At 46.5% G+C, this 922,746-nt stretch carries 808 protein-coding genes, 1 tRNA gene, 4 pseudogenes, 1 riboswitch and 2 other annotated features (1 of these 816 cut by a window edge); of the genes and pseudogenes, 670 read left to right on the plus strand and 143 right to left on the minus strand.

The window, feature by feature from the left end; genetic code table 11:
• Nucleotides 1–84: 84 nt before the first annotated feature.
• The 33 genes from RQP52_RS00265 to RQP52_RS00425 all read left to right on the plus strand — a co-directional run bounded on the left by RQP52_RS00265 (nucleotide 85) and on the right by RQP52_RS00425 (nucleotide 40,718).
• A complete protein-coding gene (locus RQP52_RS00265) occupies nucleotides 85–1,059 on the plus strand; it encodes an SDR family NAD(P)-dependent oxidoreductase (RefSeq protein ID WP_315948687.1) in 975 nt (324 codons plus the stop codon).
• A 170-nt stretch (nucleotides 1,060–1,229) separates the two neighbouring features.
• Nucleotides 1,230–1,808 (plus strand): dienelactone hydrolase family protein, encoded by a 579-nt coding sequence (locus tag RQP52_RS00270; RefSeq protein WP_315948688.1) that lies wholly within the window; start codon nucleotides 1,230–1,232, stop codon nucleotides 1,806–1,808.
• Between the two features lie 400 nt (nucleotides 1,809–2,208).
• Nucleotides 2,209–2,538: an antibiotic biosynthesis monooxygenase family protein gene (locus RQP52_RS00275; RefSeq protein WP_315948690.1), complete on the plus strand. Its 330-nt coding sequence runs from the start codon at nucleotides 2,209–2,211 to the stop codon at nucleotides 2,536–2,538.
• 63 nt (nucleotides 2,539–2,601) lie between these two features.
• Nucleotides 2,602–3,165, plus strand: coding sequence for a TetR/AcrR family transcriptional regulator (locus RQP52_RS00280; RefSeq protein WP_315948691.1), 564 nt, complete (start codon nucleotides 2,602–2,604; stop codon nucleotides 3,163–3,165).
• A gap of 310 nt (nucleotides 3,166–3,475) precedes the next feature.
• Nucleotides 3,476–4,357 carry an oxidoreductase gene (locus tag RQP52_RS00285; RefSeq protein ID WP_315948692.1) on the plus strand — a complete coding sequence of 294 codons (882 nt, stop codon included), beginning with the start codon at nucleotides 3,476–3,478 and terminating at the stop codon, nucleotides 4,355–4,357.
• A gap of 51 nt (nucleotides 4,358–4,408) precedes the next feature.
• Complete coding sequence (locus RQP52_RS00290) at nucleotides 4,409–5,575, plus strand: MFS transporter (protein ID WP_315948693.1); 1,167 nt, start codon at nucleotides 4,409–4,411, stop codon at nucleotides 5,573–5,575.
• A 36-nt stretch (nucleotides 5,576–5,611) separates the two neighbouring features.
• Complete coding sequence (locus tag RQP52_RS00295; RefSeq protein ID WP_315948695.1) at nucleotides 5,612–7,042, plus strand: aldehyde dehydrogenase family protein; 1,431 nt, start codon at nucleotides 5,612–5,614, stop codon at nucleotides 7,040–7,042.
• A gap of 319 nt (nucleotides 7,043–7,361) precedes the next feature.
• On the plus strand, nucleotides 7,362–9,200 hold the full coding sequence (locus RQP52_RS00300) for a cache domain-containing sensor histidine kinase (protein WP_315948697.1): 1,839 nt from the start codon (nucleotides 7,362–7,364) through the stop codon (nucleotides 9,198–9,200).
• The gene (locus tag RQP52_RS00305) at nucleotides 9,193–10,800 is read left to right on the plus strand and encodes a response regulator (RefSeq protein WP_315948699.1); all 1,608 of its coding nucleotides are present in this window, start codon (nucleotides 9,193–9,195) and stop codon (nucleotides 10,798–10,800) included. Before RQP52_RS00300 ends, RQP52_RS00305 begins: the two co-directional genes overlap by 8 nt.
• A gap of 103 nt (nucleotides 10,801–10,903) precedes the next feature.
• A complete protein-coding gene (locus RQP52_RS00310; RefSeq protein WP_315948701.1) occupies nucleotides 10,904–12,223 on the plus strand; it encodes an ABC transporter substrate-binding protein in 1,320 nt (439 codons plus the stop codon).
• A 180-nt stretch (nucleotides 12,224–12,403) separates the two neighbouring features.
• Complete coding sequence (locus RQP52_RS00315) at nucleotides 12,404–13,306, plus strand: carbohydrate ABC transporter permease (protein WP_315948702.1); 903 nt, start codon at nucleotides 12,404–12,406, stop codon at nucleotides 13,304–13,306.
• A gap of 14 nt (nucleotides 13,307–13,320) precedes the next feature.
• On the plus strand, nucleotides 13,321–14,160 hold the full coding sequence (locus tag RQP52_RS00320) for a carbohydrate ABC transporter permease (RefSeq protein ID WP_315948703.1): 840 nt from the start codon (nucleotides 13,321–13,323) through the stop codon (nucleotides 14,158–14,160).
• Between the two features lie 449 nt (nucleotides 14,161–14,609).
• Nucleotides 14,610–16,271, plus strand: coding sequence for a sensor histidine kinase (locus tag RQP52_RS00325; RefSeq protein ID WP_315948705.1), 1,662 nt, complete (start codon nucleotides 14,610–14,612; stop codon nucleotides 16,269–16,271).
• Between the two features lie 47 nt (nucleotides 16,272–16,318).
• Entirely contained in the window at nucleotides 16,319–16,939 is a 621-nt protein-coding gene (locus tag RQP52_RS00330; RefSeq protein WP_315948707.1) for a response regulator transcription factor, read from the plus strand.
• Between the two features lie 386 nt (nucleotides 16,940–17,325).
• On the plus strand, nucleotides 17,326–18,069 hold the full coding sequence (locus RQP52_RS00335) for a YveK family protein (RefSeq protein ID WP_315948709.1): 744 nt from the start codon (nucleotides 17,326–17,328) through the stop codon (nucleotides 18,067–18,069).
• Complete coding sequence (locus tag RQP52_RS00340; protein ID WP_315948711.1) at nucleotides 18,053–18,694, plus strand: CpsD/CapB family tyrosine-protein kinase; 642 nt, start codon at nucleotides 18,053–18,055, stop codon at nucleotides 18,692–18,694. The genes RQP52_RS00335 and RQP52_RS00340 overlap by 17 nt, the downstream gene beginning before the upstream one ends.
• Before the next feature lie 31 nt (nucleotides 18,695–18,725).
• A complete protein-coding gene (gene galU, locus RQP52_RS00345) occupies nucleotides 18,726–19,664 on the plus strand; it encodes a UTP--glucose-1-phosphate uridylyltransferase GalU (protein ID WP_315948713.1) in 939 nt (312 codons plus the stop codon).
• Nucleotides 19,633–20,316, plus strand: a complete 684-nt coding sequence (locus tag RQP52_RS00350; RefSeq protein ID WP_315948715.1) for a sugar transferase — start codon at nucleotides 19,633–19,635, stop codon at nucleotides 20,314–20,316. The genes galU and RQP52_RS00350 overlap by 32 nt, the downstream gene beginning before the upstream one ends.
• Before the next feature lie 24 nt (nucleotides 20,317–20,340).
• The gene (locus RQP52_RS00355) at nucleotides 20,341–21,276 is read left to right on the plus strand and encodes a glycosyltransferase (RefSeq protein WP_315948716.1); all 936 of its coding nucleotides are present in this window, start codon (nucleotides 20,341–20,343) and stop codon (nucleotides 21,274–21,276) included.
• An 8-nt stretch (nucleotides 21,277–21,284) separates the two neighbouring features.
• Nucleotides 21,285–22,625 carry an O-antigen ligase family protein gene (locus RQP52_RS00360; RefSeq protein ID WP_315948717.1) on the plus strand — a complete coding sequence of 447 codons (1,341 nt, stop codon included), beginning with the start codon at nucleotides 21,285–21,287 and terminating at the stop codon, nucleotides 22,623–22,625.
• Nucleotides 22,625–23,410 carry a WecB/TagA/CpsF family glycosyltransferase gene (locus RQP52_RS00365; RefSeq protein ID WP_315948719.1) on the plus strand — a complete coding sequence of 262 codons (786 nt, stop codon included), beginning with the start codon at nucleotides 22,625–22,627 and terminating at the stop codon, nucleotides 23,408–23,410. Before RQP52_RS00360 ends, RQP52_RS00365 begins: the two co-directional genes overlap by 1 nt.
• Before the next feature lie 31 nt (nucleotides 23,411–23,441).
• Entirely contained in the window at nucleotides 23,442–24,914 is a 1,473-nt protein-coding gene (locus RQP52_RS00370) for an O-antigen ligase family protein (protein ID WP_315948721.1), read from the plus strand.
• Entirely contained in the window at nucleotides 24,856–26,223 is a 1,368-nt protein-coding gene (locus tag RQP52_RS00375; RefSeq protein WP_315948723.1) for a lipopolysaccharide biosynthesis protein, read from the plus strand. Before RQP52_RS00370 ends, RQP52_RS00375 begins: the two co-directional genes overlap by 59 nt.
• A 27-nt stretch (nucleotides 26,224–26,250) precedes the next feature.
• Nucleotides 26,251–27,087 carry a glycosyltransferase family 2 protein gene (locus RQP52_RS00380; RefSeq protein WP_315948724.1) on the plus strand — a complete coding sequence of 279 codons (837 nt, stop codon included), beginning with the start codon at nucleotides 26,251–26,253 and terminating at the stop codon, nucleotides 27,085–27,087.
• Nucleotides 27,071–28,336 carry a glycosyltransferase family 4 protein gene (locus tag RQP52_RS00385; RefSeq protein ID WP_315948725.1) on the plus strand — a complete coding sequence of 422 codons (1,266 nt, stop codon included), beginning with the start codon at nucleotides 27,071–27,073 and terminating at the stop codon, nucleotides 28,334–28,336. Before RQP52_RS00380 ends, RQP52_RS00385 begins: the two co-directional genes overlap by 17 nt.
• Nucleotides 28,305–29,450 (plus strand): glycosyltransferase family 4 protein, encoded by a 1,146-nt coding sequence (locus tag RQP52_RS00390; RefSeq protein WP_315948727.1) that lies wholly within the window; start codon nucleotides 28,305–28,307, stop codon nucleotides 29,448–29,450. The genes RQP52_RS00385 and RQP52_RS00390 overlap by 32 nt, the downstream gene beginning before the upstream one ends.
• Before the next feature lie 30 nt (nucleotides 29,451–29,480).
• A complete protein-coding gene (locus RQP52_RS00395) occupies nucleotides 29,481–30,581 on the plus strand; it encodes a glycosyltransferase (protein ID WP_315948729.1) in 1,101 nt (366 codons plus the stop codon).
• A 4-nt stretch (nucleotides 30,582–30,585) separates the two neighbouring features.
• Nucleotides 30,586–31,917, plus strand: a complete 1,332-nt coding sequence (locus RQP52_RS00400; protein WP_315948731.1) for a UDP-glucose dehydrogenase family protein — start codon at nucleotides 30,586–30,588, stop codon at nucleotides 31,915–31,917.
• A gap of 42 nt (nucleotides 31,918–31,959) precedes the next feature.
• Nucleotides 31,960–33,330: a sugar phosphate nucleotidyltransferase gene (locus RQP52_RS00405; RefSeq protein ID WP_315948733.1), complete on the plus strand. Its 1,371-nt coding sequence runs from the start codon at nucleotides 31,960–31,962 to the stop codon at nucleotides 33,328–33,330.
• Between the two features lie 120 nt (nucleotides 33,331–33,450).
• Nucleotides 33,451–34,962 (plus strand): glycosyl hydrolase, encoded by a 1,512-nt coding sequence (locus tag RQP52_RS00410; protein ID WP_315948734.1) that lies wholly within the window; start codon nucleotides 33,451–33,453, stop codon nucleotides 34,960–34,962.
• A gap of 20 nt (nucleotides 34,963–34,982) precedes the next feature.
• Nucleotides 34,983–37,592: a discoidin domain-containing protein gene (locus tag RQP52_RS00415; RefSeq protein WP_315948735.1), complete on the plus strand. Its 2,610-nt coding sequence runs from the start codon at nucleotides 34,983–34,985 to the stop codon at nucleotides 37,590–37,592.
• A 341-nt stretch (nucleotides 37,593–37,933) separates the two neighbouring features.
• Nucleotides 37,934–39,673, plus strand: a complete 1,740-nt coding sequence (locus RQP52_RS00420) for a methyl-accepting chemotaxis protein (RefSeq protein WP_315948737.1) — start codon at nucleotides 37,934–37,936, stop codon at nucleotides 39,671–39,673.
• Nucleotides 39,674–40,142: 469 nt separating this feature from the next.
• Nucleotides 40,143–40,718, plus strand: coding sequence for a TetR/AcrR family transcriptional regulator (locus RQP52_RS00425; RefSeq protein ID WP_315948739.1), 576 nt, complete (start codon nucleotides 40,143–40,145; stop codon nucleotides 40,716–40,718).
• A gap of 47 nt (nucleotides 40,719–40,765) precedes the next feature.
• On the opposite strand, the gene RQP52_RS00430 is transcribed toward RQP52_RS00425, so the two are convergent.
• From RQP52_RS00430 to RQP52_RS00440, 3 genes are read right to left on the minus strand one after another with little or no spacing between them, the layout of a single operon-like run.
• On the minus strand, nucleotides 40,766–42,835 hold the full coding sequence (locus RQP52_RS00430; RefSeq protein ID WP_315948741.1) for a glycoside hydrolase family 65: 2,070 nt from the start codon (nucleotides 42,833–42,835) through the stop codon (nucleotides 40,766–40,768).
• 35 nt (nucleotides 42,836–42,870) lie between these two features.
• Nucleotides 42,871–45,561 carry an alpha-L-rhamnosidase gene (locus RQP52_RS00435; RefSeq protein ID WP_315948742.1) on the minus strand — a complete coding sequence of 897 codons (2,691 nt, stop codon included), beginning with the start codon at nucleotides 45,559–45,561 and terminating at the stop codon, nucleotides 42,871–42,873.
• Between the two features lie 18 nt (nucleotides 45,562–45,579).
• Nucleotides 45,580–46,596: a glycoside hydrolase family protein gene (locus RQP52_RS00440; RefSeq protein WP_315948744.1), complete on the minus strand. Its 1,017-nt coding sequence runs from the start codon at nucleotides 46,594–46,596 to the stop codon at nucleotides 45,580–45,582.
• 247 nt (nucleotides 46,597–46,843) lie between these two features.
• Here RQP52_RS00440 and RQP52_RS00445 point away from each other — a divergent pair, with 247 nt between their 5' ends.
• The 55 genes from RQP52_RS00445 (at nucleotide 46,844) to RQP52_RS00715 (ending at nucleotide 132,209) form a co-directional block, all read left to right on the plus strand.
• The gene (locus RQP52_RS00445) at nucleotides 46,844–47,992 is read left to right on the plus strand and encodes an iron-containing alcohol dehydrogenase (protein WP_315950335.1); all 1,149 of its coding nucleotides are present in this window, start codon (nucleotides 46,844–46,846) and stop codon (nucleotides 47,990–47,992) included.
• A gap of 26 nt (nucleotides 47,993–48,018) precedes the next feature.
• Nucleotides 48,019–48,915, plus strand: coding sequence for a 4-hydroxy-tetrahydrodipicolinate synthase (gene dapA, locus RQP52_RS00450; RefSeq protein WP_315948745.1), 897 nt, complete (start codon nucleotides 48,019–48,021; stop codon nucleotides 48,913–48,915).
• 4 nt (nucleotides 48,916–48,919) lie between these two features.
• Nucleotides 48,920–49,837: a dihydrodipicolinate synthase family protein gene (locus RQP52_RS00455; RefSeq protein WP_315948747.1), complete on the plus strand. Its 918-nt coding sequence runs from the start codon at nucleotides 48,920–48,922 to the stop codon at nucleotides 49,835–49,837.
• A gap of 25 nt (nucleotides 49,838–49,862) precedes the next feature.
• Nucleotides 49,863–50,489 (plus strand): SGNH/GDSL hydrolase family protein, encoded by a 627-nt coding sequence (locus RQP52_RS00460; protein ID WP_315948748.1) that lies wholly within the window; start codon nucleotides 49,863–49,865, stop codon nucleotides 50,487–50,489.
• A 415-nt stretch (nucleotides 50,490–50,904) separates the two neighbouring features.
• On the plus strand, nucleotides 50,905–52,218 hold the full coding sequence (locus RQP52_RS00465) for an alpha-L-fucosidase (RefSeq protein ID WP_315948749.1): 1,314 nt from the start codon (nucleotides 50,905–50,907) through the stop codon (nucleotides 52,216–52,218).
• A gap of 6 nt (nucleotides 52,219–52,224) precedes the next feature.
• Nucleotides 52,225–54,948: a beta-N-acetylhexosaminidase family protein gene (locus RQP52_RS00470; RefSeq protein ID WP_315948750.1), complete on the plus strand. Its 2,724-nt coding sequence runs from the start codon at nucleotides 52,225–52,227 to the stop codon at nucleotides 54,946–54,948.
• Between the two features lie 22 nt (nucleotides 54,949–54,970).
• Nucleotides 54,971–57,349: a glycoside hydrolase family 95 protein gene (locus RQP52_RS00475; RefSeq protein WP_315948752.1), complete on the plus strand. Its 2,379-nt coding sequence runs from the start codon at nucleotides 54,971–54,973 to the stop codon at nucleotides 57,347–57,349.
• On the plus strand, nucleotides 57,346–58,371 hold the full coding sequence (locus tag RQP52_RS00480; protein WP_315948753.1) for a sialidase family protein: 1,026 nt from the start codon (nucleotides 57,346–57,348) through the stop codon (nucleotides 58,369–58,371). The genes RQP52_RS00475 and RQP52_RS00480 overlap by 4 nt, the downstream gene beginning before the upstream one ends.
• 80 nt (nucleotides 58,372–58,451) lie before the next feature.
• Complete coding sequence (locus RQP52_RS00485; protein ID WP_315948755.1) at nucleotides 58,452–60,608, plus strand: MGH1-like glycoside hydrolase domain-containing protein; 2,157 nt, start codon at nucleotides 58,452–58,454, stop codon at nucleotides 60,606–60,608.
• Nucleotides 60,605–61,672 (plus strand): sialidase family protein, encoded by a 1,068-nt coding sequence (locus RQP52_RS00490; RefSeq protein WP_315948757.1) that lies wholly within the window; start codon nucleotides 60,605–60,607, stop codon nucleotides 61,670–61,672. Before RQP52_RS00485 ends, RQP52_RS00490 begins: the two co-directional genes overlap by 4 nt.
• 114 nt (nucleotides 61,673–61,786) lie before the next feature.
• Nucleotides 61,787–62,677 (plus strand): AraC family transcriptional regulator, encoded by an 891-nt coding sequence (locus RQP52_RS00495; protein WP_315948759.1) that lies wholly within the window; start codon nucleotides 61,787–61,789, stop codon nucleotides 62,675–62,677.
• 198 nt (nucleotides 62,678–62,875) lie between these two features.
• Nucleotides 62,876–63,997 (plus strand): ABC transporter ATP-binding protein, encoded by a 1,122-nt coding sequence (locus RQP52_RS00500; protein WP_315948761.1) that lies wholly within the window; start codon nucleotides 62,876–62,878, stop codon nucleotides 63,995–63,997.
• Between the two features lie 18 nt (nucleotides 63,998–64,015).
• On the plus strand, nucleotides 64,016–66,991 hold the full coding sequence (locus RQP52_RS00505; RefSeq protein WP_315948763.1) for an extracellular solute-binding protein: 2,976 nt from the start codon (nucleotides 64,016–64,018) through the stop codon (nucleotides 66,989–66,991).
• A complete protein-coding gene (locus tag RQP52_RS00510; protein WP_127449149.1) occupies nucleotides 66,978–67,958 on the plus strand; it encodes a carbohydrate ABC transporter permease in 981 nt (326 codons plus the stop codon). Before RQP52_RS00505 ends, RQP52_RS00510 begins: the two co-directional genes overlap by 14 nt.
• Nucleotides 67,959–68,858, plus strand: coding sequence for a carbohydrate ABC transporter permease (locus tag RQP52_RS00515; RefSeq protein ID WP_315948767.1), 900 nt, complete (start codon nucleotides 67,959–67,961; stop codon nucleotides 68,856–68,858).
• 40 nt (nucleotides 68,859–68,898) lie between these two features.
• Nucleotides 68,899–70,335 (plus strand): DUF5060 domain-containing protein, encoded by a 1,437-nt coding sequence (locus RQP52_RS00520; RefSeq protein ID WP_315948769.1) that lies wholly within the window; start codon nucleotides 68,899–68,901, stop codon nucleotides 70,333–70,335.
• An 8-nt stretch (nucleotides 70,336–70,343) separates the two neighbouring features.
• Entirely contained in the window at nucleotides 70,344–71,804 is a 1,461-nt protein-coding gene (locus RQP52_RS00525; RefSeq protein WP_315948771.1) for a DUF5060 domain-containing protein, read from the plus strand.
• A 12-nt stretch (nucleotides 71,805–71,816) separates the two neighbouring features.
• The gene (locus RQP52_RS00530) at nucleotides 71,817–74,183 is read left to right on the plus strand and encodes a glycoside hydrolase family 95 protein (RefSeq protein WP_315948772.1); all 2,367 of its coding nucleotides are present in this window, start codon (nucleotides 71,817–71,819) and stop codon (nucleotides 74,181–74,183) included.
• Nucleotides 74,184–74,725: 542 nt separating this feature from the next.
• Entirely contained in the window at nucleotides 74,726–75,820 is a 1,095-nt protein-coding gene (locus RQP52_RS00535; RefSeq protein WP_315948774.1) for a Gfo/Idh/MocA family protein, read from the plus strand.
• Nucleotides 75,817–76,692 carry a sugar phosphate isomerase/epimerase family protein gene (locus RQP52_RS00540; protein ID WP_315948776.1) on the plus strand — a complete coding sequence of 292 codons (876 nt, stop codon included), beginning with the start codon at nucleotides 75,817–75,819 and terminating at the stop codon, nucleotides 76,690–76,692. The genes RQP52_RS00535 and RQP52_RS00540 overlap by 4 nt, the downstream gene beginning before the upstream one ends.
• On the plus strand, nucleotides 76,682–78,334 hold the full coding sequence (locus RQP52_RS00545) for a hypothetical protein (protein ID WP_315948777.1): 1,653 nt from the start codon (nucleotides 76,682–76,684) through the stop codon (nucleotides 78,332–78,334). The genes RQP52_RS00540 and RQP52_RS00545 overlap by 11 nt, the downstream gene beginning before the upstream one ends.
• 23 nt (nucleotides 78,335–78,357) lie before the next feature.
• Complete coding sequence (locus RQP52_RS00550) at nucleotides 78,358–81,438, plus strand: glycosyl hydrolase 2 galactose-binding domain-containing protein (RefSeq protein ID WP_315948778.1); 3,081 nt, start codon at nucleotides 78,358–78,360, stop codon at nucleotides 81,436–81,438.
• Nucleotides 81,390–83,468 carry a hypothetical protein gene (locus RQP52_RS00555; RefSeq protein WP_315948779.1) on the plus strand — a complete coding sequence of 693 codons (2,079 nt, stop codon included), beginning with the start codon at nucleotides 81,390–81,392 and terminating at the stop codon, nucleotides 83,466–83,468. Before RQP52_RS00550 ends, RQP52_RS00555 begins: the two co-directional genes overlap by 49 nt.
• 25 nt (nucleotides 83,469–83,493) lie before the next feature.
• Entirely contained in the window at nucleotides 83,494–86,655 is a 3,162-nt protein-coding gene (locus tag RQP52_RS00560) for a glycoside hydrolase family 2 TIM barrel-domain containing protein (RefSeq protein ID WP_315948780.1), read from the plus strand.
• Complete coding sequence (locus RQP52_RS00565) at nucleotides 86,652–88,733, plus strand: beta-galactosidase (protein ID WP_315948781.1); 2,082 nt, start codon at nucleotides 86,652–86,654, stop codon at nucleotides 88,731–88,733. Before RQP52_RS00560 ends, RQP52_RS00565 begins: the two co-directional genes overlap by 4 nt.
• Nucleotides 88,714–91,845, plus strand: a complete 3,132-nt coding sequence (locus RQP52_RS00570; protein WP_315948783.1) for a glycosyl hydrolase — start codon at nucleotides 88,714–88,716, stop codon at nucleotides 91,843–91,845. Before RQP52_RS00565 ends, RQP52_RS00570 begins: the two co-directional genes overlap by 20 nt.
• Nucleotides 91,832–93,946: a YIP1 family protein gene (locus RQP52_RS00575; protein ID WP_315948785.1), complete on the plus strand. Its 2,115-nt coding sequence runs from the start codon at nucleotides 91,832–91,834 to the stop codon at nucleotides 93,944–93,946. Before RQP52_RS00570 ends, RQP52_RS00575 begins: the two co-directional genes overlap by 14 nt.
• Nucleotides 93,943–96,216 carry a DUF5696 domain-containing protein gene (locus RQP52_RS00580; protein WP_315948786.1) on the plus strand — a complete coding sequence of 758 codons (2,274 nt, stop codon included), beginning with the start codon at nucleotides 93,943–93,945 and terminating at the stop codon, nucleotides 96,214–96,216. The genes RQP52_RS00575 and RQP52_RS00580 overlap by 4 nt, the downstream gene beginning before the upstream one ends.
• Nucleotides 96,213–97,073 (plus strand): carbohydrate ABC transporter permease, encoded by an 861-nt coding sequence (locus tag RQP52_RS00585; RefSeq protein WP_315948787.1) that lies wholly within the window; start codon nucleotides 96,213–96,215, stop codon nucleotides 97,071–97,073. The genes RQP52_RS00580 and RQP52_RS00585 overlap by 4 nt, the downstream gene beginning before the upstream one ends.
• A gap of 66 nt (nucleotides 97,074–97,139) precedes the next feature.
• Entirely contained in the window at nucleotides 97,140–98,057 is a 918-nt protein-coding gene (locus RQP52_RS00590; RefSeq protein WP_379171146.1) for a carbohydrate ABC transporter permease, read from the plus strand.
• A 41-nt stretch (nucleotides 98,058–98,098) separates the two neighbouring features.
• Complete coding sequence (locus tag RQP52_RS00595; protein ID WP_315948789.1) at nucleotides 98,099–98,803, plus strand: hypothetical protein; 705 nt, start codon at nucleotides 98,099–98,101, stop codon at nucleotides 98,801–98,803.
• 28 nt (nucleotides 98,804–98,831) lie between these two features.
• Complete coding sequence (locus tag RQP52_RS00600) at nucleotides 98,832–99,572, plus strand: hypothetical protein (protein ID WP_315948791.1); 741 nt, start codon at nucleotides 98,832–98,834, stop codon at nucleotides 99,570–99,572.
• Nucleotides 99,573–99,601: 29 nt separating this feature from the next.
• Nucleotides 99,602–100,288: a hypothetical protein gene (locus RQP52_RS00605; protein ID WP_315948793.1), complete on the plus strand. Its 687-nt coding sequence runs from the start codon at nucleotides 99,602–99,604 to the stop codon at nucleotides 100,286–100,288.
• 123 nt (nucleotides 100,289–100,411) lie between these two features.
• Nucleotides 100,412–101,725: an ABC transporter substrate-binding protein gene (locus tag RQP52_RS00610; protein WP_315948795.1), complete on the plus strand. Its 1,314-nt coding sequence runs from the start codon at nucleotides 100,412–100,414 to the stop codon at nucleotides 101,723–101,725.
• Nucleotides 101,726–101,798: 73 nt separating this feature from the next.
• Nucleotides 101,799–102,809, plus strand: a complete 1,011-nt coding sequence (locus RQP52_RS00615; RefSeq protein WP_315948796.1) for a hypothetical protein — start codon at nucleotides 101,799–101,801, stop codon at nucleotides 102,807–102,809.
• A 37-nt stretch (nucleotides 102,810–102,846) separates the two neighbouring features.
• Complete coding sequence (locus tag RQP52_RS00620; RefSeq protein ID WP_315948798.1) at nucleotides 102,847–104,211, plus strand: ABC transporter substrate-binding protein; 1,365 nt, start codon at nucleotides 102,847–102,849, stop codon at nucleotides 104,209–104,211.
• A 96-nt stretch (nucleotides 104,212–104,307) separates the two neighbouring features.
• A complete protein-coding gene (locus tag RQP52_RS00625) occupies nucleotides 104,308–105,657 on the plus strand; it encodes an S-layer homology domain-containing protein (protein ID WP_315948800.1) in 1,350 nt (449 codons plus the stop codon).
• Between the two features lie 87 nt (nucleotides 105,658–105,744).
• Nucleotides 105,745–106,449: an ABC transporter ATP-binding protein gene (locus RQP52_RS00630; protein WP_315948802.1), complete on the plus strand. Its 705-nt coding sequence runs from the start codon at nucleotides 105,745–105,747 to the stop codon at nucleotides 106,447–106,449.
• Nucleotides 106,439–107,467, plus strand: coding sequence for an efflux RND transporter periplasmic adaptor subunit (locus tag RQP52_RS00635; protein ID WP_315948804.1), 1,029 nt, complete (start codon nucleotides 106,439–106,441; stop codon nucleotides 107,465–107,467). The genes RQP52_RS00630 and RQP52_RS00635 overlap by 11 nt, the downstream gene beginning before the upstream one ends.
• Nucleotides 107,468–107,479: 12 nt before the next feature.
• Nucleotides 107,480–110,395 carry an ABC transporter permease gene (locus RQP52_RS00640; protein ID WP_315948806.1) on the plus strand — a complete coding sequence of 972 codons (2,916 nt, stop codon included), beginning with the start codon at nucleotides 107,480–107,482 and terminating at the stop codon, nucleotides 110,393–110,395.
• Nucleotide 110,396: 1 nt separating this feature from the next.
• Nucleotides 110,397–111,281 carry an ABC transporter ATP-binding protein gene (locus RQP52_RS00645; RefSeq protein ID WP_315948808.1) on the plus strand — a complete coding sequence of 295 codons (885 nt, stop codon included), beginning with the start codon at nucleotides 110,397–110,399 and terminating at the stop codon, nucleotides 111,279–111,281.
• Nucleotides 111,282–111,298: 17 nt separating this feature from the next.
• Nucleotides 111,299–113,032: a glycoside hydrolase family protein gene (locus RQP52_RS00650; RefSeq protein ID WP_315948810.1), complete on the plus strand. Its 1,734-nt coding sequence runs from the start codon at nucleotides 111,299–111,301 to the stop codon at nucleotides 113,030–113,032.
• A 13-nt stretch (nucleotides 113,033–113,045) separates the two neighbouring features.
• Entirely contained in the window at nucleotides 113,046–114,029 is a 984-nt protein-coding gene (locus RQP52_RS00655) for an aldose 1-epimerase (RefSeq protein WP_315948811.1), read from the plus strand.
• 13 nt (nucleotides 114,030–114,042) lie between these two features.
• On the plus strand, nucleotides 114,043–115,143 hold the full coding sequence (locus RQP52_RS00660) for a Gfo/Idh/MocA family protein (protein WP_315948812.1): 1,101 nt from the start codon (nucleotides 114,043–114,045) through the stop codon (nucleotides 115,141–115,143).
• A 27-nt stretch (nucleotides 115,144–115,170) separates the two neighbouring features.
• Nucleotides 115,171–116,073 (plus strand): sugar phosphate isomerase/epimerase family protein, encoded by a 903-nt coding sequence (locus RQP52_RS00665; protein ID WP_315948813.1) that lies wholly within the window; start codon nucleotides 115,171–115,173, stop codon nucleotides 116,071–116,073.
• 28 nt (nucleotides 116,074–116,101) lie between these two features.
• Entirely contained in the window at nucleotides 116,102–117,196 is a 1,095-nt protein-coding gene (locus RQP52_RS00670) for a fatty acid desaturase family protein (protein ID WP_315948814.1), read from the plus strand.
• Nucleotides 117,193–117,510, plus strand: coding sequence for a MocE family 2Fe-2S type ferredoxin (locus RQP52_RS00675; protein WP_127449195.1), 318 nt, complete (start codon nucleotides 117,193–117,195; stop codon nucleotides 117,508–117,510). The genes RQP52_RS00670 and RQP52_RS00675 overlap by 4 nt, the downstream gene beginning before the upstream one ends.
• A 491-nt stretch (nucleotides 117,511–118,001) precedes the next feature.
• Nucleotides 118,002–121,280 (plus strand): S-layer homology domain-containing protein, encoded by a 3,279-nt coding sequence (locus tag RQP52_RS00680; RefSeq protein WP_315948816.1) that lies wholly within the window; start codon nucleotides 118,002–118,004, stop codon nucleotides 121,278–121,280.
• 147 nt (nucleotides 121,281–121,427) lie between these two features.
• A complete protein-coding gene (locus tag RQP52_RS00685; RefSeq protein WP_315948817.1) occupies nucleotides 121,428–122,753 on the plus strand; it encodes a Gfo/Idh/MocA family protein in 1,326 nt (441 codons plus the stop codon).
• Nucleotides 122,746–124,737, plus strand: coding sequence for an alpha/beta hydrolase family protein (locus RQP52_RS00690; protein WP_315948818.1), 1,992 nt, complete (start codon nucleotides 122,746–122,748; stop codon nucleotides 124,735–124,737). Before RQP52_RS00685 ends, RQP52_RS00690 begins: the two co-directional genes overlap by 8 nt.
• Nucleotides 124,738–124,750: 13 nt before the next feature.
• Nucleotides 124,751–125,425 (plus strand): aspartate/glutamate racemase family protein, encoded by a 675-nt coding sequence (locus RQP52_RS00695; protein ID WP_315948819.1) that lies wholly within the window; start codon nucleotides 124,751–124,753, stop codon nucleotides 125,423–125,425.
• A complete protein-coding gene (locus RQP52_RS00700) occupies nucleotides 125,419–126,678 on the plus strand; it encodes a ribulose-bisphosphate carboxylase large subunit family protein (protein ID WP_315948821.1) in 1,260 nt (419 codons plus the stop codon). Before RQP52_RS00695 ends, RQP52_RS00700 begins: the two co-directional genes overlap by 7 nt.
• A 37-nt stretch (nucleotides 126,679–126,715) precedes the next feature.
• Nucleotides 126,716–128,074 (plus strand): four-carbon acid sugar kinase family protein, encoded by a 1,359-nt coding sequence (locus RQP52_RS00705; RefSeq protein ID WP_315948822.1) that lies wholly within the window; start codon nucleotides 126,716–126,718, stop codon nucleotides 128,072–128,074.
• A gap of 32 nt (nucleotides 128,075–128,106) precedes the next feature.
• A complete protein-coding gene (locus RQP52_RS00710) occupies nucleotides 128,107–130,029 on the plus strand; it encodes an ABC transporter ATP-binding protein (protein ID WP_315948823.1) in 1,923 nt (640 codons plus the stop codon).
• 47 nt (nucleotides 130,030–130,076) lie between these two features.
• On the plus strand, nucleotides 130,077–132,209 hold the full coding sequence (locus RQP52_RS00715; RefSeq protein WP_315948825.1) for a hypothetical protein: 2,133 nt from the start codon (nucleotides 130,077–130,079) through the stop codon (nucleotides 132,207–132,209).
• Between the two features lie 416 nt (nucleotides 132,210–132,625).
• Here RQP52_RS00715 and RQP52_RS00720 read toward each other — a convergent pair whose 3' ends face one another.
• Genes RQP52_RS00720 through RQP52_RS00730 form a run of 3 tightly spaced genes read right to left on the minus strand, consistent with a single transcriptional unit; the run spans nucleotide 132,626 to nucleotide 138,185 of the window.
• Nucleotides 132,626–135,250 (minus strand): Ig-like domain-containing protein, encoded by a 2,625-nt coding sequence (locus tag RQP52_RS00720; protein WP_315948827.1) that lies wholly within the window; start codon nucleotides 135,248–135,250, stop codon nucleotides 132,626–132,628.
• 16 nt (nucleotides 135,251–135,266) lie between these two features.
• Nucleotides 135,267–137,204, minus strand: a complete 1,938-nt coding sequence (locus RQP52_RS00725; RefSeq protein ID WP_315948828.1) for a fibronectin type III domain-containing protein — start codon at nucleotides 137,202–137,204, stop codon at nucleotides 135,267–135,269.
• A 21-nt stretch (nucleotides 137,205–137,225) separates the two neighbouring features.
• Nucleotides 137,226–138,185, minus strand: a complete 960-nt coding sequence (locus tag RQP52_RS00730; protein ID WP_315948829.1) for an OmpL47-type beta-barrel domain-containing protein — start codon at nucleotides 138,183–138,185, stop codon at nucleotides 137,226–137,228.
• 353 nt (nucleotides 138,186–138,538) lie between these two features.
• Between RQP52_RS00730 and RQP52_RS00735 the strand changes: the two genes are divergently transcribed.
• Together RQP52_RS00735 and RQP52_RS00740 are read left to right on the plus strand one after the other, a co-directional pair.
• Nucleotides 138,539–141,238, plus strand: a complete 2,700-nt coding sequence (locus RQP52_RS00735) for a glycoside hydrolase family 78 protein (protein ID WP_315948831.1) — start codon at nucleotides 138,539–138,541, stop codon at nucleotides 141,236–141,238.
• A gap of 39 nt (nucleotides 141,239–141,277) precedes the next feature.
• The gene (locus RQP52_RS00740) at nucleotides 141,278–142,564 is read left to right on the plus strand and encodes a Gfo/Idh/MocA family protein (protein WP_315948832.1); all 1,287 of its coding nucleotides are present in this window, start codon (nucleotides 141,278–141,280) and stop codon (nucleotides 142,562–142,564) included.
• 262 nt (nucleotides 142,565–142,826) lie between these two features.
• Here the strand turns inward: RQP52_RS00740 and RQP52_RS00745 are convergent, their stop codons facing one another.
• Entirely contained in the window at nucleotides 142,827–143,696 is an 870-nt protein-coding gene (locus tag RQP52_RS00745) for a helix-turn-helix transcriptional regulator (RefSeq protein ID WP_315948833.1), read from the minus strand.
• A 109-nt stretch (nucleotides 143,697–143,805) separates the two neighbouring features.
• Between RQP52_RS00745 and RQP52_RS00750 the strand changes: the two genes are divergently transcribed.
• The 10 genes from RQP52_RS00750 to RQP52_RS00795 all read left to right on the plus strand — a co-directional run bounded on the left by RQP52_RS00750 (nucleotide 143,806) and on the right by RQP52_RS00795 (nucleotide 155,903).
• Entirely contained in the window at nucleotides 143,806–144,918 is a 1,113-nt protein-coding gene (locus RQP52_RS00750) for a glycoside hydrolase family 172 protein (RefSeq protein WP_315948834.1), read from the plus strand.
• Nucleotides 144,919–145,370: 452 nt separating this feature from the next.
• Nucleotides 145,371–146,963 (plus strand): ATP-binding protein, encoded by a 1,593-nt coding sequence (locus tag RQP52_RS00755; protein WP_315948835.1) that lies wholly within the window; start codon nucleotides 145,371–145,373, stop codon nucleotides 146,961–146,963.
• A gap of 192 nt (nucleotides 146,964–147,155) precedes the next feature.
• Nucleotides 147,156–149,462 carry a helix-turn-helix domain-containing protein gene (locus RQP52_RS00760; RefSeq protein ID WP_315948837.1) on the plus strand — a complete coding sequence of 769 codons (2,307 nt, stop codon included), beginning with the start codon at nucleotides 147,156–147,158 and terminating at the stop codon, nucleotides 149,460–149,462.
• A gap of 178 nt (nucleotides 149,463–149,640) precedes the next feature.
• Nucleotides 149,641–150,612: an ABC transporter permease gene (locus RQP52_RS00765; RefSeq protein ID WP_379171069.1), complete on the plus strand. Its 972-nt coding sequence runs from the start codon at nucleotides 149,641–149,643 to the stop codon at nucleotides 150,610–150,612.
• Between the two features lie 18 nt (nucleotides 150,613–150,630).
• Entirely contained in the window at nucleotides 150,631–151,527 is an 897-nt protein-coding gene (locus tag RQP52_RS00770; protein WP_315948839.1) for a carbohydrate ABC transporter permease, read from the plus strand.
• Nucleotides 151,528–151,644: 117 nt separating this feature from the next.
• Entirely contained in the window at nucleotides 151,645–153,321 is a 1,677-nt protein-coding gene (locus RQP52_RS00775; RefSeq protein WP_326060830.1) for an extracellular solute-binding protein, read from the plus strand.
• A 96-nt stretch (nucleotides 153,322–153,417) separates the two neighbouring features.
• Nucleotides 153,418–154,308: a GDSL-type esterase/lipase family protein gene (locus tag RQP52_RS00780; RefSeq protein WP_315948841.1), complete on the plus strand. Its 891-nt coding sequence runs from the start codon at nucleotides 153,418–153,420 to the stop codon at nucleotides 154,306–154,308.
• Nucleotides 154,309–154,416: 108 nt separating this feature from the next.
• Nucleotides 154,417–154,830 (plus strand): DoxX family protein, encoded by a 414-nt coding sequence (locus RQP52_RS00785; protein ID WP_181646421.1) that lies wholly within the window; start codon nucleotides 154,417–154,419, stop codon nucleotides 154,828–154,830.
• Nucleotides 154,831–154,857: 27 nt separating this feature from the next.
• Nucleotides 154,858–155,556 (plus strand): pirin family protein, encoded by a 699-nt coding sequence (locus RQP52_RS00790; RefSeq protein WP_315948844.1) that lies wholly within the window; start codon nucleotides 154,858–154,860, stop codon nucleotides 155,554–155,556.
• Nucleotides 155,557–155,576: 20 nt separating this feature from the next.
• Complete coding sequence (locus RQP52_RS00795; protein WP_315948846.1) at nucleotides 155,577–155,903, plus strand: hypothetical protein; 327 nt, start codon at nucleotides 155,577–155,579, stop codon at nucleotides 155,901–155,903.
• A gap of 341 nt (nucleotides 155,904–156,244) precedes the next feature.
• Here the strand turns inward: RQP52_RS00795 and RQP52_RS00800 are convergent, their stop codons facing one another.
• On the minus strand, nucleotides 156,245–157,159 hold the full coding sequence (locus RQP52_RS00800; protein WP_315948847.1) for an AraC family transcriptional regulator: 915 nt from the start codon (nucleotides 157,157–157,159) through the stop codon (nucleotides 156,245–156,247).
• A 121-nt stretch (nucleotides 157,160–157,280) separates the two neighbouring features.
• Here RQP52_RS00800 and RQP52_RS00805 point away from each other — a divergent pair, with 121 nt between their 5' ends.
• The 11 genes from RQP52_RS00805 (at nucleotide 157,281) to RQP52_RS00855 (ending at nucleotide 169,836) form a co-directional block, all read left to right on the plus strand.
• On the plus strand, nucleotides 157,281–159,794 hold the full coding sequence (locus RQP52_RS00805) for a glycoside hydrolase family 2 protein (RefSeq protein ID WP_315948848.1): 2,514 nt from the start codon (nucleotides 157,281–157,283) through the stop codon (nucleotides 159,792–159,794).
• A gap of 24 nt (nucleotides 159,795–159,818) precedes the next feature.
• The gene (locus tag RQP52_RS00810) at nucleotides 159,819–160,970 is read left to right on the plus strand and encodes a glycoside hydrolase family 88 protein (RefSeq protein WP_315948850.1); all 1,152 of its coding nucleotides are present in this window, start codon (nucleotides 159,819–159,821) and stop codon (nucleotides 160,968–160,970) included.
• Nucleotides 160,971–161,391: 421 nt separating this feature from the next.
• A complete protein-coding gene (locus tag RQP52_RS00815; RefSeq protein ID WP_315948852.1) occupies nucleotides 161,392–162,558 on the plus strand; it encodes a YbfB/YjiJ family MFS transporter in 1,167 nt (388 codons plus the stop codon).
• 197 nt (nucleotides 162,559–162,755) lie between these two features.
• Nucleotides 162,756–163,499, plus strand: coding sequence for an SDR family NAD(P)-dependent oxidoreductase (locus RQP52_RS00820; protein ID WP_315948854.1), 744 nt, complete (start codon nucleotides 162,756–162,758; stop codon nucleotides 163,497–163,499).
• A 58-nt stretch (nucleotides 163,500–163,557) separates the two neighbouring features.
• Nucleotides 163,558–163,875, plus strand: a complete 318-nt coding sequence (locus tag RQP52_RS00825) for an NIPSNAP family protein (protein ID WP_315948855.1) — start codon at nucleotides 163,558–163,560, stop codon at nucleotides 163,873–163,875.
• A gap of 339 nt (nucleotides 163,876–164,214) precedes the next feature.
• A complete protein-coding gene (locus RQP52_RS00830) occupies nucleotides 164,215–164,505 on the plus strand; it encodes a hypothetical protein (RefSeq protein WP_161407345.1) in 291 nt (96 codons plus the stop codon).
• A gap of 49 nt (nucleotides 164,506–164,554) precedes the next feature.
• Nucleotides 164,555–166,291, plus strand: a complete 1,737-nt coding sequence (locus RQP52_RS00835; RefSeq protein ID WP_315948857.1) for an AAA family ATPase — start codon at nucleotides 164,555–164,557, stop codon at nucleotides 166,289–166,291.
• A gap of 350 nt (nucleotides 166,292–166,641) precedes the next feature.
• Entirely contained in the window at nucleotides 166,642–167,601 is a 960-nt protein-coding gene (locus RQP52_RS00840; RefSeq protein WP_315948858.1) for an acetylxylan esterase, read from the plus strand.
• Between the two features lie 27 nt (nucleotides 167,602–167,628).
• Nucleotides 167,629–168,489, plus strand: coding sequence for a sugar phosphate isomerase/epimerase family protein (locus RQP52_RS00845; RefSeq protein WP_315948860.1), 861 nt, complete (start codon nucleotides 167,629–167,631; stop codon nucleotides 168,487–168,489).
• A complete protein-coding gene (locus RQP52_RS00850; protein ID WP_315948861.1) occupies nucleotides 168,470–168,934 on the plus strand; it encodes an SRPBCC family protein in 465 nt (154 codons plus the stop codon). The genes RQP52_RS00845 and RQP52_RS00850 overlap by 20 nt, the downstream gene beginning before the upstream one ends.
• Nucleotides 168,935–169,134: 200 nt before the next feature.
• The gene (locus RQP52_RS00855; protein ID WP_315948863.1) at nucleotides 169,135–169,836 is read left to right on the plus strand and encodes a hypothetical protein; all 702 of its coding nucleotides are present in this window, start codon (nucleotides 169,135–169,137) and stop codon (nucleotides 169,834–169,836) included.
• Nucleotides 169,837–170,007: 171 nt separating this feature from the next.
• On the opposite strand, the gene RQP52_RS00860 is transcribed toward RQP52_RS00855, so the two are convergent.
• Nucleotides 170,008–170,946: an AraC family transcriptional regulator gene (locus RQP52_RS00860; RefSeq protein ID WP_315948865.1), complete on the minus strand. Its 939-nt coding sequence runs from the start codon at nucleotides 170,944–170,946 to the stop codon at nucleotides 170,008–170,010.
• 145 nt (nucleotides 170,947–171,091) lie between these two features.
• Between RQP52_RS00860 and RQP52_RS00865 the strand changes: the two genes are divergently transcribed.
• The 26 genes from RQP52_RS00865 (at nucleotide 171,092) to RQP52_RS00990 (ending at nucleotide 219,563) form a co-directional block, all read left to right on the plus strand.
• Entirely contained in the window at nucleotides 171,092–172,267 is a 1,176-nt protein-coding gene (locus tag RQP52_RS00865; protein ID WP_315948866.1) for a glycosyltransferase WbsX family protein, read from the plus strand.
• A gap of 52 nt (nucleotides 172,268–172,319) precedes the next feature.
• Nucleotides 172,320–173,531, plus strand: coding sequence for an MFS transporter (locus RQP52_RS00870; protein WP_315950340.1), 1,212 nt, complete (start codon nucleotides 172,320–172,322; stop codon nucleotides 173,529–173,531).
• Nucleotides 173,532–173,861: 330 nt separating this feature from the next.
• Nucleotides 173,862–175,484 carry a response regulator gene (locus tag RQP52_RS00875; RefSeq protein WP_315948867.1) on the plus strand — a complete coding sequence of 541 codons (1,623 nt, stop codon included), beginning with the start codon at nucleotides 173,862–173,864 and terminating at the stop codon, nucleotides 175,482–175,484.
• A complete protein-coding gene (locus RQP52_RS00880) occupies nucleotides 175,481–177,277 on the plus strand; it encodes a cache domain-containing sensor histidine kinase (RefSeq protein WP_315948869.1) in 1,797 nt (598 codons plus the stop codon). Before RQP52_RS00875 ends, RQP52_RS00880 begins: the two co-directional genes overlap by 4 nt.
• Complete coding sequence (locus tag RQP52_RS00885; protein WP_315948871.1) at nucleotides 177,267–178,256, plus strand: substrate-binding domain-containing protein; 990 nt, start codon at nucleotides 177,267–177,269, stop codon at nucleotides 178,254–178,256. The genes RQP52_RS00880 and RQP52_RS00885 overlap by 11 nt, the downstream gene beginning before the upstream one ends.
• 28 nt (nucleotides 178,257–178,284) lie before the next feature.
• Complete coding sequence (locus RQP52_RS00890; RefSeq protein WP_315948873.1) at nucleotides 178,285–179,559, plus strand: ABC transporter substrate-binding protein; 1,275 nt, start codon at nucleotides 178,285–178,287, stop codon at nucleotides 179,557–179,559.
• A gap of 221 nt (nucleotides 179,560–179,780) precedes the next feature.
• Nucleotides 179,781–181,172, plus strand: a complete 1,392-nt coding sequence (locus tag RQP52_RS00895; RefSeq protein ID WP_315948876.1) for an ABC transporter substrate-binding protein — start codon at nucleotides 179,781–179,783, stop codon at nucleotides 181,170–181,172.
• Between the two features lie 82 nt (nucleotides 181,173–181,254).
• Nucleotides 181,255–182,208, plus strand: a complete 954-nt coding sequence (locus tag RQP52_RS00900) for a carbohydrate ABC transporter permease (protein WP_379171093.1) — start codon at nucleotides 181,255–181,257, stop codon at nucleotides 182,206–182,208.
• Between the two features lie 13 nt (nucleotides 182,209–182,221).
• Nucleotides 182,222–183,070, plus strand: coding sequence for a carbohydrate ABC transporter permease (locus RQP52_RS00905; protein ID WP_315948878.1), 849 nt, complete (start codon nucleotides 182,222–182,224; stop codon nucleotides 183,068–183,070).
• Nucleotides 183,071–183,136: 66 nt separating this feature from the next.
• Nucleotides 183,137–188,302: a discoidin domain-containing protein gene (locus RQP52_RS00910; RefSeq protein WP_315948880.1), complete on the plus strand. Its 5,166-nt coding sequence runs from the start codon at nucleotides 183,137–183,139 to the stop codon at nucleotides 188,300–188,302.
• A gap of 380 nt (nucleotides 188,303–188,682) precedes the next feature.
• Nucleotides 188,683–192,198 (plus strand): Ig-like domain-containing protein, encoded by a 3,516-nt coding sequence (locus tag RQP52_RS00915; protein ID WP_315948882.1) that lies wholly within the window; start codon nucleotides 188,683–188,685, stop codon nucleotides 192,196–192,198.
• 281 nt (nucleotides 192,199–192,479) lie between these two features.
• Entirely contained in the window at nucleotides 192,480–197,513 is a 5,034-nt protein-coding gene (locus RQP52_RS00920) for an Ig-like domain-containing protein (protein ID WP_315948883.1), read from the plus strand.
• A gap of 98 nt (nucleotides 197,514–197,611) precedes the next feature.
• Nucleotides 197,612–201,427 carry a polysaccharide lyase family 8 super-sandwich domain-containing protein gene (locus RQP52_RS00925; RefSeq protein ID WP_315948885.1) on the plus strand — a complete coding sequence of 1,272 codons (3,816 nt, stop codon included), beginning with the start codon at nucleotides 197,612–197,614 and terminating at the stop codon, nucleotides 201,425–201,427.
• 20 nt (nucleotides 201,428–201,447) lie between these two features.
• A complete protein-coding gene (locus tag RQP52_RS00930) occupies nucleotides 201,448–202,470 on the plus strand; it encodes an S-layer homology domain-containing protein (protein ID WP_315948886.1) in 1,023 nt (340 codons plus the stop codon).
• A gap of 192 nt (nucleotides 202,471–202,662) precedes the next feature.
• Nucleotides 202,663–203,607 carry a carbohydrate ABC transporter permease gene (locus RQP52_RS00935; RefSeq protein WP_379171149.1) on the plus strand — a complete coding sequence of 315 codons (945 nt, stop codon included), beginning with the start codon at nucleotides 202,663–202,665 and terminating at the stop codon, nucleotides 203,605–203,607.
• A 19-nt stretch (nucleotides 203,608–203,626) separates the two neighbouring features.
• The gene (locus RQP52_RS00940; RefSeq protein WP_315948887.1) at nucleotides 203,627–204,466 is read left to right on the plus strand and encodes a carbohydrate ABC transporter permease; all 840 of its coding nucleotides are present in this window, start codon (nucleotides 203,627–203,629) and stop codon (nucleotides 204,464–204,466) included.
• A gap of 123 nt (nucleotides 204,467–204,589) precedes the next feature.
• Nucleotides 204,590–205,963 (plus strand): ABC transporter substrate-binding protein, encoded by a 1,374-nt coding sequence (locus RQP52_RS00945; RefSeq protein ID WP_315948888.1) that lies wholly within the window; start codon nucleotides 204,590–204,592, stop codon nucleotides 205,961–205,963.
• A 145-nt stretch (nucleotides 205,964–206,108) separates the two neighbouring features.
• The gene (locus tag RQP52_RS00950) at nucleotides 206,109–207,860 is read left to right on the plus strand and encodes a sensor histidine kinase (protein ID WP_315948890.1); all 1,752 of its coding nucleotides are present in this window, start codon (nucleotides 206,109–206,111) and stop codon (nucleotides 207,858–207,860) included.
• Nucleotides 207,854–209,419, plus strand: coding sequence for a response regulator transcription factor (locus RQP52_RS00955; RefSeq protein WP_315948892.1), 1,566 nt, complete (start codon nucleotides 207,854–207,856; stop codon nucleotides 209,417–209,419). The genes RQP52_RS00950 and RQP52_RS00955 overlap by 7 nt, the downstream gene beginning before the upstream one ends.
• A 226-nt stretch (nucleotides 209,420–209,645) precedes the next feature.
• Nucleotides 209,646–211,868, plus strand: a complete 2,223-nt coding sequence (locus RQP52_RS00960) for a helix-turn-helix domain-containing protein (protein ID WP_315948893.1) — start codon at nucleotides 209,646–209,648, stop codon at nucleotides 211,866–211,868.
• Between the two features lie 216 nt (nucleotides 211,869–212,084).
• Entirely contained in the window at nucleotides 212,085–212,984 is a 900-nt protein-coding gene (locus RQP52_RS00965; protein ID WP_315948894.1) for an ABC transporter permease, read from the plus strand.
• A 37-nt stretch (nucleotides 212,985–213,021) separates the two neighbouring features.
• Nucleotides 213,022–213,921 carry a carbohydrate ABC transporter permease gene (locus RQP52_RS00970; protein WP_315948895.1) on the plus strand — a complete coding sequence of 300 codons (900 nt, stop codon included), beginning with the start codon at nucleotides 213,022–213,024 and terminating at the stop codon, nucleotides 213,919–213,921.
• Between the two features lie 36 nt (nucleotides 213,922–213,957).
• Nucleotides 213,958–215,652: an ABC transporter substrate-binding protein gene (locus RQP52_RS00975; RefSeq protein WP_315948896.1), complete on the plus strand. Its 1,695-nt coding sequence runs from the start codon at nucleotides 213,958–213,960 to the stop codon at nucleotides 215,650–215,652.
• A gap of 28 nt (nucleotides 215,653–215,680) precedes the next feature.
• Complete coding sequence (locus RQP52_RS00980; protein ID WP_315948897.1) at nucleotides 215,681–217,399, plus strand: DUF4091 domain-containing protein; 1,719 nt, start codon at nucleotides 215,681–215,683, stop codon at nucleotides 217,397–217,399.
• Between the two features lie 15 nt (nucleotides 217,400–217,414).
• On the plus strand, nucleotides 217,415–218,686 hold the full coding sequence (locus RQP52_RS00985; protein ID WP_315948899.1) for an alpha-L-fucosidase: 1,272 nt from the start codon (nucleotides 217,415–217,417) through the stop codon (nucleotides 218,684–218,686).
• Between the two features lie 4 nt (nucleotides 218,687–218,690).
• Nucleotides 218,691–219,563 carry a sugar phosphate isomerase/epimerase family protein gene (locus RQP52_RS00990; protein ID WP_315948901.1) on the plus strand — a complete coding sequence of 291 codons (873 nt, stop codon included), beginning with the start codon at nucleotides 218,691–218,693 and terminating at the stop codon, nucleotides 219,561–219,563.
• 65 nt (nucleotides 219,564–219,628) lie between these two features.
• Here RQP52_RS00990 and RQP52_RS00995 read toward each other — a convergent pair whose 3' ends face one another.
• Together RQP52_RS00995 and RQP52_RS01000 are read right to left on the minus strand one after the other, a co-directional pair.
• A complete protein-coding gene (locus RQP52_RS00995; protein WP_315948903.1) occupies nucleotides 219,629–219,778 on the minus strand; it encodes a hypothetical protein in 150 nt (49 codons plus the stop codon).
• Between the two features lie 470 nt (nucleotides 219,779–220,248).
• A complete protein-coding gene (locus tag RQP52_RS01000; protein ID WP_315948904.1) occupies nucleotides 220,249–221,103 on the minus strand; it encodes a helix-turn-helix domain-containing protein in 855 nt (284 codons plus the stop codon).
• A 135-nt stretch (nucleotides 221,104–221,238) separates the two neighbouring features.
• Here RQP52_RS01000 and RQP52_RS01005 point away from each other — a divergent pair, with 135 nt between their 5' ends.
• Both RQP52_RS01005 and RQP52_RS01010 read left to right on the plus strand, forming a co-directional pair.
• Nucleotides 221,239–222,918: a DUF4091 domain-containing protein gene (locus RQP52_RS01005; RefSeq protein WP_315948905.1), complete on the plus strand. Its 1,680-nt coding sequence runs from the start codon at nucleotides 221,239–221,241 to the stop codon at nucleotides 222,916–222,918.
• Nucleotides 222,919–223,195: 277 nt separating this feature from the next.
• Nucleotides 223,196–224,212, plus strand: coding sequence for an S-layer homology domain-containing protein (locus tag RQP52_RS01010; RefSeq protein ID WP_315948906.1), 1,017 nt, complete (start codon nucleotides 223,196–223,198; stop codon nucleotides 224,210–224,212).
• Between the two features lie 47 nt (nucleotides 224,213–224,259).
• Here RQP52_RS01010 and RQP52_RS01015 read toward each other — a convergent pair whose 3' ends face one another.
• Nucleotides 224,260–225,063 (minus strand): AraC family transcriptional regulator, encoded by an 804-nt coding sequence (locus RQP52_RS01015; RefSeq protein ID WP_315948907.1) that lies wholly within the window; start codon nucleotides 225,061–225,063, stop codon nucleotides 224,260–224,262.
• A 175-nt stretch (nucleotides 225,064–225,238) separates the two neighbouring features.
• Here RQP52_RS01015 and RQP52_RS01020 point away from each other — a divergent pair, with 175 nt between their 5' ends.
• Nucleotides 225,239–226,063, plus strand: a complete 825-nt coding sequence (locus RQP52_RS01020; RefSeq protein WP_315948908.1) for a phytanoyl-CoA dioxygenase family protein — start codon at nucleotides 225,239–225,241, stop codon at nucleotides 226,061–226,063.
• Between the two features lie 71 nt (nucleotides 226,064–226,134).
• Here RQP52_RS01020 and RQP52_RS01025 read toward each other — a convergent pair whose 3' ends face one another.
• Entirely contained in the window at nucleotides 226,135–226,950 is an 816-nt protein-coding gene (locus tag RQP52_RS01025) for a GNAT family N-acetyltransferase (RefSeq protein ID WP_315948909.1), read from the minus strand.
• Nucleotides 226,951–227,110: 160 nt separating this feature from the next.
• On the opposite strand from RQP52_RS01025, the gene RQP52_RS01030 reads away from it, so the two are divergent.
• Both RQP52_RS01030 and RQP52_RS01035 read left to right on the plus strand, forming a co-directional pair.
• Nucleotides 227,111–227,332 carry a hypothetical protein gene (locus RQP52_RS01030; RefSeq protein WP_315948910.1) on the plus strand — a complete coding sequence of 74 codons (222 nt, stop codon included), beginning with the start codon at nucleotides 227,111–227,113 and terminating at the stop codon, nucleotides 227,330–227,332.
• A gap of 82 nt (nucleotides 227,333–227,414) precedes the next feature.
• Nucleotides 227,415–228,554, plus strand: coding sequence for a copper amine oxidase N-terminal domain-containing protein (locus RQP52_RS01035; protein ID WP_315948912.1), 1,140 nt, complete (start codon nucleotides 227,415–227,417; stop codon nucleotides 228,552–228,554).
• 73 nt (nucleotides 228,555–228,627) lie between these two features.
• Here the strand turns inward: RQP52_RS01035 and RQP52_RS01040 are convergent, their stop codons facing one another.
• On the minus strand, nucleotides 228,628–229,083 hold the full coding sequence (locus RQP52_RS01040) for a DinB family protein (protein ID WP_315948913.1): 456 nt from the start codon (nucleotides 229,081–229,083) through the stop codon (nucleotides 228,628–228,630).
• A gap of 45 nt (nucleotides 229,084–229,128) precedes the next feature.
• On the minus strand, nucleotides 229,129–230,010 hold the full coding sequence (locus tag RQP52_RS01045; RefSeq protein WP_315948914.1) for an AraC family transcriptional regulator: 882 nt from the start codon (nucleotides 230,008–230,010) through the stop codon (nucleotides 229,129–229,131).
• Between the two features lie 128 nt (nucleotides 230,011–230,138).
• On the opposite strand from RQP52_RS01045, the gene RQP52_RS01050 reads away from it, so the two are divergent.
• The 25 genes from RQP52_RS01050 (at nucleotide 230,139) to ppdK (ending at nucleotide 281,004) form a co-directional block, all read left to right on the plus strand.
• A complete protein-coding gene (locus tag RQP52_RS01050) occupies nucleotides 230,139–231,116 on the plus strand; it encodes a Gfo/Idh/MocA family protein (protein WP_315948916.1) in 978 nt (325 codons plus the stop codon).
• Nucleotides 231,117–231,148: 32 nt separating this feature from the next.
• Nucleotides 231,149–232,135: a Gfo/Idh/MocA family protein gene (locus tag RQP52_RS01055; protein ID WP_315948917.1), complete on the plus strand. Its 987-nt coding sequence runs from the start codon at nucleotides 231,149–231,151 to the stop codon at nucleotides 232,133–232,135.
• 240 nt (nucleotides 232,136–232,375) lie between these two features.
• Nucleotides 232,376–233,305, plus strand: a complete 930-nt coding sequence (locus RQP52_RS01060) for a metallophosphoesterase family protein (RefSeq protein WP_315948918.1) — start codon at nucleotides 232,376–232,378, stop codon at nucleotides 233,303–233,305.
• A gap of 340 nt (nucleotides 233,306–233,645) precedes the next feature.
• On the plus strand, nucleotides 233,646–234,611 hold the full coding sequence (locus RQP52_RS01065; RefSeq protein ID WP_315948920.1) for an ABC transporter permease: 966 nt from the start codon (nucleotides 233,646–233,648) through the stop codon (nucleotides 234,609–234,611).
• A gap of 14 nt (nucleotides 234,612–234,625) precedes the next feature.
• Entirely contained in the window at nucleotides 234,626–235,501 is an 876-nt protein-coding gene (locus tag RQP52_RS01070) for a carbohydrate ABC transporter permease (protein ID WP_315948922.1), read from the plus strand.
• Nucleotides 235,502–235,574: 73 nt separating this feature from the next.
• Entirely contained in the window at nucleotides 235,575–237,146 is a 1,572-nt protein-coding gene (locus RQP52_RS01075; RefSeq protein ID WP_315948924.1) for an ABC transporter substrate-binding protein, read from the plus strand.
• Between the two features lie 132 nt (nucleotides 237,147–237,278).
• Nucleotides 237,279–239,660: a helix-turn-helix domain-containing protein gene (locus RQP52_RS01080; RefSeq protein WP_315948926.1), complete on the plus strand. Its 2,382-nt coding sequence runs from the start codon at nucleotides 237,279–237,281 to the stop codon at nucleotides 239,658–239,660.
• Nucleotides 239,661–239,875: 215 nt separating this feature from the next.
• Nucleotides 239,876–243,073 (plus strand): glycosyl hydrolase family 95 catalytic domain-containing protein, encoded by a 3,198-nt coding sequence (locus RQP52_RS01085; protein WP_315948927.1) that lies wholly within the window; start codon nucleotides 239,876–239,878, stop codon nucleotides 243,071–243,073.
• A 181-nt stretch (nucleotides 243,074–243,254) separates the two neighbouring features.
• The gene (locus RQP52_RS01090) at nucleotides 243,255–244,073 is read left to right on the plus strand and encodes an MBL fold metallo-hydrolase (RefSeq protein WP_315948929.1); all 819 of its coding nucleotides are present in this window, start codon (nucleotides 243,255–243,257) and stop codon (nucleotides 244,071–244,073) included.
• Between the two features lie 14 nt (nucleotides 244,074–244,087).
• The gene (locus tag RQP52_RS01095) at nucleotides 244,088–245,359 is read left to right on the plus strand and encodes an MFS transporter (protein WP_315948930.1); all 1,272 of its coding nucleotides are present in this window, start codon (nucleotides 244,088–244,090) and stop codon (nucleotides 245,357–245,359) included.
• A gap of 28 nt (nucleotides 245,360–245,387) precedes the next feature.
• Nucleotides 245,388–248,159: a beta-galactosidase GalA gene (gene galA, locus RQP52_RS01100; protein WP_315948933.1), complete on the plus strand. Its 2,772-nt coding sequence runs from the start codon at nucleotides 245,388–245,390 to the stop codon at nucleotides 248,157–248,159.
• Between the two features lie 442 nt (nucleotides 248,160–248,601).
• Entirely contained in the window at nucleotides 248,602–250,839 is a 2,238-nt protein-coding gene (locus RQP52_RS01105) for an alpha-L-fucosidase (RefSeq protein ID WP_315948934.1), read from the plus strand.
• A 15-nt stretch (nucleotides 250,840–250,854) separates the two neighbouring features.
• Nucleotides 250,855–254,061 (plus strand): glycosyl hydrolase family 95 catalytic domain-containing protein, encoded by a 3,207-nt coding sequence (locus tag RQP52_RS01110; RefSeq protein ID WP_315948935.1) that lies wholly within the window; start codon nucleotides 250,855–250,857, stop codon nucleotides 254,059–254,061.
• A gap of 127 nt (nucleotides 254,062–254,188) precedes the next feature.
• On the plus strand, nucleotides 254,189–257,392 hold the full coding sequence (locus RQP52_RS01115) for a glycosyl hydrolase family 95 catalytic domain-containing protein (protein WP_315948937.1): 3,204 nt from the start codon (nucleotides 254,189–254,191) through the stop codon (nucleotides 257,390–257,392).
• Between the two features lie 242 nt (nucleotides 257,393–257,634).
• Nucleotides 257,635–258,654 (plus strand): S-layer homology domain-containing protein, encoded by a 1,020-nt coding sequence (locus tag RQP52_RS01120; RefSeq protein WP_315948938.1) that lies wholly within the window; start codon nucleotides 257,635–257,637, stop codon nucleotides 258,652–258,654.
• A gap of 149 nt (nucleotides 258,655–258,803) precedes the next feature.
• Nucleotides 258,804–260,582 (plus strand): sensor histidine kinase, encoded by a 1,779-nt coding sequence (locus RQP52_RS01125; RefSeq protein ID WP_315948939.1) that lies wholly within the window; start codon nucleotides 258,804–258,806, stop codon nucleotides 260,580–260,582.
• Nucleotides 260,583–260,695: 113 nt separating this feature from the next.
• Nucleotides 260,696–262,015, plus strand: a complete 1,320-nt coding sequence (locus RQP52_RS01130; RefSeq protein WP_164819389.1) for an ABC transporter substrate-binding protein — start codon at nucleotides 260,696–260,698, stop codon at nucleotides 262,013–262,015.
• Nucleotides 262,016–262,082: 67 nt separating this feature from the next.
• Nucleotides 262,083–262,964: a carbohydrate ABC transporter permease gene (locus RQP52_RS01135; RefSeq protein ID WP_315948942.1), complete on the plus strand. Its 882-nt coding sequence runs from the start codon at nucleotides 262,083–262,085 to the stop codon at nucleotides 262,962–262,964.
• Nucleotide 262,965: 1 nt separating this feature from the next.
• A complete protein-coding gene (locus RQP52_RS01140) occupies nucleotides 262,966–263,862 on the plus strand; it encodes a carbohydrate ABC transporter permease (RefSeq protein WP_315948943.1) in 897 nt (298 codons plus the stop codon).
• Nucleotides 263,863–263,910: 48 nt separating this feature from the next.
• Nucleotides 263,911–265,599 (plus strand): response regulator transcription factor, encoded by a 1,689-nt coding sequence (locus tag RQP52_RS01145; RefSeq protein WP_315950344.1) that lies wholly within the window; start codon nucleotides 263,911–263,913, stop codon nucleotides 265,597–265,599.
• Between the two features lie 844 nt (nucleotides 265,600–266,443).
• Nucleotides 266,444–271,213, plus strand: a complete 4,770-nt coding sequence (locus RQP52_RS01150) for a DUF4073 domain-containing protein (protein WP_315948944.1) — start codon at nucleotides 266,444–266,446, stop codon at nucleotides 271,211–271,213.
• Between the two features lie 217 nt (nucleotides 271,214–271,430).
• A complete protein-coding gene (locus tag RQP52_RS01155; RefSeq protein WP_315948945.1) occupies nucleotides 271,431–275,879 on the plus strand; it encodes an endo-alpha-N-acetylgalactosaminidase family protein in 4,449 nt (1,482 codons plus the stop codon).
• A gap of 1,224 nt (nucleotides 275,880–277,103) precedes the next feature.
• Nucleotides 277,104–278,159 carry a type I glyceraldehyde-3-phosphate dehydrogenase gene (gap, locus tag RQP52_RS01160; protein WP_315948946.1) on the plus strand — a complete coding sequence of 352 codons (1,056 nt, stop codon included), beginning with the start codon at nucleotides 277,104–277,106 and terminating at the stop codon, nucleotides 278,157–278,159.
• Nucleotides 278,138–278,323 carry a GapA-binding peptide SR1P gene (locus RQP52_RS01165; RefSeq protein ID WP_315948948.1) on the plus strand — a complete coding sequence of 62 codons (186 nt, stop codon included), beginning with the start codon at nucleotides 278,138–278,140 and terminating at the stop codon, nucleotides 278,321–278,323. Before gap ends, RQP52_RS01165 begins: the two co-directional genes overlap by 22 nt.
• Nucleotides 278,320–281,004, plus strand: a complete 2,685-nt coding sequence (gene ppdK, locus RQP52_RS01170; RefSeq protein WP_315948950.1) for a pyruvate, phosphate dikinase — start codon at nucleotides 278,320–278,322, stop codon at nucleotides 281,002–281,004. Before RQP52_RS01165 ends, ppdK begins: the two co-directional genes overlap by 4 nt.
• Nucleotides 281,005–281,067: 63 nt before the next feature.
• Here ppdK and RQP52_RS01175 read toward each other — a convergent pair whose 3' ends face one another.
• Complete coding sequence (locus RQP52_RS01175) at nucleotides 281,068–281,547, minus strand: hypothetical protein (protein WP_315948952.1); 480 nt, start codon at nucleotides 281,545–281,547, stop codon at nucleotides 281,068–281,070.
• 201 nt (nucleotides 281,548–281,748) lie between these two features.
• Between RQP52_RS01175 and rfbG the strand changes: the two genes are divergently transcribed.
• The 5 genes from rfbG to RQP52_RS01200 are packed head-to-tail and all read left to right on the plus strand — an operon-like array spanning nucleotide 281,749 to nucleotide 286,244.
• The gene (gene rfbG / locus RQP52_RS01180) at nucleotides 281,749–282,864 is read left to right on the plus strand and encodes a CDP-glucose 4,6-dehydratase (protein ID WP_315948954.1); all 1,116 of its coding nucleotides are present in this window, start codon (nucleotides 281,749–281,751) and stop codon (nucleotides 282,862–282,864) included.
• Nucleotides 282,854–283,399 carry a dTDP-4-dehydrorhamnose 3,5-epimerase gene (gene rfbC, locus RQP52_RS01185; RefSeq protein WP_315948956.1) on the plus strand — a complete coding sequence of 182 codons (546 nt, stop codon included), beginning with the start codon at nucleotides 282,854–282,856 and terminating at the stop codon, nucleotides 283,397–283,399. The genes rfbG and rfbC overlap by 11 nt, the downstream gene beginning before the upstream one ends.
• Nucleotide 283,400: 1 nt before the next feature.
• Nucleotides 283,401–284,411 carry a glycosyltransferase family 2 protein gene (locus tag RQP52_RS01190; protein ID WP_315948958.1) on the plus strand — a complete coding sequence of 337 codons (1,011 nt, stop codon included), beginning with the start codon at nucleotides 283,401–283,403 and terminating at the stop codon, nucleotides 284,409–284,411.
• A 7-nt stretch (nucleotides 284,412–284,418) separates the two neighbouring features.
• A complete protein-coding gene (locus tag RQP52_RS01195) occupies nucleotides 284,419–285,123 on the plus strand; it encodes a GNAT family N-acetyltransferase (protein WP_315948959.1) in 705 nt (234 codons plus the stop codon).
• Complete coding sequence (locus RQP52_RS01200) at nucleotides 285,114–286,244, plus strand: DegT/DnrJ/EryC1/StrS family aminotransferase (RefSeq protein ID WP_315948960.1); 1,131 nt, start codon at nucleotides 285,114–285,116, stop codon at nucleotides 286,242–286,244. The genes RQP52_RS01195 and RQP52_RS01200 overlap by 10 nt, the downstream gene beginning before the upstream one ends.
• Before the next feature lie 203 nt (nucleotides 286,245–286,447).
• Here RQP52_RS01200 and RQP52_RS01205 read toward each other — a convergent pair whose 3' ends face one another.
• On the minus strand, nucleotides 286,448–287,437 hold the full coding sequence (locus tag RQP52_RS01205; protein WP_315948961.1) for a glycosyltransferase family 2 protein: 990 nt from the start codon (nucleotides 287,435–287,437) through the stop codon (nucleotides 286,448–286,450).
• Nucleotides 287,438–287,481: 44 nt separating this feature from the next.
• Nucleotides 287,482–288,252, minus strand: a complete 771-nt coding sequence (rfbF, locus tag RQP52_RS01210; RefSeq protein ID WP_315948962.1) for a glucose-1-phosphate cytidylyltransferase — start codon at nucleotides 288,250–288,252, stop codon at nucleotides 287,482–287,484.
• 230 nt (nucleotides 288,253–288,482) lie between these two features.
• On the opposite strand from rfbF, the gene RQP52_RS01215 reads away from it, so the two are divergent.
• From RQP52_RS01215 to RQP52_RS01235, 5 genes are all read left to right on the plus strand, one after another.
• On the plus strand, nucleotides 288,483–288,701 hold the full coding sequence (locus tag RQP52_RS01215) for a hypothetical protein (protein WP_127449381.1): 219 nt from the start codon (nucleotides 288,483–288,485) through the stop codon (nucleotides 288,699–288,701).
• 223 nt (nucleotides 288,702–288,924) lie between these two features.
• Complete coding sequence (locus RQP52_RS01220; RefSeq protein ID WP_315950345.1) at nucleotides 288,925–289,581, plus strand: GntR family transcriptional regulator; 657 nt, start codon at nucleotides 288,925–288,927, stop codon at nucleotides 289,579–289,581.
• A 25-nt stretch (nucleotides 289,582–289,606) separates the two neighbouring features.
• A complete protein-coding gene (uxuA, locus tag RQP52_RS01225) occupies nucleotides 289,607–290,689 on the plus strand; it encodes a mannonate dehydratase (protein ID WP_315948963.1) in 1,083 nt (360 codons plus the stop codon).
• A 2-nt stretch (nucleotides 290,690–290,691) separates the two neighbouring features.
• Nucleotides 290,692–291,546 (plus strand): SDR family oxidoreductase, encoded by an 855-nt coding sequence (locus RQP52_RS01230; RefSeq protein WP_315948964.1) that lies wholly within the window; start codon nucleotides 290,692–290,694, stop codon nucleotides 291,544–291,546.
• 353 nt (nucleotides 291,547–291,899) lie between these two features.
• Nucleotides 291,900–292,805 carry an S-layer homology domain-containing protein gene (locus RQP52_RS01235; RefSeq protein WP_315948965.1) on the plus strand — a complete coding sequence of 302 codons (906 nt, stop codon included), beginning with the start codon at nucleotides 291,900–291,902 and terminating at the stop codon, nucleotides 292,803–292,805.
• 44 nt (nucleotides 292,806–292,849) lie between these two features.
• On the opposite strand, the gene RQP52_RS01240 is transcribed toward RQP52_RS01235, so the two are convergent.
• Complete coding sequence (locus RQP52_RS01240) at nucleotides 292,850–293,689, minus strand: AraC family transcriptional regulator (protein WP_315948966.1); 840 nt, start codon at nucleotides 293,687–293,689, stop codon at nucleotides 292,850–292,852.
• Nucleotides 293,690–293,806: 117 nt separating this feature from the next.
• On the opposite strand from RQP52_RS01240, the gene RQP52_RS01245 reads away from it, so the two are divergent.
• Nucleotides 293,807–294,586, plus strand: coding sequence for a phytanoyl-CoA dioxygenase family protein (locus tag RQP52_RS01245; protein ID WP_315948967.1), 780 nt, complete (start codon nucleotides 293,807–293,809; stop codon nucleotides 294,584–294,586).
• Between the two features lie 85 nt (nucleotides 294,587–294,671).
• Here the strand turns inward: RQP52_RS01245 and RQP52_RS01250 are convergent, their stop codons facing one another.
• Nucleotides 294,672–294,830 carry an asparagine synthase gene (locus tag RQP52_RS01250; protein WP_127449393.1) on the minus strand — a complete coding sequence of 53 codons (159 nt, stop codon included), beginning with the start codon at nucleotides 294,828–294,830 and terminating at the stop codon, nucleotides 294,672–294,674.
• Nucleotides 294,831–295,039: 209 nt separating this feature from the next.
• On the opposite strand from RQP52_RS01250, the gene RQP52_RS01255 reads away from it, so the two are divergent.
• A complete protein-coding gene (locus RQP52_RS01255) occupies nucleotides 295,040–296,533 on the plus strand; it encodes an alpha-N-arabinofuranosidase (RefSeq protein WP_315948969.1) in 1,494 nt (497 codons plus the stop codon).
• A gap of 6 nt (nucleotides 296,534–296,539) precedes the next feature.
• Complete coding sequence (locus RQP52_RS01260) at nucleotides 296,540–296,818, plus strand: DUF6171 family protein (protein ID WP_315948971.1); 279 nt, start codon at nucleotides 296,540–296,542, stop codon at nucleotides 296,816–296,818.
• A gap of 84 nt (nucleotides 296,819–296,902) precedes the next feature.
• Here the strand turns inward: RQP52_RS01260 and RQP52_RS01265 are convergent, their stop codons facing one another.
• The gene (locus tag RQP52_RS01265; RefSeq protein WP_315948973.1) at nucleotides 296,903–297,061 is read right to left on the minus strand and encodes a hypothetical protein; all 159 of its coding nucleotides are present in this window, start codon (nucleotides 297,059–297,061) and stop codon (nucleotides 296,903–296,905) included.
• Nucleotides 297,062–297,085: 24 nt separating this feature from the next.
• A complete protein-coding gene (locus RQP52_RS01270) occupies nucleotides 297,086–297,409 on the minus strand; it encodes a winged helix-turn-helix transcriptional regulator (RefSeq protein ID WP_127449399.1) in 324 nt (107 codons plus the stop codon).
• A gap of 173 nt (nucleotides 297,410–297,582) precedes the next feature.
• Here RQP52_RS01270 and RQP52_RS01275 point away from each other — a divergent pair, with 173 nt between their 5' ends.
• Together RQP52_RS01275 and RQP52_RS01280 are read left to right on the plus strand one after the other, a co-directional pair.
• Nucleotides 297,583–298,803: an MFS transporter gene (locus tag RQP52_RS01275; RefSeq protein ID WP_315948976.1), complete on the plus strand. Its 1,221-nt coding sequence runs from the start codon at nucleotides 297,583–297,585 to the stop codon at nucleotides 298,801–298,803.
• Between the two features lie 67 nt (nucleotides 298,804–298,870).
• On the plus strand, nucleotides 298,871–299,224 hold the full coding sequence (locus RQP52_RS01280) for a group I truncated hemoglobin (protein WP_326061799.1): 354 nt from the start codon (nucleotides 298,871–298,873) through the stop codon (nucleotides 299,222–299,224).
• Between the two features lie 75 nt (nucleotides 299,225–299,299).
• Here RQP52_RS01280 and RQP52_RS01285 read toward each other — a convergent pair whose 3' ends face one another.
• Nucleotides 299,300–301,663 carry an immune inhibitor A domain-containing protein gene (locus RQP52_RS01285; protein WP_315950347.1) on the minus strand — a complete coding sequence of 788 codons (2,364 nt, stop codon included), beginning with the start codon at nucleotides 301,661–301,663 and terminating at the stop codon, nucleotides 299,300–299,302.
• Between the two features lie 234 nt (nucleotides 301,664–301,897).
• Between RQP52_RS01285 and RQP52_RS01290 the strand changes: the two genes are divergently transcribed.
• The 4 genes from RQP52_RS01290 (at nucleotide 301,898) to RQP52_RS01305 (ending at nucleotide 307,069) form a co-directional block, all read left to right on the plus strand.
• Nucleotides 301,898–303,448, plus strand: coding sequence for an FAD-dependent oxidoreductase (locus tag RQP52_RS01290; protein WP_315948981.1), 1,551 nt, complete (start codon nucleotides 301,898–301,900; stop codon nucleotides 303,446–303,448).
• 68 nt (nucleotides 303,449–303,516) lie between these two features.
• Nucleotides 303,517–304,611 carry a low temperature requirement protein A gene (locus RQP52_RS01295; protein ID WP_315948982.1) on the plus strand — a complete coding sequence of 365 codons (1,095 nt, stop codon included), beginning with the start codon at nucleotides 303,517–303,519 and terminating at the stop codon, nucleotides 304,609–304,611.
• A 39-nt stretch (nucleotides 304,612–304,650) separates the two neighbouring features.
• On the plus strand, nucleotides 304,651–305,568 hold the full coding sequence (locus RQP52_RS01300) for a nucleoside hydrolase (RefSeq protein ID WP_315948984.1): 918 nt from the start codon (nucleotides 304,651–304,653) through the stop codon (nucleotides 305,566–305,568).
• 121 nt (nucleotides 305,569–305,689) lie between these two features.
• Nucleotides 305,690–307,069: a sedoheptulokinase gene (locus RQP52_RS01305; RefSeq protein ID WP_315948986.1), complete on the plus strand. Its 1,380-nt coding sequence runs from the start codon at nucleotides 305,690–305,692 to the stop codon at nucleotides 307,067–307,069.
• Nucleotides 307,070–307,105: 36 nt separating this feature from the next.
• On the opposite strand, the gene RQP52_RS01310 is transcribed toward RQP52_RS01305, so the two are convergent.
• The 3 genes from RQP52_RS01310 to RQP52_RS01320 are packed head-to-tail and all read right to left on the minus strand — an operon-like array spanning nucleotide 307,106 to nucleotide 310,857.
• Complete coding sequence (locus RQP52_RS01310) at nucleotides 307,106–308,203, minus strand: GerAB/ArcD/ProY family transporter (RefSeq protein WP_315948987.1); 1,098 nt, start codon at nucleotides 308,201–308,203, stop codon at nucleotides 307,106–307,108.
• A gap of 35 nt (nucleotides 308,204–308,238) precedes the next feature.
• Entirely contained in the window at nucleotides 308,239–309,333 is a 1,095-nt protein-coding gene (locus tag RQP52_RS01315; RefSeq protein WP_315948989.1) for a Ger(x)C family spore germination protein, read from the minus strand.
• A gap of 27 nt (nucleotides 309,334–309,360) precedes the next feature.
• Nucleotides 309,361–310,857, minus strand: a complete 1,497-nt coding sequence (locus tag RQP52_RS01320; RefSeq protein WP_379174226.1) for a spore germination protein — start codon at nucleotides 310,855–310,857, stop codon at nucleotides 309,361–309,363.
• A gap of 181 nt (nucleotides 310,858–311,038) precedes the next feature.
• On the opposite strand from RQP52_RS01320, the gene RQP52_RS01325 reads away from it, so the two are divergent.
• The 3 genes from RQP52_RS01325 to RQP52_RS01335 all read left to right on the plus strand — a co-directional run bounded on the left by RQP52_RS01325 (nucleotide 311,039) and on the right by RQP52_RS01335 (nucleotide 313,402).
• Entirely contained in the window at nucleotides 311,039–311,770 is a 732-nt protein-coding gene (locus tag RQP52_RS01325; RefSeq protein WP_315948992.1) for a phytanoyl-CoA dioxygenase family protein, read from the plus strand.
• A 30-nt stretch (nucleotides 311,771–311,800) separates the two neighbouring features.
• Entirely contained in the window at nucleotides 311,801–312,655 is an 855-nt protein-coding gene (locus RQP52_RS01330; RefSeq protein ID WP_315948993.1) for an AraC family transcriptional regulator, read from the plus strand.
• A 114-nt stretch (nucleotides 312,656–312,769) separates the two neighbouring features.
• The gene (locus RQP52_RS01335) at nucleotides 312,770–313,402 is read left to right on the plus strand and encodes an SGNH/GDSL hydrolase family protein (protein WP_315948995.1); all 633 of its coding nucleotides are present in this window, start codon (nucleotides 312,770–312,772) and stop codon (nucleotides 313,400–313,402) included.
• A gap of 8 nt (nucleotides 313,403–313,410) precedes the next feature.
• On the opposite strand, the gene RQP52_RS01340 is transcribed toward RQP52_RS01335, so the two are convergent.
• Both RQP52_RS01340 and RQP52_RS01345 read right to left on the minus strand, forming a co-directional pair.
• Nucleotides 313,411–314,286 (minus strand): AraC family transcriptional regulator, encoded by an 876-nt coding sequence (locus tag RQP52_RS01340; RefSeq protein ID WP_315948997.1) that lies wholly within the window; start codon nucleotides 314,284–314,286, stop codon nucleotides 313,411–313,413.
• 42 nt (nucleotides 314,287–314,328) lie between these two features.
• Entirely contained in the window at nucleotides 314,329–315,093 is a 765-nt protein-coding gene (locus RQP52_RS01345; protein ID WP_315948999.1) for a phytanoyl-CoA dioxygenase family protein, read from the minus strand.
• A 239-nt stretch (nucleotides 315,094–315,332) separates the two neighbouring features.
• On the opposite strand from RQP52_RS01345, the gene RQP52_RS01350 reads away from it, so the two are divergent.
• The 5 genes from RQP52_RS01350 to RQP52_RS01370 all read left to right on the plus strand — a co-directional run bounded on the left by RQP52_RS01350 (nucleotide 315,333) and on the right by RQP52_RS01370 (nucleotide 321,602).
• Nucleotides 315,333–316,964: a putative bifunctional diguanylate cyclase/phosphodiesterase gene (locus tag RQP52_RS01350; protein ID WP_315949001.1), complete on the plus strand. Its 1,632-nt coding sequence runs from the start codon at nucleotides 315,333–315,335 to the stop codon at nucleotides 316,962–316,964.
• A 91-nt stretch (nucleotides 316,965–317,055) separates the two neighbouring features.
• Nucleotides 317,056–317,256, plus strand: coding sequence for a hypothetical protein (locus RQP52_RS01355; protein ID WP_315949002.1), 201 nt, complete (start codon nucleotides 317,056–317,058; stop codon nucleotides 317,254–317,256).
• 436 nt (nucleotides 317,257–317,692) lie between these two features.
• Complete coding sequence (locus RQP52_RS01360; RefSeq protein WP_315949004.1) at nucleotides 317,693–319,984, plus strand: chondroitinase-B domain-containing protein; 2,292 nt, start codon at nucleotides 317,693–317,695, stop codon at nucleotides 319,982–319,984.
• Between the two features lie 118 nt (nucleotides 319,985–320,102).
• Nucleotides 320,103–320,525, plus strand: coding sequence for a VOC family protein (locus tag RQP52_RS01365; protein ID WP_315949006.1), 423 nt, complete (start codon nucleotides 320,103–320,105; stop codon nucleotides 320,523–320,525).
• Nucleotides 320,526–320,633: 108 nt separating this feature from the next.
• Complete coding sequence (locus tag RQP52_RS01370) at nucleotides 320,634–321,602, plus strand: quinone oxidoreductase family protein (protein ID WP_315949008.1); 969 nt, start codon at nucleotides 320,634–320,636, stop codon at nucleotides 321,600–321,602.
• A gap of 81 nt (nucleotides 321,603–321,683) precedes the next feature.
• Here the strand turns inward: RQP52_RS01370 and RQP52_RS01375 are convergent, their stop codons facing one another.
• A complete protein-coding gene (locus tag RQP52_RS01375; RefSeq protein ID WP_315949010.1) occupies nucleotides 321,684–322,454 on the minus strand; it encodes a DeoR/GlpR family DNA-binding transcription regulator in 771 nt (256 codons plus the stop codon).
• A 204-nt stretch (nucleotides 322,455–322,658) separates the two neighbouring features.
• Here RQP52_RS01375 and RQP52_RS01380 point away from each other — a divergent pair, with 204 nt between their 5' ends.
• From RQP52_RS01380 to RQP52_RS01400, 5 genes are all read left to right on the plus strand, one after another.
• Nucleotides 322,659–323,873, plus strand: coding sequence for an MFS transporter (locus tag RQP52_RS01380; protein WP_315949012.1), 1,215 nt, complete (start codon nucleotides 322,659–322,661; stop codon nucleotides 323,871–323,873).
• A 156-nt stretch (nucleotides 323,874–324,029) separates the two neighbouring features.
• A complete protein-coding gene (locus RQP52_RS01385; protein ID WP_315949014.1) occupies nucleotides 324,030–325,091 on the plus strand; it encodes a Gfo/Idh/MocA family protein in 1,062 nt (353 codons plus the stop codon).
• Between the two features lie 30 nt (nucleotides 325,092–325,121).
• Nucleotides 325,122–325,982 (plus strand): sugar phosphate isomerase/epimerase family protein, encoded by an 861-nt coding sequence (locus RQP52_RS01390; RefSeq protein WP_315949016.1) that lies wholly within the window; start codon nucleotides 325,122–325,124, stop codon nucleotides 325,980–325,982.
• 28 nt (nucleotides 325,983–326,010) lie between these two features.
• A complete protein-coding gene (locus RQP52_RS01395; RefSeq protein ID WP_315950348.1) occupies nucleotides 326,011–326,892 on the plus strand; it encodes a sugar phosphate isomerase/epimerase family protein in 882 nt (293 codons plus the stop codon).
• 174 nt (nucleotides 326,893–327,066) lie between these two features.
• On the plus strand, nucleotides 327,067–328,110 hold the full coding sequence (locus tag RQP52_RS01400; protein ID WP_315949018.1) for a glycoside hydrolase family 88/105 protein: 1,044 nt from the start codon (nucleotides 327,067–327,069) through the stop codon (nucleotides 328,108–328,110).
• Nucleotides 328,111–328,221: 111 nt separating this feature from the next.
• Here RQP52_RS01400 and RQP52_RS01405 read toward each other — a convergent pair whose 3' ends face one another.
• From RQP52_RS01405 to RQP52_RS01415, 3 genes are all read right to left on the minus strand, one after another.
• On the minus strand, nucleotides 328,222–329,124 hold the full coding sequence (locus RQP52_RS01405) for an AraC family transcriptional regulator (protein WP_315949020.1): 903 nt from the start codon (nucleotides 329,122–329,124) through the stop codon (nucleotides 328,222–328,224).
• A gap of 384 nt (nucleotides 329,125–329,508) precedes the next feature.
• Nucleotides 329,509–329,943, minus strand: coding sequence for a DoxX family protein (locus RQP52_RS01410; protein ID WP_315949022.1), 435 nt, complete (start codon nucleotides 329,941–329,943; stop codon nucleotides 329,509–329,511).
• Between the two features lie 14 nt (nucleotides 329,944–329,957).
• Nucleotides 329,958–330,548 carry a TetR/AcrR family transcriptional regulator gene (locus RQP52_RS01415; protein WP_326061938.1) on the minus strand — a complete coding sequence of 197 codons (591 nt, stop codon included), beginning with the start codon at nucleotides 330,546–330,548 and terminating at the stop codon, nucleotides 329,958–329,960.
• Nucleotides 330,549–330,743: 195 nt separating this feature from the next.
• Between RQP52_RS01415 and RQP52_RS01420 the strand changes: the two genes are divergently transcribed.
• Both RQP52_RS01420 and RQP52_RS01425 read left to right on the plus strand, forming a co-directional pair.
• Nucleotides 330,744–330,932: a hypothetical protein gene (locus RQP52_RS01420; protein ID WP_315949026.1), complete on the plus strand. Its 189-nt coding sequence runs from the start codon at nucleotides 330,744–330,746 to the stop codon at nucleotides 330,930–330,932.
• Between the two features lie 61 nt (nucleotides 330,933–330,993).
• Nucleotides 330,994–331,197, plus strand: a complete 204-nt coding sequence (locus RQP52_RS01425) for a hypothetical protein (protein WP_315949028.1) — start codon at nucleotides 330,994–330,996, stop codon at nucleotides 331,195–331,197.
• A 66-nt stretch (nucleotides 331,198–331,263) separates the two neighbouring features.
• Here the strand turns inward: RQP52_RS01425 and RQP52_RS01430 are convergent, their stop codons facing one another.
• The gene (locus RQP52_RS01430) at nucleotides 331,264–331,851 is read right to left on the minus strand and encodes a 50S ribosomal protein L25 (protein ID WP_315949030.1); all 588 of its coding nucleotides are present in this window, start codon (nucleotides 331,849–331,851) and stop codon (nucleotides 331,264–331,266) included.
• Nucleotides 331,852–332,018: 167 nt separating this feature from the next.
• Here RQP52_RS01430 and RQP52_RS01435 point away from each other — a divergent pair, with 167 nt between their 5' ends.
• Nucleotides 332,019–332,309, plus strand: a complete 291-nt coding sequence (locus tag RQP52_RS01435) for a hypothetical protein (protein ID WP_315949032.1) — start codon at nucleotides 332,019–332,021, stop codon at nucleotides 332,307–332,309.
• Nucleotides 332,310–332,357: 48 nt separating this feature from the next.
• Here RQP52_RS01435 and RQP52_RS01440 read toward each other — a convergent pair whose 3' ends face one another.
• A complete protein-coding gene (locus RQP52_RS01440) occupies nucleotides 332,358–333,212 on the minus strand; it encodes an AraC family transcriptional regulator (protein ID WP_315949033.1) in 855 nt (284 codons plus the stop codon).
• A gap of 134 nt (nucleotides 333,213–333,346) precedes the next feature.
• Here RQP52_RS01440 and RQP52_RS01445 point away from each other — a divergent pair, with 134 nt between their 5' ends.
• Nucleotides 333,347–336,490 carry a glycoside hydrolase family 2 TIM barrel-domain containing protein gene (locus RQP52_RS01445; protein WP_315949035.1) on the plus strand — a complete coding sequence of 1,048 codons (3,144 nt, stop codon included), beginning with the start codon at nucleotides 333,347–333,349 and terminating at the stop codon, nucleotides 336,488–336,490.
• 118 nt (nucleotides 336,491–336,608) lie between these two features.
• Here the strand turns inward: RQP52_RS01445 and RQP52_RS01450 are convergent, their stop codons facing one another.
• Genes RQP52_RS01450 through RQP52_RS01460 form a run of 3 tightly spaced genes read right to left on the minus strand, consistent with a single transcriptional unit; the run spans nucleotide 336,609 to nucleotide 339,224 of the window.
• Nucleotides 336,609–338,135: an MDR family MFS transporter gene (locus RQP52_RS01450; RefSeq protein WP_315949036.1), complete on the minus strand. Its 1,527-nt coding sequence runs from the start codon at nucleotides 338,133–338,135 to the stop codon at nucleotides 336,609–336,611.
• Nucleotides 338,136–338,160: 25 nt separating this feature from the next.
• Nucleotides 338,161–338,877 (minus strand): pentapeptide repeat-containing protein, encoded by a 717-nt coding sequence (locus RQP52_RS01455; protein ID WP_315949038.1) that lies wholly within the window; start codon nucleotides 338,875–338,877, stop codon nucleotides 338,161–338,163.
• Nucleotides 338,878–338,894: 17 nt separating this feature from the next.
• The gene (locus RQP52_RS01460) at nucleotides 338,895–339,224 is read right to left on the minus strand and encodes a PadR family transcriptional regulator (RefSeq protein ID WP_315950349.1); all 330 of its coding nucleotides are present in this window, start codon (nucleotides 339,222–339,224) and stop codon (nucleotides 338,895–338,897) included.
• A 189-nt stretch (nucleotides 339,225–339,413) separates the two neighbouring features.
• On the opposite strand from RQP52_RS01460, the gene RQP52_RS01465 reads away from it, so the two are divergent.
• Together RQP52_RS01465 and RQP52_RS01470 are read left to right on the plus strand one after the other, a co-directional pair.
• Nucleotides 339,414–340,292 (plus strand): NAD(P)-dependent oxidoreductase, encoded by an 879-nt coding sequence (locus RQP52_RS01465; protein ID WP_315950351.1) that lies wholly within the window; start codon nucleotides 339,414–339,416, stop codon nucleotides 340,290–340,292.
• Between the two features lie 29 nt (nucleotides 340,293–340,321).
• Entirely contained in the window at nucleotides 340,322–341,458 is a 1,137-nt protein-coding gene (locus RQP52_RS01470; protein ID WP_315949040.1) for a glycerate kinase, read from the plus strand.
• A 94-nt stretch (nucleotides 341,459–341,552) separates the two neighbouring features.
• Here the strand turns inward: RQP52_RS01470 and RQP52_RS01475 are convergent, their stop codons facing one another.
• Together RQP52_RS01475 and RQP52_RS01480 are read right to left on the minus strand one after the other, a co-directional pair.
• Complete coding sequence (locus tag RQP52_RS01475; protein WP_315949041.1) at nucleotides 341,553–342,023, minus strand: phage tail protein; 471 nt, start codon at nucleotides 342,021–342,023, stop codon at nucleotides 341,553–341,555.
• Between the two features lie 55 nt (nucleotides 342,024–342,078).
• Nucleotides 342,079–342,501, minus strand: a complete 423-nt coding sequence (locus tag RQP52_RS01480) for a DoxX family protein (protein WP_315949043.1) — start codon at nucleotides 342,499–342,501, stop codon at nucleotides 342,079–342,081.
• Nucleotides 342,502–343,345: 844 nt separating this feature from the next.
• Here RQP52_RS01480 and RQP52_RS01485 point away from each other — a divergent pair.
• The 4 genes and pseudogenes from RQP52_RS01485 to RQP52_RS01500 form a co-directional block, all read left to right on the plus strand.
• Nucleotides 343,346–345,628: pseudogene (locus RQP52_RS01485) on the plus strand (rhamnogalacturonan lyase); the annotation flags it as partial.
• A gap of 938 nt (nucleotides 345,629–346,566) precedes the next feature.
• Nucleotides 346,567–347,613, plus strand: coding sequence for an S-layer homology domain-containing protein (locus RQP52_RS01490; protein ID WP_315949045.1), 1,047 nt, complete (start codon nucleotides 346,567–346,569; stop codon nucleotides 347,611–347,613).
• A gap of 12 nt (nucleotides 347,614–347,625) precedes the next feature.
• On the plus strand, nucleotides 347,626–351,336 hold the full coding sequence (locus RQP52_RS01495) for a rhamnogalacturonan lyase family protein (protein ID WP_315949046.1): 3,711 nt from the start codon (nucleotides 347,626–347,628) through the stop codon (nucleotides 351,334–351,336).
• A gap of 370 nt (nucleotides 351,337–351,706) precedes the next feature.
• Nucleotides 351,707–352,198, plus strand: coding sequence for a hypothetical protein (locus RQP52_RS01500; RefSeq protein WP_315949047.1), 492 nt, complete (start codon nucleotides 351,707–351,709; stop codon nucleotides 352,196–352,198).
• Between the two features lie 11 nt (nucleotides 352,199–352,209).
• On the opposite strand, the gene RQP52_RS01505 is transcribed toward RQP52_RS01500, so the two are convergent.
• The 5 genes from RQP52_RS01505 to RQP52_RS01525 form a co-directional block, all read right to left on the minus strand.
• Complete coding sequence (locus tag RQP52_RS01505; RefSeq protein WP_157319815.1) at nucleotides 352,210–352,425, minus strand: hypothetical protein; 216 nt, start codon at nucleotides 352,423–352,425, stop codon at nucleotides 352,210–352,212.
• A 13-nt stretch (nucleotides 352,426–352,438) separates the two neighbouring features.
• Entirely contained in the window at nucleotides 352,439–353,650 is a 1,212-nt protein-coding gene (locus RQP52_RS01510) for a threonine synthase (protein ID WP_315949048.1), read from the minus strand.
• 122 nt (nucleotides 353,651–353,772) lie between these two features.
• Entirely contained in the window at nucleotides 353,773–354,891 is a 1,119-nt protein-coding gene (locus tag RQP52_RS01515; RefSeq protein ID WP_315949050.1) for a Ger(x)C family spore germination protein, read from the minus strand.
• Nucleotides 354,884–355,972, minus strand: a complete 1,089-nt coding sequence (locus RQP52_RS01520) for a GerAB/ArcD/ProY family transporter (RefSeq protein WP_315949052.1) — start codon at nucleotides 355,970–355,972, stop codon at nucleotides 354,884–354,886. The genes RQP52_RS01515 and RQP52_RS01520 overlap by 8 nt, the downstream gene beginning before the upstream one ends.
• 11 nt (nucleotides 355,973–355,983) lie before the next feature.
• Nucleotides 355,984–357,387 (minus strand): spore germination protein, encoded by a 1,404-nt coding sequence (locus tag RQP52_RS01525; RefSeq protein ID WP_315949054.1) that lies wholly within the window; start codon nucleotides 357,385–357,387, stop codon nucleotides 355,984–355,986.
• A gap of 168 nt (nucleotides 357,388–357,555) precedes the next feature.
• On the opposite strand from RQP52_RS01525, the gene RQP52_RS01530 reads away from it, so the two are divergent.
• The gene (locus RQP52_RS01530) at nucleotides 357,556–358,464 is read left to right on the plus strand and encodes a DMT family transporter (protein WP_315949056.1); all 909 of its coding nucleotides are present in this window, start codon (nucleotides 357,556–357,558) and stop codon (nucleotides 358,462–358,464) included.
• 76 nt (nucleotides 358,465–358,540) lie between these two features.
• Here the strand turns inward: RQP52_RS01530 and RQP52_RS01535 are convergent, their stop codons facing one another.
• Nucleotides 358,541–358,909 carry a hypothetical protein gene (locus RQP52_RS01535; protein ID WP_315949058.1) on the minus strand — a complete coding sequence of 123 codons (369 nt, stop codon included), beginning with the start codon at nucleotides 358,907–358,909 and terminating at the stop codon, nucleotides 358,541–358,543.
• A gap of 241 nt (nucleotides 358,910–359,150) precedes the next feature.
• On the opposite strand from RQP52_RS01535, the gene RQP52_RS01540 reads away from it, so the two are divergent.
• The 16 genes from RQP52_RS01540 (at nucleotide 359,151) to ald (RQP52_RS01615) (ending at nucleotide 376,966) form a co-directional block, all read left to right on the plus strand.
• Nucleotides 359,151–359,795 carry a chromate transporter gene (locus RQP52_RS01540; RefSeq protein ID WP_315949060.1) on the plus strand — a complete coding sequence of 215 codons (645 nt, stop codon included), beginning with the start codon at nucleotides 359,151–359,153 and terminating at the stop codon, nucleotides 359,793–359,795.
• 16 nt (nucleotides 359,796–359,811) lie between these two features.
• Entirely contained in the window at nucleotides 359,812–360,354 is a 543-nt protein-coding gene (locus RQP52_RS01545; RefSeq protein WP_315949061.1) for a chromate transporter, read from the plus strand.
• A gap of 234 nt (nucleotides 360,355–360,588) precedes the next feature.
• Nucleotides 360,589–361,203: a helix-turn-helix transcriptional regulator gene (locus tag RQP52_RS01550; RefSeq protein ID WP_315949062.1), complete on the plus strand. Its 615-nt coding sequence runs from the start codon at nucleotides 360,589–360,591 to the stop codon at nucleotides 361,201–361,203.
• A gap of 27 nt (nucleotides 361,204–361,230) precedes the next feature.
• On the plus strand, nucleotides 361,231–362,022 hold the full coding sequence (locus RQP52_RS01555; RefSeq protein ID WP_315950353.1) for a pyruvate, water dikinase regulatory protein: 792 nt from the start codon (nucleotides 361,231–361,233) through the stop codon (nucleotides 362,020–362,022).
• A gap of 41 nt (nucleotides 362,023–362,063) precedes the next feature.
• Nucleotides 362,064–363,026 (plus strand): class II fructose-bisphosphatase, encoded by a 963-nt coding sequence (gene glpX / locus RQP52_RS01560; RefSeq protein ID WP_315949063.1) that lies wholly within the window; start codon nucleotides 362,064–362,066, stop codon nucleotides 363,024–363,026.
• Between the two features lie 134 nt (nucleotides 363,027–363,160).
• Nucleotides 363,161–363,844 (plus strand): hypothetical protein, encoded by a 684-nt coding sequence (locus RQP52_RS01565; RefSeq protein WP_315949064.1) that lies wholly within the window; start codon nucleotides 363,161–363,163, stop codon nucleotides 363,842–363,844.
• A gap of 584 nt (nucleotides 363,845–364,428) precedes the next feature.
• Nucleotides 364,429–365,511, plus strand: a complete 1,083-nt coding sequence (locus RQP52_RS01570) for a Gfo/Idh/MocA family protein (RefSeq protein WP_315949065.1) — start codon at nucleotides 364,429–364,431, stop codon at nucleotides 365,509–365,511.
• 37 nt (nucleotides 365,512–365,548) lie between these two features.
• Entirely contained in the window at nucleotides 365,549–366,634 is a 1,086-nt protein-coding gene (locus tag RQP52_RS01575) for a Gfo/Idh/MocA family protein (RefSeq protein WP_315949066.1), read from the plus strand.
• A gap of 114 nt (nucleotides 366,635–366,748) precedes the next feature.
• Nucleotides 366,749–367,531 carry an SDR family NAD(P)-dependent oxidoreductase gene (locus tag RQP52_RS01580; RefSeq protein ID WP_315949067.1) on the plus strand — a complete coding sequence of 261 codons (783 nt, stop codon included), beginning with the start codon at nucleotides 366,749–366,751 and terminating at the stop codon, nucleotides 367,529–367,531.
• A gap of 36 nt (nucleotides 367,532–367,567) precedes the next feature.
• Nucleotides 367,568–368,473, plus strand: coding sequence for an LLM class flavin-dependent oxidoreductase (locus tag RQP52_RS01585; protein ID WP_315949068.1), 906 nt, complete (start codon nucleotides 367,568–367,570; stop codon nucleotides 368,471–368,473).
• 662 nt (nucleotides 368,474–369,135) lie between these two features.
• Nucleotides 369,136–370,482 carry an ABC transporter substrate-binding protein gene (locus tag RQP52_RS01590; RefSeq protein WP_315949069.1) on the plus strand — a complete coding sequence of 449 codons (1,347 nt, stop codon included), beginning with the start codon at nucleotides 369,136–369,138 and terminating at the stop codon, nucleotides 370,480–370,482.
• Nucleotides 370,483–370,616: 134 nt separating this feature from the next.
• Nucleotides 370,617–371,636 carry a LacI family DNA-binding transcriptional regulator gene (locus RQP52_RS01595; protein WP_315949070.1) on the plus strand — a complete coding sequence of 340 codons (1,020 nt, stop codon included), beginning with the start codon at nucleotides 370,617–370,619 and terminating at the stop codon, nucleotides 371,634–371,636.
• 17 nt (nucleotides 371,637–371,653) lie between these two features.
• Nucleotides 371,654–372,775 carry a glycoside hydrolase family 88 protein gene (locus RQP52_RS01600; RefSeq protein WP_315949071.1) on the plus strand — a complete coding sequence of 374 codons (1,122 nt, stop codon included), beginning with the start codon at nucleotides 371,654–371,656 and terminating at the stop codon, nucleotides 372,773–372,775.
• Nucleotides 372,768–373,919 (plus strand): DUF2264 domain-containing protein, encoded by a 1,152-nt coding sequence (locus RQP52_RS01605; RefSeq protein ID WP_315949072.1) that lies wholly within the window; start codon nucleotides 372,768–372,770, stop codon nucleotides 373,917–373,919. The genes RQP52_RS01600 and RQP52_RS01605 overlap by 8 nt, the downstream gene beginning before the upstream one ends.
• Nucleotides 373,920–374,059: 140 nt before the next feature.
• Nucleotides 374,060–375,727, plus strand: a complete 1,668-nt coding sequence (locus RQP52_RS01610) for a PucR family transcriptional regulator (protein WP_315949073.1) — start codon at nucleotides 374,060–374,062, stop codon at nucleotides 375,725–375,727.
• Between the two features lie 123 nt (nucleotides 375,728–375,850).
• The gene (gene ald, locus RQP52_RS01615) at nucleotides 375,851–376,966 is read left to right on the plus strand and encodes an alanine dehydrogenase (RefSeq protein WP_315949074.1); all 1,116 of its coding nucleotides are present in this window, start codon (nucleotides 375,851–375,853) and stop codon (nucleotides 376,964–376,966) included.
• Between the two features lie 45 nt (nucleotides 376,967–377,011).
• Here ald (RQP52_RS01615) and RQP52_RS01620 read toward each other — a convergent pair whose 3' ends face one another.
• From RQP52_RS01620 to RQP52_RS01630, 3 genes are read right to left on the minus strand one after another with little or no spacing between them, the layout of a single operon-like run.
• Entirely contained in the window at nucleotides 377,012–377,869 is an 858-nt protein-coding gene (locus RQP52_RS01620) for a MetQ/NlpA family ABC transporter substrate-binding protein (RefSeq protein WP_315949075.1), read from the minus strand.
• Between the two features lie 30 nt (nucleotides 377,870–377,899).
• Entirely contained in the window at nucleotides 377,900–378,562 is a 663-nt protein-coding gene (locus RQP52_RS01625; RefSeq protein WP_315949076.1) for a methionine ABC transporter permease, read from the minus strand.
• The gene (locus RQP52_RS01630; protein ID WP_379175159.1) at nucleotides 378,559–379,587 is read right to left on the minus strand and encodes a methionine ABC transporter ATP-binding protein; all 1,029 of its coding nucleotides are present in this window, start codon (nucleotides 379,585–379,587) and stop codon (nucleotides 378,559–378,561) included. Before RQP52_RS01630 ends, RQP52_RS01625 begins: the two co-directional genes overlap by 4 nt.
• 243 nt (nucleotides 379,588–379,830) lie before the next feature.
• Between RQP52_RS01630 and RQP52_RS01635 the strand changes: the two genes are divergently transcribed.
• Entirely contained in the window at nucleotides 379,831–381,492 is a 1,662-nt protein-coding gene (locus RQP52_RS01635; protein WP_315949078.1) for a hypothetical protein, read from the plus strand.
• 18 nt (nucleotides 381,493–381,510) lie between these two features.
• Nucleotides 381,511–382,470, plus strand: a complete 960-nt coding sequence (locus RQP52_RS01640) for an acetylxylan esterase (protein ID WP_315949079.1) — start codon at nucleotides 381,511–381,513, stop codon at nucleotides 382,468–382,470.
• 53 nt (nucleotides 382,471–382,523) lie between these two features.
• On the opposite strand, the gene RQP52_RS01645 is transcribed toward RQP52_RS01640, so the two are convergent.
• The gene (locus tag RQP52_RS01645) at nucleotides 382,524–382,727 is read right to left on the minus strand and encodes a YrzA family protein (protein ID WP_127449519.1); all 204 of its coding nucleotides are present in this window, start codon (nucleotides 382,725–382,727) and stop codon (nucleotides 382,524–382,526) included.
• Nucleotides 382,728–382,909: 182 nt separating this feature from the next.
• Here RQP52_RS01645 and RQP52_RS01650 point away from each other — a divergent pair, with 182 nt between their 5' ends.
• The 9 genes from RQP52_RS01650 (at nucleotide 382,910) to RQP52_RS01690 (ending at nucleotide 396,653) form a co-directional block, all read left to right on the plus strand.
• A complete protein-coding gene (locus RQP52_RS01650; protein ID WP_315949080.1) occupies nucleotides 382,910–384,661 on the plus strand; it encodes an ABC transporter ATP-binding protein in 1,752 nt (583 codons plus the stop codon).
• Complete coding sequence (locus RQP52_RS01655) at nucleotides 384,648–386,450, plus strand: ABC transporter ATP-binding protein (RefSeq protein ID WP_315949081.1); 1,803 nt, start codon at nucleotides 384,648–384,650, stop codon at nucleotides 386,448–386,450. The genes RQP52_RS01650 and RQP52_RS01655 overlap by 14 nt, the downstream gene beginning before the upstream one ends.
• A 311-nt stretch (nucleotides 386,451–386,761) precedes the next feature.
• Nucleotides 386,762–388,432 carry a pyridoxal phosphate-dependent decarboxylase family protein gene (locus RQP52_RS01660; protein WP_315949082.1) on the plus strand — a complete coding sequence of 557 codons (1,671 nt, stop codon included), beginning with the start codon at nucleotides 386,762–386,764 and terminating at the stop codon, nucleotides 388,430–388,432.
• A gap of 5 nt (nucleotides 388,433–388,437) precedes the next feature.
• Entirely contained in the window at nucleotides 388,438–390,207 is a 1,770-nt protein-coding gene (locus tag RQP52_RS01665) for a methyl-accepting chemotaxis protein (protein WP_315949083.1), read from the plus strand.
• A gap of 170 nt (nucleotides 390,208–390,377) precedes the next feature.
• Nucleotides 390,378–392,612: a GDYXXLXY domain-containing protein gene (locus tag RQP52_RS01670; RefSeq protein WP_315949084.1), complete on the plus strand. Its 2,235-nt coding sequence runs from the start codon at nucleotides 390,378–390,380 to the stop codon at nucleotides 392,610–392,612.
• A gap of 68 nt (nucleotides 392,613–392,680) precedes the next feature.
• Nucleotides 392,681–393,553: an EamA family transporter gene (locus RQP52_RS01675; protein ID WP_315949085.1), complete on the plus strand. Its 873-nt coding sequence runs from the start codon at nucleotides 392,681–392,683 to the stop codon at nucleotides 393,551–393,553.
• Between the two features lie 48 nt (nucleotides 393,554–393,601).
• Nucleotides 393,602–393,822 (plus strand) — a binding site (T-box leader).
• 54 nt (nucleotides 393,823–393,876) lie between these two features.
• The gene (locus tag RQP52_RS01680) at nucleotides 393,877–395,763 is read left to right on the plus strand and encodes an arginine--tRNA ligase (RefSeq protein ID WP_315949086.1); all 1,887 of its coding nucleotides are present in this window, start codon (nucleotides 393,877–393,879) and stop codon (nucleotides 395,761–395,763) included.
• Nucleotides 395,764–395,780: 17 nt separating this feature from the next.
• The gene (locus RQP52_RS01685) at nucleotides 395,781–395,930 is read left to right on the plus strand and encodes a hypothetical protein (protein ID WP_315949087.1); all 150 of its coding nucleotides are present in this window, start codon (nucleotides 395,781–395,783) and stop codon (nucleotides 395,928–395,930) included.
• A gap of 90 nt (nucleotides 395,931–396,020) precedes the next feature.
• Entirely contained in the window at nucleotides 396,021–396,653 is a 633-nt protein-coding gene (locus RQP52_RS01690; protein WP_127449537.1) for a hypothetical protein, read from the plus strand.
• Nucleotides 396,654–396,710: 57 nt separating this feature from the next.
• On the opposite strand, the gene RQP52_RS01695 is transcribed toward RQP52_RS01690, so the two are convergent.
• The 3 genes from RQP52_RS01695 to panD (RQP52_RS01705) form a co-directional block, all read right to left on the minus strand.
• On the minus strand, nucleotides 396,711–397,922 hold the full coding sequence (locus RQP52_RS01695; protein ID WP_315949088.1) for a threonine synthase: 1,212 nt from the start codon (nucleotides 397,920–397,922) through the stop codon (nucleotides 396,711–396,713).
• Nucleotides 397,923–398,052: 130 nt separating this feature from the next.
• Nucleotides 398,053–398,787 (minus strand): YheC/YheD family protein, encoded by a 735-nt coding sequence (locus tag RQP52_RS01700; protein WP_315949089.1) that lies wholly within the window; start codon nucleotides 398,785–398,787, stop codon nucleotides 398,053–398,055.
• Nucleotides 398,780–399,181 (minus strand): aspartate 1-decarboxylase, encoded by a 402-nt coding sequence (gene panD, locus RQP52_RS01705; protein WP_315949090.1) that lies wholly within the window; start codon nucleotides 399,179–399,181, stop codon nucleotides 398,780–398,782. Before panD (RQP52_RS01705) ends, RQP52_RS01700 begins: the two co-directional genes overlap by 8 nt.
• 192 nt (nucleotides 399,182–399,373) lie before the next feature.
• Between panD (RQP52_RS01705) and RQP52_RS01710 the strand changes: the two genes are divergently transcribed.
• Both RQP52_RS01710 and RQP52_RS01715 read left to right on the plus strand, forming a co-directional pair.
• Nucleotides 399,374–400,069, plus strand: a complete 696-nt coding sequence (locus RQP52_RS01710) for an ABC transporter ATP-binding protein (protein ID WP_315949091.1) — start codon at nucleotides 399,374–399,376, stop codon at nucleotides 400,067–400,069.
• A gap of 2 nt (nucleotides 400,070–400,071) precedes the next feature.
• Complete coding sequence (locus RQP52_RS01715) at nucleotides 400,072–400,815, plus strand: ABC transporter permease (RefSeq protein WP_315949092.1); 744 nt, start codon at nucleotides 400,072–400,074, stop codon at nucleotides 400,813–400,815.
• Between the two features lie 69 nt (nucleotides 400,816–400,884).
• Here the strand turns inward: RQP52_RS01715 and RQP52_RS01720 are convergent, their stop codons facing one another.
• The gene (locus RQP52_RS01720) at nucleotides 400,885–401,649 is read right to left on the minus strand and encodes a sulfite exporter TauE/SafE family protein (protein ID WP_315949093.1); all 765 of its coding nucleotides are present in this window, start codon (nucleotides 401,647–401,649) and stop codon (nucleotides 400,885–400,887) included.
• Nucleotides 401,650–401,853: 204 nt separating this feature from the next.
• On the opposite strand from RQP52_RS01720, the gene RQP52_RS01725 reads away from it, so the two are divergent.
• Nucleotides 401,854–403,188, plus strand: coding sequence for an MFS transporter (locus tag RQP52_RS01725; RefSeq protein WP_315949094.1), 1,335 nt, complete (start codon nucleotides 401,854–401,856; stop codon nucleotides 403,186–403,188).
• A gap of 70 nt (nucleotides 403,189–403,258) precedes the next feature.
• On the opposite strand, the gene RQP52_RS01730 is transcribed toward RQP52_RS01725, so the two are convergent.
• Nucleotides 403,259–404,377: an MHYT domain-containing protein gene (locus tag RQP52_RS01730; protein ID WP_315949095.1), complete on the minus strand. Its 1,119-nt coding sequence runs from the start codon at nucleotides 404,375–404,377 to the stop codon at nucleotides 403,259–403,261.
• Nucleotides 404,378–404,528: 151 nt separating this feature from the next.
• On the opposite strand from RQP52_RS01730, the gene RQP52_RS01735 reads away from it, so the two are divergent.
• The 8 genes from RQP52_RS01735 to RQP52_RS01770 all read left to right on the plus strand — a co-directional run bounded on the left by RQP52_RS01735 (nucleotide 404,529) and on the right by RQP52_RS01770 (nucleotide 412,739).
• Nucleotides 404,529–405,179: an HAD family hydrolase gene (locus RQP52_RS01735; protein WP_315949096.1), complete on the plus strand. Its 651-nt coding sequence runs from the start codon at nucleotides 404,529–404,531 to the stop codon at nucleotides 405,177–405,179.
• Between the two features lie 40 nt (nucleotides 405,180–405,219).
• Complete coding sequence (locus RQP52_RS01740) at nucleotides 405,220–405,645, plus strand: GNAT family N-acetyltransferase (protein ID WP_315949097.1); 426 nt, start codon at nucleotides 405,220–405,222, stop codon at nucleotides 405,643–405,645.
• Between the two features lie 551 nt (nucleotides 405,646–406,196).
• Complete coding sequence (locus tag RQP52_RS01745) at nucleotides 406,197–407,030, plus strand: electron transfer flavoprotein subunit beta/FixA family protein (RefSeq protein WP_315949098.1); 834 nt, start codon at nucleotides 406,197–406,199, stop codon at nucleotides 407,028–407,030.
• Between the two features lie 68 nt (nucleotides 407,031–407,098).
• Entirely contained in the window at nucleotides 407,099–408,211 is a 1,113-nt protein-coding gene (locus RQP52_RS01750; RefSeq protein ID WP_315949100.1) for an electron transfer flavoprotein subunit alpha/FixB family protein, read from the plus strand.
• Nucleotides 408,208–409,518, plus strand: coding sequence for an FAD-dependent oxidoreductase (locus RQP52_RS01755; protein ID WP_181646549.1), 1,311 nt, complete (start codon nucleotides 408,208–408,210; stop codon nucleotides 409,516–409,518). Before RQP52_RS01750 ends, RQP52_RS01755 begins: the two co-directional genes overlap by 4 nt.
• Nucleotides 409,515–409,802, plus strand: coding sequence for a ferredoxin family protein (locus RQP52_RS01760; protein WP_315949102.1), 288 nt, complete (start codon nucleotides 409,515–409,517; stop codon nucleotides 409,800–409,802). Before RQP52_RS01755 ends, RQP52_RS01760 begins: the two co-directional genes overlap by 4 nt.
• A 161-nt stretch (nucleotides 409,803–409,963) precedes the next feature.
• Entirely contained in the window at nucleotides 409,964–412,159 is a 2,196-nt protein-coding gene (locus tag RQP52_RS01765; protein WP_315949103.1) for an alpha-galactosidase, read from the plus strand.
• 67 nt (nucleotides 412,160–412,226) lie between these two features.
• A complete protein-coding gene (locus RQP52_RS01770; RefSeq protein ID WP_315949104.1) occupies nucleotides 412,227–412,739 on the plus strand; it encodes a DinB family protein in 513 nt (170 codons plus the stop codon).
• A 44-nt stretch (nucleotides 412,740–412,783) separates the two neighbouring features.
• Here RQP52_RS01770 and RQP52_RS01775 read toward each other — a convergent pair whose 3' ends face one another.
• A complete protein-coding gene (locus RQP52_RS01775; RefSeq protein WP_127449564.1) occupies nucleotides 412,784–413,011 on the minus strand; it encodes a 3-dehydroquinate dehydratase in 228 nt (75 codons plus the stop codon).
• A 251-nt stretch (nucleotides 413,012–413,262) separates the two neighbouring features.
• Nucleotides 413,263–414,063 carry an AraC family transcriptional regulator gene (locus tag RQP52_RS01780; protein WP_315949105.1) on the minus strand — a complete coding sequence of 267 codons (801 nt, stop codon included), beginning with the start codon at nucleotides 414,061–414,063 and terminating at the stop codon, nucleotides 413,263–413,265.
• 134 nt (nucleotides 414,064–414,197) lie between these two features.
• Between RQP52_RS01780 and RQP52_RS01785 the strand changes: the two genes are divergently transcribed.
• Nucleotides 414,198–414,971, plus strand: coding sequence for a sugar phosphate isomerase/epimerase family protein (locus RQP52_RS01785; protein ID WP_315949106.1), 774 nt, complete (start codon nucleotides 414,198–414,200; stop codon nucleotides 414,969–414,971).
• Nucleotides 414,972–415,009: 38 nt separating this feature from the next.
• Entirely contained in the window at nucleotides 415,010–416,029 is a 1,020-nt protein-coding gene (locus tag RQP52_RS01790) for a Gfo/Idh/MocA family protein (protein WP_315949107.1), read from the plus strand.
• A gap of 69 nt (nucleotides 416,030–416,098) precedes the next feature.
• Here RQP52_RS01790 and RQP52_RS01795 read toward each other — a convergent pair whose 3' ends face one another.
• Complete coding sequence (locus RQP52_RS01795) at nucleotides 416,099–418,213, minus strand: LTA synthase family protein (protein ID WP_315949108.1); 2,115 nt, start codon at nucleotides 418,211–418,213, stop codon at nucleotides 416,099–416,101.
• A 258-nt stretch (nucleotides 418,214–418,471) separates the two neighbouring features.
• Here RQP52_RS01795 and RQP52_RS01800 point away from each other — a divergent pair, with 258 nt between their 5' ends.
• Complete coding sequence (locus tag RQP52_RS01800) at nucleotides 418,472–419,317, plus strand: YitT family protein (protein WP_315950355.1); 846 nt, start codon at nucleotides 418,472–418,474, stop codon at nucleotides 419,315–419,317.
• On the opposite strand, the gene RQP52_RS01805 is transcribed toward RQP52_RS01800, so the two are convergent.
• Together RQP52_RS01805 and RQP52_RS01810 are read right to left on the minus strand one after the other, a co-directional pair.
• Complete coding sequence (locus RQP52_RS01805; RefSeq protein WP_315949109.1) at nucleotides 419,314–420,015, minus strand: response regulator transcription factor; 702 nt, start codon at nucleotides 420,013–420,015, stop codon at nucleotides 419,314–419,316. The genes RQP52_RS01800 and RQP52_RS01805 overlap by 4 nt on opposite strands.
• An 11-nt stretch (nucleotides 420,016–420,026) precedes the next feature.
• Nucleotides 420,027–421,385, minus strand: coding sequence for a sensor histidine kinase (locus RQP52_RS01810; protein WP_315949110.1), 1,359 nt, complete (start codon nucleotides 421,383–421,385; stop codon nucleotides 420,027–420,029).
• 178 nt (nucleotides 421,386–421,563) lie between these two features.
• On the opposite strand from RQP52_RS01810, the gene RQP52_RS01815 reads away from it, so the two are divergent.
• Entirely contained in the window at nucleotides 421,564–422,436 is an 873-nt protein-coding gene (locus tag RQP52_RS01815; protein WP_315949111.1) for a CPBP family intramembrane glutamic endopeptidase, read from the plus strand.
• A 24-nt stretch (nucleotides 422,437–422,460) separates the two neighbouring features.
• Nucleotides 422,461–423,441 carry an aldose 1-epimerase gene (locus RQP52_RS01820; protein WP_315949112.1) on the plus strand — a complete coding sequence of 327 codons (981 nt, stop codon included), beginning with the start codon at nucleotides 422,461–422,463 and terminating at the stop codon, nucleotides 423,439–423,441.
• 52 nt (nucleotides 423,442–423,493) lie between these two features.
• Here RQP52_RS01820 and RQP52_RS01825 read toward each other — a convergent pair whose 3' ends face one another.
• A complete protein-coding gene (locus RQP52_RS01825) occupies nucleotides 423,494–423,877 on the minus strand; it encodes a YmaF family protein (RefSeq protein ID WP_315949113.1) in 384 nt (127 codons plus the stop codon).
• Between the two features lie 55 nt (nucleotides 423,878–423,932).
• Complete coding sequence (locus RQP52_RS01830) at nucleotides 423,933–426,032, minus strand: LTA synthase family protein (RefSeq protein WP_315949114.1); 2,100 nt, start codon at nucleotides 426,030–426,032, stop codon at nucleotides 423,933–423,935.
• Between the two features lie 165 nt (nucleotides 426,033–426,197).
• Between RQP52_RS01830 and RQP52_RS01835 the strand changes: the two are divergent.
• Both RQP52_RS01835 and RQP52_RS01840 read left to right on the plus strand, forming a co-directional pair.
• Nucleotides 426,198–426,476 (plus strand): annotated as a pseudogene (locus RQP52_RS01835) (MFS transporter); the annotation flags it as partial.
• Nucleotides 426,477–426,498: 22 nt separating this feature from the next.
• Complete coding sequence (locus tag RQP52_RS01840) at nucleotides 426,499–427,608, plus strand: MFS transporter (protein WP_315949115.1); 1,110 nt, start codon at nucleotides 426,499–426,501, stop codon at nucleotides 427,606–427,608.
• Between the two features lie 66 nt (nucleotides 427,609–427,674).
• Here RQP52_RS01840 and RQP52_RS01845 read toward each other — a convergent pair whose 3' ends face one another.
• Together RQP52_RS01845 and RQP52_RS01850 are read right to left on the minus strand one after the other, a co-directional pair.
• Entirely contained in the window at nucleotides 427,675–428,334 is a 660-nt protein-coding gene (locus RQP52_RS01845) for a DsbA family oxidoreductase (RefSeq protein WP_315949116.1), read from the minus strand.
• A 65-nt stretch (nucleotides 428,335–428,399) separates the two neighbouring features.
• Nucleotides 428,400–429,221: an AraC family transcriptional regulator gene (locus tag RQP52_RS01850; protein ID WP_315949117.1), complete on the minus strand. Its 822-nt coding sequence runs from the start codon at nucleotides 429,219–429,221 to the stop codon at nucleotides 428,400–428,402.
• Nucleotides 429,222–429,347: 126 nt separating this feature from the next.
• Here RQP52_RS01850 and RQP52_RS01855 point away from each other — a divergent pair, with 126 nt between their 5' ends.
• A complete protein-coding gene (locus RQP52_RS01855) occupies nucleotides 429,348–431,375 on the plus strand; it encodes a beta-galactosidase (RefSeq protein WP_315949119.1) in 2,028 nt (675 codons plus the stop codon).
• Between the two features lie 96 nt (nucleotides 431,376–431,471).
• Nucleotides 431,472–432,278, plus strand: a complete 807-nt coding sequence (locus tag RQP52_RS01860; protein WP_315949120.1) for a pyruvate, water dikinase regulatory protein — start codon at nucleotides 431,472–431,474, stop codon at nucleotides 432,276–432,278.
• Between the two features lie 515 nt (nucleotides 432,279–432,793).
• On the opposite strand, the gene RQP52_RS01865 is transcribed toward RQP52_RS01860, so the two are convergent.
• Nucleotides 432,794–433,024 carry a hypothetical protein gene (locus RQP52_RS01865; RefSeq protein WP_315949121.1) on the minus strand — a complete coding sequence of 77 codons (231 nt, stop codon included), beginning with the start codon at nucleotides 433,022–433,024 and terminating at the stop codon, nucleotides 432,794–432,796.
• A 533-nt stretch (nucleotides 433,025–433,557) separates the two neighbouring features.
• Here RQP52_RS01865 and RQP52_RS01870 point away from each other — a divergent pair.
• The 8 genes from RQP52_RS01870 (at nucleotide 433,558) to RQP52_RS01905 (ending at nucleotide 440,903) form a co-directional block, all read left to right on the plus strand.
• A complete protein-coding gene (locus RQP52_RS01870) occupies nucleotides 433,558–434,274 on the plus strand; it encodes a transposase (protein ID WP_315949122.1) in 717 nt (238 codons plus the stop codon).
• Between the two features lie 92 nt (nucleotides 434,275–434,366).
• Nucleotides 434,367–434,615, plus strand: coding sequence for a membrane protein insertion efficiency factor YidD (yidD, locus tag RQP52_RS01875; RefSeq protein WP_315949123.1), 249 nt, complete (start codon nucleotides 434,367–434,369; stop codon nucleotides 434,613–434,615).
• A 372-nt stretch (nucleotides 434,616–434,987) separates the two neighbouring features.
• Nucleotides 434,988–436,985, plus strand: a complete 1,998-nt coding sequence (gene metG, locus RQP52_RS01880; RefSeq protein ID WP_315949124.1) for a methionine--tRNA ligase — start codon at nucleotides 434,988–434,990, stop codon at nucleotides 436,983–436,985.
• Between the two features lie 110 nt (nucleotides 436,986–437,095).
• Entirely contained in the window at nucleotides 437,096–437,497 is a 402-nt protein-coding gene (locus tag RQP52_RS01885; protein WP_315949125.1) for a hypothetical protein, read from the plus strand.
• 143 nt (nucleotides 437,498–437,640) lie between these two features.
• Complete coding sequence (locus RQP52_RS01890) at nucleotides 437,641–438,561, plus strand: metal ABC transporter substrate-binding protein (protein WP_315949126.1); 921 nt, start codon at nucleotides 437,641–437,643, stop codon at nucleotides 438,559–438,561.
• Between the two features lie 34 nt (nucleotides 438,562–438,595).
• On the plus strand, nucleotides 438,596–439,375 hold the full coding sequence (locus RQP52_RS01895) for a metal ABC transporter ATP-binding protein (protein ID WP_315949127.1): 780 nt from the start codon (nucleotides 438,596–438,598) through the stop codon (nucleotides 439,373–439,375).
• A gap of 12 nt (nucleotides 439,376–439,387) precedes the next feature.
• Nucleotides 439,388–440,188 (plus strand): metal ABC transporter permease, encoded by an 801-nt coding sequence (locus RQP52_RS01900; protein WP_315949128.1) that lies wholly within the window; start codon nucleotides 439,388–439,390, stop codon nucleotides 440,186–440,188.
• Nucleotide 440,189: 1 nt separating this feature from the next.
• Nucleotides 440,190–440,903 (plus strand): cytochrome c biogenesis CcdA family protein, encoded by a 714-nt coding sequence (locus RQP52_RS01905; RefSeq protein ID WP_127449603.1) that lies wholly within the window; start codon nucleotides 440,190–440,192, stop codon nucleotides 440,901–440,903.
• 18 nt (nucleotides 440,904–440,921) lie between these two features.
• Here the strand turns inward: RQP52_RS01905 and splB are convergent, their stop codons facing one another.
• On the minus strand, nucleotides 440,922–441,983 hold the full coding sequence (splB, locus tag RQP52_RS01910; protein ID WP_315949129.1) for a spore photoproduct lyase: 1,062 nt from the start codon (nucleotides 441,981–441,983) through the stop codon (nucleotides 440,922–440,924).
• 163 nt (nucleotides 441,984–442,146) lie between these two features.
• On the opposite strand from splB, the gene mntR reads away from it, so the two are divergent.
• Both mntR and RQP52_RS01920 read left to right on the plus strand, forming a co-directional pair.
• Nucleotides 442,147–442,572, plus strand: coding sequence for a transcriptional regulator MntR (gene mntR, locus RQP52_RS01915; RefSeq protein WP_127449606.1), 426 nt, complete (start codon nucleotides 442,147–442,149; stop codon nucleotides 442,570–442,572).
• Nucleotides 442,573–442,683: 111 nt separating this feature from the next.
• On the plus strand, nucleotides 442,684–443,652 hold the full coding sequence (locus RQP52_RS01920; RefSeq protein WP_315949130.1) for a patatin-like phospholipase family protein: 969 nt from the start codon (nucleotides 442,684–442,686) through the stop codon (nucleotides 443,650–443,652).
• Nucleotides 443,653–443,662: 10 nt separating this feature from the next.
• Here RQP52_RS01920 and RQP52_RS01925 read toward each other — a convergent pair whose 3' ends face one another.
• Nucleotides 443,663–443,923: a hypothetical protein gene (locus RQP52_RS01925; RefSeq protein ID WP_315949131.1), complete on the minus strand. Its 261-nt coding sequence runs from the start codon at nucleotides 443,921–443,923 to the stop codon at nucleotides 443,663–443,665.
• Nucleotides 443,920–444,864 (minus strand): DUF1385 domain-containing protein, encoded by a 945-nt coding sequence (locus RQP52_RS01930; protein ID WP_157319916.1) that lies wholly within the window; start codon nucleotides 444,862–444,864, stop codon nucleotides 443,920–443,922. The genes RQP52_RS01925 and RQP52_RS01930 overlap by 4 nt, the downstream gene beginning before the upstream one ends.
• Before the next feature lie 152 nt (nucleotides 444,865–445,016).
• Between RQP52_RS01930 and RQP52_RS01935 the strand changes: the two genes are divergently transcribed.
• The 5 genes from RQP52_RS01935 (at nucleotide 445,017) to RQP52_RS01955 (ending at nucleotide 449,083) form a co-directional block, all read left to right on the plus strand.
• A complete protein-coding gene (locus RQP52_RS01935; RefSeq protein WP_315949132.1) occupies nucleotides 445,017–445,505 on the plus strand; it encodes a YqhR family membrane protein in 489 nt (162 codons plus the stop codon).
• A 77-nt stretch (nucleotides 445,506–445,582) separates the two neighbouring features.
• The gene (gene aroQ / locus RQP52_RS01940) at nucleotides 445,583–446,017 is read left to right on the plus strand and encodes a type II 3-dehydroquinate dehydratase (protein WP_315949133.1); all 435 of its coding nucleotides are present in this window, start codon (nucleotides 445,583–445,585) and stop codon (nucleotides 446,015–446,017) included.
• Nucleotides 446,018–446,037: 20 nt separating this feature from the next.
• On the plus strand, nucleotides 446,038–447,111 hold the full coding sequence (locus RQP52_RS01945) for a M24 family metallopeptidase (RefSeq protein ID WP_315950356.1): 1,074 nt from the start codon (nucleotides 446,038–446,040) through the stop codon (nucleotides 447,109–447,111).
• A gap of 15 nt (nucleotides 447,112–447,126) precedes the next feature.
• Nucleotides 447,127–447,684 (plus strand): elongation factor P, encoded by a 558-nt coding sequence (efp, locus tag RQP52_RS01950; protein WP_181646554.1) that lies wholly within the window; start codon nucleotides 447,127–447,129, stop codon nucleotides 447,682–447,684.
• A gap of 142 nt (nucleotides 447,685–447,826) precedes the next feature.
• Entirely contained in the window at nucleotides 447,827–449,083 is a 1,257-nt protein-coding gene (locus tag RQP52_RS01955) for an aspartate kinase (protein WP_315949134.1), read from the plus strand.
• A 9-nt stretch (nucleotides 449,084–449,092) separates the two neighbouring features.
• Here the strand turns inward: RQP52_RS01955 and RQP52_RS01960 are convergent, their stop codons facing one another.
• The 3 genes from RQP52_RS01960 to RQP52_RS01970 are packed head-to-tail and all read right to left on the minus strand — an operon-like array spanning nucleotide 449,093 to nucleotide 451,158.
• Nucleotides 449,093–449,557, minus strand: a complete 465-nt coding sequence (locus tag RQP52_RS01960; RefSeq protein WP_127449623.1) for a DUF441 domain-containing protein — start codon at nucleotides 449,555–449,557, stop codon at nucleotides 449,093–449,095.
• Nucleotides 449,558–449,613: 56 nt separating this feature from the next.
• Complete coding sequence (locus tag RQP52_RS01965; protein WP_315949135.1) at nucleotides 449,614–450,351, minus strand: 2-phosphosulfolactate phosphatase; 738 nt, start codon at nucleotides 450,349–450,351, stop codon at nucleotides 449,614–449,616.
• A gap of 3 nt (nucleotides 450,352–450,354) precedes the next feature.
• The gene (locus RQP52_RS01970) at nucleotides 450,355–451,158 is read right to left on the minus strand and encodes a phosphosulfolactate synthase (protein ID WP_315949136.1); all 804 of its coding nucleotides are present in this window, start codon (nucleotides 451,156–451,158) and stop codon (nucleotides 450,355–450,357) included.
• A 356-nt stretch (nucleotides 451,159–451,514) separates the two neighbouring features.
• Between RQP52_RS01970 and RQP52_RS01975 the strand changes: the two genes are divergently transcribed.
• The 27 genes from RQP52_RS01975 (at nucleotide 451,515) to RQP52_RS02105 (ending at nucleotide 473,553) form a co-directional block, all read left to right on the plus strand.
• A complete protein-coding gene (locus tag RQP52_RS01975; protein WP_145655469.1) occupies nucleotides 451,515–451,778 on the plus strand; it encodes a YqhV family protein in 264 nt (87 codons plus the stop codon).
• A 72-nt stretch (nucleotides 451,779–451,850) separates the two neighbouring features.
• Nucleotides 451,851–452,834 (plus strand): stage III sporulation protein AA, encoded by a 984-nt coding sequence (gene spoIIIAA, locus RQP52_RS01980; protein WP_315949137.1) that lies wholly within the window; start codon nucleotides 451,851–451,853, stop codon nucleotides 452,832–452,834.
• 6 nt (nucleotides 452,835–452,840) lie between these two features.
• Nucleotides 452,841–453,359, plus strand: a complete 519-nt coding sequence (gene spoIIIAB, locus RQP52_RS01985; RefSeq protein WP_315949138.1) for a stage III sporulation protein SpoIIIAB — start codon at nucleotides 452,841–452,843, stop codon at nucleotides 453,357–453,359.
• A gap of 60 nt (nucleotides 453,360–453,419) precedes the next feature.
• Nucleotides 453,420–453,623, plus strand: a complete 204-nt coding sequence (gene spoIIIAC, locus RQP52_RS01990; RefSeq protein WP_029197158.1) for a stage III sporulation protein AC — start codon at nucleotides 453,420–453,422, stop codon at nucleotides 453,621–453,623.
• 10 nt (nucleotides 453,624–453,633) lie between these two features.
• A complete protein-coding gene (gene spoIIIAD, locus RQP52_RS01995; RefSeq protein WP_315949139.1) occupies nucleotides 453,634–454,023 on the plus strand; it encodes a stage III sporulation protein AD in 390 nt (129 codons plus the stop codon).
• A gap of 24 nt (nucleotides 454,024–454,047) precedes the next feature.
• A complete protein-coding gene (gene spoIIIAE, locus RQP52_RS02000) occupies nucleotides 454,048–455,247 on the plus strand; it encodes a stage III sporulation protein AE (protein WP_379174467.1) in 1,200 nt (399 codons plus the stop codon).
• A 13-nt stretch (nucleotides 455,248–455,260) separates the two neighbouring features.
• On the plus strand, nucleotides 455,261–455,983 hold the full coding sequence (gene spoIIIAF, locus RQP52_RS02005; protein WP_315949140.1) for a stage III sporulation protein AF: 723 nt from the start codon (nucleotides 455,261–455,263) through the stop codon (nucleotides 455,981–455,983).
• 4 nt (nucleotides 455,984–455,987) lie between these two features.
• Nucleotides 455,988–456,626 carry a stage III sporulation protein AG gene (gene spoIIIAG / locus RQP52_RS02010; protein ID WP_127449639.1) on the plus strand — a complete coding sequence of 213 codons (639 nt, stop codon included), beginning with the start codon at nucleotides 455,988–455,990 and terminating at the stop codon, nucleotides 456,624–456,626.
• Nucleotides 456,627–456,670: 44 nt separating this feature from the next.
• On the plus strand, nucleotides 456,671–457,450 hold the full coding sequence (locus RQP52_RS02015; RefSeq protein ID WP_315949141.1) for a SpoIIIAH-like family protein: 780 nt from the start codon (nucleotides 456,671–456,673) through the stop codon (nucleotides 457,448–457,450).
• 156 nt (nucleotides 457,451–457,606) lie between these two features.
• Complete coding sequence (accB, locus tag RQP52_RS02020) at nucleotides 457,607–458,104, plus strand: acetyl-CoA carboxylase biotin carboxyl carrier protein (RefSeq protein WP_127449643.1); 498 nt, start codon at nucleotides 457,607–457,609, stop codon at nucleotides 458,102–458,104.
• A gap of 41 nt (nucleotides 458,105–458,145) precedes the next feature.
• Nucleotides 458,146–459,504, plus strand: coding sequence for an acetyl-CoA carboxylase biotin carboxylase subunit (accC, locus tag RQP52_RS02025; protein ID WP_157319926.1), 1,359 nt, complete (start codon nucleotides 458,146–458,148; stop codon nucleotides 459,502–459,504).
• An 83-nt stretch (nucleotides 459,505–459,587) separates the two neighbouring features.
• A complete protein-coding gene (locus RQP52_RS02030) occupies nucleotides 459,588–460,001 on the plus strand; it encodes an Asp23/Gls24 family envelope stress response protein (RefSeq protein ID WP_315949142.1) in 414 nt (137 codons plus the stop codon).
• Nucleotides 460,002–460,089: 88 nt separating this feature from the next.
• On the plus strand, nucleotides 460,090–460,650 hold the full coding sequence (gene amaP, locus RQP52_RS02035; RefSeq protein WP_127449649.1) for an alkaline shock response membrane anchor protein AmaP: 561 nt from the start codon (nucleotides 460,090–460,092) through the stop codon (nucleotides 460,648–460,650).
• 14 nt (nucleotides 460,651–460,664) lie between these two features.
• On the plus strand, nucleotides 460,665–460,892 hold the full coding sequence (locus tag RQP52_RS02040; RefSeq protein WP_127449651.1) for a DUF2273 domain-containing protein: 228 nt from the start codon (nucleotides 460,665–460,667) through the stop codon (nucleotides 460,890–460,892).
• Between the two features lie 163 nt (nucleotides 460,893–461,055).
• Nucleotides 461,056–461,514 carry a transcription antitermination factor NusB gene (gene nusB / locus RQP52_RS02045; RefSeq protein ID WP_315949143.1) on the plus strand — a complete coding sequence of 153 codons (459 nt, stop codon included), beginning with the start codon at nucleotides 461,056–461,058 and terminating at the stop codon, nucleotides 461,512–461,514.
• 50 nt (nucleotides 461,515–461,564) lie between these two features.
• Complete coding sequence (folD, locus tag RQP52_RS02050; protein WP_315949144.1) at nucleotides 461,565–462,431, plus strand: bifunctional methylenetetrahydrofolate dehydrogenase/methenyltetrahydrofolate cyclohydrolase FolD; 867 nt, start codon at nucleotides 461,565–461,567, stop codon at nucleotides 462,429–462,431.
• An 8-nt stretch (nucleotides 462,432–462,439) separates the two neighbouring features.
• Complete coding sequence (gene xseA / locus RQP52_RS02055) at nucleotides 462,440–463,810, plus strand: exodeoxyribonuclease VII large subunit (protein ID WP_315949145.1); 1,371 nt, start codon at nucleotides 462,440–462,442, stop codon at nucleotides 463,808–463,810.
• Complete coding sequence (gene xseB / locus RQP52_RS02060) at nucleotides 463,797–464,051, plus strand: exodeoxyribonuclease VII small subunit (RefSeq protein WP_315949146.1); 255 nt, start codon at nucleotides 463,797–463,799, stop codon at nucleotides 464,049–464,051. The genes xseA and xseB overlap by 14 nt, the downstream gene beginning before the upstream one ends.
• Nucleotides 464,052–464,061: 10 nt before the next feature.
• A complete protein-coding gene (locus RQP52_RS02065) occupies nucleotides 464,062–464,958 on the plus strand; it encodes a polyprenyl synthetase family protein (protein WP_315950358.1) in 897 nt (298 codons plus the stop codon).
• Nucleotides 464,959–465,075: 117 nt separating this feature from the next.
• A complete protein-coding gene (gene dxs / locus RQP52_RS02070) occupies nucleotides 465,076–466,962 on the plus strand; it encodes a 1-deoxy-D-xylulose-5-phosphate synthase (RefSeq protein ID WP_315949147.1) in 1,887 nt (628 codons plus the stop codon).
• Nucleotides 466,963–467,000: 38 nt separating this feature from the next.
• Entirely contained in the window at nucleotides 467,001–467,834 is an 834-nt protein-coding gene (locus RQP52_RS02075; protein ID WP_315949148.1) for a TlyA family RNA methyltransferase, read from the plus strand.
• Nucleotides 467,835–468,078: 244 nt separating this feature from the next.
• Nucleotides 468,079–468,531 carry a hypothetical protein gene (locus RQP52_RS02080; protein ID WP_315949149.1) on the plus strand — a complete coding sequence of 151 codons (453 nt, stop codon included), beginning with the start codon at nucleotides 468,079–468,081 and terminating at the stop codon, nucleotides 468,529–468,531.
• A 2-nt stretch (nucleotides 468,532–468,533) separates the two neighbouring features.
• Nucleotides 468,534–468,983 carry a transcriptional regulator AhrC/ArgR gene (gene ahrC, locus RQP52_RS02085; RefSeq protein WP_315949150.1) on the plus strand — a complete coding sequence of 150 codons (450 nt, stop codon included), beginning with the start codon at nucleotides 468,534–468,536 and terminating at the stop codon, nucleotides 468,981–468,983.
• 15 nt (nucleotides 468,984–468,998) lie between these two features.
• Nucleotides 468,999–470,729: a DNA repair protein RecN gene (gene recN / locus RQP52_RS02090; RefSeq protein WP_315949151.1), complete on the plus strand. Its 1,731-nt coding sequence runs from the start codon at nucleotides 468,999–469,001 to the stop codon at nucleotides 470,727–470,729.
• Nucleotides 470,730–470,847: 118 nt separating this feature from the next.
• Nucleotides 470,848–472,188, plus strand: coding sequence for a SpoIVB peptidase (spoIVB, locus tag RQP52_RS02095; RefSeq protein ID WP_315950359.1), 1,341 nt, complete (start codon nucleotides 470,848–470,850; stop codon nucleotides 472,186–472,188).
• Between the two features lie 232 nt (nucleotides 472,189–472,420).
• Nucleotides 472,421–473,224, plus strand: a complete 804-nt coding sequence (gene spo0A, locus RQP52_RS02100; RefSeq protein ID WP_157319935.1) for a sporulation transcription factor Spo0A — start codon at nucleotides 472,421–472,423, stop codon at nucleotides 473,222–473,224.
• 101 nt (nucleotides 473,225–473,325) lie between these two features.
• Nucleotides 473,326–473,553: a helix-turn-helix domain-containing protein gene (locus RQP52_RS02105; RefSeq protein ID WP_315949152.1), complete on the plus strand. Its 228-nt coding sequence runs from the start codon at nucleotides 473,326–473,328 to the stop codon at nucleotides 473,551–473,553.
• A gap of 71 nt (nucleotides 473,554–473,624) precedes the next feature.
• Here RQP52_RS02105 and RQP52_RS02110 read toward each other — a convergent pair whose 3' ends face one another.
• Complete coding sequence (locus RQP52_RS02110) at nucleotides 473,625–473,717, minus strand: YjcZ family sporulation protein (protein ID WP_145655433.1); 93 nt, start codon at nucleotides 473,715–473,717, stop codon at nucleotides 473,625–473,627.
• 202 nt (nucleotides 473,718–473,919) lie between these two features.
• Here RQP52_RS02110 and RQP52_RS02115 point away from each other — a divergent pair, with 202 nt between their 5' ends.
• The 4 genes from RQP52_RS02115 (at nucleotide 473,920) to RQP52_RS02130 (ending at nucleotide 477,279) form a co-directional block, all read left to right on the plus strand.
• Nucleotides 473,920–475,014 (plus strand): MBL fold metallo-hydrolase, encoded by a 1,095-nt coding sequence (locus tag RQP52_RS02115; RefSeq protein WP_315949153.1) that lies wholly within the window; start codon nucleotides 473,920–473,922, stop codon nucleotides 475,012–475,014.
• A gap of 90 nt (nucleotides 475,015–475,104) precedes the next feature.
• Nucleotides 475,105–475,530, plus strand: coding sequence for a hypothetical protein (locus RQP52_RS02120; protein WP_315949154.1), 426 nt, complete (start codon nucleotides 475,105–475,107; stop codon nucleotides 475,528–475,530).
• A gap of 116 nt (nucleotides 475,531–475,646) precedes the next feature.
• Entirely contained in the window at nucleotides 475,647–475,877 is a 231-nt protein-coding gene (locus RQP52_RS02125) for a hypothetical protein (RefSeq protein WP_315949155.1), read from the plus strand.
• Nucleotides 475,870–477,279 (plus strand): cobyrinate a,c-diamide synthase, encoded by a 1,410-nt coding sequence (locus tag RQP52_RS02130; protein WP_315949156.1) that lies wholly within the window; start codon nucleotides 475,870–475,872, stop codon nucleotides 477,277–477,279. The genes RQP52_RS02125 and RQP52_RS02130 overlap by 8 nt, the downstream gene beginning before the upstream one ends.
• A 40-nt stretch (nucleotides 477,280–477,319) precedes the next feature.
• Here the strand turns inward: RQP52_RS02130 and RQP52_RS02135 are convergent, their stop codons facing one another.
• Nucleotides 477,320–477,586: a hypothetical protein gene (locus RQP52_RS02135; protein ID WP_315949157.1), complete on the minus strand. Its 267-nt coding sequence runs from the start codon at nucleotides 477,584–477,586 to the stop codon at nucleotides 477,320–477,322.
• Nucleotides 477,587–477,688: 102 nt separating this feature from the next.
• On the opposite strand from RQP52_RS02135, the gene RQP52_RS02140 reads away from it, so the two are divergent.
• On the plus strand, nucleotides 477,689–477,928 hold the full coding sequence (locus RQP52_RS02140; protein WP_315949158.1) for a hypothetical protein: 240 nt from the start codon (nucleotides 477,689–477,691) through the stop codon (nucleotides 477,926–477,928).
• Here the strand turns inward: RQP52_RS02140 and RQP52_RS02145 are convergent.
• Complete coding sequence (locus RQP52_RS02145) at nucleotides 477,895–478,128, minus strand: hypothetical protein (protein ID WP_315949159.1); 234 nt, start codon at nucleotides 478,126–478,128, stop codon at nucleotides 477,895–477,897. The two genes, RQP52_RS02140 and RQP52_RS02145, sit on opposite strands and share 34 nt — an antisense overlap.
• 116 nt (nucleotides 478,129–478,244) lie before the next feature.
• Here RQP52_RS02145 and RQP52_RS02150 point away from each other — a divergent pair, with 116 nt between their 5' ends.
• Nucleotides 478,245–478,433, plus strand: a complete 189-nt coding sequence (locus RQP52_RS02150; RefSeq protein ID WP_315949160.1) for a hypothetical protein — start codon at nucleotides 478,245–478,247, stop codon at nucleotides 478,431–478,433.
• Nucleotides 478,434–478,505: 72 nt separating this feature from the next.
• On the opposite strand, the gene RQP52_RS02155 is transcribed toward RQP52_RS02150, so the two are convergent.
• Complete coding sequence (locus RQP52_RS02155) at nucleotides 478,506–478,691, minus strand: hypothetical protein (protein WP_127449693.1); 186 nt, start codon at nucleotides 478,689–478,691, stop codon at nucleotides 478,506–478,508.
• 121 nt (nucleotides 478,692–478,812) lie between these two features.
• Here RQP52_RS02155 and steA point away from each other — a divergent pair, with 121 nt between their 5' ends.
• Genes steA through RQP52_RS02170 form a run of 3 tightly spaced genes read left to right on the plus strand, consistent with a single transcriptional unit; the run spans nucleotide 478,813 to nucleotide 481,561 of the window.
• Entirely contained in the window at nucleotides 478,813–479,973 is a 1,161-nt protein-coding gene (steA, locus tag RQP52_RS02160; protein WP_315949161.1) for a putative cytokinetic ring protein SteA, read from the plus strand.
• Nucleotides 479,970–480,701, plus strand: a complete 732-nt coding sequence (locus RQP52_RS02165) for a glycosyltransferase family 2 protein (RefSeq protein WP_315949162.1) — start codon at nucleotides 479,970–479,972, stop codon at nucleotides 480,699–480,701. The genes steA and RQP52_RS02165 overlap by 4 nt, the downstream gene beginning before the upstream one ends.
• Nucleotides 480,671–481,561, plus strand: a complete 891-nt coding sequence (locus RQP52_RS02170; protein ID WP_315949163.1) for a hypothetical protein — start codon at nucleotides 480,671–480,673, stop codon at nucleotides 481,559–481,561. The genes RQP52_RS02165 and RQP52_RS02170 overlap by 31 nt, the downstream gene beginning before the upstream one ends.
• A 17-nt stretch (nucleotides 481,562–481,578) precedes the next feature.
• On the opposite strand, the gene RQP52_RS02175 is transcribed toward RQP52_RS02170, so the two are convergent.
• Nucleotides 481,579–481,836, minus strand: a complete 258-nt coding sequence (locus tag RQP52_RS02175) for a DUF2627 domain-containing protein (protein WP_315949164.1) — start codon at nucleotides 481,834–481,836, stop codon at nucleotides 481,579–481,581.
• Between the two features lie 168 nt (nucleotides 481,837–482,004).
• Between RQP52_RS02175 and lpdA the strand changes: the two genes are divergently transcribed.
• From lpdA to RQP52_RS02195, 4 genes are all read left to right on the plus strand, one after another.
• Nucleotides 482,005–483,429 carry a dihydrolipoyl dehydrogenase gene (gene lpdA / locus RQP52_RS02180; protein WP_315949165.1) on the plus strand — a complete coding sequence of 475 codons (1,425 nt, stop codon included), beginning with the start codon at nucleotides 482,005–482,007 and terminating at the stop codon, nucleotides 483,427–483,429.
• A gap of 105 nt (nucleotides 483,430–483,534) precedes the next feature.
• Nucleotides 483,535–484,545, plus strand: a complete 1,011-nt coding sequence (locus tag RQP52_RS02185; protein WP_127458221.1) for a thiamine pyrophosphate-dependent dehydrogenase E1 component subunit alpha — start codon at nucleotides 483,535–483,537, stop codon at nucleotides 484,543–484,545.
• A 3-nt stretch (nucleotides 484,546–484,548) separates the two neighbouring features.
• A complete protein-coding gene (locus RQP52_RS02190; protein ID WP_315949166.1) occupies nucleotides 484,549–485,529 on the plus strand; it encodes an alpha-ketoacid dehydrogenase subunit beta in 981 nt (326 codons plus the stop codon).
• Between the two features lie 67 nt (nucleotides 485,530–485,596).
• Nucleotides 485,597–486,958, plus strand: coding sequence for a dihydrolipoamide acetyltransferase family protein (locus tag RQP52_RS02195; RefSeq protein ID WP_315949167.1), 1,362 nt, complete (start codon nucleotides 485,597–485,599; stop codon nucleotides 486,956–486,958).
• A 1-nt stretch (nucleotide 486,959) separates the two neighbouring features.
• Here RQP52_RS02195 and prli42 read toward each other — a convergent pair whose 3' ends face one another.
• Complete coding sequence (prli42, locus tag RQP52_RS02200; RefSeq protein ID WP_307719957.1) at nucleotides 486,960–487,064, minus strand: stressosome-associated protein Prli42; 105 nt, start codon at nucleotides 487,062–487,064, stop codon at nucleotides 486,960–486,962.
• A 73-nt stretch (nucleotides 487,065–487,137) separates the two neighbouring features.
• Here prli42 and RQP52_RS02205 point away from each other — a divergent pair, with 73 nt between their 5' ends.
• Complete coding sequence (locus tag RQP52_RS02205) at nucleotides 487,138–488,268, plus strand: M20/M25/M40 family metallo-hydrolase (protein ID WP_127458224.1); 1,131 nt, start codon at nucleotides 487,138–487,140, stop codon at nucleotides 488,266–488,268.
• A gap of 127 nt (nucleotides 488,269–488,395) precedes the next feature.
• On the plus strand, nucleotides 488,396–489,520 hold the full coding sequence (locus RQP52_RS02210; RefSeq protein WP_315949168.1) for a DUF3866 family protein: 1,125 nt from the start codon (nucleotides 488,396–488,398) through the stop codon (nucleotides 489,518–489,520).
• Nucleotides 489,521–489,554: 34 nt separating this feature from the next.
• Here the strand turns inward: RQP52_RS02210 and mciZ are convergent.
• Nucleotides 489,555–489,620 (minus strand): annotated as a pseudogene (gene mciZ, locus RQP52_RS02215) (Z-ring formation inhibitor MciZ); the annotation flags it as partial.
• A 96-nt stretch (nucleotides 489,621–489,716) separates the two neighbouring features.
• Here mciZ and RQP52_RS02220 point away from each other — a divergent pair.
• From RQP52_RS02220 to RQP52_RS02300, 17 genes are all read left to right on the plus strand, one after another.
• Complete coding sequence (locus RQP52_RS02220; protein ID WP_315949170.1) at nucleotides 489,717–490,271, plus strand: NUDIX hydrolase; 555 nt, start codon at nucleotides 489,717–489,719, stop codon at nucleotides 490,269–490,271.
• A 1-nt stretch (nucleotide 490,272) separates the two neighbouring features.
• Nucleotides 490,273–491,451 carry an endonuclease Q family protein gene (locus RQP52_RS02225; protein WP_315949172.1) on the plus strand — a complete coding sequence of 393 codons (1,179 nt, stop codon included), beginning with the start codon at nucleotides 490,273–490,275 and terminating at the stop codon, nucleotides 491,449–491,451.
• A gap of 63 nt (nucleotides 491,452–491,514) precedes the next feature.
• Nucleotides 491,515–492,156: a stage II sporulation protein M gene (spoIIM, locus tag RQP52_RS02230; RefSeq protein ID WP_309492296.1), complete on the plus strand. Its 642-nt coding sequence runs from the start codon at nucleotides 491,515–491,517 to the stop codon at nucleotides 492,154–492,156.
• A gap of 105 nt (nucleotides 492,157–492,261) precedes the next feature.
• Nucleotides 492,262–492,747, plus strand: a complete 486-nt coding sequence (gene fur / locus RQP52_RS02235; protein WP_315949174.1) for a ferric iron uptake transcriptional regulator — start codon at nucleotides 492,262–492,264, stop codon at nucleotides 492,745–492,747.
• Between the two features lie 166 nt (nucleotides 492,748–492,913).
• Nucleotides 492,914–494,044: an alanine dehydrogenase gene (gene ald / locus RQP52_RS02240; RefSeq protein ID WP_315949175.1), complete on the plus strand. Its 1,131-nt coding sequence runs from the start codon at nucleotides 492,914–492,916 to the stop codon at nucleotides 494,042–494,044.
• 59 nt (nucleotides 494,045–494,103) lie between these two features.
• Complete coding sequence (locus RQP52_RS02245) at nucleotides 494,104–494,343, plus strand: DUF4227 family protein (RefSeq protein WP_315949176.1); 240 nt, start codon at nucleotides 494,104–494,106, stop codon at nucleotides 494,341–494,343.
• 76 nt (nucleotides 494,344–494,419) lie between these two features.
• The gene (gene xerD, locus RQP52_RS02250; RefSeq protein ID WP_315950361.1) at nucleotides 494,420–495,316 is read left to right on the plus strand and encodes a site-specific tyrosine recombinase XerD; all 897 of its coding nucleotides are present in this window, start codon (nucleotides 494,420–494,422) and stop codon (nucleotides 495,314–495,316) included.
• Between the two features lie 109 nt (nucleotides 495,317–495,425).
• Complete coding sequence (deoB, locus tag RQP52_RS02255; protein ID WP_315949177.1) at nucleotides 495,426–496,598, plus strand: phosphopentomutase; 1,173 nt, start codon at nucleotides 495,426–495,428, stop codon at nucleotides 496,596–496,598.
• A gap of 39 nt (nucleotides 496,599–496,637) precedes the next feature.
• A complete protein-coding gene (locus tag RQP52_RS02260) occupies nucleotides 496,638–497,465 on the plus strand; it encodes a purine-nucleoside phosphorylase (RefSeq protein ID WP_315949179.1) in 828 nt (275 codons plus the stop codon).
• Between the two features lie 38 nt (nucleotides 497,466–497,503).
• Nucleotides 497,504–498,358, plus strand: coding sequence for a purine-nucleoside phosphorylase (locus tag RQP52_RS02265; RefSeq protein WP_315949180.1), 855 nt, complete (start codon nucleotides 497,504–497,506; stop codon nucleotides 498,356–498,358).
• Between the two features lie 278 nt (nucleotides 498,359–498,636).
• Nucleotides 498,637–499,020, plus strand: a complete 384-nt coding sequence (locus RQP52_RS02270) for a hypothetical protein (protein ID WP_315949181.1) — start codon at nucleotides 498,637–498,639, stop codon at nucleotides 499,018–499,020.
• 71 nt (nucleotides 499,021–499,091) lie between these two features.
• The gene (locus tag RQP52_RS02275; RefSeq protein WP_315949182.1) at nucleotides 499,092–500,393 is read left to right on the plus strand and encodes a pyrimidine-nucleoside phosphorylase; all 1,302 of its coding nucleotides are present in this window, start codon (nucleotides 499,092–499,094) and stop codon (nucleotides 500,391–500,393) included.
• 184 nt (nucleotides 500,394–500,577) lie between these two features.
• Nucleotides 500,578–501,756, plus strand: a complete 1,179-nt coding sequence (locus RQP52_RS02280; protein WP_145655375.1) for a D-alanyl-D-alanine carboxypeptidase family protein — start codon at nucleotides 500,578–500,580, stop codon at nucleotides 501,754–501,756.
• Nucleotides 501,757–501,923: 167 nt separating this feature from the next.
• Nucleotides 501,924–502,277 carry an anti-sigma F factor antagonist gene (gene spoIIAA / locus RQP52_RS02285; protein ID WP_127458238.1) on the plus strand — a complete coding sequence of 118 codons (354 nt, stop codon included), beginning with the start codon at nucleotides 501,924–501,926 and terminating at the stop codon, nucleotides 502,275–502,277.
• Complete coding sequence (gene spoIIAB / locus RQP52_RS02290; protein WP_127458239.1) at nucleotides 502,274–502,720, plus strand: anti-sigma F factor; 447 nt, start codon at nucleotides 502,274–502,276, stop codon at nucleotides 502,718–502,720. Before spoIIAA ends, spoIIAB begins: the two co-directional genes overlap by 4 nt.
• An 11-nt stretch (nucleotides 502,721–502,731) precedes the next feature.
• The gene (gene sigF / locus RQP52_RS02295; protein ID WP_029192952.1) at nucleotides 502,732–503,487 is read left to right on the plus strand and encodes an RNA polymerase sporulation sigma factor SigF; all 756 of its coding nucleotides are present in this window, start codon (nucleotides 502,732–502,734) and stop codon (nucleotides 503,485–503,487) included.
• A gap of 167 nt (nucleotides 503,488–503,654) precedes the next feature.
• Nucleotides 503,655–505,085, plus strand: coding sequence for a SulP family inorganic anion transporter (locus RQP52_RS02300; RefSeq protein WP_315949185.1), 1,431 nt, complete (start codon nucleotides 503,655–503,657; stop codon nucleotides 505,083–505,085).
• Nucleotides 505,086–505,182: 97 nt separating this feature from the next.
• Here the strand turns inward: RQP52_RS02300 and RQP52_RS02305 are convergent, their stop codons facing one another.
• Nucleotides 505,183–505,392, minus strand: a complete 210-nt coding sequence (locus RQP52_RS02305; RefSeq protein ID WP_315949186.1) for a DUF378 domain-containing protein — start codon at nucleotides 505,390–505,392, stop codon at nucleotides 505,183–505,185.
• 177 nt (nucleotides 505,393–505,569) lie between these two features.
• On the opposite strand from RQP52_RS02305, the gene RQP52_RS02310 reads away from it, so the two are divergent.
• From RQP52_RS02310 to RQP52_RS02420, 23 genes are all read left to right on the plus strand, one after another.
• Nucleotides 505,570–506,205 carry a stage V sporulation protein AA gene (locus RQP52_RS02310; RefSeq protein WP_315949188.1) on the plus strand — a complete coding sequence of 212 codons (636 nt, stop codon included), beginning with the start codon at nucleotides 505,570–505,572 and terminating at the stop codon, nucleotides 506,203–506,205.
• On the plus strand, nucleotides 506,202–506,621 hold the full coding sequence (locus tag RQP52_RS02315) for a stage V sporulation protein AB (protein WP_315949189.1): 420 nt from the start codon (nucleotides 506,202–506,204) through the stop codon (nucleotides 506,619–506,621). Before RQP52_RS02310 ends, RQP52_RS02315 begins: the two co-directional genes overlap by 4 nt.
• 22 nt (nucleotides 506,622–506,643) lie before the next feature.
• The gene (locus tag RQP52_RS02320) at nucleotides 506,644–508,263 is read left to right on the plus strand and encodes a spore germination protein (protein WP_315949191.1); all 1,620 of its coding nucleotides are present in this window, start codon (nucleotides 506,644–506,646) and stop codon (nucleotides 508,261–508,263) included.
• Between the two features lie 165 nt (nucleotides 508,264–508,428).
• Nucleotides 508,429–509,760 carry a diaminopimelate decarboxylase gene (gene lysA, locus RQP52_RS02325; protein ID WP_315949192.1) on the plus strand — a complete coding sequence of 444 codons (1,332 nt, stop codon included), beginning with the start codon at nucleotides 508,429–508,431 and terminating at the stop codon, nucleotides 509,758–509,760.
• Nucleotides 509,761–509,940: 180 nt separating this feature from the next.
• Nucleotides 509,941–510,372 carry a peptidylprolyl isomerase gene (locus tag RQP52_RS02330; RefSeq protein ID WP_167053691.1) on the plus strand — a complete coding sequence of 144 codons (432 nt, stop codon included), beginning with the start codon at nucleotides 509,941–509,943 and terminating at the stop codon, nucleotides 510,370–510,372.
• 470 nt (nucleotides 510,373–510,842) lie between these two features.
• Nucleotides 510,843–511,024, plus strand: a riboswitch (FMN riboswitch).
• Nucleotides 511,025–511,258: 234 nt separating this feature from the next.
• Nucleotides 511,259–512,368, plus strand: a complete 1,110-nt coding sequence (gene ribD / locus RQP52_RS02335; RefSeq protein ID WP_315949195.1) for a bifunctional diaminohydroxyphosphoribosylaminopyrimidine deaminase/5-amino-6-(5-phosphoribosylamino)uracil reductase RibD — start codon at nucleotides 511,259–511,261, stop codon at nucleotides 512,366–512,368.
• Between the two features lie 16 nt (nucleotides 512,369–512,384).
• On the plus strand, nucleotides 512,385–513,056 hold the full coding sequence (gene ribE, locus RQP52_RS02340; protein WP_315949196.1) for a riboflavin synthase: 672 nt from the start codon (nucleotides 512,385–512,387) through the stop codon (nucleotides 513,054–513,056).
• A gap of 43 nt (nucleotides 513,057–513,099) precedes the next feature.
• Nucleotides 513,100–514,326, plus strand: coding sequence for a bifunctional 3,4-dihydroxy-2-butanone-4-phosphate synthase/GTP cyclohydrolase II (locus RQP52_RS02345; protein ID WP_315949198.1), 1,227 nt, complete (start codon nucleotides 513,100–513,102; stop codon nucleotides 514,324–514,326).
• A gap of 49 nt (nucleotides 514,327–514,375) precedes the next feature.
• Entirely contained in the window at nucleotides 514,376–514,846 is a 471-nt protein-coding gene (gene ribH / locus RQP52_RS02350) for a 6,7-dimethyl-8-ribityllumazine synthase (RefSeq protein WP_315949200.1), read from the plus strand.
• Nucleotides 514,846–515,484 (plus strand): site-2 protease family protein, encoded by a 639-nt coding sequence (locus RQP52_RS02355; RefSeq protein ID WP_315949201.1) that lies wholly within the window; start codon nucleotides 514,846–514,848, stop codon nucleotides 515,482–515,484. Before ribH ends, RQP52_RS02355 begins: the two co-directional genes overlap by 1 nt.
• A gap of 15 nt (nucleotides 515,485–515,499) precedes the next feature.
• A complete protein-coding gene (locus RQP52_RS02360) occupies nucleotides 515,500–516,291 on the plus strand; it encodes a segregation and condensation protein A (RefSeq protein ID WP_315949202.1) in 792 nt (263 codons plus the stop codon).
• Nucleotides 516,275–516,877, plus strand: coding sequence for an SMC-Scp complex subunit ScpB (scpB, locus tag RQP52_RS02365; RefSeq protein ID WP_315950364.1), 603 nt, complete (start codon nucleotides 516,275–516,277; stop codon nucleotides 516,875–516,877). The genes RQP52_RS02360 and scpB overlap by 17 nt, the downstream gene beginning before the upstream one ends.
• A 100-nt stretch (nucleotides 516,878–516,977) precedes the next feature.
• A complete protein-coding gene (locus tag RQP52_RS02370) occupies nucleotides 516,978–517,679 on the plus strand; it encodes a DUF2953 domain-containing protein (protein WP_315949204.1) in 702 nt (233 codons plus the stop codon).
• Nucleotides 517,680–517,795: 116 nt separating this feature from the next.
• Nucleotides 517,796–518,290, plus strand: coding sequence for a GerW family sporulation protein (gene ytfJ / locus RQP52_RS02375; protein WP_315949206.1), 495 nt, complete (start codon nucleotides 517,796–517,798; stop codon nucleotides 518,288–518,290).
• Between the two features lie 155 nt (nucleotides 518,291–518,445).
• On the plus strand, nucleotides 518,446–519,639 hold the full coding sequence (locus tag RQP52_RS02380; RefSeq protein ID WP_315949207.1) for a D-alanyl-D-alanine carboxypeptidase family protein: 1,194 nt from the start codon (nucleotides 518,446–518,448) through the stop codon (nucleotides 519,637–519,639).
• A 24-nt stretch (nucleotides 519,640–519,663) separates the two neighbouring features.
• Nucleotides 519,664–520,263: a nucleoside recognition domain-containing protein gene (locus RQP52_RS02385; protein ID WP_127451185.1), complete on the plus strand. Its 600-nt coding sequence runs from the start codon at nucleotides 519,664–519,666 to the stop codon at nucleotides 520,261–520,263.
• A 6-nt stretch (nucleotides 520,264–520,269) separates the two neighbouring features.
• Nucleotides 520,270–520,803, plus strand: a complete 534-nt coding sequence (locus RQP52_RS02390) for a spore maturation protein (RefSeq protein ID WP_127451186.1) — start codon at nucleotides 520,270–520,272, stop codon at nucleotides 520,801–520,803.
• A gap of 61 nt (nucleotides 520,804–520,864) precedes the next feature.
• The gene (locus RQP52_RS02395) at nucleotides 520,865–521,611 is read left to right on the plus strand and encodes a pseudouridine synthase (RefSeq protein WP_127451187.1); all 747 of its coding nucleotides are present in this window, start codon (nucleotides 520,865–520,867) and stop codon (nucleotides 521,609–521,611) included.
• A gap of 86 nt (nucleotides 521,612–521,697) precedes the next feature.
• On the plus strand, nucleotides 521,698–522,240 hold the full coding sequence (locus RQP52_RS02400) for a redoxin domain-containing protein (RefSeq protein WP_315949211.1): 543 nt from the start codon (nucleotides 521,698–521,700) through the stop codon (nucleotides 522,238–522,240).
• An 18-nt stretch (nucleotides 522,241–522,258) separates the two neighbouring features.
• A complete protein-coding gene (gene resB, locus RQP52_RS02405; protein ID WP_315949213.1) occupies nucleotides 522,259–523,920 on the plus strand; it encodes a cytochrome c biogenesis protein ResB in 1,662 nt (553 codons plus the stop codon).
• Nucleotides 523,917–525,176 (plus strand): cytochrome c biogenesis protein CcsA, encoded by a 1,260-nt coding sequence (ccsA, locus tag RQP52_RS02410; protein ID WP_315949215.1) that lies wholly within the window; start codon nucleotides 523,917–523,919, stop codon nucleotides 525,174–525,176. The genes resB and ccsA overlap by 4 nt, the downstream gene beginning before the upstream one ends.
• Before the next feature lie 39 nt (nucleotides 525,177–525,215).
• Nucleotides 525,216–525,929, plus strand: a complete 714-nt coding sequence (locus RQP52_RS02415) for a response regulator transcription factor (RefSeq protein WP_127451191.1) — start codon at nucleotides 525,216–525,218, stop codon at nucleotides 525,927–525,929.
• Between the two features lies 1 nt (nucleotide 525,930).
• On the plus strand, nucleotides 525,931–527,826 hold the full coding sequence (locus RQP52_RS02420; RefSeq protein ID WP_315949218.1) for a sensor histidine kinase: 1,896 nt from the start codon (nucleotides 525,931–525,933) through the stop codon (nucleotides 527,824–527,826).
• A 125-nt stretch (nucleotides 527,827–527,951) separates the two neighbouring features.
• Here the strand turns inward: RQP52_RS02420 and serA are convergent, their stop codons facing one another.
• The gene (gene serA, locus RQP52_RS02425) at nucleotides 527,952–529,532 is read right to left on the minus strand and encodes a phosphoglycerate dehydrogenase (protein ID WP_315949219.1); all 1,581 of its coding nucleotides are present in this window, start codon (nucleotides 529,530–529,532) and stop codon (nucleotides 527,952–527,954) included.
• Between the two features lie 73 nt (nucleotides 529,533–529,605).
• Nucleotides 529,606–529,838: a binding site (T-box leader), on the minus strand.
• Between the two features lie 239 nt (nucleotides 529,839–530,077).
• On the opposite strand from serA, the gene RQP52_RS02430 reads away from it, so the two are divergent.
• Nucleotides 530,078–530,401: a rhodanese-like domain-containing protein gene (locus RQP52_RS02430; protein ID WP_315949220.1), complete on the plus strand. Its 324-nt coding sequence runs from the start codon at nucleotides 530,078–530,080 to the stop codon at nucleotides 530,399–530,401.
• Between the two features lie 77 nt (nucleotides 530,402–530,478).
• Here the strand turns inward: RQP52_RS02430 and RQP52_RS02435 are convergent, their stop codons facing one another.
• Nucleotides 530,479–531,399, minus strand: a complete 921-nt coding sequence (locus RQP52_RS02435; RefSeq protein ID WP_315949221.1) for a hypothetical protein — start codon at nucleotides 531,397–531,399, stop codon at nucleotides 530,479–530,481.
• 90 nt (nucleotides 531,400–531,489) lie between these two features.
• Between RQP52_RS02435 and RQP52_RS02440 the strand changes: the two genes are divergently transcribed.
• The 3 genes from RQP52_RS02440 (at nucleotide 531,490) to RQP52_RS02450 (ending at nucleotide 534,066) form a co-directional block, all read left to right on the plus strand.
• Nucleotides 531,490–532,101: a CPBP family intramembrane glutamic endopeptidase gene (locus tag RQP52_RS02440; RefSeq protein WP_315949223.1), complete on the plus strand. Its 612-nt coding sequence runs from the start codon at nucleotides 531,490–531,492 to the stop codon at nucleotides 532,099–532,101.
• Nucleotides 532,098–532,301, plus strand: coding sequence for a hypothetical protein (locus tag RQP52_RS02445; protein ID WP_315949225.1), 204 nt, complete (start codon nucleotides 532,098–532,100; stop codon nucleotides 532,299–532,301). The genes RQP52_RS02440 and RQP52_RS02445 overlap by 4 nt, the downstream gene beginning before the upstream one ends.
• A 106-nt stretch (nucleotides 532,302–532,407) precedes the next feature.
• Nucleotides 532,408–534,066: a stalk domain-containing protein gene (locus RQP52_RS02450; protein WP_315949227.1), complete on the plus strand. Its 1,659-nt coding sequence runs from the start codon at nucleotides 532,408–532,410 to the stop codon at nucleotides 534,064–534,066.
• Nucleotides 534,067–534,126: 60 nt separating this feature from the next.
• On the opposite strand, the gene RQP52_RS02455 is transcribed toward RQP52_RS02450, so the two are convergent.
• A complete protein-coding gene (locus RQP52_RS02455; protein WP_315949229.1) occupies nucleotides 534,127–534,984 on the minus strand; it encodes a polysaccharide deacetylase family protein in 858 nt (285 codons plus the stop codon).
• 165 nt (nucleotides 534,985–535,149) lie between these two features.
• On the opposite strand from RQP52_RS02455, the gene RQP52_RS02460 reads away from it, so the two are divergent.
• The 63 genes from RQP52_RS02460 to RQP52_RS02770 all read left to right on the plus strand — a co-directional run bounded on the left by RQP52_RS02460 (nucleotide 535,150) and on the right by RQP52_RS02770 (nucleotide 587,210).
• On the plus strand, nucleotides 535,150–535,494 hold the full coding sequence (locus RQP52_RS02460; RefSeq protein WP_315949231.1) for a hypothetical protein: 345 nt from the start codon (nucleotides 535,150–535,152) through the stop codon (nucleotides 535,492–535,494).
• Nucleotides 535,495–535,740: 246 nt separating this feature from the next.
• Nucleotides 535,741–536,346 (plus strand): genetic competence negative regulator, encoded by a 606-nt coding sequence (locus RQP52_RS02465; protein WP_127451207.1) that lies wholly within the window; start codon nucleotides 535,741–535,743, stop codon nucleotides 536,344–536,346.
• A 133-nt stretch (nucleotides 536,347–536,479) separates the two neighbouring features.
• Nucleotides 536,480–537,982 (plus strand): DnaB-like helicase C-terminal domain-containing protein, encoded by a 1,503-nt coding sequence (locus RQP52_RS02470; RefSeq protein ID WP_315949233.1) that lies wholly within the window; start codon nucleotides 536,480–536,482, stop codon nucleotides 537,980–537,982.
• Nucleotides 537,983–538,077: 95 nt separating this feature from the next.
• The gene (gene prsW / locus RQP52_RS02475) at nucleotides 538,078–538,773 is read left to right on the plus strand and encodes a glutamic-type intramembrane protease PrsW (protein ID WP_315949236.1); all 696 of its coding nucleotides are present in this window, start codon (nucleotides 538,078–538,080) and stop codon (nucleotides 538,771–538,773) included.
• A gap of 71 nt (nucleotides 538,774–538,844) precedes the next feature.
• On the plus strand, nucleotides 538,845–539,000 hold the full coding sequence (locus tag RQP52_RS02480; RefSeq protein ID WP_164819461.1) for a hypothetical protein: 156 nt from the start codon (nucleotides 538,845–538,847) through the stop codon (nucleotides 538,998–539,000).
• Between the two features lie 109 nt (nucleotides 539,001–539,109).
• Nucleotides 539,110–540,483, plus strand: coding sequence for a germination protein YpeB (gene ypeB, locus RQP52_RS02485; RefSeq protein ID WP_315949237.1), 1,374 nt, complete (start codon nucleotides 539,110–539,112; stop codon nucleotides 540,481–540,483).
• 117 nt (nucleotides 540,484–540,600) lie between these two features.
• Nucleotides 540,601–541,254: a flagellar brake protein gene (locus RQP52_RS02490; RefSeq protein ID WP_315949239.1), complete on the plus strand. Its 654-nt coding sequence runs from the start codon at nucleotides 540,601–540,603 to the stop codon at nucleotides 541,252–541,254.
• 87 nt (nucleotides 541,255–541,341) lie between these two features.
• Complete coding sequence (locus RQP52_RS02495; protein WP_315949241.1) at nucleotides 541,342–541,614, plus strand: hypothetical protein; 273 nt, start codon at nucleotides 541,342–541,344, stop codon at nucleotides 541,612–541,614.
• 139 nt (nucleotides 541,615–541,753) lie between these two features.
• Nucleotides 541,754–542,437 (plus strand): (d)CMP kinase, encoded by a 684-nt coding sequence (cmk, locus tag RQP52_RS02500; RefSeq protein ID WP_315949243.1) that lies wholly within the window; start codon nucleotides 541,754–541,756, stop codon nucleotides 542,435–542,437.
• 1 nt (nucleotide 542,438) lies between these two features.
• Entirely contained in the window at nucleotides 542,439–543,020 is a 582-nt protein-coding gene (locus RQP52_RS02505; RefSeq protein ID WP_315949244.1) for a lysophospholipid acyltransferase family protein, read from the plus strand.
• A 148-nt stretch (nucleotides 543,021–543,168) separates the two neighbouring features.
• Nucleotides 543,169–544,479 (plus strand): 30S ribosomal protein S1, encoded by a 1,311-nt coding sequence (gene rpsA, locus RQP52_RS02510; protein ID WP_127451220.1) that lies wholly within the window; start codon nucleotides 543,169–543,171, stop codon nucleotides 544,477–544,479.
• A gap of 31 nt (nucleotides 544,480–544,510) precedes the next feature.
• A complete protein-coding gene (gene fni, locus RQP52_RS02515) occupies nucleotides 544,511–545,569 on the plus strand; it encodes a type 2 isopentenyl-diphosphate Delta-isomerase (protein ID WP_315949246.1) in 1,059 nt (352 codons plus the stop codon).
• A gap of 128 nt (nucleotides 545,570–545,697) precedes the next feature.
• Nucleotides 545,698–546,324, plus strand: a complete 627-nt coding sequence (locus RQP52_RS02520) for a YphA family membrane protein (protein ID WP_315949247.1) — start codon at nucleotides 545,698–545,700, stop codon at nucleotides 546,322–546,324.
• Nucleotides 546,324–547,229 carry a YIEGIA family protein gene (locus RQP52_RS02525; RefSeq protein WP_315949248.1) on the plus strand — a complete coding sequence of 302 codons (906 nt, stop codon included), beginning with the start codon at nucleotides 546,324–546,326 and terminating at the stop codon, nucleotides 547,227–547,229. The genes RQP52_RS02520 and RQP52_RS02525 overlap by 1 nt, the downstream gene beginning before the upstream one ends.
• A gap of 6 nt (nucleotides 547,230–547,235) precedes the next feature.
• On the plus strand, nucleotides 547,236–547,415 hold the full coding sequence (locus RQP52_RS02530) for a capping complex subunit for YIEGIA (RefSeq protein ID WP_127451228.1): 180 nt from the start codon (nucleotides 547,236–547,238) through the stop codon (nucleotides 547,413–547,415).
• 131 nt (nucleotides 547,416–547,546) lie between these two features.
• Nucleotides 547,547–548,872: a ribosome biogenesis GTPase Der gene (gene der / locus RQP52_RS02535; RefSeq protein ID WP_315949249.1), complete on the plus strand. Its 1,326-nt coding sequence runs from the start codon at nucleotides 547,547–547,549 to the stop codon at nucleotides 548,870–548,872.
• A gap of 14 nt (nucleotides 548,873–548,886) precedes the next feature.
• On the plus strand, nucleotides 548,887–549,495 hold the full coding sequence (gene plsY, locus RQP52_RS02540; RefSeq protein WP_315949250.1) for a glycerol-3-phosphate 1-O-acyltransferase PlsY: 609 nt from the start codon (nucleotides 548,887–548,889) through the stop codon (nucleotides 549,493–549,495).
• A gap of 54 nt (nucleotides 549,496–549,549) precedes the next feature.
• Nucleotides 549,550–550,593 carry an NAD(P)H-dependent glycerol-3-phosphate dehydrogenase gene (locus RQP52_RS02545; RefSeq protein ID WP_315949251.1) on the plus strand — a complete coding sequence of 348 codons (1,044 nt, stop codon included), beginning with the start codon at nucleotides 549,550–549,552 and terminating at the stop codon, nucleotides 550,591–550,593.
• 93 nt (nucleotides 550,594–550,686) lie between these two features.
• Nucleotides 550,687–550,953, plus strand: a complete 267-nt coding sequence (locus tag RQP52_RS02550) for a stage VI sporulation protein F (RefSeq protein ID WP_127451790.1) — start codon at nucleotides 550,687–550,689, stop codon at nucleotides 550,951–550,953.
• 102 nt (nucleotides 550,954–551,055) lie between these two features.
• The gene (locus RQP52_RS02555; RefSeq protein WP_127451234.1) at nucleotides 551,056–551,235 is read left to right on the plus strand and encodes a DUF2768 family protein; all 180 of its coding nucleotides are present in this window, start codon (nucleotides 551,056–551,058) and stop codon (nucleotides 551,233–551,235) included.
• An 18-nt stretch (nucleotides 551,236–551,253) separates the two neighbouring features.
• Nucleotides 551,254–551,547, plus strand: coding sequence for a 2Fe-2S iron-sulfur cluster-binding protein (locus RQP52_RS02560; protein WP_315949252.1), 294 nt, complete (start codon nucleotides 551,254–551,256; stop codon nucleotides 551,545–551,547).
• 18 nt (nucleotides 551,548–551,565) lie between these two features.
• Nucleotides 551,566–552,159, plus strand: a complete 594-nt coding sequence (locus RQP52_RS02565) for a nucleotidyltransferase domain-containing protein (protein WP_315949253.1) — start codon at nucleotides 551,566–551,568, stop codon at nucleotides 552,157–552,159.
• A gap of 35 nt (nucleotides 552,160–552,194) precedes the next feature.
• Complete coding sequence (locus RQP52_RS02570; protein WP_315949254.1) at nucleotides 552,195–552,548, plus strand: 2Fe-2S iron-sulfur cluster-binding protein; 354 nt, start codon at nucleotides 552,195–552,197, stop codon at nucleotides 552,546–552,548.
• Nucleotides 552,549–552,573: 25 nt separating this feature from the next.
• Nucleotides 552,574–553,323, plus strand: a complete 750-nt coding sequence (locus RQP52_RS02575) for a DUF3939 domain-containing protein (protein ID WP_315949255.1) — start codon at nucleotides 552,574–552,576, stop codon at nucleotides 553,321–553,323.
• A gap of 264 nt (nucleotides 553,324–553,587) precedes the next feature.
• The gene (spoIVA, locus tag RQP52_RS02580) at nucleotides 553,588–555,066 is read left to right on the plus strand and encodes a stage IV sporulation protein A (protein WP_090821662.1); all 1,479 of its coding nucleotides are present in this window, start codon (nucleotides 553,588–553,590) and stop codon (nucleotides 555,064–555,066) included.
• A gap of 247 nt (nucleotides 555,067–555,313) precedes the next feature.
• Nucleotides 555,314–555,586, plus strand: a complete 273-nt coding sequence (locus RQP52_RS02585) for an HU family DNA-binding protein (protein WP_145655310.1) — start codon at nucleotides 555,314–555,316, stop codon at nucleotides 555,584–555,586.
• A 154-nt stretch (nucleotides 555,587–555,740) separates the two neighbouring features.
• Nucleotides 555,741–555,814, plus strand: a tRNA-Pro gene (locus RQP52_RS02590).
• A gap of 104 nt (nucleotides 555,815–555,918) precedes the next feature.
• On the plus strand, nucleotides 555,919–556,836 hold the full coding sequence (locus RQP52_RS02595) for a phosphatase PAP2 family protein (RefSeq protein ID WP_315950367.1): 918 nt from the start codon (nucleotides 555,919–555,921) through the stop codon (nucleotides 556,834–556,836).
• Nucleotides 556,837–556,914: 78 nt separating this feature from the next.
• Nucleotides 556,915–557,163, plus strand: a complete 249-nt coding sequence (gene mtrB, locus RQP52_RS02600) for a trp RNA-binding attenuation protein MtrB (RefSeq protein ID WP_315949256.1) — start codon at nucleotides 556,915–556,917, stop codon at nucleotides 557,161–557,163.
• A 126-nt stretch (nucleotides 557,164–557,289) separates the two neighbouring features.
• Entirely contained in the window at nucleotides 557,290–557,823 is a 534-nt protein-coding gene (locus RQP52_RS02605; protein WP_315949257.1) for a hypothetical protein, read from the plus strand.
• A 97-nt stretch (nucleotides 557,824–557,920) separates the two neighbouring features.
• Nucleotides 557,921–558,787 (plus strand): heptaprenyl diphosphate synthase component 1, encoded by an 867-nt coding sequence (locus tag RQP52_RS02610; RefSeq protein ID WP_315949258.1) that lies wholly within the window; start codon nucleotides 557,921–557,923, stop codon nucleotides 558,785–558,787.
• Nucleotides 558,788–558,806: 19 nt separating this feature from the next.
• Nucleotides 558,807–559,556, plus strand: coding sequence for a demethylmenaquinone methyltransferase (locus RQP52_RS02615; RefSeq protein WP_315950369.1), 750 nt, complete (start codon nucleotides 558,807–558,809; stop codon nucleotides 559,554–559,556).
• 7 nt (nucleotides 559,557–559,563) lie between these two features.
• A complete protein-coding gene (locus tag RQP52_RS02620; protein ID WP_315949259.1) occupies nucleotides 559,564–560,439 on the plus strand; it encodes a UbiA-like polyprenyltransferase in 876 nt (291 codons plus the stop codon).
• Entirely contained in the window at nucleotides 560,436–561,038 is a 603-nt protein-coding gene (locus RQP52_RS02625; RefSeq protein WP_315949260.1) for a UbiX family flavin prenyltransferase, read from the plus strand. Before RQP52_RS02620 ends, RQP52_RS02625 begins: the two co-directional genes overlap by 4 nt.
• On the plus strand, nucleotides 561,031–561,894 hold the full coding sequence (locus RQP52_RS02630) for a menaquinone biosynthetic enzyme MqnA/MqnD family protein (protein WP_315949261.1): 864 nt from the start codon (nucleotides 561,031–561,033) through the stop codon (nucleotides 561,892–561,894). The genes RQP52_RS02625 and RQP52_RS02630 overlap by 8 nt, the downstream gene beginning before the upstream one ends.
• Complete coding sequence (locus tag RQP52_RS02635; protein ID WP_127451378.1) at nucleotides 561,891–562,868, plus strand: polyprenyl synthetase family protein; 978 nt, start codon at nucleotides 561,891–561,893, stop codon at nucleotides 562,866–562,868. Before RQP52_RS02630 ends, RQP52_RS02635 begins: the two co-directional genes overlap by 4 nt.
• A 173-nt stretch (nucleotides 562,869–563,041) precedes the next feature.
• The gene (gene ndk / locus RQP52_RS02640; RefSeq protein ID WP_315949263.1) at nucleotides 563,042–563,485 is read left to right on the plus strand and encodes a nucleoside-diphosphate kinase; all 444 of its coding nucleotides are present in this window, start codon (nucleotides 563,042–563,044) and stop codon (nucleotides 563,483–563,485) included.
• Between the two features lie 128 nt (nucleotides 563,486–563,613).
• Nucleotides 563,614–564,399, plus strand: coding sequence for a CheR family methyltransferase (locus RQP52_RS02645; RefSeq protein WP_315949264.1), 786 nt, complete (start codon nucleotides 563,614–563,616; stop codon nucleotides 564,397–564,399).
• 95 nt (nucleotides 564,400–564,494) lie between these two features.
• Complete coding sequence (locus RQP52_RS02650; RefSeq protein ID WP_167053794.1) at nucleotides 564,495–564,659, plus strand: hypothetical protein; 165 nt, start codon at nucleotides 564,495–564,497, stop codon at nucleotides 564,657–564,659.
• 239 nt (nucleotides 564,660–564,898) lie between these two features.
• A complete protein-coding gene (gene aroC / locus RQP52_RS02655; protein ID WP_315949267.1) occupies nucleotides 564,899–566,062 on the plus strand; it encodes a chorismate synthase in 1,164 nt (387 codons plus the stop codon).
• A 1-nt stretch (nucleotide 566,063) separates the two neighbouring features.
• A complete protein-coding gene (gene aroB / locus RQP52_RS02660) occupies nucleotides 566,064–567,173 on the plus strand; it encodes a 3-dehydroquinate synthase (RefSeq protein ID WP_315949268.1) in 1,110 nt (369 codons plus the stop codon).
• Nucleotides 567,163–567,549 carry a chorismate mutase gene (aroH, locus tag RQP52_RS02665; RefSeq protein WP_157319999.1) on the plus strand — a complete coding sequence of 129 codons (387 nt, stop codon included), beginning with the start codon at nucleotides 567,163–567,165 and terminating at the stop codon, nucleotides 567,547–567,549. The genes aroB and aroH overlap by 11 nt, the downstream gene beginning before the upstream one ends.
• Before the next feature lie 289 nt (nucleotides 567,550–567,838).
• Entirely contained in the window at nucleotides 567,839–569,386 is a 1,548-nt protein-coding gene (gene trpE, locus RQP52_RS02670; protein WP_315949269.1) for an anthranilate synthase component I, read from the plus strand.
• A gap of 27 nt (nucleotides 569,387–569,413) precedes the next feature.
• Complete coding sequence (gene trpD, locus RQP52_RS02675) at nucleotides 569,414–570,454, plus strand: anthranilate phosphoribosyltransferase (protein ID WP_315949271.1); 1,041 nt, start codon at nucleotides 569,414–569,416, stop codon at nucleotides 570,452–570,454.
• Nucleotides 570,444–571,250: an indole-3-glycerol phosphate synthase TrpC gene (gene trpC / locus RQP52_RS02680; RefSeq protein WP_315949273.1), complete on the plus strand. Its 807-nt coding sequence runs from the start codon at nucleotides 570,444–570,446 to the stop codon at nucleotides 571,248–571,250. Before trpD ends, trpC begins: the two co-directional genes overlap by 11 nt.
• 15 nt (nucleotides 571,251–571,265) lie before the next feature.
• Nucleotides 571,266–571,964 (plus strand): phosphoribosylanthranilate isomerase, encoded by a 699-nt coding sequence (locus tag RQP52_RS02685; protein ID WP_315949274.1) that lies wholly within the window; start codon nucleotides 571,266–571,268, stop codon nucleotides 571,962–571,964.
• Nucleotides 571,961–573,157 (plus strand): tryptophan synthase subunit beta, encoded by a 1,197-nt coding sequence (trpB, locus tag RQP52_RS02690; RefSeq protein ID WP_315949276.1) that lies wholly within the window; start codon nucleotides 571,961–571,963, stop codon nucleotides 573,155–573,157. The genes RQP52_RS02685 and trpB overlap by 4 nt, the downstream gene beginning before the upstream one ends.
• A gap of 3 nt (nucleotides 573,158–573,160) precedes the next feature.
• Nucleotides 573,161–573,970 (plus strand): tryptophan synthase subunit alpha, encoded by an 810-nt coding sequence (trpA, locus tag RQP52_RS02695; protein ID WP_315949277.1) that lies wholly within the window; start codon nucleotides 573,161–573,163, stop codon nucleotides 573,968–573,970.
• Between the two features lie 224 nt (nucleotides 573,971–574,194).
• A complete protein-coding gene (hisC, locus tag RQP52_RS02700; RefSeq protein WP_315949279.1) occupies nucleotides 574,195–575,295 on the plus strand; it encodes a histidinol-phosphate transaminase in 1,101 nt (366 codons plus the stop codon).
• A 23-nt stretch (nucleotides 575,296–575,318) separates the two neighbouring features.
• The gene (locus RQP52_RS02705) at nucleotides 575,319–576,407 is read left to right on the plus strand and encodes a prephenate dehydrogenase (RefSeq protein WP_315949281.1); all 1,089 of its coding nucleotides are present in this window, start codon (nucleotides 575,319–575,321) and stop codon (nucleotides 576,405–576,407) included.
• A gap of 171 nt (nucleotides 576,408–576,578) precedes the next feature.
• Nucleotides 576,579–577,436, plus strand: coding sequence for a polysaccharide deacetylase family protein (locus RQP52_RS02710; protein ID WP_315949282.1), 858 nt, complete (start codon nucleotides 576,579–576,581; stop codon nucleotides 577,434–577,436).
• Between the two features lie 436 nt (nucleotides 577,437–577,872).
• Nucleotides 577,873–578,454 carry an RNA polymerase sigma factor gene (locus RQP52_RS02715; RefSeq protein ID WP_189014316.1) on the plus strand — a complete coding sequence of 194 codons (582 nt, stop codon included), beginning with the start codon at nucleotides 577,873–577,875 and terminating at the stop codon, nucleotides 578,452–578,454.
• Between the two features lie 7 nt (nucleotides 578,455–578,461).
• Complete coding sequence (locus RQP52_RS02720) at nucleotides 578,462–579,091, plus strand: anti-sigma factor family protein (RefSeq protein WP_315949283.1); 630 nt, start codon at nucleotides 578,462–578,464, stop codon at nucleotides 579,089–579,091.
• A gap of 35 nt (nucleotides 579,092–579,126) precedes the next feature.
• Complete coding sequence (locus tag RQP52_RS02725) at nucleotides 579,127–579,723, plus strand: histidine phosphatase family protein (protein ID WP_315949285.1); 597 nt, start codon at nucleotides 579,127–579,129, stop codon at nucleotides 579,721–579,723.
• Between the two features lie 139 nt (nucleotides 579,724–579,862).
• The gene (locus RQP52_RS02730; protein WP_315950371.1) at nucleotides 579,863–581,017 is read left to right on the plus strand and encodes a hypothetical protein; all 1,155 of its coding nucleotides are present in this window, start codon (nucleotides 579,863–579,865) and stop codon (nucleotides 581,015–581,017) included.
• A 174-nt stretch (nucleotides 581,018–581,191) separates the two neighbouring features.
• Complete coding sequence (locus RQP52_RS02735; protein ID WP_127451411.1) at nucleotides 581,192–581,380, plus strand: IDEAL domain-containing protein; 189 nt, start codon at nucleotides 581,192–581,194, stop codon at nucleotides 581,378–581,380.
• A gap of 149 nt (nucleotides 581,381–581,529) precedes the next feature.
• On the plus strand, nucleotides 581,530–582,597 hold the full coding sequence (locus RQP52_RS02740) for an LCP family protein (protein ID WP_315949287.1): 1,068 nt from the start codon (nucleotides 581,530–581,532) through the stop codon (nucleotides 582,595–582,597).
• A gap of 72 nt (nucleotides 582,598–582,669) precedes the next feature.
• Nucleotides 582,670–583,101, plus strand: a complete 432-nt coding sequence (locus RQP52_RS02745) for a DUF2487 family protein (RefSeq protein ID WP_315949288.1) — start codon at nucleotides 582,670–582,672, stop codon at nucleotides 583,099–583,101.
• 281 nt (nucleotides 583,102–583,382) lie between these two features.
• Nucleotides 583,383–583,928: a QcrA and Rieske domain-containing protein gene (locus RQP52_RS02750; protein ID WP_127451417.1), complete on the plus strand. Its 546-nt coding sequence runs from the start codon at nucleotides 583,383–583,385 to the stop codon at nucleotides 583,926–583,928.
• Nucleotides 583,929–583,945: 17 nt separating this feature from the next.
• Nucleotides 583,946–584,617, plus strand: a complete 672-nt coding sequence (qcrB, locus tag RQP52_RS02755) for a menaquinol-cytochrome c reductase cytochrome b subunit (protein WP_127451419.1) — start codon at nucleotides 583,946–583,948, stop codon at nucleotides 584,615–584,617.
• A gap of 20 nt (nucleotides 584,618–584,637) precedes the next feature.
• The gene (locus RQP52_RS02760; RefSeq protein ID WP_181646563.1) at nucleotides 584,638–585,528 is read left to right on the plus strand and encodes a menaquinol-cytochrome c reductase cytochrome b/c subunit; all 891 of its coding nucleotides are present in this window, start codon (nucleotides 584,638–584,640) and stop codon (nucleotides 585,526–585,528) included.
• Between the two features lie 62 nt (nucleotides 585,529–585,590).
• Nucleotides 585,591–586,253, plus strand: coding sequence for a DUF1405 domain-containing protein (locus RQP52_RS02765; RefSeq protein WP_315949292.1), 663 nt, complete (start codon nucleotides 585,591–585,593; stop codon nucleotides 586,251–586,253).
• Between the two features lie 66 nt (nucleotides 586,254–586,319).
• The gene (locus tag RQP52_RS02770; protein ID WP_315949294.1) at nucleotides 586,320–587,210 is read left to right on the plus strand and encodes a sporulation protein YpjB; all 891 of its coding nucleotides are present in this window, start codon (nucleotides 586,320–586,322) and stop codon (nucleotides 587,208–587,210) included.
• Nucleotides 587,211–587,252: 42 nt separating this feature from the next.
• Here RQP52_RS02770 and RQP52_RS02775 read toward each other — a convergent pair whose 3' ends face one another.
• On the minus strand, nucleotides 587,253–588,125 hold the full coding sequence (locus tag RQP52_RS02775; protein WP_315949295.1) for a YitT family protein: 873 nt from the start codon (nucleotides 588,123–588,125) through the stop codon (nucleotides 587,253–587,255).
• A 114-nt stretch (nucleotides 588,126–588,239) separates the two neighbouring features.
• Here RQP52_RS02775 and RQP52_RS02780 point away from each other — a divergent pair, with 114 nt between their 5' ends.
• The 14 genes from RQP52_RS02780 (at nucleotide 588,240) to RQP52_RS02845 (ending at nucleotide 601,301) form a co-directional block, all read left to right on the plus strand.
• A complete protein-coding gene (locus RQP52_RS02780; RefSeq protein ID WP_127451427.1) occupies nucleotides 588,240–588,578 on the plus strand; it encodes a nucleotide pyrophosphohydrolase in 339 nt (112 codons plus the stop codon).
• 62 nt (nucleotides 588,579–588,640) lie between these two features.
• Nucleotides 588,641–589,150 carry a tetratricopeptide repeat protein gene (locus RQP52_RS02785; RefSeq protein WP_315949297.1) on the plus strand — a complete coding sequence of 170 codons (510 nt, stop codon included), beginning with the start codon at nucleotides 588,641–588,643 and terminating at the stop codon, nucleotides 589,148–589,150.
• Between the two features lie 26 nt (nucleotides 589,151–589,176).
• On the plus strand, nucleotides 589,177–589,980 hold the full coding sequence (gene dapB / locus RQP52_RS02790) for a 4-hydroxy-tetrahydrodipicolinate reductase (RefSeq protein WP_315949299.1): 804 nt from the start codon (nucleotides 589,177–589,179) through the stop codon (nucleotides 589,978–589,980).
• A 27-nt stretch (nucleotides 589,981–590,007) separates the two neighbouring features.
• Entirely contained in the window at nucleotides 590,008–590,427 is a 420-nt protein-coding gene (locus RQP52_RS02795; protein WP_167053845.1) for a methylglyoxal synthase, read from the plus strand.
• Nucleotide 590,428: 1 nt separating this feature from the next.
• Entirely contained in the window at nucleotides 590,429–591,121 is a 693-nt protein-coding gene (gene bshB1 / locus RQP52_RS02800; RefSeq protein ID WP_315949301.1) for a bacillithiol biosynthesis deacetylase BshB1, read from the plus strand.
• Between the two features lie 19 nt (nucleotides 591,122–591,140).
• On the plus strand, nucleotides 591,141–592,328 hold the full coding sequence (gene bshA, locus RQP52_RS02805; protein ID WP_315949302.1) for an N-acetyl-alpha-D-glucosaminyl L-malate synthase BshA: 1,188 nt from the start codon (nucleotides 591,141–591,143) through the stop codon (nucleotides 592,326–592,328).
• A 26-nt stretch (nucleotides 592,329–592,354) separates the two neighbouring features.
• On the plus strand, nucleotides 592,355–593,641 hold the full coding sequence (locus RQP52_RS02810; RefSeq protein ID WP_407075620.1) for a CCA tRNA nucleotidyltransferase: 1,287 nt from the start codon (nucleotides 592,355–592,357) through the stop codon (nucleotides 593,639–593,641).
• Nucleotides 593,642–593,699: 58 nt separating this feature from the next.
• Nucleotides 593,700–594,668 carry a biotin--[acetyl-CoA-carboxylase] ligase gene (locus tag RQP52_RS02815; RefSeq protein ID WP_315949306.1) on the plus strand — a complete coding sequence of 323 codons (969 nt, stop codon included), beginning with the start codon at nucleotides 593,700–593,702 and terminating at the stop codon, nucleotides 594,666–594,668.
• Nucleotides 594,669–594,925: 257 nt separating this feature from the next.
• A complete protein-coding gene (gene panB, locus RQP52_RS02820; RefSeq protein WP_315949308.1) occupies nucleotides 594,926–595,780 on the plus strand; it encodes a 3-methyl-2-oxobutanoate hydroxymethyltransferase in 855 nt (284 codons plus the stop codon).
• A gap of 27 nt (nucleotides 595,781–595,807) precedes the next feature.
• Nucleotides 595,808–596,671, plus strand: coding sequence for a pantoate--beta-alanine ligase (gene panC / locus RQP52_RS02825; RefSeq protein ID WP_315950373.1), 864 nt, complete (start codon nucleotides 595,808–595,810; stop codon nucleotides 596,669–596,671).
• A gap of 5 nt (nucleotides 596,672–596,676) precedes the next feature.
• Nucleotides 596,677–597,060, plus strand: coding sequence for an aspartate 1-decarboxylase (gene panD, locus RQP52_RS02830; protein WP_315949310.1), 384 nt, complete (start codon nucleotides 596,677–596,679; stop codon nucleotides 597,058–597,060).
• A 79-nt stretch (nucleotides 597,061–597,139) separates the two neighbouring features.
• On the plus strand, nucleotides 597,140–597,733 hold the full coding sequence (locus RQP52_RS02835) for a tetratricopeptide repeat protein (RefSeq protein ID WP_127451445.1): 594 nt from the start codon (nucleotides 597,140–597,142) through the stop codon (nucleotides 597,731–597,733).
• Between the two features lie 89 nt (nucleotides 597,734–597,822).
• Entirely contained in the window at nucleotides 597,823–600,678 is a 2,856-nt protein-coding gene (dinG, locus tag RQP52_RS02840) for an ATP-dependent DNA helicase DinG (protein WP_315949313.1), read from the plus strand.
• A gap of 2 nt (nucleotides 600,679–600,680) precedes the next feature.
• A complete protein-coding gene (locus RQP52_RS02845; RefSeq protein ID WP_315949314.1) occupies nucleotides 600,681–601,301 on the plus strand; it encodes a redox-sensing transcriptional repressor Rex in 621 nt (206 codons plus the stop codon).
• A 40-nt stretch (nucleotides 601,302–601,341) separates the two neighbouring features.
• Here the strand turns inward: RQP52_RS02845 and RQP52_RS02850 are convergent, their stop codons facing one another.
• Both RQP52_RS02850 and RQP52_RS02855 read right to left on the minus strand, forming a co-directional pair.
• Nucleotides 601,342–602,343: an inorganic phosphate transporter gene (locus tag RQP52_RS02850; protein WP_315949316.1), complete on the minus strand. Its 1,002-nt coding sequence runs from the start codon at nucleotides 602,341–602,343 to the stop codon at nucleotides 601,342–601,344.
• A gap of 62 nt (nucleotides 602,344–602,405) precedes the next feature.
• Nucleotides 602,406–603,032 (minus strand): DUF47 domain-containing protein, encoded by a 627-nt coding sequence (locus RQP52_RS02855; RefSeq protein WP_315949317.1) that lies wholly within the window; start codon nucleotides 603,030–603,032, stop codon nucleotides 602,406–602,408.
• 244 nt (nucleotides 603,033–603,276) lie between these two features.
• On the opposite strand from RQP52_RS02855, the gene RQP52_RS02860 reads away from it, so the two are divergent.
• The 8 genes from RQP52_RS02860 to RQP52_RS02895 all read left to right on the plus strand — a co-directional run bounded on the left by RQP52_RS02860 (nucleotide 603,277) and on the right by RQP52_RS02895 (nucleotide 611,661).
• Nucleotides 603,277–604,572, plus strand: coding sequence for an amidohydrolase (locus RQP52_RS02860; RefSeq protein WP_315949318.1), 1,296 nt, complete (start codon nucleotides 603,277–603,279; stop codon nucleotides 604,570–604,572).
• A gap of 39 nt (nucleotides 604,573–604,611) precedes the next feature.
• The gene (locus tag RQP52_RS02865) at nucleotides 604,612–605,106 is read left to right on the plus strand and encodes a cell wall elongation regulator TseB-like domain-containing protein (protein WP_315949319.1); all 495 of its coding nucleotides are present in this window, start codon (nucleotides 604,612–604,614) and stop codon (nucleotides 605,104–605,106) included.
• 114 nt (nucleotides 605,107–605,220) lie between these two features.
• Nucleotides 605,221–605,751, plus strand: a complete 531-nt coding sequence (locus RQP52_RS02870; RefSeq protein WP_315949320.1) for a hypothetical protein — start codon at nucleotides 605,221–605,223, stop codon at nucleotides 605,749–605,751.
• A complete protein-coding gene (locus RQP52_RS02875; protein WP_315949321.1) occupies nucleotides 605,744–607,252 on the plus strand; it encodes an AAA family ATPase in 1,509 nt (502 codons plus the stop codon). The genes RQP52_RS02870 and RQP52_RS02875 overlap by 8 nt, the downstream gene beginning before the upstream one ends.
• A 222-nt stretch (nucleotides 607,253–607,474) precedes the next feature.
• On the plus strand, nucleotides 607,475–608,347 hold the full coding sequence (locus RQP52_RS02880) for a 3-hydroxyacyl-CoA dehydrogenase family protein (RefSeq protein WP_315949322.1): 873 nt from the start codon (nucleotides 607,475–607,477) through the stop codon (nucleotides 608,345–608,347).
• Complete coding sequence (locus RQP52_RS02885) at nucleotides 608,344–609,552, plus strand: acetate kinase (protein WP_315949323.1); 1,209 nt, start codon at nucleotides 608,344–608,346, stop codon at nucleotides 609,550–609,552. The genes RQP52_RS02880 and RQP52_RS02885 overlap by 4 nt, the downstream gene beginning before the upstream one ends.
• Before the next feature lie 99 nt (nucleotides 609,553–609,651).
• Complete coding sequence (asnS, locus tag RQP52_RS02890; protein WP_127451466.1) at nucleotides 609,652–610,947, plus strand: asparagine--tRNA ligase; 1,296 nt, start codon at nucleotides 609,652–609,654, stop codon at nucleotides 610,945–610,947.
• A gap of 33 nt (nucleotides 610,948–610,980) precedes the next feature.
• Complete coding sequence (locus RQP52_RS02895) at nucleotides 610,981–611,661, plus strand: DnaD domain protein (protein WP_315949325.1); 681 nt, start codon at nucleotides 610,981–610,983, stop codon at nucleotides 611,659–611,661.
• A gap of 66 nt (nucleotides 611,662–611,727) precedes the next feature.
• Here RQP52_RS02895 and mtnB read toward each other — a convergent pair whose 3' ends face one another.
• From mtnB to RQP52_RS02935, 8 genes are all read right to left on the minus strand, one after another.
• Entirely contained in the window at nucleotides 611,728–612,363 is a 636-nt protein-coding gene (mtnB, locus tag RQP52_RS02900; protein WP_315949327.1) for a methylthioribulose 1-phosphate dehydratase, read from the minus strand.
• Complete coding sequence (locus RQP52_RS02905; protein WP_315949329.1) at nucleotides 612,360–613,022, minus strand: 2-hydroxy-3-keto-5-methylthiopentenyl-1-phosphate phosphatase; 663 nt, start codon at nucleotides 613,020–613,022, stop codon at nucleotides 612,360–612,362. The genes mtnB and RQP52_RS02905 overlap by 4 nt, the downstream gene beginning before the upstream one ends.
• Nucleotides 613,019–614,287, minus strand: a complete 1,269-nt coding sequence (locus RQP52_RS02910; protein WP_315949330.1) for a 2,3-diketo-5-methylthiopentyl-1-phosphate enolase — start codon at nucleotides 614,285–614,287, stop codon at nucleotides 613,019–613,021. The genes RQP52_RS02905 and RQP52_RS02910 overlap by 4 nt, the downstream gene beginning before the upstream one ends.
• A gap of 42 nt (nucleotides 614,288–614,329) precedes the next feature.
• Entirely contained in the window at nucleotides 614,330–615,199 is an 870-nt protein-coding gene (proC, locus tag RQP52_RS02915) for a pyrroline-5-carboxylate reductase (protein ID WP_315949331.1), read from the minus strand.
• A 27-nt stretch (nucleotides 615,200–615,226) separates the two neighbouring features.
• On the minus strand, nucleotides 615,227–616,474 hold the full coding sequence (locus tag RQP52_RS02920; RefSeq protein ID WP_315949332.1) for a glutamate-5-semialdehyde dehydrogenase: 1,248 nt from the start codon (nucleotides 616,472–616,474) through the stop codon (nucleotides 615,227–615,229).
• Entirely contained in the window at nucleotides 616,467–618,200 is a 1,734-nt protein-coding gene (locus RQP52_RS02925; RefSeq protein ID WP_315949333.1) for a proline--tRNA ligase, read from the minus strand. The genes RQP52_RS02920 and RQP52_RS02925 overlap by 8 nt, the downstream gene beginning before the upstream one ends.
• A gap of 30 nt (nucleotides 618,201–618,230) precedes the next feature.
• Complete coding sequence (proB, locus tag RQP52_RS02930) at nucleotides 618,231–619,331, minus strand: glutamate 5-kinase (RefSeq protein WP_315949335.1); 1,101 nt, start codon at nucleotides 619,329–619,331, stop codon at nucleotides 618,231–618,233.
• A gap of 381 nt (nucleotides 619,332–619,712) precedes the next feature.
• A complete protein-coding gene (locus tag RQP52_RS02935; protein ID WP_315949337.1) occupies nucleotides 619,713–620,915 on the minus strand; it encodes a pyridoxal phosphate-dependent aminotransferase in 1,203 nt (400 codons plus the stop codon).
• Nucleotides 620,916–621,070: 155 nt separating this feature from the next.
• Here RQP52_RS02935 and RQP52_RS02940 point away from each other — a divergent pair, with 155 nt between their 5' ends.
• From RQP52_RS02940 to RQP52_RS02950, 3 genes are all read left to right on the plus strand, one after another.
• Nucleotides 621,071–621,601, plus strand: coding sequence for a DUF1572 family protein (locus tag RQP52_RS02940; RefSeq protein WP_315949339.1), 531 nt, complete (start codon nucleotides 621,071–621,073; stop codon nucleotides 621,599–621,601).
• A gap of 85 nt (nucleotides 621,602–621,686) precedes the next feature.
• Nucleotides 621,687–622,487 carry a carbon-nitrogen family hydrolase gene (locus RQP52_RS02945; RefSeq protein WP_315949341.1) on the plus strand — a complete coding sequence of 267 codons (801 nt, stop codon included), beginning with the start codon at nucleotides 621,687–621,689 and terminating at the stop codon, nucleotides 622,485–622,487.
• 364 nt (nucleotides 622,488–622,851) lie between these two features.
• The gene (locus RQP52_RS02950; protein WP_157320039.1) at nucleotides 622,852–624,234 is read left to right on the plus strand and encodes a glycine--tRNA ligase; all 1,383 of its coding nucleotides are present in this window, start codon (nucleotides 622,852–622,854) and stop codon (nucleotides 624,232–624,234) included.
• Between the two features lie 341 nt (nucleotides 624,235–624,575).
• Here the strand turns inward: RQP52_RS02950 and RQP52_RS02955 are convergent, their stop codons facing one another.
• From RQP52_RS02955 to RQP52_RS02980, 6 genes are all read right to left on the minus strand, one after another.
• Nucleotides 624,576–625,067: a cysteine dioxygenase gene (locus RQP52_RS02955; RefSeq protein ID WP_315949343.1), complete on the minus strand. Its 492-nt coding sequence runs from the start codon at nucleotides 625,065–625,067 to the stop codon at nucleotides 624,576–624,578.
• A gap of 150 nt (nucleotides 625,068–625,217) precedes the next feature.
• Nucleotides 625,218–626,093: an SDR family NAD(P)-dependent oxidoreductase gene (locus RQP52_RS02960; protein WP_315949345.1), complete on the minus strand. Its 876-nt coding sequence runs from the start codon at nucleotides 626,091–626,093 to the stop codon at nucleotides 625,218–625,220.
• A gap of 76 nt (nucleotides 626,094–626,169) precedes the next feature.
• Nucleotides 626,170–627,177 carry a helix-turn-helix transcriptional regulator gene (locus RQP52_RS02965; protein ID WP_315949346.1) on the minus strand — a complete coding sequence of 336 codons (1,008 nt, stop codon included), beginning with the start codon at nucleotides 627,175–627,177 and terminating at the stop codon, nucleotides 626,170–626,172.
• 31 nt (nucleotides 627,178–627,208) lie between these two features.
• A complete protein-coding gene (locus RQP52_RS02970; protein ID WP_315949348.1) occupies nucleotides 627,209–628,102 on the minus strand; it encodes a LysR family transcriptional regulator in 894 nt (297 codons plus the stop codon).
• Nucleotides 628,103–628,254: 152 nt separating this feature from the next.
• Nucleotides 628,255–630,318 carry a Fe(3+)-hydroxamate ABC transporter permease FhuB gene (gene fhuB, locus RQP52_RS02975; protein ID WP_315949350.1) on the minus strand — a complete coding sequence of 688 codons (2,064 nt, stop codon included), beginning with the start codon at nucleotides 630,316–630,318 and terminating at the stop codon, nucleotides 628,255–628,257.
• Nucleotides 630,315–631,325: an ABC transporter substrate-binding protein gene (locus RQP52_RS02980; protein ID WP_315949352.1), complete on the minus strand. Its 1,011-nt coding sequence runs from the start codon at nucleotides 631,323–631,325 to the stop codon at nucleotides 630,315–630,317. Before RQP52_RS02980 ends, fhuB begins: the two co-directional genes overlap by 4 nt.
• Before the next feature lie 237 nt (nucleotides 631,326–631,562).
• Here RQP52_RS02980 and leuC point away from each other — a divergent pair, with 237 nt between their 5' ends.
• The 15 genes from leuC (at nucleotide 631,563) to gyrA (ending at nucleotide 655,473) form a co-directional block, all read left to right on the plus strand.
• Complete coding sequence (gene leuC / locus RQP52_RS02985; RefSeq protein ID WP_315949353.1) at nucleotides 631,563–632,984, plus strand: 3-isopropylmalate dehydratase large subunit; 1,422 nt, start codon at nucleotides 631,563–631,565, stop codon at nucleotides 632,982–632,984.
• Nucleotides 632,985–633,011: 27 nt separating this feature from the next.
• Nucleotides 633,012–633,617 carry a 3-isopropylmalate dehydratase small subunit gene (gene leuD / locus RQP52_RS02990; protein WP_315949355.1) on the plus strand — a complete coding sequence of 202 codons (606 nt, stop codon included), beginning with the start codon at nucleotides 633,012–633,014 and terminating at the stop codon, nucleotides 633,615–633,617.
• Nucleotides 633,618–633,886: 269 nt separating this feature from the next.
• A complete protein-coding gene (locus RQP52_RS02995; protein WP_315949356.1) occupies nucleotides 633,887–635,344 on the plus strand; it encodes an N-acetylmuramoyl-L-alanine amidase family protein in 1,458 nt (485 codons plus the stop codon).
• A gap of 69 nt (nucleotides 635,345–635,413) precedes the next feature.
• Nucleotides 635,414–636,004, plus strand: coding sequence for a GerMN domain-containing protein (locus RQP52_RS03000; RefSeq protein ID WP_315949357.1), 591 nt, complete (start codon nucleotides 635,414–635,416; stop codon nucleotides 636,002–636,004).
• Nucleotides 636,005–636,032: 28 nt separating this feature from the next.
• Nucleotides 636,033–638,747: an S-layer homology domain-containing protein gene (locus tag RQP52_RS03005; RefSeq protein ID WP_315949359.1), complete on the plus strand. Its 2,715-nt coding sequence runs from the start codon at nucleotides 636,033–636,035 to the stop codon at nucleotides 638,745–638,747.
• 195 nt (nucleotides 638,748–638,942) lie between these two features.
• Nucleotides 638,943–639,614 carry an endonuclease III gene (nth, locus tag RQP52_RS03010; RefSeq protein WP_315949361.1) on the plus strand — a complete coding sequence of 224 codons (672 nt, stop codon included), beginning with the start codon at nucleotides 638,943–638,945 and terminating at the stop codon, nucleotides 639,612–639,614.
• 25 nt (nucleotides 639,615–639,639) lie between these two features.
• The gene (locus RQP52_RS03015; RefSeq protein ID WP_315949363.1) at nucleotides 639,640–639,915 is read left to right on the plus strand and encodes an NAD/NADP transhydrogenase alpha subunit; all 276 of its coding nucleotides are present in this window, start codon (nucleotides 639,640–639,642) and stop codon (nucleotides 639,913–639,915) included.
• A 92-nt stretch (nucleotides 639,916–640,007) separates the two neighbouring features.
• Nucleotides 640,008–643,697 carry a dynamin family protein gene (locus RQP52_RS03020; protein WP_315949365.1) on the plus strand — a complete coding sequence of 1,230 codons (3,690 nt, stop codon included), beginning with the start codon at nucleotides 640,008–640,010 and terminating at the stop codon, nucleotides 643,695–643,697.
• A gap of 270 nt (nucleotides 643,698–643,967) precedes the next feature.
• Nucleotides 643,968–645,803, plus strand: coding sequence for an ABC transporter ATP-binding protein (locus RQP52_RS03025; RefSeq protein WP_315949366.1), 1,836 nt, complete (start codon nucleotides 643,968–643,970; stop codon nucleotides 645,801–645,803).
• Nucleotides 645,800–647,647, plus strand: a complete 1,848-nt coding sequence (locus RQP52_RS03030; RefSeq protein ID WP_315949368.1) for an ABC transporter ATP-binding protein — start codon at nucleotides 645,800–645,802, stop codon at nucleotides 647,645–647,647. Before RQP52_RS03025 ends, RQP52_RS03030 begins: the two co-directional genes overlap by 4 nt.
• 525 nt (nucleotides 647,648–648,172) lie before the next feature.
• Nucleotides 648,173–648,988, plus strand: a complete 816-nt coding sequence (locus tag RQP52_RS03035) for a GDSL-type esterase/lipase family protein (RefSeq protein WP_315949369.1) — start codon at nucleotides 648,173–648,175, stop codon at nucleotides 648,986–648,988.
• Complete coding sequence (locus RQP52_RS03040; RefSeq protein WP_379172767.1) at nucleotides 648,988–649,968, plus strand: ABC transporter ATP-binding protein; 981 nt, start codon at nucleotides 648,988–648,990, stop codon at nucleotides 649,966–649,968. Before RQP52_RS03035 ends, RQP52_RS03040 begins: the two co-directional genes overlap by 1 nt.
• 15 nt (nucleotides 649,969–649,983) lie before the next feature.
• Nucleotides 649,984–650,976 carry an ABC transporter permease gene (locus tag RQP52_RS03045; protein ID WP_157324828.1) on the plus strand — a complete coding sequence of 331 codons (993 nt, stop codon included), beginning with the start codon at nucleotides 649,984–649,986 and terminating at the stop codon, nucleotides 650,974–650,976.
• A gap of 63 nt (nucleotides 650,977–651,039) precedes the next feature.
• On the plus strand, nucleotides 651,040–653,007 hold the full coding sequence (gene parE / locus RQP52_RS03050) for a DNA topoisomerase IV subunit B (protein WP_315949374.1): 1,968 nt from the start codon (nucleotides 651,040–651,042) through the stop codon (nucleotides 653,005–653,007).
• A 24-nt stretch (nucleotides 653,008–653,031) separates the two neighbouring features.
• Nucleotides 653,032–655,473 carry a DNA gyrase subunit A gene (gene gyrA / locus RQP52_RS03055; RefSeq protein WP_315949375.1) on the plus strand — a complete coding sequence of 814 codons (2,442 nt, stop codon included), beginning with the start codon at nucleotides 653,032–653,034 and terminating at the stop codon, nucleotides 655,471–655,473.
• Here the strand turns inward: gyrA and RQP52_RS03060 are convergent.
• On the minus strand, nucleotides 655,464–655,631 hold the full coding sequence (locus RQP52_RS03060) for a hypothetical protein (RefSeq protein WP_157324573.1): 168 nt from the start codon (nucleotides 655,629–655,631) through the stop codon (nucleotides 655,464–655,466). The two genes, gyrA and RQP52_RS03060, sit on opposite strands and share 10 nt — an antisense overlap.
• 255 nt (nucleotides 655,632–655,886) lie before the next feature.
• Between RQP52_RS03060 and RQP52_RS03065 the strand changes: the two genes are divergently transcribed.
• On the plus strand, nucleotides 655,887–656,291 hold the full coding sequence (locus RQP52_RS03065) for a MarR family winged helix-turn-helix transcriptional regulator (protein ID WP_127451825.1): 405 nt from the start codon (nucleotides 655,887–655,889) through the stop codon (nucleotides 656,289–656,291).
• Between the two features lie 32 nt (nucleotides 656,292–656,323).
• Here RQP52_RS03065 and RQP52_RS03070 read toward each other — a convergent pair whose 3' ends face one another.
• From RQP52_RS03070 to RQP52_RS03080, 3 genes are read right to left on the minus strand one after another with little or no spacing between them, the layout of a single operon-like run.
• The gene (locus RQP52_RS03070; protein ID WP_315949376.1) at nucleotides 656,324–657,037 is read right to left on the minus strand and encodes an RluA family pseudouridine synthase; all 714 of its coding nucleotides are present in this window, start codon (nucleotides 657,035–657,037) and stop codon (nucleotides 656,324–656,326) included.
• Nucleotide 657,038: 1 nt separating this feature from the next.
• A complete protein-coding gene (locus RQP52_RS03075; protein ID WP_315949378.1) occupies nucleotides 657,039–657,905 on the minus strand; it encodes a class I SAM-dependent methyltransferase in 867 nt (288 codons plus the stop codon).
• Nucleotides 657,906–657,959: 54 nt separating this feature from the next.
• Nucleotides 657,960–659,081: a peptidylprolyl isomerase gene (locus RQP52_RS03080; RefSeq protein ID WP_315949380.1), complete on the minus strand. Its 1,122-nt coding sequence runs from the start codon at nucleotides 659,079–659,081 to the stop codon at nucleotides 657,960–657,962.
• Between the two features lie 180 nt (nucleotides 659,082–659,261).
• On the opposite strand from RQP52_RS03080, the gene glgB reads away from it, so the two are divergent.
• From glgB to cls, 6 genes are all read left to right on the plus strand, one after another.
• Nucleotides 659,262–661,220: a 1,4-alpha-glucan branching protein GlgB gene (gene glgB / locus RQP52_RS03085; protein ID WP_315949382.1), complete on the plus strand. Its 1,959-nt coding sequence runs from the start codon at nucleotides 659,262–659,264 to the stop codon at nucleotides 661,218–661,220.
• The gene (locus RQP52_RS03090; RefSeq protein ID WP_315949383.1) at nucleotides 661,210–662,358 is read left to right on the plus strand and encodes a glucose-1-phosphate adenylyltransferase; all 1,149 of its coding nucleotides are present in this window, start codon (nucleotides 661,210–661,212) and stop codon (nucleotides 662,356–662,358) included. Before glgB ends, RQP52_RS03090 begins: the two co-directional genes overlap by 11 nt.
• Before the next feature lie 6 nt (nucleotides 662,359–662,364).
• On the plus strand, nucleotides 662,365–663,474 hold the full coding sequence (gene glgD, locus RQP52_RS03095) for a glucose-1-phosphate adenylyltransferase subunit GlgD (protein WP_315949384.1): 1,110 nt from the start codon (nucleotides 662,365–662,367) through the stop codon (nucleotides 663,472–663,474).
• A 90-nt stretch (nucleotides 663,475–663,564) separates the two neighbouring features.
• Entirely contained in the window at nucleotides 663,565–664,995 is a 1,431-nt protein-coding gene (glgA, locus tag RQP52_RS03100) for a glycogen synthase GlgA (protein ID WP_315949385.1), read from the plus strand.
• Nucleotides 664,996–665,121: 126 nt separating this feature from the next.
• Complete coding sequence (locus RQP52_RS03105; RefSeq protein ID WP_315949386.1) at nucleotides 665,122–665,316, plus strand: hypothetical protein; 195 nt, start codon at nucleotides 665,122–665,124, stop codon at nucleotides 665,314–665,316.
• A gap of 111 nt (nucleotides 665,317–665,427) precedes the next feature.
• Nucleotides 665,428–666,882, plus strand: coding sequence for a cardiolipin synthase (gene cls / locus RQP52_RS03110; protein ID WP_315949387.1), 1,455 nt, complete (start codon nucleotides 665,428–665,430; stop codon nucleotides 666,880–666,882).
• A gap of 58 nt (nucleotides 666,883–666,940) precedes the next feature.
• On the opposite strand, the gene RQP52_RS03115 is transcribed toward cls, so the two are convergent.
• A complete protein-coding gene (locus RQP52_RS03115) occupies nucleotides 666,941–667,369 on the minus strand; it encodes a VOC family protein (protein ID WP_315949388.1) in 429 nt (142 codons plus the stop codon).
• 98 nt (nucleotides 667,370–667,467) lie between these two features.
• Nucleotides 667,468–668,688 carry an AraC family transcriptional regulator gene (locus RQP52_RS03120; protein WP_315949389.1) on the minus strand — a complete coding sequence of 407 codons (1,221 nt, stop codon included), beginning with the start codon at nucleotides 668,686–668,688 and terminating at the stop codon, nucleotides 667,468–667,470.
• Between the two features lie 134 nt (nucleotides 668,689–668,822).
• Here RQP52_RS03120 and uidA point away from each other — a divergent pair, with 134 nt between their 5' ends.
• From uidA to speD, 17 genes are all read left to right on the plus strand, one after another.
• The gene (uidA, locus tag RQP52_RS03125; RefSeq protein WP_315949390.1) at nucleotides 668,823–670,619 is read left to right on the plus strand and encodes a beta-glucuronidase; all 1,797 of its coding nucleotides are present in this window, start codon (nucleotides 668,823–668,825) and stop codon (nucleotides 670,617–670,619) included.
• Between the two features lie 41 nt (nucleotides 670,620–670,660).
• Complete coding sequence (locus RQP52_RS03130) at nucleotides 670,661–672,073, plus strand: MFS transporter (RefSeq protein WP_315949391.1); 1,413 nt, start codon at nucleotides 670,661–670,663, stop codon at nucleotides 672,071–672,073.
• Nucleotides 672,074–672,598: 525 nt separating this feature from the next.
• Complete coding sequence (locus RQP52_RS03135) at nucleotides 672,599–673,081, plus strand: DUF6530 family protein (RefSeq protein WP_315949392.1); 483 nt, start codon at nucleotides 672,599–672,601, stop codon at nucleotides 673,079–673,081.
• Nucleotide 673,082: 1 nt separating this feature from the next.
• A complete protein-coding gene (locus tag RQP52_RS03140) occupies nucleotides 673,083–674,282 on the plus strand; it encodes an MFS transporter (protein WP_315949393.1) in 1,200 nt (399 codons plus the stop codon).
• Nucleotides 674,283–674,460: 178 nt separating this feature from the next.
• The gene (locus RQP52_RS03145; RefSeq protein WP_379172785.1) at nucleotides 674,461–675,327 is read left to right on the plus strand and encodes an AraC family transcriptional regulator; all 867 of its coding nucleotides are present in this window, start codon (nucleotides 674,461–674,463) and stop codon (nucleotides 675,325–675,327) included.
• Nucleotides 675,328–675,486: 159 nt separating this feature from the next.
• A complete protein-coding gene (locus RQP52_RS03150; protein ID WP_315949396.1) occupies nucleotides 675,487–677,289 on the plus strand; it encodes a sensor histidine kinase in 1,803 nt (600 codons plus the stop codon).
• 9 nt (nucleotides 677,290–677,298) lie between these two features.
• Entirely contained in the window at nucleotides 677,299–678,627 is a 1,329-nt protein-coding gene (locus tag RQP52_RS03155) for an ABC transporter substrate-binding protein (RefSeq protein ID WP_315950375.1), read from the plus strand.
• A 16-nt stretch (nucleotides 678,628–678,643) separates the two neighbouring features.
• The gene (locus tag RQP52_RS03160) at nucleotides 678,644–679,417 is read left to right on the plus strand and encodes a response regulator transcription factor (RefSeq protein WP_315949397.1); all 774 of its coding nucleotides are present in this window, start codon (nucleotides 678,644–678,646) and stop codon (nucleotides 679,415–679,417) included.
• Between the two features lie 133 nt (nucleotides 679,418–679,550).
• On the plus strand, nucleotides 679,551–680,909 hold the full coding sequence (locus RQP52_RS03165; RefSeq protein ID WP_315949398.1) for an ABC transporter substrate-binding protein: 1,359 nt from the start codon (nucleotides 679,551–679,553) through the stop codon (nucleotides 680,907–680,909).
• A gap of 69 nt (nucleotides 680,910–680,978) precedes the next feature.
• Nucleotides 680,979–681,905, plus strand: a complete 927-nt coding sequence (locus RQP52_RS03170; RefSeq protein ID WP_315949400.1) for a carbohydrate ABC transporter permease — start codon at nucleotides 680,979–680,981, stop codon at nucleotides 681,903–681,905.
• A 1-nt stretch (nucleotide 681,906) separates the two neighbouring features.
• Complete coding sequence (locus RQP52_RS03175) at nucleotides 681,907–682,728, plus strand: carbohydrate ABC transporter permease (RefSeq protein ID WP_315949401.1); 822 nt, start codon at nucleotides 681,907–681,909, stop codon at nucleotides 682,726–682,728.
• 27 nt (nucleotides 682,729–682,755) lie between these two features.
• Nucleotides 682,756–683,784 carry an S-layer homology domain-containing protein gene (locus RQP52_RS03180; RefSeq protein ID WP_315949403.1) on the plus strand — a complete coding sequence of 343 codons (1,029 nt, stop codon included), beginning with the start codon at nucleotides 682,756–682,758 and terminating at the stop codon, nucleotides 683,782–683,784.
• A 46-nt stretch (nucleotides 683,785–683,830) separates the two neighbouring features.
• Nucleotides 683,831–685,408 (plus strand): cohesin domain-containing protein, encoded by a 1,578-nt coding sequence (locus tag RQP52_RS03185; RefSeq protein ID WP_315949404.1) that lies wholly within the window; start codon nucleotides 683,831–683,833, stop codon nucleotides 685,406–685,408.
• Between the two features lie 237 nt (nucleotides 685,409–685,645).
• Entirely contained in the window at nucleotides 685,646–691,552 is a 5,907-nt protein-coding gene (locus RQP52_RS03190) for a GH92 family glycosyl hydrolase (RefSeq protein WP_315949405.1), read from the plus strand.
• 77 nt (nucleotides 691,553–691,629) lie between these two features.
• Nucleotides 691,630–694,797: a GH92 family glycosyl hydrolase gene (locus RQP52_RS03195; RefSeq protein WP_315949406.1), complete on the plus strand. Its 3,168-nt coding sequence runs from the start codon at nucleotides 691,630–691,632 to the stop codon at nucleotides 694,795–694,797.
• On the plus strand, nucleotides 694,794–698,432 hold the full coding sequence (locus RQP52_RS03200) for an immunoglobulin-like domain-containing protein (RefSeq protein WP_315949408.1): 3,639 nt from the start codon (nucleotides 694,794–694,796) through the stop codon (nucleotides 698,430–698,432). The genes RQP52_RS03195 and RQP52_RS03200 overlap by 4 nt, the downstream gene beginning before the upstream one ends.
• Nucleotides 698,433–698,556: 124 nt before the next feature.
• Nucleotides 698,557–699,369: an adenosylmethionine decarboxylase gene (gene speD / locus RQP52_RS03205; RefSeq protein WP_127451576.1), complete on the plus strand. Its 813-nt coding sequence runs from the start codon at nucleotides 698,557–698,559 to the stop codon at nucleotides 699,367–699,369.
• A gap of 58 nt (nucleotides 699,370–699,427) precedes the next feature.
• On the opposite strand, the gene RQP52_RS03210 is transcribed toward speD, so the two are convergent.
• Entirely contained in the window at nucleotides 699,428–700,615 is a 1,188-nt protein-coding gene (locus RQP52_RS03210) for an MFS transporter (RefSeq protein ID WP_315949410.1), read from the minus strand.
• 233 nt (nucleotides 700,616–700,848) lie between these two features.
• Here RQP52_RS03210 and RQP52_RS03215 point away from each other — a divergent pair, with 233 nt between their 5' ends.
• The 9 genes from RQP52_RS03215 to RQP52_RS03255 all read left to right on the plus strand — a co-directional run bounded on the left by RQP52_RS03215 (nucleotide 700,849) and on the right by RQP52_RS03255 (nucleotide 712,145).
• Entirely contained in the window at nucleotides 700,849–702,507 is a 1,659-nt protein-coding gene (locus tag RQP52_RS03215; protein ID WP_315950377.1) for an AraC family transcriptional regulator, read from the plus strand.
• A gap of 144 nt (nucleotides 702,508–702,651) precedes the next feature.
• Nucleotides 702,652–703,557, plus strand: a complete 906-nt coding sequence (locus RQP52_RS03220; RefSeq protein ID WP_315949411.1) for an iron-hydroxamate ABC transporter substrate-binding protein — start codon at nucleotides 702,652–702,654, stop codon at nucleotides 703,555–703,557.
• A gap of 185 nt (nucleotides 703,558–703,742) precedes the next feature.
• On the plus strand, nucleotides 703,743–704,630 hold the full coding sequence (locus RQP52_RS03225) for a LysR family transcriptional regulator (protein WP_315949413.1): 888 nt from the start codon (nucleotides 703,743–703,745) through the stop codon (nucleotides 704,628–704,630).
• Nucleotides 704,631–704,967: 337 nt separating this feature from the next.
• Nucleotides 704,968–706,182 carry a M20 family metallopeptidase gene (locus tag RQP52_RS03230; RefSeq protein WP_315949415.1) on the plus strand — a complete coding sequence of 405 codons (1,215 nt, stop codon included), beginning with the start codon at nucleotides 704,968–704,970 and terminating at the stop codon, nucleotides 706,180–706,182.
• On the plus strand, nucleotides 706,175–707,587 hold the full coding sequence (locus RQP52_RS03235) for a YfcC family protein (RefSeq protein WP_315949418.1): 1,413 nt from the start codon (nucleotides 706,175–706,177) through the stop codon (nucleotides 707,585–707,587). The genes RQP52_RS03230 and RQP52_RS03235 overlap by 8 nt, the downstream gene beginning before the upstream one ends.
• A gap of 468 nt (nucleotides 707,588–708,055) precedes the next feature.
• Nucleotides 708,056–708,520, plus strand: coding sequence for a CBO0543 family protein (locus tag RQP52_RS03240; protein WP_315949419.1), 465 nt, complete (start codon nucleotides 708,056–708,058; stop codon nucleotides 708,518–708,520).
• A gap of 304 nt (nucleotides 708,521–708,824) precedes the next feature.
• Complete coding sequence (locus tag RQP52_RS03245; RefSeq protein WP_315949421.1) at nucleotides 708,825–709,181, plus strand: hypothetical protein; 357 nt, start codon at nucleotides 708,825–708,827, stop codon at nucleotides 709,179–709,181.
• A 133-nt stretch (nucleotides 709,182–709,314) separates the two neighbouring features.
• Nucleotides 709,315–709,521: a DUF5071 domain-containing protein gene (locus tag RQP52_RS03250; RefSeq protein ID WP_315949423.1), complete on the plus strand. Its 207-nt coding sequence runs from the start codon at nucleotides 709,315–709,317 to the stop codon at nucleotides 709,519–709,521.
• A 548-nt stretch (nucleotides 709,522–710,069) separates the two neighbouring features.
• The gene (locus RQP52_RS03255) at nucleotides 710,070–712,145 is read left to right on the plus strand and encodes a thioredoxin domain-containing protein (protein ID WP_315949425.1); all 2,076 of its coding nucleotides are present in this window, start codon (nucleotides 710,070–710,072) and stop codon (nucleotides 712,143–712,145) included.
• Between the two features lie 97 nt (nucleotides 712,146–712,242).
• Here the strand turns inward: RQP52_RS03255 and RQP52_RS03260 are convergent, their stop codons facing one another.
• Nucleotides 712,243–712,401: a DUF1540 domain-containing protein gene (locus RQP52_RS03260; RefSeq protein ID WP_157324647.1), complete on the minus strand. Its 159-nt coding sequence runs from the start codon at nucleotides 712,399–712,401 to the stop codon at nucleotides 712,243–712,245.
• Between the two features lie 161 nt (nucleotides 712,402–712,562).
• On the opposite strand from RQP52_RS03260, the gene RQP52_RS36400 reads away from it, so the two are divergent.
• Nucleotides 712,563–712,778: a double zinc ribbon domain-containing protein gene (locus RQP52_RS36400; RefSeq protein WP_379174481.1), complete on the plus strand. Its 216-nt coding sequence runs from the start codon at nucleotides 712,563–712,565 to the stop codon at nucleotides 712,776–712,778.
• A 346-nt stretch (nucleotides 712,779–713,124) separates the two neighbouring features.
• Here the strand turns inward: RQP52_RS36400 and RQP52_RS03265 are convergent, their stop codons facing one another.
• A complete protein-coding gene (locus tag RQP52_RS03265; protein ID WP_315949426.1) occupies nucleotides 713,125–715,047 on the minus strand; it encodes a glycosyl hydrolase family 18 protein in 1,923 nt (640 codons plus the stop codon).
• Nucleotides 715,048–715,228: 181 nt separating this feature from the next.
• Between RQP52_RS03265 and RQP52_RS03270 the strand changes: the two genes are divergently transcribed.
• The 9 genes from RQP52_RS03270 (at nucleotide 715,229) to RQP52_RS03310 (ending at nucleotide 726,109) form a co-directional block, all read left to right on the plus strand.
• The gene (locus tag RQP52_RS03270) at nucleotides 715,229–715,762 is read left to right on the plus strand and encodes a DUF309 domain-containing protein (protein ID WP_315949428.1); all 534 of its coding nucleotides are present in this window, start codon (nucleotides 715,229–715,231) and stop codon (nucleotides 715,760–715,762) included.
• The gene (locus tag RQP52_RS03275) at nucleotides 715,759–716,490 is read left to right on the plus strand and encodes a response regulator transcription factor (protein WP_315949429.1); all 732 of its coding nucleotides are present in this window, start codon (nucleotides 715,759–715,761) and stop codon (nucleotides 716,488–716,490) included. Before RQP52_RS03270 ends, RQP52_RS03275 begins: the two co-directional genes overlap by 4 nt.
• Nucleotides 716,483–717,937 (plus strand): sensor histidine kinase, encoded by a 1,455-nt coding sequence (locus RQP52_RS03280; RefSeq protein WP_315949431.1) that lies wholly within the window; start codon nucleotides 716,483–716,485, stop codon nucleotides 717,935–717,937. Before RQP52_RS03275 ends, RQP52_RS03280 begins: the two co-directional genes overlap by 8 nt.
• Nucleotides 717,938–718,038: 101 nt before the next feature.
• Nucleotides 718,039–718,644, plus strand: coding sequence for a hypothetical protein (locus tag RQP52_RS03285; protein ID WP_315949432.1), 606 nt, complete (start codon nucleotides 718,039–718,041; stop codon nucleotides 718,642–718,644).
• A gap of 15 nt (nucleotides 718,645–718,659) precedes the next feature.
• Nucleotides 718,660–720,366 carry an efflux RND transporter periplasmic adaptor subunit gene (locus tag RQP52_RS03290; RefSeq protein WP_315949433.1) on the plus strand — a complete coding sequence of 569 codons (1,707 nt, stop codon included), beginning with the start codon at nucleotides 718,660–718,662 and terminating at the stop codon, nucleotides 720,364–720,366.
• A 26-nt stretch (nucleotides 720,367–720,392) separates the two neighbouring features.
• The gene (locus RQP52_RS03295; protein WP_127451607.1) at nucleotides 720,393–721,112 is read left to right on the plus strand and encodes an ABC transporter ATP-binding protein; all 720 of its coding nucleotides are present in this window, start codon (nucleotides 720,393–720,395) and stop codon (nucleotides 721,110–721,112) included.
• Nucleotides 721,109–722,287, plus strand: a complete 1,179-nt coding sequence (locus tag RQP52_RS03300) for an ABC transporter permease (RefSeq protein WP_315949435.1) — start codon at nucleotides 721,109–721,111, stop codon at nucleotides 722,285–722,287. The genes RQP52_RS03295 and RQP52_RS03300 overlap by 4 nt, the downstream gene beginning before the upstream one ends.
• Before the next feature lie 23 nt (nucleotides 722,288–722,310).
• On the plus strand, nucleotides 722,311–724,485 hold the full coding sequence (locus tag RQP52_RS03305) for a hypothetical protein (RefSeq protein ID WP_315949436.1): 2,175 nt from the start codon (nucleotides 722,311–722,313) through the stop codon (nucleotides 724,483–724,485).
• A gap of 1,045 nt (nucleotides 724,486–725,530) precedes the next feature.
• The gene (locus RQP52_RS03310) at nucleotides 725,531–726,109 is read left to right on the plus strand and encodes a nitroreductase family protein (RefSeq protein ID WP_315949438.1); all 579 of its coding nucleotides are present in this window, start codon (nucleotides 725,531–725,533) and stop codon (nucleotides 726,107–726,109) included.
• Nucleotides 726,110–726,153: 44 nt separating this feature from the next.
• Here the strand turns inward: RQP52_RS03310 and RQP52_RS03315 are convergent, their stop codons facing one another.
• Together RQP52_RS03315 and RQP52_RS03320 are read right to left on the minus strand one after the other, a co-directional pair.
• Nucleotides 726,154–726,723 carry a beta-class carbonic anhydrase gene (locus tag RQP52_RS03315; RefSeq protein WP_315949440.1) on the minus strand — a complete coding sequence of 190 codons (570 nt, stop codon included), beginning with the start codon at nucleotides 726,721–726,723 and terminating at the stop codon, nucleotides 726,154–726,156.
• A 50-nt stretch (nucleotides 726,724–726,773) separates the two neighbouring features.
• Entirely contained in the window at nucleotides 726,774–727,097 is a 324-nt protein-coding gene (locus tag RQP52_RS03320; protein WP_315949442.1) for an iron-sulfur cluster biosynthesis family protein, read from the minus strand.
• Nucleotides 727,098–727,251: 154 nt separating this feature from the next.
• On the opposite strand from RQP52_RS03320, the gene RQP52_RS03325 reads away from it, so the two are divergent.
• The 17 genes from RQP52_RS03325 (at nucleotide 727,252) to RQP52_RS03405 (ending at nucleotide 748,194) form a co-directional block, all read left to right on the plus strand.
• Nucleotides 727,252–728,772, plus strand: a complete 1,521-nt coding sequence (locus RQP52_RS03325; RefSeq protein ID WP_315949445.1) for a carboxypeptidase M32 — start codon at nucleotides 727,252–727,254, stop codon at nucleotides 728,770–728,772.
• 150 nt (nucleotides 728,773–728,922) lie between these two features.
• Nucleotides 728,923–729,936 (plus strand): ABC transporter substrate-binding protein, encoded by a 1,014-nt coding sequence (locus RQP52_RS03330; protein ID WP_315949447.1) that lies wholly within the window; start codon nucleotides 728,923–728,925, stop codon nucleotides 729,934–729,936.
• A gap of 44 nt (nucleotides 729,937–729,980) precedes the next feature.
• Entirely contained in the window at nucleotides 729,981–730,751 is a 771-nt protein-coding gene (locus RQP52_RS03335; RefSeq protein WP_315949449.1) for an ABC transporter ATP-binding protein, read from the plus strand.
• Nucleotides 730,748–731,590 carry an ABC transporter permease gene (locus tag RQP52_RS03340; RefSeq protein WP_315949450.1) on the plus strand — a complete coding sequence of 281 codons (843 nt, stop codon included), beginning with the start codon at nucleotides 730,748–730,750 and terminating at the stop codon, nucleotides 731,588–731,590. The genes RQP52_RS03335 and RQP52_RS03340 overlap by 4 nt, the downstream gene beginning before the upstream one ends.
• Nucleotides 731,591–731,659: 69 nt before the next feature.
• Entirely contained in the window at nucleotides 731,660–732,619 is a 960-nt protein-coding gene (locus RQP52_RS03345; protein ID WP_315949452.1) for an aromatic acid exporter family protein, read from the plus strand.
• Nucleotides 732,620–732,733: 114 nt separating this feature from the next.
• Nucleotides 732,734–733,300, plus strand: coding sequence for an outer spore coat protein CotE (gene cotE, locus RQP52_RS03350; RefSeq protein ID WP_315949453.1), 567 nt, complete (start codon nucleotides 732,734–732,736; stop codon nucleotides 733,298–733,300).
• Nucleotides 733,301–733,408: 108 nt separating this feature from the next.
• Nucleotides 733,409–734,878: a putative amidoligase domain-containing protein gene (locus RQP52_RS03355; RefSeq protein ID WP_315949454.1), complete on the plus strand. Its 1,470-nt coding sequence runs from the start codon at nucleotides 733,409–733,411 to the stop codon at nucleotides 734,876–734,878.
• Nucleotides 734,879–735,083: 205 nt separating this feature from the next.
• The gene (gene mutS, locus RQP52_RS03360; protein ID WP_315949456.1) at nucleotides 735,084–737,714 is read left to right on the plus strand and encodes a DNA mismatch repair protein MutS; all 2,631 of its coding nucleotides are present in this window, start codon (nucleotides 735,084–735,086) and stop codon (nucleotides 737,712–737,714) included.
• A 49-nt stretch (nucleotides 737,715–737,763) separates the two neighbouring features.
• Complete coding sequence (locus RQP52_RS03365; RefSeq protein ID WP_315949457.1) at nucleotides 737,764–739,203, plus strand: S41 family peptidase; 1,440 nt, start codon at nucleotides 737,764–737,766, stop codon at nucleotides 739,201–739,203.
• Nucleotides 739,204–739,209: 6 nt separating this feature from the next.
• Nucleotides 739,210–741,231 (plus strand): DNA mismatch repair endonuclease MutL, encoded by a 2,022-nt coding sequence (gene mutL, locus RQP52_RS03370; protein ID WP_315949459.1) that lies wholly within the window; start codon nucleotides 739,210–739,212, stop codon nucleotides 741,229–741,231.
• A gap of 4 nt (nucleotides 741,232–741,235) precedes the next feature.
• Entirely contained in the window at nucleotides 741,236–742,012 is a 777-nt protein-coding gene (locus tag RQP52_RS03375; protein WP_315949461.1) for a class I SAM-dependent methyltransferase, read from the plus strand.
• Nucleotides 742,006–742,974 (plus strand): tRNA (adenosine(37)-N6)-dimethylallyltransferase MiaA, encoded by a 969-nt coding sequence (miaA, locus tag RQP52_RS03380; protein ID WP_315949463.1) that lies wholly within the window; start codon nucleotides 742,006–742,008, stop codon nucleotides 742,972–742,974. Before RQP52_RS03375 ends, miaA begins: the two co-directional genes overlap by 7 nt.
• 66 nt (nucleotides 742,975–743,040) lie before the next feature.
• Complete coding sequence (gene hfq, locus RQP52_RS03385; protein WP_127451633.1) at nucleotides 743,041–743,280, plus strand: RNA chaperone Hfq; 240 nt, start codon at nucleotides 743,041–743,043, stop codon at nucleotides 743,278–743,280.
• Between the two features lie 137 nt (nucleotides 743,281–743,417).
• Nucleotides 743,418–746,015, plus strand: coding sequence for a PBP1A family penicillin-binding protein (locus RQP52_RS03390; protein WP_315949465.1), 2,598 nt, complete (start codon nucleotides 743,418–743,420; stop codon nucleotides 746,013–746,015).
• Between the two features lie 41 nt (nucleotides 746,016–746,056).
• Nucleotides 746,057–746,767: a peptidylprolyl isomerase gene (locus RQP52_RS03395; RefSeq protein ID WP_315949466.1), complete on the plus strand. Its 711-nt coding sequence runs from the start codon at nucleotides 746,057–746,059 to the stop codon at nucleotides 746,765–746,767.
• Between the two features lie 55 nt (nucleotides 746,768–746,822).
• Nucleotides 746,823–747,515 (plus strand): alpha/beta hydrolase, encoded by a 693-nt coding sequence (locus RQP52_RS03400; RefSeq protein ID WP_315949468.1) that lies wholly within the window; start codon nucleotides 746,823–746,825, stop codon nucleotides 747,513–747,515.
• Nucleotides 747,516–747,696: 181 nt separating this feature from the next.
• Complete coding sequence (locus tag RQP52_RS03405; RefSeq protein ID WP_315949469.1) at nucleotides 747,697–748,194, plus strand: YdcF family protein; 498 nt, start codon at nucleotides 747,697–747,699, stop codon at nucleotides 748,192–748,194.
• Nucleotides 748,195–748,279: 85 nt separating this feature from the next.
• On the opposite strand, the gene RQP52_RS03410 is transcribed toward RQP52_RS03405, so the two are convergent.
• Nucleotides 748,280–749,149, minus strand: coding sequence for an SDR family oxidoreductase (locus RQP52_RS03410; RefSeq protein ID WP_315949471.1), 870 nt, complete (start codon nucleotides 749,147–749,149; stop codon nucleotides 748,280–748,282).
• 38 nt (nucleotides 749,150–749,187) lie between these two features.
• Nucleotides 749,188–749,988 carry a GNAT family N-acetyltransferase gene (locus tag RQP52_RS03415; RefSeq protein WP_315949472.1) on the minus strand — a complete coding sequence of 267 codons (801 nt, stop codon included), beginning with the start codon at nucleotides 749,986–749,988 and terminating at the stop codon, nucleotides 749,188–749,190.
• A gap of 109 nt (nucleotides 749,989–750,097) precedes the next feature.
• On the opposite strand from RQP52_RS03415, the gene RQP52_RS03420 reads away from it, so the two are divergent.
• The 9 genes from RQP52_RS03420 (at nucleotide 750,098) to glnA (ending at nucleotide 758,393) form a co-directional block, all read left to right on the plus strand.
• Nucleotides 750,098–750,625 (plus strand): GNAT family N-acetyltransferase, encoded by a 528-nt coding sequence (locus RQP52_RS03420; protein ID WP_315949473.1) that lies wholly within the window; start codon nucleotides 750,098–750,100, stop codon nucleotides 750,623–750,625.
• Between the two features lie 16 nt (nucleotides 750,626–750,641).
• Nucleotides 750,642–751,643: a lipoate--protein ligase gene (locus RQP52_RS03425; protein ID WP_315949474.1), complete on the plus strand. Its 1,002-nt coding sequence runs from the start codon at nucleotides 750,642–750,644 to the stop codon at nucleotides 751,641–751,643.
• A gap of 37 nt (nucleotides 751,644–751,680) precedes the next feature.
• Entirely contained in the window at nucleotides 751,681–752,307 is a 627-nt protein-coding gene (locus RQP52_RS03430; RefSeq protein WP_315949475.1) for a histidine phosphatase family protein, read from the plus strand.
• 25 nt (nucleotides 752,308–752,332) lie between these two features.
• Nucleotides 752,333–752,635: an antibiotic biosynthesis monooxygenase family protein gene (locus RQP52_RS03435; protein WP_315949476.1), complete on the plus strand. Its 303-nt coding sequence runs from the start codon at nucleotides 752,333–752,335 to the stop codon at nucleotides 752,633–752,635.
• A gap of 136 nt (nucleotides 752,636–752,771) precedes the next feature.
• Nucleotides 752,772–753,740 carry an AAA family ATPase gene (locus tag RQP52_RS03440; RefSeq protein WP_315949477.1) on the plus strand — a complete coding sequence of 323 codons (969 nt, stop codon included), beginning with the start codon at nucleotides 752,772–752,774 and terminating at the stop codon, nucleotides 753,738–753,740.
• 185 nt (nucleotides 753,741–753,925) lie between these two features.
• Complete coding sequence (gene hflX, locus RQP52_RS03445; RefSeq protein WP_315949479.1) at nucleotides 753,926–755,254, plus strand: GTPase HflX; 1,329 nt, start codon at nucleotides 753,926–753,928, stop codon at nucleotides 755,252–755,254.
• A 2-nt stretch (nucleotides 755,255–755,256) separates the two neighbouring features.
• Entirely contained in the window at nucleotides 755,257–756,507 is a 1,251-nt protein-coding gene (locus RQP52_RS03450; protein ID WP_315949481.1) for a methionine gamma-lyase family protein, read from the plus strand.
• Nucleotides 756,508–756,603: 96 nt separating this feature from the next.
• Entirely contained in the window at nucleotides 756,604–757,014 is a 411-nt protein-coding gene (locus RQP52_RS03455) for a MerR family transcriptional regulator (protein ID WP_127451665.1), read from the plus strand.
• A gap of 38 nt (nucleotides 757,015–757,052) precedes the next feature.
• Nucleotides 757,053–758,393, plus strand: a complete 1,341-nt coding sequence (gene glnA / locus RQP52_RS03460; protein WP_315949483.1) for a type I glutamate--ammonia ligase — start codon at nucleotides 757,053–757,055, stop codon at nucleotides 758,391–758,393.
• Between the two features lie 111 nt (nucleotides 758,394–758,504).
• On the opposite strand, the gene RQP52_RS03465 is transcribed toward glnA, so the two are convergent.
• From RQP52_RS03465 to RQP52_RS03480, 4 genes are all read right to left on the minus strand, one after another.
• Nucleotides 758,505–759,638 (minus strand): site-specific integrase, encoded by a 1,134-nt coding sequence (locus RQP52_RS03465; RefSeq protein WP_315949484.1) that lies wholly within the window; start codon nucleotides 759,636–759,638, stop codon nucleotides 758,505–758,507.
• A 153-nt stretch (nucleotides 759,639–759,791) separates the two neighbouring features.
• Entirely contained in the window at nucleotides 759,792–760,358 is a 567-nt protein-coding gene (locus tag RQP52_RS03470) for a suppressor of fused domain protein (protein ID WP_315949485.1), read from the minus strand.
• A gap of 161 nt (nucleotides 760,359–760,519) precedes the next feature.
• Nucleotides 760,520–760,975 (minus strand): ImmA/IrrE family metallo-endopeptidase, encoded by a 456-nt coding sequence (locus RQP52_RS03475; protein ID WP_315949486.1) that lies wholly within the window; start codon nucleotides 760,973–760,975, stop codon nucleotides 760,520–760,522.
• 11 nt (nucleotides 760,976–760,986) lie between these two features.
• Nucleotides 760,987–761,421 carry a helix-turn-helix domain-containing protein gene (locus RQP52_RS03480; protein ID WP_315949487.1) on the minus strand — a complete coding sequence of 145 codons (435 nt, stop codon included), beginning with the start codon at nucleotides 761,419–761,421 and terminating at the stop codon, nucleotides 760,987–760,989.
• 104 nt (nucleotides 761,422–761,525) lie between these two features.
• Here RQP52_RS03480 and RQP52_RS03485 point away from each other — a divergent pair, with 104 nt between their 5' ends.
• The 17 genes from RQP52_RS03485 to RQP52_RS03565 all read left to right on the plus strand — a co-directional run bounded on the left by RQP52_RS03485 (nucleotide 761,526) and on the right by RQP52_RS03565 (nucleotide 774,470).
• Nucleotides 761,526–761,774, plus strand: coding sequence for a helix-turn-helix transcriptional regulator (locus tag RQP52_RS03485; RefSeq protein ID WP_315949488.1), 249 nt, complete (start codon nucleotides 761,526–761,528; stop codon nucleotides 761,772–761,774).
• 123 nt (nucleotides 761,775–761,897) lie between these two features.
• On the plus strand, nucleotides 761,898–762,167 hold the full coding sequence (locus tag RQP52_RS03490; RefSeq protein ID WP_315949489.1) for a group-specific protein: 270 nt from the start codon (nucleotides 761,898–761,900) through the stop codon (nucleotides 762,165–762,167).
• Nucleotides 762,168–762,298: 131 nt separating this feature from the next.
• On the plus strand, nucleotides 762,299–762,496 hold the full coding sequence (locus RQP52_RS03495; RefSeq protein WP_315949490.1) for a helix-turn-helix transcriptional regulator: 198 nt from the start codon (nucleotides 762,299–762,301) through the stop codon (nucleotides 762,494–762,496).
• Between the two features lie 72 nt (nucleotides 762,497–762,568).
• Nucleotides 762,569–763,009 carry a hypothetical protein gene (locus RQP52_RS03500; protein ID WP_315949491.1) on the plus strand — a complete coding sequence of 147 codons (441 nt, stop codon included), beginning with the start codon at nucleotides 762,569–762,571 and terminating at the stop codon, nucleotides 763,007–763,009.
• A complete protein-coding gene (locus RQP52_RS03505) occupies nucleotides 762,987–764,183 on the plus strand; it encodes a DUF2800 domain-containing protein (protein ID WP_315949492.1) in 1,197 nt (398 codons plus the stop codon). Before RQP52_RS03500 ends, RQP52_RS03505 begins: the two co-directional genes overlap by 23 nt.
• Before the next feature lie 24 nt (nucleotides 764,184–764,207).
• Complete coding sequence (locus RQP52_RS03510; RefSeq protein ID WP_315949494.1) at nucleotides 764,208–764,765, plus strand: DUF2815 family protein; 558 nt, start codon at nucleotides 764,208–764,210, stop codon at nucleotides 764,763–764,765.
• Between the two features lie 55 nt (nucleotides 764,766–764,820).
• A complete protein-coding gene (locus RQP52_RS03515) occupies nucleotides 764,821–765,204 on the plus strand; it encodes a nucleoside triphosphate pyrophosphohydrolase family protein (RefSeq protein WP_315949495.1) in 384 nt (127 codons plus the stop codon).
• Nucleotides 765,201–765,530, plus strand: a complete 330-nt coding sequence (locus RQP52_RS03520; RefSeq protein WP_315949496.1) for a hypothetical protein — start codon at nucleotides 765,201–765,203, stop codon at nucleotides 765,528–765,530. Before RQP52_RS03515 ends, RQP52_RS03520 begins: the two co-directional genes overlap by 4 nt.
• Nucleotides 765,527–767,473, plus strand: a complete 1,947-nt coding sequence (locus tag RQP52_RS03525; RefSeq protein ID WP_315949498.1) for a DNA polymerase — start codon at nucleotides 765,527–765,529, stop codon at nucleotides 767,471–767,473. The genes RQP52_RS03520 and RQP52_RS03525 overlap by 4 nt, the downstream gene beginning before the upstream one ends.
• A gap of 194 nt (nucleotides 767,474–767,667) precedes the next feature.
• On the plus strand, nucleotides 767,668–768,762 hold the full coding sequence (dcm, locus tag RQP52_RS03530) for a DNA (cytosine-5-)-methyltransferase (protein WP_315949500.1): 1,095 nt from the start codon (nucleotides 767,668–767,670) through the stop codon (nucleotides 768,760–768,762).
• On the plus strand, nucleotides 768,755–768,964 hold the full coding sequence (locus tag RQP52_RS03535; RefSeq protein ID WP_315949502.1) for a hypothetical protein: 210 nt from the start codon (nucleotides 768,755–768,757) through the stop codon (nucleotides 768,962–768,964). The genes dcm and RQP52_RS03535 overlap by 8 nt, the downstream gene beginning before the upstream one ends.
• Nucleotides 768,946–769,509 (plus strand): hypothetical protein, encoded by a 564-nt coding sequence (locus RQP52_RS03540; protein ID WP_315949504.1) that lies wholly within the window; start codon nucleotides 768,946–768,948, stop codon nucleotides 769,507–769,509. The genes RQP52_RS03535 and RQP52_RS03540 overlap by 19 nt, the downstream gene beginning before the upstream one ends.
• An 18-nt stretch (nucleotides 769,510–769,527) precedes the next feature.
• Entirely contained in the window at nucleotides 769,528–771,870 is a 2,343-nt protein-coding gene (locus RQP52_RS03545; protein ID WP_315949506.1) for a virulence-associated E family protein, read from the plus strand.
• Between the two features lie 272 nt (nucleotides 771,871–772,142).
• Complete coding sequence (locus tag RQP52_RS03550; protein ID WP_315949509.1) at nucleotides 772,143–772,421, plus strand: VRR-NUC domain-containing protein; 279 nt, start codon at nucleotides 772,143–772,145, stop codon at nucleotides 772,419–772,421.
• Nucleotides 772,405–773,775: a DEAD/DEAH box helicase gene (locus tag RQP52_RS03555; RefSeq protein WP_315949511.1), complete on the plus strand. Its 1,371-nt coding sequence runs from the start codon at nucleotides 772,405–772,407 to the stop codon at nucleotides 773,773–773,775. The genes RQP52_RS03550 and RQP52_RS03555 overlap by 17 nt, the downstream gene beginning before the upstream one ends.
• A 6-nt stretch (nucleotides 773,776–773,781) precedes the next feature.
• The gene (locus RQP52_RS03560; protein ID WP_315949513.1) at nucleotides 773,782–774,117 is read left to right on the plus strand and encodes a hypothetical protein; all 336 of its coding nucleotides are present in this window, start codon (nucleotides 773,782–773,784) and stop codon (nucleotides 774,115–774,117) included.
• On the plus strand, nucleotides 774,114–774,470 hold the full coding sequence (locus tag RQP52_RS03565; RefSeq protein WP_315949515.1) for a transcriptional regulator: 357 nt from the start codon (nucleotides 774,114–774,116) through the stop codon (nucleotides 774,468–774,470). The genes RQP52_RS03560 and RQP52_RS03565 overlap by 4 nt, the downstream gene beginning before the upstream one ends.
• A 158-nt stretch (nucleotides 774,471–774,628) precedes the next feature.
• Here the strand turns inward: RQP52_RS03565 and RQP52_RS03570 are convergent, their stop codons facing one another.
• Entirely contained in the window at nucleotides 774,629–775,462 is an 834-nt protein-coding gene (locus tag RQP52_RS03570; protein ID WP_315949517.1) for a hypothetical protein, read from the minus strand.
• A gap of 130 nt (nucleotides 775,463–775,592) precedes the next feature.
• Nucleotides 775,593–775,715 carry a hypothetical protein gene (locus RQP52_RS03575; RefSeq protein ID WP_315949518.1) on the minus strand — a complete coding sequence of 41 codons (123 nt, stop codon included), beginning with the start codon at nucleotides 775,713–775,715 and terminating at the stop codon, nucleotides 775,593–775,595.
• Between the two features lie 473 nt (nucleotides 775,716–776,188).
• Between RQP52_RS03575 and RQP52_RS36405 the strand changes: the two genes are divergently transcribed.
• The 24 genes from RQP52_RS36405 (at nucleotide 776,189) to RQP52_RS03685 (ending at nucleotide 795,622) form a co-directional block, all read left to right on the plus strand.
• Complete coding sequence (locus tag RQP52_RS36405) at nucleotides 776,189–776,560, plus strand: HNH endonuclease (protein ID WP_379174038.1); 372 nt, start codon at nucleotides 776,189–776,191, stop codon at nucleotides 776,558–776,560.
• A 320-nt stretch (nucleotides 776,561–776,880) separates the two neighbouring features.
• Complete coding sequence (locus tag RQP52_RS03580; protein ID WP_315949520.1) at nucleotides 776,881–777,387, plus strand: phage terminase small subunit P27 family; 507 nt, start codon at nucleotides 776,881–776,883, stop codon at nucleotides 777,385–777,387.
• A 25-nt stretch (nucleotides 777,388–777,412) separates the two neighbouring features.
• Nucleotides 777,413–779,101, plus strand: coding sequence for a terminase large subunit (locus RQP52_RS03585; RefSeq protein WP_315949522.1), 1,689 nt, complete (start codon nucleotides 777,413–777,415; stop codon nucleotides 779,099–779,101).
• A gap of 20 nt (nucleotides 779,102–779,121) precedes the next feature.
• The gene (locus tag RQP52_RS03590; RefSeq protein ID WP_315949523.1) at nucleotides 779,122–780,393 is read left to right on the plus strand and encodes a phage portal protein; all 1,272 of its coding nucleotides are present in this window, start codon (nucleotides 779,122–779,124) and stop codon (nucleotides 780,391–780,393) included.
• On the plus strand, nucleotides 780,362–781,057 hold the full coding sequence (locus RQP52_RS03595; protein WP_379174044.1) for a head maturation protease, ClpP-related: 696 nt from the start codon (nucleotides 780,362–780,364) through the stop codon (nucleotides 781,055–781,057). Before RQP52_RS03590 ends, RQP52_RS03595 begins: the two co-directional genes overlap by 32 nt.
• Nucleotides 781,058–781,087: 30 nt before the next feature.
• The gene (locus RQP52_RS03600; RefSeq protein WP_315949525.1) at nucleotides 781,088–782,254 is read left to right on the plus strand and encodes a phage major capsid protein; all 1,167 of its coding nucleotides are present in this window, start codon (nucleotides 781,088–781,090) and stop codon (nucleotides 782,252–782,254) included.
• Entirely contained in the window at nucleotides 782,254–782,538 is a 285-nt protein-coding gene (locus RQP52_RS36410) for a head-tail connector protein (protein ID WP_379174046.1), read from the plus strand. Before RQP52_RS03600 ends, RQP52_RS36410 begins: the two co-directional genes overlap by 1 nt.
• 1 nt (nucleotide 782,539) lies before the next feature.
• A complete protein-coding gene (locus RQP52_RS03605; RefSeq protein ID WP_315949527.1) occupies nucleotides 782,540–782,869 on the plus strand; it encodes a phage head closure protein in 330 nt (109 codons plus the stop codon).
• Nucleotides 782,866–783,285, plus strand: a complete 420-nt coding sequence (locus RQP52_RS03610; RefSeq protein WP_315949529.1) for an HK97 gp10 family phage protein — start codon at nucleotides 782,866–782,868, stop codon at nucleotides 783,283–783,285. The genes RQP52_RS03605 and RQP52_RS03610 overlap by 4 nt, the downstream gene beginning before the upstream one ends.
• Nucleotides 783,285–783,743 (plus strand): phage tail terminator family protein, encoded by a 459-nt coding sequence (locus RQP52_RS03615; protein WP_315949532.1) that lies wholly within the window; start codon nucleotides 783,285–783,287, stop codon nucleotides 783,741–783,743. The genes RQP52_RS03610 and RQP52_RS03615 overlap by 1 nt, the downstream gene beginning before the upstream one ends.
• Before the next feature lie 4 nt (nucleotides 783,744–783,747).
• Complete coding sequence (locus tag RQP52_RS03620) at nucleotides 783,748–784,821, plus strand: phage tail sheath C-terminal domain-containing protein (protein ID WP_315949533.1); 1,074 nt, start codon at nucleotides 783,748–783,750, stop codon at nucleotides 784,819–784,821.
• A gap of 13 nt (nucleotides 784,822–784,834) precedes the next feature.
• Nucleotides 784,835–785,263, plus strand: a complete 429-nt coding sequence (locus tag RQP52_RS03625; protein WP_315949534.1) for a phage tail tube protein — start codon at nucleotides 784,835–784,837, stop codon at nucleotides 785,261–785,263.
• A gap of 45 nt (nucleotides 785,264–785,308) precedes the next feature.
• Nucleotides 785,309–785,689: a hypothetical protein gene (locus tag RQP52_RS03630; protein ID WP_315949535.1), complete on the plus strand. Its 381-nt coding sequence runs from the start codon at nucleotides 785,309–785,311 to the stop codon at nucleotides 785,687–785,689.
• A 188-nt stretch (nucleotides 785,690–785,877) separates the two neighbouring features.
• A complete protein-coding gene (locus RQP52_RS03635) occupies nucleotides 785,878–787,647 on the plus strand; it encodes a hypothetical protein (RefSeq protein ID WP_315949537.1) in 1,770 nt (589 codons plus the stop codon).
• An 11-nt stretch (nucleotides 787,648–787,658) separates the two neighbouring features.
• Complete coding sequence (locus RQP52_RS03640) at nucleotides 787,659–788,078, plus strand: hypothetical protein (protein WP_315949539.1); 420 nt, start codon at nucleotides 787,659–787,661, stop codon at nucleotides 788,076–788,078.
• The gene (locus tag RQP52_RS03645) at nucleotides 788,075–789,064 is read left to right on the plus strand and encodes an XkdQ/YqbQ family protein (protein WP_315949540.1); all 990 of its coding nucleotides are present in this window, start codon (nucleotides 788,075–788,077) and stop codon (nucleotides 789,062–789,064) included. The genes RQP52_RS03640 and RQP52_RS03645 overlap by 4 nt, the downstream gene beginning before the upstream one ends.
• Nucleotides 789,064–789,339, plus strand: coding sequence for a hypothetical protein (locus RQP52_RS03650; protein WP_315949541.1), 276 nt, complete (start codon nucleotides 789,064–789,066; stop codon nucleotides 789,337–789,339). The genes RQP52_RS03645 and RQP52_RS03650 overlap by 1 nt, the downstream gene beginning before the upstream one ends.
• Nucleotides 789,326–789,751, plus strand: coding sequence for a DUF2634 domain-containing protein (locus RQP52_RS03655; RefSeq protein ID WP_315949542.1), 426 nt, complete (start codon nucleotides 789,326–789,328; stop codon nucleotides 789,749–789,751). The genes RQP52_RS03650 and RQP52_RS03655 overlap by 14 nt, the downstream gene beginning before the upstream one ends.
• Nucleotides 789,744–790,787: a baseplate J/gp47 family protein gene (locus RQP52_RS03660; RefSeq protein WP_315949544.1), complete on the plus strand. Its 1,044-nt coding sequence runs from the start codon at nucleotides 789,744–789,746 to the stop codon at nucleotides 790,785–790,787. Before RQP52_RS03655 ends, RQP52_RS03660 begins: the two co-directional genes overlap by 8 nt.
• Entirely contained in the window at nucleotides 790,780–791,316 is a 537-nt protein-coding gene (locus RQP52_RS03665; protein ID WP_315949545.1) for a putative phage tail protein, read from the plus strand. Before RQP52_RS03660 ends, RQP52_RS03665 begins: the two co-directional genes overlap by 8 nt.
• Before the next feature lie 3 nt (nucleotides 791,317–791,319).
• Nucleotides 791,320–791,496, plus strand: coding sequence for a hypothetical protein (locus tag RQP52_RS03670; RefSeq protein WP_315949546.1), 177 nt, complete (start codon nucleotides 791,320–791,322; stop codon nucleotides 791,494–791,496).
• A gap of 11 nt (nucleotides 791,497–791,507) precedes the next feature.
• The gene (locus tag RQP52_RS03675) at nucleotides 791,508–794,225 is read left to right on the plus strand and encodes a hypothetical protein (protein ID WP_315949547.1); all 2,718 of its coding nucleotides are present in this window, start codon (nucleotides 791,508–791,510) and stop codon (nucleotides 794,223–794,225) included.
• A 15-nt stretch (nucleotides 794,226–794,240) separates the two neighbouring features.
• Nucleotides 794,241–794,636, plus strand: a complete 396-nt coding sequence (locus RQP52_RS03680; RefSeq protein WP_315949548.1) for a phage holin family protein — start codon at nucleotides 794,241–794,243, stop codon at nucleotides 794,634–794,636.
• 236 nt (nucleotides 794,637–794,872) lie between these two features.
• Nucleotides 794,873–795,622, plus strand: a complete 750-nt coding sequence (locus tag RQP52_RS03685; protein ID WP_315949549.1) for a DUF1906 domain-containing protein — start codon at nucleotides 794,873–794,875, stop codon at nucleotides 795,620–795,622.
• A gap of 35 nt (nucleotides 795,623–795,657) precedes the next feature.
• On the opposite strand, the gene RQP52_RS03690 is transcribed toward RQP52_RS03685, so the two are convergent.
• Nucleotides 795,658–795,828, minus strand: coding sequence for a hypothetical protein (locus RQP52_RS03690; RefSeq protein ID WP_315949551.1), 171 nt, complete (start codon nucleotides 795,826–795,828; stop codon nucleotides 795,658–795,660).
• A 495-nt stretch (nucleotides 795,829–796,323) separates the two neighbouring features.
• On the opposite strand from RQP52_RS03690, the gene RQP52_RS03695 reads away from it, so the two are divergent.
• The gene (locus RQP52_RS03695) at nucleotides 796,324–796,524 is read left to right on the plus strand and encodes a helix-turn-helix domain-containing protein (RefSeq protein WP_315949553.1); all 201 of its coding nucleotides are present in this window, start codon (nucleotides 796,324–796,326) and stop codon (nucleotides 796,522–796,524) included.
• A gap of 83 nt (nucleotides 796,525–796,607) precedes the next feature.
• Here the strand turns inward: RQP52_RS03695 and RQP52_RS03700 are convergent, their stop codons facing one another.
• The 3 genes from RQP52_RS03700 to RQP52_RS03710 all read right to left on the minus strand — a co-directional run bounded on the left by RQP52_RS03700 (nucleotide 796,608) and on the right by RQP52_RS03710 (nucleotide 798,367).
• Nucleotides 796,608–796,979 carry a hypothetical protein gene (locus RQP52_RS03700; RefSeq protein ID WP_315949554.1) on the minus strand — a complete coding sequence of 124 codons (372 nt, stop codon included), beginning with the start codon at nucleotides 796,977–796,979 and terminating at the stop codon, nucleotides 796,608–796,610.
• 189 nt (nucleotides 796,980–797,168) lie between these two features.
• Nucleotides 797,169–797,459, minus strand: a complete 291-nt coding sequence (locus RQP52_RS03705) for an STAS-like domain-containing protein (RefSeq protein WP_315949555.1) — start codon at nucleotides 797,457–797,459, stop codon at nucleotides 797,169–797,171.
• Entirely contained in the window at nucleotides 797,453–798,367 is a 915-nt protein-coding gene (locus RQP52_RS03710; protein WP_315949556.1) for a hypothetical protein, read from the minus strand. Before RQP52_RS03710 ends, RQP52_RS03705 begins: the two co-directional genes overlap by 7 nt.
• A gap of 281 nt (nucleotides 798,368–798,648) precedes the next feature.
• Here RQP52_RS03710 and RQP52_RS03715 point away from each other — a divergent pair, with 281 nt between their 5' ends.
• The 3 genes from RQP52_RS03715 (at nucleotide 798,649) to RQP52_RS03725 (ending at nucleotide 801,182) form a co-directional block, all read left to right on the plus strand.
• The gene (locus RQP52_RS03715; protein WP_315949557.1) at nucleotides 798,649–799,467 is read left to right on the plus strand and encodes an ATP-dependent DNA ligase; all 819 of its coding nucleotides are present in this window, start codon (nucleotides 798,649–798,651) and stop codon (nucleotides 799,465–799,467) included.
• A gap of 11 nt (nucleotides 799,468–799,478) precedes the next feature.
• Nucleotides 799,479–799,625 (plus strand): hypothetical protein, encoded by a 147-nt coding sequence (locus RQP52_RS03720; RefSeq protein ID WP_315949558.1) that lies wholly within the window; start codon nucleotides 799,479–799,481, stop codon nucleotides 799,623–799,625.
• A 318-nt stretch (nucleotides 799,626–799,943) separates the two neighbouring features.
• Nucleotides 799,944–801,182, plus strand: a complete 1,239-nt coding sequence (locus RQP52_RS03725) for an aminopeptidase (protein ID WP_315949559.1) — start codon at nucleotides 799,944–799,946, stop codon at nucleotides 801,180–801,182.
• A 212-nt stretch (nucleotides 801,183–801,394) separates the two neighbouring features.
• Here RQP52_RS03725 and lexA read toward each other — a convergent pair whose 3' ends face one another.
• The gene (lexA, locus tag RQP52_RS03730; RefSeq protein WP_127451671.1) at nucleotides 801,395–802,012 is read right to left on the minus strand and encodes a transcriptional repressor LexA; all 618 of its coding nucleotides are present in this window, start codon (nucleotides 802,010–802,012) and stop codon (nucleotides 801,395–801,397) included.
• Nucleotides 802,013–802,159: 147 nt separating this feature from the next.
• Between lexA and RQP52_RS03735 the strand changes: the two genes are divergently transcribed.
• The 3 genes from RQP52_RS03735 to RQP52_RS03745 all read left to right on the plus strand — a co-directional run bounded on the left by RQP52_RS03735 (nucleotide 802,160) and on the right by RQP52_RS03745 (nucleotide 803,713).
• Nucleotides 802,160–802,552 (plus strand): LysM peptidoglycan-binding domain-containing protein, encoded by a 393-nt coding sequence (locus RQP52_RS03735; protein ID WP_315949560.1) that lies wholly within the window; start codon nucleotides 802,160–802,162, stop codon nucleotides 802,550–802,552.
• Between the two features lie 140 nt (nucleotides 802,553–802,692).
• Nucleotides 802,693–802,875, plus strand: a complete 183-nt coding sequence (locus RQP52_RS03740) for a DUF896 domain-containing protein (protein WP_145655075.1) — start codon at nucleotides 802,693–802,695, stop codon at nucleotides 802,873–802,875.
• A 43-nt stretch (nucleotides 802,876–802,918) separates the two neighbouring features.
• Nucleotides 802,919–803,713, plus strand: a complete 795-nt coding sequence (locus tag RQP52_RS03745; RefSeq protein ID WP_315950379.1) for an HAD family hydrolase — start codon at nucleotides 802,919–802,921, stop codon at nucleotides 803,711–803,713.
• 73 nt (nucleotides 803,714–803,786) lie between these two features.
• On the opposite strand, the gene RQP52_RS03750 is transcribed toward RQP52_RS03745, so the two are convergent.
• Nucleotides 803,787–804,326, minus strand: a complete 540-nt coding sequence (locus tag RQP52_RS03750) for a 1,2-dihydroxy-3-keto-5-methylthiopentene dioxygenase (RefSeq protein ID WP_315949561.1) — start codon at nucleotides 804,324–804,326, stop codon at nucleotides 803,787–803,789.
• A 217-nt stretch (nucleotides 804,327–804,543) separates the two neighbouring features.
• On the opposite strand from RQP52_RS03750, the gene metH reads away from it, so the two are divergent.
• The 10 genes from metH to RQP52_RS03800 all read left to right on the plus strand — a co-directional run bounded on the left by metH (nucleotide 804,544) and on the right by RQP52_RS03800 (nucleotide 816,456).
• On the plus strand, nucleotides 804,544–807,981 hold the full coding sequence (gene metH / locus RQP52_RS03755; RefSeq protein ID WP_315949562.1) for a methionine synthase: 3,438 nt from the start codon (nucleotides 804,544–804,546) through the stop codon (nucleotides 807,979–807,981).
• Nucleotides 807,982–808,090: 109 nt separating this feature from the next.
• Nucleotides 808,091–809,020, plus strand: a complete 930-nt coding sequence (gene rnz / locus RQP52_RS03760) for a ribonuclease Z (protein ID WP_315949563.1) — start codon at nucleotides 808,091–808,093, stop codon at nucleotides 809,018–809,020.
• 264 nt (nucleotides 809,021–809,284) lie between these two features.
• Nucleotides 809,285–809,656: a CidA/LrgA family protein gene (locus RQP52_RS03765; protein ID WP_315949564.1), complete on the plus strand. Its 372-nt coding sequence runs from the start codon at nucleotides 809,285–809,287 to the stop codon at nucleotides 809,654–809,656.
• A complete protein-coding gene (locus RQP52_RS03770) occupies nucleotides 809,646–810,335 on the plus strand; it encodes an LrgB family protein (RefSeq protein WP_315949565.1) in 690 nt (229 codons plus the stop codon). Before RQP52_RS03765 ends, RQP52_RS03770 begins: the two co-directional genes overlap by 11 nt.
• A 130-nt stretch (nucleotides 810,336–810,465) precedes the next feature.
• Nucleotides 810,466–811,266, plus strand: a complete 801-nt coding sequence (locus RQP52_RS03775) for a GNAT family N-acetyltransferase (RefSeq protein ID WP_315949566.1) — start codon at nucleotides 810,466–810,468, stop codon at nucleotides 811,264–811,266.
• 16 nt (nucleotides 811,267–811,282) lie between these two features.
• A complete protein-coding gene (locus RQP52_RS03780) occupies nucleotides 811,283–812,227 on the plus strand; it encodes a lysophospholipid acyltransferase family protein (RefSeq protein ID WP_315949567.1) in 945 nt (314 codons plus the stop codon).
• 31 nt (nucleotides 812,228–812,258) lie between these two features.
• Entirely contained in the window at nucleotides 812,259–813,254 is a 996-nt protein-coding gene (locus RQP52_RS03785; protein WP_315949568.1) for a metal-dependent hydrolase, read from the plus strand.
• 211 nt (nucleotides 813,255–813,465) lie between these two features.
• Nucleotides 813,466–814,035: a type IV pilus modification PilV family protein gene (locus tag RQP52_RS03790; RefSeq protein WP_315949570.1), complete on the plus strand. Its 570-nt coding sequence runs from the start codon at nucleotides 813,466–813,468 to the stop codon at nucleotides 814,033–814,035.
• On the plus strand, nucleotides 814,019–814,564 hold the full coding sequence (locus tag RQP52_RS03795) for a PulJ/GspJ family protein (protein WP_315949573.1): 546 nt from the start codon (nucleotides 814,019–814,021) through the stop codon (nucleotides 814,562–814,564). Before RQP52_RS03790 ends, RQP52_RS03795 begins: the two co-directional genes overlap by 17 nt.
• Nucleotides 814,565–814,575: 11 nt before the next feature.
• Nucleotides 814,576–816,456 carry a hypothetical protein gene (locus tag RQP52_RS03800; RefSeq protein WP_315949575.1) on the plus strand — a complete coding sequence of 627 codons (1,881 nt, stop codon included), beginning with the start codon at nucleotides 814,576–814,578 and terminating at the stop codon, nucleotides 816,454–816,456.
• 53 nt (nucleotides 816,457–816,509) lie between these two features.
• Here the strand turns inward: RQP52_RS03800 and RQP52_RS03805 are convergent, their stop codons facing one another.
• A complete protein-coding gene (locus tag RQP52_RS03805; protein WP_315949577.1) occupies nucleotides 816,510–822,086 on the minus strand; it encodes a DUF5057 domain-containing protein in 5,577 nt (1,858 codons plus the stop codon).
• A gap of 364 nt (nucleotides 822,087–822,450) precedes the next feature.
• On the opposite strand from RQP52_RS03805, the gene RQP52_RS03810 reads away from it, so the two are divergent.
• The 7 genes from RQP52_RS03810 (at nucleotide 822,451) to pilO (ending at nucleotide 829,924) form a co-directional block, all read left to right on the plus strand.
• Nucleotides 822,451–824,115, plus strand: a complete 1,665-nt coding sequence (locus RQP52_RS03810; RefSeq protein WP_315949579.1) for a GspE/PulE family protein — start codon at nucleotides 822,451–822,453, stop codon at nucleotides 824,113–824,115.
• A gap of 20 nt (nucleotides 824,116–824,135) precedes the next feature.
• On the plus strand, nucleotides 824,136–825,188 hold the full coding sequence (locus RQP52_RS03815; RefSeq protein ID WP_315949580.1) for a type IV pilus twitching motility protein PilT: 1,053 nt from the start codon (nucleotides 824,136–824,138) through the stop codon (nucleotides 825,186–825,188).
• The gene (locus RQP52_RS03820; protein ID WP_315949581.1) at nucleotides 825,188–826,396 is read left to right on the plus strand and encodes a type II secretion system F family protein; all 1,209 of its coding nucleotides are present in this window, start codon (nucleotides 825,188–825,190) and stop codon (nucleotides 826,394–826,396) included. Before RQP52_RS03815 ends, RQP52_RS03820 begins: the two co-directional genes overlap by 1 nt.
• A 22-nt stretch (nucleotides 826,397–826,418) precedes the next feature.
• The gene (locus tag RQP52_RS03825) at nucleotides 826,419–826,877 is read left to right on the plus strand and encodes a type II secretion system protein (protein WP_315949582.1); all 459 of its coding nucleotides are present in this window, start codon (nucleotides 826,419–826,421) and stop codon (nucleotides 826,875–826,877) included.
• A gap of 76 nt (nucleotides 826,878–826,953) precedes the next feature.
• Nucleotides 826,954–827,712: a prepilin peptidase gene (locus tag RQP52_RS03830; protein WP_315949583.1), complete on the plus strand. Its 759-nt coding sequence runs from the start codon at nucleotides 826,954–826,956 to the stop codon at nucleotides 827,710–827,712.
• Nucleotides 827,713–827,727: 15 nt separating this feature from the next.
• Complete coding sequence (gene pilM, locus RQP52_RS03835) at nucleotides 827,728–829,335, plus strand: pilus assembly protein PilM (protein WP_315949584.1); 1,608 nt, start codon at nucleotides 827,728–827,730, stop codon at nucleotides 829,333–829,335.
• Nucleotides 829,319–829,924: a type 4a pilus biogenesis protein PilO gene (pilO, locus tag RQP52_RS03840; RefSeq protein ID WP_315949585.1), complete on the plus strand. Its 606-nt coding sequence runs from the start codon at nucleotides 829,319–829,321 to the stop codon at nucleotides 829,922–829,924. The genes pilM and pilO overlap by 17 nt, the downstream gene beginning before the upstream one ends.
• 86 nt (nucleotides 829,925–830,010) lie before the next feature.
• On the opposite strand, the gene RQP52_RS03845 is transcribed toward pilO, so the two are convergent.
• Nucleotides 830,011–830,613, minus strand: a complete 603-nt coding sequence (locus RQP52_RS03845) for a nitroreductase family protein (protein WP_315949586.1) — start codon at nucleotides 830,611–830,613, stop codon at nucleotides 830,011–830,013.
• Nucleotides 830,614–830,768: 155 nt separating this feature from the next.
• Between RQP52_RS03845 and RQP52_RS03850 the strand changes: the two genes are divergently transcribed.
• The 25 genes from RQP52_RS03850 (at nucleotide 830,769) to RQP52_RS03970 (ending at nucleotide 858,428) form a co-directional block, all read left to right on the plus strand.
• The gene (locus tag RQP52_RS03850; protein WP_315949587.1) at nucleotides 830,769–830,984 is read left to right on the plus strand and encodes a hypothetical protein; all 216 of its coding nucleotides are present in this window, start codon (nucleotides 830,769–830,771) and stop codon (nucleotides 830,982–830,984) included.
• A 59-nt stretch (nucleotides 830,985–831,043) separates the two neighbouring features.
• The gene (locus RQP52_RS03855; protein ID WP_315949588.1) at nucleotides 831,044–833,332 is read left to right on the plus strand and encodes a DEAD/DEAH box helicase; all 2,289 of its coding nucleotides are present in this window, start codon (nucleotides 831,044–831,046) and stop codon (nucleotides 833,330–833,332) included.
• Nucleotides 833,329–834,735: a ribonuclease H-like domain-containing protein gene (locus RQP52_RS03860; protein WP_315949589.1), complete on the plus strand. Its 1,407-nt coding sequence runs from the start codon at nucleotides 833,329–833,331 to the stop codon at nucleotides 834,733–834,735. Before RQP52_RS03855 ends, RQP52_RS03860 begins: the two co-directional genes overlap by 4 nt.
• A gap of 72 nt (nucleotides 834,736–834,807) precedes the next feature.
• Nucleotides 834,808–835,617: an Fpg/Nei family DNA glycosylase gene (locus tag RQP52_RS03865; protein ID WP_315949590.1), complete on the plus strand. Its 810-nt coding sequence runs from the start codon at nucleotides 834,808–834,810 to the stop codon at nucleotides 835,615–835,617.
• A gap of 15 nt (nucleotides 835,618–835,632) precedes the next feature.
• Complete coding sequence (locus RQP52_RS03870) at nucleotides 835,633–836,469, plus strand: deoxyribonuclease IV (RefSeq protein WP_315949591.1); 837 nt, start codon at nucleotides 835,633–835,635, stop codon at nucleotides 836,467–836,469.
• A 36-nt stretch (nucleotides 836,470–836,505) separates the two neighbouring features.
• Nucleotides 836,506–836,859, plus strand: a complete 354-nt coding sequence (locus tag RQP52_RS03875; RefSeq protein WP_315949592.1) for a cyclic-phosphate processing receiver domain-containing protein — start codon at nucleotides 836,506–836,508, stop codon at nucleotides 836,857–836,859.
• A gap of 22 nt (nucleotides 836,860–836,881) precedes the next feature.
• The gene (locus RQP52_RS03880) at nucleotides 836,882–837,649 is read left to right on the plus strand and encodes an ABC transporter ATP-binding protein (protein WP_315949593.1); all 768 of its coding nucleotides are present in this window, start codon (nucleotides 836,882–836,884) and stop codon (nucleotides 837,647–837,649) included.
• Between the two features lie 29 nt (nucleotides 837,650–837,678).
• The gene (locus RQP52_RS03885) at nucleotides 837,679–838,716 is read left to right on the plus strand and encodes an SAM-dependent methyltransferase (RefSeq protein WP_315949594.1); all 1,038 of its coding nucleotides are present in this window, start codon (nucleotides 837,679–837,681) and stop codon (nucleotides 838,714–838,716) included.
• 136 nt (nucleotides 838,717–838,852) lie between these two features.
• Nucleotides 838,853–840,451 carry a serine/threonine-protein kinase gene (locus RQP52_RS03890; RefSeq protein ID WP_315949595.1) on the plus strand — a complete coding sequence of 533 codons (1,599 nt, stop codon included), beginning with the start codon at nucleotides 838,853–838,855 and terminating at the stop codon, nucleotides 840,449–840,451.
• Nucleotides 840,452–840,538: 87 nt separating this feature from the next.
• Nucleotides 840,539–841,051 (plus strand): acyl-CoA thioesterase, encoded by a 513-nt coding sequence (locus RQP52_RS03895; RefSeq protein ID WP_315949596.1) that lies wholly within the window; start codon nucleotides 840,539–840,541, stop codon nucleotides 841,049–841,051.
• Between the two features lie 259 nt (nucleotides 841,052–841,310).
• Entirely contained in the window at nucleotides 841,311–842,429 is a 1,119-nt protein-coding gene (locus RQP52_RS03900) for a nucleotide-binding protein (RefSeq protein WP_315949597.1), read from the plus strand.
• Between the two features lie 17 nt (nucleotides 842,430–842,446).
• Complete coding sequence (locus RQP52_RS03905) at nucleotides 842,447–843,688, plus strand: CpaF family protein (protein WP_315950380.1); 1,242 nt, start codon at nucleotides 842,447–842,449, stop codon at nucleotides 843,686–843,688.
• Nucleotides 843,685–844,575, plus strand: coding sequence for a type II secretion system F family protein (locus RQP52_RS03910; protein ID WP_315949598.1), 891 nt, complete (start codon nucleotides 843,685–843,687; stop codon nucleotides 844,573–844,575). The genes RQP52_RS03905 and RQP52_RS03910 overlap by 4 nt, the downstream gene beginning before the upstream one ends.
• Before the next feature lie 31 nt (nucleotides 844,576–844,606).
• Complete coding sequence (locus RQP52_RS03915) at nucleotides 844,607–845,443, plus strand: type II secretion system F family protein (protein ID WP_315949599.1); 837 nt, start codon at nucleotides 844,607–844,609, stop codon at nucleotides 845,441–845,443.
• Nucleotides 845,444–845,458: 15 nt separating this feature from the next.
• Nucleotides 845,459–845,686 (plus strand): Flp1 family type IVb pilin, encoded by a 228-nt coding sequence (locus RQP52_RS03920; protein WP_315949600.1) that lies wholly within the window; start codon nucleotides 845,459–845,461, stop codon nucleotides 845,684–845,686.
• Nucleotides 845,652–846,689 (plus strand): TadE/TadG family type IV pilus assembly protein, encoded by a 1,038-nt coding sequence (locus RQP52_RS03925; protein ID WP_315949601.1) that lies wholly within the window; start codon nucleotides 845,652–845,654, stop codon nucleotides 846,687–846,689. The genes RQP52_RS03920 and RQP52_RS03925 overlap by 35 nt, the downstream gene beginning before the upstream one ends.
• Before the next feature lie 14 nt (nucleotides 846,690–846,703).
• Nucleotides 846,704–848,992 (plus strand): TadE/TadG family type IV pilus assembly protein, encoded by a 2,289-nt coding sequence (locus RQP52_RS03930; RefSeq protein ID WP_315949602.1) that lies wholly within the window; start codon nucleotides 846,704–846,706, stop codon nucleotides 848,990–848,992.
• Nucleotides 848,993–849,009: 17 nt separating this feature from the next.
• Nucleotides 849,010–849,675, plus strand: a complete 666-nt coding sequence (locus RQP52_RS03935) for a TadE/TadG family type IV pilus assembly protein (protein ID WP_315949603.1) — start codon at nucleotides 849,010–849,012, stop codon at nucleotides 849,673–849,675.
• Nucleotides 849,676–849,719: 44 nt separating this feature from the next.
• Nucleotides 849,720–850,208 carry an A24 family peptidase gene (locus RQP52_RS03940; RefSeq protein WP_315949604.1) on the plus strand — a complete coding sequence of 163 codons (489 nt, stop codon included), beginning with the start codon at nucleotides 849,720–849,722 and terminating at the stop codon, nucleotides 850,206–850,208.
• Between the two features lie 14 nt (nucleotides 850,209–850,222).
• Entirely contained in the window at nucleotides 850,223–851,656 is a 1,434-nt protein-coding gene (locus tag RQP52_RS03945; protein ID WP_315949605.1) for a DUF6382 domain-containing protein, read from the plus strand.
• A gap of 95 nt (nucleotides 851,657–851,751) precedes the next feature.
• Nucleotides 851,752–853,314 carry an ABC-F family ATP-binding cassette domain-containing protein gene (locus tag RQP52_RS03950; RefSeq protein WP_315949606.1) on the plus strand — a complete coding sequence of 521 codons (1,563 nt, stop codon included), beginning with the start codon at nucleotides 851,752–851,754 and terminating at the stop codon, nucleotides 853,312–853,314.
• A 13-nt stretch (nucleotides 853,315–853,327) separates the two neighbouring features.
• Nucleotides 853,328–853,618: a Dabb family protein gene (locus tag RQP52_RS03955; RefSeq protein ID WP_127451752.1), complete on the plus strand. Its 291-nt coding sequence runs from the start codon at nucleotides 853,328–853,330 to the stop codon at nucleotides 853,616–853,618.
• A 154-nt stretch (nucleotides 853,619–853,772) separates the two neighbouring features.
• A complete protein-coding gene (locus RQP52_RS03960; protein ID WP_315949607.1) occupies nucleotides 853,773–854,822 on the plus strand; it encodes a M42 family metallopeptidase in 1,050 nt (349 codons plus the stop codon).
• Entirely contained in the window at nucleotides 854,819–856,777 is a 1,959-nt protein-coding gene (locus RQP52_RS03965) for an ABC-F family ATP-binding cassette domain-containing protein (RefSeq protein WP_315949608.1), read from the plus strand. The genes RQP52_RS03960 and RQP52_RS03965 overlap by 4 nt, the downstream gene beginning before the upstream one ends.
• 37 nt (nucleotides 856,778–856,814) lie before the next feature.
• Complete coding sequence (locus RQP52_RS03970; RefSeq protein WP_127451758.1) at nucleotides 856,815–858,428, plus strand: ABC-F family ATP-binding cassette domain-containing protein; 1,614 nt, start codon at nucleotides 856,815–856,817, stop codon at nucleotides 858,426–858,428.
• Nucleotides 858,429–858,485: 57 nt separating this feature from the next.
• Here RQP52_RS03970 and RQP52_RS03975 read toward each other — a convergent pair whose 3' ends face one another.
• Complete coding sequence (locus RQP52_RS03975) at nucleotides 858,486–858,674, minus strand: hypothetical protein (RefSeq protein WP_379174432.1); 189 nt, start codon at nucleotides 858,672–858,674, stop codon at nucleotides 858,486–858,488.
• A gap of 97 nt (nucleotides 858,675–858,771) precedes the next feature.
• Between RQP52_RS03975 and RQP52_RS03980 the strand changes: the two genes are divergently transcribed.
• Genes RQP52_RS03980 through kapB form a run of 3 tightly spaced genes read left to right on the plus strand, consistent with a single transcriptional unit; the run spans nucleotide 858,772 to nucleotide 860,017 of the window.
• Nucleotides 858,772–859,290 (plus strand): hypothetical protein, encoded by a 519-nt coding sequence (locus RQP52_RS03980; protein ID WP_315949610.1) that lies wholly within the window; start codon nucleotides 858,772–858,774, stop codon nucleotides 859,288–859,290.
• A 1-nt stretch (nucleotide 859,291) separates the two neighbouring features.
• Nucleotides 859,292–859,609, plus strand: coding sequence for a thioredoxin family protein (locus tag RQP52_RS03985; protein ID WP_315949611.1), 318 nt, complete (start codon nucleotides 859,292–859,294; stop codon nucleotides 859,607–859,609).
• Nucleotides 859,610–859,627: 18 nt separating this feature from the next.
• Nucleotides 859,628–860,017, plus strand: coding sequence for a sporulation phosphorelay system protein KapB (gene kapB, locus RQP52_RS03990; RefSeq protein ID WP_315949612.1), 390 nt, complete (start codon nucleotides 859,628–859,630; stop codon nucleotides 860,015–860,017).
• Here kapB and RQP52_RS03995 read toward each other — a convergent pair.
• A complete protein-coding gene (locus RQP52_RS03995) occupies nucleotides 860,014–860,235 on the minus strand; it encodes a hypothetical protein (RefSeq protein WP_127451768.1) in 222 nt (73 codons plus the stop codon). The genes kapB and RQP52_RS03995 overlap by 4 nt on opposite strands.
• Nucleotides 860,236–860,525: 290 nt before the next feature.
• Here RQP52_RS03995 and RQP52_RS04000 point away from each other — a divergent pair, with 290 nt between their 5' ends.
• The 12 genes from RQP52_RS04000 to RQP52_RS04055 all read left to right on the plus strand — a co-directional run bounded on the left by RQP52_RS04000 (nucleotide 860,526) and on the right by RQP52_RS04055 (nucleotide 870,231).
• On the plus strand, nucleotides 860,526–861,602 hold the full coding sequence (locus RQP52_RS04000) for a Gfo/Idh/MocA family protein (RefSeq protein WP_315949613.1): 1,077 nt from the start codon (nucleotides 860,526–860,528) through the stop codon (nucleotides 861,600–861,602).
• Nucleotides 861,603–861,618: 16 nt separating this feature from the next.
• The gene (locus RQP52_RS04005) at nucleotides 861,619–862,254 is read left to right on the plus strand and encodes a trimeric intracellular cation channel family protein (RefSeq protein ID WP_127451772.1); all 636 of its coding nucleotides are present in this window, start codon (nucleotides 861,619–861,621) and stop codon (nucleotides 862,252–862,254) included.
• A 61-nt stretch (nucleotides 862,255–862,315) separates the two neighbouring features.
• Nucleotides 862,316–862,801 carry a hypothetical protein gene (locus RQP52_RS04010; RefSeq protein ID WP_315949614.1) on the plus strand — a complete coding sequence of 162 codons (486 nt, stop codon included), beginning with the start codon at nucleotides 862,316–862,318 and terminating at the stop codon, nucleotides 862,799–862,801.
• 124 nt (nucleotides 862,802–862,925) lie between these two features.
• A complete protein-coding gene (locus RQP52_RS04015; protein WP_315949615.1) occupies nucleotides 862,926–863,081 on the plus strand; it encodes a hypothetical protein in 156 nt (51 codons plus the stop codon).
• Nucleotides 863,082–863,103: 22 nt separating this feature from the next.
• The gene (locus RQP52_RS04020) at nucleotides 863,104–863,811 is read left to right on the plus strand and encodes a hypothetical protein (protein WP_315949616.1); all 708 of its coding nucleotides are present in this window, start codon (nucleotides 863,104–863,106) and stop codon (nucleotides 863,809–863,811) included.
• Between the two features lie 139 nt (nucleotides 863,812–863,950).
• Nucleotides 863,951–864,184, plus strand: coding sequence for a hypothetical protein (locus tag RQP52_RS04025; protein WP_315949617.1), 234 nt, complete (start codon nucleotides 863,951–863,953; stop codon nucleotides 864,182–864,184).
• 73 nt (nucleotides 864,185–864,257) lie between these two features.
• Nucleotides 864,258–865,139 (plus strand): MoxR family ATPase, encoded by an 882-nt coding sequence (locus tag RQP52_RS04030; RefSeq protein ID WP_315949618.1) that lies wholly within the window; start codon nucleotides 864,258–864,260, stop codon nucleotides 865,137–865,139.
• A 24-nt stretch (nucleotides 865,140–865,163) separates the two neighbouring features.
• The gene (locus RQP52_RS04035; RefSeq protein ID WP_315949619.1) at nucleotides 865,164–867,059 is read left to right on the plus strand and encodes a nitric oxide reductase activation protein NorD; all 1,896 of its coding nucleotides are present in this window, start codon (nucleotides 865,164–865,166) and stop codon (nucleotides 867,057–867,059) included.
• 151 nt (nucleotides 867,060–867,210) lie between these two features.
• The gene (purT, locus tag RQP52_RS04040; protein WP_315949620.1) at nucleotides 867,211–868,389 is read left to right on the plus strand and encodes a formate-dependent phosphoribosylglycinamide formyltransferase; all 1,179 of its coding nucleotides are present in this window, start codon (nucleotides 867,211–867,213) and stop codon (nucleotides 868,387–868,389) included.
• Between the two features lie 36 nt (nucleotides 868,390–868,425).
• On the plus strand, nucleotides 868,426–868,908 hold the full coding sequence (locus tag RQP52_RS04045; RefSeq protein ID WP_157324791.1) for an acyl-CoA thioesterase: 483 nt from the start codon (nucleotides 868,426–868,428) through the stop codon (nucleotides 868,906–868,908).
• A 172-nt stretch (nucleotides 868,909–869,080) separates the two neighbouring features.
• A complete protein-coding gene (locus RQP52_RS04050) occupies nucleotides 869,081–869,359 on the plus strand; it encodes a hypothetical protein (protein ID WP_315949621.1) in 279 nt (92 codons plus the stop codon).
• Between the two features lie 77 nt (nucleotides 869,360–869,436).
• Nucleotides 869,437–870,231 carry a TIGR00266 family protein gene (locus RQP52_RS04055; protein ID WP_315949622.1) on the plus strand — a complete coding sequence of 265 codons (795 nt, stop codon included), beginning with the start codon at nucleotides 869,437–869,439 and terminating at the stop codon, nucleotides 870,229–870,231.
• Between the two features lie 71 nt (nucleotides 870,232–870,302).
• Here the strand turns inward: RQP52_RS04055 and RQP52_RS04060 are convergent, their stop codons facing one another.
• Genes RQP52_RS04060 through cysT form a run of 4 tightly spaced genes read right to left on the minus strand, consistent with a single transcriptional unit; the run spans nucleotide 870,303 to nucleotide 874,152 of the window.
• Nucleotides 870,303–871,409, minus strand: a complete 1,107-nt coding sequence (locus RQP52_RS04060; protein WP_315949623.1) for a sulfate ABC transporter substrate-binding protein — start codon at nucleotides 871,407–871,409, stop codon at nucleotides 870,303–870,305.
• Nucleotides 871,410–871,443: 34 nt separating this feature from the next.
• Nucleotides 871,444–872,529, minus strand: a complete 1,086-nt coding sequence (locus RQP52_RS04065) for an ABC transporter ATP-binding protein (protein ID WP_315949624.1) — start codon at nucleotides 872,527–872,529, stop codon at nucleotides 871,444–871,446.
• Nucleotides 872,530–872,542: 13 nt separating this feature from the next.
• Nucleotides 872,543–873,349, minus strand: coding sequence for a sulfate ABC transporter permease subunit (locus tag RQP52_RS04070; protein WP_315949625.1), 807 nt, complete (start codon nucleotides 873,347–873,349; stop codon nucleotides 872,543–872,545).
• Entirely contained in the window at nucleotides 873,346–874,152 is an 807-nt protein-coding gene (gene cysT / locus RQP52_RS04075) for a sulfate ABC transporter permease subunit CysT (protein WP_315949626.1), read from the minus strand. Before cysT ends, RQP52_RS04070 begins: the two co-directional genes overlap by 4 nt.
• A gap of 417 nt (nucleotides 874,153–874,569) precedes the next feature.
• On the opposite strand from cysT, the gene RQP52_RS04080 reads away from it, so the two are divergent.
• The 11 genes and pseudogenes from RQP52_RS04080 (at nucleotide 874,570) to RQP52_RS04130 (ending at nucleotide 883,706) form a co-directional block, all read left to right on the plus strand.
• On the plus strand, nucleotides 874,570–875,361 hold the full coding sequence (locus tag RQP52_RS04080; protein ID WP_315949627.1) for an ABC transporter permease subunit: 792 nt from the start codon (nucleotides 874,570–874,572) through the stop codon (nucleotides 875,359–875,361).
• A 114-nt stretch (nucleotides 875,362–875,475) separates the two neighbouring features.
• A pseudogene (locus RQP52_RS04085) lies at nucleotides 875,476–876,144 on the plus strand (ATP-binding cassette domain-containing protein); the annotation flags it as partial.
• A 38-nt stretch (nucleotides 876,145–876,182) separates the two neighbouring features.
• Entirely contained in the window at nucleotides 876,183–877,793 is a 1,611-nt protein-coding gene (locus RQP52_RS04090; RefSeq protein WP_315949629.1) for an FAD-binding protein, read from the plus strand.
• Nucleotides 877,793–878,131: a 4Fe-4S binding protein gene (locus tag RQP52_RS04095; protein ID WP_315949630.1), complete on the plus strand. Its 339-nt coding sequence runs from the start codon at nucleotides 877,793–877,795 to the stop codon at nucleotides 878,129–878,131. The genes RQP52_RS04090 and RQP52_RS04095 overlap by 1 nt, the downstream gene beginning before the upstream one ends.
• Before the next feature lie 45 nt (nucleotides 878,132–878,176).
• A complete protein-coding gene (locus RQP52_RS04100; RefSeq protein WP_315949631.1) occupies nucleotides 878,177–879,196 on the plus strand; it encodes an ABC transporter substrate-binding protein in 1,020 nt (339 codons plus the stop codon).
• An 11-nt stretch (nucleotides 879,197–879,207) separates the two neighbouring features.
• On the plus strand, nucleotides 879,208–879,627 hold the full coding sequence (locus tag RQP52_RS04105) for a DUF4395 domain-containing protein (protein WP_315949632.1): 420 nt from the start codon (nucleotides 879,208–879,210) through the stop codon (nucleotides 879,625–879,627).
• 184 nt (nucleotides 879,628–879,811) lie between these two features.
• Nucleotides 879,812–880,642, plus strand: a complete 831-nt coding sequence (locus RQP52_RS04110; RefSeq protein ID WP_157324812.1) for an alpha/beta hydrolase family protein — start codon at nucleotides 879,812–879,814, stop codon at nucleotides 880,640–880,642.
• A 22-nt stretch (nucleotides 880,643–880,664) separates the two neighbouring features.
• Nucleotides 880,665–880,874 carry a YezD family protein gene (locus RQP52_RS04115; RefSeq protein WP_315949633.1) on the plus strand — a complete coding sequence of 70 codons (210 nt, stop codon included), beginning with the start codon at nucleotides 880,665–880,667 and terminating at the stop codon, nucleotides 880,872–880,874.
• 119 nt (nucleotides 880,875–880,993) lie between these two features.
• Nucleotides 880,994–881,950, plus strand: a complete 957-nt coding sequence (locus RQP52_RS04120) for an alpha/beta hydrolase (protein ID WP_315949634.1) — start codon at nucleotides 880,994–880,996, stop codon at nucleotides 881,948–881,950.
• A 63-nt stretch (nucleotides 881,951–882,013) separates the two neighbouring features.
• Nucleotides 882,014–882,313 carry an ArsR/SmtB family transcription factor gene (locus RQP52_RS04125; RefSeq protein ID WP_315950381.1) on the plus strand — a complete coding sequence of 100 codons (300 nt, stop codon included), beginning with the start codon at nucleotides 882,014–882,016 and terminating at the stop codon, nucleotides 882,311–882,313.
• A gap of 226 nt (nucleotides 882,314–882,539) precedes the next feature.
• Complete coding sequence (locus RQP52_RS04130; RefSeq protein ID WP_315949635.1) at nucleotides 882,540–883,706, plus strand: iron-containing alcohol dehydrogenase; 1,167 nt, start codon at nucleotides 882,540–882,542, stop codon at nucleotides 883,704–883,706.
• 90 nt (nucleotides 883,707–883,796) lie between these two features.
• Here RQP52_RS04130 and RQP52_RS04135 read toward each other — a convergent pair whose 3' ends face one another.
• Nucleotides 883,797–884,765, minus strand: a complete 969-nt coding sequence (locus RQP52_RS04135) for an SDR family NAD(P)-dependent oxidoreductase (RefSeq protein WP_315949636.1) — start codon at nucleotides 884,763–884,765, stop codon at nucleotides 883,797–883,799.
• Nucleotides 884,766–885,017: 252 nt separating this feature from the next.
• On the opposite strand from RQP52_RS04135, the gene RQP52_RS04140 reads away from it, so the two are divergent.
• Complete coding sequence (locus RQP52_RS04140) at nucleotides 885,018–885,680, plus strand: TetR/AcrR family transcriptional regulator (protein ID WP_315949638.1); 663 nt, start codon at nucleotides 885,018–885,020, stop codon at nucleotides 885,678–885,680.
• A gap of 53 nt (nucleotides 885,681–885,733) precedes the next feature.
• Here the strand turns inward: RQP52_RS04140 and RQP52_RS04145 are convergent, their stop codons facing one another.
• Nucleotides 885,734–886,456, minus strand: a complete 723-nt coding sequence (locus RQP52_RS04145; protein ID WP_315949639.1) for an HAD-IA family hydrolase — start codon at nucleotides 886,454–886,456, stop codon at nucleotides 885,734–885,736.
• A 206-nt stretch (nucleotides 886,457–886,662) separates the two neighbouring features.
• Between RQP52_RS04145 and RQP52_RS04150 the strand changes: the two genes are divergently transcribed.
• Nucleotides 886,663–887,715 carry an alpha/beta fold hydrolase gene (locus RQP52_RS04150; protein ID WP_315949640.1) on the plus strand — a complete coding sequence of 351 codons (1,053 nt, stop codon included), beginning with the start codon at nucleotides 886,663–886,665 and terminating at the stop codon, nucleotides 887,713–887,715.
• Between the two features lie 104 nt (nucleotides 887,716–887,819).
• On the opposite strand, the gene RQP52_RS04155 is transcribed toward RQP52_RS04150, so the two are convergent.
• From RQP52_RS04155 to RQP52_RS04170, 4 genes are all read right to left on the minus strand, one after another.
• The gene (locus RQP52_RS04155; protein WP_315950382.1) at nucleotides 887,820–888,236 is read right to left on the minus strand and encodes an ester cyclase; all 417 of its coding nucleotides are present in this window, start codon (nucleotides 888,234–888,236) and stop codon (nucleotides 887,820–887,822) included.
• A 268-nt stretch (nucleotides 888,237–888,504) separates the two neighbouring features.
• Complete coding sequence (locus RQP52_RS04160; protein ID WP_315949641.1) at nucleotides 888,505–889,488, minus strand: electron transfer flavoprotein subunit alpha/FixB family protein; 984 nt, start codon at nucleotides 889,486–889,488, stop codon at nucleotides 888,505–888,507.
• A gap of 19 nt (nucleotides 889,489–889,507) precedes the next feature.
• Nucleotides 889,508–890,272: an electron transfer flavoprotein subunit beta/FixA family protein gene (locus RQP52_RS04165; protein ID WP_315949643.1), complete on the minus strand. Its 765-nt coding sequence runs from the start codon at nucleotides 890,270–890,272 to the stop codon at nucleotides 889,508–889,510.
• A 39-nt stretch (nucleotides 890,273–890,311) separates the two neighbouring features.
• Complete coding sequence (locus RQP52_RS04170; RefSeq protein ID WP_315949645.1) at nucleotides 890,312–890,899, minus strand: TetR/AcrR family transcriptional regulator; 588 nt, start codon at nucleotides 890,897–890,899, stop codon at nucleotides 890,312–890,314.
• A gap of 245 nt (nucleotides 890,900–891,144) precedes the next feature.
• Here RQP52_RS04170 and RQP52_RS04175 point away from each other — a divergent pair, with 245 nt between their 5' ends.
• The 7 genes from RQP52_RS04175 to RQP52_RS04205 all read left to right on the plus strand — a co-directional run bounded on the left by RQP52_RS04175 (nucleotide 891,145) and on the right by RQP52_RS04205 (nucleotide 902,710).
• Nucleotides 891,145–893,178 carry a (Fe-S)-binding protein gene (locus RQP52_RS04175; protein WP_315949646.1) on the plus strand — a complete coding sequence of 678 codons (2,034 nt, stop codon included), beginning with the start codon at nucleotides 891,145–891,147 and terminating at the stop codon, nucleotides 893,176–893,178.
• A gap of 37 nt (nucleotides 893,179–893,215) precedes the next feature.
• Nucleotides 893,216–895,609 (plus strand): 3-hydroxyacyl-CoA dehydrogenase/enoyl-CoA hydratase family protein, encoded by a 2,394-nt coding sequence (locus RQP52_RS04180; RefSeq protein WP_315949648.1) that lies wholly within the window; start codon nucleotides 893,216–893,218, stop codon nucleotides 895,607–895,609.
• 105 nt (nucleotides 895,610–895,714) lie between these two features.
• Nucleotides 895,715–896,896 carry an acetyl-CoA C-acyltransferase gene (locus tag RQP52_RS04185; protein ID WP_315949649.1) on the plus strand — a complete coding sequence of 394 codons (1,182 nt, stop codon included), beginning with the start codon at nucleotides 895,715–895,717 and terminating at the stop codon, nucleotides 896,894–896,896.
• Between the two features lie 82 nt (nucleotides 896,897–896,978).
• Nucleotides 896,979–898,751: an acyl-CoA dehydrogenase family protein gene (locus tag RQP52_RS04190; protein WP_315949650.1), complete on the plus strand. Its 1,773-nt coding sequence runs from the start codon at nucleotides 896,979–896,981 to the stop codon at nucleotides 898,749–898,751.
• 35 nt (nucleotides 898,752–898,786) lie between these two features.
• Nucleotides 898,787–900,457 carry a long-chain-fatty-acid--CoA ligase gene (locus tag RQP52_RS04195; RefSeq protein ID WP_315949652.1) on the plus strand — a complete coding sequence of 557 codons (1,671 nt, stop codon included), beginning with the start codon at nucleotides 898,787–898,789 and terminating at the stop codon, nucleotides 900,455–900,457.
• Between the two features lie 30 nt (nucleotides 900,458–900,487).
• Entirely contained in the window at nucleotides 900,488–900,904 is a 417-nt protein-coding gene (locus RQP52_RS04200) for a PaaI family thioesterase (protein ID WP_315949654.1), read from the plus strand.
• Nucleotides 900,905–901,111: 207 nt separating this feature from the next.
• Nucleotides 901,112–902,710, plus strand: a complete 1,599-nt coding sequence (locus RQP52_RS04205) for a PucR family transcriptional regulator (protein WP_315949655.1) — start codon at nucleotides 901,112–901,114, stop codon at nucleotides 902,708–902,710.
• Between the two features lie 30 nt (nucleotides 902,711–902,740).
• Here the strand turns inward: RQP52_RS04205 and RQP52_RS04210 are convergent, their stop codons facing one another.
• The gene (locus RQP52_RS04210) at nucleotides 902,741–903,610 is read right to left on the minus strand and encodes a metallophosphoesterase (RefSeq protein WP_315949657.1); all 870 of its coding nucleotides are present in this window, start codon (nucleotides 903,608–903,610) and stop codon (nucleotides 902,741–902,743) included.
• Between the two features lie 157 nt (nucleotides 903,611–903,767).
• Between RQP52_RS04210 and ytxJ the strand changes: the two genes are divergently transcribed.
• From ytxJ to RQP52_RS04225, 3 genes are all read left to right on the plus strand, one after another.
• Nucleotides 903,768–904,109 (plus strand): bacillithiol system redox-active protein YtxJ, encoded by a 342-nt coding sequence (ytxJ, locus tag RQP52_RS04215; RefSeq protein ID WP_127456505.1) that lies wholly within the window; start codon nucleotides 903,768–903,770, stop codon nucleotides 904,107–904,109.
• A gap of 193 nt (nucleotides 904,110–904,302) precedes the next feature.
• On the plus strand, nucleotides 904,303–905,184 hold the full coding sequence (locus RQP52_RS04220; RefSeq protein WP_315949661.1) for a DMT family transporter: 882 nt from the start codon (nucleotides 904,303–904,305) through the stop codon (nucleotides 905,182–905,184).
• Between the two features lie 74 nt (nucleotides 905,185–905,258).
• Nucleotides 905,259–906,584 carry an MFS transporter gene (locus RQP52_RS04225; RefSeq protein WP_315949663.1) on the plus strand — a complete coding sequence of 442 codons (1,326 nt, stop codon included), beginning with the start codon at nucleotides 905,259–905,261 and terminating at the stop codon, nucleotides 906,582–906,584.
• 99 nt (nucleotides 906,585–906,683) lie between these two features.
• On the opposite strand, the gene RQP52_RS04230 is transcribed toward RQP52_RS04225, so the two are convergent.
• Entirely contained in the window at nucleotides 906,684–907,856 is a 1,173-nt protein-coding gene (locus RQP52_RS04230) for a M20 family metallopeptidase (RefSeq protein ID WP_315949664.1), read from the minus strand.
• 156 nt (nucleotides 907,857–908,012) lie between these two features.
• On the opposite strand from RQP52_RS04230, the gene RQP52_RS04235 reads away from it, so the two are divergent.
• Nucleotides 908,013–908,297 carry a hypothetical protein gene (locus RQP52_RS04235; protein WP_315949665.1) on the plus strand — a complete coding sequence of 95 codons (285 nt, stop codon included), beginning with the start codon at nucleotides 908,013–908,015 and terminating at the stop codon, nucleotides 908,295–908,297.
• Between the two features lie 93 nt (nucleotides 908,298–908,390).
• Nucleotides 908,391–909,044, plus strand: coding sequence for a GDSL-type esterase/lipase family protein (locus RQP52_RS04240; protein ID WP_315949666.1), 654 nt, complete (start codon nucleotides 908,391–908,393; stop codon nucleotides 909,042–909,044).
• Here RQP52_RS04240 and trhA read toward each other — a convergent pair whose 3' ends face one another.
• Nucleotides 909,045–909,677 carry a PAQR family membrane homeostasis protein TrhA gene (trhA, locus tag RQP52_RS04245; RefSeq protein ID WP_315949667.1) on the minus strand — a complete coding sequence of 211 codons (633 nt, stop codon included), beginning with the start codon at nucleotides 909,675–909,677 and terminating at the stop codon, nucleotides 909,045–909,047.
• Between the two features lie 64 nt (nucleotides 909,678–909,741).
• Here trhA and RQP52_RS04250 point away from each other — a divergent pair, with 64 nt between their 5' ends.
• The 3 genes from RQP52_RS04250 to RQP52_RS04260 all read left to right on the plus strand — a co-directional run bounded on the left by RQP52_RS04250 (nucleotide 909,742) and on the right by RQP52_RS04260 (nucleotide 912,358).
• A complete protein-coding gene (locus RQP52_RS04250) occupies nucleotides 909,742–910,512 on the plus strand; it encodes an SDR family NAD(P)-dependent oxidoreductase (RefSeq protein WP_315949668.1) in 771 nt (256 codons plus the stop codon).
• 133 nt (nucleotides 910,513–910,645) lie between these two features.
• Nucleotides 910,646–911,494, plus strand: coding sequence for a DegV family protein (locus tag RQP52_RS04255; protein WP_315949669.1), 849 nt, complete (start codon nucleotides 910,646–910,648; stop codon nucleotides 911,492–911,494).
• 18 nt (nucleotides 911,495–911,512) lie between these two features.
• Nucleotides 911,513–912,358: a DegV family protein gene (locus RQP52_RS04260; RefSeq protein ID WP_315949670.1), complete on the plus strand. Its 846-nt coding sequence runs from the start codon at nucleotides 911,513–911,515 to the stop codon at nucleotides 912,356–912,358.
• Between the two features lie 57 nt (nucleotides 912,359–912,415).
• Here the strand turns inward: RQP52_RS04260 and RQP52_RS04265 are convergent, their stop codons facing one another.
• Nucleotides 912,416–914,575: a HelD family protein gene (locus tag RQP52_RS04265; protein ID WP_315949671.1), complete on the minus strand. Its 2,160-nt coding sequence runs from the start codon at nucleotides 914,573–914,575 to the stop codon at nucleotides 912,416–912,418.
• 179 nt (nucleotides 914,576–914,754) lie between these two features.
• Here RQP52_RS04265 and RQP52_RS04270 point away from each other — a divergent pair, with 179 nt between their 5' ends.
• From RQP52_RS04270 to RQP52_RS04290, 5 genes are all read left to right on the plus strand, one after another.
• Nucleotides 914,755–915,234, plus strand: coding sequence for a glutathione peroxidase (locus tag RQP52_RS04270; RefSeq protein ID WP_315949672.1), 480 nt, complete (start codon nucleotides 914,755–914,757; stop codon nucleotides 915,232–915,234).
• A gap of 262 nt (nucleotides 915,235–915,496) precedes the next feature.
• Complete coding sequence (locus RQP52_RS04275) at nucleotides 915,497–915,853, plus strand: hypothetical protein (RefSeq protein ID WP_315949673.1); 357 nt, start codon at nucleotides 915,497–915,499, stop codon at nucleotides 915,851–915,853.
• A gap of 24 nt (nucleotides 915,854–915,877) precedes the next feature.
• On the plus strand, nucleotides 915,878–916,555 hold the full coding sequence (locus RQP52_RS04280) for a PIG-L deacetylase family protein (RefSeq protein ID WP_315949674.1): 678 nt from the start codon (nucleotides 915,878–915,880) through the stop codon (nucleotides 916,553–916,555).
• A gap of 94 nt (nucleotides 916,556–916,649) precedes the next feature.
• On the plus strand, nucleotides 916,650–917,186 hold the full coding sequence (locus tag RQP52_RS04285) for an MOSC domain-containing protein (RefSeq protein WP_315949675.1): 537 nt from the start codon (nucleotides 916,650–916,652) through the stop codon (nucleotides 917,184–917,186).
• A 110-nt stretch (nucleotides 917,187–917,296) separates the two neighbouring features.
• Nucleotides 917,297–917,506: a hypothetical protein gene (locus RQP52_RS04290; protein WP_315949676.1), complete on the plus strand. Its 210-nt coding sequence runs from the start codon at nucleotides 917,297–917,299 to the stop codon at nucleotides 917,504–917,506.
• A gap of 745 nt (nucleotides 917,507–918,251) precedes the next feature.
• On the opposite strand, the gene RQP52_RS04295 is transcribed toward RQP52_RS04290, so the two are convergent.
• On the minus strand, nucleotides 918,252–919,961 hold the full coding sequence (locus RQP52_RS04295) for a vWA domain-containing protein (RefSeq protein ID WP_315949677.1): 1,710 nt from the start codon (nucleotides 919,959–919,961) through the stop codon (nucleotides 918,252–918,254).
• Between the two features lie 11 nt (nucleotides 919,962–919,972).
• Nucleotides 919,973–921,274 (minus strand): AAA family ATPase, encoded by a 1,302-nt coding sequence (locus tag RQP52_RS04300; RefSeq protein ID WP_379174428.1) that lies wholly within the window; start codon nucleotides 921,272–921,274, stop codon nucleotides 919,973–919,975.
• Nucleotides 921,275–921,461: 187 nt separating this feature from the next.
• Here RQP52_RS04300 and RQP52_RS04305 point away from each other — a divergent pair, with 187 nt between their 5' ends.
• Nucleotides 921,462–921,959: a metallophosphoesterase family protein gene (locus RQP52_RS04305; protein WP_315949679.1), complete on the plus strand. Its 498-nt coding sequence runs from the start codon at nucleotides 921,462–921,464 to the stop codon at nucleotides 921,957–921,959.
• A 165-nt stretch (nucleotides 921,960–922,124) separates the two neighbouring features.
• Nucleotides 922,125–922,746: the 5' portion of a YheC/YheD family protein gene (locus RQP52_RS04310; protein ID WP_315949680.1), read on the plus strand. The gene runs 428 nt beyond the window's last position; only the first 622 of its 1,050 coding nucleotides appear in the window; it begins with the start codon at nucleotides 922,125–922,127; its stop codon lies beyond the right edge, outside the window.

Consider the following 922,746-nt stretch of genomic DNA (forward strand, 5'->3'; position numbering starts at 1 on the left):
ATTGACTAATCAATAACTGAATGATAAGATGATCTCAAGTTAGTGATTGATCAATCACAAATAATGAAAAATGGAGCTGATGAAATGAAAAAAGCGATTGTAATAGGAGCAACAGGAGGCACGGGAGCGGCAATCACAGAGGAACTTGTCAAAAGAGGTGTAGAAACCATTGCATTTGGACGTTCTCGCCAGAAATTAGAGCAGTTCGCCAGAAAGCTTGGAAATCCGAAGCATTTGACTCTTTCTGTAGGAGACGCGATGCGACCTGGGGACATAGTAGCCCAGGCGAATGGGGCTGAAGTCATGTTCCATTGCGCGAATGTACCTTATCACGAGATGGTGAATAAGCTGATTCCTTTAGGCGAATCGGTGATGGAGGCCGCGGAACGGCTAGCTATCAAAGTTGTAGTGATTGACGGCATTTATCCGTATGGCAGAAAACAGATGGAGCTGGTTACAGAGGAGCATCCCAAGCAGCCTCATACGAAAAAAGGAAACGTTCGACTGGACTACGAACGGATGCTTTTCTGCCAACGATGGACCAAGGCTCAAGTCATGATTGTTCGCTTGCCAGATTACTATGGGCCAACGGCTAATGAAGCCTCCTATTTAGGCTCAACCTTGGAAGCCATCGCAGCTGGCAAACTGGCTTTTTTCATCGGCAACATGCAAGTCCCTCGCGAATTCGTCTATTTACCGGATGCAGCTGCAATGATTGCCGAATTGGCAGGTAAAGATTTCGCTTACGGGCAGAATTGGCATATTCCAGGTGCCGGTCTTATCTCAGGACGAGAGATCGTGCGAATTGCACAGTCGGCAAGCGGATTTGTTAAACCGATCATCCCACTAAAAAAATTAGGTCTATCGTTGATTGGCATGAGCGTCCCAGTGATGAAAGAAGTCGTCGAGATGCTTTATTTAACCGAGGAGCCCCTTGTGTTAAGCGGAGAAAAATACAAACGGTTTATCGGGCCGATCGTAGCAACACCGTTCAAGGAAGGGATAACTTCGACAATTATGGCTTTGCAGGAAAGAAGGGTATCCTCTGATCAAAAGTAATTGATTAATCGATAAAAATGTGGATTCCACATTCTACTCCTTCTTCTATGCACTATTGATTAATTTGAGACAATAAAGGATGGATTATACAAGTGGAGGGTCAGCGAAAGGAATTCCAATAGATTGAATAGAAGTATAATTTTAGAATCTGACGTAGGAGGAGAAGAAAAATGGCAGAAATTCTAATATTTCATCATGCTCTGGGTCTGACCCCGGGGATTCACAGTTTTGCCGACGAGCTTAGAAAAGAGGGACACACTGTACATGTTCCTGATCTCTATGAAGGTCATGTGTTTACGACCATCCAGGATGGCATGGCCTATGTCAAGGAGATCGGATTCGATGAGATGCTGGAGCGCGGTGTTCGTGTGGCGCATGAGCTTCCAAGAGACATCGTTTATGCAGGGTTTTCGCTGGGCGTATTGCCTGCACAGAAGCTTGCCCAGACTCGGGAGGGCGCTATTGGCACGCTGCTTTTTTACTCCTGTGTGCCAACGGCAATGTTCGGATCACCCTGGCCAGCGGAGCTGCCGGTTCAGATTCACGGCATGGAGGCTGATCCGTATTTTGTTGACGAAGGTGATTTGGAAGCGGCTCGTGAGCTCTTGGCTTCGGCCAATCAGGCCGAACTGTTTTTGTACCCGGGCGATCAACACATGTTCGCTGATAGCAGTTTATCTTCTTATGACGCTGATGCGACGGCTTTGCTTTTGCAACGCGTGATCGGATTCCTCCGTCCGATCAGGTAATGGTTTGGGTTGAGCACTCCACCCCATGAGATTTGCTGAGTGGTTCCTCTCTGAAGGGGAACTACAAGGCGCTATTTCATTGCGACAGGCTCTTTTTCGCGCGGAGGGGAACTGTGGGCCGCTCTTTTTCCGTTTTTCTAAAAGAAAACAGGATTAGCGGTCAAATAAGGCCCTGTAGTTCCGCATGACTGCGGAAACCGGCAGAATTTGCAAGAATAGCGGCCTGTAGTTCCTCAAATATGTAGTATTGATCAACTTAATGCTCGCTAGTATGTGGTTACCCCAGGGACTATTTCATCGAAATAGTCCCTTTTTGATTTTTCCAATCAGATTCTTACATGTATATGATGATGGCATGAAGCACAAGATACGCGAGAATAGATCATGAAGGAGTTCATATATGACACTGATATCAACGAATAATAACGTTCTTACTTTTATTAATGTGTTCACGGTGGAACCGGAAAATCAGGAACGTCTCATCGATTTACTTACTAGTGCAACAGATGTTTCCGTTCGATACGCGCCAGGATTTATTTCTTGCAGTTTGCACCGCGGGACAGAGGGAACGAAAGTAACGATGTATGCGCAGTGGCGAAGTGCGGAAGATTACCAAGCGATGCGAAACGACCCTAAACCTCTTCCGTATCTTCAGGAAGCAATGACGATAGCCAAGTTTGAACCGGGCAGCTATGAAGTTGTCAAAACTTTCGAACCCGCCACGCAATAAAGCAATGCCTACTTGACATCTACCTGGGGATCGTACTAATGTTAGTCCCAAGAGGTGGAATTCATGAGTAAGAAACAGGACATAATGACCGCCACACTCGACTTAATTGACGAAGAGGGACTTCAGTCGGTTACCTTCTCCAAAATATTTAAGCGAGCAAATGTAGGGTCTGGCACGATGTATAATTATTTTGCGAATAAAGAAGAACTGGTTAATGCGGTGTATAAAGAAGCACGAATGCTAATGGGGGATTACTTGATGCAGGATTATAATCCTGAAGCAAGCCTGTATGAGCGATTTAGGTGTCTTCAGTTAAATAGACTGCAGTTCGGCATTCATTATCCAAAGGAATTCATGTTTATCGACAGCTTCTCCTATTCACCGTATATCTCACCTGAGTTACGCGCGATGGACGATGCTCATAACTCCCGTGATGTGATTATCTCTTTGATTATTGAAGGCCAGAAGCAGGGGGTTTTGAAAGAAATGGACTCCCATTTGTGTCATCAGCTCATGCACGGGATGATAGCATCAATTCTAAAAGGATACTACGTAAAGAAATATCCGATGAACGAGCTCCAAATTCAACAAATTATGGAAGCTTCATGGAAAGCAATTCTCGTCTGAAAAACAGTCTTAGGAACTAGTTAGGTTCCGCGGGCTGTTTTTTTGTATAGTTGTTAGAAAAATAATTCCAAAGTTCGTGTAATGAGCATTTGTTGAATGATAGATATGGAATTATAATTCCATTTTATTGATTGGTTTGTCCGTTGCGACATTAAGAGTATTGAGTTTTTTATTGAATATATGTATTAATTCTAGGCTGGAGTTATATATCCCTTTATCTGCTTGGAATAAAAATTCCGAAAACTATTGACCTAAGGTTGCCGTAGGAGTATATTATTTATGGAACAAATATTCCAGGAGGCAACATAATATGTCTAAAGTTTGGTTGATTACAGGGAGTTCACGCGGGTTTGGTCGCAGTCTTGCAGAAGCGGTATTAGCAAAAGGTGATCAACTTGTCGCTACAGCTCGCAATACAGAGCAGATTGCCGATCTTGCAGCACGTTATGGCAGCCAGGTTCGGATCGTGCAGTTAGATGTAAATCGATTCGAGCAGGCTGAAGCTGCTATCCAGACCGCTTTCGAAACGTTCGGACGATTGGATGTCCTTGTTAATAATGCAGGCTACGGTAATGTCTCTTCTATAGAAGAAACGTCGATGGAAGATTTCCGTGCGCAGGTGGAAACGAATCTCTGGGGTGTTATTAACGTTACCAAAGTTGCACTGCCCCTGTTAAGAAAACAAGGCCATGGTCATATTGTCCAATTTTCTTCGATCGGCGGCAGAACAGGTGCACCAGGTCTTGCACCTTACCAGACAGCAAAATGGGCGGTGGAAGGTTTCTCCGAGGTGCTGTCCAAAGAGGTAGCGCCACTAGGATTAAAAGTCACGTTAATCGAACCGGGCGGTTTCCGTACCGATTGGGCAGGCTCTTCCATGCAGCATATCGAGCCTAGAGAAGAATACCGAGCCACAGTCGGCGGCTTGCTGAAACATCTTCGCGATACAACCGGTAAGGAGAACGGCGATCCGGATAAAGCCGCGCAAGCGATCATTAAGATCGTTAATGAGGAGAATCCGCCGCTTCGCTTATTGCTCGGAAGCGATGCCGTAGCCATCGCAAACGCGGTGGACCAAGGCAAGCTAGCGGAAACGAAACGCTGGCAGGCACTTAGCCAGTCGACGGATTATGTATCTAAAGAGCTGGATCCGGAAGTGTCGCGTATGTATGACGAGTTCGAAGAAAAATAAGCTTGCAACATACGCTGATTTGCCTTACAAAGTCAGAAAGAGGTTGCCTCTATGAAACTAAGTGTAAGAATTTCTTTATTATCGATGGCTGTTACAACGACCTTCGGAACGATGATGGCTGCGCCAGCGGTTAAACCGCTAGCTGTGGCTTTCCCCGGTACCAACGCGCTATTGGTACAGTGGGTCGTCACCATTTCTTCTCTATTTATTTTGCCAACCTTATTTATGGCAGGGAATTTAGGCAGACGATTTTCTCGGAAAAAAATTTTAATAGCAGGTTTGCTCATGTATATCATTGGCGGCGTTGGCCCGGCCTTCATGAATTCATTTGAAATGATCTTAGCCTTTCGGGCACTGCTGGGTCTCAGCATCGGCCTCATTTCACCAACGTTTAACGCTTTGATTGCGGAGAATTTCCAGGGCAAAGAACGATCTCGCATGAATGGCATACAGACTTCAATTAATGGCATTGGCGGAGCTATTTTTCTATCTTTTGGAGGAATTATCGCATCATTTGGATGGCGAGATGTGTTTTTAACCTATTTGTACGCCGTTGTTTTATTTCTCTTGGTTATCGCATTTTTACCTAAGTTTCCGCCGATCCAATCGGAAGTGGTAGCGAAAGGGACGGCTAAGCTTCCGAAGTTTTTCTTCGCGGTTGCGGCTGCGGCAGGGCTTCATTCGATGATGTTCACTTTGATCCCGACGAACCTTTCTCTCTATTTGTCCAATAACGGCATTGGTACCGTAGCTTCAGTAGGCTACTTGACTGCTTTCGCACTAGTTGGTGTTTTCGTGGGAGGACTTGCGGTGACCCGATTAAGCAGCATGTTAAAAAAACGGCTCGTCCCACTGGATTTAGCTGTGATGGCCGGAGGTTTCTTGCTCATCGGTTCTGCCCATACGGTGTGGACCGTTGCGGTTGCGGTATTTATGATCGGTTTGGCTGAGGGCATGTTGTTCCCTCTATCATTCATCAAAACAGCGGAAATTGTGCCTAAACTTAGCTTAACATCGGCCATTTCACTGATGCTTGCTTGTGTTTATGCCTGCCAATTTCTCAGCCCTTTATTCGTAAAAGGAATAGAACAGCTGCTTCATACGGATTCGACACGTGGTGTCTTTATGGCGATAGCTGCAGCTTTGGCTGTAAGTGCCGTAATCTACATGCCAATTGCTCGAATGAGGAAAAACGGAGCTGTGCAATCCATTTCTTAAGATGACAACATAACTATAATAAAGCAGGTGTCTGGTATGAGAAACATAGAAAAAATTTATATAGATGGAAAGTTTGTAACTCCAAGGAGTATAGATCATTTGGATCTTATTAATCCTTCTACAAGAGAAGTTTTTGGCCGTGTAACGCTCGGTAATGAAGAGGATGCTAAACTCGCCATAGCGGCGGCGAAAGCAGCATTCGCTACCTTTTCAAAAACGTCTGTGGAGGAAAGGTCCGTGATGTTACAGCGTTTGAACGATGCAATCTTAGACCGAATCGATGAGTTGGCCGAAGCGAATATCCTTGAATACGGTGCCCCTCGAATGGCATCAACCGGGAGGGTTAGATTGGCTGCGGCTAACTTGATGGATAGCAAAGAGGCGCTTGAACAGTTCGATTTTGTCCACATGATCGGCAAAGCTAAAGTTGTTTCCGAACCCGTAGGCGTTATCGGTATTATTACACCTTGGAATGCAAGTTATTCGCAGATTACGGCCAAACTAGGTGCAGCGATAGCAGCAGGATGTACAGTTGTGATTAAGCCTAGCGAATTAAGCGCCCTGCAAACGCAATTGTTAACGGAATGCTTCCATGCAGCGGACATTCCGCCAGGGGTGATCAACGTCGTGAATGGTCTTGGGACTACAGTAGGAGCCGAACTTACGCGTAATCCGGACGTAGCCATGATTAATTTTACGGGTTCAACACGGGTCGGAAAAGAAATTCGCAGAGCTACCGTAGACTCTATGAAGCGTGTAACTTTAGAGCTTGGGGGTAAATCTCCGAATATCGTACTGGACGATGCGGATTTCGCCAAAGCGATCCCTGCTGCGGTTAGATCATGTTATATGAATAATGGGCAAGCCTGCGTAGCCGGTACAAGATTGTTCGTTCCCGCGCACAGGCTGGAAGAGGTTAAGAAACTTGCAAGAGAAACCGTAGAGTCGATGAAAGTTGGACTTCCAACTGAAGCAGATACGATTCTTGGGCCACTTGTTACTGAGAAACAATACAATCAAGTTCAGCGTTACATTTTATCGGGCATTCAAGAGGGTGCTGAGTTGGTGATTGGTGGCGAAGGCCATCCACAGGGGTTAGAAGAGGGGAACTTTGTCAGACCGACGGTTTTTGCTAACGTAACGGAAGAGATGACGATCGCGAAGGAAGAAATTTTTGGACCTGTGCTTTCGATTTTAACCTTCAAAAACGAGGAAGAAGCCGTTGCGATGGCCAATAATACGGACTACGGTTTAGGGGCTTATATCAGCACGGCGAACTTGGAGAAAGCGAACGAATTGGCGTCACGTATCCAAGCGGGTGTGGTGCTCATCAACGGGGCAGGTTTTGAAATGAAAGCTCCTTTCGGCGGGTTTAAGCATTCCGGAATCGGCCGTGAATACGGCATTTACGGTCTGGAAGATTGCTTGGAAACCAAAACGATTACCGGTTTCGATCTTCCGATGTAATAGATTGAATGCATATAGGGATCAAGTTCTTGTCTGATGGCAAGAGCTTGGGTGAGGAGTGAATAGTTTGTTGATCCCTAGTTGACATGAACTGGTTAGTCAATTAACTGAGACAGGCGGCAGGTTTGCTGCTGGAATAGTAATAAGCCTCCTTAACCGGGAGGCTTTTTTGTTATAATGGCAAGATAATAGGTTTTTCGACATTTTTCTTGATAGTTACAAAGAATACGACATAAAATGCCAATAATCGTACATTCCTTTGGCCGAAAAAAGTATGATATGTTTTTCTTGATGCACTATTTTCATAGGAGGTACTAGAATGAAAGGATTTACGTTTCTTTTCCGATCCATTCGGGGAAAGATACTAGTCTCTTTTTTTATCTTCATTATAATTCCGGCTACAACTATTTTATATAGCTTTTATCAATCATCCGGCTCTGTGGTAAAAAAAGAAATACAACGCAGTAATCAAGAAGCTTTGCATCAAGTAGCCATCAATATGAATGATTTAGCAGAGCGCATGCTAAAAGCATCGAATCTTATTATGAATGATCCTGATTTCAATCAGTTTCTCGATGCAGGGACAGAATGGAACACGAACTATCAGGACCTGAGACGTTATAATATTGTACAGCAAAGACTTAGTAACGTCCGGGATATTCTGCTCGACAGCGGTGCGGTGATTGCGGTGATCGACAACCGTGGGTTTATCCATACAACCTTGTCTGAACCTAACGACCTAGGCAAACAGGCACAATTGCTCAAACAGGTGGAAAATGAGGATTGGCTGAAGGAAACGAAAGCCCAAAATGGTTGGCCGGTATGGAAGTATCCTTACGAGGGTGCCATTCAAAAGTTGGCTGGTGCCAATGAATCTTACTTTACCCTTAGCAGAGCGATTCAAGGAAACCCGAACGTGGTGGCAAATGTTCTATTTATCGGCATTCCTTCATCCGTCTTTCTAAATGTAAAAAAGCAGCCTTGGCACACAGAACATAGCAGCTTCATGCTGCTGAATGAAAAAAATCAGCGAGTTGGAGGGGAATCGCCGCTAACGCTTGAAGAGACGGACGTACTGATCAAGCGGCTGCTATTAAATGAACAGGTTGGATCGGCGAAAAGTGAGATTTCAATCCGGGATTACGCGATCAGTATGGAACAATTCCCGCGGCTTGGTTGGAAGCTTGTACAGTTTACTCCGCAAACACAGTTATGGAATCAGCTTGGGGGAATCCGCAATCAGTCCATGCTTTGGTTATTTGGTTGGTTTGTATTGTTTACAGTGGTGTTTATTTATTTCATGATTCGGTTAACAAAACCACTGAAACAACTAGTCTCGTCCATGAACCGGCTGGGAAGCGGTGACTTCCACTCCTATGTGACGATAGAGGGAAAAGACGAGTTTACAATACTCGGTAATCATTTCAATCGTATGATTGATCGCTTGCAACAGTTGATTATGAACTTATCTGAAGAGCAAAAGCGCAAGGAGGAGGCAAAACTTCAAACGCTTCAAGCGCAAATCAACCCGCATTTTTTGTTTAATACACTCAATTCAATCAAATGGATGGCGATGTTATCCGGTGCAAAACATGTGAGTCAAATGATTACGAAATTAGGTAAGCTGTTGCAGTATACGATGAAGGTTGGCGAGGAGTTTGTCACGTTGGAAGATGAGATTACGCATCTGGCGTCGTATCTTGATTTGCAGAAGATTCGATTTAACGATAACATACGTGTTCAATTCCATATTCCTAATGAACTTAACCAATTTTCGGTCTTAAAGTTTATTTTACAGCCGATTGTAGAAAACTCGATTATTCACGGGCAGAAGATGCCGTTACTTATAGAAATCTGTGCGTCAATTGAGGATGATGCCCTATTGATTAAAGTTACAGATAACGGCAATGGAATTTCGGAAGAACGACTTGAGAAACTCAGGACAGAGCTTAGCCAAGATCATGCGAGATATCGTGGGATTGGTATTTACAATGTGAACGAACGGATCAAAATGCATTTTAGCAGTGCGTATGGGATTGTGATGAACAGCTTACTTGGAGAAGGAACGGTGGTAACGGTTAAGTTACCACTGCAGTCTGTTCCAGCAGCTATTTCGGTGCAGGGGCATGCAGATAAGGAGACGAACAGAGATGATTAGAGTACTCATCGTAGATGATGAATTTCTGGTACGAGTAGGACTGAAAACGATTATTCCATGGGAACAGAACGGCTTTGAGCTTGTGGGTGAAGCAGCCAATGGCGTGGAGGCTCTACATATTCTGAAACAGCAGGAATGCCATATCGTGTTAACAGATATCCGGATGCCAAATTGTGACGGACTGCAGCTGCTAGAAGAGATGAAAAGTGTTGCACCCCAAGCGAAATGCATGATTTTATCCAATCATAACGATTTTGCGTATGTGCAGAAGGCGCTTCGTTTAGGCGCGGTCGATTATATTCTGAAGCTGACGATAGAGCCTGAAGAGCTGCTAGAGAAACTGAATCAACTTAAGGAATCGATTGAACTTGAAACAGTTAAAACCATGGAAGACTCACAACTCAAATATAAGATGACCAAATATGGAAAAGAAGCTAGGGAAAAGCGCATCAGGGAACTGCTTGTGAAGCAAAACAGCACCCGCAGTGACGTGGAAGAAGTGATGCGTGAGTTTAACCTTCGGCCTTACCGAACGCCGATTTATGTTGTGAACTTTCAATTGGACCATTACAACGAAGTAGTGGAACAGAACAAATTCCAAAGCGAAAGACTGCTGCATTTTACGGTAGCCAATATATTGACTGAAATTTTCAAGAAGTATGGCGAAGGTGAACTGATCGAAATCGAGAACGGCAAGTACTCTATCATCGTTGATCATTTACAGGACTCCATGCTGCATGAGGTTCAAGAAGCTGTAGCAGCTTTTCTGGAAGTTACAATCAGCATAGGGGTGTCCGCGCCTGTGCAAGAAATCTTGGATGTCCACCAAGGTTTTATTCAGGCTAGCGAGGCGCTCTCTTATCGGTTCTATGAAGGAGAAGGCGCTTTTATCTATTTTGAACATATTCAGGCGGTTGAGCCTGGCTCCCTTCAGGAGCCTTGGTCTGATGAAGATTGGGAGCGGCTCGTAGAGAAGAGGGATGCAGCTGGTTTGCAGCAGAAACTCGATGAGGGCTACGAGGCTATTCGAAAAGGGCCAAAGAGTAATCCAGAGCATATGAGGGAAGCATGGGTTCATCTCGTGCATTTATTAGAAGCATTTGCCCGGAAATTGGGGGGAGACCTCTATTCCGTTCCACTTCATGGAGCGATGTACCCGTATCACGCGGTGCGAAGCTTGGAGAGAATGCGAGATATATACCTCTGGTTTCATGGCTGGCTTCCTGTGTATCTGGACCAAATCAGGCTGTTTTCCAATCAGCAGTACCGCCCCGAAATTCAAGCTGTGATCAACACGATTAAAGAGCAGTTTGACCAACCGTTAAAGGTTTCGGAGCTTGCGAAAAAAGCAGGTTTTACGGAAAACTATTTAAGCGTACTTTTCAAAAAGGAAACCAGCGAAACCATTATGGACTATCTGATCCGAATCCGTATGTCTCGGGCTCGGGAGCTGCTTAAAGACCAAGCCTATAAGATTTATGAGATCTCTGAAATGGTCGGTTACGGGGACTCGACTTATTTCAGCAAGCTGTTTAAGAAAATGGAGGGTGTTTACCCACTTGAGTATCGAAAACTCTATTTGGGCAAATCGGCTTCGTAGAAAAGTCGGGTTTTTAGCAGGAAATCACCATGTTCTCACAATTCGGTATTTGTTACGCTGAAGCTGTTCAAGTGATCTTGTACAACTTTAGGAGGGGATAGACATGAATAAATGGTATAAAGGGTCAATTGCTGTCATGCTAACAGCATCTATGTTATTGACAGGTTGTGCGGCAAAGAACGATACCGCTGTTGTAAAAACAGACAAAAAAGCGGTAAAGCTCGTCGTTTGGGGAGCAGTTCCTGAGGAAACCGGTCCAAAGACCGTTGTTGAGAAGTGGAACAAAGAACATCCTGACATTCAAGTGGAATACGTTCGTTATATTAACGATGATTCAGGTAATACCAAGTTGGACACGGCGTTGATGACGCAAAGCGATGCGCCTGATATTTTCTTTAGCTATGGTGAGAATAACTTGTACCGCCGTGAAAATGCGGGGATGACGGTACCTCTTGACGATATGATTAAGAAGGAAAACTTCGACGTGGACGGCGTGATTGGGAACAATAATGTTCTGAAGTACAAAGATCAGTATCATTACTTACCAGCCTATAAGAATGTGGATTTTGTAGTATTAAATAAGAAGGCACTTGACGAAGCCGGCGAAAAAGTACCGACAGATTGGACCTGGGACGATTATTTGACGCTTGCCGGGAAGTTGAACAAAGGCGATCGAAAAGGTAGTTTCATTACACCGGGGGCTGATCTGTTGATCGGGAAATTCACGCTTGTTTCCTCCCAGCCGAAAGATTCTTTCTATAAACAGGACGGTTTGTCTAATTTCAATCATCCGGCTATGAAAAAAGGCCTAGAAATTCAAAAAGCTCTTTACGACAAAGGATATATGGTTGGTTGGGGCGAAGGACTTGCAAACAAACTGGATCCGGCGAACGAGCTTTTGACTGGCAAAGCCTCTATGGTTTATGGTGGCGCATGGATGATGCGGAGTTTGAAAGATAAAACAAAATGGCCAAGGGACTTCTCCGTTGCTTTTGCTCCAGCTCCTCAATATGAAAAAGGAACGAACGTAAACAACGGCGGTATGAACGATTTCATGTCGATTAACAAGAACAGTGCTAATAAGGATGCTGCTTTTAAATTTATTTCTTGGTACTTGACTGAGGGCAACATGGATATGGTTCCAGGCGGGCGTATTCCGACGAATAAAAAAGCGGATATGACGCAGGTCACACAAATGATTGTTGGAGACAATAAAGACATCATCGATCAAGACTCCCTAGCTAACGTATTGAAAGCGAACTACACCTTTGCCGTTCGTGAGAAAGCGGTCGCATTCCCACAAATCACCTCCATAACGAAAGAAGAAGCAGAAAAGTATTTTATGAACCAACAATCCATTGATAAGACGCTCGAAACGATGCAAAAACGGGCTGACCAAGCCATACAAGCCGATAAGAAGTAAGGCCATTCTAATAGAAGACCTGCAAACTCTTTATTCAAGAGCTTGCAGGTTTTTTTTTGTTCCATCCGGTTTTATTATAGATATCGCAGAATAAGACGGAAAACGCCAAGTTTCGACCATTCAGCTGGATTCCCCTTTTCACTACAATGAAAACAATAAAAGAAAGGAGTGGGTCAAGCCGTGAAAAAAGGATATCAGAAACATCAATATAGAGATAATTTGGCTGGATATTTATTTATTTTGCCTAACTTTATAGGGGTACTTGTGTTTATTCTTGTCCCGCTGATCATCAGTTTAATGATGGTGTTTATGGATTGGGACTATTTGCAAGGAATGGCAGGCATTCAGTGGGTTTGGGTAGACAATTTCATTCAACTTGTTCATGATGAACTTTTCTGGCAGTCACTAGAGAATAACGTTATTTTCACCGGTATAACGGTGCCGGCAGCGATGCTGTTGGGCTTAATCATAGCGGTCATTCTAAATCAATTTGTGTATCTTAAAAATTTCCTTCGCGTACTCTTTTTCTTGCCGTATGTGAGCAGTATCGTAGCGATTTCGATTGTATGGAGTGTACTGTATAACCCGACGCAAGGGCCTATTAACCAATTTCTAAAATCGTTAGGCATTCAGCAGCTTCCGGGCTGGCTTGCAAGTCAGCATTGGGCACTGCCTGCAATCATGATTATGGTGATTTGGACGTACACGGGGTATACGATGGTCTTGTACATGGCTGGGATTCAGGGCATATCCAAAGACTTGTACGAGGCAGCAGATATTGATGGCGCGACAAAGTTTAGGCAGTTTTTCAATATTACGATGCCCATGTTGAAGCCCACGAGCTTTCTTATTGCCGTGACACTGGTTATTTCTACATTCCAGGTGTTTGCTGCCGTTTCCGTTATGACAAAAGGCGGGCCGTTGAACTCTACCATGGTGCTGTCTTATTACATTTATGTTCAAGCCTTTCAATACTATAAGGTTGGTTATGCAGCGGCGATGTCTTGGATACTGTTTATCATTATTTTCATCATTACGATGATCCAATGGAAAGGTCAGAAAAAATGGCAGGATCAATTCTAAAAGGAGGAGAAATCATGGGGGCTTTATCCGTACGTAAAATCATGACGAAGACGGTATTAACGATCATTTTCACAGGGCTCGGAATTGTGATGATTGCGCCGTTCTTATGGATGCTTTCAGCATCGTTCAAGCTGCAGTCCGAGATTTTTAAAGTGCCGATTGAATGGATTCCGCACGTGATTCATTTTGATAGCTATCTAGAAGTTTGGGCAGGGAAACATCCTTTCTACGAATACTATTGGAATTCAATTAAAATCACTTGTTTGACCGTGCTGGGTACGCTGGTGACAAGTTCCATGGCTGGTTTCGCGTTCGCAAAGCTGAACTTTAAAGGGAAAGAAGCGCTGTTTCTTATCTACTTGTCAACAATGATTATTCCTACACAGATTCTGCTGGTGCCAAGGTTTATTCTGTTTGATAAATTGCATTTGGTAAATACCCATGCGGCAATCATTCTGCCGGGTCTGTTTTCGGTACTGGGGACTTTCATTATGAGACAGTTCTTCAGCACGCTGCCGAACGAATTGCTGGAAGCTTCGAAAGTCGATGGTGCCAGTATTTTTCGGACGTATTTGCAGATTTGTCTTCCTTTAACGAAGCCCGCTTTAGTATCACTTCTTATTCTTAGTTTCACGTGGCACTGGAACGAATACGAGGGACCGCTTATTTTCCTGCGGACTAATTCCCTCTACACGCTGCCGCTTGCTCTGACTAATTTTGTGGATGAGAACACGACGAACTATACAGCAATTATGGCGGCTTCGGTTTCCTCGCTGCTTCCGCTCATTATACTTGTCGCTTTCTTTCAACGGTGGTTTGTTGAGGGAATTGCTAGCTCGGGAGTAAAAGGATAGGCACATTCACGTCGAAAGGCAAGAATTTCGCAACATATTATTACAAAATGGGGCACTTTTGAATGAAGAACACGGCGTTTCTTAGGCATGTTATCGACAATAAGCACTAAAGCAGAGAGTTAAGCGCTAACACGGCTTAACTCTTTTGTCTTTTTTGAAATTTTCACAGGAATTTTATGGTGCAAAAGGATGAATTTTTATTTGGTCATTCCAATCCGGTTGACATTTTTTTCCGACAAATGGTTAGGTCTAAATGATCAAACGTATAGATCGTAACTCCTGAAATTGGATATTCTATCATTGATAAAGACAGAAAACTACAAAAATAGCGAATTATATAGTCATGTAGTGCTCTTTTGACTGTAAGAATTTAACTGTTATGATTATGGTAAACATGGGTATTGTTGAAGGAGCCAAATACAAATATCGGTTAAAGGATGATTACGCAGATGAGAAAGATGTTCTCAGGTGAGAGTAGGGTCTTTTACTTGTACCGGTTTATTTCGCTGGCTGGGACCTCACTAGTGTATGCGATTGAGGATCGTGGTCCCCCGCTAGGTGTCAAAATAGGCATCATCCTCGTGTTGTTCATCTTTGCTACGTGGATTACAGACATGTACACCCAAAGCGGCAAAGCCTCTCGCACAATTAAAATAACCGTAGGCTTGGAAATGACGGGAATGATGGTCCTCCATCTTCTAAGCGGCGGTATGGACAGTCCGTTTCTGTGGTGTGTTTTCAACCCCGCTTGGATGGCTGCCAGTTATCTTTCCTCTGCCTATTGCTGGTTCATGATGCTAAGTTACTTTTTGTTTATTACGGCTTTTTCCTATTTTTTTACGAACGGGCAAATGGAGACACTTGGCAGTATGCTGCTAAGTGAAAATCGGTTTTACCTGATGTTGTTGTTTATGACGCTCACCATTCAATTATTGGCCGGTGTTAAAAATCGTCTTGAGATTGCGAACGCTCGAACCAATGAAACGATGGAGCATATGAAGTCACTCTATCAAATTGTGGAGGCAGCAACTCATAGTGACTCTGAGAACTTGAAAATTATTTTTGCTGAGTTTGCTTTAAAGTTGACCAAGCTGAAGATGTCTTTTTTCTGGGATGTCAATGGGCATGCCAAACCTGATCAACTGATTACACAAGGTGTCTTGCCAATTGGTATTGAAACATCCCTTTCCGAAGCTTTTGACATGCAAGAAGCCGAGCTTAGAAGGCTCGAATCCAGCAGGCTGATGAGTCTGGCGGAATATGGTGACTTTCTTGTGATGCCAATCAGATCGTCGACCCGGTTCTGGGGAGTCATGGGCGTTAAGATTGAGCCTGCCAGCTACGAGGAAGGCAGGCAGATGTATATTCAACAGCTTGGTTTTCTATCCGAGCTTTGCTCAGTCATTCTGGAAAGGCACCAACTGGAACGAATCGAAAATCAGTTGATGATTATCGAGGAACAGAATCGGATTGCCGATGAGATGCATGATAGTGTTTCGCAGTACATTTTCGGAATTGTTTATGCCGTGCATTCGCTGAGCCGCAAGTGGAAAGAGATTTCGAGAGATCAGATCAAAGAGCAGCTGCAACTCATTCAAGAGTCTTCCGTAGCCGCTTCGCAAGAACTTCGTTCGACGATTTATAGTCTCAGTTCCAGAAAAAATGGCGGTGATTTTTGGATTACGACCGTCAAATCACATCTGGACAGCGTGTCCAAGCTGCATGCAGTGAAAGTGAATTTGCATGTAACCGGCGATGATCATCGTCTGCATGTGAATTATCAAAAGGCTTTGTTTCGTATTATTTCAGAATCCACGGGTAATGCCATTCGCCATGGGCGCAGCACACTCATCAAGGTTGAGCTCCGTATTAAGCCGGATGAGGTGAGTCTTTCCGTTTTGGATAACGGAATTGGCTTCAGTGTAAAAGAACGATTGTCAGATCCTAAAGCAGTTGGTCTAGGCGTTAATAACATGGAACTGCTCGTCCAGTCACTCGGTGGAACCATTAGTATTCAGAGCACACAAGGAAAAGGTACTCATATTCAACTGACCATCCCATTTCAACCACAGGACAACAAGGAGCTCAATGAACTTGAGATGATGGGCTAAACAAGGTCAAGTAGGCTATTCCCATTCAAACGAAAGCAGGTGGAACTTTGAAAGTTGTTATCGTAGATGATCATCCGTTGGTGCGTAGAGGATTGTCAGCTGTGCTAAAGCTTGAAGCAAACATCGAAATTTCTGGTGAATCGGAGACGGTGGAGCAAGCATTGGAGCTAATCAAGGAAACAAAACCGGATTTGGCTATTGTGGATCTAAAGTTAGGGAATCGCTCTGGTCTTGAAGTGGTGGAGAATATTAAGGATACACCTTGCCGAAGCATCATTTTGACTTCATCGACGTTGGAGCAGGATGTAAGAAAAGCAGAGGCTGTGGGTGCGGATGGTTATGTACTCAAAGAAGCGCTTCCAGAAGAGCTGCTTTTGGCTATTAAATTGATTTTCAAAGGGAAAAAGTATTTTGATCCAGGTCTCATGGAAATGTTGTTTAAGAAAGAGGAAGAAGACAGCTTCAGCAAGTTAACGCCGAAAGAGCGGGAAGTGTTGATTGGTCTAGGAGAAGGTTTATCCAATCAAGGTATGGCTAAGAAACTAATGGTGACGGAGTTTACCGTTAAGAAACATGTGAGCCAAATTCTAAATAAGCTGTGTGTCAACGATCGTACGCAAGCAGCATTGTTAGCGCAGTCCAAAGGATTAGTCAGCGGTTTTCAGTGAGTCTTCGCAGCCATATGGTTCGAAAGTATACCATCGCTTTATTACATATAGGTAAGGGTGGATACACGAAATAGACCCAAAAATTATAATTTCGAGTAATATCATAATTTTGGGAATTCATTTAGTATTTGACTATAACCAATTAAATGACAAAAAGCGGCATTCTTCATTCCATTTGGTAGAGTGCTTCAGCTAGCTTGCATGCTAGTTATCACCGTCGAATAGTGATTGTAGAATGCTCTGTATAAAAGGAGTGATTGAATGTCGTTTCGATAGGTGGGGATGAGAAGAATAAAACGCTTTCATTACAAACATCTTAACTGAAAGTTTTATTAAAAGCAAGACTGTATTTCTTGATTTATCAACTATTTTTTCGGGAGGGAACCATGGAGAAATCGATCTTGGATTACTTTGTACTCATTCGCAAAAAGCTGTGGATGATTGCGTTGTTCGTTCTTCTCTCGTGCCTGACAACCTTCTATGTCAGCAAAACATTTGTTGAGCCTGTTTACAAGGCGAATACACAAGTTTTGGTAAGCAGTACGTTTAAGAGTGAAGAGAAAATAGATCTGAATGATGTATCGATGAACATGAATTTAGTTGAGAGCTACAAGGAAATCATTAAATCGGATCAGATCATTCAGAAGCTTCTGACCGATCACCCGGAATTCGGTATGACGCAGAAAGAGCTGTTGAAGAACTTGAAGGTAAGCTCAACGGATAAAACGCAAATTATTAAAATCGAGATGGAAGATCCTAGTTATGAGAAAGCCGTCGCGATGACGAAAACACTTGCGGATACATTCATGAGCGAAGTACCGTCCTTGATGAATATGAACAATGTCAAAATACTTTCCAGTTCAGATCCAGCTGTGAAACCTTTGCCGGCGAACGCTAGTATTGTCATTAACCTGGCGTTGAGTTTTGTTTTATCGGCAATGGCAGCTATTGGTGTGTTTTTCTTTTTTGAAAATATCAATGATACGATTCGCTCTGAAAAAGAGGCTGAGTTCATTGTGGGCCTACCCGTTCTTGCTTCCATCGGAACGATAAAGAAAGGCAAAGCAACAAAAGCTTCCAAAGCGATAAGCAGAGAGGTAGGGGAACAGACGTATGTTACAGCTAAGTAATGTGCTTGTGACGGAATTAGATCCGATTTCACCGGTTTCCGAATCCTATCGCTCTTTACGAACGGCGGTGCGCTTTAAGAAGATTGCACCCGCTGATCAAGGGTTGGGAATGGTGCTGATGATGGCCTCGCCCAAGTCGCAAGAAGGCAAGACGACGACGCTTGCTAATCTTGCCGTAACGTATGCGCAGGAAGGCAAGTCTGTTGTGATCATTGATGGCAACTTGCGCCAGCCAGCGCTGCATAAACTGTTTGGTATGAATAATACAAAAGGCTTGCTCCAATTTTTCCAAAAAGGGCTTGCTATCGACGATGTCATCACACCGACAGGAATCATGGGACTTGATCTGATCGCTGCCGGCGGTCAACCGATTAATCCGTCGGAGTTGGTAGGTTCCTCCCAGATGTTGAATCTGATGAACCAATTGAAGCAGCGATATGAAGTGATCCTTATCGATTCACCGTCAACGCTTGATTATACAGATGCAAGTTTGCTCTCGGAGTACAGTGATGGCGTACTGCTGGTCACAAGGAACGGTAAAACTAAGCGGGAATGGGCAAAACAAGCAAGAACACAGCTCGAACAATCAGGAGCCCGCATGCTAGGTATGGTTTTCAACCAATAATTGAATATGTACGCTTAGGAGGATGAGAAGGATGAAGACGGTCAAGAAAGCAATTATTCCGGCTGCGGGGTTAGGAACGAGATTTCTACCCGCCACGAAGGCGATGCCCAAAGAGATGCTCCCAATCATCAACAAACCAACTATTCAATACATCGTGGAAGAAGCCATCGAATCCGGAATCGAAGATATTATTATCGTCACCGGTAAAGGAAAGAGAGCCATCGAAGATCATTTCGATAATGCTTTCGAGCTTGAGAACAAGCTGATGGAAACGGGGAAGCTGGAGCTCTTGAAAGAAGTTCAGCGTTCATCCAAGGTAGAAATTCATTATATTCGTCAAAAAGAACCCAAGGGACTGGGGCATGCGGTCTGGTGTGCAAGAAGGTTCATCGGAAATGAACCCTTCGCTGTACTGCTGGGCGATGATATTGTCACAGGGAAGGTACCCTGCTTAAAACAACTCATTCAACAATATGAATTATCAGAAAATTCCGTCATTGGCGTTCAAAAAGTACCGCCAGAACTAACGAATCGTTACGGTATCATTGATCCTGGCGAGCAAGATAATCGCCTCTATCAAGTGAAAGACTTTATTGAAAAACCTAAATTAGGCACAGCACCTTCCAATCTTGCCATTATGGGGAGATATGTGTTCTCTCCTAAAATCTTTGAATTTTTGGAGCTTCAGGAAAAAGGCGCCGGCGGAGAAATTCAGCTGACAGACGCGATTCAGAAGCTTAATAAAATAGAACGTGTTCTTGCTTATCATTTTGACGGTATCCGTTATGATGTGGGTGAACGACTTGGTTATATTCTTACCACAATGGCTTTCGCACTAGAGAGCAAAGATCTTCGGTTAGATGTGCTTGATGCGATGGCTTCACTGCTTGTTAAGGAGAAATATGCACCTATCTTAGAACACTTGGGAGGTGACGATTATGAGCTTGCGAGAACTGCAGGAGGAATATGAGTACTATTATCCGGCTGCTACGAGATTGCAGGAAAGAAAGAGCGTAACTTCCTATTCCTTTATGAAGCGTACGCTAGATATTGTTCTTTCTTTAGCAGGTCTTATTTTCTTGATGCCTTTGTTTATCGTAGTTGCAGTTTGGATCAAGCTGGAAGATCCAGACGGGTCCGTTTTCTTCAAGCAAAATAGGGTTGGCAAAGATGAAACTTTGTTTCCGATGTATAAATTCCGTTCTATGGTGGCTAACGCCGAAGCATTAAAGCAGCAGTTAATGAGCCAAAATGAAGTCGAAGGCGCGATGTTCAAAATGAAAAATGATCCTCGCGTGACTCGCGTCGGCCGAGTGCTTCGCAAAACGAGCATTGATGAGCTGCCGCAATTGTGGAACGTACTCATCGGTGATATGAGCTTGGTTGGTCCTAGACCGGCTTTGCCAAGTGAAGTGAAAGAGTACACCACCTATGACAAGAAACGCTTGGCTGTCACACCTGGCTGTACGGGTTTATGGCAAGTAAGCGGCAGAAGCAATCTAAGCTTTGAGCAAATGGTCGAGCTTGATTTGACTTATATTCGTAATCGCAGCATTTTCTATGATTTGAAAATTATTATGAAAACCGTATCGGTCCTTCTTGGTTCCAAAGACGCGTTTTAAAAAAAGTAGAAAAGGAGTACCGCAATGGTGCATGATCAGCCAAAACCAAGGGTATCAATTGTCATCTGTACCTATAATCGCGCGGATTTGCTTCAGATCACACTGGACGCACTGCCTGCATTAACTGCAATAGATATGGCTGAGATTCTTATTGTGGATAACAATTCCACGGATCACACGCGAGAGATCTCCGAGTCATTTGCCCTTCGACAAGCGGGGGGGCTGCGTGTTCGCTATCTATTTGAACAAACGCAAGGACTGTCGGCTGCGCGAAATAGAGGCATACAAGAAGCAAAGGGCGAGTTTATCGCGTATCTCGATGATGATGCGGTTCCTTGTTTGGAATGGATTCGCACGATTGTGGACACCTTTGATCATCGGCATGATGTGTATGCCATAGGTGGCATGATTCGTCCGAAGTTCGAAAGCGAGAGACCGGCATGGCTGATCAAATCGCTTGAACTTCCTTATACGATTGTAGATCGGGGAGAAGACGTTCATGAATATCCGATAAATAAGCATCCCTTCGGAGCGAATATGGCTGTTCGCAAAACGTTTCATGATACTTATTTGTTTCCAACCGACCTTGGAAGAAAGGGAACGCTCTTGCTGTCCGGTGAGGAGTCTTGGCTCTTCGAACAAATGAAACAGGAAAGAAAGACGATCCTTTATCATCCTTCCATGGTCGTGGATCACTTCATCCCCGACAATCGCTTAACGAAAGACTGGATCAAGCAGCGTTATTATTATCAAGGGATTACGAACGGTTCGATGCACAAAGGATTTATGAGTAAAATAGCGCTTCTCGTTAATGTTGCTTGCAGGGTACTCTACATTGCTGTTAATGCCTTGTTTGCACATACAGAAGGTGAAAAATTACTCATTGCTTGCCGGATGCAAAGTATAAAAGGCACATTGCTCACGATGCGTAGTCGTGTGAAAATGCGCTTGACAGGGTGAGGATACGGATGACGCAGGTTTTTCCAATACAGCTCAAAAAACCGATGTACTATGCTGCGTTCTATGTCCTGCTTGCAGTGATTATGGGGGTAGCGGCTGTTTATCAGCCTATAATCAGTATGTTGGCGTTGGCCGTAATTTTCATGTGCATCTATGCCATTTACCAACCGGAAAAAATGAGTTACATGGTCCTGCTTTCAACCGCCATATCGATCAACTACATTGTTGAGGCGAATTTCCCAGGGCTGGAGATCCTTTCCCTTTACAAGCTAGGGATTCTCATTCTATTAGTTCCCAGCATGCTGCAAAATGGACTTCGAATGAAGTTCATATACCCCATAGTAGCAATTGCTGGCATGTTGTTCATTACACTCTTTTTCTCAGAATGGCATCCGAGATTGACGCTTTCTATTACCTTGAAAGCCTTCATCGGACTCGCGCTTCCCTTCTTTTTTCTCATGATCAAATGGAAAAAGGAAACAGCGGAAAAGCATATCCGGATCATCTGTTTGCTCCCAGTGGTAAGCGTAGTGACTGGGGCAGTCCTTCAGTTGGTTCATTTGTATTCATTTCTCAATGTAGAGTTCACGGGAGCCATCCGAATACAAGGGGCGAATATCGCACCTCATTTGGCGATGTTAGCTTTTCTTGGGATCACCGTTGCTTTAATTGAAACCAAACGTAATCCGCAGAATGCGAAATTCTTGTATTGTACATTGGCTGCCAACTTTGCGATTCTGATCGCTACGGGAACCAGAGGACCAATACTCGCCATGCTGGCTATGGCGGGGTACTATTTCTTCGATATGGTGAAGCAGTATATCAAAGGAAAGCTCATCTTATTAATCCCGTTGGTCTGTTCCATAGCCTTAATTGGCGGAGCCGTGTATCTGCAGTGGGACAATATGACGAAGCGCTCCTTTGAACGCCAGACGGGCACGGGCATCGATTTATCCGGAAGGACGGAGGCGTGGAACTACTTTCTAAAGGGAGTGAAAGACTCTCCGATGACAGGAAGAGGCCTTGGCGCAGTTACTGTCGCGAACGACGGCAGTTTGTACGTCGGTTTTGTGGTTCCGCATAACGAATATATCCGCTTCTATTATGATTCCGGTTATATAGGCTGCATCCTGCTGTTTCTATCGCTGCTTGTGTTATTTCGAATGATTTATCGCGTCATTCCACAGCGAATTAAAATTTATTATGCAGCATTCATTCTGGCATTCTTTCTGTATTCCTTGTCGGATAATACATTATCCACGATTCAATTCATCATTCCTTTTTGCTGGTATTTGAATGGTTTGTATATTCTCTCGACGACAAATTCGAAAAAAGAAGAGTTGATCTGATGAGTAGAGTGACTATGTTCGATGTTCATTTTGATAACTATGACTTTCTGGACTTGCTTGCTTATATGGATGAGGTCATTCGCCAGAATAATCATTCTTACATTTTAACCTGCAATGTCGATCATCTAATTAAGCTCAGAAAAGATGCTGAGTTTCAAAAGGTATATTCAGATGCGGGTGCGATTGTGGCGGATGGCATGCCAATTATTTGGGCATCGAAGATGCTTCGTAAACCGCTCAAGCAAAAGGTGTCCGGATCTGATTTGTTCGCAAAATTAGGGGAAGCTTTCGCGGAACGCCAATATAAGCTTTTCTTCTTAGGGTCAGCGGCCGGAATTCCAGAACAAGCAGTTAAGAATCTGAAGCTCGTATTTCCAAATTTGAACATCGTGGGCTGCTACTCACCTTCTTATGGATTCGAGAAGAAAAAGGATGAGAATGAGCGTATTGTTCAAATGCTGATTGATGCGCAGCCAGATATCGTGTTTGTCGGCGTTGGCGCACCGAAACAAGAAAAATGGATATATCAAAACTATCTCCAATATAAAGTGCCGATTTCAATTGGTGTAGGCGCAACCTTCGATTTCCTTTCGGGCACCGTCAAGCGAGCCCCGAACATTATGCAGAGAACAGGGTTTGAATGGTTTTGGCGGCTTGTGCAAGAACCTCGGCGGCTGTGGAAGCGTTACTTGGTACACGATGCGATGTTTGCAGTTCTGCTATGGCGCGAGGTTGTTAAGCAGTTCAAGCTGAAACGGGAGGGGACGGGAGTCAATAGTGGATGATTTCAGCAAAATGAGTAAACCCCCTTTGATCATGACACAGACGGGTCGCATGACGTTGTTATTCGCTGCAATGGCTTTGGCCGTCTCTGTCGTCATTGGTTATTCAAGTGCAACTCTGGATCCTGATTTGAGTATGCAAATTGCAATCTTGTCAATGCTGCTATTTCCTGCTTTTGTATTGGCCTTATTCGATTCACGGCGATTAATTCCTTATATCCTGCTGGTCTGGGTTATTTGCCCGGAGATTCGGCGAATACAGGATTGGATGGAAGGAACGTACCATTCGGTTTCGCTGTTAAGTATTGCACCTTTGTTAACAAGTGCTGTGCTTATTATTCCTATTTTGGCTAAGTTTCACCAGATGGAATCTCGCATCTACAAGTTGCTAATTTATATGGCCATCGTGTTGCTGTATGGCTGTCTGATTGGCGTAACAAAGAATGGGAGCGGGACCTTTTACGATTTAGCGAATTATGTGATTCCGTTGTTGTTAATCCCTTATGCGGCTTTAAGTGAATTCGACAATAAGGCGCTAGACCGATTAGTTGTCGCTTTCTCTAACACGGCGATCCTGGTAGCTGTCTATGGCATTATTCAATATATCATCGTGCCTCCCTGGGATGCATTTTGGATGAATCATGTGGAAATGACGTCGATTGGCCACCCTTTTCCATTGGAAATCCGAGTCTTCTCTACGCTGAATTCGCCAGGACCTGCGGGGATGTATATGGGAACTGCACTTGCCCCTATGATTTTGGAAAAAAGATGGCGGGGACCGTTAGGCTGGATCGGGATTATCCTTGTAACGGTTGGACTGCTGGTCACGTTAGTTCGTTCTGCCTGGGTAATGCTTTTCATCGATATCGCGATCTATACAGCTGTATCGGCCGGCAGACAAAAGTGGAAGTTGATCGCTCAATTAACAGCCGTTATTGCAGCGATGTATGTCATCATCCCTAAGCTGCCTGGAGCACAAGGTCTGATTGCTCGCTTAGATACGATGACAGCTATTCAGGATGATCACTCTTACAATGAGAGACTTGATTTCTTCCATACCGTTTTCCCGATGATGTTCTCGAAACCGCAAGGATTAGGGCTAGGGAGTATCGGTGTCGGCACCAAGCTCAGCAATGGCGGAGCATTAGGGGAATATGGCATTTTCGATAATGGATTTGTTGCCATTTTTCTAACCTTTGGTATTCTTGGTGGCTTATTGTTCCTATGGGCTTTGTGGCTTGTCACCCGTTATCTATTATCTCAGAAACACCAACCGGGCGGGATAACGGCTTATGGTAAGTTAGGACTCTCGGCTCTGCAAGGAAGTATCGTTTGTCTTGTTTTTGAAAATGGGTATACAGGGTTGAAAGGTTTTCTATTATGGATGGTCGTAGGCATTGGAATTATGGCGCATCGAACGATCGTTCAAGAGAGGAGGCAAATTTCGGATGCAGCAGCCGGTCAACTTGAAATTAGTCCGCATAAAGCCTCTGTTCGGCTTCATTAAAGCTTTCTTTTCGAGCAAAAGTCATTTGTCATCTTCGGTTAAAACGATGTTTTTCAGTGTGCTTATCTTAGTCATTAATATGCTAACCGGTATTTTGACAGCGCGATTTCTTGGGCCATCCGGCCGAGGAGAGCAGGCCGCTATGGTGTTATGGTCACAATTCTTAGCCTTTAGCTTCTCATTTGGTATGCCTTCCGCCATTATTTACAACGTGAAAAAGAACATGAAGGATTCCGCCAAGCTTTATTCGACCGCTGTTCTCATGGGTTTGACAGCAGGCATGCTTGCGATGTGCTTAGGGATACTGGTTTTACCTTATTGGCTCCGTACGTATTCCGACAGTGTGGTCCTATTCTCGCAATGGTCCATGGTTATCGTACCTCTCATCGTATTGTCCCAGATTAATAATGCGATGATGCAGGTAAGAGGCGAGTACAAACTATTTAATCGTCTGCGATTTCTTATTCCGCTGAGTACGCTCATCGGCCTTGCTCTGCTAATCTTGACTAAAACCATGACTCCTTACACGTCAGCTGTAGCTTATCTCGCTCCGGCGGTTCCCTTTTACATATGGACCACTGTTCGTTTGCTAAGACAGTATCAATGGGTGATCAAGGATGTATTCCGTTCCTTTCAGACATTAATCAGATATGGGATTGGATCCTACGGCAACGATTTAATGGGCAATGTTTCCTACTACATCGACCAAATTGTGATTATCGGACTGCTGAATCCGACCGAACTTGGACTCTATGCGGTAGCGGTAAGCCTTTCTCGGGTCGTTAATATTTTCTCAACCTCAATTATCGTGGTGCTGTTCCCGAAAGCATCCGGGCTGCCGAAGGATAAAGTGGTGGATATGACGTTCCGTGTATACCGGATCAGCACATGCGTAGCCTTGTTATGCTCTCTGATTATCATGCTGGTTGCTCCTTTCGTCATGCCGCTCTTGTATGGTCCTGATTTTAGAGAAGCTATCAGTGTATTTCGAATGCTGCTTCTTGAAGTGTCCATTTCTGGTGGAACTATGGTTTTAGCACAAGCGTTCATGGCCTTAGGCAAGCCCAAGATCGTTACGATCTTGCAAGGAATCGGGCTGCTGGTTGTCATCCCATTGCTGACGGTGCTTATTCCGAAGTTTGGACTCGCCGGTGCGGGAATGGCCATTTTGTCATCGGGTATCCTGCGATTTATCTTTATTTTAATCAATGTCAAATTCACCTTGAAAACGAAACTTCCAAGATTACTGTTGAATAAAGAGGATATCCGTTGGTTGCTTTCAGCAATAACAGCATATAAGGCCAAATAATTGGACATTGGGGGAGGGGCGAACGAAATGAGTCGCTATCGTGATGCTGTGGGAGTAAATCGAATTTCTGTTGTCATCATTGCGCAAGACGATGAATCGAGAATAGCGAATGCGATCGCCTCCTGCAAGCCTTTTGCAGACGAAATTGTTGTAGTCGATGGCGGGAGCAAGGACGGGACCGTTCGGGTGTCCGAGCAATTAGGCTGCAAAGTCTATGTGAACGCATGGCCAGGTTATGCGAAACAGCGTATCTATGGCAGTGATCGTGCCACCTATGACTGGATTTTCGTAATCGACACGGATGAGGTAGTCAATGAGCAATTATCTGACTCCATTCAGATGCTGAAAGGCGAGTTAACCGATCCAAGCAAAGCCTACTCCGTTCTGCGGATTGGAGACTTTCTAGGACGCTGGATGGGGAAAGGCGAGAAGCTGGTACGATTGTATAACCGTACACAAATTCAGTATAAGGAAAGTCTAGTGCATGAAACACCGAATGTGGAGAATGAGAATGTCCTATTTGTACCAGGTGTCTTATGGCATTATGGGTTCCGCAGCATACATGACCATATTCAACGGTTTAATAAATATACCGATCTGGAGGCGGAAGGCGCAGTGGCGATGGGAAAAAGATTTAGTCTGCTGCGTATGCTCGTTCGACCGCCCTTGCGTTTTGTTCAGAAATATATCGTTCATGGCTTGTATAAAAAGGGAATCCCGGGACTTGCTGTGGCACTTTTCTGGGGGATCTACGAGTTCCTGGTCTGCATGAAACAGTATGAGCTTGGATTGGCTCATAAACGTGTGAAGCAGTCCCATGAGGGGCCGATCAAGGAGGGGAAAGCTTATGCAACGATACAATGATTTACGGATCTTGTGCACCGGAATGGGTTGGCCCTCGGCTCAGCCGGGTGGGTTAAATACCTATTTCAAGCATATTTGCGAAAGCTTGGATACACAGCATGAGCTTGAAGCCTTGGTTTGCAGTGCGAATAAGCCGGAAGTAAAAAGTGGTCTTCGTGTTACCAATGTGGCCGGCACGAATTTGAAATTGAGCAAACGGCGTGATGCTTTTCGCATGCAAGCCGCAGAAATCATGAACGGGCAGCCTGTTGACATCGTGTATTCCCACTTTGCTCCTTATAGTTTGGGCGTGGCGATGGAGGCGAAAGCCCGAAATATTCCGGTTGTGATGACATTTCACGGTCCATGGAGTGAGGAAATCAGGCTTGAGGGCAAGGGTTTGAAGCATAGATTCAAAACCATGATCGCGAAAAGCTGGGAAATGAAAGCTTACCAATTGGCGGATGCTTTCATCGTGTTAAGTGAAACTTTTCGCGATATTCTTCACCACCAATACGGCGTTCCACTTGCCAAGATACACATCATTCCTGGCGGGGCGGACGTGGGCCGGTTTAAGCCGGCAGCGAATCGTTCCGCAATCAGAACGAAGCTGGGGCTGCCGGAAGGGAAAACCGTCGTGTTGACTTTGCGAAGGCTGGTCAATCGAATGGGGCTGCTTCAACTGCTGGAAGCTTGGAAAGAAGTTGTGCGTTCGAAGCCGGATGCCGTGCTGTTTATAGGCGGCAAAGGTCCGCTGAAAACGGAGCTGGAGAGCCGAATTGTCGAGTATGGGCTCCAGTCCAGCGTTAGATTGCTGGGGTACATCCCTGACAGTGAGCTTGCGGACTATTATCAGGCAGCCGATTTGTTCGTTGTTCCTTCACAAGCGTTAGAGGGCTTCGGCCTAATCACTGTAGAAGCAATGGCAGCCGGGGTTCCGGTCATGGCAACTCCGATTGGCGGGAACCGTGAAATTCTTGAGAAATACCGGCCGGATATGCTGTTTGCTGGAACCAGCAGCAGTGATATTGCCTCAGGACTAAATCGCATATTGAAGCATCCTGAGTTGTGGCCTACAGGTGAGCAGTGCAGGAATCACGTGTTAGAGCATTATACGTGGAAGAGAGTTTCCGAGCAGGTGAACGAAGTATTTCATTCCGTGATTGATCTTGATGATCGCCATGCTTACGTCAGGAATCAATCGGCGGCGGCCAGGAAGAGAGGAGGACGTGAACAAGATGAGAGTAGCTTATCTGGATCATACCGCTAGATGGAGCGGGGGCGAAGTCGCACTTTACAATCTCATTACGAATTTTGGCAAGGAGATTGATCCGCTAGTCATTGTGGCTGAAGAGGGAGCGCTGGTTGATCGGTTACGAGCTAAAGGGATTGATGTTCGCGTTTTACCTTTAAGTGATAAGGTGCGCAATCGCAACCGAAATGCCGTGAATTTTCAAGCGGTATCGGCTGCATTAGAACTTTGGAGTTATGGGAAAAGGGTAGCTAAACTACTGAAAGCTGAGAAAGTTGCCTGTGTACATACGAATTCTTTGAAATCAGCTTTTTATGGAGCTGTAGCTGCTAAATGGGCGGGAATTCCACTCATCTGGCATATTCGGGATCATATTGGCGTTCCGTATTTGAAGCCGGTTGTTGCCCAAGCGATTCGCCTGATGTCCCGATTGCTGCCTAATGGCGTTATTGCAAATTCCAATTCTACGTTGAGTGCTTTGAATTTGCCGAAGTCCAAGAAAACATTAGTGGTGTATTCAGCCTTCGCCAATTCCAAAGCCAAAAGGCCATCTTTGATCGAAAAAACATGGCGAAAGCCCTACGTAGTCTTACTGGTTGGCCGGTTGGCGGAATGGAAGGGCCAGCATATTTTGCTCGAAGCGGCGAAATCTTTTCTGCCGGATGAGCAGGTTCATTTCTGGTTAGCCGGGGATGCCCTGTTCGGCGAAGATGCCTATAAGAAACAACTGCTCCAGCAAATTGCCGACAATCAACTGAACAATGTCACCTTACTAGGACATGTTGAAGATATTCAAGGGTTGATGCAGAAAGCAGATCTATTGGTTCATACTTCCATCACACCTGAGCCTTTTGGTCAGGTCATTGTCGAGGGCATGGCAGCCGGTTTGCCGGTCATTGCTTCTAACGAAGGCGGCCCGACGGAAACGGTTGTGCATGGTGAAACGGGACTTCTCATTACACCAGGAAAACCAGCCGTGCTGGCTGATGCCATTCGCTATCTGCTCGAGCATCCTGAGGAGAGACGCCGAATGAGCGAGAATGGCATCAAGCGTGTGGAGCAACACTTTGTTATCGAACGAACCGTTACCCAAATCACTCATTACTATGCAGGTTTCATCGCTAACTCTTGATGACCGCTTAGTGTGTAAAGGATGGATCAAATGAAAATAGCAATTGCGCATGATTATTTGGTTCAAATGGGCGGAGCCGAAAGAGTTGTTGAAGTCTTTCACCAAATGTACCCGAGTGCTCCCATTTATACGACCATGTTTAGCAACAATCGTCTGCTCGATGAACTGAGGGATGCGGATATACGAGCCTCTTGGATGCAGAAAATGCCTGGAGGAAAAAGTCATTTTAAAGAAATGCTGCCTCTTTATCCGTTTGCAATTAAGGATTTTGACTTTCGAGAATTTGATATTGTGCTCAGTTCAAGCAGCGCATTCATGAAGAGTATTCAGGTACCGAAGAACACGTTCCATCTTTGTTACTGCCATACCCCCATGCGTTTCGCCTGGGATTATGACACTTATATGGAGCGACAAACCAAATCGAGTGTGATGAAACGTCTCTTGAAAATTTATATCGACCAGCTTAAGCAATGGGATCAAAAAACGTCTGCCAATGTAAATCAGTTTATTGCGAATTCCTCGGTTGTGAAAAGTCGCATCCGCAATTACTATCATCGCGATTCCGATGTGATTTTTCCACCGATTAATACAACTCGCTTTCATAGCTCGACGAACATTGAGGATTACTATTTGATCGTATCAAGGCTTGTGTCTTATAAACGCATTGATCTGGCTGTAGAAGCATTTAATCGGAATGGCCTGCCTTTGCATATCGTAGGCGAAGGCCCCGACCTGATGAGACTGAAGGCGATGGCCAAAGGAAATATTCGTTTTCTGGGGAGGTTGGATGACGGTTCAGTAACCAAAATGATGGCGGAGTGTCGCGCCTTAATCTTTCCCGGCGAGGAGGATTTCGGCATTACACCGCTGGAGGCCAATGCGGCGGGAAGACCCGTTGTCGCCTATCAGGCTGGTGGCGCGCTAGATACAATAGTGCCTCATGTGAATGGTGTGTTTTTCAAACGGCAAGAGGTAGAGGATCTGCTGCTTGCTATTCAGGAAGTGGAGAATCATGCCTGGGATGTGAGCCGAATTATCCAACATGCCCAGAAATTTGATGAAAAAACATTTATGGAGAAATTGAAAACCTACATGGCTAAAGCTTATCAACAGTTCAGAGAGGGGAATTAATCGTATGGATATTGCAGTAATAGGAACAGGCTATGTGGGATTAGTTTCCGGGGTGTGCTTCGCTGAGGTGGGAAATAATGTGATCTGTGTGGATCAGGATAAACAGAAAATTGACAAGCTGCAGAATTTCATTTCTCCCATCTATGAGCCTGGCATTGAAGAACTCATGGAGAAGAATATACATGCTGGCCGATTAGCTTTTACAACGGATTTGGCTCACGCCATCAGCCAATCTGAACTCATTATCATTGCCGTGGGCACACCGTCCTTGCCGAATGGCGAAGCTAATCTGTCCTACATTGAGCAAGCGTCCATGGAAATTGGTAAGGCCATGAATGGCTATAAAATCATTGCAACGAAAAGCACTGTTCCCGTAGGTACGAATGAGCACATTCAGATGATTATTGCGATGAATACGCAGCACGCCTTTGACGTCGTATCCATTCCTGAGTTTCTGCGCGAAGGTTCGGCTATCGATGATACCCTTCATCCGGATCGAATTGTCCTTGGGTTAGATAATCCAAGTTTGGCTGAGCCGCTTACCGATCTCCACCGTGCCTTCACGGATCAAATCTTCGTCACAAGCATCCGGAGTGCCGAGATGATCAAGTATGCTTCGAATGCGTTTCTTGCGACTAAAATTTCATTTATTAATGAAATCTCCAATATTTGCGAGAAGGTCGGCGCCGATGTCACGGAAGTGGCCAAAGGGATGGGGAAAGATAAGCGCATTGGTTCATCCTTCCTGAATGCCGGTATCGGCTATGGAGGTTCTTGCTTCCCGAAAGACACGGACGCTTTGATTCAAATTGCCGGCAATGTCGATTATGAGTTTCAATTGCTCAAGTCCGTAGTGGAAGTGAATAAATCCCAGCGCTACAAGGTGATTTCCAAGCTGGAGGCCTCCCTTGGACTGCTCAGCGGCAAAGTGGTGGGCATTTGGGGGTTATCCTTCAAGCCAAATACGGACGATATTCGTTATGCGCCGTCGATTGAAATTGTTGAAACGCTGATTCGAGCAGGAGCAACCCTGAAGTTGTATGATCCTATTGCGATGGATAAATTCAGGGAGCGTATTGATCATCCTTCGATTCAGTGGTGCGAGAATGCCATGGAAGCGGCAGTGGGCGCTGATGCGATTTGCTTGCTAACGGATTGGGAGGAATTTAAAACCATCTCCTTGTCCAAACTTATTTTTATCATGGATCAGCCGATTCTCATTGATGGCCGCAATGTGTACAGCCAAGAACAAATTCAGGGAACCGGGCTCAAATATTATTCCGTTGGGCGACCTGATTTGATTGGTGTATCCAGACCGAAAGCACTGGCTAGATAAGTTGCTTGTATCCCAAATAAAATCAAATGGAGCGTGGTTTTCATGAAATTGGTACTTCTTTCAGGCGGTTCCGGTAAGCGACTTTGGCCATTGTCCAATGATTCCAGATCCAAGCAGTTCTTAAAGGTACTTGAGGATGAGAAGGGCAAAGATGAATCCATGGTGCAACGTGTATGGAGGCAACTACAGAACACGGGCCTTGGCGAAGATGCGTACTTGGCGACGAATCGCTCGCAGGTTGAGATGATTATTAGCCAACTTGGCGGAGAAGCTCCGCTTATTATCGAGCCTGAGCGCAGAGATACATTCCCTGCCATCGCGTTAGCTGCTGCTTATATGTATGATGTGGAAAGTTTGCCTTTAAACACAGTGATTACGGTGTTGCCGGTAGACCCGTATGTCGATGAGGCGTTTTTTCAGAAAATTAAACAATTAGAGGATGTTCTGCACGAAACAAATGCGAATTTAGCGCTAATGGGCGTTGTTCCGACCGTTCCGTCCGAGAAATATGGCTATATTGTTCCTTCTGAGGAACGCATGGAAGGGACAGAAGCAGTAGCGGTCCAATATTTCTTCGAGAAGCCTAACCGGGAACAAGCGGCTGTTTTAATTGATCAAAAAGCGCTTTGGAATTGTGGCGTCTTTGCTTTTCGACTCGGCTACCTCATTGAGGTCATGATGGATAAAGGGATTCCGATTCAATACGAGGAAATGCTCAGAAATTATCATAAATTAACGAAAATCAGCTTCGACTACGAAGTTGTTGAGAAGGAAGCAAGTTGTGTCGTTGTCCCTTACGATGGCTTCTGGAAAGATTTGGGTACATGGAACACGTTGACGGAAGAAATGGGACGTTCTCAAATCGGAACAGGTATCGTAACAACGGATTGCGAGAATACCCATTTGATTAACGAGCTCGACATCCCTGTGACTGTCATCGGTATCCATGACGCCGTCATTGCCGTAAGCCCGGATGGCATTCTGGTGACGAACAAGTCGGAGAGCCCTCGCATTAAAGAAGTCATGAATACAATCGAGCATCGCCCGATGTACGAAGAACGCAGATGGGGACGATATCGTGTTATTGATTATGTCAAATATGCCGAAGATAATGAGGTGCTCACGAAACGTATTCTCGTTCATGCCGGTAAAAATATCAGCTATCAGCTGCATTACAAACGTTCTGAAGTATGGACTATCGTGAGCGGCGTAGCGGATATTATCATTAATGATAAACTCTATCAGGTGAAACCGGGTGATGTTGTGCGAATTCCGGAGGGGACCAGACACAGTATTCGGGCAATTACGGATGTTGAATTTATCGAGGTACAAAGCGGATCCGACTTAGTCGAAGAGGATATCGTTCGGATTTGTATGGACTGGAAGGACATTTCCCTTCACCAATTTATTTAAGTTTTGTTTTGAAACAAAGAACCGCCTTCTATTCGATTTCCGGAATGGAAGGCGATTCCTTGTTTGAAGGCATAGCTAAAAATTACAAATATAACCATTTCATGGTGAAAAGGATGCGTTATGACAACGAAGATGATTCAAATTTTAGGAAAGGCAGGTGTACGTAAGAAAGTGGTTTCCTTATTGTTCTTACTCTCCTTAGTAGCTCCGAATTTCTTGTTTCATCCGCAAGCTGCGGCGTCCGCGACTTCTGTTCCAGTCAACCCGCAAGCAACGATAGAAGCGAAGGCGGTGCTGCAGAAGTTGTATGTCGTTTCGGGTGTTAGCACGATTAGCGGGCAGCATGATTATCTTGAAAGTCCGGATGAATGGACGAATCAATTGAAAGGTTGGACAGGTAAATTTCCTGGACTTCATGGTTATGAATTTGGTGCCGTTTTGGCTCAAAATGAAAACCAATTGGCGCAACAAAGGCAAAAGGTAGTCAATAGCGCAATCGCTTGGAATAAGGCTGGCGGTCTGGTTACCATCTCTTATCATCAAAGCATTCCTGGCACGTGCCTCTGCTGGTCGAATGTACAGCGGAATATGAGCCAAGCGGAATTTGATAAATACGTCACCCCAGGCACTCCCCAGTATGCAAAATTGATTGATGATCTGGATAAAACGGCAGTTTACTTGGAGAAATTGAAAGAAGCGGGCGTTCCTGTCTTGTGGCGCCCCTATCATGAAATGAACGGGGACTGGTTCTGGTGGGGCAAGAAGAACAACTTCTCCGCCCTATGGACGATTATGTACGACCGCTTCGTGCATGTGCACAAGCTGAATAATTTGCTTTGGGTATGGAGCCCCAATGCGCCGAATGGGAATGCTGAACCCTTCAAGGCGACCTATCCAGGGGCAAGTAAGGTAGATGTTCTCGCGGTAGATATCTATGATAATGATTACAATCCGGATTATTATAAAAGTATCACGCAATTGGCTGGCGATAAGCCTGTAGCGATCGGGGAGAATGGTGAGTTGCCAAGTGCCGCTGTATTGAAAGACCAACCCCGATGGGCTTATTTCATGACATGGGGCAAGATGCTGACCGAAAATAATAAAAAAGAAGAGATTAAATCGTTCTACTCGCATTCGAAAATATTGAGCAGAGAATCTTTTCTGCCAATCAAACAGCCGCAGATACAGCCAATTTCGCCCCCGGATAAGAAAAATGGGCTGCGAGCGGAATATTTCGATAATAAGGATCTGACCGGGCTACTAGAAACGAAAGTGGATGACAAGATTGATTTTAATTGGTCGACTTCAGCTCCTTTACCTTCCATGCAAGCAGATACATTTTCGGTGAGATGGACAGGAAAACTCTTGCCCGCCTATTCGGAAACGTATCAGATATCCACCTTAAGCGATGACGGCATTCGTGTTTGGGTGAACGGCAAGTTGGTTATTGATAGTTGGTTCAATCAAAGTTGGGTGGAACGAACAGGATCTATCGCCCTTACGGCTGGCGTACCTGTTGATTTGAAAGTGGAGTATTATGATAACCAGAATGGTGCCGCTGCTAAACTCATGTGGAAGAGTCCTTCCCAACCCAAAGAAATTATTCCAGCAAATGCCCTATTACTACCTTAGAGGTTTGAGAGGTATCTAACATGATGAGATATGTGATTGTGCCATCGGCCTTGTTGATCTTACTGATCCTGATCTCGGCTTCGAATAATGACGGTGCATCAGCAAAAACAGAATTGGTAAAGGTGATGACAGAATCCAACCAGATTGGCAATCCGATCTGGACGTTAGGCAAACCCGACGATGCTTATTCGGAATTTGGAAAAGAAAGCACAGCTCAGATCAGTTACACTGTATCTCCCGGCGAAAATCAAACGGAGACTTGGAGCTCGGTGCCGCAAGGTCTCAATAAATCGTTGAATCCTACCTTGTCAATCAACTATTCCTTAGCTGAAATCCCCGAATATGGGGTTCATTTCCGAGTGAAAATTCTAGATGCGCATAAGTCTGTCCCCCAGATGGCGGTGTTTTCCAATAACCTGCTTTCGGGCATCATTCAAATCGCCGGTGTCGGAGGGACGACTAGCGCTTATGAGTATAAAAAATTATATGAGCTTTATATTCCTAAGGAGCAGCTGCAGCTCGGAAATAACGTATTAAAGCTGTCGGCCGAAGGATGTTTGTCTTGCAAAGCGGATGAGAATAAATTTCTATGGTGGAAATGGGACTATCTCTCGCTTGATGCATTAGCTGCCCCTGCCCAAGAGCCCATTCATGGACGATATGTGGAATCGGGCACCAAAGTCAGCAATTTGTCCTTTTACTATGACCAAGGAGCGGTTCGACATCTTCCCTATGTCTTAAAATGGTTGGGAATTGCCTATAGCGGCAATGTGATGCGAGTGGATTGCGCGACCGATGTCAAAGAGGGATGTTCAGCCATTAAGCCTTATTATGAAACACTTCGTGATTACAACACGCAAGCGGTAGCTCTTCATTTGCATACAGGAAATATTAAACTGAATGATGATGGCACGCTGCCGGCCGATGCAGAAAATAAGTTGTCGGACTATGTGAAGCAGTATGGTTCCCTGTTTCAATATTATGAGATTGACAACGAACCAGGCTTATTTAATCGATCCAAAAGTGTGAATCTGGCCATAGCCAAATGGCTCAAAACCAATCTGCCCGAAATTGCTCCACATGTGAAAACGGTCGCTCCGGGTTGGGCCTATGCGCCGCAGTACAGTATGAGGACATGCCGGAATCAAAACACATCCGGCGTGCTGCGCTGCGGAGATCCTGACGGATGGGAAGGTGATCCGACCCAGCGAATGGAGCTTGAAGAGATGACGGATTTAACCAATGGGCATGCGTATGGGACCTCTTATGTGAATAATAAAGATGGAAGCTTTCTGGAGAACATGCGGACCTTCGGAGGGGCTGAGGATGGTTTGCAGAAGCTCATGCTGAATACGGAGTACGGCACTTCGGATAGCCATAAAGATCCCATTGAATATGGCGCGGCGGAACCCCATGCGGCTGTCTTCGATCGCATCATGAGAGCTCATATCGGGTATGCCGATATGTTCATGCAGCATGCGGCCTTTTATCCGGAATATGCGCTGTTCGAACCGGGCATTGATTTGAATACGCAGAACCCCGCTCAGATGCAGATTCATAAGAATTCGTCGGAAAAGGATACGCGAGTCGGGGTGATGCGGCGCTTGAATCTGGCGTATGCGACGCATGGCAAGCCGCTGGTTTATGAAGTTAGCAATAAACAGGAGCTATCGGATAAGCTGGTTTATTTCCGGGGCGTGGATACCTCGACATTGCCCGCACTTCCTGGGTCAGGAGGGAAATCGGATAAGATTCTACTCAATTTTGTGAATTTTGAATCGAGTCCGCAAACGATACAGGTCAAGGTCACAATGCCGGAGGCTGCGATATACGAAGGCGAGAGGTTCGGAGCGGGTGATACGTATGAGTCGGCACGATCCTATTTAAGCGGCTTGCAAGCCGCTCCCGAACTGGCATTTAAGGAAACGTTAGGCCCAGGTGAGGCCGTGCAGTATATCTTATCGCGAGCAGATGGGGTGAAGCCAATTGCACCAACGTGGATTCAAGCTAAACCGGCACAGCATCATGCGATTGAGCTCAGTTGGAAAGAGTCTGAAGTAGCGCAAAGTTATGATATCTTGCGCAAATCTGGTGCGAGTGAGGACAATTTCGCGGTGATTGCTGAACAAGTGCAAGGTACCGAGTTTATCGATACAAGTACAATAATAGGGAACCAATACGAGTATCAGATTAGACTCTCAGGTACCAACGAAGTTTCACAACCGGCGGCAGCAATCGCAACAGATAGTGTGGCACTGGATCGAAAGGACTGGGAGGTTACCAGCAGTTCCGGAAAACCTCAAGGGGCGATTGACGGTAATATCTACAGCCGATGGGATACGGGGGTCGCTCAAGCTCCCGGACAATTCTATCAAGTGGATATGAAAACAGCGACCACGATCAACCGGATAAGGCTTCGGAGCGAAGGTTCCCCGAATGATTATCCAAGGAAATATGAGGTATATGTTTCTACCGATGGGTATACGTGGTCTCAGCCGATTGCAACCGGTAGCGGTTCAAGCATACTAGACATCAATTTTAGTCCTACGTATGCACGATTCGTCAAGATCATCCAGACAATGAAGGCCGGGAATTTCTGGTCCATTCATGATCTGCAGATTTATGGTTAGAAATCGAGGGATACGCCTACCCTTTACGGGTTGAAGCTACGATGAGAAACAAAATTAAGATGAGCAACCAGATGACTTGAACCATATTATCCTCGCCTTTTGTTATAATAAATCAAGTTTAACAAGAATTCTTGTAATTTTCTGTCTTAAAACAAACAAAAATGTTGGATTTATGCTAAATATTACAATAGTAATCATTAAAAAGTCCTATGTACATGTCGTTTTTTGATGAAAGTCCTCACTTTGTGGGGACTTTTTTTTATCTACATTTAACAATCCTTCTGTAACATTTAGATATTCGAAATTTGAACAAAGGTTAATATCTAAAGGAGAGAAGATTCTTGAATATTCGACTGCCTCAAATTACAGTGGGTAAGAAAATGTATGTCAGTTTTATTGTGCTATTATTGCTTACTTCTGTTGCAGGATGGATGAGTCTAACGAATATGAAGTCGATTCAGAACAAAAGTGATGAAATCAGTCAGATATGGATGCCTGGCGTCGAAGCTGTCAATACGATCAGTTATTTAACGGAAAATGTACACGGACTAGAAATGCAGCTCTTTATCTTAATGGATCCAGCTCAGCTGCAAAGCACACAGACACAAGCCAGTGCAGGGATTAGCAATGTAGACGAGCAGATTAAACAATTCGGAGAAGGGCTGACGGATGAGCAGGAGAAGCGGAATTTCGAAGCCTTTCAAAACCAATGGAATATTTACAAAGGTTATCATGAGAAGTTCTTGGAACTTAGTAAAAAAGCCAATTTGAGTAAAGGCTCCGGCAACATGGAGAAAGAAGTTGGAACTCTCATTTCAGATTCGAATAAAGTTTTTGTGAACATGCAGAAATATCTGAAGGTTCTTGTAAAAATCAAACATGAAGGCGCGGTAGCTGCCTCAGAGAGCAGTTCGGTTATTTATCGTTCTGGGCAAATGAACCTGATTTACATTTTTGCTTCTGCCGTCTTTATCGGTATGATTCTGGCTTTCTTCATTACACGTAATATCTCCAAGCCTGTGCGTCTTGTTTCGCAAGCTCTTCAGACTGTGTCCTTGGGAAGCTTATCAGAACAAGATGTGAAAGTAAGAAATAAAGATGAAATCGGTGAACTGGTTAGTTCGTTAAACCGGATGAAGACGAATGTCCGGGACATTTTGCTGCAAATTCGCAATGCCTCTTCTTCGGTTGCTGACTCGTCCAAAGAACTGCTCGATCACGCGGAGCAAACGTCGCATGCTTCCAATCAAGTGGCGGAGGTCATGCAATTGGTAGCTTCCGGAGCAGAAGTTCAAGTTCAGAATTACGAGGATACGAATACAGCTATGACGGAGATAATCATTGGCATTGGGCGAATCGCTGAAGCTTCGTCCGAGGTATCAGATATCTCAATGGAAGCATTCCGAGAAGCAAAGCAAGGCGAGCAAGACCTCCAAGCGCTCATTAAGAGCATGAATGGGATGAGTGATACGGTCAGCAGGGCGAACACCGTTATTATTAATTTGGGGAACCATTCTCAAGAAATTAATAATATGATTGGCATGATGGGCAATATAGCGAAGCAAACCAACCTGCTCGCTTTGAATGCGGCGATTGAAGCGGTTCGTGCAGGAGAAGCAGGCAAAGGATTTACGGTTGTAGCAGGGGAAGTGCGTAAGCTATCGGAGCAGTCCGCGCAATTTGCCAATCAAATTACGGAATTGATCGGACAGGTGTTAGACAATACCGGAGTTGCCGTTAAAACGATGCATGATTGCCAGCAGGAAGTGGATATGGGCAAAGAGATGGTACATGCGGCGGAGACTTCCTTTCATCGTATTTTCTTAGCTTCCGAGAAAGTGGCTGTTCGCATACAAGAGGTTGCGGCATTCGCTCAAGAACTGGCCGCCACTTCGGAAGAAGTGTCCGCTTCAGTCGCAGAAACGAGCGCTCACGCGAGAAATTCATCTGCCTACGCTCAGCAGGTGGCTGAAACCTCTGAACAGCAGATGGCGTCGCTGAATGATATCACCAGGTCTGCCGGTATGCTGAACGGCATTGCCGAACAATTACATACTGTCGTTGGGAAGTTTGAGTTGTAGTGCCTTCTTAGCACTACAGTGGGTTTTCTTTAGGGTTATGGGGTAAGCGTAGCTTACCCCTACTTATTGCTTCTCGCCCATACCGCACCGAATGCTCACTGCACACCAAGTAACTAATCCAAGTCCAATCACCGCAACGGCTCCTCGCTCTTATGTCTATGCTGCACTTTATGCAACATAAATGGCATTACACACTACTAAACCGCTCTTCAGTGCACAAAGTGCAATGAATTCAAGCTAAATCGCGCGAAAACCGCTTTATTCTGCTTTTTCCGTTGCACTTTATACAACTGAGACAGCGGTAACATCCTACCTGAGGCCTTAATGTTGCGCAAAGTGCAACATAGAGAAGGTGTTTGCCATTGTTTGGAGCTGTCATTTGGTTCATTTGCTTATCCTTAATTGTTCGGATGCAAGCAAAAGTCTGCAAAATCATGCTATACTAGACTCTGTAAAAAGGAGGTCGACTATGGCTAGAAACAAAGAGTTTGAAGTGAATGCCGTGCTGCGAAAAGCGATGCATATCTTTTGGGAGCAGGGCTATGAGAAAACTTCCATGCAAGATTTGGTCACGCATATGGGGATTCATCGAAGGAGTATCTATGATACTTTCGGAGACAAACATCGTTTATATATGAAGGCAGTAGAGAAATACGGGGAATTGCTGGAAAGCTCCGTTCATCAAAAAGTGGAGGCTCCTACCCCGATGAAACAAGCTATTCGGCGAATGTTTGAACACGCCATTATGGCCGCAGACGATCGCCCCAAAGGGTGTTTGATGGTAAATACGGCTGTCGAATTGGCTGTTTGTGATGAAGAAGCAGCGGAGAAAGTGAATCAAAGTTTTGTTAAAACCGAGGACAAACTATACGATCTCATACTGCGCGGCAAGGAAACGGGAGAAATTGGAAATCACCAGGATGCACGGAGGACTGCGGAGTTTTTAAACAGTGCTTTTATTGGATTATGCGTGTTGGCCAAAACGACGAATGATAAAGAAAAACTGGAAGGTATCATTGATACATCGCTAGCTATATTGGATTGAAAGAAAGAAGAAGGAGCCACGCGGCAAGCGGGCTCCTTCTTCGCTGATTATAACATTTTGGCCAAACCCTCGAATTTCACTTCCCAAGAACCATCTTGTGGAAATCCGGGTGCATGGGTGTTAGGCCCATTCTCCCAACCCGCAGCCATCATGGCGACAGCGCTTAACAGGCCCCCGTTGCCAGGAAGGTATACCGTTAACGGTTTCCGCTGGTAGTTGTGGCCATTCGGAAGGAAGGTGTTGGTGACTTTGTCGATCAACAGGGTATCGACGGCCAATTGTCCTTCGCCGAGTCTTGCCGATGTCATAGCGACCATGGGATAGTCCCATCCCCATGTCGCATCCCAGTCCCAGACCTTGATGACTTCGTGCAGGGTCCTAAGCATCGTTTCACGATCCACCATATTGCCGGGGAGGATACCGAGCGGAGCCAACATCGTAGGGTGATCTTTGGTGCTGCTGCCGCCTGTAAATGTATCGGGAGCTGTCTCCGCAGCGACATATAGACCTTCCACCACGGGAAGCTTGGACAAGTGGTTCAGGACATGCTCCCACTTCTCCATCCTCGGGAGTCCGAGTCTCTCCCGCCATGCTAGAGCTGTTGATAATCCGAAAGCCCAGTAAGACAATTCGAAAGTCGGATTCATTGTCGTTGCATGATCATAAATTTCCTGCGCTGGAGCAACTGGCGGACCAAGCACATAGCGCAGCTGTTCATAATCCCATTCTGCGAAAGAGGCCATGAAGGCCGCACTTTCGAAGACCAGATCTGCATATTTCTCCAACGTCTCTCTTGTGCCCCTGATTTGATAGATGAGTTCAGCGTAATAAATAGGATGCGGCTGCTGCCAGATGAGGAACGGTTCAATGTAGCAAGGGCCGTTAATGCCATCCGGAGCTACACATTTCGGCCATCTAGCCCCTTCATATCCTTGGGAAGCAGCGAGTTTTCGGGCTTGGTCGAGGATGCTGATGTACCATTCCAGACTGTTCGTCAAGCTGTCCACCCGATTCCAGAGTGCAAAGTGAACGGAATGCCACCAGTGCATTTCCAGATGAAATTTACCGGCCCAGCTGTTATGGGTAAGTCCTGATTCCGCCGGCGGCAGGGTACCGGATGATTGAATAGCGGTCAAATACTGGGACAGCACAATTCTACGCTCAAGCTCGAGCGCGCGTGAATCTTTGCTGCCTACCAGCTCGATGGCTCCGCCAGAGGACCAAAAGTTGCGCCAATGCTGCTCAGAATCAGCTCGCACAGCTTCAAAGGCTGGCAAATCAGACTCATCGGATTCAGCAGTAAAACGGAACCGGAATTGGAATTCATCGTGATCGGATGCTGGCGTTAGAAGAAACAAGTGTTGGTCTTGCTCGTCTTGAGCGAAGTTTCCGTTTGACCATGCGGCAGCAAACGCATACGCGTCCTGATCCAACTTCCGGTCAATATGGACGGAATGGCTGCTGCCGGTCGCGATTTCGGTTGCGTGCTGACCGCTTTTTCCCCAATCAACACCAGCGAACTTCCATGTGCCGTAAGGGAAACGAAAGGTAATCTGAAGCTGCCTTTGGCGGATTAGATCCGATTTCACGCGAACGGCGATTAGATCCTGCGTGGGGTGACAGCAGGTAGTCACGCTGGTTATCGCTTCGCCAATCGTGAATTGGCTTTCAATGACTCCCCCCCATAGATGAAGGACTTGTTCAATTTCATTCAGATCTTCTGCGGTGGCCTCTTCGCCTGATGGCAGCGTAAACCGGAAGCCGACTTGCCCAAGATGCAATTTGTGCGGATTAAACTTCAGCCATTTATACTCATCGGTAATTTGACCGGGCGCCATATACGGAAACCCGATATCTCTCCCGCCAAAGGTAGGAAAAGAGGTTCGAGGGAACTTATCCACATGGTACTGCTCTGGATTTGGATGCGTATGCCATGCCCAGTTGGAGAAATTGCCAAGCGGCACACCACCGTCTGCGTATAGGCTCGGGAATGTTTGTAAGCCGGTTGCGTCAACCGTGAAGGCATAGTTCCCATTGCCGACAGAGAGGGAAGAGAATTTATCAAAGCTGGTCATAAGCGGATTATGGCGCCCAACTAAAGCTTTTCGATCGATCATTTTGGCATCACCCCATCGGAAAAAAAGTTTCATTTTTAAATATCACATTCAAATAGATAGCTGCCAGAGCCTAAGTGTATAACGGCATCCCCGTCTTCCCCGACTTCAAGCCTGACTTCCTGTATAGCGGCTGCATCCTTTAGCGGAATTCCGCCTTCGAGGAGAGTTTCCATGGAGACAGAAGGAAGGTAGACGTCCGCCAAACAATTTGTCGGAATGGTGATCTCAAGCTGGAGCCGACGGTCATCAGAATTATGCCGCCATGCGACTCGCAGCTTTCCGGATGGCAGACGATAATCTGCCGCTACTTCGTTCAGATCATCCAGAATAGGCGGCCTTATTGACAGCTTGTAGCTTTCGAAATCGGGGCAATACCGATAATGGATGCCTGCCAAACCGCTGTAGAGCCATTCTTCCAAATGTCCGAGCATAAAATGGTTCTGCGACTTGCCGACGGTGGGTCCGTCCCAAGCTTCTGTCAACGATGTCGCACCGTTTTCGATTTGATAGCCGTAACTTGGGTGATCCGTATTTTGGCTCATTTTATAGATGATGTCGCTGCGGCCGTTCTGAGAAAGAGCAAGCAGCACATAGCGATGGCCTATATCGCCTGCCGTCGTATGATACCCGCGTAAGGTAATATCATGAATGAGCCCGGCTAGAACAGTTTCTTTATACGGCTCGTGGACTAGCCCTAGTACAAGCGGCATCGCCTGGGAGCTTTGACTGCCAGTGGCATATTGCTGCGTTTTGTCATCGAAAAAAGCTTGATTAAACGCCGAGTTGATGTCATCGCGCAGCTGTTCATAATGGGAAGCGTCATCGCTGAAGCCCAAGATCTTGGCAATTTGTGCAAACACATCAACGATATGGTAAAACATAGCGGTTTCGGTATGCGCAACAGGTGTATTTTGAACAAAACCCGGCGGATTGTCGCCGACATCGTACCAGTCTCCAAGTCCGGTGTGGATAATCAGTTGATCCGAGCTCTCTTTTAAATAATCGATATAAGCTTTCATGCCTTCATAATGTTCGGCCAAAATACCGTGATTGCCGTAAAATTGCAGCAAATTCCAGCCTGTGAGGATATAGGTGGCGCCCCATGAGACAGAATCCCGGAAGCAGCGCCATTGGTCGGAAAAAACAACATATTCCGGCGCCGTTGTCGGGACCATCCCGCTCGGTAGCTGGGCGTCCCGGATGTCCTCCATCGTCTTGATGAACAAAGGCTCGACATCGTAATTCCATGCTACGGAGGGGCCCATCAAATGAATTTGCTCGAGCCAACCGAGCTTTTCCCGATGCGGGCAGTCGGTAAAAATGCTTTTCATGTTGCTGCGTATCGCTTGGTTAATGATCTCATGCGTGCGGTTTAGCAGCGTGTTCGAGCTGACGAAGTTTCCGCATATGTTCACATCCGGATAAATCATTTGGCCTTCCAGCCGAATAAGCACAGGAACGTCGGAATCGAATGAAGTTGCATCCGCATCCACAGGAACGATACCTTCCAGTTGTACATAACGAAAGCCGGTATAGCTGAAACGCGGCGACCAGGTTTCTCCCTCAGCATCCCCGCTCATCGTATAAATGAACTTGGTGGGAGAACCGGTCCATTTCTGATTGATTGTTCCGTTATCCTTCAGCAATTCAGCAGGGGACATCGTAATTTTGGCGCCTTGAGGGCCTTGAACCCGGAGGTTCATCCAACCGGAGAAGTTTTTGCCGAAATCAGCCACATACACACCGGGAAGCGGTTGCGTGATCTGTACGGGCAGGGAAGTTTCCATCACTTTCAATGGAGAAGTCGCTTGTGACTTAAGCTTTCCTGCAGGACCCTGCACTTCGACCGCCGGTTGCCAAGCATGCCTGCCAGTAAAACTTGGCAGATCCCAACCCGCTTGGAGATGGTTAGCATCATAATCTTCGCCTCCGTATATACACGAGAAGAGAATAGGTCCCGGCGCGGAATCCCAATGTCGATCGCTAAGAATCTGAGTTTGGGTACCATCCGTATGGGTGATTTCCAACTGAACGAGACACCTTGGAGTACCGAAGGAATGCTTGAATTTGCTGTAACGACCGCCTGTCACATGAAAGAAGCCGTTCCCCAGCATCACACCCATCGCATTGCCGCCTTCATGAAGCTGCTCAGTCACATCGTAGACGCAGTAGAGACAAGTTTTGTCATAGTTTGTCCAGCCCGGCTCCAGAACGTTGTCGCCGACTTTCTTTCCGTTAAGGCGCAGCTCAAACTGACCTAATCCGCAAATATAGGCGCGAGCTTGTGTCACAGGTTTGTTAAGATGGAATTCACGTCGCAGGAGGGGAAGAGCGGGTCGTTCAAGGGGCTCCTCTGCAAATCGAGCGATCCAAGTCGCAGACCAATCCGCGGCATGGAGTAGCCCCATTTCCCACCAGGAAATAGGGCTTTCCGTCATTTGGCCATTCGTATCCCAAACCTGAACCTTCCAATAATAGCGTTGCCTGGACTGAAGCGGCGGCCCTTCGTACAAAATATGAACGTTTTTCTTGCTAAAACGCTGCCCGCTGTCCCATATCATTTCGCTTCGCCTAAATTCTTCACAGTCAAAAACAATGATTCGATAGGCTGTTTGCATTTGCAAACGGACCTGCGAATCAGCAAAACTCCAGCCGAAGGCCGGCTGGAGAACATCAATCCCGAGTGGGCGACGCTTGCTTTCTACGAATAATTCAACCACTTGCATCCATGCTCGCCCCCTTGGTCATCGTGATTGGGTACCTATCGGCTGTGAGGTTGCGAAGGTGATCGTCCGGAACTCTTTACCGTAGTTTTTGGTTGGATCTCCTTCTTGATATCGTCTGCATGAGCAATAGAAATGGTAGAGTATGCCTTCATGTGTAACGACAGAGGGCTTATGGGCGAAAATAGCGTCAATGCTGCCTTCTTCCCCAACTCGAATGATGGGTTCAGGATGTTTCTCCCAAGTTAATAGGTCACGGGAAAGAGCAATACCTTCCTGCGCCTGTTTGTAATTATAGCCAAAGTAATACATAATCCACTGGTCTCGGTCCGGATCATGCAGCACGCAAGGATCACTGACAAATCCTGAATCCCATCCATCCGGGGTAACCTGCAGAACGGGATTTTGTTCGTATCGGTGCCACTCCTTCAAATTGGTGGAGAAAGCAACGCCTGTTTGTTCGATCCATCGACCTTTATTTGTATTTTTGGCATTGTAATACAAATAGAACGTACCTTTATGTTCGATCAGGCACTCTTTGTAGAGCCCGCCCTTTTCCCAGTCTGCTCCTTCTTCCGGGGTTAAGATGGGATCCGGGCAACGATGCCACTCAAGCAGCTGTTCATCTTCGGTCCAGGCGATGCCAATTTTGGCCGAGCCTTCTTCATAACCTGCATTTGGATATGCGTGATAGACCAGCCAATATTTGTTGTTCCATTTTTTCAATACAGGAGGAGCATCGAGGCGATTTTCTTTCAATATCCATGTGCCGGCAACATTAATAGAATCCCAGGCCGAGTCTTCGTTTCTTTTTAGAATGACACTCAGATGCTCCCAGTTAATAAGATCATGGCTTGTCGCCAAAGCCGTCTGGTAACCGATTCCGTCAAACCCCACATACATCATGTAGAATTTGCCGCCATGTTGAAAGACGAACGGACAATCGACGGCTCGCTCGTCGAAATGGCCAGGTAACCCCGAACCAACAAGCACGGGACTTCCCAATTTATATGGTGTGAGATAAGGCTGTATAGGCAACGTGACACACTCCTTATGATAAAAATCCGAAAATCTAAAAATCCAATTACCGATTCCTTATTCAGATTACAATTAAGCGCTTACTTATTGTGTGGGGTATTGTACCTGATATATAGGTCAAAGCGATCTTCAGCGCTTGGCAGCATTGACATCATGAATAGCCGAGCGTAGGATGAGGGGGAAATTTAGGCCATACAGCTTGAGAGGAGGGGCTTGAGTGAAGGACAATCACGGTTTCAATCCGTTTATGTTCGAGACAGCCCGCAGTATTGTTGCCGGACAACATACGATTGCCGAACTGGTTCCAAGGATAAAACGGCACGGAGATTTCAAACACGTGGTGATCGTAACGCAACCTTCGATAAAGGCGATGGGGGTCATTGATCGGATTGAGAGCGAACTGTCGCAAGCGGGAATAAGCAGCAGATGCCTAAGCGATGTGAAACCGGAACCAACGGTCGATAACATTCAACAAGTGTACAGCCGCATCGCCTCCGAACCTGTCGATTTGTTCATTGGCATTGGCGGCGGAAGCGTGCTGGATGCAACGAAATTGTTTTCCGTCCTGATGACAGATCCCGTGGACGTAATGAGTTTGGTGGGCATTGACCGCGTATCGAAACCAGGCATACCTACGGTGTTGATTCCAACGACTTCAGGAACCGGTTCAGAAGTGACGCCGAACGCGATTGTTACGATTCCTGAGCAGGAATTAAAAGTCGGGATTATCAGCAGGCATTTGCTTCCGATGCTGGTCATTATCGATCCGGCGCTAACCGTCAGCCTGCCACCGAACATCACGGCTGCAACCGGTATGGATGCGTTTACTCATGCGTTGGAATCCTATATCTCCACAAAAGCGAATCCCATAAGCGATATGTTTGCCCTTGAATCGATGCGTTTAATTTCTGGCAGTTTGTTGCAAGCCTACCATCACGGATCCGATCTTCAAGCTAGAGAAAATGTGCTCCTAGGATCGATGTACGGCGGGATGGCGCTCAGTTCGGCTGGAACAGCAGCCGTTCATGCACTGGCTTATCCGCTTGGAGGGAAATTCAACATTACGCACGGTGTCGCAAATTCGATGCTGCTGCCTCATGTCATGACGTTCAATATGGATGCTATTCAGACAAGGCTCGGTCATGTTGCTTGCGCAATGGGGCTGCAGATTGGAACAGAGGGCGGGAAGGCGGTCTCGGAGGCCGTTATTCGGCAAATATTCGAATGGACCTCCGAGATGCACATCCCGCAAAATTTGCGTGCGTTCGGCGTAACCGATGAGGATGTCGGCGAGCTGGCCGTTGCCGCATCGAAGGTGACAAGGCTGCTGCATAACAATCCGAAACCGATGAACATAGATGATATTCAGGCTGTTTACCGCCAATTGCTTCCGTGACGACTGGACAAAAAAGGAGAAATGTGATGAATCATTTATTGCAACCGTCAGGCATCATTCCCGCTATGGTGACACCTTTTGATGCTGATCAGCAGATCGACGAAGCTGCATTGCGGCAATTAACCCGCAGACTAATTGACGCGAATGTGCACGGTTTGTTTTGTCTCGGCACGAATGGGGAGTTCTTCTCTCTGTCCTTCGACGAAAAACTGCGGGTCGCCGAAATCGTCCTTGAGGAAACACAAGGGAGATTACCGGTGTATGTGGGGGCTGGATGCACAAGTACGAAGGAATCTATTGAACTAGCAGTACGTCTGGAGAGCATGGGGGCCGATGCTCTGTCCGTGATTACACCGTATTTTCTGACCTATACCCAGCAGGAACTGCTGACTCATTTTCGCATGATTGCGGAAGCGACAGAGCTTCCCGTGCTCCTGTATAACATTCCGGCCAGGACGGGGAACTCTCTTCAACCCCAAACCGTGAAGGAACTAAGCAAAGTGCCTAACATTGTCGGGATCAAGGACAGCAGCGGCAGTTTTGATACCATTTTGCAATATATTGAGGTTGCTGGACAGAACTTTTCCGTTTTGGCAGGCACGGATTCACTCATTCTGCCAACCTTAATGGCTGGAGGACATGGGGCAATAGCAGCGACAGCCAATGTGTTTCCAGAAGTTGTGAAGAGTATTTACGATTTGTGGGAGCATGGGGAGCTGGAACAAGCAGAATTACAGCAGCGCAAGCTGCGAGCTTTGCGCAACGCGTTTTCGATGGGGACGCTACCTTCCGTTCTGAAAGAAGCGATGAGCATGATCGGATTGCCTGCGGGACAACCGCGTCTGCCTGTACAACCGTTGAACGCATCAGCGAAAGAGGAGCTCGGGCGGGTGATGGACACTTATTTGGTGGAAAGGAACTGAGACAATGGCAATTAACATACCTAAAGGTGTTTGGCCCACGATGGTAACACCTTTCACAGATACAGGCAAAGTGAACTATGCCGCATTGGAGCAGCTGATTGAATGGTACATTGACCAAGGCGTGCATGGCCTTTTTGCGGTGTGCCAATCCAGCGAGATGTTTTATTTGACTCTGGAGGAGAGAGTGAGCCTTGCTCAATTCGTCACGAGCCAAGCTGCCGGTAGGGTTTCGGTCATCGCATCGGGGCATATCTCCGAGCAGTTCGAGGGGCAGGTTGAGGAATTGCAGAGGATCGCGGAGACCGGAGTTCAGGCCGTTGTGCTAGTCAGCAACCGTCTGGCTGCTGCGGATGAATCTGACGAGATCTGGTTTGAGCGAGTTCTACAGCTGATTGATCGAGTCCCGCATGTGCCGATGGGCATTTATGAATGTCCGTATCCGTACAAAAGACTGTTAAGCCCGCAGCTGCTCAAACAATGTGCAGATACGGGGCGATTCGCGTTTCTTAAGGACACCAGCTGCGATGTGCAGCAAATTGCCGCAAAACTTGAAGCGGTGAAAGGCAGCTCACTTCAACTTTTTAATGCCAATTCCGCAACGCTGCTTGCTTCCCTACGATTGGGTGCCTCTGGCTTCAGTGGCGTTATGGCAAATTTTCATCCTGATCTTTATGTGCGATTAACCGAACAGTGGGACTCGGAGCCGGCCATCGCGGAGATGCTGCAGTCGTTCGTTGGAGCCGCATCGCTGATTGAGCTGCAGATGTATCCTGTTAATGCCAAGTATCATCTGAGCAAAAGGGGACTTCCGGTTTCCTTGCATTGCCGTTCTAAGGATGCAGGCGCTTTTCGAGAAAATCATAAGCTTGAAGTGGAGCAGCTGGATGCCGTGTATCGGATGCTAAAGAGGCAGCTTATTTAACTGATTTTAATAAGGAGGTAAGGTTGTGCCGTTTAAAAAGAAAGATCGCATTGTGTTTATCGGGGATAGCATTACGGATAAAGGGCGTAAAAAAGATCCACTGAAGCTGGGGTCGGGTTATGTACGAATGATTCATGATTACCTGACAGCAGTTTATCCGCAGCTTAGTCTGAAAATTATTAATGAAGGTGTTTCCGGCAATCGCGTCATCGATTTGGAGAAAAGGTGGACGCTCGATGTGATCGATCATCAACCTCAGTGGGTATCCATTTCCATCGGGATTAATGATGTGTGGCGCCAATTGGACTCGCCGATGGGCGAACAGGTATATCCGGACAAATTCGAAGACGTCTACCGCAACTTGCTGGATCAAACGAAGCAAATCCCGGATTGCCGATTGATCCTCATGCAGCCTACGGTCATCAAGGAGTACCCGGATGCCACGGGCAACCGGTTGCTGAAGCCGTATGTGGACATCGTGAATCGGCTGGCTGAGCAGTATGATGCACTCCTGGTTCCGACGCATCTTGCTTTTATTGATTTTCTTAAGCTGGAAACGGGCCAGGATTTGACAACGGACGGTGTGCATATGAACTCGCTCGGGGATACGCTGATGGCAACGACGTGGTTGAAGGCTGTTGAGGGTCGTTGAAGGGAGCTGAGCCCTAAGGAGAGGGAACTGGAGTCCTCTATTTGGTCAAAACCGAGGTTTTTTCAATCTTAGGGGAACTACAAGGTCTTATTTGCCTTTCATAGACCACTTTTTGTGTGAAATCACCAAAATAGCGAACTGTAGTTCCCCTCGCCTCCTGAAACAGCACTTTTTCAAGGAAATAGCGGTCTGTAGTTCCTTAATAGCCATGCAAAAGAGTACTTGCTCGCTTCGCGTCACCTATATATGTGATGAATTCAGCCTATAATGGACCGCTTGCTTTCTTGTAAACTGATCATGAGCTCAAATTCCTGCAGCTGGGAAGTATCGCTGATCAGGCGTTCACCGTGGATGGTGGCAGGTCGGTTTCGGAGACTTTCCAATCTTATTACGGAAGTACAAGGGGGTAAATGCAATGACATACGAAATAGAACCAACAACCGGTGACAGTGGATGGTTCACACACGATAGGTTCGGATTGTTTATTCATTGGGGGCTATATTCGCTAGCTGCCAGGCATGAATGGCTGCAATCCAGAGAGAGATTAAGCGGAGAGAAATACCGCAATAAATATTTCAATAAGTTTGATCCGGATTTGTACGATCCAGACTTGTGGGCGCAGCTTTCTTACGATGCCGGCATGAAATACGCCGTGGTTACAACCAAACATCACGAAGGGTTCTGCTTATGGGACAGCAAGCTGACTGATTATAAAGCGCCCAACACCCCGGCGGGCCGAGATTTGATCAGACCTATGACGGAGGCTTTCCGTGAGCGTGGCATGAAGGTAGGCTTTTACCATTCCCTGATCGATTGGCATCACCCGCATTACACGATCGACACGAAGCACCCATTACGGTTGGATGAAGAGGCTATCGCTGAAAGTGCGAAAAAGGATTTTGCACAATATCGTGACTATTTATTTGGACAAACGAAGGAATTGTTAACCGAATATGGCGATGTGGATCTGATGTTTTACGATTTTTCCTTCCCGGAGGAGAACGGATTACCAGGCAAAGGCAAGGAAGATTGGAACAGCAGAGAGCTGATCAAACTTATTCGCGAGCTGCAGCCGAACATTTTATTGAACGATCGCCTGCAAATCGGTGGGGATATTACGACACCTGAGCAGTATTTGCCGACCAAATGGGTGCAGATCGACGGTAAACGTGTTGTTTGGGAGACGCCGCATACGTTCAGTGGTTCCTGGGGCTATCATCGGGATGAGGAGTCATGGAAAAGCGTCGATATGTTGGTCAAAATGCTGATTGATGTGGTCAGCAAAGGAGGCAATTTGCTCCTGAATGTAGGACCGACCGGTCGAGGTGAGTTTGATGAGCGTTCTATCGATCGTTTAAAAGGTATCGGCAACTGGATGAGACGTCACAGCCGTTCAATTTATGGCTGCACACAGGCGCCGGAAACCATAGCGTGTCCGCAGGATTGCCGACTGACCTACAACCCTGAGATCAATCGCTTATATGTACATGTGTATAGTTGGCCGTTTAAAAGCATTCACTTGCATGGCTTAGCCGGGCAAGTCGAGTACGCTCAGCTGCTGAACGATGCATCCGAGATCCGTTTCAAGCAAGGCATTGTCCACAGCGGAATCGACAACGGAGCGTATAAAGAGGGCAGAGATGAGAAGACGCTGGTCTTGTCACTTCCGGTGAAAAAGCCTGATGTAGCGGTGCCGGTCATTGAATTGTTTTTGAAAGGAGGGGCCTAAACGACAATGGAAACGACTACGAAAGCCGTTACGCTTGGTTATGAACGTAACGCTGCCCCGCGTGTGGAATACGGTATTCAACGACTAAGAGAAGCGCTTCAAAATTGCGGTTATACCGTGCTTGAAGCAGAAGCGCCATGGACGTTGGAAAACTACCGATCCGTGCAGGGGATGAAAATTTACATCGGGAATCGCCAAGAATCGGAATTTGTGCAGCAGCTGGAAGCGCGAGACGTTTTGTTATATCACACGGAAGCTCCGGAGGGAGAAGGTTTTTATCTGGCATCTTGCCCAGGGGGCATAACGGTTATTTCCGGGGGAAGCGATTCAGGCGTTCTGTATGGCTGCTTGGAACTGGCAAGCCGAATCGGTGAGGCTCAAAAGCTGCCAAGTGACATCGCGTATGGGGATAAACCGCGTTTCTCATTGCGGGGACCGGCAATCGGATTGCAAAAAACGACCGTAGAACCCCCGCGTCAGACGTATGAGTACCCGATAACGACAGATCGGTTTCCTTGGTTTTACGACCGGTCGTTATGGCAGGATTTCCTCCATATGATGGTTGAGCAGCGATGCAACGTCGTTTACTTGTGGTCCGGACATCCGTTTTCTTCGCTTGTGCAGCTGGAAGACTATCCTGAAGCACTGGAAGTGACGGAAGAAGAGTTGGCTTATAATCGGGAGACGTTCCGCTGGATTACCGAAGAAGCGGACCGCCGAGGCATATGGGTCGTCTTAAAGTTCTACAATATCCATATTCCGCTGCCTTTTGCGCAGAAACATGACTTGAAGCTTCATCAACCGAAGCCGCTGCCTATAACGAGTGATTACTACAAGAAATCGATCGCTGCATTCGTTCAATCTTTTCCCAATGCCGGGCTAATGGTATGCCTAGGCGAAGCGCTGCAGGGTCAAATTTATGGCGTGGAATGGTTTAACGAGACGATTCTTGCAGGTTTGCTGGAAGGCCTGAAACATTCGAACGTGAAGGAAAAACCTCCGATCATTCTGCGTTCCCATGCCATTGAACCGCAAAAAGTCATTGAGGCTGCGCTGCCGTTGTATCCGAATTTGTACACGGAAGCCAAATACAACGGGGAATCGTTGACTACGTATACACCCCGGGGCAGATGGCAAGAAACGCACAACCGGCTAGGTTCCTTGCAGACGATTCACATTGTCAATGTTCATATCCTGGCGAATTTGGAGCCTTTTCGATACGGAGCTCCGTCGTTTATTCAAAAATGCATGCAGGCGGCCAAGTATCGCTTGAAAGCAAACGGGCTGCATCTGTATCCGCTATTTTTCTGGGATTGGCCGTATGCGCCGGATAAGGCAGAGAAGCGACTGCGTCAGTTGGAGCGCGATTGGATCTGGTTTGCGGCTTGGTTCCGGTATGCATGGAATCCCGATCGTGATCCCCAGGCGGAGCGGAACTACTGGATAGCTACGCTTGGGAAACGTTTCGGCAGCCTGGAGGCAGGTAAAGCGATTTTGGATGCTTATGAAGCCTCAGGAGAATGCGCGCCGAAATTGCTGCGCAGATTCGGCATTACAGAAGGCAATCGCCAAACGATGAGCCTTGGGATGACGATGAGTCAGCTCACCAATCCAGAGAGGCATATGCCTTGGCCGGATCTGTGGGAATCCCAGTCGCCGCAAGGAGAACGGTTAGACGAATTTGTCGTTAAAGAACTGAGTGGTGAATCTCACATTGGTGAGACTCCGACGGATATCATTACCGATGCGCAGAGACATGCGGAGGAAGCGCTGCTGGCGATCCAGCAAGCTAGCCATTTCGTCACTCGCAACAGGGAAGAATATGAAAGACTGGCGAGTGATATGGCTGCAATCCGTCATATGGTGCAGGCCTATGTGCATAAGGTCAAGGCTGCGATCCTGATTTTAACCTATAAGCATTCGGTCAAAGGAGAGTATTTTAACCAGGTCGAATTGCTGGAAGCGGCAGCGGTAGAATTGGCACAAGGTTTGGACAGCTACCGCGAACTGACAACGCTTACAGAGAAAACCTATTTGTTTGCTAACTCCATGCAGACTCCGCAGCGTAAGGTGCCGATTCGAGGAGGACTTGATTACAGGCATTGGAGCGCATGTTTACCTCTATATGAAGCGGAACTGGAGGCTTTCCGTCTCCATGTGCAGGAGTTGAAGTCGGGCGTGCTGCCCGAAGCGCTAAAAAATCTAAAAGCGCCAATTGTTCGCTACGCAGAAGCACCGTTCAACTTATTGTCTGAACATGCGGAATTGTATCGCGTAGAAAAAGGGGTAGAGGTTTTCACAGACGGGGATATTCACGTTGTTGGGTGTGCGGAGGAGCTGAATGGGCTTACGGGTGTTCGTTTTAGTCAAAGGCAGGTAGGCCTTCAGGGCCTAGCGATTGATATTGAACTTCATCAACCTTCGAAAGTGCTGGTAGGTTATTTTAACTCAAAAGATGATCAGTGGCTGCAAGTCCCAAGCTTGGAAGAAAACACACACGCCGATGATAGAGGCGGCTATGCGCCGATCTTGCGCAAAGGGCTGCGCTTATATGCATATCCTTCAGTCAATATCCACGCTTTCCAATATGAAGCAGGGCGGCATACGCTTGACTTCGGTAAAGGCGCTTTTCTGATCTTGGGTGTAATTCCTATCGATCAGGATATACGTCCACGTGATGTTGAACATAAAAACGACGGGATCGATACGTTGGATTGGTTGTACGAATAGACGAACAGGTGGGGGAGATCAAGTGTCAGACAAAAGTACGGCATTATGGTACGCGCAGCCAGCGAAATCTTGGTTCCAAGCACTCCCCGTAGGGAACGGCCGTTTCGGCGGCATGATGTATGGCGGTACGGATCGGGAACGCATACAGATGAACGAGGACACGTTATGGTCCGGGGAACCCAAAGAGACCGTGAACAGGGAAGCGGCCGAATATTTGGACGTCGTGCGTGAAATGATCTTTGCAGGCAAGTATGCCGAGGCAGAGGCATTGATCGAACGGCACATGGAAGGGCCGGAGATCGAATCCTACGTGCCGCTTGGCGATTTGGATCTGATTATGGAAGAGGCCGGCGAAGTTTCGAATTACCGAAGGGAATTGAATTTGGCGGAAGGCATCGCCCGTGTGCAGTATTCGCAGAATAACGCTGTTCATTCCAGAGAGTTGTTCGTCTCTGCGGTTGACCAGGTCATGGCCATTCGCTTACATAGTGAGCGCAACATCAGCGTTAGCGCCGTATTGAGCAGTCCTTTGCAATATGAGGTCAAAAAAGTGACATGGAATCAATTGATTCTTACCGGACGCAGCCCGGTGCGAATTCTACCTAATACGGTGAAGTCCTCGGACCCTGTGCACTATGAGGAAGGAAAAGGGATCGGTTTTAACATTCGATTGACCGTAATAATAGACAAGGGCAGGTTGGAAGTTAGTGGTGGACGGATACGTGTAAGTGGTACCGGGACGGTTACTTTCCTGCTGACCGCTGAAACCAGCTTCCAAGGCTATGATAAGGACCCTGCGCTATCAGACAAACCGTCGTTACAGCTAGGGGAAGCGAGATTGGCAAAAGCGGCATCGCTCGGGTACGAGCAGTTGAAGGAGCGGCATATCAATGATCATGCCGCACGCTTTTGCAAAGTTTCGCTTGACCTAGGAGGTCAGGAAAGAAATAACCTGCCGACGGATGTCCGCATAGAAGCTATCAAAAACGGTGTGGAAGATCCCGGACTTGCCGCTTTATTTTTTCAATATGGCAGATACCTGCTGTTGTCCAGCTCGAGAATCGGTACACAGCCGGCTAATCTGCAAGGCATCTGGAATGACAGCATTCGCCCGCCATGGTGCAGCAGTTGGACGACGAACATCAACGTAGAAATGAATTATTGGCCTGCGGAAGTGGGGAATCTTGCGGAATGCCACTTGCCATTGTTCGACTTGATTGAGGACCTGCAGCATACAGGCCGGAAAGCAGCTGATGTCCACTACCGCTGCGAGGGCTGGACGGCCCATCACAATATTGATCTATGGCGAACAGCGACTCCCGTTGGAGGATCGCCAAGCTGGGCATTTTGGCCGTTGGCCGGAGCCTGGTTATGTCAGCATATCTGGGAACATTACGCTTACAGTCAGGATGAAATGTTTCTCAAGCGGGCTTATCCGGTGATGAAAGAAGCGGCACGATTTGGTTTGGATTGGTTAGTTGAGGCGAAAGATGGCAGCCTGGTTACATGCCCGTCGACGTCCCCGGAAAACTTTTTTATTGCACCCGATGGCCAAAAAAGCAGTGTGACGCAAGGCGTGACGATGGATATCGCGCTCCTCAGAAATTTATTTGACCATTGTTTGGAAGCGAGCGGCATTTTATCGGATAAGGATCATGCGTTTATAGGCCGATTGGAGCATGCGTTATTGCGGATGCCTCCCTATCGGATAGGCAAATATGGCCAGCTCCAAGAATGGAACGAGGATTTTGAAGAGTTTGAGCCGGGGCATCGTCATGTCGCCCATTTGGTCTCGCTGCATCCTCTGGATCAGATTACTTTACATCAGGAACCCGAGCTTGCCGCTGCCTGCAAAGTCACTCTTGAGAGACGCTTGAATCATGGCGGAGCTCATACGGGGTGGAGCTGCGCATGGATGATCAATCTATGGGCGCGGCTTGGAGAGTCGGAGCATGCGCAGCGCTTTGTGAATGAACTGCTCGCCGGGCTGCATCCGAACATGATGAATGCACACCGGCATCCGAAGGTGAAACAAGATATTTTCCAAATTGACGGAAATTTGGGGGGCGTTTCGGGAATTGCCGAAATGCTGCTGCAGAGCCATGGTAATAACGTCCAATTTCTTCCTTCTCTACCACAGAAATGGATGAAAGGTTGTGTGAAAGGGTTACGAGCACGCGGAGGGTTTGAAGTCGATATCACATGGGAGAACGGCAAGCTGCTGCGAGCAAGAATTCTCTCAACAGCCGGGAAGTCCTTCCTGCTGCGCACGGCGGAACCGGTATGCGTCATGCAAAACGGGTATGAAATCCGGATCGAGGACATTGAACCGAATGTCATCGTGTTTGGAACCAAAAAGGGACAGAGCTACGAAATTGTCCCAAGGAGTGATAGGAGATGAGTGAGATTCATCAAGTGAAGGAGTTTATTTTTGAAGACGACAGACCTTTTCTAAGCTGTCACGCCTCTACGCTTGAACGGCTGCCGGGTGGGGATATCCTCGTTGCGTGGTTCGGCGGCACCAAAGAGAAAGCCGGCGACGTCGCGATATGGACATCACGTCGAGTGAACGGCCGCTGGACACCACCCGTCAAAGTCGCTGACGAAGAGGACGTTCCGCATTGGAATCCCGTCCTGTTTCGCAGGGCGGACGGCGTCCTGTTCCTGTATTACAAAATCGGCACCTCCATTGCCGAATGGGTAACGATGGTTATGCGCTCGTCGGATGACGGAACCACTTGGTCGACACCTGTCCCTTTAGTTGAAGGGGACAAAGGGGGCCGAGGGCCGGTTAAGAATAAGCCCATTGTGCTGCATGACGGCACGCTTGTCGCACCGGCGTCGATCGAACCGGCTTGGGATACGTTCGTTGATCTGTCCTATGACGGCGGTGAGACATGGATCCGCAGCGAAACGGTGCCTTTCGACCGCACCGCCATACTGGGAAAAGGGATCATTCAGCCTACGATATGGGAGTCTGAACCAGGAAAGGTGCACATGCTTACGCGCAGCACGGAAGGAGCAATCTATCGCAGTGATTCGGTAGACGGAGGGAAAACTTGGTGCCAAGCCTATGCAACGCAGCTTCCGAACAATAATAGCGGCATTGATTTGGTCAAGTTGGACAATGGCCATCTGGCGCTTGTTTATAATCCGACTCGCCCGGAACCCGGGAAGATCAAGGGGCCACGAACACCGCTTGTTCTGCGCTTCTCTAAGGATAACGGTCTTACTTGGGAGAATGAGCTCTTGTTGGATGAAGGAGATAAACAATACTCGTATCCGGCCATCATTGCTAACGGACTAGAACTGTTTATCACATATACATGGAAAAGGGAACGGATAGCCTTCCAAAAAATTATTTTGGATATGAGCAGGAATGACCTATATTCTGGGAATAATTACACTACTATTCTACTATGAGTTTGTTATATATTTAATAAGGTTAAAATTGGAAGAATTTTAACTTTGATAGGGGAGGATTCATTCTGACTGCTTATCAAGTGAACGAACAACTGCATGCAGGAAGGAAAACGCTTCGCACGCACCCCGGCGCTCTGCTGCTGGGTTCGACAGGAGCGAGGCTGTGGGCCGATTATTTGGAACCTGTGCCCGGCTTTTGCGGTAGATTCGATTTTATACATAAAGTTAACATTCCCATGCTGTATAGCGTAGAGAATAGTTTGATCAGCAGTTTTGAGCCATGCCGAACAGAGTGGTATCCCAGCTATTTGCTCATGGCGTTTGAGGATCACCGTCTGTCTTTGGTAGAAAAAAAGTTTATTTCATGGAATGACTGCGCCGTTTCTTGCCAGACCTGGACGAACCACAGCAGCGAAGAGCTCGTGCTGAAATTATCCACGTACGGTGATGCGTTCCAGATGCGCAGTGGCCATGTTTTGCAAGGCGAATATCAGATTCCGCATTATAGTTTCGATGTAGCTGGGGCTATAGCTGTAAGCGATCCGGCGCTGTATGAAGAAGTACGCTTGCAGCCTGGACAGTCAGGTACGTACATCATCGCAGCATCGTTTGGCATATCGGGGCAAGATGACACCCCTTTGCTCCAAGCTCGGGCGACGGCTTATACGGATGGTGGATGGACAGCCGATCAAATCATTGAAAAGCAAAACGAGGAATATCAGGAGTGGTTTGACAATGCCCCTGTGTTTACAAGCAGTGATCCGTTGCTTAACAAAACTTGGATCTATCGCTGGTTCCTGCTTCGGCATAATTTGTCTGATCCCCAATACGGCAATTTAGCTTACCCCTTGTTCTATGAGGGAAGATCCCATAAGAAAAGCAAAGAACCTTTCAGTAAAGGCGGCTGGGAATTCAGTAAACTCATTAACTTGTCCGTACCGCTTCATCTAATGGATGCCAGATGGCATCATGAAGGACGATATAGCGAAGGTCCGCTGCGCAATATGGCGGAGTCACCGGGGGAAGGCGGGCAATTCAGCTGTCTTACTGTCGATACCGTCATGCATGCATTCGCTAACTTTACTTGTTGGGCTGCCTACCAGCTATATTTGATACACCGCAATCGGGATATGGTCGTCGAGATGCTGCCTGCTTTTAAAAGCCAAATCTCAGAAGCCATTCGCGTTAACGGGAGCGGGAACGATCATTTAATGATTGAATATAAGCATACGCGAACGGGAAAAGAATATCAGCCGAGTTATTGGTATTTTCATAATTACCCTAAGAATCCGAAGGATAAAGAAACATATACGCACCTGAAAAGAGTGGATCGCACCGTCTATCACTATTTGAACACGCTTGCAGTAGCGAATATGTGCGAAATCGCCGGCGATTCGGAAGCAACGATGTACCACCAGATGGCAGACGGGATTAAGCAAGATATCCTTGAAAAGATGTGGGACGAAGAGACGGCGTTTTTCTACGATCTCCATTATCAAACGGACCAAAAAGCGTTCGTGAAAAATATAGTCGGCTTCTATCCGGCTTGGGCGCAAATCATTGATGATTCCTATAAGGGAATGATCGGGCATCTAATGAACGAACGCGAATTTAATTCGAAGTGCCCGTTTCCTTCTGTCTCGATGGATTGCCCGGCTTACTCCAAAGATGGCGGATGGATGGGTCATTTTGTAAAAGGGCGGAACGGATGCGTGTGGGATGGTCCTACCTGGCCATATACGAATTCAATCGCACTCGACGCACTCGCGAAAGAGAGCAAGCGCAGCGGATATCAATACGATTCCTTCTTCGGCCACTCACTGCGAGAGTATGCGTTTCTGCATTTTATGAAAAGAGATCTTAATCAACCCGGTCTTGTTGAGCATTACAACAGCGCCACAGGTGAACCGTTAAGTGACGAGCAGGAATATAATCATTCGTTTTTTATTGATCTGATGATCACGCATGTAGCAGGTTTCACGGTAGAAGCGGATCGAATCATTTTGGATCCACTCGATATCGGTTTAGACTTCTTTGCTCTGGATCGTGTGAAAGTGGCTGGAACGGAGTATCGCATTACATACAAGAAACCGAACGTGCTTTCAACTGTTTCTGATCTTGAGGAAGGCTATCGATTATATGTGGATGGCAAGCTAGTATTCTCCAACCAAACATTGGGTCGAATTGAGATTCCTTTAGAGGAGTTAGAGACTAAGAAGGGGGCAATCCTATCATGAGTAGATTTAACGGTGCTGTTCTGGAAGGTGGAACAGATTCAACGATTCAAGAAGCTTACCTGCCGGTTTTCCACGAAAATGATAATCATGCGGCAAATTTGCTGGAACTGGACAACGGAGATTTATTGTGCGTTTGGTTTTCCGGCAGCGGGGAAGGGAACCCGGATACGAACATCGTCATGTCGCGATTAGCGGCAGGTTCTAAGATTTGGTCGACTCCGGTTAAACTCTCTGATGACCTTGAGCGGTCTGAGCAAAATCCGGTTCTGTTTCAAGCACCGAACGGGAACCTCTGGTTATTCCATACATCGAATGAGCCTCACAATCAGAAAACATCAAGGATCGTTTACAGAATCTCAGAGGACCGTGGGGAAACATGGCGTGCTGCAGAGATTCTCTCGGATGGATTGGGGATTTTCTTAAGGCACCCTCCACTTGCTCTGAAGAACGGGGACTGGCTGTTACCGGCTTATTATTGCCGGCTTGAGGGTCATTATAGTGTAGTTTTAATAAGCTCTGATGAGGGCGCGACATGGACGGAATATGAGGTGCCCGGCAGCATTCATCGAGTGCAAATGAACGTTGTAGAGCTAGATGAAGGCAAGCTTTATGCCATGTTTCGCAGTCGCCAAGCCGATCGGATTTATACAAGCGTTTCACAGGACTACGGAAGAAGCTGGTCTGTTCCAGTGAAAAGCGAACTGCCGAATAATAATTCCTCCACGCAGCTCGTTAAGCTGTCTAATGGTCAATTGGCAGTAATCTTCAACAATTCAACGATGGAACGAGATCAGTTCCGTTGGGTTCAGCGCAAAGGGGAGTTTCGTAAGAAACCGCTCCGGACACCGCTTACGCTTGCTGTTTCGGAGGACGAAGGCCGCACTTGGCCATATGTCAGAAACGTGCAGATGGCCGATCTGGAATATAAAGATTCGGAAGTCGGGTATTCCTACCCTTCCATTATTCATACTCGCGATAATCACATTCACCTTGCTTTCTCTTATCTGCGTAAAGGAATTAAACATATCCGTATGACGTTAGATTGGGTCAAAGAGGGACAATAACCACGTTGTCAAGACGGAGCTGGGAGCACCTTTCGCGTGTTCCCGCTTGCCTTGCTGCAGATTCACATACATGAATACGTAGATCACAAATACTTGTAAGAGAAGGTGACAACTATGAATGGAAGAATCGATCATTTAAGCGGGGATTTATTTTTTGAAAATGATCTGGATATTTTTCTAAATCGTGAATTGGAATCGTTTACAACATTGCAGCATACGCATGATTTCGTAGAAATAAGTTTTGTTGGCGAAGGCTGTGGTTACCACTATATTGACGAAGAAGTGATTTATGTGAAACAGGGAGATCTATTCGTCATTCCGATTGGCACGTCCCACGTATTTCGTCCTTCTTCTCCAAAGCAGGATAAAATGCTAGTTATTTATAATTGCATCTTCCGCGTTGAACTTCTTGATAAATGGAAAAATCTGCTGCAGCAAGATTCCGTAACTTTCGACGCCATCAATAACCCAAGTCAATGTTCGGTACGTTGGTTGCATTTTCAGGATAAACACGACACCTTCTCTTTGATCGTCCAAAACATGTATAGGGAATATTTGAAAAAGAGTGCCGGCTTTGAAACGGTTTTGACAGCGCTTTTAATCCAAATGTTGGTATTGCTTCAACGTTTTGAAATGATCAATGAAACCGAAACCGCTTCCTTCCGGATGTTCGATGAAGTTGTGCATTTCATCAAGTCCCGCTATACGCACAATTTGACGGTTCAGGATGTGGCGGATTATTTCTTCCTGAGTGCAAGCCATTTTCAGCGATTATTTAAAAAATCGACAGGCCTGTCGTTTACCCAATATTTGCAAAATGTTCGTATACAAAAATGTTGTGAACTATTGAAATCGACCGATATCCCGATCTATCAGATTGCCAATCAAGTTGGCTATCAGGATATGAAGTTTTTCCATGCGCTTTTCCGTAAAAAAACAGGGGTAACACCAAGACAATATCGTCAAAACTTTCAAGAACTCGACGAATCCGATATTTCTTGTTAATTTATGGAGCTGGCCATTGATATGGAGCAGCTTTTTTTGTTTTATTTTACACAAAAGAAGAGAACTGAAAGCAGGATTCCCCCTATAACTAAGTAATCATCACCTATAATGCGTTCAAATGCGGGGTGTATAATAAAAAACAAGCGTATTGAAACCGTTATCAACAAGATGTTGATATGACCTATAGGAGGTACTGTAATGGGGCGAATTCTATTAAATCACGTGGAAAAACGTTTTGGTAAAGAGAGAGCTTATGCGGTCAGAGATTTTAATTTGGAAATTCAGGATGGCGAATTTATCGTCATGGTCGGGCCTTCCGGCTGCGGGAAATCTACGACGCTTCGGATGATCGCTGGCCTGGAGGACATCACTTCAGGGGAGCTTTACATTGGGGATAAGCTGGTCAATCATTTGCCGCCAAAAGACAGGGATATCGCGATGGTTTTCCAAAACTATGCGTTGTACCCGAACATGAGCGTATATGAAAACATTGCGTTCGGATTACGCTTGCGGAAAATGGCCAAAAACGAAATCGATCAAGCCGTCAAAAGTACGTCAAGGGTATTGGAAATCGAGCCGTTCCTGGATCGGAAGCCAAGACAATTGTCCGGTGGACAGCGCCAAAGGGTAGCATTAGGAAGAGCAATTGTCCGTAATCCGCAAGTGTTCTTAATGGATGAGCCGCTATCGAATTTGGATGCGAAGTTGAGGGTTCAGATGCGTACGGAGATTATCGGGCTCCAGAAGCAGCTTGGCGTAACCATGGTGTATGTCACGCATGACCAGGTGGAAGCTATGACCATGGGGCATCGCATCGTGGTGATGAAAGACGGCGTGATCCAACAAGTGGATACCCCTAAGCTGATCTATAACAATCCGCGAAATATGTTCGTTGCCGGATTCATCGGGACGCCTCCAATTAATTTTATCGAAGGAAAAATTTTGGAAGGCAGCGAGGGTTCGCTCGAGTTTCACACCAACCGCTATTATCTGCGGATTCCAAAGCTTCAAGCCGATATGCTGAGAAAGCACAAGAAGGTCGACAGAAACGTCATCATGGGTATCCGCTGTGAGAATATCCATCTGGATTCAGCCATTCGGGAGGCCAATCCCCATGCGCAAATTACCGGCATTCAGAAATTGAATGAATTAATGGGTGCGGACATGTATTTGTATATGGACATCGGCATGCCCAAGCTGCTCATTGCAAGGGCACAGGCCGACCATAACTTTGAAGACGATGAGAAGCTGGTTTTAACCATAGATATGCAGAAAGCACTGTTCTTTGATAAAGAAACCACTGAAAATTTGTGGTACTAGCGCGGTGCAGCGGGAGGGATGGAGTTGAAAGCGTTATTTAGAACACGGGCCGTGATGTCCTTCATGTTAGCCCTTGTATGTGTGCTGGGTCCTACACTAACAGCACTAGCTGACAACAATGGCACATTGCCTAAAGCAAGGTCCACGTCTGGAGGCGCGGAGGCTGCAGCGAATACAGCGAAAAATTTGATACCTACGTATACAGAAGTGCTTGAAGGCTGGAAAAAGAACGGCGCCAAAGAAGATCATACCGGCAGCATGACGTTATCGGCAGCAAGTTTGTCTGGAAAGTCGGCGAATGCGAACGTTGCGGTTGAGTCGTATGACGGCAAGAATAACGTCCTGGTTTGGAAAGCCAAGGGCGACGAATGGGTCGAATATGATCTCGACGTTGCACAGGGCGGACTGTATACCATTGAGATGTCGTATCATCCGTTTGTGGATTCGAGAGATCGGAAACCGATTGCACTCAGCTTAAGTGTTGACGGCGTTTCGCCCTATCTTGAATCCAAATCGCTTGAGCTGTATCGCCACTGGAAGGATAAAATGCCGATCGTCAAGGATGACAATGGCGACGAAATTCGTCCGGCAGCAAACGATATCTCAAGTTGGCAAACCTGGGAATTGCGCGATATGTCCGGGGCCTATTTAGACCCTCTCCTTTGGAATTTGACCCCTGGGAAGCATAAGATCCGCTTGGCGGGTAGCGATCCAATGGCACTGGAGTCTATTTCTTTCAAAGCGCCTGTCCCTGTTGCGGACTATGCAGGTGTAAGAAAAGAGCAGCCCAAGAATGCCGCTCCTGTAGAAGCTGACCCCATTGTGATTGAAGCCGAGCAGGTTGGTTGGAAAAATGATTCTTCCATTACGCTCGCTTTTGATAATGATATTGCCAATAGCCCTTATGTTCGGGGCAAAATTAGCTACAACACGCTGGATGGAAGCCACTGGTCGTCGAAAAATCAAGAAATCAGCTGGAGCTTTGATGCTCCTGCCGCCGGTTTCTACAAAATAGCGCTGCGTCAGCAGCAGTCTTTAGTTTCCAACCGGTCATCGTTCCGGACGATTATGATTAACGGGAAAGTTCCGTTTTCCGAGTTAAAAGCTTATCGATTCCCTTATGCAACCGGATGGAAAGGGAGGGAGTTAGCCAACGACGAGGGCGAGCCGTACCAGTTTTATTTGGAAAAAGGAAGCAATACCATTTCGATGCGTGTCACGCAGGCACCTCTAGTTCCAGCTGCTGTCGAAATGGATAAAGCGATTGCCACCTTGGTTAAGCTTTCCACGGATCTGCGCACATTGACCGGCGGGGTAGATGACAAAAATCGGACCTGGGATCTTAAAAAGGATTTACCTGGATTTGTTGAGCAGCTGCAGGAACTAAATGATAATCTTGCGGCAACCCGAGAACAATTAATAACGATCAATGGCCGCTCCGACGCTTTGTCCCAAGGGTTAGTGACGGTAAGCAAAGATATTGAAACGTTATTAAAGTATCCAGATGAAATTCCTTATGATGCAGGCCGGATGAATACCATGCAAGGCAAGCTGGCTGACTTGGTCAAACAGCTTAGCTCCCAACCGCTGCAAATTGACCGCATTTTCATCGTTCCGGTAGAAAAACCTTTCCCAAAAATGGAATCGACGTTTGTAGAAAAGATCGAAGGTTCGATTATCAATTTCTTCAATACGTTCAGAAGTAAAGAGGTTTCGGAAAAAACGGATGATCAAGTGCTCAATGTGTGGATGAACCGTGGACGGGATTACGTTAATCTACTGCAAAGCATGACGAATGAAATGTTTACACCACAAACAGGCATCAAAGTGAAAATCAACCTGCTTAAGGACGACAAGCTGCTTCTATTGATGAATGCGGCCGGTATGGCGCCTGATGTCGGTATCGGTTTGCCGCACGATACGCCGTTTGATTATGCCATCCGTAATGGGGTTTACAATTTAAAACAATTTCCAGATTTCGATGACGTGTATAAGCAATTCGCTCCAGGGGCGTGGATGCCGTACTTCTATGATGGAGGCTATTATGCCGTTCCGGAAACGCAGACGTTCTCCATGATGTTTTACCGGAAAGATATCTTGCATAATCTAGGGCTTAGCGTTCCGGATACCTGGGATGACATGTACCGCATGCTGCCGGTGCTGCAACAAAACGGCATGAATTTTACGCCGGTTGAACATAGCATATTTATGCAAATGCACGGCCTTGAGTACATCAAGCAGGACGGTTCCAGAACAGGCTTTAATACGGATAAAGGGTTCGAAGCGTTCAAAGAGTGGACGGATTTGCAAAACAAATACGGGATCGATCAACGAAGCGATAATTTCGTCCAGCATTTCCGTGATGGTTCCTATCCGATCGGTATTGCAGATCTGAATGGTTATCTTCAATTGACCGTTGCGGCACCTGAACTGAATGGCGTATGGGGTGTAGCACCGATTCCAGGCGTCAAGCAAGCGGATGGAACGGTTGTTAGATGGACAGGAGGCAATGGCGGCGATCAATTTGCTTCGGCCATCTTCAAACACACGAAGAAACCGCAGGAAAGCTGGGAATTCCTGAAATGGTGGATGTCGGAAGAGGTGCAGGAGAAATACGGCCTCGACTTGGAAACGCTCAATGGGGTTACGTTCCGCTGGTACACATCCAATGTAGATTCCTTTGTTAAACTGCCTTGGAAGGAAGAAGATTTGCAAGCAATTTTGGAACAGTGGAAATGGTTCCGTGAAGTGGCGAAAGTGCCGGGTAGTTACTATATGGAGCGTGAGCTTACGAACGCTTGGACCCGAACCGTTATCAACGGGGAAAATTATCGGACTTCACTCGAAACCGCAATAAAAGAAGTCGACAGGGAAATTCAGAGGAAGATGCAGGAGTTTCACTTTGTTGATGCCAATGGCCAATTAGTACGATCTTTGAATTTACCCGTGATTACAAAGCCATGGGAAGGAGTGGATAAGTATGTTAAAAAGTGAAGTGCAGGCGCGAGTGCTTCCAAGAACGATTCAACCGGTCAAAATACGAAAAAGTAAGCTGATATCAGCGCTGCAAACGCTATGGGAATATCGGGTTTCGTATTTATTCATCGCCCCGTTCCTGATCTGTTTTATCATTTTTATTTTACTGCCGGTTTTGTCGGCCTTAGCGCTTAGCTTTACTTATTTTAATGCCATTGAAGCACCACGGTTTATTGGTTGGGACAATTTCCGTTATATGCTTTCCCAAGATCTCATTTTGATTAAATATGCGCTTCCCAACACGCTGTCCTTTGCTTTAATTGTAGGCTCAGGCGGCTATGTATGTGCCTTCATGCTTGCTTGGCTGATTTCGATTCTACCCGGGGTGTACCGGAAATGGTTCACACTGGCGATGTATACACCGTCTTTGGCGAGTCTGGTTGCGATGAGTATTATTTGGACGCCTATGCTCTCCAGCGACAGAATTGGTTACTTGAACAGCTTTTTATTAAAAATGAGCTTGATTAGTGAACCTGTTCAGTGGGTAACAAGTAAAGAGCACTTAATGACGTCCATGGTTGTCGTCTCTCTTTGGAAAAGTATGGGCATCGGGTTCCTCGGCATGTTAGCGGGTATTCTTAACGTGAATCCCGAATTGTACGAGGCGGGCAGATTGGATGGCATTCGCAGCCGTTTGGAAGAAGTCTGGTACATTACGATTCCTTCCACCAAACCACAAATGCTGTTCGGCGCCGTTATGGCCATCGTCGGAGCGATTCAGCTGTCGTCCATCGGAACGGCGTTGTCCGGCATGAATCCGACGCCGGAATATGCGGGCCATATGATCACAACGCATATTGACGATTATGGACTAAAACGGTTTGAACTCGGCTATGCGACGGCTTTGACCGTGTGTTTGCTAACCATCGTTTATTTCGCCCAAAAGCTGAGCTGGAAGCTGTTCGGAACGAAGGGAGAAGAATAAATGAAAATTGCTGGGACAATGCGTCAATTGCACGCGTGGCGCAGGAGAGTGGGGATTCGGCGGTTGAGCCCCTTCGAAATATTTGCGGCCGTGCTTCTCGTCGCGCTGAGCATCTTCATGCTGCTGCCGATTGTATACATCATTAACCATGCCTTTAAGCCGTATCAAGAGCTGTTTATCTATCCGCCGAACATCTTTGTAAGGGAACCGTCGCTGCAGAATTTTGCTGAGCTGCTTGCCACGACCAAAGGGACGGCGGTTCCGGTCTCCCGCTATTTATTCAATAGCATTATCGTCACTGGAATGGCCGTATTTCTGATCACGATGACAAGCGCAATGTGCGCTTACGCCATTTCCAAACATAAGTTTCCAGGGCATAAGCTGGTGTTTGCAACGATTTTGCTGACGCTGGTGTTCGTACCGGAAACGGTCGAAATCCCTAAATATTTGATCATCAGCAAGCTGCATATTTTCGATACGTACTGGGGGCACGTTTTACCGCTCGTCGCCGTGCCAACCGGCGTGTTCCTTATGAAGCAATTTATTGACCAGCTGCCGGATGAACTGCTGGATTCTGCACGGCTGGACGGAGCTAAGGAACTTAGGCTTTTTATCAGTATTGTCATTCCCATGCTCATGCCCGCAGTTGCGACAATTGCGATTATCGCTTTTGACTCCGCATGGAAAGATGCCAGCACATCGACCTTCTATATGCAGGACGAGACGATGAAAACCTTCCCGTTTTATGTGGAAACATTAACGAGCGGTATGGCGAACAGCGTGGCCCGGCAGGGTGCTGCAGCCGCAGCTGCACTCCTCTTGTTTTTGCCGAATTTGATTATGTTTCTCGTCTTTCAAAGTAAGGTCATCGCTACAATGGCTCATTCCGGAATAAAATAACGACGGTTCATATAGCCGAAAAGGAGGGGATCACGAGCCTATGGCAATTGAGATGAACATGCGGGAAGTGGAGCAATGGTCACAATTCGAGCTGACGTTGAAAGGGCCGGCTGAAGGAAATCCGTTTCTGGATGTCAAACTCTCCGCACAATTTCAATACAAAAACTTTGTTGTTGAACCAGACGGTTTTTATGATGGTGACGGCACGTACCGGGTTCGTTTCATGCCCGACAAGCCTGGCATTTGGCGGTATGTGACCCGCAGTAGTGTGGAAAAACTTGACGGACAAAGCGGCGAGTTCGTGTGTACGCCGCCATCTGCCGGGAATCATGGCATTGTGCGGGTAAAAGATCAGTATTTATTCGCCTATGAGGATGGAACACCTTATCTGCCGTTCGGCACGACTTGCTATCATTGGACGCACCATGGCAGCAAGGAGTTGGAAGAGCTCACCTTGCAGACGTTGAAGAACTCGCCATTTAACAAAGTCAGAATGTGCCTATTGCCAACACGGGATATGCAGCCGCCGCTAAGGGTAGCTTTTGCCGGCACCTGCCCTGAGGATTTGGACAAAAAACAATTTAATCCGGCATTTTTCGCCCATTTGGAAGAACGTATCCGCGATCTCATGCAGCTTGGCATAGAAGCTGATCTCGTCTTATTCCATCCCTATGATAAAGGATATTGGGGCGTCGACAATATGGACCCGGATACGGATGCCTTTTATCTGCGTTATGTGATCGCCCGCCTCGCCTCGTTTCGTAATGTGTGGTGGTCGCTCTGCAACGAATATGATTTTAATAAATACAAAACGATTGCCGATTGGGATCGACTGCTTCAATTGACTCAGCGTTACGATCCGTACCAGCATTTGCGGTCCATTCATAACGGCACGAAGATGTACAAATCTTCAAGTTTATATGATTTTAGTAAGCCATGGATTACACATCAAAGCATTCAGCATTGGGATGCCGAACTGACGACGTCTTGGCGTGAAGCCGTTGCCAAACCGATTGTCATTGATGAAATCTCCTATGAAGGCAATAGTTCCCGACGTTGGGGCAATATTTCCGGCGAGGAGCTGACACACCGCTTCTGGGAGGGCTTGTCCAGAGGGGGATTTGTCGGGCATGGAGAGTCCTTCATTAACCGCGAAACGAGAGCCTGGATTTCTTCCGGAGGCAAGTTGTATGGGGAAAGTACAGAGCGAATTGCTTTTTTGAGGAAAGTGATGGAAGAAGGTCCGGCGGACTGGATGAAAGCAGCGGAAGAAGGCACGTACAAACTGCTATACTTCGGGCATCATCAGCATGCGTATAAAGTCTTGGAACTTAGACAGGAAGAATCCTACCGAATAGAACTTATCGATACTTGGCATATGACGATTACATCTTTGTCAGGCACATTTAGCGGGACCTGCAGGGTTGACCTGCCTGGAAAACCTTTTATGGCGCTTCGTATTCAAAAGGTTGGATAAAGCAGCTGATGTGGAAGGAGGAGATAAAGCTGATCTACACAAGGAATGTAGAGCGATGGGGCATTTTTGAGCTTACGCTGGAAGGTCCCTCTCTGGGGAATCCGTTCACGGACATTCAGCTTAGCGCCCGGTTTCGGAAGGGACGGAATGAAGCTTATGCCGAAGGCTTCTATGACGGTAACGGCAAGTACCGGATCCGGTTTATGCCGGAGGAAGAAGGTCAATGGCTCTTTGAGACCTCAAGTTCATTTGCGGGAATGGACCGGTTGCAGGGTGAATTTGCTTGTACCTCAGCTGCGAATACGAATAACCACGGTCCTGTGAGGGTGAAGGACTCTGTGTATTTCGAATATGCGGACGGTACACGATATACGCCAATCGGAACAACGAGTTACGTGTGGCATCTGCAAGACAAGGAAGTACAGGAGCAAACTTTGCGAACGTTAAGGGAGGCGCCTTTTAATAAAATTCGGATGTTGGTTTTCCCGAAGTCGTACCTGTTTAATGATCGGGAACCGGCTATCTACCCATTCGAAGGTTCTCCCGAATCCGGTTTTGATTATTCACGGATCGTTCCGGACTATTTCACACATTTGGAGAAGCGGGTAAAAGAGTTAGCGGAATTAGGCGTTCAGGCAGAGCTCATCTTGTTTCATCCCTACGATGAAGGACGCTGGGGATTTGACCGAATGCCGCAAGAAGCGGATGACCGCTATGTGCGATACATCGTATCGCGATTCGCAGCTTTTAGCCATGTTTGGTGGTCATTAGCGAATGAATACGATTTAATGACGCACAAGAAATTGGATGACTGGAGCCGATTATTTCGGATTGTCCAGGAATGCGATTATGGCGGCCATCTGCGGTCTATTCATAATTGCCAAACATTGTATGATTTTGGCACGCCGTGGACGACACATGCGAGTATCCAACATGCCGATGTGAAAGTGATTTCGGAATGTACCAAACAATACGGCAAGCCTGTCATGATTGACGAGTGCGGTTATGAAGGCAATTTGGATACAAGGTGGGGCAGCTTAACGCCGGAAGAATTGCTTTGCCGGGTCTGGGAAGGTACCTGCCGAGGCGGGCATGTGACGCATGGGGAAACGTATTGGAACACCGAATCCATAATATGGTGGTCACATGGTGGAGAACTGCAAGGAAAAAGCATGCGGAGGATCGAATTCTTAAAAGGAATTATGGAAGAAGCACCTGCTCAATTAGCTTATACGAGCGATAGCTATGATGCAGCGACATTGTCGGTTCGAGGCGAATATTACTTGCAATATTTTGGGCCACATCGCTTTGCATACCGTGAATTTTCATTGCCAGAAGGAACTTACCAAGTGGATTTAATTGATACATGGAATATGGTTATTACCCCGATAGAGGGTAAACATGAAGGGCGTTTTCGAATCGATTTGCCAGGAAAACTCTATTACGCGTTGCGCATACAAAAAGTTTAGGGAGTGTTGCTGATGAAACAAATGCGAAATTCAGCCAATGGTACAAAGTTGTGGTACGAAAAACCGGCAAGATCTTGGAACGATGCGCTTCCGATCGGCAATGGGCGTCTCGGCGCTATGATATTCGGCAAAGTAAATAATGAGAGATTGCAGCTGAATGAGGACTCCGTTTGGTATGGAGGGCCTGTTAACGGTGATAATCCGGAGGGTCAGAAGCATTTTCCGATGGTTCGCCAGTTGTTGATGAAAGGGAAACAGATCGAGGCCGAAGAGCTTGCGCAAATGGGCATGATGTCGATTCCTAAATCCCTGCATCCTTATCAGCCGCTTGGAGATTTTCAAATTTACCATGACGGCGAAAAGAAGATGATTTCCAATTACTATCGGGAATTAGATATTGAACAAGGTATCGCACAAGTGGGCTACTGCCTGAACGATATTCAGCATTCCAGGGAAATGTTCAGCAGCGCGGTTGACCAAGTGATCGTCATTCGCATCAAATGCGACCGGCCGGCCAAGTTAAATCTGCGCATGCATTTGAGCCGAAGACCTTTTGATGAAGGCACGCAGAAGATTGCCAACGATACATTGGTGATGAGCGGTGAAAATGGCCGAGGAGGCGTCACGTATTGCGCCGCTGTGAAAGCGGTTCCTGACGGCGGTTCGGTGAAAGTGATTGGCGATTTCCTCATTGTTCAGGCAGAAGCCGTAACGATTTATCTCACGGCGCAAACTTCCTTCCGCCACGCGGACCCGATTGCGATATGCACGCGCCAATTAGAGCATGCGGCGGGCAAGGGATACGATAAAGTCAAGCGTGACCACCTGGCGGATCATACCAGCAGAATACAACGTGTGAAGCTGGAGTTAGGTCGTCCGGAAGAGAGCAAAGAAGCGGATCTGCTGCCGACCGATGCTCGGTTGCAGAGGTTCAAAGAAGGTGGAAGCGACCCAGGACTAGCGCAATTATATTTCCAATATGGTCGATACTTATTGATGGCCTCTTCTCGTCCCGGGTCCAATCCTGCCAATTTGCAAGGGATATGGAACGAAAGCTTTACACCGCCATGGGAGAGCAAATACACCATTAATATCAACACGGAGATGAATTATTGGCACGCGGAAGTGTGCAATTTGCCCGAATGCCATGAGCCGTTGTTTGATTTGATTGATCGCATGCGGATTAATGGCAGGAAAACAGCGCAGGAAGTGTACGGCTGCAGAGGGTTTGTCGCGCATCATAATACCGATATGTGGGGAGCTACCCAAATTGAAGGCAACTTTATGCCGGGATCGATCTGGCCGATGGGCGCTGCTTGGTTAACTTTACATCTCTGGGAGCATTTCCGGTATGGGCAGGATGAACGTTTCCTTCGCGACCGGGCCTATCCGATTATGAAGGAAGCAGCGGAGTTTTTCTTGGATTATTTGTTTGAAGATGAAAATGGATACTTAATCACCGGACCGTCCACTTCGCCGGAAAATAAGTTTATTGGCGCTGATGGCAGCGTTGGTTGTTTGACCATAGGTCCATCCATGGATACGCAAATCATCTATTCCTTGTTCCGTGCTTGCATCGATGCTTCTGAGCGTTTGAAAACAGATGAAGGAACAAGGCAAGAATGGGAGCGTAAGCTTCGCAAATTGCCGCCACCGCAAATCGGGAAGCATGGGCAGCTGCAGGAATGGGTGAAGGATTGGGATGAGGTGCATCCGGGACATCGTCATATTTCCCACTTATTCGCTTTGCACCCTGGTGAAATGATTCATGTTCGCCATACGCCGGAGTGGGCAGATGCCGCCAAACGAACATTGGATCGCAGACTGGAAGCCGGAAGCGGCCATACGGGCTGGAGCCGGGCGTGGATCATTAATTTCTTTGCCCGTTTGGAAGACGGCGAGAAGTCGTACGAGCATCTTCGTATGCTGCTGTCGCATTCGACTCTGCCGAATTTGTTCGACAATCATCCGCCGTTTCAGATTGATGGCAATTTCGGCGGAACCGCAGGTATTGCCGAGATGCTGCTGCAATCGCATCGTGGGGAGATCAACCTGCTTCCAGCCCTGCCAAGTGCTTGGGAACGAGGATCCGTAAGCGGGTTGAGAGCTCGCGGCGGCTTCGAAATCGACATGGCCTGGGAAGATGGGGCGATGACGCGCTGCGTTATTCAAGCCAAGTATAGCCAAGCTTGCACCGTTGTTTACAAGGGCGGCCAGCTTCCGCTTATCGTAGAATCCGATGGAGGAGCTGCGGTAGAAGCGGTATTGGAAGAGCAGTCGGGTATGCTTACTTTCCAAGCTGAGACGGGCAAAAAGTATGTGCTATCACTTGGAAAACAAGCGGCCAGTGAGAGCTTGAAAGAGGCTACTAATATTTAAGGTGTTTTTGGAAGGTCACCCGTTGGGTGGCCTTTTTGTTGTTGTGGGAGGTGCCCAACCTTCTGCGATCCCGTCGCGCAACGCAACATACAGCCAACTTCCGCTAGGCATGATTGAAAGGGAACAATGGTCCCCTATTCCGAGGAAAACGAGCTATTTCCACGCTGAGGGGAACTACAGGCTCTTATTTTGCCGATTTTGCACGAATTCTGAGTGAAAGCGGCAAATAGCGGCCCGTAGTTCCTCCCGCAGGTGGAATAGGTGCTTTTTCAGGGGAATAGCGGCTTGCAGTTCCCTTAAACTATTTCCAGCCAGACGGATCAAACACCGTCTGCGCAAAGTTAGCTACTTACCAGCCTTCCACCATCCCATCGCACAACTCCACAAACAGCCAACTTCCACCGAAGCCCCGCCACTCGCCACATTTCGATGCTTTTTACGCTGAAAAGCCAACGTGGTTGAATCCTCCCTACAAAAAAGCATGAACACCCTATAAATGTTTTTCCATCCTCGTGTAATGTAAGAAATAAAGAGGTGTAACTATGGAGTTCATTAGACCAGACGATTATTTGCCTAATAAGAAGCGTCTCACCCATGTAAATGATTACGGAATCGGCCTCATCGGATGCGGCAGCATAGCGAATACAGCCCATTTACCGGCATACCGCAAGTACGGTTTGCCCATAGCCGCATGCTGCGACGTAAACGAGGAAGCGGCACGCGCCACTGCGGAAAAGTTTGATATTCCATTTTGGACGACGGATGTGAATGAGCTACTCGAGAGGGACGATGTAGGTGTAATCGACCTGGCCATCCATCCTGAACCGCGACTGGAAGTGCTGAGGTTAATCGGCAAGGCGCCAAGGCCTGTATTGTGCCAAAAGCCTTTAGCCCTGGATCTGGCACAAGCTGAACGCCTGAACGAAGAGGCAACCAAGATGGGGATTATTCTGGGAGTTAACCAGCAAGCTCGTTTTGCGCCAGCGCATAAAGCGTTGAAAACGGTGCTGGAGCAGGACCTGATCGGAGAAGTATACAGCATTCACCACAACATGCGCTCGTTCCAGGATCAGGCCGGCTGGTGGTGGACGACAATGAAAAATTTCAACATTGTCGACCATGGTGTGCATTATGTGGACCTCTGCCGGTACTTCAATCCTCATCCGGAGGAATGGTCAAGGGTACACTGCACGACAGCCCAGTTAACGAAGCAAAACGCCATCGACCCGCTGATCTATTCGGCGAATATCGAATTTGGTCCCAAAGGCGGCAGGAACCCGCTTATGGCGACACTGCATTTTAACAATATTGCCAAAGCAAGCCGCTCACACAGCAATACGTGGTGGATCGACGGGACAGAAGGAAGCTTGTGGTGCACGCAAGATACCCTATATATGGCACTGAACAAACACAAAAATGTCGTTCACGAAATCAAGCTCAAAGGAACATGGTTCCCGGATGCTTTCGCCGGTTCGATGATCGCGTTCATGACGGCATTGGAAGAAGGCAATCTCCCTCCGGTCACTGCAGAGGATAATATCCAAACGGTAGCGTTGACAACCGCGATGGTAAACTCCAGCCAGGAAGCCTGTGTAGTGGAGAGAGAGGATTTGTTGAAAGGAAGCGTTGTGAGATGAATCAACTCGGATTTATGAGCTATGTGTATATGGGCTGGAGCGCGGAAGCTATGGCTGAAGATGCACGGAATCAGGGCATGACCTATGTGCAAATTGATCCCAAACAAGCGATGCAGGTGATGGAAGACCAGCCATTCTCACTCACCCGCGCTGAGAAAATCCGCACCATTTTTGAAAGTAAGGGCATCTCGGTCATCGGCTTATCCGGTTATACGAATTTAATGAACCCTAATCTGCAAAAAAGGGAAGCGAAACTGGAGCAGCTGGAAAAGATGATCGACCTATGTTCAGTTTATGGGACTAGGTATATAGCGACAGAGACGGGAAGTCTTCATCCGACTAACGCTTGGCGCGATTACGAAGGTAACCGTACCCCTGAAGTGTGGGAGCAGCTGCTGCAAATCATAGATCGCTTGCGAAATCGAGCGGTGAAACAAGGTGCCGTTTTGCTAGCCGAAGGTTTTGTAAACAACGTGCTTGCCACTACGGAACAAGCCAAGGATATGATCGAGCGGCTGGGAACGGAAGGATTGGCGTTCATTATGGATCCTTTTAACTACCTGAAGCAAGAGGATTTGAACAGACAACCCGAGGCGATGGCGAAAATGTTTGACCATATCGGCGAGTTTTGTCCTATCGCGCATGCCAAAGATACACTTTACGCTGCCGAAGGATTCACAACACCTCGAGTCGGGGCGGGGCAAGCGGATTGGAACGTCTACGCGGAGCTTCTTGCTCGCCGGATGCCGGAAGTTCCCTTGATTCTGGAACATGCGAAGCCGGAAGAAGTGGCTGATTGCCTGACCATTATCCGCCAATCATTTGCGAATGTTGAGGCGAGCTGGGGAGTGACGAACACCGGTGACGCATAAACCGAAATTAGGTATTCAGGGGCCGGTCGTAGCGTGGCAGGACCCATGGGCGGGAGAGGCTTCCGATCTCATCATGCGGACGGGTACAGGGAGCGTTTGCCCTTCACAGGATCCGAGACCGGAACCAGGTGCTTTTGTAAGCTGCTTGCGTGAATTGGGAACGGATTTCTACGTGCATCATGTGCTGCCAGGCACGGAACATTGGGATGTGGTTGCGGATGTTACCGCAGCGGGGATGGATATCTGCCTTGGAAACGAATATGGCAACATTAACGGACCTTGGGTGGAAGGAACGAATCGGTATGATATTCCCGATCAGGCGATTGTCGAAGCCTCCACCTCGGGACGATGTTTGGGACTGCTGTATGATGAGCCGGAGCATTTACAAATAAACGTCCAACAGTACCGCAAGGATGGATGGTTTCCGCATTGGGGCAGCACGGAAGGCTTGAGCTTGGCAGAAGCTCGGAGCAAAGTCGAACAATCCGTGAGATCCCGAACGGAACATGTGAGCCGCATTGTGGAGCAAGCGGGTTTAGCGAGTACGTCAGTACCTTTGATTGCGGAGCATGTGTTTCCTACCATGTTTCATACATTTGCCAGAGCGGGGATGGATCTTTGCCCGAAAATCATGAAGGAATCGTTCCAGTCGCTTCAGCTGTCCACAGCTTTGGGGGCAGCGAAGCAATATGGGCGGGCATTGTGGATTTGTGCGGATCTGTGGGGACCTGATACAGGCCGATGGTTTACACGGTTCCCTGGATTTCCGGGACATTCTCCGCAGGAGTTTGAGTCGGCTTTGAAAATGGGATATTTCATGGGGCCCACCCATTTATTCGTAGAAAATATCGACGTATTGCTTAGACATAAGCCTGAGGGCTTCAGGAAGACGGAATTCGGCGAGGTTTGGTTGGAATTCGTTCGGAAATTTATTCCCGAACACCCCCTGACTTGGCATCACTCCCAAGCTGAGGCCGATATCGCAGTCATTCATTCGGATGATAGTAACTATGGTCAAAATGAACGGCTTTTCGGCAATCGCACAAGTCAGAAGCCAGATATCACACAAAGCCAAAGCGTGTTTCACATCTGGCATCTCCTTAGCCGAGGAACCATACCCGCCCATGGCAGCTGCCTGCATATTCCAGGGTACGACTTCCCGAGGCATCAGTTAAAGCAGGACGTTCCACTTGATCAATTCCCTCTGGAGCAAGGATATGCTGGAGGAACAGGCAGACGGGTGCATCCTTTATTTTATCCGATGTCCAATGTTCTGGCGTTTGATGAGTACGTTACTGCCGACCAATTAGGTCAACCCAAGTTGATTATCGTTGGTGGCACTACACTGAACACAAACACGTTTTCAATGCTTACGAAAAAGGCGGAAGACGGCGCCGTAGTCGTCATCGCAGATTGGCTCCTCCCTCCGGATTGCCCGGAACACCGAAAGAAAAGCGGGAGAGCGGGCTTCGGAGGCTGGATTGTCACAAACGATTTTATGGCAAGTGAAGTGAAAGAGGCTGTGGAGCCTTTTATAGGAGAAAACAAGATTTGGACACAACGATTTGGATCGACAGAAGTACGCATGTATCCGCAAGATGAAGAAGGCTTTACGTTAGATTATGAAATCGTGAGGGTATGACGAGAAGTAAGGTGGAGATGTGATTGGAGCCAACCAAACGTTTGGATCAGTTCGCGGAAATTGCGTTTCGTGAACATCCCGGAAATAAAGATGAACTGCGGGACATTCCGCCTATAACTGTTGATAAAAAATATTTCGCACCGGGCACGGATAAAGCGAAGCGCGTGCCAGAGCTTACATTCGAAGCTCAAATGGAAAGATTTCATGAAGAGTTGGATCAGCTTCGCGAGAAGTACAGACCCTATATGAGAAATGTAGTACCGGCTCCTTCGATGACAAGGGATCGGCAAGTATGCAGTCAATTCCAATTTCGCTATCAAACGCCTGAAGATGTGAGTTTTACTCGCGTACTGGATGGTGCAGGGGATTGGGAAGCGGTGACGATCCCTGATTTCCGCGGACCCAGCGGGGAAGAAGGCAAATGGACGGGATTTTATCGCAGCGAGTTCGCCTATCCCGGCATTCCAGTAGGAAAACGAGTATATCTCGTGTTCAAAGGTGTTGATTATAAAACGACGGTATACCTCAATCACAAATGCATTGGCAGTCATGAGGGGTTTTTCGCACCGTTCGAATTTGATGTGACCGACTTTTTGCAAGAAAACAATACGCTCGTCGTTGAGGTTCAGACGGACATTCCCATGATGGGTGTCGGGGGAACGAAGCTGGATGGCGATAAAATATACGCAGCGACGGGGCCAGGATGGGACGATCCGTACAACGGTTGGAGCCACTGTCCACCGGGAGCGGGGATTTACAATAAAGTGTATCTGGAACAGCGGTCAGAACTGTTTATCCAGGATGTCTTCGTAAGACCGGATATTGACACCGGCTCTGTGGAAGTCTGGATTGATGCGGTGAATACCACAACGCGCGTCATGGAGAATTTTGAGTTGGAACTGGCAATTATGCCTCAGAATTTTGAGGGTGAAGGAATAGAACCAATCTCATTTACAGTGGCCTATGCGGGGCCAGGCATTAATTATTTCCGTTATAAAGTAGAGTTTCCAGCATTTAAAATGTGGGAACCGGAATCACCGTTGCTATATGCGGTGCGTATTGAAGTGAAAAATGACAGGGATTGCGTAGATAGCCGGGATCGCACTTTCGGTATGCGGAAATTTCATATGGATGAACAGCAGGTTCCGAAAGGTACGCTTTATTTGAACAATCAACCGATCGTACTAAGAGGCGCCAATGAAATGGGGCATCTGCAGCAGTGTGTGATGAACAACGATTTTGACCAATTAATGGATGATATTTTGATTGCCAAATTGGCGAATTTGAATTTTTACCGAATTACACAACGTCCTGTACAGGAAGAAATCTATGACTATTTCGATATGCTCGGCATGATGCATCAATGCGATTTGCCCACATTCGGCTTTATTCGTCGAAATCAATTCGTTGAAGGCGTGAAGCAAGCTGCGGAAATGGAAAGGCTGATTCGCAGCCATCCGTCCTCCATTATGGTATCGCTGATCAACGAACCTTCTCGGACTGAGAAAAGACGCAAGGGTCACCGATATTTGCACAGAAATGAGCTGGAAGCTTTTTTCGTAGCCTCCAGGCAAGCCATATTTGTTGAGAATCCGGATCGTGTTGTTAAAAACGTGGAGGGGGACTACAACCCGCCTACCCGAGAAGGGCTGCCCGATTTTCATTGCTATAATTTGTGGTATACGAACAACGTCATTCCAGTAGGGAAAATGTACAAAGGGTACCTTCCAACGATTCGAGAAGGCTGGAAAGCGGGATGCGGCGAGTATGGGACCGAAGGGCTGGATCATGCGGAGCTTATGCTAAGCCGTTACCCCAAGGAATGGCTCCCGACATTGGAGCAAGATCGTTGGCTGCCGAATAGCATCCATGGTGCACAAACCTACAATCTTCACGGAGATTGGTATGCGGAACAAACCAATATGCACGATTGGATTCAGGCCAGTCAGAAGCATCAAAGTTTAGCGACGAAGCTGATGACGGATGCATGGCGCAGAAGAGCGGATCGGGTTGTGTCCACCGCCATCCATCTGCTGATTGACGCTTGGCCGGCAGGTTGGATGAAAGCTCTTGTAGGTGTCGATCGAAAACCAAAACCAGCGTATTTCACTTATAAGGACTGCTTGGAGCCTGTTCGCGTTAATTTGCGAAGCGACCGCTGGAAGGTGTATGAAAGCGAGACATTGGAAATAGAAGCATGGCTTTTGAACGATACAGCGAAGGAATACGGGAAGTGCCGGATTGTTGCAACACTGCGTGATGATTCAAGAGACTACGCACATTACGAAATAGCTAGTTTACTACCGATAGCTTCATCGCAGTATGCAGGTTCGATTCGATTCTCCGTGCCTTCCGTCCAAGAAAGACAGCAATTATACGTGGATGCGGAATTGATAGATGAAGACGGCCATGTATTAAACACAGAACGGTTTACTTTTGAGGCATTTGCAAAGATGAGAAGCCAGACCCCTCAGAAGGTCGCTTATCTCGACGCAGCGTCCGAATTGCTCGGTTCGCTGCTGAATGTTAGCGGAGAGCGTTATTCCGAAGAGGTGCATGACGATTGTACGCTTGTTGTCTCATCTCCGGAATCATTCAACAGCCAACGGACCGCCATCCTTGCGAAAGTTCGTAAAGGCGCAACAGCCGTATGTATTCTAAAGCACGCTGATAACGGTACATGGGACTTAGATGATACACAAATTCAAACGGTGAAATTACGAGAAGTGTATACGCTTTCCATGCAAGTGGATGGTCTCAAAATGGCTAACGTAAAACCAGACGATTACTCTTATTTTTACAATTTGACGACAGACCGGCTGGATGGCATGACCAATAGCCATTTGATCGGCGAGGGTATCGAACCTATTGTTTTTGCTTACCAGGCGCATTCGGAGACACCGGGTAAGCGGAAGCTGCCTGTCGTAGGATTGAAACGTTTAGGCAAAGGGCTTCTGTTCTTCGTTTGCCTGCCATTAGCGGGCAGAGTCGGCTTTAATCCAACACTAGACCGCCTGCTGGTGACTTTGATGAGTGAGAAAGGAGTGAGCCCCGAGTGTTGTACACCATTGTTAGCCACAATCAGAAGCGACGAGCCGAGATAGCAGTCATGCAAGAAGGTTTACAGCTCATGCTTAGATTAGAGGGCGAGCCCTCTCCTTTTTTCACAGGGCGATTGAATGACATGCTAAGTTATTCCACAGGAAGACCGTGGCGAATGGATACACCTGGGCTGAGGGAAGTGCAAGTCAGTGACGAAATTGGCCTGGTTCGGATCAGTGGTTTCTTAGAAGCCTTGTACGTCACGTTGAGTCTGACGTTTGACGAGCAGGACCTCCTGCGGATGCAAGTGAGTTGGGAGAATCGGAGCGATTACTTCGTTCGTGAAGCAGCTGTGGGTATCCTGTTTGCGCTTCCGAAACGAAGCCAAGAAAAAGTGACGATTCCCCACATGATTTACAATAACAATCCTTCTTCTGATCCGAATCGGATCGTGCCACGGCTTGGCATGGAGCCAGGCCGTGGCTTCATATGCGAAGAGCACAGACTGCCCATTCCCTGCGTGAATGTGGAATGGGAGGAAGAGGAGACGCGATTTCTCTCCTTGTTTTCTATCCCGGACTTTGTGGAGACGGAAGACGGAGTTGTTCATTACGGCTCGCTGGGAGCCATCCAAGAGGAGAGTCGCATCACGGCCGTTGCGCTAAGCGGCGTTCTGATGTTTAACGGGGAGAAAGACACTTATTTTATCGCTAAAAATACTACGCAATCTTATTCCGATGGATATATGGATTTCGAGCAAGGCCGCACATCAATCAAAATGTATGCGCTGGATTGGGGTGTTGCAGACCGCCCAGGCCATGCCTTTCGTGAAATTGTTCGAAAAAGCGAAAAGCTTTTCGCACCGGTGGGGAAGAACCCGCTGTCTCTGGATGAGATGATCCGGCTTAAGACCAATGCGATGGATGATCGGTATCGAAGCGGGGAGCGGGATGCCGCAGGCTATATCAAGTTTACCGATTCGAATCAGAACGGGACCGCCCCCAAGCATCCGCTGCATTACATGTACGGTTGGACGGGGCAGTGTTTGAAGCTGGCCTGGTGCGATGCCAAATTAGGCATTGAGAACGGGCAGGAAGAACGAGTTCTGAACTGCAGGCGAGTTGTTGATTTTTATGTGTCGCAGAGCCGTACTGACGTCCCGGGTGTGAGACATAGTTTGTACCGGCTTAATGAAGGAGTTTGGGATGACTTTTACTGGAACAAGCAGCCCGTCGTCTCAAGCCGGGCTTACGGTGAAACGATCGCTGATCTGGCGGAAATTACCTTGCTCTTTCGGGAAAACGGTCTGGAAGTCCCGTTAAGCTGGATCGAGGCGCTGCGCGAGTCCGCAGATTTCTTGTTGGGCGGCGCGCTATTAACGGGCATCTACCCTTCCGCATGGCGAATGGACGGCACGCCGGCAGATGACCTGATAACAGCTGCGGGCATCCCCTGCTTGATCGCTCTCGTGAAAACCTATTGGATCACTCAGGAGAGCAACTATTTGGAATTCGCAGAGAGAATGATGCAGCGTTATTACGAACTGCATGTCGAGACGTTCGAACGGCCATTTGCCCGTTCCACGCTGGATGCAAAGTGTGAGGACAAAGAAGCGGGGATGTACTTTTTCCTAGCTGCATACGAACTGTTTCTTTTGACCAGGGATAAACGGTATCAGGAATGGGCCGAAATCGCTGCGGATTGGCTTTTAACTTTTGTATATGTGTGGAACCCAGCGTACAACCAAGGCTCAGCATTCCGGAACACGGATTTTAGCGCTGTGGGATGGCCTGGTGTCAGTGTGCAAAACCACCATTTGGATGTATTTTTTCCAACGTATGAGTTCTGGAAATTTGGACGCTTAACCGGTAAAGAGCAATATGAACGGTGGGGACGAGTGTCGCTGGAGGCAATGGGACAGGGCATTTGTACGAAACCGGGCGAATGGGGATTTACCGTTGCCGGGGAGCAAGGAGAAGGCTTTTTCCAAACGTATTGGAATCACCGGGGACACAGCAATAAATGGAACCCTTCATGGGTTATCGCGCTAGTTTTACATAACGCTTTGCGTTTCAGGGATACACAGGGTTGACGGTGAAAGATAGGAGGGCATTTCGATGAGAGAGAAAGAAATTCCGGATTGGGAGAATCTGGAGGTGCTTGGGCGCAGCGTGGAGCCTTCCAATACCGGTTACATGCCATATGCAGATGTAGAAACGGCGCTGATCGGAGAGCGGGCACTTTCGCCATATTTTCAATCGCTTAATGGAAGTTGGAAATTCAGGTATGTGTCAAGTCCGTCGGAGGCGCCAGCGAATTTCTTCGAACCTTCTTACATGTCCGATGACTGGTCTGCTATGCCTGTTCCTGGCAATTGGCAGATGCAGGGCGTTGGACGTCCGCATTATTCCAGCAGCTATTATCCGTTCCCCATTGATCCGCCGCATATCCCTAACGATAATCCAACTGGCTGCTACCGCAGAAGCTTTTACGTATCGGATACATGGAGGGAGCGGCAAGTATTTCTCGTGTTTGAAGGCGTTGATTCCGCCTTTCATGTCTGGGTGAATGGGAAATTGGCAGGGTATGGGCAGGGCAGCCATATGCATAGTGAATTTCGCATTACTTCTTTGCTGAATGAGGGAGAGAACACCATTGCCGTGCAGGTCTATCAATGGAGCGACGGCAGCTATCTGGAAGATCAGGACAAATGGCGGTTAAGCGGGATTTTCAGAGACGTGTATTTGAAAGCAACGCCTGATGTGCATATGCAGGATGTTTCTGTAAAAACCAGCTTCAATGAAAATCAGATCGATGCAGAACTTAACCTCCGGATAGCAGTAAAATGCTTTTCAAATCATGCGGTACCGCTGCACAACCATACGGTAAACGTTACGTTGATGGACGAAAAGCGTCAAACGGTATATACCGGAAAAACCGACGCCTTCTCGCTAACGGATGAAAAAGTGCTCAACATGCAGCTTCCCATCCTGGCTCCTCACAAGTGGTCGGCGGAGGATCCGTACTTATACGCGTTAGTTTTGGAGCTTGCGGATGAGACAGGAACCTCGCTAGAATCTGTAAGCGTTTCCGTTGGTTTTCGCGATATTGCGATCCGGAGCGGGCGGCTTCTGATCAACGGCACTCCCGTTACCCTTAAAGGAGTAAACCGCAATGAGTTCCACTCCGATCTCGGTTATGCGATACCGCTGGAAGCGATGGTGGAGGATATCCGCCTGATGAAGCAGCATAACATGAACGCCGTGCGGACATCGCATTATCCGAATGACACGCGCTGGCTGGATCTATGTGACCGATATGGGCTGTATGTCATCGATGAAGCAGACCTCGAAACGCATGGTTGTCATTTTATTGGCAACGAGAGCCATCTTGCTCAAGATGAGCGATGGAAAGAAGCGTTTGTCGACCGTGCCCGCCGCATGGTGGAGAGGGATAAAAATCATCCGTCCATCATCATCTGGTCCCTTGGGAATGAATCGGGTTACGGAGCGAACCATGACGCCATGGCAGATTGGGTGCGGGCAGCAGATCCAACTCGCCCAATTCATTACGAACGGGCTAAAGATGCTGAGGTCGTAGACATTGTAAGCTGCATGTATCCCTCACTGGATGCACTGATTGAAGAAGGAGAGAAAACGGAAGATCCAAGACCTTTTCTTATGTGCGAATTTGCACATGCCATGGGAAATGCGTCCGGCAACTTGAAAGAATACTGGGAAGCGATCTATCAGTATCCCCGATTGCTTGGCGGGATGATTTGGGAATGGGCGGACCTGGCTGTCAGGCAGCAGACGGAGGATGGCACGGAGTGGTACGCGTACGGCGGTGATTTCGGCGATCATCCCAACAGCGGTCACTTTTGCATTGACGGCTTGGTGTTCCCGGATCGAACGATCAAGTCTTCTCTGATTGAATTTAAAAAAGTGATTGAGCCAGTAAAGGTTCGTGCAGTCAACATGCAATCAGGCATCGTAAGTATTGAGAATCGCTACGACTTCTTATCGCTCGATCATCTGAAGGGCTCGTGGCAGCTGCTGCATGACGGGGATATTGTGGAGCAGGGAGAACTGCCGAGCATCGATGTGCCGCCTAGCGGAGAATCGGAGATGACCGTTCCTCTCAGCAAGGCATATGAGCAGTGGCAAGGCGAGTGTTGGCTCCGCATTCGGTTTACGATGCGGGAGGAAACACGATGGGCGCAGCAAGGACATGAAGTGGCTTGGGCGGATATACCGCTATCCACTGCAGCTAGTGGCGCACCGCTGATCAACGTGAAGCCGATGCACAGTTTGCGAATGGAAGAGCAGACTACGCGCCTGCTTGTAAGCGGTAACGATTTTTGTCTGGCTTGGGATAAAAACAGCGGCACATTGAACGAATTCCAATATAACGGAATTTCGCTCTTGCAGTCCGGCCCGAAGGTCAACGTTTGGCGAGCACCCATTGATAATGACGGCCGTCAAGCCAAAGAGTGGAGAAAAAACGGTTACGATGCCTTGCAACAGCGCGTAAACGAATTTTCTGTGGAGTCGTATGGGGATCATGCGGCGCAAATTACGGTGAAGGCGGCACTTGGCGCAGCGGGATTAGGCATATGTTTTGAGACTTGTATGGTGTATACGGTTTACGGATCAGGGGACGTCTTCCTCAAAGTCCATGTGAATCCGCGAGATGGCCTCCCCCCACTACCGCGCTTGGGCTTGCAGATGGTCATGCCCGGCACCTTCGATCGCTTAGCGTGGTTCGGGCTGGGCCCGCACGAATGTTATATCGACCGTAAGGAAAGCGGTCGGCTGGGCGTTTACGCAGGAACAGTGCAGGAGCAATACGTTCCTTACATCAAACCGCAGGAGCATGGTAATAAAGCGGAAGCGCGGTGGGCAACCGTAACAAACACACTAGGAACGGGCTTGTTTATAGGCGGTTTGCCGATGTTCGATGTGAGCGCGAGTCATTATGCTACGGCGAATGTAACGCGAGCGAAACATACGACCGATTTGGTTCGCTTACAGGAAACGATCGTGAATATGGATTATCAACAAGCTCCGATCGGTAATCATAGCTGCGGGGAAGCTCCCCCGTTGGATCGTTATTTGCTCCATCCGAAGGAAACGACTTTCGAACTGCGGCTGAAGCCGTTTTCGGCAAGAGATGTTTCGCCGATGCAGCTGAGTAAACGGAGGCCGGCGCCATTCCACCTAGAAGGTACCGACAACGAAACCATGATTCCATTAACACTTCAGGGGGCGATTCGATGATTAGCCGGACATTTCCCAAGATTATGTATGGCGGCGACTACAACCCGGAGCAGTTCCCGAAGGACATATGGGATGAGGATATGAGGTTGTTCGGGCTTGCGGGCATTGATATTGCCACCGTCAATGTGTTCTCGTGGTCACTTAACCAGCCGGATGAGGAGACGTACGAGTTTGGATGGTTAGACGAGGTCATGAACAAGCTGCATGAGAATGGGATGTATGCCTGTTTGGGAACGGGGACGGCCGCGCATCCGGCTTGGATGGCGAGGAAGTACCCGGATATTTTGACCGTAACGACCGATGGGAAGAAAAGAAAGTTTGGCCGAAGACATAACTCCTGCCCGAATAGTCCGACGTTCCGCCATTATGCCGAGGTTTTGGTCCGTAAGCTGGCGGAGCGATACAAGGGCCATCCGGCTCTGCTTTTATGGCATGTGAACAATGAAATAGGAATCCGCTGCTACTGTGATAACTGTGAGCACGCATTTCGAGGATGGTTGAAAAATCGGTACGGAACGCTCGAACGGCTGAATGAGGCCTGGTATACGCGATTCTGGGGACATACCTTCTATGATTGGGAAGACATCGTTCTTCCAAGCGCATTAAGCGAGGGACTTTCTGGAGGAAACTCCGATCAAACGGCGTTTCAAGGCATGACGCTGGATTATTATCGATTTAATTCGGACAGCTGGTTGGCCTGTTATCAGTTGGAATATAACGCGATTAAATCGTTCATCCCGGATGCGGTCGTCACGACCAACTTCCAGGGGAACGGGACTTATAAGCCGCTTGATTATTTCAAATGGGCGCCTTATCTGGACATTATCGCTCTTGATATATATCCGGAAAATCAAACACCCGAAAGTTACATGGCGCTTCGTTATGACCTCATGCGGGGCTTGAAAGACGGCGCTCCCTTCATGCTGATGGAGCAGACGCCGAGCGTGCTTAACTGGAAAACGGTCAATCCGACGAAAAGGCCCGGCGTTATGCGGCTTCGCAGTTATCAAGCCGTGGCACGCGGCGCCGATTCGGTGATGTTCTTCCAGCTGCGACGCTCGCTAGGGGCTTATGAGAAATTTCACGGAGCTGTTATCGATCATGCCGGCCATGAGCATACACGTGTGTTCAGGGAATGTACAGAGCTTGGCCAGGAGCTTAAGCAGTTAGGCAATCAATTGCTCGATGCACGGGTGAAAAGCAGAGTAGGCATTCTGTTCGACTGGGATAATTGGTGGGCTGTTGAATTAGGAGGCGGCCCTTCCGCTCATTTGAAATATGTCGACCACATCCAGAAATATTACGATGCGTTTTACGACAATCATATTCAAGTCGATTTCATTCATGTGGAAACTGATCTTACACCCTATGAAATTGTGGTTGCCCCTGTTTTATATATGCTGAAACCTGGTTATGCGGAGAAGCTGGAGCGCTACGTCAAGAACGGAGGAACCTTCCTCACTACGTTCTTCAGTGGTGTTGCGAATGAAAGCGATCTTGTCACACCGGGCGGTTATCCTGGCGAGTTGCGGGAGCTGTTGGGCATTTGGGTGGAAGAGCTGGACGCGCTGCACCCGGATCAAAAAAACAAGCTTGTGATGCAGATGAACGTAGGAGAGCTTCACGGCACCTACGAGTGCGGCTTGTTGTGTGAAGTGGTTCATTCGGAGGGAGCGGAGACGGTTGCGAGCTTTGGCAGCGACTATTATGCAGGTTCCCCGGCATTGACGCGTAACCGCTTTGGCCAAGGAGAAGCTTGGTATGCGGCAACGGATCCTAGCCGTACTTTTTTAAAGGAATGGATCCGCTATTTATGCGAAAGTAAAGGGATCTCTTCTCCAATTGAAGCACCTGCATCAAAAGACGTGGAAATCATTCAGCGCCATAAAGATGAGCTCGTCTTTAATTTTGTATTAAATCATAGTGAACATACGCAGAAGATAAATGTGGGGACGCACGAGCAAATAGAACTGCTCAGCGGCACGAGCGTTAGCGGAGATGTTGAACTTCTTCCAAAAAGCGTCGCGATATTCCAACAGAAGAAGGAGGCGGAGACTTGTGGAAGAGCCCCAGCTTAAGCGATTGCGGAATCAATTTGAGAATCCTTCGAATATCTACAGGTCGCTTCCTTTCTGGGCTTGGAATGACGACTTGGAAGAGGAAGAGCTGAACCGGCAAGTGAAGCAAATGAAGGAGCAAGGGATGGGCGGCTTTTTCATTCACTCCAGAGATGGATTGGAAACGGTCTACATGGGTCAAGAGTGGATGGACTTGGTTCGTTCCACCGTGGAAACAGCGAAGGCGGAGAATATGCAGGCATGGCTGTATGACGAAGACCGATGGCCTTCAGGTTTTGCCGGGGGACTTGTGCAAGCGAGAGGCGGTGACGCATTCCGCGCCAAAGGCCTTACGCTAGAGGTCATCCCGGCAGACTCTCTACAATCGGTAATTGACGACACCGACACCGTAGCATTGTTCAGAGCAGTGATTAACGAGAGAGATTTGATTCGCTGTGAAAGACTTCAAGCAGGTGCAAGCAGAGAGTTAAGAAGTGATGAAGTGCTGCTTCTATTCCGGGTCGAAATATCCGAACGGAGTGCCTGGTTCAACAATGAAGCGCCTCCGGATCAATTAAATCCCGAGTCGGTTGAAGCGTTCATCGACCTGACCTACGAGGCTTACAAAAAAGTTGTTGGCGAACATTTCGGCCAAACCGTTCGCGGCGTTTTTACAGACGAGCCGAGCCTCCATGACCGTCATTGCAAATTCACAGAGGGGCGGGGCTGGATTCCTTGGAGCTGGTCTTTTCCCGCCTTTTTCCAAGAGAAACGTGGATACGATCTACTGGATCTTGTTCCTTATTTATATTTCAATGGCGAACGCTCCACGGAGGCGCGTCACGATTACTGGCGGACGATTACTGAACGATTCAGTGAATCCTATGCGAAGCAAATCGGCGAGTGGTGCGAGAACAACGGGCTTGTTTTTACCGGACATTTTCTCTGGGAAAATAATTTGGGCACAGCCACTCGCGTTTGCGGGGCGATTATGCCTAATTACCGCTATCAGCATGTGCCGGGCATCGATATGTTGACGGAGCAAACGAACGAATATATTACCGTTAAGCAATGTACCAGTGTGGCTAATCAGTATGGGAGAAAATTCGTTCTGACTGAAACTTATGGCTGTACGGGCTGGGGTTTCACCTTTGAAGGGCAGCGATGGATCGGGGATTTCCAATTCGTTCTTGGGGTCAATCTAAGGTCTCAGCACTTGGCGCTTTACTCGATCAAAGGCTGCCGGAAGCGGGATTATCCGCCTGTATTCAATTACAACACCAGCTGGTGGAAATACAATTCGATTGTGGAAAATTATTTTGCCAGACTGTCCGCGGTTTTGACAGAAGGACGCCCGGTTCGTGACGTGCTTGTGCTTCATCCGGCTTCCACCGCATGGAGTATGGTTGGCACGGGTCCTTACGGATTTCCAGCCCGAGGCAAGGACCGTGACGTATCCGAGACGAACCGGTATGGTCACGAATTTAACGCTTTTCTCGGCAAGCTGCTAAGAGCGCACTACGATTTTGATTTGGGCGATGAAACCATCATGGCGGAAACAGGGGCCATTCACGGCAAGAAGCTTGCTGTTCATACAGCCGAGTATCAAGTCGTCGTCATTCCGGAAATTCGGACGATGCTAAACAGCACGTTCCAGCTGCTCCTGCAATTCCTTGACGCTGGCGGCAAAGCTGTCGCTGTCGGAGCTCGCCCGGAAATGCTCGAAGGCAGAGTGAGCAATCGTCTATCCGACCTCTATGATCACCCGAACATGGTCATCGTTGGGGACGCGGCTGAGGCAGCCCAAACACTGGAAAACATACTGACACGCCAAGTTAGCATCAAGAGCGAAGAAGATGAGGAATCCGCTGACTGCCTGTATATGCTCAGAGATATGGGAGATCGTTATGCGCTGTTCGTTGTCAATAATGACCGCGAGCGCGAACATCGCGTTCGGATCGGAGTTGCCTTGGAAGGGCAAGGCTACTTGGAAGAGTGGAAGGCATTGACAGGCGAAGTAAGTGCAGTCGACACCTGTCTTCGTCAGGGCTATATCATCTTTGACGAGGTATTCGGTCCGGCAGATTCCAAATTATATATTTGGCATAAGAGCGGCCGCATGGCTGAAGCAGAAGGAAGCCGCGCGAACGCGGATCAAACCGACACTCAGTTGTTAGGTACGGTCTGCAAGTTCACGCGGTCAATGCCGAATGTGTTAACCCTGGATATGTGCTCATACTGTATCGATCATGGCCGCTGGTCGGAAGAGATGGAGGTATGGCAAGCACAGAAAGCCATCCGGTCGCTTCTGGACATGAGACAGATTTACGGCAATGGCATTGAACAAAGGTACAAATGGATTCACGAGCCCCATCCGGAAGATGGCAAGCCGGTCGCTTTCAAATTCACCTTTCATATAACCGATGTTCCGAAGGAAGCTGTGTATCTGGTTGTGGAGTCTGCGGAACAGTTCCAGATCAGCCTTAACGGTGAATCCATCGCCAATAAGTCTGACGGTTGGTTTCTGGACCGGTCGTTTGATCGAGTGCTTTTATCCGGTTTGAGAGCTGGAGAGAACGAGTTGACCTTGTCGTGCAACTATGTAAATCGCATGGAAGTGGAAGATATTTATTTGATCGGACCGTTTGGCGTCGATGCTTCAAGGAGCTTGGTGGCCGAACCCGAAACCTTGGCCTTTGGCGATTGGTGCAAGCAAGGTTATCCTCACTACTGCGGCAGCATGATTTATCATTTTGACATTCAGGTGGAAAACAAAACGGAAAGCCGGATGGTACTGGAACTTGGCGATTATGCCGCGGTCACCATCGAAGTAAGGGTCAACGGGCAAACGGCAGGACATGTACCTTGGCGCAGTGCGAACCGTCTTGATTTGACGAAGTTGCTTCACGAGGGTGTGAACCGCTTGGAAGTGGAAGTCATGGGAAGCCCGCGCAACATGCTGGGACCGTTCCATCAGGCGTCGGGTGATACGCTGACAACCAGTTGGGCGTCTTTCCGCAAAGAAGGCCAGCATTTTACTCGGGACTATCAGTTAAGCCCTTACGGCTTGTTTGGGCAAATGACATTATACACAGAGAGATGGGAACGGAGGTTTGAGCATGAAAATCCATAAGTGGGGGCTATTTCTATCGTTCTTCCTCTTATGCGCCGCATTATTGCCTGCGACTGCAGTCGCCTCGGTGAAATACTCCACGTATACCAAAGACAGCCGGGGAAATTTAATATGGCTTCAGCCGGCGTACTTCCCGCTGGGGGTAATCGGGCAGAATCTGATGGCGCCAGATCCAGGCAACAACACGGTTCAGATGAGTTCGCCGATGAAAAATCCGAAAGACATCTTCATCGATGCGAAAGGTGAAGTTTATATCGCGGATACGGGCAATAACCGCATTGTACATATGACAGAATCCGGGCAGCTGTTGCGTTACATTACACTGCCGGAGAGCCCTTTTAACAAACCTGAAGGTGTTTTCGTAACCAATGACGGCAGCATCTATGTCGCGGATACAGGCAACAAACGAGTGCTTAAGTTGGACGCAAGCGGCAAAGTTATGCAAGAGTATAAACGGCCAGAGTCCCGGTATATTCCCGATACGTTTGTTTTTGATCCGGCGAAGGTCATGGTCGATGAACGTGAGTTTATGTATATTGCTGTACACGGCAGCTATGAAGGGCTTGTGATGCTTGATCCGAAAGGCAAGTTTCAAGGTTTCTTCGGTGCCAACGGCACGGCGATTTCCCCGTTAGACGCTTTGAAAAGAATGCTGTACACCAAAAAAATGTACGCCAATGAAGTTGCTAAGAGGCCGGAGCCAATCAACAGCGTAGCGACGGACAAAAACGGCTATATTTTTACAGTGACTGGCGGAACAGCAACAACGAATCAATTGAAAAAGCTGAATGTAAAAGGCGATAACTTGCTGCGCAGCTCCTCGAAACCGTTCGGAGAAACAGCCCCATGGGACGTGCCGGCGGAGGGGGTCATGACAGGTCCTCAACTAACGGATGTCGCTGTGGATCAGAGCGGCAATATGATTGTTGTCGATCAGCAGAACAAATATATCAGCCATTACGATGCATCCGGTAATTTGTTGTACTTCTGGGGCGGCGCATCCGCGATCGGTTCCTCGCAGGTCGGACTGTTGAAAAGTCCTGTGGCGCTTGACGTTAATGAAAGAAACGAGTTGTTTGTTCTTGACGATCAGGAAAATATCGTGCAAGTGTTCCGGTTGTCCGAGTTTGGGCAAAAGGTAGACCAAGCCAATCAGCTTACCCTGGCTGGCCGATATGAGGATAGCGAGCAGCCGTGGCGTGAAGTGCTGCGTTTAAACGGGCAATTCGCCCCAGCTTATCTAGGTCTTGCAAAGTCAGCTTTTAAAAAAGAACAGTACGAAACGGCTAAAGATTTGTTCAAAGAAGCGGGAAATCAACAAGGGTACTCAGATTCCTTCTGGCAAATCAGGATGCTGTGGCTGCAAGGTAACTTTTCTTGGATAGCGAGCGTCATGCTGCTTGGTGTAATCTTATACACCGTTACCGATAAACTCACTGCAAAGCGTGAATTTCGAAGCAGATGGCGCAATCGACCGAAAAGTGAGAACCGTTTCCTCTCGAATTTAAGGCTTGCGCTGCATGTTTTAAAGCATCCGATTGACGGCTTTTCCGCCATCCACTATGAGAACAAAGGCAGCTACTTGAGTGCCAGTATCGTTCTGCTTGGTGTTTACTTGTCCTTGATTATCAGCCAGTTCGCGACTAGCTTTGCATTTAATCCGAAGACCTTTGTGGATATTTACTCGACGTTCACACAATTTTTCATCGTTTGGATCGCTTGGATTGTCGCCAACTACCTGGTCAGCTCGATTTATCGGGGAGAGGGGCGCTTCAAGCACATCTTTATCGGCAGCGCCTATGCGCTTTTGCCTTACATAGCTATTGGCATCCCACTTGCCTTAATATCCAATGTCATGACGATGTCCGAGGCGTCGATCTATCATTTCATCGGCAATGCGATGACAGTATGGATCGGGCTGCTCATATTCTGGAAAATTCAGAACGTCCATAATTACACGTTTGGTGAAACGATCATGAATGTTTTCCTTACGTTATGTACGATGCTTGTCATCGGTGTGCTTATTTTCATTATCATGGGACTTACCAGTGATCTTGGATCGTTACTTTATCAGATGTATCAGGAGGTGACCTTGAGATGATCCGGATGATCAAAACCAATAAAACAGCCATCATCGTTACCATCCTGATCTTGGCGGCCGTCGTCACCTTCCTGACCCGTGCCAAATTTGAGTTCAAAGATTCGGGACAACGCAGTTCGCAAGCGGTGCAGCAAAATACGACGGTAGAAGCAGCGAGTGTTCCTGCCAAATTGCCGCTCGATACCGATTTCAAGCAAGTTGCGGAATCCGAGACGTTGAGATTGAAAATGGACGAAAAGACGGGACATTTTATTGTTGAGGACAAACGTAACGGCAATCTGTACCGCTCTTACCCCGATCCGAAATATTGGTCGAAAGAGAAGATTTCGGAGACCTGGAAAAAACATTTGGCTTCACCGCTGATGGTCCAATATGTGGATTTTTCCAAAAACATTTTGCAGGCTAAAGAAACGAATCTGGCGGCGGAAGGCGGGCGCATCAAGGATATTCAAACAATTCCAGGTGGATTCAAGCTTGCTTACGAATTTCCGGTTACAGGCTTCACAATCCCAGTCCAAGTAACGGTTGCTCAGGATTACGTTGAGACGAAAATCTTGCAGGAAGGCGTTAAGGAGACCAAAATGGGTCTCGTCTGGGTCAGGCCCTATCCTTTCTTAGGAGCGGAATACACAGACGGACAGGACGGTTACTTGTTTATTCCGGATGGTGCAGGAGCGCTCGTGCGATTCAAGGATAATCAATTAAATGTCAACAAATTGTATGACGAATTAACATATGGCCAAGATATTGCATTCCCGGGAATTAACAACAATCGGAATAAGGTCATGATGCCGGTCTTCGGTATGAAATCAGGATCGAAAGGCTTCCTGGCCGTCGTGCACGAAGGCGATGAGTATGCGGACGTGGTCGCTGCTCCGGCAGGTGTCCTAAGCAATTACAACTGGATTGGGGCGCAGATGAATTATCGTTCCAGCTTCTTGCAGTTTACAACAAGAAATACGAACGTCCCTGATTCGTGGGGATATGTCGACTATGATCGGGATCATATTTTTGGGAGCGATCGTTCCGTTCGTTATTATATGTTGGACGAGAAGAAGACAGATTACGTTGGCATGGCAGAGACCTACCGCCAGTATTTAATAAAGGAGAAAGCAGTTAAGCCGGTTACGGTTAAAGACCCGAATATCCCGTTATATACCAATATCATCGGAGCCGATCGGGAAAAAGGGGTCGTTAGTGACCGCTACCTTAATTTGACCACGACGAGCGAAGGCATTCAAATTATGAATTCCTTGCATGACAAGGGAATAAACAATATGTCTCTCACTTTCACGGGCTGGCAAAAGGGCGGCTACAGTTCCTTTGGCCAAACGTTCCCGGTGGATTCCCGCCTTGGCGGAGATTCCGGCATGAAGGCGTTCATCGATCATGCGCATGGACTTGGTTATCCCGTGTACTTGGAAGCACAGTATTCCTTGAATAATACAAAGGGGGGCGGGTTCGACGAGAAGTTTAACGCCATGGTTAACTTAGCCGGCCGGACGCTGATGCAGAGCCCCTTGTTCAATCGGGAGAAGACGCCGGTTGTTAGCGATAAATACATCGAACAGATGGTGGATAACGATTTGCCGAAATATAAGGCTATGGGTGTCGACGGACTTGCCGTCGGATTGCTGGGCCAGAGGTTGTACAACGATTACAACACGGGGTACGGCTCCTCAAGAGACCAGGCCCGCAAAATTCAAGAGCGGATTTTACAAAAAATTAAGGATACGCTTGGCGGTGTACAGGGGGAGAAATCCAATATTTACGCACTGCCGCATATCAATTACATCCGAGACATGGTATATGACAATTCCTACGACTTATTTTCGGATGAATCGGTGCCCTTTGCTCAAATTGCTACACACGGATTAGTTTCTTATTCATCCGAATATGTGAACAACCGCCAGGAAGATGTGAACGATTTCTTAAGGGATATCGAATACGGAGCGGCGCCATCCTTTGTATTTACGAAGGCTGAAACGAAGAAATACGTGAATTCTTACGGCTTGCGCTTCTATAACACGTATTACCCGGATTGGGAGAATTTCGCATCCGAGCAGTATAAACGCTACAACGAAGCGCTCGGAGATGTGCAGGATCAGTTTATTACCGGGCATCAGAAGCTTGCTGAAGGTGTGAAAGAAACGACGTATGCCAACGGAAAAAGAATTATCGTGAACTATAACTTGACAGAATACCGGAGCGGAGATTTGGTCGTACCGGCACATAACTTTGTGATTGTTCGAGGAGGGGGAGGCAAATGAATCGGAGAGCGAGACTAAGGTCATCCCTGATCGAATATTTGGAAGGAACACTGTTCATAGCACCGTGGTTCATTGGTTTTATCTTCTTTATGGCGTTCCCGATCGGTTATTCCTTATTTATGAGTTTTCAGGATGTAACCATAACGGCAACCAAGACGACGACCCGTTACATTGGCTGGACGCATTATAAGTACATTCTGTTTGAGAACGGAAGCCTGTTGTACAATCAACTGCTGCCGTTCCTGCGCCAAGCGCTTTTTATGATTCCAATTATCGTCATTTTCGCGCTGTTAATCGCAATTATTTTGAATCAAAAGTTTCCCGGCCGCACATTTTTTCGGGCCATCTTCTTCCTTCCCGTCATTTTGGCGACAGGCGAAGTCGTGAAGGAATTTCTGACGCAGGGTGAAGGCGATCTCGGATTTATGTCCAAATTTAACATTTCAGGCCTTATCCAGGCTAACTTATCGGCCACTTGGTCAGATCCGCTGATTTCCATTCTGAACTCGTTCGTACTCATTCTGTGGTACTCCGGTGTTCAAATTATGATCTTCCTGGGCGGCAGGCAGACGATTTCGAATTCCGCTTATGAAGCAGCACGAATTGATGGCGCAGGACCTTGGGAAACGTTCTGGAAAATTACGCTGCCTGCCATGACGCCGTTCATTTTCCTCAATTTAATTTATACCGTTGTCGATCTATTTACGTTTCCGACCAATCCGATTTTGTCGAAGGTAAGGGAAAGCGAGTATGGACAATACAGCGCTTTGTTCTGGATCTACTTCATGATCATCGCCTTTTTCTTAGCGATCCTATTTATTATTTTCGCCAGGGTGACAAAATCACATCGTGCTTAACAAGTTTACGACAGGAGGGATGACGCTATGTTTCGTATCAAATTGAAAGAAGCGCAGACGGTTGGCATGCTGCAGCTGCTCAGCAAAATCCGTTATGCGGTTATCGGGCGGGAAGCGGATAAAGGTCTGCTTTTCAAATTGTTCATCTACTTGATCTTGCTGGATACGGCTTACATTTATTTGAAGCCAATCCTGCACATGATAGCGACTATGGTTAAAAATGCAGACGATTTGCTGGATCCCGCTGTCAACTGGTTCCCGAGGACAATCTACCTCGGGAACCTCCAGGAGGCTTGGTCGTGGATGAAATATCCGAAGGCACTGGGCATCAGCCTAGGCCTCTCGCTCTCCGTGGCTATCTTGCAAACCCTATCGTGCGCCGTTACCGGTTACGCGTTTGCAAGGTTGAAAATCCCGTTTAAACGAGTGCTGTTCTTTTTCCTAATGCTAACTTTTATTGTGCCTATGCAAGTTACGATCCTGCCCAACATCATTTATGCCAGACAGTTAGGTCTCCTGAATACGATTTATCCGATTATCGTTCCGGCCTTTTTCGGGCTGGGGTTAAAAGGAGCGCTGTTCGTCATTATTTACCGCCAATTTTTCTCCACACAGCCGAAGGAATTGGAAGAAGCAGCCCGGATTGACGGGGCCGGCGTGTTTAAAATTTTTTACAAGGTGATGATGCCGTTAGCCAAACCGGCAATTCTCGTCGTTTTTCTATTTTCCTTCATCTGGACGTGGAACGACTTCTACTTGCCGAGCATGTACTTGTCCGATATTGAAACGGCGCCTTTATCGCTCGGAATAGAGAAGATTGCATCAGCACTGCGTCAACAAGCCGAGGCTTACGGACCGTCCGTGAATGACGAGGCGATACGGATGTCGACAACGTTCTTAATGATTATCCCGCCACTACTACTGTATACGTTCACGCAGCGATGGTTTGTAGAAGGCGTAGAACGAACAGGCTTAGTGGAATAGAAACTTGGCAAGAGACAGTTGAAACGGAGGGTAAAAAAGAGATGAAACGTCTTCTCGCATTATGTTTGGTTGGCGTCCTGATTGCCATGCTCGCGGCATGTTCGAAATCAACACCAACGACGGCAAGCAAATCAGCCGGGCCGGTTAAAATGCTCTATATCAAACGAGGGGAAGGGACGAATGATCCCTATGTGGTGAAGCATTTTGAGAAGGCAGGCTATACCGTCATCGATATGGCGGATAACGTGTTTAAACCGGAGAATCTAAACGGTTATGGCGTTGTTTATGTTAGCCCGACTGTCAATGCTTCCAGAATTAATGACCAGCTTAAAGGCTCGAAGGTGCCTATCGTTTTTGCGAAGCCGCAAGTGGCCAGTATTTCCGCATTAACAGGGCTGCTGGATTACAATGAGCTCAGCGCGGCGAAAACCGTTCAAATTAAAGACAGCAAACATCCATTGGCAGCTGGATTTAAAGATCAAGTAACGGTTTATAAAAATGACGGTAAAATCGGTTACGCCATCCCAGGCAAAGAGGCTGTTACGATTGTAACAGCTCCCGGTGATGATAAGAAAGCGGTTGTTTTTGGCTATGAGAAGGGCGCCAAAAATATTAATAATGAGCCGGTCTCTTCCCGGCAAGTATTTTTTTATTTGAGTGCAGGGGAAGAAATGAATCAGACCGATGACGGCTATAAACTATTGGATGCGGCTGTGCAGTGGGCAGCTCAAAATGGACAAAAATAAACATTCCTGACAGGGAGGAAATTCGTTTATGAAAAAGGTAAATGCAGCCCTTATGGCTTGTATGGTCTTTGCACTCTCCGCTTGCAGTTCGGTCACTAGTCATCCTGTATCGGTATCCAACCAACCGGCATCCAGCGCGGCAGCCAAGTCGCAGAGCAATGGAAAAAGTGTGCTTTTCATCGGCCAAGAAGGCGGCGGGGACGGGATAGTGATCAAGCGCTTTAAGGAAAAACACGGGATGAATGTCACGGTGGTTTCCGACAAAGAAGTGACGACAGAGAAAGCCAATGGTTTCAATTTAATTTTTGTTAGCGAGTCGGTCAATTCAGGGAAAATCAAGGACAAATTCGTGGCCATTCCAGTCCCTGTCATCTATGACGAGCCGCAAATTTCCGGTGATACAGGCATGACTGATGTGGACATGAACGGCAAACTCGAAGGGAACAATGCGGCGAAGACGATTCAAATCCGCAATGGCCAACATGCGCTCGCAGCCGGCCTGCAAAACAATGTCGATGTTTACAAAGATAATGGAAAGATGAGTTGGGCAACGCCGGGCAAAGGTGCGATTGTTGTAGCTACCGTGCCAAACGATGATATGAAGGCGACTATCTTTGCTTACGATAAGGGCATGACGAATGTGAAAGGGCAAACGGTTGCTGCACGTGAGGTTTTCTTTTACATGATGACAGGTGAAGAAATCAATCAAACGGATGACGGTTGGAAGCTGTTTGATGCCGCTGTCCGCTGGGCGCAAGAGACCAAATAACATGAGTTCTTGAAGGAGGTAGGGAGTTAATGAAACGGTTGTTTTCCTACTTAATGGTTGTCATCCTTATTTTTGCAAGCGCTGCCTGTTCCATGCCTACAGAAAAGGACGCTGGAAACGGAAAGAAAGTCCTTTTTGTCGGCACGGATAGCGCAAATGACCGAATTGTGATGAAGCATTTCAAGGAGCTTGGCTATGAGGTAACGCTGATGTCAGATAAAGAGCTTACTCCCGAACAGCCGGCCAACTATGGCTTGGTCTTTGTCAGTTCATTCGCAGGTTCTCATCGCGTTGCGGATAAATTACTCGGATCAACTGCGCCTGTCATCTATGCCAATGGCAAAATATTGGGTGAAGTGGGATTAGCCAGCAAAGATGATTCGGATTACGGCGAATATACCGGCTTGTCGATCTCGATTAAAGAGAGTAAGCATGAGCTTGCGGCTGGATTACCGGGCAGTGTGGATATTTATAAAGAGGAAGCGAAGATCAGCTTTGTTGTGCCACAGGGGGGCGTCATTATTGCCTCAGCGCCGGATAACGATAAACGTGCCGTGATTTGTGCTTTTGACAAAGGTATGAAAAATATGAGCGGCCAGGTTTTACCGGCTAAGCGCTTGTTTTTCAATTTGACAGGCGGAGAAGAAATCAACAGGACGGATCATGGATGGAAGCTATTTGATGCAGCCGTTCATTGGTCAGTGGGGAAAGGTTGAATCGGAATGATGCAACAAACAACCTATAATGTTGGAGAACCCCCCTAATGTAAACGTAAACATTTCGTAATAAAGTGAAAGTATACAAAATTTGAAATCACGATTGGGAGGTTCATAGAGAAAATGAAAAAATTTCTCAAAGCATCTTTAGCGATCACCTCGGCATTTGTTATCCTGACAGGCTGTACGTCCGAGCCAGCTCAAAGCGATAAACAGCAGCCCGTTGCCTCAGAAAACAAATCACCGGATAACGAAATATTCATTTATACCGTTTATCCAGCCTTTTATGCCAAAGAAGATATCTGGGAGAAACAAGTGGGGCAATACCTCAAGAAGAAATTTCCAGATCTTACATTCAAACACGTGCAGTGGGATAATCCAGGTCGGCAATATAAGGATCTGATAGCAGCTGGCACCATTCCTGATATTGTGATTGATAATGCCCGAATGAACTTGCAGCGTTATATTTTGAAAAACGATTTGCAGTATGACATGACGGACCTGATCAAAAAGTATAATTTCGACACGAGTACATTAAATCCAGCCGCAATGGCACAAATGAAGAACGTAACGCCGGAAGGGAAAATTTATGGTTTACCTTTCCAAATGAGTGATTTCGTTCTGTTCTATAACAAAGATATTTTTGATAAATTCGGTGTGGATTACCCGAAAGACGGTATGACCTATGATGAAGTTTATGAATTAGCTAAAAAGCTGACTCGTGTCGAAGGCGAAAATACGTACAAGGGTTACCAACAGCATCCTGGTTTGTATATGACTTATAATCAGCTTTCCCTTTCCCCTCTCAGCTTGACGGAAGACAAGGCGGAAATGAATACACCGGGCTGGAAGAAGGAAGTTGACAATCTAAGACGTTTCTACGAGATTCCGGCCAATCAGTTTACATCCGTCGATGATTTCCCGAAAGGGAAAATGGCGATGAGTGTTCACGTGACGGAGAAGATCGTTCAGTGGTATGAGCAAAACAAAAACTTGAACTTTGATATCGCAGCTATGCCATCCTTTGCAGATGCACCGGGCGTCAAAGCTCAGCCAAATCTATACTCGGCGTATATTACCAAACAGTCGACTAAGAAAGATCAAGCTTTCCAAGTCATTCAGTATCTGCTGTCTGAAGAGATGCAAGTCAATTTTGCAAAAGAAGGCATCATCGGACCGCTGCAAACGCAGAAAGTACAAGAAGCTTTCGGTAAAAACTTGCCGCAAATGCAAGGGAAACATACGCAAGCCATCTTCTACGGCAAAAATGCCATGCCGCCAGCAGCTCGCGCTTCAGGTTTAACTTACATTGATGTGCCGGTACACGGCGTGTTCCAGCCACTGATCTTCGGAGAATCCAAGGACTCCGTAACCGCACTGCGCATGATTGAAGAATCTTCAACAAAAGCAATTCAGACCGAGAAAGCCGCCCAATAATGCAGCATAGGGCTCCTTCATCCAATCATTGGGGGCGCCTTCATTCCAAATTGAAAAAGGGGTGACCCATTCCATGAAACGTTTTCTATTGCTGCTCGTTGCAGTGTTTATGACAATCACGATGAGCGCCTGTTCCTCCTCAGAGAAAGCAGCTAATCCGGGCGTATCGGTATCTCCCACGTCAACAGTAACAGCGACTGCAACGGCAACACCATCGACGGCTCCAACTCCTACAGCGAAGGCCTCAGAGACTCCCGCAGCTTCGTCAACACCTGCAGCTTCAGCAACGCCTGCTGCAACCGTGGAAGCAACGAAAGCAGCGAGCCCTACGGCTGATGCAACGAAGGCACCGGCTGCGGCTTCCACAGCGAAGGCAAGCGAAGCACCTGCCCAGGCAACGGCTGCACCAGCGCCAGCTGCGAGTCAACCAGAGGCAGCTCAGAAAGCGGAAGTATCTCCGCAAGGGAAGAAAGTGCTTCTTGTCGGCAGAGATTCCGAGCCGCTTCCCGCTGAAGACGTTGCGATTGCAGGCCGTTTGAAAGGGATGGGATTTAGCGTAACCCATCTTGCAGATCGTGAGCTTACCGCTGATGCGACGAAAGGGTTCGATTTAATCTACATCAGCCAAACGACGAATTCAAAATTTTTGAAAACAGGTGTGATGAAAGAAGTTGCCATTCCAACGGTGTATGTGAAAAGCCACGGGATGTTCTATCTGGGACTCTCCTCCCAAGAGGAAGGCACGACGGTCAAGAAGTTGAAATCAATTGATATCGTCGATAGCAAATCTAAGATTGCCGGCGGATTATCAGGAACAGTAGAAGTTTACACGGAAACCGGTGATAATTTCGGCGTCAGTTATGGGCTTCCAGGCAAGGAAGCGAAAGTGATCGCAACGGTTCCGGGCGACAAAACGAAGGCTGCTCTTTATTACTATGATAAAGGCGCCAAAGGCGATAACGGTTATGAAGTGAAAGCGCGATTATCCTACTACTATTGGAGTAACGGCATGCAGGATACTTCTACGGATGCGGGCTGGAAGCTTTGGGATAACATTGTTTTGTGGACGTTGCAGAACGGATAACGAAATCTTGCGGTTCATGAAGGAGGGAATTGTCGTAATGAAACGAGTACAAATAAGTCTGGCTCTCGCGCTTACCCTTGCGCTGGCTGCCGGATGCACGAACGAGGCAGCTCCAAGTGCCAAACCGGGTGGAACGGATGAGAAAACCTCACCGCAAGCCCAGTCGTCACCGGACAACGAATTGTTCATTTATACCGTATGGCCGGCTTATTATGTCAAAGAGGAAATTTTTCAGAAACAAATTGGGGACTTTATCAAAAAGAAATTTCCGAATGTCACGATCAAACACGTAGCTTGGGACAATCCGGGCAGACAGTACAAGGACTTGATCGCAGCCGGGACGATTCCTGATATCATCATGGACGACACTCGGATGAACGTACAAAGATATTTGATTGATAATGACCTTCAATACGATATTAGCGATCTGATCAAAAAGTATAACTTCGATACGAGTAAATTGAATCCGGCCTATATGGCGCAAATCAAAAATTTAACTCCGGATGGAAAAATATACGGGCTTCCGTTCTATAACAACGATTTTGCTTTATTTTACAACAAAGATATTTTCGATAAATTCGGCGTTGATTATCCGAAAGACGGTATGACGTACGATGAGATCTACGAGTTGGCGAAAAAGCTGACGCGCGTTGAAGGTGACGTTACGTACAAAGGTTTCTCACAAAACCCGGGCCATTATTTAAATTATAATCAATTGTCCCTGTCTCCGTTAAGCAAAACCGAGGATAAAGGAGATATGAGCGATCCGAATTGGAAGAAGCTAGTAGACAACATGAGAAGGTTCTACGATATTCCAGCCAACCAGTTTGATACCGTCGAAACGTTCGCCTCCAAGCCAAGTATCGCCATGGCGGTGGCAACGGTGAGCGATCATTTAGTCAAGTTCTATGAGGAAAACAAAAACTTGAATTTCGACATTGCTTCTGTTCCGTCCTTAAGTGACGCTCCTAACACGAAATATCAGCCGAATGTGTACTCGATGTACATTACGAAGCAATCGAAGAAAAAAGATCTGGCCTTCCAGGTCATGGATGCACTGCTTTCGGAAGAACATCAGATTGAGCTTGCCAAAGAAGGCGTCATCGGTCCGCTTCAGACGGATGCGGTCAAAGCAGCCTTCGGGAAAAACTTGCCGCAAATGCAAGGTAAGCACGTTGAATCCATTTTTAGCAGTCAAAATGCGATGCCTCCTGCTGCACGTAATCCTGGTTTAGTTTGGTATGACGTACCTGTTCAAGGCGTATTCCAACCGCTTATTTTTAAGGAGTCCAAAGATTCCGTAACAGCGCTTAGAATGGTTCAGGAGCAAGCTACGAAAGCGATTGAGACCGCAAAGGCAGCTAAAACTGAAATTAATAAGGCTGCGAGCACGACCAAGTAACCGTTTACCAACCATGCTAACATACATGACAAATCAAATTTAGAAAGGTGAGTTCACGTGAAAAAATTTGTATTCTCGCTACTATCCATCCTTCTCATGTCACTAACTATCCTTCCGTTTGCTTTCGCAGAAGACACGAGTACACCCGCAGCAGTGAAAAGCGTCGACGATTTCAAAGATTTGAAGAATTTACCGCAAGCAGATAAGGAAAAGTTCGATTCACTGATTCAAGACGGCGTTTTTAATGGGTTGACGGAAGATACGTTTGGACTGGACGCTCGGATGAATCGGGCACAGTTTGCGAAAGTGGCTGCGATTATTTTTAACCTCGAAGTGGACAATACGCTAACGGTTTCTTCTTTTACTGACGTCAGAAGTGACGATCCGGCCAATTCCTACGCGCTTCCTTATATTGAAGCATTGAAGAAGGCAGGACTCACCAATGGTTACGATGCAGAAGGCAAAACGTACAAACCAGCTGGTGATGTGTCCCGCCAAGAGCTGGCAGCTTTCCTGATTCGCGGATTAGGTCTGGATGACGATGCGGCTGCAGCTACGCCAGTTGATGATTCAACGGTAGATGATTGGGCCAAAGGTTATGTTTCACTTGCGCTTGAGAAGAACTTGCTAACGAACCAATCAGCGGGTAAATTTAGCGGAAAAACGTCCGCTACACGTAAAATGCTGGCTCTTGCAAGCTTTGCAGCCAAACAAATTCTTTCCGGAAGTGAACCGGAACCAGCAGAAGAACCAGAGGTCAAGCCAGAGACTGGTAAAGATCCTGCAGCGCCAGCTGGCGAAATTTCCGCACAAGGCAAAAAACTGCTTTTCATCACACGTCAAAGCTCTCAAATGACACAACTGAAAGATAACCCGGATGATGAGAAAATTATTGGCCGTTTGAAAAATCTTGGTTTCAGAGTGACATGGGTCAACTGTGATAAGTTTACGGCAGATAAAGCGGAAGGATATGATTTGGTTTTCGTCAGCAACACGCTTAACTCCAAATATCTTCGTTCCGGCATTATGAAAGATATTGCGATCCCTACAGTTTACTTAAAAAATCACGGCATGTACTATCTCGGTCTTTCCTCTCAAGAGGAGAACACCAACGAATATAATATCAAATCTACGACAATTGCAGAGCCGAAAGACAAGGCTGCGGCGGGTCTTTCCGGTGAAGTGGACCTTCTATTAACGACAGATCCAAAAACAGCTATGGCTTACGGCCTTCCAGGCAAGGAAGCTACGGTTATTGCGACAGTTCCAGGAAAGCCGAAAGAATCAACCATTTTCTACTACAACAAAGGAACGCACTCTGATAGCGGCTATGAGGTACAAGCGCGTCTTTCCTTCTTCTCCTTTGCCGGTAATTATGATAACGCTACTGAAGATAGTTGGAAGCTTTTGGATGCACTTGTTTTGTGGACACTGCAAAACGGCTAATAGCTTTGAATCAACATGTCGAACTCCAGTTTTCGAACTGGAGTTCTTTCTCTAGCCAAATCCGCACATATAGGAGCGTGAGTGGTCATGAATGTCCATCAACAAGCAAGCTCTGCACCTCTGGTTCAAGCAGAAGGTGTCACTCGCATATTTGGACGCGGCTCAGCAGCTGTTCATGCCTTGAGGGGAGCGAGCTTAAGTATTCCCTCCAAGCAGCTCATTGCACTCAGAGGTCGTTCGGGCTCTGGCAAAACCACATTAATCAATATTTTGGGTGCGTTGGATAGACCGACAGAAGGACGAGTGTTCTTTGGCGGCAATGAAATCAGCGGCTATTCCGAAAGCAAACGTAACGCCCTCCGGCGAAAGGATATGGGGCTTATTTTTCAATCTTTTGGCCTCGTTCCGTTAATGACAGCGTATGAGAATGTAGAGTTTGGCTTGCGTATTGCCGGCGTGAAGTCGGTGAATTTTAAGGATTACACGGAAAGTGCACTAGAGTATGTGGGGCTTAAGGCAAGGATGAAACATAGGCCGTTTGAAATGTCTGGGGGAGAGCAGCAGCGGGTAGCGATTGCAAGAGCGATTGCCCATAAACCGACGTTAATTCTTGCAGACGAACCGACGGCTGAATTAGACAGCAAGATGGGTGCGCAAGTGATGCGGGTATTCAAAGATTTGGTGCAGCATGAGGGCATGACCATCATCCTCACGACGCATGATCCCGCCATTATGAGTTATGCCGATCATGTTTACGCATTGGAGGATGGACAAATTGTCGATGCGACTTAAACGAGCAGTTATGCCGGTTATCAGCCTATGCTGCATGGCATGGGTGCTGGCGGGGTGCGCGCTCTTGCCCGTTGAGGAAGGCGAGTTGAAACCACCGCTTGTCGAGCCCGCTAAGGAAATCTTAAACCTGTACACGGTCAAACGCAGCAATATTACCCAACAAATAACGGGTGTCGCTACATTTGCCTCCGATAAAATGGACTATTTATTTTATTCGGAGTCCGGCGGGCGTTTGAAACAAATCAACGTGAAGCTGGGGGATCAGGTGAAAGCCGGGGATGTACTGGCTACAACAGAAACGTCCGATTTGGATATGAGAGTGAAGCTCCAGCAAATCGCCATTGAGAAACTAAAAATTTCACTTCAGCAAGCGATGGCGGAAAAAGATGCCGATGATCCCGATATTCGGATGAAGCTGCTGGATATGGAGAGCGCCCAGCTGCAATTGGAATCGCTCCAGAATCAACTTCAGAATACAAGGCTGACTTCTACCATTGACGGGATTGTGACGTTTATCGATACTCTTCAGCCAGGGGACCAAGTTGTTGCTTACAAACAAGTCATCACGCTTTCGGATCAGAAACAGATGAAGCTTGTTTATACAGCTTCAAGTAGCAATGATTTGGGTGGAGTCGAAGTTGGCATGGATGTAACGGTGAAAATCAAAGATAAAACTTATCCGGGGAAGGTCGTTCAAACGCCTCTCTCCGCGCCGCCGAACAGTAATAAAGCGATTCAGGACAAAAATGCGAAAGCCGTCTACATCCAAGTGACAGGTTTGCCACCGGATGTCGTGATTGGCAATCAGGCCGATATCACGATTGTGACCCAGAAGCGCGATCAGGTGCTTGTGATCCCAAGAGCTGGACTTCGCAACTACATGGGCCGTGATTTTGTCCAGGTGCTGGACGGCGAAAGCCGCAAAGAAATTGATGTGGAGAAGGGCATCGTTGCGGCGACAGAAGTGGAAATACGCAAAGGGTTAAGCGAAGGGCAGCAGATTATCCTGAACAACTAGGAGGCTAAGACATTGGCGTTATTTATCATGATCTTGCGCAAAATGATCAATAATAAATGGCTTGAGCTTAGCTTGTTGTTCGGGCTTGTGCTGTCTGTCGCATTGGCGAGCAGCATGCCGATTTATACGAGTGCCATTTTGCAACGACTGCTTATTCAAGAAATGCAGCAGCTGCAGCTGGGCAGCAATCAATATCCGGGCATTTATTGGCTGTCGGCCTCTTTTTCCGCGCAAGAAAAACAACCGAAGCATGTCACGATAGCAGAAACAGAGCAGTTTCTTAAGGGAAAAGAAGGACGATTCGGCATCCCGGTGCAGTCCTTCGTTCGTGAGAGAGCAACGAAGCGCTACAATTTAACACCGGCTGAGCCGGATAAAATCGACATTAATGTTCAAAGATCAGCGGATATATCCGCGATCGATGGCATGGAAAATCACATCAGACTCGTAGATGGGCGGCTTCCGGCGAAAGAGCCGGTTAACGGCGTGTATGAAGCCCTTGTTGCTCCGGAGGCTTTAACCGAGCTCGGGATGGTGCTGAACACCGTTTTCATGATCAAAGATGCGGGTTTGCAGGAGCCGATCTCCATTAAACCTGTCGGCGTGTTCGACCGCAAGGACTACACCGATATTTTTTGGTACAACAATACGAGCAGTTATAAGAACAGCTTTCTCATCGATTTTCAATTGTTCGAGAAAGCATTTACGGTGGAAGGCAAGTTAAATGTTCAATCCAGCTATTGGTATTTCGCGCTTGATTACAAGTTGTTGACATTAGCGTCCGCTGACGGATTTCTTTATAACGATGAAGCGATCAATACCTATATGGATGCTCATTATGAAAACCATAATAAAAACGTGCCGGCTCTCCAAACACTCACTAACTATTATATAAAAGAAGCAAATTTACGGAAAATGTTATGGTCGCTTAACGTGCCTGTTATGCTGATGCTCGCTTTTTACTTATATATGGTCGCTAACCTTATCACGGAAAGGCAAAAAACAGAGATCGCCGTGCTGCGCAGCCGGGGAGCCAGCCGCTGGCAAATTGTGCTTAGTTACGCCGTTGAAGGCGTGGTGCTTGGGGCGATTGCTTATGCAGTCGGGCCGTATATTGGCGAATCGATTACAAGTTTATTAGGTGCTTCTAGTGGGTTTCTTGAATTTGTCCAACGCGCAAAGCTGGAAACCGAGCTGAATCAGGATGCTTTTCTCTATGCGTTGATCGCAATTTCGGCATCGCTTGTCATGACGCTCATTCCCGTTATTCTTGCAACAAGAGTCACCATTGTCGGCCACAAGCAGCAATCAGCGAGACTGCAGAAACAGTCTTTTTGGCATAAATTTTTCCTCGATATTGCGATTATCGGTATTTCGTTGTACGGATTGCAGAATTACAAAACGAGGGTCAAAGATATCCTTTCACTCGGTTTGAAATCAGGAGATTTAAGAGTAGATCCCCTGTTGTTTCTCATTCCCGCGATGTTTATTTTCGGCCTGGGCTTGCTCGTGCTTCGTTTATATCCTTTGTTCATGAAGCTTTTGTACAGAATTGGTAAACGCTGGTGGCCGCCAACCTTATACACGACTTTAATCCAGGTGAGCCGTTCGATTATTCAGTATCAATTTATTATGGTGTTTCTCATTATTACGATTGCTACAGGACTGTTCAGCGCAAGCGCCACACGTACGATCAATCAGAATACGACGGATAAAATCCGGTATTCCGCCGGTTCCGATATCGTCATGCAGATTCATTGGGAAAACGATGCGCCACCGGCCATCTTGTTTGGTGCAGAGGAATCGAGCGATGAAAGTACGTCAGAGGTGGCTTTATCGGACGATGCTCCCGTAACCCCGCCGCCTAAGGTGCAATACAGCGAGCCATCTTTTTTACCGTTTACGCAGCTCCCAGGCGTGGAACATGCAGCTAAGGTGTTTGTCAAAAAGGATGCATCCTTTACCAAAGGTAAAACGAACGCAAAAGTTGAGCTAATGGGCATAGACACCAAAGCCTTCGGCGAGACGGCGTGGTTGAGAGATCATTTGCTGGATCATCATATGAACGAATATTTAAATTTAATTGCCAAAAATCCTTCCGCTGTTCTGATATCAAAGTCGGTGGCAGAAGAATACGGCGTTAAAGTGGGAGATACACTTTCGCTCGGTTGGGGGAACCTCGAGCCTGCCTCCGTGACCGTCTTCGGAATTATTGATTATTGGCCGTCCTGGAATCCTAATCCTGGAGCGGGCGATACGATTTCGGTGACCACGAAGCAAGGGACTACCACGAAGGTCAAGAAACCGATGCTAATCGTCTGTCACCTCACGTACATTCAGAACAACATCGGGATTGAGCCTTATGAAGTTTGGATGAAGCTGAAACCGGATGCAAGCAGTCAAGCCGTGTATCAGGCTGTGGTCAAACATGGGTACGATATCGAATCGTTGACGGACGCAAAGCAAGCACAGATCATAGCTGTCAAAAATCCTTTTCAACTCGCGATTAATGGGGTTATGACGTTAGGGTTTATCATTTCGGTTGTCGTTTGCTTTTTCGGGTTCCTGCTCTATTGGGTGCTGTCGTTATCCGCACGGACTCTGCAGTTCGGGATTTTCAGGGCGATGGGCGTTTCCGTTTTCCAACTGATTGGCATGCTAATCGGTGAACAAGTGATGGTATCGGGCGCAGCGATTCTTATTGGGATGATGACGGGTAACATTGCTAGTCACTTGTTTGTTCCCTTATTCGAGTTATCGTTCGATCCCAGCACGCAAGTACCTCCGTTTCAAGTTACGTTCGATCCGCGCGACCATGAGCGGCTGTATGGGATCGTCACCGTCATGATCACAATTGGACTTGTGGTGCTCGGACATATCGTCTCGCGAATCCGGATACATCAAGCCGTGAAGCTTGGGGAGGATTAAGATGATCCATTGCGATAATCTGGTTAAAATCTACAAAATTGCCGACTTGGAAGTCGTGGCGCTGCAAGGGTTGGATCTGCATGTGGAAGCCGGCGAGCTGATGGCCATTATCGGCAATAGCGGAAGCGGCAAATCGACGCTGCTGAATATGCTTGGCGGACTTGATCGTCCTTCGGCCGGGCGTTTGATCGTAGACGGCAAGGACCTGCTCAGCATACGCGAGAAGGACCTCGTCAAATATAAACGCGAGTCTGTCGGCTTTGTCTGGCAGAACAATGCGCGCAACTTAATCCCTTATTTGACGGCCCAGGAAAATGTGGAGTTGCCCATTCTGCTGCAGGGCAAACGGAAACGGGAGCGCGCGCTTGAGTTGCTGGAAGCGGTCGGGCTTAGTCACAGAAGGAATAACAAATTGAACCAGTTATCCGGTGGAGAGCAGCAGCGCGTGGCAATTGCGATTGCCCTTGCGAACCATCCGAAGCTGCTGCTTGCGGATGAACCTACGGGCTCGGTCGATACACGCATGGCCAATCAAATCCTTGATTTGTTCCGGCAGCTGTCCCGGGAACTGGGGCTCACCATCGTGATTGTGACACATGATCCGATGCTCGCTAAGAAGGTGGATCGTGTGGTTGCGATCCGGGACGGAAGAACGTCGTCAGAAATTTTACGGCGCAAGTCCTATGAGCAAGAACTGCAGGATTTAGAAGAAGGTATTGAAGAGCAAGAAGAGGAGTCTCACGACGAATACGCGGTGCTCGACCAAGCCGGTAGGCTGCAAATTCCAGCGAGCTACTTGGAAACAATTGGTATGAAAGAAATGAATAAAATGAAGGTTACGGTGGAGGACGGCAGGATCGTGCTCATACCTCCAATCAAAGTATAACGAAGGAGCAATTGTCGATGATTAGTCAGGAAACGAAACAAATACCGGATACCCTTCTGCTGGAGGAGCGGGCTGGACACGTGCTTAGCGCCATTATCGGGATGGCAGATGAGGATTTTGGATATATTCCTTTTTTTGCAGCGAATTTGATGGAGAAGCCGGCGTTTTTGACCCATGGGGACTGGGATTACGGCTCCAGCCATGGCCGCTTGGTGGATGCTCTTATTTTGGCCAGACATATGACAGGAGACGAGCGGGGGCGCGACATTGAGGAGCGTTACAGAGCTAACTTCCTCAGTTTTTTCAAAGAGGACGGACTCAGTTACCGGCAAATCAATCCGAAGGCACCTTGGGAAACCAACGCAAACTTGATTGACCAACGGGCTGTCATTCTCGCATTAACATCCTGGTTTATGTCAACAGGCGACCGCAAAATCAAGCATGTGGCTGATAAACATGTAGCTGCGCTCAAACGAATCGCTATTAAGGAAAAAGACGTGTGGTACTACCCGGCTTCCGAGTACACCGTCAATGGCTGGCCGTCCACCAACGCAGTTCAGCTTCGGCTAGCCCCAGATCCGGCAGCCTTCTGCGGACGCTTGGTCATGCCATTGCTCAAATATTATGAGTTGACAGGAAATATGGATGCTTTCGAGCTGTGTCAGTTTTTCTCGGCGCTTATTGTTCATCGCAGCGGCGTCTTCAATCCGGATGGCAGCTTTAACGATTCGCTTGCTTACCGCAGCGGCCACTTTCATACCCGCATCGGTACGCTTGATGCGCTTGCGCGTTTTGCTTTGCATACCCAGGACGCTTCAATCATCCATTTCGTCAAGAAGAGTTATGACTGGGCGTTAACTCGCTGCACAACGTTTGGTTGGACGCCTGGCGATATGCATGAACAGGCTTTTGAGCATGAAACTTGCTCGCTCGTCGACTTAATTTCTACAGGAATTACGCTGGCCAGAGTGGGATATGTCGAGTACTGGGGCATCGTAGAGCGCTTCCTGCGCAACCACTTAACCGAGTCGCAGTTGCTGAATCTGGATTGGGTTGTGGGGGCTGACAATAAAGCCAATGATGATGTTGGGATGAAGTCTTTCTTCAACGTGGCGGAACGTACGCGTGGGGCATTCGCTGGTTACTCCGCTCCCAATGATTTCTGCTGTAATGTCAGCGGAGGTAGAGGGCATACCAACGATTTGCAAACCTGCTGCATCGGCTCGGGGACGCGCGGTTTATTCATGGGATGGAGCAATACGATTACGGAGCATAACGGGACGATTAGCGTGAACTTTCTGTTGAACCGGGGCTCACGTTGGCTTGATGTCTCCAGTCATCTGCCTCACGAGGGCAAGGTGGAACTGGAGATTCATCGCAGTGTGCCAAGATTGTTGGTTCGCATCCCTGAATGGGCAGGCTACGCAAAGGTGGAAGTATATCGTGAACTCGGTGATAGCGTACGGACACAAACAGGAAGCGAACCGAGCATGTGGGTGAATCAACGCTTCCTCGCACTTGGCCCGGTACAGGCAGGAGAGAAGATAACGCTAACCTTCCCGCTTAGTGAGCGCCAAACCATAGAAAAGGCGGTAGGACAGGAGTTTATTACGCGTTGGCGCGGGGATGATGTCATTCACCTGAGCCCGGAAGGGACACATCACCCCTTTTATAACAACCGGAAAATATATGAGAAAGCACCTCTTCGCTCAGGGCAGTATCGCCGATTACAGGAAGAATTTTATTGGTAAAAGGAGGGGGCAAATGAGCAAGTATTGGGCTGGTCCCCTACTCCAAGAGGGATTCTCGATCATTCGGTTAACCGACGATGAAAGCAATTCTTTCGCAGAACTCGCTCCAGAAATTGGTAATAACCTCTATCGTTTCACGTGCGACAGGTATGAGGTTCTCATGTCGCCTGTGAGCTTAACCTCTCTCTGGCATGAATCGAATGAGGTGTTTAAATACGGTACACCCCTGTTATCTCCGCCGAACAGGGTTCGAAACGGTCGTTTTTTATTCAAAGGTCGTGAATATAAGCTGCCTCTGAACGAGCCTCCTGATCATCATTTGCATGGTGAACTATGTTCCAAGGCATGGAAGGTGGTAGGCTACGGCGCTTCCGAGGAGGAAGGGGCTTGGGTCACCAGCCAATTTCGGTACGCCGATCATCCTGAGATTATGGCCTATTTTCCCCATATGCTTGTCTTTACAATGACGTATCGGCTAAAGGGTGGCCGACTCTATCTGGAAGGGGGGATTGAAAATAAAGGCGTGGAAGAAGCCCCGTTCGCTTTTGGGCTGCACCCTTACTTTGCGGTACCGTTCGGAGACGGAGAAGAGATTTCGCTTCGTGTACCTGCGGCTGCGGAATGGCCTGTTACGAATCAGGCATTCGTCATAGGCACGCCGGAGGAATCTGTATTCAGCCGAGAGCTTCGGCAAGGTGTTTCGATCGAGAACTACCCGCTGCTTGGCTGTTCCCTGATAGCCATGGGGCAGGAGGGTGATCGAACATGCCGGATTGAAATGAAAAATCGAAACTATACGATTGCTTACCAGTTCGATGAAACCTTTCCTTATGTGGTCTTATTTCGACCGGATTGGGCATCGGCCTATTCTTTGGAGCCTTACACTTATGTTACGGATGCCTTTAATCTCCCTTACAACCACGAACTGACAGGAGCCCGGGGCATACGGGCAGGTGAACAAGTCCGATTCACGACAGGGATGTGGATTGAAAAATAAGGAGGCGTCGCGTTTGGTTAACTTAGACTTGAATATAAAGCCGGAATGGCCGGCACGCAAAGATTTCCGTATCGGCTGCATCGGTTCCGGGTTCATTATGCGAGACTGCCATCTTGTGGCTTACCGCGATGCCGGTTTCAATCCGGTGGCGATCGCATCGCGAACCTACGATAACGCCAAAGCCGTTGCACAATTGCGGAACATCAAGACCGTGCACAGGACGTGGGAGGAGCTCGTTCAGGATGAAGATATCGAGATTCTGGATATTGCTTTTCCTCCTGACCGGCAGCTTGAGGTTGTTCGTCTCGCAGTGAAGATGAAGCATATCAAGGGCATTTTGTGCCAAAAACCGTTGGCGATGAACTCTAAGGAAGCTAAGGAAATCGTGGACCTGTGCGAGAATGCGGGGATCAAAATCGCCGTCAATTCCAACATGCGGTACGACCAATCGATGCGTGCCCTTAAGACCATTCTTGACCGGGGATATCTGGGAGAGCCTGTGCTCGCGTCAATAGACATGCGCGCGATTCCGCATTGGCAGGATTTTCTGCATAAGTATGAGCACCTTGAGATTCTGAATATGGGGATTCATCATATTGATGTGTTCAGGTATTTGTTCGGCGATCCAGTGAAAGTTACAGCTGTTACGCGCAGCGATCCTCGAACCAAATTTCCCCATATAGACGGGATATCACAATATACGTTCCAGTATGCGAACGAGTTAATGGCAACCAGTCTCGATGACGTCTGGGCATGGCCTGGAGAAGGGACTGAAAAGGACATTTCTATTAAGTGGCGGGTTGAGGGACTGAACGGCATGGCGCAGGGCACGATCGGGTGGCCCGTTTATCCGGAGAGATCACCGAGCACATTGGCATTTACAACAAGGCAAGCGCCGAATCAGTGGTTCCGGCCGACGTGGGAAGAAGTCTGGTTTCCGGATGCCTTCCAAGGTACGATGGCCCAGCTGCTGCGGGCTGTAGAGACAGACAGCGAGCCGGAAATCGGCGGACGAGACAACTTGAAGTCCATGGCGGCGGTTGACGCTTGTTACAAGTCAATTGCTGAAGGCAGGACAGTTTTATTTTCTGAAGTAACAACTTCATTTCAATAAAATAGATTTTCGAGGAGGAAATTTCTAATGATCTCAGTCGGTATTTTTAACGGGTACTATCCGTATTCCTTAGAGGAATCCATTTCCCGCATGAAAAGGGACGGATTTTCCTGTGTTCAACTGGATTTGTCCTTCAAAGACATGGACCTTGCCTACGAATCGCTTACCAAGGAAAAATGCCACCGGATTCGCGATGCCTTCCGTGATGCCAATTTGCCGATCGTCTGCATTTCCGGTTATACGAACATCATTCACCCTGACCCGAAGAAACGCGAACAAAACTTGTTCGGCCTGCAGACTTTGCTGAAATTTGCCCGCGATTTGGGGACGCCGTACGTCATCAGTGAAACGGGGACTTACAACACGGAAAGCGATTGGGTGTGGGACCCGAAAAATGGCTCGGAAGAAGCTTACGAAGAGACGTGCCGTCAAATCGAATCGTTAGCTAAATTTGCTTATGACCATGGTTCGGTATTCCTTGTGGAAAATTACGTCAATAACGTAATCGGGTCCGTTGACGCGCTAACTCGTTTATTTTCCGATGTGAATCATCCAGGTCTTGGCCTGCTGATGGACCCGACGAACTATTTCACGGACAGCAACATTGGCCACGTCGACGAGACGCTGAACCGCATTTTCCACACGCTCGGGGATAAAATAAAAATTGCCCATGCCAAGGACTGCAAGCCTGCGGAAGACTTGTCGGAGAAACATGCGGAAATCGACGCCGTCGAATCGCACACCTTCCGAGGGGCAGGCGCCGTTGAGCTTCCAGCTCCCGGACTGGGGATTCTGAATTATGACTTATATTTGCAAAAGCTGTCTAAGCTCCACCCGAATATTCCCATTATTATCGAGCATCTGGATGAGCAGGATATCCCGCGCGCGAAAAAGTTCCTTGACGACAAGCTGAAAGCAATCGGCGGTTAATAGGTAAGGGGAGAGGGAGTGACTTGACATGTCTGTAAAAAAGAAAAAAAGGGACTACAGCATAACTGGAGCTGAGAATAAACGGGCAATCGAGCTCGGGCTGGCGGAGGCGGAATGGTATACATGCCCGATCCCTCGTCAGCGGATGAAAGAATTAATGAAACGGAAGGATGGCCCGGCCATACGGGACACGATCATTTGGATTGGCGGACTTTTCATTTTGGGATATCTCGCCTATTTGTCGTGGGGAACCTGGTGGGCTATTCCCGCCTTTCTCGCTTATGGCATTCTCTATGCGACACCTGGCGATTCCAGATGGCACGAGTGCGGCCATGGAACGGCATTCAAGACTCCTTGGATGAACGAGGTCGTCTATCAATTTGCTTCCTTTCTTGTGTTGAGGTCCGCCACGCCCTGGCGGTGGAGCCATGCCCGCCATCATACGGACACGATCATCGTTGGACGTGATCCGGAAATTATTACCGAACGGCCGCCGATTTGGAAAATCCTCATTATGCAAGTTTTTCATCTGTATGGCGGGCCTATCGAGATCAAACGTTTTTTTCTGCATACGTTCGGTAAGCTGGATGAGCAGGAGAATGTATATATTCCCTCCTCCCAGCACCGGAAAACATTCCGTGAGGCGCGGATTTATATGCTTATTATTATTGCTGTTTTGGCAGCATGCCTGTTCACTGGCAGCCTGTTGCCGGCAATGTTTGTGTTTCTGCCTTCGTTTTACGGCGGAATCGTAGTGCTGCTGTTTGGTGTCACGCAGCATCTAGGTCTCTATGAAGATGTGCTCGACCATCGGTTAAACACCCGGACGGTATATATGAATCCGATTTTCCGTTTTCTCTATTGGAACATGAACTATCATACGGAGCACCATATGTTTCCGATGGTCCCTTACCATGCGCTGCCAAAGCTGCATGAAGAAATGAAATCCGATTGTCCGGCAGCTAGGCCAAGTCTATGGGCAGCTCTGAAAGAGGTTGTTGGGGCTCTAAGAAAGCAGAAGCAAGATCCTGCTTACGTTGTGGTGAAACCGCTGCCTAAAACGGCGCGCCCTTATATGTACGGGCCTGCTCATGTTTTAAAAGAAAGGAGCGAATTAGGATGAGTCTCGGAGAATGGATTGAAGCCTGCCCTGCAGACGAAGTGGAGATTGAAGATGTTATCCGTTTCGATCATCAGGATCGGACGTTTGCAATTTATCGCACGGAGAAGGGCGACTACTATGCATCGGATGGTTTTTGCACCCATGGCAAATTTCATTTGTCCAATGGTTTAGTCATGGGCAATCAAATTGAGTGCCCTAAGCATAATGGCCGTTTTGACATCCCCACGGGTGTCGCGAAACGTGTGCCTGCGTGTGTGGATTTGCAGACGTATCCTGTGAAAATAGAAGCGGGAAAAGTATTTATTCAAATTTGAGCATGAACTTCAAGCTCGACCGCTTGATGAACCCTGACGAAGGAAACTTTGTCAGGTTTTTTTGCGAGCACTGGCAGACGGTTGGGTGACTGCTGTGCGGCTAGCTAGCCTCTTGAAGCACTAGCCGTCCGCTAACGGACTCAGGCGCCTATATTTGCTTAGTTTACCTCTTTGCACACTTGTCGCCAGCTAACGGGCCCAGATACCTCTATCTGCTGCTTTTGGGCTGGTTTAAATACCTAACGGACTCACGAGCCGCTATCGGCCATGAAATGGTGCGAAAATCGACGATCATCAGCAGGATGAATAAAATAACCTATAAAAATGCATAAAAGACCCCATAATCCGTTCGCGTTTTTGTAATAAAGTTAGTCCATGCAAGAAAATGAGCGAATGAGAGCGGGGCTGATTACTTTGAGGCATTAGTTTTGTTTTACACATAATGTAAGCGTTTTATAATGGGGTATCATCTTTATAGGGAGGTGCACGAAATGAGGAAAGAACTTGCTCTGATACTATCATTTATGCTGCTATGTTACTGTTTTGCCCCTTTAGTCAGTGCAGAAGAAGCTGCTGCACCAAAAACGTCAACCACAACGACGGCGGCACCAGCACCAAAATCAACAACAAAACCAGCGGCAACGAAACCAGCAGCTCCTTCTTCAAGCGTAACTGCCGACACTTATTTAGCTGACCAGCTCAGTGATTTGAAAAGTCTTTCGAAGGATGACAAGAAAAAAATCAGCGCTCTTTTAAAAATGGACGCGATTGAGAAGTCATCTGCCGATACTTTTGGTGTGGATGATACCATCAATCGAGCTCAGTTAGCAAAAACAGCAACACTCGTTTTGGGATTGACCATGGACAACATGTCTAAGGGATCAAGTTTCACAGACGTCCAAACGAATGATGCATCTCGGATCTATATTGAAGCACTAAAGAATGCCAATCTGACCTACGATGTGGTTGATAACAAATTCAATCCGACAGCGGTCGTGACCCGCCAAGAGCTCGCCATGCTGCTGATCAAAGGACTGGGCTTGGATGATAAGGCGAAAGCGGCAGCTCCTAGTAAAGACGAGACGGTGGACGCGAATTATAAAAGCTATGTCACCTATGCACTGCAGCAAAAGCTTATGACCAATCAGACAGGTGGCAAATTCGGCGGCAACGTTAACGTGACTCGAAAAACACTGGCACTTGCTTCTTATGCAGCGCTGCAGCTTCATCTGACAACGGCTAAGCCTGCTAAAGCTTCGATTGCGGAAGTGAAAATAATCGGAAAAAATAAGCTAACTGTAAGGCTGAATCGTGAAGTTGACAGCAATAAGGCTGTTCTGAATGTGACGAAAATGGGTTATTTAGATTCGGACAATAAGCCCGTTAAATTTGAACCCACCACCTCATGGTCCGATGACAGTACGATAGCAACGCTTGAAATGAGTGATGATTTAGAATTTGCACAATATCAAGTTATCTTAAGTGGTGTGGATGTTGCTAACGGAACGATGACTTTCATGCCGGAGAATGAACGCGCTGCAAAGATTGAAATCGTTACAACTACTGAGAAGCTTCCTTGGTCAAAAGCACTTATTGAATATAAGGCTACTAACCAATATGGCGAACCAATGAAGTTGTCAGGAAGTAATGTGAATGTCTATGTAAACTCCCAAAAACGTATCACATCGACCATCTTGGCCGACAGCAATGCTATTATCCTTGATTTAAGTGAATTGAGGCCAGGGGATATATTTGCAGTTTATTTATTGGAGAAGAGCGGTTACCTCAATATTAATAAAACGTTTACAGTTGGCGATATGCCGCAAGTTCAGAAGGTTGATTTGGGTGACGAAAAAAACAATTTAAAACTTCCTGCCGGGCAACTGAGTTTTCAAGCTGGGGGAAGAGCGTATCTTACCTTTAAAGCTTACGATCAGTACGGCACTAGAATAGTAGACCCAAAAATTTTGAAAATGGGCTTATTTAAGACCTTTACCGGTGCTATTGGAGACGTTTTTAGAATGGATAACCCTAACGATTTCGTTGATTTTGATAATGATGGTTATCCAGAATTGCAATTGGCAGCTAAATCGGATTTAGACAGCAGCAAAGAAGTGACATTGAATTTATTGTTTAAAGACGAACAGGTATCTCAGAAAATCACCGTTTACACGCCGAAATCTGCTTATACAGTCGTCATTGGACCGATTGTCACACCATTGACGGAAGGTGATTTAGATAAATCAATTAGTCTTAAGATCCTTGATTCGGCGAATCAGGAGCTGACTTCAACTGAGATTGCCGCTTTAGAAACAACTGGGAAAATTTCAGTATATGCTACTGGTGGCCTCAAATTGGAAGCCAGTCCAGCTACACGTACGGATCCTAAAACAAACCAAACTAGAAACGTAAATATTGATCTTAACGGTAGTATTCACGTTAAACAAGTTTTGTCCGCCGGACCGGCAACAATTCATGTTCAAATAAATGGGTTAAATCAAACAGTGACCCTTCCTCTTATGATTGACTCGGCTCGCAAACCAAACACGATTAAAGTTGATGAGGGCAACTCCTCTAGGAACTTTTTGCTGTTAAATGGTGTATCACCTTCGACGAAGGCTATCTTCAAAATTTACGATCAGTTTGGTGAAGAATATAAAACAACTCGGGATGATTTCAAGGTTGAGATGAAGCTGGAAAAACTCAGCGGAGAAACAGGGGCAGTCAAAGAGATAACAGGACCAACAAAGCTCTCCGATGCTACACCTACTGCTTTGCTTGATATTGGGAAAGTATTCAATCAGCAATTTGCTTTCGCGCCAGACGCTGTAAAAAAGGGAAGTTACAGGTTGACAGCTACGTTATTTCAAACTGAATTAAATGGAACAAGCCAGTTGGCTGTTGGTTCAGACTCGGTTACAGTAGATGTCACTGACCCTGTGAGTGCTAATTTAACCTATGGTCTCGATATGGGATCCGGTGGAGATCTTTTGGCGATCGGAAGAATATTAAAAGATAGCGGTAAACTTGAAAGTGTTACTGACGCGACATATTTGTTTAACAATTATTTGCCGTTAAGTAAACCTATTAGTGTTTTAGTTAAGGATAGCGGTGGGGTTGTAACAGGGCTAAAGGTTCCAATTAGGGCCTTTACATCGGATAATCCAAGGGCAATCGCGTATAGCCCAACGAAGAGTGCGATTATGGGTCTTGACACCGGGAAAATTAACTTTACATTTTACATCGATACTCCTCGCGGAGTTCAAACATTGGCTGCATCATTAGGCTCAAATATCGATTCTATGGTACCAACAAAATTAGCTGTCTCGGGTTCTTCAAGAACGATTACCCAAGTTACTTATGGCGACGACGGCAAGGGTTTTCCGCTTGAAGGTAGTATGACTATGCCATTAAATGATCTTTTACTTTGGGATGGTAACTTGATGGGGCAAATCCAAGTTAGTACTAACGGTTATGGAACATTTACAAATGTATGTAAAGGTAATAAAGCAGGAGATTGTGCGACAGCTCCTACTAAGCAAGATCAGTTCAGTTCATTTAATGATCTTCTTGGTTTGCAAATGTTCGTGGGAGATATTATTTACACGGAAACAGATACGAAGTATCAAGATGTAGTTACGATTAATCCTGATTTTAAGTTGTCTTACACTAGAAAAGGTAAAGATCTGATGAAAAACAACATCCAACAATTTACCATGTATCTTGTAGGAGGAACGCAAATGGTTAAATATACAATTATCATGAAATAAAAATTATAAGCACAGTCCCTGTCGGATAACCGGCAGGGACGTTTTTTTCCCCAGACAGGATTGACCTATAATGACAGTCGTTTTCACTAATGGTTTGCCATTCGCAACTTTGTATACTTAACAGTAGAAGCAAGGAGGGATAACATCATGGCGAAGAAAAAATACGTGATTTGCGGCGTGAGTACGAGGGCAAACGGCATGTTTATTCGTCCAATGCTGGAGACGTTCCATCAGCATTGCGAGATTGTCGGCTTGCTGGATGCGGACCCAAGCCGCTTTGCGAATTGCTTTAAGAAATTTCCGGTGCTGGCAGGGACACCGGTATATGCTCCGGCTCAATTCGAGCAGATGATTCAAGAAACGAATCCTGACGCTGTCATCGTTGCAGGAGTGGATTACACCCATGCGGATTATATCGTAGGGGGCTTGCAGCACCATCTGGATGTCATCTCGGAGAAACCGATGGTGACGACCGGCGCTGATTGCAAGCGGGTTTTGGATGCTCAGCATAACAGTAAGGGAAAACTTCACGTCACTTTTAATTATCGGTATTCTCCGATTCATACAAGAATTAAGGAACTGATTCTGGAAGGCAGAATCGGCCGGGTGACTTCGGTTGATTTGAATTGGTACATTGATACGTATCATGGTGCAAGTTATTTTAAAAGATGGAACCGCAAACGCAGCAACTCCGGCGGGTTGTCGGTGCATAAGAGCACACACCATTTTGATCTTGTGAACTGGTGGATCGGCCAGAAACCATTGGAAGCGTTCGCATATGGAGCGCTGAACTATTTTGGACCTGACGGGGAATTCAACCCCGTGAAGGAAGACGGCAGACACTGCGGGACGTGCAGAGTCAAACCCTCCTGTGCGTATTTCATGCGTTGGTCATCACGGAGCAAAGAGGTTGTACCGCCGGACGACCATGTGAATGCGGTTGATATTAAGCCTGACAACTTTACAGGTTACCGTCCTGACGGGTGCATTTTCGATGGTGAAATTGATATTGAGGATACGTACGCAGCTGTTGTTAAGTACGATAAAGGCGCTATGTTAAGCTATTCCGTCAATTTCTCGGTTCCGTACGAGGGCTATCGTTTGGCTATTAATGGGACAAAAGGCAGAATTGAAACAAAGGAAATCATGTCCGGGCGGGCTGCTTTCCATGTGCCTGAGCAAACGATCGACTACTTCCCGCTGTTCGGAGGCAAAGAAACGATACACGTTGTACCGAAAGCCGGCGGGCATGGCGGTGGTGATCCGCTTATTTTGGAGGATTTATTCCTGGGACCTGATCCGCAGCGTCATTATGACATTATGGCAGGTGCAGAAGCAGGGGCGCTTGCAGTGCTTACAGGCGAAGCCGTTTGGAAATCTGCGGCTGCCAATCAACCTATACGTTTATCCGATCTGTTGGTCGAGTCAGAGCTGGCAGAAGTGTCAAGAGGAGGAGGTTCTCATCGTGTTTGAAAAGTTTGAAAATGTTCAAATCGCCCATTTTGATGTGAAAAGCCAGCTGCCAAGGTGGATTTACGAATCCGCTATGCGTGCAGCGGAGAGGGGCGAGCTTGCGCGTGGATCGATCGCAAATAAAGCCGATCTCATGCAGCGCCAGAAGGAAATCCGTGAAGGCATCCTCACTTGTATCGGTGGGCTGCCTGCTTCGGACACACCGCTAAACCCTCAAATAACAGGAAGAGTCTCAGGGAATGGCTTTCATGTAGAGAAAGTGATTTTTGAAGCCAGACCGCTCGTTTATGCTACGGCAAATCTATATCTACCAGATGGGGTAACCGAGCCACGTGGCGCTGTCCTTTTGCTGTGCGGTCATCGCGAGCAAGCCAAACACTGCGATGAATATCAGACGGTATGTCACTATTTGGTGCATGCGGGTCTGATCGTATTGTCCCTTGATCCGGTAGGTCAAGGGGAGCGCTTCGGCTTCTATAATCCTGAAACAGGGCAAGCGCCAATGACGAGCGTAACGGAGCATGAAAATGTAGGCCGGCAATGCATGCCGGTAGGAGACAGCTTAGCGCGTTATATGCTTCACGATGCCATCCGGGCTATTGACTATTTGTGCACAAGAAAAGAAGTGGACCCGCAAAGGATCGGAGTAACGGGGCACTCGGGCGGCGGTACTCAAACATCGCTGCTAATGATGGCCGACGAGCGCATCGCTGCTGCAGCCCCAGGCGGATTCATCATGAACAGGCCGTATTTTCTCCTGACCGGCAAAGCGCAAGATGCCGAACAGAAATGGCCTGGCTTCTCAGCGCTTGGCTTTGATCACGAAGACATCGTGCTGGCGATGGCGCCTCGCCCTGTGCGTGTTCTCGCTACAACATATGATTCCGTCCCGATTGAAGCTCCACGTCATAACGTAGCGGTTAACAGAAGATTCTGGGACATGTATGACAAAGGGGGGCTGCTGGATATTTTTGAAGATGAAAATGCGCATCGCTTTTCGATCCCGCTGGCCCGTGCGGCAGCAGAGTTCTTTTCTGAACAACTGTTGGGCCGTAAGGTTACTCCGCAGGATGATGTTATTCAATTGCTGCCTGCTGATCAGCTTCATTGCACGCAGAGCGGGCAAGTGATCGGTGAATATCCGAGTGCCCGCAATACACACGACGAAAACAACGAACGATTGGCACAGCTGGAGAAAGCGCGCAATGAGCTGTCGGAAGATCTGCGCAAAAAGAAAGCGTTGAAGTGGCTGCGAAATGCCGTTTACTTCAATCGCAAGCCATGTGATCTGAATCCGCGTCTTTCCGGAGGCGGTGAGGTGGAGAATCTGTGGGCGCTCAGGACGGTATGGTGGAGCCAACGAGGCTTGCTGAATAATGCTTTGCAATTTTTCCCGGCTGAAGCGGCGGGCCGCAAGCTGCCGGTTACCATTGCTGTCTGGGACGGCGGGACCAAACAACTGAATGCGCATGCCAAATGGATTGAGGAGACCTGCGCTTCCGGACGTATTGCCATGGTGCTCAATCCAGTGGGCATCGGCTCGCTTTTGCCGCACGTAAACTCGCCAGAGGAGAGACCTTACAAACGTTTCGGCATGATGGACCGCTACACAGATGAGTTAATGTGGCTTGGCGATAGTATGGCAGCCGTACGAACATACGATGTATTGAGAGCCATTGAACTGGCAGGAACGTTGAAAAATATCGATGCTGATGATATCGAACTTTACGGCTGCGGGAAGTATGCCATCTACGCGGAGTTAGCAGCTTTGCTCGACTCACGCGTCCAACGTGTATGTCTGGAAGACCGAATGAGCAGTCTTGCGGAGTGGATTAGGGAACCATTTTATGATGAGAATGATTCTTTAAGTTTCATACTTCCAGGAATGCTCCACTATTTCGATATCCCGGATGCAGACAATTGGCTCGAGCAAGAAGGCAGATTGGGAACAGCCATTAAGTATAGGAAGAACACCGCAAGCTAAAGGAGGAGAAGACATGGCTACAGTTGTTGCTGTTTACACGGGTCAAGGGCTATCGAAACGTATTGGGCCGCTGTTTCGGGAGGAATTGCCGGGCTGCCGCCTCGTCAACATTATCGACGACAGTATGATTGCCGATGTGATTCAGGCGGGTGGAGTCACTACTGCGGTAGTTCGCCGCTTGGTTCAGTATTATCGACACGCCGAAGATATCGGCGCTGATCTCATCCTCAATACCTGCTCATCGGTAGGTGAAGCAGCGGACCGGGTACGATCATTGTTCAATATTCCGATCGTTAAAATCGATGATGACATGGCACGTCAGGTTACCAAAAACTTTAATCAAATTGGTGTGCTGGCTACATTGCCTACTACACTCGACCCGACCAGGCAATTGTTGCAAAGAGAAGCAGATCTTCAAAACCGCAATGTCAGTGTCGTTGACGCCTTGGCGGTAGGCGCTTATCAAGCATTAATTTCCGGCCAGCCTGAGGAACATGATCGTTTGATCTATGAAGCGGCCAAATCAGTAGCCAAAAAGGCGGATGTACTCGTGCTGGCTCAGGGATCCATGGCGAGAATGGAAAAAGCGTTAAGTGACGAAACCGGACTGCCTGTGTATGCTAGCCCACGTCTAGGCATTATGGCTGTACGCGCCGAATTGGAAAGACAGGGGAAATATCCATGTTGAAGAACGACCAAGTTATTGCCACTTATTGGCTCGAAACCGCATTTTCCTTAGAGAAGGCTTGTGAAATTATCGTCAGCGAGCAGTCTACGGGGACGTTTCTCCCGCTGCCGAATGAAACGGACAGTTTGAAGCAAAAGCATCGCGCGCAGATTTTATCCATCCAAGAGTTGGAAAGCTCGCCTTTTCCATCACTACCGGGCGCTAAAGTGCCTTCGGGCAGCAAAGGCGAATTCCGACGCGGCATTGTGAAGATTGCATTCCCTTATGCGAACATTGGACCTTCAATTCCGAACTTGCTTGCGACTGTTGCAGGAAATCTGTATGAGTTGGAAGAGCTGTCGGGGCTTCGGCTGCTTGATCTGGAATTGCCATTGTCGTTCCAAGATCGGTATGAAGGCCCGCAGTTCGGTATTTCCGGTACGAGGGAAATCACCGGTGTGCATGGACGGCCGATCATCGGAACGATCATTAAGCCCAACATCGGATTGGCGACGGAACAGCTGCGGTTGATCGTGCGTGAATTAGCCTTGTCCGGCATTGATTTTATTAAGGACGACGAGGTGCATGGGAACCCGCCGTATGCCCCGATTGCCGAGCGCATCAAGGTTGTTATGGAAGAAATAGAACGTGCTGCGGACCGCACAGGTAAAAAGACGATGTACGCTTTTAATATTACCGATGATATCGATCCTATGATGCGTCATCTTGAAAACGTCGTGAAAGCCGGAGGAAACTGCGTGATGGTCAGCATCAATAGCATTGGATTTGCCGGGCTTGTGCATCTGAGAAAAAATGCCCCCGTATGCATACACGGACACCGAAACCAATGGGGGATGATGTCACGTTACCCGTATCTGGGCATGTCTTTTGCAGCTTACCAAAAATTGTGCCGTCTGGCTGGCGTAGATCATCTTCATGTGAATGGGCTCAACAACAAATTCTATGAAGACAATGCATCCGTCGTAGATAGCGTGCGTGCTTGTATGACGTCGATGTTTGATCCATCGGACACTGTGCTTCCCGTGCTGTCATCCAAGCAATGGGCGGGGGCGGCGCCGGAAACGTACCGTACGCTGGGCACCGTCGATCTGATGAATATTGCAGGCGGCGGTATTCATGGGCATCCGGACGGGCCTGGAGCAGGATTTCGCAGTCTCGTGCAAGGGTGGGAGGCGGCCTTAGAGGGGATTCCTCTGCATTTGCATGCCGATAAACATCCTGAATTGAAGCAGGCTTTAGCAGCATTCAGTTAATGTCAGCCTCGATGGGGTGGAAGGGAGAGGATAACGAATGCGAATCTGTTATTACGGCGATGACTTCACAGGTTCCACGGATGTGTTAGAGGCGCTCACGATCGGCGGTTTGCGAATGATTTTATTTATGGATATGCCAGACGTATCCACTTGGCATGAGAAATTCAGCCAGTATGACGGGTTTGGCGTGGCGGGCGTAAGCCGGACGATGAGTCCGGAAGAGATGGAGAATACGCTTCACCCCGCACTTACTGCCCTAAAGGCATTTCAAGCGCCAATCGTGCATTACAAAATTTGTTCCACCTTCGACTCCTCCCCCTTAACGGGCAGCATAGGAAAGGTTATTGACATCGGACGGCGTGTATTTCCAAAACAACGGTTCACGCCTCTTCTCGCAGGCTCGCCCGCGTTAAAGCGGTATACGGTGTTTGGAAACCATTTTGCCGGGAAAGAAAAGGAAATGCTGCGTTTGGATCGGCATCCCAACATGATGCAGCACCCCGTTACGCCGATGAAGGAAGCGGACCTTCGGGTGCATTTGGCTAAGCAGACGTCTTGCACGATCGGTCTGATGAGTGTTTTGGATTTGGAGCATCATGGAACGATGCTGAGAGAGTGTTTAAATGAGAAGCTCGATCAAGCACCCGAAGTTTTGCTGTTCGATGTGTTAACGGACGATCATCTTACCAAAATCGGTGAATTATTTACGGAAGAGAGCGAGAATGAACCGGTATTCGTCATTGGTTCTTCAGGGGTGGAATACGCGCTAGTCTCCCATTGGCAGCAGCGAGGAACGCTGCCCGCAGTGTCTGAGCGGAGGACAGCAGAGCCTGCGGATCGGCTCCTTGTCGTATCAGGCAGTTGTTCTCCAGCGACTTGTGCGCAAATCGAATGGGCAATGGCGCACGGCTATGCGGGTATTCGCGTGCCAGCGCCTCTTTTTTTCGAAGAGGATTCGGAAGCGAAATCAGCTCAGGCCATGCTGCTTAGCGAAGCGGAGCGCTTGCTCCGGGCTGGCAAGAACGTTATTTTGTATACTGCGCTGGGTCCGAATGACGCGTCTATCCTGGAGACTCAACATCTGATGCGAAGGAGCGGGCACAACCAGGCGGTAAGCGGTGAGCGAATCGGCGGACAATTAGGTGAAATGGCGAGAGCGCTGATACAGTCTACAGGAGTCCGAAGAGTTGTTTTGGCTGGAGGGGACACATCAGGTTTTGCCGTAAAACGAATGAATCTGTATGCGCTAGAAATGATAGCTCCTGTTGTTCCGGGAGGGCCGCTTTGTCGGGCACTTTCGCAAGATAAATGGATGGACGGTTTAGAAATCGTTTTGAAAGGCGGTCAAGTTGGGCCACCGGATTTCTTCGATCGGGTGCTTCACGGGTCATCTTGACTGCCGATCCACGGAAAGAAAGAAGGTTTCATATGCAGAAGGACACAAAATCCCATCTCATACGACGTTATTTTAAGTTTCTAAAACCGTACCGTTACATGATTATTACCATTGTTGGGCTCGGTATTCTGCAATTTGTCGTCCCCATGACGGTGCCTTGGATGACCAAAGTTCTGATTGACGAAGTACTTCCGCGTAAAGAAAGCTCATGGACATTGGCGAAGGTGATTGGAGTACTGGGAGGCGTTTACGTTTTCGGAACAGCGGTCAATTATGTGCGTCAATGGGTGATGGCCAAAATGGGAAATTCTATGGTCATCGATATCCGCTTTCAGCTATATGAGCATATGCAAAAGCTTTCTCAGCGGTTTTACGACAGCCGTCAGGTCGGAAGTATCGTCTCCAGAATACTGAACGATGTGAACGGCGCCCAGAATCTGGTCGGCTCAGGCGTCATTAATCTGGCGATTGACTTCTTTCTGGTGCTGTTCGCTGGATTTATGCTGTTTCATATGGATTGGAAACTTGCGTTGTTGTCTCTATGGCTGCTTCCCGTCTATTATTTAACGTTTACGAACATTAATGTGCATATTCGCTACGCATGGCGCTCTGTACATCGGCAGATGGAACGAATGTCAGGCGTGCTTGTCGAGCGTATTGCCGGGATGAAGGTTGTGCAGGCCTTTAGCCGGGAACGCATGGAGTTGAACCGATTCAAGAAGCAAGCTTCGGCTCACTTTGGCTACGCAATGACGGCGCAATTTTTATCCAATACGCTTGGCCGCATTAGTCAAACTTTTCAAGATTTCGGCGGGCTGATCATTTGGTTCGTTGGGGGGACGATGGTCATTCGAGGCAACATGTCGGTAGGGGAATTAATCGCCTTCCAGGCTTATTTATCCCAAATGTATGGCCCAATTCAGCGTTTTTCTGATGTGAATGTGACGATTCAGAATTCACTTGCCAACGTGGAACGAATTTTTGAAGTGTTCGATATTGAACCTGAAATTCAGAACAATGACAATCCCCTGCCGCTGAAAACGTGTAAAGGCGACATCCAGTTTGATCAAGTCGGTTTCGATTATGTGATTGAAAGGCCGGAAAAGCAGCAAGTGGAAGTCGATCAGAAGGATAAAGATCTGGTCGAACGCCAAAGACCTGCCAAACGGTTTTATTGGATTCCGCCGAAAATGAGACCGGATCCGCCCCTGATGGTTTTGGAGACGAGGGCAGCGCTTAAAGGAATAAGCTTTAAAGCTTGCAGCGGGGATGTGATTGCGCTTGTCGGCCCAAGTGGCGCAGGCAAGTCTACCATTATTAATTTGCTGCTTCGCTTTTATGACCCGGATGAAGGATCCGTTTTGCTGGACGGGGTTGATTTACGAAATTATGATCTGCATGACCTGCGCAGCCACATGGCGCTTGTGCTTCAGGACAATATTCTGTTTTCCGGAACCGTTTATGAAAATATTGCTTATGGCAATCCGAAAGCTGCTAAAGAGCAAATTATCGCTGCTGCACAAGCTGCGAATGCGCATGAATTCATCGAAGAGTGGGAGCTCGGATATGAAACCATGATCGGAGAACGCGGCGTCAGGCTGTCAGGCGGACAAAAACAACGTATCGCAATTGCGCGAGCGCTGCTCAAGAGTCCTCGCATCTTAATTTTGGATGAGGCCACGTCGGCATTGGATGCAGAATCTGAACATCTGGTCACAGAAGCGCTGGAGCGATTAATGCAGGGACGTACGACGTTTGTCATCGCTCACCGGCTGGCAACAGTCGTCAGAGCCGATCAAATTCTTGTAATTGATCGGGGACGGATCGTTGAAAGAGGGAAACATCAGGTACTGCTAGCGCAACACGGGTTATATCGTGAATTATATGAAAAGCAGTTAAAGGCGATGCGGCCGGATGAGCTGATCGGCTTGGATGCATTGAAACACGAAGCGTAGAAAGGAAACTGCCGATGACTAGAATTTGTAAACGTTTCCCCATCTTCATGGCTTTTGCGATAGTCGTTTTCATTAGCCTGATGTTCCTGCCGGTATCCGCATTCGCAGACGGTGACGATTCAGACGAGGCCAGTGCTGCATTCGAGCGAATCCCGCTTGGCGGTAATGCTTATGCTGAGATCAAGCAGTTGAAACTTCTCTCCGATCACAACGGGAATATCGTTACGTTCAATCTGCATATTTCAAACAAAAGCTCAGAGAGCCTATCTCTAACTGATTATTGGATACGCTTGCTAGATAAGGACGGTGACCTATTCATCGCCAAAATCATGCCACAAGACAAAGAAAAAACGAAAATTGCAGCAGGATCTTCGCAAGAGTTTTCCTACTATGCCCTGGTTAATGAGGCAACCTCTTTGCATGATTTGAAATTTCGATTCGGGAAATGGGATTTCTCCCGTAGTCCATTCGAGCGACAGCTTGGCGAAATTTCAGTGCCTGATGATTTTACACAAGTGGCACCTGCAGGAGGTTCTCAAGAGATTAAGATGTCAGGAACGATCATGGAAGCTGCACTTTCCGATTTTAACCTTGGAAAAAATGAAAAAAACAGCTTGCCTAACGTAACACTGAAACTGAAAAATTTGGGAAAATACAGTGTGACCGTACCCGACTATCAGTTTAGCGTACGCACGTTGGAGGGATATACGTATCCGTTACTAGCAAAAGGATTAACCGACCTCCTCATCAACTCGCAGGAAACGAAGGAGATTACGCTTACGGGGAGTGTCCCGGCAAACGTTTCAACTGAAGGCTGGCAGATCGTTGTAACACAATACGTGTCCGATTTGAAGTTGAATGTGCCAATCGCTGACTTGGAGCTGCCGAAAAAATCGGAGCAAGAAGTGAGAAGTTCAGGCGAGGAAGTTGCGTTTACGGACGAAAATGGGTTGTACACGACAAGGATGAACGGCATGTATCGGCTGCCTTGGGAAGACACGGACATTTTGACTGCGGATTTCACGTTGATGAATAAAGGTTCGGATTCGCTGCCAATTCCACAGTTGTCCGGTTACTTCTTGTTGGATGGCAAAGTGAAGGCAGAGGCGAAAGTCATCATCCCGGCAAAAGTGCTCGGCCTTCCGAAAGACAGCTCTGTCGGCATGCAGATGGCGGCTAAAGTGCCATATACGTATGCATTTTCAAACATAGAGCTCGTGCTGCAGGAAAAAACGTCCGATGGGAAAATCATCGACGTGTTGGATTTTGAGTCGCAGGCTGACCTCTTGCATGTCCCGATCCTTGATGCGGCTTCTTCTTTTGAATTGACCGATGCGGGCTATCAATCCAAATTTTCCATTGAAAACGTTGTGAGCTATCAAGCGCAATCCACGGAACAATATACCGTGCGGGTGCTGATTGAGAATCAGGAGAAAAGATTTACGAACTTGGCGAAGCTGGTTGCCAGCTTTCGAGCAGCAAACGGAACCGTTTACCCGGCCAATGTGCTGGATGTTGAAGAGAAAGTGGGTCCCGGAGGGAAAGCACTGCTCATCGTTTCAAGCATGCTTCCGAAGGGCGTTGATAAGAGTGGGATGAATCTACTGCTCGGGGAGGCCGTTAAAGACGGCAAACTGCTAACGGAAGAACCTGCAACTGATGACGACGATGATGATAGCGAAGACTCAGGCGATGCTGACATGTATGTGAAACCATTTGACTTCTGGCTCCCGCAAGAGAAGACGGAAGTAGGGACACCACTGAAGGGGGTATCCCTTGCGCCGTATACGCTCTCCATCGATCATTTCAGCACGGCACTGAATAATAATGAACTATCCTTGAAGTTCAACTATGAGATTGTCAAAGATATGAGTACGAGCGTAAATACGGAAGGACGTAAAATCGTCTTTCAGATTAACGACACGAACGGCTTGAGGGCGATTGAATGGTCGGCGGATTTAAGCAGTTTTGAGCCCCGCGCCAATGAAACGCCAGAGACGCCGCAATCCAAGCTGAAAGTTGGTAAGCATAAGGACTTCAAAATCAGTTTGGCCAACGGAGATTTGCTCTACAAATTGTCCTTCCTTAAAACGTACGATTTTAACATTTACGAAGAGTTTCAAGGCCATCGACGGTTGTTGGGGACCATGAAAAATGATTGGTTCGTCACTTCGGAGTGATACTCTGTTCAATGATCAAAGCCTGACGGAGCAAACTCCGTCGGGCTTTAGTTTTAGCTACTTTACCATGAGACCACCCTAGCCTCCATAGCACCTCCGCAGCACAATTTAACGCCGATTCCTCCAGCTATTAATTGCAAACGACCTGTTTTTTTACCAAATAACTGGAAATAATACAGCTAATCTCACTGATTATCCCAAAATCCTCCTGATACCGACAATTTAACTGGAGCTACTACCGCTAATTCACTCCCTGCCCTCGAACTTCGCAAAATAACGGTAGTTTTCGCATCTATTTCAGTCAATTAGCTAAATGATAGCAGTCGCTTTGGAATTGACGGCATATAAAAAGCTCCTAACGTTAAGAACGACGTGTCATCCATCATTCTCAACATCAGGAGCCTACAAGATCTTTATTACTGCGTCAAAGCCAGCTCAGCAACATTAGAAATCACTTGCTTGTTGGCAAGCTGATCCCATACAAAAGCCTTCAGCTTATAACCGGCGGCATCTTCGGGCAGCTGGAAGTTTGCCGTTAGCGTTCTTATCCCTTGACCTTCGACCAAGTCGCTTGTATAAGAATAGTTAACGATACTGCCGTCAGCATCATAGAGCGCGATGACGAGTACGCCATTTTTATCAAGCTCCGAACGATTGCTAAATTGCACACTGACCGAAGGATCACCGTCATTCTCGTTCAGCTGCAAATTCCCGGTGGTGAAGACATCTCCTGTGATGTTATCTGTACGCAGCTTCGTATTCTTAAACAGGGACGAATTGTAGTAATTAAAATTGTTCGTACTTTTCGTCGCATCGACGGCCATCCCGATGTAAGCATGGTCCGGCAGATCTAGCGTGACAGAACCGACCACCTCCCAGTTAGCTCCACCGTCAATGGAAATCAAACCTTTGACTTCATTCCCATATCTGGAAATTTTCAAGAGTGCAGGCAATTCTACATTTGGCTTCGCAGTGGTTACAACCAAATCCCCTCGGGCTGATCTGCTCATAAAATGGATCCGTGTCCCGTAATATTCTTCCTTCATCACCGTGATCATGGCAAAAGGAGAATCTGCCGTCAGATCCTGACGGATCATAAGCCCTGATTTTACGCCATTATCGTACTCAGAAGGATTCTGGAAGTTAATCGTAGAGCTTAACTCCATGTCGCCTGAAATGTCACGGTATGTGTATTGAAACGCATCTTTCGATTGGATGCCATCGCTCGTTGCGCCAATTTTGCCGGTACCTTTTACGATGAAAGAACTGCTCTCATCCCCTGATACACTTGAAGTTCCTGGTATTGTTACGCTGCCAATATCTGCGGATGTCCAGGCGCCAATTCCACTTGATCCGTTGACATGAATAACCACCATGCTTGAAAGGGTTTGAGTGCCTGAATTGTCAGTTGCCTTGGCATACAAATAATGAGTTCCTTCCGGAGCGTTTGTCCATGTATACGAATAAGGCGCGGATGTAACCGTTCCTAACGGGACTAATTTCATCGCTTGCGTATCGTAGAAGGAGAATTCAACCTTGGCTACGGTGCCATCACTGTCAGAGGCTGTAGCATCAATGACAATATCTTGATTCGCTTGCAGCATCGCATTCATAGAAGGACTGGTGATCGCTACAGTTGGATTGTTGGATCCATTGCCAAGCAGCGAGTTTAAATATTTCTCCAAATAGGTAAAACCATCACCGCTATCCGCTTTACCATCAGCTGTGTTATTAGCATCTAGACCATTTGCTTCTTCCCAAAGGTTGGGGATGCCATCGTGATCGCTGTCATAATCGGCTGACAAAGCCGTCTCCGTTAATGCCGGAAACCCTCCGTCCCCATCCGGGGTATTGGCGAATTTCCCCAAGCCGTTTCTTACATCGTTCACGATACGCGCATCGAGAGAATCTCTTTTTGGTAAAATGGCTCCTGCGTGTTCTAGGACTTTGTCGTAAGTGTCCGTTGCCGAGTCCGTTGTCACAGAAGTATCGACAGTGGTGCCATCGGTATTTTTATAAGTAATAGGTACCGGGCTTTGCAGGCGATTGACAGTTACTAAGCCATACTCGGGTTGAACGCCGCCGGCCCAGTTATTTGAACTGATCTCCGGATAGCCGTCTATATAGTTGCCCTCAATATAGTAGTTTCCCGGCTGCTCGGACCAAGGATTGAACACCCGGTTTTTCACATCATCAAAGGTAGCAGGACCCGCTTTATAGTAGTTGTTTACGACGTTGACGCCAGTCGCATTTTCACCGCCATATCCGCTGTTGGCACCCCAGTTATAAAAGACGTTGTTCCTCAAGTCGAACAGCAGAGGTGCGTCTTTTTCAAGTCTAAAATCACGGTCTAATCGAGGATTTCGACTATTGTTGTTGGCAATTAAATTATGGTGAAACGTCATATTGGTGCCGCCCCATATACCGCCGTACCCATGGGCGCCTTTGTCATGAATGGACATGTTCAGAGAATCGCTGATGATCGACCATTGCACGGTGATGCTGCTCTTATCTTTGGATGAAAGGACCTCGTCCGTGCTCCAGCTAAAAGAACAATGATCAATCATCATTTTCGGAGCGTTGGGTGAAAAGGTGTCGTCCAGCTCGGCAAAACCTCCGCGGAAGCGAAGATAACGGATGATGATATTGGATCCGCCCAAAGATACCGAATAATTGCCGATGGCGATGCCGTCTCCAGGCGCGGTCTGCCCGGCAATCGTCAAATTGTAGACATTGGTTTTAATTTTCTCCTTCAAATGAATGGTGCCGGAAACCCGAAAAACAATGACTGTCGATTTGGCATTGCTGTTCGCAACTTTGGCAAGCCCATAGCGCAGCGTTCCGGGAATCGGGGTCTCTGAAGACGTGTAATCATCAAGACTGGTGACCTCGTAAACGTCCCCTCCGCGTCCCCCTGTTATATACATAGCGGCGCCTTCTGCTCCAGGAAAGGCCGGAATAGGTTCTGCCGCCGCCGCAAGCGAAGGGACTAGACTTGCTACAATAAACAGGAATGATAACATAGCAATTATCTTTTTCATTGTTGCCTCCTCGTGCCTACGGAATCGATATACTGTTCGACAATGGTTTCATGGTTATAAAGCTGTCCCAGATAAAAGCTTTGGCGTGATAGCCGGATAGGGTCTGTGGAACCTTGAATCCGGTGTTTAACGTCCGTTTTTGCCCGGCGTGTGCCGTTACAGATGCGGACGTATAAGTAACCAAACGCTGATTGGCGTCGTACAATGCACAGATTACAACAAAGGATCGTTCCTCGGCGGTGTTATTCGTGACCTCGACTTTGGCCGTTGCGTTCATTCCCGGCGTTAATGCGGATAGCTTGTTGCCGTTCCAATCTATGAACTCAAAAGAGTTCAACTGGATAGAACGTCCTCTCACGAGGATAAAATAGCCGTTGCTATCGGATTGCGCGATTTTGTTCAGAGTAACCTGCGAATTGGTCGCAAAGCTTTTCTTGTACAAATCGAATACCTTGGCGCCTCCGTCAAGCTCGATGGTATCCGCTGTTTTGGTCCAGGTTGACAACCAAGCCAAGTTGGCTTCCATCGTTTCGCGGCTTACAGCGACAAAAACATCCGCATCATTCGTTACAGTAAAAGTGGTGAGCACATCGCTTGCTGTATAAGAACCCGATGCATTCGACGTGCGAATCCAATCGATTCCTGTGTAATTGGAAGAGAGTTTGGTTATGGTGCTCTGTGAATCGCCATAAGGCGTACTGCCTACGGCGAGATCGCTTTGCACGGACCATCCAGACATGTTTTTGGTATCGTTGACGTACACGTTTTGGATAATACTAGTAGTAGCGGAATCCAATGCTTTTCTCGGATTAGGCGTAACAGCAACGGCTTGCGACAAGGAGAGAGGACTCTCTACTTCCGTGTCGGTGCCTTTGGACAGCAGCCTTGTGTTTTGGGTAATTTTCACATAATACGTTTTCCCGTTCTCAAGCAGCGGGCTGGTGGAGGATGTCCCAAGCTTTGTGATAGAGACGTAATCGCTCGGCACAAACTTTTTATTATATTTGTCCATGACCTTCACATACTCCGAATCAGCAGCGTCAGGTTTGGTCGCCACGTAGACATTATTCGATCTGGCGCTTGCCGATGGTGCCCATTCTACGTAGATTTCTTTATCCCTTGGATAGGCCGTAAGTCCAACGGGAGCTTCTGGCGTGGCGGCAGGCGGTTTCGCAGAGACCTTGATTCGGGATACGTAGAAAGAGTTAATCGGATTAGGTGATTCGCCAGCTGTAAGCAATTCAATCATGGCGATGTTTTGCTTTATTTTCTCACTCGTCGTGGTACCGGCGCTCCGAACCTCGACCGTAGGTTGCTTGGAGAAACACAGGTTACCATCCACATATACCATGACTTGATCATTGACGATATCGACAACAACCTTGATGTTATACCAACGATTCGGCTCATACGGATACATGTTGTCCGGACCCGTTTTGGCATCGAAGACGAACTTTGCCTGTGAAGGATCTGCTGTGATTCTGGCGATATAGTCGCCGTTGCTGCTTAATAGATTCAGAACTTTCGCTTTTTCGCGCTGCGGCCCGGGCTGCATGAAGGTAACCTCAGCTACGACCACACCTTCCTGCTTATCAAACGTTTTGACGATTCTCGTCGTGTTGCGATAGACAACCTTGCTGACGGAATTATGGTCATCGTAAACATAGAGGCTGTTGCCTGCTTTACCGGGAGCTTTGGCTACATAAGCGTCACCTTTAAGGCCGCCTGCGTTCCCTTCCTCAAGCATAGGCTTGTATACAACATAGCCTTGATCTTCTGCTTTTGTGCCAAGTGAGTTGTTTTCAAAGTTATCGTCAACGAGCACTTGCCATCCATCGCTAACGGGTGTTTCTGCCGCCATCGCTTTTGTATCAAAAGTGGTTCCGTAAACCCCGCTGACTAACAGAAATGCAAGTGTGAGGCGGAGTATCATCGGCCTAAACTTCTTATTCAAAATAACACCTCCGAAAGATCATTACTTCGTTTTGCCGGATTGGTCATGAGGCACGGTTACCGTTGTAGTAGCCGCCTGGCGATTTCCGGCTTTATCGGTCGCCGTGTAGGTGATGGTATATACGCGTTCGGAATGCTCTTTTGATTTCTCTGCACGAAGCGCAAAAGTCTTATCCAAAGTGCCAAACTGCGCGTCTTGAATGTCATCCGGCTGGATGGAATCATTACAAGTAATAGAAGTAAGGACAATGTTATCGATTTGTGAAATGGCGTCAAAAGCATACACATCGGCAGTCACAGTGACCATTTTCTTATTTGGCGGCCAGATGGTGTCCTGATCCAAGGTTACTTTGATGGAAGGCGCTTCTTTATCCAGTCGTAGAGTTAGGGATTGGACGGCTTCTTCATTTCCAGCCTGATCAATACTTCTGTACTCAAACAGATAGCTACCGCTAATTTCAGGTAGTGTAACCGCTTGTACATATTGGCTCCAAGCACCTCCATTCAATCGGTAGGTGGTTTGGGTGACCGAAACGTTGTCTGTTGCGGAAAGTGTGACAGTCGGCGCGGAAACATACCAGCCATTGCTGCCGTCAACTGGGCTAGCTTCGGCGGTTGTTACTGGCGCTGTTGTATCAAGCGAATTTACGGTAAAGGTCGTTTGGGAAACAGCGATATCGGCTTCACCTGCGACGGAAACGGCATAGGTACCGGTAATGCTTTTATTCACCGTAAAATGAAACAGGTAGTCACCGTTTGTGCTGCTTTTGCCCTGATCCAAGTAGGCAAGACGATTGTGCGGATCACGGACTTGTACAGTAATCAGATGCTCTCCCGTCAAGCCCGAGTTGCCGGAAACCGTTACAATACCTGTAGCAGAATCAAACGATGCTGTTACTTCCGCGGGAGATGCCGATGCGATCTGCAGCGATAGACTGAAGAACATCAGGAGTGACAGCAGGAATAAGGTCCATTTTCTCAAGTTACTTCCTCCTCTTGTTTGTTATGGAGCGGAATATGCCTAAGTCATTCATCCCCTTTCGGATTTTTCGTCAAAAAATTGAAATCGTTTTCAATGAAGCAAATGAAAAAAGATAGCGTGAAAACAGCTATGCTAGTTAACTTTAATACATATTCCATCTGGCACATTAGGGGAATGAGTTCATTTTTATAGGTTATTTCTTTCATTTAGGTGTATGCAATGAATCAAGTGAAGGCATTACGCCGCAAGGTTAATGTTTTTGCCCTATAAACTGTTCTCGAACCCCCCATATCGGAGCTGGTTTCTCCTTTTATAATACAAACAAGTACGATCTTAACTTAAGGGGGATAACGGTGAGCCTATCCATTGTTGAATGTTTAACGGAATATGCGAATAACCCGCTTGGACTTGATGTCAGGCGGCCACGTTTGTTTTGGAGGCTGGAGTCGAACGAACGCTCTGCTGCTCAAGCGTATTATCAAGTGATGGTTTCCTCATCACAAGAGCGGTTGGATCAAGGTGTGGCTGATAAGTGGGACAGCGGTAAAGTGGCGTCCGATCAATCAATTCACATTGCATATGCGGGAGATACGTTGATCTCTGAGCAAACTTATTATTGGAAAGTCCGAGTGTGGGATACGCATGGAGAAGCATCTGCCTGGAGTCAAACGGCTTATTGGTCCATGGGACTGCTGTCACGCGCAGATTGGAAGGCCAAGTGGATCGGCCGCAAAGCAGAAAAAGGCGTTGATATGCAGCCTCCTCCATACTTGCGGAAAAGCTTCCAGCTTGCCAAGCAGGTGAAAAGAGCGTTTGTTTATGCGACTGCGCTTGGCTTATATGATCTTCGGCTTAACGGAAGCAGGATTGGAGCTCTCTTTGCGCCTGGCTGGACAGACTATGAGACACGCGTGCAAGTGCAAGCCTATGAGATTACAGACCAATTAACCGTAGGCGAAAATGTTTTTGGAGCCATTTTAGGTGACGGCTGGTACGCGGGTACGGTCGGTTTTCTCGGGAAAAATGTGTATGGGGAAAGGCCGTTTTTGCTTCTTCAGGCACGAATTGAGTACCTCGACGGCACGAGTGAGCTTATCATTTCTGACTCGTCTTGGCAGGCAGCTAAGGGAGCGATTCTTTATTCGGATCTAATCAAAGGTGAAGCCTACGATGCTCGGCTGGAGCCGACCGGATGGGATCAAGCCGGTTATCAAGCAGCTTCTTGGGAGATTCCGGATGTTCGAACGGGCTACAATGGATTGCTTGTGGCAACGATTGAACCGCCGGTTCGCATCATGCAAGTACGTAAGCCCGTCTCTTTCCGCCGCACGGAAGAAGGGACTTTCATTTATGATATGGGACAAAATATGGTGGGTTGGACAGAGTTCAAAGTTAGTGGGGCAGCAGGCCACCAAGTCACCGTCAGCCATGCCGAGATGCTGAATCCAGACGGCAGCCTATATTTGGACAACTTACGAGTAGCCGTTCAGCAGGACCATTATGTGTTAAAAGGGACCGGGGAAGAAAGGTATGAACCGCATTTTACATTTCACGGATTCCGTTACGTTGAACTGATTGGTTACCCTGGTGAACCCGATTTGGATACAATCCTGGGAAAAGTCGTACACTCCGATATGGCCGAGACGGGACGACTGGAGACCAATGATGAGATGGTGAACCGGCTGTATAGCAATATTACATGGGGACAAAGGGGTAATTTCCTCTCTGTGCCGACGGATTGCCCGCAGCGCGACGAGAGGTTGGGCTGGACCGGTGATGCGCAAATTTTTGCCCGCACGGCCGCTTACAATATGAATGTATCTCGCTTCTTTTCAAAATATATGCAGGATATGATCGACAGTCAGCTGCCGTCGGGGGCTTTCACAGATGTGGCGCCTGACGCCGGCTGGATTCGCCACAAAATGTGGAATGCGAATCTGAATTGGTTCGCACCCGATAATGCGGGATGGGGCGATGCCGGGGTTATCATTCCATGGACCTTGTATCTGATGTACGGGGATATTCGCATATTGGAAAATAACTACCAAGCGATGGTTGATTGGGTCGGCTACCTTCGGGACAACACTGAAGATCTCGTGCGTCCGGATTATGCCAACTATGGCGATTGGTTGTCCATTGATGCGGATACGCCAAAAGAAGTGCTAGCCACGGCTTATTTTGCTTACAGCACCCAGTTGTTGGCTAAGATCGCCGGCGTTCTGGGACGCGAGCAAGATCAGACGCAATATGAGAGCTTGTTTGCCTCGATTGCCCAAGCATTCCGGGATTCGTTTGTGGGCAGTGACGGCCGAATTCACGGAGAGACGCAGGCGGTGTATGTCCTTGCGCTGCAATTCAACTTGCTGACCGAAGAATTGAATAAGATGGCTATAGAGCATCTGACAGATGATATTTCCGCTCGTGGAGACCGTTTATCAACGGGCTTTCTCGGAGTCGGCTACTTACTGCCTGCTTTAACGGATCATCGAAAGTTAGACGTTGCTTACACGCTGCTTACTCAGGAGGAGTTCCCTTCCTGGATGTATTCCATCAAACATGGGGCAACGACCATCTGGGAACGGTGGGATGGCTGGACGGAACACAAAGGGTTCCAAACGCCGTCAATGAACTCCTTTAATCACTATTCCCTTGGCTCAGTAGGGGAGTGGATGTTCCGATATATGGCCGGCATCGAGGCTGATCCTGCTGCACCAGGGTTTAAACATGCGATCATACGGCCAAGGCCAGGTGGAAAATTGGACCGGGTTAAAGCAAGCTACGATTCCTTGTACGGAACCATCGAGGTGGCTTGGCATTTATCCGCGTCGTCAAAAGTATTCCGGATCGAAGTGTCGATTCCCGTTAATACGACGGCTACGATTTATGTACCTGGACGGGTTAGTGCCATCGATGGCGTCGAAAGGACATCAGGAACTTGGGAGATCGAAGGCTGCCAGCCGCTTGGCAGTACGGAAGAGGTAAGTTGGTTCAAGCTTGGAGCGGGTCGATACACGTTTGAGAGTGATTTGCTTGCCATTAAGGCATCTGTGTAGTGTTGGTTTCATTATTCATATATAAAGGGTGAAAGAGGCATGACGACGAGGAAAAAGTACGTATTGGTTGGAGCCGGCGGGCGAGCGCGGTTCTTTTATTCCGCCATGGCGGAGAGCTTCCGGGAAACGACGGAGCTGCTGGCCTTATGCGACATCAACCAGACCCGCATGAATTATGCGAAGCAGCAATTGCAGATGAAGTTTGACTACCCAGAGGTGCGCACCTACAAACCGGAAGCGTTCGACCGGATGATCGAAATCGAGAAGCCGGATGTAGTTATCGTCACGAGTGTTGATCGTACACACCATACGTATATCATTCGTGCGCTGGAATTAGGCTGCGATGTAATAACAGAGAAGCCTATGACAATTGACGAGGAGAAGTGCCGTCAAATTCTTGAAACAGTGGAGAAGACAGGACGCAACGTGCGGGTTACGTTCAATTACCGTTATGCGCCTCATCATACGAAAGTGCGAGAGTTGATTGAAGAAGGCGTCATTGGACAGGTCAACTCCGTCCATTTCGAGTGGCTGTTGAATACCAAACACGGAGCTGATTATTTCCGTAGATGGCATCGTGACAAGAAAAACAGCGGTGGACTGCTCGTGCACAAATCGACGCATCACTTCGATCTCGTCAGCTTCTGGATCGGGTCAGAGCCGGATACGGTGTTTGCTCTTGGCGATCTGCTCTTCTATGGACGTGAAAACGCTGAGAAACGCGGTGTAACTCAATTCTACGATAGAGCAACGGGTAATCCGCTTGCCGAGGATGATCCTTTTGCACTCCATTTGGATCGCAATGGACGATTGAAGGCGTTGTATTTAGACGCTGAGCATGAGGATGGCTACCTTCGCGATCAGAACGTATTCGGAGATGGCATCAGCATTGAAGATACGATGGGCGTTATGGTTCGCTATCAAAACAAAGCGATTTTGACCTATTCGTTAAATGCCTATTCCCCTTGGGAAGGTTACCGGATAGCTTTTAATGGAACGAAAGGTCGACTGGAGATGACGATTATGGAGCAATCCTATGTCAATTCTGGTGGAGATAAGGCGCTCGAAGGAGCGATAAAAAATAAGGAGATCCGCGTCTTTCCGATGTTTGAACGTCCGTATGAGGTGAACGTAGAAACCGGTGTTGGCGGCCATGGCGGAGGAGATCCTGTGCTGCTGAACGACATTTTTGGTGAGCCGGCTGAGGATCGCTTTAAGCGGGCTGCGAATCATATGGACGGAGCCCGGTCCATTTTGGTCGGCATTGCCGCGAATCGCGCAATCCGGACAGGCCAACCCGTCAAAGTTGCAGATTTGCTAAGGTAAAGGATTGCTATAAAAGATTGCCCGCCTCTGGGAATCTCGGGGGAGGGCAGTGGCGGAGGGAACTACAGAACGCTATTTCATGGGAAACGATCCATTGGGCAACGAATGGGAACTACGATCCGTTATTTTCTCATTGTGAGTAGAAAATGGCTCGGAAACCATGAAATAAGCCCCTGTAGTTCCCCTCGACCATCAAAACCCGTCAGTTTCGCGGAATAGTAGCCTACAGTTCCTCTAAATTACCGAGCCGAGTGGTGCCCTCTTATCGGTTGACCCGAAAGTGCGAGGGGCTTTTGCCCATAACGGTTTTAAACGCCCGGCTGAACGTATGAATGTTCGCAAACCCCAGCTGCTCAGCAATTTGACTCAAGGGTGTGTTGGAAAATTGAATGCTGTTTTTGGCTCTTTCCATGCGAATGTTTTGGTGATACTGGATGGGAGTCATTTGAAACATTGTTTTGAAAAGATGAATAAGATGAAATTTACTGATATGAAACTTCTCGGATAACTCCTCGAGTGTCACGTTTCGATTGACATTGCGGTCAATATAGGTGCGGATTTCGGATAAGAATTCAACCTGACCCTCTTTCGTTGTTTTGCCGCCATAATACTGTTCGCGCAGCAGGATTGCAAGCAGATCAAGCATAGCGCTTTTGACCCGGAACTCGTAATAGGGTGGTTTGGTTTCATGCTCACGGATGAGATCGAACAGCACCCGTTCCAAATGAGTGGAATCCCGTGGACGAAAATGGTTCGGGATAAAATAAGGAGATGTGGAGAGCAGGTCCTCACGAAACCATTCTTTTTCTTTCTCACTCATCTGATCGATGGACTTAAACGAGACGGTAACCTCCGGGCTATTCGGCAAAACGTTAAGATCGAAATGGACATGAGGCTGGCGAATGGTTTGTGTCCCTTTTGACTTTATAGCATGTCGCTCTCCAGGTTTAAAAAAGAAAACATCCCCTGGACGGCCTTCGTAAATGTGCTCTGCCACTCTCACTTCCAATTGACCTTCCATCAGAAACAGCAGCTCATAATCCCAAATCATGCGTTTTTCTATCGTCCATGGTGTCTCGATCACACTATCCATTGCAACACGAATGTAGGGCGAAATCTGACTCAATTCCATAACGGCACCTCAGCAATATATGGTAAGGAAATCGGCAATCTATGCTAAATAAATGGGGATAAAACACTTTATAATGGAGGTATGTACAACAATATATGATACAGAGGTGATGGGCATGCTGCAACTGCATGGTTTGGGAAATGGCTTATCTACGGCTCCTCTCGTGACAAACGGGCGGACACGTTCCATTACGGCGGAAAATTTGGCGGGGGAGAAAGGGCAAGGAGGTAAAGCCGCCAGCAACCTGGGAACGGCCAGAAAAGGGCGTCCTTGCATCGATTTAAAACAAGGCGAAACGGTTACGCTTGCTCATATACAGGGAGCTGGCGTGCTTCAGCACTTTTGGATCACGGTTACCGATAAAACAGGTGCCAAAGGACATCAAGCACAGTACGTGCTTCGTGACCTCGTGCTCAGAATGTACTGGGATGACGAAGAGACGCCATCCGTTGAAGTGCCGCTTGGCGACTTCTTTTGCAATGGTTTCGCCAGACGCAGTAACGTCAATTCACTTCCGATTTCCGTTAACCCGACCGGTGGGATGAACTGCTATTTCGCGATGCCGTTCCGCACCTCTGCGAAAATTACGATTGAAAACCAGCACGCCTATGACATTGGCGGATTTTTCTATACATTTAATTATACGCTTGTTGACGAACTGCCTGATAATGCGGCTTATTTCCATGCTCAATGGCGCCGAGAGCGCTTCACCGAGATGGGGAAGGATTACACTATACTAGACAATGTCAAAGGGGCCGGTCAATATGTGGGTACCTACTTGGCATGGGCAGCGCTGGAAAGAAACTGGTGGGGAGAAGGCGAGATGAAGTTTTATATGGATGGCGATGACGAGTGGCCGACCATCTGCGGGACAGGGACTGAAGATTATGTGGGGGGCGCTTGGTGTTTCTCCAATTTGAAAACCAACGAACCGGAGTCCTATTCAACGCCTTATTTAGGATATACGTACTACAAAGAAACGACCGAGATTGATCCATGGTCCGGTCATCAGGTGCCTATGCATGGGATGTACCGTTGGCATCTGCCGGATCCAATCCGCTTTGAAAGTGATTTGAAAGTAATGATTCAGCAAATTGGCCATGATCATTCGCGCTTATTTGAGAGGTCCGATGATGTTTCTTCCGTCGCTTACTGGTATCAGATGGAGCCTCATGCAGATTTTCCGGCGCTGCTGCCGGTACAGCAAAGATGGCCTAGATAATTGCAGCAGGCACTTTTTTAATCCGCGGTGCTTGATCGTTACGTTTTACGTATATAAACGCTATAAGGTTGTCTCTGAAGGTCTTTATGGCCAAGGGGAGAACCTTTTTTTGTTTTTGAGCTTTCAGCGGGAGGGAACTACAGGACTCTATTTCACGGAATAGGCCCATTTTTCATGGACATGGGAACTACAGGGCACTATTTCGCAAGTTTCACCTGAAAATCTCACCTTGGAGGGCAAATAAGAGCCTGTAGTTCCGCTCACACACAAAACTGCTCGTTTTTCTCCAAATAGGGGCTTCCAGTTCCTCTAGGTGAACCCAGATCCAATATAGTACATTGGTTTTATATTTATTAAGCAGAGAACTATGGTATAATTTACTAAAACAGGATTGAAATCAAGATCTGGGTCAATGTCGTACCGAATGATGAGCAAAAAATGAGGAGAATCATATGGAACTATGGATCGAAGAATCCCGCCAAAGGTGCTTGCAGCAAGGTTTGGACCCTACCAAAATACCATTACCCGGTTTTCAATTGACGGCCAAACAGCTTCAGGAAGAGAAGCATAAGTATCGAAAGATTCTAGTGGTAACTAATTATTTTGCAGAAAAATTATTAGCCTTCTTGTCAGGGACACCTCATCTCATAGTCGTAACGAATGATACAGGTTATATCCTGGATAATTATGGCGATGAGACCATGAAGTCGACAATCAATCGGTTCGGCATTCAAGAAGGCATCAAGTGTGATGAAGAATTTATGGGGACGAATGTGGTAGCGCTTGCGCTCCTTGAACAAAAACCGATTCAGATTGTTGGGAAAGAGCATTATCATATGATGTTGGAGGATAGCGCCTGTTATTGCGTTCCCTTCCACTTTTCCAATTTCCACAACTTATCAGGGGCCATCTCGATCATGACGTCCGTAGAGCATCACCATCCTACGTATCTAGCTCTGCTAGCGAATATGGTAGATTCTATCGAACGGGAACTGTCGCTCCGCCTCGTTAATCATAATCAGAACCTGATTCAGCAGCTTGTGGTGAATAATATGCGCAATGGGATCATTATGACGGATGAACGAGGGATCATCACGGAATTTAATGCGTATGCGGAGAAAATTACGGGAAGGAACCGGAAGAGTGTAACAGGCACACCGGTATTTCCTTTTGAACATTTTGGCAGCTATTTCTATCAAGCTCTGAAGTATCGCAAGCAAAGTGAGAATATTGAGCTTACTTTCCGCTATTCCTTGGATCAAGAGAGTGTGTGTCTCTTTGATGTGCTGCCCATCCTGAACGAACATGGCGAACTGCTGGGTGCCTTCGCTCAGTTTCGCGATATCACAGATCGTGTGATCCTGGAGCGGCAGTGGATTAATTCGGAGAAGTTCTCGGCCATCGGCAAGCTGGCGGCAGGTTTAGCGCATGAGATCAGGAATCCTCTTACGGCCATCATTGGTTTTTTTCAGCTGAGTAAGCAGTCCAACGACCCTACTAAACTATGGAGTTACGTTCATTTAATCGAAACAGAGCTTCAAAGCATGAAGCAGCTTGTATCCGATTTCGTCGTTATGGCCAAGCCTAGCACACCGGAACGAAGAGCCGTGAACATGCAGGAATTTCTGAAAGACATTGTACGATTTATGGATAGTCAGGCTATTCTAAAAAACACATCCATCACGGCGATAACCGATAACGCCTTAACGGTTGCTATGATTGACCCCTCTCAAATCAAACAAGTCCTCATTAACCTTCTCCAAAATGCCATTGAATCCATTGGGAAAAATGGGACCATTCAGCTGTGCGCAGAATTGGCGGATGACAATCAAAGCTTCAAAATCAGCATTGATGATAATGGCATTGGCATGACCAAAGAAGAATTGGATCAAATTCTGAATCCCTTTTTTACAACGAAAGAGAATGGATTAGGACTCGGCTTATCGATTTGTTACCGAATTATTGAAAATCATAAAGGAACCATAACCGCAACCTCTCGAAAAGGCTACGGGACGCGATTTGAGGTTACGTTACCCTTAGAATGACGGCTCGATAACCGAGATAAGCGCATGCTCACTTCAGTTGAAGTGAGTTTTTTGTTTCCGCGATACGACCATATGTGTGCTTGAAAAGGGAAATATGTATGGTCATCAGCCTAATTGTACCCTAGGCGATGATGCCCTAATTTTATATAATGAGTTGGGGAGTAAGCGCTCTCATAGAAAGGGGAGTTACCTGTGCCCAAGTTCTCAGGCGTGTTTCGGAAGTTTCTTTTTTCCTACATCCTTATTTTAATTATTCCTAGTATTGCGGGGTATATGTCATATCGCACCTCAATCGCTGTCACGCAGTCCATTTCCATTGAAAACAATGTGACACAACTGCAGAAGAGTCAGGAAATTTTGGAGCGCAGAATGGCGGAGGTGGAAAGTTTCACCAGGCAGCTGGCTTTGAATCAAGATTTAAGTGTGCTATTAAATGAAAGCGTTATGGATCAGAAAACGAATGTGTTTGGGATTTGGAAAATCTCAAGGGATATTAAGGCTTATAGCCAAACCAACGACTTTTTGAAGCACTTTTTTATTTATTTCACCAACTTTAATGTGCTTGTAACGCCTGGCAACGCCTATTTTCGACCGGAACATTATTATGAGGCTTCGCATTACAACAATCTTTCATTCGATGATTGGAAAAAGAAGATTTTAGATAAAACGCATAGCAGTGAAATCATGCCGCTGAGTCCTTTCGTTACTGGAGGGACACAAACATCCGTAATCACCTATATGCAATCGCTTCCATTAGACAGCTTTAGTGATTCATCACCGGCAACCGTGGTTACGATTATAGATGAAAAAACGATCAACAGTGTGTTATCGGGCTTGCGGAATGAATCGGGCAGCTGGATGTACATCAGTGATGCGCAAGGTCACACGATTAGTCTGCAGGGAATTACCCAGCCGGAAATTGAGCAGCTCTCCGTGGATCCAAAGTTCGATAAAGCGTCCGTCAGCCAATTTTATAAAGATGATCTCGTGATCAAAATTCGCTCCAAAACAACAGGCTGGGTTTACAGTACGGGGATTCCAAGACACGTTTTGATGGAGAATGCGAATAAGATCAAATACATTACCTGGTCGGTGACAGGTGCTGCGCTGCTGATTGGTCTTCTTGTAGGCTACTTGCTTTCGTACCGCAATACGCTTCCAATTACTCGGTTGCTTCAGGTCATGAAAGAGCATTTTGGCAAGGAAGCGGCGCTGGCACGTAATGAATATGATTTTATACAGGGTAACATTTCCAATATTTTGATGAATAGCAAACACTTAGAATCTGAGCTCAAACGACAGCTTCCGTTAATTCGGGATGCTTTCTATAAGCGGCTGATTGCAGGAGAGTTTCAAACCAGGGAAGAAATCATGTCTGCGGCTGCTCAAGCGGGCACTGGTGTTAGCTTTAATTCCGGCTACACGGGTATTTTGCAAATTAACGGGTATTCTGATATGGAAAGCGTTGAAATTCTAAACGAGCTGAGCGCCGCCAGATTGATTCTGAAGCAAATTGTGATCGAAGATGAAAGTCGCGTCCTGGTTCATATGACCGATTTGGGTTCGGATCGAATGGTTCTCCTCTTTACCTCCGGGAATCCAGAAGCTGGGGAGGAAGTCAATAAAGATGATGTTGAGCAGCTCGTGAACCGGCTAGTCAATCTTGCTTTTGGTGAGTATCGCATTACGATAACGGCTGGGTTAAGCGATCCTTTTACCTCCGTAATGGAGGTTAGCCGATCCTACGAGCAAGCAAGGCAGGCATTAGAAAACGCTATTTATATGAACAAAAAAGGAATCGTATGGTTAGGCGATACACGAATTGAGAGCAATACGTATTATTATCCGATCGACTTGGAACTGCGATTAATTAGTACAATTAGAGCAGGCGATGAAGAGGAAGCGAAACGAATCGTCAGATCGATGATTGCGCACAACACGGAAAATCGCGAGCTTTCTATGGAGATGAAGCATCAGTTCATCGGAGAATTGAAGGGAACGCTGCTCAAACTGCTCGACCAGAAGGCGATTATGGAATCCTCATCGTTCGAGAAAATCAAAAATCGGATCATTGCTATTGGGATCAGCGAGTCCATTGAAATTATTTCCCAAGAAATAAATGGGATTGTTGCGGACATGTGCGGCCTGATTATGAGTAAAAAGAACGATGCGCACTATCGAACAGTGAAACAAATAAATGAATTTATCGCAGCCAGGTACGCAGATCCCGATCTTAACTTATACCGGATTGCAGAACATGTCGAACGGCCGGAGAAATACATCTCCCAGCTGTATAAAGAGGTGACGGGGACGAATTTATCCGACCATCTGGAGAAAGTAAGAATGGATCATGCGGCGAGTCTTCTTAAAAGAAACCAGTACAACGTCGACGAAATTGCTTCGCACGTCGGCTATAACAGTTCGCATTCTTTCCGCAGGGCATTTAAACGTGTAATGGGCGTTTCGCCAAGCTCGTTCCGACAATCTGTCGAGGAATAAAACCCTAGAGTTTTCTCTAACCACAAAAGAGGCCATTCTTCCGTCATTTACATGACTGATGGGAGAATGCCTCTTTTTTGACTGCACAGGTGGCGCGGGTTAAATGGACGTTTAATTAGCAAATGTTCGGCCTGATTCGGGTTTTATGTTCGGAATTTGACGCAAATGTACCTATACGATGGCCTCGGCAACCACCTATAATCAGCCATATGGAAAGCGCTATCACATTTTATCGGATTGTAGGAGGGAGTATGTGAAAAAGAGTCTTATCAAACATTGGCAGCTATATCTGATCGTGATTCCACCATCTTTATTTTTTATTATTTTCAAATATTATCCCATGCTGAATGCCGTCCTTGCCTTCAAGGATTACAACGTGACCAAAGGGATTTGGGGAAGCCCTTGGGTAGGCTTTAAGCATTTTGAGTTGTTCTTCGAGAATCCGATCTTCTGGACCCTGATTAAAAACACGCTGCTTATCAGCGGATATTTGCTTCTCGCCGGCTTCCCGATTCCTGTTTTATTGGCTCTCGCGCTGAATGAAATACGCAATGGCAAGTTTAAGCGGTTCGTACAATTAGTTTCGTTTGCCCCTTATTTTATTTCCACCGTTGTCATGGTTTCCATCATCATGCTGTTCCTGGCACCTCGACTGGGTTTCGTGAATGTCGCGATGAACTATTTCGGGATGGATTCGATTAATTTTCTCGGGCAACCGGGGATGTTTCGTTCGATCTACGTTTGGTCAGATATTTGGCAGACCGCCGGTTATTCCGCCGTTATATTTCTGGCTGCGCTGGCCGGTGTCGATCCTTCGCTGTATGAAGCAGCCAAAGTGGACGGAGCGTCGAGGTTTCAGAAGATCCGCCATATTGATCTCCCGGGTATTCTGCCGACGATTACGATCATTTTTATTTTGAATGTTGGCAGTGTCATGTCATTAGGATTCGAAAAAATATATTTGCTGCAAAACCCGCTGAACAAAATAAATTCAGAAATAATAGCAACTTATGTGTATCAGATTGGCCTATTAAACGCGAACTACAGTTTTGCGACGGCGGTCGGTTTATTTAATTCCTGTATCAACTTAATTCTGCTCGTTGTCGTCAATCGGGTTGCGAAACGACTCTCGAATACGAGTATTTGGTGAGAATGGAGGAACCATGCAATGAACACCGTGAAAACAACGATCCGAGAATCAGCGGGCGATAAAATATTTGTCATTAGCCTCTATGTGATCCTGAGTCTTCTGTTAGTGATCGTTTTGTATCCGCTGATTTATATTTTGAGCTCCTCGTTCAGCTCACCGGCGGCTGTAACGTCGGGGCGTGTGTGGTTATGGCCAGTGGAGTTTTCTCTGAAGGGATACGCTCAGCTCATGGATAATCCGAAAATCATGACCGGCTATGCGAACTCTTTATTTTATACGGCGGCAGGGACCTTGATCTCGGTAGCGCTTACGATCATGATGGCTTATCCGCTATCACGAAAAACATTTAAGGGTCGCAACGTCCTCATGATGTTAGTCACCTTTACGTTGTTATTTACCGGCGGGCTAATTCCTACTTATTTGGTCGTGAAACAGATGGGCCTCATTGACACCAGATGGGCTTTATTAATTCCCAATGCCATCTGGGTCTGGCAAGTTATCATCGCCCGAACCTTCTTTCAAACCTCAATACCCGATGAACTTATTGACTCCAGTGAGCTTGATGGCTGCAGTGACCTCAGATTTATGTGGAGCGTTGTGATCCCGTTGTCTAAGCCGATTATCGCTGTTTTATTCCTCATGTACGCGGTGGGCCAGTGGAATGCTTATTTCGATGCGCTAATTTATCTCAAAACCGCCCAACTGTTCCCGCTGCAGCTTATTTTGCGGAGCATTATTATTTTGAATAACAGTTCGAATGCCACGGATGCCCTGAAACTGGTTGAAAGACAGCAGCTAGCAGAACTCCTGAAATACTCGCTGATTGTTGTTGCGACGATTCCTGTGCTAATCATCTACCCGTTTGTACAGCGCTATTTTGTACAAGGAATGTTAGTGGGATCTGTGAAAGGGTAACGGAAAAAGGGATATGGCAGGGAACTGAAGAAATGAAAGGGGTGATCGACAAGAACTTGCAGGCTATAGATCAACCTATAAGTCAGCTTTTCAATTCAGCAAAGGGAGCGGATTTCATTGAAAAGAAGATCGGTCAGCGTTTTGATTTTTATCATAATGTGCAGTTTGATCCTTGCTGCATGCACAAGTACACAAGAGGCATCGCCATCGTCAAAACCTACTACAGATACAGCCTCGCCGGGCGCTGGGCAAACAGGCAAACCTGTACAAATCAGCGTTTTTGCGCAGCAGGCGAACGATATTGATTTGAATACGAACCTGTTCACGAAGCATTTGGAAAGTAAATTTAATGCGAAGTTCAAGTTCGATGTGATTCCTTATGACGGCGCCAAAGAAAAGCGCCAAATCTCGTTAGCGAGCGGCGATTATCCGGAAGCTTATATGTTAACGGCTTATATCGATCAGTTCTCGCAAGCGGATCTTTTGAAATTCGGCAAACAAGGTGTCTTGCTGCCGCTTAATGATTTGATTAACCAATACGCGCCTAACATCAAAGCGGCCATGGAGAAGGATGCAACGTTCAAAAGCTTCATTACAGCACCAGATGGAAAAATCTATGGTCTTGGCTCCTACACGCAATGCTTTCACTGCTCTTACCCGAACAAAATGTGGATCAATACAAGCTGGCTGAAAAAGCTGAACCTGGAGATGCCGAAAACGACGGAAGATTTCAGGAAAGTGCTTCAAGCTTTCAAAAAAAATGATCCGAATGGCAACGGCAAGGCGGATGAGGTGCCACTTAGCGGTTCAACCGAGGACTTCGGTGTACGTGTGATCCCGTTCCTGATGAACGGTTTCATCTATGATGATGACCGGAATTATTTGAATCTGGTTAACGGGAAAGCGGATACAGTAGCGAATAAACCGGAATGGAAAGAAGGCCTTACGTATATAAAATCCTTATATGACGAAGGTTTGATCGATCCTGGTGCGTTTACTCAAAATGCGGAAGCTTTTAAGAAAATTGGTGAGAACGGTTCAGGTCAGATTCTTGGCGCAGGCGCGGGCATGCATCCAGCCATCTTCGTTAATATTGATAAAGGCAATAAGAACTCTGCCGATTATAACCCTGTTCCGCCTCTTACAGGACCCCATGGTTCATTGTCCACACATGATGGAGGCGGCTTGATTCCTGGGGCGAAATTCGTCATCACCAATAAAGCGAGCCAAGAAGCGCAAGTTACTTTAATTAAAATGGTCGATTACATGTTCACGATGGAAGGTCAAACGAATGCGGCATCCGGTATGGAAGGCATTGACTGGAGAAAGCCGAAGGAAGGCGAAGTGGCGCTGGGCAAAGGGGTTACACCACAAATCGCGACGATTCCAGCGATTGATGGACAGCCGCCTCGCAACGCAGGATGGAGCGGCATGGGCCATTTCTACCAGCCAAAGGAATATCGCGATAGCATCGTACAAGGCACGGATGTTTATGATTCCGCCAATTATGAACGCAGATTGTATGACGCTACACTGCTGTACCAAGGGCATGAACCGAAAGAGCTTTTCCCGATGTGGGCGATTTGGATTGATCCGGCGCTGACCGATGAGGCAAGCATTCTTCAAACCAACATCAAGAACTATATCGAGCAAAGCGCGCTCCAGTTTATTACGGGGAACAAAGATTTGAACAAAGATTGGGACGCGTATGTGAAAGGTCTCGACAATCTCAAGCTCGGCAGATATCTTGAAATTCTTCAAAAAGCGTACGATTCGGCAGCGATTAAAAAATAAGGCGTAAAGTGGGGCTGTCGAGATAGGTCAGGAATGACCTGTTGGATAGCCTCCTTTTTTTTGAGTTACGACAACAACAGCTCGGAGGTATGTTAGATGACGGAAGAAAAGAGATTGCTTTTCCTGGGTGACAGCATAACTGCTGAGGGAACGTTTATTGCCTTTTTGGAGGCCATCTTGTTTCAGAACTTCCCTGGGCAAGGCTTCACATTAATCAACCTAGGTGTGTCTAGTGAAACAGCATCAGGTTTAACGGAGGAGGATCATCCCTTTCCGCGGCCTTGTGTCCATGAACGGATCGAACGTGCGCTGCTAATAAGTAAGCCCGATTGGGTCGTGTTGGGTTATGGCATGAATGACGGGATCTATTCCCCTTTCTCCGAAGAAAGATTTCTAGCTTATCAAAATGGGCTGCTTGAAGCAATCCGGATCGTGCGTTCAAGCGGTGCCAAGGCGATCGTTATGACGCCTCCACCGTTTGATTCATCTGCAATTAGACAAGAAACACTTCTGGCTGAAGGTCTTCATGTACAAGCATACAGCTACTTGACTCCCTATGAACATTACAACAATGTCCTTAGAACGTATGCGCGCTGGCTGCTTTGGCAGGAAGGGATAGCCGATGAAGTGGTGAATATTTATGATCCGCTGCTGCTAGCAAGGGAAAAAGCGGTAATAAAAGATCCCGACTACCGCTCAGGTGACGGGATTCATCCCCTCGCTGATGGCCATTGGGTAATCGCGGAAACGCTTCTCCGACATCTATTTCAAGTGAGTTGTATAGCAACTCCACTGTTCGTCGATCAACCGGAGTGCTCGCCTTTGTTTCAGCTAGTATGGCAGCGCCAAAAAGTGTTAAGTGCAGCTTGGAGGGAACATATCGGACATTCCAATCCGAACAAAGCATTGGCTTTACCTCTGGAGGAGGCCTTGCGAGAAGGCAATAAGCTGGCGGAGCAAATTAAAAACCACCTTTCTATGTATTAGAGGCTGGTTTTATTTAGTTGCTTGACAAAAGTAAGCGTATAACGATATTATACGAACATAAAGTTCAATACTTTAAAAAAGTTAGCTTTGAAAGGGGAAGTTCTTTACGTGAAGAATTATCAGCAATTGGGGGCATTACTATTAAGAGTGCTGCTCGGAATTATCTTTTTATCCCATGGCGTTGCCAAATTCCAAGGAGGAATCGGCAATATTGCAGGTTGGTTCGAAAGCATTGGTATTCCCGGATCCTTGGCCTATGTCGTGGCAACAATCGAATTGGTAGGCGGGATTGCCCTGATTTTAGGACTAGGTACACGTATTGTGTCCGCAATATTGGCAATTATCCTGCTGATTGCGACGTTCAAAGTGAAGCTGGCTGTCGGTTTTCTTGGAAATGGGCAAATGGCAGGATATGAGCTTGATCTTGCTTTAATCGGTATGGCTGTTTATTTGCTAATCAACGGAAGCCAACGGCTTGCCATAGATTCGCTCTTTAATAAAGGTCAATCATCAGCGCTATAAGCAATTAACTTTAAAACGGAGGATCCTATGATTCAGATTTATGCGGCAGAGAACCGTTATCAAGTCAATTTAGGATGGCTTCAAAGCCGATTAAGTTTCTCTTTCGGAGAGTATTATGACCCGAATAATACCGACTTTGGCGTTATGCGTGTATGTAATGATGATGCTGTAGCACCGGGTCGAGGATTTGGCGCGCATCCTCACAGTGACATGGAAATTGTTACGATTGTGCTTGAGGGAGCTGTTCAACACTCGGATAATCTCGGAAACTCGGAGATTACTTCAGCAGGAGAAGTGCAGCGGATGAGCGCTGGCACGGGGATCGTGCATGCTGAGTTTAATGCATCCAAAACCGAGTCGACCCGGTTTCTCCAGCTTTGGTTTGAGCCGCGTGAGCTTGGGCTGTTTCCAACATACGAAACCCGCCGCTACGACGCTGAGCAATTGCGAAATGCTCTCCTGCCCGTTGTGACACCGGAGGGATCCGAAAAAGCGGCGATGATCAATCAAGACTTGACGCTGTACTTGAGTCGGCTTGATCAAGGGAGGACGCTGCCTTTTGAGCAAGCGGAAGGGCGTCGAGTGTTTATGTTTGTCATCGAAGGGCGAGTTACGGTCAGCGGAAAACAGCTCAAAACAGGAGACACAGCTCGCATCGAGTCCGAGTCCAACCTGATTGTTGAGGCAGAGGAAGATGCATTTTTCATGCTGATTGACCTTCCATAACGGAGCTGAGGAGGGATGTAATGAAAGAAGTACTCATTGTTAAACATGCTGTCGGGGGCCGTACTTTTATCCATTCGGAAACAGATTCTCTTCGATATGATGTCCTTCCGGATGGTGAAGGCTGGCGGATTACGATATCTACGCCGAAGAGCGCGGCTATTGAGGAATTGCTGAAGTGGAAGCATGAGCTTAATGTTTTTCTTTTTCAGGAGTTTGACGATCAACCGACACGGAAGATTTGGTTTTACGTCAAAGAGGGACCTGTCGGATATGAAGACCATCTTGAGCAGCTGACGATCAAGGCTCGGTCCCGTATCGATTATGTGCCGGATGAGTTTGATATGTAAATGTGAAAGTGAAAACCATATATATAGAAGAAAGCTGTCGCAAAGGTAGAATTTTCTGCTTTTGTGACAGCTTTTTTTATTGACTAATCAAGAGAATCACAATAAGCACTTGAAAATGTTGATTGCATTGGACAAAATCCAGCGGAACCCCCAACGGGGCATCTAAATGGTTAATTGCATTGGACGAAATCCAATGTTGACTGCTATATCCGGTGCTTTAGCGCCGCAATTAACTTATCCCACTGGAATTCATCCAATAGGATAGGTAATAAAGCCTTCAAAACAATGGGTTCATTGGATTTCATCCACTGGAACCATTCCGATAGTGCATAAAGAGCCGGCTACTCTTGAGTTAATGAAGCGAGATCCTCGTAGCGATGCATGCCTTTAAACGTGTAAGGCGTGTAGCCGACATGTTTTTTGAACAGTTGGCAAAAGTATGAAAAATTGCCGAGCCCGACCGCTTCCCCAATGTCTTGAACAGACATGTCGGTTGTTTTGAGCAGCCAGCAGGCCTGGCGAATGCGTCTGGCGGTCAAGTATTCGGTAATCGTACTGCCGATCGATTGCCGGAAGGTTGCCGACACGTGGTTCGGAGTAAGATGAACGGCTTGTGCTAGGTCTTCCAGCTTGAACGGCTTGCTATAATTCTCTTCGATCCAAGAGAGCATGCGTTCAGCCGTTGTTGAGCTTTTGCGCGGATGCACCTGCGTCAGGTCTGTTTGAGAGGTGATTGTCGTCTCAAACCCTGTGCGCACTTGGTGGATAAAGGCCGTTAGGAAAAGCAGCTGTTCTTCCAGCAGCCTTTCTGTGCCTTGATCAATGGCAGCCTCAATTCTAGGGGCATAAAGGCGAAATAATTGTTCGAGTTCCGTAAGATTCGAACACTGGAAGGATTGTGGAGATAACGGATCTTTCCACAATTTGCGTAAAAATTCCTGCAGTGACGGAAAGGCGGCAAGTGCTGCCTCTAAGACAGCAGGCTCGAGAACGAACAGCGAGCGAACGTAACTCTCCTGCGGTAGGTTATACATACGAAGACGGTGCAGCTGAAACGGTCGAAAGCAAAAGATGGCCCCCGGCGTCATTTCAACGATTTGTTGCTCAATTATGGCGATGCCTCTGCCTTCATGGACGATAAGAAGTTCCATCCCCTGGTGAGCGTGAAAGATTTCCTCAAACTCATGCGTTCTATTTTTGAAAAACGATAGTTGCACGGGATGAACATTTAGATTCATGTAGTTCATTAGCTTCATAACGAAAACTCCTCATCGTAATCTAACAACATTTTATCATAAGAGGGCTACACATTATTCGCTTTTTTTTTGGTACGATGAGGGTAGGTAATGGAGCAGCTAGAGGAGGAACGACTCGTTCATGAAAAAGCGCAGGTTAAACGAAAATTGGGAGCATTATCGCGGATCCTTAGGCGGTGCTTGGGAGGTTTGGCGGTCAGATAAGCTGCAAAATCACTATAACGTGCCGTGGGAAACGGTCACGCTTCCCCACACTTACAATGGGTATGACGTAATGGACCCAGATAGCAAGTATTATCAAGGACAAGGCTGGTACCGAAGCCGGTTGGAGGTTGACAACCCGTATCCGAAAGGGAGGACCCTGCTGCATTTTGAAGGTGCTGGTCAGCGAACGGATGTTTATGTGTACACAGAGAAAGTAGATTCGCACCTGGGCGGTTATGATGAATTTACCGTTGACATTACGGAGGCTGTGGAGCGGGCTAAGGGGATAGAGCGTTACGCAGGGCAAGTTCCAGTGGCCATTGCGTGCGATAACAGCAGGGAGTTAGAGACGATTCCTTCTGATGCAAGCGATTTCAATCTGTATGGCGGGGTGTACCGCTATTTGAACCTTGTGTATGTGCCGCAAATCTCCTTGTCCAGCGTGCATGTCCAGACTGATTTGGATGCGATTGTTGGTGGAAAAGCGGACAACGGGAAAGTCAAAGTGCGGGCGAAGCTTTATAATCCGGATGCAATTAGCGGTAATGTTACTTTGACGATTAAGGTAATGCAGCAGGATGGCTTGGTTATCGGGCAGTCCGAAGTGACTTTACCGGCATGGCAGGGGGAGAAAGAACTCGCTGCTTTCGAAGTGCCTGGGCCGCGGCTATGGTCGGTGACTGAGCCGAACTTGTATCACTGTTCGGTGATGCTGGTTTGTGAAGATGGCGAAACTGTGTTAACGGAGAAATTTGGTTTCCGCAGTTTTGAGTTTGTAAAGCGGGGACCATTTAAGCTCAATGGCGAGCGGCTTCTGCTGCGCGGAACGCATCGCCACGAGGATCATGCTGGTGTAGGCGCGGCGATGAGCGAGGTCTTGATTCGTGAAGAAATGCAGTTGATCAAGGACATGGGCGCTAATTTTATTCGCCTTGGCCACTATCAACAGTCACGAATCGTGCTTGACTTATGCGATGAGTTTGGGCTCCTCGTTTGGGAAGAAATTCCTTGGTGCCGCGGAGGCCTTGGCGGACCGGAATACCGCAAGCAGTGTACCGATATGCTCACAGCAATGATTGAACAGCATTACAACCACCCATCGATTATCCTATGGGGTCTTGGGAACGAGAATGATTGGGAATGCGATTTCGATTACTTCGATCAGCAGGAAATCCGCACCTTCATGAAGGAATTGCATGACCTCTCGCATGAGCTGGACCCAAGCCGATTAACGTCGATTCGCCGCTGTGAGTTTTGCAAGGATATCGTTGACGTTTATTCGCCTTCGATATGGGCCGGTTGGTACCGTGGAGTCTATACGGACTATGAGTCAAGCAGTAAAACGGCTTTCGAGAATGTCGACTCCTTCTTCCATATGGAATGGGGCGCAGATAATTTGCCGACCCGGCATGTCGAGGAAACCTACACGGGCTTTACTTTTATGAAGCAATCCGAAGGTGCAACGGACGAGCGGGACGGGGATTACTTGCTGACCGGCGGCGAGCCGCGCGTATCTCGTGACGGCGACTGGTCAGAGACCTATTTCTGTGAAATGATCGATTGGTACTTGAAATCGCAAGAGAATATGAGCTGGTTGACGGGGGCGGCGCAGTGGTCGTTTAAGGATTTCTCTACGCCGGTGCGGCCGGATTCGCCAATTCCTTATTTGAATATGAAAGGGATTGTTGAGCGGGATCTGACGCCGAAAGAAGCTTATTATGTTTTCCAATCCTATTGGTCTGAGAAACCGATGGTGCGCCTATATGGTCATTCCATGCCGGTGCGCTGGGGAGCCGATGGCGAGCGGAAGATGATCAAGGTGTATTCCAATGCGGAGGAAGTGGAACTGTTCCTCAATGGCGAAAGCCTTGGCGTGAAGCGCCGCGACTCACAAGATTTCCCATCCGCAGGTTTGCGTTGGGAGACGGAACTGCGTGTTGGCGAGAACCATTTGCGCGCAGAAGCGGTTCGTGGCGGTGTTACAGTGAGCGACGAGTTGAGTTTCCGATATCAAACGGAGTCATGGGGCGAGCCGGCGCAGCTGGAGTTGACGACAACAACGCTGGAAGACGGCAGGGTATATGCAGAAGTGCTCGCCTATGATGCGGCAGGCGTATTTTGCCCGGATGCAGTGTCCTTTGTCCGGTTTGGATTAGCCGGTGACGGCAAGCTGCTGGACAATCTAGGTACGATTCGCGGTTCGAGACTTACACAATTAGCGTCAGGCCGTGCGGGGATTTATATAGATCCGTATGGCGGTTTGCCGGCTGGGATTACGGTGACGGATTTTGTAAGTGCAGGTGGTCCGGCCTCGTCACTGATATCTAAGTTGGATGGCAGCCGTGATGGGCAGCGCTCGTATACATCTGTTATCAGTGCCGCTTGTGAGGGAATGCCTACCGTTACTCAGGTAGTTGTAGTGAAGGGTTGAAACCATTAATAGGAGGTTATAACGATGAGTGTGAACCAAACAGCAACATGGAATGCTGCTCAAAAGTTTGAAGAAATTATGCCCCAAGTCTGGGAAGCGCTGCAGGTAAAAGTGGATCGTATGATCGAGCAGCTTGGTGACAAATCACCCCATGTCGCGAAGGAAGACGGACTGTACGATGACATGCGGATCGATTGGTGGACATCCGGCTTCTGGCCGGGAATTCTTTGGATTCTTTATGATGTGACAGGAAAAGAACATTATAAGGAAGCTGCATGGCGCTGGGATGAAAAGCTGGAGCAAGCTAGCATTCGGACCAACAATTTTCATCACGATGTGGGCTTTCAATATTTGCCTACAGCGGTTATTAAGCATAAACTGACTGGCGACAGCGATGGTTTGCGCCGCGGCCTGCAGGCCGCTAATTTCTTGGCAGGCCGTTTTAACCTGGCTGGCAGCTTCCTTCGGGCATGGAATCAGGAGAAAATCGGCTGGTCCATCGTCGACTCCACCATGAACCTGTCCATCCTGTTCTGGGCAGCGGAAGCGACGGGCGACCCGCGTTTTGAGCAAATCGGCAGAGCCCATGCGGATACGGTCGTTGACAAGTTTATCCGCGAAGACGGTTCGGTGAATCATATCCTGAGCTTCGATCCGAAGACGGGAGAGCTAATTGAATCCTTAGGCGGCCAAGGTGCAGGACCGCAGTCAGCATGGAGCCGTGGAGCCTCATGGGCGCTGAATGGGCTCGCGAACGTCTACCGTTATACGGGAGAGGTGCGTTACTTGCGTGCAGCACAACGTGTAGCGAATTATTTTCTGGCGTGCCTGCCGGAGGATCATGTGGCGCATTGGGATTTCCGCGCGGCTGAATCGCTGGATGCTGAGCCTAGGGATACATCGGCTGCTACTTGCGCCGCATCGGGGTTGATTGAGCTGGCCGAATTTTTGCCGGCTGTTGAAGGCAATGTATACCGCCGCGCAGCGGAGCGCATCCTGCTGTCGCTTACACAGAATTACGGGACATGGGATCAGCCGGAGCATCAAGCTATTTTGCTAGAAGGCACAGGTAACAAACCGGCCGGGCAAAACATTAATGTATCACTTATCTACGGTGACTACTATTACGTGGAGTCGATCGCCAAACTGCTGGGCTGGAAGCAGCGGATTTTCTAGGAGGATGCCATAGCCTCCACTGGCATAAGCAACCGTCAGGGATGTTCCCTGACGGTTTTTTAACTTATATGTTGGGGTAAGCGAAGCATACTCCTCGTTCTAACGGCTCCTTCCTGCGCAATGAAGGGCGCTATTTCATCGAAATATTCTTTTTTTCGCGTGGAAGGGAACTGTGGGCCGCTAATTGTGCGTTTTCTTAAAGAAAACGGGATCATGCGGTCAAATAAGGGCTTGTAGTTCCGCTTGAACGCGGAAACGAGCTGAGTATGCTAGAATAACGGCCTGTGGTTCCTCAAAAAGCTAAGCTTTTCTGGATATCTGAATTCAAGATAGTTCTCATCATCATTCTGTATTATGCAGATGAGCAAAAATCAAAGTATCATGGTTACGCGGTCCAAAAATAATAAAGGAGGAACGCGTAATGAAAAGAAACACGGTTACTGTTCTTATAGGAGGCATCGCGGCAATGATGGTAGCGATGGGAATCGGAAGATTCGCGTTTACTCCCATCCTGCCGATGATGATGGAAAACCATCTGTTCTCACCAGCCGGAGCGGGTTATCTGGCTTCAAGCAATTATTTGGGGTATTTAATCGGAGCGTTTCTTCTGACCCTGGTTCAAGTGAATAACCGGTCAAGGCTGCTGCTTGTTGGGTTGATCGGAAGCATTGTGACGACTTGGGGAATGGGGGAATTCCACAGTCTTGAGATATGGCTTTTGCTCCGGTTTTTATCGGGTCTTGCCAGCGCTGTTGTGTTCGTCATCGCATCCAGCATGGTTATGGATCGCTTATCGCAGCTCCAAGCCGGCATTTTTTACGGTGGCGTGGGAGCGGGCATTCTGTTGACCGGATTTTCAGTTCCGATGCTTGCAAAGACCGGCGATTGGATCGAAGTATGGAAGGGACTGGGTTTGATCAGTTTGCTCCTAGGTTTGGCAGCTTGGTATTTGCTGCGGGACAAGCATTCCGGAGCGAAGACGGTTCCATCGCCTCGTAACGAGCAATCTTCGGGGGGTCGTCGGATATTGATATGGTTGACGATTGCCTATGGATTGGAAGGTTTAGGCTATATCGTTACGGGGACTTACCTTGTAGCGTATGCTAAGACGGTTTCCAATCTCCCGAATATCGCATCGCTCAGCTGGATCCTAGTTGGTATCGCTGGAGCGCCTTCGTGTATCTTGTGGTCGAAGCTGGCTTCTCAATGGGGAAAAAAGTGGACTTTGACTTTCTCGATGATCTTACAATCCGTTGGCATTGCAATTCCGGTGCTTATTCATTCATCAACGGCCGTGTTTGTCGGCGCCTTCCTGTTCGGTGCAACTTTTATGGGGATCACGATGTTGACCGTTTCTTTTGCCAAGGATTTGTATCCGCAGAATAACCGGAAAATAATTGGGCTGCTTACCACTTTCTTCGGCTTGGGGCAAATCATCGGACCACTCATTGCCGGTCATCTGATATCGGGAAATGGAAGCTACTTGTCAGCCTTGATTGGAGCTGCTCTTATCGTCCTCTTGGGCGCGGTGAGCCTACCGCTGGGTATTGGCAGCACTGATCGGAAACAGCTCAAACTGAGTAGGTAACGTGAAAATTAACGCCGAAATGTGCCGGGCATGGGCACGTCGTTTTTCGGTTAGCTATATGAATTAGAGATGCCCGGTATCATTATTCTGTATTATTCAGGATAACTATTCTCATGTATGATGAGGGAGTAGATCGGGCACTTATATTTTTTAAATAAAACCTACCTTTTAATAGGTAAACAAAGGAGCGTATAAACATGAATTTTCAAAACAAAACAGTCGTCATTACAGGTGGAAGCAGCGGTATTGGAAAAGCAGCCGCAATGGAATTCGTTAAACGAGGGGCGAACGTAGTCATCAATGGACGCCGCGAACAAGAGCTGGCAGAAACGGCAAGAGAGATTGATCCAACGGGTGCAAAGATCGGATATGTGGCGGGTGACATTTCAGATCCGCAAACTGCTGAACGTTTAATCAACGAAACACTGTCTCGCTTCGGACGTATCGACACGCTTGTGAATAACGCGGGTATCTTTATTGCGAAGCCATTCACAGAAATTACTGAAGCCGAATTTGGATCTGTTCTATCGACCAATGTAGATGGGTTCTTCCATGTTACTCAACGAGCGCTGTCCGTGATGCTGAAAGCAGGTTCCGGCCACATCGTCAACATTACGGCAAGCGGTGCTGCCGAGCAACCGATCAAAGCCGTGCCATCTGTGCTTGCTGCACTTTCCAAAGGAGGCTTGAACGCTGCTACGAAATCGCTGGCGATTGAATATGCGGACAAGGGGATTCGCGTGAATGCTGTCGCTCCAGGAGTTACGAAGACGCCAATGCATTCGGTTGAGACCCATGATTATTTAGCTCAGCTGCACCCAGTTGGCCGAATGGGCGAAGCTCAGGATATTGTTGACGCCATTATCTACCTGGAATCAGCACAATTCGTGACAGGTGAGATTCTGCATGTCGATGGCGGACAAAATGCTGGACAGTGGTAAGCTGTAAATAATTTTCTGGATCAAGACAAATACTGAATAATATAGGAGGATGGGGTTTATGCTATATGAACTGCGGATTTATGATGTGACTCCCGGGAAAATGGATGCAATATTGAATCGGTTTCGGGATGGTACGATTAGCATTTTTGCTAAACATGAGATGAAGGTAACGAATTTTTGGGTAGACGCGGACGAATCCAAAGAGCGGTTGTATTACGTGCTTGAGCATCCAGACATGGCTTCCCGTGAACGGAATTTCCAAGCTTTTTTCGAGGATCCAGAATGGCTGGAGCTAAAAGAAAAAAGCGAAGTAGACGGACCTCTGCATGAGAAAATAGAAGTCGTCTACATGAAAAAAGCACCTTTTTTCAAGTAAAAGAAATCTGTGGAAACATATGAAATCGTAGGTCAACCAGGATGTCTGGTTGGCCTTTTTTCGTTCGTCCATCACTCATCCAATGTTGGAAATAAGACAAAGAAATGGTAACATTTGTGACCTTAATTACTGTTATTTTCTATACTGAAATTCCAAATTTTTCATCCGTATACTCTGAACTGGAGCCCTCTTAACATTATGCTTGATTTTAAACCGCACTCGGTCTTAATATGAAATAAATAGAATATATTGGTTTTAATCTAGTGTCGAAACTGAATCTCATATCATTTTCACCTGTCAGTATTCCTAGCATACGATGTAGGAAGGTGGTGGTGAAAAGTGATATTAACAGTTGCGGGCTGGATGATTTACACATTATGGGCCATATTTGGATTAATGATTATCCATTTTCTAATTTCCTTCTTCAAAATGTTCTGGGAAGGAGCTTTCGATGTTACATTTGTACTAGGTTATTTAAAAGATGTCCTCTATTATGTTTTACCTTTGAATGTGCTCGTAAATTTAGTTTCAATCGATCCCACAGGTTGGATTCTTGTGATCTTTTATTTCATCTGTGGGGTCGCTGTCATTCTCAAATATTTATTGGATATCAAAAGAATTTTCCAATAAATAACTAGCGGGCCTTCTTTAAGTTGGTCCCAGGAAAGGAAGTGATGCCATGAGGAGATATCAGTGGATTAGGTGGCGAAAATTCATCCTCTGGCTAGCAGCCCTCGTTATTATCGGTGTGTTGTTATGGGTAGGAGGGCCGACCTATTGGAATGCCGCGTTAACCATCGCCAGCTTGTTATTCCAGTTGTTATTCGCAGTACTATTCATGATCATCCAGTTCGTAGCACTCTTCTGGTTTCTTGCCAGGGGACGCACCTACTGGATATTGCCTGGCGAGACCGGCGCAACCTGGGACGATTATCGGGGGAACCCCGAAATTGTTGAGAATGCGAAGCGGATTGTGACCCTGCTCAAAGGGGTCAAGGAGTTCAAGGAGATGGGTGGGGAGGCAATCCGTGGATTGTTGTTATGCGGGCCTCCCGGCACCGGGAAATCTTACTTGGCTCAAGTAATTGCCAATGAAGCGCAAGTGCCTTTCGCTTACGCTTCAGCTCCAAGCTTTCAGAACATGTTCTTCGGCGTAGGTAACCTGAAAGTAATGGGGATCTTCCGGAAGGCGCGGAAGCTAGCGAGAGTGTACGGCGCCTGCATTATCTTCATTGACGAGATCGATGCGATCGGCATGAGTCGTCAAGGGGGCGCTGGCGCAGGTATGATGGGAATGATGGGCATGGGCGGAGGCTCCGGCCTGCTCAATGAGCTTCTCTTGCAGATGGACCCGCCGAATATCGACAGCTCCAAAATCGCCAAGATGCTCCGTTCGCTGGGGCTGCGCCGCAAAAAGGCGGAGAGGCCAGCGGTACTGACAGTCGCGGCAACGAACTTGCCTGACGTCCTGGACTCTGCTTTGCTGCGGCCAGGTCGATTCGACCGGCAGCTGTGGGTCGATGTTCCCGACTATGACGGACGGGTAGACATCTTCCAGTACTACTTGAAAAAAGTGAAAACGGACGCTTCGCTTACTGCGGAAGCAGCGGGGCTCGACTCCATCGGATACAGCCCGGCGCAGATCAAGCATATCGTGAACGAAGCCGTTGTCATCGCGCATCAACGTGGCGCCCAAGTGGCTAGTTACGAAGACTTTCGAGCTGCGATGGAGACCTACGAGTGGGGGCTTAAACAGCCGCTTCGTTCGATGAGAGACGATGAGAAGCGGAATGTGGCCTACCACGAGGCGGGCCATGCGGTGGCACAGTTCCTGCTTAAGCCGCATGAACGCGTGTGGAAGGTGACGATTATTCGCCGTGGCGGTGCACTCGGACTCGCTGCGACGAAACCGACGCATGAGCGTTATAACCGAAGCGACAGTGAGATTTTAGCAGAAATTCAAGTCTGTCTGGCTGCTCGTGCCGTGGAAGAGGAGTTCCTGAACAAGAAATTGAATGGGGTAACTTCGGATCTCCAGCAGGCAACATTGCTGGCAGGATCATACTTGGGGATGGTTGGGATGGGCGATGAACTGTTCAGTTTTCTCGCTATCGGCTCCCATGCTGAGGGTTTGAAGGCGCTCCGGCCTAAAATTAATGAGCTGCTGAAAGATCAGATGCTCGAAGTGAAGAAGCTCGTCAAGGAATACGACGGTTTCGTACACGCCATTGCAGAAGAGCTGCTGAAGCGCGGTGATCTAACCGGAGATGAGATTGAAGAAATCTTCGTGCAGCTGTACGGACATAGTCGGCCTATTCTGCCCGATGTGAAGCCGCCAGTGCTCAATGCGCCGAGCAAAGAAGCACCGGCAAAACTGCTTGAAAAGAATGAGGAGGAATCCAAGGATTCCGAATAAATGAGCTGTCCCAGCGGGAGGTTGATACCGCTGGGGCATTTTTGTTCCTCCCCGGCAAACAGGGAACTAGGGGGCGCTATTCATCGAAATAGGCTCTTTTTCGCGCGGAAGGGAACTGTGGGCCGCTATCTGACCGTTTTCTTCAAGAAAACGGGGTTAGGCGCTCAAATAACGCCCTGTAGTTCCGCTTAAACGCGGAAACGGTCGAATTTGCTAGAATAGCAGCCTGTGGTTCCTCAATGTTGTATCGTTGATCAACTTAACTCATGCCATACCACACCTATATACTTTATTATTCAATAGAGGTAGCATGAAGAAGAAACCTGCCTATCTGGAAAGGATGTCACGAGATGAATGCTTTCACGAAACGCAAAAAAGAACTGGAACAATACACTCCAGCACCAACGCTCGATAGGAACAGCATCGATACTTTTTGGAGCAGCACGCTCGAAGCGGCATCCCGGCAGCCGCTATCGGTCCGAAGGGAGCGGCAATCTCCGTTATTTCCTTCTGTTCGGATGGACAAGCTGACCTATCTCGGCCATGACGGCACGCCAATTAACGCGTGGTTTCTCGTCCCTGATGGACCGAGTGGGAGCCAGAAGCCGCCTTGTGTCGTCATGTTCCCCGGTTACGGTGGAGACAGAGGCCTTCCTGAGCGGTACGCAGTCTGGCTGCTGCTCGGCTATGCCGTTCTGGCTGTTGACGCCAGAGGACAAGCCGGAGAAACAGGCAATCTCCTTCAGGATGATGCCGGTTCTTCGAGAGGCTGGGTTTCGCAGAACCTGCTCAACAAGGAGCGCAGCTATTATTTGGCGCTTGCGCTGGATGTCGTTCGCGCCGTGGAAGCCGCCCGGCAGCAGCCCGAAATCGATGCTCGCCGGATAGCCGTTGTCGGCGCAAGCCAAGGCGGCGGCATGGCATTGCTCGCTGGAGCACTCAGCACTCATGTCAAGGCAGTCGTTGCCGACATTCCGAATATGTGCCATTTAGACTATGGCATTCTGCATTCCACAGGTTCCCTTACGGAGATTGCCAACTACTTGAAACGCCATCCGGATAAGCTGGGACAGGCTTTAGAATCATTGGCTTATTTCGACATTGTGAACCTTGCTCATCGTATTCAGGCTCCTGTGCTGATGTCGGTCGGTTGGAAGGACACCGTCTGCATGCCGGATACGATATATGCCGCGTATAACCGGTTGACTTGTTCAAAACGCATCTACGATTATCCATTTTCGGGACATGAAACGAGTGAAGAGCATCACAGAAAAGTTATTCGCTTTTTGCAAGAATGCTTTAGTGAGTGATTTGAGTTTGTGTTGGAGGCGAAAATGATGACGGTTAACAGCCATTTACGATTAGATGTTCAACAATCCTGGTGGGCGATGTCGGGACTAGGAAACGGTGAAGCGGAATGGTCCATGGAGCAAAAATTCGAGATGCTGGCGGAAGCCGGCTTCACCGGTATTTTAGGAAGATTGCCCCAAAGAGAAGAAGCGGATAAATGGCATCGTTTGCTGCAGGAATACAATTTTAGTTTTGGGGTGCAAATGGTTCCCTTCCCGCGTGCGGGAGAGGGTATCACGGTTTTCCTGCAGGCGGCCAAACAATTCGGAGCCCGCTATATCAACGCCCAAGTGCTTGATCAATATACGGTCGGGTTCGAAGCCATCTCCGGGTTGAATGGGCTCATTCAGCAAGCCGAGGAAGTGGGAATCCCATTCTTCGTTGAAACGCACCGCGGACGTGTGACCCAAGATCTGCTTCGGACAGCAGAATATGTACAGGCGCTTCCGAAGCTTCGGTTAACGAATGACCTGTCTCACTACATCGTCGGTTCTGCCATTGGCGAAGAAGGAGCTGACCCGATGACAGAGAACTTATTCGCTAAACTGCTGCAGCGCACTTCAAGCATTCATGCCCGGGTATCGAACGGCAACCAAGTTCAGGTGGATATCGGAGAGCTTGGCGAGCATCCGATGGTGAAACATTTTGCCGGGTGGTGGAGTGAAGGGATGAGGCAATGGGCGCAAACAGCTGCTGAAGGGGATTCTTTTCCGTTTGTGTGTGAGCTGGGACCGGCTTCTTATGCGATGGTCAGAGATGGCGGGAAGGAAATTTCCAATCGCTGGGAGCAAGCGCTCGTTTTCAAAAAAATCGCAGAGGCATTATGGCATGCCATCCATTCGAATTGAACTGCTCATACACGCACCGGCAGAAGTTATCTTTGATTTGGCCAGAAGCATTGATATCCATGCGAAGTCAACCGCTCAGACCAGGGAAAGACCGATCGCAGGCCGCACAAGCGGACTGATCGAACTGGGAGAGACCGTAACTTGGGAAGCAATCCATTTTGGGATCAAACAGAAGCTGACTGCGAAAATAACGGAAATGGCACGCCCATCTTATTTTGTTGATGAACAAGTTCGCGGTGCTTTCAAAAATTTCAAGCATACCCACGAATTTGTTCCTATCGAAGGCGGAACGCGGATGATTGATACCTTCATATATACTTCACCGATGGGTGTTCTAGGGAAATTAGCGGATAAATGGTTCTTGGAAGCCTATATGCGTGACTTTTTATTGCAGAGGAACCTGTATATCAAGTCTGCGGCAGAGGAAGCAGTGAGACAAATTTAAGGCATCGATGATGCCGATTGTGAGACATAAAAGGGAATCCCGCAGGCCGCGATAAGAGGCTGGGATTCCTTTTTACTTTTTTTTGCAGATATCTTGACAGTTTTATTGAGAAACATTATCATTTGATATATTAAGTGAAATTGAAAATCATTATCAATTAGTTCAAGCTATCAACCACATCACGGGGGTGTCCCATACATATGATTAACGAAAATGAAGTCGGAATGGGCATGGGAACCATGCAAGTGCTTGCTGATTATCAACTGGAGCGTTGGATTCGGAGCCATACGCAAGTTATCGGTAAGGACCGACCGGATGAACCGGATTGGAAACAGCTTACACAATATGCCGCGTATCACGCGATTAACGAATGGTACTCGCTGCCGCTCAAGTCTCGAACGTTTCTGACCTTAACGAAATTGTTTGAGCGGCGCTGGACGAATAAATTTCGCAAGTTTGATTCACTTGGATGCTACGGGGATGTTAAGCGAAGCGTGCTTATGCATCTGTACAAAGCACTTACCGGGATAAATGCAGTGGATTGCCCGCTGATGCTTTTTGAAAGCAGCAATGTGTGGGTTGAAGAACTTAACTTGGGTTTGTCTATGATTATGCAAGTCATGGAGCCGACGAAAGATTCGTTCGTCATTCATAAATATATGATGGAAGAAAACGATGCAGCGGTGCAGATGTTTTTCCATATGACCGTCGTATATTGCTATAAAGCATTTGGCAAAATGCCGGAGCGTCTGCAGGTGTGGAATATGATGAATGGCAAGCAATACCGGATGAATCCGGAGGATATGGATCTAAGCAGCTCCATGGACTATCTAAAACTTGTTTCAGAAGTATATATGCAAAATGATAACTGTCCGTGCTGCTCCGGCCGGTTAGTCATGTAAAAAGTAGGAGAGATATCATGCTGATCTCAACACTGCATTCCGGCATTAAGTATAAAAATGAGCATAAATTCAGACCATTTTATAGGAGACTGGGGAGTATAGTGATAGTTAAGGTTGATCCCACAATCCCCCTCTCAACGATTCCGTTGGCAGGGGGATTCTTCATGTCTTTTACTTATGCAGGAGCAATTTACGATAGGCGCTTGGGGTTAGGCCGGTGTGTCTTTTGAACAGCCGGTTAAAATAATCGGCATTCTGGAAACCTGAAGCGTGCATCACTTCATAGACTTTCAAATCCGGAGACGCCAGAAGGCGGCAGCTATGTGTTATTCTTTGTTTTTGAACGAAACGCATGTAGCTGGTACCCAGATGCCGATGGCAGATCCTCAGAATCTGGCGCTCGCTCAACTGGAATTTCTCAGTTAGCATCGGTAACGTATAGTCATCGGGCATCGCATGAGTAAGGTAATCAAGGAATTGTTCAACGTTGCGGTTTGAGCTTCTAGTTGGGGGAAGGCTCAATAACTCTTTATTGGAGTCACTCATGTGCGCCATCATAGTGGCAAACCGCCATTCGGAGCAGCGAATTAACAATACGAGCAGTTCAGTAACCAAAGCCATGGCCTGAGTTAAATAAGCCGCATCTCGCTTGGCCAGAATGTCCTGCATGCTTTCACTGATTCTGCGAATAGCGCCCAGATGATCGGCTGCCTTGGCCCAGCGCTGCAGGGAGTCAGTGCGATCCCCTTTGCCAACCAGCCAATCGATCAATTGCTTGATGGATAAGTCGGGAAGGCAAATCTTCAAATGTTCAAGCCATTCCGAGCGAATCATGATATTACGGACGATCAGCGGGGCGGCACGCTTGGCCGGTGAAGGACGAAAAACGTGAGAAACACCGATGGGCAGGGCGAAGACATCCCCCTCCTGAACGTGCATAGGTTGGCCATCGATATACTGAATGCCTTTGCCATCAAGCACTACAACAATCTCTATAAAATCGTGAACATGCTCTAGCAGCCATTGTGTTTCTTTGACTTCATTCACATAAAGAAAACCGTTATCTTCGATGTATTCAGCGGCGAAATAGGAACCCAGCTTTCTTGGCATGGTCACATTGCTCCCTCATTTCTTGGGACGATGTCCGAAATGGTGGTAGGTAGGTCTGTTTTGTAAGTGGTTGCAAGATTACTTCAATTATACAATATAGACAGGTTTCGAAACTATGGGATGGTCTAAGAGGTGAGCGACGAAGATGGCAAATTATGAAGCAGCAGCCTATTATTTTCCCAATTACCATCGGGATAAGCGAAATGATGCATGGCACGGAGAAGGATGGACGGAATGGGAGCTAGTGAAGCGCGCGGAACCTAAATTCCCCGGCCATCAGCAGCCGAAAGTGCCATTATGGGGTTACGAGGATGAAGCGGATCCAGCCGTCATGGCTCGCAAAATAGCAGCAGCGGCCGATTATGGCCTTACAGCATTCATCTTTGATTGGTACTGGTATGAGGATGGCCCCTTCTTGCAGCGAGCGCTGGATGAAGGTTTCCTGCAAGCTCCGAATAATGACCGGTTGAAATTTGCCATTATGTGGGCGAATCATGATTGGATCGACATTCATCCCGCTCAGCGCAGCCGACCTTACAACGTGCAGGCCGAAGGCCAGATCAGCGAGAAGGGCTTCATTGAAGCGACGGACCATATGATTCAGAACTATTTTTCACATCCATCCTATTGGCGTGTCAATGAAGGGCTTTATGTCTCGTTCTACGAAATTCACAGCCTGATTCGTGGTTTAGGCGGAATGGAGGAAACGGCGCGAATTTTACTAGAGTTCCGAGAAAGAGTACGAGCGGCCGGATTAGGGGAGCTGCACTTAAATGTCGTCGTTTGGGGACTGCAAATTCTGCCTACTGAGCAAAAGATTGCGAATATCCATGAAGTGCTGGAGCAGCTTGGTCTAGACAGTATTTCTTCGTATGTATGGATTCATCATCAGCCTCTGGATCTGTTCCCGGAGACGGACTATGCAGCCATTGTTGAGAAGTCTCAGCTTGATTATGAAACCTTCACGGCAGATTATAAGCTGCCTTATTATCCGAATGTGACGATGGGCTGGGACTCCTCTCCGCGAACGGTGCAATCGGAAACTTTTGAAGATTTGGGGTATCCCTACATGGCTACCCTCGCTGGGAATACACCTCAAGCGTTTAAGCTGGCTTTGGAGGGTGTCAAAGCATTTCTCGATCGTGGCGTGACGCAACCTTCCATCTTCACCATCAATGCGTGGAACGAATGGACGGAAGGCAGCTATTTGGAGCCGGATACGATCAATGGAATGGCCTATTTGGAAGCGATTCGAGATGTATTTGGCGGCAGGCCGCAAGAGGGAGAAGGAGCCTCTACGAAAAAAACACTTGAACGCTAAGTGGACTTGTCGTACAGTTTTAATAACCTTAAGTCGGAGCTGGCCCTTCATCTTGGAGGGCTGGCTATTTATATTTCTAGAAGGAAAGAAGGGGCTTACAACGAGACTTTACGCATTTATGTTGTTTTACGCAGTTATTTATATGGGGAATGCGGTGTACGGCACATTTTTACCGGTCTACCTGTATAACGTCAAATTTTCTCAGGAGCAAATCGGCATGCTGCTCAGCCTTGGACCCCTAGTTGCCATGTTAGGTCAACCGATCTGGGGAGCGCTTGGTGATCGTTCCAAAACCAAAAATAGTGTGCTTGCGTTGCTGTTGATCGGGAGCGGCATTTCCATTATGTTCTTCCCGCTTTCACATCAGTTCATTTATTTGCTTATATTAATTTGCGTGTTTATGTTTTTTCAAACGTCTATTTTCGCGTTAAGCGATGCGATTACACTGGAAGAATTGGATCGTCGTCCCAAATGGAATTTTGGTTGGATCCGCCTTGGGGGGACCATCGGTTTCGCCACGATGTCGCTGGTGTTCGGGATCGTCGCCAAATCGCATATTAACTCCATGTTCCCTGTCTATGCAGGAACGATGCTTGCGGGATTACTGCTGTTATGGTGTTTTCCGCCAGCGGCGAGCCGTCAGGTCAACGTAACCGGTAAACGGTTTCGCGAGCTTTTCCGCAATGGCAAGCTGATGTTTTATTTGGGCATTAATTTCATTGTACAAGTTACACTGGGCTATTATTATGCCTTTTTCCCCATTTACTTCAAGGAAATGGGGGCCGATAGCTTGCTGCTCGGCTGGTCGATGGTCATTTCTTCGATGAGCGAGCTGCCGTTCTTACTGTTTTCCGGCTGGATCTTCAAGCGTGTTTCGATCTCGATGATTTTAATCATTGCCGCACTCGCGTCTGGCATCCGGTGGTTCTTATTTTCCATCATTGATCAACCGCATTGGATTTTGCCTGTACAGGCGCTGCATGGTGTGATTTTCATCGTATTGTCTGTCACCTTGGCGACATTCATTAACCGTGAAGTGCCTGCCGAGTGGAAAGCCAGCGGTCAGACGCTGAACGGCTTGCTCAGCCTTGGAGCCGCCCGCATCATCGGCAGCTTCTTTGGCGGAATCATGAGCGCCGCTTACGGCATGAGACAAGTTTTTCTATACAGCTCATGGGTGTCTATGGCGACTGTGGTTGTATTCGGGCTCGTCGTTTGGCTGCGGAGGAAGCAGAATGTGCCGAGTGCATCGTTGACGAAGTAAGCTTAAGGACAAATTAGAGCCTGTAGTTCCCATGAATAGAACCTGCTAATACCTAACCCTGACGGATTTGATCCGTCAGGGTTTTTCTTAACCAAGGTAAAAATCGTGCACAAATAAGTGGAATTAATGCTTGATTTTGTGTTTTCACTTGCTTCCGCTTGGATGATCATACATTTATTCGGATAGATCGACAAAATCATACAAATTAGACTCCTTTCCGATGCAACTAAAGACTTGTATAATATTAGGAAATGAAGCATCCATAGCTGTGACCGGATTCCTGACATGATCGGAAATCCGTTTTTTTATGTAGAGACAGGGGTGTATACGATGTATAAAATCGTGATCGTTGATGACGAAGTGGAAGTCAGAGAAGGCATCAAAGAGAGCATTGATTGGGAACGGCACGGCTTTGAATGTATTGGCGACTACAGGAATGGCAGCGAAGCTTTGGAAGCCATCGCAGAACTTCGGCCTGATCTCGTTTTGTCGGATATCTGCATGCCGTTTATAGACGGAATTGAATTAACCAGGCAGATTCACTTGAATTATCCGTATATTAAGGTGATTATCCTGACAGGCCATGACGAGTTCGATTATGCCCAGAAAGCACTGCGCTTGAAGGTGCATGATTATATCGTCAAACCAATAACGGCAAACGAACTTCGCCTACTCCTGGATAAAGTCAAAGATGAGATGGATAAGGAAGCTGAAAACCGTGAGAATCTTTCACTCCTGAAGATGCAGCTTCATCAAAGTTTGCCTTTGTTAAGAGAGCGGTTTCTTGAGCAGTTAGTGGGCGGTACTTTGCGGGATGACCGGGTACAAGAGAGATTTGCTTATTTCGGCTTGCCGCCAATTGCCCCGCCTTATCTGGTTGTTGCGATTGACATCGACGACTTTGACGATATAAAGAAAGAGAAATGGCAAAACGATCCGGAGCTTTTCCGATCCGCAGCCTTTAATATTGTGCAAGAAGTGACGGAGGGGAAAAACGCCATCGTCTTTCGGACGAGGGAGGAGCGAATGGTTGTCATTTTCTCCGGCGAAGCGGAAGAAGGGGCCTATGAAGCTGCGCTTAATGTATCGGAAGTAATTCGTTTCTGCATGGAGAAATACTTGAAATTCACTGTGACCGTCGGTGTCGGTACGTTGTCCAGATCCTTACGCGAGCTCCCGCAGTCTTACAATGGAGCGATTTCTGCACTGGATTACCTTTTTTTGCATGGGAAAAATAAGGTCATTTCGATCCTCGACATGGAAGGCGCCAAGAAACCGGCGCAGCAGCTGGATATCGAGTGGAATCGCAGGTTTGCAACGCTAATCAAAACAGGGACGCTCGAGGAAGCTTACGCTTTGACGGGGCAGCTAATAAGTAATTTAAAGGCATCTTTGATGCCAATAGGAGCTTGTTATCTCCAAATTCAGGCGATTATTATAGCCATTATGACCACCATTCACGAGCTTGCAGGAAATGATAGTGCGCATTTTCAAGGCCATGACATTGTGATCAAAGATATTAATCGGTTCAAAACGTTGGACGAGATTGAAGCTTGGCTCAAGTCGATTTGCAGGGAAGCTATTTCCTATATTTCGGAGCAACGAAACGATCAGACGAAAATGCAAGTTCGGAGCGTGACCGAATATATCGACGAACACTATTCCGACGAGAACCTCACGGTCGATGACCTCTGCCGTCATGTGCATTTGAGCAGAAGTTATTTCAGCACCGTTTTCAAGCAGCACAAAGAACAGACGATCATGGAATATGTAACAAGGGTCCGCATTGAAAAAGCGAAGGATTTGCTGCAGCATACGGCACTGAAATCCTATGAAGTCGGGGCGAAAGTAGGCTATTCCGATCCGCAATACTTTAGTGTGTTGTTCAAGAAAAACACGGGAACATCCCCTAAGGAGTACCGAGAAAAGCTGTTAAGGGAGAAAATCCAATGAGAAAAGAAAAGGATGTCGGCATGTTTCTTTTTAAATTTAGAAGCATCCAATCCAGTATTTCTGTCGTCTTTTCTTGCTTGATTTTATTTTTGATAACGATTACAAGTTATATTTCCTATCAACTCTCGGCTGACGCGGTAGAAATGAATTCCAAGCACTACATAGCTGAAATTATTCAACAGGTTAATATCAACATTCAATCCTATATAACCAACATGGAAGATATCTCTATGCTGGCCTCCACGAACAAAGATGTGAAGTATTATATTACGGGAAACAGCTTCATTAGCGAAGAGGAACGTAGACCGTATGAGAAACGAATCTCGGATTTATTTCAATCGATTTTAATCACACGCAAAGATATTGCCTCAATCATGGTTTTTGGCTATAACAACCGTTTTGTTTCTGACCGCAGGATTACAAGTTTGAATACGAACTCCGGGTTCGAGGAACAGCCGTGGTACAAAAACGCGAAAGCGGAAGGCGGCAAATCCGTCATTTCTGCACCGCATGTCCAGAACCTTATTCAAAACGAGTATCGCTGGGTGGTTTCACTCAGCCGGGAGTTGAAGAGTGCAGACGGCATAACGGGAGAAGGTATTTTTTTAGTTGATCTCAATTTGAGTGTCTTGAATGAAATTTGCAGCCATATTAACTTGGGCAAAAGAGGTTATGTGTTTATCATCGACAAGGATGGAAGCCTCGTGTACCACCCCCAGCAGAAGCTGATTAACAGCAATCTCAAAACGGAGATGATTGATCAGGTGAAGCAGTCCGGCAGCGGCAGCTTTGTTACGGGGGAAGGGAACAAGAAACGGATCTATACGATCCAAGAAACACATTTCGGCTGGAAAATCGTAGGTGTCGCCTATGCCAGCGAGCTGATTGCCAACCAGAATCAAATTAATCTGTCTTATTTTTTATGGACGATTCTAGCCTTAGTCATCGCGTTATACCTCTCCTTTTTCATCTCTCGCCATCTATCCAGACCAATCAAACTTCTACAGAGCAGCATGAAACAAGTGGAAAAAGGAGATTTCAACATCCGTTCGGAATTTCGGAGCGGGAATGAAATCGGACAATTGGGTCAGACTTTCAATATCATGGTAGGCCGCATCAAAGATTTGATGAATCAAATTATTCAAAATGAAGAAAGCAAACGCAAAAGCGAAATGAAGCTGCTGGAAGCGCAAATTAATCCTCATTTTTTATACAACACACTGGATTCGATTATCTGGATGGCGGAGCGAAAAAAACACGAGGAGGTCGTTCTGATGACTTCATCGTTAGCCAAGCTGTTTCGCGCGATTATTAATAAAAACAATGAAACCGTCCCCGTTCGAGTGGAAATTGAGCATATCACCAACTATTTGTTGATTCAAACGTTACGGTACAAAGACAAGCTTGATTTTCAAATCGACGTAGATCCCGGGATTCTTGATATTCATATCCCCAAAATTATTTTGCAGCCTATTGTTGAGAATGCGATCTATCATGGCATCAAAAATAGCTTGGAGCCTGGATTGGTCCACATAACGGGGAAAGAAGACGGGGATACGATTGTTTTTGTGGTTGCGGATAACGGGGTCGGCATGGAGCCGGAGAAGTTGGATCAAATTTTGAAAATGAAAGATGGCATCATCCGAGGTATTGGGGTCAGCAATGTTCATGAACGCATTAAACTTTTTGGGCATGAGTTCGGTTTAAGCTTTCAAAGTGAGAAGTGGGAGGGGACGGAGGTTACCATTGTACTTCCCAAATGTGTCCAGAAAGGAGCGCTAGATGGTTCTTAAAAAGCCAGTGTTTTTGGCCGTGCTGCTCGTCATTGTGTTCGGCTTCTTAGTGGTCTACAGCGTGGAGATGCTGCGCATTACGAATCAGAGAAAGTTTGAGATCGCTGTCGTATTGAAAACGAACAATATTCGTTCCGATTACTGGCAGATGGTGAGTTCAGGGGTAAAGGCGGCCGCCAAGGAGCTGGCTGTCAATATTGATATTACGGGGCCACTATCTGAGACGGACACAACGGGCCAAATTCGCAATTTGAACGAGGCTCTTGCGAAGAAACCTGATGCGATAATCCTGGCAGCGACCGATTACGAAAGGCTTACACCAACGGTAGATAAAATAAGAGCGGCCGGCATCAAGGTGATTCTGATTGACTCCCCGATTCAAACGCACGTAGAAGCAAGTCTTATTGCTACGGACAATATCGAAGCGGGTAGAAAGGCCGGAAAGATATTGGCGGGTGGGCAGAACGGAAGCTTATACCGTGTTATGACACTCAGCAGCAGGAAAGGCTCCATCGTCGAAAAGGATCGTGAGGACGGCTTTAAAGACGCGATCGCTGACTTTCCGGGAGTTGAATTTGCTGGCAATTATTTGTTTGACGGGACGGAAGATGGCGCCTATGACAGTGTGAAAAATCTGCTTGCACAGTTTCCGGACATCCGAGGGATTGCTGGCTTGAGTGAAACAGCCGCTCTGGGAGCAGCCAGGGCTGTGAAGGAGAAGCAAAAATTAAATCAAATTAACATCGTCGGTTTCGACAGCTCCATTTACCAGATCAAACTTCTGGAAGAAGGCAGTTTACAGGCAACGATCGTTCAAAAGCCATTTACTATGGGGTATTTGTCCCTGGAAACGGCTGTACAAGCGTTAAACGGGATTAAAGTGACTCCTAAGGTGAATATAGATGCTGTTGTCATAACGAAAGAAAACATGTATACCCAGGAAAATCAAGAGCTTCTCTTTCCTTTGGTGGAAAAATAGGGGTTGAACGGAAGGGTGAATCGAATCGGTGAGAAACTTACATAGACGTACAAAGGTATCTTTGCTAGTACTCCTTCAAATTATGACCACGATGTTAACCGGATGTATGTGGAGAGATGCACGCCTACCCGTCTCCACCGATCACGAGGCTCAAGCGACTATTTCGTTTGTGGCTCCTGAATACAGCGCGTCTACCAAACCTTATTTTGAAAATGTCGTGAAGGAATTCGAAGTCAAGTATCCCAATATCAAGGTCGAGCTGCAGGTCATCAATTGGGACATTCTCGACAGTGCCTACAATACGATGATTAGCCGCAATCAACCCCCGGATTTGCTGCTCACGAACATTTACGCACATTTCGCGAAAGATGGGCTTCTCAACAACATGGATGAACTTTTCTCCCCGGGATTGAAAGATAAAATTTACCCCTATCTGATGGAGAGCAGTAAGATGAATGGCGTGCAATATACGATTCCTTATGTAACAACACTCCGGGAATTGTATTATAACAAAGATATTTTCAATGATGTCGGTCTGACAGAACCTCCAACAACGTGGACAGATCTGGAAGAAGGAGCACGCATCATCAAAGACAGGAAGCAAGTGGACGGTTTTGGCGTCGATCTGACGGATAATGAAATCTGGGCTTACCTCTCCTATTTCTTCTATGGTGCCGGAGGGGGCTGGATGAAGGATGGCGAATGGACGATCAATTCTCGTGAAAATGTGGAAGGGTTGACTTTCCTCAAGAGCTTGTATGACAAGGGCTTGACGGATCCAGAGCCGGCGATTACGACGCGGGATGAAAAACAGCGAATTCTAGGGAATGGCAAGCTCGGCATGCTGATCTCGGGTAATTATTTCGAGGCAGTCGTACCGCAGGAGTTCCCGGGATTAAAATGGGCCAAAGGGCCGATCCCCGTAAAAGAAGGCCAGACGCCTATGGTCCTTGGCGTACAGGATGTGTGGATGTCGTTCAAAACCGATCATACCAATAAGGACGCGCTGTCTAAATTTCTTGATTTTATTTATGAGGATGCCCGGTATGAAGAGTTCGTTCTCAGGGAGGGATTTCTGCCTACCATTCGAACGGTGGGGGATAAAATGGCGGCAGATGATACCTTGATGAAACAAAATTTAAATGCGATTAAAAATGCAAAGTTCTACCCGATTAATCATCCGGCATGGTCTGCGGTCCTTAATGCAACTAGAAATATGGGTCAGACGGTGCTGCTTGGTCAAATGACGCCGAAACAGGCACTTGACAGGCTGCAGCATATCGCGTTGGAGAAGAGCCGCTAATTTATACATGTTGTGCAAAAGTCAGGAAATCATTCCTGGCTTTTGTTTCGTTGTCCAAAAACAAAGGAAAGACAGTACATTTTCACCTATTTACAGTACTAAATTCAATGGTTGTATAGGAAGAAAATTACTATGATAAAAGTGTGTAAAGGAATTGCGAAACGTAGAAGCGGACGTATTCTTACACGTTTGCTCCGCAAAACTCTTGGGAGGTCTATACGATGATGAAGCCAAAAAAAGCAATGACATGGGGTATGGTATTATCGACGGTGCTGCTGACGTTAACGGCCTGTGGAAGCAACAACGCAAATACGACAACGGCATCTGTGAAGCCAGCTGAAAGCGTTAAGCCTGTGGAAAGCGCGAAACCGGCTGACAGCGCCAAACCGGAGGGAACGAAGCTTGCCGGTGACTTTGAAATTCAATATTTTGTCGGCGGATATGGCGACGCTTGGTGGAAACAAGCCATTGCCGATTTCCAAAAACAAAATCCGAATTTGAAGATTAAAGAATCTGCCGGAGCGAAAATTAACGATCAAATGAAACCCCGTTGGCTGCAAGGCAACCCGCCCGATTTTGTTTACATCGACGGAGCTGGCTCTAACACCAGACAAATGGTAACGGATGATCAGCTTATGGATATTACGGACTGGCTCAAGGATGCCAAGAACGTAGATGGTAAAAAGATTCTCGATCTATTGATCGCTCAGCCGGAAGAGTATAAACCAGGCAAAGCCTTCGCCGTACCGCTTGTTTTTGGATCATGGGGCACGTTCTATGATAAAGCATTATTCAAAAGCAAAGGCTGGCAAGCGCCTGCTGACTTCGAAAGCTTCATGGCTTTAGGAGAGAAAATTAAAGCAGATGGTCAAATGAGCGATTACATTCATACAGGGGTGTACCCTTACTACATCAACGGGGGCTTATTGGACCCGACAATTATCGCTATGAACAACTACGATACCTCCATCTTTAAGAAAATTAATGGGCTTGAAAAAGGTGTTTGGAAGAGCGAGCCGGTCATGAAGTCACTCGCCAAAATCGTGGAAATGAGAGACAAAGGGCTTATCGACAAAGGGTCTCCGGCGCTGAACCATACGGATTCGCAGTCCCAATGGCTGCAGCATAAAGCGGCGTTCATTCCGACAGGCATCTGGGTTGAAAGCGAGATGGCCAAGGACATCCCAGCTGGATTCGAGTTCGGATTCCTGCCATCCATCGGTCAAGACAAAGGCGGCAAGTTCGTAGCGAACCCTTACACCTCCACAGTGGCTATCGCGAAAAAAGCGAAAAATCCTGAGGCAGCCAAAGCGTTCATGCAATTTATTTTCACTGAAAAGCAAAGTAAAGCATGGGCAGAGCTTTCCAAAGCTCCTTCCAACATTAAAGCAGATCTGGAAGGTACGAATGCACCGGCTTTAACCAAAGAAGCAGCCAAGTTCTATAACTCACCGAATACGGTTGTTGCGCCTGAAATCGTCATTCCAGAAGAACTGGTAACAGCGAGAAACAACGCGACAATCGCGCTTACCAAAGGTGAAATTACGCCTCAGCAGTGGGCAGATCGTATGGAAGAAGCAACAGACAAAATCCGCTCCAAAGAAAAGAAATAAGTCACCATAAGGATCTGGCTGATAAGCAGGGAAGCATGTCATCTTACCACTTATCAGTCAGAATTTTAGATAGGAGGGAAGTATGAAAGAGAGAAAGACAGCGGCAGCTGGCCCTATGGATCGGAAAATGAGTGGTAGAACCGGAACTGCGAAGATGAAGCGGAATATGTTCATTCTTTCCTTTATCCTTCCAACTTTGCTTCTTTATCTCGTATTCACCGTCTACCCGATGTTTAAAGGCATTTATCTAAGTTTATTTGATTGGTCGGGTGGTTCTGAAACCTATAATTTTATTGGTCTCGGCAATTTTACAGATATGGTGCATGACAGTGTAATCTTGAAAACCATCCGAAACGACTACATTCTAGTCATCGGCAAAGTCATTGGCTTTATGGTTTTGTCTTTATTCTTCGCGGTAGCGCTTACTAGGTTCAATATCAGAGGTTCAGGCTTCTATCGAATCATTTTCTTTTTGCCCAATGTGCTCTCCGTAGTTGTTGTAGGGGTTCTCTGGCGGTATGTGTATAATCCGAACCTTGGATTTCTGAATTCCTTTATCTCTTTATTTACGGATAAAAAGTTCGATTTCGCTTGGTTAGGCGATAAATGGTCGATATTCGCGCTTCTGCCGCCTTCCATCTGGGCAGGGATCGGATTTACCATCATTTTGCTCGTCGCAGGCATTCTTAGCATTCCGTCATCCTTATTTGAATCCGCTGACATTGACGGCGCCTCGCAGTGGGAACAATTTTGGCTCATTACTCTTCCTCTTTCGTGGGAGCAGATCAAGACATCCGTGGTCTGGATTGTGATGACGACACTGAATGGCTCATTCGTCATCGTGACGATCATGACCTTTGAAGGCGGAGTTGATAATGCCACACAGGTTATGGGCTCCTATTTGTATTTGAATGCCTTCAAGTTCGGCAAATTCAGCTATGCGTCTGCGATTGGCGTTCTCATTCTGGTTCTTTCTTTGATCACGACAGCAACCCTTCAGAGGCTGATGAAGAGAGAAACCATTGAATTAACGTAGAGGAGTAATTGTTATGAGTCAACGTATGATGAATCCGGCATTTCGCGTGTTTTTCAAAGTGTGTCTGATCGCTTGGTCCATTTGTATTTTATATCCGCTGCTCTGGACAATTTTTAGTTCCTTGAAAGATAACCAGCAGTTCTTTATTGGCAAACCGTGGGACTTGCCGAATTTCCCTTTACTTTGGTCGAATTTTTCGTTCGTGTGGGGAAAATATCATTTTGGTCAAAATTTTATGAACTCTCTTGTCGTGACAGTCGTAAGCACAGTCCTGGGTGTTCTCTTGTCGGCTACGACCGCTTATGTCATTGCCCGATTTACCTTTCGAGGAAACGGTTTACTGTACTATTCGTACCTCTCCTACATGATGATTCCAACGTTTCTGGGGATCATTCCCTTGTTCTTTTTGCTGAATGATCTTCATCTAACGAACAATTTATTTGGTCTCATATTAGTCTACATGGTTACAGCCGTGCCGTTCGCCGTTTTTGTTCTCGTCAGTTTTTTCAAATCGCTGCCAAGTGAACTTGAAGAAGCGGCTGCGATTGACGGTGCTTCTCATTATGGCATCTTCTTCCGGGTCATGCTTCCGCTTGCCAAGCCGGGATTGATGTCCGTAGCGATTATTACGGTGCTGAATATTTGGAATGAATATGTGTTCGCGCTTGTGTTGATCAATGATCCAACTAAATATACGATCCCGGTAGCCATTGCGGTTATGCAGGGGGAAATGCAGTACAGAACGGAGTGGGGACCCCTTTTCGCTACCCTGATTATATCCATGGGGCCGACCATTGTTTTCTATAGCATTTTTCAAAAGCAGATTACAGGAGGAATTACGGCGGGGGCATTAAAAGGTTAGCAGCAACATCGTATCCCTCGGTCGTTTTGCCATATGAGGTTGAAAATGAAGAGGAGAGTGTAGGAAGTGAAGACGCTTAAACACGCATTTGGTTTTGTTTTTTGCCTGATGTTCGTCGTGGCCATCATCTTCTTGGGCGGGACCACGACACATGCGGCAGCGGTTGGCGACATCACGAACTTCGAGAAGTCGGACACGAAGACGTTCACGATCACATCGGGCTCCGATAAGGTGAAAGTCATTTTTAATCGCGACGACATGGTTCGAATCTGGCTCGGCGTAGGCGGGAATTTTCAAACGTTAGCGGGCAGAAGCTCGTCTGCGCCGAAAGAGCCAATCGTGGTCAAGGAGGATTTCGGCCCGGTCGCTGTGGATTGGACAGATGAGGGCAGCTACTACAAAATCACGACAGCCAAATTTGTTTTACGTGCTTACAAAAGCCCGCTGAAATTCGCGATGTACAAAAGCGACAACGCGACCGTAGTTTGGCAAGAGGAGTCTCCGTTAAACTACAGCTCATCCTCTACAACGCAGAAGCTGGTTAGAGGAGCGGATGAGTATTACTACGGCGGAGGCATGCAAAACGGATTTTTCTCTCACCGGGACAAGACGATTAAGATCGCCAAAAACTTTGGCGATTGGGGCAGCGGTACGGTCTCCAATCCATCTCCGTTTTACTTGAGCACCACTGGTTATGGCGTACTGCGGAATACGTTCCAAGACGGTACCTACGATTTCGGTAGTCCCGCACAATTGACGCACAATGAAAATCGCTTTGATGCGTACTATTTTTACGGCGATACAATGAAGGATATTTTAAACGGCTATACAGATTTGACAGGCAAACCTTCGCTGATTCCTAGATGGGGAATGAGCATGGGGGACGCGGATTGTTACAACACAAGCAATACCGGCGCTAACAAGCCGAATAAGCTGATGACGCCGGATGTTCTGAAGGTGGCGCAAGGCTTCCGCGACAATGACATGCCGGGCGGTTGGCTGCTGCCGAACGACGGTTATGGCTGCGGGTATGTGCAGCTGCCGAGTACTGTAGCGCAGCTTCATGATTTGGGCTTTTACACCGGCTTGTGGACGCAGAACGGCCTCGCGAATATCGCCACTGAAGTAGGCGTGGCCGGTACGCGTTTGAATAAGCTGGACGTAGCGTGGGTAGGGCCTGGATACGACTTTGCGCTGGATGCAACGAAGCAGGCGCATCAAGGCGTTGAGAGCAACTCGGACTCTCGCGGATTTGTGTGGTCCGTTGGCGGATGGGCAGGCACACAGCGCTATTCAACGGTTTGGTCCGGAGATCAATCCGGGAACTGGGAATACATCCGCTTCCACATTCCTTCGATGATCGGCGCCGGTTTGTCAGGCATGACGTACGCTACCGGTGATGTGGATGGGATCTTCGGCGGCAGCGCGCAAACCTATGTCCGTGATTTGCAATGGAAAGCGTTTACACCAATTCTGATGAGCATGTCCGGTTGGGCATCCATGGATAAACAGCCATGGCGCTATGGAGAGCCTTACACAAGCTATAACCGTGATATTTTAAAACTTAGACAGCGCTTGACGCCTTATTTCTACACCTATCTCAATGAAGCTTATGAATCGGGAGCGCCGTTCACCAGAGGGATGGTCTATGAATTCCCGAACGATCCAAATACGAAAAATACATTGACACAATATCAATTCATGTCCGGGCAGTCCCTGCTCGTAGCACCGGTTTACAAAGATACGACTGTAAGAAACGGTATTTACTTGCCGAAGGGCAAATGGATCGACTACTGGACGGGTGCGGAGCATTACGGTTCCAAAATGCTGGACGAATACAGCGCTCCGCTGAGCCGTGTGCCGCTGCTCGTCAAAGCCGGCGCCATTATTCCGATGTACCCGGAAACGCTTTATGACGGCCAAGTGCCGCCTAATCCGATTACGTACGATATCTATCCTTACAAAACTTCATCTTTCACGATGTACGAGGATGATGGGGTAACGAGAGAGCACCGCAATGGCAAGTTTGCGAAAACGTTGATTACTTCCGTTGCTCCGGAAGCCGGAACCGGCGATTTGAAGGTTCAAGTAGGAGCAAGCGTAGGCGATTACAACGGCAAGCTGGCAGCACGCACCAATCAATTCCAAATTCACATGCACGTGAAACCGGCTAGTGTGGCTGTTGGCGGTTCCGCTTATACGGAGCGTGCAAGTAAAACGGAGTGGGCGGCATCAGCAAGCGGCTGGTATTATGATGCGGCAGATAAAGGCGGCATTCTCTATGTGAAAACGCCGGATATGCCGTCGAATCAAGGATTTGAATTGAAAGTAGCCGGCTTTGAAGCGGATACGACACCATTGACCGATGCAGCGGTCATTACACTGCCGGAACCGGATAATGACCCAACGAAAATCCCACAAGGAGACATTGTGGCAGCAGCGACAAGTACAGATGTTACTTCTCCTTTGGCGAATGCGCTCGACGGAAGCACGGAAACGGTGTGGAGTACGAAGCTGGATGGCAGCGCACCACTGCCACAGTCGATTACGCTGAATTTAGGCACGAAATTCTCTGTGAATAAACTAAAATACCTGCCAAGACAGTATCTAGGCACGGATGGCATTATTACCGCTTATAACATCTATGTGAGCACAGATGGAACCAATTATACGAAGGTAACCAGCGGCACATGGGCGGCAGATAAGCAGGAAAAAACCGTCACGTTCCCTACCGCCGAAGCGCAGTATGTCAGATTGGAAGCAACAGCTGGGGTTAATGGCTTTGCGGCAGCGGCTGAGTTGAACGTGTACCGGGATGGGACCGTACCTGTTCCTCTGGCGATTCCGAAAAATCAGCTGAAGGCTTCAGCGTTAAGCTTCCAGCCGGGCAGCGAAGCATCCAAAGCCATTGATGGCGACGCCAACTCCGTCTGGCACACGAAATGGGATGGCTCTGACAAATTGCCGCAATCGATTATCGTTGATTTGGGCAAGGTGCGCAACATTAGCCAATTCCGTTATGCACCGCGTACCGATGCTGGAAATGGCACGATTCAAACCTATAATTTGTATGTCAGTACCGATGGCACGAATTATACAAAAATTAGTTCAGGTTCCTGGACTCGAAATAATATCAAAAAATATGTTCAATTTGAAGCGGTTGACGCCCGCTATGTGAAGTTAGAGGCTGTAGTCGCTGTAGGCGGGTTCGCCTCAGCATCTGAACTTGATGTGTATGAAACGCCTCAGGCACCGCCAACCTTTGGGGACATTCTGAAAGGTAAACCGGCATCGGCAGACAGTTCGGATCCGTCCTTCGCGGCAAGTAACGCCAACGACGGCCAAATGGATACGATGTGGGTGGCGGGTGATACGAACGCTGGTCATGTATGGTCCGCCGATTTGGGCAGCATGCATGCCATCCAAGGGCTGGAGATCGCGTTCGGACATAGCGATAAAGTCTACAAATACAAGCTTGAAGTTCGTGAAGCGGGCAGCAGCAATTGGATTCAGGTTCTGAACCGCATGAACAATACCGAAGCAGCGCCAGTTCTCAAAGATACGTTTGGCAGCCAAGGGCGTTATGTGAGAATCACAATTACGGGACTGCCTGATGCGAATACGAAGGCTAGCATTGCGGACGTGAAGTTGATCGGCTTGCCGATCGTCGGAACAGCCCCGGTAACGGGCATTACGCTTGATCGTTCAGTGATGACGATGAATGTGCTCGATGCACCGATTGCCTTGGAAGCGACTGTCATGCCTCTGAATGCAGCAAACACAGGCGTGAATTGGAGCACAAGCAACCCTGCGATTGCCATGGTAAATGAGAACGGCGTCGTATCTGCGAAAGGCGCAGGAACAGCTACGATCACCGCAACTACGGCAGAAGGCGGTTATAAAGCTACATTAGAGGTTACAGTAACGGGGCAAGCCGGCTTGGTGAAAATCCCGCAAACGCAAATGACGGCAACGGCTGCAAGCTTCCAGGCCGGCAACGAACCGGGCTTGGCGATCGACGGAGATCCAAGCACTTGGTGGCACATCAAATGGTTTAACGTGGATCCGCTGCCACAATCGATTGTGTTGAATTTAGGCGGGACTTACAAAATCAGCAAATTGGAATACACGCCTCGTCAGGATGCCGCTAATGGTACAATTACCGCTTACAACGTATATGTCAGCGATGACGGCAATCAGTATACGAAAGTGGCGAGTGGAGCATGGCTGCAAAATAACAGCCTGAAAGAAGTGAATTTTGCACCTGTTCATGCTGCATTCATCAAGCTTGAAGCAACGGCTGGCGCAGGCAACTTTGCTTCTGCTTCCGAGCTGAATGTGTTCAAGGTGGATGTAGTACCAGTGCCTACTTTGCAAACCATTGCTTTTGATGCAGCAAGCTATGAAGTGCAGCAAGGGAAATCCGCACCTGTTAAGGTTACTGCACAGTACTCGGACGGAACTAATAAAGATGTGACTACTGTATCACTGTTTGAGATTAGCAATCCGCTTCTTGCTACGCTAACAAACGGTACGATCACGGGTGTTTCCCAAGGGGAAACGGTCGTTACGGCAACGTATGGCGGGAAGCAAGCGTCTGCATCCATCAAAGTGACTGCGGTTACGCCACAAGCACCATACACGACGCTTACGGGAAGCTCCAACGTTCAGGGCGGACAGCCGCTCGAAGTCGCTTATGGCGTAAACAATGTGGCGCAGCAAGCTTATGCGGAAAATATCACATTAACCTATGATCAGAATGTCATGGAATTCGTATCGGTGGAGCCGGTGTATCCGAATCTTAGCATCGTGCGAAAAACGAATGTTGGATCGGGTAAAATTCGTTTGATCACCGCCAGCCAAGGCGCAGGTCACGCCATAACAGGCAATGCGCAATTGTTAAAGCTCACTTTTAACTCCAAAGTGACTTCTACGGCTATTACGACTTTCATTGAAGTGACGGACACTACGCTTGGGAATGAGCTGGGTAACGAGTTCAAAGCGTTAAATTCTTCCCTAAGCATCCATGTAACACCGATTCCTGTCGGCACTCCTGGCGATTTGAACAACGACGGAAAAATATCGATCGGCGATTTGGGCATGATGGCAGCTAACTACGGTAAAAACACGTCAAGTCCGGATTGGGCGAGCATTAAACATCTGGATTTCAATAATGACGGAGAGATTGAGATTTCCGATTTGGCCTTCATTGCTTCGAAAATGGTGGAATAGACAGAGGAAGGAGACCCTTGCTAGATTCATTGAGGGTCTCCTCTTTGGGGACTATTTTCGTGCATATAATGGCGGCTGAGTCCGAAAGACTTACGGAGTCGAGTATTAAACGTTGAAAAAATACGAATGGTGGGAACTTTTGTCGAAAGTCTTGTCACCTCGAAAATTCTCGAATAAACTAACAGATTAACCAGTTGTTTTTGTGTGCATTTACATTGTTTTTGTTTTGTAAACTTGTGTTAAAGGGCTTGTCAATTTCCTTTCTCTCGCATAAGATCACAGAGTAACAAGTTGTTATTGTGTGCTTTTGTATTGTTTTAGTTTTGTAAATATGTTGGTAAGCAGCAAAAACTATTACTTTATTTCGGGAGGATGTCCAAGTGAAAGTAACGTTTAAGCAAGTGTTCATGACTACGTTAACAGCCACGCTCTTAGCAACTTCCAGTTTGACGGTTACGCTGCCATTTATGGCGGAATCCGCCTATGCCGCAGTCGTTGCTTCGGACTTTGCGCTTCAACTGAAGTTTGAGGACAATGTTGTCGACAGCTCCACAAACGCAACCAATGTCACAGCAGCGGGGAATCCAACTTATGTGGCAGGAAGAGAAGGGAAAGCACTCAATCTCAACTCGACAAGTGCGAACAGGCAATATCTGAATTTGGGCAAGCCGGCTAATCTGCAATTCGGCACAAGTACAAACTTTACATTAGCGTTCTGGGTGAAATCACCTGGTGTAGCGAGCGATCCACCGGTTATTGCCAACAAAAACTGGGCTAGCGGCAGCAATGTAGGTTATGCCTTATCTTTACAGCCGAATAATAGTCTGAAATGGAACTATAACACACAGGGCGGATCGCGCGCGGATGCTGAGATTCCGAATGTAGCTGACGGGAAATGGCATCATATCGTCGTCTCCCATGATCGTACGACCGGGCGCGCGGATTTCTATAAAGACGGAGTACCTGTAGCCATTTCGGTGAAAACCGGCACGTTATACCAAAGCATTGCGAGTAGTATGAATATTGCGGGCAGAACAGGAACGATTGATTCGGGATTGTCCACGATGATCGGCAACGATGGTACAGGGAATTACGAAGTAAGCACGTTTGATATGCAAGTGGATGAAATGCAAGTCATTAAACGAGCTGTCACTGCACAGGAAGTCGGGGATATGTTTAATAGCGCGCCTCCGATAGAGGTGAATGAGAACTTTAAAGGTTCTTTGAACTTGATTGGCGCTGAACATGCCGTACAGGGGGGGACGTTCCGGGTCAATTTGGATCTGCGTACGCCAACGATGAGCACGGCGGTGGATAAATCAGTTATTGAACTCGCTTATGACAGCAACTTATTCGAGTTTGTAAACGCAACGAACGCGGTATCAGCTGATACATCCACACCTGGGATCGTGAAATTGACCATTCCGGGAGGCATCGTATACGGCCAAACCAACCCGCTTGAATATAGCAAATCGAGAATTTCTGAAGTGTTTTTCAAAACGAAAGCGGCTTCCGGACAAGGGCAGATTCAGGTAAGCAAAGCAGAGTTTTATGCCGGGACGACCAAAATGGTGAATGAAACGTTTAATTCGCAGCCGGAGACGGTGCAAATTCATCCGAAAGCGACAGAAGACTTGAATAAGGACGGCGTTGTCACGGTTGGCGACCTTGCTCTTGCACAAGGTAATTCCAACGAGCTGCAGAGCTCCATTGCCAGCAATGCGCAATACGTTCCGTATAAAAGGGTTGTCGTCATCGGCATGGATGGCGGCGGTTTGTCTGTGATGCCAAATGCGCCGTATTGGGAGACGCCAAGTTCTCTGAAGGAGCAGGTCGGCAATAGGCAGATCGCGCCAAACCTGCGAAGTTTAATTGAGAAAGGAGCTGTCAGCTACACAGCCAAAACGACACTGCCATCAAGCTCATCCCCGAACTGGGGCGCTATGTTGAATGGCGTTGACTTTAGCAAACATCAAATCAATAACACGGAAAGCGGACTTTATTATTATTCGGAAACCTCTCCCTATCCATCCGTTTTCAAAAAGGTACGAGAAGCGCTGCCTAACAAGAAAATGGTCGCTTTCGCGCAGTGGAAAAACATTTTGGACGGACATATTGAGCCTTCTGTGGGCGTTGAAATTGGAACAGGAAACGATGAAGCGGATGCAGCAGCTTTCGCGCAGTATGTGGCAAGCGGTAAAGCGCTCGATACATCGCTTATGTTCATCCAATTTGACGATATGGACCATGCGGGACACGGTATTGGCTTCTACACAAAGCAATATTATGAGCAGCTGACGAAGACGGATCTGAACGTAGGCACAGTTGTCAACGCTCTGCGGGATAAAAACTTGCTGGATGACACCTTGATTGTCATGCTGCCGGATCACGGCGGGGGCACAGAGAACGCCAATACGACACTGGGAAGCGCGACTTCACATGGACAGGATTCACCACTCGCGACAACGATTTTCTTTGCGGCAAACGGAAGAACGGTGGCAACCGATGTGGGCAAGGAGAAAATTTTGCAAGGTGGAACGACCAAAGATTTGGCTGCCACGGTATTGAAGGGGCTGGGCATTAACAGTACCATTGGTGATTCACAAGGGATTAACGGCATGTTCGTCGCACAAAAAGATCAGAACAAAGCGGATGCGCCTAATTTACAGCTGACGAAAGTGGTAGCTCCAACAACGCAGCAGCTTAAGTATTATGAGTTGGCTGTCAGCAATACGGCGTCCCCTGCTAAGGCAATGGACATTGTCGTTGCGACGAACGGACTGAACGTAACGGCGGTAGAATCCGTTCAAGAAGGTGTGAAGGTGATTCGTAGCGATTCCGCTAATGGACGAACAAAAGTCGTGCTCAGCGCAGAAAACGGCATTACACCGGATGCAGCTTTGTTGAAGATCCAAGCGACAGCACAAGATGAGTCTGCCACCGCTTCATTGGAAACAGCCGTTGTTGCCAACGCTCTGGGTCAAGAAGCGCTCCCGAATTTGAAAAGTGCTGTGCGCGAGGATACAACGGTGCAGATTCCTGTCACGGGATTGCAGCTTGATAAGTCTGTGGCAACGGTCAAACAAGGGCAGACGACAGCGTTGACGGCTACGATAAAGCCAGCAGATGCGAGCAATAAGAGCGTCACATGGAGCAGCAGCAATACATCGATAGCGAGCGTGGAGAATCAAGCGGGTAAGGGATTTGTAACCGGAATAAAACCAGGGACGGTGACGATTACAGCCACGAGCGTTGACGGCGGTTATCAGGCGACAAGCCAAGTGACTGTGGAAGCAGGCGTACCTTCCAGTGCGGAAACGACGCTCAGCAGTGTTTCCTCTGTCACGCCAGGCAGTGAATTCGTTGTTCGTTTAGGCTTGAACAATGTGACGAGTCAAGTTTATGCCGAAGATTTCGTGATAAATTATGAGGATAGCTTGTTGGATTTCGTGTCAGCGAAGTCGGTGAAAGATAAAGTAAGCCTTGTCGTTACGAAGAACACGTCAGGTAAGTTACGTCTTATTTTAGCTAGCGAAGGGGCAGGGAACGCGATTACGGGGGAGACACCGCTGGTCGAAGTAACTTTCCGAGCAAAGTCGATCTCGCAGTCGGCATCAGCTGCGATCACAGTAGCAAGCGCTATGCTCGCTGACAGCACAGGAACGGAAACAGCAGCAACCGTATCGTCCGTTGGAGTGAATATAACGGTGGGCACTCCAGGTGATATTAACCATGATGGTAAAGTAAGTATTGGTGACCTTGCTTTTGCAGCTGCGAATTATGGTAAAACAACAGCAAGCGCAGATTGGCAGGATGTGAAGGCAGCAGATGTGAGTGGCAATGGCGTCATTGACATCGATGACCTCGCAGCGATTGCAACGAAAATCATCCAATAATTGAACAGGCAGAGATTAGAGAAGAGCTTTTAAGAAGCTTTTCTCTGATCTCCTTTTACCCTCATTTTTAAATGTGCGCGAATGTGTGCAGTTTCCGATACAAAATGTGTCATTGTTCTACAAAAGCTCATGTTTGCAGAAAAATTTGTCGAATTTGTTAGGCCAAACAAGTAAAGAAATTAAACGAAATAGTAAAGATAATGCACACGATTTGGACAATACGTACTGTATCATATGGAGAAGACAATCGCTTCTCATACGATACAAAGGAGCCGTGAATCATGCACTTTATTAAAACGTTTAAACGCACTGTTTCTCTGGGTGCTGTTGCGCTTTTGGCCGCCAATGTGGTGAATTTCCCTTTCGCAAGCGGCAGCCAAAAAGCCTATGCGGCAGTCATTCCTTCGCCATCAGCGATACCCACGGTCGTGAGTACCTATGTGGTTGCTGACAAAGCACAGATTGCGACGCTTGGCGAGCAAGTTCAGTTGAAGGTAATGGCACGCATGAGCAATGGTACGGAAGTAGAGCTGAAAAAGACGACCGCCTCCAACTCGACAGACCCTGAGCTCAGCAGCGTTCATTATACGTCAACCGTACAAGGTGTAACGATTGATGATGCAACAGGCATTTTGACGTACGATGGCTCTGCAGGCAATGTGCCTGTGGATGTTAAAGCGGACATCAAGTATCTGGATGTAAAATATTTTGAAGGTTTTGAAGGCGGGAATATCGGCACCTTTACCTATGACCCGAGTGCCACAACAACGACATCAACGGCGGTAGTAGCCAAAACAGGGGCAGGAATTCCGGCGCATAGCGGCACGTATAGTGCCAATCGTACTGGACCGACAACGAATACCGTAAGAGTTGATATGGGCGCAGCTCTTAATGGGGTAGTTACGGCATGGTTTTATAATGGATCCACCGGGGCAGCTTCCCCTTCTGACCAATCTAGAAACAATATCTATGTGGGGACAAAAACTACATCTGGAGGCGTGAATGTATCAGCCGGTCTGCTGATGGGAGAGCATTGGGACGGTGCCACGGGCTCGGGGACTAAATTTATTACGAGATTGATGAGTTCCTCTTTTTCTCCTACAACTGTAAATCGTGGAACAACGCCAGCCTGGCATGAGTTCAAATGGGACCTGACTTCGGGCACGGATGCCAAAATGTACATAGACGGGACTTTGGTTGGCACAACGACAGCGGAAACGAAATACCAATACGTCGCTCTGCTAGGCAATTGGTTGCCAAATAATGCGGTAACATACTACGACGATATCAAAACGACACAGCTTGGAATCAGTCTCTCGACAACCCTGTCAATTCCGGTTACGACCGCTGATTTGGAAGGATTGTCTGTAGCAGGTCAAGGTGGAGCGGCAGCTATTACAACAGATGCAGGTACACTGCAAATGACAGCGGCTGCAAATCCTGCCGGCGCACCTTCCATGGTGACATGGAAAGTCGAGAATGCAGACGGTACGCCAACGAACAACGCAGAGATTTCGGCTACGGGTTTATTGACTGCGAAGGGGAATGGGACGGTCAAGGTAACCGCGACTTCCACGGTTAAGCCGGAAATATCTGATAGCGCTTTAATCACAATTACAGGTCAGACAATTAAAGCAGCAACGATCACGATTCAAGCGCCAGCAGGAGCAACAAGCTTTACAACGCTTGATCCTGTATCGCTTAGCGCTGAAGTCATACCGGTTGGTACGGCGGATCCAACGGTATCTTGGGCTATCCTGCAAGGAGCGGATGTCGCATCGATTTCGAGCGCGGGCGTTCTAACGCCAGTCAAAGCCGGCACCGTGCAAATTCAAGCAACAGCCAATGATCCTAGTGGTGTAAAAAGCAATATTTTGCAGCTCACATTCGATGTCAAAATGACCTCCCTGACGGTGACAGGAGCAGGCGGGGCAACAGAGATTACTTCGAGATCTGGACAGCTTCAAATGGGAGCGACCGCTCAGCCTGGAGGAGCGCCAACGACCAACGTGGCTTGGACGGTAGAGAATGGAACAGGAAGTGCTTCGATTAGCAGCACAGGTTTATTGAAAGCCATAGACAATGGTTCCGTGACGGTCAAAGCAACGGCGCAAGACGGCAGCGGTGTCGTCGGGCAAACGAACATTCAAATTTCGGGTCAAGGAAGCCATACCTTCTATGTCAGCTCCTCCACAGGCGATGACACGAATGATGGATTAAGCGCAGCTGCACCATGGAAAACCTTGAATAAAGTCAGCGGCACGACATTTATTCCCGGCGACAAGATTCTGCTCAAAGCAGGCGATTCATGGGACGGTCAATTATGGCCGAAAGGATCAGGAGCAGAAGGCAACCCGATTGTTATCGATCAATATGGCACAGGTAACAGGCCTCTTATTAACGGGAAGGGAAATAATTTCGATCAAACGATTTACAACTCAACCACGACCTACAACTCAGGAGCTGTTTTTCTGAAAAATCAGGAATACTGGGAGCTTAACAATTTAGAAGTAACGAATGATGACAATTTTGCGGTCGAAAATAACGATTCTGCAGCGCTTAGAGCGGGTATTTTCTTTACCATCGATGCCAATGAAAGCGATCGGGTGTATAACCACATTTATATCCGCAACTGTTATGTACATGATATTGACGGCAACAACAATGCTGGACCTAAAGAAAATGGCGGCATTATCGGCGTAGTCAAAGGAACGGCTCCAACAAGCCAAGTGACTAAGGCTAGATTCAATGATGTGAAGGTTGAAAATAATACAATTCGCAAAGTCGATCGCGTTGCCATTCGTGTAGCGGCTCATGCGAACTATGTAGGCGATGATTCCTTCTCAACGACAGCCACATTTAAATATGGCAATTGGAACACGGGCTTTTACATTGCCCACAACACGATGGAGGATGTAGGCGGCGACGGGATTATTTTACGGGATACGGACGGGGCTGTACTGGAATATAACTATTTGAACAAATTCGGTACGCGGGTTGCGAGCAGCAATGCCATTGCAGGAATTTGGCTGGCAGTCGCCAAGAATACGCTCATTCAGTATAACGAGGTTACGGGAGGCCCTGCGAATAATCAGGACGGATGCGCCTTTGATTTCGACGAATTCCTGATTAATACGGTTTATCAATACAATTACAGCCATGACAATCCGATGGGCTTTATGCTCCTGATGGGAACCAATGAAAATGATGTATTGCGCTACAACGTCAGTCAGAACGATGGCATCATCTTCAGACACTTTGCTTTTGATGAGAAGACAACGGGCTCTATCTATAATAATGTGTTTTATTATGATGGCAGTAAAAACCAGATTATGGGTTCAGGCAACACCGTGAAAAGCGGATATAGCTTTTATAACAATATTTTCTATAACACGAACACGACGACACCTACAAATTGGCTGAACAACAGCTGGAGCAATGCTTTATTCAGCAACAATGTGTTCTATGAAGCAGGTGGCGTTCATCCTGCCAATGAGCCTAACGATGCCAACAAGGTGACGGCTGAACCTAAGTTTGTGAATCCAGGCGGTGCAGGAGCAGGGTTGGCATCAGCCAATGCTTACGAGCTGCAACCGGACTCGCCTGCGATTAATGCAGGGATAGCGATGGCGAATAACGGCGGGAAAGATTATAAAGGCAATTCGTTATACAAAGGGTTCGCGGATATTGGAGCTTTCGAATACCAAGGAGAGACAACGGGAGTGAATCACCGTCCTTTGATTTCGAATGCGAAATACAGCGTGAAAGTAGACCGACCAGTTACAGGTAAGCTTTCTGCAAGCGATCCTGATGGCGATCAACTACAATTTTCAATTGTGAGCAATGGGGCTTTAGGTACGGTTCAACTGTTGAATAGTACGACAGGCGATTTCGTATACACACCTAATCCAGGCGCTACAGGGAACGATAGCTTCACGTTCAAAGCATCCGATGGCTTGCTTGATTCCAATATTGGAACAGTAACGGTAGCGATTGCGCAGTCGAACCTGCTCCAAAACGGCGGTTTCGAAGCCGGCACAACAGCACCTCCTCCTGGCTGGACATCGTTCTATGGTACGGGAGCCGCCATCATTAGCGATCCTGCCCATGTACATTCTGGCAGCAATGCCGTGAAATTCATGAGTAACAATTCTGGCGCTGAACAAGTGGTAAGCGGTTTGACGCCGAATACAAACTATGTAGTCAGAGGTTGGATTAAAGTCATGGATGCCGGAAATACGCAAAGCATCGGCGTCAAAAATTACGGCGGCAGCCAGATTTCAAAATCAATCGGCACGCTGGAGTATTCAGAAGGTAAAATCATTTTCAAAACAGGAGCTGCAAATACATCGGCCAACATTTATTCTTGGAAAAATACGAATGCGAGCAATGATGGAAAAGTAGCGTACATCGACGATTTCTCCCTCGCGTTATATGAGAGTCCAACAGCAATAAGCTCAGCTGTGAACACCGTGCAAGACGCAGTTTATACCGGCAACTTGTCGGTCAGTCGTTATGATGGGGACGCCCTGACATATGCGATTGCCGTTAATGGCACGAAAGGGACAGCGGTAATTACGGATCCGGCAACAGGTGCGTTCACGTATACACCGAATCCAGGCGCAACAGGAACAGATTCGTTCACGTTCAAAGCAAATGACGGTATAACTGATTCTGAAGAGGCTGTTATAACAGTAAACATTGCGGCATCACCGATGACACTTTCGACAGAGCTTACGGGAGGAAGCACCGTTCAGTCCGGCGAGTCGTTCATAGTCACATACGGTTTGAGAAGCATAGCAACAGCGGCATTGGCCCAAGATGTGACCGTTCAATATGATGCCAATGTGATGGAGTTTGTTTCTGCAAAATCCGTGATTGAGGGCGTCACCATTATCGAGCCGATCACGCAATCAGCAGGCAAGCTGCGAATGATCATTGTAAGTCAAGGGACAGCTCATGCGGTTAGCGGTAACGCGCAAGTGGCGGAGCTGACTTTCCGAGCGAAAGCTGCCACGCAAAATACGTCCGGAATCGTCTCGATATCTAAGGCCGTTCTCGGGGATGCACAAGGAGGAGAGGCGGAAGCAGCAGCTTCCAGCTACAGCGTAGCGATTATTGCACCGACTCCAGGTGTGCCAGGCGACCTCACGAATGATAGGAAAGTGACGATCGGCGATTTGGCTATTGTAGCAGCTAACTATGGCAAAGATACGAACAGCCCGGATTGGGAGCAAGCGAAAAAAGCAGACGTTGTAGTTAACGGTAAAATCGATATTGACGACCTCGCGTTTGTTGCATCCAAAATAGAGTAATTAATAGAAGGGGAGTCAAGTACTCCCCTCTTTTTTAGCTTTTCGCCAAAGTGATGTCCAGCTTAATTAACGGAAGGTATCCGTTGAAGGAGGTACGAATGAAACCAAGAATCCGATTTCACCTCATTCTTACGCTGCTCGTTCTCATCTATGTCATCCCATTTGCACCACATGCCGCAGCAGCATCCAATCCCACTGACGAATTCGACGCGCTTCGTGTTAAAATGTTGACCTATTTCACGGGAGGAAACGGGTATGATCCGAATGATCCGGATATTTCCGTGAACATCAAGTTCAAGAGCGATGCCGTAAGCAATGAAAATTTGACCGGCTACTGGGACACGATGAATAAAGCGGCGAACAGAAGCTACTTATGGGCTGATTTGCAAAGCACGACGAAATCAAGTGAAGTTTCCTCACACTATACACGTTTGAATCAAATGGCCATTGCTTATTCGACGATCGGTTCACCTCTATATCACAATGTAAACCTTAAAAATGATATCGTAAGCGGTTTGGACTGGGCTTATGCCAATCGCTATAAGGAATCCAAAAGCGAATATGACAATTGGTGGGATTGGGAAATCGGCACGCCTCAGCTCGTCAATAGCACGCTTGTGCTCATGTATGAGGATTTGACGCAGGCTCAAATTGATAATTACATGCGGGCCATTGACCGATTTGTGCCTAATCCCAGCAAACGAACCGCCAGTTCGGTCGTTGAAACAGGCGCGAACTTACTGGACAAAGCCTATGTGGTGTCTCTTCGCGGCGTTATCGGCAAATCGAGCGCAAAAATTACCCAAGGCCGGGATTCAATGAGCCCCGCATTTCTTTATGTGAAAAGCGGAGACGGCTTTTATGATGACGGATCGTTTATTCAGCATACGTATGTAGCCTACACAGGCGGATATGGGGATGTGCTGCTCGGAAGAATGGCGGATCTCATGTACTTATTAAGCGGATCTTCTTGGAGGATTACGGATCCCAACGTGGCTAATGTGTACAGATGGGTCGAAGAATCTTACAAGCCGCTAATTTATATGGGAGCGAGCATGGATAACCTGAAAGGACGGGGAATCTCACGGCAAAGCGGTAACGATCATACAACGGGCCGCTCCATTATCCTGAGTATGCTTCGTCTCGCAGAAGGAGCTCCACCCGAACAAGCGCTGAAAATCAAGCGAATGGTCAAGGAATGGATTTCAACGGACACAACGTTTGCGAACTATTATACGGGAGCGAGTATGTTTGACATGATCCTGGGCAAAAAGCTGATGAGTGATGGGGCGATTATTCCTCAAGGCAAGCTGGTAGGCCAGTTCCAATTTCCGGGGATGGATCGTGTCGCCCAGCTTCGTGAACATTTCGGACTGGGCATCAGCATGTTCTCGCCTCGTATTTCGGCCTTTGAATATGGCAACGGTGAAAATATCAAGGGATGGTTTACGGGTGTCGGCATGACGACCTTATACAACAATGATTTGAAACAGTACAGTGACAATTACTGGGCTACTGTCAATATGTATCGTCTTCCTGGAACGACAACAGACGGTTCTGGAAGCGGCACACCGGTTGACTGGAAAAACTATGCGAACCCGAACACATGGGTGGGAGGATCTTCAGTCGACCAACTTTACGGTTCTGCGGGGATGCAGTTCTCGCTTACTCAAAATACGGGAAGCCCTTTGCAAGGAAAGAAATCATGGTTCATGCTCGGTGATCAAATCGTCGCCGTAGGTTCCGGCATTGCAAGTACAGATACGGCACGTACGGTTGAAACGATTGTTGAGAACCGTAAGTTAAATGGAAGCGGCGATAATCCGCTACTTGTAGACGGCGTGACCAAAGCAAGTGGCCTTGGATGGTCGGAAACAATAAATAATGCGCATTGGGCGCATTTGGCTGGGAATGTGCTGGGCTCCGATATCGGTTATTATTTTCCAGGAACAGCATCCATAACTGGATTGCGTGAATCTAGATCTGGTACATGGAAACAAATTAATACAGGAGGAAACACGGATCAAGTGACGAATTCTTATCTTAGCCTGGCATTTAATCATGGCAAAGCACCTGCAAATGCGACTTACGCGTATGTCGTGCTGCCAGGTAAGGATGCAGTAGTAACGGCAAATTATGCGGCTAATCCGGATATTCAAATTCTGGAGAATTCAGCCGACGCCCATGCAGTGATGGATACAACTTTGCATGCGGTTGGGGCTAATTTCTGGAATGACGTAACGAAGACCGTATATGCGAACAATGAACCACTGATCACAAGCGACAAGAAGGCATCAGTTACAATGCTGGAAACGGATGGAGAAATTCACATCGGGATTTCGGATCCGACGAAAGCGAACACAGGCACGATTCAAGTGGAATTAAACCGCAGCGCAACGGGAGTCCTTTCCCTTGATCCTGGGATTACGGTTACCCAACTCAGTCCGACGATCAAGATGAGCGTTCGTACCAACGGGGCTTTCGGTAAGACACTCGCAGCCAAGCTCAGTCTGAAGACGCCTTCCAGTACCGAGACGCCTGTCTTGGTCAGTGCCGAAGGTGGCGCTTCGCAAGTTATGTTGTCTTGGACGGGAGTGCAAGGAGCAGCCGGATACCGAGTGAAGTATGGCACTTCTCCAGGTGTATACACCAAAACGCTCGATGTCACATCGGTAAGTACCACGAATCAAGTTGCCGTTACTGGCTTGGAAACGGGGAAAACATATTACTTTGCCGTAGCGGCCTATCAGGCATCCGGTGAAAGCGGACTTTCCAATGAGCTATCCGCTACACCGGTTCCGATCGTTACGCTTTTCCCTGAAGCCGATGTGTATGTCCGTGACGGTTCTTATGCAAGTACGAACTATGGGACGGCAGATAGTCTGGTCACCAAGCAGGATGCTGCAGGATACGCCCGGCAATCGTACTTGCGATTTGATCTTGTCTCCATCTCAGGCACAATAGCAAGCGCTAAGGTTATGCTCATTCCAGTTGGTGTGAGTATGTCCGGCACAACGAATCAGGCGCAGCTTGTGGCGGATAACAGCTGGGGGGAAACGGCAGTTAACTGGAATAATAAGCCTGCTGCAGGAGCGGCATTTGCGACTTGGACACTTACATCGTCCTATACGCCGGCCCAATTTGATGTAACAGATCAAGTGAATGGTGCGCTTGCAGCGGACAAGAAAATGTCATTGTTAATTGCCTCAACCTCGAATCAGGGAGCGAAAGGGGACGTAAGTTACGCTTCCAGGGAGCATACCAATGCCGCTTATCGGCCTGTTCTTGAGGTTAGGTTAAGTACACCTCCAGCAGCATTATCCACTGAGCTTACAGGCGGCAGCAAGGTAGCGAGCGGGGAAACATTTAAGGTCACATTTGGGCTAAAGAACCTGGCACAGCCGGCATTTGCGCAAGATGTCACCTTGAATTACGATGCGAATACGATGGAATTCGTATCAGCAAAATCGGTGATTGATGGTGTTTCCATCTTGGAGCCGATGAGGCAATCAGCGGGTAAGCTGCGACTCCTCATTGTCAGTAAAGGCGCAGATCATGCCATTAGCGATGACGCGCAAGTTGTGGAATTGACATTCAGAGCCAAAGCGGTCACGGAAAATAATACGGGGAATGTCACCATTTCAAAGGCGGTCTTAGGCGATGCAGCGGGGGGCGAAGCGGAAGCTGCGGTTTCCAGCTATAGCGTAGCGATAGAGGCTCCGATCCCTGGCATTCCTGGTGATCTTACGAACGATAGGAAAGTGACGATCGGCGATTTGGCCATCGTAGCGGCCCATTACGGCAAAGATACGAACAGCCCGGATTGGGAAGAGGCTAAGAAAGCGGATGTGATTGGCGATGGTCGTATCGATATTGACGACCTTGCCTTCGTAGCTGCAAAAATAATCCAGTAACTAGAAGAGGATGACTTATCATGAGACGTAAAATCGTACTTGCCACATTAGTCTGCAATCTTGGTTGTTCCTTGGCACTACTCGGTCCGGCCTATGCGGAGGACGCTTCCCAATTCGTTATGAAGACCTCGGATGCCGAATCTACAGGTGAATTCACCGTTACGCTGCAGGGGGAAAATCTGCAGGATTTATATGCGTATGAAGCCAAATTCTCCTTTGATGCCAATAAGCTCGAAGTGGTCAAAGCGGACACCAAGATAGAAGGGTTCTCGGTGTCGCCCATTGTGAAAAATAACGAAGTGACATTTGCGCACACCAAAGTGGGGAAAGTGGATGGCGAGAAGGGGAATATAGACATCGGTACCATCACCTTCAAAGCCAAGAAGGTAGGAACCTCTCAAGTGACATGGACCTCCATGAAAATTGTGGATCACAATTTGAAAAATCAATCAATTGCACTTACGAAATCCGCCGATTTTACTAAAATCTTCAGCGATCTTAACGGTCACTGGGCCAAGTCTGATATTATGTTGATGGTTGATAAACAGATTGTGGAAGGCATGGATGACGATCATTTCGCGCCGGATACGAATGTCACACGAGCACAGTTTGCAACCCTGCTTGCCAAAGCATTGAACCTGAAGGAAGGCGCTGGGCTCAATCCTTTTGCTGATGTCGCTGCAGGCTCCTGGTATGAGGACACCGTCAAGAAAGCTTATGCAGCAGGACTGATCAACGGCGTTGCTGACGATACATTTGCCCCGGAGAAAAACATTACGCGCGAAGAAATGACAGCCATGCTCATGAGAGCCAAGGCTCAGGTAACGGGGACGAAAGTCGAAGATATGACGGCAAGCACGTCGATCCAATTCCAGGACGAAAGCTCAGTCAGTGATTGGGCCAAACACGTTGTCGAACTTGCTGTGGACGCTGGCTTAATGAATGGCCGAACCGAGCAAGAATTTGCCCCGCAGGAACATGCCACAAGGGCTGAATCCGTGGTTGTGCTGAAAAGGCTGCTAGCTGGAATTAACGCCAAATAGTCTGTTATTTCGAAGAGATTGCTATCTACCCGACCGTTCAGGTCAGGTGGTTGGCAATCTTTTTCATTTTTCGGAGCATAAAGTAAAAATAATACACAAATCAGTAAAATATCAGATTCATAAGTGAAATTGAAAAGGCCTTATAGTAGATCTATACAATGATACCTAAGTAGAGAGGTGAACCGTGTGTTGATCAATAACTCAGAAAGGGTCGCTTTACCTTCGTCTGCGTCAAGGCCAAAAAGAGCTTTCTGGAACCAACCGAGAAAAGAAGCGTTTGCGGGATGGTTATTTCTATCTCCTGTGTATGTATGCATACTGATTCTTGGCGTGTTTCCGGTCTTGTTTTCCCTATTTTTAAGCTTTTGCCAGTGGAACTTGGTTGGCGGACTTTCAAGTATTAAGGTCATTGGACTGGATAATTATAAACTGCTATTCGAGGACGATAAGTTCTATATGGCTTTAAAAAACAATTTAACGTATACGGTAATTACAGTGCCTATCGGACTTGTTCTAGCATTAATTCTATCGGTCCTTATACATGCCAGAGTGTTTGGACAAAGCTACTTTAAAATTGCTTTTTTTATCCCCTACATTTCATCGATAACAGCTCTTGGTGCGATATGGAGCGCTTTGTATCATCCCTCCTTGGGTCCGATCAATCAGTTCTTGCTCCGCCTGGGGGTCAGCAACCCGCCGAAATGGTTAGCGGATACCCATTACTCGTTAACTTCGATTATGATTATTGCAATTTGGGCAGCGTTAGGCTATCAAATTATTATTTTTATAGCCGGTTTGACGAATATCCCGGATGAGCTTTATGAAGCAGCTAATATGGATGGCGCTTCCTCTTTCCAACAATTTTTCCGGATTACACTTCCCTTGCTTGCTCCGACAACTTCGTTCTTAACGATAACGACGCTGATGTCATCCTTTAAGGTGTTTGATTTAATTGCTTTTCTGACGGGAGGGGGTCCGAACGATTCATCCACCGTGCTTGTGTATCGCATTTATGAGGAAGGCTTCCAGAACTTCAGGATGGGGTACGCTTCAGCGATTTCATGGGTGTTATTCCTTATTATTGGCTTCGTGACTTTGCTTACTTATCGACTGCAGAAGCAATCCGCTTACGAATAGCAGAAAGGAGAGAGCTAGCTTGTTATTAAAAAAGATAGATATACCCAAATGGATCACTACGCTCTTGATGGGAGTATTTTCATTCCTGTTCCTTCTGCCTTTGCTTTGGATGCTCTCGGCGGCTGCAAAGTATGAGAAGGATGTGATGGTATTTCCCATTCAGTGGATTCCAACCCAATGGAACTTGATCAGCAACTTCCATGAAGTTTGGCTAAGCAGCGTCCCGTTCACATTGTTTTACTATAATTCACTGAAGCTGGCGCTTACGATCACCTTTGCAACGCTGCTTTTCTCTTCCATGGCAGCATTTGCTTTTACCAAGCTGCAATTTCGTGGACGTAAAACAGCATTTGGGATTTTACTTTCTTTGATGATCATCCCTTCCGAGTCTACGCTCGTGCCTCGCTATCTGCTGCTCAAGTGGCTACACTTGTACAACACGCATGCGGGATTAATGCTGATGGGGATGTTCTCGACGATCTATTTTACCTTCCTGCTGCGGCAGTTCATGGTTTCCATCCATAGTGAATATCTGGAAGCAGCGAAAATAGATGGAGCGGGATATGTTAGAATGTATGTGCAAATCATCCTGCCGTTGTCGAAACCGATTCTGGCAACGGTAGCCATCATTAAATTTATTTGGGTTTGGAACGATTATCAGAATCCGCTGATTTTCCTTATCTCGAAGCAATTGTATCCGATTCCGCTTGGTTTGCAGCTGTTTAAAAATGAATTTGCCGACAATTACGCGGTCCTGATGATGGCTTCTGTCGCTGCTATTTTACCTCTATTAATCATCTTTATCATCCTGCAAAAGCAAGTGATTAAAGGCATCGCGCTTGGTGGTGTAAAAGGTTAATTGTTCCTTATAGGAAAGTAAAGATATGACACAAAGAGCGCAAAATATTATACCGTCTTAGGGAAATTATCCGTGTAAAATTCTGGATATCAACAAAAACTTCGACCAATTGGGGGACGTTATATGAAAAAAAAGCAGGCCATATTGCTAAGCAGCGCCTTATTGACGATGTCAATTATGAGTGCGTGCAGCTCGGGTTCAAATCAAGGAAACGCAGGATCAACAGCAGTCACAACTAGCGCAGCACCTGCTGCAACACAAGCGGATGCAAAGCCGGTGAATCTTAAATTTTACACATGGGACAATGAAACGAATCAAGTGGCACGCCAAAAGATGATTGATGCTTTTCAAGTCAAATATCCGAACATTAAGGTTCAGAATATTTCTTTAGTTCCCGGGAATTCCGTAGAAAGTATGAAGAAAATGGATGTATTGATGTCTTCCGGTGAAGAAGTGGACGTTCTTGAGTATGGGAACATTGATGAAACGTTGGCAAGAGCCGCTGCGGGCGTCCTTGCTCCCCTGGATGAATTTTATGCCAAAGGGAATGTTAAACCGGAAGAAGACTACTACATTAACCCGAAAGTAAATGGGAAATATTACGCAACGATGCTGACATCAAGTCCTTATTTTGTGCTGATGAATGAGGATGCCTTGAAGGAAGCCAATATATCGCTGCCATCTTTCGATTGGACCTGGGATGACTTCCGGGAGTATGCCAAAAAACTTTCAAAAGGCGAAGGCAATGATAAAAGGTACGGCGCTTATTTCCACACGTGGGGTGAGTATACGAATCTAATTGCGTATTCCGATCTCAAGAGCCCTTATCTGACAAGCGACCTTAAACCTGGTTTCAATGACCCGTCGTTTGCTTATTTCTTCAATCTGCGTCGTGCCATGGAGAAAGATGATAAATCCGTCAAACCGTTAGCTGATGTTGTTGGAGCAAAGTTAAGTTATATTACGGAGTATTTGAACGGCAAGGCGGCTATGCTGGCAACGGCGCCATTCATGCTAGACAATGTCATGAACAAAGAGAAGTATCCGCACACGTTCAAATCGGTCATTGCCCCGCTGCCTCGAGCATCCAAAAACGGCGAACAAGGCATTACCAACATCGGAGGATCTTACGTCTCGGTTGCCTCCAACTCTAAGCACAAGCAAGAAGCTTACGATTTCATTCGCTATATGACGACGGAGCAAGAGGCAAGACTCGAATTATCCGGGTACAAAAAGGCTGATCCCAAAGCGATCGTAGACCGGCTGTATGGCAAAGCGGCGGATATTATCGACGTAACGTCGCTGCAAACAACCATTTTTGATAAGCGCATAAAAACGAATTTCGATCCTGCTATTTCCGTTTCATACGGCAACCAATTGAAGGGTGTATTGGAAAAAGGCTTTAGCAAATTTATGCTGGACAATACGACAGCCGAGGAAGCGCAGAAGTGGATGATGGACGAATCGGATAAAATCGCCAAACAAAATATGAAATAGGAAACAGGGTCCTCATGGACACATCGGTAGAGGGCGTAATAACGTCCTCTATGTTCTCGTTCATAGGGTAACAGTCGTTATGCTATGATAGGTGTAGTTGAATGTTAGTTAAATGCTAAGCATCCAGAAGGCAGAAGGAGTTCCTATGAGAATAAACTCACTATTTCGATTTTCCTTTTATCGACGCATTCAAATCTCATTTCTCTGTTTTATTTTGCTGCCGACTGTCGTTGCCTCGTTTCTCAATTATTCGATTACGTATAACAATGTGAAGGAGAAAATCTTTCTCAGCAATCAAACGGTGCTTACCGTCATTGCCAAGGATATATCCAAAACAATTGATGATATGACCTATGCATCGAACTTTTTTGTTCAGGATGAAAATGTAAAAAAACAGCTGCGCAATTTCATGGCTATGAAGCGCATTGAGAGTTTCCATGATTTTGAAACTTATTTGCAAATCAAAGATTTTTTCAGCTTGGTTGATGTCAAAACGATGAATCCGGATATTCTGATGTACGTGTCCAATCAAGCTGGATTTATCGTCCAATCCAGTGAGATCCAAGGAGCAGACCCGGAAATGACGAGGCAGCAGTATGAAATCGTCAAGTCGCGTGTGGATCTGTCAAAGCCGAATATTTTGCAATGGCTCGGAACTGTGCCAACACAGGGGGCAAACGCATTAACCAACAAGGCTTATTTACTTGCAAGGGTCATCAAATCTCCAAGCGATACGCAGCAGTTAGGTACATTGTTTATTTCCATACCGGAGCGCTATTTTATGAAAGCGTTCGCTCAACTAAGCACTTCGAAACTGGCCTTGTTTGATGCCGAAGGCAAATTGATTGCGGGTGATCCGATTGTCTCTTATGGCATGGACGCTACCGCGAAAAATAACATTAGAAATGAAAGTCTGATTCAATACTCAGGCTGGAAGCTCATCAGTGAGATGCCGGACGCACAAGTGACCGGTCAAATTACGAAGACATTTTTCATTACTTTGCTGCTGATCATCCCTTTTTTTCTAATCTTCTTTGTCGTCTCGATGTATGTAGCGAAGCGGCTTCATCGGCCCATCCGGCAGCTTCAAGCGGGGGTTAAGCAATTCGGCAATGGCAATCGCCGGATTCGATTTGAAGAAGACGGCAAAGATGAAATTTCGGACTTGGGCCGAACCTTGAATATTATGCTGGAACAAATCAACCAGCTGATTGTGGAAAACGAACAGGAGCAAGAGCAGAAACGTGAATTAGAGCTTCAAGCGCTTTATTCACAGATCCGCCCTCATTTCCTGATGAATACGCTCAATTCCATCAAGTGCAATTTGGCTCTGGATAACGATATGGTCCATAGTCAAAAAATTAATTCATTGATGAGCTTATTAAGGGCTTATATGAAGTTCAATGAACCTTCTAGTCTAGGTAATGAATGTAAGTTGCTATTTCATTATGTGGATATCATGCAAATGCGCAGTGATCTGGTGGTTCAGTTGGATATAGAGCTTCCTCCGCTGCTTGCAAATTTGGGATTCCCGAAGCTTCTGCTTCAACCCATCGTGGAAAATGCCTTTGTACATGGCTTTAAGAGAGCTGTGGATCAACCCCAAATCGTCATATATGCTAAGCAAAACGGACATAACGTGGAGATTTCTATCTCCGACAACGGATTAGGACTGAGTGCGGAGAAAATAGATCTGCTCAACGCCGAGCTGCAAAGCTCGCAGGATACAGAAGCCTGGCAAGCGGATAAGCGAGTAGGGCTGTGGAATGTTTTTCAACGGCTGAAGATGACTTTTGGCAGCGGCTCATCCATGGTATGCTCACAGAGCGAACTCGGCGGCTTGACCGTTACACTCGGATTTAAAGAGAAATTACCTACAGGGGGATCTGCATGTTGAATGTCATGTTGGTAGATGATGATGTACCGATGATCAAATATTTAACGAAGCTGATTTCTTGGGAATCGTTGGGGTTGCGGCTTGCTGCGACTGCAAACTCGGGAGAAAGCGCCATGCAGATTTTCCATGAAACGCAGCTCGATTTGGTGATTACGGATATTGGGATGCCGCAAATGGATGGCTTGGAGCTGGTCGCTCAGCTGAAAGCGCTGAAGCCTGAGCTTCAGGTGGTGTTTTTGACCTGTCATGAAGAATTTCATTATGCTAGAAAAGCGGTACAATTAGATGCTGTCGATTATTTAATTAAAGATGAATTAACCTCTGAGCAGCTCGATGAAAGCTTGCGCAAAGCGATTCAGCTGCTGACGGAGGCCAAGAATCAAATAGAGGACATCGTATATAAGCAAGATTTGATCAAAAATAAAGATTTGCTCAAGCAGACGTACTTTCAGCAGCTTCTTACAACGTCCTCTGCCACGGAGATGCTCAGCTACGGGAAACGGTTAGGCATTAACTGGGGGCATTCACACTTTCTTATGGCGATTGGTTCCTTTCATAGAGCATCGGTGTATAAGCAGTATAGATTTGAAGACATGAATTTGCTGCTGTATGCAGCCGGGAACATAGCCAATGAATTGTCGCTGCAATCGCAGCAGCAGGTTACTTTATTTTCCGATGCGGACGGTCAATTGATTTGCGTTTATAATTATCACCCGAACTTGAGCTTGAATACGACAACGCTTTTTAAGGATTATTTATTGTCTTTACGTGAATTGATTAAACAGTATTTGAAGATGGATGTGTTCCTTCATTACGGAACTCCTTTTAAAGGCGTAGAAGGGATTAGAGCGAATTACAAGACGATGAAAATGTGGCAGAAGTCCTCGTTTTATGAGGATGATACGTTTGGAGCGATCAAGTTGCTGGAAATCCCCTTGTGGAATGTCAATCATTCGCTGGAAGAACAATGGGATCGGATTACGGAGGCTGTCAAAGACGCCACTACGAATGGGATTACCCAATCCCTGTGCGATTTAGAAACTTTCGTTCGTGAAGAGCGAATGGAGTCGGGGATGTTCCTTGCGGCGTGCTCGCATCGAATTCGGCTGATTGAATTGGAAGCTAAGCATAAAAGCGAAGAAACATTTCATAGCTGCTTATTGAGGTGCAAGCGGTTAAAAGAGAGTCTTGAATTAATCAGCTGCAAATTGGAAGAGCTGCATGCGGCTTCGATGCATATGGCGATAGATAAAAAGCCGAAGCTTCAGCAAATCGACCGGTATATAACGGATCATTTGGCTGAAAATATTTCGATGGTGGATATCGCCGATTATTTGTTTCTGAATCCAAGCTATTTTTCGCGGTATTTCAAGCAGGAAACCGGCGTGAATTTCGTTGACTATTACCATCAATTCAAAATGAAAATTGCTTGCGGTTTGTTAAAAGAAAAACAATACAATATTGAAATGATCGCGCTAAAGTTAGGTTATATGGAACGGACGTATTTTTCAAGAATATTTAAAAAGTATGTAGGGGTCAGCCCTAAGCATTATAAATAATGCTGACAGGCGTAACTCGGCACTTAGTGAGATTTTAAGAAATGATAAGGGAACTCTAGGGCGTAGGGCCCTCTTGTTCTCTTAAAGTAGAAAATAGTTTGACCACAGTGGACGATTCCAGATGTAAGCGTGTACACTGGTAGATAGACGCAAAAAAGGCAGAGGCATCCAAACGAACTCCGCTTTGCTCACCGTCGACATTCCGTTTGAACAATGGAGGCTGAACATGAGGAAAACGCTATTTAATCGGCTGCTGTTATCCTATATGCCGATTTTTATTATCGTGGTCACGTTTACGTTTTTCGTGTTTTTTCAGGTGCTGAGTGAACAAAGCCGCAAAGAGGCACTGAATGCCAACAAAATGTTGTCCTTGCAGGCGATGCGCTTGATCGATACATCGCTCAAGGCAATTGACAACATGGTGATGATGGAAACAATTAATAATAAAGAATTGAGCGATTTTTTCAATAATGAGTCCAAAAGTAATGTTTTCACCAATATTAGCGCGGTAAAAAAAATGCGAGAGATGATCGCCTCGTACCCCATGATTGATTCGATCTATTTGGTGCGCTTTGAAGACAATTTTGTGCTCAGTAATGCGACAAGCGATCAGCTAAGCAATTACAAGGATGAGCCGTTTATTCAGAGAGCCAAGGACCCTCTAGGAAGCAAAAAATGGTCAGGCGTAAGAGACTTTGAGCAGTTTTCTGTAAAAGGCAGCAAGCCTGTGGTCAGTTTGGTGCGGGGAGCGCCATTCATCACAGGCGAGAAAGGAATAATCGTCGTCAACGTGGCGACGGATTCGTTGCGGACCAGCATCGCCGACCTGTATGATCCCAAAACAAGTTATATTGGCCTTCGCGACGCCGCTGGCAACGATTTGTTTCGAGATTTCCGTTCAAACGAACAAACAAGGATTTTCTCAAATTATGTTTCCAGTTATACCGGATGGTCCTATCAAAGCGGCCTTGTGAACGGCAAGGTGTTTCATGTGATTTCCTCCCTCTACAACGTTTGGTTTATTATCGGAATTGCGATGATTGTGGTTGGATTTGTATGGCTTCTTTATGTGACCAGGTGCAATTCGAGGCCGCTGGAGCAAATCGTGGCGCGTATTCGCGGTTACCGTCTGCCATCCTTCAAAGAAGGGGGAGATGAATTCTCGTTCATCGAATCCGCTTTGTCCAATATCATTGAACAGTCCAATCAGTATCAACAAAAGCATGAAGAAGACAGGCATCTCCGTGCGAGATATTTGTTCCATCAGCTCATTGAAGGCGACACGGGGTTAACGCATGAGGAATGGGTGGAAGAAATAAGCAGCCTGCAGCTTCCCTACGTTTCCAATCGCCAAGTGGTGTTGGTAATTGAAATGGATAAGTACAGTGATTTCTGCTATCAATACTCACGAAAAGATCAGAATCTTCTCAAATTTGCGCTGCGCAGCGTCATTCAGGAGCTTGCTCCCAAATATGAGCTCGTGCTTTGGGCCGAGTGGACGTCCGCTTTTCAGCTCAGTGTTATGGTGTTCATGGGAAGCGAGGAGGAAGCCGGCGTTTCCTCCATCCTTCAGCTTTTTGATCATGTGCGTGAGTGGGCTCAGGAGAACTTGAAGTTTACGGTAACCGTTGGTATTGGCGAGGAAGTTGTACAGCTTGCGAGTGTTGCAAATTCGTATAAAGAAGCGCTAAGGGCGCTTAAATATAAAATTGCGCTTGGCGAAAACAGGCTGATCACAAGCGAGCACATTGCCAATCACGGACAGGCTGAAGTATTTTCACATCTAAATGCGATTCGCTCCATGATTCAGTCGTTCAGACTCCTTGAAGATGAATGGAAGACGAAATATGACGAGCTTTTTGGCGAAATGAAGCTTGGGCTATTAACCAAAGATGAAATTACGAATCTGATGAACTATTTAATTTATTATTTGGGCCGGGAAATGGCGGGGATGACCAAGGAGTCTCAAGATATGTGGATGGGGGAAGGTCTTCCGAAGCTTAGTAAAGTTATGGATGACTGCCATTCCCTTGAACAAATGCGGGAAGAATCCTTGAACGTATTGGACAGCTTATATGCCGGTCTGCTGGAAGCGCAGGACAGGCGCCAGCATGCAGCTACGATTCGTGACATGCGGAAGTTCATCGAAGAAGAGTACGCCAATCCGAATATGTCACTGGATTACCTCAGTGCAACCTTCAACATTAACAGCAAATATGTGAGCAAGTTGTTTAAAGAAGAAACGGGACAGAAGTTCGTCGACTTCCTGATCGATATCCGCATCCAGGCAGCGCAGCGACTGCTTACGGAATCGCAAGCCCCGATGCAGGAGGTGGCGGAGCAGATCGGTTATACAAGTGCAATCTCTTTCAGCCGTGTGTTTAAGAAAGTGATGGGCTGCTCTCCTAGCGAATACCGCGAGGATGCGGTGCGCAAACAGATTGGGTGAATTTTGTTAAACCGTAGAAAATAGTTTGCCTAGCTGCAGCAGCTCCGGAGAACCTCCGGGGCTGCGCGCTTTTTCAGGCGATGCGAAAACGGTTAAGGGCACGATTCTTGTTTCTTGCAGATGGCGGCAATCGCCTTTACGATGAGGGTGTGAAAGCGCATTCCATCCAGACGAAAGGAGAAGGAGCCTATGTTAAGCATGCAGAAGGAATTAGGAATGTCCATGAAAAAGATGAAGCGTCACTGGCAGTTATATGTGGTTGTAGCTTTACCGCTGCTGTATTTGCTCATTTTCAAGTACATTCCTATGGCTGGCGTCGTCATTGCTTTCAAAGACTACAACGTCATCAAAGGTATTTGGGGCAGCCCGTGGGTGGGCCTGAAATACTTCGAACAGTTTTTTGAATCACCGAATTTCTGGCTATATTTGAAAAACACGCTGGGCATCAGTATGTACGGTTTGCTTGTGGGCTTTCCAGCTCCGATCCTATTAGCGCTCGCTTTGAATGAGATTCGTAACGGTTTCTTCAAAAGCAGCGTGCAAATGATTACCTACGCGCCTTACTTTATTTCGACGGTTATCATGGTGTCTATCCTCATTGTCACCTTGTCGCCAAATGTTGGTATTATCAGCAAGTTCCTGCATGCGCTCGGTGTGGACAATACGAATTTCATGGGAATTCCGAGTTTATTCAAATCGATCTACGTTTGGTCGGATGTTTGGCAGCATACGGGTTATGGCGCCATCATTTACATTGCGGCTTTGTCAGGTGTTAACCCTGAGCTTTATGAATCGGCCAAGGTAGATGGCGCATCCCGGGTACAGAAAATCATAAATATCGATATTCCGAGTTTGATTCCGGTTTCCGTCATCCTGCTTATACTCAATTTAGGCAACATCATGAAGCTTGGCTTTGAAAAAATATATTTGATGCAAAATCCGCTCAACGTGAGTACATCGGAAGTCATTTCGACCTATGTGTACAAAGTAGGGCTGCTCAGTTCCAGCTTCAGCTTCTCGGCGGCCATTGGTTTCTTCAACTCAGTTGTCAATTTGATTCTTCTTGTAGGGGTCAATTACATCGCCAAAAAGTTGTCCAGTTCAAGTTTGTGGTAACCGCCGGCCCCTTAGTCCGTAGTAAGGAGGATCTTCTATGATCAAAACGTCAAGCATTCGCGAATCGCAAGGCGACCGATTGTTTCTGCTCTGCATTTATATCTTTCTGATCGCGGTGTTAATTGTCGTCTTGTTTCCGCTCATTTTTATCGTCAGTTCATCGTTTAGCTCACCGCAGGCCGTTGTCTCCGGCAAAGTGTGGCTGCTTCCTGTGGATGTTACGCTGGAGGGCTATAAAGCGGTGTTCCGCAATCCGCAAATCGTAACCGGTTACATGAATTCGTTTTTTTATGCCGTGGTTGGTACTAGCGTCAACGTCGCATTAACCGTCATGCTGGCTTATCCCATTGCCAAAAAAACGTTCTACGGCCGCAATGTCATCATGGTGCTTCTCGTGATTACGATGATGTTCGAGGGAGGACTAATCCCGTTCTATCTCGTAGTCAAAAATCTGCATCTGCTCGATACCCGGTGGGCGATGATTTTGCCCGGCGCCATGGCGGTGTTTCAAGTCATTATCGCCCGCACCTTTTTTCAAACATCGATTCCAGATGAAATTGCAGAAGCTGCGGAACTCGACGGATGCAGCGATATCCGATTCATAACGAGTATCGTACTGCCGCTTTCCAAGCCGATTCTGGCTGTGCTGACATTGATGTATGCGGTTGGCCATTGGAACGCCTACTTCGATGCTTTGATTTTCCTGAAATCACCGAATTTATTCCCGCTGCAGATCGTTCTGCGCAACATCCTTATTCTCAATACGATAGATCCGACTATGGTGTCCAAGGTTGATCAGATGCTAGCCCAGCAAGGGCTGAAGGATCTGCTTAAGTACTCGCTTATCGTTGTGGCAAGCGCGCCGGTTCTCATTATTTATCCGTTTGTGCAGAAGCATTTTGTTAAAGGCGTCATGATTGGTTCATTAAAAGGTTGAAGGAATAGGATTGTTAAATTGGGAGGAGTTGTTACGATGAAAAAATGGCATCAATCATACGCAGGTTTGGTGGGAGTTGCACTTTGTTTCTCCCTCGTCTTGAGCGCTTGCAGCACAGAATCAGGCACACCTGCTGGAGACGCCTCTTCAGGCAGCTCCCCAGCTGCAAGTGAAGATTTCACCCCTGTTGGGCAATTTCCAATTGTGAAGAAGCCCATGACGATTAAAATGTTCGCGCCGCAGCTGGCCAGCATCGAAAACATGGAGACGAATTCTTTTACCAAATATCTGCAGGACAAGACGAACATTCAAATTAAATGGGACCTCGTGCCTGACAAAGCGTTGAATGACCGCAAACAGCTCATGCTCGCAAGCGGCGATTACCCTGAAGTGATTCTGCAAGGGGCTTTAACGAAAGATGAGCAGATGAAGTACGGCAAACAAGGCGTATTTATTCCGCTAAACGATCTGATTGATACCTACGCGCCTAACTTCAAGAAAGCAATGGCTGACCTGCCCTACTTGAAAAGCTCCATCACATCGCCGGACGGCAACATTTATGCCCTTCCGCAAGTGAACGAGTGCTATCACTGTAATTATGCCCAAAAACTGTGGATTAACCAGGCCTGGCTGGATAAGCTCGGACTGAAAATGCCAACGACAACAGACGAATTTTATGAAGTATTGAAGGCATTTAAGGAAAAAGACCCGAACGGCAATGGGAAAAAAGATGAAATTCCGCTGACCGGTTCGGATGACATGTGGGCAGGCAACGTCGCGTCCTTCCTGATGAACGCCTTTATTATTGACGATCAGATCGATAAAGACAGCGGTACTTTCCTGCAGTTAAAGGACGGCAAGGTGGATTTGACTGCCAATAAGCCGGAATGGAAGCAGGGTTTGTTGTACCTGAACAAGTTGTACAAGGAAGGACTGATCGATCCAGCGTCCTTTACACAAAATTCCGATGCGATTCAGCAGTTGGGTAACCGCCAAGACGCAAATGTGATGGGCGGTATAACGACCGCATTGATCAGTTACGCGCACTCGCCGGACGAGAAACATCCGCGTCACAAAGATTATGTTACCGTACCTCCGCTCAAAGGACCTAACGGAGTGCAGCAAGCCGGCTATTTTGCGGGAATTGGTAGTTCGCAAATGGCGATTACCAATAAAGCGACCAAAGAGCAGCAAATTGCTGCCATCCGTTTGGCCGACTATTTGTACACGGAAGAAGCGATTGTTCTGGAAGAGCGCGGCACGGAAAACGTAGGATGGCGCAAAGCGAAGGACGGCGAGCTGGATATGAACGGCAAGCCGGCGAAATATGCGGTGATTCCTAAGGTAGACAACAAACCTACACATAATGATGGGTGGGAACAGATTGGGCCGTCGCTCCGTACGTTCCAATATCGCGATTCATGGGCAGCGCTGCAAGATCCGCTTGCAGAAGGGGCGTATGAAGTGCGTTTGAAACGTGAATCAGCGAAATATGAACCTTTCCAATCGAAAGTGATGTATCCGCCCAGCGTGTTCATTGCATTGGAAGATGCGGAAGTTGCGGCACAGTTGAAAACAACCATTCGTGATTACATCAAGTCGAACATGGCGCAGTTTATTACGGGCAGCAAAGACATCGATAAGGAATGGGACAGTTATGTAAAAGGCTTTGACGGCCTGCAGCTTGGTAAATATATTGAAATTTATCAGAAAGCTGTTGCTAAAAAGTAATTGGGAACACGAAGAGGTGACGGAAATAATGAACTGCGGTTTACAAAACATGTTCTACAAGTATGTATGGTCAGCCAATTGGTGGAATCAGGGGCGGGAAGATACGCAGGTTAAGCACTTGGAGCTTGCCTGCTGTACCAATGACAGCGCCGCTTTTCAGGCGTTGGTCAGTTCGGATCAAGAAGATTTGCTCGTTACACGTAGTGAGGATGCGTTGTTGTGGAAGGGTGGACCGATTCAAATTGTGCGCATCAAGGTGGAGACGGATGCTCCTTGTCAAGTTGACATTCGGCTGATCGGATTGATTGAGGGTGATAGTCGCGTCATGATCTCCGATGTGCTGCTGGATGAGCCCTTCCAATATGTACGGAAGCGACAGATTCAGCCTATCTGGGTGGAACTTCATGCTGACGAATCGGCTGCTGCCGGTCAATATGAAGGAAAGATAAAGTTCTACACCCATACGATGTTCGAAGATGAGGTGTTGGCGAGTGAATTGACGTTTTGTTTGACGATTCGCGAACAAGCGCTGCCGAAGCCGCAGGATTATTCTTTTTACTTGGACTTATGGCAGCATAATTGTAATATCGCAAGAAAATATGATGTCTCATATTGGTCCGATGAACACTTTATGATCCTGGATTCGTTTCTGCACAGCTTGGCTCAACTCGGGCAAAAGGCGTTGACGCTCGTTGTTTCCGAGGAACCGTGGAGCGGTCAACGGTCTTTTATCGATGCGGAACCATCCGACTTGAATGAATATAGTATTATTCCGGTTGTCAGGAAGAAAGATGGTCATTTTGACTATGATTTTTCCCGCTTGGATCGTTATGTTGAGCTGGGGGAGAAGCATGGCATTGACAGAGAACTGGAAGTTTTTGGTTTAATCAACATATGGCAGCACGATGATGAGGGGTATGGCAAGGTTGTGGAGGATTACCCGGATGCCATCCGCGTTCGCTATTTTGATGAAGCAGCGGGTACTTATCAATATATACGGCAGATAGGCGATCTACAAGCTTACATCGTGGCTTTAGAGCAGCATTTTATCGCAAAAGGGTGGATCGATCGTGTTCGTGTCGTTGCTGATGAACCGGCGGATATCGCTCTATTCGAGGAAAGCTTAGCGTGCTTGCGCGACATGGCACCATCGCTGAAGTATAAAGCGGCAATTAATCATACGGAATTTATTCGTAAAAATATCGAAGGCATCCTAGATTATGTGCCTGTTCTCGACTGCGCGGCTGAAGAATTTGAACAGCTTGCACAGCTTAGAGAGGACGCGAAGGGGACATTTGCGTATTACGTGTGCTGCTCGCCTGAGAAACCAAACACGTTCCTTGGCTCGCCTTCGATTGAGTCTCGGGTTATTCCTTGGCTCGTGGAAAAGCTGAAATTAGACGGCTTTTTGCGCTGGAATTATACCGTATGGCCAGACAAACCGCTAGAGAATCTCTCCTATCGGCCTCTGATTTGGAAAGCAGGCGATACGAATTTCGTGTATCCGGGAAAAAGCGGCAAACCGTTGCTCTCTCTCCGCTACAAATGGCTGCAGCGCGGCATTCGTGATTATGAATATATGCAGCTTTTGAAACGGAATGGAAAGGAAGCGTTTGTGGAAGAAATGCTTCAACACGTATTTCGATTCGAGCATCCGAGAGAGCTTGCACCCTCATCTGGAAAAAAAGCAGAGCAGTTGTACAGTTTTAAGGTAGATGATTATGAGCGATTATACAAAGGGAAATGAGAAAGGACGGATGAGATGAATCTTGTTCAGAAGTTAACCCCCACAGCCAGACAATTAGCTTATCAAAACTGGGAATTTGGTTTGTTTCTTCATTTTGGTTTGCGCACGTTTTATGAAGGTTACGTTGATTTCGATGAAAGGCGGATGGATCCGGCTGCTTTCAACCCCGCTCAACTGGATTGTGAGCAGTGGATTCGAACGGCCAAAGAGGCGGGAATGAATTATGCCGTTCTAACGGCGAAGCATCATGATGGATTTTCCAATTGGCCTTCCCGGTTTAGCCAATTTAGTGTGGCCGCTTCTCCCTGGAAGGAAGGGAAAGGGGATGTCATTCGCGAATTTGTAGATGCATGCCGCAAATATGATGTGAAACCGGGGCTGTACTATTCGCCGTATGATGGTTCTGCCGATTTTTACACCCAGGATGCGAAAGCCTATGATGATTATTTCGTCAACCAAATCACCGAATTGCTTAGCGGGTATGGTGACATTGACATCCTGTGGTTTGACGGTTGCGGATCAGAAGGGCATTCGTATGATTGGAGTCGCATCATTGGTGAAATTCGGCGTATGCAGCCACAGATTTTAATTTTTAATATGGGAGATCCCGATTTTCGCTGGGTAGGCAACGAGGACGGTATTGCCCCTGTGCCCTGTTGGAATGTTGTTGATGCTACAGAGTTTTCCATTTTGACGGAGAAAAAGGAGCAGTTAGGGGATCGTTTGTGGCTGCCTGCGGAATGCGATGTCCAGATGCGGGGGAATTGGTTTTATAGCGACAGCGATGAACATACTCTGAAAAGTGTGGAAGAACTCATGGGCATTTATTTGCATTCGGTTGGCAGAGGCGCGAACTTGCTTCTCAATATCGGGCCGGATCGAAACGGTTTGCTTCCAGAGAATGATGTGGATAGGCTGCTTGATTTCGGTTCGGAAATTCGCAGACATGTGGGGAGCCCATTTGCAACACTGGCGCAATGCGACAGACAGGACCGTACGTGGGTTTACGAGACGGAGCAAGCGCAAATGCTTGATCTTGTTGTCTTGGAAGAGGATCTGACAGAAGGCGAACATGTAAGAAGCTTTAAAATTAGTATCATCACGCAAAAGTCGAGACGACCTGTAACGATTTATGAGGGGCAACATATCGGCCACAAAGCTATCATTCGCGTCCCCGCCATCAAAGTCCGTGGGATTATAATTGAGATCACAGAGAGTGATCAAGAAGCCAATCTTCTAGGACTAAGTTTTCATCATGTTGGTTATGGAAATGAAAACGGGAGGTAAGTAGATGAAAATCGGGCTAAGTTCGTATAGTTTGCTGCAAGCATTGAAATCAGAGAAAATGACCATTTTGGATGCTGTTGATTGGGTGAAGGCCAATGGCGGTGAACATCTGGAACTTGTTCCTTACGGCTACACGCTGGTCGATAATCTGGAACTTGCAGATCAGCTTAGAAATAAGGCGAAAGAGGTTGGCATCGACCTATCCAACTATTCCATTCCCGCCAATTTCGTACAGGAATCGGAGGCGGAATTCGAAGCGGAGATGGATCGCGTCAAGCAGCATGTTGATCTTGTGCATCGTTTGGGCATTCAGCATATGCGCCATGATGTTACCGCTTTCACTTTGCCTCCTGAGAAAATGACGATAAAATACTTTGAAGACAGCTTACCGCTTATTGTTCGTGGCAGCCAAATCATCGCTGACTATGCGGCCGAATATGGCATTACGACTACGATTGAAAATCACGGCTTTTCCGTGCAAGCAAGCGATCGCGTACAGCGTGTGCTGCTCGAAGTCAACCGCCCAAATTTCAAAACAACATTGGATGTAGGCAATTTTATGTGTGTTGACGAAGCGCCGTTGGTCGGCGTTCGCAAGAATTTGCCTTATGCGTCCTTAATACACTTTAAGGATTTTTACTTCAGACCTTACTTCCAGGACCCGGGAGAAGGCAATTGGTTCCGGACGTCGAACGGGAATTATTTAAGAGGCGCGATCGTTGGCCAAGGAGATATCGAGATCCGGGAGGTCGTCAAGCTGATCAAAAGCTCAGGCTACGATGGCTATGTAACTGTGGAATTCGAAGGCATGGAGGATTGCGAGTTGGGGTCACGTCTCGGCATGAACAACTTGCGAAGACTGTGGAATGAGAATTAGCATGTAGTGAAAGGCTGCCTCCGCTTGATTCAAGCGGTTAGGCAGCTTTTTTTAATTTCGACCGCCTACTCCCGAACTCCCGAAGCCCGAAGCCCGAAGCCCGAAGCCCGAAGCCCGAAGCCCGAAGCCCCCGAAGCCCGAACCCGTAACCCGTAACCCGTAACCCGTAACCCATAACCCATAACCCGTAACCCGTAACCCTTAAGCAAGTTCATTTACGCTAACTTCTACATAAAGCGCATTCCGCTAACTTTAGCGTTAAAAACCACCATATCAGCTGCAATTAGCTGTAGCGTCTCCCTTCATATGGGAACTACAGGGCGCTATTTCACCGGAAAACGGCGTATGAGCCGGCGAAGGGAACTGTGGTTCGCTATTTTGCCATTTTTAGGAAAAACGGCTTTCTTATAGCTGAAATAAGAGTCTGTAGTTCCCCTACTACTCGCGAACCTCCTATTTTCGCCAAAATAGCGTCTCGTGGTTCCCTTAAATAGGATCCCGCACACCCGGAAAGCTTGTTATGCGCCCCAGACCAACCCAGTCAGCCCAGTCAACCATTCCAACACGCACGCTAACACATCAAAAATGACATCACCGGCACCGTCATCCAATCAACTCCGCAAATACTGCCCATTATAGCGCTGTATCAGTCTCCGCTAACCCCTTCGGGTGGCATCTGTTCGTGTTAACTCCGCTTGCGATAGTGATTGGGCGCGATGCCACCATATTTTTTAAACAAACGGGAGAAGTAGCTTTCGTCAGGGTAGCCGAGGGCGTCGGCGATTTCCTTAATTGGCAGATCGGTGCTGAGCAGGAGCCGTTTCGTCTCCTCCATTTTCAAACGGTGAATGTAATCGTGCAAGGGGTAGCCAGTATGCTGGCTGACCAATCGGCGCAGCGTGGATACGGCTATATGATGCCGATTGGCGAGCTGCTCTGCGTTAAGCGGTGTATACAAGCTCGTCGCGATATCTTGGAGCACATCCACTGCCTTGGAAGTGGCCGCTTGGCCCTGCGGGAGTTTGGATTTGGCCATCCAATTGAACAGCAGCGCCTCAAGTTGTAGGGCGGCTTGATCAATTAGCGTAGGAGATCCGCTTTCAAGAAGCAGGAACATGGCATCGAGCTGCGAGATCCATGCTTCTTCAAATCCAACGCGCTTCACAATTTCGGTCTGCACGAGCCAACTTCCAAGCCATTCCTGAATGCGGCTACCTTCAAAACGTACATAATATTCGTCCCAATGCCCATCCTCCTCCGGACCGAAATCGACTACACTTCCGGGAAAGACGAAGAATAGGCACCCTTTCTCGACATGTTGCATTGGCCCCTGATTCACGCGGTAAAAGCCGCTGCCGCCGGCGATATACAGAAATGCCCAGCTGTCGAAGACAAACTGGCTGCGCTGCAGCGTTCTTCCCGGCAAGTGTCCCATTTCCTTTATCGTGAGAGAGGGGATGCTGAGCTTCGACGAATCGATTTTGAGATCTACGATGCGGATCGGCTGCGGACTGATCATATAGTCCAAGAAGCGTGTCATAGATGTCATTCCTTTCTGTCGGATAGCGAAGTAAACTGAAGCTGCATGACGAAAATTCAAAGCGGCCAGCCCACTGGTCAAAAGTTACAGGAGTCATGTGAAGGCTATTCATAGTATAAGTGAAGGAGACCTGTCATGCCAACGTTACAAGCGCAATTCGAGACTCGCTGTCTTTCCTCTTTGGTGAAAGTTTTTGCAGACGAAGAACTTCAAACCGCAGCGTTCCACGCCGCCTCTGCCTTGCAAGGCGAAATTTACTCCTTTCAAGTTGCCTATCGGAGTCAAGCCCTGATGCCTTTCTCTCTGACGGTAACGTCAACTTTGAGTGACGGCATCTGTCTGCGCAGTGTGCAGTTGGTACCCGCTGAATTTCCCAACAACCCTAACCATGACGAGGGTGTGCTGCGCGATACACCGGGGTTATATCCGGATCTGCTAGTGCCTGTGCCGGATTCGGGGATGCTTACGGCGATTCCCAAACAGTGGCGCTCAATTTGGGTCACGATGGAGGTAGGCCGTGACGCACAGCCAGGTTCGCACGCGGTAAGTATCGCCTTCGTCGACAAGGCAGGGGAAACGTTGGCCAGCGAAATGTTTACGCTCACCGTGCTCCCTGCCGTACTACCGGAACAAAAGCTGCTTCATACGGAATGGTTCCACACGGACAGCTTGGCCGTCTATTACGGCGAAGAGGTGTTCAGCGAACGATATTGGGAAATTGTTGAATCGTATGTGCAGACGGCAGCAACCTACGGTTGCAATATGCTGCTGACGCCGATTTTTACACCTCCGCTCGATACGGAGGTCGGTGGGGAACGTCCAACGGTTCAATTGGTGGATGTCTGGAAGAACGGCGAATCCTACACGTTCGGTTTCGAACGGCTGAAACGCTGGGTCGAGATGGGGAACCGCAACGGCGTGAAGGTGTTCGAGCTCTCGCACCTGTTCACGCAATGGGGCGCGAAGCATGCTCCAAAAATTATGGGCTCCGTTGATGGCAGGACGCAGCGCATTTTCGGCTGGGAGACGGATGCGGCAGGCGAGGCGTATCTGGGCTTTCTGGCACAATTTTTACCGGAACTGGTCGGCTTCCTCAAGGAAAATGATTTGCTGAACCGCACCTATTATCATATTTCGGATGAGCCTACGTTCGAGCATTTGACGTCCTATAGCAGCGCCAGCCGTTGGGTGCGGCAATTTATGGGGGATATCCCGTCCCTGGATGCACTCACCAACCTATCGTTCTATGAGCAGGGGCTTGTTCAGACGCCGGTTGTTGCGAGCAATCATATCGAACCATTTCTGGAGCGTGAAGTTGATCCTTTGTGGACCTATTATTGCTGCTCCCAATATGAAGCTGTCTCTAACCGCTTTCTCTGTATGCCATCTGCGCGCAACCGCATCTTAGGCTTGCAACTCTATAAATATAACATCGCAGGCTTCTTGCACTGGGGCTATAACTTCTGGTTCTCGCAATATGCCAAATTTCCGATCGATCCGTATCGGAATACGGATGCGCATTATGCGTTCCCTGCCGGCGACCCGTTTGTCGTGTACCCGAGTCAAGAGGGAACACCGCTCGTCTCCTTGCGGTTGGAAGTATTCCGCGAAGCACTGCAAGACTTGCGGGCTTTGGAACTGCTCGATTCTCTCATCGGTCGGGAACAGACGATTGCGTTGATGGAGGAAGGAGCCGCCGAGCCCATTACGTTTGCGTCTTATCCAAAGGACGAGGCTTGGCTGCTCACTTGCCGGGAGCGCATTAATGCGGCGATCGGTCAAGCCGCAGCGAGTGGCGTGAGGACAGAACGCTAGTTGCTGTCCGCTTAGGCTGGAGAACATGTCCCGATGGCATGAAAAATAGATGAAGCAAAAGGCTGCCTCCGCTTGATACATGCGGTTTGGCAGCCTTATTTAAGGAAAGTGTTGTGTTAGTCACGTTAACACATTTACACGCTAGTACTGACATCCCCCGCCAATCTCACCAACTCCGCTAACACTTCCCACTTTAACGCTGAAAAACAACGTCTCTTCCTCTAGGATCTAGCATTTGTTGCCATTTGTCTGGTCTCCCTCCTTTGGACATGAGAGGATGAAGCATAAAATCATTCTTGGTACATTAGTCTGCAATCTGAGTTGCTTCGCAGCCTTATTATCCCCTGCTTATGCGGAAAATGCATCGCAATTTGGTCTAAAGACTTCAGCTGCCGAATCGACAGGTGAATTTACCGTTACGTTGCAAGGTACAAATCTTCAGGATTTGTACGCTTACGAAGCCAAAATCAGCTTTGATGCGAGCAAGCTTGAGGTTATCAATGCGAATACAAAAATAGAAGGCTTCTCTATTTCTCCGATTGTCAAGAACAATGAAGTGACCTTTGCTCACACGAAAGTCGGCAGCGTAAGTGGTGAGAAGGGGAACCTCGACATGGGCACGATAACCTTTAAGGCTAAAAAAGCAGGGACATCTCAACTTACTTGGACGTCAGTGAAAATCGTAGATCACAATTTACAGAATCAATCCCTTGCACTTGATAAATCTTTTGATTTCACCAAAATCTTCAGTGATCTTGTAGATCATTGGGCAAAAACAGATGTCATGTCTATGGTGGATAAAAATATTGTGGAAGGGATGGACGACGATCATTTCGCTCCAGACGCAACGGTAACAAGGGCGCAATTTGCAACCTTGATAGCCAGAGCATTAGACTTGAAAAGTAATTCTGTTCAGCCACCTTTCACAGATGTTGCTGTGGGCTCATGGTACGAGGATACGGTGAAGAAAGTATATGCAGCAGGACTTATTAACGGTATTTCCGACCGTGAATTTGCACCTGAAAAAAACATTTCACGTGAAGAAATGGCAGCGATGCTGATGAGAGCGAAGTCGCATGTGACGGGGATGAGAGTGGAAGATATGACGAGCAGCTCATCTCTCCCATTTAACGACGAGGATCTCATCAGCGATTGGGCGAAAAAAGTGGTTCAGCTAGCTGTGGATGCCGGCTTAATGAATGGTCGTACGGCTGAGGGGTTTGCTCCGCAAGGACAGGCAACGAGAGCAGAAGCCGTGGTTGTATTGAAAAGATTGTTAGCTGGGCTGAAATAGGCAAAATAAAGGCTGCCATCGCTGATATAAGCGGTTGGCAGCCTTTGTTAGGCCTGACGGCGATAAGCGCTGGGCGACAAACCGAACTTTCTTTTAAACAGCTTGGAAAAGTGAAATTCATCATAAAATTGCAAATGGGCAGCGATTTCTTTGACGGATAAGCTTGTTGTCTCCAGCGATACCTTGGCCGATTCGAGTTTTAAATTCAACATATATTCAGTGGGGGATAGGCCTGTTATTGAACGGAAGCGAGAGAAAAAAGTCGTCCGTGACATGCCGCTTTGTTCGATAAGTTCATCAACCCGGATGACTTTATCCAAATTGCGGTGAATGTAGATCATAATTTTATTAAGCTCTATATGTCGGGTAGGAAGGGCAGCAGAATGTTCCCGAGCGAAGAGCAGCATCACTTCCTGCAGGATGATATTGGTAGAATATGCGTATCCGAATGGCTCAGCAATCAACAGATCAATGATCCTTTCACAGAGTTGAATGGCATCTGCTGCTTTCCCTGTTGAAACCACCTTGTTTACAGGAAGCTGCAGAGCATGCATGGCATCCATGGAGCTGAAATCAAGGAAATAAAATTTCCAGTCATTGTCCTGACATCTGTACACAGTGGATATCCCATCTGGAGCGAAAAAATAAGTGCCTGCGTGCAATTCATAGTGCTGCTCTCCTTGAGTAAGAAGCCCTTTTCCTTCATAGGTAATAAATAGGCCGGGAACCTCGAATCCTTTTCCTTTCGTTATATGGTAGGAATCGTTAGCTTGCACTTTCCAGATTGAAATAAAGGCTGCAAGAGGGATAGGCGTATTTCCTAATCCATATGGGATATTCATGAAGGACATGAAACGACGTCTCCTTAAGAATTGTTCTAATGTACATTTAAAATGGGTGGTAATGGTGAAAAAGACGAATGTATATGTACAATTATACATGAAATTATACCGTCAATCCATGGATGGAAATGCATTATTCCTCTACACTTAAATCAGATGTCACAAGTAGAGGAGTGTATGTGCAATGATGGTGAAAGTAGGAAATCGCGAATTAGAGATGGATGGCGAACAATTGACGGAGCTTAGAAGCTCCAATGATATTTTGCATGATAAGCAGGCGCTGCGAGAGCGGATGGAAGAAGACGGCTATTTATTGATCCGCGGATTTCATGAGAGAGACAAGGTGTTGGCAGCCCGGACGAGCATTTTGGAGAAAATGGATCAAATGGGCAAGCTGGACCGCGACACGCAGTTGGAAGACGGCGTCATGGCCGACGGCAGCAAAACCATTTTCATGGGAGGAACGAATGAAGATTTGCCTGCCCTGTTGAATGTATTAAATGGCGAGCATATCATGCGCTTTTTCGACGAATTCATTGGGGAACAATCGCTTACTTATCATTACAAGTGGCTCCGCGCCGTAGGCAAAGGAGATTTCACCGGAGCGCACTACGATATTGTGTATATGGGCAGAGGAACAAAAAATGTCTACACCGTATGGTCGCCACTTGGAGACGTTTCGTATGAAATGGGGGGATTGGCTATTTGCTTAGGTTCCCACCGTTTCGAAAAATTGAAACAATCTTACGGATCCAAAGATTCGGACCGCGACGGCATCGGCCACTACACCGATGATCCGCTAGTTATTACGGAGAAGTTTGGCGGCAAATGGGCAACCACCGAGTTTCAGGCCGGGGATGTGCTGATATTTGGTATGTTTTTGATGCACTGTTCACTTGAAAATACGACGAACCAGTATCGCATAAGTGTTGATGCTAGATATCAATCGGCGAATGAGCAGGTTGACGAGAGATGGAGCGGCAAAAAGCCGAAGGGCCATTTTAAATAAAAGAAGAGGCTGTCTCAGAGTCAGAAAATGACTTAGGAGATAGCCTCTTCTTTTTCCGTTGTGACCAGATGTCATTGGAATTGGATGACGATGGAGTCCATGATCGGTTCATAACCAATTTGCCTATAGACATAATTCGATGTTGGATTGCTTTGATCTGCGTATAAGCTTGTTGTTTGATACCCGCGATCCAGCAGCCGTTGCGTAAAGTCTGACACACAATCGGAGGCATAACCTTTTTTTCTTTGATTGCTGGGCGTGTATACGTAACTAATGGTAATATTGTGTTGCGTAGGGCGAGTGGCACTAGCCATAGAAACCAACTCCTCATTCACTTCCCAAGCCACTAAATTTCCTTTATTAATGAGAAAGGTGGCTTTGATAGAAGCTTCGTCTAAACTAAGAGGTTGATTCGTTTCCTGGCAGAATTGATAGATCCACTCTTTTATAACAGCATGGTCGCTAGCTATCACTCGCCGAAGTTTTCCATTCGTTTGCAGCGTATTTTTAACCTTTTCTAGCTTGTAAATGGTTTGTTCCATATGAATCTTGGCATGAGTCCCCAGTGCTTGGGAGACATACAAGGCAAGTTCCGTGGTTATTTTCTTTTCACCAATAAAACCCGGGATGGGTTGAACGGTCTGCACCAACTTTTGTCCAAGCTCATGTATGTCCTGGGAGGATAGTGCCGTGGGTTTTGATAAAATAATTTGTTTCGGATGTGTTTGGAATAAAACCAATCCTAAGTCATCATTTTTCCATAAAGCAGCCATCAAAAGGGGAGTTGCATCTTGCTCGCTCAGAGATTGCAGAACACCTAGCAATAAATTGTTGGCGGCTTCATCTTGTTCCAAGAAAGAGCTCACCTCTTTTTTAAATGCAGTCAAACTCTCATACTTTGCAAAACGTATCAATGGTACCATCTCCCTTCGAAATAACAGCGATTACGAATAAAAGGTTAATACATCATAAGTTCACACATATACTCAAGTAACATTTTGTAAAAAGCTGGTTGTTATTAACCTATCCGAAGGTGAGGCTGTCTTCATGCATAAGAGGTTGGAATCTGATGCAGATCTGTTTATCGCAGCTTTATCGCAAACACCGGTTTCCGTGCTGCAGACGGATGCTGAGGGAGTTTACTGTGAAGTAGACCGCGGAATAATTGAAAAGTTCACGAATAAATCCGTCCGCTTAAGCACAATCATGGATGAAATTGCGTATTACTACCGAGACGATGGGACCATTTTTCGGGTGGAAACGACGTAAAAGAGTGGAAATCTTGCGAATAATTTAATGTTAGGCGAAAGAATCCACAATATCAATAGGGAAATGGGAGAGTGACCATACATTGGGTAAATGGAAAGCTGGAACCGTCGGCTTCGTTTGTGGCGCCTTATTTTTCTCAGGGCTTACTTACGCGGCGACGGATTCGGTCGGAATAGACGTTTATTTTCGGAAATTACAGTATTATTTCAATGGTGAGAACAAGCAGCCGCCAAAGGATCTACAAGGATTTATTTACAAAGATACCACGTATGTACCGCTAAGATTTCTGTCTGAATCGCTGGGGAAACCGGTAAGCTGGGATGATGCAACAAGCTCTATCTATGTTGGGGACAAGCCGGTTCAGAATCCAACGTCAGGATCGGCAGCGTGGCAAGTATTTCCAAAAGATAACCCATGGAATACCGATATTTCCAGCTACCCTGTCCACAAGAATTCGGGGCAGTTTATCTCTTCGATAGGCCTCAATACGAGTCTGCATGCGGATTTCGGGACGATGTGGGAAGGAGCGCCAATCGGCATTCCTTACACGATCGTAGGCGCTGATCAGCCGAAAGTCAATGTGACATTCACCGACTATGGCGATGAGAGCGATCCCGGTCCCTATCCGATCCCGCTAAATGCGCCAATCGAGGGGGGGCCTAACAGCGACGGCGACCGTCATGTTATCGTAGTTGATAAAGACAATCAATACCTGTATGAATTGTACAATGCTCACCCGACCGCAGACGGTTGGCAAGCTTCGAACGGCGCCAAGTGGGATTTGAAATCCAACGTTTTGCGGACAAAGTACTGGACCTCCGCTGATGCGGCGGGACTGCCGATTTTCCCAGGTCTTGTCCGATATGAGGAAGCCTCTACCGGTGAAATCAATCATGCCCTGCGGTTCACAGTCCGCAAAACTCAAAAGGGATTCATTGCCCCAGCCACTCACTATGCTTCGAGCAGTACGGACCCTAATCTTCCGCCTATGGGACTGAGACTGCGCCTGCGGAACGATTTTGACATTTCCGGCTACTCGCCAACGAATCAAGCCATTCTACGTGCGATGAAGAAATATGGCATGATCGTCGCGGACAACGGCAGCGATCTCTATGTCAGCGGCGCGCCTGATCCGAAATGGGATGACGATGATCTAAGCAAGCTGAGCAAGTTGAAAGGCAGCGATTTTGAGGTCGTGGACACCGGTCCGATTGAAAAATAATTGTCTAGCTTGACCAACAATAAAAAAACAGCTGTCCAAAGTTACCTTTGAACGGCTGTTTTTTTGTTCCCAATTATTTTAGTACTTTCATCATCGCGGAGATAACGCCAAAATGATTGGCTTCATGCATGATACTGAAGTTGATAAGCTGTTCAATGGTTGCAGCTTTCATCATATTCTCCTTAACTGGCATGTCCAGTTTCTCATGCAAAGATTCACGGATTTGGACAGGTTGTTCCTTCAGCTGCGCGATGATATCCTCCCACGCAGGCGGATCTTCTTGCCAATCCGCAGGTTTTGTTCCATTGCCAAAAAAGGAGATATAGTTCGCTGACACGAACGAAGGTTGTTCGGAAAGAGTGAATATGAGGCGATCCGTCACGGCAAGTACGTGACCGATTTGCCAATGAATGCTGTTGTTAAACCCTGCCGGCACGACATTTCTTTTGTCCTCAGGACATCCTTCTACCAATTGCAGTAATCGATTACGGTATCTGTCCAATGCTCCGAATAAAAAGGTATCTCTCATCCTTATCCATCCTCCTGAAATTTTGAGATGAAACGTTATCGGCTTCTATTGTACCACTCGCAGCAGCTTTCTGACATATTCCTTCGGCGTGCAGCCATTATAGCGTTTAAACAGCTCATAAAAATGAGCCATATTCTCGATCCCTACAGCGACGGCAATATCGGTGACAATGTCGGTTTTGGTAATGAGCAGCTGCTCGGCTTTTCGAATCCGCTGCCGGTTCACATAATCCGTGAAGGAGACGCCAACGCATTTTTTGAAAAATTTAGAGAAGTACGTATAGCTCATTCCAGCGCTCCGGCTAACTTCTTCCATTTCGATTTTTTCCCCTAGATGGGCTTCCACATAATCGAGAATGGGCCTCATAACGGCTGCATCCACAAAGCCGAAAGGCTGAAGCAGCTCACGCCGGTCATGGCGCAGCAGCGTGAGCAGCAGATGCTTGATGTGCATGCTCATAGCAATTTCATAGCCTTTGGTTTTGTCCATCATTTCGGCATGAATATCGACGATAATGCGGCCGATTTCCTGTTTGGCGCGCTCATTTTCGAGAAACATATAGTTCAAATCTTCGAGCGGCCGCACCATTTCCGAAAAATGCCTATAATACATCATCATCGCAGGATCAAAATAGGGTTGAAGATCGACGTGGAGCACGATATAGACGAGAGGATCGTCTTCCGGCTTATGACTGTGATGCAGCTGGTTAGAACCGATAAGGACGACTTCTCCCGGTGAGAGGTGATAAAGATTGTCCGGAGTACGAATATCAAGCTTTCCCTCTTGTACGATAATCAGTTCCACCTCTTTATGATAATGCCATTGCTGCGCAAGCTGTTGACTCTTCGGATTTGTGTTGGTGAACTGCCAAACCTTCATGCATAGGTGTTCATTCTGATAATAAATGGGTTCTTTGAACGTTTCCATAAGTAATACCACCTAATCATCACTGCAAATTTGGATATAAATAAGACAAACCGTGTCATTTTTGAAAGGCTGTCGAATCGGTATGATTGCTTTAATTAGTATACAACAATTGAAAGGGCGAGTGAGAGATGAAAGTGGCGGTAGTCGGCTGTGGCGGTATGGGTCAGTGGCATGCGAAGAGTTATGCGAAGATGCCCGGTGTAGAGTTGGTAGGTGTATGTGATGTTCATTTGGAGTCTGCGGTAGAAGCGGCCAATAAAGTGGGAACGGCAGCATTCGGTTCATTTGAGGAGATGCTTTCAACGGTCGAATTTGATGTTGTCAGTATCGCAGTTCCTACTTTTGTACATAAAGAGGTTGTTTTTCAAGCGGCGAAAGCAGGCAAACATGTCATCTGTGAGAAACCGGTGGCGCTAAATTTGGAAGATGCCAAAGAAATGATCGCTTGCTGCGAGGAAAATGGAGTTCGCTTATTCATTGGTCATGTCGTACGGTTTTTCCCTGAATATGCACAGATGAAGCAGCAGATGGATGCCGGTCAAATCGGAAGAGTCGGTGTTGCAAATGCCCGGCGCGTGGGCAGTCATCCGGGAGAAGCCAGACCTTGGTTTCTGGATGCTGACAAAAGCGGAGGCGTAATCGTCGATCTGATGGTGCATGACATCGATTTCATGCGATGGACTCTCGGCGAGGTCAAATCGGTTTACGGGATGAACAAATGTGAGGGAACGATGGATTATGCGCTTGTTACGCTAGTCTTTGAAAGCGGTGCAGTGGCTAATCTGGAGGCATTCTGGGGATATCCGGGCTCCTTCCGCTATGCGGCGGAGTTTGCAGGTTCCGAGGGACTTGTTCGTACGGACAGCATGAGCGCGCAATCTTTGCAAATACGCAAGGCAGCTCCTCCAGAGAGCGGGGGTAAAGCGGTTGAAATTCCGCAAAGTCCGAACTTCTTTGATCCATATTACATCGAGCTTGAACATTTTCTGAGTTGTATCCGAGACGGCAGCGATCCGATTGTAACCGCTCAAGATGCATGTGAAGCGCTAAGAATTGCCAAAGCCGCGCTTGACTCGATTCAGACGGGCAAAGTCGTGCTGCTGTAAATAAGAGCCAAACATTTAAGGAGGGACCTATCATGGATTTGTTGAAAATAGGCATGATTAGCTTCGCGCACGGTCATGCATTCAGTTATTTTAATAGTTTGCTAGAGCTGCCTGAGGTGAAAATCGTTGGGATTGCCGATGAAGTAAAAAGCCGGGTCGAAGGAATCGCCGAGCGCCACGAAGTGCCGTATTATGCGGATTACCGCGATCTGCTCGCACAAGATGTGGATGCCGTGATCATTTGCTCGGAGAATGTACACCACGCCAAGCTTGTGATCGATGCAGCGAATGCGAAGAAGCATGTGCTCTGTGAGAAGCCGCTCGGCACGACAAAGGAAGAGATGGAGCAAATGATTGCTGCCTGCAAGCATAACGGCGTGCAGCTGATGACAGCATTCCCTTGCCGCTACCTGGCGGCTGTCGTGCGGGCGAAAGAAGCCATTGAGCGCGGTGAAATCGGTGACATCGTTGCGATTAAAGGGACGAATCACGGAGGGAATCCCGGCGGATGGTTCATCGACAAAAGCTTGTCGGGAGGCGGAGCCGTTCTTGACCACACGGTGCACGTGATGGATCTCATGAACTGGTTTTTACAGTCGGAAGTGAAAGAAGTGTACGCTTATGCGGCTACGCTTTTCAGAGAAGAGCTTGAAGTGGAAGATGCCGGCATGCTGCACATCAAGTTCGAGAACGGCGTATTCGCGGTTCTGGATACGAGTTGGTCGCGTCCCAAATCGTTCCCGACTTGGGGAGATGTGACGATGGAGATCGTCGGCACACAGGGAGTCATTACCGTGGACGGCTTTGCGCAGAAGAATGACCTGTTCAGCAATGCGGCGGGTAAAGGGCAATACACCTTCTGGGGAGACAACATGGATGCGTTTATGATCCGTGACTTCGTCAAGGCGCTGCGCCAAGGCGAGCAGGTACCGGTCACGGGTGAGGACGGATTGAAAGCGGCGCAAGTGGCGCTTGCCGCTTATGAATCTGTTAAGCTTGGTCAGCCTGTGGTAATGTAGGATGTGGGTTCGTTTCATCTAGTTTCTTGGACTAGATGAAACGGGCTTTTTTTGCTGTTATTGCTCGTGTATCGTTGACCGATTTAGGTGAATTCTATAGAAATCGCTCGTTTTTACACACCTGATTATAGAAATCCAATACACTTGATGTGTAGAAGAGATGGATATTGGAGCTATGATAGAAAAGAGCAGTCTACACTTTTATCATTCTACTTAAATCATCTTATTGGGGGAATTGGTATGGAACATGAACGTATCCGATTTGGGTTAATCACAGATATTCATCAGGATTTGATGTATAAAGCAAGTGATCGGCTTCAAGCATTTATAGACGAGTCTATCAAAGAAAACGTGGATTTTATTATCCAACTGGGCGATTTTTGTTTTCCGCTTCCGGAAAACAAACCATTCCTTGATATATGGCAGCAATTTGAAGGGCCGAATTATCATGTTCTTGGCAATCATGATATGGATAAATGTGATAAACAGATGATGATGAGTTTTCTTGGTATGAAGTCCAATTACTATTCATTCGACTGCGGCGACTACCATTTCGTTGTTCTGGATGCCAATTATTTCCGTGTGGACGGTCAGTACGTGGATTATGCGTTTAGCAATTATTCTAAAGAGGGGCATACCGTCTGTCATGTGACGGACGAGCAATTAGAGTGGTTGAGGAAGGATCTATCCCAAACGGACAAACCTACGATTTTGTTCAGCCACCAAAGCCTGGAAGAGACATATGTTGGATCTAATGTCGGAATTTATAACAGCGACAAACTTCGTGAGATTTTGCGAGAAGCCAATCAAATCGCGAGTTTTCGTAAAGTGATCGCTTGCATGAATGGTCATAATCATCTTGATGGCGCCAAAGTGATCGACGATATCTATTTCCTCCATATGAACAGTATCTCATATCATTATTTGGGCCCTCAGTTCAATACGGTTCGGTATTCGGAGGAAATTACGGAAAAGCACTGGATTCTGGGGCAATCTGTTCCCTACGAAGAACCCCTTTATGCCATAATCACACTGGAGCCCGGGCTCTTGACAATAAAGGGGAAAGAAACAACGTATGTCGGCCCTGATCCGCTTGAAATCGGGCACAATAATGCCAATGCGGGTCATGTGGTATCAGCAAAAATATCAAGCAGGCAATTGAAGTTTTAAATGAGACAAGGGAAAATACGGCGTTTACTCTCGTAATGTGGGGGAAACGCCGTATTTTTGTATAGCATTTACTAGAGCACACGCCTCAATTCTTTTTTAGGAACCCCAAAAATGATCATTTGAAAAATGGTTTACCTTAATTAGTATTGTATTAATGCCTTTAAAAATACTTACAGGGTCGTTTCTGTAGAAATCACTCGTTTTTACATACCGAATTATAGAAAAACCAGATACTTGTTGTTTAGAAAAGAGAGGTATCGGGCTATGATAAGGTCACACCAAAGACAACCTGCCAAACAACAGGCCAGCGAAGGTAAATACGAAACGAGGAGTGTTTTTCATGGAGAGAGTACCTGTAACTATAAAGGCCAGAGGAGGTTCTACGGCGCATAAACTTCCTGCTTTTTGGAAGCAGCTTAGACAGTCTCATCAGTTGTTAGTTTTAGCCTTACCTGCTTGCATCTTTGTTTTTGTCTTCCACTACATTCCATTATACGGACTGATCGTTGCTTTTAAAAATTACAATTATAGGGATGGTATCCTCCACAGTCCATGGAGTGGTTTTGAAAATTTTAAATTCATATTTACTTCCAGCAATGCTTGGGACATTACCCGTAATACGCTCCTTTACAACACAGCTTTTATTCTTTCTACCTTAATCGTTTCGGTTCTTCTTGCACTTCTTTTGAATCAAGTTTCGAAAAAGTTTGTCAAATTCCATCAGACGGCGCTATTTTTCCCTTATTTTATCTCCTTCGTAATCGTGAGTTATGTATGCCTTGCTTTTCTGGATATGAGTCACGGGTTCCTAAACACGATATTATCCTGGTTCGGTAAGGAACCTGTTCTTTGGTATAACGAGCCTGAATATTGGCCTTATATTTTAATATTGGTTAATTTATGGAAAAATGCGGGTTATTACGCCATTATCTATTACACAGCCATTATCTCCATTGACTCAGAGTATTTTGAAGCAGCAGAAATAGATGGCGCAAACATCTGGCAGCAAATATGGTCAATTACCCTCCCTTTGCTGAAACCTTTAATGATTCTGCTTGTGCTGCTTCAAGTAAGCCGTATTTTCTTCGGGAATTTTGACTTATTTTATAACGTTACGATGAATTCTACGCTCCTTTATCCAGCGACAGATATCATTGATACGTTCGTGTTTAGAGCTCTAAGGGTTAATGGAGATATTGGCATGGCATCGGCTGCCGGTTTCTATCAATCTGTTGTTGGTCTTGTCATCATCTTACTTACAAATTTCGTCATTCGAAGGGTTAGTAAAGAAAACGCCCTGTTCTAAGGAGGTTCTTCTCAATGATAATCAAATCACGTATTAGTCTCTTCATGATCCACATGGCATTATTGTTATCGTCGATTGCCTGCATCATTCCAATTGTGCTTGTTCTCACTGCGTCATTCACAAAAGAAAGTACGATCTTAACAGAAGGGTACTCCTTATTTCCAAGTGAAATCTCTTTAGAAGCGTATCAATTTATTTTTAAAAATCCCAAACAAATTATTAATTCGTATGTGGTTACGATCTTTGTAACAGTAGCCGGTACTTTGCTGAGCATCATGATTACAGCCATGGTTGCTTATGTGATATGTAGAAAAGATTTCTTTTTAGCGAATAAAATTTCATTTTTCATCTTTTTTACACTCTTGTTCAGCGGCGGTTTGGTGCCTTGGTACATTCTCGTTTCGCGGATTTTACATTTAAAAGATTCACCGTTAGCTCTTATCCTGCCGTATGTTGTAACCCCTTTCTTAGTCTTGTTGATGAAAGGATTTATGACGACGATCCCATTCGCATTAATTGAATCGGCGAAAATGGATGGTGCAAGCGAATATCGTGTATTTTTCTCCATTATTATTCCTGTTAGTAAATCCGGATTAGCAACAATCGCCTTGTTTTCAGTGCTTATCTATTGGAATGATTATTGGTTAAGCTTATTGTTTATTGACACTGGCAAGTATGTCAGTTTGCAACTACTGCTTTACCGAATCATGTCTAACATTGATTTCTTAAATAGTGCACTGGCCGTAGCGAATACATCTTCTGTCGTGTTGCCAAGCCAATCGGCTCGTTTCGCGCTGGCAGTCGTTGCGGCAGGTCCAATGTTATTCATTTTTCCTTTCTTTCAACGATTTTTTGTCAAAGGAATTACAGTCGGTTCCATTAAAGGCTAGGCGCTTAACGTTGGTTTGATACCGTAAGGTTTCAAATAATATCAAATTGTATGATTCAGGGGAGGAAAAACACATGAAAGCAAAGAGCATGAAGAAAGTGTTTGGAAGCGTTTTCTCGATTGTTTGTGCAGTATCCTTAATTAGCGGATGCAGCAGCGGAAACACGGGAGGGCCTACCGCTACAGTTTCGCCAGCGGAGAGTGCGAAAAGCGGGGGAGCGGCGACTAGTCCTGCTAAACTTGATCCTGTAAATCTGACACTTTATAGAGTCGGAACACCGCAGCCAGATGAAAAAGCGGTTGTCGATGCCATGAACAAGATTACGAAAGAAAAAATCAATACGACCATCACATTAAACACCATTGATTGGGGCAACTTCGATGACAAAATGAAAGTGATTATTTCGGCAGGTGAGGATTGGGATTTAACGTACACCGCTTCATGGACGAATAATTTTTATAACAATGTTGCGAAGGGCGCTTTCCTGCCGTTAGACGATCTTCTGAATAAATATGGTCCGCATATCAAGGAAACAATTCCTGCCCAATTTTTTGACGGTGCGCGTGTGAATGGCAAGCTATATGGGATAACAAGTTATCAGATTATGGCAACGATGAAAGGGTTCTCAATCAAAAAGGATCTAGCCGATAAGTACAAGCTGGATAAAACAAAGATCAAATCATTGCGTGATTTGGAACCATTTCTGGAAAATGTGAAGCAAAATGAACCTGGTATTGTGCCTACGACGAGCGGTGCACCGGTTTCTACTGAACTTCTTTCCAATATGGATACCGGACTTATGTATGACACCGTTACGGGCGATACAGCCAATCCTCTTGTGATTAATGTAAAAAATAATGATTTTAAAATTAAAAACTTGTATGAACTTCCGGAAACGATGGAACTGGCCAAAATGAATCGCGATTGGTATAACAAAGGATACATTCGCAAAGACGCAGCTACGATTAAAGATTATAAAGCGGAACAAAAAACCGGGAAGTATGGAATGTTCCCAGCGGGAGCGGTGAAGCCTGGCAATGAAGGCGATACAAAAGGATGGGCGGGATACGATGTAACCGATGTTCAGTTTAGTCCATCTTACGTTTCCAACACGAGTTTAATTTCATCGCTGACAGCAATTAACCAAAACTCCAAAAATCCTGAACGTGCGATGATGTATCTGGATCTTTTGTTCGCTGACAAAGAATTATATCAGTTATTATGTGTAGGCATGGAAGGCAAGCATTACAAGAAAGTGGACGACAGAACCATTGAAGCCTTGCCAAATGGCGGATATAATCCGGGAACGGACTGGGAGCTCGGCAGTCAATTTAACATGTTCCTTCGTCCAGGGCAGCCTAAAGATGTGTGGGAGCAAACAAACAAAGTGAACAAAGAAGCGATTGTTTCCCCATTAATTGGCTTTGTTTTAAACCGTGATCCAATTAAAACCGAGATGGCACAGATCGATGCGATTATAAAACAGTACAACAGCGTAACAAACTCACTGCTGAATTTTGGAACTGCTGATCCGGAGAAGGTCATGGCTGAAATTAACGATAAACTTAAGAAAGCAGGATTGGATAAAGTTACTGCGGAAGCTCAAAAACAGCTTGATGAATGGCGCAAGGTAAATAAAAAGTAAGAATCAAATGACCGCTCATAGCTTATACAAGCTATTGAGTGGTTGCTTTTCCATAAAGTGGTTTTTTCTTTTCTATTAAAATTCTTTGCTATATAATGGTTGTGTAAGTGATATATTAGGAGGTTAGCGCTCGTGAGCCAGATAAAACTGCCTCGATCTATGTTTATTCGTATGTTTACTTCATTTACGCTTGTATTTATCTGTATCTTACTGGCGCTTTCCTACATCTTATATGTTAATTTTCAAAAAATTGGCGTGAACCTCGTTTCTGGCGCTAATGCGAATGCGCTATCACAAATCAGCTATAGTTCAACTTATTTGAACGAAGCTTCGAAAACATTCTCGATCTCTTTATTGACCAATTATCGGGTACAGTCGGTTATGTACAATGCGAATAATGATTACAAAGATATCCAAGAGGCATTGGTAGATGTATCCAAATTGAAGGACGCGAATCAATTCGTACATTCCGTCTATGTTTTTAATGGAACGAGCAATCAATTTTATTCTACTTGGCTTCAATCCAGCAATACCAAGGATTCTTTTTTTGATCAAGGCTTAGTTTCTATTATTGATGAGAAGAAACAGGTAGCAAGGGGAAAGTTCTACCCTATATTAAGGAAAATTCCTGTCTTTATCTCGGCCGATGGGAAGGATATTGACAGCAATCAGAAGATAAGTGTTTTGACTTATATTTTCTATGAATATGAGGATGCAGCAGATCGCGTAAAGGGCGCAATTATCGTCAATGTGAAAGTGGATTACTTGAAAGCATTAATTCAATCCCTCTCCACTAGCGGAAAAAATCAAGGAAGTACTTGGATACTAGATGAGAAGGGACAACCGATTCTTGGGAACATGGATCAATTATCGGCGGAGGAGAAATCGGCTGTTCTCAAACCAATCCAAGAAAAAGGCAGTAATGCCTATTTTACAACAACGATTCAAGGAAAGAAGAATCTGATCACCTATGTAACATCCGAGGCTTTGAATTGGAAATTTATTCATATCGTCCCTTATTCGATTATTTTTCATGATATGGAGCGACTTGGCTGGATTACGCTTGCTTTTTGTTTAGGGATATTGATTCCTGGCATATTTATCGTATTCTATGTATCCAAAAAGTTGTATTCGCCTATTCGCGGTCTGGTCGGTAAAGTTTCAGCGTTGCCTCGTTTACCATCTTCGTCAGTCGAAAATAAGGATGATATTGGCTATTTAAGTGATGTCATTTCGATGGCCATTCAACAGAATGAAGTATCTATTGGCGATAAAAAGACTGCTTTTTCCTCCCGGAGATTAGAGTTCTTGCGAAGGCTGATCAGCCAATCGTTTGATGATGACTCTATAGATCTACAATCACGTCTTGATCAGTATCAAATACGGTTGTTGGCTGATAAGCGCCATTTTGCCGTTATTTTCATGATTGATCGTTATGAGCAATTTATAAGAACTTACAGCGCGGCAGATCAAGACCTATTTCGTTATGCAATCGGAAATGTAGCAGAAGAAATAGCCTCTCGTTTCACGAATAATTGTGCGGTTGATTTGGGTGATGAAGTTGTCTTCATTCTAGAAGCCTCCGACGAGTCCTATGAGAAACAGCTTCGCGATATTAGTCTCATCATTGCGGAGCTGCAAAACTGGATTCAAAGCAATCTGAAACTTTCCATGACAGGCGTAATCGGGTATTCGGTCAAACAACTTCAGGATATCTCTATTTCGTATCAGGAAGCCGTTCAGTTTAGCAAGTACAGGTTCATTTTCGGACAAGGATCGATCATCTCGTCGGATGAGTTGAAACATATGAAAACGGACGACTTCCGACCTCCGCTACAGCTGGAAAAAACATTTGACGAGCTTCTTGTTTATGGAAAATATGAGGAAGCCATTCAAGCTTATGAACAGATCGTCGCATATTTGAATCATTATTCTTACGATATTGTCATTAGTTACCTATATTATTTAGCATTTAATATCTATAAGCGGATCAAAGAAATTGAATTGAATGGATCAACTACGTTCAATATTCAATATAGTACATTTGTTCGTATGATTAGTAAAATGGAAACCATTGGAGAAATCAACGCCGAGTTCCATGTGCTTATTCGTCAAATTGCTGAAAGCATGGTGGATTCCAAAGTAAACCGAAATCAGCAGATTGTAAGTAAAGTCATTGGCATCATAGAGGCCAACTACATGGATAAATCGTTATGTCAGGATAGTATTGCATTACTATTGAATCTATCTAAGTATCACTTGGGTAAAATATTTCGCAATGTTCATGGTAAAGCAATCGCTGAATGGTTGATGGATTATCGATTAAGTATTGCTGCAGAACTTATTACCAAACCCAATACCAACGTGGCTGAGATCTTGGATTTAATTGGTTGGGAGAATCAAAATTATTTCTATAAAATGTTTAAGACGAAGTATGGGGTTACGACGTCAGAATACAAATTGCGGAATACGACTAGTGAGAACAAGGTGTATGATAACGGATATCCATCATGAATAAGAGTAAGCCGCCGATAATAACAAATTGGCGGTTTTTTCGCTTATATCAAGAGAATTTGCTGATCGATTTATAGAAATCACTAGTTTTTAATGTTTACATGGAAATATGAAATGCTATATGTTGGGGCAGGGAGGTGAATGTAAGGGCTTACATAAAGGAGCTAGTTGGATATGCAGCGGGATACCCAACATAAAATCAAGGAGGAAATGATATGAAGAAAGTAAAAACAGGTTTAATAAGCATGTTAGTCAGTTCTCTTCTTATAACAAGCTTAGTTTCAGTGGGGACATCTAATCAAGCTTATGCAAATGTGGGAAGTACAACACTGCCTGTCCAGAAAACAGGTAATTGGGATGATCTGAAAATCAATTGGACAACGCCTGCCAGCGGGACAGATTTTACCGGAACACCGGTCGGGAATGGTTACTTCGGAGCGAAAGTTTCAGGCGGTGTTGCGACTGAAATTCTGCAACTTAATGATAAAACGTTTCATTCCGGCGAACCTTTCAATCATACAAATCCAAGTCGTAAAACAGCGCTGGATGCTACAAGAAGCTTGCTTGCTCAAGCGGATACAGCCACATCAGTAACCTATCGCGAAGAGAAATTAAAGCAAGCTGATACGGCCGCCAAGGGGATGTGGGGATCGGTACAAATGTCCAACTTCCTGCCAATTGGCAAAATTGTGCTGGATGTGCCGAACACAGCAGGATATACGAATTACAATCGGGAGCTTCATCTGGATAAAGCTACTGTGACAACCACATATAAAATGGGAAGCACGACATTTACGCGTGAGGTATTTGCCAGCTACCCGGATCGCGTTATGGTTGTTCGAATGACGAATGACGGCGGCCAACCCATGAGTATGACGGCCAAGATGACACTGCCGGCGGAAATGAACACGCACGGAACGGTAACTTCATCGGGTAATGAAATCCAGATGACAGGAACAGCCCCTTACAACGAGGACGCAAATACGTGGGCAAACGGGAGAGGCATGACGTTCGATGCTCGTCTTCGTGCCAGAACGACGGGAGGAACGATCACAGCAACCGGAGGGAATTTAAACATTTCAGGGGCTTCGGTCATCGAACTTCTATATGCCGATGCGACAAGTTACAAGGATCCGTTTACCAATCCGAATCCAAGCCAAGGCGGCATTAATCCCACTCCAATCGTAACGGGGATTATGAACGCGGCGTTTGCCAAAACCTATAGCCAGCTCCTAAGTACCCATCAGACTGATTATCGGAGCTTGTTTCGCAGGTTATGGACGGAAGTTAATGGGAACATAGGCGTTGCCAGAGCTAATGTCCTCACCTATCAGTATGCCCGTTACGTTTCCATTTGCACTTCCAGAGCAAATACATTTGACCGTCCGCACAACCAGCAGGGAATGTGGAATTACATGTGGAAGCCAAGCTCATGGGGAGCGCATTTTTTTAATGAAAATGTAGAGAAGATGTATGCATTGATAGAGACAGGGAATCTTGCTGAAAATGGCGATCCACTCTGGAAGTATATTAAAAACCTTGCTGTAAACGGGGCGAAAAACGCACAAGCTGATTTCGGCTTTGACGGGTGGTTTGTACCCCACTCATCCGATGTTTGGGCAAAATCAGAGCTGAGTGCTGGGGACAATGAATGGGCGATTTGGCCTACAGGCGGCATGTGGCTCATGTTTAATGTGTATGATCATTATCGGTTCACACAAGACAAGTCCTTTCTTCAGGACACAGCGTTCCCTCTAATGAAGGGTTCTGCAGAATTTGCACTGGATTTACTTGTTGCAAATAAGGATGGCTATCTCGTTACATCGCCTTCTACTTCTCCCGAAGCAAAATATGTATTGTCGGATGGAACCAAGATTGCTGTCAGTCAAGGTTCGACGATCGATATGACGGTCATTCGAGAATTGTTTGAAAATGTACTGGAAGCAGGAAGTATATTGGAGGCAGATTCTCCTGCAGATGTTGATTTGCTGAATCGTATTCGAATGGCCTTGCCCAAATTGCTTCCCTATCAAATTGGGAGCAACGGTGAAATCAAGGAATGGAATAATGATTATGTTAATTCTCAATCCAACCACCGTCATGCCTCCCATTTAATTGGCGTTGGTTTTCTTGACCAGATCACGAAGAGAGTCACTCCTGATTTATTTCAAGCAGCTAAAGTTTCGCTAACCATGCGCGGTTCGGGTGGATATCATCCGGATGATTCGTACATGTGGGCACGACTTAACGATGGGAATAAAGCAGCTTCCCTTGCAACCCTTTATCCAGCAAATCCTTCGGTGAATGAATGGCAACTAAAAAATGCGTATTATCCAGAACTCTTTGTGCAAAGTCATACCGGAGAAATTGAACTTCTCCCTTCACTGCCTACAGCCTGGACCAATGGCGAAATAACGGGTGTGAAAGCGAGAGGCGGATATGAACTCAGCATCAAATGGGCAAACGGGCAGCTCGTATCCGCTCAAATCGATTCTCCGACGGGTACGGTCCCTGTAATCCGGTACGGCAATCAGCTTTTGAATCCGTTTACCGATTCGCGAATTACATTCGTGCGTGGAAATACACAATCTGCATTCAATCAAATTGAAGCAGAGAACTATGACAGCCAATCAGGGGTCCAGCTTGAGAGCGCCTCGGATAAAGGTACGGGTTATGATCTCACATCGATTGATAATAACGACTACACTGTATACAACAATGTTGATTTTGGAAGTGGCGCAGCATCATTCTCCGCCAGGTTTGCGAGCAATGGACCTGGAGGGACCATCGAGATTCGCTTAGGGAATCCGACAGGTGCGCTGGCAGGCACTTGTACGGTTCCGGCTACTGGAGGAGGGCAAATTTGGCAAACGGTTAGTTGCGGAATAACGGGTGCCACGGGCGTGAAGAACGTATACCTCGTTTACAAAGGAACCGGCAGTCCTCTCTTTCATCTGAACTGGTTCCAATTTAGCCAGTCTGCCATGGTAGGTGGTGTGTATAAACTCGTTAATGTGGGTAGCGGCAACCTTGCCATGGAAGTGAAAGGAAATGCAACGGCGGATGGGACGCCAGTCATCGTGTCAACCTATGACGGTGCTGCAAGCGAGCAATGGAATATTAGCGACAATGGTGATGGCACGTTCAGGCTGCTTGGCATTCAAAGCGGCAAATCGTTGGATGTAACCGGAGCCAACACGGTTGATAATTCCTATACGATTATATGGCCTTATAGCGGATCACCAAACAAAAAGTGGAAATTTAACGCCAATGCGGATGGCACTTACACCATTGTTGGTGTTCAAAGCAACAAACCGTTAGATACGCTTCTAAGCGGCATGGAATATAAGGTGGTTATTAAGACGGCGAACGGTGCGGCAAGTCAGAAGTGGAGTTTGGTCAAATTGCAGTAATGATCATGAGTGAAAGGGTGCCCTCGGGGCACCCCTTTGTTTTAAAATCATTCATTCAAATTTTCAGGAAAAGTGCTTATTTGTAAAGATTTTGTTGATTGTTTTATAGAAATCACTTTTTTTTGATGTTTACATGAATAAGCAGATGGCCTATGTTGGGGCAAGGAGGTGAAAGAAAACAATGAAAATTCATTTTCTTGGGACGGCTGCGTCTGAAGGCTTTCCGAATGTATTTTGCAGTTGCGAAGCGTGCCTCACAGCTCGAAAGCTTGGTGGAAAAAACATTCGTACGAGAGCTTCCGTTATCGTTGACGATACGTTGAAGTTCGATTATTCGGCGGATTCACAAATGCAAGCCCTTCGTGATGGAATAGACTTGGGGCGTATAGAGCATTTGCTGGTGACCCATACGCATTACGATCATTTTTATCCAGGGGATTTGACAAGCCGAATTGAAGGCTTTGCTCATGGTATTGAACATCCACTATGGATCCATGGCAACGATCTTGTTATGTACCATGCTCGGCAGGCTCTCGGGAAATTCGAGGGTGACCGAGTTCGATTTAATCGAATGAAACCCTTTCAAAGGATAGCTGCGGGATCGGCTTGGGTTACGCCACTTCATGCTGATCACGACCCAATGGAAACGTGCCTGCTATACTTCGTGGAGAAAGACGGAAAAACCCTACTCTATGGGAATGATACGGGATGGTTTCCAGAGGATACTTGGGCATGGCTCAAAGGCAAAAAGATCGATATGGCGATACTTGACTGCACGCATGAAAAGACAGGAATTAAACAGAAGAACTACCATATGAACGCAGATACGATTCTGGAAGTACACGATATATTCGTTAAGGAGCAAATCCTAGGTGAGGCTGGGCGAATCTATGTTACACACTTCACCCATAATTCCACTCTTATGCATGAAGATTGGGAGAGCATGTTCGAACCTTATGGGATATGTGTAGCATATGATGGGCTTACTGTTCATTGCTAGGTTAAGGAGAATCCATGAATTTTACTGCATCCGAAGATCAACTTAGGAAGAATCAGCGTCCTGTCACAATTATTGCGGTGGTTACCGCGCTCTGTTTGCTCGGAGATTCCATGCTGTATATCGTACTTCCTATTTACTGGAAGGAAGTTGGCCTCAATGCGTTATGGGAGGTCGGAGTACTCCTTTCCATCAACCGCTTTATCAGACTGCCAATGACTCCGCTGATTGGTTTACTTTATAAAAGAATGTCATTGCGCACGGGTCTTATCCTAGCCATACTGCTGGCAGTAGCGACAACTATCGGGTACAGCCTGTTCAAAGGTTTTATCATCTGGCTCGTTCTTCGCAGCTTATGGGGGATCGCCTGGTCCTTCCTGCGCATGGGCGGCTATTTAACCGTTATTCGCTACTCAGATGATACAAATCGCGGCCATCTGATGGGACGATATAACGGAATATTCCGTCTAGGAAGCTTGGTCGGCATGCTTATCGGCGGTGTCCTCGTTCCACTCGTCGGGATGCCGATTGTTTCCATTGCTTTCGGGGTGTTCATGCTGTTAGGGCTTCCTTATGTCGCCGTCTACATTTCCGGTGCTAAAGCGAACCAGTCCGACGTTTCTCTTCTGCGGAAGGAGCGTATCGACAATCGGGCGGTAATTTGGAAGAAGCCTGTGCTAAAAATCGTTGCAACCGGACTTTTCGTTTATCTCCTCCAGACTGTTCTAAGCGTCACATTAAGCTTGCAGATCGAAACCAACTATCCGCAGCCGATGACGTTGATCGGCATTGCCGTGACAAGCACGATGCTATCAGGGGTGCTGCAGTCAGCTCGCTGGGGGTGGGAACCGTTTCTTGCCTCATGGATAGGCTTGCGCTCTGACGGTTCGAAAGGGCGTCTGCCTCTTTTCGGTTTCACTCTAATCTGCTCTGCGGTTGGCTATGCTCTCGTACCGTGGCAGCTTCCGATCTATCTATGGTGTACGATTATCTTACTTATTTTGGCGGCAAGCACAGCCATTTCGACGTTAATGGACGCTTTGGCATCGGACGTCGCCCGCTTTTCATCCGTCGTTACAGTGATGACTGCTTATTCGGTTGCGACGGATATGGGCTCTGCGTTAGGCCCGATGCTGGTATACTTGGCAGTCAGTTTGCCTAATGGCATAACGTACATTTATTTAGGCAGCGCGCTCATTTTCCTGCTGATCGCATTATGGTACAGGCCAAATGTCAAACCGAAAATGAATGTCTTACCAAGTGAACGCGATCTTGCGAAAACCGAATAATACTACCCTTACACCCAAGAGGAAAGGAATGAATGAGGTGCGACAACGATTTAGCATGGATAAGGACTGGCTGTTCCATCTTGGTGAAGTTGATGTTCCCGTCAAAAAATCGCATAACAGTATCTACGGCAGAGCAAAAGCTGGGGGCGCTATTGGTCCCGCTGGCATGGAGTGGAACGATTCGACTTGGCAGACTGTGCAGCTTCCACATGATTGGTCGTATCAACAGCCATTCGACCGGGAAAATGGTGTGCCGAATTTCGGCTTTAAGCCGCGTGGCATGGGCTGGTACCGGAAGAAATTTAGATTGGCCGCTGAGGAACAGGGAAAGCAACTGATATTGGAGTTCGACGGCATCGCAACCGAAGCTTCGATCTATTTAAACGGAAGTTTATTGGAAAGAAACTTTAGCGCGTATACCAGTTTTACAATTGATATCTCGGATCGAGCCTACTATGGTGATCGTCCCAACGTACTCGCCATCCGCGTTGATGCTACAGAGGCCGAGGGATGGTGGTATGAGGGAGCCGGTATTTATCGTCATGTCTGGTTAACGACAAAATTGCCGCTGCACATTGCAGAGCGCGGGGTCTGGGTCAGACCCGAGAAAATCAATCAGATACTTTGGCAGACGCATATTGAAACTGTCGTTGGCAATGAACTGGAGCACGATGTGCATTACACGTTAACAACTTATATTCAAAATGCCAAGAATGAAGTAGTTCAGAAAGCAAGGACGGAGAGTATATGTGCAGCAGGCAGCAAAAATACGGTCGTTCAGAAGTTAAACGTAACCAATCCTGCTTTATGGGATATTGATGCGCCTCATCTTTATCAAGTACATTCCGTTCTTACGATGGAAGGTCAGCTTTATGATACTGAGATGACTTCTTTCGGTTACAGGACGATTCGCATTTGTCCGGATGAAGGGTTTTTCCTGAATGAACAACCTTTGAAATTAAAAGGAACATGCAATCATCAAGATCATGCCGGTGTTGGCGTAGCGCTGCCTGATGGGCTGCAGGAATACCGAATTCGGCGACTCAAGGATATGGGCAGCAACGCCTACCGTGCAGCGCATCACAATCCGACACCCGAGCTGCTGGACATTTGCGATCGGTTGGGCATGCTTGTGATGGATGAAAATCGCAACTTTGAGTCTTCCAGAGAAGGCCTGCGTCAACTTGAAAATATGGTCACCCGCGACCGCAATCATCCTTGTGTGGTGTTCTACAGTCTGTTCAATGAAGAACCGCATCAAGGAACACCAATTGGCCGTCGTATAGTTAATCGAATGATGCGGACGGTCAAGCGTTTGGATCCGACTCGTCCGGTGCTTGGAGCTCTGAACGGTGGCGTGATGGAGGACGAAGGAACAGCAGATATTCTGGAGATCACAGGGTTCAATTATATGCATACGAGCTATGATAAATTTAAAGCGAAGCATCCGGCGCAGCCGATCATCGGTTCCGAGACCGTAAGCGCATTTTCGACGCGAGGCAACTATACAAATGATTCGATCAAGCAAGTATTTGACAGCTACGATCAAGAGAAAGCTCCGTGGGGGGCTACGGTACGCGAGGCCTGGCAAGCAGTAGCTACTCGTAATTTTGTTATGGGGACTTTCGTTTGGACAGGCTTTGATTACCGTGGGGAGCCGACACCTTATGAATGGCCCAGCATCAACACACATTTCGGCATAATGGATACCTGCGGCTTCCCCAAAGACGCGTACTATTTATATCAAGCTTATTGGCTTGATGAGCCGGTTCTCCACATGCTGCCACATTGGAATTGGCAGGGACGTGAAGGGCAACCGATAAAGGTGATGACGCATACCAACTGCGAAGAAGTGAGCTTATATGTAAATGGCCAATTTATCAGTAGAGAGTGTGTTGACGTGTATAAGCAGTTGGAGTGGGAAATTCCTTATGAGCCGGGCATCGTTCGCATGGAAGGCTACAACAACGGTAGACTTGTAAAGGTGACGGAAGTTGCAACAACTGGCGAAACCGCTTCGCTTCGACTGGAATTGCAGAAACCCTATCTCTATGGTGACGGGAAGGATGCCATAGCCGTGAATTTGTACGCGATCGATGCGCAGCAGCGTTTTGTTCCGACAGATAGCCGGTTTGTGACGTTCACGCTTAGCGGTTCTGGCAAAATATTGGGCGTTGGCAACGGTGATCCCAATTGTCACGAGGCCGACGCCGCCCAGGCAAGAAGTTTATTTGCCGGCTGCTGCCAGCTGATTGTGCAAAGCGTCCCCGGCTCTGACCCCATTGTGTTAGTAGCGGAAGCTGCTGGCTTGGCACCGATGACATGGGTTATCCCGGTGAAGGAAACGGCCGAGCCTCCTTACATCCCTTCCGTTAAGGAAACTTATGTGAATGACTGGCATGTAACGCAGGAGCCTTACGGCGAAAGGCCTGATCCTCTCATGGTTATGGATCCGACAGATATGAACACATGGGAAAAGGTAGACGTCAGTTATGGCACCTTGAAGATGCTGAGAGGAATAAGAGGGTACGTAGTGTTTCGGAGTCAATTGTTCTTGTCGGATCAGGATAGGACTAGTAGCGCCAGCCTTCGTTTTAATGAAATCCAAGGTGATGTTGAAATCTACGCGGATACGGAATTGTTATTGGTGGCATCGCTCGTTGAGCCGACTTCAGTGGTAATTCCGTTGCGAGAGGTTGACTTGAAAGGAAAAAACGTGATTACGTTATCCGTGCTTGTTCACATGACAGAGCAGATGAGTAAGCCAGGTATCAGCAGTTCGGTCTGCTTGTTGACTTAGATAGATTCTCCAAGCCTAATCGCTACATTCCCCGATCTAGATCCCCTTCATTTTTCCTGAAAACCCTGTTGCAGCAACTTGGCTCCACGCCAGGCAAGGCTGCAATTTTTTTTCATAGTAAACACGTAAAAGGCTGCCGACGATTGCGAATTGGCGGCCCTTTCCTGTTAGGTGTTTTAGTAGGAACTGAAAATTCTTTCGAAAAATGCTTATGTAAGTAGAATTTGCTCATGGTTTTATAGAAATGTCTCGCTTTTGATGTTTACCTGAAAAAACAGATGGAGTATGTTGGGCATGGGAGGTGAATGTAAGGGCTTACAAAAAAGTGGTTCCTTCATATGCATCAGGTTACTTCGTACAAAATCGAAAAGGAGAAGTAGATAAGTTTTGAAAGTGTGTAGATTCGCAGCAAACGCAATTCTAATTAAAGGGAGATGTGTTGATGAAGCCATTTATGAAGGTATTGGCAGTATCAGTCTCACTTGTTTTATCCTGCGAGTTACTCGCGCCATTCGGAGCTCACGCAGCAACCACTTATCAGTCTACATGGGAATCTGTGGACCAGCATAAGGCCGCCCCGGAATGGTTTCAAGATGCTAAGTTTGGCATTTACTATCATTGGGGCGTGTTCAGCGTTCCCGCTTATGGAAATGAATGGTACCCTCGTAACATGTACGTACAAAATGGTAAAGAATACAACCACCATGTTAGTGTGTATGGATCCCCTACTTCGTGGCCGTATCACAATTTCATAAATGGCGCACAGGATAAGAATGGGAATTGGGTTGAGTTTGCTCCCAAGATGAAATCAGCTGGAGGTCAATTTGATCCTAACGAATGGGCGCAATTGTTCGTGGACGCGGGGGCAAAGTTTGCCGGCCCTGTTGCTGAACATCACGATGGTTATTCGATGTGGGATAGTTCAGTCAATGAATGGAATTCAGTGGACAAGGGACCCCATTTGGATCTCCTTGGAACCTTTGCAACCGCAATCCGCAACAAGAATTTGAAATTGTTGACAGCGCTGCATCATGCTTATAACAGTAACGGATACTTTCAATACGCGCCCGCACAATCCGACCCCAGCTTGATGAAATTATACGGTCAACTGCCGAAAACGCAGGAGGATCAACTGTGGTACGATAAACTGAAAGAAGTTATCGATACGTATCAGCCTGATATTCTTTGGCAGGATTTTGCCTTGACGAAGATTGATGAAGCGCAGCGTCTCAAGTTTTTATCTTACTACTATAACAAAGCGATCGATTGGGGCAAAGAGGTTGTCGCAACCTATAAAACTAGCGGCGGATTCAACTTGAATGGTGAAGTTGTCGACTATGAAAGAGGAGGGCCAGCAGAGTTAACCTCTAATTACTGGTTAACGGACGACAGCGTCGGCGGTTGGAGCTATACGCCTGGCATGAGCTACTATTCAGCTCCTACTTTGCTTCACTCCCTCATCGATCGTGTAAGCAAAAATGGCAACTTGCTGCTTAATATTGCACCCATGGCAGACGGAACCATTCCACAGGAGCAAAAAAATATTCTGCTCGGGATGGGGGATTGGTTAAAACGCTATGGCGAAAGCATTTACTCGACCCGTGCTTGGACGAAGTATGGTGAAGGTCCGACACAGCTTGGCGGCGCGATTCATTCAAGTCCTATTGTTGGTACTGAAACGGACATTCGTTTCACTCGCAATAAAAGCAACAACACGTTGTATGCCATCGTTCTGGGGTGGCCGGGGAATGGCGTCAATTTGAACATAAGCACACTTAATTCGAATCAAATTAATTTGAGTACGCTTTCAAAAGTGCAATTACTTGGAGAGACCGCCGGTACTTATATTAATTTATCGAACAGAGTCCAGAGTCAGGATGGTTTGAAAATTACGATGCCGGCAAGCAAGCCATTCACTGCAAGCGCCTATGTGGTAAAACTAACATTCACAGGGAAGATTCCCGATTTGCATCAGGTGTCGGGTCCAACTTTTTACAAACATGTGCAATATGAAGGAAATCGAATTCCTCTCTCTTTGGGCAATTACACAAAATCAACTTTGCAAGCAGCCGGAATTGCAGATAATAGTATTTCCTCCATCCTAGTGCCGTCAGGTTACAAGGTAACAGCCTACGCAGAAGATAATTACAGCGGGACTTCGTGGACTTTTGCAAGCAACAATAACAATCTCAAAGACACTGGCAATAACGATTTGATTACTTCGCTCAAGATATCCTTGGATTCAAATGCATACTTCAAACTTGCGAATCGCACGACAGATTTGGTGCTCGATGGAGGAGGGAGTGTGGCTTCAGGTTCGAATGTGAAGGAAAGTGTGTGGAACAGCAGTAATGATGCTCAATGGAGGTTCGTCAATCTCGGTACGGGATATTATCAGATTCTAAACCGGACAAATGGTCTGGCACTGGACGGTGCTGGAAGCGGGACGGCACCAGGCACGAATACGAAAGAAACTACATGGACAGGCAGCGAGAATCAACAGTGGCAATTGGCGGATCTGGGAGACGGGTTTTATAAAATTGCGAATCGGGCTAATGGTTTAGTCCTAACAAGCAGTGGGAATTTCAAAGGCGAATTTATCCCACCCGTGTATGTAAACAGGCTTTCAACTTGGAATGGGAGTACACTTCAGCAGTGGAAGATTGTGAAAGTCAACTAACTAGGAGGAGATGTTATGAAGAAAGTAAAAACAGGTTTCATAAGCATGATGGTTAGTACTCTACTTGTAGCAAGCTTGATCTCAGTCGGAGCATCGAATCAGGCTCAAGCTAATGTAGGAAGTACGGCATTACCTGTCCAGAAAACAGGCAATTGGGATGATTTGAAAATCAATTGGACAACGCCGGCTAGCGGGACAGATTTTACCGGAGCACCTGTCGGAAATGGTTTCTTCGGCGCCAAAGTTTCGGGAGGTGTTGCGACTGAAATTCTTCAACTTAATGACAAAACGTTTCATTCTGGCGAACCCTTCAACAATTATAATCCAAGCCGCAAAACAGCTCTAAATAGTACAAGAAGCCTGCTGGCAGAAGCGGATACAGCAACAACAGTAACGTATCGCGAGCAGAAATTAAAACAAGCTGAAACAGCTGCCAATGGGATGTGGGGATATGCATATATGGCTAACTTTCTGCCCATCGGCAATATTGTCTTGGATGTCCCCAATACGACGGGATATACGAACTACAATCGAGAACTTCATTTGGATAAAGCTGCTGTGACTACCACATATAAAGTGGGAAGCACGACTTATAAGCGTGAAGTATTTGCGAGTTATCCGGATCGCGTGATGGTTGTCCGTATGACCAATGACGGCGGACTGCCGATGAGTATGACGGCCAAGATGACATTGCCGAATGAGATGAGCGGACATGGAACCGTCTCTTCATCGGGCAACGAGATCCAAATGACAGGAACAGCTCCTTACGCTTACGCTCAGTACCCAACTACCCTGTGGGCAGACGGGAGAGGCATGACGTTCGATGCTCGTCTTCGCGCCAGAACGACGGGAGGAACCATAACAGCAACCGGAGGCAATTTGAACATTTCAGGCGCTTCGGTCATTGAACTCCTGTATGCCGATGCGACAAGCTACAAGGATCCGTTTACGAATCCGAATCCAAGCCAAGGCGGCAACAATCCTACGCCAATCGTAACGGGGATTATGAACGCGGCGTTCGCCAAAACCTATGACCAGCTCCTGAGTGCCCACCAGACTGATTATCGGAGCTTGTTCCGCAGGTTATGGACGGAAGTGAACGGGAACATAGGTGATGCCAGAGCCAATGTGCTCTCCTATCAATATGCGCGTTACGTTTCCATTTGCACTTCCAGAGCGAATACATTTGACCGTCCGCATAATCAGCAGGGAATGTGGAATTACATGTGGAGTCCTCGCTCGAATGGAGCGCATTACTTTAATGAAAATGTAGAGAAGATGTATGCATTGATTGAGACAGGGAATCTTGCTGAGAACGGCGATCCGCTGTGGAAGTATATTAAAAATTTAGCTATCAATGGAGCAAAAACCGCACAATCCGATTTCGGCTTTGACGGGTGGGTGGTGCCACATGCATCCGACGTGTGGGCAAAAACAGCGCTTGGCGCAAATGATAATGAATGGGCGTTATACCCAACGGGCGGCATGTGGCTCATGTTTAATGTATACGATCATTATCGGTTCACACAGGACAAAACTTTTCTTCGTGACACAGCATTTCCTCTCATGAAAGGTTCAGCCGAATTTGCTTTGGATTTACTTGTTGCTAATAAGGATGGTTATCTCGTGACATCGCCCTCTACTTCACCAGAAACGAAGTATGTTTTGTCCGATGGCACAAAAATTGCTGTGAGCCAAGGTTCGACGATTGATATGACAGTCATACGAGAACTGTTTGAAAATGTCCTTGAAGCGGGGAGCATATTGGAAACAGATTCTCCTGCGGATGTTGATTTGCTGAATCGTATTCGAACGGCTTTGCCGAAGCTGCTTCCTTATCAAATTGGAACTGGCGGTCAAATTAAAGAGTGGAATAATGATTACGCGAATGTAGATCCAAGTCATCGCCATGCCTCCCATCTCATCGGTGTCGGTTTCCTGGATCAGATCACGAAGAGAGGCACGCCTGATTTATTTCAAGCAGCTAAAGTATCGCTAAACATGCGTGGTTCAGGCGGATATCACCCGGATAGCGGGTACATGTGGGCACGACTAAATGATGGGAATAAAGCTGCCGCCCTTGCAACCATTTATCCGACGAATCCTTCGGTAAATGAATGGCAAATAAAAAGTGCGTATTATCCAGAACTCTTTGTGCAAAGTCATACCGGAGAAATTGAACTTCTCCCTTCGCTGCCTACAACCTGGACGAGTGGCGAAATTACAGGCGTAAAAGCGCGAGGCGGGTATGAACTCAGCATCAAATGGGCAAACGGGCAACTCGTATCCGCTCAAATTGATTCCCCGACGGGTACGGTTCCTGTAATTCGGTATGGCAATCAACTTCTGAATCCGTTTACAGATTCGAGGATTACCTTCGTGCGTGGAAATACACAAACAGCATTCAATCAAATCGAAGCAGAGAACTACGACAGCCAATCAGGCGTCCAGCTTGAGAACGTCTCCGACAAAGGCACGGGGTATGATCTTACATCGATTGACAATAATGACTATACCGTCTACAACAATGTTGATTTTGGAAGTGGCGCAGCTTCATTCTCCGCCAGGGTTGCGAGCAATGGACCTGGAGGTACCATTGAAATTCGCTTAGGGAGTATGACGGGTACGCTGGTAGGCACTTGTACGGTACCGTCTACTGGAGGAGGACAAATTTGGCAAACGGTAGGCTGCGGAGTAACGGGTGCCACGGGCGTGCAGAACGTATATCTCGTTTACAAGGGAACTGGCGGCTCTCTCTTCCATCTGAACTGGTTCCAATTTAGCCAGTCTGCTTTGGTAGGAGGCGTCTATAAACTTATCAATGTCGGAAGCGGCAACCTTGCCATGGACGTGAAGGGACATGCAACGGCGAATGGGGCGGCCGTTATTGTGTCACCAGATAACGGTAGTGCAAGCGAGCAATGGAATATTAGCGACAACGGCGATGGAACGTTCAGGCTCCTTGGCGTCCCAAGCGGCAAAGCGCTGGATGTATCCACAGCCACAACCACGGACAACTCGAAGACGATTATATGGCCTTATGGGGGTTCACCCAACGAAAGATGGAAATTCAACGCTAATACGGATGGCACCTATACAATTATCGGTGTCCAAAGCAACAAACCGTTGGATACGCTTCTAACCGGAACCGAATACTCAGTGGTTATTAAGACGGCGAACGGCACGGTAAGTCAGAAGTGGAGACTGGTCAAACTGCAATAAGGATGAAGATTTGGTTAAAGGGTGTCCTTGGGGCACCTTTTTACTAGTAAATGGATAGCTCTAGATTTTTCGGAATAATCCTTGCAAGGTATAAAGTTACTTCGAACAAAATCAAGGAGGAGATATTATGAAGAAACTAAAAGCAGGTTTCATAAGCATGATGGTTAGTTCTCTTCTAGTAACAAGCTTGATATCAGTTGGAGCATCGAATCAAGCTTATGCAAATGTAGGGAGTACAGCACTGCCTGCTCTTAAAACAGGCAATTGGGATGATTTGAAATTCCATTGGACAACGCCGGCAAGCGGGACAGATTTCACTGGAACACCTGTCGGGAATGGTTACTTCGGCGCGAAAGTGTCAGGAGGCGTTGCTACCGAAATTCTTCAACTTAGCGACAAAACGTTTCATTCCGGCGAACCTTTCAATAATTATAATGCAAGTCGCAAAACAGCTCTGAATAATGCAAGAAGCCTACTTGCAGAAGCGGATTCGGCAACGTCAGTTACGTATCGCGAGGAAAAATTGAAGTTAGCAGAGACAGCAGCAAAGGGGATGTGGGGACCAATTCCCACCTATTATGCTAATTTTCAGCCAATTGGAAAAATTGTTCTGGATGTCCCGAACACGGCAGGATATACCGATTATAATCGAGAGCTTCATCTGGATAAGGCAATCGTAACAACGAAGTATAAAGTGGGAAATATAACGTATACGCGTGAAGTATTTGCAAGTCACCCGGATCGGATTATGGTCATAAGAATGACCAATGACGGGGGCCAACCGATGAGTATGACGGCCAAGATGACGCTGCCGGCGGAAATGAATACTCACGGAACGGTATCTTCTTCGGGCAATGAGATCCAGATGACAGGCACAGCCCCTTACGATGACTATGTAAGTCAGTGGGGGGATGGGAGAGGCATGACGTACGATGCTCGCCTTCGCGCCAGAACGACAGGAGGAACGATCACAGCAACCGAAGGGAATTTAAACATTTCAGGGGCTTCGGTCATCGAACTTCTATATGCCGATGTGACAAGTTACAAGGATCCGTTTACCAATCCGAATCCAAGCCAAGGCGGCATTAATCCCACTCCAATTGTAACGGGGATTATGAACGCGGCGTTTGCCAAAACCTATAGCCAGCTCCTAAGTACCCACCAGAATGACTATCGGAGCTTGTTTCGCAGGTTATGGACGGAAGTTAACGGCAATTCAGGCGCTTCGAGACCTTACACGCTTTCCTACCAGTACGCCCGTTATGTTTCAATTGCTGCTTCCAGGGCGAACACATACGACCGTCCTCAAAACGGGAATGGGATGTGGCATTACGCTTGGAAACCTCAATTTAGCGGGGCGCATTGGTTTAATGAGAGTTTAGAAAGAGCCTATGAGTTAATTCAGACGGGGAATCTATCTGAAAATGGCGATCCTCTCTGGAAGTATATCAAAAATCTAGCTGTAAACGGGGCAAAAACCGCACAATCCGATTTCGGCTTCGATGGGTGGATGGTACCTCACGCATCCGATGTATGGGCAAAAACTGCGCTTGGTGCTAATGATAATGAATGGGCGATTTGGCCAACTGGTGGCATGTGGCTCCTGTATAATATGTATGATCATTATCGGTTCACGCAAGACAAGACCTTTCTTCGGGATAAAGCTTTCCCTCTTATGAAGGGTTCTGCAGAATTTGCATTGGATTATCTCGTTACCAATAAGGACGGCTATCTCGTGACATCGCCTTCCACTTCTCCCGAGACGAAGTATGTACTGTCGGATGGAAAAGCCATTGCAGTCAGCCAAGGTTCGACGATCGATATGACGTTAATTCGAGAGTTGTTTGAAAATGTGCTGGAAGCGGGAGGTATATTGGAAGCAGATTCTCCTGCGGATGTTGATTTGTTAAATCGCATTCGAATGGCGTTACCGAAGTTGCTGCCTTATCAAATTGGAAATAGCGGTCAATTGAAGGAATGGAATAATGACTATCCGAACGTAGATCCAAGTCATCGTCATGCTTCTCATCTCATTGGCGTCGGTTTTCTGGACCAAATCACGAAGAGAGGCACGCCTGATTTATTTCAAGCAGCTAAGGTGGCGCTAACCATGCGTGGATCGGGCGGATACCTTCCTGATCCTGCTTTCATGTGGGTGCGCCTTAACGATGGGAATAAAGCGGTCACGATTGCAGATGTTTATCCAACAGGTGCAACGAAGCACGAATATCCGCCGAGGAGCGCGTATTATCCAGAATTGTTTGTGCAAAGCCACACCGGGGAAATTGAACTTCTCCCTTCGCTGCCTACAGCCTGGACGAGTGGTGAAATTACAGGCGTGAAAGCGAGAGGCGGGTATGAACTCAGCATCAAATGGGCAAACGGGCAGCTCGTATCCGCTCAAATTGATTCCCCGAGCGGTACAATTCCTGTGATCTGGTACGGCAATCAACTTCTGAATCCGTTTACAGATTCGCGGATTACCTTCGTGCGTGGAAATACACAATCTGCATTTAACCAAATCGAAGCAGAGAACTACGACAGCCAATTAGGCGTCCAGCTTGAGAGCGCCTCTGACAAAGGTACGGGTTATGATCTCACATCCATGGATAATAACGATTATACCGTCTACAACAATGTTGATTTTGGAAGTGGCGCAGCTTCATTTTCCGCCAGAGTTGCGAGCAATGGACCCGGAGGGACCGTTGAGATCCGCTTAGGGAGTGTGGCGGGTACGCTGGTAGGCACTTGTACGGTACCGTCTACTGGAGGAGGACAAATTTGGCAAACGGTAGGCTGCGGAGTAACGGGTGCCACGGGCGTGCAGAATCTATATCTCGTTTACAAGGGAACTGGCGGCCCTCTCTTCCATCTGAACTGGTTCCAATTTAGCCAGTCTGCCATGGTAGGTGGCGTGTATAAACTCATCAATGTCGGGAGCGGCAACCTTGCCATGGACGTGAAGGGAAATGCAACGGCGAATGGTACGGTCGTTATTGTGTCACCAGATAACGGTGCTGCAAGCGAGCAATGGAATATTAGCGATAATGGCGACGGCACGTTCAGGCTCCTTGGCGTCTCAAGCAGCAAAGCGCTGGATGTTAACGCAGCGACAACCACGGACAACTCGAAGACGATTATATGGCCTTATGCGGGTTCACCGAACGAAAGGTGGAAATTTACAGCCAATGCGGATGGTACCTATACCATTGTTGGTGTCCAAAGCAACAAACCGTTGGATACACTTCTAAACGGAACGGAATATTCCGTGGTTATTAAGACGGCGAACGGTACGGCAAGTCAGAAATGGAGACTGGTCAAACTTCAATAATTCAATTGACTTGGTTAAAGGTGCCCTTTGGGTGCCTTTTTTAATTTATAGGTCCTGGAGTTTTCAGGTGGGTGCGGTTGCTTTATCCCGGTTCAAAAATAATCATGATATCATGAATAGAACAAAAAACATCATGAGCGAGCCTCTCAAGAATCGCTATAATTTACTTGAGAACATTCTTTTTCATCTTTGTTTGTAAGCGTTTTCTAAAATTGTTGAACGATTAGAGAGGATGAATCAAAATGAAACATAAGCTCATTTGGAGTGCTGTGGTTTGTACATTATGCAGCGCCATAACTTTTACTACTGCAGCCTTTGCAGAGGACGCATCCCAATTTACGATGTCGACGTCCGATACGGAATCAACGGGGGAATTTACCGTCACCTTGAAGGGGGAGCAGCTTGCCGATTTATTTGCCTATGAAGCCAAATTCAGTATCGACGCAAGCAAGCTGGAAGTGGTTAAGGCGGAAACGAAAATCGAAGGATTCTCGATCTCGCCTATTGTGAAAGACAATGAAGTGACTATAGCACACACGAAAATCGGTAAGGTCGATGGCGAAAAGGGAGATGTCATTCTAGGCACGATCACTTTTAAAGCGAAAAAAGTAGGGACAACGAATGTGAAATGGACGTCCCTGAAAACAGTCGATCACACGTTGAAAAATCAAATTTTTACGATGAATGCCTCGCAAGATTTCACTAAAATTTTCAGCGATCTGGCAGGTCACTGGGCGAAACCCGACATTATGGAGATGGTCGGCAAACAAATCGTGGAGGGAATGGATGACGATCATTTCGCACCGGACACGAATGTGACAAGAGCGCAATTCGCGACACTAATTGCCAAGGTAATGAATCTGAAGGACAGCGCTGGCCAAACGCCGTTCGACGATGTCGCTTCAGGCTCTTGGTATGAGTCAACTGTAAAAAAGGCGTATGCGGCAGGTTTGATTGATGGCATATCCGAGCATGAATTCGCCCCGGAGAAGAACATAACCCGCGAGGAAATGACCGCCATGCTCATCCGAGCAAAAGCGCAGGCTGCTGGGATCAAGGTGCAGGATATGCCTGCGAATGGAGAGATTCCTTTTCAAGATGAGGCTGAAGTTAGCGAATGGGCAAAGCCTTTCGTTCAGCTCGCAGTGGAAGAGGGCTTAATGAATGGAAGATCGGATCAAGCATTCGCTCCACAAGAGCATGCCAGCCGAGCCGAAGCCGTAGTCGTATTAAAGAGGCTTTTAAAAGATGTTGGCCAGTAAGCGCAACCGAATTGAACCGCAGGCCCAATAATGTCGAAATATAAGAATTTTTGTCGAATTCAAAAGAGAAAAAAGGACATTACCTCAAAATGACCGAATGTAAGGTGAGAAAGTCATTTAATTTATTTTGACATGACGGGGTGCCCAGGATGAAGTTGTTTGCTAGACCGTGGACGTTTTCGGCGACGCTCCATGTCTTGTTAGTTGTGATGGTGGTGTTCCCCATCGTGATTATTTCGACCATGATTCTGCAAGTATATAAACGTGATCTTCTGCAGCAAACGACAGAACGTTCCCTGCAGACGCTGCATGCGGTCACCTATTCCGCCCAGCAAGAGATCAGCAAAATCGAGTACGTGACGGCGGCAGTCGGCGTCGATCGGGATATTTTATCGATTGCGACTGCGCTGCATCAAGCGGATGAAGGCAATCGGTATGCTTACATCAATGCGCTAGGGCTGGCGCTTAGCCGATATACGTACTCGATGTCAAGCCAGCTTCTGGCGATTCATTTTTTTTACAAAGACGGCGGCGTGTATTCGTTCCAGCAAAATCTGTCCACGGATGAGCAGGAGGTTCGCGCCATGGAGTGGTATCGGAGAACATTGAAACAAACGGATAACGTCCAGTTTCTGGGACTGCAGCGAATGATGCTGTTTGGCCAAACGGTACCGTTCGGGTTATCGGCGGCCATTGCGCCGAGTGCATTTCATACGTTGAGCGACGTTGAGATGGTTTGTTTTACATTAAATGAAGAAGCGTTCGATAAGATTTTTCTACAGCAGCCCTATGATAAATCCGCTTTTGTCATTGTGACCGGGGAAGGGCAAGTGATTGCATCGAGCAGCAACTGGGATGAAACGAGTGTGAGTCTTGAACGGCTTGAGCAAATAAAGTCAGCTAGTGAAGGCCATTTTATCGATAAAGCCAGTGAGACGGAGATGCTTGTCACGTATGCAGCAGTTGGGCAAACAGGGTGGAAAGTCGTGCATGAAATTCCGTATAGCGAGTTGACCGCCAATTATAACCGGATATATAAGATCGTGCTGCTTGCTACATTTGCGGTTATTGCCGTATTTTTGCTCATTTCATTCTACTTGGTGAAAGGCCTTACGAGACCCATTCATGTGCTGGTACGCAAGATGTCCCTGGTCATGGAGGGGGATCTGAATGCCAAAATCGGCACTTCGGGCATCGCAGAAATGGCTACGCTTGGGCGCACATTCAATCATATGCTGGACCAAATTAAGCTGTTGATTCGCCAGCGTGAGGAAGAGGAGCAGATGAAAAGGAAGGCTGAGTTTGCCGCCCTGCAGTCGCAAATCAACCCGCATTTTCTGATTAATACGCTGAATGCGATTAAATTGATGGCGCTTATCAGCAAGGTGGATAATATTCGGAACATGACCAATGCCTTGATGCGGCTTGTCTCTTCTTCTTTTAACCGGGGAGGCATTCTTACGCGCTTTTCCGATGAAATCGAAAATTTAAAGCATTATTTATACATCATGGAAATCCGATATGGCCATAAATTCGAAGTCGAATGGCAGATTGATCCGCAAGCGGAGTCGAAGTATTTGCTCAAGCTGCTGCTGCAACCGGTTCTGGAGAACAGCATTGTACACGGAATGGCCGGCAAAGAATCGCAAGGTAAAATCGTTATAGCCGCTAATGTTCATGAAGGCAGCCTGTATATCGTCATTGCTGATAACGGTGAGGGAATGACCGAGGAACAGTTAACGCAATTCCGTGCGAAAAGCAGTCCTCATACGTTCTCTGGGATGGGGTTTGCCAATGTGCACCACCGCATTCAGCTGCATCACGGAGAGGATTACGGCTTAACCCTGGCTGCGAATGAACCGGAGGGAACGAAGGTCACGATGAAAATTCCTCTTATTTTTAAAAATAAAGATGAGGAGCCGCTGTAGTTCAAAAAAGATCAACTCTATAGCCGAAAAGATCATTTGGATGCGTTTACATCACGAGTATGATAAGAGTAGAACAAGTGATTATAGAATCAATCATTGGAGGGGTAACGAAGATGGGAAAAAGAAGATTAATGGGCACCGCATTAGTTAGTGGAATCGTGATGTTGAGTGCTTTAACAGGCTGCGGCAAAGATGCGGCTACACAGCCTGCAGCATCAACCAAGCCGGCAGAAACGCAAGCGGCTGCTGCGCCAACTGCGAAACCGGCTGATCCGGTTAAGTTGAAGCTGGCGATGTGGGATGCCAAGGGAGACATTACGTTTTGGCAGGAGAAAGTGAAAGATTATACCAAATTGAAGCCGAATGTTACGGTTGAAGTGGAAAAAGTGCCGGACAACGGCGGCCAATATTTAAAGGTACGCTTAGCTGCCAATGACTTACCGGATCTGTTCTACCTAAAACCGGCCCATATGCAAATTTATAAGCAGTCGCTGCTTCCGCTCGATGACCTGAACGGGGCCAAAAATAATAAATTCCCGGCAAAAATTGATGGTAAAATATTGGGAGCACCACTCGTGTCTTTCTCCGAATTCGTTTACTTCCATCCGAGTGTGTTCAAGGAATTGAACCTGGAAGTGCCAAAAACATTGCCTGAGCTGATGTCAACGATGGAGAAAATTAAAACAAACGGCAAATACACGCCGATCGCCATCGGAGGGAAAGAAGATTGGACGTTCTATCCGTTCATGGAATTCGGTCCGCATATTTTGTCTGGTGATGAGAACTACTTGGCTACTTTGGCGAAAACGCCTGAACCGTTTGGCGATGGCAGCACATTTGATAAAGTTGGAAAAGTGATTAAAGAAATGTCGAGTAAAAAATTAGCAGGACCGGATGCGCTTTCGATCTCCTTCGATCAATCCACACAATTGTTCGAATCGAAGAAGGCGGCCATGATTGCTGCGGGGCAATGGTACTACGGAGATTATGTTAACCGTGTAAAAACGGACGATGACGTTGGCGTATTCCCGCTTCCTTTCAGAAGCACCGAGAGCGAGCCGTTAACGGCTATGACGTTGTCCGACATGAATATCGGTATCAACAAGAACAGCAAAAATGCAGCAGAAGCCAAAGCGTTTTTCGAGTGGATGTTCAGCAAAGACGTGTATCAAAGTTATATCAATAACGCTCAACAGTTCTCCACGATTAACGGCGTAAACTCGGAAATTCCTTTCTTCAATAAATGGACGGAAAAATATCCGTTTAAACCGTTCATTTACAACGCGACGGATGAGGCTTTTGCGAAAGTAAGCGGCGCTGCCCAATTTGATTTCAAAAAAGCGGCACAGGAAATTTACTCTGGCAAACCAATCGAAACCGTAGAAAAAGACTTAAACAACAAGTGGAAAAAAGCGGTTGAATCGAACAAATAAGTTTGGAAGAGAGGGCACTACCTAGGCGACTGGCATAGTGTCTTCTCTTATATACAGGAGTGATCATATGAATTATCGCATGCAGCAAAAAGTCGTAATTTTCTCGTTTCTACTTGTACCGGTTTCACTCTTGCTGTTATTTCTAATCTATCCGACTCTGCAGCTATTTCGCTACAGTTTCACAAGCTGGGATGGCTACAGCCCAAGCTTCAAGTACATCGGCTTCGAGAATTATGTCCGAATGCTGTTTGATTTCCCTGAAGCGTGGCAAGCGATTAGGAATAACGGCGTGTATTTTTTGCTCCATACCATCGCTATCCCACTCGAATTGATGACAGCCGTGCTGCTGAACAGAGTGCTGCGTGGGAGTGCATTCTTTCGTTTTTCCGTGCTAATGCCTTATATAATTAACGGAATTGCTGTGGCTTATATGTTTAGCTACATTTACAATCCGATTAATGGTCCGCTGAACGAGTTGTTAAAGGCAGTCGGATTAGAGTCATGGATTCAAAGTTGGCTGAGTGACTCCAACGTCGTTAATTATTCCTTAGTGGTTGTCTCGCTTTGGCGTTACAGCGGTGTGCATGTTGTCTTGTTTCTAGCCGGTTTGCAATCAATTCCGAAGGATCTGTATGAAGCGGCTGAAATTGATGGAGCGAACTTTTGGCAGCAGCAGCGCTATGTTACACTGCCAGGCATCCGGCGAGTCGTTGAAATCATCTTGTTTATGAATGTATCAGGAGCTCTGCTGCAGTATGATATTCCGCTTGTTATGACCAATGGCGGTCCAGGCAGCGCAAGCTCAACATTTGGTCTATATTCGCTTCAAACTGCGTTTACGTATAACAATTATGGTTTGGCCTCCTCTATGGCCGTTATGCTTTTGTTATTAATTATTATATTTTCAGCGCTGCAGGCTTGGATTGTGAAAGACAGGAGTGAAGCTTGACATGGAACGTACACAGCTATTGAAACAAACCTACAAGCCAGAAGTGCCAAGCAGGACCCGTTCGATGAGCACACAGCGATTTGTTGGTCATATCGTTTATTATGTCCTGTTTACTTTAATGGCTGCGATCGTTTTCGTACCCATTTTGCTGGTCGTGTTTGGTTCTTTTAAAACAAATTTGGAGCTGGCCGAAACGTCGCCTTTTTCGCTGCCCCGAAGCTTTCTGCATATCGATAATTACGTCAGCGCCTTGAAAGAGGGCAATATGATACGCGGTCTAGGAAATTCTGTGCTGCTCGTTGTGTTGAGTATGCTCGGGAATATGCTGCTCGGTACGATGACGGCTTATGTGCTTAATCGCTTTCAGTTCCGGATGAAAAAAGTGATTCTCATGATGTTTATGGCTGCGATGATCATTCCGGCCTACACGACGGAGATTGCAAGGTTTCAGCTCATCCATGCTCTTGGTGTCTATAATACACTAGGCGCGCCTCTGCTGATTTATATCGGAACGGATATTATGCAGATCTACATTTATATGCAGTTTCTCGAAAAGATTTCGGTACAGCTCGACGAGAGCGCAATGCTGGACGGGGCATCTTACGTGCGAATTTTCCGCTCGATTATTTTCCCATTACTGCTGCCAGCAACAGCTACACTAGCTATACTAAAAAGTGTTACAATAATGAACGATATCTTTGTCCAGCAGCTATACATGCCTAGCGCGAAGCTGGCGACGTTGGCGACTTCACTGACTGCTTTTGTCAGCACACGCAGTTCCGATTTATCACAGCTTTGCGCAGGAATTATTATCGTGCTGCTGCCTAGCGCCATTTTCTACATCGTGTTTCAGCGTTACATTTTCAAAGGTCTCATGGATGGGGCTGTTAAAGGATAAGGTGGAAGTAGTCAACTTGGCCATTGGAGGATGAATCGGTTGCTTAAAATGATGATTGTTGACGATGAACCGCTTGTTCGCCTTGCGCTTCAACATATGATCGATTGGCCAAGTATGGGGATTGTGGTCGAAGTCGAGGCCGCTGACGGAGCGGAGGCGCTTGAGATTCTGAAGCAGCGTGGTGATATTGATCTCATGCTCCTTGATATCGAGATGCCGAGGCTTAGCGGAATTGAACTGCTTCGGGCCTACTCGCCCGTTATGGAAAAGCGGAGACCCGTCACGATCATGTTAAGCGCCTATAGCGACTACAGCTACGTGCGGGAAGCTTTTTTACTCGGTGCTATAGATTTTATCGTGAAGGCGGACATGGATGAGGAGCATCTTGTGCCTGTCATTCTGAAGGCGGTCAACGAACTGAGTAAAGAGGAACCTCCGTTAAATTCGCTGCCGACAAGTGAGATTGAAGACGACATTGACGCAAAAAGCGAGATCCTCCGTCAGCTTATCACGTTTGATCCGAATCAGCAGGAAGAGGCGGTTGCCTTAGCAACAATAGGTATTCACGAATGGCTTGGTGAAGTGAATCAGTTGGTTGCCGTTATGACTGTTTCACAAGGTTCGGGGGGCAGCAGGCAGGAACGAAACTTGAGTGATGCGAAAACGCAGCGTTTTATTACGCAGTCGGTGCAAACCGTATTGGACGCTATGTCGATCCGGCATTTCATTTACCGTAAAAGCCAAACGGAATACGTGCTTTTCTGCACCTTGGTCCAATATCGAAGCGAAAGCGTGATACGCGAAAAGGTGCAATCTGCCTTCACCATGATGCAAACCCGGCTGATTCAGTATGTGAACGTGTCGATTTCTATCGGTGTGAGTGAACTGGCCAGCGGAACGAAGCATTGGTACCGTCTGCACCAGCAGGCAGCGCATTTGGCGGCGATGAGCTTTTTTGCCGGATGGAACAAAGTGTTTTATCCTGAAAGCTGTATGGATCAGGGAAGATCTGGGTCTGGAGTTGGAGCCGGAGCTGGTGGGAATGCCGGTCAGGACCATGTTCGCAAGCTGCAGCTGACGCTGAAAGCGAATGGGGCAGCCATCACTCAACTGCTGGAACAGGACAATTCGGAGTTGTGGGGCAAGGAGTTTGAGCAAATGCAGCTGCTGCTCGGGCAAACATGGGGTTGGCGGCCTCAGGATGTTCAGGCTGCGCTTGAGAATTTGCTCTGGGAGCTTGGCGGCTTATTGCACCGCAAAGGGATACGTTGGGATGAGCTGGAGGAAGAGCTTCAGCATCCTTTTGAATATATGAGAAGTTTGGAGACTTTGGAAGAAACGAAAAGCTGGCTGCATCGGATCTGCACGAATTTGTACAGCTGGCTTCATGGGAAGGAAAAAGCGGATAGCAGCTACAGTACCGTGGTGGCGACGGCTAAGCAATTCCTTGATCTTCATTACATGGAAGACGTCAACCTGGCGTTGATCAGCGAGATGGTTGGCGTTAGCGAGAGCTATTTGAGCAAGCAGTTTACGAAGGAAGTCGGCAGTAATTTCATTCAGTACTTAACGAATTTGCGTATCGAAGAGTCCAAACGATTGATGAAGAAGAAAGGCTTTAAAATTACCGATATTGCGGAAAGCGTCGGTTATTTGAATGTCGAGCACTTCAGCCGCATGTTCAAAAAAACGACGGGGTACAGCCCTAAGCTGTATCGGGAAAGTTTGCTGAAGTGAGGCTGGGCGGGAGCTGAGGTTGGGGCGCAGAGTGCAGAGTGCAGAGTGCGAAGTGCGAAGTGCAAGTGCAGGTGCAAATAAGGGAACGCTAGGGAGCTATTTCAGCGAGATTAGCCGTTTGAGCGAGCTAGAGGGAACTGTGGGCCGCTATTTCGACATTTTCGCTGAAAATGGGTCTCATTTTCCGAAAGTAAGACCCTGTAGTTCCTCTCATCGCGGAAATAAGCACGGTATCTTCGAAATAGAGGATGCCAGTTCTCTTATGATCTGCCGTAGCGGAATTCTCCGCTAGTCTTTATGTGTCTGGTGAGGTGGAAGGTTGCAGAATGGTGAGTACAGTTGGTTGGATCGTGGAAGGTGGGTAAAGTAGCTTGATTTTCAGAGGCTATTTATTGTTCAAGAGCCTCTGCATAGGTTAGTGGGAACTACAGGGCGCTATTTCTCGGAAACACAGGTTTTTCAGGTGAAAGGGGAATTGTGGGCCGCTATTTCGGCATTTTCGCTGAAAATGGGTCCCATTTTGCAAAAATAAGACCCTGTAGTTACTCTCCAGTGTCCCACCCTCCGCTTTTCGGCAAAATAGCGCCCTGTAGTTCCCCATGGGGAGAAAGAGCAGGGGAGGGTCTCAAAAAAAACGTTCGTCCTAAGACGAAGACGTTTATTTTTGCATGCCTCCTATGATACAAGTCGTATCATGTGTTATTTTGTCATATTCTGTAGAACAATATAATAGGAAAATAATCAACGTTTTGCGTAAAATTTTTAATAGTTAGAAGAAAAAACTACTGCTACGATTTGTAGTGTTCACTGGCAAGGCAACACAAAAACAGAAAGGGTGATAGATTTGCGTAGATTATTGAAGACGCCCCTCAAGAAGAAAGCTTTATTAAGTGTCATGATGGCAGCTTGTATTTCTTCCGGCTTTACCGGCATGACAACCCTCTTCCCGTTGAATACGGCACATGCGGCAGCAGCGATTACTTACACGGGATCCGCCCCAGCCCCGGCTCATAACCTGGCCTTATGGTACCGGCAGCCGGCAACGGATTGGGAAACACAAGCGCTACCAATTGGGAACGGTTACATGGGTGGGATGGTTTTTGGCGGTGTGGAACAGGAACATCTTCAGTTTAACGAAAAGACGTTATGGACCGGTGGACCGCGTTCCAAAGCTGGGGGCGGAAGAGACGGCAACCGGGATGGTGCTGCTGATCATTTAGAGGACGTCCGGCAGAAATTGGCGAGCGGGGATGTAGCTGGAGCCTCGTCCATTGCCGAACAATTTTTGACGGGCACGTTGAATGATTATCCGCAATTCGGTAATTATCAAAATTTCGGCGATATTTATTTTGACTTTGCGCTGCCAGCCTCTGTAACGGTGTCCGACTATCGGCGAGAGCTCGATCTCGAAGATGGCATTGCACGTGTGACATACAAGCAGAACGGAATTGACTATACGCGTGAGTATTTTATGAGCTATCCGGATAACGTGATGGCGATGCGGCTTACGAGCAGTCAACCGAATCAATTGAACTTTGATGTCAAGGTTACAAGTCCACAAACGTCACCTTCTATTACAGCAATAGGCAACACGCTGACCCTTAGCGGTAAGCTATCCGAAAATGGAATGGCGTACGAATCCCAGTTCCGTGTTCAATCGGATGACGGAACCGTTACGGCTGGCAGCGGAAAATTGACGGTTGCAGGGGCAAGTTCTGTGACCATTCTCATGTCGGCAGCGACGGATTATGCTAACCATTATCCCGATTATGCGGGAACGGATCCGCACCTAACCGTAAACAATACGCTGGCAGCAGCTTCAGCCAAAACGTATGAAGCGCTGCGGACGCGGCATTTGGCTGATTATCAGTCGCTTTTTAAGCGGGTATCCTTGAATCTGAATGATCAGATTGCAACGATACCGACGGATCAACTGTTAGCCAGTTACAGAAGCACTCGCACCAGTGCGCTAGAGTCACTCTTTTTCCAATACGGCAGGTATTTGCTAATCGCTTCGTCTCGAGAGGGATCGCTTCCAGCCAATCTGCAAGGTGTCTGGAACAATTCCACCACACCGCCATGGGGAGCGGATTATCACACCAATATTAATCTTGAGATGAACTATTGGCCTTCGGAAGTAACGAATTTAAGCGAGACAGCTATCCCTTATGTTGAATTTATTGATTCCTTGCGGGCGCCAGGCCGGGTTACAGCCCAGAAGCATCACGGAGTAACCGGTTCCGGATGGACGATCCATACTTTTACAAGCGTTTTCGGCTATACAGCGCCAGGCTGGGATATCAGCAATTGGGGATGGCAGCCGGCGGCGGGGGCGTTCCTTTCCCAACAGCTGTGGGAGAAATATTTGTTTACGGGCGATAAGACCTACTTGCAGAATAAGCTGTACCCCATTATGAAAGAAGCAGCCGAATTTTGGACAAAAACGCTTGTTACGGATAAAGATGGCACATTGGTCTCTACGCCAGGGGTTTCGCCTGAGCATGGGACGTTAAGTATCGGGGACTCCTACGATCAAGAACTCGTTTGGCAATTATTTACGAATTGCATCGAGGCGAGCAATGTGCTTGGAATGGATGCGGATTTCCGAAATGAGCTCATGGATAAACGGAGCAGACTTTCGATGCCCAAAATCGGGAAATACGGCCAAGTGCAGGAGTGGAAAGAAGATATCGATGATCCAAACGATCAACACCGCCATATCTCTCATCTTGTAGGCTTATATCCCGGCAATCTGATCAATAATGTGACAACGCCTGATCTATTTAATGCAGCGAAAGTAACATTGATACAGCGCGGAGATGAAGCAACGGGTTGGAGCCGGGCGAACAAATTGAATTTGTGGGCTCGTATGCAGGATGGCAATCATGCTATGAAAATATTGCAAGGACAGCTTGATGCGAACACGAATACCAATTTGTTCGATACACACCCGCCCTTCCAAATAGATGGTAATTTTGGGGCAACGTCAGGCATTGCGGAAATGCTTTTGCAGAGTCATACAGGAAGTATCGATTTGCTGCCGGCTCTACCCATGGCTTGGTCCAAAGGGGATGTGAAGGGCTTGAAGGCAAGGGGCAATTTTGACGTGGATATGAGCTGGGACGGTACGATTTTGAAGAGCGCTTCGATTACTTCTTTACAAGGAAATGTCGCTAAATTAAAGAGTAAGACTTTTACGCATACCGGGCAGTATCAAGTTTTAAAAGGGGACAATACACCAGTCAGTTACACTGTTAGCGGTGATATGATTACGTTCAATACCGAAGTTGGGCAAAAGTACGTCATTATTTCCAGTGTAACACCACCGCCACTGCCACCGTCGAAAGTGGAATCCCCTGCGCATACGGAGACCAGTGTTGATCTGAAATGGACGGCTCCGAGCAGCGGTGCTAACATTGCGGGCTATGTTGTTGACGTCTATCAAGGTGCGAATAAAGTGAAAAGCATCGAGGTGGCGGCTGCTAGCACGAGCCTTCAAGTAACTGGACTTAGCGAGAAACAGTTATACCGTTTCGTTGTATGGTCCAAAGATGCGAATGGGACATTATCTGCCACGAGTGCGGAAACGACGGCCTATACCTTTGTAGGCGATGTTTATTTGCAAAATTTTGATAGCGGAGAGGTTGGAGGATGGAAGAAGACGTCAACGACGGGAAGCGCCACGTTCAGCGTTGAGAATAATGCTTTGAAAGTTGCCTCTGCCCCTGTAGCTATTATGGTGGACGATAACTCGCCTGTGTATAAAGATGCTGATTTGGCCATGAAGTTGAAGGTTCAGACAGGAACGGGCAGAGTCGGGATACTGTTCCGATACAACGATGTGAACAACTACGCCGGTGTTATCTATGACTTGGGCAAGTGGCTGTGGTATTACGTGAAAGACGGTACTGAGCATTATGGTGATCTGTCTTCAGTCGCGATTACGAATGGCCAAACCTATGACGTCAAAGTGAGCTTTGTTGATTCGGATATGAAGTTATGGATCGATGGTCAACTGGCCGGTTCCGCGACCGTCGGAGATATTCTCAATGTCCCCGGAAAAATAGGTCTGAGAACGTGGTTCGATAATAAAGTGCTGTTCATTGATGACATCACGTATACGAACACAAGGCCGACCTCCGATATCTCAGTAACAGGCGTTACGTTGGATAAATCGGCTGTTGTACTTAGAGAGAATGAGACGGTGCAGTTAACCGCCACGATTCAGCCTGCGAATGCGACCAATCCAAACATCAGCTGGGCAAGCAGCAATCCATTGGTCGCCAAAGTTGAGGTTGTCGGCGGCAAAGCAGTTGTTACAGGACTGAAAGAGGGCGCAGCCGAAATTACGGCAACATCTGCGGATGGAGGCTTCCGGGCGACAGCTCAGGTGACTGTTACAAAGGCTAGTGGTGTCGTTCCATCGATAAAAGTCGATGATCGCGATGCAGCTGTTGTCTACACGGGTTCGTGGAATAATTACAGCGATGGTGGGGACTACAGTGGTACTGAGAAATACAGCAACACAGCAGGTGACTCTGCGCAGTTTACGTTTACCGGCACCTCCATTCAGTTGATTAGCATGAAACAGAGGAATATGGGAAATGTCGATGTGTATTTGGACGGCGTGCTGGTTCAAGCGGATATCGATTGTTACGCGCCTAGTACGATCAAACAGGTTGTTCTCTACAGCAAGACAGGGCTTGTGGCAGGGCAGCATACGATTAAAGTTGTCGTCAAAGGGACAAAAAGCGCGCAAGCTGTGGATAAAATTGGCGCCATCGATGCTTTTGAATACACGCCTGCCATAGCAGCGCCAAATGTAACAGCTGATGACACGAACGATGTCATTGTTGGCGCAGATGAAAACATGGAATACTCGGTAGACGGTGGGCTGAGTTACACTTCGTATCATGCTGATCGAATCCCGATATTTAGCGGAAATCAAACCGTATTGGTTCGCGTTGCAGCGAATGAAACAAATGCAGCAGGTTTGACGATATCGCTTGCGTTTACAGCGAATCCAATCGAATTGGCAGCTTCTTTGACAGGCCCGGGCTCAGTTGCAGCAGGAGATTCATTTACAGCAGCGTATGGACTGACTCATGCAGGAGAGGTGTATGCGCAGGATGTAACGATTACGTATAATCCTGAGCTTGTGACTTTCCTTTCAGCAGAATCTATCAAAGATGGTTTGGTCATTGTCAAAAAAGCAGAAAAGCCTGGCCAGATTCGCTTTATTACAGCAAGTACAGGTGCAAATTCGGCTAATGCGAATGGTGATATGCTACAGCTGCATTGGAAAGCCCAAGCGATTTTACATGCGCAAAGTGCAAATTTCACGCTATCTAACCTGAAAATTGCAAATGGTGAAGGCGTAGAAACTTCCGTGCCTGATAGCTCCCTAAATATTCAAATTACCGTTAATTCAATCGTAGGCGACTTGAACGGAGACAGCAAAGTTTCGATCGGAGACTTAGCTATGGTAGCCGCAGCTTATGGAAAAACCGAAGCAGATGCGGATTGGAATCTATACAAATCAGCGGATATTAATCATGATAAAAAAGTAGATATTGATGATCTTGTGGCAGTAGCTGCCAAAATTTTGAAATAATCACCGAGGCTATCCTCTCCTCATGGGAGGGTAGCCTGGTTCAAAAAACATCAAAACTAAAGCAAAAAAGATCATTTGTATGCGCTTGCAAAGAAAGTATGATTAAGGCATGCCAAAGGTGTTACATCGCGCCTTCAATGATACATGTCGTATCATGTCGGAATTACGCGAAAGTTTGGGAAACAGGGGAACCTAATCAGGGAGGGTGAATGGTTGTATGAAGTCCAGTAGTCGCAAGTTGAAAAAAAGCGTTACAGTTTCTTTAGCTTTACTTACAGCTTTGCAAATGTATGCCGTAGTCCCGGGAGGTACAGTATTAGCTGCCGATGGGGATGCTTATTTCCAGGACTACAATAACGGACAGGTTGGCGGTTGGAAGAAAGCCTCGGGCAACGCGACTTTTAGCGTAGTCAACAATATGCTCAAAGTTGTTACATCCGGGGTAACGTTGATGGTGGATGATAATTCGCCCTCCTATCAGAACGCCGAGCTGGAAACAAAGCTGAAGGTCGAGAGCGGGCAAGGCCGTTATGGCTTTTTGTTCCGGTATGTTGATGTGAATAACTTTGCTGGTGTTGTTTTTGATAACGGGAGTTGGCTCTACTATTACTTGAAAAACGGTACGGAATACTATGGCACGATCGCTTCCAAAGCTATGTCTACCAACCAAACTTATGATATTAAACTGAGATATGTGGACTCGGATATTATTTTATGGATCGATGGAGAAAAAATTGCCTCCGCAACCGTTGGAGATATGCCCTCTGCTCCAGGTAAAATCGGCATGAGAACTTGGTTCGATAGTAAAACGATGTACCTTGATGATACGAAGGTAACCCCTTATACGAAGCCAACACCGCCTAAGCCGGACCCGAATGCCGTTAATTTTGTATCAGAATCGGGTACGCTGAAAGCCGAGTTGGATAGTACATTTCCGCGTGTAGACAACTATGTATGGAAAGCAACCGGCGCTGTCATGAACGGCCAGAAAAATTATCTTTACGCTGTGAAAATCAATGGAGAAGAGTATTGGCCGAAGACGACGGCGGAAAAAGTGGGCAACAGCGTGATCTACACGATGAATGTGGAAGAGCTGGCTGTCCAAATGAAAGTGAAAATGGAAGTGGTGGACAATACACTGGATATGAAGTTCACCGACATTCAAGAAACCGGTTCGACGAAAGTGAAAACCATTGAATTCCCGAACCATAGTTTAGTCTCTGTATCTTCGACACAGCCGAAAGCACAGGAGACGGCAGCGTGGTTCACCGGTGAGTGGAATAAAGTATTTGAAGAATACAACGACCTGAAAAACGGAGCGCAAAACTTGAATCCAAGCGGCCGTACTTTTGGCTTCGTCAATTCCGATAAACTGGCGGCTACGATTGTCAATAATGTCATTAATGGCAACGATAAAGTTCGTTCTAGTGTATCGGATGGAGCACCTGGCGAGAAAGTTGCTGCACTAGCTAACGGCGCTTGGACGTACCGTGAAAGCATGGTTGCACCGGCACCGGAAGAGCTGCCATGGTCGAAAGTCATTATTACGCCGGATGCGAATAATGACGGAGTTCTTGATTGGCAAGACGGCGCCATCGTGTACCGCAGCCATTCCGATATGCCTTACGGAAGCGACATGATTAAAAATAATATCTCGTGGATTAGCATGAACATCGCAACAACAGGTATGCCATTTCTGCGTTCGCTGGACCATGCCAAGAAAATTGCCCATCTGACTGACGAGTTCGGCCAAATTGTCCTGCAGAAAGGTTATCAAGCGGAAGGACACGACGATTCGCACCCGGATTATGGCGGGCATATCGGTATTCGCCAAGGCGGGAAGGATGATTTCAACTACTTCCTGACGGAAGGCAAGAAGTATAACATCAAAGGCGGCGTGCACATTAACGCCACGGAGTACCATTTGGATGCATTCCAAACGAAAATGGCGAACATGATTGCACCGCTGAGCAAAGGCTGGGGCTGGCTCGATCAAGCGTATTATGTTGACCAACGCAAAGACATTGAGTCCGGTGAATTGAAACGTCGCTTGGATATGTTGAAAGCAGATACAGGCGATAATTTGGACTTCGTGTATGTCGATGTTTATACAGGCGCAGGCTGGAACGCGAAGAAGCTGGCCGATTATATTAACGGCAACGGCTGGATGCTCGGCACGGAATTTGCAGGCCCATTGCAAGAACAAGCCTCATGGGTTCACTGGGGAACAGATCCAGGGTATCCGAATCAAGGCGATGACAGTAAAATTGTCAGGTTCATTCGCAATACGAATGTGGACGGCTTCATGAGCGATGCGCTTTTGAAAGGCAACAAGCAGTCCGGCATCGGTTATTGGCAGCCTAACTCCCAATTCTACAGCTATCAAGAAGTGACGAAAACGTTCTTTAACCAGAACTTACCGACGAAGTACATGCAGCATTTCCCAATTATGAAAATGACGAATGATCGCGTCGATTTTGCAGGCAACGTATCGGTAACACGTGCTGGAGACGGGAAAATTCATCTGACGAAAGACGGCAATGATATCGCGATTATGACGGATTCCACCGATATTAGTAACAGCACGATCTTTATCCCTTGGGATCCGGTGAAAGAAGATAAGATTTACCACTGGAATCCAGCTGGCGGCAGCACAACATGGAAGGTTCCTGCATCATGGAGCGGTGTACAGACTGCGAAGCTGTATAAGCTTACGGATACAGATCGTCAATTTATCGGGGACGTGAACGTATCGAACGGGCAAGTGACGCTGAGCGCCGAGTCCAATGTCGGTTATGTGCTGTACAAGACAGCAGCGCCGCAAGAGGCGGAGACGATCTGGGGCGATGGCAGTCCGGTCAAAGATCCGGGATTTGACAGTCATAAGTGGGAAACTTGGAGTAAATCGTCTTCCGCTGGAACAACGGATCATATCAGCTTCAAGAAAAACAGCAACGCTGACGATTATTTGGAAGTAAAAGGGCCTGAAGATGCGAAAGTAGAGCAGGTTATTACAGGACTTGAGCCAGGCAAAACCTACAGCGCATCCGTCTGGGTGAACGTATACGGAGCGGATCGCAAGTCGTCGATTAGTGTGAAACAAGGCGACAATGAAGTTTCCAACTACTTGGAAGATACGAAACTGAAATATTTTGCTCCACAGCACAAATATTACAATACGAATTTCCAACGTGTAAAAGTAAACTTTGATGCAGTAAGCGATAAAGCAACACTTGCACTGAATGTAGCGCCAGGTGCTGGAACGGTATCTTTCGACGATGTACGGATTTGGGAGAATCCGGGGAAAACAGATCAAGCAGGCGCTGTTCTGAACGAAGATTTCGAGAATGTCGATGAAGCTTGGGGGCCTTTTGTTTATGGAAAGGCAGGCAATGTGCAGACGCATATGGTGGAAAAAGGCGAAAATCAAGTGAAATCCTATGTGTTGGATGGCAGCTTCTCGTTGAAAACAAATGAAGGTGGAGCAGGCGAATGGCTGCGTACACTGCCGCAAACCCTGCGTCTCGACACGAATGAAAAGTACCATTTGACGATGCAGGCCAAGGCGGATGTGGCTAATCAGTTCACAGTTGCCGTTCGTGTGAATGATAACGGCACAGCGAGAGATCTGGCCACCAAAACGTTGCCAGCGGGAGCAAGTACAGTTGACTTGACGTTCACGACAGACAATGCCAAAAATGCTTACCTCGCTATCCTGAAGGGAGCAGATAACAGCAGTGCCGAGCTCGGAGGCCAGCTTGTTGTAGATAACATCCGAGTGACAGATGAGACCGTACATGCAGTGACAGGCGTAGTGCTCGACAAAACGGATGTTTCTATCGCTGAAGGCGGCACCGTGGAATTGAAGGCGATGGTGCAGCCGGAGAATGCGACGAACAAGAATGTGACTTGGTCCAGCAGCGATGAATCGATTGCGAAGGTTGAAATTGTCGGAGGCAAAACAATCGTAACTGGCCTAAAAACAGGTACTGCAGGCATTACAGCGACAACAGCTGACGGCAATTTCCATGCGACAGCACAAGTTACCGTCACGAAAGTAGTGAGTGTACCAGCAACTACGTTGATCGCACCTAGCTCTGTTCAAACGGGGCAAACATTTACGGTAGGTCTGAGTTTATCCAATGTTACCGAAGCAGTTTACGCTCAGGATTTAACGATAAGCTACGATACTTCGCTAATGGAACTTGTTTCAGCGAAGCCTGCTCAATTGGGTATCAGCTTGGTGTCCAAATCAGAAACAACACCAGGCAAAGTTCGCTTCATCGTTGCGAGTGAAGGAGCGGGTCATGCAATCAGCGGCAGCGGCGATGTGCTGGAGCTGACTTTTAAAGCGAAAGACATCACGCAGCCGGCAACAGCTCGGTTGGCCGTTGAATCGGCGGTGCTCGGGGATGCAACGGGACACGAGACGAGCGCAACGCTTGGATCGGCGAACGTCTCCATCACAATTCCTGCTCCAGGCACGCCGGGCGATATCAATGGCGACAACAAAGTGTCGATTGGCGACCTTGCCATGATCGCAGCCAACTATGGAAAAGATTGGAATATCCCGGATTGGTTGCTTGTGAAGAAAGCCGATGTTACTGGAGATAACAAAATTGATCTAGACGATCTTGTGAAAGTGGCTAGTCAGATTATCCAATAGCTAACATCAAATACCGTCAGGATGGAACTTCATCCTGGCGGTATTTGTTTGCGCAACCTGTTCGCTGGCGAGCAACTGGAATTCCTACAATTAAAAATAGCGCGGATTAGGGCTTTGAAGAAATACCTGGAAAATGTGCAGTTATTTCAGTCGATTCGCTTCATTTCTAACGAAACTTGAGGAATTAGATAGATAATTTCCATTTATTGGTTGAAGTGTAGCAGAAATGAACAGATTAGATGTACTTTTTCCCGTTATGGGTTAAGTGATGGGTGTTGATGACGGGATGAGAGGGTGATGAGTGGTAAATGGTGTGACGGGATGAGATGGTGATAAGTGATAAATGGTGTGATGAAGTGGGTGATGGTAATAAGTGATAAATAGTGTGATGGGATGAGAGAGGGGGATGAGTGATAAATGGTGTGACAGGATGGGGGTAGGTGGTTTGTGATAAATGTATTTGGGAAGAGGTGACGAAGGGGCGTTTGAGTAGCAAAGTTGAAGTCTAATTCAAATTCGAAGGCCTACGTTGCATTTTATACAACGTAATGGCATGATCTGACCGCGAATGCGTTCTTTCGTTGCACAATATACAACCATTTGTTGCGAAAAGGTAAGATGTAAGCGGTTTAGTGCTTAAATGGTTGCATAAAGTGCAATATAGAGGCGCGCTGAAGCCCAATTACAGCCAAATGATTGCACAAAGTACAACTAGAATGCTGTTGCAGTCGCAACTTAGTAATGAATCAATAGTGATGATTGATATGCGGAATTACCTGATCGCGAATGCAGCCTTTCTTAGTGGGCTACGGAATGATACGACACGGACGTAGTTGTAGAGGAATTGCAGGGCGCTATACTAGCGCAAATAGCCATTTGAGCAAATCAAAGGGAACGCTGGTACCCTATTTTGGCTTTATGAGCAGTGAATGGGCACATTTCTCTGAAATAAGATCCTGTAGTTCCCATTCAGCTGAGGGACCCCCGATTTATAGCTAAATAGCGACCTATAGTTCCCTCTGATGCTAGTCCCAGCTTTTTAGCCATATTCGGTAGCACTCGGTCAAAACAATCAGCTACCTCCTTCTTATATAATACGTCATATATAATTCGATTCCATCAAATACCGCATCATTAGCCTCTTTTTATCCAAATAAACAAATATATATTGTGCATTATATATACATGTGTTACATTTATGACGTACTAATTGAAATGAGGGGGATGGAGATGCGAGTTGGACTCAGCGGTACTGGAAGAATTGGAAGGCTCGTCTTGAGAAAAGCGTTGACTGGTTCGCAGCAGGATTTCCAAATAGCAGTAGTAAACTCAACTTGTCCCATTCATGTATTAGCCCATTTGTTGAAGTACGATTCCGTGCATGGCACTTGGGACGCCAGAATCGAGGTTACTCCGGATAATGTGTTGATCATTAACGGACAATCCATTCGCGTTGTTTGCGAAAGAGAGCCGGATCTACTGCCTTGGAGAGAAATAGGCGTTGACATGGTTGTCGATGCCACGGGGAAGTTTAACCATCGGCATGGAGCTGAACGCCATTTATTCGCAGGTGCCAAGAAAGTTCTGATTACGGCACCCGGAACAAATATGGATTTGACGATGGTCATGGGGGTCAATGAAGGGATGTACGATCCTTTGCAGCATCACTTGATTTCCGCGGCTTCTTGTACTACGAACTGTATTGCGCCTATTTTGCACATCTTAGATCAGGCATTTCAGGTCAAAATGGGATGGATGACAACGGTGCATGCCTTCACGAATGATCAGAACCATTTGGACAATCCGCATAAAGATTTACGCCGTGCCCGATCTTGCACGAACGCCATTATCCCGACTTCCACCGGGGTGGGGAAAGCGCTGGCTGATGTTTTGCCGCAGCTTGCTGAACAGATTCAAGGAGTTTCGGTTCGTGTGCCGACACAAGATGTTTCGCTGCTGGATCTTCAAGTGGCGGTTGGGCGCAACGTGCAAATCGAGGAAGTAAAATTAGCCATGAAACAGGCAATTGCCGGCCCAATGCGAGAATTTGTAGACTACAATGAGCTGCCACTTGTATCCGCGGATTACATCGGCAATGAAAAATCCGCTATTATAGATGGTCTTACTATTATGACGAAAGATAATCAAATTAAGCTTTTAGCTTGGTATGACAATGAATGGGGCTATGCTAGTCGAGTCGTAGACGCAGTAACCTATATCTCTCGTGCAGAAAGCACGCTGGAAAAGGAGGGAACGTCATGTCTCATACAATCAGTGTAACAATAGAAGCGGGAGTAGCTGCCCAGCCAAACGAACTTGGCCTCATTATTTGTAAATCCTGTAACGAAATACTTGCAACACTGCCTACGGATGGCTACAAAAAGTTTTATGTGGTTTGCCAAGCATGCGCACGTAAAGAAAACAATAAGGAGGCATCCGAATGACGACGCAGAAACAGGTGGTCCCCTTTCAGGAGGGAGACGCCTCAATGATAGCTCTTCTTGGCGGAAAGGGGGCCAATCTAGCGGAAATGACGCGCGCCGGCCTTCCCGTTCCACCTGGCTTCACCATCACGACGGAAGCATGCTTGGCCTTTTTTGAAAAGGGAAATCGGCTTTCGGACTCACTGCTTGAACAAGTCGAAGCTTCGCTTAATCAGCTGGAGAAACAGAAAAATCAAACGTTCGGTGATGCAGACAATCCGCTGCTTGTTTCTGTGCGTTCCGGTTCGGTCAGCTCGATGCCGGGTATGATGGATACGATACTGAATTTAGGCTTGAATGATAAAACCGTCCGAGGGTTGGCTGCGCTTACAAATAACGAAAAATTTGCTTACGACTGTTACCGGCGCTTGTTACAAATGTTTGGCAGCGTTGTGCTTGGCATAGAGTCCGGCCATTTCGAAAGCTTGCTGCATCGCATGAAAGAAAAGGAGGGAGTTCATCAGGATCAGGATGTGACAGCTAATGGGTGGAAAGAGCTCATTGAGGCGTATAAGGCTTGCATTTTGAGTAAAACGGGCCGAGCCTTCCCGCAAAATGTTTATGAGCAGTTGAAGCTGGCGATTGAAGCTGTTTTCAAATCGTGGAACAATACCAGGGCTCAAATTTACCGGAAACTGAATCGGATTCCGGATGAGCAGGGAACGGCCGTCAATGTGCAGAGCATGGTTTTTGGCAATATGGGGGAGAACTCAGGCACAGGTGTTGTTTTTACGAGAAATCCGTCTACGGGAGAACATATTTTTTTTGGTGAATATTTAATGAATGCGCAAGGGGAGGATGTCGTCGCCGGGATCCGCACACCGCTGGTTATTTCCGCACTTCAAGAGGAAATGCCTGCTATTTATGAGCAGCTTCTTGACGCCTCCAAGCAGCTTGAGAAGCATTACAAGGATATGCAGGATATCGAATTTACGGTGGAAAATAATAAGTTGTACCTGCTTCAGACGCGAAGCGGCAAAAGGAACGCCCAGGCTGCTCTAAAAATCGCTGTAGATTTGGTCCGTGAAGGTGTATTGACCAAGCAGGATGCCGTCAGCCGCATTGAAGTGCTGCATCTGGATCAGCTGCTCCATAGAGGGATTGATGAAGCGGCGGCCACCGATGTATTGGCGCTGGGACTTCCGGCTTCACCTGGTGCAGCGGTTGGTCAGCTCGTTTTTGAGGCCGATACGGCGGAAGAATGGGTGCGTGCCGGCAGGGCGGTTATCCTGGCCAGAACGGAAACGACGCCGGAGGATATTCATGGCGTGATCGCTGCGGAGGGTGTGTTTACAAGCCGAGGCGGAATGACAAGCCACGCGGCGGTAGTCGCCAGAGGGATGGGGAAGCCGTGCGTATGCGGCTGTGAAGAGGTGCGAATCGTGCCGGAAGAGAAGCGCATGTTTGTGCGGAACAGGCTCCTGGAAGAAGGGGAATGGGTCACTTTGGACGGTGCGACCGGTCGTGTTATTGCAGGGGCTATGCCTTTGCTCGAGGCTCGAATGACGGAGGAGCTGCTCATTATGCTGAAATGGGCGGATGAGATTCGTACGCTGAAGGTGTTTGCGAATGCGGATAATCCGCACGATGCCGGTATCGCAAGACAGCTTGGCGCAGAGGGAATTGGCTTATGCCGAACGGAGCATATGTTTTTCTCCCCGGCTCGTCTGCCAGTTGTTCAGCGCATGATCCTTGCAGAAGACAAGGAAGCGCGCTTGAAGGCGCTTGCCCAACTGCTTCCGATGCAGCAGTCGGATTTTGAGGGGATTTTCGAGCAGATGGATGGCCTGCCGGTAACGATTCGCCTGCTGGATCCGCCGCTGCATGAGTTTCTGCCTAACCTCGATGAGTTGCAAAAAAGGCATGCTCAACTGACATACGAAGGCGAAGGATCCATCAAGGAAAGAGAGGAAGTCGCATCCTTGCTCCGGAAAGTGCAAGCGCTGCATGAAGCGAACCCGATGCTGGGACAGCGGGGCTGCCGGTTAGGTATTGTCTATCCGGAAATCTACGATATGCAGATTGAGGCCATTTTCCGCGCAGCCTCCACATGTATTGACGCAGGTGTCCGGGTGCATCCGGAAATCATGATCCCGCTCGTCGGCCATGCCAACGAATTAAAGATCTTAAGAGAACTCGTTGACTTCGTGGCGCAGCAAGTACTGGGGAAAGATAAACTACGCGAGTGTCCTTACCAAGTAGGAACGATGATTGAGGTACCGCGGGCTGCATTAACGGCACGCCAGATTGCCGCACATGCCGATTTCTTCTCATTCGGCACGAATGATTTGACGCAAATGACGTTTGGCTATAGCCGTGACGATGCGGAAGGGAAGTTTCTGACCCACTATGTCAATAACAAGCTGCTGCCGCATAATCCATTTCAAGTGCTAGACACCGAAGGCGTTGGTCAATTAATTGAACTAGCGGTAAATGTAGGACGATTAGTGAAGCCGTCATTAAAAACAGGCATTTGCGGGGAGCATGGCGGAGACAGGGAATCAATTCTTTTCTGTCACCGAATCGGATTGGATTATGTAAGCTGTTCGCCTTACCGGATTCCTTTGGCTCGGATAGCCGCCGCTCAAGCGTTTCTTCTATATGGGGAGCCCGGAGCAAGTGATGTCGCACAGGCGATTTGATATACGAAACAAAAAAAGGACCTTCCTTTGTAGATAAATCTACTTGGGAAGGTCTCTTTTTAATTACTTCGTAAGTTTAAATTGTTTCATTAGGCTAGCGATTGTGTCTTGGTTCAGGTTCAATGCGCTCATATGACCAGTTAAAATTCCTTCAATTTGAGACACAAGTCCACGAAGTGCTGCCAAGTTTGCGGAGATCGTTTCAGGAGTCGGATTTGTTACATTAAGTTGTGCTACGAATTGACGTACGGCATCAAGAACTGCAGGAATGACTGTTCCAGGAAGAACGTTTGTACCGGAAAGATTCGTGATTTGATTAAGAACGTTTTGGATGTCTGTCATTGTGTTTTCACCTAAGTTCAATTTGCCAATTTCGGCTTGAAGCTGGTTCAGCCATTGGGAGCTTGTCGGGCTATCCATGTTTGCGTCCATAGCGGCTTGGAGTTCACCAAGTTTTTGTAAAACGGCGCCAACAGGACCTTCTGTCACTCCACCTGGAAGTTGTTTAAGCATTTCTTCAATTTTCTGTAAAAGTTGACTCATTTGCTATCCCTCCTCTCTAGTATCTATGTTATGTAAGTTTTCGCAGATGTGATTGGATGATAGCTTAATATTTTTATTTTCATAGATTAGATTTTTGCCGCTTTCGGGTTTGCTCTAGCGATCATACGATATTTTGATATGAAAAACATTCGATAGAGTCTGTTTCTCTATCAAGATGATCGAATGGGAGGAGGGACAAACATGCCAGATCACCGGATTCGGATTAACGCCGACTTCTGGAAGGGCAAGAACGTATTTGTCACAGGTCATACAGGGTTCAAAGGAACTTGGCTCAGCTTATGGTTGCAAGGCATGGGAGCTAACGTGACCGGATATTCCTTACAGCCGCCGACGGAGCCGAGTTTGTTTGAGCTTTGCCGAATGAAGGACATGGTCTCGTCTTACATCGCTGATATTCGAGACATGACGGCGTTATCTGAAGCCATTGTAGAAGCAGCTCCGGATATCGTTTTTCACTTGGCGGCTCAACCGCTTGTTCGAGCTTCCTATTTAAATCCCATAGAAAGCTATGAGATTAATACGATGGGAACCATTCATTTACTAGAAGCTGTGCGTCAAGCTAAGAGAAACAATGTGCCAATCAAGGCGGTCATCCATGTTTCAACGGATAAGGTGTATTCGCAATTGGATGAGGAGAGAGGATACCGTGAAACAGACCGTTTAGGCGGCGGCGATCCTTATTCGAACAGCAAAGCTTTAACGGAATTGATCGTAACCAGCTATCGACAAATTTATGAAAAGGAAGAACGAGCATGGAGCATGCCGGTTGCGCTTGCGTCGGTGAGAGCCGGCAACGTGATTGGCGGCGGAGATTGGGCCGAAGATCGGCTGATTCCCGATTGCTTCAGGGCTATTCTTCAAGATGAGCCGGTTAAGCTTCGATATCCGCAAGCCGTTCGTCCTTGGCAGCATGTCCTTGAGCCGCTTCACGGTTACTTGCTTCTGGCCCAACACATCTATGATGATAAGCAGCATGCCGAGGCGTGGAATTTTGGTCCTAATGAGGAAGATACAGTCTCAGTGGAGCAAGTCGTAAGCAGCTTATGCCAGAAATGGGGAAATCAAGCGGCCTATCTAATTGATTCGGCGGAGCATCCGCATGAAGCGCCTGTTTTGCGATTAGATTGCACGAAATCACGCCATTTGCTAGGGTGGTCACCTCGCTGGAATCTCGATATGGCGATTACTAAATCGATTGAATGGGTCAAAGCCTATGACCAGTCGGGAGATTGCAGGGAGATTTGCCGCAAACAAATACAGGAATATGTAGAGGGAAGTGAATCGCATGATCATTAAACCCGGCAATCTCCAGGGCATTTATGACATTACGTTAGCTCCCAATACGGATCACCGGGGTTATTTTACCCGACTCTATGATGTAAATATCATGATGGCGCATGGTCTTCACCGCAATTGGGTGCAAGAAAACCGCTCTTTTTCCAAACAAAAAGGCACGATTCGGGGGCTGCATTTTCAACACGAGCCTCATGCAGAAACGAAACTTATATGGGTTAGCAAAGGATCCATCCTGGATGTGTTTGTTGATGTACGGCAAGACTCCCCCACCTTTGGCTGCTATGAAAGCAGAGTATTAACGGAGGAAAATTTTGCAATGGTTTATATTTCTCCCGGTTTTGCGCATGGTTTTTGTACCTTATCGGACAATTGCGAGGTTGTTTATAAGGTAGACAATGTCTATTCACCGGCGCATGAAGGTGGGATTTTGTGGAAAGATGCTTCGCTTCAAATTCCTTGGCCTGTCGATCAGCCGATTATGTCGGCGAAAGATCAGGTGCTTCCAACATTAGATACTTTGAAAAGGAGAGATTGAGATGAATCCACTTGTTAGCATTCTAATTCCAACCTATAACAGGCCTCATTATTTCGAATTAGCGCTGCAGAGTGCTTTTAACCAAACGTATGACAATATTGAAATAATCGTTAGCGATAACAGCGACAACAATCAGACACAGCTGATCGTCCAGAAATATCAAGCGATGCCTGGCGGTGCTAAGATCAAATATTTTAAAAACCCTCAAAACTTGGGTCCGATTGCGAATCAGCAGCAATGTTTAAATTTGGCAACTGGCGAGTTTATTAACTATCTCATGGACGATGACTTGTTTCACCTGCAAAAGATAGAAAAAATGATGGCTTATTTTATCCAATATCCAGATGTCTCTTTGGTCACTTCCCAACGAAGAGTCATTACGTCGACAGGGAAACAAATGTATGTACCGCCTTTTGGAACATTCAAACAGCTGTACCCCCGGGACACGATTGTCGATGGGCGTGTACTGACCAAAAAGCTGCTCGAAGATAAAACGAACTATTTAGGCGAGCCAACGACGGTTCTGTTTCGAAGAAAAGACCTGCTCGAGCCCTTTGGTATGCTAATGGGGAAACAGGTCTATTTTGCCGTGGATTTGGCGAGCTGGCTGAATCTGTTAACCAGAGGGAAAGGCGTATACATGGTCCAGCCGCTTAGCTATTTGCGTTATCACTCGCAGCAGTTGTCGCAGCATGAGATGGCGAAAGAAGTTGCCAAAATGGATATTGAGACTTTTAAATATTTCGCCGTCAACCAAGGTTATGCGACACCGCAACAGATCAAAGATTTTGAGAAGCAGCAAGGGAAGAAGAAACAGTCTAACAATCAGAATACGAACCAACAGACACTTAAACAAATCAATCAGAAACTGCTTCAAGGTGGGGACAAGAAAACGAACCAAAAGTCGAACCAAAAGTCGAACCAAAAGTCGATTCAATCATTCAATTCTAAAGATTTTCAAAAAACAATCAATAAATTGATCAAACAAACGAATGTGAAAAAGAAAGGGTGATTCATCGGTGAAATCGATTCTACGGGAGTATAAACAAGCGGGAAGCGAGCAAATTTCATCGTATTGTTTGCCCATCATTGTCGACGGCAAGGTACTTGGACAGCTTAGGCCGCTAACGATAGAATCCATTGAAAATGAAGACGTCATTAAAGCGTTAATGGAATGGAGGGTTGCCGCCGGCCAGTGGTTTGCCACACAATTCCCTGCGAATGAGGAAGGCACAAGGGCATGGGCGCAACATCAGATTCTGGAAGTGGATGACCGGATTTTATTTATTCTGGAGGATGAAGCGCAGACGCCAATCGGCCAAATTGGGTTAATGCATTATGATGAAGTGGCCCATACATGTGAGTATGATAATTTGCTAAGAGGACGTAAAGGACGTTATGGCAACATTGTTATGCATGCGCTACTTACTTTAGGTGCGTGGAGTTTGCGCGAACTAGGTTTGCAGAAAGGATATCTGAATGTACTTTCAGATAATGCCCGCGCGATTCATATTTATGAGAATTTAGGAGCTGTAGAAGTGAAGCGGACACCACTGCGCAAAGAAGTAGAGGGCGATGTAATCCGCTGGGTCCCTGCTGAAGGTCAATTCACAGGTGAGCCTGAACGGGAAATGGTCACGATGGTCGTTACCCGGGAAGCTTTTATGAGCAGATTCGGTAAAATGATTGAGCTTGAAAGCGGGGAGGGAAAATCGTGGATATAAGGCTGTTCAAGCCATCTGTTGGCAATGACGAATTGGAAAGCATTCAGCAAGTATTCAATAAAGCATGGCTTGGGCTTGGTCCTCGGGTAGGCGAGTTTGAGAAAAAATGGAGCGACTATATCGGCAGCGCGGAGTCGGTAGGCGTCAATTCCTGCACGGCGGCGCTGCACCTCGCTCTATCTGCCTTCAAATTCCCCCAAGGTAAAAAGGTGCTGGTTCCAGTCGTCACTTTTGCGGCAACGGCAATGGCCGTTCTGTACAATGGGCTGGTTCCGGTGTTTGTGGATGTGGATGAAACGACCTTTGGCATAAGTATGGAAGATTTGGAGCGCAAATATGATTCGGATTGCGTTGCGGTCATTCCCGTTCATTTTATGGGTCATCCTGTCCCCATGGACCAGTTGATGCCGTGGGCTAGGGCGCGCGGCTTGAAGGTTATTGAGGATACGGCGCACTCGGCCGGAGGGAAATATTTGGGTAAAGCCCTGGGAACTTGGGGTGATATCGGATGCTTCAGTTTTGAGGAGAAAAAGTGTATGACAACCGGTGATGGCGGGATGATTTCGTCGAACGATCCAGAGCTGCTGCGGCCTTTGCGCCATTCACGTTGGGTAGGAATCAACAAAGATACATGGGAACGTTACGAGGAAAATGCCTCGTATCATGCGGATGCCAACAGCTGGTATTATGAAATATCCGATATTGGCTACAAATATAATATGAACGATCTCATGGCCTCTATTGGCCTTGTTCAATTGGCTAAGCTCGATACGATGAACCGCCGAAGAGAAGAGATCATTCGTCAGTACGTCGACGGACTTGCGGGCAGCAACCTTGTCCAGCCGGCAATCCCCTATAATTTGAACGACTCCTCGTATTGGGCATTTGTTGTTCGTGTGAAGGAGAGAGAACAATTTATTTTGCATATGAAGAAAAAAGGGGTGTCGACCGGTGTGCATTACATGCCGCTGACGATGCATCCGCTTTTTGTTCCTTATAAGGCGGAAACACCGATGGCGGATTCGCTTTGGCGCGAGCTCGTTACTCTCCCATTGTTCCCTGACTTGACGGATGAAGAGGTCGCGTATGTCCTTGAGAGCGTGGCATCGTATACTCCTTAAGGGGCAGTGGTAGGGTGAACCCTAAAGCTAGCTATTAGCGTGAAAATAGACCGAATGCCTATGACTAGTGCAGGAGCGGTCTATTTTTTTGTATAAGCCGGCATTCGTCTGCGCATACAAAAAAGACCTGCATCACAGCAGGTCTTCATGCGTGTTCCTCCAGAGGCGGAAGAATCTCCCAATATCGCAAACGTCAATTGGTACTAAGCTGGTTTCCTTTGAGCTTCGAGTTGTTGTGTGAGTTTCTTCAGATCTTCGGCGAGCGAGGAAAGCTTTTTGGATTTCTCACTGACAACCGCCAGTTGATGCACTCTATCCAATAATTCATCCAAATATAAACCATGTGTGGCTTCATTCCAATTTGAAAAATTGTTCAGTACTATTTTTCCCAACCTGTTAATGATTTTGACTAACGTGGATGAGTCGTCAAAGATTCGCTGCTTTTTTGCCAATAGCGTAACGTCGATCCAATCGCACTGGCATCCCATTTTCGACAATAGTGTGTTGGTTAATTGCGTAGGATGTTTGCGAAATGAGCTCAAGGGTTCTTCAAGAAATACGGCATCCTTCTTTACAAGCAAAGCGATCCAGGAGGCAACATCGACGTTGTTATGCGCTTGTTTACCGCCAAAGGTACCAAAAGGCTCAAGTAGATCCGCTTTTCTGAAAAGCACCGTTGTCGGCTCGCCAATGTAGTTTTTGGAGTCGGTCAGCATCCGTTGGATCAAGGTTTGCCCGTTGATGACAGGTTTTTTCAGGGTTGACAGCTTGAAAGGGGGAGTTGTGGATATTCGGACCGGTTCCCCGGAATGATCAATAATTTGCTTCAGCGAGGTGACGAGTCCTATTTTAGGGTTGCCAGTCAGATAGGGAAGCATACGCTCGATTTTTCTTGGATGGAGCAAGTCGTCATCCATTAAGTAGTTGATATACTCGCCTTTTGCGAGTCGGAAGCACTTCTGCTGGTTGGCTGTAGGACCGATGTTTGCTTTGTTTCTTACGTACTTGATTTTGCTGCCGTTCGGTGAGGTCAAGTACGAATTCACCACTTGCTCCGTTGCATCATTTTGGCTATTATCGCAAATGATAATTTCAATATGGGGATAAGTTTGGTTTAGTGCGCTGACTAACGCTTGCTCCAGATACTGTGGACGATCAAAGGTTGGCAACAAAATACTGACAAGTGGTGTCATCGTACTCCTCCTTTTTCACCGGTCTTGGCTGGTGCAGCAGTGAATTACCAAATTTTCCACGGAGCTTGTCCTGAATCCCAGAGTTTCTGCAATTGCTGTTGATCGCGAAGCGTGTCCATGGCGTACCAGAAGTCAGCATGTTTATATGCATGCAATTGCCCTGATGCAGCTAACTGCTCCAAGGGTTTCTTCTCAAAATGGGTGGGGTCACCATCAATATAATCGAAAACCTGAGGCTGTAAGACGAAGAATCCGCCGTTTACCCAGCCGCCTTCACCTTTCGGCTTCTCTTGAAATTTAGTAATTTCCGTGCCATTTCCAAAAATAAGTGAACCAAACCTAGCCGTAGGCTGAACCGCTGTCAGTGTGGCAAATTTACCGTGATTCTGATGAAACTTCACGACTTCGGGAATGTTCACATTGGTCAATCCATCTCCGTACGTTAAGAGAAATGGCTCATCGCCAATATATTTCTGAATTCGCTTAATACGTCCGCCCGTCATCGTCTCATCGCCTGTGTGCACGAGAGTAATTTTCCATGGTTCTACTGGCGATGAAAGATACTGAGTGGTATTCTTTTGCAGGTCAACCGTTATATCAGATGCATGCAAGAGATAGTTGACAAAAAAGTCTTTAATGACATGCCCTTTATAACCTAGGCAAATAATAAACTCATTATATCCATAAAATGAGTAGATCTTCATAATATGCCACAGAATGGGCTTATCACCGATGAGGATCATCGGTTTAGGTTTGGAATGGGTTTCTTCACGAAATCTGGTGCCAAGTCCGCCAGCTAGAATTACGACTTTCATCCTCATTCCTCCTTTCTATGTTTCTAAAAACTAGCTTGCTATATCATATGTAAATCTCGTTGAAATGACAGAGACAACTATAAATAGATATATTGAAATGGGTGTAGATTTAACGAAAGATCAAATTGGATGGTTGAAAAAAACGTTAAAGTGGAGGATGAAAGTAAGACCACTTTTCGCTATAATGAGGACATCAGGGCTTCTAATAAATATAAAATGGGGTAATCACAATGAACATGTACATCTACTATGCGATATTCTCGCTTATCTTGTTATTTGGATTGGTAACAACCTTTATGATCGGTTTTTCACGTAAAAACAGGGAAGGCGACACCACGTATTTTCAGAAAACCGGGGTCAAATGGGCACGTCTCACTTCCTTCTATGTCGTTTCGATTGCAGCAGGTTTACTAGCGTTGGTGGCTTATATCGTGTATTTAATCCGATAAAATGGACCGTATCTTTGCGCTTTTTGGCAAAGATGCGGTCTTTTTTTGTTGGCTCGACGAATCGTGAGGCTGAAACGCCTCACGCAACTACGCAAGTCGTAGACGATAGTATGTTCCAAAATGATGAACATAAAGGATCCTCTTCCCACTACCATACTTGTATGGTAGTATGGTAATGACAATTGGATGTGGGAGGTGAATCACAACTTTGAAAATCAAACCAATGATAAGCACGACGCGCGATGCCGTTTATCATGCTCTGAAAGAGCAAATTCTTATGCTGGATTTGCTGCCGGGAACAGGTATTTCGGAGAAGGAGATCTCCGTTCAGTTTGGTGTGAGCCGAACGCCGGTGCGTGAGAGCTTCGTTCAGTTATCGCAAGAAGGGCTGCTTGATATCTATCCACAGCGCGGTACTGTCGTTTCCCTTATTGATCTGGAGCGCGTAGAGGAAGCGCGTTTTATTCGAGAGCAGCTTGAGCGGGCTGTTATTTCCTTAGCGTGTGAAAGCTTTCCAGCTGATTCCTTGCAGCAGCTCCGTTCCAATCTCGCTTATCAGCAAGTTTCCATGAGCGAGAAGGATTTTAAGATGATGTTTGAATTGGATGAAGCTTTCCATCGGACGATCTTTGAGGGATGCAGAAAGCTGAATACTTGGGCAATCATCCAGCAAGTGAATGTTCATCTGAACCGGACTCGCATGCTCAGACTGGCCGCGGATCACAGATGGGACGAGCTGTATGAACAGCACGAACAGATGGTGGATGCGATTGAACATCACGAAGCCGGAAAGGCTGAACATGTGATGAACACACATCTTCATCTCACGGTTACGGATCAAACCGTATTGAAGGAGAAATTCCCAACGTATTTCAAATAAGGAATAGCAGGAGGCGCTATCTGCAATGAAAATGGTATTTCGCTGGTTTGGAGAAGGCAATGATACGGTAACACTTGAGCAAATCAGGCAAATCCCTGGTGTAGAGGGCATTGTTTGGGCGCTCCACGATGTTCCGGCTGGTGAAGAGTGGCCGATGGATAAAATCCTGCAGGTGAAGAAAGCCGCTGATAAGGCCGGTCTTCATATGAAGGTCGTCGAAAGCGTTAACATTCATGAGGATATCAAGCTCGGGCTGCCTAGCCGCGATCTCTACATAGACAATTATAAGAAAACGATCGTGAAGCTGGCCGAAGTCGGCGTCAAAGTGATCTGTTATAACTTTATGCCCGTTTTTGACTGGGTAAGGACTGATCTGCATAAGGAATTGGAAGATGGATCCACAGCACTCTTTTATGAAAAAGAAAAAGTTGCCCATCTGAATTTGGAGGAACAGGTGCAGCGAATCAATGCCAATCCGAACTTCACAATGCCGGGGTGGGAGCCTGAACGTCTGGGACGTCTGACTGAATTATTCGATGCCTACCGCAATGTGACGGAAGAGCAGCTTTTTGACAATGCCAAATATTTTCTTGAAGCCATCATTCCTTTTGCAGAGAAATATGATATCCGAATGGCGATCCATCCGGATGACCCGCCTTGGCCTATTTTTGGACTACCGCGCATTATTACGGGTCAAGCTAATATTCGCCGCTTCCTGGGACTAGTAGATAGTCCAAATAATGGCCTGACGATGTGCAGCGGATCGCTTGGAGCGAATCCGGCGAATGACATCGTTTCGATTGTGAATGAATTCGCTGATCGTATTCCATTTGCGCATATTCGCAATGTTCGCGTCTACGACAATGGTGATTTCATTGAAACCTCACATCGGACAACAGACGGCACCGTAGATATCGCCGGCATTGTGAATGCGCTGCATGAGAATGACTATGAAGGATTTTGCCGTCCGGATCATGGACGACATATTTGGGACGAGCAATGCAGACCCGGTTACGGCCTGTATGATCGTGCGCTTGGCATTATGTATTTATGGGGATTATGGGACGCAAACCGCAGAAAATTACAATCCGGAAGGATGGGGAACTAGACATGAAGGGGATTACGAATTTTCCAGCACTGCAAGGTAAAGTTGTTGTTATTACAGGTGGAGCCGGCGTACTGTGCCGGGTGATGGCTTTGGAACTCGCGCGTCAAGGCGGGCGAATCGCCATTCTGAACCGGACCGTGGAAAAAGGGCAGGAGGTCGTGGCTGAGATTGCCGCAGCAGGCGGTGAAGCGATTGCTTTGTCTTGCGACGTAACGGATGCAGAGAGCGTAACGCAGGCGGCTGAAGCGATTTTGGAGCAGCTCGGACCGTGCGATATCTTGATCAATGGCGCCGGAGGCAATCATGCCAGTGCGAATACGACGAACGAAACGTTCAAGCTGGAAGACTTGGCGAATCCGGATATTCAGACCTTCTATGACCTAAGCGTGACAGGATTCCGTAATGTGCTTGACTTGAACTTTGTCGGAACGTTGATTCCGACACAGATTTTTACCAAACAAATGATCGGCAGACAAGACGCCACCGTCATCAATATTTCGTCCATGAGCGCTCCGTCGCCGATGACGAAAGTTCCGGCTTACAGCGCTGCTAAAGCCGCTATTGATAACTTCACACAGTGGTTAGCCGTGCATTTGGCGGAAAGCGGCATTCGTGTCAATGCGATTGCACCGGGCTTTTTCTTGACGAAGCAGAACGAGAAACTGCTGTTGAAGGAAGACGGCACACTCACGGATCGTTCGCACAAAATCATTACCCATACGCCGATGCGCCGATTCGGGAAACCCGAAGATCTGCTCGGCACGCTGCTTTGGTTGACGGACCCTAACATGTCCGGCTTCGTAACCGGCGCGACCATTCCGGTGGATGGCGGATTCATGGCGTATTCGGGCGTATAGGAAATTTGCTGCTCTCGTATGGGCGGTTGCTCCCTGGCAGGGGAACTATAGGGCGCTATTTCATTGAAATAGGCCCTATTTCATGTGGACGGGAACTGTGGGCTGCTATTTATCCGTTTTCTTAAAGAAAACAGGATGAGGTTGTCAAATAATGCCCTGTAGCTCCACTTGAACACGTAAACGGGCTTCCTTCGTTTGAATAGCGCCCTGTAGTTCCTCAAAGGCGTATCGTTGCAATTATCCCACTTTGAAAAAATTATTTTAGCGCGTGCAACCTTTTTTGAAACAGCTCCGTTTAATAGGTAACTCGAAAGGGTGATAAAAAATAACTTGTTAAAAGGAGAATAGTTACTGTGAAAAAATTAGCTACTGCTGCGCTATCTACTGTTATATTGGGAGCATTATCATTTAATACTGCATTTGCCTTCTCGGATGTTGAAAATGGACAAGCCGAGGCGATTAATGCACTACGTGATCGTGGTGTTGTAAGTGGTATTGATCACGAACATTTTGCTCCAAAAGGAAAAATCAGCTATGCGCAATCCGTACAAATCATTGTCAAAGGTTTGGATCTGAACTTGGATTTGCTTCGTTTCATCAAGCAGCCACTTGCTTCTGATTTCTATACAAACGTTCAGAATGATTCTTGGTATGCCGAAGCGTTCATCATCGCTCATTACAACGGTGTAGATCTTCCGAAAGATGTGAATCCGAATGCAAGTATTACACGTGAGCAATTCGGGGCGCTGCTCATGACTGCGCTTGAGAAAAAAGGCAATTTCCCGCTGATTAACATCAAACCGGCGGACATTAAGGATGCAGATCAAATTACACCGGAGTATCAAGGTGCTCTGCAGCGTATGCTCGCTTATAAAATTGCCGCGCTTGATAACAACGGCAAGCTAAGCCCGAAAGCGGAAATTACACGCGGCGAAGCAGCGACATGGGTATATAACGCAAGCAAAGTGTTGGACGCGCATACTCAGGTTCCAGCGCCAACAGAAACCGTTGCCGTTAATGTTGAGAAAGTTTCCGATGAGGTTAACAAGGTGACATTGTCTCGTGAAACGAAACCAACCGGGGGATATGGGATTGAAATTACCGGAATCCAATTTGGAGCAGACGGCAATGCCGTTATTTCTTACAAACTGGTCGATCCAGAGCCGAACTCCATGAACGCTCAAATGATTACGGAACCGAAAGCGGTCACGTATGTCTCTTCCAAATACAAAGCTGTAGCTGAGCCAGCTGCAAAATAATAAAAAGTGCTTCCTCGTCATGGGTGATGAGAGAAGCACTTTTTTTATTGTAAATGGAGAGGTCGGAGCGATTTTTTCCGGAGTGTTGCAGGAGCGAGACCGGTCGTTTTTTTAAACAAATTTTGAAAGGCTGTGACGCTCTCATACCCGACCAATCGAGCGATTTGTTCCACAGAGAACTCGGTCGTGATCAAATAACGGCGAGCCGCATGGATGCGCTGGCGGATGGCAAATTGAATCGGGCTCTCCCCGTAAGCATCTCGAAACAAGTGGCTTAGATGCGAGGGGCTCAGGTAAACGTGGTCAGCAATTTGCTTGATTGTGAGGGGTTCATGGTACCGCTCTTCGATGTATCGTCTTGCTTTTGTAATAGCGGTTTGCGAGGACAGGCGCGCTGTTTTCCCAGTAGCATAATGTTTCGTTCGGTGAACTTCCAACAGAAGCAGCTCCAGCAGCAAGCCACTGGAAGTTAACGCCTCCGACCAGCCTTCGTTCACCTCATCACAGAGCTCTTGAAAGAGATGTTTTATCCGCTCAACATTTGAGCTTACAGAGAATACCGGTTGTTCATCCTCCTCCAAGAGGTAATTCGCCGGCAATCCTTCCACCTGAAGAGAGTGAACTCCCGCATAATAAAAAGAAAAGGGGGCTTGGATTCGCGACCGCTCTTCGTGCCATACCAGGGGATGAAAGATGACCATATCTCCGGCCCGTGCTTCATAATGTTTCCCGTCAATCCAATAGTCTGCTGCTCCTTCAGCTATAAAGAGTATCTCCATTATGGCTTCATGACGGTGCAGGGGAAAATAACAGCTTTCTCCGGCTTTGCGATGAAAAGCGATCGCGCCTTCCAAGACCGGCCGCTTAAAGAAAATAGGGCTCATTTTCCACCTCTTTTTGCAAGAATGAATAGGTTTACCACAGCTCTTAGAGTCGATTATTCCTTATGAATAACTTAGCATATAAGTATCAAATGGAACAATGACTCAGGAGGTGCTTGCATGAATTCAAATACGACTATTCACAAGATTGAAGAGGCTTTGTTGGCTTTGGGTGTTACAGACGACCTATTAACAGCTGAGGAGAAGAAGAGTCTCGATGAGAAAGGCTTTGTCTTGTTTAGCGGGATGTTGAACGCAGAGGAGCTTGAATCGTTTCGGGCCAAGTATGAAGAGTTGATGGACATAGAGGGGATGAACGCGGGGAAAGAGGTTCATCAGGAGGAAGGGACACGTAGGCTCTCCGACTTGGTGAATAAAGGCGAATGCTTCGACCGGGTCTATACGCATCCGAAGCTATTGGCTGCCATCTATCATGTGTTGCAGCGGGAATTCATGCTCTCCTCGCTGAACGCGCGTGATGCCATTCCTGGCGCAGGATTGCAGGCGCTGCACGCCGATTGGGGCGCACGCAAAGAGCACGAGCCGTTCCACGTGTGCAATTCGATCTGGCTTATCGATGACTTCACGCCAGATAATGGAGCTACCCGCGTCGTACCTGGAACGCATAAATTGCCTGGCTATCCGCATGAGTACGGCGTCGATTCCCTTGCGCCCCACCCGCAAGAGGAGTTGATTGTCGCGCCTGCCGGGTCCGTCGGCGTCTTCAATTCGCACCTCTGGCATGGCGGCACGCTGAACCAAACAGCCAAGACGCGGCGTGCTCTTCATGCGTATTTCACGGCTAGAGAACACAAACAGCAGCTTGACCAGGCTGCATATATTCGCAAGAGGACTTATGACCGAATAAGCCCTGCTGCGCGTTATATATTGAATGTATAAGTACATTCATTTCAACAGAAAAAGACCTGACGGATGAAACGTAATCCGCTAGGTCTTTTTCACAATCTGCGAGCCTTCCCAAGCACTACCGATGTTCGATAAGGTCAATAGCCCCCAGAACGACATGAGCCAGGCCAAATCCGAGCACACCAGTTGCTGCAAGCTTATACTTGCTACCTAGTAAGGAAGCAGCAGAAGCCGTTACGACAGTTCCAAGAACAGCAGGGATCAAACCTTCACGCATGTGTATCACTCCCACCAGTTTATTTGGAAAGACAAAGCTTATTTTAGAACAAAAGAAAGGAAATTATCCGTCTAGAAGTGATGGTGATCCTTGGAGCTAACTATTCAAAAAAACGGTTGCAAAAGCAGGAAGATCAACTTATGATAATAATTGAATTCATGAAATTACTTATTGATTAATAAAATTATTAATTTAAGGAGCGAATTTCTTTGACCAACCGGATAACTGTTAATGCCGATCGCGCGAAAGGCACGATTAATCGCAATATTTACGGACATTTTTCCGAGCATTTGGGACGATGCATTTACGAAGGTTTGTGGGTGGGTGAAGATTCAGAAATTCCTAACACGAAAGGGATTCGGAATGATGTCGCCGCTGCGTTAAAAAAGATGAAAATCCCGGTATTACGCTGGCCAGGCGGCTGCTTCGCAGACGAATACCACTGGAAGGACGGTATCGGTCCGAAAGAAAACCGGAAACGAATGATTAATACTCACTGGGGCGGCGTGGTGGAAAATAATCATTTTGGGACACATGAATTTATGATGCTCTGTGAGATGCTGGAATGCGAGCCGTATATCAACGGCAATGTAGGAAGCGGAACCGTTCAAGAGATGGCTGATTGGGTCGAATATTTGACCTTCGAAGGTGTGTCGCCTATGGCTGAATTGCGCGAGGCAAACGGCAGACCGGAACCGTGGAAAGTGAAATATTTCGGAGTGGGCAATGAGAATTGGGGCTGCGGAGGGAATATGCGGCCTGAATATTACGCCGATCTGTACCGCCAATTTCAGACCTATGTCCGTAATTATGGCAGCAACCGTGTACATAAAATTGCTTGTGGGCCGAACACAGACGACTATCATTGGATGGAAACGCTCATGAAGCAGGCTCACCGTTTTATGGATTCAATTACGCTGCATTATTACACGGTTCCCGGTGATTCCTGGCAGGAAAAAGGGGCGGCAACCGGCTTCCCTGAAGAGATGTGGCGCGTCACTTTGAAGAAAGCCCTGTTCATGGAAGAGCTGATTAGCAAGCATTCCGCCATTATGGATCAGTATGATCCGGACAAGCGAATCGGGCTGCTCGTTGATGAGTGGGGGACATGGCACGATGTAGAGCCGGGAACGAATCCAGGTTTTCTGTATCAGCAGAATACGATTCGTGATGCGCTAGTCGCCGGGATTTCGCTGAACATTTTTAATGAACATTGTGATCGCGTACAGATGGCAAACATCGCTCAGCTGGTGAATGTGCTGCAAGCTGTGATCCTTACCGAAGGCGAGAAAATGGTGCTTACGCCAACTTATCATGTATTCGACATGTATAAAGTTCACCAGGATGCGCAGCTGTTGGATGTTCATCAGTCCATTACAGAGCTTGGCGAGGGGAAACAGGCCATTCCACAAATCTCCGTTTCGGCTTCCAAAGATGAAGAGGGCCGGGTACACATCAGCCTTTGCAATCTGGATCATCAAACTAGCGCAAAAGTGGAGGTCGAGCTGCGCGGCTTGGTCGGCAAATTTGTATCTGTGAAAGGTACAACATTAACTTCAGACACAATCGACGGCCACAACACCTTCGAAGAGACAGATCAAGTATCGCCAACGGAATTCACTGCGTTCAACCTGATCGATCAGGTGATCCATGCGGAGCTTCCTCCGATGTCCGTCACTGTTTTGGCATTGACCGCGGAGTAAGAGTTCATGCTTGAGAATCGCCAGTGCAAAGGATGCCGCGAGGATTTCAAGATTACAGATGTGCAAATTGATAAGATGCTGCAAGCACCTATGTTTCAGTCTGCAGAAGCTTGCGTCCCCGATTCGGTGTACCGTGAGCGGTTAAGCCGGTGCAGCGAGTGTCCTAAGCTCACTCTGGGGCATACGTGCTCGTTATGCGGATGTATTGTGCGAATTGCCGCCAAGCTGCGGGATAAGAGCTGCCCGTATCCGGGTGGGACGGGATGGCAGCGATATGAGGCGTAGAGGGGGAGTACGCGTACAAACTCTCAAATAAAATAGGCCATCTGGGAAGTAGTAGGATATCTACTTCCCAGATGGCCTATTCTTTTATTTCTTAATCAACTTCAATTGGACGGCCTGCTCTTCGGTCAAAATGAATTCCTCTTTGGGCCAAATCTCTTCATTTTTATCCCGACCGAAGAGACGTAAAATCTCATTCCACACACCTTTTTCAATGGCTTCCGCGGCTGAAATCATGATTTTCACATCAATCGCCTCCAAATGTTGTTTCTATACTTCTACTAACTCGTTTTGCAGGATATGCTGCTCTCCCCAGGCGCACATGGCATCGAGGATCGGCTTGAATGACCAACCATACGGTGTTAAGGAATAGACAACCTTGGGTGGTACTTGCTCATAGCTCGTTCTTTTCACCATTCCGTCCTGCTCAAGCTCGCGCAGCTGCTGCGTGAGCATTTTCTGCGTGATATCAGGCATCAATCTTTTTAATTCGCTTGTACGTTTGTCGCCTTTATCCAAATGGCATAAAATGACGACCTTCCATTTGCCGCCGATTACATCAAGCGTAGCTTCAACGGGAACATTATAGGGCATAGTTTACCTCCGTATTTAGGGTAGGAACTTTTAAGTGCCTATAGTACTTTGGAGTATCTATAGTACTTCAAAGTGCGTACTTATCAAATAGTCCTTGTGATCCTATAATAACACTCAGACAACAAAAGTAAAGTGTTGCTGCAGGTCACATACATTTAAATAGGAGGATATTTATGAGTCAAACTATCGCACCAGCTGCTTCTATACAGAAAGATAAGCTGCTTACTGGGAAATGGGCGCTCCTTGCGCTGGCCATCAGCGCGTTCGGGATTGGGACGACAGAATTCGTTCCCGTTGGTCTTCTAGCATCGGTCGCCGATGATTTGCACATCGGGATTACGCTTGCCGGACTTCTGATCTCCGGTTACGCCATCGGGGTTGCAATTGGCGCGCCAATCCTGACTGCACTCACAAACCGGATGAACCGCAAGACATTACTCATGCTTCTCATGGTCATTTTCATTGTAGGAAATATCGCTGCCGCGCTTTCCACATCATTTTCACTTCTGCTCATTGCTCGCTTTATAACTGCCTTTTCGCATGGTGTCTTTTTCTCGATCGGCGCGACGATTGCTGTCCAGTTAGTTCCACCGCAGAAAAAAGCCAGCGCCATTGCCTTAATGTTCACTGGACTGACAGTCGCAACGGTTACCGGGGTACCACTGGGAACGTTTATCGGCCAAACGTTAGGTTGGAGAGCGACGTTCTGGGGCGTCGCATTGCTTGGTGTTATTGCTATCATTTCGATTGCAGCATTAATTCCCAAAAATTTAAAACAATCGCCTCCTGCTAAGTTTTCGGATATGCTCCGTTTGGTCACGAACTCCCGATTGATTCTGGGGTATGCCATCACAGCGCTTGGATATGGAGGAACATTTGTTGCCTTCACATATTTAACCCCAATTTTACAAGATGTAACAGGACTTAATGCGAGAGTCGTTTCTATCGTGCTGCTTGTCTACGGGGTTGCGGTAGCGATCGGTAACTCGGTCGGTGGAAAATGGGCGAATCACAATCCGCTTCGTGCCTTGTTCTGGATGTTCATTGTACACGCGGCAATTCTGATCGTGTTGACGTTTTTGCTGCCATTCAAAGTGGCAGGTTTGATTGGTGTCTTCTTGATGGGGCTGCTTGCGTTCATGAACGTGCCAGGTCTTCAGTTAAATATCGTTCAACTTGCTGAAAAATATGTACCATCCGCTGTTGACGTTGCTTCCGCTTTGAATATCGCGGCTTTCAACGTCGGGATTGCTATAGGCTCTTTGATTGGTGGCGTGGTTGTCGACACGATCGGACTGCAGCAAACACCATGGATTGGCGGTTTAATGGTCTTGGTAGCTGTTATTCTCACAGCCGTTTCAGCCAAATTGGAGCGAAAAAAAGTACAGGCATAAATCTAACAATTCAGGATAAAATATCCATAGAACTCACTTGCAAAGGATGAAATCTGTGGATCAAACAATGACCTTATATGAAAAAATTGGCGGAGAGCCCGCGATTGCTAAAGTAGTGGATTATTTTTATGAACTTATTTTAGCTGATGATACGGTGAATGAGTTTTTTAAAAACACGGACATGGAGAAACAACGCAAGCATCAAACCAAATTTATCTCCTTTGCTTTAGGTGGCCCGAATCAATATTCGGGTTTCTCGATGGCTAGAGCCCATAAGGGAATGAATTTACAGCCGGTGCATTTTAATGCCGTTGCCAACCATCTCTCCGAAGCTCTTGCACATTTTGAAGTGTCCAAACCTGATATTGATCAAGTAATTACGCATGTTGCTTCACTCAAAGACGATATCCTTTATAAGTAGCCAGATTTGAGGTTAAAATGAGAAGGGGACTGTCCATAATCATGGACAGTCCCTTTTTCATAAGGTTTAATCGCTTTACTTATGAATCCAAATCAAGCCGGCAGAATTATCTTTGGCTTCGCCGATGACCCGGAACTTCAATCCGAATTTCGGCACCAAGCGGCCCGCATCTGGAATCAACTCATTCGAGTACAATTTGGCATCGGAGAATTCCTCAACACCAGGCAAAGATTTGTAATTATATTCGCCTCTCGTCTCATTGTTGACGTACCATGCCGGTGTTTTATCCAGCGAAAAGGCGGCATCCGCAACTTGATAACGGGTTGTTTGCGAAACGGAATCTTGTCCGTCTTTCTTGAACACCAGTGCCGCAGCATGCGAGTCTACAACGCCGAGGAAGCCTTGGCCGGGATGAACACCCACCCAGTTATCCAGGTAACTGTCATCGGCATACCAAACGACAAGTCCTGTATTGTACTTGACACCGCGACTGAACGCCAGAGCTTTGTCAGCTCCTTCGTAGTTTCTCCACTCCAGATAATAGTAGTGCTTCTTGAATTCCATCCCGTTCGATTGAACGAAGCCGTCCAGTTTAAAAGCGGAAGCTCCCTCAGCGTCATCGGAGAAGGCAACTTTCCCATCAACGGTTAATTTGGCGTTATCCATGGCAAAGCCGTTCAGAGCCAGCCCGCCATCGGTCACATAGTCAAAGTTCAGCGTCACTTTTTTGCCAATGAATGGCGCTAAATTGTAGGACTTGTCCACCCATGCCCCATTCGAGGTTTCTGCGCGTGCGTCTCCGTTCGTATCATTGTCTCCAATGACATCGAGCGTTACTTCTTGACCATCATAGGTAGCCGCAGTTACCGTCAGATAGTCGTATTCGAATTCAACCTCATACAACGTTTTGAAATCAAATGTCGCAGTTTGCGCATTGGTTAAATCAAATTCCGGCGTCGATAGAGTCGTATGCAGGTTATCGCCTTTTGTACTGTAATAGTAGCGGGAGCCAAAAGCGGGTTGAATGCCTTGGACGGCTTTATCCGGCAAATTGACTTTGACGATTCCTGGATTTTTCGACTTCGTTACGCTTTGATCAATGATGGCCGCCTTACCTATTTGGTTTATGTCCGAAGCGTTGACCTCGGTGACATTGGCCCAGTTGCCGCCCATCGTTTTCTGGAAGAAATCCTTATTTTGCGGTGAAAAAGAGGTCGGAGTCGTACCGGCAATATTTCCGTTCCAGCTGCCGCCGCTCATAATGGACCAAGAAGCAATCGGCTCGCCTTGTCCGGTATATTGGGTGTCGTACTCATCCGGCAATCCCAAATCATGCCCGAATTCATGAGCGAATACGCCGACAGCGCCGTCCTCCGGCTGTATCGTATAATCGTAAGCGGCCATTTTGCCGCCCCAATAACTGACGGGGGTTGAGGTTCCCGCAATCGGGTACACGCCATCTAGGGTCCAACGATGGGACCAAATGGCATTGTCGCCTAAGGCGCCGCCGCCGGCTTCTTGCCCCGTACCCGCATGGATGACCATGAGATGGTCGACCAAACCGTCGGGTTCATTTTGATTACCGTCGCCATCCAGGTCGTACAAATCGAATTTATCATAATCAGCCAAGTTAATGCCTTTGGCAACAGCGGCGTTAAGCGCATCTTTGACGAGGTCGCGAGGACCAAGCGGGGCTAGGTTATCATGCCCGCCAGCGGGATTATCGTCTCCGTACTGAGCGGCAGTGCCGGGAACCGTTAACCAGTCGGAGACGTAGCCATCAACCGTATAGCTGCCGCCGGACTGCTCTTCGTAGTATTGTTTAAAGGTTTGAATTTTCGATCCATCGAACAATTTAAAATCTTTATCGCCAAACATAAGTTTACGATAATGCTCCGGACTGAAGTCTTTGGCGTACATGAAACCTGGTTCTTGTTTCACATTGTTATGTTTTACGTCTGCAAATTCGGTCAACAGCACAAGGACTTTGTCCTCTCGAACAGGGCCGCTATAGCGATCTTGCTTGGCGGATGGAATAGGGATGCCGTTGCCGTTTCCAATCTTGAGATTATCCATGCCATGGTTCATTTGCGATAATAGCTTAACTTTTTGCTTCGCGACAAAATCTTTCGACTTTTTGTCCATTTCATCATGCAGACTGTTTTTCTGATCCGTTTTGGCGTTTACCAGTTTCTTATTTTTGACAGATAAATAGCTTTTTACTGCTTTGGATATTTGTTCGGGTGTAGCGTTTTTGTTTAAAAGACCACGATCCATTAGCCCCTTGGCCAGACGTTCGTCGTTCACGATCATCGCATCGATCGGTGGTGCATCCAGTGCATCCAGTGCTTCCGAGTAGTCGATTTCTGCCGCAGATGCCGTGGTTGCAAAAAGTCCTACCGTTAAACTTGTTGCGAAAAACACGTTCGTCATTTTCATGATGGTCTTATTCAATCATCAAACCTCCTAGTAGATAAATTAATTGACCGTTGTACAGTTAAATTAAATAATAGATTCCCAAATCTAGTAAGTGCTGCTAGACCTACACAATTCGACCTACCACTTATTTCCTTTTTCGACTTTTCCTCCTTTTCGGAACAGTGGAATTTGTAGAATAAAAGAAGATAAAAGAGGTTAATTTATCCAAAAAAGGTTTTTCAGGAGGCTGTTATTATGTCGTTCGACCCAAGTAAGGACCCATTCCCGCAGTTTCCCAAATCGGTTTGGCTAAGCGAGACAGAGATGCCAACTTATCCAAAGCTAGCAAACGACATGGAAGCTGACGTGGCTGTGGTAGGTGCAGGCATCACGGGGGTGACAACCGCTTATTTGCTTGCGAGCAAAGGGTTTAAAGTTGTCCTTGTTGATGCAGGCAAAATTGCAAACGGCACAACAGGGCACACGACAGCTAAAATCACCGCGCAGCATGATTTGGTTTATGACGAATTTATTTCTCATTTTGGCGAAGAGAAGTCGCGGCTTTATTACGAAGCGAATCGTGACGCTTTGAATTTTATAAAGAAGACGGTCGAAGACCATGCGATCCCTTGCCAGTTCAAGGAAGAGGATGCTTACATCTATACCATTGAGGAAGCGAATGTGGCGAAGATAGAGGCTGAAAGCAAAGCATACGAGAAGCTTGGAATCCCTGGAGGTTATTTGGCGCAAGTAGGGCTGCCGTTCCAGACCCAGGCGGCGATTGTGATGAAAAATCAGGCGCTGTTCGATCCAATTCTCTTTTTGAAACATATCGCGCAAACGTTCATTCAGCTTGGCGGAAAAATATTTGAACAAACGACCGTTGTTGGTGTGGACAAAGGAACTCCGGCAACCTTGAAGACTAGCGAAGGTTTTCATATTAAATGCAACTTTGTCGTGTCGTCTTCCCATTTTCCGTTTAATGATCGAAATGGTTTTTATTTTGCAAGGCTGCACGCCGAGAAATCATATGCTCTTGCGGCTAAAACCGAAATAAGTCTAGCTGGCGGCATGTATATCAACGCGGATACACCTGCACGTTCGCTTCGCACGGTGATGGTGAATGAGGAGGAACTGCTGCTAATAGGCGGAGAGAGCCACAAGACGGGACAAGGGGTTTGTACGTTCCAGTATTACGAGGCGCTGCGGCAGTTTGGCGTTGAACAATTCAACTTGCAGGAAGTCAGGTATCATTGGTCGGCACAAGATTTGTTAACCCTCGACAAGCTGCCTTATATTGGGCGGGAGGTCTCTGATGAGCCGAACATTTTGATCGCAACTGGCTTTAAAAAGTGGGGAATGACCACCAGTGTCGCGGCGGCTATCCTCAATACAGCCCTCATAGCAGGTGAGAAAAGTCCCTATGAAGAGCTCTTTGCGCCATCAAGGTTTCATGCGGACCCTATGATCAAAACCTTTATCATGTCAAATGCCAATATCGCCAAACATCTGATAGCCGGGAAGTTCGATATCGTCCATCGTCAAGCAGAGGGGCTGCAAAATGACGAAGGCGCAGTAGTTCGAGTGAATGGGAAGCGTGCAGGCGCCTACCGGGATACGAGCGGAGAGCTTCATGTTGTGGACACGACTTGTACGCATATGGGCTGTGAGGTCGAGTGGAACGAGGCGGAAAGATCCTGGGATTGCCCGTGTCATGGCTCTCGATTTTCTTATACGGGCACAGTAATCGAAGGCCCAGCCAAACAACCGCTAACTCAGGTGGAAGTGCCCGATCAAAAAAAATAACAATTTCTCCCCGTTTGTTCGGTATAATATAGGCAACGCTATATGATTTCTGTAAATGGGGGACTGATATGAACATCGCGAAGAAAGTAACGTGGTTGGAACTTTTTTATGACTTGCTGTTTGTAGCAGCCGTGTCTAAGGCAACACATGTGCTGCTGCATGCTGACCACGGGACGATTTCACTGGAGTATATCATCAAATTTGTACTTATTTTTATTCCCATCTGGTGGGCATGGGTAGGGCAAACGCTGTTTAACAACCGATATGGGCAGGACGTCTTCGCTCATCGCATCTACATGATCCTGCAACTGTTTTTTGTACTCATCATGACGTTTAGTTTATCTCCGGATTTTGATCGGTATTACGTCCCTTTTTTTATCGGATACATAGGTTCAAGGGTGTTAACAGCTCTTCAATACTTAGCGATTCATAAAGGGGAAGAATCCCACCGTGCTGCGACGGCGCGATTTCTGGGAACGCGGTTTTGGATCGGTATCGTGATTTCGAGCGCATCCTTATTTTTCGACTCCTGGGTGAGGTATCTGATTCTCTACGCGGGAATTGCCATTGATGTACTTCTACCGGTCATTGGAAGAAGATTCTTGGTACATACGCCAATTAACACGCATCACTTATTGGAGCGGTTTGCCTTATTTACGCTCATTCTATTAGGGGAATCAGTCGTGAGTACGTTGGCTGTTTTACAGAATAGCAATGGGACATGGGCATCGATTTTGTTTGCGGCGCTGGCTTTTATTCTAGTCATTGGGATTTGGTGGCAGTATTTTGAGAATATCGAGCGAAAAGTGGATAAGGCGCTGCAAACGGCCGGACAAACGATTATTTACGGTCATTTGCTTGTTTATGTATCATTAAGTACAATCGCGGCATCGATTCAGCTGCTATTTTTGAATCAATTGGACTACCACTTTATTTTGGTGATGGTATTTCTCTCCGTTTTGTTGTACTTCATCTCGACGACGATCATTTTTCATCGGTACAGGCATAAGCACCTGCAGCTGAGACCGATTCATTTGGCACTATTTTTAGGAATCCTGGGCGCTTTTTTTGTGATCGACTTGTTTATCGTTGTACCTAACTATGTGATTATGGCTGAAATGGCGCTGTTTTTTCTGGTTTATGCTAGATTAGCAACCCGTTAGTTGTCCAAGCAAACAAGAATTCAAGGGAGGCACCGCTCAATGATTTCATTTCCGAAAATAACGCAAGAAAAGCTGCTTCAGCGACTAGCACATCCTGGCAAAAAAGTCCGCATGGTGCTTGATACGGATACCTATAATGAGATCGACGATCAGTTCGCTGTCGTTTATGCGTTGAAATCCCCTGAGCAGCTGCAGATTGAAGCTTTTTATGCGGCGCCATTTCATAATGAACTATCAGACGGACCAGCCGATGGCATGGAGAAAAGCTACCGAGAATTGCAGAAAATTTCAGCGCTGCTGCCGGAAATGTCCGGTATTCCAATTTACCGCGGATCGACGGGATATTTGCCCGGAGCAGAGACACCGCAAGAAAGCGATGCTGCGAGAAATTTGGTGGAGCGGGCGATGGCCTCTCCTGAGGATGATCCGCTCTATGTCTTGGCGATCGGCGCCATTACGAACGTCGCTTCTGCGATCTTGATCGAGCCGCGCATCATCGAGAAAATCGTCGTCGTCTGGCTCGGGGGACATGCCTTACCTTGGCCTGATACAAAGGAATTCAACCTTGCGCAGGATTTGCACGCTTCACGAACTGTGCTCAATTGCGGCGTGCCGCTCGTGCTAATTCCGTGCATGGGTGTCACTTCGCACTTGCTTACAACGCTGTCGGAAGTACGGGAGTTCGTGAAGGATCAGGGAGAGATTGGCAAGTATCTCTATGAAACGTATGAGAATTGTGCAAAAGACCATTTTGCCTATTCGCGAGTCATTTGGGATATTGCGACGATCGCTTATCTGATCGATGAAAGCTGGCTGCCGAATGAGCTGGTGCACAGCCCGATTCTGTCAGAAGATTTCCGCTACAGCTTCGATGCTTCGCGGCATTTTATTCGTTACATTCACTTTGTTCGGCGTGATCGTGTGTTTAAGGATTTCTTTAGTAAGTTGGGAAGCTGACAGAGGTAAGCGTTTCGGGAATCCCTCCATCCCTTGGATGTGGGGATTTTTTGTGGTGCAGGTGTTCCGGTTTTTCCATCTATGCCATCCGAGGAAATTTGTATGTGAGAGGAGCAAGCTTATGTACTTAGCCGGAATTGATATAGGCACGACATCCATATGTCTCATCGTGACTAACGCTGAGGATGGTCGCGTCGTACGCATGGTGTCCGCCAAAAATGATGCGGATATGCCTTCGAAACAATCTTGGGAACGTACCCAACAAGCGGACAGAGTTGTCCAGTTGGTTCAATCATTAATAGAAGAATGTCGGGATGACTGGGAGGAAGTGCGAGCTATCGGGATCTCCTGTCAAATGCATGGTGTGCTGTATGTAAGCAAAGAAGGCAGGGCAGTTAGCCCGCTCGTGACTTGGCAAGATGGCCGAGGCGAGCTGCTTTTGGAATCAGGCCGATCGTATGCCACTGCGTTAAGTGAACTTACCGGATTTGATTTGCATACCGGATATGGCTTAGTTACCCATTTCTATCTGACCAAAGAGGGAAATCTTCCGATCGGTGCAGTGAAGCTGTGCACGATAGGCGATTATGTGGCCATGCAGCTTTGTGATGAGAAGACACCTCGCATCGACAGCTCCAATGCGGCAAGCATAGGTCTATTCACGCTACCGAACAGGCAATTTGACAAAGATAAGCTAATCGCAGCCGGGATGGATGCTGAATTCCTGCCAGAACTTGTCGACCCTAACACTGTTGCGGGAGATACGGCAGATGGGAAAAAGGTGCTATGGGCAATCGGCGATAACCAAGCCAGCTTCTTAGGAGCGGTACCTTCTTTTCAAGGCACTTTGCTCGTTAATATCGGGACAGGCTCGCAAGTATCCGTCTACTCGCCGGCATATATCGAGAGTCCACATCTGGAAACACGTCCATTCATGGATGGCGGGTATTTGCTTGTGGGAGCTTCGCTCAGCGGTGGGAAATCGTATGAGCTGCTTGAGCAATTTTTTCGTGAGGTTTGCCGCACATTCGGTTTACTGGATGATAGAAGCTTCTATGAAACTATGAATCGACTGGCAGAAGAATCGCTCATAGAGTCAGTGCCTACCCTCAAGGTAGGGACCCAGTTTTACGGAACCAGAGAGCATCCGCATAGGACGGGGAGTATCGAGGGGATCAGTCCGAATAATTTTAATCCTCAGCAGCTGATTGTCGGCTTTCTTCATGGCATCTTGGATGAATTGGATGGATTTACAAAGTGCCTTCCGGCAGAGCTACTTGAGCCGTTAACAACATTGGCCGTATCCGGTAATGGGATACGCAAGAACAGGGCTATGCAGCAGATGGCCCGCATCAAATGGCGATTGCCGCTTATGTTCCCAAGAGTGAAAGAGGAGGCGGCATTTGGTGCTTCTGTTCATGCCGCAGTTGGAAGTGGCCTATATAGCAACTATGCGGAAGCACTTCAAAAGATGCAAGGAAGCGATTCGGATGATCGCTAAACTTGCCAGTAAGCGTGCAGCGTCGGGGGAGCCGTGCTACTGACTCCCCTTTCTTTTAAAACGCGTCACAATAAGCATTATGGGGATGAAAATGGCAGTAAAGTAGATGCCTGTCAAACCATAGAGGTAATTCGTCAATTGCAAGCGGTCATGATCCTTGACAATGAGCTGCCCGGCGATGAACAACACAAGGATGATGATCAAGGATATGCGAGGATTCGCACGAATAGAAAGCTTCAAGCTGTGAGTAGCCGACCACAAACCTAGCGAGATATTGGCCAGCATTTTAATAAACCAAATGGAGATTATCAGATATTCCACTCTCTGCATCAAAGGAAATTCAACAATCGAAATCATATTCAGCGTCGGCCAAATGATGTGAATCATTTGGCCTTGGCTGTAATACATGAAAGCCACGAGGGCGACCAGCATGTACATGCCGATTGCGATAATAATGGAGAACTGAGCCCATTTTTGTGATTTTGCCTGCTGCTCGATGAATGGATACATGACCAAAAGCACTTCAAATCCTAGAAAGTGAGGAAACATGGTTTCGGTAGATTTGAGGATTTGCGCCGTCGAATGATTGAAGACAGGTAGCATGTTTTGCGGATGCAAATAGGGAATAACCATAAGTGTCAGCGGTGCAATAAATAGAAAAATACTGCAAGTTCCCCAGAAGCTTAAGCCAGCTACCGTTCGAAAACCACCAGACACCGTATAATAAATGAGTACAAGCGCAATGAGCGTAAGCGGCATCATTTGCATGTAAGGAAATATCCAAACTTGCACAACTTCCATATAAGTTCTAAATGTACAGAAAGCGCCAAAACTGAAATACAACGTAATGGCTAGGTTAAAAGCAGTCCCAATAAATTTACCGAAATAACGACGGTTAATGGACACAATCGTTGCATCTGCCTGATTGCTGCTCGATAGAATCTTATATATCATCCAAATGATGAGATGAACGGCAGCCGCCGCAATTAAAATAGAAAGCCAAGCGTCATACCCGGCATCTTGAACCAGATCACGCTGAAAATACATCATTCCGGCATCTATCACACTGGAATAAATAATGAAAAAAAGCAGATAAGGAGAAACAGTGAATTTTTTATTGACTTGATGATTCATAGTTGTCGTTTCCCCCTTGTAACGTAAGGCCTCGCTTATAATTCCCCAACACCGCTTTGCTCGACAGACAAATGAACTGTTACTTGTGTCCGCAGCTGCGGGTAAGTGGCATAGAAATCTTTTTCGTTCCAGGTCCTTGTCCGGCTTCTGACGAAATCGCCAAGCCCGATTGGATCAACATTCTTGGACTGGCACAGCGCAATAAAGTCCTGGGCTTCTTCTTCTAAATAGTTGCCTAATTGTCGTTCGAATGCATCCATTTGTTCCTTCGTATTAAAGTGCAACCAGGAAGGGGTGTCTTTGACCATCACTCTGACCCTAACCCCGATCTCGATGATTGGTTCAGGGGTCGATGTATTGTAATGATAATGTACCTTTGAAGCAATGCTTTTCATTAGCACATAATCGTGAATCGTCGAACTGTCGTTATCTGCTTTCATTGGCATAAGTAAATTTCCATTCCGGGAAGTATCCGTCAATAACTTCAGCAGGAAGGCTTCTCGAATGCTCACCTTTGTCACGAATTTATCGTGTTTGAATAACGCTAAACCATCAATTTTCACTGAGCCTCTTTCAACGATGAAGTAGGGCAGGAAAATATCGCGCCCCTCGCCATAATAATTAAATAAGATATGCTTAAAATTCATTTTGGGCAGGTTGCCGTTTTGAATATTCTGATCAACCATCCGCATGAGATAAAGCGATTCCTGGGCTTTATTGGCGACTTCCATCATTTTAGAAGCCTCTGTATCCGTTACGCCCATCTGAATTCTGCTGGCAATCTTCGGATCTCGGCAGAAACCGCTAATCACAGGGCCGATCCCCATCTCCGCATACGGTTTTGAGAAAAGCACCATGCCCATCTGTCCGTATTGAATGGTTTTACTAGTTTTCGTGTTTAACCGGGGGATCATATCAAAACTGGAGTTAGATTTGGTCAGCAGGAGCTGTGAGCTGGCTTTACCTTTTTCCTTATAGCTGGTCGTGATGACCGAGCAAAGCGAGCGATCACCCACCTTATCGTAACCGGCTGTTTGTACAAGCTGTATTTTATTGATGATCTGCTGGTTGCTGCTGCATCCAACGGTAAATACACAGGAAATTAGCGCCATAGCAGCTTTATAGACCATTTACGCACACTCTCCTTTCCAGCGCGTTCACTCCTGCTCCCAATCGGTTTTCTTTTTCCTGGGTTTAGGAATATATCGGAGTATCGTTTCCGGCTTCAGATAGGATTGTCTTTTATTTGTATATTGGTAAGACGAGCGTATAAAGCTGTCTCTTAGATCCTTAGGTCGCAGCGGATATAGGGGGACGGTGTAAGGACTTCCTAACGATGTCAGTCTTGTGATATGAATCAGGATAAAGCAGATCCCGAATATCATGCCGATCGCTCCCCAGTACGAGGCCATAATAATGACGGGAAATCGCAGGAAGCGGATTGTATTTGACATTTTGTAAATCGGTGTTGCAAATGAAGCTAGCGCGGATAAAGAAACGGTGATGATTAAAATGTTACTTGTTAATGCGGCTTCAACGGCCGCTTGTCCGACAATAATACCGCCGACGATACCGAGCGTTTGACCGATCTTGGTGGGCAGCCTGGCTCCGGCTTCGCGAAGAAATTCAATCGTGATCTCCAGAAAAAGTACCTCTAGAACCGGGGAAAACGGCACATTTTGCCTGGAGAAAATAAGCGGCTGCAGCAAATCCTTTGGAATGACTTCGTAATGAAACGTCGTAATCGCGATATACAAGGAGGACGCAAAGAGTGAGAACACAACACCAAATATACGGATAATTCTAAAAAACGAGCCCAATATCCATGGCAAGTAATAATCTTCCGGTGAAATGAAGAAATCATACAGCGTCGAAGGTCCTGTAATAAAATAGGGAGACCCGTCGCTAATCACGGCAACTTGGCCGGAAATTAAAGAGTAGATGACTCGATCCCTTCGCTCCGTTGATACAAATAAGGGGAAAGGGGACAACGAGTTGTCAGAAATAATCTGATCCAGCTGTGCAGTATCGAAGACTACTTCAAAATCGATGCTGCTGATTCGCTGTTCAATGATGGATACGTTATCCATATTCGTAATACCATCGATATAAACGATCGCGACTCGGGAGTTGGATAAGCTGCCAATCGTCAATATTTTTACGATCAGATTAGGAACTGTGAACTGGCTGCGAAGTAGATGCAGGTTGATGTCAAGGTCTTCGACAAAGCCAACTTTAGGTCCAACTACGCTGAATTCATTATCCGTATCATTGTTTTTGCGAAGCCCGGCTTTACTGATTAATGGAACTAAGGCGCACAAAGTATCATGCTCATTTTTTTGGATAATGGCATGTCCCTGGTAAAGTTTTGTTTGGATATCCGCGATTTGGTCGGTAATTTGAATGCCTTCAATGGTTATTAGCTGTTTTAAATCATTCAGATGTTGAATTTCCGTTCCAGCCGCGTTACTTTCGATTGCACGAAGCAGCTGCTCTTGCAGAAGATGTTCATCAATCAGAGTCTTATAATAATGAATGGTTAGGGGAGGCTCAGTGAATGCGATCGTGCTGCTGGTAAAGTCGCTGGACCGTTTCGCAAGGTGGAGCAATTGTTCTATGTCTTCGGCCTTCGTATTCAGCATCGCGCACGCCATCCATTCTTCCTTTTTGTTGGTATTTTTTGTTATTTGCTGATTTTTATGCATCTTCCTTCATCTTTCTTTAGGCTTTGACCTTAACATACGCTAACTTCTAAGTAAGATAGGATGAGTCCTCATCCTGCATCAGAAGTATAGTAAACATGTAAGCAATGCGAAGCTAGGGAGGCATATTGAGATGAGCCAATTAACGAAGGAAGAAGTCGCTTTTTATAAAAAAAATGGGTACCTGCTGCATCATAAGCAGCTGTTTTCTGCGGAGAAGCTGGCTGAATTGACGGCTATTTTTGAGGATCAATTAGCCCAGAAAGGCAGCAAGCTGTCCGATGAATTAGACACGCCGCATTTTCGCGAAGAGAGACTTCTCAAGTTCCTGCTCTCGGACGAAGCGCTCGATTTGGTGGAACCGCTGCTCGGGCCGAATATCGGATTATGGTCCAGTCATTTTATATGTAAAGATCCATTGATCGGCCGAGCAACGCCTTGGCATGAAGATTCCGCTTATTGGCGTGGACGTGTAGACCGGCTGGACAGAATAGTAACCATTTGGCTCGCCATTGATCCTAGCAGCAAAGAGAACGGATGCATGCAGGTGATTCCCGGCACCCATCATAATGGATTCTCCGAGTATGAGTCGGTTGATAGCGCCAAAAATCTATTCAGCACGCAAATTAAAAATTTGGATACCTCCAAAGCCGTTCACTTTGAACTAGGCAGAGGAGAGTGCTCGCTGCATGATGCGCGGATCGCACACGGTGCTGACCCGAATAGGAGTGTTGACCGGCGCTGTGGATATACGATGCGCTATTTTGCAACGGATACGAAGGTGTTTCCAGAGAAAAACAAAAATTTCAAGGTGTGGTTGGCTAGAGGGAAAGATTTAGCAGGAAATCAATATGCCAATGTGTAATAGTGCTTAAAACGAGAGGAGCGGGAGCGGATGCGTAGAAAAGATCAGCCAGAGCGATTAACGAGCGAGAAGTTTATTCATCCGTCCAAGTCCTTTCATATCTACACACAGCATGTGGATCGGCTCTGCGAGCTGCATTGGCATGAATTTTACGAACTTTGCTTTGTATGTGCGGGGCATGGAAGAAATGTCGTCAACGGTGTTTCTTATGACCTGCGTCCCGGCAGCTTGTTTCTGCTGACCCCGGCTGATTTTCATGAGATCGGGCCTCTCGAGGGCGAAACATTGCATTTGTATAACCTCGTGTTCTCCGACGATTTATTTAGCGGGGAGCTGAAAACGTTATTTTTCCAAGAAGCGGGAGACTTTCGGAATGCGGACATGAGGGAGAGTTTTGAAAAAATCGAAGATGAGTTCCGCTTGATTTGGGAAGAGTCCCAGCATCAAAGGATGGGTCATACGCACATCGTGAAAGGGTCGCTGGAACGTATTCTGCTCTATGTCGCCAGAGCAACTTCCGCAGCCAAGCGGCAGGAGGAGAAGATTGCGCACCAGAAGCATCCCGATGTGCAAAGAGCGCTTCTTCATATCCATCATCATTTCCGGGAAGGCATATCTTTGGAGGAAGCAGCCAAGCAGGCCGGTCTGGCGCCAAATTATTTCTCCCATGTTTTCCGCAAAACAACAGGTATTCCATTCCAAACGTATTTACAGGATCTCCGCTTGAAATTTGCCAAGTCACTGATTATTTCCTCCGATTATCCGATTACGGAAATCTGTTATGCTTCGGGTTTTCAAACGATAACGCATTTTGAACGCGTATTTAAGCAGCGTTTTGGGCAAACGCCGAGAATGGTCCAGAAATTGCGCTCATCCGAATTTTAACTAGATTATTTAGTCAGATATTACAATTGATAGCCCTTATAGCCTGTGCTATACTCTAGGCAACTTTTGGGAAATTTCAAAAGGGTCAAGGGATAAAGGGGAGGAAACATTCACATGTCAGCATGGATTGGTCAAGGGGATGTCGTTTTATTTCAAGGGGACAGTATTACGGATGCAGGACGTGTTCGCGACAACGGCAATGATTTGGGTAGAGGTTATGCTTTGATGGCAGCAGCTCAATTTTCGGCAACATACCCGGAAAAACAGGTGCAATTCCTTAATCGCGGAATATCAGGCAATCGTGTTGTGGATTTGCAAAAGCGTTGGGATCAAGACTGCTTGAATTTAAAGCCTAATTTAGTATCTATTTATATTGGGATTAACGATACGTGGAGACGTTATGATCGTAATGATCCGACATCGACGGAGAGTTTTGAAGCGGGATACCGTGATCTGTTGACGCAAACAGCCGAAACAGGCGCAAAGCTTGTGCTCATTGAACCTTTCGTGCTGCCCGTACCCGAAGATCGCAAACAGTGGAGAGAAGACCTCGATCCCAAAATCACGGTCGTCCGTGAATTAGCCAGAGAGTTCGATGCACGTCTAGTGTGCTTGGATGGCTTATTTGCTCAAGCGTCTTCGAGAGCTGAAAGCGCATTCTGGGCGCCGGACGGCGTACACCCATCTCCGGCTGGACATGCTTTGATTGCCAAAGCTTGGCTGCAGGCTGTCGGAGCAATCGAGTAATCAGAAGCTTATTCATTCAGCCATAAGCCGTACTGCTGGCGGTATTGCAGCGGAGTGAGACCGGATTTGGCTTTGAACATCCGTGTAAAATAGTTGGCATTCTCCACGCCAAGTTCATAAGAGATTTGAGAGATCGGCTTCACGCTTGTAGCGAGGAGCCTTTTTGCTTGCTCTATTTTTAGACTATGTACAAAATGGAGCGGGGCTTGGCCGGTTTGTTTAATAAACAATTTGCGCAAGTGTGAATCGCTAAGCTGCACCAACTCGGCGAGTTCCCTGATCTCAGGCATGCGGCTCGGATGAGAGAGCAGATAATGAATGATCGTATGAATACGGTTATCCATGTGTGTATAAGGTGAAATCGGCTGATCCGGCATCTCGCGATTCATCAATTCATAGAGAATACGCAGGAGAGAAGACTGCATGAGCAGGGAAATCACCGGGGAGTTGTCCCCAATATGGGTCAGCATATCACGAATCGGGGATTGTACATTGTGCAGAGCCTGATCAAATACGACAGGTAAATTGAGCACGTGCCCCCAGCTTCGATTGCTAAGGAGAGAGATTTCAGCGTCAAAATTAATGCTCGTTAGCGCAAGCTCGCCGGTAATTGCATGGTAACTGATATCCGTATGAGCGGGCAGGATGCAGATCTGACCTTCCTTACAGGTGTACCGGATATGATCGACTTCCAGCAGGAAACTGCCTTGCTGTACAATCCATAGGACGGAATGATGCAGCGTTCGGTGGCTGGCCTGCCATTTGTAGTCCAGCTCATACTGTTTAATATGCAAAAAACGAATGTCCAGAGAGTCAATGATTAGTTGATAGGAGTTCAATGTACCAGCCACCTCGCTTCGAGTTCCGTTTGTCTTTTTAGCCATTGTAGCATGAGGGTCTGCATGAAAAAAGAACTTCTTATCGGCTTATTTCTGCGGTACTTCGCCTCGAATGGCCTCATTCCGGTTAGGTTTGTCTTCCCCGTGTACCAGATAGGTGCGGATACGCGTTGTATCGCCGCCCCATTCCTCCATCAGGAACTTCACTTCAGGCGTCGTATAGCGCACAGAAAAAGCTACACGTGGGATGTTGGAGTTGTTTTTTTCAGAACCATGGAACGTTGCTTCATTAAAAAAAGCGATTTGACCAGGGGACATTTCGAGGTCAACCGCTTTCGACTCATCGATGGCTTCCGCTGGCAAGCCTTCTGAAAAAGCGCTTTGATCGGTGCCTGTTGAGACATGTGCAACATGCGCTTTGTGAGTTCCCGGTATGACCCTTAGACAGCCGTTCTCACGGATGGACCAGCCTAAGCTTACCCATGCGGTTGCATTAATCGCGGGCTCCATTGGCCAATAATTGATATCCTGATGCCAGGGAATAAATTTATCGTTATTTGGTTCCTTATACCAGAAATGCATCGCCCACAGAACGAGGTCTTCACCAAGGATTTGCTTCATTGCTGCAATAATGCTGGGATGGGTGGCTAATTCATAAGCCCAATAATGGTTTTGATGCCAGGCGGATAGGTTCATTTTGGTTGGACCAGGTTCGTACTTGGACTGGTTGATGACATCAAAAAATCGATTATAGTACATATCGGCTTCTTGCAGCGATAATCCTTGCGTAGGACCACTGTAGCCTTCCTCGCGAAATTGCTCGATAGAAAACGGATTTCCTTTGGTAATCATTCGCAAAACCTCCAATAAGATTAGTTTGGAATTACTTATAATCTAATTGTAAGATGACGCCTTAAGAAACATAAGTGATGAAAACGATTATGAATAGCACAAAACGATTATTTGTAATGATCCTGATGAATGTCGCCAATCACCAAAATTGGAGGAAAAACGGTTGTGCTTGGCGAATCGTATAAGTTGCAATTTCAAGCTTTAGATGAGGACGTTGTGATGGGTAAAGGGGTCAACGAATGAATAAATTACTAGATGCAAGCTTACTCCTACACATGCTGGATGATATTGAAGATTCGATTTACATTATGAAAGTGGATGGCGCTAATTTGAAGTACTATTATGTGAATCGAGCTGCGACACACTTCAGTGGGAGATCGATGGAAGACGTAGGGCTGACATTTTTTGATACGCATGCAAGTCACATGGCCAACTATTTACATAAGAAATATATGCGGGTAGTTAAAGAGCGGCGTACGGTTAAATATGAAGATGGTTTTGTGCTGCCCAATGGCATGTTAAGCGGGGAAAGCATACTGACTCCTATTTTTGATGAAAACGATAATCTGACCTATATCTTCACCGTAACGCGTGACATTACAGAACGCAAAATCCATGAAAATTTGCTCTATGATTATGCTTATCATGACGAACTCAGCAGGCTGTACAACCGGAGATATTTGTTGGAACATGTGATCCATCCAGCTACCTTGTATTTACTTGACTTGGATGACTTCAAAAATATCAATGATATGTTCGGACATGATGTAGGGGATACCGTTCTCGTTGAGGTTGCGAATCGTCTCATTCAACAGTTCGGCACGAATTATACGCTGGTGCGACTGGGTGGAGATGAGTTTATTGTTGTAGCCAATCAAGCATCAGAGCCAGCGGAGCAGACGGCAGATACCATCATTCAGCTCTTCCAGAAGCCGTTTAACGTAAATGATCGGCAAATGAAGTTAAGCGTAAGCATTGGCGTATCGCTGAGAGTCGAAGAAGAGACCATTCAGACCCTGCTTAAGCAAGCGGATATTGCTTTATACAAGGCTAAAGGCGCTGGCAGAAAAAGGTTTCATATTTACGAAGCCGCTTACAAATACGATCATGTTGAAAATTTTATTCATGAGCTTGCGCTCTCTCAGGCGATTGAAAAAGAAGAGCTGTATGTGCAATATCAGCTGATCTATCATCCGGTGAAGCAAGCGGTGATTGGAGCGGAAGCGCTTTTGCGTTGGCATTGCGGCAGCAGGGGGATCGTCCAGCCCAATAGCTTTATCCCGGTAGCTGAGGAAACAGGATTAATTGTCGACATCGGGTACTGGGTTATTCGGCAGGCCTGCAAGGACTGGCATCTTTTAAAAGAGGTATATGGCGCTGAGTTTAAACTATCGGTTAACATATCCAGGGTTCAGTTGAACGAAGTAGATTTCGTTGTGCAGCTATTGAACATCATGGAGGAAGAAGAAGTAGCTCCTCAGTCCATCGAGCTTGAAATCACAGAAAGTACGACAGTACATTCCATGCAGGAGGTTCAGCAAACACTGCATCAGCTGCGTGCGTATGGTTTTACCATAGCTTTGGACGACTTTGGGACCGGTTATTCGTCGCTGAGCATGTTAACCTTGCTGCCGATAGATAAATTAAAAATTGACAGATCCTTTATTGCGGATGGTAATGCGCCGTTAATTGCTGCGATGCTGGCTATGGCGAACGCGCTTAAACTGCAAGTTATCGCCGAAGGCATTGAAACATATGAGCAGTACGTGATGCTGAAGGAAATGGCTTGCTGGGGGATTCAAGGCTATTATATCAATAAGCCGACAGATCTTCATTTGCTTCCGAAGCAAGTGGAATTGGGGGCTGAATAGTACTGCTCAATGAGACTCTCCATGGTCAAGTATGACCTTGGAGGGGCTTTTTGGTGTTTGGAGATTGCGGGGAGGAGGAGGAGGGTGGAGCTTGGCGATGGATAGGAGGAAGCGGGTTGCGGTAAAGGATGGTGATGTGGACCGGTGGCAAGTCACCCGCATGGTTATAGGGGAACTACAGGCTGCTGTTCCACTCAAAAGGCACATTTTCCGCGAGCAAAAGGAACTGTGGTCCCTTATTTTGCCGGTTCACCCGAAAATCCTGCCAAGGAGAACGATTAAGACCCTGTAGTTCCCCTCCGTGAGGAAACGGCTCGTTTTTTTGCAAATAGGGGACTCAAGTTCCCTTAAGTGAATCCTTAGCGGAATTTCCAAGGTTGAAAGTAATTTGTCATGGCTAGGTGTGGTGGAGGTTGGCTGTACGGTGATTTGACATTTTTGTATCCCATGCGTGCCTGCTCGGATAGCTAAATAAAACACAACAGAACCTAGAAATATCCCTGTCCATCTGGAAGAGGTTGGTTATAATAAAAGTTGTTCGCTTTTGTTTTGAAATGTTTGAATGCGTGTTATTTTAGTCCGGATAGGATGGAGGAGTTGAGTGCGCCGCTTGGCGTAAGTAAAGCAGGATGCAGTTTCAAACAACAACTAGAAAGCGCATACATAAAGTATAGGCTCGTTTAGTTATCGTAATCTAACCAATAACTCTACGTTAGGAGCATTCGATGATGAAAATGTTAAAATCTAAAAAAGTCATCCCATACGCCTTAAGCTGTATGTTATCTTTCTCTCTGCTCCCCCTGGCTACACCGGCATTCGCGGCAACGCTCTTAACGGATGACTTTGAGTCCTACAGCAGCTTCCCTGCAGGAACCTGGACGAACGCCTCAGGAAACGGCTCATGGAGCATCGCAACCGACGGCAGTAAAGTAGCTGCCCAAACGTCGTCCACAACGAACACGTACATTGTTACAAACGGTACCTCTTCATGGAGCAACTACACTTACTCTGCAAAAGTAAAAGTTGGCTCTACTAGCGTGCGTAACGGAATTGTGGCGCGTTATACGAACAGTAATAACTACTATTTCTTAATCTTGTACAATGGCAATTTACTTTTAAATAAAAAAGTAAGCGGTTCCACGACAACGATCCAACAGGTGCCTTTTACCGCGAATACGTCCACTTTTTATAATTTGCAGCTTGTGGTGAATGGAACATCCGTGCAAGGTTACGTGAACGGCACTTTGATGGTTCAGGGCACGGATACGAGCTTGACGAACGGAGTGCCTGGCTTTTATGCCAATGGGGTTGCCGAGTTTGATGACGTTTCCGTAACGGACAGTGCCGTCAGCGACACGCAAGCACCGACAGTGCCTACAGGTTTGTCCGCATCGGCAGTTTCGAGCGCCCAAATCAATCTCACGTGGACGGCTTCAACAGATAATGTTGGCGTGACGGGTTATGATGTATTCCGCGACGGATCGCTAATCGGTTCTACAGCAACTACTTCCTACAGCGATTCCGGCTTAAGTGCCTCAACCACTTACAGCTATACGATTAAAGCGAAAGACGCCGCAAACAACTTATCGCAAGCAAGCTCCCCGGTTTCAGCCACAACACAGGCGAGCGGAGGAGGAGGCACAGTTGTGAACGTATCCACGTCAGCTCAGCTGGCTTCGGCGATTAGCAGTGCGACAGCAGGAACAACCATTGTGCTTGCAAACGGCACTTATACGAACGGTGGTAATTTCAGCGTAAGCGGAAAAAATGGAACCGCTGCTAACCCGATTACGATTAAAGCGGCAAACACGGGACAAGCCATCATTTCCGGAGGCGCTTATTTCATCGTGTCGAACTCTTCCTACGTCGTGATTGAAGGCTTGAAATTTATGAACACCGGCAATACCGCGGTGAAATTGGATCAAAGCAACAATGTACGCGTAACGCGAAATACATTTGCCTTGACCGAAAACGGCAATTCGCTCAAATGGGTGTACATCGGCGGCGCCAACAGCCATCATAACCGGATCGATCACAACGAGTTTGGACCAAAGCATGATTTGGGCAATTTCATCACGGTTGACGGCTCATCAACGCAAATATCGCAGTACGATACGATTGAGTACAATTACTTTCATGATATCGGCCCGCGTGCAACGAATGAAATGGAGGCAATCCGGCTTGGCGTAAGTACGCTCTCGATGTCGGACGCTTTTGCTACAATTCAGTACAATTTATTTGAAAACTGCGATGGCGACCCGGAGTATATTTCGGTCAAAAGCGGTCATAACACAGTTCGTTATAATACATTCCGCAACTCCCAAGGGGTATTGTCTTCCCGCCATGGACACGCACAAAGCTTCTATGGCAATTTCTTTCTCGGGGACGGAGTGAAAGCCGGTATTGGGGGCATTCGCTTGTATGCCAACGACCATAAGGTTTTCAATAATTATTTTGAAAATCTGACAGGCAGCGGTTATGCGGACGCGATTAACGTGGACGGAGGAGATTTTGACGGCGGTACGAACGGGAATACGTTCACCAGCTCGGACCTCAGTAAACACTGGAGGGTTTATCGGGCGCAAATTGTCAATAACACCATTGTGAATAGTACCACGGGGGTCGTAATTGGCGGTAATTACACGCTAGCTCCGGTAGACAGCACAATTGCCAACAATATCGTAAATAATGCAACAGGGACGTTATATAATGAGGTAAAAACAAGCAATACGACATTCTCAGGCAACATTGGCTTTGGCTCCACACTAAACAATAAATCGAGAACAAGTGCAGAAATCAACAATGTGAATCCACTGCTGACCACATCCGGGGGATTGCAAAAGCTAAGCACGTCCAGCCCTGCAATTAATGCGTCAACCGGCTCATACACATTCGTAACGACCGATATGGACGGTCAGTCCCGGACAGGTGTGAATGATGTCGGCGCAGATGAATATGCCACAAGTACAATAACGAATGTTCCGCTTACGACTTCGAATGTAGGACCGCTTGCGCCATAGCTCGTCCCATTACGTGCAGTAAACTTAGTTACCTCGAAGTAAGTCATTTTCTAACACCTGGCAATCAGTTATACTCGTGAAGGTAGGGCACGTACTGATGACAAAGGAGGCTTATCAAGTGGGGACGAATGAGAAAATAGGCGGCGGTGGCTTTCACCACCTCGCGTTAAGAGCGAATGATTTTGAAGCGACGGTGAAGTTTTATACCGAGGGCTTAGGTTTTACGGAAAAGACAAGTTGGGGCGAAGGGGATAAAAGAATCACTTTGCTGGACTCCGGGGACGGCAACTATATGGAGGTTTTTGCTGGAGGAACAGGTGAAGTGAAACCGGAAGGTTCCTACTTCCACGTTGCTTTCCGCAGCAATGACGTAGACAAAGCGGTTGCAGCGGCGGTTGCCGCTGGCGCGGTTGTGACGGTGGAACCGAAAGATGTTGTCTTAGGCAGCAATCCTTCGACACCGGTTAGAATCGCATTTGTCAAAGGCTTGAACGGTGAAATCCTTGAGTTTTTCCAAAGCACGGGAGAAAACCCGTTGTAACATAGCGAGCTCTCCTCTTCAGATCAACTGAATAGGAGAGCTTTTTTTTGTAATAAAGAGGGGGTATGATACAATTTTGACGAAAGACGAGCCATTTGGAGGGAAACGATGAAGGCATTGATATTTGAACAATTTGGCGGACCGGAAGTGCTTCGGTATGCAGAGATCCCTGACCCTGGCCTGACGTTAGGGCATATCATAGTTAGGACTAAGGCAATTGGACTCAATTTTGCTGATGTTTATCGCAGACGGGGAAACTATCATTTGGCGGGAAAACCACCTTTTATACTAGGTTATGAGGGCGCAGGGGTCGTTGAACAAGTTTCACCGGATGTGGCGCATATTCAGGTTGGTGACCGCATCGCCTTTTGTGATGTTCCTTTTGCGAACAGCGAGTTGGTCGCTGTGCCTGTTGACCGGGCAATACCGGTGCCATCCGATATTACCTTCGAACAAGCCGCTGGCCTCCTTCTTCAAGGCATGACAGCGCATTACTTAGTCAATGACAGCTATGCCGTCCAGGCAGGCGACGATGTCGTCGTTCATGCCGCGGCAGGAGGCGTGGGGCAGTTATTGATTCAACTCGCCAAGAGTAAAGGGGCAAGGGTCATCGGCTTGACCTCGTCGGAAGCCAAACAGGCGGCCGCACTGCAAGCTGGTGCGGATATTGTATTCGGTTACGACACGGAATGGGCGCAGGAAGTGATCCGCTTTACGGGGGAGAAACAAGGCGCTAACGTTGTTTATGATTCCGTTGGCTCCACGTTAATGGAAAGTTTTGCGGCTGTCAGAACGAAGGGGACAGTCGTGTTCTATGGCATGGCGGGAGGAGATCCGCCGCATGTAGATCCTAGAATGCTCATGGATTCTTCGAAGACGTTAACCGGCGGCGACTTGTGGAACCATGTGACCTCCCTGGCCAATCGAATCGAGCGTGCAGAGGCGCTGTTTCAAGCGCTTCGCGAAGGCATCATTCAGATGGGCGGCCTGACGAGCTTTGCTTTAAAGGATGGTGCAGAAGCACATCGATTAATTGAAAGCAGACAGAGCACCGGGAAAATTTTGCTCATCCCATAAACAAAAGGCCATTTCATCACGAAGTGAATGTTCTTCTTCGAGATGAAATGGCTTTATTGTAATAGAGGACTGCAGTTCCGCCTATTCTTGAAATAACCCTCTGCGAACCTCTAACCCTTGCTCGGAATACCTCGCAATTAACTCATCGTCAGCCTCTGCATCTGTGATCAATAAATCAATTTCCTTCAGAGAAGCAAATGAAATCAGCGCAGTCTGATCAAATTTCGTATGATCGGTAAGCAGAATTTTCTTTTTCGAAGCTTTGATCATTCGCTTCTTCAACTCCGCTTCATCCCGGTGAAACACGGAGATGCCCCGTTCCAAATCGATGCCCGTGCATCCCAGAAAAGCAATATCCACATTAAGCTCATCGACCATTTGGATGGCGCTTGGCCCGATAATCGTATAAGTGCCTTTGCGCCGGTAACCGCCTAACATGCACAACTCGATATGAGGGCTTTCCGCCAAAGCAGCGGCGATCTTCGTATCGTTCGTAATCACGGTTAGCGCGCGGTGTTGGATGAGCTTCGCAAGCTCCAGCGTCGTAGAGCCTCCATCGAGCAGGATGATTTGGCCGTCCTCTATCGATTGATAAGCTTCTGCGGCAATCTGTTCTTTCTCCGCTTGCTGGCGGACTCTTCGTTTATGAATCGGCAGCATCGAATTCGAGCTTTCGACGAGAACGGCCCCTCCGTGTACTCTTTTCAAAATACCGGAAGCCTCTAATTTCTCTAAATCCTCGCGAATCGTTTTCTCGGTTACCTGATAGGCTTTGCTCAGCTCAGAAACCTTGATTGAACCTGCCTGATTCAGCAACTCGATGATTTTGGAATGTCTAACCTCGGATAACATCGTTCCCCCGCCTTCTATCGTTTTCCCTGAAAAATTGTAACGTGCATTTGTGTTTGTTCTTGTTTGTTTGATTGGTCATTTGAGTATATCAAAATTGGCAGCAATAATATACCCAAGCTCATACAAAGAAAGCCCATAGGCAATCCTCTTCGAATGAGGTATCTTGTTGAGATTGACACATCGCAGACGGAAACGAGGTACTTCATGATGAATCATCTTTGGAAAAAGCTTACGGACATTAAACTGCCCTTTTGGGTCATGTTTATGAATACATTCAGCATGGCGGTTGGCTTTTATATGATGATTCCGCTGCTAGCTTCCTACTTGCTGCACGATTTGTTGCTGAGTGTGACGATCGTGGGCGTCATTTCGGCTATACGCAGTCTTAGCCAACAAGGGCTTTCTGCCTTTTGCGGCACCTTGGCTGATCGGCTTGGCTATAAGCGGACGATTTTGATCGGATTGTTTATTCGGACCTTTGGTTTCGGGATGTTCGGCTTCGTTGATCATGTGCCAGGCTTGATTATTGCCTGTTTTTTCTCCGGCTTGGGCGCGGCGTTGTTTCAACCTGCGAGCTATGCGTATTATGCAGCTCTTTCCACACTTCAAAATCGGATCACCGTCTATGCGATTCGTGAAATGCTGAGCAATTTGGGTTTTGTCGTGGGACCCGTTGTGGGCGCGCTTTTAATGGGGTTTCATTTTAAATATGTGAGTTTGACGGCGACGCTGATTTTTGTCTTTTCCTTTTTCTTAAGTCTCCTTTTATTGCCGCACATTAAAAATGAACAGAAACCGCAGGACGCTCGCATGCTCCCGCAGATGAAAAAGGTGCTTCAAAACCGTGCTTTCCGCCGCTTTATGGTGTTCACCATGATATCGTGGTCGCTTGTCGCGCAGCTCTATATGGCCGTTCCATTCCGCGTGAATCAAATTGCGCCGGGAGCCAATATCGGCCTGATCTATTCTTGCGGAGCCGTCGTTATGGTGCTGCTTCAGGTTCCGTTTGCCAAGCTGGGCCAATCGAAAATGCAGCCCTTCGGCGTGCTGTCACTCGCAACACTGCTACTTGCTGCCGGACTCTTCACCATCGGGATGACGGGGTCCATGATCGGGATGTATGCCGGTGTAATCGCGTTTATGATCGGCCAAGTTTTTTTGCAGCCCATGATGAATACGATGGTGTCCGAGTTTGCAGGGAGCGGAAGTATAGCCAGCTATTTCGGCTTCAATAGTTTTGCGCTGTCTATCGGCGCTATGCTCGGTAATGTAGGAGGCGGCTATTTGTACGATTTGGGGACGACGCTTGGTTGGCGTGCGCTTCCCTGGATTTGTTTCCTGCTGTTTGGCCTTATGAATATTTTCTTTATGTTAAAAGAGCAAGGGCGCCGGACAGACTCGAAAACGGTGTCGGCGTGAGGCGAGAAATGGACCTGGCGAAGCTTTCTTGCGACGCCCGGTTTTTATTAATTTTGAACAAATAGTCCATGCTCTTGCTCATCCTATACATTCAACCTAGGCGAAAACCATGGTATTCTGAGTTTATAAGACAACCAAGGGAGGCAAGAAATTGCTATGAGTAACAAGTTGAATATTGGTGTAATTGGAGCAGGTTCGATTTCCGAAATGCATTTCGAGTCCTACGCGAAACAGGCTAACGCTAATTTATACGCGGTGTGTGATCTTAATCGTCAAAGAGCTGAAGATAAAGCAGCCAAATATAACATAGAGCACATCTACACGGACTATCATGAATTGCTAGCTAATCCAGAGATCGATGCCGTTAGTATTTGTACATGGAATAATACGCATGCTGAGATCAGTATTGCGGCTTTGCGCGCAGGCAAACACGTTCTAGTAGAAAAGCCGCTTTGTAAAACAGTCGAGGAAGCGCTGCGTATTCAAGACGCTGTCCGTGAAACGGGGAAAACGCTGCAAGTAGGTTTTGTCCGCCGGTATGATGCCAATGCCCAACTGGTCAAATCGTTCATTGATCACGATAATTTGGGTGAAATTTATTATGCGAAAGCGTCTTGTATTCGCCGTTTAGGTAACCCTGGCGGCTGGTTCGCGGATTCGGAACGTTCCGGCGGCGGGCCTTTGATCGATATCGGCGTACACGTCATTGACTTATGCTGGTATATGATGGGCAGACCGAAGCCAATTTCCGTCAGCGGGAATACGTATAATAAGCTTGGGAACCGCGCAAATGTTCGCAATCTTTCCTTTTACAAAGCGGCTGATTATGATGTAGCCCACAATACCGTTGAAGATATGGCGAATGCCTTGATTCGTTTTGAAAATGGAGCATCGTTGCTGGTCGATGTCAGCTTTACCCTGCATGCCAAAAAGGACGAGATTGCCGTTAAACTTTATGGGGACAAGGGTGGCGTGGAAATTGAGCCTGAGCTTGTTTTTGTCACGGAAATGCACGATACGATCCTGAATGTATCCCCGCAAACGGATGCGAAATCGATCAATGTGCCGCAAGCTTTTCAAAATGAAATTAATCACTTCATCGAGAGCTGTCAAACGGGAAGCACACCGATAAGCCCTGTCGAAGACGGAGTTAACATGATGAAAATGTTGTGCGGTATTTATGAATCGGCTGCGAAAGGCCAAGAAATCAAATTATAGTCCGGTAGAAACTAGCATGGAGGTACTCACATGAAATTGGGCGTTAGTACGTATAGTTTATTTCAAGCGCTGAAGTCCGGCGAAATGGACATCATGGCGGTCATCGACTGGATTGCCGATCAAGGCGGAGAGCACGTTGAAATCGTGCCTCTGGGTTATGATTTGCCCGGTAACTTGGAGCTGGCGGATCGCATTCGCGAGAAGGCGGCATCACGCGGTATCGAAATTTCCAATTACGCGATTGGCGCTAATTTTCTAACGGATTCCGAAGAAGCTTATCAGCAGGAAATTGAGCGGGTAAAAGGTGAAGTTGATCTCGCGGCGAGGCTCGGCGTCAAAAAGATGCGTCACGATGTCGCGCAAAGCGCGGACCGTTCGATTGCCAATTTCAATAAACAACTGGATCGTATGGCGGAAGCTTGTCGTCAAATTGCTGACTATGCCCTGACTTATGGTATTACGACAAGTGTTGAAAATCATGGTTATTTTGTGCAGCATAGTGACCGTGTTCAAGCGTTAATTCAAGCGGTGAACCGTCCGAATTTCCGGACGACACTGGATGTGGGCAATTTCATGTGTGCGGATGAGAACTCCGTGGCAGCTGTGAAAAATAACATTTCCTATGCATCAATGGTCCATATCAAAGATTTTTATCTGCGTCCGTCTCACCAAAATCCAGGTCAAGGCTGGTTCCAAACCTTGCAGGGGAACTACTTGCGCGGCGCGATTGTGGGACACGGAGATATTGATATGAGAGCAGTGCTGCGCGTTATCAAGGACTCTGGTTACGACGGATACATTTCCTTGGAGTTTGAAGGGATGGAAGAGTGCAGAACGGGTACGTTGATAGGGTTGCAAAACATTAAAAGATTATGGGAAGCTATGGAATAGGCAGTCATTCATAGCTTTGCGAAAGGTGCTGACAATTCGAATGAATCCAATTGGTATCATGGTGGACAGTCTCCGGCTTGGCGTGCGGGACGGTTTGAAGAAAGCGAAAGAGCTTGGCGCTGACGGGGTACAGATTTATGCGGTTTCCGGCGAGATGGATCCGGCGAATTTATCATCCGGAGCACGCAAGGAGCTGAAAGACTACATTGCCTCTCTGGGGCTTGAAATCTCAGCACTGTGCGGGGATTTGGGCGGTCACGGTTTTCAGGATGCTTCTGCGAATGCAGAGAAAATCGAGAAATCGAAGCGTATTCTGGATCTTGCCGTTGAGCTTGGCACCAAAGTCGTCACAACGCATATCGGTGTCGTGCCTGAGCAAACCAACGATCCGATCTATGAAACCATGCACCGGGCATGTGAGGAATTAGGGGTATATGCCAAAAGCTTAGACGCTTACTTTGCTATCGAAACCGGTCCAGAGACTGCGGCGCATTTGAAAAGCTTCCTGGATTCCCTGTCTACCAACGGAGTTTCGGTAAACTTCGACCCTGCGAATATGGTTATGGTTACAGGTGATGATCCTGTTCAAGGTATTATCACGCTGAAAGATTATATTGTCCATACGCATGTAAAAGACGGCGTTCGCTTGCGCCAGGTTGACCCGCGCGAAGTGTACGGTTCACTCGGATACAAGCCGATGAGCCATGAGCAAATCGCCGAGGCTGCAACGTCCGGGCCGTATTACCGCGAGCTTGCGCTGGGCGAAGGGCATGTTGATTTTGCGCGATACTTCCAAACGCTGCGTGACATTGGCTATAAAGGCTACTTGACGATTGAACGTGAAGTTGGCGAGCAGCCGGAGAAGGATATTGCTAGCGCTATTGCATTTATCCGGAAATACCAATCATAAAAGTGAGACTGAGGATATGATGTTATCCTCGGTCTTTTTTTTATGTGCAGGTCTGGACTTTTCCCCACTTTTTTAAGACAGAAGCCCAAGCGTTTTCGTGTTTATAGATGGTAAAGTGGAGCTATAAACAATTATTTTTATGGGCTTGTGTATATAAAAAGGAGCTGAATTTTCTTGACAATATCCAACACAGCGCAACAGGTTTGGCAGGAAATGATCCAAGATCATACCGGGAATTGGGGCATGGACATTGAGCATTGGGATTGGGTGCCGGGCGTTGGTTTGATCGCGATGCTTGAATATTATGAGGCTGCAGGTAAGCCTGAAGTTCTGTCTTATCTGAAGAAATGGATCGAGCGGAATAAGGAGAAGGCGAAAGGAACGAAGGTGATTAATTCGATTGCCCCGTTTGCCATTTTCCCTGCGCTTTACCGGCTTGAAAATGACGAGTGGTTCCGGGATGAGGCCGTTCGGATCGCTGAGTGGATGATCGCGGAAGCACCTCGTACGCGGGAGATGGCCTTTGAACATACGGTAACGGAAAATGCGGTATTCTCCGAGCAGGTGTGGGCAGATACGATATTTATGGCCGTATTGTTCCTGGCTCGGACCGCGTCTCTGGTTGGCAGCACGAAATATGCCGAGGAGGCGCTGCAGCAGGTACTCATTCATCTCAACGTGCTGCAAGATGAGAGCACCGGTGTATTGTTTCACGGATGGAACTGCGACTCCGCGGATCATATGTCCGCTGCACGGTGGACACGGGCGAATGCGTGGGTTGCGGCAGGTGTTCCATTGATTGTGAAGGAGATCGGACCGGTTATCCCTATTCCTGATGAACTTAAAATGAGATATGAGCGCTTAATCTCCGGTCTTATTTCTTATCAACAAGAGGACGGTTTGTGGAGCACAGTGATGGATCATCCTGACTTTTACCGGGAGGTTTCCGGTAGTGCGGGAATCGGTTACGGCATTCGAAAAGCGATGGAGATCGGCCTCATCGAGCGTAATGACCGGCATCAGGCAGCTGCTGATCGGGCGCTGGCTGCCATACTTTCCTCCATTTCAGAGGATGGCGTCGTATCTGGCGTATCTGGAGGTACACCCGTCATGAAAAGCATCGCAGCGTACCAAGAGATTCCGCAGTATCCGACTTTGTACGGGCAAGGGCTTGCACTCATGCTGTTAGCAGATACTTGCCGGGATTCAGGAGAGTAGAGCAAGCAGCAATTTGATCCGGGGCGCGATTGCACAGCTTCCTCACTGTTGCTTCGCACACTGCAATAGAATAAATAAGCCAGAAGGTCTATCCAGACTCTCTGGCTTGTTTCAATTTCGAGCACTGTTTACTGTTTCCTTACGATACTGTTTGGGAGTAAGGGCGGTGCTTTTTTTGAACACGCTAAAAAAATGCGAAATATCGCCAAACCCCGTAGCCGCTGCGACCTCCGTGACGGGGAGATCCGTTTCTGCCAGCAGTCGCTTCGCCTTGTTCAATCGATAGTCGGAGAGGAACTGTTTCATCGTGCTGCCTGTGGTTTCTTTGAACAAATTAAACAATCTGGAGCGCGAAACGGGAAAAAGCTCAAGCAGGTCGTCGACATGCAAATCCTCTTGATAATGGGCAATCAAGTAGGAGAGCACATTACCGATCAGCTGCTCATCTTCCGACCTATGGGGGCTTGTAACACCATGATGTAAACCAAGCAGCAGGAGGAAAAATTCTGCCAGGCATTTTAGCACATTTAACTCGAAGTGCAGCTTTTTGTCTTTAAGTGTTTGTTCCAGCTCAGCGAGCAGCATTTGGAGCTGATCCAGCTGCTGAACGGATAAGAAGTGATGGCTTGACTCAGGATGCATCGCTTGCAGAAATCCGGAGATCGACAAGTCTGTCTTTCGGCAAAGCGCGTGAATGCCCTCCATATAAGATTCATCGATGGAAAGGACGTATCTGTGGAAATCCTGATCTAGCATATGATAGGGACGATGAATGACACCTGGTTGAATGACTGTCAGTGTACCGGCATGGAGGGGATACAATTGATCGCCGGCAATGTAAGAGCCTGTCCCTTGGAGTACAAAATAAAACTCGTAACCATTATGGGCATGCAGTGACTGTTGATGCAGAGGCGACTTGCGGAGCTCGCAATGTACAGGATAATTCGCCAGAAAATGATTCGTAAAGTCATCAATGGCGTAATCACGGACTGTTGCGGGAATCGTTGTGCTCACGAATATCGCCTCCTTGTTCTCACTAACTGCACTTACTATACGAGATTGGTTTGTGAGTAGACAAGCTTTTTTTAGTTGCTCCTGAATTTCAGCTAACGGAACGAGCGGCCTTTATTGCGAGGAAATATGGCTCCGCAGAATTCTAACGGACGTCAGAGCCGCTATTCACGATAATAGCGCGAAAATTGGCTGTGAATTGGCCCGATAACGGCACTGAGGTCCGTTAAAGCTGAGAATTGCCCGATTTAGTGCGAATAACGGCTGTGAGGTCCGTTAAAAGTGGGCGGAGTCCACGCACCCCCAGTCCACCGCCGCGTGCCTCATCGTTGGGGCACGCGGCGACCAAGAGGTGGGGAGCAGCAGAGGAACTGGGGCTGCTAGGCGTCAACCTGCCAAATAAATGGCAGCAAGAAAAACAAGCTGCAAAACAGTGCGGACCGGCAGCGAAGGCGTGGGCTCACCGCCAATCGTTAATTTATGGCGGGCCGCCCGTACATTGGCGGGAAACATGGCGATGAGCAGCACTATCAGGCAGATGGAGGCGACACGGGATGTGGCTGGAAATAAAATGCCGATCGCAGCGGCAATTTCCAGCCACCCCGTAATGGTGACGATCAAGTCAGGTCTTGGGAAAGCCGGGGGCACCATGCGAATGAGGTCAGGACGTCTTTTTCCCCAATGAGCGGAGGCCGTTAGCAGCAGCATGACGGCGACAGCGCCCTGCATAGGCGTATGCCAACCTTCGAAATGGGATACACCAAGCAATCCGAGTACCCAGAATATCAGATAGGAGACAATCAAAGCATAAAAAGGAATCATTGCAAATCCTCCTTCTATTTTTTCAGTATTTGCGTCATCATACCGGCGAAATCCTCGAGTTGAAACCCCGCAGTCACCATCGGAATTGTAGAACGGACGCGTAAGCCGAGAGAAAGAAGAACAAACATATCGGCTGTTTTTTCGGCATCCACCGATTCCGGAATAACACCGTGCGTTTGGCCGGTGACGATCCACGCCTTAGAGACCTGCACGGAGCGTTCATAGTACAGCTTAAGCGTTTCGGCAACTGCCGGCTGATCTTCTTTACCGAGCAAATAGATCAAAACTTTGTTGGTCACTTCCTGTGCATCGTCCAGTGCTCGGAGATTTTCAAGGATTTTCTGCATAGGTCCTTCGAATGTAGCGCCACCTTGTTCTACAACATCATGAAAACGCTCATTAGTAGCATCGAGCCGTTCCTGCAGCACCCAGGCGAAGATTTCATCTTTACTTTTCACATAATGGAAAATAGCGCCTTTGGACAATCCGGAGCGATCCATGATGTCCTTCATGGTGATCGCCTCGCACCCTTTTTCCCGGATGAGTTCTTTGGTTGATGTCAGCAGAACTCCCGTAGTTTGCTGTCTGCGCTCCTCTTGTTTCAATAAAATCACTCCTTTTTTCATATCGATGTAATAACTTCATTATAAATACCGACCATCGGTTTGTAAATGGCTTTACCTTCCACAAATTGGATTTATTTCTGAGCATCTCTCACGGACAGAAAGGTGGTATCAACTTCGAAGAGTATACGATGTCAGGTCTAAACAACATACTGCAGCATATAGGGGTCATTCATCTTGCAAAGACGAAAAGCAATTCGTGGTATATTAGAAAAAATGCTGTGGTTCTGCCCTGTACTTATTATCGCTATTGGAAGTCTTCCAGACGTTGCGGGAAGCATGTGGTGGGATGCGTTCGGGGTTCTTTTATTTGTGGCTATCCTCATCATTTGCGGAACAGGTTTGCAACAAAAAGAAGAAAATTAATATATTTATAATAAAAAATTAATGTTTATACTCTATCATGGATCTAAGGGAGTGATAGATTATGACATCTTCTTACTTCGATCAATGGTTAGATGAGTATAATGATTATATTAGGCTCTATGAGATTTTTGGTGATAAGGAATATTTAGACGAAGCTTTAGAAATACGCAATAGTTTGCAAGTGATTGTAGCTAGGGCCGAAAAACATAAATCCATCGTTTCGAAAGTGATGAGCAGTCAAATGCATGCATATGGCAATGCGTAACTCTATTGAAACGAAAAACAGACTCTAGCGCTATCAAATGCGCAGAGTCTGTTTTCATAGACGCCTCTATTCAGTGGCAGCTTCAGGTTGTACATCGGCCTCAGAGGTCGTGCCCAATTTTTGTGTGCCAAGTATGGTGACAAGAACAGTCTCAGGATCGGAGAGAATTTCAACGTTCTTGGGTACTTTAAGATCAGCTACGGTGAGATGTTCACCAATGCTTAGTTTACTGATATCAAGCTGCAGGGATTCCGGCAATTTGTTAGGCATGCATCGTATCATGACTTCATGCGACTCTACTTGGAGAATGCCGCCTTCCTTCGTACCTTTGGCTTCTCCAACAAACTGGATGGCAATCGCGGTATCTAGTTTTTCTTTCATATCAATTTGCAAAAAGTCTACATGCAGCAATTGACCTGTCAGAGAATCCTTCTGGACGTGATGGATAATGACGGATTCCTTTGATTTTGAGGGCAATGCAACATTCAAAATGGCATGCGGATTGCGTTTCAGCGATGCTCGGATTTCTTTTTCCGGGACGGTGACATGTTCGGAATCCATACGAGAGCTGTATACTACAGCGGGAACTTGACCTTGTTCTCTCAGTTTCTTCACGGGACCTGTTCGTTCAGATAGTAAAATCGTTGTACTCATGTTCTGCACCTCCGTAGCGTAGTTAGAGCGGCGTTCAGCCCTATATACATGTACCCGCTAGCGTGCGGAGTGAAACAGGAAATAAATAGGAAGATTTTTTTTATTTTGGGCTTCTTTATCTTTCCATTTGAGAGTAAAATAGAGGACAAGAGGAGGATTGATAAAGGATGAGTACACTGAAAAGTTTCACTGATTCTGATCAACATATTTCGTTGGAGTTAAGAGATGATCATCTGACTGTGCTGCGTTTACACGGTGAAACGTCTATTTACCCTTTCAAAAATATTACTCTTGCCTCTGAGCCGATCCCAGAATACCCCCTGAACCGCGTGGCGCTCACAGTTATTGATTTCAACACTGGTGTAACCGATTTCAAATTTTCTTCTAGTAAAAATGATTTTGAAACTTTCGTCCAAACATTGATTGAAATTCATAGTGAGTTTGTCCCAAATCATTAAATCTATACTAAGCGATGGCTACTATCAGGATAGGCGAGGTGACTCGATCTATCCTTTTTCTATTTGATTTTTATGATATTGATTTCGAAAAACCTCAGGAGTTAAACCAACGGACTTACGAAAAGTTGAGATAAAATGCGAAGCATCCAGAAATCCCATAGTTTCCGCGATCTGCTTAATCGTCAAGTTATGCCCGGTAATGAGCAGTTCTTTGGACTTCTGAAGCCGCAGCTGCAGCAGGTATTGATAAGGGGAAAGGCCAAATGCTTTGCGAAAAAGCGTATTGACGTGCTGCGGACTGACGCCTAGCTCAGTAGACATCCAGGCAAGGCCGACATCGGCGGAACCAAAGTTTTGCTCCAATTGAAAAAGGAGCGGCAATAAGCGCTCATGGCTCTGGGAGATGGAGGCGCTTTTGTTGACGTTTCCGTGTTTTTTGAGCAACGTGAGAAATTGATAAACTTCCAGCGAGCCGTTCATTCCCGTGAAATCATAGCTATAACGATATTTTTCGTAAAAATATTCGTGTATGCTGGCGAGCGGAGTATCTATCCCCCAACTGATTTGGGTGGATAACGGGAACTCCAGGGCATAAACGATAGAGGCCGCGAGTGCGCCGTCAAAGGTCATATACCAAGTCGACCATTTGGAAGAGAGAACTTTGTACTCATGCGGAATGCCCGCGGCAAGCAGCATGCCTTGATTCTCGCCAAGTTTGATCGACTGATTGTCGAGAATGATTTCTCCGGAGCCTTCAATCGTTTGCAGCCAATGAAAGCAGGGATAACCGTCCTCGCGCTTATAATAGAGCTGCTGACTCTCATAGCCGACCGTTTCCAGGATCAGCGGCAGCTTGCGGTCCGTTTCGGTGATGACGAAAAACTTCCTGTAGTCTATAGCCATATCAGATGGCCATCTCTTTCATTTTTTAATATGTCATGCGTAGTATCTTATATTTTAAAAGAGATTATTGTCAGTTACAATAAATACATCGTTGATGAAAATTATACAACACCAATAAAGTGAGGTACGAATCCATGGCTAATAAGTACGTCTACACAGCGCCTTTGAACGGTTATCCGGAATGGAATAATAATCCGCAGATTTTTCAGTTGAACCGTTTGGAAGCGCATGCAACATTGATGCCTTACCGGTCGGAAGCCGAGGCGCTCGCAGGAGTTCGGGAAGCCTCTGAGTTCTATCAATCTTTGAATGGAACGTGGAAGTTTCATTTTGCAGAGAATGCTGAGGGGCGGCCTCAGGAGTTCTATAAGAACGGCTACGATTGCAGCGGCTGGTCCGACATTGCGGTGCCATCTCATTGGCAGCTGCAAGGTTTTGATTTTCCGCAATATACGAATATCATTTATCCATGGGTAGGTCATGAAGAGGTGAAGCCTCCTTATGCGCCTGTGAAGTATAATCCAGTCGGCTCGTACACTAGGAGCTTTACGATTCCGTCATCTTGGGCGGAGCGGCCTGTGTACTTGAGTTTTCAGGGTGTTGAATCCGCTTTTTATGTATGGGTAAACGGGGATTTCGTAGGTTTTAGCCAAGACTCATTCACACCCGCGGAATTTGATATTACGCCATACCTGGTTGAAGGTGAGAACAAGCTCGCGGTTGAAGTCTATCGGTGGAGCGATGCAAGCTGGTTGGAAGATCAGGATTTCTGGCGGTTGAGCGGAATATTCCGCGATGTCTATTTGTATGCCACCCCTGTGGCACATATTGCGGACTTCAAAGTGCTGACGGACTTGGATGATGCATTTGAAAATGCCGAACTGCGCATTCAGGCGAAAGTTACGAACTATGATAGCCTTGGCACCGGGGCGCACCGCGTAGAAGCTGTTTTATATGACAGTGAACAAAAGCCGTTATGGTCATCTCCTCTATCCGTGGTTGTTGAACTAAGCGGCAGTCTGAAACAGGATGTGGAGCTGTCCGTTAAAGTGGAAAATCCGGCACTTTGGAGTGCAGAAAAACCTAATCTTTATACGCTGGTTCTGAGCTTGAAGGACGAGAAGGGGACTCTGCTGGAGACGGAGAGCTGCAAAGTAGGTTTCCGTAAGTTCGAAATTCACGATGGCTTGATGAAAATCAATGGTGAGCGCATCGTATTCAAAGGCGTCAACCGCCATGAATTTGATACAGACCGCGGCCGCAGCGTCGATAACGACAGCATGATCGCTGATATTTTGCTGATGAAACGATTTAATATCAACGCGGTGCGCACGTCCCATTATCCGAACAATGCCCGTTGGTATGAGTTGTGTGATGAGTATGGCTTATATGTCATTGATGAAACGAATCTTGAAACGCACGGATCGTGGAGTTATGCCCAAGAGGAAGAGGGAGAAACGGTTCCAGGCAGCAAACCTGAATGGACGGGGGCTGTACTGGATCGCGCGAATTCCATGATGCAGCGAGATAAAAATCATCCTTCGATTGTGATTTGGTCGCTCGGGAATGAGTCATGGGGCGGGGATAATTTTATTAAAATGCATGACTTCTTACGTGAGGCTGATCCTTCCAGGGTCGTTCACTACGAAGGGATATTCCACTGCCGGGTCTCTGAAGCGGCCTCTGATATCGAAAGTCAAATGTATTCCAAAATTGATAAAATTGAAGAGTACGCGAATAACAAACCGAAGAAGCCGTTTATTTTATGTGAATACAGCCATGCGATGGGGAATTCCTGCGGCAATTTATTTAAATATTGGGAGCTGTTTGATAAGTATCCCGTTCTTCAAGGCGGCTTTATATGGGATTGGATCGATCAATCCATCCGTACAACAACGCCTGATGGTGTGACTTATCAAGCTTATGGCGGCGATTTCGGCGATACGCCGAATGATGGCAATTTCTGCGGTAACGGTTTAATTTTCGCTGATCGCACACCTTCGCCGAAAATCTATGAAGTAAAGAAATGCTATCAAAACGTGAAGATTACACCGGTTGATTTGGCAAAAGGCCAAGTAGCCGTGACGAATCAGTTCTTGTTCACGGATCTTAATGAGTTCAACTGGACGTGGACGATCGAGCGTAATGGCGTTGCTGTTGGTGAAGCGAAGAGCGGTCAATTTACCGTAGTGCCTGGAGAAACGGCGACAATTGAACTCGAATTGGATTCGTATGAAGCAGCCAGTCCGACGGACGAATACGTCCTTACGATCAGCCTTCAATTGAAAGCTGATGCGTTATGGGCGCCAAAAGGGCATGAGGTCGCGTGGGAGCAGTTCCTGCTGCCTGTCCGTCAGGCGTGGGCGCATGTCGATTTCGTTGCGCAAGCAGAATCTGCTGCAGCGGTATCTGAGCTTAATGCTGTGCAAATTGCCTCAACGAAGGATTCGATTACGCTGAAAGGAAGCAATTTTTCGCTTCAATTCCATGCTGCGACCGGTGATATCACTTCCTATCAGTACGAAGGAACTGAGTTGTTCCTGACAGGCCCAGCGCCTAATTTCTGGCGCGCCTATACGGATAATGACCGTGGCAACAAACATCATATTCGATGTGCGCCATGGCAAGAAGCAGGCAGCGGAAGGACGCTGCAATCCTTGCAAGCGAAATCGACCAGAGATGGCCGCGCCGAAGTTCATGTTCGTTATGAGCTTGCTACAACGCCAGCTTCAACAGTGAAATTGGTGTACACGGCATCGCCGGATGGGGAGGTGGAGGTGCGCATGGAGCTAGTTCCTGGCGCTAACTTGCCTGAGATTCCGGAAATCGGCATGATGTTCGAGCTTGACCCTGCCTTCCAGCAATTAAGCTGGTACGGCCGCGGGCCACACGAAAATCATTGGGACCGCGCGACAGGAGCGAAGCTGGCTCTGCACAGCGGAACCGTTCAGGATCAATTCGTTCCGTACTTACGTCCGCAAGAATGCGGAAACAAAACGGATGTCCGTTGGGCGACATTAACGGATAGCGCAGGTTGTGGACTCCGTATTACGGGGCTGCCGACCGTGGAATTGAATGCTCTGCCGTATTCGCCATCGGAATTGGAAGCTCATGACCATCCTTATAAGCTGCCAGTTAGCGAGAAGGTAGTGCTGCGCGTGAATTACAAGCAGATGGGCGTTGGCGGAGATGATAGCTGGGGGGCAAGAACGCATCCGGAGTTTACCTTGTTTGCGAATCGCACGTATGCTTACTCGTTTAGTTTTAAAGGAATTTAGGAGAGCTGCGTAGGCTGTGTAACGATGTTTTACATCACTTACGTTAATTGAAAAGAGGGTGCACCTCGCCATCTCGATGGCAATGGGACACCCTCTTTTTATATTTTCTTCAAACTGACTAATGCGATACTGCACCTTGTTCCTGAGTCGGATCAAGTTTCTCTTTGCTCATCGCAATCGCACAAAAGAAGGCTATCACTGCCGGAACAATGGTCCACGCAAATGTGAGAACGATAGAAGACGATAGAGCGCTTGAGATTTTTTCTAAAATGGGACCTGGAATGTCCAAACGTTTAGCCGGATCGAGCAAGGTATGTGGGTCGCTGGTTGCCATACCTGCAGGCATTGCGCCTTGCCCGGCGAAGGCTTCCGTCAGCTTTCTAGTGAATGCGTGGCTTTGGATAATTCCAAAAACGGTGATTCCCAGCGTCATTCCTAGGGAACGAAGGAAATTTAGTGTGGAAGAGGCCGAACCGCGCTGCCTGGCATCAAAGAGATGAATCGCGGCATTACTCAGGACAGAGAAGGAAGCCCCGATACCTAGACCAACGATAATCATATAGATCGTTACGAGCCAGCGTGGCGACTCTGGAGATAACGTGGTCAGCAGAGCAACTCCAACTGCCAGTATGAGAGTAGTAGGAATCATGATGCTGCGGTAGCTCACTTTAGTCATTAAGAAACCGCCGCCTGTTGCAGTGACGACAGAACCTAACATCATGGGCAGCAAAACTAAGCCAGAGTTCGTCGCTGTTCCGCCAAGCACACCTTGAACGAAGATTGGGATATAAACAGAAGCAGTAATAAAAGCGGCGCCGCTAAAAATGGCTACGGCATTGCTGGAAGCATACAACCTGCTTTTAAACATGGCAAAGGAGATAATCGGCTCGGCAGCGCGGCGTTCTACGAAAATGAAGATGATCGTTAACACGGCGAACAGTGCCAATAATCCGAGGATAAACGATGAATTCCAAGCATATGTTTTGCCGCCTAATTCAAGCGCGAACATAAGGGAGACGATGGCTCCGACAAGCGTCAATGCGCCCCACCAATCGATCTTTTGCTTTGAATGCTCAACGGATTCACGGTAAAAGAAAGCGATAAAAATAAACGCGATCAGACCGAGCGGCAGGTTAATGTAGAAAACCCATTTCCAATTCACGTAATCCGTAATATAGGCGCCTAGCAAGGGGCCGAAAATACTGGACATACCAAACACGGCGCCGAACAATCCGCCTAGTTTGCCGCGGCTTTCAATCGGAACGGCATCGAACATGATGGTAAAAGCAATCGGCACCAACGCACCGCCGCCAATCCCTTGAATCGCACGATAAATGCTGAGTTCAATAATGGAATTAGCCGTTCCGCATAAGATGGAACCTAGCATAAATACGACAATCCCGAAGATGAAAAACTTCTTCCGTCCATACATATCGGATAATTTCCCGAAAATCGGCATACCGGCCATCTCGGCGACCATATAGGCGGAAGTGACCCATACGAATTTGTCTAACCCACCTAATTCTCCTACGATGGTACCCATAGCTGTAGCTACAATGGTGTTATCCATTGACGCCATCAGAATGCCAAGCAGAAGCCCGGCGATCACAATACCTATTCCTTTATTTTTGGTTTGTGTTGACATGAAGGTGATATTCCCCGCTTTCTAATTAAATGATGGTAACGTGAGTGAGATTTGCTTTTAAACCTTTTAAAACGGCATAGGTGCCTTTATCCATCTTAGCCCCGTCAAAAATTGTTTTTTTGACTTCGGTTTTAAACGAACAGTTTTGAAAAACGGCGTTGCGGAAAGAGGTTTCTTTTAACCCCGTATAATGAAAAATAGTCCCGGTAAATGTTAGGTTATCCAAACATACACCCATTAACTCCGAAGAGCTGAAGTCGGTGTGGTTAAATTGGCAATTCCGGAAAGTAGCTCCCTTGAGGTTGGACTTTTGAATCTTGGCATGGGTCAAATTGGAGCCGTCAAAATGGCAATTGTCCAAGTTGCTGCATTTAAAAGAAGCATTCGTTAAATCCGAATGGCTAAAATCAGAGCCCTGCAGGTTGCTGTAATTAAACTTCCCGTCATGGACCTGAACAGCTCTCAAATCCGACTTTTGCAAATTTTGTTTAGAAAAATCAATGCCAACGATTTGCTGCAGCTTCGTTGTACTGGCATGGATGCTTCCGATGAGTTCGGAAATTTCGCCGATAGAGGCAATTGTCCGCTCAAAAGCAGCTTTTTCATCAAGTCCATCCTTTTGCAAGTCGTTGAATCTTTCCTGTAAGTCATGAAAAAGCTCTTCTTTTAACTCCCGAATTGGCTTTAAATCCTCGTAATTGGAGAAAACTTCGTCCAAATAAGCAGAAAGCTTGGTATTCATGGATGATTCCACCTTTCTTATATGAATAAATCGAGAATGCTTTTGGCATGTTCCCAATTCCGTTTGTTCGTATCAAATGTTTCCTTGCCTTTGTCGGTGATCCGGTAATACTTTCTTCTGCCGCCTTGCGTTTCGTCTCCCCAATATGAAGTAATATTCTCTTCCTGTTCCAGGCGTTTGAGGCTGGCGTACATGGTAGCTTCCTTGAGCTCGTATTCTCCGCCTGTGGTTACTTGCACAAGCTTGGAAATTTCATAGCCATACTTATCACCTGACATTAAAAGCTTAAGAATGATGCTATCGGTATGCCCGCGAATAAGCTCAGACGTTATTTTCAAGTCAAAGATGACCCTCACCTCCTGTTTTACATTATATTCAAGAGTACTATATCTGTCAATGTAGTCCTGTGAATGATACACATCTTTCATTGACCGCGCAGAACGTGGATGATAACTTAGAAGTAGGACTTAAGAAAAATTGTGCAACATCCGGTTGGAAGTGCGTGTTTATTTAGAAAGGTGGTTTTTATCGTGGCAATGAATCCGGCGCAAACCGTAGTAGGACTTGTAGGTACGGGTGTTATGGGAAAAAGTATGGCAGGTCATTTTATGCGGGCGGGGTATCAAGTTCATCTGTACAATCGGACAAGATCCAAAGCACAGGATCTCCTTGATCAGGGTGCGCATTGGCAGGAATCCCCTGGACAATTAGCTCAGCAGTGTGATGTCATTATTACGATGGTAGGATTCCCTAGTGATGTGGAAGAAATTTATTTAGGGGAAAATGGTATTTTGCAGAACGCCAAGCCAGGAAGTTATGTCATCGATATGACAACGTCCTCGCCCAAGCTTGCCAAACAAATTGAGAATGAAGCGCGTTCCCGCGGGTTATTCTCACTCGATGCGCCTGTTTCAGGCGGAGATGTTGGAGCAAGAGAAGCGAGATTGTCGATTATGGTGGGCGGTTCGCGCGATGCCTTTGATGCGGTTTTGCCGTTATTTGAGAAGATTGGCACCAATATCGTCTATCAAGGGGAAGCGGGAGCGGGCCAGCATACCAAAATGTGCAACCAAATCGCCATTGCCAGCAATATGATGGGCGTGGTCGAGGCGCTTGTTTATGCAGAGAAATCAGGATTAGATCCTGCTACGGTGCTAAAAAGCATTGAATCCGGCGCAGCGGGCAGCTGGTCATTAAGCAATTTGGCGCCGCGGATGATCGCCGGCAATTTCGCACCTGGCTTTTATGTCAAACATTTTATTAAAGATATGAAAATTGCTCTTCAATCGGCTGAAGAAATGAATGCGAAGCTGCCAGGGCTTGCTCTGGCCAAATCGTTGTATGAGCAGCTGGCGGCCAGTGGTGAAGAAGACAGCGGGACGCATGCACTGTATAAACTGATTAGCAAACTTTGATCGAAAAAGCTCGGGGGAGAGGGACGACCGTGAAAATTGTCATTGCACCTGATTCTTTTAAGGGCAGTTTAAGCGCGAAAGAGGCTGCTCTTGCAATAGCGAAAGGTATTCAAAAGGCTGCACCGTTATCGGATACAGTGCTTGTTCCGATGGCTGACGGCGGCGAGGGAACCGTAGACAGTCTCATTAGCTCGACGCAGGGGACCAAAATCAACGTTTCTGTAAGCGGACCTTTATTGGACAATGTGATAGCTGAATACGGCGTTCTTGGAGACAATGAAACCTGTGTCATTGAGATGGCAACGGCTTCAGGGCTCTATTTGATCTCGGAGGAGCAGCGAAATCCTTGGCTGACGACGACTTACGGAACAGGGCAGCTTATCCGACATGCTTTAGATCATGGGTATCGCAAGTTTATTTTGGCGCTTGGTGGCAGCGCAACCAATGACGGAGGGAGCGGCATGCTTCAAGCGCTTGGGTTGGCGCTCCTGGATGCGGAAGGACAACCTGTTCCGCATGGTGCGCTAGGTCTTTCTAAGATTCGCAGCATTGATGCTGCGAATTGGGATGCAAGAATAGAGCAATCGAGTTTTACGATTGCCTCTGATGTGGTTAATCCGTTCATCGGCCCGCAAGGAGCGTCCTATGTGTTTGGCCCACAGAAGGGAGCGACTCCTGAGATGCTGCCAGAGCTCGATGAGGCGCTCCGTCACTGGGCGGATATCATTGAGGCGCACACAAGCATAGCCGTGCACGATTTGCCTAGCGCAGGTGCAGCGGGGGGGCTTGGCGGCGCGTTCCAGGCTTTTTTCCCGTCAACCGTTCAACGCGGCGTTGAGATTGTCATGGATAAAAGCAACCTGAGCCAGCACTTGCAGGAGGCTTCTCTCGTGTTTACGGGAGAAGGTCGAACAGACGCGCAGACGGCCTCCGGCAAAGCGCCTATGGGTATTGCTCAAGCAGCGCAGAAGCTTGGCGTTCCTGTTTTTGTATTGAGCGGCTCCATCGGTCCTGGGGTGGAAGCTCTCTATGACCATGGCATCACGAGCATCCATAGTATCGTCAATGGACCGATGTCGCTGCAAGAAGCGATGGAGAGGACCGAGGAGCTGCTGTCGCAAAAAGCGGAGCAGGTCATGCGGACATATCTTGCTGCGAAGGTGTAACTTGTACAACCAACCTATCGCGTTTGATCTTCAACTATTCTCCCGATAGATGAATGAGGCTACCACTCGTTTTCACAGTGGTAGCCTCCATTTTTTAAGCTTCATATTGTCCTTTAATTACAAAAAACGAGCCCCGAATTGTTCCAGCAAGTTTAGACTTCTGTCTGGCAAATTTAAACTTCTTCTCTTCCAGCTCTTTTGGCACCTCCATACCCTCAGAAAGCTTAAAACCAACCGCCCGTTTCTTAGGGTCATCCACCGTATACATGACATTGATCCCAAGACCATCCTCATAAAAGACGTAGGTAAATTGGATATTTTCTACTTGAAAACGCGACGTTTCCAAAGGTTTGGCCGCAAACGCAATATCGCGCTCTTTCAGAATACGGTTCACATAAGCAATGTTCTCCTGACTTTCGCTGGCGGGTACGACGGTAAATTCATGTTTGTATTTGTTCATAAAATAACGGGCTTCATTAGCACGTAAACCAGCGAGCGCTTCTGCTACGGGTGAAGACTCTAAACCAACCAAAGAAAGATTTTTAAAATCAACGATATAAGACATTATCAACACTCCTTTTTATGAATAGATCAAATAATTTGAAATAAAGGACATCCCATTAAAGCTTGCGGCTTTTTGGACGAAGCGCCCAGGAGGCGATGCTAAGCGCGGCATAGAAAAGGGGAAGAATCATATGGAAACCGTAATCACCGTAATCGTTAGCGAAAGCATGAGATAGGGCCGCCCCCGTCATTAGAAAAAAGATACCACTATACGCCCACTCCTTAAGCCGAGGAAAACCTGGAATTACGATTGCGATGACTCCAAGCAATTTCCATCCTCCGAGAATGTTCGTGATATATAGCGGGAAACCAATAGTGGTCACTAGCTCGACATTTCCCCCATATCGCATCAGTTGCCCGATCCCACTTAATGTAATTGAGAATGCGAGTATTATTGTAATACTCCAATAAGCAAAGTTCCTTCCAGTAGGACGGGTTACTACTTTCGCGATTCTTTCATTACCGGTAATCGAACTCATTTTCATTCCTCCTATGATTTCGTTTGCTTTTTCAATAACTTGTTTTTACTTGATACGTTTATACTAAATATTAAATGTATCAAAATGTGATACTGTTTAGATGACCCATCACCACCGCCCAAAACTAGAGGGAACTGGAGTCCCCTATTCCGAGGAAAACGAGCTTTTTCCTTGCTGAGTGGAACTGTGGGGTCTTATTTTGCCAACATGGCATGTTTCACTGGAAAAGCAGGCCAAATAGCGTCCTGTAGTTCCCATAACAGGTGGAACATGCCTCTTCTCTGCGGAATAGCGCCCTGTAGTTCCGCTAAAGTAACGCCAGAGAACAATCACCCGCTTCTCGGGTACGCGATCACTCGCCGACTATCACTCATTCGAGCCCCCAGCATCTAACAAAGGCCCATCCCCTCCAATTCAGGAATATAACTGTTTCTTGAACAAAAATAACGGTTTTTTATTTGGTAAATAAAAAATACACAATGTATCATTTGAGAGGTAGTGAGAAACATGGACGAAGCAAGATGAAGTTACTTAGCTAAGGTGAAAGGAGGCTATGAATAATCATAGGAGCTATTCTGAGTTGTAACTGTAAGGGATAAGTTGGAGACGCTTTCAAGAAAATTTTGATCAATTGCTCAAAATGACGAATGTTTATGTCAGTATAATCTTAAATTATGGCATATATTGATTTTTCCTCGTAAACTAGTCACAGGAGTAATTCTTAAGTCCCAACCCTCTTTTATCATTCGACAAATGTCGGTAAAAAGAAACATTTCGTATCACGTACATATCATTTTCTGACAAATAACGCGACATATCTCCAATTAGGAAGGTGACAAAAAGCATGGCGAACAGAAAATCCAGCTTAGCAAAGAAAGCGCTTACTATAACAGCGGGCTGCATGGTGATGTTTAGCAGTATGGTCGGAACAGCAGCAGCCAATGAACAATCAGGCAATCAGGGGACGACGTCAGGCGTTCAACTGGAATATTTGGATCGTGGTTTGACAGCGGTTGTCAAAGGCAATGGCGTGTTTCTCAGTTGGAGGCTGCTTGGCAATGAGGTAACGGGTTACTCCAGCACGGGATTAACGGGGACAAACTTTAATTTGTATAGAGACGGCGTGAAGATTGCTACGATCGACGACAGTACGAACTATTTTGACAGCTCAGGAACGGTTTCATCGAAATACTATGTGGCTGCGGTCGCTAATGGAAATGAAGTGGATAAAAGCGCATCTGTTACGCCATGGGGCAGCGGTTTCTATGATTTGCCTTTGAAAAAACCGGCGGACGGCGTTACACCAAAAGGTGAAGCTTACACCTACAAAGCGAATGACATGAGCGTTGGCGATGTTGACGGGGACGGTCAATATGAATACTTCGTCAAATGGGATCCGTCCAACTCCAAAGACGTCTCTCAAAAAGGTTATACAGGCAATGTGTATGTAGATTGCTATAAGTTTGACGGGACTTTATTGTACCGAATTGATCTTGGGGTCAATATTCGGGCGGGCGCACACTATACGCAATTCATGGTTTATGATTTCGATGGCGACGGAAAATCAGAGATGATGTTCAAAACAGCGCCGGGTACAAAGGTCAGTAAGTACGATGCTCAAGGTAATGTAACATCCACGAAGTACATCACGATGCCGGGTGAAGATCTTGCCAAAGGATACGCAAATACGGACGATTATCGATTGAGCGCCGAAGGTTACTACGATCATGTGGTGAACATGTTCATGAATTGGGATAAGCATCCAGAAGTGCTTAACGGTTCATGGCCAAAAACGTTGGAAGAATGCTTCGGCATCGCCAAGAAATATTCTTATCCGCTGTCTGAAGGGGATGCCAAGCTTTTAGCGGATTATTTTATTGACGTATATGCCCCTAGTCGAAGCACAAATAACAAATTGCGGGAATTTGAAGGATTTATTGTAGACGGACCGGAGTATTTATCGGTGTTTGAAGGCGCGACAGGCAAAGAACTGGAAACCATCCACTACAAGCCGGGTCGTGAAGATGACGGACTCATGTGGGGGGATTACGCGCTTGCAAGAATTGAGCCGGCCAATCGTGTGGACCGTTTCTTGGCGGGAGTATCCTATCTGGATGGCCAGAATCCTTATGCAATTATTGCGAGAGGGTACTATACGAGAAGTACCATCGTGTCGTACCGCTGGAATGGTAAACATTTAGAGGAGTATTGGTTCGTAGACAGCGGATGGGTAAAAATGACGAATCCGTTCAATGACACCCCTCACGGCAGAGAGGGATCTAATCCTGCTTATGCGAAACTGACGACGCAGGGAGCTCACTCCTTGACAAGCGCTGATGTGGACGGCGACGGCAAGCAAGAAATTGTATACGGCTCCTCAACGATTGACCATGATGGCAAATTGTTGTACAGCTCCGGCGATACGATTGCTTCGGGCCCGAATGCTGGAAACTATGCGTTGCTAGGCCATGGAGATGCTCTGCACGTTACAGACATTAACCCGGATCGTCCTGGTTTGGAGATCTTCATGGTTCATGAAGGCGCGACAAGCGTACCTTACGGCTACTCCTTCCGTGACGCGAAAACAGGTGAGACGATCTATGGCGCCTACACGGGGAAAGACACAGGCCGTGGCATGATCGGTGACGTTGATGCAAGCAAAAGAGGTATCGAAACGTGGGCTACCGCCCTGCGAATGGCCGATGGTACAACATTAGGAACTTCCATGCCAGGCACAAACATGAGCATCAAATGGGCGGGCAACATGACGACGCAAATCGTGAATGGTGCGGAAGGCTCAACGCCGACAATTGATGTTTGGGGCGGGGCTAGAGCACTGGCGGCTACAGGCACGACGACCAATAACTCCACGAAAGGGAATCCATCGCTTGTTGCCGATATTTTTGGCGACTGGAGAGAGGAATTGCTCGTTCGTAAGACGGATAGTTCCGCTATTCGGATTTATATGAGCACGGATGTAACGAATCACAAAATTTACACGTTAATGCATGATCCGCAATATCGAGCTGAGATCGCTAGACAGAACACAGCGTACAATCAACCGGCATATACGAGCTTTTATTTTGCTTCTGACACGGATTGGTCCAAGGTGCCGATTCCAAACTTGAAGCCTTTTGCAACCGGTGCTTCCATAAGCGGTCCTGACGGCGTTGCCCCTGGGCAATCTTTCAATATTACTTACGGTTTGGAGCACGTTTCCTCGGAGGTAGTAGCTGAGGATATCACCATTGATGTGGATACGAACAAGTTGGATTTGAATAATACGCCTCCTGTTTCGTTAGACGAAAATACATTCAAAATTGTTGATTACAAACAAACACCAGGCAAGCTTCGCATTCTTGGCGTTCACTTCGGCGACAAACAAGCGCGTCCGAACGGACCGCTGTTCACTATCGGTTTGACGGCAAAATCTTCCGTGCAATCCGGAGTAGGAACGGCAGCCGTCTCAGTGTTAACTGTTGCGAACGGTGCGGGCATCGAGCAGCAGCTGCAGGGCAGTTCGTACGCCGTGCAAATTGGCTCTGGAGACAAAACGCAGTTGAATGCTTTAATTGCTGAAGCTCAAGGTGTAATTAACAGCGCTGTAGAAGGCGGCCATGTTGGAGAGTATCCTTCCGGCTCCAAAGCGATTCTGCAAGCAGCTATTGATAAAGCGATTCTGGCTGCGAATGATCCGACGATCAGTCAAGAGCTTATTAATCAAGCAATTGCTGAGCTTTCCGCCAAACTTCAAACTTTCCGTCAATCCGTGGTTACTAAGGTTGTTGGTGACTTTACGAATGATGGTAAAGCAAGTATCGGCGACTTGGCGCTTATGGTTAAAGCGTATGGTAAAACGAATCAAAGTCCGGATTGGAATGATTGGAAACAATTTGACCTCAATAACGATAAAATGATTGATATCGCAGATCTTTCAGCACTTGCTCAATTAATCATTTACGAAGACTTTTAAGCTGGATATTTCTTCAATTAGCGGGCGGGAAGGCAGGGAATGCTGCTGCTTTCCTCCCCGCACCTATTCACATCACGGAGAGGACGGAGGCTATGTTGAAAAAGAGAGGTCTTATCTATGCATTATGTTTATTGCTGTGCATCTCATTTAATCCCGTACAAGCCATAGCGGCTGAGTCGCCAAGTTACTCCTTATCCCTAACCAGCAATCAAACCCAAGTCGGGAGTCAGGTGCGAGTGGTTGTCAAAGGCACCCATGTGACAGACCTTTTTGGCTACGAAATTCGATTGTCCTATGATACGAAGCATTTGCGTTTTATAAAAGGAACGAGCCCAATGAACGGATTTTCCGTTCCGGCAATCGTGAAAGAAGGGCAAGTTATCTTCGCCCATACCAAAGTTGGAAAATTACCGGGGGACTCAGGGGATGTGGAACTTGCTTCCTTTACGTTTGAGAATTTGTCAGAAGGACCAGCGGAGATCAAGCTTGTACAGGTTAAAGAAGTGACGAGCGCGATGCAATCAGCAACGGTAACTTCGGACTCCAAGCTCGCGATGGATATTACGCCTAAGCTGGGAAATGTTATTACTTTTAGTGATATGGCCAATCATTGGGCACAAAAAGCCGTCGAAAGAGCGGCATCGCTTGGTTTTGTAAACGGTTACGATGATGGAACATTCCAACCGGACGGTAAAGTAACGCGTGCGGAGTTCACAGCTATGCTAGTACGTGCAATCTCGCTTACTAGCAAGGATGCACAAAATATGCAATTCTCCGATATCGACAATATCCCGCAATGGGCCAAAGCTTATATTTTTGAAGCGGCATCCGCAGGCGTGGTAACGGGTTACGAAGATCACTCCTTTGGTGCGGACCGGCTCATTTCACGTGCGGAGATGGCGGTTATGGTCTCACGGGCAATCGGTCTGGAGACAAACTCCGATGAGGCGATTTCCTTTGCCGATGAGGATCAGATTCCAGCTTGGGCGCTGCAGGAAATCAAAGCTTCACGTAAAGCCGGATTAATTCAAGGCAGAGACAATAACTATTTTGTTCCAGATGATCAGGCAACACGTGCTGAAGCGGCTGTATTAATTCTCGCAGCTTACGATAAATTCCAATCGGCAAATGAAAGGTAGATGAACGCGAAAATGAAAATAAGAAAACTTCCGCTCTTTTTAAGCGCAATGATGGCATTTGCCGTATTTTCAGGCTCAGCAATACTTCCTAAGACGGTTTCTGCTGCTCAGCAAGCCTACTACTTTGATTTCGGAACAGCGACAAGTCCTGTGGCTCCCGGTTTTACACGGGTTTCGGAGTCCACCTTGTACAGCAGTGCTACCGGATTTGGCCTAAGCAAAACCATAGCGAGCCGAGATCGTGGAGCTAATTTTAGCGATACTTTAAGAGATTTTGTGATTGATAAAAGCTTCTCATTTAAAGTGGATATGGAAAATGGAGATTATTTCGTCAAAGTTACCGCAGGTGATGGAACGGCAAGCAATAAGACGGCCGTAACGATTGAGGGGATCAATCGTGGTTCCACGAATACGGCCAGCGGCAGCTTTCAGGATGTCACGGCTGTTGTTACGGTTGCAGACGGACAGATGAACGTGGACATTGGCGGCAATGACGGCCGTGTCAACGCCATCGAAATTACGCCGGCTGTGGTCATGAGCGGTGTCAAAGTTGAAAGTGTGAGCGTATCTCCATCTCCAAGCGTGCAGCTTAGTTGGAATGCTGCACAGGGCGTGAGCGAATACAGCATTTACAGGAAAGCTGAAGGACAAGCCGATTATACCAAAATTGGAACAACGAGTGCAGCAGCGTATGCAGACAATTCAGTTGAACTTGGCTTAACTTACACGTATGCGGTAACAAACACAGTTGGTGGTTATGAATCACCGAAAAGTGGCCCGCTGACGGTAACCGTTGCAGATGGAACGGGCCAAAAGCCAACGGTTCCCGGCCATTTTCAAATCACGAATGCCACAGAAAGCTCCGTTAGTTTAGATTGGGACACCGTCTCAGGAGCTGTTTACTACTATGTTTACAGATCGTCAAGCGAGGCAGGGGCTTACAGTAGAATTGCCGGATCGACGGATTCATCCTATGTTGATCAATCCGTCACAACAAATGTTCCTTATTATTACAAAATTGCAGCCGTAAATTCGGCGGGGCTATCTGATCTCACAGCTTCTGTCGTATCGCCGATCAAAAAAGTGTTCCTACGCCAAATGGAACGTCTGGAACGAGGCACCACGGCAATTAAAGTGAGCAATGGCGTATATGTCGGTTGGAGATTGCTGGGCACAGAGCCAGGCAGCATCTCATTCAATTTGTATCGGGACGGCCAGAAGATTAACGGCTCCCCAATCACCTCAAGTACGAACTACCTTGATACGGAAGGCACGCTGCAGTCGACTTATACGGTTCGAGCGATCGTGAGCGGAATTGAGCAAACGGCTTCAGACAGCGCATCTGTCATGGAAACGAATCATTTGGATATTCCGCTAAATAAACCAACGGGGGGCACCACTCCGGATGGGGTCATTTACACGTACAGTGCGAATGATGTCAGCGTCGGGGATTTGGATGGCGATGGACAATATGAATATGTGGTGAAATGGGACCCGTCCAATTCTAAGGACAACTCTCAGTCCGGTTACACAGGCAATGTCTATGTGGATGCCTATAAACTTGACGGCACCCAATTATGGCGTATTGATTTGGGTAAAAATATCCGGGCTGGAGCCCATTACACACAGTTCATGGTGTATGATCTGGACGGAGACGGCAAGGCGGAAGTCGCCATGAAAACGGCGGACGGAACCATCGATGGAGCCGGAACCGTGCTCGGTAATGGGGCAGCGGATTATCGCAATTCATCGGGCTACATTTTGTCCGGTCCTGAGTATTTGAGCATTTTTGAAGGTACCACAGGTAAAACGCTTACGACGACTTCTTACGAACCTCCAAGGGGAACGGTGGGGAACTGGGGAGATACGTATGGTAACCGGGTCGATCGTTTTCTGGCAGCAATTGCTTATCTGGATGGCGAGCATCCAAGTCTGATTATGGCACGTGGCTACTACACACGAACAGTTCTTGTCGCGTATAACTGGAGAGACGGACAGTTAACGAAGGTGTGGACGTTTGATTCAAACACTCCTGGAAATGGCAGCTACGCAGGTCAAGGAAATCACAATTTAAGCGTTGCCGATGTTGACGGGGACGGCAAAGATGAAATTGTGTATGGCGCAATGGCGGTTGACAATGATGGTACAGGACTTTATACAACGGGCTTGGGGCATGGAGATGCCATGCATTTAAGTGACTTGGATCCGGATCGTCCTGGCTATGAGGTATTTCAGGTGCATGAAGAAAAGCCGAGCCGTGCAGGATTGGAATTCCGCGATGCGAAAACAGGCGAGCTCATCTGGGGGAAACCTACAACCTATGATGTAGGCCGTGGTGTATCCGCCGATATCGATCCTCGGTACAAAGGCGCTGAATCTTGGGCCATTGATGCGGGAGGTTGGAACAGTACCTCCGGGGGGATGTACGATGTGAAGGGCAATGAGATTTCCACACATATTCCGCCTGCGAACTTCGCGATTTGGTGGGATGGAGATCTCCAACGTGAACTGCTCGACCATACCTACAACGATACGACGTTGACCGGTGTAGGTAATATTTTGAAATGGGATTATGAGAATTCGCAAGTGAAGACGCTGCTTTCAGCAGAGGGGACGTTCTCCAACAATGGAACAAAAGGGAATCCCGGCCTGCAAGCCGATCTATTCGGTGACTGGCGTGAAGAAGCCATGTGGCGGCTTGAGGACAGCAGCGCGCTGCGCATTTATATGACTACCGATGTAACAGATTACCGCTTTTATACGCTTATGCATGATCCTGTCTACCGATTAGGTGTAGCTCGTGAAAATACCGGCTACAATCAGCCGCCTCATGTGAGTTATTACCTCGGTGGAGGGATGACCCAGCCGCCAATGCCGAACATTACAGTGCCGGCAGGTGAGCCGCAAGAGCCTGGCATTATTTTAGGCGGGGGAAGCACATTAAAACCCGGGGAGACGCTCACGCTGACATACGGACTGAGTGGTATTACGGAGCCCATCATCGCCCAAAATGTTAGCTTTACCTATAATCCGGATTACTTCGAATATGTATCAACCAAAGAATTGCAAGATGGAGTGAGTGTTGTAGGCAATGTGTACAGTACACCTGGCAAGGTGCGAATCATCTTGGTTAGTTTAGGGACTGACTACGCTGTGACGGGCAATAGCGAGCTGATCTCACTTCAACTCAGAGCCAAGTCCGTAGGCAGTACGGTTGTCACCAACGTTTACAGTTCGGCAGAGGTGGCTAATGCAGCAGGGGTGGAAACCACTTTCCAAGGGGTAGAGAAACCGATTACGATTCGTTATGCCGACTTGTCTGCGTTGAATGCGCTTATTAGCACGGCTGAAACGATATACGCACAAGCGGTAGAAGGAATTGGTCAAGGGGAATATCCAGCTGGCTCGAAAGCTGATCTTCTAGCTGCCATTGCGAAGGCCAAAGCCGTTCAAGCGAATCCGAATGTCACGCAGGCTGAAATTACGCAAGCTGTTGCAGAGCTGAACGCCGCACTGACAGCGTTCCAAGCTTCCGTGCACACAAGTCATGGATACGATGTGAATAACTCCGGTCAAGTGAGCATCGGCGACCTAGCCTTTATTGCCGCTCATTATGGATTAAGAAATACCGATCCTAACTGGAATAGCAAAGCGGACGTCCATGTGGACGGTATCATCGATATTCTGGATTTAAGTGAGGTTGCCAGTTACATTTTAAAATAGGTTATAAGAAGGGCCTGGTGGGGATCTATGATCTTTCTGCCAGGCTTTTCTTTTAACATGTTATAGAGTTTATATGTTTTGGGGTTCGCTCACGGAGTAACTGGAATTTCTACTGTTAAAAATGGCGTGGAGTAGGAGTTTGATAAAATAACTGGAGCTTGTGCAGCTATTTCAGTCGATTCGCCTCATTTCTGAGGAAACTTGAGGAATAAGCAGGAGAAATTCCATCTATTGACTCAAGAGCTGCAGAAATGAAGAAATTAGCAGTACTTTTTCCATTTAAGAGAATGGTGACGAGTAAGAAGTGGAGGGTCTACGATGATAGGTATCCGAATAAGATAATAAGACATAATTCGAAGAGGTGATTAAGGTGGGAACTCGTTTATTATCGGAGCAGTTGGTGAAAAAGCGTTTTCCGCATTTGAAATATGTACGGATTCATACGCCGGAAAAACATAAAGCGACGATCTATGCCTGGAACGAAGATTTGAACTTGCCGGAAAAGGATGCTGAGAGTCTGCAACGTTATGCAAGCGGTTACTTGTATCCTTATGTTAGCTATGAGGTGAAAGCCTATAACTTGGTGCAAACGGATAAAGTCCCGCTGCCGCAGGACTTTCCGGAAGCTGTTGTTCAAACGGCGAAGCGCAGGAATTTGAACCAACATGGCATTATTGAAGTCATTAATCGGCTATTTCCCTGCGGTCATTTATCGTTTGTCTACTATGATGCCGCAGAGAGTTTGATTTATTTTAATTTTCATGCGAATAGAAATCTTCAAAATCGCGAGAAGGAAGCTATGTACAAGTATTTAAATGAGATAATTCCCTTGGGATCTTATTGTGAAGTGACTTTCTATTAAAAGCTTCATCGTCAATCTTCTTTAATGCGAAACTCGCTTTCTTCCCGCAGATATGAGATTTCACCGATCTGTACCTCGAATGGCGTGTACTTTCTAATTTTACCGACCGCGAGAAAAACTGGGATATCATCCGCCGTGCACTGAATGACGGCGACATTCGCTTGTGAGAGTGCCGCCGCAAATAATTGCATGTCCGTAATCAGTGTTTTGTTCAATTCGTTATTCACCCCCGGCACGTCCTTATCTCGTTATCCGTTCCTCCGGCTGCAAGACAGGAACCTGGACATTTACGGTATCCGGATATTTAATTCCAGCCCCCGTGTTAAGCGCAATAACGCACTCATCTTCGGCGATCCAGCCGGATTGTTTCAGCTTTCTTGCGGCTGCGAACGTAGCGGCTCCCTCTGGGCACACGAAGGCTCCTTCAAGCTCTGCGATTCGCTGTTGCTCTTGCAGCAGCTCTTCGTCATGAATGGAAATCGCGCATCCGCCAGTCGCATAGATGGCCTCCAAAACTAAGAAATCGCCAAGCGCTTTCGGAACGTTGATGCCGAAGGCGACCGTCTTGGATTCCTGCCAAAATTCCGAAGCTTTCGCTTGATTTTCCCAAGCTTTGACGATAGGCGCACAGCCCTCTGCTTGCACAGAGACAAGCCGCGGCAATTTTCCTTGCACCCAACCCAAGGCTTGCAGTTCCTGCAGCGCTTTATATATCCCGATCAATCCAACGCCTCCGCCAGTCGGGTACAAAATAACATCAGGAAGCTTCCAGCCCAGCTGCTCGGCGATTTCAAGTCCCATCGTCTTCTTGCCTTCGATGCGGTACGGTTCTTTGAGCGTTGAAGCATCGTAGAGGCTGTAGGATTTGACGAGATCGGCGACTATCCGCCCGGCATCGCTAATGAGACCGTTGACCAGATACAGATTGGACCCGGAAATCGCACATTCATTACGAGTAATGAGCGGAGCATCGACGGGCATGATGATCGTTGATTTCATTTTCGCTCTTGCAGCATATAAGGCCCACGCTGCGCCTGCATTGCCATTGGTCGGCATGGCAAGTTCCTTCACGCCCAGTTCCTTCGCTTTAGAAATGCCGACAGCTGCGCCTCTGGCTTTGAAAGAGCCGGTAGGCAGCAGGCCTTCGTCTTTCATGAGCAGACCGGGGATCTGCATATCTGCACCGATGCTGCGCATCGGAAGCAGCGGGGTAAAGCCTTCGCCAAGCGTAACGACATGCTCCGGCTGAATGACGGGCAGCAGTTCGCGATAACGCCAAAGGCTTGGTTCGCGGTCGCGAAGCATGGCAGGGGTCAAGTGTTTGGCAATGCCTTCCATGTCATATGCGACTAAAAGCGGTGAGCCGCAGCTGCACAGCTGATGCTTGTCCTCGGCTGTGTATCGCGTGTCACATTTCGGGCAAAAAAGATGAGATACATAACTATGCTTCATGGCTCAAGTCTCCTAAACGTTCAAATGTGGAAGTTGTCAGTTGTCTGAACCAACCTATGGACAATTACTTAGCCATCGTAATAGAAATGAAAGCAACGTGTCAACGTAACATGAAAAGTTGTTTACCGTATCATCCCGTAGTCACGAATCTTGGTGTCTACTTCCACGCGGATCTCCGCATTTGGGTAGAGAGTGTCCCAATTCAGCTGCTTCCATTCGTCGTAATTCATACTGTTTCGGACATAAGTGCCGATTCCCAAGTTGTCAGCTCCTATGCGCTGTACTTGGTTAAGAATTGCTTGCATTTGTTCACGAATGGCTTTGGACAAGTCTTGATTTAGCGCTTTTTGCTCATCTGCATGTTTAAAGGTCGAAGCCCCTGTATACTCCAAAATAATACCGCTTAATCGAATTTGCATAACAATTTTTGGAGGAGCGCCTCCAGCTTGTTTCATAATAGACACATTTCGTTTGGAAACAATGGAGCTAATCATCGCTCCTTCTTTTTGACCAGACAATTGATCCATAAATCTGATATTGAATTCGGCATTATTAAGGTTTTGATGCAGAATAGCGAACATCACCGTGTCGTCTTGACTGATCTTTCCAATGTAACGATCTTTTTTGAACAAGGCGACTCCATCTATTTCCACATTATCATTTTTTATCATGACCAGAGGTGCAATGGGATCAATTCCATCGTCAAAATAATCGCGTGCGAAGCTGTAGAGTGTAACTTCAGGGACATCATGAATTTTTGCCTCTTGGGTTAGAAGCTGATCAATGTGACTTCCGACTGAACTGATTTGAGCATAGGAATGGGTTAACATGTCGACAGCGCTACCGTTCACAACGACGATTTTTAACCGCTCCCCAACTGTATAATCACGGCGGTAGGAGTCTAAAGCTTTCCATATGCCTTGCTTAGCTAGATCCTTCCCGAAAAGCATACTTCTCAATTGACCTGAAACAATGACTTTATCAATTTTGCGGGAGAAGTTACTCCTTCCTTCTTTGGGTGTAGAAGCTTTTGTCTGCAAGATATCTAATTGTGCGGAGTTCGTTTTTCCTGCTCTCGGGACCGATATAGCAATGGATAATTGCGTATTGGATGGTTTTCCATTTTCATCATACGCAGGATCTAAAGCTACGGTATCCGACATGCCTAATTTCTCAATCCGTTGCTGCTGGGCACAACCTGTGAGACTGAATAGCATGATTAGAATAAACAAACTACGCATAATTTTGTCCTCTTCGCTTGTTAATAAGAAGGATAGTAAGTAATACAATGGGAAGAATGACAGCAACCGCTGCTTCTGCAACTCCAAATCTAAATATCCACGGCTCTGTTTCTTCGAGCGTTGTTGGTATGGCAAAGAAGGTAGCTGCTGCGAAAATAACTAAGACAACATAGGGGATTGAACGGAATTTCGCTGCTGGAAAGAGCCGTCTGAGTGTTTCAGCGGACGCCCAGGCGAACATGGCATTCGAAACAATTACTCGTAACAGGGAGAGATTGAATACGAGATCGTCCACTCTTTTCACAAAGGGAAGCTCCACGTAGGATAGCAAATTCAACATAGGAAACTTCATATGTTGAAGCTGATGCAAGCTGAAAAAGCCAAAGGAAATAAAGCTAACTAAAACATAGCTAGCGGTTGTAATGAGATTAGCGATTTGAAAGCTACGCATTAAGTGTGATTTTTCATCTACATAGGGAAATAGAAGGAGACAAAGTTCATAACCTAGAAATGCTGAATAAATTTGGAACCATCCTTTTAGAGTATGATCAACTTCCTTAAACCAAAAAGGAGTCATTCGTGATAAATCAAAGTCTTTGCGAGCATAAAACAAAAGTAGGAAATTGCAAGTTAACAAGAAATAAGCGATAACAGATGAATTGGAGATAGAAAAAATTCCTTTGGATAAAAGTAAAAATACAAGCAGCTCAAGCAGCAGATATAAGTAAATCGGGGGGAGTGAACGGAAGGATAAAGAAGTAATTATGAGAATGAATTCTTTAGCAATCAGACTGCCCAGAATAGCCCATAATGCAGCCAATAGACAAAAAAATGGAATAATAATGAAGTTAGGTAATACAGACTTCGTGATATCGAAGATGGATTTCCCTTGTCCGAACCGATAAACCAATGAAATCAAGCAAAGATTGCAAGAAGCGACGACTGAACAGATGAGCAGGGCTGCCCACCCGTTTGTCCCGATATTTTCTGCTAACAGACGGGGGAGACTGAATACGACGACACCGGTCTGGATGAAATTGGCTAGAATGGTGGTCTGAAAAAAAGGGAGCTTTGCCCGCATGAGTAACTCCTTCATTTGCCTGATTTATTAGGGGTGAATTTTTTCAATTTAGCCAAAATTTGCACGGGCGCTCGAATAATCTGATCTAACCAACGACTTGGTTGCGATGGTGCTAAAGGTGATAAATAAGATAGATCAAACATATGTAAACTGGAAAGTTGAACGATCAAGAATCCGAGGCCGAAAACTAGACCGAAATTTCCAAATATACCAGCCAACAGAATGATACCAAATCGCATTATCCGAATGGAAGCGCTCATGATATAACTAGGGATGGCGAAGGAGGCTATGGCCGAAATCGCAACAGAGATAATGAGGATATTGCTTGTTACACCAGCTTGAACAGCCGCTTGGCCGATGACGATTCCCCCGACAGTCCCAATCGTAGATCCGATTTTGGTGGGTAAGCGTGCCCCTGCTTCACGAAGAAGCTCAATGGTCATCTCCATAAAAATGGCTTCTACCAGCGGTGAAAAAGGCACTCGATTACGGGATTCCATTAAGTTTAGCAACAGCGATGGCGGAATCATCTCATAATGATAAGTGACTAGCGAGACATAGGATGCTGTGAAGCTGAGTGTAATGAATAAGGCAATAAGTCGTAAAATACGAACGGCAGAGGCGACGGGCCACGGTTGATAATAATCGTCAGGCGACATGAAAAATTCAATAAAGGAAGTTGGGGTACTGAAGGCAGTTTGACTCCCCTCAAGCAGCCCGACAATTTTGCCGCTGATCAGTTTATTCGCGATGAGATCAGGCCGCACGCTTGTAAAGATTTGCGGTGCCAAGGAGTACTTGTTAGGGCTTAAATATTGAACAAGGATATTTGTTTCAGTGATGATCGGAATATCGAGCTTTTCTATCATCTCGCTTAACTGCTGCACGTGAGACGAATCTGCAAGACCGTCCAAATAAAGGAGATTTAACGATGTGCCTGTTTTGCTGCCAATTGTGAAGGCAAGCACTTTGAGTGACGGATCCTTGATGCGTCTGCGAATTAAAGACAGATTTGTGCTGAGTGATTCGGTGAAAGAGTCCATTGGACCACTAATGACACTTTCCGTCTCTGAGCTTTGTATCGTTCGTGATTCAGGCGCGTATGCTTCATACAAATAAGCACTATGATTATAAAAAATAGCGATACAACCGTTCAGAATATCATGAACGATTTCGTTCACTTGAAGTTTCTGCTTGAAGGAAGACTTGCTCAACATCGCTACCATATTGTCGTGTTTTGCATTAAACAGATTTAAGACATCATTCCTTAGAGCTTCTGGACTGACAAGATAACTGAAATAAACCAAATCGACCTGATGAAGAGGAAAATGGTGATTCGTCAAGTCAGAACAATCGCAAAGCATTTGCAGGGTTTGCTCTAGAAGGCTGATTTCCCTTATCTCTTCACTGCTCATCCACATTGATCTCCTTAAGTTATTTCACAATATTTCCATACGTTAGTATGTAACTTCAACCACTTTGTTATTCGATATTAGATGGGACATCGTCTTTAGGAGTTCGTCATATGTTATCATGTAGAAGGGCATGACCAGATGAAGGATTTACAAAGGAGTTTGATCCGCATGATACGACAATCCCCCTACATACTTTTATTGCTCGCCACTTGTATATGGGGAGGTAATTTTGTGGCCGGCAAAGCGCTCGTTGAGCATATCCCGCCCATTACCTTAGCCGCTTTGCGCTGGGGCATTGCTTTTCTGCTGCTTCTACCTTTCTATGGCAAGCAAACTTGGCGGTTAAGGGCTGAATTTCTCCGGAATTGGAAAATGCTTGTGTTCTTGTCTGCAACCGGCGTTGCCGGGTTCAACACATTAACTTATGTCGCGGTTCAATATACAGGTTCCATTAACGCTTCACTCATGAACTCTGCGACGCCGATACTTGTGGTGATCCTGACATGGTTGGTCATGCGAGAAAAATTAGCTTGGACGGCATTGCCGGGCATTTTTATTTCAATGGCCGGCGTGAGCTGGATCATTAGTCGAGGGAGCTTGTCAGCGCTGCTTCATCTGTCTTTTAATAAGGGCGATTTGCTGATGCTAACGGCAGTTCTATGTTGGGCCCTATATTCCGTAGGCATGAAAAAGGTAGCGGGGCGATTTCCCTCCAGCCCCTTGCTGCTGGCGCAGGTTGTCGTCGCTTTGATCCTGCTAATTCCGCTTTCATTAACCGAAGTGGCGGTGAAATCCCCGCAGATTGCTTGGAATTCAGCGCTTATCTCAGGACTCATCTATATCGGATTATTCGCATCAATCATTGCGTTCCTGAGCTGGAACCGCGCCATCGAAATCCTGGGACCCCAACGCTGTGCGGGTTTTCTGAACTTTATCCCGATGTTCAGCGCGATATTTGCAACAGCTTTTACGGGCGAATCACTAAGAGTGTATCATCTCTTGGGGGCGATACTAATCGTGGCTGGGGTCTATATTACGAACTATGCCATGAAAAAGCGGCAGACAAATGCTGCATAAAAAAGAGCTCGCCGATGTCGGCAAGCTCTTTTTTTCATTGGGGCAAGTGCTCTCTGGATTGAGGGAACTCTTTTGCCTACTCATCTAATTCCTCCAGATGCCCATGGTTCCTGCGGATAATCTCAGCAGCCCCTGAATAATCTGCATATTTGACTTTGGCTGTGAGCACATAATGAAGTGCAGTGGCGTCTCGGTCGCTCGCATAATCGGAAGAGCTGAGAGCCGCAGTCGGCAGCGCACCAGTCATCGCAAAACTGTTGTTCATGTTTGCTTCGTTTACCAAACCACCGCCATCCAAGATGGGAAGCAGCAGCCGTCCGCTGCCGTTATATCCGCCCTCCAGTGATCCAACCTCGAGCATTTCCGGATTGTATTTCATCAACAATACTTTTGCATCCTCCGCTTGATTTTCCGTGTGAAAATACGCTTGAATGATTCGGCTCATGATTCATCCTTCCTTTCAATTAGGTTAGGTGTTCTTACGTTAGGCTTACCCCAATTTGTTTGAAAGCTGACCTTTATACCAAAATAAATTAAACTTACATTTTTAATCGGGATGATCGGGATTGAAATAAACGTTCGTCCTGCATTATAAGGGGGATTTAGAGGGCGGATTAGTAAAAATGATTGGACATTCTACTCTCTTTAGTTCAAAATAGAATTAAGTGCAGGGGAGGTCAACCAACATGCCAACAAACAACTTTCGTAAATTAATAAGCATCTTCTGGACATTTCTGCGGATCAGCCCACTTACTTTTGGTGGCGGTTATGCTATGCTGCCTGCTATTCATAGAGAAGTGGTTGAGACGAATAAGTGGATGTCAGATGATGAGATGACAGAACTTCTTGCCATATCCGGAGCAGCTCCGGGCGGTGTAGGCGTGAATGTTTCAGCCTTGGTCGGCTATCATTTGGCAGGAGTTCGAGGAGCCGTAGCAGCCGTCATCGGCATTACGCTTCCTACGTTTATCATTGTTATGCTCCTTAGTATGGTTTACGCAATTCTCCAAAGTTATCCGAAAATGCAGGCTATCATGGAGGGGATTCATGCTGCAATCGTCGGACTGATCGCAGCAGCTGCCTACAAAATGGCGAAGTCATCCATTATCGATAAAATGACGCTTTTTGCAGCCGTAGCGACCGTGCTCGTCCTGCTTTTCCTCCCGATATCACCGATCTTAGTGATTGGCTCCGGTTTTGTGGTTGGAATTGCTGTCGTTTTCTTGAAACAAAAATGGGGAATGAAAGATCCATTCGCAAGCAAAGAAACGAAGTCGCAAGCGCCTATGACCAACCGGGCCGCAGATTATTTTATTGCTGACGGTATATGAGGGAAGGTGAAAAAGCGTGCTATTCAGTTTATTTCTTACTTTTTTTAAGATTGGGTTTATCTCCTTCGGCGGTGGATACGCGATGATGCCAGTCATCCAGCACGAGGTGAGCAAAAACCAATGGCTTACAGATGAAGCTTTCAACCAAGTTGTGTCTTTGGCGGGGGCAGGCCCAGGACCTATTGCGACGAATTGTGCCACACTAATTGGATTTCAGACGGCTGGCGTAATGGGCGCCATTGCGGCGACGCTCGGCATGGTGCTTCCATCTCTTTTATTGATCATTGTATTAGCAGCATTTTTGTACAAATGGCATCATAATAAGTGGTTTAAATCTTCTTTTTACGGCTTGAAGCCTGTCGTCACCGGCTTAATTATTTTTGCGGCGATACACTTTGGCATGGCAGGCTGGGGTGAAGCGAAACTACCGGTCACCTGGCAGCAGATTGCTACGGTGTTAATCTCAATCGGTGCTTTCATGGGAATTATCAAATATAAACTGCATCCATTTATTATCATTGTAGGCGCGGGTATTATGGGTATCGTCTTTTTCCAATAGCTGTATAGAAAGCTCTCTTTCATTCCTTCAGGAAGTAGAAAGGGGCTTTTTTGCGTCCAAAAAAGTGAACGGAACGTGTCCAAAAATGATAAGAAATTATTTTATGTGCTATAAAACAATGTTATTTTCCTTTTTTATGCTATATAATATACAATATATAATAAATAGAACACACTATATAGGTGGTTTTGAATTGTTTAGGAGGGAAACATCATCGAGCTGACATCCCGCCAGTTGGAAATTATTGATCTTGTGGGCAAACATGCCCCGATTACGGGTGAACGCATCGCTGAGCTTTTAGGCATTAGCCGCCCGACGATTCGTTCGGATCTGGCTGTTTTGGTGATGCTTGGGCATATTGATGCCAAACCGAAAGTCGGCTATTTTCTTGGAAAAGCTGCGCTTGAAGTGAATTCACCATTTAAGCATATTGAGGCGATGAAGGTCAAAGAAGTCATGGGCATTCCCGTTGTGCTCAGGGAGACGGTTACGGTCAGCGATGCTGTCGTGACACTTTTTCTAGAAAACGTAGGAAGTTTAATGATTGTAAATCAACAGGGGGCTTTAGTAGGTATCGTTTCACGAAAGGATCTGCTGAAGGTGACATTAGGCCAGTCCGCCGCTAACACAATGCCTGTATCACTCGTCATGACCAGACATCCGAACATTGTTACGGTGCACCCGGAAGACAGCGTGTTAGAAGCTGCTCGGAAAATGATTCATCATCAAGTCGACGGATTGCCTGTCGTTAAGCCGGCAACGCCTGAACAGGAATACGACGAAGTAATAGGCCGAATTACGAAAACGACGATGACCAAACTGCTGCTTGAAGTAGCGCTGGGGATTTAATCAGGAGGAGTGCAAGTGGGAGAAAAGATGCATACGATTTTCGTTTGTTCGGATTCTGTAGGGGAAACGGCGAATACCGTCGTACAAGCAACAATCCGCCAATTTAATGCCAGCCAAGTGCAGGTCAAACGCTTCGGATCCATCCGAACCGAAGATGAAGTGCGCTCCTTAGTGGAAGAAGCATCGAAAGTGAACGGTTTTATCGCCTATACGCTAGTTCTTCCCGAGCTTAGGGAGATGATGCGGCAGGAAGCCATTCGACTTAGCGTCAATGCGATTGACATTATGGGACCTATGATGCAGGCATTCATTGATACCTTCAAGGATTCGCCGAAGCGCAAAGTAGGTCTGCTCTACCAGATGGATGAGCAGTATTACCAGCGGGTTGAAGCGGTTGAGTTCACGGTAAATAGTGACGATGGCAAAGATCCCAGCGCGATGAGACATGCCCATATTGTCTTGCTCGGGCCTTCCCGCACCTCCAAAACGCCGTTGAGCATTTATTTGGCGCATAAAGGAAATAAGGTGGCCAATTACCCGCTTGTTCCAGAGGTAAAGCCGCCCGCCATTATATATGAATTAGATCCTAAGAAATTAATTGGTTTAATGATGGATCCTGATCAACTGGTACGCATTCGAACAGAACGCTTGAAAGCAGTAGGACTTCCCTTTGGCGCCAAATATGCGACTGGGGAGCGGGTCAAAGAAGAGCTGGCTTTTGCGATGAAATTGTATCGTGATCTTGGATGCCGAATCATCGATGTTAGTGAGAAAGCGATCGAAGAGACAGCAGGACTTATTTTAGCTGACAGAACGTAAACGTACAAAACAATTCCAAAGTAGAAAGGGTGAATGGATGTATGCAAAGAGATTTGTCACTGGAAATTGTTCGAGTTACAGAATATGCTGCTTTGGCGTCCGCTCGGTGGACAGGAAAAGGGAATAAACATAGCGCTGACGAAGCGGCAACATCTGCCATGCGTTCTATTTTTAGCTCCATTCCATTTCGGGGAACTGTTGTCATCGGTGAAGGTGAGATGGACGAAGCGCCCATGCTCTATATTGGCGAGCCAGTGGGCAGCGGTGTTGGTCCTGAATATGATGTGGCTGTAGATCCGCTGGAAGGTACGGATATTGTTGCAAGCGGCAGAAACAATGCGCTTTCCGTTGTAGCCATTGCCGAGAAAGGGAATCTGCTGCATGCTCCAGATATGTATATGGAAAAGCTCGCCGTCGGTCCCCGACTGGCTGGTCATCTACGGTTAGAGGATCCGCTCGATGTGACCGTACGCAAAGCTGCGGAGCTGCTGCAAAAGGATGTAACGGAGCTAACCGTCTCGATTTTGGATCGCAAACGGCATGCCGACAAAATCTTAGTTCTGCGCACGCTAGGCGTTAAAATTCATTTGCTTAGCGATGGCGATGTGGCGGGAGCGATGGCGACCGCATTTCCCGAAACGGGCATCGACCTGCACGTGGGTTCGGGAGGCGCGCCGGAAGGTGTGCTCGCCGCGGCCGCGCTGCGCTGTATGGGTGGCGAGTTCCAGGGGCGGCTTCTTCCGGAGGATGATGCAGAGATCGCTCGCTGCTTGGCTATGGGGATCACGGATCCCTCCAAAGTGCTGAGCATGCGTGATCTCGTGGGAGAATCCGATATTTACTTTGCCGCGACAGGCGTTACCACCGGGGATTTCTTGAGCGGTGTGAAGTATCAATTCGGTGGCCGTGCAGAGACTCACTCGGTCGTCATGAGAGCTGAAACGCAAACCGTGCGTTTCATTCATTGCGTCCATCAGACGCAGGTGTATCTTGGGAGCGCCTAAGGCGTAAGGAAGACCATGTATGTCAACTTAGGTTGAGGTGCATGGTCTTTTGTTGTTCTTGCTATTAGTAATCATGGGCCAAGTCCACAGTCGCATATACTTTAGCTGAGAATGATGCGAAAAGAGGGATAACCATGAGCATGAACAATATTGATTTCCTTGCCGTCGTCCGGAGCTGCATACCTCAAGAAGCTGAGATCGTGCAGCTGCAGCAGCAGGGGAATCCCGCGGCAATCTTGTATGCGGACGTTGACGGTGACGGCTTTCCCGAAATCACGGCTATGTATAGATTTTTAGATAACCAGTACCTGTTCTCGCTCAAGGACTATTCCGGTAACTGGTTTCCTATTGCATCAGCATCCACGGGAGGAATCAGGGAAGTGACGGATTTTGCGGCAGCGCCCGTTTCACGCAGACAAGGCTGGGATGTCATTATCGGCTGGCAGCAAAAGGGCACAAGCTCAGGTTCAGGTTCTGAGCTTGACATCATCCAATGGACGTCAAGCGGCTTTCAGCGAATGATCCCGCCGGGGACTACGTACGATCATTTGGAGATTGAGGATATGCCGACCAGAGACGGGAAAGACGGCTTATGCGAGCTCGCGCTTTGGGTGAAAGAGCAGAATCAAGCGTACCAAGTGCAGACGTACCGCTGGGATCCGTACCGGCTTGTTCCGACGCAGGACGTTCATCCTTATTATTTCCAGCGAGTCAGCCGCTACTATGAGGACTTAGTGCGCGATCATCCGGATGAACCGGCTTACCGAAGTCTTCTGGAGGATGCGAAGAAGAAGGTGGGCGGTGAAGGCAGCGCGTAAGCGGCAGGATGGTGGAAGTAGCTGGGTCGGGGAGTAGATGAAGAAGGCCATCTACTGTTACAAGGCTGCCTCAAAAGTAGAGATGTCTACTGGGGCAGCTCTCTTTGTGTTTTGCAACGGGAATAGCTAACGGACCCAGCAGCCGCTATTCCGCCAAATTCGGCTGAATTTGAGAGCTAATGGACTGAGGCGCCGTTATTTATGCATTTTGTCGTTGTTTTAGGCAAGTTCATGGCCAATAATGACTCTGGAGTCCGTTAGCTGCTCATTCCCTCTCAAAAGTAGCAGATAGCGTCATCTCAGTCCGTTAGCCGAAAACAACTTATGCTCGCAAGAGGTAAGAGGGAGTAAACAGGAAGTAATCCGCCCTCTGAACGACGGCTTCAATCCTGATTTTGAAGGGGCAATATAGTTTGTGAATGGCCATCCAACGACATGCAGAAGACAAGCCGTTTTTTCGCACAAATATGCCATGTCGCAATTTCTTATCTTTTTTGTCCTAATGTTAGACTAAAAATCCTATTATTCCTATGCTACATTTATGTAGGATGTCTTAATATTACATGTAGCGATGAGGTAATGAGATGAGCAAAACATTGAAAATCGGCATTATTGGCGGCGGCGGTATTGCTGGCGCACATGTAAGAGCCTACCGGGAGCTGGCTGATGTAGAGATTGTAGCGGTTGCAGATGCTGTACCTGGCAAAGCGGCGCAATTTATTGATTTCTGGCAGCTCACATCGGCGCAGGCCTTTGACGATTACCGGCAGCTGCTGGAGTTAGACCTTGATGGAGTAAGCATTTGCACGCCTAATGTGGCTCATCACCGCACAACGGTTGATGCCTTGTTGGCAGGCAAACACGTCATGTTGGAAAAGCCGATGTCCGTAACGTTGGATGAAGCGGTAGAAATGGCGCAAACGGCGAAAAAGACAGGCTTCATGCTCAATGTTGGCTTCCAGCCGAGGTATGATCCGAACATGAAAACCATCCAAGATGTGGTTCAGTCCGGTCAACTGGGCAAAGTGTACTACGTGGAGACTGGCGGCGGACGCCGTAGAGGGATGCCTGGCGGTACATTTATCTCCAAGGAAATCGCAGGTGCCGGTGCAATGGCCGATATCGGCTGCTACTCGCTTGATATGGCGCTGAATGCGATGGGATATCCGAAACCGCTTACCGTATCCGCTTACAGTTCTAACTATTTTGGTACGAACCCTTTGTATCATAAAGAAGCAGCACGCTTCGATGTAGAAGATTTCGGTGTTGCGATGATCCGATTCGAAGGCGATCTTGTGCTGAATTTCAAAATCTCATGGGCGATGCACATGGATACATTAGGACCGACTCTGTTCCTTGGAACCGATGGCGGACTTAAAGTAACGCCTGCCGGAAAAGGGCCATGGAGCGGCGTGTTTGATGGATCTGTTGGATCTATCACATACTTCCATGATGTTCTTGGACACCATACCGAAAGTCAAATCCCGATCATCGATCATAATAAAAATTTGTTTAATGAAAAAGTTCGCGATTTTGTAGAAGCGGTTCGCGACGGCAAGCCTGCACCGATTCCAGGTGAGCAAATCGTCCGGAATCAAGCGATTATTGACGGTATTATTCGCTCCTCCCTTCAGAAACGTGAAGTCACCATTGAACTTCCTAATTAATTCACAATAAAATTCAACCTACTTTGGAGGTAATCTTATGTCACGTATTTTCCGTATTGGTATCATTGGTTGCGGTGGAATTGCAAACGGTAAACATTTGCCGAGCTTGAGCAAGCTGAAAAATGTTGAAATTGTCGCATTCTGTGATATCGTGAGTGAGCGCGCAGAGAAGGCGGCTGACAAATACGGCGCAGAGGGCGCTACCGTTTATGAAGATTACAAAGAATTACTAGCAGATGCTACGATTGATATCGTGCATGTTCTTACTCCGAATGACTCGCATGCGGAAATTGCTATTGCAGCAATGGAAGCTGGCAAGCATGTCATGTGTGAAAAGCCGATGGCGAAAACGGCAGCAGATGCAAAACGTATGGCTGAGACAGCTAAACGTACAGGCAAAAAGCTGACAATTGGCTACAACAACCGTTTCCGTCCGGACAGCCAGCATTTGAAACGCGTTTGTGAGCAAGGCGAGCTTGGGGAAATTTACTTCGCTAAAGCGCATGCGATTCGTCGTCGTGCAGTTCCGACATGGGGCGTATTCCTCGATGAAGAAAAACAAGGCGGAGGCCCGTTGATCGATATCGGCACACACGCTTTGGACTTGACGCTTTGGATGATGGACAACTACAAACCGAAAGTTGTGCTTGGAACGTCCTACCACGAATTGTCTCAGAAAGAGAATGCCGCTAACGCTTGGGGACCGTGGGATCCGAGCAAGTTTACAGTGGAAGATTCCGCATTCGGGATGATCGTGATGGAAAACGGAGCGACAATTATGCTGGAATCCAGCTGGGCTCTGAACACGCTGGAAGTTGACGAGGCGAAATGCTCGCTCAGCGGAACAGAAGGCGGCGCAGACATGAAAGGCGGACTTCGTATCAATGGCGAAAAACACAGCCGTTTGTATACAACGGAAGTTGACCTGAAAGCCGGCGGAGTTGCTTTTTATGATGGGGCAAAAGAAAGCGATGCGGATCTGGAAATGCGCACTTGGATCAAAGCGATTGAAACGGATGCAGAACCTGTCGTGACTCCTGAGCAAGCATATGTTGTGTCACAAATTTTGGAAGCTATTTATGAATCGGCGCGTACTGGAAAAGCCGTTTACTTGAATAACTAGAAAGTAGAGAAGGGGAGGCGCATGCCTCTCTTTTTTTTGCCAACATTTGAAAAAATGCTGCGAAAAAGAGTATGCTAGAACTACTCTGGTGTCTAGGAAAGGATGGATGTAGGGATGGATTTAGGGTTGAAGGAGAAAGTTGCCTTAATCACAGGCGGGAGCAAAGGGATTGGTTTGGCGACTGCCATCACATTGTCCCGTGAGGGGGCAAAGGTTGCTATTTGTGCGAGGAATGAGGAGCAGCTGCAGGAAGCTGCCAAACATATTGCCGGCTTGACGGAAGGCCGTGTACTGACGATTCAAGCGGATGTTATGTCAGAAGAAGACTGCAAACGCGCTGTCGAGCTAACGGTTGAAGCTTTTGGCGGCATTGATATTCTGGTTAATAATGCCGGGACTTCTGCGGCGAAACCTTTTGAACAGGTTGGTACGGAGGTTTGGCGTCAGGATCTGGAACTGAAATTGTTCGGAGCGATTCATTTCTCCCGTTACGCGATTCCTTATATGAAGCAAGCAGGAGGCGGCTCCATTGTGAATCTGACGACGTCTGCCGCCAAAACTCCGCCGGCTTCCTCCCTGCCGACAAGTGTCAGCCGTGCAGCTGGACTGGCTTTAACTAACGCAATGAGCAAGGATCTTGCCGGAGACGGCATCCGTGTTAACACCGTTTGTATCGGGAAGATTCGCAGTGATCAGCTGGAAAAAGCCTGGAAGCGGGAGGCGCCTGAGCTCACTTGGGATGAGTATGCACGTGATGCAAGACACGCCATCCCACTAGGCCGTATCGGACAAGCAGAGGAAGCAGCGAACGTAATCGCCTTTCTGTCCTCACAAGCAGCTTCCTATGTAACGGGGACTTCGGTCAATATTGATGGCGGTAAAGGCGAAGCTTTGTAAGCTCGCGTCGGTTCTGGTTATGGAGGACACATCGGAATGAAGCTTAGTGTGTTAGACCTTGTTCCCGTTATAGACCCCGCAGACGCGGGCGCAGCCTACGAACATGCTGTCATGCTGGCCAAGCAAGCTGAAAAATGGGGCTACTCGCGCTACTGGGTCGCTGAGCACCACGACATGCCTGCATTGGCATGCACGGCGCCGGAGGTTCTCTTGGCGCATATCGGCGCGAGGACGGAACGTATTCGCATCGGTTCAGGCGCGCTGCTGCTGCCACATTATAAGCCGATGAAGGTGGCTGAAAGCTTTCATATGCTTGCTGCCCTATACCCGGGCAGAATTGATCTTGGCATCGGGCGAGCGCCCGGCGGTTCTGCCAATGCCGCCATCGCGCTAAGCGGCAACTTCCTAGAAAACGTTCGGCAGCTGCCGGAAACGTTGAAGTCGTTAATGGCCTTGCTGGAAGACCGGTTTGAGTGCGAGGGGCAACCGGTAACGGCAAGGCCGATGCCTCCTGTTGCGCCGGAAGTGTGGATGCTAGGCACCAACACGAAAAGCGCGGCATTAGCAGCTGAGCATGGAACTGGCTACGTATTCGGCCAATTTATGAGCGACAGCGATGCTTGTGAAGTTGTGCGAGGCTACCGGGAGAATTTTGTGCCATCCGCACAAGGGCAAGTCCCTCGCGTCATCATCGCGGTCGGTGTGGTCTGCGCCGATTCGGAGGAGGAGGCGCGAGTTCTCGCAGCAGGCATGCCTTGGCTGCAAGGTGCAGAGTCACAGCCCCAGCGCAGGATGCTCATTGGCACAGCAGCTAGCGTGCATGAGCAATTGAAGCGAATCGCAAGCGACTGTGAGGTCGATGAATTTCTTCTGGTCACGCCGGTTGCAGATTATGAGCAGCGATTGAGGTCTTACGAGTTAGTGAGCTCAATCATTTGCTGACAGCTTTCAGAGCAACAGTACCCAGTAGTGGGAAATTGTCGGTTTTTTTGAAATGTTTTAGATAGATGGAAAAACTAACGATAATCAGTGCCTCACAGCAGCTGAGATCGAAATAGAGGTAGGAACTCCAGTTAAATGGCCGGATACTACCCGAAAATGTGGTGGATTCAAGCAAATAGTGGTGGAAAATCCAGTTAATTAGATGAAAAATGGAGAAGCCACGGAAATAGCAGGAATTATCGGCGTTAAGAAGCATGGCTTTTCCCACCATACTAGCAAAAAGGCTGCATCTCTAGTAGATCATCTACAGGAGAGCAGCCTTTATTACTATTTTTGCGAACCCTATAAGTCATGTTACGCGCGGCGTTTTTTACGTAAATACCAGACTAACATGGAAATGGCGTCCCGGATTGAAGCGGTTTGGTAGTACCTGAGTGTCAATGTCATAAGCAAGAAACCTCCCTAACCCTGAAAGAATGTCATGCATGAACAGTACTACGTAAAAAGGTTCAGGTTGGTTTTATTTTTTTTTAATATTTTTTTAACACTGTTTTTTAAACAAATACCTCTACTTTCTGGATTAAACTTTCCCCTGGAAAGATGGATAATAAACATGTAAGCGTTATCCAAATTTGATCGGCTCACTTAGGGGAGGAATAGAGATGAAAAAAGTGTTCACTTTAGCATTGTCGCTATCCATCATGTTTACTGCGGCAGCATGTTCATCAGGCACGAATACGCCAGCAGCACCTGCGGCCAGCGCGGAACCATCCAAAGCAGCAGCGGCAACTACAGCACCTAGCAAAGATCCAGTTAAACTTCGCGTAGCTTGGTGGGGTGGGCAAGCGCGTCACGATTACACGTTAAAAGTCATCGAGATGTATGAGAAACAGAACCCGAACGTCAAAATTGAAGCGGAATATGCGCCATTCGACGACTACTGGAAAAAACTTGCTCCGCAAGCCTCAGCCAATCAACTTCCGGATGTTATCCAGATAGATATCTCTTACTTGACACAATACGGCGGGAAAAATCAGCTGGCTGATTTGACGCCTTACACGAAAAATGGGCTGATCGACGTTTCCTCCATCTCCCCGAATAATATTTCCGGTGGTGAAGTAGGAGGTAAGTTAGTCGCGATGAACTTAGGCGTGAACGCACTGGCGACGACAGTAGATGTGAATACGTTTAAAAGCTTAGGCATTCCGACACCAACCAAAGATTGGACTTGGGAGGATTATGATGCGGTTGCGGCAAAAGCGAAAGCTGGCGGCAAGCAAATCGGCGGTTTTGCTCTTCACCATGAAGTCTTCTTCCCGTACTACCTGCGCACTGTCGATCAAAAAATGTATAATGCAGACGGTACAGCGCTTGGTTACACCGACGATAAACCGTTCATTGACTACTTCAAACGTTATCAAAAATGGTACGAAGCCGGCAATATCCTTTCTCTTGATAAAGAGTCACAGAAGAAAGGTGTAGCTGAGGAAGACGAAATTTTGCTGAACAACGCCGTAACCGGCAATGGTTGGTCCAATCAATTCTTAGCTGTTGCCAACTTGGTGAAAGACCGTCCGCTTGAATTGTTCCCGCTTCCTGGACGCAACGGCAATAAAGGCTTGTTCTTGAAACCAAGTATGTATTTCTCCATTGCAAACAGTTCCAAGCAAAAAGAAGAAGCAGCGAAGTTCATCTCCTTCTTCGTGAACGATATTGAAGCCAATAAATTGATTAAAGGCGACCGTGGTGTGCCTGTATCCTCCAAAGTGAAAGATGCGCTCAAACCACTGCTGTCACCGAACGAAGTGAAAATCTTTGATTATGTGGCATGGGCTGAACAAAACAGCTCCCAAATGGATCCTCCGAACCCGGTTGGTTCCATCGAAGTCGAGAAATTGCTCAAAGCAACAAGCGAGCAAATCTTGTATAAGAAAACGAGCGTAGAAGAAGCTGCTGCGAAATTCCGCAAGGATGCTAACGCGATTTTGGGAAAAAATAAAGCGAAGTAACGCTTCGTAAAAACAAGTGACCGGATTTCCCTTGAAGTGAGGGAACCGGTCTTTTTTTCTCTTGACAGGTTAAACGTTTCACATTAAGCTAATAGAGTATGTTAAACGTTTAACAAAACGGAGTTGAAACAGGGATGACCAAGCCCAAACAAGTCACCATTGTAGAAGTGGCCGAAGCAGCAGGTGTGTCGATTGCCACCGTCTCCAATGTGTTGAATCGAGGTGGTATTCGCTCATCGAAAGAGACAATTCGCAAAGTCGAATTGGCTGCTGAACAACTGGGGTATCGGCGCAACACGATGGCAGCAGGTTTAAGCCGTAACAAAACTTATGAAATCGGTCTCATTATTCCAGCGATGGCCGGCTACTATGGGCAGCTTGCCGAACATTTACAGATTGAAGCGCATCATGCGGGATACCACTTATCCGTCTTCTCTTCTGGAGGTTTTGACCCGGATATTGAACGCAGGCACTTGGAAGTTTTGCTGCAGCGGAGAGTTGACGGGTTAATTTGCCATGGTTTAGCTATGGGCTTTGAAACGACGCGCTCTATCGTCAACAGCGGAACACCATTAGTTCTGATTAATGGGTGGGGCTGGCCGGAAGACATAGCGACAGGAGCTGTTAATCTTGGGTTTGCAGGAGCTTGCTTGCAGTCCGTTAAGGTGCTTGCCGATCATGGCTGCGAAACGATCTGTTACTTAGGCAGCAAACGCTCGAAAGTCATCGATGAACAGCGTCTCATTGGGTTTGATGCCGGGATGGCGCAATTTGGTGGCGGAGTGTCCCAAGAAATTGTGGATACGATGGGATTGGATATCGAAGCCTACCTGCGTGATCTTATGCAGCGGCATGCGAAGTCTGTTGGAGTTGTGGCTTTTGACGATCATGTAGCATTAAGAGTGTTATCTGCGGCTAATAAAATGAACATTGATATTCCGGGCCGCCTTAAATTAATTGGCATTAATAACGATTATATTGCGAAAGAAAGCTATCCTGGCATTTCAAGCTGGGACATTCCTTATAACGATCAAGCGCAAATGGCGATAAACAAGCTGATGCACAAGATTGGCAACAAAGCGGAGTCAGGCGAAGACCGCGAAATCGAGGTCCCGCTTACTTTTATAGAACGAGGAACAACCAAACTACAGTAAACGGAGTGAATCATTTTATGTGGAAACAAGCCATTGAAGATGCTTTACAGAAAACGAAAGTGAACATTGAACGTTTTGGGGATTTATTTCCTCATGTCAGCGAAAATGATGTGTATCACTTGAATCCGAATACGGATTGGACGGACGGCTTCTGGTCCGGTATTTTGTGGCTGGGCTACCAATACAGTGGCGACAAAGCTTTTCAAGAGGCTGCACAGAAAACGGTTGCAAGCTTTAAGAAAAGATTGGAAGACAATGTCGCTCTCGATCACCATGATATCGGCTTTTTATATTCTCTTTCCTCCAAAGCGCAGTGGATCATTGAAAAAGATGAGAATGCGAAACAGCTTACACTTCAAGCTGCCGATGTATTGATGAAGCGCTGGAGACCAAAAGGTCAGTATATTCAAGCTTGGGGTCCTGAAGGCGATGAGCATAACGGTGGCCGCATTATCATTGACTGCATGATGAATTTGCCGCTTTTGTACTGGGCTTACGAACAAACAGGCGACGCCAAATACAAAGAAGTTGCTGTCATTCATGCCGATTTAAGCCGCCGTTATTTGGTGCGTGGCGACGATTCCTCGTTCCACACGTTCTATTTTGATCAAGAAAACGGTGAGCCACTGCATGGTGGAACTGCACAAGGATATAGCGATGGTTCAACATGGACTCGCGGCCAAGCATGGGGGATTTATGGGTTTGCGCTTTCTTACCACTATACGAAAAATCCACTTTACTTAGAAACAGCGAAACGTCTGGCTCGTTACTTCTTTGACCGCCTGCCGCAGGATGACGTTGTGTACTGGGATTTCAATGCGCCTGTAAATGCAGAAACGAAACGCGATAGCTCCGCTTCCGCAATTGCTTCAGCAGGAGCACTTGAGTTGTTAGAACATTTGGCTGCTGATGATGCGGACCGTGCTTATTTGGAAAATGCGATCCAACGCTCCATGGCTGGCCTAGTGAAATCGTATGCAACAATCGGCAAGCCTGATGCGCAAGGTTTCATTGAGCGCGGCTCCTACAGTGTTCGCGGTGGAAATGCACCTGACGACTTCATGATCTGGGGAGATTACTACTACTTGGAAGCGCTTGTGCGCATGGAGAAAGGAATTAAAGGTTACTGGTATGAATAATCAAGCCGCAGCCAGCAGTACCCGTTCTGATTGGGTACAAACCATGCTTCGCATTGCTGATCCCGTTCTTACGGCATTGGCGGATAGAAAACTGCGGGCAACGATGCCTGTTGAAAATAAAAAAGAAGAGCAGCGCCAGTACTCGCATCTGGAAGCTTTTGCCCGTACGCTCGTTGGCATCGCTCCTTGGCTGGAAACGCCTGCGCTGGATGCAGAGGAGGAGAAGCTTCGGACACATTACGCCCAGCTCGTGCGTACAGGTCTGGATGCGGCGACTGATCCTGAATCGCCAGATTTTATGAACTTTAGCCATGGATTTCAGCCAATTGTGGATACTGCTTTTCTGTCGCATGCGATTCTGCGAGCTCCTAACACACTTTGGCATGGACTGGAGAGCCGTGTTCAGAGCAATTTGGTGCAAGCCTTGAAAGCGACGAGAACTCGCAAGCCGGGTTTCAACAACTGGCTGTTGTTCGCTGCGATGACGGAAACCGCGCTCAGATTTATGGGCGAGGATTGGGACCAGATGCGTGTGGACTTTGCCCTCAAGCAGCATGAGCAGTGGTACCTCGGAGACGGCATGTACGGCGATGGCCCTCATTATCATGCGGACTACTACAACAGCTTCGTGATCCAGCCCATGCTGGTTGATATCATTGAGCATGTGGATACGCATTATGAAGATTGGGCTGTTATGCGCAAGGATATTTTGGCGCGTGCGCAGCGTTATGCCGCTATTCAGGAGCGTTCCATCTCCCCTGAGGGGACGTTCCCTGTCATCGGCAGGTCGCTTGCTTACCGGTTCGGCGCATTTCAGGCACTAGCTCAAACAGCACTGCGCCGCGAACTGCCGACCGGTGTTTCTCCTTCGCAAGTTAGATGCGCATTAAGCGCCATTATCAAGCGTCTGATTGAAGCACCGGGCACCTTCGACGAAGAGGGCTGGCTGACGATCGGTTTATGCGGTCACCAGCCTGAACTTGGCGAGCCTTACATCTCAACAGGCAGCCTATACCTGTGCTCCGCTGTCTTCCTGCCGCTTGGTTTGCCGGCAGATGATGCGTTCTGGAGCGATGCGGATGCGCCTTGGACCTCGCAGAAGGTTTGGTCCGGGCAAACGGTTGCCATCGATAAAGCCATCTAAGTTAGAATATCCCAAAAGCGCCTTGTTTCCTAGTGAAACAGGCGCTTTTTTCATGTATACTAAACTTCATGAATTCTTTTATCCCCAAATAGCCTTAATAGTCAATTGTGGATAACTTTGGTGAGCCAGAAGAAAGTAGCGTGACAGTCTTGAATCAAGATTATCAATTAACGGTAGAAGAAGTGCTGGGTAGACCTTTCTTTCAGCAAGCCTATATCGCTGCAGGACAAGAGGGGTTACAGCGACTAGTGCGCTGGGTGCATATCATCGAAGTGATTCAGTTTGAAGAGCTGCTGCAGGGCGGGGAGATGATCCTGACTACGGGGGCCGCCTTCAAGAGCGATACGAAGCTGTTTATGCTCTATTTGGAGCAGCTAATTAATAATAACGTATCCTGTCTGTGCATAGAGATGGGACATTATTTGAGTGCCATCCCGCAGACGTGGATTGACGCGGCGGAAACCTGCCAGCTCCCTCTCATCATTTTCCCTCAAGCGGTGCGCTTTATCGACATTACGCAAGATATTCATGCGCACATCATCAACCAACATCATAAAGCACTCCAAGATCTGGAGAAAATTTCACGAGAGTTCCATCGCATGACATTATCCTCACAAGGGGTTTCCCATGTGCTAGGGCTGCTCCAGAGCAGTACAAAAGCCCAAGTTATCTATATGCCTCAAGATGGCCAACCCAAATTTGTTCCACAGATGGGAAGACGTGAGACAACGCAATGGTTGGAAATTCTGAATAGCCAACTAGAACGAGAATCAACGGCCGGTAATACAGGTTCTCCGGTTGTTTTTGAATTAGACGGACAGACAGTGATCGTACAGCCTGTTGGCGCAATGGGTAAAACCTGGGCCCATATTATTCTCGTTCTAGGTCGTAAACCACAGGAGTATGAGTACTTAATTCTGGACTCCGCCTCTTTGTCGATCGCGCAGGATTTATTGCGCAAACGATATATGGAAGAGCGCAAATTGTACTCGCAAACCTTATGGGTAGACGATCTGCTCCATCTTCGCATTCGTGACGAGGAACAGATCAAAGTCTTGATTGGCCATGGTTTTAAACAGCTGAATGAACTGCCTTATCATGTTATATTAATAGAATTTGAACATAGACAGATCGAAAATCAATCCATGCTTGATGACGGTGATGGCATAGAATCTGCCGGTATTCATCTTTCATTAGCCGCACGTTCCATATTTGAGCAGCACACGTTCCATCCTTTATTAACTTTGAAAAATAACCGGCTTGTCGTCGTAGCTTTTGACAAAACGTCCAAACGGCCGGCCAAAGAAAGGCTACAGCAGGTATTTCAATCGCTTCAGTTCTTGAAAGCTGAGGAAGAGATGGAACTGACCATCGGAGTCGGTCAAAGCAACCGTGGCTTCTTGCAAGCCCACCGAAGCTATCAAGAAGCGCTTCAAGCGATTTCACTTGCTCCGACGCTGCAGGGCAAAGTGCAGTTTTTTGACGAGCTGGGCGTATTTCAACTGCTCTTTCATATTGCCGATAAGCATATTCTGCAGTCCTTTGTCCGTACGTATTTAGGGCCGATTATCGATTATGATCAAATGAAAGGCAGCGAGCTGCTGCGTACACTTAAGGTTTATCTGGACAGTGACGGGTCTAAGCAAATTGCAGCCCAACAGCTTTTTATCGTTCGGCAATCCCTTTATTACCGTTTGGAGAAAATAGAGGAGCTGCTAGGCGCAGATTACATGCTTCCTGAGAAACGGTTAGCGCTGCAGGTCGGAATCCGGGCGTATCAACTGCTTTATCCTGAAATAAAATTGTGAAAAAAAACCGGACAGATTTTTGACAATTTGTCTAATGGAACAAGAACGGATCCCTCTTATACTTGGAACTATCAAGTGAAGACGGATCCTTTTTCGTGGGTCCCTAGGAGAGGTAGATGCAGAATGATTATTGGGGTACCTAAGGAAATAAAAAATAATGAGTTTCGTGTAGGCATGACGCCTAGCTCCGTGCTTTCTTATACAAAAGCAGGGCATGAAGTGTTGGTAGAAACCATGGCAGGTCACAGTATCGGGTTCACGAATGAAGATTACGTACAAGCAGGAGCGACGATTGTCGCGGCAGCATCGGACGTTTGGGCAGCTGAAATGGTTGTCAAAGTAAAAGAACCGCTTCCAGAGGAGTATGGCTACTTCTATGAAGGTTTGATTTTATACACGTATCTTCACCTTGCACCTGAGGCTGAATTGACACATGCACTAGCTCGCAACAAGGTAACCGCAATTGCGTACGAAACCATTCAGTTGGACAATGGCAGTCTACCATTATTGACGCCAATGAGCGAAGTAGCAGGCCGCATGTCCGTCCAGATCGGCGCGCATTTCTTGGAGAAAGCGCACGGCGGCAAAGGGATTCTGCTAGGCGGCGTACCTGGTGTTGAGCCTGGAAAAGTAGCTGTCATCGGCGGTGGAATCGTAGGAGCAAACGCAGCGAAAATGGCGATTGGATTAGGCGCTGATGTTACGATCGTGGATCTGAATCCGGATCGTTTGCGTCAATTGGATGATCTTTTCCAAGGACGTGTGAAAACGATCATGTCTAGTCCATATAATATCGCTGAAGTCGTGCGGCAAGCTGATTTGGTCGTCGGCGCTGTACTTATTCCTGGCGCTCGCGCACCACGTCTCGTGACGGAAGAGATGGTCAAAACGATGAGTCCCGGCAGCGTAATTGTGGACGTTGCGATCGACCAAGGCGGTTCCATTGAGACGATAGATCGCATCACAACGCATGACCAACCGACTTACGAGAAGCATGGCGTCATTCACTACGCGGTGGCGAATATGCCTGGTGCCGTAGCTCGCACGTCGACATTGGCGCTGACGAATGTGACTACGCCTTACGGCTTGCAAATTGCCGGCAAAGGGTATGTGCAAGCTGCACTGGACAATAGAGCCATTGCCAAAGGGATTAATGTTGTAGCGGGGCACGTTACTTACAAGGCTGTCGCTGAGGCGCATGGCTACTCATATACGGACATTCTTTCTCTTTTAAAATAAGTATAAAAAAACCGTCAGGAAGTTCTTCCTGACGGTTTTTTTATATTAGAACGCTGGAACGATAGCGCCTTTGTATTTGTCTTCAATGAACTTTTTCGTGTCAGCGGAGTTCAATTCTTTAGCCAGTTTTTGCATAGCTTCGGAATCTTTGTTGTCCGGACGAGCAACGAGAATGTTCACGTAAGGGGAGTTTTTGTCCTCGATGAACAGCGCATCTTTCGTAGGATTCAAGTTTGCTTGAAGCGCGTAGTTCGTGTTAATCAGAGCCAGATCGAACTCACCGATCGTACGCGGCAGCATAGCCGGGTCAAGCTCTTTAATTTGAAGTTTTTTGCTGTTTTCGACGATGTCTTTCACAGTTCCTTTAATGCCAACGCCATCTTTCAGTTTGATCAAACCGTTTTTCTCCATCAAAGCTAGCGCACGGCCCGCATTGGACGGGTCATTCGGAATAGCGACAGTCGCGCCATCTTTCAACTCAGCAGCGGATTTCACTTTTTGAGAGTAAGCACCGAACGGCTCAATGTGCACGCCTACGACTTTTACAAGATCTTGCTTTTTATCAGCATTGTATTGATCAAGGTAGGGTTGGTGTTGGAAAAAGTTTGCGTCCAATTGTTTTTCAAACACTTGCACATTCGGTTGTACATAATCGTTGAATTCGATGACTTCCAGGTTAACGCCTTGAGCTTTCATTTTTGCTTTGATACCGTTCAAAATTTCAGCGTGAGGAACGGAAGACGCGCCGACTTTTAAGGTTACTTCTTTGGCAGGCGTCGTAGCGGCTGGTACTCCAGAAGCAGCTGGCGCTGTGCTAGCTTGGTTCTCAGCCGGTTTTTGCCCACATGCGGCAAGTGCCAGAATGAAGAATAGAGCAACAAGTGAAACAGAAAGCTTTTTCATGATAAAATGACCTCCAATAATCGTGATGTCTTATTTGCGGTTGTATTTGGCGACCATGCGATCCCCAAGCATTTGTAAAAGCTGAACGAAAACGACAAGGATAACGACAGTGACAATCATAATATCCGTACGGAACCGCATATAGCCGTAACGGAGCGCAAGATCGCCAAGCCCGCCTCCGCCTACGACGCCTGACATGGCGGAGTAGGAGAGCAGCGCAACAGCCGTTACGGTAACGGCTGAGATCAAGCCCGAGCGCGCTTCCGGCAGCAGCACGCGCCAGACGATTTGCCATGGCGTTGCGCCCATCGACTGAGCGGCTTCAATGACGCCGCTCTCGATCTCGCGCAGCGCGGATTCAACCAGCCGCGCCAGGAAGGGCGCGGCGGCGATCACGAGAGGCGGGATCGCGCCTTTAACGCCGATCGTGGTGTGCACGAGCGCCTTCGTGATCGGAAACACCGAGATCATGAGAATAACGAAGGGCACGGAGCGCAGGATGTTCACGATCAAGGAGAGCACCCCATAAAGCGGCATATTTTGCAACAACTGTCCTTTGGAAGTAAGGAATAAAATAATGCCAAGGGCTAAACCAATGATGATGGTGAATAGGAGCGACCACCCCAGCATGACAAGCGTATCGCCGGTTGCTTTGGCAATCTCAGCCCAGTTAATCTCCCAGGTCATATTCATGGGGCTATCACCTCCACATCCATTCCTTCTTGCTTCAATTTAGCAATAACAGCCTCGATTTCCTCTTGATGTGCACCGGATAATTGCACGACCAGTTGGCCGTACGGCACTCCTTTCATGGAAGAAATGGTGCCTTGTAAAATAGCGAAGGTGACATTCGTCGATTTGACGGTCTCGAAGAGAATCGGTTCATACGTCTTAGCCCCGATATACGTAATTCGAATGACGGTTCCTTGCGTATTTTCCCTGTTCAGGTTCATACCGTCTTCAGATACGCTGCTTGCGAAATCAGCTACCTGTCCAACAAAATCCTTCGTTACCGGATGCTGAGGTTGAAGGAACACATCTAGTACTTTCCCGGTTTCGACGATCAACCCTTTCTCCATGACAGCAACGCGGTCACAAATCGCGCGAATAACCTGCATTTCATGCGTAATCAACAGGATCGTAATGCCAAGTTTCCGGTTAATATCAAGCAGCAGAGCGAGAATGGCATTCGTTGTCTGCGGATCAAGGGCAGAAGTGGCTTCGTCGCAGAGCAGAATGTCCGGATGGTTAGCTAGCGCTCTGGCAATACCGACACGCTGTTTCTGTCCACCCGAAAGCTGGTTAGGGTATTTACCGGCATGGTCCTGCAGACCCACCAATTCAAGCAGCTCTTTAATCCGTGCTTTTATTTCAGCTTGACCCATACCGGCCAGTTTCAGCGGGAAAGCGATATTATCGGCAACCGTAGAGGAGGATAGCAGATTGAAATGCTGAAAGATCATGCCGATCTTGCGGCGCTTTACTTGCAGCAGCTTGGCATTTAAACTTGTCATGTCTTCGCCGTCGATGGTGATGCTGCCCGAAGATGGACGTTCAAGTAAATTTACGCATCGCAGCAAGGTACTTTTCCCGGCGCCGGAGTGTCCGATGATGCCGAAGATTTCTCCGCGATCGATATGTAAATGGATCTGCTGGATGGCCGGTACACGTCCCGGTATATCCTCGTACACTTTTTGTAAGTTCTCGATATGAATCAGGATGAATACCTCCTATCCCAAGCAAATAATGATGACTATATATTTTGACCAACGGTAGATCATTTTATAAGAAATTGTAAAGGGAAGCAACAGCCAAAATATGAAAAATGAATGTTCCAACACGCATTGACGATGCATATGTTTGCATATAAACTTAAGTTAAACGTTTCAACTAAAAAAGATAACGCTTTATTATACAAATAAAACGTTATCTTTGATGAAGGACGCAAGGGGATGACAAATTTGACGAATTTGCAACAAAGACAAAACGAAATCAAATCAAAGGTAGCCGCAGCGGCCTATCAACTGCCAATACTAGAAAGCGGCTTCTTATTTCTTCAAGATGTTCGAGATAATTTCTATTATGCTTCTTATTTATTTGCCGCTTCGCAAGAGCAAGAAATGGAATTTACCGGTGACCGCCAATTGGCAAAAAGCAAAGCGGAAACCATTCTCCAACGTTTACTTGAACTACAGGATCAGGATGCGCAAAGCCCAACTTACGGACATTGGCCGTTAAATTTAAAACCAACGCCGCAGGAAGCTTCTAAAAACACACTCCCCGTGGAATTGATGGGAAGTTTAATGGTTTATTTTTATGATCGATACTCAGCCGTGCTTAGCGAGCCTTTACGCAGCTCATTTGAGGAAACGCTTCAACATATTTATAAGAGCAATTTTTACCGAAAAAAGGTTGAGCATTACAACCATCACGAAGCCAAATACACGGCTGCCAAACTCATTTTTGGGCAGCACTTTGAAGATAAAGAATTGTTGGAGGATGGTATTGCAAGCTTACGCCTTACACTAGATCGAATTACCTCAATCGGGATGTCCGAGTACGGAGGGCTGCCGTGGTTCTGGCATTGGGTGCAGGCATTTACGTGCGCATGGCAGCTAATGAAGGATCAAGCGCTGAAAGGGCAGCTCGCTCAAATGCTGGATTATTTGTGGCGTATCCGCTCGACGTATTATTTGAGAGGGGCATGGGTAGGACCTCATTCCAGAATTTGGCCGCATGATATGCCTAGGGATACGAATGTCCTGCATGATTATGTGCAGTATGGGGATTTTACGCTCCCTGAGGAAATGCCTCGAACCGAATTTGCAGGTTTCCTTGCGTATGAAGCTCCAGCGGATGCTCGTGAACTCGCCTTGCATCGCAAGGCTCCAGTTGAAGTGAAATTCCAAATTCCCAAGCAGGCGGGAACAGCAGCTAATGATGAGGATGTGCTTCATAGCTATGTATATATCACAGAAAGTTTCGCGGTAGGCGGTATCTACGAGCGCATGCTCGAGTTTGACAATGAGCAGCATCGCTGGGATATTTCGCTTCCCTTGGATGCTGTGACAGGCGTCAATCATGCTTATTTTTTCCATCCAGCTCCTGGAAATAAAGAAGGAGATTTGCGGCATCAGAGCGAATTTTCAGAAGTGTTTTTTCACCGGAATACCGTCATTGCTGATTATCAAATTCCCGAAAGCCAGCAAGATCAGATTATTGGCTGTTTGCCGGCAGGAGAATGGGTGGAAGATGAGCATGCTTTGTTCGGCTTTTGTGGACATGCATACATGGCTGTCTATATTCAGCAGTCGTATCAGAGGGAAGTGCTTGCCGACCGTTCTATCATTACGAGCAGCGGCCGCAAAAATGCCGTTGTGATTGAATGCATCGACAAAAAGGATGCGCTGAAAAAGGGGATTGAGGGCGTACGTCAATTCGCAAGCGCTATGAAACATAGGCATCCGGAGCACGTTCAGTCCGATGAGGGCGGAGCCGTATTGACTTACACAACGCTGAATGATGAGGTACTTGTTTTCAAAAGCGACCCTGACCGCGAACTGGGCAGATGGGTTAATGGTCAAGCTGTTCATTTCGCTGCGTACAAGGCCCCTTTAAAATAAAAGAAAAGAGGAGTTATCATGCCATTAGTGGATATGCCGTTAGAGAAGTTGCTCGCTTATGAGGGACGCAATCCCCGACCTGCCGATTTCGATGCTTATTGGGAGCGGGCCATTGCCGAAATGAAAGCCGTTGATCCACAAATCGAGATGCGTCCTAGCGAGTTTCAAGTTCCTTTCGCTGAATGCTTCGATCTTTATTTCACAGGCGTGAAGGGCGCACGTATCTATGCCAAATATATTCGCCCTAAGCACTCATCCACTCCTCATCCAGCTATCGTACAATTTCATGGTTATTCGGGTAATTCCGGCGATTGGTCGGATAAAGTTCAGTATGCCGCTTTAGGGTACTCGTTTTTCTCCATGGATTGCCGTGGGCAAGGCGGCTTGTCCGAAGATGTAGGAGGCATGAAAGGAACTACGCTCAGAGGTCATATCGTGCGCGGATTGGACGATCATCCTGATCAATTATTATTCAGGGATATTTTCCTTGATACAGCGCAGCTGGCTGGTATTGCGATGAGTATGCCGGAAGTGGATGAAAAGCGTGTAGGAGCGATGGGAGGCTCCCAAGGCGGAGCTTTGACGATTGCATGCGCCGCGTTGGAGCCGCGTATTAAGCGATTGGCGCCGGTTTACCCGTTCCTTAGCGACTATAAGCGCGTATGGGAAATGGATTTGGCGAAGGATGCCTATCAGGAGCTGAAGGACTTTTTCCGCCGTCATGACCCGCAGCATAAACGTGAAGAGGAAGTTTTCACCAAATTAGGCTACATCGATATTCAAAATCTAGCCGGGCGAATTCAAGGAGAAGTCATGATGGCTGTTGGGTTAGCCGACACAGTATGTCCGCCTTCAACGCAATTTGCCGCTTACAACAAAATCAAATCGCCTAAAAGCTACGAGCTGTATCCGGATTTCGGACATGAAGGTCTTCCCGGCTTTAATGATAAGACGCTCCAGTTCATGCTGGGCTTATAATGCAAAAAATGACTCTCTCATCGATCGGATGGGAAGTCATTTTTTCATGTCTATTACGATTTGAAATGGACAACCGCACTGTAGAGCATTTTACCTGCATTGGGGTCGAATGTGGTGTGGTGTTGAACGGCATAGACACTCAGTAAGAGCGCTTTGTTATTATCTACTTGTTCGTTGATTTGCTTCTCAAGCGTTCGCAAGTCATAGGCTTGAAAGAACTCAATTTTATTGTCAATTCGGTCTAATATAAAATCCATCTCCGTAATCCTCCTAGGCAACATATGTGAATATTAGATGACTTCTCTATTATAACGTCAATATCTGATATAGGAAGTGGCTTTGAATAGGCGTATACTGTAGGGGGACGCCTAGCAAGATACAAATGTTCCTTCGGAATACTTATTATTCCAGACAACAAGTATTAGGAAGTGATGTCGTTTTGAAGTCAACTAGGTTATTATTTGATTTCCTGAAACTGAAATGGCCGTTGTACATCGTAGCCGCATTGTCAATCTCTGTAGGCAACATTGTATATTCGTATTACCCTAAGCAGCTAGGCGCATTTACGGATCAGCTAAAGGTTGGGGGCTTGAGTAGAGATTTAATTGTGACCTACAGCGTGCAGCTCCTGATGATTGGTATTACATTCGGTGTTTTAACAGCAATTGGACAGTATTTGATTATGCGAAACGGAAGACGATTCGAGTTCGTCGCCAGAAACCGATTGTTTGATCATTTTACACAGCTGGGGGCTACTTTTTACTCCAAAAATGGCGTCGGCAAGCTGCTGAGTTATGTGATGAACGATGTGACAGTCATCCGGGAATCGATCTCCATGGGAATCAACCAGATTGTGAACTCGGCGATTTTAATTATTGCTGTTGTAGTGACCATGCTCTTCAGTTCAATTCCTTTGTATTTAATTCTTGTAAGTATTTTGCCTTTATTGCTTATCCCGATTCTAAGTGTGAAATTTCAACCTATTATCAAAAATCGTTCCTTACAGGTTCAAGAGGCTTTAGGCAAAATGACCGAGTCAGCCGAAGAGCAGTTTGGCGGAATCCGTGTTACGAAAAAGTTCGCGGTCGAACCGATCATGATTGGCAGGTTCAGTGCAACGGTAGACCGGATTCGCGACAACCAACTGAGACTGGTTCGTCTGTCTTCCCTATTTGAAGCATTAATTCCGTTTCTGGGCGCAATATCGCTTATTATCGCGATTGCATTTGGGGGCTATTTGACGATTCATGGTCGGATTACGATTGGGAATTTCGTTGAACTAACGCTATACATACGGATGATGGTCAACCCGCTTCAGCAGATCGGACGTGTTATTAATGCCATGCAGCGGTCCAAAGCATCGCTTGAGCGGATCAATGAGCTGCTTGATTTGAAATCGGAAGTTGTGGAGTCAGAGTTGGCACAACCCTCTCACCTCGATCAAGAGGGGATTCGGATTGAGCATTTGTCCTTCGCTTATCCCGATGATGAGGATGAAGTGCTCCATGATATTTCCCTGACTATTGAGCCGGGTAAATCGATTGGCATTATCGGTAAAACAGGAAGCGGCAAATCCACGCTGGTGAAGCTGATGCTGCGGATTTATGATCCTCCTGAGGGGACCGTTTGGATCGGGGATACCGACATTCGGGATGTAACCTTGGAAAGCTTGCGCAATCAAATCGCCTATGTGCCTCAAGAGGGCTTTCTGTTTAGCACAACCATCCGGGACAACATCGCTTTTTACAAACGGGAATTACCGCTTGAGCACGTAGAACGCGCCGCCAAAAATGCGCAAATCCTGAACAGCATTATCTCCTTTCCCGAGAAGTTTGAGACGAAGCTGGGGGAACGCGGGGTGACTTTGTCAGGTGGCCAGCGCCAACGAACGAGCCTTGCCAGAGGCATCATCAAGGACTCGCCGCTCATGATTCTGGATGACAGCGTTAGCGCAGTGGATTCTGTAACAGAGAAGCATATCATCGACACGATCCGTAAAGAACGTTCCAACAAAACGACGATTTGGATTGCTCACCGGATATCGGCATTAAAGCATACGGATGAGATCATTGTGCTTCACGAAGGTCGAATTGTTCAGCGCGGCACACATCAAGAACTTATTGCGCAGGAAGGCTTGTACGCCGAGCTTCATGCGATACAGGAAGGGGGCAGCCACGATGTCGCGGAGTAAAGAGAGCAGCACCAATGAGCCGAAAGCCGTGAAAACGTCCTTCCGTGCTTTATCCGTTTATGCCAAACCGCATTGGTTGACATTTGCAGCCGTTCTGGTGTGCGCCTTAATGGGCATCGCTGCCGACTTGTTTCAACCCTATCTCGTGAAGATTGCGATCGATGATAACTTGATGATCGGGAAAAATGATTATCATGGACTGCTGATGATTTGTCTGTTCTATGTAGGACTTTCGGTAAGTTCATTATTTTTCAGTTACTTGCAGAACAACTTGCTGCAATTCGCCGGCCAAAGTATTGTAGCCAAAATCCGCAAGGATTTGTTTCAGCACATTTTCAAGCAGTCGATGTCGTATTATGACAAGACGCCTAGCGGCAGTCTAATCACCCATGTATCCAGCGATACAGAGACACTGAACCAGTTCTTCACGCAAGTTTTGTTAAGTCTGGTGCGCGATGGCATGACCTTGATTTTCATCATCGTGTTAATGTACCATCTGGATCCAACGCTAACGTTATACAGTATGATTGTCATTCCAATCATCGCGATTATTGCTATCAGCTTTCGCAGATATATGCGCAAAACGTATCAGCTTTCCAGGACGCGATTGTCTCAAATGGTAGCCTATGTGGCTGAAAATTTATCAGGCATGCATCTCATTCAAGCGTTCCACCAAGAGAATGAACAAATGAAACGTTTTGTAGATCGAAATTCAAGCTACTTTCAGGCAAACTTGCGGGAAATCCGTACGAACGTGTTGTTTAACCGATCTTTTGATATTTTGGGGAATCTATCCGTAGCTTTTATCACATGGGTCGGTGGAATGGCTGTATTTGATAAAACGATTGAGTTTGGTGTGCTTTATGCGTTTATTACGTATATTCGGCAGTTTTTTCAACCGATTAATAACATTACGCAGCAGTGGAATACCCTTCAGTCTACAACGGTGTCAATGAACCGGATCTGGAACATTTTTGCTACCCAGCCGGAAGTAAATGACAAGCAGGACGCGAAAACGATTCCGTTGACCAAGGTGAAGGGCGAGATTCATTTTAACCATGTGAAGTTTGGTTATTTAAAGGATATCTCCGTTCTTGAAGATCTTGAGCTTCGAATAGAACCTGGCGAAATGATCGGGATTGTCGGCACGACGGGAGCGGGTAAAAGTTCGCTTATTTCCTTGCTCTGCCGCTTCTACGATGTGCAGGAAGGAAGCATCCGGATTGATGGCACGGATATTCGGGATATTGCGCAGGCTAATTTGCATCGCATGGTCGGGTTGGTCCAGCAGGAGCCCTATTTATATGCAGGAAGCATTCTCGATAATGTGCGGATGTTTGATGAATCCGTTGCGCGTGAGGATGTCATCAAAGCCTGCCAATTGGTGGGTGCTGACAGTCTGATCACGAGGTTGAAGGATGGATACGAGACGCGGATCTCGGAAAGAGGAAGCGGCTTGTCTGCGGGTGAGAGACAACTGATTTCTTTCGCGCGGATCATTGTTTTCCAACCGAAAATATTGATTCTCGATGAAGCTACGGCGAATTTGGACTCTCAGACGGAGCAACTGATTCAGACAGCTCTGCAGATTGTTGCGGAAGGAAGGACAACACTTGTGATTGCCCATCGGATCTCGACGATTATTCATGCGAATCGCATTCTGGTTATGAGCCAAGGTCAAATTGTAGAAGAAGGTAATCATACTGAATTGCTTGCTCTGCATGGTTACTATGAGCAATTGTATTTGCACTCTCACGGGAGTATAGACGCGGCGCAATCCATTTCTTAGCTTTAGTCCACAAAATGAGATAGCCATAAAAAGCTTTATCACGTTCCTTATGGGAATGCTGATAAAGCTTTTTTTTACCCTATTATTCTACCAATGGTTATTAAATGGTAACGATTCAACTATATAACAAAAGTACTATATAAGTATAATATTTGGTAAATTGTGTTGTTATATTCAATTTGCTGTACTATACTATTGTATAAAAATGTAAGGATTTTGTCGGCTATTGTCGAAAGAAAGGAGGTTTGCTGCAGCTAGACGTTATTCAGTATGTTTTCTATAAACGATTCTATCCGATAGGAGAGGAAATTATGAGAGAGAGAAGATTGCCGAACGTACAGAAATTGTTTCCCAGTGAGAATGGCAACCAGCAATCACGCCAGATGATTATGCGATTCGTTGAACAAATTTTGACCGGTGTCGATGTGTTGAAAAATCCGGATGGCGTCAACCTCAGAGGCGAAAAAGACCGCACAGACCGCTTTTATAACAACCTCATCCAACATAGCGCGATCCCCTCTGAAAGCATGCCGATGGAGGTAGTCAACTCGGAGTTATTGGCCCTGCTGCACAACCATCCTTATCATACCAAATATTTTCTAACCAATATTCTGCCGATGGCTAGTATACCGGGAATTGTTGGCATGCTTGCAGCGTTCATGGTCAACGGCAACAATCTATGGGATGTGTACGGTCCAGCAGGAGCCGAAGCGGAAGTAAAAGTTATCAGCATGATGTCGAAATTAATCGGGTATGATGCCATGAAAAGCGGTGGCTACACAACCTGGGGTGGTCAGGGAGCTGTATTCTCAGGACTGCGTATAGCGATTGCCAAATTTGCTCCGGAAGCCTTGCAGAAAGGCGTTCCCGACAATTTGTACGCGTTTTGTTCCGATGCTGCCCATTACAGCTTATTCAAATCTGTCGAGGCGACAGGAATCGGAACCGATAAATTAATCCGGGTTCGAACGAAAGCTGACAGCTCCATGGATGTAAATGACTTGAAGCTTAAGATGGAGGAGGTCATCGCCCATGGTGGAATCCCGATTTACATTGTTGCGACAACAGGTACGACGGATGCCATGGGGATTGACGATTTGGAGATGATCCAGGCAACAGCCGGCAAGGTTGCTGCACAGTTTGGGCTGCAAAAACCACATATCCATGCGGATTCGGCGTTGGGCGGATTTTTTGCTTTCTTCCAAGATTATGATTTCACAGCTAATCCCCTAGCGTTTAAAGCTGAGGTATTGCAAGCCTTACAAGCTATACATAGCCGGATGAAACATCTGCATTTGGCGGATTCGCTTTGCTTTGATTTTCAAAAGCTGGGGCAAACCCCTTATCTGACAAGTCTTTTTCTTGTCAAAGAAGCTGCGGATCTAACGTTGATGGACCTGCATCCGGACGAAACGCCATATGTCGGACATCGAGGTTATGGCCAGTATCATACAGGATATACACTGGAATGCTCTCGCATGGCTAGCTCAATCAGCATCTACAGCGCTCTTCTTGCATTTGGCATTCAAGGGTATCAGCAGCTGTTAGCGCAATTCGTTGAGGTTAACCTTGCCTTCCGTGAGGCGCTGCGTTTGGAAATCCCGGAGGCCGTTATTGTTAATGCGGATAATCCCGGTATTATCACGTTATTCCGGCTTTATCCAGAAGGAGGCTCCCGTTTTCAGGAAGAGGTTTCGGGCGCTTGTTCGCTAAGTGAGATTGAACGTAACAACAAGTTTAATGAAATCCTGTTTGAAATTCTTGGAAAGCAGCGGGACCGCATATTTTTCGGCGACACCAAAAAGCATTTGCTGGTGCCAACGAAAGAGGGGAGTTTTACAGCTTTATATGCGACCAAAATTTTCGTGATTTCCCCCTATACGGAGGTTAAGCATGTAGTGGAAATCGTGCAGTATTTGAAAACATTTGTCTCACAAGTTTTTGAGAAATATGCCGAAGCATCTACGATACACGGGAGGTAACAGAAGTGGTTACGCAAAAGCAAGCTCTGACAGATAAAGGGAAACTTTTCAATATGAAAGCAGTGAACTGGGTTCGTGAACATATTGCCGTAAAAATGACGCTCAGCATTGTTGTGCTGTTGTTAGTTGTCAGCTCGGTATTCTCATTGTCCGGATACTGGGTGAGTAAAGGATTAGCGACGAAGCTTGAGGATCAATTTGTTCTGCGGTTAACGTCAAATATTCAAAACGTATCCAACTATTTAGCTGTCATTCCTGAGCGACCTGAAGATATAACAGACACCAAACACCCAGGCTACGTGCGAATAAAAAAACAATTCGAGGAGTTCAAGAAGCATGATACGTTGGAGAACGTGTATGTATTGACCAAAACTCCCACGAAAGAACAGATCGTAATTTTAACGGGTGTTGCCGATGATTACGGAATCGAATACCCGTTTACACCGGAAATGAATGCGGCAATAGCTCAAGATAAACCCATGGTCAGCAATATTTATAAAGATGAATATGGCATTCATAAATCGATATTTGTACCGCTCAGAAACAAAAATGGTGAAAACGTGGGTATCATTGGTATTGATTTGGATGCGAGCGTTATATCCAAAACCTATCAAGAAATGTTCTGGACGATGCTGAGCATAACGCTTATTGTTTTGGCCATTGGCAGTTTGATCGCCTACTATATTAATCGTAGCGTAACCAAACCGGTCGTTCATCTCATGCATGTCACAGAGAAGGTCGCAGCGGGTTACTTAACTGAACAAGTTTCCATTGAGCGCACCGATGAGATTGGTAAACTGGCTGCTTCATTTAATGTGATGCGCAGGAACTTGGAATCGCTTATTCGCCAGATGTATGATTCCTCCCATATTATCACTCATACAAGTGAGCAATTGTACCAATCCGCGGATGAGTCAAGCTCCAGTGCAGGACTGGTTGCAGTTTCTATGAACAGTATGTATGACGGTGTGGCGGAAGTTGTAAGTTCCATATCAGAGAGCACGTCATCCATCGTTGAGATCAACTCCGAACTGACGGAAGTCACGACGGAAGTCAAAGAGATGCAGGAGATGGCGCATAAAGTTGGGGCGCAATCGGTTGACGGTCAGCAGCTCGTGGAGAAGACGCTGCATCAGATGAATGTGATTCAGCAAGAGATGAAGTCGTCGCATGAAGCCGCTCTTCAATTAGGAAATCGTTCGAAGGAAATCGGAGCGATTATCAACATTATTACGGAGATTGCGCAGCAGACGAATTTGTTGGCTTTGAATGCTTCGATTGAAGCGGCTCGCGTTGGCGAGCAAGGCAAAGGATTTGCCGTTGTTGCCGGTGAGGTGAAGAAGCTGGCGGAGCAGTCATCGAAAGCTGCAAGCTCGATTACGGAGCTTGTGTCCGGCACTCAAAAAGACAGCCGGCTGGTCATGGAAAGCATCGTCCAGGGTAATCATGCTGTTGAGCAAGGGCAGACCTGGATTAATGATACATATGAAAATTTCAAAGTCATTTTCAATGGTATTTCCGTGTTTTCCGAGCGGACTGATCATTTGTTGAATACGCTGGAGAGAGCCGTGCGATCTTTCGAGATCATCTCCCGAGTGATGCACAAAATTTCGGGCATTACCGAAGATCAGTCTGCCGGGTATGAAGAAGTTGCAGCCGCTGCGCAAGAGCAAAGCGCTTCGATCGAAGAGATTACATCGGCGATTCGCCAATTAGCGGAGATGGCGGTTGAGCTGCAAAAGTCGGTGAAAAGCTTCAAGCTATCTGAGCAGTGAATCATGGTTAAAAGTTGACTAGCCAGCTTCTGGCTAGTTTTTTTGTGTTTAAGCACATAAGCTAATGAATGATTAGCTAGGCTAATGATGGGGTACTAGGAATAGTTAGTACTTCTCAAAACGTATAACTCAAGTACAATGAGAATTAAGACGAGAGGGGGTTATGCATCATGAATTCGAAATGGATTACGATTCAATTAGGCTATGTACTGGGAGCGAGTTCCTTGCTAACGGCCATTGTATATTTCTTCGCAACCAACTGGGAGCAATTAAACCGCTGGGAAAAGTTTGCGCCCGCCTTTTTGCTTATTCTAGGCTTCTATGGATTATCGGTTTGGCTTTCCCATCAAGCGGGTCGGCAATTTCTAAGCAGGCTTAGCTTGTTTGCAAGCTGCGTTTCCTTTGGTGTAGGAGCAGGGCTCATTGGTCAAACCTACAACTCTCATGCTGACAGCTACACGTTGTTTGCGATCTGGTTTATTCCGGCCTTTCTTTTTGCCATATGGACGAGGTGGCAGCCCTTTTACATCCTGTCGTATATTCTTGGACATTTGGCTTATTGCTTTTACTTTTTCCCGCAAGGGCAAGGAAGATCAGATTCGGAAGGCGTCCAAATCGCAATCTGGGTAGGATTAGCTATTGTGAATGGTATTCTCTATCTGCTAACAGAGCGTGGGAAGTTAAACTCGTCCTTTTTGAAATGGATTTCATTTCAAGCGGTAATAGGTATACTGCTCATGCTTTCAAATTCATACGCATTCGAAGATTACGGGGTGTTCATGAATCTCCCCCTGATTGTCGCTCTTGCGGCAGCGGTATGGTATTCCCATAAAATGCGCAACAAAGCCTATCTGTTGTTCTCAGGCTTATGGATTTCAGCCACGATTACATTTAAATACATTGAACTCATCGTTCGCCATTATAATGAACTTTTTTTCATCATAAGTTTGCTGTTTGTCATTGTATTCATCGGGGCAAATGTGAAGTTCATGTCATTTATCCGGGCATGGCAGCCTGCCGAGAAGGCAATGAATGATGGACTCGAAGGTGAGGCAGGAGAGGGAGCCAAACCGGAAGGGGATTTTACCAAATGGGTTGTGCGTGTTCTCACGGTTTCCGTCGTTATTATCGGATCGCTGCTAGGCAGCCTGACGGTAATCGGGATTGTTACGTTGGTGCTGGGATTTGAAAACCCTGAGAATGTGTTAATGGGTTTTGGACTTGTCGTTGTGACATGCATGATCTTTTTGAAAAAGTTAAATGCGCTAGTGAGGTACACCATACTCATCAGCGGACTGCTTCTTGGAGCGGGAGCGGCTGTGTTTGCAGAAAATGTCCCAGTTCTATTCGCTTTCTTAGCGCTTACAATCGCCGCGTTTATCTACATTGCCGGTATGGTGCATCGGATTTTTTTCTTACTTGCAGCAATTTTAATCACAGCTGCGATACTAACCAATTGGTTCGATAATAGTATTGTCATTTTGTCAGTGATATCTGGTTTATTATTCGTCCTGTTTGCAGGCGGGCAGGTCATCCCGAATGCTGCAGTTAGGCAGCCGGTGCTCTATAGCAGCTATCCATCATTTCTTTTCACATTGTTTGTGTTAACTTTCATGACCGAATCTGCTTGGTATTATGTCACCAACGCCCTGTTCTTTGTTCTAGTTGTGATTGCCTTAGCCGTTAGCAGGCAGCTGCATAGCCGTTGGATATTCGCTTGGTCGATGGGATTCTGGACAGCTTTCCTCGTGTACAAATATTACGATTTAGCCTGGAAGCTGCTGCACAAATCGATTACGTTCGCTATGATTGGGATCTTGATTCTGATCTTTACCGTTTGGTATGAAAAAAGACATCGCCTTGAAGCTGCTGAACCCGAAACGGCTGCTGGGGCAAACGTTAAGGCAAATAGGCTCCTTATTGCCGTGCTGGTGGTGCTACAGATCGCAGCTATGTCGATACAAATTGGCAAAAGTGAGTGGCTGCTCTCTCATGGACAGCTCATCAAGCTCCAGCTTGAACCTTTGGACCCGCGTTCGCTTATTCAAGGGGATTACGTACGTTTGCGCTACACGATTTCTGAGCCGCCTATTTCCGATATGAAGAACGGTGATTTGAGATCTATGAAAAAAATATCTGTCGTACTCGCTCCGAACACAGCTACAGACGTATACGAATTCAAACGTGTCTATACGAAAGGGGAAGAACTCGCCCCGGGAGAGGTCCGCATGAACGGTACCCTGCAAGGGTACGAGCGGATTGAATACGGCATTGAAAATTATTTCATTCCGGAAGGAACGGGCCGTACCTACGAACAAAATGCCAAGTTTGCGGAAGTGAAAGTTTCTGCAAGTGGTGATGCCATTCTTGAGCGCCTTGTGCTGCAACAAAGTGTTGTTCAATAAAGATTAATGTGGTAAAATTACCCGATCTTTGCAAGCAAAAGAGAGGGGTAGCTGTTCGGATGTGGCTCATGTATTCCGTACTTGCGGCTTTCAGTTTCGGGCTGCGAGGCATTCTGTATCACTGGTCCAGCCAGCAATCATTAAACCGGAATGTGCTGCTATGCGGCACATTTTTCATGGGGGCGTTAATTAGCGGCAGCTGCGCCCTTCTTTTACATCAAGCTTGGACCGTGCATGCGCTGATTGGCGTTCAAATGGGACTGTTTTCCTTCGGGGCCAATGCCAGCATGTTCGAAGGTTTTGCCGTAGGGAAAGCGTCGTTGGTCGCGATTCTCACCGGTCTGCCTTCCGTTGTTGTGGTATTCGTTGCATATCTGATTTGGGATGAACGACTTAACATCATGCAGTTTCTAGCCTTTGTCATTATTGTTATCGGGATTTTGGTCGTGCGTTACTCCAATGATATTACGCTCAAAAATTTGCAAGGCGCCGGCTGGGGAGCACTGGCATTGATTCTATTTGCCGCCAATGACTTATCCAGCAAGTGGACGACCTTGGTAGCGGCCCCGTTGTTTCCAACGTTATTCTGTATGTTTGCTACTGGAACCGTTTGCTTTGGTTTGTGGTGGTTGCGAGATCAGAAGCAAGGTAATCATCATCATGCACAGGTTAAAGTGGCAGCCACCACAGGCTGGACGGAACGACGGACTTTTCTATTTGGCATGATCGTGGGCATTACGAATGTGGTCGGCATGATTTTCATCCTTCATGGATTTGATCATGGCAAGGCAGGCCTAGTTTCAGCTGTTGTTGCATTGAATGTACTGATCGTTCTTTTGTACACGCGTTTTGTCTTGAAGGATAAATTTTCAAAGATGGAACAGTCTGGATTGGCCTTAGCGTTTATTGGCATCTTAATGATGAAGTTAGTTGCCTCTTGACAACTTCAGCATATTAAAGTAATATTCAGTCAATTCATAACTTGATATGTAACATTGATGAACAGGACAGTAGTTCTTGTCGGACAGTCGCAGCGAGCCGGAATTGGTGGGAACCGGTACGAATGTCAGGAACGAAACGGACCTGGGAAATGGTCTTCCGAAATGAGCAGTAGGGAGATCCGGCATAAGCCGTTATCGTTGGAGGGGTTAAATCTGTAGATTTAACACTTAGAGTGGTACCGCGGGAATGAACAGCTCTCGTCTCTTATTTAGAGACGGGGGCTTTTTTGCATGTAAAAGAGGTCATTTGGGAGGAAAATACGATGATTCAGCAGCTATTAACCGTTGAAATTGAGCAGCACGTCGAAGCCATGTTTCAGGAATCCGGTACGCAGCGTCCAGCTACTTTAAAAATTTTCACCGAGCATCCGGCGCACCCGGAACATGGAGATTACAGCTCCAACATTGCTATGCTTTTGGCTAAAATATTGCGAAAGTCCCCCTTGCAGATCGCCGGGGAGCTTCAAAGCCGCATCGAACAGAACGGGCTTGTTCAAGGTTTGTTTAGTAAAGTAGCTGCTGTTGCACCCGGCTTTCTGAATTTTTATATCAACTGGGATGCTTGGGCTAGTGGGGAATATCAAGCTCCAACGAAGCGCACCAGCAGTAGCAAACAAAGCAAGGTGTTGGTGGAACATACCTCCATCAATCCTAATAAAGCCGCGCATGTCGGTCACTTGAGAAATTCCTGTATCGGTGACTCTTTGTCGCGTATGCTCTCGCATGCCGGGTATGAAGTGGAGGTTCATAATTATATTGATGACCTTGGGAATCAATTAGCCGATACGGTGGTAGGCATTCTTCATACGCAAACCGAGGGGAGTTTTCCGCGATTCGGAGATTTTTGTTGGGAAACCTATGCTAAGGTGAATCAGGCCTATAAAGATCAGCCGGCGTTAGCCGAGCAGCGTTCTGTGGTTCTTCATGCCATTGAAAGCGGGACATCGAATCTTGCGTGGATGGGTGCTTTGGTTGCGGAGCGAATTGTGCGTGAGCAGTTGGATGAAATGAAACAATTCGGCATTTCCTATGACGTGCTGGTTTGGGAAAGCAGCATTGTTCGTGCAGGTTTTTGGGATACCACCTTTGAGCTGCTGAGCCAAACGGAGATGTTTCATAAGGTGACGGAGGGGAAACTGGCAGGCTGTTGGGTACTGAAGAACCTAGAAGAAGGAGGAGAAACCCCAGCTGACAACCAAGATTTTCAAGGGGATAAAGTGCTTGTTCGTTCAAATGGCATTCTCACCTACACTGCAAAGGATATCGCGTATCACCTGTGGAAATTCGGACTGCTGGAAAATGATTTTGTGTATAAAAAATGGGAGGATGGCTTATGGTCAACGGCTGCCCAAGGAAGTAAGAAAACGATCGGGCGCGCAGATATGGTCATTAATGTCATTGACTACCGTCAGCAGTATCCGCAAGAGATGGTAAAGTTGGCTCTTGAAGTGCTTGGTTATCAGCAGCAGGCCAGTCTACTCAAGCATGTAAGCTACGGTGTTGTTTCTTTAAGTCCCGATACAGCGGCAGGGCTTGGTCTGGATACTTCCGAAGGCAAAAGTTCCTACGCGATGTCAGGTCGTCAAGGCATTGGCATTAAAGTCGCAGACCTGCTTGATCGCATGGAGAAAGTGATCGATGCCAAACGATCAAGAAAAGCGGGAATCTCCAGCAGATCCATCGCCGCGGCTGCGATCCGTTACTATTTGCTGAAATATCAGCTGCAAACCGAAGTGATTTTTGATCTCGAGCAGGCGACTGAGGTGACTGGGAATACAGGCGTTTATTTGCTTTATGCCTACGCCAGAGCGAACCGTATTTTGGATAAAGCGAAGGCGGACGATCGTCTGCAAGCTATAGCGGCCACGTTCCATGGACCCCTTCTGGAAGATCAGGAGTACCAGCTGCTGAGGCATATCGCTTACTGGCCGGAAACTTTGGAGAATGCCACTGCACAGTTGGCTCCTAGTTTGATTTGTCATTATGCGTTTGAATTAGCCTCTCTGTTCAATCATTTTTATAGCGCATGTCCGGTTTTAAAAGGGAGCGAAGCGAGTATTTCCCACCGCTTGTGGATCACACAAACGGTGAAAGCTACCCTTCATGAAGCGCTTGAATTGCTTGGTATGCCGACTCCTAAGCGACTATAGAGAGGGGTTGGTGATGAATGCAGCGTAAAACAAACAAAAAATCGAGCTACAGCAGCGGAAAAACAAAAGTGAGAGTCAGACAATCTGCGAGCGCAACCATTGGTCAAGGCGGGAACTCGATCTCGGTAAACGCTTCTGAGGTTGGCGTCGTCCGCATTCGTCCTTAAAAATGCAACAATAGCTTTCTGATCTGGATTAAATGCGGTACAATAGGGATATTCGTGCCAATATGAATGATTCAGGAGGCTTTTACCACAATGACAGAAAAAGAGATCGAAACACAAACCGAAGAAAATAACGCACAAGATTTGGAACAAGAACAGGCCCAGATCATTATGACTTGGTTTCAGCACATAAACGAAGTTATGAAGGCGCAATTTCCCGAATATGAAGTCGAGGGACAAATCGGAAATAACCCAACGTATGGCCCGATGTTTGCTTTTACACTTAAAAAAGATGAGAAGTTCACATCATGTGGATTTTTCCTCAATGAAATTATGAGAAACTTCCAAACCAATCCAAACGCCGGACTCTGGCTTTCTTCCTTCTTTGTGGACTTGCTGAGAAGCCCGGAGAATCATCCGCTGCCTAATCCGCCGCAAACGGAAGACCAAGCAAAAGAACTTCTGGATAAACATATTGTTCCTTACTGCGCATCAGCTGTTCGTGAAGAATTCCCTGATCAAAAGATTTATGTTGATTTAGAGCTTCATGAAGAGCATGGTCCGGTTCTGGAAGCCGGCTTCGTTGCAGTGCAAGACGGGAACAACACTTGCGCCCTTCCGTTGCAATATTTAATGACTTTATTCTTATTGAACCGTGATCCGGCTGAGCCTCTGATTCAAGCGATGTACCGTTTGTATGAGGAAAATAATTTAGGTCAAGCTTAGTTTCGCTAAACATAAAAGAACCGTCAGGAGCAATTCTTTCCTGACGGTTTTTCTTGTTTAACGCCCAAGCGACTTATAATCCGCATAGCTCCTTATCCTTGGAACGGAGGACATAGTTTCCAATTGCGTATATTTCATGGCATGCGAAGTGTTAAACAGCACGACAGAGTCGGTTTGACGCAGCCAGCCACTGTCACAAAGCTCGATTAAGCCTGCCCAGGTTGCAGAACCTTCTGGCGATGAAGAAATGCCTTGAGCGCCTAAAGCACGTGTGGCATCGGCGATCTGGCTCTTGGATAAGGCGAGCGCTGTACCGCCGCTTTCCTTAACGATCGCTAAGATCAGAGGCAAATCAGGCGGCTGGGGCACTCGCATACCTGTCGGACTAGGCTTTTGGCCTGCTCCGGCTTGACCTCTTGCAGCTTGCGGCAGCAGGCCGTCGACGATGGGTTGGCAGCCTTCTTCCTGCACGCAAACGAACCGTGGCATGGGTCCGTCAACCCAACCAAGTGCTTTGAGCTCATGATAGGCTTTCCACATGCCAATAATTCCGGAGCCTCCGCCGGTCGGATAGATAATAACGTCGGGAAACGTCCATCCGAGCTGCTCGGCGAGCTCAAGTCCCATTGTTTTTTTGCCCTCTACGCGCCCAGGTTCCTTCAAAGTGCCGACATTTACCCAGCCTTGCTCCTGCTTGCCGGTTTCAATAATCGCTGCGGCATCATGGATTAAGCCATCCACAAGAAAGGTTTCCGCCCCATAGAGTGGACACTCCTCTACAATGAGCGGTGGGCAATCCAAAGGGATGAATACCGAAGTCTTAATCCCGGCATGGCTCGCATAGGCAGCGAGTGCGCCAGCGGCATTGCCATTGGAAGGAACCGCCGCTCGGGTTGCTCCCGATTCTTTCAGGAGTGAAACGGCGACGGAAAATCCTCGTGATTTGAAGCTTCCCGTCGGGTTCTGTTCTTCGCGTTTAATCCATAGCTGCCTAACGGGCAGCTTTTGTTCCCAATTCTGTAAGCGAACTAGCGGGGTCCAGCCTTCGCCTAACGTGATGATACAATCCGGGTTGCTCACCGGAAGCAGTTCGTTGTATCTCCACATGGATGGGTAGCGAGTCTGTAATGCTTCCTTCTTCAATGATTTGCTCAAGTGCTCCAAGTCGTAATCGACCAATAACGTGCCGCCGCAAGTACATTTCATGTCTTGATAGCGGAAAGGGAGCTTTGCCGAACATCGTGAGCAATAAAGCCCCAATTGTTTCATTCTCTGGGCCTCCTCGCCGTTTTCAGCGGGAAAACGAATGGTTAGTTAGCATGAATTCGCGTCTGCAAACTCTAATGTAGATTATTACAGCCGGGAGAAGATGGAGACGGCTTGTGTCTCTTGCATGTGTTTATTTTTTGTGAAATGACTTGATTCTGCGGAAGAGCGACTTATCTTTTAGTTTCAAAAACAGTTCCAGCATCGGCGCATAGTTGACCTCAATGATCCAAACATGCCCCGCTTTGTCAAAAGCCATGTCGATGCCCATCGTTTTTACCCACCGGTAGGAGGGTCCAAGTGTGGCAGCGCTCTTAAGTGCGACTTTATCAAGCTGTGCCAGCAGATCGGCGGATCGCATGGATTTTAGCTGAGAGTGTTTGAGAGCATGTTCCACAGATACAACTTTGCCGCTGCTCATACGGATATTCGTCACGATAAAACCGGCACCGGCGACTTTGGCCAGCTTACCGGTTACTTGCCACTTCGAATGGGGGTGTCGCTGCACCATCACACGGAGATCAAAAGGCCGCCCGTTAACGGTAGCAAGTGAAATGCGCTGCTGGACAATGAAATTTTTGCCGTTTTTCTTTTTGAGAAAGGCGTTTACTTGATCTTGATTGGTAAATCGTTTCTTTTTCGCCCCGTCTTGGAGTTCGTATTCGGAATTTCCCGATTTTTTTATTCGAATGACGCCATGTCCGCCATAGCTGCCTGTAGGCTTAATAATAACTTGTTCGTATTTGTTCAGAAGTCGCCAGAAGCTGGATTCTTTCAGCCATTCGGTTTCAGGGAGGTTCACGCGGAGCTTCTCCGATTTGCGGAGCAGCTTGTATTTCGTCCACTTACTGGTGCTGAGTTTACTCATAGGACTTCACTTCTTGCTCTTGGATGATGACGTCATGTTCCTCGACCCTGATAACCTGATTCTCTCCATCTACAAATACAACCTGGGGCTTTAAGGAGGCAATTTCAGCTTCATTCATCAAACCCATACTCAAAATGATGACAAGATCTCCGGGTTGGAAAAGATGAGCGGGCGGACCGTTCAGTCCGATTTTTCCGCAGCCTTCTGTCGCAGGGATTGCGTATGTTTTCCATCTTGTGGCGTTGCGTAGGCTGGTAACCTGAACCATTTCATAGGGTGAAATGTTCGCTTTACGCATTAACAAAGCATCTATGGTAATGCTTCCGACGTAATTCAGATCAGCTTCCGTTACCGTAGCGCGGTGGATTTTACCTTTACACATTAGTCGCTGCATATGCAGTAGCTCCTTTATCATCACATTGGGTGTTCATCACAACGTATGAATAGGGCAAGTCATCTTGTGTAGGCCAGCGCCTGTTTGTGAAAAAAATGGGTTCATGCCACCGTGAAATGGTAGCTGTGATATAATTTAGTTATCTTAAGTGCTAAATCATCTAGGGAGTGAGCCATTCTGCAGCCTTTTTTCGTGATTGAAAATGTACATAAGAACCATCCAAACGGAGGGGGAACTCCACTTTTTAAACAAATCAGTGTGGTTGTAAGGCCAAAAGATGTTATAGCGATCCAGGGGCCATCCGGGCAAGGGAAGAGTACGTTATTACGGGTTTTAGCCGCATTAGACACCATTCAGAGTGGTCGTATATCCTTGCTTGGACGTCCTGTTGACAGCTGGGGACCATGCGAATGGCGGAAACGGGTATGCTATGTGCCTCAACAACCGGCCATGCTGCCGAAGACCGTGGAAGACAATTTAGCTTTGGTGAGCAAGCTCCATCAGCGCAAGTTTGATCAGCCTCTGGCAAAGAGATTAATGGATGAGGTTGGGCTGGGGGACCTTAGCTGGTCTCAGAATCCTGCGGAGTTGTCCGGCGGACAAAAACAACGGGTTCAGCTTGTTCGTTCCCTGTTATTGGGATCGGATATTCTTTTACTCGATGAAGCGACCTCAGCGCTGGATGCCCAGAGCAAGCAAGCGGTGGAGTCGATGCTGATGAGATGGAAAGAAGAAAGGGGAACGGCGCTTGTTTGGGTGACCCATGAGCAGGAGCAGGCTGAGCGAGTGGCCAATCGGTTTTGGTATTTGGAGAATGGGGACTTATCAGAAACAGTGAAAAAGGACGAGTTAACTTCTTTTTCCCTTGATCAAGGGGGAGTGGAGTAATTATGTCAGCAGTTGCTTTGGGCTTTACGCTAACTTTTATCATGATTACGATGGTTTTATCCAGATGGCAAAAACTGGGGCTTGAAAAAGACATTGCATGGGGAACCATTCGTGGTGCTTTACAGCTTCTATTCATAGGCTACGTGCTTCATTTTGTTTTCCAAACCGAACATTTGGGACTTATTATAGGAATTATTGCGGTAATGATCATGATAGCTACACAAAATGCGGGGAAACGAGCAAAAGGGTTAAAAGGAATCCATTGGCGAATAGCAGCAGCAATTGCCATAACGGAAATTCTAACGATGGGATTGATGCTCGGCCTCCAAATTATCAAACCAACGACGCAATTCATCATTCCTATAAGCGGGATGACAATTGGAAGTTCCATGATTGTTTGCGGTCTGTTTTTGAACCAGATGAATCGTGAAGTAGGGTCCTCCCGCGACATGATTGATGCCCTTCTTGCATTGGGAGCAACACCGAAACAGGCCATCCAACAAGCACTTCAGCGTTCTGTTAAGGCTAGTATGATTCCTACGATTGACGGGATGAAGACGGTTGGATTAGTTCAGTTACCCGGAATGATGACAGGCATGATTATTGCAGGTTCGAGTCCAATTGAAGCGGTGAGGTATCAAATTTTGATTTTGTTTGCGTTCACGGCTTCGGCAGCAATGACAGGAATTATTTTAAGTATTTTGAGCTACAAATTATGGTTTACCAAAGAGATGACGTTAAAGTAAGGAAAGGTTATTTCCCGGGGAATCCCAATGAAAAAAGCGTCCGAATCCATTCGGGCGCTTCCTGTATTCTCATATTAATTTAAGGCCACTAATTAATACCAGGCTGGCAATAATCGTCCGCAGGACGTTGGTCGGAGCCTTGGTGGCTAGCATGCTGCCGATTAGTACGCCAGGAATTGAGCCAAGTAGAAGGTTGATAACGAGTGTGTAATTGACATTCCCCATGCTGGCGTGCAAAATACCTGCTGTCGTTGCCAGAAAAAATGCATGTGCGATATCTGTTCCGACAAGTTGTGCTGGAGCCATGCGGAAGAAGTAAAGCATGGCAATGGCATATAAGGAGCCGGAACCGATGGAGGTTATGCCTACGATGAATCCAAGAACCGCGCCGATGGTGATGGTCAGACCGCGTTTCTCTTCCAAGCTTTTGAGCTGCCAACGGTTTTCTTTGATCTTATGGCCGAAGAAAACTTTGAACAAGGTGGCAAAGGCAACCAGAATCAAGACGTAGCCGAGCGCGTGTTTAATAATGACTTCTTGATTATTATAAAACGAGTTGAACAATTTCAGGAAGATTACCGCGACGATGACGCCGGGAATGCTGCCCATAGCTAACATTTTGACGAGCTTAAAATCAATCGTTTTCTGCCGCCAATGCTGAATGGTGCCGAAAAGCTTCGTGATGGAATTATAAAGCAGGTCTGTTCCGACGGCAATAGAAGGATGAATACCGATTAGGATCAAGATGGGGGTGAGCAGCGAAGCTCCGCCAACACCGGTTAATCCAACCAAAAAACCAACAATTACACCCATAAACAAAATACTCAAAGTCATGTAGTCATGTCCCCTGTCAATTACCCACTATTTCAATTGGATTAATTTTATTATATGCATTAGCCATATGTAAAGAATTTTTTTGCAGGCAGTAGTTTCGAGCCATAGCAACCAAATCTCTAATCACGCTATTCATTAGATAGCGAATCAGTTACAATATATGGATGTGACTAAGAAGACAGCATAAGGAGGTACATAAGAAAAATGATGAGTAGTAACCGAAGCAATCGAACGACGGTTATGGTCAGCATCGTACTTGCGATGCTAGTGGCGTCTATGGATGCGACCATAGCCAATACGACGATGCCGATCATTGTGAAGGAAATTGGCGGTAGTGACCTGTTCGCCTGGGCATTTACCTCGTATATGGTACTCTCTACCGTACTTGCTCCGCTAGCAGGCCGGTTATCCGATTTATTTGGTCGGAAAAAGATCTATGCCGCAGGCATCCTTTTATTTCTTGGAGGGTCTGTTCTTTGCGGTTTATCCCAGAGCATGCTCCAGTTGATCCTGTTTAGAGCCATCCAAGGGATTGGCGCAGGCGTGATGATGCCGTTTCCAGCGATCATTGCAGGAGATATATATCCCGTGGAGCAGCGTGGGAAAGTGCAGGCCTTTTTCACAGCGATGTGGGGGCTGGCGGCTGTATTAGCACCGTTATTAGGGACATTTTTTGTGACTTATTTGAGCTGGCGATGGATATTCTTCGTTAATATTCCGATTTGTTTGGTCTCGCTACTAGCTTTGAAGCCGTATAAAGAAGTCTATCAAGCGAAGAAATCTGTGGTGGATTACGGCGGGGCCGTGCTGTTCGCCTTGGGGATCTCGCTGCTGCTCCTCACGACAACGGTTGAGCAATACAAAGCTATTTACGGGGTATTAGGCGTAGTATGTATGGTGGCCTTTTTCTTCTATGAGAAAAGGCATAGCGCGCCGATTGTTCCTTTGAACCTGCTTCGAAATCGGCCTGTGGCCATTATGATTGCGGTCTCGTTCATCTCCTGCGCAGCGCTATTCGGGACTTCAAGTTTTATACCGCTATATTTGCAAAATCAAGGTTATTCGCTATTTGTGAGTGGGATTGCTCTGCTTGGTACGTCCATTGGTTGGATGGTGGTTGCTGTTCCAAGCGGGAAATGGGTGCTTAAATATGGTTACAAACCGCTGCTGATCATTGGGAACGGTTTGCTCTTGGTAACGGCAATCATGCTTTATTTTATGGGGGAAAAAACAGCTTATTGGTACTCATTTGCGACGATGACGATGCTCGGACTTGCCTATGGGCTTATCTTTACGGTTTCAACGATTGGTTCGCAGCAGCTTGTTGAGGCGCACCAGAAAGGGATATCTACTTCACTGCAGCTGTTCGCCCGTAATATTGGCACGGCAGTGAGCGTGACCATCATGGGGGCGATATTGACGAAAGCGACTGCTTTTTACATCGGCTTCCATGGTATGTTCGTCTTTGGCTTCATTGTCTGCTTAATCTCCATGTTCATCCCATTTATGATTCAATCCACGTCCAAACAGGCGGCTTAAGCCGGGAATAACGAGAATGACCGAAGAGCCTGAGGTAGTCCCTCAGGTTCTTCGTGTTGGTAAGGATGAGTCAGGAAGCAGAAGCTGAAGCTGAACGCTTCTGATTCGTTATGTCCCGAATTGTTGCTGCAAACATCATCTTGCCTTTGAATTGGAAGCCGGTGATGGTGATCTCAGCTGGAAATTCGGAACGGTCTGCACGGTAGGCCGCCATTTCCATTCGCTTGCCGAGCAAAGCGGCATCTTGCCGTGATAACTGCTGAAACAAAGAAGCGGCGGCTTCGCCATTTCGATCAAAAGGAAATAGAAAATCAAAGACGGTTAACGTCAAAGCTTGTTTGCGGGTATAACCGAATGCAGCGGATGTTGCCGGATTACAATCGATGATCCACCCTCGGCTGTTAAACACCATGATGCAGTCGATGCTTATATCCAGTAAAGAAGCTTTCAGAGCAAATTGTTCGGCAACCTTCTGATCGATTTTCATGGAATAAAACAAGTTGATGGAGAGAAAAATGATCGTTCCAAAAGCAATTAACAAGGCGAGAACATAACTGTCCATGCTCGTACGATAATGTTCAGTAAGCAGGCTGCTATCTGAATATGTTATTTTCGCCGCAGACATCCCGAGGTAATGCATACCAGTCAGGATTAAGCTGAGGACAAATCCACTGGTGACGATTGCTTTTTGCTTAGCGTAGTTGGATAGATATAAAGCTGATATGGATGCTATGATAGCTATTAGTATAGTAAGGATAAATGGAAGAGGCGCATAGCGAATTTCCACTTGATTGAGGGCGCTCATATTCATGAAATGCATGCCGGCTATCGACAATCCCATAAATGTGCCGCCGAGTAGAAATTTCGGAAATTCGAGTGCGGCGAAGTACATAACCGTAAAGCCGGTGATGGAGCCAATTACAGCGATCGCCAGAGATGTAAATAAGGTTGACATATCGAAACTCTTAACTGCCAGATAGGGACAGGCCAATATCGCGATAAAATGCATGGACCAGATGCCTAGCGCTAAGGTTGAAGCACTGCTTAGAATCCATAATTTTTGCTGCCAGGGACTGGAGTCGGCAATTCTTTGGGTCAATTTCAGACTAGTACAAGAAGCTAACAGAACAACGACGAATGCTAGAAAAATGAGGTACAAACTATAGGGATGAGCTTCTGCAAGATGCATATCCGATTCCTCTCATAGATTGATGGTGTGCCAGTCTGTGGTGGTTTTATTATAGTTGTCAGTCAGTGACGTGTATATAGCGGTTAATGTTAATTAAAATCGAATAGTGTCGAAATACACTAAATCTTGATATAGGGAGAAGGAAGCGCTGGTGAACAAAGAGAACGCGATTCGTGGCATTATTTTTGATATGGATAATACCCTTCTTCAATCACATATTGATTTTCCAGCGATGAAACAGGCAGTTGCCCGTTTTTTAATTCAAGAGGGGCTATTATCGCGGGAGTTTGCGATTGACTCGCATACTACTTCAACCATTCTTGCCCATGTCAAAGAAGCGGGTGCATCGGATGAAGTATTGGCAGCCGCCTTGCAGATTGCTGAGGGATTTGAGCTTCAAGGCATGGAGGGGGCGGGTCTTGAGCCGGATGCGCAGGAGCTTTTGGATAAGCTTCAGGGAACTTATACGCTTGCGCTTGTGACCAATAACTCTTACGCAGCCGCTATCAAAGCGTTGGAAATCACGGGAATCAAAGAGCGATTTGATTTGATTGTCGGAAGGGAACAGATGGATGCGATGAAACCGTCTCCCTCAGGAAACTTGTTTGTGTTGAGACATTTTCCGGCAATTGCAGCGAATAATTGGATTTCTGTCGGTGATTCTTGGATTGACGGCCAAGCCGCTAGGGAAGCAAGAATTCCTTTTATAAGTTATGGCAGTGGCGTGCCGTTGATAGTGGAAAAAGGCGTTAAACCAGCAGCTCAGATTGACAAGCTGTTAAGTCTGTTAGATTATGTATAGATTACAGATGAACAAGAGAAAGAAGTGATCGTAAGTGTTAATGGATGTAAAGTCCCGCCTTCAAGAGAATCTTATACAGGAACTGCTCAGCTACAGCGTCTTTCCTGATCCAGATGTATTGGAGGAGACGATTAAAAGATATGAAACGGATTCGAATATGTGGCTTTACGGGTATGAATCAGAAGGCATACTTGTCGGCATTATCGGGTTTCGAATCAATGATGAGCAGGAAATGACGATTCAGCATCTGGCGGTTGAACCTCATAGCAGAGGAGCCGGATTCGGGCGGGGCATCATTCTCGAAATCATTGAAGAGATGCACCCTGTTAGAATCGTGGCGGAGACGGATGAGGAAACCGTTCAATTTTACCGGAGCATCGGCTTCGTGATTCGCAGTCTTGGCGAGAAATACCCTGGTGTTGAGCGGTTTTTATGCACGTATGAGATTGAACCGGAAGATGAATAGCGATAGCTGAAAAGGTTGGTCAGGATGAATCCTGGCCGGCCTTTTTTTGTGCGGTAACTTCATTTTAACGCCGATTTCTCCTGCTATTCTCCACAGTTGATCCTCCGTTTTCCAATTAGCTGGAATTTATGTCTTAACTCCGAGAAAGCTGGCAGATTTCGTGTATTTATCGCGATTTAGCTGGAGTTTCTGCAGCTACTTCGTTACACTGCGACGATGATGCCGTGAATAACGGTAGATTTTCCATTTATGTAAGCTAAGTCCTAAGGCAGCTCATGGATCAACCATTCACCGAACAAATACTCTCACTTCGCGGCACCAAGTTCTCACAGGGATTCAGTAACACAGGGATAAGAGCCCAAGCCAAAAGTAAATGTCATGTTAGATAGCATTTTGCATATATTGTTGTAGGCTGTTGTGTTATTTGGCTAGTGATGAAAGCGATTTCCACATGTCATTTAAGTGACGATTTTCACAATGATGACAAGCATTGCGGGTGTTTTGTCAAACAGTGTCATACAAGATTCCGAAAGAAACAGGAGGGTGCAGAAATGCTGCATATCGTAGTGTGTATCAAGCAGGTACCTGACTCTAGAGAAATTCGCATTGACCCGAAAAATAACACGTTAATTCGTCAAGGCGTTCCCAGCATTGTGAATTTTTACGATATGCATGGGCTGGAAGAGGCGCTTCGCATCAAAGATGAAACCGGGGCTAGAGTGACCGTTGTGACCATGGGACCGCCTCCCGCTGAGAAAGGCCTGAAGGAGTGCATTTCGCTTGGCGCCGATGATGCCGTCCTCGTAACGGACCGCGGTTTTGCTGGAGCGGACACGCTGGCTACTTCCTATGTCGTGGCACGGACGATTCGTAAAATCGCCGAGACGTGGGGGCCGGTGGATATTGTTTTTTGCGGGAAACAAACACTGGATGGCGACACGGGTCAGGTCGGGCCAGGGGTCGCTTGCCGATTGGATTTGGAGCAGCTCACGTATGTGAACAAAGTGGTGGATGTCGATGAACAAAATCGCAAAGTTCGCGTGCACCGACTTTTGGAAGATGGTATTGAAGTGGTTGAGACAAGCATGCCTTTATTGATTACAGCGCTGAAGGAGCTGAACAAGGTTCGAAGGGCATCGCTGCCAGGCATGATTCGAGCCGCGCGTTACAAGCCGACTGTGTGGACGACGGCGGATTTTCCAGATTTGGAACGGGCGAAAATCGGTCTCAAAGGCTCCCCTACGATCGTTGCAAAGACATGGGTGCCTGAAGTGAAGGCTGTTAAAACCAATATGATCGCCTATGAATCGCCGGAAGCGGCGGCTGCGCAGCTCGCTGATCAACTGATGAGCAAGGAAATGCAGACGCTGCTTGACTGGGCTTAGGGAAAACCGGAAGAGATGCAAGAGCAAAGTGAACTGTAAGGAACATGTAACGAATGGAGGAAGTCACTATGGCCAATGAACAAACGACGGAGCAGGCCGAAGCGGGAATGCCCGATTGGTCCGCTTATCGGGGAGTATTAATCGTTGTGGAGCAGCGGGACGGAGTAGCGAAAAAAGTGTCATGGCAGCTGCTGGGCGAAGGCAAGAAGCTGGCAGCGAAGCTGGACGCGCCGCTCATGGCGCTCGTCATCGGCGAAGATGTAGCGCACCTCGCCGATGAAGCCGTGCACTACGGCGCGGACCGGGTGTACCTCTGCGAAGCGCCAGAGCTTCGCACGTACCGAACCCGGCCCTACAGCCGGGTCTGTTTGAAGCTGATCGAGGAGGCGAAGCCCGAGATCGTGCTGTTCGGCGCGACAGCAACGGGCCGAGATCTGGCAGGCGCCATCGCGACGCACCTGCCGACGGGTCTGACGGCCGACACGACGCAGCTCGACGTGGAGCCGCCTCCGTCGCGGCTGCTGCTGGCCAGCCGGCCGGCTTTTTCCGAGAAGATGATGGCCACCATCCTCTGTAAGCAGTACCGGCCGCAGATGGCGACGGCGCGGGCCGGGGTGTTTCAGGCGCTGCCGAAGGACACGGCGCGCCAAGGCGAAATCATCGCCATCGAGGCGGCGATGCGGGAGGAAGAGATTGCCGCACAGGTGCTGGACTTCCTGCACGAAACGGGCAAGCTGAATCTCGAGGACGCCGAGATTATTGTGGCAGGGGGCCGCGGACTAGGCGGACCTGAGCCCTTCGGGCTGCTCGCCGAGCTGGCGGAGGCGCTCGGCGGTGTCGTTGGCGCATCCCGCGCGGCGGTGGATGCGGGCTGGATCGGGCATGAGCACCAGGTTGGGCAGACCGGTGCGACCGTGCGGCCGAAGCTGTACTTCGCCATCGGCATCTCTGGCGCTGTGCAGCATACTGTCGGCATGAGCAACGCGGACGTTGTCGTCGCCATAAACAAAGACGAGAAGGCGCCTATTTTCCAATTTGCCCACTACGGGATGGTAGGCGATCTGTTTAAACTGGTTCCGGCGATAACACAAGAGGTGAAAAAACGCCGTACGCTGTTTGGCAAACCCGCTGCCGATACAACCGCTTCCGTACCAACGCTGGAAAGGAGTGAAGCCAAATGAATGAAAAGTTTGATGCGATCGTCGTTGGCGGGGGTCCAGCCGGTGCTGCAGCAGCGCTAACCATGGCGCGAGCCGGGTTATCTGTTGTACTTCTGGAACGGGGGGAGTTTCCCGGTGCCAAAAACATTTTCGGCGGCGTCCTCTACCGGAAGCAAATTGAGGAGCTCGTTCCCGAGTTTTGGAAAGAGAAGAACTTTCCGATGGAACGGTACATTGTGGAGCAGCGCATTTGGATGATGGGCAAAGAATCGATGGTCACGTTCGGTCACCGAAATGAGGCGTACAAAGAGCCTTACAACTGTTTCACCGGTCTGCGAGTCAAATTTGATCAATGGTTTGCCGATAAAGCGGTTGCCGCCGGAGCCATCCCTGTGTATGAAACCGTTGCGCTGGATGTCATTCGTGAAGGCGATAAGGTTGTTGGGGTTAAAACGGATCGGGATGACGGCGATTTGTATGCCGACGTTGTCGTGATTGCCGATGGCGTCAATTCTTTGCTCGGAAAAGCTATGGGCATTCATAAGGAATGGACGCCGGACCAAGTGTCGCTTGCCGTGAAAGAAGTGATTGCGCTGCCCAAAGAGAAAATCGAGGACCGCTTCGGGCTGGAAGGCGACGAGGGTGTGACGATTGAATTTATGGGCGAAACTTCACTTGGCATGGCGGGGATGGGTTTCCTTTATACGAACAAAGACACGATTTCCTTAGGTGTGGGCGTGATGGTCAACCATTTGCGCGATAAAAAAGTGAAGCCCTATGCCGTTCTAGACGCGGTTAAACAGCATCCTATGATTCGCAAGCTGATACAAGGGGGAGAAACGAAAGAGTACTCCGGGCATTTGATTCCGGAAGGCGGCTTTCACTCCATTCCTCCGCTCTCGGGCAACGGCTGGTGCGTCTGCGGGGATGCTGCGCAGCTCATCAATTTCGTCCATCGGGAAGGTACGAATTTGGCGATGACTTCCGGCCGGTTGGCAGGCGAGGCCATTGTGGAGGCCAAAGGGCGCGGAGATTACACCGCCGCTTCGCTGCAGGCCTACGATCAAAAAATACGCGAATCCTTTGTGCACAAAGATTTGCAAAAGTATAAGGGCATGCATCAGTTCCTGAAGGAGCAGGACCCTGAACTTCTGTTTGATAAGCTGCCAAGAGCACTGAATGAAGCTGCTTACAACATGTTCCTGGTAGATGGCATTGCCAAAGCGGATAAGCAGAAAATGGCCATGAAGCTGATTAAAAACGCGGCAGGCGGCACTGTGAACTTGATGAAGCTGGGCTACAAGGGATGGAGGGCGATGAACGGATGAGTCAAAGCGACATTTCCGATAAGCTGTTTACGATCCGTTATAAATGCGACGACAAGTCACACCTCGTCATTAAAGACAAACAAACTTGCTTGAGTTGTGTGACCAAGGATTGCAACTACTTTTGTCCGTCTGATGTGTATGAATGGGAAAAGAAACTCAAGATTACGACTGTCGCCTTTGAGAACTGCATTGAATGCGGAACCTGCCGAATTGCCTGTCCGTCGCACAACATTGATTGGGTTTACCCCAAAGGTGGGTACGGCATGACGTATAAATACGGCTAAATGGAAGGATTTATGGAAGGGAGCAGGGCTTTTGAGCCCTTGCTCCTTTTTTCTGCGATTAGGGAATACTATAGCAAAACTACATTTCTCCATATGTAAGTGTACAATCTCCATAGTGCGGATTGGCAAAGAATAAGATAATAAGGAGCAGGAGGGATATTATGCAGATAACTTTTGAACAGACACAAGGTATTTTCCATTTAAAAAACAGCCAGATGAGTTATGTGATTCAGCTTGTCCAGAATGCCTACCCGGCACATGTCTACTGGGGTCGCCCCATCCGGTCCGGGCAATTGGCCGCCATTTTACAATTTCATGAAAGATGTTCGTTCTCTCCGAACCCGGTTCCGGAAGATCGCAGCATCTCTTTCGATACGTTACCGCAGGAATATCCGGCCTATGGAACAAGTGACTTTCGGGAGCCTGCTTATCAAGTTGCGCTTTCGAACGGGTCCACGATTACTGAACTTATCTATGATAAACATCGAATCTACGCAGGCAAGCCTACTTTAGAAGGTTTGCCGGCTACGTATACAGAGCATGAGGACGAAGCACAAACGCTTGAGTTGGAATTAGTGGATGCGTTGATTGGTCTACGCGTCATTCTTTCTTACACCATCTTTGACCAGCATGCGGCATTGACCAGATCCGTGCGTTTCGTGAACGAAGGCACTGCTGATTTGAAGCTGCTTCGTGCACTTAGTATGAGCGTTGATTATTCGCATAGCGAATTTGATCTGCTGCAGCTTTCAGGCAGTTGGGTGAGAGAGCGGCATATAGAACGCAGGGCGCTTGCTCCCGGCAAATTGACCGTAGAAAGCCGCCGCGGATCCAGCAGCCATCAGCATAACCCATTCATTGCATTGCTCGCCAAAGAAGCTGGCGAAGACCATGGGGATGTATACGGGTTTAGCCTCGTGTACAGCGGAAATTTTGCCGCTCATGCCGAAGTAGAACCGTATGGGAATACACGTATTTCCATGGGGATTAATCCGTTTGACTTCTCTTGGCTGCTTGAGCCTGGACAAGCTTTTCAGACGCCTGAAGCCGTTATGGTTTACTCCAGCTCCGGTTTAGGGGAAATGTCCAGGTCTTATCACAAACTGTACCGTACCCGCCTATGTCGTGGAGAGTTCCGTGACCGTACTAGACCAGTGCTCGTGAATAACTGGGAAGCGACGTACTTCCAATTTAACGCGGATAAAATCGAAAGCATCGCCAAAGCGGGCAAGGATCTTGGGATCGAGTTGTTCGTTCTTGACGATGGCTGGTTTGGCAAAAGAGACAGCGACAATAGCTCTCTAGGCGATTGGTTCGTCGATAAAGCGAAGCTGCCGAATGGGCTGGAAGATTTGGTTGCCAGAGTAAATGGCATGGGGCTTCAATTCGGACTCTGGTTTGAGCCGGAGATGGTGTCTCCGAACAGCGAACTGTACCGGAAACATCCGGATTGGTGCTTGCACGTGCCGAACCGCCGCCGTACAGAGGGCCGGCAGCAATTGATTCTGGACTTTTCGCGCGAGGATGTTTGTGAGGCCATCTTGGGGATGCTTCGCAACATCCTGAGCAGCAGCCCCATTACTTATGTCAAATGGGACATGAACCGCAATATGACGGAAATCGGCTCTGCTGCGCTGCCGCCTGAACGTCAAAGGGAAACGGCTCATCGTTATATCCTAGGGCTATATCGCGTTCTAGAATCATTAACGAAAGAATTTCCGCATATTTTGTTTGAAAGCTGTTCTGGTGGTGGAGGCCGCTTCGACCCTGGCATGCTTTATTATATGCCGCAAACGTGGACGAGCGATAACACCGATGCCGTTTCCCGCTTGAAAATTCAATACGGCACGAGCATCGTCTATCCGATTAGCTCGATGGGTGCGCACGTATCCGCTGTTCCGAATCACCAGGTGCACCGCGAAACCTCGCTGAAGATGCGCGGTGATGTGGCGATGTCCGGCAACTTCGGTTACGAGTTGGATCTCACCCGTTTCACGGATGAGGAGAAAGAGATTGTCAAACAGCAAATCGCGGACTACAAAGAAATTCGCCCGCTCGTCCAATTCGGCGACTTGTATCGTCTGTTAAGTCCCTTCGAGGGCAACGAAACGGCTTGGATGATCGTCTCTGAAGATAAAAAACAAGCGCTGGTCGGCTACTTCCGCGTGTTGGCAGAACCAAACGCACCACTCAAATCGCTGCGGTTAAAAGGGCTTAACCCTGACTTCGACTACCGCATTGCTGGCAAGGAAGAGGAGTATCCTGGCGATCACTTGCTTTACGCCGGTCTTCCCGTCAACGATTTGCGCGGAGATTTCCAAAGTAAAATATGGGTACTGCAGGCATCTTCTCAATGATCCTATTTTCCGCTATGATTAGTCTATTACATAAATAGACTGATCATGGAAGGGAGATTACTGCGATATGTTGAAGCGGCCTGGGAAAGATGAATACGCGCCATATTATGAACAGTACATCAGCAAAGTGACTGACGAGGAATACGAGGTGTTCTTAGACCGTCAACGCGATGAAATCCTTGCATTATTTGGGGATATTGACGAGGAGAAGGCACGATATCGCTATGCCCCGGGGAAATGGAGCTTGAAAGAAGTATTAGGGCATATTACGGACACTGAGCGGGTGATGAGCTACCGGATGCTGCGCATTTCTCGCGGAGATTCGACGCTACTACCCGGGTTTGATCAGGACGTCTTTGTTGCGAATACTTCGTTCGACGAACTGTCTATCGAGGATCTATTGAATGATTTCAAAGCGGTTCGGCAGGCGACCTTAACACTTCGCCGAACGATTGCAGATTCCGCTTGGTCGCGCCAGGCGAACGTCAGCACGTTTGACATCACTGCACGAGGTCTAGCCTACGTGATTGCCGGTCATGCCGAACACCATCTAACCATTGTGAAAGAACGATATTTATAGAAAAAAAGAGTTTGTCAGGGAAACACCCTCGACAAACTCTTTTTTTAATATAGGGATAAAGCCAACGAATCGCGTTCATTAAATGAATGGAGAATCGCTTCACAGCCAACGATTTCGATGCTGATGATCGACTCCAAACATTTCTTAATGGTGGCTCTGCCTTTAGTAACTTTCGCTTCAAGAGCGGATTTCAATAGGTTGAATTTCTTTTTATTTTTCTCATCGGAGTAGACAGGCACGGGTTTGTTATGAATCGTAATAAACATTTTCATAGATTTTCACCATCCTAGGAATTGGATATACATCAAGCATATATGAGGATTATTAATTTAACCTTAAAATAGTTTTACAATTTTGAAACAAACTTGCATTTCATGTATATATGTTAAAACTATTCAAAATAATTCCTCATTTTGGATCTAGTAAACGACTAGCTTTTTCAGTTGTCAAAGAATATACGATTTAGAAGGCAAAAAAGTTCCATACTCTAAGAAAAACTACATGAAAAATTTGTGAATTTTCTTTAATTTTGCGAATCCTTCTGCCGATACAGCTTTGGAGAGATCCCGAATCGATGTTTAAAAGCGCGATGAAAGTACGGATAGCTGCCGAAGCCGCAGCTCAAGGCGATTTGCTCCAAAGACATGGAGCTATCGTGCATGCGTTCCACAGCACTGGATAAGCGGACTTCCAAGGCGTATTGAATCATGGTTTTGCCGAAGCATTCCTTGAACAAATGAACAGCACGGGATACGCTGAGTCCCACATGGTCAGCCACATCGTCCACTTTGAAAGTGGCTGTTGCATGCGCCTCAATAAACCGTTTCATCCGGGTGCCTGTAAAAGGCCGTCCTTGCAAGGAGACGGTTTCCGTTGCCGCACGTTCCACATACAGGCATAGCGCCTGCAGCAAATACCCGCTAAGCTCCCGGTTTTCCTCTTCCATTCTGCGTTTCTCGAGAATAAGCTGGCGCCAAAGCGAAATGAGCCGCGCGTCAAGATCAATGCGCGTGCAGGTTTGTTTGTGGCTGCGTTTCCACCAGGCGTCGATCCAGGCCCCTTTGCAAAATAAATAATAATCTCCGCTGGCGATTTTGCCGCCGGGGTTGTCTTTCGCGGGTTCGATCTTTAACTCATATGGATCGCCCGGCTTATATAGAAGCAAATGGCCTGATTCGATTTGAATCATTTGCCCATCAACGAGAATTTCACAAGTACCCTCTGTCTGTAAACGGAAAAGATAAGTATTGAGTCCGGATTTCGCACTCACATTAAACGGTTCCATATGAAAAGAATAGCCGCAGGTCAACAACTCCGTATCCATTGTAATCACCTTTCGTAGCCAAATAAGAGATGTTTTGATTATATCGTGAATGGTCATAATAAGCTATGTTCCGTTATACTGTCTACAAGGTTAAAGAAATGCATAAATTGGAATTTAAGAAAAGAGGGAAACAAATGGGACGTTTAGGAATTGGTCTTCAATTGTATACACTTCGTGATGATATGGCAAAAGACTTGGAAGGCACACTTCGTCATGTTGCGAAGTTAGGTTATGAAGGCGTAGAGTTTGCCGGTTATTTTGACAAGCCTGCTGCTGAAATGAAAGATTTGCTGGATGAGCTTGGCCTGAAAGCAATTGGCAGCCATGTAAGTTTGGAGAGATTCCGCAATAATCTGCAAGGTGAAATTGACTACCTGCACACGATTGGCGCGAAATATGCGATCTGCCCTTATGTAGGTGCTGAAGAACGTGAAAATGCTGAACAATGGAGAAAGTTAATTGCAGAATGTGAGCAAATTGCGATTGAAGTTGGCAAACAAGGCTTGCAGTTCTTATATCATAATCATGATTTCGAATTCCATCATAAGGTAGACGGCGAGTTCGTCTTTGATGCGATGTACGCGGGGAAAGATGCGATTCAAGTGGAAATGGATGTGTGCTGGGTTAAATATGCCGGACAAGATCCATTAGCTTATATTGCCAAGTATGCTGGACGTCTGCCGCTGCTTCATTTCAAAGATTTCTCCAAGGATGCTGAAGGCAAACTGGTTACATTGGAGCTAGGATTAGGCGAAGTTCCACTGGAGCAAGTGATTAAAGCTGCTGAGCAAGCAGGCGTGGAGTGGCTTGTAGTTGAGCAGGATCACTGCCAGAAGCCACCGCTTGTGAGCATTGAAAACAGTTTGAACTGGGTTAAAGAGCACTATATCAACGTCGTTCCTAACTAATTTTTCTAATTAATCATTCAGAGGAGTGTACAATTATAATGAGTAAAATTAAAGTGGCCGTCGTTGGTTGCGGCTCGATTTCCAAACATAGACATATCCCGGAATACGCAATAAATCCAAATGTGGAGCTTGTTGCTTTTGTTGATCCAATCATCGAAAGAGCTGAGCATTATGCTCAGCTTCATGGCGGAAAAGCTTACAGCAGTTATACTGAAATGCTGAAAGAAGAAAAAGTGGATGCCGTTAGCGTATGTACGCCTAACTACTTGCACGCAGAAGTTTCAATTGCCGCAGCAAATGCTGGCGCTCATGTACTCGTAGAGAAGCCAATGGCTGCTACAGCTGAAGAAGCAGAGGCTATGATTGAAGCTGCTAAGAAAAACGGCGTGTTCTTGATGGTTGGCCACAACCAACGCCTAATGGCGCCGCACGTGAAAGCGAAAGAAATTTTGGAATCAGGCAAGCTGGGCAAAGTGCTGACATTCCGCACCTCTTTCGGACATCCAGGACCGGAAGGCTGGAGCATTGACGGCCGCGAGAGCTGGTTCTTCCGCAAAGAAGAAGCGATCATGGGCGCAATGGGCGACCTTGGCGTGCATAAATCGGATTTGATCCGTTATTTGTTGAATGATGAAGTTGCACAAGTGGCAGCTTTCGTAGGCACTATTCACAAAGAGGGAACGGATGTAGATGATAACTCCACTTGCTTGCTGCGCATGAAGAGCGGCGCTACTGGCTCTCTAGTTGCTAGCTGGACTTACTACAAAGGCCAAGACAACTCCACGGTTCTCTGGTGCGAGAACGGCGTTATCAAAATCGATACAGATCCAAACGATCAAGTTATCGTTGAACTTCGTAACGGCACGGTTGAACGTTACAAAGTAGGTCAAGTAGCGACAAATGAGAAACAAACGGTAAGCGGTGTAATCGATGAGTTCGTATCCTGCATTGTGAGTGGTACAAAACCGCGTATTTCCGGCGAAGAAGGCAAACGTTCCTTGGAAGTTATCCTGGCTGCATTCGAATCCGAAGCAACAGGTAAAATCATTACGCTCTAATTGCATTTTATATAAAAAAAGAGTGTGTCCCACGAGCCATGAAGTTGGCTGTTGGACACACTCTTTTGTTTATCTTCCGCCCATCTCAATCGGGAGCGTGTTCGATTTGCCCACAACGGTTTCCTTCGAGTCTTTCACTTGCACTTGGATGTCCCAAATGCCGGCTTTTAGCATATTGCCTTCCACCCTGGCTGTGACCATATGCTCATCTTGCCATGTCGTCGGAATGGCTTTGCCGTTCAGCGTTACAATGCTGAGAGGGGGCAAGTTACTGCCGCGTATTAGAAGTGTAACACTGGAACGCCCTGAGATATCTTGGTCTTGTGTATCTGCCTCGACTTTATCAAGGAGTATGGGACCAAAACCGAGCATATACTTCGAATTAATAATAGGTACCTTGTAGTCCTTGTAGGCATGTCGGTCGCCGAACATAATGTCATACTGCAAGGTTTCATAGTCTTTTAAATCTTGTTCGTTGATGTGCATCGCCTCAAAATAATCTTTAGGCGGGATAATAGGGATCTTTTTCGAAAGCTGGCTTAAATAATTAGTATAATAGCTGCCTTGCTGTTTAGATAATTCTATGAGATAAGGACCTAGATATGATGGGCTGATATTGAGCTTATCCTTGCGTTCCGTGTCGAAATTGTTCCAGACGACAAGAGGAACGCTGTACATTTTTTTCAAGAAATCCGGATCGTCTTTACCGCTAATATATTTGGTGTCAATATAAGTGGCGTAATCATCGCCTAAGGCCGGCAAGTGGTCGCCCCAGAATGCGATAATGGTAGGTTCGCCTTTTTTCTCATAATACTCGACAAGCTCTTTCAGCATTCTATCAGAGGCATTGATGCCTTGAGCAAGCGTTTCGAGCATACCTTGAGAGGAAGGGGACATGTCACCTGTGACATCGAACGTATTTTTTGGGAACTTACCCGGGAAGAAATGGAAATGATTTTCCATCGTATTTGCGAAAACAAAGTCGGGACCTTCGCTGAGATCCGTCGCATGGATAATATTCGCCGCAACTTCACTATCCGCGATGTAAGGGCCCGAATAGTTAGGCTTAAAATATTCAATTGGAATATACTTCGAGAAACCAAAGTCTTTATAGACTCGATTACTGTTAAAATACCAGTTATAGAAAGGGCTAATCGCTGTAGATGTGTAACCTTGTCTCGCATAAATACTAGCTAGGGAATCTACTTCATTCGTAATAAATTGGTTATACGCAATCGATCCTTGCGGCAAGAAGCGCATGGAGTTCCCCGTTAATACCTCAAACTCCACGTTGGCAGTTCCACCGCCATACTGCGGCGAAAGCATGGTACCGCTCGTACCTGTCTGCTGTAATTGATGAAAAAATGGGATTGGATCCCGGCTGAATGTTACACCCTTGATCACGGTAGGATCCCAGAAAGCTTCACTCAATACGACAATCACATTCGGCTTTACATTCGGATCGCCGGCTTTAACCGGCGGTTTAGGTGAATTGCTGACGATGGCTTCAACCGCTTTATCATCATAGCCTTCTCGTTTCTCGCTGAACATCGACTTCGTATTCAGGAAGGTGGCTAGCGCATAACCGTTTGTTTGCGTATTCTCAACCTGATTCCATACCGAAGCTTTAATGCCGCACCATTTCTGAACCGGTAGCGGTAAATCGGTATAAACCGCTGCCAACATGCCAAGCGCAATAACGGCGACAATTCCCCGTTCTTTTATATGCACTTTTTTCATAAATAACTGTGTGCGGTATAACAAGAAATAGCTGGCTGCAAGGAACAACACGATCATAAACAGCACATTGAAGGTGAATATATTTTTAATATATTGCACCATATCGGATGCTTCGCCTGCTAAAACAATATCCCAAGGTGTCAAAGGGACGCCTAATATTTTGAGTTTTATCCCACTAATGAGTCCCATCACCAGCAGTATTCCCGAAAGAATCCAATAGGCTACTCTAGTACGGCCAATAATGGCGATAAAAAGCAAAAGCAGACTAAATACAATCCATTCATTATAAAGCAACTCGATAATATGCTTATAGCTCCATGTAAACATCTCTATATATTGCCCGCGGCTTAAAATTTCCATGATGACCACAGGAATTAAAGCGATAAGAATAAAGGGCAGCCGCTGCCGCGACAGCTGCAGTAAACGTTCTAGATGTAATTTCATATGTTCTCCTATGGATTGTAGATAAATTGTAAAGGACATCAGACATTATACCATGGGAATCGGCAATATTCGATGGTAGTTTATCTAATTATTTTAAGGCATTTTGACGTGAAAATTTGGCGGCTATAGGCAGGGAAATGATGGTTCCGACGAGAAGATAGTAAGTAGAAAAATGTAAGTGACGAAAGGGGATGAACGATGGCTAAAGAACAGATCGAATTGCAGAAGCGGGCAACGATTAGAGCGCAGCATCGCAGAATGACCAAGACCAGCTTATTGCGGCGCGGTGTCTTTCTATTTATCGGAGCAGCCTTAATGGCTGTCGGACTCGAAATATTTTTGGTCCCTAACAAAATTATTGATGGTGGAATTACCGGGATTTCAATTATTTTGTCATATTTGACCCAAATTCAAGTAGGGATATTCCTTACCTTATTGAATCTTCCATTTCTGTTTATCGGTTATAAAATGATTGGTAAAACATTTGCGTTATCGACATTATTCGCTATTTTGGTGATGTCGGCAGGCACAGCCTTGCTTCACCCGGTTCATGAGCTGACGAATGATCCTTTATTGGCTGCCGTATTTGGTGGGATTATCCTTGGAATTGGCGTAGGGATGGTTATCCGATTCGGGGGATCGCTTGATGGAACAGAAATCATTGCGATTCTGATCTCTAAAAAGATTCCTTTTTCCGTCGGCGAGGTTGTGATGTTTTTCAACGTATTTATTCTAGGCAGTGCAGGTTTTGTATATAGCTGGGATCGTGCGATGTACTCATTAATTGCTTATTTTATCGCTTATAAAATGATTGATGTGACGATCGAGGGTTTTGATGAGTCCAAATCCGTTTGGATCATCAGTGATCGGTTTAGACAGATCGGAGAAGCCATTTTGGACCGGTTGGGTCGCGGTGTTACCTATTTGGAAGGGGAAGGCGGTTTCTCCGGAGACAATAAAAAGGTTATATTCTGTGTCATCACGCGACTGGAGGAGGCGAAGCTGAAATCCATTGTTGATGAACTCGATCCATCGGCATTCCTCGCAGTCGGCAATATCCACGATGTCAAAGGCGGAAGATTTAAAAAGAAAGATATCCACTAATCTTTATCACTATCACTGGTGTGCGTCGAGTTCCCTCGCTCGAACAGTCCTAATTCTCTCATTTTCTGAGCGGCATCCTTGCTGCTTGGACTTCCTAATTTTTTCAAAATATGGCCCACATGAATTTTCACTGTCCGCAGCGAAATGAAAAAACGGCTCGCAATTTCCGTTTGCGTATGGCCTTGATCAATCATTTCCAGTACTTGAAGTTCTGTCGGTGTAATCAGATCACGGGCTTCCTTGACCTTGAATTGATGTTCAAGCCGCTTGAGCCTGCGAAACTCTTCGCGCATTTGCTCGGCTACAGCGGCGTTAATGGACGCTTTCCGAGCATGTGCCCCGCGGATGATTGCCGGCAATTCCTCGAATCTGGATTTGATTTGATAATCGATGGCGCCGGCTTGGAAGGACCGGAAAATGAAGTCCTTTTCCTCCATGGAAGTGAGCATGATGACTTTGGCACCCCAGGCCAAAAGTGCCTGCTCGGCAAGCCCGATGCCTGCAGGTTCATCCTGCAGCATAATGTCCATAAGTACAACGTCAGCATCCGGTTCAGACGCCGTAAAGAGCTCTCTCGCTTCTTCCGCGGTAGAGAGGGTGCGAATGACTTGCAGATCAGGTTGCCGGTCTAGATACGCTTTGAGGCCGCGCAGCCAATCCAGGTCATCCTCAACGATTAATATGCGAATTGGTTCCATCTTGAACCCCCTTAAGTTTGTATTCGGCTGCTTGGAAATGTAAGAAACACACTCGTGCCTTTCCCCGGTGAACTGCTAAGCTCCAATGTTCCTCCATGTTTTTTCATGACGCTATAGCAATAGGCGAGCCCAAGGCCGAAGTTATTGCGGCTGCCGCTTTTCGTCGTATAAAAAGGTTCCAGGACTTGTTTCAAAACATCTTTGTCCATCCCCATACCGTTATCTTTGATTTCCAAGACAATATTTTTCTTCACGTGCAGAGTGCGAATCATCAGTTCGCCATTATGCGGCATGGCTTCAATGGCATTCATCAGCACATTCGTTAAAGTTTCCGCCATTTGGATGCGGTCAATTTGAAGCGTTAAGTTTTCCGCGATGTTCAACTGAACGGCGATATTCGATAGAGAAGGCTGGAGAGGTTGAAGCACCTCATCGATCAGCTCACCGATACGAACAGAAGTGACCCGCAGGGGGAGCTCCTGGGTTTGTTCGTGGACCCTGGAAATCATATCGCGGATATGCTCGGAAGCTCCCATGACAACCTCAATGTCTCGGATGAGCTCCGTTTGATGGGTTTCTTCGGCGTGCTGCTTCATTTTTTCCAGAAACAATCGCATTTTCCCGACATCATTTTTAATGGCATGATTTAATATAGCGGTCCCTGAGGTGATAGCACGCAGTGTCGAGTCCAGCTTACGGCGTTCAATTAAAAGCCTCATCCCGAGGAAGCCGTATTTGAAAAATGTGTAAACGAAAAAAGGTACGACAAAAGCAAGAATCCATACGTGGTACACCCACATCCGGTAATAACCGAAACTTGGCATCACATAGTTCAGTACGCCAACACAGAGAATTGGCGGCAAGAGCGCAAGGCATGTAAACAAATGCGTTCGCTTTAAAGCGGGTAGCCGCTCTGTTTTTATAACAATTAGCACGGAGCCAATGAAAAAATAAGGCACGGCCCATAACGCGACGATGGGGAATGTAATCGGCATTTCCTCTGTGTATCCTGGTGTGAACAGAATGCACGCAATAGCAGGTAGAAGTAATGCGAATGGCAGCCATGTGCGTAAAGCGGGTTTCTGCCATGTCGTATTATAGCTTAGCGAGAGCATAGCGAACGAATAGGGCAAGCCGTAATAAGAAATTAGCGAACAAATCCCCATGAAGCGATAAAGCAAGGCACTAATCGAAGGATTAGGTACAGCTTGTTGAATGTAGGGAATGAAGGTTTCCGATAAAACGGCTGCGAGGGCTCCGAAACCACCTGTAAAAGCGATGGCGCTCATCCAGCGCATGGTGCTTGACCGGGGATCGATCATCACAAGGCCAAGCGCGATAATCCATAAAGCAAATAGAACGAACAGCATGAGTCCTCCGTAGACAAATCCAATATTTCCTCTATTGTGGCACGGAGCCAACAATTGCACAAGAGTTCCTTTGCCGAGGAACTGGCAGGATTTAGGGCCTTTTTCTCGAATAAGTGGGAGAAAGGAGTGAAGCCTCATCGATGTAAAGAAGCGAACGTCCTTATCCATTCTGACCATTTTGGGCAAAGTACTCTTGACCCTTGTTTTCATTGTTGTGATTACGGTCATATTATCGATTGTGGCAGCGGTTATTGCGATTTTGAAGCAGCCGGAGCTGGAGAGGAGCATGGCCGCTGTAGCTGGCGATTCCTTTTTTATTAAGGCAGCTTTGTGGGCGCAAATTATTGGTTTCATAAGCGGCGTGTTTCTCTCGTATGGGATCTTTGAACGACGCAAGGGATGGACACTGGGCTTACAGAGTCGCCATCTTGCAAGACGATTGGGTGAAGGCTTCGTTGCGGGGGCGCTCCTTATCACAGTCTCCTGCTTAAGCATCTGGCTGCTCGGCGGCATTAACGTTCAGTCCAACTCATGGACCGAATCGATGTTTGCCGAATTAGTAAGGGGGTTCTTGTTGTTCATTGGTGTCGCTGTCAATGAAGAATTATTTGCCCGCGGTTATCTGCAGGGACTAGTGAAAGAAAGGTTTGGTACGACGGTTGCCATAACCATCTCGACGCTTGTGTTCGCGTTCCTGCACTCGTTCAATCCTGGGATGTGGAGCACGTCCATGCCGCTATTGAACTTAATTTTGGCAGGATTGTTATTCGGTTTGTCCCGCGAACTTTCAAAAGGTTTGTGGATGCCGATCGGCATGCACATGTCGTGGAACTTTATTCAAGGCTGCATTTTTGGATTTCAGGTTTCTGGCACCCCTATGCCTTCTATTTTCAAAGCCGAAAATCAAGGTAACGTGCTTCTTTCTGGAGGCAGCTTTGGGGCGGAGGGCAGCTTGGTCACCACGATCATTCTAGTAGCGGGAATACTGTTAGTCTTGAGCTATTACGGGCAACTAGACAGAAGACAGATCTACAAGAAAAGCTTATCGTAAGCATAAACAAAGGAGGATTTAATAATGTCACGTTATGAACTTATCCATAGTGAATGGGACGGGGAGTCGACGCTTCGCCTCGTCGACCACGAAGCCCAGGCAACGGCCGAAATCATTCCGGCCGTTGGACTGCACCTGTTCCGCTTCGATGTGCGGAACCATGCCTACATCGCGAAGCCAGCCAGCGTCGCTGAGCTTCGCGTCAAGTCTTCGCGCTACGGCGTGCCCATTCTGTTCCCGCCGGGGCGCGTCAAGCAAGCGGCCTTCACCTTCGAAGGCCGCGAATACCGGCTCCCCGCTAACCGGGAGCCCGATCACTCTCACGGCGAGCTGCGCGAGCGGCCGTGGAAGGTCGTTGCCAGCGGCGCGGATGCGGCTGGCGGGGCTTATGTCTCCGCGGAGTTCAATATCGCGGAGCACCCGGACGTGCTGGCGTATTTTCCACACGCCGCATGCTTTCGCTTCACGTACCGGCTGAAGGACGGTACGCTGTCACTCAGCGGTGAAATCGCCAATGAGAGCGGCAGCACGATGCCGCTCTCACTTGGCTTTCACCCGTACTTCGCTTACGCGGACGGCGAAGCGAGCCGCGTGAAGGTGTTGATCCCTGCGGCGGCAGAGTGGCCGCTAAGCGCAGATGGCTACGCCGCAGGCGAGCCTGCACCATCGCCGCTCACCGCGGCGCTTCAGCAAGGCGAGCTCGTTACGGCGCTGCCGAGTTATCCAGGCGGCTCGCAGATGCTCAGCATCGAGCCGGGCCCTCAGACCTGCGAGATTCAGTATGAAGCTCGCGGAACCAAGCTTGTGTTCAACATGGGCGACAAGTTTCCCATTCATGTTCTGTTCACAGCGCCATGGACGAGTGCCGTATCTCTGGAGCCATACACGAGCATCATGAACGTGTTCAACGAATCTTTTGCACCCGAAATATCCGGTTCACTTGGCTTGGCGGCAGGAGAGACATTCACTTTCGAGTGGTCCATTCAGATCCAAACATTAAAATAATACAGAAAGAGTCAAGTGGAAGCCCTGCAGCTTCTGAACTTGACTCTTTTTTTCACCAAGGTTCATAGCCAAAACCAGCGGTAGAATACCCGGAATAGCTATGCTGATGCAGTTCAGTAATCAGTCCCGTCTTTTGGGCGGAGATTTTAAGTGCACCTCCTCTAGATGTGTTATATGCATTAAGTTCTACGACTCCCTCTAAAAAATGGATATGCGTGCCGTTTTGCAGCGGAATGGCAGGACCTGTCGTACCAAAATAATTATGGTAATGCCCATATCGAATGCCGGTAATCCCTTGGTATTGGTGAACATGGCCATCATAAGCCGTGCCATTCACATTAAAGGTATATAAGCGTAATAAATGATTATGGTCGAGAGTCATGGATGAAATGGCCTTGAAAAAATGAACGTGAGCAGGCGGGACATAACTGGACAAACGCAAAACCCCCTTGATGCAGGATATGGTTCATCCTATTCCAAGAGGGCTATCGTCATGACTGCGGTAGCGGGTATAGAGGTGATTGGCCAATTTTCATCTTCTTATCGTCATAAACCCGCACTTCGACCTGATGAGGCTTGTCGTTATCGAGGATCGGATTCTCTTTATCCGTTAGATCAACATACAAGCTATCTTCACCATCAAAGTTAGATTTAAACAACTTATCATCGATATACACATTGCAGGAAGAATAAAATGGCTTGCCCACAACCTGAAGTTTATTTCCGCTGCGATTTAACTTAGTAATAACTGGATCTCCATACCCTAACACATATCCTGGCTGAACAATTGTGTCTTTGAAACCTTTGGCTTCATACCCGTAACGGCCGCCAAATAAATTGTCATATTGAAGCTTCATATAGTCACTAAGGTCGCTTGCTTTAATGTTATATTTTTCCCACATGTCATTTGGCGGTATGACCGGAATCTTCTGCGATAAATTATACAGATAATCAGTGTAGTAACTGCCTTTAACACCAGCCATGTGAAGGAGTTTGGGACCAAGGAACGAAGGACTCATCTTGAGATTCAACTGTTCTTGGTCTGCAGGAAGGAAATTGTTCCATATCAAAAATGGCGTATAGTGAGTTTTTGTATAGAGATCAGGATCATTGGGAAGAACATACTTCGCATCGCGGTACACTTTGTAATCATCTTCAAAAAAAGGAAAGTGGTCGCCGAAAAATAGCAAAATGGTAGGCTCAGATTTTCTGGAGTAATAATCCACCAAGGACTGAAGCGCTTTGTCAGTTCCCGAAATACCCTGAGCATACGTTTCCAAAATACCTTTGGATTCCGAGCTAATATCTCCCGTCACTTCAATCGTGTTTTTGGTGAACTTCCCTGGCTTGTAAGGATGATGATTTTCCATCGTGTTTGCAAAAATAAAATCAGGTCCCGCGCTTTTTTCAGTTTCCTCAATAATCTTCTTCACGACAGCCCGATCCGCATAGTTCGGCCCTTCAAAATCATTTGGGAAATACTCGCTGGAAATAAACCGCGAAAATCCAAAATCCATATACACCTTACGACTGTCAAAAAAATAGCTGAAGAAAGGGTTGATAGAAGTAGCAGTATACCCTTGTCTAGTCATGATACTGGCCAATGAATCAACGCCATGATTCATATACTGGATATAAGGCAATATTTTATCAGGAGATTTGCCGAAAAACCGCATCGAATTACCGGATAGCACTTCGAACTCTACGTTTGCCGTGCTGCCGCCGAATTGGGGAGACATCATCCAGCCGCTTGTGTACGTTTTTTGAAGCTGATGCAGGTTCGGGATTGGATCACGGCTAAACGTTACGTTTTTCATAAGTGTTGGATCCCAGAATGATTCTCCAAGCATCACGATGATATTTGGTTTTTTATCACCAGCAGCCGGTTTCTCTGGAATTTTGGCTAAAATGCTTTCTATCGCTTTTTTGCTGTAACCATCCGGTTTGGCTACATTCAGAAAACCTAACATCTGCACAGATGAATAGAGGTATCCATTCTCATCATAGGTGATTGTTTGATCCCAAGGGACCGTGTATATCCCGTAAATATTCATGAATGGAATTGGCTTGTCCATATAAAGGCTCGTCGCCATTACGATGGCAACCACAGCATAGACACTGCGTTCTATCCATGTAAATCGGATATGCTGGCGGCGCAGCGCCAAATGAAATAACAAAGCGAGCAATACGAGAAAGAGCGCGACAACTCCGAGTATTCGAAGATTGAGATACCCTTTCAAAAAGGGCACGTACGCCACAATTTGATTGTTAAAATAAAGATCCCATGGGTAATAAGGGGCTCCTATTGCCTTTAATTTACTTCCGCTAATTGCACCTAGCGGTAAAAGTGCAGCGCAAAGCAGCCAGAAGGATAAGCGGCTTTTGCCGGTAATAGCAATAAGAAAGAGATACAAAGTTCCCACTACAAAGTAGGCAAGAACCATGGATAGAGGGTGGTTCGTCACCCATTTGTGGAGTTCTTCATACGAGCCGCGATCTAAATATTCGACCATAATCATAAGGAAAAAAGGCAAAATCACAATCATCATACGTGAGGGCAGCTGCTTGAGCCATTGAAGTAAAGTCGTCATTTAAGTAACTCCTGTTCGATTAATGCAAGTCCATTCGTTCATTATCTTATATCTTGATCAAAGAGGGAAGATATCCCTTGACAGATCAAACTATAACAATTATCATTACAGTTAATTGTAATCTGGATAATTACAGATAACTGGAGAAAAGTGGAGGTGAAAACCATGCAACACGTTGCTTCTGCAACTGAGGTGGCACAAGAGAAGGTTATAGATGCCAAAAAGGCTGTGCCATGGATTATTTTTCTGATCTTTTTTGCTGTATTAAACGAAACGGTTTTCAACGTTTCAACCCCCGAAATCGCTAAGCAGTACGGCATTACGCCAACAGGGGTTAGCTGGGTGCTCACGACATTTATCATCTTTTTCGGGATTGGGTCCGTTATATATGGACGGTTATCCGATATTTTTTCTTTGAAAAAGCTGATTGTTGCCGGAATCCTCATCTATAGTATTGGATCTGCACTTGGCTTTGTGCTTCAGGCTTGGTATCCCGCGGTCATCTTTTGCGCGCGCCGTGCAAGGTGCAGGAGCCTCAGCCATTCCAGCGCTCGTTATGGTCGTTGTTGCACGTTACTTTTCACCTACGGATCGAGGAAAAGTTTTCGGGCTTTTAACTTCCACTGTTTCCTTTGCTATCGCCGTAGGGCCTGTAGTGGGTGGATTTGTTTCCTCGTCACTCCACTGGACGTACTTGTTCGTCATTCCTTTGTTTACTCTGATTTCAATCCCGTTTTTTAATCAGATTTTACCTGAGGAAAAACGGAAAGAAGGCAGTGTAGACATCTTGGGAGCGGCGCTCGTTGCATTTTCTGTCGCTGGCATTATCGTCTACTTATCTTTCCCTCATTGGTACTATTTGGCCGCGAGTTTAGCGCTATTCATTTGGTTTATTTCTCATATTCTTAAAGCCAAAGATCCTTTTATTGAACCGTCTCTATTCCGAAACAAACTGCTGCGTGGCGGTTTAATCGTTGGATTCCTCGTATTTTGCACTGTCATGGGCATTATGTTCGTCATTCCGCTCATGTTAGCCAAAGTGAACGATCTAGGCACGAGCACAATTGGGCTAATTTTGTTCCCAGGGGCCATGTGTGCCGTTATTTTTGGTACAATTGGCGGGAATTTAGCGGACAAAAAGGGCAATAACTTTGTCGTGTTTATTGGCCTTGGGCTTTTAGTGATCAGCCTTGTGGCAATTGCGTTATTGGTTGGTCATACCCCATGGTTCATTTCTGCGGCGCTTCTTCCTACTTATGTCGGCTTCTCCTTCGTGCAAACGGCTCTGGCGAACCGTGTATCCTTGACGCTGAGTGTGAGTGAAACCGGAGTGGGCATGGGACTTTTCAACCTAATTAGTTTTATTTCAGGGGCTGTAGGAACGGCACTTGTCGCCAAATTGTTGGATGGCGGTATGATGGACTTTTATAAGAATCCTGTTCTGAATTCTGTAGCAGCAATTCCTTACAGTAATCTTCTCATCATTTTTGCGGCAGTGATCATCGTTAGTGGTTTGTTTTACTTGCGAATATTCACTAAAAAAGCAGCAGGAGAAACGTCAGAAGCAGCAGCTTAAAATCGCAATTAAAAAAACCGACCGCTTTTCCTGGAGAAAAGCGAGTCGGTTTTTTGTTGTACAGTTTTATGATTCGGTTTCATTTTCATTTTCGTCAGGTTGCTCGGCGCTAATCTGCTCTATGGCCTGAAGGAGTGTTGCGGATGGCTGTGCGCCGGTAAGCGCATATTTTCGGTTAATTACAAAAAATGGAACGCCGGTAACACCAGCTTGCCTAGCGAACTCTAAATCATCTTCAACCTGTTCCAGACCTTCTTTCGCGTCCAAAAGAGATCTGGTTTTCTCGCGGTCCATACCAAGCTGTTCCGCTACGGTTAGAAGTTCATCCAAGTTGCCAACGTCTTTGCCATCTTCAAAATAAGCTTTAAATAATGCGTCTACGACTGGTTTTTTTAACTCTTTTGGTGAAATTGCAATCAGTTGGTGAGCTTTTAGCGTATTCGGCATTTTCTCAACTTTGGAGAAGTCAAAATGCAAACCGGAGGCTTTGCCTGCTTGAGTGACCTGCTGCAGCATACCGTTCAATCGATCTTCGTCTGCGCGCATCTTTTGGTGCATAAGCTCGCGGAACGGAGAACCTTCTGTTGGTGTATACGGATCTAGTTGAAAGGCACGATAGTGAACTTCAACCGGTTCCGCTGTAAAATTAGCTAGGGCATCTTCCAAATTCTTTTTGCCGATACGGCACCAAGGACAAACAATGTCTTCAAAAATTTCTATGATCATAAAAAACTCATACTCCTTCGATGAAAAAATAGTTACTATATTTTCATTATATACGATTAGGTTCGTTAATTCATCTGTCTGAACTTTTCCGGTGTCAGTCCGACGTGCTTGCGAAAGCTGGCTACAAAGTGACTCGTATCACGGAACCCAACGTACTTAGCCACATCCTTGACTGTTTTTGCAGGCTGGTGAATGAGGATTTCTTTGGATTTACGAAGTCTCATTCGAATTAGATAGGAGTAAGGCGAGAGCCCGAAAGCGTGCTGAAACAATGTGTTCATATGCCGTGGTGTAATAGCTAAGATTTCAGCCATTTCTTCAAGACTTGTATCAGGGTTATGATAATGAATTTCAAGCCACATCAGCAAAGGTTGTAAAAGGGCAATTTGATTACGAATTGAGGTGCGGTTATTGACCTGACCATGTTTTTTAAGTTGGATGAAAAAATGATATAAATCGGCTGAGGCGTCATACCCAGAGTATTCGGAGCCTGCGTCCATATTTGTTATTATTTGACCAATTACCGTATTCATCGGACCACTCAAATCCCATCTGTAAACAGCAGATTCCAAGAGATCTAAAGTGCCTAGGATGGCTTCTATGCAAGCTCCGCCAAAGGTGACATACTGCGTGCACCATAATTCCGTAACGGCATAATAAGAATGCGGAACCCCCGGAAGCATAAAAACACCTGTTCCCTCAGGAAGTAAATATTTTTTGCCATCCAGGACGAACTCTCCTTCACCAGCATAGGTTTGAAGCCAATGATAACTGGGGAAGCCCTCGGGTCTAACCAATTTTTCCTGATCCTCATGATGTCCAATACTCTCAATAAAGATTGGAAACGGTTGCGCATTTGAAGGCGTTAATTCATATCTTTTGTGCATAGTTGAGTTCACCTGTTCCATTTTATTATATGAGTATGTAAAAATATTATATTTTAAGATGAAAAATAATCCAATACAATGGACTTATTCTTATATTTATTTATCCAATTTGATGAGGTGGCAGTTATGATCAATGAGAAACTCCCCAAGATTTGGTACGGCGGAGACTACAATCCCGAACAATGGGATAAAGAAATCATGGATGAAGATCTACGCATGTTTAAGCTTGCGGGAATTGATGTAGCGACAGTTAATGTTTTTTCGTGGGCGAGATTGCAAAAGAATGAGGATACATACGACTTTGAATGGTTAGATGAAATCATAGACAAGCTTTATAAGAACGGGACTTATGTTTGCTTAGCCACAAGCACGGGGGCACATCCTGCTTGGATGGCGCGTAACTATCCGGACGTTCTCCGTGTTGATTTTGAAGGAAGGAAGCGTAAATTTGGCGGGAGACACAACTCTTGCCCAAACAGCCCTACATATCGTAAGTACTCTACGCTCCTCGCTGAGAAGCTGGCAGAACGCTATAAAAACCACCCTGCGGTCTTAATTTGGCACATTTCAAATGAATATGGCGGGTATTGTTACTGTGAGCAATGCGCAGACGGTTTCCGCAGTTGGCTTCAAGAACGCTATAAGACACTTGAAACATTAAATAAAGTTTGGAATACAAGCTTCTGGGGTCATACCTTTTATGAGTGGGAAGAAATCGTTTCTCCAAATGCTTTGTCAGAAGAATGGGGGGTGGACAACACCAATTTCCAAGGCATTTCGCTAGATTATCGGAGATACATGTCTGATAGCATGCTAGAGTGTTATAAGCTTGAATACAACGCTATCAAAAAACATACGCCTGATCTTCCAATCACCACTAATTTAATGGGATTATACAAAGAACTGGATTATTTTAAATGGGCCAAACATTTGGATGTGATTTCTTGGGATAACTATCCTTCCTTGGACACACCGATCAGCTTGACGGCTATGACACATGACCTTATGCGGGGTTTAAAACAAGGACAACCCTTCATGCTGATGGAACAAACGCCAAGCCAGCAAAATTGGCAGCCCTACAACTCGCTCAAACGTCCAGGCGTAATGAAACTTTGGAGCTATCAAGCAGTGGCCCGCGGTGCGGATACCGTCATGTTCTTTCAACTTCGAAGATCAGTCGGAGCATGTGAAAAATACCACGGTGCCGTCATCGAGCATGCCGGTCACGAGAATACGCGGGTATTCCGCGAATGTGCGGAACTAGGGGCTGAACTGCAAATACTTTCAGATAAGCTGCTGGATACCAGAGTCGAAGCTAAAGTAGCTATCGTATTTGATTGGGAAAACCGTTGGGCAGTCGAACTTTCCAGCGGGCCAACCGTTGCACTGAAATATGTGAATGAAGTCCATAAGTACTACGACGCGCTTTTCCAGCAAAACATCCAAGTTGATATGATAGGTGTTGAAACCGATCTATCTAGCTATGACATCGTCATTGCACCAGTTCTCTACATGGTAAAAAAGGGCTATGCAAAACGAGTCGAAGACTTTGTACACGCAGGTGGGACATTCCTCACCACATTCTTCAGCGGCATCGTCAATGAGAATGATATCGTCACCTTAGGCGGTTATCCTGGTGAGTTACGCAAAGTACTTGGGATTTGGGCGGAAGAAATCGATGCTTTGTTCCCAAGCCAGTCCAACCAAATCGTCATGAGTGAGCAGTGGGGAGAACTGAAGGGCGACCACCCATGCGGCATACTTTGTGACCTAATCCATTCGGAAGGCGCGGAGATCAAAGCCGTTTATGGCAGCGACTTTTATTCAGGAATGCCTGCTCTGACCGTAAACACATACGGCTCTGGCCAAGCTTGGTATGTAGCTACTAGTCCAGAACCTTCATTTTTACAAGGGCTCATTCGCAACCTGTGTCAGCACAAAGGAATTATTCCGCCTGTAGCTCCTGTTGCAGGTGTGGAGATATCCATGAGAACTCGAGATTCGGACACCTATATGTTCCTTCTGAATCATAATGATCATGAGGAAACAGTGGATCTAGGAGATCTCAAAGCAACAAATATGATAACCAATCACCAGGAAGAAAACACCATCGATCTCCCAGCAAAAGCAGTTATCATTCTAAAAACACAATAGCCATTAGCGAAAAACCTCTGTCGCTTTAAAGGATAGAGGTTTTTTTGCATTTTTGGTATAATTTCACGTATAGTAGGTTCAAAGGGGAGGTGCAGAGTGACCGAACAACAGCAGCTGTTTATTTGCTCAGATTCAATTGGAGAAACCGCCGATGCCGTTGCCAGAGCTACCGTTCGTCAATTCAATTCCGAACAGATGAGAATTAAACGTTACGGTCATATCAGCCAACAAAGTGAAATCGTTCAAATGCTGCAGGAAGCAGCTGCAGCCGGGGGCTTTGTAGCCTATACATTCGTGCAGCCTGAGCTTCGCGAAACCATGAAAAATGAAGCGCAACGCCTCGGTGTGCGAACCGTTGATATAATGGGACCGATGTTGGAAGCATATTCAGAAACGTATGGACACCTACCGAAGCGCAAACCGGGTTTACTTCACGAAATGGACGCCGATTACTTCCGCAGAGTAGATGCGATCGAATTTGCCGTCAAATACGACGACGGCAAAGATAACCGCGGTATGCTTCAGGCCGAAGTTGTCCTTATCGGAGTTTCACGTACATCCAAGACACCGTTAAGTATTTACCTAGCGCACAAAGGGATTAAATCTGCTAATCTTCCTATCATCCCAGAAATAAAGCTACCACCGGAACTTTTCAAAATCCCAAGCAAACGCATCATCGGCCTCACCATGGACGCCAACCAAATCCTGCAAATTCGTCTCGAACGCCTCAAAGCCGTCGGCCTCCCGGATGGTTCCCAATACGCCACCTTCCGCCGCATCCAAGAAGAACTCGACTATGCCGAGTCCATTATGAAGCAGCTTGGCTGCCCGGTCATCAACGTCACTAACAAAGCAATCGAAGAAACAGCAGGAATTATCCTAGATCTTGTTTCATTCAGATAAATGAAATCCTTCTCCATAAACGATGCCCAATGAACCCTAACCGTTCAGAGGCATCTTTTTTACATTCAGCCTAACGTAAGCAGCGTACCAAAAAAACCAAGAACACAAACACCTCAATCTACCCACACCCATATCCCCACATACACGCACACCCATAATTCCTCTCACGCACCTCAAGCGCATACCACGCCAACGTACCAGTTTGCAATTACCCCAGCCCTCCAAACATACCTGAACAACAGAAAGCAACGACATCCACAACAAAGCTCTTCTAAACGCATACCGCATCAACGTACCAGTTCGCACCTTACCCAGCTAGCCAAGCATACCCGACCAACAGATAGCTCCAATATCCACAACAACACGCTTCTAAGCGCACACCGCACCAACGTACCAGTTTGCACCTTGCCCTAGTCCTAGAACATACCCAGCCAACAGCTAGCACATAGATACACAACAACAACGCTCTTTCTAAACGCATACCACACCAACGTACCAGTTCGCACCTTACCCAGCTAGCCAAGCATACCCGACCAACAGATAGCACCAACATACCAATTCGCACCTAACCCCAGCCCTCCAAGCATACCCGACCAACAGATAGCACCAACATACCAGTTCGCACCTAACCCCAGCCCTCCAAGCATACCCGACCAACAGATAGCACCAACATACCAGTTCGCACCTAACCCCAGCCCTCCCAAGCATACCCGACCAACAGATAGCACCAACATACCAGTTCGCACCTAACCCCAGCCCTCCCAAGCATACCCGACCAACAGATAGCACCGACATCCAAACCAACGCTCTTCTAAACGCATATCACATCAACGTACCAGTTCGCACTTTACCAGCTACTAATCAACACTCGACTGAGGTGTATACAGCACAAACCTCCCAATCTGTACTGAACCCGCTTTCATATTTAGACCAGCCCAACACTACTGCGCCAAACTACTGTCTAACATCCGCATCGGCAATGAACCCTTACCTACGTCTGCGACCTTGCCTGCTCTGATTGACGACTCCGTATAACTTGATACAGCAAAATCTGTCGTATCTACAACAAGGTATTTTATTTTGAATTAACCTGTTTTTAGTTATGGATATGAGCACAACCTATACAGTACTTTTACTACTTTTGCATATATCACAGAATCTGTGTTTCGCCGACTTATCCTCTTGAAATCTGAAGGGCAAAATAAAAAGAACTTCCAATTCGAACATATGTTTGATATAATAGAAACAAGAACAAATGTTCTTTTTGCGAGGTGAGAAGATGGAACAGCAATTTATGGATCTGAGCTCATACACATTTCGTTCGGAAGAAGAATGTGAGGAGTTTTTATTGAAAATGCGTTGGGCAAATGGGTTTTGCTGTCCGCGTTGCGACCATAACGAGGCTTTCAAGATTCGAACACGTAAATTGCTAGAATGCAAAGAGTGTAGAATGCAGGTTTCTTTAACTGCGGGGACACTCATGCATAAATCGAAGCTTCCATTATTACTATGGTTCCAAGCCATTCAATTTTTATTTAAAGAGGGAGTAGAATGTACCGCAAGCATACTATCTCATGCTTTTGAGATTAATTATAGAAGCGCGCAATTATTGTTAAATAAAATTCAGTTTGCATTCGAGTATACTCAGAATAGAACTAAATTACTTAATAAACTTGAATTATCTAACCACGAATCACAAAAATCTGTTAATCTTTCACCCACCGATGATCCTCGCCCATGTGCGCCGACTCCACTGACTCCAAAAAATCCTTCAGCTCAAGATCTACATGCTTATCTTGCATCCAAATTAAACAGACTAAACACGAAGTTAACGATTTATAATAATCATTACAGCACTTCGCAACTAGGTAGATATATCAAAGATCAATTTAATGGCAAGCATGATCGTGAAAGTCTTTTAATTAAGTGGATCAAAATGGCAATTTCTAATTATTTTTATCCTACGTTTCTTAAGTGTTTTCACATTCCTGAGTAAGAATAATGTACGATTTGACCCCATTCTGTTTTTCAGGCATGATGGTAGAGTATCATGTACAATTAACTTTGGGTGAGGGAGAGAAACATCATATGAAAAGGACGCTGCAAGCTCCTATTCATTTCTATAGGAAGTTCATTTCGCCGTTAAAGCCGCCAACCTGTCGATTCTATCCCACATGTTCGCAGTATGCATTGGAAGCAATTGAAGTGCATGGTCCTCTAAAAGGATCATGGCTGTCTATGAAGCGGATTTGTAAATGCCATCCATTTCATCCTGGAGGGATTGATCATGTGCCTCCGCGGGCGGAAAAATTAATTCATAACGATCAGTCGGCTTGACAGGTGGCTCTTTTTTTCGATATATTTGCCTTAAGATGTTATATATGGATTCGATGAACGGATAAGTACAGACGGAAGCCTATGAACAGAGAGCCGGGAAAGGTGAAAGCCGGCATAGGAGTAAGTTTGGAAGATGGTCCTGGAGAATAAGCCTTCGAGCGGCTCAGACTGCGTACTAGAAATAATAATGCGCAAGGTTGGGAGTAAGCTGGCTTCGTGTCCCAGCGTTAATGGGCAAGTCGTTATAGACTTACTGAGCCCCGAGCTTGTGAAAGGCGGGGGAAACTGGGTGGTACCGCGTGAGTTCAGCTCTCGTCCCAAGATGGATGAGGGTTTTTTGTGTTTTCTACATTTTGCTAGGAGGAATTCTGGATGACAACGAAATCAAAAACGTTTTACATCACGACGCCCATTTATTATCCAAGTGATAAGCTGCACATCGGTCATGCCTACTCAACGGTGGCGGGCGACGCTATGGCACGCTACAAAAGACTTCGCGGCTTTGATGTAAGGTACTTGACGGGGACAGACGAACATGGACAAAAAATTGAACGTAAAGCACAAGAAAAAGGAACAACGCCACAGGAGTTTGTAGATGGTATTGTTGCTGGAATTAAGGACCTGTGGAGCAAGCTCGACATTTCTTATGACGATTTCATCCGTACTACAGAAACTCGCCATAAGGATGCGGTTGGCAAGATTTTTCAAAGATTGCTTGATCAAGGGGATATTTACTTAGGGGAGTACGAAGGTTGGTATTGTATTCCGGATGAGTCATTTTTCCCAGAGAGCAAGCTCGTGGATGGGAAATGTCCTGATTGTGGGCGTCCTGTTGAGAAAATGAAGGAGCAAACCTATTTTTTCCGGATGAGCAAATATGCTGACCGTTTGGTGCAGTATTATGAAGAAAATCCAGAGTTTATTCAGCCAGAGTCCCGCAAAAATGAGATGCTTAACAATTTCATTAAGCCAGGACTGGAGGATTTAGCTGTTTCTCGTACAACGTTTGATTGGGGGATCAAAGTCCCTGGGGATCCTAAGCATGTGATTTACGTGTGGATTGATGCTCTTTCAAACTATATTACAGCACTTGGATACGGTTCGGATGATACGAGTAATTTTGATAAGTATTGGCCTGCCGATGTTCACTTAATGAGTAAAGAGATTGTTCGTTTCCATACTATCTATTGGCCGATTATGTTGATGGCGCTTGACCTGCCGCTGCCGAAGAAAGTTTTCGCTCATGGCTGGCTGTTAATGAAAGATGGCAAAATGTCAAAGTCCAAAGGGAATGTTGTTGATCCAGTGACTTTGATTGATCGTTATGGGTTGGACGCGCTTCGTTATTACTTGATGCGCGAAGTGCCTTTCGGGGCTGACGGAACGTTCACGCCGGAAAGTTTTGTAGAGCGGGTCAACCATGACCTCGCCAATGATTTGGGGAATCTGCTTAACCGTACGATCGTCATGATCGATAAGTATTTTGCAGGCACGATTCCCGCGTATGTGCCAGGGGCTACCGAATTCGACGACAGTCTCTTGGAGACTGTTCAAACGACGGTAGCGAAGTATGAAGAAGCAATGGAAAAAATGGAGTTTTCCATTGCGCTTTCCGCGGTGTGGCAGCTGATTAGCCGCACGAACAAATACATCGACGAGACTCAGCCATGGTCGATGGTCAAGGATGAAGCCAAGCGTGAAACACTTGGCTCCGTCATGTATGTGCTGGCCGAATCTCAGCGCATTTCGTCGGTACTGCTGCGTCCGTTCATGACGAAGACGCCGCAACTGATTTGGCAGCAGCTTGGCTTAGCTGCCGAGGATCTGCCGCGCTTAACCGCATGGGAAAGCGTGCAATCATTCGGGCATCTCCCGGCGGGTACAACCGTTCAAAAGGGAGAGCCTATGTTCCCGAGATTGGACGCTCCGGCTGAGGTCGCGTACATCGTTGAAGCTATGGGCGGAGGAGCGGCAAACGCCGCCGATGAAGTGAAAGAAGCAGCACCTGCGGCTGTTGCTTCAACTGTGCCCGCGCCAGAACCAAAGGAGGAAATCGGAATTGACGATTTCGCCAAGGTGGAGCTGCGCGTAGCTCAAGTATTATCGGCGGAGCCTGTGAAAGGCGCCGATAAGCTTCTAAAACTGCAGCTCGATCTTGGATACGAGCAGCGTCAGGTTGTTTCGGGCATTGCGAAGTTTTACACGCCCGAGGAACTTGCTGGACGCAAAGTTATTTGCGTCACCAATCTTAAACCGGCCAAGCTGCGCGGCGAGCTGTCGCAAGGAATGATTCTCGCGGCTTCACACGGGGACCAGCTGACGCTGGCCACGGTTCCGGATTCTATGCCTAACGGCGCGATAGTAAAATAATCAAGAAACCACCCTTTCCCTATTTTTTCATAGGTCAAGGGTGTTTTTTATCGTATGGGGGTTCATCTAAGTGGGGTACTCTAAGGGAAACTAACCACGGAGTGATATAGATGAGAGCGAGAAATTTCTTTAAGTTGATCTGTATTTCGGTGATGGTTCTTGTTTTAACGTCTTGTTCTATTTTTGGCGGAGGTTCGGATAAAAAGAAAGAGGAAGAGAAAGCAAAAAAAGAATCTAAGTCCAAGGCGTCGAGCACAAAAAAAGAGGATGATAGTGTAATTAATCAGGAGTTAAAAAAACAATATGAGATGTACAATGAGATTATTCAATATAAGGTAAAGCAAGAGAATAAGCTAATTAAGCAGTCGGAAGAGCGATATAAGAAATTGAAAGAGGAAAGCAACAAAAAAACGGAATCCAAATCTGAAGACGGAGCCGATAAGGAAGATAAAAGCTCATCTAAAGAAGATTCTGACAGTTCAAAGCAGAAGGACGACCAAGGGAAGCAGTAATTGAATTAAGTCCATGCTGTGACATTTCACAGCAGGGCTTTTTATTTTGCCTCCAAGATGTATTGACTTCAAGTAGGGGGACTCGTATAATCAATTCGTTAATAAAAATTATTACGATTTAGAACGCGAGTGGAGTGAGGATTATGATACGTTCGAAATGGATTATGTTCATAACCGTCATGGTTATTTTATCTGTTATATTGGCTGGATGCGGTACTGCTGCAAGTTCAAAAGCTAAGCTTGTTGAAGGAAAGGTTAATGTAGTAACGAGTTTTTATCCTTTATATGAGTTTACTAAGGCAATTGGTGGAGAATATGTGAATGCCATTAACCTGGTTCCGGCTGGAGTCGAGCCCCACGATTGGTCTCCGAAGAGCAGGGATATCAAAAATATGACGCAAGCACAAGTTTTCGTATATCAAGGTGCTGGGTTTGAAGGTTGGGTGAAAGATTTTCTGGGAAGTCTATCACCGGATTCAACTTTAAAAGTAGTAGAAGCAAGTAATGGGGCAAATTTAATAAAAACCTCTGAAAATAAAGAGGAATTTGACCCACATGCGTGGCTTAGCCCGTTAAATGCTGTGAAAATGGCTAATAATATTAAAACGGCACTGATTAGTGCAGATCCGGCTCATAAGGCTGCCTTCGAGCAAAATTATGCGAACTATGCTGCCAAATTAACAGATCTAGATGCTCGTTACAAAAAAGAGCTGGGGCAAACTTCGAAAAAGGAAATTGCTGTTTCTCATCAGGCGTTTGCTTATTTGTGCAGAGATTATGGTTTAACGCAATTATCCATTATGGGTCTATCGCCTGATGCCGAGCCAACCGCTCAGGATCTTAAAAATATGAATGAATACATCAAAGCACACAACTTGAAATATATATTCTTTGAAGAGCTTGTATCCGACAAGTTGGCGAAGACGTTAGCCAAAGATGCCAAGGTAGATACGATGGTGTTGAATCCTCTTGAAGGATTAACGGAAGCGCAAGTTAACGCTGGTGAGGATTATATCTCGATCATGGACAAAAATTTGAAAAATTTAGTGACTGCCTTACAATAAAAGGGTAGTTCATTATGAGTCAGGGGTTATAAAAATGGAGATAAGCCATAAAGATTTCTGCCACCAAAGTATCGTGTCTATTGATGATGTTTCCTTCTCATATGAACATAAGAAGGTCATTGATAAGCTTCGTTTTAATGTGCTTGAACGAGATTTTGTTGGTGTCATTGGCTCCAATGGCGCAGGTAAAACAACGCTGCTCAAAATGCTCGTAGGGCTTCTTAAGCCTACGAGTGGAGGGATCAGGTTGTTTGATAGTCCGCTAAGCCAATTCAAGGATTGGGAACGCATTGGTTATGTTCCGCAAAAAAATGCCTTCAATCCCTTATTCCCGGCAACTGTGCGGGAAATTGTTTTATCTGGGATGTATTCGAAGAAGCGGATCTACCGCAGGTTGTCCAAAGCTGACCTGCAAAAAGCGGAAGACGCGATGCACGCCATGCGCATCGAGGACCTGGCTGACCGCAAAATCGGCCAGCTGTCGGGTGGACAACAACAACGCGCTTTCCTCGCGCGCGCGATCGTGAACAACCCGGAGCTGCTCATATTGGATGAGCCAACCGTGGGGATCGATGCGGAATCGCAGCTCGGATTTTTCCGGATGATCCGCCACATGCATCAGCATCATCACATGACGTTCATCATGGTGTCGCATGATATGGACATGATGCAGTCATATTTAGGTTCGGAGCCGCAGCAAGTTAGCGGCGGTATCAAGTTTCATGTGAAGCATACCCATGATCCCGAGGATTGCCGAGAAACGAATTTGACACATTCGATCGGCCAGATTCGCGAGATGATCGGAGTACAGTAAGGAGCGGGCATTTTGGACATATTCACGGAGTATTTTTTTCAACGCGCTTTAATTGGCGGAATATTGATCGGGCTGACAGCGCCATTAATGGGCGTTTTTCTTGTCCTTCGGCGATTGTCGATGATCGGAGATACACTTGCTCACGTTTCCATTGCGGGGGTTGCTCTTGGGTTTCTCATTAATGTGTACCCTTTGGGCGTAGGACTTGTTTTCGCTTTGTTAGCTTCGTTCGCTATTGAACGTCTGCGCAAAGCTTATAAAACATATGCAGAGCTCTCCATCGCCATCATTATGTCAGGCGGGGTCGCGCTGGCTACGATTCTTTTTACACTGGGCAAAGGCTTTAATATGAATGTCATGAGCTATTTGTTCGGAAGTATCTATACGCTGGATCGGCAAGATCTATGGGTTGTTCTCGGTGTATCTGTGCTTGTTGTCGGGGTCATTGCTGTTCATTTTAAAGAGTTCTTTCTCATGTTTTTCGATGAGGATGCAGCTAGTGTAAGTGGACTTCCGCTTAAATATTATAATATGATGATTACAATGCTTACTGCACTCGTTATTTCGGTTGCCATCAAGATTGTAGGCGCACTGCTTGTTTCGTCCTTGCTTACGATTCCAGTCGCATGTAGCTTGCTAATCGCAAGAAGCTTTAAACACTCCGTTATTTTGGCTGTTATTTTTTCAGAAATTGCGGTTGTCATTGGGCTGGTTGTTGCTGGCGTTTGGGATCTCGCTCCGGGTGGAACGGTTGTGCTTACACTCATTGCGATGTTGATCGGGATCATTTTAAAAAGAGGATTGAGGATTTAACATGGACTCTGTTAATTTATGGATTGCTTTATGGGCGGGGATCGCATCCTTCATTTCGCCATGCTGTTTGCCATTATATCCTTCTTATCTTTCCTACATAACAGGAATCTCGGTAAGTGAATTGAAATCGGGTGAGACATCATCCCAGGTGCGCAGGCAAACAATGCTGCATACGCTAAGTTTTATCGTTGGGTTTTCCATCATTTTTTATGCGTTGGGCTTAACGGCAGGATTTTTAGGTAATTTTTTTATTGATTATCGAGATTTGCTTCGGCAAATTGCAGCGTTATTGATTTTTATTATGGGATTATTTTTGCTTGGTGTTTTCCAACCGCAGTGGTTGATGAAAGAACGCAAGCTGCAAATCAAGTTCCGTCCCGCGGGATATCTCGGTTCGGTGCTGGTAGGGATGGGGTTTGCTGCAGGATGGTCTCCTTGTGTAGGACCCATTTTATCGGCCATTCTCGCTTTGGCTACTACAGAGCCTGGAACGTGGTTTCAGTTAACAACCGCCTACTCGTTAGGATTTGCTATTCCGTTTTTTGTACTCTCCTTTTTTATCGGTTCAACCAAATGGATTTTACGTTATTCCAATCTCATTATGAAAATTGGAGGGGGTTTAATGGTGGTGATTGCGGTTTTACTTTATACAGGTAAAATGACGCAGATCACACTTTGGTTAAACACCATAACCCCGGATTGGTTGAAGTTTTAATGATGGATGTGTTTATGATTAAGTAAAATACTCAATTTTGGCTTGAGGGAATTTATCAAAGATTTGTTCTGTGATAAATTCCCTTAGCGCGTTTGCTTGTTCATCTGGATATACGTATTTACCCTGTCCCCAACGGCCCCATTTGTATTTACGTTTTTCTTCGTCCATCTCAAGCTTTGTTTTGGGATATCTTTTTTCAATGACGTTTTTGGCCGTTCTGGTAAATCGATGTTGAATCATTTCAAAGGTTAAATCTATCGTGGCTTCGGTTGGAAGTTCTTGGTGAAGCCGTTCCAATAGGGTAGCATAACCTTCTTCCCAACCTTCGTGCCAAATGATGGGGGCAATAATGAAACCAAGCGGATAACCGGCTTTAGCGACTTTTCCGGCTGCTTCGATTCTTTCGTGAAATTTGGAAGTACCCGGTTCAAAGTTTTTAATGACATAATCAGCGTTCACACTAAAGCGAAAGCGAGTATGCTTATTATGTTTGGCATCTAATAGCGGTTCTACATGATGGTATTTCGTAACAAACCGTAAACGACCATGCTCCTGCTGTCCCATGAATTCGATAAGCTGCTTTAAGGAGCCGGAAATATGCTCCAAACCTACGGGATCCGAGGTACAGGCAGCTTCAAAACGGGTGATTTCGGGTACTCGTTCATCGATATATTTTTGAGCGGCTCCCAGAATATCGTCGATATTGACGTAAATACGAATGTAAGGCTTAGCGCCTAAAGTAGTTTGGAGATAGCAGTAATGGCAGTGACCCATACAGCCAGTAGCGATTGGAATCGCATATTCGGCGGATGGTTTTGAAGTGTCGAATTTAAGTGTTTTGCGTATGCCGACGACTAAAGTTCGTTTGGCTATACGGTATTTTTCTAGTTCGGTCTCACCCGGAAGATCGCGTATTTGATTATGCGAGGTTGTCATATGAATCTCTAACCCTTGCTGCTTGGCCCACTCATAGATCATCTTGCCTTTGGTATAATTCATCGCATCAGGTTCAAAATAAACAAGCTCTGGTACGAAGACAGCTGTGTTTGGTACTGGTCTACTGAGCAATTCTGTTGACATGCAATTCTCCTTTCAATAAGCCGGGATGATGTTTGTTCCTGACATTTAGTGTGCCAATGCACAGAGTGGATGAACCATGGGATATTTGACCGCATCTAGGTTGATGGATTATGATAGGTAAGCAAGTGGCAGGAAATAAAGGAAAGCAGGGGGAAATAAAGCAATGGCTACGCCTAGCATGGAAGACTATCTGGAGAGAATATATAAACTCATAGACGAGAAAGGTTACGCTCGTGTCTCCGACATTGCTGAAGGGCTTGAAGTGCATCCCTCCTCCGTGACGAAAATGATTCAAAAGCTGGACAAAGACAATTATTTAATCTATGAGAAGTACCGCGGACTTATGTTAACTCCAAAAGGTAAGAAAATGGGCAAACGACTTGTTGAACGTCATCAACTGCTCGAAAATTTCTTAACAATCATTGGCGTCCAAGAGGACAATATATATAAGGATGTTGAGGGAATCGAGCATCATCTAAGCTGGGATTCCATTACTTGTATCGAGACTTTGGTCGAATATTTCCGCAGAGATCCAGGTCGGACAGATGAACTCTTGAATGTTCGTAAAGAATTAGAAGCTGATAATTAGACAGAGGCCGCAACACGCGGCGCTCTGTCTTTTTATTGTGCATAGAAACAAACTGCCCCCGCATACATAACAAAGTAAGCCCTTTTGTTTGATTTCGGGGAGGGGTGTCGAATGTTAATCAATGGCGTGTTCGAAGGTGGCGGCGTTAAGGGGATAGCACTTGCCGGCGGCGTCACTGCAGCCATGGAGCAGGGGCATGTGTTCCATCAAGTCGCAGGTACAAGCTCTGGATCGATTGTAGGGGCTTTGTTATCCGCCGGCTATACCGGAGAAGAGATGAGAGAAATTATCCTCAGAACTCCATTTAAATCATTTATGCAGCGATCACCGATTTTCAATACCAAAATCATCGGACCAGCGGCGCGGCTGTTGATCAAGAAAGGCCTCTACTCCGGCGAAGCGCTGGAGCAGTGGGTGTCGGGGCTGCTTGCTGACAAGGGAATCCGCAATTTCGGAGATCTCAAGCACAATCAGCTGCGAATTATCGCATCCGATATTACGCAAGGCAAGCTGCTTATTTTGCCTGCGGATATTGCGCAGTATGGGATTGATCCGCGGAAGTTTTCAATCGCCAAAGCGGTGCGGATGAGCACGAGCATCCCCTATTTTTTTGATCCGGTCATGATTCGCCGGCAAATAAAAAGCTCTCCGAAGGCAGCGCCATTCGCAGAGCAGTTTTATTATATCGTAGATGGTGGATTGTTGAGTAATTATCCCTTATGGGTGTTCGACCGGGATACAGATCGTGAAGAAATCATTCCCGTTATCGGGTTCCAGTTGGTCGGGAAAAGCGAATCGCCTACGCACACCATTAAAGGACCGATTACGATGCTTGAGGCTTTGTTTGGAACTATGTTGAGCGCTCATGATGAGCGATACATTGAGATGCAAAACCGGTTCCGTACGGTCAAAATTCCAACGCTCGGCGTGGGGAATACACAATTCAATTTGTCTAAAGAATTGAGTTTGTCACTGTACGATTCCGGATACCAATCGACCAATGACTACTTTACCAAATGGTCCGCCAAATCCTACGAAGAGAATTATGAGAAATACGTACTACGCATTCTTTCCAAGTGACGGTCAGGGCTTAATGATATTTCGGATAATCATCCGGGTCCGAGTCTTTCGTTCCGTTGATGACGCGAAACTTTGCGTTTTTCCTTTTTGGCTTAGACGAGCCGCGGCTGCCATAGGAAGGTTTTTTCCAACGAGACGGTGGGAATTTGTATAGAAGAAATATAAGCCCTAATACGAGAATCGGAATGAATAAAGTTCGCAAACTTACCAACAATCCAATCGCAATCAAAACACCGATAGCGATCTCGACCGGCGAAAATTTTCTTCTCATACCCGTCCCTCCATTATTCTTTTTTCTGCTTCACGCATCCGGTTAAAAGAAGCGATAGACACCTCAACCTGACTGTCTTCAGGTTCTTTGGTTGTCAACAGTTGGAGCCATAGTCCCGGATACCCCAGGTAGCGGAGAACCGGCACTTCACGAAGGGAGTTCGTAAATCTTAGCACTTCATAAGAAACTCCAATTACAACAGGTAGCAGCACTAAACGCTGCAAGATACGTTCTACATATCCATCATAGTGCAGGAATGAGTAGATAACGACGCCGATCAAAACGGTAAAAACAATGAAGCTGCTGCCGCAACGATAATGCAGCGTGTTGAATTTCTGTACATTGCTGACGGTTAACTCGACGCCTGCTTCATAAGCGCTGATGACTTTATGCTCAGCTCCATGATACTGAAAAAGTCTGCGAATCATAGGTGTTAAAGATATGAAGTAAATATATCCGACAAGCAAGATGATCTTGATAACACCTTCTATAAGATTATGAAGAATTTGATTGCTAAATACATTCCCAAACAAAAACTGTTCAATGATTGCCGGGACCAGGGTGAACACGAATTTCCCAAAAAGGAAAGAGATCACACCCACAACTGCTACACCAAGAATCATCGAAATATTTGAGAAAAAGCCAGGTTTCTCATCTTTATTAGCTGAGGACTTGTCCTCACCTTCTTGTTCAGCGAAGGATTCCGCTGAGAAATTAAGATGCTGAGCACCTTTGGCGCTGGATTCTATAATGCCGACAATCCCTCTGACCAACGGGATCTTCTTGAGCGATTGTACCCAGGGGATATCTTTCCTAGGGACTTCCAAGAAATCAAGTGAGCCATCTTTCTTGCGCACGGCGGTTACATGCACATTTTTTCCTGCGAACATGACGCCCTCAATGACGGCTTGTCCTCCGTATATACTGTTTTGTTCTGCCATGAGATCCACCTTCTTATCCTTCTCGAATTCGGTTTTTCGTACTTTCCTATTGTAACGGATTCAGGGTTTGAATGCTACCGATAACGGTAGAACATACTATTCTTACCTGTGATTGACGTGCAATCTTTGTAGAGAAAGGAAGAGAACGACTGATGAATGAGAAAAATGTGGGGGAATTGAAAACAAATCGTTGGCTTTTCGTCTTATACATTGGCTTTTTCGCTGGCTTCATTTGGGGAGCAATGAAAATAATTGAACACTACTTTAAATTTACCAACATTGTGGTGGGGTTTCTTGTAGAGCCTTTTTTCAAACATGATTTTCTGTTGACTTGGCAGGGCGTGCTCGTTGGCTGGGGCTTTTTTACGGTATTTTCCATTATCGCGGCCTTCATCTATATGGTTACAATGTGGAAGCTGCAATCTGCCTGGTGGGGGATTGGGTATGGGGCACTCTGGTGGGCGGCAATTTATTTGCTGATCGGTCCTTTGGCGGGGATGACATACTGGATTACGGATTTGGACCTCAATAGCATTCTGACGGATCTATGTTTATTCCTTGTCTGGGGAATGTTTATTGGATATTCCATCGCGATCGAGTACACAGATACAAGAACAAGACAACCTATACACAAGACATGAAAGTTATGGTAAAATATCAAAGGTTAAATAGGCGGATAAAGTCTGTGCAACTGAAAAATGCTGGGGAGTGATTCCTGTTGAAAAAGGTTCTGGTGATTAACGGGCCCAACCTGAATATGCTGGGCATACGTGAACCTGGTGTGTACGGAACGGTTTCCCTATCCGTCATTATTCAAGGCTTGACTGAATTAGCCCAAGTTCTTTCGGTTGAGATTGAAAGCTTCCAATCGAATCATGAAGGCGATATTATTGATAAAATTCATGAAGCCTTTGGTACGAAAGACGGCATTCTCATTAATCCTGGCGCATTTACGCATTATAGCTACGCCATTCGCGATGCGTTATCTTCCGTTCAATTGCCTACCGTAGAAGTTCATCTATCGAATATTCATAAGCGCGAGGAGTTTCGTCATCAGTCCGTCACCGCGCCAGTTGTTATCGGTCAGATCAGCGGATTCGGCGTGCAGAGCTATGAGCTAGGTTTGAGAGCACTTCTATCCCATATGCAGTAAAAGAAGGAATGGTGATTTCGATGCAGGAGAAACGTATTGAACGTCTTCGCAAGGTTATGCAAGAGCAAAATTTACCGGCTGTACTCATCACGAATGCCTATAACCGTACATATGTATCTGGCTTCACCGGTTCTTCCGGCTATGTTCTTATAACGTTAGATCGAGCAATTCTTTTGACAGATTTCCGTTATATGACGCAGGCCCCTCAACAAGCGAAGCTTTTTGAAGTGGTTGAGCATCAGGCTAAAGTGATGGAAACTGTTAAAGGACTCTTGAATCAGCAAGGGATTACACAACTCGGCTTCGAGCAAGGGGATGTGTCCTATGGTGACTTCCTGAGTTATCAAGCGGCTTTACCGGGCATTGAGCTATTGCCGACGGCGAAACTCGTCGAGGGCATCCGTATGGTCAAAGACGATGTTGAATTGCAAGTCATGCAGGAAGCGGCAGATTTGGCTGACCAAACCTTTTCGCACATTTTGTCCTATATCAAGCCAGGTGTGAAAGAACTCGATATTGCGCTTGAGATTGAAATGTTTATCCGCAAAAATGGCGGAACATCGACTTCGTTCGAAACAATTGTTGCTTCCGGCGAACGCTCCGCTCTGCCACACGGCAAAGCAAGTGATCGCGTGCTCCAAATAAACGAATTTGTCAAATTGGATTTTGGAGCGTATTATAAAGGGTATTGCTCTGACATCACAAGAACAGTTATGCTAGGAAAGCCGACGGACAAGCATAAAGAAATTTATGATATTGTGCTGGAAGCTCAACTCAATTGTCTAGCCAATCTCAAACCCGGTATTGCGGGCAGAGAAGGCGACGCTTATGCACGCGATGTCATTGTGAAGCATGGCTATGGCGAATACTTCGGTCACGGTACCGGACATGGTTTAGGCATGGAGGTTCATGAATCTCCGCGCTTGTCGAAAACCGAGGATACAATTTTAACTCCTGGTATGGTGGTTACGGTGGAACCTGGCATTTATCTTCCTGGTTTTGGGGGAGTTCGAATTGAGGATGACGCAGTAATTACTGACACCGGCATTAAAATACTTACAAATTCTACAAAAGATTTTCTTATTATTGACTAGCGGAGGGATTCACAAGTGATATCAGTAAATGATTTCAAGACAGGACTTACCATTGAAGTAGAGCACGATATTTTTACAGTTCTAGATTTCCAACACGTTAAACCAGGTAAAGGCGCTGCATTCGTGCGCTCCAAGCTGAAAAACCTGCGCAACGGCAACACGGTTGAGCGTACTTTCCGTGCGGGCGAAAACGTGGGCCGTGCACACATCGATAACCGTGAAATGCAGTACCTGTATGCAAGCGGCGACGAGTTCACGTTCATGGATACAGAAACGTTTGATCAATTCAGCCTTTCCCGTGAGCAACTGAAATGGGAATTGAACTTCCTTCTTGAGAACATGAACATCAAAATTTTGAGCTACCAAGGTGAAATTCTTGGGATCAATCTGCCAAAAAGCGTTGACTTAAAAGTTGTAGAAACAGAACCAGGCGTTAAAGGCAACACAGCACAAGGCGCGCTTAAAGGTGCAAAAGTGGAAACTGGCCTTGTTGTCCAAGTTCCATTGTTCATCAACGAAGGCGACGTGCTTACGGTTGATACCGAAGATGGCCGTTATATCTCCCGTGCCTAGTTTCAAGTAAGACAAGCCTCTCTGACTTTTGACAAGTCAGGGAGTTTTTTTATTTTGTGTGTGCAATTTTTCACACAAAACTACATTTTATGCTATAATATTGAATTGTTATGCACTAGTATGCGTTAGGAGTGGGTCAGCTTTGTCTCTAATAGTGATGAAATTTGGCGGAAGCTCTGTCGGTGATGCGGAGCGAATGAAACGTGTTGCAAAAAGAATCGTTGAGCGAAAACAAGCAGGTCACAGCTGCGTTGTTGTCGTATCTGCGATGGGAGATACAACGGACGATCTTATCGACCTGTCTAAGCAAATTTACGATGGAGCCCCACCGGCTCGTGAAATGGATATGCTCTTAACGACAGGAGAGCAGGTTTCTGTAGCCCTCTTATCGATGGCGATACATAGTTTAGGGGAACAAGCGGTATCTTACACCGGTTGGCAGAGCGGGATTTTCACGGAAGATGTGCACGGAAAAGCGAGAATCACGGATATTCAGCCAGGGCGCGTTCTGAATGCGCTTGAACAAGGCAATGTCGTGATTGTAGCCGGTTTCCAAGGCATGACGGAAGATGGAGAGATTACGACGCTTGGCCGCGGCGGTTCCGATACAACGGCCGTTGCTCTTGCTGCTGCAATCAAAGCAGATCTTTGTGAGATTTATACCGACGTAGATGGTATTTACTCAACGGATCCGCGCATTGTGAAAGTAGCGAGAAAGCTAAATGAAATTTCTTACGATGAGATGCTGGAGCTTGCGAACTTGGGAGCTGCTGTACTTCATCCAAGAGCAGTGGAATATGCCAAAAACTATAACGTTACCTTGGTGGTACGTTCCAGTTTTACCAACAATGAAGGTACCAACGTGAAGGAGGAAGCAGTGATGGAGCAAGGGATCGTTGTCCGTGGCATCGCCTATGACAAGAATGTGGCAAGAGTTAGTATTCTAGGTGTACCCGAGAAACCGGGTCAACTGGCAAAAGTATTCATGGCGCTTGCCGAGGTTCAAGTCGATGTAGATATCATTGTACAAAGCGGTGTGCTCAATGGATCAGCGGATTTCTCATTCACAACGACGCTTGCTGACCGCGAAAAAGCTTTGGATGCAATTGAATCCATCCGCGGTGAAATCGGCTTCCGTGAAGTAACTTCCGAAGTGAATATGGTGAAAGTGTCCATCGTTGGCGCCGGCATGGTTAGTACGCCTGGGGTTGCTGCTACGATGTTTAAAGTGATTTCTGACCTTGGCATCTCCATCTCGCTGGTCAGCACGTCCGAGATTAAAGTATCTTGCGTCATCGAGAACTCGAACTTGACTGAAGTGATTCAATCTCTGCACACAGCTTACGGCTTGGACACTACAGAGCAAGCTTTCGTTGGCGGACCGCAAGATCGCAGATAATCTCAGTTCTCAACTGAATTTATCGGATATAAAATAAGCAACTTTTAATAAAAAAGCTGTGATCCCGGCTGCCATCAAAGGGCCGACCGGAATCCCCCGCAAAAAGATAATGCCAAAAATGGAACCAATGACAAGACCCACAATTAATTGTGGGTCTATTTTTAATAGCTCCAACCCTTTTCCGTTCATATACGTTGCAATCGCTCCTCCAAGAAGAGCAATAATTCCCGGCCAAGAGGTAAATACCGACATGATGTCCTTCATAGAGATTCGTTCACTTGCAAACGGTACAAGGACGCCAATCGTCAGAAAAAGCAATCCCAGCTCCAGGCCTCTGCGTTCCATAGCGGGAAAAAATCGCATTAATCCGACTAGTTTCAAGGCAAGCAGCATGCAAGAAGCAGTTGTAATAATTGGAGAACGGCCTATGAGTCCAATAACAATGAGTGTAACTAAGATTATATTGCCATTCATCATCAAACCCCTCACCCTCATAACTTTCCATCTTAGTTTATGAGAGGGGCTTGTATTTAGAACGCAGGACGCCCTGAAGTCCCTAGCAGCACCATTTGATCACGTTCAAGGACCGGCACTTGATCTGTGATATTTGTTTTGGCACAGGCTTCAATATCCGCCTGAAAACCGGACTTGCACATTTTCTTTCCATTCGTGGAGGACAGCAGTGTATCGTATAACGTTTTTTGAGCTTGCAAAAAACATCCTCGCATAGCTAAACCGAAATCATTGGTTGCTATCTGTTTCTCGCCTAGAGCCCGGATTAGCTCCTCAAGAATGTGCCCAGCGCAAAGTCCATCCTCTAAGGAGAAGACGTCTTGTGTCCCTGCGCATAGAATCACAGTGTCTCTCTTGAAGGCAATCGCAGCCGCTGCGCAAGCTTTACTATTTAAAAAAGAACCTGCCAGCACTTGATCGGCTTTTATCGCCTTTTGAATGCCTCTAGTGCCGTTCGTTGTAGTCAGGATCACACGTTTGCCCTGTACAGCTTCCTTGGTATATTCCAATGGTGAATTACCGAAATCGAAACCGGGAATTTTCTTGCAAAATCGTTCCCCTCCAAGCAGATCACCCTCTTGTTGCAATTCTTTGGCCCTCAGAACGGTATCCACTGGAACGATGGCTTTGCATCCGTTAATCAATGCGGTGATGATCGTGCTAGTTGCACGGATAACATCAACGACGATGACGGTTTTATGAAGAAAATCGTCACTTCTTGCTTCGCCGATGTTGGCGACAACCTCGATATGCATCTTTTATTCCTTTCTGGTACCTAAGGACAACGTATCGGAACGCAGTCCTCTGCGCAATGCTTCCAAAGCAATAAGCTCATCCGGTGAGATGTTGCCCAAGTGGATATCTGCTCCAAGCATGCTAATCAAATGCACCTGTTGACTTTTGAGCGGAGCCTCCCACAGAAGCCGCTGCCCGGGAACGGCGGAGAGCACTTGCCCGACTTCCTCATCCTTACATTTTCCCTGTGAATCAAAAATCCCAACACCCATCCCGGATTCACGAGCTTCAATCGTTACTAGGGAAGCTCCGAATTCGGTGTCTAACATAACGGTCTCGATTAATTCCTCTAATTCGATGGCAGAACCCCAGCCCTTTTTACCATATTCCGTTATAACCTCTAGTCCTTCGTCTAGCCCGCGCGCTATCAACTCATTTCTAAGCTTACGGTCGAAATCAATGGTTCCATTGGATATTTCAACACCGTTAAACCCGAGTGCGACAATCATATCGAAATAGGAAGCCACTGCGTGCTGTGTAATTGCAACTTCGAGAAAGGTGCCTCCCGGATAGATGCAAATGCCATTTTCTTTGGCGGCGTTAATTTTGCTTTTCAGCACATGTTGCGGATACAGAGGAGATGTGCCGAAGCCGAGTTTGATCAAATCCACATGATTGCTGCCCGCGGTAAGCAAATCTTCAAATGCATTTGGCCCTAAGCCTTTATCCATTACCATTGTTTTCCCCAACGTTCTGGGTTTGGCCTGCCTTTGTCCTGTGGGGTCGGCCAGAACGGGATTCCAGTTCAAATAAGAGGTAACTTCCATCGGTATTTCTCCTCACTGTCCTTCGAAGGTTCAATTATGTGTACAGCATATGCATCTGGGCAAATGGTGGTGCCCACTATGCCTAAAATCAGACGAGCCCGCATAAGGTAGGGTAAAAAGAGTGAGCTGCCGTTGAACCTTGCTGCAGCATTGAAGTTATGTTTGTGAGCTCCGCATTGATATAAAAACCTTCAGACTCCATTGTAAAACTGTTCCTTTTATTGAATGAGATCTTATGTGGTTGGAACAGTTTTACAAAAGTCGCTTCCGGCCTTTTATATCAATTCTACGCGAGTTACTTTAATGCTGCAGCCGGTTCAAAAGAGCTGTTTCTTTTTACGAAAGGAGTAGAAAACATGAACAAAATTGTTCTGACGATGGCGTCGCTGAGACTGATGTCAGGGAGTATAGAGATCATAGCAGCGATCGTCATGTTGAGACTGGCGACAGTGGAGAAGGCCCTGCTAGTGAACTCTACGCTTGCTCTAGTAGGTCCTCTAGTACTACTAGCTACTACGACGATAGGTTTGGTAGGGATAGCAGAGAAACTTTCCTATGGGAAGATGCTCTGGGTGATTGCGGGAGTAAGCTGTCTATTCATTGGTATTTTAAAAAAGTAAACGGTCATATTTCTTTCTATTAAGCATAGAAATGAATATAGAAGACTGGACAACTTGGAGGGATGTTTCGCTATGCACGACACGATTATGCACATTCTTCCTCAGACGCTTCGGATTCTACTCTCAGCTTTGCCTCCGGACGTACAAGCTAGCGTTGAGGAAATCAGGGTGAGAGAATCGCGCCCCTTCGAGCTAATCTGGGGGGACGGGTACGCTTTCGTTGATGAGAGAGGCCAATTGGTGACTGGGGAAGATCAGGCGTACAAACCAACCCGACAAGATTGTTTGACCTTGCTGGAGATGCTAACGAACCATTCCATGTACACCCATGAAGAAGAACTGCGGAGAGGTTATATCACCATTGCCGGCGGCCATCGAGTCGGACTAGCCGGGCGTACGGTGTTAGATCAAGGAGATGTCAAGCAGATTCGCGATGTTAGCTCGTTTAATATTCGGATTGCCCGTGAGATTCAAGGGGTAGGCAAGCAGGTACTGCCGCATCTCTTCGACCCTATTCGGAGAAGTGTCCATCACACGCTCGTGATCTCGCCGCCGCAGCAAGGGAAGACAACCCTGATTCGTGACATGGCCAGGCTCATTAGCCGCGGAGAGTGGGGCGTGAACAGCCTGGGCACGACAGGCAAGAAGGTAGGCGTAGTCGATGAACGCTCAGAATTGGCGGCTTGTGTCAAAGGAGTGCCCAGATTCGATCTGGGACCGAGAACAGACGTCATGGACGGTTGCCCAAAAGCGGAAGGCATGATGATGATGATTCGATCCTTATCGCCAGATGTGCTGGTCGTCGATGAAATCGGCCGGCCAGAAGATGCAGGAGCGATCCACGAGGCTGTCCATACGGGGATTCGCGTTGTTGCAACCGCGCATGGTGCCGATTATGAGGATGTGCGAATGAGGCCTGTTCTGAAGCAGCTTTTGGAAGAGGGTGTATTTACGAGATATGTCATCCTGCATCGAAGAAAAGGCGAGCCTGCTGCCTATCGCATACTGGATCGGACGGGTAAGCCATTGGAACTCTATCCTGCACGTAAAGGATGATGAAAGATGCTGAAATTCGTTGGCGGGATACTCATTATCAGTGCCGCCACCTTGTATGGTTTTCTGCAAGCCGCTCATTACGTCAGGCGACCTAAACAAATCCGGATGCTGATCTCAGCGCTAGGACGCATGGAGACAGAAATCACATACGCAGTTACACCACTGCCTGAAGCATTCTCCTCACTTGGCAAGCAAGTGGCTGAACCTCTCTCCTCCTTGTTTCGATTAACATCGGAGCGGTTGCTGGCGAGTGACGGGACATCGACTCGTGACATTTGGCATAGAAGCGTTAAGGATGTATGGGGAAGAACATCGATGAAGCAAGCCGAGCAAGAGGTTGTGCTGCAGCTCGGGTCTGTACTAGGCGTGACGGATCGCAGTGATCAAATCAAACATTTGCGGCTAGCTATTTCACAGCTTCAGGCAGAAGAAACGGAGTCTAGGGAAGATCAACGCCGTTACGAGAAAATGTGGAAAAGCCTGGGTGTCCTTATCGGAGCACTAATCGTAATTTTGATGTATTAAGGGAAGCAAGGGACTTGCCTTATGGCAGAAGTTCCTTGTCAACAGAGTGAGGTGCCTGGAATGAACGTAGATGTGAATGCCATTTTCCAGATTGCCGGCATCGGCATCATCATTGCGATGATCCATTCGGTGCTCAAGCAGATGGGGAAAGAGGATATGGCACACTGGGTCACGGTCATTGGCTTCGTGGTCGTGCTCTTCATGGTTGTCAGCATGCTCGATCATTTGTTTAAAGAAATCAAAACGATCTTCTTATTCCAATGAGGTGCGCCGTATGGAAATCATCCAGATTGTAGGCCTGGGGCTCATCGTTACAATCTTAACGCTCATCATCAAGGAGCAGAAACCCATGTTTGCGTTCTTGCTGGCCGCCTTTACAGGCATCATGATTTTCTTGTTTCTGATCGGCAAAATCTCCAGTGTCATCCAGGTGCTTGAAGATTTAGCGCAAAAATCAAATATCAATATGGTGTTTCTTAAAACGATCCTGAAAATCATCGGCGTTGCCTACATTGCTGAGTTCGGCGCACAAATTGTGCGCGATGCCGGACAAGAATCCGTCGCCTCCAAGATCGAACTCTCTGGGAAAGTGCTCATTATGGTGATGGCGATTCCGATCATTACTGTCATCATCGAGACTGTCGTTAAGCTGCTCCCTGCTTAGATGATCCATTTAGGAGTGACTCAAATGAACCTACTTTATTCGCACCAGAAGCTGAACAACCGCTGGATCATCTTGTTCATCATGACAATGGCCTTGTGGCTTGGCATGTCGAACTTCACGACAGCAGAATCACCGACAGACGCCATCATCAAGGAACAAGCAGAACATTTGAATACGGAGCCTGTCGAGCAATATTGGGATAAGCTCATGAAAGATTACGGCGGCTACTTTCCAGAAAGCAAGACGCCAACCTTCATGGAACTGCTCCTGGGTACGAAGGGCATCAGTATGAAAAGTATCTTCAAAGGTCTCTTACGCTACGTTTTCCATGAAATCATCATCAACGGCAAACTGCTCGCTTCCATTGTGATTCTAACGATTTTCAGTATGATTCTCGAAACGCTGCAGAGCTCATTCGAAAGAAACACGGTAAGTAAGCTCGGCTACTCGATTACCTACATGGTCTTGATTATTATCGCAATTAATTCCTTCAGCGTAGCAATCGGATATGCCAAAACCGCAATCACTTCAATGATAGAATTCATGATCGCAATCATGCCTTTACTGCTAACATTGCTAGCTTCTATGGGAAATGTAACCTCAGTAGCCATTTTGCATCCGCTCATCGTTTTCATGATTCACTCGGTGGGCACGGCGATTTATGTCTTTGTCTTTCCGTTATTGTTCTTCTCGGCCGTTCTGCACATCGTGAGCTCGCTAAGTGAGAAATACAAAGTCACCCAGCTGGCAAACCTGCTTCGCACAATCAGTCTTAGCATGCTCGGGGTTTTCGTCACTGTTTTCCTCGGCGTGATTTCGATACAAGGGACTGCCGGTGCGGTGCGAGATGGTGTTGCCATCCGAACAGCCAAATACATCACAGGCAACTTTGTTCCCGTGGTAGGCCGTTTATTCTCCGATGCAACGGAGACGGTTATAGGCGCATCCTTGCTCGTGAAAAATGCGATCGGACTTGTCGGCGTTGTCATTCTGATCATGCTGTGCGCGTTCCCGGCGATCAAGATTCTGACCTTGGCTTTCATCTACAACTTGTCTGCAGCGGTCATGCAGCCTTTGGGAGACAGCCCGATCATTGCTTGCTTGCAGACGATAGGCAAAAGCTTGATTTACGTTTTCGCTGCGCTGGCAGCTGTGAGTTTAATGTTCTTTCTGGCTTTAACGATCATGATTACGATCAGTAACGTCTCGGTGATGATGCGGTGAAAGGAGATTCGCTATGGACTGGTTAGGCGGATGGCTGAAAACGGTCATCATGGTCATCATGCTGGCCACCTTCGTTGATCTTCTACTCCCCAGCAACACCATGCAGCGCTATGTAAAAACAGTCATGAGCTTATTCATTTTACTAACACTTTTAACGCCAGTCTTGCAGTTATTTCAGAAAGATTGGGATGTGGATCAATTGCTTAGCCAAGCGGAGAAGCAGCAAAACGAAAAGACGATGCTAGCTAGCGGAAGTGGAGGAAGCTCCTGGATGAAATCACTTGATGTGATTACAAAAGATGCCCAAAAGCTTCAAGCTGCGGGCCAAGAGCAATCACAGCAGATGATCCAGACCCAGCTTGCCGGACTGATGAAAGAAGACATTCAGAAACAGACGGACCTAACCGTTCATGACGTGCAGGTCGTCGCGCAAATAGACAATAATGGGAAGCCCTCCATTACGAAAGTCAGGGTCACCCTTGATGATATAGAAGTCAAAAGAAAGTCAAGTCTTGCTGCTGGGTCCAAAAGTATTGCTGCTATGGAACCGGTTAAGCCTATTGATCCGATAAGGATTAAAGCGAATGAACAAGAAACAACGGCATCGGCCCAAGATGCAGCACCTTATGAGCAAGAGGTTGAACGATTGAAACAAGGCATTACGCGCAATTGGCTGGTTGAACCTGAACGCATTGATATCCAAGTTGAACAAAGGAATGGAAGGATTGCGAGGTGAATCGATGGGAACATTGCTGCAATGGATGGAGAACAAATTCGGCGGAGGTCCGGGAGGACCGAAACGTAAGAACACACTCCTATGGGTCATCATGATCGGACTTATGGGAGCGGCGCTGATGATTATGAATGCATTTATGACTGTAAAAGAGGTTGATCCCATCACTGCGGGCAGAGCCTCTCCGCCTCCCAGTAAAGAAACATTTCTCAATAATACATCCAAGGAGAACTCTAGCTTTCACGAATATGAACTGGCGTATCAGTCGCAGCTCAAAGATATTTTACAGAAAATCGTTGGTGTTGGCGATGTTGAAGTACTGGTCACCATTGAGTCAACGGAGGAATTGACCGTCGACAAAAATTACAATGATAACCAGCAAATGACGACAGAACGCGACAATGGCGGGGCGACTCGAAATATTTCCCAGGTCACGCGAAGCGGGGAAGTGGTTATCTATCAAGTGTCAGGCGACCAGAAGCCGCTTGTGCTCAAATATATCAAACCTAAGATCAGAGGGGTCATCGTTGTCGCGAAGGGCGCTGAGAATCTGACGGTGAAGAAAATGATTTCGGAAGCCGTCGAGCGCGGGCTGGACGTCCCATTGAATCGTATCTCCATTTTACCCCGGAAAACCGGTGAATAAATCAATAAATCCAATAGGCAATCAAAATTGAGGAGGAATATACAATGAACGCAAAAAGACAAACAATTTGGCTCGTATCTATGCTTAGCTTGATGGTGGTGCTTTCCGCTTACTATTTGTTCACCGAGGATGTGAATAAACTCGATTTGGCATCGACGGATACGACGAAGCAGAGCCAAGAAGTGAAGATTGATATGGCTCAGGTTGACACGGCAAATGCAGCAAAAACAGACGTAAAAGCAACAACAGGCACAGATACAAAAGTCGACACGAAAGCAACAACGCCGCAAAATTCAACAAAAACAGACGTTAAGGCAGACGCTAAAACGGATGTTAAAACCGATGCAAAAACGGATGCAAAAACAGATGTAAAAACAGACGTGAAAACAGACGTGAAAACTGATGCAAAAGCAAATGTGAAAACGGACGATCAAGTGTTGAAACAAATGGAAGAACAAGCGAAAACAACGTCGGCAAGCGACTACTTCACGAATGAGCAAATGAAACAAAGTGAATATTTCGCCAAAGCTTCCTCCGATTTGATGGAAATCATCATTGACACGAAAAAAACACCTGAAGCAGTAGCGAAAGCAACGAATGATTTATCGAAATTGACAGATGTTCAAGAAAAAGTTGAAAATCTGCAAGAAGTGCTGATGAAAGACTTCCCGCAAGCCATCGTTAATCAAGAAGGCAACAAATGGAAAGTAACCGTTCAAAGCGATAAACTGGAGAAAAGTCAAGGGGTTACCATCGTTGATATGGTCGTCAAAGAGCTTGGTGCAGCTCCAGAAAACATCAAAATTCAATACGTTCGTCCATAGTTTAAAAGAGCTGTCAACACGGCAAGGGAGGGTACAGGAAAGGGTCCAGGTAAAACTGGACTCTTTCCATTTCTTGCGTTTATGGGTATAATACATACGTTGCGGCTATGAAACCGCATTTTTTACTGGTTCACCAACTTTGAAGGAGTGACATGAATGTTCAAATTGAGTGAAATCAAAGAGTTAATCAAACTCGTCGATCAATCCTCTTTACAAGAACTTGAAATTGAAAATGAAGGTGCTCGCCTGTCGATTCGCAAGCCGAATAAATCAGAGCCTGTTTACGTAACAGCACCAGTTCAACACACATATGCTCCGATTGGTCAAGCAAGTGTTCCTCACGCAGCACCGGCTGCAGCTTTGGAAACTTCTGTACCTGCGACTACTGGACATGCTAAGCAAGAGGACTCATCTTTACATAAGATCGTTTCACCGATGGTAGGAACTTTCTATCAGTCTGCTTCTCCTGGCGCTGCTCCTTTCGCAAGTGTTGGTCAAAAAGTAGGCGATAAAACCGTTGTGTGTATCGTTGAAGCTATGAAATTGATGAATGAGATTGAAGCCGAAATCAAAGGTGAAATCGTTGAAGTACTCGTTGAGAACGGTCAACTTGTTGAGTACGGACAACCTTTATTTTTGGTTAGACCGGAGTAAGTTAGTATTTTGCTAACGGAAAACTCTTAGGAGGAAAATTAATGAAATTTCATAAAATCCTAATAGCGAACCGAGGAGAAATAGCTGTTCGTATTATCCGAGCTTGCCGTGAATTGGGCATTTATACGGTGGCTGTATATTCGGAAGCAGATCGTGAAGCGCTGCATGTGCGACTTGCTGACGAAGCCTATTGTATTGGTCCGACTGCGTCTAAGGACAGCTACTTGAACTTCACGAACCTGATGAGTGTTGCTACACTAACAGAATGTGATGCCATTCATCCCGGTTATGGATTTTTAGCGGAAAACGCCGACTTCGCAGAAATTTGCGAAAGCTGCAACATTACGTTCATCGGTCCTTCACCTGACGCCATTAGCCGTATGGGCGACAAGGCGGTTGCCAAGCAAACGATGAAAGACGCACGCGTGCCAATCATTCCAGGGTCCGACGGGTTGGTTGAAAACGTGGAAGACGCAATCGTCATCGCAAGAGATATCGGGTATCCGGTGATCATTAAGGCGACAGCCGGCGGCGGCGGTAAAGGAATTCGTATTGCCGAAAATGAAGAGACGCTTGTCTCCCAAATTACGGCTGCGCAACAAGAAGCGCAAAATGCTTTCGGCAACGCCGGTATATATTTGGAAAAATATTTAACGGGCATGAAGCATGTGGAGATTCAAATTTTAGCGGACAAACATGGTAACGTCGTTCACTTGGGTGAACGCGATTGTTCCGTACAGCGCCGCAGACAGAAGCTCGTAGAAGAAGCACCTTGTCCGATCCTGACGCCTGAAACGCGTGCAGCAATGGGGCAAGCAGCCGTTCGCGCAGCCTTGGCTGTTAATTATTCGGGTGCAGGAACATTGGAATTCTTGCTTGGACCTGACGGTAATTTCTACTTCATGGAAATGAATACGAGAATTCAAGTCGAGCATCCCGTAACCGAAATGATTACCGGTATCGACATTATCCAAGAGATGATCAGCGTTGCCGAAGGCAATCCGTTATCCTTCTCGCAAGATGATGTTCGTATCAACGGATGGGCGATCGAATGCCGTGTGAACGCGGAAGATCCGAACCGGAATTTTATGCCTTCCGCAGGCCAAGTAAAATTCTACTTGCCTCCCGGTGGATTCGGGGTTCGCGTAGACAGTGCCGTTTATCCGGGCTATACGATTCCTCCGCACTATGATTCTATGATCGCCAAACTAATCGTCTGGGGAAGTACGCGCGATGAAGCGATTGCCCGCATGAAAAGAGCGCTCACGGAGTTTGCCGTTGACGGTGTTAACACAACGATTCCGTTTCATCTGAAACTGCTTGAACACAAGAAGTTCATCAAAGGCGACCATGATATTAAATTCTTGGAAGAGCACGACGTGAACGATGCAGATTCATAGATAATCATTTGTCATATTTTTGGCAAAATGGTATAGTTATAAATTAAGGATGGCTTATCCAAAAATTCTTAGGAGGTGCCACAATGAGCACAATCGCTCCGGATTACGTCAAAACAGACATGGGCAGCATCCAAATTGCCCCCGAGGTTATTGAAATCATTGCCGGTTTGGCAACGGTGGAAGTGCAAGGAGTAGCGGGGATGAGCGGTGGACTTGCTGGCGGCATTGCTGAATTGCTTGGACGCAAGAACTTGTCCAAAGGCGTAAAGGTAGAAGTCGGACAACGTGAAGCTGCCATTGACGTCTCCATCATTATCGAATATGGGAATCGCATTCCTGAGGTTGCTAGCGCCATTCAACAGAATGTGAAGCACGCAATCGAATCAATGACTGGACTTAGCGTCGTTGAGGTTAATGTTCATATTCATGATGTTCATTTTAAACAGGCAGATAAACCGGTTGAAGAAGAAACAGCAGCTGCTGGTCGAGTGAAATAAGGCGGAATTGCTGCATCCATATGGATCATTGAAACCCCCTACAGCATGCAGGGGGTTTCCTCTAACTATAGGAAGGGGACAAGCTTACGTGGGTAAAATTGTGGACAGGCTCTTGCTGCTTCTCTATAGCCTAATTATTTTCGTTGCATCTATCCTTGTATTGTTCACAGCATCGAGCTGGATCCCATTAGAACAAGTAGGTCAACTGTTACGTAATTTCTATTACGAGAAGAACTATGCATATCCGGCCATCGTTATTAGCTTGGTTATGCTGCTAATTTCTGTTCGGTTTCTCATTCTAACGCTTCGCCGCGGCCGCGCTCAAGCGCCATCGATTGATCAACGCACGGATTTTGGCGATATTCGCATTTCTATGGAAACCGTCGAGAATTTATCTTTGAAAGCTGCTGGTCGTTCGAAAGGTGCCAAAGACCTGCGCGCGCGTGTAAGAGTGAATCAATCAGGACTTGAAATTACGCTCAGAACCGTGGTGGATGGCGAAAGTTCGATTCCTGAACTCACGGAAGAGATGCAAAGTACTGTGAAAAGTTACATAGAGGACATTACCGGCATTCCCGTAGCTTCCGTAACCGTATTCGTAGCAAATATCGTGCAATCAGCCCCAACGTTTAAAAGCCGAGTCGAATAGAGGTGAACCCACTCATGTGGAACGAATTGTGGGAGTCCCATAGGGGCAAAGTGATCGGAGTGGCAGCAGGCATTTTCTTCGGCTTCATTTATTTATTTTTTGGATTCTGGGATATGCTGATCTTTGGATTCATTGTTCTGGTCGGATTTTATATTGGGAACAAACTGGATCGCAAGGAAAGTTTCGTCATGCTTGAAGACATTTGGCGCTATCTCACGCAAAAATGGAGAATGTTTCGCTAAAATCCCTGGTACATCCATGGATTTTTTTGTTTGGATTGGCTCCATTATGACGTATACTAACAAAAAGAGCTTTAAAGGACGAAGTCAGTTTTGCTAAAGCAAAACTCAAAGTTTACGCTTACGAAGACAGTTTTGCTAAAGCAAAACTCTTAGGAGGAACAAAATGAAACGCAGAGTTGCACGAGAACTTGCTGTACAAAGCTTATACCAAATCCAGATGAATGAGGCTACCCCTCAGGAAGCTGTCCAAATCGCTGTTCATGAAGCGGAAAATGACAATGAAACGCAATTGGATTTCAAAGGGGACAAAATTAATTCAGCTTACATTGTGGAGCTGGTCGAGGGGACATATAGCAATAAAGTTAGAATTGATGAGCTGCTGGAAGAGTATTTGAAAGGCTGGGCAATGGACAGGCTGTCACGCATTGATCGTGAAGTGCTGCGTCTGGCTGTCTACGAAATGCTCTACCGAGACGACGTTCCGCCGAAAGTTGTCGTGAATGAAGCCATTGATTTGGCTAAGCATTACGGCACAGACGAGTCCGGAAAATTCGTCAACGGTGTTCTTGGTAAAATGATCAAGGAAGTCGAAGATTTGAAAAGTAAGGTCACACCAACTTAACTTAACAGCTTACGAAGATGATGTTCACAACATTTTTAGGGGGAAAAAACATGTCTGGTCAAGTTATTAATGGAAAAGAATTGGTAAGTTCTATTCGTGAGGAAATTCGCGCGGATGCTGCAGCGCTTACAGCGAGTGGCCATCAACCAGGTCTTGTGGTTGTCATTGTAGGGGAAGACCCGGCTTCGCAAGTTTATGTTCGAAATAAAGCAAAAGCATGCGACGACGTAGGCATTTATTCGGAAGTACACCGTTTGCCTGAAGCTACGACTCAGCAAGAATTAATCGCACTCATTCACAAATTTAATAGCGACAACAGAATTAACGGCATTCTTGTGCAATCACCCCTGCCTAAACATATTGATGAAGAAGCTGTTGTGGATGAAATCGACCCATTGAAAGATGTGGATTGCTTTCACCCCGTGAATGTTGGGAATTTAATGATCGGTAAAGATGGTATGAAACCTTGTACGCCTCATGGGGTTATCGAAATTTTGAAACGCACAGGCGTAGAAATCGCAGGTAAACACGCTGTCGTCGTTGGAAGAAGCAATATTGTTGGGAAACCAATGGCTATGTTATTGCTGCGCGAACATGCAACTGTTTCTATTGTTCATTCACGTACTCCGAATATGGAGGAAATTACGAAGCAAGCGGATATTCTTGTTGTTGCCGTAGGTAAAGTGCATTTGATTAAAGCTCATCACGTAAAACCAGGCGCAGTTGTCATCGATGTGGGGATGAATCGTCCTGCTGACGGCAAGTTGACTGGTGACGTTGATTTCGAAGCGGTAAAAGAAATAGCAAGCGCAATTACACCGGTGCCGGGCTGCGTGGGACCGATGACGATTACAATGCTGCTTCGCAATACGGTGGATGCTGCAAGCCGCGCCGCTAAAGTGAATGTGAGTGTTTAACCGAGCTTATGGGTAGAAACGAGACGAAGATTTTTTCTGTCAAGGATTTAAATCGCTATATTAAATTGCTGCTTGAAGGCGATAATCGCCTTCAGGATGTATGGGTGCGAGGAGAGATTTCCAACTTCACGCATCATTCCAGCGGCCATATGTATTTTACGTTGAAGGATGCCGATGGCAGACTGAAGAGTATCATGTTCGCCTCCCATAACCAGAGGCTAGGCTTCATTCCCAAAGAAGGTACCAAGGTAATTGCCCGAGGTAATATTTCCGTGTATGAACGGGACGGCGCCTACCAGTTCTATGTGACAGCGATGCAGCCGGATGGCATCGGCAGCTTGTATTTAGCTTTCGAGCAGCTGAAAAAGAAGCTCGAAACGGAAGGGCTGTTCGCGGCGGAGCGCAAAAAACCGATTCCTCGGTTTCCACGTGCGATCGGCGTGATCACCTCCCCGACGGGGGCCGCGATCCGTGATGTCATCATCACGCTTCAGCGGCGCTATCCGTCGGTGCAAATCCTCCTGTACCCCGTACTTGTACAGGGGACAGGAGCAGCTCCTTCGATCGTTAAGGCGATCGAAGCGATGAACCGCCTCGGTGAAGCCGACGTGCTCATCGTGGGCCGCGGAGGCGGCTCACTGGAGGAGCTGTGGGCGTTCAACGAGGAAGCTGTGGCGCAGGCGATTGCAGCCTCCGCGATTCCTGTCATCTCGGCCGTCGGCCACGAGACGGACTTCACGATCGCGGACTTCGTCGCCGATCTGAGAGCTCCTACGCCTACGGCGGCGGCGGAGCTCGCCGTGCCCAGCACGCTGGAGCTGAAGCAGCAGCTATCGCAGCAGGCGCAGCGCCTGCACTACGGGCTGCTCCAGCAGCTGCGCCGCAAGCAGGAACGGCTGGAGCGCGCGAAGCGCTCGCCGTTCTTGACGAACCCCCGCAGGCAGCTGCTGATGCAGCCTGCGGAAAGACTTGACCGGCTGGCGGAGCAGCTCGGTTACCGGATGCGCCAGCGCGTTCAGCGGCTGGCGGAGCGGCATATGAAGCTGGAGCGTACGCTCAGCAGCTTCAATCCCAAAGAGCAGGCCGTATTCGCAAGGCGGCGCCTCGATACTTCGGGGCGGCAGATGCTCACGGCCATGCAGACCCTCCTGCGTGCGAAGAAGCAGGAGTGGCAAGCCAGCGTCCGTCATCTGGACGCCCTCAGCCCGCTGAAGGTCATGCAGCGCGGCTACAGCTTGGCGTATGACGAAGAGGACCAGGTCCTCATTCGCTCCGTTACCCAGGTGAAGGTTGGGGACCATGTGAAGATTCGCCTCAAGGACGGCAGATTGGACTGCCAAGTATCGGGGATGGAGGAGAACCAAAATGTCAACGAATGAAACGGAAGTAAGTTTTGAAGTCGCGATTGAGCAATTGGAGCGCATTGTGGCGCAATTGGAAAGCGGCGACGTACCTCTGGAGAAAGCGATTGAGCTTTATCAAGAAGGTGTGCGGCTCTCTCACTTGTGCGGTGTGAAGCTTGAGCAAGTCGAGAAGAAAATTGAGATGCTGGTTGAAGGGGAAACAGGCACTATAAACAGGAAGCCTTTCCAACCTGCCTTGGAAGATAAGGGGAATTAGGTTGAAGACAATGTCCACTATTCGTGAATATATTGCTTCGAATGCTGAAATGGTCGAAGCAGCATTAATACAAGCACTCCCTGCGCAGTGGAATGTACCTGCCTCTCTGCGTGAGTCAATGAACTATTCGCTGATGGCTGGCGGGAAACGGCTCCGCCCTATTCTTGTTCTGGCGGCAGCTGAGGCGCTTGGAGGATCCCAAGCAGCAGCATTACCTGCAGCACTTGCGATTGAAATGGTGCATACGTACTCCTTGATTCATGATGATCTCCCTGCGATGGATAATGATGATTACCGCAGAGGTAAACTGACGAATCATAAAGTATACGGGGAAGCTATGGCTATCCTGGCCGGAGACGCTCTACTGACACACGCCTTCTACAGCATCACGCAAGCTCACAAAGTACATGGCATCCCAGCGGAACGCGTGCTATCCATAACGGAAGAACTTGCTGCATACGCGGGTGCAAGAGGTATGGTTGGTGGACAAGCCGCTGATATGCTTGGAGAACAGGGCTTAACGAAGCTTGAAGAATTGGAATTCATCCATCTGCATAAAACAAGCGATCTCATCGTATTTTCACTGCGGGCGGGCGCACATATTGCCGGAGCCACACCAGGGCAGCTAGCTGCGCTAAGCGAATTCGGGAATGCGATAGGACTTGCTTTTCAAATTCAAGATGATATTTTGGATATTATCGGGGATGAGCAGAAGCTCGGCAAGCCGGTGAAGAGTGATGAGAAGCAGCAAAAGGTGACCTACCCGTATTTTATAGGGCTCGAAGCTTCCGAGATGAAGGTCAAAGAATTGACCGAACAGGCTAAGAAAGCACTTCTGCAAGGCGGGTTTACCAATCCGGAGCGGCTGTTTCAGCTTGCTGATTATCTAATGGAAAGAGATCATTAAAGGTTTATTTTACATATTTTGTTGTTACTTAGGGTGGATTTTCACGATTTGCCCAAAACTATGATATAATGGTGAAATGAATCTCAGTATTTTCACATTGAAAGTGAGGAAACAAGCGTGCTGCTCGAACAAATCAATCGACCTGAGGATTTGAAACGGTTATCCATGGCGGAGCTTGAGGTATTGGCTGGTGAAATCCGTCAATTTCTGATCGAAAAGTTATCCGTTACAGGTGGACATCTGTCCTCGAACTTAGGTGTGGTTGAGCTCACCATCGCTTTACATACCTTGTTCCACAGCCCCTATGATAAATTGCTTTTTGATGTGGGTCATCAGGCGTATGTACACAAAATTTTGACAGGCCGCAAGGATAAGTTTGATACATTGCGTAAGTACAAAGGCTTGTGTGGGTTTATCAAGCGATCTGAAAGTGAACATGACGTCTGGGAAGCCGGACACAGCAGTACCTCTTTATCCGCAGCGATGGGCATGGCCATGGCGCGTGATCTCAAAGGCGAACACAACAAAGTCGTTGCCATCATCGGTGACGGTGCTATTACTGGCGGCATGGCGCTGGAAGCCATGAATCATATTGGTCATGAGAAGAAAAATATAATGGTCATTCTGAATGACAATGAAATGTCCATTGCGCCCAACGTCGGGGCGATTCATAACTATTTAAGCAAGATTCGTTCGGATCGCCATTATTTGAAGGCGAAAGAAGAAGTTGAACATTTACTTAAGAAAATACCTGCCATTGGCGGCACGTTGGCAAAAACAGCGGAGAAGCTGAAGGACAGTCTCAAATATTTTGTGTTGAACGGAGTTTGGTTTGAAGAGTTAGGTTTTACTTACATCGGTCCCGTAGACGGACACAATTTGCCTGTTTTACTGGATACTTTGAAGCAAGCAGAGAAAGTTGTCGGGCCTGTACTTGTGCATGTCGTCACTACAAAAGGGAAGGGTTACACGCCTGCTGAGCAAGACTCTCATAGCTGGCATGGACCAGGACCTTACAAAATTGAGTCAGGCCAAGTGTTGAAATCGGTTGGACCTCCCATGTATACAGAGGTGTTTGGTAATACACTCATTCAGATGGCTGAACAGGATTCCCGCATCGTGGCGGTTACACCTGCTATGCCGGGGGGATCAGGCTTACTTAAGTTTGCCAAGCAATTCCCAAGCCGCATGATCGACGTTGGGATTGCTGAACAGCATGCGGCTACGTTATGCGCAGGGTTAGCCAGTGAAGGATTAAAGCCGGTGTTTGCCGTTTATTCCACTTTCCTGCAAAGAGCTTACGACCAAGTGGTCCATGATATTTGCCGTCCGAAGTTGAATGTGGCCTTTGCCATTGACCGCGCCGGGTTTGTAGGACCTGATGGCGAAACGCACCAAGGCGTATACGATATTGCTTTCTTGCGCTCGTTGCCTAATATGGTATTGATGATGCCGAAGGATGAGAAAGAATTACAGGATATGATGCAGACAGCTCTTGAATATGACGAAGGGCCAATTGCTTATCGTTATCCTCGGAATAGCGGAGTCGGGGCGAACCTCGATGAAGCTCCGAAAGCCATCCCAATCGGAACTTGGGAGACGCTGCGTGATGGCGACTATGCCGCAGTTTTGGCGGTAGGTCCGATGGTTCAAGTTGCCTTAGAGGCTTCTGAGCAATTAGCCAAAGAAGGAATCAAACTTCGCGTTGTGAACGCTCGCTTCATTAAACCGCTGGATGAAGTCTACTTACGCCAGTTGGCGAATGAATCGATACCGATCATCACGATGGAAGAAGGCGCCATTCAAGGCGGGTTTGGCAGTGCTGTCATGGAGTTTTTTGCAGCTAATCATTTCACAGGATTACATGTTAACGTGATGGGGATTCCTGATTATTTCGTTGAACATGGTTCGGTGAAGGAACAACGTGAAGAGGTCGGACTTACTGCACACAATTTAATTGCTGAAGTGAAGAAGCTCGTGCCTCGCAAAAGACAACGGGCCTAAACGCTGCAACGCTACGAATAGGAGTAAAGACAAACACAATGTCATCGGATAAAGAACGATTGGATTTATTGCTCTTGGAGCAAGGCTATTTTGAAAGCAGGGAAAAAGCAAAGGCCGCCATTATGGCAGGCCTTGTTTTTGCTGACGAAGAACCCGCAGATAAAGCAGGGATGAAGATCAGCCGAAAAGCCGTGCTGAAAGTGAAAGGGGCGCTTCATCCTTATGTAAGCAGAGGTGGCTTGAAGCTGGAAAAGGCGTTAAAACAGTTTGAGATCAATCTAGCGGGCGCTGTCATGATTGATATCGGCGCATCCACAGGTGGTTTTACAGATTGTGCGCTGCAGAACGGCGCTTCCAAGGTTTACGCGGTTGATGTAGGCTACAATCAATTGGATTGGTCGCTTCGCAATGACGAGCGTGTTCAAGTGATGGAGAGAACGAATTTCCGTTACACCACCATGGAAGATTTGAACGGCCCGCGGCCAACTTTTTCCAGCATTGATGTCTCATTTATTTCCTTGCGCATTATTTTACCGCCACTTAAAGAAATCTTATTGAACGAGGGTGCCGTTGTAGCGCTCATTAAACCGCAATTTGAAGCAGGACGAGAGAAAGTGGGAAAATCAGGTGTTGTGCGGGATCCAGACGTGCATGCGGAAGTTTTGACCACGGTGCTCACTTTTGCGGAAGAGCTTGGTTTTCGATTGAAAGGATTAACGTACTCACCGATTACGGGTGGGGAAGGAAATATTGAATTTTTAGCTTACTGGTCAAGCGATTCGAATGATGATGCCACGCTTGCTGACGCTGCTTCGCTGAAAGACCTCATTGCCCTTACCGTAAAAGAAGCACAAAAATTGCATGGCAAATAAACTCATCTTTGAGCACCCTTTTTGCGGCCCAGAGATGGGTTTTTTCAGTAGATTAGAAAACATAAGTTTTTTACATTTGCTTGGCTCTACCTTGACAAACGCGCTCGTCCTAAGGGACGACGAAGTCGCTTATCCTTGGTTGACAAACGCGCTCGTCCAAAGAAAGACGACGAAGTCGTTTTTCCTTGCTTCATAAAAAGGATTTACGGACAATATCCGCGAATACTATGGCGAGGTGAGGGACATGGAGAAAGGCGATGTCACAGTCATTTTGTTGATCCTGATTGTAGGTATAGGTTTTCTTTTTTTTCGATTTCAACGGTGGCTGGACGGGCCAACGAAAAAGCGAATCCGAATTCCAAAACATTCAGAAATTCCTCAGGATGAAGTTGTTGAGCTGCTGGAAGGCGCTGGCTTTGACGTGTTGGCCGGTAAAACCAAAATTCCAATCTCCATGACCTTGAACGATAAAGAGCAGCTGGAAAGCAGGCTGTTTATTGACTATTTTGTCCAGAAGGATGATCGCATTTACCTGGTTAAAGTAGCCAAGGAACGTAAGCCGCTTGAAATGACAGGCAGCTCCATTCGCGATATGCTGCTGGTTTACAGCCTTATTTATCCGGAGGCTGAAGGGGTGCTTTATGTCGATATGGCCATGAATAAAATCAAAAAAATCACATTCCATATAGAGGTGTAGGCATGAAAGGTCAAAGGCATGTAAAAATCAGGGAAATCATTACGAATCACGAAATAGAAACGCAAGATGAATTGGTGGAGTCCCTGCGAGCGGCTGGTTTCCACGTTACCCAAGCGACTGTTTCCCGAGATATCAAAGAGCTCCATCTCATTAAAATCCCGCTGGATGACGGGAGATACAAATATTCAATGCCGGCCGATCAACGGTTCAACCCTATGCAAAGGCTGCGTAGAGCGCTCAGTGATCATTTTGTGAGCATTGATAGTACCGACAATCTGGTTGTGATGAAATGTCTGCCGGGTACCGCAAACACCATTTGTGCACTAATCGATAATTTGGAGTGGGAAGGTGTCATGGGAACCATTTGCGGTGATGATACGATTCTTGTGATTTGCCGCGGCAAAGAGAAAAGCGTTTCTTTTGTAAACGAAGTTATGTCCTTATTATCTTAAAGCCAGGAGGAATACATGCTTACAGAATTATCGATTCGTAATTTGGCGGTTATTGAACATGTGCATATCCGTTTTAAAATGGGGTTTCATGTTCTAACAGGGGAAACAGGCGCAGGGAAATCCATCATCATTGATGCATTGACACTCATAGTTGGCGGCAGGGGTTCTTCCGATTTGGTCCGTTATGGTGCAGACAAAGCAGAGATTGAAGCCATGTTCGAGCTTCCGCAAACACATCCGGTATGGCACACGCTGACAGAGCTCGGCATTCAAGCGGATCCCGGAGAGCATTTGCTTATCCGTCGGGAAATTACGGCTACTGGGAAGAGCTCCAGCCGAATTAACGGGCAGCTTGTGAATCTTACGATGCTGCGTCAAACAGGGGAATGGCTCGTTAACATCCATGGACAGCATGAGCATCAATCGCTGCTCAACGATGAAGAGCACATCCATTCTCTTGATTTGTTCGGGGATGCGGAAATAGCTGCGGCTAAAAAAATCTATCAATCTACTTATGATGAATATATGAAATTGCATAAGGATTTGCGCGAGCTTCAGGAAACGAGTAAACAAGCGCTTCAGATGCTTGATTTATATCGTTTCCAAATCGATGAGATATCGGCTGCGAAGCTGAAGGCTGGCGAAGATGAAACTTTGGCGGAAGAGAAGCGCAAACTGGCGAACGCAGAAAGGCTGTATCAAAGCACTTCGGAAGCTTATGATTTCCTTTATGCGACGAATCGTGGGTTGGATGCCGCAGGCAAAGCGGTTTCTCGCATTCAAGATATCGTTCAATTGGATCCGGCCAATCTTACGCCACTGCTTGAACAAGCGCAATCCGCCTACTATCAGCTGGAGGATGCAGCTTACCAATTACGCGATTATCGAGAAGGCATTGAGTTTAATCCGTCTCGCTTGGATTTTATTGAACAAAGATTGGATACAATCACGTCTCTTCGCCGAAAATATGGAGAGAATATTAAAGAGATCCTAACTTACTTGGAGAAAATTAAAACGGAAGTCGATACAATTGAGAATAAGGACGAGCACATTCAGAAAATTGAGGCCAAGCTTGCTGCGCTCGAAAAACAATTAGGCGTCGCTGCGCTTGATCTATCTAATATGCGCCGCGGGATTGCTCAGCAGCTCGCCGTTCAGATTGAGCATGAGCTTCGCGATCTGCAGATGGAACGGACTCAGTTCCGCGTCCAAGTCGAGCAAGTGCTTGATGAGCGAAATGGGATCGAAGTCGAAGGGAAGAAAGTGAAATTTTCGCGCCAAGGGATCGATCAGATCGAATTTATGATGGCTCCTAATCCGGGGGAACCGCTTCGCGGGCTCAGCAAAATCGCTTCAGGCGGGGAATTATCGCGAATCATGCTGGCTATGAAAACTATTTTTGCCCGAATCGATCAGATTCCCGTACTCGTTTTCGACGAAGTTGACACAGGGGTAAGTGGACGCGCGGCGCAAGCGATTGCTGAGAAAATGTCTAATTTGTCAGATAACTGTCAAGTCTTTTCGATTACACATTTACCGCAAGTGGCCAGCTTCGCTGATGTCCATTTCTATATTCGCAAAGAAGTAGATCAGGACAGAACGTTCACACGGGTGCAAGATATGCCGGACTCCGGGCGAATTGAAGAATTGGCGCGGATGCTCGGCGGGGTCGAAGTAACGGAAACGACGCTGCATCATGCGGGGGAAATGCTTGCCATGGCAAGAAATAAGAAAGCAAGGGCATGAAAGTATAGATAGTCATCATTTTCAGTTATAAAACAGGGGGAGTGGGGTTAACTTATAGGTACGCATTTGACGACGAAGTTCGTCAGGGCCTAAGGATGTGTGAGGGAGCGTGAAGATATTGCAATCCAGCAAAAGGAAAAGATTGTTCGGACTCCTGCTCGTCTTCTTCGTTTGTATGGTAAGTTTGTCTCCGCCTTTTCAAAGTTTTGCCTCCTTCCCCCAAGAACTCCGCTTGTTTAGCGGTCAAGGGAAGCAGCTACAATTAACGATGCCCGTTAGCGCACAAGTGACTGTCAAAGACACGGACATTGTGAAAGTTAATGGCAACGCTGAGCACTCATTTCAAGTTAATCTGAACGAACCCATTTCCTTACAGTCCGATCGCTCTGGGCAAACCGAAATGAAGCTCAAGCTGTTCGGCGCAATTCCGATTAAAACAGTGAAAGTGAATGTTGTACCTGATTTAAGAGTCATTCCAGGTGGACAAACCATCGGAGTGAAGATTAAATCTGCCGGTATTCTGGTGGTAGGCCATCACTTGGTAACTGTTGCCCCAGACCAAAAAGTTTCACCTGGTGAAGAAGCGAAAATTCAAGTCGGAGATTTGATTACCAAAATCAATGGCAAGGATTCGAAGGATGTCAGTAAGGTTGCGGACCTGGTTGCCAAATCCGGAGAGAGCAAAACGCCTCTGGATCTCAAAATCTTGCGCAACAATGAAGAGATCTCGGTTAAACTTCAACCCGTTTATGATGTTGTAGACAAGTCTTATCGTTTGGGGTTATATATCCGCGACTCGGCAGCAGGTGTTGGCACTTTGACCTTCTATGCGCCTGATCAGGGTGTATATGGAGCTCTGGGACATGTTATCACGGATATGGATACCCAGACGCCAATTATTGTAGGTGACGGGGATATCGTATACTCCAATGTGACCTCAATCTCCAAAAGCCACAACGGCGATCCCGGCGAAAAACATGCTACGCTTTACAAAGATAGTAAAGTGATTGGCAATATCGAACGTAACACAGCTTTCGGTATCTTTGGCAAAATGTATGCTGCGCCTGATCATAGCTTGGATAAAGAAGCTATTCCTGTTGCTTTCGCTGAGGAAGTGAAGGAAGGTCCGGCACAGATTTATACCGTAGTCGAAGGCCAAAAGGTCGAGAAATTCGATATCCAAGTCGTTCACGTCTCTAAACAGGATACGCCAGGAACAAAAGGCATGGTCATCAAAATCACGGATCCTCGTTTGTTAGATAAAACGGGCGGTATTGTGCAAGGGATGAGCGGCAGCCCCATCATTCAAAATGGGAAACTCATCGGTGCCGTGACGCATGTGTTTGTTAATGATCCTACAAGCGGTTATGGTTGCTTTATCGAGTGGATGCTGCAAGACTCAGGGATTATTCTTAGACCTTCAAATGGAGCGACTTTCAAAGAATCAAAGGCGAGCTAAAGCCTTTGGTTCTTTGTTTTATTTTAACCGGATTCTACAAAGGAATATCCGTTTTACTATGAATTTGTCGAAAAATGTAGTATGCAGAAGATAAATATATTATTATATAAGAAAGTGAAATAAAAGAAAAGAAAAATAATATTCGACAGAAGGAATTTAAGTTGGGGTGTCGAATACCTTTCTTAAGAGAGAAATAACCAAACCTGCCCAGTAGCTAAAGGAGGATTTTACGTTGCAAAAAATTCAAGTATTACTAGCCGACGATAACCGTGAGTTTACCCATTTATTATCCGAGTTCATTGGTGAGCAAGAGGATATGGAAATTGTAGGGGTTGCGTATAACGGTAATGAAGTTCTTCGATTTCTCGAACAACAACGCGAATTACCAGACGTACTCATTTTAGATATTATTATGCCTCATCTGGACGGTTTGGGCGTACTCGAAAAAATGAGGGAAATGAACCTGCCTACGCAGCCCAAGATCATCATGTTGACAGCATTCGGTCAGGAAAATATTACGCAAAAGGCTGTGCAGCTTGGAGCCTCTTATTACATACTTAAGCCTTTTGACATGGAAACGTTAACGAATCGAATCCGCCAGCTGGTCGGTAATACGCAAACCAATGCGACAACCTCTTCGGCTTCAACACCTCGCGCGAATGTCGTACATATGCCTAAAGGAAAAAATTTGGACGCAAATATCACAAGCATCATACATGAAATCGGCGTTCCTGCACATATTAAAGGATATCAATATCTTCGCGAAGCGATTACGATGGTGTATAATAACATCGAAATTTTAGGGGCGATCACCAAAACGCTTTACCCGGCAATCGCTGAAAAGTACAAAACGACGCCTAGCCGCGTTGAGCGCGCGATACGCCACGCGATTGAAGTCGCTTGGACCCGCGGCAACATCGACAGCATTTCCTTTATTTTTGGCTACACCATTAATATCTCGAAATCGAAACCGACGAATAGCGAGTTTATCGCGATGGTGGCGGATAAGCTCAGAATTGAGCATAAGGTTTCTTGAGACAGTTAGAATCTTTATAACCGTATATGGACCCAATGAACCAATTTGGTTTATTGGGTTTTATTGTTTATTACAACGAGATGAAGCGGGGGATTGTATCAATGAAATATGAACTCGGCAGGTGCCTGCTAAGTGAGCGTTTGCAAGAAAAGGGGATGTCGATGGAGGAATTAGCACAAGCCTTGCATTTTAAGCCGGAGAAGCTCTCTGATTTCGTGGAAAATAAACGAATTATGCCGCTCAAGTCGGCAATTTCGATTGCTGTTACTCTGGGGTGCGAAGTAAATGATCTATATGAATTAATCACAAGCGAGCCCGCCGTGAATTAAATTATAAGGGCAGTTGCAGGTGGAATGTCAGAAAGACTACCTACTAAGTAGGCAGCCTTCTGTAAGTTTAATTACCAAACGAATGCGCTAGTGATGATTACCAGCAAAATGAAAAGTACCAAGATTGCTGCTGAAGAATTATACCCACCAGTTCCACAACTCATCCGAATCAACCTCCAACTGAGATTTGGTTTGTGTTTCGAGATAGCTTATGACTATTTTCAAATAATGTTTGGGCGAAAGGACTGATTGTGCTTTTGTCCCGAATTGCAAAAAATTTGGAACCAAACTTTGCAAATTTACGTTATACATCTAAGTCAAAACATACTAACCACCGTAAGGTAAAGCTTGGAGGCTGCGAAGAAGTTGTTATTAACATTAGCGATTGTTGTAGTGCTTATTGTTGTCATTGTCTTATTTATGTATGGATACCCGGTTTTTGGACGGCGGCCTTCCAAAGATAAAGCGCTGAAATTATCGCGCTCTCCCCAATTCGTTCAAGGGAAATTTCAAAATCCTGTTCCGACGATGATGGAGATGAACCTAAAGACGACCATGGGCATTTTGCGCGACTTTACCAAAAGCGCCCCTAATCGCCGACCGTCAACACCCTTAGTTATGGATGCTCCACTTCTCCAAAAGGATACCGAAACGAAAGTTACTTGGTTCGGCCATTCGGCGTCATTGCTCACAATCGATGGCAAGGCTCTATTGCTTGACCCTATGTTTGGACGGGCACCTTCGCCGTTTCCTTGGTTTGGGAAAGGAAGATACAGCGGCGGATTGCCTTTTGAAGTTGCGGAACTGCCCGTCATTGACGCTGTCGTGTTATCACATGATCACTATGATCACCTGGATTACGGTTCAATTCTGAAAATTAAACACAAAGTAAATAAGTTTCTGGTTCCGCTCGGGGTCGGAGGCCATTTGGAACGGTGGGGTGTGCCATCTGAAAAAATCGCGGAATACGACTGGTGGGATGAATTCACCTACGATGGGCTGACATTTGCATGTACGCCAGCGACGCATTTTTCTGGAAGAAGCATGACCGACCGCGGGGCTACACTCTGGTGTTCCTGGGTGATCAAAGGCGAGCAATCTAACGTATTTTTCAGCGGGGATAGCGGGTATTCCCCTCATTTCGAAGCGATTGGCCGGAAGTATGGCCCTTTCGATGTTACGCTGATGGAATGTGGCCAATACGATAAACGCTGGGCTGATATTCATATGCTGCCTGAAGAGACTGTACAAGCCCATATGGATGTGAAAGGAAAGCTGCTCATTCCCATTCACTGGGGGGCTTTCACCCTAGCGCTGCATGATTGGTTCGATCCGGTGGAGCGGGCTGTGAAGGCGGCACATCAAAATCACGTCCGCATCGCGACGCCGAAAATCGGCCAAACGGTTCGTATTCATGCGGATGAAGTTCCGATCACTGCTTGGTGGAAGATGCGGGGCTAGTCGCCAGGTTGGTAAGAAACTGGATACCGGGTCTTCCACATGGTATGATGGGTAGGATCTAGACAAGTAATCAGGAGAGAAGAATAATTTATGGTTGAGCAAAAAAGTGAAAGAAAATTTCATTTCCTGGGCGTGCTGTTAGGCGTTGCGGTTGATAATTTGGGGACTTTGGTATCAACTGTGTTATTTGGCAGCCTATACTTTGGAAGTAACCCGGTGAACGAGCAGGATATCAGCACATTTTATTCAAATGTCATGCTTTTACTGTTGTTTTTAGTCATTGGCCTTTTCTGGTCGTTTCTTGGCGGGTATGTCGCTGCCAGGGTGGCGAAACGTGCGGAATATTTCAATGCGGCATGTATTGGCGTCATTGGGGCGGCTATCGGGTTCGATTCGATGCTGAGCAATAACGGTATCCCATTATGGTATGAGCTAATTGGCTTCTTCGCCATCGTGCCGGTCTCGCTGTTAGGCGGCTATCTGGCTTTGAAGAGGAAAAAGGCGCCATTGAAATGAATATGATGTTCAAAGAGACTTGGGTAGGTTCACCGGGTCTTTTCTTTTTGGATTTTACCTCAGTTAATAAGTTATACTAGGAAGCATTACTTTATTAGTTTGAGAGGAACTCAACCATGCCTAAATATGCGAATGCAAGTGCGGAAGCGACTGAATTTTTACGCCAAAAAACAGGAAGCAGCCAGCTCGAATGCTATACTTATATTGACCCGGATCGGGCCGAAGACAGTTTTTTTATCGTTAAAACGAGCAACAAAGTCATTCATGTGTCGTTCTCGGAAATCACCTATGAAGCGAGCAGCTATCAAAGTTTACTAGAGGGGCTTTATCGGGCTATCTATGAATAAAGGCGTGGCACGTAGAATGGTTATTGCGGGAACGGGTAGCGGTGTGGGCAAAACTACGCTGGCAATTGGCATCATGGCTGCTCTACAAAAACGCGGGCTAGCAGTTCAAGGTTTTAAATGCGGCCCTGACTATATTGATCCGACCTATCACACAGCCGTGACAGGCAGGCCTTCCCGCAATTTGGACTCATGGATGGTAGGCCGCGAAGGGGTTAAGGAACTGTTTGTTCGCGGCAGCAACGGCTCCGATATTGCGGTTATCGAAGGAGTCATGGGGATGTTTGATGGAAAAGATGCATCATCCGACGAGGGAAGTACGGCTGATATTGGCCGAATCCTCGATGCTCCTGTCGTTCTCATTGTAAATATTGCTAGCATGGCCAGAAGCGCAGCGGCTATTGTCAAAGGCTTTCAGCAGTTTGGACAAGGCGACAACATCGTTGGAGTCATTGCCAATCGTGCGGGTAGTGAATCGCATTTTAAGATGGTGAAGCAAGCAATCGAGCAGGAATGCGGCATTCCTGTTATTGGGTGGATGCCACGTGATGCGAGCATTGAGCTTCCGGAAAGGCATCTGGGGCTTGTCCCCTCGATCGAGAGAGGGGAACTGCAACCTTTTTTTGACAAATTGGCTGATCAGGTAGCCTCTTATGTAAATTTGGACCAACTGCTTGAAGTGGCAGCGGCAAAACCGGTTGAAAGTCTGCCGCGGCTGTTCCCTGGCGCAGAATCTGGTTCGCGGAAGCGTGTGAAAATTGCGGTAGCCAAGGATGCCGCATTTCATTTTTATTACCCGGAGAACCTCGAACTGCTGGAGGAGGGAGGCGCTCAATGCGTGTTCTTCTCGCCTCTTGCAGGCGAGGAGGTTCCCTTGGATGCGGATGGCTTATATCTCGGAGGCGGGTTTCCAGAAGAATTTGCTGAACGTCTGGGAGCTGACGAGCGGGTAAAAACCTCTTTTCGCAGTCGCATTATGGAGGGGCTTCCAACCTTGGCGGAATGCGGCGGCTTCATGTATTTAACGGAGCAAATTGTAGATACGACAGGAAATGCTTATAACATGGTGGGGATTGTTCCTGGAAAGGTAACCATGCAAAAGAAGTTGGCAGCATTAGGCTACCGTGAAATTACAGGTACGAATGAAGCCAACTTCTTACTCTCATCCGGGGCAAAAGCACGAGGACATGAGTTTCACTATTCCACGTTTGAAGCTGCGGAGGGAGCGGTAATACCGGCAGCTTTTCAATCGAGTGGACGCATGGGGATTCGTTCTGATGGATATGCCAACGGCAGACTTGTGGCCGGCTACACACATTTGCATTTCGCTTCGAATCCGGGAATTGTTGAAAAATGGATCCGCGCCTGCGAGCAATATCAAGGTGAGAAAAAGCAAAATGGTTGATCAGGATTTCCTCCTGACCAACCATTTTTAGCTTCTGGTATTATTTTATGAGAGTTAAAGCTTGATCTGCAATGGATTCTTTGTAACGGTCTAGACAGTTGCAAAGGTAATCTTTGCGACAGATCGGGCAAGGTTCTTTCATCAATCTATTCAGATCGGTCACTCTGCCAACTCCGGTTTCGGAATCTCTTTCAAAGAATAAACGGCATTTGTTCCGGTCTTTCAATGAAACGACCACTTCGAAAAGACCATTTTTTTTATTATCACTAACGATTGTTGCGTCTACTACTTGCGGATCATAAGCCATAAGTAATTCCTCCTACTAGCATGCCCTTATCTTTATTAGCTTGGGCGCGTTAGTATATTATATAAATAAAAAAGATTTTATTCAATAGGAGGCCTTACGCTGGTGATAATCGATTATTGTGAGCAGGAAGTCGTGGAGGGCAAGATGCAGCTCCATATCGGGCTGCAGTTCGAAGATGAGCCTGATTCTTTATATGTAGCCGAATTGGCGGTGGATGATGAGGGAGTCGTCACGGAGTGGAAGCTGTTCTTTAATGGATTTGATTGCAAGTATACGTTTCGTCCTGATGAAAAAGAAGCATGCATCCATTATGCAGCTGAACAGGGCATTACGATTAAATGAAAAAAGGAATCGTCCCCATGATGATGGTTCAAATTCCTTGATTTGTGTTTATGCAGCTGTTTGGCTTGCAATTCTTTCAGGCTTGGGGTCTTTTTGGATACAGGATTCACGCCGTTCCAGTGAAGACGATGAATGGCAGGATCAAGTTTACCTTCTCGTAAATGGCGCTGCCGCAGCTTTTGCGCTTGCGATTTGGACATGAGATTTTCCTCTTTTCGTTGTGGAATGTTTGTAGTACTTCTTCATTCTAAATATTCATGGGAGCAGTCGCAATGGAAAGTTTTTTTAAAATGAAAATAGATGTGAGTCGAAGAGGGTGAGTGAATTGCGTATCAGTATTCAATTGGCTGTGGCCGGCGACATGGTAAAGCAAGATGTGTTGGAAATCGCTGAACATAAGCTAGGGGAAATGACAGAGGAAGAAATAGAGAGCGCGATAGAAATCAAAATCCGGACTTGGGTTGACCGCATGATTCAAGTGGAATGGGAAGTTATCGAGGAATAACGATGAAAAAATAGCTCCGAGTTTGGCATGCGATCCGCCTCTCGGAGCTTTACTATGTGTGCCTATGTATGTTTAGTGAACGATATTGCCAACTCCTGTCTTTTGCAAGGCGTGTTCCCAGCTTGGGTAGTAATACAGGGCGTTTTTCATAAGATCAGGATGCAGCTTTTTCACATTTTTCTTGGATAGTGATTCTCCTGTGCTGTGAAGCTGTACAATATGGCCTAGCACTTCCTCTGCACTCATGTTTAGCTCCATGGATGTTCATCTCCTTTCCTCAAGAATATAACCTCAATGCTTGCCATTAACTGCGCATATTATACATAGAACTTCATGGCAGAGGGCAAAATAGACGTATCTATAGACGAAAGGAAAGTCGGTGTCTATTTTGAATTGGTCCTCGCTGTCATTGTTTTCTTCTAAGCCGCTGCCGCAGTGCAGAGGGAGAATTAGCGCAGGCGCGATCACGAAAGTATTGCTTCGTGATTTACCCCCTGGACGCATCGTCGTGCTCCAGCATCGTGACCTCGATGAAGTAGCCGCGCAAGAGCTTATCGATCAGAAAGTCAAGGCTGTCATTAATTGCGAGCTGACGATGAGCGGCAGGTACCCGACTCATGGTCCTCTTATGCTGCTTCAAGAACAAATCCCGATTTGGGAAGCAGATGCCGCTCAATTCCAAGCCTTCAAGACAAACTCGGAAATTACAATTTATGAGGATCGGATACTTTTAGAGGATCAAGTGATTCCTTGCAGCGCTTTTACACGTGAAAAATGGCTTAGTATGCAGCAGCAAGCGAATGAACGGACGACCCAGTTGATGGAGCATTTCATTGATAATACGCTAACCTACGCCAAACGTGAAATGCATGCGGTGATGGAGCCGCTGCCGCAGATTGCTATCCAAACGGACTTGGAAGATAAACATGTGTTGATCGTTTCTAGAGGAAAGGGATACAAGAAGGATCTGCTTGCTGCAAAAGCTTATATTGCTGAAGTAAAACCGGTGCTAATCGGGGTGGATGGTGGGGCGGACGCTCTTCTGGAGTGTGGTTACTTGCCTCATTTAATCGTTGGCGATATGGACAGCGTGACAGATAAAGCGCTATCCTGCGGCGCTGAAATCGTTGTTCATGCATATGCAGATGGATCTGCGCCGGGGCTTTCGCGAATCGAAGCATTGGGGCTGTCTGCCCATGTGCTTCCATGTTTTGGAACAAGCGAGGATATGGCGCTGTTGTTTGCTTATGAGAAAAGGTGTGAAGTGTTAGTCACAGTAGGCGCGCGCACGCATATGATTGATTTTCTGGAAAAAGGGAGAGCGGGCATGGGGAGCACGCTCCTGGTCAGAATGAAAGTCGGGGCGCGATTGGTCGACATCAAGAGCATAGGCATTTTATATAAGTCTCGTGGTTGGACGAAAGAGATTAGTTCTACTTTGTTTCTTTCCCTATTTTTTATCGCATTGAGTTTATTCCAATTGCATTGGATCGTGAAGCGGGTAGCCCATGTCGTATGGAAACTCGGAGGTGAAGGATGAAACCTTACTTATCCATTATCATTCCTGCTTGGAATGAGGAAGGAAGCATTGAACATACGCTTCGGCATCTGCAGGATCAAGCGGATCTGATGTACAATCCGGGAATGAGAATTGAAATTATCGTGGTGGATGATGGCAGCTGCGATAAAACGTATGAAGCCGCTTGGCCGTGGGTGGACAAGCTCATTAAGCATAAACGCCGCTGCGGGAAAGGGGCAGCCATGCAGTCAGGCGTCGCCGAAGCCAGAGGCGATCTGCTGCTCTTTCTGGACGCCGACCTGCGGGCTACGGCCGGGCGGGCGCTCGTTCTCATCGAGCCACTGCTGCGGCACGAAGCGGACATGGCGATCGCGAAGCTGCCGCCGCCACACACCAAAGCCGGCTTCGGCTTGGTGAAGGGCTTGGCCCGCCGCGGCATCCGCCGACTCAGCGGCTATGAGACCGAAGCTCCCTTGTCCGGCCAGCGCGCTGTGCGCGCGGATCGGCTGCGGGAGCTTGGGGAACTTCGGCGCGGCTTCGGCGTGGAAGTCGCGCTAACCATCGATGCGGCGCGGCGCGGCCTGCGCATCGTCGAGCTGGACGTGCCAATCACGCATCGGGAAACGGGGCGGGATTGGCACGGATTCATGCATCGCGGCAAGCAATTTGCCGCGGTCAGCTTGGCGCTGCTGTCTCGCTGGAAGGAGAGAAAGCAGCTATGGTATTCATCGGATCGATCCTCGATCTGATTGTGATTGCGGCAGCCGGGCGATGGCTGCTGCCGCATGTTCTGAGGTTCCTGGAGGGCCATAGTCAAGTTGAAACTAACTATGTCGGCCAGGTGGTCCCGCGTGGGTTGGGAGCGCTGCTGTGGCTGCTTCTATGGCTGCAGGAGCTTATCTTACAATTAACCAATCGCGTAATTGCCTATTGGCAGATAGGCCCATTGACGAGGTTGGAATCGGTTGAAACGAACCATCAGGTGTTTGTTTTTGCAGCTAGCCTCATTTTCCTGCTGGGTTGGACGGATGATTTAATCGGCAGCAAAGCCGTGAAAGGTTTAAAAGGTCATTATCGTTATTGGAAAGATACGAAAACTTTCTCCATGGGAGCCGTCAAGGCGCTGGGAATCGCCACGGCTGCGGGATGGCTGGCATTGTCGGCCGAAAACGAGCAAACCCCTATCTGGTGGATAGGGGGACAGATGCTTTTGCTTATGATGATGACGAATGCTTTGAACTTGCTTGATGTACGTCCAGGGCGTTCGCTGAAGTTTTTTTTCACAGGTGTAGTGGCTGTAGTGGTTGTGTCCTTATTGCTGGCTGGCGATAGCATTCCTCTCATATTTCCTATATGGCCAGTATGCCTAGGCGGTTATTTGGTCTATGGCATGGATGTTCGGGGCAGGGGCATGCTGGGGGACGCCGGAGCGAACCTGCTTGGGTTTACGCTTGGATATACCGTCATCATGACCCTTCCTTGGGAGATGCAAGGTCTGATTGTTATCGTGCTCATCTTGCTGCATAAACAGGCCGAAGTGAGCTCCATTACCGCTTTGATCGAGCGGAACCGATTCTTAAATTGGCTAGACCGTCTAGGCCGGACTTGAGAAATTGAGGGTCCGGTCTATTTGCGCCGTTTGGCTTTAAACCTAGGAGCCAGATAATTGCGTTTGCGGTCACGGAAGAACGTCCATCCGCCGATAAAAGCGACACCCAATAGAAAAAGAATAAGGCCTAGAATAAATTTCCCCCACAGCATGTGGCCGTCCGTGTCGAACTGTGCGAAAAAAGCGTCTTTCATGGAGAGAAATCCATAAGTTGCTGTCAAACCGGGAATAACGAGTAGAAGAATGGCGATAAATCGGTAAAATGGTGCTTTCATAGCTGCTCCTTACATCTAGGTATCATGGTATTTCTATCATCATACTCTGAAACGGTTTGCCTGTCTAATTCACAAATAAGACTATGATTTCCGATCCAAAAAAGGGTAATATAGTAGAGACTAGCGTATACATATGATGGTACAGAGTGCAATAGGAGGAATTATATAATGAGTGAACATAGATATGATGTTGTCGTTCTAGGCGGCGGGATCGGCGGTTACACGGCTGCTATCCGGGCTGCTCAGCTGGGGAAAACCGTGGCCGTTGTTGAAAGAGAGAAGCTAGGGGGCACTTGTTTGCACCAAGGCTGTATTCCAAGCAAAGCTCTGCTTCGCAGTGCCGAAGTGTATGCAACAATGAAAAAGAGTGAGGAATACGGGATCACCGCAGGTTCCCTTGAACTCAAGTTCGGGAATGTGCTTGCGCGCAAGCAGCGTATCGTTGATCAACTGCACCAAGGGCTGCAATTCCTGATGAAGAAAAATAAAATTACCGTTCATTACGGAAATGGACGCATCATCGGTCCTTCCATTTTCTCGCCACGCAGTGGAGCAGTATCGGTTGAGAAGGAAGACGGCGATATCGAAACACTGCTTTCGAGCAATTTGGTAATCGCGACCGGCTCCAAACCTCGCAGCTTGCCAGGACTTGAGATTGACGGCACACATATTATTACAAGTGAAGATGCGCTGAAGATGGATGAGCTTCCGAAGTCGATCATCATCATCGGAGGCGGCGTGATTGGTGTCGAGTGGGCTTCCATGCTGCGTGATTTCGGTGTTGAGGTAACAATCGTCGAATATGAGAAACGGTTGGTAAGTCTGGAAGACGGCGATATCTCCAAGGAGCTTGAGCGCTTGTTCAAAAAGCGCGGCATTAACTTGGTGACTGGCGCAAAAGTACTGCCTGACTCTGTGAAGATCGCGGAGGGTTCGGTCACTTTGCAAGCGGACAAGCAAGACGAGTTGATCGAGCTGCAAGCTGATAAAGTGCTTGTTTCTGTTGGCCGAGCTGCCAATATTGAGGGCATCGGACTTGAAAATACGGATATCAAAGTAGACAAAGGCGTCATTCGTGTAAATCGTTTTATGCAAACAACGGAATCCCACATTTATGCGGTCGGCGATGTGATTGGCGGGTTAATGCTGGCGCATATGGCAGGACATGAAGGGATTCTTGCTTCAGAACATATTGCAGGACAAACACCTCACGAGCTTCAGGCGCATCTGGTCCCAAAATGTACGTACACAAGACCTGAAATTGCCAGCGTAGGGTACACGGAGCAGCAAGCAATCGATCTTGGCCATCAAATAAAAGTGGGCAAATTCAGCTTTAAAGGGATCGGGAAAGCGCTCGTTTACGGCGATAGCGACGGCTTCGTGAAAGTGATTGCCGACAGTGTGACCAATGACATTCTCGGTGTGCATATGATCGGACCGCAGGTTACAAATTCCATTACCGAAGCGGCTTTGGCTCAGGTGCTGAACGCGACGCCTTGGGAAGTCGGACAAACGATTCATCCGCATCCTACTTTGTCCGAAGCTTTAGGCGAGGCTATGCTTGCTGTGGATGGAATTGCCATTAGCGGATAAAAAATTGTAATCATACGCATTTGCGTTTATAATAAGCTTATAGAGTCAAGTCTTAGGACCAGGTAATAAGAATAGCATCTAAATTATTTTAAGGAGGCAACCTCCATGTCCATTGGTCAGCTTTATAAGCATAGAACATTAGGGTTATCTGACGAAGTCGTTATTCGTATGTATAGAGTCATGTCTCTTGCGGCTAAATATGATGAACGTGCTTTTATGCTTCAACGTGCGGGCAAAATTCCTTTCCATGTTTCCGGAATGGGGCAATATGCAGGTCAAGTAGGGATGGCTTTCGCCATGGAAGCCAAGAAAGATTATTTCCTACCTTATTATCGTGATTATGCGTTTGTTCTTGCGGTTGGTATGACCGTGAAGGATCTTATGCTTGCTGTATTCTGTAAAGCAGAGGATGTTAATAGCGGCGGCAGACAGATGGCGGGTCATTTTGGTGACCGGAAAAATCATATCGTAACAGCATCTTCTCCTGTAACGACACAAGTCCCTCATGCTGCAGGTATCGCGCTTGCCGCCAAAATGAAAAAGCAAGATTTGGTTACTTACGTCTCTTTCGGAGAAGGCTCCAGCAATCAGGGGGATTTCCACGAAGGGTGTAACTTTGCTGGGGTACATAAACTGCCTGTCATTTTTGTTTGTGAAAATAATCAATACGCCATTTCGGTCCCCCTACATAAACAAGTAGCCGGGAAAATTTCAGATCGCGCACTGGGGTATGGTTTCCCGGGCGTTCAAGTTGACGGCAGCGATGTTTTGGAAATGTATCGTGTTACCAAGGAAGCCAGAGATCGCGCAGCTCGCGGAGAAGGTCCTACCTTGATCGAAATGATGTCCTATCGTCTGATGCCGCACTCCACTTCCGATGATGATATGCTGTATCGCACGAAAGAGGAAGTTGAGGAAAATCGTCAAAAAGACGGGATTGTCAAGTTCAAAGAATATTTAATGGAGTGCGGTCTATGGAGCGATGAGCAGGATCGTGAGCTTCAGGAAGAACTCAAGCAAGAGATTAACGAAGCTACGAAGTACGCGGATCAAGCTCCATATCCGAAGCCGGAAGATACGCTTCGCCACGTTTACGCAGAAGGAGATGACCACTAATTTATGGCAGTCATTACTTATTTGGAAGCTATCCGATCTGCGATGCAGGAGGAAATGCAAGGGGACGACAATGTTTTCGTCCTCGGTGAAGACGTTGGCAAAGGTGGTGTCTTGAACACCACCAAAGGGCTTCGCGATCTGTTTGGAGAAGATCGCGTGTTGGATACACCGCTGGCGGAATCCGCTATCGTCGGTGTAGCGATCGGTGCGGCTATGTACGGCATGAAGCCGATTGCCGAAATTCAATTCGCCGATTTCATCTTCCCGGCGACAAATCAAATTCTAAGCGAAGCGGCGAAAATTCGCTATCGCTCCAATAACGACTGGTCTTGCCCGATTGTGATTCGTGCGCCTTACGGGGCGACCGGCGCAGGCGCCTTGTACCATTCCCAATGTCCGGAATCGGTTTTCTTCGGCACGCCGGGTTTGAAAATCGTTGCGCCTTCCAATCCGTATGATGCGAAGGGATTGCTCAAGGCAGCGATACGTGATGCGGATCCCGTGCTGTTCTTCGAGCACAAGAAGGCGTATCTTGCGCTGTCCGCTGATGTGCCGGAAGAGGACTACATCGTGCCGATCGGCAAAGCTGACGTGAAGCGTCAAGGCACGGACATTACGGTCATCGCCTATGGGATGGTCGTGAATTTTGCGCTGCAAGCCGCTGAGGAGCTTGCGAAGGAAGGTATTTCTTGCCACGTGCTGGACTTGCGGACTTTGCAGCCTTTGGACAAAGAGGCGATTTTAGAAGCCGTGAGAAAGACGGGCAAGGTGCTCATCACGCATGAAGATAACAAAACAGGCGGCGTTGGCGCCGAAGTGTCCGCCATCATCGCCGAAGAACTGCTGTTTGAACTTGATGCACCGATCGCTCGACTTTGCGGGCCGGACGCACCGGCTGTGGGCAGCAACCCTCCCATGGAGAAGTTCTTCTTGCTCAATAGCGATAAGCTGAAGGAAGCTATGCGCCAGCTTGCCATGTTTTAATCGCTTTACAATTCCTTTGGTCTGATTTTATGCCATTGATCATTTCCTGAACTTAGGAGGTACACCCATGAATCAAACGAACGGTCGACTCACGGAGGTAACGGTACCGCATTTAGCGGAAAGCCTCGTTTCGGCTACAATCGGCAAATGGCTGAAAAAGCCAGGCGATTATATCGAGCAATATGACGTACTCTGTGAGCTTTTTACAGAGAAAGTAAATACAGAAATGCCTTCACCGATTGAAGGCACCTTAGTGAAAATTATTGTAGGCGACGGTGAAACAGCGGCTGTCGGCGAGGCGATTTGTTTGATCGAGGAGTCGGCAGGAGCAGCGGCTAGTTCGCCAGCTGCTGCGGAACTGGCTGGCAGCACGAGTGTGTTCGTGCCGGAAGAAGGCAGCGACCAAAGCATGCGCGGCCGTTACTCGCCGGCTGTTCAGCGTCTAGCCCAAGAGAACAACGTTGATTTATCACGCGTTCCTGGGACGGGGCTTGGGGGAAGAATCACGCGCAAGGATATCGAGCAGTTCGTCGCGGGCGGCGGCTCCAAATCAGCTCCTGCAGCTGCGGCTGTTCAGACGAATCAGCAAGCAGCGCCTGTAGCAAGCAGTGCGCCGGCTCCGCAAGTTGAGACGCAGCCTGCCAATCTGCCGGTGCGCAGCTCCGGCATCCATCTGTCTGCGAACCCGCAAACGCCGCTAATTGAAGCGGAAGGACATTCGCTCGACTCGCGCAATGAGCATTTCATCGATGTAACGCCAATTCGTAATGCCATTGCTACTCGCATGCGCCAAAGTGTGACGGAAATTCCGCATGCATGGACGATGATCGAAGTGGATGTGACGAATCTCGTCGTTCTGCGGAATAAAGTGAAGGACGACTTTATGCGCCGCGAGGGCATTAACTTAACCTATTTGGCTTTCATGATGAAGGCGGTCGTTAATGCGATTAAAGATTACCCGATTATCAACTCGGTATGGGCTGTAGATAAAATTATCGTGAAACGCGATATTAATATCTCTCTGTCCGTAGGGACGGAAGATTCGGTTATGACGCCAGTAATCAAGAAAGCGGATCAAAAGAATATCGCCGGACTGGCTAGAGAAATCGACGAATTGACGAAGAAGACGCGTGCCGGCAAGTTGTCCCTGAATGATATGGTTGGCGGGACGTTCACTGTAAACAACACAGGCTCCTTCGGTTCGATTCTGTCTTATCCGATCATTAACTACCCGCAAGCAGCCATTGTGACCTTCGAATCGATTGTGAAGAAGCCTGTCGTTATTCAAGATATGATCGCAGTCCGCTCTATGGTTAACCTGTGTCTGTCGCTTGATCACCGCATTCTGGATGGTGTAATCTGCGGTAGGTTCCTGCAGAGAGTCAAAGAAAATTTGGAAAGTTACAATGCCGATACAAAAATTTATTAAACTAGGAATCAAAAAATAATCCGGCAGTAAACAATATGCTGGATAGCAGCATGGTGATGAGCATTACGTAAATCACGACTTTAAACCAACGTCTATTCTGCAACATGAAGAGTCACTCCTTTATCGTAAAAGCTTGTACCGTATTATTGTAACCCATAGTGAGTATCGGAGGAAAGTACATGATTCAGCAAAACCGTTTAGTGGAAGAATTCATATCGCTCGTTCAAGTAGACAGTGAAACACGCTTTGAGCAAGAAATTTGTGTGGTTCTGAAAGAGAAGTTCAGTCAATTAGGCTTAAAAGTCGTTGAAGATGATTCGATGGCAAAAAGCGGTCACGGATCGGGCAATTTGATCTGTACATTGGAAGCGACGGACAGCAATGCCGCAATCCCGACGATTTTCTTTACATCGCACATGGATACCGTTGCTCCTGGTAAAGGCATCAAGCCGCAAATTGGCGAAGATGGTTACATCCGCAGCGATGGGACTACGATCCTGGGCAGTGACGACAAAGCGGGCATCGCAGCAATGCTTGAAGGTATTCAAGTGCTTAAAGAGCAAAACATTCCTCATGGCCGTATTCAATTCGTTATTACAGCAGGGGAAGAAAGCGGTCTGAAAGGCGCTCGTGCCATGGATCGCAGCATGATGGAAGCAGAGTTCGGCTTCGCGTTGGATTCCAATGGCAGCATCGGTGATATTGCTACTGCAGCTCCGGGCCGTGCGGAAATCGAGATCATTTTCCATGGCAAATCAGCGCACGCAGGCGTTAATCCGGAAGATGGCATCAGTGCCATCCAAGTTGCCTCCAAGGCTGTTTCGCGTATGTCGCTTGGTCGCATTGACAGTGAAACAACGGCGAATATCGGCAGTTTCTCCGGTGTAGGTCCACTTAACGTGGTATGCGATAAAGTGAAGATGGAAGCGGAAGCTCGCAGCATCGTGCAGCATAAGCTGGAAGCGCAAATCGCTGCGATGAAAGAAGCTTGTGAATCCGCAGCGGCAGATGCAGGAACGACTTGCGAGTTTAACGCAGACATCGTTTATGCTTCTTACATGCATGATGACTCTGCCCCTATCGTTCAGCTTACGTCCAGAGCGTTGTCAACGCTTGGATTGACGGCTCGCACGTTCCACTCCGGCGGCGGCAGCGATGCGAACATCTTTAACGGCATGGGGATTCCAACGGTGAATCTTGCCGTCGGTTACCACGAAATTCATACGACCAAAGAGCATATCGCTATTAGCGATCTGGTCAAAACGGCTGAATTGGTCGTTGCTCTTGTGAAAGAAGCTGCAAAAGTTTAATTGTTTGTCTAACCGATTAGTTGATGCCAAATGTTGGCTCTCTAGTCGGTTTTTTTGATAATAAGCTTAACTCTGCGTTAAGCCACATATGCTGCAAAGAGGAACGAGCCGAAAGGGGGATATTTGGATGCTGAGGCGGGCAGAAGGCAAGGTAAGCGCGGTTATTTCCGTTAGGGAAGGGCTGCAGGTCGTCCGTGTTATCATGCGGCATAGCGGCAAGGAGGAGCGCGCTGTCCATTATACCGATAGTTCACCGCCGCTTCGTCCCGGTGATGTGGTTGTTCTGAATGTAACGGCTGAGGAGCTTGGACTAGGCTCAGGAGGTTATCACATCGTCCTGCCTGCTGACGCAATAAGCAGCGATCTCTCTGCTGCTGAACATCTATCCGACGGACATATTATGAAACTCAAATACACCCCGTTACAGCGGAGTGTGCTTGCTGTGGAGGAAGAGATCAGCAGGTTTCATCCTCTTTTTCAAAAAGAGCAAACCCTGGAGGGGATGCCTGTCTTGCTTGGGGAATTACATAGCATGCTTCCTGTGGTGCTCTGTTGGCTTCGATACCGTGAACAGCAACCGGATCAACCGGTTAAAATGACGAGGAACGCAGCCTACATCATGACGGATGGCGGCGCACTCCCATTTGCCTGGAGTCAGCATATCGCACAACTGGAAGCTTTGGGATGGCTTCAAAATACAATTACGTATGGTCAGGCTTACGGTGGAAAGCTGGAGGCAGTAAACAAATTTAGCGCGTTGATTGCGGCTAAACATGCTGCCAAAGCGGACATATGTCTCGTAACGATGGGACCTGGAATTGTCGGTACAGGTACACGGTACGGCTATTCCGGTATCGAAGTCGGTGAGCTCGTTAATGCCGTATACGCCTTAGGCGGGACACCAATTGTGATACCGCGCCTTTCCTTTGCCGATGAGCGGCCACGGCATCGAGGGATTAGCCACCATACGCTAACGGCTTTGGAGCTTGCTGCGAGATGTCCGGCTATCGTGCCTTTCCCGCAATGTATTGCAGAGGAATATGCGATAATTCAAGAGCAGCTGAACCGTTTGGAGATGCATCGAATAAGGATGATGCCATCTGTATCGGCGGAGCAAATCGCGGAGTCCTTACGCCCATATCCGCTGCCGATTACCTCGATGGGAAGGGGATTACGGCAGGATCCTGTTTATTTCCAAGGTGTTTGCGCTGCGGTTGATTGTGCAATCCAGCTGCATAATCAATCAACGTGACGTTCGGCCCGCCTTGCTGCACCATGAGTTCAAGCTGATGTTTGACTTCCCAGGCTTTTCCCACCAAACGAATTTGTTTTTCCGCGATATAGCTCTTCATATCGATCTTCCTCTTTTCCGGTTGAAATTTGATATAATGATCGATATGCAAAAGTAGGACAAGTTATACCATTTTAGAAATTGACGAGGTGTCCAAATGACCGTACATAAGAAATTCGAAGAAGTTACTGTACAAACGGAGTCCATTTATAAAGGCAGAATCATATCACTTCAGGTAGACACCGTTACACTGCCAAATGGGGAAACGGCAACGAGAGAAATCGTGAAGCACCCAGGTGCCGTAGCGGTCATTCCATTAATTGGGGATAAAATGATCGTCGTGGAGCAGTATCGAAAACCATTGGAGAAAAGCCAGGTTGAAATCCCGGCGGGCAAGCTGGATGCAGGGGAAGAACCGTTGAAGGCGGCTATACGCGAGTTGGAAGAAGAAACGGGATATCGGTCTGACAACGTAAGGTTGGTGAGCTCCTTTTATACATCCCCGGGATTTGCGGATGAAATTATCCATCTCTATATCGCGGAAGATTTGGTCAAAGGAGACGCCAATCCGGATGAGGATGAATTTCTGGAGTGTGAAGCCATTACGCTGGAGCAAGCTCAAGCGTATATGCGGGAAGGGCGTATCAGCGATGCCAAAACCATTATGGCTGTCTATGCTTGGCAGCTATACAAGTTAACGGGCCAGATCTAGGATGAAATCTTATTACGCAGACCTTCATATTCATATTGGACGAACCGAGAGCGGCCAAGCTGTGAAGATAAGCGCCGCGAATAACCTGACCTTTTTCAATATTGCCCATGAAGCGGCCGTCCGCAAAGGGATGGAGATCATTGGCATCATCGACTGCCATTCGCCATCCGTGCAAAACGACATCCTGACCTATTTGGATCGTGGTGAGATGGCAGAACTGGAAGGTGGAGGTATCAGGTACCGGGATACAACCGTCATGCTGGGAAGTGAGATTGAAGTAAGGGAACCAGGCATGGGGCCAGCACATTTGTTAGCGTATATGCCCAATCTTGAGGTCATGCAGGGATTTACAAACTGGATGAAGGGGCATATGAAAAATGTAGAGCTCAGCTCACAGCGAATATATGTGCCTGCGCGAGTATTGCAGGAGGAGGTGCTAGGCAGAGGGGGAATCCTGATTCCCGCTCATATTTTCACACCTCACAAAAGCGTATACGGCAGCGCAACGAGCAGGATGGAAAATCTGCTTGATCTGCAAGGTATCTCCGCTGTGGAGCTTGGACTAAGCGCCGATTCGGAGATGGCTGGACTGATTTCTGAGCTCGATCCTTTTACATTTATAACCAATTCAGATGCGCATTCGCTGGGTAAAATCGGGCGTGAATATAACGAGATACAGCTAGCTGCGCCTACCTATGATGAGCTCGTTAAGGCGCTTCATCGCCTGGAAGGGCGTAGCGTGGTCGCAAATTACGGACTGAATCCCCGGTTGGGAAAATATCACCGCACCTATTGCTCCTTATGTGAAGCCGTGTTGGATGAGCAAGAGGGCACCGTAGAGCGCTGCGCAGATTGTGGCAGCAATAAGATCGTCCGAGGCGTTATGGATCGCATACTGGATTTGGCGGATCGCGAAGAGCCGTATCTGCCACCTTACAGGCCGGCGTATCATTTTCAAGTCCCACTGGAGTTTATCCCTGGGCTTGGTCCTAAGAAATTGAATCAATTGCTTCACCGTTTCGGAACGGAGATGAATGTGCTGCATCGCACGACGCACGAAGAGCTGGTTAGTGAAGTTGGTGAAGAAATAGCCGCTTACCTTGTCGGTGCGCGTGAAGGTACGCTTTCGTTGGAGGTTGGCGGAGGCGGAAGATATGGCAAAGTGAAAAATCGTTCATAGTTTCCAGGTCTCGCTCATAAGCTTGTCTTTGTAGAGGTTGTACACACGGGAGGAGCTGCGAGAGTGAATAGGAACCTAACGATGAAACAATATATGAAGGACAATCTGCCGCTATTTATATTCGTCTCCGTACTCTTTCTCATTGGTGTTGTGTTCGGTGCCGTGATGGTTAATGCGCTTTCCTTGGAACAAAAGCAGGAGATGACGCGTCATTTGGGAAGTTTTTTCCATGAAATTAATGATGGCGGCGAATTTGACAGCAGGCAGTCGTTCGTTCAATCTTTTGGCATGCACATGAAGTGGATTTTACTGATCTGGTTGTTTGGGCTGTCCGTGATTGGCCTTCCGCTTATCCTTGTGCTGGATTTCCTAAAGGGTGTGTTGATTGGCTTTACAGTTGGCTATCTGGTCGGTCAAATGTCTTGGAAAGGCATGTTGTTCGCGCTGGTTTCTGTAGCTCCGCAAAATTTGATCGTCATTCCGGCGATTCTCTTCTGTAGTGTTGCAGCGATGTCTTTTTCCATTTATATGATTAAAAATAGGTTTATGAGCCGCAATGGCAACATGTACCAACCCTTCATGCGATTCACAACTTTGACGTTGCTAATGGGTGTTTTCCTTCTTGGGGCAGCACTTTGGGAGGGCTATGTTTCGCAATTGATGATGAAATGGGTCACGCCGATGCTGGTTCCGCTCTATGGATGACAGAAAACAACATGTTTCTGTTTGACTTTGTCAGTAAGCTCCCCCTATAATGAAAAGAGTGGCTAAAATTGGGCTTGGATGCCCACCTTTCTGAGGGGGAGGCATATGGAAGCAAGGATTGAGAAAATTAAGCAGCAGTTGCAATCCCAAGGGTACAAGCTTACCCCTCAACGGGAAGCGACTGTGCGTGTACTATTAGAAAATGAACAAGATCATCTAAGTGCCGAAGACGTGTTTATGCTTGTGAAGGATAAAGCTCCGGAAATCGGTCTGGCAACCGTGTACCGAACATTAGAGCTTCTGAGTGAGCTGCATGTCTTGGAGAAAATGAATTTTGGCGATGGCGTAGCTCGTTATGATTTGCGCGATGACAGCACACGTCACCATCACCATCACTTAATCTGCGTTCAATGCGGGACCGTGGATGAAATTATGGAAGACTGGCTCGGGCCTTTAGAAGAAAGGCTGGATAAGGATTTTCATTTTCAAGTATTGGATCATCGACTAGATTTTCAAGGTATATGCTATCGCTGTAACGAACGAGGGAAACCGGACTCATTGGACAAATCCAAAAATAACAGCACGGAATAGAGCTGTTCATACAAAGAAAATGCCTGTAAGCACATGGAGTGCGTACAGGCATTTTTGCTTATTTCTCATATACTGGATATTAGAAAATAGAATCTCCTTCCACATAATTGGACTGGAAGCATGGGTACATTATGACTAACGTTCATGAGAAAGAAGGTAGACGCGAATGACGGAGCAATCATTTGTAATCGGCGTCCCAAAGGAAATAAAAAATAATGAAAATCGCGTCGCATTGACTCCAGGCGGAGCAACGACGCTTATTATGGCTGGACATAAAGTGCTCGTTGAAGCCGGTGCCGGAGCGGGCAGCGGGTTTAGCGACGAGGATTATGCCAAGGAAGGCGCCGTTCTTGTTGCGGAGGCCGCTGAGGTATGGGCGCGCAGCGATATGATTATGAAAGTGAAAGAACCGCTCCCTGCGGAATATGGCTATTTTCGGGAGGGGCAGCTGCTTTTCACTTATTTGCATTTGGCTGCTGCGGGGGATTTGGCAGACCACCTGCTGAACAAGAAGGTGACAGGTGTTGCTTATGAAACCATTCAGCTCCCCAATGGATCGCTTCCTCTGTTAACGCCGATGAGCGAAGTTGCCGGTCGTATGTCCGTCCAAATCGGCGCTCATTTTCTGGAGAAGTTTTATGGCGGGCGCGGCATTCTATTGGGCGGTGTACCAGGCGTACCACCTGCGAATGTAGTGATCCTAGGCGGAGGAATTGTTGGAACCAATGCAGCCAAGATGGCGCTTGGTTTAGGAGCTAATGTTGCCATTATCGAACGGAGCGCGGATCGGATGCGTGCCTTGGACGATATTTTCGGTGGCAGGCTGAATACCTTGATGTCGAATCCGTTTAATATAGCAAGTGCCGTTGCCAAAGCAGATCTTTTGATCGGGGCGGTTCTTATTCCAGGAGCGAGAGCGCCAAGGCTAGTGACGGAAGCGATGGTCAAAACGATGAAGCCTGGCGCTGTCATTGTGGATGTCGCCGTGGATCAAGGCGGTTCGATCGAAACGATCGACCGGGTGACCACGCACAGCAGCCCTACCTATGAGACACACGGTGTCGTGCATTATGCGGTAGCGAATATGCCCGGCGCAGTCCCTCGGACTTCGACGCTTGCTTTGACGAACGTAACATTGCCGTACGCTTTGGAGCTTGCCAATAAAGGATTAACAGAGGCGATCACAGCTAATTACGCCCTGCAATTGGGGGTTAACACGTATAAAGGCAGCATTACCCATCCAGCCGTTGCAGAAGCGCTGGGGATGCCTTATGTGAAGTTGTCCGATCTGTCATAAACAGGGCCTGAGCCTCATATCCTGTCCTAAAGAAAGGGACAGAAATGGGGACCTGGCCTATGATTTTTTCCTATCGAAAATTACTTGTTCGCTTGCGCTTTATGCTGCTTTTCATGACATTAACGGTTGTTCTGTATCAAGTGATGTTAGTACTCTCCAGCTGGATAGAGCCTGTGAACCGCTACCGCGCGCCAGCGGGCAATTCCGTCAAGGTGTTTGGACAGCATGAGCATGCATCGTTTCCAGAGTCAGACAAAATGAGTGACAGGCTGCGTTTATTTTATTGGTATGGTGAATAAAAGAGGAGTTCGCAGGTCCATCGTTGAATGCTAACTGTTAGAAATATGGCAGGTAACGAAGGAGCTACATAACATGATGATGGTTGATTTGCAATCCTTCATCCGATTTTTGTCTGTAGAACGCGGACTATCCAAGAATACACTGGAATCTTACGAAAGAGACTTGCAGCAGTTTGTTGACTATTTGCAACGGCAGGGGATTACAGCTTGGAAAGAAACAAGCAAAACCAACATTGCGGGTTTCTTATCCCAATTGAAATTGCTAGGCAGAGCTACAGCCACCTTGTCTCGGAATCTTGTTTCGATCCGTGCTTTCTATCAGTATTTGCTGAGAGAGCGTTTGGTGGACGCAGATCCATCCCTTTTCATTGAAGCGCCTAAGCTGGAAAAGAAGCTGCCCAAGGTACTTTCTGTTGAAGAGGTTGGCAAATTGCTGGATGCGCCTCATCTTGAGCTTGTGAGCGGCGTGCGCGATAAAGCGATGCTTGAACTGCTGTATGCAACGGGAATTCGCGTCTCTGAACTTATCTCGATGAACGTTGATGACGTTCATCTGCAACTTGGCTTCATTCGCTGTATGGGAAAAGGGAACAAAGAGCGTAATATCCCGCTTAGTTCAATCGCTATTCGCTGCTTGACCGCCTATATACATAAAGATCGCAAGAAATTGTTGAAGAAGTCGGCGGACGAAGAGGCTTTATTTATTGGACACTTAGGGACCCGGATGACGAGACAGGGCTTTTGGAAAATTTTGAAAAGATACGCAAATGAGATGAAGATTGAGAGTGAAATCACACCTCATGCCTTGCGGCATTCTTTCGCTGCCCACTTGATCGAAAATGGTGCAGATTTAAGATCCGTCCAAGAAATGCTCGGACATTCCGATATTTCGTCCACACAGCTCTATGTGCAAGTCACAAAGCTCAAAATGAAAGATGTTTATAACCGCGCTCATCCGAGAGCGAATATGTAAAAGATGACAGCGGCGATTTCCTTCAGGAAAAGCTGCTGTTTTGCATTCATAGAAAGGAAATGCGATAATCAAGGGTGGATAACATTGTGAACAATTTGGAGGGACAAGTGTGCGCTTTGAACGAATAGGTTTAATCGTATTGGATAGCGTAGGCATCGGCGAATTACCGGATGCCAAAGAGTTTGGCGACACAGGCAGCCACACGCTTGGACATATCGCGGAGAGAGTGAGTGGATTCTCGCTTCCTAATTTGCAGCGTATGGGTCTAGGCAGTATCGCTGAGATAAAAGGCATCCCGGCAACTGACGCGCCAGAAGCTTATTATGGCAAAATGGCCGAGGTATCGGTTGGAAAAGACACGATGACGGGGCACTGGGAATTGATGGGGCTTCGTATTTCTACACCGTTTAACGTATATCCGGATGGATTCCCGGAAGCATTGATTTCCCAGTTTGAGCAGGAGACAGGGCGCAAGGTCATCGGTAATAAACCGGCTTCAGGGACAGAAATTTTAGATGAGCTTGGCGAAGAACAGATGAAAACAGGAGCTTGGATCGTCTACACGTCGGCAGATAGTGTATTTCAATTGGCTGCTCACGAAGATGTGATTCCACTTGAAGAGCTGTACCGTGCATGTGAAATTGCCAGACGTCTAACGCAAGGCGAATTTGCAGTAGGCCGCGTCATTGCGAGACCTTATGTTGGCGAGCCTGGAGCTTTCAAACGTACGCCGAATCGGCATGATTATGCGGTCAAGCCGCCGGAGCCGACCGTGATGAATCACTTAAAGGACGCAGGATATGATGTCATTGCCATTGGAAAAATCAATGATATTTTTGACGGCGAGGGCGTCACGAAAGCAACGTCCACAAAAAGCAATTTAGACGGCATACAGAAGACGATCGAAGTACTTGGCGAGCCGTTCAAAGGGTTGGCTTTTACAAACCTCGTTGATTTTGACTCGTTATACGGTCATCGTCGCGACCCCGAAGGTTATGGCCGAGCACTGGAGGAATTCGACAGCTTCGTACCGCAGCTCAAAGCGCAGCTAGGGCCGAAAGATCTGCTGATCCTTACAGCGGACCACGGCAATGATCCCGTGCATGCGGGAACAGATCATACACGCGAATATGTGCCTATCTTGCTATACAGCCCGAGCTTTGAGGCTCCTGTTTCTCTGGGAATCCGTGGAACATTTGCTGATCTTGGGGCTACCATTGCCGACAATTTCGGTGTAAAGCCTACAGATCAAGGCGAGAGTTTCCTGCATCTTCTCAAATAAAGCGACTGCCGAACTGAAAAAGCCAAGGAGGAATATAACATGTCAGAAACATCCATGATTCAAAAGATTCAAGAGGCAGCCGCCTTTATTTCGAAGGAAACAAAGATTAAACCGCAAATCGGACTTATATTAGGTTCAGGACTCGGCGTGCTTGCTGACTTAATCGAGCAGCCGATCGTCGTTGACTACTCGCGAATCCCGCACTTTCCGGTATCCACCGTCGAAGGTCATGCGGGGGAGCTGGTCGTTGGTACAATTAAAGGTAAGCAAGTGCTGGTCATGAAGGGCCGTTTCCATGCTTACGAAGGTTATGGCGCAGAAACCGTTTCTTTCCCTGTTCGTGTTATGAAAGAGCTGGGTGTGGAAACGTTGATCGTCACGAATGCAGCTGGTGGCATTAACGAGTCTTACCAAGTCGGCGATTTGATGGTTATCAGCGATCACTTGAATTTGACGTACCGCAATCCTTTGATCGGACCAAATGATTCTGCGCTAGGCGTTCGTTTTCCGGATATGTCGGAAGCGTACAGCAAACGTCTGCGTAAATTGGCGCATGACGTGGCGGCATCGCAAGATTTTAAACTGCAGGAAGGTGTTTATGTTGGACTTCTCGGACCTAACTATGAAACTCCGGCAGAGATCCGTATGTTCCGTACACTGGGCGGTGACTCCGTAGGTATGTCTACAGTACCTGAAGTGATCGTAGCCCGTCATGCAGGCATTGAGGTGCTTGGTTTCTCCTGCATTTCCAATATGGCTTCCGGCATTTTGGACCAACCGCTTTCCCACGCAGAAGTGATGGAAACGACGGAGAAAGTTAAACCTAAGTTTTTGAAATTAGTACTGGGCATTATTGAGGCTATTTAATTACAAATTGAGGTTATTTATCAGATAAGGAGATCAAAATGGCATTGACGTACATAGAGAAAATTAATGAAGCAGCAGTGTTTATTAAGGGAAAATTAGGGGATGTCGCACCTGTTATCGGGCTAGTTTTAGGCTCAGGGCTTGGCGATATGGCGAATCAGGTAGAAAATCCGATTGCGATTGATTACAGCGAAGTGCCGCATTTTCCGGTTTCAACGGTTGAAGGGCATGAAGGCCGTTTTGTCGCAGGAACGCTTGAAGGCAAGCAAGTCATCGTGATGCAGGGGCGTTTTCATTATTACGAAGGTTATGATATGAAAAAGGTTGTTTTCCCTGTGTATGTCATGAAAGCAATCGGCGTTCATTCTGTTGTCATGACGAATGCGGCGGGCGGTATGAATCGCGGTTTCAAAGCCGGTGACCTCATGGTGATTAGCGATCATCTCAACATGACGGGTGACAATCCGTTAATCGGACCTAACCACAGCGAGCTGGGTGTTCGCTTCCCGGATATGTCCGAAGCGTACAGCCGCGAGTATCGCGAGCTTGCGCATAAGCTGGCCCAAACAGTTGTGGGAGAGGATGGCGTGCCTCTGAAGCTTCAGGAAGGCGTGTATGCAGGGATAACAGGACCTACTTACTGCACACCGGCTGAACTGACGATGCTGGCTCGCATCGGCGGCGATGCGATCGGCATGTCCACCGTAGGTGAAGTCATCGCGGCTCGTCATGCGGGACTTAAGGTGCTTGGCATCTCGTGTATTACAGATATGGCGGTGGGCGAGGAGCTTGAACCTCTAACGCATGAACAGGTTGTCGCGGTAGCCAATCGGACGAAACCGAAGTTCATCGCTTTGGTCAAAGCTTTTGTGCGTGACGTGCAATTGGGATAAAAGAGTTGAAAAGTAACAAACCCTACAGGTTGTAGCGATAAAGAAGCAAACAACATGGTCCGGCAGCTTCCAAATTCGGGAGAGACTGCACGGTGTGTAATTTGCATTCGTGTGGGAAATAGTAAAGTTAATATCCCCCGATAAGGGGGATGTTTTTACGAGGATTCATTCACAATTCCGTCACAAAATATTCAAAGATTTGCCACTAAACCTGTATGGGATTGTCTCGCGATGTTAGGTAGAATAGATGAAGTGAACACATTATGAGGGGGATATGCATGCAAAAGTGGATTTTCTTTGTGTTATTTATACTTGCGGGCGCACTGGGGCTGGGAGTCCTTTTTCAAGATATCTCTGAACGCCAAGAGGCGAAAGCAGCAGAGGAAGCCGGCAGCAAAATTCAACAGCTTAAAATTGCAGCATCGAACTGGCAATTTGACTCGACCGACTACACGATCAAAAGTGGCGAGCCTACGAAAGTTTCCTTGTCTTTGAAAGAAGGCGTACACGCAATCGAAATTAAAGGGTTGGATGTCAAGCTGGATAAAGAAAACCCTTCAAAAGAAATTACGTTTGACAAGCCGGGAACTTATGAAATTGATTGCGTACTGCCATGTGGCGAAGGTCACGCTAAAATGAAAGCTAAATTAGTTGTACAATAAAGAGAATAATAGTACAAAGGGGGGCTCAAGCAGCTCCCTTTTTTCGATTTATTATTGAAGGAGGAACTCGCATGAGAATGGTTGATTTAATACATAAGAAAAGGTCCGGTGAGGTTTTAACCGAACAAGAAATCACGTTTATCGTACAGGGTTACACAAAAGGTGATATCCCGGACTATCAAATGTCAGCGTTGTTGATGGCGATTTTCTTTAATGGCATGATCAGTGAGGAAATATCCGCACTAACGATGGCCATGGCTGGATCGGGGGAAATGATTGATCTGTCGGAGATTGCCGGGATTAAAGTGGATAAGCACTCGACGGGCGGAGTAGGGGACAAAATCAGTCTGATTGTCGGCCCGATCGTTGCTTCTCTCGGCGTACCGGTCGCCAAAATGTCAGGCAGGGGTCTTGGTCATACCGGCGGAACCGTGGATAAGCTGGAATCAATTCCGGGCTTCCAGATTGAATTATCGAAAGAGGATTTTATTACAGCAGTTAATACCAATAAAATTGCGATTGTTGGCCAGAGCGGCAACTTGGCTCCTGCTGATAAAAAGATGTACGCACTGAGAGATGTAACCGCGACAGTAGACTCTATTCCGTTAATTGCCAGTTCCATCATGAGCAAGAAAATTGCCTCAGGCGCTGACGCGATTGTCCTTGATGTGAAAATCGGTTCGGGGGCTTTCATGAAAACCGTCGATGATGCAAGAGTGCTTGCCCGCACAATGGTCGATATCGGCGTGAAATTGAATCGCAATACGATTGCGATGATCACCGATATGGAGCAGCCGCTTGGCCGCGAAATCGGCAATGCGAACGAAATTCGCGAATCCATCGAAGTGCTTCGCGGCACAGGCGACAAAGAGCTAACCGAAGTCGCGATTTCCGTAGCGGCATATATGTCGCTGCTAGGCAAAGTGTTTGAGAGCTTTGAAGAGGCGCAGGAGGCTGTTCGCGACATTGTCATGAACGGGAAGGCGCTCGAGACGTTCAAGCGGTTTGTAGCGAGCCAAGGAGGCGATCCGAGGGTGGTGGATCAACCGGAGCTGCTGCCGACAGCGAGCTATCGTTTTGAAGTGCCAGCCGAGCAAGATGGCTATGTGAATCAAATCGATGCCGAGCATATCGGAATCGCGGCCATGCTGCTTGGCGCAGGACGCGCCAAGAAAGAGGATCAGATCGACTACGCTGTAGGTCTGACTTTGAATAAGAAGATTGGTGACGTTGTCCAGGCAGGGGAATCGATCTGCACCATTCATGCCAATCGAGAAGATGTACAGGAAGTCACGGCGATGATTCAAGGGGCTTATCGTATTGCACCTAGTCAACCGGCTCCTGTTCAATTGATTTATGATGTGATTGTTTAGAACAGGCACAGGCTCACGCTTATGCAAAAGGCTATCTCTCAGGTTTTTAGACCTTTGAGATAGCTTTTTTATTTTCCTTCCTTTGGAATATTTTGAGGGAAAATCGTCAAGACTGATTAGCAGTCATTCAAGCTGCAAGCGTCTGGTTTTCACTTCATAATCTCACAGGAGGGGTACAAAGGCTATGCGAAAAAAAGGGCTAATAAGTTTAATCTGTTTACAGTTATGTGTGATGCTGATCTTACCGGTTGCTTTTGCGGAAGAGAAAAAAGCGCCTACGGTCGATTTAACGCCGAACGCGCAATCCGCGGTATTGATGGATGCAGACACGGGCACAGTCATTGCGGAGAAAAACAAAGACACCAAACTTCCGCCAGCTAGTATTACGAAAATCATGACGATGCTTCTCATCATGGAAGCTATTGACAAAGGCAATATTAAAATGGATGAGAAAGTCCGGGTCAGTGAATACGCAGCTTCTATGGGAGGTTCACAAATCTTCTTGGAGCCAGGCGAAGAAATGACGGTTCAAGAAATGCTGAAGGGCATTGCGATGGCTTCCGGCAACGATGCCTCGGTGGCGATGGCCGAGAAAATCGCAGGATCCGAAGAAAATTTTGTGCAAATGATGAACGAACGCGCGCAGCAGCTTGGCATGAAAAATACCCATTTTTCAAACTGCAACGGGCTGCCAGTCGCCAATCACTATACAACAGCCAATGATATTGCTGTCATGTCCAGAGAACTGCTTAAGCATGAAGGGATAACGAAATTTACCGGAGCTTACCAGGATTATCTGCGGAAAGAATCACCAAACCCGTTCTGGTTGGTAAATACGAACAAGCTTGTACGTTTCTATAGCGGCGCAGACGGCCTCAAAACCGGCTACACCAGCGAAGCGAAATTTTGTTTATCCGCAACGGCCAAACGGGATAATTTGCGTGTCGTGGCTGTCGTGCTCGGAGAACCGAACACCAAAACGCGAAATGCGGAGGTCACGAAGCTGTTTGATTACGCTTTTGCCCAATATACCAACTATCCTTTATTCAAATCAGGCGATAGCCTGGGGAATTTTACTGTAAACAAAGGGCAGGTTTCGACAGTGCCGTTAGTTGCGAAGCAAAATTACAGTATTTTAATGAAAAAGGGCACGGCAACAGATAACATTCGACATGAGCTGCAGTTGGAGCCAAACTTGCGAGCGCCAATTACGATGGGGCAACCGATTGGTAAAATTGTCGTATACAGCGGGGATAATGTGCTGACCGAATACCCTCTTGAGTCACCTGTAGCCGTGGATAAAGCGTCTTGGTGGAAGCTGTTCAAGCGGACGACCTCGCACATGTTCCATACAGATAATTGATGAGATTTCGCGAATAATCAGGCTTTTCTTCTAGTTTTAGCGCTTTTCTTCTAGTTTTGTCGGGGTGGCAGGAGTTCCCAACTCAGTTGTAGAAACTTAAGTTTCAAGACTTATATAGAGATCTTTGAGTGTAGCTCAAAGTCTCTCAGCTGAGGGGAGTGAACAGGTTGAGCCTGCAAATTGAATTCGAGCAAGGCCGAAGAGCGCTGATTGTTAGATTGAAAGGCGAGCTGGACCACCATACTGCCGATGTCGTCAAAGCCAGGATGGAGGAAGCGATTGCCAAAGAGCATACGCATCACTTGATCCTGAGTTTGAAAGATCTTACGTTCATGGACAGTTCAGGTCTAGGCGTCATTCTCGGTCGCTATAAGCAAATCACGAGTAAAGGCGGCAAGATGGTCGTATGTGATGTTTCGCCAGCTGTCTATCGCTTGTTCGAGCTCTCCGGAATGTTCAAGATCGTATCAATTCAGGATAACGAACGTAATGCAATGTCCAGTTTGGAGGTTGCACTATGAGTGAGCACAATTTTATGACGCTGCAGTTTGCCAGCCGTTCCGAGAATGAGGCCTTTGCACGTGTCGCTGTTGCTGCTTTCGTTTCACAATTGGATCCAACCTTGAATGAACTAACCGACATCAAAACGGTGGTTTCAGAAGCTGTGACGAATTCGATTATTCATGGGTATAACAATAAACCGGATGGTGTCATTACCATTACAACGAAAATTGAGGATGACGTAGTCCGAATTACGATTGAGGATCAGGGCTCAGGCATAGATGATTTGGAACAAGCGAAACAGCCACTTTACACATCCAAGCCAGAACTCGAACGTTCCGGTATGGGATTCACGATTATGGAAAATTTCATGGACGAAGTGGAAGTTGTGACGGCCGTCGGAATCGGAACCAAAATAAACATGTTGAAGCGAATTGAATCTAAAAAAGCTTTATACAATTAGGGGTTTGATCTATGGATGTCGATCTGAAGCATGCTTCTCACAGTTATTTAGACGATTCGGAAGTCAAACGGTTAATCGCCCTCAGCCAATCCGGAGATGGACTCGCCAGAGAAACACTCGTCAGCTGCAATATCCGCTTGGTCTGGTCTGTGGTTCAACGCTTTTTGAACCGGGGATACGAAGCCGAAGATTTGTTCCAGATCGGTTGCATCGGACTGCTGAAGTCCGTTGATAAATTCGATCTGTCCTATGATGTGAAGTTTTCAACCTATGCGGTGCCGATGATTATCGGCGAAATTCAGCGCTTCCTTCGGGATGACGGAACACTCAAGGTTAGCCGTTCGCTCAAAGAACTGGCTAATAAGATTCGCAAGACGAAGGACGAGTTATCGAAAAGGCTTGGCAGGCTTCCTACGATTAAAGAGGTGGCAGAAGAGCTTATGATCACGGCGGAGGAAGTTGTTTTCGCGCAAGAAGCGAATAAGCCGCTTTCATCGATTCATGAGACCGTTTTTGAAAACGACGGTGATCCCATTACGTTAATGGATCAAATCTCCGACGAAAGCGGAGAGAAGTGGTTCGAGAAGCTTGCGCTTAACGAAGCTATAGGGACGCTCTCCGAGCGGGAGCGGCTCATTGTCTACCTCCGCTATTTCAGGGATCAAACACAGTCGGAGGTCGCTAGCAGACTGGGTATATCCCAAGTGCAAGTATCGCGATTGGAAAAGAAGATTTTACAATCAATCAAAGATCAGATTGCGCAATAACGGTGTTAACCATGAAATAACCGTTCTCCATCAGGAGGACGGTTATTTTTTGTGCGTAGAGACATTTGCAAGATTTATGTATAATAAGTACTGCCAATATCGGTACGGATTTTTCTGAAAGCGAGAAATTATCATCAATGCTTGTATCAGTCGAGGAGTGAATCTAGTTGTACGGGAAATGGAAGGATTCGTGGTTATTTAATGTACGAAAGGATGTTTTATCAGGGATAACAGTGGCTTTGGCATTAATCCCAGAAGCGATTGCTTTTTCCATTTTAGCTGGGGTAGACCCGATGGTTGGCTTGTACGCTTCATTTATCATTGCGATAGTGATCTCATTCACCGGTGGCCGGATGGGGATGATTTCCGCAGCAACAGGCGCGATGGCCTCTCTAATGGGGCCTTTGGTAGCGAAGTATGGCATTGAATATCTATTCGCCGCCAGCATTTTAACGGGGATCATTCAATACCTCATGGGTGTGTTTAAGTTCGGTAAATTTATCACCTTCATTCCGCATTCTGTTGTTATCGGGTTTGTAAATGCCCTTGCCATTATTATTTTCATGGCTCAGCTCCCTAGTTTTGCAGGTGCCAATTGGCAGATGTACGCTATTGTCGCAGGTACCTTGGTCATCGTGTACGGACTGCCGCGGATTACCAAAGCCGTCCCTTCTGCGTTAGTCGCGATTATTGTGATGACCATCATTTCGATCAATTTGCATCTGGATGTGCGCACAGTAGGAGATATGGGGGAAATCACGCAGACACTGCCGTTTTTCCATATACCTGATTTCCATCTGTCACTGCAAGCGATCGGGGTGATTCTACCGATTTCCTTGGCTTTGGCGGTGGTTGGTATTACAGAATCCTTGATGACGGCTACGATCGTGGACGAAATGACGGAGACAAAAAGCGATAAAAACAAAGAAGTTCGTGGGCAAGGGATCGCCAATGTGTTTTCCGGTTTTTTTGGCGGAATGGCAGGTTGTGCGATGATCGGTCAAACGGTGATTAATGTGAAATCAGGAGGAAGGTCCCGTCTATCCACCTTTGTATCCGGCGTGTTTTTGCTATTTTTGATCATGGTGCTTGGTAATGTCGTGAAACAAATTCCGATGGGGGCATTGGTCGGGGTCATGTTCATGGTCTCCATAGGCACTTTCGATTGGAAATCCCTGAGAACCATAGCCAAAATTCCAAGAAGCGACGCGTTAGTCATGGTGATCACTGTCGCCATCGTTGTTGCAACGTCCAACTTAGCCATTGGGGTCTTGTCCGGGGTTACGTTAAGTGCTCTCATTTTTGGTTGGAGATCGGCAAAGATTAAAGCCTTTACCTCAATAGACGCTAATGGAGCCAAAATATATCGTGTTTCCGGCCAGTTATTTTTTGGCACAATGACTTACTTTATTGATTTATTCGATTATCGAAACGACCCTGAGACAATTACGATTGATTTTAGCAGCTCTCACGTCTGGGATCACTCCGCTGTTACGGCTATCGCTAAAACCATTGCAAAGTATGAGCAGCTGGGCAAAACGGTGATTTGCATTGGATTGAATGAGGAAAGTAAGCTTTTGGTGAAACAAGCAAGCTAAATATGTTGTAATCGCTACTTTTATAGAAATGAAAAAGAGCCGCTTTTTACCCGTTGATCCACTGGGTATGGCGGCTTTCTTTTATTCACTTATACGCCTATCGTGCAGAATGTCTGTTGTCGGAATAGAATCTTACGCAGTAAATTCCGCATAAGCCGACGATGGTATAGATGATGCGACTTAAAACCGAAGATTCCCGATGTGAATCCCCACCAAATATAGCTGAAACTAAATCCCATTCGAAGAGCCCAACTAAAAGCCAATTCAGCGCACCAATAATCACTAGTGTTAACGCTACTTTTGCCATGTTATCACCTTCTTTGTATGGAATAAGTTATCGTTATTCATTTCTTACTATGCCAATACGGGGAGGGCTTTATTCCTGGAGAATTTACCATTGAAGCGGGTGATTATGGGTAGGAAACATTTTGCATACTACTCCTATACATGGATGATACCCGTAAGTATTGAAGGGAGTGAGACCATGGCTAAGACTGGAGCTCCATACCTGTATATCCGGCTCAGGCGTAAAGCGAGTGTTCGCAAAGGAAGTGTCGTAAAGTTGCGGCATATCGCGCAAATTATTGTGGAACCTGACTATGAAACAGCCTTGAACGAGCTGATTATTCATAAGCCGCAGCAGGAGGATGGCAACCGCGTCCTGATTGATATGATGCTGATTGTGCGAAAAGTGAAAGAGCGGCACCCGGAGCTGCAAATTGAGCATTTTGGGGAACCTCATGTGCTCCTTGAGATTTTTTCTGATAATAAAAAAGCAAGCCCAGTACTCATCGGATTGGTATGGCTGCTGCTGTTCATCGGTTCAGGGCTAGCCATCATGAATTTCCATGCCGATGTCTCCATGCTGGAGGTTCACCAGAGGATCTACGAGCTGATGACGGGTAAAAAGGTAGAGCATCCGCTCATTCTGCAAATTCCGTATTCCCTCGGCATAGGTGTCGGGATGGTGATCTTCTTCAACCATTTGTTTAAAAAGAAATTTAATGAGGAACCAAGTCCGCTAGAAGTCGAAATGTTCATGTATCAGGAGAATATAAACCATTATGTGATCACCGAAGAGTATATGAAAATTCATGAGGAAGGGGAGTCGAAGGGATGACTCTCCTTGGAGAAGTCCTTCTGATTGCTTTTATCGGTTTAGCGGGAGGAATTGCCGTGGGCAGCGGCATGGTGGCCTTCCTTGTCGTTCTGGACATTATTCCGAGGTTGGCGCAGATCACACGAACATTCTCAAAAATACGTGCCTATGAAGCTGCGGTTGTGTTAGGTTCCCTTTTGTTTACTTGGGTGGATTTTAGCGATATGAAGGTGCAGCTATTTCCAATAAGCGCTTCGCTCGTGGGACTATTTGCCGGCTGTTTTGTAGGGATGTTAGCAGCTGCGCTTACTGAAATTATTAATGTGCTGCCGATTCTTGCCAAGAGAGTGGGTATGGGTTCCTATATGATTTTGCTGCTGATGGCGATGATATTCGGCAAAGTGTTTGGATCCTTGTTTGAGTGGTTGTTTTATTAAGGAATGAAGGAGGCGCACGGACATGAAAGTGATCGTCAAAACAGGGAATGACCATGAACATGAACACGATAATGTGAACGAATCAAAAGAAAATTTAGATAAACTGGCGATTGATGAGGAAGGGAATTTATCCGAGTATAATCCAATCACGAATATGACGCCTGAAGAAAAAGAGTTGAAAATTCAGGAGGACATTCCGGATAACTTAGAGGATGTAAAACGAGTTCTGGAGGAGCGCGTTGGCCTCAATCGCAGCTTTGATCTTGTGCTTAGGGAAATGGTTTTCGGGTCCAAAAGAGTAGGGATCTTCTACTGTAACGGGTTCGTCAAGGATACAGTTTTATCCGATATTCTGACACGCCTTTCCTATGCCGGTGAAAAAAGTGTTAACCACCACACGGTCGAATCTTTCATGGATTATCTAATCCCTCATAATCAAGTCAAGTCCTACAAAAAAATGTCCGAAATCGTAGGGCAGGTGCTCATGGGTGGAACCGCACTCTTCATTGAAGGAGAAACGGCAGCCATCGCCATCGACGTTAAGAGCTATCCCGTTCGATCCATCGGCGAGCCGGATTTGGAGCGGGTTGTCAGAGGCTCAAGGGATGGTTTTGTCGAAACCTTATTATTGAACGTAACACTCGTTAGACGAAGAGTGCGCGATGAGCGGTTGAAACTGGAGATTATGCAAATTGGCAAACGAACGAAAACGGATGTCTGCATCGGTTATATCAACGATATTGCGAATGCGGATTTGGTCGATGCGATTAAAGAGAAAATTAGCGAAGTGAAGTTGGATGGTCTCCCCCTTGGCGAAAAGCAGCTGGAGGAAGCTATCGTTAATAAAGGCTGGAACCCGTATCCGATGGTGCGTTACTCAGAGCGCCCCGATGTTGTGTCCGCGCATTTGATGGAAGGACATGTGTGTTTGTTTGTAGATACGTCCCCAAGCGTTATGATATTGCCAACGACCTTCTTTCATCATGTGCAGCATGCAGAAGAATATAGACAAACGCCATTTATCGGCACTTATTTAAGGTGGGTGCGGTTCGCCGGTATTATGTCTTCCATTTTCCTGCTTCCGCTTTGGTTTATGATGGTGATGGATCCTTCTTTAAAACCTGCCGGACTTGAGTTTCTTGGGCCGCAGAAAGAGGGGACACTGCCGCTGCTAGTTCAATTCCTAATCGCCGATATTGGGATCGATCTGATGCGGATGGCCGCGGTGCATACCCCGTCTCCGCTCGCCACCGCCATGGGCTTGGTAGCAGCCATTCTGGTGGGGGATATAGCCGTTAAGACAGGTTTATTCATTAATGAAGTGATCCTGTATCTGGCTCTTGCCTCCATTGGGATGTTTGCTACACCAAGCTATGAACTAGGGCTTGCTAACCGGATCATACGGCTAGGACTGCTCATTGCCGTGGCTATCTTCCATGTCCCGGGTTTTGTTGTTGGATCGACGTTGTGGCTGCTCTGGCTGGCTACAAGAAAGTCCTACAATGCCCCTTACATGTGGCCGCTCATTCCTTTCAATGCGAAAAGCTTCTTTGCGATTCTTCTTCGCCGTCCTGTACTGGCAGCCAAAACGCGGCTAAGCCTTACAAAACCGATTGACGGCACACGTCAACCCAAATCGTAATAAACTAAAAGGACAAGAGCATTCATCTTGTCCTTTTTACGATTTAGGGTAGCAAGGATATTGTCAAATGCGCTTTTCCTATGTTAATTTAAATAGTAATGCGCATTCGGCCGTTTGAGCGAAATATGAGCAGCAGCAGGTTCAGGGTGAGGGGGAAATGAAGCTATGTATTTGCATGGTACAAGTAAAATTAACGGTCAAGGTCACCTTGAAATCGGTGGTGTCGACGCAACGAAGCTGGTTGCTGAATATGGGACACCTTTATATGTGTTTGATGAAGCTCTTGTGCGTGAACGTTGCCGCGAGTTTGTAGATGCTTTCAAAGCGTCCGGTCTCAAATTCCAAGTGGCTTATGCGAGCAAAGCTTTCTGTGTGATGGCGATGTGCCGCATTGTTGAAGAAGAAGGCATGTCCCTCGATGTTGTATCGGACGGCGAGCTGTATACGGCTCTTCAAGCCGGGTTCCCGGCAGAGCGGATTCATTTCCACGGCAACAACAAAACAATTGACGAGATCGAGATGGCGATTGATGCGAAAATCGGCTGTTTCGTTGTAGATAATTTTATCGAGCTTCAAATGCTGAACGCCATTGCCGGTGAGAAACGTCAAAAAGTGAAGATTTTACTGCGCATCACACCTGGTGTTGAGGCACATACACATGAATATATTTCCACAGGCCAAACGGATTCCAAGTTCGGTTTCGATCTAGGCAACGGTTCCGCATTCCGCGCGGTGGAAGAGGCTTCCAAGCTGAGCCATTTGGAACTGCTCGGTATTCATTCTCATATCGGTTCGCAAATTTTTGAAGTGGAAGGCTTCCGCATGGCTGCCGAGAAAATGGCCAGCTTTGCCGTTCAAGTTCGTCAAGAAATTGACGTAACGTTCAAAGTCATTAACCTTGGCGGAGGCTTCGGTATCCGTTATGTGAACGAAGATACTCCGCTTCCTGTGTCCGTCTATGTGAAAGCTATTACGGATGCGATTAAAGACAATTTCGGACGCAACGAATATCCGCTTCCCGAAATCTGGGTGGAGCCGGGCCGCAGCATCGTTGGAGATGCAGGAACAACTTTGTACACCGTTGGAACGGCGAAAGATATTCCTGGCGTTCGTAAATATGTATCTGTCGATGGCGGAATGACGGATAACCCGCGCCCAGCCTTGTATGAGGCCGTGTATGAAGCTATGCTGGCGAACCGCGCAACCGAAGAGCCAACCGAGCTCGTATCGATTGCAGGCAAATGCTGTGAGAGCGGAGATATGCTGATCTGGGACGTGAACCTCCCGAAAGTGAACTCGGGCGATGTGCTTGCCGTCTCTTGCACAGGCGCATATAACTATGCGATGGCAAGTAATTACAATCGGATTCGCCGTCCAGGCGTAGTTTTTGTGAGCGAGGGGCAAAGCGATCTCGTCGTGAAGCGCGAGACGTTCGACAATATTGTCGGGAACGATCTAATTCCAGCAAGAATGAAACAAGTGAGCAAAACGGTTTAACATAGCATACAGCTGGATTTCCAGGCTGAGTAAGGGCTATCCCTCAGTTCTTCAGGACTTGAGGGATAGTTTTTTTTGCTTGCGGGAACTAGCTTTCTATACTCAACTGAAAAGGCAAATTTGTGAAATGCATCTTTTCATAGTAGAATAAGATATTATTGTCTAAAGGAGTGGACCACAATGGCCAAACAAGCAAAAATTAAACTAGCAGGCGGTGGCGAAGTTCTAATCGATCTTTTCGAAAAAGACGCGCCTAATACCGTTGCCAATTTTGAAAAATTAGCAAACTCCGGTTTCTACAACGGACTTGTTTTTCATCGCGTAATCCCAGGATTCGTGGCACAAGGCGGTTGTCCATCCGGCACAGGAACTGGTGGCCCAGGCTACCAAATCAACTGTGAAATCAACCCGAACAAACATGAGCGCGGCTCCTTGGCTATGGCTCATGCAGGCAGAAACACAGGTGGAAGCCAATTCTACATCGCTTACCAACCACAGCCTCACCTTGATGGACAACATACTGTATTCGGTAAAGTGTCCAAAGGTATGGAACTAGTTGATGCTTTCAAAGGCAGAGACTTGATGGAAAAAGTAGAAGTTGTAGAAGTTTAATACGAAAACATCGAAGAGCCTGCTGACAATCGTCAGCAGGTTTTTTTATTAGAGGGAGCTGCAGTATGGTGCTTCAACGGGAGCTGCGGGACGTAAGCTAACGGACAGAGATGACCATATTTCACAGAAATAAGGCTCTATGAAAATTTAACGGACACGAGAGCCGCTATTTACGATCATTGCGATAAAAATGGCCGTGAATTGACCCGATAACGACTCTGGAGTCCGTTAGAGCTGAGAAATGCTGATTTAACGGGAATAGCGGCTGTGAGGTCCGTTAAATGAAGGCAGAACTTGCGCACGCGATGCCAGTATTTTCCATTCAGAAGGGAGGGAACATTAGGTTAACATAGGCGGAATCGGGTTGAGGCGGCGCAAAAAGAGTCGGTTTTTGTAGGGCGAGGTAAAATAGACCTTGCTTTTTCGATGAGTGAGTGATAAATTTTTCATAAGTTACTTTTCATATGTGTGCAAACCTTCGGGGCGTGGTGAAATTCCACACCGGCGGTGATTTGATAGCAGGCTGGTTTGGCTGCTTTCGATTAGTCCGTGACCCGTTTTGAAGCTAGCGGTACCTGACATACAGCTTCGCTACGGCTGACCCGGTGAGAATCCGGGACCGACAGTATAGTCTGGATGGGAGAAGGAATACGCGAACATTAGATTCGCTATGCATACTTGTACATTTTTTCACGAGAACAAAAATTCGGCAGGTCTATGCTTTGGCATGGATACGTCGTGCTTGTTTGATTTGATCAAAAATGCAGCAAGTGTGGATGGATGAAGCTTCTTCGTGTTACCTAAACAATCTCTGGCCCCTATCCGATATGCGGAGGGGTCTTTTTGCATTCTATTTCAAAATAGCTTGGAAAGGCAGTGAACACACATGCATGTCTTGAATGATGAAGCTTATATGAGGCTCGCTCTGCAAATGGCTGAGAGTGCTCTTGGCCAAACAGGGATTAATCCGGTTGTTGGATGCGTTCTGGTAAAAGACGGGCGTATCGTGGGGATGGGAGCGCATCTGAAGCGCGGACATGGCCATGCTGAGGTTCTTGCTTTGCAGATGGCTGGCGAGGAAGCCAAGGGCAGCACGGCGTATGTCACACTTGAACCGTGCAGCCACTTCGGCAAAACGCCGCCTTGCAGCGACCGTCTCATTGAGGCCGGTGTTGCGCGCGTTGTCGTTGCGGGTACCGACCCGAACCCGCAGGTTGCGGGCACGGGAATCGCCAAACTGCGTGCCCATGGCATAGACGTGTCCGTCGGGCTGCTGGGAGAGGAAGCCTCGGCCATGAATGAGGCTTTCAATAAATACATCGTCACGCGTATGCCTTTCGTGACGATGAAAACAGCGAGCACGCTCGACGGCCGCATTGCCTCGAAAACAGGCGACAGCAAATGGATTACGTCGCCTGCATCGCGCGCATTCGTGCATACCCTGCGCCATCGGCATCAGGGGATCATGGTCGGCGTCGACACCGTCATCGCCGACGACCCGCGCTTAAGCGCGCGCGGCGACGTACCGGCTGTACAGCCGGTACGGATTGTCGCGGACTCGCGCTTGCGAGTCCCGCTGGGCGCCCAGGTGCTCACCGAGCAGGATCGTCAGCCGACGATCCTGCTCGCCACCGCACAGGCGCCCGCAGAGCGGCGTGCCGCGCTGGAAGCGCGCGGCATCACGGTCCTCACCTGCGGAGACGGCCCGCAGGTGGATCTGACGCTCGCCATGAAGCAGCTCGGCGAGCGAGAGATCGGCTCCATCCTCCTCGAGGGTGGAGGTAAGCTTAGCGGCGCCATGCTGGAGCGGCGCCTGCTGGATAAGCTGGTGCTGATGTTTGCGCCGAAAATTATCGGCGGCGGGCAAGCAGCACCTATGAACATCAGCTTCGAAGGCTTCGCGAAGATGGATGACGCAATTACGCTCGACCGGTTAAAGGTTGAGCAGTTCGGACCGGATGTATGCCTAACCGGGTATCCGGTTTTTAAGAGCTAACGAATGGAGGGCTGTCATGTTTACCGGCATTATTGAAGAAATCGGCCACATGCGCCGCATTCATAGCGTAGGTCAAGCTATGGTATTAACGATTGGCGCAAGAAAGATCCTTGAGGATGTTCATCTAGGAGACAGCATTTCGGTGAATGGCGTTTGTCTGACGGTCATTTCGTTTGACAACGAATCTTTCTCCGTAGACGTGATGCCGGAAACTTACCGCAAGACGAATTTGCGCAAGCTGCAAGCCGGAACGCGCGTGAATTTGGAGCGAGCGATGGCGGCGAACGGCCGTTTCGGCGGTCACATTGTGCAAGGACATGTAGATTCAACAGCAACGATTATTTCGCGGATTCCAGAAGAAAATGCGGTTGTTTATCGGTTCGAACCGGAGGATAAACACATTTTCCGATATATTATAGCTGGCGGCTCGATCACCATTGACGGGATCTCCCTTACGGTTGTCGATGTCACAGAACGCGATCTGGCGGTTTCCATTATTCCGCATACACTGGCTCAAACCGTTCTGCATGATAAAAAAGCAGGAGATACTATTAACATGGAATGCGATGTTCTGGGCAAATATATGGAACGACTGCTAAAGTTCGGTCCTGCTGATGCCTCAGCGGGTAACGGTAAAAAGCAAAGTACGCTATCAGCAAGCTTTCTGGCGGATCATGGCTTTATGTAAGGGTAATTAGCTTACAAAGATAGTTCGGTTAGGAGAGGTGAATATGACAGAAATAAAATTCAGCACGATCGAAGAGGCACTGAAAGATCTCAGTTTAGGGAAAGTAATTATCGCTGTGGATGACGAAGATCGCGAGAACGAAGGGGATTTTATTGCACTGGCGGATAAAACGACCCCGGAAGTGATTAATTTCATGATCAAAGAAGGCCGCGGGCTAGTTTGCACGCCGATTACGGAAGAACGGGCGAAAGAGCTTGACTTGCCGCCGATGGTCGCTAGAAATACCGATTATCATGGCACTGCCTTTACCGTTTCTGTAGACCATGTTGAGACGAGTACGGGGATTTCCGCACATGAGCGTTCAAGAACGGTTATGGGCTTGATCGATCCGGATACGAAACCGCAGGATTTCCGGAGACCAGGTCATATTTTCCCGTTAATCGCCAAAAAAGGCGGCGTACTTCGCAGAGCCGGACATACAGAAGCAGCGGTTGATTTGGCTGTTTTATGCGGCTCCTATCCTGCCGCAGTCATTTGTGAAGTCATCAAGGAAGACGGAACGATGGCTCGGGTTCCAGACCTGATGGAAATCGCTAAGAAACATGAGTTGTGCATCATTACGATTCAAGATTTGATTCACTATCGCAATCAACAGGAGAAATTGGTTGAGCGTGAAGTTGAAATTAAGCTGCCTACGGATTTCGGCACTTTTAAAGCAATCGCCTATACGAATCAACTGGATAACAAAGAGCATGTTGCCCTTGTCAAAGGAACAATTGATCCTTCCAAACCAACGCTGGTTCGTGTGCATTCCGAGTGTTTAACTGGCGATGTTTTCCATTCACATCGCTGCGATTGCGGTCCTCAACTCGATGCTGCATTAAAACAGATTGATGAAGAGGGCAATGGTGTATTATTATATATGCGACAGGAAGGTCGCGGCATCGGTCTGATCAACAAATTAAAAGCTTATGCTTTGCAAGAGCAGGGATTAGACACTGTAGAAGCGAATATTAAGCTTGGATTCGCTCCAGATCTTCGTGATTATGGCATTGGCGCGCAAATCTTGAAAGATCTTGGCATTACGCAGCTTCGCTTGTTAACGAACAACCCTCGCAAAATTAAGGGTTTGGAAGGCTACGGCCTCGAGGTCGTTGAACGCGTTCCGATTCAAATGGCAAGCAAAGAGGATAACGTAAATTATTTGCGGACCAAAAAACAAAAGCTAGGCCACATGCTGAGCTTCCATGATTCCGGCAGCGGGATCTGATCTTTCCACTTCAAATAACGGTTTTTATATAGAAAAGGAGAATTTAATCATGGCTACAATTTATGAAGGACATTTAGTATCGCAGAATTTGAAATATGGTATTGTCGTAGGTCGTTTCAATGAATTTATTACTTCCAAATTGCTTGGCGGCGCGCAGGATGCTTTGAAACGCCATGGCGTGCAAGATAGTGAAGTGGATATTGCTTGGGTACCGGGCGCGTTCGAACTTCCGCTTATTGCTCAAAAAATGGCGGAGAGCGGGAAATATGATGCTGTTATTACCCTCGGCGCTGTCATTCGTGGTTCAACGCCTCACTTTGATTATGTGTGCAGTGAAGTTGCAAAAGGTGTATCTGCCATTAACTTGAAAACAGGCATTCCAACAATCTTTGGTGTTTTAACGACAGATTCCATCGAGCAAGCTGTTGAACGCGCGGGAACGAAAGCAGGCAACAAAGGTTGGGAAGCGGCAGTAACGGCAATTGAGATGGCCAACTTGACGAAACAATTCACTTCCTAATGCTTTCTTATTATCATCTGGAATCACTGCTTCCCAGGCTGCTCGCTTTCCTGATTGCTATGACGCTCCATGATGCTGCACATGCAGGAGTTGCTTGGCTGCTCGGTGACCGGACAGCCCGGGACAGCAAACGCTTATCGCTTAACCCCTTGGTACACTTAGATGCCTTGGGGTTGGCGATGATTGTTTTTGGTCCATACGGCTGGTCGAAGAAAATGCCGGTAGAGGCTATGCAGTTTAAAAAGCCAAAACTTTATCTTACAATTGTGTATGCAGCAGGTCCTTTTACCAATTTGCTGCTCGCTTTGTTTTTCTGGTGGCTCTACTTCTTTCTTCCTGCCTTTTTCGGAGGAGCATCCGAGTCGATCACCGTGGAACAATGGCGAGTCTATTTGCAGTACGGCGTCATTGTCAATCTCATGATTTGTCTTATACATATATTACCGCTTTATCCGCTAGATGGTTGGTATATCCTTAAAGGCCTTATTCCTTCGAAAAATCAAAGATGGATGGACCGCAATCAGCTTTATGCACTTTTTCTTGTCATTGTTTTGATGATTACACCTATCGGCCAATGGGCGCTGGAACGTATTTATCCGTTTGCCGCACAGTTTGTTATGAATATATTTTCACTATGACAAGGGGGAGATGACATGAAAGTTACCTATAAGTTAGAAGCTTTTGAAGGCCCCCTTGATCTTTTGCTTCATCTTATCGATAAAAATGAACTCGACATTTATAATATTCCTGTCAAAGAAATTACAGATCAGTATTTAGCTTATGTACAAGCCATGCAAGAGCTGGAGTTGGAGATTACAAGTGAGTTTCTAGTGATGGCCGCTACACTTCTCTCAATCAAAAGCAAAATGCTGCTGCCTAAGCCGCCTGTTATTGAATTTGACGAATATTTTGATGATATGGAAGACGAGCTTGATCCTCGTGCAGAGTTGGTCGCTAAACTTATTGAGTACAGAAAGTACAAGTCTATCGCTGATATGCTTAGAGATAAAGAAGTAGAGCGGAGCCTGGTGTATACCCGTGAGCCTGAGGACTTGACGCCATTCCTGCCGCATGTGCAGGAGAACCCTGTTGAAGGGTTGGACGTTGCTGATTTGCTATTCGCTTTTCAGCGTACGCTTCGCAAGCTTGTGAACCGTAATATTGTTACTAGAATTCGAAGAGACGAAATTTCCGTCAAAGAACGGATTAGAGAGGTTATAGATTTGCTAAAAGTGAAAGGCGGCAAACTGCTTTTCTCGAAATTATTCGATTATGAAATGACTCGAGAAGAGATCGTCGTCACGTTTTTGGCCATTCTTGAATTGATGAAAATGAAAAAAGTCGTATGTTATCAATATCAATTATTTGAAGATATCGTGATTCAAGCCAAAGAGGAGGTTTCAGACATTGACACTCAGTTTTCCACAGATGAAATCGATTATTGAGGGACTCCTCTTTGCCTCTGGTGACGAGGGATTGGATGCCAAACAAATAGCTGAGGTCATGGAGCTTGATTTGTACATTGTTCGCGACTTGCTTAAGGATATGCGCACGGAATTTAAACGCAAGGGAAGGGGAGTCCAGATCGTTGAGGTAGCCGGTGCTTACCAGTTAACGACTTTGGCTGAGCATGCGCCATATTTTGAGCGACTGGCTTATACACCATCACGTTCATCCTTATCGCAAGCTGCACTTGAGACCTTATCCATTGTTGCTTATAAACAACCCATTACCAGAGTAGAAATCGAAGAGATACGCGGCGTGAAATGTGATCGCGCTTTGGCTACACTTGTAGGTAAAGATCTCATATTGGAAGTCGGACGCGCTGATGCGGTAGGGAAACCGATCTTGTATGGCACATCCAAACAATTTCTTGAATATTTCGGGCTCAGCTCCATCCAGGAACTACCGGATTCAGGCAGCTTCCAAGGGGAATTTGATCTGGAAGAAGAAACTCGCATGTTGTTTGATCGGATGGGCGGGGATCAGAAGCAGATTACACTCGAGGATGTTTCGGAGGAAACCGAGTAACGGTAAATGCATTTCATTTCCTAAATTAGCTCATACTAACTCTACTTGCCAGAAGATATCTTCCGGCTGTGGAGTTTTTTTGTTAAGGGGGAGAATGGGGTTGTTGTGGGTAGGATTCGTACTTCTAATCGTCATCCTTGCCATTATCATTGTGCTGCTCAGTTTCATTCGGGGAGAGTTCTATTTCTCCAGAGTGAAAGATAATGACACACTTACTGTGGAGATGCGTGCTTTATTTGGATTAATCCGTTATCGCTATGTCATCCCCATCATCCAGTTCAAGGGATTCACGAAAGGGATCCTGGTTAAATCGGAAATTGTGAATAAAACATATGCAAAGCTGAAAGATGAGAGCAAGGATCACATTACGAAGGACAAAGTAATTCAATTTTATAAAGAAACCAAAGATTTGCTTGTTCATACGCTTAATTTGTATGATTGGACGAAGCAGACTTTAGCAAGAGTTGAGTGTACGGAGTTAAAATGGGTAACGCGCGTCGGTGTGGGAGATGCTCCGGAAACCGCTATTACGACGGGAGCCATCTGGGGGATTAAATCGTCGCTCTTAGGCTTTATAATGCGCTATGTTCAGGTGAGGGCAACGCCGCGGGTAGACGTGATTCCGCAATTTAATGAGAAACACTTCTCAACGGAAGTACGGGTCGCCGCCCGAATCCGCGTCTGGCATATGGTTTTTGCAGGCGTCAGGCTGATGGTCAGGGCTGCTAAAGTAAAAGGCGGCCTACGCACCTGGATTCAGTTGGCTCTGAAAGCAAGGTCAAGATTTAAAACAGCTTCGTGATGTACATAACGATATTCCTCTAAGGGTACTCTAAAAAAGAACCAATATTGGTCTTAGACACTTAAGCTTCCGATGCCAGTTTTTAATGGCGAAAAACGCTAAGGAGGAATATTATCATGTCAGAACACCCGATTCAAGGACTCATGAAAGTCGCCATGGAAAATATCAAGGAAATGGTCGACGTTAACACGATTGTCGGAGACCCTGTTGAAACCCCGGATGGCAGTGTCATTATGCCGATATCCAAAGTCGGTTTCGGATTTGCAGCAGGCGGCAGCGAGTTCGTGACCGATTCCGAAATTGAGATTGAAGGCGGATCGATGGGCAAAAGCGATGCGCTGAACGCGAAGGTTGCCCTTCCATTCGGAGGAGGCAGCGGCGGTGGGGTCTCGATTACACCAATTGCCTTCCTCGTTGTTGGCAAAAATGGCGTTAAAGTTGTTCCTCTCGACAACCAAACGCATATTCTGGAACGCCTCATAGATTCTGCGCCGCAGGTTGTAGATCGTATTCAAAGCATGGTCAAGGGCTTTAACACGAAAGCGGGCACAGTCGGAACCAACGGCGCCAACAACGTAACGAATATCGAGAATCAAAATTTCATCGTATAAGAATCGGTTCGTCTGGGCTGTCCTCTGTGACAGCTTTTTTTTTTGTCACAAACGCCGCCTTTTGTAATTAACAGGACTTGGACATATCCCCATTTCATAAGCATATACTTGTACAAAGTTTTTGTCTTGTCTATTTGGTAAGTAGGGGGATAACGATGAAGAAAAGAGTCGGGTTCATCATCTTATGCAGCGCATTGATCAGTCTATTGCTCGCACCTTGGGCGCAAGTGGAAGCAGCGCCGCCAGGCATTCGTACCAATGCGGTTGGTGCCTCGCTCATTGACGTGGAGTCTGGACGCATCCTTTATAGTGAAAAAGGGGACACGCCTATGCGGATTGCCTCCTTGACCAAAATTATGACAGCCATTATCGCGATTGAACAAGGGAAGTTGAATGATAAAGTAAAGGTTAGCAAAACAGCTTTCGGCAAAGAGGGCTCATCCATTTACCTGAAGCTGGGCGAAGAGATGAGACTACATGATATGCTGTATGGCTTGATGCTGCGCTCGGGGAATGACGCAGCTACGGCCATTGCCGAATATGTAGGCGGAAGCGTGGAAGGCTTCGTCTATCTGATGAACGAGAAAGCGCGTTCTCTTGGCATGGATCATTCGCATTTTACGAATCCATCCGGACTTGATGAAGGCGAAGGGCACCGTTCCAGTCCTAACGATATGGCCAAGCTTACGGCTTATGCGCTCAAGAATCCGGTGTTCAAGGAAATTGTTTCGACTAAGCTGAAAAAGGTACCAAACCCGAACGAAGCTTGGGATTATTCGTGGTTGAACAAAAACAAGATGCTCTCTCTTTTTGAAGGAGCTGACGGTGTGAAAACAGGGTATACGAAGCTTGCTAAACGCTGCCTTGTTTCTTCAGCGACCAGGAACGGCCAACAACTCGCCGTCGTCACGCTTAATGATGGCGATGATTGGGCCGATCATGCAAGGCTGCTGCAATACGGTTTTACATATTATCCGCTGCAGACGATCGTCAACAAAGGCGATGCCGTTGAAGGAACGCCATGGGTAGCAGGTAGAACGTTCTCTTACCCGCTAGCGGAAGACGAAGCGGCTCAGTTGACGCATCAAGTGAAACTGGTCGACCCTTCTTCCACGGCATACCGGTTGGCTGAGCGGGGAAGCATACAGTTTTCATTGCAGCAGCAACTGATTCAATCAGTGCCGCTATACGATAAAGCGAGTCCATTATTACAAGCGCAGACCCAGTCCACGTTCTCTTTTCAAGAGAGTAAGCCATATCAAGAAACGCTGCTCACCCATTATAGCTTAATTTGCCGGATGTTAATTCAGGAGTTGTTTTCAATCTCTAGATCAGAGTGGGCGGACTAGAGGGCTCACAAGGAGGCCATCGATATGGTGAATTGGATTTGGTTGTTTTTTATCGTCATCGGCTTCGTTGTTGCTGCTTTGAATGGAAATGTTGAAGCCGTTACGCAAGCTGCTTTCGACGGCGCGAAGAGTGGTGTGACGGTCTGCTTCGGACTCATTAGTGTGCTTGTTTTTTGGATGGGGATGATGCGAATTGCCGAGGATGCCGGTCTTCTGAGCAAGCTTGCCAGATTATTGCAGCCTGCGGTGCGATTTTTGTTTCCAAGCGTCCCCAAAAACCATCCGGCTATCGGTTATATCATGTCGAATATGAGCGCTAACATTTTAGGTCTGGGCAATGCGGCAACGCCAATGGGGATTAAAGCCATGCAAGAGCTGCAAAAGTTGAATGCTGATAAAGATACGGCAAGTACAGCCATGTGTACGCTGCTTGCGCTGAATACGTCAAGCATCACGTTAATTCCTACAACGTTAATTGCCATACGTATGAATTACAATTCCGTCAATCCTGCAGAGATCGTGGGTACGACGCTGATTGCTACGATAATCTCGACGGCTGTTGCTATTTTTGTGGACCGATGGTACCGAAGGTCTCGCTCACCCATCCCTCCGCTGAAAGGATGATTCCGCATGTATGCCTTCGTTTCGCTCATCTCGGCATGGGCTATTCCCATCATGATCGTGTTCATTCCTTTATATGCGGCCTATCGTAAGGTGCCTGTCTATGAATCGTTCGTTGATGGCGCCAAAGAGGGCTTTGATACGGCGATTAAAATCATTCCGCATCTAGTCGGTATGATGGTCGCCATTTCCGTCTTCCGTGCTTCGGGGGCGATGGATTTGTTAATCGGCTGGATGCGGCCATTCTTTGAAAGCATCGGAGTTCCTACCGAAGTGCTGCCGCTGGCGATTCTACGACCGATCACAGGAGCTGGTTCGCTCGCTTTTACGACCGATTTGATCGAGCAATTTGGTCCGGATTCGATGATTGGCCGAATTGCTTCTACCGTTCAAGGCAGCACGGATACAACCCTGTATGTAATTACCGTGTATTTTGGAGCGATTGGCATTCGTAAGGCAGGATATGCCTTGAAGGTCGGGCTTATTTCAGACATTGTCGGCTTTGTTGCATCGATTGTCATCTGTTATTTAGTGTTTAGCTGAACCGGCGCTCTTGTGATTTGCAGTCAACTCCGTTATCATTAGCTTGAGGTGAAAGCGGATAATGGAAAGACTGCAAAAGGTATTAGCCGAAGCGGGGGTCGCATCCCGCCGGAAATGTGAAGAAATCATCACTGCGGGGCGTGTACAAGTGAACGGTGAAGTTGTCACGACGCTTGGCGTTAAGGTGAACCCGGCTGAGGATGAAATTAGAGTCGATGGAAGAGCTATCGGCCAACAAAAGAAGATTTATGTGATATTACATAAACCGAAGGGTGTCATTACAAGCGCGACGGACCCTGAGGGACGTAAAGTGGTTACAGACTTCTTGCCAGGCATAAAAGAACGCGTGTATCCAGTCGGACGATTGGATTATGATACGGAAGGCTTGCTCATTTTAACCAATGACGGGGAATTTGCTCATCTGCTCACGCATCCTAAACATCATGTGCCGAAGACGTATCAAGCAACTGTCAAAGGAGTGCCGCACGGGACGTTATTAGACAAGCTAAAAACGGGCATACAGTTAGAAGACGGGATGACAGCGCCGGCTGAGGTTGAGTATGCGGATGTGAATTTAGAGAAGAATGAGTCCGTCATTCAGATAACGATCTACGAAGGCAGGAATCGGCAAGTGAGACGGATGTTCGAAGCGATTTCCTTCCCGGTGATTCGATTGAAACGGATTAAATTCGGTCCAATCTTTCTTACAGGGCTGCCAAGAGCGAAGTTTCGCCACTTGACGCCCAAAGAGGTTGAAGAGCTTAGGAACGAGGCTCTCAAGACACATAACGTTCAAAAAGGCCAATAAGAATTGGCCTTCTTTTCGTTATAATAAAGGTATTACCCTATGTGAAAAATCTAACATAGCTAAAGAAAAAGTGAAGGTGATTAATCGTGGGTGCAAGAAAGAAATGGGTACAGATCGGGATCTTTGCGATCGTGCTTATTATTGGCGTGTTTACCATTATTACGAATTTGTCGGCTTCTGATAGTAAAAAATATCCCCAAGTTGGCGACAAAGCGACGAACTTCTCATTAGTCGGCTTAGATGGCAAGACGCATGAGCTATCGGAATACAAGGGAAAGCCGGTTTTAATTAATTTCTGGGGTACTTTTTGTCCGCCATGTAAAGAAGAAATGCCTGCTCTGCAAAAGCAGTATGACAAATGGAACAAAGAAGGCGTTATTTTCTTGGAAGTCAATGTCGACAAAAACAAAGTGACCGTTCAAGGTTTCATGGATCAGTATAACTTGAATATGCCTGTGCTGCTGGATGCGAAGGAAGTTGTACGCAAGCAGTATGGCGTAATGGACTATCCGACGACCTTCTTTATCGGCGCAGACGGCAAAGTAGCCGTCAAAAAAATTGGGCAAATGACCGAAGCTTTTGTCGATGAAACGCTTTCGAAGCTTGTCTTAATAGAAGTGAATGCTTAGAGTTTTCAGGAGGTCATCATGTTCTACAACACCAAATGCGATTGTGGGCATCAGAACCCCACAGGAACTACGCTCTGTGAATCCTGCGGGAATCCGTTGATCGATACGGATGGCAGAGATATACTCGAAATGCGCTATGACGGTATGGCCCGCCGATCGCAGAAATCAAACCCCTCAATTCTAGATAAAGTCTGGAATTTCTTCTCCTCGGTTAAAATAGCGGTATGGATTATTTTCATCACTTTGCTGGCTTCTGCCGTTGGGACGATATATCCGCAGGAAAACACGTTTTTGGATATGGATCCTGCGCAATATTATTCGGAAACGTACGGGAAATTGGGAACGATTTATCATTTTCTCGGACTCTCGCACACCTTCAGCTCATGGTGGTTCATCACGTTGCTATTTATGATTGGGACGTCACTTGTCATCTGCAGTTTGGATCGCGTTTTACCGCTCTACCGAGCATTATCCAAGCAGCAAATCCGTAAGCATCTTAATTTCTTGACACGGCAAAAGGTGACGCTTGTGACCGATTTGCCGCCAGGAACGGATGAAGAAGCGTGGACCGATAAGTTAGGCGTGCTTTTACGCAAGAAAAATTACCGCATACATAGGGACGGGACGGCACTGCTTGCCGAGAAATACCGTTTCAGCCGTTGGGGTCCTTATATTAACCACATTGGTCTTATTATTTTTCTGATCGGTGTCTTGATGAGAAGCATCCCAGGTTGGCATATGGATGAGTATATGGGTATTTTGGAAGGTGAAACCAAAGCCATCCCCCATACTTCTTATTTTATAAAAAATGAAAAATTTACTTTAGAGCTTTATGACGAAAAAGATTTGCCTGAAAGCATAAAGTCCAAGGGTCAAATCGTGCCCAAAACGTATGAAACTCAAGCTGTCTTGTATCATTGCTCAGCGAATTGTGATGATTCAACGAAAGAGCCGGTCTTAGAAGAAGTACATAAAGCGAATATTCTGGTGAATCATCCTCTGGATTATAAAGGCTTGCAAGCGTATCAATTTGACTACAAAGCGACGCCGCTTCTGATTTCGGTCAAACCGACTTTGAGCAATCCAACAACAGGTGAAACGTATGGAAGTTTCGATTTGCCGATGAATAATCCGAAGGATGTTTATCAAGTTGGTCCTTATAAGCTGACTTTAAAAGGGTTCTTCCCTGAGTTTGGCTTAGAGAAAGGACAACCTATCTCCAAGTCGAATGAGCCGAAAGCCCCGGCATTTATTTTTAGCATCACAGGCCCGGGATTGGCGGCAAATGGTGAACCGTATTTGTATTTCCCAAGACAAATTGATAAAGAAGCGTTCTCCCAAGATACGATTAACGGTGCGATCAGCCAGAAGCTAAAGATTGCCGTTGGAACGATGGAAGGCGTACAGTTTGCCAACTATACGACTTACCTTAACATTCGTGTTGACAAAGCTATGCCTTATATCTGGGTAGGATCTGCGATTTTCATGATTGGGGTCATTATGGGCTTCTACTGGCAGCATCGCCGTATCTGGATCCGCATCGACGAAGGTAAACTTACGCTCGGCGGACATACGAACAAAAACTGGTTCGGCTTACGCAATGAGGTTGCAGCAGCCTTGAAGAAAAATAATTTGGACATACTGCCGAAATCATTAGACAATGGAGGGAACCAGGGGTGAATGTCAATTCAGTCAGCAGCACCTTTTTACTTATCGCATTTTTCGTTTACCTGGCAGCATTTTTGCTTTTCGTCCTCTCGATTACCGGGAAAAAGTGGAGTAATCGTGATCCGGAGCAGCATCAGAAACAGTGGGGTTTCGCAGCCTTCCTGACATCTGTTGTCGGATTTGCTTGCCAAGTGACGTTCTTCTTTACAAGATGGGCGGAAGGAAATCACATTCCGACTTCGAATATGTACGAATTCATGACCTTCCTGGGAATGATGATCATGTTCGCTTTCTTGATCGTGTATCTCATTTATCGAACGCCTGTACTTGGTGTTTTCGCATTGCCGATCGGCTTTATTATCATAGCGTATGCCTCTGTCTTCCCGAGCGAGGTTCAGCCACTGATTCCTGCACTGCAAAGTTACTGGCTGAAGATCCATGTAACGACAGCGGCAACCGGTGAAGCCTTCTTCGGCGTCGGTTTTGCTGGCGGGCTTATGTATCTCCTGCGTGCAGTGGACTTTAAAGGTACCACCCAAACAGATAAGCGTGAACAAAGAGGCGTAGAGCTAACACTCTTTTTTATCTTGATGCTAATCGCTTTTATTGCTTCTATTTTTACATTTAACGGTTCGGGATATAAAGCTGTATTCTCCAAAGAAGTGACGGTTATGGATGCGCAAGGACAACAGCAAACAAGCATTCAAAACGAGACTTTCGTATTGCCTCCAATTGTGAAGCCTTACGATACGAAGGTTGTTGAAATGAAGCCGTTCCTCGGCATGACAGAACCGTTGTTTACAGCACCTTCCTGGATGGAAGGCGCAAGCGCAGGGCGTAAATTTAATACTGTGATTTGGTCTGTGCTCGGAGGTCTTGTGCTTTACTGGCTTGCCCGACTGATTGCACGCAAACCGTTAGGGGCCGCTATTGGCCCGATCGTGAAAGGGATGGATCCAGAAGATCTCGATGAAATCAGCTATCGCGCTATTGCCATCGGCTACCCGATTTTCACATTGGGCGCATTGATTTTTGCGATGATTTGGGCTCAGGAAGCGTGGGGACGATTCTGGGGCTGGGATCCCAAAGAAGTATGGGCATTGATTACCTGGTTATTTTACGCCGTATTTTTACATCTTCGTTTATCCAAAGGCTGGCAAGGCAAGAAATCAGCTTGGTTAACCGTTATCGGCTTTATCGTGGTTATGTTTACGTTAGTTGGGGTAAACCTTGTTATCGCTGGGCTGCACTCCTATGCAGGTGTATAAAACAAATCGAACTTAATTTAGATAAGGATGTGAAGCTCCATGGAAATGAAAGCTAGCATACTCGTTGTTGATGATGAAGAACGAATTCGGAGACTGCTCCGCATGTATTTAGAAAAAGAAGGTTATATCATTGAAGAAGCAGAGGACGGAGAGAATGCCCTGCGCATGGCGACAGAAACGGACTATGACCTGGTGCTTCTCGATGTCATGCTCCCTGGAATCGATGGGATTGAAGTGTGTGCGCGCCTTCGCCAGGTGAAATCTACGCCAGTCATCATGCTGACCGCCAAAGGGGAGGAAACGAACCGTGTCAGCGGATTTGAAGTGGGGGCGGACGACTATGTCGTGAAGCCATTCTCTCCACGCGAAGTGATTTACCGGGTTAAAGCGATTCTGCGCCGTTCCTCAGCTACAGCCTATTTGTCAAAGGATGCAAGCTCAAGCAACAATATTGTGTTTCCTAACCTGATTATTGAACATGATGCCCATCGTGTAACGGCAGGTGGCCAGGAAGTAGCGTTGACGCCAAAAGAATACGAACTGCTGCATTACTTGGCTGTGTCACCGGATAAGGTTTTCTCGCGCGAGGAGCTCTTGAAGGATGTTTGGAACTATGAATTTTTTGGAGATTTGCGGACGGTCGATACCCATGTCAAAAGACTCCGCGAAAAATTAAACAAAGTTTCCCCGGATGCTGCTGCGATGATTACGACCGTGTGGGGAGTAGGCTATAAGCTAGAGGTGCCTAAATAACGTGTTTATATTCAGAAGCGTCGTAGGTAAGCTTTGGTTGACCATCATTGGCCTAGTTGGGGTAGTACTGCTCATACTAGGTCTTTTTCTTGTGAATTATATGGAAAATTATTTTTCCCAAGCCAAGGATCAAACCGCCAACATTGAGAAGCTGGCTCGGAATTTTTCAGAAGAAGCCTCTCATCATATGTATAATGAACAGTTTTATCAATTGAGCAATGAACTTTTGGGTTTCCAAGATGCGAAAATGCTGGTGATTTCCAAGGATATGAAGGAAATGGCGTTGCCATCCACCCTAGGAAATACGTTAGGCGGTTTCCACGCCAGGGATCTGTACACGGATGTTGAACTGCAGCGTGTATTTGCTGGTGAAACCATCGATAAATCAATTAACAAGTCCAAAATTGGTCGTTTAAAAGCTGGTGAGGAGTATCTGGTTGTGGCTGTTCCGCTGAAAAATTTGCAGGGCAGCATTGCCGGAGCGACGATTATTTATCAATCCTTGCAATCTCTCGAAGCGACACAGTCCTACATGCTCAGATTGTTTATTTATGTGTCCATTGTTGGTTTTCTGATGACAACCTTTTTTGCTTTCTTCCTGTTCGCCAAAATCACAAGACCGCTTCAGCAGTTGAAAAAAGCGGCGGATTTCATAACCAAGGGAGAATACGGGACTAGAGTACCTATTATCTCCAAGGATGAAATTGGTGAATTGGCAAAAACCTTTAACCATATGGGAGAGAAAATGCAGGAGAGTATCCGTGAACTTTCCCAAGAGAAAGAGCACTTATCCAGCATCTTGCACAGTATGACCGATGCGGTAATCACCTTGGATGCGAATGGGTCTGTTATGCTGACGAACCCGCAAGGGGAGAAAATCGTACAGGAGTGGAGCACCATCGAGTGGTCGGAGGATGATGAGGAAACCAAACGCTACCGTAAGCCGGATACGGCTCTTGGTGATTGGGGATTAACAAGCTACAGCAATCCCTTCCTGGTTCCGATTCCCGTCCCGCTCATCCCGCTGTTTGAAGCGGTTGTGGACGAATCATCGGAAGCCGCCACAAAGCTGCACGTGCAGAACGGTGTATGGTCTGTTGCCATGACGCCCTTATACATGAGCGAGCAAAGCGAAGAGGTGCGCGGCGCGGTAGCGGTTCTCCGTAATGTGACGGAGGAAGAGCTCCTCGACAAACTGCGCAAAGATTTTGTGGCGAACGTATCGCATGAGCTGCGTACGCCGATCTCGATGCTGCAGGGCTATAGTGAAGCCCTGCTGGATGATATCCCCTCCACGCCGGAAGAGCGCGTGGAGCTTGTGCAGGTCATCCACGACGAGTCGCTCCGTATGGGGCGCCTCGTCCGTGACCTGCTCGATCTGGCGCGGATGGAGGCAGGCCATCTCGAGCTTGTGTTCAGGGAGGTCGAAGTCGACTCCCTGATCCGGCGCATGCACCGCAAATTTTCGGTGCTGGCCAAAGAGCGCGGCATCGCGCTAAGCGTGGCACTGCCGGAAGACCCCCTCATCCTCGAACGAGGGGATGAGGACAGGCTCGAGCAGGTGCTGACGAACCTGCTCGATAATGCTTTCCGGCATACGGCTGCAGGGGCCGGTATTGCCGTGAAAGCAGAGCGGGCTAAGTATAAGAATAAGCCCGCAATTCGCATTGAGGTCTCCGACGAGGGGCAGGGGATACCTGCCAATGACCTGCCGTTCATCTTCGAACGGTTCTACAAAGCCGATAAAGCCCGTACACGCGGCTCATCGGGAGGTACAGGTTTGGGCCTTGCCATCGTGAGAAATATAATAGAATCGCATTTCGGGATCGTTACAGCCCAAAGTGTGCTGGGGCAAGGAACAACGTTTACGATTTTACTTCCTTGCGAACCCATATAATGTCACAAATTCGACACAAAAGAGGCGTTTGCTGTGAAAACTCACAGCAAACGCCTTTCATTTTGTAGAATATTCAGACAAAATCTTGTTGTTCGTGAAACACTTTGTACCTTGAAGCGAGTGGTTTATACTTTAAGCGCACGAACATTCACGATTTCGGCTTGGGTCGACAGCTCTGCCAACACTTCAGCAGGAGCGGATTTGTCGATTGTCAGAACCATGATAGCGGAACCGCCGATCACTTTACGACCTACTTGCATCGTTGCAATGTTCACGTTATTGCTTCCAAGGAGTGTACCTACGCGACCGATGATCCCTGGTTTATCATTGTGGGAGATAAGCAGGAGGTTTCCTTCAGCAGCGAAGTCAACCGGATATTGATCGATACGTACGATACGTTCGCCATAACCGGAAAGCAAAGTTCCAGCAAGCGTTTTTTCTTCTTGTTTAGTTTTTACGGTAACTGTGACAAGGTTTGTAAAAGAGCTGGATGTATTAGATGTTTGAACGACGATGTTCACATCGCGTGATTTAGCCAAGTGCATCGCGTTTACGATGTTGATGCCTTCCAATTGGTTCTCGAATACACCTTTAACAATGTAACGAGTTAATTGGCTTGTATCTACATCAACGAGATCGCCTGCATAATTGACGACAATTTCAGATACAGCGCCTTGTGCGATTTGACCCAGGATTGAACCGATCTTTTCGCCAAGCCCGAAGTATGGTTGAAGTTTGTTCAAAACGTTCGCCGGTACAGGCGGCAAGTTAACCGCATTTTTGAATGGTTCATTGCGCAGGATATGAAGAACTTCTTCAGAAACGTCGATTGCAACGTTTTCTTGCGCTTCAATCGTAGAAGCACCAAGGTGAGGAGTGACGATTACTTTTGGATTGTTCAAGAACGGGTGATCCTTTTGCGGAGGCTCTACCTCGAATACGTCAAAAGCAGCTCCAGCTACGATGCCTTGATCAATAGCTTCAATCATCGCCATTTCGTCAATAATTCCGCCGCGAGCACAGTTGATCAGGCGCATACCTGGTTTCATGATCTCGAATTGAGGCTTGGATATCAAGTGACGTGTTTCTGGTGTAAGTGGTGTATGAACCGTGATGAAGTCGGCTTTCGCAACGATTTCATTAACAGTCCCGAGCTTAACTCCCAGTTTCTCAGCGCGCTCTTCCGTCAAGAATGGGTCATACCCGATAACTTCCATGCCGAATACTTTCGCGCGTTTTGCCACTTCGCTACCGATACGTCCCATTCCGAGGATACCCAGTGTTTTGTTGCGAAGCTCAACACCGATAAATTTACGGTCCCATTCGCCGCCGACTGTTTTCTTATACGCTTGTGGAATCATACGAGCTGCAGACATCATCATGGCAAAAGTAAGCTCACAAGTTGCAATGGTATTGCCGTCTGGCGCATTGATCACAATAATACCGCGTTTTGTTGCAGCTTCCAGATCAATGTTGTCGACGCCTACACCAGCGCGGCCGATTACTTTCAATTTAGACGCTGCCGTCATAATTTTCTCTGTTACTTTCGTTTGGCTGCGAACCAGGAGAGCATCATATTCGCCAATGATGGCAACTAGCTCATCTTCGGATAGTCCCGTTTGTTTTACCACTTCAACATCAGCTGCATCATAAAGCATTTGAATTCCCATGTCACTAATTGGATCGGATACTAGAACTTTATACATCATTCGAACCTCCTTAGAATATGAACATAAAAAAAACTCCCAACCCTCCGGAACAGACACGGATGTCTATATCCAAAGGGACGAGAGATTGCTTTCGTGGTACCACCCTAGTTCGCTGCCCATTCGCATGAGAAGCCTCAATCGGTCTTGCGACCTGGAACTGTAACGTGTTCCTGTTCCGATTGCATCTACTTTCGTTCAATGCAATAACTCTGGAGTGCTCCGCAAAATGTTCGCTACCGATTCGCACCAACCATCGGCTCTCTGAAAACTACTTTACTTGCTTGGCTCCGTCAACGCTTTACTGTGATAGAATTTTCATTAGATTACCATGCTGTTGAAATCGTGTCAATACATGTCGAATCATTTTCATCAAATTCACATGAAAGCCATATTTGACAATCGATGCGAAAGCATTTTTGTTTATTTTAAAGCAAGGTTCCTCAGAAAGCAATGGTATTTTTGCTTGAATTTTACTACGATTTTCGCTAATGTACTGGATAAATAGTTATTGCATTGCTGCAGCTTAGAAAGGAAGTGCCATAGTGGAGATTGCGAGTATTCACCCGCAGAAGTTTGTTGAAGCGCTGGATCAAAAGACATTGAAGGATAGCGTCATTATCGACGTGAGGGAACCCCATGAATGGGATTATTATCACCTGGATGAAGCGAAGTTGATTCCAATGGGACAAATCCCGCATCGTTTAGGAGAACTGCCGGAAGATCAGGACATTTATCTCGTATGTGCACATGGTGTGCGAAGCTATCGGGTTGCCGAGTATTTGCAAGAGAACGGCATAGACCGCGTTATTAATGTTGACGGTGGAATGGCTGCAGTAGGGATGCTGCGAGGATTTCAATACGACTGAGTATCATTTTTGGCACCAAAAAGGAGTTAAGCACCTTGAGGCCGCTTAACTCCTTTTTGCTCATGTTATGTATTCGCTTAAGTGACATCCGAGAAGAAAGGAAGCTGTGGCAGCGGTTCGTTCGCATACCATTTGGCTTTGCCTTTCACAAAATCGCCGGATCGAACGGCATTCGTACTAAGCAGTAGGTCCATCGTTTGATTGACGTCATTGACGTTCAGTTTCTTGGCTTCTCCCGAGGCGATAAATTCATCTATACGAATCGTCAAATCCTGCGGGTAAAAAGGAGCAAACGATTTGTTTTTCAACAACTTTGTTGTGATATACAGATTTTTGACATTTAAGTTCATTGCACGCCATTGATCTAAGTTCGCATTATTATTAGGATCGAAGTTTTCAATATCAGGATCGATTGTGCCATTCCAAGCAACAATAGAATCAAAGTAATTTTTCTGTGCTGTTAGCGCTTGTGTTTTGGCTTCTACGAAATATGCATCTTTTTGTATAGCATCAAGCAGCTGTGGTCCGCTTAGCCCATTGGCTTTGCTTTGATAACCTTTCAACGTATCCGCAAAAAGCTTCAAGCTTTTGAGATATCCTTGATGCGATTGGACGAGAAGCGGCGAGGTTGCCGGCATATTTTTGCTTTGGAGGGCGGCATATTTCTCGTCAGCCAGCTTGCTCAATTCTTTGAGAACGGCCGAGGCATCGACAGTTGAATTGCCGGCTTCGATTTGACTCATCAATTCAAACCATTTATTCTGAAATTCCCTAAAGGGCAAAAAGATGGTATGGTAATAAGAAACGAGAACTTGCTGGTCGTAGGCCCCATATTCTTGAGCAACCGCTTTATCAGCGTGCAATATTTTCTCGTATTTCTGATCCGATTTTTCCTGCCCGATTTTCAAACCGTAGAAGAAGGCGCCAAGGATACAAACAAGCATAAAGATAAACATGAGGGCAAATAAATAATCAGTGCGGGTAAGACGCTTATCCATAATCAAGCTCCTTATTCTCTCTTTTTCTTTTAACTTAGTATAGGTGAAATAGGTATAAAAGGGAATATGTGAGGAAAGAGGCTGCATCCTATGAAAAAATTCGATTTTAAGAATATCCGCTTCGGAAAAGTCGATGTGAATGATCTCAATGACCGAACTTTACTGCTCAATCTGTACATAACCCAACTACTTACGCTTATTATCGGAATAAGCATCATTTTTTTTCAGAGCAATCATAACTTTATTTCCATGTTCACGATTCAGGGCGGTTGGAAAATCCCGATTTGGGGGACTTTATTTGCAATAGCCGTTCTTGGGATTGATATGTTAATCTCAAGGTGGGTGCCCAAAGAAGTGTCTGATGACGGCGGAATCAATGAGATGATTTTCGGAAGACGTCCGATCTGGCATATCGCGCTCATTTCATTTATTGTTGCCATATGCGAGGAAGTACTATTTCGCGGAGCCATTCAGCATGCCTGGGGACCTTATTGGACCAGTATATTGTTCGCGGCGATCCATATCCGTTATTTGCAGCATTGGCTCATGACAGGGATGGTGTTTAGCATAAGCTACGGCCTCGGCTGGATTTATTTACAAACGGGGAGCCTCTGGACACCGATTATTGCCCACTTCATTATTGACTTTGTCATGGGATGCATACTTCGTTATGGTAAGGAGGAGGAAGAACAGAGCACATGAATGCAGAGGGAAAAATGCCTTCTCGTTCTCAACGAAGGACGATTGAAATGGAGGAAGATGACACCTATTTACCGCCGCGGAAAGCGGTGCATCCCTCTGAACGGGGAAAATGGACCCAAATCTTTTACGTTACACTGCTGTGGTTATTTGTAATTCTTGTCATTAGTTTAACGATATGGGGCATCAGGTACTATTCATAACATTTGCCAGTTGAGCTAAGTTTGTATTAAACAAATAGAGAAGCTATGATAGATTCATAGCTTCTTTTTTTATGGGCTCATTTTGTCATGGGAGGATTTAGCTGCAATGAATGCGATTCAAGCGAGAAGAAAATGGACTACTTCGGTAAAAATAATAGCTGCGCTTTTTGTTTTATTATCCAGTTTCATTTGGCCGTCAAAGCCGTCTTACGCGTTTTCCTATGGGTATTTGGCTTATCCGCAGGGAAATGTAGGCTTATTGAGACCGGATATCGGGGTGGATTTAGAGTTAAGTGAAGGGAAAACGCCAGACAGCTATCATTTTTATCTCAATGATCAGGAAGTGAAAGCCACTTACGATCCTGTTTCTGTTAAATATGTGTACCAACCCAAGGAAGATTTGGCACCAGGCACGTATTCTGCTCGTTTGTCTTTTAAATTTGACGGTTATGAACCTGTTCAAATGAATTGGAGTTTTACGGTGGTAAAAGGAGCTGCTACACCATCTCCGGAGACAAGCCAGGAGCAGCAAGCAGGCTTGCAAGCGATTAATGACTATCGGCTTAAAATGGGCTTACCCCAAGTGAAGTTCAGTGATGCCCTGAATCTAGCGGCTCAAAAGCATGCACAATACTTATCGCAAAACAAAATTGATCCGATAAAAACAGCAGTATCCCTGCATGATGAGGATCCGGCGCTGCCAGGCTATATCGGAAAGTCTTTAAAAGAGCGCTCGCAATTTATCGGATACGCTCGTGCGAGCAGTGAGGATGTTGCTTACAATCAGGTTTCGCTCGTTGAAGCCATTGATAGTTTATTTGATGCGCCTTATCATCGAACGCCATTTATGGTCCCTGGTCTCGTCGAAGTAGGTGTTTATCGAGTAGGAGCCTATCATGTGATTGAATTTGGATTTTCAGATGGAGTAGCGCCTGATCTTGTTGTTTCGCCAGGAAGCAACGACGTTTATGTGCCAACCATCTTCGATGGACACGAAACGCCTGATCCGCTTCGTAATCATACCGAAGCGGCCTATCCGGTCGGCTATCCAATTATGGCTTCAATCAATGGGCCGGACGTGAAGAAAGTGAGTTTGGACGAGGCAGAATTAAAGGATGAAAACGGCAAAGCTGTAAGCCTGATGAAGAACGTACCTGGTACAGACGATCATCTGGATACAGAGGTTATCCTGATGCCTACTAAACCGCTGGCGTTGGATACGACCTATGAAGCGAAAGTTAAACTAACAGCAACTATGAAGGATGGCAGCACCAAGTCTTATGCCAAGGAATGGACATTCCGCACAGAGCCGCGCGAGGGATTAGGGGTACTCAAGTTGCATAGTGATTCAGCTTCATATATCCTGCAAATGGGCAATTTCGGACTAAATCGAAATCATACCGTTTCCTTTGCCTTGTCCGGTGATAAATATGTTCTTGACCTCATCCCGTATACGATGAAACAGAAGCCATATATTCAAGAAGGTACCTCGTTTCTATATATTCGAGATCTTGCCGCGGCTCTTGGTGCAACGGTGGAGTGGGATGATAAGTTAAAGGCTGCGGTATATAAGAAAAAAGACAAAACGATCATGTTCTATACAAACCGTGATGCGTATAGCTTGAATGGGGTGGAGCATCAAACAGGGGACGCGGCCAAGTTGGTTAATGAAACAACGATGATCCCGGTTCGGTTGTTGTCGGAAGCGCTTGGAGCGAAAGTCACCTATGTCGAGAGCTCGAAAACGGTCAATATCAGCTATTAATTAAAAAAGCTTTGCAAGCCCCTGTGTGTTTCGATAGGGAGCTGCAAAGCTTCTTTTGTCTTATCTCATTTCGAGCTCAATAGCATTGGGATCCACGAACGAATACCCTTTCTCCTCTAGCTGCGTAAGAAGGGTGTCCAGAGCTTTGACCGTCCAAGGCAATTCATGCATAAGAATATTGCTGCCGCCGTGCAGCTGCTTCATGACATTCTCGATGACTTTGTTCGGATCATTTTTATTATTGGTCATTTCCCAATCCAATGAACCGTTAGACCAAGTCATATAGAGCATATGATTTGCTTTGATTTTAGCTTTCAAATAGTCATTGCCCGAACCGAATGGCGGACGGAAAAATTGCGGAGCTTGCCCCGTCAAGTCTTTAATCGCTTTTTGAACATCGTCCACTTGCTGATCAATTTTGGCATTCGGCATGTCTTTCATATTGTCATGATCCCAGGCATGGTTGCCGATGATATTGCCGCTTTCATGGACGAGCTTGACAAGCTCGGGCTTTTGCTTAATCCGGTAGCCGTTGAAAAAGAAAATCGCCTTCGCGTTATGTTTTTTGAGGATGTCGATTAACGATTGATTCATCTCTTGCTCTTTGGGTCCATCATCAAAAGTCAGGAGGATAATTTTCTTGTTTCCGTTAGGGTCATTGGGGACGATATCATAATTTTTGTTCATATGATAGTCCTTCTTAACTTCTAGCGGGACTGCTTTCGTTGGCTCCGGCGTAGGTGTGGGAGCTGGTGTTTGGGTAGGTGCCGCCGTAGGAGTAGGGCTAGCAGCTGTCGTAGCTGCCATTGTTGGTGTCGCACTGGTTGTGGAAACTGGGCTTTTGGCCGGTTGGCTTTCACTGCAGGCAGTTAGGAATATCATCATGCTGATCAACAGGACACTGGCTTTGTTAGTCATTTCTCGTTCTCCTCAGGCAAATTAACTTCTTACGTCTCTCCTTATAGTACCACATTTCTTCCAGAACATATCTCCTTTGTTTTCCTCTTGTTGGGACGTATGCCCTCTCTTCAACTCGCGCAACCTATGAAGGATTCATACTAAATTAACATGGAGGGAGACCCAATGAAGATAGGTACTTTCTTGTTAGGTGGCATTGCCGGAGCGGCAGCGGTCGTATATCTGAATCGCAAAAGTAAATCGATGTTGTTCTCCGCGTTCAGCTCATCCAGTGAATCGATGGGGAAAGTAGTGGATAAAGCGAAAGATACCTTTGCGAGCAAATCCTTTGGCGATTCACCGGTCCGGAATTTCTCAAGTGCAAGCACCAATTCGAGTGCTAACTCAAGCGCAAGCACAAGCGGAGGGCTCAGCCAGGTTGAAAAAATCGTGAAGGAAGATCCGCATTTGAGTGTGACGGTCAACGAAATTTTGCAAGCCAACAAAGAAAATACGTCGTCAATTCAATAAAAACTCGCAACAGGCACAGTCAGGCAAACCCACGGGGCCGGCTGTGCTTTTTCTTTTATACATAACTTGCGCGTGCAATTGGAATCAAATAGTGTTAACATGGTAGGTGAAAACGATAAAAGAATACTTGTCCAAATCGTACTTCAAGGTTCACATTTTTATTTTTTTATCATATTCTGTTTTAATAAGATGACCATGCTTTCGATGCAAGCTTTCCAATCGGAAGGCTCAAAGGAGGATCCTATCATGAAAATAGAACGCTTAAGTCAGGATAAGATACGGATTTTCCTAACATTCGATGACTTAACTGAACGCGGAATTCAAAAGGACGACATGTGGAGAGAAATCCCCAAAGTACACGAACTATTCAGTGAAATGATGGATCAGGCTTATTCAGAGCTCGGATTTGACCCGTCCGGACCTCTAGCTGTTGAGGTGTTTGCATTGCCAGCCCAGGGAATGGTTGTCATTGTAACAAGAGGCAAGCTTGATTTGTATGCGAATTCAGATTCGTATGACGATCATGAAGCTGAAGAAGTGTATGAGATGGAAGTAACGCTTGAACAGAGCGATTTGGTCTCCTATGCGTTCCGTGATTTTGAAGATCTGCTGCGTGTCTCCAAAGTAATCAATCCGCTTCTTATTGAGGGCGGTACCCTTTATTCCTACAAAGGGAAATATATTTTACAACTAGAACCTGTTGACCTTGAAGATACGAAGTACCAAGCGTTAATCGCGGTCCTGTCCGAATTCGGGGAAGCTGCTTCCGTAACACAAGCGGTGCTTGAAGAGTATGGGAAGACGATTATTGCCGATGACGCCGTGAAGGTGCTCTGTCAGCACTTTAAATAAAGGCCTTCCCTCTTTTTCTTTTGTTGTTGAATGAAACAAGCATCTTCAAAAACAACCGTTTTTGTTGATGCTTTTTTTAATTGGATAGAAAGTGGTTTTGCATCCTTGCGAAGAGATGATGGGGGAGTAAATCATGACGAATTTAGAGCATAAACGCCTGGCGCCGACATTGGCAGCGGTTGATTTGGACAGTTTGCTTAGCTATTACCAGAAACAGATGAGAGAAGAAGCATATTTGTACTTGCAAAAAAGGGGAATCACCGAGGAGACCGCTCAATTATTCCGGGTCGGTTTTGAAATCGGAAAAATTGGGTTCTACGTCGATCAGAATCAGTTAGGCGATTATTTTGAGCACAGAGTGATCTTGCCAATCCGTAATTACGAGGGTGAGATTGTCGACTTAATCGGACGCTCGATTGACAATAAGGAACCGAAATACAAGGCTTTGTACGGGGTTGATCAATACCTTTTTAATTACGCCGCCTTGGAAGATTCCGATGAAGTCATTTTGTGCAGCGGCATTTTCGATGTGCTTTCTCTTACGCAGGCCAAAGTCCCGGCTGTTTGTGTGCCGGATTACGGGATATTCAAAGAGCACCATCTCTCCCTTTTTACGGGAAAACGCGTCTATATATGTATGGGGAACGATGAGTACGGGCGGAGAGAGTCTACACGGATTGAATCTGTTCTGAGAGAGCAGGGGAACGAAACCTATATTATCTCCTTGCCTGAGACCATTCGTGACATCAACGATCTATTCGTAAGAGCTAAAAACCCGGTCGAGGCACTCCTTGAGTTGGTGAATCAGTCTGTTGAAGAGGCTATGTTAGCTCCCGTAGCGCCGGATATCAAGAATAGCACGGTTTATTTGGAAGAATATATGAAAAGATTCCGCGGGCAAGTAGCCTCTATTCGAACGGGCTTTGATAAGCTGGACACGCTCCTATTCGGTGGCTTTGGCAACGGTTTGTACCTTCTTGCAGGGTCAGGATCCATTGGTAAAAGCATGTTGCTGAAACAAATGGCTGATCATATCGCACTTGAAGAAACACCGGTTATATTTGTTTCCTGGGACATGACGAATTTCGAATTGTGGTCTCGCAGCATTGCGCGGATTATCGGCGTAGCGCCGCAGAAAGTGCTAGGAGGAAAAATAGATCCTGAACAAGTGGCTGAGGCGAATAAACAGTACGGCAAGATCAGTAAAATGCTTTGGATGCTTGAGTGTACGATAAGTACAACGCTGGAACAAGTAGCCGCCAATATTGAGCGAATCGCCGTCATCGTGGGCAAAGAACCCGTCATTTTCATTGATCATTTGCAGCGAATTCCGATGGGTGAAGCCGCGGCGGCATTAACTTGGCAGCAGCAGCAAGCAGCCATCGCATTTACGCTTAAGCAATGGTCACGGGAATGGGATTGCCCGATTATCGCAGCTACCGCACTGGAGTTAGGTCAAGATAACGTTCCAGACCGCGTGCAGGCATCTGCCGATGTCGTGATGATCATGCAGCCTGTTGCATCGGATGTGGATCGTCAACAAGCGATCTCGCTTGCATTAACGAAAAACCGAAATGGCACAATAGGGAATATCCCTCTTGTTTTCCATAATGATTGTGCACTCTTTACGGAATAAATCATAGAAAAGTCATTTCAAAATGACTATAATGGAATTTGACATGACTGTACTGAGGGTACTTCATAACTTCTAGCATAAGGGGGAAGCCGCATTTGCAAATACTACCGATTGTTCTTGCAGCCGTAGCCCCAGGCCTCTCACTGCTTGCCTATTTTTATCTAAAAGATAAATACGAAACTGAACCCATCCATTTGGTTATCCGCATGTTCTTATTTGGTGTGCTGCTTGTATATCCGACGATGGTGCTTCAGAATGCTTTGGTTCAAGAATTTGGCGAGGGAACTTTTATTTCATCGTTTCTCCTTTCCGGGGGCATTGAAGAGTTCATGAAATGGTTCGTTCTGTATCATCTGATATTCAGACATGAAGCATTTGATGAACCCTATGACGGTATCGTATACGCGGTTGCGGTAAGCTTGGGTTATGCGACATTAGAAAATATCATCTACGCATTTTTGAATGCAGCATCTTTCTCTGCGCTTATGATCCGCGCTTTGCTGCCGGTTTCGGCGCATGCTCTCTTCGGTGTCATGATGGGTTATTACTTGGGCAAAGCCAAGTTCGTTCCTCACAAAACCCAAAAGTATCTGTGGTTCTCGCTTCTGTTGCCTATCTTTTGGCATGGATTGTTTGATTACATTTTGCTCTTCTTCAAATCCAACTGGATCTGGGTCATGATTCCGGTTATGACATTTCTGTGGATTCGGACGATTTGGCGGGTGGACCGGGCGAATGCTCATTCGCCATTGCGCGTCGCATCAGCAGATGAGAAGATTAAAATGAGTTAATTTGGGCAATACTGGACTGTATAGAACGCGATTCCTGGCTCATAGAGCTCGGAAGCACCGGGAGGGTGTACATGTCCATAACACGAGTGAAAGTAAAGATCCGCTGTAGACAGTGCGGGGAAAAGTTCGTGCTGAAAGGAAAAAGAGAAAAAGGTAAAATCGAAACAGGATTTAGGCAATGTATTTGCAGCAATGAGCATGACTTTGAAATAGAGACGGATGAATAACGAGAGGCCATTCTTTACGAATAGGCCTCTTTTTGTTGTCAATCTTGTATAAACCTGTCTATCCACGCAAAAACTAAGCGCAAGTTTAGGGGATGAAAGGGGTATTCACGTGTATAAAAGATTGAGCATTGTCATGTTTCCATTTCTATTAGTTGCCTTAATCGGTGCATCGGTTTGGGGGTACTTGGAGCATCAGGAGAAAAATACGATTTTGATTAAAGCTGAGAACCAATATCAGCGTGCGTTCCATGATCTCTCCTTCCATATGGATAAGCTGCATACGGAGTTGGGGAACACACTTGCTGTTAACTCGACGGCTGAGCCTTCTTACCGCAAAGGGCTTGTGAATGTATGGCGGTTGACCAGCCAGGCTCAAAGTGACATCACACAGCTTCCGTTAACCCTGCTGCCATTTAACAAGACAGAGGACTTCTTAGCGAATATGGCGAATTATTCATACCGAATGTCCGTTCGTGACATGACCAAGCAGCCGTTAACGGAAACAGAAATAAAAACGTTAAGTTCGCTTTACGATCATTCCGCTGAGATTACGAAGGAAATACGCGGAGTTCAGGATAAAGTAATGACGAACAATTTGCGTTGGATGGACGTGGAAATGGCTTTAGCTTCCGAAAATGAAGTGCATGATAATGCTATCATTGATGGCTTTTCCATCGTTGATAAAAAAGTAGGCGCCTACGAGGAGCTGAATTGGGGCCCTGGCAGTATGGGCATGCTTTCCCAGAAAAAAATAAGCATGCTGTCCGGCAATGAGATGACGGCAGATCAAATTAAGCAAAAGGCGGCTCAATTCCTGGGGCAAGCCGACACGGCCAATATGCAAGTCGTAGAAAACGGCGGGAATTCGCCTGAAAATCAGAGCTTTAGCGTTGTGGTTCCGAGCGGGACTGGCGGTGCCGATAGTGCGCAGATGGATTATACGAAAAAAGGCGGTCATTTGATTTATTTTATGAAGCCGCGTGATGTCAAAGAGTCGAAGTTCGATCTTAGACAAGCCCGCGATATCGCGAATGAGTTCTTGGACCAACATGAATATAAAGATATGAGTGCAGTTAGCTATGATCAATATCAAAACATTGCGAATATTATTTTCGCTAAACGTGAGAAGGATGTTACCATTTATCCCCAGCAAATCAGTGTGAAGGTTGCGCTGGACACGCTCGAAGTCATCGGACTTCAAGCGACGGATTATATTTATGGCCAAGTCCAGCGGAATATTGGGCAACCTAAAATTACAGCGGCCGAAGCACGGAAACAACTTAGTCCGAATATGAAAGTGACGGGTGAGTCTCTCGCTATCATCAAAAATGATCTGGATGAAGAGGTTCTCTGCCATGAATTTATCGGGAAAATGAACAATAATCTATATCGTGTTTATATCAATGCTGATTTGGGAATGGAAGAAAAAATCGAGACGATTCGCCCCGATCAGGCTCAAGCCGCGGCAAATAAAACAACATAAAGTCGAAAAAGAGAGAAGCGGGTTCGAGCAGATTCGAGCCTTGCTTCTTTTTTTTGCTATTCAAATAAGAGCGGCGTGGTTATAATTGTGTCATCATATGTTTCGGAGGTGCAGGGATTGCTGCCCAAGGTTAACCAAATTTTACATATACAAGTGAACAGTATTGATGATGAAGAATCCAGGATTGAATACAAATCCAGAATTGCCGATGTAACAGATAGCTCAATCTTGATAGAAATTCCTATGAATGAGCAGACGGGCCGACTCAAGAAGCTGTATTATGGCGATGAGTTAAACACCTTCTATATTGCACAAGGGGGCGTGAAACACTACTTCACAACGTCGGTTATCGGGTTTCGGGAAGACGTGTTACGGTTAGTCGAACTTCATAAGCCCGAACCGGAAGCTATCACGCAAGTCCAACGCCGAAGTTTTCTGAGGGTGCCGGCTGAACTGGAAATTGCAGTCAAAGTGTCTGACCAGGTTCAATTTATCGGTGTGACGGACGATGTTGGCGGTGGCGGCATCTCGATGGAATATGACGGCCAAATCCCGCTTGGCATCAACACGATTATTTCTTGCTGGCTGCTTGTTCCTTACAAGAACGGCAACATTGAGCATATTCCATTTAACGGTGAAGTTGTGCGCGTCAAGCTATTGGAAACCGGCAAGCAGCTTGCCATGGTGCGGTTTGTTGAGATTTTGGACAGGGAGCGCCAGAAGTTGATTCGTTTTTGTTTTGAGCGCCAGATGGATTTCCGCAAAAGATAATATAGGGATCTTTTGACGAAGTCAAAAGTCTCTCTGCTTGTATGAAAGTCAAAAGTCTCCTGCTTGTAAGCATGAGAGTTAGCTCGTATGGGTATACTACCAGACAATATGCCTATTCGAGCAGGTGAGAAGCTCTTGTCCAACGATCGGGAAACGAAGTCCTATGAGCAGTTGTTTATCCTCTTCTCTGCGAAAGTAGAAAAGGTGATTATTCGAACAACTCTCGTATGTTTTATCGTGCTTATTTGCGTGCAGTTATTGCTCCAAATCCCTTATATACGCAAGCATTTTACAAGGGTTGAACCCCTGGAAGGCAAGCCTTATATGCTGCCTCAAAATGCTAAGGGAGAGCGCTCTTAAGCAGGCTAGGTTGCAATCTATTATGCGTCCAAGTTTTGCATATACCTAGGTAGTGTGATATAATTTGAATCAATTAGCAGGCAGTGCCTGCTTTTTTGTTCGTAAGGTATTGTGGAGTATCGTTGGGAGGAACAGCAGCTTGGATAAGTTCAATATTGCCATTGATGGACCTGCTGGTGCCGGTAAAAGTACCATTGCTCGGCTTGTTGCCGGAGCACTTGGATTCGTTTACGTGGATACAGGGGCCATGTATCGGGCAGTAACATGGAAAGTACAGCAAGAAGGGCTGCTACCTGATCAAGAGACAGAAGTGGCTGCTTTGGCCAATCGTATGAAGATTGAGCTCATTCCTGGAGAAGAGGGTCAACAAGTTTTTGTCGATGGCGTCGATGTGACGAAAGCAATCCGTACGACTGCCATTACAGATCATGTTTCCCAAATTGCCAGTTATGGCGCGATACGCGAGCTGCTGGTCAACCTGCAGAAACAAATGGCGATTTCTAAAGGTGTTGTTATGGATGGCCGGGATATCGGCACTCATGTCATGCCGGATGCAGAAATCAAGGTGTTTCTGACAGCCAGCGTGCAGGAACGCGCAGAGCGACGCTTCAAAGAAATGCAGAGCAGCGGTACTTGTACACTGACGCTCTCCGAACTTGAACAGGACATCGCTCGTAGGGACCAATTGGACCAAGATCGAGAGATTTCTCCGCTCAGACGTGCTCATGACGCTGTGTTGATGGATAGCACCTCAATGACAATTGAAGAAGTTGTGGACGAGATACTTGGGCTTTGTAAAGACAAAGTCGGAGGTGGCAAATAAGATGCTATATCGCATCGGAAGGGCCTTGTTTCGCTGCTTTTTTACCTTGTTTTTTCGGTTACGTGCCATCGGTATGGAAAATGTCCCTAAACATGGTGCAGTAGTGCTTTGCGGCAATCATACAAGTTTATTGGATCCTCCATTATTAGGAACACCGCTCAAACGTATGGTACATTTTATGGCGAAAGCCGAACTCTTCGACATTCCTGTTCTGGGCGCGGTCATCTCAAAAGTTGGCGCATTTCCAGTTAAACGCGGTGGTGTAAGCAGAGATTCGATCCGTCTCGCGGTGCAATTGCTCCGTGACGGCAATATGTTAGGCGTTTTCCCGGAAGGCTCGCGTAATAACGCTGGGGGAATGGGCAAGAAGGGCGCTGCTTCTCTGGCATTGAAATCCGGTGCTGCTGTCGTTCCTGTGGCCATTGTCGGTACTTATTCTTTATTCCGCCGCATGACCATTGTGTATGGCAAACCGCTTGATTTAACTGCTTACGCAGGAGCTAGCTCAGAAGATTTGGAGCTCGCGACGGAAGCCATTATGAAAGAAATTCGCCGCTTACACAGTACATATAGCAAGGCATAGGCCCCATGTATGGAAATGAAAGCTTGGAATTATACTATCTTCAAAAGCGAATGATGATTGTTTTGTTTGAAACAGAGTAGAAGCTTACATACTGCTTTGTGACTTATAAATTATTTTTTGTTGGTTGTAATTAGAGGAGGCTAATCTCATGTCAGATGAAGTAAAAGTTCAAGATCAAACGCAAGAAGCTCAAGAAACAGCCGTATCGCAAGCAGAAGCGGAGCATGCCATGAATAATGTTGCTGTGCTGAAGAAAGGCGCTACCGTGAAAGGCAAAATCGTTAAGGTAGACGCAGATCAAGCCTTCGTGGATATCGGTTACAAATACGATGGTGTTATTCCGGTTCGCGAACTATCTTCCGTAAGCTTGGAAGATGCTGGTCAAGCGGTACAACTTGGACAAGAAGTTGAGTTGAAAGTTGTTTCCATCAACGATGCGAAAGAAACATTGGTTCTTTCCAAACGTGTTGTAGACAGTGAAAAAGCTTGGGAAACACTGCAAGGCCAACTGGAAAGCAAAGAAATTATCGAAGCTTCCGTTGCTGAAGTGGTAAAAGGCGGTTTGGTTGTGGATATCGGCGTACGCGGTTTCGTACCTGCTTCCATGGTTGAGCGTCAATTCGTTGAAGATTTCTCCTCCTACAAAGGCCGCACATTACGTCTTCGTGTGAAAGAAATCGATCGCGAGAAAAACAAAGTCATCCTTTCCCAAAAAGATGTATTGGATGAAGAATTCGAAGCAAACAAAAAGAAAATCATCGAAGGATTGCAAGTAGGACAAGTTCTAGATGGAACTGTTCAACGCTTGACGCAATTCGGTGCATTTATCGATATCGGTGGCATTGACGGTTTGGTACACATTTCCGAGCTTGCTTGGCACCATGTAGATCAAGCTTCTGACGTTGTCAAAGAAGGCGACAAAGTGAAAGTGCAAATCCTTAAACTTGACCCGTCCAACGACAAAATCAGCCTTAGCATCAAAGCTACACAAGCAGGCCCTTGGTCCAATGTGGAGAATGATTTCAAAGCTGGCGATATCGTAACAGGTACAGTGAAACGTCTTGCTGCGTTTGGCGCATTCGTTGAAGTAGCTCCTGGTGTTGAAGGTCTTGTGCATATTTCGCAAATCGCACACCGCCACATCGGAACACCTCATGAAGTATTGAAAGAAGGCCAAGAAGTTCAAGTGAAAATCTTGGAAATCAATGCTTCCGAGAAACGCGTTAGCCTAAGCATCAAAGAAACAGAAGAAGCTCCTGAAGCTCCTGCTGGCGCAGCTGCTCCGTCCGCTGCGAAACCGGAAAGAGAAAGACAACCAAGAGGCGACCGTGACCGCGGTAACAGCGCTAGCCACCAAAAAGAAATCGCTGGTAACGAGAACGTGTCTCTAAGCAACCAAGGTCTATCCATGACACTTGGCGAGCGTTTCGGCGACAAACTGGCTAAATTTAAAAAATAAGTGATACTTGGATTTTAGGGGGACCAAAGGAATGCGCATCTCACGCAAAATGGAGCATGTCCATTACGCGCTGGAGCTTGGTCAATCCAGACAGCAAGGGCTGTCGGATATCAAGCTTGTGCATAACTGTTTACCTGAGACTTCAACGGATCACATTGCACTAACGACTGAAATCGGCGATCTCATTATGAGTTCGCCGATTTTAATTAATGCGATGACCGGAGGAGCTCAGGAGACAGAGAGCATCAACCGCGAGCTAGCGATTATGGCGAGGGAAAAAGGCATGGCGATGGCCGTCGGCTCCCAGATGTCAGCGCTAAAAAACAGCGAAGTAGCGTCCAGCTACCAAGTCGTGCGGCGCGAAAACCCGAAGGGTATCGTGTTTGCGAATTTGGGCAGCGAGGCCACCGTTGACCAAGCAGTCAGAGCCATTGACATGATTGAAGCCAATGCGCTGCAAATTCATTTGAACGTCATGCAAGAACTCATCATGCCCGAAGGAGATCGCAGCTTTGTAGGCATGCTGAAGCGAATTGAGGCCATTGTTCGGCACGTTCAGGTGCCGGTCATTGTCAAGGAAGTCGGCTTCGGCATCTTGAAGGATAACGCCAAGCAATTACAAGACATTGGTGTCCGCGTCTTGGATGTTGGCGGTTCAGGCGGCACGAATTTCGCCGCCATCGAGAATGCCAGACGTCCAGCAGCGATAGAGTGGCTGAACGACTGGGGTACCCCGACAAGCATCTCGCTATTGGAGGCGCTGTCTGTTTATCCAAGAGGCGCAGTCATTGCCTCTGGGGGAATTACCAACGCTTTGGAAGCGGCCAAAGCGTTAGCTCTTGGCGCCTCAGCCGTCGGCATGGCGGGCGCATTTCTGAAGGTGTTGCGCGAGCAAGGCACCCAAAGTCTGCATCGCTTTGCAGACGAGCTTCATCAGGGACTTATCTTAATTATGACGGCGCTAGGCGCCCCTACAATTAAGGATTTGGGGCATTGCCCTGTCGTCATTATGGGAGAAACGGCGGAATGGTGCCGCACCCGTGGGATTGATTTAACTTCATACGCAGATAAAACCAATCGGAGTAAATAATCGAAAGATTGCCATACTAAGGATCAAGATGTGCTTCCCTCTACACAAGAAGAGTGGAAGCCGTAGATCCGCGGGCAAGCGGTGATAGCTATCATCGGTTCGCCTATGCCTTGTAGGGTGGTCAGATTATGAACTCCGGTTATTTGTCTCTCATTCTCCTTTGCATCACGTTGATTTTGTTTGCCAGCGGATGGAAGGAGTTGTACGTCAGAAGTATATCGCATAAGGGCATGCTTCTTTTTTTTGCCCTGTGGATTGCAAGTTCGTGCCTATCCGTGACGATTAAGCAGGTGCATATCCAACTCGTCTATATCTTGGTTTTTGCCATTAGCATAGCTATTCTTTTCGTGATTCAAGGCTTCATACATAAGCTTCATTTGCTTTCTATCGGGCTTCTGCTGGGTTCGCTTCATTTCTTGCTGCAGCAGCTGCTGGAGATGGATCCAATCCTCATTGTGCGAAATTCAGACTGGGATATTGCCTTATTGCTCGCTTTAATAGCGGTTGTGTTACAGCGCAATCCTCTGGAGCAAATTGCCGCTCTCTCGATGGGCTATTTGCTTGGTGATATGTATCAGGCGAGTATTCATCCCATAGAGGGCTACCATCATGTCGGCCATTCGACATTTCAAGACCAATGGTGGCTATCTGTCTTTGCCGCGCGAACAATGACGATTATTCTGCAAGCGGTCTACACGGGCTGTCGAAGTATGGTAAGAAGCTGGATAGAGCGAAGAGGAGGCTGGAGAAAGTAATGGACTGGTTTTATTCACACCGGTATACGATAGGCATTGTGGTAGGTGTTATTTTTGGAATTTTAGCCAGGCTCAATATGCTTAGAACAGATTACAGACAATACCCGACATATCCGCATGGTAAAATCATACATATTTCCCTCGGTGTCATTGCGGCAGGTTTAGGAGCTGTCGCAGTGCCTGCTTTGCTAGACAAAAACTACACAGCGGTTACGTTTCTTTCCTTAGCTGCGCAGCAGTTCCGTGATGTTCGAAATATGGAGAGACAAAGCTTAACGAAAGTTGATGAATTGGAGCTAGTTCCCAGAGGGGCTGCCTATATTGAGGGTATTGCCATGGTTTTCGAGGGAAGAAATTATTTGGTCATTTTCTCAGCGTTTCTGGCGTCTCTCTTCAGCATTTTGTTTGCCTGGTACTGGGGAGTTCTTGCCGGTATTTTGTCGATCTGGATTGCGCACTTTTTTAAATCGGGTAAAAAGCTTGGGGATATTGCGGATATTGAAGCCGTTCCGATTCGGATGGATGGACCTGATTTGTTTGTCGGATCCGTTTATATCATGAATGTGGGGCTGCAGGATAGCCGAAGTAAGATTCAAGAGCATGGGGTAGGTTTTCTGATCAAACCTAAAAATCGTAATTCTCGCGTAACCCTGGCGAATCTGGGTCAAAGACAGGCGATATTGCACGATATTTCTACGCTATTTGGCGTTTATCGAGATGAGGGGGAGCCCTCTTTGCGGCCTATGGCCAAGCTGGATATGAATTCGGGCATTCTCGGAGTGCTGCTGCTGCCGCAAGAGCAGGATGTTGACAAAACATTTGTTGCTTTGCATCGGGTTCCCGTGCTGGAGAGCGCCGTACGTATGCCGTCAGAGGCCGGCGTAAACAAAAATAAGGGGGCGTGATTCGCCATGTCGCAAATTCTTGCTGTTGTGACATTAACGAAGGATCGGGTTGGCGGAGGTGCGCCAATCTTTGTGGTAGAGCAGGAGGATGACCTGCAGAAAGTTTCTTTCTCGCTGGAAAAAATATTGGATGCGAACGCGCATGATTTGAAAAATGGCACGATGATTTTGGTCAAACATACCTGAAAGGTTGGTTTGTTAGGATCAATTTGGCGACAAGTCTCAAAAGAGATTAGCCAATCCGTGTCTTTTTTGTTATGATGTAAGTTGCGTATTTTTCCATGGCTGATCATGGAATCAGGAGGAGTGAATGAGAATTGGCTAGACCAGTACTTGCAATTGTCGGCCGACCGAATGTCGGAAAATCCACCATTTTCAATCGGATCGTAGGCGATCGTCTTGCGATTGTGGAAGATAAACCGGGTGTAACACGTGATCGACTCTATGGTGTGGGTGAATGGCTGAATACGTCATTCAGCGTGATTGATACAGGCGGTATTGAAATTGATGGCGAGGATGCGATCCTCAAATCTGTTCGTGTGCAGGCTGAGCTTGCGATTGAAGAAGCGGATGTTATTGTGTTCATGGTAGATGCGAAAGCGGGGGTAACCCCATCGGATGAAGAAGTAGCTCAACTGCTGTTCCGTTCCAAGAAACCGGTTGTCCTTGCCGTGAACAAAGTGGATAACCTCGCGCGCCAAGATGATATCTACGAATTCTATGCTTTGGGATTTGGCGATCCGATAGGGATCTCAGGTTCTCACGGGATCGGGATCGGTGACCTGCTCGAAGTTGTCTGCGGTCTTTTCCCTGATAAAAAGGATGACGAGTATGGGGACGAAGTTATTAAATTTGCACTGATTGGTCGTCCGAACGTTGGTAAGTCGTCCATGACGAATGCCATTCTCGGTGAAGAACGCGTTATTGTCAGTGATGTTGCCGGCACGACACGCGATGCCATCGATACGCCATTTGAACGGGATAACCAGAAGTTTGTTATTATTGATACCGCTGGTATGCGCAAAAGAGGCAAGGTTTACGAGAACACGGAGAAATATAGCGTCATGCGCGCAATGAAAGCGATCGAACGCGCAGATGTTGTGCTCGTTGTTATTGATGGCCAAGAAGGCATCATTGATCAGGACAAGCACATCGCTGGATATGCGCATGAAGCAGGAAAAGCGATTATCATTGTCGTAAATAAATGGGATATCGTTGAAAAAGACGATAAAACCATGCAGCATTTTACACAAACTATTCGCGATCATTTCTTGTTCTTGAGTTATGCTCCAATTGTCTTTGTATCGGCCAAAACAACACAACGCTTACATAAGCTGTTGCCGGTTGTTGTTCAAGTGGCGGAAAATCATGCTCTGCGTGTTCAAACGCATTTGTTGAATGATGTCGTTTCCGATGCCGTAGCCTATAATCCGCCTCCAACGGATAAAGGCAAGCGCCTGCGGATTAACTATGTTACTCAAGTTGCCGTTAAGCCTCCTGTCTTTGTGCTCTTCGTGAATGAGCCTGAGCTCATGCACTTTTCATATGAACGGTATTTGGATAACAAAATTCGTGCAGCCTTTGGTTTCGAAGGGACGCCGATACGTATCTTAAGCCGTAGAAAGACTTCGGACAAAGAATAAGGAGATGTTGCAGCTTGCTTTTAATTTCCATAATAACAATCGTAGCAGGTTATTTATTAGGGGCTATCAGCTTTAGTTATTTATTTGGAAAATGGTTTAAAGGCATCGATATCCGCAAGCATGGAAGCGGTAATGCTGGCGCAACCAACACACTTCGCGTATTGGGCAAGGGTCCGGCAATCATGGTATTAATCTTGGACGGGTTGAAGGGGGTTGCTGCCGTTTGCCTTGGCATCTGGGCAGCTCCCGGACCGGACGATATGTGGGTTCGCGTATTGTGCGGACTTGCTGCCATCATTGGGCATAACTGGCCGGTGTATTACGGGTTCCGCGGCGGCAAAGGGATTGCCACGACAATCGGCGTCATGGCCACGCTTTGCTTCATTCCTACGTTAATTGCAGGTTTAACGGCTATCGTCATTATTGCTATAACCCGTTTCGTCTCGTTAGGTTCCCTGATTCTAACTGCACTTTTACCTTTTCTTATTTGGGGAATGGATCGACCACTACCGGTTCTGTGGATTAGTATTCTGCTGTGCGCGTTTGCCTTTATGCGCCATCGTACCAATATTGTGAAGCTCGTTCAGGGCAAAGAGAATAAACTGGGCCAGAAAAGAGCATAGTCTTTGCATACATCACCCAATTATTCCAATGCATAACGTTTAGGAGGGGTAACCATGTCAAACAAAGTATCGGTTCTTGTAGCAGGCAGCTGGGGAACGGCTCTTGCCACGGTACTGGCGGATAATGGGCATCAAGTGCTGTTATGGTCTCGTAATGAGGAGCAAGTGCATGAGATCAACGAACAACACCGGAATAGCCGTTTTCTCCAAGATGTGGAGTTATCACCGCTAATCGTAGCGACGAATTCGCTGCAGGAGGCGGTAGAAGGAGCAGATGCGATTATTATGGTCGTTCCTTCGTCCGGCATGCGTGAAGTTGCATCTAACGTGCGTCCCTTTTTGAAAAAGGATGCTTTGCTGATTCATGCAACCAAAGGATTTGAAACGGGATCCCTCAAGCGGATGACCGAGGTATTGGCAGATGAACTGCCTGAAATCAATCCGAATCGGCTTGTGGTGCTTTCCGGCCCTAGTCACGCAGAAGAAGTCATACGGAAGTGCCCGACCACCGTGGTTGTCGCGGCACAAGATCTGGAAGCGGCTGAAGCCGCGCAGGATTTATTGATTAACTCGTATTTCCGTGTCTATACGAATCCCGATGTTGCAGGCGTTGAAGTCGGCGGAGCGCTCAAAAACATCATCGCCCTGGGTGCAGGGCTGACAGATGGCTTGGGCTTTGGTGATAATGCCAAAGCTGCGCTGATGACCAGAGGATTGGCCGAAATCGCTCGCTTAGGTACAACGATGGGGGCTAACCCTTTGACTTTTGCCGGATTAGCTGGAATCGGAGATTTGATTGTGACTTGTACGAGTCAACACAGCCGGAATTGGCGCGCTGGAAATAAATTAGCTAAAGGCATGCCTCTAGATGCAGTCCTGCAAGAGATGGGAATGGTCGTGGAAGGCGTGAAAACAACGAAAGCTGCTTATGAATTGTCCCGCAGATATGATGTGACAATGCCTATTACAGATGAGTTGTACAAGGTGCTTTTCGATGGGAAGTCTCCGCAGTTAGCCGCTCAGGATCTTATGGGTCGTGTCAGAACGCATGAGATCGAAGAAGTGGCTACGGATGCCATTACAAATGTATTGAAGTAGCCTACACCACATTCTTCCCGCACTCATACTATACCGTATAAGTATTTAGTTCTTATCAGGTATAGGGAGGCGGCACATTTGGCAAACAAAGATATGTCTAAAGACGTATTGAATGTGGTGAAGAAGAAAACGGGGAAATCCGTTTCACCTAAAGATATCGAGAGAATTGCGAGTGGTGTGAAACCTTCAACTCTTCAGAGTGAGACTCAACTGCGTCAGTTGATCAAGCAAGTCTCTGGTCTTGTTAATGTGAAAGTATCTGAAGAGACGATCAATGACATCATTCAGGCAGTGAAAAGCTCTAAGCTCGATAGCAACAACATGCAGCAGCTTATGAACATGATGATGGGCAAAAAATAAAAAGCATGAAGGGGAGCTTGCTGCCCTTTATGCTTTTTTTCTCATCCTATGCTATACTTACTGTTGATAATTTTAAAGATTATACATAAGGGGTAAAATTATATGTCAAGTTTGGACAAAATGTGGGCGTCTTTTGTAGCCATTGGACTCATGGTTGTCGCATCATTACTGATTTCGTACGCAAGAACGCGTACCCAAGGGTGGGTTCGTGTCGTTCTATCGACGGTTGCCTTTATTTTATTCATTCCCATTTTACTCTATATGCTGCTATCATTGTTCTAACTTGGAGGCGATACATACATGCTGGAATTAAAAACGCGCAAAGCGCAAAAAACGATGGAGCCGGAAATTGGGTTAAGTATCTTGGATCATGCGCTCAAAAACGACGTGGAATGGGGGTTCTCGTGTACCCGAGGCACATGTGCCAGATGCCGCTGTTACGTAGCTGCTGGACGTGAACTGCTTTCACAACCTTCCGATGCGGAAGAGAATCGCCTGGAGCCGGAAGAAATCGAGCAGGGCTATCGACTTGCCTGCCAATGCATGATTAAACAAACAGGCGTCATTTCCGTTACACATAAGCCATATTTTTAAAATATCTGCCTGAAAGGTGTGGGCATCTTGGTCCTGCTGGAACCGTTAGTACCAACGATTACGACCATCCATACACAATTATTGCAAGCGCCTAGCGTACGATGGCTCATCGGTGGCAGCTGCGGACTGCTTATGCAAAACGTAGATATTGGAAGAAGTCCAAGAGATCTGGATATTTATGTGGATAAGAACGATGTATCCGCCATTCATTCTTCTCTTCAAGATTATTCAGTTGATACACCTGTGTATAATCAAACAAACATATATGCCTCGATCCTCAGCCATTATCAAATTCATGGAGATACGGTTGAAGTGGTAGGGGATTTCAAAGTTCAAGCATTTGATTCCTCCTATCAAGTGGAGGCTGCATTCCTATGGGAGGACCATAGCCATACAGCAGTGATCGGCAGCCATGAAGTGAAGGTAATGCCGTTAGCTCATGAGCTTCTCTTTAATCTATTGCGAAATCGGCCTGATCGTTACGAAGCTATCTATAAAACGATGATGGCTGCTTCAGAGCTGCACATGCCGGCATTAAATGCGTTACTGCAAAGAAATAGTTGGGGACTAGCGTTTGAACACAAGCTTGAGGAATTAATAGATTCGCGCTGAGATTTAGGAAGTTGACAGATAAGTAGGTGGACCTGATGAGTGGATTTGAAGTGCATTTCTGGCCAGATGATAAGAAGATCAGTGTTCGGACAGGCACGACTTTACTGGATGCCGGACGGAAGGCTAAGGTTCATATACGCACACGCTGTGGAGGCAAAGCTGCTTGTCTGATGTGCAAAGTGCAGGTGAATGACGCTAGCAGCAAGGGGCTTGCCCCGATGAATGTGAATGAACGGCTGAAACTTGGCTCACAAGCGGAGGAAGGTTACCGCCTAGCCTGCCAAGCTCGTGTGGTTGGCCCTGTGCAGGTGACGATCCCAGAGGACCCTCTAAAGGCTGCAATTCGTGCTCAGCTTGCCAGACAAGCCGAAGATGATGATTTATTTTAGAGAACAGAGATAGGATGATGGATGCGTGAAAATAGCTCGAGGTGTTGGATATGGCAGATGGATAGGCATGATTCTTAGTATGGTTCTGCTGTTAAGCGGTTGTGCTTATCCGAAAGAACTGCGCAAGGAGAATCAAATTAACCCTGCGGAGTTTATTACCGTTGTTCAGCAAGCCGTTGATCTTTTCCATGAGAAAACCGGTGTTCTGCCTATAAAAAATAGCGATATGACTACACCGCTCTATGAGAAATATGTCATTGATTTTGCAAAGTTGAAAAAGTCAAACTATTTAAGCACCGTACCGGCGAACGCTTTTGAAAGCGGTGGTATTTTCATCTACGTGCTCGTCGATGCGGAAACGAAACCGACAGTGAAGTTGATGGATCTATCGGCTTATCAAAGCGTGGAAGATGTCCAGAAGAAAATAAATGATTATAAAGCAAGTCATGATGGGAAATTGCCTGCTGGAATTGCTATCAATGAAGCGTTCGAGTATGTAGATTTCAATAATTTGGGGATGAAAGCCCCTGAAATCAAGTCGGTTTACAACCGCCAGAACCTCGTAACCTATTTGGTGAATAAGCAAACGGGCGAGGTTGCAATCGATTATGCGATGGATATGATGAAGTTCATTCAAGATCAGGGTTTAGCCAGTTCCCTGAAACCGGATCAAGATTTACGAGAGATTCTCGTGAACAAATCTTACTTCGTGCCGATTCGCAGTTTTCCATATCATTGGCAGAATAATCAGCCACTTCCCCAAGTGACGCCATAAGTATTGATTCCTCTTACAGCATTCTGTAAGAGGTTTTTTTCATTTTTCAGAATATCGCCGTCGAGGCAATCATATATTCTTTCAATGTGGTGAGGAAAGCCCTATATGTGCTTCATAAAATATGAGCGGTAAAAAAAGATATGTAACATCTATCATATTTCTATCGAAAGTACATATATTTCTTACTAGTCCAAATGAATGTACGAGTAGTCAATTGTTAACGTCTCAAAGTCAGTTGACGACCAAACTGTAGGAGGGATTCTCTTGGAGAAAGTGGATATCTTTAAGGACATTGCAGAACGAACGGGAGGGGACATTTACCTGGGGGTTGTTGGAGCAGTCCGTACAGGCAAATCAACCTTTATTAAGCGTTTTGTGGAATCTGTAGTGCTTCCGAACATTCAAAGCGAAGCGGATAGGATCCGGGCTACCGATGAACTCCCGCAGAGCGCTGCTGGCCGCACGATTATGACAACGGAGCCAAAGTTCGTGCCGAATACGGCGGTCCAAATTTCTGTGGCCGAAGGGCTGAATGTGAATGTGCGCCTTGTTGATTGTGTAGGTTATGCGGTTGATGGCGCCAAAGGCTATGAAGACGAAAACGGTCCACGCATGATTAATACGCCATGGTTCGATGAACCAATTCCATTCCAGGAAGCGGCTGAAATCGGAACTCGCAAAGTAATTCAGGAGCATTCAACACTAGGTGTTGTGGTGACAACCGATGGCACGATTTCGGATATCCCACGGTCATCCTACGTGCTGGCCGAAGAAAGAGTGATTAATGAGCTGAAGGAAGTGGGCAAACCTTTCATCGTCATTATCAACTCTCAGAAGCCAAACAGCGAACCGGCGCTTGAGCTGCGCAGCGAGCTGCAAAGCCGCTATGATGTGCCAGTTGTGACAATGAGCGTTGCTAGTGCAGGCGAAGAGGAAATGGTTTCTGTCCTGCGTGAAGTGCTCTACGAGTTCCCTGTTCATGAAGTGAATGTGAATTTGCCAAGCTGGGTCATGGTTCTAGACGAGAATCATTGGCTGCGTACTCAATTCGAAAATTCCGTACGTGATACGGTTCAAGATATTAGACGCTTGCGCGACGTGGATCGTGTCGTCAGCCAGTTTGCTGAATACGAGTTTATTGACAAAGCGGCACTTGCCGGACTCAATATGGGTCAGGGCGTGGCCGAGATTGATCTCTTTGCGCCAGATGAACTCTATGATCGGATCTTGGTGGAAGTGGTCGGCGTTGAAATTCGCGGAAAAGATCACCTTCTGCAATTGATGCAGGACTTCACACACGCCAAACGAGAGTATGATCAATTCGCAGAGGCGCTGGAAATGGTCAAAACAACCGGTTACGGCATCGCACCTCCAACACTCGCAGAAATGGCGCTGGATGAGCCGGAATTGATCCGTCAAGGCTCTAGATTCGGTGTCCGTTTACGGGCAACCGCTCCGTCGATTCATATGATTCGGGTGGATGTCGAGTCTGAATTCTCTCCGATTATTGGAACCGAGAAGCAAAGTGAAGAGCTTGTCCGCTATTTGATGCAGGATTTTGAAGATAATCCGCTCAAAATTTGGGAATCCGATATTTTCGGAAGATCCTTGCATTCGATTGTGCGTGAAGGCATTCAAGGGAAACTTGCTCAAATGCCGGATAATGCGCGCTACAAGTTGCAAGAAACACTTGGACGTATTATCAACGAGGGATCTGGCGGTTTAATTGCCATAATTTTGTAAGAAAGTAGACAAAAAAACACTCGCGAGAGTGTTTTTTGTCGTTTTATAGCAAAAATACCCACATAAAATGGAAAACGATACTTGAAATTGATGTCGTAGTATATTACTATGAATTTATTCGTCTGCTTTCGATGTTCATTTTTACTAAGAAAATCAACGCTTTTTCATGGATTCATGTATATTTTCTGACGAAACGGTGAAAACAGGAAGTAACGGAAGTAAGAAATCTTGGGGGGAGGTGAATGGCATGAATAAATCTGAATTGATTAACAAGGTTGCTGAAACCTCTGAGCTTTCCAAGAAAGATGCGACGAAAGCAGTTGATGCTGTTTTTGAAGCAATTTCCGAAGCGCTGCAAGGCGGGGATAAAGTACAATTAGTTGGGTTTGGTAACTTTGAAGTTCGTGAACGTTCCGCTCGTAAAGGACGTAATCCACAGACTGGTGATGAAATCGAAATCCCAGCAAGCAAAATTCCAGCTTTCAAACCTGGTAAAGCACTTAAAGATGGCATTCAATAATTGCGTTTTACATACTATTGAACGTTATATAACAACAAAGCCGTGGCCGCATTTTGCTGTCACGGTTTTATTCATTTATAGGCAGAAAATGCCTTTACAATTCGAAAATCTCCTACTATAATTACAAAGTGAATAAGTAGCTTGGGGATACAGACGGGGTATGGCGCAGCCTGGTAGCGCGCACCCTTGGGGTGGGTGAGGTCGCACGTTCGAATCGTGTTACTCCGATTATGAAAAAGACATCGAAAGTCCGATGTCTTTTTCTCTTGCAGAGGCTTGTTCCGATTGATAAGCACTTCTTAGATGATTTAGGGGGAACAGTCTTGAATAAGGTGAAACTGAACGAGTTAGTAAAGTCCCAAGATTGGACAATGTTCGGTATTATTGCATCGATTTACTTAGTTTGGCGAATTGGCGTGGTTGGCAACTGGAGTAAAGAATGTTGGATTTTGCTGTTGGTTTGCTTGCTAGGTGTTCGCAAAGATCAGATTGATGTGGATTGGAAGCGGTTTTTTCTTTTCGGTATACCGCTGCTTGGCATATTTTATTATTTCTACGGGTCCGGCAACGGATTTTGGTGGAAAATCGCCAACTGGATGTTTGAAAATAACCGCCATCCCTGGCACTGGGATGAATATATGAATGCGATTCCTCTGAACACGGGTGGATGGGCGAGGTGGATTGCCACTCCTTCACTGGATAAAGCCATGGTTTGGATTTATAATTATGGCTTCGTTTTATCCCTATGGATCTGCATTGTGAGAAGCTTTTGGACACGCAGTATCAAGAAAATGTTATCGTACGCATTATCCGGTCACATGCTGCAGTTTCCGCTCATTTTGCCATTCTACAACCTTATTTTGCTGCATGAAGTGTGGTATGTGAACAAGCAGCCGGATTTATTAAATCGTGTATTTGCGGATCAGAACTCATTGCTTGTAGCCGTGATGAACTGTTTTCCAAGTATGCACACGTCTATCTCCTTTGCTATGCTTCTTCTGGCCCTACGAGAAAAAGATCGTATTTTCAAAACGATGATGGTGACTTACTGCGCTGCGATCATCTTCTCAACCCTGTATCTGCAAATCCATTGGTTAATTGATGTATTTGCCGGCATGCTATTCGCTTATGGGACGGTCAAGCTATCGGATTTCCTTATTCGATTGGGCTCTACTCGCGTACTGCCAGCCAGATTCAAAAAATATTACGGCAATGGCCTACAAACGAGTTCAAATGAAGTTTCAATTTAGGTTAGTTGACTTCGGGATGCTTTTTTTGGCATCATTAGGTAAGGATATATGAAGTGAAGGCAAGAACGGAGGATGAGAATGGACGATACGAACAAAATGAACCCATCGAATACGAACGGCAATGAATATTTCGTTATCAAAGCCAAAGATAATGGCGTTCATGTCATTGGACTAACACGCGGTCAGGACACACGCTTTCATCATACGGAGAAATTGGACAAGGGCGAGGTTATGATTGCCCAGTTTACAGAGCACACCTCCGCAGTTAAAGTCAGAGGTAAAGCGCTTATCATTACGAAATACGGCACTGTAGATACCGAAGAATAATTTATTATTGATAAAGCAGGCATAGCCTGCTTTTTTTCTTTGTACAATGGTGTATAGAGCTTGTAACAGAAAGCAACGTTATAGTCCGATTTGCTCTTGCTGAATAGCCAGGAGGTGCAATATGATATGAGATGGTCGATGCGCATCGTGATGACGTTAGCGGTATCTATTGTCATAGTCGTTTGTTTATCTTTACTGCCCAAAATGGATAGCTCAATGGGATTAAGCTCACCTTACCGCTGGCCAAGCAACCGAATCGGGCAAGTGACCGACAATAATTTACCGGATTTACTCGTTCAAGTGCCTCTGCAAATGCGAATTCGCAAAGTCGAGTTGACCAACGCCCGCATGTCGCTTGATTTGAGTTTGCCTAAAAATGCGGACTCGGCAGCCGTTTACCGAGATTTATACACGATCGCTCAGACCATGCTGATGAAAACCAAAAATGTGAACCAAGTCTGGGTTCGGGTGATTGATTACTCCAACACGTCTGATAGCGCGTCAACGCAGCTTGTACTTGCCATGGTTGCCGAGCGTGAATCTGGGAAGGATATGGAGAAGGGCGCAAATGAGCTCAGCCTTATTCAACTTGAACAGGAGCTGCAGAATCGGTTTCGGATTACGTACACCTCCAAATGGCAGCAAAGATATCCTTTATAATTAATTGTGCTTCTCTTTACGTGTTATGATATAATGATTTGAATTGAAACTTGACCAACCTTAATGAGATTTGGCACACGGTTACGGAGGCTTTTGCATGAATTCTTATCGGATCCCAGAGATCGCTAAGCAGTACACGGAGTATGATATGATCCAAATTCACACAGACTTGCCCGATTTCCCGGAGCTGCGCACCCGTCTGTTGTTTGCATTCTTGAACGGAAATAGTAAATTGAGCTCCTCCAGTGAGTTGTACACGTTAGCAACATCGCTTGTGCAGCTTGCGCTCGACACACATGAATTGGTTACGGCTTCAAATGACATTAAAGAGAAAAAAGCGGCAAGATCCAGACAGCTTAAAGTTCTTGCTGGAGATTATTTCAGTTCTCGCTTCTATCATCTCCTTGCCGGTGCCGGCCAAATTGACATGATTAAGCAATTGTCGAATGCCATTTGTGATGTCAACAGGTTAAAGATGAATACGTACATGAAAATGAAGCAACTGAAATTATCGGCAGAAGATTACATTCACCAAACGGTGGAGATTAAATCTCAGCTTTTTTTGTCATTCTCGGAGTTCATGTCTGAGGTGTATGACCAAGCTTGGCCGGAGATTTTGAGAAGTTATACGAAATGTGAAGTGCTCTTCGAAGAAATATTCCGACTGGAGTCTGCTGCAGATTTCAAGAACAGCTGGGGATTCTGGCACATTTTGCAGCATGGTACGAAGGATGAGCGGAAGCAGCTTCAAACCGAGGAGTCGGATCAAGTCAAAGTCCGTACCCTGATGCACAAATATCATATCCCTTCGCAATTGTATCAAATGCTGGATTCTCAGACGAAGCTGCTACAAGCTAAAGTGAAGCAGCTTGAATCGGACAAACTAATAAGTGAACTGTTTCACATAGGCGAGCCGTTCCTTCGTTTTTTAGCCAAGCAGCCCAAAGTACTGGAAGAAATTTGAGGTGACCTGACAGATGAATATGACAAAATCAAAGACACACGTTAAAAACTCGAAAACCAAAGAAGAGTTCGTCCACTCGGTCTTCGAGAGCATTGCGCCAAAGTATGATTTAATGAACAATATTTTAAGCTTCAACAGGCACAAAGCATGGCGTAAATTTACAATGAAGAAGATGAATGTTCAGCCTGGTGAAACAGCCATTGATTTATGCTGCGGGACTTGTGATTGGACCATCTCACTAGCCAAAGCAAGCGGCACCGGCAAAATGGTAGGGCTTGATTTCAGCCAAAATATGCTGGATTATGGTGCAGAGAAAATTAAGCAGCTTCACTTGGACAAGCAGATCCAGTTAATTCAAGGCAATGCGATGAGTCTTCCCTTTGACGATAACACGTTTGATTATGCAACGATCGGATTTGCCCTCCGTAATGTACCTGATTTGGAGCAAGTCATTCGTGAAATGCAGCGTGTCGTTAAGCCAGGAGGACTAGTTGTGTCTCTGGAATTGTCCAAACCGACATGGCAGCCGTTCAAGTCCATCTATTATTTTTATTTCCAACGCGTCCTGCCTTTCTTAGGTAAGATGATTGCTCAGAAATATGAGCAGTACAAATGGCTGCCGGAATCATTAATTCATTTTCCCGACCACAAACAATTAGCAGCCATATTTACAAACCTAGGATTAAAGAGTGTACAGGCTTACCCGCTAACAGGCGGGGTTGCGGCCTTGCATATTGGCACCAAGGGGAATACGAAATCAGGAGAGTAATGCGCATATGTTTACTAAACTAAAAATCTTTCTGGAAATGATTAAATTCGAACACAGTGTCTTTGCACTGCCTTTTGCTTTCATGGGAGCGATTCTGGGTTCCGTAGTATTAAATGGACATTTGCCGAGTTGGGCTCAAATTGGCTGGATCACACTAGCGATGGTGGGAGCTAGAACCGCTGCCATGGCCTTAAATCGTGTGATTGATAAAGCGATTGATAAGAAAAATCCGCGCACGGAGAATCGCGCAATACCCGCAGGATTAATATCCATTCCGCAAGTTATTATTTATATTATTATTTCATTTGCTTTGCTTTTCTGGGCAACTTCCAATCTAAGTTCGTTATCGATGAAACTGCTGCCTATCGCAGTGTTTTTTCTTGTCTTTTACTCTTATACCAAAAGATTTACTTGGACCTGCCACTTTGTGCTCGGTTTGACTTTAGGCTTGGCCCCACTTGGCGGCTGGATTGCCGTAACGGGCCAATTCACATGGGCGTCCATTGTATTTTATTTGACGGTCGTTTGCTGGAGCGCTGGATTTGATCTCATCTATGCTTGTCAGGATGCTGAATTTGACCGTAACGAAGGACTTCATTCCTTGCCTAGCCGCTTTGGCATCAAGGCAGCATTGAATACAGCTCGTATCTTGCACGTACTGACAGCGGTTGGCCTTGTTACCTTATTCTTCATTACACATTTGAGCTGGTTTTATCTAGTAGGACTCGTAATTGCTTATTTTATTTTGTACAAAGAACACAGACTTGTTTCGCCACAGGATTTATCTAAACTTAATACAGCCTTTTTTACAATGAACGGTGTGCTTAGCCTTGTGATGTTTGCATTTACACTGCTTGATGTGCTTGTGAGAGAGTACTTATGAGCGGCGGCAATTGGGTGGTAGGGATTACTGGGGCAAGCGGAGCTGTTTATGGCGTTCGGTTGTGTCAGGTCATGCTGGATCAAGGCTTGGATGTGCATTTGATTGTCACAGAGGCTGGCTGGCGAGTGCTGCATGATGAGATGGGCTGGCAGGCAAGCAAACGCAAAGAAATGCTGCAAGAGCATTTTGGCGGCCGTGCAGGCTCATTCGAGCACCATCCGATTGCTGATATTGGAGCAACTGTTGCCAGCGGATCCTTTCGGACAAAGGGGATGGTTGTCATCCCTTGCTCGATGGGCACGTTATCCGGCATTGCGCATGGCTCATCCGATAATTTGTTAGAACGGACAGCAGATGTGATGCTGAAAGAAGGAAGAAAATTAATTCTGGTCCCAAGGGAAACGCCATTGCATGCCATACATTTGGAAAATATGCTGACCTTGTCTAGAATGGGTGTACGTATGATTCCAGCTATGCCAGCCTTTTATCATCGTCCGAGCTCCATAGAGGAGATGGTCGATTTTCTGGTAGGCAAGGTGCTGGACAGCATGGAAATTGAGCATTCCTTGTACCGAAGATGGGGTGATAACCATGAGTAGCTCTGACCCGAAAATTCGTATTGGCCGTATCAATTATACCAACGTTTGGCCGATTTATTATTATTTTCCTGAACTTATGAACACGTCCGAGGTAGATATTGTTGAACAGGTTCCGACTTCGCTGAATAAAGCGATGGCTGCCGGAGACATTGATATGGGGCCAATCTCCTCTTTTGCTTATGGAGAGTCCTTTGAGAATTATTTGTTATATCCGGACCTTTCCGTAAGTGCGTATGGAGAAGTCAACTCCATCCTGTTGTTCCATGAGAAGCCGCTCCGCGAGATTGCGAACGGGCATATTTTGCTGCCCACAACTTCAGCTACATCGGTAAATTTGCTCAAGATTATACTTGAGAAATTTTACGGAGGGAAGCCCACTTATGAATATTCAACTCCCGATGTCGAGCAGATGATGGCGCTTGGGGACGGAGCACTGCTCATCGGAGATGATGCAATCAAAGAGAGTTGGCGCAATAAAACGTATATGATTACGGATCTTGGGCAAGAATGGGCGAAATGGACAGGACAATGGATTTCGTTTGCCGTATGGGCGATACGCAGGGAGACGGCAGAACTGTTTCCGGAGCTTGTGGCCAATGTGTTTAATGCGTTCATGGCAAGTAAAGCGAAAGCACACAGTAATCCGGAAGAAATGATCGAGGAGGCGCAAGCTTCCGTTGGCGGTACGGCTTCCTATTGGCATCATTATTTTCATACGTTATGTTATGATTTTGGTCCGGAACAATGGGAAGGTCTTGCATCCTATTACAAGTATTGTTATGAACTTGGGTTCCTGCCGAAGCCGGTAAGCATCGCTTTATGGTCAGAGAATAAAGTGGCACGGGTGACAGAATGAAAAATTTAATCGATATCTATTCAAGAAAGAAAAAAGATATAGCGGCTATAGAAAAAACGCTCGAGGAAAGCGTATACTCCGATCACGCCATGCTGAGAGAAACGTCAAATCATTTATTGAAAGCTGGTGGCAAACGAATTCGTCCTGTTTTTGTACTGCTTTCAGGTGAGTTCGGCAACTACCAGTTGGAAACGATGAAGCGCGTGGCCGTGCCGCTGGAGCTTATTCATATGGCATCGCTCGTTCACGATGATGTTATTGATGATGCGAATACAAGACGCGGGCAATTAACAGTCCGATCCAAATGGGATAATCGGATTGCGATGTATACAGGTGATTACATATTCGCAAAGGCGTTAGGCGTCATCACTCAAATTCACAAGCCAGCGGTACACCAGATCATGTCTAAAGCGATTGTAGAAATGTCCATTGGTGAGATGGAGCAAATTCGCTTCTTTTTTCACTCCGAACAAACGATTCGCGATTACTTATTGAGAATTAGGCGCAAAACAGCGCTGCTTATCGCTATTTCCTGTCAATTAGGTGCTATGGCTGCAGATGCGCCGGATTGGATCAGCAATAAACTTTATGGTTTTGGCTACAACGTGGGGATGGCTTTCCAAATCAGAGATGATATTCTGGATCTTATCGGGACCGAGAAGCAGATCGGGAAGCCGCCAGGTTCCGATGTGAAGCAAGGCAATATTACGATTCCTGTCTTGTTTGCTATGCAGGACCCCGCCCTTAAACCGCTTATTTTGGCTGAATTAGACCGTATACATAAATTAGATGGACAAACAGATGTTAGCACTTTTTTGGATATCATCCGTCACAGTGAAGGTATTGCTATGGCAGATACGCTGTCACAGAAATACATTGACAAGGCAATTGCTTCTTTGGATAAGCTGCCGAACGGGCAAGCCAAAAGAGATTTAATCGAAGTTGCACATTTCATCGGCAATCGCTCGTACTAAAGGATTTTGTGATTTGAGAAAAGCTGCCAGAAAGTGTAAACTAAGAGGGAATACATAAGATTTAACCCTTTTGGGCGTACAGGCCTACGATGGAAGTCAGTTTTCTAACGAAAACTCAGTAGTTGCTTATGAAGCAAGTTTTCTAAAGAAAACGCTAAGGAGGATATCGTTATATGGAAAAAACATTCTTGATGGTGAAACCGGATGGCGTGCAGCGCGGCCTGATCGGAGAAATTGTAAAGCGCTTTGAACAGAAAGGCTTTCAACTAATTGGCAGCAAATTGACGATGGTCACGAGAGAACAAGCCGCATTTCATTATGCTGAACATGAAGGCAAAGACTTCTACGAAAGACTCGTTAATTTCATTACCTCCGGACCTGTCTTCGCAATGGTGTGGCAGGGAGATCAAGTTATTCCTTTATCCCGCACATTAATCGGCAAAACGAATTCGTTGGAAGCAGCACCTGGTACGATTCGTGGCGATTATGCGGTACATACGAACTTCAATCTCATTCATGGCTCGGATTCACCGGAAAGCGCTGAACGCGAGATCGGTAATTTCTTTAAAGCAGACGAGATTCTTGACTATACCAAAATTATTCAGCAGTGGATTTAGCATTTCGAAACGTGAAGAACCTGACATCTTTCCAGATGCAGGTTCTTTTTTTGTCGTGCTTTGAAGGAATTTGGCAACGTATGAAAGAATGTATGTTATTTAGACAACGACCAAGGTGGGTGGGCAGCATGGAAGAAGATCAGGATTTTTTATTATTTATAAAAAAAGTAAAAGAACATACGTCCATAGATCTTGCTCTTTATAAAGAGGCACAAATGAAAAGACGTCTGACAACACTTCGAATGAAACGTGGTTATCAAACGTTTGTCTCCTTTTTTGATGCCATGATGAAAAATAAAGAACTCTTTTATGAATTTCTGGATCGGATGACAATCAATGTTTCCGAGTTTTGGCGGAACCCGAATCGTTGGGAACTGGTGGAATCAAGATTCATCCCCGAAATGCTCAAAAAGAATCGACGACTGAAGGTTTGGAGCGCTGCTTGTTCAACAGGTGAGGAGCCTTATACGTTAGCCATGATTCTGGCGGAGCAAGGGGCCTTGAACGATGTCCATTTGTTAGCGACGGATATCGATGAGGGTGCCCTGGATAAAGCGCGCAAAGCGGCCTATCTCGATCGTTCCTTGCGAGATGTACCCGAGAAGTATGTGAAGAAATATTTTCGGCAAGATCAGCTCATGTATCATGTTTCAGATGAACTGAAAAAGCCAATTAAATTTCAAAAGCAGAATCTGCTTGTCGATACGTTTGATACCGGGTTCGATTTGATTGTATGCCGAAATGTGATTATTTACTTCACTGAAGAAGCGAAGCATGTGTTGTATCAGAAATTTTCAAAAGCATTGAAGCCAGGAGGATTACTATTCGTTGGGTCCACTGAGCAAATCTTTTCACCAGGGCAATATGACTTAGAACCGGCTGATACTTTCTTTTATCGAAAAAAGGGTGTATAAGATCTTCCATATCTTCCAATACTAAGATGTAGCAAAACTCAGTGAACGTTAATGAGTACAATACATAAAAATGAGGCAACTCTTAGGGGGCTCTTATGGACAAACGCAAAGTGATAACGGCTTATCGCAGGGGAATGATCTCCATTCAGGAATGTGCACAAATTTTGGGAGTAGATTCGTCGCAAATCATGGGTTTGATGAATGACCCACAAATGGCAGAACTTCCAAGAGTTGTCCAAAAGCAGCCCATGCACGGGTAACCATTGCTCCTGAGCAGATGTTAACACGCTTGCGCCTAAGGGAATAGCCCTTATATGCAAAGCGTGTTTTTGCGTTTGTGCTGTTGCCAAACCAGAGTACCTATACTATAATGACTAAAAGATAATCGCGCGTCAAAGCGCTAAAGCGTTTGAAACCATTTCAAGTTGAACGGGTAATAACTTCACCTTGACAGCACTTATACGCAAATGCTTCACCAAATTATAGGGGGTAACGGATTGTGAGATATTTAACGGCTGGCGAAACACATGGACCGCAGCTCACTGCGATTATTGAAGGGTTTCCGAGTAATGTAACCCTTAACTTTGAGGATTTGAATTTTCAATTACATAGACGTCAGAAAGGGTATGGCCGTGGTCGTCGGATGCAAATCGAGAAAGATACGGCTACGATTGCCGGCGGTGTTCGTCATGGCAAAACAACGGGAGCTCCGATAGCGTTAGTTGTTGTCAACAATGACTGGAAGCACTGGACAACCGTCATGGGCATTGAGCCGGTCGAAGAGGATAACGAAGGCAAGCGCCGCGTGAACCGTCCTCGTCCAGGCCATGCCGATTTAAACGGCGGTCTGAAATATAATCAAAAAGATCTGCGCAACATTTTGGAGCGCTCAAGCGCCCGCGAAACGACCATGCGCGTAGCGACTGGGGCTGTAGCACGCCAATTGCTGGCAGAGTTCGGAATCAAAGTAGCTGGACAAGTCATCCGAATTGGGGATGTGGAAGCACAGCGTCAAGAGCTTCCAATCGACGAGTTGATTGCCATTACCGAGGAATCACCGGTACGTGTTGTTGACAAAGAAGCGGAAGCCAAAATGATCGCAGCTATCGACGCTGCCAAAGAGGATGGCGACACACTCGGCGGTATCGTTGAAGTCATTATTGAAGGCGTACCGGTAGGATTGGGCAGCCACGTTCAATGGGATCGCAAATTGGATGGGAAAATTGCGCAAGCGGTATTATCTATTCAAGCGTTCAAAGGCGTGGAATTTGGAATTGGGTTTGAAGCTGCAGAGCGCAGAGGATCGAATGTCCATGATGAAATTTTATATACAGAGGAAGGCGGCTTTAGACGCAGAACGAATCGTGCAGGCGGATTCGAAGGCGGGATGACGACTGGCGAGCAGATTATCGTTCGCGGTGTCATGAAGCCGATCTCGACACTCTACAAACCGCTGCAAAGCGTTGATATCGATACGAAAGAAGTATTTACAGCGCAGGTTGAGCGCTCCGATACTTGCGCAGTCCCGGCAGCGGGCGTCATTATGGAGAATGTCATTGCCTGGGAAGTGGCAAATGCCTTCTTGGATAAGTTCGGCGGGGACTCCATTGAGGAAATTCGTGCGAATCTCAACAACTTCTTGAAACAAGTGGAGAACTACTAATATGAGAGAGCTTACGGTAGAGCTTGGCGAACGTTCTTATCCGATCTACATTGGTCAAGGCGTCCTGAACGATATCACGGCTTTGTTCGACCGCGCGAAGCTCAGCCGCAAGTCACCGCTGCTCGTCGTCACCGACAGCGAGGTGGCTCCGCTGCACCTGGAGCGCGTCATGGCGCTGCTCCGCGAAGGCGGCTTCGCCGCAACGTCCTGCGTCGTTCCCGCAGGCGAAACCTCCAAATCCCTCGCGCAGCTCGAGGGAATTGTGACCACCGCCCTCCAGGCGGGCCTTGATCGCAGTTCTGCGATCGTCGCCCTTGGAGGAGGCGTGGTTGGCGATCTCGCCGGCTTCGCGGCGGCGAGTTTCATGCGCGGGATCCGCTTCGTGCAGATCCCGACGACAATCCTTGCCCACGACAGTTCTGTCGGCGGCAAGGTTGCCGTAAACCACCCGATGGCGAAGAACATCATCGGGGCGTTCCACCAACCCGAGCTCGTTCTCTTCGACATCGACTTGCTTCTGACTTTGCCGCCGCGTCAAGTGAAGGCGGGCCTCTCCGAAGTGATCAAGCATGGCTTGATCTGGGACGCGGCTTTCACGCAGTGGTGTGACGACAATGCGGAGAAGTTACTATCTCTTGATCCAGAAGCGCTCAGTTATGCGCTTTATATAGGCTGTAAAGTAAAGGCGATTGTCGTTTCTCAAGATGAACGGGAGAACGATTTGCGCGCCATCTTAAATTTAGGACATACGATTGGCCATGCCTTGGAAGCGGTAGCTGGTTATGGCGAGCTTCTTCATGGGGAAGCAATCTCAATTGGTATGGTCGGGGCTGCCAAGCTTGCCCAGGAATTTGGGTATGCGGCGGAAATCCTTGAAGTAACCAAGGGTCTGTTCTTGAAATACGGACTGCCTGTCAGCATTCCGCCTCATTTGGACACGGATAGCATTATGAGCGCGATGATGCACGATAAGAAATTCAAAGAAGGCACTATGGTCTACATTATTCCTATGGAAATCGGTAAAGTCGAAATTCGTAAGGATGTTACCGTAGAGCAAGTCAGACAAATTGTCGAGCTTCTGAAAGGGGAGAGTGTAGCCGATGTTTTGTAGGGGAATTCGTGGCGCAACGACAGTTGAACACAATGAAGCGGAAGAAATTTTGACCGCTACCGGAGAACTGCTTCGTGCCATCGTAGAGGCGAATGATTTTCGCCCAGAGGATATTTGTTCGGTTTTTATTACAGTGACGGAAGACATTACAGCAACATTCCCCGCGCGGGCCATTCGTACGATGGTTGGGTGGGAACTGGTGCCGTTAATGTGTTCATTGGAAGTTCCGGTTGAAAATTCATTGCCTAAATGTATCCGACTCATGGTTCAAGTGAACACGACGAAGAGCCAATCGGAAATCAACCATATTTATTTAAAAGAAGCAAAAGCACTTCGCCCTGATATTGTTAAATTGACAAATGAAGCTGCACGGTAGTATAGTGGAGTTAGATGAGATTAGGTAAGTAGAGCAGAGTTTAGTTGAGTAGAGCAGAGCACAGTTGAGATGAGAATGAAAACATGGAATTGTATGCAGATGAACACGACTCATTCGGAGACGTTTGTTTCGTCATACATTCAACGTTTATTTTTCATATTCTTCTTAATCTTCTACATGAAACTAAAAGCCAGCCTCTACTTCGGTAGAGGCTTTTTTGTTATTCAATTAGAGTTTGGAGCACCTCGTAAGACGACGGAAGGCTCACAAGCTGAGAGGGGATGTAACCATGTATACACCTGAAATTCAAGAAGTGATTCGACTATCCAAAGACTATAACCTTATTCCTGTGGTGCGTCATCTATTAGCCGATACAGAAACACCGATTCGTGTTTTTCAACATTTGTACCAAGAGAAGCGTGCGTTCCTGTTAGAAAGCGTAGAGGGCGGCGTGAAATGGGCACGATATTCCTTCATTGGAAGCGATCCTTTCCTGATGATTAAGGCGAAGCATGGGAAGACGGTCGTTGAAACACAAACCGAGAACAAGGTTACGGATGAGAAACCCATTGATGTGTTGAAGGCGTACCTAAGATCCTACTCCAGTCCTCAGCTTGCGGACCTGCCGAGGTTCACGGGTGGCGCTGTCGGATTCTTTGGATACGATCTTCTGCAATACTATGAGAAGCTGCCGGCTCATCAAATTGATGATTTGCAAATGAACGACATTCAATTCATGTTCTGTGATCAAGTTATCGTTTTCGATCATTTTAAACAGCAAATCAAAGTGATTGCTAACGTACACGTGAAGCCTTTTGCAACGGATGCAGAAATCGCTCAAGCCTATCACGCGACTTGTGAGAAAATCGATGCAACGATCGAGAAGATTAAAAGGCCGCTCGGCACGGAGACGATGACACACAATCCGATTGTATTGGAGCCGGATCTTGGCGACATTCGTTCGAATATCACGAAGGAAAAATACATTGCCAACGTGAATAAAGCGAAGGAATACATTCGTGCCGGTGATATTTTTCAGGTTGTGCTGTCACAGCGTTTTGAGATGGAAACTACAGTCTCACCGCTGCAGGTGTATCGGGTGCTACGTACGATGAATCCATCCCCTTACATGTATGTGCTCAAAATGGATGATGAAGTCGTCGTTGGCACATCACCGGAGCTGCTTGTAAGGGTTGAAGAGGAAAAAGTAGAAACACGCCCGATTGCCGGAACCAGGCCGCGTGGTAAGACACCGGAACAAGATTTAGCTTTGGAAAAAGAGCTGTTAGCGGATGAGAAAGAACGTGCTGAACACTTGATGCTAGTGGACTTGGGCCGTAACGACATTGGCCGCGTATCGGAATTTGGCACGGTGAAGTGCGATACATTCATGGATATCGAGCGCTACTCACACGTCATGCATATCGTTTCCAACGTATCTGGAAAAATTGCAAAAGATAAAGATTTCTTCGATGCTTTTCTATCCTGTATGCCAGCGGGGACGGTGTCTGGAGCGCCGAAACTGCGAGCTATGGAGATTATTGCTGAGCTGGAGCCTGAAGCACGCGGGACTTATGCAGGGGCTATTGGCTATCTAGGATTCTCGGGGAACTTGGACACATGCATTACGATTCGGACGATTGTTTTCAAACACGGCAAAGCTTATGTGCAAGCAGGCGCGGGAATTGTGTGGGATTCAGTTCCGGAAAGCGAATACCAGGAAACGGTGAATAAAGCGACAGCTTTGCTCAAATCGATTCGAATGGCAGAAGCCATGTTTAGTCCAGAGCCTAGGCCTGTAAGCGATATTAACAAAGATTACTTTGTTAACTCTTAAGGGAAGAAGTAGAGGAGGAATAACGTCATGAGTGAACTTTTTCAGATACAGCAAGCACTTGGCAAAGTAATTAGCGGCAGCCATCTTTCCAGGGAGGAAGCGCGCGGCGTCATGTCGGAAATTATGGAAGGCGCAGCGTCACCGGCTCAAATCGGCAGTCTGCTGACAGCTCTTCGCATCAAAGGGGAGACGCTGGAAGAGATTACAGGTTTCGCTGAAACTATGAGAAACAAAGCGATCCAGGTGAATGTGCGGCAGCATGATCTGCTGGACACATGCGGCACAGGCGGAGATGGAGCGGAGACGTTCAATATCTCGACGACAGCGGCGATTGTTGCTGCAGCGGGGGGCATTCGTGTAGCCAAACATGGCAATCGAGCGATGTCGTCCAAAAGCGGCAGCGCGGATGTGCTGGAAGCTCTTGGCGTGAAGATTACGCTAAGCAGCGAGCAGGCTGCGAAATGTTTGGATAAAACGGGCATTTGTTTCATGTTTGCGCAAGCCTATCATCAATCCATGAAGCATGTCGCGGCACCTCGCCGAGAGTTGGGCTTCCGTACGGTATTCAACTTGCTCGGCCCGCTTACGAATCCTGCGGGAGCGGATCGTCAAGTGCTGGGCGTGTTCGATCGCACGAAGACGGAATTAGTCGCGCAAGCGCTGCAAGCTTTGGGGCTGAAGCGGGCTTTGGTTGTAGCGAGCGAAGACGGACTGGATGAATTCAGCATTTCGGCGCCGACAAAAGTGACGGAGCTGAAAGCAGATCGGATTAGCACGTATTCCATTACACCTGATGATCTTGGCTTACGGGCTCACAGTATTAAAGATGTAGGCGGTGGAGATGCGATACTGAATGCAGAAATCATCCGTCATATTTTTGCCGGCGAGCGAGGGCCTCATCGCGATATCGTCCTTGCAAATGCAGCCGCATGCTTCTATGTGACAGGTCACGTTGGAAGCCTTCAGCAAGGGGTTAAATTTGCGGCTGACGTTATCGATTCGGGCCGTGCGGAACAAAAGTTGAACGACTTAATTCATTTCACAGGAGAACTATGCCATGTTTCTTGATAAAATTGTTGCTACCAAACGAGCTGAAGTTGAAGCAATGAGCAGCTTTTCCATTGCGCAAGCGGAGAAAACCATTTCCGAGATGCCGTCTTGCTTAGGTTTCGAAAAAGCTTTGACAACACGTAAAAATCGCGCCATGGGATTGATTGCCGAAGTCAAAAAGGCGTCTCCGTCCAAGGGTTTGATCCGCGAGGATTTTGATCCGGTATTGTTGGCTAGTTCCTATCAACGGGCAGGCGCTGATTGCATTTCGGTGCTTACGGATGTGGATTATTTCCAAGGAAGCAATGCGTATTTGAAAGCTGTACGCCAAGCGGTGAATGTGCCTTTGCTGCGGAAAGACTTCACGATCGATCCGAAACAAATCTATGAAGCGCGCTTGATTGGGGCAGATGCGATCTTACTGATCGCGGCCATTTTGACGACTGACCAGATGAAGCAATATCTCAAGCTAGCAAGTGATCTTGGTTTGGATGCGTTGGTTGAAGTGCATGACCGTGAAGAATTGGAGCGTGCGCTCGAACTGGACACCCAAATGATTGGGATCAATAACCGGAACTTGAAGACGTTCGTTACCGATTTGAAAACAACAGAAGAGTTGATTCAATACATTCCGGCAGGCAAAACCATCGTCAGTGAGAGTGGAATCTCATCCGTCCAAGACATGGCCTATCTGCAGCAGATCGGCTCGCAAGCCGTGTTGATCGGTGAACATTTCATGCGCCAGCCTGTTGTTGAGCAAGCGGTTCACGATCTGATGGGGCCAATTGTGCATACAACGAATCAGACGGTTTAGAAAGAGGCGAATAGGATGCCAGCAGACACGATGCCAACGGTTAAAATCTGTGGACTTCAAAGCGTTGAAGTGTTAAAATCAGTCATACATTTGCCAATTGATCATATTGGATTGGTCTTTGCTCCAAGCAAGCGTCAAGTTAAGCCAGACAAGGCTGCGGAGCTTATTTCCTACTTGAGAAATGAAGCGGATCATGGTATTTCCGTGCCGCTAACAGTAGGCGTGTTCGTAAATCCGAGCCAAGAGCAGCTCAAGGAAATCATGGAGGTTGCCCCCCTTGATATCGTTCAATTGCATAGTCAGGAAACTCCTGAGTTCTGTAAATGGGTGCGTGAACAGTTCGATGTTCAAGTGTTCAAGTCTGTGTCCATTTCCAAGTCAGAGAATAAAATTCCGTCTAGCTCAGAAGTAGCTGCTCAGCTGGATCCGTATATCGGATCGGTTGATGCCGTGTTGCTTGATACTTTTGACCCTGTATATGGGGGAGGATCCGGGAAAACTTTTGCCTGGGACTGTATCCCTGTTTATCAGGAGTGGGCTCGTAAAGCAGGTGTCAAATTGCTAGTAGCAGGTGGATTGCAGCCTGACAATGTGGATCAACTAGTGGAAGCCTATCGTCCTGACGGCGTGGATGTGTCCAGCGGTGTAGAGACAGATGGTGTGAAAGATATTGCGAAAATTACCGCATTTGTGGAAAGGGTGACCGGAAAGTGACGCAAGTACCTGATAAACACGGCAGATTCGGCAAATTCGGCGGCCGTTACGTACCAGAAACATTGATGAATGCTTTGACGGAGCTGGAAGAAGCTTATAAGCAATATAAAGACGACCCTGAATTTATTGCTGAAGTTCGTTATTTGCAAAAGCAATATTCCGGCAGACCAACTCCCCTATATTACGCTGAGCGACTCTCTGAGCAGTTGGGTGGCGCCAAAATTTACTTAAAACGAGAAGACCTGAATCATACAGGCGCTCATAAAATTAATAACACCATCGGACAAGCCGTACTTGCGAAAAAGATGGGGAAAAAGAAAATCATCGCTGAGACGGGAGCAGGCCAGCACGGTGTTGCATCGGCAACGGTCGCTGCATTGATGGGCTTTGAGTGCAAAGTTTTCATGGGCGAAGAGGATACGAAAAGACAGCAATTGAACGTCTTTCGGATGAAACTGCTCGGTTCTGAAGTCATTCCGGTTACTTCAGGAACTCGTACTCTGAAAGATGCGTGCAACGAAACACTGCGTTATTGGGTCAGTAATGTACAGGATACATATTATATCCTGGGTTCCGTTACAGGGCCTCATCCTTACCCGATGATGGTCCGTGATTTTCAGCGCATTATCGGTGACGAATCGCGTGAGCAAATTCTCGAAACCGAAGGCAGGTTGCCGGATGCCGTTGTTGCTTGCGTAGGCGGTGGCAGTAACGCCATGGGGATTTTTTATCCGTTTGTTCAGGATGAAACGGTTAAACTCATCGGCGTTGAAGCTGCTGGCCGCGGTATCCATACGGAAGAGCATGCCGCTACGATGACCAAAGGCTCACCTGGCGTATTTCAAGGTTCGCTTAGCTACCTGCTGCAGGATGAATACGGGCAAGTACTGCCGGCTCACTCTATCTCGGCGGGGTTGGACTACCCTGGTATCGGACCGGAGCATTCTTACCTGAAAGATATTGAGCGTGCTACGTATTATCCGATTACTGACCAGGAAGCGCTTGACGCTCTTCAATTGCTAAGCCGTACGGAAGGTATTATACCAGCTTTAGAGAGCGCTCATGCGATTGCACATACAGTAAAACTAGCTCCAACGATGTCCAAGGATCAAATTATTGTCGTAAGCCTGTCTGGCCGTGGCGATAAAGATGTGGAATCCATTATGAGCTATCTGGGCACAGGGGAGGAATAGGCGATGAACCTAATTGATAAGCGTTTCGCTGAGCTTAAAGAGCGGGGGGAAACAGCTATGATTCCTTTCCTGACCATTGGTGATCCAACGATTGAAGCTTCCTTAGAGCTTATTCTTGAAATGGAGCGGGCAGGTGCCGATTTAATCGAGCTGGGTGTTCCATATTCAGATCCTCTAGCAGATGGTCCTGTCATCCAACGATCTTCTGAACGTGCGCTGCTTCGTAAGATTACGATATTTGATGTGATAGATGTTGCTCGCCAGGCGCGGAGCAGGGGATCCAAGCTGCCATTCATTCTATTCACTTACTACAACCCTGTTCTGCAAATCGGACTGGAACGGATTTTCAAAACGATGCAGGAAAATGAAATCAGTGGAATTATTATTCCAGATCTACCGTTAGAAGAAGATAGTGAGACGAGAGCGATTGCAGAAACGTATGGTGTTCATTTGATTCCATTGGTTGCGCCGACTTCGAATGAACGTGTGAAACGTATCGCAGCCGGAGCTCGTGGATTCGTTTACTGTGTTTCCTCACTTGGTGTAACCGGTGAACGGGCTGAATTTTTCGGCGGAATTGAAGATTTTCTATCTACGGTGCGAGAAGCGGCGAAAGTGCCGATCGTTGTCGGATTCGGTATTTCCAACCGGGAGCAGGTTCAGCGGTTCGAGAAGCTCTGTGACGGAGTTGTTGTGGGGAGTGCCATTGTCCGCACGATTGAAAGCGCGCTGCACCATTTCCAAGAAGATGCTGCTCATCCAGAAGGATTACAGCAAATTGGCGGCTTCGTGGGCCAGCTAAAAGGCAGATAATGAAATCCCTCTAGACATTAGTCTAGGGGGATTTTTAAAAATTACCTATTTACTGTTAAGCGTTAAAGCAGTACACTATTATGTGTTGATCATTGAGACATTTGTCTCTAATGAGTGGCTAAAGCAATATTCCTTCTACATAAAAAGGAACCACATTTTACAACAGTACTAGTTTTGTGGGACAATTACAAAATTCGGACAACTAATTGATGAGGTGGCTACCAATGAAACCGAAACAAACGATTGTACATTTGCCGGTCTATCAACCGGGTAAACCTATTGAAGAAGTAAAAAGAGAGCTGGGATTAACGGAAGTGATTAAACTCGCTTCCAACGAAAATCCATTTGGCTCGTCGCCAAAAGCAAAAGCGGCGATTGAAGCGGAAATCGCTAACATCAGCTTGTACCCTGACGGCGGGGCTGTTCAGCTGACAGAAGCAGTGGCTGAGTATCTTGGCGTCGCGACGAATCAACTCATTTTCGGTGCAGGTTCTGATGAGGTTATTCTTATGCTGGCACGCGCTTTCCTCGTACAAGGCGATGAAACGGTGATGGCTTCTCATACCTTCCCGCAATATAAGCACAATTGTGAGATTGAGGGAGCTGTATCCATCGAGATCTCATTGAAGGATGGCACTCACGACCTGGATGGCATGCTGGCTGCTATTACTGAACGCACGAAGATCGTCTGGATCTGTAATCCGAACAATCCAACAGGCACGATGAATACGGATGCGGAAATCAAAGCCTTTTTAGCCAAAGTTCCTGAGCATGTACTGGTCGTTCTGGATGAAGCTTACTGCGAGTACAATACGACGGGAGAATTCCCGGATAGCATCGAGCTGATTGGTCAGTATCGCAATGTCATCGCACTGCGTACTTTTTCGAAAATATACGGTTTGGCTTCCTTACGAATCGGTTATGGCATTGGGCACCCGGATGTGATCCGATCCATTAATCAAGTTCGTGAGCCTTTCAACACGACAAGATTTGCTCAAGCTGCTGCTTTAGCCGCGATTAAAGACCAAGACTTCATCGCAAGCTGTCGCGAAGCGAATACAGCAGGTTTGAATTATTTAACGGAGCAGTTTAACGAAATGGGGTTAAAGGCTTTCCCTGCACACGGTAACTTCGTTATGGTGAATGTCGGACGCCCTGCGGCAGAAGTATTTAATGGTTTACTGCGCAGAGGCATTATTGTCCGTGGCGGACATATGCTTGGCTTCCCGACGTCCATCCGAGTTACCATCGGCTCAAGTGAACAAAATGAGAAATTCATTGCAGCTTTGCAGCAAGTGCTTGCTGAGGTTGCTGTTCAAGCCTAATACAAATTAAAGGTTGATCTCTTATGACGAAAATTGCGATATTTGGTGTAGGGCTTATCGGCGGTTCACTGGCCTTATGTTACAAAGGAAAACCGGGTTTTACCGTTGTCGGCCATTCTCCGAATCCGAAATCGGTTGAGAAACTGCTCAAACGAAACGTGGTTGATGCTGCAACAACGAATATGGCTGAGGCGGTAGACGGGGCTGACTACATTTTTCTCTGCGTGCCGGTTGGGATGTTAGAAGAATATGTTCAGCAGTTGATGAATCTTCCGCTCAAGAAAGGCTGTATCATCACGGACGTGGGGAGCACGAAAGCAACCATTACGGAAAGCGCAGAAACCATAGTAAAAGATGGTGTTTTCTTTATTGGCGGTCATCCAATGGCAGGCTCCGAACGTCACGGCGTTGAGGCAGCATCTTCGCATCTTTTTGAAAATGCCTTCTATGTGTTAACCCCGGCAGAGGGTACACCACAGGCAGAGGTTGACCGCTTAACCGAGCTGCTTAAGACGACGAAAGCACAAATCGTGCAGGTCGGAGCACGGGAGCATGATGATATTGTTGGTGCGATCAGTCACTTGCCGCACATTATTGCGGTTGCGCTGGTTAACCAAGTCAGAGGATATAACGAAACCAACCCGTTGTATCAGAATCTGGCTGCGGGGGGCTTCAGAGACATCACGCGCATTGCCTCAAGCGAGCCGATGATTTGGCGGGATATTTTAGTGAATAATCGACAGGTGCTGCTCAAATTGCTTGTGGATTGGAATCTCGAAATTTCTCGTTTTATTGAACTCATTGAGAATAGTGATGGCGAGGGAATTGTTGAACAATTCCGGATTGCCGGTGAATTCAGAAGCCAACTGCCTGAGCGCAGAAAAGGCATGATCACATCATTGTTTGATATTTATGTTGATATTCCGGATCATCCCGGTATTATTGGTCAAATTACAACACTATTAGGTAATGCTAGAATTAATTTGAGCAATATTCAAATTATTGAGAGCCGCGAAGATGTGCCTGGTATTTTGCGTTTATCCTTCCGCAATCAGGAAGATGCCGATCGCGCCTCAGAGCTGCTGAGCGGGCCTTACGCGGTTCATGTATAGCTGAAATTGTACGCACAAATAAGCTGATTTCTCCTCTTGTAGAACGTCCCAAAAGAGAAGAAATCAGCTTATTTTTTATTCTGTTGAAATCAATTCTCAAATAAAAAACTTCGTGCTATAATGACATCGTTCATATTAATATTACAAACTTCTAAGTGTGGGGCGAACGAGATGAAGCTGTGGATGATGTTAAAAAGCACGTTGATTGTTATTGTTATTTTTGTTAATTTTTTCCCGTCATTTGTAAGTGCGAACAATGTCATCTACTCAAAGGAAGTTGCTGTTCTCGTGTATCATCACATCGATGATCAGGTTGAGGGTTCTGTGACCATTTCAACCAAATTATTTGAGCGGCAGCTAGGTGCACTACAGCGTCAAGGCTACAATTTTATCACGATGGATCAGTTTAAGAGTTTTATGAAAGATGGGGCGAAAATACCGGATAACGCTGTACTAATCACCTTTGATGACGGGTATGAAAGTTTTTATACGAATGCATATCCTATTCTCAAAAAAATGCGTATACCAGCCGTGAATTTTGTGATTACCAAAGATTTGGATAACCCGACAGCGACGTTGCTGCCATCCTTGTCCAGGGATCAAATTAGAAAAATGAGAAAAGAATTCTCAAATATTGATTTTCAACTTCATTCGGATCAATTGCACGCAATGAAAGATGGCAAGCCGATGTTGAACAACAGAATGACAACGAATGGCGTAACCGAGACTCAGGAAGATCTTAAGCAAAGGGTTATTGCGGATACGAAGACATGTATGGCAAAACTTAGAGAGTTGGATGGCGCTAAATCTATCGATTCCTATGCTTACCCGTTTGGCAGCTATGATGATTTCACCATTTCCTATCTGAATGAAGTTGGAGTTAAATATGCGTTCACGACCAAAGCGGGATTAACTTCCAAACAAACGGATCCGATGCAGATTCCGCGTATTAATGCAGGTAGCCCATATATTCGGCCTCATTCCATTAATAATTTAATTAATCAATCCATAAGGAATCAACTGAAATAGAGCATTTCTTCATGTTAAAAAAGAGAAGGTAAACGTTTTCAAAAAAGTGTTGACAGAATGAAACCGTATACATATAATAAAAGTACAGTATGGTTTCTCTCCACTCCTATCCGATAATCGCACCATAAGTGCAGCCGCCAATTTGGCGGTTTTTTTTTTGCTCATAAATACCATATTTTTCTGATATTCATATATAATGGATAGGGTGGGTTGTTGCTTTCAACAGACAAGCATGGAATGTGAATTTTTTTCAACAAATTGTCGAATGGAGCAGGAATTTCGCAATTCATCGAGAAGAATTTAATAGGTCATAATTTACATATTGATCCTTTCACATTTATTTTACAAATGAACGCAACTTTTCACTCTAATTGCAGTACAACATGTATGAGCAGTTGGAGTGGTACCCGGGAACCGTTAGGAGGGTCGCCACGTAATGACCGATTCCCAGTTGATCAGAGAAATCAAGGATGGAAATGTTCAGCTTTATAACGAGCTTATGCGTCGTTACGAGCGTAAAATCCTTGCATTCATCTTTCATATGCTCAAAAGTACACAAATGGAAGCTATTGCTGAAGATTTGTGTAACGAAACGTTTTATAAAGCGTATCGCAGTTTGCACTCTTTTCGCGAAATTGAAGCCTCCTTTTCTACCTGGTTGTATACAATTGCCCGGAATACAGTTTTGAGTGAGCTGCGCAAAAATAAAAGTGTGCAAGTCTCGTTAGAGCAAAGCGGGTTGACGCCCCATGCTTCGTTTGATGCCATGCCGGAGCAAGCCATGCTGCGTAACGAGAAAGTATCGATGGTTCGAGATGCGATTAACAGTTTACCGGAGAAACAACGATCTGCTTTGATATTAAGAGAGTATGATCAGATGGATTATCAGGAAATCGCCAACATTTTAGGTCAAACCGTAAGCTCGGTGAAGTCTCTCTTATTTAGGGCTAGAGCATCAGTCAAGCTACAGTTGGACCCTTACTTCAGTGAACCGATATTCGAAGAATCGAAGGGATGAAACAGCGATGAAGTGTAGTGAGATCCAGGAATTATTTGGGGTTTATTGGGACTTGCCGAATGATGACCTGCGACGTACCGCGGTGGATGAGCATATTGCATCATGCGCCGAATGTGCGGAAGAATTTCAGATTTGGGAAGAAAGTACGATCCTCATACGTACTGCTGCAATCGAGAGCGAACTTCCTGATTATGAACCGATGGTCTCAGGCAAGGTCATGAGTCGAATTTATGAGGATGAATCATGGCGTATTCCGGTTTCCGAGCGCATGTATACGATCTCTTACAAGCTTCGCCGCAACCTTACGGCTGTCATTGCTTTTTGTTTAGCGTTATTCGTATTCAGCTTTTTATTCGCTGTTGTCTATGACGGTACGCCCAAGTCGTCGATAGCTGCGGCCGACAATACGCTATTTGATTTGCAAGCGCCGCAAGCTATGAAGTCGACTGGCTCAGAAACGATGAATGGCCATAAGATGGTAGATGCCGTAGCTAGCCTAAACCCTAGCTTTATGGAACCGTTGCGATTCCATGTAGGGCCGATTCATTCATATCCGCATTATTTGCTTGTTGTATCCATCTTGGGTCTAATTGCAACAATTATTATTATGAACTGGTTATCGCGAACAAAAGCTTAGTGCTCCGGAAGGGGCATTTTTCATTTTATTGACTGATGGAGGAATTGGTAATGACAACGATTGGATTTATCCGGCATGGAAGCACGGAATGGAATCGCCTAGGGAAGCTGCAAGGGCAGTTGGACACGGATTTGACGGATGAAGGAAGAGAACAAGCCAGGTTGCTTGGAATCCGATTAGCCGGCGAATCCTGGGACGGGATCATCTCCAGTGATCTGAAACGAGCGAAGGAAACAGCTCAAATCGTGTCACAGCTATCAGGAATCCCGATTATCGGGACGGATAGCCGGCTTCGCGAGCGGAGATATGGTCAGGTTGAAGGAACTACTGTAGCAGAAAGAGAAGAACGTTGGGGGCCAGAATGGAAGCTTCAGGATTTAGGTCAGGAGTCGGATGATGATCTATGGAAACGATGGTCCGAATTAGAAGGTGAGCTGCTTGAGGCCTATCCGAAGCAGAAGATATTATTGGTTTCACACGGCGGATTCATTGTGCAGGTGCTCAGAGTTTTGCGTATGGATAGCGAGCAATTCCTGCAAAATACGTCTCTAACTATTCTGCTGCGCCAGGAAAAAGGGTGGGAGCTGCAGCTGTACAATTGTTTATCTCATTTGGAAATCGTACACGAATAATTGTGAAATAAGAAGCATGACTCTGTTAATGGGTCATGCTTTTTTTGCGTGGGTTGGAATATTTTCGGGAAAAATTCCCATAATGGTTACTAGAAACCACGGAGCTGAAAGCTTCGCCAAATGGGGGATGTAGATGGAAATGAACCTAGCGGACATGCTCAGCTACGCCGATATCCACGAGCTAGGCCGAATCGCTAACACATATGAGTGTGAGTGCAATGGCCATTCAAAAAACGAGTTGATTCAGTCGATTTTGAGTACAGCCCTGCGCAGAGAGATTTTCGAGAAGCATATTCAAAGCTTGAACTTGGAGGACATCCGATTTTTGAATTCTCTCCTCTTCGATCCTCGCAACGCATTCAGTATTGAAGAACTGATCGCTAGAGTTCAACAGTCACGGTTTCAGAAAGATGAATCAGTTGAATGGAATCCCCGCGACATGGTCATTAAATTTAAGAAACTCGGCTGGTTGTTTAATGGGTATTCCCAACAAACCAAATTTTTGTTTCATGTGCCAAATGATTTGAAACGGAAATTCAGCGATGTGCTTACGGGACAGTTCAAACAGAGTTTGAAACTGACTCCTGAGCCTAATGTTTATCGGGATGAACAATTACTCATTATTGAGGATATCTTTCATTTTTTGACGTTCCTTTCTCAGGTGCAGGAATTGCCTTTAACAGTTGAAGGATCCATGTACAAGAGGCAGCTTCAGCAAATACTGGATCGCTTGTCTGTGCAGGAGGAAATGGTGTCCAAAGGATCTTGGCGCTTCGGATATGGCCGTATGTTTAAAGACTATCCGAACCGATTTTCATTCATCTATGATTACTGCTATTATCGGCAGTTAATCAGCGAGCAAGGTCAAGTGCTCAGTTTGACGGAGGAAGGGAAAGCACGTTTGCTGGAAGGGAAAAAAGAGAATCTGGCGGATGTGTATAAATTCTGGCTCAGGCTCTATAAGAACCCTATTCCCAATGTACAAAGTCTCGCGGGATGGGTTGACCGCCTAAGCGGTCAGTGGGTCACATTAGCCTCTTTAAGCGAAGTGTTATGTAAATTGGTCAAGCCATTTTATTATGACAGTTCGGAATCCATCGTAGAACAGCGTATTTTACAAATGATGATGCATCTTGGGCTTATACGTATAGGAGAAGATCATGAGAATGGCATGGTCGTGCAGGCGACTAAGATGGGCTCTAAAGTGATTCAAGGTACTTTTGTTGCAGAAGAAGACAAGGTTGTCCTTTTTCTGGACCAAGAGAGCGCAAGGTTCAAAGGGGATAGCAAGTAGTAGGTAAAGACACATTCCTAATCAAGCGGGCTTTTGAACGAAGCGCGAATGTACGGAGTGAATATGATAAAAGTAGGAGCACACAGGGGTTGGCAGACACCTAGGAACGGACTTTCATGTTTTTGCGAAAAAGAAGCTCCTGACAAACCGCGTACACATTTGGAGGTAGGTCTCATGGGAAAAATGAATGTATCTAACAACGCGCTGCTGGCACTTTTCGCGGAAATGGTTTGGGATGATGCCATTCGCAAATATAAAGAACAGAATCTCTACAAAGAGATTGATCTTGCATTAGCAAAAGGGGATCAACCGACATTCCTTGCTCTTACATCTGAGCTTAAAATGCTGCAATCTTCAGGATAATGATCGTGGTGGCAGCCACAATAGGGACGAAAGACATGTGAAACCATTTCACATGTCTTTTTTTGCTGGAAAGATGACAAAAAAGAACTATTTTGTTACTCCATACGTCGATTATTTAGACTATATTGCGACGCAAAAGGAGAATACAAATGAGAAAGCTCTTGAAAACCATGCGGAAACGGAAAGTTTTATCATCGTTTCTTCTATTTACTTTACTCGTTGTCGGGGCAGCATCCGGCTATGCCGCTTTTCTGATGAATAAATGGAATCATGCCTTGGATCAAATAGCGGCTCCTATCGTACCTGCTGCAAATGAAATCCATACAAGCGATTACCCTGTATCGCAGACGTCCCAAACATCCGATACGATTGAGAAGGAAGAGAAACCGCTTACCCTGCTATTAACGGCAATTGACGAGCGGTCAGGCAGCGAAGGATCGTTAAATACGGATGTTATGATGCTTTTTCGTGTAGATCCGGTAACTCATCAAGGTACAGTAGTATCGATTCCTAGAGACCTTGAAGTATCTGCAGAAAAGTCCGGTTTAGAAACCTCCCATAAAGCTAATTATTTCTATGCGTATAACTATAATAAGAACAAAGAAACGGCTCTTGATGAAACGAAGCAGTTGTTCAGCAGGATTTATCAAGTTCCGATTGATCATATGGCTGTTATTAATTTCGATGGGTTCCGCAAGCTTATCGATCAGTTAGGCGGTATGATGGTTGATGTTGATATGGATATGAAATACCAAGATGAGAGTGATGGAACAAATATCAATTTGAAAAAAGGCATGCAGCGCTTAAATGGCAAACAAGTGCTTGATTTTATTCGCTATCGCAAATCGAATTTGGGTACAGCAGAATCGTCAGATTTGGAGAGGAACCAGCGAGAGCAGTTTGTGCTTAATGAATTACTTGATAAATTAACTTCAGTGAATGGTGTAACCGCGTGGGGGAAGGTGCTCGATATTATGGGAAGTTCCATTAAAACAGACATCCCGGCGGATGAACTTCGCACATTAACCAAATCGTACCGTGACTATAAGCCAGCTAATGTCCAGTACATTCACCTGGATGGGACATGGGAAAGTCCCTACGTGGTCGTGAAACAGCAGGATTTGGAGGAAGCGCTGGAAGCACTGCGCGGTCAAACGGACAGTTTGAATGACAGTTCAATCGACAGTTCAATTGACAGCTATTTGCAGACAGATTAAAGTGTACAAGAAGCGATGGCTATTGCTACATAGCAAATGCATTTTTGGTAAAAGATAGAGGGGGAAGCACGGTTGAAGTTTAATGAGATTTCTGCGCAAGAATGGTACGATTTAAAACCATACTTGGACACATGTTTGCTGCCAGTAACGGGGTTGACCGGATTCGAAGACCCCGCGCAAGTAACTTTGGCGTTGGAACAGCTCCGAGATGCACTGGAAAGCATCGAAATTCCATACAAAGGTAGGGTAGTAACGTACCCGGCGCTTCATTATATGACGGCGGTGAGCATAAGGGACCAGCTAGAAGCCCTTTCCATTCATTTAAAAAGGATGGGATTCCGCTATGTCATCGTACTGACCATACATACGGAAGCTGCAAGCTGGAAGGCAGATCAAACCGATTTGTTGATTGCTGTCGACATGGAGCAGTGGGAGAGCAAAGCTGAACAGATCAAATCAAGTATTTCTAAGCAAGTTCAGCACTTATGGCAGCATAGTGATTAACTTTAGCTGGTAAGCGTATTATTGGAAAAAAAATTGCACAGGATAAGGGAAGTAATGGCGTACATTGGCTGCCAAAAAGTTGTGACAATTTCGTTAAAATTTGTCCGAACGCCAAGTTTTCAATGGCTCAAAAGGAGTTCTGGATTCTTGACGACCTAGTAGTCGTAGGATATTATTAGTAATGTCCTAGTTATGTAGTGTAATGTCGAACGACACGTGATAGAGGTAACTGACGTCCGAGAGGGTTGGACATCGGCCAATGTAGGAGGGTAGACCTGAGAATGAGTGATCATAACAATCACAATGAAGAACAGCATGGGAAGAAACCCGGGACTAAACGCGAAATGTCTCGTCGACAATTTCTATCCTACACCCTAGGTGGCGCTGGAGGATTCATGGGGGCCGGCATCATTATTCCGATGATTCGGTTTGCGGTAGATCCTGTACTTCAGAAGAAGTCAGAATCAGACTGGGTTAAAGTTGTCGAAGAAAGTAAAATTACAAATGTACCACAATCGTTTACGTTCCAAGTTCATCAAGTGGATGGTTGGTACGAAAGTGACGCTGAATTGGTTGCGTGGATTTCCAAAGACAGCAGCGGCAAGCTCTTTGCATTGAATCCTACTTGTAAGCACCTTGGATGTACGGTCAACTGGAACGATAACCCGGCTTACAAAGATCAGTATTTCTGTCCTTGTCATGGTGCTCACTATACGCAAGATGGTAAAAACCTTGCCGTCGCACCAAAACCTTTGGATGAATACACAACCAAAGTTGAGAATGGGTTCGTTTATGTGGGACAACTGCATGCTAACACAAGAGTATAAGGAGGCGTCACAGTCAGATGTTTAAAAACGTATACAACTGGATTGACGAACGTCTTGATATTACGCCTATGTGGAGGGATGTAGCAGATCATGAGGTTCCAGAACACGTAAACCCTGCTCATCATTTTTCCGCTTTCGTGTATTGCTTCGGCGGATTGACGTTTTTCATTACAGTCATTCAAATCTTATCAGGTATGTTCTTAACCATGTATTACACACCTGATATCATCAATGCTTATGCAAGCGTTGACTACTTACAACATAAAGTAGCTTTCGGTGTTATCGTCAGAGGTATGCACCACTGGGGAGCTAGTTTAGTTATCGTAATGATGTTCTTACATACCCTGCGCGTGTTCTTCACAGGTTCTTACAAAGCACCACGTGAAATGAACTGGGTAGTAGGCATGCTCATTTTCTTCGTTATGTTAGGTCTAGGTTTTACGGGATACCTGCTTCCATGGGATAACAAAGCATACTTTGCTACACAAGTAGGTATGAAAATTGCAGCGTCCGTGCCTTTAGCGGGTCCGTACATTGAAACGTTGCTGCAAGGCGGAAGCATCGTTGGTGCGCAAACACTAACTCGTTTCTTTGCCATTCACGTGTTCTTCCTGCCTGGCGTTCTGCTCGCTTTGCTTGCTGGACACTTCTTCATGATTCGCAAACAAGGTATTTCCGGACCGCTATAAATTAGGGAGGGGCGAATAGCGTGGCGCATGGTCATAAGTCAGACGAGAAAATCGTTTACGTAGGGGATTCCCGCGTAATTAAGAAAACACAAGAACAAAGATTAATCCCTCGCGATTACTCTGCGTATCCGGGAAAATCGGAAGCCTTTATTCCAAACTTCTTGTTAAAAGAGTGGATGGTAGGGGTCGTTGTACTAGTCGGTATGTTAGTGTTAGTCATGTCCGATCCGGCTCCGCTAGGTTATCCTGCGGATCCTAAGAATACAGCGTTTATTCCGATGCCTGACTGGTACTTCTTGTTCATGTATCAATTGTTGAAATACCCGTATACATCCGGTGATTATGTAGTACTTGGAGCGGTTGTTGTACCTGGTTTGCTGTTCGGTGGCTTGATGCTGGCTCCTTTCTTGGATACAGGCAAAGAGCGTCGCTTCTACAGAAGACCAATCGCTTCAAGCTTGATGATTTTATCTCTAATCGCTTGTACATACTTGACGTACACATCTTGGGATCACTACCAATTTGAGTTGAAAGAGAAAAACATCATTCCTGAGCACATCAAGCGTGAGGAAGAATTGCACGCTAACAAAGGCGCAGCTGCTGGCGGCGGCGCGGCGAAGGATACGAAGAAAGCTCCTGCTATTGTAGCAGCAGATGATCCGGGTGCAGAAATCTACAAAAAAGCAACTTGCTTGTCCTGTCATGGTGCTGGACTTAAAGGGATGCCGGCTTCAGGCGTACCGGCGCTGCTTGGCGTAGGTGACAAACATTCGCAAGATGAGATTTTGAACATTGTCAAGAACGGTAAGGGTAACATGGGTAAACAATATCAAGCCAACATTGATAAAGGCTTAACAGATGCCGATATCACTAAGCTTACTGAATGGTTATCCAAACAAAAAGCCCAATAAAATAGGGAAACCTGATCGCGAAAGCGGTCAGGTTTTTTTAAATCACCGGAGGAGGAGCTTGCTTGCATCAAGGCATATCCATTTCGTATTTTTGGAGTAAGGATTTTTTGTTAAGCAAAACGATGCTGTGGCTGTTTTTCATTATGAATCTGCTTGGCACTGTGTATGGTTATGAGTGGTATTGGCTTCAAATGGTGGACACAATTGCCGAAAAGCCGCTTTGGTACGTCTATTTTGTACCTGATAGCCCGACAGCCAGTTTATTTTTTACCTTGTCGGTCTGTTACTTACTCATAGATCGTTCGAGAGGCAGCCGGTCCGGGAAAGTGTATCAAGCCATTAGAGGCTTTGTGGAAGCCTTCGCACTTATCACTTCATTTAAATACGGCATATGGGCAGTTACCATGATTTGGGCAGGCGCTTGGCAAGGTGTTCCTGTTGGCTGGGATGGTTGGATGCTTACGTGCTCACATTTGGCTATGGCAGTGGAAGTGCTATTATTTGTTAGATGGTATACATACCGGATCCCGGCTATCCTGCTTATTGCCTGCTGGACACTGTGGAATGACTTCATGGATTACGAAAGAGGGGTATTCCCTAGATTGCCTGAAGTGCTTGTAAACAACTACTATAGAACCATAGAAGGCTTTACAATCAGCTTAAGCATTATAGGTATTTTGATAGCTTTCATCTGTTTGGGTTTACGTCAGAAGAAACAACGATAATCACATAACCGATGGTCTAAATTGGGACGAACCTCCATATGATGATGGTGAAGGAGGGGATGTCCCATGTTTATGTTTACCGGGGGAATTAAACGACTGACAGCCACGCTTTTGCTGGCAGCAGTCGTAAGTATAAGTTCTGCATGCGCAGCCAGCACCAGCACGATTGGACAAGCCGCTAAACCCGTAGATCCAGAACAGTTGAAGCGGGTTGAGTTCTTGAATCAAATTGCTGATGAGATGTACAAGCAAACGATGGACGGCCAAGTGCTTGAGGCACGGAATAAGCTGATGCAAATGTCAGATCAAATTCCAAAGATACAATTTGAAGGAATAACCTCTGTAGAGGGGCTAAATGCACTTACCGAAACCATTACGCAGGCCAAGAGAGTTTACAGCGCCGCGAGCTACTCACCGGAGGAAGCTCAAATGGCTGTAGCCAAAATTCGACTTGCAACGGATGCCCTAACCCATAAAAATCAGCCCATGTGGCTGCAATATTATAAAGTGCTGCAGAATGACACGGCTGCATTGACACAAGCTGTCAAAGCTGGCAAACAACAAGAGAGCATTGCGGGCTTCGGGAAGCTTTCTCAGCATATTGCTATTATTCATCCTTCATTATTGATAAGCCGGGATGCTTCCTCTGTCGAGAAGCTTGACTCTGTCGTTGTGTTTTTAAGGAAAAACATTAATAGTCAACCGATGATTGGCCGTCAAGTGGAAACAGGGCTGGAGCATTTAGGTCAAGTGCTGGACGAATTATTTTTGAAAAATAAAGATGCAATTGCTTTCGTACCTATAACTGACCCTAAGCATCCGATCATCTGGTCTGTTGGGATTGGACTGATCATCGTCAGCGTTTTATCTTTCGTGGGCTGGCGAATGTACCAATCCGGTCGGCACATCGTTCCAATTAAGCATTCGCGAGCGCAGGAGCAGGAATTCGGCGATTAAAATAAAAAGGTTGAGCAGATGGTAAAATCTGCTCAACCTTTTTTATTGCGCTTTAAAGCCCTCGCCTATGACGTCATGGACTTCCCCAATGATGATAAAAGCGCGAGAATCGATGGATTGAATGAGCTCGCGAAGACGTCTAGTTTCATGGCGATACACGACGCAATACAATACTTCTTTATTGTTACCGGAATATGCGCCCCTGGCAGGGAACAACGTCACGCCTCTGTCTAATACCTTTGTAATAGCTTCAGATAAAGGCACGGCTTGATCGCTTATAATCGTAAAAGCCTTAGCAGCATGAGCGCCTTCGGAGATGTAATCAATGAGGCGCGAAGTGACAAAGACGGCTACAAGTGAGTAGAGGACTTTTTCCTTCGGCAAATAGAGGAAGGAAGAACCAATGACGATAACGTCAATAATTAAGATGACTTGTCCAACGCTCCAGCCCCTCTTCTTATTTCCGATACGAGCCAGGATGTCTGAACCGCCTGTCGTGCCGCCGAATCGAAAGACTAGGCCAAGTCCGGTGCCCAGCGTAAGCCCGGCATATAATGTAGCCAGAAAGTAATCCTGGGTGGTATGAAATGGGATGAGCCAATTGTTATGTATGAGCTGTTCCATCACCCAGAGGAAAAACGATAAGGAAACTACGCCATAAATCGTGTACAGCATCGGGCCTTTTCCGAAAACACGCCACCCGAGATAAAATAAGGGGATATTACATAACAAGGTTGAGATTGATGGAGGAACGTTAAATACATATTTCAGCAGCAGAGCTACGCCCGTAACGCCGCCTTCCATGAGCTCATTTGAAATGACAAAATAATGTAAACCAAATGCATAAATCGCGGTGCCAATCGTAATGGCAAGTACATTTGTAAATTGATCAGATAATTTTTCCTTGAAAATCATTTCGTTTCCTCCAAACCTCATGCTTCGCTTCTGTCAAAAAAATTTGTCAACTTTTCTTGTTTAGTTTAACATAGTAATGATATCTTGGTGAAGAAGAAGGAAAGAAGGGTGAACATGTCGGAACGCACGCTGAAAGATATACAGAAAGAAGTCGATACTTATATTTCCCAGTTCAAGGAAGGATATTTCAGTCCTTTGGCTATGCTCGCAAGAATGTCCGAAGAAGTGGGGGAGTTAGCCCGTGAAGTGAACCATACCTACGGTGAGAAACCGAAGAAAAGCACGGAAGCGGACAACTCGATTGAGTTGGAACTCGGCGATATTATGTTTATAACGATCTGTTTCGCGAACTCACTCGGGATTGATTTGACGGAAGCGCATGATAAAATCATGCATAAGTTCAATACGAGAGATGCGGGTAGATGGACTAAAATTAACACCGAAATTACATAAGCTTCATAAACTATACCATCCCCTCTGAAGGGAGACTCTCTTTCGATAAGGAGGATGGGCAGATGAATGGAGAAGATCAAATACAGAAAGCGTACGAATCTATACTTTCACAAGACTTCGAAAAAGCCATCGAATGGTTTGAAAAAGCGATAATCGCAGAACCCGACAATGCTGCCTATCACTACAAACTATCGATAACTTATGGAAGAAACAATAAGCTGAGCAATGCCATTGAACACGCGTCAATAGCTACTCAGTTGGAACAAGACAATCAAGTGTACCGTTATCATTTGCAAGTGCTGCATGCCAGAGAATTAGTTGATAAAGCTCGCAGGCAGTTAAGCACGCAATCCGAACATGCGGAAAGAGCGATTTTTTTGCTGAAGGAAGCGATTGTGCTCGATCCTTTGACGATTGAAGCTTATCTAATACTTGGGGAAGCTTTCGCTTTCCGAAATGATTACGGGAGAGCTTATCAAACGGTTATGGAAGCCATTCGATTGGAGCCGAATCACGAACTAGCTAAGCAGCAGGCTGCTCGCTACCAGCAAAAGATGAAAAATAGAGTCTGAAACATACACAAAGGAGAAACATCGTCATGGATCGTAAAATTCGAGTAGCCGTCATTGGGGCAAGTGGAAGAATGGGGAGAGAGGTCGTTAAGACCGTGCTCACGGAGTCCGATATGGAATTAGTGGCGGGGGTAGACCGCTCCTCAGGCCCAATTGATCTTGGAAGAATGGTAGGGTTTGAAGAATGCGGCGTCAAAATGAGCAATGATTTGGAACTTGCACTAACCGAATCCAAACCGGATGTATTAGTAGATTTTACGGGTCCGCAAACGGCGTTTTCACATACAAGTTTAGCGATTCGGTTAGGCATTCGTCCCGTAATGGGGACTACGGGATTTACACCGCAGGATATTGCTGAGTTGGACAAGCAGTGTCAGGATAAAGAAATCGGTGGAATTATAGCACCTAACTTTTCCATTGGAGCTATTCTGATGATGAAATTTGCTGCGCAAGCCTCCAAATATTTCCCTCATTTGGAAATTATCGAGTATCACGGTGACCAGAAGTTAGATGCACCTTCAGGAACTTCAGTGAAAACCGCTGAACTTATCTCAGAAGTGAGAGAAGAGATCAGACAGGGTAATCCCAAAGAAGAAGAAACGATTGAAGGTTCCCGCGGCGGGTATTACAATGGGTTTAGAATACATAGCGTACGTCTACCGGGTATTTTTGCTCAACAGGAAGTCATTATGGCTGAACAAGGGCAGGCTCTTAAGATTAGACATGACTCTTATGACCGTGCTGCCTATATGCCGGGCGTAGCGATTGCTGTTCGTAAAGTAATGACATATAGCGGTATGATTTATGGATTCGAGCATTTTATAGATTAAGAAAGTCCTAGGGGAGTGGAAGTCAGAATGTTAAATATCGCGCTAATCGCTCACGACCGTAAAAAAGATGAGATGGTCAATTTCGTTACGGCGTATGAACATGTCTTTGCAGGTCATAAATTATATGGAACAGGCACGACAGGACAGAGAATCATGGATAATACGAAACTCGATGTCCATCGCTTTATGTCGGGGCCACTTGGCGGTGACCAGCAAATCGGTGCTTTGGTTGCTCAAAATGAAATGGATTTGATCATCTTTTTGCGTGATCCGTTAATGGCGCAGCCGCATGAGCCGGATATCATTGCTTTATTGCGCCTATGCGATGTTCAAGGAATCCCTTGCGCCACCAATATCGCCACGGCGGAAATTCTCGTTAAAGCGCTCGATCGCGGGGATTTTGCTTGGAGAGAACTCGTACATAAATATAAACCGGGTCTTGAATAAGATGAGTGAACAATTAGATATTCTTATTTTTGGCGCGCATGCAGATGATGCTGAGATTGGAATGGCCGGGGCGATTGCGAAGCATACCGCATTGGGTTACCGTGTGGGCATTTGCGATTTGACCTATGCAGAGATGTCCTCAAATGGGACGGTCGAGACAAGGAAAGAAGAAGCGGAGCAAGCGGCACAACAGTTAGGATTGACGGTGCGAACAAATCTCGGGTTACCGGATCGTGGCTTGTTCGTGACTCCCGACCATATTGAACGAATAACGGCGGAAATTCGGAAATACAAACCTAGAATCGTCTTCGCTCCTTATTGGCAGGATCGCCATCCCGATCATATTGCTTGCTCGGCGCTTGTTCAAGAAGCTGTCTTTAATGCCAAACTGCGCAAATATTTGCCGGAGTCTGATCCAGTCCATGTGGAGAACATGTATTTTTATTTTATAAATGATGTGTATGAAGCTGACTTTATTGTCAATGTAACAGATTATTATGAGACCAAAAAGGCTGCGCTGAGCGCTTATCGTTCGCAGTTTACAACGGGGCAAGGTACCGTAGCGACACCGCTGAATCAAGGCTATGTAGAGCGTGTAGTGGCCCGTGACCATTTATTGGGACAAAAGCGGATGCTTCAGTATGCAGAAGGTTTTGTTTCTAAACTGCCTATGGTGGTAGATCGATTCGATTGATCTGGAAAAGAGGTGCAAAATGAGCGATAAACTTAAAAGCGATAAACTTAAAATTGGAATTACGTGTTATCCGACGTTAGGCGGTTCAGGCGTTGTAGCAACAGAACTCGGCAAGCTGCTTGCCGAAAAAGGGCATGAGGTTCATTTTATTACGCACAGCATGCCGTTTCGCCTGGGTAAATTCCATAAAAATATATTTTATCATGAAGTGGAAGTCAGTCAGTACTATGTATTCCGTTACCCTCCTTATGATCTTTCCCTTGCAAGCAAACTTGCCCAAGTGGCTAAGATGGAAGAGCTTGATCTGCTTCATGTTCACTACGCCATTCCACATGCCGTGTGTGCACTGCTTGCTAAACAGATGGTTGGCAGCAAGCTGAAGGTCGTCACTACGCTTCACGGAACGGATATTACAGTGCTGGGTCAAGATCAATCCATTTCAGATTTGATTCAATATGCGATTAATGAGAGCGATGCGGTTACGGCAGTATCGAAGGATTTAATTAAGGAAACTAGGGAATTACTGGATATTGAGCGTGATATCGATTTAACCTATAACTTTGTTGATAAAAGGGTGTATTACCCGAGAGATGTTACGAAACTTCGTGGAGAGTTTGCAAGACCGGAAGAAAAGATCCTCATTCATATTTCCAATTTCAGACCGGTCAAGCGCGTTCAGGATGTCGTGGATATCTTTGCGAATGTAAGCAAGAGAATTCCTTCAAGGCTTCTGTTTGTGGGAGAAGGACCTGATTTGTCTAAAATGATTGCCAAGGTGAAGGAGCTAGGTCTTACCGATAAAGTCACGTTCTGCGGCAAGCAGGATGACGTCTCCCAGGTAATTTCCCTGGCGGATGTTATGCTTCTGCCATCGGAGAAAGAAAGCTTCGGATTGGTTGCCCTGGAAGCTATGGCTTGCGGTGTGCCTACCATCGGGTCAAATGCAGGAGGAATTCCAGAGTTGATTACTCATGGGGAAACCGGATATCTAGCCGAAGTCGGCGATACGGATGCGATGGCAGATCATGTCGTGAACCTGCTCAGCAACCAAGTACTGTATGAGCAAGTGGTGCAAAATTGTTTGGACCGTGCGAGATACACGTTTTGCAATGATATCACCACACAACAGTATGAAGAAATTTATTATCGCGTATTGGGAAGAGAACTTCCGGAATCTCACCGGATTACAGCCTCGTCCTGTCAATAAGAGGATGTACGCTGGATAGGAGTAACATGTTGGATGCTGGGAAAATTTTGGAGGAAGATCGAGGAGCATCCTATGTGCTGGCTAAGCTTACAGAAGCAGGTTATGAAGCCTACCTCGTAGGAGGCTGTGTACGGGATGCCGTGCTTGATCGGCCGATTAAAGATATCGATATCGCGACGTCGGCCTTGCCGGAGCAGGTGATTGCCTGCTTCCCGCGGACGGCGCCGACGGGGCTTCAACACGGAACGGTCACCGTCATCCTGCAGCAGGGGACGTATGAAGTGACGACGTTCCGCCAAGAGGCGGAGTACGAGGGCTTTCGCCGCCCGACTTCCGTCGAATATATCTCCGACTTGACGGAGGATCTGAAGCGGCGCGATTTCACCATGAACGCGATGGCGATGGACCGCGGAGGCGAAGTGATCGATCCGTTTGCAGGGCAAAAGGATCTCGCTTTAGGCGTGCTCCGCTGCGTAGGCAAAGCGGAGGAGCGTTTCGGCGAAGATGCGCTGCGCATGCTTCGCTGCATTCGTTTTGCCTCGACCTACGATCTGCAGGTCGAGGAGAGCACGTGGCAGGCGCTGCTTGCGCAAGCTCCGCTGCTGCGCCACATTGCCATGGAGCGCGTGCGTAGCGAGCTCCAGCGTATGATTGACGGCCCGGCCCCTGCGCGGGCTGTCCGGCTGCTTCTGGCGAGCCGCCTGACGGCGCACCTCAAAAAGCAGCTTCCGCTGCCTTTTGAGCGGTGGCTAGCCTGGGATGACGCGCTGGACGCAGTCAGCGCGCTGGAAGAGCAGCATGACCGCTGGTCCATGCTGCTGATGCTCCTGGAGGTGCCGGCGGACGTGGTCCGCACGGCGCTCCAGGAGCTGACCTTCTCCCGCGCCGACGGCGACGCGGTAGAGGCTGTGCTGGCCCTGCGCGAAGCAGTGGCCGCCTCAGCTGCAGACCCTGCTCCGCTGGAGCGGGTCTGGAAGCTTGGCGCTGTGCGCAGCGGCATAGCCGCCGCCCGCGCGCTGCTGCGGCTGCTGCGTGCGCTGCAGCCCATAGCCCATCAGCGCGGCGAGCTCGCGCTGTTTCTGGAAACCACCGCGCCGGAGCTGGTGCGCCGCGGGGAGGATTGGCTGAGCGAGGTACCTTGCTTCAGCCTGAAGGAACTCGCCATATCCGGCAAGGATTTGGCGTCAGAGCTGGGCATGCAGCCTGGCCCATGGATGGGCAAGCTGCTGCAGGACCTGCTGGAACGGACCGCGCTCGGCGAATTGCCGAACGAGCGGGAATTGCTTTTACAAGCCGCGCGTGCTGCGAAGTAGCAGTGCGCGTGGTTTTTTACTTTTGTTTTTCAACTAGTCTTTAATTGGAGTGAAAAAGATGAATGAGCGGATTTTAGAACTATTTCAAGAATCCCCGGAAGCTTATGTGTCTGGTGAGGAGATTAGCCGTAGATTAAACGTGAGCCGTACGGCGATTTGGAAGCATATCGAAGAACTGCGGGCCGCTGGTTATGAGTTTGAGGCAGCTCCCCGCAAAGGATACCGGTTGGTGAGCAAGCCGGATAAATGGCAGGTGGCCGAACTGCTGCAGGGATTGAAGACCAAAGTACTCGGACAAAAAGTGCATGTGTATGGCGAAGTTGACTCCACACAGACGATTGCACACGCGCTGGTAGCTTCAGGGGCTTCTGAAGGCACGCTAGTGCTTGCCGAGGCACAAACAGCCGGGCGTGGCCGAATGGGGCGCGCATGGCATTCTCCGGCAGGCAAAGGGATCTGGATGAGTCTGGTGTTAACGCCAAAGGTGCCTGTTTACTTCATGCCTCAACTAACTTTGCTGAGCGCAGTCGCTCTCTGTCGGTCGATTCAGAAAGTATGCCGCGTGGACATTGGGATCAAATGGCCGAATGATTTGCTGATCAAAGGGAAGAAAGTCAGCGGTATTTTGCTGGAAAGCAGCGGCGAGGATGAGCGGCTGAAATATGTCATTGCCGGAATTGGGATCTCCGTGAATTTGAAAGTCGAAGACTATCCGGAGGAATTGCGTTCCATTGCAACTTCCTTGGCGATTGAATCAGGAACGGAAATCAAAAGAGAAACGTTGGTACAAGCCTTTCTTTTAGAATTCGAAGAGCTGTATGCTTTGTACTTGCAAGAAGGCTTCTCCCCAATACGATTGCTTTGGGAAGCTTTGAGTGTCACGCTCAAGCGTCCTATCCGAACACACACACCTATGGGTGTGATTGAAGGTATTGCGGACTCTTTGGATGACTCAGGCGCGTTAACGGTGATTAAAGGGGACGGAGAGAAAATCAAAGTTTATTCCGGCGATATTGAACTGCGGTAGAAAAGTTGAGGTATCAATTGGAAGCTATATTTGGTATAATTGAATAACGAGGCGGTATCCTTAAAGGAACTGCACTTGCTGCTATACAAGCGTAGTAACATGTTCAACTCAGCCAAATAATGAGTAAACAAGAGGTTGGATTCTGCTCTGAGCCTACGGGACCGAGACAGAAGAATCATTGGATTCTTTCTGCATGCGATCCTTTTAGCTCTTAGCTAAAAGGTTTTTTTATTTTATATGAGGAAGCTGGGATACAAATGGAAAAACGAAAGCCGCTAACAACAGCCAGAATGAGAAAAATGAAGCAAGACGGTGTACCGATTACGATGGTAACGGCTTACGATTACCCGTCAGCTCGCTTGTCGGAAGAAGCCGGCGTAGATGTGATCCTCGTTGGAGATTCACTGGGAAATGTTGTATTGGGGTATGACTCGACCCTGCCTGTGACGCTCGATGACATGGTTTATCATACACGTGCTGCCGTACGCGGCGCTTCGAACACGTTTATCGTAGCGGATATGCCATTCTTTACGTATCACGGAAGCTTGGACACCACACTCAAAGGTGTCGCTCGATTAATGCAAGAAGGTGGCGCGAAAGCGGTGAAGCTTGAAGGCGGAGCTGAGATCGCGGCAACAGTCAAAGCGATTACAGAGGCCGGGGTGCCTGTTATCGGCCATCTTGGCTTAACCCCGCAGTCCGTTCATCAACTCGGCGGTTTCCGCGTACAAGGCCGCAGCTCAGAGCAAGCAGAGAAGCTGCTTAGCGATGCGAAAGCCATTGAGGAAGCGGGAGCATTCGCAATTGTGCTGGAGCTGGTTACCGATGAGCTGGCCGAATGGATCACCAAGCAGTTATCGATCCCGACAATCGGCATTGGGTCCGGGGTTCACTGTGACGGGCAAGTTCTGGTCTACCATGATCTTTTACAGTATGGTTCTGACAGTGCGCCCAGAAAGTTTGTAAAAGCTTACGCGAATATCGGGGAAACTATCCGTGAGGGCATTCGTGAATATGTTAAAGAAGTGAAAGAGCGGGCGTTCCCTACACAGGAAAATACGTTCCACATGGATAATGATGTAGTTCAATATTTGTACGGCGATAAGGAGTAGTGAGCGGTCATGAAAGCGATCCAGACGATGGAAGTGATTCATTCGATTGCCGATTTGCGTTCCCGGATTCGGGAATACCGACGTAAGAATGATGGATCTGTAGGTTTTGTGCCTACAATGGGTTATTTGCACGAAGGACACGCCAGCTTGCTGCGTCAAGCGCGGTCACAGAGCGGGCTTGTGGTTTTAAGTATTTTCGTCAATCCGCTGCAATTTGGTCCTGGGGAGGATTTTGAGCGATATCCACGCAATACAGAGCGGGATCTTGAGGTGGCTGAGGCAGCCGGCGCTGATCTTGTTTTTATGCCCTCTGTAAGTGAAATGTACCCGACTCCAACACGTACGACGGTTGCGGTGTCAGGGCTTACCTCGAGGCTCTGCGGAGCTTCGAGGCCGGGACACTTCGACGGTGTTGCGACTGTGGTTAGCAAGCTGTTTCATATCGTACAGCCGGATCAAGCATTTTTTGGACTGAAGGATGCCCAGCAAGTTGCCGTCATTCAGCAGATGGTGCAGGATCTGAATTTGCCGGTCGACATCGTCCCTTGCCCAACCCTGCGCGAAAAAGATGGCCTTGCTATGAGTTCACGCAATGTGTATCTATCGGACGAAGAGCGGAAACAAGCGTTAGTCTTGTCCCAAGCTTTGGATAAAGCAAAGGAATTCGTGCAATCTCGAACTAACTTCAATGCTGCCGAGCTTGAAAGCCTGGTTAAGAGCCATATCGCAACAGCGCCATTAGCTGTTATTGATTATGCGGAAGTACTCGCATTTCCGACGTTGGAACCTTTTGAGAACAGCACTCATACCGATTCAATCATTCTTGCACTTGCCGTTAAATTCGGCAAAACACGTCTAATCGATAATGTCATTATACAATTGAGGAAGTGAAGTTTATGTTTCGCACAATGATGAAAGCTAAGATCCACCGCGCTACCGTAACAGAAGCAAATTTGAACTACATTGGAAGCATCACGATTGATGAGGATTTGCTTGATCTTGTTGACATGCTGCCCAATGAGAAAGTGCAAATCGTTAATAACAATAACGGTGCACGCCTTGAAACGTATATCATTGCAGGCCCACGCGGGACGGGAGTCGTCTGTTTGAACGGTGCCGCGGCACGTTTAGTGCAAGAAGGAGATACGGTCATTATTATGACTTACGCCATGATGACTGATGAAGAAGCCAAGAAGCATCAACCAACGGTTGCAATCATGGGAACAAATAATAAAGTAGCCCAATTGTTAAAAGCAGAGGAGCATTCCACCATCCTTTAAGATGGTCCTGTCCATGCATGAAATCGGCTCTGTTTACAAAGAATGAGGGTAAGCTTTCGAAGCAAAGGTGGGATGCCAAATGTTTAAGCATTTATTTTCCACAATGAACGAGGTTTTGGAAGAAATCCAAAAAGAATATCCGAATAGTGATGTGGAGAAGAGAGCGGAGCTTGACGAACAGTTGCAAGTGTTGAAGACAATGAGTGATGAGTTCATTGAGGCGTGGCTGCTTTTTGAGGAGAAGCTGGGAAAGTTTTATGGGGCCGTGCCGATCAGTACCCAAACCCTTCATAAAGAACTGATGGATCTCGATCTGTCCGGGAAACAAACGGATGAATTTGTCCGGGGGCAAGGATACTACAAGCTTTATATGTATGATCAAGCGATCAAAGAGTTTGAGGTCTTGATTCGTAGGCAGCCTGATTTTTTGTTGGCAAGAGTCTATTTGGCGATGGGGCATCTGCGTAAAGGGGAGTTTGGAGAGGCGTACAGGCACTTCAAATTCCTCCTGCCTCTAACGGATAATTCCAAGATGAAAGCTATTTCCTATAACGCCATGGGAGTCATACAGGTGCAGAATCAGAATATAGAAAAAGCTTTCGAGTATTTTCAAAAAGCGTACCATACGGACCCATCATGTATGGAGCCTCTCATCAATCTGGACGAGTCCTGAAACCAAAGTGGCGATCAGGTATTCCCTTTTCCTAATAAGATTTGGTATGCTAGGAGAAGTGCAGGACGAAGGGATTGAAGATACACGTCATGAAATTTGCAGTTTTGGATTTTGAAACGACAGGAAGTCAGCCTACGGATGAGATCATCCAAGTTGGACTGGTCATTATAGATCAATTTCAAATTATCGACAGGTATACTTCTCTGGTTCATCCAGGGATGGGTATACCTTCTTCCATTACGACACTTACTGGCATTACGGATGAGATGGTTGCTGACGCTCCCACGCTTGATCAAGTGATGTCGGATATGTTCCCACTTTTGTTTGATTGCGTGCTTGTGGCGCACCATGCAGCATTTGACGTTTCTTTTTTGCAAAGGGGACTGACCAAAACCGGGTACCCGCCATTTTCAGGCCGAGTACTGGATACGATGGATATGCTCCGCATATTATTCCCATCGATTTCCAGTCTTCAGTTGAGCATGGTAGCCGGTTTGTTTGGCATTGACCATGAACGGCCTCATCAGGCTGACAGTGACGCGGAGGTCACAGCTGAAATCTGGATCAGGTGTCTGGAAAGGCTGATTGGACTGCCTCTCCTTACGGTTCAACGGCTGCAGCATATTTTTGAAAATAGCTCCAGCGATTTGGGTTGGTTTTTAGACGAAATATGTTTATATAAAGAATCGATTACGAGCATTGACACGGATACGAATCGTTATTTCCGCCAATTCACACTGAATGTCACCGATTGGGGCGAAGAAGATGACATCCGCGGCGCTTCGGATGAAGATGGATTAGGCGCCTCTTTCCAACAATTTCATCAAGGCTTGAAGTTAGCGCTGCAGCAGAAGTTTGAGATTTTCGAAGAGCGGGAATCGCAAGAGCAAATGATCTACGAAGTGGAGAAATCGCTGGAGAACGATCAACATTTGATGATTGAGGCCGGAACAGGCACAGGGAAATCGCTTGGTTATTTGATACCTGCCCTTTATTATGGCATCAAATATGAGAAGAAAGTGGTTGTCTCCACGCACACGATTAACCTGCAAGAGCAGCTTAGAGAGCGGGATATTCCGCTGCTGAAAGAGATATTTCCGGTTCCTTTTAAAGCGGCTGTGCTCAAAGGTAGAAGTCACTATTTGTGCTTGCGCAAATTTGAAACGAAACTGACAACGCGTGATTACGAGAATGGCAAAGAAGATCCGGTCACAGCGGCACAAATGGTCGTTTGGCTGAGTGAAACGGAACACGGGGATGAAGAGGAAATCCACTTTGGGAATAAAGGCGCACAATTCTGGTATTCGGTTGCCAGCGATACAGACTCGTGTTTGAACCGGATGTGCCCTTGGTACAAAAAATGCTTCTATCATCGCGCGCGGAATGACGCCAACACGGCTGATGTGATCATCACGAACCATTCCCTCCTGTTTACCGATATGAAGGCGGAGAACCGCCTCCTACCGGCTTACAAGCACCTTGTAATTGATGAGGCGCATCATTTCGAAGAAGTGGCGAGTAAACATCTCGGTATCGAGCTGCATTCCTCAGCGATGTATCATTCATTGACCTGGCTTTACAAAGATAATCGGAGCGGCCACCTGCCGATGCTGCGGTTTAGACTGCAGAAATCGGATGAGCAGCAAGAAAGGGCAGCGGCATGGAGTCATACGATTGATGGTCTTTTCCCAAAAATCGTGCAAATCAAAGAGGATTGGGATCGGCTGAGCGAATCACTGTATGAGCTGCTGTCGTCCAAAAGCGATCCGTCGCAAACGGAGAATTCCACGTATGTCCTGCGCATGAAGCCGGAGACTTTGCCGGCTAATTGGCACGAGCTGATGGCAATGGAGGACAATATCTATCTGAACGCGAATGATTTGCTTCGCACGCTTGATAAATTGTTAAGCGATGTGAAGGAACATCAGGACGTCTTCGGGGTCCAAGGTTTAGTGACAGATCTTAACGGCACCGTGAAAGAGCTCTATGAGCATCGTGATGCCCTCCATTTCTTTATGAAAATGGCGGATGATGGTTATGTATATTGGATGGAAGCAGGGACGTATGCCAGGGCGAAGTCACTTCAGTTGATCTCTGTGCCGACGGACGTCAGCGGCTTGCTCCAGCAGCATTTCTTTGAGACAAAAGAAAGTATCATTATGACCTCGGCAACTTTGTCCGTGAATAAATCCTTTCAATACTCCGCTGATCAATTGGGGCTGATGATTCCGCAGGATGAAGAGAGCGGTAAGCTCAAAACGGTTCAACTGCCTTCTCCTTTTAACTATCGTGAGCAAGCTTTGGTTGTTATTCCAAGAGATTTTCCTACGATTAAGGGAGCTGGGGATCCCGTTTTCATTGCTTCGCTCATTGAATCGCTAAGTGAAGTCGCTATCGTGACCAAAGGTCGAATGCTGATCTTGTTCACATCCAATCGGATGCTCAAACAGATTTATGCCGGGATGAAAGATTATTTGAAGGCATATGGCATTACTGTGCTTGGCCAAGGGGTAGACAGCGGCAATCGTAGTAAATTAACCCGTATGTTCCAGGATAACAAGATGTGTGTGCTGCTTGGCACCAGTTCATTTTGGGAAGGAGTAGATATTCCTGGGGATGCGCTAAGCTGTTTGGCCATTATCCGGCTGCCGTTCCAACCTCCGAATCATCCGCTCGTTGAGGCCAAATGCGAAAATATTAAGAAACGGAACGAGAACCCGTTTATGAAATTTTCTGTGCCACAGGCGGTCATTCGATTTAAACAAGGCTTCGGCCGGTTAGTTAGACGCGCATCTGATAAAGGAATTGTGATCATCTACGATACGCGTGTCATCGAAACCTTTTATGGCAAGCACTTCCTCTACTCACTGCCTGGACCCAAAATTGAGCATATGACAACGGAACAAATGTTACCAAGGATTGAGCAGTGGATGGGGGAGGCGTAGAAATGAAATCACAAAAAATATCGGAAGCTGTTGTTCGCAGGCTGCCCATCTATCTACGGTTCCTGAACGAGCTTGCTATGAAAAATGTCGCAACGGTATCTTCGCAGGATTTGGGTCAAAAACTTGATCTGAATCCGGCCCAGATTCGTAAAGATTTGGCCTATTTCGGTGAGTTTGGCAAAAAAGGCATCGGATATGATATTGCTTATTTGATCGAGAAAATTAGGCAAATACTCAAGCTGGACCGACATATCCAGGTAGCTCTTGTTGGAGCGGGGAATCTGGGCCGCGCATTATGCAATTATAATACTTATCTACGGAATGATATGAAAATTGTCGCAGTTTTTGATGCGATGCCCTCTAAAACCGGGGAGACGATTAATAATTTGACGGTTCAACCGATGGGGGAAATGAAGGCTGTTCTATCGGAGCTAGGCGTGCGAATCGGGATTATAACTGTGCCAGCGAGTGAAGCTCAAAATGTGGCCAATCAATTTGTGGATTGCGGCATTGAAGCTATTCTGAATTTTGCACCGGTCATTATTAAGGTTCCCCCGGAAGTTCGCGTGCATTATGCGGATTTCACAACGGAGCTGCAAAGCTTGGCGTATTATTTAGATTAAAAAAAGAAACCGTCAGGATTCCCTGACGGTTTTTCTTTATTTAGAAGATCAGTCTGAAGATAAGGAAGTAAATGGAGTACGCGAGTGCAATGCTGATCGGGATGGTAATGACCCAAGTAATCAACATGCGACTGACGGTTCCCCACTGAACTTCATGGAAGCGCATGACACTGCCTGTCCCAATAATAGCGGAGGAAATAACATGTGTTGTGGATAATGGTTTTCCGATATGGGTGGAGAATTGAATGACGAGTGACGATGTAAGATCGGATGCGAATCCGTTAATCGGTTCGATTTTTACAATTTTCCCAGATACGGTTTTAATAATTTTCCATCCACCGATCGAAGTTCCTAACCCCATGGCCAATGCTGCTGAGATTTTTACCCAAAGCGGGACGTCCAGCGTCGTTTGAACATCGGCTGCGACTAGACCAAATACGATAATACCCATCGCTTTTTGTGCATCGTTACCGCCATGTGAGTAGGAGAGCAACCCGGCAGAAATAATTTGCAATGTCCTGAAGATACGATTGAGTTTGGATCTGGACGTATTTCCGGACCAGATGACGATGTACTTGATCAAAAGCATGATAACGTAACCTAGGGCGAAGGCAATGATCGGTGAAAGGATCAAAATGATAATGATCTGCGTAAAACCGCTCCAATTGACAGAATGCACGCCAGCTCCAGCGATAACCGCACCGGCAAGGGCTCCGAGCAGGGTGTGAGAAGAAGAGGATGGAATCGCAAGATACCATGTCAGAAGGTTCCATATAATCGCCGCGAGCAGGGCTGCGATTACGATTTCAACGCCATTGGCAATTTGAGCAGGATTAGCTATACTGCCTCCGACCGTTTTGGCCACTTTGGAGGATACCATTGCTCCAACAAAGTTAAGCGTCGCTGCCATGGCAATAGCTACCCGCGGACTGAGTGCGCGCGTAGAAATAGATGTGGCAATCGCATTGGCTGTATCGTGAAATCCATTGATGAAATCAAAAAGCAAGGCTAGTACAACAATTACGATCAAATAAGTTAACATGATTTCCTCCTAAGAGTTTTCCATTCGGAAAACTATCTTCGTACACATAGACCGGTTAAAGTTTATGAATAACGAAGTACTACGCTATCTAGGATATTGGCTACGTCTTCACAAGCGTCCGTTGTTTCTTCCAAGCGCTCGTAGATTTCTTTTAGTTTAAAGTCTTCGTATACATCTTTGCGTGTGATGAAAATTTGACGAATCCCTTCACGCATCAAGCGATCACCGTCATTCTCAAGGGAGTTAATGGCAACGGTATGTTCAGGGATTTGCATATATTTTTTCTTCGCAAGCAATTTGAATGCATCAAGCATGTGTTGGCAGGAATCCACGATGACAGCCGAGAAGTCTTTCATATATGAATCCGTATGCGAGACGTTCAAATAGTCAAAACGAGCGATTGTAGCTTCAATACCATCCGTGACATCATCCACTTTGGAGGCAAGAACCATGATGTCCTCACGATCGATCGGTGTAATGAACACTTTATTGAGTCCTTTGAAAATTTCGTGAGTGATGGAGTCTCCAGCATGTTCTAGATCGTGAATGGACTGAACGTAGTCTATAGGGGATTTGTCACCCATCATGGCTGTGCGGAACAGCTGTGCAGTTTGCAGTGCGTTTTCTGCAGCGCGGATGAGCAATTGCAAGAAATCGACTTCGTTCTTTTTTGTGAATAACGTGGTCATAAATGCCTCCTAGTATTTACTATATGTACAAGATTTTGATCGAATTTATAAGATAAACAGACCAACTTGTTGAAAAAACTCACAAAATTAAAAATATCATAATAATTGCACCGAAAGCAACGAAAATTCCGTGACATTTTACATTTTCTTAACATTGTACACTTCCTTGATTTTACAAGCCTTAAGATGTAAAGTTTATAAAGCGGTGTTTAACTTAGAATGAGCATAGAGAGGGTTTTTTAGTATGAAAAAAACATTAATTATGAACGGTCATTTTATTTCTACTATTGAAGGAAAATCATCAATCAAAGGCTGCATGGTTATAGAAGGCGATCTGATTACATATATTGGTGAACAAACTCCTGAACCCAAGGAAAACTACGATGAAATCATCGACGGTACGAATAAATTGTACATGCCAGGCTTAGTCAATACGCATGGTCATGCCGCGATGTCGCTGCTTAGAGGTTACGGTGACGATTTAGCCCTGCAAATCTGGTTGGAAGAGAAAATGTGGCCGATGGAAGCGAAATTTACCGCTCAAGATGTGAAATGGGGGACTAGTCTGTCCATTTTGGAAATGATGAAGGGCGGGACTACGACTTTTGTAGATATGTACGACCATATGAATGAAGTGGCGAAGGCTGTTGAGACTTCAGGGATGCGCGGCGTTCTTGCCCGCGGTGTGATTGGACTGTGCCCGGTTGATGTACAGACGGCTAAGCTGCAGGAAGCCACTGAGTTTGCAAAAACATGGCATGGGGCTGCAAATGGACGTATCACGACAATGATGTCTCCTCATGCGCCTTACACATGTCCTCCGGATTATATTGAAAGAATTGTTCAAGTTGCCCACGATTTGAATTTACCGATCCATACGCATATGTCGGAAACAAGCCGTGAGGTACAAGGAAATGTAGATCAATACGGACTGCGTCCTGTTGCACATCTGGAGAAGATCGGTGTATTCAGCCGACCAACGCTTGTAGCGCATGGAGTCCATTTAACGGATGAAGAAATAAATGTTCTCAGACAATATGATGTTCGCGTTTCTCACAATCCGGGAAGCAACCTGAAGCTTGCTTCCGGCGTAGCGCGTGTGCCTGAATTGCTTCGCGCCGGAGTGAAGGTTTCACTTGGTACGGACGGTGCAGCGTCAAATAACAACTTGGATATGTTTGAAGAAATGAGACTTGCCGCGCTGATTCACAAAGGCGTTTCTGGTGATCCGCTAGCTGTACCCGCTGCTGAAGCGCTGCTGCTAGGCACGAAGATGGGAGCGGAATCCATTTGGTTGGATAACGTGGGATTACTGCAGCCGGGTATGAAAGCGGACTTTATCGCGCTGGATTTGGATCAACCTCATTTCCTGCCAAAAACAGATTTCGTATCACATGTCGTTTATTCCGCTTGTGCCAAAGATGTCGTCGATGTCTGTGTGGACGGCAATTGGCTTGTCCGCAAAGGGGAATGCTTAACGATGGATGAAGAAGAAATCAAACGTGAATTTGAATTGTGTTTTGACAGATTAATTGGTTAAAAAGGTGCCGGCAATTGGTTGGGGAGGTGAGCGGCGCTGATGGGTGCAAAGCGAACTAGAATTATTACTTTTGGCGTGTTTATTATATTGACGCTTGGCGTCGTGCTCAGCCGCTTCTACTTAAATGTGCAAAAGGATCATTGGGATAACAAACGCATGGCGGTAGAAACTGCTTATGAGAAAAGCATCATGACGAAAGCGGCAAAAGTAGATTTCTTTTATGGAGATGAACCTTTTCGAATCGTCTATGGAGAAGATAAGCTCGGCCAAGGTGTCATTGTATGGGTATCGGATAAGGGTGTTCACACGGAGATGGCTTCTGAAGGCTTCACGGAAGCCCAAATTCGAGATACCGTTATGAAGAAAAATCCGGGTGTGGAGATTGATCGCGTCATGCCGGGGAAGCTTGGCCAGGAGTACGTATGGGAAGTTTTTTATAAAAAGACAGACGATAGTGGTACAAGATATTTTTATGATTATTATAAATTTAAAGATGGACTCTATCTGGATACGTACAGACTCAGCCTGCAATAGGCTGAGTTTTTTTGTTTCCACTCATTTCATAAGGTCACGGTATATATCGCATGATATACTACTTGTATGGAATCGGACGCAACATAATATATCGAGAAAGGGGGACGTTGACTGATGAAGCTACGTCTCTTACCTGTTGTACTGAGTGTAATTATTTCTGCCGGCGTATTATTCGGAGGCTGGTTCGCGTATACAAGTTTCGCAATGGAAAACCCATTATCAGATATCATTAGTAAAGTTCCCGGTGTGACAAGTTCAACGATGAAATTGGACAAAGATCGTGTTGATATAGAAGTTAGTTTACAAGCTGATGCTAATTTAAGAACGGTTGTTGAGCGGATTAACAAAGATGGTGCATCGATTATTGGCAAACGTACAGTAAATATTCAAATTAAAGATAATCCGTCCGAAAAGCTTGATCAATGGTGGTCCAAGGCTTTATTTGAAGTCGCTCAAGCTATGGAAACCAAACATTATGCAGACATCCCTACGACCTTACAAAAGTATGCGTCTGACATGCCTAGTATGAAAGTTGAAAGTGAAATGGACCAAACTTATGTTTATATTCGATTGACAGATGGCGATGCCACTAAATTCATAATGCTTCCTAGATCCACGCAGATGGGAGTGTGGCCGAATGAGTAAAATTTATAAAGAGATTGGGATTGGCGCTATTCCGGTATTGCTAGTTTTCTTAATTTTCTTAGGGGTCAACATTATCCCTATTTTATTTGTCGGCGTATTGGGCGTTTCATTGTTTTATATGATTAGAGGCCGCGGCGGCATTGGTATTTCCGGTGGCGGTGGCGGCGATCGTAAAAGCAAGACTCGGACTCCGGCGTTTCTCACCTTTGACGAGATTGGCGGACAAGACCGGGCGAAGAAAGAATTAACAGAAGCTCTTGATTTTTTGATTAAACACGAAGAAATTAAGAAGTTGGGCATTCGTCCTCTCAAAGGGATTCTGTTGACAGGTCCTCCAGGGACCGGTAAAACACTGATGGCGAAAGCAGCAGCTCATTATACGAATTCCGTTTATTTAGCAGCTTCAGGCAGTGAGTTTGTGGAGATGTACGTCGGTGTAGGTGCAAGCCGTGTGCGTGATCTCTTTAAGGAAGCAAGAAGCCGCGCCGTGAAGGAAGGCAAGGATAACGCGATTATTTTTATCGATGAGATCGATGTTATCGGCGGTAAGCGTGACGGGGGTCAACAGCGGGAGTATGACCAAACGCTGAACCAACTGTTAACCGAAATGGACGGTATTCATACGAATGACGCTCCGCGTATTTTGATTATGGCGGCAACGAACCGGAAAGAAATGCTCGACAGCGCGCTGCTTCGTCCAGGGCGTTTTGACCGTCATATTGAGGTTGAATTACCGGATAAAAAAGGCCGTCTTTCTATTTTGAATATTCATGTGAAAAATAAGCCGTTGGCTGCTGGAGTTTCATTAGATACGATTGCCGAACAAACGTTTGGATTCTCGGGTGCTCAGCTAGAAGGCGTTCTAAACGAAGGGGCTATTTATGCCATGCGTGAGGATAAGAAGGAAATTGAGCAGCACCATTTGGCATCCGCGATTGATAAAGTCATGATGGGTGAGCGGACCGATAAGGAAACCGCGCAGGATGAGAAAGAACGTGTGGCTTACCATGAGCTAGGACACGCTATTATCGCTGAGCTCGTTCGTCCTGGCTCGGTATCGCAAGTAACTGTCAGCCCGCGCGGGAAAGCGCTCGGTTATGTGCGTCAAAATCCACCTAAGGACCATTATTTATACACGAAGGATTATATCGAGCAGCAAATCATGATCGCTTTAGGCGGAGCCGCGGCGGAAGAAATCTTCTATGGCGGTCGCAGCACGGGCTCGCGGAATGACTTTGAGCAAGCTCTTTCTATGGTGCGCAACATGATGGACTCCGGCTTAACGTCACTAGGTATCATTGACCGTGAGATGGTCACCAAGGATCAACTGATGAAAGAGAACACAGCCATTCTTGATGCGTTAATGATCCGTACCAAGTCGCTGCTGGAGCAGCAGAGAAATGTATTTGATCATTCCTTCGCTATTTTAATGGGGGAAGAAGTCATCTCAGGAGATACGTTCCGTAAATTATTCGATGCTTCAGTTATACAAAGTGCATAGAAGGATTGAGGTTGTCACGAAAAGCAGCGAGAAATAAGCTGCTTGCGGGGCAGCCTTTTTTCTATGGGTAAATGTGTCAAAGCTCGTAAAGGTTCCGCAAGGTTTTGTGACGAGTAATGAAATTTGGAAGCAAAAATTGTATGATATGAGTGGGTTCCTTAGGTTGTATTGCCCTACAGTTGTGAATGATAAGTATGAGCCCTAAAGAAGGAGAAATATGGCATGGTGTTTAAAACGATTGGTGTAGTTGGCGGTGGCACAATGGGGCAAGGCATTTCTGAAATGCTTGCAGCCAGCGGCTTGGAAGTATTGCTTGTTGAGAAAACAGTAGAGAAGCTGGATCGCGCGCTCGAGCAAATCCAGGTTAGTTTAGATAAACAAATTGAACGCTGGGCTTTGACGGAAGCGGAGAAGAAGCTCATTTTAACTAAAATAAAGAAAGCGGATTCCCTGCAGGATATGGCGGCATGTGACATGGTCATAGAAACCATTACGGAGGATTTGAATGCCAAGAAGCATGTTTTCTTCCAATTGAATCAAATCTGCGATCCTTCTATTATTTTAGCAACGAATACATCCACACTTAGTGTAACCGAAATTGCTGCAATCACAACCCATCCGCAGAGGGTCATTGGCCTGCATTTCTTGCATCCGGTGGCGAAAGTCAATCTCGTAGAGATCATCCGGGCGATGAAAACGTCCGACGAAACCTTTGAACAAACGAGACGTTTTGTAGATGAGTTCATTCATAAAAAAGGTATTAAAGTCAATGAATCACCTGGCTTTATTACGTCGAGATTGATCTGTACGCTCATCAATGAGGCACTGCACACACTATCCGAAGGTGTAGCAACGGCGGAAGATATCGATACCGCGATGAGGATCGGATATGATTTCAAATACGGCCCATTAGAAATGTGCGATCGATTCGGCTTGGATGCCGTGCATGATGCGCTTGAAGGGATGTTCCGCGATTATGGGGACATCAAATATCGGCCATCGTTCTTATTGAAGAAAATGGTTCGTGCTGGCCATTTAGGCGTCAAAACGGGAGAGGGATTTTTCGTTTATGACAAGGATGGTGACAGACTATGAATATTCTCGTCATTAATGCAGGCAGCTCTTCGCTCAAATACCAGCTGTTTCATATGGAAGATGATACGGTTCTGGCCAAAGGCCGTGTGGAGCGGATTGGAATGGATACTGCTATCCTGCTGCATGAACCGAAGGATAAACCGGAAGTTCACGAGGTCAGTGAAATTTTGGAGCATACCACTGCGATCCGCAAGGTGCTGGCGCTGCTCGTCCATCCTGAGCACGGCGTGGTCGCGTCAACCGCAGAGATTCACGCCGTCGGCCACCGCGTCGTTCACGGCGGTGAAAGCTTCAAGAGCTCCGTCCTCGTGGACCACGAGGTGAAGCAGGAGATCAAGCGGCTCTTTGATTTGGCGCCGCTGCACAATCCGGCGCATATGCTCGGCATATCCGCCGTAGAGGCGAACATGCCGGATGTGCCTCAGGCCGTGGTGTTCGACACGGCCTTCCATCAGACCATGCCGGCGCAGGCCTACCTGTACCCGGTACCGATGGTGCTGTACCGGAAGCACAAAGTGCGCCGATACGGGTTTCACGGCACTTCGCACAACTATGTCAGCGAACGCGCCGCAGCCTTTCTTGGCCGCCCGCTGGAGCAGCTGAAGCTCATTACCTGTCACATCGGTAATGGAGCTTCCTGCGCCGCCATAGAGGGCGGCAGGTCCGTGGACACGAGCATGGGGATGACCCCGCTCGAAGGATTGATGATGGGCACGCGCAGCGGCGATCTGGATCCTGCGATCGTGCCCTATGCGATGGGCAAGGAGGATCTGACGCTGGGCGAGATCTCGTCCATGTTGAACAAGCACAGCGGACTGCAGGCGATCTCAGGGTTATCCAGCGATATGCGGGAGATCACGGAAGCGATGGAGGCTGGAGACAAAAACGCCAAGCTGGCTTTTGAAATGTATGAGTACCGCCTGCGCAAGTACATCGGGGCTTATGCCGCGGCCATGAATGGCGTTGATGCCATTGTATTTACAGCAGGTGTCGGCGAAAATTCAGAAGTGCTTCGCAAGCGAGTTTGCGAGCATCTAACCTATCTCGGCGTGGAATTCGATGATGCCGCTAACCGCACAGGAAGAGGATTGGAACGGCGTATTTCTACGGTAAATGCCAAAGTGCAAGTGCTGGTCATACCAACGAATGAAGAATGGGTTATCGCCAGAGACACCTATCAGTTAGTTCAATCAACCACACACTGAATCTTTGCTTGAAATAGTGTACAATAGAAAAGCGCCGAAATTAGCGATGGGGCAACCCGGCAAAAAGTAGGTTTGCACGAAAACTCAAGGAGGTACAAAATCAGTATGAAATGTACGATAGGTGAAGTAAAACATCATGTCGGCGAGTCAGTTACAATTGGCTGTTGGCTAAACAAGAAACGGTCTAGCGGTAAAATTCAATTTTTACAACTTAGGGACGGTTCAGGATATATACAAGGTGTTGTAGTGAAAAGTGAAGTCGGAGAAGACGTATGGGAAGCGGCGTCCAAGCTGACACAAGAAAGCTCGCTGTACATAACAGGCAAAGTGAAAGAGGATACGCGCAGCAAAGGCGGCTTTGAACTTGATGTTACCGGCGTAGAGATCATTCAGGTAACGGAAGAATATCCGATTACGCCAAAGGAGCATGGTGTCGATTTCTTGATGGACAATCGTCATCTGTGGATTCGTAGTCCGCGTCAACGTGCGGTTCTCGTCATTCGTGCTCAGATTATTCAAGCTGTACAGCAATTTTTCAATGATCGCGGCTTCCATCTGGTAGATCCGCCGATTCTGACGCCTTCCTCCTGTGAAGGAACGACTAATTTGTTCCACACCAAATATTTTGATGAAGATGCCTTCCTGACGCAAAGCGGACAGCTGTATATGGAAGCGGCTGCGATGGCGCTTGGTCGCGTGTATTCATTCGGTCCAACATTCCGGGCAGAAAAATCGAAAACAAGAAGACATCTGATTGAGTTCTGGATGATCGAGCCGGAAATGGCCTTCGTAGATCATGCCGAAAACCTTGAAGTCCAAGAACAATTCGTATCTCACATCGTACAAACGGTGCTCAAAAATTGTGCGCAAGAGCTGGAAACCTTAGAGCGCGACACGTCCAAATTGGAAAAAATCAAAGGCTCCTTCCCGCGTATTACGTACGATCAAGCCGTTGAATTCCTGCAAAAGAACGGCCATGAATTCGAGTGGGGCGAAGATTTCGGAGCGCCGCATGAGACGGCGATTGCAGCAGAGTATGAAACACCCGTGTTCATTACACATTGGCCAACGGAAATTAAGGCTTTTTACATGAAACCAGATCCTAGCCGTCCGGAAGTCGTATTATGTGCGGATATGATCGCTCCTGAAGGGTATGGAGAAATTATCGGAGGCAGTCAGCGGATTGATGATCCGGAATTAATGGAACAACGCTTCCAGGAGCATGATCTGCCCAAAGAAGCCTACCAATGGTATCTTGACTTGCGGAAATACGGAACTGTGCCACACTCCGGTTTCGGCCTTGGGCTTGAACGTACCGTTGCTTGGATTTGTGGTCTGGATCACGTTCGCGAAACGATTCCATTCCCACGTTTGCTATACCGTCTATATCCGTAATCCGTTATCAACCAAAGGTAGAAAGGAGACCGGATGAGTAAATCGTTCCATACACAGCAGCAGATCGAGGCCGTCCTATTGGCCAGTTTCCAGGAGGGCAGCGTCGCGGTACCGCTTCTTCTGCTGAAGAACTATCGTGCCCTCCAGTTAAGCGAAATTGAGGTCATGACGCTAATCCATCTCATTTCCTTTTTGGATAAGGAAAAGTACGAATTTCCAACCACGGATGAGATTCAATCCCGGATGTCGGCTTCACCAGATCTGGTCATTGCCAGCTTGCAGAAGTTGATTCACGAGCAATTCATTGCCATTGATGAAGACATGGAAGCAATGACAGGGATTCGGAGTGAAAGATACAATCTTACTCCGCTTTACCGGAAGTTAGCCAAACAGGTAGCTGAGCAAGAACTGGCTAAACTATCGGCGGTGCGCACTCCGTTGCCGACCGATGAGGGAGCCAGGAACATTTTTACCACGTTTGAAAAAGAATTTGCGCGTCCATTAACACCGATGGAACTGGAAACGATCAGCGGATGGTTAGACAAGGATCAATACAAGGAAGAGCTGATTATGACGGCATTGAAGGAAGCAGTGTTTGCCGGCAAGGTACATTTCCGATATATTGACCGCATTCTGCTGGAATGGAGCCGCAATCGAGTGGGTACAGTGGATCAAGCGAAGGAATATTCGCAACGCTTCAGACAATCAAGATAAAAAGAAGAGGCTGTCTCATTGGTCATTTCGGACCTTTGAGACAGCCTCTTTAGTTTATTAAGCTTATTATTTATTCAGCAAATGAGAGCGATATACGTACTCAAACAGGAATTCGAAAGCTTCCAAGTGGCGTTTGGCTTCGAACGCATTCGCACCCCATGCATAAATCCCATGCTTGCGTAGAACGATCCCAGGAATCCGCGGGATAATGGCATCTTCAACGAGTGCAGCAATACGTGGAATCTCTGCATAGTTCGGTAAAATTGGAATCTCAATTTGAGCTTCTTCATCCCAGATATTGAAGGCTTTGATCAACTCAACGCCGTCGACAGGAATGCTTTTACGCTCCCAATAAAGTTCTGAAACTAAGTTGTTGAAAATGGTATGCACATGAAAAATAGCGCCAGCGCCTGTTAAGCGATAAATCTCGCTATGGATCAGCGTTTCAGCCGAAGGCTTCAGGTTTGTAGCTTCCGTAGCGACACCTTTTTCATTAACAAGTAGGAAATCTTCCGGGGTCTGCACGGATTTATCTCTGCCGCTTGATGTGATGGCGAAAGTGAATTGTTCAGGCTCGAAGTCGCCTACACGAACGGATAAATTGCCGCTTGTCGCCGGAAACCAGCCTCTTGCAGCTAAATTGGCTTTAATCTCACGCAGTTCAGCGAAAGCGCGTTGTTTTTCTTCCAGTAAAATACTCATGCTACAGGTTCAGCCTCCAATTGCTTCATAATATCGAAGAAGTTATCGAATGGGTAATACGCGTATCCCAGCTTCTCACACATCTCGACAAGATGGGAGCGTGCAAAAATCGTATCGACCAGCTTTGCTCCTTCGAAATCCGTAACGCTATCTCCGATGATAATCCGCTCATACCGATTGGCATCATAGGAACGAATGATACTTGTTTTGCACATCCCACAGTCCGTTTGACAATGTTCATCACACTTATTAGGCCACAAGATTTCAATGACGCTGCCCTCGAATGAGGAAGCATTGCAGTAAATATGTTCATGTGGAATGGGAAATGGCTTCAACAGCGGGTAAATAAAGAAATCGATGCCTCCGCTAGTGATTAATAGCTTGATATTTTGTTCTTTGCAATAGTCTACGAATTCCCTGAAACCATCCCTTATGACCGCATTTCCAATAGCATACTGAACAATTTCATCCTTACGCGAAGTGGGCAGCAGAGCGAACATGTCGCCGACGCCTTGGCGGATAGACATGCTTTTATTCAAAATGCGTTCCACAATCGCGTCCCAGCCTGGCGGGTTAAAATGTTTCATGATCGCCACAATGTTATCATTTACGGTAATGGTTCCGTCAAAATCGCAAAATATAATGCGTTCCTTACTCATTCTCTAATCCCCCAAGTGTCAATAGCTGATTGTAATTCTGGATGTGTGTGGGCGTAATCGCGAAGGTGTATCCCTTGCAGTGTTGCATCTATGGCTTGACGGAATGCTCGCCCTCCGGCGATTGTACCAAGCGGATGGCCATGAATGCCTCCACCTGCATTCACAATCACGTCGTGACCAAAGTCTCTCAGAATGAGAGGGACCAAGCCAGGGTGGATACCCGCAGACGGAACAGGGAAGGAAGCAGCCAGTTTCAAATGAGCATCTGCCGGAGCGTTGTAGCTGTAATCGGTATGTAGATCATTTGTTAACAGGACTTGTTTAATGGCCAGGTTTTCTTCTCTCGGCATAACCACAGAACCATAAGGAGAAGGGAATAACACCAGATCTGCTCCAGCAAGTCGCATCAATTTACCCAGCAGCACAGAAGGGGAGATTCCGTAATGTGGTGAAGGGTACGTTGCACCGGCCATTGCCGGATGCGCCATAATCGGAATCGTAATCTCCGGGTCAGCGCTTAGCTCATGCAAGACGTCGAAGCCGTACGCCAATACATTGAATAAAAGGGCGTTAGCTCCAGCACGGATCGCTTTTTTGGCTTGAGCGGCCAGCTTCGAAGTAGGGCCGGTCAAATTCACGGCGTACAGCAGCTTCTGGCCGGTTTCTTTGGAGGCTTGCGCTGCCGCTTCCATGCAAATTTCAATCCGCTTCTCCAGCGGAGTTAACGGATTTTCAAATAAAATCTCATCGTCCTTGATTAAATCCACGCCGCCTGCCGCTTGCAAATAAAATTGTTCGCGCAGGGCCGACAGCTCATAGCCGACAACGGATTTAAAGATGCTCATCAGTAGCGGACGGTCATGCACACCGAGAAGGTCGCGCACGCCTTGCATCCCGAACTTCGGTCCAGCGAAGCCGGCAAGGAAGTCGGTGGAGAATTTCAAGTCAATCAGTTTAATTTTGCCGTCCATGGATAGTTTACCGAAAACGGTGACTAACAACGCAGGGATATCGCGGCTGAAATTGACGTCAGGATAAGCGATCGTAATGTCCGCATAACGCGCAGTGATCGGCTCTCCAGGAGCGGGCTCATGAACCTCCACGGCAATCACTTTGCCCAAATGCTTTTCCATTTGCGCCTTCTGAGCCTCAGGCAGTTCCGTCCATGAGCCGACTGTCAGGCCGACAGCGATGCCCGTTGCTTTTTTATGAAAATCGGCTTTCTCATCGAAACTCCGATATGTGGCTAAACAATATGCACTCATCGTAAATGTTCACCTGCTTTGCTAGAATAAAACCTCGTTCATTCAGGACGTTTTGCTCACTGGGCTTGGGGCTGCAATTTGCTCGCCCATTTCTTTGGCCCGTTCAGCCGAGCGGAAAACGGCCTTTGTAATAGCTTCCGTAAACTGGTAATGATCCAATGCTTCAATTGAAGCCTGTGTGGCACCGTTCGGAGATGTTACCTTACGGCGAAGCTCAGCTGGATCTTCTTGGGTATGCTGGACCATATGAGCGGCGCCGAGAACAGTTTGCAGTGTTAACTGGCGGGAATCTTCTTCGGTTAGACCGCCTTCGATACCTGCTTTGATCATGGCTTCCATGAAATAGTAGACATAGGCAGGACCGCTGCCGGATACGCCAGTAAGAATTTCTAGCTTCTCTTCTTCAACAATGGATACAATGCCCACCGCTTCGAACATTTGGGTTGCGAGCTGCTTGAATGTATCATTCACGTTTGCGGAGAAGCTCATTCCTGTAGCGCCCAATCCGATCGTTGAGGAAGTGTTCGGCATTGTGCGAGTGATCGCCATCTTCGAATCCAGCAATACTTCCATTTTGGCGATGGATAGGCCGGCAATGACGGAAACGAGTAGCTGATTTTCATTCAAAAGCGGCTTCAGATCCTCAAATGCGGTCACAACATCTTTGGGTTTCATACAAAGCACTACGACATCTGCTTGGCGCAAGTATGCTTCTTTGGTAGCAGGATCGGAAGTGGCTTGCAGGCCATACTCAGAACGAAGAAAAGCTAATCGGTCTTGATTAGAACGGTTCATCACATAAATATGCTGCGGATCGGCTACTTTGGTTTGAATCAGACCACGGATGATAGCTTCCGACATGGAGCCTGCACCGACAAAAGCAATTTTGGCTTGGGATAAAGTTATGGACATCGTACATTCCTCCTCAAATTGTAAGAACTATTGACGTATTTGACCGCTTCCATAGATGCGGTATTTGGTTGAAGTTAAGGCCGGCAGACCCATCGGTCCGCGGGCGTGCAGTTTTTGAGTCGAAATGCCGATTTCCGCACCGAATCCGAATTCAAAGCCATCTGTGAAACGCGTCGAGGCATTGTGGTAAACCGCTGCCGCATCGACTTCCTGCAGGAATCTCTCCGCATTGGCGGCATCTTCCGTCACAATACACTCAGAATGCATCGTGCCGAATTGGCGAATGTGGTCAAGCGCTTCATCCAGATCTTTGACTACTTTGACATTAAGAATGTAATCTCCGTATTCCGTTCCCCAATCTGCCGACCCAGCAGTCTGCATGCTAGAGACCAGGTCTCTGGCACGATCGTCTCCTCTAAGCTCGACATTTGCGCTTGTGAAAGCTTCCGCAATGGCGTTCAAATGTTTGGCTGCCACAGCTTCATGTACAAGCAGAGTTTCCATCGAATTGCAAACGGAAGGACGTTGAGCTTTGGCGTTAAGCCCAATAGAGATTGCCATTTCAAGCTGTGCGCTTTCGTCTATAAAAGTATGACATACACCTGCTCCTGTTTCAATGACAGGGACGGAGGCGTTATTGACAACATTTTGAATAAGTGAGTGTCCGCCTCTTGGGATGAGAACGTCAATGAGGCCGTTCAGTTTCAGCATTTCATCTACAGAACTGCGGTCTGCACTTAAGATCAATTGAAGGGCGTCAGCCGGGATGGCGGAGCGGTTTAGCGCACCATGCAGAACCTCGACGATTTTCTCATTGGAAAATAGTGCGGAAGAGCCGCCACGCAGCACAACGGCGTTGCCTGTCTTCAGACACAATCCTGCGGCATCCACGGTAACATTGGGTCTAGCTTCATAGATGATGCCGATGACGCCAAGTGGAACCCGAATTTTGCGAATGCGAAGACCATTCGGACGTTCAAAATCTTCGAGCGTATCCCCGATCGGATCGGGCAATTCAGCAATTTGACGCAATCCTTCGGCGATAGCGGCAATTCGGGTCTCGTTAAGAGCAAGACGGTCTAGCAGGGAAGCGCTAGTGCCCAGCTGCTTGCCACGCTCCAAATCTTTGGCATTTGCTTCAATAATAGCTTGTTGTTCAGTAACAAGGGCATCTGCCATAAGCAGCAACGCTGCGTTTTTCTGTTCCGTTGTGAGATTGCCCATGGTTTGGGCAGCTTGTTTTGCTAATTTGGACTTTTGAACGACTTCACTCATGGGAAGATCGACCTCCTGTTTGGAAAAAAGTTTGGCAATGCGCAATGATTTGTTCAGCCGTAAGTTCATATTGATCTCCGCTGCGGCGTTCTTTACATTCCACGATCTGTTCGGCAGCTTTCTTTCCTACCGTAATTCGAAGCGGACAGCCAAGCAGGTCGGCATCGTTGAATTTAACGCCAGGACGTTCTTCACGATCATCCCAGAGGACGGAATATCCGGCAGCGGTCAATGATTTATAAATCTCTGTGGATAACTTCATTTGAATCTCATCCTGTACATGAACTGTGAGGAGATGTACGGCGAATGGAGCAACAGATGTCGGCCAAACGATGCCGCGCTCATCATAGTTTTGTTCGATAATGGCGGCTAGCACACGGGAAACGCCAATCCCATAACAGCCCATAATGATGGGCTCGGAAGCACCATTCTCGTCGCTGAACGACGCGCCTAGCGAACGGCTGTATTTGGTTCCTAGCTTGAAAACATGACCAACCTCAATCCCTTTGGCAAAAGAGAGTTCATGTCCGCAAGACAGGCAGCGTTCTCCTTCGGTAACATTACGCAAATCATAGTATGTCAAGCTGGCAAGATCCCGCTCAACTTGGACATTCGTGAGGTGATAATCGGTTTCATTGGCACCGATGACAGCGTCCTGCATGCCAATTACAGAGGAGTCTGCGATAATCTTAACGTTCTGAAGTCCAAGAGGTCCGATGAATCCGGCTATAGAACCTAATTGTTGAATGGCGGCTTCAGATAGCATAGTGAATTCGGTACCGTCTAAGGCATTTTTTAATTTAATTTCATTAACTTCACAATCACCGCGAAGAAGGACAATCACCGGTTCGCCTTTCGCTTCAATTGCGATGGATTTAATGATTTGCTTAGGCGAGATATGAAGGAACTCGTTTAGCTGTTTAATGCTGGTTATCTGTGGCGTGTGCACTTTTTGAGGTTCGTTAGGCAGGCTTGCTTGCTTGCTCGCTGAAGCAGCAGTCGCCGGCAATTGGCCAACCGCTTTCTCCAAATTGGCTGCATACTGACAGGAAGGGCAATGAACGATGGTATCTTCCCCAATGTCCGCTAGCGCCATGAACTCATGAGTATCCGTACCGCCGATCGCTCCGGAATCCGCTTCAACCGCCCGGAAATTTAACCCGCAACGTGTGAAAATGCGATGATAAGCCTTGTACATGCTTTCATAACTTTCATCGAGACCGCTCTGCGAACGATCGAAGGAATACGCGTCCTTCATAAGGAACTCACGTCCACGCAGCAGACCGAATCTAGGTCTTCGTTCATCCCGGTACTTTGTTTGAATTTGATAAAGCGTAACAGGAAGTTTCTTATAGGATTGAATTTCGTCTTTCACAATCGTTGTAATCACTTCCTCATGAGTCGCTCCTAGAGCAAACTCACGCCCATGCCGGTCTTCGAGACGCATTAATTCGGGCCCATATACATCCCAACGTCCGGAAGCTTTCCATAATTCGGAGGGATGGAGCGCTGGCATGAGCATCTCTTGCGCCCCGGCAGCATCCATCTCTTCCCGAACGATGGTTTGGATATGTTGAAGGGCTTTAAGCCCCAATGGCAGATAAGAGTAAATACCGCTGGATAACTGGCGGATCAGTCCCGCACGCAGCATCAGCTTGTGGCTTGCGACTTCAGCATCACCCGGGACATCTCGTAGAGTCGGGATCAGCATGCGTTGTTGTCTCATCTTTGGTGTGCCTCACTTTCCATAATCAATTTAAGCAAGTGGAACCCATTCATCCCGGTGAATGACTTCAATTCTTGCCACTTCGACGCGCTTCTGCACTTCTTCGGTGGATAGTCCTGCAGCTGCTTGTATTTGCCAAGCAGCGTAGTTGACTACACCGCGTCCGAGCAGCGAGCCTTCGTTGCTGAGCACTTCGACCACGTCTCCGGGGTGGAAATCCCCGGTAGCTCCAATAATGCCGGCGGGGAGCAGGCTCTTGCCGCCGCTCATCAGGGCCGATCTCGCGCCAGGATCGACGAGGATTTGGCCTTGGGGCAGCGAGTGGAAGCCGACCCATTGTTTCTTCACCGGCAGATTATTCAGCGCCGTGTCAAAGTACGTGCCCTTGCCGCTGCCGCCGACGGCAATCGGCAGATCGCCGGGCTCCAGCACGCGCCCGATAAAGACCGGTACGCCCCCGCGCATCGCGATGCGGGCGGCTTCAACCTTCGAGCGCATGCCGCCGGTGCCGACCGCGCTCCCTGATCCTCCAGCGAAGCTGAACAGCTCATCGCTGATGGCGGCTACGCGATCGATACGCTGAGCGTTCGCGTTTTTGCGTGGATCGTCCGTGTACAGGCCGTCCATATCTGTAATGATGATCAATTTGCTGGCCTTCACCAAATTGCCAACCAAGGCTGACAAAGTATCATTGTCGCCGAATTTAAGCTCATCCACCGAGACGGTGTCATTCTCGTTGATAATCGGAACGACGCCGCGATGCAGCAGCTCGTCGATGGTCATCAGCGCGTTCTGGACGCGCTTGCGGTTGGAGAAGTCGTACCGGGTCAGCAAAATTTGCGCCACGCTGATACCGTGGGACGCAAAGGCTTCATGGTACGCCTGCATGAGCAGCGCCTGCCCTACAGCGGCAGCGGCTTGCTTCTCGTGCAGCACTTTGGGCCGCGTGCGGTACCCAAGGGAGGTGAAGCCTGCGGCTACTGCGCCGGATGTCACGAGCAGGACTTGGTTGCCGTCCTTCTGCAATTGCGCCAGTTCCGATGCGAAAAAGCGGATTTTATCGGGATTCAAACCACCCGTATCTGAAGTTAAAGAAGAACTGCCGATTTTCACGACGATGCGCTGTGTCATTACGATCCCATCCTTTATTTGAGCAATATGTAGATATAAAAAAAGACTCCCGTCCTCATAACATAAGGACGAAAGTCTGTAGCTTCCGCGGTACCACCTTAGATTGGCGCACGCCAAAAAGGCTGCACCCAACTCTAGATTCCCTGGATAACAGCAGGGGACTGTTCAACTCATCGTTGACGGTTCAGGGGCGGGTTCGGAATCGGTTCACGGCAAGCTCTCTCAGTCGGTGGAGCTTACTCTCTGTTTACGTGCTGATCGTTCCTACTATTCCCATCATAACATTGCGATATAGAAGTTTTGGAAGACTTCCTTTTTTGGTTCTATATAGAATAGCACGGGGTACAAGTGTTTGTAAAGAAGCAGAAGCCTCTATTTTTACTAACCGAATAGGTTCAGTTTTCCTATGCGCTGTACAGCTTCTGCTAATCTTTCTTCTGAAGATAAGAGGCCAAGACGAACATAACCCTCGCCATGTGTACCGAAGCCAATGCCTGGCGCGACGACAACTTTTGCTTCCTGAAGAAGCAGATCGGCAAGGCTTTGTGACGTGTGTCCCTTCGGAACCGGCAGCCAAGAGAAGAAGGAGCCCTGGGAAGGACGGGCATTCCAGCCAATGTTAGCTAAAGCGGTGTACAAAGCATTACGACGGCTTTCATAGACATCCCGAAGCTCGCTGACGCAATCTTGCGAAGCGGTAAGTGCCGTTGCCGCAGCAGCTTGAATGCCGCCGAACAAGGAGCAGTAGTAATGATCCTGCATTAAGTTGATGAGGCGGATGACTTCCTTGTTACCCAGCGCAAAACCTACGCGCCAACCAGCCATGTTATACGTTTTGGAGAGTGTATAGAACTCGATGCCAACTTCTTTGGCGCCAGGCGTCTGTAGGAAGCTGATCGGTTTCTCGCCGTCAAACCCAATGGCACCGTAAGCAAAATCACTGGCTACGACCACGCCGTTGCGCTGCGCGAATTGGACCGTTTCTTCATAGAAGGAAGCGGGTGCCGTAGCGCCAGTCGGATTGTTCGGATAGTTGATGAACATGAGCTTCGCACGGTCCAGATCGGTTTGCTTCAATGCCGAGTAGTCCGGAAGAAAGTTATTTTCTTCTCGCAAAGGCATGAAAGCCATCTCCGCTCCGGCTAATGCCACACCTGACCAATAATCGGGATAACCCGGGTCAGGTACAAGGCAAACATCGCCAGGGTTCAGCAAGCACTGAGCGATCTCGATGAGTCCTGTTTTGCCGCCGAAAAGAATAGCAACTTCTGTATCTGGATCCAGATCAACTTGATGATCTTCCTTGTAACGCTGTGCAATCGCTTGTTTCAGAAATGGAAAACCACTGAAAGGCGGGTATTTATGATACAAAGGATTAGCTGCTGCTTCCTGCATCGAAGCTACGATATGAGGCGGCGTTGGGCGATCCGGGTTACCTTGTCCCAGATTGATGACATCATGTCCTAAGGCAATTTGTTCGTTCGCTTTGCCTACGAGCGTAGCGAAAAATTGGGTAGGCAAACCTTTCATACGTTCAGCAGGCTGTATGGGGAAAGCACTTGTTTGTGTAGATAGTGTAGTCACGTCTTTAATTCACACTCCGGAGGTCGGGATTTTAATTAATAACCTAAATGTAACATGATTAGTCTATTTTTCATAGTGATGAAAAAAATCGATTTTACAACGGACTAGTCTTGTCATACAGTTAGTTCAAAAGCTGTGGAAAGGTGATGAGAGCTATGTCGGACCAATCACAAGTTGCTCAAGTTTTTTTGCAGGAGTCGATTCGTGCATTTGAAAGTATGAAAAAACTGGCGGATCAAGCATTTGCGCAAGCAGCGGATGAACATTTTTATCAAGCCATAGATGAAGAATCGAACTCTTTGGAAGTGTTGATCAAACACATGCATGGGAATATGTTATCCCGTTGGGTCGATTTTCTAACATTGGACGGGGAAAAGGAAACGCGGGAGCGCGACAAGGAATTCGAGAGCAGCCGTTTCTCACGGGAGGAGCTTATTTCTTTGTGGGAGGAAGGGTGGAAGGTGCTGTTTGATGCCCTACATTCCCTAACACCAGAAGATGTTCTGCGTATCATTCGCATTCGCGGACAAGAGCATACAGTCATCCAAGGCATTCAGCGCCAGGTTTCTCATTACGGTTACCATGTAGGACAAATAGTTTTCTTGAGCAAACACTTGGCCAGCCAACAAGGCTGGAAAACGCTTAGCATAGCAAGAGGTCAATCGAAAGCATTCAGGCCGTCTTAAGCCAGCACTTGGGTTCAAACCGATTTTCGATTATGATGGATAACAGTAATGGCTATTTAGGCCCACTGGAAGGAGTATTTACAGTATGTCAGAAACCAAGCAGCTTCACTTGGCACTTATACAAATGGATATCACGATCGGTGAACCAGATAGGAACTTTGCACGATTGGAGATGCTGCTCCAAGAGGCTGTGCAAAACGATCCGAAACCGGATGTCATTGTTTTTCCTGAGATGTGGAACACCGGCTATGCCTTGACGGAAATTCAGCAACTTGCAGATGTGAACGGGGAGCGGACAAAATCGCTATTGAGCAGTTTTGCCAAGGCGAACCATGTGAATATCATAGGCGGCTCAATTGCCGATAAAAAAGAAGACCGTGTGTTGAACACGATTTATGCGTTTGATCGCGAAGGAGCGGAAATTGCGGAGTATTCCAAAATTCATTTGTTCCGCTTAATGGACGAAGAGAAATTTCTGCACAGCGGCGACCAGCTTGGCCGGTTTGAGCTCGAAGGCGTACCGGCTGGCGCAATGATTTGCTACGACATCCGTTTCCCGGAGCTGGCACGCAAATTAGCGCTTGATGGCGCTAGAATTTTATTCGTTCCTGCCGAGTGGCCTCATCCGCGACTGCATCACTGGCGCACGCTGCTTATGGCTAGAGCGATTGAGAATCAAATGTACGTCGTTTCTTGCAATCGTGTCGGAACGAGCGGGACAACGAGCTTCTTCGGACATTCCATGGTCATTGACCCTTGGGGCGAAGTGCTGGTGGAAGGCGATGAGAGCGAAGCGATTTTGCACTCAACGATTGATCTGGAAGAAGTAGTGCGTGTAAGAGCTAAAATTCCGGTCTTCGAGGACCGCCGTCCGCATTTATATTAATTTTTTTGAATTAGGCGGTAAGCATTTGATTTTTTGTCGGTTTTTCTGTAAACTAAAGCCAATTGAATGATCAATTGCGGCAGTGAAGGATGAATAGTACTTGAACAACTTCTTGTTCAGCGAGCTGGGGACGGTGAGAGCCCAGACAGGAGCTCAAGGAAAAGGCTATCCGGAGCCGATACGATAAAGGGGATACAGGGCTTTTACAGATGTATCAACTAGGGTGGAACCGCGGGTGCGTAAGGCTCTCGTCCCTAGGCATGATTTGATGCCTTTGGATGTGGAGCTTTTTTTGCGTGCTCATATCCAAACGGACGTCTTAGGGCTTAGTCCCATTATGATAAGCTGAAGGAGCGAATGAACAATGAGTGTTACTATGGATCAAGTTGTCGCATTAGCAAAGCACAGAGGTTTTGTATTCCCGGGTTCTGAAATTTATGGCGGTTTGGCCAACACATGGGATTACGGTCCGTTAGGTGTTGAGTTGAAAAATAATATCAAACGCGCTTGGTGGAAAAAATTCGTTCAGGAATCCCCGTACAACGTAGGTCTTGACGCTGCCATTCTGATGAATCCACAGGCTTGGGTCGCTTCCGGTCACGTTGGAAACTTCAACGATCCGATGATTGATTGCAAAAACTGTAAAGCACGCCACCGTGCGGATAAGCTGATTGAGAACAAACTGGCTGAAAAAGACATCGAAATCGTCGTAGACGGTATGACGTTCGATGATATGATGAAGCTGATTGTCGAGCATAACATTGTTTGCCCGGATTGCGGCAGCAAAGATTTCACGGATATTCGTCAGTTCAACTTGATGTTCAAAACGTTCCAAGGCGTAACAGAAGCAAGTTCCAATGTTGTTTACCTACGTCCTGAAACAGCTCAAGGTATTTTTGTTAACTTTAAAAATGTACAGCGCACGATGCGCAAAAAGCTGCCATTCGGTATCGGCCAAATCGGTAAAAGCTTCCGCAATGAGATCACGCCGGGTAACTTTACGTTCCGTACACGTGAATTTGAACAAATGGAGCTTGAGTTCTTCTGCAAACCGGGCGAGGATATGAAATGGTTCGAGTACTGGAGAAGCTTCTGCCACAACTGGCTGCTGTCATTGGGCGCTAAAGGTGAAAACCTTCGTTTGCGTGACCATAATGAAGATGAGTTGTCTCACTACAGTAATGCTACGACTGATATTGAGTACAAATTCCCGTTTGGTTGGGGCGAGCTTTGGGGTATTGCGGATCGTACGGATTTCGATTTGAAACAGCACATGGAGCATTCCGGTGAAGATTTCAACTATATCGATCAAGAAACGAATGAGCGTTATGTTCCTTATTGCATCGAGCCGTCCCTTGGTGCGGACCGTGTAACGTTGGCGCTGTTGATTGACGCGTTCGAAGAGCAAAAGCTGGAAGGCGATGACAGCCGTACTGTGCTTCATTTCCACCCTGCGCTAGCTCCGATCAAGGCGGCTATTTTCCCACTTTCCAAAAAGTTGAATGATGGCGCGCAAGCCGTTTTTGCTGATCTGGCGAAACATTTCATGGTTGACTATGATGATACAGGTTCAATCGGTAAAAGATATCGTCGTCACGATGAAATCGGTACGCCATTCTGTATCACGTACGATTTCGAGTCCGAGACAGATGGTCAAGTAACGGTTCGTGATCGTGACACGATGGAACAAACACGGATGCCAATTTCAGAATTAAAAGCATTCATCGAGAATTCACTACAGTTTTAATTTAAAAAGGCTGGCCATTAAGGTAGATAAACCTTGTGGTCAGCCTTTTTTGCTGTGAGTTCGCTGTAGCGAGTGAATGTGTGGAACTACAGGGCGCTATTTTGGTCAAAACAGCCAGTTGAGCAGTGGAAGGGGAACTATGGGCCCTTATTTCGCTGGCAATGGTGGAGATTTAGGTGATTGGGGTGAATATGGCCCTGTAGTTCCCTTCCTGCTATGAATTATCGTTTTTAACCAGAATAAGGACTTGTAGTTCCGTTATTTTGGAGGGTGTCAGCGGAAAACAGGCAAAAGAGGCTATCCCTTTGTCATTCAAATGACTTTTGGGACGCCTCTTTTATTTAAATGACGTAATCGAGAACTTCACTGTATGGCAGATAACGATGAACGTCAGTAAGCGGTGGACTATAGACATGAATGGATACGGCGGGCTCATGGAAAGGATTGCTAAGCTGATGGATTTGATCCTTCGGAGCCGTAAAATAGTCGCCTGTTCGAATCAAATCATCGCTATGAACAACCGGGTAACCTTCCGTGTCCAGATGGAATTTAGAATTGACGATATGGCCTTGAACTAGGCAAGCAGCTCCTATCGAAGCTCCGTGATTATGAATGGCTGTTGCGGCTGAGGCGGGAATATGAATGATAATGACTTCAAGCTCTTTCGTGCTATAAATGACATTGCGGCCATATGCAAGATTCAGGGGTTCAGTTTTATGATCAGGCACCTCGTGCAATAAGCTGTTTACGGACTGAAGTGCAGATTTTAATTGTTCTAATGAGGGTTCTTGCAATTTACAGAATGACTGCTCAATTGCTTCTATTAACATCATGGTTTCCGCCTCCTAGGCATTTGGTATCTCTTTATCAAAATTAATTAGAGAAACGATAAGATTTAATTATATAGTATGCTTTAGGAGGTGGAAGGGTTAGGGGAATTGGCATAATTTTGATAAGAAATGGGTCATGAAATAACAAAAGAATTAGACGCGAAACGGCGGCATTCGTCTACCATCGATATCCGTGAAACCATATTCGGCAGCTAGGGAACCAACTTCGTGAAGCTGTCCTGCCTTAAGATGAACCTGCGGATCACAGGCCAGCGCAACAACGGCACGCCCAATATATTCAACGGACTCCGTAGCGTGTAACTCTTCAATTCGCATGAAGTCGGGATCGCCAGGTTCGAGGCCATAATGTTTATACACAGCTTCTGTACGCATCCAACCGGGAGCTAATGCCAGTGCGGTTACATCTAACTGGTTTGCTTTAAGATTGAGCGACATAGCACGGGTCATATTTACAACTGCACGTTTCACTGTGTCATAAAATACATTTACCGGGTAATCTCCTCCAATGTCGGAGTAGACCCCTGTGTTAATAATTAAGCCGCGCTGCTGCTCAAGGAAGAAGGTGGACATGGCATATCGGCTGGACACCATTTGAGCCCGTAATCCGGCATCAAACATGTTGTCCCAACGTTTCATAGGCTGCTTCCAGAAAGGCGCTAAAAAATCATCTTTTTCAATGTCTTCATAACCGCCCCAAGCGTTGTTGACGACAAGATGAAGGGCACCTTGTTCCTGTTTAATTTGCTCATACAGTTTTTGAACATCGGCTTCAACCGTATGATCACAACGAACCGCAATCCCAACGCCTCCGCGTGCAGTCACTTCATCCGCAGTATCTTCAATCGTGCCAGGAAGATCTGTCTGAGTCGATTGTACTCTTGTACTGCGGCCAGTCACATAAACAGTGGCACCTGCTTCTCCAAGCGCTAAGGCAATTCCTCGGCCGGCACCTCGGCTAGACCCAGTCACAAGTGCTACCTGACCGTGAAGCTGTTTGCTTATTGTCATCCTTTTATACCTCCAATTTGTCATTCACCAAGTTACTTTGCACTTATAGTTTAACTCTATACTATGACAATTCTTGTCATGGATTGAAGACGCGCAAAAAAGCTCGTGTTTGTGGCTCTTCCAAGGTGCTGTATGCGTGAAGCATACTCCGAAGCTGTTCGCGAATCCATTGCACCATTTCAGGTGGTTCTTCAACGATGGCATCTGCACCCATGCTCAGGAAATATTTTGAGAAATAGAGCAGATTACTCTGGTGCATCTCACTGATTAATTCTCCGCTCCCATCGGCATGAATCGTGACATCCGCATCCGTGCCATTGCTTCGCTCGTAAGCTCTGACACCGGCTGGTGTAAGTTTGACGCGAAGTCTCATCTCTTCGGAAGAATCCGTTTTTTGACTTACTCCACCTGACAGCCAATCCAGAATGGTATAGTTCATGAGATCTTTGCTAGGATGATCCGGCTCAGCAGAGGTCAAGCTTAGCAAACGATCTGTGCGAAATAGCAGGATGCGATCCTTTTGAAAACAATAGGATGGAAAATACCAATAACCATTCGATGCGTAAATGCCGATGGGCTGTATGGTTCGTTCCGTAGCACTATCTTTGGAAGCATAGGTGATATGAAGGGGGAGACCATCGATGGAAGCCTCCAATAGTTGCTCCAAGTAAGGAGAACTTTGTGTGCGGGTAGGTGTCCAAAATGACACACGACTCTTGAGGGCATCAATTCGTTTCTTCGTATCGGTCGGAAGATAGTGATAAAACTTGCCTAACGCTGAAGTCGATTCTGAAGCAAAAGGCAGCGCTCCATAAAACTGGAGCGACTGAAAGGCAAAGAACATCGCGACGGCCTCTTGTTCCGTGAACAGAATAGGAGGGAGCATCCGCTTCTTCAGCAAACGATAGCCTCCATGCGGGCCGAACTCCGTATACAGTGGCATTCCAAGCTCGCTTAGCTCCTGTAAATCGCGATGCATGGTGCGTTCCGAGACGCCGAATTCTTGAGCGAGCTCTTTGGTCGTGAAAGCCATGCGTTCATTAACGGCCATCATAAGCTGGATCAAACGCTGTGTTTTGTTCATGGCAGTTCGTTTCCCTCCTGTACGTTTAAAGCTATCCAATTGTTCGCATAACTTCTTTCATCGTGGTGACGAAAGCTTCAGCTGCTTTGGAGAGGTATCTGCCTTTGCGGTAAGCGATGACAAGTGTTCGGGTCGGTCTGTCTTCCAAAGCAAGGTGAACGGGAGACAGCTCGCTGAAGCTGCGTTTTGAGATCAAATACGGCACGAATGCGATGCCCATCCCAGCAGCAACAAGAGATTGGACGGTTTCCATGTTGCTGGATTCGAAAACGATATTAGGGACAATTCCGGCGTTTTGGCACAGATCAAGCGTAAGCTTTCGAAAACCTTGCCCCTTCTTTAAGGCGATGAAGGCTTCTTTCTCCAATTGCGAGATGCTGATCGGTTCTTTGGCCTGAGTTAACGGATGACGCGGGGGTACGGCAAGGACAATTTCTTCTTCCAAAAGTGTTTCATAAATAAGCGATTCTTCCCTCAGCGGCAAGGACAGGAGAGAAATATCGGTCTGCCCGTTCATGGTCAATGTCTCCAAGTTGGATGAAGTTTCTTCAACTAGCGAAATTTCGATATCCGGATATGCGGTTTGGAAAACAGGGACTACAAAAGGAAGAATGGTCGAACCCGTGATTGGCATACTGCCGACGACGAGGCGTCCTTTTTTCATCTGTGAAATGTCTTCCATTTCTTTTTTGAGCTGCTCCACCATATCAAGAATTTTTTGTGATTTCTCGACGAATAAAGAGCCGGCATGCGTAAGTTCAACGGAGTTTGTACTGCGCTGGAACAGGAGAACGCCAATCTCTTTCTCTAGCTTGGACAACTGCTGACTGAGTGAGGGCTGGGCGATATGAAGTTTTTCTGCGGCTCGCGAAAAGTTTCGTTCAATGGCAATCTGAATGGCATATTGTAGTTGGCGTAATTCCAATGATTTTACAACTCCTATAGTGAATGATGAGGGTAAACGTGTTTATTTATCATAGCTCATGATCGTATTTTAGCATAATCCATAAATAAAAAGAGACTGTCACACAAGCAGAATAAATCTACTTGCGGACAGCCTCTTAATACTTCCAAATGTTATCTCTTCACTGTACTCCGGTACATCAGGAACAGTAAGTATGGAGCGCCAATGACAGCAACAACGATGCCGGAAGGGATCTCTTTGGGAATGGCGATCACTTTCCCGATAATATCCGCAATGACTAGCAAAATTGCACCGATCAAAGCGGACAGGACAACCGATTTCTGGTGACGTTGGCCCATGAAAATCCGAACGGCATGCGGAGCGAGCAGCCCAATGAAAGATATGGTGCCAACACAGGCTACTGCGATCGCCGCTATCGTAACCCCAATGCTTGCGGCAATCAGGCGGGTTTTCTGCAGCTTGAGGCCTAATCCGAGCGAGACAAGATCTCCAAAAGCAAGCAAATCCACACGGCGGCCAAGCAGCCAAGCGATTGGCAAAAGGATAACCATTGCCACGCTTAATTGAGAAAACTCCAGCCAACCTCTGGCATACGTGCTCCCTGCCAACCAAGTTAGTGCGGGAGCAGCACCGAGTTTGGATTTAATGATCAGGAATTGGATGACAGCTGATCCGAGCGCAGATATCGCAATCCCGACAAGAATTAATACGACTGGATTCAGCCCTTTTTTCCATGCCAGCAGATACACACTGCCGGCCGAGAGGAGAGCGCCGGCCATCGCGCCGATCGGTACCCACATGCCTGAAGACGTTGGCCAGATGGTGAGGACAAGAAGTGCTCCCATACCAGCACCTGTCGTTACACCGACAACGGAAGGGTCGGCGAGCGGATTGCGAACGGCGCCTTGCATCATGGAGCCGGCAATGGCAAGCGAGGCTCCGGCAAGTGCGGCTACGAGCACGCGAGGCAAGCGTAAGTTAAAGATGACGTTGCTCGACATCTCGGGTCCGCCGCCGGATAGAACTGCAAGGACATCTGCAAACGGAATCTTTAAAGCACCCGCGGATAATCCGGTCAGAATAAGCGCAAGCAGAGAGACGGATGACAGCAAAATAAGCAAGGGATATGGAATTTTGCTGCCGATGAAGCCGACGCCCATCGAAGATCCGCTATCCGACGAAGCTTGCATCTTGGAGCCGCGAACAGCAAGCCAAATGAGCCAAGGAGCTCCAAGAACGGCGGTGACGGAGCCGGCAGGCAGTTCGCCAAGCGTGCTGCGAAACATTTTCGCAATCGTATCCGCCGAAATGAGCACGACCGCTCCCCATATGGCGCTGCCCGGAATCAGGAACCTATGACGTCTGAGGCCAATCAGTCGGATCAAATGGGGGGCTATGAGCCCGACAAAGCCAATTGGACCTACGACACTTACCGTCACTCCGGCCAGCAAAATGGCAGCAGCAAGCGCCATGAAACGGATTAAATTTACATTCTCACCCAGTGAAGTAGCCGTTTCCTCATTCAGCTCCAGCATATCCAACTTTTGACTGAACAAAAGGGCAGCAACTAGCCCAATCAATACCCAAGGAAGAGCGTAGCGTACACCAAGCCAATCATTTTGCCCTAATGCGCCTGAGCCCCACATAAACAGGCCGTTGGTCTCATTCTCATACATAATTTGCAGACCGCTTGTAAAAGCAGACAATACGAGTGAAACGATCATGCCTGCCAAAGCCATGCGCAGCGGAGTACTTTTGCGTCCTCCGGACATGAAATAAGCCATGACGGCCGCGCCGCATGCACCAATGAGTGCCAACAGCAGTGAATGATCCGACTTTAAGCTGGGGAAGTAAACAGCTGCAAGCACGATGATAAAATAAGCACCTGCATTTAATCCCAGTGTTGAAGCGGATGCCAGCGGATTGCGGGTAACGGTTTGGAGCAGCGCTCCTGCAACCGCAAGCGAAGCTCCGGCTAGGAGGCCGATGACCGCCCGCGGCAAGCGAAGCCCCCGAACCATATGATGGTCGGGGGTATCCTGTGGATGCAGCAATGCGTTCACGATAGTTTGAACGGTTAAGTGGGCTTCTCCCTGCGTGATGTTCAGGAACAGAACCAGAAGCAGAGCCAGAAGGCCTCCTCCAAAAACGATAAAGGCTTTCCATGTTGTTTGCCGATGTATGAAAGGGTCTGATTTTATTTGGATTTGGTTCATTTGGTTAATGCGTTAGCTGTCAGTTCGGCAAATAGTTTTGCAGACAATGGACCGCCGAACGGCCAAGTGTTGCCAGGCAGCTTGTAGGTTTTGTTCTCTTTTACAAAGGATAGACCTTTCCAAACGGCATTATCTTTGAGTTGTTTCTCAAACACATTATCGTTGTCTTGCACGATGTAAATGAAGTTGGCGTTTTGCACGGCAGGCAGTGCTTCCACGGAAGCTGTCGAGTAGCCGTACATTTCAAATTTATTAGCTTTAAACACGTTCTTCAATCCGATGCGCTGAAGAATTTGTACAGCCATAGAGTTGTCTAAGAACATGCGAAGATCTGCGTTGTTTTGATTGCTGAAAGCTTGTGTAAGTGCGACTTCAGCGCCATCTTTTTTAGCAGCGGCAAGCTTATCTTTCGTATCTGTGTATGCTTTTTGAAGGTCGGCAAGCACTTTCTCGCCTTCCGCTTTTTTACCGACAACATCAGCAATCGTTTTGAAGGTATTTTCCATTTCCGCATATTGATCGCCTTTCCCTTCAGCAGGGTAGGAGTTAAATACGATGGTAGGAGCGATTTTCTTGAGTGCCTCATAGTTTTTGCTTGAACGCAGTGTGCTGGTGATAATGAGATCAGGCTTGAGACCTGTAATGGTTTCCAGGTTAGGTTCTTGGCGTGTTCCTACATCAACGACAGAAGCATCCAAAGCAGGCGTTACATTAACCCAGTTCGCATAACCTTTTTTATCAGCAGAACCTACAGGTTGAATACCAACGGCGAGCAGGTCTTCCGCATAGGTCCACTCTAAAGTGACGATCCGTTTAGGAGTTCCTTTAATTTCTGTGGTCCCTAGGTCGTGTGTGATGGTTTTGACCGTGTCTGCAGCCTTAGCGGCAGCAGTCGCAGCTGGAGAAGCTGTTGAGCTGGAGGTACTAGCTGCATTACCACAAGCAGCAGTAAGGAAAAGCATGACGAGTGAAGCTGTAACCGTTAATGGTTTTACTATTTTACGCACAAATAAACCCTCCTAAAATATGTATCTATAAATGGATAGAATTGATGGCTTTTTCAATCCCACTTAGAGAATGATAATCATTATCATTAATGATGTCAACGTTTAATTAAATTATAGGATTAATCTATCAAGCTTATAGTTATTATATCTTGGAGCAATGATGATAATCGTGCTAAACTACGTTATGAGGGTAAGACATTAACAAATTGAGCGGATAATGACAAGAGGTGACTGGATATGAGTAAAAAGACGATGTTCGAAAAAATCTGGGATAATCACGTAATTAACCAGGAAGAAGGCAAACCTAGCGTAATTTATATCGACTTGCAGCTGGTCCATGAAGTAACATCGCCGCAAGCATTCGAAGGGCTTCGTTTGTCAGGCCGTAAAGTTCGCAGACCTGATTTGACTTTCGCAACGATGGATCATAACGTTCCAACGAAGGATCGTTTCAATATTACAGATCCTATTTCCAAGCAACAAATTGATACACTATCACAAAACTGCCGTGACTTCGGCGTTACATTATTCGATCTTGACAGTATCGACCAAGGTGTCGTGCACGTTATGGGACCTGAACTTGGTCTAACGCACCCAGGTAAAACGATCGTTTGCGGCGATAGCCACACATCGACACACGGTGCTTTCGGAGCGCTTGCATTCGGTATTGGTACAAGTGAAGTTGAGCACGTTCTTGCAACGCAAACGCTGCAACAATCCAAAGCCAAAACGCTTGAAGTTCGCATTACGGGAAGCCTGAAACCGGGTGTAACAGCGAAGGACTTGATCCTTGGTGTTATCGCGAAATATGGCACGGATTTTGCTACTGGTTACGTTATCGAATATACAGGCGAAGCCATTCGCGGTCTTTCCATGGAAGAGCGTATGACGGTATGTAACATGTCTATCGAAGGTGGAGCTAGAGCAGGATTGATTGCTCCGGACGAAACGACTTTCAACTACCTGCGCGGTCGTGAGTACGTGCCTCAAGGTGCTGATTTCGATGCAGCTGTTGCGGAATGGTCCAAGTATGTAACGGACGAAGGCGCGACGTATGACTGGGTCGTTGAGTTTGACGCTGATTCCTTGATTCCGCAAGTAACTTGGGGAACTAGCCCGGGCATGGGTACAAGCGTAACTGCACTTGTTCCGGATCCACAAAGCTTCGAAACCGAAAATGAACGTAAAGCAGCTGAAAAAGCGCTTGAATATATGGATTTAACACCAGGTACACCAATGACAGATCTGAAAGTTGACTATGTTTTCATCGGTTCCTGTACGAACGGACGTATCGAAGATCTTCGCGCAGCTGCCAAAATCGCACAAGGATACTCCGTTGATCCTAGCGTTACAGCTATCGTGGTACCAGGATCCGGCCGCGTCAAAATTCAAGCTGAAAAAGAAGGCTTGGACAAAATCTTTACAGACGCGGGCTTTGAATGGCGCGACGCTGGCTGCAGCATGTGTTTGGCGATGAACCCGGACGTTCTGCAACCAGGTCAACGTTGTGCATCGACTTCCAACCGTAACTTCGAAGGCCGTCAAGGCCGCGGTGGACGTACGCATCTTGTGTCCCCAGCGATGGCTGTTGCTGCAGCGATCAAAGGTCATTTCTATGATGTTCGTGATTGGGAAATTAAAGAATACCAACAAGCTTAATTTTGGCTGATTAAGGAGAATGAAAACATGGAAGCTTTCAAACAACATACAGGCCTCGTCGGTCCTGTGGATCGTGTCAATGTAGATACAGATGCAATTATTCCTAAGCAGTTTCTTAAAAGAATTGAGCGTTCCGGCTTCGGTCAATTCCTGTTCTTCGAATGGAGATGGGATGAAGCGGGTAACGTGATCGAGAGCTTTCCTCTGAATCAGGATCGCTATCAAGGCGCTTCCGTCTTGCTCTCCAGAGCGAACTTCGGCTGCGGATCTTCCCGTGAGCACGCGCCATGGGCGATTCAAGATTTTGGCTTCCGAGTCATCATCGCACCTTCTTATGCGGATATTTTCTATAACAACTGTTTCAAAAACAGCATTTTGCCAATTAAGCTTTCGGAAGAACAAGTGGATGATTTATTTAACCGCACAGCGCAACATGAAGGCTACAAGCTAAATGTTGATCTTGAGAACAACAAGCTTACAGACGACTATGGATTGGAAATTAGCTTTAACATCGACGAGCACCGTCGTCAGTTTTTGCTGCAAGGTTTGGACGATATCGGTTTAACACTCCAGCATGAAGACAAAATTACGGCTTACGAGAAAGCTCACGCAAAGCGTTTGGCTTATAAATAAGTTCGGGTCGAAGACGCATCTCTATGGGGACCCCATGGGATGTGTCTTTTTTTTGTTAATTTTTTATGCAACTTTTGGTAGTTTGATACGTCTAATAGATTACTAGATTGTCGAACGGACGGGGGTTTTGCTGTCGGGCTAAGTGACTAATATGAGATAAAGGACAATTGCTGCTAGGTTTTGAGAGACAGAGTTCTCATTTTTGTGATTACGACCATAATTCCGACAATATATAGAGGTGAATGATGAAAATTCCTGCATTTTGTTTCATGTTGCTGGTTTCTGTGATGCTGCTGCCTACTACGGCATTGGGGGCGGAAGCGTCTAGTGCGATTAAGCTTTTTATGAATGAGAAAAGATTGGTTTCGAATGAAGTTCAACCTCGTATTGTTAGTGGAAATACAATTGTGCCCGTGCGTATTATCGTGGAAGAAATTGGCGCTAAGGTAACTTGGGATGAAGCCACGAGCAAAGTAACTATCGTCAAAGACGATGTGAACATTCAATTGACAATCAATAGCAAAACAGCGTTGATTAAAGGCAAAAAGGAAGTCATGGAGGTTGCTCCGATCATTGATAAAGGCAATACGATGCTGCCGCTCCGTTTCATTGGACAGCAAATGGGTATTGAATTTACATGGGACGCATCCACTTCTTCCGTTCATATGTTCAAAAAAGACGATAGCGATTCCAAACCGGTAACAGGTCCGGTAGATGTCGTAGATGGCAACACGCCAACAACGCCGCCAACAACACCTACCAATCCAACAAATCCAGTCAAACCAGGAGAAGGTACAGAGACTGGGAGTGGAACTGGTACAGGCACTGGCACAGGGTCCAACATACCGGATCCGAATGTTCATCTGGTGCAATCTATCGTGTTGACCGATAAGGAGTTAACGGTAACGGCCAAAGACGGTTCGCTTGTACCAACATCAATGAAATTAGCCAATCCGAATCGGATTGTATTGGATTTCCCTAACACAGTGTTAGATGAGCCTCTTAAGAAACTGCTGGTCAAAAATGCGGGAGAGCTGAGTTCGAAGCATCCGCTGGTCGAGAAAGTTCGCTTTTCCAATTTTAACGATAATCCGGCTACCGTAAGAATTATTCTGGATTTGAAAAGCACTGCTGATTATAAGGTTCAGCCTTCCAAGCTGCCTAATCAGTGGAAAGCGACGATCGCCGAACATCAGTTGACTGTCGTGATTGATGCGGGTCACGGTGACAATGATCCTGGCGCATTATCCATAACTGGAAGACATGAGAAGGATTTTACACTGTCTATGGCGAAGAAAGTAGAGCAGCTTCTCCTTCAGGACAAGCGTCTTAATGTTTTGATGACTCGTTCTGATGATACGTTCATACCGCTGGATGACCGGGTATCATTTGCTAATAACATTCAGTCGGACCTTTTCTTATCTATTCACGGTAACAGTGCCAAGGCTACGGTATCCGGTACAGAAACGTATTACAACAGACCGGAAAGCGCAGCTTTTGCGAATGTCATTCACAAATATGCGATTCCGGCAATAGGGTTTCCTGATCGCAAAGTACGCGAAGCTGATTTTAGAGTCATCACGAAAACGACCATGCCGGCTGTTCTGCTGGAAGTGGGGTATTTGTCTAATAAGAACGATGAAAGTGCGATGTACAAGGATGCGTTCCAAGACAAGTTAGCCTCTGCTCTCGTTGCTGCTATCAAAGAATACTTGAACCTCAAATAGGAGGTAAGAACTCTAAATTTTAGGCTACGATGCTAGTTTTGCTATGCAAAACGCGAAGGAGTGTATGAAATGACCCAAACAAGACGCTTTATTCAAGGGGCACTTCTTGTAAGTGCCATTACATTGTCTATAACTGCCTGTGGTCAAAAAAACCAGTTGGTAAGCGGTAGTGCTCCGCAGACATCAACGAACCCAATCTCAACGTCTACGGTTCAAAGTCCTGCACCAACAGTTGCGGCGACTCCGACACCGGAACCTGAGCTGCACAAAAAGATCAAAGCTTACTATAGCGATCAAGATGAAATGAAGCTTGTAGAGAAAGAAGTTACGATCTCTTACAAAAAGGATGCAGATGTATATGGTGCAGCCCTGAACGCACTTAAAAAGAGCGATGATCCTAAAGCCATTCCTTTATTTGACGACTTAAAGTTTACAAGTTCAGCCTTTGATAAAACCAAAGGGGAATTAAAAGTGGATCTCACGTTTGGTCCCAAAACGCAATTGGGCGCCCCAGGGGAAGAAATGTTTTTACAAGCCCTGAAGAAAACGGTTTTTCAATTTCCGGAAGTGAAAGCTTTATACGTCCTGAAGGATGGCAAACAAGTAGACAGCTTAATGGGGCATCTGGAGCTTCCCTACCCAATCAAACGACCTAATTAAATGGAAGAGCAGAGGAGTTAATTTAGAGATGAGAAATAAGAAGTTGGCAAGTGCAATCTTAAGTTCTTTAATTGTAACAAGTTTAGCTGGAACACCGGTTCTGGCCGCTGATTCCACGAGTGGAACGTCAAAAAATAACGTAAAACTTTCGTTCCCGGATGTAAAATCAGATTATTGGGGAATTCGCCATATTTCGAAATTGGCCCTCGAAGGAATCATTGAAGGTTATGAAGATGGTGCCTATCGTGCTGAAAACTCAGTTTCCCAACAGGATGTCCTGATTATGGCAGTCCGCATGATGGGGTTGCAGGATGAAGTCAATAACATGACATCAACAACTGTTTTCCCTGATTTTATGCTTGTTGATAGTTATGCGAGGAACTATGTCGCTGTTGCGCTTCAAAAAGGATTAATTACGAACGAAGAAGAGAAAGAGCGAAGCTCTGGCGATAAGTCCAAAGAAAATTGGGGACAACGCAAGGCAACAAGGGAATGGGTAGCAGAGATCGTCATTCGTGCGATTGGCAAAGGCGCTTTCGCCCAAAGCTTATCCCAGACGCAAACGACATTTAACGATAATAGCTCCATCAGCGCTACATCACTTGGATATGTAAATGCTGCGGTAGCATTGAAAGTTGTTGATGGTTTTGAAGACGGGACGTTTCAACCGAAAGGCGCAGTAACCCGCGCTCAGATGGCTGCATTCCTTAGCCGCTCGCAGAAAGAGTTAACATCTTTGCCTGCGCATGCGAAAAAAGGATACTTGACCACCCTCACAAGCGGCACCATTGGACTAATGGACAAAGAGGGCAATACAAGTACATATAAGATCTCACCAAATACTGTCTTCTACGGAAACAAAAATGATACGGCAATTGACCCAAAAGAACTTCAAGAAACATATGAAGTTTCAATCGTTGAAGTAAATGGTGTTGCTTACTATGTTGAAATCATTAAAGACGAACTGCAGATGGACATTAAAGAGGGCAAATTGCTCAAATTAAACATGAGCACGATGAAAGCTACACTGGATGATTTTGAAAGCTATGATTTGGCTTCAGATGTGGCCGTAACGGATACGGAAGGTCGCGGTCTCAGCCTTGGAGACATTGTAACTGGCAGTACCATTCAATTGCGTAAAAGCAAAATTGTCAACACGGACAAATACACGTCTATCATCGTCAAACAAGTGCCGGTTAACAAAACGGCAAATGGAGCCATCCAAAACCTGAATAAAGACGCGGCACAAATTACGTTGCTGGATACGGAGTCAGGTCAACCTGAATCTTACAATTTCTCCTCTGCTTTAATCATTACTTCTACAGATAACAGTTTGGCGGATCTGAATTCCCTGCACATTGGCGATGTCGTCGAATATACGATTAAAAACAGCGAAGTAGTGAAGATTTCTGTTAAAAAGCAAGCGGATGTCGGTGTAAGTATTGAGGGAACTTTTAAAGAATTTTCTGAAGATAAATCGACTTTATTGATTAATAAAACAACGGGTAAACCTGTTGATGCGTATGAATTGTCTGAGAATGTGAAAGTCGTTATCAATGGATTAACGAACGCAAGTATCTACGATCTTGCTGCTGGAGATCAATTGAAACTGGAAGTTCTCAATAATAAAGTAACGTTGATTACAGTTGCCAATCGCTCTATTGAAAATTTATATTTTGCTAAAATAGTTGGCTATGATCAAAATTTGAAGCTGCTTTCGGTTATTGATAACAAAGGTGAGCCTCATGCGTATATTTTGACGGATAGCGTGTCGATTTCATATGCAGGTATGAAACTTCCTTTATCTAACTTTAGCGGTACATTTACAGTAGGAAAATATGTAGATTTGCTGGTTGCACAGAAAAAGGTTACACAAGTTCAGATGTCCACGCAGCTAAACGGGCAAATCACGCAATTAAACCTGCAAACGAACGATATTACGCTAAAAACAGACAGCGGTCAAAGCTTGTCATTTAAGCTGCAGTATGCACCTGTTGTTGAGCTGGCGAATAAGCCAAATAGTACACTTTCGGATCTAAAAGTCGGAGACACGATCTCCCTTCAAATTAGCTTCGACCAAAGTATCGTGACTAAAATTACAACTAGTAAAACAGCTATGTACAAAACGGTTATTACAAATGTAAATTCCAAGCAAATTACTGTGACGGATGAATCGAATTCGCAGTATGTCATCTCACTTGACGGTGTACCGATTGTGAAGCCGGATCAAACCGCAGGTTCGATCAATGATTTTGTAGTGGATGATTATGTGAAACTTTCATTCAATGGTGCAACAGTTGTCAGAGCTGAGATTGCAACGCCTGTAATCGGGAAAGTAACAGCTGTGAATGCGGCTAGCTCCTCGTTGACGGTTCAAGATTTTACTGGGAAAAGCCAAGTCATCAATGCAGGAACCAATTTCGGCGTGAAGCTGAACGGTGGATCGGATTATAATTTCGCCTCCATTAAAGTGGGCGATCGTGTACAAGTCATGAAAGATGCAAGCGATAAGCTCATCATTCAAGTGGCCGCTACTGCAAAACGAGAAGTTGATAACTACAGCTCAGTTGTTAATCAAATGTATTTGAAATCAACTTCTGCTGGAGATAAGACTTCCTATAGCCTTTATCCAAGAGCTTATTACCATAAAGGAACAGATATTGTGGGTCCATCCTCGTTCGTGTCCGGCGATATAATCACGATCTATGTGCTGGATAATAAAATCGTTGAGATTGAGAAGTAAGAATTGAACAAAATAATCGTCACATCCGTCTGTATCGTAGGAGCTTGTCTCCTGCTGCAGGCGGTTTTTTTATTATTTTTAAAATAAATATGGCAATTTTTTAGAAAATGTTCGCATTTTGACGCTCACAAGCATTGATTCTAACGTCACAATTCGCTAAACTGAAGAATATTACGACCCTAAGGAAGCAAAGACATGACGCAGAAGTTAGTAAGGCATATTTTGGATACGATTGGTGAACTATTTCCGGATGCACATTGCGAGCTGCGTCACAGTAATCCTTTTGAATTAACGATTGCTGTTTTGCTATCCGCGCAATGCACTGATGAAACCGTAAATAAGGTGACATTGGATTTATTTCAGAAATATAAGCGCCCCGAAGATTACTTGGCCGTTCCATTGGAGGAGCTGGAGCAAGACATCAGACGGATTGGACTATTTCGAAATAAAGCGAGCAATATTCAAAAACTGTGTCGGTTACTACTGGACAAGTTTGATGGTGAGATCCCAGAGAAGCACGAACACTTGGTCGAGCTGCCTGGTGTAGGCCGAAAGACGGCAAACGTCGTTGTCTCCAACGCTTTTGGAGTACCTGCCATTGCCGTTGACACTCATGTAGAGCGCGTATCCAAGCGACTAGGCTTGGCGGGCATCGATGATTCGGTGCTTGAGGTAGAAAAGAAGCTGATGAAAAAGGTTCCACGAGAAGAGTGGACGCAAACCCATCATCGCCTGATCTTTTTTGGCCGTTATCATTGTAAAGCGCAAAACCCGAAATGCGAGGTATGTCCACTCTTGGATAACTGTCGCGAGGGTAAGAAACGTATGAAACCAAGCTCAACTAGGAAAACTATTACAAACAAATGATATGCAGACAAAGGATGGGATTTAAATGAAATGCATCGCCGTATACACCAATAGTTTTGAGTTATTCTCTGATATTTTCGAACAAGTGATTAATACTCCATTAGCCGATAATGAGGAAAAAGTCATTGAAGGAATTACAGTCAGTGAATCAGGTGAAGTTCCTCAGAATTACATAGACAAGATGAAAACAAAAACTGAGGTTGTTGTGATGAAAGTCAAAGAATCGGATATTACGATTTTGCAGCATCGTGATGTTTTTGAAATTTTCTTGCCTGAAAAAGAAAAAGTGGTTATGTCCTAAAAAATTAAATCTCCCTCTGGGAGATTTTTTTCTGTATCATCATAGATATAGGATTGGATAGAAGACCGGTAAATAAGGAGCGGAACGGACGAATGACGCAAGCAATCATTACAAACATCTCGGTCATGCCGGATGCAATCAAGAAGATGCAGTTAATTCTGCAAACAACAGGGGATCTGGATAATGCCAGTAAGCTGGGGCAGCTGCTAGCGAAGATTGATTCGGGCAGAATGAACATCGCTTTCTGCGGCCATTTTTCAGCGGGGAAATCAACCTTAATTAACCAGCTATGCGGGCATCCGCTGCTGCCTTCCTCACCGATACCAACGAGTGCTAATATCGTGAGTATCCGCAATGGGGCACCTGGCGCTCATGTTACACATCGACATGCAAGTCTTCAAGGGATGACGAATACGATCCCGCTTGATGAGCTTGAAGCATATTGTGTGAACGGCACAGATATTGAAACGGTGGAAATATCGTATCCCATTGCTTTTCTGGGCGAACATACAGCGCTGTTGGACACTCCAGGGATTGATTCTACGGACGATGCCCATCATAAATCAACAGAGTCTGCGCTGCACTTGGCGGATGTCGTGTTTTATGTGATGGATTACAATCATGTACAGTCCGAAGTGAATCTCGCGTTTACGAAGAAAATGAAGGAGTGGGGCAAACCGCTCTATCTCATTGTAAATATGATTGATAAGCACAAAGAATGGGAACTGCCATTTTCACAGTATCAAGAGGGGACGAAACAAGCCTTTCTGAACTGGGGAATCGTGCCGGATGATCTACTCTTTGTTACCATGAAAGAGCCGAACCATCCTCATAATGAGTATGGGAAGCTGCAATGGCTATTAAGCCGCTTGATTGAGCGTGGCGACGAGCTGCGCAGCTTCAGTATTAACGCCTCTGCACGCTATCTTGCCGACGAGCATGGCAAATGGCTGGCTGAGCAGCATGAGCCTCAGAAGGCTGAGCTGATGGAGCAAATCAGCCAGGAAGGCGATGTGCAGGAGGTCGAGGCGCAGGCAGCTGCCAAGCAGCAGGAGCTGACGACCTTGAAGGGACTGCCGGAAGCATTGACCTTACAGCTGCGTAAGGAAGTTGGCACGATCATTGAAAATGCCAACATTACACCGGCCTTGACCCGCGATCAGGCTCATGCGTATTTAGAGAGTCGCAAGCCTGGGTTTAAGGTAGGCTTCTTCTCCAGAGCGGCACAGACGGCTCTGGAAACGGGTAAACGGCTCACCGCGTTTCAAGCGGATTTATCGGAGCAGGTGGAAGCGCAGCTGGATTGGCATCTGCGGGATGCTTTGAAGAAAGCTGCGCAAAGCCAAGGGCAGCATGATGCGGGTCTCTTGGGTCAGATTGAAGCTTTGCGCGTGGAGGTTACGGCGGAGTGGCTTGCAGCACAAGTCAACGCAGGCGCCACATTCGGCGGTGAGTATACACTCAATTTCATGAAGCAAGTTGCGTCCGATATTAAACAGCAATACCGCAAACAGGCGTTTGCGTTGATCGACCTGCTCGCGGCTGCGGTCCGCGAGCACAGCGCTGTGGCGCTCGCTGCGCTTGCGGCCGAGCTGGAAGCGCTGGGCAGCCGCCTCGGCGCTGCCCGCGAACTGCGCCGCCTCGAGGAAGCCGAGGCGGCCGCAACGGCCCAGCTGCTGCGCATGGCGAGCTGGGCAAGGCCAGCTGCGCCGGCACTGCCGGACGCGCAGCAGTACACCCCCATGGAGGAGCAAGCAGCCGCCCCGCTGAGCGGGGGGCTGCATGTCACCTCCATGGATAAGATCTTGCAGGCCGCTGCGACAGCATCGGCGGCCGCAGGGCCTTCAGGCGCTGCCCCTGTGGAGGCAGCGGTCTCCGCGCCGACCGCGTTCACCTCAGGTGAACACGGCAGGCGCATGGAGCGCAAAGCCGCCGACTTGCTGGCGGCTTCCCAGCTCATCGACGGACTGCCGTCGATGCGGTCGATCGCTCGCGCCATGCGCGAGAAAGCGGAACGTCTGCGTCAGCGGACGTTCACGATTGCGCTGTTCGGCGCATTTAGCGCCGGCAAGTCGTCTTTCGCCAATGCTCTGATTGGTGAAAGAGTGCTGCCGGTCTCGCCGAACCCGACGACGGCGGCCATTAATAAAATCATGCCGCCGCAAGAAGGCTGGCCGCATGGCACGGCCAAGGTGAAGATGAAGAAAGCGGACGCGATTCTGCAGGACGTTTTGTATTCACTAGAAATTTTAGGCGTGCAAGCGAGCGATATGGCGTCCTCATTGAAACGTATAGGCGCTCTTTCACCTGCTGATGTAACAGCCAAAGGAAAACCGCATTATTCTTTCCTCAAAGCCGTCGAGAAGGGCTGGCAGCTGGCTCAGAATCATTTGGGCACGGAGCTGAAAATTACCAAAGAGGAGTTTCCAAGCTACGTCGCGGATGAGTCCAAGTCTTGTTTTGTTGAATTTATAGAATTATATTATTCGAATCCCCTGACGGAACAAGGCATTATTTTCGTTGATACACCTGGTGCAGATTCCATTAATGCCCGCCATACCGGCGTTGCTTTTAATTATATTAAAAATGCCGATGCCATTCTTTTCGTGACTTATTATAATCACGCGTTTTCGCAGGCCGACCGTGAGTTCCTGTTACAACTTGGTAGGGTTAAAGACAGTTTTGAAATGGATAAAATGTTCTTCATCGTGAATGCCGCCGATCTTGCAGCAAGCCCGGAAGAATTGCAAGGTGTGATGACCCATGTGGAAACAAATCTTTTGCAGCACGGTATCCGCAATCCGCGGATTTACCCGATATCCAGTTACTTAGCGGCAGAAGGGAAAATTACCGGCAACGAAGCACTTGTGGCGCAGTCGGGCATTCGTCCGTTCGAAGGTGAGTTTGTGCAGTTTACTTTCAATGAACTGAGCGATGTTGCGATACACTCAGCGAATTTGGAGCTGCATCGCGCGATTGCCACCATGCAGCAATGGCTGGAAAGTGCGCAAACAGGGGAAGAACAGCGGAAGCAGCAGCTTAGGAAGCTGGAGCAGTCTGAGCGGGAGTGTGCTGAACTGCTTGAGCGTACGATTTTCGAAGCGGAACTCAAAGAATTGAAGAAAGAGATTCAGGAACTTCTGTATTATGTGAAGCAGCGTACGATGTATCGGTTTGGCGAATTGTACAATTACGCCTTTAATCCCTCCACGTTCCGTGAGGAAGCAAGAGATCCGAAGCAGGCGCTGCAATCGGCCTGGGGTGAGCTGCTGCGCATGATCGGTTATGATCTTTCGCAAGAAGTGCTTGCAACGACGCTGCGTGTTGAGAATCGGATGAATCTGATATCCGGAAATCGTGTTAAACGTTGGGAAGAGCAGCTTCGCCAAGTTATGGATGGCTTCGAGAGCGGTTCATACGAGTCCAACACGTTTGTGACGCCTGAAATCAGCTCCAAAATGGAAGCACCTGAGATTTCACTTAAATTGCTGCAAAGTCATTTCAAGAACCCGAAGCAATTTTTTGAAGGGGATGGCAAAAGTAAGCTGAGAGCAGATTTGGAAAACCGGATGACGGCGCCGGTCGCTCAATTTGTTGAGCTTCAAACTGCAGAGCTTGAAGAGGCTTATGCCAATCAGCTCGAAAACTGGTTGATGAAACAGAAAAATCAGCTGCTTGGGCAGCTCAATGAGCACGCCGAAGGGATGCGCGATGCCCTTGAAATGAAGATTGATTTGAACGAACTAATATCCAAACAGCATCAATTAAAGTCGTTTGTTTAACATTTAAACAATAGGGTTGGTCATGTTCAATTGAACGTGATCAGCCCTTTTTCACGTACCGCTATGTAAAGGCTTACATTGATGGTTATTGGGATGATTTTAAAGAATAGGGGGGATTCCTGCACGTTTTTGTGAAGTTACGGGCTTTTAAGCGAATATATCACGCATTCTTCTGATTGCCCGCATATAGGGATGGTGTTAAGATTCATTAAGTATTAAAACGCTTACCTAGCTTTTCCAAATTCACCTTCTTGAGGAGGGGTCATCAGAGTGGATGTATTCAGGCAACTGAAGCCCTATTTTTGGCCAGAGAAAAAACTGTTTTTTGGAGCAATTTTATGTTTAGCCCTAGCAACTGCATTAGGTCTCGTTTATCCAAATTTACTCCGGTATCTCATCGATGACGTGATCGCAAAAAAGCAATTTGAAGTGGTTCCGAAATTAGCAATTATTGTTGTGATTGTCGTATCTACGAAGGGGATGTTTCAATTCCTGCATGGCTTGTTCGGGGGCCGATTGGGCAACCGGGTGGCGTATCATTTGCGGAATGCGCTCTATAACAAACTGCAGTATTTATCCTTTCAGTACTACGATCAAGCAAGAACAGGGGACTTGATGTCCAGATTGACGGCTGATTTGGAAGCCATCCGGCAATTTATCGGATTTGGTTTCGCTCAACTATTAAACGTTCTATTAATGCTGATTTTCGGCATGAGCATGATGTTCTCCATCAATTGGAAGTTAGCTTTACTGACCATGATTTCGATGCCATTTCTGGCGTTTACGGCCATTCGTTTTGAAGGCAAAATTCATCCCGCATTCCGGATGGTGCGTCAATCGCTTAGTTCGATGACAACCGCGGTACAGGAAAACATCACAGGAGTTCGGACCGTCAAATCGTTCGCGCGCGAAGCTCATGAGGTAGATAAGTTTTCGGCTCGCAATGAGGACTATAAGGCGATGAATATTGAAAGTTCCGGGATTTGGGCAAAGTATTTTCCGATTATGGAAATTCTGGCGAATCTGAGCGTTGTAGTCCTGCTTGGCGTCGGTGGTTACATGGTCATCCAGGATACGATTTCCCTAGGTGAGCTGGTTGCATGCTTTAGCTTAATCTGGTACATCATCGGACCGATGTGGGGACTTGGTTTCCATATCAACAACTTTACGAATACGAAAGCTTCTGGCGAGAAAATTCTCGATATTTTGCATCAATATTTACATGTGAAAGATCAAGCGGATGCAGCCGTTGTAACAAGCAGCCAAGTGAAAGGGCATGTGCGTTTCGACAATGTGACATTTGCTTATCCCGAAAAGCAGCCAGCTTTATATGACTTCAATTTGGATGCTCCGGCAGGCTCAGTTATCGGGCTTCTAGGCAGCACGGGTTCTGGTAAAACGACGGTGATTTCACTGCTGATGAGAGCGTACAATGTGAAAGATGGCCGAGTCATGCTCGATGGCAAAGATGTACGTTCGCTCGAGATTGAGAGCTATCGCAGCCAGATTGCAACCGTTTTCCAAGAAACGTTCTTATTTTCTTCCACTATTCTTAACAATATCGCTTATGGACGCAAAGATGTTACGATGGATGAAATTATTCGAGCAGCGAAACTGGCTAAAGCGCATGATTTCATTTCTGAGCTGCCGGAAGGCTATGATACCGTTGTCGGTGAGCGCGGATTAGGCTTATCAGGCGGTCAAAAGCAACGTATTGCCATCGCTCGAGCACTGATCAAAGATCCCAAAATCCTGGTGCTTGATGATGCAACGAGCGCTGTTGATATGGAAACAGAACACGAGATTCAAGCAGGCTTTAGCGAAGTTATGCAAGGAAGAACGACATTTATTATTGCCCATCGGATCTCTTCCTTGAAGCATGCTGATGAAATTATCGTCTTGGATAAAGGACGAATCGTTCAAAGAGGCAAACATCACGAACTTCTGCAGCAGGAAGGCCTTTATCGTCAAACTTACGATATTCAATACGCGGATCAACCGAAGCAAGCGACTGAAGATGATCAAGTTGCTGCAGCCAAAGATAGTGAAATAAATGCGACAACGCGAAACCATTCCTCTTTGCAAGAAAGAAGGTTAGCACATTGAGTACGAAATCGAATCAAGCCGAGGCGGCTGCGAAGAATGAAGATTCTCAAGTCGGGCAGCGATTTGTCTACCAGGACGATGAGTTGATTGATAAGCCCTTCGATTGGGGTCAATTGAAACGTTTATTTAGTTATATGAAGCCCTATAAGAAACAAATGCTCCCGATTATCATTATTATGATGCTGGTTGGAGCTATAACCAAACTGACGGTACCCCTACTGATCAGAGAAGCGATTGATAATGCTATTATACCTAAAAATGCGAACTTGCTGCTAATTATTGTCGGTGTCATGCTTGGCGTATATATCATCCAATGGCTCGCAAATACATTCCGTATTAAATACACGAATATGATAGGACAACGCGTCATCTACGATTTGCGGCACGATTTATTCAGCCACATTCAAAAGCTGTCGTTCCGATTCTTCGATACACGTCCAGCAGGATCTGTCCTCGTTCGTGTAACGAATTATGTGAACTCGCTGCAAGATTTGTTTACGAACGGGGTCGTCAACCTGTTGATTGACGTCATGCAGCTAGTTGGAATCATTATTATTTTGTTGACCTTTAATTTTAAATTAGGGGCTGCCATTATTGTAACGGTTCCGATCATGTTCATGATTTCTACCAAGCTGCGCAAAAAAATTCGCCATGCTTGGCAAGATGTAACGATGAAACAATCGCGGCTGAATGCCCATTTGAATGAGTGTATTCAAGGGATACGGGTCACCCAAGCTTATTCGCAGGAAAAAGAAAATATTCAGTTTTTCACCAAAATGAATATGGTTAACCGTTTGTCCTGGAATCGGGCTTCAATGCTTAATCAGACGTTCGGTCCTCTCATCGAGATTACAGGAGCAATCGGATACTGCATTCTTTTCTGGATGGGTGCTTATTTGATCCAAACGGAAGAAATTTCAGTCGGTTTATTGGTTGCCTTCGCTACTTACATAGGTTATTTCTGGGAGCCGATTACGCGCCTAGGTCAAATGTATTCGCAACTGCTAATTGCAATGGCTTCTGCTGAGCGTATCTTCGAATTTATCGACGAAAAGCCTTCTGTCGCTGAGCTTGAAGACGCGAAAGATCTGCCTAACATCAAAGGGAATGTGAAGTTTGAAAATCTCGTATTCGAGTACGAGGCTGGTCGTCCGGCATTAAAAGGTTTCAATCTGGATGTGCAAGCAGGGCAATCTATTGCGTTAGTTGGGCACACAGGATCAGGTAAAAGTACGATTATGAATCTGCTTTGCCGATTCTATGATCCTACAGAAGGACGTATTATGGTTGACGGCACTGACATTCGGGATGTTACGATTCAAAGCTTGCGTTCTCAAATTGGCGTCGTTCTGCAGGATACGTTTATTTTCTCCGGAACGATTCGAGATAACATCCGTTTTGGTCGGTTGGATGCAACGAATGAAGAGGTTGAACTAGCTGCTAAAGCTGTTCATGCGCATGACTTTATCGTCAGCTTGCCGAATGGCTATGACACGGAGGTACAGGAGCGCGGAAATGTGTTATCGATGGGGCAACGCCAATTGATTTCCTTTGCGAGGGCACTGCTTGCGAATCCACGAGTGCTCATTCTGGATGAAGCGACGGCCAGTATCGATACGGATACGGAGCTGAAAATTCAAGAAGCCCTCAAAACGCTTCTTGCCGGGCGGACTTCCTTCATCGTGGCGCACAGGCTTTCTACGATTCGCAACGCTGACAAAATCGTCGTGCTGGATCATGGCCGCATGATGGAAATCGGCAATCATGATGAGTTGATGAAGGAGCAGAAAATTTATTACGGCTTGATTCAAGCGCAGTATAAGTTTTTGCAGGATGCTGTTTAGTTTATGTTCTTAAAAAAAGAACCTGGCGGTGAAGTTCATACCGCTAGGTTTATTTTATTTGGTTAAGAGTGTGGGAAAAGTATGACCAAGTTTTCCTACTGAAACCTTCCAGCACGCTATATCTCTATATCTCCTGCTAACGGACCCACATGCCGATATTCGGCCAAGTTAGCCAATTTTGAGAATCTAACGGACCGAGTAGCTGTTATTTAACGAATTTACAGGGGTTTCAGCTAGTTTCAAGACGAGTAAGGTCACCTGTGTCCGTTAAATTCCAAATTAGCTCAAAAAATAACCAATAGCGGCATCTCAGTCCGTTAGAGCTCCCCAATCCTACCATCAACAGCCCCCACACAAACCAAAAAATAATTGAGACTGTTTGAATTATGACCAAGTATGATATACTATCCAAACGAACATATGATCGTTTTTTTGAGATCCGCCTTTGTGCAGCGTTTGCAAATTTATTCTAGAAGCTATACTCTTAGTATGAATTATGCCATTTATTCGCAGGAGGGGACATTTTTGAGATCATCTCGCTTCATATGGGGAACAATTGGCTTAACCGCATCTATTACCACGATTGTTTTCGCTGTAGGATTTGCTTACGCGGCGAATCAGATATGGTTTCCGAAGGCTTCCGGATCGCTTCAATTGGCGACGGAGGCTCCGAAGAAGGAATCGATGATTGAAAGCAAAGCAAAGCTGCAAATTGTTGCGCTCGGCGATTCATTAACGGCAGGAACGGGTGACAATACAGGCCAAGGTTATGTGGGTCGCGTCCGTGAAAAGCTGGAGAAGGAAACGGGCAAACCGGTATTTGTGCTTAATAATCTAGCCATTCCAGGCTACAAGAGCGACCAGCTTCTAGCTGATCTGGCGCTAAAAAAGACACAGGATGCGCTCGCGCAGGCAGATATTATATTGCTTACTATCGGCGGAAATGATATTTTTGCTGGTGGAGACGGACTTTTTCAGGGGGAAAACCAGACAGAGTTTAACCCTGAGGCAGCGGAAAGTCGAGTGGCTCCGGCGCTCGAAAAAGTGCAGAAAATTCTCGAAGCAATTAATAAAGCTAACCCTAAGGCAACTGTGATGTACGTAGGCTTATATCATCCATTTCTAGATTTGGATCCGAAACAGGAAGGATCGCTCGTTGTACAGCGCTGGAATAATGGCGTTTTCGAAATGATCAATCGTTACCCACAAATGGTGATTGTCCCGACTTATGATTTGTTTGAACAAAATTTGATTAAATATTTGTCTTCGGCTGATCATTTTCATCCTAATGGGGATGGTTATGAGCGGATTGCAGATCGAATTTTACAAATTCTGAAGTAATGGGGGCAGGCAAAGTGACAGAAGCAGTAATCGTTCCTGATACCGTATTATCCGTGAAAAATTTGAGAAAGCAAATTAAAAATAAAGAGATAATCAAGGGAATTTCTTTTGATGTCTACGCCGGAGAAATTTTCGGTTTCTTAGGGCCTAACGGTTCTGGAAAAACGACAACAATTCGAATGCTTGTTGATTTAATTCGGCCAACGGAAGGAACGATTCACATTTGTGGATTTGACGTCCGTAAGGAGCACAATCAAGCCATGCGTCACGTTGGCTGCATTGTTGAGAACCCGGAGTTGTATTCATACTTGACCGGATGGGAAAATCTCGAGCATTTTGCAAGAATGCTGCCGGATGTTGACGAGCAGAGAATTCATGAGGTCGTAGAAATTGTTTCGATGGATGGGCGAATTCATGATAAAGTTCGTACCTATTCCCTTGGTATGAGGCAGCGTCTTGGTATCGCGCAAGCGCTTCTTGGGCGACCGAGTTTATTAATATTGGACGAGCCTACCAATGGACTTGATCCGCAAGGAATCAAGGAAATGAGGGAATTTATTCAGCGTTTGGCGGCTGATGGATTGAGCTTGTTTGTTTCCAGTCATCTATTAAGCGAGATTCAGCAAATGTGTGACCGTGTAGCGATTATTAGCCATGGCCAAGTCATTCAGGTAGGAGCGGTAGATGAGTTGATTGCGCAAGGCGGCAAAGTGGTTTGGTCCGTGTCTCCGGCCGATAAGGCTGAGGGGCTTCTCGATGCGTCTCCACTTGTGAACGCGATTGAGGAAATTGGACAAGTAGATCTTATGCATACACATGATTCGGTGAGACAAATTGTTACCCAGATGGATAAAGAGCATGTCCCGCAAATAAGTAGGCAATTGATGGAAGCAGGAATTAGCCTTTACGCTGTAGAAATCAAGAACCCAACGCTGGAAGATTTGTTCTTGAGCCTAACCGAGGGTGAAACCATACAATAGGGGACGGTGAAAGAAATGCGTATTCTGTATGAACTCGTCAAAAATGAATGCATCAAAATGATCAAGAAGAAACGATTTTATGTGATCATCCTGATCCTGCTTGCCCTTATTCCTATGTTTACTTATGCACAAATGCGAGTGGCTCAAAATACACAAAAGCAATTTGGAACGACAGACTGGAAGGCGGATCAGCGTCAGAAAATTATTGATTGGGAGAAGCGTTTGAGCTCTGCACGTACGCCGGATGAATGGAAACAGCAGCTTAAAGTGCAGATACAGATTGCTAATTATTATCTGGATCAAGATGTCGATCCGAGCTCGCCTAATGCCGTTACTTTTACCCGTGAATTTGTCAAAAATGCCGTCTCTTTATTCATTCCGCTGATCATCATGGTCATTTCCGCAGATATCGTATCATCCGAGCATTCTACGGGGACTATTAAATTATTGTTGACAAGACCGGTCCGGCGATGGAAAATCCTATTGAGCAAATTAATAACTGTTATTTTCTTTACTTCGCTTACGGTTCTTTCAACCGGCGTGCTGTGTTACTTGATTTCCGGCCTTGTTTTCGGCTATAACGGATGGACGATGCCCATTTTTACAGGCATTCAGATCAATGGCACGGATGTGGACTTCAGCCTGGTAAGAGCGGTTGATCAGTGGTTCTTCCTCTTGATGGAGTTTGGATTAGTTTGGTTTTCGGCATTAGTCGTCGCACTGATGTCGTTAATGATCTCTGTTCTCATTCGATCAACAGCTGCCGGTATGGGGGTCATGCTCGCAGTCTTAATTTCGGGGACGATACTTTCGAACATGGTGTCATCTTGGGAAACAGCGAAGTATTTGTTTATGGTCAACTTGGATTTAACCAAGTATCTTACAGGAGGTCTGCCGCCGATAAAAGGTATGGATTTGGCCTTCTCGCTAAGTGTATTAAGTGTCTGGGCCGCGATTTCGCTGATTGTTTCCTTTACTGTTTTCTCCCGCAAGGATATATTGAATTAACAAGATACTTGGAGTCGCGGAACTCCTATCAAAGAACCCTATATTAGAAAAAGGAGGGCTTCAATGACTGAGCAACTAGAATTTGCAAATGGAAAAGCCCCAACATCGGATTACGATGTCGATGATATTCAAGTACTGGAAGGGCTTGTCGCTGTTCGTAAACGACCAGGGATGTATATCGGCAGCACGAGTTCTTCCGGTTTGCACCATTTGATTTGGGAAATTGTCGATAATTCGGTAGATGAACATCTTGCCAAATACTGTTCCAAAATCAGTGTGACGATACATAAAGATCAGTCCATCACGGTGCAAGATAACGGTCGGGGGATTCCGACAGGTATGCATAAAACAGGAGTCCCTACACCGCAGGTTGTGTATACGATTCTTCATGCCGGAGGTAAGTTCGGAGGTTCTGGGTACAAGAAATCCGGAGGACTGCACGGCGTTGGAGCCTCGGTTACGAATGCCCTGTCCGAGTGGCTGGAAGTTGAAATTTACCGAGACGGCAAAGTGCACAAAATGCGCTTCGAATACTGGGTGGATGATGCAGGCATTGAGCATGTAGGTGAACCGGTTACGAAACTTGAAGTCATAGGCAATACGAATCGGACAGGGACCAAAGTTACGTTCAAGCCGGACAAACGCGTATTCCAAGGCGGCACCACCATTTCTTACGACACCTTATCCGAGCGTTTGCAAGAGATTGCCTTCTTGAATTCGGGTTTACAAGTTAATTTAAAAGATGAGCGTACGGATAAACAGGATTCGTTCCAGTATGAAGGCGGCGCTAGCCAATTCGTTGAGTTCCTGAATGAAGAGAAGACGGTGCTTCATCCTGTTATTCATTTTGCCTCTGAGAAGGATGAAATTGAAGTTGAAGTGGCTCTTCAGTACAATGATGGCTACACAGAAACGATCGCATCATTCGTAAATGCCATTCCGACCCGCGGCGGCGGTACACATGAAACGGGTTTTAAAACGGCTTATACAAGAGTCATGAATGAATATGCACGTAAAGCGGGCATTCTCAAAGAGAAAGATAAAAACCTTGACGGTACCGACCTAAGAGAAGGTATGATGGTCGTAATCAATATTAAGATGGGCGATGTCGAATTCGTTGGTCAAACCAAGGATCAGCTTGGAAGCGCTATTGCAAGAAGTGCGGTGGATGCGGTTGTTTCGGACAAGATGACGGTGTTTCTGGAAGAAAATCCGCAAATCGCGCAGATGATGCTGAAGAAAGCTGTTCAAGCTTCTAAAGCCCGTGAAGCTGCACGTAAAGCAAGAGAAGAAATTCGCAGCGGGAAAAAAGGGAAGAGCGAAAGCTCCAATCTAGGCGGCAAGCTAACCCCTGCGCAATCCAAAGATTTGCAGCGCAATGAATTGTTCGTCGTTGAGGGAGATTCTGCGGGAGGTTCCGCGAAGCAAGGGCGCGACTCCAAACATCAAGCGATTTTACCGCTAAAAGGGAAGCCAATGAACCCTGAGAAGGCAAAGCTGCTCGATATTATGAAAAACGACGAGTATAAAGCGATTATTGCGGCGATCGGGGCAGGAGTCGGCTCTGAGTTTGAAGTTGAAGAAATGAACTACGGTAAAATTATTATTATGACGGATGCGGATACCGACGGCGCGCACATTCAAGTGCTGCTTCTGACGTTCTTTTACCGCTACATGAAGCCTATGATTGATGCAGGCAAGGTGTACATTGCGCAGCCGCCGCTTTACAAAGTGACGAGAAAAGGCAAAAATGGCGGATATAAATATGCATGGACCGACGACCAATTGCAGCAAGTTGTGAAAGAGCTTGGCAAGAATACAGAGTTACAGCGGTACAAAGGACTTGGCGAGATGAATCCGGAGCAGTTATGGGAAACAACCATGAATCCGGAGAGCCGGCAACTGCTGCAGGTTCAAATTGAAGACGCTGCGAAGGCGGAGCGCCGAGTAACAACCCTAATGGGCGATAAAGTTGATCCGCGTAAACGTTGGATTATCGAGAACGTCGATTTTACCGAATATGTAGAGTAGACCAAAAAGAGTGGTGACTGAAAGTTGGGTATTTTAGAAGAATTTTTACCGGCCTATCTGGAAGAGATCGTTGGCGATCGATTCGGGCGTTATTCCAAATACATTATCCAGGATCGCGCGATCCCGGATGTCAGGGACGGCTTAAAGCCAGTACAACGACGCGTATTGTATGCGATGTACGACTCAGGGAATACCCCTGACAAACCATACCGCAAGTCCGCGAAAACGGTCGGCGATGTGATGGGGAACTATCATCCCCATGGAGATGCCTCTATTTACGATGGCATGGTTCGTATGGCACAGCCATGGAAGATGGGTCATACACTTGTGGATGGCCATGGAAACTGGGGATCTCTGGATGATGATCCGCCGGCAGCGATGCGGTATACAGAAGCCAGGCTCTCAGAAATAGCGATGGAACTGCTTCGTGATATTGAGAAACGTACCGTCATGTTCAAAGATAATTTTGATAACTCCACGAAGGAGCCAGTTGTGCTCCCGGCGCGTTATCCTAATCTGCTTGTGAACGGCGTAAGCGGCATTTCGGCAGGTTTTGCGACTGAAATTCCGCCGCATAACTTGCGTGAAATTATTGATGCTTGTACAGCAATGATCGACAAGCCTGAGATGACAGTTGACGAGTTAATGACCATTGTTAAAGGTCCTGACTTCCCTACCTCCGGGATTATTATGGGTGAAGAGGGGATACGTGAAGCTTATCGCACAGGCAAAGGCCGTATCTACATAAGGTCCAAAACAGCGATCGAAGACATGCGCGGCGGAAGACAACAAATTGTGATCACGGAAATTCCGTATCAGGTCGTGAAGGCACGCCTTGTAACTGCTATGGAGAACATCCGTCTGGAGAAGAAAGTCGAGGGTATCGCGGAAGTTCGGGACGAAAGCGGACGTAACGGATTACGGATCGTCATTGAACTGAAAAAGGATGCGGATGCACAAGGAATTTTGGCTTATTTGTTGAAGAAGACGGATTTGCAAGTCACGTACAATTTCAATATGGTGGCGATTGTTAATAAAGCGCCGCGCCAATTGGGTATTCGCGAAATTCTGGAAGCTTACATTGAGCATCAAAAGGAAGTTGTCACGTTCCGTTCGCAATATGAGCTTGAGAAAGCGGAAGACCGCGCTCACGTGCTGGAAGGGCTAGTCAAAGCGCTTAACATCTTGGATGAAGTGATCGCAACGATTAAAGCGTCCAAAAATCGGCAGGATGCACAAAACAACCTGATGGAGAAATTTGGCTTTTCTGAGCGTCAAGCGGACGCCATTCTCGTCTTGCAATTATACCGGTTAACGAATTTAGAAATTACAACTCTTGAAAAAGAGTTGAAAGATGTTGAGAAAACCATTGCTTATTTGCGTGGCATTTTGGGCAGCTTGAAAAAGCTCTTAGGTGTAATTAAAGATGAAATGGGCGAAATCCGGAAGAAATACGGCATTGAGCGCCGTTCAGCGATTCAAGGCGAGGTTGAGGAGTTGAAAGTTAATCTGGAAGTGCTCGTCAATCCGGAAGACGTGTTCGTCACGCTTTCTAACGAAGGTTACTTGAAACGCACTAGCAAGCTTTCGTTTACACGATCCGGCGGAGAGCTGGAAAATACAGGTCTCAAGGAAGGCGACTACTTGCGCTTCTTGCTAGACGTGAATACGATTGAGAGCTTGTTGATCTTCACGAAAAAAGGCCAGTATTACTTACTGCCTGTCCATCAGGTGCCAGAGTACAAATGGAAAGAAAATGGTACCGCGATCGTCAATGTTATTCCAATCGCCAAAGAAGACCGTATCGTGGGTGTGATTCCGGTCAAAGGCTTTGAAGATCCAACGAAATCACTTGTGTTCGTCACCCGCAAAGGCCAAGTGAAGCGTACGGAACTCAAAGAGTACATGACGAATCGCTCCAATGGGCTTGTCGCTTGTAAGCTTGCTGAGCAAGATGAAGTCCTTCATGTGCATCTCAGCGATAACACGAAGGAAATCCTGCTTGTCACGAAGCAGGGAATGAGCATCCGCTTCCGCGAGGAGGAAGTAAACCCGATGGGCCGTGCAGCCGCGGGTGTGCGCGGCATCCAGCTCAAAGAAGACGATGATGTCGTCTCGGCTGAGTGGATTTATGGGGATGAGGGGGAAGTGCTCGTCATTTCGGACCTCGGGTATGCCAAGCGGTCCCTTGTCGTAGACTATCCAATTCAAGGGCGTGGAGGTAAAGGTATTCTCACCTTTGAGTTTAAAGAAGGTAAGCGAGTGAGACCGAATGGAACAGGTTTAATCCGAACATTCATTGTGAAAATGGATTATCAGATTACAGCCGTGATGAGTAATGGAGAGAAGCTTCGCTTCTCAACGGAGACAGCGCCACTGGAAGATCGTAAAGCGCAAGGCAAACAGCTTATACCTGTTACCAAAACAGAATCCATTATAGATGTACTGCGTTTCCCTCAGTCGTAACTGACCGTAGGTGGATCCAGCTTCTCCATCAGCATAAAAGCTAACTCTAATAAGACCCACAGGGGCATCGGTTCGTCTAATCGATCCAGCCACTGTGGGTCTTTCAGCATGCCGGCCTCGAGTGCCTTTTTGCCAAGCTCCATTTTCCAATCATCCACTTTGAACCACTCCTTAGCGTGATCTGCAAATCTAACTGCTTCACAGTATATGTTAGAAGTGGGCGGAATGTTAAAAAGAAGTCGAGATATTCTTCAAGTTCGGACAAAGTTGTGGATGACTCGACAACATGCCACAGCATGTCCCGGAAATGTGCAGCTTTTGTAGGAAAGTATTAACGGCATTAACCTTTTAACCAGTGAAAATGCGTGCTATACTTGCGTTATAGTAGATGTTGGAAGCGAGTTGATGTGAGGTTGTATTCCGATGAGTTTGGAAAGCTGTGGCTGAAATTGTCTAAGGAATTGAAGAGCCAGATGGAAGTAGGATTAGCACCTACGATTACAGAAGGGCAACTTAACGTATTAGAATTGCTTATGACGAACGAGCGTATGAAGCCTTCAGATCTAATCGAATATTTATCTACAACACCTGCAGCGGTTACAACGCTATTAGATCGTATGGAGAAAAGTGAATTAATCGTGCGGGTGCGGGATGAGAAAGACCGACGAATCGTATGGGTACACGTAACAGACAAAGGAAAAGCGGAATGCGAGCGAGGTACGTTAGTCCGTGAACAACTGCTGGACACCTACCTGAGCCGCGTTTCCGCCCATAATCAGAAACTGCTTATTTATTTGTTGGGGAAAGTTGCTAATTAATTGCAGTAGCGACTTTCCGGTGTGGGTTGAATTTACAATTCTGGGATTGCAAATTCACTCCATGGCCGCTGCACTGGCGGCAGCGACCGGAAGCGCATCGTTTCTTTGAGTGTTGGATGCTCAAAGGATAAAGCCGTCGCCCAGAGCGCTAGCTGCTGGCCGGGCTTGTTGACCGCGCTGCCATAGCGCTGGTCGCCGTACAACGTGCAGCCGATGGCGGCCATCTGCACGCGGATTTGATGCGGCCGCCCGGTATGCAGCTTGATCTGAATCAAGCTGAGACCGTCTTGGCTGCCGAGCAGCTTATAATCCAGCACAGCCTCCTTGGCTTCGTGCTGGCCTGGTTTGACAACGCTGACGGTATTCGTCCGCGTGTCCTTCCAGAGCCAGTGACGCAGCGTTGCCGTCGGCTGTGGCGGTTTGCCATGCACAATAGCGACATACGTTTTGTCGAGATGTCTAGTTCTTACAGCGTCCGACAGCCGTGATGCGGCTTTTGACGTTTTGGCGAAGACCATCACGCCGCCTACAGGCCTGTCAAGCCGGTGGACAAGCCCGAGGTATACATTGCCAGGCTTGTTGTGCCGGTGCTTGATATCCGCCTTCAGGACGTTCAGCAGATCAGGATCACGCGAGTCGTCCTCTTGTGTTGGCATGTTCACGGGCTTCTCTACCACGAGAATGTGGTTGTCTTCGAAAAGGATCGGAATTTGCGATGCTCCCGAAACATCTTTAGCTCCAGTCATGCTAGGACTCCCAGCGTCCCAGAATACCGCAAGGGAGCATTAAGCCGGAGTGAGTGATCGGCAGGCCGATTTCTCCACTTGAGATCGTACCGCCATGTTTTCTTTTCATCGCCATCGTTAAGATGTTTTGCAGGACCGTAGCCGAAATACCTGTTGTATAAGAGTTAATTAACAGGAACAAGGGATTATCGGTCAAGATCGTCTGGCAGGTTTGAATGAAAGGGAAGAGGTCATCTTCCAGCTTCCAAGTCTCGCCATTAGGTCCGCGCCCGTAAGAGGGAGGATCCATGATGATCGCATCATATTTGCTGCCGCGGCGCTGCTCTCTTTGCACGAATTTGAATACGTCATCCGTAATGAAACGTACAGGACGGCTGCCCATGCCGCTTAGATGCAGATTCTCCTTCGCCCATTGTACAACACCTTTGGAAGCATCAACGTGGCAAACTTCTGCTCCTGCATAAGCACAGGCCAGAGAAGCTCCGCCTGTATAAGCGAATAGGTTCAATACCTTGATCGGTCTTCCGGCGTTTTGGATTTTATCAATCATCCATTTCCAGTTGACGGCTTGCTCAGGGAAGAGGCCCGTGTGCTTGAAGCTGGTTGGTTTAATATAAAAGCTCAGCTTCTGGTCATAGGTGATAGTCCAGCGTTCCGGCAGTTCAGCATGCTGCTGCCACTGTCCGCCGCCGCTAGAGCTGCGGTGATAATGAGCATCGGCTTGACGCCATGCGGGTGTTTCTTTTTCCAAAGGCCAAATGATTTGCGGGTCAGGTCTTCTCAATACGATCGTACCCCAGCGTTCCAGCTTTTCGCCGCCGCCGGTGTCGAGAAGTTCATAATCTACCCAGTCTTTTGCATAAAACATGTTGCATTCCATCCTTCAACTTGTATACTTTAACAAACATTCATTGTACACCATTTATTCACTTAAATCGATCTTTTCAATCAAACCGGGCAATTCTTTTTCTACAAATTGTTGGTATTGCGCTTGTTCCAGTGAACCTCTTAATGAATCCTTGACGGAATCGAAAGATTTCACGGATCTGGATTCCACTTTGATCACATGATAACCAAATTGTGTTTCAATAGGGTCACCTACAACGCCAACAGGTTGTTCAATCACAGCTTTCTTGAATTCCGGCACCCAACCGCTAACACCTGCATCTTCATAAAGCCCGCCGGTTTCTTTGGAGCCAGGATCGTCTGTTACTTCTTTAGCCAGCTTCGCGAAGTCTTCGCCGTTCTTAATTTTTTGTTGAATGTCCTTAGCAAGTTTAAGCGCTTCTTCTTTCGTACGTTTTGCACTTCCGTCTTCGTTTGTTAAACCAATCAAAATGTGACGGACAGAAGCAATCGTGTAAGCATCTTTATCTTGTTTGAGGTTATCGTCATATTTGGCTTTCAGTTGTTCATCGGTAATACTGGATTTGATATAGTTTTCTGCTGTTAAGCTGCCTACCAAGAAATATTGAAGTTCAGTTTCAGTCACTTTGTTTTTTTTCAAGGAATCTAGAACATTAGCTTCACCGTATTTAGCTTTCCATTTAGAAATTTGATCAGGAGCACTTTCTTTAGCAGATTTCTGGTCAGTTTCGGAAGATTTACTATAAAGAATTCTATTTTGAATTAATTGCATTAATACACTTTTTTGATACTCAGGGTCATCCTTTGAAGCCGCATGACTGGCATTTAAAATACCTTGCATCGCAAAGAAAGTATCGAACTCGCCTTTTGTTACCGTACCGCCTTTATAGGTAGCAACAACTTTATTCGGGTTACTTCCGATCCAAATGGTTTCATTGGCTTCATCCCATTCGACTTTTTTTCCCAGTGCTTCACTCACGAAGCGAAGAGGAACGTAAGTAGAACCTTCATAAACAAAACCTTTTCCATCTGCAGGCACTTTTTCGACACCATCAAACATATATTTGATGCTGCGGAAGGCCACTTCAATTTGACTGCTAGCCGCAAAAGCAGCTGTACCGCTAATTAACGAACCGATCGTTAAACCTACGATAAGTCCTTTCACCTTGTCTTTCATAATCTGGTTTCCACCTTTCAAATGACTGTCACTTTAGTAATTCACCTAGGATAAAGGATTTTCCTTTTTTTAATATGAGGGTTTGAAGGAATTCTCCACCTGCTTGTTGTATTTGTACTGTATGTGATTAATTGTTACATCCATATTTTGAATAAAAAGGTCGATTATGGGAGGGATAACATGGGGGCAAATGTTGGTATACCCAGCTCAGAAGATTTGTTTCTGCTTCATGAAGGATCCCTGTATCACAGCTATCGCATTCTAGGGGCGCATGTTAGCAAAAGAAAAGGTTACGAAGGAGTTCGTTTCGCTGTATGGGCGCCTAATGCCAAACAAGTAAACTTGCTCGGCGATTTCAACCAATGGCAATCCGGTAAACACCGTATGGAGAAGTTCAGTTCACTCGGCGTTTGGATGCTGTTTGTTCCTGAAGCTAGTGAAGGTGATCATTACAAGTACGAAATCCTTAGCGAGACAGGTCAAACTTTGTTGAAAGCTGACCCTTACGCCTTTTATTCTGAAGTGCGTCCAGGTACAGCCTCACGTGTTGTCGATTTGGAAGGCTACGAATGGCAAGATGAGGCTTGGTTAGAGCAGAAGAAATTGGCTCCCGCCTATAATAAGCCTTTGTCGATTTATGAAGTGCACCTAGGTACATGGCGCAAAAAAGACAGACATAGCGAAGAATTATATACCTATGACCAGCTTGCGGACGAGTTAGTCGATTATGCCGTGGAGATGGGTTATACACATATTGAAGTTATGCCGCTTGCTGAGCATCCGTTTGACCGCTCATGGGGCTATCAGGCGACAGGTTATTTCTCTGTGACGAGCAGGCATGGCACACCAAAAGAGTTCATGCATTTCGTCGATCGTTGTCATCAAAAAGGGATTGGCGTCATCATGGACTGGGTCCCTGGGCATTTCTGCAAGGATGCGCATGGCTTGAGGCAGTTTGACGGAAAACCGCTTTATGAATATCAAGACCCTCGCAAAGCCGAGAAATTGGAATGGGGGACACTTACATTTGATTTTGGCAGGCCGGAAGTGCAGAGCTTCCTCATTTCAAATGCGATTTTTTGGATGGATATGTACCATATCGATGGTATCCGGGTTGATGCTGTAGCTTCTATGCTGCACTTGAATTTCGGCAGATGGAATGAGAAGCCCCTTAAGAATCAATGGGGCGGGGATGACAATCCCGAAGCTGTCGCTTTCTTGCGAAAGTTGAATCAGGTTGTTTTCTCTTATTATCCGGATGCGCTTATGATGGCAGAGGATTCCACGGATTGGCCACTGGTGACAGCACCCGTGCATGATGGCGGGCTTGGATTTAACTATAAATGGAACATGGGCTGGATGAACGATATGCTGCGTTATATGAAGCTGGATCCCGTTCATCGCAAATATCACCATAAATTGATCACGTTCTCCTTTATGTACGCCTTTAGTGAAAATTATGTCTTACCTTTTTCTCACGATGAGGTTGTCCATGGGAAACGTTCACTCCTGCATAAAATGCCAGGCGATTATTGGCAGAAATTCGCCAACCTGCGCGTTTTATACGGATATATGTCAGGTCACCCTGGCAAAAAGCTGCTGTTCATGGGCAGCGAATTCGGTCAATTCGACGAATGGAAAGACCAGGAGGAAGTGGATTGGTTCCTGCTGGACGGTTATGAGAAGCACGAGCAAATGCACGTTTACGTGAAGGCGCTCAATCAATTTTATTTGGATCAGCCGGCTTTATGGCAAAAGGATCATAGTCCGGACGGTTTCAAATGGATTAATCCGCATGATGAAAGCCAAAGTGTCGTCACTTTTATGCGCAAAGGAAATAAGGCTGAGGATGATCTGATTCTCATCTGTAATTTCACCCCGGTGGTGCATCCCGATTATCGAATCGGCGTTCCGCGCAATGGCATGTACGAGGTTGTTTTCAACAGTGATGCTCCAGAATTTGGCGGTTCCGGCCAAGGAAACAAGCTGCCGATCACAAGTGAAAAAAGAAAATACCACGAACTGCCCTATAGTTTGTCTCTGTGTATTCCGCCGCTTGCGGCTGTTTATATAAAATGTGTAAAAGAATTCCAACTAGAGAAAACGAAGTTGAAGGGGGAAATCAGAGATGCGCAGTAAAGAATGTGTTGCCATGCTCCTCGCTGGTGGAGAAGGACGAAGACTAGGCGTACTAACGAATAATTTGGCCAAACCAGCCGTTCATTTTGGCGGGAAGTACCGTATCATTGATTTCACCCTAAGCAATTGCACGAATTCAGGCATCGACACGGTTGGTGTCTTGACGCAATATCAGCCTCTCGTGCTCAACACGTATATTGGAATCGGCAGTTCGTGGGATTTGGACCGCAAAAATGGTGGTGTCACTGTGTTGCCTCCGTTCATGGAACAAAAAGGCGGAGACTGGTATAAAGGTACCGCCAATGCCATCTACCGCAACATTGGATTTATTGAGCAGTATGATCCGGAGTATGTATTGATCATCTCGGGTGATCACATTTACAAAATGGATTATGATAAGATGCTTTCCTACCACAAAGAGAAGAAAGCTGATGCAAGTATCGCCGTTATCGAAGTGAAATGGGAAGAAACGAGCCGTTTCGGAATTATGAGCGTGAATGAGAATCAGGAAATAACTGAATTTGCCGAAAAACCAAAAGAAGCGAACAGCAACTTGGCTTCCATGGGTATTTATATTTTTAACTGGAGCGTTCTGAAATCGTATTTGATTGCGGATGAGGAGAATCCGGATTCCAGTAAGGATTTCGGTAAAGATATTATCCCGATGATGCTCCGAAATGAAGCAAGAATGTATGCTTATCCGTTCGAGGGGTATTGGAAAGACGTCGGTACCATTGATAGCTTATGGGAAGCAAATATGGATTTGCTCGATGATCATAACGAGTTGAATCTTAATGATAAAGATTGGCGTGTGTACTCCCAAAATCCATACCAACCAGCTCAATATGTAGCGCCTACTGCGAACATTAAGCGTTCACTCGTGAATGAGGGTTGTGCGATTTTCGGAGATGTCGATCATTCAGTCTTGTTCTTTGGTGTACAAGTGGGGGAAGGCAGCCAAATTCGAGACTCCGTCATTATGCCGAATGCCAAAATAGGTAATAATGTAACGATTAACAAAGCGATTATTGGTGAAAACACGATCGTGGAAGATGGCGCTGTAGTAGACGGTCACGGTGAAATTACACTCATAGGCGGCAATGAACGAGTAATAGCGACTGCCAAACAGAAGGGATGATCTCAGATGAAACATGTAATGGGTGTCATTAATTTAGTGAATGAACCGGACGATTTGGAAGAACTGACCTATTTCCGCTGCCCTGCATCGGTACCATTCGGTGGACGCTATCGGTTAATTGATTTTACATTGTCGAATATGGTGAATTCTGGCATTGATAATGTGGCCGTATTTACGCAGCACAAATACCGTTCCTTGATGGATCACCTGGGGTCCGGGAAAGAGTGGGATTTGGACAGAAAGCGCGGCGGATTGTTCGTCCTTCCATCCGTCATGGATGAGCCGACGGGTATTTCACGTGGAGATCTATATCAATTTTACAGCCATCGGGATTATTTCTATCGTGGTAAAGAAGAGCTGGTTATTATCTCCCGCAGCCACATGGTGTGCAATCTTGATTTGCGCGATGTCATCCGTCATCACGAGGATACGCAAGCGGACATTACCGTTATCTATAAGCAAACGGATGAGGATATTCAAGGGAAATTCCGCCGCTTGGCCGTCAAAGATAACGGACAAGTGACGCTTATGGAGGATCACACGGGTAGACTGCGGACGAATAACATTTCCATGGAAATGTATATTATGAGCAAAGCGCTGCTGCTGGACATGGTAGAATCCTGCCTGGCTCAAGGGTATGATCACCTGGTTCGCGACGGTATCATGAAAAATATTGATAAACTTAGTGTGTATGGCTATAAATTTGAAGGGCATGTAGGCATCGTGAATTCAATTCAAGGTTACTACAAGCACAGCATGCAGCTGTTAAATCCAGTGATCTGGAGAGAATTGTTCTTCCAGAAGAACCTGATCTATACAAAAGTCAAGGATGAACCGCCTGCGAAATACTTGGAATCCGCCGCAGCCAAAAACGCGTTGATCGCAAACGGCTGCACGATTGAAGGTAAGGTAGAGAACAGCATTTTGTTCCGCGGAGTGAAAATTCGCAAGGGGGCTTACGTGAAAAACAGTATTATCCTCCAAAACTGCGAAATCGAGGAAAATGTCATTATTGAGAATGCGATTCTCGATAAGGATGTCTTTATCTCCCGCGGTCGCGTCCTGACAGGTGACAACAAAGCACCGTTCATCGCGGCAAAAACGAAAGTGATCTAATCGGTATCTTTCTTGAGCGCATAACTAGATAACATTCGAAAAGCCTGCCTTCCCATAGGCGGCTTTTCGACTATCAGGAGGAGTGGAAAGATGAAAGTACTCTTTGCAGCTTCAGAGGCAGTTCCTTTTATCAAAACGGGAGGTCTCGCCGATGTGATCGGTTCACTGCCGAAGGAACTCATCCAGCAAGGGCTGGATGTACGAGTTATCCTGCCTAAATATGGCGGGATTCCTGCCAAGTACCGGGACGCGATGACTACGGCTGTGACACATGATATCTATGTCGGTTGGAGAAAGCAATATATTGGCATTCAAGTTCTGCAGCAGGATGGGGTCACTTTTTATTTCGTGGACAATGAATTTTATTTCAATCGTTCCGGCGTGTATGGGTACGGCGATGAGGCAGAACGTTTTGCTTTCTTCTGCAAAGGCGTTATCGAAACGCTGCCGCTGCTCGACTTCCAGCCGGATGTTATTCACTGTCACGATTGGCAAGCCGGCATGATTCCCGTGCTGTTGAAGGCTCATTATCAACATCTGCCATTCTATAGCGAGATTAAAACGTTAACGACCGTTCATAACTTGAAATACCAAGGTGTGTTTAGCCAATCGTTGTTTAAGGAGCTGTTTGGCTTATCCGACGATCATTTTACCGGAACAGCGCTTGAATTGCATGGAGGTGCCAGCTTCCTAAAAGGAGGGCTTCTGTACGCGGACCGTATTACAACGGTGAGTCAGACCTATGCGGAAGAGATTCAAACTCCGTACTTTGGTGAACATTTGGATAGCTTGCTGCGTCACCGAAGGGACCAGCTGACGGGGATCGTGAACGGGATTGATTATGAGGTATTTGATCCGATGAATGATCCGCATCTGGTGTCTACGTACCGAGATTCGCTGCCCAAAAAGCAATTGAACAAGAAAGCACTCCAGGAACGCCTAAGTTTGGAAGTAAGAGAGGATGTGCCGATGGTTGCCCTTGTAACGCGTTTGGTGCAGCAAAAAGGGCTAGATCTCATCCAGCATGTCCTTCCAGAAATCTTATCGCTAGACATCCAACTAGTCGTACTAGGGACAGGCGAATACGATTATGAGGAGATGTTCAAGCAAGCGGCATTGAAGCATCCCGACAAAGTATCCGCTCAGATCTGCTTTGACGAGGCATTAGCCCATCAAATCTATGCGGCTTCGGACTTGTTCCTAATGCCATCTCAATTCGAGCCATGCGGTATTGGTCAGTTGATCGCACTTCGGTATCGCTCTGTGCCGATCGTTCGAGAAACCGGTGGACTTAAGGATACGGTTCTGCCATATAATGAGTTTACAGGCGAGGGGACAGGCTTCTCCTTTAGAGATTACAATGCGCATGATATGCTGCATACGATCCGCCGTGCGGTCTTTTTCTACAAAAATGACCGTGACGCCTGGTTGAAAATTCAGATGAACATGAAAAAAGGCGACTTTAGCTGGAAGAAGTCCGCGCAGCAGTATATCGGACTTTATAAGGAAATGGTCAAATAAAGGGAAAAATCAGGACTGGAGGCTCATAGCTTCCAGTCTTTTTTACCTACTTCCTCTTCATTTATCATTTACAAATGACGATATGTATGTTGTCACGTGAAAAATGGTGAGGAGGCACTTGTTCAGATGAGCAGGACGACAGATTGTTTAACCGATGCGGATATGTATCTTTGCATGCTATTTCAAACACCTGTTGAGGTGTGGTTTGATGGCGAATTAGAAGACTCAGGAACACTCATAGAAGCGTATTCGGATGATGTCATTAAAGTAGGCGGCGTTTACTATTTACGGAAGTTATGCCTAATTAAAAAAATAACCTAATGCAAGATCAACCTCGTGTTCTTAAGCCAGAATACGAGGTTTTTTTCGAAATTGCCGAAAATAAGGTATAATATTCCTGATCCACTGACAACAACGGTTAGGAGTGGCAACATGGATTGGATATCGCACGCACTTACTGTACTTTTTATTGTTAATATTTTACTTGCTCTTACGGTTGTATTCTTGGAACGCCGGAACGTGGCGGCTACCTGGTCTTGGTTGATGGTGCTTCTATTTATTCCGATTCTCGGTTTTCTGCTCTATGTGATGTTAGGGCAAAATTTAAGCCGCAGAAAGCTGTACAAATGGAATCAGCGCATGCAGGAAAGAATGCAGACGGTCATCTCTGAACAGCGGGAGCAGCTGATGAACGGGACGATGACATATCTGAATCCGATGGTCAGCGACTACCGTGATTTGATTTATTTGAACGTGGCCTCGAATGACGCATTTCTGACCCAGGATAACAGCGTCGATATTTTCACGGATGGGATAAGCAAATTCAGTGATTTGATGTTGAAAATCGAAGCCGCGAAAACGCATATTCATATGCAGTATTACATCGTCAAGAATGATGCATTGGGGAAGCGGATTATTCAGGCCTTAACGAAAAAAGCGGAGCAAGGGGTCATCGTTCGATTTTTGTATGATGATATTGGTTCACGTTCGTTAAAGGATTCTTTCTTCCGTGATTTTCTGAAAGCAGGCGGGCAGAAGGCAGCCTTTTTCCCTTCGCGAATTCCTTATTTGAACTATCGGGTTAACTATCGCAATCACCGGAAGTTAGTCATTATTGATGGCAAAATCGGCTATATGGGCGGGTTCAATGTGGGGAATGAATATCTCGGCATGGATCCTCGTTTCGGGTTTTGGCGGGATACCCACCTTCGCTTAACAGGAAGTGTGGTTCGTGCGCTTCAGTCCCGTTTCATCTTGGACTGGAATTTAGCTTCTTCGACAGCAGTCGAAGTGGATCAGTGTTATTTTCCAGAACGTGAAGAAGGAGGGACTTCACAGCAGGTACCGATGCAGATCGTGGCGAGTGGGCCTAACGAAGAATGGCCGCATTTTGTGTACACCTTCCTCAAAATGATTCATATGGCCAAAAAACGGATCCTGCTGCAGACTCCGTATTTTATTCCAGAAGAGAGCATGCTGAATGCACTGCGCATTGCAGCCTTGTCTGGCATAGATGTTCGTATCATGATTCCGGAGAAAGCGGATCACTTGTTTGTCCATTGGGCTTCCCTTTATTATGTGGGGGAACTGCTTCGCGCCGGTGTGAAATGTTACCTCTACGATTATGGTTTTTTGCACGCGAAGACAATTGTTGTTGATGGGAAAGTGGCATCGGTTGGGACGGCTAACTTCGATATTCGAAGTCTGCGGCTTAATTTTGAGACGAATGCGCTGATGTATCACGAGGAAACTGCGAAAAAGCTGGAAGCCACATTTTGGAAGGACATGGAAGGTTGTATGGAACTAACACTGGAGGAATATGAGAAGCGCTCCCTTCGCATCCGATTCCTGGAGTCCATCTCGAAGCTGATTTCTCCCATTTTGTAAACAAAAAACACGTCAACTCTCTGGAAAGAGAGGGCGTGTTTTTGTTTCACCCGTGGAATTAATAGACGACCTCACCGTTATCGTAGTTAAATTGCCATTGGATGCCGAACTTGTCTTCCAAACTGCCGTAGCACTTGCTCCAGAAAGTTTCTTGGAGTTCCATGCCTACTTTGCCGCCTTCTTTCAGCTTATGGAAAGCGGATTTGATTTCTTCGATATCCTTGCTGACCATGGATAAGGAAATATTATTTCCGGCTACAAAAGGCATACCTGGGAAGACGTCAGAGAACATCACGGTACTGCCGCTAATCGTAAGTCTAGCGTGCATAACCATGGATTTTGCTTCTTCTGGGAGTGGGTAGGCGGGGTCTGATGGCGTATCGCCAAAGGTCATGATTTTCGGTTGTTCAGTCCCGAATACTTCTGCATAATATTCCACCGCTTCACGACAATTTCCATTAAAATTCAAGTAAAAATCTAATGCCATTTGTATCACTCCTCAGATTTGTTTTTTTCATATTATTCCCATATTGTATCATTTAACTTGTCCATAATCCAATATAAAGCAGACGAAGGACACTTCATTTAGCTCTTTTGAAATTGCGTTGGCGTCATGCCTTCGAGTTTCTTGAAAATGCGTGTGAAGTAGCCGGCATCATCGAAACCAATGGATTCGGCAATCCATTTGATGGCTAAATCGCCATTGCGCAGTAACGGTTTTGCTTCTTCAATTCGCTGTTTCTGCTGAAAGTCGGTCACGGTCATTCCCGTCTCTTTTTTGAATTGCCTGGAAATATGTGCTGGATGCGCGTGGCACTCCTGAGAAAGCTCCTCTAAACTTAATGGTTTATTATAATACAAGGAAATAAATTGAATAACCTTCTGAACGAGCGGGGAATAGCCCTTTACAGCATGCTGGCGCACAAGACGGCAATATTCGTCGAACATGAGCGTCATTAATTTGTTAAGAAAATCGATCGTTTCAGTTCTTTCTATTTGCTTTGCGAATTTCTCCGAGATTTGATGTAAGAAAAAGGGCTGAACAGTCGCATTTTTGGCGGCTACCCTCAGCAAGGTATTTAAAATAATAAGCGCATTTCTTAAGGCTCTTACCGGTTGGTTCGGGAATCTTTCGGAGAAGTCGTACAAGTTTTTCATTTTGGAGCGCACTTTCTGCAAAGTTTCATGATCTCCATGCTGGACGGCTTGCATCATTTCCTGTTCAATTTGATAACGCAATTCAATCAGGTCGATAAATACCTCATCAGGCTGCTGCAGCATAAGTTCTTTTTTTCTCTGACGGGGGAACCGGACAGGCTGTGGTTGGAGTTCTAATTCCCGGATATCCGTTTGGGAAATGCCTTCGATTTGCTCGAACAGATTGGCCATGCTTTGAACCCTCGCGGCGCTAATTAACTTCATTCCTCGATAAAAACCTTCTAATTCGATTCGCTTTCCTTGATCCAACTTGAACTTCGAGTATAGTTTATTGAGGTCCGGAACCTGCAGTAAGAATGGCCCTGTGACTATGATTTTAGTGCGTTCCTCTTGTAATCGAAAAGCTTTGGCTAAGTAGGTAAACCCCCATATATTCGTGTATTTGCAGCATTGTTCAGGAGAGATTAGAGATTCCGCTGCAAGGAACGCGATATCTTCCTTCTGCCAGCTGCTTAGAAATTCAGGGATGATATCTTGCTCATGATTTAACAAGACAGTTCCGCTGCTGGTCAAGACGACGGTGTTGATGTCCGTTAAGTGAAACAATGTCGTGCTAATTGCTGATAGATGAAACTGAAGTTCGCTCATAAAAATCTCCTTATTTCAGATTAGAATGTTAAAATAATCCCTAAAATGCAGTTTCCGTCCTACTTAGAAGTTAGTTAACTTAGTATAATCTTAATTGTTGAGTTTGCAAATGAGAATAAAAAGGAGCGGGTGTTATGTTATATCCAATCGTATCAGAGTCACGGGGAATCATAGATCTTAGCGGGATTTGGAATTTTAAATTGGATTTTGGAAAGGGCTTTCAAGAGAAATGGTACGCTTCTTCGCTTACTGAGACCATCCCGATGTCAGTGCCATCGTCCTTCAACGATGTAGGCGTTACGGCAGATATACGGAATCACGTTGGCTGGGTCTGGTACGAGCGAGATTTCACGGTATTAAATTTACTAATGTCCGAGCGTATTGTCTTGCGTTTTGGTTCGGCGACTCATCGAGCAGTCGTTTATGTGAATGGCGAAGCGGTTATGGAACATAAAGGTGGGTTTACACCGTTCGAAGCGGAAATCAATTCCTTTTTAACTACTGGTCATAATCGGTTGACGGTTGCGGTGAACAATATTGTGGACGAGACGACGCTGCCGGTAGGAATTTACAGTGAGCAGGACGTTCCAGGTCGTGGCCTTGTTGCGAAAAATAGCCCGAATTTTGACTTCTTCAATTATGCAGGCATCCATAGACCGGTGAAAATTTATACGACTCCACATGTGTATGTGAAAGATGTGACCATTCTAACCAATTGGAACCAACAAAACGGACTTGTTCAGTACGAGGTAGAAATTACGGGCAAAGGACAAGTGAAGGCGTCTGTTGTTGATCAGTCGGGCGTTGTCGTGGGAGAAAGCAGCGGACTTCAGGGGTTGATCGAGATTGAAGAGGTGAAGCTGTGGGAGCCTTTGAAAGCTTATTTGTATACACTTAAAGTTGAGATTAGTGATAATGGACAGCTTATCGATGTTTACGAGCAGCCATTTGGTGTTCGCACCGTTGAAGTCAAAGACGGGAAATTCCTGATTAATGATAAACCGTTTTATTTCAAAGGGTTTGGGAAACATGAGGATTCGGCGATTCATGGAAGAGGATTTAACGAAGCGGCGAATGTTCTCGATTTCCGTTTGATGAAATGGATCGGTGCCAATTCGTTCCGTACAGCGCACTATCCTTATTCGGAGGAGTTAATGAGGCTCGCTGATCTTGAAGGTCTTGTTGTCATTGACGAGACGCCTGCCGTCGGGCTGCACTTGAATTTCATGGCGATGTTCGGAGGTGGTCCGAAGCGGAAAACTTGGGAGGAACTCCGCACCAAAGAGCATCATCAGGATGTCATTCGGGAACTCATTGCGCGTGACAAAAATCACCCTTGTGTCGTCATGTGGTCTATTGCCAACGAGCCGGCTTCAGAAGAAGAAGGAGCGGATGCTTACTTCAAGCCGCTTGTCGAGCTTGCCAAGGAACTTGATCCGCAAAAAAGACCTGTGACCATTGTCACACACCTGATGTCAACGCCTGAAACGTGCAAAGTGGCAGAGCTTGTTGATGTGCTAGCACTAAATAGATATTACGGCTGGTATGTGCAAAGCGGAGATATGGAAGCAGCCAAAATCAAACTGCGCGAGGAACTGGATGGCTGGGGCAAACGCTGCCCGGGCAAACCAATCATAATGACCGAGTATGGGGCAGACACGATTGCCGGCTTGCATGATGTAGACCCTGTGATGTTTACAGAAGAGTTCCAGGTCGAGTACCTGCGGGCAAATCACGAAGTGTTTGATGAATTCAGTACCTTTGTTGGTGAACAAGTTTGGAATTTTGCTGATTTTAACACGTCCCAAGGCGTTATACGGGTTCAAGGGAACAAAAAGGGCATCTTCACTCGGGATCGAAAGCCGAAATATGCGGCACATGAGCTGCGCAAAAGATGGCTGGCTATTCCAGAGTTCGAGTATAAGAAATAAGATCTGAGCACTCTGAGTTACACATGTAGCGGGGGGATACGATGAGTAATTTGGCTATTCACAATGTGCCTGAAACAAAGGGTAACGTCAAGGCAAGCCGTCCTTTTGGGATACGAGATAAGCTGGGGTATTTGTTCGGCGACTTCGGGAATGATTTCTTTTTTATCCTCGTGAGCTCGTTCCTGATGGTCTACTATACGGATATTTTCAAAATTCATGCGGCAACGATCGGCCTTGTATTTGTCATTGCAAGACTCTGGGACGCTGTTGCAGATGTGGTGTGGGGGCGTTTCATCGACACAAGAAAAGCGGGGGTTCAAGGCAAATTTCGGCCTTGGATCTTCCGAATGTCTTTTCCGCTCGTCTTGTCCGGTATTCTTATGTTTGTGAAAATCCCGGGGATGTCCGATGGTTTCTATATGGCCTATGCATTTGTCACTTATCTGATTTGGGGAACACTGTACAGCACGGTCAATATTCCATACGGGTCTATGGCGTCTGTAATTACTAGCGATTCAGTGGAGCGCACGACATTATCGACATTCAGAACGATGGGGGCTATGCTGGCGAGTCTAATCATTAATGTGATCGGGCCTTTAATCCTATTCGTTAACAATAAAGCAGATTCCAACAGGTTCATGCTGGCAGCTATTATTTTCGGCATTTTGTCGATTGCCTGCTACATGGCTTGTTACAAACTATCAACAGAACGGATCACAATACCAGAAGAGCAAAAAAATAAGATCCATCTAGGTACAACTTTACAAGGTATGTTAAAAAACAGGCCGTTAATCTCTATTTTGATCGCATCGCTCACGTTTATGATGCTTTCTATGCTGGTAGGTGCAGTGAATGTTTATCTGTTTAAAAATTATTTTGGAAGCGCTTCGATGTTGAGTATGGCTGTATTAATTCAGACAGCTGCGGTATTTATCGCAATTCCTTTTGTGAAATCATTGGTGCACAAGTATGGCAAAAAGGAAATAGCTGCAGCAGGTATGCTGCTTTCCTCCGTTGTCTACCTTACCCTCTACTTCCTGCCGCATTTGACAGCTTGGCAATTTGTCCTTATTTCCGCTGTTGGCATGTTTGGCTTTGCCTTTTTCAACTTAGTCGTATGGGCTTTTGTCACTGATGTGATTGACTACCAGGAGTATGTGACTGGTGTGAGGGAGGATGGCACGGTGTATTCCGTGTATTCCTTTGCCCGCAAGGTAGGCCAAGCGCTTGCCGGCGGGATCGGCGGCGTGGCTATCGGTTCGGTTGGCTATGACGCAGCTCGGTCTGTTCAGACCAAAGAAGCGTTAGATGGCATATACACGTTAGCCACTTTAGTCCCCGGCATCGTCTATCTGGTCATTTTTCTAATCATTGTATGCTTGTACCCGCTGAATAAACAGCGGACGAGTCAGTTGGCCAATCATTTGAACGAAAAGAGATTAGGGGACGCTTAAGAGTGAGAGTATAGGAACTGATTAACCTGACTGTGTGCAGCTCAGGTTTTTTGGTTTGCTAGGATGCATGGCTGAGCACGGGCTCTCCACATGACGATAGTCTGGTGGGAGCTACAGATGCGGCTGTATGCGGCGGCAAATAGTGGACCATGAGGGAGTTATTTGTGCCCTCAGGGTTGTTTCAGGCTTTTCGGGGAACTGTAGGGCCTTATTTCTAAGGATTTGGCGGAAAACCCGCCCAATCCCAAGAAATAAGGTCTCTCAGTTCCCTTTCGGCGTCTAAAGGGCTTATTTCGCCGAAATAGCGCCCTGTAGTTCCCACGGCCGAGTCACAGCCTCGGCCCCGGCCTTGCCGCAGACATGCCAGACTGCATGCGGCGGCACATCTGTCAGATGGTGCGACGCGAAAGACAACTAAGGCCGGATTGCATTGACTAATCCGGAACATCGATATAGAATTGGGTTTGTAAATTAGTAATTTACTAAATTACTAAATTACTAAACTCAATCAAAGGAGATAACCAAATGAAAATACCTACTTCTTTAAAACATAAGCCCGTCATTGTTTCCGAAAATTATGAGCAAGTGGACGGTAGATACGCCGATACATCCGATGCAAAAGGGCTCTCTTTAGGACTGGCTCAATGGAATGACAGAGGGAAGGTCGACATTTCGGCCAAGGTCTGGAGATACACAGGGGAGAAGTGGTCGAGGCAATCGGAAGAGCTTCCGCTGCACCGCGTCCTCGATCTTGCCATTCTTATAACAAGAAGCATGCTGTATTTCCGCGAAGATGCGTATCGAAATAAGAGCTTATACGATCCTGAGAATCCAGTAATTGATCGTGTAGGTCTGCAAGGAGATGCCATGACCGTGGCCGTCTGTACGGATAACGATAGAATTAACGAAGACATCAAACTATTCAGCCAAGCGCTTAGCGAAGATGACGAGCTCAACGGCGAACGTCTGCGTACGCTGTCTAGTATTTTAAAAGATATGGGGTATTAACGTGTTTACGAATCGATACGTGCGAACGATTATCCTTTCGCGGGTGTTTCTGCAGTTAGGTGTATGGATAAGAAATTTTGCCGTGCTTTTATATGTGACTGATATAACAAATAATGATCCTAAGTATGTATCACTTATTTCCGTCGTTGAGTTTGCTCCAATTTTTTTATTCGCCATCATCGGAGGGACGTTCGCGGACCGCTGGAAGCCAAAGCGCACGATGGTGTGGAGCGACTTTTTATCAGCTATTTCCGTGTTAGTCGTGTTGCTCGCTCTTGTGATGGGCGAATGGTATGCGCTATTAATTGGAACACTGATCTCAGCGAGTTTATCTCAATTTTCGCAACCCTCTGCGATGAAGCTCTATAAGAAACACGTTGCCAGTGACAAATTGCAAAGTGTCATGGCTTTATCGCAATCTTTAATCGGCATCTTTACCATTATCGGTCCGATCATTGGTGTCTTTATTTTCATGCAGTTCGGTATTCAGGTTTCCCTTTTGTTGACGTTTTTATTTTTCCTGACCTCTGCCATCATCTTGTCGTTTTTACCTCGTGACACAGATGAAGCGAACGCGCAAAATACCGGTAGCTTTATGACAGAGATGAAAGCTGGAATCAGTTATGTATGGTCTAACCGTTCATTACGAACCCTAGGTGCAACTTTTGCTGCTTCAGGGCTTGCCGCGGGGATGATTCAGCCCCTAATGATTTTTATCACGATTGAAAATTTAGGACAGGATAAATCATTTATGCAGTGGTTTCTAATGACGAACGGCGCGGCTATGCTGATTGGCGGAGCCTTCATCATGACGGTAGCCAAGAAAGTGAAGCCGCAAGTTTTGCTTGCGGTAGGCTTGTTGGTCAGCGCCATATGTACCATTGCAGTCGGAGCATCGAAGATATTGCTTCTGTCCTTTGCGCTCCAAGCGCTCAGCGGGTTATTTTACCCTTGCATTCAAGTCGGCATTCAAACTCTGCTGATGAAAAATACAGAAGCCGCTTATATGGGCAGGGTCGGAGGCGCTATAACTCCCATTTTTATGGGCATGATGGTGGTTGGCATGTCGATTTCCGGATATTTAAAAGATATGTCCTCATTGTTAACGGTCTATGTGCTTAGCGGCTGTTTGCTCCTGGTTGGAGCATGGTTGTTGATGCCGATCATGAAGGAAAAGCAAGCGCGGGTGCAAAGTTTTTGATTCTCATGACAACAAGAGGCTGTCCACAGGTTAATAAACCTCAAGACAGTCTCTTTTCTTCTTCTTCTTTTTCTTCTTCTTTTTTAACCAAGAACCCTACGAGATTGTGCACGAAAAGTCGGATGCTGTGTTTATACAATTGCTATTGTATAGATAAGCGAGGGAGGTGAGCTTGAAGATGCTTGAAAACATGAACGGGGCTCTATCTTATATCGAAGAAAATCTGACAGACGAGATTGATTTCAAAGAAGCAGCCAGAATAGCGATGTGTTCGGAGTTTCATTTTAAAAGAATGTTTTCGTTCCTGGCTGGTGTCCCGCTGTCGGAATACATTCGCCGCAGAAGGCTGACGCTTGCTGCATTTGAGCTGAACCATAGCGCAATCAAGATTATTGATTTGGCAGTCAAATACGGCTATAATTCGCCTGATTCTTTTACCAGAGCTTTTCAAAGCATGCATGGGATAACGCCAACAGAGGCAAGAGAGACGGGGCAAACGTTAAAAGCTTACCCAAGACTGACCTTCCAGCTCACAATTAGAGGAGGAGATGTCATGAACTACCGGATTGAAGAGAAAGAAGCATTTCGCATCGTGGGACTGAAGAAAAGGGTGCCGATTATTTTTGAGGGAGTGAATCCAGAAATCGCCGCCATGTGGGGAAGTTTAAACGAGGAGCTCATTCTACAGCTTAAATCGCTTTCCAATGTGGCGCCAAGCGGGCTTATTAGCGGGTCAGCCAACTTTTCAGAGGGGAGGATGGAAGAGAAAGGAGAGCTCGATCATTATATCGGAGCGGCAACCACGAAAGAGTGCCCGGATTATCTGGCTGTACTGGAAGTTCCTGCCTCCTCGTGGGCCGTATTTGAGGCTGTGGGTCCTTTTCCGGAAACGCTGCAACAGGTATGGGGCCGCATCTATGCCGAGTGGTTTCCATCGTCGAGCTATGAACAAGTGGATGGTCCGGAGATCTTATGGAATGAAAGCAAAGACGTAACATCCCCTAACTTTAGAAGTGAAATATGGATTCCTGTTTCGAAAAAGTAAGTGAAACTTCATGAACAATCGAGTAGAGATGGTGCTTCCGGAGCATCCTCTCTTTTTTTTGCAACATTTTATTATTATTTTATGTGATCTTTCGCTTATTTCGACAAACATTTCAAATTGAACATGTTAGATTATTCGTGTATTTAATCGGTGGAAAGGGTGAGCGCTTTCAATAATGTCAGCAAACTAATCTCGATTCGCACGATCTTGCTGTCCGTTTTTCTTCTGCTCATGATTCTTCCGCTAGTCGTTATCACGTATATTACCTACAAAAAGGAAAATGAATTGTTTCAAAAGCAGGTTAGTCAGTATCTTCTGCAGACCGTAGGGCAGACTCAGCGTGCTTTGGATGCCAATCTCTCAGAGATTGATCGACTCACTTGGACTTTGTTATATGAACAGTCGCTTGATTTTTTAAACGGCCCCTTAGACTCCTCTTATCCACTGTTCGAAGCCAATCAGAAGTTTAAAAATATGGTCTATTCCAATCTATTTCGTGGCAGGCTGGAGCATATCCGAGCCATCTATTTTATAACAGCTGGACATGAAGTGCTTTCGACAGAAAATTTATTTTACACATATGAGCAAGTTGATCGCGTCAATATTCAATTTGTTATGGATCAAATAGAGCGCCAACCCTTGAAAATGAACTGGTTTAGCGATAAAAGATCGATTTACCGTCTAAAGGACGGTTTCGAAACACCGGTTCGCGCGTCCGTTACGGCTGCTCGGCGTCTGATTGACAGTAACACGGCAAAGCTTCGAGGTTATTTATTTGTGCAATTTAACGATCGTTTTATAAGCGAGCATTTGCGAAATGTTCAAATTGGTTCAACGGGCTCGTTATTAGTCACGGATGCTTCCGGCGATGTGATTTATCAGCAGGACCCTCAGCTGTCTCAAAATAATAAAATAAGCCAAGCCATACAAGCCTTGCCCTCACAAGGTCAAGGGCTGCAGATTGTCGATGGCAAATGGCTGCTCGCCTTCGATACCTCCAAAATTAGCGGATGGAAGATGACGGCGGTCGTCCCTATTAATGAATTAATCGGACCCAATCAAAAAATATTGCGGTATTTGTTAATGATGTCGGCCATTGGCGCGCTTGTCGCGGTAATCGTCTCGTTTCTGTTGGCTACCGCCATTTCGAAGCCGGTTATTAATCTTGCCCGATTAATGGCATTTGCGGCGAAAGACAATCTTCATGTACGGGATACGCAAGGACCCATTCAAGAGATCAGCATCTTGCAATTTAGCTTTAATCGATTGATGGACCGTATTCAAAGGCTAATCCAAGAGAATGAAAAGCAGCAGAAGGAAAAACGCGAGGCTCTTCTTCAAGCGCTGCAAATGCAGATCCATCCTCATTTTTTATATAACACGCTGGATATGATTTATTGGATGGCCAAGAAACATAAAGCGGAATCCATCAGTAAGCTGGTAACGGCTTTAGGGAGGTTCTTTCGGTTCACCCTTAATGCCGGCCAGGAATGGACAACACTGGGGAAAGAGCTAGAGCACGTGGAGAACTATTTACAAATTCAATCCTTTCGATACAGAGACAAGCTGTACTATGAAATTGAGCTGGAACCCGAAGTTGCTTATGTCAATGTGATGCCGCTTATTCTGCAACCGTTAATTGAAAACGCTTTAGAGCATGGGATATCCAAGAGTCAGGATGGCGGAAAAGTCATGATCAAAGCGTTTCGAAGCGAAGATAATGTTCTGATCGTCATATCGAATACGGGTAGACAGGTCGATCTGGATCATGTCCGGCTTTTGCTGCAGAATGCAGCTTCAAACAACCATGTGGGACTGCGAAATGTACAGCAAAGAATTCAGACAGCCTTCGGAACGGAGTATGGCATTGAGGTAGCGGCAGGTGAGGATCAAGGCGCGTTGGTAACGGTTACAATCCCTTATCGATTGGCTACGTTCCAAGAGGATCAAGAGGGGGCATAGCATTTGAAAATGCTGCATTTCAATCGATTAATGTTGGTTTCATTCGTTTTGCTGCTCGTCTGGGCTTTAAGCAGTTTGCTGTTACTGGATCGGGTGACCGTGGATTCTCCTAAAGCATTAGCGAGCCCCAAAAAGATAAAAGTGTTGATTCGTACCGGTACGGAATCTACGGCGATGCGTCAAATCTCCCAGACGTTTGAAGCGGATACGGGCATTCAGGTGGAGTATATCGAATTGGGAAGAGATGTCTATTTCACTTCTGTTGGTACGCAGCTGCTGGCTGGAACAGAGTCGTTTGATATTGTCTCGATTCCGAATACATCCATTGCCCAATTTGCGGCTGTTCATGCCATTCTTCCGTTAGATTCCTTCATGAATGATAAAAATTTGACGGATATCCAGTCGTTTGATGTGAGCGATTTTTTGGCCACTTACCAATATCAAGATACGACATACGCACTGCCGACAGATATTAGCACACACTTCTTGTATTATCGAAGCGACTTAATTCCCCATCCACCGGAAACCTGGGACGAATTATTCGAGCTAGCCAAAACGTATACCAAAAGTAAAAACGCCACTTCCCCCACGAGATGGGGGCTTGCGATGCCTGCTGTAGTGCCGGAAGAAAGATCCAAGATCTTCGCCTCCCTGTTATGGTCGTTTGGAGGCGACGTGCTGAATGAGGAAGACGGAAATGTCTTGTTGGATCGCGAGGAATCGGTTCAAGCCGGCAAATATATGGAGAAGCTGGTTCAGGAGAAAGTGGTCCCGCAGGATTTGCTAAACTGGGATTTCGCCAGAACCCGCGATGCTTTAATCGCAGGCGAGATCGCCATGGCCGCACCTTATTGGAATGCGGCGTATCCAATGATCAAGCAAAACACCGACCCCAATAAAGATGCTATCAAAATCGCGCTAATTCCAGGCACCAAAGATCAGTTTGGCCATATTAAGCGTGTCCCATTTCAGCATGGTTGGACGCTTGCTATTAATGCAAGTTCCAGAAACGCTGTAGACGCTTGGAAATTCCTCGAATATGCAACCGGGAAACGCGGTGGGATGATTTATGCACAGCAGGGGGGGATACCGGCAAGGCGCTCCATTCTAGCTGACCCGTCCTTTGAAGAGACGAGACCGGATTTTGCCTTGATTTTGAAGAGCATGGATATGGCCAAAATTGAACCTTCGATCAGTTATTACCCGGCGATGGTAGAAATTGAAGAAAGGGCATTGGCCAAAATCATTACATCTTTTGCCAAGCCGGAAATATCTTTTAAAGATGCAGCGAATGAATTACGCCAGCTCTCTATGAAAATGAACGGAAATTTGAAATAGGACGGAGGATGACTCGATGACTACGACCGTTTGCCGTGCCGTAATTATTGATGACGAAACCTGGATTCGGGAAGGCTTAAGCGAACATATCAATTGGGAAGCGCTCGGAATCGAACTGGTTCAAGTCTTTCAAGACGGACTTGAAGCTATCCACTATATGGAGGAGCATCCCGTCGACATTCTGTTGTCGGATATTCGCATGCCCAATATGACGGGGCTTGAATTAGTTGCAAGATTGCGCGAATTGGAAAAAGAAAGTCGTGTGTTGTCGAGTACCAAGGTTATTTTCCTCAGCGGGTATGGTGATTTTAAATACGCCCAAGAAGCGCTTCGTTTAGGAGCTGTAGATTATCTGCTTAAACCTTCGGATGTGGAAGAGATCGAGGTGGCTTTGCAGAAAGCAAAGACGCTGTGCGCCAACGAGGCAGCAGCGCCTGATAAACAGGAGCAGAAGGTCGCTGAGGAACCCAGCTCCTACTTGATTAAGAAAGCGCTTCAAATGATGAGCGCCAGGTTCACAGAAGACCTGCATCTGAATCAGATTGCGGATGAGCTGTTTGTGACCTCGAACTATTTAAGTAGGCTGTTCCGTCAAGAAACGGGCAAATCGTTCAGCGATTATTTATCGCAGCTGCGCATTGAGAAAGCCTGCGAGCTTCTTGGCAGCAGCAACCTCAAGATTTATCAGATTGGAGAGTCTGTTGGTTACCCGAATCCCCGATATTTTAGCGAATGGTTTCAAAAACAAAAGGGGATGTCGCCTGGGGATTATAGGTCCAAACATGCTTAACTAACAGGGATTGCGTTTTGTGCAAAATAACGGAATAAAAGATAGATTTACCTCATTAAAAGTAATTCTCCAATTGAGTAAGATAATTTTGTAAAGCGGTTTCATACAAAAGCGATCTGAAAGGGGAAGTACTGTGAAACGTAAATTATCTTTGATTCTTTCGACTGTAACATTAACGGGTTCGCTTCTTACGGCATGCGGCACCACAACGAATGAGGCAACGAACAGTTCGGCTCCAACTCCGGCTGCAGCCGCAAACACGCCTGCCGCATCGGCTGCGCCAGCTACTCCGGCTCCTGCTGCTGGCAAGAAACAAGTGGAAATCTTCAGCTGGTGGACGGGTGCCGGTGAAGAAGCGGGTCTTCAAGGATTAATTAAACTGTTCAAAAATAAATATCCGGACATTGAAGTGATTAATGCGGCTGTTGCCGGCGGTGCCGGAACCAATGCCAAAGCAGTTCTCGCCAGCCGCATGCAAGGCGGAGACCCGCCTTCAGCCTTCCAAGTTCATGGGGGGGCAGAGCTGAATACAGGTTGGGTGGCAGCTGCTAAAGTCAGCCCATTGAACGACCTGTACGACAAGGAAGGTTGGAAGGATAAGTTTCCGAAGGACCTGATTGAGATGGTTAGCAAGGACGGCAATATCTACTCGGTACCAGTTAATATTCACCGGGGGAACGTTATTTTCTATAACAAGAAAATTTTTGACCAGAATGGTTTGAAAGCGCCTACGACATTTGATGAATTCGTTAAGGTAGCGGATGCATTGAAAGGGAAAGGTATTACGCCTCTGGCACTCGGTGATAAAGAACCATGGACAGCTACCATGTTGTTCGAAAATGTCTTGCTCGGCGAATTTGGTGCTGACGATTACAAAAAATTGTGGACCGGCGAAATTCCGTTCGACGATGCACGCGTGAAAAAATCGCTCGAAACTTTTAAAAAGATGCTTTCTTATACAAATAAAGATCATGCTGCACGTAACTGGCAGGATGCCGCCCAGTTGGTGGCCAATGGCGAAGCGGCAATGAACAATATGGGAGATTGGGCAAAAGGATATTTCACAACGGATTTGAAACTGAAAGTAAACGAGGATTTTGGATGGGTAGCTTCCCCGAATACGGACGGCAGTTTCATGGTAGTAACGGATACGTTTGCTTTGCCGAAGGATTCCAAAGATCAAGCGACAGCTAAAGAGTTCTTGAAGGTCCTTGGTTCCGTGGAAGGTCAAGATGTGTTTAACCCGTTGAAGGGGTCCATTCCGGCAAGGGTGGATGCGGACGTTTCCAAATATGACATTTATGGCAAAACCACGATCGAAGATTTTAAAAAGAGCAAGCTGACGCCAAGTATGGCTCACGGCTCGGCAGCGCCTGAAGGCTTTACGACACAAGCGAACCAGGCGATTAATATCTTTGTAACGCAAGGTGATGTGGAGCAAGCAGCAAAAGCACTTAAACAAGCACAAACTGCCAATGGCATGAAGAAATAAGTTTGAAAAATCGTCAGGGCCAGATGTTGGAATTAGGCATCTGGCCCTGTTTTTCTGGAGTGTGAATCGATGAACGCTTTTCGTTGGAAGTCGGAGAAGCTTGTGCCTATCGCCATGCTGATGCCGTCTTTAGTCGCAATCGCCATATTCGTGTATGGTTTTATAGCCTGGACCGGCTACGTATCGTTATCAGAGTGGAATACTCTCGTTAAAAACCTGACATTCGCAGGATTCAGCAATTATGCTTTTCTATTTAATGATTTCCGGTTTCAAGCGGATTTAAGAAATACGGTGATGTTCACGGCTTTATTCATCGCCGGCGGGATGATTGTCGGCTTATTTTTGGCAGTGATGATTGATCGGAAGATACGGGGGGAAGCTTTTTTTCGAAATATATTCGTATTTCCGATGGCGCTTTCTTTTGTAGTAACCGGGGTTGTGTGGCAATGGATCTTGAATCCAACGACTGGGGTTAACTTATTGCTGAAGTCGCTTGGCGTTACGAATGTGCCTAGCTGGTTTGTAAGCACGCAAATTATACCCAAAATTCCAGTAGGCCAAATTGATGTCGGCCTTCCAGTCGCTATTATTGCGGTTGCTATTGCGGCCATCTGGCAAATGTCGGGATTCGCCATGGCGATGTATTTGGCCGGATTAAGGAACATATCCGAAGAACTGCGGGAAGCTGCACGCGTGGACGGCGCAACGGAGTGGCAGGTGTTTCGGAAGGTGATTTTGCCGCAGCTGAAACCCATAACGATGAGCTTGATCATTATTTTGGCACATATCTCCCTTAAGATATTTGACTTGGTCTATGCCATGACTGGACCTGGTGCGATGTTTGTCACGGATGTGCCGGGCGTGTACATGTTTGAAACGACATTTCGCGGAAATCACTATGCCCAAGGAGCAGGAATCGCGATGATTATGCTGCTGCTGGTTTCCTTGCTCATCATTCCTTACTTAATTTCCAACTTGCGCAAAGGAGAGGAATAATATGTCGCTGGAGCGCGTGAATCGTACGCTGTTGTATGTGGCGCTGATCGTTTTGGCGATTGTTTATCTGGTTCCGGTTTATGTCATGCTCATCACGAGCGTCAAGGGACTGAACGAAATCACACTCGATAAAATGTGGGCGCTGCCTCAGTATTTTAACTTGAAAGGCTATCAAGAAGCGTTTAAGAAGCTTGTCCCCAATTTGACGAACAGCTTTTTGCTTGCTATTCCGGCTACGTTGTTGTCTTCCTTGTTAGGCTCTTTAAACGGCTATATTTTATCAAAATGGAAGTTTAGAGGATCGAACTTTTTGTTCTCCCTGATGTTATTCGGGATGTTTATTCCCTACCAAAGTATTCTAATTCCCTTAATTCAGTTTCTGCAATCCATTAAGCTTTATAACTCAATTCCTGGATTGATTCTCGTTCATGTTGTGTACGGTCTGCCCATTTGCACCCTGATGTTTCGCAACTTTTATGTAGGAATCCCAACGGAAGTGTTGGAGTCGGCCAAAATTGACGGAACCGGATTTTTCGGCATTTATAGGTATATCATGATTCCACTCTCATTAACGGGATTCGTTGTAGTAGGCATTTGGCAATTCACGAGTGTATGGAACGAATTTCTGTTTGCCGTTACCCTGACCACCCAGAAGCAGCAACCGATTATGGTGGCTCTGCAAAACCTGTCAGGCAGTCAAATTGTACAGTGGAACGTACAGATGGCAGGAGCGATTTTGGCCGCTTTACCTACGCTGCTCGTTTATATTTTCTTGAGCAAGTATTTTATTCGGGGTCTCCTGGCAGGTTCGATTAAAGGATAAAAGGACGCTCAGAAAGGAACGATCTGCATGAAACATAAAATTTTTGGTATGTACCTCACTCTCATGATCTGTATGTTAATGGTTCCCATTTCCACTTGGGCTGCAGACTCCTTCACTTACACGCTAACAATCAGTAACGATAAACCTGAAGTAGGAAAAGACAAGGAAATTAAGGTGACGGTTACAGGGGATAACCTTCAGGATATTTACGCTTATGAGGTAAACTTTGTTTATGACCCCAACCAATTACGATTTAAGGAGGCGAAAAGCGCGCTAGATGGCTTCTCCATTCCTGCTATCGTGAAAGATAATCAGATTCAATTTGCGAGTACCAAAATTGGCAATAAAGCAGGGGAAAGCGGGAAGGTTCCCTTATGCACACTTACTTTTGAACCGATTGGCAAAGGTCAGGCAGCGGTAGAACTGACGGACGTGAAGCTTGTTACCAGCAAAATGGTTTCTAGTAAACAAAATGCGGGCACACAAATTGCTATGGATATCAGGAACGACAATACTCCTATGTTTCGTGATATTGCAGGGCACTGGGCGAAAGAGGCGATTGAAAGAGCGGCGAAACTGGGTTTTGTCAACGGTTATGAGGATGGCACTTTTAAGCCGCAGGGACTTATCACACGTGCAGAGTTTGCGACCATGCTGGCTCGGGCAATTCAATTGCCGTTGAATGACCAAGATCAGCTTGCTTTCGATGACGAGTCTATGATACCGGAATGGGCTAAATCAAGCATCTCGTCCGCCGTAAAGGCCGGCATCGTATCAGGGTATGAAGACAACACGTTCCGTTCAGACAAAATGATATCCCGTGCCGAAATCACCACGATGATTGTGCGGGCTTCAGGTATCCAGACAGCTGAGCAGCCAATATCGACTTTTGCCGATAAAGACCAAATTCCTCCTTGGGCGTTCGCTTTCGTAGCAGCTGCCGCAGAAGCCGGACTGGTTCAAGGCAAGGGAGATCATCTGTTCATGCCTAATGACAATGCGACCAGGGCAGAGGCGGTCACACTCCTTTTATCTTTGCTTGATTATAAGAAATGACAACCCGTCATTAGTCCATACATAAAGCCAGAGAGGATATTAGACGATGAGAAAAAGAAAAAGGCATAGGACGTACCTTGTATATGCGCTTCTCATGCTTTTATCGGCGAACTGGTTTGCTGATCTCTCACTTGCCAAAGCCGAAGAAGCCATCCATGCCACCTTGTCCGGAGAGGACAAGGTGCTGGTTGGTGAAGCATTTCATTTGACCTATGGATTGAAGGGGGTTACGCAAGCGGTCTATGCACAGGATCTCACAGTTACTTATGATGCTGAGCAGTTAAGTTTTAACGGTGTGGACACAGTAAAGGAATTAAAGGATCAGTTCTCTATTGTCGGACTGTCTGACACACCCGGACGCGTCCGAATTATTGCGGTAAGTCATGGAGCGCAATATGCCATTCGCGAAGATAATGAATTGTTAACGCTTCATTGGAGCTCTAAAAAGCTTGACCATTCTGCCTCATCTGATGTATCTATTAGCAATTTAGTAGTTTCAAACGGTGACGGCGTGGAAACCAATGTAAGCGGAGCGACACATAAGATCCAAATTTCTGTAGATAACTCGCAGCCTGGGGATTTGAATGGAGACAACAAATATACGATCGGAGATTTGGCGATTGCGGCAGCCTCCTATGGTAAAACATCGGCGGACTCCGATTGGGCCAAGCATGTGAAGGCGGATGTCCATCCCGATGGCAGGATTGACATTGCGGATTTGGCGATTATCGCGAAAGCTATCATGAGTGGTTCGCCGGATGTACCGAAGCCTCCCCAGTGGACGGCGGCAAAGCGGCTTGATGTATCCGGAGTGTCAAGTTCAGGCGTGACGTTATCATGGTTCGGAGCGACCGATCCAGACGGGATAACCGACTATAAGGTTTACCAGGATGGGCAGGCGTTAGGCACTGTGACGGGCAATGTCTATCAATACGCAATTACGTCTTTGATTTCGAATACGGCGTACACCTTTAAAGTGGAAGCGGTTAACGCCTCAGGGCTTTGGAGCACGAATGGTCCCAGCGTAACTGTCACCACACAGGCAAACCAGCCGCCATCAGCCCAATTAACCGGTCAGGGATCGGTTGTTTCCGAAGGTCTATTTACGCTAACTTATGGACTTAAAAGTGTAACTGAGAGCATATATGCTCAGGATTTTACACTGACTTATGAGGCAGAACACTTGGAATTCCTCGGTGTGGAAACGCTCCGTGAAGACATGTCCGCTGTCATCGATTCCGAAATGAACGAACAAGTTCATGTCATGCTTCATGCAGGGGAACATCCAATAAAAGAGGACGCTGATTTATTAGTGCTGCGCTGGAAGGCTAAATCCATTTCTCAACCAGTAACAACAACAATGGCGATTCAAGACATCGTGCTGACCAATACAGACGGTTTAGAAACAACAATTAGCGGTGTATCTCACAGCGTTCGCATTACTTTGGTTGATTTAAATAGTGATAACAAAATTTCTGTAGGAGATCTGGCTGTGGTTGCGGCGGCTTACGGACGCTCGTCAGACGATCAGGATTGGGCAAAGTATGAACGAGCTGATCTCAATCAGAACGGCAAGGTGGATATCGACGATCTGGCGATGGTAGCCAAATGGATTTTTCGTTAAAGGCACAAAGTGAGGGGATAGGCGGTAAGCGACCTCACTTTTTGTATTCCTAAATACCGATGGAATGGAAATGTGATTATTTTATCGGAAGAAAAGATAGATTTACCGCATAGTTAAAGCCAGGCTCTTTCAGTAAGATATGTATGGGGAAGCGCTTACAGGTGTGCTTCGAAAGGAGGCTGCTTGACTCTTAACGATTAGGATCGCTTTGAAAACAAAAATGGGAGGTTTTCTGGAATGGGTAACCGGAAAGCTAGGAAATTTCTGGCTATGGCAACGAGCTTTACACTTCTGGCAGGATCATTCTATCTGCCTACGAATCAGCGGGCATCCGCTGCTGCTGCAGAAGGTGCTGACTTCTACTCGTCATTCGAGGCAAGTGACCCCATTGTGACATGGGAAAATAAAGTCGAGGCAGATATCGACGGGAATCCTCTAACTTCGGGGATCGACGGCAATACGCCGTTTGCGGGCATTCCAGGCAGCATCACGAATAAAGTCGTTGAAGTAACTGCAAGAGGAGAGTACACATCTTCAGGTGAAGTCGCCGTCAATTTGATCGATTCAAACACGAATTCGAAATGGCTGGATACGAACTCGACGAGCTGGGTCAGATTCAAGCTTAGTGAAGCATCGGCAGTCATGAGATATGCTTTGACCTCTGCGAATGATTCAGCCGGAAGAGACCCTAAAAACTGGCAGTTTGAAGGCTCCAATGACGGAAGCACCTGGACGACGCTTGATACGAGAACCAACCAGACCTTTAGCGAACGCTTCCAGACGAAAGTATATGACTTCGCGAATGAAACACCGTATGTCTATTACCGGTTAAACATAACAGCAAACAGCGGTGATTCTTACATTCAATTGTCCGAGTTCCAGCTCTCCAATGGCATTGTTCTCCCACCACCACCACCGGCAGATATGAAATCATATGTCTCGAACGGTCCTTCAGGCCTTTATAATGCCAAATCCAATGTCGGATGGACAGGGGCAAAAGCTTTTACCTACTCCGGAACTCACTTGGTTAATGGCAGAGCTTATTCCTATAATAAAGTTTATGATGCCGATATCGCCGTGACGCCAAGTACCGAACTCTCCTATTACATTGCTCCTGAGTTCACAGATAAAGCGCAGATGGATTACTCCAGCACTTACGCAGCGGTAGATCTCGCATTCTCAGATGGCACTTATCTGCATAATCTCGGTGCGCTCGATCAACACGGCGTTAAACTTAATCCTCAAGATCAAGGCAACTCCAAGACACTCTACAACAACCAATGGAACTTCAAAAAATCCAACATCGGGTCCGTAGCCGCCGGAAAAACAATTAAACGCATTCTGGTTGCGTACGATAATCCAGCAGCGAAAACCGGTACAGGATTTAAAGGCACAATCGATGATATCAAAATTGTAGGGAATCCCGCTCCTGTAAATTACAGCCGGCTCTCCGATTATGCCAACATTCTTAGAGGTACACAGTCCAATGGAACGTTCTCCAGAGGAAATAATATTCCAGCCGTTGCAGTTCCGCACGGATTTAATTTCTGGATACCGAAAACAAACGCAAGCTCAGACTGGGCTTATTATTACAATCAAAGCAATAACGCGAACAACTTACCTACGATTCAAGCGTTCGCATTAAGCCATGAGCCAAGCCCTTGGATGGGGGATCGGCAAACCTTCCATGTGATGCCATCCGACACGGTGGGAACGCCCAATATTAGCCGTACGACAAGGGCACTACCTTTCAAGCACGAGAACGAAATCGCGAAGCCGTACTATTATGGCGTGACTTTTGAGAACGGTCTCAAAACGGAATTCACGCCTACCGATCATGCAGCGATGTTCCGATTCACATTTGCTGGGGATTCGTCTAATCTGCTTTTTGACAACCAAAGCAATAGTGGCGGTATTACGCTGGATGCGGCTAACAATGCCATCTCCGGCTACTCCGATCAAAAAAGCGGCCTTTCCACAGGCGCAACGCGCATCTTCATCTATGCGACCTTCGATAAGCCGGTTACAGCAAGCGGCAAGTTGACGGGCAGTGGCGGTGGTGGAACCAATGTGCAGGCCTATTACAAATTCGACACCACGATAAATAAAGTGGTTACGATGAAGATCGCAACTTCTTTAATCAGCTTAGAGCAAGCCAAGAAAAACCTGGAGCTGGAAATCAGTCCTACGGATACTTTTGAAACGATTAAAGAAAAAGCTCAAACACAGTGGGATCAACAAATGGGCATCATTCAGGTTGAAGGTGCCACAGAAGATCAACTGATTACTTTATACTCCAACATGTACCGTTTATTCTTGTATCCAAACTCAGCTTTTGAGAATGTGGGCACGAATGAAGCGCCGGTTTACAAACATGCGGATCAAACGCCGATTACATCATGTTCGACAAGTACGGCAACCACATCATGCGCCAAAATTAACGATGGCAAAATTTATGTTAACAACGGTTTCTGGGATACGTACCGTACGGCATGGCCGGCCTATTCTTTGCTAACACCATCTAAGGCTGGCGAATTTATTGACGGCTTCGTTCAGCACTATCGGGATGGCGGTTGGATTTCCAGATGGTCCTCTCCTGGTTATGCCAACTTGATGGTAGGAACAAGCGCGAATGTTGCTTTTGCGGATGCGTATTTAAAAGGTGTTACGAACTTCGACGTTCAAAGCTTCTATCAGTCTGCGTTGAAAGATGCTGCCGTCACTCCGCCAAATGCCAATGTAGGCAGAAAAGGGATGGCTACCTCCGTTTTCGACGGCTATACGAATACGGATACAGGTGAAGGTTTGGCATGGGCTGTGGATGGCTATATCAATGATTTTGGTATTGCCAACCTGGCTGATGCACTCGCAAAGAAAAATGACACCAGCGATGCTTATAACGCTCATTACAAAGATGACCAACAATATTACATTAATCGGGCACAAAATTATGTTAACATGTTTAATCCTGATTTAGGATTCTTCAATGGCCGAACGGCAAGTGGTGCCTGGAGATCTTCACAAGCCAATTTCGATCCTAGAAATTGGGGCAGCGATTACACAGAAACGAATGCGTGGAACATGGCATTCCATGCTCCGCAGGATGGCCAAGGATTGGCCAATTTGTACGGCGGTAGAGCGAAGTTGGCCGAAAAACTTGATCAATTCTTCAGCATACCGGAACCTGCTTCCAGCTCCAATGCCGGTTCATACGGTGGTGTCATCCATGAAATGACGGAAGCTAGGGACGTAAGAATGGGGCAGTACGGACACAGCAACCAGCCGTCTCACCATATTATCTACATGTATGATTATGCAGGGCAGCCTTGGAAGACACAGGAGAAAGTTCGTGAAGCTTTAGACCGTTTGTATCTTGGAAGCCAAATTGGCCAAGGTTATGCGGGTGATGAGGATAATGGTGAAATGTCTGCTTGGTATATTTTCGGAGCATTAGGTTTCTATCCGCTCAAAATGGGCAGCCCGGAATATGCGGTCGGCGCTCCATTGTTCAAAAAAGCGACGATCCAACTTGATAATGGCAAAAAACTCGTTGTTAATGCACCGAATAACAGCAAAGAAAATAAATACGTTCAAAGCTTGAAAGTGAATGGCGAAGCCTATACGCAAACATCGCTGCCGCATGCGGTACTTGCAGCCGGAGCTACGCTGGACTTTGACATGGGATCAACGCCTTCTACATGGGGAAGCGGCGAAAATGACGTTCCGTCATCCATTACTCAAGGGTCTGCCGTTCCTGCTCCATTAAAAGACATGACAGATAAATTGGTTGCTCAAGGGTTTGCTAAAGTAACCGACAGTACGAACAGCTCCACAATCGGCAACTTGTTTGATAACAGTTCGAATACCCGAGTTACGTTAAACAGCGCGAAGCCATGGATTCAATATCAATTCCTCGGCTCGAAAAAGCAGGCGGCTATGTATACATTGACTTCGGGCAATACAGACGGCGATGCGAAAAGCTGGATGCTGAAGGGCTCCAATGATGGTCAGAATTGGACAATATTGGATCAAAGAACGAATGAAACTTTCGCATGGCGTTCGTATACCCGACCATTTACCATTCAGACTCCGGGTAAATATGAATTCTACCGATTAGAAGTTACAGAAAATTCGGGAACCGCCACCACTTCATTTGCGGAAATTGAGCTCCTGGGCTACCCGACTCCTCCTGTAAACGATGAAACAGCGGTAGCGGAAACCGTTAAAGGCCTGGATTTAGGAAATACCAGTGCTGTGACAAAGAAGCTAACCTTGCCTACTGGCAACTTTGAATTTGGCACTACGATTACATGGGTAAGCTCAAATCCAGCGGTTGTTTCTAACGAAGGTAAAATTATAAAACGTCCTGACTTTGGGCAGCCGGATGTGAGCTTAACGTTAACCGCATCGGTGAATAAAGGCAGCGTGAGCGCTACGAAGGTCATTACGATCACGGTGCTTGCTCTCAATGAAACGGATCTAAGCTATGAAGCCGGCGTTGATTTCAAAACGGGGCTTGAGGCCGGAGATATCATGCCGACTTGGGAAAACCGTACGATCGAATCGAAGAACATCGGCGAATTCTGCTGTGGAATCGGCGGTGTTGAAACGAAGGTTGGTACACCTGGACGAAATAACAGCACAAGTGCGATCTTGTATTCCGGTAATGCGACCAATGCTGTAGAGAACTATGCTTATAATCAAATGTTTGACGCTGATTTTGACATTAAACCTTCTACAGTGCTTTCTTACTGGATAAATCCGGAAGGCAGCGCAGGAACCGTACTGCCTGGTAATGTGAGAACAACAAGCCAAAATTACGCGGTTGACTTGCTGTTCACCGATGGAACGTATCTGCACAATTTGAGTGCCGTCGATCAAAACGGTGTCGGTCTTAATCCGCTGGCACAAGGAAATGGCGGTAAACTTGTTTCCGATCAATGGAATTTTGTGACATCGAATATCGGAGCTGTGGCTGCTGGGAAAAGGGTAGATAAAATACTTATTTCCTTTAATGCTACAGGGAAAACCGGATATTCACGCGGGTATTTCGATGATATTTCCATTGAACACGGCAAGAGCGAAGCAACGGCGTTCTTAAGCGGCAGCTCCGTCGTTTCAGCCGGTCAAACGTTTAATTTGACGTATGGATTAGGCGGAGTGACACAAAGCGTGTATGGCCAAGATTTTACGATTACGTATAATTCGGATATTTTTGAATTGCTTTCCGCCAAATCGGCGAAGGAAAAAGATTTCGTGATCGTGGACGAGAAAAAAGCTCCTGGTCAAAGCCGATACCTTGCCGTTCATGTTGGCCCAAGTGCTTCCCAGCCAAACGGTGCCCTGCTGTCGCTTCAATTCAAAGCGAAGACATCGGAAATTGGCGCAGCCGGCACCGTCGCGGTTTCCCAACTTGTGATTGCCGATGGAGAAGGGAAAGAGACCGAAATGCCTGGCGTTTCGAAACTGATCAGCATTAAAGCGGTGGATAAAACAGCGCTGAACAGCCTGATTACAGAGGCGCAAGCGGTACACGATGCAGCTGTGGAAGGAACCAAATACGGTCAATACCCGGTAGGTTCCAAAGCAATTCTACAAGCGGCTATCGATACGGCTAAGGCAGTAGCAGCGAAACTGCAGGCTACACAGGATGAAGTAGACCTGGCAAGAACTCAGCTGAATGCAGCTTTGCAAACGTTCAAAAACGCAATCAACAGCACAGTGGATAAAGCGGCACTGAATACCTTGATTGCAGAAGCACAATCCACGCATGATGCAGCCGTAGAAGGCACCAAAACCGGCGAGTATCCTGCAGGCGCTAAAGCACTTCTGCAAGCGGCCATTAACGCAGCCAGCCAGATCGCTAGTGACGCAGCGGCTACGCAATCTCAAGTAGATCAAGCTGTGACCGAACTGAACTCGGCTCTGCAAGGCTTCCTTGCATCGGTGAATACACGCGTACCTGAGGATATGAATGGTGACGATAAGTTTACCATTGGTGACTTGGCTATTGTGGCTGCTTATTATGGTAAAACTGATCAGGATGCTAATTGGAACCTGTACAAAAAAGCAGATTTGAATAACGATAAAAGAATTGATGTCGCTGACCTTGCGATCATTGCAAGTAAAATTTTGAATCAATAACAAGATATCGGGAGGATGGCAGGCGGTAACGTCTTCCTCCCGATTTTTCTCATGGAAAAAAAGTGGAGGTGAACGCGATGAATAGAAAGACCTTCAGGAAATCGTGCAGTCTTTTACTTAGTTTTGTGCTGTTGTGGAGTATGTTGTTCATCACACCGGCATTTGAACATTCAGCAGAAGCTGCGGCACCAAGCTTTCATGCAGGGTTCGAAAGCACTGAGGCTGTTCAGCCAAACTGGGAAGATGAAACCGAAGCGAGCCATCATGTGAGCCAAGCGGAATCCAAAATTTCCAGCGAAATGCGCCAATCCGGTAAAAAAGCGTTGCTTTACGCGGGGAAAACTTCCGATACAAGTGCAGCTTATGCTTACAATAAAGTGTTCGAAGTGAACATTCCTGTTAAATCCAATACCACTTTATCTTATTGGATTTATCCGCAAAGCCATACTACGCTAGGCGGGACTGATTTGAATCATGGTAAAAACAGCACCTATGTCGCTGTAGATCTTGCTTTTGAAGATGGAACCTATCTGCACAGTTACCAAGCTGTTGACCAGCACGGGGTTGTCATGAGTCCCGAAGAACAAGGCAAAGGCAATCAATTGGCTGTAGACATATGGAATTTTATTACTTCAAATGTGGGTTCGGCTGCAGCGGGGAAAACGATTAAGCGCATCCTCATTTCATACGAACAAAGCGGCGGAAACGCAGGGACATACCGAGGATTTATCGATGACATTCAAATTAGAAATTCTGAATTTGATCCGTCGGCCTACGCCAATCCGTTATTAGGCTCACAGAACAATAAGCTTGATATTGTCGGTTTCGGTGGCAATAGGGGAAATACGTTCCCGGGTGCCGTCGTGCCTTTCGGTATGATCCAATGGAGTCCGGATACCGGTTACAACGACCTTGGGTCCGGTAAATCACCTTTGGGCTCGGGATATGATTACGATCGTAAATCCATTGCAGGGTTCAGTTTGACGCATATTGACGGACCCGGCTGCGATATTGCGCAGGACATCCCCTTTCTACCAGTCGTAGGCAAAATGGGGAAATCCCCGGCAACGCATTTCGAAGATTATGCTTCACCTTTTCAACGCGAAAATGAAATTGCGATCCCTGGCTACTATAGTGTCTTGTTGGATAAATACAACATTAAATCGGAATTTACAGCAACGGAGAGAACGAGCATCGGCAGATTTACTTACCCTGCTTCTACACAGGCGATGATGCTGATTAATACGGGCATTAACGCCACGGGTGTTAGGGACGCCAACATCCAAATTGACAAGAATAGCAGCATGGTGACTGGGTATGTGAATGCCGGCGGATTCTGCGGTACCAAAGGAAGCGGTACATTAGCTGAAAATACGAACAACTACACCGTTTATTTTGCGGCAGAGTTCAGTCAGCCGTTCACAGAGGTCGGCACGTATAAAGGCTCTCAAATTACGAAAGACAGCCAATCTGCACAATCGGAAATTCCGAACAATCGGAAGGTTGGCGGTTATGTCAGGTTTGATACATCTAACCAAAAAGAGGTTTATGTCAAGGTTGCAATTTCCTATACCGATATGGAGCATGCCAAACTGAATTTAAAAACGGAGAACCCTGGCTGGAACTTCGAATCCGTCAAACAAACGGCGCAGGCCAAATGGAAAACGGCGCTCAGTAAAATTCAGGTCACTGGCGGGACCGAGAAACATAAGCGGATGCTATACTCCTTCTTATATCATTCCTTGATCCACCCGAATGTGTTCAGCGATGTGAACGGCGATTATAGAGGTTTCGATCAAAAAATATATAATACCGGGGGCAAATATACCCATTATTCGACTTTTTCCGGATGGGACGTATATCGCACACAGATGCAGCTCATAGGGCTTCTGTTCCCGGATATAGGCTCAGATATCGCGCAATCCTTCGTTGATGATGCCAAGAGCAGAAGCGGGTTTTTACCGAAATGGAGTATTGCCAATTCCGAAACGAATGTGATGAATGGCGATCCCGCTTCGATTACGATCTCCAACATGTATGCGTTCGGTGCCAGAAACTTTGATTTACAAGAAGCTTTGAAAGTGATGAACTTTCATGCATCGACACCATCCAGTTTGAATGGACGGTTTAATTTGGCCGACTATTTGCAGCTGGGCTACATTCCGATCGAAAGAGGCGGTTGGGTAACCGGTTATATCCCGGAATATAACAATGCGGACTTTGCAATCGCTCAGTTTGCCAAAGCGCTTGGGGATGAAGGGAAATACAATAAGTATTTGACCCGCTCGCAGAGCTGGAGGCTTTCGTTCAAAGATGGCTATATTCAACCGCGCCTGGCAAACGGAAATTTCGAGAGCACCTTTGATCCGGCTAGTGAGCATGGCTTCCAAGAGGCAAACTCCGCTCAGTATACGTGGGTGCTTCCTTTTGACTACAAGGGATTATTCGAGAAGATGGGTGGTTTGGAAGCAGCAAGAGCAAGACTTGATTTCTTCTTCCAAAAATTGAATGCAGGATCGACGGAGCCGTATTCCTTCTTGGGTAATCAACCGAGTTACGGCATTCCGTGGGCCTACAACTTTGCCGGGCAGCCATGGAAAACCCAGGAAATCGTACGCAAAGGCATGCTAGAGCTGTTCCATGATGGACCTGCTGGTCTGATCGGCAACAATGATTTGGGAGCGGGCTCTGCGTGGTTTGTTCTGGCAGCACTTGGTCTGTACCCGTCGATTCCGGGTATCGGTGGCTTCTCGATGCACGCGCCACTATTCGAGGAAACGATTATTCAATTAAACGACTGCAAACAAATCCGGTTAATCGGTAATCATGCTTCGGAAGAAGCGAAATATATTCAGGACTTAAAGCTGAATGGCCACAGTTATGACAGTACCTGGCTGCCATATGAGTACTTGAAGGATGGGGCGGTTCTTGATTTTACGCTGGGCACAACGCCTAATACAAGCTGGGCAACGACTCCTCCGGATCCGTTGGCAACGCCTTCCAAAGGGGAATTCGCCTCTCAAGTCGCAATTGCATGCAGCAACTACACGCCAATGCAGGATAGCGCTCAAAAGGCGCCGGATGCGAACAATTCGGATGGTGCACAGCCATTAGTTGCCGTGATGAATACAAAAGAGGCGGCAGCTTCTGAAGCACCGGCTGGATTCAGCAGTGAGGCTAAGCCGTGGAGGCTTGTCCAATTGCCAAACTCAAACGCCAGGTACAAGGAGGTTAATGGAAGATGATGAGACAGCTCTTAGGTCGTTGGCATGTTCTTATTTGCAGCCTGCTGATGTTCTGCCTGCTTCCGAATCTAACCGTTCAAGCGGCTCCTGGGGATTTGATCAATGTCGCTATCGCGGGCAATATGACTGTTAAGTTCAGCAAAGAAAACCAGCCTAATGAAACCGCTGTGAAATTGTTCGATAATAATGCCAACACGAAGTGGCTGGGGGCACAAACAACGAATGTTTGGGTGCAAGTCCAATTCAATTATGGGGATACCCAAGCCGTTAAAAAATATGCCATGGTGTCTGCCAACGATGCAGCGACAAGGGACCCGAAAAACTGGCGAATCGAGGGTTCGAATGATGGGTTGAATTGGAACGTGCTGGATGAGCAAAGCAATCAGTCTTTCAGTGCACGTTTTCAAACGAAAGAATATACGATTGCTGCCGACAAAGTGAAGGAGTACGGCTATTACCGGTTGTTCATTTTGAATAACAACGGGGAGTCGACGAATACGCAATTAGCGGACTGGAAATTGTATGCAACGGAACTTGATGACAATACTTCTGTAGCGTCAGCAGTCGCAGCACTTGATCTAGGAGATACGACGGCTTTAACGAAAGGAGTCATCCTTCCATCAACGTTCAGGAAAGGCACAACCATCACGTGGGAAAGTTCGAATCCTGGCGTACTTAGCAACACGGGCAAAATCGTGAAACGTCCGGACCTCGGCCAGCCGAATGCACAGCTCACCTTGACAGCAACGGTGAAGAAAGGTTCTGCATCGCAAATCAAGCAGTTTTCTGTGAATGTATTGGCGATGCGAGAGGCCGATTATCAATATGAAGCGGGAATTGATTTCGATTCAGGGTTTGAAGCGGAGGATCTCGCTCCTACGGATACGACGGGTCCGGCTAACACGTACAGGATCTTGTCGTTGACGAAAAATGTAGGGGAATTTTGCTGCGGGATCGGCGGAATGGAGTCTAAAAAAGGCACTGGGGCGCACAATGGCGCGGCTGCTCTCCAATTTTCCGGAAACGCTCTAGATGCTAATCAATCCTACGCTTACAACCAAATCTTTGATACGGAGATTCCGGTTAAGGCTTCGACAACCTTGTCTTATTGGCTGTTTCCTGAGAAGGAATCCGATGTTCTGTCGACTTTGACAAGAACAACAAGTAAGTATGTCGCACTTGATATTTTGTTTACCGATGGTACTTACCTGCATGACTTGGGCGCCAAAGATCAGAACGGCGTTGTCCTGCATCCGAATGCGCAAGGGAAAGGTGGCTTCGTTCTGGAAGATCAATGGAATTTGATCACGACCAACCTTGGAGAAGTGGCGAATGGGAAAGTCATCGATAAAATTTTGTTCGCTTTTGATTCCAGCGGGACGGTATCAGGTTTTTTCCGCGGCTCAGTCGATGACATCACCATTGATCACAATTCGACGGTTGGCGAAAAGGATACCCTCGCAGTGAATGCCGCGAAAGCTGCACTTAGCTTAGGCGATACATCCGGCGTATCCCATGATTTGAATTTGCCAGTGGCAGGCGAACAACAAACAAGAATCACCTGGGAGAGCTCAAATCCGCTTGTCATGAGCGATTCCGGGCATATTGTGACCAGACCCATTCAAGGGGAGCCGAGCGCGGAGTTGAAGCTGACGGCTACAATTATCAAGGGTGATTCGATCGCGACGAAGGCTTTTCAAATCACAGTGCTTCCCATGGACGATGCTGAAGCGGTTGATTTGGATAAAACCGCATTGCAATTGGGAAATACGAGCGCGGTTGCTGACCATTTGATGCTGGTGACAAAAGGTAAATATCGATCGACGATTGCGTGGCACTCATCGAATCCTGCTGTGATTGACGATGCCGGGCATGTGTCACGACCAGACGCGGGTCAACCCAACGCAGAGGTGACCTTAACGGCTACAATCACGAGCGGAGGCGTATCGGCAGACAAATCTTTTATCTTAACGGTAGTTGCCCGAGGAGATAAAGGAGATTTGGCCGCAGACAAGGCCGAGCTTGAGCTTATCAGCAGCAATACGGTGACAGGCAATGTGTATTTGCCAAGTGTTGGGCGATTTGGTTCCAAGATTAACTGGGCAAGCACTAATCCAGATGCTCTTAGTGCAACAGGGCAAGTTCATCGTCCAGGTGTCGGGCAGCCGGATGCGAGTGTTATGCTGACAGCTACATTGAGCAAGGGGGCAGATGCCGAAACGAAAGCATTCTCCTTAACCGTTAAGGCAATGAGTGCTGACGAGGAAAGTGTGCTATCAGCTGCAGCAGCGCTTGATTTGGGGAATACGCGATCTGTCGTGAACAATTTGCTCTTGCCGATTAGCGTGACCGGTTCGCCAGAAGTGGTGATTACGTGGTCTAGCTCAGATCCGGGAGTGATCGATTTCCATGGCCAGATCGTGCGGCCTTGCTACGGTGATCCGAATGTAACGGCTGTGCTGACCGCCAGGATTAGCAGAGGTACTTCAAGCATCACGAAAACCTTTAACATCACGGTTACTGCCCTTGGCGAGGTCGAAGTGCCATTAAATGACGATGCAGCCCTAAACAGCATCACATTAAATGGGGAGCGGATGGCCGGTTTTGATCAAGACAAAGTAGCCTACACCGTGGAACTGCCGGAAGGCGAAGTCCAAGCACCGACAGTTGCAGCAACAACGGCAGATTCGAATGCAACGCTGCTCATCACTCAGGCTGACAAACTGCCGGGTCAAGCGACAATTGTAGTTACCGCAGAAGACCGCTCCACACAGAAGACGTATACGATTGATTTTAAAATAAAAGAAAGTCCTGCCGGAAACATCGCCTATTTATTCGGTGCGGATCAAGTAAGCTCCGGTGCTACTTTCGATCTTACTTATGATTTGCACAGCGTGAGTCAAAACGTCTATGCACATGATTTGATCTTCACGTATGATGCTGCAGCTGTGGAGTTTATCTCTGCAAAATCGCGGCAAGAGGATGTCTTCTTCGTAAGTACGAAGGATACACCAGATCAAGTCCGTGTCCTTGCTGCAAGAATAGGAGCGGACAAAGATCCTCTGGCGACCGGTTTGATTACCCTGCAATGGAAAGCTAGACTTTCTGCGTTACCGGTATCCACAGCTATCTCACTATCTAGTATCATTATCTCAGACGGAGATGGAGTCGAGACCAATGTGGGTGGCGTTGTACATCCTATTCTTATCAACAGCGTAGATAAAGCCGGTCTCCATACACTTATTGCGCAAGCTCAAGCAGCGTTTGACGCCGCGGTAGAAGGCACAAGTGTCGGACAATATCCGGTTGGTTCGAAAGCTGTTTTACAAGCCGCAATCGTTCTTGCCAAAGCTGTAGCTGATAACGCGGCAGCAAGTCAAAGCCAAGTGGATCAAGCATCTGCCGAGTTGAATGCAGCGCTCCAAGCATTCCTGGCATCTATCAACACGCAAACGCCAGGTGACTTGAACGGAGATAACCACTTCAGTATCGGTGATTTGGCTATGATGGCAGCCTACTATGGCAAAAATTCCGATGATCCAAACTGGTCATTGTATAAGAAAGCGGATCTCAACAATGACGGAGTAATTGATATTCGTGACATTGCGATTGTAGCTAAAATGATTTTAGGCTAGAAGGTAGGCTAGAGGTGGTGTCCATTGTGACATCATCTCTTTTTTTGCATGTCTAAAAATGGAATAGAAGCTGCCCGGTGATCACATCCTAAGCTTAGCTTTATCATGAAAAGGGGGAGCCTAGGTGAAATTAACGTCCGAGCAGCGCATTACCTTACATGGTTTTAATAATTTGACTAAATCACTAAGTTTTAATATGTATGATATTTGCTTTACTAAAACCAAGGAAGAGCGCGAAGCCTATATTGCTTATATAGACCAGCAGTACAATGCAGACCGATTGACCGCGATCTTGAAGTCCGTTGCCGATATTATCGGCGCTCATGTGCTGAACATTTCCAAACAGGATTATGATCCGCAGGGATCAAGCGTCACGATGTTGGTGTCGGAGGGTCCCATTGAGAAAGAACCGAATGAATCCTTCGAAGAATCGCCGGGGCCGCTCCCGGAGGCTGTGGTGGCACATTTGAACACCAGTCACATCACCGTACATACGTATCCGGAGTATCACCCGGACGAAGGGATCAGCACATTCCGGGCTGACATTGACGTATCCACTTGCGGAGAAATATCGCCGCTGAAAGCGCTGAACTACCTGATTCGATCTTTCGACACGGACATTATGACTATGGATTACCGGGTTAGGGGTTTCACGCGCGATATCACGGGGCACAAGTTGTTCATTGATCATGAAATCAGCTCCATTCAGAACTATATTCCAAGTGAAATCAAAGACATGTACCAAATGATCGATGTGAACGTGTATCAGGAAAATATATTCCATACGAAATGTAAACTGCGAGAATTTGATTTGAACAATTATTTGTTCGGTTATACCAAGGATTCCCTGAGCAAGGAAGAGCAGCTGGAGATTGAGAAGAGTGTGAAATGGGAGATGGACGAAATTTTTTACGGGAAAAATATGGTCTTTACTTGATAGAAGAAGAAAAACCGCTCACAGGGAGAAGATCCCGATATGAGCGGTTCTTTTTTCATTATTCCGACTGAACAAGTTTCGATTTTTTATTGCCGATTTTAAACTGGATTAGAATCATGATGGCTACCAATATCGACATGCCGATAAGGGCAGGAGGAAAGCTGCCTGCATAGTCATGGATAAAACCTACAAAAAAAGGACCCAAGGCAGCAAAAATGTAGCCGCCGGATTGTGTCATTGCAGATAACGCGCTGGCTTCCTCCGTATTCGATGTTTCATCGATAGGCAGCATTAAAGCCATGGGGAACAGTCCTCCTGCACCGATTCCCAGGAAGATGCAGGTGAGCCAAGGCGTTACGGGGAGTTGGAGCAGAATGAGTCCGATTAACTCCATAGCTGAGCAGCCAATCAGCCAGAGCATTCTGCGTTGAAAACGGCTGACGAGAATAGGAATGACTAGGCTGACAGGCATTTGTACGGCAGTAAATAAGGTTAAAATCATGCCTGCCGTCTGTTTCCCGTAGCCCATTGCCTGCACCATGGGGGCCAGCCAGGCGGTAAGTGAGTAAAAGATGAAAGCCATCAATCCGAAAAAGCAAGTCAGCAACCAAGAACGTTTATTAGATAAAGGAAGCTTTAAGCTGTTGCTGTTTGATTTGGGCAAGGTGCCGGGCACAGCGGATTCAGGTGATTTCGGGCTTTTCCGTACCGGTCTCCACCAAAAGCAAAGCGCAAGGAAAGCCAGGACGGACCAAGAAGCGACGGATGCTTGCCAGGAATGGTTAAAGATATTTTGCAGAGGCACGGAAAAAGCGGATCCAAGGGCGGCGCCAAGAACCATCGCCATGGAATAGACGCCGACGATCGCCGAAGGGTTAGCAAAATTTCCTTTGATAAATCCGGACAACAAAGGCCCAATGATGGCAATCCCGATTCCGGCGAGGAAAGCGGTAATTAGCATCAACCATTCAGAGGTAACAAAGTACCTCGCCGCAGTTGCAAGTCCGATGAGCAATAGACAATAGGCAATCGCTCTTTCAATCCCCCACCGAATGCCTAATTTCACTGCAGCAGGAGCGAAAAAGCCCATGCAGAGCACAGGGAGAGAGGTTAATAGACTGGCGCTGGAACCGCTCATACCAAGCGCTTCCTGAATCGTTCCGAGCAAAGGAGAGACCGACGTTATAACAGGACGTAAATTAAGTGAAGCGAGAAAAAGAGCAGTGATCAGAAAAGCAAAACGCATGATCGGTCATCTCCATGATTCATTTAAGATTTATCAGCTTAGTCTAATATACGAGAGTACCGTCAAAGACTGTCTCCTTATTATGTATTTATGCAATGTGCAATATGTGTTAAGGGAATTAATGTTTGCTCCCGTTGGTATTGTTTTTATGCCTCGTTATCGAGATAATATAGCTTAATACACGGCTGAGGAAGTACAACGTCCCTCATTGTAACAAAGTTATGGAGGCTTCAATGGTGAATAACGTGAACTCGGAGTGGGCGGAGTCTCACTTTCCTTTCTATACAGCTGACAGCATTCAATCGCTGTACAGCACTTCGAACATACCGCAGTATAAGCTGAATGAGAATTTAACTGCACTGATTGCGATTGCTGGCGGCAAAGGTGTGTTAAGGGCAAAGGATGATCAAACATACGAACTCATGGAAGGAAGCGTCATCCTTTTACCCGCGTTTAGCGAGGCTGCATTGATTGCGAACGCTTCTTTTCCGCTTCATGCTTTTAAGCTTTTGATCAATACCCAAGATCAAGCGAGGTTCTTACAGGAAGGCGCCATGTCGCGAAAAAGCGAAGTTACCTCAGGCGCGAATATGCAATTTTTCCCTTATGAACCTGGGATCTTTGCCAATATGGAGGAACTGTATATCCACCGGTTACCCATCAGTGAAACCCGTCATGTGCAGAATCAAATTAAATTTCACCAAATTCTTCTTCAGTTATTGGAGCATCAGGCAGCCAAGCTTACTGCGAGCGAACAGCCAACCATGGAACGAAGCATTGCCTATTTGGAGAACCATTATAGTGAAAAAATAACGCGAGAGCATTTGGCGGCGATTGCAGGCGTAAGCGTGTCCCACTATTCGACTTTGTTTAAGCAGCATACGGGTTTTTCTCCGAACGAATATTTATCGCGATTACGCGTTCACCGGGCCAAAGAGCTGCTACTGAACGGCTCAAGCACGCTTAGGGAAATTGCACTCAAAGTTGGGTATAAGGATGAGTTTTATCTCAGCCGCCGTTTCAAGAAGCGGACCGGGGCGTCGCCTTCGGGATTCGTTCAGGGAACTTTCCAACGTGTGGCTGTATGGCTTACCCCATATGCCAGTCATCTGTTGCTGCTTGAATTGGAGCCTGCCGTCACCATCTCGGATAGCAGTGAATTTGTGAATACGACAGAGCTCCGGCCGCAAACGATGATGTTTATCGATACCAACAGCACATCGGAACAGGTGAAGACTGACTTGCTCAATGCCAATATCGAGTTGATTATTGCGGCAAAAGAGCATTTGCATCAATTTGGACTAAATCCGGAATATTTGCGTGTTGTAGCCCCTATTGCAGAAATTTCGTGGATGGAAATGGGATGGAAAGAACATCTGCGTCTCATCGCGCGATCCATTCAAAGGAGCGACCGGGCAGAGACGTGGTTAGCTGACTTTGAAAAGGAAGAGCAGGCTGCCCGTTCTCTTATCCAGCAAACGGCAGTCGCGAAAGAAATTCTAACCATTCTCGTGATCAAACCGGGAAAACTGCTCATTTATGGAGGGCGAAATGTCGGCTATGTCATGTATCAATCACTTGGGCTGCAGCCACCGGCAAGGATTGAGGATGAGATGAGAAAACTTAGGGATCAATTTCACTCCATTCCCATAGAGTTGTCTGAGTTGGATGAGTATGCAGGGTCCAGGTTAGTAGTGATTGTGTTTCCAGATGACAATGGTTCCATCGCACATTTGGAAATGGTTTTCAATTCCTCGTACTGGAACAAACTTTCTGCCGTAGAGCGGAATCATGTCCATTATCTCGATCGAGATGAATGGATCCCATACAATCCAGTTTCTATTCGTTTACAGCTTCAGCGGGCAATCGCTTTATTTACGGGCAACCAATAGTACAAGTCGATTTCCGAACAAAAAGGCATGGTTTGACTCTCCATGGATCATTATAATTAGGGATGCAACTGAGAATGATTTTCATGATCAGTGAAAGATGAGCAAAACTTTTTATATAAGTAGCTAAAGGGAGAGAGTCATCTAATGAAAAAGCTTTTCGCATTGTCCGTCGTAATCTTAATTCTTTTACTTAGTGCTTGCGGTAGTAAGCCAACGTCAACCGTCTCAAGTTCTGGTACATTTACCTACCAATCTGAGGATGGCCCTGTTCAGGTACCTACGAATCCGCAGCGAGTCGTGGTGTTAACCCGGTTTCTGACAGGTAATGTTATGCTTCTCGGCGTGCCTTTGGTCAGTGTAGACGAAATGTCCAAAACCAATCCGAATTTTCAAGACAAACTGAAGAACGTTGAAGTGGTTACAGACGAAAGCATCGAAAAAATTATTGAACTTAATCCGGATCTCATCATCGGACTGTCGGACATTAAAAATATTGATAAGTTCAAAAGCATTGCGCCTACGGTTACCTATACGTATGGGAAAGTGGATTATTTAACGCAGCAGCTGGAAATCGGCAAATTGTTGAATAAAGAAAAGGAAGCACAAGCTTGGGTGGACGATTTCAAAGCACGAACGAAGCAAGCGGGAGAAGAAATTAAAGCGAAGATCGGTGCCAATGCGACAATTTCGGTCATCGAAACTTTCAATAAGCAGCTCTATGTCTATGGCGATAACTTTGGCCGTGGCACGGAAATTCTCTATCAGGCGTTCGGGCTTCCAATGCCAGCTAAAGTGAAGGAAATGACTCAGAAGGAAGGTTTCTTTGCTTTATCCACGGAAGTTATGAAGGATTACATGGGGGACTACGTCATTTTTAGCAAAAATGCGGATGAAGATAACTCATTCCAGAACACAGAAACGTACAAGAATATTCCCGCAGTTAAAAATGGACATGTATTCGAAGCAGACGCGAAGGCGTTCTACTTTAATGACCCTCTGAGCATGGAATATCAACTTACTTTTTTCATTAAGAACTTTCTAGGCAAGTAATAGTGCAGTTCAAGACTGTTAATTAAAAAAGGCTGTCCCTAAGTCAAGGCTCTCCCTGGGTCATTGGATGACTTTTGGGACAGCTTTTTTTTGATTATGTGATAGTGTATGCTAAGCTTTAGTCATAGGCAAAGAAATCCTGGACACAAAATCCTAGACATAAAAATCCCAGAGGAGGGTGGTCTTTGAACGAGAAGGATTGCATCATGCTGCAGTATCTTGCAGAGGAACAGAGTCTGACAAAAGCAGCGGAACGCCTATACATTACGCAGCCCGCGCTATCTTATAGGATTCAGCAGTTAGAAAAAGACTTCGGAGTGCCTATCATCGTGAAATCCTCTAAGGGGACCAGACTTACCCCGGAAGGAAAGTATCTGGTTGCCTATGCGAAGAAAACACTTATCGAATTGAATAAAATGAAGGATCACATTATGAGCTTGCGGAATGAGGTCAAAGGGACATTAAGACTGGGCGTTGCCAGTTACTATGGTCTATACAAACTTCCACCAATCCTCAAAAGGTTTAAAGAGTTTTGCCCAGACGTGCAGTTCAATGTTACCTCCGCATTAAGCCCGGAGATTCTTGAATTGCTCCAAGAGGAAGAGATCCATGTGGGTATAATTAGAGGAGACTACCCGTGGTTTGATGCCCGATGTCTTTTACACGACGAGCATATTTATTTGATTTCCAAAGATGATATTGATTTAGATACCCTCCCGGACTTGCCTCATATCTACTATAAAGAACCAAGAATTAAAACCATGAGCTCCATGCAGTCTCCCTTCAGCGAAACGATTCAAGCCTGGTGGCATGAGCGGTATAACACGCCGCCTACGATTACAATGTGGGTAGACGCCTATGAAACTTGTAAAGAGATGGTGAAGCAGGGGCTGGGCTACTCGATTGTTCCTGGGGTTTTTGTTACGCCGCAAGATGGACTGAAAACCACAGAGCTGTTCCGAAAGAATGGAGAGCCCATAAAACGAAACACATGGATGATTTATCGGGAATCAACGTTAGAGCTTGCGTTTGTGGATAGATTCGTACAATTTATGAAGTCCCAATATGTTTAAGAAAATGTACAGTGCCATTCGGCAGTGTATTTTTTTTTCGTGGCTTTGGGGAACTACGTTCCTCTATTTTGCCGAATGCTGATTTTTCTCCAAATAGTGAACTCTGGTTCCCCTAAGGGAATCACAAGTCCGAATAGGTCATCGAGCTGCCACAGTTCCCCTTGCCACCGCCGCTATAAAAAAAATTAAGGGGTTGGCCAAAAAACAATCGATTGTACTTATAGATTTGAAGTCGATAAAATAATATTCATTATGTTACATAATTATTCATTTCATCACTGGTTTCATCCATGCAAATAAGTAAATCATCATGAGGTTTTGACAGGGGGCTTACACAATGATGCAAGAGAATTTAGATGTAATCAAAAGCAAACAACAGATTGAGCAAGCTGTAGATTCGCTTGACGAGCAACTAAGGCGCATATCTATGCAAATTCATGCGAATCCGGAACTCAGCTTTCATGAGCATCAAGCGAAGATGTGGTTGGTTGAACCCTTACTTGAAGCGGGATTTGAAGTGGAGCAAGGGATTGCGGGTTTAGAGACCTCGTTTCGCGCTACTTGGGAAGGTCAACCCGGAGGACCAACGATTGCGCTGCTGGCCGAGTACGATGCGCTACCTGCGATTGGCCATGCTTGCGGTCATAACTTGATTGGGACTGCATCCGTAGGTGCTGCGCTGGCATTGAAGGAAGCACATCCCGATCTGCCGGGTAAAATCGTTGTCTTGGGGACACCTGCCGAAGAAGAAGGCGGCGGTAAAATCATCATGTGCAACGAAGGCATCTTCGATGACATCGACGCTGTTATGATGTGCCATCCGCAAAATAAAACGATGGTACTGCGCGGAGCACTTGCTTGTGTCGACGCAACGTTCACCTTTCATGGGAAGCAGGCACACGCTTCTTCCTCTCCAGAGAAAGGAATCTCTGCGCTGGATGCCTTAATTAATGCCTTTGTAGCTATCAACTCCATTCGTCAGTTTGTGAAAGAGGATGTGAGGATTCACGGTATTATCACCAAGGGCGGGGATGCGCCGAATGTCGTACCGGAGTTGTGTGAAGCCGTATTTATTTTGCGAGCGTCGACGGTGGAAGAACTGAAAATTGTAAGAGAAAAAGTATATCGGGCCGTTCGCAGCTCGGCAGAAGGTGTTGGAGCTACCGTTGATATTACGGAAGGGTTAATTTATGCGGAGCGGAACAACAATAAGGCTTTGGCTCAATTGTTTCAAACCAATTTGGAACAGATGGGCATCGAGGTATCCGAACCACCGCAAAAGGGAGGCGTCGGCTCCTCTGACATTGGGAATGTCAGCCAGATGACGGCAACGATCCACCCATACATCCGATTAGGAGATGCTACGACGCATACGCCGGAATTTGCTCAGATGGCGGGTTCGGAAGAGGGCATGATCGAATTGAATCGAGCGGCCAAAGCGTTAGCCCTTACCGCGTATGATTTATGTACCGACAAGTCGGCGATGCAGAACGTTCGCAGTGAGTTTACAGCGTGGAAGCAGAATAGAGAGGGGGGAACGGGCATTGAATAGTATAGCAAAAGATAGTCCTCGCAAATGGTTTAAAATGCCTCATACCTTTGTTATCTTATTTATCCTTGTTTTCGTTGCAGCGGCATTAACGTATACAATCCCTGCAGGAAAATTTGAGCGTGTCAAAGATAAAGTGACTGGAAAATCCTTACTCGTGACAGGGTCATATCATCAGGTAGATGCGAGTCCGGTGAATCTCGTTGAAATTCCGAAAGCGATCGTCCACGGTTTAGTTTCTTCTGCGGATGTAGTCTTCTTTATTTTCATTATTGGAGGGGCGTTCCAAATTATTTCGTCGACGGGTACGATTGAGGCGGTAACCTCCAGGGTGGCAAAAACATTTGCCAATAAAGGCAGATGGGTGATACCCATCTTTATTACCCTGTTCTCGGTCGGCGGTTTTACAATGGGCATGTCCACCGAAGTCATGGTCTTCGTCCCCATCGGGATCGCGATTGCCCGTGCGCTCGGTTTTGATGCTTTGACAGGTACGGCAATGATATCCTTGGGAGCATCCTGCGGCTTTACGGCAGGGATATTGAACCCGTTCAATGTCGGTCTGGCTCAAGCTATTGCACAAGTGCCGATGTTCTCAGGTGCTTGGCTGCGCGTTATTTTATTGATTTGCCTCATCACCGTGACAAGTCTTTATTTGGTTCGATATGCAGGTAAAGTAAGAAAAGATCCGAAACAAGGGCTTGTTTATGATTTGGAGCAATCTGTTACAAGCGAGAAAGTCGACTTCTCTAAGCTACCGACCATTCAACTCAAGCACTACCTTACAATTGCTGCGGTGATCATTGGTTTCGGTCTCGTCATTTGGGGTGTTTCGAAAAAAGGCTGGTGGATGGAGGAACTCGGTGCGTTATTCTTGACCATGGGAATTGTGTCCGGCTTCAGCGCAGGTTATGGTCCAAGTCGTATCGCCAGCGAATTCGTCAAAGGTGCAAGCAGCATTACTTATGGCGCGTTCATCATTGGTATTGCTAGAGGCATCATGGTCGTGCTTGAGCAAGGAAATGTCATCGACAGCATCGTGAATGGCCTGTCCATTCTTGTAGGCGACTTGCCAAGTTCGATTCAAGTGCTAGGCATGTATGCTTTTCAAAATATTATGAACGTATTTATCACCTCTGGTACAGGAATGGCGGTTACAACGATGCCGATCATGACACCTTTGTCCGATTTATTAGGCGTTACGAGACAAACATCCGTATTGGCCTTCCAACTGGGCGATGGCATCACGAACATGATTCTTCCTACCTCTTCCGCTTTGATGGGCAGCCTGGCTGTATCGGGGATTGCTTATCAGAAATGGGTAAAATTTTTCTGGCCGTTGATGTGTATGTGGCTGATTATCGGTGCCATTTTTATCATCGTGGCGAATGTGATTAAGTATGCGTGAGTGAACGGGAAACAAAGTATGCTCTTCCTATATAAATAGGGTGGAGCATGCTTTTTTTCTATGCCAAGTTGCTAATGCAATGTCTTATTTTTCCTGAGTTGGCTTATTTTTATTTACCTTCAGCTAGTATAATGAGAATTATTATCAATGAACGAGCGAGGTGATGTACATGAATATTCAGGCACATCTCAAATGGTAGAGTTGCAGAACAAACGCTAATTATTGGGACAGACGAGCATATTCTCCGTCCCACGAAGCAAATCGTAACGGAGTCCAACCTGGAGAAGTATTTCGGTATCCACACAGAAATTATTCGGGGACGGAGTGGGAATAGGGTTGACGGTATTTTGCCGATTGATTTGGTTGATCGGATCAAGTAGGTTACCAAAGCCCCAAAGTATAATTCATTGTTTTATGGACAACCTATCTCATTAGTGAAATTATTTTCCTTTATTTGGGGAGGATGCAATGGAATATGTGATACTGTGGGCTGCCACAATCCTATGCTTTGGTTCAATGTTCATCTGGATGCTTAGAAAGCCTATAAAAGACTGGCTTATTATTTTTTTATTGAAGTCAGTTGTTACAGCAATTACCGATTGTTTTATCATTGCAGCTGATTTATTAGATTATCCGATTCGCTTCTTTCCTAAAGTTTTCGATACAAACATTGTTTTTGATTTTCTCGTTTTTCCTACACTCTGCGTCTTTTATAATATAACTACACAGCACTCGAAATTAAAAAGTATCTTTGTACAAGCACTTTTATATAGTATTCCGGTGACGTTGCTAGAATTTTGGGCTGAAAAAAATACGGAATTGATTACGTACAAACACTGGAACGCTTTTGTATCCCTTATTACTTTGATGGCAACTTTTTTGATTGTTCGCGGAGCGATAGCTATCGTTCGTAAAGTTGATTCTTATGTTTGATTGATTCTTTAAATAGGTTGCCGGTAATAAAAATCCAGCCAAAAGCTGGATTTTTTGTTGTATAATTATCCTGTTTAAATGGAAAAAACAGGACTATTTTGTGGTAAGACTTAAGTTCATCATTAAATGATTTGAACTATACGTGGATTGCGGGGTTTTCACGGTTTTCAATTGAAATTATGAACCCTAAGAACGAATTAACAGTAGAACAAATGGAACGTTTAGGTCATTTATTGGGATGTCAAATAAGCAAAGTAGTTGCGTATTATTAGATAAAACATTGGTTTTTATTTGGAGGTCTATTTTGAAACTAGGATTAGTTCCTTTGAGAATACCGTCAGGATGGATGGTGGCATATAATAATTTCCTTGAGATTTCTCCTTATGATTTTGTGGATGATACTTATAAATATGCAATGGAATTAGATGAAGATATTCTGCAAATGTCAAACCAATATCGAAAAAGAATTTTAGATCTTGGATGGTATCCATCATTTAATCCTCATGGCCAATATAGAATTGTTTTGGTTGAATTGGTAGATAACGAAAGCCAGTCTGACAAATGGACTACCCCTATTGTTATCTTCAGTTCAAGGGACATTTTGACCATTAAAATGACAATTGACTCTCTCTTGGAGGAAGTTGCTGAGGGACGATTATAAGATATATCGAGATTCAATAAAAGCGTAGTTTTATTTATACTGATGTCACGTTATAAAAATAAAGCAACATTTGTTTGATTTAATAAAACGTTAGTTGTGCAGTAAACCATGTTGGGACAATGCCGCGATTGTATTGAAAAATATTGGTTATCCAGCAAATGCAGTGGCGTTGCCTTATTTAATGGAGTGGTTTCAAGACATAACGTGGCCAGGTGTAAGACCAATTATTACGACCCTAAAAGATATAGATACAAAAATACTAATTCCTCATATTAAAAATGCATCGATTTCAGCAATTAGTGAAAAAGATGATGGTTGGGCAAATGGATTAATTTATTGATAAAAGAACTCAATATAGATAAAGCAGACTTTAATAATGATAAGTTACTTTGGGATTTAGAAAAAATAGCTGATAGATGAGAACACGGGTGGTGGGGGACATTTTTATAATTCGGATGAAGTTTAACGGAATTCATTTGACACTCAACAGTTTGATTATAAAAACGGATGGTGATGCAGTTGTCATTATTAAGAAGAAGATTTTCCTTCTGGATTTCTACGGTAAGTATCATTATTTGTTTAAGTGATTATATGGGGAGTGGTTTAGCAAATATTTTTATTAGATCAATTCCACCAATTAATATTCTTGCAGATGTTGAACCAATGAGACATTGGATGTTTGATTTTGAAAATAATAAATGGGGAGCTTCGAGCAGTATACTGTTACAAGTTACTTTTTTAACATATTTTATATTTTGTATTACTTGGTTTTTGTTAGGTTTATTTATTGACATGCTTGTTAAACGTTTAAGAAGAACAATACAACTTGTATAGTTGAACTTGTAACTTAAAAAAAAGTTTTATTTAAATATAGAAAGGGAGTATATAATGTCTGAACGAAAATCAAACGCTCTTATTAACGAAAAATCCCCCTATTTGCTACAGCACGCCTACAACCCGGTCGACTGGTTCCCTTGGTCCGAAGAAGCGTTTGAGAAAGCGAAGCAAGAGAATAAGCCAATTTTCCTATCTATTGGGTATTCAACTTGCCACTGGTGCCACGTCATGGCTCACGAATCCTTCGAAGACCAGACCATTGCCGACATGCTAAATAAAGATTTCATCTCAATTAAAGTAGACCGTGAAGAACGCCCAGACATCGATCACATTTACATGGCGGTGTGCCAAGCGATGACGGGACAAGGCGGGTGGCCGCTCACGGTGTTCCTGACACCGGAGAAGAAACCTTTCTTCGCAGGTACGTATTTCCCACGCAGCCGAAAGTACAATCGCGCCGGGATGGTGGAAGTGCTAGCGCAACTTGCAGGGAAGTGGCGGGAAGACGCTGAGCGCGTTCGCGAAGTTGGGGAACAGATCATTCAAGAGACAACAGCTCGGTTGCTGGAACATCAATCTGGCGGTGAATTAACGGAAGAGACGCTTCACGAAGCGTTCCGTTTATATGAGAGCTCGTTCGACCCTGAGTTTGGGGGATTTGGAAGTGCGCCAAAATTTCCAACCTCGCACAATTTGTCTTTTCTGCTCAGGTATCATAAGAAAACAGGGAACGGACGCGCCCTTGAAATGGTGGAAAAGACGCTGGATGCCATGCATCGCGGTGGTATGTACGATCACATTGGATATGGTTTTTCCAGGTATTCGGTTGATTCCCAATGGCTGGTCCCGCACTTTGAGAAGATGCTGTATGATAATGCGCTTTTGCTTATGACCTATGTAGAAGCTTATCAAGTTACTGGCAAAGCCAAGTACGCTGAGGTAGCGGAGCAGATCATTACCTATGTACTACGAGACATGACCGACGTTGGAGGCGCTTTCTATTCGGCGGAGGATGCAGATTCCGAAGGCGAAGAGGGCAAGTTCTACGTTTGGACACCCGACGAGGTAGAACTTGTGCTAGGCATAGAGGAGGGAGACCTCTTCTCTGAGTTGTTTGATATTACGGAGTCGGGTAATTTCGAAGGGCATAACATCCCGAATCTGATTCAGACGACGCTAGCTTCTTTTGCGAAGCGGAAGCAGATCCCTCTGGATCAGCTGAAGCAGCGGATGGAGGAAGCCCGTACCAAGCTGTTCGAGCATCGCGAGAAGCGCATCCATCCGGGCAAAGACGACAAGATTCTGACCGCGTGGAACGGTCTGATGATCGCTGCGCTGTCCAAGGCGGCCCGTGCCTTGGACCAACCGGCTTTCGCGGAGGCGGCTACGAAAGCCGCGGACTTCCTGCTTCGTGAGCTGCGCCGCGAAGATGGGCGCTTGCTCGCCCGCTACCGCGACGGCGAGGCCGCTTTTCCAGGCTACGTGGACGACTACGCGTTCCTCGTTTGGGGACTGATCGAGCTGTACGAGACCACGTTCGAGCTGCGCTATCTCCGTGAAGCGGTCCAGCTGAACGCAGAGATGCTTCGTCTCTTCGGAGACGAAGAGAAGGGCGGGCTCTTCTTCTACGGCAGCGATGCCGAGCAGCTGCTCACCCGCCCCAAAGAGATCTACGACGGCGCAATGCCGTCGGGTAACGCCGCAGCCGCGCTGAACATGCAGCGGCTGGCCAAGCTGACCTACGACGCGAAGCTGTCGCAGGCTGCGGATGAGCAGCTCCTGGCTTTTGCCGGAGCTGTCGCGTCTTACCCGCCGGGCCATTCGCTCATGCTGTCCGCGCTCGATTTCGCTTACAGCGAAGCCAGCGAAATTGTCATCGCCGGCGACCCGGCGAAGCCAGAGACGCAGCACATGCTGCGCGCTGTACAGCGGCAGTTCCTGCCGAATGCGCTGCTGATTCTTCACCCGCCAGGGGCAGCGGGAGAAGAAGTGCGCAAGCTGATTCCGCTTGTGCAGGACAAGCTGCCCCTCGGAGGACGCGCGACAGCCTACGTATGTCACAACTTTGTCTGCCAAGCGCCGACACAGGATCTCGAAGACCTCGAAAATCTTTTCACTATTCAATGATAATAATTATCATTATTGGTTACAATAGCAATAGAAAGAAAAAAGAGGCCCGAAAGGGCCTCCACAATCTTCATGTCTAAGTTGAGTAGTTCCAAAACTAAACTTTAGGTTCAAACGTTTTGCAGTCTGTTTCTTCGGAATTGCGCGCCTGATTGCTGCCGTGGTGGCTCACGACATAAATTGAGGACGCGTTGCATTTATTGCCATTTGCCCAGTTTTTGCAAGAATTAACTTCGCAAAGCACATCTTTTGCCATTGGTTATTCACCTCCTTTACCTCATAGGGTGGGGTAAAAAGGCACGTTTTTATACATGGTCAGACACGAAAATGGAAAAAAGTATAAAGGTTCGCATTCACCATTCATATGAATGACCTCATATACTTGAAGTGGAGACCCTACTTCAAGAAGGTGAAGTTATGGCTGAAAAGGAATTTCAGCAATGTGTCAGGTGCAAGTATGTTGCGGACAAAGAGGAAAGATATTGTATCAAATGCGGAGCTCCACTCAAGAACCGTTGTACACGGGAAAAAACGTTGCTCCACAAAGGATGTTCGAAGGTGAATAAGCCAGACGCTAAGTATTGCTCGGATTGTGGAACGGCAACAATATTTAACGAATGGAATCTACTGTGAACCTGAGCAAGGAGCGATACACAAAGGAACTACAGTCAGCTATTTTCCTGAAAAGGCGTATTTTCTACTTGTTGGGGAACTACGTTCCACTATTTTGCCGATTTCACCCGAAAACGTGCTGCGGAGGACAAAATAAAGCCCTGTAGTTCCGCTAAACTAGGGAAAAACTACATTTTCCTCCGAATAGCGGACTCCAGTTCCCTCAAAGTGAGTCTAGCCGGTATTTTCGCAAAATAGTTGGTGTCTTACCCAAAAATGGTGTTGACCGTAGATGCACCGTGGAACAATAGTAAACGTAAAAGCACTGTCAGGAACATCCTGACAGTGCTTTTCTGCTTTACACGCATTACTTGTTCTGCAAAATCATCGTCCACAAGTCCGACGAATCATAACCAAGCCGCCAAGCTGCGACACCGGCGATGTCGTACTTTTTCGCCACATCCAAACGAGCCTTAACGGTTGCGGCATCTTCTAACCAGAATACATAAGTAAAGCCGTCTTCTTGGTATTCCACGCGATACTGTCCGTAAGTTGCATCCCACGTCTGTTTGACCGTTTTGGAAGCGAGCAAAGCTGGAATATCCTTCATCAGCACAGTCCGATTACTTTGCAAGGCGCCGGCTGCGTCCAATTTCCATTCCCGCACATAATAAGGGATGCCTAGGATGATTTTGTCCCGCGGGATGCCATAGGATAAAAATTCTTGAATCCCACCGTCTGTCCAGGGAAGACCGGCAACGGAACCGGCGGAGGTACTCCCCTTATAAAATTGGTCATAGGCCATGATAACGACGTAATCCACAATGCCGCCGAGCTTCTCATGGTCAAAAGCGGAAAGATGATTCCATTTGACACTGCCGCGCGGTAAATCGATGGAAATAGCCAAGCCGTTTGAATGCGCGTAAGTTGTTAATTTGGTAATAAAAGCAGTGAATGCATTGCGATCCGAGCCTGCAAGACTTTCGAAGTCGACGTTGATGCCAGGAACACCAAGCTGCACGGAACGATCAACCAGAGCTTTAATGAATTTATCTTGGGCCTTACTATCGGCAAGGAATTGCGTCGTTAAGCTGGCATTGAATTGATTGCTGACGAGAGGGTATACGGTATAACCGCTGCTTTGCAGCCATTTTACAGTATCGGGATTCGAGCTGTCTTTGAGATTACCAGCAGCGTCCTGTAGCTCGAAATAGCTTGGTGAATCAACATCCAGTCCAACCGTGTTCGAGATTTGTGCTTTTATCGCATCGCCGCCGGATTGGCCGTTCCATCCCCACACTTGTAATTTCTTGAAATTATCCCAAAGTATTCGATGTTCAAGCGTTTGAATGGAGCTGTTGTTGTACTGCACGCTATAGTTCAGCGCATCAGGAAGGTTAGTATATTCACCGATCAGAGAGGCGTTCTGGAACACTTGATAAGCGGCAAAATTGTTCCAAATTTTGTGGCCATCCATGAATATGGTGGCGTGCCCCCATAATTTTGCATAGTCAATGGCTGCATCTAATGAAGTGAAGTCCTGAAGAAAGGTATCATTTTGGTATACTTTATAGGATTTAAGATTGCTGTATACGGTTTTTTTCGTGTTTTTATTTACGACGGTCGAGTTGCCCCAGTTCAATGCTTCTTTTATCGCATCCTCCAAGGAAGCAAATTCCCAGTTATCGGCTGAAAAAGTACCTTGATAGACCTTATATATAGGATCTCCGGCACGCAGCGATGTTTTATCCTCATTAGAAATGTTGTCCCAGACCCAAGCCCGACTGTTTAAGTCAATGATATGGGCACTGCCCCATTTCTTTGCTTCGGCGATAGCATCATTCAGCGTTTGAAATCTCCAAGCGTCTAAGGTAACTTCATTTTGATATACTTGATAATGAGGGTAGTTGTCCCACACCCAGCCCGTGGATGTTAGATCACGAACACTGGCATTGGACCATTTTTTCGCTTCAGCAATAGCTGCATCTAGTGTAGGGAATTGCCATTCTGGGAGTGTAGCGTCCAATTGATAAACTTGATAGCGAGGAAAATTGTTCCACAACCACTTGCGTGTGCCAATCTCTTCCACATAACTATTGGAAAAACCTTTGGCAAAAGTTTCCGCTTGTTTATATGTAGCAAATTCCATGAGCACTTGATTATACTGATAAACGCGGTATTTCGTTGTTTTATCGGTAGTTCCGCTTGTTGCTCCTGCTGCTTGTACAGCCTGCGGTATCGTTATTGATAACAAAAGGGTACTCGTCAGCAGCCATTTTCCAACTTTCATAGATCACGCCTCTTTCTCTTAATCTACTTAATAAGACGTACCGAATGATAGATTGGTTGCGTTGGAAATAGCTAGAAACACTTATGAATCGAAAGGTGATGTTGGACGATGGAACAACTTTCGAGTAACATGAGGTATACATAGTCATTATCGTGATCAGAACAAGGTGGAGGAACGATTTATGAAGCAGTATCCGGAAGCTTATATCGAATATTTACTGCATTTTCATGCAGAGCGAGATTATTTTGAGTGTCATGAGGTCATGGAAGAATTTTGGAAAGAGCATCCAGAGGACGAACGCTGCAGAACGTATGTCGCGTTGATACAAATAGCGGTTGGTATGTATCATATCAGGCGCGGGAATCGTGCAGGTGCCGTAAAAATGCTGCAAAGCGCAGAGCGTAATGCACAGGCTGAGCATGCGGCTTCTTTGGGGCTTGATCCTGTGAAGCTTGGCCAGTTAATTGGACAAACTTGGGCTCAAATCGAGCGGGATGGTTATTTGTATCAAGATATTAATTTACCGATCGCTGATTTGGAGTTAGTAGCGTTATGCGAGGCTGAATGCGAGCGAAGAGGGTTGATGTGGCATGCACCAAGCCGAATGGCCGATATCGAACTCATTCAAAAACATACGCGAAGAGACCGGTCAGACGTCATTGAAGAAAGAGCAAGACAACAGCAAATTCGTAAGGAAAAGGGTGGCGCCAAGTGAACTCGGAAGGTAAAGTACTTGTCGTAGATGATGAGCCGAATATTGCCGAAGTGGTTAGATTGTATTTGGAGCATTCCAATTATGAACCGATTCTGCTGCCGCGAGGACAGGAGGTTCTTCGTACAATTGTAGAAGAGAGACCGAGCTTAGTTCTACTCGACATTATGCTCCCGGATATTTCTGGTTATGAGCTATGCGAGATGATTCGTAAAATGGATGCTCCGTTTCATCAGACGCCGATTATTTTTCTAACGGCCAAAGGCGAATCCATTGATAAATTACGAGGATTTAACTTAGGTGTTGACGATTACTTAGTCAAGCCATTTGATCCTAATGAGCTTATTGCCCGCATTAAGGCTGTACTGCGACGTACGGTTCAAGTGCCGACAGAAGTGTCAGCCTCGCAAAATTCGTCGTCACGTAAATTATTGGAAATCGGAAATATTGTGATTGATTTGGATCAGTATCGCGTAACCGTAGGAGGGAAACGAATTGATCTCACACCGAAGGAAATTGAACTTCTGCATTTCCTGACCAGCCATCCAAGCCGCGTTTTCACACGCGAGGATCTGCTCGGCTATGTGTGGAATTTTGATTTTACCGGTGGCACGCGTACGGTTGACGCTCATGTAAAGAATTTGCGTAAAAAGCTGGGACAGCACGATACGTGGAACATTCAAACGCTCTGGGGGATTGGGTATTCGTTTGAGGTGGTCCAGCATGTTTAAGCTTTGGCTAAAGGGCAAATATAACAGCCTTTATCTGAAAATCTTCTTGTCGTTCCTGGCGACATGTGTGCTTTTCTTTGCGGGATTGTTTTTGTTCTGGAACTATTATTTTACGGATTTGTTTTATAAGGACAAAGTTGAACTGCTGGAGAAACGGGTTGTCGAGGTAACCCGTCTTATGAACTCTGTTCAAGACGGCACGATTTCCACAAGGGAACTGAAGTACACCGTACGCATTCTAGCGAGAAGCATTAATGGGCAGGTATGGCTCGTTGACGATAAAGGGAATATTCTGAACGGCTCCTCCGACAGTGAAGGTCGAACGATCCCTAAGCAGATGGATGCTCAGTTTATCGACGGATTGCATGGCCACAGCGGTTACGGGATGGTCACTGTAACGACGCCGCAGGGAAGAACGATTAATGTCTTTACGTATCACGCCCCCTATCAATTAAATGAGCAGCCCATGGTCTTCATTTTGCATTTTCCGGCTGAGGACATTAGTGAAGCTATTTCCGCTGTAAGGGTTAATATTTTGGTTCCGCTTTTGTTTTCTCTGCTGGCTGTAGGGTTCATTCTCTACATTATTTCACGAAAACTTGCCGGCCCACTTCAGCAGATGAACCGTGCGGCACTCGAATTGGCACATGGCGATTTTACGACACGTGTTCCAGTTACTTCACACGATGAGGTCGGGCAGCTTGCTGCAAGCTTCAACTTCATGGTGGAGCAATTGGAAGAATGGGAAGGTACTCGGCAGGAGTTTCTGACGAATGTATCCCATGAGCTGCGTTCACCGCTTACGACACTGCGTGGTTTCATCGTGGCGATGAACGATAAGATCATCCCTGAAGAGAAATACTCGCATTACCTGCGCATCTGTGATCAAGAGGTTCAACGGCTGCAGCGTCTCGTGACGGACTTATTAGACCTTGCTCAGATTCAAAATGGTGTCGATGTGTTTCGACTTAGACCGGTTGTCATGACAGAAGCACTTGAAGAATCATTGGAATTATTGAAAGCGCCGATTGCTGTCAATGAAATATCATTGCATCTTATTTTGCCTAACCCGGATAAGGAGCCTGCGCAAGTTCCGCTAGACCCTGACCGATTTGCTCAGATCGTCCATAATTTAATTTATAATTCTTTAAAATTCACGCCAAAAGGCGGGACGTTAACCGTTGCCTTGGAAGAGGCGGAGCATGAAGTCCATCTGTTCATTCGTGATACGGGAACCGGGATGACGGATGCCGAGTTAGCACGCATTTGGGATCGTTTCTATAAAGCGGATGAAGCAAGAACATCAAGATCAGACGTACCAACGGGCACGGGGCTTGGACTTACGATTGTGAAGCATTTAGTCACAGGGATGCATGGCACGATCCAAGTACGCAGCCGAGTAGGGGAAGGAACCGAATTTCGTGTAACATTTCCGCGAATTTCGTAGAGTTTCACAATTTTTTTACAACTTAAACAAACTTATTTCATGTTTGAAATGTATCCTGATCCTATTGGACAGGATTTTTTTGTCTTGGAGGTGTATGTTTGATGAAGTACACTTGGAAAGCAGCTATGGGTTTGACGCTTTTTTCCTTCCTATTGGGTGGTTGTCAGACTCATTTGCCGGATCTTTCCTCAACGCAGGCTGTGATCGCATCGCCCCCAATAACCGAGCAAGCTCTCCCCGAAGAAAACCTCACAGAAGACGTCCAGAATGTGAAGGAGATGCAGCTGGTCATGTTCTCTCAAGAACTGCTTCTTATGGACCGGCATGCCAATTTGTCCATTACTGCTAAGCAAGCAGAGACGATACTTCCATTAGTCCGTAAAAGCATAGATGAAGGAAGCATGAACGAATCCGAACGCAAGCTTGTTCTTGGCGGCTTGACGGCAGATCAAATTGCTTTTCTAGAGGAACAATCCAAGCAAGAAAAGGCGCGATTTGCTGAGCGTGCTGCGGGCAACCAGGGGGATGAGCTCTCTTCCGAGGAACGGGAGAAGCGGGTGAAAGCTTTTATGCAAAAAAGAAAGACCGATCGACAGGCAGAGTCAGACTTCATTGACCGTGAGCATGGAGAAAACCAGTTCGATCCTCGAAGCATGGGGATCAGCGTAGAGCAGCAGTTAATGGAATTACTCATGTCCAAACTCTAAGGAGGAAGTTACTTCATGAAATGGTATCGCAGTAAGTGGTTTATAATTTTGATCGCGGTAATTGTCTGCGGAAGCGGCACTTATGTTTATTTGACGAAAGGTAAGAAAAGCAAAGCAGCGGACGTGAAGGAGGCTATTTACGAGGTTAAAAAAGGCAATATCCGTTCTTCCGTTTCGGGTACAGCCCAGTTCGAGCCCAAAGATACACAAACGATCTCTGTCCCGGTTGATTCGGACATTAAATCCATTAATCTAAAACGGAACCTGGCGGTGAAGGCCGGGGATGTTCTTTTAGAATTGACGAGTACAAGCTTGGAAAGTGATTTGCAGGATGCACAGTTGACTTACGAGCAAACGCAAAAGGACTTGGATTCTTTGATAGCTCAACAAGGTTTAATGGCTGTTAAGGCTCCTGTTAGCGGGAAACTTACGTATGCCACGAACCTGGAGGAAGGAGCTACGATTAACAAGTCGACTAAAATTGCAACCATTTCCGATGTAAACAACTTGACAGTGACGCTGCCATTTTTTGTAGAAGATGCTGCACAGCTGCATAATGGCGATCCTGTTGATATTACGATAGATGGCTATATGATCACGAAAACAGGTAAGATTCAAAGCATTTCTAAAGACCCGAAATCGGATGGAAAAGGCGGTAAAGTAGTCGATATTGATGTTGCCGTTCCCAATGACAACTCGATGGATGCAGGTACGAGCGTACTGGGCAGTGTGACGATCGGCGGGCGTTCGGTTGATTCGCAAGCGAAAGCTGCGCTTCAATATGTGAAAGTCACAACTGTCTTGGCAGGCACAACCGGCAATGTGGCCACGATGCCTTTAAAAACAGGCAATATGGTTCGTCAAGGTGACTTACTTGCAACGTTCTCAAATGATACGATCGGCGATGATATTCTCACGAAACAGTCTGCTCTAGAGCGTGCGAAGTTGAAAGTGGACTCAGCGCAAGACAAGGTGGATGGACTTAAAATCTTAGCGCCATTTGATGGTGTATTCTCAACGGACTTTGTTAACAAACGCAATGATATTCTTAGTCTTCTACAAGTTGGAACCAAGGTAACCAGCGGTATGCAGTTAGGAGCTGTTGCGAGCATTGCCAAAATGCAGCTTCCGGTACAGGTGGATGAATTAGACTTGCCTAATGTTAAGCTTGGGATGAAAGCTGAAATCAAGGTCGACGCTTACCCTGGCCGCATTTTCCCGGCGGAAGTAACGCAAATTTCTTCTGTTGGTACAACAACGAACGGTGTAACGGCTTATGATGTCGTACTCGCTGCTGATAACAAAGATAATGTATTGAAATACGGCATGACGGCTACAGGTGAGATTTTGATTCAAGACAAGAAAGATGCGATTTACATACCTCCTGAAGCATTGCAATTACAAAAAGGCAAGCGCATTGTCACATTGAAAAAAGCGGATGGAACCGTAGAGCCTGATCATGAGGTGAAAATCGGTATTCGTTCGAAAACGCAAATTGAAATCACGGAAGGTCTGAGTGAAGGGGATAAAGTAGTTCTTCCTACTTCAGTAAAAAGACAACAAAACCTTAGCCAGGACGAAATTAATCGCTTAAGACAGCAGTTCCAACAAAACGGCGGAGCAGGTGGAGCTGGCGGATTTGGCGGCGGTGCTGGTGGCGGTGCAGGCGGAGCTACCCGGACAAATGGCGGTGGTGGAGGCGGCGGTGGCGGTAACAGATAACACTGCTGGAAAGGAGTTAGTGCGGTATGAATATCATTGAACTAAAAGATATTGTCAAAACCTATAAACGCGGTTCAGAAGATCTACCTATCCTGCGCAGCATTTCGCTTACTGTTGAAGAAGGCGACTTCGTAGCCATCATCGGGCCCAGCGGATCCGGTAAATCAACGCTTATGAATACCATTGGGCTCCTGGACGTTCCGACGTCGGGGAGCTATATCCTGGACGGTGTCGTAACCGAACGGATGAGTGATAATGAGCTCGCAGCGCTTCGTAATCAAAAGATCGGCTTTATTTTTCAACAATTTAACCTATTGCCCCGTTTATCCGCAATGGAAAATGTGGAGCTTCCGATGATTTATGCTGGAATTCCAAGAAAAGAACGGCGGGAGCGGGCGCATGAAATGCTCAAAATGCTCGGCATGGGAGAGCGGGGCCATCATAAGCCCAGCGAGTTATCCGGTGGTCAACAACAACGTGTGGCGATCGCCCGAGCTCTTGCGATTTCGCCATCTCTGATCTTGGCGGATGAACCGACAGGAGCATTGGATTCCCGAACGGGGGAAGAAGTTCTGGAGTTAATTTTGCAGCTGAATGCGCAGGGAAATACCATTGTTCTGATTACTCATGATCATCATATTGCCGATAATGCCAAGCGCGTCGTTGCTCTTCGTGACGGCGTCATCATTGATGACTACCGGAATAACGCTGACAAAAGCGATGTAAAGCAAGAGGTGAGCGTATGAAGGTAAATGAACTGCTCAGGATGTCGCTGCAGACGATTGTCTCAAGTCCGCTGCGTACCTTTCTGACGATGCTGGGAGTTATTATCGGAGTTAGCTCTGTCGTGACGCTAGTGTCCATCGGGCAAGGAACTTCGGAACAAATCGCCAAGCAGTATGAAAATATGGGGACGAACCTTCTCGTTGTTACAGCGACAGGAAACGGTCGTGCGACGCAATTGGATTACAATGAACTGATGAATTTCGAGAATTTTGAAGAGTTCAAATCCATTGCGCCTACAATGACGAAAAATGGCTCCAACATTAAATATGACCGAACGCAAGAAAAGTACAACGTACTTGGAACCAATGATCGATACTTGGACATTATTAAAGCGAAAGTCGATAAGGGTCGTAACTTATCGCCGACGGATCTCGAGTTTCGCTCCAATGTAGCGATTTTGGGGAGCGAAGTGGCCAAGACATTTTTTGGCACTTTGGATCCGGTTGGAGAGGAGATCAATATCGATGGCGCTGTATTCAGTGTTATCGGAACCCTCGAAGCCAAAGGCTCTAATATTGGAGGAGCCTCGGTAGATAGCTCTATCATTGTGCCACTGGAATCGGCAAGACGTGTATTCAAGCTGGGGCAAATTCGTACGACTTACGTCGAAGCACCAACCAAAGAAGATATTTACAAAGCTCAAGAAACGATGAAGCAATATTTAACTTATAAATTCAAAAGCGATACGGGCTTCGTGCTAACGAATCAGGATGAGCTGCTCAAGGCACGGACTGAAGCAACGAACACACTTACGAATCAATTAGTAGCTGTTGCTCTTATTTCCTTGCTCGTCGGCGGTATCGGAATTATGAACATTATGTTGGTGACGGTCAGTGAACGGACGCGAGAAATCGGGATTCGTAAATCCATTGGTGCTAAAAGGCGCAATATTTTGCTCCAATTTCTTGTCGAAGCCGTCGTCATCAGCGGACTTGGCGGACTTATCGGGCTTGGTTTAGGGGTCGGTTTATCCTACGCACTGCCCTATTTCAGCCCGAAACAAACGACTAGCCTTTCCTTTGATATTAGTTTATACGCCTTTTTATTTTCCGTATTGGTCGGTGTTATCTTCGGTTTATATCCGGCTAACAAAGCATCCAAACTGCGTCCGATTGACGCCTTACGATCTGATTGATGAACGAAAGAGGAGGACTACCTGTGAAGCAACATCTTAAAATGAAACGCTTGCTTAGCCGCTCAGCACTTATGCTAACGGCTGCAAGCTTCCTGACACTACCTCTGGCCACATCGGCTTTCGCTGGCAAGGAAGGCGTCTTCCTGAGCGACTCCGTCTACTTTACATTAGACAAGGTTTCCTTGTCCTCAGGAGCGGACGACGGTTCCCTTCGTTTCTCTCTGGGGCTGAACAATAACAGCGCTTCGCCCGTGGATTTTAACAACTATGGTGTTAAAGTGATGGATACGAATGGAGTATCTTATACCGCTAAACTGAGTGAGAAAGTAAACGGCCGTGTGCAAGCGGGGGAGACGGGGACTTTCAAATTCAGTTCCGAGATACCAGCGAATTTGACACCTGGTCAACTGAAAGTTGATATCTTCGAGTGGAACTACAATACGATGCACGATATCGGGGCTTTATCCGTAGAAGCTGCCATGGATGAAGCAGGGCAAACCGTGGTGCAGCAAACCGTCATCAACCTTCAGGAGGTAGATACTACCTTCGCGGATGATGCGCTAGTGACCGCTCAGCTTGGCAATAGCTACAGAGTTTACAAAGACGGTGCCTGGTTGGTTTATACAGATTTGACGTTGGAAAATTTAAGCAACACGACCCTAAAGCTGCCGGATGCGCTTGAACTTAATTTGCAAGATGCCAAGGGATTGACTTACGTTGCTCAGTTTATCTCGGGATCAGGTCAAACCTTGCTGCCGCAGCAGCCTGTTAAAACAACCATTCAAACAGCAGTTCCGGCATCCCTGGATGCGAACGGGCTATCCCTGCTTTTCTCGCCAAAAGGCAAAGTGAAAACAACGGTGCTCGGGTCACTAAATGTAGCGAAATCATTCGTGATTGGTAAGATCGGCGACTCATCCCAATACCCGGACGCAGATTTAGAGGGGCTTCATATCAATACAACGTGGGCAGCGGCTAGCAGACAATCAGATGGTCTGCATCTCCAAGCGAATGTTACCCTAACGAACAAAAGTGATGGCATCGTAACGATTCCTAACTTGTCTGCTTCTTTTCAAGCACTTCGCGGCAGTGTAGCGGTTACGTCTTCAGATAATGCTGTTCGGACGTCCTACTTATCGCCAAATGAATCGACGACCTTCCGCTTCTCCGGTATTTTGCCTGCAGGCCTGAGCACAGATGCTTTGCAGCTGGTCGTTTCAGAGAAACAAGGTACGTCGAATAACAGCACGCAAACGAACACGGGAACGGGTACAGATACGGGTACTGGTACAGGTTCTTCCGATACAGGAAATACAACGAATACAGGCAATACCGGTAGTTCCGGTAATAGCAAAACAGCGTCGCTGCCGGTTTCAATCACGACACTGGCGGGAGCTGGTCAAGGCGGAGAGGACTCCTCTTATACCGCTGCGGAAGATTACACACTCGGTACACCATTCAAGCTGACGTCGAATACGCTCATTGACTCGAATATTGATGTATCGCTTGTAGAGCTTGGAATGAGCGAGAATACGGACTTCGGCTTCAAAACCATCGTTGCCAAATATAAACTGACGAATAAAGGTACGACATCATTAAATCTACCGGATTTCCAAACCGATCTGACCAACGTTGAAGGCTACACTTACTCGGGGGCTCGACAATCTACCGTTGCGAAGACGATCGCTCCGAACACCAGTTATGTGTTGAACTACTCCTATATGGTGCCTGGTACAGAAACGGCAGATAAGTTGGCACTTAACTTATATGATGCCAATCGTTTAGCGATTGGCTCCTACAAAACAGCTGTTCAACCAGTACCAACAACCGGTGCCGTATCCTTGTATCCGTTTAGTATTGCAATTAACGATTACAGGGTCAGCGCAACGTATAGTAAAGATCAATCTTACGCATACCGTCTGCGCTTGGATTTGGATGTGAAACGTCAAGAGCAGGTCATCACGGACGCTAACTTCTCATCCCTCGTCTTCGAGGTTGTCGATTCCGAAGACCGCCTGTTAAGCACCAAGACCATGAGCTTCGTAGGCCAGGACAAAATTATGTCCGGCATTCAGTTTATCGATTTCGGTTCAATTAAATCCGAACAACTAAACACGAATGTTAAAATTAACCTTTACGAGGTTGTTACTACACCGAACGGTGATGCAAAACGTTTGGTGAAGACGTTGATTATGTAAGGTTCATGCAGGTGCTCATCCCTTGGGGATGGGCACTTTTTTTGGTAGATAAGAAAGTATAAGTTTTATACTTTTGCTTCGCATCTACCTTGACAAACGAGTCCGTCCTAAAAGGACGACGAAGCCGTTTATCCTTGAGGAGTAAGCTTAGGCTTACCCTTATTTATTTGTGTTGAGCACTCCACGAAATTTGCTGCTATTGCTTGAGCGGTCTCCCCGGCAAGCGGAACTAGAGGGCGCTATTTCTGCGAAATAGGCTCTTTTTCATGTGGAGGGGAACTGAGGGCCGCTAATTGTCCGTTTTCATAAAGAAAACGGGATTAGGCGGTCAAATAAGGCCCTGTAGTTCCGCTTGAACATTGAAACGAGGCTGAATTTGTTAGAATAGCAGGCTGCAGTTCCTCAAGGGTGTATCGTAGACCAACTTACCGCTAGCTATGAGGTACTCCCTCCGCCAAATGTCTCAGTAACGCTAAGTTGTAAGCGGTGTTGGGGGTTCACCACCTCAAAAATTCGCTCCAACCGTGCTCTTAACAAGCTAAACGACGGAGGAGAAGTTAGCTTCTCCAATGCTTCCTTTCCCCAGCACCAGCAAGGGAGCTAGGAGTCCGGGCACTACTTATCATTGGATGAAATCCAATAAAAGGATGAGTTTGGCAACCGTTTAGCTCATCTCATTGGACGAAATCCATGGGGAGGAATAAATGTAGTCGCTTTTTGAGAGCTTTTAATAGAGCTCATTGGATTTCGTCCAATATAAAGCGAAGTTTGGTTAACAGAAGAGTCATCTCATTGGATTTTATCCAACATGATCCAATAACAGCTTCCAAACCCGGATGTCCCTTCGAAGAAACGTTAGTTTAATTGCAATCAATAGGAAGAGAATGGCATGAAAAGATTGACAGGTACATATCCATTTGCGAAAATGAGAATGATTATCATGATCGTTTACGTGAAATGCGTAGTCGAATAGAACTTATATTTGTATGTTGATGTAATTTGTATGCTGAAGTAATAGTCTAACCAAACTGGAGGCACACGCACGATGAATATTATGCAAAATGAGAAATTAGGCGCAATCAGCGAACTGATTAAAGACAGACGTTCTGTCCGCGCATTTAAAAGCGATCCCATCGACACGGACCTCATAACTGAGCTGCTGAACGTAGCGGTATGGGCACCAACACATGGTCTAAGGGAGCCTTGGAGGTTCGTTTTATACAAAGGCGAGGCGCGTAAGCCGCTTGCTGAAGCCATGATCCGCACCTACACGGCGGAGGAGAAGGAAAGGCTAGCAGCACAGAAATTGGACTACTTCATGCAGATCCCGGCTCATCTCGTTGTCGTCATGAACGAAGATCCGAGGCAGAAACAGTGGGAAGAAGATTTCGCATGCGTTTGCTGCCTGATTCAGAACTTTCAACTGGCTGCCTGGGAAGTGGGGGTTGGCGTTGTATGGAAAACGAATCCATTTATTCACAGTCCTAACTTCCGCGAGGCGGTAGGCGTTAAGCCAGGAGAGAAAATAGTAGGCTTGCTGCATATGGGTTACCCGGAGCAAGTACCGGCCGTGAGACCGCGGACCGATGCTAGAGAGAAATTGATTATTAAAGAGTCGGTATAGAAAACAAAAACCTCACGGTTTTCCGTGAGGTTTTGTTATCGTGCTTATTCAACATCCTGATAGCCATCTTTGATTAAATCCAGTCTTCCCGTTTGCGGGTCAATAATTAGCCCGTGAACCGGTAAGTTTTTGGGAAGCAGCGGATGATTGCGAATAATATTTACGCTTTTCTCGATCCCTTCTCGGGCATGGTCAAAACCTGTCAACCAGCCTGACAAATCGATACCGGAATGGCCGAGCGTTGAGATGACATCATCGGAAATACCGCGTTTTTTGGCGCTTGCGATCACCTTGTCCGAGTTCAGACCCGTCATCCCGCAGTCGTAATGGCCAATCACGAATACTTCATCTGCATCGAGCTCATAAACAGCTACAATGATACTGCGCATAATACTGCCAAATGGGTGGGAGACAATGGCTCCGGCATTTTTGATAATTTTGGCATCACCGTTGTGCAAATTCATCGCCTTAGGCAATAATTCGACTAAACGCGTATCCATACATGTTAGAACAACCATTTTTTTGTCTGGAAACTTCGTAGTCAGAAATTCTTTGTACTCCTCTTTTGCAACAAATTGTTCATTGTAATTCAAAATTTCGCTAATCAAAGACATGGTTTCTCCTCCAGGTAAGTAATTGTGCTGCTTATACGTCCCATGCAGCTTTATCTTTTGTCGACCAAGCTCATACTGGCATTGTAAATCTGATTATTACTCTTCAGTATATAGGATTTATTTCCTTCAGAAAAGTCAATTTTCATATTCGATTCATAAAAAATTTCATCCTTGCTGTTATAAATCAGCTTAAGAGCATTGGTTTCGGCAGTTAAATCCTGTTGAGTTTCTTCGGAAACCAACCAGAGCGTCGGCACGCCGTTAACGGAACAACCGCATCCTTCTGTATCAAAAACAAGCTTCAACAGGGCGTCACCTTGGCCCATATATGGGGTTAATCGCTCAATTGCTGAATCGGTAAATGTAATTTTCATGGATGTTATCTCCTCACTATGTTGTTTGACAATGACTCTAACTAGCATTAAAAATAATGGCTAGTCATCATTTTACCACAAGATCAATAAATTTGATTCTGTGGAAAGGACGAAGTATGATGAAAATAGAAATTGATGGGAGGAGATTTGAAGCATGAGTGTGCAAACTGCCACAGCCAAGCTAGAATCGTTCAAAGCCTATGTTCGTAAAATGAAGCAATACGAGGAGGCCATCGCCCTAATTTATTGGGATATGCGGACTGGCGCCCCGAAAAAAGGGATTGGAACACGCTCTGAAGTAGTCGGAGAGCTCTCCACCGAAGTTTTCCGCATGTCCACGTCCGATGAAATGGGCGAATACGTTGCTTTTTTCACGCAGCCTGCTGAGCTTGAACAGCTTGATGCCATTTCGAGAAAAATGGTTGAAGAGTGCAAAAAAGAATATGATCGCTCCAAAAAGATACCTGCTGAGAAGTATCAAGCCTATGTCGTGCTGACGTCTCAAGCCGAATCTGCTTGGGAAGATGCCAAACACAATTCGGATTGGGATTCCTTCCAGCCGTATTTGGAGAAAATTGTGGCAACAACCCAAGAGTTTATTGAACTATGGGGATATGAAGGTCATAAATATAACACGCTCCTCGATATGTACGAACCTGGTATGACGGTTGAGAAGCTGGATGAAGTCTTCGGAGCTCTACGCGAAAAAGCGGTTCCCTTGCTGCAGCGTATCCAGGCGTCGCCGAATCAGCCGGATCGTTCTTTCCTGGATCAACAATTTGAGATCAGCAAACAGAAACAATTTTCGCTATCGATTTTGAAGCAAATGCAGTACGATTTCGAAGCTGGCCGGTTGGACGAGACCGTGCATCCGTTCGCGACGGCGCTGAATCCAGGAGATGTGCGGATTACAACGCGCTATTTGCCTAATGATATTACCTCCGCATTATTCGGAACGATTCATGAAGGCGGACATGCGCTGTATGAGCAGAACATTTCCGACGATTTGGTAGGCACTAACTTGTGCACCGGAACATCCATGGGCATTCACGAGTCACAGTCCCGTTTCTGGGAAAATGTGATTGGCCGCAGCAAAGCGTTCTGGGACAGATACTATGGTGAACTGCAAACGACGTTCTCTCCGCAGATCGATCAAGTGGATGTCGATACTTTTTATAAGGCGATTAACCACATTGAACCATCGCTGATCCGTATTGAAGCGGATGAACTGACGTACAACTTACATATTATGATTCGTTATGAGCTGGAAAAAGGGCTGTTTAACGGAACCATCTCGGTAGCGGATCTACCTGCGGCATGGAATGCCAAATATGAAGAGTATTTGGGCGTAACCCCGGCAAATGATGGCGAAGGCGTGCTGCAAGACGTGCATTGGTCAGGCGGAGCGTTCGGGTACTTCCCATCTTACGCGCTCGGCAACATGTATGCTGCACAATTTACGCAAACCTTGCGTAAAGAGCTGCCGGCATTCGAAAGCCTGATCGCCGAAGGCAATCTGGCGCCGATTAAGGAATGGCTCACAGAAAAAGTATATAAGCACGGAAAACTGCTGACGCCAAACGAAATTATTCGCCAAGTAACGGGCGAAGAGTTGAATCCAGAGTACTTGGTTCAGTATTTGGAGGAAAAGTATAAGTCGGTATACGGCATTTAAAACCATAAGAGCAGCATCCTTCGGCAGTGACTACTGTCTTGGGGTGCTGTTTTTTTGTGCTGCAACAAACAATTTAGCCAAAAGTTGCCATTAACCGTCTTCTGGGCTCCTGCATAGGATAGATTACTACTTTTATCGGAGGGACGTCGTATGAAGATTCGGAAAAAATGGGGAGCTGCTTTAACCGTGGTCTTGCTGCTCAGCAGCATCGTTTCGGCCTGCGGAACGAAAAGCACGGAAACAACCAAGGTTCGCATTGGTGAGGTAACGCGATCTTTATTTTATGCACCACAGTATGTGGCGCTGTCACAGGGCTTTTTCAAGGATGAGGGCCTTGATGTAGAGCTTACAACAACACCTGGCGGTGACAAAACCATGACGGCCTTGCTCTCTAATGCCATCGATGTGGCGCTGGTTGGCTCGGAAACGTCCATTTATGTGTCACAGCAAGGTTCAGATGATCCCGTTATTAATTTTGCTCAATTAACGCAAACGGACGGGACTTTCCTCGTGGCTCGCAAGAAAGTAGATCAGTTTGATTGGAATTCACTCAAAGGTTCTGTATTCCTCGGGCAAAGAAAAGGCGGAATGCCACAGATGGCAGGGGAGTTCACGCTCAAGAAACACAACATCGATCCTCAGAAAGATCTTCAGCTGATTCAAAACATCGATTTTGCGAACATCGCTTCAGCTTATTCATCGGGAACCGGGGAATATGTGCAGTTATTTGAACCGCAGGCATCGATTGTGGAGAAAGAAGGAAAAGGATTCGTGCTGGCTTCCTTTGGCGTCGAGAGCGGTCACCTGCCCTACACGGTATTCATGACCAAACAAAGTTTCATCAAGCAAAATCCGGGCACGGTTCAAAAGTTCACCAATGCAATCCAACGCGCACAGCTATGGGTTGCGGCGAAAAGTGTAGATGAAATCACGAATGCCGTTTTGCCTTATTTTAAAGACATCGATGTTGAAATTGTAAAAAGTGTCGTTAAACGTTACAAAGATCAAGGTTCATTTGCTACGGACGGCATCGTCGATGAGCAGGAATGGAACAATTTGCTCGATGTCATGACTTCAGCAGGAGAACTGAAAGAAAAAGTGGCTTGGAAAACGCTAGTGAACAACACATTCGCAGAGAAAGCCAAATCGACCGTAAAACCTTAAGAAGCAAGTGGGAAGGCAATGAAGGGCGAGAGGGGAGTACGAACATGGATTCAGCTGTGACGGTTCAAAATGTAACTCAAGTTTATGTGACCGAAGAGAGGGCGACACTTGCTGTGCAAGGGATCGATTTTGCGATAGCGCGCGGCGAATTTGTGAGTCTCATCGGACCAAGCGGCTGCGGGAAGACGACTCTCTTGTCGATCATTGCCGGCCTTATTCGGCCAACTGTAGGCGCCGTGACGGTCGCTGGGAACGCGGTGAACGGTCCATCGACAAGGGTTGGTTACATGCTGCAGCAGGACTATCTGTTCCCTTGGCGGACGATTGAAGATAATGCCTGCATGGGCTTAGAGATTGCAGGTATGTTGACAAAAGAGAAGAAGCAAAGCGTGCTTCACTTGCTGGAAGAAATGGGGCTGTACAGCTTCAAGGATTATTATCCTTCGCAGCTTTCCGGGGGAATGCGCCAGCGTGTCGCATTGGTCCGCACACTCGCTACCGAGCCCGAGCTGCTGCTGCTGGATGAACCGTTTTCTGCACTCGACTACCAGACGAAGCTTCAGCTGGAAGATTTGGTGGTGGAAACGCTGCAAGCCAAGAAGAAAACTGCTCTCCTTGTAACGCATGACATTTCTGAGGCCATTGCGATGAGCGACCGTATTATTGTCCTGGATCCTAACCCTGGGCGGATACGGCAAGAATTTCATATTCCAGACGATATTCGCACATCAGTGCCTTTTGAAGCAAGAGAATTGCCAGGGTTCCATGCACTCTTTCGATTGATTTGGCAGGAGTTTGGAGGGCATGACGCATGATAGAGAATCAACGCCACTCGGCTAAACATATAGCAAGAGAAGATTCACTTACCAAACAGGTTCACGAGCGGTTTGCTCAAGCAAAAAAGAGGGAAACAAAGCAGGTAAGACTTGTTCAACTGATCATTTTACTTGTGTTTTTTGCTCTGTGGGAAGTAGCGGCCCGGTTAAAATGGATTGATGTGCTCCTGTTCAGCTACCCAACGAAAGTATTTAAACTGCTCTGGGATAAACTGTTGGACGGGAGCCTGCTTCCTCATGTGGGTGTCACGGTTGTGGAGACAATCATAGGTTTTGTGCTGGGCACATTATTCGGCACCGCATTGGCTGTCATCATTTGGTGGTCTCCGTTTCTTTCCAGGGTGCTTGACCCCTATATCGTCGTTTTAAACAGTATGCCGAAGGTTGCATTAGGGCCTCTTTTTATCGTTGGATTGGGTCCAGGATTGCTTTCGATCATAGCCACTACTCTTTCGATTACTGTCATTATCACTACACTTGTGGTTTATGGCAGCTTTAAAGAGGTTGATCAGAATTACGTGAAAGTAGTGTCCTTATTCGGGGGTACGAAGAGAAAAGTATTCCAAAAAGTTATTTTACCCGCATCGTTTCCTGCGATTGTCTCGACTTTGAAAGTAAATGTAGGCTTAGCGTGGATCGGTGTCATTGTAGGGGAGTTTCTAGTCTCCCAAATGGGTCTCGGGTATTTAATCATATACGGCTTTCAGGTGTTTAATTTTACATTGGTGATCTCGACGTTGTTCGTTATTGCGATTGTAGCGACTTTCATGTATCAGATCGTATCCAATTTAGAAAAAAGATTGACAAAACATCGGTAATACTTGCCACTTTGTAATCAAAATGAAATAATGGAGCCCATAGTACAACCAGTAAAGAGGTGAAACGCTATGGGCTTTCGCGTGCTCAAAACGGCCATTGCGGTGGGTATAGCGATGTATCTTGCTCATCTATTCGGGATCAAAACGCCGGCTGCCGCAGGGCTGCTAGCTATTCTCGGAATAGAAGTAACGAAGAAAAAAGGAATAGAAAGCTCATTGCATCGCATAGCTTCCTCTATGCTCGCACTATTGATGGGCAGCTTGTTATTCAGGTTCTTGGGTTTTCATATTTGGGTCGTCGTTTTATTCATTCTGTTGGTATTCCCGGTCTTGCATCGCATGAGGATTTCAGAGGGAGCCGTGACCGGAGCCGTTGTTTTGCTTCATCTTTATGCGTACGAAGATGATGGCTGGGCAGCCGTATGGAACGAAATGATTTTACTGCTTATCGGATTAGGCGTTGCTACACTCATCAATATTGCTTATATGCCGAAGGCGGATAAAGCGATGGCGGCGCAGAAAAGAAGAGTAGAGGACTTATTTTCGATTATTTTTATGAATATGGCCAAGCATTTGCGGGATAATTCCATCGTTTGGGATGGGAAGGAGCTTTTGGAGGTCAGTGAACAAATTGATCTAGGTGCCGCGCTAGCCAAGCGCTCGTTAGATAATACGCTTATTTTTGGGGGAGAACCCTACTGGCGGGTTTATTTCTATATGAGGGGTGAGCAGCTGGAGTCGGTGAATCGGATGCTCGTTCTGGTCGCGCAGGTGTATCAGGCTTTACCGCAAGGAGAACTACTTGCAAAGATTCTTGAAGATATTAGCCAATCTGTGAAGGAAGACTATTATACAGGCGAAGCGGAGAAAGAATTGCAAGAGCTGGATGCCCGTTATAAACAGATGAGTCTGCCGGAAAGCCGTGAGGAATTCGAGGTCCGATCCGCGATTTTACTGCTAAACAGAGAGCTGAAGATCTATTTATCGATTGCCAAAAAGCAAAAAAAAAACCGCGCGGGGGCGGGTTGACTCTAACAGATATTCCTATTTTTAAACAGCAAAAATAATATAAAATAATTGTCACTCTAGACTACTGTCCTGCATACACTTGTAATGAATGATTGTATGGAGGAGGTTGAAAGGATGTCATTAGATAAAGATTTGCAAAGCAGAGAGATCATTACTAAAGCTGTCTGCGGTAAAGGTCGCAAATTTTCACATGTAAGTCATACCGTGACTCCGCCCTTTTCTCCGACCAGTATATTGGGCGCTTGGATTATTAATAACCAATTCGAGGCGATCCAATCTGGAGAGGGCGTAGAGGTAGTTGGTACTTATGATATCAACATCTGGTATTCTTACGATCGCAACACGAAAACAGACGTAGCAAAAGAAACCGTTTCTTATGTAGAAGTCGTCGGACTAAGCTATCTGGACAAAAAACATAAGCCAACGACAGCTGAAGTATCCGCTGTCGCAACGCAAGAGCCAAACTGTGTGGAAGCCAGTATCGCTACAAGCGGCGACAGCGTAGTGATTCGGGTTGAGCGCGAGTTCCAAGTCGAGCTCATCGCCGAAACGAAAGTGTTTGTCATTGTGAGCCCGTATGGTCCGGGAGATTTCGACGACAAACATGTGGACTTCGATGATAGCGGCGATGGAGATTTCGAGGATCTCGATGCCGAACTTCTTGAGGATGATCTGGATTAATGAACCCTATACGCCAGTGTATGCTGGCGTTGCAGGTTCGGCAGAGGGCATTTGCCCTCTTTTTTGTTTTATAGACATATTTGGGCTTAACGAGAAGGGGCAATCTCGATGGAATCCTTTTTACTGCACGCACAGGAGAAAGAAGCGCTGGAGCTGGCTGATCTTATTCAAATTCCGAGCGGTACGAAACTTCCGGATGACTGGCAGGGACGGATCATCATTCACTGGGGAGCCGCCCATGATGAATGGCCACAGAAACAGGCGCTGCAGCCAATTCGAGCGATTCTGAGGGCAAAGGCAAGCGCTAAGCGCGATGAGCAGTTGGCTATGCATGGGTTGAAGACCTTAGCGTCTCTGAAGAAGCGCGGTTTGATGAAGGATGCCCCGCCAACGTTTACTCACAAATATAAAGTGGCTGTCTTTCATCTACAAACGCTTATTGTTTATGAGAAAAAAGAAACGCTGCTGTTGTCTGAGAAAACGCTGTTTAATCAGCGGCAAGCAAATGCAAGCTCCGCCTACATAGAAGTCCTGCCGGACCGAGCTAGCTTTCATGTGCGCCGAGCAAGCCGTGAGGCGGTTAAAGCCATTTATGCGCTAGGTCTGGATTATGGATTGGCTACAATCGGGGTTCTGGCCTCTGGGCATACCGTTGTTTTGGATGTAGATCCGGTACCTAAGCTCAATGGCAAGCTGGCGCAGCTGTTCGCACAGGCCATTGACCGGTACGAACAATCACTTTCGAAGGAGATGCTGCGCAAGGAGCGGGTCATGCTCGGAACCGATCCCGAGTTCCTGCTGCTGAGCCCGCAAGGCCAAGTCGTCTTCGCCGACCGCTTCCTGACGCGCAAAGGCGATGTCGGCTGCGATGCCATCGTGCTCAGCGGGCAGCGCCTGATCCTGCCGCTGGCGGAGCTGCGACCGCAGCCCAGCGCAGACCCGCGCGAGCTGGCGAGGAACCTGCTGTCTACGATGCAGCTCGCCGCGCGGTCCATCCCTGATGAGAGCCTGGCGTGGCTCTCGGGCGGCATGCCGGTGGGGGGCTACCCCCTCGGCGGGCATATCCACTTCAGCCGCTGCTGGCTGAATGCCCATATTCTGCGCGCGCTCGATAACTACCTCGCGCTGCCTTTGATTTTGATCGAAGGCGACACAACGGGCCAGCGTCGCCCCAGATACGGCTTTCTCGGCGACTTCCGCAAAAAGTCGCACGGGGGCTTCGAGTACCGCACGCTGCCGAGCTGGATGCAGTCGCCCTTGATTACGCGCGGGGTTTTCGCGCTTGCTGCGCTTATAGCGGATAATTACTGGCTGCTTGCAAGGCAGCCGCTGCAGGATCTGGACATCCAAGCAGCCTATTATAGCGGTGATAAGCAGCGGCTTAACAGTGTGGTTGCCAGGCTTTGGCAGGATCTTGAACTTTTGAAGGGCTATGAGGTGCATGCTGCTGTTCTCGACCGCTTTCGCAAGCGGATTTTATCCATGAAACCTTGGGATGAGAGAGAAGACATTCGTAAAGCTTGGAAAATTGCTCCGTACAACCGTAAAGAAGCAATTGAAGAAGGAATCATGTTATAATAGATTATCTATACAAAGATGGAAGATTGGCTAACGCTAGAGGCTCGTAGATCCGGATGTGCCTGTCCAACCGGCAGGCTGTATTCGGGCGATTGGGGCCTTTAGCGGTTACTGCTTTTTAATATTTTGCCTGTCTATGAAAAGAAAAAATAGTAGTTTCATAGTGGTTGTTAGTGAATAAAGTGATTGGTTGGAGGAACGCAAGGTGGCCCAATATACGCCGATGATTCAGCAATACTTGGCCGTGAAGGCGCAGGTCCCGGATGCATTTTTGTTTTTTCGTCTGGGGGATTTTTATGAAATGTTTTTTGAAGATGCCATCAACGCTTCCCGTGAGTTGGAAATCACCTTAACCGGAAGAGAAGGCGGCGCAGACGAGAAAATTCCGATGTGCGGCGTGCCTCATCACTCGGCTGAGAATTATATGTCTCGTTTGATCGAGAAAGGCTATAAAGTTGCGATCTGCGAACAAGTCGAAGATCCTGCTGAAGCCAAAGGCGTTGTCCGTCGCGAAATTGTGAGGATTGTGACACCGGGTACGGTCATGGACAGCAAGTTGTTAGGTGAATCCAGCAACAATTACATTGTTTCTCTGGTAAGCAGCGAAGCAGGATATGCCTTTACGGCATGCGATATTTCAACAGGAGAGTTGTATACGACGAAATTGGCTCCTTCCTGGGAGCTCGTTGTAGATGAGCTTAATGTGTACAACCCTTCCGAGATTATCACAGATGCAGCCTTATTAGCGACAATTCGCGAGTCCGGTGTCACGTGGGGACGGAGCACGGTATTAACCGAGTGGACGCAGTCGGACGAGAAGCTGTTGGACGAGCATTTTGCTGAAGATTCCGCGCTTTCTGGTTTATCGTCACTTAATCGTAACGGCGTGGCTTTACTGCTCGCTTATTTGAAAGAAACGCAGAAACGCGCACTTACTCACGTGAAACATATCAGGGTCTATGAACCTGATCAATTCATGACGATGGATCCTTTCACACGAAGAAATCTTGAACTCGTAGAGACAGTCCGCGAACGCGCGAAAAAGGGCTCCTTGCTTTGGCTGCTCGATAAGACCGTAACGGCAATGGGCGCACGGATGCTGCGCCGCTGGATCGAGAAGCCGTTAATGAGCGTTTCACGCATTGAAGAGCGTCTGGAAGCTGTTGACTTGCTTTACAATCAGCTCATCGTACGTGATGACGTGAAGCAAGCATTGAAGGAAGTTTACGATTTGGAACGTCTCGTAGCGCGTATTTCCTATGGAAATGCGAATGCCCGCGACATGGTCGCTTTGAAGCATTCCTTGCAGCAGGTGCCCTTACTGCAGGAAGTTTGTGCACAATCCGGTTCTGCGACCCTGCGTAAGCTTGTTGAGAACATGGATGTCTGCGACGACGTGATGGCATGGATTTCTAACGCGATTGTTGATGAGCCTCCGGTATCCATTCGGGATGGAGGAATGATCCGTGAAGGCTATCAGCCTTACCTGGATCAACTGCGTGAGGCGAGTACCAACGGGAAGCAGTGGATTGCGGAGCTGGAGCGCCAGGAGCGCGAAGCGACGGGCATTAAATCGCTCAAGATCGGCTACAACAAAGTATTCGGTTACTTTATCGAGGTGACCAAAGCGAACATGTCGGCGCTGCAAGAAGGCCGTTATGAACGCAAACAAACACTGGCGAATGCGGAACGTTACGTCACGCCGGAGTTGAAAGAGAAAGAAGCGCTCATTCTGGAAGCGCAGGATAAAATGATTGATCTGGAGTATGAGCTGTTCACGGAGCTTCGCGACCGGATTTCCCAGCATATCTCCAGATTGCAGAAGCTGGCGGAGGTGATTGCGACCGCCGATGTCTATCAATCTCTGGCTGCTGTCAGCGCGGCGCAGCATTTCCGCAAGCCGGAGATCGGCGAAGGCTTCGATCTCCATATAGAAGAAGGCCGCCACCCTGTGGTAGAGGCGGTCATCCAAGACGGCTCGTTCATTGCGAACGATACGCGCCTTGAAGATGAGCAAGGCCGCATCCTGCTTATTACCGGCCCGAACATGGCCGGTAAGAGTACATACATGCGGCAAGTGGCCGTCATCTGCCTGATGGCGCAGATCGGTTGTTTCGTTCCAGCGAGGTCCGCGCGCATTCCGGTCACGGACCGGATCTTCACGAGAATCGGAGCGGCCGATGACTTGATCGGCGGGCAGAGCACGTTCATGGTCGAGATGATGGACATCCAAGTGATGACGGAGAAAGCGACAAGCAAGAGCCTTGTCATCATTGATGAACTCGGACGCGGCACTTCAACGGGAGAAGGCATGGCGATTGCGCAGGCCGTTATCGAGTTCTTGCATGATCGTATCGGCTGCAAGACGCTTGTATCGACTCACTTCCATGAGCTTGCGCATCTGGAAGACAGCCTCCGCCATCTGCGGAATCATTGCATGGCGGTCAAGGAAAGCGGCAGGCAGGTAACCTTCCTGCGCAAGCTTATTCCTGGGGCAGCAAGTACGAGTTACGGCATCTATTGTGCCGAAATCGCCGGGCTGCCGGATGCAATCATTCAGCGCTCTTACGAGCTGCTGAATGGCTTTGAAGAGCGGGCGGCGGGTACTGCCCAAGTCGCCGCCGCAACAGCTGTGGCGGACGCTGTTCCTGCGTCCGCCCCGATTCAGCAGCTGTCCCTCTTCGAGGAGGACAGCGCGGCGTCTGTGTCCGGCAAGAAGAAGCCGGACACGAAGTCTCAGCTGGTGATTGACCAGCTGAAGGGGATTGATTTAATCAATATGACGCCTCTGCAGGCGCTGAATTTGGTTTACGAATGGAAACAAAAGCTGCAATAAAACGGATGGCATTCATCTATTTATTTTATAAACCCAAGGAGAGACGCACATGAAAAATCAACCTAGATTGAAAAAAATGAAGGTAACCTTAGCCCTCGTCTCTGCTTTAATGGCCGTATTGCCTGCTAGTGCCGCGTTAGCCCAAGAAGATTTGCAAACCATGCAGGTCAGGGAAATTATCGGGAAAATGCATGTGAGCGGTGTAACGGAGGAAGCATTAGCCGGTCAAAGTATTAAACAAATGATCGATGGATTGAAGGATCCTTATACGGTTTTCTTTAGCCAAGAAGAGTTTGGTAAGTTCTCCAGTTCTTTGGAAAATAATTATGTTGGTATGGGTGCACGCATCGGAATTGACGAAAAAGGCGTATATTTAACGGAAATTTTTGCAGGTTCAGCTGCGGAAATCGCCGGTTTGCAGCGGGATGACTACATCCGTGCGGTAGATGGTGTGCCTGCCTCGACAACGTCGATCGATGAAGTTCGCAACAAAATCATCGGTGTGGAAGGCTCGAAAGTAAAGATAACGGTTGCTCGCGGAGAGAAGGAATTGACCGTTGAGCTTACGCGCAAAGGGGTTAACGTCCCTGAAGTGTACAGCCAAAGCTTTACGAACGGGGTAGGGTATATCCAAATTACAGATTTCTCCAGCGATGCGGATGAGGATTTTGATAAACAGCTTGCTGCGCTTCAAGCGAAAGGTTTGAAATCGTTGATTCTAGATGTGCGCAATAACCCCGGAGGCCTAGTGGACACGGCGCAGAACATTGCCAAGCATTTCGTGAAAGACGGCGTGCTCATTCATACGAGAGACCGTAATGGCGTGGATGATCCTGTATTGATTCAAGGCGGGAGCGAACTATCGATTCCTGTTTATATTTTAGCTAATGAGAACAGTGCCAGTGCATCGGAAGTGCTTTCAGGCGCTTTACAGGATTATAACGTTGCGAAAGTAATCGGCATGCAAACTTATGGCAAAGGAAGCGTACAGCAGCTGTATCAGCTAGATAACAACAGCGCACTGAAAGTGACGATTGAAGAGTATCTGACACCAAACAAACGGAAGGTGAACAAAGTCGGCATTACGCCAGATGTGAAGGTAGATGGGCCAGCTGCGCAATTCATTACAGCTTTGCACACGGCAGGCATCCCTGATATTCAAGTTGACATTTCCAATCATTTGGTGACGTATAATGGGGTTGAAGTTAGCAGCGGTTTCGGGAACTTCCATGAAAACGGCAAATTGTTTGCAACTTCTCGCGGATTGGCTGCCTTAGTTGGGGCGAACATTACATGGAATGAAGCGAACCATACCGTCGATATTTCCGACAACAAAGGGACTCACGCCATACCGGTTGAGGATGACAAGCTAATCATCGAAAATGGCGCAAGCTATGTGAATGTTGACCTGTTCAAGCAATATTTTCCACAGCTGCAAGTGAAAGAGCAAGGAGATCATGTTTCCATCCGAGCTGTAAAGGGGAACTAAGGTATTATGGGTAAAATCCAGCTTTTAAGCGAACATATCGCGAACCAGATTGCGGCAGGGGAAGTGGTGGAACGCCCTTCCTCCGTCGTCAAAGAGCTTGTTGAGAACTCGGTCGATGCAGAAAGCACACGGATTGATGTAACCATCGAAGAAGGTGGACTGCAGTTGATTCGCGTGTCCGATAACGGGACCGGTATGGCGCTCGAAGACTGTGAATTAGCCTTTCAGCGGCACGCGACGAGTAAAATTGCGACAAGCAAAGATTTGTTTTCGATTCGCACATTGGGTTTCCGCGGCGAGGCATTGCCAAGTATAGCGTCGGTCTCCCGACTGGAGTGTGTGACAAGCTCTACCAATGATGGTTTGGGGCGGAAAATCTCCATCGAAGGCGGAACCATTCGGACGGTTGAAGAAACAGCCGCTTCGCGTGGGACCGAAGTGACGGTAAGAGATTTATTTTATAACACGCCTGCACGCCTCAAATATATGAAAACGATCCAAACCGAGCTAGGCCATATTTCGGACTATATGTACCGGTTAGCGCTAGCTCACCCCGGCATTGCCTTCTCGCTTAAGCACAACGGCAATATGCTGCTGCAAACGCTGGGCAACGGCGATTTGCTTCAAGTCATCGCTGGCATATACGGCACAGCTATCGGCAAGCAAATGCTTCCAATCCAAGTGGATAGCTTGGATTACACCATCACGGGCTTCGTTGCGAAGCCCGAAATGACGCGCGCGAATCGCGGCGGCATATCGACCATTGTGAATGGCCGATATGTCCGCAATTTCGCGCTGAATCAAGCGCTGCTGCAGGGGTATCATACCCTGCTGCCGATCAACCGCTTCCCGGTTGCAGTGCTGCAAATCGGGATGGACCCTGCCCTGGTGGATGTGAATGTGCATCCATCCAAGCTTGAGGTCCGCTTCAGCAAAGAAGCGGAGTTGACGGCGTTAATCGAGGCGGAGGTCAAACGATTATTCGGCCGACAAGTGCTGATTCCTACGGGAAGCAAGCCGTCAGCCCCGAAGGGTGCCTATATTCAGGAGCAGCTGGATCTCACGCGAACGTTTGAACCGTTAACAGCACCGAATCCTGGTGTTCCAAAAGCAATGGAAATTCCGGTGGAAACGGGTGCTCCGCGGGTTCAAATCAAAGAAAGCGTGACAGCTTACAAACCTGAGCAGCCGAAACCGGTATATGAACCGTCGGCAAGAGCGGCAGAGCCTAAATCATGGTCTCCTCCTGCAGAGGTTCAAAGAAATACAACCAGCGCGAGCCCGTCGTATTCTAGCAGGGCCTCATCAACGCAGGCTGCCAGCTCATATTCGCCGGCATCCGCAAACCCAAGACAAGTTTCGATTCAGCAGCAGCGCCGCACGAATGAAGCCTTCATGGATTTGCTGCCTTCGAATGAAGAGAACGATCAGCCGAAGCTGCCTGCTTTTCCAAGCTTAGAGCCTATCGGTCAAATGCATGGCACCTATTTGATTGCACAAAATGGCGATGGCCTATACTTAATTGATCAACATGCTGCACATGAGCGGATTAATTATGAATATTATTATGAGCGTTTTGGCAATCCTGCTGAGGCAAGCCAAGAACTGCTTGTTCCGATAACACTGGAGTTTACACCTTCAGAGGCTGGGATCCTCGCGGATCGATTGTCTCTTTTTGAACAAGCCGGCGTGTTTATGGAAGCATTTGGCGGGAATACGTTCCTTGTTCGCGCTCATCCTCATTGGTTCCCGTCAGGGGAAGAAAAAGGAATCGTTGAAGAAATGTGCGAATGGGTGCTTAGCGAGAAGAAGGCGGTTGATATCGCCAAATTGAGGGAGAAAGCAGCGATTATGTGTTCCTGCAAAGCCTCAATTAAGGCGAATCAAGGACTTAGTGTCTTGGAGATGGAGACGCTTATTGACCGACTTGCCGGCTGCCGAAATCCGTATACATGTCCGCATGGACGACCTATTGTTGTTAGTTTTACGACCTATGAACTGGAAAAAATGTTTAAGCGAGTGATGTAACCCCGTGATTGTAACGACATCTTTTGATCCTTCGGTTGAGACGGTAAGCAAAGCAGGGCGATTGGCTGAAGCGTATGGCGGCCGATTCGTCCCCCGAAGGAAGTATTCTTTGGAACATCTTAGGAAAAATAATAATGATTCTGCCCTTCTGCTTGTGACCAGGGAAGAGATCAGGTACTATGAAGATGACCATCCTGCAGCTTTTTTCCATCCCAGTATGGCACTCGTTCGCGTGAAGCGTATGTTGAGAGGTGAAACAGACCTATTGATTGAAGCCTCCGGTGCGGTAGGTGGCGATGTCATTGTGGATTGTACAGCAGGTTTAGCGTCAGATTCGATCGTGTTCTCCTTCGCCGTCGGCGCGCAAGGAAGCGTTACTGCAGTAGAAAGCGAAGCCATTCCGGCCATGTTGATTCAAGAGGGCTTAGCGCTCTACGAATCAGAGGTGGCGGAGCTTAACGAGGCCATGAGGCGTATATCGGTTATCAAGCTGCATCATCTTGCCTATTTGCAACAATTAGGTTCAAAAAGCGTGGATGTTGTATACTTTGATCCGATGTTTCGCAATCCCATCGAAGAATCTCAAGCGATATCTCATCTTAGAAGGAATGCGAACGATGAGGCCATCACGCTGGATTCAATCGAAGAGGCCAGGCGTGTTGCACGCAAAAGCATTGTGCTCAAAGAAAACAGAGACAGCAAGGAATTTGCGCGTCTTGGCTTTGAGCATGTATTACGATCGACGACCAAAACAACGTATGGAGTGATTCGACTGTGTTAGCCCCATCAGCCAAGCCGAAATTACTCGTGCTTCTTGGTCCCACGGCAGTTGGCAAGACCAAGCTTAGTTTAGAAATTGCCCAGAAGTTCGGGTGCGAAATTATTTCCGGAGATTCCATGCAGGTCTACCGGGGGATGGATATTGGAACAGCCAAAGCGACCGAAGCTGAACAGCTGCTTGTTCCACATCATTTAATTGATATTCATGATCCATCCTACCCTTTTTCGGCAGCGGAATTTCAAGAACGTGTGAAAGCATTAATCCTTGATATCCACTCGCGTGGAAAACTTCCTTTTATCGTTGGCGGTACAGGCCTATATATTGAATCTGTCTGTTATAACTATCAATTTACAGATGTCAGTATGGATGAAGCGTTCCGTCTCGAGCAGGAGGCTTACGCGATTCAGCATGGCGACGAAGCCCTGCACTTAAAGCTGCGTGAAATTGATCCGGATAGCGCAGACCGCCTGCACGCCAATGACCGTAGACGGGTGATTCGGGCTATGGAAATCTATCATGTCTCCGGTGAGACGATGACTTCCCATTTGGCCGCCCAGAAAAAAGAGTCCCCGTACGAACTATGTATCATTGGACTGACGATGGATCGTGCGCTTCTCTATAAGCGCATTGAAGAGCGCATCGACGAGATGATGCAAGAGGGACTCGTGGACGAGGTTCAGTCGATTTTGTCAGCAGGTTGTCCGAAGCAGGCCATTTCTATGCAAGCACTTGGCTACAAAGAAATCGTCAGCTATTTGGAGGGCGAGCTTACTCTTGATGCGGCTGTGACGCTGCTGAAGCGAGATACGCGCCGTTTTGCCAAGAGGCAGCTGTCCTGGTTCCGGCATATGAAAGATATTAACTGGGTGGATGTAACGGAGCCGGCAAATTTTTCTGCCCATTTCGAAAAGATTAGTGATATACTAGCAGGAAAGTTTGTACATAAAATTGAATATAATTAACAAATATGACCACTAGAAAATAGCGCCGTCAGGCGATAGTTTCATTCCATTAAGGGGGACCTACTGATGAACCGATCCATTAACATTCAGGACAACTTTTTAAATCAACTTCGCAAAGAAAGCATTCCCGTAACCGTCTATCTTACGAATGGGTTCCAAATCAGAGGGCTTATCCGCGCTTTTGACAATTTCACGATTATCATTGACAGCGAAGGCCGTCAGCAAATGGTGTACAAGCATGCCATTTCTACGTTCACGCCGCAACGCGCTGTTTCTTTAATGGCTGCAACGGAAACAACGGAATAATATTCCTTTACTCGTTTGGTTTTGCAACTTTTTAATGGACTGAACCGTCTAACCGAATAGAAACTTGTGGGAGCAACCTTGTTTAAGGTTGTTCTTTTGTTGGTTAATAGATAAAGAATTGTACAACGAGGGAGTCGGTGGATTTGGAGAGACCTACGAATAAACAGTCAACAACGAATGCCAAAACGAAACCACAAGGCAAGAAGAAAGGTCCTAAAAAGAAAAAGTTTAATTTTCGCAAATTAATCTTAGGTTCCATTATAGCAACGATATTGGCAATCATTTGTGCAATGGCTATTTATATTGTCGTTATTATGAACGGCTTTAAGATTCTGGAAATGAATATCGATAAAATCGAGACGACGACGGAATCAACCCTTATTTATGCGCAGGAAGAAGGCAAGGATGCACAGCCTAAGGAAATCGCTAAGATTTATAAAGGCGAGAACCGGGAGAGCGTGAACATCAAAGACGTTCCGGAACGATTAAAGCAGGCGTTTATTGCGACGGAAGATCGCCGGTTTGAGCAGCACTCCGGTGTAGACTTCTGGGCGATTGGCCGAGCGCTTGTCAAGGACGTTATTCATATGAGCGCCGTTGAAGGCGGAAGTACCATTACCCAGCAGTTAGCCAAAAACGTATTCCTCAGCTCAGAGAAGACAGCGTTCCGTAAAGGAACGGAGATGTCCATTGCGTTTGCTTTGGATGAGAAGTATACCAAGGATGAAATTCTTGAGCGGTATTTAAATCGCATTTTCTTTGGCAGCAATGCTTATGGCATTAAAGCGGCAGCCAAGGTTTATTTTGGCAAATCCAACTTGAATGACTTAGAGATATGGGAGATGGCTACCTTAGCCGCTTTGCCGAAGGCACCTTCGAAATACTCGCCGTTAGCGAATCCGGATCTGTCCAAAGAGCGAAGGGGTGTCGTGCTTAAATTGATGGCAGATCAAGGTTATATAACGGAAGCTGAACGTGCGAAAGCTGCTGCTGTGGATTATACACCTCCTGCGGTGGCCGCTACGAGCACAAAGGATTACGCCAGCTACGTGGATTATGTGATGAATGAAGCGGAAGATATGTACGATATAGATGAAGATGAGTTGTTGACAAAAGGTTACCGCATCTACACAACGATGAATACGAAGGCGCAACAAATCATGGAGACAACCTACGCGAATCCGAGCTTTTTCCAGAAGGATGCAACGGACGGGCAGAAAATTCAGAGCGCAATGGTTATTGTAGATAACAAAACAGGCGGTTTGATGGCGATGATCGGCGGTCGAGATTACAAATCGCGTGGGTTTAGCCGTATTTATTCCAAAAGGCAGCCGGGTTCTTCTTTTAAACCAATCGCAGCATACGGACCTGCGCTAGAGAGCGGGGATTATACGCCATATTCCATATTGGATGATTCTCAAACTTCATTTGGGAATGGGACTTATTCGCCACGCAACTATGACCGTGTAACGCATGGTCAAGTCACGATGTTGGAAGCTGTGAAAAAGTCGTATAACTTAGCTCCAGTCTGGCTGCTAGATAAAATGGGCGTAAATGCAGGTATCAATTTTGCTAAAAACCTGGGCATCCAGTTAAATCCGACGAAAGACAGAAACTTGGCTATCGCCCTTGGAGGTCTTACGGATGGGGTTTCACCGCTGCAAATGGCAACTGCCTATTCAGCGTTCGCGAACCAAGGATCACTCAACAAAACCCATGCGATTCTTCGCATAACGGATGCTCAAGGGAAAGAAATCGCTGCTTATAAAGCAGAAAAAAAACAAGTGATTCAGCCGAAAACCGCTTATTATATGACCCTTCTTCTTCAAGGAGTTGTCGAAACAGGCGGCACGGGTACGAAGGCGAAATTCAATCGTCCTGTCGCAGGTAAAACAGGGTCAACCGGTTTGGATATTAAAGGTATCGAGCAGTATGACCGTGATGTCTGGTTCGTTGGCTATACGCCGGAGTGGACAGCGGCCGTGTGGGAAGGCTTCGATAAGGTGGATTCGAAGCACTATGTAACTGTCGGCAGCGGAGGCACAGCCGCACTTTTCAAAGAAATCATGTCCAAGTCACTGGATGGCGTTCCTATCACCAATTTCGTGAAGCCTGCGAATGTGCCGACACCAACGGAGACGCCTACTGGAGTTACCGATCTAGCGGCTGTTTATGAGATTGATAAGAAATCTGTTAAACTAACATGGACACCGGTTGGCGAGAAGACGAGTTATAATGTGTACCGTAAGGGTTCCAAGGAGACGGATGCTAAACTTCTGATCCAATCGCCTACACCAATCGTGAATGATTCGTCGGTATTCAGCGGGGAAACGTATCAGTATTATGTTGTTCCGTTCAGTGCAGATACGAATGTCGAAGGCGCCAGATCGAACGTGGCTTCTGTGGAAGTTCCTAAGGATGACACGCTTCCGGACGGAACGAAGCCGTCTACATCACCGGGAGTGTCGCCTACACCTTCACCAGGCAATGGGATGGACCCGACTAATCCGACGCAATCACCGGGAACGAAGCCTACACCTACGCCAACGCCGGGTAACACGGTCAAGCCAGGTGGAAGCACGAATCCAAGTCCAACTCCGAGTTCAAGTCCGAACTCAAGCAATGGACCAAGTCCGACACCTACGCCATCGAACAAACCGGGTAATGGAACTCCGGATAAACCGAAGGATGGCAAGCCGGATGGGGAACAAGTCATTGTTCCCAAAACGCCGTAATGCAGTTATTTGAAACCCACCACTAGACGGAGGAATTTACAATGAATTTGCTTAAACCAGCGAAACTATTACCACTCACATTGATCGCACTTACGATGCTTGCTTCGGCCTGCGGCAACAAACCAGCGGAAACTGCTGGCGGTACGGCTACGCCAAAAAGCGGCGCGACAGCGCCGGCTGCTTCTGCTGTCGCCTCACCAGCGGCTACTGCAGCGGCAAAGCAATGGAGCAAGGCTCCGGATATGACGATTGATACAAATAAAAACTATCAAGCGGAAGTGACGACGTCGAAAGGCTCGTTTACGATTGATCTTTATGCGAAGGAAGCTCCCAAAACGGTTAACAACTTCGTGTTTTTATCCAAAGAAGGCTTCTACAATAACGTGACGTTTCACCGTATTATCAAATCATTCATGATTCAAACAGGGGATCCGCAAGGAACGGGCATGGGCGGTCCTGGATACAAGTTTGCTGATGAACTCAAAACCACGCACAAATACGAGCCTGGTACAGTCGCAATGGCGAATTCCGGCCCGAATACGAATGGCAGCCAGTTTTTCATCTGCTCAGGTGATGATTGCGCGAACTTGAACCAAATGCCGAATTATACCATTTTCGGGAAAGTGACGCAGGAGGGCATGGCAACAATTGCGAAAATTGCCGATACCCCTGTAGAGAAGGGCGGAGAAGCTACGCCGAGCAAACCGAAAGAAAAGGTAACGATTAATACCATCACGATTAAGGAAAAATAGAATAAATTAAAATGTATCGACGTTACAATGGAAAGATTGACGGGAGGGATGCCGGGTGAAACAACCCTGTTTATTGTTCCACGGATTTACAGGTGGGCCTTATGAAGTTGAGCCGTTAGCTCGGCATTTGCGTGAACGCGGTCAACTTTGTAAGGTGCCGGAACTCCCATGGAATGGGGATTCCAAAAACCAACTGAAAACTTCCCGCTGGGAAGATTGGGTGAGGGCAGCCGAAGAGCAAGCGGAGAAAATGACGCAAGAATACGGCGAGTTTGACATGGTGGGCTTCTCGATGGGTGGTTTGCTGGCCGCGTATTTATCCGTGAGATACCCGATTCGCAAACTCATTTTATTAAATACGGCAGTAATTTATGTAAGTCCAGGCCGGATGCTTGAAGTGATTCGTGATGAGTGGAAATATGAGAGGAAAATTTCGCTCGACAAGGCCAAATCAACACCATTGAGAGCCACTTGGCAGTTTGCGCGGTTAGTTAACAAACTAAAGCCCGAACTTAGTCAAGTGAGTATTCCTACGCTAATTGCACAATCAGAGAAGGATCAAGTGATTCATCCACAAAGTGCGCGTTACATTTATAGCAAAGTGAAGGGTCAACGTGAGCTCCACTGGCATCCGAGATCCAACCACCTTATTTGCCATAGCGATGATGCGGCTACATTGTTCCGACAAGTAAGCGCATTTTTGGATAAGGAGCACCTGGATGACAGCCAAAACAAACATGAACCATAAGCAACGAACGGTTTCCCCAAAACCGCGCAAAGCTGCAAAACCATCTTCAAAAACTGGTTCAAAGTCGAAATTTCGCCGTAGGCTAGCTTTTTTATTCCGAACTGTTATCGTTTTGTTCCTTCTCTGCGTTGCTTGGATTATTTACGTTCAGTGGAAGGTGCAAGTCGCTCCAGACCAAGTTTTGCCTAAGCAGGTTGACGTCGGCATTGTATTAGGAGCATCGCTGCGTCAAGATATTCCAAGCCCAGGGCTTCAGGAACGCTTGGATTTAGCTGTTAACTTATATAAACAAGGAAAGTTCAAGCAATTGATCGTAAGCGGCGGTTTGGATCATAATGGCTCTAAACTGACTGAAGCAGAGGGCATGCGCAATTATTTAGTCCAAAAGGGGCTGCCCGCCAAAAGCATTCTGATCGAACCAAGGGCGACAAGTACGTACGAGAATTTGTTGTTTTCCAAGCAAATTATGGACGAGCAGGGCCTAGTGAGCTCCATCATTGTGACGCACTCTTATCATGGCTCACGATCGCTTGATATTGCGGAAACGGTAGGATTGAAAGAGCCGCTCGTTTCATCCATCGATTCCAAAGTCCTGTTCATGCCGTATCATGAAGCTAGAGAAACGCTTGCTTATACGAAATGGATATGGGACAAGCTGATGCTCAAGGTAGGCGTCTAAGCGTAGCGGACTCCAGTTCCGATGAGATGTTCGTCAAGCCGAAAAGAACCGTCAGGATTTCCCTGACGGTTCTTCTTCTTATTCTTTATCCATTAACAATCGTTCCGCCATTCACGTGAAGCACCTGACCCGCCATATAGGAGGAATCCTCGCAAGCCAGGAAGACATAGCTTGCTGCAAGCTCACTTGGCTGCCCTGCGCGCTTCATCGGCGTCGTTGAGCCGAAGGTCGCGACTTCCTGCTCGGTGAAAGTAGACGGAATCAGCGGTGTCCAGATTGGACCTGGCGCGACGGCATTCACGCGAATGCCCTTGGCGTTCAGCTGCAGGGAAAGGGAGCGTGTGAAAGTAACAATCGCGCCTTTCGTGGCGGAATAGTCGATCAGCTGCTCATGTCCGTGGTAAGCTGTGATGGAAGCTGTATTGATAATGGCGCTTCCCGATTTGAGATGGGGGAGAGCAGCTTTAGTTAAATGAAACAATGAGAAGATATTCGTTCTAAAGGTTCGTTCGAGCTGTTCGGACGTCACATTCTCGATGCTTGGCTGCGGATGCTGCTCGGCGGCATTGTTCACGAGAATATCGAGTTTCCCGAATTGTTGAACGGCTTGCTCGATAATCTTCTTGCAAAAGTTCTCATCGCCAACGTCACCTGCGACATGGAGACATTTACGGCCTGCCTTCTCCACATGCCGCTGCGTTTCTTCCGCATCTCCGTGTTCATTAAGGTAGACGAGCACGACGTCGGCGCCTTCTTTGGCAAAGGCTAACGCAACCGCCCGGCCTATGCCGCTGTCGCCTCCGGTAATTAGCGCGACCTTATCTTTCAGCTTGCCGGCTGCTTTGTAAGCAGCGTTGTCAAACTCGGGACGCGGGTTCATCTGTGACTCAATGCCAGGCTGTGTATTTTGATGCTGTGGTGGAAAAACAGGTTTTGGCGTAGTAGCTGTTGCCATGCACTTAGACTCCTTTCCTATCCTTAACAAATTCTTTGTTAGGATGTTGCAAAGGGGCGCAAATCATACTTAATTCGGTAATGATAGCGATACTTGGTTTGGTAGCCAAGCTTTTCATATAACAAAACAGCGGTCGTATTGGAAGCGACAACTTGCAAATATTGCTGAGTTGCGCCATGCTCCAGACTCCAAGACGAGAGGGCATGCAGAAGATAGTAACTCAGACCTTGGCCTCGCTCTTTCTCGCTTACAACCACATTCAGAAAGCCGGCATATTCGCCTTCGACGATAGCCGTAGCGACGGCGATAATTTGATTATCTTTTTTTAGTTTTACAAAACCTTTAGTCTTCGAGATTCGGTCACATATTCCTTTGTAGCAGTCTTTGAGCGTCTTGTCGTAACGTTCAAGCTCAAGAAAAGCATCCAACCATTCCTCGTCCACTTCGCCTATCCATTCGGTCGTAATCGACAAAGGGGGTTTCAGCAAAAGTTTCTCCTGTGCTAATGCAGTTGCTTCTTGAGCGTCAGCAAACATCATGAGACATGGAAGCTCATGGACATACCCCTGTGAATCCAACATCTCGTCCAACCCAGGAGGGGATGCATCGCTAATATGAAAAGTGGCAGGAAGGCCTTTGTCTGCATAAAATTGTTCGACAAGCGGCAGCCAGTCGGCGGTTTTCGGGTAATCACCGATGGCAAGCACACTATTGGCGCGCTTCGTGACACCTTGTGTGGCTCGCAACTGCCAGTGATCGATATAGGTGGTAATCTCGGCAGGCCAAGTGTTGGATGCAATCGTATCGATTTCATTGAAAAAAGTGATTGAATCGTTCATCAAAAGTAAACTCCTTTCGATTTTTTCAAGGTGCTTTAAATAAATATACATATTAATGTATAAAAATACAATATCAAAAGTGGAAAAATACGGTCCATTGATGTAAGCTATGAAACAACGGAAAGTTTATGGCAAACTGGCGACAGGAGTGGATGATTTGGAATTTATCATACGACGAGCGCGTTCCGAAGACTATGAGGCAGTTAATGCCATCATCCGTTTCGGTCAAGAGGAGCATGCGGCTGCTTTGCCTAAGTATTTTGCAAGATTGGATCGTGTCGTTGCCATGGGGTGGTACCGAAGCTTTTCCGATCAGGTGAACAAGGTTATTTGGGTCGCTGAGAAAAGCGGGCAAGTGGTGGGTGTGGCGATGCTGGAGATGAAAAAAAGCCCTTCCTATGAGGCGCTGGTGCCACGCTCTTACGCTTATTTAAACGAACTCGCGGTGTCTCCTGACTTCCAGCGGCAAGGCATTGGAACGTTGCTTTATCAAGCATCTGCAGCGTGGGCGCGGGATCAGGGGGCTTCCTTCCTTGAGCTTAATGTATGGGAATTTAATGAGAGTGCCATCGCGTTCTACCGATCTTTGGGCATGTCCACACTCAATCGAACGATGACGTCCGATTTATCAAACTAGTAAAAGGAGCATACGCATGCAATTTATAGATAACGAAGGAATAACAGATCCACGGATCAACTTGGCGATCGAGGAATACGCGTTAAGGCATCTACCTGATCAGGACAGTTACCTGCTTTTTTATATGAACGAACCATCTATTATTATTGGCAAAAATCAAAACACCCTGGAAGAAATCAATCCGGAATATGTGAAAGATCACAACTTGCACGTTGTTCGCAGACTATCCGGCGGCGGAGCTGTTTACCATGACTTAGGCAATTTGAATTTTAGTTTCATTACCAAAGATGACGGGAATTCTTTTCACAATTTTCAAAAGTTTACGGAGCCTGTCGTAGAAGCCCTTCGCAAACTTGGGGTAGAAGCGGCATTAACAGGACGAAATGATATCCAGGTCGGCGAACGTAAAATTTCAGGCAATGCGCAATTTGCAACCAAAGGCCGGATGTTCAGCCATGGCACGCTTTTATTCAACTCTGAGATCGAAAATGTCGTGTCTGCGCTCAAGGTTAGCCCTGATAAAATTCAATCCAAGGGAATTAAATCGATTCGCAGCAGAGTCGCCAACATCGTTGAGTTTCTGGATGCTCCTTTAACGATTGAAGAATTCCGATTGAAACTATTGGCCTCCATATTCGGGATGGAGGCGTCGCAAGTGCCGACGTACAAGCTTTCAGATGAAGATTGGCGCCAAATTCGCAGCATATCCGAAGAACGTTACGGGAACTGGGACTGGAACTATGGCAAATCGCCGAAGAGTACGGTCCAAAACTCCAAGCGCTTCGAAGGTGTTGGGAAATTAGACGCTCGGTTAGCAATAGAAGAAGGCCTAATTCAAGATATTAAAATTTATGGCGATTTCTTCGGTGCTAGCGATGTAGCTGAGCTGGAAGAGGTGCTGCGCGGCTCTCGTTATGAAGAAAAAGCTGTAAGAGAGCGACTGGATGGCGTTGAAATGTGGCGGTACTTTGGCGCTTTGGAGCTTGACTCTTTCGTTGCTCTGCTCATGTTAACTTAATTAAATTTGGTTCAACCTGGGGGAGGGAAATCCGGTAATGACGAAACTATATTTAATCCGGCACGGGGAGACGCTTTGGAACGAGGAGCGGCGCATGCAAGGTCATATGGATTCACCGCTGTCGGCCTTAGGCGAGCAGCAAGCTTTATGGTTGTCCTACGCTTTGAAAGATGTTCCCTTTGAAGCCATGTACGCAAGCACCAGCGGTCGAACGCTGCAAACCGCGCGAATTATCAAGGGAAATCGTGATCTGGCGATTCAACCTTCCGATGAGTGGCGGGAAATGAATTTAGGCGACTGGGAGGGGCGCATCTCGGATGAAATTGAGCGATTAGACCCCGATAATTTCCATGCTTTTTGGCGTAATCCTGAAGCGTATCGTCCAACGCGAGGTGAAACGTACTCGGATCTGCAGAAGAGGGTTACTCCAGCACTTGAACAATTGCTTGCAGCACACGAGGGACAGACGATTGCACTGGTATCACACACCGTAACGCTGAAAGTCATTATGGCTTATTTTGAGCGGAGAGGGCTTGCTGAGCTCTGGAATCCGCCATATTTTCATCCAACGTGTTTAAGTCTAGTTGAAATCGTGAATAACGAGCCGCATATCCGTCTTCACGGTGACACTTCGCATTTCCAAGACGAAGCCTTCGGGTACTAACATTCAAACTTTAGGAGGAATTGCAATGATTCTGGAAGTAGCCATTTTACCTGTGATTGCCGGTAAAAATACAGAATTCGAAGCGGCATTTCGCGAAGCATCATCCCTTATTTCATCAATGAAAGGGTATGTATCGCATGAACTGCAGTCCTGTATCGAAGATGGGAACAAATATCTGCTCCTTGTGCAATGGGAGACGCTTGAGGACCATACCGTAGGGTTCCGAGGCTCAGCTGAGTACCAGGAATGGCGCAAACTGCTGCATCATTTCTATGATCCTTTCCCGGTTGTAGAGCATTACACGCTAACGCAAACTTATGGCAAATAAAGCTGAAAGCTTCCGACTTGGCTCGGGGGCTTTTTCTGTGGGTATAAGCGCTAATGATCGGTCTAAAAAACAAGGAATGAGCGTAGGATGGATAGATACCATCCATCGAAACCAACTTGTAAACGAGGTGATCCTCATGAGTGGTCGGAGCTTGCCATCCAGACAGATCAACATCGTCTTGCGGCAGCCAGAGCAGCGGCGAGCGGTTGATAGCGCCGGCGACCAGCTTCATGCTTCGCCGCAGGCCGAAACAGAACCGCAGCAAACCGGAAAAAGGACACCGCTTGAGGGTCCGTTATCGGATATTTTTAAAGAGCTGAATCAATTGATAGGGCTTGATAATGTCAAAGAATTGGTGCATGAAATCTATGCGCTGCTCCAAATTTCACAATTCCGCGCAGAGGCCGGATTAATCAGCAATGCGCATGTGTACCATATGATTTTCAAAGGGAGTCCCGGAACGGGGAAAACGACGGTGGCCCGACTGATGGGACGCATGTTTCACGCAATGGGTGTGCTAAGCAAGGGGCACTTTATTGAAGTGGAACGGGCAGATCTCGTAGGCGAATACATTGGACATACAGCTCTGAAGACGAGGGAATTGATGAAAAAGGCGATGGGCGGTATCCTGTTCATCGATGAAGCCTACAGCTTGGCGCGTGGTGGGGATAAAGACTTCGGGAAGGAATCGATCGATGCGCTGGTCAAAGGCATGGAGGATAAAAAGAATGACTTTATTCTGATTCTTGCCGGCTATAGCGACGAGATGGAGCAATTCCTTGCTACGAATCCCGGGTTGCCTTCCAGGTTCCCGATTCAAATTGATTTTGAGGATTATCCAATTGAACAATTAATTCAGATTACGGAACTTATGGCCAAAGACCGTGAATATGTGCTTATGCCGCAAACGGTAATGAAGCTTAAACAGCATTTGATGGAGGAGAAGGCAGCAACTTGGCGGGCTTTTAGCAATGCAAGATACGTTCGTAATATTCTGGAGAAAGCGATGAGGCATCAAGCGGTGAGGCTGCTCAGTCAATATGTGAATGCCCCTTCCAAATCGGAATTAATGTCGATACGGCCCGAAGATATGAAGTTTAAATGAACATTAAGAAAGCTGTTTAACTTTTTTAAGTTAAATGGCTTTTTTTCTTGTTGATATTGCTATAATTGAATTTTCCTTCGCAGCAAATTGACTTTCCCAAGCATTTCCTACACAATGATGAAGGAATCTGCCGATTTAAGTGGATTTCAATCGTGAAAGTGCAAGGTAAAGGAGAACAATCACTTATGAAAACAACTTCACATATGGTTGAAAAAGAAATCGATGATCGTGCTGTGCTCGTAAGTCTGGTTACACAGAAACAGAAGCGCAATGAAGCTATTGCCGAATATTCGCTCCAAGAGCTCGTGAAACTGGCTGAAACCGCTGGTGTTCAGGTTTTGGAAACCATGACGCAGAACAAAGAGACGAAGGATAGCAAATGGTTCATCGGAAAAGGGAAAGTCGATGAACTTAAGGCAATGTTGGAAGAGTTGGGAGGCAACACGGCGATATTTGATCAAGAGTTATCGGGGGCTCAAGTCCGTAATCTGGAAGCGGCTCTCGACGTCAAAATCATTGATCGCACACAGCTTATTCTAGATATATTCGCGCAGCGCGCCAAGACGCGAGAAGGCATTATCCAGGTTGAACTGGCACAGCTCAGCTATTTGCTTCCAAGGCTTTCCGGCCAAGGGAAGAACCTTTCCAGGCTAGGCGGCGGTATCGGTACGAGAGGACCCGGGGAGTCCAAGCTGGAGACAGATCGCAGGCATATCCGGGGTCGTATAGACGAGTTGAAGGCACAGCTTGAAGAAGTCGTTCGACATCGTACCCTGCACCGGGAGCGAAGGAAGAAGACCGGAGTGTTCCAGGTTGCCCTGGTTGGCTATACGAATGCCGGCAAATCAACATTATTGAAACAATTGACGCAAGCAGACGTCTATATTGAGAATCAGCTTTTTGCAACTTTAGACCCGACATCACGAACGATGGAACTGCCAAGCGGCAAAGAGATCGTTCTTACAGATACCGTAGGATTTATTCAAAATCTGCCGCATGATCTTGTAGCTTCATTCCGTGCTACCTTGGAGGAGGCCAATGAAGCCGATCTCATTCTTCATGTCGTTGACAGCTCCACAGATATGCGCAATGAGCAGATGCGTGTCGTAGGTGAAGTACTTCAGGAGCTAGGCGCGCATCAGAAGGAACAACTTACGATTTTCAACAAAATCGATGCTTGTTCTCAGGAAGAGCGAGAAATGCTGACGGCCGAAGGAGAATTTCTGAAGATCAGCGCTTTCGATCAAGAGGATTTGGAACGTTTGCGGATCGCTATTCAAGAGAAGTTGATGGGGGAGAGCAAAGAGTTTCGTATTCCTGCTGATAAAGGAGACGTCATCTCTTTGATGTACCGAATCGGAGAAGTGCTTGAGACGGATGTGGACGGCGAGGATATGGTGTTCAAAGTCCGTGTGAACAAAGATGATTATGTAAAAGTAGCTTATCAGTTGGTTGCTTATGACCAACAGGCGAAGCAAGGGCAGCAAGAGGACAGCGAGGGAGAGATTTATTAATCATGCAATTTGGGGATAAAGTCATGTCGTTGATGGAAAGTGCTGAACGCCAAGCCGAAAGCGCTTTTCGTCACATTGAAAAAACAATCGATCTGAATCAATGGAAAGTGATCAACGCTTTTCAGAAACATAAAGTAAGTGATTACCATTTTGCCTCCTCCACAGGTTATGGGTACAATGATCGTGGCAGAGAGGTGCTCGATCTTGTGTATGCGGATAGCTTTGGAGCAGAGGCAGCGCTTGTTCGACCGCATTTTGTGTCAGGAACACACACGATTGGGACGGCATTGTTCGGTGTGCTTCGACCAGGCGAACATCTACTTTACATCACAGGGAAGCCCTATGACACCTTGCATAAGGTGATTGGCAAACCTGGCGACGGCACAGGCTCGCTGCAGGACTTCGGTATAGGCTACGACGAGGTAGCCTTGCTGGAGGATGGATCGCCCGACTGGGCGGCTATCGCAGCTGCTATTCAGCCGAACACGAAGGTGATCGGCATTCAACGCTCACGCGGCTACTCCTGGCGGCAGTCGTTCACAATCGAACAAATCGGAGAGATGGTCCGATTCGTCAAAGAAGTAAACCCCAATCTTATCGTTTTCGTCGATAATTGCTATGGGGAGTTCACCGAGCTGCAGGAGCCGACACAGGTTGGTGTCGATCTGATGGCCGGTTCACTGATCAAAAACCCCGGAGGCGGCATAGCGCCATCCGGCGGCTATATTGCCGGGCGGCAGGATCTCGTGGACCTTGCCGCCTATCGATTGACCGCCCCTGGCATTGGGGGCGAGGTTGGGGCCATGCTCGGTGCTACGCGAGCCATGTTTCAAGGGCTATTCCTTGCCCCGCATCTGGTTGGGCAAGCGGTTAAGGGCTCGGTGTTCGCAAGCGCCGTATTCGAACAGCTGGGCTTCGAGAGCCATCCGCGTTGGGACGCTCAGCGGACGGATTTAATCCAAGCGATCCGTTTCACGTCGGCGGATCACCTGATCACGTTCGTGCAGGGCATCCAGAAAGCGGCTGCCGTGGATTCGCACGTGGTGCCTGAGCCGTGGGATATGCCCGGCTATGAGCATCCCGTCATTATGGCGGCTGGGACTTTCATCCAGGGCGGCAGCCTGGAGCTGTCCGCCGATGCTCCGATCCGCGAGCCGTTCATCGCGTATATGCAGGGAGGACTTACCTATTCACATTGTAAGTTAGGGGTGCTTACGGCAATCCAACATATGGTAGACAAGGGATTGCTTTGAAAAATAAGTCTGTGAACAAACCTTACACTCCTTGACACGTTTTTGTTACTTAGGTACAATATAGGAGAGGTACTTAACTTTGCAGGAGTGATTAGCATGAGTGATGAAATACGTAGAAATATGGCGTTATTCCCTATCGGGATCGTCATGAAGCTGACGGATCTAACCGCAAGACAAATTCGATATTACGAGCAGCATGAGCTTATTATTCCAGCCAGAACAGGCGGCAATCAACGACTTTACTCCTTTAATGATGTTGAACGACTACTTGAAATTAAAGATTTGATTGAAAAAGGCGTGAACATCGCAGGGATCAAGCAGGTGCTCATCCCCGTCGATAAAGATTCGGAAGATGCTACGATTTTGAACGAGCATACGGAAGTTAAACGTAAGGAACTAACCGACTCCCAACTGCACAAAATGCTTAAACAGCAGTTGATAGGCGGGGGCAAGCGTCCGGATCAGGTTTCCCTCATCCAAGGACAGCTTTCCCGTTTTTATAAATAACACTCCGTAAGCGCTTGTAAAATGAGAGGAGAATGAACGTGACTTACAACAACAACTATACCAAAGAAGATATTTTGCGCATTGCTAGAGAACAAAATGTTCGCTTCATTCGCTTGCAGTTTACGGACTTGATGGGAAGTATCAAGAACGTTGAGATTCCTTTCAGCCAGCTTGAAAAAGCGTTAGACAACAAAATGATGTTTGACGGTTCTTCCATCGAAGGTTATGTGCGTATTGAAGAGTCTGATATGTACCTGTACCCGGATTTGGATACATGGGTGATCTTCCCTTGGGTAACGGAAAGCAAAGTGGCTCGCTTGATCTGCGATATCTATTTGCCGGATGGGCGTCCATTCCCTGGCGATCCTCGCGCTATCTTGAAAACAGCGCTGAAGCAAGCGGAAGAACTCGGCTACACAGCGATGAATGTTGGTCCTGAACCGGAGTTTTTCTTGTTCAAAACCGATGAAAAAGGTAATCCGACGACTGAACTGAACGATCAAGGCGGATACTTTGATTTGGCTCCGATGGATCTCGGTGAAAACTGCCGTCGCGATATCGTGCTAACGCTGGAAGAAATGGGCTTTGAGATTGAAGCATCTCACCATGAAGTAGCTCCTGGTCAGCACGAAATCGACTTCAAATATGCGGATGCGATTAAAGCGGCCGATCAAATTCAAACGTTTAAACTCGTTGTCAAAACCGTTGCTAGACAGCATGGTCTACATGCTTCCTTTATGCCTAAGCCATTGTTCGGCATGAACGGTTCTGGCATGCACTGTCACCAATCCTTATTCAAAGGTGAAACCAATGCGTTTTACGATGAGTCCGACAAGTTAGGTTTAAGTAATGTTGCAAGACATTATATGGCAGGTGTACTTCGCCATGCCCGTTCCTTTGCAGCGATTACGAACCCTACGGTTAACTCCTATAAACGTCTCGTACCTGGCTACGAAGCACCTTGTTACGTCGCATGGTCTGCGAGCAACCGTAGTCCGATGATTCGTATCCCGGCTTCCCGCGGCTTAAGCACGCGCGTTGAAGTTCGTAATCCGGATCCGGCTGCGAACCCATACTTGGCGCTTGCTGTTATGCTTGCGGCTGGCCTGGACGGCATCAAAAACAAAATGCAGCTGCCTCCTCCAACGGATCGTAACATTTATGTGATGACGGAAGAAGAGAGAGAAAGCCAAGGCATTCCAAGCTTGCCACTCAACTTGAAACAAGCTTTGGACGAGCTGCTGCGCGATGATGTTATCTGCGACACATTAGGCGAACATGCTTTAGCACATTTCTATGAGCTCAAAGAAATCGAGTGGGATATGTACCGCACACAAGTTCACCAATGGGAAAGAGATCAATATCTAAGTTTATACTAATTCGTTAATCCCTTGGCGCTCTAGGCGTCGAGGGGTTTTTTAGTTGGTGGGCGATATTGCTTTTTGGTCAATCATTGAGTGGCGCCCCCAAAACACCCACAAATTTTAAAATTATTTGGTGATGTTTTGCATATGCCTTTCGAATTTATCCATATTGTTTGACTCGATTTTTTTAGAAATGTGGGCGTATACATCAGATGTGATTTGGATGCTACCATGACCTAATCTTTCTTGTACGAATTTCATATCAGCCCCTGCTTCAAGAAGCATGACTGCATGTGTATGGCGTAGCGAATGAATGGGGAGGGGAGGTAAGCCAGCTTTTTTGATAATACGTTCAAATGCATTGAATAGGGAAGATTTAGGCATTATATCGCCGTCGTTGCGACATAGCACTAAATTTAAATCATGCCGATATATTTCATTTAGCGCTAGCTTGTTTTGATTTTGAACGTTCATATTGTGCCTTAAATCGTTCACTAGCCCTTGGCTAATCTTAATTGTTCTTGGGGAATTAAAAGTCTTTGTATCACCAAATAATTCTTCTCCTTCTCCGGCTTGAAAATCCAGGGTTTTTGTAATGGATATAGTATGGTTCTTCCAATCAACATCAGTCCATTGCAATGCGGCTGCCTCGCCTTTACGCATACCTGTTTCTATTAATAGCTTAAAAAATATCCAATAGATATATCCGTACTTATGGGCAGCTTGTAAAAACGATTGTATGTCATGTGACTCAATAAATTGAATACTGTTGTTTTTCTTGTGCCCTTTAATGGTGACGCCGTTGCAAGGGTTCTTTTCAATTTTTCCAAGAATAATGGCTTTTTCCATCGCATTATGAAAAGTAGAATTGACTAATTCTACAGTGCGTTTACTGTATCCCTTATCGGCAAGGGAATTAAGAAACGACTGGTACATAATTGGTTTGATATCTCTTAACTTAATTGATTTAAAGTAAGGTTTGATGTGATTTTTAATGTTGTTGCTATGAAGCGCTATTGTATTTTTTCTAACTGTGCCGCTTTTATATTCTTTTATCCAGAGTTCTAAATAATTTATTAGAGGTAAATCAGTTTGCTCATAACCTTCTCGTAATTTCTTCTCGATCTCAGCCGCGGCTAGCTGAGCTTCCTTTTTAGTCTCAAATCCTCTCTGTGACTTTTCCTTGAATTTCTGAGTGAAAGGATCTTTGTATTTAACCCTAAATTCCCATCCTGTGCTTAATTTTTTAAAGCTAGCCATTTAAAAACTCCTCTCGTGTGAACATATGTTCGGTAAAAAGTATATGAAAAACCGCCTCGCAGCGGTGAAAGCGCAAGTTCTTAAATTTATTATTAGATTAGTGGGGACATAAGAAGGTGGTGAGAGGAATCATAAATTGTTTATAAGAAACTTTCAGACAATACTTAATCTATTAAAGTCAATTAAATCAGGATTTATATCAACTAGCATGTCTTCAAACTTATCCCATCCATACTTCTTGATAAAGTCTGCTTCCTGAGAGGTTATTGGTATTACCCATGCTTGTATGATTGCTGTCTTATTGTCAATATCAAATGCGAAAAATTCATCGGTGAAATATACTGGGGATGTAACATATAGAGCCTCTAGTTCCGAGTTATCAAATAGTTTACCATTAGGACCAATAACATCACCTCTTAAGTAAGCTCTTTTGTTTCTCAATGCTAATTGACCTATTTCCTGAAGAATACCTGGAATATTATTATCTCCGAAAGATGAATACGCATTAAATATTAGTTCTTGTCGTATTTGTTTTCCTGATACAATAGATGTCAAATCTTCATTACTCAATCCTAATGTTGAGTATGAAACAGTACCTGGAAAAGGCCCTCCGGCATACTTTACAATCTGAAATGGAAGTTTTTGATTATTCTCATTATTACTCCAACCATATTGAATGGTTCCCAGATGCTTTTCTAAAAATTCAGTATATTTATTCATTAGTCGTTCCTATTCCCTTCTCTTCGGTTACAAGATGGACATAGTTTTCCACCATTAAGTCCAGGTTCTGCTTCATCCCAATTTCTTTGTACTGTTGGTTTTCTACCCCCCCACGATCCGTTACTAGCCCTCAAGGATTCTGATGCTCGATAGAACTAACGTTATTTCGTTAAACTCGAATTCCAAGAATTTCCCTTTGGTTCTGGTCTTTTCTTAAAATGAGCAAGCTCTAAGGGAACCCCACAAACTAGTGCGGCCTCATAGATCGTCATACCATTCAACAATAGGCTATCAGGAATGAGGAGATTAACAGCAAATTGATTTGCCTCTCTCTCGTACTTACCAGGATTGGAGAGTGTATGTTCATCCAGCCAGAAGCGACTTAATCCAGGATGGAGACGGTTATGGCCTATCTCATGAGCGCAAACGAATTTCATCCATTCCTCCGATAAATCTTCATGCAGAACAATGAACCTTTGTCTTAGGGTTTTGTAATATAAGCCGCGTGTGCCATCTTCAAATCGTGCATAGCGGATATGAATATTTAAACCATTTGCAATCACAAAGGGGTCATTACTTTTAAATTTTTTAATTAGTTTAGTTATCTTTTCGTACAACCGGCATCCACCTACTCTTTGTCGTCTTCTGTGGTGTTGGTCTTGATGTCTTTCTTTCTGCCGTAAGTTTTTTTGTTCATTTCCTTTGCTTCCCAGAAAAGCCCGGTAAGTACATCTAATACACGTTGACGTGATTCCCCTTCAATTGGTACACCGTCAAACATTACTGGTAGGTCTTCTTGAAGCATCTTTTTAAAATCCCGTTTGTCTTTAGATGTTGCCCAAGAAGGTAAATTACTCTCTGTTATATGGTTTCTACCAAGGATAGAGTCCGAACTTACTTTATGGAAATCAGCCAGCTTGTCTATAAAATCAATATCTGGTTTAGCGATATTATTCTCCCACGAGTTATAACGTGCGCGTTTAATACCTAAAACTTCGGCCATCTGATCCTGGGTCAACCCTTTTTTTTCTCTTAGTTCAGTTAATCGTTGTCCAATCTTCATAATTCGACACCCTCCGATATTTTTGATAAAGAAATTATCAAAAAGTATTGACGATAAAATAATTATCAAATATAATCAGAGTTACAAAGGAGGTGAAAACGACAATGGCTCAAAAACGCCATTATTTCAAGAATTGTCGAAAACAGAAAGGCACTCAGTCTAAGGTTGCAGAAGATAACAATATTTCGACTGTGTATGTGCGCATGATCGAGAATGGAACATTTACTCCTGGCAGAGACTTGATGTTCCGACTCGCTAACTATTTTGAACAACCCGCAGAAGTCCTATTCCCTGATTACTTTGACAGGCTTGTTAATTATGCCCAAAGCGATAAAATAATTATCTATTCATAATATACTAGATAATATTCTTATCGTCAATTGATCAATAGAATTTTTTTTGAAGCTAATGATAATTAAATTATCAAATAAATCATTCAAGTTACTTTACTACCTTGGAAAGAATGAGGTGCATGAATGCTATCTGTAAAAATTGATGAGGCAGAAGTAAAAGAAATGTGCAGACAGCGCATTAGCGATCTTGTTAAAGAGGTCGAGTCTGAACTCGTATTTTGGGACTCTAATGAACTAAAACGTAGAACATGTATGAGCTGGGAGACGATCCAAAATAACTTCTTTTACGAACCTAATTTCCCGAAGTACAAAATTGGAGGTAAATGGTATTACCCGGTAAAAGAAACACGCTCTTTCCTTGAGTCATGGTTGATCAATCAGAGCAAGATTTAGGACCTTTTAACTAGTAGGAAGGATAAATCTCATGCGAGTAATTAAAAGAGGTGGCCGTTTATATGTCATGACGACATGCGGTAACCTGGTGAGCCTGGCCTTGATGCTGGCAGCCATGGAGGAACAACGTAATGAGAATAACCGCTCGACAAAAAGAACTACTGCAGCTCATGATTGAGGGCTTCACGCTTCACGAAGCAGCAAAGTTAATGTGCATATCGCCTAAGACGGCGACAAATTCCTTGATACCGGTACGCAAGAGCTTGAATGTACCTACCACGCAACAGGCCATTATGCTCCTTCTCAGAGCTGGCAAGTTAAAGCTATAGACGCCTCCGGCAAGAGGCGCCCCATTTAAAAACTTTCAACCAATAATCTACCGTAATCGGAGGCAACTATCCATGAATATTACAATTACTATCGACGCGCCGGAGCTTGTAGCGGCTATTAATAACTTGGCGGCAGCAATGAGCGGTAACGGACTTGCGACAGCTCTAACGGTTCCGGCTAAAGAGTCTGATACAACAGAAGGAGATGCAGCGGCAGCGGCAGCGGCAGCGGCAAAAGCGGCTAAGACAGCTAAGGCAGCGGAAACTGCAGCGGCGGCAGCAACTAAGGCGGCAAAAGCAGCAACAGCTAAAAAGACAGAGCCTACCGTGACTATTGAGGAAGTAAGAGCGGTAGCAAACCAACTCGTACAATCCGGTAAGCGTCCACAGCTCAAAGAGCTATTAACTAATGCCGGTGCTGAAAAGCTTTCAGAACTTAACGCGAGCGAGTACCAAAACTTTATTGACTCAGCAAAGGAGCTACTTGGCGATGACGCAGACGAGCTCTCATAACGAAAGAGCACATGCGAAGCTAAGCGCCTCCGGCGCTGAGCGCTGGATGGCCTGCACCGGCTCGCCTCAGTTCGAAGAGGGCTTTGAGGACGAAGAAACGGACTTCGCTAAAGAGGGAACGATAGCGCATGAGCTTTCCGAGATTCTTATCTCTCGGGAGCTCGGCCTTATCGATAAGCGCAAAGCTAACAGCCTCTTAAAGGCCAAGCAGAAAAGTGAGTATTACAACGCGGACATGCTTGGGTATGTAGAGCAATATGTAGATTTTGTCATGGAGCGCGTTAACGCTGCAAGGGCGATCACACATGACGCGGTAGTGCTGATAGAGCAAAGGCTCGATTTCAGCGAGTGGGTACCGGATGGCTTTGGAACTGGTGACATTTTAATTATCGCTGAGAGTTTTCTGGACATCATCGACTTGAAGTTTGGTAAGGGCGTCAAGAAGTACGCTCCTGAGAATCCACAAATGAAGCTCTACGGCCTTGGGGCTCTAAATATGTATGACGCGATTTATGACATTAAGAATGTCCGAATGACGATTGTACAGCCGAGACTAGATCATATCAGCACGGACGAGCTCACCGCTTTTGACTTATACGATTGGGCGGAAAGCACGGTAAGACCAATAGCCGAAGAGGCTTACAACGATGGCGGGACTTTCAAGCCAGGCGATCATTGCAAGTTTTGTAAGGGACGAGCGGTATGTAGAGCAAGGGCTGACGATTGCCTAGAGACCGTTGATACATACCAAGGCGCTGAGCTGAGCCTGGAGGAGATCGGGCTATTACTTGCCAAGGTGGACAGTATCGGCAAGTGGTGTAAGGAAGTAGCGGACCACGCTTATAAGCAGGCTACGCTTCACGGTAAAAAGATACCAGGCTATAAGTTGGTGGCAGGCCGGAGTAATCGGAAGTTTACTAACATCGGAACGGTCAAAGAGATTCTATTAGGCGAGGCGTATAAGTCCGAACAGATTGTCAAGCCGGAGGAGCTTATCAGCCTAACCGATATCGAGGCGCTCGTAGGAAAGAAAAAGTTTGAAAGCCTACTAGGTGGCTGTATCACTAAGGCGCCAGGAAAACCGGCTTTGGTTCCTGAGTCGGACAAGCGTGACGAGCTCAATAGCGCTAAAGCTGCTAAAGATGACTTCGACGACGATTTCATTGATAACTAAAAAACCTTAAAGGAGCAATTATACATGACTACTAGCCCAACAAAGATCACTACTAAAAAGGTTCGTTTCAATTTCTGCTATGTATGGACGCCGCAAGAGGGCGACGATGGCCGCAAGTCTTATGGCGTGTGCATCATGATTCCTAAAAGCGACACAGAAACGGTTGCTAAGATCAATGCTGCAATCAAGGTAGCCAAGGAAGAAGGTAAAAGCAAATGGGGCGGAAAGATTCCTCCGAATTGCAAAACGCCTTTACGTGATGGCGACACAGAGCGCGACCTGGACGTTAACCCAGAGTTTGCCGGTCATTGGTTCCTTAACGCTAACACTCTCCACCAACCGGGAATTATTGATAAAAACAAAGAGGAAATTTTGGACACTACCGAGTTTTATAGCGGTTGCTATGGCAGGGCATCCATTAATTTCTATCCTTATGACAGCAAAGGTAATAAAGGTATTGCGGCAGGCCTTAACAACCTTCAAAAGCTATCAGACGGTGAGCCATTGGGTGGCGGTAAGAGCCGAGCGGAAGACGATTTTGACGACGACTTCGAGGATGAAGACGGCGATCTGTTAGACTAATCAACTAAAAATCGGGAGGTTAACAGCCTCCCTTCCTATAGGAGGGAATAGATAAATGTCAACGATTAACGCGATGGCGGCAGCGATTAACGCGATGGCAGCGGAGGCTGCGATTAACGCGATGGCAGCGGAGGCTGCGAGAAACGCAAAGGAAAAAGGATGGGACGAAACTCCCGCTACTCCAGGCGAGGATATCGCACTAATGCACTCTGAGCTCTCTGAGGCTTTAGAAGATATCCGAAAAGGCTACGAGCTCAACGAGTACTATTACGAGGAAAACGGCGCTAAGCCTTGCGGAGTTCCGAGCGAATTGGCGGATACCGTCATCCGTATCGGTCATTTCTGTGCTAAGCACGGCATCGATTTAGGGGCAGCGATCAATATAAAAATGTCCTACAACGCTACGCGACCATATAAGCACGGGGGCAAAAAGCTATGAATAGAGAGCAAATCCTATCATTGAACATTAGCGACTTAGGGCAAAAGGTAAGAGAAGTTTCAAAGCTCCCTTTGTTCATGCCTGCCAGAGATAACGCGAGCACTTGGAGCTTGGTAGAGAATCTACGCGAGGCAGGCTTACAGGTGACTATTAACACGGCGAGTGAGAGTAGCATGGCCGTTATGAATGGTGACGCTAATATTGGTGACTGGCACGTTAACATAGGCGAGGAAACGGTAGAAGGTAGAGAGCATCATAGAGCCTATGCTACAACAATGCCCGAAGCGGTATGTAGAGCCTATCTGTTATTCCATTTCGGTTTATGAGCACTCTAAGAATTGACCTTGAGACGTTTAGCAGCGTGGACATCAAGAAACAAGGTATACACAAGTATGTGGAAAGTGAAGATTTTGAAATACTAATTTTCGCTTATGCCTTTGATGACGAGCCGGTTAGGGACATCGACCTTGCAAATTTTGAAGATATTCCGCCACATGTCCGAGTAGCGCTATTAGATCCAGCTATTAAGAAGACTGCTTACAACGCTGCTTTCGAAGTGGCTTGTCTGGAGAAGCACACAGGCCACAAGCTACGGCTAGAACAATGGGAATGTACAGCTGTTTGGGCTAACTATTTAGGCTTACCCGGCTATCTGGAAGGCGTAGCTAAGGTCCTTAATGTGGACATGCAAAAGGACGCTAAGGGTAAGGCGCTTATAAAGTATTTCTCCGTGCCTTGCAAGCCGACAAAAGTTAACGGCGGCAGGACTCGAAACTATCCACACCACGATGTGGCTAAGTGGAATGAATATTTGGCATATTGTCGGACTGACGTTGATGCAGAGAGAGCCGTGTCTAAGGCTCTTTCACGGTTCCCGGTTCCTGATTTCGAGTGGAGGTTATGGCGGCTCGATCAGCTTATTAATAATCGCGGTGTCGGCGTTGATAGGGAATTTGTCGAACACGCTATGGCTTGTGACGCTCAGTTCAAAGAACGAGCATTGACGGAAGCTAAAGAGCTTACAGGACTTGATAACCCTAACAGTGGCCCGCAACTTATGAGCTGGCTAGCTGACGAAGGCATTGAGACTGAGGACATTAAGAAAGATACCGTAAAGGATATTCTATCGACGCTTGACGGCGGTGTAGCCCAAAAGGTCCTAAAGCTCCGGCAAGAGCTCAGCAAAACGAGCGTCAAGAAATACACGGCTATTAGCCGAGCGGTCTGTATGGATGACAGGCTTAGAGGGACATTACAGTTTTACGGCGCTAACCGTACTGGACGATGGGCGGGGCGGATCTTTCAGCCTCAGAACTTACCGAAGAATTTCCTTAAGGACTTAGAGCTTGCTAGAGATATTGTACGGCGTGGAGACTATGAGCTGCTAGAAATGCTTTACGCCAGTGTGCCGGATACTCTTTCACAACTTCTACGTACATCGCTTATAGCCGGTCAGGGCTCGCGTTATATCGTATGTGACTTTAATAGTATTGAAGCTCGCGTTTTAGCCTGGGTGGCCGGTGAGGAGTGGGTACTTGACGTATTTAAGACACACGGCAAGATATATGAGGCTACGGCGGCAGGCATGTATAAAGTGCCTATTGAGCAAGTGGCCAAGGGCAGCAAAATGAGACAAAACGGTAAAGTGGCGGTTTTAGCCTGCGGATATGGCGGAGGCGTTAACGCTCTTATTGCTATGGGCGCTTTGCGTGACGGCATACCGGAGAATGAGCTTAAGCCGATTGTAGACGCTTGGCGAGCTGCTAACCCAATGATCGTTAAGCTATGGAGGCTAGTCGAGCAAGCAGCGGTTAAAGCCGTAGAGGTTGGCGGAAAGCATAAAGTTAGAGGCCTTATTACTTATTTTGTGCAAGGTGATTGGCTATTCTGTGAGCTACCTAGCGGCAGGCGCCTAAGCTATTATAAGCCGAAACTAGAAGCCGGTAACTTTGGAAAGATGCAGCTTAGTCATGAGGGCGTCGATCAGGAAACAAAGAAATGGGGTAGACGCCGCACATGGGGCGGGACACTCGTCGAGAACATTATCCAGGCTATAGCCCGTGATTGCTTAGCGGTGAGCATGTTAGCTGTAGAGCCTGCCGGTTATCCGATTGCTATCCATGTACATGACGAAGTTGTTTCAGAAGTACCGGACGGCTTTGGCAGCGTGGAGGCTATGAGCGAAATCATGTGTATGCCTATTCCATGGGCTCCAGGCTTACCGCTCAAGGCTGAGGGTTATGAGACAACATTCTATAAAAAGGACTGATTAACTTGGCTCATATGAATTGTTACGTTTGCGTGGATGGTTGCGGAGCTCATTTTGCTATTAGCTCTTTAGATGATAACGGAGTTCCTTCCTGTCCTGGTTGTGGCGGAGAGCAAACTTTGGATACTGGCGAAGTAATTGTTGACCCGAATATCGTAGGGCGTACCGTGGCTCTGAGAAGAGGATTGATATAAATGAACGTGTTAAGCCTGTTTGACGGCATGAGTTGCGGGAGGATTGCACTCGAACGCACAGGTATAAAAATAGATAATTATTTCGCCAGTGAGATAGACGAGCACGCGATCAAAGTTACAAAGCATAACTATCCCGACACCATCCATCTAGGGGATGTCACTAAAGTATACAGCTACGAGCTCCCAGATATTGACTTGCTTATAGGGGGCAGCCCTTGTCAAGGTTTCAGTTTTGCGGGTAAAGGACTTAATTTCGATGACCCTAGAAGCCGTCTATTCTTTGAGTATGTACGGCTGCTTAAAGAGTTGAAGCCTAAATATTTCTTACTTGAAAATGTAAAGATGAAAAAAGAATCCGAGGACGTTATCTCTGAGTACTTAGGAGTAAAGCCGATTGTTATAAATTCATCTCTTGTTTCCGCTCAAAACCGTGTGCGCCTCTATTGGACAAACATACCAGGTCTAGTTCAACCAGAGGACAGAGGTATCACTTGGGGAGACGTAAGAGAACACGGCGTAGAAGCTGATCGCTATTATTACACCGAAAAGGCTTTGCAATGGATGGAGCGTCATGGATACAGAAAACAAAAGGTTTTGAAGGTTCATGAAGATCACGAAAAAATGCAAATGATCGAAGCATCGCACCATAAAAACTATTCCTCGCAGAGGTTTTTCGGGATTTTAGATAATGGAATAGATAACGGAATTCAAAAACAAGCCATTGCGGCGATGCGCGGTCGCTACATTGAGAATGGAAATAGAAAAGATGGACAAGGAAAAACAGAACAATACATTGAGTTCAGGAATGACGGCAAGTCGAATTGTCTAACAACAGTTCAAAAAGATAACGTAGTCGTTCCGTTTGAACACTTCGAGCGTGTGCTTGCTGCTGAATTCGCATATCGATACATAACACCTTTGGAATGCGAGAGATTGCAGACAGTCCCAGACGGATATACGGCTTGTGTATCTAACTCTCAACGATACAGAATGCTCGGAAACGGTTGGACGGTAGACGTCATTGCGCACATATTACAAGGAATAAAAGAAGCCGAGACTTTAGACGCTGAGCTATGGGAGTTGCTATATGCATAATGATCATTACGGTAGACGCGACATAACGCGTGAGGGCTCGCCGCCTGGACCGGTTAAGACTTACACCCTATCAGCGGAGGAGCTTACCGAGCTAAGAGCCCGGACGGCTATTAACGATGTTAGGAACAGTGACGGCGGCAAGGTTAAAAGTCCGGTTAATAATTTTAAAGTGAGGGGACCTATATGCGATATTCGGAATTAGGTTTAAAGATCGGGGAGCTAGTAGATGAAAAGCAGGCAGCCTATGGCGATGCTTTCAGCAAGTGCGGTGAGTTCTTAAAGCTCCTTTACCCTAAAGGCATCGAGCCGGATAAGTACATTGACGCTCTTTGCCTGGTGCGAGTCTTTGACAAGCTCATGCGGATTGCTACGGACAAAGACGCTTTAGGAGAATCACCTTACCGGGATATTGCCGGGTATGGCTTGTTAGGCGCTATGCTTGCCGAGCTATCCGGCTTAAAGGCTAAAGCTGAGGAGCTTAAAGACTCTGACTTTGATTTTGAAGAATCAGAGCTTACATGTAGTAATTGCGGTAAGCCAGGTAACGGCGTACGGATAATTCCGGGACTACATACCGCAAGAGGATACAAAGCGGCTTTGTGCTATTCGTGCTCTCCTCCTGCGGCGGCTGCTGCGCTCAAGTGTGAGTGCTGCGGGACCATGAAGCCCTCTACTAGAGCGGTAACGAGAGGCGACAAGGTAAACCTATTTTGCGTCGATTGCTGCGAGGAGCCGGAAGACAATTGATATTAAGGAAGTGCAGCCATGCTAAATATATCCTATGGTCGGAATAGAGGGGACAAGAACTGGAAACCTAAGTACGGCGTAGAGTGGACGGAATTTGTTAAAGAGCTTAGGAATGTCCGCCGGACAGCCGAGACCATGCGGGAATATGACGCGATGGACAATGATGCTAGAAGCGATATAAAAGACGGCCCTTCATTTGTCGGCGGAGAGGTTAACGGAGGCCGGAGGCTAAGAGAGAGCGTTAGCAGCCGGTGTCTAATAACGCTCGATGCGGACCATGTAGAGAACGCGGACGACTTTATATTCGATGTAGAGCTTAACCTGGACGGCTATGCCTACTATATTTATTCGACTCATAGCCACAGAGCCAAGAAAGCTAAGTTTAGGCTAGTCTTACCGATCGATCGGGAAGCGAGCCCGGACGAATATGCAGCAGCCTGCCGGAAGCTAGCGGATGATATAGGCATGCACTACTTCGATAAGACAACCTTTCAAGTGCACCGGCTTATGTATTTCCCTTCATGCTCTAAGGACGCTAAGCCGGTAGGCATCGAGGGTGAAGGAGATCCGCTTTCCCTGGATGGCATCTTAGGCCGTTATGATGATTGGCGGGACGCTAGCACATGGCCTAGAGCTGCGGACGAAAAGACTTACCGGGAGTCATCCAAAAAGATGGAGGACCCAAGAGAAAAGGAGGGGCTAATTGGTGAGTTCTGTAGACAATACTCCATTACACAAGCTATTGCGGAATTTCTTCCGGAAGTCTATGAGGAAACCGCGTATTCTGATCGATTTACCTATATTGGTGCTTCTTCTAGCGCTGGCCTCATTGTATATGACGATGATACCTTTGCGTACTCTCAGCACGAAAGCGACCCGGCGAACGGAAGAGGCCTAAACGCTTTCGACCTGGTACGCATACACCTGTTCGGCGAGCAGGACCAGGACGCGAAGGCCTTTACCAACCATACGAAGCTCCCGAGCTTTCAGGCCATGCAGGAGTATGCATCCAAGATACCAGGCATCAAGTCTTCCATGCTTAGCTCCAGGCTATCGGCTGCGGAGGACTTTAAGGACGACGAGGCGGAGATAGATGACGATGCTTGGTTGTCTGAGCTAGACACGGACCCTAAAAACCCTATGATCATTAAACCCACAGCCGGAAACGTAGAGCTCATATTATCACATGGAGCCTTTAAAGGCGTGCTAGCTTATGACGAGTTTGCAAATGTGGAAGTCATCCGGGGAGACTTACCGTGGCGTAAGAGACTTAAGACAATAGATTCCTGCGAGCCTTGGCTATCGGCCGACGATGACCGGAGGGACCATTGGGTTAATAAGGTGTTTAACATCGATAAGGCTAACATGATTAAAAAGGCCTTTACTGAGGTGACTAGGAGCAATGCCTTTAATCCAGTTAAGGATTTTGTAGAGTCGGCCATATGGGACGGCCTGGAGCGAGCTGAGACTATTTTTATTAGATACTTGGGGGCCGATGATACTCACTATGTACGCCAGGCTACAAGGAAAATACTTTTAGCGGCCGTGACGAGAGTCTATAAGCCAGGAACGAAGTTCGACCAAATGTTAGTGCTGGTAGGTCCACAAGGGGCTGGCAAGAGCTCATTACTTGCTAGGCTTGGCGGCAAATGGTTCAGCGATGGCGTTAGAAATTTTGATAGCAAGGAAGCCGGGGAGCACTTACAGCGCGGTTGGATATTTGAAATCGGTGAACTATCAGCCATGAAGAAATCCGAGGTTGAAGAGGTTAAGGCTTTTATCTCTAAGACTGAGGACAGATACCGGCAGGCTTATGACAGACAGGTCTCTGAGTTTCCGCGTAAGGGCGTTTTCTTCGGTACAACCAATACGGCCGATTTCCTCCAGGATAAAACAGGTAACCGGCGTTTTTGGCCGATTGACGTTAACCCGGAAGCGGCCGAGGCGCAACATTGGGAAGAGTTCGACGAGCACGAAGTTAGCCAGGTGTGGGCCGAGGTGCTGGAGTGGTATAAATCCGGTGAGGGCTTGATGCTTGATGCGAAGGCTAAGGAAGAAGCGGAGGCCAACCAAGAGGAGCATATGGAGGAGGACCCCCGCGAAGGTGTTTTACACGCCTGGCTAAATAGTATTGATGAAGATACCGGAAAGCTAAGGGACGTTGTTTGCGCCGTGCAAGTTTGGCAAAAGTGCTTCGGCAATTATGGAAATGCTATTAAGCCTTGGGAGGCTAAAGACGTTTCGGCACTACTCCAAAGAGCTCCAGGTTGGAAAAAACAAAAGGCCCGGCGAGTCTTACCGGAGTATGGAAAACAAACAGTTTTTAAGCGGACATTAACCTATGACGAGCTCTTAGATTGATGGACAGTAAAATTTTAAGCCGTGGACAGTAAAATCCATTTGGACAGTAACTGGACAGTAAAAAAAATGCTTACTGTCCGCTGAAATCCCTCTCGCCGTAAGGGCTAACGGGTTTATGGACAGTAAGGACAGTAAAAAAGTGAAAAACTTTTATAAATAGCATTTAGCCTATATTAGCCCATAAAAAATAGGCTAAACGCCTTTTTAGAAAGTTTGTGAAAAAACGTGTTTTTACTGTCCTTACTGTCCACGGCTATTTTGGAGGTAAGAAATTGAGAGAGCGAACACTCGAAAAAAGACTAAAAACAGAAATCGAAAAACGTGGAGCTCTATGCTTAAAATTCGAGTCGCCAGGGACGGCAGGCGTGCCGGACAGATTAATTTTATTACCTGGAGGGCAAGCGGTATTTGTGGAAATGAAATCACCTACCGGTAAGATATCCGAAATTCAGAAATATAGAATACAGCAATTTGAAAAACTTAGACATAAAGTCTATGTGATAAATTCGAACGAAGGAATAGAGGCGTTAATAAATGAGCTTAGCTTATAAGCCTCATAGCTATCAAGAGTATGCAATTAACCGAGTAGAGGATTCACCGATTGCAGGACTTTTTCTTGATATGGGATTAGGTAAGACAGTTATCACGCTAACAGCTATCAACAATTTAAAGTATGACAGCTTCGATATAGATAAGGTTCTTATCATAGCACCTAAGCGGGTAGCCGAGGATACTTGGAGCCGGGAGAGCTCTAAATGGCAGCACACCCAGCACCTAAGAATCTCAAAGATTTTAGGCACTCAGAAGAAGCGCCTGGACGCTCTCAAAGCCGATGCGGACATTTATATTATTAACCGTGAGAACGTGCCTTGGCTGGTAGCACAGACCGGTAAGAAATGGCCGTTTGATATGGTTGTTATTGACGAGTTATCAAGCTTCAAGAATAGCGACTCCCAGCGGTGGCGAGCTCTAAGGCGTATACGGCCTTTCATTAAGAGGATTGTAGGGCTAACTGGAACGCCAGCCCCCAATAGTTTGATGGACTTATGGGCTCAACTCTATTTGTTAGATTCCGGCGAGCGCTTAGGCTCGACATTAGGCGGCTATAGAGATCGGTATTTTTATGCAGCAGCTAAACAGGGCCACGTTGTACATAGCTGGAAGCAAAAGCGGGAGACAGAATCCAAAATTTATGAGGCTATCAGTGATATATGCGTTTCAATGAAGGCTGAGGACCATTTAGAAATGCCTGAAAAGCTCATGAACTATATTCCGGTAGTCCTGGACAAAGAGAGCCGGGCCAAGTATGACCAGCTCGAAAGAGATTTATTGTTACCTTTAGTCGATGCGGACACCACGATTATAGCGAACGGCTCAGCGGTGTTAAGTAATAAGCTCCTCCAAATGGCTAACGGTGCGATATACGACGAGGACAAGATAGCGCACGTTATTCATGAGGCTAAGCTAGATAAGCTAGAGGACGTTATCGAGTCGGCTAACGGCAAGCCGGTCCTATTGTTCTACAGCTTCAAGCATGACATTAAGCGAATAGCTAAGCGCTTTAAGATCAAAGAGCTAAAGACTAATGATGACATAGCGGAATGGAATAAGGGCAATATCCCGCTTATGGGGTGTCATCCCGCTTCGGCTGGACACGGCTTAAACTTGCAGGACGGCGGTTGCATTGTCGTTTGGTTCGGGCTTAATTGGAGCCTGGAGCTATACGAGCAAGCTAACGCCAGGCTATACCGGCAAGGGCAAAAGGATAATGTCATTATTCATCACCTAGTAGCTGAGGGAACAATGGACGAGCAAGTTATAGAGGCGCTAGATCGGAAGGCTACCGGGCAAAATGCGCTTATGGCTGCGGTCAAGGCGAGAATAGATAAGTACAAGAAAGGTTGACATACTATGAGCATCCAGGATGATTTTAGACGGTTACACCAAGCCGTTAAGCGTATGACCGGTGAACAGTTTGTGAAAAAAATGAACATGATGCACTCTAATGCCTGGTACCGCTGCAAAGCACAATACGAAGAAGCCTTAGAGGAGTGCATCCCCCCTAAAGTTCGTGAGAAAGTTATGGCCTCTTTTGAACGCATAGTTAAAGTGTATGACAATATTTCGGAGATAACGGTTGATTTACAGGCTATTAGCGAACAGGATTTTAGGGAAGTCATTCAGGAAAATAGGCGTTTAGGCTACGAGAGGATGATTCAGATAATCGAGGAGGAGCTGAAGAAATGACAATACGTCAAAGCACGTTTAAGCACATCGAAGATGAAATCCGGGATTATCATTCGACGGTTAAGTATATCAGCGAATACCGCCAGGCGCTGCAGGCCGGAGAGTCGAAAGCGACGGCCCTTGCAAGCAATGCCGTACTAATCGAGATGGAGCGCGTTACGGCTGCTATTGAGCACACGGTTAGCCTATTGCCGGATGATAAAAAAGCTATGATGCATTTGCGCTACTGGATGCGTCCGCAAGTGCTCACCTGGGACGGCATCGCTATGAAGTGTAATGCTAATAGAGTGACAGTCATTAGATGGCGGAATGACATTGTGGCCGCTATCGCAGAAAGGTTGGGGAGACGATGAAACCTAGCGACATGAAAAACCATATGTCATTTTATTAATTGTATCATAGCTCGCGTATTGTGAAGGTGGGGATTGCTGCGGAATTTATTGAATAATTAAGAACATGCATGGAAGGGAGAAAGCCCCTATCTCACGATTAAGGGGCTTTACAAGAATGATTAAGCGTTTTTAGTACGCTTTTTTAATTCCACAGCTCTAAATATGGCAGCTGATATATCTGATTCAGGATACATATTAACAACACTTTCATTTCGACTTCTACAGAATAAATCGAAATCAAAAATAGATAATTTATTTATGTCAAAAATGGAGTTGTCCCGAATATATTTATCCAACGAATCCATAACGGCGACTTCCAATAAATTCATTTGTGGCAATTTTCTTTCAGTTTGTTGCTTGTTTGTTCTTGTTTTTAGAACTGAGATATCGTTTTGTATTTCAGCCAGTATACTCAGCGTCATTTCTGAAGCACTTACTTCTGTTTGCTCAATCCTTACAGATTGAAACTCACCGTAACTTTTTAAAAACGGCGAATGGTTTGAGTCTTCTTGAGAATCCCTATAGGTCGCTAGCACTTTATTTGCTAAATGTGATTTGAATTCAAGGATCTTGCTAAAACGAAGGTCGCGAGGGTACTCAAGATGCTCGATAACCCCAGCATCAAAGGTGTAATTTGTTTTGTCATCTTTAATAATAATTGTAGGCTTGTCAAAACCAAGCCTCATTCCGAGTTCAAACATTACATTTGGATTTTTGCAGCTTACATCACAAATTACAATATCAGAAGTGTACAATCCTTGAACAATCCTCTTATGAATTAGTCCTACACTTTCACTCTCACTAACGATTTTCGTCTCAAAATCATAAGACCCATTCTCATCTAATGCATCAACGATTATCTTTTTTACTTCTTGCCAATGACTCGGGTCAAGCCCATCAATTGATGCAATTGGCATAACCAAGCCGACTTTAAGTTTTTGTTTCTGGGTCATAGTGCCTCCCGAAGTTTTAATAGGAATATTATACCAACTGGTTAGTAGTTTAGTCTATTGGAACACCAGTCTTTTTAAGTTTGTTTAATGAAAATTGAAAATTTAGGAACATAAGAAAAGAGAAATCCCCCTATTTAAGTAGAGGGACATCAATGCCCATGATGGCGGCGAGCACTGGAATGAACGCAGTAATCGCTGCGATCATCACTGGCTGGTTGATGGTTAGCTCAAATTCACGAAATTTGAGTTTCATATTTCTCATCTCCTTTTCTATGTACTGCAGGGGTTTATAAGCCCGAGCACACGTCGGCACACACCTTGCGAGTGCCTTATGTAATAGAAATCTCTTGGCAGAAAAGGATAAAGAGCCAAGCAATAAATTATGTGTACTGCCCTAGCAGTATACCAAAATTTCCCTAATACTGTAATCCGGAACGTGCGTTTGGTATTACAGTAGTAAGTGACTTGGGCGAGAAGACCTTGTTATTTAAGCAAAGAGCTGATAAATGTTCGGCATTTTAGCCGAATGAATATTGAGGAAAAAAAGCCCTTGCATATACAAGGGCTTTTATATTTATGCAACTAAGATGCAACTTTTCTAGCTTACTTTTAAGATATATTGGTATTGTTCTCCTCTCGTATCCTTTGTTGTCCTTTTCCAACTCCTAGTTGATAACAATAAGGCCTTTCCGCAAGGAAGGGCTTTTTTGTTAGAAGGAGCTAAACATGATTAAAAAACTATGTAGTAAAGCTGGGTGCGGTGAGCTCATAGCGCCGAACACTTATCGGTGCGCTAAGCATCCAATTGATAATAAAGCAAGGCATAAAGACTATAGCGACAAACGACGAGATAAGGTAGCCCAGGCTTTCTATGAGAGCAAAGATTGGAGAAGGCTTAGAGCCGTGGTTATTAGTAAGTGCTTTGGCCTATGTGCCAGGTGTAAGGATAACGGTAGGCTAAGAGCTGGTTACATTGTTGACCATATTATTCCTATCTCTGAGGCCTGGGAGCTTAGACTTACTGAAAACAATTTACAGTATCTATGCAAGGCACATCATAACGTTAAAACAGGAGAGGATAAGAGGTTATATGGTTAAGTGTCTACTGTTAGGACATAAGTACACAAAGAACAGGCGAGTCTCAAAGTCGGTAAGCGTCAAAGTTAGGTCATCCGAATGTTTACGTTGCGGGTGCGGTAAGCGCCTTAGAGGCGCTCTAGTACATCACCCATGATCGACAAGCTGATAGGGCTACTTATCTATATGTATGCTCTATGTTTCATCGATCTTAAAGGCTAGGGGGAGGGGCTAAAATGTTTTTAGCCTATTAGCCTCATCGCATCCGGCCTTTTTTGTAGTGAAATGTCCCTTTATGCCTGGCGGATTTATAGACCCTATGAACGAAATGAGGTGAAAGCGTGGTACGACCTAAAAAGCCTATTGATGTGCTCATTGCCGATGGTAAGAAGCACTTAACCAAAGCGGAAATAAATAAGCGCCGGAGAGAAGAAGCAGCCGTAAAGGCGGACGCTGGGATGGTTGTTTGCCCGGATTGGCTCACAGACCGGATAGCTCGCAATATCTTTCATGCGGCAGCTAAGGAGCTTAAAAAGATTGAGCTATTGGCTAACCTGGACGTGACCACGCTCGCCCAATACGCGGAGTCAATGGCTAAATACCGGCAAGTTACAAAGGAGCTCAAAGGACAGCCGCTTTTAGTTGATAAGCCTACTGCTTACGGAAATGTAAAGATACATAACCCTCTTATAACTTTGCAGCTTAAGCTCTCCGAGGAAACCCGGAAGTATGGCGATAAGTTAGGCTTTACGGTAGGCGCTCGCCTTAAACTATCGGCAACACCTAACGGCAAAGACCCGCCGAAGCCAGCCAACAAGTTTGACGAGTTCGGGGACGAGGATGCATAGCGTAACGCAATACGCGCATGACATAGTGACCGGTAAGATCAAGGCGGGACGGTCAGTAATACTCACATGCGAACGGCATCTAAACGACTTAAAGCGAGCTGAGGCTTATAACGTCTTAGCAACAAATAGCTTTCCGTATATCTTCGACGAGAAGAAGGCAGACCGGATCTTAAAATTCGCCGGTAAGCTGCTCATAGCCGAGGGGACCGGCAAGCCTAAAAACTTGAAGCTCTCAGCCTTCCAAAAGTTCATTCTTGGTTCGCTATTCGGTTGGGTGCATAGAGAAACCGGCTATAGGCGCTTTAGGCAATCTTATGTACAAGTCTCCAGGCAACAAGGGAAGTCGGTCCTTAACGGGCTACTAGGGGTATACTCCTCTAATTTTGCCGGTTATCGGTATGCTCAGATAAACATAGCAGCCACTAAGTTAAAGCAATCTAAGATCGTTTATAACGAAATGGTTAAGTTCATCGAGGCGGACCCGGAGTTATCCGAAACTTTTAAAATCCAGGATTATAAATCCACTATCCAGGCTTTGCTCACCAAGAGCACAGTAACAGCGCTCTCCAGGGATGACAAGTTAGACGGCTTTAGGAGCTTTCTAGGCATCTTAGACGAATACCACCAGCACGCTACAGACGAAATTTATTTAGCGCTGCTATACGGTCAAAGGACCTTGCCGGAATGCCTGTTAAGTATCATCACGACAGCCGGAGAGGACTTCACCGCACCGTGCTATTCCTTCTATGAGTATTGCCTAAAAGTCTTAGAGCAGCCGGAAAGCAATGAGCAGCTATTCATATACATTGCTCAAATGGACCCGGACGACGATATTTGGAACCCGGACAACTGGATTAAGTGTATGCCACTCATCGATGACATACCAGGCATGAAAGAGAACATTATCCCGGATGCCCACAAGGCCCGAGCGGTAGGCGGCAAAGAGCTTTCAACCTTCCTAACCAAAGTTTTTAACATTTGGTGTGTAGCCGGTGACACTCAGTTTGTTAACCCGGCCAAGTGGAAAAAGGCAGCCTCTAACATGAGTCTTGAAGATATGCGAGGCCGTGAATGTTACGTAGGCATTGACCTTTCCGGGGGTGGCGTAGGTGATTTATGTTCGGTTGGCCTGGAGTTTCCGCTCGACAAGCCGGGGCATTTCTTCCTAGAGAGCCAATCCTTTATGGCTAAAGAGCATTTAGCCGCAAAGATGCAAGGCGACGATGTGCCTTATAACAAATGGGCTAATGACGGCTTAATCACCTTAACGGCAGGCTATAAGACGGACTTCGAGGCTATTCTCCAATATCTGAGGGACGTTAAAGCTAAATACGATATTCGTTTTCGTATGATTTGCTATGACGCTCACAATATTAACCGGATTCTTAACGAGCTGGACCTGTTCGGGTGTGACGTTGTAGAAGTTACACAGTCCGCCAAGTCACTAAATGAGGCCGTATGTGATTTCAAACTTTCTGTTGAAGAAGGCACAATGCACTACAACAAGAAAAACGAGCTCCTAACATGGTCGGCTCTGAGCTCCAAGCTAGAGTTTAATAGCTTCGGAGAGTGCAAGCTGGAGAAACGTAAGAGCACGAAGCGAATTGACCCGGTAGACGCGATCATTGACGCGCATAAACACGCTTTGCTCCTTAAAGAGAATTGGGTTATGACCGGCGAGGAAATTGACGAAATGTATGCCGACTACGTGTAGACAAGGGGGTGATAACAAATATGAAATTGCCTAAATTCTTGCAGCCAAAGGCGGCAGGCGTTCCAGTAACAGACGGCTTTACCTTCCAAGACGTACAAACCTTTCTCCAATCTCTCGGGCTGGCGACAGGAGACATTAGCGCCGACAAGCTAAACAGCGCTACATACTTTGCCTGTATGGACATTCGATGCAAAGCCATATCAACTCTCCCGCTTAGAGTCATGAAGCTAGACGAGGACGGCGGCAGCGAGCAAGACAGAAAGCATTATTTATCAGCGCTGCTAAAATACCGGCCTAACCCTTACATGTCTATTGTTGACTTTCTGTATGCTCGGGAGTTCATGAAGTTAGAATACGGCAATGCTTACGTCTACGCGCACATGAAGCGGGGCCAGGTAGCCGGTTTGTATCTCTTGGATAGTACCCGGATGACCGTCTATGTAGATGATGCAGGGACAATCGATAAAAACGGAGCCGTTTGGTACTTCTACACGGATAAGAACGGTAAACCTTACACTTTCCGACATGATCAGATTGTACACCTTAAGAATCATACAAAGGACGGCATTGTTGGCACACCGGTTAAGCGATATTTAGCGGAAACGATAGAAAACGAGCAATATAGCTCCAAATTTATCAATAACTACTGGAAAAACGGCGTACAGGGTCGGGCAATCTTACAGTATACAGGCTCTAAGGATACCCAGGAAATCGAGAAAATGCGGACAACCTGGGAGAAAGTTGTGGCCGGTATCAAGAATGCCGGGCGTATTATCCCGGTTGGCTTAGGCTATGAGATTAAGGAATTTAACCCGAAACTCGTAGATTCTCAGTTTTTCGAGCTCCAAGGGCTAACAATCCGGCACATTGCTAACGCGTTCGGCGTGAAAATGCACCAGCTTAATGACCTGGGGCGCTCAACTTACAACAATATTGAGAGTCAAAACAGGAATTGGCTCACCGACACGCTACAGCATGAGCTCGTTCAAGATGAAAGCGAGTCAACTTGGAAGCTCATAACCCAGGATGACATTGAAGCGGGATATTACTTGAAGTATGACCTAGATTCATTGCTCAGAGCTGATATCTTAACACGCTATCAGGCTTATGAAATTGGCGTACGTAGCGGCATTGACACGCCGAACGAAATAAGGGGCTTAGAAGGTAAAAAAGGCCTCCCAGGCGGAGAGAAGCTGATTGTAAATGGTGCGGTCATCCCGTTAGAGCAAGCCGGAGCGGCTTATAACTTACCGGAAGGGGGTGAAACAAGTGTTAAAGTACCTTCAAGTTAAAAACCAGGTTGGAGATTCGGCGGACATTCATTTTTATGGTGATATTGTCGGCTCTGAGTGGTCGAAATGGGATGATACGGACAAAGCGCCGGAGGACGTGCTACAAGCCTTAGACGAAGCAAAGAACGCTAGTAAGCTCAATATCTATATTAACAGCGCTGGCGGCTCAGTGTTTGCCGGGTTGGCAATGTATAACATGCTTAAGCGGCATCAAGCACATAAAACGGTGTACGTGGACGGCGTGGCGGGCTCTATCGCTTCGATTATTGCGATGGCCGGTGACGTGATTAATATTCCGTCTAATGCTTTCCTAATGATTCACAAGCCGTGGAACATTTTGCAAGGCAATGCCTCCGATTTCCGTAAAATGGCCGATGACCTGGACCGAATTGAGACCGGTATGCTCTCAGTCTATCAGTCAAAATTGGCTTATGGGACGACTACCGAGGACATTAAGACCATGCTAGAGGCCGAGACCTGGTTAGACGGCAAAGAGGCCGCAAAGTATTTCAATGTGACGGTAAGCGATGAAGTGCGGTATGCAGCATCTATCAGCGATCTATCTAAATACGCCAAAGCGCCTAAAGCCCTAACGGCCAGAGAGCCGGATAATAGCAAAGAGCTCGAAGCCTTGCGGCTCCAATATGAGCTATTAACCATTTAAAACAAAATTAACTTACGAGGTGCTAAACAAATGAAACTTATTGACGCTATGAAAGCAAAGTTAGAAAAGCTGAAAGTTGAAGCACAAGGGTTTTTGACAGACGGCAAGGTTGACGAGGCTAAAGCCAAAATGGAAGAGGTTAAGAGCCAAAAAGAGGCTATTGCCATGCAGGAGATTTTAGACGCTGAGGAGCTTGAAGCTATCCAGGCAAAAGCTCCAGGCGCTCCAACTCCGGCTCCGGTAGCAGTTGACCCGCAAGCAGCTAAGGAGAATGCAAATTTCCTACGTGCAGCTATTAAACAGGGTATGGGCAAAGGCCTAACAGCAGCGGAAAACGCTTTGCTAGTACCGGTAGGCCTGCCGACTCCAGGCACGGACGGCGTAGGGTTATTGCTCCCGCAAGACATTCGAACAATCATCCAAAAGAAAATTCGTCAATACCGCTCTTTGCGTGATGTGCTCGGATACTTGCCAGTAAGCACAATGACAGGCTCTTTGCCAGTTGAAAACTTCGAGACAGTAACGGAGCTTGTTGACTTCACAGACGGTACGCCTGTAGCGGAAATGACAGATATTAAGTTTACAAATGTTTCTTTCTCCCTGAAAGAAAAAGGCGGATTTATCTCTCTGTCTAACACTCTTTTGAGCATGACAGACAATGACTTGATTAATTACGTGGCGGACGTATTCGCACGTAAAGCGGTTGTTACTGAGAATAAAATGTCAATTACAGCTTTGCAAGCCGGTAAGACACAAAAAGACATTGCGGACTGGAAAGCTCTTTCTAAGTCTATCAACGTAGACATTGACGAGGGTGTTAAATATAACCTTGTTATCGTAACTAACCAAGATGGATTTGACGTTCTTGACGGAGCTCTTGACAACCAAGGCCGTCCAGTATTGCAGCCGGACCCAACCAACCCAACGGTTAAACGCTTTAAGGGTGCACGTGTGGAAGTTTACTCTAACGCAATGCTACCGACTACCGGCACAACTACTAAAAAGGCTCCTATTTTCTACGGTAACCTTGATGCGGCTGTCAAAATGGTTGACAACGGCCAATATATGTTTGCTACGTCCGCTCATGCCGGGTTTACGTCTAACACGACTGTAGCGCGTGTCATCACGTACCTTGACGTTATGAAGCTAGACGCGTCTGACAAAATCTACATTGCTGGTAACCTTGCGGTTGTTTAATGCTATTAGACGAGCTTAAGCCTTATCTTAGGATTGACCTAGAGGATAACGACGAGGAGACTATTGGTCTCCTCCAAGGCCTCATAGGCGCTGCTAAGATTCAGATAAAAGCCGCTACAGGCAAAGAGGTAGACGAAACAAACGACTTACACAAACTGGCCATCTTTATGCTCGCTACTCACTGGCATGAAAACCGAAATGTTGTGCTTAATTCTACTAGGCCGCTGCAAGAAATCCCGCACATGTTAACGCCTATTTTGATGACAATCGAATGGAGTGATTAACATGCTTGAAGTAGGAAAGCTAGATAAGCGTGTAGACCTTTGGGGCAATACAACGGTTAAAAATGAGATTGGAGCAAATTCCAATAAGCCCGGTAAGATTCGTAGCCTATGGGCTCAGATTGAAAATGTAGCCGGTGGGACTTCTGAGCGGGCTGGCGTAGACACCAATAAGAATACGACCACACAACGCATAACGGTGAGATACCGGAAAGACATTACGGCCAATAACTGGATTATGTTTAGGGGCCATCGCTTTGAAATTGACTATGTAGATGATATGTATTACCGCCAGGATAAGTTGATTCTACATTGCCGGGAAGTGAAAGCGTGAGTAATGGAGATATGCGGGAGTTAGACGAGTTTGTTAGGCATTTAGTAAGCGTGGCCGCTGAAAGGCTTCCCAGGGAAAGCAAAAAGTTTTTAAGGGAAGAAGGCACGAAGCTAAGGAAGATAACACTCGCCAGGGCTAAGAGCTCAGTTAAAAAGAAAACGGGCAACTATTACAAGAGCATAAAGCGCGGTAAGGTGTACGATTACGACGGCGTGCCAAGTGTGCGCGTCTACTCTAAGTCGCCTCATGCTCATTTGATCGAGGACGGACACAGGATTGTAGGCCCGGACGGCACGGAGCACGGATTCCAACCAGGCTTAAAGGTATTTGAAAAAGCCTCTAACGACTTTGAGGAAGAATATGTAAATGATACTGAGGCCTTTATAGATAAGCTGCTCAGGGAGGGGAGAATCTAATGTTAACGCTTAAAGATATTGCAAAAGCAATCAATACTAGGCTCTCTACGGCTATCCCTGAGATTCCAATCAATTCAACAGACGTTAGGGAAGGCTTCGAGCGTCCGAGCTTTTACGTTGATTTTGACGAGGCTAATAGGGCTCCTGTTTTCACATGGGCAACAGAGCGAACGCTCCAAGTAATTATTTACTTTTTCCCTACGAGTCAATATGACTATCAGATTGAAATGCTCGATATTCAGCAGCGCATAGAGGACGCTTTAGACGGCACTATTGATTTAGTACCGGATGGCTCTTTTAAGGCCTGGATTTATGAGCTCGAGACGACCAAGGTAGACGGCGTTATGCAAACCGGCTTTGAGATTCATTACATTGAGGACAAAGACGAGGCTGACGACAATACCGAGGACATGGAAGAATTAATACTTAACCTTGAAGGGGATGAAACTATTGGCTAATACAATGCCTAAGATTGAAGTCATTTTCAAACAATTAGCTGCTAGTGCCGTAGCGAGATCGGCTCAAGGCATCGCGGTCCTAATTGTCCTAGATGACACCGACGATTCTTTTGATATTCTGACGCTAACCAGCATCACAGACCTAGACCCTACACTATTTACGGCTGGCAACGTGGCTAACATTAAAGACGCTCTTGCCGGTGTGCCTTCCAAACTTATTGTAGTTCGCGTGGATACTGATAGCGCCACAGTTGTTAACGATGCGATTGCAGCGCTCGGTATAACTAAATATAACTGGATTGGGCTAGTAGGAGGCGACAACGGCGACCAAACTGACCTTTCAACATTCATTAAAGGACGCGAGGCAGCAGGCGAAACTAAAAAGGCTATCGTCTTTAATGTCACCGCACCAGACAGTCAGCATGTAGTTAACTTTGCAACGTCTAACATTGTTTACGCGGACGGCCGCACGGCTACAGGTGACGTATTTATTCCGCGATTGCTCGGTTTGCTATCCGGCATCGAGGTCACGTTAGCGCAATCAGCGACCTATAAGGCCTTTCCGGAATTGCTTTCAGTTACGGACCAATCCAATAATGACTCGGCGGTTGCAGCCGGTAAGCTATTCCTCTTCAATGACGAAGGCACGGTTAGACTATCGACGGCGGTTAACAGCTTGACGACCTTCACCGGCGATAAAACGGAGGATATGAGCTCTATCCTTATTACCGAGTCTATGGACATGATTAAGACGGATATCCAGGCGACTTTTAAAGACAGCTATTTGGCTAAGTACAAAAATAAGTATGATAACCAGGTGCTGCTCATTTCCGCTATTAACTCTTATTTTAATGACCTGGTAATTGCCGATATCCTAGATGATTCTTTTGATAACCAGGCAGGCGTAGACATCGAGGCTCAGAGAAACGCCTGGCTATCCATCGGTAAGACCGAGGCGGCTATCTGGACAGATTCCCAGGTTAAAAACAACAGCTTTAAGCGAAGCGTGTTCTTGAATGCTGATATTAAAATTCTAGATGCAATGGAGAACTTTAAGTTTTCCGTAGCACTTCAATAAGGAGGTGGCCTGAGTGCCCGATTACCAAAAACAAAACAAGTTACTATCCGGTACAGATGGAAGCGTGTATGTAAACGGTGAGCTCCTTACCGACTTGGCGAGCTTTGAGGCTAAAGTTACAGGGACCTTCGAAGAAGCTAGTTTTGTAGGAGACTACGGAACATATAACCGCTATATGGGCTTTGCAATTGACGGTACTATCACGCTCAATAAAACCATGTCGCGAGGGGCTAGATTGATCGGCAATGGATTTAAGACCGGTATCATGCCGGATATTAAAGTTATTGCATCCATCAAAAACCCGGCAACCGGCGCGTCTGAGCGCATCGAGCTATTAGGCTTGACGTTTTCAGAGTTTGGCCTAAACTTCGAAAATAAAAAGCTGCTTACCGAAGCATTGCCGTTTAAGGCCGTCGATTACAACTATATTGACCAAATCTAAAGGTTAGGAGCTGCGGCTCCTTTCCTTCCCTGGGAGGGCTATAAGATGAAAGATAAAAAAGCGATGACGCTTGACGAATTGATTGCGAAGAAAACCAAGAAAGACGAAAAGCAAAACGCTGAGGAACTATATGAGCTGGCATCCGGCGGGTGTGTGACTGTCCAGGGTGCGCCGGATGATGTAGTTATGGCGACAGTTTCAAAGCTCGATGCCTCTAACATCGACAGCCTGGTAAGCGCCTACGACTATCTTATCTACAACAGCGTTAAGGAGTTAAGAGACCCGGCTCTACATGAGCAACTCGATATTAAAGACCCTATTGACGTTGTTGCCTCTATTCTCGATGTAACCGACCGGTTAGAGCTCGGCACTTACCTATTAGACCGTGCAGGACTTAAGGAAACGGTCGACGAGGTAAAAAAGTAGTAGAGAATGACAGCGACTTAGAACTAATAGGTTTTTGGATGCTTCGCGGTCATTCGGCGAAATCGCTGATTAATCTTACCTTCCGGGAAAAGATATTCTATAGACATTTTATGGAAAAGTATGGGGAGGTGAGCTAGTTGGCTTCAAGATCGAGAGTAATTAACACCGTCCTAAACTTTCAGTCAAACATGGCGAGGCAATTGCAATCTATTACAAGCGCAACCAGGCAGCAACAGCGAGCTATGCAATCTTTGAATAATAACATTACGCAATTTAGGAACAACACCGTAAGGTCATTCAAAGAGGCAACGGCTGCGGCTAGTAAATTCGCTCTTAAGTATGCCAGCTTGGGAGTAGGAGCTATTGCCGGTGTAGCTGGAGCGGGGGTAGGAGCTGCGGCAGCTAAAGGCCTATCAGACTCTATGGACTTTGAGGGCCTACGCAATCAGCTAGAGATAGCAACCAGGGACAAAGAGAAGGCCGGCGATGTGTTTAAATGGGCCGTTAAGTTTGCGAACACTACGCCTTTTGATAATAAGGAAGTTGTAGACGCTGCGGCACAGCTTCAAATGCAAGGCCTGGACGCTAAAAGCCTTATTCCCCAATTAGGTGATATGGCAGCGTCTAAGAGCGGTAAGACGCTAGACGATGCAGTACAGGCCATGTTAGACGCTCAGACCGGTGAGCTGGAGCGCTTGAAAGAGTTTGGTATCACTAAGCAAAACATTATAGACGAAGGCGCTAGAATCATGAAGGGTAAGCAGCTTGTAAACAACAAGGGGCAAATTACCGACATGAAGAATTTTCTAGTAGCCATGCAAAGCCTTATGAAAACCAAGTATTCCGGCGCTATGGAAGCTCAGTCCAAAACACTAAAGGGTATTTGGGATAACACTAAGGCGGCAGCTAGTCAGGCACTCGTCAAAATTTGGGGTATGCAAGAAGACGGCTCGATTAAAGCCGGTTCAGCTCTCGATAAGCTCAAAGGCTATGCGACTAAGTTTTCCGAGTATATGAATAATATCTCAGGTAGCAGCAAAATAGACGAGATTCAACAGAAATTTGCGGATCTTATTGACTATATTCAGAGCAAAATCCCAGCAGCCGTTAACGAAGCGAAATATGCCTGGAATGAGCTTACCGGGGCTTTTAACTGGATTAAGGAAAATAAGGATTGGCTCTTACCTACTTTGGCCGGGGTGGCTACGGCTTTTGCAGCACAGAAAGTAGCCTCGACAATAGTGACGATTTATGAGGCGTGGACAGTTGCCACAAGGGTTCTGACAGCCGCACAAGCGGCATTAGCGATAGCATCAGCGGCTACGCCTTTCGGGTGGATAGCTGCGGCGGTCGGTGTAGTAGTGGCGGTAAGCGCGGTTCTATATTCACACTGGGATGCAATTAACGCCAAGTTAAAGCAGTTTGGGCTAGATGGTAAAACGGTCCTTATAGCGCTAACCGGGCCTGTAGGGTTACTAGTTGTGGCTGGTATGAAGCTTGTAGAAAATTGGGATTTGATTAAAGCTAAGTCGGCTGAGCTGCGCGATAGTCTGAAAGTATCCTTTGGCTCGGCTATAAATTGGGTAATCGATAAGATTAATAGCCTGATTGAGAAAGTCAATTTGATTCCAGGAATTAAGATTCCGCTTATTCCTAAAATCGATACAAGCTTACCGGCTCCTAACATTCATGAATCTCCGGAAATGAACGAATATGCAACAGGTACAAACTATGCAGCCGGAGGTCCTTCTCTGGTTGGTGAGCAAGGGCCGGAAATCGTTAACCTACCGAGAGGCTCCCAGGTAATGACGGCAAGTAAAACGGCCTCTAAGCTCGGCGGCTCTAATGTTAACGTCTATGTGACCATTCAAGGGAACATGATCGGGAATGAGGAGTACGTTGACTATATCGGCGAGCGAATCTTTAAGCGCGTGCAGTTAGCCACAACAAACATTTAGGAGGGCCGACAGTGGACATTATGTTTTCAGTAAATAACTTTGCGGATTCTTTGCTCCTGCCGGTCAATCCGGTGGATGAATTTAAGGCCGGCATGAATGAGCGCAATAATGAGGAGTTTGAGACGATCAACAAAGGGACCTTAAAGCTATTAGGCTTAAGGAAGCTTAAGACAATTAGCATCGAATCTTTTTTCCCGGTTAGGCAATACGCCTTTACGAAGGGAAACCGTAGCGGGTGGGATTGCGTTCAATGGTTTAACACCTATGTTAACCAGCGTATTCCTATGAGGCTTATTATCACAGCCGGTAACGTTGAAATGATGAATATACCAATAGCCATTGACGGCTTTGTGTATGGAGTTGACCGGGCTGGTGATATCCCTTACACCTTGACTATTAGCGAATTCCGCTTTGGGGATGGTACCGAATGAGCCATAAGTTAATTTTAGTTAAGGACAATACGCCTATAGACATCACCGGCTATGCGGGGAATTTAAAATGGAGCTCAAACATTGATAGCTTAGCGGTAGAATGCCAATTCGAATATATCAGTAGTGCCGATATGCCTTATTTTGATACGGTGACAATTAGTGTAGGAGACCAAGTTATGCTCCAGGATGCGGCAGGAGTAACGCTTCACCGGTTTATCATCGTTAAGCAGGAGAGGACAGACCGCTTTAAGTTTTCATATAGCTGCTTTGATTTTGCTTGGTATCTTAACAGTAACTCGGCGGCTATTCAGTTTAACGGCGTTTCCGCTTCGGCGGCTATCGAGCAGCTACTTAACCGGTTCAACGTTAAGCACAGTGTAACGAAAATCGATAAGTCTATCAAAAAGATTTACAACGGTGACAGCCTAGCGGATATCATTAAGGACATTTTGAAGCAAACAACAGACGAGACCGGCCGTAAATACTTCATGGAAATGCGACTCGATACGCTCTACATAACGCCTTATGAACATTTGCTTATTAATCCCACCGCTCAATTGGCCGATAATACCGCACCCTTTCCGTTAGTTAGTGCGATAAGCAATCCCAGCCGGTCAGTCAGTATCGAGGACATGAAAAACCGGGTAACCGTGACGAGTGAGAGCGATAAGGCCCTAAAGGTTTTACAGACCGTCCAGGATGATAAGTCTATTGCTCAATTCGGGTTATTAGCTCATGTGGAGAGCGTAGACAAAAAGGACGAAGCACAAGCCCGGAACATTGCCCGGAATAAGCTAGCCGAGCTCAACAAGGCCACAGAGGACATTAGCATTGACTTGCTTGGTAGCGACGAGCTGAGAGCCGGTAGGCTGCTAGACGTTAACGAAACGATAACCGGCATTGTTGGCCGGTATGTCATCACCCAGGCTAGTCATTCGGAGGCTAACGGTATTCATAAAACGACGATTCGACTAGGGGTGACGTAATGGAGCAATGGGACGTAGGCATTGCACAAATGTTTAAGCCTCAACAGAACATTCAAGCGGTTAGCTTAGGATCTATTTTGAGCGTGGAGCCTCTAGCCGTTCAGCTCGGGGATTATATGCTCGATGACGGACACATAGCCTTAAGCAGTCGGATTAATGACCTTATTGTAGCTGAAAAGCTACAAGCCGGGGATAGCGTTGTGCTCCTTACCGCTGATTTTCAACAGTTTTATGCAATGGACAAGATTGGAGGCGGTTTGCTTGATTCCAACTAATAACACAGCCGACACCTTAACGGAGCTGGTGGCAACGTTTGGCGATACGCCTCTTTTTGACTTTGATACCGGGTGCTTTGTGCTGCGGGACGGTAGGCCGGTAATGGCTTCATATGACCAGGCAATCGAGCAATGGGCGCGTATGCTGCTTAGTACCGAAAACGGTAAATTCCCGATTTATGACGGCTTCGGCGTTTCACTCTATCAGTTTATCGGGCGGCGTGACTTACCGGTAGGTGTCGTAGACTCAGAGATTAGACGACAGGTAACAGAGCAAATGCTCCAGCACCCAGAGATAGTAAGCGTAACGAGCTTTGAGACGGAGAGGACACCCAAAGGCGCTAAAATTAGCTTTACGATCTTAAGCAAGCGAGGCACAACGCAAAGAATGGAGGCGGGACTACTTGGATAATTATAATCAGCTCATGGCAGGCCTGCCGGATACTTACGATAAGCGGCCGGGCTTATTGCCTGCCGATATGATGAAAAGTTTAAGCCTGGTACTCGATAGGCTTAACACTAAGCTCGAAACGGCCACGGCGCTAATGGATATCGATAACCTATCAGGCGACCAGCTCACAAAATTTGTATTGCAGCGCACAGGTATTATAAGAAATCCGGCCACATATGCAACGGGCTTTGTAACGGTAACCGGTAAGGGAACGATTAACATTAACGATATGTTTGAGACGGCTGGCGGCATACAGTTCAGAGCTACGCAAATGGCAGCGGTTAATGGTAGCACTTCGGTACCGGTTAAATGTGTGCAGCTCGGAGCTATTGGAAACGTACCGGCCTCCCAGGTTACTCAAATTCCTGTTACGCTTGCCGGTATTACAGCGGTTACTAATACGTTGCCAATGGTTGACGGCTTTGACGAGGAAACCGACGAGTCTCTAAGAGAGCGGTACTACCTTATCTTACAAACACCGGCGACGAGCGGGAACGTGTACCATTATCAGCTATGGGCTCGCGATGTGTCCGGCGTGGGTGGCGCCAAAGTATTTCCTAACAGCTTCGGAGTCAATACGGTAGAGGTGCGTATCATCGACACCAATAAGTTACCGGCTAGCTCGGGACTCGTTGCAGCGGTCCAAACCTATATTGACCCGGACAGCACCGGTTTAGGCTCGGCGGTTGCTCCGATTGGCTGCAAGGCGACAATACTTTCGGCGGACGGCAAGAATATCACCGTTTCCGCCACAGTTGTTAAAAAAGGCGGTTACCTGGACGCGGTTGTTATCGCTAATATCTCTGGGGCTATCCGGGCTTATTTCCGTGACGTAGCTTTCAGTGACCCTTATGTGAGTTATGCCCGAATCGGGGAATGTGTGTTAAATGCAGAAGGCGTGGCGGATTACAGCAACTTAAAGGTTAATGACAACATTGTAAACGTGACTTTAGGTGACAAAGAAGTTCCGGTGCTGGTAGGTGTTAACCTTGTATAAAGATCAGATTGTAAAGCAGCTCAACGCTATTATGCGTAATGACCCTTTCATCTTAGACCTGGCAGCAGCCGAAGGCGCGGTGCTGGACTCGGCAGGCGACCTAATAGACGAGTTTATGCTACAGCTCGACGTAGACACGGCCACATGGGCGCTCGCTATCTACGAAAAGGATTTAGGTTTACCAACAGATTTAGGCCTCTCATTGGAGCTCCGGCGAGCTAAGATCAAGTTTAAACAATGGGCCTCTGGTGTCATTAATAGTAAGACTATCGAGCTGGCGGCCATGGGATACAAAAACGGTAACGTCGAAGTGTCATTTCTCGCCGGATATGTAACGCTTAAGTTCTCCAGCACGAACGGTAAGCCGGACTTTGCTTACGAGCTTAAAGCCGATTTACGCAATATTATTCCGGCTCACCTGGGTATTAATTTCAGCTATAAGTATCTGTCATACTTGGAGCTCTCAGAAATGACCTACGAAGAGCTAGAAGAAACTCTATATAAAACTTTAGCGGGGAATGGTGATTAGACTATGGCAAGCAATACACCGAATCTAGGACTCAGAAAGATTGACACGACGACAGACGGCGACCTATACGTAAACGTCGATACGGATTTTAACGCGAATTGGGATAAGATCGATAGCCTAGCAGCCACAAAGGCATATGTAGACGCTCAGGTTGCTTTAGCTAAAAAGTACACAGACTAGGGGGCTGCTAAATGGCTTTAATCAATACAACTACGTCAGTCTCACCGCTCGGCTCCGGGCGTAAAGTTACCAGGCTGAGCAACGGATGGCTAGTCGCCTTAGTGTCTGAGGGGGCTAGAAACCATAAGGTGCTAAAGTCTACGGACAACGGCGCTACATGGTCAACGCTAACAACGTGTATATATCCTTTCAGCGGTAATTATTACTTGTCGGCCGTAGCTTCTATTGCCTCAACAGGCACAACGGTGTTAATTGTTGGAGCTACGAGACACCAATCTAACAGTGATGGAGCTTTCCACGCTTTTAGATTCGATGCGACAACGGTAGGCTCGACAACTAACGCTATCGGCACGCTAAACGGTCCGCCTAAAGCGGTTGACATGGTTTACGATGCGAGCACTAACACGATGCATACTATAGCTGTACATGCTACCGGCATTAGCAATAACCATTTAGTTTTATATTATTGGTCCGGTGACCTGGGTACTAACTGGACTCAAATACCATTATTCCAATTGACCGGTCAGACTATCGACGGTGCTGCAATTTCAGTTAATGCGAGCGGTCATCCGGTTATGTTCTACCAAAACAGCAGCACGGCACATTTGACAATGGTTAAGGCTACAACGCCAAGGCCTACCGCGAATATGCCGCAAGTGGATTTTGGGCAACTTGGCTATGTTCCTCAGCCGTCCGGGCCTATTAGCTTTATGTCTATGGTTAAGAATCCAAATAACGGCTATATGTATTTAGTTTGGGCCAATCCACTAGACCAAGAGATTAGCGCTATTAGATCGACAGACGGAGGCATTAACTGGAGCTCCAGGACTTCATTTGGTGCGCTCAATACGGCCTACCAGGATTGTCAGGCCACGATAGACAACCAGGGACGAGTAGTGGCTATCTGGAGCACTAAGAGCTCGGTTAATAATAAGGCTGAGATTTTTATAGCTAACTCGGCAGCTAATGACATTACATCATGGAGCACACCGACACTGCTAGATATCGGAAATATCACAGGGGGCTTAGTGAGCTCTCCGGCTATCTCTCATGACCCTAACGCACTGCCTAATAACTATTATTTCATGTGGCGACGAAACGACAGCGGCACATACTATGATTTCCTTAACGCCTCTAACATTGCGCCTAACGCTCCGGTTATCACCTACCCGCCGCAAGGGGCATGGATTCCAACACGCACACCGTTAGTACAATGGAATTTTAGCGACCCGGACCCAGGAGACTACCAGAGTCAATACTGGATTCAGCTAGTAAATAGCGCCTATAGTGCAGTGCTTAAAGACACAGAATGGTTAAGTGGTAATGTGCGTAGTTGGCAAATGCCAGCCGACTGGATTACAGCGGACGGCACTTATTACCTTCGCATGATGGTAAGGGATAGTGCAGGCGCTAACAGTCAACCAGGAGTAGGAACGCCAGGCGACACGACTTTCTACAACGTCTATTTTGGTGTGGATATCGCGCCGCCGGTCATTACAAGCGTTTCACCTCAACAATACGTAAAGGGTAATGCGGCCAGAGTTTGGGCTTACGGCGTATTCGATAACGTGGCCGTGCAGTATGTTTCTATTTACGCGGTTAGACCGGATTTATCATATTACCTATTAGGCAATATGACATCGGACGGCGCTAATAACTTTTATTTTGACGTGACAGATATCAATATAGATGGAAATTGGCATTATGATATGCGAGCTTACGACCCAGCGGGGAACGTAAACGGATACCTAAGCGCTTATGTGTTTAGGGATACTGTAGCGCCTAACACACCGACACAGAACAATGGCACAATATACGCAACGTCTAACAGTGTTTCGTGGTCCGCCTTCTCAGACGGTTCGGTAAGCTCAGGCTTAGCGTCAACAGTCCTGTCACTCCAAAAGTTTAACGGCAGCACATGGCAAGCGGAGCCCGGATTCCCTAAAAGCGTAGCGGGGCTATCCTATAGCTTTACCGGCTTGACACAGGCTACACTATACCGTTGGGGGGTACAGTATAGCGACAATGCAGGAAATGCTAACCCTATCAGTTATACGACTTTCACGACTAACGCCTATGCGACGACTTCAATTGTTAACCTTACATCATCCAGTAGTCTATACAACAAACGGCCTAAAATTCGTATCGTGCCGGTTGACACTAACGATAGCACATTAACCGACATTCAACTTCAAGTGAGTGCGTCCAACACCTTCACAACTAATATTATCGACGCTACAAGGTCTGTTAGCTCGGCGGGTTGGTCGGTTACAGGGCCTATGTCCTCCGGCGTGGCTAACCCTTATATTCCTCAAAAGGATATAGGCGTAGGTACGTTCTATGTCCGGTCTAGAGCGTATGACGGCAAGGATTGGGGGCCTTGGTGCACGCCGGTGCAATTCTCTATCCAGGCTCCAAGCTATCCGACTAATTTAGGAGCGGATGACACGGCTATTAGTAAGCGGACCGTAGACGATATTCGCTTTAAGGTGAATGCAGTCCGCCAGGCTCGCGGCTTGGCTCCAATCGTTTGGACTGATAGCACAATTGTCTCTAAGGTGACAAACGTTAGGCCTATTCACATGATCGAGTTACGCCAGGCACTAATAGACGTATTCAACACTCTTATATTAACGGCTCCAACCTGGACAGACCCAATTATATCTAATGCTATTGACCGTAAAGGCCAGCATTGGATTGAATTTCGCCAGGCACTAACCCAACTTTAAGGAGGTTTTAGACGAATGGAAAAAAGTATTGCATCTACTTTCTTTGTGGCTTTAACAGCTTATGCCTTTGGGGGCTGGACAGGATTATTAGGCTTTTTGGCATTGGCCTCCGGGATTGATTACGTCACCGGTGTATTGGCCTCAGTCAAAGAGGGCCAAAAGCTAAGCAGCAGCGTAGGGTATTGGGGTTTGATGAAAAAAGCGCTCATGTTTACGGCTATCATGCTAGCTCACCAATTAGACGTTTCACAAGGTACAACCATTATCATGCAAGGGGCTATCTATTCTTTCCTGGTAAACGAGCTGATTTCTATTAGCGAGAACTACGGCCGGTTAGGCTTACCGCTCCCTAAGCCCTTGCAAGATGCTATTACGTTAATTAAGAGCAAGATTAGCGGAACAGCTAAATAGGCTGAGGACAGTAAAACCGCTTTGGACAGTAACCGTTTTTGCTTACTGTCCGATGAAATCCCTTGCCGCGTAAGGGCTAGCGGGTTTATGGACAGTAAGGACAGTAAAATTCTTAAAACTTTTATAAATAGCATTTAGCCTATTAAAAATAGGCTAAATGCCAGTATAGAAAGTTTGCGAAAAAACGTGTTTTTACTGTCCTTACTGTCCGCTATAAATCTTAAGGAGTGAAATCTATGAGTAAAGGGTTCGATTGCGCTACACCTTTGACGGCAAGTTTAGCGGATCTTTTTTCCTCTCAGGGGTTTAAATTTGTTTGTCGGTATTTAGCACCGGCGGGTTCCTGGAAGCGGCTAACGGCTGGCGAGGCTAAAACTATCAGCTATGCCGGATTATACATTGTTTCAGTATTCGAGCGAGGGGCTGCTAATGCGCTCATGGGTGCAGCTCAAGGTCTGGAGGATGGGGCCTTAGCTCTCCAATATGCACGGGAAGTCGGACAGCCGGAAGGCTCTGTAATTTATGCGGCAGTAGATACGGACGTTAACGCCTCTCAGTATGACGCTATTGAGGCCTATATGCGTGCTTTCGACTCCCAGATAGAAGGTTATGAGCTCGGAGCTTACGGCGAGTATGAGGCGTGTAAGATGCTCAGAGATAGGGGAGCGGTGAGCAAGGTATGGCAAACCTACGCCTGGAGCAAAGGCGCTAAAATGTCAGAGCCTAATTTGTATCAATTTGAGAACGATGTCCGGGTTAACGACATTGGAATAGATCGGGACGAGTCAAACGGAGACGCGGGAGGGTGGAAAGTAGATATGGCTATTAGGAAAGAGGCTTTAAGCATTGACCCTGGAGCGGTTAACTTTATCATCGATGCCTTAAAGTATTACTACGATGAAATGGAAGGCCAACCAGGCATACAAACCTATACACACGATTGCGCTAACGCCTTAAGACGAGCGGTAGGCCGTCCGGAAGAATAAATAATAAAAGCCTCCCGCATCAGGAGGCCTTTTTGCTATTTTAATTTAGCTTGTCGCTTTTGTTCCTTCGCGGCTAAAGCCTTTTCATATTGCTCCCGGCCTTTTTGCTCTTGCCGCTCTTTGACTACCGCTCCATACTTTGCGTTAATGAAGGCGACTACACCCAGTAGTAATATAATTCCTAAAACAATCCAAACTCCGATCATTGGTAATATTCTCCTTTAAGCAAATATTACCAATATCATACGATTTATTACCTAGGATGTCTATATAATAGACTATTTTGTAAGATTTAGAATTATTGAAACTAAACTGATAATCAAAGCGGCAATGCTAATAATTAATGTGGCTCGCTTCATATTTTCAGCTCCTTTGTGATATACTGGATTAAAAGAAAGAGAAACAGCAACCTTTATATTTCACCGTCCCATTAAGGGAGGTCCACCGAAGTGGACCATTTGAGTTTAGCGGCTCATTGTGACGATGAAGGTGAGGATGGAGCTTGTCAGGCTAATGATTGCCGTCACTAGCGCGACTATGTCTCTTACCTCGATTTGCTGTTTCTTTTTCTTTTTGCTTTTCATCTCTCGTTCACCTCCTCTCTATATATTTATTATACAACGAATTTCGTTGATTGTCAACGTTTTTCGTTGAGTTTTTTTGAGAGATATTGTATAATAATTTTGAGGTGATTAGGATTGTTGAAATTAAAAGTTGATCAGCTAATGCAAGCACGAAATATGAACGTTAAGCAGCTCAGTGAACTAACCGGTATTCGTTGGAATACAGTGGACGACTACTCTAAGAATAAGGCTAAACATTGGATGCCCGTACACCTAGAAGCCTTTATGAAAGTATTTGAACTGGAAGCCATCGAGCAATTAATTGAGTGGGTTGAATAAAACAATCCGTCAATTACGGACATAAAAAAAAGAGCCTAACTTCTAATAAGAAGTAGGCTTATTTTAATTGAAGTTATTTGGCGCTAAACTTTGAATTTCCTCTTGTCCAGCCGCGCCACATACTTACCTAATGCGATAGATATCTCCGATTTAATGTGACCTTTCCAGAAGGATAGCTTCTCTTCGTATCTCCGCACGTAAATTTTGTAATCGAGTGTCGATCCTACTTTCCAGTCCTTTACTACTTTGATATTAGCTGCTTTAAGTCGCTGCTTAACTTCGATATGATCCAGTGTGATCATGTCTAACAGTTCCTGGAACTGACTGGAATGCAAGTGTTTTAGTGGTGTTGGCTCGGGAAACCACATATATTTATCAATGAGATCAAGCAACATAGGCAGAATCACATATTTTAAAATGTCATCCGTTTCTTCAGAAGTCGTCATATTACTCACGTAATCACCTCGAAATAAGAATATATGTTCTTATTATATGTGCATATGAGGTTGTTATACAACAAAAAAAGCACTGAAAAAAGCCGCAGCACTTATACCCTATCCTTGTGGATTTCCGCACGACCGAAGAGGTCTTGGTTACGGGTATAGTAGCGCCGCGGCTTTATTTATACAAAATTTGCGATTTCATTAATTCCTTACTAGCGTGATCTCATCGTTCAGTCTCTTAACAATCATTGAATTAATAAATCTTGTTGACTCAACTACTTTAAGTTGCCTTTTTATACTGTCGAAGCTAACAACCTCTAATAATGGTGCGATTGCTGTATTTAAAAACGAAGTGGAGACAGAAGTGATTCCCTTGAAGGAGATAGTGACAGTTTGACCATGTTCGATCTTTGGGGCGATCAAATTATAAATTACTTCGCCTTCTTGATTAGTATTACACCCTGAGACGTGATCTCTAATCATTATTACCATAAAAGTTCCTCCTCTTCTTCTTCTTCTAAAGTATCTGTTCTAAATGAAATTTGAATCAAAGTACCCTTGTAATAGCCATCAATGTCTCGTAACCTTTTCTTGCCATTATTATATCTCAAAGATCCCTCATTGGATAGTATCTGTAAGGAACCTTTATTATTGTCTATGATATGTAGGAGAGTATTTAGTCCCATACCCCTATTTTTGGGGGTTGTTTTTGTTGATACTTTTTTATGTGTTGCAAAATTTATGAAGTCAGCATCAGAAACCAAGTCATTTCCTTGATGATCTACTGTAAACCTAGTTTTCATTCTTGTAGCTATTCCCATTCCTGAGTCAGCTATACACAAGTTAATCTGATTTTTACTTGGATAATGTTGAGCAAAAGCACAGCCCCCATTAGGAGACCCCGAATGATCAATAATGTTGTTGAAGATTTCACTCAAAGCAGTGCCTAGGAAGGAAAATGATTTTGTTTTTAAGCCTACATTTAATTTTAACCATTGAATAGTGTGATCAATGTATTGTTGATTAAACGATTTCGCATTTAACTTTTCTAGACCATTAGTTGTTCGTCTTTCATTAGACCCGGGATGTATTTTTTCGCCCATTACTTTTTCAAAAAATAAGCAATCATCTAAAAAGTCAATTGCTTTAAAAGCTCGATTAAATGGATCTGTTTTATATCCATCAGGAAAAGTATACCTTATTGAAATTTCTGGGTATTCAGCATCAATTAGTTCAATCAAATTTGTTAAAGTCACCATTCCAGCCGGTTCTATAAATTTCAATTTTTCAAACCGAAAAACAACTATTTCAGGTTCCTTGATCTTGATACGATCCAATGTCTCTTTATAAAATTCAACTGAAGTTGCTACATTTAATTCTTGCGGTATATATATCTGCATAGTTATTTAGTCCCAATCCCCTCAGAATATAGATTGTTATATTCTAACATTAAATGTAAGTAATTGAAACAAAAAAAGCCCCGAGGGATACTTTCCCAACGAGGTTTCTTCGACGCGTTCTATGCGATTTAGGTTAATATTACCATTAATTGTAATGGTTGTACAGATACTTATATATGTAGGATACTGAAGGAGGGGGTTTCCCTACATGTACCAATAGTCACGAAATGCTCTAAGGTGTACCATTGTTATGGGTGATGAAGATAATGTTTATTCCTCCAATGCTACTACAATACAGTAAAAACAATCTTCCTTTTAATGCTCATTCCACTTTTGCCGAGCTTAAATGGGATGGAATAAGATTAATTGTTTCTAATATGGAAGAATTAAACCTTTATACAAAGAACACAAATGCTACAGCTAAATACCCTGAATTGCATAATCCGCCTATACCAAAAGGAACTATTCTGGATGGTGAGATCGTAGTCCTAGATGAACAGGGCAAGGCTGATTTTGAATCTTGTAACGCTGGATTCCGTTCCAGAAAGAAACGCCAACCAGTCGTCTTTATGGCTTTTGACATCTTATACCATCGCGGCATAGATGTGACTGTTCTGCCTTTAGAACAGCGCAAGAAACTTCTCGAAGAAACACTCCAGGAAACTGACCACTATAGAATTGTTCGGCCTATCAATGGTAGTGCAAAAGACTTTTTTAAAATCGTATGCCAGCATGGACTTGAAGGTATTGTGATTAAGAAGAAAGATTCAAAGTATGAAAAGGGAGTGCGCTCCTGGTCATGGCAGAAGGTTATTAATTATCAAGAGGCAGAGGTCTACATAACCGGCTATTCTAAGAAGGAAAGTTCTTGGTTGCTCGGATATGAAGATGGTGGACGCATTCGACCGATCGGATTAATGGAACTAGGAATCACTCAAGCAGCCCGGAAATCTATGTGGCCAGTGTTTCAGTTTTTCAAAAGTGGAGAAACAAATGATTACGTATATATTAAGCCTGTTGTTCGCTGCAAGGTGAAGTATCGGGACTGGTATAAGTCAGGAGCCATGCGGCTACCGGTATTCGAAGAGTTTATTGTTTAGGAGATGGTATAATGGAATATAGAGTAATGCACAAGAAAACAGGCGAGGAAAGTACGCTTAGTTATCTTGATGTGAATGATATGCTATATGACGATGCTGGGAAGATCATTGTATTTGATACAAGCATGGAAGCTTATATTTTGCTCGACAATGAATAATAATTACTCGATAAAATAGGGGAGGGGGAGCGCCCCCAAAAACGCCCCTAATCTGCCCCCAAATACTCCAAAACATTACGTATTGTTGCGGAATGAAATTCTTTCTTCTATAATAAGAGTGTGATGTAGCAGAGCATTACAGAGTGAAACTGGTTTATGTACATAAACCGCACCCAAGTACACCAATGGGAAAGAGATCAATATCTGTCCTTGTATTAAGATCATTAGCAACGTTTGAAAACTAGATAAGATAGCCCGTCATGATTCAGGCGCGTCCTGAACTGATGGGCTTTTTCATGCGAAGGAGCAGGAACTCATATGGATAACTTTTTAGTCAACTTAGAGAAATATGCGGAATTAGTGGTAAAAATTGGCGTTAATTTGACCAAAGGTCAAGACCTAATGATTGAGTCGCCGATCGAATGCTTGGACTTGACGCGCCTCATTGTTAAGAAGGCTTATGAGGCTGGAGCGAACTATGTGCAGGTGAATTGGCAAGATGATTTCCTGACGCGTGCGCGCTTAGAGACGGCTCATGATGATGCACTCGACTACTACCCAGTGTGGTACACGGATATGTTGGAGCGTTTTGTTGAGAATGGCGGCGCACTTCTGAATATTAAGGTGCCGGATCCAGATTTGTACGCCGGCATTGAACCTGGTGTGATTTCCAGAGCTTCCAAAGCTATGGCAACAGCACGGTCAAAATATCAAAAATATGTAAGAACGAGCACGTTCAGCTGGTGCTTAATTAAAGCTCCGACTGCTGCTTGGGCTTCCAAAGTGTACGCGGATCTTCCTGAAGAAGAGCGGATGGATGCGATGTGGGACGCTATTTTCCGGTTCAATCGTGTGTATGAAAACGATCCGGTTAGCGCATGGCGTGCACATATTGAGCAGTTGAAGCGCGTTCGCAAGGTGCTGAACGATAAGCAATATGCAGCGTTGCAATATCGGGCCGCTGGGACAGATTTGCGCGTAGAGCTGCCAGATGGCCATATTTGGCTTGGAGGGGATAAGGCGAACGCAAGAGGGATTCGCTTTGTTGCGAATATGCCGACGGAAGAAGTATTTACGATGCCCAAACGGACAGGTGTTAACGGGACGGTTACAAGTACCATGCCGCTGAATGTGAATGGCGCATTGGTTGATAAGTTTTCGTTCAAGTTTGAAGATGGTAAGGTCGTAGATTATAAAGCAGAGGTCGGCCATGAGCATTTGACCAGGTTATTGGAAATGGACGAAGGGGCTCGCTATTTAGGCGAAGTCGCACTTGTTCCCTATGATTCGCCGATATCCAATCTAAAACGGATTTTTTACAATACAGGCATTGATGAAAATGCCTCTTGTCACCTTGCTTTGGGCAGCTGTTATCCGATCAATATGAAGGATGGGGCTTCTTTATCCAACGAGGAGCTGAAAGTAAGAGGCGGGAACACAAGTCTGATCCACGTGGATTTCATGATCGGGACGGCTGATCTAGAGATTGACGGTGTGCTTCAGGATGGCAGTTTGGAGCCTATTTTCCGTCAGGGGAATTTGGCGCTTGCGTTTTAGAAAAAGCGTGAGTAAACACGAACCTTTGACCAGTAAAAAAACCGAGGGACAAAATGTCCTTCGGTTTTTTTGTTCTATAGGGGGAACTAAACTCCCTTATTTGTAAGAAAAAGCACCTTTTGGAGACGCCTTAGCTGGATTTGGGATTGGTGTGTACAAATGCTACACAAAAAGGACCGTCAGGATAGTTCACCTGACGGTCCTTCTTAGTCTTACATATCGCGGAATAATCCAATGACACGCCCTAGAATCGTAACATTTTTCAAGAGAATTGGCTTCAAAGCAGAGTTTTCCGGTTGAAGACGGATATGATCCTTCTCTTTGTAAAAACGTTTGACCGTAGCTTCGTCGTCTTCCGTCATCGCGACAACGATGTCACCGTTGTTCGCTGTCTGTTGCTGCTTGACGATGACATAATCGCCGTTATGTATGCCGGCTTCGATCATACTGTCTCCCATGACGCTAAGCATAAACACATTGTTATCTCCGACCATGCTGACTGGAAGAGGGAAGTAGTCTTCGATGTTCTCTGTCGCCGTAATCGGCACCCCAGCGGTTACTTTACCTACGAGCGGAACACGTGCAACGGAAACAGCGAAATGAGTCTCGGCACCGTCTAAGCCAAGAATCTCGATAGCCCGAGGTTTTGTTGGATCTCGACGAATCAAACCTTTCTTCTCAAGACGCTCCAAATGCCCGTGAACGGTTGAACTGGAGGCTAGTCCGACAGCCTCGCCGATCTCACGTACGGAAGGCGGGTAACCCTTATCTTTCACTTCGTTCTTAATGTATTCTAAAATAGCTTGTTGACGCTGTGAAATCTTACTCAATAGTTATCACTCCAATACTGGGAATCATTACCCAAAGTATAACATAGAACCCGAGTTCGTACAAACATAAGTTCGAATAAATCGTTGACTCAAACGTATGTTCGTGTTATTCTAAAAACAGAACAAATGTTTGGGGGATGATTACTCATGTATATGGCCTACTCACACACTACAAATTCACGCACACCTCATAGATTAACTACCGCGTCCAAAGGGATTGCAAGCAAATTACGCAATACGAAAACAATCATTCGGTTTCTTTTCATTGCATTAATTCTGGGGACTGTGTTCTCATTCGGTGCCATGGTACAAGCTTATGCAGCGGCGTCTTCGCCGACGAGCAGCTTATCAAATCACGCTGAGACCAAGAAAGTTATTCAGGAGCAAGTTGTCATTCAAGAGGGGGATACGCTCTGGGGCATTGCGACAGCTCATAAGAAAAATGGAGAGAACATTCGTTCCTATATAGATGAGATTAAGACGAAAAATCATTTAACTACGAGCTCCTTGAAAGAAGGACAGGTTTTATTGCTCCCTTAATCATTGCTTTCCTATGGAATGGAAATAGACTAATAGAGGCTAGGAATTATTCCTATGCCTCTTTTTGTTGTTTTCTTGACATTCCACTAGAGGGATGGCAAAGTAATAGTCATATTGAATTTTTGAACTGGAGGATCACTATGAGTGACAGTATGGAAAAAAACATCGAACGCATTAATGAGCTTGCTCGTAAAGCGAAAACCGTTGGCTTAACGGATGCGGAAATCGATGAACGAAATGAACTGAGAAAAAAATATATTGAGGCTTTCCGAGGCAATCTTAAAGTTCAACTTGATTCCATCAAGTTCACGGACGAAGAGTAGTTGCTTTTTCACATAGAAACAACATTCAAAGGGGAAATGAATGATGACGTTGAAGGCTGTACTTTTTGATTTAGACGATACGCTCTTGTGGGATGACCGCAGTGTACAAGAAGCTTTTGAAGCTACTTGCGCGGAAGCAGCCAAACACGCGGCGGTGAATCCAGTAGAATTGGAAGTCGCTGTTCGTAAAGAAGCCCGTGCTTTATACGAATCCTATGAACCTTTTCCGTTCACCAAGATGATTGGTATTAATCCGTTTGAAGGACTTTGGGCTAATTTCACGCAAGGTGAAAATGAGAATTTTCGCAAGTTGGAAGCATTAGCGCCAGGCTATCGCACGGAAGCGTGGACCCGTGGACTTCGCGCGTTAGGCGTAGAAGATTCAGAGCTAGGCTACAAGCTCGGCGAGCTTTTTCCTGCTGAACGCCGCAAGCGACCATACGTTTATGAAGAAACGTTCCGTGTGTTGGATGCATTGAAGGGTAACTACAAGCTGCTTCTCCTAACAAACGGATCGCCTGATCTTCAAAAAGAAAAATTAGCTGGCGTACCAGCTATTACGTCCTATTTCGATCATATTGTCATTTCCGGGGAATTTGGTGTGGGTAAACCGGACGTTTCTATTTTCCACCATGCGCTGGAACTTCTGGGGATCAAACCGGAAGAAGGGATCATGATCGGTGATAAATTGACGACAGATATCCTTGGTTCCGGACGTGTAGGCATGCGCAATATTTGGATCAATCATCATGGCCTACAAAGTGGAGACGAGATTGTTCCTGCTAATGAGGTATCGCGCTTAGAGGAAGTTTTACAGATTATCGCTAATGCTGAATAGAGCATAACGAAAAGCCCAACGGCGGTTTGGACAAGGAGTCCTGCGCTGTTGGGCTTTCTTCTAAGATAAAGTATTAGGCTTTGATGAAAGTAGGATCTTCCACGTTATAAGCGACCCATCCATCTTTTTCAATGAAAAGACGTACGGCAACGATTTGACGATTATCCATCAATGTAAAGAAGTGGTTCGTGTTCTCAGGAACCGAGATGACATCTCCTGGCTCAAGTTCAACATCGAAATAACCGAGTTCCTCGGATTTAATGATGAAGATCCCTTTACCAGAAACGATAGCGCGAATCTCATCTTCTGTGTGTGTATGAACTTGCTCAAACTTCGTAAGCAGTTCTTCGATATTCGGTGTAGCATCGGAAAGGGAGATAACATCCCAGATTTCGTAACCGCGTCTAGCCGCCAAATCACGGATTTCCGGCTCATAAGTGCTGATGATTTGAGCTTTCTCTTCATCATTTAGTACGAATTTCTCGCGCAGTGCTTCAGGAAGCTTGTTCGCATCCCAATGTTCATATACAACTTCTTGGCTATCCAAGAAGGCTTTGACTTGCTCTTCGCCTTCGATTCGTTCATTCGTATTGCGAATTCTAATTTGTGCCATGCAGCATCCCTCTTTCTTAGTAAATATACTTGTATTATAGTGGAAATGGTGTGCGCTGTCGATGCAAGATCATAAGTTTACCCGATAAAACCTATAGGTTTTTATGATAATTCAAAATCTTTTCATAGAAGCCGTATTCTGTTACACTAAATCTTAACATAATTTGTCGATTATTTATTATCTATCGCTTCAGGATAAGTTGAAAGGGAGTCATTTCATGTCTAAACCACCGATTCAAGAGCAGCTAAAGAAAAAGATCATGATCCTCGATGGCGCCATGGGTACCATGATTCAGCAAGAGAATTTAACAGCTGAAGATTTCGGAGGCGATGATTTAGACGGCTGTAATGAAATTCTATGCGTAACTCGCCCGGATGTGATTCGTAAGATTCATGAAGCTTATTTCGCCGCAGGCGCGGATATGATCGAAACGAACACATTTGGAACGACAAGTGTAGTTCTTGCCGAGTATGATTTGCAAGACCGTCACCGCGAGTTGAATCTCGCTGCAGCCAAGCTGGCTATCGAGGCAGCGAACAAATATTCAACGCCGGAGTGGCCGCGATATGTCGTAGGCGCTATGGGGCCAACGACCAAAACGTTATCAGTGACCGGAGGCGTCACGTTCGACCAGCTGGAGGAAAGCTATTACGAACAAGCTTTAGCGTTATGTGAAGCTGGGGTCGATGCGATTCTTCTGGAAACATCGCAAGATACACTGAATGTGAAAGCGGGAAGCATTGGTATTCGTAGAGCTTTCGAGAAGTTGGGCTTCGAGCTTCCGATTATGATTTCAGGAACGATTGAACCAATGGGAACAACGCTGGCTGGGCAAAACATCGAGTCGTTCTATATTTCACTTGAGCATTTGAAACCCATTTCCATGGGATTGAACTGTGCTACGGGCCCTGAGTTCATGCGGGATCACATTCGAACGCTGGCAGGTATTGCGGAGACCGCAATCAGCTGTTATCCCAACGCCGGATTGCCGGATGAGAATGGTCATTATCATGAATCGCCGGAATCCTTGGCCAAGAAAATGGCCGGTTTCGCCGAGCAGGGCTGGCTTAATATTGCCGGCGGATGCTGTGGAACAACACCTGAGCACATTCGTGCTATGGCTGAAACACTTAGCGTTTACAAACCTAGAACGGAATATGGGACTCATTTACCCGCTGTTTCGGGGATTGAAACCTTATTTATCGAACCTGAGAACCGTCCCATCATGGTTGGTGAACGAACGAATATTTCGGGCTCGCGTAAATTCAAGCGCTTGATTAAAGAAGGCAAATTTGAAGAAGGTTCGGAAATTGCGCGTAATCAAGTGAAAAACGGAGCACACATCATCGATATCAACTTGCAGGACACGGATATTGATGAGGCTTACGCGGTAGAAGAGTTCATGCAGCAGGTGGTCAAAAAGGTGAAGGTGCCTTTAATGATTGACTCCACGTATGATCACATTATCGAGCTAGGGCTTAAATATTCGCAAGGTAAAGCGATTATTAACTCCATTAACCTCGAAGATGGCGAATCGAAATTTGCCGGGATTTTACCTCTTATTCATCGATATGGCGCGGCGGTTGTTTGTATTCTCATTGATGAACGGGGCCAGGCTGTATCGCGCGAAGCGAAGATTGAAGTAGCAACGCGTGCTTATGAATTGCTAACTGAGAAATACGGGATGAATCCAGAGGATATCATTTTTGATCCAAATATGTTCCCTGTCGGTTCGGGAGATCCGCAGTATATCGGTTCTGCAGTGGAAACAATCGAAGGAATCAAGCTGATTAAAGAGAAATATCCAAGAGCCAAAACCATTCTTGGTTTGAGTAATATCTCATTCGGATTACCGGATGCTGGACGCGAAGTGTTGAACTCGGTTTATTTGTACCATTGTACAAAAGCCGGCCTTGATTATGCGATTGTGAACACAGAGAAGTTGGAGCGTTATGCCTCTATTTCAGAGGAAGAACGTCAACTGGCTGAGGAACTGATTTACAATACGAATGATGAGACTTTGGCGAAATTTGTCGCACATTTCCGTGAGAAGAAGGTCGAGAAGAAGGAGAAGATCTCCAATCTGACCTTGGAAGAGCGCCTTGGTTCTTATGTGGTAGAAGGCACGAAGGAAGGGTTAATTCCAGATCTGGAGATTGCGCTTCAAACTTATTCACCTCTTGAAGTCATTAATGGACCGCTTATGAGAGGGATGGAGGAAGTAGGCCGCCTTTTCAATGGAAATGAATTGATTGTTGCTGAAGTTCTTCAAAGTGCTGAGGTCATGAAAGCATCCGTTAGTTATTTGGAACCTTTTATGGAGAAATCCGAAACAGCTGTCAAAGGTAAAATTATTTTGGCAACCGTTAAAGGTGATGTGCATGATATCGGTAAAAATTTGGTCGAAATTATTCTGTCGAACAATGGCTACAAGATTGTAAACCTTGGGATCAAAGTACCGCCTGAGCAAATTATAGAAGCACAGCGCAAAGAAAACGCAGATGCTATCGGTTTATCGGGTCTATTGGTAAAATCCGCTCAGCAGATGGTTATTACCGCACAAGATTTGCGTACTGCAGGTGTAGATGTGCCGATTCTGGTTGGTGGCGCCGCGTTGACACGGAAATTCACCAAAACTCGTATTCAACCGGAGTACGAAGGTGTAGTTCTCTATGCGAAGGATGCCATGGACGGTCTGGATATCGCCAATCGATTAAGCGATCCTGAGCAGCGTAAACGTCTCATCCAGGAGCTAAGAGAAAATCTGGAATCCGATGTTATGGATACAGGCAAGAAGGAAGAGAAACTGCCGCAGCTTACGCGCGTGAGTTCATCTGCTGTGTCCAAGGATTTGCCTGTACAAGTGCCGCAAGATACAGAGCGCCATATCATGAGAGATTACCCGATTAGCCATCTTATGCCTTATGTGAACATGCAAATGCTGCTCGGCCATCATCTCGGTCTCAAAGGGAAGGTTGAAGCCCTGCTTAGCGATAGGGATACGAAGGCCATGCAGCTAAAAGATACAGTCGATTCAATTCTGTACGCTGCTCAAAATAACGGGATCATTAAAGCGCATGGTATGTACCGTTTCTTCCCGGCGCAATCAAGCGGAAACGATGTGATTGTCTACGATCCGCAAGATCACAGCAAAGTTCTTGAGACCTTCACGTTCCCGCGTCAAGACAAAGAACCGTATCTGTGCTTAGCTGACTATTTGAAGTCCGTAGAGAGCGGTCAGATGGATTATGTAGGCTTCTTGCTTGTGACAGCTGGGCATGATATTAATGAGCTGGCTAGGGAATGGCGTGATAAAGGGGATTACTTGAAATCCCATGCACTGCAAGCGACTGCACTAGAAGTAGCGGAAGGCTTTGCAGAGCGCATCCACCATATTATGAGGGATGTATGGGGGATCGCAGATCGCGTCGATATGACGATGCAGGAGAGATTTGGAGCCAAATACATTGGCCAACGATTCTCATTCGGTTATCCGGCATGTCCGAATCTCGAAGATCAAGCCAAGCTATTCAATCTTCTGAAACCGGAAGATATTGGCGTTGAGCTGACAGAATCCTTCATGATGGAGCCGGAAGCGTCGGTATCGGCTATCGTGTTTGCCCACAAAGAAGCGCGTTATTTCAATGTAGGCTAAGAAAAGTTATGGCATAAAGCGAGGCAGCTTGCTCGAACACTATGTTCGGCAGCGACCTCGCTTTCCGTGTTACCAACTGTGATTTTCAGAGAGATTGGGGTTTTGGAACGTGGAACTTTATTTTTTGGGAACAGGGGCAGGCATGCCTTCCAAGCAGCGTAATGTTACATCGATTGCTCTTAACTTGCTGGATGAACGGGGGACCTATTGGTTATTTGACTGTGGTGAAGGCACCCAACAGCAAATTATGAACTCTCCCGTAAAGCTCGGGCGTACGGAGATGCTGTTCATCACACATTTGCATGGAGACCATTTATACGGACTGCCAGGCTTATTAACCAGCCGCTCGTATTTGGGTGGCGATACACCGCTTACGATGTTTGGCCCTCCGGGGCTCAAACGATTTGTTGACACGGCTCTTGAAGTTAGCGGCGCGCATCTGACCTATGCACTGAAGATTGTGGAAATCGAGGAGGAGGGACTCCTGTTCGAAGATGACACCTTCTTGGTTGAGACTGCGCGTTTGGAGCATCGCATCGAATGTTTCGGATATCGGATCATCGAGAAGGATCAACCCGGGAAGCTGATGTTGGATAAGTTGACGGAGCTAGGTATCCCCGCCGGGCCAATCTACGGGAAGCTTAAGCAAGGGCAGACGGTTCAGCTTGAGGATGGACGCACGCTGCATGGCGCCGATTTCTTGGGTGCGCCGATTCCCGGACGCATCGTCGTCATACTCGGTGATACGCGCTACTGCAGCGGGGCTCAGCTTTTGGCTCGAGGCGCCGATGTACTTGTACATGAGGCGACATTTGCTATGGATAAGCAGGAATTAGCTTATTCTTTCGATCATGCGACCTCAACGGATGCGGCGCGGATTGCACAGGAAGCAGGAGTGAATGCCTTGATCATGACGCACATTAGTTCGCGCTACCAAGGAGACGCTGTGCTGGAACTGCTGCAAGAAGCACAGCATCATCACAGCAACAGTCATATTGCCAAAGACTTTTGGAGCTTTGATGTGCCTCGAAAAGGATAAGCAACACGAGATGGGACTATTTCGGAAGGTCAGAATTGACCGAATGGATAGTCTCTTTTTTTATCCCGGTGGGTCTTGTCCATAGTCGGAAAAAGTCATTTTCGTAATTTTTGCTCATACACTATCCAAAAGGTGTGTAGACTGAGGTGACGAAATGGGGATTCCAGCAGCAGAAATACTGCTTTCTATCTTTATGTCCTCGATTTTTTATGTTATGTTAAGGGAAATACGAAATGCTTATAAAGATTCTGGATGAACCGGTTTTTGAGCGGAAAGGGAGACAACATGCTTGGTTTTGCGATTTTATTAGCTTTTAATTTCATAGGGTATGTAATCCAAATGGGCCTGCACCTGCCGCTACCTGGTAACGTGATCGGGCTCATACTATTTACAGCGGCTTTATTCGCTAAGCTTGTTAAACTTGAATGGGTGGAAGAAGCCGCGTCGCTGCTGACCAGGCATATGATGCTTTTTTTTATCCCCTATACGGTGGGTATTCTCTTGTTTCTACCTATTATTGGTGCCAATCTGGTTGCGATATGTGGTGGCATCGTTGGTGCAACGGCCGTCGTGCTTATCGTTACGGGTTGGGTATCTTCCAAGCTAGGTAAGGAAGGGGAAAAATATGGCGGGTAATATGCTTCAGCATCCCTTATTCGGTTTAACTTTAAGCGTTCTGATTTATGCGTTCGCTAATGTGATGTATCAGCGATGGCGGTTTATGCATCCGCTTTTTGTATGTACAGGACTTATTATTCTTATTTTAGTTGGATTTCGAATTCCTTTTGAAGACTTTAAACGAGGGGCGGATGTTCTCACTCTTCTTCTTGGACCGGCAACCGTTGCTCTAGGTGTCCCGTTGTATAAATACAGATCCTTAATTCGATCCAATTTAAAGCGTGTTATGCTTAGCGTATTGGCAGGATCCATCACTGGTATAGCATCGAGCGCAGCTATTGTTGGACTTCTTGGCGGCAGCCAGTCCATTATTCTTAGCATGCTGCCTAAGTCAGTTAGCTCGCCAATCTCGATTGAAATCGCTACGCGGTTAGGGGCGATCCCGGAGCTTACAGCCGTTCTGACGACAATGACGGGTCTGTTTGGAAGCATGTTTGGCACACGTTTGTTGAATTGGTTGAAGATAACAGACGACATCTCCATCGGGATTGCTTTGGGAACGGCCGCGCATGGCATTGGGACAGCGAAAGTCGTCAAGGATTCAGAGCAGCAGGGTGGTTTTGCCGGGCTGTCCATGGCGATCTGTGGCATCATGACATCCATTTTATTCATACCGATCTATTACTGGCTTCAATGACTTTGTGAATGAACAGGATAAACCGTATTTCGTCAAAGCGACGAATGCGGTTTATTTTCATTTTCCAAACATTACAATTTTTTTACAATACGAAAATGAAACCATAATAAACCTTTGCTACGATGGAACAGTGAGAATCCAGTGGAAAGGCGTGAAGAAGATGAGTGGACCCCTCCTGAATACGGCGCCTCAGCAGGTCAAACTAGCGGTTAGGCTTGCAAGCAGCGCAGATGAAATTGAGCAGGCCATGAGACTAAGGTATCAGGTTTTCGTTGAAGAAGAGAAAAACATGCGAATGCTCAATGAGGAAGGTCTTGAAAAAGACGCTTATGATGCGTACTGCGATCATCTCATTGTGAAAGATTTGGACACAGATCAGGTTGTAGGTACTTACCGTCTGCTTCCAGGAGATCGTGCCCTCCAAGGCATAGGCTTTTATTCGGAGACCGAATTTAATTTAGCGGCTTATGCCGCATATAAAGAACAGACGCTAGAGCTAGGGCGCAGCTGCATTGCACCGGAGTATCGCGGCGGGAAAACGATTCAGCTTTTATGGGAAGGGATTGCCGGTTACATTACGGAGCGAAATTACACGCATTTAATAGGCTGTGCCAGTGTACATATGAGCAATTTAGAAGATTTAAATCTAATTTATACGATGCTGCTTCGAAAACAGGTCATTACCAACCGGTACGGTATCGAACCGTTAGCCACGCATCGGATATCCGGGCTTGCTCGACTGGAAGTTGATTGTAATGAAAAAGATGTGTTTCGTAAGCTGCCTCCACTTATGAAGGGGTATCAATGGCTCGGCGCTGAAATTGGCGGCGATCCGGCCTATGATGAGCTATTTGAGACCGTTGATTTTTTCATCATTTTGGAAAAAGAGCGTGTTACAAGACGGTACAAACGTCATTTTCTAACAACGTAGGCAAGGAGGATTTGCTTTGTATGATTGGATCGCCAAACTAACTTCAGACGAACAAAAACTGGCGCGTATCGAACACAAGCTGCGAATCATTCCGCTTTGGGTTTTGCATGCGGTGTGTGCGTTTATCTCTTTTGTCGGTCATGTTGCTTTGCGTAGCTTAGTTAGACGAGTAGAACATAATATGGCCGATTTGCTTGATGAAAAGCCGAAACGAGCCATTCGTGCGATTTCCAAGAATTATATGGAAAATGTTGTGTTTACGCTTGTTGAGATTCTTTTCTTATCTAAGCGACTGTTAAAATTGCAAACGCATCATTTCGATGTGCTTGGCGAAGAGAACCTCCGAGAAGCTCAAAGCCGATCGAACGGAAAGGGTTTTATCGTCTATACGCCGCATATAGGCAACTTTTTTTATTACTATTGGTATTTGACCCGGAAATATGATTGTCTGACCGTCGCTTCAGCAGGCAGTCAGGAGCTTAGACCGCTTTATCTGAAATTTGCTGCCATGGGCTGCAAGGGACTGGATTATGACAGTGTCCCTCCTCTGGAGCTGTATCGGACCTTAAAGAAGCATTTGCAGAACGGTGGGGTCGTTTTTCTGCTCGGGGATTTCTGGCGCGCTTCCTTTCCGTTATCCCGTTTCTTCGGGAGGTTGACTCGCACGCCTGAGGGTGCGGCTATGCTTGCTCATGATTTGCGAATACCTATTGTACCTTTTTACGGGTATCGCACCCGCGGTTTCAACCACAAGCTCATTTTTGGTTCGCCTCTTGAACTGCAAGCTGAGTTATCCGGGCGTATCGCACGTGCTGAAGTGAACCTGCTGCTGAACGGTTTCATGGAGCGAGCCATCCGTGAGCAGCCGGGTTCTTGGTTTTATTGGTTCAATGTGCACGAACGTTGGGAAGAAACATCTGTCACAAATGCCGATCAAACGACATCATCTGAAGTAGGATAGCACTCAATGACAAAGGATGGGTGATTGACACATGGACACAGGAAGCCATTTATTGTTCGGCGTCACCTTAGCAGGACTCGCTTGTTTGGAGCCTGTCGTATCGCAAGATCCGAATTTGACCCATGCAATTCTGGCCGGAACGCTCATTGGATCACATGCCCCTGATTTTGATACGATCGCAAGAATCAAAGGGTATACGAACTATTTGCGTGTTCATCGAGGAATTACCCATTCCTTGCCGGCACTCTTTATTTGGCCGATTGTGCTCAGTTTGCCTCTTGCAGCTATCTTTGGGGTATGGGATCATTTGTTTAGCCTGTATATGTGGACTTTGTTGGCTGTTGTTTTTCATGTGTTTCTGGACTTATTTAACGTCTATGGCGTGCAGTGTCTCCGGCCGTTCTCTTCCAAATGGCATCATCTCGATACCCTCTGTCTTTACGAACCTTTCCTGTTCGTCCTGCATACCTTTGGCGTTCTTATTTGGATTTTAGTTTGGCACGGCAGCGGGGGGCTTCATATCGGGGAGATGTTCGCGTTGATATACGTGGCGACCTTCTTTTATATTGCCATTCGGAGCGAACAGCGGAAACGATTTGTTAAATTGGTGAAAAAGGAACTGAATCTGGAAGACGGAATATGCCATCTCATTCCCAGTCTCAGTTGGTTCCGTTGGCAATTCGTTATCGAGAGTGATACGCGGTTTTACTTGGGCGAAATTCGGGATGGTTCTGTCGTGACTGAAGTGGAATATAGCAAAATTGACTATAGCCAGGAACAGTCACACCCGATCGTGCAAGCTACCTTGGCTACAGATGGCGTCCGTGCCTTCCTGCACTTCGCGCAGCGCATTCATGTGTGCTGGACCGAGAAAACGGACGGCTATGAAGTGCAGTGGCGAGATGTCCGTTTTTGGCATCAACGAAAGCTTCCTTTCGGGGTCAACGTTCATCTGGATCGCGACATGAACGTGGTCAGCGACACGCTGGGATGGGATAAAAAAGCGTGGGACCCGCCTTATGTCTGAGGACGAGAACAACTTAAGAAGCTTTGCTCCTATAAGGGAGTGAGGCTTTTTTTACATTTCGGGAAAGGGACACAAATTGAGTCTGTTTGTCATTTTTTATGCAGGAAATCAGTGTTTGGAGTCGAAAATATGGTACAATAGTCCTATATTAAAAGTCCTATATTTGCAGATGCGTGACATATTGAAATTAATAATCTTAGGAGCATATGAGATGAATAGAAGAGAGCCCCGTGAAGAGGGATTTACGCTGATAGAGGTTTTGGCTGCGACGGTCATATTGTCTGTGGCTTCCATGGCGATGCTGGCGTTTTTCATTAACGCGATGTCGTATAACAAAGGGAATCAGAATAAAACGGTGATGGTGAATTTGGCTAGGAACGCTTTGTTTTATATGGAGAAGCAGAACTATGCAACGATTCATAATTATTTTATTGATCCTAGTACGGGTGACCTAAAGGGTAATCTAGATATTTCACCCAAGAACTGCAGTACTAGAAATATTTGTGATAAACCTGATTTACAAAATTTATTTCTAAATCCGAATATGAAGCTCCTCTGGGATGTGCTTAACCCCAAGGTAAATGATATTGAATATCAAATATCCGTGTCTTATCAGGTAGATATTACAAATGAGTTGAAAGATGATCCTGTAAAAAAAGGGATGGCGAATTATTTGCTGCCTATTCATGTTGAAGTGACTGTCAAAGATAACAACGTGAATAACGGAAGAAATAAACCTGTCATTGTGGAGGGCTATATTGCAAATGAGTCGATTCGTTAACAGCATCAAAGAGCAAAAGGGTTACTCGCTGGTCGAGCTCATTGCTGCTTTAAGCATTTTCTCTTTGATAGCTGGATCCATTTATGGGGTGATTAATTTTGGTTTCAAAGCTTATGATCGAGTGAATGTCGAGAATTCTCTGCGGGATGAAGGCGATATCATTATGTCGGCGATTATGAGTGAGTTTTATACACAAGGCCCCGAAACCGTTGAGAATTTCAGCACGAACAGTGAAACGGAAAATGGCATTTTGATGCATATAAAAACAAACGATGTAAAAGGTGAGCATGTATCAGTTCGCCATGTGGTTGTTGACAACACGGACCATAAAGTTTACATCTATAACGATCAGAAAACGGCTAGCAGTGCTATAGAATTAAAATCTCAAGTTATGAGCGATTCTATGATTCACATTAACAGCTGTACAAATGGATGTACGAACGGGCTTATTAATGTCACATTGGAATTAAGTCAGACTTCTAAAGGAAGAGATCACAAGCTCAAGCTGCAAAGCCAGTTCGGTTTCTAAGGAGGAGTAGCATGTTTCGCGAGGAGCGCGGTTCAGCATTGCTGTTAGTTTTATTTATGGTTCTTATTTTTTCGATATTAGGTTTGGCTGTGTTGAGTGCAAGCATAGGCGGTGCAACAAGAACGGAGACGAAGCAAAAGGATGTTCAAAGTTTGCATTTGGCTGAGAAGGCGTTGAATGAGGCTGCTGCTTATATCATGTCCGATTTTGAAAGTCAGGATGGCGTTAACATTGATGAAGTTCAAAATAGGTTGGATGACATTACAGTGAAGTTAAATGGGAGAGCGACCAGTACTTTATTGGATCATGATGTAGGTGCAGCCAGAGGGAAAATACATAGTATCGAATTCAAAGAAAATAAAAAAGAGGACAGCTCGCTGAATTATAAAATTACGATTGATGCTGAAGCTACTGTGAATAATGTCACGCGTCTACTTACCCAGGATATTATTTTGGACACGTTTCCAGATTCACTGAAATATGCGATGGGTTCGGAAGGAACTGTGCTGATTAATGGATCGCCTTATATCATCGGGGATATTTATGCGGGAGAAGCATTAAAGGTCAAAAATGAAGCTGAATATTTGTACCTTGGTACGCCGTTATATCAGTCGACTAAATTCCCGAAGTTGGAGGGAAGCGTCTACGTTCAAAAGAATGCATCCGGGGACGGGTTAAATGCTTATTATTGTGAGACGGTAAGCGCAACAGTTTCTCAAACCAGTCCGCAATGTGACACACTTGAAAATGTCGGCAACAGCAATAGTGGTTATAAAAGTATTAGTGAAGAAGAGGGAGAGGGCGTAAAAACAATCAAAGAGGTGCTGACTAGCACGGATCCTGCGAATATTCATGTCAAAGATCAGAGCAAATTTGCAGGGATAGAAGTCAACGAAGCCTTCGTGGATAAAATGGTTCAGGCCATCGGGAAAGATATTGCAGATCCAGATGGACAAAGAATGAAGGTGAAGACGGCGTTGGCGTCCAGAGACAGTCTTACGGACTTGAGTCCATGGATGGAAATTATTGATCCGCTGGATGAAGTAGCGCCTGATCCTGCTAATGCTCCTAAGTATGCCGCCTATGAGGCGAAGAAGAGCAGTCTTATTAGCTTGTTTTCATCCGAGCTTGAGAATACGATAATGTATAATGGCAATTTAACGATAGATGGCGGCGAGGTATTCAGTAAATTGCTTTACAAAGAAAGTGTGAAAAACCCCGTTCCTGTTAATTTAAATAAAAGCAGCTGGTTCATTGTAAATGGTGATTTAACGATTAAAAATACGAATATAGATAAAGGCACCCTTGACATTAAAGCTAATATACTGGTTACAGGTAATCTATCTATACATAACACCGTTAATATGGATTCCACCATCTACACGTTAGGTAAAACGGAGATTGTGGATGCTTCTATTTTAGGTTTGAAGGGGCTAGATGGTGAGGAGAAAGAGTTAGTTCTTATTTCTAAAGGTGCTATTGATATTTATCGCGTCAATTCGTTTCTTGATATTAAAGAACCTTTTCAGTACGATTCGAAGTCACCTGGAAACAAACCGGTGGAGACGCATGGTGCTAATCCTCCAATCTTAAAAGCTTTTTTCTACACGGATAGTGATGCAACGATTTATGGGGTAGGTTCCGTATTTTGGGTATATGGCGGCTTTTTTGCCAAAGGTAACTTGACAGTCAATGCCATTCGTGGGAATGCTACAGGCGGAGTAGAAAGTATTAAAATGGATGATCAAACACAAGTCACCTCGGAGAATCAGTCGCGTCTTATTATCGATTATAACAGTAAGATTTTTGAGAATCAGAAGGTTGGTTTGCCACGTGTTTCTAAGGTAGGCTTGACTGTAGGGAAGAAAAAGCAAGTAACGGAGTTTAAATGATACTGGTAAAAAAAGAGGCTGTCCCAATGTGATTGGGGCAGCCTCTTAGCGTTTTAATATCTGTCGTCAAACTCGATGACGTTCACCGTAATTTCGTCTTTCACCGTTTCATCGTCTTTATTCGTGACGGTAATCGTTGTTGACCCTTGCTTGAAGCTGGTTACCAGGCCATTGGAGTCAACATCAGCGATAGTCGAACTACTACTTTTCCATTGTAATTGACCATTTAGGTCATTAATCCATTCTTTTTTCCACTTGTTTGGCGTAACGGTTAGATATTTAAGTAAGTCAAACGATCTTTGAGCAGTTGTACCTTTTGCGTATAAAGTGATCGTCGAATCAGGAAGTTCCAACTTCGTCAGGTCTTGCCTCACGTAAACAACTTTGGCTGCTGTTTTGGAAGGGAAGCCAGGGCCTCCAGCCACGTCTACTTTGATTTGGATAGTGCCTTTCTTAAGCCCTATGAGTGTTACAGTTTGCTTGTTGTCATCGCCAACAATGGCAGCCTCACCATTTTCTTCAGGTTCACTGATTAAGCTCCACTTAAACTCATTGTTTAATGCTGTTGAAGGATTCAAAGCAGCCTTCAGCACGATGGACTCACCTTTGTCCATTGTAATAACAGAGATGCCGCTCTCAACACCGTCGATCATCCTGACAATGGCTAAGGATTCGACGGAGACGCTAAAGCTTTGCTTATACGTGATGTCTTTATCCGTAACAATGCTGACCGTTCCTGTTACTACGCCAACATTTTTACCTGTAAAGTCTCTGGAATCTTCTGCAGACTTCGATACATTTGCAAAAGACTGATTAGGGTTATCTAAAGCCCATGCGAAAGTCTTAGCTTTCTGATGTGAAGATCTCAACCATGCCCGAAGCGTTGTTGTTCCGGAGATATTTACGACTTTATCTCCATCAAATTCGACAGTAGGTTGAGCAACGGTGATCTTAGCGGAAGCAATAACACTTTGATCAGTTTTCGAAATAATCGTTACTTGTGTTGAACCTTCCGATATTGCTTGATAATTGCCTGAGTTATCTACTGTCAGCACGTTCACATCCGTTGACTTCCAGATAACATCCGAATTCAATTCTAACGGAGGTGTAATGGATGGTGATAGGCTACCGCTTTGGCCGACGTCAACGGTTTGATCATTCAGTTGCAGTGAAATGACGGTTACTTTAAAGCTGGCATCGTAGGAACTCCCTTGATCAGTGACCATATGTACGGTTCCGTTAATGATCCCAGGTTGCTTTCCGGTAAGAGTTCTCGTTGGACTCCCATCTACGCCGGTGAAATCTGCTTTCAATTTATCCTCATCTGAAACATTCCACGTCGTATAAGTAGGTGTTTCATTGAATGAACTTAGAAGAACTTGAAGCGTAATGGGTTGACCACCAATAAAGAGTTTATCAGGCCCGTTAACAGAAATTGATGGCTGTATGACTGTAATCGTCGCTGTGCCGGATAGATTCGTGCCATCCGTCGTGGTTGCTTTAATTGTAGCTGTACCAACAGCTACCCCTCGAGTATTTCCGTTAGAGTCGACTGTGACCACGTTTGGATTGTTTGATTCCCATGTAAGCACTTTAATACTTGCATTTGTAGGCTCGAAATTTGGTGTTAGAACATAAGATTGATTAACACGAATCGTAGCATTGTCTATTCTTACAGAAGCCACAGGAACTGCTGTAACGTTAACACTGAAATTTTTGGAATAAGTGCTTCCAATATTTGTTCTAATTGTAACTGAGCCATTCACCGTTCCTGCTTTGACACCAGTTAATACACGCTTGTAATCACCATCTGTTACAAAACTCGCTTTATCCTGATCGGGTGAACTCCAAGTAACGGATGCTACAGTTTCATTAATTGTTGAAAAAGTAGCTTCTAATGTAATCTTCTCTCCAATATTTACCGAAGTTGGCCCATTAACTGTCAGTGAAGGTTTAACTACAGTAACGGTAGCATTGGCTGTCAGATTGGATCCGTCTGTGGAATTAATGATAACTTTCGCTGTTCCTTCAGCTACGCCTGTAATGTTCCCTGAACTGTCTACGGTAACCAGATCGGACCGGTCTGTGCTCCAGGTCAAGTTGAGATTATCAGCATCGGACGGTGTATAGTTTGAATTTAATTTGATGGTTTCGCCAACGCGAATACTAGCGCTCCCTACATTAATTGATGTTAAAGGTATGAATATTTTTACTGTGTAATCTTTGGAATAAGTATTTCCTTTATCTGTTACAACGGTAGCTGTTACAGTCACGGTACCTTTTTGTACACCATGTAAGATGCCAGTAAATTTATCGCTTACCGTGAAGTTCGCTTTGCTGGAATTTGAAGAACTCCATCTGACAGAAGTTACGTTCTCATTCACGGTTACCAGTGCTGCTTGCAATGATATGTCTGCACCAACGGCCACTTCCGTCGGACCTGTGATATTCAAGCCTGGTTGGATGACAGAAACCACGGAGGTGGCGGTAAGTCCGCTTCCATCTTTCGCGACAGCCGTTATTTTTGCAGTTCCAGCACTGACACCTCGAATTTCACCACTTGCATTAACCGTAACGATGGTTGCCGCATCCGTTGTCCAAGTGAAGTCTTCGTTCTTTTGGTAGGTAGCATCACTAGGCATTACCTTTGGAATAAGTTTGGAAGTATCACCTTTTGCAATTGTGAGGTTATCCAACGTCAAGGAAGTTAATTTCGTAAAAGCGGTTATGACCTTATTCGAAAAGAGAACATTTTGATTTGCTGAAGCAAAATCCTTGTATTGCAGGTTAGCATTAGATAATGAGTAGTCTCCCGCTTTCGTTGGTTTAACAACGACGGTGAACAATGAGCTATTAGCTACAAATTGACTGCCTTCCCTGCGGTACGGAATTTCACCGATATCACCTTCAAGGGTAAAGCCGCTTGTTAATGAGCCTGTTTTCGTGAAACCTGTTGGTATTGTAACAATTTCTAAGTTGGCTGGGAAAGTTTCTTTATAATGCAAGCCTGTAATTTTTAAATCTTCAAGGTTCGTAGCCGCACTGTAAGGTTTTGCTGTTGGATTAATGATGTAATTCACAGTCACGGGGCTATTAACTTCAATTTTTTCAGCTGATACCGTGCGATCTGGCGTTAAACCTGTAGAGGTTATGACTTTGACCGCAACTTCTTTTGTTTCAAGAGCGCCTGCAGCGTCTTTGGTTGAGACTGAGATCGTCAAATCTCCGCCGCTTGCTGCTAGTGGATTAGGGAATGTTTTGGTGATTGTCTCACCTTTATTTGTCTCCGTATCCGCTAAAACTTTGACAGATTGATTAGTACCCGAACTGTCTTTGTAAGTAAAAGTAATGGATGAGGTCACTTTTTTATCATTTAAATCCAAATCATCGGGTTTGAAACTGACAGAAATTGAACTATTTGCTGAGATGTAATTCTTTAAAGATGCGTCGAAAGCTGCTGGAGATATGAGATCCAATGTAGGCTTATGATTTGAACCTATGAAAGCCCTGTACATCGTGTTTACGAACAGCTTTTGTTCCCAATCTGGAAAAGAGCTGTTTTTGGTTGTGTTTACGAAATTGTGCCCTGTACCTGAATAGGTGACGTTCCCTTTGGAGTAGGTGTAATAATGATTCCAGCTATCTTCCACGTCACGAGGGCTGCCATTGATGTTGTACCAGGGAATAACCTTGGGATCGTTAAGATCCAGCCTAAAATACTGATCATGTGTTGTTGCCACGGATGGTGTCATTTCACTTATAAAGAAAGGAAATTCGGTTAGCAAACCTTCATTTATTTTTACAGTTGACGTTGATGTGTTAGGGGCATTGAGTCCCATATTCGTCATTGGACCGATTTGGCCAGTATCAGCTTGGAAATTAGTGATCCATGTTTGATTTCCTTGATAAACGGTATCATGGGTGAACATAACGCCTTGACCTGTAGCGATAAATGATTTAACAGCTGCAGCAGCTGTTGAAGAAATGTCTGCAGTTCCGTTATAAGAATCGTTAAAACCGAAAATCAACATATCGTATTTACTATTTAATGTTTTGTACTCTGTAGAGTTAAAAGTATTGAAGTCAATGACTGAGATGTTGATATCATAATCGTCTGAATGTAAATAGTTTTGTTTTAAGTTTGACTCTAAAAGTAGGCTGCTGGTCATGCTTTTCGACTGCGAGTTAGGAATAACTTGCAATACCTTAATGGTTGGCGATTGTTCTTTATATCGAAAAACGCCTGCAGCCGAATCCTTCAGCTTGCCAGTGCTAGTTTGATCAACCAGATCTAGACGCCAGTAGTAAAGCCCTGAGTAACCTTTTGGAAGCGTGAAACTAATTGTATTGTTGGTAAGGGAAGTTACTGGGACCGTTTGTACTAAGTTGGAAGCATCGAATTTTAAGACACTATCGACACCTAAATATAAATTAGCTACCAAATTGCGCTGACCGATGTTTCTAACATTAGATACATTAAATGTATAGGTTAAAGTGTCGCCTGCTTTATACTTAATGTCACGATTTGAGCTGATTGTGTAGTCAGTCGGTTTGCTTGTCAGATTAAGTTGAGGGCGAACATTGGCATTTACAAGCAAGTTTGTCTTAGATATAAAGGCAGATGAACTTCCAATATCCGTGTCATTTACAAAAATAACGTTGCTTTTAGATGTTGTCGTATTGTAGGGATTAAATAAATTGTATAAATTTCCACTAGACTTAGAATAGTTACCATTGCTGTTTAAGTATCCTTGATACAAAGCACCGCGTTTCTTGGACGAGTCGCTATATACAATAACGGGTAGTCCTTTATTTATGTATTTGTCTGTAATTTCTGTTGCTTTGAGAGATGTAATGTCATTCTCAAGGAAACGAGTATCGTGGTTGCTTCCAGTCTCTGATGTAGGATTAAATAAGCTTTTTCCGAAGTAAATGGCATCGTATTTACCATCTAATTCATCGCGGAGCGCAACGAATTTTTTCATGCTCATTGTTTCTAGCTGAAAATCAGTATTTGTACCTAGTTTATCTTTTAAATCTGAAGTGAGTGTTTTCTCGTTAGAAGACTTTTCCAAATCTTTAATCTCAAGTATTTTCAATGGTTTGGTGAGATCGAAATAGGAAATTTGAAATTTTGTAAGCGTAGACGTGGAGTTGCTTTGCTCCACATTGATCTCACCGCTACTATCGTTCTCTAAACTGAGGTAGTAAGTTTTGAGATTTCCCGTTGGCTGGAAGGAGACCGAAGAGTCTGAGTTTGTAATTATTTTAAACTTCTGATTGGTACCAATCGTTTGGGAAGAGGCTTTTAAAGTATCCACACTATTAGACCCAATCGTCACATATTTGGAATTTGCTCTTGATCTCAAAGCATAGATGCCTTCCCCTTGATCAACTAAATCAAACAAATCGGATACCCATGGATTCGTCTTATTAGCATAAAGTGAAGAACTGTTACTCGTATCTGTCGTTATATACTTACTGTTATTGACAGATTTCAGTGCTACGGTTACCGTGTCTCCGGCAGCTGCTAGAACTGTTTGGCTCGGAAGACCTGTGAACCCGAACCAAGATATGGCCATGGATGTGATCAGTAAAAGACTGATCTTTTTTTGTATGGCTGAAAACATACATTTATCTCCTCCCGTAGACTTTCATATTGTTTTTATGATATGAGACTATTTTACTACTTTTTGGTCCTAAAAATATACAGTTTGTGTATATGATATCGAAAATATTTTAGGGGATTATAAGGAAGTTGACGAAAATAACATAATTTTAATGATTTTTTTTAAGAGGATTATGTGATACAGGGGACGAATTGTAATGTTTGTGGTAGTTTAGAACTAGATTAAGTGGAAATTCGACATGAAGAAATAAGAAAATAATACTAAAATGAACCATAATGTTGTATAATGATTTTTATCTTGCTTAAATTAGGTATTTAGTCCTATAATTTTCTTGGGCGAAATTAGTAATGGAGTTGATAAGGAAATGGCTCTTGTTAGGAAAAGATTGGGTGATTTGCTAGTAGAGAGCGGGATTATTTCAGAAACTCAGCTCCAAGAGGCACTTAAAGAACAAAGTAAAACAAAACAGAAGCTTGGGGACCTGCTGATTACGCAAGGATATATCACAGAGCAGCAATTAATTGAGGTTCTGGAGTTTCAACTCGGCATCCCTCATGTTAGCTTATTTAAATATCAGATTGATCCTGAAATAACGAAAATCATCCCTGAAAGCATGGCGAGACGCTACCAGGCCATTCCTCTTCATAAAGAGGGCGGGAAGCTCATGGTGGCTATGGCGGATCCGCTGGACTACTTTGCTATTGAAGAGATGAGAATGAGCACAGGGTATCGCATAGAACCGGCAATTACGAGCAGAGATGAATTGCAGCGTGCCATTGCCCGTCATTATGGACTTCAGGATTCAATGAGTCAAATGATGACAGATATGCCGACGACCGAAGATATCAAGGAAACTGAAATTACGGATGAGGATTCTCCAATCGTAAGGTTGGTCAATCAAATGATACAGCAAGCGGTTCAGTTAAAAGTGTCGGATATTCACGTTGATCCAGGTGAGACGAATCTGGTTATTCGCTACCGGGTTGACGGTCATTTAAGAACTGAACGTGTGATTCCAAAGCAAATGCAAGGTTTTATTACTGCGCGTCTGAAAATTATGGCTAAATTGAACATCGCCGAACGAAGATTGCCTCAAGACGGTAGAATCAAAATGCAAGTAGATTATAAGCATGTAGATATTCGTGTTTCCTCTCTTCCTACCATTCATGGTGAGAAAATAGTTTTACGGATTCTAGACTTATCAACCGGCGTTAAGCCTATTGAGCAGTTAGGATTCGGGGAGCGTAACATGGGTGTTTTTCGTGAAATGATTGAGCAGCCTTATGGGATTTTGCTTATCACAGGTCCTACTGGAAGCGGGAAAACAACGACGCTATACTCTGCACTAAGCCATTTAAATCAAGAGAATGCCAACATTATTACGATTGAAGATCCCGTAGAGTACCAATTGGAAGGTATTAATCAAGTGCATGTGAATCCGACGATTGGCCTCAACTTCGCCGCCGGACTTCGCTCCATTTTACGGCAGGATCCGAATATCGTCATGGTTGGTGAGATAAGGGACTCTGAGACAGCAGAAATTGCAATCCGTGCATCATTAACGGGGCACCTTGTACTGTCAACTCTACATACCAATGATTCCGTGAGTACGATTACTCGGTTTCGGGATATGGGTATTGAACCGTATTTGATTGCTTCGTCCCTAATCGGTGTTGTTGCACAAAGGCTTGTTCGTAGAATATGTCACGAATGCAAAGTGGTTTATACACCTACGGAGCAAGAACGGATCTTCATGAACAACAAAGGAATACATGCCGAAAAGCTTCACAAAGGCAATGGCTGCGGCAACTGTAATCGCACCGGATATCGCGGGAGGTTAGCCATCCACGAGATTCTCGTCGTGAACGATACAATGCGCCAGTTAATTAGCAACAAAGCTTCTGTGCAGGAAATGCGGGATGCTGCACTAGAGCATGGTCTGATTCAACTGATGGATGACGGGATTCAGAAAGTACGGCAAGGAATTACGACATTACAAGAAGTTATCAGAGAGACAGTTGCTTATTAACGAGAAAGGAGGTGTGGGAAATGTCAAATTCGTTAGAGCGGATCGTAAGTTTATTGAGGACTGCCCATGAGTCTAAAGCATCTGATTTACATCTCTCTGTAGGATCGCCGCCAATCATTCGCGTTCACGGCACATTACAGCAAGTTGGGAATGAAAAGCTGCAAGTTGATGATACTCGTTCCATGGCAGAGGCTCTTTTGAATACTGATCAAATTGATCGATTCAATCAAGCTGGAGAACTGGATTTTTCATATGAGCTTGAAGGATGTTCACGGTACAGAATTAATGCTTATCGTCAAAGAGGACGCGTCAGCGTCGCTATTCGAACGATTCCAACAAAGATTCCGTCTCTTGAACAGCTACAGCTGCCTAGTGTGATTAGTTCATTAGCGTTGAAACCACAAGGACTTGTCTTAGTGACGGGGCCAACGGGAAGTGGTAAATCTTCAACATTGGCAGCTATGATAGATTACATTAATCGAACAGAGAAGAAGCATATTGTAACGTTGGAAGACCCGATCGAGTTTCTTCATACGCATTCTTCATCGATTATTGACCAAAGGGAAGTAGGCAGTGATACGAAGTCATTCTCAAATGGTTTAAGAGCGGCTTTGCGTCAAGACCCCGATGTTATTCTTGTTGGCGAGATGCGTGATCTTGAAACGATCTCTGCAGCCGTTACGGCAGCTGAAACGGGACATTTGGTCTTTGCAACCTTGCATACAACAGACGCACCACAAACAATTGATCGCATTATCGATGCTTTCCCAGCGCATCAGCAAGGGCAAATCCGTGTGCAGCTGGCAGCAGTTTTGGTCGGAGTGATCTCACAGCGATTGTTTCCCAAGCCTGGTGGCCTAGGACGAACTTGCGCTACGGAAATCATGATCAATACACCGGCTGTAGGGAATCTTATTCGTTCGGAGAAAATTCATCAGATCAAGAGTGTCATGCAAACCGGACGCAGCTTAGGCATGCATACGCTGGACATGTCGATTAAGGAACAAATGCAGCAAGGACTTATTGATCCAATCGCAGCGAGAGCTTATCTTGCTGAGGGTGGTGTGATGTAATGTCAGAGTTCCTGTATGAAGTAAGAGGCAGCAGCGGTAAACAGGTAAAAGGCAAAATTTCCGCCACTGATAAATCAACTGCGGTTGAGGAGCTCCGCAAAAAGGGCTATATCGTTCTCTCCGTAAAAGAAGAACAGTTCAAAGCACTCAAAACGGAAATCTACATCGGTAATCCGGTAAAAACGATTCACTTTATCGTGTATTGCCGGCAGTTTGCGACGTTGATTAGGGCCGGGGTCAATATCGTGGAAGCAACGTCGATTTTGGCTTCACAAACCGAGAGTAAGCCGCTTCGCAAAGCACTCTTGCAAGTTGCTTCAAATATTTCGAAGGGTGTTTCTTTCTCCAGCTCGATCTCGGAGCATAAAAAGATTTTCCCACCAATGTTTGTCAACATGGTTCGCGCTGGTGAAGAGACGGGTGACTTGGAAGGAACGTTGGAGCGACTTGCCAAGTTTTTTGAGAAGGAGCATGTGACTCGGGAGAAGATTAAGTCGGCGATGACTTATCCGGCAACGGTCGGTGGACTTTCTATTGTTGCAGTAATTTATCTTTTAAAATCTGTTGTTCCTCAGTTTGTAACCACATTCGAGTCACTGCATGCTGAACTTCCTTTGATTACTAGAGTTGTATTGAAATTAAGTAACAGTATTCAACATCAGTGGTTGTTTTGGTTAGTTGGGGTGCTTGCAGTAATTACTGCTTACCAAGTGGCAAAGAGGTTTGAAGCAGGTGCATATGGGATTGATTATGTAAAGCTCAGAATACCTATTTTTGGTAAGTTGAGGCAAAAAGGCTCAATTGCGTTAATGACTCGGACGTTATCCTCATTGTATTCAAGTGCGGTTCCAGTTCTTCAGTCGCTTGCAATCGTAGAAGAAGTAGTTGGAAACAAGGTAATTGGTAGTTTTATTAAAAAATCGGCGGACTCCTTACGGCAGGGGAACCCGTTGTCTGAACCGCTTAAGCAGTCCTGGGTATTTCCTCCTCTTGTCACACAGATGATTTCTATTGGAGAAGAAACGGGTGCTCTTGATCAGATGCTTGAAAAAGTGGCGGATTTCTATGAGATGGACGTAGAAAACACTGTTGATCGATTGAAGTCGCTGTTAGAGCCGCTATTGCTAGTTTTATTATCGGGATTAGTAGGATCAATTGTTGCAGCAATTATGCTGCCGATGTTTAGTATGTATTCTAATTTAAGTTAAAAAAATATTGGAGGTAGACATTATGTTATTCAAAATGATGAAGCGTCTTAAAAAAGAAGAAAAAGGATTTACGTTGATTGAGTTGCTGGCTGTAATTGTTATCTTGGCAGTTATTGCGGCTATTGCTGTTCCTTATATTTTGGGTGTGATTAATAAGTCTAAAGATGATGCTGACGTAGCTACAGCACGTCAACTATATGATGCTGCTAAGCTTTATGTAACTGCTGAAAAAAATGGTAATTTTAATAACGTGACTGTGACACTTACACAATTAAAAGATGGCAAATATATCGATAATGATATTATGTTACCAAGTGCTAAAGTTCAGTTAAGCAACGCATCAATTGTTTTTGCAGCTGATGATACTGGCAAACTTACCTCAGTCACTATAGAAACCACAGCTGTGTCTAAGACATATTCTGGTGATAATGTTCTAAAAAGTAGCGCGGTCGGAGCTGTAGTTTCACCTAAATCCACATAATAATCTCCCACCACCCAAAAAGGAATCGGTCCATTCCGATTCCTTTTTTTAAAATCAAAGAAAGCGACCCATCCCAATGACACTCCTCATCGCAAGCTATATTTTCATACTCGGTCTTGTACTCGGATCTTTCTTCAACGTAGTTGCGCTGCGAGTGCCTGCCAAACAGTCGGTCATCAACCCGCCATCGGCCTGTCCGAAATGCGGGACAAAGCTGAAAGCAAAAGATCTAATCCCTGTAATCAGCTACATTTTTACCAGAGGACAGTGCAGATATTGTGGAACAAAGGTTTCCATACTATATCCCTTAGGGGAACTCGCAACAGGATTGCTGTTTTTATGGGTGTATGTGCATTTTGGAATCACGGTAGAGTCTTTAATCGCCTTAACACTTGTTAGTCTTTTAGTAATTATCACGGTTTCCGATCTATCTTATATGCTTATTCCTAATAAAATATTGATAGTATTTTTTCCGATTTTCATAGTTTTAAGATTCATTTTTCCCGGAGATCAGGCTTGGTGGAGTTATGTATTAGGCGCTGTGATCGGGGGCGGTATTATTGTGTTAATTGCAATTCTTTCGCGCGGCGGTATGGGCATGGGGGATGCCAAACTCCTTATAGTCTGTGGTGCAGTCCTAGGCTTATCTCATATTATGGTCGCATTTGTTTTGGCATGTATGATTGGCAGTCTGATAGGTGGGTTGCTGCTTCTGCTAAAAATCACCAAGAGAAAACAACCGATACCATTTGGCCCGTCATTGGCGTTGGGCATTTTGATTTCATACGGTTATGGATCGGATATGATAAAAGCTTACCTAACATTACTCGGATAGCAGGGTGTGATTAATATGTACGGTTTAGGTACTAAGCGAATCGGGATTACGGTGGATCAAACGGGAGTCCGGTATGTCACTATTAAAAAGAAAAAGTCGTGGGAAGTTGGAACTAGCGGCTTTCTTCCCATCCCTCCAGGGATTATTGTCGAAGATCAAATTGTCAATTCGGAATCCCTGAGCCTTCAGGTTAAACAATGGGTAAAAGCGGAAAAGCTGAGGGGGGCTTCTGCGACCATTGCCATTCCGACATCGCAAATTATCATTCGTAAAATGCGAATTCCAAGTATTAAGCCGCAAGAGCTGCGTCAGCTTGTAGAGCTTGAAGTGGAAACTGCGTTACGTCTGCCTTTTGAGGACCCTGTCTACGATTACATTAAGGTAAGCCAAGATGATGAGAGCACGCTGGTTCTAGTGTTTGCAGCACCAAAAAAGCTGATTATGAGCTATGTAAAAGTGTTTGAGGATGCCGGAGTACACGTGAAAGCGGCGGAGATTTCTGCTACTGCCTTAGTCAGGGCGATATCGTCGCAGCAGGAGGAGTTTTTTGAGGAATCCATGTTGGTTTCCTTAGATCGTGGCACGCTGGAAGTATACATGCTGCAAAATGGCAATCCGATTTTTATGAGAACGATTAGTCTTGTTGAACATGATATAGCTGTTGATGATGAACTAACATCCGATCAGATCGGAGAAATTATTGCTGAAATATCCAGGATGCTGAGCTTTTATCAATACAGTATTCAAGAGGGGAAAAGCCGAATTTCTCATATTATCGTAACGGGTGCGAATGAAGGCAGAGTTCAGCTGCATTTGGAGCTTGAGCAGGCTCTTTCCGAGCTGAAGGTCGAGAAGGTCGATTTCGATTTATATGCGAATGAACGGTCAAAAGATTTTAGCGCTAATGCGTATCGTGTTGCCATCGGGGTCGCCTTATTTTCCAAGCAAAAAACGCAAATTAACTTGCTTCCGCATCGGAAAACAGAGACAAAAATCAAGTTTCTATTAGCCGTTTTGGGTATGTTGGTGTGGGTTGCTTGTGCGGCATTGATAGGTACAAATTATTTGGATAATCAGAAAACATCGGCCCAAAACGCGTCAAGACTAACTGCTCTCAATGCTCAAAAATCGGCTGCGGAGGCAAAATTAACATCAAAACCTGCAACTCAGGGGGACCCAGCGGCGTTTATTACAATGACGAGGGCGAACCGCAAAGACGTTGTCGCAATGATCGGGGATATCAAGAAACCGTTGCCGGTAGATGCTCAGATCAGCACCATTTCCTATTCTTCGGAATCGCAAATGTCTTTAACTGTCGTTTTCGTGAAGATGGAGGATTCGGCCCGCTTTTTATTTGATCTGCGCAAGCTGTCTTTTGGCGAAAATGCCATACTTCAATCAATTACCGAGACGACAATTGGTACTACGAATGCAGCGGTGAGTGCTGAGACACCAACTGATCCAACGAACCCTGTTGCGAATAACCCGGTTATCAATACGGCTAAGCAATATACAGTTAATTACTCAATAGCGTTCAAAAAAGCCACAGCTGCAAAAGAGGCGGGTACTAAGGGAGCTGGGGAAGCGAAAGGAGAGGAGGCTACGAATGTCCAACAAAAATAATGCGAAGTCTCTTTTTCTATTCCTCGCGGTTCTGTTGTTTTTAGGTCTTTTTGCTTTCTATTATTTCATACAACTGCCTTCTACCAATAAAATCAAAGCGCAAGAAGACGAAATTGTGCTCGTAGAAAAACAAATACAGATTCTAACGAAGAAGTTAAGTGAGAAGAAAGAAGATGTCGGTCCGTCTCTAAAAGACATTCAAGCCGCTCTTCCTTTGTGGGACAATACGGAGCAGTTGACACTTGATTTAAATCAGATTAAAACGAGTTCAAAAGTTAATTTCAACTCTATTTCCTATGCGGTGAGTGACAAAAGCACGCAAACGCAGCAGACGGATGCGAACAGTAAAAACCCGTATCCGAATGTCAGGGAAGTCAGAGTGACAACTTCTGTTGGCGGGACATTTAATGAAATTACGGATGCCATTACACAGCTGCAAGCTTTACCGCGATTAATTCGTGTGGACACGGTAAACTTCGGAAATTTGCCTAAGGATCTATCGCGAAAATTGACTTTAAATCTTACGTTCACGGCTTATTTTGACCCATCCTACAAATTTAGAGTCGATAAAGTCGAACTTCCTTATTAGTTTACTCCATATTTCCAAGTTAAACGGACTCTAGTTCTCTTAAGGGGACCGCCAGGGGCACTTCCCTGGCGGTTATTTTTTCTGGTTTATCGTGTTTGGCCAAAGGTCCCTTCAAATAGCAATTCGCTTACGGGACGACGAGTAGAAGGAGCTTCACGCTCTTGAAAGCGTTCAGGCAAAGCTTCAACAGGACCGCGATAGCCAATCGCAATAACGGCATGCGTTTGATAATCCTCAGGAATTTGAAGCGTTTCACGTGCTTGATTATGATCAAAGCCACCCATTGCATGTGTGATTAATCCTTGATTGTTAGCTTCTAGCGCAAGGTATCCCCATGCTGCGCCTGCATCGAAAGCGTGACTCGGGGAAGTATTCCCGTTAGAGGATTTAGTATAGGAAATGACTAGAGCAAGAACAGGTGCTTTTTCACACCATTCCCGGTTGGCTGGGGCAATAAAGCTGTGAAACTTGGCTAACTGCTCTTCCGTACGGGCAACGATGAACCGCCAAGGTTGTATATTACTGCCGGACGGTGCCCAGCGTGCCGCTTCAAACAAGCTAAGGAGTACATCTTCAGTAACCTCTTGCTTTGTGAATGAGCGAGGTGACCAACGGGTCAGGAATTGCGGATTGATCTCGTGATCCGGTTGGCGATTGGATTCGACTTCGACGGGTAAAGATGTTGTCATGATGAATTCCTCCTTATTTATATACTCTTCCTAATTTTACCTGATTTCTTCGTACAATACGAGTTTTTGAAAATAACCGTGCTCAGTATGTGTTTACCCTATTATGGCAATGCTAGAGGTTGTGAAATAAAGTACCGAGAGAGGTGCGAGGAACCGTGAATTTTACTAGTCATGATGTTGTGATCATTGAAAGAGCTTTGAGAACTGCGATGAAACATGATTTGGAAGAGCACCGTTCTAGAGATTATCGGGAAGTTTTGTTAAAAATGCAAGAAAGTGCAATCCAAGCTTTTCAAGTTAACGCCCCCGTTGCGAGAGCTGATCACGAAGGGATTCGGTATGATTACGATGATTCATCCGATCTCATGTAGACATACGAACGTATATTCTGTAAAATGGAAGAAACGATATTGGTAAGGAGATTCGACGTATGAATCCTTTAACAGGCAAGGTTTCTTCTATGAACGAAATGATCGATTGGCTGCGTAAGCAACAAGACATCATGTCGCAAGTTACATACTGGCACACCATACCCCCGCGTGATCCGAAGCTGGCTGATTTTCCAGTGGGATTGCACGAGGGTATTCGGGCTGCGCTTCAACATAAACATATTAAGCAGTTATACACGCATCAAGCGGAGTCTTTCCGTCAGGTGACGGCCGGTCATCATGTGGTCACCGTGACGCCGACAGCTTCGGGTAAAACGCTCTGTTACAATCTTCCGGTTTTGCAGAAAATTTTGGAGAACGATGCCTCTCGTGCGCTCTATCTATTCCCTACGAAGGCTTTGGCACAGGATCAGGTTGCCGAACTTCAAGAAATGGTAGATTTCATGGAAGTAGACATCAAAACGCATACCTATGACGGCGATACGCCGCCGACGGTTAGACAAGCGATTCGGAATGCGGGACATATTGTCGTGACGAATCCGGACATGCTGCATTCGGCGATACTTCCTCACCATACCAAGTGGGTGAAGCTATTTGAGAATTTGAACTATATTGTGATAGATGAGGTGCATTCCTATCGCGGTGTTTTTGGCAGTCATGTAGCTAATGTGATTCGCAGGTTGAAGCGTATTTGCCGATTCTATGGATCAAAGCCGCAATTTATTTGTGCGTCAGCGACGATTGATAACCCGAAGGAGCATGCGGAGCGACTTATTGGAGAAAGCGTAGCGCTGATCGACAATAACGGAGCGCCGGCAGGCGAGAAGCACTTTGTTTTTTACAATCCGCCAGTGGTGAACCAGCAGCTGGGGATTCGTAGAAGCTCCGTCTTGGAGACGCGCAAGCTGGCAGGTACGCTGCTGCGAAGCGGCATTCAGACGATTGTTTTTGCAAGAAGCCGCGTGCGCGTTGAGATTTTGCTGACCTATCTGCAGGAGCTCGTGACCCACGAGCTGGGCAGCAAATCGATCCGCGGTTACCGCGGCGGGTATCTCCCGAAGCTTCGCAGGGAGATCGAGAAAGGCTTACGCAGCGGTGAAATCCGCGGCGTCGTGAGCACGAACGCGCTGGAGCTGGGCATTGATATCGGCCAGCTGCAAGCGTGCGTGCTTAATGGCTATCCAGGCACGATAGCCAGCACTTGGCAGCAGTCCGGGCGTGCCGGACGGCGGCAGGAGACCTCGCTGACGGTACTCGTCGCGAGCAGCAATCCGTTGGATCAATATTTGATCCAGAATCCGCGGTATTTCTTCGAGCGTCCGCCAGAGCAGGCGCGCATTCATCCTGATAATTTGATCATCCTCGTGGATCATGTGAAATGCGCTGCTTATGAGCTTCCTTTTGAAGCGAATGAAAAGTTTGGCGACGAGTCGCTGACTGACGTACTAGAGTATTTAACCGAGGAGCAGGTGCTTCATCAGGTGAATGACCGATGGTATTGGATGGAGCAATCTTTTCCGGCACACAACATTTCCTTGCGGTCTGCCGCGCAAGAAAATTTCATTATTATCGATATGACGAACGCGAATCGAGTGATTGGGGAATGTGATCGTTTCAGCGCGCCTACCCTTATTCATGAAGAGGCGATTTATATACATGAAGGCGTCCAATTTCAAGTGGAGAAACTGGATTATGAAGAGAAGAAAGCGTTCGTCCGTCAAGTGGATGTGGACTATTTCACGGATGCCAGCTTGGCGGTTCAGCTGAAGGTCCTGCATGTGAACCGTGAAGGGCGAAGCGGCGGATTGCTGCGTCAGCTGGGAGAGGTTACTGTGAACGCACAGCCAACGATTTTTAAGAAAATCCGTCTGAGGACACACGAGAACATAGGTTCCGGTCCTATCCGTTTACCGGAGGAAGAGCTGCATACCAGTTCGTACTGGTTCACTTTTGACGAGGAAATGGCAGCAGGCCGTTCGGTCAACGATATGCAGTATGCGCTGCTCGGTATTGCGAATGTGCTGTCTCATCTTGCACCGCTCTATTTAATGTGCGATCCGTTGGATATTCGAGTCGTCCCTCAGGTTAAAGCAGTGCACAACAAACTTCCAACAGTGTTTTTCTATGACCGTTACCCTGGAGGTGTTGGCTTGAGCGACCGACTTTACGAGGTGCACGGTCAGCTTATGGATCAAGCGCGCAGCCTTATCCAAAACTGCGGCTGTATTAGTGGCTGTCCGGCCTGCGTCGGGCCGATCGAAGAAGTGGGCTTGCTTGGGAAGAAGCTCGCACTGGAGCTGCTGGCGCAGCTGGATGGCGGTGCCCGATGAGCGGGCTCCGCGAAAGGCTCGGCCGTTTGCGGGGATCCGGGGCGGCGCAGGCCGCTCTGCCGTCCGTGCCTGCGGCTGACGACGAATGGGTGCAGCTCGGCGCCCATATCGAGACGAGCCCGGCTGGCTCGTTCGTCATGCGGCGCCGGTTGTACGGCACAGACAGCGTGCACGGCAAGTATCGGCTGCGGGAGCTGGCCGATTACGCGCAGCAGCTTGTCTGCTTTCACGACCAAGGCGCTGCCGTCCGGCATGACGCGCTGCTTTTCTTTGACACCGAGACGACAGGGCTCGGTGTAGGGGCGGGGAACGTGCCGTTCATGGTCGGCATCGGCTATTACACCGGAGAGCTGTTCACGGTGGAACAGCTTTTGATACGCAATCCAGCGGAAGAGCAAGCCATGCTTGTATATTTGCAAGAGCTGCTCGACCGCTTTACCCATATTGTTTCCTACAACGGTCGTACCTTCGATTGGCCGATCTTGAAGAATCGCTATGTGCTCAATCGGCTTACGCTCGATGATTCGAATCTTATGCAGTTAGATTTGCTATATCCTTCCAGGAGCTTATGGCGGAATACGCTACCCTCGTGCCGTCTGAGCAAAGTTGAAGAGAGCCGACTTGGTTTTGAACGTGTGGACGATGTGCCCGGTTCTATGGCGCCTACCCTTTATTTTCAGTACTTGGCAGAAAAGAATCCATCTGTCCTGCAAGGTGTGTTCGTTCATAATGAGCATGATATTGTTACATTGGCAGCATTGGCCATTCATTTTTCCAAGCTGCTAAGCGGAGAAATAGAACCGGCAGTATCTTCTACGAACGCTGAGCCTGAGGCCGGGGTGGTGGAGAATAATGCACACTACGCTGATATCGAATTAGAAGAGCTGTTTCGTACGGGTCTTTGGCTGGATAAGATGAATCATTCGGAACGTGCAGAGACGTTTTTTCAAGATTTATTTTCGAGGCTAATGAATGACCCGAAACCTGCAAATTCAACAGAACATGAATCGGCGATTCTCCAGCTAGCAGCTTTTTATAAGAAGAAAGGTCAGTATTCCCGTGCCGTTGATCTCTGGAAACGCTGGATTCAAATCAAGAATGCAAGCCTAGCGATGCAACTTGAGCCTTATTTGGAACTAGCCATGTATTATGAGCATCGGGAGCGAAATTTGGCGCAGGCCATTTTTTATGCAGAAGAGGCATGGGCCAAACTATGGCGCAGGCGCTCCCTGCACCGTGGCGATCGGAAGCAGCATGAGGTAGAGGAAGCTTTAGAGAAGCGAATCAACCGTTTGAAAAATAAAGTGAGAAAAACCGAGAACATGGTGCCTTGCGAAGGTTCTCACTCAAAAACCAAAACGCGTAAGGTGAAGCCGATCTACGCGAGCGAGGGATTAATCTAAGTCTTGCCTGCAGCCGTTTACTTTCCCTATCAAATGGATATACAAGGTAGAAAAAGGCAAGGAGAATTTGTCATGCCCGAGCTACCGGAGATGGAGACATATCGTCAGCAGTTGACGAGACTTATCCAGAACTCGCCAATTACAGGGGCTGAAGTCACGCGTCCCAAATCTTTAAATGTGGATCCGGATCGCTTTATCCAGAAGCTAACCGGCAATCGAATTGTACGAATTGAGCGCAGAGCAAAGCATTTGCTATTTCTTTTAGGCTCCGGTGAAGTATTATTGCTGCATTTAATGCTCGGGGGCTGGATGTTCTATGGGGCGGAAGAGGCGAAACCGGATCGAACTTCGCAGGTAGTGATCCATTTTGGCGCGCAGCACTTATACTTCATTGGATTGCGATTAGGCTATCTACACATGCATACGATACCTGAGGTTGAGAAGGTATTAAGTAAATTAGGACCCGAACCTTTGGAGCCTAGTTTTACCTTTACCCGATTTCAAAGTCTGCTCAAAGGGAAAAATGGCAATCTGAAAGTGACGCTAGTTGATCAATCATTTTTATCAGGAATCGGGAACTGCTACTCGGATGAGATCTGCTTTATTGCAGGTATTTTGCCGCTGCGTAAGCTGTCATCCCTAACAACCGAGGAGCAAAATCGTTTATTTCAAGCGATTCGTACAGTTCTTCTTGAAGCCATTCAATACGGCGGCTATATCGATGAACCTTTATTTGTTGGGGATCGACTGACAGGCAAATTTGATGCGAAATGCCGTGTATATGACCGTGAAGGCGAGCCCTGCTTACGTTGTGGTCATCCACTGTTGAAGACAGAAATTTCTAGTCGCAAATGCTTTTATTGTGCGAACTGTCAATCGTGAAGGGGCTGAGGGGTCATGTATGTGGGTGCTCATGTGAGTACAAGGGGTGGATATAGCGGAGCAGCCAAAACGGCGCTAGCGATGGGAGCCAAAGCTTTTCAATATTTCCCGATGAATCCGAGGAGTCTATCAACGAAAATAGTAAATGTGCGGGAAGCTGCGTTGTGTGCGGAATTTTGCCGAGAGCATGATATGCTGTCTATTGGGCATGCGCCTTACCCGTTGAATCCAGCGGCAAATGCTGCAGAGCGAGATTTAATGGTGAGCTTGATAAAGAATGGGCTCGAGATTACGGAAGCATGCGGATCTGTCGGTCTCGTGGTGCATTTTGGCAAATATGTTGGAAAAGACCCGTTACAAGGTTATAAAAATATAATACAATGTTTGAATAGCGCCACTCAAGGCTATGAGGGGGCGTCTTTCATTTTGCTTGAGAATCAAGCTGGTGAAGGCTCACAGCTTGGTCTTACATTGGAAGAGATGGCTCAGGTGCGGAAACTGTGCCAGCGCCCGGAGAAAATTGGCTTTTGTTTGGATACGTGCCATGCTTTTGCCAGCGGTTTATGGACGAGCCATGGATGGGGTGAGCTGGAGGCTAGAGGAGAAATGCTTGATTATTTCCCCCATTTGAAAGCTGTTCATCTGAATGATTCCCTTCATCCTTATGGCTCGCGCAGAGATCGTCACGCGAATATTGGAACGGGATATATCGGTCTTGATAATTTTGGACAGATGCTGTCTTCAGCCTTTTTAAGACATATTCCGGTTGTTCTCGAAACGGGAAAAGGGAGCAATGGTACTCATTCCGAGGAAATTGCTCTCGTCAAAACTTTATTCAGTAACGCTGACTGACGATCCGCAGGAACAGGAAGGGAAGGAAATCCAGCCATGATTCATGTATACTTAGATGATCTGCGTCCTTGTCCCCAAGGATTTACGCTAGCTAGAAATATACAGGAGTGTTTGCTGCTACTCGAAGAATGTGACATCGATATTTTATCGCTGGATCATGATATGGGCTGGTCTACCGAGCAGACAGGCATGGATGTTGTGATTTGGCTCGTCCAGAAGCGGAAATTCCCGCGACAAATTTATATTCATACCTCCAGCCAGGCAGCCTGTACGGCCATGTATCAGAAGCTGTATACGGCCAAACCTGATGGAACGAACATCTATCCTCATCGTGTTCCGGACGATTTGCTGTTGCAAATTGCACAGGGAAAATACAAGTATGAAGTGTAATAAGAAAGGGATGTAGCCTGATATGGTTCATTTATCGCATATTCATTTTATTCGAGGCGAACGACATATTTTAAATGATGTGAATGTACATATTCAACCAGGTGAACACTGGGTATTGTTAGGTCGTAACGGATCGGGCAAAACAACGTTGCTCGAGATGATGAACGGTTACGAATTCCCAAGTCGGGGAACCGTAGACGTGTTGGGAAACCGTTATGGCCAATGTGATGTGAGAGAAGTTCGTAAGAGAATTGGTTATATTTCACAGTCGCTAATGGAAAAACTAAATCTAAGCGATCCTGTTATTGAGGTTGTCGCTACCGGCGAGTATGCCTATCTCAGATTTTATCAAGAGATCCCGCAGGAAGTTTTGGATCGTGCAATGGTTATGCTGGAGCGGGTACGAATTCCTCATTTGGCTCATCAAACATTAGGCAGTTTGTCGCAGGGTGAACGGAAGAAAGTGATGCTTGCCAGGTCCTTGATGATGAAACCTTCTCTTCTGGTTTTGGATGAACCTGCTGCTGGCCTGGATTTATACGAGAGAGAACGCTTTTTAAGAGATGTCAATGAACTTAGCAAGCAGGACATTACTGTCGTCTATGTGACGCATCATATTGAAGAAATTATTCCGTTAATTACGCATGTTGCCATCATCGAACAAGGGGAATTAATTGCTGCTGGACCTAAGAAAGAGGTGCTGACGCCTGAAAATATCCGCAAAGCTTTTGACGTGGATATTGAATTGGAATGGTTTCAGGATCGACCGTGGATTAAGGTTTTGGATTAAAGAAGTTAAAGAAGATAAAGGATGCGGCTATGACACAAATTACGACATACATTGGTTCTTCGAATCACGGGTTTGCACAGTACGCGCAGGATGAAATCCGTAAATTATTTCCGCTCACCAAGTTCACTTTACTTGTGCCAACTGAAGTTTTTTTATTCGAAGTGCCGTCAGGTACGGAAGATGCAGTAACACAAATGAAAGAGCAAGAACCGATTTTTCTTAGACATATTCAGCCTGTTTTTCAGCAATGGGAGATTACAAGAACTGAAGCGGATCTTGAACATCTCAAAGGATGGTTAAAAAATGCACATGCAGAAGGGCTTGTTCACTCCGGTGAAAAAATAGCCATCCAAGTGCGTAAAGAAGACCGCGCTGATGTTCCCTATGCCCCATTTACAATCAAGGCTGCATTAGATGAAATACTTGTTTCGGAAGTTCATGCTGAACCGGTAGTTCGCTATGCTGACCAAATTATATCTATCTACATCAATGCGAAAAAACTGTTTGTGGGAATATCTAAGCCAGCCGATAATTTGTCTGATTGGTCAGGCGGTGCCATTCGGTTTATGAAGGAAGAGGACCAAATATCACGCGCCAAGTTCAAGCTTTTGGAAGCGGAGCAGCGATTTGGAATTGATTTTAGCATCGCTAGAACGGCACTTGATATCGGAGCCGCTCCAGGTGGTTGGACTTCGTTGTTATTAGAGCGCGGCTTGAAGGTTACGGCCATAGACCCTGCAGCAATGAGTCCAAGGCTGCTTGGCAACCCTAATCTCAAGATTTACAAGAAAAATGCAAGCGATGTGAAGCTTCGGGATCAAGAGTTTGACTTGCTTGTTTGTGACATGAGTTGGGATCCCCGCCAAATGGGACGTTTGGTCGCAGATTTGCTGTATTCCCTGCAAAGTGGCGGCACAGCGATTATTACAGTCAAGCTGATGCATAAGAAACCGTTCCAAACGGTTCGCGATATTTTACGAATTCTAGAGCCTTCTCTTTTCCTGCTTAAAGCGAAACAGCTGTTTCACAATCGGGAGGAATTGACGCTTTATTTGCAAAAGATGTAGTATTTTTGGAAAATAATGTAGATTTTTATCTTGGGCCCTTTTATAATCAATGTAATTATTACTTGATGAAGGGGGCTTTTTTATCGTAAGCCAGAAGAAGAATTGGATTGGAACTTGTATCGGTGGAAGATACCATATGGTATCTTTGTTAGGGCAAGGAGGGATGAGTCAAGTTTACTTAGTAGAAGATCAAAAGCTAAAAGGAAAGTTGTGGGCTGTTAAGGAAGTCCTTCCATCTGAACAAGACGGGGCATCCTTTCTGGAAGAAGCGGAAATGCTCGCAAGACTTCATCATCCCCAACTGCCGCAGTTGGTTGATTATTTTACAAACGAAGATGGGACAGGCTTTTTGGTTATGGATTATATTCAAGGACCAACGCTTCAAGATTTATTTGAAGAAAAAGGGCGAGAACTGCATACGACCAAAGTCGTTCATATCGCGTTTCAGTTATGTGAAATTCTGCATTATTTGCATACATTCCAGCCTCGCCCGATTATATACCGGGATCTCAAGCCCTCCAATATTATGTTGAATGAGCAATCGCAAGTTAGGCTAATTGATTTTGGCGTTGCGAGACATTTCACACAAGGCAAACAGACGGATACGATGCAAATGGGGACGATCGGTTTTGCTGCTCCTGAGCAATTTATGGGCTTACAAACCGATGCGCGTTCTGATTTATATTCACTTGGTGCCATGCTTTACTACTTATTTACGGGTGGTCAGTATGCCTATCTCACTCATAAGTCTTTGGATCAATTACATCCTGAACTCCCGGAAACACTTACTTCAACCATACGTTTACTTCTGCAAGAGCATCCTCAGCACCGCTGCCAATCCGCCATGGAAGTGAAGATGAGACTTCGTTCCATTTACCCCGATCCCGCGCACACGACGAATTATCAAAAACATTCCAATCCATTGCTGCCACAGGATAAATTAATTATAGTCGGAGGTCTTTTTGCCGGCGTAGGATCGACATTTCTGGCAGTTACACTAGCTAGAATCTTTAACGCCCTCCAGTTCCCGAACGCGCTTGTTGAACAACCGACCATCGAACCTGACTTGTACATGCTTTTATATGGTGATTTGAGAGCCCCTAAGAATTACAAATTTGCAGCTCATTCAATGAGAGAGCAAGATCAAAGTTTAATTTCTTCTACTCCTTGGGATAAAGGATACTCAACATGGTTCCCCATTCATCCTGACGGATTTCATGAAGAGTGGCAGCCTGCAGATTCATTTAAGCTTCTACATACAATCAAAAAGCCAATTGTTCTATGGGACATATCGACTCAATGGGAGCATCCTTCCGTTCAGGAACTCTGCCATAGTGCAGATGAGATTATCGTAGTTCTTGATCCTTCCCCGGGCAAATGCAATCGGCCTAGCTCGCGTGCTAATTTCGAGCGGTTTCATTCCTATCAGCAGCGTGGGAAAAAAGTGCACTATGTTGCTAATGGAAATATGCAAAATCACTTTCGTAATGAATGGGTGACATCGCTTCCAGCCTCTCCGTTGTGCACATTGCCTGAGCTCCCTAGAGGGGAAGTCATGCGCGCAGTTTGGAAAGGAGAGTACCTCCAGGATCGGCCCGAAGTGTTAGAACAATTAATGACGTCATTGTCACCACTTCTGAAGGAGATCCTACCAGAGAGTCGTTTAGATGTTAACGCAGGCAAGAAAACGGAAAATTCCTTATTTTCAAAATTAAAAAAGATCAGCAATCGTTAAGTTATAGCCAATTTTGACCAAACGGATGAGAAATATGCTATGATATTGCATGATTAAACAAGCTTGAATGCAAAGGGGCAGTTAGTTATGGAAAAACGATTTGCTAGAGAATCCAGATGCTTCAAAACATCACGCATTTTTCCCACAGATGTGAATAATCACAACACGCTGTTTGGCGGAAAGCTGATGTCCTACATTGATGATATTGCTTCGATTGCTGCACATAAACATTGTCGGAGATCCGTTGTCACTGCATCAACCGATTCAGTTGACTTTTTGTATCCGATCCACACTTCGGATTCTGTCTGCTTGGAATCATTTGTGACTTGGACAGGGAAAAGCTCAATGGAGGTTTTTGTGAAAGTCGTTACGGAGGATTTGAAAACCGGAGAAAGAAAAATTGCTGCGACTTCCTTCCTGACTTTTGTTGCCTTAGATGACAATAAGGTGCCGGTTGAGGTACCTCATGTGATTCCGGAAACGGAGGAAGAGACGAAACTGCATGAATCGGCACCGCAGCGGGCAGAGATGAGACGTATCCGCAGAGGTGAAAGTAAAAGGCTTGCTGGATTTTTCACGATGAAATATCCTTGGGAATAAAGGGATTGATTTTTCGGTAAAATGTGGTACAATTTGGATAAATTGTTGGACGAGCGGAAGCACCGCTGGTTTTGGAGATCATCTCTGAAATCGGCGCGTGCTTTTTTTGTTTTTCCTTCAATGATAAGGAGGATGTTGCTTTGAAAGCTGCTACTGCGATTCGCCTGGCGATCGTACTTGGGGTGATTGGTCTTGTATTAATAGGGAGTGGCGTATACAGCCAATTCTCTTGATTTTAAAGCGATAGGAGGGGGTTTGGATGAAAAGGTTTCAACTCTATGTATTGGATGATGACGAGGAATATGCGCAGCGACTGGCCTCCTATATACGTGCCTCCGAGTTCGGGGAACGCATGCAGGTGAAGCTTTTTTCGAAAGCAGAATTGATCTTAGAGGTTCTTGAGGCCAAGCAGGCTGTAGGCGTGTTGTTGCTGTCGGAGACCTATTATCGTCTTCTATTGGATCGGAGAACTAACCTTCACAAGATGATTTTAAGCGAAACGATAACGAACTCACTAGATGCAGAGACGAAGGTTCCATTTTTGTACCGGTTTCAATCTTTGCACCATTTGCTTACACGACTTCAGGCTTTCTATGCCGAAAAGCTGAACGAGGAGAGAAGCAGTCACGGGACTAATAAAACCACCGTCATCTCTGTTTATAGCTCAAGTGGAAATAGTGGTAAGACCATGACGGCTATTCATCTAGCCAAACAGCTTTCCTTTCGTGGCGAGCGAGTCTTTTATCTAAGCCTGGAATCTGTCAGTTCAGCTTCACTTTGGCTGATGGGTGAAACAGGGCGATTTTCTCAATTAATATACTACTTGAAAAGTTCGCCTGAATTACTCGGGCCTAAGCTGCAATTACTGAAATCAGTTGACCCGCAGCTGCGGTTTGATTATTTGTCGCCTAATGATCAGATTAGGGAAATGCAAGAAATAAGCGGAGAACAGATTCGAGTTCTCATCGACGCACTTATATCTTTGAATGAATATGAGTATATCATCATAGATCTGGAAGCTTCCGTTCATCCACGAATTGTAAAAGGATTAGAGGTCAGTGATCATATCATTTGGTTGGTTCGGGATGATTTGAATGATGTTTATAAAACGAAGGTGCTATATAAGCAACTGGGTGCGATGCACAATGTTCATTTTGTAATGAATAAGTATATTGGCATGCAGACGAATGATTTTTCTGAGCTTGGCCGTGAGATTGCTTTTAACCTTCCTTATATTCCGGAGTGGAAAAGTATAAGATCTCCAGAGCAGATGTGGGCATCCAGTTTATTCTCGGAACAGGCCTATGAGATGGCTGCAGCTCTTTGTATCAGCTATAAAACTTCTGTATCAAGAGCTGAAGGGGCTGTAGCTTCTTGAAACAAAGTCAATTTGTGATGTTGAAGCAGCAGATCAAGGAAAAGCTTGATCTTTCAAGCACGATCAGTGATGCCAAGTTGAGGGAGCTTATTGAAGAAGCAATTTTCCTAACATCATCGGAGGAAAAATGGACGTCGAACGAAATACACGCTTCCGTTAAACGTATGTTTGATTCATTTCGCGGATTGGACATCTTACAACCGCTTATCGATGACCCCTCTGTTACTGAAATTATGGTTAATGGGCATGAGCATATATTTTTTGAGCGGAGAGGAGCAGTTGAGCGATACGCATACTCTTTAGAAAGTGCAGAGAAGCTTGAGGATCTTATCCAGATGATTGTGTCAAAAGTGAATAGGATCGTTAATCAATCAACACCGATTGTCGATGCCCGGCTGCAAGATGGTTCAAGGGTTAATATTGTGCTTCCGCCAGCCTCATTGAGTGGGCCAACGTTGACAATTCGAAAATTCCCTGAAAAGCCGCTGCTTATGGAGGATCTGATCCAGATGGGGAGTATATCTGCGGAGGCAGCGGAAGTTCTTCAGGTGCTGGTTGAGTCTGGATATAACATTTTTATCGGAGGTGGTACAGGTTCTGGGAAAACAACTTTTCTTAATGCGTTAAGCAGCTGGATACCCGCTCATGAACGTATTATTACGATTGAAGATTCGGCCGAGCTTCAAATACAGACCGTACCCAACTTGGTAAGAATGGAAACCAGAAACGCCAATACGGAGGGAAGAGGTGAAATTACCATACGGGATCTAATTCGCGCTTCGCTTCGGATGAGGCCGAATCGCATTATTGTTGGGGAGGTTCGTGGTGCTGAAGCACTAGATATGTTATCGGCAATGAACACTGGTCATGACGGTAGCTTAAGTACTGGCCATGGTAACACCTCAGTGGATATGTTGAGCAGACTTGAAACCATGGTGCTAAGTGGTGCTTCCCTGCCGATTGAGGTTATCCGTAAGCAGATTGCTTCGGCACTCGATGTGATGATTCATATCAGCCGAATTCGTGATCGAACGCGGAAGGTGACTGAAATTCATGAAGTTATTGGATTGAAGGATGGTGAAGTTCAGCTCCACCCGTTGTTTTTATTCGAGGAAAGAGGGGAAGTGACAGACGCTAAGGTAACCGGAGAGCTTGTGTATACAGGCAACCCACTACGAAGCATGCACAAAATACGTATGGCTGGCAAAAGGCTGCCAACTTGGTTTTCACACAGAAAGGAAGAGTGTGGAACTGAATGAAAATTATATTACTTATTGTCCTGTCGGGAACAATCAGTTGGATGCTCCTGTTATTCTTGGAGAGACGCCGGCAAAGCAGCGGTCCTGCTGAGAAGAAGGCTAATACTGGAGATGTCCACCATCCCCAACGCCATTCCGTCCTCACATTAGTAGATTACAATTGCTATCAATTGACTCCTCGTGAAAAATTGAGCGCCATCCTAATGCTCGCTTTACCTGCTTTTGTTGTTGGTTATATTTTCTATAAAAGCTTCGTTCTTGCTGCAGCTTTTTCAGCAGTCGGACTGATGTTTCCCCGCATTCGCAAACAGCAATTAATTCAGTTACGCAAAAATAAACTTTTTGTTCAATTCAAACAAGCGCTAAGCTGTTTATCCTCTTCCATGGCGGTCGGGAAGTCCATTGAAAGTGCTTTTCAAGAGGCATTAGAGGACTTAAGGTTGCTTTATCCTGACCCTGATTGTCTAATTGTTGTTGAATTCAGTGTCATTTGCCGAAAGGTTGAGAACGGCGAGCCCATAGAGGCAGCGCTGAAGCATTTGGCAGATCGCAGTCATTTAGAAGATATCATCAGTTTCACGGACGTCTTCCTTACCTGTAAGCGTACAGGCGGAAATTTGGTGGAGGTGATGAAGCGTACAGCAACAGTCATTGGTGAAAAACTTGAAATTACTCAGGATATCAACGTCATGATTGCACAGAAGCGATTTGAGTCTAGAGTGCTATTGTTTGCTCCGATTGTCATTGTTGCCGTGCTTTCCTTTTCATCACCGGAGTATATGCAGCCTCTTTATTCAGGGAGCGGGACCCTCATCATGAGTGCGAGCCTGCTCTTGCTAGGCGGATGTTATGTGCTCACTCAAAAAATTATGAATATTAAGGTGTAGCATGTGGATCAATTATTTGCTCATATTCGAAATGTTGGCAATTCTCATCTTGCTGTTGTGTGGGCGCAAAAGATATGCAGATATCATTACCGCTTACCCCTATCCCTTTTGGATCAAATTACTATTTCCTTGTAGTTATTTAATCGTTGATCAGCTGCGTTTGATGGAAAAATTGCCGGATTTCACCTCCAAAATCCACCATCATTTAATTAAATTATATGGCAGAAGTTTATCTGCCTATGGGAGTAAGTGGTTTTTTGCAGAGATAATCTCGATGAGTTTGCTATCTGTAGTGATTGTCACTCTTTTCTCGGCGCTCGCAGGGGGAGATGCATCACTCTTGGTCTTTGGTTTCATTGTAGCGATTGTCATTCCAATACTCATGGTACGCGATTTGGAAGTGAAAATCAGGAAGAAACAGCTTTTAATGATCATGGAATTGCCTGAAGTATTAAGCACTATTGTGCTGCTAGTTAATGCTGGAGAAACCGTCAATCGCGCATGGATTCGCTGTGTCGAGGTTAGGCCTCATAAAGCGCAATCGCCGCTTTACATTGAACTTTCGCAAGCTGTTCATGAACTGGAGATGAACGTCTCATTTTCAAAAGTGATGGAAGACTTTAGCAAACGCTGTGCGCTGCATGAGGTATCTTTGTTTACTTCAGCCATCCTGCTCAACTATAAACGAGGAGGAAGTGACTTCGTTACGGCACTTCATTCGCTATCCCTGGAACTTTGGCAGCGCAGAAAATCAGTTGCCCGAACGCTAGGAGAGGAAGCCTCCTCTAAGCTTGTTTTTCCCATGGTACTTATTTTTGTTGTGGTGATGGTGATTGTGGCCATGCCGGCATTACTAATGATGAAATAATGGAGGTAAGAAATGATGAGAAACATGAGGGAAGGGTTGAAATCATTTTGGAAAGAGGAAGATGGACTCGGTACTTTAGAGATTTTATTGATTGTAGCTGTGCTTGTTGCCATAGCAATTATCTTTAGAAAATGGATAGTCTCGTGGTTCCAAAAGCTGATTGGGGATGCCAATTCTGACCTCAAAGACAATAGTAAGGTGGCTCCCTGTGCGCCAAGTCCAACTACTAGCTGTGCGCCATAGCCGTCATAGCCGTGGACAACGCTTTAGAGATGGTGAGCAGGGAAGCTTTACATTAGAAGCGTCCCTAGTGTTACCACTCATCTTATTTGGCACAATTACTGTCCTTTTCGTTAGTCTATACGCCTATCAAAAAGTGTCTCTTCAGCAAATCGCTAGAACAGCAGCTGAACGGTTAGCTTTTACTTGGGACAACAGTCACAAAGATTTGGTGACAGGCAACTTTAACCCCTCGGAGACGGATGGGCTCTACTTTCGACTTACACAAAACCACGTATCCGATTTATTTGGAAGACTGGTGTCGAACGATTCATCCGAGATTGCACTTCCATCGGGAGCTGCTGGCAATCTCGTCGAGAGAAAGCTGGCTAAATCGTCTGAATTGCTGCCTCAAGGTGTTACGGGATCAGCCAAGTTTTCTAATTTTATTCTAGACCAACAAGTCGAGGTGAAACTTCAAAAAGCTTTTCATATATCACCAGTTATGAGCAAATGGTTTAGGGCTAATCAAACAGGCGGCACTGCTGTCTCGCACGTTGTTGAGCCAGTTGAGCTTATTCGATTAACGGATATTACACGGACATATTTTAAAACGATCAAGGACCGGATTTCTCCACAAAAAGCAAGAGAAGCACTTGCAGAACCTACACAAAGTGACCTGTCAGGTCCGAGTATCACGATTAAATCGGAACGGCAGGCCGCGGCGTATTTGCGATCTTTGGTTAGTGGCACTGAGGTGGTTTTGACGACAGAGTCTGGTAAAAGCAGAACAGTCGACGCATTGGATGCTCGCGGAATTGGTCATCAAGCCTTTTATAGTTTGACAGAGGCTCAGCTTCGAATGGAGCAGCTTCCTAAGGATCTCGAACTTATCCATCAAGGCGCTCAAGTGAAAGGTGTCGTGTGGCATTTCTTCAAAAAAGATGCAGGAGGCAAAGGTATGCCCTCCAATGCTTTTCGAAAAGAGCTTGAGCGGAAAGGGATCGTCGTTGTTATTCATAATTAGAATGGGGGAAGTTTTTGAAGAGATTCGTTCGATCAGAAAGAGGGGCTGTTTCCGTCTATCTGATTCTAATCATTGTGCCGGTCTTTTTATTTCAAGCGGTACTCATTGATTTTGCCAGAATTAAATTGGCGGAAAAAGAGACCGAATCAGCGGTCAAGGCTGCTGCGCGCTCAGTGATGTCATCTTTTGATACAGAGCTTCAAGCAATGGGCTTATATGGGCTGGGCATCTCACAAGAGAAGGCGGAGGAAGTTTTTCGAACGGTTTTTGCTAATAACTTGTCAAGTCAAGTATCGTCAGGTGCTTTTCATTATGTGGGCACTAAAGCGATTGATCATGGAGAACGTGTTACACCTGTTTATGCGTTAGCCAGCCATGAAATTTTTGAGCGTCAATTGTTGGAGGATATGAAAATCAAGGCACCAATTGAATTCACACTGGAGATAACGGATAAATTTCGCAAAACAGGAACGAAAGCTCCCTTTCAGTTTGGAAGCCAATTCTCTAAGGAGGCCGCGGAGCTAGAAAAGCTTATAGATCAAAGAGAAAAACAGCTGGATGAAGCTTGGCAGAGTAGTGAAGAGCTTTATCACAAAACGAGCTTATACCATAGCAAATACCAATCACGTATCACAGAATTGGACGGTTTAGCATCCCAAATTGGCATACATACCGCAGATGAAGTGCGAAATGAAATCGTTCAGGTAGAAAATCAGCTGCAATCTGTTCAGGCATCGATTAGAGACTTGGATATGTCCATTGCCGCGATCAGTCGCGCAGGTTCGGGCGGTGTGGCAGGCATTCGGGCAATATTGGAATCCCGTCAGGCATTGGGGACTCAAGCTCAGCTACTATCTCAAAAACTAAATGATCTTCAAAATTTGCTTCAATTAATTATTAAATATGTGGCCCTCCTTGCTGCTACTAAGCTCGAAGTTCAGGCAAATGCCAAAGAAATTGGGTTACTGCAGCAGGAGATCGAGCCGGCCCTGCGAACGGCCAAACAACAAAATGATGATATTCGCACGAAGCTTAATGGGATTACTTCAAGACCAAATACAGGGAATGCGGGGACTAGTGCGAACGAGGTTTTTCAAAGTGTTCCTGTGATGGGAGATGAATACTTCTATAAGTACCAGACAGCTATTGCAAGCATTACAGCATTATTTACAGCTTTTCATGAGGTAGTTGACTCTGTACAACTTTATACTGCTGAAAATACAAACAAAGCAAATCAAGCCAATGTTGCTTACTGGAAGGAATCGCAGGAATTTTATAACAAGCAAAGCGTATTAGAGAGAACGAGAATGGAACAAAACAGTGCTATCTCAGCTAATAAACAGCAGCAAAAAAGTAAGATTCAAATGATATTGGATCAAGCGAAGCAATCGATCGGTGGATGCAGCTTAGTGAATGCTCAGAGTAGTGATGATGAACGTTATGATCGTCTTCAAGGTACTGGTTCACAATCTTCTTCATCCACCAAAGGTTTCTACCAGAAATATCGGGAAGCTAATGCACAGGAAGCCTCTATCGGCAGCGAAATTGCTTACGATTTAGAGAAATCTGAGCCGGTTAGCCTCAAAGCAATGGATATGCTTGCAGCCTTCAACAATGCGGCGGAGGTTATGCGTAACGAGCTATATGTGAATGAATATGCGCTTACTAAATTCAACTACCGGACGATTGCTTTGGAAAAAGATCAAACAGGCAATCCCAAAACCTCAAGTGAGCGAGCAGATCCGAGAACACACGCGTTAGCAAACCAAGAGGTAGAATATGTACTATATGGATTCTCCTCCTGTTCAGCGAATATTTCATCGGCTTATGCGGAAATGTTCTCTTTCCGTCTGGCAATTCGAACCGTTGAGGCTCTGCTTGATCCTAAAAAGGAACTGCTTAATCTTGGCTCACCGCTGCTGGTACTTCTGGCTGCAGCAGCAGAAGGGGCTGTTTTGGCTTTCCAAGACATGACAAAGCTGGTGAATGGAGAAGCCGTAGAGTTATCCGCAAAAATAGCAGCCCCAGCCTTAAGCTTGACTTATAAGGATTATTTACGGGTCTTTATGCTCATACATAGCAATAACACGAAGCAAATGGCTAGAATGCAGGCGCTTATAGAGCTTGAAACCGGAAGGGATTTAATGCAAGCTACGACATATTTACAAGGTAACGCCTCAAGTGATATTAAGCTGTGGTTTATTCCTCAGATCATGAAACTCCTGGATGGGAGCGGGTTATTAGGCTGCAAAGTAACAGGGAATCGATGCCAATTTTCTAGCTCAGCTGCAGTAGCGTATTGAATGTTGGGAGGGGCATTATGCTGCATAAGTTTTACAGTGAACAAAAGGGAGGCATCGTATTGGAAGCTGCTTTAATACTACCTTTTTTCCTTGCCTTTGTTGTTGGCCTTGTCATTTGTATTCAAATTGCATGCCTGGAGATGGCGCTGCAAGCCGGTGTGTCTGAAGCTACGAAAACTATAGCTGGTCAGTTATACCCAGTAAGACTTCTCGTGCAAGAAGCTAAAGTGAAATTTGAGCAGAGTGGACCAGCTGAAATCATAAATTCAGCCATCGGCCATGTTCAATCTGCACGAGAACAAGTGTCAAACACGGAAAGTTTAGCAGATGAGTATGCCGCATATATCCCAGAACCGCTGCTCGAATTAGTTAAATGGGAGAAAGAGAAGCGGCTGCAAGGCGAGGAGTTAGTGACAGAAGGGAAAGATGAACTGCTCGAGCAGCAAGTTAACCCCCGCTTACATGCCGCGTTTACTCCGATTATTTACGCTTTTTGCGATGATTCAACCGTACAGAGAAATAACTTTAAAGTTGTTTCTGTGACTCTTCCAAGTTTGTATAACGATGGTGAAGCTTATTTTGGAATTGAGGCGGAGATTTCGTATCGATTACCGATCCCGTTTTTAAGCCAATCGATTATTTTGAAAAAGAGGGCATTTGAACGAGCGTGGGTAGGTGCCTAATTGCCATCTCTAATAGAGGAGGGCTTTGAATTCAATATTTACTATTGATTTTTGTTACGATTGCTTTTGTTACTGATGTACGAAAAGCGGTGATCCCCAACATATTAACCATTAGCGGAGCGGTGGTGGGAATCATGTTGAACGTGTCGATAAGCGGAATGAACGGATTAACTTTCTCGCTAATAGGGGCAGGAAGTGCACTTATGGCAATGTTCCTGCTCTATTTAATAGGTGCGCTTGGGGCTGGGGATGTGAAGCTCTTTACCGCTATAGGAGCTATGATGGGTTTCAGTTTTGTTTTCCAATTGATGCTATATTCCATACTCTGCGCCGCATTGATAGGGCTTGTTTTATTACTGATGCACAAACAAATGGCGGAAACGGGGCTGAAGCTGATGAAGTGGCTTTTTTCAATTATCGTGTTACATGATCTGAACATCGTAAAGGGAATGAAACGTGATGCTAATATCAAGTTTCCTTTTATGTATGCAGTTATGCCAGCTGTCGCAATGACCTGGTATTACTCTATTTAAGATGAGGTGGGCCTGTGACAGAGGAATTATTCGGACTGCGATATGAATTTGTATATCAACATGGCCATTGTATGCGTCTTTTTAAAGACGATGGGGAGGGTTTGACCGTTGATGCTCTTTCAACTTTGCAAATCAAGATGCTTGAGGCGAACACGATACCAAACATGCTTCCGCTTGAAATCCAGGAGATAGATCATCGAATAAGCCTGCTTTATAGCTTAACAGCTAAGAGAATGCTTGCTCAGGTTCTTAAGGTTGAGGAGCTTTCCAAGTCTCAATTCGCCAAGCTCATGTACGCAATTGTTTGTGTGATAGATGATAGTAAAAATTACATGCTGCATGAGACGGGATTTGTCCTGAAAGATAATTTCATCTTTATAGGCAGTGACTGGTCCGATGTATTTTTGACGTATGTGCCTATGGAACAAAGCACGAAGGAATGGAGTGTATGCAATGCAATAAAGGATTTAATGAGGCAGATTGCTTCAAAGTTGAACGACAAAGTAAAGCAAGATATAGACGCTTGGCTAGACACCGATGCCTTGCCATGTACGCCGCAAACTCTTCAAAATTTCAAAACGAACCTGTTAAAACTAATGGACCTGCAAACTCTGGTTCACGATGGACTGCCAAAGCCGGTTAGGAAACAAAATAGGATCATTAACCAGATCAACACAACCACAAGCAATCCGTTGAAAGAGTCACCGATAAATACGCCAATATTGGATGTGAAACAGGATATAAACAATAGTCAAACGGCCTCTTTTTATCCAATCACACAGAGAGCGCAATTCATTGTCCTAATTGGTATCATAATCGTAATGGCGTTTCTCTGGCAGCATCATGTTTCTTCTCCTACAACTAGTTCGCTGCACCTGTCAGCAGGAATAACAATTTTATTAGCAGATGTATGGTTTGTATTAAAATTTCTTGGGCTGCCGCGGTACAGAAGTGACGGTGAAAAGCAGGTGCCGTTCTTTTCCGATAAACCGGAGAAGTATTTTGAAAGTAATAAAGAGGCAATTACGGTATCTAATGTTGAACCTCAAGATATTCAAAGTCATTATCAGAACTTACATATGCATACGACATTAATTCAAAACAACGCTAGGAATGCAACCGTTTTTCTAGGAAACCTTAAGCCGGAAGGGCCAAGGCTCGAAGTTCAGATGCAAGGAATGCCGAAATCAGTGCCAATCCTCAGCGATCACTTCACGATTGGCCGGGGAGATGCGAATTTAAAAGCGGATTATGTCTTGGAAGAAGCAGGTGTTTCCCGAATCCATGCTGAAATAACAAAATGCGATAAGGGTTATGCACTGAAGGATACAGGTTCAACGAATGGAACTTCTCTCAATGGAGAACCGATTGTGACCTATCAATCTTACTTGCTAAAAGATGGCGACGAGATTCAGATTGTGTGCCAAACCTTGATATTTCGATATTGAAAATTTAACTATTTCCTGTCTACCTCTAGCAGTGGTATAATAAGAAGTCACGAGTATGTGCGATTTTTTAACAGACAGGAGTTTAGATTTTTAAAATGAGTCTTTTGACGATAGAAGATTTGAGCCACAGTTTTGGGGATCGAACGTTGTTTAAAAATGTTTCCTTCCGTCTACTGGCAGGCGAGCGCGTTGGCATAGTTGGAGCAAATGGTGTGGGGAAATCCACATTAATGAATATATTGACCGGAAAATTATTGAAAGATACAGGGAAAGTAGAATGGACGCCTCGAATTAAGTATGGGTATTTGGATCAGCATTCGGTATTAGCGGCTGGCAGGACGATTCGCGACATTTTACGCGATGCCTTCTTACCTCTTTTTGAAGAAGAGAGAGCTATGATGGCTATTACGGAAAAGATGGCGGATGCTTCGCCAGAAGAACTGGAAGTTCTTCTTGAGCAGATGGGCGAGATTCAGGAGCGTTTGGAAATCGGCGGTTTCTACTTGCTGGATGTCAAAATCGAAGAGATGGCGAACGGACTTGGCCTTAATGTCATTGGCTTAGACCGTGATGTGACATCGTTAAGCGGTGGGCAGCGGACCAAAGTTCTTTTGGCCAAACTCCTCTTGGAGAAACCAACTGTGCTGCTGTTAGACGAGCCTACGAACTATTTGGACGTCGAACACATTGAGTGGTTGAAAAACTATCTCAAAGATTATCCGTTTGCGTTTATGTTGATTTCACATGATACGGAATTCATGAATGAAGTCGTTAACGTGATTTATCATTTGGAATTTACGAAGCTGACTCGTTATACAGCGAACTATGAGAAATTCCTGGACATGGCGGAAATGAACAAATCGCAACATATTGATGCCTATGAGAAGCAGCAGGAGTACATTAAAAAGCAGGAAGACTTTATTGCCCGCAATAAAGCCAGGGCCTCCACCTCTACACGTGCCAAAAGCCGTCAGAAGCAGCTAGAGAAAGTGGATCGAATCGAAAAGCCGGAAACTGCGATGAAACCTACGTTTATATTTAAGGAATCTCGTACAAGTGGTAGAATTGTATTTGAGGCCGAAAATTTGGAAATTGGCTACGACCGACCGCTTTTACCGAAAATGAATGTGACGATTGAACGCGGCGAGAAAATTGCGATCGTTGGCTGTAACGGTGTGGGGAAATCTACACTGCTCAAAACGATTTTAGGCAAAATTGAACCTTTCAGCGGTAAAACGTATCAAGGCGATTACTTAAGTCCGGCTTATTTTGAGCAAGAGGTTAAAGCGCCCAATATGACTCCGATTGACGACGTTTGGAATGAGTTTTCTTCCATGAATCAGAATGAAGTCAGGGGCGCTCTTGCAAGGTGCGGTTTAAAAAATGAGCACATCACACGTGCCATGAGCATGCTCAGCGGGGGAGAACAAGCCAAAGTAAGGCTTTGCAAACTGCTGATGAGAGAAAGCAACTGGCTGTTGTTCGATGAGCCTACCAACCATTTGGACGTTGTGGCCAAAGAAGAACTTCAAAGAGCTTTGATCGCTTATAAAGGCACAGTTTTGCTTGTTTGCCACGAACCGGAATTTTATGAAGGTTGGGTAACCAGAGTTTGGAATGTGGAAGAATGGTCTGCCAAAGCAAAAGTAACCAATTAGGAGGAAATGTCCAATGTTAACTCATGTTGTGTTTTTTAAGCTCAAAGATCGTAGCCCTGAAGCGGTGGAAGTAACGAAAGCGGTTCTTACGAACATGGAAGGGAAAATTCCAGTGTTGCGCCATATTGAAGTAGGGACGGATATTCTTCATTTGGAGCGTTCGTATGATATTGCACTGATTACAAAATTCGATTCCGTAGAAGATTTAAAAACATATGACACGCACCCTATTCATGAAGGTGTGAAGGCTCATATGAAGACAGTACTTGATGGGACTTCCATTTGCGTTGATTTTGTAAGCTAATTGGGTTTGAAAAACATAAGGGAACAGTGTAGTATCCTTAGAAGGGGCTAGCATTGCGGCTTATGCCGCTAGCGCAGCTAAAATTCCTAGGCTGCACTGTTTTTTGTGTGTTTACAGGAATCTTAATAATTTATAGAAAAGGGAGGAATCCCGAGTGAAATCCAAATTAAATAAAGCTTATATGACGGAAGTACTCGAGATGCTGCTGCGTACGCCAAGCCCGACGGGTTATACGCACCACATTATGAAAAAGGTCGAACAAGAAGTGAATAAGCTTGGTTATGAGCTTACATATACGAATAAGGGCTGTGGCATTGTGACGGTTCCTGGTGTCCGTAATGACCGGGTTATTGGTATTTCTGCGCATGTGGATACCCTAGGTGCAATGGTTCGTTCTATTAAAGAGAACGGCACGCTTAAGATCACTTCTTTGGGCGGATTCATGATGGGCGCTATTGAGAATGAATATGTTCAAATTCATACGCGCGACGAACGCGTTTATGATGGGACGATTCTCACTTCAAGACCGTCTGTACACGTGTATGAAGATGCCAGAGAGTTCAAACGTGATGAAGCTAATATGGAAGTGCGTATCGATGAGCTTGTTAAATCCAAAAAAGAAGTTCAGGATCTTGGTATCCGGGTTGGGGATTACATTTCGTTCGATCCGCGTGTACAAGTGAAGGAAAATGGCCTCGTGAAATCCCGTCATTTGGATGATAAAGCGAGTGTGGCTTCGTTATTCGGATTACTAAGACTTATCAAAGAAGAAGGTCTACAACCGCTCTTCACGATAAAATTGTTTTTCTCCAATTATGAAGAGGTTGGGCATGGGTCATCTTTTATTCCAGATGATATTACCGATTTGATTGCCGTAGATATGGGTGCGCTTGGCGATGACTTGAGCGGTAGCGAACGTGATGTCTCCATTTGCGCGAAGGATTCGTCAGGTCCTTATGACTATCAAATGACTTCCAAAATGATTGAGCTTGCCGAGAAGTTGGAAATAGGCTACGCCGTTGATATTTATCCAAGGTATGGCTCAGACGCTTCGGCCGCGCTCAGAGGCGGACGCGATATTCGCGCCGCGCTGATAGGTCCTGGTGTTCATGCGTCACACAGCATGGAGCGGACGCATATGGATGCTGTAGTTAACACAGCAGCGCTTCTTGCAGCCTATGTCATGGAGCCAGTGGAAGCATGAATATTTTGAGTGCAGTCAATATTACCAAAACCTATGGCGACAAGGTTTTGTTCGATGACATCACGTTCACGGTGAACGAGAGGCAGCGCATCGGTCTCATCGGCGTGAACGGCACAGGTAAGTCCACGCTGCTGAAACTGCTGGCGGGATTGGAAACAGCGGATCGCGGCAAACTCGTGCACGCGAACCATTTCCGAGTGGAATACTTGCCGCAGAACCCGGAGTTCGATCCGAACTCCACCGTGCTTGAGCAAGTATTCCACGGCGACACGCCGCTCATGAAGACGCTGCGCGACTATGAGCTGGCCCTGGCTGAGCTGGAGCTTGATCCCTCCAGCGAGAAAAAGCAAACGCGGCTGTTCACAGCCCAGACGCGCATGGATGAACAAGGTGCCTGGGAAGCCAGCACCTTGGCCAAAACCGTACTGATGAAGCTAGGCATCAGTGAGTTCGACAAGCCCGTCGGCCTGCTGTCCGGCGGGCAGCGTAAACGCGTCGCTATGGCTCGCGTTCTGATCCAATCCGCCGATCTGCTCATCCTGGATGAGCCGACGAACCATATCGACAACGAGACCGCGATCTGGCTCGAGGAGTTCCTCGGCAAGTGGCGCGGCGCGCTGCTGCTCGTTACCCATGACCGGTACTTCCTGGAGCGGGTGACGAACCGCATCCTGGAACTGGACCGGGGCAAGATCTACAGCTACGAAGGCAACTATGAGGCGTTCCTCGAGAAAAAGGCGGAGCGGATGGAGTCCGAAGCCGCCAGCGAAGATAAGCGGCAGAATCTCATGCGCCGCGAGTTGGCTTGGCTCCGTCGCGGCGCGAAAGCGCGCACGACGAAGCAGAAGGCGCGCGTGCAGCGCGCCGAAGAGCTGCGGGACACCAAGGTAGATGGTCCCGCAGACAAGCTGGACATGGCGCTAGCTGGCAGCCGCCTTGGCAAGAAGGTGATGGAGCTGGAAGCCGTCACCAAAGCTTTCCCAGGCGGGAAGACGCTGCTGAGCGGCTTCAGCTACATCGTGATGCCGAAGGATCGCCTCGGCATCATTGGACCTAACGGCAGCGGCAAATCGACGCTGCTGAACATGCTCGCCGGGCGTATTCAGCCCGACAGCGGGACGATCGAGACCGGCCAAACCGTGAAACTCGCCTATTACACGCAAGAAACGGTCGAGATGGATGAAAAGATGCGAGTCATCGACTACATCAAGGAAGCGGCTGAATTGGTTCGCACGTCTGACGGCGAGACAATACCCGCTTCGCAAATGCTTGAGCGCTTCCTGTTCTCCCCTACACTGCAGTGGTCTCCTATTGGTAAGCTGTCAGGCGGTGAGCGCCGCAGATTATATTTGCTGCGTACTCTTATGGGAGAACCGAATGTTCTGCTCCTTGATGAGCCGACGAACGATTTGGACATCCAAACATTGACCATACTGGAAGATTATCTGGATAATTTCCCAGGAGCGGTTATCACGGTCTCCCATGATCGGTACTTTTTGGATCGCACGGTTACGCATCTGTTTGCTTTTGATGGCCAGGGAGGCATTGAGCCTTATATTGGCAACTACTCCGACTATTTGGAGGAGAAGCAAGAGCAAGAAGAGGCGGAGCAGGCACGCAAAGAATTGGCGCGTCAAGCAAGTAGCAATACGGGCTCCAGCAAAACAGCGGCCAATCATTCAACAGCTTCTAGCGGCTCAGCGAATACAAACCGTCCTAAGAAACTAACTTTCAAAGAGCAGAAGGAATGGGATGAAATCGAGGGGACGATTGCGGCTTTGGAAGATAAGGCGGCAAGCTTGAAACAGCAAATTGAAGCGGCTGGCAGCGACTTTGACCGTGTTCGCGATTTGTATGAGCAAGAGCAGCAAACAACGGCCGATTTGGAAGCAGCAATGGAAAGATGGACTTATTTATCCGAGTTGGTAGAAGAAATAGAGCGAAATAAGTTATGATAGAAGAAACTATAATAAAGGCAGGTAAGTATTCCACATGATTAATGTTAATAACGTGACACTTCGTTACGGCAAAAGAGCGCTTTTCGAAGATGCGAATATTAAATTTACTCCAGGTAACTGTTACGGTCTAATCGGCGCGAACGGTGCAGGTAAATCCACATTTCTGAAAATTCTCTCCGGTGAAATTGAGCCGAACACAGGCGAAGTATCGATCACGCCAGGAGAGAGAATGGCTGTTCTGAAACAAAACCATTACGAGTTTGACGAAATCGAAGTTTTGAAAACCGTTGTAATGGGGCATGCTCGTTTGTTCAAAATCATGGAAGAGAAGGATGCGCTCTACGCGAAAGCGGATTTCTCTGAAGAAGATGGTATGAGAGCTGCTGAGTTGGAAGGCGAGTTCCAGGATCTGGACGGTTGGCAGGCCGAATCCGATGCCGCAGAACTACTAATTGGTCTAGGCATCCCAACTTCCTTACATGATACAAAAATGAAAGACCTCGACGGCAATGAGAAGGTTCGTGTTCTCTTGGCGCAAGCGCTGTTCGGCAATCCGAACATTTTGCTGCTCGATGAGCCTACCAACCATTTGAACTTAGAGTCGATTCGTTGGCTGGAGAACTTCCTTGCTCGTTTTGAAGGCACCGTTATCGTTGTATCCCATGATCGTCACTTCCTGAACCAAGTATGTACACACATTGCGGATATTGATTTTGGTAAAATTCAAATGTATGTCGGGAACTATGATTTCTGGTACGAGTCCAGTCAACTTGCTCTACGCTTAGCTAGAGATGCGAATAAGAAAACGGAAGAAAAACGTAAAGAGTTGGAAGCCTTTATCGCTCGATTCAGCGCGAATGCATCCAAATCCAAGCAAGCGACTTCCCGTAAAAAGCAACTTGAGAAGCTTACACTTGAAGATATTCGTCCTTCCAGCCGTAAATATCCGTTCATTCACTTCAAAGGTGAGCGCGAAGCTGGTAAACAATTGTTGGCTGTTGAAAGCATCTCCAAAACAATTGATGGCGTAAAAGTATTGAATAATGTAACGTTTACGCTGAACAAAGGGGATAAAGTGGCTTTTGTCGGTCCGGACGGTATTGCCAAAACAACGCTTTTCAAAATCCTGATGGGCGAAATGGAAGCAGATGAAGGTACATTCTCATGGGGGGTAACGACTTCCCAAGCTTATTTCCCAAAAGACAGCCAAGATTACTTTAACTCCGAACTGAACTTGGTGGATTGGCTTCGTCAATACTCCAAAGACCCGGATGAATCATTCCTTCGCGGATTCTTAGGACGTATGTTGTTCTCTGGTGAGGAAGCTTTGAAGAAAGCTAACGTTCTATCCGGGGGCGAAAAAGTACGCTGCATGTTCTCCAAAATGATGCTTAGCGGTGCGAATGTTCTCATTCTTGATGAGCCTACGAACCACTTGGATTTGGAGTCCATCACAGCGCTCAATAACGGACTTGTTGATTTCGACGGTACGATGTTGTTCGTTTCCCATGACCATCAGTTCATTCAAACGATTGCTAATCGTGTAATGGAAATCACACCGAAAGGTCTCATCGACAAAATGCTTACGTATGATGAATACCTGGATAGTGAAGATGTGAAAAAACAACGCGAAGCTCAATACGCGTAAGACCAAATGAAAAGCGCCCTGATGTTTGACTCTCAGGGCGCTTTTACCTACATAGCTCTAGCTTCCGCCAGTACGACGGCGTTGATTATTTACTTTTTTCGTCATTTGACTTTTGGCACTTTGGTTCGTATTGCCCGCTTGTTTAGGGTTTGCACGTGCTGCGGCTTGATCCGCTTTCTTCTGAGCTAACTTTTGTTTGATTGCATCGGCTAGGCTTACTTTCTTAGGACCTTGTTGTTCGTCCAGCTGATCTTGTGGCTTGTCTGACATAGAAACACCTTCTTTACCGTGATATGTTAATAGTATAATCGAATCAAACAAAAGATGAAAGAAGGTGTGAACGATGTTTGACCCAACGATCTATGACAACATTAAGGTGGTTCTGGAAGGAGCCGTCTACGACTTGGATTTGGATGGCAAAATTATCATCACACGGCGGGAAGATCTTGTGGATCTTTCTTCCATGTCCCGAACGTATGCGATTGAGTTTGCAAGAAAGATTGATAAGCCGAGCAAAGCGGAAATCAATTTGCATGTTCATTTAAGTGATTTGGCTGCTGAAATTTTAGAGAACCCTACAGCTAAACCGGGATGTACGCTTACGATTAAGCTTTTCACGAAAGTTAAGAACCCGGATTTGGAATGTAAGCATATTGAAGAACAGTTAGGCCTAATATGGGAGCATCGTCCACAAATCACACAACTTCTTTCATACAAATATGGTATTTTTCCAGTGGTTTATCATAATCAAATTACACTTTCATTCGGCAGAAAAATCGATGAGAGCCATTTGGATGATTTCCCTCATCTTATCGGTTATGCGGCTGACAGTTTGGCTTGGTTAGATGAACGAGGAGGTTAGCATGAGGGAATTGTCTCAACAAGAATTGTTAGAGATCGTTAACAGGCAGGAGGAGTCCTTTGCTGTATTTTTGTACACGCCGTTTTGTGGAACATGTAAAGTGACTGAACGTATGTTGGAGATCATTATGACCATGCAGCCTTCTTTGCCGCTTTATAAGAGCAATATTAATTTTCTGCCGCAAATTAGCCGTGAATGGCAAGTGACCAGCGTGCCGTGCATCGCTATTTTTGAACAGGGACAGGACAAACAACTGATTTACCGCATGCAGTCAGTGGATGAGCTATATCGCAAACTGCTGCCATTGAGCAGCAAGTAACTATAGGAGATGATAAGAATGAGCAGCTTTCAATTAGGAGATCACGTCATTGCTGAGTATAAGACTGGGGTTTATTATGGGGAAGTAGTGGAAATGTCGAGTACGATGAAAGCGGCAGTACGCATCTTGGCTGTAAAAGAACATCCAACACAAGGGGACTTGCATAATCCTATGGACCCAAGCGTCGCATTTTTTCATCAAAGACGGGCTTTATCGTATCAGGAGATTGCTTTAATGCCAATTTCAACGATACGTTCATATGCGGGTGCAATTCCCGATTATCAAGTATCACTGGAGAGAGCGCTAATGGCTCAAATCTCTAAGCTGTCGGAAATGGAAGCATGGGCTAGGCGCTCTCTTCAGGAGCTTAGTCAACTGCAGAAAGAATATTTCCCAAAGTCGAATTAAGAAACTTCTAAATACAATTTTGTGCCGTCGTTATACTTGAAAATAGCGACATCACCAATGATCTCGATCAGCGAGATCATTTTTAATTTGCGACGAAATTCGAAATGAAGTTCAAACTCCTTAAGCTTACTGGACAACAATTCCATATGTGAACTGCGATGTGTGAAATTAAGCACGGGAATGGATTTGTTTTTGAATTTAATGGTAACTGCTTGCATGTCAAGCCCTCCTTCACGTCTTCCATCTGGAAAAAGTACCAGCTGGTCTACATATTTAGGATACATTTCAAATGTTAAGTATGTTTGAGACAAACTATTAAAAAAGTTTTAGCATCTTATTATATGTAAAGAATAGCGAGAGAGGGCTAGTTCCCAAAGAATCTTTTGAAATTAATCGGGTTACCCGTCTGCATTTGACTCATTTGAGCGATAGATTGGCGGTTGCGGGGAAAGATAAGCACAATTATAATAAGAAAGATTGTAATCAAACAAGTTTTGGGGGGATTTAGATGACAGCAGGAAAACCAATCAGAATCGGGATTATCGGTTCCGGAAACATCGGAAATGTACATATGGAAGTGATGAAAAAAGTGCCGGAGGCAGAAATTGCCGCGGTAACGGATGTGTACTTACCACTCGCAGAGGCTAGAGCTAAGCAATATAACATTGAGCGGGTATATGAGAGTTCGGACAAGCTGCTCGCTGATCCAAGCATTGATGCAGTAGTTATTGCTGTATCCAATGAGTGGCATGCGCCTTTAGCCATTCAAGCTTTAGAGGCAGGTAAACATGTCATGCTGGAGAAGCCTATGGCGCTTAATCTCGAATCGGCTAGACAAATTGTAGAAGCAGAGCGCAAGGCAGGCAAAGTGCTGATGATTCCACATCAGCTGCGTTGGGAAGTCCTTTCACAGGCTGTCAAACAACAGGTTGATAAAGGCGCGTTAGGCCATATTTATCATGCCAAAGCAGGCTGGATGAGACGTAAAGGGATTCCGGGCTGGGGAACTTGGTTTACACAGATGGGTAAATCCGGCGGCGGTCCGTTAATTGATCTAGGTGTACATATGTTAGATCTATCCCTCTATTTGATGGGGAATCCGAAACCGGTTTCGGTATATGGGGCAACCTATGCGGAATTTGGTCCACGCAAAAAAGGGATTGGCTCTTGGGGGACACCGAACTGGGAAGGGCAATATGATGTAGAAGATTTGGCTACAGCGTTGATTAAACTCGATAATGGTGCAACCCTATCGCTTGATGTCAGCTGGGCCGCGCTCATCGAAACGGATAGCCAGCCTTACGTGCAACTGCTTGGTTCCGAAGGAGGCGCTTCAATTCGCGGCAATAAAGGGAAGCTACTAGCAGAAATGTTTGATCGCGAAGCGGATGTGGATCTGACTGTGCCTGAGCTGGACGAAGGACCTCGTGTGCGGATGCTGAGACATTTCCTATCGTGTATCGAAACCGGTCAACAACCAATTACCTCTGTGATGACAGGTTATACGAATAATTTAATTCTAGATGCGATTTACCAATCCTCACAAACCGGCAATGAAGTTAAATTGAATTGGGACATCGAGTAGACAGGGGCTGCAGCAAGTGAATTGGGAGTTATTTAGCATCATCGGGACAATCGCTTTCGCAGTCAGTGGAGCGATTGTTGCGATGGAAGAGGAATATGATATTCTAGGGGTCTATGTTCTTGGGCTCGTAACGGCATTCGGCGGTGGTGTCATTCGAAATTTGCTGATTGGCAAACCCGTCGTTTTGCTGTGGGAGCAAGGGTTATATTTTCAAATCGCCTTATTTGCTATGACTTTAGTTTTCTTGATGCCTGTCAAATACATTCGGGTATGGAAGACGTGGGAAGCTTTCTTTGATGCTATCGGATTGGCAGCCTTCTCTATACAAGGTGCGTTCTATGCAACGAATATGGGGCATCCTTTAAGTGCTGTCATTGTGGCTGCAGTGTTAACGGGGATTGGCGGCGGAATGGTTCGAGACGTACTGGCTGGCCGAAAGCCGCTTGTACTGAAGGACGAAATCTATGCCGTATGGGGCATGCTGGCCGGTGCGTTGGTTGGTTTGGGCTGGTCGCAAGGAGCTTGGCAGATATCCGTGCTTTTTGCACTTATCGTCATTTTGCGAATGTTATCCGTATTTTATAAATGGAAGCTGCCTAAACGTTCCTTGCGCAATGCGATCGTGGGATCAACGCGTAGATCAGACTCATAGCCTACCGCTAAAGACCTGGATGAATTTTTGAAAATCGAGATGAGGAGAGAGGTGAGTTACAATGGAACAGGAAGTATCATTCCTTCACCATCAAAAGATTTCCGCTGAAACGATGGCCGCACGTATTGTTCCTGTTAAAGAATTGCTTCAAACGGAATTGGATCTGTACGAAGTATCCAAAGATGCAGAGACAGGTGAGCATTACCTTCATTATGCTTACATGCACCGTGATTTTACGAATACCGGTGAGCCGGAGTCGTTTCATTATTTGCTGCCGATTGACAGCGACGATGTGCTCGGAATGATTTTTGGGGAGCAGGGCTATGCGTATCCGGAGTTTTGGCGTAAAGCTTTTTTGCGCAACGGACCGGAAGGTTTCTACATCTGGTTCGACCCCACGCATGAAGAGGAACAGTCAGAGGATGAAGCTATCGCTGCGGATTTGCTAAACAAGCTGAGAGCTTTTAAAGAAAATGGTTCGGCCGATCCGGATGCGGTTCGAAAATTGCTCGAAGAATTGGATGAAACTCGTAAAAAAGAAGACTAGGACGTTGTAAAGCCTGCTTGCCAATGAATCAATTGGTGGCGGGCTTTATTTATTATTTAGTAAAAATGGGGATAAATGACCATATTAAAGTTAATCGTTATTTTTCAGGAAGGAGGATGAAATCATGAGTATAGAGGCTTATCAGTTCGCTAATTTGGGAGCGCATGAGGATCTGCTGGAAGATCTTCGCAGGCTTGAATCCCGGATGAGGGAACAATTGGGATATGAAATCTCCTTAATTGCTTACACACCGGAAAAGAAGGACATCAGCAAGAAATAAAGAAAGAAGGGGGAGCTTTTATATGAAAAAAACGTTGATCCAACTTACACTTTCGATCGTGTTAGTAAGCACAGCCGCTGGCTGTACCGCCGCAAGCCCGAACAATCATGCAGGAGCAAGTTCTTCAAATCCGAATGCTGGCTCATGGGATACGAGTCTCAGGAACAATGAGAATTCTTCACTAGGAGCTAAAAGTGTCAATCAATCCCCGCTGCCATCGATGCGACCGTCTACGATTGACAACATTAAAGCGCACACGAATACACATTTGACGATGAACCGTGATTTGGCAGATGGTATTATTCAAGCGGCTCACCTCGGAAACACAGCTGTTGCATTTACGGATAACAACATTTATATTGCGGTAGATATGGGCGGGATGCAAGCCATGGGTGCCGATAATGACGGCATGAAAATGCTTAGTAAAACAAACGACCCGGAAACCGGGGCTGGGTTGTTCGGTTCGGGAGCCGGAGCTCAGATGGATTGGCTCTCGGCCAAGCCTTTGCCGGCAGAAAGCGCCAAAGCCATAAGGAGTTTGCTGACTCGGATTTATCCGGAAGCGAATATTTTCATTTCTACGAACCCGCATTTCGTGAACCGCATGATGTATTATGATGCTCAGCAGCAAAACAACAAACATATGGATACGTATCTCAACGAATTTAACACCATGATCCAATATGCTTTCCCAAGCTATTCTACCGGCCAAAGAAATACGCTGCCTTAAAATAAAACTTTGCGCAAAAGATTCACACATCTCCCTCAGCCTCCTGCTGAGGGTTTTGTCATAGTTTCCGGATTATCCAATTAGAAAAAAAGGAGTATGACGATGATTGGGCTGAAGGCTGTGATCGATCGGCATGAGCATGACACGTCAAAATTCAAAAATGAGCAATAAATTTAAAGTTCGAGCGTACTGTAGTTCACGGCAATGTGATTACGTACATCCGGATGATGTCGTACAAGCCATTAATGGTGAAACCTCTTATGCGTTGGCACAGATGTATAACGAGTTGCCATCCAAGCCTGGCTGCCCCAAATGTGGAGAAGCGATGGCATTCTACTCATATTCGGTTATCGAACAACCGTGGCTGCCTTGAAAGGCTTGACAACGTTAGCTTTCCTGATAAATAGTAAGAGAACAAAGGAATCAGGAGAGGAACATTAGAGAATATGTTAACAGAAGCTATACCTCAAGAAATCCGTGAGCACTTGGAACAAAAGAGAGCACAGACGAAAGCGACCGCAGAGGATGCGAAATTAATCGGGGCAGCTGCCTTTGAGGCGCCTCGGGAAGACATTTTGATCGATAGTGTTATTGCGCTTTTTTTGGGTAAAAATGTACTGCTCAAAGGCCCGACAGGTTCAGGAAAAACGAAGCTTGCAGAACATGTTTCGGCGATTTTTAATCAACCGATGCATGCCGTGAATTGTTCAACGGATTTGGATGCCGAAGCTTTACTGGGGTTTAAAACGTTGTCCCATGACGAGCAGGGCCGTTCACAGATTGTTTTTATCCCTGGACCGATCATGAAAGCAATGACGAAGGGACATTTTCTATACATAGACGAAATTAATATGGCGAAACCGGAGACCTTGTCACTCATCAATGGTGTTCTGGATTATCGGAGATCGATTACGAATCCATTCACCGGCGAAGTTATCACCGCTCACCCTGATTTCAGAGTGGTTGCTGCCATTAATGAAGGCTATATGGGAACCGTGCCATTGAACGAAGCATTGAAAAACAGGTTTGTGACCGTGGATATTCCCTATTTGCAAGGGGAAGCGTTGTACAAGCTTTTGAAAAGCAAGTCTGTTTTGCGTGACGACAAGCAATTGAGAACTTATGTGCAGCTGTCGGCTGATTTATTAACCTTAATCGAGATGGGGCAGCTGCCTGATGAAGCAGGGTCGATCCGAGCATTGCTCGATGCTTGTGATCTTACGGCTTATATTCCGCCGATGCGAGCAGTGGCGAGAGCGATTGCTGATAAATTGGAGGATGAAAGGGAACGTGCTGCCGTGATCAATGCGGCTGAAACGTTATTTTAAGCTATGTTTGTAGGAAAAATAAGTATGCTTGAGGATAAAATCGACGCTATGCTGCAAATGCAGTTGGTGGATTTAGCCCGCATGTTCACAAAACGCAAGGAGCTTGAGGTGGAAGCCGCATTTCATGCTGATTATGAAGAAAGTTCGGCCCGTATGACCGTCAGCCAGTTCTGGTGGGATTATCCGCCACTGGATAAAGCTGCGGGGATGAAAAGCGACGTCTACCTCCGAGGCATAGGTACAGCGTGGTTTACCAGCGCAGAGGCTGTAAAGTCCTACCTCATGGGTAGTCAGCAAACTCCCTTTCCCAAGCTGGCGAACTCGCTTTTTGCATTATGCGAAGATATGCGCTTGGAACGTATTTGCCGTGCGCGCAGACCGGGGACGACACGTGTATTCGCGGTGCGGCACCGTATTTATGGAGCATATTTCGGCCATAAATTGCGTGCGCACTTGAGCAAAGGTGAATTGGCCGATGCCGTACTTTTATTGATTTACGGTTGGTTTACCGGAGCGGAGTGGAGCGCTGCGGAAAGCGTGGGATTGAAGGCGCGGCTCACACCGTTATATCCGATTCTAGAAGGCATCGAGGAAGCCGAACATACGGCGCAAGTAGCTGCTGGCTGTGAGGACATGATGGACGCGTTAGCTTATTGGCTGGATAGAGATGCGAGTTCCAGCTATTTCTGGATGCAGCCGGGGGGCGGCGTGGCGCAGCCGCTGCCCGCAGGGTATCAAGGCGAGCTGAAGCGCGCTAAGCGGCTCGCCAACGATGATGTGCTCCCCGAGCAGGAAGGGGAGAGTCAATTACCGGGCCAGGAGCGCTTGCCGACCTGGCACCGTGAAAGCAGCGACCGCAGCCCGGGGCTGCTGCGGTTCGAGCTGGAGCGCGGCTCACGCACGTCCGCGCTCGGTTCTGCGCCCCGCGAGGGCGACGCCGCCGATCAGGCGCTCGCCATCGCCCAGGGGCGCTCGCTGCGCGCCCAGCGCACCGGCGCCGCCTCCGGCGAGCGGCGCGGGCAGGCTGCCGTGCCCGCTGCCGCGGGGCACGGAGAGGGCGAAGTCGCCGCGTTCGCGACGGCGACTTGGCTGGCGCCTGAGCGGCCAACTGCTGCGCAGGAGGCCGCCTTCAGGCGCCTGAGCGAGCGCGCAGCGCCGCTCGCGAAGCCCTTGCAGCGTGCGATTCGGCGCACGCTGGAGCAGAAGCGGATCGCCCCGCGCGGCGATCGGCTGTTCGGGCGGCTCGATAAGCGGCTGACGCGAGCCTTAACGCAGGAGATGCCGCGCCTCTTCTATAAGAAGCGCGCGCCGGTCCCGCAGCTCGACGCCGCATTCGCGCTGCTTGTCGACTGCTCTGCATCCATGTATGACAAAATGGACGAAACCAAACTGGGACTCGTGTTATTTCACGAGACCCTCCAGTCCTTGCGAATCCCCCACGAAATCGTGGGATTCTGGGAGGACGCGGACCGCGTGACGGAGCACGAAGCGCCCAACCTGTTCCAGGTTGCCGTGGACTTCGGCTCTTCGCTGGCTCCGGGAAGCGGTGCGGCTCTCATGCAGCTGGAGCCGCAGCAGGACAATCGCGACGGCTTCGCGATCCGCTGCATGACAGAGCGCTTGCTGCTGCGTTCTGAGCGGCAGCGCATCCTCTTGGTTTTCTCGGATGGAGAGCCGTCTGCAGCGAATTATAACGAAGTAGGCATCCTGGATACCTACGAAGCTGTAATGAGAGCACGCAGGCTGGGGATTGAGGTCATCTCCATCTTTTTAGCGAGCGGCGGAACCGTCCATGAAACCGAACGTGCCGCCATGCGCAACATGTATGGGCGGAGCAGCATTGTTGTGCCTCGGGTGGAGGAATTAACCGAGCAGCTTGTACCGATTTTACGCAAACTTTTGCTGAAATCTATCTTTTAATGTCGAAATCCTATACAATAGATCAGGGTATTTGCACAGGATAACTGGTTAAATACCCTGTTTATGCCATTCTTGTTATGTTTACTTACATACATAGCCATTTGTTATAAGTTTACTTCCGTTGGGAAAACATTAAGGGGGAAATCATTTCATGTACGGTGCACCATTATCAAACAAAGCAAAGAAAATCATGCTGTTGGGATCAGGAGAGCTCGGGAAGGAAGTTGTCATCGAAGCACAGCGTCTAGGGATTGAGACCATTGCCGTGGATCGTTACGCGCATGCTCCAGCTATGCAAGTGGCGCATCGCAGCCATGTGATCAATATGTTAGATGGGGAACAGCTTAGAGCATTGATCGAGCAAGAGCGGCCGGATCTCATCGTACCTGAAATTGAAGCCATTGCCACACCTGTTCTTGTTGAACTTGAGAAAGAAGGTTACCGAGTAATCCCAACAGCAACAGCCTCTCGATTAACGATGGACCGGGAAGGCATTCGCCGTCTTGCTTCCGAAACGTTAGAACTGAGAACTGCCAAGTATGCTTTTGCCAACAGCCTTGAAGAGCTGCATGCTGCAGTGGCGGAAATCGGTACGCCTTGCGTCATTAAGCCGATCATGAGCTCCTCGGGTAAAGGTCAAAGTGTGTGCCGCACGCCTGAAAATGTGGAACAATCGTGGAACATTGCCATGGAGGGTGGACGTGCTAAGAACGCTCGCGTCATTGTTGAAGAATTCATTCATTTTGAGTCTGAAATCACGCTGCTGACTGTTCGCTCTGTTTCCGGAACTACCTATTGTGAGCCAATCGGACACATCCAAAAAGACGGGGACTACATCGAATCCTGGCAGCCGCACGCCATGACGGAGCAGCAAATTCTAGATGCTCAGCATATGGCAAAAACGATTACTGACGCACTTGGCGGCTACGGCCTTTATGGCGTTGAGCTATTTTTGACCAAAGATGGCGTGTACTTCAGTGAGGTATCGCCTCGTCCGCATGACACGGGCATGGTTACTATGGCTACACAAGATTTGAGTGAATTTGCTCTGCACGCGAGAGCGATTCTAGGATTGCCGATTACGGGCATTCGCTTATTAACGCCAGGGGCAAGCTACACGCTCAAGGCAGATCGCGAGCAAGTGGAATATACAATCAGCGGGCTAGAAGAAGCGTTGTCCGTTCCGAATACGCAAGTTCGCGTCTTTGGCAAGCCGGAGACGAAAGTCGGCCGCCGCATGGCGGTTGCGCTCAGCAGCGGGGAATCCGTAGAGGAAGCGCGCAGTTTGGCGAAACAAGCCGCAGGCAAGCTTAAGTTGAACTACGAATAAGAAATCATACATGATCAGCCATCAGGAGGAAACGACATGGAAGCTAAACCAGCAAGACTCTCCCGAACCGTGTTGACCGAAATTATTTTGCCTGCTGACACCAATTATCATAATACCGTGTTTGGCGGACGTGTGATGCAGTACATCGACAAAGTTGCAACAATCGCTTCTATGCGTCATTCGCGCAGGGGAGTTGTCACTGCTTCAAGCGATAGCTTGGACTTTTATGCGCCTGTTAAGCTTGGTGAGGCTATTCAATTAGAGGCGTTCGTCACCTGGACGCACCGAAGCTCCATGGAAGTATTCGTGAAAATTGAATCGGAAAACCTGTTGACCGGTGAAAAAAAGCGCACAGCCAATTCCTATTTAACTTTCGTCGCCCTAGATGAGTATGGCCAGCCTGTTGCGGTTCCGGGCATTATTCCTGAGACGGAAGAGGAGAAACGACTTTTCGAGACTGCTGAGATGCGATATGCCGCACGCAAGCTTCGGAAAGAAGAGCGAAATTTACAATTGTAGTCGACATCGACATCGGCATCGAGCAGATCCCTTATGGGGTCTGCTTTTTTTATTGTAAATAACGGACCATAGTTCCGTTAAGCATCCAGCTTCTTCTAGTAAAGTGGAGATTTCGTGTAAAAAGGATTATTATGGAAAATATAAACATTTCTAGACGCGAAAGGAGCTCATAATGAAAAAAAGGATAGTTCGATCTTTGATCTTTGCCATTATTTTAGTTATTGTGTACTATTCCTTTCAAATGTTGATGGGCGTCTATACCACTTGGAAATACGTGCCGGACATTGTTGATTCGTATTCTGCTATTGATCCCTTCGGAAGTCATCAAGTTGCTTTCGGGGTTAAAGCTGCACCATTTGAAGTGGTGCTTGAAGTTATCATCATCATGGTTATTGGTGTTGTTACCTACTTCTCCGGAAGCTATGTAACAAAGAAAATAAGAAACCCTTGAAACCAGCCATCACCAATAGCGTATTAGAAATAAATCGGTTTTATTTTTAACTTAATCTATTCGGAGGTAATCTCACAATGAATGCACATGAAATTGATTATCGTATTTTAGGCAATGAAATGCAGTACGTAGAAATTGAACTGGACCCAGGTGAAAGCGTCGTAGCGGAAGCTGGCAGCATGATGATGATGGATCAGAACATCCAGATGGAGACGATCTTTGGGGATGGCAGCAGCGATAATAAAGGGTTCATGGGCAAGCTTCTGGGAGCGGGCAAACGTTTATTGACCGGCGAGAGCTTGTTTATGACTGTGTTCACGAACCAAAGCCGTGGAGGTAAAGAGCAAGTTAGTTTTGCAGCGCCTTATCCCGGTAAAATTATCCCGATGGACTTGTCGATGCTGGGGGGACGACTTATCTGTCAAAAAGATTCTTTCCTTTGCGCAGCGAAAGGCGTTTCCGTTGGCATTGCGTTTCAGCGTAAGTTGGGAGCTGGTTTCTTCGGAGGCGAAGGCTTTATTATGCAGAAAATTGAAGGCGATGGCTTGGCTTTTGTTCATGCCGGCGGTTCGATTTGCGAACGCGTACTTCGTCCTGGTGAAGTCATTCGCGTAGATACGGGGTGCTTGGTTGCCATGACGCAGGATGTGGATTATGACATCGAGATGGTGAAAGGTGTGAAAACGGCGCTATTTGGTGGTGAAGGCTTATTCTTCGCAACGCTTCGCGGTCCTGGGCGTGTATGGATTCAATCCTTGCCATTCAGCAGGCTGGCAGATCGTATGGCATCGGCATCAAGAGCAGGCAGCAGGAAAGAAGAGGGAAGTATCTTAGGCGGTTTAGGCAATTTATTGGATGGGGACGGAAGATAAGTTTCATTCGTCCGCACAAAGAAAGCCCGGCAGCGAATATAACATTCGCTCCGGGCTTTTTTGTGACCGTCTTACTTGGCTCCGCCTTCTGCGAGGATTGTTTCCCAGATTGCGCCTTTACCGTACAATTCTTTATTGACTTTATCCCAACCGCCAAGATATTCGATGTTGAATACGCCGGCAGGTGTTGTGTAGTTTTTCTCGTATTGCTTCGCAACTTCCGGAAGTACGGAGCGGAAGCCTTTATCGGCAAATACTTTTTGAGCATCTGGGCTCCATAGGTATTCGAGGAATGCCTGAACCGCTTCACGGTTTCCATGTTTATCTACGTTTTTATCAATGAGTGCAACTGGGTTTTCAATCGTTGTTGTGTATTGCGGGATAACTTCCACATATTTTTTACCGGATTGAATGCGGGAAATGAGCTCATTTTCATAAGTGACGATGGCATCGCCTACGCCTTTGTCAAAAGTCGCAAGGGAATCGGCGCCGCTTTTATCAAGCACTTTGATGTTTTTGTAGACTTTGGCCAAATAATCCTTAGCGAACGCAGGATCTATTTTGCCAGCCGCTTCAGAAGTTTTCAATCCAGCCCCATAGATGGCGTTAATGTCCCATTTGGCTCCACCGGACGTGCTTGGATTCGGGATCAACACTTCCACGCCTGGTTTCGTTAAGTCAGTCCAGTCTTTGATGCCTTTTGGATTGCCTTCACGAACTCCGATTGCCGCGATAGAAGCTGTAATGTTGCCTTTATAAGGGTTGTTTTTCCAGTCATGCGTGATCAAGCCTTTTTCTACGATTTTTTGGATGTCTCCTTCAAGGGAAAGAGGGGCGATATCCGCTTCAAAACCTTGGATAATGGCGGTAGCTTGCGAACCGGATGCCACATAGGATTCTTGGAATTCTACGGTTTGGCCGGTTTTCTTTTTCCACTCTTCTTTAAATTTCGGCAAAATGACGTCAAAAGAATCTTTAAGAATGGAATAAGCGCCAATCGTGATCGTTACTTTTTCGGCTTTAGGTGCCGAGCTTGCCGCTGTTGTAGCTGCAGCTGTTGCCGCGGCCGATGGAGCGGGTGTGCTGGCCGATTTCGTACCTGTACCGCATGCCGTAAGTGCGATACTTGCAGTGAATAATGCAGCAGTGATAAGACCTAGTGATTTGAATTTTTTCATGATTTACAACTCCCCTTCATGTGTAAGCTTATTTTTATATAAAAACAGGCAGCGGATCTTGTTTAGCCTGATTTTCAATGACGATATTTTCGGTTTTGGTGAAGACGGATATTTGATGGATCAAAATATTCACTTCATCGCCTGGTTGATAAATTTTTTCTTTTACGGATTGATAAGCGAATAGCTTAATTGCGCCTGTATCGATTTCTAGATACCAGGAATCCCCGCGGAAGTGGACATGCGTCACTTTCCCTTTCTCTCCAGCTGTTGCCAGATGACTCACGTCATGGGGGCGAACCTCAATAGCTTCCGGTCGAATCAACACATTTACATCCGGCAGCCATTTGCCGTCTTGTTGGACCTCATCTAAATAAGGGAATCCGACTAGAGGCGTATATTGTGAAATAACATTAGATTCACCGATAAAAGAAGCTACAAATGAGGATGCCGGCTTCGTATAAATTTCCCAAGGACTGCCTTGCTGCTCGATTTTCCCTCCCTGAACAAGAATAATTTCATCAGCAACTTCAATGGCTTCATCTTGGTCATGAGTGACGAAGAGGGTCGTGACTTTAAATTCATCAATCAGGTTACGCAGCCAGAGGCGCAGTTCTTTACGAATCTTGGCGTCGATGGCGGCAAAAGGTTCATCCAACAGCAGCAATTGAGGTTCCGGAGCCAATGCTCTAGCGAAAGCCACACGTTGACGTTGTCCACCGGAAAGCTGGTGCGGGTATTTGCGTTCATTTCCGGCAAGTCCCATTAAATTAAGCAGATAGGTCACTCGGTCATGAACGAATTCCTTCGGCTTTTTGAGAACCTTGAGGCCGTAAGCGACATTGTCAAAAACGGTCATATGTTTAAAGAGAGCATAGCTTTGAAAAACGAAGCCAATTCCTCTTTCTTGAACAGGGAGATGTGTAGCAAGCTTCCCGTCGAAATAAATGTCGCCTGTCGTCGGGCTCTCGAGACCTGACAACATGCGCAGAATGGACGTTTTACCGCCGCCGCTGGGACCGATTAAACCAACGAGATGCCCTTTCGTTATGCTGAAATTAACATCTTTAATGGCATGAAAGGCTCCGAAATTTTTATTTAAGTTTTTAACTTCGATATGCATACAGGGTTCCTCCTTAATGACTGCTTACTTTTTCGCTTCTTCTTTTCAACCACTCGAGTGTTAACAAAATAGTAATCGAGATGAGTCCGAGCACAAAAGCGACACTGTTCGCTGCAACGAGCTGGAACTGCTCGGCATCTTGATACACGAGTGTAGTAGCTGTCTGCGTTTGGTTGATGATATTGCCTGAGACAACTAAGATAGAGCCGAATTCTCCAAGCGATCTTGCAATGGTTAAAATGAGACCGTAAACGACGCCCCAGCGAATACCTGGCCATGTGATTTGAAAGAAGGTACGCCATGGACCAGCGCCAAGCGTAGCTGAAGCTTCTTCGGATTGGGTACCGATTTCTTCAAGCAATGGAACGACTTCACGAACCATAAGAGGAAATGTAATGAACATCGTAGCAAGAATCATACCGGGAATAGCGTACACAATTTTCATGTTATGATCTTCCAAGAATGCGCCTAATGCCGTATTTGGCCCGAAAAGCAAGATAACCATTAAACCGACGATAACCGGTGATACGGCAAAAGGTAAATCAATCAGAGCATTGATGACTGGTTTCAGCCAGCGGGAGATCCAGGAACCTCTAACGATTTCTAGCGAAACGTAAACACCAACAATTGTATTTAGAACAGTAACGATAAGGACAATAATGAAAGAGATTTTCAAAGCGTGCAGAGCTTCAGGTCTTACAAGTGCATTAATAAAGGATTGTGGACCTTCTTCAAAAGCGCCAAAGGTAATGCCCAGGAACGGCAGCATAATTAATAGAAAAATGACAAGAAACGAAATGCTGATCAAAATTTTTCTCATGCCAGGCGCCCCTTTCCACGTGTCAATACATTGATGATCCATAGAATGAGGAGTGACAATGTAAGGAGCACAAGAGAAATAGCGGCTGCGCCTTCGGGATTATAGTTCTGCGTCTCACCGTATATATAGACCGAAGCAACCATCGTTTTCCCCGGTAAATTTCCGGAAATCAGTGAAATGGCGCCAAACTCGGCTAGTGATCGAGAAAAGGCAAGCATGCTGCCGGCAAGAATACCCGGTACAATAGCTGGAAAAACAATTCGGCAGAAGGTATAGAACCTGCTGGCGCCGAGTGTGAAGCTGGCTTGTTCTTCGGCGGGATCAATTTGCTCTAGCAAAGGCTGGACGGTTCGAATTACGAAAGGGAATGTGACGAATACCAAACCGATCACAATGGCTGTCTGATTGTAGAGCAGCTTAATGCCGGCGTGATCGAGCCAGACGCCCAGCGGACTAGAGGGTCCAAGCAAGGTTAGAAACATGAGTCCAGCCACGGAGGTTGGCAACGAGAAGGGAAGGTCGACCATACTGTTCAAAATGCTCTTGCCTCGGAATGTATATCTTACAAGAACATAAGCAATGATGGTGCCTACTATTGCCTGAATAATCGTTGATACAATACTGAGTTTGACTGTTAGTAAAATGGACTTCCAGGCTAGTGGTCCTGTTACTTCTTGCCAAAAGGGCTCCCAACCTAAGGAAAAACCTTTGAAATAGATGGAGCCAATCGGGATGAGCAGTAGCACAATCAGATAGCCAATAAGCACAGATCGAACCGTAGCTTTAAACACCTTGTTAATCACATTACACCACCCATTGATATTAATCATAGTGCTTTACTCGGAATATTTAAATTGACTATAACAGCGCGTGGTCGAATTTGTCAATATACCTATTTCCGATATTTATGGATTTATTCAAAAAAAATTATAATTCACTCAAAGGTACAAGGATCTAAATTTGACATTAGATGAAAGGATACAGGGAATGGGTTCATCAGGTGGACTAGCCACTGAAAAAAGCATTGACGAAGCAAATGGGCGATGGTAACATAGGCATCAATCAATATCCGAGTAAAACAATATGAATTATTAGTTATTGGAAAAAGTCGACCAGATGACTGGAGACTCCCGTCCTTGCTTCGTAGTTTACAAGCAGGAACCGGGAGTCTTTTTGTTTTCAAACGCCTTTTCACTTTATGAAAAGAAAGAGGGATTCACATGCTAGCGAATCGAACAGCACCACTGGCCCAATCCAAGGTTTGGCAGCCCTGGGTCATACCGATACTCATTTTGCTGCTGTGGCAGGTGCTCGGCTTAACGGGTTGGTTATCGGAACGGATTCTGCCGACACCTTGGGAAGTCGTGAAAGCCTTATACAGTGTAATTAAAGACGGCACCATTTTTGAATATGTAGCGGTTAGCACGAAGCGGGCATTTCTAGGTTTTCTAATTGGTGGCAGCATTGCTTTTGTCATTGGATTGCTTAATGGGGTATTTCCTATCGCGGAAAGATATATTGATTCTTCTGTACAAATGGTTCGAACCATCCCGCATCTTGCGATGATCCCACTAGTCATCATGTGGTTTGGCATTGGCGAGACCTCCAAATTATTTCTGGTTTCTCTCGGTGTTGCCTTTCCCATCTACTTGAATACCTTCCATGGCATCCGTTCCGTTGATCCGGGTTTAATCGAAATGGGGAAAGTATACGGGCTCAGAGGGTTCTCGCTATTTGCCAAGGTCATTTTACCCGGAGCGCTGGCGAACATCCTCCTCGGTATCCGCTTCTCCTTGGGGATCATGTGGTTGAGCCTGATCGTAGCTGAAACAATAGCGGCCGACTCCGGTATCGGTTATATGGCGACGCACGCCAGAGAATTTATGCAGATGGATGTGGTCGTGTTATGTGTGATTTTATATGCCGTATTAGGGAAACTTTCGGATTTGATTGCTAAGTTTTTCGAAAATCGTTGGTTGAAATGGCATCACAATTATATACACAAAGCCTAGAAGGAGGGGATTCTTATGAGTAAGGTTGGCGGTACTCAGCTTCATATTCGTAACGTGAACAAATCTTTTGGCGCAACAAGGGTGCTCTCCGGTATCGATTTAAACATTAAACAAGGAGAATTTGTTGCGATTGTGGGCCGCAGTGGATGCGGAAAAAGCACGCTGCTCCGCCTTATTGCAGGCTTGGATGAAGCGACGAGCGGAGCCATTATGCTGGATGCTCAAGGCATTCAAGGCGTGCATAAAGATACGCGTGTACTTTTTCAAGAACATCGGCTTCTTCCTTGGAAAAAGAATATCGATAATGTTCGGATTGGCATTAAATCCGGTGACAAGGAAATTGCTTTTAAAGCGCTGCAGCAAGTTGGTCTTGAACATAAGAAGGATGACTGGCCGGCGGTGCTGTCTGGTGGTCAACGGCAGAGAGTGGCGCTTGCGAGGGCGCTTGCCGGTAATCCTAGGCTGCTGCTTCTTGACGAGCCGCTAGGCGCATTGGATGCGTTAACCCGCATAGAGATGCAGCAGCTCATTGAGCAGCTATGGCTGGAGAAGCAATTCACCGTCTTGCTTGTCACACATGATGTAAGTGAAGCTGTAGCGTTGGCGGACAGAGTTATTGTGATTGAAGACGGGAAGATTGGGCTGGATTTGAAAATATCGCTTGCCAGACCTAGAGAGCACGATAGCGGTTTTGCCTATTTCGAGAAAGTTATTTTGGATCGATTGCTTGTGAAACAACCGTATGAGACAGCGAAAACAGCTGCGGAAGCTTTTTCAATATAGGGAAATTGAGAACAAGGAATTAAGGGAGGGCTTATCAGATGGCTCAATATGATTTGCAATTACAGGCGGATGTACTCATTATCGGTGGCGGGCCTTCCGGAGCATGGGCGGCGATTACAGCTGCCAAAGAAGGAGCGAAGGTCGTACTAGTAGATAAAGGATATTGCGGTACGAGCGGTGCAACAGCGCCATCGGGAACAGGGTTGTGGTATGTCAATCCAACGGCCGAAGAACGTGAGGCTGCGATGAAGAGCAGAGAGGCGCTGGGTGGATATCTTGCGGATCGCGGTTGGATGAAGAGGGTATTGGATCAAACGTATAGCAATACGAACCAAATTGCAGCTTGGGGTTACCCCTTCCCGTTGGACGAAGCAGGTACTTCACATCGCAAAAGCCTGCAAGGACCAGAGTATATGCGTTTAATGCGCAGACAGGTGCAGAAAGCGGGTGTCCGCATTCTCGACCACAGTCCCGCGCTGGAGCTGCTCGCAGATGAGCATGGTGTGGCAGGAGCGACCGGAGTAAACAATCAAACCAAAGACACATGGCGCGTTGATGCTGCATCGGTCGTTATTGCAACCGGAGGCTGCGCGTTTCTGAGTAAAGCGCTCGGCACGAATGTATTAACCGGTGACGGGTACTTGCTTGCCGCAGAAGCTGGAGCAAGTCTTTCCGGCATGGAGTTCTCCACAGCGTACTCGTTAGCCCCGGCATTTTCTCCGGTAACCAAATCAGCCTTCTATACTTGGGCAACGTTTTACTATGAAGATGGCACCGTAATCGAAGGAGCTGGTTCGCAGAGAGGGCGTTCGGTCATTGCCAAAACGCTGCTGACACAACCTGTATTCGCCCGAATCGATAAAGCGGATGAAATTGTCAAGAAGGCGATGCGGCAAGCTCAGCCCAACTTCTTTTTGTCCTTCGATCGCTTGGGCATCGACCCGTTTACACAGAAATTTCCTGTGACACTGAGATTTGAAGGAACTGTGCGGGGAACCGGCGGCATTCATATTATCGATGAAACCTGCGCGACGGAAGTGCCGGGTCTTTATGCGGCGGGAGATGCCGCGACAAGAGAGTTGATTTGCGGCGGATTTACTGGCGGTGGCAGTCACAATGCGGCATGGGCGATGTCATCGGGGTATTTCTCGGGAGAAGCTGCAGCGAAATATGCGCTTAAATTAGGCGTAGGTGCTGCGGACCGTAAAGCCAAAGGTTTATCAGAAGCAAGCGGCGTTCCGAAGGTAGCAACGACGAGAGCGGATGCACTTGACACGCAAGAAATTATCAAAGCGGTTCAAGATGAAGTCTTCCCGTATGACCGCAACTGGTTCCGCACAGGGGAAGGTTTGCAGAGCTCTTTAGGGCGTTTGGATCATCTATGGCATGAGTTGAAACAAGGAATTCAAGCAAGTGATGGCAATATCGTTCGGGTACGCGAAGCGGCAGCCATGACGGCTACGGCAAGATGGATGTATACCAGCGGATTGGAACGCAAAGAAACCCGAGGCATGCATCGCCGGGAAGATTTCCCGCGTATCGATGAAAATCAAAAATACCGTATTAAAAGCGGTGGTTTGGATAAAACATGGGCGAAGCCTTTGGTGGACGGAGTCCAGTCAAGGGTGATTAAGGAGGCTGTTGTCTAATGATAGAACTGTTAAGTAAAGATCGCTGCATAAGCTGCAACCAGTGCGTTTCCGTATGCCCAACGAATGTGTTTGAGGCGGTCAAGGGAAATATTCCTGTCATTGCCAGACAATCGGATTGCCAAAGCTGCTTTATGTGCGAATTATATTGCCCGACTGACGCCTTGTATGTATCTCCGGTGGCAGAAGAGAAGACCAAGGTCGACGAGAGTGAATTAGTTCAAGATGGCTTAATGGGCAGCTACAAACAGAACGTGGGTTGGGGCAAAGGCAGAGCTTCTACGGCCTCTTCCGACGGTTCGTATATCATTTTCCAACGTATGCATGCATCGCATTAATTGATTTATCATTCATTTCATTTACGAATCAGGGGGTCAAGACATATGAAACAGAGCACTGTGAAGGTGATCAACCTTGCGCTCATTTTAACTTTATTTACCTTTTTATTAGCGGCTTGCGGGGCTAAAACAGAGAAAACCGCGGCTCCGGCAGCCTCCAATGCGGCATCAGACGCAAAAATTTCACTACCTGAAACACTGCGAATCGGATTTATTTCAGCAAACAATAACAAGACGATTACCGGACCTGAAGGTTGGGCGCAATCCAAAGGATACTTAGAAAGTGAGTTAAAGAAATATGGGGTTAAAGAGTTCAAATACTTCACATTTCCTAACGGACCCAACTTAAACGAGGCTATCTCGGCAGGAACGCTTGACGTTGGCATCTATGGCGACACGCCGGCGATCAATGGGAAAGCGGCAGGTTTGAAGACGCGGTTAATCAACGTCACGCAAGTGAATATGAATGCCTGGCTGGTTGCGAAAGCGGACGGTTCCAAGTCGTTGGATGATCTCAAAGGTAAAAAAGTAGCTACTTCACAAGGTTCTTATATGAGCCGTTATTTAACTAGCCTATTGAAAGAGAAGGGGCTTGATAAGGATGTGAAAATCTTGCACTTATTGCCTGCTGATGCAGAAGCCGCCTTATCTCGTGGAGATATTGCCGCTTATGCGTACCCGACTGGTTTCGGACCCTTATTGCTGAAGAAAGGGTATGTGGCGATTGACGAAGCTGCCAGTCATCCGCTTTTGCAAGGCTCCAGCTTGACCGTGGTGACGGAGGATTATCTGGCCAAAAACCCGCAATTTCCTAAGCTGTGGAATGATCTGCGCACCAGAGCGGTCAAAGAAATTCGTGAAAACAACGAAGAATATTTCAAATTTTATGCCGAAGCATCGGGTTATCCGCTGGATGTTGTGAAAGCATCTTTTAAAATTGAGCAATGGCCAGTAGAGGCAGCGCAACCTGACGGACTGAAACTGATTGAAGAAACGAAGAAATTTTTGGTCGATCAAGGCTTAGCGAAGAAAGATTACGCGATCAAGGACTGGTTAGCGAATTAGGAGTGACGCAAATGAGAGAAGTCCCGATATCCCTTGTGAAGGCGAATCAAACAGGAATTGTTGTCTTTGTTCTACTGGCAATAGCGTTTCAGTGGCCTTGGTTAGTTGCTATTCTGTGGGCAATACAGGTACTTGGATTAGCTGGAGGAGCGAAGTGGAACCTATTCATCTCGGTCTTAAAGAGGTTTTTTCCGGAAAATCGAACAGAAACGCAAGCACTTGAGTTGACTAAGTTTAACAATGCTTTGGCTGTCCTATTTCTTTCCATATCCTCCTTAGCTTTCGCAGTGGGTTGGTCTTTGGTGGGTTATCTCTTTGCGGTAGGCTTGCTTTTGGCAGCCGGTGCGGCATTGCTCGGTTATTGTGTAGGCTGCACGATTTACTTCCAGTATAAGCAATTTGTGAGCAGACAACGAATGAAACGTGGTTAATGCATGCCAAATATGGAAAGACTCTCACTTGGAGATAACTTTAGTGAGGGTCTTTTCAAATCAACCTATGTTTACCGAAATTTTGTTAAAAACAGGATTGACACCCTCGTACGCGGATGCTAATATTGGTATATAACTAATTCATACTAATCTTATCGGAATTATACGAAAGGGAGTAAACATCATGGAGCATGCCATCACTATACAAAGCGACGACATTGAATTGTCGGCTACACTGCATTACCCAACGAATCAAACAGGAGCTGCAAAAGCTGATTGTCAGCGCTGGCCGTTGATTATCATCTGTCATGGATTCATCGGCAGCCGGATCGGGGTGGATCGGTTATTTGTGAAGGCAGCACGTGAGTTTAGCTCAAAAGGCTATTTGGTCTTGCGGTTTGATTATGGCGGCTGCGGTGACAGCACAGGGGATTATGGTGCAGGCGGTCTGGACGTTCTCATTGATCAAACGCGCAGAGTGATTGATTATGCATTAACAATTGATTGCGTCGATTTGAGCCGCGTGATATTGGTTGGACATAGTTTGGGCGGAGCTACAGCGGTTCTGACAGCGGCGAAAGATTCCCGTGTTAAAACTCTCGTACTATGGTCGGCAGTAGCCCATCCGCATAATGATATCGTTCGAATTGTTGGCAGAAATGAATATGAGAAATTACCACTTGGCGGCGCCATCGATCATCATGGATATTCACTTACCAGCCGATTCTTTGATACACTTGCGCAGCACCAGCCGTTTGAACAACTGCGCAAATTTAATGGCGATGTACTCGTCATACACGGAACAGCGGATGAAGTTATCCCAGTTGATTATGCCCCTTTATATCAAAAGATGTTCTGGCTGCGCAATGAAGGGCAGTGCGATCTGGATCTGGTCTATCAGGCTGATCATACGTATTCGACTTCCGGAGCGACCAAGGAACTATTGGAGAAAACAAGCAATTGGCTATCCTTCATTCAGAAACAGAAAAACGATTGGAATGATTGGACGATCTGATTAAGAAGCGGAGGAAATTGAGATGGCGAAGCCACTAGAGTTAGATGACATTTGGGTGGATAGAATTAAGCAAATGTTGAATGGGTTAGAATACGGATCGGTACAAATTGTGGTACACGACGGTAAAATTGCGCAAATCGATAAAACAGAGAGAAAACGGTTTGACACACCTTCGCAAGCACAATCGCAGCTGCAAGCTGTGAAATCAGTCAAACAAACGAGTAAAGTTTAGCTATTATACGTATTTTACCGATCAGCCCGCTTTCTTCGGAAAGGGGCTGTTTTCATGTGCAAAGAGCAGTATACTGAAGAGAATATATGCAATTGCAGGGTAAGGGGGATGCAGGTGATATGCGCAAACAGTACTTTTTTTGGCGTGATGATCAAAATGTGAATCATTATGTTTATGAATGGCTTCCTGAGGAAGCGGTTACAATGAAAGGGCTTGTGCAGATTGCACACGGAATGGCCGAAACGGCTGAACGATACGAGAGACTGGCCGAGAGGTTGACGAAAAGCGGGTATGCCGTGTATGCGAACGATCATTTGGGGCATGGGCGAACTGCCGGATCGCCGGATGCCGTTGGCAAGTTTGGGAAAGACAGCTTTCGGCGGATGGCGGGAAATATGGGCCAACTGACAGGACAAATTCGGAAACGGCATCAGGAGGAGCTCCCCTTATTCGTGATGGGGCACAGCATGGGCTCCTTTTTGACACAATATTACATGGGTACTTACCTCAGTCAAAATCCCAACCAAGTACAAGGAATCATATTATCAGGCTCTAATGGCAGTGAGGGCGCTGCTCTTAACGTTGGAATCGCGTTAGCTTCTTGCGAAGCAGCCATTCGGGGAGATCATCACCGGAGTTCGCTGCTGACGGGGTTGTCTTTTGGTGCGTATAATAAAAAATTCACACCTAATCGTACGTCTTTCGACTGGTTAAGCACTGATCCGGTGGAAGTGGATAAATACGTGGCTGATCCTTACTGTGGTGTCGTGTTTACTTCAGGATTTTTTAGAGATTTCTTCAAAGGACTGAAGGAGATACATCGTCCCGCACATGTGCAGCGGATACCGAAGGAGATACCGCTCTATATTTTTTCCGGTGAAGAAGATCCTGTTGGTGGACATGGGAAAGGGGTGCGAAAGCTCATACGGATGTATGAGAATCTCGGGCTCCAGAACGTCACCAGCAAGCTTTATCCAGGCGGGCGGCATGAGATGCTGAATGAAGCGAACCGTGAGGAAGTAATGGGGGATTTGGCAGCGTGGCTGGATGAGCAGGTTGGTAGAGGTCGTGGGTGATCGTAAATATAGCTGGCATTAATGATTTGACATATTACAAATTTGTAATATATAATGGGTGACATGAACAATTCAATTGAGATTTTTAAGGCACTATCCAATGAAGCGCGTATTCAAATTTTAGAATGGCTGAAGGATCCATCAACCCATTTTTCACCCCAGGAAGGGGCTGATCTTCTTACAGTTGGGGTATGTGTGAGTCAAATAACTGAAAAATTAAAGATGAATCAATCTACAGCTTCGCAATATCTCTCAATGCTCCAAAGAGCAGGACTGGTGCATGCGACACGTTTAGGGAAATGGACTTACTACAGAAGAAATGAAGATGCGATTAATGATATTGGTCGTTTTCTTCATAAATAATCTCATCAATATAGAGAAAATTGAATTCATTCTTAGAATTCAATTTTTCTTAGAGCTAATATATCGACAATTTGCAAAATATAAATTTTTTTATTAAATCATATTGATAATTTGTAATATATGAATGTTTGTTTAAAGGAGGTGATGTGCATTTCAACACATTTGGCACAATTTATGAATGACTTGGTCAACAAATATAATCTCAATGGAGAGAGGAATAACGAATATGCAAAACTTTGAATTTCAAAACCCGACTAAACTTTTGTTTGGAAAAGGTCAAATAAGCAGCCTGAAAAAAGAAATTCCTGCTTACGGCAAACGCATCTTGCTAGTGTACGGTGGAGGAAGCATAAAAAAAATTGGACTGTACGATAAAGTTATCAATGAACTGAAGGAAATCGGTGCATTTGTCATTGAATTAGGAGGGGTTGAACCGAATCCAAGACTAACAACCGTGCAAAGAGGGATTAACCTCATAAGAGAAAATCAGCTTGATTTTATTCTTGCAGTGGGCGGCGGCAGCGTCATTGATGGTGCTAAAGCCATTGCCGCGGGTGTGCCATACGATGGCGACGTATGGGATATCGTGACTAGTAAGGTTAGTGCCCCTTCTAATTCGGTACCGATTGGCACAGTTATAACAATAGCGGGAACGGGATCAGAAATGAACGGAAATTCCGTCATTACGAATTGGGAAACGAATACGAAAGCATTCTTTAACTCCAATCATGTGCTTCCAAGATTCAGTGTTTTAGATCCAGAGCTCACAATCTCAGTACCTCGGGATCAAACGGTATACGGCAGTGTTGATATTATGTCACATGTCTTCGAACAATATTTTCATGGTTCTAGCAATGCACCTCTTCAAGAAAGAATTGGAGAAGCGATTCTTCGCACCGTTATCGAGACCGCGCCTAAGCTAGTGAACGATCTGAACAATTACGAATATCGCGAAATCATGTTATTAAATGGAACACTGGCTTTAAACGGGCTAACTGCAATGGGTGTCAGTCCGGATTGGTCGACTCATCTAATCGAACATGCCGTATCAGCTGTCCATGACATCCCTCATGGCGGTGGGATTGCGATCATTGCCCCGCACTGGATGGAACATGTCGCGGCGGTACGTCCAGAGAAAATCGCACAGTTGGGTGTTCGTGTATTCGATCTGGATCCAACAGGAAAAACGGATGCCCAATTAGCAGCGGAAGCGATTCAGTCTCTCAAGAATTTTTGGGAATCCATTGGAGCGCCTACGAAGCTGTCGGATTATGGCATCGATGACAAGGAAATTGAATTGATGACAGAAAGGTCTATGCTTGCCGATCAAATAGGGAGCTATGTCCCTCTTTCAAAAGAAGATGTCAGAAATATTTTGAGAAATTCTTTATAATGTACGCAAAACGGGCTGTCTCAAGATGAGACAGCCCGTTTTTGCATTAGCTAGTGCCTAAACTAAACTAATGGTTCATATAGAATCAGTTTAGCCTTCAAATTTCACGCCGGTCATTTCCTCGCTCATGATCCACAAGCGTTCTGCCATGTCAGGGTCGACGGCCCAAGGAAGAACGCCATGATACTGTTGGCTCATATCTCCCATCTTAAAGTCAGCGATTAACTCAGCAATGTTGCAGTCCAAGCAGTATACGCCGCCTTTTCCTTCCAACTGCTGGCTTGTTGCACACCAAACGCTTGTTGCTGCTCCTTGCTCTGTTGTTTTGAATATGCCACCAACACCACGCTCTTGATCAGATAAAAAACGAGCAAGTTCAGTGTCAATTCGGCCTGGATGCACGGAGAACGCACGGATTCCATCCGCATACCCGCGCTTGTCCAGGCCGACCGCAAACAAAGCATTGGCCGATTTTGACTGGCCGTAAGCTTTCCATTTATCGTATTCGTGCTTTTCAAAGTTAGGATCTTCGAAGTCAACACCGCCGAAACGAACTCCAGCTGAGGAAAGCGATATGACTCGAGCGTTCCTTGCTTGCTTCAATGCCGACCATAGACGCAATGTCAATTGGAAGTGGCCCAAGTGATTCGTAGCAAATTGAGATTCATAGCCGCGTGCATCGCGAACTAGTGGAGGTGCCATAATACCCGCGTTTGCGAACAAATAGTGAAGCGGTCTGCCGGAATCAAGGAAATGTTGAGCGAATTTGTCGATGGACGCAGGATCAGACAGATCGAGTTTTTCTATTTCTACGCCAGTAATACCGGCAAGAGCGGTACCGGCTTGCTCGGGAGTACGAGCTGCTACTATGACTGTAGCGCCAGCCGCTGCCAGCGCCCGAGTCGTTTCAAGACCAATACCGGAATGTCCACCGGTTACGATTGCGATTTTACCGTTTAGATTTATGCCGTTAACAATTTCCAAAGCGGTCGTTTCCGCGCCAAAGCCCGATGAGATCGGTGTTTGTGGAGTAATTCTGTATTCGTTCTGAGTCGTCATGATTTAATTCCTCCTCTGAATAATATTGCGCTTTAATAATGAATTACATACTAATCAATCGTTCTCCTAACTCGCCAAATCGATCCACCATTTCGGGGTCAATCGCTAAAGAAGAGGCTTGAAGAATGATCACATCATAGCACGATATAGATACTAAGTAAACAAAAAGTGTATTAAACGTCTCAAGTGTATCAAATGTTTCATTTGATTAAACTGTATTGTAGAATAGAAAGATTGAAGGAGGAATTTAAAATGAATGCCCCAGTAAAACAGGATGCTAAAACGAAACTACTAAAGAAACTAATTGTATCCGTCAGTAGAGACGGTTTTCAACATTTAAGGATGGACGATATCGCGAAAAATATGGACGTAAGTCGAGCGACTATGTATAGGCATTTTCCATCTAAAGAGGATGTTATGGATGGTGTAGTTCGCATGATCGTAGATTACATCGAAAGGCTTGAGGAGAGTAAAGAAAACGAAGATGAATCGTATTTTTGCGTCTGGTTTCAGCAGCTGTTTGAACAATCAGTATCACTCGTAGAGTATATTACTGACGTTTTAATGAAAGATTTGCAAATAGCGTATCCTGACCTCTACAACATGCTTAAGGGCGTATTGCAGAAGCGCGAAGAAAATTCTCTCCGCTTTTATCGACAAGGAAAAGACAAGGGTATTTTTAACACAATCAACGAAAAGTTTATTTTGCTGCAAGATGATCTTTTGCTACACGAAATCACTAGTGTTAGATATTTGCTCAACAATCAAACAACAATAAAGGAAGTGCTGAACGACTATTATCAGTTTAAAAAAATACAGCTATTTAAAGCTGATAAAATTTCGCTTGTTGATGATGCCAATATAAATTCCGTTATTGATCGGCTATCAGAAAAATTCAATCGGACGCTTATGTAAACTAATCCATTCAGATTCAATTGCGTAAAGACTTCTAGATATCGTTGAAGCTGCTAACATGTTCCTAAAATATTTGCTAAGCATACAAGGTCACTTACAATCATATCTGGTTTAGTATTCCCCGGTGGTTCAACGTAGCCGCTATGTTTACCAAATTCGATTGGGCGAGGAATATAGACCGTTGAGATGCCAGCATTAGCAGCACCGTCCAAGTCCGTAGGATGAGCTGCAACCATCAATATTTCTTGAGGATTTCCACCAAGGAGATTCACTGCATCCACATAAATAGTTGGATCAGGCTTAAATTTTTTAAACATTTGACCTGATATAATAAAGTCCCATGGTAGGTTCCAATATTTCTCCATATCTAGTAAAAGTCTAAAATCACCGTTAGAGAAGGGACCTAACCTATATTTTTTGCTCAGTTGTAATAAACCAGGTAAAGAATCGCACCATGGCCTTAACCGATGCCAAATTAAATTAAGTTTTTCGACATCCTCTGTACTCATAAACGAGATTCTATAACGCTCAATTAACTCAAGTAATTTTCTTTTATTAATCACATCATTTGTTTCCCAGGGCCTTAAACCTTTGACTATTTCATCCACTGCATTAATATAACTTTCCACTCTCCATGAATTTGCAAAGGAATTCCAATCTATCGAGAAACCATACTTATTTCCTAAACAAATACCGGTATCTACAATAGCACCGTGCCAATCCATCACAGTACCAAACGTATCAAACATAATAATTTTTATTTTTGAAATATCCATGAGAACCCCCTTGCAGTGTGTAGAATGTGCAATTTCATTATTATATTCATTAATAAGAATCCATATGGCTAATTTAAAAGTGAAAGCTGAACGGAGAGATTGTTCTAAAGATCTAATTCTTGCGCCTAACGTCTTGTATATGGGTTAATGTGCTAGGGAAACTTAACTTCTGATGGAGAAATGATGAAGACATTGGAGGAATTGTGATGCCAAGAACTCAATTTAAGGCTCTAAGGATGGCGAGACTGCTGATCATAACGCTAATGCTTCTCCCCGTAAGCTTGGCAACCTACAAGCAAAATGTCGCAACGGCAGCAGAACCGACATTTATTACTGCGACTTCGGAATCGGGTAGTAACGATAATCAGGACGAAGAACTAGTTAAAACGCTTCCGGGCTTTCAGAATGGAACTAAAACGGTCAATGGAATCAAACTTCACTATGTGGAAGGCGGCAAAGGCGAACCGCTATTTTTGCTGCCAGGATGGCCCGAAACGTGGTATGAATATCGCAAAATAATGCCTGAGTTAGCTAAGCATTATCATGTTTATTCCATCGATATTCGAGGAATGGGCAGTTCCGATAAGCCTACAACCGGCTATGACAAGAAAACGATGGCATCCGATATTTATGCATTGATGAACGAGCTGGGCTATAAGAATATTTATATTGCAGGCCATGATATCGGGTCCACGGTTGCTTATGCTTTCGCAGCCAATTACCCGCAAGCCACAAAAAAACTAGCCATGCTTGACATTTCACATCCAGACAACAACATGCTGAAGTTACCTCTCGTGGCACCATCTGGCTCGTACGATGAGAGTAATCCAGCCCGTGTAAAGTTTCCGTGGTGGTGGGCGTTTAACGCTGTACCCAATTTGCCGGAACAATTACTGCATGGTAAAAATCTAGACATAGCCTACAATTGGGCTTACGATTATTTATCCTATGACAAACCTGCTCTTACCCCACAAGAAAAGTCGATCTATCTCGCGGCCTATGCAAAACCTGATGCACTTCGCGCAGCTAATGATTGGTTTCGTACATTTCGCCAGGATATCGACGATTTCAACACCTATAAAAAACTATCTATGCCGGTCTTGGGTATCTATGGTTCAACGGGCATTAGCGATCTAGGTCCTTTCCTAAAGGAAAATACAAGGAATCCGAAAGTGGTTGAACTTAAAAAAACCGGACATTGGATTGCAGAAGAGCAGCCTGAAGAAGTCATTAAACAGTTTAAAGAGTTTTTTCGATAACAGGTTAGTAAATACATGGATTGATATGCAAAAACACATCGCGTCCGAATAAACGGGTGACGATGTGTTTTTTTTGATTTTTTAAGCGTGAAAATCAGAGGGTTTCAAGCATTTCGTTGAAGCTGCAAACGAATGCCTTCGCGGTCGATTTGAATCCAGTATTCGACGATTCGTTCGTTTTCGATGCGATAAACAGCGCTTGCAATCTCGATGATTGTTTTGCCTGTGGGCGCAAATCCGTCTACCTCGCCGATATGTGTGCCGGTTTGCTTCCAGCGTACGTAGACACGATCATTCTGCGCGATCATTTCTTGGATTTCGAGCTGGAAATCACCGTAAGCTGCAATCATCTCCCTGACGTGATCCGCATAATTGGCCGGTGTGCGGTGAACGGTGGTTTCGTTTTCTCCCGTCATTTGATGGGCCAGCACGTGCTCAGCCATGTAATCATGAGCGGCATCAGGTTGTAAACCGGAGCGAGCTTTCGCAAAAAAATGTTGAACAACATCGGTTGGGGTCATGGACATGATGAGAACTCCTAACATCTGGAATGTACGATGAGTTTACTGGAATAACATCAAAATTTCAAGAGAAGAGTTCATTCGGCGAACCGGAAAAAGGAACTAGAGAGCGCTATTCAGGCTAAAACAGCCAAACGTGAGATCTAGGGGAACTGCAGGGCTCTATTTGCCCTGGAGACCTGCTAATCCACCCCGAAAGGGGGAATTAGCGGATCACAGTTCCCTAAGATCGCCAGTTTGGCTGTTTATGCAGCTAGTAGCGGAGCAGCTATTTCAGCAGCTGCCGGAACTCCTCGGTCAGCAGCGGCACGACCTCGAACAGATCGCCGACAATGCCGTAGTCGGCTACTTTAAAGATCGGCGCCTCGGCATCCTTGTTAATCGCGATGATGACGCGCGAAGAGCTCATCCCCGCAAGGTGCTGGATGGCGCCGCTAATGCCGCACGCGATGTAGATCTCCGGCGTCACCACCTTGCCGGTCTGGCCGATTTGCATCGCGTATTCGCAGTAGCCCGCGTCGCAGGCTCCGCGGGATGCCCCGACAGCGCCGCCCAAGACGGCAGCCAGCTCTTCGAGCGGCTGGAAGCCTTCGGCGCTGCGCACGCCCCGTCCGCCGGAGACAACGATCTTGGCTTCTGCCAAGTCGATGGCGCCGGACGTTTTTTTAACCACCTCCCGAATGATGCTGCGCAGGGAGGGGGCTGGGTAGGCAACATCGATGACCGAAGCCTGACGCGTGGCGTCTGGCGCTTGCGGCGCAATGTTGTTCGGTCGGATCGTGACGACCCACGGGCCATTCGGGTCGGTAAACGCTTTCTTCTCAACGGCTTTGCCAGCGTAAAGCGGCCGGGTGAATTCAACGCGATCGCCGCTGCGCGAGATCTCCGTTACGTCCGACAGCTGGCCGGCGCCTAGCTTCGCTGCGGCCAGCGGTGCCAGATCTCGGCCGGCAGCCGTATGGCCGTAATACAAGGCATTTGGCTTCACAACGCCAGTTACGGCTAGTAATGCGCTCAAATAGGCTTCCGAGTTGTAGTTATCAAGAGCAGCATCCTCAACAACATAGATGGATTCCGCGCCATATGCAGTGAGCTCGCTTGCTAGAGCTTTGGTGCCGCTCCCGCCAATGAGTGCAGCGTGAATCGCATCGCCTTCCGCAGCAGACAACTGCGCAGCACGTAAGGCTTCAAAGGATACCTGACGCAGCTTGCCTCCGCGAGCTTCGGCGACAACAAGAAATGTTTTAGCCATGATCGTAGCCTCCCCTTCGTTAAATCACTTTGGATTCATTGCGTAACGCTTGGACAAGCTCCGTCACCTGCTGCGCGATTTCGCCTTTGAGAATGCGTCCAGCTTGGCGTTCAGGAGGCAGTTTTAACTCAAGTCTTGTCGTCTTGGCGGAAGCTGAATCAGCGCCTTCAATGTCATCAAGGGTTAAATGTTGAAAAGGCTTTTTCTTCGCTTTCATGATGCCCGGCAGGGAAGGGTAACGAGGTTCATTCAAACCTTGCTGTGCGGTGAAGAGAGCAGGGAGCGGAACCTCAATGACTTCAATATCGCCTTCCGCATCTCGGTGGGCAACCGCCACGGCACCCGAGATTTCAAGTTTAGTAATGGATGCAGCATGTGGGATTTCAAGAAGGGCCGCTAGGCGAATGGCGACTTGACCGGCTCCATTGTCTACAGAGAAGTTACCGCCTAGCAAGAGGTCAAAAGACTGACTGCGCAGGTATTGTGCTAAAATTTCAGCAACCTCATATTCATCGCCTTGAATGCGCTCATCGGTGATAAGAACAGCCTCGTCTGCCCCCATAGCCAGTGCGGTACGCAGGGCTTCAGCCGTCCTGTCGGGACCTACGGAGAGCAGGGTGACTTTGCCACCGAATTCATCTCGCAGCTGAATAGCTTGCTCCACAGCGTATTCATCATAAGGATTAATGACGAATTTGGCGCCATCTTCCTGAACGCTCCCCGCTTGCAGAACAATTTTCTCCTCTGTATCAAAGGTTTGCTTCAATAATACAAAAATGTCCATAGCCAAGCTCCTTCCTGAATATACATGTTATACAGACCCTTAAGCCTCGATGCCTTTCATGAAAAAGTTAACGGTAGGGCCGACTTGAGCGGTTAAGGAATACTTTTGCCCGGAGATGAGCCAGGAGGTCACAACTTCATCCATGCCTCCAAAGATGAGAAGCCTTACGAGTTTCGCATCAAAATCGGCGCGGAAGCTCCCGTCTTGTTTGCCTCTTTCTAATATATTTTCAATGAGGATAATATATCTCTTGAGTGCAAGGCCAATCTCTTTGCGCAGCTCCAAATCGCTTTGTCTCAATTCGATTTGCGTGAGAAAGGCCAGATTGACATTCCCTTCAAGCTCGGTGAAATGAATTTCACAAACTTTATAAAGGGCTTGCTTCGCTGTCATCTGTTCGTTGACGCCAGTGTTGAACTTCTCCACAAGCTCGCCTAATTTCTCTTGAAACAGACTGGTCAAGATATCCTCCTTCTTTTTGAAATATAAGTAGATGGTTCCGTCAGCCACTCCGGCTTCCTTGGCAATTCGGGATACTTGTGATTTGTGAAAGCCGTTCTCTGCAAATACTTTCAGAGCGCCTTCGAGAATGGCGTAATACTTGTCTGGTTTTTTGCTACTTGTCAAGGGGATCACCTCGGTGTTAAGATACAGATATCAGTGAATGAATACTCATTCATTTTTATAGTTTCATCATAAAATACGTAGTACGCCTTGTCAACGACTTATTCAGCTTAAGAAGCAAGTAAGAAAGTTAGCCGGCTTACACTAACGATCAAGCATTTTTCAACTCTGGAAATAGGGGCATATGGAACTTGCTTTTTTACGATGTTTACATGTAAGCGCTATCTTTTCAGGTGAGGAGGTCCTCTATGATTGGTTCGCTCATTCAGTTTGTATTGTTTCTAGCGGTTACAGGCTGTGCGTTGTTCTTGTTTGGCCGAATTGTGTACCACCGGTATTTGTACATCCAGTTAGGTAAATCAGTGAATTTGAAGAAAGAAGCAAAAGCTCGGTTGAAGGAGTTTGCCATTCAGGTGTTCGGTCAGACGAAACTGCTGAAGGATAAGAAAAGTGGCATCATGCACATCGTCATCTTTTATGGTTTTCTTATTTTACAGCTAGGAGCCCTTGATCTGATTCTAAAAGGATTAATCGGCCGTGGGCTGCCAATGCCCGGTTACGACTATTTTACATTCATCCAGGAAGTGACGGTTGCGCTGATTCTGCTGGCTATGGGGTATGCGACTTATCGCCGTTATATTGAAAAGCTTAAGCGTTTAAAACGGGGCTGGAAGCCCAGTATTGTCGTGTTTTTCATCTTTTTCCTCATGCTGTCCGTTGTGGTCAGCGGTGGTTTTGAGCGGGTGCGAGAGGGGTTGGGAGCTTCCGGTTATGCACCCATTTCATCCGTTTTTGCCGGGATATTTAGCGGTCTCTCGCACACTGGGGCGACCATAGGGTTTTATATCAGTTGGTGGATGCATTTGCTGATTTTGCTGTCTTTTCTGATCTACGTCCCGCAATCCAAACATTTTCATATTATTACGGCACCTCTTAACATATTGCTCCGGCGCACAGAACCTACCGGCAAATTGGCTTCGCTTGATTTGGAAGACGAAGAAGCGGAATCATTCGGTGTCGGCAAAGTGGAGGATTTTACGCAAAAACAGATGCTTGATTTCTACTCTTGTGTGGAGTGCGGGCGCTGCACGAATGTTTGCCCGGCCAATACGACCGGCAAGCTGCTTTCCCCCATGCATCTGATTACGAAACTTCGTGATCATTTGACGGAAAAGGGCGCTGTTATCACATCCAAATCGCCGTGGGTTCCGGCGGCAGCTTTCGCTACACATAGCGGGCATAACCCGCTAGAGGTGGAATTGATCGGCGGTGTCATCACCGAGGAGGAGCTTTGGGCTTGCACAACCTGCCGCAACTGCGAAGATCAATGTCCAGTCGGCAATGAGCATGTAGATAAAATTGTTGATCTGCGCAGACACCTAGTGTTGACGCAAGGCAGTATGCCGCATGACGGACAGCGTGCCCTGCAAAACATTGAGCGTCAAGGAAATCCATGGGGAATCTCCCGGAATGATCGCGTGAAATGGGTGAAGGAAGTAGATCCGAATAATGAGCTGAACGTTCGTACGGTGAAGGAGAATCGCGATTTTGAGTATCTCTTTTTCCTGGGATCAATGGGATCGTATGATAACCGCAGCCGTAAAATTACGCATGCATTTGTGAAGCTGATGAACGAAGCCGGCATCTCCTTTGCGATATTGGGGAATGAGGAGAAAAATTCCGGGGATACCCCCCGTCGTATGGGGAATGAATTTCTTTTTCAACAGTTGTGTGCTGACAATATTGCGACTTTTCAAAAGTATAAAGTTCAGAAAATCGTAACGACCTGTCCACACACGTATCATATTTTCAAAAATGAATACCCCGAATTTGGCTTGGAGGCCGACGTTTTTCATCACACGGAACTGCTCGATGTATGGGTGAAAGAAGGTCGTTTGAAGCCGCAATACGAGGTGCATGAACGCATCACGTATCACGACTCTTGTTACTTGGGCCGTTACAACGAGGTGTATGAGGAGCCACGCAGTATCTTGCGTGCGATTCCAGGGGCCGTACTTGTGGAGCAACCGCGTTCCCGTGAAAACAGTATGTGCTGCGGTGCCGGAGGCGGCATGATGTGGATGGAAGAAACGGCCGGCACACGCGTTAATGTAGCGCGCACGGAGCAACTATTGAGTGTGAAGCCGACGGTGATCACCTCAGCCTGTCCCTATTGTTTAACAATGGTCGAGGATGGCACGAAGCTGAAGGAGGTAGAGGAGCAGGTTAAAGCGCGAGATATCGCTGAAATTCTAGCCTTGTCTGTATTTGGAACTGCGTAAGACAGTCTGAAAATTTCATGTAGGAGGAAATTTCCATATGACAAAGATTCGTACTGCTGCCGTTATCGGCTCCGGTGTGATGGGCTCCGGCATAGCTGCCCATTTGGCAAATGCAGGTATTCCCGTCTTATTGCTTGATATGGTTCCGGCCCAATTGCTGCCGCAAGAAGAAGCCGCAGGATTAACGCTGGAACATCCGAAAGTACGGAACCGTCTTGCGGTTAACGCGCTGGATAAGCTCAAAAAGACGAACCCGGCACCCTTATACAGTGAGGCTTTCATCGAGCGACTGACACCAGGCAACCTGGAAGACGATTTGGCAAAACTCGGCCAGGTAGATTGGATCATTGAAGTCATCGTAGAAAATTTACCGGCGAAGCAGCAGTTATTAAGCCGAATTGAAAAGGTATGGAAGCCCGGGACGATAGTTTCGTCTAACACCTCCGGTATTTCTATTCATGCAATGACAGAGACCGTAGGCGATGAATTCAAAAAACATTTCTTAGGCACTCATTTCTTTAATCCCCCTCGCTATATGAAGCTGTTGGAAGTCATTCCCAGTCAACACACAGATCCGGCGATTGTTTCTTTCATGACTGAGTTTTGCGAGAAAAAATTAGGGAAGGGCGTCGTGCAAGCCAAGGATACGCCGAATTTTATTGCGAATCGGATTGGCACTTACGGACTTCTGGTTACCCTGCGCGAAATGCTCACCAACGGATATTCCGTTGAAGAAGTCGATGCCGTGACAGGTCCTGCGATGGGGCGGCCGAAAAGCGCGACATTCCGAACACTGGACTTGGTCGGTCTGGATACTTTTGTACATGTCGCAAATAACGTGTTCGGGCTTGTAGAAGATCCAAGTGAGAAGGCTGTTTTCGATACACCGGCTATTTTACAGACCATGGTGGAAAAGGGCTGGATCGGGGAAAAGACAGGTCAAGGCTTTTATAAAAAAGTGAAAAGTGAAGCTGGAAAAGAAATCCAATCATTAGATTTAAACAGTATGACGTATGCAGCAAGCCGGAAAATCAGTTCAGTCTCCCTTGAAGCTGCTAAGCAGGCCAAAGGTGCAGGCGGAAAGCTTAAGGCGCTGCTAGGCGGCAAAGATCGATATTCCGAGTTGGCGTGGAACATTTTGAAACCTGTGCTGTTATATTCTGCAGCAAAATTGGATGAAATTGCAGACTCTATCGTCGAGATCGATAATGCGCTCAAATGGGGATTTAATTGGGATTTGGGGCCTTTCGAAACATGGGATGCTATTGGACTTAAGCGTTCTGTGGAGCGTATGGAGGCGGAAGGCAGCGAGGTGCCTGATTGGGTAAAAGCGTGGATTGCTGCGGGCAACGACAGCTTCTACACAAGTAAAGAAGGGCAAAGCTTCTACTATTTAAAAAATGAGTACCAAGGCGTTGAGTCAAAGCCTGAGTTGATCTCTCTGGCAGCTTTAAAGCAGCAAAAGAAAGTCATTCGTTCGAATAGCGGCGCGAATTTGATTGATATTGGCGACGAAGTTGCCTGCCTGGAGTTTCAATCTCCAAACAATGCCATAGGCGGAGATATTCTCACCATGATTCAACAGAGTGTAGACGAAGTTCGCAGTAATTACCGTGGGCTTGTCGTCGCAAACGAGGGGAAAAACTTCTGTGTCGGCGCCAACTTAATGCTGCTGCTTATGGAGGCGCAAGACGGCGAATGGGATGAAGTGGACGGTATTATCCGTTTATTTCAAAACTCCATGATGAAGCTCAAAGGTTTGGATAAACCGGTAGTGGCAGCGCCTCACAAAATGACGCTCGGCGGCGGTGTTGAAGCTTGTATGCCGGCCGATCAAATCATTTACTCATCGGAGACGTATTATGGACTTGTTGAAGTTGGCGTGGGTTTAATTCCTGCCGGTGGCGGCTGTAAAGAACTGGCGTTAAGGGCGAGTTCGCTGGTGCGTGATCCTGAAGTAGATTTACAACCATGGATCAATGCAAGCTTCGAGACTGTGGCGATGGCCAAGGTTTCGACGAGTGGGCATGATACGAAACGGCTCGGGTATATGCGGCCTCAAGATACAGTTGTTATCAATCCGGATTATCGGATTTATGAGGCTAAACAAGCCGTTTTGCGTATGGATGCGGCAGGTTATACCCCACCCGTGCGAGAGAAGATTCGCGTTGTCGGCGAAAATGGCAAAGCAGTTATGCAAGTTGGCGCTTACTCCATGAAGCAAGGCGGCTATATCAGCGACCATGATGTACTTATCGCGAACAAGTTAGCGCATGTGCTTGCAGGTGGAAATGTACCGGCTGGCACGCTCGTCACCGAGCAATATTTGCTTGATCTGGAAAGAGAAGCTTTCCTCAGTCTGTGCGGGGAGTTGAAAACACAACAACGTATGCAATATATGCTTTCCAAGGGAAAACCGCTGCGTAATTAGTGGTGCAAGCGAACGGAGATATGAATGGAAATGTAAATAGGAACAAAAATTCGACCGGAAATTCATAAAGAGCATGCGTTACTACTCTAATTGAGGTGAGAAACGATGAAGGAAGCAGTCATTGTATCGATTACGCGCACCGCCGTCGGACGCGCAAAGAAAGGCAGCTTCGCTCAAACGCGAGCGGAGGATCTGGGCAAAGCCGTCTTGGAAGAGGTTGTGCGGAGGGCTCCTGGCCTCGATAAAGGCGATGTTGACGATATCATCATCGGTTGTGCGATGCCGGAGGGCGAGCAAGGGCTTAACTTCGCCCGCACGATGTCGCTTTATGCGGGCTTTCCGGTGACCGTGCCGGCGATCACGGTCAATCGCTTCTGCTCCTCCGGGCTGCAGGCCATCGCTTATGCGGCGGAGCGCATCATGCTGGGCCACGCGGAGGTGATCATCGCCGGAGGCGTAGAGAGCATGAGCCACGTCCCGATGACGGGCTTCAAGTTCTCGCCGCATCCGCATCTTGTTGAGACCATGCCTGAGGTGTTCATGGGCATGGGGCATACGGCCGAAGCTGTGGCGCAGCGCTTCGGCATCTCGCGCGAAGCGCAGGATGGCTTCGCGGCGCGGAGCCACCGTCTGGCGGCTGCGGCGATTGCAGCCGGCAAGTTCGTGGATGAGATCGTGCCGGTGGCTACGAGCGTGAAGGGCCTTGACGAACGCGGCAAAGCGTTTGAGCGTTCGTTTGTTTTTGCCGCGGATGAGGGCGTTCGCCTCGATACATCCGTGGAAGTGCTTGCCAAGCTGAAGCCTGCGTTCAGCTTGAACGGCACGGTGACGGCGGGCAACGCGTCACAGACGTCGGACGGCGCAGCGGCGGCCGTGCTGATGAGCCGCGAGCGCGCGGAGGCGCTCGGGTTGAAGCCGCTGGCGACGTTCAAATCTTTTGCACTTTCCGGTGTGGAGCCGGAAATCATGGGGGTTGGCCCGGTGAAGGCGATTCCGAAGGCGCTGCAGATGGCGGGGATCACCCAAGATCAGGTGAATCTGTTTGAAATCAACGAAGCATTTGCTTCGCAATGCTTGCATATTATTCGCGAGCTCGGATTGAACGAGGAGCTGGTGAATGTGAACGGCGGCGCAATTGCCCTCGGGCATCCGCTTGGATGTACCGGCGCGAAGCTGACGACCTCATTGATTCATGAGCTGCAGCGGCGTGGAGGCGGTTATGGCGTAGTTTCGATGTGTATCGGCGGTGGGATGGGCGCTGCTGGAGTATTCCAGGTTCACGCTTAACCCGTGTAATTAACGGGAATAGCTCCTGTTAATGATTCTATTTATTAACCCTTGTCCAATTCATTCTGAGGAGAGATGAACCATGTCAGATAAAGTTGTAGGCGGCAGTTTTGTCATTTCAGATCTCGATTTCCACAATATCGTGACGCCGGAGGATTTTACAGAGGAGCATCGCATGATCGCGGAGACGACGCGTGATTTTGTAGCGGGCGAAGTGCTGCCGAATGATGAGCATATCGAGAAACTCAATTACGATTTGACGGTTAAATTGATGAGAAGCGCAGGTGAGCTTGGCTTACTCGGGGCTGACGTGCCGGAGATTTATGGCGGTCTTGGACTGGATAAGGTTAGTTCCACGATTATTAGTGAAAATCTGGCACAAGCGTCTGCCTTTGCTTTATCGATTGGAGCGCATGTTGGAATCGGAACGCTTCCTATTGTATTTTTCGGAACTCCTGAGCAGAAGAAAAAATATTTGCCGGATCTCGCGACAGGCGCCAAGATTGCGGCTTACTGCTTAACAGAGCCAACGTCCGGCTCCGATGCATTAGGTGCAAGAACGACTGCACGCCTTTCTAATGATGGAAAACATTACCTGTTAAATGGCTCCAAACTGTATATTACGAATGCGGGTTTTGCCGACATTTTCATCGTGTATGCCAAAATTAATGGAACGGATTTCACAGCGTTTATTGTGGAAAAGGGCGACCCGGGTTTTACGATGGGACCGGAAGAGAAAAAGATGGGGATCAAAGGCTCGTCGACCAGACCGCTCTTTTTTGAAGATGTCAAAGTTCCGGTAGAGAATTTGCTTGGCGAAATTGGGAAGGGACATCTGATTGCTTTTAACATTTTGAACATCGGCCGTTACAAATTGGCTACAGGCTGTTTGGGCGCATCCAAGGAAACGATCGAATTGTCGGCCAAATATGCGAATACCCGCCAGCAGTTCAATACGCCGATAGCCAAATTCCCGTTGATCGGGAAGAAGCTGGCTGAAATGAATATTCAAACCTATATGCTGGAGAGCATGGTTTATAGAACGACAGGACTAATGGATCAAATTCTGAAAGACATTGACCATACAAGTCTCGATGCCGGCAAACACTCGGCGAAAGGTATCTCTGAATACGCGTTAGAGTGCTCGATTAATAAGGTGTTTGCATCGGAAGTCTTGGACTTTGTTGCCGATGAAGGCGTGCAAATTCATGGCGGATACGGCTACATTCAGGAGTATAAAGTTGAGCGTATTTATCGCGATTCACGGATTAATCGCATTTTCGAGGGGACGAATGAAATTAACCGTCTGCTCATACCGGGTACACTCGTGAAGAAGGCGATGAAAGGCGAGCTGCCTTTGATGCAAAAAGCGCAAGCACTGCAAGGAGAATTGCTGTCGATCGTCCCGGGCCAAACGTTCGAAGGCACACTGGCTGAAGAGGCGCATTTGATCTCAATGGCGAAGAAGATCTTCTTAATGGTTGGCGGACTTGCCGTTCAGAAGTATGGCATGGCCTTAGAGAAAAATCAGGAAGTCTTAAGCAACTTGGCTGATATCATGATTCAGATTTTTGCTGGAGAGAGCGGACTTCTTCGTACGCAAAAGCTGATTGCCAAAAGTGGTGAAGAGAAAGCGAAAAATGCGATTCAAGTGACAACTGTTTTCGTGCATGAAGCATTTGACAAAATTGAGGCATACGCGAAGGAAGCGCTCAGTACGATGGAAGAAGGAGATGTTCTTCGGACGCAATTATCGATTTTGAAAAAACTGTCAAGACGCAGTGCTGTCAATACGACCCAGCTGAAGCGCGACATCGCCGCACGTGTTATTCAGGGTGAGAAATTCATCGTCTAGTCATCCGTGGGAAGAACCTGAAGGGGATGGTTTGTATGAGTGAGGCAAAGCCTTGGCTGCGTCATTATCCAGAGGAAGTGGCGCCGACGTACGAGTACCCTAAGCATAACCTTGCACGTTTGTTGGTAGATTCAGCACATAAGTATCCCGATCGACCTGCCCTGCATTTTCTTGGTAAAACAATACGTTATCATGAGGTGCTTGATGCGTCTTATCGCTTTGCAAATGTTCTAAAGGAACTCGGCGTGTGCCAAGGAGATCGTGTATCGATCATGCTGCCCAATTGCCCGTCCGCCATTATTGCCTACTTCGGAACACTTATGATGGGCGGGATCGTCGTTATGACGAATCCGCTGTACATGGAGAGAGAGCTGGTTCACCAGCTCTCCGATTCCGGGGCGGAGGTCATTGTTACACTGGATTTATTATTTCATCGTGTGCAGAAGGCCAAAGCGCAGACGTTGATTCGACATGTCATTGTGACATCGATAAAGGATTACCTGCCTTTTCCGAAAAATGTCTTATATCCAATTAAAATGAAAAAAGAAGGCGCAAAGCTGGATGTTGCTTATGGCGAAGGCGTTTACGCTTTCAAGAAATTGCTGCGTGCCGCTTCAGCGCGACCGATTTGCGTGGAGGCGGATGCGGATACGGATATTGCCTTGCTTCAATACACAGGAGGAACCACTGGGATTTCGAAGGGTGTCATGCTGACTCACACGAATTTGATCGCCAACACGTATCAGACGACAAAATGGTGCTATAAAATTCAAGTGGGCGGGGAGAGGTTCCTGGGAGCGATTCCCTGTTTCCATGTGTTTGGTTTAACGGTTTTGCTGAATCAATCCATGCTGCAGGCAGGCATGCTGATTCTAATCCCCAAATTTGATATCGACCTCATCTTAGAAACGATCAATAAGATGAAACCCACGATTTTTCCTGGCGCGCCTACTATGTACATTGCAATTATTAATCATAAACGGGTCAAAGAGGTCGATATTTCGTCCATTAATGTATGTGTAAGCGGTTCGGCTCCACTTCCTTTAGAAGTTCAGGAGCGTTTTGAGGCTTTGACTGGAGGTAAGCTCATTGAAGGTTATGGGTTAACGGAAACCTCCCCGGTTACGCATGCCAATCCCATTTGGGGTTATCGCAAAATCGGTTCGATTGGTGTACCTTTACCCGACACGGCGGCGAAAGTTGTTGATGTGAATACCGGTGAAGAATTGCCGATTGGTGAAATCGGTGAATTGCTGATCAAAGGCCCGCAGGTGATGAAAGGTTATTGGCAGCGAGAGCTTGAAACAGCGATGACTATTCGCGATGGATGGCTTTACACAGGAGATATGGGACGCATGGATGAGGATGGCTTTTTCTCCATTGTGGACCGTAAAAAGGATCTCATTATTGCCGGAGGTTTCAATATTTATCCCCGTGAAATTGAGGAAGTGCTCTTTGAGCATCCGGCTATTTTGGAGGCGACGATTGTTGGAGTGCCGGATGAATACAGGGGGGAAACGGTGAAAGCTTTTGTTGTGTTGAAACCCGGTATGACGTTGACGGAGAAAGAGCTTGAACTGTGGTGCCGTGAGCGCTTAGCGGCTTTTAAAGTTCCACGGAAAGTGGAATTCCGGGATTCTTTGCCAAAGACGATGATTGGAAAAGTATTGCGAAGGCAATTACTAGAAGAAGAGAAAAAGGGGTAGCCCTTTACAAGGAAAGTGGAGGGGAATCCTATGGATAACACTCACGAGCGAGTGAATAGACGACTGCAGCAGCTGGCCGCAGCGGCGGAACCTACGTTTTGGGGGTTTCTTGGTTGTGAATTTGTTGATCTGAAAGATGGCATCATTACGATTGCTTTGGAGGCAAAATCTCATCATTTGAATCCAATTGGCATCATCCATGGCGGTGTTTTGTCCTCTTTGCTGGATAATGCGATGGGGATTGTCGTTATGACGGCAAGGCCGGAGGATAAGGTTGTTACCACAAATTTGAACGTTCATTTTGTCGCTCCGCTGTATGAGGGGCGGTTGATTGTAACGGCTGAGCTTGTTCATCAATCCCGCAAAATGATTACAACACAAGGGCGAGTGATGGATCGCGATGGAAATTTAGGGACCATGGGCACGGGGACGTTTCGTGTGATTTAGTGGTTAAAGGTATTAGGAACGAGGGGCATGTGCAAGCATGTCTCTCGTTTTTTGTGCGTATATGTTACATTAAATAACATCGTTGTGCGATATAGACATAAATTGTTCAAAAAAATTTAACCAATGTCATATAATCTAACACAAATCCATTGACTGTTTGGTCATGTCATCCTATAATCTGTAAAAAGGCATAAGGGGGGAAGCACGATGCATCTTACCATTCGTGAAGCATTATCCATTTATCCATTAACGGAAGCGAAGCTTGTAGCTGGCAAGCAAGGGGAATCCCGCATCGTTAAATCTGTCAATGTTATGGACGCGCCAGATATTGCGGATTGGACGAAATCCGGCGAGATGCTCTTCACCACCGCTTTCGCCATGAAAGATAGTCCGCAGGAGACCGTTAATCTACTTCGTAAATTAAATGATCGCGGCGCTGCCGGGCTAGGGATCAAGCTTGGTCGTTTTTGGACGGAGCTGCCGCAGGTTGTTGTCGAGGAAGCGGACCGGTTGCATTTTCCGATTATTGAGATGCCCTTTCAGTTTACTTTTTCAGATCAAATGAATGCATTGTTCAATGCGGAATACCGCCGCAACACGAAACTGCTGCAATCCGTGCTGGAGAAACAGACGAGGTTGATGCAGTTCGGTTTGAAACAGGACAATATGGCGTCAATGTTCCAATTACTCAGTAATATTCTTGGATACCCCATGGCTGTCGTTGGGGCCAGAGGGCAAATTTTATATAATACTAGCGCGTGGAAGCAAGATCAATTAGCTCAGAACTGGCCTAAACGTAAGTGCGGTTGGGTATACTCGAACAAAGACCGCGCGTACCGGGTAGGGCTCTACCATCAGGATGATGAGCTCTTGGGACATTTGCTGATCATGCCGGATGCCGTGCTTCTTGCCAACGTCGAGGAAGGTTTATTCCAGCAGGCGGCGGACATATTAACTTTTCATATGAACTATACGTTTCGGTCACATGTGGAGGCATCAGCAGAGCGTGATTTGCAAAACTCGCTGTATCGCTATTTGGAGAAAGGGACGTCGCTTGAAGAGTTCCTGGAGCAGGCAGAGGGTCGAGGGTTAACACTCTTCACGGGTGCTTACCAATGTGTGATTAGCAAAAGCAAGCCGGAAGGGCAAGTAGACGAACAACGTCAAGGGAGAATGAAGCGGCTGAAAGAGTACATGGAGCTGCATCCCAAATCGAATCTCTTGCGCGCAAATCATTTTATACTCAAAGATCTCATGTTTTCCATTTATTCCTCGACTCAAGCGGAGGGCTTTCCTGAAGATGAGTTGGCACAACTTCTGATCAAATATGCAGGCGATTCAGGCTGCCGAGAGGAAGCCGGCGAGATGGTGTTCTATACAAGTGCCATGAAAAGCAAGCCGACTGCATTGAGAGAAGCTTACATGGAATGTATGGAGACACAACGAATGGCCAATAAGCTCGAGTTGTCGGATCGCGTGGTTCACTACGAAACGATAGAGTTCGCTCATCTGTTCCAACATGTATCGGTCAATATGATGGAAGACTACTGTGCCAAAGTATTGCGTCCGCTCTTGGAGAAGGATGCCGAATATTCGCAAGAAATGATCCGAACTTTGGAGGTTTTCATTCGTAATGACGGTCAAGTTAGCGAAGCGGCTAAGCAATTATTCATTCATAGAAATACTGTTACCTACCGTTTAGAAAAGATCAGTGATCTTTTGCAGGTGGATTTCAAGAAAGTTAATGATCTGTTGAAGCTGAAAGCTGTCTTCTTATTCCGTCAATTTTTGCATGTCAGACAATAAATCCTGAACCCTGAGACGCTGTGTACGCGCTCAGGGTTTTCGTTTTTCTAACGTGATCACGGTAATTTCAGGTCTGCAAAGAAAACGGAAGGGGAGAAACGTTGTGCCGATCCCCCGATTCGTATAGACAAGCAGCTTGGAATCAGGTATTTCGTAAAGCCCCATTACGTACTGTTTACCTTGAAGCGGTGTAAAGAGCGCACCTACGATAGGCAAACGAACTTGTCCTCCATGAGAATGGCCGGATAGCTGCAAATCGACGGGTTGTCCGATGACTTGATTAGCGAAATCGGGACAATGCGAGAGCAGGAGCGTGAACATTTGAGCATTGGTGCCTTGGAGGGTTTTGACGATATCGGGAGAACCGGTAAGTCGATCTTCAACACCTGCGATCTGAATGGATTGTCCTTTGTAGGTAATCTTCTTACAGGCATTGAGTAGCGTTTGAAAGCCGCCGTTTTCGAGGATTGGCAGGGTATAGTTTTTATCGATCCATTTATCATGGTTCCCTAGTACGGCCCATTTACCCAATGGTGCTTCTAGGCTGGCGAGCAGTTTACTCGTTAACGTTTCGTCTTCTGTAATTCGGGCATCGAATAAATCACCTGTAAAAGTTAGAAGATCTGCTTTTTCTTTATTAATAACGGTAACGACACGTTCTAAATCAATTAGATTAAAATGATGACCTATATGTAAATCGCTGAACTGTAAAAGCTTAAGCCCATGAAAGGCATTGGGGAGCCGTTCCAATGATAAGGTGATTCTCGTAATATCGTACCATTTGGTTTCGATAAAGCTGGAATAACTGCCAACAAGACCTCCGGAAGCCAGTAAAGAACCTGCAAGCAGAACGCCTTTTTTTAGAAATGTTCGTCTTGTCAATGGGGGTGTAGGTTCCATCGTGTTCCTCCTAGTTCCAAAGTTGATTTTATATCTTGATTATAGCAATAAGCGTGCTGTGTTTGCGAATCTTGCGGGGTTGGCGAGCCTGGCGAGTTGCATAAGCAGCTTGCTTAATTTATAATAATTTCAATGTAATACGAAGGGAGAGATTGAAATGTCAGCATGGAAAGAGCTCACAACGGTTGATCAGTGGCAGGAAGTATGGGACCGTTCCTCCGATAAACCGGCGGTCGTTCTGAAACACAGCACAACTTGTCCGGTAAGCGCAAGCGCGCTTGATGAATACGAACAATATTTGTCAGGGAAGCCGAATGAAGGTGTAGATTATTACTTGGTTAAGGTCATTGAATCTCGCCCGGTTTCTAACCAAATTGCGGAGGATCTAGGCATCAAACATGCATCACCGCAAATTCTTTATTTTAAAAATAAAGAATCCATCTGGAATACATCGCACTGGTCTGTTACAACCAAGCATATTACGGCTGTTTTAGACTAAGTCGTGCGCAGGATTTAATTACAAAGCCCGTGGAGGCTGCCTATTCGTATTTAGGTGGATCGCCACAGGGCTTTTTCTTATGGAACAATAATTGAACAATGTCTAAAAAAGATTGGCAATAGAGGCAACCTCCTATATAATGATTTGGTATTTGGCTACATCAGGGTAACTACGCAGCAAGGAGTTTTGCAAGATGAATGCAATGAATAAAACGAAAGTTCCAATTCCTGTTTTTTTGTTAATCGGTATTATCGCAATCTCATTTTCGGCTATTTTTGTTAGATGGTCCGATGCACCCGCCGCAGTCACGGCTATGTATCGTTTGTTGATGACGAATGTACTTATGCTGCCTTTTCTATGGAGTTATCGGTCAGAGATTACTAGAATTCGTTTGAGAGATTGGCTCCGAACGGCAGCCTCCGGTATCGCGCTTGGGTTACACTTTCTGTTTTGGATGGATTCCCTTCGATTTACGACGGTTGCCAGCTCGACAGCGATTCTCACGTTAGAGCCGATCTTTGTTCTCGTCGGTGCGTTTTTGCTTTATAGGCAAAGAACCAATCGCGCAGCCGTATTGGCGATGTGTGTGGCGATCGTAGGCGCCATTTTTATTGGTTGGGGAGATTTCCAATTTTCAGGTGCAGCATTGAAAGGCGATTTTTTATCCCTCATCGGCACCGTCGCGGTTGCATTGCACATGCTTTGGGGCAAAGGCTTGAGGGAGCGGATTTCCGCTTTCGTATATAGTTTCTTTGTTTTCCTGTTCGCAGGACTCGTTCTTGCCGTTACGAATATGATGACAGGAACTTCTTTCACAGCTTATCCAGCGAAAGAGTGGGGCGTTTTCTTGCTGCTTGCCATCATTCCAACGGTCTTCGGTCACTATGTATTCAACTGGCTGCTCAAGTATATGAAGGCATCATCCGTATCGATGACCGTTCTGGGCGAACCGCTTGGCGCGACGATATTGGCTTATTTTTTGCTCGGGGAAAAGATCACTGCCATCCAGCTTTTGGCGGGTTGCCTATTGTTAGTTGGCGTAGGCTTGTTTTTGCGCAGTAACGAGAAAAAGTAGTTTTTCAACGTATTAATTGAACGAAGGTGAAATACGAGGCTTGGCAGATTTGTTTTTCTACTTGGAGGGATACCGTGAGATTTCGCGATTTTCATCGTAATGTTAAATTAAGAATCGGCCTTTCTTTCATTTCCGGTACCGCGAACAATATGGTGCTTCCCTTCATGTCCATTTATTTTTCTGGAAAATTAGGTGATACGAGCGCTGGACTTGTTGTCATCCTCGGTATTCTGGCGGGTGTCATTGCAGGAATTGTAGGCGGCTATTACGCAGATCGCATAGGTCGCAAAAAGCTGATGCTTACCGCAGAAATCGGTTGGATGATCTGCTTTATGGGGATGGCTTTGTCTAATTCGCCGTGGTTGTCGTCTCCGTGGATGACGTTTGTACTGATGATTTTCGTGAGCATGTTCTGGGGGGTTCATGGACCCGCCAACGATGCGATGCTGCTCGATGTTACAGCTCCTGATATTCGGAAATATATGTATGCCATCATGTACTGGATGAACAATTTATCTTTTGCAATTGCTGGTATCGCAGGCGCGTTTTTATTCAAATCCTACCTGTTTGAGTTGTTCATTGGCTTATCGGTTATCGGTTTGATATCGTTAATTATCACTTATTTCTTTATTCATGATGCCTACCAGCCGAAGCCCTTATCCGATCGTGGAGGAGTGGGGAGCAGCTTTCAAGGGAAGACGTCCATGTGGTCCAATTACAAGCTGGTGCTGTACGATAAAACATTCATGATCTTCACAGTGGCTTCTTTATTATTGGTATCTGTTGAGTTTCATCTAGGAAATTATGTCGGTGTGCGATTGGAAAAAGAGATGGTATCCGCTCCGTTTATCCCTTGGATGGGGTCATCCTGGACCGTTGACGGTCTCAAAATGTTAGGATTTATCCGGACAGAAAATACCGTGCTTGTCGTTGTGCTTTCCGTTCTTATGGGAGTTTTGATGCGGCGGTTCTCAGATAGCAAAGTGTTGTTTGTCGGCTACGCCTGCTATATTTTGGGCTATAGTTATTTAGCTTATAGCAATCAGCCTTGGCTGCTGCTGCTCTCGATGTTCATTGCAACGCTTGGCGAATTGATGTATGTGCCGATTAAGCAAGCGTATTTGGGTAATATTGCGCCTGACGATGCAAGAAGCTCGTATATGGCTCTTTATGGGATGGTATACAAAGGAGCAACCCTGCTTGGCGGCTTTGGCGTGATCCTTGGAGGCTGGATGCCGTCTTGGATGTTGGCAACGCTCATTGGGATTAGCGGAGTCATTGGCATGGGAATGTTTTACGCGATCTTGGCTCAGCTTGAAGAGCGAAGAGATAAGGCGGAAAAAGGTCACAGGGAGGCCATGGCAACTGCTGCAGCTTCGGCTTCTGGCGTCACGGCTTGAGCCATCTTTTTCAGTTGAGTCGGGCTAAGCTGATCGCTCAGAAAAAAGGGGCTGTCCCTCAGGACTTTCATGTCCTGTAGTGACAACCCCATTTTTATCTTATTTCGTTGCTGCCACAAACTCATCTTTGATTCTTTGCAGCAGGTTCGGGCTGCTGAGAACTTCGTAAGCGGTGTTAGCAAGCGCTTTGGCTGTGAAAATCATAGCGTCAAGGGCAGGCTCTTGCAGCGCAAGATCGCGGAACTCCTTGGTATGCAGCATGTGCTTCTCGCCAACGACCTTGACGAAAGGATGAATCGTTGGACATTGGATCGATACATTGCCCAGATCAAGCGAGCCGTGGTCTTTGCCGATTTCAACGTCCTTCGGATCGATTCCCATCTCACTTAGTTGATCTGAGAAAACTTGGGACAACGTTTCGTTTGTACGCAGCTCGTCATACGAATATTCGTAGAAGGACGTTTTGAGTGTACATCCGGTTTGCAATGCAGCACCCTCTGCGCAGCGGAGCACTTTCTGTACGAGTTCATCGGTATAGGTGCGAGTCGCTGATCGAACATAGAACTGAGCGACGGCATAGTCCGGGATAATGTTAGGGGCTTTACCGCCTTCACTAATAATGCCGTGAATCCGCGCGTCGGATTTCATCTGTTGGCGCAGCGCGTTGATGGAATTGAAAAGCTGGAGTACGGCGTCCAGCGCGTTAACACCTTCATAAGGCTGCGCAGCGGCATGCGCGGGACGGCCGAAAAATTCATACTGAATCGCATCCATGGCCAGGGATTCACCCGATTTCTCATAGGTGTAATAAGGATGCGCCATCAAGGCGATATCCACGTCCCGGAAAAGTCCTGCTTCGGCCATAGGCACTTTGGCTCCTTTGGTTTCTTCCGCGGGAGTCCCGTACACACGAATACTGCCGCCAGTTTCGGCAAGTACAGACTTAAGGCCGATTGCTGCGCCTAAGCTCATCATACAGATCAAGTGATGGCCGCAGGCATGACCCAGATCAGGCAAGGAATCATACTCCGCTAAGAAGCCGACGACAGGTCCTGCTTTCCCGGAGTCATAGGTGGCTATAAAAGCAGTTGGAATATCCAGTATACCGCGTTCAACTTGGAAACCATGATATTCCAGCTCTTCCGTCAGGCGAGCGGCAGCCTGAAACTCTTCATGTCCGAGCTCCGGATTCGCACCGATAAAGCTGGAAATCGCTTTGAATCTATTTGCGTTGTTGTCAATGGTTTGCGTAATGGTGGATTTCGATTTCATATGTGAGAAGGCTCCTTTATCTAATTACTTGCTTTTATTGTAGTATAAAGGAGCGCAAACTACCACTTTCAGGAGCTCTGAGTTACAATAAATGAACGAGGTTCAAATAGAAAAATATCAGCTTTTGAGAAAATAATGTTGCGGGGGAACTGTCAGATGATGAAATATGGCGCAGAGCACGTTGAACACAAATTTACATTATCTTTTGTTGAATCTGAGGTGCGCGGACAATGGCACGATATTTATTTAAGCATGCGTCTAGAAGCTGGCGAGACATTTCCGGAAGATCTCATCGATCCATCGATTCTTGTGATTTGCAATTTGGATGGGGATATTGTGCAAATTGTGCTTCATGACGAGGGTTGCGACTGCGAGTTTCAATTTACCTACGCGGAAAAAGCGCAAATCGAAAATTTTGTTCAGGAGCATGTAAACGTATAAAAAATCTTGCCGCACAACTGGTGAGAGTGTCCCTTCCCAAACTGGGCGCTGACGCATATACTATCCTACGTCAGGCTTTAGGGAGAGGATAGCATGGATAAGACGATTAACTATTTGGCATTTGGTGATTCACTAACCGTTGGTTTTGGTGCACCGGATGGTCGTGGATTCGTGTACAGCTTTAAGCAGAAAGTAGAGCAGTGGCTTAACGTTCCGGTTCAATTGATCCAAGCGGGCACGAACGGTGCTACGACTAGCGAATTGCTCCAAACGCTGCAGTCCGATCCACAAATTCAGAAGGATATCCAAACGGCGGATATCATCACGATTACAGCTGGCGGCAATGATTTAATCCAAGGTGCAATTCCTTTCTTTTATCAAAATGACCCCGCTTTTTTAAAGACAGCTCTTCAAACCTACGAATCGAATTACAAAGAAATCATGGTGCAAATAGAGACGCTGCGGCAAGGTATCGACACCCCATATTTAATTGCCTTGATTGGATTGTATAATCCTTTACCGCAGGTGCCTGAATCAGCATATTGGGTGCAGCGTTTTAACATATTTTTGCGTAAATTAGAGCAGCCGCATATTCACATCGTTCAGGTGTATGATGCTTTTGTGGGGCAGGACACTCACTACCTTTCTGAGGATGCCATTCATCCCAATGAGGAAGGTTATGATGAACTGGCGCGCCAAGTTGAGAGCGTCGTCTCCCTTCAGCAGCTGCAGCGGCTGATTCCTTAACTAGGACATGATGACATATCCGAAAATGGAAACGAAATGACAGGCGCTACCGGCGAGCACGAAAATATGCCAAATGGCATGGTGATAAGGGATGCGCCTCCATACATAAAAGATGGAACCGAATGTGTACAGCAGTCCTCCAACGACAAGCCACACGATGCCTCCAAAGGGAAGGTTCATGTAAAGCGGCTTAAAAGCAATAACGATAAGCCAGCCCATGAGGATGTAACAGAGCGTGGAGATAAGGATAAATCGCTTCACATAAAATATTTTGAGCACGATACCTGCTAAGGCAAGCCCCCATATCACGCCAAAGAAAGTCCACCCCAAAGGCCCGCGCAGGGTCACAAGCAGATAGGGGGTATAGGTGCCTGCAATTAAAACGTAAATAGCGGAATGATCGAGCACCTCAAAAATGTCTTTCAGCCGGGGATGTTTGACGCTATGCAGCAGGGTGGAGCAGGTGTACAACGTAATGAGCGCCACACCGAACACGCTAAAACTCACAATATGCCACGCATCGCCATGCAGACAAGCCTGAACTACGAGCAGGATAAGTGCTGCGCAGCTTAATAGGATCCCAATCCCATGGCTGATGGCATTTGCTTTCTCTTCTTGAACGGAATATTCCATGTGAGCAACCTACTTTCTTTTTTTAGCTACAAAAAAACTACCTAATAGATTGGACGATGAGAATATGTTATTACCTTCATTTCGATTAGAAAATAAAATTGCCTTGGTTACAGGCGCGGGAAGAGGGATCGGTAGAGCACTGGCGATCGGACTTGCGGAGGCTGGCGCTGATGTCGCTCTTTTTGCACGTACGTCAAGTGATATTGAAGAAGTAGCTGCCGAAATTCGTGCTTTAGGTAGACAAGCTTATCCGTTCCAAGTGGATGTCACGAATCGAGAACAAATTGAAGCGGCTGTCGAACAAATTATCGAGAAGGCAGGTAAATTAGATATTCTGATCAACAATGCCGGGATGAACATACGCAGTCAAGCACTGGCTGTAACCGATGAAGAGTGGGATACCATCATGCAGACGAATCTCAAATCCGCCTTTCTGTGCGCCCAAATTGTTGGCCATCATATGAAAGAGCAAAAGTATGGTCGGATCATCAATATCGCCTCTGTTGCCGGACATATTGCCCTACGGACCGGAGTTGTATACGCGGCTACAAAAGCAGCCATGATTCAAATGACAAAGGTGCTAGCGTTGGAGTGGGGAAAATTCGGAATTAACGTGAACAGCATTGGGCCTTGGTACTTTAAAACATCGCTTACGGAGAAAATGTTGGCTAATCCTGAATTTCTGGCTGATGTTATTGCGCGTACACCCCTGCAGCGTGTTGGGGAACTCGAAGAGCTGGTAGGACCTGCTGTTTTCTTTGCTTCGGATGCTGCGAACTATGTGACGGGTCAGACGTTGTTCGTTGACGGTGGTATGACGATCTATGGTTTCTAATTTATAGTTACTTTATTTTGTATGATTGAGCTTTCATCTCATATCCGATATACTGAACACACAACAATCCATAGAATTCATGTGGTTTTCAGTTTATAGACGGATAGATAGAAGGATAAGGTGGTTGACCGTAATGTCCCGGGTGCGTATTTTTACTGACGTCACGTGTGATTTAAGTGAGGAGCTCATTCATCGATACCAGATTGAAGTTGTCCCTCTTTATGTTGTTTTTGACGATGTATCGCTAAAAGATGGCGTTACCATCAGACCTGACCGGCTCTTTGAACTCGTAGATGAAAACGGCAAACTGCCCAAAACAGCAGCGCCTTCTCCAATCGATTTTGAGAGGGCGTTTGAAGGGGCTGTGCAGGCTGGGGATGATGTCGTCTATATCGGACTTTCGTCGGAACTCTCTTCAACAATTCAAAATGCATCCATAGCGGCTGCAAATTTTCCTGATGATAAGGTTACCGTAATCGATTCTAGAACTCTATCAACGGGGATTGGCTTGCTAGTGTTGAAGGCTGCTCATTCGGCTCAGGAGGGCAAGAGCAGTTCGGAAATCAAATCCATGATTGAGTCATTTCGATCCCATATTGAAGTTGAGTTTATCATTGATACTTTGGAGTACTTGCATAAAGGCGGAAGATGTTCGAGTGTCCAGCATTTCCTCGGAAGTTTATTGAAGATTAGACCTGTTGTGAAAGTGATTGACGGGGCTATGACATTGACGGACAAAGTAAGAGGGAAAAGGGAGAAAGCGCTTCAACAATTACTGGATAATGCACTTGCTTTAAAAGATGAAATGGATACGGAGTTCCTGTTCGTCACTCATGCTATGGCGGCCGATGAAGCTGCGTATGTCAAAGAGCAGATTGAACAACAAACCAATATAAAGCAAGTCTACATAACCGAAACCGGGTGTGTGGTATCCAGTCACTGCGGACCTCGCACGCTTGGCATCGTTTTCGCCAAAAAATAAGAAATGAGTGTACACAACATGACGACAATCAAGATTATCACTGACAGCAGCTGCGACCTCCCCAAATTGATTGTGGACGAGCTAGGGATCACTATAGTACCTTTGTCCGTACATTTTGGAGAGGAGTGCATGCCCCCTCACATGGAGCTTTGTGATTTCTACGCGAGAATGAAAACGGAGAGTGTACTGCCTAAAACGTCTAGTCCCTCGCCGCTGCATTTTCTCACGGATTATCAAAAAAAAGCTGAGGTCAATCAGGATATTCTTGTGATTTGTCTTTCTTCTGCGCTAAGCAGTACGTACAATCATGCCCTTATGGCCAAAGAGATGCTCATAGAGGAAGGTTATCAAGGACGTATTGAAGTTATTGATTCGAAAACAGCTTCACTAGGGCTTGGTGTACTAGCCTTTAAAGCAGCCAAAATGGCCGAGAATGATGTTCCTTTTGAGCAAATTGTAGAGGCGATACGATGTTCGGTTGCTTCCTCGGGGACGCTGTTTTTCTTAGATACATTAGAAAATGTAATTAAAGGTGGACGGCTTGATCGGGTCCGAGGGGCTGTCGCTTCAGTTTTGAATATTAAACTCGTCATGAAAGCCAGTGAAGAAGGCTCGATTGAAGTCATGGATAAAATCCGCGGCACTCAGCAAGCGTTGAAACGAATGATCGCCAAAGTGGGGGAAGCTGTTCACGACTACGATAAAGATGTGATTGCCGTCGCACACAGCAACTGTGAGGAAAGAGCGCGCGAGGTTCTGAACCAACTCCTCCAAAAACATCCGTTTCGTAATGTGCTATTCGCGAACATGGGTACCGTCATAGGTACGTATGCTGGAGAAGGCGGCGTGCTGATCGCTTATTAAATAAGACACCTGATTGATTTCTTGGGCACTTGCCTAAGAAGAATCAGGTGTCTTTTTTTAAGGTAAATCTGTTGTGACAATGTCAGCATCATCAGTCGAGACAAGAGGTGATAATTCGCCAGGAGCCATCAACCACAACTCATGAAGCGCGCGCGTGCAGCCTACATAAAGCAATTTGGCATCCATAAGCGTTGCTTCGTAATGTCCGGCCGTTACATCCATCAGCAGAACGGCGTCAAACTCCAGTCCTTTGGTTAAATAAACCGGTACAACGGAAATTCCTCCGCGATACACACGCTGTTTGGATGTGATGAGATTTGTTTCTATGCCGGCTTTGGTCAGGACGTCATGCAGGTCCTCAGCCTGCTTCTCCGTACGAGCAACAACGGCAATCGTGCTGGACGTTCCTTGTTGTAACGTCGCGATAGCCTGCAGCAGCAGGGGAATTCTTTCTTTGAGGTCTGTCTGCAAGACGCGGACTTTGTTCCCGCTGCGGAACACGGGGACGGCAAGGAGCGGGTTCTCGACACCTCGTTGCAGCACCAGATTGGCGAACTGGATGATTTCCATCGTTGATCGATAGCTGCGCTCGAGTTCGAAGTAGCCGCCTTGCTCTTCCTGAAATAAACTGGAAAATTCCTTCCAGTCTTTGATGCCTTGATAAGCATGGATTCCTTGCGACAGATCACCCAGAATCGTAAAGGAACTGTTGCGCGTATAGCTATCAAGAACAGCCACCTGGAAAGGTGAAAAGTCTTGGGCTTCGTCAATAACGACATGGTCGAACAATTGGTCCGATGGAATGCCATAGAGACGTGTATGAATATAAAGGAGTGGAGCGAGATCTTCAAGCTGCACTTCTTTTTTCTTGAATAGCTTCAGCGATGCGCTGACAATGGGCTCAGGAAGCTTATGCAGAAGCTCTGCAGGTAAGCTGTCCGGACGGTTTGTTTCAGCGAACAGCATTTTGTAGAAGCTGAATGCCGAATGCTCCGGCCAACTGGTTAAATAAGTCCGCAAACGCTGCGACGATTTCTTTTTCAGCTCTTTTTTCCGGGTTTGCTCCCAGATTTTGTCGAGCTGCATTTCCATCCAACGCTTGATACGAGCTACGACGCGTTCGCGACGTTTGACGAGCGGATAATGCTTATTCTCGACGAAAAACCATTCGCGGATGTTCGCAAGCGGCAGCTTAACGCCCTCCCAAGGAATGAAATCCGCCGTTGGGACGTAGGAGGATTCGAATTTCGTCAAGCAGTCATCCAAATATTGTTTAAAGTCAATTGAACCTTTAAATCTGCCTGGGGCGTTATCATCGACCGGAGGTCTTTTGCTGCCAAGTGAGAACCAGGTTTGCAGGGTGAGCGCTTGATCCGCTAACTTAACTTCTTGATCGAGCACATCGAGCGCCCAATCGGTAAAAGTACTCTGCTGAATATTGCCGACACCCAGTTCAGGCAAAACGCCTGATATGTAGTCGAGGAACATCGAGTTCGGTGCAAAAATAATCATTCGCTCAGCACGAACCTGTTCACGGTATTGATAAAGTAAAAAGGCGAGACGATGCAGGGCAACCGTCGTTTTACCGCTTCCTGCGACCCCTTGGATAATGAGCGCGGTATTTTTGGCAGCACGGATGATACGGTCTTGCTCCGCTTGAATGGTGGAGACGATATCGCGAAGCTTGTTATCTTTATTTTCCCCTAATCGATAGAGCAAAAATTCGTCGCCAACGGCTAAAGAGTCTTCGGTGCGATCATAAGTGTCCACGACGCGCTGAAGAATTTGCTTGCGCACCACGAGATTTCGCTTTAAATAGACAAGCCCCTCGATGAGACCGTCCGGTGAGTCGTAGGAAGCTGCATCAAGTCCTCCGGTAAACGAGTAGAACAAGCTGGCCACCGGTGCGCGCCAGTCAATAACAAGCAATTGACCGGTACGTTCGTCTTCTACGCCTGATTTGCCGATATATAGCGGCTGGGATGAAGCGGTGCCTGACTCTTGAAAATCCAAACGGCCAAAATAGGGTTCATCAACCGCTTTGGCTAAGTTGTTTCTCCCATTTTCTCGTGCGACTTCTAACGCTTGTTCCGTTAAATCGGGACCGTAATAGACAGGCGTGGCTCTAAGCCTAGCCAGTTGTTTGTCAATTTCGATATTCGTTTCTTCGAGTCGCTGCAGTTCTTCTTGATAGGCACTTTGAGTCTTTGTGTCCAAGATCAGTTACCTCCTAAGATCAGATGGTGTGTCTATTTTGCGAATAAACAGGTAAACAATATAACACACCTGTCAGGATATGGGAAGCTAAACCGTTTAACAGGAAGATATTTGGGGGTGTTGGGAAACAATGCTATAATGGACAAGTAGTTATTTTATCATTGAAGGAGTAGATTACTGTGTCCATTTATGATATTGAAGTTCAGACCATTACGGGAGAAACGAAATCACTCTCCGATTACAAAGGCAAAGCATTACTTATTGTCAATACAGCAAGCGCTTGTGGACTTACGCCTCATTACAAAGGCTTGCAGAGTTTATACGAGCAATATCAAGAAAAGGGCCTCGTTGTTCTAGGATTCCCTTGTAATCAATTTGCCGGTCAAGAGCCAGGGACCAATGAAGAAATTCAAAGCTTTTGCGAGCTTAATTACAATGTCACTTTCCCGATGTTTGCAAAAATCGATGTGAAAGGTGAACACGCTCACCCTTTATACACTTATTTGCTAAGCCACACACCAGAACCTTACCGCACTGGCGATATTGAATGGAATTTCGTGAAATTCCTTGTAGATGCAAACGGCAGCGTAGTCAAACAGTACAGCGCGAGAACGGAACCTTCCGATATTGCAGCTGATATTGAAGGCGTTTTAGCTTAAAGGCATTCCGAAAAAAGTTGTTGCATTGCTGACAACCCCCCGCTATAATCAGTAATAATCATGACAGTGAAGGAGTCGAATCAATATGAAGAACACAACTTGGTTCGTACAATTTCATTATTTTTATAGGCGTTAGCACATACCTGAACTTATCAGGGTGGGCTAACGCATTTCGCGTTGGCCTCCCTGCGAGATAGCAATTCGCGCAGGACCATAGGTCCGGCGCGTTTTTTTATCTCGGGAGAAGGGACTAGGTGAAGGTATGGGAAACAGCAATCAAAGGTATGAGAGTCCGGAAGATGAAAGTCGGTTCATGAATCACCTCGAACAAGCCGAAGTAATCCTGTTGGCGCCTAAAGCTTCATCGAAAGTGAATGAATGTATACGTGAACTAAAGAACGAATTGCAGCTAGTTGGCATTGGGGTAAGGATGGAATGTCTGACTTCTGATTTTGGGAAGCATATAGCGGAAGGGCTTGGCATGCGCTTTGTCATCTCAATAAGTGCGGAGAGCGAAGTCAGCTTAATGGATTTGCAAGAACACACAGAGGTGACGATGCCTTGGGATCAAGCGATTTATGTGATTGAGAACGTATATCCGCCGCCTAATTTTACATAAAAGGAAAACGGAGTGAAGAGGAAGATGGGAATTCAATATGGATTTGTTTATGCGCATCCGGATGATGAGACTTTTCTCAGTGGATGCTTAATTCGCAAGTATGCGGATGAAGGCAACGCTCCTGTGCTGCTGCTAGCAACGCGGGGAGACGCAGGCCGGCAGGGGCTGGAGAGAGCGACCGATAAGTCGGAGCTTGCCAGGCTGAGGGAAGAAGAAATGGCCGTTGCTGCTGAAGTGTTAGGAATTTCAGTTGTGGAACATTTGGGCTTCCCGGACGGTCAGTTGGCGAATATTGATTTCGACGATCTGGTCGCAGGCGTTATTTCATTTCTACAGCGTTATGAGGTGGAGAATGTATTCAGCTTTGCAGAAGATGGTGGGAATGGGCACCCGGATCATGTCACTATATCCAAAGCAACGACAGCAGCTGTTTTAAGTGGGAAATGCCCAAGTGTTCGCAAGCTTTACTATGCGGCTTCTGGCATTTTGCGGGAGCGAGGGCTTCAGCCTTCGATTGTCGTCGATACGGAGCAGGGATGGTCAGTCAAAGCAGCTGCCCTGAAAGCTCATGCGACTCAGCATGTGGCCATTGCTAAATATTTTGGCGATTTGGAGGTTTTTCCAGAGGTGCGCAGATGGGAAGCTTTTGTACTGGGATGGGAAGACGGTGTGATGTGGCCGGAGATGGCGGGAAGACAGTAGGCTGATAAAAGTCAAAACATCATTAACAACAAATGCCATTCGTGCATATGGATAAGTAGGTTGCGAAATTTTGGACAAGGCGGGTAGGCTATAGATGACCATGATCATAAAAGTTGAAGCTGTGCTTATTGCAGATAATCCAGCTACATTTGTGACAAGAGAAATTGACGGAGCCGAGTTGAAATTTGGCGGAATTGAAGGCGATAGGCATTTTGGCATATTTGCCAAAGCTGATTCGAGACAGCCCATGTATAAGAGAGGCACGGAGATCTTTAATCGTCGTCAACTTAGCCTCGTATCTATCGAGGAGCTTCAAGGAATCGCAGACCGGCTAAGTGTTGATACGATTCGGCCCGAGTGGTTGGGAGCGAACATTCTGGTGAGCGGCGCACCTGAGTTAACCAAGCTTCCCATGGGCATTCGCATGATGCTTTCAAGTGGTGGCGGGTTAGTATGCGAGGGAGAAAATGAGCCCTGTGCGGGACCGGGCAGAGTGATCGCGGAGCAGTATGACGACAAAAGTTTAACGAAACATTTTATCATCCAAGCGCAGAAAAGTAGGGGGATCGTCGCTTATGTGGAACGCCCAGGCGAAATAAAGCCAGGGGATCATATCGAGATTCATATTTAATTATTTTTTATTTTGATGACGACCTACCCCCTAAAAACAGATCGCCGTTGCGAAAGCTATTTTTGATTGGAAATAGTCTGGTAAAAGATGGCTCTGGAAGGTGTAGAGAAATGACATTAAGCAACTGTGAAGCGTGCGGAAAAGTTTTCATAACGCAATATGAAAAATGTTGTAAACCCTGTGCCCAGCTGCTTCTGATCGAGTCGCATAAGGTCAAAGATTTTGTTCGCAGTCATCCGGGTGCCACATTGATTGATGTGTATCATGAGACGGGCGTATCGCTCAAGACGATCAAAGAGTTGATTCAGGCTAATGAGTGAAAACGAAATCGTGATTTATTTTCTACATACATAAAACAAAAATAAGCGGACATACTATCTTTGACGGTGAAAGCAGAGAGGTGTCGTGTCAAAGACAATTTACACCAAGGGAAGTTGTTGTTGAATCCGTATAGAAGCGAGGAGATGTGCCGCAGAAATCATTAATGTGGTCAGGTACTACAATAGTGTGATGAGGTAGAGACCGAGCTCAGTAAAGGTTCATAGCATAGTACCATAAATCTATTCACCGTCAATGAGGACTCCGAAAGGGGTCCTTATTTAATTAGCAGTACATTTTTCCGTTAAAACTTAAGGGAATAGTGATGGGGAAGGGTCATGGAGTAAAGACTTACGTTGCATTATATACAACCTAAGGGCATCGTCTGACCGCAAATGCGGTCTTTGATTGCACAATATACAGCCATATGTTGTGAAAAGGTGAGTTGTAAGCGATTTATTGTATGAATCGTTGCATAAAGCACAATATAGAGGCGTGTTGAGGCCCAATTACAGCCAAATGGTTGCACAATGTACAACATAGAATGCTGCTCCAGTCGCAACCTGATTATGAGTGATAAACGGTGTGACGGAGTGAGGTGACGAAGGGACGGCTTAGCAGCAAGTCGAAAGCTTAAGTTGCATTTTTACATAGAACGTAATGGTGTTGTCTGACCGCAAATGTGGTTGCATGAAAAAATCCCCCGGTGCCATCAACTCGAGGCAATCAGGGGATTTTTCGATTTGGTCATCGCTTTGCAAACACATCTAGCAGCAGCTCATCCTTTACGGGATCCTGCATATCCCAAGCTGTTGCAAATCGGACCTGATGCGAAACGCCGATAATCTCGTATTTCTGCACGAGATGCTGGCGGGCGGAGCCGATGATCAGGGAATGCAGCCGCAGCTGCTTTTTTTGGCCCAGCAGGGCAAGCTGCTGCTGTGTTACTTTGGAGATCTGGCCAACGCCATCGGTGACCATCACGAAATCGGCATCGCGAAACTGCGGCTGATGCTGAACGATGTCCATGCCTCTGCTGAGCGGGGCATCGAAGTTGGTGCCGCCGCCGAAGGCAAGCTGCGCAAGACCATAAAAGCGGTCCCAGTCGGGACGCTTGTAAGACAAGATGTGCTCGACAAGCTCGCCTTTGGCGCCAAACAGCAGTAGGACGAAGTCCCGCCGCTCGAGAAGCGCAAAGGAGGCGAAGGTCGCGGTGAACAACTGGGCAAGCCGGAGCTTGTTGCCGCGCATTGAATGCGACGTGTCGAGCATACAGATCACGGGCCCTTTTTGCGGTTCTGGAGAGGAACCGCTGTAGTTATAAGTCATGAGCTTGTTTTCCATCCATTTGACGAGAAAATAAGGCTCAAAATCTTCATCCGCGAGCAGACTGGCTTCGCTGGGCAGCAAATGCGCAATGTCTCCGGAGTGCCGCAAGTCATCGTAGGATTCAGGGACATACGGGGAGCGCTGCTTCTTCCGCTGAACCCGCAGATGATGGATGTTGCGGCCCACCTCTTGCAAGAAAGCCACCAAATCCTTGCTGCGCTTCAGCTTTTCAATCCACTGCACGTAGTGCTCGAACGTCTGCCTCCGCAGCTTACCCAGCTCGCTGCCCCAGCGCCGGTTCGCGAGCCGCTGACTCGCCTGCACGAGCTCGTGCACATTAAAGCTGTCCATCTCTTCGAGGGACAGCGTCTCCTTCAAAGATCGCCCGAGCCAGTCACCCAGCTCGGACTCAAGCTCCTGCATCGCGGCGAGATCGCGGGCGCTCATGCGGTCCAGCTGCCGCTTCCGGCGCTCGAGTTCCTCTTCCGCCTTGCGCAGCTTGGCTTTCAACTTGTCGCGTTTCATGAACTCCGTCCGCAGCTCGCTTTGTAATTCCAAGATGCGCTGTTTCAACGCGCGGATCTCGTCTACGACTAGTGGCCGCGAGTCGGAAGCCTCTTGCTTGTCCTCAACAGCTCGTTTCCCTTGCTGCAGCGTATATCCAACAAGCCTCAGCTTCTCAATCTGCTTATCGGTGAGCCGCTCGCTGACGCTTTTGTCCTCTTGACCGCTCATTTGCTGTTTTTTCTCCAAACCGATACCTATTTGCTGCTGTTCCTTTTGCCGTTTTTTTACTTCTTTCTCGTACGACTCCGTCAGCCACATTAGCGCTTTGAGCGCTGTTTTGAAGGAAGCGTTCACTTGTCCGATTGTGCGCGGATGAATGGAGACATAGAAGTATTGTTTGGTCAAGGTCAACACCATCCAACGATGGAAAGGTGTTTCCTCGGAAGCTGCATCGATCTCAGGTTTCGTTAAGTAAAAGCACATGAAGAAATCGGCAAACAGTTCAAGCGAAAACCAAGGAGCTTGCCGCACCGCTTCTCGCATCCACTCCTGTGCGACGCGGGAAGAATGAACATAACCCTCAAACACATACCGATCGACCCGTGTGCAGCGAATGATCATAGCGTAACCTCTTATAGGGTATAGTCGTACAAGATTCCCGGAATTTCACGGTCAAACAATGTGCGATATAAGCCTTGAATGGATTGTAGAATGCGTTCACCCTGGATACGAAGGTGCGTAAATTTAACGGCATACTGCTCGGGATGCTGCAGGAAAATGGATTGTGAAGCAATCCATTCGGGCAATTTTTTTTCTTTTTCCTGCCAAGTGACAAGCCTGCCGCGCAAACTGCGTGCCGTATCCTCAAGCTCAGTGCGGCATTCTTCCAAGCTGCCCTTCAGGCGTTCAGCGGCGTCTTTGGATAAGGAACCGCCGATTTCTTTTTTAAATTGGAAGGCATGGAGCTCATCTTCCTTGTCCAGCCATTTTTTAACCGTCATATTGTACTGCTGCAGGGGAAGCTCCTGTTCCATCTCGCGTTTGAGCATATCCTGAAATAACGTATCAAAAACCGCTTTAACTTCAGGCAAATCCTCTGGAAAATCCCAAAGCATGTGCGGAGTGAGGACGGTGTCCCAAACGCCAACGGTACTTCGTCCGTGAATAGCAGCTGAAATTTTCCAAGTGTGTCCTATTTTATTCCAACGCCGATCGGAGAGTACATATTCTTTCTCTTGAAGAGCTGTTTTCAACTGGAAGAGCATGTAAATCAAAGCATCCGGCAATTGCACATCCATTGCTTGTGATCTCAATTGGTTAATCAGCTCTGTTGAAAGCAGCGTGGGAAGAGGTGATTTCGGCGCTTGAAACATCAGTTCGAAGCTGGAAATTTGCTTGACATACTCCACTTCAAATCGGAATAAAAAGCGATCGTAAAGTGCAGCCAGCTGCTCGTTATCTTCTGGCAATTCGTTGGAGGCCGCCATTAAAAATAACAGAGGCGACGGCTGCTTCAGACGTCCGTTGAAGAAAACGCGCTCATTTAATATCGATAAAAGGGAGTTAAGAATCGCACTGTTTGCTTTGAATATTTCATCCAGGAAGGCAAAACGCGCGCTAGGCAGATATCCTTCCGTGAGGCGACTGTACTCATCTTGTTTTAATTTTTGCAAAGAAACTGGGCCGAATAGCTCGTCCGGCGTCGTGAAGCGAGTCAATAAATAGTCGTAATAGGGCTCATTGCCGAATAATTCTGCTGCAGCTCGGGCCAGCTGCGATTTCGCCGAACCGGGAGGTCCGACCAATAGGACATGTTCACCGCTCATGATAGCAAGGAGCAAGACTCGGATGAGTTCTTCACGCTCCATGAACCTTTTCTCGAGATGCCCCATAGCTTCTCTTAATTTGTTCTGTATGACGATGGGATCTTTCATCATCGGTGTCCCCCTTGGCGTAGACTTCAGCAATATTGTATCAAACTGATCTGTAAACATCGAATTTTCAGGAGATCTGTCTCTTCATGAGTCACTTACCTTAGTCTGCTCCTAATTCTGCCTTGTATTTGCAGTTCCTTCTGGCGAATGAGAAAATAGGAGCATATGTGAAAAAAGGAGTGATTTTATGCGAATTGGTGTCATTTCCGATACGCATCTATCTGCGAGGGTACTTAAGCTGCCGGATGCGCTGATAGCGGGATTAAAGGGTGTTGATCTAATTCTGCACGCAGGAGATTGGGTGAGTGAGCATGTCGTCGATCTCGTCGAGCAAATTGCTCCATGCGAAGCCGTGGCCGGGAATAACGACGGTCATGACATTATAGAGCGGTTTGGTTTGAAAAAAATCGTTACCGCCGGGAAGTATCGAATCGGCCTTATTCACGGTGACGGCTTCCGTAAGACAACAGAGGAAAGAGCCCGGGAAGCATTCCGGGAAGAGCAGCCGGACATCGTCATTTTCGGGCATTCGCATATTCCTTATCATCAAACCGTCGACGGGATCGTGATGTTCAACCCGGGTTCACCAACGGATAAGAGAAGGCAACCTCAATATTCCTATGGTATTATCGAATTGAGCGATCGTATTCTGGCGCAGCATTATTTCTATGAGAGCAAAGCTTAATCCCGGACTAGCGTGTGCACGTCTTGCTCCACTTCGTCTACATTCGACGAATGTTAAATAATTCCTTCATGCTTTTCGTTCGCACTTAGGTATTTACCGTGTTACTCGCTAACAGAGAGACATACACTGACAATGTTCTTATTTGCGAATGGTGGTGGTGTTTAGGTGCGAACGACAGTAGGTGTCTTACTTGATTTAAAAACGTATATGGGGATTGCAAAGGGAAGAACCGGGAACGAACGTATAGCGTTGTATGATCGAGCAGGCAACAAGTGCGGAATCAAGCCTTTCTATATGTGTTTGAGGTATGTGAACAGGAAATCAGCACTGGGTTATTTTTACTCCAATCATAAATACAAGCTTGTCCGGAAGAATATTCCTCGTGTTACACATAACCGTGCGATAACCTTAACGCCATATTTGAAAAAAAAATTAAACGAGCTATCACGCTATAGCTACGTATTTAATAGGCAGAATCGCTATGACAAACATCTCATTCATCATCTTATTCATAAGAATGCACATCTCCGCAAGTATTTGCCGGAGTCTACGAAATACACACGCAAACAGTTGGAGTCGGCTATGTCCAAGTATACTTCACTCTTTATTAAACCAACGAACAGCAGTGTAGGGAATGGCATCATGAAAGCATCCAAGCAAGCGGGCGGAGCTTGGAAACTACATGGTGTTTTCAGCAAACCTAAGCTTGTATCCCGGAAGCGGGCCATACTTTTAATAAATAAAAAAGTTCGCAATCAATCGTATATGATTCAAGAAACCATACCCT

The sequence above is a fragment of the Paenibacillus violae genome, from assembly GCF_032461945.1.
GTDB classification, from domain to species: domain Bacteria; phylum Bacillota; class Bacilli; order Paenibacillales; family NBRC-103111; genus Paenibacillus_E; species Paenibacillus_E violae.

Excerpts from the sequence above, each read along its gene's own strand:
- RQP52_RS00265 (WP_315948687.1), top strand. The coding sequence starts at position 85 with ATGAAAAAAGCGATTGTAATAGGAGCAACAGGAGGCACGGGAGCGGCA.
- RQP52_RS00270 (WP_315948688.1), top strand. The coding sequence starts at position 1,230 with ATGGCAGAAATTCTAATATTTCATCATGCTCTGGGTCTGACCCCGGGG.
- RQP52_RS00275 (WP_315948690.1), top strand. The coding sequence starts at position 2,209 with ATGACACTGATATCAACGAATAATAACGTTCTTACTTTTATTAATGTG.
- RQP52_RS00280 (WP_315948691.1), top strand. The coding sequence starts at position 2,602 with ATGAGTAAGAAACAGGACATAATGACCGCCACACTCGACTTAATTGAC.
- RQP52_RS00285 (WP_315948692.1), top strand. The coding sequence starts at position 3,476 with ATGTCTAAAGTTTGGTTGATTACAGGGAGTTCACGCGGGTTTGGTCGC.
- RQP52_RS00290 (WP_315948693.1), top strand. The coding sequence starts at position 4,409 with ATGAAACTAAGTGTAAGAATTTCTTTATTATCGATGGCTGTTACAACG.
- RQP52_RS00295 (WP_315948695.1), top strand. The coding sequence starts at position 5,612 with ATGAGAAACATAGAAAAAATTTATATAGATGGAAAGTTTGTAACTCCA.
- RQP52_RS00300 (WP_315948697.1), top strand. The coding sequence starts at position 7,362 with ATGAAAGGATTTACGTTTCTTTTCCGATCCATTCGGGGAAAGATACTA.
- RQP52_RS00305 (WP_315948699.1), top strand. The coding sequence starts at position 9,193 with ATGATTAGAGTACTCATCGTAGATGATGAATTTCTGGTACGAGTAGGA.
- RQP52_RS00310 (WP_315948701.1), top strand. The coding sequence starts at position 10,904 with ATGAATAAATGGTATAAAGGGTCAATTGCTGTCATGCTAACAGCATCT.
- RQP52_RS00320 (WP_315948703.1), top strand. The coding sequence starts at position 13,321 with ATGGGGGCTTTATCCGTACGTAAAATCATGACGAAGACGGTATTAACG.
- RQP52_RS00325 (WP_315948705.1), top strand. The coding sequence starts at position 14,610 with ATGAGAAAGATGTTCTCAGGTGAGAGTAGGGTCTTTTACTTGTACCGG.
- RQP52_RS00335 (WP_315948709.1), top strand. The coding sequence starts at position 17,326 with ATGGAGAAATCGATCTTGGATTACTTTGTACTCATTCGCAAAAAGCTG.
- RQP52_RS00340 (WP_315948711.1), top strand. The coding sequence starts at position 18,053 with ATGTTACAGCTAAGTAATGTGCTTGTGACGGAATTAGATCCGATTTCA.
- galU (WP_315948713.1), top strand. The coding sequence starts at position 18,726 with ATGAAGACGGTCAAGAAAGCAATTATTCCGGCTGCGGGGTTAGGAACG.
- RQP52_RS00350 (WP_315948715.1), top strand. The coding sequence starts at position 19,633 with ATGAGCTTGCGAGAACTGCAGGAGGAATATGAGTACTATTATCCGGCT.
- RQP52_RS00355 (WP_315948716.1), top strand. The coding sequence starts at position 20,341 with ATGGTGCATGATCAGCCAAAACCAAGGGTATCAATTGTCATCTGTACC.
- RQP52_RS00360 (WP_315948717.1), top strand. The coding sequence starts at position 21,285 with ATGACGCAGGTTTTTCCAATACAGCTCAAAAAACCGATGTACTATGCT.
- RQP52_RS00365 (WP_315948719.1), top strand. The coding sequence starts at position 22,625 with ATGAGTAGAGTGACTATGTTCGATGTTCATTTTGATAACTATGACTTT.
- RQP52_RS00370 (WP_315948721.1), top strand. The coding sequence starts at position 23,442 with ATGACACAGACGGGTCGCATGACGTTGTTATTCGCTGCAATGGCTTTG.
- RQP52_RS00375 (WP_315948723.1), top strand. The coding sequence starts at position 24,856 with ATGCAGCAGCCGGTCAACTTGAAATTAGTCCGCATAAAGCCTCTGTTC.
- RQP52_RS00380 (WP_315948724.1), top strand. The coding sequence starts at position 26,251 with ATGAGTCGCTATCGTGATGCTGTGGGAGTAAATCGAATTTCTGTTGTC.
- RQP52_RS00385 (WP_315948725.1), top strand. The coding sequence starts at position 27,071 with ATGCAACGATACAATGATTTACGGATCTTGTGCACCGGAATGGGTTGG.
- RQP52_RS00390 (WP_315948727.1), top strand. The coding sequence starts at position 28,305 with ATGAGAGTAGCTTATCTGGATCATACCGCTAGATGGAGCGGGGGCGAA.
- RQP52_RS00395 (WP_315948729.1), top strand. The coding sequence starts at position 29,481 with ATGAAAATAGCAATTGCGCATGATTATTTGGTTCAAATGGGCGGAGCC.
- RQP52_RS00400 (WP_315948731.1), top strand. The coding sequence starts at position 30,586 with ATGGATATTGCAGTAATAGGAACAGGCTATGTGGGATTAGTTTCCGGG.
- RQP52_RS00405 (WP_315948733.1), top strand. The coding sequence starts at position 31,960 with ATGAAATTGGTACTTCTTTCAGGCGGTTCCGGTAAGCGACTTTGGCCA.
- RQP52_RS00410 (WP_315948734.1), top strand. The coding sequence starts at position 33,451 with ATGACAACGAAGATGATTCAAATTTTAGGAAAGGCAGGTGTACGTAAG.
- RQP52_RS00415 (WP_315948735.1), top strand. The coding sequence starts at position 34,983 with ATGATGAGATATGTGATTGTGCCATCGGCCTTGTTGATCTTACTGATC.
- RQP52_RS00425 (WP_315948739.1), top strand. The coding sequence starts at position 40,143 with ATGGCTAGAAACAAAGAGTTTGAAGTGAATGCCGTGCTGCGAAAAGCG.
- RQP52_RS00430 (WP_315948741.1), bottom strand. The coding sequence starts at position 42,835 with ATGATCGATCGAAAAGCTTTAGTTGGGCGCCATAATCCGCTTATGACC.
- RQP52_RS00435 (WP_315948742.1), bottom strand. The coding sequence starts at position 45,561 with ATGCAAGTGGTTGAATTATTCGTAGAAAGCAAGCGTCGCCCACTCGGG.
- RQP52_RS00445 (WP_315950335.1), top strand. The coding sequence starts at position 46,844 with ATGTTCGAGACAGCCCGCAGTATTGTTGCCGGACAACATACGATTGCC.
- dapA (WP_315948745.1), top strand. The coding sequence starts at position 48,019 with ATGAATCATTTATTGCAACCGTCAGGCATCATTCCCGCTATGGTGACA.
- RQP52_RS00455 (WP_315948747.1), top strand. The coding sequence starts at position 48,920 with ATGGCAATTAACATACCTAAAGGTGTTTGGCCCACGATGGTAACACCT.
- RQP52_RS00465 (WP_315948749.1), top strand. The coding sequence starts at position 50,905 with ATGACATACGAAATAGAACCAACAACCGGTGACAGTGGATGGTTCACA.
- RQP52_RS00470 (WP_315948750.1), top strand. The coding sequence starts at position 52,225 with ATGGAAACGACTACGAAAGCCGTTACGCTTGGTTATGAACGTAACGCT.
- RQP52_RS00480 (WP_315948753.1), top strand. The coding sequence starts at position 57,346 with ATGAGTGAGATTCATCAAGTGAAGGAGTTTATTTTTGAAGACGACAGA.
- RQP52_RS00490 (WP_315948757.1), top strand. The coding sequence starts at position 60,605 with ATGAGTAGATTTAACGGTGCTGTTCTGGAAGGTGGAACAGATTCAACG.
- RQP52_RS00495 (WP_315948759.1), top strand. The coding sequence starts at position 61,787 with ATGAATGGAAGAATCGATCATTTAAGCGGGGATTTATTTTTTGAAAAT.
- RQP52_RS00500 (WP_315948761.1), top strand. The coding sequence starts at position 62,876 with ATGGGGCGAATTCTATTAAATCACGTGGAAAAACGTTTTGGTAAAGAG.
- RQP52_RS00505 (WP_315948763.1), top strand. The coding sequence starts at position 64,016 with ATGGAGTTGAAAGCGTTATTTAGAACACGGGCCGTGATGTCCTTCATG.
- RQP52_RS00510 (WP_127449149.1), top strand. The coding sequence starts at position 66,978 with ATGTTAAAAAGTGAAGTGCAGGCGCGAGTGCTTCCAAGAACGATTCAA.
- RQP52_RS00515 (WP_315948767.1), top strand. The coding sequence starts at position 67,959 with ATGAAAATTGCTGGGACAATGCGTCAATTGCACGCGTGGCGCAGGAGA.
- RQP52_RS00520 (WP_315948769.1), top strand. The coding sequence starts at position 68,899 with ATGGCAATTGAGATGAACATGCGGGAAGTGGAGCAATGGTCACAATTC.
- RQP52_RS00525 (WP_315948771.1), top strand. The coding sequence starts at position 70,344 with ATGTGGAAGGAGGAGATAAAGCTGATCTACACAAGGAATGTAGAGCGA.
- RQP52_RS00530 (WP_315948772.1), top strand. The coding sequence starts at position 71,817 with ATGAAACAAATGCGAAATTCAGCCAATGGTACAAAGTTGTGGTACGAA.
- RQP52_RS00535 (WP_315948774.1), top strand. The coding sequence starts at position 74,726 with ATGGAGTTCATTAGACCAGACGATTATTTGCCTAATAAGAAGCGTCTC.
- RQP52_RS00540 (WP_315948776.1), top strand. The coding sequence starts at position 75,817 with ATGAATCAACTCGGATTTATGAGCTATGTGTATATGGGCTGGAGCGCG.
- RQP52_RS00560 (WP_315948780.1), top strand. The coding sequence starts at position 83,494 with ATGAGAGAGAAAGAAATTCCGGATTGGGAGAATCTGGAGGTGCTTGGG.
- RQP52_RS00565 (WP_315948781.1), top strand. The coding sequence starts at position 86,652 with ATGATTAGCCGGACATTTCCCAAGATTATGTATGGCGGCGACTACAAC.
- RQP52_RS00575 (WP_315948785.1), top strand. The coding sequence starts at position 91,832 with ATGAAAATCCATAAGTGGGGGCTATTTCTATCGTTCTTCCTCTTATGC.
- RQP52_RS00580 (WP_315948786.1), top strand. The coding sequence starts at position 93,943 with ATGATCCGGATGATCAAAACCAATAAAACAGCCATCATCGTTACCATC.
- RQP52_RS00585 (WP_315948787.1), top strand. The coding sequence starts at position 96,213 with ATGAATCGGAGAGCGAGACTAAGGTCATCCCTGATCGAATATTTGGAA.
- RQP52_RS00590 (WP_379171146.1), top strand. The coding sequence starts at position 97,140 with ATGCTGCAGCTGCTCAGCAAAATCCGTTATGCGGTTATCGGGCGGGAA.
- RQP52_RS00595 (WP_315948789.1), top strand. The coding sequence starts at position 98,099 with ATGAAACGTCTTCTCGCATTATGTTTGGTTGGCGTCCTGATTGCCATG.
- RQP52_RS00600 (WP_315948791.1), top strand. The coding sequence starts at position 98,832 with ATGAAAAAGGTAAATGCAGCCCTTATGGCTTGTATGGTCTTTGCACTC.
- RQP52_RS00605 (WP_315948793.1), top strand. The coding sequence starts at position 99,602 with ATGAAACGGTTGTTTTCCTACTTAATGGTTGTCATCCTTATTTTTGCA.
- RQP52_RS00610 (WP_315948795.1), top strand. The coding sequence starts at position 100,412 with ATGAAAAAATTTCTCAAAGCATCTTTAGCGATCACCTCGGCATTTGTT.
- RQP52_RS00615 (WP_315948796.1), top strand. The coding sequence starts at position 101,799 with ATGAAACGTTTTCTATTGCTGCTCGTTGCAGTGTTTATGACAATCACG.
- RQP52_RS00620 (WP_315948798.1), top strand. The coding sequence starts at position 102,847 with ATGAAACGAGTACAAATAAGTCTGGCTCTCGCGCTTACCCTTGCGCTG.
- RQP52_RS00625 (WP_315948800.1), top strand. The coding sequence starts at position 104,308 with ATGTCACTAACTATCCTTCCGTTTGCTTTCGCAGAAGACACGAGTACA.
- RQP52_RS00630 (WP_315948802.1), top strand. The coding sequence starts at position 105,745 with ATGAATGTCCATCAACAAGCAAGCTCTGCACCTCTGGTTCAAGCAGAA.
- RQP52_RS00635 (WP_315948804.1), top strand. The coding sequence starts at position 106,439 with ATGCGACTTAAACGAGCAGTTATGCCGGTTATCAGCCTATGCTGCATG.
- RQP52_RS00645 (WP_315948808.1), top strand. The coding sequence starts at position 110,397 with ATGATCCATTGCGATAATCTGGTTAAAATCTACAAAATTGCCGACTTG.
- RQP52_RS00650 (WP_315948810.1), top strand. The coding sequence starts at position 111,299 with ATGATTAGTCAGGAAACGAAACAAATACCGGATACCCTTCTGCTGGAG.
- RQP52_RS00655 (WP_315948811.1), top strand. The coding sequence starts at position 113,046 with ATGAGCAAGTATTGGGCTGGTCCCCTACTCCAAGAGGGATTCTCGATC.
- RQP52_RS00665 (WP_315948813.1), top strand. The coding sequence starts at position 115,171 with ATGATCTCAGTCGGTATTTTTAACGGGTACTATCCGTATTCCTTAGAG.
- RQP52_RS00670 (WP_315948814.1), top strand. The coding sequence starts at position 116,102 with ATGTCTGTAAAAAAGAAAAAAAGGGACTACAGCATAACTGGAGCTGAG.
- RQP52_RS00675 (WP_127449195.1), top strand. The coding sequence starts at position 117,193 with ATGAGTCTCGGAGAATGGATTGAAGCCTGCCCTGCAGACGAAGTGGAG.
- RQP52_RS00680 (WP_315948816.1), top strand. The coding sequence starts at position 118,002 with ATGAGGAAAGAACTTGCTCTGATACTATCATTTATGCTGCTATGTTAC.
- RQP52_RS00685 (WP_315948817.1), top strand. The coding sequence starts at position 121,428 with ATGGCGAAGAAAAAATACGTGATTTGCGGCGTGAGTACGAGGGCAAAC.
- RQP52_RS00695 (WP_315948819.1), top strand. The coding sequence starts at position 124,751 with ATGGCTACAGTTGTTGCTGTTTACACGGGTCAAGGGCTATCGAAACGT.
- RQP52_RS00700 (WP_315948821.1), top strand. The coding sequence starts at position 125,419 with ATGTTGAAGAACGACCAAGTTATTGCCACTTATTGGCTCGAAACCGCA.
- RQP52_RS00705 (WP_315948822.1), top strand. The coding sequence starts at position 126,716 with ATGCGAATCTGTTATTACGGCGATGACTTCACAGGTTCCACGGATGTG.
- RQP52_RS00710 (WP_315948823.1), top strand. The coding sequence starts at position 128,107 with ATGCAGAAGGACACAAAATCCCATCTCATACGACGTTATTTTAAGTTT.
- RQP52_RS00715 (WP_315948825.1), top strand. The coding sequence starts at position 130,077 with ATGGCTTTTGCGATAGTCGTTTTCATTAGCCTGATGTTCCTGCCGGTA.
- RQP52_RS00720 (WP_315948827.1), bottom strand. The coding sequence starts at position 135,250 with ATGAAAAAGATAATTGCTATGTTATCATTCCTGTTTATTGTAGCAAGT.
- RQP52_RS00740 (WP_315948832.1), top strand. The coding sequence starts at position 141,278 with ATGACGACGAGGAAAAAGTACGTATTGGTTGGAGCCGGCGGGCGAGCG.
- RQP52_RS00745 (WP_315948833.1), bottom strand. The coding sequence starts at position 143,696 with ATGGAATTGAGTCAGATTTCGCCCTACATTCGTGTTGCAATGGATAGT.
- RQP52_RS00750 (WP_315948834.1), top strand. The coding sequence starts at position 143,806 with ATGGGCATGCTGCAACTGCATGGTTTGGGAAATGGCTTATCTACGGCT.
- RQP52_RS00755 (WP_315948835.1), top strand. The coding sequence starts at position 145,371 with ATGGAACTATGGATCGAAGAATCCCGCCAAAGGTGCTTGCAGCAAGGT.
- RQP52_RS00765 (WP_379171069.1), top strand. The coding sequence starts at position 149,641 with ATGGCCTCGGCAACCACCTATAATCAGCCATATGGAAAGCGCTATCAC.
- RQP52_RS00770 (WP_315948839.1), top strand. The coding sequence starts at position 150,631 with ATGAACACCGTGAAAACAACGATCCGAGAATCAGCGGGCGATAAAATA.
- RQP52_RS00780 (WP_315948841.1), top strand. The coding sequence starts at position 153,418 with ATGACGGAAGAAAAGAGATTGCTTTTCCTGGGTGACAGCATAACTGCT.
- RQP52_RS00790 (WP_315948844.1), top strand. The coding sequence starts at position 154,858 with ATGATTCAGATTTATGCGGCAGAGAACCGTTATCAAGTCAATTTAGGA.
- RQP52_RS00795 (WP_315948846.1), top strand. The coding sequence starts at position 155,577 with ATGAAAGAAGTACTCATTGTTAAACATGCTGTCGGGGGCCGTACTTTT.
- RQP52_RS00800 (WP_315948847.1), bottom strand. The coding sequence starts at position 157,159 with ATGAAGCTAATGAACTACATGAATCTAAATGTTCATCCCGTGCAACTA.
- RQP52_RS00805 (WP_315948848.1), top strand. The coding sequence starts at position 157,281 with ATGAAAAAGCGCAGGTTAAACGAAAATTGGGAGCATTATCGCGGATCC.
- RQP52_RS00810 (WP_315948850.1), top strand. The coding sequence starts at position 159,819 with ATGAGTGTGAACCAAACAGCAACATGGAATGCTGCTCAAAAGTTTGAA.
- RQP52_RS00815 (WP_315948852.1), top strand. The coding sequence starts at position 161,392 with ATGAAAAGAAACACGGTTACTGTTCTTATAGGAGGCATCGCGGCAATG.
- RQP52_RS00820 (WP_315948854.1), top strand. The coding sequence starts at position 162,756 with ATGAATTTTCAAAACAAAACAGTCGTCATTACAGGTGGAAGCAGCGGT.
- RQP52_RS00825 (WP_315948855.1), top strand. The coding sequence starts at position 163,558 with ATGCTATATGAACTGCGGATTTATGATGTGACTCCCGGGAAAATGGAT.
- RQP52_RS00835 (WP_315948857.1), top strand. The coding sequence starts at position 164,555 with ATGAGGAGATATCAGTGGATTAGGTGGCGAAAATTCATCCTCTGGCTA.
- RQP52_RS00840 (WP_315948858.1), top strand. The coding sequence starts at position 166,642 with ATGAATGCTTTCACGAAACGCAAAAAAGAACTGGAACAATACACTCCA.
- RQP52_RS00845 (WP_315948860.1), top strand. The coding sequence starts at position 167,629 with ATGACGGTTAACAGCCATTTACGATTAGATGTTCAACAATCCTGGTGG.
- RQP52_RS00850 (WP_315948861.1), top strand. The coding sequence starts at position 168,470 with ATGCCATCCATTCGAATTGAACTGCTCATACACGCACCGGCAGAAGTT.
- RQP52_RS00855 (WP_315948863.1), top strand. The coding sequence starts at position 169,135 with ATGATTAACGAAAATGAAGTCGGAATGGGCATGGGAACCATGCAAGTG.
- RQP52_RS00860 (WP_315948865.1), bottom strand. The coding sequence starts at position 170,946 with ATGCCAAGAAAGCTGGGTTCCTATTTCGCCGCTGAATACATCGAAGAT.
- RQP52_RS00865 (WP_315948866.1), top strand. The coding sequence starts at position 171,092 with ATGGCAAATTATGAAGCAGCAGCCTATTATTTTCCCAATTACCATCGG.
- RQP52_RS00875 (WP_315948867.1), top strand. The coding sequence starts at position 173,862 with ATGTATAAAATCGTGATCGTTGATGACGAAGTGGAAGTCAGAGAAGGC.
- RQP52_RS00880 (WP_315948869.1), top strand. The coding sequence starts at position 175,481 with ATGAGAAAAGAAAAGGATGTCGGCATGTTTCTTTTTAAATTTAGAAGC.
- RQP52_RS00885 (WP_315948871.1), top strand. The coding sequence starts at position 177,267 with ATGGTTCTTAAAAAGCCAGTGTTTTTGGCCGTGCTGCTCGTCATTGTG.
- RQP52_RS00895 (WP_315948876.1), top strand. The coding sequence starts at position 179,781 with ATGATGAAGCCAAAAAAAGCAATGACATGGGGTATGGTATTATCGACG.
- RQP52_RS00900 (WP_379171093.1), top strand. The coding sequence starts at position 181,255 with ATGAAAGAGAGAAAGACAGCGGCAGCTGGCCCTATGGATCGGAAAATG.
- RQP52_RS00905 (WP_315948878.1), top strand. The coding sequence starts at position 182,222 with ATGAGTCAACGTATGATGAATCCGGCATTTCGCGTGTTTTTCAAAGTG.
- RQP52_RS00920 (WP_315948883.1), top strand. The coding sequence starts at position 192,480 with ATGCACTTTATTAAAACGTTTAAACGCACTGTTTCTCTGGGTGCTGTT.
- RQP52_RS00925 (WP_315948885.1), top strand. The coding sequence starts at position 197,612 with ATGAAACCAAGAATCCGATTTCACCTCATTCTTACGCTGCTCGTTCTC.
- RQP52_RS00930 (WP_315948886.1), top strand. The coding sequence starts at position 201,448 with ATGAGACGTAAAATCGTACTTGCCACATTAGTCTGCAATCTTGGTTGT.
- RQP52_RS00945 (WP_315948888.1), top strand. The coding sequence starts at position 204,590 with ATGAAAAAAAAGCAGGCCATATTGCTAAGCAGCGCCTTATTGACGATG.
- RQP52_RS00950 (WP_315948890.1), top strand. The coding sequence starts at position 206,109 with ATGAGAATAAACTCACTATTTCGATTTTCCTTTTATCGACGCATTCAA.
- RQP52_RS00955 (WP_315948892.1), top strand. The coding sequence starts at position 207,854 with ATGTTGAATGTCATGTTGGTAGATGATGATGTACCGATGATCAAATAT.
- RQP52_RS00960 (WP_315948893.1), top strand. The coding sequence starts at position 209,646 with ATGAGGAAAACGCTATTTAATCGGCTGCTGTTATCCTATATGCCGATT.
- RQP52_RS00965 (WP_315948894.1), top strand. The coding sequence starts at position 212,085 with ATGTCCATGAAAAAGATGAAGCGTCACTGGCAGTTATATGTGGTTGTA.
- RQP52_RS00970 (WP_315948895.1), top strand. The coding sequence starts at position 213,022 with ATGATCAAAACGTCAAGCATTCGCGAATCGCAAGGCGACCGATTGTTT.
- RQP52_RS00975 (WP_315948896.1), top strand. The coding sequence starts at position 213,958 with ATGAAAAAATGGCATCAATCATACGCAGGTTTGGTGGGAGTTGCACTT.
- RQP52_RS00980 (WP_315948897.1), top strand. The coding sequence starts at position 215,681 with ATGAACTGCGGTTTACAAAACATGTTCTACAAGTATGTATGGTCAGCC.
- RQP52_RS00985 (WP_315948899.1), top strand. The coding sequence starts at position 217,415 with ATGAATCTTGTTCAGAAGTTAACCCCCACAGCCAGACAATTAGCTTAT.
- RQP52_RS00990 (WP_315948901.1), top strand. The coding sequence starts at position 218,691 with ATGAAAATCGGGCTAAGTTCGTATAGTTTGCTGCAAGCATTGAAATCA.
- RQP52_RS00995 (WP_315948903.1), bottom strand. The coding sequence starts at position 219,778 with ATGAACTTGCTTAAGGGTTACGGGTTACGGGTTATGGGTTATGGGTTA.
- RQP52_RS01000 (WP_315948904.1), bottom strand. The coding sequence starts at position 221,103 with ATGACACGCTTCTTGGACTATATGATCAGTCCGCAGCCGATCCGCATC.
- RQP52_RS01005 (WP_315948905.1), top strand. The coding sequence starts at position 221,239 with ATGCCAACGTTACAAGCGCAATTCGAGACTCGCTGTCTTTCCTCTTTG.
- RQP52_RS01010 (WP_315948906.1), top strand. The coding sequence starts at position 223,196 with ATGAAGCATAAAATCATTCTTGGTACATTAGTCTGCAATCTGAGTTGC.
- RQP52_RS01015 (WP_315948907.1), bottom strand. The coding sequence starts at position 225,063 with ATGTCCTTCATGAATATCCCATATGGATTAGGAAATACGCCTATCCCT.
- RQP52_RS01020 (WP_315948908.1), top strand. The coding sequence starts at position 225,239 with ATGATGGTGAAAGTAGGAAATCGCGAATTAGAGATGGATGGCGAACAA.
- RQP52_RS01030 (WP_315948910.1), top strand. The coding sequence starts at position 227,111 with ATGCATAAGAGGTTGGAATCTGATGCAGATCTGTTTATCGCAGCTTTA.
- RQP52_RS01040 (WP_315948913.1), bottom strand. The coding sequence starts at position 229,083 with ATGAGAGATACCTTTTTATTCGGAGCATTGGACAGATACCGTAATCGA.
- RQP52_RS01045 (WP_315948914.1), bottom strand. The coding sequence starts at position 230,010 with ATGGAAACGTTCAAAGAACCCATTTATTATCAGAATGAACACCTATGC.
- RQP52_RS01050 (WP_315948916.1), top strand. The coding sequence starts at position 230,139 with ATGAAAGTGGCGGTAGTCGGCTGTGGCGGTATGGGTCAGTGGCATGCG.
- RQP52_RS01055 (WP_315948917.1), top strand. The coding sequence starts at position 231,149 with ATGGATTTGTTGAAAATAGGCATGATTAGCTTCGCGCACGGTCATGCA.
- RQP52_RS01060 (WP_315948918.1), top strand. The coding sequence starts at position 232,376 with ATGGAACATGAACGTATCCGATTTGGGTTAATCACAGATATTCATCAG.
- RQP52_RS01065 (WP_315948920.1), top strand. The coding sequence starts at position 233,646 with ATGGAGAGAGTACCTGTAACTATAAAGGCCAGAGGAGGTTCTACGGCG.
- RQP52_RS01070 (WP_315948922.1), top strand. The coding sequence starts at position 234,626 with ATGATAATCAAATCACGTATTAGTCTCTTCATGATCCACATGGCATTA.
- RQP52_RS01075 (WP_315948924.1), top strand. The coding sequence starts at position 235,575 with ATGAAAGCAAAGAGCATGAAGAAAGTGTTTGGAAGCGTTTTCTCGATT.
- RQP52_RS01085 (WP_315948927.1), top strand. The coding sequence starts at position 239,876 with ATGAAGAAAGTAAAAACAGGTTTAATAAGCATGTTAGTCAGTTCTCTT.
- RQP52_RS01090 (WP_315948929.1), top strand. The coding sequence starts at position 243,255 with ATGAAAATTCATTTTCTTGGGACGGCTGCGTCTGAAGGCTTTCCGAAT.
- RQP52_RS01095 (WP_315948930.1), top strand. The coding sequence starts at position 244,088 with ATGAATTTTACTGCATCCGAAGATCAACTTAGGAAGAATCAGCGTCCT.
- galA (WP_315948933.1), top strand. The coding sequence starts at position 245,388 with ATGAATGAGGTGCGACAACGATTTAGCATGGATAAGGACTGGCTGTTC.
- RQP52_RS01105 (WP_315948934.1), top strand. The coding sequence starts at position 248,602 with ATGAAGCCATTTATGAAGGTATTGGCAGTATCAGTCTCACTTGTTTTA.
- RQP52_RS01110 (WP_315948935.1), top strand. The coding sequence starts at position 250,855 with ATGAAGAAAGTAAAAACAGGTTTCATAAGCATGATGGTTAGTACTCTA.
- RQP52_RS01115 (WP_315948937.1), top strand. The coding sequence starts at position 254,189 with ATGAAGAAACTAAAAGCAGGTTTCATAAGCATGATGGTTAGTTCTCTT.
- RQP52_RS01120 (WP_315948938.1), top strand. The coding sequence starts at position 257,635 with ATGAAACATAAGCTCATTTGGAGTGCTGTGGTTTGTACATTATGCAGC.
- RQP52_RS01125 (WP_315948939.1), top strand. The coding sequence starts at position 258,804 with ATGAAGTTGTTTGCTAGACCGTGGACGTTTTCGGCGACGCTCCATGTC.
- RQP52_RS01130 (WP_164819389.1), top strand. The coding sequence starts at position 260,696 with ATGGGAAAAAGAAGATTAATGGGCACCGCATTAGTTAGTGGAATCGTG.
- RQP52_RS01135 (WP_315948942.1), top strand. The coding sequence starts at position 262,083 with ATGAATTATCGCATGCAGCAAAAAGTCGTAATTTTCTCGTTTCTACTT.
- RQP52_RS01140 (WP_315948943.1), top strand. The coding sequence starts at position 262,966 with ATGGAACGTACACAGCTATTGAAACAAACCTACAAGCCAGAAGTGCCA.
- RQP52_RS01145 (WP_315950344.1), top strand. The coding sequence starts at position 263,911 with ATGATGATTGTTGACGATGAACCGCTTGTTCGCCTTGCGCTTCAACAT.
- RQP52_RS01155 (WP_315948945.1), top strand. The coding sequence starts at position 271,431 with ATGAAGTCCAGTAGTCGCAAGTTGAAAAAAAGCGTTACAGTTTCTTTA.
- gap (WP_315948946.1), top strand. The coding sequence starts at position 277,104 with ATGGAGATGCGAGTTGGACTCAGCGGTACTGGAAGAATTGGAAGGCTC.
- RQP52_RS01165 (WP_315948948.1), top strand. The coding sequence starts at position 278,138 with ATGTCTCATACAATCAGTGTAACAATAGAAGCGGGAGTAGCTGCCCAG.
- ppdK (WP_315948950.1), top strand. The coding sequence starts at position 278,320 with ATGACGACGCAGAAACAGGTGGTCCCCTTTCAGGAGGGAGACGCCTCA.
- RQP52_RS01175 (WP_315948952.1), bottom strand. The coding sequence starts at position 281,547 with ATGAGTCAACTTTTACAGAAAATTGAAGAAATGCTTAAACAACTTCCA.
- rfbG (WP_315948954.1), top strand. The coding sequence starts at position 281,749 with ATGCCAGATCACCGGATTCGGATTAACGCCGACTTCTGGAAGGGCAAG.
- rfbC (WP_315948956.1), top strand. The coding sequence starts at position 282,854 with ATGATCATTAAACCCGGCAATCTCCAGGGCATTTATGACATTACGTTA.
- RQP52_RS01190 (WP_315948958.1), top strand. The coding sequence starts at position 283,401 with ATGAATCCACTTGTTAGCATTCTAATTCCAACCTATAACAGGCCTCAT.
- RQP52_RS01205 (WP_315948961.1), bottom strand. The coding sequence starts at position 287,437 with ATGACACCACTTGTCAGTATTTTGTTGCCAACCTTTGATCGTCCACAG.
- rfbF (WP_315948962.1), bottom strand. The coding sequence starts at position 288,252 with ATGAAAGTCGTAATTCTAGCTGGCGGACTTGGCACCAGATTTCGTGAA.
- RQP52_RS01215 (WP_127449381.1), top strand. The coding sequence starts at position 288,483 with ATGAACATGTACATCTACTATGCGATATTCTCGCTTATCTTGTTATTT.
- RQP52_RS01220 (WP_315950345.1), top strand. The coding sequence starts at position 288,925 with ATGATAAGCACGACGCGCGATGCCGTTTATCATGCTCTGAAAGAGCAA.
- uxuA (WP_315948963.1), top strand. The coding sequence starts at position 289,607 with ATGAAAATGGTATTTCGCTGGTTTGGAGAAGGCAATGATACGGTAACA.
- RQP52_RS01230 (WP_315948964.1), top strand. The coding sequence starts at position 290,692 with ATGAAGGGGATTACGAATTTTCCAGCACTGCAAGGTAAAGTTGTTGTT.
- RQP52_RS01240 (WP_315948966.1), bottom strand. The coding sequence starts at position 293,689 with ATGAGCCCTATTTTCTTTAAGCGGCCGGTCTTGGAAGGCGCGATCGCT.
- RQP52_RS01245 (WP_315948967.1), top strand. The coding sequence starts at position 293,807 with ATGAATTCAAATACGACTATTCACAAGATTGAAGAGGCTTTGTTGGCT.
- RQP52_RS01250 (WP_127449393.1), bottom strand. The coding sequence starts at position 294,830 with ATGCGTGAAGGTTTGATCCCTGCTGTTCTTGGAACTGTCGTAACGGCT.
- RQP52_RS01260 (WP_315948971.1), top strand. The coding sequence starts at position 296,540 with ATGCTTGAGAATCGCCAGTGCAAAGGATGCCGCGAGGATTTCAAGATT.
- RQP52_RS01270 (WP_127449399.1), bottom strand. The coding sequence starts at position 297,409 with ATGCCCTATAATGTTCCCGTTGAAGCTACGCTTGATGTAATCGGCGGC.
- RQP52_RS01275 (WP_315948976.1), top strand. The coding sequence starts at position 297,583 with ATGAGTCAAACTATCGCACCAGCTGCTTCTATACAGAAAGATAAGCTG.
- RQP52_RS01280 (WP_326061799.1), top strand. The coding sequence starts at position 298,871 with ATGACCTTATATGAAAAAATTGGCGGAGAGCCCGCGATTGCTAAAGTA.
- RQP52_RS01285 (WP_315950347.1), bottom strand. The coding sequence starts at position 301,663 with ATGAAAATGACGAACGTGTTTTTCGCAACAAGTTTAACGGTAGGACTT.
- RQP52_RS01290 (WP_315948981.1), top strand. The coding sequence starts at position 301,898 with ATGTCGTTCGACCCAAGTAAGGACCCATTCCCGCAGTTTCCCAAATCG.
- RQP52_RS01295 (WP_315948982.1), top strand. The coding sequence starts at position 303,517 with ATGAACATCGCGAAGAAAGTAACGTGGTTGGAACTTTTTTATGACTTG.
- RQP52_RS01300 (WP_315948984.1), top strand. The coding sequence starts at position 304,651 with ATGATTTCATTTCCGAAAATAACGCAAGAAAAGCTGCTTCAGCGACTA.
- RQP52_RS01305 (WP_315948986.1), top strand. The coding sequence starts at position 305,690 with ATGTACTTAGCCGGAATTGATATAGGCACGACATCCATATGTCTCATC.
- RQP52_RS01310 (WP_315948987.1), bottom strand. The coding sequence starts at position 308,203 with ATGAATCATCAAGTCAATAAAAAATTCACTGTTTCTCCTTATCTGCTT.
- RQP52_RS01315 (WP_315948989.1), bottom strand. The coding sequence starts at position 309,333 with ATGGTCTATAAAGCTGCTATGGCGCTAATTTCCTGTGTATTTACCGTT.
- RQP52_RS01320 (WP_379174226.1), bottom strand. The coding sequence starts at position 310,857 with ATGGCGTGCGCGATGCTGAATACGAAGGCCGAAGACATAGAACAATTG.
- RQP52_RS01325 (WP_315948992.1), top strand. The coding sequence starts at position 311,039 with ATGAGCCAATTAACGAAGGAAGAAGTCGCTTTTTATAAAAAAAATGGG.
- RQP52_RS01330 (WP_315948993.1), top strand. The coding sequence starts at position 311,801 with ATGCGTAGAAAAGATCAGCCAGAGCGATTAACGAGCGAGAAGTTTATT.
- RQP52_RS01335 (WP_315948995.1), top strand. The coding sequence starts at position 312,770 with ATGTCAGCATGGATTGGTCAAGGGGATGTCGTTTTATTTCAAGGGGAC.
- RQP52_RS01340 (WP_315948997.1), bottom strand. The coding sequence starts at position 314,286 with ATGGCTAAAAAGACAAACGGAACTCGAAGCGAGGTGGCTGGTACATTG.
- RQP52_RS01345 (WP_315948999.1), bottom strand. The coding sequence starts at position 315,093 with ATGATTACCAAAGGAAATCCGTTTTCTATCGAGCAATTTCGCGAGGAA.
- RQP52_RS01350 (WP_315949001.1), top strand. The coding sequence starts at position 315,333 with ATGAATAAATTACTAGATGCAAGCTTACTCCTACACATGCTGGATGAT.
- RQP52_RS01360 (WP_315949004.1), top strand. The coding sequence starts at position 317,693 with ATGAAAATGTTAAAATCTAAAAAAGTCATCCCATACGCCTTAAGCTGT.
- RQP52_RS01370 (WP_315949008.1), top strand. The coding sequence starts at position 320,634 with ATGAAGGCATTGATATTTGAACAATTTGGCGGACCGGAAGTGCTTCGG.
- RQP52_RS01375 (WP_315949010.1), bottom strand. The coding sequence starts at position 322,454 with ATGTTATCCGAGGTTAGACATTCCAAAATCATCGAGTTGCTGAATCAG.
- RQP52_RS01380 (WP_315949012.1), top strand. The coding sequence starts at position 322,659 with ATGATGAATCATCTTTGGAAAAAGCTTACGGACATTAAACTGCCCTTT.
- RQP52_RS01385 (WP_315949014.1), top strand. The coding sequence starts at position 324,030 with ATGAGTAACAAGTTGAATATTGGTGTAATTGGAGCAGGTTCGATTTCC.
- RQP52_RS01390 (WP_315949016.1), top strand. The coding sequence starts at position 325,122 with ATGAAATTGGGCGTTAGTACGTATAGTTTATTTCAAGCGCTGAAGTCC.
- RQP52_RS01410 (WP_315949022.1), bottom strand. The coding sequence starts at position 329,943 with ATGATTCCTTTTTATGCTTTGATTGTCTCCTATCTGATATTCTGGGTA.
- RQP52_RS01425 (WP_315949028.1), top strand. The coding sequence starts at position 330,994 with ATGACATCTTCTTACTTCGATCAATGGTTAGATGAGTATAATGATTAT.
- RQP52_RS01430 (WP_315949030.1), bottom strand. The coding sequence starts at position 331,851 with ATGAGTACAACGATTTTACTATCTGAACGAACAGGTCCCGTGAAGAAA.
- RQP52_RS01435 (WP_315949032.1), top strand. The coding sequence starts at position 332,019 with ATGAGTACACTGAAAAGTTTCACTGATTCTGATCAACATATTTCGTTG.
- RQP52_RS01440 (WP_315949033.1), bottom strand. The coding sequence starts at position 333,212 with ATGGCTATAGACTACAGGAAGTTTTTCGTCATCACCGAAACGGACCGC.
- RQP52_RS01445 (WP_315949035.1), top strand. The coding sequence starts at position 333,347 with ATGGCTAATAAGTACGTCTACACAGCGCCTTTGAACGGTTATCCGGAA.
- RQP52_RS01450 (WP_315949036.1), bottom strand. The coding sequence starts at position 338,135 with ATGTCAACACAAACCAAAAATAAAGGAATAGGTATTGTGATCGCCGGG.
- RQP52_RS01455 (WP_315949038.1), bottom strand. The coding sequence starts at position 338,877 with ATGAATACCAAGCTTTCTGCTTATTTGGACGAAGTTTTCTCCAATTAC.
- RQP52_RS01465 (WP_315950351.1), top strand. The coding sequence starts at position 339,414 with ATGAATCCGGCGCAAACCGTAGTAGGACTTGTAGGTACGGGTGTTATG.
- RQP52_RS01475 (WP_315949041.1), bottom strand. The coding sequence starts at position 342,023 with ATGTCTTATATCGTTGATTTTAAAAATCTTTCTTTGGTTGGTTTAGAG.
- RQP52_RS01480 (WP_315949043.1), bottom strand. The coding sequence starts at position 342,501 with ATGAGTTCGATTACCGGTAATGAAAGAATCGCGAAAGTAGTAACCCGT.
- RQP52_RS01490 (WP_315949045.1), top strand. The coding sequence starts at position 346,567 with ATGTTGAAAAAGAGAGGTCTTATCTATGCATTATGTTTATTGCTGTGC.
- RQP52_RS01495 (WP_315949046.1), top strand. The coding sequence starts at position 347,626 with ATGAAAATAAGAAAACTTCCGCTCTTTTTAAGCGCAATGATGGCATTT.
- RQP52_RS01510 (WP_315949048.1), bottom strand. The coding sequence starts at position 353,650 with ATGAAGCATAGTTATGTATCTCATCTTTTTTGCCCGAAATGTGACACG.
- RQP52_RS01515 (WP_315949050.1), bottom strand. The coding sequence starts at position 354,891 with ATGCGTAGTTTGTTTATTCTAATCATGCTATTCAGTCTCACAGGTTGT.
- RQP52_RS01520 (WP_315949052.1), bottom strand. The coding sequence starts at position 355,972 with ATGCGGGCAAAGCTCCCTTTTTTTCAGACCACCATTCTAGCCAATTTC.
- RQP52_RS01525 (WP_315949054.1), bottom strand. The coding sequence starts at position 357,387 with ATGAGCAGTGAAGAGATAAGGGAAATCAGCCTTCTAGAGCAAACCCTG.
- RQP52_RS01530 (WP_315949056.1), top strand. The coding sequence starts at position 357,556 with ATGATACGACAATCCCCCTACATACTTTTATTGCTCGCCACTTGTATA.
- RQP52_RS01535 (WP_315949058.1), bottom strand. The coding sequence starts at position 358,909 with ATGAGCCGAATCATTCAAGCGTATTTTCACACGGAAAATCAAGCGGAG.
- RQP52_RS01540 (WP_315949060.1), top strand. The coding sequence starts at position 359,151 with ATGCCAACAAACAACTTTCGTAAATTAATAAGCATCTTCTGGACATTT.
- RQP52_RS01555 (WP_315950353.1), top strand. The coding sequence starts at position 361,231 with ATGCATACGATTTTCGTTTGTTCGGATTCTGTAGGGGAAACGGCGAAT.
- glpX (WP_315949063.1), top strand. The coding sequence starts at position 362,064 with ATGCAAAGAGATTTGTCACTGGAAATTGTTCGAGTTACAGAATATGCT.
- RQP52_RS01565 (WP_315949064.1), top strand. The coding sequence starts at position 363,161 with ATGAGCATGAACAATATTGATTTCCTTGCCGTCGTCCGGAGCTGCATA.
- RQP52_RS01570 (WP_315949065.1), top strand. The coding sequence starts at position 364,429 with ATGAGCAAAACATTGAAAATCGGCATTATTGGCGGCGGCGGTATTGCT.
- RQP52_RS01575 (WP_315949066.1), top strand. The coding sequence starts at position 365,549 with ATGTCACGTATTTTCCGTATTGGTATCATTGGTTGCGGTGGAATTGCA.
- RQP52_RS01580 (WP_315949067.1), top strand. The coding sequence starts at position 366,749 with ATGGATTTAGGGTTGAAGGAGAAAGTTGCCTTAATCACAGGCGGGAGC.
- RQP52_RS01585 (WP_315949068.1), top strand. The coding sequence starts at position 367,568 with ATGAAGCTTAGTGTGTTAGACCTTGTTCCCGTTATAGACCCCGCAGAC.
- RQP52_RS01590 (WP_315949069.1), top strand. The coding sequence starts at position 369,136 with ATGAAAAAAGTGTTCACTTTAGCATTGTCGCTATCCATCATGTTTACT.
- RQP52_RS01595 (WP_315949070.1), top strand. The coding sequence starts at position 370,617 with ATGACCAAGCCCAAACAAGTCACCATTGTAGAAGTGGCCGAAGCAGCA.
- RQP52_RS01600 (WP_315949071.1), top strand. The coding sequence starts at position 371,654 with ATGTGGAAACAAGCCATTGAAGATGCTTTACAGAAAACGAAAGTGAAC.
- RQP52_RS01605 (WP_315949072.1), top strand. The coding sequence starts at position 372,768 with ATGAATAATCAAGCCGCAGCCAGCAGTACCCGTTCTGATTGGGTACAA.
- ald (WP_315949074.1), top strand. The coding sequence starts at position 375,851 with ATGATTATTGGGGTACCTAAGGAAATAAAAAATAATGAGTTTCGTGTA.
- RQP52_RS01620 (WP_315949075.1), bottom strand. The coding sequence starts at position 377,869 with ATGAAAAAGCTTTCTGTTTCACTTGTTGCTCTATTCTTCATTCTGGCA.
- RQP52_RS01625 (WP_315949076.1), bottom strand. The coding sequence starts at position 378,562 with ATGAATATGACCTGGGAGATTAACTGGGCTGAGATTGCCAAAGCAACC.
- RQP52_RS01640 (WP_315949079.1), top strand. The coding sequence starts at position 381,511 with ATGCCATTAGTGGATATGCCGTTAGAGAAGTTGCTCGCTTATGAGGGA.
- RQP52_RS01645 (WP_127449519.1), bottom strand. The coding sequence starts at position 382,727 with ATGGATTTTATATTAGACCGAATTGACAATAAAATTGAGTTCTTTCAA.
- RQP52_RS01655 (WP_315949081.1), top strand. The coding sequence starts at position 384,648 with ATGTCGCGGAGTAAAGAGAGCAGCACCAATGAGCCGAAAGCCGTGAAA.
- RQP52_RS01660 (WP_315949082.1), top strand. The coding sequence starts at position 386,762 with ATGAGAGAGAGAAGATTGCCGAACGTACAGAAATTGTTTCCCAGTGAG.
- RQP52_RS01670 (WP_315949084.1), top strand. The coding sequence starts at position 390,378 with ATGAATTCGAAATGGATTACGATTCAATTAGGCTATGTACTGGGAGCG.
- RQP52_RS01675 (WP_315949085.1), top strand. The coding sequence starts at position 392,681 with ATGTATTCCGTACTTGCGGCTTTCAGTTTCGGGCTGCGAGGCATTCTG.
- RQP52_RS01680 (WP_315949086.1), top strand. The coding sequence starts at position 393,877 with ATGATTCAGCAGCTATTAACCGTTGAAATTGAGCAGCACGTCGAAGCC.
- RQP52_RS01685 (WP_315949087.1), top strand. The coding sequence starts at position 395,781 with ATGCAGCGTAAAACAAACAAAAAATCGAGCTACAGCAGCGGAAAAACA.
- RQP52_RS01690 (WP_127449537.1), top strand. The coding sequence starts at position 396,021 with ATGACAGAAAAAGAGATCGAAACACAAACCGAAGAAAATAACGCACAA.
- RQP52_RS01695 (WP_315949088.1), bottom strand. The coding sequence starts at position 397,922 with ATGAAACAATTGGGGCTTTATTGCTCACGATGTTCGGCAAAGCTCCCT.
- RQP52_RS01700 (WP_315949089.1), bottom strand. The coding sequence starts at position 398,787 with ATGAGTAAACTCAGCACCAGTAAGTGGACGAAATACAAGCTGCTCCGC.
- panD (WP_315949090.1), bottom strand. The coding sequence starts at position 399,181 with ATGCAGCGACTAATGTGTAAAGGTAAAATCCACCGCGCTACGGTAACG.
- RQP52_RS01715 (WP_315949092.1), top strand. The coding sequence starts at position 400,072 with ATGTCAGCAGTTGCTTTGGGCTTTACGCTAACTTTTATCATGATTACG.
- RQP52_RS01720 (WP_315949093.1), bottom strand. The coding sequence starts at position 401,649 with ATGACTTTGAGTATTTTGTTTATGGGTGTAATTGTTGGTTTTTTGGTT.
- RQP52_RS01725 (WP_315949094.1), top strand. The coding sequence starts at position 401,854 with ATGATGAGTAGTAACCGAAGCAATCGAACGACGGTTATGGTCAGCATC.
- RQP52_RS01730 (WP_315949095.1), bottom strand. The coding sequence starts at position 404,377 with ATGCATCTTGCAGAAGCTCATCCCTATAGTTTGTACCTCATTTTTCTA.
- RQP52_RS01740 (WP_315949097.1), top strand. The coding sequence starts at position 405,220 with ATGGATGTAAAGTCCCGCCTTCAAGAGAATCTTATACAGGAACTGCTC.
- RQP52_RS01745 (WP_315949098.1), top strand. The coding sequence starts at position 406,197 with ATGCTGCATATCGTAGTGTGTATCAAGCAGGTACCTGACTCTAGAGAA.
- RQP52_RS01750 (WP_315949100.1), top strand. The coding sequence starts at position 407,099 with ATGGCCAATGAACAAACGACGGAGCAGGCCGAAGCGGGAATGCCCGAT.
- RQP52_RS01755 (WP_181646549.1), top strand. The coding sequence starts at position 408,208 with ATGAATGAAAAGTTTGATGCGATCGTCGTTGGCGGGGGTCCAGCCGGT.
- RQP52_RS01760 (WP_315949102.1), top strand. The coding sequence starts at position 409,515 with ATGAGTCAAAGCGACATTTCCGATAAGCTGTTTACGATCCGTTATAAA.
- RQP52_RS01765 (WP_315949103.1), top strand. The coding sequence starts at position 409,964 with ATGCAGATAACTTTTGAACAGACACAAGGTATTTTCCATTTAAAAAAC.
- RQP52_RS01770 (WP_315949104.1), top strand. The coding sequence starts at position 412,227 with ATGTTGAAGCGGCCTGGGAAAGATGAATACGCGCCATATTATGAACAG.
- RQP52_RS01775 (WP_127449564.1), bottom strand. The coding sequence starts at position 413,011 with ATGAAAATGTTTATTACGATTCATAACAAACCCGTGCCTGTCTACTCC.
- RQP52_RS01780 (WP_315949105.1), bottom strand. The coding sequence starts at position 414,063 with ATGGATACGGAGTTGTTGACCTGCGGCTATTCTTTTCATATGGAACCG.
- RQP52_RS01785 (WP_315949106.1), top strand. The coding sequence starts at position 414,198 with ATGGGACGTTTAGGAATTGGTCTTCAATTGTATACACTTCGTGATGAT.
- RQP52_RS01790 (WP_315949107.1), top strand. The coding sequence starts at position 415,010 with ATGAGTAAAATTAAAGTGGCCGTCGTTGGTTGCGGCTCGATTTCCAAA.
- RQP52_RS01795 (WP_315949108.1), bottom strand. The coding sequence starts at position 418,213 with ATGAAATTACATCTAGAACGTTTACTGCAGCTGTCGCGGCAGCGGCTG.
- RQP52_RS01800 (WP_315950355.1), top strand. The coding sequence starts at position 418,472 with ATGACCAAGACCAGCTTATTGCGGCGCGGTGTCTTTCTATTTATCGGA.
- RQP52_RS01805 (WP_315949109.1), bottom strand. The coding sequence starts at position 420,015 with ATGGAACCAATTCGCATATTAATCGTTGAGGATGACCTGGATTGGCTG.
- RQP52_RS01810 (WP_315949110.1), bottom strand. The coding sequence starts at position 421,385 with ATGCTGTTCGTTCTATTTGCTTTATGGATTATCGCGCTTGGCCTTGTG.
- RQP52_RS01820 (WP_315949112.1), top strand. The coding sequence starts at position 422,461 with ATGTCACGTTATGAACTTATCCATAGTGAATGGGACGGGGAGTCGACG.
- RQP52_RS01830 (WP_315949114.1), bottom strand. The coding sequence starts at position 426,032 with ATGACGACTTTACTTCAATGGCTCAAGCAGCTGCCCTCACGTATGATG.
- RQP52_RS01845 (WP_315949116.1), bottom strand. The coding sequence starts at position 428,334 with ATGATCATAGAAATTTTTGAAGACATTGTTTGTCCTTGGTGCCGTATC.
- RQP52_RS01850 (WP_315949117.1), bottom strand. The coding sequence starts at position 429,221 with ATGCACAAAAGATATGAATTAACGCCTTCAAATGCGCAACCGTTTCCA.
- RQP52_RS01855 (WP_315949119.1), top strand. The coding sequence starts at position 429,348 with ATGATCAATGAGAAACTCCCCAAGATTTGGTACGGCGGAGACTACAAT.
- RQP52_RS01870 (WP_315949122.1), top strand. The coding sequence starts at position 433,558 with ATGGAACAGCAATTTATGGATCTGAGCTCATACACATTTCGTTCGGAA.
- yidD (WP_315949123.1), top strand. The coding sequence starts at position 434,367 with ATGAAAAGGACGCTGCAAGCTCCTATTCATTTCTATAGGAAGTTCATT.
- metG (WP_315949124.1), top strand. The coding sequence starts at position 434,988 with ATGACAACGAAATCAAAAACGTTTTACATCACGACGCCCATTTATTAT.
- RQP52_RS01885 (WP_315949125.1), top strand. The coding sequence starts at position 437,096 with ATGAGAGCGAGAAATTTCTTTAAGTTGATCTGTATTTCGGTGATGGTT.
- RQP52_RS01890 (WP_315949126.1), top strand. The coding sequence starts at position 437,641 with ATGATACGTTCGAAATGGATTATGTTCATAACCGTCATGGTTATTTTA.
- RQP52_RS01895 (WP_315949127.1), top strand. The coding sequence starts at position 438,596 with ATGGAGATAAGCCATAAAGATTTCTGCCACCAAAGTATCGTGTCTATT.
- RQP52_RS01905 (WP_127449603.1), top strand. The coding sequence starts at position 440,190 with ATGGACTCTGTTAATTTATGGATTGCTTTATGGGCGGGGATCGCATCC.
- splB (WP_315949129.1), bottom strand. The coding sequence starts at position 441,983 with ATGTCAACAGAATTGCTCAGTAGACCAGTACCAAACACAGCTGTCTTC.
- mntR (WP_127449606.1), top strand. The coding sequence starts at position 442,147 with ATGGCTACGCCTAGCATGGAAGACTATCTGGAGAGAATATATAAACTC.
- RQP52_RS01920 (WP_315949130.1), top strand. The coding sequence starts at position 442,684 with ATGTTAATCAATGGCGTGTTCGAAGGTGGCGGCGTTAAGGGGATAGCA.
- RQP52_RS01925 (WP_315949131.1), bottom strand. The coding sequence starts at position 443,923 with ATGAGAAGAAAATTTTCGCCGGTCGAGATCGCTATCGGTGTTTTGATT.
- RQP52_RS01930 (WP_157319916.1), bottom strand. The coding sequence starts at position 444,864 with ATGGCAGAACAAAACAGTATATACGGAGGACAAGCCGTCATTGAGGGC.
- RQP52_RS01935 (WP_315949132.1), top strand. The coding sequence starts at position 445,017 with ATGAATGAGAAAAATGTGGGGGAATTGAAAACAAATCGTTGGCTTTTC.
- RQP52_RS01945 (WP_315950356.1), top strand. The coding sequence starts at position 446,038 with ATGCAGGAGAAACGTATTGAACGTCTTCGCAAGGTTATGCAAGAGCAA.
- RQP52_RS01960 (WP_127449623.1), bottom strand. The coding sequence starts at position 449,557 with ATGAATGGCAATATAATCTTAGTTACACTCATTGTTATTGGACTCATA.
- RQP52_RS01965 (WP_315949135.1), bottom strand. The coding sequence starts at position 450,351 with ATGCATATCGAGGTTGTCGCCAACATCGGCGAAGCAAGAAGTGACGAT.
- RQP52_RS01970 (WP_315949136.1), bottom strand. The coding sequence starts at position 451,158 with ATGGAAGTTACCTCTTATTTGAACTGGAATCCCGTTCTGGCCGACCCC.
- RQP52_RS01975 (WP_145655469.1), top strand. The coding sequence starts at position 451,515 with ATGAACAAAATTGTTCTGACGATGGCGTCGCTGAGACTGATGTCAGGG.
- spoIIIAA (WP_315949137.1), top strand. The coding sequence starts at position 451,851 with ATGCACGACACGATTATGCACATTCTTCCTCAGACGCTTCGGATTCTA.
- spoIIIAB (WP_315949138.1), top strand. The coding sequence starts at position 452,841 with ATGCTGAAATTCGTTGGCGGGATACTCATTATCAGTGCCGCCACCTTG.
- spoIIIAC (WP_029197158.1), top strand. The coding sequence starts at position 453,420 with ATGAACGTAGATGTGAATGCCATTTTCCAGATTGCCGGCATCGGCATC.
- spoIIIAD (WP_315949139.1), top strand. The coding sequence starts at position 453,634 with ATGGAAATCATCCAGATTGTAGGCCTGGGGCTCATCGTTACAATCTTA.
- spoIIIAE (WP_379174467.1), top strand. The coding sequence starts at position 454,048 with ATGAACCTACTTTATTCGCACCAGAAGCTGAACAACCGCTGGATCATC.
- spoIIIAF (WP_315949140.1), top strand. The coding sequence starts at position 455,261 with ATGGACTGGTTAGGCGGATGGCTGAAAACGGTCATCATGGTCATCATG.
- spoIIIAG (WP_127449639.1), top strand. The coding sequence starts at position 455,988 with ATGGGAACATTGCTGCAATGGATGGAGAACAAATTCGGCGGAGGTCCG.
- RQP52_RS02015 (WP_315949141.1), top strand. The coding sequence starts at position 456,671 with ATGAACGCAAAAAGACAAACAATTTGGCTCGTATCTATGCTTAGCTTG.
- accB (WP_127449643.1), top strand. The coding sequence starts at position 457,607 with ATGTTCAAATTGAGTGAAATCAAAGAGTTAATCAAACTCGTCGATCAA.
- accC (WP_157319926.1), top strand. The coding sequence starts at position 458,146 with ATGAAATTTCATAAAATCCTAATAGCGAACCGAGGAGAAATAGCTGTT.
- RQP52_RS02030 (WP_315949142.1), top strand. The coding sequence starts at position 459,588 with ATGAGCACAATCGCTCCGGATTACGTCAAAACAGACATGGGCAGCATC.
- RQP52_RS02040 (WP_127449651.1), top strand. The coding sequence starts at position 460,665 with ATGTGGAACGAATTGTGGGAGTCCCATAGGGGCAAAGTGATCGGAGTG.
- nusB (WP_315949143.1), top strand. The coding sequence starts at position 461,056 with ATGAAACGCAGAGTTGCACGAGAACTTGCTGTACAAAGCTTATACCAA.
- folD (WP_315949144.1), top strand. The coding sequence starts at position 461,565 with ATGTCTGGTCAAGTTATTAATGGAAAAGAATTGGTAAGTTCTATTCGT.
- xseA (WP_315949145.1), top strand. The coding sequence starts at position 462,440 with ATGGGTAGAAACGAGACGAAGATTTTTTCTGTCAAGGATTTAAATCGC.
- xseB (WP_315949146.1), top strand. The coding sequence starts at position 463,797 with ATGTCAACGAATGAAACGGAAGTAAGTTTTGAAGTCGCGATTGAGCAA.
- RQP52_RS02065 (WP_315950358.1), top strand. The coding sequence starts at position 464,062 with ATGTCCACTATTCGTGAATATATTGCTTCGAATGCTGAAATGGTCGAA.
- RQP52_RS02075 (WP_315949148.1), top strand. The coding sequence starts at position 467,001 with ATGTCATCGGATAAAGAACGATTGGATTTATTGCTCTTGGAGCAAGGC.
- RQP52_RS02080 (WP_315949149.1), top strand. The coding sequence starts at position 468,079 with ATGGAGAAAGGCGATGTCACAGTCATTTTGTTGATCCTGATTGTAGGT.
- ahrC (WP_315949150.1), top strand. The coding sequence starts at position 468,534 with ATGAAAGGTCAAAGGCATGTAAAAATCAGGGAAATCATTACGAATCAC.
- recN (WP_315949151.1), top strand. The coding sequence starts at position 468,999 with ATGCTTACAGAATTATCGATTCGTAATTTGGCGGTTATTGAACATGTG.
- RQP52_RS02105 (WP_315949152.1), top strand. The coding sequence starts at position 473,326 with ATGAAATATGAACTCGGCAGGTGCCTGCTAAGTGAGCGTTTGCAAGAA.
- RQP52_RS02110 (WP_145655433.1), bottom strand. The coding sequence starts at position 473,717 with ATGAGTTGTGGAACTGGTGGGTATAATTCTTCAGCAGCAATCTTGGTA.
- RQP52_RS02120 (WP_315949154.1), top strand. The coding sequence starts at position 475,105 with ATGGTTGAGCAAAAAAGTGAAAGAAAATTTCATTTCCTGGGCGTGCTG.
- RQP52_RS02125 (WP_315949155.1), top strand. The coding sequence starts at position 475,647 with ATGCCTAAATATGCGAATGCAAGTGCGGAAGCGACTGAATTTTTACGC.
- RQP52_RS02130 (WP_315949156.1), top strand. The coding sequence starts at position 475,870 with ATGAATAAAGGCGTGGCACGTAGAATGGTTATTGCGGGAACGGGTAGC.
- RQP52_RS02135 (WP_315949157.1), bottom strand. The coding sequence starts at position 477,586 with ATGGCTTATGATCCGCAAGTAGTAGACGCAACAATCGTTAGTGATAAT.
- RQP52_RS02145 (WP_315949159.1), bottom strand. The coding sequence starts at position 478,128 with ATGTCCAAATCGCAAGCGCAAAAGCTGCGGCAGCGCCATTTACGAGAA.
- RQP52_RS02155 (WP_127449693.1), bottom strand. The coding sequence starts at position 478,691 with ATGGAGCTAAACATGAGTGCAGAGGAAGTGCTAGGCCATATTGTACAG.
- RQP52_RS02165 (WP_315949162.1), top strand. The coding sequence starts at position 479,970 with ATGAAACCTTACTTATCCATTATCATTCCTGCTTGGAATGAGGAAGGA.
- RQP52_RS02170 (WP_315949163.1), top strand. The coding sequence starts at position 480,671 with ATGGTATTCATCGGATCGATCCTCGATCTGATTGTGATTGCGGCAGCC.
- RQP52_RS02175 (WP_315949164.1), bottom strand. The coding sequence starts at position 481,836 with ATGAAAGCACCATTTTACCGATTTATCGCCATTCTTCTACTCGTTATT.
- lpdA (WP_315949165.1), top strand. The coding sequence starts at position 482,005 with ATGAGTGAACATAGATATGATGTTGTCGTTCTAGGCGGCGGGATCGGC.
- RQP52_RS02185 (WP_127458221.1), top strand. The coding sequence starts at position 483,535 with ATGTCCATTGGTCAGCTTTATAAGCATAGAACATTAGGGTTATCTGAC.
- RQP52_RS02190 (WP_315949166.1), top strand. The coding sequence starts at position 484,549 with ATGGCAGTCATTACTTATTTGGAAGCTATCCGATCTGCGATGCAGGAG.
- RQP52_RS02195 (WP_315949167.1), top strand. The coding sequence starts at position 485,597 with ATGAATCAAACGAACGGTCGACTCACGGAGGTAACGGTACCGCATTTA.
- prli42 (WP_307719957.1), bottom strand. The coding sequence starts at position 487,064 with ATGTTGCAGAATAGACGTTGGTTTAAAGTCGTGATTTACGTAATGCTC.
- RQP52_RS02205 (WP_127458224.1), top strand. The coding sequence starts at position 487,138 with ATGATTCAGCAAAACCGTTTAGTGGAAGAATTCATATCGCTCGTTCAA.
- RQP52_RS02210 (WP_315949168.1), top strand. The coding sequence starts at position 488,396 with ATGCTGAGGCGGGCAGAAGGCAAGGTAAGCGCGGTTATTTCCGTTAGG.
- RQP52_RS02220 (WP_315949170.1), top strand. The coding sequence starts at position 489,717 with ATGACCGTACATAAGAAATTCGAAGAAGTTACTGTACAAACGGAGTCC.
- RQP52_RS02225 (WP_315949172.1), top strand. The coding sequence starts at position 490,273 with ATGAAATCTTATTACGCAGACCTTCATATTCATATTGGACGAACCGAG.
- fur (WP_315949174.1), top strand. The coding sequence starts at position 492,262 with ATGGAAGCAAGGATTGAGAAAATTAAGCAGCAGTTGCAATCCCAAGGG.
- ald (WP_315949175.1), top strand. The coding sequence starts at position 492,914 with ATGACGGAGCAATCATTTGTAATCGGCGTCCCAAAGGAAATAAAAAAT.
- RQP52_RS02245 (WP_315949176.1), top strand. The coding sequence starts at position 494,104 with ATGATTTTTTCCTATCGAAAATTACTTGTTCGCTTGCGCTTTATGCTG.
- xerD (WP_315950361.1), top strand. The coding sequence starts at position 494,420 with ATGATGGTTGATTTGCAATCCTTCATCCGATTTTTGTCTGTAGAACGC.
- RQP52_RS02260 (WP_315949179.1), top strand. The coding sequence starts at position 496,638 with ATGTCAGAAACATCCATGATTCAAAAGATTCAAGAGGCAGCCGCCTTT.
- RQP52_RS02265 (WP_315949180.1), top strand. The coding sequence starts at position 497,504 with ATGGCATTGACGTACATAGAGAAAATTAATGAAGCAGCAGTGTTTATT.
- RQP52_RS02270 (WP_315949181.1), top strand. The coding sequence starts at position 498,637 with ATGCAAAAGTGGATTTTCTTTGTGTTATTTATACTTGCGGGCGCACTG.
- RQP52_RS02275 (WP_315949182.1), top strand. The coding sequence starts at position 499,092 with ATGAGAATGGTTGATTTAATACATAAGAAAAGGTCCGGTGAGGTTTTA.
- RQP52_RS02280 (WP_145655375.1), top strand. The coding sequence starts at position 500,578 with ATGCGAAAAAAAGGGCTAATAAGTTTAATCTGTTTACAGTTATGTGTG.
- spoIIAB (WP_127458239.1), top strand. The coding sequence starts at position 502,274 with ATGAGTGAGCACAATTTTATGACGCTGCAGTTTGCCAGCCGTTCCGAG.
- sigF (WP_029192952.1), top strand. The coding sequence starts at position 502,732 with ATGGATGTCGATCTGAAGCATGCTTCTCACAGTTATTTAGACGATTCG.
- RQP52_RS02305 (WP_315949186.1), bottom strand. The coding sequence starts at position 505,392 with ATGGCAAAAGTAGCGTTAACACTAGTGATTATTGGTGCGCTGAATTGG.
- RQP52_RS02310 (WP_315949188.1), top strand. The coding sequence starts at position 505,570 with ATGGCTAAGACTGGAGCTCCATACCTGTATATCCGGCTCAGGCGTAAA.
- RQP52_RS02315 (WP_315949189.1), top strand. The coding sequence starts at position 506,202 with ATGACTCTCCTTGGAGAAGTCCTTCTGATTGCTTTTATCGGTTTAGCG.
- RQP52_RS02320 (WP_315949191.1), top strand. The coding sequence starts at position 506,644 with ATGAAAGTGATCGTCAAAACAGGGAATGACCATGAACATGAACACGAT.
- lysA (WP_315949192.1), top strand. The coding sequence starts at position 508,429 with ATGTATTTGCATGGTACAAGTAAAATTAACGGTCAAGGTCACCTTGAA.
- RQP52_RS02330 (WP_167053691.1), top strand. The coding sequence starts at position 509,941 with ATGGCCAAACAAGCAAAAATTAAACTAGCAGGCGGTGGCGAAGTTCTA.
- ribD (WP_315949195.1), top strand. The coding sequence starts at position 511,259 with ATGCATGTCTTGAATGATGAAGCTTATATGAGGCTCGCTCTGCAAATG.
- ribE (WP_315949196.1), top strand. The coding sequence starts at position 512,385 with ATGTTTACCGGCATTATTGAAGAAATCGGCCACATGCGCCGCATTCAT.
- RQP52_RS02345 (WP_315949198.1), top strand. The coding sequence starts at position 513,100 with ATGACAGAAATAAAATTCAGCACGATCGAAGAGGCACTGAAAGATCTC.
- ribH (WP_315949200.1), top strand. The coding sequence starts at position 514,376 with ATGGCTACAATTTATGAAGGACATTTAGTATCGCAGAATTTGAAATAT.
- RQP52_RS02355 (WP_315949201.1), top strand. The coding sequence starts at position 514,846 with ATGCTTTCTTATTATCATCTGGAATCACTGCTTCCCAGGCTGCTCGCT.
- RQP52_RS02360 (WP_315949202.1), top strand. The coding sequence starts at position 515,500 with ATGAAAGTTACCTATAAGTTAGAAGCTTTTGAAGGCCCCCTTGATCTT.
- scpB (WP_315950364.1), top strand. The coding sequence starts at position 516,275 with ATGAAATCGATTATTGAGGGACTCCTCTTTGCCTCTGGTGACGAGGGA.
- ytfJ (WP_315949206.1), top strand. The coding sequence starts at position 517,796 with ATGTCAGAACACCCGATTCAAGGACTCATGAAAGTCGCCATGGAAAAT.
- RQP52_RS02380 (WP_315949207.1), top strand. The coding sequence starts at position 518,446 with ATGAAGAAAAGAGTCGGGTTCATCATCTTATGCAGCGCATTGATCAGT.
- RQP52_RS02385 (WP_127451185.1), top strand. The coding sequence starts at position 519,664 with ATGGTGAATTGGATTTGGTTGTTTTTTATCGTCATCGGCTTCGTTGTT.
- RQP52_RS02390 (WP_127451186.1), top strand. The coding sequence starts at position 520,270 with ATGTATGCCTTCGTTTCGCTCATCTCGGCATGGGCTATTCCCATCATG.
- RQP52_RS02395 (WP_127451187.1), top strand. The coding sequence starts at position 520,865 with ATGGAAAGACTGCAAAAGGTATTAGCCGAAGCGGGGGTCGCATCCCGC.
- resB (WP_315949213.1), top strand. The coding sequence starts at position 522,259 with ATGTTCTACAACACCAAATGCGATTGTGGGCATCAGAACCCCACAGGA.
- RQP52_RS02415 (WP_127451191.1), top strand. The coding sequence starts at position 525,216 with ATGGAAATGAAAGCTAGCATACTCGTTGTTGATGATGAAGAACGAATT.
- serA (WP_315949219.1), bottom strand. The coding sequence starts at position 529,532 with ATGTATAAAGTTCTAGTATCCGATCCAATTAGTGACATGGGAATTCAA.
- RQP52_RS02435 (WP_315949221.1), bottom strand. The coding sequence starts at position 531,399 with ATGGATAAGCGTCTTACCCGCACTGATTATTTATTTGCCCTCATGTTT.
- RQP52_RS02440 (WP_315949223.1), top strand. The coding sequence starts at position 531,490 with ATGAAAAAATTCGATTTTAAGAATATCCGCTTCGGAAAAGTCGATGTG.
- RQP52_RS02445 (WP_315949225.1), top strand. The coding sequence starts at position 532,098 with ATGAATGCAGAGGGAAAAATGCCTTCTCGTTCTCAACGAAGGACGATT.
- RQP52_RS02450 (WP_315949227.1), top strand. The coding sequence starts at position 532,408 with ATGAATGCGATTCAAGCGAGAAGAAAATGGACTACTTCGGTAAAAATA.
- RQP52_RS02455 (WP_315949229.1), bottom strand. The coding sequence starts at position 534,984 with ATGACTAACAAAGCCAGTGTCCTGTTGATCAGCATGATGATATTCCTA.
- RQP52_RS02460 (WP_315949231.1), top strand. The coding sequence starts at position 535,150 with ATGAAGATAGGTACTTTCTTGTTAGGTGGCATTGCCGGAGCGGCAGCG.
- RQP52_RS02465 (WP_127451207.1), top strand. The coding sequence starts at position 535,741 with ATGAAAATAGAACGCTTAAGTCAGGATAAGATACGGATTTTCCTAACA.
- RQP52_RS02470 (WP_315949233.1), top strand. The coding sequence starts at position 536,480 with ATGACGAATTTAGAGCATAAACGCCTGGCGCCGACATTGGCAGCGGTT.
- RQP52_RS02480 (WP_164819461.1), top strand. The coding sequence starts at position 538,845 with ATGTCCATAACACGAGTGAAAGTAAAGATCCGCTGTAGACAGTGCGGG.
- RQP52_RS02495 (WP_315949241.1), top strand. The coding sequence starts at position 541,342 with ATGGGTATACTACCAGACAATATGCCTATTCGAGCAGGTGAGAAGCTC.
- RQP52_RS02505 (WP_315949244.1), top strand. The coding sequence starts at position 542,439 with ATGCTATATCGCATCGGAAGGGCCTTGTTTCGCTGCTTTTTTACCTTG.
- rpsA (WP_127451220.1), top strand. The coding sequence starts at position 543,169 with ATGTCAGATGAAGTAAAAGTTCAAGATCAAACGCAAGAAGCTCAAGAA.
- fni (WP_315949246.1), top strand. The coding sequence starts at position 544,511 with ATGCGCATCTCACGCAAAATGGAGCATGTCCATTACGCGCTGGAGCTT.
- RQP52_RS02520 (WP_315949247.1), top strand. The coding sequence starts at position 545,698 with ATGAACTCCGGTTATTTGTCTCTCATTCTCCTTTGCATCACGTTGATT.
- RQP52_RS02525 (WP_315949248.1), top strand. The coding sequence starts at position 546,324 with ATGGACTGGTTTTATTCACACCGGTATACGATAGGCATTGTGGTAGGT.
- RQP52_RS02530 (WP_127451228.1), top strand. The coding sequence starts at position 547,236 with ATGTCGCAAATTCTTGCTGTTGTGACATTAACGAAGGATCGGGTTGGC.
- RQP52_RS02545 (WP_315949251.1), top strand. The coding sequence starts at position 549,550 with ATGTCAAACAAAGTATCGGTTCTTGTAGCAGGCAGCTGGGGAACGGCT.
- RQP52_RS02550 (WP_127451790.1), top strand. The coding sequence starts at position 550,687 with ATGTCTAAAGACGTATTGAATGTGGTGAAGAAGAAAACGGGGAAATCC.
- RQP52_RS02555 (WP_127451234.1), top strand. The coding sequence starts at position 551,056 with ATGTCAAGTTTGGACAAAATGTGGGCGTCTTTTGTAGCCATTGGACTC.
- RQP52_RS02560 (WP_315949252.1), top strand. The coding sequence starts at position 551,254 with ATGCTGGAATTAAAAACGCGCAAAGCGCAAAAAACGATGGAGCCGGAA.
- RQP52_RS02570 (WP_315949254.1), top strand. The coding sequence starts at position 552,195 with ATGAGTGGATTTGAAGTGCATTTCTGGCCAGATGATAAGAAGATCAGT.
- RQP52_RS02585 (WP_145655310.1), top strand. The coding sequence starts at position 555,314 with ATGAATAAATCTGAATTGATTAACAAGGTTGCTGAAACCTCTGAGCTT.
- mtrB (WP_315949256.1), top strand. The coding sequence starts at position 556,915 with ATGGACGATACGAACAAAATGAACCCATCGAATACGAACGGCAATGAA.
- RQP52_RS02605 (WP_315949257.1), top strand. The coding sequence starts at position 557,290 with ATGAGATGGTCGATGCGCATCGTGATGACGTTAGCGGTATCTATTGTC.
- RQP52_RS02610 (WP_315949258.1), top strand. The coding sequence starts at position 557,921 with ATGAATTCTTATCGGATCCCAGAGATCGCTAAGCAGTACACGGAGTAT.
- RQP52_RS02615 (WP_315950369.1), top strand. The coding sequence starts at position 558,807 with ATGACAAAATCAAAGACACACGTTAAAAACTCGAAAACCAAAGAAGAG.
- RQP52_RS02620 (WP_315949259.1), top strand. The coding sequence starts at position 559,564 with ATGTTTACTAAACTAAAAATCTTTCTGGAAATGATTAAATTCGAACAC.
- RQP52_RS02625 (WP_315949260.1), top strand. The coding sequence starts at position 560,436 with ATGAGCGGCGGCAATTGGGTGGTAGGGATTACTGGGGCAAGCGGAGCT.
- RQP52_RS02630 (WP_315949261.1), top strand. The coding sequence starts at position 561,031 with ATGAGTAGCTCTGACCCGAAAATTCGTATTGGCCGTATCAATTATACC.
- RQP52_RS02635 (WP_127451378.1), top strand. The coding sequence starts at position 561,891 with ATGAAAAATTTAATCGATATCTATTCAAGAAAGAAAAAAGATATAGCG.
- ndk (WP_315949263.1), top strand. The coding sequence starts at position 563,042 with ATGGAAAAAACATTCTTGATGGTGAAACCGGATGGCGTGCAGCGCGGC.
- RQP52_RS02645 (WP_315949264.1), top strand. The coding sequence starts at position 563,614 with ATGGAAGAAGATCAGGATTTTTTATTATTTATAAAAAAAGTAAAAGAA.
- RQP52_RS02650 (WP_167053794.1), top strand. The coding sequence starts at position 564,495 with ATGGACAAACGCAAAGTGATAACGGCTTATCGCAGGGGAATGATCTCC.
- aroB (WP_315949268.1), top strand. The coding sequence starts at position 566,064 with ATGAGAGAGCTTACGGTAGAGCTTGGCGAACGTTCTTATCCGATCTAC.
- aroH (WP_157319999.1), top strand. The coding sequence starts at position 567,163 with ATGTTTTGTAGGGGAATTCGTGGCGCAACGACAGTTGAACACAATGAA.
- trpE (WP_315949269.1), top strand. The coding sequence starts at position 567,839 with ATGTATACACCTGAAATTCAAGAAGTGATTCGACTATCCAAAGACTAT.
- trpD (WP_315949271.1), top strand. The coding sequence starts at position 569,414 with ATGAGTGAACTTTTTCAGATACAGCAAGCACTTGGCAAAGTAATTAGC.
- trpC (WP_315949273.1), top strand. The coding sequence starts at position 570,444 with ATGTTTCTTGATAAAATTGTTGCTACCAAACGAGCTGAAGTTGAAGCA.
- RQP52_RS02685 (WP_315949274.1), top strand. The coding sequence starts at position 571,266 with ATGCCAGCAGACACGATGCCAACGGTTAAAATCTGTGGACTTCAAAGC.
- trpA (WP_315949277.1), top strand. The coding sequence starts at position 573,161 with ATGAACCTAATTGATAAGCGTTTCGCTGAGCTTAAAGAGCGGGGGGAA.
- hisC (WP_315949279.1), top strand. The coding sequence starts at position 574,195 with ATGAAACCGAAACAAACGATTGTACATTTGCCGGTCTATCAACCGGGT.
- RQP52_RS02705 (WP_315949281.1), top strand. The coding sequence starts at position 575,319 with ATGACGAAAATTGCGATATTTGGTGTAGGGCTTATCGGCGGTTCACTG.
- RQP52_RS02710 (WP_315949282.1), top strand. The coding sequence starts at position 576,579 with ATGAAGCTGTGGATGATGTTAAAAAGCACGTTGATTGTTATTGTTATT.
- RQP52_RS02715 (WP_189014316.1), top strand. The coding sequence starts at position 577,873 with ATGACCGATTCCCAGTTGATCAGAGAAATCAAGGATGGAAATGTTCAG.
- RQP52_RS02720 (WP_315949283.1), top strand. The coding sequence starts at position 578,462 with ATGAAGTGTAGTGAGATCCAGGAATTATTTGGGGTTTATTGGGACTTG.
- RQP52_RS02725 (WP_315949285.1), top strand. The coding sequence starts at position 579,127 with ATGGAGGAATTGGTAATGACAACGATTGGATTTATCCGGCATGGAAGC.
- RQP52_RS02730 (WP_315950371.1), top strand. The coding sequence starts at position 579,863 with ATGAACCTAGCGGACATGCTCAGCTACGCCGATATCCACGAGCTAGGC.
- RQP52_RS02735 (WP_127451411.1), top strand. The coding sequence starts at position 581,192 with ATGGGAAAAATGAATGTATCTAACAACGCGCTGCTGGCACTTTTCGCG.
- RQP52_RS02740 (WP_315949287.1), top strand. The coding sequence starts at position 581,530 with ATGAGAAAGCTCTTGAAAACCATGCGGAAACGGAAAGTTTTATCATCG.
- RQP52_RS02750 (WP_127451417.1), top strand. The coding sequence starts at position 583,383 with ATGAGTGATCATAACAATCACAATGAAGAACAGCATGGGAAGAAACCC.
- qcrB (WP_127451419.1), top strand. The coding sequence starts at position 583,946 with ATGTTTAAAAACGTATACAACTGGATTGACGAACGTCTTGATATTACG.
- RQP52_RS02770 (WP_315949294.1), top strand. The coding sequence starts at position 586,320 with ATGTTTATGTTTACCGGGGGAATTAAACGACTGACAGCCACGCTTTTG.
- RQP52_RS02775 (WP_315949295.1), bottom strand. The coding sequence starts at position 588,125 with ATGATTTTCAAGGAAAAATTATCTGATCAATTTACAAATGTACTTGCC.
- RQP52_RS02780 (WP_127451427.1), top strand. The coding sequence starts at position 588,240 with ATGTCGGAACGCACGCTGAAAGATATACAGAAAGAAGTCGATACTTAT.
- RQP52_RS02785 (WP_315949297.1), top strand. The coding sequence starts at position 588,641 with ATGAATGGAGAAGATCAAATACAGAAAGCGTACGAATCTATACTTTCA.
- dapB (WP_315949299.1), top strand. The coding sequence starts at position 589,177 with ATGGATCGTAAAATTCGAGTAGCCGTCATTGGGGCAAGTGGAAGAATG.
- RQP52_RS02795 (WP_167053845.1), top strand. The coding sequence starts at position 590,008 with ATGTTAAATATCGCGCTAATCGCTCACGACCGTAAAAAAGATGAGATG.
- bshB1 (WP_315949301.1), top strand. The coding sequence starts at position 590,429 with ATGAGTGAACAATTAGATATTCTTATTTTTGGCGCGCATGCAGATGAT.
- bshA (WP_315949302.1), top strand. The coding sequence starts at position 591,141 with ATGAGCGATAAACTTAAAAGCGATAAACTTAAAATTGGAATTACGTGT.
- RQP52_RS02810 (WP_407075620.1), top strand. The coding sequence starts at position 592,355 with ATGTTGGATGCTGGGAAAATTTTGGAGGAAGATCGAGGAGCATCCTAT.
- RQP52_RS02815 (WP_315949306.1), top strand. The coding sequence starts at position 593,700 with ATGAATGAGCGGATTTTAGAACTATTTCAAGAATCCCCGGAAGCTTAT.
- panB (WP_315949308.1), top strand. The coding sequence starts at position 594,926 with ATGGAAAAACGAAAGCCGCTAACAACAGCCAGAATGAGAAAAATGAAG.
- panC (WP_315950373.1), top strand. The coding sequence starts at position 595,808 with ATGGAAGTGATTCATTCGATTGCCGATTTGCGTTCCCGGATTCGGGAA.
- panD (WP_315949310.1), top strand. The coding sequence starts at position 596,677 with ATGTTTCGCACAATGATGAAAGCTAAGATCCACCGCGCTACCGTAACA.
- RQP52_RS02835 (WP_127451445.1), top strand. The coding sequence starts at position 597,140 with ATGTTTAAGCATTTATTTTCCACAATGAACGAGGTTTTGGAAGAAATC.
- dinG (WP_315949313.1), top strand. The coding sequence starts at position 597,823 with ATGAAATTTGCAGTTTTGGATTTTGAAACGACAGGAAGTCAGCCTACG.
- RQP52_RS02845 (WP_315949314.1), top strand. The coding sequence starts at position 600,681 with ATGAAATCACAAAAAATATCGGAAGCTGTTGTTCGCAGGCTGCCCATC.
- RQP52_RS02850 (WP_315949316.1), bottom strand. The coding sequence starts at position 602,343 with ATGTTAACTTATTTGATCGTAATTGTTGTACTAGCCTTGCTTTTTGAT.
- RQP52_RS02855 (WP_315949317.1), bottom strand. The coding sequence starts at position 603,032 with ATGACCACGTTATTCACAAAAAAGAACGAAGTCGATTTCTTGCAATTG.
- RQP52_RS02860 (WP_315949318.1), top strand. The coding sequence starts at position 603,277 with ATGAAAAAAACATTAATTATGAACGGTCATTTTATTTCTACTATTGAA.
- RQP52_RS02865 (WP_315949319.1), top strand. The coding sequence starts at position 604,612 with ATGGGTGCAAAGCGAACTAGAATTATTACTTTTGGCGTGTTTATTATA.
- RQP52_RS02870 (WP_315949320.1), top strand. The coding sequence starts at position 605,221 with ATGAAGCTACGTCTCTTACCTGTTGTACTGAGTGTAATTATTTCTGCC.
- RQP52_RS02875 (WP_315949321.1), top strand. The coding sequence starts at position 605,744 with ATGAGTAAAATTTATAAAGAGATTGGGATTGGCGCTATTCCGGTATTG.
- RQP52_RS02880 (WP_315949322.1), top strand. The coding sequence starts at position 607,475 with ATGGTGTTTAAAACGATTGGTGTAGTTGGCGGTGGCACAATGGGGCAA.
- RQP52_RS02885 (WP_315949323.1), top strand. The coding sequence starts at position 608,344 with ATGAATATTCTCGTCATTAATGCAGGCAGCTCTTCGCTCAAATACCAG.
- RQP52_RS02895 (WP_315949325.1), top strand. The coding sequence starts at position 610,981 with ATGAGTAAATCGTTCCATACACAGCAGCAGATCGAGGCCGTCCTATTG.
- mtnB (WP_315949327.1), bottom strand. The coding sequence starts at position 612,363 with ATGAGTATTTTACTGGAAGAAAAACAACGCGCTTTCGCTGAACTGCGT.
- RQP52_RS02905 (WP_315949329.1), bottom strand. The coding sequence starts at position 613,022 with ATGAGTAAGGAACGCATTATATTTTGCGATTTTGACGGAACCATTACC.
- RQP52_RS02910 (WP_315949330.1), bottom strand. The coding sequence starts at position 614,287 with ATGAGTGCATATTGTTTAGCCACATATCGGAGTTTCGATGAGAAAGCC.
- proC (WP_315949331.1), bottom strand. The coding sequence starts at position 615,199 with ATGTCCATAACTTTATCCCAAGCCAAAATTGCTTTTGTCGGTGCAGGC.
- RQP52_RS02920 (WP_315949332.1), bottom strand. The coding sequence starts at position 616,474 with ATGAGTGAAGTCGTTCAAAAGTCCAAATTAGCAAAACAAGCTGCCCAA.
- RQP52_RS02925 (WP_315949333.1), bottom strand. The coding sequence starts at position 618,200 with ATGAGACAACAACGCATGCTGATCCCGACTCTACGAGATGTCCCGGGT.
- proB (WP_315949335.1), bottom strand. The coding sequence starts at position 619,331 with ATGACACAGCGCATCGTCGTGAAAATCGGCAGTTCTTCTTTAACTTCA.
- RQP52_RS02940 (WP_315949339.1), top strand. The coding sequence starts at position 621,071 with ATGTCGGACCAATCACAAGTTGCTCAAGTTTTTTTGCAGGAGTCGATT.
- RQP52_RS02945 (WP_315949341.1), top strand. The coding sequence starts at position 621,687 with ATGTCAGAAACCAAGCAGCTTCACTTGGCACTTATACAAATGGATATC.
- RQP52_RS02950 (WP_157320039.1), top strand. The coding sequence starts at position 622,852 with ATGAGTGTTACTATGGATCAAGTTGTCGCATTAGCAAAGCACAGAGGT.
- RQP52_RS02955 (WP_315949343.1), bottom strand. The coding sequence starts at position 625,067 with ATGATGTTAATAGAAGCAATTGAGCAGTCATTCTGTAAATTGCAAGAA.
- RQP52_RS02960 (WP_315949345.1), bottom strand. The coding sequence starts at position 626,093 with ATGACAATAAGCAAACAGCTTCACGGTCAGGTAGCACTTGTGACTGGG.
- RQP52_RS02965 (WP_315949346.1), bottom strand. The coding sequence starts at position 627,177 with ATGAACAAAACACAGCGTTTGATCCAGCTTATGATGGCCGTTAATGAA.
- fhuB (WP_315949350.1), bottom strand. The coding sequence starts at position 630,318 with ATGAACCAAATCCAAATAAAATCAGACCCTTTCATACATCGGCAAACA.
- leuC (WP_315949353.1), top strand. The coding sequence starts at position 631,563 with ATGAGTAAAAAGACGATGTTCGAAAAAATCTGGGATAATCACGTAATT.
- leuD (WP_315949355.1), top strand. The coding sequence starts at position 633,012 with ATGGAAGCTTTCAAACAACATACAGGCCTCGTCGGTCCTGTGGATCGT.
- RQP52_RS02995 (WP_315949356.1), top strand. The coding sequence starts at position 633,887 with ATGTTGCTGGTTTCTGTGATGCTGCTGCCTACTACGGCATTGGGGGCG.
- RQP52_RS03000 (WP_315949357.1), top strand. The coding sequence starts at position 635,414 with ATGACCCAAACAAGACGCTTTATTCAAGGGGCACTTCTTGTAAGTGCC.
- RQP52_RS03005 (WP_315949359.1), top strand. The coding sequence starts at position 636,033 with ATGAGAAATAAGAAGTTGGCAAGTGCAATCTTAAGTTCTTTAATTGTA.
- nth (WP_315949361.1), top strand. The coding sequence starts at position 638,943 with ATGACGCAGAAGTTAGTAAGGCATATTTTGGATACGATTGGTGAACTA.
- RQP52_RS03015 (WP_315949363.1), top strand. The coding sequence starts at position 639,640 with ATGAAATGCATCGCCGTATACACCAATAGTTTTGAGTTATTCTCTGAT.
- RQP52_RS03020 (WP_315949365.1), top strand. The coding sequence starts at position 640,008 with ATGACGCAAGCAATCATTACAAACATCTCGGTCATGCCGGATGCAATC.
- RQP52_RS03040 (WP_379172767.1), top strand. The coding sequence starts at position 648,988 with ATGGGGGCAGGCAAAGTGACAGAAGCAGTAATCGTTCCTGATACCGTA.
- RQP52_RS03045 (WP_157324828.1), top strand. The coding sequence starts at position 649,984 with ATGCGTATTCTGTATGAACTCGTCAAAAATGAATGCATCAAAATGATC.
- parE (WP_315949374.1), top strand. The coding sequence starts at position 651,040 with ATGACTGAGCAACTAGAATTTGCAAATGGAAAAGCCCCAACATCGGAT.
- RQP52_RS03070 (WP_315949376.1), bottom strand. The coding sequence starts at position 657,037 with ATGACTGGAGCTAAAGATGTTTCGGGAGCATCGCAAATTCCGATCCTT.
- RQP52_RS03075 (WP_315949378.1), bottom strand. The coding sequence starts at position 657,905 with ATGTTTTATGCAAAAGACTGGGTAGATTATGAACTTCTCGACACCGGC.
- RQP52_RS03080 (WP_315949380.1), bottom strand. The coding sequence starts at position 659,081 with ATGAAAGACAAGGTGAAAGGACTTATCGTAGGTTTAACGATCGGTTCG.
- glgB (WP_315949382.1), top strand. The coding sequence starts at position 659,262 with ATGGGGGCAAATGTTGGTATACCCAGCTCAGAAGATTTGTTTCTGCTT.
- RQP52_RS03090 (WP_315949383.1), top strand. The coding sequence starts at position 661,210 with ATGCGCAGTAAAGAATGTGTTGCCATGCTCCTCGCTGGTGGAGAAGGA.
- glgD (WP_315949384.1), top strand. The coding sequence starts at position 662,365 with ATGAAACATGTAATGGGTGTCATTAATTTAGTGAATGAACCGGACGAT.
- glgA (WP_315949385.1), top strand. The coding sequence starts at position 663,565 with ATGAAAGTACTCTTTGCAGCTTCAGAGGCAGTTCCTTTTATCAAAACG.
- RQP52_RS03105 (WP_315949386.1), top strand. The coding sequence starts at position 665,122 with ATGAGCAGGACGACAGATTGTTTAACCGATGCGGATATGTATCTTTGC.
- cls (WP_315949387.1), top strand. The coding sequence starts at position 665,428 with ATGGATTGGATATCGCACGCACTTACTGTACTTTTTATTGTTAATATT.
- RQP52_RS03115 (WP_315949388.1), bottom strand. The coding sequence starts at position 667,369 with ATGGCATTAGATTTTTACTTGAATTTTAATGGAAATTGTCGTGAAGCG.
- RQP52_RS03120 (WP_315949389.1), bottom strand. The coding sequence starts at position 668,688 with ATGAGCGAACTTCAGTTTCATCTATCAGCAATTAGCACGACATTGTTT.
- uidA (WP_315949390.1), top strand. The coding sequence starts at position 668,823 with ATGTTATATCCAATCGTATCAGAGTCACGGGGAATCATAGATCTTAGC.
- RQP52_RS03130 (WP_315949391.1), top strand. The coding sequence starts at position 670,661 with ATGAGTAATTTGGCTATTCACAATGTGCCTGAAACAAAGGGTAACGTC.
- RQP52_RS03135 (WP_315949392.1), top strand. The coding sequence starts at position 672,599 with ATGAAAATACCTACTTCTTTAAAACATAAGCCCGTCATTGTTTCCGAA.
- RQP52_RS03145 (WP_379172785.1), top strand. The coding sequence starts at position 674,461 with ATGCTTGAAAACATGAACGGGGCTCTATCTTATATCGAAGAAAATCTG.
- RQP52_RS03155 (WP_315950375.1), top strand. The coding sequence starts at position 677,299 with ATGCTGCATTTCAATCGATTAATGTTGGTTTCATTCGTTTTGCTGCTC.
- RQP52_RS03160 (WP_315949397.1), top strand. The coding sequence starts at position 678,644 with ATGACTACGACCGTTTGCCGTGCCGTAATTATTGATGACGAAACCTGG.
- RQP52_RS03170 (WP_315949400.1), top strand. The coding sequence starts at position 680,979 with ATGAACGCTTTTCGTTGGAAGTCGGAGAAGCTTGTGCCTATCGCCATG.
- RQP52_RS03175 (WP_315949401.1), top strand. The coding sequence starts at position 681,907 with ATGTCGCTGGAGCGCGTGAATCGTACGCTGTTGTATGTGGCGCTGATC.
- RQP52_RS03180 (WP_315949403.1), top strand. The coding sequence starts at position 682,756 with ATGAAACATAAAATTTTTGGTATGTACCTCACTCTCATGATCTGTATG.
- RQP52_RS03185 (WP_315949404.1), top strand. The coding sequence starts at position 683,831 with ATGAGAAAAAGAAAAAGGCATAGGACGTACCTTGTATATGCGCTTCTC.
- RQP52_RS03190 (WP_315949405.1), top strand. The coding sequence starts at position 685,646 with ATGGGTAACCGGAAAGCTAGGAAATTTCTGGCTATGGCAACGAGCTTT.
- RQP52_RS03195 (WP_315949406.1), top strand. The coding sequence starts at position 691,630 with ATGAATAGAAAGACCTTCAGGAAATCGTGCAGTCTTTTACTTAGTTTT.
- RQP52_RS03200 (WP_315949408.1), top strand. The coding sequence starts at position 694,794 with ATGATGAGACAGCTCTTAGGTCGTTGGCATGTTCTTATTTGCAGCCTG.
- RQP52_RS03210 (WP_315949410.1), bottom strand. The coding sequence starts at position 700,615 with ATGCGTTTTGCTTTTCTGATCACTGCTCTTTTTCTCGCTTCACTTAAT.
- RQP52_RS03215 (WP_315950377.1), top strand. The coding sequence starts at position 700,849 with ATGGTGAATAACGTGAACTCGGAGTGGGCGGAGTCTCACTTTCCTTTC.
- RQP52_RS03220 (WP_315949411.1), top strand. The coding sequence starts at position 702,652 with ATGAAAAAGCTTTTCGCATTGTCCGTCGTAATCTTAATTCTTTTACTT.
- RQP52_RS03230 (WP_315949415.1), top strand. The coding sequence starts at position 704,968 with ATGATGCAAGAGAATTTAGATGTAATCAAAAGCAAACAACAGATTGAG.
- RQP52_RS03240 (WP_315949419.1), top strand. The coding sequence starts at position 708,056 with ATGGAATATGTGATACTGTGGGCTGCCACAATCCTATGCTTTGGTTCA.
- RQP52_RS03255 (WP_315949425.1), top strand. The coding sequence starts at position 710,070 with ATGTCTGAACGAAAATCAAACGCTCTTATTAACGAAAAATCCCCCTAT.
- RQP52_RS03260 (WP_157324647.1), bottom strand. The coding sequence starts at position 712,401 with ATGGCAAAAGATGTGCTTTGCGAAGTTAATTCTTGCAAAAACTGGGCA.
- RQP52_RS36400 (WP_379174481.1), top strand. The coding sequence starts at position 712,563 with ATGGCTGAAAAGGAATTTCAGCAATGTGTCAGGTGCAAGTATGTTGCG.
- RQP52_RS03265 (WP_315949426.1), bottom strand. The coding sequence starts at position 715,047 with ATGAAAGTTGGAAAATGGCTGCTGACGAGTACCCTTTTGTTATCAATA.
- RQP52_RS03270 (WP_315949428.1), top strand. The coding sequence starts at position 715,229 with ATGAAGCAGTATCCGGAAGCTTATATCGAATATTTACTGCATTTTCAT.
- RQP52_RS03280 (WP_315949431.1), top strand. The coding sequence starts at position 716,483 with ATGTTTAAGCTTTGGCTAAAGGGCAAATATAACAGCCTTTATCTGAAA.
- RQP52_RS03285 (WP_315949432.1), top strand. The coding sequence starts at position 718,039 with ATGAAGTACACTTGGAAAGCAGCTATGGGTTTGACGCTTTTTTCCTTC.
- RQP52_RS03290 (WP_315949433.1), top strand. The coding sequence starts at position 718,660 with ATGAAATGGTATCGCAGTAAGTGGTTTATAATTTTGATCGCGGTAATT.
- RQP52_RS03295 (WP_127451607.1), top strand. The coding sequence starts at position 720,393 with ATGAATATCATTGAACTAAAAGATATTGTCAAAACCTATAAACGCGGT.
- RQP52_RS03300 (WP_315949435.1), top strand. The coding sequence starts at position 721,109 with ATGAAGGTAAATGAACTGCTCAGGATGTCGCTGCAGACGATTGTCTCA.
- RQP52_RS03310 (WP_315949438.1), top strand. The coding sequence starts at position 725,531 with ATGAATATTATGCAAAATGAGAAATTAGGCGCAATCAGCGAACTGATT.
- RQP52_RS03315 (WP_315949440.1), bottom strand. The coding sequence starts at position 726,723 with ATGTCTTTGATTAGCGAAATTTTGAATTACAATGAACAATTTGTTGCA.
- RQP52_RS03320 (WP_315949442.1), bottom strand. The coding sequence starts at position 727,097 with ATGAAAATTACATTTACCGATTCAGCAATTGAGCGATTAACCCCATAT.
- RQP52_RS03325 (WP_315949445.1), top strand. The coding sequence starts at position 727,252 with ATGAGTGTGCAAACTGCCACAGCCAAGCTAGAATCGTTCAAAGCCTAT.
- RQP52_RS03330 (WP_315949447.1), top strand. The coding sequence starts at position 728,923 with ATGAAGATTCGGAAAAAATGGGGAGCTGCTTTAACCGTGGTCTTGCTG.
- RQP52_RS03335 (WP_315949449.1), top strand. The coding sequence starts at position 729,981 with ATGGATTCAGCTGTGACGGTTCAAAATGTAACTCAAGTTTATGTGACC.
- RQP52_RS03340 (WP_315949450.1), top strand. The coding sequence starts at position 730,748 with ATGATAGAGAATCAACGCCACTCGGCTAAACATATAGCAAGAGAAGAT.
- RQP52_RS03345 (WP_315949452.1), top strand. The coding sequence starts at position 731,660 with ATGGGCTTTCGCGTGCTCAAAACGGCCATTGCGGTGGGTATAGCGATG.
- cotE (WP_315949453.1), top strand. The coding sequence starts at position 732,734 with ATGTCATTAGATAAAGATTTGCAAAGCAGAGAGATCATTACTAAAGCT.
- RQP52_RS03355 (WP_315949454.1), top strand. The coding sequence starts at position 733,409 with ATGGAATCCTTTTTACTGCACGCACAGGAGAAAGAAGCGCTGGAGCTG.
- RQP52_RS03365 (WP_315949457.1), top strand. The coding sequence starts at position 737,764 with ATGAAAAATCAACCTAGATTGAAAAAAATGAAGGTAACCTTAGCCCTC.
- mutL (WP_315949459.1), top strand. The coding sequence starts at position 739,210 with ATGGGTAAAATCCAGCTTTTAAGCGAACATATCGCGAACCAGATTGCG.
- hfq (WP_127451633.1), top strand. The coding sequence starts at position 743,041 with ATGAACCGATCCATTAACATTCAGGACAACTTTTTAAATCAACTTCGC.
- RQP52_RS03395 (WP_315949466.1), top strand. The coding sequence starts at position 746,057 with ATGAATTTGCTTAAACCAGCGAAACTATTACCACTCACATTGATCGCA.
- RQP52_RS03410 (WP_315949471.1), bottom strand. The coding sequence starts at position 749,149 with ATGGCAACAGCTACTACGCCAAAACCTGTTTTTCCACCACAGCATCAA.
- RQP52_RS03415 (WP_315949472.1), bottom strand. The coding sequence starts at position 749,988 with ATGAACGATTCAATCACTTTTTTCAATGAAATCGATACGATTGCATCC.
- RQP52_RS03420 (WP_315949473.1), top strand. The coding sequence starts at position 750,098 with ATGAAACAACGGAAAGTTTATGGCAAACTGGCGACAGGAGTGGATGAT.
- RQP52_RS03425 (WP_315949474.1), top strand. The coding sequence starts at position 750,642 with ATGCAATTTATAGATAACGAAGGAATAACAGATCCACGGATCAACTTG.
- RQP52_RS03430 (WP_315949475.1), top strand. The coding sequence starts at position 751,681 with ATGACGAAACTATATTTAATCCGGCACGGGGAGACGCTTTGGAACGAG.
- RQP52_RS03435 (WP_315949476.1), top strand. The coding sequence starts at position 752,333 with ATGATTCTGGAAGTAGCCATTTTACCTGTGATTGCCGGTAAAAATACA.
- RQP52_RS03440 (WP_315949477.1), top strand. The coding sequence starts at position 752,772 with ATGAGTGGTCGGAGCTTGCCATCCAGACAGATCAACATCGTCTTGCGG.
- hflX (WP_315949479.1), top strand. The coding sequence starts at position 753,926 with ATGAAAACAACTTCACATATGGTTGAAAAAGAAATCGATGATCGTGCT.
- RQP52_RS03450 (WP_315949481.1), top strand. The coding sequence starts at position 755,257 with ATGCAATTTGGGGATAAAGTCATGTCGTTGATGGAAAGTGCTGAACGC.
- RQP52_RS03455 (WP_127451665.1), top strand. The coding sequence starts at position 756,604 with ATGAGTGATGAAATACGTAGAAATATGGCGTTATTCCCTATCGGGATC.
- RQP52_RS03465 (WP_315949484.1), bottom strand. The coding sequence starts at position 759,638 with ATGGCTAGCTTTAAAAAATTAAGCACAGGATGGGAATTTAGGGTTAAA.
- RQP52_RS03470 (WP_315949485.1), bottom strand. The coding sequence starts at position 760,358 with ATGAATAAATATACTGAATTTTTAGAAAAGCATCTGGGAACCATTCAA.
- RQP52_RS03480 (WP_315949487.1), bottom strand. The coding sequence starts at position 761,421 with ATGAAGATTGGACAACGATTAACTGAACTAAGAGAAAAAAAAGGGTTG.
- RQP52_RS03485 (WP_315949488.1), top strand. The coding sequence starts at position 761,526 with ATGGCTCAAAAACGCCATTATTTCAAGAATTGTCGAAAACAGAAAGGC.
- RQP52_RS03490 (WP_315949489.1), top strand. The coding sequence starts at position 761,898 with ATGCTATCTGTAAAAATTGATGAGGCAGAAGTAAAAGAAATGTGCAGA.
- RQP52_RS03495 (WP_315949490.1), top strand. The coding sequence starts at position 762,299 with ATGAGAATAACCGCTCGACAAAAAGAACTACTGCAGCTCATGATTGAG.
- RQP52_RS03500 (WP_315949491.1), top strand. The coding sequence starts at position 762,569 with ATGAATATTACAATTACTATCGACGCGCCGGAGCTTGTAGCGGCTATT.
- RQP52_RS03505 (WP_315949492.1), top strand. The coding sequence starts at position 762,987 with ATGACGCAGACGAGCTCTCATAACGAAAGAGCACATGCGAAGCTAAGC.
- RQP52_RS03510 (WP_315949494.1), top strand. The coding sequence starts at position 764,208 with ATGACTACTAGCCCAACAAAGATCACTACTAAAAAGGTTCGTTTCAAT.
- RQP52_RS03515 (WP_315949495.1), top strand. The coding sequence starts at position 764,821 with ATGTCAACGATTAACGCGATGGCGGCAGCGATTAACGCGATGGCAGCG.
- RQP52_RS03520 (WP_315949496.1), top strand. The coding sequence starts at position 765,201 with ATGAATAGAGAGCAAATCCTATCATTGAACATTAGCGACTTAGGGCAA.
- RQP52_RS03525 (WP_315949498.1), top strand. The coding sequence starts at position 765,527 with ATGAGCACTCTAAGAATTGACCTTGAGACGTTTAGCAGCGTGGACATC.
- dcm (WP_315949500.1), top strand. The coding sequence starts at position 767,668 with ATGAACGTGTTAAGCCTGTTTGACGGCATGAGTTGCGGGAGGATTGCA.
- RQP52_RS03535 (WP_315949502.1), top strand. The coding sequence starts at position 768,755 with ATGCATAATGATCATTACGGTAGACGCGACATAACGCGTGAGGGCTCG.
- RQP52_RS03540 (WP_315949504.1), top strand. The coding sequence starts at position 768,946 with ATGCGATATTCGGAATTAGGTTTAAAGATCGGGGAGCTAGTAGATGAA.
- RQP52_RS03545 (WP_315949506.1), top strand. The coding sequence starts at position 769,528 with ATGCTAAATATATCCTATGGTCGGAATAGAGGGGACAAGAACTGGAAA.
- RQP52_RS03555 (WP_315949511.1), top strand. The coding sequence starts at position 772,405 with ATGAGCTTAGCTTATAAGCCTCATAGCTATCAAGAGTATGCAATTAAC.
- RQP52_RS03560 (WP_315949513.1), top strand. The coding sequence starts at position 773,782 with ATGAGCATCCAGGATGATTTTAGACGGTTACACCAAGCCGTTAAGCGT.
- RQP52_RS03565 (WP_315949515.1), top strand. The coding sequence starts at position 774,114 with ATGACAATACGTCAAAGCACGTTTAAGCACATCGAAGATGAAATCCGG.
- RQP52_RS03570 (WP_315949517.1), bottom strand. The coding sequence starts at position 775,462 with ATGACCCAGAAACAAAAACTTAAAGTCGGCTTGGTTATGCCAATTGCA.
- RQP52_RS03575 (WP_315949518.1), bottom strand. The coding sequence starts at position 775,715 with ATGAAACTCAAATTTCGTGAATTTGAGCTAACCATCAACCAGCCAGTG.
- RQP52_RS36405 (WP_379174038.1), top strand. The coding sequence starts at position 776,189 with ATGATTAAAAAACTATGTAGTAAAGCTGGGTGCGGTGAGCTCATAGCG.
- RQP52_RS03590 (WP_315949523.1), top strand. The coding sequence starts at position 779,122 with ATGAAATTGCCTAAATTCTTGCAGCCAAAGGCGGCAGGCGTTCCAGTA.
- RQP52_RS03600 (WP_315949525.1), top strand. The coding sequence starts at position 781,088 with ATGAAACTTATTGACGCTATGAAAGCAAAGTTAGAAAAGCTGAAAGTT.
- RQP52_RS36410 (WP_379174046.1), top strand. The coding sequence starts at position 782,254 with ATGCTATTAGACGAGCTTAAGCCTTATCTTAGGATTGACCTAGAGGAT.
- RQP52_RS03605 (WP_315949527.1), top strand. The coding sequence starts at position 782,540 with ATGCTTGAAGTAGGAAAGCTAGATAAGCGTGTAGACCTTTGGGGCAAT.
- RQP52_RS03615 (WP_315949532.1), top strand. The coding sequence starts at position 783,285 with ATGTTAACGCTTAAAGATATTGCAAAAGCAATCAATACTAGGCTCTCT.
- RQP52_RS03620 (WP_315949533.1), top strand. The coding sequence starts at position 783,748 with ATGCCTAAGATTGAAGTCATTTTCAAACAATTAGCTGCTAGTGCCGTA.
- RQP52_RS03630 (WP_315949535.1), top strand. The coding sequence starts at position 785,309 with ATGAAAGATAAAAAAGCGATGACGCTTGACGAATTGATTGCGAAGAAA.
- RQP52_RS03635 (WP_315949537.1), top strand. The coding sequence starts at position 785,878 with ATGGCGAGGCAATTGCAATCTATTACAAGCGCAACCAGGCAGCAACAG.
- RQP52_RS03645 (WP_315949540.1), top strand. The coding sequence starts at position 788,075 with ATGAGCCATAAGTTAATTTTAGTTAAGGACAATACGCCTATAGACATC.
- RQP52_RS03650 (WP_315949541.1), top strand. The coding sequence starts at position 789,064 with ATGGAGCAATGGGACGTAGGCATTGCACAAATGTTTAAGCCTCAACAG.
- RQP52_RS03670 (WP_315949546.1), top strand. The coding sequence starts at position 791,320 with ATGGCAAGCAATACACCGAATCTAGGACTCAGAAAGATTGACACGACG.
- RQP52_RS03675 (WP_315949547.1), top strand. The coding sequence starts at position 791,508 with ATGGCTTTAATCAATACAACTACGTCAGTCTCACCGCTCGGCTCCGGG.
- RQP52_RS03680 (WP_315949548.1), top strand. The coding sequence starts at position 794,241 with ATGGAAAAAAGTATTGCATCTACTTTCTTTGTGGCTTTAACAGCTTAT.
- RQP52_RS03685 (WP_315949549.1), top strand. The coding sequence starts at position 794,873 with ATGAGTAAAGGGTTCGATTGCGCTACACCTTTGACGGCAAGTTTAGCG.
- RQP52_RS03690 (WP_315949551.1), bottom strand. The coding sequence starts at position 795,828 with ATGATCGGAGTTTGGATTGTTTTAGGAATTATATTACTACTGGGTGTA.
- RQP52_RS03705 (WP_315949555.1), bottom strand. The coding sequence starts at position 797,459 with ATGGTAATAATGATTAGAGATCACGTCTCAGGGTGTAATACTAATCAA.
- RQP52_RS03710 (WP_315949556.1), bottom strand. The coding sequence starts at position 798,367 with ATGCAGATATATATACCGCAAGAATTAAATGTAGCAACTTCAGTTGAA.
- RQP52_RS03715 (WP_315949557.1), top strand. The coding sequence starts at position 798,649 with ATGCTACTACAATACAGTAAAAACAATCTTCCTTTTAATGCTCATTCC.
- RQP52_RS03720 (WP_315949558.1), top strand. The coding sequence starts at position 799,479 with ATGGAATATAGAGTAATGCACAAGAAAACAGGCGAGGAAAGTACGCTT.
- RQP52_RS03725 (WP_315949559.1), top strand. The coding sequence starts at position 799,944 with ATGGATAACTTTTTAGTCAACTTAGAGAAATATGCGGAATTAGTGGTA.
- RQP52_RS03735 (WP_315949560.1), top strand. The coding sequence starts at position 802,160 with ATGTATATGGCCTACTCACACACTACAAATTCACGCACACCTCATAGA.
- RQP52_RS03740 (WP_145655075.1), top strand. The coding sequence starts at position 802,693 with ATGAGTGACAGTATGGAAAAAAACATCGAACGCATTAATGAGCTTGCT.
- RQP52_RS03745 (WP_315950379.1), top strand. The coding sequence starts at position 802,919 with ATGACGTTGAAGGCTGTACTTTTTGATTTAGACGATACGCTCTTGTGG.
- RQP52_RS03750 (WP_315949561.1), bottom strand. The coding sequence starts at position 804,326 with ATGGCACAAATTAGAATTCGCAATACGAATGAACGAATCGAAGGCGAA.
- metH (WP_315949562.1), top strand. The coding sequence starts at position 804,544 with ATGTCTAAACCACCGATTCAAGAGCAGCTAAAGAAAAAGATCATGATC.
- RQP52_RS03770 (WP_315949565.1), top strand. The coding sequence starts at position 809,646 with ATGGCGGGTAATATGCTTCAGCATCCCTTATTCGGTTTAACTTTAAGC.
- RQP52_RS03785 (WP_315949568.1), top strand. The coding sequence starts at position 812,259 with ATGGACACAGGAAGCCATTTATTGTTCGGCGTCACCTTAGCAGGACTC.
- RQP52_RS03790 (WP_315949570.1), top strand. The coding sequence starts at position 813,466 with ATGAATAGAAGAGAGCCCCGTGAAGAGGGATTTACGCTGATAGAGGTT.
- RQP52_RS03795 (WP_315949573.1), top strand. The coding sequence starts at position 814,019 with ATGAGTCGATTCGTTAACAGCATCAAAGAGCAAAAGGGTTACTCGCTG.
- RQP52_RS03800 (WP_315949575.1), top strand. The coding sequence starts at position 814,576 with ATGTTTCGCGAGGAGCGCGGTTCAGCATTGCTGTTAGTTTTATTTATG.
- RQP52_RS03805 (WP_315949577.1), bottom strand. The coding sequence starts at position 822,086 with ATGTTTTCAGCCATACAAAAAAAGATCAGTCTTTTACTGATCACATCC.
- RQP52_RS03810 (WP_315949579.1), top strand. The coding sequence starts at position 822,451 with ATGGCTCTTGTTAGGAAAAGATTGGGTGATTTGCTAGTAGAGAGCGGG.
- RQP52_RS03815 (WP_315949580.1), top strand. The coding sequence starts at position 824,136 with ATGTCAAATTCGTTAGAGCGGATCGTAAGTTTATTGAGGACTGCCCAT.
- RQP52_RS03820 (WP_315949581.1), top strand. The coding sequence starts at position 825,188 with ATGTCAGAGTTCCTGTATGAAGTAAGAGGCAGCAGCGGTAAACAGGTA.
- RQP52_RS03825 (WP_315949582.1), top strand. The coding sequence starts at position 826,419 with ATGTTATTCAAAATGATGAAGCGTCTTAAAAAAGAAGAAAAAGGATTT.
- RQP52_RS03830 (WP_315949583.1), top strand. The coding sequence starts at position 826,954 with ATGACACTCCTCATCGCAAGCTATATTTTCATACTCGGTCTTGTACTC.
- pilM (WP_315949584.1), top strand. The coding sequence starts at position 827,728 with ATGTACGGTTTAGGTACTAAGCGAATCGGGATTACGGTGGATCAAACG.
- pilO (WP_315949585.1), top strand. The coding sequence starts at position 829,319 with ATGTCCAACAAAAATAATGCGAAGTCTCTTTTTCTATTCCTCGCGGTT.
- RQP52_RS03845 (WP_315949586.1), bottom strand. The coding sequence starts at position 830,613 with ATGACAACATCTTTACCCGTCGAAGTCGAATCCAATCGCCAACCGGAT.
- RQP52_RS03855 (WP_315949588.1), top strand. The coding sequence starts at position 831,044 with ATGAATCCTTTAACAGGCAAGGTTTCTTCTATGAACGAAATGATCGAT.
- RQP52_RS03860 (WP_315949589.1), top strand. The coding sequence starts at position 833,329 with ATGAGCGGGCTCCGCGAAAGGCTCGGCCGTTTGCGGGGATCCGGGGCG.
- RQP52_RS03865 (WP_315949590.1), top strand. The coding sequence starts at position 834,808 with ATGCCCGAGCTACCGGAGATGGAGACATATCGTCAGCAGTTGACGAGA.
- RQP52_RS03870 (WP_315949591.1), top strand. The coding sequence starts at position 835,633 with ATGTATGTGGGTGCTCATGTGAGTACAAGGGGTGGATATAGCGGAGCA.
- RQP52_RS03875 (WP_315949592.1), top strand. The coding sequence starts at position 836,506 with ATGATTCATGTATACTTAGATGATCTGCGTCCTTGTCCCCAAGGATTT.
- RQP52_RS03880 (WP_315949593.1), top strand. The coding sequence starts at position 836,882 with ATGGTTCATTTATCGCATATTCATTTTATTCGAGGCGAACGACATATT.
- RQP52_RS03885 (WP_315949594.1), top strand. The coding sequence starts at position 837,679 with ATGACACAAATTACGACATACATTGGTTCTTCGAATCACGGGTTTGCA.
- RQP52_RS03890 (WP_315949595.1), top strand. The coding sequence starts at position 838,853 with ATGGTATCTTTGTTAGGGCAAGGAGGGATGAGTCAAGTTTACTTAGTA.
- RQP52_RS03895 (WP_315949596.1), top strand. The coding sequence starts at position 840,539 with ATGGAAAAACGATTTGCTAGAGAATCCAGATGCTTCAAAACATCACGC.
- RQP52_RS03900 (WP_315949597.1), top strand. The coding sequence starts at position 841,311 with ATGAAAAGGTTTCAACTCTATGTATTGGATGATGACGAGGAATATGCG.
- RQP52_RS03905 (WP_315950380.1), top strand. The coding sequence starts at position 842,447 with ATGTTGAAGCAGCAGATCAAGGAAAAGCTTGATCTTTCAAGCACGATC.
- RQP52_RS03910 (WP_315949598.1), top strand. The coding sequence starts at position 843,685 with ATGAAAATTATATTACTTATTGTCCTGTCGGGAACAATCAGTTGGATG.
- RQP52_RS03915 (WP_315949599.1), top strand. The coding sequence starts at position 844,607 with ATGTTGGCAATTCTCATCTTGCTGTTGTGTGGGCGCAAAAGATATGCA.
- RQP52_RS03920 (WP_315949600.1), top strand. The coding sequence starts at position 845,459 with ATGAGAAACATGAGGGAAGGGTTGAAATCATTTTGGAAAGAGGAAGAT.
- RQP52_RS03935 (WP_315949603.1), top strand. The coding sequence starts at position 849,010 with ATGCTGCATAAGTTTTACAGTGAACAAAAGGGAGGCATCGTATTGGAA.
- RQP52_RS03950 (WP_315949606.1), top strand. The coding sequence starts at position 851,752 with ATGAGTCTTTTGACGATAGAAGATTTGAGCCACAGTTTTGGGGATCGA.
- RQP52_RS03955 (WP_127451752.1), top strand. The coding sequence starts at position 853,328 with ATGTTAACTCATGTTGTGTTTTTTAAGCTCAAAGATCGTAGCCCTGAA.
- RQP52_RS03965 (WP_315949608.1), top strand. The coding sequence starts at position 854,819 with ATGAATATTTTGAGTGCAGTCAATATTACCAAAACCTATGGCGACAAG.
- RQP52_RS03970 (WP_127451758.1), top strand. The coding sequence starts at position 856,815 with ATGATTAATGTTAATAACGTGACACTTCGTTACGGCAAAAGAGCGCTT.
- RQP52_RS03980 (WP_315949610.1), top strand. The coding sequence starts at position 858,772 with ATGTTTGACCCAACGATCTATGACAACATTAAGGTGGTTCTGGAAGGA.
- RQP52_RS03985 (WP_315949611.1), top strand. The coding sequence starts at position 859,292 with ATGAGGGAATTGTCTCAACAAGAATTGTTAGAGATCGTTAACAGGCAG.
- kapB (WP_315949612.1), top strand. The coding sequence starts at position 859,628 with ATGAGCAGCTTTCAATTAGGAGATCACGTCATTGCTGAGTATAAGACT.
- RQP52_RS03995 (WP_127451768.1), bottom strand. The coding sequence starts at position 860,235 with ATGCAAGCAGTTACCATTAAATTCAAAAACAAATCCATTCCCGTGCTT.
- RQP52_RS04000 (WP_315949613.1), top strand. The coding sequence starts at position 860,526 with ATGACAGCAGGAAAACCAATCAGAATCGGGATTATCGGTTCCGGAAAC.
- RQP52_RS04010 (WP_315949614.1), top strand. The coding sequence starts at position 862,316 with ATGGAACAGGAAGTATCATTCCTTCACCATCAAAAGATTTCCGCTGAA.
- RQP52_RS04015 (WP_315949615.1), top strand. The coding sequence starts at position 862,926 with ATGAGTATAGAGGCTTATCAGTTCGCTAATTTGGGAGCGCATGAGGAT.
- RQP52_RS04020 (WP_315949616.1), top strand. The coding sequence starts at position 863,104 with ATGAAAAAAACGTTGATCCAACTTACACTTTCGATCGTGTTAGTAAGC.
- RQP52_RS04025 (WP_315949617.1), top strand. The coding sequence starts at position 863,951 with ATGACACGTCAAAATTCAAAAATGAGCAATAAATTTAAAGTTCGAGCG.
- RQP52_RS04030 (WP_315949618.1), top strand. The coding sequence starts at position 864,258 with ATGTTAACAGAAGCTATACCTCAAGAAATCCGTGAGCACTTGGAACAA.
- RQP52_RS04035 (WP_315949619.1), top strand. The coding sequence starts at position 865,164 with ATGCTTGAGGATAAAATCGACGCTATGCTGCAAATGCAGTTGGTGGAT.
- purT (WP_315949620.1), top strand. The coding sequence starts at position 867,211 with ATGTACGGTGCACCATTATCAAACAAAGCAAAGAAAATCATGCTGTTG.
- RQP52_RS04045 (WP_157324791.1), top strand. The coding sequence starts at position 868,426 with ATGGAAGCTAAACCAGCAAGACTCTCCCGAACCGTGTTGACCGAAATT.
- RQP52_RS04050 (WP_315949621.1), top strand. The coding sequence starts at position 869,081 with ATGAAAAAAAGGATAGTTCGATCTTTGATCTTTGCCATTATTTTAGTT.
- RQP52_RS04055 (WP_315949622.1), top strand. The coding sequence starts at position 869,437 with ATGAATGCACATGAAATTGATTATCGTATTTTAGGCAATGAAATGCAG.
- RQP52_RS04060 (WP_315949623.1), bottom strand. The coding sequence starts at position 871,409 with ATGAAAAAATTCAAATCACTAGGTCTTATCACTGCTGCATTATTCACT.
- RQP52_RS04065 (WP_315949624.1), bottom strand. The coding sequence starts at position 872,529 with ATGCATATCGAAGTTAAAAACTTAAATAAAAATTTCGGAGCCTTTCAT.
- RQP52_RS04070 (WP_315949625.1), bottom strand. The coding sequence starts at position 873,349 with ATGAGAAAAATTTTGATCAGCATTTCGTTTCTTGTCATTTTTCTATTA.
- RQP52_RS04080 (WP_315949627.1), top strand. The coding sequence starts at position 874,570 with ATGCTAGCGAATCGAACAGCACCACTGGCCCAATCCAAGGTTTGGCAG.
- RQP52_RS04090 (WP_315949629.1), top strand. The coding sequence starts at position 876,183 with ATGGCTCAATATGATTTGCAATTACAGGCGGATGTACTCATTATCGGT.
- RQP52_RS04095 (WP_315949630.1), top strand. The coding sequence starts at position 877,793 with ATGATAGAACTGTTAAGTAAAGATCGCTGCATAAGCTGCAACCAGTGC.
- RQP52_RS04100 (WP_315949631.1), top strand. The coding sequence starts at position 878,177 with ATGAAACAGAGCACTGTGAAGGTGATCAACCTTGCGCTCATTTTAACT.
- RQP52_RS04105 (WP_315949632.1), top strand. The coding sequence starts at position 879,208 with ATGAGAGAAGTCCCGATATCCCTTGTGAAGGCGAATCAAACAGGAATT.
- RQP52_RS04110 (WP_157324812.1), top strand. The coding sequence starts at position 879,812 with ATGGAGCATGCCATCACTATACAAAGCGACGACATTGAATTGTCGGCT.
- RQP52_RS04115 (WP_315949633.1), top strand. The coding sequence starts at position 880,665 with ATGGCGAAGCCACTAGAGTTAGATGACATTTGGGTGGATAGAATTAAG.
- RQP52_RS04120 (WP_315949634.1), top strand. The coding sequence starts at position 880,994 with ATGCGCAAACAGTACTTTTTTTGGCGTGATGATCAAAATGTGAATCAT.
- RQP52_RS04125 (WP_315950381.1), top strand. The coding sequence starts at position 882,014 with ATGAACAATTCAATTGAGATTTTTAAGGCACTATCCAATGAAGCGCGT.
- RQP52_RS04130 (WP_315949635.1), top strand. The coding sequence starts at position 882,540 with ATGCAAAACTTTGAATTTCAAAACCCGACTAAACTTTTGTTTGGAAAA.
- RQP52_RS04135 (WP_315949636.1), bottom strand. The coding sequence starts at position 884,765 with ATGACGACTCAGAACGAATACAGAATTACTCCACAAACACCGATCTCA.
- RQP52_RS04140 (WP_315949638.1), top strand. The coding sequence starts at position 885,018 with ATGAATGCCCCAGTAAAACAGGATGCTAAAACGAAACTACTAAAGAAA.
- RQP52_RS04145 (WP_315949639.1), bottom strand. The coding sequence starts at position 886,456 with ATGGATATTTCAAAAATAAAAATTATTATGTTTGATACGTTTGGTACT.
- RQP52_RS04150 (WP_315949640.1), top strand. The coding sequence starts at position 886,663 with ATGCCAAGAACTCAATTTAAGGCTCTAAGGATGGCGAGACTGCTGATC.
- RQP52_RS04155 (WP_315950382.1), bottom strand. The coding sequence starts at position 888,236 with ATGACCCCAACCGATGTTGTTCAACATTTTTTTGCGAAAGCTCGCTCC.
- RQP52_RS04160 (WP_315949641.1), bottom strand. The coding sequence starts at position 889,488 with ATGGCTAAAACATTTCTTGTTGTCGCCGAAGCTCGCGGAGGCAAGCTG.
- RQP52_RS04165 (WP_315949643.1), bottom strand. The coding sequence starts at position 890,272 with ATGGACATTTTTGTATTATTGAAGCAAACCTTTGATACAGAGGAGAAA.
- RQP52_RS04175 (WP_315949646.1), top strand. The coding sequence starts at position 891,145 with ATGATTGGTTCGCTCATTCAGTTTGTATTGTTTCTAGCGGTTACAGGC.
- RQP52_RS04180 (WP_315949648.1), top strand. The coding sequence starts at position 893,216 with ATGACAAAGATTCGTACTGCTGCCGTTATCGGCTCCGGTGTGATGGGC.
- RQP52_RS04185 (WP_315949649.1), top strand. The coding sequence starts at position 895,715 with ATGAAGGAAGCAGTCATTGTATCGATTACGCGCACCGCCGTCGGACGC.
- RQP52_RS04190 (WP_315949650.1), top strand. The coding sequence starts at position 896,979 with ATGTCAGATAAAGTTGTAGGCGGCAGTTTTGTCATTTCAGATCTCGAT.
- RQP52_RS04195 (WP_315949652.1), top strand. The coding sequence starts at position 898,787 with ATGAGTGAGGCAAAGCCTTGGCTGCGTCATTATCCAGAGGAAGTGGCG.
- RQP52_RS04200 (WP_315949654.1), top strand. The coding sequence starts at position 900,488 with ATGGATAACACTCACGAGCGAGTGAATAGACGACTGCAGCAGCTGGCC.
- RQP52_RS04205 (WP_315949655.1), top strand. The coding sequence starts at position 901,112 with ATGCATCTTACCATTCGTGAAGCATTATCCATTTATCCATTAACGGAA.
- RQP52_RS04210 (WP_315949657.1), bottom strand. The coding sequence starts at position 903,610 with ATGGAACCTACACCCCCATTGACAAGACGAACATTTCTAAAAAAAGGC.
- ytxJ (WP_127456505.1), top strand. The coding sequence starts at position 903,768 with ATGTCAGCATGGAAAGAGCTCACAACGGTTGATCAGTGGCAGGAAGTA.
- RQP52_RS04220 (WP_315949661.1), top strand. The coding sequence starts at position 904,303 with ATGAATGCAATGAATAAAACGAAAGTTCCAATTCCTGTTTTTTTGTTA.
- RQP52_RS04230 (WP_315949664.1), bottom strand. The coding sequence starts at position 907,856 with ATGAAATCGAAATCCACCATTACGCAAACCATTGACAACAACGCAAAT.
- RQP52_RS04235 (WP_315949665.1), top strand. The coding sequence starts at position 908,013 with ATGATGAAATATGGCGCAGAGCACGTTGAACACAAATTTACATTATCT.
- RQP52_RS04240 (WP_315949666.1), top strand. The coding sequence starts at position 908,391 with ATGGATAAGACGATTAACTATTTGGCATTTGGTGATTCACTAACCGTT.
- trhA (WP_315949667.1), bottom strand. The coding sequence starts at position 909,677 with ATGGAATATTCCGTTCAAGAAGAGAAAGCAAATGCCATCAGCCATGGG.
- RQP52_RS04250 (WP_315949668.1), top strand. The coding sequence starts at position 909,742 with ATGTTATTACCTTCATTTCGATTAGAAAATAAAATTGCCTTGGTTACA.
- RQP52_RS04255 (WP_315949669.1), top strand. The coding sequence starts at position 910,646 with ATGTCCCGGGTGCGTATTTTTACTGACGTCACGTGTGATTTAAGTGAG.
- RQP52_RS04260 (WP_315949670.1), top strand. The coding sequence starts at position 911,513 with ATGACGACAATCAAGATTATCACTGACAGCAGCTGCGACCTCCCCAAA.
- RQP52_RS04275 (WP_315949673.1), top strand. The coding sequence starts at position 915,497 with ATGGGAAACAGCAATCAAAGGTATGAGAGTCCGGAAGATGAAAGTCGG.
- RQP52_RS04280 (WP_315949674.1), top strand. The coding sequence starts at position 915,878 with ATGGGAATTCAATATGGATTTGTTTATGCGCATCCGGATGATGAGACT.
- RQP52_RS04285 (WP_315949675.1), top strand. The coding sequence starts at position 916,650 with ATGACCATGATCATAAAAGTTGAAGCTGTGCTTATTGCAGATAATCCA.
- RQP52_RS04290 (WP_315949676.1), top strand. The coding sequence starts at position 917,297 with ATGACATTAAGCAACTGTGAAGCGTGCGGAAAAGTTTTCATAACGCAA.
- RQP52_RS04295 (WP_315949677.1), bottom strand. The coding sequence starts at position 919,961 with ATGATCATTCGCTGCACACGGGTCGATCGGTATGTGTTTGAGGGTTAT.
- RQP52_RS04300 (WP_379174428.1), bottom strand. The coding sequence starts at position 921,274 with ATGAAAGATCCCATCGTCATACAGAACAAATTAAGAGAAGCTATGGGG.
- RQP52_RS04305 (WP_315949679.1), top strand. The coding sequence starts at position 921,462 with ATGCGAATTGGTGTCATTTCCGATACGCATCTATCTGCGAGGGTACTT.